Annotated in this window: 854 protein-coding genes, 16 tRNA genes, 2 other RNA genes, 57 pseudogenes and 1 riboswitch (1 of these 930 running past the window's edge); of the genes and pseudogenes, 373 read left to right on the top strand and 556 right to left on the bottom strand. The window is 59.3% G+C overall.

What is annotated here, in order from left to right; translation table 11 throughout:
* Positions 1–41 precede the first annotated feature (41 nt).
* Both secG and tpiA read right to left on the bottom strand, forming a co-directional pair.
* Positions 42–407, bottom strand: a complete 366-nt coding sequence (gene secG / locus AC0V6U_RS05985) for a preprotein translocase subunit SecG (protein ID WP_472645712.1) — start codon at positions 405–407, stop codon at positions 42–44.
* Positions 408–507: 100 nt separating this feature from the next.
* Positions 508–1,269 (bottom strand): triose-phosphate isomerase, encoded by a 762-nt coding sequence (tpiA, locus tag AC0V6U_RS05980; protein WP_472645272.1) that lies wholly within the window; start codon positions 1,267–1,269, stop codon positions 508–510.
* Between the two features lie 205 nt (positions 1,270–1,474).
* Here tpiA and AC0V6U_RS05975 point away from each other — a divergent pair, with 205 nt between their 5' ends.
* From AC0V6U_RS05975 to lexA, 10 genes are all read left to right on the top strand, one after another.
* A complete protein-coding gene (locus AC0V6U_RS05975) occupies positions 1,475–2,647 on the top strand; it encodes a peptidylprolyl isomerase (RefSeq protein ID WP_472645271.1) in 1,173 nt (390 codons plus the stop codon).
* Positions 2,648–3,431: 784 nt separating this feature from the next.
* Positions 3,432–4,955: an anthranilate synthase component I gene (gene trpE, locus AC0V6U_RS05970; protein WP_472645711.1), complete on the top strand. Its 1,524-nt coding sequence runs from the start codon at positions 3,432–3,434 to the stop codon at positions 4,953–4,955.
* Entirely contained in the window at positions 4,952–5,800 is an 849-nt protein-coding gene (locus tag AC0V6U_RS05965; RefSeq protein WP_472645270.1) for a phosphodiester glycosidase family protein, read from the top strand. The genes trpE and AC0V6U_RS05965 overlap by 4 nt, the downstream gene beginning before the upstream one ends.
* Positions 5,801–5,815: 15 nt before the next feature.
* Positions 5,816–6,415 carry an anthranilate synthase component II gene (locus AC0V6U_RS05960; protein WP_472645269.1) on the top strand — a complete coding sequence of 200 codons (600 nt, stop codon included), beginning with the start codon at positions 5,816–5,818 and terminating at the stop codon, positions 6,413–6,415.
* Positions 6,412–7,404, top strand: coding sequence for an anthranilate phosphoribosyltransferase (gene trpD, locus AC0V6U_RS05955; protein ID WP_472645268.1), 993 nt, complete (start codon positions 6,412–6,414; stop codon positions 7,402–7,404). The genes AC0V6U_RS05960 and trpD overlap by 4 nt, the downstream gene beginning before the upstream one ends.
* 10 nt (positions 7,405–7,414) lie before the next feature.
* Positions 7,415–8,200 (top strand): indole-3-glycerol phosphate synthase TrpC, encoded by a 786-nt coding sequence (trpC, locus tag AC0V6U_RS05950; protein ID WP_472645267.1) that lies wholly within the window; start codon positions 7,415–7,417, stop codon positions 8,198–8,200.
* Between the two features lie 291 nt (positions 8,201–8,491).
* Positions 8,492–8,965, top strand: coding sequence for a cyclic pyranopterin monophosphate synthase MoaC (moaC, locus tag AC0V6U_RS05945; protein ID WP_472645266.1), 474 nt, complete (start codon positions 8,492–8,494; stop codon positions 8,963–8,965).
* Positions 8,962–9,561 (top strand): MoeA family protein, encoded by a 600-nt coding sequence (locus tag AC0V6U_RS05940; RefSeq protein WP_472645265.1) that lies wholly within the window; start codon positions 8,962–8,964, stop codon positions 9,559–9,561. The genes moaC and AC0V6U_RS05940 overlap by 4 nt, the downstream gene beginning before the upstream one ends.
* Positions 9,456–10,166, top strand: a complete 711-nt coding sequence (locus AC0V6U_RS05935) for a molybdopterin molybdotransferase MoeA (RefSeq protein WP_472645264.1) — start codon at positions 9,456–9,458, stop codon at positions 10,164–10,166. The genes AC0V6U_RS05940 and AC0V6U_RS05935 overlap by 106 nt, the downstream gene beginning before the upstream one ends.
* Before the next feature lie 132 nt (positions 10,167–10,298).
* Entirely contained in the window at positions 10,299–11,000 is a 702-nt protein-coding gene (gene lexA, locus AC0V6U_RS05930; RefSeq protein WP_472645263.1) for a transcriptional repressor LexA, read from the top strand.
* 34 nt (positions 11,001–11,034) lie between these two features.
* On the opposite strand, the gene AC0V6U_RS05925 is transcribed toward lexA, so the two are convergent.
* Together AC0V6U_RS05925 and AC0V6U_RS05920 are read right to left on the bottom strand one after the other, a co-directional pair.
* Positions 11,035–12,366, bottom strand: a complete 1,332-nt coding sequence (locus AC0V6U_RS05925; RefSeq protein WP_472645710.1) for a ComEC/Rec2 family competence protein — start codon at positions 12,364–12,366, stop codon at positions 11,035–11,037.
* 220 nt (positions 12,367–12,586) lie between these two features.
* A complete protein-coding gene (locus tag AC0V6U_RS05920; protein WP_472645262.1) occupies positions 12,587–13,252 on the bottom strand; it encodes a hypothetical protein in 666 nt (221 codons plus the stop codon).
* A gap of 28 nt (positions 13,253–13,280) precedes the next feature.
* On the opposite strand from AC0V6U_RS05920, the gene gltX reads away from it, so the two are divergent.
* From gltX to AC0V6U_RS05905, 3 genes are read left to right on the top strand one after another with little or no spacing between them, the layout of a single operon-like run.
* Entirely contained in the window at positions 13,281–14,696 is a 1,416-nt protein-coding gene (gene gltX / locus AC0V6U_RS05915; RefSeq protein ID WP_472645261.1) for a glutamate--tRNA ligase, read from the top strand.
* A 59-nt stretch (positions 14,697–14,755) separates the two neighbouring features.
* Entirely contained in the window at positions 14,756–16,042 is a 1,287-nt protein-coding gene (locus AC0V6U_RS05910) for a citrate synthase (protein ID WP_472645260.1), read from the top strand.
* 24 nt (positions 16,043–16,066) lie between these two features.
* Positions 16,067–16,276, top strand: coding sequence for a hypothetical protein (locus AC0V6U_RS05905; protein ID WP_472645259.1), 210 nt, complete (start codon positions 16,067–16,069; stop codon positions 16,274–16,276).
* 28 nt (positions 16,277–16,304) lie between these two features.
* Here the strand turns inward: AC0V6U_RS05905 and AC0V6U_RS05900 are convergent, their stop codons facing one another.
* From AC0V6U_RS05900 to AC0V6U_RS05885, 4 genes are all read right to left on the bottom strand, one after another.
* Positions 16,305–17,699, bottom strand: a complete 1,395-nt coding sequence (locus AC0V6U_RS05900) for a sensor histidine kinase (protein ID WP_472645258.1) — start codon at positions 17,697–17,699, stop codon at positions 16,305–16,307.
* A 7-nt stretch (positions 17,700–17,706) separates the two neighbouring features.
* Positions 17,707–18,666: a hypothetical protein gene (locus AC0V6U_RS05895; RefSeq protein ID WP_472645257.1), complete on the bottom strand. Its 960-nt coding sequence runs from the start codon at positions 18,664–18,666 to the stop codon at positions 17,707–17,709.
* Between the two features lie 40 nt (positions 18,667–18,706).
* A complete protein-coding gene (locus AC0V6U_RS05890) occupies positions 18,707–19,909 on the bottom strand; it encodes a hypothetical protein (RefSeq protein WP_472645256.1) in 1,203 nt (400 codons plus the stop codon).
* An 84-nt stretch (positions 19,910–19,993) separates the two neighbouring features.
* The gene (locus AC0V6U_RS05885) at positions 19,994–20,302 is read right to left on the bottom strand and encodes an Hpt domain-containing protein (RefSeq protein ID WP_472645255.1); all 309 of its coding nucleotides are present in this window, start codon (positions 20,300–20,302) and stop codon (positions 19,994–19,996) included.
* Positions 20,303–20,372: 70 nt separating this feature from the next.
* On the opposite strand from AC0V6U_RS05885, the gene AC0V6U_RS05880 reads away from it, so the two are divergent.
* Positions 20,373–20,909 carry a hypothetical protein gene (locus tag AC0V6U_RS05880; protein WP_472645254.1) on the top strand — a complete coding sequence of 179 codons (537 nt, stop codon included), beginning with the start codon at positions 20,373–20,375 and terminating at the stop codon, positions 20,907–20,909.
* Entirely contained in the window at positions 20,845–23,028 is a 2,184-nt protein-coding gene (locus tag AC0V6U_RS05875) for a coiled-coil domain-containing protein (RefSeq protein ID WP_472645253.1), read from the top strand. The genes AC0V6U_RS05880 and AC0V6U_RS05875 overlap by 65 nt, the downstream gene beginning before the upstream one ends.
* Positions 23,029–23,051: 23 nt before the next feature.
* Here AC0V6U_RS05875 and AC0V6U_RS05870 read toward each other — a convergent pair whose 3' ends face one another.
* From AC0V6U_RS05870 to AC0V6U_RS05745, 26 genes and pseudogenes are all read right to left on the bottom strand, one after another.
* Positions 23,052–23,336 (bottom strand): DUF1467 family protein, encoded by a 285-nt coding sequence (locus AC0V6U_RS05870; protein ID WP_472645252.1) that lies wholly within the window; start codon positions 23,334–23,336, stop codon positions 23,052–23,054.
* Positions 23,336–24,995 (bottom strand): annotated as a pseudogene (locus tag AC0V6U_RS05865) (ribonuclease J). Before AC0V6U_RS05865 ends, AC0V6U_RS05870 begins: the two are co-directional and overlap by 1 nt.
* 10 nt (positions 24,996–25,005) lie before the next feature.
* Positions 25,006–25,782, bottom strand: coding sequence for a type III pantothenate kinase (locus AC0V6U_RS05860; protein ID WP_472645251.1), 777 nt, complete (start codon positions 25,780–25,782; stop codon positions 25,006–25,008).
* 6 nt (positions 25,783–25,788) lie between these two features.
* Positions 25,789–26,520 carry a biotin--[acetyl-CoA-carboxylase] ligase gene (locus tag AC0V6U_RS05855; RefSeq protein WP_472645250.1) on the bottom strand — a complete coding sequence of 244 codons (732 nt, stop codon included), beginning with the start codon at positions 26,518–26,520 and terminating at the stop codon, positions 25,789–25,791.
* A gap of 29 nt (positions 26,521–26,549) precedes the next feature.
* Complete coding sequence (gene nuoN / locus AC0V6U_RS05850) at positions 26,550–28,028, bottom strand: NADH-quinone oxidoreductase subunit NuoN (protein ID WP_472645249.1); 1,479 nt, start codon at positions 28,026–28,028, stop codon at positions 26,550–26,552.
* Positions 28,028–29,581 (bottom strand): NADH-quinone oxidoreductase subunit M, encoded by a 1,554-nt coding sequence (locus tag AC0V6U_RS05845; protein WP_472645248.1) that lies wholly within the window; start codon positions 29,579–29,581, stop codon positions 28,028–28,030. The genes nuoN and AC0V6U_RS05845 overlap by 1 nt, the downstream gene beginning before the upstream one ends.
* A gap of 15 nt (positions 29,582–29,596) precedes the next feature.
* Positions 29,597–31,589: pseudogene (gene nuoL, locus AC0V6U_RS05840) on the bottom strand (NADH-quinone oxidoreductase subunit L).
* Between the two features lie 7 nt (positions 31,590–31,596).
* The gene (gene nuoK, locus AC0V6U_RS05835) at positions 31,597–31,917 is read right to left on the bottom strand and encodes an NADH-quinone oxidoreductase subunit NuoK (RefSeq protein ID WP_472645247.1); all 321 of its coding nucleotides are present in this window, start codon (positions 31,915–31,917) and stop codon (positions 31,597–31,599) included.
* A complete protein-coding gene (locus AC0V6U_RS05830) occupies positions 31,914–32,537 on the bottom strand; it encodes an NADH-quinone oxidoreductase subunit J (RefSeq protein WP_472645246.1) in 624 nt (207 codons plus the stop codon). Before AC0V6U_RS05830 ends, nuoK begins: the two co-directional genes overlap by 4 nt.
* Before the next feature lie 27 nt (positions 32,538–32,564).
* Positions 32,565–33,053, bottom strand: coding sequence for an NADH-quinone oxidoreductase subunit NuoI (nuoI, locus tag AC0V6U_RS05825; protein ID WP_472645245.1), 489 nt, complete (start codon positions 33,051–33,053; stop codon positions 32,565–32,567).
* On the bottom strand, positions 33,050–33,508 hold the full coding sequence (locus tag AC0V6U_RS05820; RefSeq protein WP_472645244.1) for a hypothetical protein: 459 nt from the start codon (positions 33,506–33,508) through the stop codon (positions 33,050–33,052). The genes nuoI and AC0V6U_RS05820 overlap by 4 nt, the downstream gene beginning before the upstream one ends.
* Positions 33,505–33,753, bottom strand: a complete 249-nt coding sequence (locus AC0V6U_RS05815; protein ID WP_486169401.1) for an NADH-quinone oxidoreductase subunit H — start codon at positions 33,751–33,753, stop codon at positions 33,505–33,507. Before AC0V6U_RS05815 ends, AC0V6U_RS05820 begins: the two co-directional genes overlap by 4 nt.
* Before the next feature lie 370 nt (positions 33,754–34,123).
* Positions 34,124–35,170, bottom strand: a complete 1,047-nt coding sequence (gene nuoH, locus AC0V6U_RS05810) for an NADH-quinone oxidoreductase subunit NuoH (RefSeq protein ID WP_472645243.1) — start codon at positions 35,168–35,170, stop codon at positions 34,124–34,126.
* A complete protein-coding gene (locus AC0V6U_RS05805) occupies positions 35,167–35,436 on the bottom strand; it encodes a hypothetical protein (protein ID WP_472645242.1) in 270 nt (89 codons plus the stop codon). The genes nuoH and AC0V6U_RS05805 overlap by 4 nt, the downstream gene beginning before the upstream one ends.
* Before the next feature lie 121 nt (positions 35,437–35,557).
* Positions 35,558–37,591 carry an NADH-quinone oxidoreductase subunit NuoG gene (nuoG, locus tag AC0V6U_RS05800; protein WP_472645241.1) on the bottom strand — a complete coding sequence of 678 codons (2,034 nt, stop codon included), beginning with the start codon at positions 37,589–37,591 and terminating at the stop codon, positions 35,558–35,560.
* Positions 37,584–37,793 carry a hypothetical protein gene (locus AC0V6U_RS05795; protein WP_472645240.1) on the bottom strand — a complete coding sequence of 70 codons (210 nt, stop codon included), beginning with the start codon at positions 37,791–37,793 and terminating at the stop codon, positions 37,584–37,586. Before AC0V6U_RS05795 ends, nuoG begins: the two co-directional genes overlap by 8 nt.
* Positions 37,794–37,905: 112 nt before the next feature.
* Positions 37,906–39,198 (bottom strand): NADH-quinone oxidoreductase subunit NuoF, encoded by a 1,293-nt coding sequence (nuoF, locus tag AC0V6U_RS05790; RefSeq protein WP_472645239.1) that lies wholly within the window; start codon positions 39,196–39,198, stop codon positions 37,906–37,908.
* Positions 39,185–39,373, bottom strand: a complete 189-nt coding sequence (locus AC0V6U_RS05785) for a hypothetical protein (RefSeq protein WP_472645238.1) — start codon at positions 39,371–39,373, stop codon at positions 39,185–39,187. Before AC0V6U_RS05785 ends, nuoF begins: the two co-directional genes overlap by 14 nt.
* A gap of 124 nt (positions 39,374–39,497) precedes the next feature.
* On the bottom strand, positions 39,498–40,166 hold the full coding sequence (locus AC0V6U_RS05780) for a complex I 24 kDa subunit family protein (RefSeq protein ID WP_472645237.1): 669 nt from the start codon (positions 40,164–40,166) through the stop codon (positions 39,498–39,500).
* Complete coding sequence (locus AC0V6U_RS05775) at positions 40,159–40,395, bottom strand: hypothetical protein (RefSeq protein WP_472645236.1); 237 nt, start codon at positions 40,393–40,395, stop codon at positions 40,159–40,161. Before AC0V6U_RS05775 ends, AC0V6U_RS05780 begins: the two co-directional genes overlap by 8 nt.
* A gap of 118 nt (positions 40,396–40,513) precedes the next feature.
* A complete protein-coding gene (locus AC0V6U_RS05770; RefSeq protein ID WP_472645235.1) occupies positions 40,514–41,170 on the bottom strand; it encodes a hypothetical protein in 657 nt (218 codons plus the stop codon).
* Positions 41,167–42,384 (bottom strand): NADH-quinone oxidoreductase subunit D, encoded by a 1,218-nt coding sequence (locus AC0V6U_RS05765; protein WP_472645234.1) that lies wholly within the window; start codon positions 42,382–42,384, stop codon positions 41,167–41,169. Before AC0V6U_RS05765 ends, AC0V6U_RS05770 begins: the two co-directional genes overlap by 4 nt.
* Before the next feature lie 26 nt (positions 42,385–42,410).
* A pseudogene (locus AC0V6U_RS05760) lies at positions 42,411–43,025 on the bottom strand (NADH-quinone oxidoreductase subunit C); the annotation flags it as partial.
* Positions 43,022–43,561: a NuoB/complex I 20 kDa subunit family protein gene (locus AC0V6U_RS05755; protein ID WP_472645709.1), complete on the bottom strand. Its 540-nt coding sequence runs from the start codon at positions 43,559–43,561 to the stop codon at positions 43,022–43,024. The gene AC0V6U_RS05755 and the pseudogene AC0V6U_RS05760, both read right to left, overlap by 4 nt.
* Positions 43,562–43,617: 56 nt before the next feature.
* Entirely contained in the window at positions 43,618–43,992 is a 375-nt protein-coding gene (locus AC0V6U_RS05750; RefSeq protein ID WP_472640909.1) for an NADH-quinone oxidoreductase subunit A, read from the bottom strand.
* A 214-nt stretch (positions 43,993–44,206) separates the two neighbouring features.
* Positions 44,207–45,637 carry a coniferyl aldehyde dehydrogenase gene (locus AC0V6U_RS05745; RefSeq protein ID WP_472645233.1) on the bottom strand — a complete coding sequence of 477 codons (1,431 nt, stop codon included), beginning with the start codon at positions 45,635–45,637 and terminating at the stop codon, positions 44,207–44,209.
* 189 nt (positions 45,638–45,826) lie between these two features.
* Between AC0V6U_RS05745 and AC0V6U_RS05740 the strand changes: the two genes are divergently transcribed.
* Both AC0V6U_RS05740 and AC0V6U_RS05735 read left to right on the top strand, forming a co-directional pair.
* Positions 45,827–47,023 carry a thiolase family protein gene (locus AC0V6U_RS05740; RefSeq protein WP_472645232.1) on the top strand — a complete coding sequence of 399 codons (1,197 nt, stop codon included), beginning with the start codon at positions 45,827–45,829 and terminating at the stop codon, positions 47,021–47,023.
* Positions 47,023–47,466: a hypothetical protein gene (locus AC0V6U_RS05735; protein ID WP_472645231.1), complete on the top strand. Its 444-nt coding sequence runs from the start codon at positions 47,023–47,025 to the stop codon at positions 47,464–47,466. The genes AC0V6U_RS05740 and AC0V6U_RS05735 overlap by 1 nt, the downstream gene beginning before the upstream one ends.
* 10 nt (positions 47,467–47,476) lie before the next feature.
* Here AC0V6U_RS05735 and AC0V6U_RS05730 read toward each other — a convergent pair whose 3' ends face one another.
* Positions 47,477–47,959: an SH3 domain-containing protein gene (locus AC0V6U_RS05730; protein WP_472645230.1), complete on the bottom strand. Its 483-nt coding sequence runs from the start codon at positions 47,957–47,959 to the stop codon at positions 47,477–47,479.
* A gap of 82 nt (positions 47,960–48,041) precedes the next feature.
* Here AC0V6U_RS05730 and AC0V6U_RS05725 point away from each other — a divergent pair, with 82 nt between their 5' ends.
* Both AC0V6U_RS05725 and AC0V6U_RS05720 read left to right on the top strand, forming a co-directional pair.
* Positions 48,042–49,064 carry a 2-hydroxyacid dehydrogenase gene (locus tag AC0V6U_RS05725; RefSeq protein WP_472645229.1) on the top strand — a complete coding sequence of 341 codons (1,023 nt, stop codon included), beginning with the start codon at positions 48,042–48,044 and terminating at the stop codon, positions 49,062–49,064.
* 146 nt (positions 49,065–49,210) lie between these two features.
* A complete protein-coding gene (locus tag AC0V6U_RS05720) occupies positions 49,211–50,485 on the top strand; it encodes an ammonium transporter (protein ID WP_486169537.1) in 1,275 nt (424 codons plus the stop codon).
* Positions 50,486–50,497: 12 nt separating this feature from the next.
* Here AC0V6U_RS05720 and AC0V6U_RS05715 read toward each other — a convergent pair whose 3' ends face one another.
* The 6 genes from AC0V6U_RS05715 to AC0V6U_RS05690 form a co-directional block, all read right to left on the bottom strand.
* Entirely contained in the window at positions 50,498–51,586 is a 1,089-nt protein-coding gene (locus AC0V6U_RS05715) for a lipase family alpha/beta hydrolase (RefSeq protein ID WP_472645227.1), read from the bottom strand.
* On the bottom strand, positions 51,583–52,047 hold the full coding sequence (locus AC0V6U_RS05710; RefSeq protein ID WP_472645226.1) for a GNAT family N-acetyltransferase: 465 nt from the start codon (positions 52,045–52,047) through the stop codon (positions 51,583–51,585). Before AC0V6U_RS05710 ends, AC0V6U_RS05715 begins: the two co-directional genes overlap by 4 nt.
* 15 nt (positions 52,048–52,062) lie before the next feature.
* Positions 52,063–52,851: an enoyl-ACP reductase FabI gene (locus AC0V6U_RS05705; RefSeq protein WP_472645225.1), complete on the bottom strand. Its 789-nt coding sequence runs from the start codon at positions 52,849–52,851 to the stop codon at positions 52,063–52,065.
* Between the two features lie 45 nt (positions 52,852–52,896).
* Positions 52,897–54,126, bottom strand: coding sequence for a beta-ketoacyl-ACP synthase II (locus AC0V6U_RS05700; protein WP_472645224.1), 1,230 nt, complete (start codon positions 54,124–54,126; stop codon positions 52,897–52,899).
* Between the two features lie 25 nt (positions 54,127–54,151).
* Complete coding sequence (gene fabA, locus AC0V6U_RS05695; RefSeq protein ID WP_472645223.1) at positions 54,152–54,661, bottom strand: bifunctional 3-hydroxydecanoyl-ACP dehydratase/trans-2-decenoyl-ACP isomerase; 510 nt, start codon at positions 54,659–54,661, stop codon at positions 54,152–54,154.
* A gap of 311 nt (positions 54,662–54,972) precedes the next feature.
* Positions 54,973–55,704 (bottom strand): class I SAM-dependent methyltransferase, encoded by a 732-nt coding sequence (locus AC0V6U_RS05690; RefSeq protein WP_472645222.1) that lies wholly within the window; start codon positions 55,702–55,704, stop codon positions 54,973–54,975.
* A gap of 89 nt (positions 55,705–55,793) precedes the next feature.
* Between AC0V6U_RS05690 and AC0V6U_RS05685 the strand changes: the two genes are divergently transcribed.
* Entirely contained in the window at positions 55,794–56,390 is a 597-nt protein-coding gene (locus AC0V6U_RS05685) for a hypothetical protein (protein WP_472645221.1), read from the top strand.
* 21 nt (positions 56,391–56,411) lie between these two features.
* On the opposite strand, the gene prfB is transcribed toward AC0V6U_RS05685, so the two are convergent.
* The 3 genes from prfB to AC0V6U_RS05670 form a co-directional block, all read right to left on the bottom strand.
* On the bottom strand, positions 56,412–57,539 hold the full coding sequence (prfB, locus tag AC0V6U_RS05680) for a peptide chain release factor 2 (protein ID WP_472645220.1): 1,128 nt from the start codon (positions 57,537–57,539) through the stop codon (positions 56,412–56,414).
* Positions 57,540–57,639: 100 nt separating this feature from the next.
* Positions 57,640–60,147 carry a penicillin-binding protein 1A gene (locus AC0V6U_RS05675; protein ID WP_472645219.1) on the bottom strand — a complete coding sequence of 836 codons (2,508 nt, stop codon included), beginning with the start codon at positions 60,145–60,147 and terminating at the stop codon, positions 57,640–57,642.
* A 104-nt stretch (positions 60,148–60,251) separates the two neighbouring features.
* Positions 60,252–61,085, bottom strand: coding sequence for an N-acetylmuramoyl-L-alanine amidase family protein (locus tag AC0V6U_RS05670; RefSeq protein WP_472645218.1), 834 nt, complete (start codon positions 61,083–61,085; stop codon positions 60,252–60,254).
* 509 nt (positions 61,086–61,594) lie between these two features.
* Between AC0V6U_RS05670 and AC0V6U_RS05665 the strand changes: the two genes are divergently transcribed.
* Positions 61,595–64,327: an Rne/Rng family ribonuclease gene (locus AC0V6U_RS05665; RefSeq protein WP_472645217.1), complete on the top strand. Its 2,733-nt coding sequence runs from the start codon at positions 61,595–61,597 to the stop codon at positions 64,325–64,327.
* Positions 64,328–64,388: 61 nt separating this feature from the next.
* On the opposite strand, the gene AC0V6U_RS05660 is transcribed toward AC0V6U_RS05665, so the two are convergent.
* Both AC0V6U_RS05660 and AC0V6U_RS05655 read right to left on the bottom strand, forming a co-directional pair.
* Positions 64,389–65,024, bottom strand: a complete 636-nt coding sequence (locus tag AC0V6U_RS05660) for a class I SAM-dependent methyltransferase (protein WP_472645216.1) — start codon at positions 65,022–65,024, stop codon at positions 64,389–64,391.
* A gap of 71 nt (positions 65,025–65,095) precedes the next feature.
* The gene (locus tag AC0V6U_RS05655; protein WP_472645215.1) at positions 65,096–66,469 is read right to left on the bottom strand and encodes a hypothetical protein; all 1,374 of its coding nucleotides are present in this window, start codon (positions 66,467–66,469) and stop codon (positions 65,096–65,098) included.
* A 282-nt stretch (positions 66,470–66,751) separates the two neighbouring features.
* Between AC0V6U_RS05655 and AC0V6U_RS05650 the strand changes: the two genes are divergently transcribed.
* On the top strand, positions 66,752–67,771 hold the full coding sequence (locus AC0V6U_RS05650) for a D-alanine--D-alanine ligase family protein (protein ID WP_472645214.1): 1,020 nt from the start codon (positions 66,752–66,754) through the stop codon (positions 67,769–67,771).
* Positions 67,772–68,568: 797 nt separating this feature from the next.
* Here AC0V6U_RS05650 and AC0V6U_RS05645 read toward each other — a convergent pair.
* The 3 genes from AC0V6U_RS05645 to AC0V6U_RS05635 all read right to left on the bottom strand — a co-directional run bounded on the left by AC0V6U_RS05645 (position 68,569) and on the right by AC0V6U_RS05635 (position 71,960).
* A complete protein-coding gene (locus tag AC0V6U_RS05645) occupies positions 68,569–69,342 on the bottom strand; it encodes a hypothetical protein (protein WP_472645213.1) in 774 nt (257 codons plus the stop codon).
* Positions 69,284–70,834, bottom strand: coding sequence for a hypothetical protein (locus tag AC0V6U_RS05640; RefSeq protein WP_472645212.1), 1,551 nt, complete (start codon positions 70,832–70,834; stop codon positions 69,284–69,286). Before AC0V6U_RS05640 ends, AC0V6U_RS05645 begins: the two co-directional genes overlap by 59 nt.
* 367 nt (positions 70,835–71,201) lie before the next feature.
* On the bottom strand, positions 71,202–71,960 hold the full coding sequence (locus AC0V6U_RS05635) for an SDR family NAD(P)-dependent oxidoreductase (protein WP_472645211.1): 759 nt from the start codon (positions 71,958–71,960) through the stop codon (positions 71,202–71,204).
* A gap of 287 nt (positions 71,961–72,247) precedes the next feature.
* Between AC0V6U_RS05635 and AC0V6U_RS05630 the strand changes: the two genes are divergently transcribed.
* The 3 genes from AC0V6U_RS05630 (at position 72,248) to zapE (ending at position 74,627) form a co-directional block, all read left to right on the top strand.
* Positions 72,248–73,039, top strand: a complete 792-nt coding sequence (locus tag AC0V6U_RS05630; protein WP_472645210.1) for a succinate dehydrogenase iron-sulfur subunit — start codon at positions 72,248–72,250, stop codon at positions 73,037–73,039.
* Positions 73,040–73,193: 154 nt separating this feature from the next.
* Complete coding sequence (locus tag AC0V6U_RS05625) at positions 73,194–73,502, top strand: PaaI family thioesterase (protein ID WP_472645209.1); 309 nt, start codon at positions 73,194–73,196, stop codon at positions 73,500–73,502.
* Positions 73,503–73,520: 18 nt separating this feature from the next.
* Positions 73,521–74,627: a cell division protein ZapE gene (zapE, locus tag AC0V6U_RS05620; protein ID WP_472645208.1), complete on the top strand. Its 1,107-nt coding sequence runs from the start codon at positions 73,521–73,523 to the stop codon at positions 74,625–74,627.
* A 10-nt stretch (positions 74,628–74,637) separates the two neighbouring features.
* Here the strand turns inward: zapE and AC0V6U_RS05615 are convergent, their stop codons facing one another.
* The 13 genes and pseudogenes from AC0V6U_RS05615 to AC0V6U_RS05555 form a co-directional block, all read right to left on the bottom strand.
* A complete protein-coding gene (locus AC0V6U_RS05615) occupies positions 74,638–75,561 on the bottom strand; it encodes a crotonase/enoyl-CoA hydratase family protein (RefSeq protein WP_486169400.1) in 924 nt (307 codons plus the stop codon).
* A gap of 203 nt (positions 75,562–75,764) precedes the next feature.
* Complete coding sequence (locus AC0V6U_RS05610; RefSeq protein ID WP_472645206.1) at positions 75,765–77,663, bottom strand: XrtA/PEP-CTERM system amidotransferase; 1,899 nt, start codon at positions 77,661–77,663, stop codon at positions 75,765–75,767.
* A 12-nt stretch (positions 77,664–77,675) separates the two neighbouring features.
* Positions 77,676–78,719 carry an exosortase A gene (gene xrtA, locus AC0V6U_RS05605; RefSeq protein WP_472645205.1) on the bottom strand — a complete coding sequence of 348 codons (1,044 nt, stop codon included), beginning with the start codon at positions 78,717–78,719 and terminating at the stop codon, positions 77,676–77,678.
* Positions 78,709–79,932 carry a TIGR03087 family PEP-CTERM/XrtA system glycosyltransferase gene (locus AC0V6U_RS05600; RefSeq protein ID WP_472645204.1) on the bottom strand — a complete coding sequence of 408 codons (1,224 nt, stop codon included), beginning with the start codon at positions 79,930–79,932 and terminating at the stop codon, positions 78,709–78,711. Before AC0V6U_RS05600 ends, xrtA begins: the two co-directional genes overlap by 11 nt.
* A 15-nt stretch (positions 79,933–79,947) precedes the next feature.
* Entirely contained in the window at positions 79,948–81,009 is a 1,062-nt protein-coding gene (locus AC0V6U_RS05595) for a FemAB family XrtA/PEP-CTERM system-associated protein (protein ID WP_472645203.1), read from the bottom strand.
* Positions 81,006–81,906 (bottom strand): annotated as a pseudogene (locus AC0V6U_RS05590) (XrtA system polysaccharide deacetylase). The gene AC0V6U_RS05595 and the pseudogene AC0V6U_RS05590 overlap by 4 nt, the downstream one beginning before the upstream one ends.
* The gene (locus AC0V6U_RS05585; protein ID WP_472645202.1) at positions 81,907–83,037 is read right to left on the bottom strand and encodes an XrtA/PEP-CTERM system-associated ATPase; all 1,131 of its coding nucleotides are present in this window, start codon (positions 83,035–83,037) and stop codon (positions 81,907–81,909) included.
* Between the two features lie 16 nt (positions 83,038–83,053).
* Entirely contained in the window at positions 83,054–84,700 is a 1,647-nt protein-coding gene (locus AC0V6U_RS05580; RefSeq protein ID WP_472645201.1) for a TonB-dependent receptor, read from the bottom strand.
* Positions 84,697–85,707, bottom strand: coding sequence for an AAA family ATPase (locus tag AC0V6U_RS05575; protein WP_472645200.1), 1,011 nt, complete (start codon positions 85,705–85,707; stop codon positions 84,697–84,699). Before AC0V6U_RS05575 ends, AC0V6U_RS05580 begins: the two co-directional genes overlap by 4 nt.
* A gap of 10 nt (positions 85,708–85,717) precedes the next feature.
* On the bottom strand, positions 85,718–87,238 hold the full coding sequence (locus tag AC0V6U_RS05570) for an XrtA system polysaccharide chain length determinant (RefSeq protein WP_472645199.1): 1,521 nt from the start codon (positions 87,236–87,238) through the stop codon (positions 85,718–85,720).
* A gap of 15 nt (positions 87,239–87,253) precedes the next feature.
* Positions 87,254–87,895, bottom strand: coding sequence for an XrtA/PEP-CTERM system exopolysaccharide export protein (locus AC0V6U_RS05565; RefSeq protein WP_472645198.1), 642 nt, complete (start codon positions 87,893–87,895; stop codon positions 87,254–87,256).
* A 203-nt stretch (positions 87,896–88,098) separates the two neighbouring features.
* Entirely contained in the window at positions 88,099–89,343 is a 1,245-nt protein-coding gene (locus AC0V6U_RS05560) for a pyridoxal-dependent decarboxylase, exosortase A system-associated (RefSeq protein WP_472645197.1), read from the bottom strand.
* A pseudogene (locus tag AC0V6U_RS05555) lies at positions 89,340–90,876 on the bottom strand (acyl-CoA ligase (AMP-forming), exosortase A system-associated). The gene AC0V6U_RS05560 and the pseudogene AC0V6U_RS05555 overlap by 4 nt, the downstream one beginning before the upstream one ends.
* On the opposite strand from AC0V6U_RS05555, the gene AC0V6U_RS05550 reads away from it, so the two are divergent.
* The 4 genes from AC0V6U_RS05550 to AC0V6U_RS05535 are packed head-to-tail and all read left to right on the top strand — an operon-like array spanning position 90,875 to position 93,769.
* Positions 90,875–91,915, top strand: coding sequence for a GNAT family N-acetyltransferase (locus tag AC0V6U_RS05550; RefSeq protein WP_472645196.1), 1,041 nt, complete (start codon positions 90,875–90,877; stop codon positions 91,913–91,915). The pseudogene AC0V6U_RS05555 and the gene AC0V6U_RS05550 sit on opposite strands and share 2 nt — an antisense overlap.
* Before the next feature lie 53 nt (positions 91,916–91,968).
* Entirely contained in the window at positions 91,969–92,304 is a 336-nt protein-coding gene (locus tag AC0V6U_RS05545; protein ID WP_472645195.1) for an acyl carrier protein, read from the top strand.
* 59 nt (positions 92,305–92,363) lie between these two features.
* A complete protein-coding gene (locus AC0V6U_RS05540) occupies positions 92,364–92,993 on the top strand; it encodes a hypothetical protein (protein ID WP_486169399.1) in 630 nt (209 codons plus the stop codon).
* Positions 92,990–93,769 (top strand): hydrolase 1, exosortase A system-associated, encoded by a 780-nt coding sequence (locus AC0V6U_RS05535; protein WP_472645193.1) that lies wholly within the window; start codon positions 92,990–92,992, stop codon positions 93,767–93,769. The genes AC0V6U_RS05540 and AC0V6U_RS05535 overlap by 4 nt, the downstream gene beginning before the upstream one ends.
* Position 93,770: 1 nt before the next feature.
* Here the strand turns inward: AC0V6U_RS05535 and AC0V6U_RS05530 are convergent, their stop codons facing one another.
* The 7 genes from AC0V6U_RS05530 to AC0V6U_RS05500 form a co-directional block, all read right to left on the bottom strand.
* The gene (locus AC0V6U_RS05530; protein ID WP_472645192.1) at positions 93,771–94,976 is read right to left on the bottom strand and encodes a class I SAM-dependent RNA methyltransferase; all 1,206 of its coding nucleotides are present in this window, start codon (positions 94,974–94,976) and stop codon (positions 93,771–93,773) included.
* A complete protein-coding gene (locus AC0V6U_RS05525) occupies positions 94,969–96,363 on the bottom strand; it encodes an NAD(P)H-hydrate epimerase (RefSeq protein WP_472645190.1) in 1,395 nt (464 codons plus the stop codon). Before AC0V6U_RS05525 ends, AC0V6U_RS05530 begins: the two co-directional genes overlap by 8 nt.
* Entirely contained in the window at positions 96,360–96,734 is a 375-nt protein-coding gene (locus AC0V6U_RS05520; RefSeq protein ID WP_472645189.1) for a hypothetical protein, read from the bottom strand. The genes AC0V6U_RS05525 and AC0V6U_RS05520 overlap by 4 nt, the downstream gene beginning before the upstream one ends.
* A complete protein-coding gene (ilvD, locus tag AC0V6U_RS05515; RefSeq protein WP_472645188.1) occupies positions 96,715–98,436 on the bottom strand; it encodes a dihydroxy-acid dehydratase in 1,722 nt (573 codons plus the stop codon). The genes AC0V6U_RS05520 and ilvD overlap by 20 nt, the downstream gene beginning before the upstream one ends.
* A 41-nt stretch (positions 98,437–98,477) precedes the next feature.
* On the bottom strand, positions 98,478–99,200 hold the full coding sequence (locus AC0V6U_RS05510) for an N-formylglutamate amidohydrolase (RefSeq protein WP_472645187.1): 723 nt from the start codon (positions 99,198–99,200) through the stop codon (positions 98,478–98,480).
* 8 nt (positions 99,201–99,208) lie between these two features.
* Positions 99,209–100,102: a 4-(cytidine 5'-diphospho)-2-C-methyl-D-erythritol kinase gene (locus AC0V6U_RS05505; protein WP_486169398.1), complete on the bottom strand. Its 894-nt coding sequence runs from the start codon at positions 100,100–100,102 to the stop codon at positions 99,209–99,211.
* A 201-nt stretch (positions 100,103–100,303) separates the two neighbouring features.
* Positions 100,304–101,950 (bottom strand): electron transfer flavoprotein-ubiquinone oxidoreductase, encoded by a 1,647-nt coding sequence (locus tag AC0V6U_RS05500; RefSeq protein ID WP_472645186.1) that lies wholly within the window; start codon positions 101,948–101,950, stop codon positions 100,304–100,306.
* 91 nt (positions 101,951–102,041) lie between these two features.
* Between AC0V6U_RS05500 and AC0V6U_RS05495 the strand changes: the two genes are divergently transcribed.
* Genes AC0V6U_RS05495 through moaB form a run of 4 tightly spaced genes read left to right on the top strand, consistent with a single transcriptional unit; the run spans position 102,042 to position 105,155 of the window.
* Entirely contained in the window at positions 102,042–102,851 is an 810-nt protein-coding gene (locus AC0V6U_RS05495; RefSeq protein ID WP_472645185.1) for a uracil-DNA glycosylase family protein, read from the top strand.
* Positions 102,833–104,116: a lytic transglycosylase domain-containing protein gene (locus AC0V6U_RS05490; protein WP_472645184.1), complete on the top strand. Its 1,284-nt coding sequence runs from the start codon at positions 102,833–102,835 to the stop codon at positions 104,114–104,116. The genes AC0V6U_RS05495 and AC0V6U_RS05490 overlap by 19 nt, the downstream gene beginning before the upstream one ends.
* Positions 103,998–104,618 carry a lytic transglycosylase domain-containing protein gene (locus tag AC0V6U_RS05485; RefSeq protein ID WP_472645183.1) on the top strand — a complete coding sequence of 207 codons (621 nt, stop codon included), beginning with the start codon at positions 103,998–104,000 and terminating at the stop codon, positions 104,616–104,618. The genes AC0V6U_RS05490 and AC0V6U_RS05485 overlap by 119 nt, the downstream gene beginning before the upstream one ends.
* Before the next feature lie 6 nt (positions 104,619–104,624).
* Positions 104,625–105,155 (top strand): molybdenum cofactor biosynthesis protein B, encoded by a 531-nt coding sequence (gene moaB / locus AC0V6U_RS05480; RefSeq protein ID WP_472645182.1) that lies wholly within the window; start codon positions 104,625–104,627, stop codon positions 105,153–105,155.
* A 14-nt stretch (positions 105,156–105,169) separates the two neighbouring features.
* Here moaB and AC0V6U_RS05475 read toward each other — a convergent pair whose 3' ends face one another.
* The 4 genes and pseudogenes from AC0V6U_RS05475 to AC0V6U_RS05460 form a co-directional block, all read right to left on the bottom strand.
* Positions 105,170–105,634, bottom strand: a complete 465-nt coding sequence (locus AC0V6U_RS05475; RefSeq protein ID WP_472645181.1) for a FecR family protein — start codon at positions 105,632–105,634, stop codon at positions 105,170–105,172.
* A gap of 166 nt (positions 105,635–105,800) precedes the next feature.
* Positions 105,801–106,239 (bottom strand): annotated as a pseudogene (locus AC0V6U_RS05470) (DUF1330 domain-containing protein).
* Between the two features lie 105 nt (positions 106,240–106,344).
* Positions 106,345–106,890 carry a pseudouridine synthase gene (locus AC0V6U_RS05465; RefSeq protein ID WP_472645706.1) on the bottom strand — a complete coding sequence of 182 codons (546 nt, stop codon included), beginning with the start codon at positions 106,888–106,890 and terminating at the stop codon, positions 106,345–106,347.
* 12 nt (positions 106,891–106,902) lie between these two features.
* A pseudogene (locus AC0V6U_RS05460) lies at positions 106,903–108,508 on the bottom strand (long-chain fatty acid--CoA ligase).
* A gap of 79 nt (positions 108,509–108,587) precedes the next feature.
* On the opposite strand from AC0V6U_RS05460, the gene AC0V6U_RS05455 reads away from it, so the two are divergent.
* Positions 108,588–108,953: a hypothetical protein gene (locus AC0V6U_RS05455; protein ID WP_472645180.1), complete on the top strand. Its 366-nt coding sequence runs from the start codon at positions 108,588–108,590 to the stop codon at positions 108,951–108,953.
* Here the strand turns inward: AC0V6U_RS05455 and dnaE are convergent.
* The 4 genes from dnaE to AC0V6U_RS05435 form a co-directional block, all read right to left on the bottom strand.
* Positions 108,936–112,535 (bottom strand): DNA polymerase III subunit alpha, encoded by a 3,600-nt coding sequence (gene dnaE / locus AC0V6U_RS05450; RefSeq protein WP_472645179.1) that lies wholly within the window; start codon positions 112,533–112,535, stop codon positions 108,936–108,938. The genes AC0V6U_RS05455 and dnaE overlap by 18 nt on opposite strands.
* Positions 112,536–112,642: 107 nt before the next feature.
* Complete coding sequence (locus AC0V6U_RS05445; protein ID WP_472645178.1) at positions 112,643–113,122, bottom strand: glutathione peroxidase; 480 nt, start codon at positions 113,120–113,122, stop codon at positions 112,643–112,645.
* On the bottom strand, positions 113,119–113,805 hold the full coding sequence (locus tag AC0V6U_RS05440; protein ID WP_472645177.1) for an ABC transporter ATP-binding protein: 687 nt from the start codon (positions 113,803–113,805) through the stop codon (positions 113,119–113,121). Before AC0V6U_RS05440 ends, AC0V6U_RS05445 begins: the two co-directional genes overlap by 4 nt.
* The gene (locus tag AC0V6U_RS05435; protein ID WP_472645176.1) at positions 113,798–115,039 is read right to left on the bottom strand and encodes a lipoprotein-releasing ABC transporter permease subunit; all 1,242 of its coding nucleotides are present in this window, start codon (positions 115,037–115,039) and stop codon (positions 113,798–113,800) included. The genes AC0V6U_RS05440 and AC0V6U_RS05435 overlap by 8 nt, the downstream gene beginning before the upstream one ends.
* A 190-nt stretch (positions 115,040–115,229) precedes the next feature.
* On the opposite strand from AC0V6U_RS05435, the gene purF reads away from it, so the two are divergent.
* The 3 genes from purF (at position 115,230) to AC0V6U_RS05420 (ending at position 117,972) form a co-directional block, all read left to right on the top strand.
* Positions 115,230–116,702 (top strand): amidophosphoribosyltransferase, encoded by a 1,473-nt coding sequence (purF, locus tag AC0V6U_RS05430; RefSeq protein ID WP_472645175.1) that lies wholly within the window; start codon positions 115,230–115,232, stop codon positions 116,700–116,702.
* A gap of 6 nt (positions 116,703–116,708) precedes the next feature.
* Positions 116,709–117,422, top strand: a complete 714-nt coding sequence (locus AC0V6U_RS05425; RefSeq protein WP_472645174.1) for an SDR family NAD(P)-dependent oxidoreductase — start codon at positions 116,709–116,711, stop codon at positions 117,420–117,422.
* Positions 117,423–117,630: 208 nt separating this feature from the next.
* A complete protein-coding gene (locus tag AC0V6U_RS05420; protein ID WP_472645173.1) occupies positions 117,631–117,972 on the top strand; it encodes a PilZ domain-containing protein in 342 nt (113 codons plus the stop codon).
* 16 nt (positions 117,973–117,988) lie between these two features.
* Here AC0V6U_RS05420 and AC0V6U_RS05415 read toward each other — a convergent pair whose 3' ends face one another.
* The 3 genes from AC0V6U_RS05415 to AC0V6U_RS05405 form a co-directional block, all read right to left on the bottom strand.
* A complete protein-coding gene (locus AC0V6U_RS05415; protein ID WP_472645172.1) occupies positions 117,989–119,182 on the bottom strand; it encodes a serine hydrolase domain-containing protein in 1,194 nt (397 codons plus the stop codon).
* A gap of 89 nt (positions 119,183–119,271) precedes the next feature.
* Positions 119,272–120,663 carry a cryptochrome/photolyase family protein gene (locus tag AC0V6U_RS05410; protein WP_472645171.1) on the bottom strand — a complete coding sequence of 464 codons (1,392 nt, stop codon included), beginning with the start codon at positions 120,661–120,663 and terminating at the stop codon, positions 119,272–119,274.
* Between the two features lie 216 nt (positions 120,664–120,879).
* Complete coding sequence (locus AC0V6U_RS05405) at positions 120,880–121,827, bottom strand: metal-dependent hydrolase (RefSeq protein ID WP_472645170.1); 948 nt, start codon at positions 121,825–121,827, stop codon at positions 120,880–120,882.
* A 59-nt stretch (positions 121,828–121,886) separates the two neighbouring features.
* On the opposite strand from AC0V6U_RS05405, the gene AC0V6U_RS05400 reads away from it, so the two are divergent.
* A complete protein-coding gene (locus tag AC0V6U_RS05400; protein ID WP_472645169.1) occupies positions 121,887–122,840 on the top strand; it encodes an alpha/beta hydrolase in 954 nt (317 codons plus the stop codon).
* Positions 122,837–123,322 carry an RNA pyrophosphohydrolase gene (locus tag AC0V6U_RS05395; protein ID WP_472645168.1) on the top strand — a complete coding sequence of 162 codons (486 nt, stop codon included), beginning with the start codon at positions 122,837–122,839 and terminating at the stop codon, positions 123,320–123,322. Before AC0V6U_RS05400 ends, AC0V6U_RS05395 begins: the two co-directional genes overlap by 4 nt.
* Positions 123,323–123,326: 4 nt before the next feature.
* Here AC0V6U_RS05395 and AC0V6U_RS05390 read toward each other — a convergent pair whose 3' ends face one another.
* The 6 genes from AC0V6U_RS05390 to AC0V6U_RS05365 form a co-directional block, all read right to left on the bottom strand.
* Entirely contained in the window at positions 123,327–124,001 is a 675-nt protein-coding gene (locus AC0V6U_RS05390; RefSeq protein ID WP_472645167.1) for a glutathione S-transferase family protein, read from the bottom strand.
* Between the two features lie 26 nt (positions 124,002–124,027).
* Positions 124,028–124,528, bottom strand: coding sequence for a hypothetical protein (locus tag AC0V6U_RS05385; RefSeq protein WP_472645166.1), 501 nt, complete (start codon positions 124,526–124,528; stop codon positions 124,028–124,030).
* Positions 124,529–124,586: 58 nt separating this feature from the next.
* Positions 124,587–125,555, bottom strand: a complete 969-nt coding sequence (locus AC0V6U_RS05380; RefSeq protein ID WP_486169397.1) for an RsmB/NOP family class I SAM-dependent RNA methyltransferase — start codon at positions 125,553–125,555, stop codon at positions 124,587–124,589.
* A gap of 223 nt (positions 125,556–125,778) precedes the next feature.
* Positions 125,779–127,233: an IMP dehydrogenase gene (guaB, locus tag AC0V6U_RS05375; RefSeq protein ID WP_472645163.1), complete on the bottom strand. Its 1,455-nt coding sequence runs from the start codon at positions 127,231–127,233 to the stop codon at positions 125,779–125,781.
* Between the two features lie 115 nt (positions 127,234–127,348).
* Positions 127,349–128,794 (bottom strand): M20/M25/M40 family metallo-hydrolase, encoded by a 1,446-nt coding sequence (locus AC0V6U_RS05370; RefSeq protein WP_472645162.1) that lies wholly within the window; start codon positions 128,792–128,794, stop codon positions 127,349–127,351.
* Between the two features lie 56 nt (positions 128,795–128,850).
* Positions 128,851–129,606 carry a 3-hydroxybutyrate dehydrogenase gene (locus AC0V6U_RS05365; protein WP_472645705.1) on the bottom strand — a complete coding sequence of 252 codons (756 nt, stop codon included), beginning with the start codon at positions 129,604–129,606 and terminating at the stop codon, positions 128,851–128,853.
* A gap of 149 nt (positions 129,607–129,755) precedes the next feature.
* Here AC0V6U_RS05365 and ypfJ point away from each other — a divergent pair, with 149 nt between their 5' ends.
* Positions 129,756–130,634: a KPN_02809 family neutral zinc metallopeptidase gene (gene ypfJ, locus AC0V6U_RS05360; RefSeq protein WP_472645161.1), complete on the top strand. Its 879-nt coding sequence runs from the start codon at positions 129,756–129,758 to the stop codon at positions 130,632–130,634.
* Positions 130,635–130,727: 93 nt separating this feature from the next.
* Here ypfJ and creD read toward each other — a convergent pair whose 3' ends face one another.
* The 3 genes from creD to AC0V6U_RS05345 all read right to left on the bottom strand — a co-directional run bounded on the left by creD (position 130,728) and on the right by AC0V6U_RS05345 (position 134,412).
* Entirely contained in the window at positions 130,728–132,137 is a 1,410-nt protein-coding gene (gene creD, locus AC0V6U_RS05355) for a cell envelope integrity protein CreD (protein ID WP_472645160.1), read from the bottom strand.
* Between the two features lie 161 nt (positions 132,138–132,298).
* Positions 132,299–134,008, bottom strand: coding sequence for a M56 family metallopeptidase (locus AC0V6U_RS05350; RefSeq protein WP_472645159.1), 1,710 nt, complete (start codon positions 134,006–134,008; stop codon positions 132,299–132,301).
* Positions 134,005–134,412: a BlaI/MecI/CopY family transcriptional regulator gene (locus AC0V6U_RS05345; protein ID WP_486169396.1), complete on the bottom strand. Its 408-nt coding sequence runs from the start codon at positions 134,410–134,412 to the stop codon at positions 134,005–134,007. Before AC0V6U_RS05345 ends, AC0V6U_RS05350 begins: the two co-directional genes overlap by 4 nt.
* Positions 134,413–134,533: 121 nt before the next feature.
* Here AC0V6U_RS05345 and AC0V6U_RS05340 point away from each other — a divergent pair, with 121 nt between their 5' ends.
* Entirely contained in the window at positions 134,534–135,214 is a 681-nt protein-coding gene (locus AC0V6U_RS05340) for a peptidylprolyl isomerase (RefSeq protein ID WP_472645158.1), read from the top strand.
* Here AC0V6U_RS05340 and AC0V6U_RS05335 read toward each other — a convergent pair.
* From AC0V6U_RS05335 to sdhC, 5 genes and pseudogenes are all read right to left on the bottom strand, one after another.
* Complete coding sequence (locus AC0V6U_RS05335) at positions 135,186–136,184, bottom strand: C13 family peptidase (protein ID WP_472645157.1); 999 nt, start codon at positions 136,182–136,184, stop codon at positions 135,186–135,188. The genes AC0V6U_RS05340 and AC0V6U_RS05335 overlap by 29 nt on opposite strands.
* A 316-nt stretch (positions 136,185–136,500) precedes the next feature.
* Positions 136,501–136,767 (bottom strand): hypothetical protein, encoded by a 267-nt coding sequence (locus tag AC0V6U_RS05330; protein WP_472645156.1) that lies wholly within the window; start codon positions 136,765–136,767, stop codon positions 136,501–136,503.
* Positions 136,764–138,603: pseudogene (gene sdhA, locus AC0V6U_RS05325) on the bottom strand (succinate dehydrogenase flavoprotein subunit). The gene AC0V6U_RS05330 and the pseudogene sdhA overlap by 4 nt, the downstream one beginning before the upstream one ends.
* Positions 138,603–138,989, bottom strand: a complete 387-nt coding sequence (sdhD, locus tag AC0V6U_RS05320; protein WP_472645155.1) for a succinate dehydrogenase, hydrophobic membrane anchor protein — start codon at positions 138,987–138,989, stop codon at positions 138,603–138,605. Before sdhD ends, sdhA begins: the two are co-directional and overlap by 1 nt.
* Before the next feature lie 10 nt (positions 138,990–138,999).
* On the bottom strand, positions 139,000–139,380 hold the full coding sequence (gene sdhC / locus AC0V6U_RS05315) for a succinate dehydrogenase, cytochrome b556 subunit (RefSeq protein WP_486169395.1): 381 nt from the start codon (positions 139,378–139,380) through the stop codon (positions 139,000–139,002).
* Positions 139,381–139,486: 106 nt separating this feature from the next.
* On the opposite strand from sdhC, the gene AC0V6U_RS05310 reads away from it, so the two are divergent.
* From AC0V6U_RS05310 to AC0V6U_RS05295, 4 genes are read left to right on the top strand one after another with little or no spacing between them, the layout of a single operon-like run.
* Entirely contained in the window at positions 139,487–140,197 is a 711-nt protein-coding gene (locus AC0V6U_RS05310) for an SDR family NAD(P)-dependent oxidoreductase (RefSeq protein ID WP_472645153.1), read from the top strand.
* Complete coding sequence (gene bla / locus AC0V6U_RS05305; protein ID WP_472645152.1) at positions 140,187–141,089, top strand: subclass B3 metallo-beta-lactamase; 903 nt, start codon at positions 140,187–140,189, stop codon at positions 141,087–141,089. Before AC0V6U_RS05310 ends, bla begins: the two co-directional genes overlap by 11 nt.
* Positions 141,086–141,988, top strand: a complete 903-nt coding sequence (locus AC0V6U_RS05300; protein ID WP_472645151.1) for a 50S ribosomal protein L11 methyltransferase — start codon at positions 141,086–141,088, stop codon at positions 141,986–141,988. The genes bla and AC0V6U_RS05300 overlap by 4 nt, the downstream gene beginning before the upstream one ends.
* Positions 141,988–142,704, top strand: coding sequence for a DUF2459 domain-containing protein (locus AC0V6U_RS05295; RefSeq protein ID WP_486169394.1), 717 nt, complete (start codon positions 141,988–141,990; stop codon positions 142,702–142,704). Before AC0V6U_RS05300 ends, AC0V6U_RS05295 begins: the two co-directional genes overlap by 1 nt.
* 3 nt (positions 142,705–142,707) lie before the next feature.
* Here the strand turns inward: AC0V6U_RS05295 and AC0V6U_RS05290 are convergent, their stop codons facing one another.
* The 9 genes and pseudogenes from AC0V6U_RS05290 to AC0V6U_RS05250 form a co-directional block, all read right to left on the bottom strand.
* Positions 142,708–143,919, bottom strand: coding sequence for an RNA polymerase sigma factor (locus AC0V6U_RS05290; RefSeq protein WP_486169393.1), 1,212 nt, complete (start codon positions 143,917–143,919; stop codon positions 142,708–142,710).
* Between the two features lies 1 nt (position 143,920).
* The gene (locus tag AC0V6U_RS05285) at positions 143,921–144,271 is read right to left on the bottom strand and encodes a YciI family protein (protein ID WP_472645148.1); all 351 of its coding nucleotides are present in this window, start codon (positions 144,269–144,271) and stop codon (positions 143,921–143,923) included.
* 95 nt (positions 144,272–144,366) lie between these two features.
* Positions 144,367–144,864, bottom strand: a complete 498-nt coding sequence (locus AC0V6U_RS05280; RefSeq protein WP_472645147.1) for a CinA family protein — start codon at positions 144,862–144,864, stop codon at positions 144,367–144,369.
* Entirely contained in the window at positions 144,861–146,984 is a 2,124-nt protein-coding gene (ligA, locus tag AC0V6U_RS05275; RefSeq protein WP_472645146.1) for an NAD-dependent DNA ligase LigA, read from the bottom strand. The genes AC0V6U_RS05280 and ligA overlap by 4 nt, the downstream gene beginning before the upstream one ends.
* Entirely contained in the window at positions 146,984–147,409 is a 426-nt protein-coding gene (locus tag AC0V6U_RS05270; protein ID WP_472645145.1) for an endonuclease domain-containing protein, read from the bottom strand. Before AC0V6U_RS05270 ends, ligA begins: the two co-directional genes overlap by 1 nt.
* Entirely contained in the window at positions 147,406–149,073 is a 1,668-nt protein-coding gene (recN, locus tag AC0V6U_RS05265; protein WP_472645144.1) for a DNA repair protein RecN, read from the bottom strand. The genes AC0V6U_RS05270 and recN overlap by 4 nt, the downstream gene beginning before the upstream one ends.
* A gap of 107 nt (positions 149,074–149,180) precedes the next feature.
* Entirely contained in the window at positions 149,181–151,262 is a 2,082-nt protein-coding gene (locus tag AC0V6U_RS05260) for a CapA family protein (RefSeq protein WP_472645143.1), read from the bottom strand.
* Between the two features lie 93 nt (positions 151,263–151,355).
* Positions 151,356–152,121 (bottom strand): annotated as a pseudogene (locus AC0V6U_RS05255) (outer membrane protein assembly factor BamD).
* Positions 152,122–152,694: 573 nt separating this feature from the next.
* Positions 152,695–152,979, bottom strand: a complete 285-nt coding sequence (locus AC0V6U_RS05250; protein WP_472645142.1) for a metal-sensitive transcriptional regulator — start codon at positions 152,977–152,979, stop codon at positions 152,695–152,697.
* 74 nt (positions 152,980–153,053) lie between these two features.
* Here AC0V6U_RS05250 and AC0V6U_RS05245 point away from each other — a divergent pair, with 74 nt between their 5' ends.
* Positions 153,054–154,763 (top strand): copper resistance system multicopper oxidase, encoded by a 1,710-nt coding sequence (locus AC0V6U_RS05245; RefSeq protein WP_472645141.1) that lies wholly within the window; start codon positions 153,054–153,056, stop codon positions 154,761–154,763.
* Positions 154,760–155,902: a copper resistance protein B gene (locus AC0V6U_RS05240; protein WP_472645140.1), complete on the top strand. Its 1,143-nt coding sequence runs from the start codon at positions 154,760–154,762 to the stop codon at positions 155,900–155,902. The genes AC0V6U_RS05245 and AC0V6U_RS05240 overlap by 4 nt, the downstream gene beginning before the upstream one ends.
* Before the next feature lie 12 nt (positions 155,903–155,914).
* Here the strand turns inward: AC0V6U_RS05240 and lepA are convergent, their stop codons facing one another.
* The 5 genes from lepA to AC0V6U_RS05215 form a co-directional block, all read right to left on the bottom strand.
* Complete coding sequence (gene lepA, locus AC0V6U_RS05235; protein ID WP_472645139.1) at positions 155,915–157,732, bottom strand: translation elongation factor 4; 1,818 nt, start codon at positions 157,730–157,732, stop codon at positions 155,915–155,917.
* A gap of 86 nt (positions 157,733–157,818) precedes the next feature.
* Complete coding sequence (locus AC0V6U_RS05230; RefSeq protein ID WP_472645702.1) at positions 157,819–158,994, bottom strand: EAL domain-containing protein; 1,176 nt, start codon at positions 158,992–158,994, stop codon at positions 157,819–157,821.
* Positions 158,879–160,018, bottom strand: a complete 1,140-nt coding sequence (locus AC0V6U_RS05225) for a diguanylate cyclase domain-containing protein (RefSeq protein WP_472645137.1) — start codon at positions 160,016–160,018, stop codon at positions 158,879–158,881. Before AC0V6U_RS05225 ends, AC0V6U_RS05230 begins: the two co-directional genes overlap by 116 nt.
* Before the next feature lie 122 nt (positions 160,019–160,140).
* Entirely contained in the window at positions 160,141–162,837 is a 2,697-nt protein-coding gene (locus tag AC0V6U_RS05220) for an EAL domain-containing protein (RefSeq protein ID WP_486169392.1), read from the bottom strand.
* Between the two features lie 206 nt (positions 162,838–163,043).
* Complete coding sequence (locus tag AC0V6U_RS05215; protein ID WP_472645135.1) at positions 163,044–165,260, bottom strand: EAL domain-containing protein; 2,217 nt, start codon at positions 165,258–165,260, stop codon at positions 163,044–163,046.
* 224 nt (positions 165,261–165,484) lie between these two features.
* Between AC0V6U_RS05215 and AC0V6U_RS05210 the strand changes: the two genes are divergently transcribed.
* The 4 genes from AC0V6U_RS05210 (at position 165,485) to AC0V6U_RS05195 (ending at position 170,561) form a co-directional block, all read left to right on the top strand.
* Positions 165,485–167,182 carry a PHA/PHB synthase family protein gene (locus AC0V6U_RS05210; RefSeq protein WP_472645134.1) on the top strand — a complete coding sequence of 566 codons (1,698 nt, stop codon included), beginning with the start codon at positions 165,485–165,487 and terminating at the stop codon, positions 167,180–167,182.
* A 138-nt stretch (positions 167,183–167,320) separates the two neighbouring features.
* Positions 167,321–168,160 (top strand): alpha/beta fold hydrolase, encoded by an 840-nt coding sequence (locus tag AC0V6U_RS05205; protein ID WP_472645133.1) that lies wholly within the window; start codon positions 167,321–167,323, stop codon positions 168,158–168,160.
* A 72-nt stretch (positions 168,161–168,232) separates the two neighbouring features.
* Positions 168,233–169,999, top strand: a complete 1,767-nt coding sequence (locus tag AC0V6U_RS05200) for an N-acyl-D-amino-acid deacylase family protein (RefSeq protein WP_472645132.1) — start codon at positions 168,233–168,235, stop codon at positions 169,997–169,999.
* 130 nt (positions 170,000–170,129) lie between these two features.
* Complete coding sequence (locus AC0V6U_RS05195; RefSeq protein WP_472645131.1) at positions 170,130–170,561, top strand: hypothetical protein; 432 nt, start codon at positions 170,130–170,132, stop codon at positions 170,559–170,561.
* A gap of 135 nt (positions 170,562–170,696) precedes the next feature.
* On the opposite strand, the gene AC0V6U_RS05190 is transcribed toward AC0V6U_RS05195, so the two are convergent.
* The 7 genes and pseudogenes from AC0V6U_RS05190 to AC0V6U_RS05160 form a co-directional block, all read right to left on the bottom strand.
* Positions 170,697–171,467 (bottom strand): DUF2855 family protein, encoded by a 771-nt coding sequence (locus tag AC0V6U_RS05190; protein WP_472645130.1) that lies wholly within the window; start codon positions 171,465–171,467, stop codon positions 170,697–170,699.
* Positions 171,454–171,786, bottom strand: coding sequence for a DUF2855 family protein (locus AC0V6U_RS05185; RefSeq protein ID WP_472645129.1), 333 nt, complete (start codon positions 171,784–171,786; stop codon positions 171,454–171,456). Before AC0V6U_RS05185 ends, AC0V6U_RS05190 begins: the two co-directional genes overlap by 14 nt.
* A gap of 35 nt (positions 171,787–171,821) precedes the next feature.
* Positions 171,822–172,448: a glutathione S-transferase family protein gene (locus AC0V6U_RS05180; RefSeq protein ID WP_472645127.1), complete on the bottom strand. Its 627-nt coding sequence runs from the start codon at positions 172,446–172,448 to the stop codon at positions 171,822–171,824.
* A gap of 19 nt (positions 172,449–172,467) precedes the next feature.
* On the bottom strand, positions 172,468–173,595 hold the full coding sequence (dnaN, locus tag AC0V6U_RS05175; protein WP_472645126.1) for a DNA polymerase III subunit beta: 1,128 nt from the start codon (positions 173,593–173,595) through the stop codon (positions 172,468–172,470).
* A 196-nt stretch (positions 173,596–173,791) separates the two neighbouring features.
* Entirely contained in the window at positions 173,792–174,544 is a 753-nt protein-coding gene (fabG, locus tag AC0V6U_RS05170) for a 3-oxoacyl-[acyl-carrier-protein] reductase (RefSeq protein ID WP_472645125.1), read from the bottom strand.
* Positions 174,544–175,483: pseudogene (gene fabD / locus AC0V6U_RS05165) on the bottom strand (ACP S-malonyltransferase). Before fabD ends, fabG begins: the two are co-directional and overlap by 1 nt.
* 119 nt (positions 175,484–175,602) lie before the next feature.
* Positions 175,603–176,433: an LD-carboxypeptidase gene (locus AC0V6U_RS05160; protein WP_472645124.1), complete on the bottom strand. Its 831-nt coding sequence runs from the start codon at positions 176,431–176,433 to the stop codon at positions 175,603–175,605.
* A 126-nt stretch (positions 176,434–176,559) separates the two neighbouring features.
* On the opposite strand from AC0V6U_RS05160, the gene AC0V6U_RS05155 reads away from it, so the two are divergent.
* Both AC0V6U_RS05155 and AC0V6U_RS05150 read left to right on the top strand, forming a co-directional pair.
* Positions 176,560–177,930 (top strand): glutamate ligase domain-containing protein, encoded by a 1,371-nt coding sequence (locus AC0V6U_RS05155; RefSeq protein ID WP_472645123.1) that lies wholly within the window; start codon positions 176,560–176,562, stop codon positions 177,928–177,930.
* Positions 177,927–178,208, top strand: a complete 282-nt coding sequence (locus tag AC0V6U_RS05150) for a hypothetical protein (RefSeq protein ID WP_472645122.1) — start codon at positions 177,927–177,929, stop codon at positions 178,206–178,208. The genes AC0V6U_RS05155 and AC0V6U_RS05150 overlap by 4 nt, the downstream gene beginning before the upstream one ends.
* A gap of 9 nt (positions 178,209–178,217) precedes the next feature.
* Here AC0V6U_RS05150 and AC0V6U_RS05145 read toward each other — a convergent pair whose 3' ends face one another.
* The 4 genes and pseudogenes from AC0V6U_RS05145 to AC0V6U_RS05130 all read right to left on the bottom strand — a co-directional run bounded on the left by AC0V6U_RS05145 (position 178,218) and on the right by AC0V6U_RS05130 (position 180,643).
* A complete protein-coding gene (locus AC0V6U_RS05145) occupies positions 178,218–178,874 on the bottom strand; it encodes a glutathione S-transferase family protein (RefSeq protein WP_472645121.1) in 657 nt (218 codons plus the stop codon).
* Positions 178,871–179,813: pseudogene (locus tag AC0V6U_RS05140) on the bottom strand (DUF808 domain-containing protein). The gene AC0V6U_RS05145 and the pseudogene AC0V6U_RS05140 overlap by 4 nt, the downstream one beginning before the upstream one ends.
* 2 nt (positions 179,814–179,815) lie before the next feature.
* Positions 179,816–180,184 carry a hypothetical protein gene (locus AC0V6U_RS05135; protein WP_472645120.1) on the bottom strand — a complete coding sequence of 123 codons (369 nt, stop codon included), beginning with the start codon at positions 180,182–180,184 and terminating at the stop codon, positions 179,816–179,818.
* Between the two features lie 105 nt (positions 180,185–180,289).
* A complete protein-coding gene (locus tag AC0V6U_RS05130) occupies positions 180,290–180,643 on the bottom strand; it encodes a hypothetical protein (RefSeq protein WP_472645119.1) in 354 nt (117 codons plus the stop codon).
* A gap of 232 nt (positions 180,644–180,875) precedes the next feature.
* On the opposite strand from AC0V6U_RS05130, the gene rpsF reads away from it, so the two are divergent.
* The 4 genes and pseudogenes from rpsF (at position 180,876) to AC0V6U_RS05110 (ending at position 183,721) form a co-directional block, all read left to right on the top strand.
* Positions 180,876–181,241: a 30S ribosomal protein S6 gene (rpsF, locus tag AC0V6U_RS05125; protein ID WP_472645118.1), complete on the top strand. Its 366-nt coding sequence runs from the start codon at positions 180,876–180,878 to the stop codon at positions 181,239–181,241.
* The gene (gene rpsR, locus AC0V6U_RS05120) at positions 181,241–181,465 is read left to right on the top strand and encodes a 30S ribosomal protein S18 (protein WP_034904833.1); all 225 of its coding nucleotides are present in this window, start codon (positions 181,241–181,243) and stop codon (positions 181,463–181,465) included. Before rpsF ends, rpsR begins: the two co-directional genes overlap by 1 nt.
* Positions 181,466–181,478: 13 nt before the next feature.
* Positions 181,479–182,135: a 50S ribosomal protein L9 gene (gene rplI / locus AC0V6U_RS05115; protein ID WP_472645117.1), complete on the top strand. Its 657-nt coding sequence runs from the start codon at positions 181,479–181,481 to the stop codon at positions 182,133–182,135.
* Positions 182,136–182,283: 148 nt separating this feature from the next.
* Positions 182,284–183,721, top strand: a pseudogene (locus tag AC0V6U_RS05110) (AMP nucleosidase).
* Here the strand turns inward: AC0V6U_RS05110 and AC0V6U_RS05105 are convergent.
* The 12 genes and pseudogenes from AC0V6U_RS05105 to AC0V6U_RS05050 form a co-directional block, all read right to left on the bottom strand.
* Entirely contained in the window at positions 183,722–184,420 is a 699-nt protein-coding gene (locus AC0V6U_RS05105; RefSeq protein ID WP_472645116.1) for a DUF4145 domain-containing protein, read from the bottom strand.
* Positions 184,421–184,511: 91 nt separating this feature from the next.
* Entirely contained in the window at positions 184,512–184,862 is a 351-nt protein-coding gene (locus tag AC0V6U_RS05100) for a type III secretion system chaperone family protein (RefSeq protein WP_486169391.1), read from the bottom strand.
* A 219-nt stretch (positions 184,863–185,081) separates the two neighbouring features.
* A complete protein-coding gene (locus AC0V6U_RS05095) occupies positions 185,082–186,152 on the bottom strand; it encodes a YncE family protein (RefSeq protein ID WP_472645114.1) in 1,071 nt (356 codons plus the stop codon).
* A pseudogene (locus AC0V6U_RS05090) lies at positions 186,149–187,991 on the bottom strand (M2 family metallopeptidase). The gene AC0V6U_RS05095 and the pseudogene AC0V6U_RS05090 overlap by 4 nt, the downstream one beginning before the upstream one ends.
* A 97-nt stretch (positions 187,992–188,088) precedes the next feature.
* On the bottom strand, positions 188,089–188,610 hold the full coding sequence (locus AC0V6U_RS05085) for a hypothetical protein (RefSeq protein WP_472645113.1): 522 nt from the start codon (positions 188,608–188,610) through the stop codon (positions 188,089–188,091).
* Positions 188,607–189,374 (bottom strand): alpha/beta fold hydrolase, encoded by a 768-nt coding sequence (locus tag AC0V6U_RS05080; RefSeq protein ID WP_472645112.1) that lies wholly within the window; start codon positions 189,372–189,374, stop codon positions 188,607–188,609. Before AC0V6U_RS05080 ends, AC0V6U_RS05085 begins: the two co-directional genes overlap by 4 nt.
* On the bottom strand, positions 189,371–189,838 hold the full coding sequence (locus AC0V6U_RS05075; RefSeq protein WP_472645111.1) for a GFA family protein: 468 nt from the start codon (positions 189,836–189,838) through the stop codon (positions 189,371–189,373). Before AC0V6U_RS05075 ends, AC0V6U_RS05080 begins: the two co-directional genes overlap by 4 nt.
* 72 nt (positions 189,839–189,910) lie before the next feature.
* Positions 189,911–190,453 carry a DsbA family protein gene (locus tag AC0V6U_RS05070; RefSeq protein ID WP_472645110.1) on the bottom strand — a complete coding sequence of 181 codons (543 nt, stop codon included), beginning with the start codon at positions 190,451–190,453 and terminating at the stop codon, positions 189,911–189,913.
* Positions 190,454–190,501: 48 nt separating this feature from the next.
* Positions 190,502–191,056, bottom strand: coding sequence for an aspartate-semialdehyde dehydrogenase (locus tag AC0V6U_RS05065; protein WP_472645109.1), 555 nt, complete (start codon positions 191,054–191,056; stop codon positions 190,502–190,504).
* A 93-nt stretch (positions 191,057–191,149) separates the two neighbouring features.
* Positions 191,150–191,932, bottom strand: coding sequence for a hypothetical protein (locus AC0V6U_RS05060; RefSeq protein ID WP_472645108.1), 783 nt, complete (start codon positions 191,930–191,932; stop codon positions 191,150–191,152).
* Positions 191,933–191,971: 39 nt separating this feature from the next.
* Positions 191,972–192,142, bottom strand: coding sequence for a hypothetical protein (locus AC0V6U_RS05055; RefSeq protein ID WP_486169390.1), 171 nt, complete (start codon positions 192,140–192,142; stop codon positions 191,972–191,974).
* Positions 192,143–192,175: 33 nt separating this feature from the next.
* The gene (locus AC0V6U_RS05050; protein WP_472645106.1) at positions 192,176–193,201 is read right to left on the bottom strand and encodes an aspartate-semialdehyde dehydrogenase; all 1,026 of its coding nucleotides are present in this window, start codon (positions 193,199–193,201) and stop codon (positions 192,176–192,178) included.
* Positions 193,202–193,298: 97 nt separating this feature from the next.
* On the opposite strand from AC0V6U_RS05050, the gene AC0V6U_RS05045 reads away from it, so the two are divergent.
* Positions 193,299–194,228, top strand: a complete 930-nt coding sequence (locus tag AC0V6U_RS05045; protein ID WP_472645105.1) for an alpha/beta fold hydrolase — start codon at positions 193,299–193,301, stop codon at positions 194,226–194,228.
* On the opposite strand, the gene AC0V6U_RS05040 is transcribed toward AC0V6U_RS05045, so the two are convergent.
* The 9 genes and pseudogenes from AC0V6U_RS05040 to AC0V6U_RS05000 all read right to left on the bottom strand — a co-directional run bounded on the left by AC0V6U_RS05040 (position 194,188) and on the right by AC0V6U_RS05000 (position 203,305).
* Positions 194,188–196,461: a S9 family peptidase gene (locus tag AC0V6U_RS05040; protein ID WP_486169389.1), complete on the bottom strand. Its 2,274-nt coding sequence runs from the start codon at positions 196,459–196,461 to the stop codon at positions 194,188–194,190. The genes AC0V6U_RS05045 and AC0V6U_RS05040 overlap by 41 nt on opposite strands.
* Positions 196,462–196,638: 177 nt before the next feature.
* Positions 196,639–197,007: a 50S ribosomal protein L19 gene (gene rplS, locus AC0V6U_RS05035; protein WP_472638870.1), complete on the bottom strand. Its 369-nt coding sequence runs from the start codon at positions 197,005–197,007 to the stop codon at positions 196,639–196,641.
* Positions 197,004–197,853, bottom strand: a pseudogene (gene trmD, locus AC0V6U_RS05030) (tRNA (guanosine(37)-N1)-methyltransferase TrmD). The gene rplS and the pseudogene trmD overlap by 4 nt, the downstream one beginning before the upstream one ends.
* Before the next feature lie 552 nt (positions 197,854–198,405).
* Positions 198,406–199,374, bottom strand: coding sequence for a carbon-nitrogen hydrolase family protein (locus AC0V6U_RS05025; protein WP_472645101.1), 969 nt, complete (start codon positions 199,372–199,374; stop codon positions 198,406–198,408).
* A gap of 290 nt (positions 199,375–199,664) precedes the next feature.
* Positions 199,665–200,180, bottom strand: coding sequence for a ribosome maturation factor RimM (gene rimM, locus AC0V6U_RS05020; RefSeq protein WP_486169388.1), 516 nt, complete (start codon positions 200,178–200,180; stop codon positions 199,665–199,667).
* Between the two features lie 119 nt (positions 200,181–200,299).
* Positions 200,300–200,845 (bottom strand): 30S ribosomal protein S16, encoded by a 546-nt coding sequence (rpsP, locus tag AC0V6U_RS05015; RefSeq protein ID WP_472645099.1) that lies wholly within the window; start codon positions 200,843–200,845, stop codon positions 200,300–200,302.
* Positions 200,846–200,888: 43 nt separating this feature from the next.
* On the bottom strand, positions 200,889–202,394 hold the full coding sequence (gene ffh / locus AC0V6U_RS05010) for a signal recognition particle protein (protein WP_472645098.1): 1,506 nt from the start codon (positions 202,392–202,394) through the stop codon (positions 200,889–200,891).
* Between the two features lie 395 nt (positions 202,395–202,789).
* A tRNA-Ala gene (locus AC0V6U_RS05005) sits at positions 202,790–202,865 on the bottom strand.
* A gap of 98 nt (positions 202,866–202,963) precedes the next feature.
* Complete coding sequence (locus AC0V6U_RS05000; RefSeq protein WP_472645097.1) at positions 202,964–203,305, bottom strand: TIGR02300 family protein; 342 nt, start codon at positions 203,303–203,305, stop codon at positions 202,964–202,966.
* 189 nt (positions 203,306–203,494) lie between these two features.
* Between AC0V6U_RS05000 and aroA the strand changes: the two are divergent.
* The 7 genes and pseudogenes from aroA (at position 203,495) to AC0V6U_RS04965 (ending at position 210,437) form a co-directional block, all read left to right on the top strand.
* Positions 203,495–204,818: pseudogene (gene aroA, locus AC0V6U_RS04995) on the top strand (3-phosphoshikimate 1-carboxyvinyltransferase).
* A gap of 130 nt (positions 204,819–204,948) precedes the next feature.
* Positions 204,949–205,215, top strand: coding sequence for a CBU_0592 family membrane protein (locus AC0V6U_RS04990; RefSeq protein WP_472645096.1), 267 nt, complete (start codon positions 204,949–204,951; stop codon positions 205,213–205,215).
* A gap of 63 nt (positions 205,216–205,278) precedes the next feature.
* Complete coding sequence (locus AC0V6U_RS04985; protein WP_472645095.1) at positions 205,279–205,773, top strand: DUF6985 domain-containing protein; 495 nt, start codon at positions 205,279–205,281, stop codon at positions 205,771–205,773.
* Positions 205,774–205,833: 60 nt separating this feature from the next.
* Positions 205,834–206,457 carry a (d)CMP kinase gene (locus AC0V6U_RS04980; RefSeq protein ID WP_472645094.1) on the top strand — a complete coding sequence of 208 codons (624 nt, stop codon included), beginning with the start codon at positions 205,834–205,836 and terminating at the stop codon, positions 206,455–206,457.
* Between the two features lie 316 nt (positions 206,458–206,773).
* The gene (gene rpsA, locus AC0V6U_RS04975) at positions 206,774–208,483 is read left to right on the top strand and encodes a 30S ribosomal protein S1 (RefSeq protein ID WP_472645093.1); all 1,710 of its coding nucleotides are present in this window, start codon (positions 206,774–206,776) and stop codon (positions 208,481–208,483) included.
* Between the two features lie 197 nt (positions 208,484–208,680).
* On the top strand, positions 208,681–209,439 hold the full coding sequence (gene gloB / locus AC0V6U_RS04970) for a hydroxyacylglutathione hydrolase (protein ID WP_472645092.1): 759 nt from the start codon (positions 208,681–208,683) through the stop codon (positions 209,437–209,439).
* A gap of 5 nt (positions 209,440–209,444) precedes the next feature.
* The gene (locus AC0V6U_RS04965) at positions 209,445–210,437 is read left to right on the top strand and encodes an NADPH:quinone oxidoreductase family protein (RefSeq protein ID WP_472645091.1); all 993 of its coding nucleotides are present in this window, start codon (positions 209,445–209,447) and stop codon (positions 210,435–210,437) included.
* 154 nt (positions 210,438–210,591) lie between these two features.
* Here AC0V6U_RS04965 and AC0V6U_RS04960 read toward each other — a convergent pair whose 3' ends face one another.
* The 8 genes and pseudogenes from AC0V6U_RS04960 to AC0V6U_RS04925 all read right to left on the bottom strand — a co-directional run bounded on the left by AC0V6U_RS04960 (position 210,592) and on the right by AC0V6U_RS04925 (position 217,295).
* Complete coding sequence (locus AC0V6U_RS04960) at positions 210,592–211,125, bottom strand: F0F1 ATP synthase subunit B family protein (protein WP_472645089.1); 534 nt, start codon at positions 211,123–211,125, stop codon at positions 210,592–210,594.
* Entirely contained in the window at positions 211,118–211,612 is a 495-nt protein-coding gene (locus AC0V6U_RS04955; RefSeq protein ID WP_472645087.1) for a F0F1 ATP synthase subunit B family protein, read from the bottom strand. Before AC0V6U_RS04955 ends, AC0V6U_RS04960 begins: the two co-directional genes overlap by 8 nt.
* A gap of 101 nt (positions 211,613–211,713) precedes the next feature.
* Positions 211,714–211,942, bottom strand: a pseudogene (locus AC0V6U_RS04950) (F0F1 ATP synthase subunit C).
* Between the two features lie 45 nt (positions 211,943–211,987).
* A complete protein-coding gene (locus tag AC0V6U_RS04945) occupies positions 211,988–212,746 on the bottom strand; it encodes a F0F1 ATP synthase subunit A (RefSeq protein WP_472645701.1) in 759 nt (252 codons plus the stop codon).
* 94 nt (positions 212,747–212,840) lie between these two features.
* Positions 212,841–213,173, bottom strand: coding sequence for an AtpZ/AtpI family protein (locus AC0V6U_RS04940; RefSeq protein WP_472645086.1), 333 nt, complete (start codon positions 213,171–213,173; stop codon positions 212,841–212,843).
* A 214-nt stretch (positions 213,174–213,387) separates the two neighbouring features.
* Positions 213,388–213,777: a YdbL family probable chaperone protein gene (locus AC0V6U_RS04935; protein ID WP_472645085.1), complete on the bottom strand. Its 390-nt coding sequence runs from the start codon at positions 213,775–213,777 to the stop codon at positions 213,388–213,390.
* A 36-nt stretch (positions 213,778–213,813) separates the two neighbouring features.
* On the bottom strand, positions 213,814–214,032 hold the full coding sequence (locus tag AC0V6U_RS04930) for a YnbE family lipoprotein (RefSeq protein WP_472645084.1): 219 nt from the start codon (positions 214,030–214,032) through the stop codon (positions 213,814–213,816).
* A 47-nt stretch (positions 214,033–214,079) separates the two neighbouring features.
* Positions 214,080–217,295 (bottom strand): intermembrane phospholipid transport protein YdbH family protein, encoded by a 3,216-nt coding sequence (locus AC0V6U_RS04925; protein WP_472645082.1) that lies wholly within the window; start codon positions 217,293–217,295, stop codon positions 214,080–214,082.
* A gap of 85 nt (positions 217,296–217,380) precedes the next feature.
* On the opposite strand from AC0V6U_RS04925, the gene radC reads away from it, so the two are divergent.
* Entirely contained in the window at positions 217,381–218,127 is a 747-nt protein-coding gene (gene radC, locus AC0V6U_RS04920) for a RadC family protein (RefSeq protein WP_472645081.1), read from the top strand.
* A gap of 22 nt (positions 218,128–218,149) precedes the next feature.
* Here the strand turns inward: radC and AC0V6U_RS04915 are convergent, their stop codons facing one another.
* The 3 genes from AC0V6U_RS04915 to AC0V6U_RS04905 all read right to left on the bottom strand — a co-directional run bounded on the left by AC0V6U_RS04915 (position 218,150) and on the right by AC0V6U_RS04905 (position 223,214).
* Positions 218,150–220,321, bottom strand: a complete 2,172-nt coding sequence (locus AC0V6U_RS04915) for an FAD-dependent oxidoreductase (RefSeq protein ID WP_472645080.1) — start codon at positions 220,319–220,321, stop codon at positions 218,150–218,152.
* A gap of 111 nt (positions 220,322–220,432) precedes the next feature.
* Complete coding sequence (locus AC0V6U_RS04910) at positions 220,433–221,836, bottom strand: tetratricopeptide repeat protein (RefSeq protein WP_486169387.1); 1,404 nt, start codon at positions 221,834–221,836, stop codon at positions 220,433–220,435.
* Positions 221,796–223,214, bottom strand: a complete 1,419-nt coding sequence (locus tag AC0V6U_RS04905; RefSeq protein WP_472645077.1) for a DUF3857 domain-containing protein — start codon at positions 223,212–223,214, stop codon at positions 221,796–221,798. Before AC0V6U_RS04905 ends, AC0V6U_RS04910 begins: the two co-directional genes overlap by 41 nt.
* A gap of 231 nt (positions 223,215–223,445) precedes the next feature.
* On the opposite strand from AC0V6U_RS04905, the gene purB reads away from it, so the two are divergent.
* From purB to AC0V6U_RS04855, 10 genes are all read left to right on the top strand, one after another.
* Positions 223,446–224,756, top strand: a complete 1,311-nt coding sequence (gene purB / locus AC0V6U_RS04900) for an adenylosuccinate lyase (RefSeq protein WP_472645076.1) — start codon at positions 223,446–223,448, stop codon at positions 224,754–224,756.
* Positions 224,757–224,855: 99 nt separating this feature from the next.
* Positions 224,856–225,167 (top strand): DUF1049 domain-containing protein, encoded by a 312-nt coding sequence (locus AC0V6U_RS04895; RefSeq protein ID WP_472645075.1) that lies wholly within the window; start codon positions 224,856–224,858, stop codon positions 225,165–225,167.
* Between the two features lie 86 nt (positions 225,168–225,253).
* Positions 225,254–225,928, top strand: a complete 675-nt coding sequence (pyrF, locus tag AC0V6U_RS04890) for an orotidine-5'-phosphate decarboxylase (protein WP_472645074.1) — start codon at positions 225,254–225,256, stop codon at positions 225,926–225,928.
* A 1-nt stretch (position 225,929) separates the two neighbouring features.
* Entirely contained in the window at positions 225,930–226,247 is a 318-nt protein-coding gene (locus AC0V6U_RS04885; RefSeq protein ID WP_472645072.1) for a hypothetical protein, read from the top strand.
* A complete protein-coding gene (locus AC0V6U_RS04880) occupies positions 226,244–226,879 on the top strand; it encodes a phosphoribosylanthranilate isomerase (RefSeq protein ID WP_472645071.1) in 636 nt (211 codons plus the stop codon). The genes AC0V6U_RS04885 and AC0V6U_RS04880 overlap by 4 nt, the downstream gene beginning before the upstream one ends.
* 109 nt (positions 226,880–226,988) lie before the next feature.
* Positions 226,989–228,206: a tryptophan synthase subunit beta gene (trpB, locus tag AC0V6U_RS04875; protein WP_472645070.1), complete on the top strand. Its 1,218-nt coding sequence runs from the start codon at positions 226,989–226,991 to the stop codon at positions 228,204–228,206.
* 351 nt (positions 228,207–228,557) lie between these two features.
* Positions 228,558–228,911, top strand: a complete 354-nt coding sequence (locus tag AC0V6U_RS04870; protein ID WP_486169386.1) for a hypothetical protein — start codon at positions 228,558–228,560, stop codon at positions 228,909–228,911.
* On the top strand, positions 228,908–229,702 hold the full coding sequence (gene trpA, locus AC0V6U_RS04865; RefSeq protein WP_472645068.1) for a tryptophan synthase subunit alpha: 795 nt from the start codon (positions 228,908–228,910) through the stop codon (positions 229,700–229,702). Before AC0V6U_RS04870 ends, trpA begins: the two co-directional genes overlap by 4 nt.
* A gap of 26 nt (positions 229,703–229,728) precedes the next feature.
* Positions 229,729–230,577, top strand: a complete 849-nt coding sequence (gene accD / locus AC0V6U_RS04860) for an acetyl-CoA carboxylase, carboxyltransferase subunit beta (RefSeq protein ID WP_472645067.1) — start codon at positions 229,729–229,731, stop codon at positions 230,575–230,577.
* A gap of 125 nt (positions 230,578–230,702) precedes the next feature.
* Entirely contained in the window at positions 230,703–232,001 is a 1,299-nt protein-coding gene (locus tag AC0V6U_RS04855; protein ID WP_472645065.1) for a bifunctional folylpolyglutamate synthase/dihydrofolate synthase, read from the top strand.
* A gap of 107 nt (positions 232,002–232,108) precedes the next feature.
* Here the strand turns inward: AC0V6U_RS04855 and AC0V6U_RS04850 are convergent, their stop codons facing one another.
* Both AC0V6U_RS04850 and AC0V6U_RS04845 read right to left on the bottom strand, forming a co-directional pair.
* Positions 232,109–233,434, bottom strand: a complete 1,326-nt coding sequence (locus AC0V6U_RS04850; RefSeq protein ID WP_472645064.1) for an AmpG family muropeptide MFS transporter — start codon at positions 233,432–233,434, stop codon at positions 232,109–232,111.
* Positions 233,435–233,440: 6 nt separating this feature from the next.
* The gene (locus AC0V6U_RS04845) at positions 233,441–235,174 is read right to left on the bottom strand and encodes an AmpG family muropeptide MFS transporter (RefSeq protein WP_472645063.1); all 1,734 of its coding nucleotides are present in this window, start codon (positions 235,172–235,174) and stop codon (positions 233,441–233,443) included.
* Positions 235,175–235,260: 86 nt separating this feature from the next.
* Here AC0V6U_RS04845 and AC0V6U_RS04840 point away from each other — a divergent pair, with 86 nt between their 5' ends.
* The 3 genes from AC0V6U_RS04840 (at position 235,261) to rsmD (ending at position 237,945) form a co-directional block, all read left to right on the top strand.
* On the top strand, positions 235,261–236,445 hold the full coding sequence (locus AC0V6U_RS04840; protein ID WP_472645062.1) for an aromatic ring-hydroxylating oxygenase subunit alpha: 1,185 nt from the start codon (positions 235,261–235,263) through the stop codon (positions 236,443–236,445).
* A gap of 73 nt (positions 236,446–236,518) precedes the next feature.
* The gene (locus AC0V6U_RS04835; protein WP_472645061.1) at positions 236,519–237,349 is read left to right on the top strand and encodes a pseudouridine synthase; all 831 of its coding nucleotides are present in this window, start codon (positions 236,519–236,521) and stop codon (positions 237,347–237,349) included.
* Positions 237,346–237,945 (top strand): 16S rRNA (guanine(966)-N(2))-methyltransferase RsmD, encoded by a 600-nt coding sequence (rsmD, locus tag AC0V6U_RS04830; RefSeq protein ID WP_472645060.1) that lies wholly within the window; start codon positions 237,346–237,348, stop codon positions 237,943–237,945. The genes AC0V6U_RS04835 and rsmD overlap by 4 nt, the downstream gene beginning before the upstream one ends.
* A 30-nt stretch (positions 237,946–237,975) precedes the next feature.
* On the opposite strand, the gene AC0V6U_RS04825 is transcribed toward rsmD, so the two are convergent.
* A complete protein-coding gene (locus tag AC0V6U_RS04825; protein WP_486169385.1) occupies positions 237,976–238,377 on the bottom strand; it encodes a hypothetical protein in 402 nt (133 codons plus the stop codon).
* A 302-nt stretch (positions 238,378–238,679) separates the two neighbouring features.
* Between AC0V6U_RS04825 and AC0V6U_RS04820 the strand changes: the two are divergent.
* Together AC0V6U_RS04820 and AC0V6U_RS04815 are read left to right on the top strand one after the other, a co-directional pair.
* Positions 238,680–240,999, top strand: a pseudogene (locus AC0V6U_RS04820) (ATP-dependent helicase).
* 106 nt (positions 241,000–241,105) lie between these two features.
* On the top strand, positions 241,106–242,101 hold the full coding sequence (locus AC0V6U_RS04815) for a hypothetical protein (RefSeq protein WP_472645058.1): 996 nt from the start codon (positions 241,106–241,108) through the stop codon (positions 242,099–242,101).
* Here AC0V6U_RS04815 and AC0V6U_RS04810 read toward each other — a convergent pair.
* On the bottom strand, positions 242,098–242,652 hold the full coding sequence (locus tag AC0V6U_RS04810) for a DUF4262 domain-containing protein (protein WP_472645057.1): 555 nt from the start codon (positions 242,650–242,652) through the stop codon (positions 242,098–242,100). The genes AC0V6U_RS04815 and AC0V6U_RS04810 overlap by 4 nt on opposite strands.
* 203 nt (positions 242,653–242,855) lie before the next feature.
* On the opposite strand from AC0V6U_RS04810, the gene AC0V6U_RS04805 reads away from it, so the two are divergent.
* A complete protein-coding gene (locus AC0V6U_RS04805) occupies positions 242,856–243,392 on the top strand; it encodes a DUF7282 domain-containing protein (RefSeq protein ID WP_472645056.1) in 537 nt (178 codons plus the stop codon).
* Positions 243,393–243,663: 271 nt separating this feature from the next.
* Here the strand turns inward: AC0V6U_RS04805 and AC0V6U_RS04800 are convergent, their stop codons facing one another.
* Positions 243,664–245,163: a DEAD/DEAH box helicase gene (locus tag AC0V6U_RS04800; RefSeq protein ID WP_472645055.1), complete on the bottom strand. Its 1,500-nt coding sequence runs from the start codon at positions 245,161–245,163 to the stop codon at positions 243,664–243,666.
* 169 nt (positions 245,164–245,332) lie between these two features.
* On the bottom strand, positions 245,333–246,007 hold the full coding sequence (locus AC0V6U_RS04795; protein ID WP_472645054.1) for a hypothetical protein: 675 nt from the start codon (positions 246,005–246,007) through the stop codon (positions 245,333–245,335).
* A 123-nt stretch (positions 246,008–246,130) separates the two neighbouring features.
* On the opposite strand from AC0V6U_RS04795, the pseudogene AC0V6U_RS04790 reads away from it, so the two are divergent.
* Both AC0V6U_RS04790 and AC0V6U_RS04785 read left to right on the top strand, forming a co-directional pair.
* Positions 246,131–247,562, top strand: a pseudogene (locus AC0V6U_RS04790) (FAD-binding oxidoreductase).
* A 109-nt stretch (positions 247,563–247,671) separates the two neighbouring features.
* Positions 247,672–248,460, top strand: a complete 789-nt coding sequence (locus AC0V6U_RS04785; protein WP_472645053.1) for a SapC family protein — start codon at positions 247,672–247,674, stop codon at positions 248,458–248,460.
* Between the two features lie 237 nt (positions 248,461–248,697).
* Here the strand turns inward: AC0V6U_RS04785 and AC0V6U_RS04780 are convergent, their stop codons facing one another.
* Positions 248,698–248,850, bottom strand: a complete 153-nt coding sequence (locus tag AC0V6U_RS04780; RefSeq protein ID WP_472645052.1) for a hypothetical protein — start codon at positions 248,848–248,850, stop codon at positions 248,698–248,700.
* Position 248,851: 1 nt separating this feature from the next.
* Positions 248,852–249,655 (bottom strand): N-formylglutamate amidohydrolase, encoded by an 804-nt coding sequence (locus AC0V6U_RS04775; RefSeq protein WP_472645050.1) that lies wholly within the window; start codon positions 249,653–249,655, stop codon positions 248,852–248,854.
* Positions 249,656–249,788: 133 nt separating this feature from the next.
* Here AC0V6U_RS04775 and cpdR point away from each other — a divergent pair, with 133 nt between their 5' ends.
* From cpdR to AC0V6U_RS04755, 4 genes are all read left to right on the top strand, one after another.
* Positions 249,789–250,178 (top strand): cell cycle two-component system response regulator CpdR, encoded by a 390-nt coding sequence (cpdR, locus tag AC0V6U_RS04770; RefSeq protein WP_472638918.1) that lies wholly within the window; start codon positions 249,789–249,791, stop codon positions 250,176–250,178.
* 97 nt (positions 250,179–250,275) lie between these two features.
* Positions 250,276–250,350: transfer RNA gene (locus AC0V6U_RS04765), tRNA-Val, on the top strand.
* Between the two features lie 440 nt (positions 250,351–250,790).
* Positions 250,791–252,011 (top strand): NADP-dependent isocitrate dehydrogenase, encoded by a 1,221-nt coding sequence (locus AC0V6U_RS04760; protein ID WP_472645049.1) that lies wholly within the window; start codon positions 250,791–250,793, stop codon positions 252,009–252,011.
* A gap of 72 nt (positions 252,012–252,083) precedes the next feature.
* Positions 252,084–253,847: a cation:proton antiporter domain-containing protein gene (locus AC0V6U_RS04755; RefSeq protein WP_472645048.1), complete on the top strand. Its 1,764-nt coding sequence runs from the start codon at positions 252,084–252,086 to the stop codon at positions 253,845–253,847.
* Positions 253,848–253,854: 7 nt separating this feature from the next.
* Here the strand turns inward: AC0V6U_RS04755 and alaS are convergent, their stop codons facing one another.
* The 7 genes and pseudogenes from alaS to smpB form a co-directional block, all read right to left on the bottom strand.
* The gene (gene alaS, locus AC0V6U_RS04750; protein ID WP_472645046.1) at positions 253,855–256,515 is read right to left on the bottom strand and encodes an alanine--tRNA ligase; all 2,661 of its coding nucleotides are present in this window, start codon (positions 256,513–256,515) and stop codon (positions 253,855–253,857) included.
* A 230-nt stretch (positions 256,516–256,745) separates the two neighbouring features.
* The gene (gene recA, locus AC0V6U_RS04745; RefSeq protein ID WP_472645045.1) at positions 256,746–257,810 is read right to left on the bottom strand and encodes a recombinase RecA; all 1,065 of its coding nucleotides are present in this window, start codon (positions 257,808–257,810) and stop codon (positions 256,746–256,748) included.
* A 178-nt stretch (positions 257,811–257,988) separates the two neighbouring features.
* Entirely contained in the window at positions 257,989–259,719 is a 1,731-nt protein-coding gene (locus tag AC0V6U_RS04740; RefSeq protein ID WP_472645044.1) for a DUF4139 domain-containing protein, read from the bottom strand.
* 14 nt (positions 259,720–259,733) lie between these two features.
* Positions 259,734–261,241 (bottom strand): annotated as a pseudogene (locus tag AC0V6U_RS04735) (DUF4139 domain-containing protein).
* A 158-nt stretch (positions 261,242–261,399) separates the two neighbouring features.
* Positions 261,400–263,841 (bottom strand): PAS domain-containing sensor histidine kinase, encoded by a 2,442-nt coding sequence (locus tag AC0V6U_RS04730; RefSeq protein ID WP_472645043.1) that lies wholly within the window; start codon positions 263,839–263,841, stop codon positions 261,400–261,402.
* Positions 263,842–263,956: 115 nt separating this feature from the next.
* The gene (locus tag AC0V6U_RS04725) at positions 263,957–264,556 is read right to left on the bottom strand and encodes a DUF2062 domain-containing protein (protein ID WP_472645042.1); all 600 of its coding nucleotides are present in this window, start codon (positions 264,554–264,556) and stop codon (positions 263,957–263,959) included.
* A gap of 196 nt (positions 264,557–264,752) precedes the next feature.
* A pseudogene (gene smpB / locus AC0V6U_RS04720) lies at positions 264,753–265,236 on the bottom strand (SsrA-binding protein SmpB).
* Positions 265,237–265,389: 153 nt separating this feature from the next.
* Between smpB and AC0V6U_RS04715 the strand changes: the two are divergent.
* The gene (locus AC0V6U_RS04715) at positions 265,390–267,138 is read left to right on the top strand and encodes an alpha/beta hydrolase family protein (RefSeq protein ID WP_472645041.1); all 1,749 of its coding nucleotides are present in this window, start codon (positions 265,390–265,392) and stop codon (positions 267,136–267,138) included.
* Positions 267,139–267,181: 43 nt separating this feature from the next.
* Positions 267,182–267,382, top strand: coding sequence for an alpha/beta hydrolase family protein (locus tag AC0V6U_RS04710; protein ID WP_472645040.1), 201 nt, complete (start codon positions 267,182–267,184; stop codon positions 267,380–267,382).
* A gap of 3 nt (positions 267,383–267,385) precedes the next feature.
* On the opposite strand, the pseudogene dapA reads toward AC0V6U_RS04710, so the two are convergent.
* Positions 267,386–268,268 (bottom strand): annotated as a pseudogene (gene dapA / locus AC0V6U_RS04705) (4-hydroxy-tetrahydrodipicolinate synthase).
* 107 nt (positions 268,269–268,375) lie between these two features.
* Here dapA and AC0V6U_RS04700 point away from each other — a divergent pair.
* The 5 genes from AC0V6U_RS04700 to AC0V6U_RS04680 all read left to right on the top strand — a co-directional run bounded on the left by AC0V6U_RS04700 (position 268,376) and on the right by AC0V6U_RS04680 (position 273,415).
* A complete protein-coding gene (locus tag AC0V6U_RS04700) occupies positions 268,376–270,316 on the top strand; it encodes a lytic transglycosylase domain-containing protein (RefSeq protein WP_486169384.1) in 1,941 nt (646 codons plus the stop codon).
* Between the two features lie 25 nt (positions 270,317–270,341).
* The gene (locus tag AC0V6U_RS04695; RefSeq protein ID WP_472645038.1) at positions 270,342–270,863 is read left to right on the top strand and encodes a hypothetical protein; all 522 of its coding nucleotides are present in this window, start codon (positions 270,342–270,344) and stop codon (positions 270,861–270,863) included.
* Positions 270,864–270,920: 57 nt separating this feature from the next.
* Positions 270,921–272,165: a dual-specificity RNA methyltransferase RlmN gene (rlmN, locus tag AC0V6U_RS04690; RefSeq protein ID WP_472645037.1), complete on the top strand. Its 1,245-nt coding sequence runs from the start codon at positions 270,921–270,923 to the stop codon at positions 272,163–272,165.
* On the top strand, positions 272,162–272,800 hold the full coding sequence (locus AC0V6U_RS04685; RefSeq protein ID WP_472645036.1) for an MOSC domain-containing protein: 639 nt from the start codon (positions 272,162–272,164) through the stop codon (positions 272,798–272,800). The genes rlmN and AC0V6U_RS04685 overlap by 4 nt, the downstream gene beginning before the upstream one ends.
* Before the next feature lie 138 nt (positions 272,801–272,938).
* Positions 272,939–273,415: a glycine zipper 2TM domain-containing protein gene (locus AC0V6U_RS04680; RefSeq protein ID WP_472645035.1), complete on the top strand. Its 477-nt coding sequence runs from the start codon at positions 272,939–272,941 to the stop codon at positions 273,413–273,415.
* 82 nt (positions 273,416–273,497) lie between these two features.
* On the opposite strand, the gene AC0V6U_RS04675 is transcribed toward AC0V6U_RS04680, so the two are convergent.
* Positions 273,498–274,097, bottom strand: a complete 600-nt coding sequence (locus AC0V6U_RS04675; RefSeq protein ID WP_472645034.1) for a hypothetical protein — start codon at positions 274,095–274,097, stop codon at positions 273,498–273,500.
* Between the two features lie 37 nt (positions 274,098–274,134).
* Positions 274,135–274,293 (bottom strand): PhzF family phenazine biosynthesis protein, encoded by a 159-nt coding sequence (locus AC0V6U_RS04670; RefSeq protein ID WP_472645699.1) that lies wholly within the window; start codon positions 274,291–274,293, stop codon positions 274,135–274,137.
* Positions 274,294–274,435: 142 nt separating this feature from the next.
* Between AC0V6U_RS04670 and AC0V6U_RS04665 the strand changes: the two genes are divergently transcribed.
* The 3 genes from AC0V6U_RS04665 to AC0V6U_RS04655 are packed head-to-tail and all read left to right on the top strand — an operon-like array spanning position 274,436 to position 276,641.
* Positions 274,436–275,197 (top strand): SDR family oxidoreductase, encoded by a 762-nt coding sequence (locus tag AC0V6U_RS04665; protein ID WP_472645033.1) that lies wholly within the window; start codon positions 274,436–274,438, stop codon positions 275,195–275,197.
* A gap of 3 nt (positions 275,198–275,200) precedes the next feature.
* Positions 275,201–275,908 (top strand): cytochrome b/b6 domain-containing protein, encoded by a 708-nt coding sequence (locus AC0V6U_RS04660; protein WP_472645032.1) that lies wholly within the window; start codon positions 275,201–275,203, stop codon positions 275,906–275,908.
* On the top strand, positions 275,898–276,641 hold the full coding sequence (locus AC0V6U_RS04655) for a molybdopterin-dependent oxidoreductase (RefSeq protein ID WP_472645030.1): 744 nt from the start codon (positions 275,898–275,900) through the stop codon (positions 276,639–276,641). Before AC0V6U_RS04660 ends, AC0V6U_RS04655 begins: the two co-directional genes overlap by 11 nt.
* A gap of 6 nt (positions 276,642–276,647) precedes the next feature.
* Here AC0V6U_RS04655 and AC0V6U_RS04650 read toward each other — a convergent pair whose 3' ends face one another.
* Entirely contained in the window at positions 276,648–277,085 is a 438-nt protein-coding gene (locus tag AC0V6U_RS04650; RefSeq protein ID WP_472645029.1) for a DUF1801 domain-containing protein, read from the bottom strand.
* Between the two features lie 85 nt (positions 277,086–277,170).
* Here AC0V6U_RS04650 and AC0V6U_RS04645 point away from each other — a divergent pair, with 85 nt between their 5' ends.
* A complete protein-coding gene (locus tag AC0V6U_RS04645; protein WP_472645028.1) occupies positions 277,171–278,436 on the top strand; it encodes a class I SAM-dependent methyltransferase in 1,266 nt (421 codons plus the stop codon).
* Here AC0V6U_RS04645 and AC0V6U_RS04640 read toward each other — a convergent pair.
* A complete protein-coding gene (locus tag AC0V6U_RS04640; protein WP_472645026.1) occupies positions 278,433–279,761 on the bottom strand; it encodes an ankyrin repeat domain-containing protein in 1,329 nt (442 codons plus the stop codon). The genes AC0V6U_RS04645 and AC0V6U_RS04640 overlap by 4 nt on opposite strands.
* A 170-nt stretch (positions 279,762–279,931) precedes the next feature.
* Positions 279,932–281,308, bottom strand: a complete 1,377-nt coding sequence (locus AC0V6U_RS04635) for an acyltransferase family protein (RefSeq protein ID WP_472645025.1) — start codon at positions 281,306–281,308, stop codon at positions 279,932–279,934.
* A gap of 182 nt (positions 281,309–281,490) precedes the next feature.
* Between AC0V6U_RS04635 and AC0V6U_RS04630 the strand changes: the two genes are divergently transcribed.
* The 3 genes from AC0V6U_RS04630 to AC0V6U_RS04620 all read left to right on the top strand — a co-directional run bounded on the left by AC0V6U_RS04630 (position 281,491) and on the right by AC0V6U_RS04620 (position 284,423).
* A complete protein-coding gene (locus AC0V6U_RS04630; RefSeq protein WP_472645024.1) occupies positions 281,491–282,723 on the top strand; it encodes an argininosuccinate synthase in 1,233 nt (410 codons plus the stop codon).
* A gap of 828 nt (positions 282,724–283,551) precedes the next feature.
* Positions 283,552–284,088, top strand: coding sequence for a septal ring lytic transglycosylase RlpA family protein (locus tag AC0V6U_RS04625; RefSeq protein WP_472645023.1), 537 nt, complete (start codon positions 283,552–283,554; stop codon positions 284,086–284,088).
* Positions 284,088–284,423: a ribosomal protein L7/L12 gene (locus AC0V6U_RS04620; protein ID WP_472645022.1), complete on the top strand. Its 336-nt coding sequence runs from the start codon at positions 284,088–284,090 to the stop codon at positions 284,421–284,423. The genes AC0V6U_RS04625 and AC0V6U_RS04620 overlap by 1 nt, the downstream gene beginning before the upstream one ends.
* A gap of 96 nt (positions 284,424–284,519) precedes the next feature.
* On the opposite strand, the gene AC0V6U_RS04615 is transcribed toward AC0V6U_RS04620, so the two are convergent.
* The 6 genes and pseudogenes from AC0V6U_RS04615 to uvrA form a co-directional block, all read right to left on the bottom strand.
* Complete coding sequence (locus tag AC0V6U_RS04615) at positions 284,520–285,347, bottom strand: hypothetical protein (protein ID WP_472645020.1); 828 nt, start codon at positions 285,345–285,347, stop codon at positions 284,520–284,522.
* 1,167 nt (positions 285,348–286,514) lie between these two features.
* A complete protein-coding gene (locus tag AC0V6U_RS04610; protein ID WP_472645019.1) occupies positions 286,515–287,252 on the bottom strand; it encodes a BglII/BstYI family type II restriction endonuclease in 738 nt (245 codons plus the stop codon).
* A complete protein-coding gene (locus AC0V6U_RS04605; RefSeq protein ID WP_472645018.1) occupies positions 287,249–287,893 on the bottom strand; it encodes an MT-A70 family methyltransferase in 645 nt (214 codons plus the stop codon). Before AC0V6U_RS04605 ends, AC0V6U_RS04610 begins: the two co-directional genes overlap by 4 nt.
* Positions 287,894–288,084: 191 nt before the next feature.
* The gene (locus tag AC0V6U_RS04600) at positions 288,085–288,420 is read right to left on the bottom strand and encodes a hypothetical protein (RefSeq protein WP_472645017.1); all 336 of its coding nucleotides are present in this window, start codon (positions 288,418–288,420) and stop codon (positions 288,085–288,087) included.
* 172 nt (positions 288,421–288,592) lie between these two features.
* On the bottom strand, positions 288,593–288,958 hold the full coding sequence (locus tag AC0V6U_RS04595) for an SPW repeat domain-containing protein (RefSeq protein ID WP_472645016.1): 366 nt from the start codon (positions 288,956–288,958) through the stop codon (positions 288,593–288,595).
* A gap of 131 nt (positions 288,959–289,089) precedes the next feature.
* Positions 289,090–292,139, bottom strand: a pseudogene (gene uvrA / locus AC0V6U_RS04590) (excinuclease ABC subunit UvrA).
* A 242-nt stretch (positions 292,140–292,381) separates the two neighbouring features.
* On the opposite strand from uvrA, the gene AC0V6U_RS04585 reads away from it, so the two are divergent.
* Entirely contained in the window at positions 292,382–293,752 is a 1,371-nt protein-coding gene (locus tag AC0V6U_RS04585; RefSeq protein ID WP_472645015.1) for a methyl-accepting chemotaxis protein, read from the top strand.
* Positions 293,753–294,202: 450 nt separating this feature from the next.
* Complete coding sequence (locus AC0V6U_RS04580; RefSeq protein ID WP_472645014.1) at positions 294,203–296,425, top strand: M3 family metallopeptidase; 2,223 nt, start codon at positions 294,203–294,205, stop codon at positions 296,423–296,425.
* A 328-nt stretch (positions 296,426–296,753) separates the two neighbouring features.
* Here AC0V6U_RS04580 and AC0V6U_RS04575 read toward each other — a convergent pair whose 3' ends face one another.
* Positions 296,754–296,948, bottom strand: coding sequence for a hypothetical protein (locus AC0V6U_RS04575; RefSeq protein WP_472645810.1), 195 nt, complete (start codon positions 296,946–296,948; stop codon positions 296,754–296,756).
* Positions 296,949–297,046: 98 nt separating this feature from the next.
* A pseudogene (locus AC0V6U_RS04570) lies at positions 297,047–298,626 on the bottom strand (ABC-F family ATP-binding cassette domain-containing protein); the annotation flags it as partial.
* A gap of 105 nt (positions 298,627–298,731) precedes the next feature.
* On the opposite strand from AC0V6U_RS04570, the gene AC0V6U_RS04565 reads away from it, so the two are divergent.
* Both AC0V6U_RS04565 and AC0V6U_RS04560 read left to right on the top strand, forming a co-directional pair.
* Positions 298,732–298,986, top strand: coding sequence for a hypothetical protein (locus AC0V6U_RS04565; RefSeq protein ID WP_472645013.1), 255 nt, complete (start codon positions 298,732–298,734; stop codon positions 298,984–298,986).
* Between the two features lie 342 nt (positions 298,987–299,328).
* A complete protein-coding gene (locus AC0V6U_RS04560) occupies positions 299,329–300,177 on the top strand; it encodes a hypothetical protein (RefSeq protein WP_472645012.1) in 849 nt (282 codons plus the stop codon).
* A 147-nt stretch (positions 300,178–300,324) separates the two neighbouring features.
* Here AC0V6U_RS04560 and AC0V6U_RS04555 read toward each other — a convergent pair whose 3' ends face one another.
* From AC0V6U_RS04555 to AC0V6U_RS04535, 5 genes are all read right to left on the bottom strand, one after another.
* Complete coding sequence (locus AC0V6U_RS04555) at positions 300,325–300,927, bottom strand: SMI1/KNR4 family protein (RefSeq protein ID WP_472645011.1); 603 nt, start codon at positions 300,925–300,927, stop codon at positions 300,325–300,327.
* Positions 300,928–301,109: 182 nt separating this feature from the next.
* A complete protein-coding gene (locus AC0V6U_RS04550) occupies positions 301,110–301,547 on the bottom strand; it encodes a hypothetical protein (RefSeq protein WP_472645010.1) in 438 nt (145 codons plus the stop codon).
* Positions 301,548–301,632: 85 nt separating this feature from the next.
* Positions 301,633–302,385: an ABC transporter ATP-binding protein gene (locus tag AC0V6U_RS04545; protein ID WP_472645008.1), complete on the bottom strand. Its 753-nt coding sequence runs from the start codon at positions 302,383–302,385 to the stop codon at positions 301,633–301,635.
* On the bottom strand, positions 302,382–303,386 hold the full coding sequence (locus AC0V6U_RS04540) for a FecCD family ABC transporter permease (RefSeq protein ID WP_472645007.1): 1,005 nt from the start codon (positions 303,384–303,386) through the stop codon (positions 302,382–302,384). Before AC0V6U_RS04540 ends, AC0V6U_RS04545 begins: the two co-directional genes overlap by 4 nt.
* Positions 303,383–304,285, bottom strand: coding sequence for an ABC transporter substrate-binding protein (locus tag AC0V6U_RS04535; protein ID WP_472645006.1), 903 nt, complete (start codon positions 304,283–304,285; stop codon positions 303,383–303,385). Before AC0V6U_RS04535 ends, AC0V6U_RS04540 begins: the two co-directional genes overlap by 4 nt.
* 184 nt (positions 304,286–304,469) lie before the next feature.
* On the opposite strand from AC0V6U_RS04535, the gene AC0V6U_RS04530 reads away from it, so the two are divergent.
* The 16 genes and pseudogenes from AC0V6U_RS04530 to AC0V6U_RS04455 all read left to right on the top strand — a co-directional run bounded on the left by AC0V6U_RS04530 (position 304,470) and on the right by AC0V6U_RS04455 (position 322,481).
* Entirely contained in the window at positions 304,470–305,696 is a 1,227-nt protein-coding gene (locus AC0V6U_RS04530; protein WP_472645005.1) for a cell wall hydrolase, read from the top strand.
* A 197-nt stretch (positions 305,697–305,893) separates the two neighbouring features.
* Positions 305,894–306,232 (top strand): hypothetical protein, encoded by a 339-nt coding sequence (locus AC0V6U_RS04525; protein ID WP_472645004.1) that lies wholly within the window; start codon positions 305,894–305,896, stop codon positions 306,230–306,232.
* Positions 306,233–306,310: 78 nt separating this feature from the next.
* Complete coding sequence (locus AC0V6U_RS04520; protein WP_472645003.1) at positions 306,311–308,287, top strand: putative bifunctional diguanylate cyclase/phosphodiesterase; 1,977 nt, start codon at positions 306,311–306,313, stop codon at positions 308,285–308,287.
* A gap of 368 nt (positions 308,288–308,655) precedes the next feature.
* A complete protein-coding gene (mdh, locus tag AC0V6U_RS04515; RefSeq protein WP_472645001.1) occupies positions 308,656–309,618 on the top strand; it encodes a malate dehydrogenase in 963 nt (320 codons plus the stop codon).
* Positions 309,619–309,729: 111 nt separating this feature from the next.
* On the top strand, positions 309,730–310,032 hold the full coding sequence (locus AC0V6U_RS04510; RefSeq protein WP_472644999.1) for a hypothetical protein: 303 nt from the start codon (positions 309,730–309,732) through the stop codon (positions 310,030–310,032).
* A 571-nt stretch (positions 310,033–310,603) separates the two neighbouring features.
* The gene (locus AC0V6U_RS04505) at positions 310,604–311,188 is read left to right on the top strand and encodes a hypothetical protein (RefSeq protein ID WP_472644998.1); all 585 of its coding nucleotides are present in this window, start codon (positions 310,604–310,606) and stop codon (positions 311,186–311,188) included.
* Entirely contained in the window at positions 311,188–312,078 is an 891-nt protein-coding gene (gene sucD / locus AC0V6U_RS04500; protein ID WP_472644997.1) for a succinate--CoA ligase subunit alpha, read from the top strand. Before AC0V6U_RS04505 ends, sucD begins: the two co-directional genes overlap by 1 nt.
* 68 nt (positions 312,079–312,146) lie before the next feature.
* Positions 312,147–314,979: pseudogene (locus AC0V6U_RS04495) on the top strand (2-oxoglutarate dehydrogenase E1 component).
* A gap of 10 nt (positions 314,980–314,989) precedes the next feature.
* Complete coding sequence (gene odhB, locus AC0V6U_RS04490; protein ID WP_472644996.1) at positions 314,990–316,219, top strand: 2-oxoglutarate dehydrogenase complex dihydrolipoyllysine-residue succinyltransferase; 1,230 nt, start codon at positions 314,990–314,992, stop codon at positions 316,217–316,219.
* A gap of 29 nt (positions 316,220–316,248) precedes the next feature.
* The gene (locus AC0V6U_RS04485; protein WP_472644995.1) at positions 316,249–316,557 is read left to right on the top strand and encodes a hypothetical protein; all 309 of its coding nucleotides are present in this window, start codon (positions 316,249–316,251) and stop codon (positions 316,555–316,557) included.
* A 44-nt stretch (positions 316,558–316,601) separates the two neighbouring features.
* Positions 316,602–316,886 (top strand): hypothetical protein, encoded by a 285-nt coding sequence (locus AC0V6U_RS04480; protein WP_472644994.1) that lies wholly within the window; start codon positions 316,602–316,604, stop codon positions 316,884–316,886.
* Between the two features lie 179 nt (positions 316,887–317,065).
* Complete coding sequence (gene lpdA / locus AC0V6U_RS04475) at positions 317,066–318,469, top strand: dihydrolipoyl dehydrogenase (protein ID WP_472644993.1); 1,404 nt, start codon at positions 317,066–317,068, stop codon at positions 318,467–318,469.
* Positions 318,470–318,664: 195 nt separating this feature from the next.
* Positions 318,665–319,639: a serine hydrolase domain-containing protein gene (locus AC0V6U_RS04470; protein WP_486169383.1), complete on the top strand. Its 975-nt coding sequence runs from the start codon at positions 318,665–318,667 to the stop codon at positions 319,637–319,639.
* Between the two features lie 99 nt (positions 319,640–319,738).
* Complete coding sequence (locus tag AC0V6U_RS04465; RefSeq protein ID WP_472644991.1) at positions 319,739–321,100, top strand: amidase family protein; 1,362 nt, start codon at positions 319,739–319,741, stop codon at positions 321,098–321,100.
* Between the two features lie 23 nt (positions 321,101–321,123).
* Entirely contained in the window at positions 321,124–321,831 is a 708-nt protein-coding gene (locus tag AC0V6U_RS04460; protein ID WP_472644990.1) for a PepSY domain-containing protein, read from the top strand.
* The gene (locus AC0V6U_RS04455; protein WP_472644989.1) at positions 321,828–322,481 is read left to right on the top strand and encodes a trimeric intracellular cation channel family protein; all 654 of its coding nucleotides are present in this window, start codon (positions 321,828–321,830) and stop codon (positions 322,479–322,481) included. The genes AC0V6U_RS04460 and AC0V6U_RS04455 overlap by 4 nt, the downstream gene beginning before the upstream one ends.
* Before the next feature lie 46 nt (positions 322,482–322,527).
* Here AC0V6U_RS04455 and AC0V6U_RS04450 read toward each other — a convergent pair whose 3' ends face one another.
* The 38 genes and pseudogenes from AC0V6U_RS04450 to AC0V6U_RS04265 all read right to left on the bottom strand — a co-directional run bounded on the left by AC0V6U_RS04450 (position 322,528) and on the right by AC0V6U_RS04265 (position 349,208).
* A complete protein-coding gene (locus AC0V6U_RS04450; protein ID WP_472644988.1) occupies positions 322,528–323,346 on the bottom strand; it encodes a hypothetical protein in 819 nt (272 codons plus the stop codon).
* A gap of 133 nt (positions 323,347–323,479) precedes the next feature.
* Entirely contained in the window at positions 323,480–324,031 is a 552-nt protein-coding gene (locus AC0V6U_RS04445) for a hypothetical protein (RefSeq protein ID WP_472644987.1), read from the bottom strand.
* Between the two features lie 317 nt (positions 324,032–324,348).
* Positions 324,349–325,659 (bottom strand): serine hydrolase domain-containing protein, encoded by a 1,311-nt coding sequence (locus AC0V6U_RS04440; protein WP_472644986.1) that lies wholly within the window; start codon positions 325,657–325,659, stop codon positions 324,349–324,351.
* A 214-nt stretch (positions 325,660–325,873) separates the two neighbouring features.
* Positions 325,874–326,302, bottom strand: a complete 429-nt coding sequence (rplQ, locus tag AC0V6U_RS04435; RefSeq protein WP_472644985.1) for a 50S ribosomal protein L17 — start codon at positions 326,300–326,302, stop codon at positions 325,874–325,876.
* Positions 326,303–326,454: 152 nt separating this feature from the next.
* The gene (locus AC0V6U_RS04430; RefSeq protein ID WP_472644984.1) at positions 326,455–327,510 is read right to left on the bottom strand and encodes a DNA-directed RNA polymerase subunit alpha; all 1,056 of its coding nucleotides are present in this window, start codon (positions 327,508–327,510) and stop codon (positions 326,455–326,457) included.
* 121 nt (positions 327,511–327,631) lie between these two features.
* Positions 327,632–328,021, bottom strand: a complete 390-nt coding sequence (gene rpsK, locus AC0V6U_RS04425; protein ID WP_472638980.1) for a 30S ribosomal protein S11 — start codon at positions 328,019–328,021, stop codon at positions 327,632–327,634.
* A gap of 65 nt (positions 328,022–328,086) precedes the next feature.
* A pseudogene (gene rpsM / locus AC0V6U_RS04420) lies at positions 328,087–328,452 on the bottom strand (30S ribosomal protein S13); the annotation flags it as partial.
* A 198-nt stretch (positions 328,453–328,650) separates the two neighbouring features.
* Positions 328,651–328,788, bottom strand: coding sequence for a hypothetical protein (locus AC0V6U_RS04415; protein ID WP_472644983.1), 138 nt, complete (start codon positions 328,786–328,788; stop codon positions 328,651–328,653).
* Between the two features lie 53 nt (positions 328,789–328,841).
* A complete protein-coding gene (locus tag AC0V6U_RS04410) occupies positions 328,842–329,555 on the bottom strand; it encodes an SRPBCC family protein (RefSeq protein WP_472644982.1) in 714 nt (237 codons plus the stop codon).
* Between the two features lie 98 nt (positions 329,556–329,653).
* A pseudogene (locus AC0V6U_RS04405) lies at positions 329,654–330,299 on the bottom strand (adenylate kinase).
* Between the two features lie 30 nt (positions 330,300–330,329).
* The gene (gene secY, locus AC0V6U_RS04400; protein WP_472644981.1) at positions 330,330–331,691 is read right to left on the bottom strand and encodes a preprotein translocase subunit SecY; all 1,362 of its coding nucleotides are present in this window, start codon (positions 331,689–331,691) and stop codon (positions 330,330–330,332) included.
* 165 nt (positions 331,692–331,856) lie between these two features.
* The gene (gene rplO, locus AC0V6U_RS04395) at positions 331,857–332,369 is read right to left on the bottom strand and encodes a 50S ribosomal protein L15 (protein ID WP_472644980.1); all 513 of its coding nucleotides are present in this window, start codon (positions 332,367–332,369) and stop codon (positions 331,857–331,859) included.
* Between the two features lie 141 nt (positions 332,370–332,510).
* Positions 332,511–332,696, bottom strand: coding sequence for a 50S ribosomal protein L30 (gene rpmD / locus AC0V6U_RS04390; protein WP_472644979.1), 186 nt, complete (start codon positions 332,694–332,696; stop codon positions 332,511–332,513).
* A gap of 5 nt (positions 332,697–332,701) precedes the next feature.
* Positions 332,702–333,508 carry a 30S ribosomal protein S5 gene (rpsE, locus tag AC0V6U_RS04385; RefSeq protein WP_472644978.1) on the bottom strand — a complete coding sequence of 269 codons (807 nt, stop codon included), beginning with the start codon at positions 333,506–333,508 and terminating at the stop codon, positions 332,702–332,704.
* The gene (gene rplR / locus AC0V6U_RS04380) at positions 333,508–333,852 is read right to left on the bottom strand and encodes a 50S ribosomal protein L18 (RefSeq protein ID WP_472638986.1); all 345 of its coding nucleotides are present in this window, start codon (positions 333,850–333,852) and stop codon (positions 333,508–333,510) included. Before rplR ends, rpsE begins: the two co-directional genes overlap by 1 nt.
* Position 333,853: 1 nt before the next feature.
* Positions 333,854–334,387: a 50S ribosomal protein L6 gene (gene rplF, locus AC0V6U_RS04375; protein ID WP_472644977.1), complete on the bottom strand. Its 534-nt coding sequence runs from the start codon at positions 334,385–334,387 to the stop codon at positions 333,854–333,856.
* On the bottom strand, positions 334,387–334,782 hold the full coding sequence (gene rpsH / locus AC0V6U_RS04370; RefSeq protein ID WP_472644976.1) for a 30S ribosomal protein S8: 396 nt from the start codon (positions 334,780–334,782) through the stop codon (positions 334,387–334,389). The genes rplF and rpsH overlap by 1 nt, the downstream gene beginning before the upstream one ends.
* An 11-nt stretch (positions 334,783–334,793) precedes the next feature.
* Entirely contained in the window at positions 334,794–335,099 is a 306-nt protein-coding gene (gene rpsN, locus AC0V6U_RS04365; protein WP_472638988.1) for a 30S ribosomal protein S14, read from the bottom strand.
* Positions 335,100–335,139: 40 nt separating this feature from the next.
* Entirely contained in the window at positions 335,140–335,727 is a 588-nt protein-coding gene (rplE, locus tag AC0V6U_RS04360; RefSeq protein ID WP_472644975.1) for a 50S ribosomal protein L5, read from the bottom strand.
* Positions 335,720–336,040, bottom strand: coding sequence for a 50S ribosomal protein L24 (gene rplX, locus AC0V6U_RS04355; protein ID WP_472644974.1), 321 nt, complete (start codon positions 336,038–336,040; stop codon positions 335,720–335,722). The genes rplE and rplX overlap by 8 nt, the downstream gene beginning before the upstream one ends.
* Positions 336,040–336,408, bottom strand: coding sequence for a 50S ribosomal protein L14 (gene rplN / locus AC0V6U_RS04350; protein WP_472644972.1), 369 nt, complete (start codon positions 336,406–336,408; stop codon positions 336,040–336,042). Before rplN ends, rplX begins: the two co-directional genes overlap by 1 nt.
* A gap of 83 nt (positions 336,409–336,491) precedes the next feature.
* A complete protein-coding gene (gene rpsQ, locus AC0V6U_RS04345) occupies positions 336,492–336,782 on the bottom strand; it encodes a 30S ribosomal protein S17 (protein WP_472638991.1) in 291 nt (96 codons plus the stop codon).
* Between the two features lie 10 nt (positions 336,783–336,792).
* Positions 336,793–337,014 carry a 50S ribosomal protein L29 gene (gene rpmC / locus AC0V6U_RS04340; RefSeq protein ID WP_472644971.1) on the bottom strand — a complete coding sequence of 74 codons (222 nt, stop codon included), beginning with the start codon at positions 337,012–337,014 and terminating at the stop codon, positions 336,793–336,795.
* Positions 337,011–337,445, bottom strand: a complete 435-nt coding sequence (gene rplP / locus AC0V6U_RS04335) for a 50S ribosomal protein L16 (RefSeq protein ID WP_472644970.1) — start codon at positions 337,443–337,445, stop codon at positions 337,011–337,013. Before rplP ends, rpmC begins: the two co-directional genes overlap by 4 nt.
* A 9-nt stretch (positions 337,446–337,454) precedes the next feature.
* On the bottom strand, positions 337,455–338,156 hold the full coding sequence (gene rpsC, locus AC0V6U_RS04330) for a 30S ribosomal protein S3 (protein ID WP_472644969.1): 702 nt from the start codon (positions 338,154–338,156) through the stop codon (positions 337,455–337,457).
* Between the two features lies 1 nt (position 338,157).
* Positions 338,158–338,535, bottom strand: coding sequence for a 50S ribosomal protein L22 (rplV, locus tag AC0V6U_RS04325; protein WP_472644968.1), 378 nt, complete (start codon positions 338,533–338,535; stop codon positions 338,158–338,160).
* A complete protein-coding gene (gene rpsS, locus AC0V6U_RS04320) occupies positions 338,535–338,810 on the bottom strand; it encodes a 30S ribosomal protein S19 (protein ID WP_472644967.1) in 276 nt (91 codons plus the stop codon). The genes rplV and rpsS overlap by 1 nt, the downstream gene beginning before the upstream one ends.
* Positions 338,811–338,816: 6 nt before the next feature.
* Positions 338,817–339,655, bottom strand: a pseudogene (gene rplB, locus AC0V6U_RS04315) (50S ribosomal protein L2).
* Between the two features lie 8 nt (positions 339,656–339,663).
* Positions 339,664–339,972, bottom strand: a complete 309-nt coding sequence (locus AC0V6U_RS04310) for a 50S ribosomal protein L23 (RefSeq protein ID WP_472638998.1) — start codon at positions 339,970–339,972, stop codon at positions 339,664–339,666.
* Complete coding sequence (gene rplD / locus AC0V6U_RS04305; RefSeq protein ID WP_472638999.1) at positions 339,965–340,588, bottom strand: 50S ribosomal protein L4; 624 nt, start codon at positions 340,586–340,588, stop codon at positions 339,965–339,967. Before rplD ends, AC0V6U_RS04310 begins: the two co-directional genes overlap by 8 nt.
* 4 nt (positions 340,589–340,592) lie before the next feature.
* A pseudogene (rplC, locus tag AC0V6U_RS04300) lies at positions 340,593–341,373 on the bottom strand (50S ribosomal protein L3).
* Positions 341,374–341,693: 320 nt separating this feature from the next.
* Positions 341,694–342,005 (bottom strand): 30S ribosomal protein S10, encoded by a 312-nt coding sequence (gene rpsJ, locus AC0V6U_RS04295; RefSeq protein WP_086436159.1) that lies wholly within the window; start codon positions 342,003–342,005, stop codon positions 341,694–341,696.
* 325 nt (positions 342,006–342,330) lie between these two features.
* On the bottom strand, positions 342,331–343,521 hold the full coding sequence (tuf, locus tag AC0V6U_RS04290) for an elongation factor Tu (protein ID WP_472644966.1): 1,191 nt from the start codon (positions 343,519–343,521) through the stop codon (positions 342,331–342,333).
* Between the two features lie 91 nt (positions 343,522–343,612).
* Positions 343,613–345,743: pseudogene (fusA, locus tag AC0V6U_RS04285) on the bottom strand (elongation factor G).
* A gap of 103 nt (positions 345,744–345,846) precedes the next feature.
* The gene (gene rpsG, locus AC0V6U_RS04280) at positions 345,847–346,317 is read right to left on the bottom strand and encodes a 30S ribosomal protein S7 (RefSeq protein ID WP_472639005.1); all 471 of its coding nucleotides are present in this window, start codon (positions 346,315–346,317) and stop codon (positions 345,847–345,849) included.
* A 170-nt stretch (positions 346,318–346,487) separates the two neighbouring features.
* Entirely contained in the window at positions 346,488–346,859 is a 372-nt protein-coding gene (gene rpsL / locus AC0V6U_RS04275; protein ID WP_115366484.1) for a 30S ribosomal protein S12, read from the bottom strand.
* 448 nt (positions 346,860–347,307) lie between these two features.
* Entirely contained in the window at positions 347,308–348,111 is an 804-nt protein-coding gene (locus AC0V6U_RS04270; RefSeq protein ID WP_472644965.1) for a GIY-YIG nuclease family protein, read from the bottom strand.
* Positions 348,111–349,208 (bottom strand): DNA cytosine methyltransferase, encoded by a 1,098-nt coding sequence (locus AC0V6U_RS04265; RefSeq protein WP_472644964.1) that lies wholly within the window; start codon positions 349,206–349,208, stop codon positions 348,111–348,113. Before AC0V6U_RS04265 ends, AC0V6U_RS04270 begins: the two co-directional genes overlap by 1 nt.
* A 687-nt stretch (positions 349,209–349,895) precedes the next feature.
* On the opposite strand from AC0V6U_RS04265, the gene AC0V6U_RS04260 reads away from it, so the two are divergent.
* The gene (locus AC0V6U_RS04260) at positions 349,896–350,585 is read left to right on the top strand and encodes a hypothetical protein (protein ID WP_486169382.1); all 690 of its coding nucleotides are present in this window, start codon (positions 349,896–349,898) and stop codon (positions 350,583–350,585) included.
* 277 nt (positions 350,586–350,862) lie between these two features.
* Here AC0V6U_RS04260 and AC0V6U_RS04255 read toward each other — a convergent pair.
* A tRNA-Leu gene (locus AC0V6U_RS04255) sits at positions 350,863–350,947 on the bottom strand.
* A 166-nt stretch (positions 350,948–351,113) separates the two neighbouring features.
* On the opposite strand from AC0V6U_RS04255, the gene AC0V6U_RS04250 reads away from it, so the two are divergent.
* The gene (locus tag AC0V6U_RS04250) at positions 351,114–352,691 is read left to right on the top strand and encodes a cysteine peptidase family C39 domain-containing protein (RefSeq protein ID WP_472644962.1); all 1,578 of its coding nucleotides are present in this window, start codon (positions 351,114–351,116) and stop codon (positions 352,689–352,691) included.
* Positions 352,692–352,744: 53 nt separating this feature from the next.
* On the opposite strand, the gene AC0V6U_RS04245 is transcribed toward AC0V6U_RS04250, so the two are convergent.
* Both AC0V6U_RS04245 and efp read right to left on the bottom strand, forming a co-directional pair.
* Complete coding sequence (locus tag AC0V6U_RS04245; RefSeq protein ID WP_472644961.1) at positions 352,745–353,578, bottom strand: inositol monophosphatase family protein; 834 nt, start codon at positions 353,576–353,578, stop codon at positions 352,745–352,747.
* 6 nt (positions 353,579–353,584) lie between these two features.
* Positions 353,585–354,148, bottom strand: a complete 564-nt coding sequence (gene efp / locus AC0V6U_RS04240) for an elongation factor P (RefSeq protein ID WP_472644960.1) — start codon at positions 354,146–354,148, stop codon at positions 353,585–353,587.
* Between the two features lie 169 nt (positions 354,149–354,317).
* Here efp and AC0V6U_RS04235 point away from each other — a divergent pair, with 169 nt between their 5' ends.
* Entirely contained in the window at positions 354,318–354,752 is a 435-nt protein-coding gene (locus AC0V6U_RS04235; protein WP_486169381.1) for an elongation factor P, read from the top strand.
* A gap of 292 nt (positions 354,753–355,044) precedes the next feature.
* Here the strand turns inward: AC0V6U_RS04235 and AC0V6U_RS04230 are convergent, their stop codons facing one another.
* Together AC0V6U_RS04230 and thiE are read right to left on the bottom strand one after the other, a co-directional pair.
* On the bottom strand, positions 355,045–355,926 hold the full coding sequence (locus AC0V6U_RS04230; protein WP_472644958.1) for a hypothetical protein: 882 nt from the start codon (positions 355,924–355,926) through the stop codon (positions 355,045–355,047).
* A gap of 260 nt (positions 355,927–356,186) precedes the next feature.
* Complete coding sequence (gene thiE, locus AC0V6U_RS04225; protein ID WP_472644957.1) at positions 356,187–356,822, bottom strand: thiamine phosphate synthase; 636 nt, start codon at positions 356,820–356,822, stop codon at positions 356,187–356,189.
* On the opposite strand from thiE, the gene AC0V6U_RS04220 reads away from it, so the two are divergent.
* Positions 356,821–357,978 carry a leucine-rich repeat domain-containing protein gene (locus AC0V6U_RS04220; protein ID WP_486169380.1) on the top strand — a complete coding sequence of 386 codons (1,158 nt, stop codon included), beginning with the start codon at positions 356,821–356,823 and terminating at the stop codon, positions 357,976–357,978. The two genes, thiE and AC0V6U_RS04220, sit on opposite strands and share 2 nt — an antisense overlap.
* A gap of 16 nt (positions 357,979–357,994) precedes the next feature.
* Here AC0V6U_RS04220 and AC0V6U_RS04215 read toward each other — a convergent pair whose 3' ends face one another.
* The 9 genes from AC0V6U_RS04215 to tkt all read right to left on the bottom strand — a co-directional run bounded on the left by AC0V6U_RS04215 (position 357,995) and on the right by tkt (position 367,430).
* A complete protein-coding gene (locus tag AC0V6U_RS04215; protein WP_472644955.1) occupies positions 357,995–358,882 on the bottom strand; it encodes a fructose bisphosphate aldolase in 888 nt (295 codons plus the stop codon).
* Positions 358,883–359,069: 187 nt separating this feature from the next.
* Positions 359,070–360,215 (bottom strand): slipin family protein, encoded by a 1,146-nt coding sequence (locus AC0V6U_RS04210; RefSeq protein ID WP_472644954.1) that lies wholly within the window; start codon positions 360,213–360,215, stop codon positions 359,070–359,072.
* A 658-nt stretch (positions 360,216–360,873) separates the two neighbouring features.
* Positions 360,874–361,329 carry a PaaI family thioesterase gene (locus tag AC0V6U_RS04205; protein ID WP_472644953.1) on the bottom strand — a complete coding sequence of 152 codons (456 nt, stop codon included), beginning with the start codon at positions 361,327–361,329 and terminating at the stop codon, positions 360,874–360,876.
* Positions 361,326–362,396 (bottom strand): serine hydrolase domain-containing protein, encoded by a 1,071-nt coding sequence (locus tag AC0V6U_RS04200; RefSeq protein ID WP_472644952.1) that lies wholly within the window; start codon positions 362,394–362,396, stop codon positions 361,326–361,328. The genes AC0V6U_RS04205 and AC0V6U_RS04200 overlap by 4 nt, the downstream gene beginning before the upstream one ends.
* Positions 362,396–362,824 (bottom strand): DUF4440 domain-containing protein, encoded by a 429-nt coding sequence (locus tag AC0V6U_RS04195; RefSeq protein ID WP_472644951.1) that lies wholly within the window; start codon positions 362,822–362,824, stop codon positions 362,396–362,398. The genes AC0V6U_RS04200 and AC0V6U_RS04195 overlap by 1 nt, the downstream gene beginning before the upstream one ends.
* A 3-nt stretch (positions 362,825–362,827) precedes the next feature.
* Positions 362,828–364,030, bottom strand: coding sequence for a phosphoglycerate kinase (locus tag AC0V6U_RS04190; RefSeq protein ID WP_472644950.1), 1,203 nt, complete (start codon positions 364,028–364,030; stop codon positions 362,828–362,830).
* A 19-nt stretch (positions 364,031–364,049) separates the two neighbouring features.
* Complete coding sequence (locus AC0V6U_RS04185; RefSeq protein WP_486169379.1) at positions 364,050–364,265, bottom strand: hypothetical protein; 216 nt, start codon at positions 364,263–364,265, stop codon at positions 364,050–364,052.
* A 150-nt stretch (positions 364,266–364,415) separates the two neighbouring features.
* Complete coding sequence (gap, locus tag AC0V6U_RS04180) at positions 364,416–365,423, bottom strand: type I glyceraldehyde-3-phosphate dehydrogenase (RefSeq protein ID WP_472644948.1); 1,008 nt, start codon at positions 365,421–365,423, stop codon at positions 364,416–364,418.
* A gap of 15 nt (positions 365,424–365,438) precedes the next feature.
* Complete coding sequence (tkt, locus tag AC0V6U_RS04175) at positions 365,439–367,430, bottom strand: transketolase (protein WP_472644947.1); 1,992 nt, start codon at positions 367,428–367,430, stop codon at positions 365,439–365,441.
* A gap of 233 nt (positions 367,431–367,663) precedes the next feature.
* Here tkt and AC0V6U_RS04170 point away from each other — a divergent pair, with 233 nt between their 5' ends.
* The 9 genes from AC0V6U_RS04170 (at position 367,664) to AC0V6U_RS04130 (ending at position 371,859) form a co-directional block, all read left to right on the top strand.
* Positions 367,664–367,900, top strand: coding sequence for a hypothetical protein (locus AC0V6U_RS04170; protein ID WP_472644946.1), 237 nt, complete (start codon positions 367,664–367,666; stop codon positions 367,898–367,900).
* On the top strand, positions 367,897–368,400 hold the full coding sequence (locus AC0V6U_RS04165) for a cell division protein ZapA (protein ID WP_472644945.1): 504 nt from the start codon (positions 367,897–367,899) through the stop codon (positions 368,398–368,400). Before AC0V6U_RS04170 ends, AC0V6U_RS04165 begins: the two co-directional genes overlap by 4 nt.
* 72 nt (positions 368,401–368,472) lie before the next feature.
* Positions 368,473–368,661, top strand: a non-coding RNA gene (ssrS, locus tag AC0V6U_RS04160) — 6S RNA.
* Between the two features lie 128 nt (positions 368,662–368,789).
* The gene (locus AC0V6U_RS04155) at positions 368,790–369,359 is read left to right on the top strand and encodes a 5-formyltetrahydrofolate cyclo-ligase (protein WP_486169378.1); all 570 of its coding nucleotides are present in this window, start codon (positions 368,790–368,792) and stop codon (positions 369,357–369,359) included.
* A 4-nt stretch (positions 369,360–369,363) separates the two neighbouring features.
* The gene (locus AC0V6U_RS04150) at positions 369,364–369,600 is read left to right on the top strand and encodes a DUF2842 domain-containing protein (protein ID WP_472644943.1); all 237 of its coding nucleotides are present in this window, start codon (positions 369,364–369,366) and stop codon (positions 369,598–369,600) included.
* Between the two features lie 64 nt (positions 369,601–369,664).
* The gene (locus tag AC0V6U_RS04145; protein ID WP_472644942.1) at positions 369,665–370,531 is read left to right on the top strand and encodes a ThuA domain-containing protein; all 867 of its coding nucleotides are present in this window, start codon (positions 369,665–369,667) and stop codon (positions 370,529–370,531) included.
* Positions 370,532–370,609: 78 nt separating this feature from the next.
* Entirely contained in the window at positions 370,610–371,209 is a 600-nt protein-coding gene (locus tag AC0V6U_RS04140) for a hypothetical protein (RefSeq protein WP_472644941.1), read from the top strand.
* Positions 371,184–371,456: a hypothetical protein gene (locus tag AC0V6U_RS04135; protein WP_486169377.1), complete on the top strand. Its 273-nt coding sequence runs from the start codon at positions 371,184–371,186 to the stop codon at positions 371,454–371,456. Before AC0V6U_RS04140 ends, AC0V6U_RS04135 begins: the two co-directional genes overlap by 26 nt.
* Positions 371,434–371,859 (top strand): hypothetical protein, encoded by a 426-nt coding sequence (locus AC0V6U_RS04130; protein WP_486169376.1) that lies wholly within the window; start codon positions 371,434–371,436, stop codon positions 371,857–371,859. The genes AC0V6U_RS04135 and AC0V6U_RS04130 overlap by 23 nt, the downstream gene beginning before the upstream one ends.
* Here AC0V6U_RS04130 and AC0V6U_RS04125 read toward each other — a convergent pair.
* The 8 genes from AC0V6U_RS04125 to thyA all read right to left on the bottom strand — a co-directional run bounded on the left by AC0V6U_RS04125 (position 371,856) and on the right by thyA (position 377,812).
* Positions 371,856–372,410 (bottom strand): SRPBCC family protein, encoded by a 555-nt coding sequence (locus tag AC0V6U_RS04125; protein ID WP_472644938.1) that lies wholly within the window; start codon positions 372,408–372,410, stop codon positions 371,856–371,858. The genes AC0V6U_RS04130 and AC0V6U_RS04125 overlap by 4 nt on opposite strands.
* Positions 372,403–372,735 (bottom strand): ArsR/SmtB family transcription factor, encoded by a 333-nt coding sequence (locus AC0V6U_RS04120; RefSeq protein ID WP_472644937.1) that lies wholly within the window; start codon positions 372,733–372,735, stop codon positions 372,403–372,405. Before AC0V6U_RS04120 ends, AC0V6U_RS04125 begins: the two co-directional genes overlap by 8 nt.
* 111 nt (positions 372,736–372,846) lie before the next feature.
* Positions 372,847–372,924 (bottom strand) — tRNA-Asp (locus AC0V6U_RS04115).
* A gap of 97 nt (positions 372,925–373,021) precedes the next feature.
* Positions 373,022–373,135, bottom strand: coding sequence for a 2-oxo acid dehydrogenase subunit E2 (locus AC0V6U_RS04110; protein ID WP_472644936.1), 114 nt, complete (start codon positions 373,133–373,135; stop codon positions 373,022–373,024).
* Positions 373,098–374,321 carry a dihydrolipoamide acetyltransferase family protein gene (locus AC0V6U_RS04105; protein WP_472644935.1) on the bottom strand — a complete coding sequence of 408 codons (1,224 nt, stop codon included), beginning with the start codon at positions 374,319–374,321 and terminating at the stop codon, positions 373,098–373,100. Before AC0V6U_RS04105 ends, AC0V6U_RS04110 begins: the two co-directional genes overlap by 38 nt.
* Positions 374,322–374,327: 6 nt before the next feature.
* The gene (locus AC0V6U_RS04100) at positions 374,328–375,395 is read right to left on the bottom strand and encodes an alpha-ketoacid dehydrogenase subunit beta (RefSeq protein ID WP_472644934.1); all 1,068 of its coding nucleotides are present in this window, start codon (positions 375,393–375,395) and stop codon (positions 374,328–374,330) included.
* Positions 375,392–376,720, bottom strand: a complete 1,329-nt coding sequence (locus AC0V6U_RS04095) for a thiamine pyrophosphate-dependent enzyme (protein WP_472644933.1) — start codon at positions 376,718–376,720, stop codon at positions 375,392–375,394. The genes AC0V6U_RS04100 and AC0V6U_RS04095 overlap by 4 nt, the downstream gene beginning before the upstream one ends.
* 105 nt (positions 376,721–376,825) lie before the next feature.
* A complete protein-coding gene (thyA, locus tag AC0V6U_RS04090) occupies positions 376,826–377,812 on the bottom strand; it encodes a thymidylate synthase (RefSeq protein ID WP_472645698.1) in 987 nt (328 codons plus the stop codon).
* 191 nt (positions 377,813–378,003) lie between these two features.
* Here thyA and AC0V6U_RS04085 point away from each other — a divergent pair.
* From AC0V6U_RS04085 to AC0V6U_RS04065, 5 genes are all read left to right on the top strand, one after another.
* A tRNA-Pro gene (locus AC0V6U_RS04085) sits at positions 378,004–378,080 on the top strand.
* A gap of 438 nt (positions 378,081–378,518) precedes the next feature.
* Positions 378,519–379,058: a hypothetical protein gene (locus AC0V6U_RS04080; protein ID WP_472644932.1), complete on the top strand. Its 540-nt coding sequence runs from the start codon at positions 378,519–378,521 to the stop codon at positions 379,056–379,058.
* 255 nt (positions 379,059–379,313) lie between these two features.
* Positions 379,314–380,279, top strand: a complete 966-nt coding sequence (locus tag AC0V6U_RS04075; RefSeq protein ID WP_472644931.1) for a fimbrial biogenesis chaperone — start codon at positions 379,314–379,316, stop codon at positions 380,277–380,279.
* Between the two features lie 4 nt (positions 380,280–380,283).
* Positions 380,284–382,170 (top strand): hypothetical protein, encoded by a 1,887-nt coding sequence (locus tag AC0V6U_RS04070; RefSeq protein ID WP_486169375.1) that lies wholly within the window; start codon positions 380,284–380,286, stop codon positions 382,168–382,170.
* Between the two features lie 744 nt (positions 382,171–382,914).
* Positions 382,915–383,805: a hypothetical protein gene (locus AC0V6U_RS04065; protein ID WP_472644929.1), complete on the top strand. Its 891-nt coding sequence runs from the start codon at positions 382,915–382,917 to the stop codon at positions 383,803–383,805.
* A 133-nt stretch (positions 383,806–383,938) separates the two neighbouring features.
* On the opposite strand, the gene AC0V6U_RS04060 is transcribed toward AC0V6U_RS04065, so the two are convergent.
* Both AC0V6U_RS04060 and AC0V6U_RS04055 read right to left on the bottom strand, forming a co-directional pair.
* Positions 383,939–384,355 (bottom strand): hypothetical protein, encoded by a 417-nt coding sequence (locus tag AC0V6U_RS04060; RefSeq protein WP_472644928.1) that lies wholly within the window; start codon positions 384,353–384,355, stop codon positions 383,939–383,941.
* Between the two features lie 199 nt (positions 384,356–384,554).
* Positions 384,555–385,010: a DUF3429 domain-containing protein gene (locus AC0V6U_RS04055; protein ID WP_486169374.1), complete on the bottom strand. Its 456-nt coding sequence runs from the start codon at positions 385,008–385,010 to the stop codon at positions 384,555–384,557.
* A 182-nt stretch (positions 385,011–385,192) separates the two neighbouring features.
* Between AC0V6U_RS04055 and AC0V6U_RS04050 the strand changes: the two genes are divergently transcribed.
* A complete protein-coding gene (locus tag AC0V6U_RS04050; protein ID WP_472644926.1) occupies positions 385,193–386,587 on the top strand; it encodes an ABC1 kinase family protein in 1,395 nt (464 codons plus the stop codon).
* Here AC0V6U_RS04050 and AC0V6U_RS04045 read toward each other — a convergent pair.
* The gene (locus AC0V6U_RS04045) at positions 386,584–387,960 is read right to left on the bottom strand and encodes a DUF885 domain-containing protein (protein WP_472644925.1); all 1,377 of its coding nucleotides are present in this window, start codon (positions 387,958–387,960) and stop codon (positions 386,584–386,586) included. The genes AC0V6U_RS04050 and AC0V6U_RS04045 overlap by 4 nt on opposite strands.
* Positions 387,953–388,429, bottom strand: a complete 477-nt coding sequence (locus tag AC0V6U_RS04040; RefSeq protein ID WP_472644924.1) for a DUF885 family protein — start codon at positions 388,427–388,429, stop codon at positions 387,953–387,955. Before AC0V6U_RS04040 ends, AC0V6U_RS04045 begins: the two co-directional genes overlap by 8 nt.
* 42 nt (positions 388,430–388,471) lie before the next feature.
* On the opposite strand from AC0V6U_RS04040, the gene AC0V6U_RS04035 reads away from it, so the two are divergent.
* Positions 388,472–388,936 carry a low molecular weight protein-tyrosine-phosphatase gene (locus AC0V6U_RS04035; RefSeq protein WP_472644923.1) on the top strand — a complete coding sequence of 155 codons (465 nt, stop codon included), beginning with the start codon at positions 388,472–388,474 and terminating at the stop codon, positions 388,934–388,936.
* On the opposite strand, the gene recG is transcribed toward AC0V6U_RS04035, so the two are convergent.
* On the bottom strand, positions 388,933–391,008 hold the full coding sequence (gene recG, locus AC0V6U_RS04030) for an ATP-dependent DNA helicase RecG (RefSeq protein WP_472644922.1): 2,076 nt from the start codon (positions 391,006–391,008) through the stop codon (positions 388,933–388,935). The two genes, AC0V6U_RS04035 and recG, sit on opposite strands and share 4 nt — an antisense overlap.
* A 164-nt stretch (positions 391,009–391,172) precedes the next feature.
* On the opposite strand from recG, the gene AC0V6U_RS04025 reads away from it, so the two are divergent.
* The 3 genes from AC0V6U_RS04025 to AC0V6U_RS04015 all read left to right on the top strand — a co-directional run bounded on the left by AC0V6U_RS04025 (position 391,173) and on the right by AC0V6U_RS04015 (position 395,691).
* Positions 391,173–391,451 (top strand): FAD assembly factor SdhE, encoded by a 279-nt coding sequence (locus tag AC0V6U_RS04025; protein ID WP_472644921.1) that lies wholly within the window; start codon positions 391,173–391,175, stop codon positions 391,449–391,451.
* 46 nt (positions 391,452–391,497) lie between these two features.
* Positions 391,498–394,980, top strand: coding sequence for a transcription-repair coupling factor (mfd, locus tag AC0V6U_RS04020; RefSeq protein ID WP_472644920.1), 3,483 nt, complete (start codon positions 391,498–391,500; stop codon positions 394,978–394,980).
* Between the two features lie 162 nt (positions 394,981–395,142).
* Entirely contained in the window at positions 395,143–395,691 is a 549-nt protein-coding gene (locus tag AC0V6U_RS04015) for a hypothetical protein (RefSeq protein WP_472644919.1), read from the top strand.
* Positions 395,692–395,699: 8 nt separating this feature from the next.
* Here AC0V6U_RS04015 and AC0V6U_RS04010 read toward each other — a convergent pair whose 3' ends face one another.
* Positions 395,700–396,536 (bottom strand): EAL domain-containing protein, encoded by an 837-nt coding sequence (locus tag AC0V6U_RS04010; protein WP_472644918.1) that lies wholly within the window; start codon positions 396,534–396,536, stop codon positions 395,700–395,702.
* A 135-nt stretch (positions 396,537–396,671) separates the two neighbouring features.
* On the opposite strand from AC0V6U_RS04010, the gene AC0V6U_RS04005 reads away from it, so the two are divergent.
* Entirely contained in the window at positions 396,672–397,460 is a 789-nt protein-coding gene (locus tag AC0V6U_RS04005; RefSeq protein ID WP_472644917.1) for an NAD kinase, read from the top strand.
* Positions 397,461–397,734: 274 nt separating this feature from the next.
* A tRNA-Asn gene (locus tag AC0V6U_RS04000) sits at positions 397,735–397,809 on the top strand.
* 37 nt (positions 397,810–397,846) lie between these two features.
* Here the strand turns inward: AC0V6U_RS04000 and AC0V6U_RS03995 are convergent.
* From AC0V6U_RS03995 to AC0V6U_RS03970, 6 genes and pseudogenes are all read right to left on the bottom strand, one after another.
* Positions 397,847–398,464 carry a tetratricopeptide repeat protein gene (locus AC0V6U_RS03995; protein WP_472644916.1) on the bottom strand — a complete coding sequence of 206 codons (618 nt, stop codon included), beginning with the start codon at positions 398,462–398,464 and terminating at the stop codon, positions 397,847–397,849.
* 73 nt (positions 398,465–398,537) lie between these two features.
* Positions 398,538–399,308, bottom strand: a complete 771-nt coding sequence (locus AC0V6U_RS03990; RefSeq protein WP_472645697.1) for a sulfite exporter TauE/SafE family protein — start codon at positions 399,306–399,308, stop codon at positions 398,538–398,540.
* Positions 399,309–399,398: 90 nt separating this feature from the next.
* Positions 399,399–402,164, bottom strand: a pseudogene (secA, locus tag AC0V6U_RS03985) (preprotein translocase subunit SecA).
* Between the two features lie 140 nt (positions 402,165–402,304).
* Positions 402,305–402,646 (bottom strand): hypothetical protein, encoded by a 342-nt coding sequence (locus AC0V6U_RS03980; protein WP_472644915.1) that lies wholly within the window; start codon positions 402,644–402,646, stop codon positions 402,305–402,307.
* A gap of 18 nt (positions 402,647–402,664) precedes the next feature.
* Positions 402,665–403,426: a TonB family protein gene (locus AC0V6U_RS03975; protein ID WP_486169373.1), complete on the bottom strand. Its 762-nt coding sequence runs from the start codon at positions 403,424–403,426 to the stop codon at positions 402,665–402,667.
* A 26-nt stretch (positions 403,427–403,452) separates the two neighbouring features.
* Positions 403,453–404,238, bottom strand: coding sequence for a TonB family protein (locus AC0V6U_RS03970; protein WP_472644913.1), 786 nt, complete (start codon positions 404,236–404,238; stop codon positions 403,453–403,455).
* 88 nt (positions 404,239–404,326) lie between these two features.
* On the opposite strand from AC0V6U_RS03970, the gene argJ reads away from it, so the two are divergent.
* From argJ to AC0V6U_RS03955, 3 genes are all read left to right on the top strand, one after another.
* A complete protein-coding gene (gene argJ, locus AC0V6U_RS03965; protein ID WP_472644912.1) occupies positions 404,327–405,553 on the top strand; it encodes a bifunctional glutamate N-acetyltransferase/amino-acid acetyltransferase ArgJ in 1,227 nt (408 codons plus the stop codon).
* The gene (locus AC0V6U_RS03960; RefSeq protein ID WP_472644911.1) at positions 405,550–406,359 is read left to right on the top strand and encodes an inositol monophosphatase family protein; all 810 of its coding nucleotides are present in this window, start codon (positions 405,550–405,552) and stop codon (positions 406,357–406,359) included. The genes argJ and AC0V6U_RS03960 overlap by 4 nt, the downstream gene beginning before the upstream one ends.
* A 161-nt stretch (positions 406,360–406,520) precedes the next feature.
* Entirely contained in the window at positions 406,521–406,817 is a 297-nt protein-coding gene (locus AC0V6U_RS03955; protein ID WP_472644910.1) for an SEC-C metal-binding domain-containing protein, read from the top strand.
* On the opposite strand, the gene trxA is transcribed toward AC0V6U_RS03955, so the two are convergent.
* The 8 genes from trxA to ahcY form a co-directional block, all read right to left on the bottom strand.
* Positions 406,721–407,041, bottom strand: coding sequence for a thioredoxin (gene trxA, locus AC0V6U_RS03950; protein ID WP_472644909.1), 321 nt, complete (start codon positions 407,039–407,041; stop codon positions 406,721–406,723). The genes AC0V6U_RS03955 and trxA overlap by 97 nt on opposite strands.
* 76 nt (positions 407,042–407,117) lie before the next feature.
* A complete protein-coding gene (gene addA, locus AC0V6U_RS03945) occupies positions 407,118–410,606 on the bottom strand; it encodes a double-strand break repair helicase AddA (protein ID WP_472644908.1) in 3,489 nt (1,162 codons plus the stop codon).
* Positions 410,603–413,623, bottom strand: coding sequence for a double-strand break repair protein AddB (gene addB / locus AC0V6U_RS03940; protein WP_472644907.1), 3,021 nt, complete (start codon positions 413,621–413,623; stop codon positions 410,603–410,605). Before addB ends, addA begins: the two co-directional genes overlap by 4 nt.
* A gap of 125 nt (positions 413,624–413,748) precedes the next feature.
* Positions 413,749–414,471 (bottom strand): nucleotidyltransferase family protein, encoded by a 723-nt coding sequence (locus AC0V6U_RS03935; protein ID WP_472644906.1) that lies wholly within the window; start codon positions 414,469–414,471, stop codon positions 413,749–413,751.
* Entirely contained in the window at positions 414,468–415,475 is a 1,008-nt protein-coding gene (locus tag AC0V6U_RS03930; RefSeq protein ID WP_472644905.1) for an aminoglycoside phosphotransferase family protein, read from the bottom strand. Before AC0V6U_RS03930 ends, AC0V6U_RS03935 begins: the two co-directional genes overlap by 4 nt.
* Positions 415,472–415,927 carry a tRNA (adenosine(37)-N6)-threonylcarbamoyltransferase complex ATPase subunit type 1 TsaE gene (gene tsaE, locus AC0V6U_RS03925; protein WP_472645696.1) on the bottom strand — a complete coding sequence of 152 codons (456 nt, stop codon included), beginning with the start codon at positions 415,925–415,927 and terminating at the stop codon, positions 415,472–415,474. The genes AC0V6U_RS03930 and tsaE overlap by 4 nt, the downstream gene beginning before the upstream one ends.
* Before the next feature lie 13 nt (positions 415,928–415,940).
* The gene (locus AC0V6U_RS03920) at positions 415,941–418,268 is read right to left on the bottom strand and encodes a sensor histidine kinase (protein ID WP_472644904.1); all 2,328 of its coding nucleotides are present in this window, start codon (positions 418,266–418,268) and stop codon (positions 415,941–415,943) included.
* A gap of 113 nt (positions 418,269–418,381) precedes the next feature.
* Positions 418,382–419,800: an adenosylhomocysteinase gene (gene ahcY, locus AC0V6U_RS03915; RefSeq protein ID WP_472644903.1), complete on the bottom strand. Its 1,419-nt coding sequence runs from the start codon at positions 419,798–419,800 to the stop codon at positions 418,382–418,384.
* 405 nt (positions 419,801–420,205) lie between these two features.
* On the opposite strand from ahcY, the gene AC0V6U_RS03910 reads away from it, so the two are divergent.
* Complete coding sequence (locus AC0V6U_RS03910) at positions 420,206–420,685, top strand: peroxiredoxin (RefSeq protein ID WP_472644902.1); 480 nt, start codon at positions 420,206–420,208, stop codon at positions 420,683–420,685.
* 263 nt (positions 420,686–420,948) lie between these two features.
* On the opposite strand, the gene AC0V6U_RS03905 is transcribed toward AC0V6U_RS03910, so the two are convergent.
* The 6 genes from AC0V6U_RS03905 to AC0V6U_RS03880 all read right to left on the bottom strand — a co-directional run bounded on the left by AC0V6U_RS03905 (position 420,949) and on the right by AC0V6U_RS03880 (position 425,832).
* Positions 420,949–421,677: a hypothetical protein gene (locus tag AC0V6U_RS03905; RefSeq protein ID WP_472644901.1), complete on the bottom strand. Its 729-nt coding sequence runs from the start codon at positions 421,675–421,677 to the stop codon at positions 420,949–420,951.
* Complete coding sequence (locus AC0V6U_RS03900; RefSeq protein WP_472644900.1) at positions 421,670–423,829, bottom strand: hypothetical protein; 2,160 nt, start codon at positions 423,827–423,829, stop codon at positions 421,670–421,672. The genes AC0V6U_RS03905 and AC0V6U_RS03900 overlap by 8 nt, the downstream gene beginning before the upstream one ends.
* Before the next feature lie 35 nt (positions 423,830–423,864).
* Positions 423,865–424,236: a hypothetical protein gene (locus AC0V6U_RS03895; RefSeq protein ID WP_472644899.1), complete on the bottom strand. Its 372-nt coding sequence runs from the start codon at positions 424,234–424,236 to the stop codon at positions 423,865–423,867.
* A gap of 289 nt (positions 424,237–424,525) precedes the next feature.
* Positions 424,526–425,143 carry a GTP cyclohydrolase I FolE gene (gene folE / locus AC0V6U_RS03890; RefSeq protein ID WP_472644898.1) on the bottom strand — a complete coding sequence of 206 codons (618 nt, stop codon included), beginning with the start codon at positions 425,141–425,143 and terminating at the stop codon, positions 424,526–424,528.
* Between the two features lie 155 nt (positions 425,144–425,298).
* Positions 425,299–425,375, bottom strand: a tRNA-Arg gene (locus AC0V6U_RS03885).
* A gap of 61 nt (positions 425,376–425,436) precedes the next feature.
* Positions 425,437–425,832 carry a (deoxy)nucleoside triphosphate pyrophosphohydrolase gene (locus AC0V6U_RS03880; protein WP_486169536.1) on the bottom strand — a complete coding sequence of 132 codons (396 nt, stop codon included), beginning with the start codon at positions 425,830–425,832 and terminating at the stop codon, positions 425,437–425,439.
* Between the two features lie 113 nt (positions 425,833–425,945).
* Here AC0V6U_RS03880 and AC0V6U_RS03875 point away from each other — a divergent pair, with 113 nt between their 5' ends.
* Both AC0V6U_RS03875 and AC0V6U_RS03870 read left to right on the top strand, forming a co-directional pair.
* Positions 425,946–426,131, top strand: a complete 186-nt coding sequence (locus tag AC0V6U_RS03875; RefSeq protein WP_472644897.1) for a Flp family type IVb pilin — start codon at positions 425,946–425,948, stop codon at positions 426,129–426,131.
* 115 nt (positions 426,132–426,246) lie between these two features.
* Positions 426,247–426,420, top strand: a complete 174-nt coding sequence (locus AC0V6U_RS03870) for a Flp family type IVb pilin (RefSeq protein ID WP_472644896.1) — start codon at positions 426,247–426,249, stop codon at positions 426,418–426,420.
* A 149-nt stretch (positions 426,421–426,569) separates the two neighbouring features.
* Here the strand turns inward: AC0V6U_RS03870 and AC0V6U_RS03865 are convergent.
* The 5 genes and pseudogenes from AC0V6U_RS03865 to AC0V6U_RS03845 form a co-directional block, all read right to left on the bottom strand.
* A pseudogene (locus AC0V6U_RS03865) lies at positions 426,570–428,016 on the bottom strand (M48 family metalloprotease).
* 252 nt (positions 428,017–428,268) lie between these two features.
* Positions 428,269–429,213: an acetyl-CoA carboxylase carboxyltransferase subunit alpha gene (locus AC0V6U_RS03860; RefSeq protein WP_472644895.1), complete on the bottom strand. Its 945-nt coding sequence runs from the start codon at positions 429,211–429,213 to the stop codon at positions 428,269–428,271.
* A 9-nt stretch (positions 429,214–429,222) separates the two neighbouring features.
* On the bottom strand, positions 429,223–430,104 hold the full coding sequence (locus AC0V6U_RS03855; RefSeq protein ID WP_472644894.1) for a tyrosine recombinase: 882 nt from the start codon (positions 430,102–430,104) through the stop codon (positions 429,223–429,225).
* Between the two features lie 18 nt (positions 430,105–430,122).
* Complete coding sequence (locus tag AC0V6U_RS03850; protein WP_472644893.1) at positions 430,123–431,748, bottom strand: hypothetical protein; 1,626 nt, start codon at positions 431,746–431,748, stop codon at positions 430,123–430,125.
* A gap of 303 nt (positions 431,749–432,051) precedes the next feature.
* Complete coding sequence (locus tag AC0V6U_RS03845; protein ID WP_472644892.1) at positions 432,052–432,237, bottom strand: hypothetical protein; 186 nt, start codon at positions 432,235–432,237, stop codon at positions 432,052–432,054.
* Positions 432,238–432,275: 38 nt separating this feature from the next.
* Here AC0V6U_RS03845 and AC0V6U_RS03840 point away from each other — a divergent pair, with 38 nt between their 5' ends.
* Positions 432,276–432,854: a shikimate kinase gene (locus AC0V6U_RS03840; RefSeq protein ID WP_472644891.1), complete on the top strand. Its 579-nt coding sequence runs from the start codon at positions 432,276–432,278 to the stop codon at positions 432,852–432,854.
* Positions 432,845–433,981, top strand: a complete 1,137-nt coding sequence (gene aroB, locus AC0V6U_RS03835; RefSeq protein ID WP_472644890.1) for a 3-dehydroquinate synthase — start codon at positions 432,845–432,847, stop codon at positions 433,979–433,981. The genes AC0V6U_RS03840 and aroB overlap by 10 nt, the downstream gene beginning before the upstream one ends.
* A 14-nt stretch (positions 433,982–433,995) precedes the next feature.
* Here the strand turns inward: aroB and AC0V6U_RS03830 are convergent, their stop codons facing one another.
* From AC0V6U_RS03830 to pgi, 14 genes and pseudogenes are all read right to left on the bottom strand, one after another.
* A complete protein-coding gene (locus AC0V6U_RS03830) occupies positions 433,996–434,268 on the bottom strand; it encodes a hypothetical protein (protein WP_472644889.1) in 273 nt (90 codons plus the stop codon).
* A 232-nt stretch (positions 434,269–434,500) separates the two neighbouring features.
* Positions 434,501–436,520: pseudogene (locus AC0V6U_RS03825) on the bottom strand (ATP-binding protein).
* Positions 436,521–436,601: 81 nt separating this feature from the next.
* Entirely contained in the window at positions 436,602–437,000 is a 399-nt protein-coding gene (locus AC0V6U_RS03820; RefSeq protein ID WP_472644888.1) for a lysozyme inhibitor LprI family protein, read from the bottom strand.
* A complete protein-coding gene (locus AC0V6U_RS03815; RefSeq protein ID WP_472644887.1) occupies positions 436,997–437,791 on the bottom strand; it encodes a heme-dependent oxidative N-demethylase family protein in 795 nt (264 codons plus the stop codon). Before AC0V6U_RS03815 ends, AC0V6U_RS03820 begins: the two co-directional genes overlap by 4 nt.
* A gap of 105 nt (positions 437,792–437,896) precedes the next feature.
* On the bottom strand, positions 437,897–438,907 hold the full coding sequence (gene bioB, locus AC0V6U_RS03810; RefSeq protein WP_472644886.1) for a biotin synthase BioB: 1,011 nt from the start codon (positions 438,905–438,907) through the stop codon (positions 437,897–437,899).
* Positions 438,908–439,312, bottom strand: coding sequence for a lysozyme inhibitor LprI family protein (locus tag AC0V6U_RS03805; RefSeq protein ID WP_472644885.1), 405 nt, complete (start codon positions 439,310–439,312; stop codon positions 438,908–438,910).
* A pseudogene (gene scpA / locus AC0V6U_RS03800) lies at positions 439,309–441,552 on the bottom strand (methylmalonyl-CoA mutase). Before scpA ends, AC0V6U_RS03805 begins: the two are co-directional and overlap by 4 nt.
* Before the next feature lie 113 nt (positions 441,553–441,665).
* Entirely contained in the window at positions 441,666–442,439 is a 774-nt protein-coding gene (locus AC0V6U_RS03795) for an enoyl-CoA hydratase-related protein (protein ID WP_472644884.1), read from the bottom strand.
* Between the two features lie 114 nt (positions 442,440–442,553).
* Complete coding sequence (locus AC0V6U_RS03790) at positions 442,554–442,994, bottom strand: VOC family protein (RefSeq protein ID WP_472644883.1); 441 nt, start codon at positions 442,992–442,994, stop codon at positions 442,554–442,556.
* 309 nt (positions 442,995–443,303) lie between these two features.
* Positions 443,304–444,836 carry an acyl-CoA carboxylase subunit beta gene (locus tag AC0V6U_RS03785; RefSeq protein WP_472644881.1) on the bottom strand — a complete coding sequence of 511 codons (1,533 nt, stop codon included), beginning with the start codon at positions 444,834–444,836 and terminating at the stop codon, positions 443,304–443,306.
* Positions 444,837–444,906: 70 nt separating this feature from the next.
* Positions 444,907–445,629 (bottom strand): SDR family oxidoreductase, encoded by a 723-nt coding sequence (locus AC0V6U_RS03780; protein WP_472644880.1) that lies wholly within the window; start codon positions 445,627–445,629, stop codon positions 444,907–444,909.
* A 47-nt stretch (positions 445,630–445,676) separates the two neighbouring features.
* Positions 445,677–447,023 carry a glutathione-disulfide reductase gene (gene gor / locus AC0V6U_RS03775; RefSeq protein ID WP_472644879.1) on the bottom strand — a complete coding sequence of 449 codons (1,347 nt, stop codon included), beginning with the start codon at positions 447,021–447,023 and terminating at the stop codon, positions 445,677–445,679.
* Between the two features lie 109 nt (positions 447,024–447,132).
* Positions 447,133–448,645, bottom strand: a pseudogene (locus AC0V6U_RS03770) (DEAD/DEAH box helicase).
* Positions 448,646–449,253: 608 nt separating this feature from the next.
* Positions 449,254–450,798 carry a glucose-6-phosphate isomerase gene (gene pgi, locus AC0V6U_RS03765; RefSeq protein ID WP_472644878.1) on the bottom strand — a complete coding sequence of 515 codons (1,545 nt, stop codon included), beginning with the start codon at positions 450,796–450,798 and terminating at the stop codon, positions 449,254–449,256.
* Positions 450,799–450,848: 50 nt separating this feature from the next.
* On the opposite strand from pgi, the gene lepB (AC0V6U_RS03760) reads away from it, so the two are divergent.
* The 4 genes from lepB (AC0V6U_RS03760) to AC0V6U_RS03745 are packed head-to-tail and all read left to right on the top strand — an operon-like array spanning position 450,849 to position 454,029.
* Positions 450,849–451,736 (top strand): signal peptidase I, encoded by an 888-nt coding sequence (gene lepB, locus AC0V6U_RS03760; protein WP_472644877.1) that lies wholly within the window; start codon positions 450,849–450,851, stop codon positions 451,734–451,736.
* The gene (rnc, locus tag AC0V6U_RS03755; RefSeq protein WP_472644876.1) at positions 451,733–452,443 is read left to right on the top strand and encodes a ribonuclease III; all 711 of its coding nucleotides are present in this window, start codon (positions 451,733–451,735) and stop codon (positions 452,441–452,443) included. The genes lepB (AC0V6U_RS03760) and rnc overlap by 4 nt, the downstream gene beginning before the upstream one ends.
* 36 nt (positions 452,444–452,479) lie before the next feature.
* Positions 452,480–453,388 carry a GTPase Era gene (gene era, locus AC0V6U_RS03750; RefSeq protein ID WP_472644875.1) on the top strand — a complete coding sequence of 303 codons (909 nt, stop codon included), beginning with the start codon at positions 452,480–452,482 and terminating at the stop codon, positions 453,386–453,388.
* Entirely contained in the window at positions 453,385–454,029 is a 645-nt protein-coding gene (locus AC0V6U_RS03745; RefSeq protein ID WP_472644874.1) for a DUF2971 domain-containing protein, read from the top strand. The genes era and AC0V6U_RS03745 overlap by 4 nt, the downstream gene beginning before the upstream one ends.
* Before the next feature lie 11 nt (positions 454,030–454,040).
* Here AC0V6U_RS03745 and AC0V6U_RS03740 read toward each other — a convergent pair whose 3' ends face one another.
* The 7 genes and pseudogenes from AC0V6U_RS03740 to plsY all read right to left on the bottom strand — a co-directional run bounded on the left by AC0V6U_RS03740 (position 454,041) and on the right by plsY (position 460,648).
* Positions 454,041–454,223, bottom strand: coding sequence for a hypothetical protein (locus AC0V6U_RS03740; RefSeq protein ID WP_472644873.1), 183 nt, complete (start codon positions 454,221–454,223; stop codon positions 454,041–454,043).
* A gap of 65 nt (positions 454,224–454,288) precedes the next feature.
* A complete protein-coding gene (locus AC0V6U_RS03735) occupies positions 454,289–454,882 on the bottom strand; it encodes a response regulator (RefSeq protein WP_472644872.1) in 594 nt (197 codons plus the stop codon).
* 56 nt (positions 454,883–454,938) lie between these two features.
* Positions 454,939–455,268 carry a hypothetical protein gene (locus AC0V6U_RS03730; protein WP_472644871.1) on the bottom strand — a complete coding sequence of 110 codons (330 nt, stop codon included), beginning with the start codon at positions 455,266–455,268 and terminating at the stop codon, positions 454,939–454,941.
* 267 nt (positions 455,269–455,535) lie between these two features.
* On the bottom strand, positions 455,536–458,097 hold the full coding sequence (gene topA, locus AC0V6U_RS03725; RefSeq protein ID WP_472644870.1) for a type I DNA topoisomerase: 2,562 nt from the start codon (positions 458,095–458,097) through the stop codon (positions 455,536–455,538).
* A 90-nt stretch (positions 458,098–458,187) separates the two neighbouring features.
* On the bottom strand, positions 458,188–458,880 hold the full coding sequence (locus tag AC0V6U_RS03720) for a hypothetical protein (protein ID WP_472644869.1): 693 nt from the start codon (positions 458,878–458,880) through the stop codon (positions 458,188–458,190).
* Between the two features lie 7 nt (positions 458,881–458,887).
* Positions 458,888–460,033 (bottom strand): DNA-processing protein DprA, encoded by a 1,146-nt coding sequence (gene dprA, locus AC0V6U_RS03715; protein WP_472644868.1) that lies wholly within the window; start codon positions 460,031–460,033, stop codon positions 458,888–458,890.
* Positions 460,030–460,648, bottom strand: a pseudogene (plsY, locus tag AC0V6U_RS03710) (glycerol-3-phosphate 1-O-acyltransferase PlsY). Before plsY ends, dprA begins: the two are co-directional and overlap by 4 nt.
* Positions 460,649–460,735: 87 nt before the next feature.
* On the opposite strand from plsY, the gene murI reads away from it, so the two are divergent.
* The 5 genes from murI (at position 460,736) to AC0V6U_RS03685 (ending at position 464,689) form a co-directional block, all read left to right on the top strand.
* The gene (murI, locus tag AC0V6U_RS03705; RefSeq protein ID WP_486169535.1) at positions 460,736–461,572 is read left to right on the top strand and encodes a glutamate racemase; all 837 of its coding nucleotides are present in this window, start codon (positions 460,736–460,738) and stop codon (positions 461,570–461,572) included.
* A gap of 113 nt (positions 461,573–461,685) precedes the next feature.
* Positions 461,686–462,906, top strand: a complete 1,221-nt coding sequence (hemA, locus tag AC0V6U_RS03700) for a 5-aminolevulinate synthase (protein ID WP_472644866.1) — start codon at positions 461,686–461,688, stop codon at positions 462,904–462,906.
* A complete protein-coding gene (locus AC0V6U_RS03695) occupies positions 462,906–463,490 on the top strand; it encodes a PIN domain-containing protein (RefSeq protein ID WP_472644865.1) in 585 nt (194 codons plus the stop codon). Before hemA ends, AC0V6U_RS03695 begins: the two co-directional genes overlap by 1 nt.
* Complete coding sequence (locus tag AC0V6U_RS03690; RefSeq protein ID WP_472644864.1) at positions 463,490–463,906, top strand: hypothetical protein; 417 nt, start codon at positions 463,490–463,492, stop codon at positions 463,904–463,906. Before AC0V6U_RS03695 ends, AC0V6U_RS03690 begins: the two co-directional genes overlap by 1 nt.
* Before the next feature lie 87 nt (positions 463,907–463,993).
* Positions 463,994–464,689, top strand: coding sequence for a nitroreductase (locus tag AC0V6U_RS03685; RefSeq protein ID WP_472644863.1), 696 nt, complete (start codon positions 463,994–463,996; stop codon positions 464,687–464,689).
* Here the strand turns inward: AC0V6U_RS03685 and AC0V6U_RS03680 are convergent.
* From AC0V6U_RS03680 to AC0V6U_RS03665, 4 genes are all read right to left on the bottom strand, one after another.
* Entirely contained in the window at positions 464,686–464,847 is a 162-nt protein-coding gene (locus AC0V6U_RS03680; RefSeq protein ID WP_472644862.1) for a hypothetical protein, read from the bottom strand. The two genes, AC0V6U_RS03685 and AC0V6U_RS03680, sit on opposite strands and share 4 nt — an antisense overlap.
* Before the next feature lie 52 nt (positions 464,848–464,899).
* Complete coding sequence (locus tag AC0V6U_RS03675; RefSeq protein WP_472644861.1) at positions 464,900–465,637, bottom strand: carbon-nitrogen hydrolase family protein; 738 nt, start codon at positions 465,635–465,637, stop codon at positions 464,900–464,902.
* Between the two features lie 47 nt (positions 465,638–465,684).
* Complete coding sequence (locus AC0V6U_RS03670; RefSeq protein ID WP_472644860.1) at positions 465,685–466,905, bottom strand: type III PLP-dependent enzyme; 1,221 nt, start codon at positions 466,903–466,905, stop codon at positions 465,685–465,687.
* Positions 466,906–467,113: 208 nt separating this feature from the next.
* Positions 467,114–467,686, bottom strand: a complete 573-nt coding sequence (locus AC0V6U_RS03665; protein ID WP_472644859.1) for a LemA family protein — start codon at positions 467,684–467,686, stop codon at positions 467,114–467,116.
* Positions 467,687–467,798: 112 nt separating this feature from the next.
* Here AC0V6U_RS03665 and AC0V6U_RS03660 point away from each other — a divergent pair, with 112 nt between their 5' ends.
* Positions 467,799–468,848, top strand: coding sequence for a DUF3137 domain-containing protein (locus AC0V6U_RS03660; protein WP_472644858.1), 1,050 nt, complete (start codon positions 467,799–467,801; stop codon positions 468,846–468,848).
* A 4-nt stretch (positions 468,849–468,852) separates the two neighbouring features.
* Here the strand turns inward: AC0V6U_RS03660 and AC0V6U_RS03655 are convergent, their stop codons facing one another.
* The 3 genes from AC0V6U_RS03655 to AC0V6U_RS03645 are packed head-to-tail and all read right to left on the bottom strand — an operon-like array spanning position 468,853 to position 471,764.
* Positions 468,853–470,028: a carboxynorspermidine decarboxylase gene (locus AC0V6U_RS03655; RefSeq protein WP_472644857.1), complete on the bottom strand. Its 1,176-nt coding sequence runs from the start codon at positions 470,026–470,028 to the stop codon at positions 468,853–468,855.
* Complete coding sequence (locus tag AC0V6U_RS03650; RefSeq protein WP_472645694.1) at positions 470,029–470,553, bottom strand: O-acetyl-ADP-ribose deacetylase; 525 nt, start codon at positions 470,551–470,553, stop codon at positions 470,029–470,031.
* Positions 470,553–471,764, bottom strand: coding sequence for a saccharopine dehydrogenase family protein (locus tag AC0V6U_RS03645; protein WP_472644856.1), 1,212 nt, complete (start codon positions 471,762–471,764; stop codon positions 470,553–470,555). The genes AC0V6U_RS03650 and AC0V6U_RS03645 overlap by 1 nt, the downstream gene beginning before the upstream one ends.
* 63 nt (positions 471,765–471,827) lie before the next feature.
* Here AC0V6U_RS03645 and AC0V6U_RS03640 point away from each other — a divergent pair, with 63 nt between their 5' ends.
* The 3 genes from AC0V6U_RS03640 to AC0V6U_RS03630 all read left to right on the top strand — a co-directional run bounded on the left by AC0V6U_RS03640 (position 471,828) and on the right by AC0V6U_RS03630 (position 473,753).
* Positions 471,828–472,784 (top strand): threonine ammonia-lyase, encoded by a 957-nt coding sequence (locus AC0V6U_RS03640; RefSeq protein WP_472644855.1) that lies wholly within the window; start codon positions 471,828–471,830, stop codon positions 472,782–472,784.
* A gap of 82 nt (positions 472,785–472,866) precedes the next feature.
* On the top strand, positions 472,867–473,319 hold the full coding sequence (locus AC0V6U_RS03635) for an MAPEG family protein (protein ID WP_472644854.1): 453 nt from the start codon (positions 472,867–472,869) through the stop codon (positions 473,317–473,319).
* Complete coding sequence (locus tag AC0V6U_RS03630; RefSeq protein WP_472644853.1) at positions 473,316–473,753, top strand: MAPEG family protein; 438 nt, start codon at positions 473,316–473,318, stop codon at positions 473,751–473,753. Before AC0V6U_RS03635 ends, AC0V6U_RS03630 begins: the two co-directional genes overlap by 4 nt.
* 83 nt (positions 473,754–473,836) lie before the next feature.
* Here AC0V6U_RS03630 and trxB read toward each other — a convergent pair whose 3' ends face one another.
* From trxB to AC0V6U_RS03615, 3 genes are all read right to left on the bottom strand, one after another.
* The gene (gene trxB / locus AC0V6U_RS03625) at positions 473,837–474,811 is read right to left on the bottom strand and encodes a thioredoxin-disulfide reductase (protein ID WP_472644852.1); all 975 of its coding nucleotides are present in this window, start codon (positions 474,809–474,811) and stop codon (positions 473,837–473,839) included.
* A 61-nt stretch (positions 474,812–474,872) separates the two neighbouring features.
* Positions 474,873–475,475, bottom strand: a complete 603-nt coding sequence (locus AC0V6U_RS03620) for a tyrosine-protein phosphatase (RefSeq protein WP_486169372.1) — start codon at positions 475,473–475,475, stop codon at positions 474,873–474,875.
* Positions 475,429–475,698: a tyrosine-protein phosphatase gene (locus tag AC0V6U_RS03615; RefSeq protein ID WP_486169371.1), complete on the bottom strand. Its 270-nt coding sequence runs from the start codon at positions 475,696–475,698 to the stop codon at positions 475,429–475,431. Before AC0V6U_RS03615 ends, AC0V6U_RS03620 begins: the two co-directional genes overlap by 47 nt.
* A 150-nt stretch (positions 475,699–475,848) precedes the next feature.
* Between AC0V6U_RS03615 and AC0V6U_RS03610 the strand changes: the two genes are divergently transcribed.
* Complete coding sequence (locus tag AC0V6U_RS03610) at positions 475,849–476,307, top strand: response regulator (RefSeq protein WP_472644849.1); 459 nt, start codon at positions 475,849–475,851, stop codon at positions 476,305–476,307.
* Positions 476,308–476,323: 16 nt separating this feature from the next.
* On the opposite strand, the gene AC0V6U_RS03605 is transcribed toward AC0V6U_RS03610, so the two are convergent.
* The 10 genes from AC0V6U_RS03605 to AC0V6U_RS03560 form a co-directional block, all read right to left on the bottom strand.
* The gene (locus AC0V6U_RS03605; RefSeq protein WP_472644848.1) at positions 476,324–477,688 is read right to left on the bottom strand and encodes an alpha,alpha-trehalose-phosphate synthase (UDP-forming); all 1,365 of its coding nucleotides are present in this window, start codon (positions 477,686–477,688) and stop codon (positions 476,324–476,326) included.
* Between the two features lie 44 nt (positions 477,689–477,732).
* Entirely contained in the window at positions 477,733–479,547 is a 1,815-nt protein-coding gene (locus AC0V6U_RS03600) for a glycoside hydrolase family 15 protein (protein WP_472644847.1), read from the bottom strand.
* Positions 479,544–480,299: a trehalose-phosphatase gene (gene otsB, locus AC0V6U_RS03595; RefSeq protein WP_472644846.1), complete on the bottom strand. Its 756-nt coding sequence runs from the start codon at positions 480,297–480,299 to the stop codon at positions 479,544–479,546. Before otsB ends, AC0V6U_RS03600 begins: the two co-directional genes overlap by 4 nt.
* Positions 480,300–480,325: 26 nt before the next feature.
* A complete protein-coding gene (locus AC0V6U_RS03590; RefSeq protein ID WP_472644845.1) occupies positions 480,326–481,945 on the bottom strand; it encodes a DUF11 domain-containing protein in 1,620 nt (539 codons plus the stop codon).
* Between the two features lie 10 nt (positions 481,946–481,955).
* The gene (locus AC0V6U_RS03585; RefSeq protein WP_472644844.1) at positions 481,956–482,567 is read right to left on the bottom strand and encodes a hypothetical protein; all 612 of its coding nucleotides are present in this window, start codon (positions 482,565–482,567) and stop codon (positions 481,956–481,958) included.
* Entirely contained in the window at positions 482,564–483,961 is a 1,398-nt protein-coding gene (locus AC0V6U_RS03580) for a TonB-dependent receptor (RefSeq protein WP_472644843.1), read from the bottom strand. The genes AC0V6U_RS03585 and AC0V6U_RS03580 overlap by 4 nt, the downstream gene beginning before the upstream one ends.
* A complete protein-coding gene (locus AC0V6U_RS03575; protein WP_472644842.1) occupies positions 483,903–487,736 on the bottom strand; it encodes an isopeptide-forming domain-containing fimbrial protein in 3,834 nt (1,277 codons plus the stop codon). Before AC0V6U_RS03575 ends, AC0V6U_RS03580 begins: the two co-directional genes overlap by 59 nt.
* A 59-nt stretch (positions 487,737–487,795) precedes the next feature.
* Positions 487,796–488,878, bottom strand: a complete 1,083-nt coding sequence (locus AC0V6U_RS03570; protein WP_472644840.1) for a hypothetical protein — start codon at positions 488,876–488,878, stop codon at positions 487,796–487,798.
* Positions 488,879–488,949: 71 nt separating this feature from the next.
* Positions 488,950–489,426 carry a hypothetical protein gene (locus AC0V6U_RS03565; protein WP_472644839.1) on the bottom strand — a complete coding sequence of 159 codons (477 nt, stop codon included), beginning with the start codon at positions 489,424–489,426 and terminating at the stop codon, positions 488,950–488,952.
* A 24-nt stretch (positions 489,427–489,450) separates the two neighbouring features.
* Entirely contained in the window at positions 489,451–490,452 is a 1,002-nt protein-coding gene (locus AC0V6U_RS03560; RefSeq protein WP_472644838.1) for a hypothetical protein, read from the bottom strand.
* A 292-nt stretch (positions 490,453–490,744) separates the two neighbouring features.
* On the opposite strand from AC0V6U_RS03560, the gene AC0V6U_RS03555 reads away from it, so the two are divergent.
* Both AC0V6U_RS03555 and AC0V6U_RS03550 read left to right on the top strand, forming a co-directional pair.
* Complete coding sequence (locus AC0V6U_RS03555; protein WP_486169370.1) at positions 490,745–492,259, top strand: DUF4403 family protein; 1,515 nt, start codon at positions 490,745–490,747, stop codon at positions 492,257–492,259.
* Between the two features lie 275 nt (positions 492,260–492,534).
* Positions 492,535–494,496: a DEAD/DEAH box helicase gene (locus tag AC0V6U_RS03550; RefSeq protein ID WP_472644836.1), complete on the top strand. Its 1,962-nt coding sequence runs from the start codon at positions 492,535–492,537 to the stop codon at positions 494,494–494,496.
* Between the two features lie 64 nt (positions 494,497–494,560).
* Here the strand turns inward: AC0V6U_RS03550 and AC0V6U_RS03545 are convergent, their stop codons facing one another.
* On the bottom strand, positions 494,561–496,972 hold the full coding sequence (locus AC0V6U_RS03545) for a glycoside hydrolase family 3 N-terminal domain-containing protein (protein ID WP_472644835.1): 2,412 nt from the start codon (positions 496,970–496,972) through the stop codon (positions 494,561–494,563).
* 102 nt (positions 496,973–497,074) lie between these two features.
* Here AC0V6U_RS03545 and AC0V6U_RS03540 point away from each other — a divergent pair, with 102 nt between their 5' ends.
* The 5 genes from AC0V6U_RS03540 to xylA all read left to right on the top strand — a co-directional run bounded on the left by AC0V6U_RS03540 (position 497,075) and on the right by xylA (position 503,273).
* Positions 497,075–498,127 carry a LacI family DNA-binding transcriptional regulator gene (locus tag AC0V6U_RS03540; protein WP_472644834.1) on the top strand — a complete coding sequence of 351 codons (1,053 nt, stop codon included), beginning with the start codon at positions 497,075–497,077 and terminating at the stop codon, positions 498,125–498,127.
* A 66-nt stretch (positions 498,128–498,193) separates the two neighbouring features.
* Positions 498,194–499,600 (top strand): sugar porter family MFS transporter, encoded by a 1,407-nt coding sequence (locus tag AC0V6U_RS03535; RefSeq protein WP_472645693.1) that lies wholly within the window; start codon positions 498,194–498,196, stop codon positions 499,598–499,600.
* A gap of 81 nt (positions 499,601–499,681) precedes the next feature.
* Complete coding sequence (locus AC0V6U_RS03530; RefSeq protein WP_472644833.1) at positions 499,682–500,533, top strand: aldose 1-epimerase; 852 nt, start codon at positions 499,682–499,684, stop codon at positions 500,531–500,533.
* On the top strand, positions 500,533–501,960 hold the full coding sequence (gene xylB / locus AC0V6U_RS03525; RefSeq protein ID WP_472644832.1) for a xylulokinase: 1,428 nt from the start codon (positions 500,533–500,535) through the stop codon (positions 501,958–501,960). The genes AC0V6U_RS03530 and xylB overlap by 1 nt, the downstream gene beginning before the upstream one ends.
* Positions 501,960–503,273 carry a xylose isomerase gene (gene xylA / locus AC0V6U_RS03520; RefSeq protein ID WP_472644831.1) on the top strand — a complete coding sequence of 438 codons (1,314 nt, stop codon included), beginning with the start codon at positions 501,960–501,962 and terminating at the stop codon, positions 503,271–503,273. Before xylB ends, xylA begins: the two co-directional genes overlap by 1 nt.
* A gap of 64 nt (positions 503,274–503,337) precedes the next feature.
* On the opposite strand, the gene AC0V6U_RS03515 is transcribed toward xylA, so the two are convergent.
* The gene (locus AC0V6U_RS03515; protein WP_472644830.1) at positions 503,338–505,314 is read right to left on the bottom strand and encodes a hypothetical protein; all 1,977 of its coding nucleotides are present in this window, start codon (positions 505,312–505,314) and stop codon (positions 503,338–503,340) included.
* A 68-nt stretch (positions 505,315–505,382) separates the two neighbouring features.
* Between AC0V6U_RS03515 and AC0V6U_RS03510 the strand changes: the two genes are divergently transcribed.
* Together AC0V6U_RS03510 and AC0V6U_RS03505 are read left to right on the top strand one after the other, a co-directional pair.
* Positions 505,383–505,817, top strand: a complete 435-nt coding sequence (locus AC0V6U_RS03510; RefSeq protein WP_472644829.1) for an ion channel — start codon at positions 505,383–505,385, stop codon at positions 505,815–505,817.
* Positions 505,818–505,916: 99 nt separating this feature from the next.
* On the top strand, positions 505,917–508,166 hold the full coding sequence (locus AC0V6U_RS03505; protein ID WP_472644828.1) for a trypsin-like serine protease: 2,250 nt from the start codon (positions 505,917–505,919) through the stop codon (positions 508,164–508,166).
* 49 nt (positions 508,167–508,215) lie between these two features.
* On the opposite strand, the gene AC0V6U_RS03500 is transcribed toward AC0V6U_RS03505, so the two are convergent.
* The 3 genes and pseudogenes from AC0V6U_RS03500 to AC0V6U_RS03490 all read right to left on the bottom strand — a co-directional run.
* The gene (locus AC0V6U_RS03500; protein ID WP_472644827.1) at positions 508,216–508,416 is read right to left on the bottom strand and encodes a hypothetical protein; all 201 of its coding nucleotides are present in this window, start codon (positions 508,414–508,416) and stop codon (positions 508,216–508,218) included.
* Positions 508,417–508,454: 38 nt separating this feature from the next.
* On the bottom strand, positions 508,455–509,915 hold the full coding sequence (locus tag AC0V6U_RS03495) for a hypothetical protein (protein WP_472644826.1): 1,461 nt from the start codon (positions 509,913–509,915) through the stop codon (positions 508,455–508,457).
* A 148-nt stretch (positions 509,916–510,063) separates the two neighbouring features.
* Positions 510,064–510,420: pseudogene (locus AC0V6U_RS03490) on the bottom strand (toll/interleukin-1 receptor domain-containing protein); the annotation flags it as partial.
* Between the two features lie 362 nt (positions 510,421–510,782).
* Between AC0V6U_RS03490 and AC0V6U_RS03485 the strand changes: the two are divergent.
* Together AC0V6U_RS03485 and AC0V6U_RS03480 are read left to right on the top strand one after the other, a co-directional pair.
* A complete protein-coding gene (locus AC0V6U_RS03485; protein WP_472644825.1) occupies positions 510,783–511,697 on the top strand; it encodes a LysR substrate-binding domain-containing protein in 915 nt (304 codons plus the stop codon).
* A 246-nt stretch (positions 511,698–511,943) separates the two neighbouring features.
* The gene (locus AC0V6U_RS03480; protein WP_472644824.1) at positions 511,944–515,900 is read left to right on the top strand and encodes an autotransporter domain-containing protein; all 3,957 of its coding nucleotides are present in this window, start codon (positions 511,944–511,946) and stop codon (positions 515,898–515,900) included.
* 95 nt (positions 515,901–515,995) lie between these two features.
* Here AC0V6U_RS03480 and AC0V6U_RS03475 read toward each other — a convergent pair whose 3' ends face one another.
* From AC0V6U_RS03475 to aspS, 10 genes are all read right to left on the bottom strand, one after another.
* On the bottom strand, positions 515,996–516,424 hold the full coding sequence (locus AC0V6U_RS03475; RefSeq protein WP_472644823.1) for a DUF4915 domain-containing protein: 429 nt from the start codon (positions 516,422–516,424) through the stop codon (positions 515,996–515,998).
* Between the two features lie 141 nt (positions 516,425–516,565).
* Complete coding sequence (locus AC0V6U_RS03470; RefSeq protein ID WP_472644822.1) at positions 516,566–518,149, bottom strand: bifunctional AfsR/SARP family transcriptional regulator/alpha/beta hydrolase; 1,584 nt, start codon at positions 518,147–518,149, stop codon at positions 516,566–516,568.
* Between the two features lie 79 nt (positions 518,150–518,228).
* Positions 518,229–518,305: transfer RNA gene (locus AC0V6U_RS03465), tRNA-Met, on the bottom strand.
* 122 nt (positions 518,306–518,427) lie between these two features.
* Positions 518,428–518,946 carry a 2'-5' RNA ligase family protein gene (locus AC0V6U_RS03460; RefSeq protein WP_472644821.1) on the bottom strand — a complete coding sequence of 173 codons (519 nt, stop codon included), beginning with the start codon at positions 518,944–518,946 and terminating at the stop codon, positions 518,428–518,430.
* A gap of 55 nt (positions 518,947–519,001) precedes the next feature.
* Positions 519,002–519,970, bottom strand: coding sequence for an endolytic transglycosylase MltG (gene mltG, locus AC0V6U_RS03455; RefSeq protein ID WP_472644820.1), 969 nt, complete (start codon positions 519,968–519,970; stop codon positions 519,002–519,004).
* Between the two features lie 5 nt (positions 519,971–519,975).
* Complete coding sequence (gene fabF / locus AC0V6U_RS03450; RefSeq protein WP_472644819.1) at positions 519,976–521,235, bottom strand: beta-ketoacyl-ACP synthase II; 1,260 nt, start codon at positions 521,233–521,235, stop codon at positions 519,976–519,978.
* Between the two features lie 131 nt (positions 521,236–521,366).
* On the bottom strand, positions 521,367–521,603 hold the full coding sequence (locus AC0V6U_RS03445) for an acyl carrier protein (RefSeq protein WP_472639148.1): 237 nt from the start codon (positions 521,601–521,603) through the stop codon (positions 521,367–521,369).
* Positions 521,604–521,709: 106 nt separating this feature from the next.
* A complete protein-coding gene (locus AC0V6U_RS03440; protein WP_472644818.1) occupies positions 521,710–522,495 on the bottom strand; it encodes a hypothetical protein in 786 nt (261 codons plus the stop codon).
* Between the two features lie 56 nt (positions 522,496–522,551).
* Positions 522,552–523,556 (bottom strand): tetratricopeptide repeat protein, encoded by a 1,005-nt coding sequence (locus AC0V6U_RS03435; protein ID WP_472644817.1) that lies wholly within the window; start codon positions 523,554–523,556, stop codon positions 522,552–522,554.
* Positions 523,557–523,679: 123 nt separating this feature from the next.
* On the bottom strand, positions 523,680–525,482 hold the full coding sequence (gene aspS / locus AC0V6U_RS03430; RefSeq protein WP_472644816.1) for an aspartate--tRNA ligase: 1,803 nt from the start codon (positions 525,480–525,482) through the stop codon (positions 523,680–523,682).
* Positions 525,483–525,687: 205 nt separating this feature from the next.
* On the opposite strand from aspS, the gene rnd reads away from it, so the two are divergent.
* Positions 525,688–526,950 carry a ribonuclease D gene (gene rnd / locus AC0V6U_RS03425; protein WP_472644815.1) on the top strand — a complete coding sequence of 421 codons (1,263 nt, stop codon included), beginning with the start codon at positions 525,688–525,690 and terminating at the stop codon, positions 526,948–526,950.
* A gap of 9 nt (positions 526,951–526,959) precedes the next feature.
* Positions 526,960–527,856 (top strand): LysR substrate-binding domain-containing protein, encoded by an 897-nt coding sequence (locus AC0V6U_RS03420; protein ID WP_472644814.1) that lies wholly within the window; start codon positions 526,960–526,962, stop codon positions 527,854–527,856.
* A gap of 37 nt (positions 527,857–527,893) precedes the next feature.
* Here the strand turns inward: AC0V6U_RS03420 and pgsA are convergent, their stop codons facing one another.
* The gene (gene pgsA / locus AC0V6U_RS03415) at positions 527,894–528,502 is read right to left on the bottom strand and encodes a CDP-diacylglycerol--glycerol-3-phosphate 3-phosphatidyltransferase (protein WP_472644813.1); all 609 of its coding nucleotides are present in this window, start codon (positions 528,500–528,502) and stop codon (positions 527,894–527,896) included.
* A 107-nt stretch (positions 528,503–528,609) separates the two neighbouring features.
* Here pgsA and AC0V6U_RS03410 point away from each other — a divergent pair.
* Positions 528,610–529,927 (top strand): annotated as a pseudogene (locus AC0V6U_RS03410) (MFS transporter).
* A gap of 25 nt (positions 529,928–529,952) precedes the next feature.
* Here AC0V6U_RS03410 and AC0V6U_RS03405 read toward each other — a convergent pair.
* Positions 529,953–530,222: a hypothetical protein gene (locus AC0V6U_RS03405; protein ID WP_472644812.1), complete on the bottom strand. Its 270-nt coding sequence runs from the start codon at positions 530,220–530,222 to the stop codon at positions 529,953–529,955.
* A gap of 188 nt (positions 530,223–530,410) precedes the next feature.
* On the opposite strand from AC0V6U_RS03405, the pseudogene AC0V6U_RS03400 reads away from it, so the two are divergent.
* A pseudogene (locus tag AC0V6U_RS03400) lies at positions 530,411–532,104 on the top strand (thiamine pyrophosphate-dependent enzyme).
* Between the two features lie 3 nt (positions 532,105–532,107).
* Here the strand turns inward: AC0V6U_RS03400 and AC0V6U_RS03395 are convergent.
* Positions 532,108–532,518: an EVE domain-containing protein gene (locus AC0V6U_RS03395; protein WP_472644811.1), complete on the bottom strand. Its 411-nt coding sequence runs from the start codon at positions 532,516–532,518 to the stop codon at positions 532,108–532,110.
* 159 nt (positions 532,519–532,677) lie between these two features.
* Here AC0V6U_RS03395 and AC0V6U_RS03390 point away from each other — a divergent pair, with 159 nt between their 5' ends.
* From AC0V6U_RS03390 to AC0V6U_RS03370, 5 genes are all read left to right on the top strand, one after another.
* Positions 532,678–534,345, top strand: coding sequence for a putative bifunctional diguanylate cyclase/phosphodiesterase (locus tag AC0V6U_RS03390; RefSeq protein WP_472644810.1), 1,668 nt, complete (start codon positions 532,678–532,680; stop codon positions 534,343–534,345).
* Positions 534,346–534,443: 98 nt separating this feature from the next.
* On the top strand, positions 534,444–535,265 hold the full coding sequence (gene dapF, locus AC0V6U_RS03385; RefSeq protein WP_472644809.1) for a diaminopimelate epimerase: 822 nt from the start codon (positions 534,444–534,446) through the stop codon (positions 535,263–535,265).
* Positions 535,262–536,452 (top strand): MiaB/RimO family radical SAM methylthiotransferase, encoded by a 1,191-nt coding sequence (locus AC0V6U_RS03380; protein WP_472644808.1) that lies wholly within the window; start codon positions 535,262–535,264, stop codon positions 536,450–536,452. Before dapF ends, AC0V6U_RS03380 begins: the two co-directional genes overlap by 4 nt.
* A complete protein-coding gene (gene ftsY / locus AC0V6U_RS03375) occupies positions 536,449–537,387 on the top strand; it encodes a signal recognition particle-docking protein FtsY (protein WP_472644807.1) in 939 nt (312 codons plus the stop codon). The genes AC0V6U_RS03380 and ftsY overlap by 4 nt, the downstream gene beginning before the upstream one ends.
* A 124-nt stretch (positions 537,388–537,511) precedes the next feature.
* Positions 537,512–538,162 (top strand): inner membrane-spanning protein YciB, encoded by a 651-nt coding sequence (locus tag AC0V6U_RS03370; RefSeq protein WP_472644806.1) that lies wholly within the window; start codon positions 537,512–537,514, stop codon positions 538,160–538,162.
* Here the strand turns inward: AC0V6U_RS03370 and AC0V6U_RS03365 are convergent.
* The 23 genes and pseudogenes from AC0V6U_RS03365 to pyrH all read right to left on the bottom strand — a co-directional run bounded on the left by AC0V6U_RS03365 (position 538,159) and on the right by pyrH (position 557,839).
* Complete coding sequence (locus tag AC0V6U_RS03365; protein ID WP_472644805.1) at positions 538,159–538,359, bottom strand: hypothetical protein; 201 nt, start codon at positions 538,357–538,359, stop codon at positions 538,159–538,161. The genes AC0V6U_RS03370 and AC0V6U_RS03365 overlap by 4 nt on opposite strands.
* Before the next feature lie 212 nt (positions 538,360–538,571).
* On the bottom strand, positions 538,572–539,078 hold the full coding sequence (locus AC0V6U_RS03360; protein ID WP_472644804.1) for a GNAT family N-acetyltransferase: 507 nt from the start codon (positions 539,076–539,078) through the stop codon (positions 538,572–538,574).
* A 6-nt stretch (positions 539,079–539,084) separates the two neighbouring features.
* A complete protein-coding gene (locus tag AC0V6U_RS03355; RefSeq protein WP_472644803.1) occupies positions 539,085–541,007 on the bottom strand; it encodes a potassium transporter Kup in 1,923 nt (640 codons plus the stop codon).
* 158 nt (positions 541,008–541,165) lie between these two features.
* Positions 541,166–541,807 carry a tetratricopeptide repeat protein gene (locus AC0V6U_RS03350; protein ID WP_472644802.1) on the bottom strand — a complete coding sequence of 214 codons (642 nt, stop codon included), beginning with the start codon at positions 541,805–541,807 and terminating at the stop codon, positions 541,166–541,168.
* The gene (locus AC0V6U_RS03345) at positions 541,807–542,166 is read right to left on the bottom strand and encodes a cytochrome c-type biogenesis protein (RefSeq protein WP_472644801.1); all 360 of its coding nucleotides are present in this window, start codon (positions 542,164–542,166) and stop codon (positions 541,807–541,809) included. Before AC0V6U_RS03345 ends, AC0V6U_RS03350 begins: the two co-directional genes overlap by 1 nt.
* A 112-nt stretch (positions 542,167–542,278) precedes the next feature.
* Positions 542,279–542,806 (bottom strand): DsbE family thiol:disulfide interchange protein, encoded by a 528-nt coding sequence (locus AC0V6U_RS03340; RefSeq protein WP_472644800.1) that lies wholly within the window; start codon positions 542,804–542,806, stop codon positions 542,279–542,281.
* Positions 542,806–544,860 carry a heme lyase CcmF/NrfE family subunit gene (locus AC0V6U_RS03335; protein ID WP_472644799.1) on the bottom strand — a complete coding sequence of 685 codons (2,055 nt, stop codon included), beginning with the start codon at positions 544,858–544,860 and terminating at the stop codon, positions 542,806–542,808. The genes AC0V6U_RS03340 and AC0V6U_RS03335 overlap by 1 nt, the downstream gene beginning before the upstream one ends.
* 9 nt (positions 544,861–544,869) lie before the next feature.
* Positions 544,870–545,352, bottom strand: a complete 483-nt coding sequence (gene ccmE, locus AC0V6U_RS03330; protein ID WP_472644798.1) for a cytochrome c maturation protein CcmE — start codon at positions 545,350–545,352, stop codon at positions 544,870–544,872.
* Positions 545,349–545,489 (bottom strand): hypothetical protein, encoded by a 141-nt coding sequence (locus AC0V6U_RS03325; RefSeq protein WP_472644797.1) that lies wholly within the window; start codon positions 545,487–545,489, stop codon positions 545,349–545,351. The genes ccmE and AC0V6U_RS03325 overlap by 4 nt, the downstream gene beginning before the upstream one ends.
* Positions 545,489–546,242: pseudogene (gene ccmC / locus AC0V6U_RS03320) on the bottom strand (heme ABC transporter permease CcmC). Before ccmC ends, AC0V6U_RS03325 begins: the two are co-directional and overlap by 1 nt.
* A gap of 138 nt (positions 546,243–546,380) precedes the next feature.
* On the bottom strand, positions 546,381–547,448 hold the full coding sequence (locus AC0V6U_RS03315; RefSeq protein WP_472644796.1) for a Leu/Phe/Val dehydrogenase: 1,068 nt from the start codon (positions 547,446–547,448) through the stop codon (positions 546,381–546,383).
* 77 nt (positions 547,449–547,525) lie between these two features.
* Positions 547,526–547,602: transfer RNA gene (locus tag AC0V6U_RS03310), tRNA-His, on the bottom strand.
* A 286-nt stretch (positions 547,603–547,888) separates the two neighbouring features.
* Positions 547,889–548,212, bottom strand: a complete 324-nt coding sequence (locus AC0V6U_RS03305) for a DMT family transporter (protein ID WP_472644795.1) — start codon at positions 548,210–548,212, stop codon at positions 547,889–547,891.
* A 132-nt stretch (positions 548,213–548,344) separates the two neighbouring features.
* Entirely contained in the window at positions 548,345–548,569 is a 225-nt protein-coding gene (rpmE, locus tag AC0V6U_RS03300) for a 50S ribosomal protein L31 (protein WP_472639169.1), read from the bottom strand.
* A 221-nt stretch (positions 548,570–548,790) separates the two neighbouring features.
* A complete protein-coding gene (fabZ, locus tag AC0V6U_RS03295) occupies positions 548,791–549,276 on the bottom strand; it encodes a 3-hydroxyacyl-ACP dehydratase FabZ (protein ID WP_472644794.1) in 486 nt (161 codons plus the stop codon).
* 48 nt (positions 549,277–549,324) lie between these two features.
* Positions 549,325–550,017, bottom strand: a complete 693-nt coding sequence (locus tag AC0V6U_RS03290; protein ID WP_472644793.1) for an OmpH/Skp family outer membrane protein — start codon at positions 550,015–550,017, stop codon at positions 549,325–549,327.
* A pseudogene (gene bamA, locus AC0V6U_RS03285) lies at positions 550,017–552,660 on the bottom strand (outer membrane protein assembly factor BamA). Before bamA ends, AC0V6U_RS03290 begins: the two are co-directional and overlap by 1 nt.
* A gap of 163 nt (positions 552,661–552,823) precedes the next feature.
* Positions 552,824–553,933, bottom strand: a complete 1,110-nt coding sequence (gene rseP / locus AC0V6U_RS03280; RefSeq protein ID WP_472644792.1) for an RIP metalloprotease RseP — start codon at positions 553,931–553,933, stop codon at positions 552,824–552,826.
* Between the two features lie 16 nt (positions 553,934–553,949).
* Positions 553,950–555,113, bottom strand: coding sequence for a 1-deoxy-D-xylulose-5-phosphate reductoisomerase (dxr, locus tag AC0V6U_RS03275; RefSeq protein ID WP_472644791.1), 1,164 nt, complete (start codon positions 555,111–555,113; stop codon positions 553,950–553,952).
* A 7-nt stretch (positions 555,114–555,120) separates the two neighbouring features.
* On the bottom strand, positions 555,121–555,867 hold the full coding sequence (locus tag AC0V6U_RS03270; protein WP_472644790.1) for a phosphatidate cytidylyltransferase: 747 nt from the start codon (positions 555,865–555,867) through the stop codon (positions 555,121–555,123).
* Positions 555,854–556,543 carry a polyprenyl diphosphate synthase gene (uppS, locus tag AC0V6U_RS03265; RefSeq protein ID WP_472644789.1) on the bottom strand — a complete coding sequence of 230 codons (690 nt, stop codon included), beginning with the start codon at positions 556,541–556,543 and terminating at the stop codon, positions 555,854–555,856. The genes AC0V6U_RS03270 and uppS overlap by 14 nt, the downstream gene beginning before the upstream one ends.
* A 12-nt stretch (positions 556,544–556,555) precedes the next feature.
* Positions 556,556–557,113 (bottom strand): ribosome recycling factor, encoded by a 558-nt coding sequence (frr, locus tag AC0V6U_RS03260; protein ID WP_472644788.1) that lies wholly within the window; start codon positions 557,111–557,113, stop codon positions 556,556–556,558.
* 3 nt (positions 557,114–557,116) lie between these two features.
* A complete protein-coding gene (pyrH, locus tag AC0V6U_RS03255; RefSeq protein WP_472644787.1) occupies positions 557,117–557,839 on the bottom strand; it encodes a UMP kinase in 723 nt (240 codons plus the stop codon).
* A 171-nt stretch (positions 557,840–558,010) separates the two neighbouring features.
* On the opposite strand from pyrH, the gene AC0V6U_RS03250 reads away from it, so the two are divergent.
* Both AC0V6U_RS03250 and AC0V6U_RS03245 read left to right on the top strand, forming a co-directional pair.
* Entirely contained in the window at positions 558,011–558,841 is an 831-nt protein-coding gene (locus tag AC0V6U_RS03250; protein ID WP_472644786.1) for a metallophosphoesterase, read from the top strand.
* 89 nt (positions 558,842–558,930) lie between these two features.
* Complete coding sequence (locus AC0V6U_RS03245) at positions 558,931–559,680, top strand: hypothetical protein (protein ID WP_486169369.1); 750 nt, start codon at positions 558,931–558,933, stop codon at positions 559,678–559,680.
* Here AC0V6U_RS03245 and AC0V6U_RS03240 read toward each other — a convergent pair.
* The 3 genes from AC0V6U_RS03240 to rpsB all read right to left on the bottom strand — a co-directional run bounded on the left by AC0V6U_RS03240 (position 559,675) and on the right by rpsB (position 562,451).
* The gene (locus tag AC0V6U_RS03240; protein ID WP_472644784.1) at positions 559,675–560,334 is read right to left on the bottom strand and encodes a hypothetical protein; all 660 of its coding nucleotides are present in this window, start codon (positions 560,332–560,334) and stop codon (positions 559,675–559,677) included. The two genes, AC0V6U_RS03245 and AC0V6U_RS03240, sit on opposite strands and share 6 nt — an antisense overlap.
* Before the next feature lie 324 nt (positions 560,335–560,658).
* Positions 560,659–561,585: a translation elongation factor Ts gene (gene tsf, locus AC0V6U_RS03235; RefSeq protein WP_472644783.1), complete on the bottom strand. Its 927-nt coding sequence runs from the start codon at positions 561,583–561,585 to the stop codon at positions 560,659–560,661.
* Positions 561,586–561,698: 113 nt separating this feature from the next.
* A complete protein-coding gene (rpsB, locus tag AC0V6U_RS03230; protein ID WP_472639181.1) occupies positions 561,699–562,451 on the bottom strand; it encodes a 30S ribosomal protein S2 in 753 nt (250 codons plus the stop codon).
* Between the two features lie 328 nt (positions 562,452–562,779).
* Between rpsB and AC0V6U_RS03225 the strand changes: the two genes are divergently transcribed.
* The gene (locus tag AC0V6U_RS03225) at positions 562,780–563,049 is read left to right on the top strand and encodes a hypothetical protein (protein WP_472644782.1); all 270 of its coding nucleotides are present in this window, start codon (positions 562,780–562,782) and stop codon (positions 563,047–563,049) included.
* On the opposite strand, the gene AC0V6U_RS03220 is transcribed toward AC0V6U_RS03225, so the two are convergent.
* The 3 genes and pseudogenes from AC0V6U_RS03220 to AC0V6U_RS03210 all read right to left on the bottom strand — a co-directional run bounded on the left by AC0V6U_RS03220 (position 563,009) and on the right by AC0V6U_RS03210 (position 564,633).
* Positions 563,009–563,434: a CDP-alcohol phosphatidyltransferase family protein gene (locus AC0V6U_RS03220; RefSeq protein ID WP_472644781.1), complete on the bottom strand. Its 426-nt coding sequence runs from the start codon at positions 563,432–563,434 to the stop codon at positions 563,009–563,011. The genes AC0V6U_RS03225 and AC0V6U_RS03220 overlap by 41 nt on opposite strands.
* On the bottom strand, positions 563,403–563,879 hold the full coding sequence (locus AC0V6U_RS03215; RefSeq protein ID WP_472644780.1) for a CDP-alcohol phosphatidyltransferase family protein: 477 nt from the start codon (positions 563,877–563,879) through the stop codon (positions 563,403–563,405). Before AC0V6U_RS03215 ends, AC0V6U_RS03220 begins: the two co-directional genes overlap by 32 nt.
* Positions 563,876–564,633, bottom strand: a pseudogene (locus AC0V6U_RS03210) (phosphatidylserine decarboxylase). The gene AC0V6U_RS03215 and the pseudogene AC0V6U_RS03210 overlap by 4 nt, the downstream one beginning before the upstream one ends.
* Positions 564,634–564,794: 161 nt before the next feature.
* On the opposite strand from AC0V6U_RS03210, the gene AC0V6U_RS03205 reads away from it, so the two are divergent.
* Positions 564,795–565,871, top strand: coding sequence for a phosphatase PAP2 family protein (locus tag AC0V6U_RS03205; RefSeq protein WP_472644779.1), 1,077 nt, complete (start codon positions 564,795–564,797; stop codon positions 565,869–565,871).
* Here the strand turns inward: AC0V6U_RS03205 and AC0V6U_RS03200 are convergent.
* The 3 genes from AC0V6U_RS03200 to AC0V6U_RS03190 all read right to left on the bottom strand — a co-directional run bounded on the left by AC0V6U_RS03200 (position 565,832) and on the right by AC0V6U_RS03190 (position 569,974).
* Positions 565,832–566,956, bottom strand: a complete 1,125-nt coding sequence (locus AC0V6U_RS03200; RefSeq protein WP_472645692.1) for a beta-ketoacyl-ACP synthase III — start codon at positions 566,954–566,956, stop codon at positions 565,832–565,834. The two genes, AC0V6U_RS03205 and AC0V6U_RS03200, sit on opposite strands and share 40 nt — an antisense overlap.
* 189 nt (positions 566,957–567,145) lie before the next feature.
* Positions 567,146–569,446, bottom strand: a complete 2,301-nt coding sequence (locus AC0V6U_RS03195) for a YadA family autotransporter adhesin (RefSeq protein WP_472644778.1) — start codon at positions 569,444–569,446, stop codon at positions 567,146–567,148.
* Between the two features lie 442 nt (positions 569,447–569,888).
* Positions 569,889–569,974 (bottom strand) — tRNA-Tyr (locus tag AC0V6U_RS03190).
* Positions 569,975–570,157: 183 nt separating this feature from the next.
* Between AC0V6U_RS03190 and rlmB the strand changes: the two genes are divergently transcribed.
* Complete coding sequence (gene rlmB / locus AC0V6U_RS03185; RefSeq protein WP_486169368.1) at positions 570,158–570,901, top strand: 23S rRNA (guanosine(2251)-2'-O)-methyltransferase RlmB; 744 nt, start codon at positions 570,158–570,160, stop codon at positions 570,899–570,901.
* A gap of 28 nt (positions 570,902–570,929) precedes the next feature.
* Complete coding sequence (locus AC0V6U_RS03180) at positions 570,930–571,835, top strand: hypothetical protein (RefSeq protein WP_472644776.1); 906 nt, start codon at positions 570,930–570,932, stop codon at positions 571,833–571,835.
* A 126-nt stretch (positions 571,836–571,961) separates the two neighbouring features.
* Here the strand turns inward: AC0V6U_RS03180 and AC0V6U_RS03175 are convergent, their stop codons facing one another.
* A complete protein-coding gene (locus AC0V6U_RS03175; RefSeq protein WP_472644775.1) occupies positions 571,962–572,234 on the bottom strand; it encodes an HU family DNA-binding protein in 273 nt (90 codons plus the stop codon).
* A 202-nt stretch (positions 572,235–572,436) separates the two neighbouring features.
* Entirely contained in the window at positions 572,437–574,854 is a 2,418-nt protein-coding gene (lon, locus tag AC0V6U_RS03170) for an endopeptidase La (protein ID WP_472644774.1), read from the bottom strand.
* 90 nt (positions 574,855–574,944) lie between these two features.
* On the opposite strand from lon, the gene AC0V6U_RS03165 reads away from it, so the two are divergent.
* Positions 574,945–575,289, top strand: coding sequence for a hypothetical protein (locus tag AC0V6U_RS03165; protein WP_472644773.1), 345 nt, complete (start codon positions 574,945–574,947; stop codon positions 575,287–575,289).
* Between the two features lie 36 nt (positions 575,290–575,325).
* Here AC0V6U_RS03165 and AC0V6U_RS03160 read toward each other — a convergent pair whose 3' ends face one another.
* The 3 genes from AC0V6U_RS03160 to ffs form a co-directional block, all read right to left on the bottom strand.
* Positions 575,326–575,667, bottom strand: coding sequence for a YbaB/EbfC family nucleoid-associated protein (locus AC0V6U_RS03160; protein ID WP_472644772.1), 342 nt, complete (start codon positions 575,665–575,667; stop codon positions 575,326–575,328).
* A 7-nt stretch (positions 575,668–575,674) separates the two neighbouring features.
* Positions 575,675–577,564 carry a DNA polymerase III subunit gamma/tau gene (locus tag AC0V6U_RS03155; RefSeq protein WP_472644771.1) on the bottom strand — a complete coding sequence of 630 codons (1,890 nt, stop codon included), beginning with the start codon at positions 577,562–577,564 and terminating at the stop codon, positions 575,675–575,677.
* A 97-nt stretch (positions 577,565–577,661) separates the two neighbouring features.
* Positions 577,662–577,756, bottom strand: an RNA gene (ffs, locus tag AC0V6U_RS03150) — signal recognition particle sRNA small type.
* A gap of 161 nt (positions 577,757–577,917) precedes the next feature.
* On the opposite strand from ffs, the gene AC0V6U_RS03145 reads away from it, so the two are divergent.
* Positions 577,918–578,229: a hypothetical protein gene (locus tag AC0V6U_RS03145; protein ID WP_472644770.1), complete on the top strand. Its 312-nt coding sequence runs from the start codon at positions 577,918–577,920 to the stop codon at positions 578,227–578,229.
* Here AC0V6U_RS03145 and AC0V6U_RS03140 read toward each other — a convergent pair.
* The 3 genes and pseudogenes from AC0V6U_RS03140 to AC0V6U_RS03130 form a co-directional block, all read right to left on the bottom strand.
* Positions 578,226–578,504, bottom strand: a complete 279-nt coding sequence (locus AC0V6U_RS03140; RefSeq protein ID WP_472644769.1) for an ETC complex I subunit — start codon at positions 578,502–578,504, stop codon at positions 578,226–578,228. The two genes, AC0V6U_RS03145 and AC0V6U_RS03140, sit on opposite strands and share 4 nt — an antisense overlap.
* A gap of 81 nt (positions 578,505–578,585) precedes the next feature.
* Positions 578,586–581,016, bottom strand: a pseudogene (gene hrpB / locus AC0V6U_RS03135) (ATP-dependent helicase HrpB).
* Between the two features lie 8 nt (positions 581,017–581,024).
* Entirely contained in the window at positions 581,025–582,038 is a 1,014-nt protein-coding gene (locus AC0V6U_RS03130) for a polyprenyl synthetase family protein (RefSeq protein WP_472644768.1), read from the bottom strand.
* Positions 582,039–582,102: 64 nt separating this feature from the next.
* Between AC0V6U_RS03130 and AC0V6U_RS03125 the strand changes: the two genes are divergently transcribed.
* Positions 582,103–582,420 carry a chorismate mutase gene (locus AC0V6U_RS03125; protein WP_472644767.1) on the top strand — a complete coding sequence of 106 codons (318 nt, stop codon included), beginning with the start codon at positions 582,103–582,105 and terminating at the stop codon, positions 582,418–582,420.
* Positions 582,421–582,434: 14 nt separating this feature from the next.
* Here AC0V6U_RS03125 and AC0V6U_RS03120 read toward each other — a convergent pair whose 3' ends face one another.
* From AC0V6U_RS03120 to AC0V6U_RS03110, 3 genes are all read right to left on the bottom strand, one after another.
* Positions 582,435–583,757, bottom strand: a complete 1,323-nt coding sequence (locus tag AC0V6U_RS03120; protein ID WP_472645691.1) for a sensor histidine kinase — start codon at positions 583,755–583,757, stop codon at positions 582,435–582,437.
* Positions 583,758–583,893: 136 nt separating this feature from the next.
* Positions 583,894–584,571, bottom strand: a complete 678-nt coding sequence (locus tag AC0V6U_RS03115) for a response regulator transcription factor (protein ID WP_472644766.1) — start codon at positions 584,569–584,571, stop codon at positions 583,894–583,896.
* 126 nt (positions 584,572–584,697) lie between these two features.
* Positions 584,698–585,015 (bottom strand): PepSY domain-containing protein, encoded by a 318-nt coding sequence (locus AC0V6U_RS03110; protein ID WP_472645690.1) that lies wholly within the window; start codon positions 585,013–585,015, stop codon positions 584,698–584,700.
* Positions 585,016–585,167: 152 nt separating this feature from the next.
* Here AC0V6U_RS03110 and AC0V6U_RS03105 point away from each other — a divergent pair, with 152 nt between their 5' ends.
* From AC0V6U_RS03105 to AC0V6U_RS03095, 3 genes are read left to right on the top strand one after another with little or no spacing between them, the layout of a single operon-like run.
* Complete coding sequence (locus tag AC0V6U_RS03105) at positions 585,168–586,976, top strand: ABC-F family ATP-binding cassette domain-containing protein (protein WP_472644765.1); 1,809 nt, start codon at positions 585,168–585,170, stop codon at positions 586,974–586,976.
* The gene (locus tag AC0V6U_RS03100) at positions 586,973–587,548 is read left to right on the top strand and encodes a uracil-DNA glycosylase family protein (protein WP_472644764.1); all 576 of its coding nucleotides are present in this window, start codon (positions 586,973–586,975) and stop codon (positions 587,546–587,548) included. Before AC0V6U_RS03105 ends, AC0V6U_RS03100 begins: the two co-directional genes overlap by 4 nt.
* A 40-nt stretch (positions 587,549–587,588) precedes the next feature.
* The gene (locus AC0V6U_RS03095) at positions 587,589–587,939 is read left to right on the top strand and encodes a SnoaL-like domain-containing protein (protein WP_472644763.1); all 351 of its coding nucleotides are present in this window, start codon (positions 587,589–587,591) and stop codon (positions 587,937–587,939) included.
* 23 nt (positions 587,940–587,962) lie between these two features.
* Here the strand turns inward: AC0V6U_RS03095 and AC0V6U_RS03090 are convergent, their stop codons facing one another.
* Entirely contained in the window at positions 587,963–588,448 is a 486-nt protein-coding gene (locus AC0V6U_RS03090; protein WP_472644762.1) for a DUF6456 domain-containing protein, read from the bottom strand.
* A 100-nt stretch (positions 588,449–588,548) separates the two neighbouring features.
* Here AC0V6U_RS03090 and AC0V6U_RS03085 point away from each other — a divergent pair, with 100 nt between their 5' ends.
* Entirely contained in the window at positions 588,549–589,130 is a 582-nt protein-coding gene (locus AC0V6U_RS03085; RefSeq protein ID WP_472644761.1) for a helix-turn-helix domain-containing protein, read from the top strand.
* Between the two features lie 8 nt (positions 589,131–589,138).
* The gene (locus tag AC0V6U_RS03080; RefSeq protein ID WP_486169367.1) at positions 589,139–590,338 is read left to right on the top strand and encodes a glycosyltransferase; all 1,200 of its coding nucleotides are present in this window, start codon (positions 589,139–589,141) and stop codon (positions 590,336–590,338) included.
* A 26-nt stretch (positions 590,339–590,364) separates the two neighbouring features.
* On the opposite strand, the gene secF is transcribed toward AC0V6U_RS03080, so the two are convergent.
* The 3 genes from secF to yajC form a co-directional block, all read right to left on the bottom strand.
* A complete protein-coding gene (gene secF / locus AC0V6U_RS03075; protein ID WP_472644759.1) occupies positions 590,365–591,345 on the bottom strand; it encodes a protein translocase subunit SecF in 981 nt (326 codons plus the stop codon).
* 13 nt (positions 591,346–591,358) lie between these two features.
* Positions 591,359–592,957, bottom strand: a complete 1,599-nt coding sequence (gene secD / locus AC0V6U_RS03070; RefSeq protein ID WP_472644758.1) for a protein translocase subunit SecD — start codon at positions 592,955–592,957, stop codon at positions 591,359–591,361.
* A 66-nt stretch (positions 592,958–593,023) separates the two neighbouring features.
* Positions 593,024–593,344, bottom strand: coding sequence for a preprotein translocase subunit YajC (yajC, locus tag AC0V6U_RS03065; RefSeq protein ID WP_472639201.1), 321 nt, complete (start codon positions 593,342–593,344; stop codon positions 593,024–593,026).
* A gap of 235 nt (positions 593,345–593,579) precedes the next feature.
* Between yajC and AC0V6U_RS03060 the strand changes: the two genes are divergently transcribed.
* The 9 genes from AC0V6U_RS03060 (at position 593,580) to AC0V6U_RS03020 (ending at position 601,488) form a co-directional block, all read left to right on the top strand.
* A tRNA-Pro gene (locus AC0V6U_RS03060) sits at positions 593,580–593,656 on the top strand.
* Positions 593,657–593,799: 143 nt separating this feature from the next.
* Positions 593,800–595,878, top strand: a complete 2,079-nt coding sequence (locus AC0V6U_RS03055; RefSeq protein ID WP_486169366.1) for a TonB-dependent receptor plug domain-containing protein — start codon at positions 593,800–593,802, stop codon at positions 595,876–595,878.
* Between the two features lie 80 nt (positions 595,879–595,958).
* Positions 595,959–596,828: an HpcH/HpaI aldolase/citrate lyase family protein gene (locus tag AC0V6U_RS03050; protein WP_472644756.1), complete on the top strand. Its 870-nt coding sequence runs from the start codon at positions 595,959–595,961 to the stop codon at positions 596,826–596,828.
* Between the two features lie 77 nt (positions 596,829–596,905).
* Positions 596,906–597,319 carry a holin family protein gene (locus AC0V6U_RS03045; RefSeq protein WP_472644755.1) on the top strand — a complete coding sequence of 138 codons (414 nt, stop codon included), beginning with the start codon at positions 596,906–596,908 and terminating at the stop codon, positions 597,317–597,319.
* 64 nt (positions 597,320–597,383) lie between these two features.
* Positions 597,384–597,845, top strand: coding sequence for a type II 3-dehydroquinate dehydratase (locus AC0V6U_RS03040; protein WP_472644754.1), 462 nt, complete (start codon positions 597,384–597,386; stop codon positions 597,843–597,845).
* Between the two features lie 220 nt (positions 597,846–598,065).
* Complete coding sequence (accB, locus tag AC0V6U_RS03035; protein WP_472644753.1) at positions 598,066–598,563, top strand: acetyl-CoA carboxylase biotin carboxyl carrier protein; 498 nt, start codon at positions 598,066–598,068, stop codon at positions 598,561–598,563.
* A 21-nt stretch (positions 598,564–598,584) separates the two neighbouring features.
* Entirely contained in the window at positions 598,585–599,934 is a 1,350-nt protein-coding gene (gene accC, locus AC0V6U_RS03030; RefSeq protein ID WP_472644752.1) for an acetyl-CoA carboxylase biotin carboxylase subunit, read from the top strand.
* A gap of 32 nt (positions 599,935–599,966) precedes the next feature.
* Positions 599,967–600,167, top strand: a complete 201-nt coding sequence (locus AC0V6U_RS03025) for a hypothetical protein (protein WP_472644751.1) — start codon at positions 599,967–599,969, stop codon at positions 600,165–600,167.
* 136 nt (positions 600,168–600,303) lie between these two features.
* Positions 600,304–601,488 carry a hypothetical protein gene (locus tag AC0V6U_RS03020; protein WP_472644750.1) on the top strand — a complete coding sequence of 395 codons (1,185 nt, stop codon included), beginning with the start codon at positions 600,304–600,306 and terminating at the stop codon, positions 601,486–601,488.
* A gap of 19 nt (positions 601,489–601,507) precedes the next feature.
* Here the strand turns inward: AC0V6U_RS03020 and AC0V6U_RS03015 are convergent.
* Both AC0V6U_RS03015 and AC0V6U_RS03010 read right to left on the bottom strand, forming a co-directional pair.
* A pseudogene (locus tag AC0V6U_RS03015) lies at positions 601,508–601,865 on the bottom strand (GFA family protein); the annotation flags it as partial.
* A gap of 144 nt (positions 601,866–602,009) precedes the next feature.
* On the bottom strand, positions 602,010–602,471 hold the full coding sequence (locus AC0V6U_RS03010) for an Lrp/AsnC family transcriptional regulator (protein WP_472644749.1): 462 nt from the start codon (positions 602,469–602,471) through the stop codon (positions 602,010–602,012).
* Positions 602,472–602,704: 233 nt separating this feature from the next.
* Between AC0V6U_RS03010 and AC0V6U_RS03005 the strand changes: the two genes are divergently transcribed.
* The 5 genes from AC0V6U_RS03005 to AC0V6U_RS02985 all read left to right on the top strand — a co-directional run bounded on the left by AC0V6U_RS03005 (position 602,705) and on the right by AC0V6U_RS02985 (position 606,210).
* Positions 602,705–602,977, top strand: a complete 273-nt coding sequence (locus AC0V6U_RS03005; protein ID WP_472644748.1) for a hypothetical protein — start codon at positions 602,705–602,707, stop codon at positions 602,975–602,977.
* Positions 602,978–603,074: 97 nt separating this feature from the next.
* Positions 603,075–604,838 (top strand): histidine kinase dimerization/phospho-acceptor domain-containing protein, encoded by a 1,764-nt coding sequence (locus tag AC0V6U_RS03000; protein ID WP_486169365.1) that lies wholly within the window; start codon positions 603,075–603,077, stop codon positions 604,836–604,838.
* A 44-nt stretch (positions 604,839–604,882) separates the two neighbouring features.
* A complete protein-coding gene (locus AC0V6U_RS02995) occupies positions 604,883–605,914 on the top strand; it encodes a polysaccharide deacetylase family protein (RefSeq protein WP_472644746.1) in 1,032 nt (343 codons plus the stop codon).
* Between the two features lie 87 nt (positions 605,915–606,001).
* Positions 606,002–606,078 (top strand) — tRNA-Ile (locus AC0V6U_RS02990).
* A 55-nt stretch (positions 606,079–606,133) separates the two neighbouring features.
* Positions 606,134–606,210 (top strand) — tRNA-Pro (locus AC0V6U_RS02985).
* Positions 606,211–606,278: 68 nt separating this feature from the next.
* Here AC0V6U_RS02985 and AC0V6U_RS02980 read toward each other — a convergent pair.
* The 4 genes from AC0V6U_RS02980 to AC0V6U_RS02965 all read right to left on the bottom strand — a co-directional run bounded on the left by AC0V6U_RS02980 (position 606,279) and on the right by AC0V6U_RS02965 (position 609,753).
* Entirely contained in the window at positions 606,279–607,688 is a 1,410-nt protein-coding gene (locus AC0V6U_RS02980; protein WP_472644745.1) for a M20/M25/M40 family metallo-hydrolase, read from the bottom strand.
* A gap of 89 nt (positions 607,689–607,777) precedes the next feature.
* The gene (locus AC0V6U_RS02975) at positions 607,778–608,404 is read right to left on the bottom strand and encodes a GGDEF domain-containing protein (RefSeq protein WP_472644744.1); all 627 of its coding nucleotides are present in this window, start codon (positions 608,402–608,404) and stop codon (positions 607,778–607,780) included.
* On the bottom strand, positions 608,334–608,993 hold the full coding sequence (locus AC0V6U_RS02970; protein ID WP_472644743.1) for a hypothetical protein: 660 nt from the start codon (positions 608,991–608,993) through the stop codon (positions 608,334–608,336). The genes AC0V6U_RS02975 and AC0V6U_RS02970 overlap by 71 nt, the downstream gene beginning before the upstream one ends.
* A 133-nt stretch (positions 608,994–609,126) precedes the next feature.
* Positions 609,127–609,753, bottom strand: a complete 627-nt coding sequence (locus AC0V6U_RS02965; protein ID WP_472645689.1) for a GGDEF domain-containing protein — start codon at positions 609,751–609,753, stop codon at positions 609,127–609,129.
* Positions 609,754–610,517: 764 nt separating this feature from the next.
* Here AC0V6U_RS02965 and ettA point away from each other — a divergent pair.
* Both ettA and AC0V6U_RS02955 read left to right on the top strand, forming a co-directional pair.
* Entirely contained in the window at positions 610,518–612,191 is a 1,674-nt protein-coding gene (gene ettA / locus AC0V6U_RS02960) for an energy-dependent translational throttle protein EttA (RefSeq protein WP_472644742.1), read from the top strand.
* A gap of 192 nt (positions 612,192–612,383) precedes the next feature.
* On the top strand, positions 612,384–612,938 hold the full coding sequence (locus AC0V6U_RS02955) for a hypothetical protein (protein ID WP_472644741.1): 555 nt from the start codon (positions 612,384–612,386) through the stop codon (positions 612,936–612,938).
* A gap of 3 nt (positions 612,939–612,941) precedes the next feature.
* Here the strand turns inward: AC0V6U_RS02955 and AC0V6U_RS02950 are convergent, their stop codons facing one another.
* Positions 612,942–613,532 carry a pyridoxamine 5'-phosphate oxidase family protein gene (locus AC0V6U_RS02950; RefSeq protein WP_472644740.1) on the bottom strand — a complete coding sequence of 197 codons (591 nt, stop codon included), beginning with the start codon at positions 613,530–613,532 and terminating at the stop codon, positions 612,942–612,944.
* A 167-nt stretch (positions 613,533–613,699) separates the two neighbouring features.
* Here AC0V6U_RS02950 and AC0V6U_RS02945 point away from each other — a divergent pair, with 167 nt between their 5' ends.
* Together AC0V6U_RS02945 and AC0V6U_RS02940 are read left to right on the top strand one after the other, a co-directional pair.
* Entirely contained in the window at positions 613,700–614,761 is a 1,062-nt protein-coding gene (locus AC0V6U_RS02945) for an RcnB family protein (protein ID WP_472644739.1), read from the top strand.
* Positions 614,762–614,878: 117 nt separating this feature from the next.
* Positions 614,879–615,574: a 2OG-Fe(II) oxygenase gene (locus tag AC0V6U_RS02940; protein WP_472644738.1), complete on the top strand. Its 696-nt coding sequence runs from the start codon at positions 614,879–614,881 to the stop codon at positions 615,572–615,574.
* A gap of 26 nt (positions 615,575–615,600) precedes the next feature.
* Here AC0V6U_RS02940 and AC0V6U_RS02935 read toward each other — a convergent pair whose 3' ends face one another.
* The gene (locus AC0V6U_RS02935) at positions 615,601–617,208 is read right to left on the bottom strand and encodes a lysine--tRNA ligase (RefSeq protein ID WP_472644737.1); all 1,608 of its coding nucleotides are present in this window, start codon (positions 617,206–617,208) and stop codon (positions 615,601–615,603) included.
* Between the two features lie 448 nt (positions 617,209–617,656).
* On the opposite strand from AC0V6U_RS02935, the gene AC0V6U_RS02930 reads away from it, so the two are divergent.
* Positions 617,657–618,757: a GGDEF domain-containing protein gene (locus tag AC0V6U_RS02930; protein WP_472644736.1), complete on the top strand. Its 1,101-nt coding sequence runs from the start codon at positions 617,657–617,659 to the stop codon at positions 618,755–618,757.
* A gap of 41 nt (positions 618,758–618,798) precedes the next feature.
* Here the strand turns inward: AC0V6U_RS02930 and AC0V6U_RS02925 are convergent, their stop codons facing one another.
* Positions 618,799–619,290 carry a nuclear transport factor 2 family protein gene (locus AC0V6U_RS02925; protein WP_472644735.1) on the bottom strand — a complete coding sequence of 164 codons (492 nt, stop codon included), beginning with the start codon at positions 619,288–619,290 and terminating at the stop codon, positions 618,799–618,801.
* A gap of 201 nt (positions 619,291–619,491) precedes the next feature.
* Between AC0V6U_RS02925 and AC0V6U_RS02920 the strand changes: the two genes are divergently transcribed.
* Positions 619,492–622,167 carry an ATP-dependent DNA helicase gene (locus AC0V6U_RS02920; RefSeq protein ID WP_486169364.1) on the top strand — a complete coding sequence of 892 codons (2,676 nt, stop codon included), beginning with the start codon at positions 619,492–619,494 and terminating at the stop codon, positions 622,165–622,167.
* 100 nt (positions 622,168–622,267) lie between these two features.
* Positions 622,268–622,795 carry a SixA phosphatase family protein gene (locus AC0V6U_RS02915; RefSeq protein WP_472644733.1) on the top strand — a complete coding sequence of 176 codons (528 nt, stop codon included), beginning with the start codon at positions 622,268–622,270 and terminating at the stop codon, positions 622,793–622,795.
* A 100-nt stretch (positions 622,796–622,895) separates the two neighbouring features.
* Here the strand turns inward: AC0V6U_RS02915 and AC0V6U_RS02910 are convergent, their stop codons facing one another.
* Together AC0V6U_RS02910 and soxR are read right to left on the bottom strand one after the other, a co-directional pair.
* Entirely contained in the window at positions 622,896–623,324 is a 429-nt protein-coding gene (locus AC0V6U_RS02910) for a hypothetical protein (protein WP_472644732.1), read from the bottom strand.
* A gap of 77 nt (positions 623,325–623,401) precedes the next feature.
* A complete protein-coding gene (gene soxR / locus AC0V6U_RS02905; RefSeq protein ID WP_472644731.1) occupies positions 623,402–623,869 on the bottom strand; it encodes a redox-sensitive transcriptional activator SoxR in 468 nt (155 codons plus the stop codon).
* A gap of 156 nt (positions 623,870–624,025) precedes the next feature.
* On the opposite strand from soxR, the gene AC0V6U_RS02900 reads away from it, so the two are divergent.
* Positions 624,026–624,421: a VOC family protein gene (locus tag AC0V6U_RS02900; RefSeq protein ID WP_472644730.1), complete on the top strand. Its 396-nt coding sequence runs from the start codon at positions 624,026–624,028 to the stop codon at positions 624,419–624,421.
* A gap of 46 nt (positions 624,422–624,467) precedes the next feature.
* Here AC0V6U_RS02900 and AC0V6U_RS02895 read toward each other — a convergent pair whose 3' ends face one another.
* Together AC0V6U_RS02895 and ubiA are read right to left on the bottom strand one after the other, a co-directional pair.
* A complete protein-coding gene (locus AC0V6U_RS02895) occupies positions 624,468–625,118 on the bottom strand; it encodes an SOS response-associated peptidase (RefSeq protein WP_472644729.1) in 651 nt (216 codons plus the stop codon).
* Positions 625,119–625,130: 12 nt separating this feature from the next.
* Positions 625,131–626,033: a 4-hydroxybenzoate octaprenyltransferase gene (gene ubiA / locus AC0V6U_RS02890; RefSeq protein WP_472644728.1), complete on the bottom strand. Its 903-nt coding sequence runs from the start codon at positions 626,031–626,033 to the stop codon at positions 625,131–625,133.
* A gap of 38 nt (positions 626,034–626,071) precedes the next feature.
* On the opposite strand from ubiA, the gene AC0V6U_RS02885 reads away from it, so the two are divergent.
* From AC0V6U_RS02885 to AC0V6U_RS02875, 3 genes are all read left to right on the top strand, one after another.
* The gene (locus AC0V6U_RS02885; RefSeq protein ID WP_472644727.1) at positions 626,072–626,842 is read left to right on the top strand and encodes a 16S rRNA (uracil(1498)-N(3))-methyltransferase; all 771 of its coding nucleotides are present in this window, start codon (positions 626,072–626,074) and stop codon (positions 626,840–626,842) included.
* Between the two features lie 63 nt (positions 626,843–626,905).
* Positions 626,906–628,279: a glutamate--cysteine ligase gene (locus AC0V6U_RS02880; protein ID WP_472644726.1), complete on the top strand. Its 1,374-nt coding sequence runs from the start codon at positions 626,906–626,908 to the stop codon at positions 628,277–628,279.
* A 27-nt stretch (positions 628,280–628,306) separates the two neighbouring features.
* Positions 628,307–628,609: a putative quinol monooxygenase gene (locus AC0V6U_RS02875; RefSeq protein WP_472644725.1), complete on the top strand. Its 303-nt coding sequence runs from the start codon at positions 628,307–628,309 to the stop codon at positions 628,607–628,609.
* 3 nt (positions 628,610–628,612) lie between these two features.
* Here AC0V6U_RS02875 and AC0V6U_RS02870 read toward each other — a convergent pair whose 3' ends face one another.
* The 5 genes from AC0V6U_RS02870 to AC0V6U_RS02850 all read right to left on the bottom strand — a co-directional run bounded on the left by AC0V6U_RS02870 (position 628,613) and on the right by AC0V6U_RS02850 (position 634,554).
* Positions 628,613–630,007, bottom strand: a complete 1,395-nt coding sequence (locus AC0V6U_RS02870) for a methyltransferase family protein (protein ID WP_472644724.1) — start codon at positions 630,005–630,007, stop codon at positions 628,613–628,615.
* Between the two features lie 132 nt (positions 630,008–630,139).
* Positions 630,140–631,486, bottom strand: coding sequence for an outer membrane protein assembly factor BamB family protein (locus AC0V6U_RS02865; RefSeq protein ID WP_486169534.1), 1,347 nt, complete (start codon positions 631,484–631,486; stop codon positions 630,140–630,142).
* Between the two features lie 80 nt (positions 631,487–631,566).
* Entirely contained in the window at positions 631,567–632,379 is an 813-nt protein-coding gene (locus tag AC0V6U_RS02860) for a tetratricopeptide repeat protein (RefSeq protein ID WP_472644722.1), read from the bottom strand.
* A gap of 148 nt (positions 632,380–632,527) precedes the next feature.
* Entirely contained in the window at positions 632,528–633,679 is a 1,152-nt protein-coding gene (locus AC0V6U_RS02855; RefSeq protein ID WP_472644721.1) for a glycosyltransferase family 4 protein, read from the bottom strand.
* The gene (locus AC0V6U_RS02850) at positions 633,676–634,554 is read right to left on the bottom strand and encodes an alpha/beta fold hydrolase (protein ID WP_472644720.1); all 879 of its coding nucleotides are present in this window, start codon (positions 634,552–634,554) and stop codon (positions 633,676–633,678) included. Before AC0V6U_RS02850 ends, AC0V6U_RS02855 begins: the two co-directional genes overlap by 4 nt.
* Before the next feature lie 83 nt (positions 634,555–634,637).
* On the opposite strand from AC0V6U_RS02850, the gene AC0V6U_RS02845 reads away from it, so the two are divergent.
* Positions 634,638–636,032: a protein adenylyltransferase SelO family protein gene (locus AC0V6U_RS02845; RefSeq protein WP_472644719.1), complete on the top strand. Its 1,395-nt coding sequence runs from the start codon at positions 634,638–634,640 to the stop codon at positions 636,030–636,032.
* Between the two features lie 277 nt (positions 636,033–636,309).
* Positions 636,310–637,722, top strand: a complete 1,413-nt coding sequence (astD, locus tag AC0V6U_RS02840; RefSeq protein ID WP_472644718.1) for a succinylglutamate-semialdehyde dehydrogenase — start codon at positions 636,310–636,312, stop codon at positions 637,720–637,722.
* A gap of 16 nt (positions 637,723–637,738) precedes the next feature.
* On the opposite strand, the gene AC0V6U_RS02835 is transcribed toward astD, so the two are convergent.
* Positions 637,739–638,488 (bottom strand): hypothetical protein, encoded by a 750-nt coding sequence (locus AC0V6U_RS02835; protein ID WP_486169363.1) that lies wholly within the window; start codon positions 638,486–638,488, stop codon positions 637,739–637,741.
* A gap of 398 nt (positions 638,489–638,886) precedes the next feature.
* On the opposite strand from AC0V6U_RS02835, the gene rarD reads away from it, so the two are divergent.
* A complete protein-coding gene (gene rarD / locus AC0V6U_RS02830; protein ID WP_472644716.1) occupies positions 638,887–639,798 on the top strand; it encodes an EamA family transporter RarD in 912 nt (303 codons plus the stop codon).
* 6 nt (positions 639,799–639,804) lie between these two features.
* Here rarD and pyrC read toward each other — a convergent pair whose 3' ends face one another.
* Entirely contained in the window at positions 639,805–640,845 is a 1,041-nt protein-coding gene (pyrC, locus tag AC0V6U_RS02825) for a dihydroorotase (protein WP_472644715.1), read from the bottom strand.
* Between the two features lie 69 nt (positions 640,846–640,914).
* Here pyrC and AC0V6U_RS02820 point away from each other — a divergent pair, with 69 nt between their 5' ends.
* Positions 640,915–641,832 carry an ATP-grasp domain-containing protein gene (locus tag AC0V6U_RS02820; RefSeq protein WP_472644714.1) on the top strand — a complete coding sequence of 306 codons (918 nt, stop codon included), beginning with the start codon at positions 640,915–640,917 and terminating at the stop codon, positions 641,830–641,832.
* Entirely contained in the window at positions 641,829–642,560 is a 732-nt protein-coding gene (gene ygfZ, locus AC0V6U_RS02815) for a CAF17-like 4Fe-4S cluster assembly/insertion protein YgfZ (RefSeq protein ID WP_472644713.1), read from the top strand. Before AC0V6U_RS02820 ends, ygfZ begins: the two co-directional genes overlap by 4 nt.
* A 2-nt stretch (positions 642,561–642,562) precedes the next feature.
* Here ygfZ and AC0V6U_RS02810 read toward each other — a convergent pair whose 3' ends face one another.
* Positions 642,563–643,153, bottom strand: coding sequence for a TetR/AcrR family transcriptional regulator (locus AC0V6U_RS02810; protein WP_472644712.1), 591 nt, complete (start codon positions 643,151–643,153; stop codon positions 642,563–642,565).
* Between the two features lie 30 nt (positions 643,154–643,183).
* Here AC0V6U_RS02810 and AC0V6U_RS02805 point away from each other — a divergent pair, with 30 nt between their 5' ends.
* Together AC0V6U_RS02805 and AC0V6U_RS02800 are read left to right on the top strand one after the other, a co-directional pair.
* Positions 643,184–643,750 (top strand): metal-dependent hydrolase, encoded by a 567-nt coding sequence (locus tag AC0V6U_RS02805; protein ID WP_472644711.1) that lies wholly within the window; start codon positions 643,184–643,186, stop codon positions 643,748–643,750.
* On the top strand, positions 643,716–644,105 hold the full coding sequence (locus tag AC0V6U_RS02800) for a metal-dependent hydrolase (protein WP_472644710.1): 390 nt from the start codon (positions 643,716–643,718) through the stop codon (positions 644,103–644,105). The genes AC0V6U_RS02805 and AC0V6U_RS02800 overlap by 35 nt, the downstream gene beginning before the upstream one ends.
* Positions 644,106–644,205: 100 nt before the next feature.
* Here the strand turns inward: AC0V6U_RS02800 and AC0V6U_RS02795 are convergent, their stop codons facing one another.
* The 3 genes from AC0V6U_RS02795 to rplU all read right to left on the bottom strand — a co-directional run bounded on the left by AC0V6U_RS02795 (position 644,206) and on the right by rplU (position 645,788).
* Entirely contained in the window at positions 644,206–644,754 is a 549-nt protein-coding gene (locus tag AC0V6U_RS02795) for a GNAT family N-acetyltransferase (RefSeq protein WP_472644709.1), read from the bottom strand.
* Between the two features lie 221 nt (positions 644,755–644,975).
* Positions 644,976–645,245, bottom strand: a complete 270-nt coding sequence (gene rpmA / locus AC0V6U_RS02790) for a 50S ribosomal protein L27 (RefSeq protein WP_472639251.1) — start codon at positions 645,243–645,245, stop codon at positions 644,976–644,978.
* Between the two features lie 12 nt (positions 645,246–645,257).
* Positions 645,258–645,788, bottom strand: a complete 531-nt coding sequence (rplU, locus tag AC0V6U_RS02785) for a 50S ribosomal protein L21 (RefSeq protein WP_472644708.1) — start codon at positions 645,786–645,788, stop codon at positions 645,258–645,260.
* A gap of 149 nt (positions 645,789–645,937) precedes the next feature.
* On the opposite strand from rplU, the gene AC0V6U_RS02780 reads away from it, so the two are divergent.
* Together AC0V6U_RS02780 and AC0V6U_RS02775 are read left to right on the top strand one after the other, a co-directional pair.
* Entirely contained in the window at positions 645,938–646,552 is a 615-nt protein-coding gene (locus AC0V6U_RS02780; RefSeq protein ID WP_472644707.1) for a hypothetical protein, read from the top strand.
* 50 nt (positions 646,553–646,602) lie between these two features.
* Positions 646,603–647,247, top strand: a complete 645-nt coding sequence (locus AC0V6U_RS02775; RefSeq protein WP_472644706.1) for a Crp/Fnr family transcriptional regulator — start codon at positions 646,603–646,605, stop codon at positions 647,245–647,247.
* Here AC0V6U_RS02775 and AC0V6U_RS02770 read toward each other — a convergent pair.
* The 17 genes and pseudogenes from AC0V6U_RS02770 to coxB all read right to left on the bottom strand — a co-directional run bounded on the left by AC0V6U_RS02770 (position 647,244) and on the right by coxB (position 659,558).
* A complete protein-coding gene (locus AC0V6U_RS02770) occupies positions 647,244–647,687 on the bottom strand; it encodes a hypothetical protein (protein ID WP_472644705.1) in 444 nt (147 codons plus the stop codon). The two genes, AC0V6U_RS02775 and AC0V6U_RS02770, sit on opposite strands and share 4 nt — an antisense overlap.
* Positions 647,688–647,777: 90 nt before the next feature.
* Complete coding sequence (locus AC0V6U_RS02765) at positions 647,778–648,224, bottom strand: molybdenum cofactor biosynthesis protein MoaE (RefSeq protein WP_472644704.1); 447 nt, start codon at positions 648,222–648,224, stop codon at positions 647,778–647,780.
* A 6-nt stretch (positions 648,225–648,230) separates the two neighbouring features.
* A complete protein-coding gene (locus AC0V6U_RS02760) occupies positions 648,231–648,473 on the bottom strand; it encodes a MoaD/ThiS family protein (protein ID WP_472644703.1) in 243 nt (80 codons plus the stop codon).
* 2 nt (positions 648,474–648,475) lie between these two features.
* Positions 648,476–649,531 carry a GTP 3',8-cyclase MoaA gene (gene moaA, locus AC0V6U_RS02755; RefSeq protein ID WP_472644702.1) on the bottom strand — a complete coding sequence of 352 codons (1,056 nt, stop codon included), beginning with the start codon at positions 649,529–649,531 and terminating at the stop codon, positions 648,476–648,478.
* Positions 649,524–649,856, bottom strand: coding sequence for a Rossmann fold domain-containing protein (locus AC0V6U_RS02750; protein ID WP_472644701.1), 333 nt, complete (start codon positions 649,854–649,856; stop codon positions 649,524–649,526). Before AC0V6U_RS02750 ends, moaA begins: the two co-directional genes overlap by 8 nt.
* Positions 649,853–650,245: a dihydroneopterin aldolase gene (locus AC0V6U_RS02745; RefSeq protein WP_472644700.1), complete on the bottom strand. Its 393-nt coding sequence runs from the start codon at positions 650,243–650,245 to the stop codon at positions 649,853–649,855. The genes AC0V6U_RS02750 and AC0V6U_RS02745 overlap by 4 nt, the downstream gene beginning before the upstream one ends.
* Positions 650,242–650,592, bottom strand: a complete 351-nt coding sequence (locus AC0V6U_RS02740) for a SecDF P1 head subdomain-containing protein (RefSeq protein WP_486169362.1) — start codon at positions 650,590–650,592, stop codon at positions 650,242–650,244. The genes AC0V6U_RS02745 and AC0V6U_RS02740 overlap by 4 nt, the downstream gene beginning before the upstream one ends.
* A gap of 67 nt (positions 650,593–650,659) precedes the next feature.
* Positions 650,660–651,547: an RsmD family RNA methyltransferase gene (locus AC0V6U_RS02735; RefSeq protein ID WP_472644698.1), complete on the bottom strand. Its 888-nt coding sequence runs from the start codon at positions 651,545–651,547 to the stop codon at positions 650,660–650,662.
* Positions 651,547–652,944, bottom strand: coding sequence for a threonine synthase (gene thrC, locus AC0V6U_RS02730; RefSeq protein ID WP_472645688.1), 1,398 nt, complete (start codon positions 652,942–652,944; stop codon positions 651,547–651,549). Before thrC ends, AC0V6U_RS02735 begins: the two co-directional genes overlap by 1 nt.
* Before the next feature lie 61 nt (positions 652,945–653,005).
* On the bottom strand, positions 653,006–653,620 hold the full coding sequence (locus tag AC0V6U_RS02725) for an SURF1 family protein (protein WP_472644697.1): 615 nt from the start codon (positions 653,618–653,620) through the stop codon (positions 653,006–653,008).
* Positions 653,617–653,895 carry a DUF983 domain-containing protein gene (locus AC0V6U_RS02720; RefSeq protein WP_472644696.1) on the bottom strand — a complete coding sequence of 93 codons (279 nt, stop codon included), beginning with the start codon at positions 653,893–653,895 and terminating at the stop codon, positions 653,617–653,619. Before AC0V6U_RS02720 ends, AC0V6U_RS02725 begins: the two co-directional genes overlap by 4 nt.
* A gap of 135 nt (positions 653,896–654,030) precedes the next feature.
* On the bottom strand, positions 654,031–654,915 hold the full coding sequence (locus AC0V6U_RS02715) for a cytochrome c oxidase subunit 3 (RefSeq protein WP_472644695.1): 885 nt from the start codon (positions 654,913–654,915) through the stop codon (positions 654,031–654,033).
* A gap of 37 nt (positions 654,916–654,952) precedes the next feature.
* Positions 654,953–655,567 carry a cytochrome c oxidase assembly protein gene (locus AC0V6U_RS02710; RefSeq protein WP_472644694.1) on the bottom strand — a complete coding sequence of 205 codons (615 nt, stop codon included), beginning with the start codon at positions 655,565–655,567 and terminating at the stop codon, positions 654,953–654,955.
* Positions 655,564–655,698 carry a hypothetical protein gene (locus tag AC0V6U_RS02705; RefSeq protein WP_472639265.1) on the bottom strand — a complete coding sequence of 45 codons (135 nt, stop codon included), beginning with the start codon at positions 655,696–655,698 and terminating at the stop codon, positions 655,564–655,566. The genes AC0V6U_RS02710 and AC0V6U_RS02705 overlap by 4 nt, the downstream gene beginning before the upstream one ends.
* Positions 655,695–656,624, bottom strand: coding sequence for a heme o synthase (locus tag AC0V6U_RS02700; RefSeq protein ID WP_472645687.1), 930 nt, complete (start codon positions 656,622–656,624; stop codon positions 655,695–655,697). Before AC0V6U_RS02700 ends, AC0V6U_RS02705 begins: the two co-directional genes overlap by 4 nt.
* Positions 656,625–656,809: 185 nt before the next feature.
* Positions 656,810–658,528: a cytochrome c oxidase subunit I gene (gene ctaD, locus AC0V6U_RS02695; protein WP_472644693.1), complete on the bottom strand. Its 1,719-nt coding sequence runs from the start codon at positions 658,526–658,528 to the stop codon at positions 656,810–656,812.
* A gap of 45 nt (positions 658,529–658,573) precedes the next feature.
* Positions 658,574–659,558 (bottom strand): annotated as a pseudogene (gene coxB / locus AC0V6U_RS02690) (cytochrome c oxidase subunit II).
* Positions 659,559–659,768: 210 nt separating this feature from the next.
* Here coxB and pyrE point away from each other — a divergent pair.
* From pyrE to ruvX, 8 genes are read left to right on the top strand one after another with little or no spacing between them, the layout of a single operon-like run.
* Positions 659,769–660,350: an orotate phosphoribosyltransferase gene (gene pyrE / locus AC0V6U_RS02685; protein WP_472644692.1), complete on the top strand. Its 582-nt coding sequence runs from the start codon at positions 659,769–659,771 to the stop codon at positions 660,348–660,350.
* 10 nt (positions 660,351–660,360) lie between these two features.
* Entirely contained in the window at positions 660,361–661,101 is a 741-nt protein-coding gene (locus tag AC0V6U_RS02680; RefSeq protein WP_472644691.1) for a pyridoxine 5'-phosphate synthase, read from the top strand.
* Between the two features lies 1 nt (position 661,102).
* Positions 661,103–661,399 carry a pyridoxal phosphate biosynthetic protein gene (locus AC0V6U_RS02675; protein ID WP_472644690.1) on the top strand — a complete coding sequence of 99 codons (297 nt, stop codon included), beginning with the start codon at positions 661,103–661,105 and terminating at the stop codon, positions 661,397–661,399.
* Between the two features lie 9 nt (positions 661,400–661,408).
* Positions 661,409–661,726, top strand: a complete 318-nt coding sequence (locus AC0V6U_RS02670) for a hypothetical protein (protein ID WP_472644689.1) — start codon at positions 661,409–661,411, stop codon at positions 661,724–661,726.
* A complete protein-coding gene (gene acpS, locus AC0V6U_RS02665; RefSeq protein ID WP_472644688.1) occupies positions 661,723–662,133 on the top strand; it encodes a holo-ACP synthase in 411 nt (136 codons plus the stop codon). The genes AC0V6U_RS02670 and acpS overlap by 4 nt, the downstream gene beginning before the upstream one ends.
* Before the next feature lie 8 nt (positions 662,134–662,141).
* Positions 662,142–663,041: a signal peptidase I gene (gene lepB / locus AC0V6U_RS02660; protein ID WP_472644687.1), complete on the top strand. Its 900-nt coding sequence runs from the start codon at positions 662,142–662,144 to the stop codon at positions 663,039–663,041.
* A 12-nt stretch (positions 663,042–663,053) separates the two neighbouring features.
* Complete coding sequence (locus tag AC0V6U_RS02655; RefSeq protein WP_472644686.1) at positions 663,054–664,229, top strand: DUF3089 domain-containing protein; 1,176 nt, start codon at positions 663,054–663,056, stop codon at positions 664,227–664,229.
* Complete coding sequence (gene ruvX, locus AC0V6U_RS02650; RefSeq protein ID WP_472644685.1) at positions 664,211–664,696, top strand: Holliday junction resolvase RuvX; 486 nt, start codon at positions 664,211–664,213, stop codon at positions 664,694–664,696. Before AC0V6U_RS02655 ends, ruvX begins: the two co-directional genes overlap by 19 nt.
* Here the strand turns inward: ruvX and AC0V6U_RS02645 are convergent.
* Genes AC0V6U_RS02645 through AC0V6U_RS02625 form a run of 5 tightly spaced genes read right to left on the bottom strand, consistent with a single transcriptional unit; the run spans position 664,693 to position 666,751 of the window.
* Positions 664,693–665,334 (bottom strand): hypothetical protein, encoded by a 642-nt coding sequence (locus tag AC0V6U_RS02645; RefSeq protein WP_486169361.1) that lies wholly within the window; start codon positions 665,332–665,334, stop codon positions 664,693–664,695. The genes ruvX and AC0V6U_RS02645 overlap by 4 nt on opposite strands.
* A gap of 15 nt (positions 665,335–665,349) precedes the next feature.
* Positions 665,350–665,604, bottom strand: a complete 255-nt coding sequence (locus tag AC0V6U_RS02640; protein ID WP_472644683.1) for a hypothetical protein — start codon at positions 665,602–665,604, stop codon at positions 665,350–665,352.
* A complete protein-coding gene (locus tag AC0V6U_RS02635) occupies positions 665,589–665,990 on the bottom strand; it encodes a hypothetical protein (RefSeq protein ID WP_472644682.1) in 402 nt (133 codons plus the stop codon). The genes AC0V6U_RS02640 and AC0V6U_RS02635 overlap by 16 nt, the downstream gene beginning before the upstream one ends.
* Before the next feature lie 7 nt (positions 665,991–665,997).
* The gene (locus AC0V6U_RS02630; protein ID WP_486169360.1) at positions 665,998–666,576 is read right to left on the bottom strand and encodes a hypothetical protein; all 579 of its coding nucleotides are present in this window, start codon (positions 666,574–666,576) and stop codon (positions 665,998–666,000) included.
* 16 nt (positions 666,577–666,592) lie between these two features.
* Complete coding sequence (locus AC0V6U_RS02625; protein ID WP_472644680.1) at positions 666,593–666,751, bottom strand: hypothetical protein; 159 nt, start codon at positions 666,749–666,751, stop codon at positions 666,593–666,595.
* 126 nt (positions 666,752–666,877) lie between these two features.
* On the opposite strand from AC0V6U_RS02625, the gene AC0V6U_RS02620 reads away from it, so the two are divergent.
* Genes AC0V6U_RS02620 through AC0V6U_RS02610 form a run of 3 tightly spaced genes read left to right on the top strand, consistent with a single transcriptional unit; the run spans position 666,878 to position 667,794 of the window.
* Complete coding sequence (locus AC0V6U_RS02620; protein ID WP_472644679.1) at positions 666,878–667,201, top strand: PaaI family thioesterase; 324 nt, start codon at positions 666,878–666,880, stop codon at positions 667,199–667,201.
* A complete protein-coding gene (locus AC0V6U_RS02615; protein WP_486169359.1) occupies positions 667,185–667,379 on the top strand; it encodes a hypothetical protein in 195 nt (64 codons plus the stop codon). Before AC0V6U_RS02620 ends, AC0V6U_RS02615 begins: the two co-directional genes overlap by 17 nt.
* Positions 667,372–667,794 (top strand): PaaI family thioesterase, encoded by a 423-nt coding sequence (locus tag AC0V6U_RS02610; RefSeq protein ID WP_472644677.1) that lies wholly within the window; start codon positions 667,372–667,374, stop codon positions 667,792–667,794. Before AC0V6U_RS02615 ends, AC0V6U_RS02610 begins: the two co-directional genes overlap by 8 nt.
* Here AC0V6U_RS02610 and AC0V6U_RS02605 read toward each other — a convergent pair.
* The 3 genes from AC0V6U_RS02605 to AC0V6U_RS02595 form a co-directional block, all read right to left on the bottom strand.
* A complete protein-coding gene (locus AC0V6U_RS02605) occupies positions 667,791–669,998 on the bottom strand; it encodes a transglycosylase domain-containing protein (RefSeq protein WP_472644676.1) in 2,208 nt (735 codons plus the stop codon). The genes AC0V6U_RS02610 and AC0V6U_RS02605 overlap by 4 nt on opposite strands.
* Positions 669,999–670,078: 80 nt before the next feature.
* Positions 670,079–671,071 (bottom strand): cobaltochelatase subunit CobS, encoded by a 993-nt coding sequence (gene cobS / locus AC0V6U_RS02600; protein WP_472644675.1) that lies wholly within the window; start codon positions 671,069–671,071, stop codon positions 670,079–670,081.
* Positions 671,072–671,159: 88 nt separating this feature from the next.
* Positions 671,160–671,834, bottom strand: coding sequence for a cupin domain-containing protein (locus AC0V6U_RS02595; RefSeq protein ID WP_472644674.1), 675 nt, complete (start codon positions 671,832–671,834; stop codon positions 671,160–671,162).
* A gap of 83 nt (positions 671,835–671,917) precedes the next feature.
* Between AC0V6U_RS02595 and AC0V6U_RS02590 the strand changes: the two genes are divergently transcribed.
* Both AC0V6U_RS02590 and AC0V6U_RS02585 read left to right on the top strand, forming a co-directional pair.
* Complete coding sequence (locus AC0V6U_RS02590) at positions 671,918–672,757, top strand: oxygenase MpaB family protein (protein ID WP_472644673.1); 840 nt, start codon at positions 671,918–671,920, stop codon at positions 672,755–672,757.
* 56 nt (positions 672,758–672,813) lie between these two features.
* Entirely contained in the window at positions 672,814–673,170 is a 357-nt protein-coding gene (locus AC0V6U_RS02585; RefSeq protein ID WP_472644672.1) for a DUF1428 domain-containing protein, read from the top strand.
* Positions 673,171–673,173: 3 nt separating this feature from the next.
* Here the strand turns inward: AC0V6U_RS02585 and AC0V6U_RS02580 are convergent, their stop codons facing one another.
* Complete coding sequence (locus tag AC0V6U_RS02580) at positions 673,174–673,779, bottom strand: J domain-containing protein (protein WP_472644671.1); 606 nt, start codon at positions 673,777–673,779, stop codon at positions 673,174–673,176.
* A gap of 50 nt (positions 673,780–673,829) precedes the next feature.
* Between AC0V6U_RS02580 and AC0V6U_RS02575 the strand changes: the two genes are divergently transcribed.
* The 5 genes from AC0V6U_RS02575 to AC0V6U_RS02555 all read left to right on the top strand — a co-directional run bounded on the left by AC0V6U_RS02575 (position 673,830) and on the right by AC0V6U_RS02555 (position 677,186).
* Positions 673,830–674,102 carry a BolA family protein gene (locus AC0V6U_RS02575; RefSeq protein WP_472644670.1) on the top strand — a complete coding sequence of 91 codons (273 nt, stop codon included), beginning with the start codon at positions 673,830–673,832 and terminating at the stop codon, positions 674,100–674,102.
* A gap of 74 nt (positions 674,103–674,176) precedes the next feature.
* Positions 674,177–675,097, top strand: a complete 921-nt coding sequence (locus AC0V6U_RS02570; RefSeq protein WP_472644669.1) for a helix-turn-helix domain-containing protein — start codon at positions 674,177–674,179, stop codon at positions 675,095–675,097.
* Positions 675,097–675,468: an NUDIX hydrolase gene (locus AC0V6U_RS02565; RefSeq protein WP_472644668.1), complete on the top strand. Its 372-nt coding sequence runs from the start codon at positions 675,097–675,099 to the stop codon at positions 675,466–675,468. The genes AC0V6U_RS02570 and AC0V6U_RS02565 overlap by 1 nt, the downstream gene beginning before the upstream one ends.
* A 12-nt stretch (positions 675,469–675,480) precedes the next feature.
* Positions 675,481–676,293: an SDR family NAD(P)-dependent oxidoreductase gene (locus tag AC0V6U_RS02560; protein WP_472645686.1), complete on the top strand. Its 813-nt coding sequence runs from the start codon at positions 675,481–675,483 to the stop codon at positions 676,291–676,293.
* A 5-nt stretch (positions 676,294–676,298) separates the two neighbouring features.
* Positions 676,299–677,186, top strand: a complete 888-nt coding sequence (locus AC0V6U_RS02555) for an alpha/beta fold hydrolase (RefSeq protein WP_472644667.1) — start codon at positions 676,299–676,301, stop codon at positions 677,184–677,186.
* 6 nt (positions 677,187–677,192) lie between these two features.
* On the opposite strand, the gene AC0V6U_RS02550 is transcribed toward AC0V6U_RS02555, so the two are convergent.
* Complete coding sequence (locus AC0V6U_RS02550; RefSeq protein ID WP_472644666.1) at positions 677,193–678,257, bottom strand: DUF2332 domain-containing protein; 1,065 nt, start codon at positions 678,255–678,257, stop codon at positions 677,193–677,195.
* A 115-nt stretch (positions 678,258–678,372) separates the two neighbouring features.
* On the opposite strand from AC0V6U_RS02550, the gene hisG reads away from it, so the two are divergent.
* The 13 genes and pseudogenes from hisG (at position 678,373) to AC0V6U_RS02485 (ending at position 691,180) form a co-directional block, all read left to right on the top strand.
* The gene (gene hisG, locus AC0V6U_RS02545) at positions 678,373–679,053 is read left to right on the top strand and encodes an ATP phosphoribosyltransferase (RefSeq protein WP_472644665.1); all 681 of its coding nucleotides are present in this window, start codon (positions 678,373–678,375) and stop codon (positions 679,051–679,053) included.
* Positions 679,053–680,342, top strand: coding sequence for a histidinol dehydrogenase (gene hisD / locus AC0V6U_RS02540; RefSeq protein WP_472644664.1), 1,290 nt, complete (start codon positions 679,053–679,055; stop codon positions 680,340–680,342). The genes hisG and hisD overlap by 1 nt, the downstream gene beginning before the upstream one ends.
* Positions 680,339–680,791 carry a transcription antitermination factor NusB gene (gene nusB, locus AC0V6U_RS02535; protein ID WP_472644663.1) on the top strand — a complete coding sequence of 151 codons (453 nt, stop codon included), beginning with the start codon at positions 680,339–680,341 and terminating at the stop codon, positions 680,789–680,791. The genes hisD and nusB overlap by 4 nt, the downstream gene beginning before the upstream one ends.
* Before the next feature lie 93 nt (positions 680,792–680,884).
* Positions 680,885–681,436 carry a tetratricopeptide repeat protein gene (locus tag AC0V6U_RS02530; protein ID WP_472644662.1) on the top strand — a complete coding sequence of 184 codons (552 nt, stop codon included), beginning with the start codon at positions 680,885–680,887 and terminating at the stop codon, positions 681,434–681,436.
* Between the two features lie 51 nt (positions 681,437–681,487).
* Entirely contained in the window at positions 681,488–682,345 is an 858-nt protein-coding gene (gene thiL / locus AC0V6U_RS02525) for a thiamine-phosphate kinase (RefSeq protein ID WP_472644661.1), read from the top strand.
* Between the two features lie 157 nt (positions 682,346–682,502).
* Positions 682,503–684,615, top strand: a pseudogene (locus AC0V6U_RS02520) (sodium-translocating pyrophosphatase).
* 235 nt (positions 684,616–684,850) lie between these two features.
* Positions 684,851–686,536, top strand: a complete 1,686-nt coding sequence (locus AC0V6U_RS02515; RefSeq protein ID WP_472644660.1) for an alpha/beta hydrolase family protein — start codon at positions 684,851–684,853, stop codon at positions 686,534–686,536.
* Complete coding sequence (locus AC0V6U_RS02510; protein WP_472644659.1) at positions 686,478–686,921, top strand: alpha/beta hydrolase family protein; 444 nt, start codon at positions 686,478–686,480, stop codon at positions 686,919–686,921. Before AC0V6U_RS02515 ends, AC0V6U_RS02510 begins: the two co-directional genes overlap by 59 nt.
* 201 nt (positions 686,922–687,122) lie before the next feature.
* Positions 687,123–687,950, top strand: a complete 828-nt coding sequence (locus AC0V6U_RS02505; RefSeq protein WP_472644658.1) for a GNAT family N-acetyltransferase — start codon at positions 687,123–687,125, stop codon at positions 687,948–687,950.
* Positions 687,951–687,966: 16 nt separating this feature from the next.
* Positions 687,967–688,263: a GNAT family N-acetyltransferase gene (locus tag AC0V6U_RS02500; RefSeq protein WP_472644657.1), complete on the top strand. Its 297-nt coding sequence runs from the start codon at positions 687,967–687,969 to the stop codon at positions 688,261–688,263.
* Positions 688,260–689,171, top strand: coding sequence for a cupin-like domain-containing protein (locus AC0V6U_RS02495; RefSeq protein WP_472644656.1), 912 nt, complete (start codon positions 688,260–688,262; stop codon positions 689,169–689,171). Before AC0V6U_RS02500 ends, AC0V6U_RS02495 begins: the two co-directional genes overlap by 4 nt.
* Positions 689,126–690,199 (top strand): GNAT family N-acetyltransferase, encoded by a 1,074-nt coding sequence (locus AC0V6U_RS02490; protein ID WP_486169358.1) that lies wholly within the window; start codon positions 689,126–689,128, stop codon positions 690,197–690,199. The genes AC0V6U_RS02495 and AC0V6U_RS02490 overlap by 46 nt, the downstream gene beginning before the upstream one ends.
* 45 nt (positions 690,200–690,244) lie before the next feature.
* On the top strand, positions 690,245–691,180 hold the full coding sequence (locus tag AC0V6U_RS02485) for an acyl-CoA thioesterase (protein WP_472644654.1): 936 nt from the start codon (positions 690,245–690,247) through the stop codon (positions 691,178–691,180).
* A gap of 131 nt (positions 691,181–691,311) precedes the next feature.
* Here the strand turns inward: AC0V6U_RS02485 and AC0V6U_RS02480 are convergent, their stop codons facing one another.
* Complete coding sequence (locus AC0V6U_RS02480) at positions 691,312–692,124, bottom strand: universal stress protein (protein WP_472644653.1); 813 nt, start codon at positions 692,122–692,124, stop codon at positions 691,312–691,314.
* Between the two features lie 25 nt (positions 692,125–692,149).
* Here AC0V6U_RS02480 and AC0V6U_RS02475 point away from each other — a divergent pair, with 25 nt between their 5' ends.
* The 4 genes from AC0V6U_RS02475 to AC0V6U_RS02460 all read left to right on the top strand — a co-directional run bounded on the left by AC0V6U_RS02475 (position 692,150) and on the right by AC0V6U_RS02460 (position 695,373).
* Complete coding sequence (locus AC0V6U_RS02475; protein WP_472644652.1) at positions 692,150–692,464, top strand: hypothetical protein; 315 nt, start codon at positions 692,150–692,152, stop codon at positions 692,462–692,464.
* Complete coding sequence (locus AC0V6U_RS02470) at positions 692,412–693,794, top strand: carotenoid oxygenase family protein (protein WP_472644651.1); 1,383 nt, start codon at positions 692,412–692,414, stop codon at positions 693,792–693,794. Before AC0V6U_RS02475 ends, AC0V6U_RS02470 begins: the two co-directional genes overlap by 53 nt.
* A 101-nt stretch (positions 693,795–693,895) precedes the next feature.
* On the top strand, positions 693,896–694,570 hold the full coding sequence (locus AC0V6U_RS02465; RefSeq protein WP_472644650.1) for a hypothetical protein: 675 nt from the start codon (positions 693,896–693,898) through the stop codon (positions 694,568–694,570).
* Positions 694,571–694,761: 191 nt separating this feature from the next.
* Positions 694,762–695,373, top strand: a complete 612-nt coding sequence (locus AC0V6U_RS02460; protein ID WP_472644649.1) for a superoxide dismutase — start codon at positions 694,762–694,764, stop codon at positions 695,371–695,373.
* 104 nt (positions 695,374–695,477) lie between these two features.
* On the opposite strand, the gene AC0V6U_RS02455 is transcribed toward AC0V6U_RS02460, so the two are convergent.
* On the bottom strand, positions 695,478–696,023 hold the full coding sequence (locus AC0V6U_RS02455; RefSeq protein WP_472644648.1) for a hypothetical protein: 546 nt from the start codon (positions 696,021–696,023) through the stop codon (positions 695,478–695,480).
* A gap of 163 nt (positions 696,024–696,186) precedes the next feature.
* On the opposite strand from AC0V6U_RS02455, the gene AC0V6U_RS02450 reads away from it, so the two are divergent.
* Positions 696,187–697,710 carry a spinster family MFS transporter gene (locus AC0V6U_RS02450; protein ID WP_472644647.1) on the top strand — a complete coding sequence of 508 codons (1,524 nt, stop codon included), beginning with the start codon at positions 696,187–696,189 and terminating at the stop codon, positions 697,708–697,710.
* 39 nt (positions 697,711–697,749) lie between these two features.
* On the opposite strand, the gene AC0V6U_RS02445 is transcribed toward AC0V6U_RS02450, so the two are convergent.
* Entirely contained in the window at positions 697,750–698,871 is a 1,122-nt protein-coding gene (locus tag AC0V6U_RS02445) for a zinc-binding dehydrogenase (protein ID WP_486169357.1), read from the bottom strand.
* Between the two features lie 145 nt (positions 698,872–699,016).
* Positions 699,017–700,498, bottom strand: coding sequence for an amidohydrolase family protein (locus tag AC0V6U_RS02440; RefSeq protein WP_472644645.1), 1,482 nt, complete (start codon positions 700,496–700,498; stop codon positions 699,017–699,019).
* A 338-nt stretch (positions 700,499–700,836) separates the two neighbouring features.
* Between AC0V6U_RS02440 and AC0V6U_RS02435 the strand changes: the two genes are divergently transcribed.
* From AC0V6U_RS02435 to AC0V6U_RS02425, 3 genes are all read left to right on the top strand, one after another.
* Positions 700,837–701,487, top strand: coding sequence for a ferritin-like domain-containing protein (locus AC0V6U_RS02435; RefSeq protein WP_472644644.1), 651 nt, complete (start codon positions 700,837–700,839; stop codon positions 701,485–701,487).
* Positions 701,488–701,502: 15 nt separating this feature from the next.
* Positions 701,503–701,964, top strand: coding sequence for a GtrA family protein (locus AC0V6U_RS02430; RefSeq protein ID WP_472644643.1), 462 nt, complete (start codon positions 701,503–701,505; stop codon positions 701,962–701,964).
* Between the two features lie 355 nt (positions 701,965–702,319).
* A complete protein-coding gene (locus tag AC0V6U_RS02425) occupies positions 702,320–703,231 on the top strand; it encodes an OmpA family protein (protein ID WP_472644642.1) in 912 nt (303 codons plus the stop codon).
* A gap of 79 nt (positions 703,232–703,310) precedes the next feature.
* Here the strand turns inward: AC0V6U_RS02425 and AC0V6U_RS02420 are convergent, their stop codons facing one another.
* Positions 703,311–704,129: a hypothetical protein gene (locus AC0V6U_RS02420; protein WP_472644641.1), complete on the bottom strand. Its 819-nt coding sequence runs from the start codon at positions 704,127–704,129 to the stop codon at positions 703,311–703,313.
* A 112-nt stretch (positions 704,130–704,241) separates the two neighbouring features.
* Between AC0V6U_RS02420 and AC0V6U_RS02415 the strand changes: the two genes are divergently transcribed.
* Entirely contained in the window at positions 704,242–704,871 is a 630-nt protein-coding gene (locus AC0V6U_RS02415; protein WP_472644640.1) for a LysR family transcriptional regulator, read from the top strand.
* A complete protein-coding gene (locus tag AC0V6U_RS02410; RefSeq protein WP_472644639.1) occupies positions 704,861–705,118 on the top strand; it encodes a type 2 periplasmic-binding domain-containing protein in 258 nt (85 codons plus the stop codon). Before AC0V6U_RS02415 ends, AC0V6U_RS02410 begins: the two co-directional genes overlap by 11 nt.
* Positions 705,119–705,125: 7 nt before the next feature.
* On the opposite strand, the gene AC0V6U_RS02405 is transcribed toward AC0V6U_RS02410, so the two are convergent.
* From AC0V6U_RS02405 to uvrC, 3 genes and pseudogenes are all read right to left on the bottom strand, one after another.
* Positions 705,126–706,724: an AbgT family transporter gene (locus tag AC0V6U_RS02405; RefSeq protein WP_472644638.1), complete on the bottom strand. Its 1,599-nt coding sequence runs from the start codon at positions 706,722–706,724 to the stop codon at positions 705,126–705,128.
* A 158-nt stretch (positions 706,725–706,882) separates the two neighbouring features.
* Positions 706,883–707,159 (bottom strand): annotated as a pseudogene (locus AC0V6U_RS02400) (GIY-YIG nuclease family protein).
* A gap of 155 nt (positions 707,160–707,314) precedes the next feature.
* Positions 707,315–709,258 carry an excinuclease ABC subunit UvrC gene (gene uvrC / locus AC0V6U_RS02395; protein ID WP_472644637.1) on the bottom strand — a complete coding sequence of 648 codons (1,944 nt, stop codon included), beginning with the start codon at positions 709,256–709,258 and terminating at the stop codon, positions 707,315–707,317.
* Positions 709,259–709,337: 79 nt separating this feature from the next.
* Here uvrC and AC0V6U_RS02390 point away from each other — a divergent pair, with 79 nt between their 5' ends.
* On the top strand, positions 709,338–710,648 hold the full coding sequence (locus AC0V6U_RS02390; protein ID WP_472644636.1) for a BaiN/RdsA family NAD(P)/FAD-dependent oxidoreductase: 1,311 nt from the start codon (positions 709,338–709,340) through the stop codon (positions 710,646–710,648).
* Positions 710,649–710,666: 18 nt separating this feature from the next.
* Here the strand turns inward: AC0V6U_RS02390 and AC0V6U_RS02385 are convergent, their stop codons facing one another.
* On the bottom strand, positions 710,667–711,713 hold the full coding sequence (locus tag AC0V6U_RS02385; RefSeq protein ID WP_472644635.1) for a hypothetical protein: 1,047 nt from the start codon (positions 711,711–711,713) through the stop codon (positions 710,667–710,669).
* 293 nt (positions 711,714–712,006) lie between these two features.
* On the opposite strand from AC0V6U_RS02385, the gene AC0V6U_RS02380 reads away from it, so the two are divergent.
* Positions 712,007–713,533, top strand: coding sequence for a WS/DGAT/MGAT family O-acyltransferase (locus AC0V6U_RS02380; protein ID WP_486169356.1), 1,527 nt, complete (start codon positions 712,007–712,009; stop codon positions 713,531–713,533).
* A gap of 64 nt (positions 713,534–713,597) precedes the next feature.
* The gene (locus AC0V6U_RS02375; RefSeq protein ID WP_472644633.1) at positions 713,598–714,410 is read left to right on the top strand and encodes an esterase/lipase family protein; all 813 of its coding nucleotides are present in this window, start codon (positions 713,598–713,600) and stop codon (positions 714,408–714,410) included.
* Here the strand turns inward: AC0V6U_RS02375 and AC0V6U_RS02370 are convergent.
* Positions 714,407–717,295, bottom strand: a complete 2,889-nt coding sequence (locus AC0V6U_RS02370; RefSeq protein ID WP_472644632.1) for a TonB-dependent receptor — start codon at positions 717,293–717,295, stop codon at positions 714,407–714,409. The two genes, AC0V6U_RS02375 and AC0V6U_RS02370, sit on opposite strands and share 4 nt — an antisense overlap.
* Before the next feature lie 207 nt (positions 717,296–717,502).
* Here AC0V6U_RS02370 and infA point away from each other — a divergent pair, with 207 nt between their 5' ends.
* The 10 genes from infA (at position 717,503) to purQ (ending at position 724,789) form a co-directional block, all read left to right on the top strand.
* Complete coding sequence (gene infA / locus AC0V6U_RS02365) at positions 717,503–717,763, top strand: translation initiation factor IF-1 (protein ID WP_472644631.1); 261 nt, start codon at positions 717,503–717,505, stop codon at positions 717,761–717,763.
* A 16-nt stretch (positions 717,764–717,779) separates the two neighbouring features.
* Positions 717,780–718,358: a Maf family protein gene (locus AC0V6U_RS02360; protein WP_472644630.1), complete on the top strand. Its 579-nt coding sequence runs from the start codon at positions 717,780–717,782 to the stop codon at positions 718,356–718,358.
* The gene (locus AC0V6U_RS02355) at positions 718,351–718,797 is read left to right on the top strand and encodes a hypothetical protein (RefSeq protein WP_472644629.1); all 447 of its coding nucleotides are present in this window, start codon (positions 718,351–718,353) and stop codon (positions 718,795–718,797) included. Before AC0V6U_RS02360 ends, AC0V6U_RS02355 begins: the two co-directional genes overlap by 8 nt.
* A 20-nt stretch (positions 718,798–718,817) precedes the next feature.
* The gene (locus tag AC0V6U_RS02350) at positions 718,818–719,315 is read left to right on the top strand and encodes a ribonuclease E/G family protein (RefSeq protein ID WP_472644628.1); all 498 of its coding nucleotides are present in this window, start codon (positions 718,818–718,820) and stop codon (positions 719,313–719,315) included.
* 115 nt (positions 719,316–719,430) lie between these two features.
* On the top strand, positions 719,431–719,613 hold the full coding sequence (locus AC0V6U_RS02345) for a DNA gyrase inhibitor YacG (RefSeq protein WP_472644627.1): 183 nt from the start codon (positions 719,431–719,433) through the stop codon (positions 719,611–719,613).
* Positions 719,614–719,739: 126 nt separating this feature from the next.
* Positions 719,740–719,814 (top strand) — tRNA-Phe (locus AC0V6U_RS02340).
* A gap of 45 nt (positions 719,815–719,859) precedes the next feature.
* Complete coding sequence (purC, locus tag AC0V6U_RS02335) at positions 719,860–720,663, top strand: phosphoribosylaminoimidazolesuccinocarboxamide synthase (RefSeq protein ID WP_472644626.1); 804 nt, start codon at positions 719,860–719,862, stop codon at positions 720,661–720,663.
* Between the two features lie 182 nt (positions 720,664–720,845).
* A complete protein-coding gene (locus tag AC0V6U_RS02330; RefSeq protein ID WP_472644625.1) occupies positions 720,846–723,734 on the top strand; it encodes a M16 family metallopeptidase in 2,889 nt (962 codons plus the stop codon).
* 135 nt (positions 723,735–723,869) lie between these two features.
* Positions 723,870–724,118, top strand: a complete 249-nt coding sequence (gene purS / locus AC0V6U_RS02325; protein WP_472644624.1) for a phosphoribosylformylglycinamidine synthase subunit PurS — start codon at positions 723,870–723,872, stop codon at positions 724,116–724,118.
* Complete coding sequence (gene purQ, locus AC0V6U_RS02320) at positions 724,118–724,789, top strand: phosphoribosylformylglycinamidine synthase subunit PurQ (RefSeq protein WP_472644623.1); 672 nt, start codon at positions 724,118–724,120, stop codon at positions 724,787–724,789. The genes purS and purQ overlap by 1 nt, the downstream gene beginning before the upstream one ends.
* 5 nt (positions 724,790–724,794) lie before the next feature.
* Here purQ and AC0V6U_RS02315 read toward each other — a convergent pair whose 3' ends face one another.
* From AC0V6U_RS02315 to AC0V6U_RS02290, 6 genes are all read right to left on the bottom strand, one after another.
* Complete coding sequence (locus AC0V6U_RS02315) at positions 724,795–725,937, bottom strand: putative bifunctional diguanylate cyclase/phosphodiesterase (protein ID WP_472644622.1); 1,143 nt, start codon at positions 725,935–725,937, stop codon at positions 724,795–724,797.
* Positions 725,927–727,156: a diguanylate cyclase domain-containing protein gene (locus tag AC0V6U_RS02310; RefSeq protein ID WP_472644621.1), complete on the bottom strand. Its 1,230-nt coding sequence runs from the start codon at positions 727,154–727,156 to the stop codon at positions 725,927–725,929. Before AC0V6U_RS02310 ends, AC0V6U_RS02315 begins: the two co-directional genes overlap by 11 nt.
* 109 nt (positions 727,157–727,265) lie before the next feature.
* On the bottom strand, positions 727,266–727,637 hold the full coding sequence (locus AC0V6U_RS02305) for a GFA family protein (protein ID WP_486169355.1): 372 nt from the start codon (positions 727,635–727,637) through the stop codon (positions 727,266–727,268).
* Entirely contained in the window at positions 727,630–728,163 is a 534-nt protein-coding gene (locus AC0V6U_RS02300; RefSeq protein WP_472644619.1) for an SMI1/KNR4 family protein, read from the bottom strand. Before AC0V6U_RS02300 ends, AC0V6U_RS02305 begins: the two co-directional genes overlap by 8 nt.
* 7 nt (positions 728,164–728,170) lie before the next feature.
* Positions 728,171–730,006 carry a glutamine--fructose-6-phosphate transaminase (isomerizing) gene (gene glmS, locus AC0V6U_RS02295; RefSeq protein WP_472644618.1) on the bottom strand — a complete coding sequence of 612 codons (1,836 nt, stop codon included), beginning with the start codon at positions 730,004–730,006 and terminating at the stop codon, positions 728,171–728,173.
* A gap of 179 nt (positions 730,007–730,185) precedes the next feature.
* Positions 730,186–731,094, bottom strand: coding sequence for a DMT family transporter (locus tag AC0V6U_RS02290; RefSeq protein WP_472644617.1), 909 nt, complete (start codon positions 731,092–731,094; stop codon positions 730,186–730,188).
* A gap of 168 nt (positions 731,095–731,262) precedes the next feature.
* Between AC0V6U_RS02290 and AC0V6U_RS02285 the strand changes: the two genes are divergently transcribed.
* From AC0V6U_RS02285 to AC0V6U_RS02275, 3 genes are all read left to right on the top strand, one after another.
* The gene (locus AC0V6U_RS02285) at positions 731,263–732,615 is read left to right on the top strand and encodes an O-antigen ligase family protein (protein ID WP_472644616.1); all 1,353 of its coding nucleotides are present in this window, start codon (positions 731,263–731,265) and stop codon (positions 732,613–732,615) included.
* A gap of 349 nt (positions 732,616–732,964) precedes the next feature.
* Positions 732,965–733,699, top strand: coding sequence for a phosphatase PAP2 family protein (locus AC0V6U_RS02280; RefSeq protein WP_472644615.1), 735 nt, complete (start codon positions 732,965–732,967; stop codon positions 733,697–733,699).
* Positions 733,700–733,826: 127 nt separating this feature from the next.
* Positions 733,827–735,353, top strand: coding sequence for a TadA family conjugal transfer-associated ATPase (locus AC0V6U_RS02275; RefSeq protein WP_472644614.1), 1,527 nt, complete (start codon positions 733,827–733,829; stop codon positions 735,351–735,353).
* On the opposite strand, the gene AC0V6U_RS02270 is transcribed toward AC0V6U_RS02275, so the two are convergent.
* Positions 735,350–736,072, bottom strand: coding sequence for a hypothetical protein (locus AC0V6U_RS02270; RefSeq protein ID WP_472644613.1), 723 nt, complete (start codon positions 736,070–736,072; stop codon positions 735,350–735,352). The two genes, AC0V6U_RS02275 and AC0V6U_RS02270, sit on opposite strands and share 4 nt — an antisense overlap.
* 17 nt (positions 736,073–736,089) lie before the next feature.
* Positions 736,090–736,353 carry a hypothetical protein gene (locus AC0V6U_RS02265; RefSeq protein WP_486169354.1) on the bottom strand — a complete coding sequence of 88 codons (264 nt, stop codon included), beginning with the start codon at positions 736,351–736,353 and terminating at the stop codon, positions 736,090–736,092.
* Between the two features lie 61 nt (positions 736,354–736,414).
* Between AC0V6U_RS02265 and AC0V6U_RS02260 the strand changes: the two genes are divergently transcribed.
* On the top strand, positions 736,415–737,326 hold the full coding sequence (locus AC0V6U_RS02260; RefSeq protein WP_472644611.1) for a DMT family transporter: 912 nt from the start codon (positions 736,415–736,417) through the stop codon (positions 737,324–737,326).
* Between the two features lie 33 nt (positions 737,327–737,359).
* On the top strand, positions 737,360–737,491 hold the full coding sequence (locus AC0V6U_RS02255; protein WP_472644610.1) for an entericidin A/B family lipoprotein: 132 nt from the start codon (positions 737,360–737,362) through the stop codon (positions 737,489–737,491).
* Positions 737,492–737,508: 17 nt separating this feature from the next.
* Here AC0V6U_RS02255 and AC0V6U_RS02250 read toward each other — a convergent pair whose 3' ends face one another.
* The 15 genes from AC0V6U_RS02250 to AC0V6U_RS02180 all read right to left on the bottom strand — a co-directional run bounded on the left by AC0V6U_RS02250 (position 737,509) and on the right by AC0V6U_RS02180 (position 750,362).
* The gene (locus AC0V6U_RS02250) at positions 737,509–738,105 is read right to left on the bottom strand and encodes a DUF938 domain-containing protein (RefSeq protein ID WP_472644609.1); all 597 of its coding nucleotides are present in this window, start codon (positions 738,103–738,105) and stop codon (positions 737,509–737,511) included.
* A gap of 3 nt (positions 738,106–738,108) precedes the next feature.
* Complete coding sequence (locus tag AC0V6U_RS02245) at positions 738,109–739,659, bottom strand: long-chain-fatty-acid--CoA ligase (RefSeq protein WP_472644608.1); 1,551 nt, start codon at positions 739,657–739,659, stop codon at positions 738,109–738,111.
* Positions 739,660–739,749: 90 nt separating this feature from the next.
* The gene (locus tag AC0V6U_RS02240; protein ID WP_472644607.1) at positions 739,750–740,199 is read right to left on the bottom strand and encodes an ABA4-like family protein; all 450 of its coding nucleotides are present in this window, start codon (positions 740,197–740,199) and stop codon (positions 739,750–739,752) included.
* 34 nt (positions 740,200–740,233) lie between these two features.
* The gene (locus AC0V6U_RS02235) at positions 740,234–740,953 is read right to left on the bottom strand and encodes an NAD(P)H-binding protein (RefSeq protein WP_472644606.1); all 720 of its coding nucleotides are present in this window, start codon (positions 740,951–740,953) and stop codon (positions 740,234–740,236) included.
* 8 nt (positions 740,954–740,961) lie between these two features.
* A complete protein-coding gene (locus AC0V6U_RS02230; RefSeq protein WP_472644605.1) occupies positions 740,962–742,134 on the bottom strand; it encodes a deoxyguanosinetriphosphate triphosphohydrolase in 1,173 nt (390 codons plus the stop codon).
* Positions 742,135–742,404: 270 nt separating this feature from the next.
* Positions 742,405–743,121, bottom strand: coding sequence for an aspartate/glutamate racemase family protein (locus tag AC0V6U_RS02225; RefSeq protein WP_472644604.1), 717 nt, complete (start codon positions 743,119–743,121; stop codon positions 742,405–742,407).
* A gap of 89 nt (positions 743,122–743,210) precedes the next feature.
* Positions 743,211–744,173 carry an alpha/beta fold hydrolase gene (locus tag AC0V6U_RS02220; protein WP_472644603.1) on the bottom strand — a complete coding sequence of 321 codons (963 nt, stop codon included), beginning with the start codon at positions 744,171–744,173 and terminating at the stop codon, positions 743,211–743,213.
* A gap of 27 nt (positions 744,174–744,200) precedes the next feature.
* Positions 744,201–745,220 carry an SO2930 family diheme c-type cytochrome gene (locus AC0V6U_RS02215; protein WP_472644602.1) on the bottom strand — a complete coding sequence of 340 codons (1,020 nt, stop codon included), beginning with the start codon at positions 745,218–745,220 and terminating at the stop codon, positions 744,201–744,203.
* Positions 745,217–746,419, bottom strand: a complete 1,203-nt coding sequence (locus AC0V6U_RS02210) for a parallel beta-helix domain-containing protein (RefSeq protein ID WP_472644601.1) — start codon at positions 746,417–746,419, stop codon at positions 745,217–745,219. The genes AC0V6U_RS02215 and AC0V6U_RS02210 overlap by 4 nt, the downstream gene beginning before the upstream one ends.
* A 60-nt stretch (positions 746,420–746,479) precedes the next feature.
* Positions 746,480–746,836, bottom strand: a complete 357-nt coding sequence (locus tag AC0V6U_RS02205; protein WP_472644600.1) for a hypothetical protein — start codon at positions 746,834–746,836, stop codon at positions 746,480–746,482.
* Positions 746,837–746,845: 9 nt separating this feature from the next.
* Entirely contained in the window at positions 746,846–748,243 is a 1,398-nt protein-coding gene (locus AC0V6U_RS02200) for an NAD(P)(+) transhydrogenase (Re/Si-specific) subunit beta (protein ID WP_472644599.1), read from the bottom strand.
* Between the two features lie 113 nt (positions 748,244–748,356).
* The gene (locus tag AC0V6U_RS02195; protein WP_472640940.1) at positions 748,357–748,638 is read right to left on the bottom strand and encodes an NAD(P) transhydrogenase subunit alpha part 2; all 282 of its coding nucleotides are present in this window, start codon (positions 748,636–748,638) and stop codon (positions 748,357–748,359) included.
* A gap of 3 nt (positions 748,639–748,641) precedes the next feature.
* On the bottom strand, positions 748,642–749,016 hold the full coding sequence (locus AC0V6U_RS02190) for an endonuclease domain-containing protein (protein WP_472644598.1): 375 nt from the start codon (positions 749,014–749,016) through the stop codon (positions 748,642–748,644).
* Positions 749,017–749,108: 92 nt separating this feature from the next.
* A complete protein-coding gene (locus tag AC0V6U_RS02185; protein WP_472644597.1) occupies positions 749,109–750,230 on the bottom strand; it encodes an NAD(P) transhydrogenase subunit alpha in 1,122 nt (373 codons plus the stop codon).
* Between the two features lie 9 nt (positions 750,231–750,239).
* Positions 750,240–750,362 (bottom strand): hypothetical protein, encoded by a 123-nt coding sequence (locus AC0V6U_RS02180; protein WP_472644596.1) that lies wholly within the window; start codon positions 750,360–750,362, stop codon positions 750,240–750,242.
* A gap of 264 nt (positions 750,363–750,626) precedes the next feature.
* Between AC0V6U_RS02180 and AC0V6U_RS02175 the strand changes: the two genes are divergently transcribed.
* Together AC0V6U_RS02175 and AC0V6U_RS02170 are read left to right on the top strand one after the other, a co-directional pair.
* Positions 750,627–752,045 (top strand): sigma-54-dependent transcriptional regulator, encoded by a 1,419-nt coding sequence (locus AC0V6U_RS02175; protein ID WP_472644595.1) that lies wholly within the window; start codon positions 750,627–750,629, stop codon positions 752,043–752,045.
* Between the two features lie 31 nt (positions 752,046–752,076).
* Positions 752,077–752,835: an SDR family NAD(P)-dependent oxidoreductase gene (locus tag AC0V6U_RS02170; protein WP_472644594.1), complete on the top strand. Its 759-nt coding sequence runs from the start codon at positions 752,077–752,079 to the stop codon at positions 752,833–752,835.
* Between the two features lie 24 nt (positions 752,836–752,859).
* Here the strand turns inward: AC0V6U_RS02170 and AC0V6U_RS02165 are convergent, their stop codons facing one another.
* The 8 genes and pseudogenes from AC0V6U_RS02165 to AC0V6U_RS02130 form a co-directional block, all read right to left on the bottom strand.
* A complete protein-coding gene (locus AC0V6U_RS02165) occupies positions 752,860–754,032 on the bottom strand; it encodes an alkaline phosphatase D family protein (RefSeq protein WP_472644593.1) in 1,173 nt (390 codons plus the stop codon).
* Positions 754,033–754,190: 158 nt separating this feature from the next.
* Complete coding sequence (locus tag AC0V6U_RS02160; RefSeq protein WP_472644592.1) at positions 754,191–754,814, bottom strand: outer membrane protein; 624 nt, start codon at positions 754,812–754,814, stop codon at positions 754,191–754,193.
* 272 nt (positions 754,815–755,086) lie between these two features.
* A pseudogene (folP, locus tag AC0V6U_RS02155) lies at positions 755,087–756,203 on the bottom strand (dihydropteroate synthase).
* 41 nt (positions 756,204–756,244) lie between these two features.
* Positions 756,245–757,105: an outer membrane protein gene (locus AC0V6U_RS02150; RefSeq protein WP_472644591.1), complete on the bottom strand. Its 861-nt coding sequence runs from the start codon at positions 757,103–757,105 to the stop codon at positions 756,245–756,247.
* A gap of 97 nt (positions 757,106–757,202) precedes the next feature.
* A complete protein-coding gene (locus AC0V6U_RS02145; protein ID WP_472645685.1) occupies positions 757,203–758,378 on the bottom strand; it encodes a site-specific DNA-methyltransferase in 1,176 nt (391 codons plus the stop codon).
* Between the two features lie 237 nt (positions 758,379–758,615).
* On the bottom strand, positions 758,616–758,990 hold the full coding sequence (locus AC0V6U_RS02140; RefSeq protein WP_472644590.1) for a sodium:calcium antiporter: 375 nt from the start codon (positions 758,988–758,990) through the stop codon (positions 758,616–758,618).
* Complete coding sequence (locus AC0V6U_RS02135; RefSeq protein WP_472644589.1) at positions 758,974–759,540, bottom strand: sodium:calcium antiporter; 567 nt, start codon at positions 759,538–759,540, stop codon at positions 758,974–758,976. Before AC0V6U_RS02135 ends, AC0V6U_RS02140 begins: the two co-directional genes overlap by 17 nt.
* 186 nt (positions 759,541–759,726) lie before the next feature.
* Entirely contained in the window at positions 759,727–760,377 is a 651-nt protein-coding gene (locus AC0V6U_RS02130) for a ribonuclease HII (protein WP_472644588.1), read from the bottom strand.
* Here AC0V6U_RS02130 and AC0V6U_RS02125 point away from each other — a divergent pair.
* The 5 genes from AC0V6U_RS02125 (at position 760,376) to AC0V6U_RS02105 (ending at position 764,719) form a co-directional block, all read left to right on the top strand.
* Positions 760,376–761,539 (top strand): PQQ-dependent sugar dehydrogenase, encoded by a 1,164-nt coding sequence (locus AC0V6U_RS02125; RefSeq protein ID WP_472644587.1) that lies wholly within the window; start codon positions 760,376–760,378, stop codon positions 761,537–761,539. The two genes, AC0V6U_RS02130 and AC0V6U_RS02125, sit on opposite strands and share 2 nt — an antisense overlap.
* A 154-nt stretch (positions 761,540–761,693) precedes the next feature.
* Positions 761,694–762,251 (top strand): GNAT family N-acetyltransferase, encoded by a 558-nt coding sequence (locus AC0V6U_RS02120; protein ID WP_472644586.1) that lies wholly within the window; start codon positions 761,694–761,696, stop codon positions 762,249–762,251.
* Positions 762,252–762,279: 28 nt separating this feature from the next.
* Positions 762,280–762,825, top strand: a complete 546-nt coding sequence (locus AC0V6U_RS02115; protein ID WP_472644585.1) for a DUF1285 domain-containing protein — start codon at positions 762,280–762,282, stop codon at positions 762,823–762,825.
* A gap of 13 nt (positions 762,826–762,838) precedes the next feature.
* Positions 762,839–763,456 carry a CoA pyrophosphatase gene (locus tag AC0V6U_RS02110; RefSeq protein ID WP_472644584.1) on the top strand — a complete coding sequence of 206 codons (618 nt, stop codon included), beginning with the start codon at positions 762,839–762,841 and terminating at the stop codon, positions 763,454–763,456.
* A gap of 132 nt (positions 763,457–763,588) precedes the next feature.
* Positions 763,589–764,719 (top strand): CCA tRNA nucleotidyltransferase, encoded by a 1,131-nt coding sequence (locus AC0V6U_RS02105; protein WP_472644583.1) that lies wholly within the window; start codon positions 763,589–763,591, stop codon positions 764,717–764,719.
* A gap of 117 nt (positions 764,720–764,836) precedes the next feature.
* Here AC0V6U_RS02105 and parC read toward each other — a convergent pair whose 3' ends face one another.
* Positions 764,837–767,146: a DNA topoisomerase IV subunit A gene (gene parC / locus AC0V6U_RS02100; protein ID WP_472644582.1), complete on the bottom strand. Its 2,310-nt coding sequence runs from the start codon at positions 767,144–767,146 to the stop codon at positions 764,837–764,839.
* A 142-nt stretch (positions 767,147–767,288) separates the two neighbouring features.
* On the opposite strand from parC, the gene AC0V6U_RS02095 reads away from it, so the two are divergent.
* Complete coding sequence (locus AC0V6U_RS02095) at positions 767,289–767,834, top strand: hypothetical protein (protein ID WP_472644581.1); 546 nt, start codon at positions 767,289–767,291, stop codon at positions 767,832–767,834.
* Here the strand turns inward: AC0V6U_RS02095 and AC0V6U_RS02090 are convergent.
* A complete protein-coding gene (locus tag AC0V6U_RS02090) occupies positions 767,831–768,640 on the bottom strand; it encodes an ion transporter (protein ID WP_472644580.1) in 810 nt (269 codons plus the stop codon). The two genes, AC0V6U_RS02095 and AC0V6U_RS02090, sit on opposite strands and share 4 nt — an antisense overlap.
* A 223-nt stretch (positions 768,641–768,863) precedes the next feature.
* Between AC0V6U_RS02090 and AC0V6U_RS02085 the strand changes: the two genes are divergently transcribed.
* On the top strand, positions 768,864–769,805 hold the full coding sequence (locus AC0V6U_RS02085) for a DUF4349 domain-containing protein (RefSeq protein ID WP_486169353.1): 942 nt from the start codon (positions 768,864–768,866) through the stop codon (positions 769,803–769,805).
* On the opposite strand, the gene AC0V6U_RS02080 is transcribed toward AC0V6U_RS02085, so the two are convergent.
* The 3 genes from AC0V6U_RS02080 to AC0V6U_RS02070 form a co-directional block, all read right to left on the bottom strand.
* The gene (locus tag AC0V6U_RS02080) at positions 769,802–770,134 is read right to left on the bottom strand and encodes a 2Fe-2S iron-sulfur cluster-binding protein (protein ID WP_472645684.1); all 333 of its coding nucleotides are present in this window, start codon (positions 770,132–770,134) and stop codon (positions 769,802–769,804) included. The genes AC0V6U_RS02085 and AC0V6U_RS02080 overlap by 4 nt on opposite strands.
* A complete protein-coding gene (locus AC0V6U_RS02075) occupies positions 770,134–771,207 on the bottom strand; it encodes a cysteine desulfurase family protein (protein WP_472644578.1) in 1,074 nt (357 codons plus the stop codon). Before AC0V6U_RS02075 ends, AC0V6U_RS02080 begins: the two co-directional genes overlap by 1 nt.
* A gap of 114 nt (positions 771,208–771,321) precedes the next feature.
* Positions 771,322–772,368 carry a cysteine desulfurase family protein gene (locus AC0V6U_RS02070; protein WP_486169533.1) on the bottom strand — a complete coding sequence of 349 codons (1,047 nt, stop codon included), beginning with the start codon at positions 772,366–772,368 and terminating at the stop codon, positions 771,322–771,324.
* 120 nt (positions 772,369–772,488) lie between these two features.
* Between AC0V6U_RS02070 and AC0V6U_RS02065 the strand changes: the two genes are divergently transcribed.
* Both AC0V6U_RS02065 and AC0V6U_RS02060 read left to right on the top strand, forming a co-directional pair.
* Positions 772,489–773,145, top strand: coding sequence for an alpha/beta hydrolase (locus tag AC0V6U_RS02065; RefSeq protein WP_472644576.1), 657 nt, complete (start codon positions 772,489–772,491; stop codon positions 773,143–773,145).
* 157 nt (positions 773,146–773,302) lie between these two features.
* Positions 773,303–773,590: a hypothetical protein gene (locus tag AC0V6U_RS02060; RefSeq protein WP_472644575.1), complete on the top strand. Its 288-nt coding sequence runs from the start codon at positions 773,303–773,305 to the stop codon at positions 773,588–773,590.
* A 38-nt stretch (positions 773,591–773,628) separates the two neighbouring features.
* Here AC0V6U_RS02060 and AC0V6U_RS02055 read toward each other — a convergent pair whose 3' ends face one another.
* The gene (locus AC0V6U_RS02055; protein ID WP_472644574.1) at positions 773,629–774,435 is read right to left on the bottom strand and encodes a DUF4303 domain-containing protein; all 807 of its coding nucleotides are present in this window, start codon (positions 774,433–774,435) and stop codon (positions 773,629–773,631) included.
* A gap of 667 nt (positions 774,436–775,102) precedes the next feature.
* Between AC0V6U_RS02055 and AC0V6U_RS02050 the strand changes: the two genes are divergently transcribed.
* A complete protein-coding gene (locus AC0V6U_RS02050; protein ID WP_472644573.1) occupies positions 775,103–775,795 on the top strand; it encodes an energy transducer TonB in 693 nt (230 codons plus the stop codon).
* A gap of 111 nt (positions 775,796–775,906) precedes the next feature.
* On the opposite strand, the gene AC0V6U_RS02045 is transcribed toward AC0V6U_RS02050, so the two are convergent.
* Positions 775,907–776,128, bottom strand: coding sequence for a hypothetical protein (locus AC0V6U_RS02045; RefSeq protein ID WP_486169352.1), 222 nt, complete (start codon positions 776,126–776,128; stop codon positions 775,907–775,909).
* 98 nt (positions 776,129–776,226) lie between these two features.
* On the opposite strand from AC0V6U_RS02045, the gene AC0V6U_RS02040 reads away from it, so the two are divergent.
* The 8 genes from AC0V6U_RS02040 (at position 776,227) to AC0V6U_RS02005 (ending at position 784,109) form a co-directional block, all read left to right on the top strand.
* Positions 776,227–776,538, top strand: a complete 312-nt coding sequence (locus AC0V6U_RS02040; protein ID WP_472644570.1) for a DUF3597 family protein — start codon at positions 776,227–776,229, stop codon at positions 776,536–776,538.
* Positions 776,477–776,620, top strand: coding sequence for a DUF3597 family protein (locus AC0V6U_RS02035; RefSeq protein ID WP_472644569.1), 144 nt, complete (start codon positions 776,477–776,479; stop codon positions 776,618–776,620). The genes AC0V6U_RS02040 and AC0V6U_RS02035 overlap by 62 nt, the downstream gene beginning before the upstream one ends.
* A gap of 52 nt (positions 776,621–776,672) precedes the next feature.
* Positions 776,673–778,532 (top strand): DUF885 domain-containing protein, encoded by a 1,860-nt coding sequence (locus AC0V6U_RS02030; protein WP_472644568.1) that lies wholly within the window; start codon positions 776,673–776,675, stop codon positions 778,530–778,532.
* An 11-nt stretch (positions 778,533–778,543) separates the two neighbouring features.
* Positions 778,544–779,497, top strand: a complete 954-nt coding sequence (locus AC0V6U_RS02025) for a hypothetical protein (protein WP_472644567.1) — start codon at positions 778,544–778,546, stop codon at positions 779,495–779,497.
* Positions 779,487–780,476, top strand: coding sequence for an acyl-CoA desaturase (locus AC0V6U_RS02020; RefSeq protein ID WP_472644566.1), 990 nt, complete (start codon positions 779,487–779,489; stop codon positions 780,474–780,476). The genes AC0V6U_RS02025 and AC0V6U_RS02020 overlap by 11 nt, the downstream gene beginning before the upstream one ends.
* 334 nt (positions 780,477–780,810) lie before the next feature.
* Positions 780,811–782,094, top strand: coding sequence for an FAD-dependent oxidoreductase (locus AC0V6U_RS02015; protein ID WP_472644565.1), 1,284 nt, complete (start codon positions 780,811–780,813; stop codon positions 782,092–782,094).
* 37 nt (positions 782,095–782,131) lie between these two features.
* Positions 782,132–782,347, top strand: a complete 216-nt coding sequence (locus tag AC0V6U_RS02010; RefSeq protein WP_472644564.1) for a hypothetical protein — start codon at positions 782,132–782,134, stop codon at positions 782,345–782,347.
* 169 nt (positions 782,348–782,516) lie between these two features.
* On the top strand, positions 782,517–784,109 hold the full coding sequence (locus AC0V6U_RS02005; RefSeq protein WP_472644563.1) for a DUF1570 domain-containing protein: 1,593 nt from the start codon (positions 782,517–782,519) through the stop codon (positions 784,107–784,109).
* A 29-nt stretch (positions 784,110–784,138) separates the two neighbouring features.
* On the opposite strand, the gene AC0V6U_RS02000 is transcribed toward AC0V6U_RS02005, so the two are convergent.
* The 3 genes from AC0V6U_RS02000 to AC0V6U_RS01990 form a co-directional block, all read right to left on the bottom strand.
* On the bottom strand, positions 784,139–784,675 hold the full coding sequence (locus tag AC0V6U_RS02000) for a DUF937 domain-containing protein (RefSeq protein WP_472644562.1): 537 nt from the start codon (positions 784,673–784,675) through the stop codon (positions 784,139–784,141).
* Between the two features lie 28 nt (positions 784,676–784,703).
* Positions 784,704–785,069: a hypothetical protein gene (locus AC0V6U_RS01995; RefSeq protein WP_472644561.1), complete on the bottom strand. Its 366-nt coding sequence runs from the start codon at positions 785,067–785,069 to the stop codon at positions 784,704–784,706.
* Between the two features lie 122 nt (positions 785,070–785,191).
* The gene (locus AC0V6U_RS01990) at positions 785,192–786,808 is read right to left on the bottom strand and encodes a phosphoenolpyruvate carboxykinase (protein WP_472644560.1); all 1,617 of its coding nucleotides are present in this window, start codon (positions 786,806–786,808) and stop codon (positions 785,192–785,194) included.
* Positions 786,809–787,122: 314 nt separating this feature from the next.
* On the opposite strand from AC0V6U_RS01990, the gene AC0V6U_RS01985 reads away from it, so the two are divergent.
* The 8 genes and pseudogenes from AC0V6U_RS01985 to AC0V6U_RS01950 all read left to right on the top strand — a co-directional run bounded on the left by AC0V6U_RS01985 (position 787,123) and on the right by AC0V6U_RS01950 (position 793,047).
* Entirely contained in the window at positions 787,123–787,887 is a 765-nt protein-coding gene (locus tag AC0V6U_RS01985; protein WP_472644559.1) for a response regulator, read from the top strand.
* Complete coding sequence (locus tag AC0V6U_RS01980) at positions 787,880–789,451, top strand: sensor histidine kinase (RefSeq protein WP_472644557.1); 1,572 nt, start codon at positions 787,880–787,882, stop codon at positions 789,449–789,451. The genes AC0V6U_RS01985 and AC0V6U_RS01980 overlap by 8 nt, the downstream gene beginning before the upstream one ends.
* Entirely contained in the window at positions 789,418–789,894 is a 477-nt protein-coding gene (locus tag AC0V6U_RS01975; protein WP_486169351.1) for an HPr kinase/phosphorylase, read from the top strand. Before AC0V6U_RS01980 ends, AC0V6U_RS01975 begins: the two co-directional genes overlap by 34 nt.
* A 55-nt stretch (positions 789,895–789,949) precedes the next feature.
* Positions 789,950–790,858 (top strand): RNase adapter RapZ, encoded by a 909-nt coding sequence (gene rapZ, locus AC0V6U_RS01970; protein ID WP_472644555.1) that lies wholly within the window; start codon positions 789,950–789,952, stop codon positions 790,856–790,858.
* Positions 790,859–790,948: 90 nt separating this feature from the next.
* Complete coding sequence (locus AC0V6U_RS01965) at positions 790,949–791,374, top strand: PTS sugar transporter subunit IIA (RefSeq protein WP_472644554.1); 426 nt, start codon at positions 790,949–790,951, stop codon at positions 791,372–791,374.
* A complete protein-coding gene (locus AC0V6U_RS01960; protein ID WP_472644553.1) occupies positions 791,371–791,649 on the top strand; it encodes an HPr family phosphocarrier protein in 279 nt (92 codons plus the stop codon). The genes AC0V6U_RS01965 and AC0V6U_RS01960 overlap by 4 nt, the downstream gene beginning before the upstream one ends.
* A gap of 8 nt (positions 791,650–791,657) precedes the next feature.
* Positions 791,658–792,492: pseudogene (locus AC0V6U_RS01955) on the top strand (TrmH family RNA methyltransferase).
* Positions 792,493–792,567: 75 nt separating this feature from the next.
* Entirely contained in the window at positions 792,568–793,047 is a 480-nt protein-coding gene (locus AC0V6U_RS01950; RefSeq protein WP_472644551.1) for a hypothetical protein, read from the top strand.
* A 137-nt stretch (positions 793,048–793,184) separates the two neighbouring features.
* Here AC0V6U_RS01950 and AC0V6U_RS01945 read toward each other — a convergent pair whose 3' ends face one another.
* The 5 genes and pseudogenes from AC0V6U_RS01945 to recR form a co-directional block, all read right to left on the bottom strand.
* Entirely contained in the window at positions 793,185–793,505 is a 321-nt protein-coding gene (locus AC0V6U_RS01945) for a hypothetical protein (protein WP_472644550.1), read from the bottom strand.
* Between the two features lie 135 nt (positions 793,506–793,640).
* Positions 793,641–795,058: pseudogene (locus AC0V6U_RS01940) on the bottom strand (DNA recombination protein RmuC).
* Between the two features lie 60 nt (positions 795,059–795,118).
* Entirely contained in the window at positions 795,119–795,427 is a 309-nt protein-coding gene (locus tag AC0V6U_RS01935; protein WP_472644549.1) for a hypothetical protein, read from the bottom strand.
* 18 nt (positions 795,428–795,445) lie between these two features.
* Positions 795,446–796,024, bottom strand: a complete 579-nt coding sequence (locus AC0V6U_RS01930) for a peptide deformylase (protein WP_472644548.1) — start codon at positions 796,022–796,024, stop codon at positions 795,446–795,448.
* A gap of 185 nt (positions 796,025–796,209) precedes the next feature.
* Positions 796,210–796,806 carry a recombination mediator RecR gene (gene recR / locus AC0V6U_RS01925; RefSeq protein ID WP_472644546.1) on the bottom strand — a complete coding sequence of 199 codons (597 nt, stop codon included), beginning with the start codon at positions 796,804–796,806 and terminating at the stop codon, positions 796,210–796,212.
* Positions 796,807–796,859: 53 nt separating this feature from the next.
* Here recR and fmt point away from each other — a divergent pair, with 53 nt between their 5' ends.
* The 3 genes from fmt to AC0V6U_RS01910 all read left to right on the top strand — a co-directional run bounded on the left by fmt (position 796,860) and on the right by AC0V6U_RS01910 (position 799,727).
* Positions 796,860–797,765 carry a methionyl-tRNA formyltransferase gene (fmt, locus tag AC0V6U_RS01920; RefSeq protein ID WP_472644545.1) on the top strand — a complete coding sequence of 302 codons (906 nt, stop codon included), beginning with the start codon at positions 796,860–796,862 and terminating at the stop codon, positions 797,763–797,765.
* The gene (truA, locus tag AC0V6U_RS01915) at positions 797,762–798,523 is read left to right on the top strand and encodes a tRNA pseudouridine(38-40) synthase TruA (protein ID WP_472644544.1); all 762 of its coding nucleotides are present in this window, start codon (positions 797,762–797,764) and stop codon (positions 798,521–798,523) included. Before fmt ends, truA begins: the two co-directional genes overlap by 4 nt.
* Positions 798,524–798,614: 91 nt before the next feature.
* Positions 798,615–799,727, top strand: a complete 1,113-nt coding sequence (locus AC0V6U_RS01910; protein ID WP_472644543.1) for a zinc-binding dehydrogenase — start codon at positions 798,615–798,617, stop codon at positions 799,725–799,727.
* A gap of 115 nt (positions 799,728–799,842) precedes the next feature.
* Here AC0V6U_RS01910 and AC0V6U_RS01905 read toward each other — a convergent pair whose 3' ends face one another.
* Positions 799,843–800,823, bottom strand: coding sequence for an asparaginase (locus AC0V6U_RS01905; RefSeq protein ID WP_472644542.1), 981 nt, complete (start codon positions 800,821–800,823; stop codon positions 799,843–799,845).
* Between the two features lie 95 nt (positions 800,824–800,918).
* On the opposite strand from AC0V6U_RS01905, the gene AC0V6U_RS01900 reads away from it, so the two are divergent.
* The 3 genes from AC0V6U_RS01900 (at position 800,919) to AC0V6U_RS01890 (ending at position 802,345) form a co-directional block, all read left to right on the top strand.
* Positions 800,919–800,994: transfer RNA gene (locus tag AC0V6U_RS01900), tRNA-Val, on the top strand.
* 93 nt (positions 800,995–801,087) lie between these two features.
* The gene (locus AC0V6U_RS01895) at positions 801,088–801,273 is read left to right on the top strand and encodes an FAD-dependent oxidoreductase (protein ID WP_472644541.1); all 186 of its coding nucleotides are present in this window, start codon (positions 801,088–801,090) and stop codon (positions 801,271–801,273) included.
* Positions 801,274–801,316: 43 nt separating this feature from the next.
* Positions 801,317–802,345, top strand: coding sequence for an FAD-dependent oxidoreductase (locus AC0V6U_RS01890; protein WP_472644539.1), 1,029 nt, complete (start codon positions 801,317–801,319; stop codon positions 802,343–802,345).
* Here the strand turns inward: AC0V6U_RS01890 and AC0V6U_RS01885 are convergent.
* The gene (locus AC0V6U_RS01885) at positions 802,291–802,887 is read right to left on the bottom strand and encodes a TlpA family protein disulfide reductase (protein WP_472644538.1); all 597 of its coding nucleotides are present in this window, start codon (positions 802,885–802,887) and stop codon (positions 802,291–802,293) included. The genes AC0V6U_RS01890 and AC0V6U_RS01885 overlap by 55 nt on opposite strands.
* Before the next feature lie 16 nt (positions 802,888–802,903).
* On the opposite strand from AC0V6U_RS01885, the gene argH reads away from it, so the two are divergent.
* The 4 genes from argH to AC0V6U_RS01865 are packed head-to-tail and all read left to right on the top strand — an operon-like array spanning position 802,904 to position 806,688.
* Positions 802,904–804,280, top strand: a complete 1,377-nt coding sequence (gene argH / locus AC0V6U_RS01880) for an argininosuccinate lyase (RefSeq protein WP_472645683.1) — start codon at positions 802,904–802,906, stop codon at positions 804,278–804,280.
* On the top strand, positions 804,280–804,558 hold the full coding sequence (locus tag AC0V6U_RS01875; protein ID WP_472644537.1) for a hypothetical protein: 279 nt from the start codon (positions 804,280–804,282) through the stop codon (positions 804,556–804,558). The genes argH and AC0V6U_RS01875 overlap by 1 nt, the downstream gene beginning before the upstream one ends.
* Positions 804,528–805,787 (top strand): diaminopimelate decarboxylase, encoded by a 1,260-nt coding sequence (gene lysA, locus AC0V6U_RS01870; protein WP_472644536.1) that lies wholly within the window; start codon positions 804,528–804,530, stop codon positions 805,785–805,787. The genes AC0V6U_RS01875 and lysA overlap by 31 nt, the downstream gene beginning before the upstream one ends.
* Positions 805,788–805,800: 13 nt before the next feature.
* Positions 805,801–806,688 carry a precorrin-2 dehydrogenase/sirohydrochlorin ferrochelatase family protein gene (locus AC0V6U_RS01865; RefSeq protein WP_472644535.1) on the top strand — a complete coding sequence of 296 codons (888 nt, stop codon included), beginning with the start codon at positions 805,801–805,803 and terminating at the stop codon, positions 806,686–806,688.
* 9 nt (positions 806,689–806,697) lie between these two features.
* On the opposite strand, the gene AC0V6U_RS01860 is transcribed toward AC0V6U_RS01865, so the two are convergent.
* On the bottom strand, positions 806,698–807,705 hold the full coding sequence (locus AC0V6U_RS01860; protein ID WP_472644534.1) for a MarR family transcriptional regulator: 1,008 nt from the start codon (positions 807,703–807,705) through the stop codon (positions 806,698–806,700).
* A 130-nt stretch (positions 807,706–807,835) separates the two neighbouring features.
* Between AC0V6U_RS01860 and AC0V6U_RS01855 the strand changes: the two genes are divergently transcribed.
* The 3 genes and pseudogenes from AC0V6U_RS01855 (at position 807,836) to AC0V6U_RS01845 (ending at position 808,783) form a co-directional block, all read left to right on the top strand.
* On the top strand, positions 807,836–808,402 hold the full coding sequence (locus tag AC0V6U_RS01855) for an RNA polymerase sigma factor (protein WP_472644533.1): 567 nt from the start codon (positions 807,836–807,838) through the stop codon (positions 808,400–808,402).
* Positions 808,399–808,641, top strand: a pseudogene (locus AC0V6U_RS01850) (DUF6768 family protein); the annotation flags it as partial. The gene AC0V6U_RS01855 and the pseudogene AC0V6U_RS01850, both read left to right, overlap by 4 nt.
* Positions 808,642–808,690: 49 nt before the next feature.
* A complete protein-coding gene (locus tag AC0V6U_RS01845) occupies positions 808,691–808,783 on the top strand; it encodes a hypothetical protein (RefSeq protein WP_472644531.1) in 93 nt (30 codons plus the stop codon).
* Between the two features lie 6 nt (positions 808,784–808,789).
* Here the strand turns inward: AC0V6U_RS01845 and AC0V6U_RS01840 are convergent, their stop codons facing one another.
* The 8 genes and pseudogenes from AC0V6U_RS01840 to AC0V6U_RS01805 form a co-directional block, all read right to left on the bottom strand.
* Entirely contained in the window at positions 808,790–809,368 is a 579-nt protein-coding gene (locus AC0V6U_RS01840) for a L,D-transpeptidase family protein (RefSeq protein WP_472644530.1), read from the bottom strand.
* Positions 809,369–809,474: 106 nt separating this feature from the next.
* The gene (locus tag AC0V6U_RS01835) at positions 809,475–810,764 is read right to left on the bottom strand and encodes an adenylosuccinate synthase (protein ID WP_472644528.1); all 1,290 of its coding nucleotides are present in this window, start codon (positions 810,762–810,764) and stop codon (positions 809,475–809,477) included.
* A gap of 822 nt (positions 810,765–811,586) precedes the next feature.
* Positions 811,587–812,114 (bottom strand): hypothetical protein, encoded by a 528-nt coding sequence (locus tag AC0V6U_RS01830; RefSeq protein WP_472644527.1) that lies wholly within the window; start codon positions 812,112–812,114, stop codon positions 811,587–811,589.
* Positions 812,115–812,226: 112 nt separating this feature from the next.
* Complete coding sequence (locus AC0V6U_RS01825; RefSeq protein WP_472644526.1) at positions 812,227–812,466, bottom strand: hypothetical protein; 240 nt, start codon at positions 812,464–812,466, stop codon at positions 812,227–812,229.
* Between the two features lie 483 nt (positions 812,467–812,949).
* A complete protein-coding gene (locus AC0V6U_RS01820; protein WP_472644525.1) occupies positions 812,950–813,624 on the bottom strand; it encodes an imm11 family protein in 675 nt (224 codons plus the stop codon).
* A gap of 659 nt (positions 813,625–814,283) precedes the next feature.
* The gene (locus AC0V6U_RS01815; protein WP_472644524.1) at positions 814,284–815,390 is read right to left on the bottom strand and encodes an ATP phosphoribosyltransferase regulatory subunit; all 1,107 of its coding nucleotides are present in this window, start codon (positions 815,388–815,390) and stop codon (positions 814,284–814,286) included.
* Positions 815,391–815,560: 170 nt separating this feature from the next.
* Positions 815,561–817,145, bottom strand: a pseudogene (serA, locus tag AC0V6U_RS01810) (phosphoglycerate dehydrogenase).
* Positions 817,146–817,288: 143 nt separating this feature from the next.
* Positions 817,289–818,454: pseudogene (locus AC0V6U_RS01805) on the bottom strand (phosphoserine transaminase).
* A 134-nt stretch (positions 818,455–818,588) separates the two neighbouring features.
* Between AC0V6U_RS01805 and AC0V6U_RS01800 the strand changes: the two are divergent.
* Positions 818,589–819,779, top strand: a complete 1,191-nt coding sequence (locus AC0V6U_RS01800; protein WP_472644523.1) for a glycosyltransferase family 4 protein — start codon at positions 818,589–818,591, stop codon at positions 819,777–819,779.
* 35 nt (positions 819,780–819,814) lie between these two features.
* Here the strand turns inward: AC0V6U_RS01800 and AC0V6U_RS01795 are convergent, their stop codons facing one another.
* On the bottom strand, positions 819,815–820,237 hold the full coding sequence (locus AC0V6U_RS01795; protein ID WP_472644522.1) for a hypothetical protein: 423 nt from the start codon (positions 820,235–820,237) through the stop codon (positions 819,815–819,817).
* A 219-nt stretch (positions 820,238–820,456) separates the two neighbouring features.
* Complete coding sequence (locus tag AC0V6U_RS01790; protein ID WP_472644521.1) at positions 820,457–821,110, bottom strand: PadR family transcriptional regulator; 654 nt, start codon at positions 821,108–821,110, stop codon at positions 820,457–820,459.
* Positions 821,111–821,225: 115 nt separating this feature from the next.
* Here AC0V6U_RS01790 and AC0V6U_RS01785 point away from each other — a divergent pair, with 115 nt between their 5' ends.
* Genes AC0V6U_RS01785 through AC0V6U_RS01775 form a run of 3 tightly spaced genes read left to right on the top strand, consistent with a single transcriptional unit; the run spans position 821,226 to position 824,185 of the window.
* The gene (locus tag AC0V6U_RS01785) at positions 821,226–822,563 is read left to right on the top strand and encodes a replication-associated recombination protein A (protein ID WP_472644520.1); all 1,338 of its coding nucleotides are present in this window, start codon (positions 821,226–821,228) and stop codon (positions 822,561–822,563) included.
* On the top strand, positions 822,524–823,261 hold the full coding sequence (locus tag AC0V6U_RS01780; protein WP_472644519.1) for a hypothetical protein: 738 nt from the start codon (positions 822,524–822,526) through the stop codon (positions 823,259–823,261). The genes AC0V6U_RS01785 and AC0V6U_RS01780 overlap by 40 nt, the downstream gene beginning before the upstream one ends.
* A 15-nt stretch (positions 823,262–823,276) precedes the next feature.
* Complete coding sequence (locus AC0V6U_RS01775) at positions 823,277–824,185, top strand: hypothetical protein (protein ID WP_472644518.1); 909 nt, start codon at positions 823,277–823,279, stop codon at positions 824,183–824,185.
* Between the two features lie 11 nt (positions 824,186–824,196).
* Here AC0V6U_RS01775 and AC0V6U_RS01770 read toward each other — a convergent pair whose 3' ends face one another.
* On the bottom strand, positions 824,197–824,616 hold the full coding sequence (locus AC0V6U_RS01770) for a TM2 domain-containing protein (RefSeq protein WP_472644516.1): 420 nt from the start codon (positions 824,614–824,616) through the stop codon (positions 824,197–824,199).
* 187 nt (positions 824,617–824,803) lie between these two features.
* Here AC0V6U_RS01770 and AC0V6U_RS01765 point away from each other — a divergent pair.
* A tRNA-Thr gene (locus AC0V6U_RS01765) sits at positions 824,804–824,879 on the top strand.
* A 77-nt stretch (positions 824,880–824,956) separates the two neighbouring features.
* Here the strand turns inward: AC0V6U_RS01765 and AC0V6U_RS01760 are convergent.
* From AC0V6U_RS01760 to AC0V6U_RS01750, 3 genes are all read right to left on the bottom strand, one after another.
* Positions 824,957–826,990, bottom strand: coding sequence for a hypothetical protein (locus AC0V6U_RS01760; RefSeq protein ID WP_472644515.1), 2,034 nt, complete (start codon positions 826,988–826,990; stop codon positions 824,957–824,959).
* A gap of 215 nt (positions 826,991–827,205) precedes the next feature.
* Complete coding sequence (gene queF / locus AC0V6U_RS01755) at positions 827,206–827,676, bottom strand: preQ(1) synthase (protein WP_472644514.1); 471 nt, start codon at positions 827,674–827,676, stop codon at positions 827,206–827,208.
* A gap of 70 nt (positions 827,677–827,746) precedes the next feature.
* Positions 827,747–828,271, bottom strand: a complete 525-nt coding sequence (locus tag AC0V6U_RS01750; RefSeq protein ID WP_472644513.1) for a hypothetical protein — start codon at positions 828,269–828,271, stop codon at positions 827,747–827,749.
* Positions 828,272–828,344: 73 nt separating this feature from the next.
* On the opposite strand from AC0V6U_RS01750, the gene AC0V6U_RS01745 reads away from it, so the two are divergent.
* From AC0V6U_RS01745 to AC0V6U_RS01705, 9 genes are all read left to right on the top strand, one after another.
* Positions 828,345–829,232 (top strand): hypothetical protein, encoded by an 888-nt coding sequence (locus tag AC0V6U_RS01745; RefSeq protein WP_472644512.1) that lies wholly within the window; start codon positions 828,345–828,347, stop codon positions 829,230–829,232.
* A gap of 54 nt (positions 829,233–829,286) precedes the next feature.
* Entirely contained in the window at positions 829,287–830,135 is an 849-nt protein-coding gene (gene sseA / locus AC0V6U_RS01740; protein ID WP_472644511.1) for a 3-mercaptopyruvate sulfurtransferase, read from the top strand.
* Positions 830,136–830,138: 3 nt separating this feature from the next.
* Positions 830,139–831,359: a cystathionine beta-lyase gene (gene metC / locus AC0V6U_RS01735; RefSeq protein WP_472644510.1), complete on the top strand. Its 1,221-nt coding sequence runs from the start codon at positions 830,139–830,141 to the stop codon at positions 831,357–831,359.
* On the top strand, positions 831,356–832,447 hold the full coding sequence (locus tag AC0V6U_RS01730) for a mechanosensitive ion channel family protein (RefSeq protein WP_472644509.1): 1,092 nt from the start codon (positions 831,356–831,358) through the stop codon (positions 832,445–832,447). Before metC ends, AC0V6U_RS01730 begins: the two co-directional genes overlap by 4 nt.
* Before the next feature lie 103 nt (positions 832,448–832,550).
* Positions 832,551–833,324, top strand: coding sequence for a uroporphyrinogen-III C-methyltransferase (cobA, locus tag AC0V6U_RS01725; RefSeq protein WP_472644508.1), 774 nt, complete (start codon positions 832,551–832,553; stop codon positions 833,322–833,324).
* A complete protein-coding gene (locus AC0V6U_RS01720; protein WP_472644507.1) occupies positions 833,321–833,617 on the top strand; it encodes a DUF2849 domain-containing protein in 297 nt (98 codons plus the stop codon). The genes cobA and AC0V6U_RS01720 overlap by 4 nt, the downstream gene beginning before the upstream one ends.
* Position 833,618: 1 nt before the next feature.
* Entirely contained in the window at positions 833,619–835,250 is a 1,632-nt protein-coding gene (locus tag AC0V6U_RS01715; protein ID WP_472644506.1) for a nitrite/sulfite reductase, read from the top strand.
* On the top strand, positions 835,243–835,704 hold the full coding sequence (locus AC0V6U_RS01710) for a DUF934 domain-containing protein (protein ID WP_472644505.1): 462 nt from the start codon (positions 835,243–835,245) through the stop codon (positions 835,702–835,704). Before AC0V6U_RS01715 ends, AC0V6U_RS01710 begins: the two co-directional genes overlap by 8 nt.
* Positions 835,697–836,455 (top strand): phosphoadenylyl-sulfate reductase, encoded by a 759-nt coding sequence (locus tag AC0V6U_RS01705; protein ID WP_472644504.1) that lies wholly within the window; start codon positions 835,697–835,699, stop codon positions 836,453–836,455. The genes AC0V6U_RS01710 and AC0V6U_RS01705 overlap by 8 nt, the downstream gene beginning before the upstream one ends.
* 90 nt (positions 836,456–836,545) lie before the next feature.
* Here AC0V6U_RS01705 and AC0V6U_RS01700 read toward each other — a convergent pair whose 3' ends face one another.
* The 30 genes from AC0V6U_RS01700 to AC0V6U_RS01555 form a co-directional block, all read right to left on the bottom strand.
* A complete protein-coding gene (locus AC0V6U_RS01700) occupies positions 836,546–837,454 on the bottom strand; it encodes an NAD-dependent epimerase/dehydratase family protein (protein ID WP_472644503.1) in 909 nt (302 codons plus the stop codon).
* Positions 837,451–838,581, bottom strand: coding sequence for a glutamate 5-kinase (proB, locus tag AC0V6U_RS01695; protein ID WP_472644502.1), 1,131 nt, complete (start codon positions 838,579–838,581; stop codon positions 837,451–837,453). Before proB ends, AC0V6U_RS01700 begins: the two co-directional genes overlap by 4 nt.
* On the bottom strand, positions 838,566–839,636 hold the full coding sequence (cgtA, locus tag AC0V6U_RS01690) for an Obg family GTPase CgtA (RefSeq protein WP_472644501.1): 1,071 nt from the start codon (positions 839,634–839,636) through the stop codon (positions 838,566–838,568). Before cgtA ends, proB begins: the two co-directional genes overlap by 16 nt.
* Before the next feature lie 39 nt (positions 839,637–839,675).
* The gene (locus AC0V6U_RS01685) at positions 839,676–839,909 is read right to left on the bottom strand and encodes a hypothetical protein (protein WP_472644500.1); all 234 of its coding nucleotides are present in this window, start codon (positions 839,907–839,909) and stop codon (positions 839,676–839,678) included.
* A gap of 70 nt (positions 839,910–839,979) precedes the next feature.
* Positions 839,980–841,647 carry a TonB-dependent receptor plug domain-containing protein gene (locus tag AC0V6U_RS01680; protein ID WP_472644499.1) on the bottom strand — a complete coding sequence of 556 codons (1,668 nt, stop codon included), beginning with the start codon at positions 841,645–841,647 and terminating at the stop codon, positions 839,980–839,982.
* A gap of 130 nt (positions 841,648–841,777) precedes the next feature.
* Positions 841,778–841,995: riboswitch (cobalamin riboswitch) on the bottom strand.
* A gap of 185 nt (positions 841,996–842,180) precedes the next feature.
* Positions 842,181–843,125 carry a hypothetical protein gene (locus AC0V6U_RS01675; RefSeq protein WP_472644498.1) on the bottom strand — a complete coding sequence of 315 codons (945 nt, stop codon included), beginning with the start codon at positions 843,123–843,125 and terminating at the stop codon, positions 842,181–842,183.
* Between the two features lie 220 nt (positions 843,126–843,345).
* Complete coding sequence (locus tag AC0V6U_RS01670) at positions 843,346–844,047, bottom strand: Bax inhibitor-1/YccA family protein (protein ID WP_472644497.1); 702 nt, start codon at positions 844,045–844,047, stop codon at positions 843,346–843,348.
* A gap of 177 nt (positions 844,048–844,224) precedes the next feature.
* Entirely contained in the window at positions 844,225–845,031 is an 807-nt protein-coding gene (locus tag AC0V6U_RS01665; RefSeq protein WP_472644496.1) for a pyrroline-5-carboxylate reductase family protein, read from the bottom strand.
* Between the two features lie 37 nt (positions 845,032–845,068).
* A complete protein-coding gene (locus tag AC0V6U_RS01660) occupies positions 845,069–845,575 on the bottom strand; it encodes a type III secretion system chaperone family protein (protein WP_472640802.1) in 507 nt (168 codons plus the stop codon).
* A 142-nt stretch (positions 845,576–845,717) separates the two neighbouring features.
* Positions 845,718–847,310 (bottom strand): tetratricopeptide repeat protein, encoded by a 1,593-nt coding sequence (locus tag AC0V6U_RS01655; RefSeq protein WP_472644494.1) that lies wholly within the window; start codon positions 847,308–847,310, stop codon positions 845,718–845,720.
* A gap of 187 nt (positions 847,311–847,497) precedes the next feature.
* Positions 847,498–849,225, bottom strand: coding sequence for a cell division protein FtsZ (gene ftsZ / locus AC0V6U_RS01650; RefSeq protein ID WP_472644493.1), 1,728 nt, complete (start codon positions 849,223–849,225; stop codon positions 847,498–847,500).
* Positions 849,226–849,378: 153 nt separating this feature from the next.
* Positions 849,379–850,698 (bottom strand): cell division protein FtsA, encoded by a 1,320-nt coding sequence (gene ftsA, locus AC0V6U_RS01645; RefSeq protein WP_472644492.1) that lies wholly within the window; start codon positions 850,696–850,698, stop codon positions 849,379–849,381.
* The gene (locus AC0V6U_RS01640) at positions 850,698–851,615 is read right to left on the bottom strand and encodes a cell division protein FtsQ/DivIB (RefSeq protein ID WP_472644491.1); all 918 of its coding nucleotides are present in this window, start codon (positions 851,613–851,615) and stop codon (positions 850,698–850,700) included. Before AC0V6U_RS01640 ends, ftsA begins: the two co-directional genes overlap by 1 nt.
* Entirely contained in the window at positions 851,602–852,612 is a 1,011-nt protein-coding gene (locus tag AC0V6U_RS01635; protein WP_486169350.1) for a D-alanine--D-alanine ligase, read from the bottom strand. Before AC0V6U_RS01635 ends, AC0V6U_RS01640 begins: the two co-directional genes overlap by 14 nt.
* The gene (gene murB / locus AC0V6U_RS01630) at positions 852,609–853,493 is read right to left on the bottom strand and encodes a UDP-N-acetylmuramate dehydrogenase (protein WP_472644490.1); all 885 of its coding nucleotides are present in this window, start codon (positions 853,491–853,493) and stop codon (positions 852,609–852,611) included. The genes AC0V6U_RS01635 and murB overlap by 4 nt, the downstream gene beginning before the upstream one ends.
* A gap of 85 nt (positions 853,494–853,578) precedes the next feature.
* Positions 853,579–855,015 (bottom strand): UDP-N-acetylmuramate--L-alanine ligase, encoded by a 1,437-nt coding sequence (gene murC / locus AC0V6U_RS01625; RefSeq protein WP_472644488.1) that lies wholly within the window; start codon positions 855,013–855,015, stop codon positions 853,579–853,581.
* A complete protein-coding gene (murG, locus tag AC0V6U_RS01620; RefSeq protein WP_472644487.1) occupies positions 855,012–856,217 on the bottom strand; it encodes an undecaprenyldiphospho-muramoylpentapeptide beta-N-acetylglucosaminyltransferase in 1,206 nt (401 codons plus the stop codon). The genes murC and murG overlap by 4 nt, the downstream gene beginning before the upstream one ends.
* Positions 856,214–857,458 (bottom strand): FtsW/RodA/SpoVE family cell cycle protein, encoded by a 1,245-nt coding sequence (locus tag AC0V6U_RS01615; protein WP_472644485.1) that lies wholly within the window; start codon positions 857,456–857,458, stop codon positions 856,214–856,216. The genes murG and AC0V6U_RS01615 overlap by 4 nt, the downstream gene beginning before the upstream one ends.
* Entirely contained in the window at positions 857,455–858,756 is a 1,302-nt protein-coding gene (gene murD / locus AC0V6U_RS01610; protein WP_472644484.1) for a UDP-N-acetylmuramoyl-L-alanine--D-glutamate ligase, read from the bottom strand. Before murD ends, AC0V6U_RS01615 begins: the two co-directional genes overlap by 4 nt.
* 16 nt (positions 858,757–858,772) lie before the next feature.
* Positions 858,773–859,843 carry a phospho-N-acetylmuramoyl-pentapeptide-transferase gene (gene mraY, locus AC0V6U_RS01605; RefSeq protein ID WP_472644483.1) on the bottom strand — a complete coding sequence of 357 codons (1,071 nt, stop codon included), beginning with the start codon at positions 859,841–859,843 and terminating at the stop codon, positions 858,773–858,775.
* Positions 859,844–861,334 (bottom strand): UDP-N-acetylmuramoyl-tripeptide--D-alanyl-D-alanine ligase, encoded by a 1,491-nt coding sequence (locus AC0V6U_RS01600; RefSeq protein WP_472644482.1) that lies wholly within the window; start codon positions 861,332–861,334, stop codon positions 859,844–859,846. It lies immediately after the preceding gene.
* Positions 861,331–862,839 carry a UDP-N-acetylmuramoyl-L-alanyl-D-glutamate--2,6-diaminopimelate ligase gene (locus AC0V6U_RS01595; protein ID WP_472644481.1) on the bottom strand — a complete coding sequence of 503 codons (1,509 nt, stop codon included), beginning with the start codon at positions 862,837–862,839 and terminating at the stop codon, positions 861,331–861,333. Before AC0V6U_RS01595 ends, AC0V6U_RS01600 begins: the two co-directional genes overlap by 4 nt.
* On the bottom strand, positions 862,836–864,554 hold the full coding sequence (locus AC0V6U_RS01590; protein ID WP_472644480.1) for a peptidoglycan D,D-transpeptidase FtsI family protein: 1,719 nt from the start codon (positions 864,552–864,554) through the stop codon (positions 862,836–862,838). Before AC0V6U_RS01590 ends, AC0V6U_RS01595 begins: the two co-directional genes overlap by 4 nt.
* Complete coding sequence (locus tag AC0V6U_RS01585) at positions 864,551–865,117, bottom strand: hypothetical protein (protein WP_472644479.1); 567 nt, start codon at positions 865,115–865,117, stop codon at positions 864,551–864,553. Before AC0V6U_RS01585 ends, AC0V6U_RS01590 begins: the two co-directional genes overlap by 4 nt.
* Positions 865,114–866,082 carry a 16S rRNA (cytosine(1402)-N(4))-methyltransferase RsmH gene (gene rsmH, locus AC0V6U_RS01580; RefSeq protein WP_472644478.1) on the bottom strand — a complete coding sequence of 323 codons (969 nt, stop codon included), beginning with the start codon at positions 866,080–866,082 and terminating at the stop codon, positions 865,114–865,116. The genes AC0V6U_RS01585 and rsmH overlap by 4 nt, the downstream gene beginning before the upstream one ends.
* On the bottom strand, positions 866,079–866,510 hold the full coding sequence (locus tag AC0V6U_RS01575; protein WP_472644477.1) for a division/cell wall cluster transcriptional repressor MraZ: 432 nt from the start codon (positions 866,508–866,510) through the stop codon (positions 866,079–866,081). Before AC0V6U_RS01575 ends, rsmH begins: the two co-directional genes overlap by 4 nt.
* A 527-nt stretch (positions 866,511–867,037) precedes the next feature.
* Entirely contained in the window at positions 867,038–867,829 is a 792-nt protein-coding gene (locus AC0V6U_RS01570; protein ID WP_472644476.1) for a hypothetical protein, read from the bottom strand.
* Complete coding sequence (locus tag AC0V6U_RS01565) at positions 867,810–868,247, bottom strand: hypothetical protein (RefSeq protein WP_472644475.1); 438 nt, start codon at positions 868,245–868,247, stop codon at positions 867,810–867,812. Before AC0V6U_RS01565 ends, AC0V6U_RS01570 begins: the two co-directional genes overlap by 20 nt.
* Before the next feature lie 12 nt (positions 868,248–868,259).
* Positions 868,260–869,273 (bottom strand): cysteine synthase A, encoded by a 1,014-nt coding sequence (locus AC0V6U_RS01560; RefSeq protein ID WP_472644474.1) that lies wholly within the window; start codon positions 869,271–869,273, stop codon positions 868,260–868,262.
* Positions 869,274–869,459: 186 nt separating this feature from the next.
* Positions 869,460–869,777, bottom strand: coding sequence for a 2Fe-2S iron-sulfur cluster-binding protein (locus tag AC0V6U_RS01555; RefSeq protein ID WP_472644473.1), 318 nt, complete (start codon positions 869,775–869,777; stop codon positions 869,460–869,462).
* A gap of 106 nt (positions 869,778–869,883) precedes the next feature.
* Between AC0V6U_RS01555 and AC0V6U_RS01550 the strand changes: the two genes are divergently transcribed.
* The 3 genes from AC0V6U_RS01550 to AC0V6U_RS01540 all read left to right on the top strand — a co-directional run bounded on the left by AC0V6U_RS01550 (position 869,884) and on the right by AC0V6U_RS01540 (position 873,581).
* On the top strand, positions 869,884–870,501 hold the full coding sequence (locus tag AC0V6U_RS01550) for a DNA-3-methyladenine glycosylase family protein (RefSeq protein ID WP_472644472.1): 618 nt from the start codon (positions 869,884–869,886) through the stop codon (positions 870,499–870,501).
* Positions 870,502–870,703: 202 nt separating this feature from the next.
* The gene (locus AC0V6U_RS01545; RefSeq protein ID WP_472644471.1) at positions 870,704–872,665 is read left to right on the top strand and encodes a S9 family peptidase; all 1,962 of its coding nucleotides are present in this window, start codon (positions 870,704–870,706) and stop codon (positions 872,663–872,665) included.
* Between the two features lie 109 nt (positions 872,666–872,774).
* The gene (locus tag AC0V6U_RS01540; RefSeq protein ID WP_472644470.1) at positions 872,775–873,581 is read left to right on the top strand and encodes an SDR family oxidoreductase; all 807 of its coding nucleotides are present in this window, start codon (positions 872,775–872,777) and stop codon (positions 873,579–873,581) included.
* A 3-nt stretch (positions 873,582–873,584) separates the two neighbouring features.
* Here the strand turns inward: AC0V6U_RS01540 and AC0V6U_RS01535 are convergent, their stop codons facing one another.
* On the bottom strand, positions 873,585–873,887 hold the full coding sequence (locus tag AC0V6U_RS01535) for a 4a-hydroxytetrahydrobiopterin dehydratase (RefSeq protein WP_472644469.1): 303 nt from the start codon (positions 873,885–873,887) through the stop codon (positions 873,585–873,587).
* A 72-nt stretch (positions 873,888–873,959) separates the two neighbouring features.
* Between AC0V6U_RS01535 and ccmA the strand changes: the two genes are divergently transcribed.
* Positions 873,960–874,565 (top strand): heme ABC exporter ATP-binding protein CcmA, encoded by a 606-nt coding sequence (ccmA, locus tag AC0V6U_RS01530; RefSeq protein ID WP_472644468.1) that lies wholly within the window; start codon positions 873,960–873,962, stop codon positions 874,563–874,565.
* Complete coding sequence (locus tag AC0V6U_RS01525) at positions 874,562–875,212, top strand: heme exporter protein CcmB (RefSeq protein ID WP_472644467.1); 651 nt, start codon at positions 874,562–874,564, stop codon at positions 875,210–875,212. Before ccmA ends, AC0V6U_RS01525 begins: the two co-directional genes overlap by 4 nt.
* Before the next feature lie 448 nt (positions 875,213–875,660).
* Here AC0V6U_RS01525 and map read toward each other — a convergent pair whose 3' ends face one another.
* Both map and AC0V6U_RS01515 read right to left on the bottom strand, forming a co-directional pair.
* Positions 875,661–876,488, bottom strand: coding sequence for a type I methionyl aminopeptidase (gene map, locus AC0V6U_RS01520; protein WP_472644466.1), 828 nt, complete (start codon positions 876,486–876,488; stop codon positions 875,661–875,663).
* Between the two features lie 43 nt (positions 876,489–876,531).
* On the bottom strand, positions 876,532–877,395 hold the full coding sequence (locus AC0V6U_RS01515) for a PdaC/SigV domain-containing protein (RefSeq protein ID WP_472644465.1): 864 nt from the start codon (positions 877,393–877,395) through the stop codon (positions 876,532–876,534).
* Between the two features lie 80 nt (positions 877,396–877,475).
* On the opposite strand from AC0V6U_RS01515, the pseudogene AC0V6U_RS01510 reads away from it, so the two are divergent.
* From AC0V6U_RS01510 to glnA, 5 genes and pseudogenes are all read left to right on the top strand, one after another.
* Positions 877,476–878,878 (top strand): annotated as a pseudogene (locus AC0V6U_RS01510) (leucyl aminopeptidase family protein).
* Positions 878,879–879,005: 127 nt separating this feature from the next.
* Positions 879,006–879,353, top strand: coding sequence for a hypothetical protein (locus AC0V6U_RS01505; RefSeq protein ID WP_472644464.1), 348 nt, complete (start codon positions 879,006–879,008; stop codon positions 879,351–879,353).
* Positions 879,354–879,380: 27 nt separating this feature from the next.
* Positions 879,381–880,307, top strand: coding sequence for an N-acetyl-gamma-glutamyl-phosphate reductase (argC, locus tag AC0V6U_RS01500; protein WP_472644463.1), 927 nt, complete (start codon positions 879,381–879,383; stop codon positions 880,305–880,307).
* A 258-nt stretch (positions 880,308–880,565) separates the two neighbouring features.
* Positions 880,566–880,905 (top strand): annotated as a pseudogene (locus tag AC0V6U_RS01495) (P-II family nitrogen regulator).
* A gap of 69 nt (positions 880,906–880,974) precedes the next feature.
* Entirely contained in the window at positions 880,975–882,384 is a 1,410-nt protein-coding gene (gene glnA, locus AC0V6U_RS01490; RefSeq protein ID WP_472644462.1) for a type I glutamate--ammonia ligase, read from the top strand.
* Between the two features lie 84 nt (positions 882,385–882,468).
* Here the strand turns inward: glnA and AC0V6U_RS01485 are convergent, their stop codons facing one another.
* On the bottom strand, positions 882,469–884,298 hold the full coding sequence (locus AC0V6U_RS01485) for a sensor domain-containing diguanylate cyclase (RefSeq protein ID WP_472644461.1): 1,830 nt from the start codon (positions 884,296–884,298) through the stop codon (positions 882,469–882,471).
* A 154-nt stretch (positions 884,299–884,452) separates the two neighbouring features.
* On the opposite strand from AC0V6U_RS01485, the gene AC0V6U_RS01480 reads away from it, so the two are divergent.
* Positions 884,453–885,118, top strand: a complete 666-nt coding sequence (locus AC0V6U_RS01480; protein WP_472644460.1) for a lysozyme — start codon at positions 884,453–884,455, stop codon at positions 885,116–885,118.
* A 49-nt stretch (positions 885,119–885,167) separates the two neighbouring features.
* Here the strand turns inward: AC0V6U_RS01480 and AC0V6U_RS01475 are convergent, their stop codons facing one another.
* From AC0V6U_RS01475 to AC0V6U_RS01460, 4 genes are all read right to left on the bottom strand, one after another.
* Positions 885,168–889,370, bottom strand: a complete 4,203-nt coding sequence (locus AC0V6U_RS01475; RefSeq protein WP_472644459.1) for a translocation/assembly module TamB domain-containing protein — start codon at positions 889,368–889,370, stop codon at positions 885,168–885,170.
* On the bottom strand, positions 889,370–891,619 hold the full coding sequence (locus AC0V6U_RS01470) for an autotransporter assembly complex protein TamA (RefSeq protein ID WP_486169349.1): 2,250 nt from the start codon (positions 891,617–891,619) through the stop codon (positions 889,370–889,372). The genes AC0V6U_RS01475 and AC0V6U_RS01470 overlap by 1 nt, the downstream gene beginning before the upstream one ends.
* 10 nt (positions 891,620–891,629) lie before the next feature.
* Positions 891,630–892,475: an arginyltransferase gene (locus tag AC0V6U_RS01465; RefSeq protein WP_472644457.1), complete on the bottom strand. Its 846-nt coding sequence runs from the start codon at positions 892,473–892,475 to the stop codon at positions 891,630–891,632.
* Between the two features lie 239 nt (positions 892,476–892,714).
* Entirely contained in the window at positions 892,715–893,980 is a 1,266-nt protein-coding gene (locus tag AC0V6U_RS01460) for a threonine ammonia-lyase (RefSeq protein WP_472644456.1), read from the bottom strand.
* A 99-nt stretch (positions 893,981–894,079) separates the two neighbouring features.
* Here AC0V6U_RS01460 and AC0V6U_RS01455 point away from each other — a divergent pair, with 99 nt between their 5' ends.
* The 3 genes and pseudogenes from AC0V6U_RS01455 to AC0V6U_RS01445 all read left to right on the top strand — a co-directional run bounded on the left by AC0V6U_RS01455 (position 894,080) and on the right by AC0V6U_RS01445 (position 897,303).
* Entirely contained in the window at positions 894,080–894,997 is a 918-nt protein-coding gene (locus AC0V6U_RS01455; RefSeq protein WP_472644455.1) for an NAD(P)-dependent oxidoreductase, read from the top strand.
* Between the two features lie 9 nt (positions 894,998–895,006).
* A pseudogene (locus tag AC0V6U_RS01450) lies at positions 895,007–896,672 on the top strand (amidohydrolase).
* 409 nt (positions 896,673–897,081) lie between these two features.
* A complete protein-coding gene (locus AC0V6U_RS01445; RefSeq protein ID WP_472644454.1) occupies positions 897,082–897,303 on the top strand; it encodes a hypothetical protein in 222 nt (73 codons plus the stop codon).
* A gap of 203 nt (positions 897,304–897,506) precedes the next feature.
* On the opposite strand, the gene tatC is transcribed toward AC0V6U_RS01445, so the two are convergent.
* From tatC to AC0V6U_RS01400, 9 genes and pseudogenes are all read right to left on the bottom strand, one after another.
* Positions 897,507–898,376 (bottom strand): twin-arginine translocase subunit TatC, encoded by an 870-nt coding sequence (tatC, locus tag AC0V6U_RS01440; protein ID WP_472644453.1) that lies wholly within the window; start codon positions 898,374–898,376, stop codon positions 897,507–897,509.
* 399 nt (positions 898,377–898,775) lie between these two features.
* Positions 898,776–899,000 (bottom strand): annotated as a pseudogene (gene tatB, locus AC0V6U_RS01435) (Sec-independent protein translocase protein TatB); the annotation flags it as partial.
* 40 nt (positions 899,001–899,040) lie between these two features.
* Positions 899,041–899,292 (bottom strand): twin-arginine translocase TatA/TatE family subunit, encoded by a 252-nt coding sequence (locus tag AC0V6U_RS01430; protein ID WP_472644452.1) that lies wholly within the window; start codon positions 899,290–899,292, stop codon positions 899,041–899,043.
* Positions 899,293–899,360: 68 nt separating this feature from the next.
* Positions 899,361–900,041: an SMC-Scp complex subunit ScpB gene (scpB, locus tag AC0V6U_RS01425; protein ID WP_472644451.1), complete on the bottom strand. Its 681-nt coding sequence runs from the start codon at positions 900,039–900,041 to the stop codon at positions 899,361–899,363.
* Positions 900,038–900,901: a segregation and condensation protein A gene (locus tag AC0V6U_RS01420; RefSeq protein ID WP_472644450.1), complete on the bottom strand. Its 864-nt coding sequence runs from the start codon at positions 900,899–900,901 to the stop codon at positions 900,038–900,040. Before AC0V6U_RS01420 ends, scpB begins: the two co-directional genes overlap by 4 nt.
* Positions 900,898–901,917: a beta-N-acetylhexosaminidase gene (gene nagZ, locus AC0V6U_RS01415; RefSeq protein ID WP_472644449.1), complete on the bottom strand. Its 1,020-nt coding sequence runs from the start codon at positions 901,915–901,917 to the stop codon at positions 900,898–900,900. Before nagZ ends, AC0V6U_RS01420 begins: the two co-directional genes overlap by 4 nt.
* 81 nt (positions 901,918–901,998) lie before the next feature.
* The gene (locus AC0V6U_RS01410) at positions 901,999–902,715 is read right to left on the bottom strand and encodes an SPOR domain-containing protein (protein ID WP_472644448.1); all 717 of its coding nucleotides are present in this window, start codon (positions 902,713–902,715) and stop codon (positions 901,999–902,001) included.
* Between the two features lie 58 nt (positions 902,716–902,773).
* Positions 902,774–904,522, bottom strand: coding sequence for an arginine--tRNA ligase (gene argS, locus AC0V6U_RS01405; RefSeq protein ID WP_472644447.1), 1,749 nt, complete (start codon positions 904,520–904,522; stop codon positions 902,774–902,776).
* A gap of 157 nt (positions 904,523–904,679) precedes the next feature.
* On the bottom strand, positions 904,680–905,330 hold the full coding sequence (locus AC0V6U_RS01400; protein WP_472644446.1) for a hypothetical protein: 651 nt from the start codon (positions 905,328–905,330) through the stop codon (positions 904,680–904,682).
* A gap of 117 nt (positions 905,331–905,447) precedes the next feature.
* Between AC0V6U_RS01400 and ispH the strand changes: the two genes are divergently transcribed.
* The 3 genes and pseudogenes from ispH (at position 905,448) to rnhA (ending at position 907,945) form a co-directional block, all read left to right on the top strand.
* On the top strand, positions 905,448–906,449 hold the full coding sequence (ispH, locus tag AC0V6U_RS01395; protein ID WP_472644445.1) for a 4-hydroxy-3-methylbut-2-enyl diphosphate reductase: 1,002 nt from the start codon (positions 905,448–905,450) through the stop codon (positions 906,447–906,449).
* A 21-nt stretch (positions 906,450–906,470) separates the two neighbouring features.
* Entirely contained in the window at positions 906,471–907,448 is a 978-nt protein-coding gene (locus AC0V6U_RS01390; protein ID WP_472644444.1) for a homoserine kinase, read from the top strand.
* Between the two features lie 28 nt (positions 907,449–907,476).
* Positions 907,477–907,945: pseudogene (gene rnhA / locus AC0V6U_RS01385) on the top strand (ribonuclease HI).
* Positions 907,946–908,080: 135 nt separating this feature from the next.
* On the opposite strand, the gene AC0V6U_RS01380 reads toward rnhA, so the two are convergent.
* The 3 genes from AC0V6U_RS01380 to AC0V6U_RS01370 all read right to left on the bottom strand — a co-directional run bounded on the left by AC0V6U_RS01380 (position 908,081) and on the right by AC0V6U_RS01370 (position 910,395).
* The gene (locus tag AC0V6U_RS01380; RefSeq protein ID WP_472644443.1) at positions 908,081–908,257 is read right to left on the bottom strand and encodes a YegP family protein; all 177 of its coding nucleotides are present in this window, start codon (positions 908,255–908,257) and stop codon (positions 908,081–908,083) included.
* A 66-nt stretch (positions 908,258–908,323) separates the two neighbouring features.
* On the bottom strand, positions 908,324–909,442 hold the full coding sequence (locus tag AC0V6U_RS01375) for an NAD(P)/FAD-dependent oxidoreductase (protein ID WP_472644442.1): 1,119 nt from the start codon (positions 909,440–909,442) through the stop codon (positions 908,324–908,326).
* Positions 909,442–910,395 (bottom strand): alpha/beta fold hydrolase, encoded by a 954-nt coding sequence (locus AC0V6U_RS01370; RefSeq protein WP_472644441.1) that lies wholly within the window; start codon positions 910,393–910,395, stop codon positions 909,442–909,444. Before AC0V6U_RS01370 ends, AC0V6U_RS01375 begins: the two co-directional genes overlap by 1 nt.
* Before the next feature lie 156 nt (positions 910,396–910,551).
* Here AC0V6U_RS01370 and AC0V6U_RS01365 point away from each other — a divergent pair, with 156 nt between their 5' ends.
* From AC0V6U_RS01365 to AC0V6U_RS01345, 5 genes are all read left to right on the top strand, one after another.
* On the top strand, positions 910,552–911,154 hold the full coding sequence (locus AC0V6U_RS01365) for an A24 family peptidase (protein WP_486169348.1): 603 nt from the start codon (positions 910,552–910,554) through the stop codon (positions 911,152–911,154).
* 4 nt (positions 911,155–911,158) lie between these two features.
* The gene (cpaB, locus tag AC0V6U_RS01360) at positions 911,159–912,256 is read left to right on the top strand and encodes a Flp pilus assembly protein CpaB (RefSeq protein ID WP_472644440.1); all 1,098 of its coding nucleotides are present in this window, start codon (positions 911,159–911,161) and stop codon (positions 912,254–912,256) included.
* 80 nt (positions 912,257–912,336) lie between these two features.
* Positions 912,337–914,001 (top strand): type II and III secretion system protein family protein, encoded by a 1,665-nt coding sequence (locus AC0V6U_RS01355; protein ID WP_472644439.1) that lies wholly within the window; start codon positions 912,337–912,339, stop codon positions 913,999–914,001.
* 23 nt (positions 914,002–914,024) lie between these two features.
* Positions 914,025–914,681, top strand: a complete 657-nt coding sequence (locus AC0V6U_RS01350) for a CpaD family pilus assembly protein (RefSeq protein ID WP_486169347.1) — start codon at positions 914,025–914,027, stop codon at positions 914,679–914,681.
* Positions 914,682–914,684: 3 nt separating this feature from the next.
* Positions 914,685–914,972, top strand: the beginning of a protein-coding gene (locus AC0V6U_RS01345) for a CpaE/TadZ family protein (protein ID WP_472644437.1). The gene runs 993 nt beyond the window's last position; 288 of the gene's 1,281 nt are visible here — the first part of the coding sequence; the start codon lies at positions 914,685–914,687; its stop codon lies beyond the right edge, outside the window.

The raw sequence follows: 914,972 nt of genomic DNA, 5'->3' as shown, positions 1-914,972 counted from the left end.
CCCATCCACAGCCATCACAAAATGTTACGAAATTGTCGCGCTTATTCAGCCGCGAGCGGGTCTTCTTCGCCGGTCGTCTCTACTGGAGCAGGTGCCGCGCCAGCTGCGCCGCCTGTGCTGAGTGGATCAGCGGCCGGAACATCGCGGTCAATGGTCGTGCTGATGTCGCTGCCGCCGGTCGCATCCACAGCCACCGCGGCGAGCGCGATAGACAGCGCAACGAATGTCACCGCCAGCCATTTGGTCGCGCGGGTCAGAAAATCTGCCGCACCGCGTGCGCCCAGTGCGCCGCCGGGGTTGCCGCCGCCGCCAATGCCCAGGCCGCCGCCCTCTGAACGCTGCATGAGGACCACGCCAACCAGCGCAGCGGCGACAATCGCCTGAACAACAGTGAGAAACAGAAAAATCGACGACATGAGCTAAACAAAACCTATCTGAATGAAACCGCCATTTAGGTGCGCAGCGGCGCGCGCACAAGCCTGATTACCCAGTGAGGGGTATTGGGCCCTATCCCTCGACCGTGTCTCCTGCGGCCAGAGCGATGTTCATAAACGTCTCTGCCGTCAGGCTGGCCCCGCCGACCAGCGCACCGCCAACCTCTGGTGTGCCGAGGATTTCCCCAGCGTTTTCAGGCTTAACCGAGCCGCCGTATAGCACGCGGACCTCTGCGCCTTGCTCTTCGCCATAGGTTTCGATCAGCAGTTTGCGGATCATCGCATGCATCGCGGCAATATCATCCACGGTTGCGGTTTTACCGGTGCCAATCGCCCAGATCGGTTCGTAAGCGACGGTGACTTTTTCCCCAGCATCCTCAAGTTTCGGCAAGGATGCCTTCAATTGGTCGGCGACAAAAGCCTCTGCCTTGCCCGCCTCGCGCGTTTCCAGCGTCTCGCCGCAGCAAATAATAACACGCAGCCCGCCTTCGAGCGCGGCGTCCGCTTTTGCGCGCACCAGCTTATTCGTCTCGCCGTAACCTTGGCGGCGTTCGCTGTGGCCCAGGATCACAAACTTTGCGCCCGCATCCGCAATCATGGGCACTGAGATATCGCCCGTGTGCGCTCCATCCGGGTTGGGCGAGCAGTCCTGCGCCCCGACCCAGATCTGCTCCACCTCGCGGTGAACCGCATGAATCAGCGTGTATGGCGGGGCCAATGCGACCTCCACCTTCATGTGCCGCTGAGCGGCCCGGTCTACTGCGCGTGCTTCAGAAAGCATTGCGCGAGTGCCGTTCATTTTCCAATTTCCGACGATGTAAGGCCGCTGGGCCATAATAATATCCTGCGCCAATATTATGCGTTATTCGAATCTCGCCCCTTACTTAGGAGCAGGGGGCCGCGTCCGCTAGCTGAGGAAAGTGATCCAGTCAAAACGCATCGTGGACTGTTGCCGCGAGGTCGCAGGGCCGATAAAGCCGAACCAGTTTTCCGCTAACCAGCGGTATTAGTCCCCTAATGGCTTGGGAATTAAAGACCAGATGATTTCGTTCTTTCGCAGATTCTTTCAATCGAAAATCGGCCTCGGCCTGACCTTGGCGTTCCTGGTGCTGATCGCATTCGCGTTTGCGAGCGGCGATGTGGCCAATAACAACACGTTTGGCGGCGTTGCTGGCAATGACCGGATCGCCGTGGTTGGCGATGACCGGATCGACAGCTCAGAAGTTAACCAATTGGCCAATTCGGCGCTGCGCCAAGTGCGCGAGCAAAGCCCGACCACGACGATGCCAATGTTCATCGAGCAAGGCGGCCTTGAAGAGGTGCTGGAGCAGCTTATCGATCGTTATGCGATTGCGGGATACGCCGAGAAATATGGCCTGCGCGCGGGCACGAACCTGGTGAACAGCGAAATTCTGCAGATCCCGGCATTTCGCGGGGCGACCGGTGAATTTGACGAGGCGGTCTATCAAAACGCGCTGCGCTCGCAGAACTTGACCGATGCGGTTTTGCGCCGTGATCTGGCCGATGGCCTGCTCGCCCAGCAAATGCTGGTGCCGTCGCTCGGCGCACCGCAGGTGCCCAGCAGCATTGCTCGCCGTTACACCGCTCTGCTGCGGGAACGCCGCAAGGGCACGATCGCGCTGATCCCGAGCACATCCTTCGCTCCGGAAGCCGATCCAACCGACGCGCAAATCAGCGCATTCTTTGAAGAAAACCGCACGCGTTATATCCAGCCAGAGCGGCGGACCATTCGCTATGCGACCTTTAGCGAGGCGGATATCAACACCCGTGTTGAGCCGACCGCCGCAGAGATCGCGGCCCGTTATGAACGCGATGCCGATCAATATGCCGCAGTTGAAACGCGCAATATCAGCTCTTTCTTCGTGCCAACGCAGGATGCCGCGAATGCGATTCGCGATGCGGTCCGCTCTGGCACGTCGCTAGAGGCCGCTGCGCAAAATGCCGGTTTCTCAGTCTCTTCCAGTGAAGGTCAGACCGAGGATTCGCTTGCCTCTGTCACCAGCAGCGCGGTTGCCACGGCAGTGTTCGCGACGCCGCGCGGTCAATTGGCCGAGCCTGCGCGCAGCTCGCTCGGTTGGTATATCGCCCGCGTCGATAACGTGATCAGCACGCTCGGCTCGAAGTCTTGCCGACGCAACGCCAGAGATCACAGAGCGCCTGACGGTGGAAAAACGCGCCGCCGCTTTGTCTGATTTCAGCGCACGCATCGAAGAGCAGGTGGATGAAGGCATTTCGCTGTCCAATGTGGCGGAGGAATTTGGCCTGACCTTGCAGACCACCCCTGCCCTCACCGCCGATGGCCGGGTGTTCGAGAGCGCAGAAGGCGCAACCGCTCCGCCAGAGCTTCAGGCTGCGCTCGGTGCCGCTTTCGAAATGGAAGAAGGCGAGCCGCAATTGGCCGAGGTTGTTCGCGGCCAGGTGTTCATTGTGTTTGAAGTGCCAGAAGTGACTGAAAGCTCGGTCGCGGCGCTCGCTGACATTCGCCAGCGGGTCGAGTTCGATTGGCGTTTGTTCGAGGGACACAGCGCGGCGCAAGCGGCAGCTGACCGCATTCTTGAGCGGATGCGCGGCGAAGGCACTTTGGTCGAAGCGGTCAATGCGGAAGAGACCAGCCTGCCGCCAATCCAGACGATTGATCTGGGACGTACCGAATTGCTGCAACAGCAGCAGCGCCCCGCCCCGCCGCTCGCTTTGCTGTTCAGCATGGCGGAAGGCACGACGAAGCGGCTCGAGGGCGCGAATCGTCTGGGCTGGTTCGTGGTCGATCTGGACGAGATCAGCACCGACGAAGTCGCGGATGATGATCCCTTGCTGCAAGCGACGCTTACTCAGCTGGGCCCGGCGATCTCCAACGAATATGCCGAGCAATTGACCGCAGCGATGCGCGAAGAGCTGGGCGTGGACCGCAATGAAGACGCGATCGAGGCGGTGCGCAAGCAGCTCGCCGCAGCGAAACCTAAGCGCGCCGCCATTGCTGTGAGTGGTGCCCCTGAAAATGCGAGGCCCGCGGCCGAACTGCTGCGGGCGGGAAAGCCTGCCTTGGTCTGGCGCCGGATTGTCGCGGATAGCGATACGCCGGTGGGCGCTGCCCAGCGCCTGATAGAGCCGGGGCGCGGCGACTTTCTGCTTGAATCGGTGGAAGGCGGCGAGATTCGCGGGCGCTACAGTCTGCTGGGTCTCGATCCTGATCTAGTGTTTCGCGGCGAAGGCAAGACGGCGGCGATCAACCCGGCATGGCGCAGCGACCGCGAGGCTTTTGAGCCTTGCAACCGCGATGCGATGACGGAGCTGCGCGCGCTGGCGCAGGCCTGCCGCATTGATGTGCCAGAGGAATTGCCGCCTGCACTCGCCTGTCTGGTCGGTTATTTCGGCTATGAAACGATTGGTCTGGTCGAGAGCTTGCCGCGTGCTCCGGACAGCGAGCTTGAACTACCCGACATGCTGTTTGTACGTCCGACCATAATTCTGGTGTTCGACGGGCTGACTGATGAACTTTTCTGCATCGCGCCAATTTGGCAGGCGGGAGAGGTTGATAGCGCCATTACCCGCGCTGGGGAGCGGATTGACGAGACGCTTAGCAAGCTCTCGCAGCGCCGCCCTGCGCCCGTTCGCATGAATGAACCCGCTGAGCCTGAGCTGTCACCGGTGATGGACGCGTCAGATTACAAGGCCATGGTCGCCCGCGCGAAGGACTACATCACCGCAGGCGATATCTTCCAGGTTGTGCTCGCTCAGCGCTTCACCTGCCCGTTTGAGCTGCCCCCTCTGGAACTGTACCGCGCGCTGCGCCGGGTGAACCCCTCGCCGTTCCTCTATTTCCTCGACCTGCCGGGCTTTGCCATTGTCGGCTCCAGCCCAGAAATCCTCGTGCGGGTGCGCGATGATGCGAGCGGCAAGAAAGAGGTCACCATTCGCCCCATCGCTGGCACCAGGCCGCGCGGCAGGGATGCGGCCGAGGACAAGGCGAATGAGGCCAGCCTGCTGGTTGATCCGAAAGAACTGGCAGAGCATCTCATGCTGCTTGACCTGGGGCGCAATGATGTGGGCCGAGTGGCCGCGCGCGGCAGCGTGGAGGTGACGGACAGCTTCACGATCGAGCGCTACAGCCATGTCATGCACATTGTCAGCAATGTGATTGGCGAGCTGGCGGAAGATAAAGACGCGCTCGATGCGCTGTTCGCGGGCTTTCCAGCGGGCACGGTGTCCGGCGCGCCCAAGATCCGGGCGTGCGAGATCATCGCTGAGCTGGAGCCGGAAACACGCGGTGCCTATGCCGGGGCGGTGGGCTATTTCGCGCCCGATGGATCGGTGGATTCGTGCATTGTCTTGCGCACGGCCGTGGTGAAGGATGGAATGATGCATGTGCAGGCTGGCGCCGGGATCGTCGCCGATAGCGATCCAGACTATGAGCTCGCGGAATGCGGCGCGAAAGCGGGCGCGTTGATCGCGGCTGCGCGCGAAGCCGTGCGGGTCGCGGGCGAGCCGGGGTTTGGCCAATGAAGCGCTTGCCCATCATCCTCGCCGCGATGTTTGCGCTCGCCGCTTGTCAGGAGCAGCCCGCTGGCGAACCTGTCACCAGAGCCGCGATTGGCGATCATTCCGATATGCCCGCACCCGAAGTGGTGGAAGTGGCCGAAGAAGATGTGCCTGAGGCGGAAGAAACCCCAGCCCTCGCCTCTGTCTGCAAGTCCGCCACCTTCGAAGGCGTGCGCTTAACTCACTGCGTCGCCGACCCGGCCAAGCACCGCATTCGCACCGCGCTCGGCCCCAGCGGCGGCGCGGCCTACGGTTCGCTGAGCGCCTTTGCCCGCAGCATTGATCACAGCACCGTCGCCTTTGCGGTGAACGGCGGCATGTATGGCGATAACGGCCAGCCCATCGGCTATTACGTGCAAGGCGGCGACCGGATCAAAGAGCTGAACCGCTCCGATGGCTCAGGCAATTTCCACCTGAAGCCCAATGGCGTGTTCTATGGCACCGGCGGTTCATGGCGCATCCGCACCTCTGACAGCTTCTTTTCCAACGTCCGCGACCGCCCACAATTCGGGACGCAATCCGGCCCGATGCTGGTGATCGGCGGAAAGCTGCACCCGGAAATCGCGGAAAATGGCCCAAGCCGGGCGATCCGCAACGGGGTTGGGATTGATAAGGACGGCAAGGCACATTTTGTGCGCTCAGAGGCGCCGCTCAGCTTTGGCCAGCTCGCCCGGTTTTACCGTGACGAGCTGAATGTGCCCGATGCGCTTTACCTCGATGGTCAGGTCTCATCGCTGTGGGATCCGGCAAGCGAGCGGCTCGACAGCCGCACCGGGCTTGGCCCGATCATCGCTGTTACCAATCGCTGATCCGGGGACGCACACATGATACTCGTCATCGACAATTACGACAGCTTCACCTTCAACCTGGTCCATTACCTCATGGAGCTGGGCGCGGATGTCCGGGTGGAGCGCAATGACGCGATGAGCGCGCGTGAAGCGATCGCTACAAATGCCAGCGGCTTTCTGATCTCGCCCGGCCCGCGCACCCCGGATGAGGCGGGGATCAGCCTCGATCTGGTCGCGGCCTGCGCGGATGCGGAAAAGCCCCTGCTCGGCGTGTGCCTTGGCCACCAAAGCATCGGCCAGTATTTCGGCGGCAAAGTGGTGCGCGGCGGTTTGATGCACGGCAAAACCTCTCCCGTAACCCACGATGGCACCGGCGTGTTCGCTGGCCTGCCCTCGCCCTTCAACGCCACACGCTATCACAGCCTGGTCGTCGAGCAGGAACCCACTGGCCTGATCGCCAACGCCCACAGCGAGACACCCGGCCTTGACGGCGCAGCGGTGATGGGTTTTCGCCATGAAAGCCTGCCGATCCACGGCGTTCAATTTCACCCTGAAAGCATTGCGACCGAGCATGGCCATGACTTGCTCGCCAATTTCATGACGCTTTGCGGATTGCCAACGAAGGAGCTCGCATGAAAACTCTACCGCTAGCCGTCCCGCATATGGGCGAGGCCGAGGCAGAAGAGGTGTTTGGCTGGATCCTCGATGGCGAAGCAAGCGACGAAGAAATTGCGCGTTTTCTGCTTGCGATGACCGAGCGCAGTGAGACAGCGGAAGAAATCGCTGGAGCCGCCCGGGCATTGAGGGCGCGCCTCGTCCCGGTCGCGGGGCCGGACAATGCCATCGATGTATGCGGCACAGGCGGTGATGGCCACCATACGCTTAACGTCTCAACCGCTGTGGGCTTGATTGTCGCCTCCTGCGGCGTGCCCGTGGCGCGCCACGGCAATCGTGCGATCTCGTCCAAAGCAGGCGTGGCCGATACGTTGGAAGTGCTCGGCCTCGATATGAAGGTGGCGGGCGAAACGGCTGAAAAAACCCTTGCTGAAATCGGCATCTGCTTTCTGTTTGCGCCCAATCATCATCCGGCGATGGGACGCATCCAACCGATCCGCAAAAAACTGGGCCGCAGAACGATCTTCAACCTCATGGGGCCGCTATCCAACCCCGTCGGCGTCAAACGCCAGTTGATCGGCATTGCGCGTCCCGGCTACGTGCCGATCTATGGCGACGCGACCGCGCGGCTCGGCACGGAACGCACCTTGATCGTGTCCGGCGATGAAGGACTCGATGAATTGAGCCTCGCCGGCGGCAATGAAATCGCTGACGTGACGGGGAATGATTTTAGCATGAAGCGCGTCGATGCCAGCGCAGCAGGGCTAGACCACGCACCGCTGGAAGCGATCCGTGGCGGCGACCCCCAGCACAATGCGAAGGCGCTTGCCGCGCTGCTCGACGGCGAAAAAAGCGCGTATCGCGATACGGTGATGTTTAATACGGCGGCGGCATTGATTGTGGCTGGCAAGACCGACGATTGGGGCATTGGCGCCGAAATGGCGGCAGAGGCGCTGGACAGCGGAAAGGCCAAACAATTGCTTGCCCGTTGGATCGAATTGGCGAAATAGGCCCGGCATCATGAACAAACTTGAAGAAATCTGCGCCACCAAGCGCCGCGAAGTCGATGCGCGCAAGGCCTCCATTTCGCTTGCTGATCTAGAGAGCCGGGCGAGCGAACAAAGCCCGGTGCGCGGGTTTGAGTGGGAGCTGCGCCAAGCGAGCACATCCGGCTTTGGCTTGATCGCCGAAGTCAAAAAGGCCTCGCCCTCCAAAGGGATCATCCGCGAGGATTTTCGCCCGGCGGATCATGCGCGCGATTATGAGGCTGGCGGGGCGACTTGCCTGTCAGTGCTCACGGATAAGCCCTATTTTCAAGGGCATGAGGATTTTCTGATTGAAGCGCGCGCCGCCTGCAACCTGCCGGTTCTGCGCAAGGATTTCATGGTCGATCCATGGCAATGCGTGGAATCTCGGTCGATTGGGGCGGATGCGATCCTGATAATTGTCGCCGCTTTGGAAACCAGCGCGATGAAGGAAATCGAGGCGGCTGCGCGCGAGCATGATATGGATGTGCTGGTCGAAGTGCACGATGAGGCAGAGATGGAACGCGCGCATTCGCTCAAGTCGCTTTTGGTCGGAGTGAATAATCGTGACCTCAAGACCTTCACCACTGATCTTGCTTCGACCGAGCGGCTTGCTCCGCTCGCCCCTGAAGGCGCTTTGATCGTCGGCGAAAGTGGGATCAACAGCCACGAAGATTGTACCCGGCTCGCGCGGGCGGGCGTGCGCAATTTCCTGGTCGGGGAAAGCCTGATGCGCGCAGATGATGTGGCGGCGGCGACGCGGACATTGCTGAACGGCTAGGCGGCCAGTTGTGCAGGGTCTGTCCTACATTCCGCAAAGCTGGCAGAAGATGGATATGGCTTTTTCGACCAAGTGCAGATCCACCCGCACCCTCCACCCTTCCACCCGGATTGTACGCCGGAGTGATCATCCGGGTGGAAGGGTGGAGGGTGCGGGTGGCGCGGCTCAATCTTTTCAATCGATAAATCCGATCAATACCCGCGTCTGCGATCGATTGGTTTTAAACCCCTGTACTGTGTTCCATGTGTTCCAAGCGTGCTCTACACGCGATGAAGCGAAGGGAGCCAAGCGTTGAGCAAACTCACCCATCTCGGCGAAGACGGCGCAGCCCGCATGGTCGACATTGGCGGTAAGGCCGCAAGCGAGCGTGTCGCGATTGCCTCTGGCCGGATCGCGATGACGGCAGAGACGCTGGCCGCCGTGCGCGATGGCAATGCGCCCAAAGGCGATGTGCTGGGGACCGCGCGGATCGCCGGGATCATGGCAGCCAAGCGCACAGGCGAGCTGATCCCGCTGTGCCATCCGCTCGCGCTCGACGCGGTGGAGCTCGACTTCACCTTCGAACAGGACGCGATCCGGGCAACCGCCCGCGCCTCGCTGACCGGCAAGACGGGCGTTGAGATGGAGGCGATGGTCGCGGTGTCGACCGCGCTGCTCACGATCTACGACATGGCCAAGGCGGTCGATAAGGGCATGGTGATCGGCGAAGTCCGCCTGATCGAGAAGCGCGGGGGCAAGAGCGGGCATTGGAAGGCCGACCTTTGAGCGCTCTGCTAACCCTGGAAGACGCGCAGGCGCGGCTGCTGGAGCTCGCGCCAGAGATGGCGACATGCGAGCTGCCCGCTGAGGAAGCGCTGGGGCGTTACCTAGCGACGGACCTCACCGCACGGCGCACGCAGCCGCCCGCCGATCTGTCAGCGATGGATGGCTATGCGATTGCCGGTAATGGCCCGTGGAAGCGCGTGGGAGAGAGCCGAGCAGGCACGCCGTTCGCAGGCGCATTGTCCAGCGGCGAATGCGTACGGATATCGACCGGAGCGCATATGCCAGATGGCGTGGACCGCGTGCTGATCCAGGAGAATGCGCATGTGGACGGCGCACTGGTGACCGCCCGCGATACGCCGCTGCGGCGGGAAAGCACGTGCGGATGCGCGGCTTCGACTTTGCTGAAAGCGATACGGTCCTCACCGCTGGCACCCGCATCGGGCCAGGGCAACTCGCGCTCGCGCTATCGGCGGGCCACGGACGGCTCAGTGTGCGAGCGGCTCCGCGCGTTACTGTGCTCGACAGCGGGGACGAACTGGCCGCAGACCCAGAGCAATGCGGCGCGGACCAAATCCCGGCAAGCAACGGCGCGATGATCGCCAGCATGCTGCGCCCGCTCGGGTGCGATGTGGCGCGCATCGGCCCCGTGCCAGACGATCACAGCGCCTTGGCGAGCGCGTTGACCAAGGCGGAGGATGCGGACATTCTCATCACCTCCGGCGGCGCATCGGTGGGCGATCATGACCTGATCCAGCCTGCGCTCGAGGCATGGGGCGCTGAAATCGCGTTCTGGAAGGTCGCGATCAAACCCGGCAAGCCGCTGATGGTAGCGACGCGGGAGCGCGCGCGTGGCACGCGGCAAGTGATCCTAGGTCTGCCGGGCAATCCTGTCTCGAGCTTCGTGACGTGCTTCCTGTTCGCTCTGCCGCTGGTGCGAGCGGCGATGGGGGCTGCGACTCCCCTGCCCACAGCTTTGACATTGCCTCTGGCGGAGGGCCTGCCAGCGATTGGCAAGCGGCGCGAGTTCCTGCGCGCTGTTCACGATGGTCGCACGGTGCGCCGCGCAGGCTCTCAGGACTCCAGCGCGCTCGCGGCATTGGCTGCGGCGAACTGCCTGATCGTGCGGCGCGAGGGCGCGGATGCGGCGAGCGCTGGAGAGCTCGTTACCGCATTAACCCTCGAGAATGGCGGTATTGCGTGAGTTGCCGACTTGACTCGGTGAATGAAGTTTCCTAATTGTTCCGCATTCGTTCACGTTATTGGTGCGCGAAATGGTCCCTCGCCACCCTAACCGGCGCTGGGGCGATCGACCTGTTTTAGGGAGACTATCGTAATGCTGACGGCAAAGCAGCACGAATTGATCCGCTTTATCCAAGAGCGGCTTGAAGAGACGGGAATTTCACCCTCTTTTGAAGAAATGAAGGAAGCGCTCGACCTTAAGAGCAAGTCGGGTGTGCACCGACTGATTTCGGCTTTGGAGGAACGCGGCTTCATCCGGCGACTGCCCAATCGGGCCCGCGCGCTGGAGGTGATCAAACAGCCTGAGGATGCAACGCCTGCTCCGCGCGCTGCGGCGGCGGTGGCCAATGATGTGGTCTCTCGGGCGACATCCATGCCCAGCGCGAATGACACCAGCCCAGAGCCCGCAAATGACGTGATCGAGGTGCCATTGCATGGTCGGATTGCGGCGGGCGCTCCAATTGAGGCGCTTGAGGGCCAAAGCAGCCTTCCCGTGCCGGCGGCATTGCTGGGACCGGGCGAGCATTACGCGCTTGAGGTGTCTGGCGATTCGATGATTGAGGCCGGCATCTTCGACGGTGACTTTGCGCTGGTTAAGCGCACGGACTCGGCGCGCGATGGCGAGATCGTCGTGGCCTTGGTGCGGGGCGAGGAAGCAACGCTTAAGTACCTCCACCGCGACAGCGGGACTGTGCGACTTGATCCGGCCAATGCGTCCTATGACGCGCAGGTCTATCAACCGGGTGAAGTCCAGGTTCAGGGCAAGCTCGCAGGCCTCCTGCGGCGCTACCATTGATTGTGATGTGAATAGGTCGCGCGGGGTGGCTGACTTAATCGTCGGCTTTCCCGCGCCACCACCCATGCTGGCCTTGAGAGCTGGCGACGCTGGTAATCCGCTCCGATGACAGATCGAGCGCCAGCCCTCCGTGCTCTTGCAGGAACCCGCGATCGGCTTTGAGCCATTTGGGTTTGCAAGACCACGGCAGGTAACGGTCAGCCACGACGATGTCGGCTCTCGCGCAAGCGGCGGCGAGCGCGCGTTCCTCGATCAGCTCTCGGTTTCTCGCCATCAGTATGGTCCAGTCGCGGCCTCCGCGCTCAATCTGGAGAAGGCAGAACTCGGTAGAACACCGTGCGCCGGGCCATTCCGCCATCGGAATGGGATCAGCAGAAACGCTGGCGAGTTCGAGCAGGTTGTCTCTTGCATAGGAAGAACGCGAATTGCGCAGCGACAACAACGTGTCATCCATCGTCACACCAACATGGCGACCATCGCGCCCGATCAGCACATCAGGAATTGGCGTCACCATCAGCATGATCGAAGCCGCAGCAACGGGCGCAAACCCCAGCAATCGCGCGCGCCCATTCCACAGCGCAAGCCACAGCGCGCCGATGACAAACAGCGCGATGGTGAGCCTGCCCATCTGCGGCATTAGCTTGACCGAACCGGGCTGGCTCGATGTCCAATGCGCAATCGCAAGCAATAGCTCGAGCGACCGCTCAACCAGCCACCAAGCGGGCGCGCCAAGGCCGATCAGATCGAGGAACAACGCAAATGCGATAAGCGGCATGGAGATGAAGGTGACAAGCGGGATCGCGATGACATTGGCAAATGCACCGTAAACCCCTGCCCTGTGGAAATGGAACAAGACAATCGGCATCAACGCGATCTCGATCACCAGGCCGGTGATGAACAGCATGATCACCCGCCTGCCGACATGCCTCAGCCATGTCTCCTCCCGAGCGGCGAGGAATGCGCGCACGGGCCCAGAGCTCGACAGCGCCACAATCGCGATGACTGCGGAAAAGCTCATTTGAAAGCTCGGTCCAACCACCGATTCCGGCCAAAGCAGCATCACGAAAATTGCCGCCATCGCCACCATTCGGAGCGACAACGCATCGCGCCCCATCGCGAGCGCAATCAGCACCAGCATCGCCGCGACGCAGCTGCGCACGGTCGGAACCTCTGCCCCCGTCAGCAGCGTGTAGCCGACCCCTGCCAATGCCCCCGCCCCCGCGGCTAGGATTGGCAGACGCACACGCAGCGCCACCGCCGGAAAGAGAGCCAGCAACTTCAAGGTCACCAAATAGGCCGCCGCGATCACCGCGCTCACATGCAACCCGCTGATTGAGAGCAAGTGAGTTAGGCCCGCATCGCGCATCGCGATTTCGTCGGCCTCTGCAATCCCGCCCCTATCGCCGCTCGCGAAAGCCGCCGCGATTGTCCCTGCTGAACCGTCCACCCGCTCGCGAACGTGGGCCGACAGCACGCGCTGAATCTTTGGGATAGCGCCCGTGTCACGCCCACCCTCCATGAGCTCGATCTCACCCACCAAGCTGCCAGTGGCGGCTAACCCTTGAAACCAGGCGGCGCGGGCGAAATCATAGGAACCCGGCAACATCGGCGAGGCAGGCGGCATCAAGCGCGCACGCAGGCGCACCACCGATCCCTCGCTCAAACCGTCGACCACCTTGTCTTGTGGTACATTGATGCGGATCTTGCGGCTCTCGCCATTCTCCGCGTCTCGCATGGCCAGAACCAATCGGATCTCGCTCGCGTGACGGTTGATCCTCACGTTCGAGAACAAACCCCTGCACGCGCTCAACAATCGGGCGATCAATCGGCTCTGCGCCGATCAATTCTGAACGCATCCAGATGGTCGCGATCCCGGCGGCAAACACCAGCCCGACGGTGATCATCGTCTGCCTAAGCAAGACGCGGTTCTCGACCCCGCGCCAAATTGCGGCGCCTGCAATGGCAAGGAGCAACCCTACCCCGATCCCGGCCGCCCATTGCAGCGGTGAGTTAAGCGCGAACCATGATAGAATACCGCCTGCAAACAGCACAGCGATCCACGGTGCGCGGTCGAAACCGGACTGAGCCAAAAAATCTTCAATTTTGGAGGCTATGCCGGGGCCAATGCTGGACCCGATACTGGACAAAGCCGGGGCCTTGCGCCAATGGCGCTGCACTGCAACATCACTGGCGGCGGGGCTTTCACCAGCCCCGCCGCCAATCGGCACATTTGGCGCCCCCTCTTGGCCCATGTCCAACTTGAAAAGGAATTCACAGGCTATGGCAAGCGAAAGCGCAAAAGCGATTGTTACCCGCTTTGCCCCCTCGCCCACGGGCTTTTTGCATATTGGCGGCGCGCGCACGGCCTTGTTCAACTGGCTTTATGCCCGTCATCACGGCGGCAAGGCTCTGCTGCGCATCGAGGATACCGACCGTAAGCGGTCCACTCAGGAGGCGATTGATGCGATAATCGACGGGCTTGATTGGCTCGGTCTCGACTATGACGATGCCCCGGTTTTCCAATCTGAGCGCGCGGATCGCCATGCAGAAGTGGCGCATAAGCTGCTGGATGCGGGCTATGCCTACAAGTGCTTTGCCACGCCGGAAGAGCTTGAGGCCATGCGCGCGGAGCAGCGCGAGAAGAAGCTGCCCATGCGCTATGACGGGCGCTGGCGCGACCGCGATCCATCCGAAGCGCCAGCGGGTGCGCCTTATGTTGTTCGGCTGAAGACCCCGCAATCGGGCGAGGCGACCATTGCTGATGAGGTGCAAGGGTCGGTATCGGTCAAGAACGAAGAGCTCGACGATTATATCATCCTGCGTGCTGATGGCACGCCGACCTATATGCTGGCCGTTGTCGTTGACGATCACGACATGGGCGTGACCCATGTGATCCGCGGTGATGACCATCTCAACAACGCCTTTCGCCAACTGCCGATCTATCACGCGATGGACAAAGTCGAAGGCGATTGGCCCGAGCCGACATATGCCCACATCCCCCTAATCCATGGGGCGGACGGCGCAAAATTGTCCAAACGCCACGGCTCGCTGGGCGTAGAGGCCTACCGCGATGAGATGGGCATAATGTCCGACGCTTTGTTCAATTATCTGCTCCGGCTTGGCTGGGCGCATGGCGACCACGAAGAGATCACGCGCGAAGAAGCGATTGAGCTGTTTGACCTGAGCGGTGTTGGCAAAGGCCCGTCGCGTTTTGACCTGAAGAAGCTGGAAAGCCTCAATGGTCACTACATTCGCGAGGCGGATGACACGATGCTGGCGAAACTCGCCATGGGCCGGATCGAAAGCGGCGCGAATCTGGAGCTTTTGACCAAAGCTATGCCAGTGCTGAAAGTGCGCGCGAAGAACATTGATGAACTGGCTGAAGGGGCTGGCTTTTTGTTTGCGCAGCGGCCACTGGAGATGACCGAAAAGGCGGCAAAATCGCTCGACGAGGATGGCCGGGCTCGGCTTTCGCTGGTTGTGCAAGCATTATCGCAGGAAAAGCACTGGACAAGTGAGGCCCTCGAAGCCACTACGAAGGCACTCGCTGAAGCCCACGAGCTGGGCTTTGGCAAGCTCGCGCAGCCTATGCGTGCAGCTCTCACCGGAACGATGAATTCGCCCGGTATTTTCGATGTTCTGGTCCTATTGGGACGGGAAGAAGCTTTGGCGCGCTTGGACGCGCAAGCCGGCTGAGGCTGAGCGCGAGTGAAACCGCGCTTGGACACAGCAGGTAGAATTTGAGGAGACAGGTTTTGGCAGACAAACAGGCAAAGCTCGAGCTGGGGGGCGAAACCTACGATTTCCCCGTGCTCGAAGGCAGCACCGGACCCGATGTAATCGACATCCGCAAGCTGTATGGCCAAACGGGCGCGTTCACGTTTGATCCTGGCTATAAGTCAACGGCGAGCTGTGAAAGCGCGCTGACCTATATCGACGGGAACGAAGGCGTGCTGCTGCACCGCGGCTATCCGATTGGCCAGCTGGCCGAACATTCCAGCTTTATGGAAGTCTCCTATCTCCTGCTCAATGGCGAGCTGCCCAATGCCGCTGAGATGGAAGACTTCAATTATACGATCACGCGGCACACGATGCTGCATGATCAGCTGCGCCAGTTCATCCAGGGTTTCCGCCGTGATGCGCACCCTATGGCGATTATGTGCGGCGTGGTTGGCGCTCTGTCTGCGTTCTATCACGACAGCACCGACATCTCTGATCCAGAGCACCGCACGATCAGCTCTCACCGCTTGATCGCGAAAATGCCGACGATTGCAGCGATGGCATACAAATATGCCGTCGGTCAGCCTTTCATGCAGCCGAAGAATGACCTCAGCTACACGGGGAATTTCCTGCGCATGACTTTCGGTGTTCCTGCCGAAGAGTACGAAGTGCACCCAGCCATCGAAAAAGCGATGGACCGCATCTTCATCCTGCATGCCGATCACGAGCAAAACGCCTCGACCTCAACCGTGCGTCTGGCCGGTTCTTCCGGCGCAAATCCATTCGCCTGTATCGCAGCGGGCATTGCCTGCCTGTGGGGCCCGGCACATGGCGGCGCCAACGAAGCAGCGCTCAACATGCTGCAGGAAATCGGCTCGCCTGACCGCATCCCGCACTACATTGAGCGCGCGAAGGACAAGAATGATCCGTTCCGTCTGATGGGCTTTGGCCACCGGGTTTATAAGAACTACGATCCGCGTGCCACCGTTATGCAGCAGACCTTGCGTGAAGTGTTTGAAGCGCTGAACGTCACAGACCCTGTGTTTGAGACCGCTCTGCAGCTTGAAGAGCTTGCGCTAAACGACGATTATTTCAAGGAAAAGAAGCTATTCCCGAATGTGGACTTCTATTCCGGGATCATCCTGTCATCGATCGGTTTCCCGACCACCATGTTCACCGCTCTCTTCGCGCTTGCGCGCACCGTGGGCTGGGTCGCACAGTGGAACGAAATGATCTCCGATCCAGGCCAGGTCATCGGCCGTCCGCGCCAGCTTTACACTGGCCCGACGACCCGCGACTACGTGCCGCTGGACAAACGCTAAGCAAGATAAGGGAGCGCGGCACCAATGGGACGCACTATCGCAAGACTGGTGCTCCAAGTGTTTTGTGCCGCGCTCGTTTTCTCAGGCGGAATGTGGGCTTTGCAGGGCGCGGGCGTGCTCGACTGGCCCGAAAACAGCTTCATGCTCGCAAAGCGCGAATGGGCGCTTTACGGTCTCATCACATTGCTGATTGGTGCGCTGCTGCTGTGGGCGGCTGAGCGTATTCGCAGATAACGGCCCGCCGCGCGTGAGCGGGCGCTCCTTACTTCTTTTTGGGTAGGCTCAGCGTGAAGCGCGCGCCCTCGCCCGCTTCGCTCTCCAGCGTCAAATCGCCATCCATCGCCAGGGCCAAGCGCCGCGAAATGTAGAGCCCGAGCCCGGAACCACCATCATTTTCCCGGCCAAGCCGTTCAAACTTATCGAAAATCCGTGTGGTTTGCGCCGCTGCGACCCCGGGGCCTTGATCGGCCACGGTCACACTGGCGTGCTCTGCCTCACCCTCGCCATCATCGACGCTGACGGTGATCGTGCTGCTGTCGGGGGAGTAGATGATTGCATTGCCGATCAGGTTGATCAGCACCTGAAGCACCCGGCGAAATTCACCGATTGCGATTACTTTGGAGCCTTCGTCCGGCAAATCGAGGGTGATGTTACGCGCCTGTGCCCGCACACCCAATATGCCCGCTGCGCGCCGGGCCGCATCGACCAGGTCGACCTTCTCGCGTGCGGCCTTGAACTCATCGCTTTCCACCACGTGCAGGTCGGCAAGATCCTCTAGCATCGCGTTGAGATGCTTGCCCGCCGAGGCGACATTACCGGCGTATTCGGCATATTCATCGCGCAAGGGACCAGCGAGTTTGGACCTGATGGTCTCCGCATTGGCGATGACGCGGGCAATCGGCTGACGCAAAGCAGGTGTCAGCGCGCTGCCGATCAGCTCCATATGCGCATCTTCGCGGGTTTTTCCGTTGCCGGAGCCGACAATTTCGGTGACCAGCGGCTCGTCAGAGGTCAGCAGCAGCTCAAAGCCGCGCGGCGCCTCCGCTGCCGGGCCAAGCGGGATCAGGCGTGCACGCCAATGGCGCTGAGACCCGGGAACGGTGCAGGCTGCGCCGTCCAGCAGGCGCCAGTGCAGTGGTTGATGATGAGCGACGCCTTCCAGCGCGATGTAATCCGTCCAGTTCTTGCCTGGATCACGGCTGACCGCATCCTCAAGCTCGATAGCATCGCTCGCCGCCGCGCTCAGCAATTGGACATTCTGTTTGCGATCAAGGCGCGCGGTGATCTCCGCGGTGGCGCGGTCTATGGCATCAAGCCGTTTAGCAAGCTTTGCCTCGCTGTCGGGCCGCGCCTCGCGCCGGTGCCAGTTTTCGATCAGGATCTCGCATCCGCCGCCAGCATCCCCGGCGAGAGGGTGGATGCGGACAAAGCCGGAAACCATGTCTTCCCCGTCAAAGGCGGCGAATTCGCGTGCGAGCCGCAGACCAAAGGTTCGGCCTTGGCGCACCAGTTCCAACAGCTCAGGAACGGCCAGAACACCCGGCAAAGCGCCGCCGCAGCGGGCGTGCAGGTCCGCCAGCGGCTCATCAGCCGACAGCAACCGATCTTGATCATCGGTCAGGCCCCGCGCGGCCAGCAAGGTGTCGCTGCTGCTCATCGTCCGATTAGGTCGTTCCGCTCATCACCGCGCTCGTATCGGCGCGCATTGCCCCGTGTCCTAGCAGGCTTTGCGCGCGATCGGGGAGCAAATCGTCAAAACCGCCGGGCAATTGTTGATCAGGGTGAAGCAGAGCAAACTGGCGTTCAATCTCGCGTTCAATCATTCCCGCCGCGCGCAGACCCAGCGCGAGGCGGGCGGATTGGCGTTCATGACAGGAGAGGACAGCCAATTCGCGAGCCTGCCGTGTCAGCGCGCCCAAAGCGGTGGCAAACAGGGCAAATCCCGCATGTTCCAGCTCAAGCGATGCCCTCGCCCCGCCCCGCATGGCCGAAACGAGACGCGAAAGCAGGCCGACACGCGTCGCGCCCTCGTCATAAGCTGCCTTCAATTGATCTGTCCCAGCGCGTGTCGCGGCGATTTCAGCCTCGTTCGCTGTGTTCTCAGGCGCTTGAGCCCAATTGTGCAGCAGGCTCTGAAACAGCTCTGCGGGCAGCTCTGTGAGAGGCAAATGCATACGCTTTTGATATTGCACAAAGCGCGATTGCGCAGCCATTGCCGCCATGGCCAGCTCAGCGACATCGCTGTTCTCGGATGCGATCAGTTCTTGCATCAGGGGCGTAAGAACCTGATCGAGCGCGGTTTTACGCTCCAACCGTTCGGCCAAATGGCCTTCCATTGCCGCTGCATAGCAATGGCTCAAAATCGCGCTGTCGCTGGCGAGCGCAGCGGCCAAGCGATCGGCCTCATTAGAGCCGAAATCGGGTGATTTGGATCCGAGCAATTGGCTCGCCATATGGCTCAGCATGCCGCGCAATTTCGCAACGATCGCCTCGCTGACCAATGAGCCGCCAGAACCGGAAAGCATATGCGCAAGAACGGGCGCGACCCCGCTCAATGCGGTGTCACCACGCGCCAATTCATCCCTCAGGATGGTTTCGATCGCGGTGTGCGCGGATCTTTCCATCGTGGCTTTGCCCCCGTTGCACGCCTCTCAGCACGCATTGTTACTCGCGCGTCGTTTCAGCTTTCTGAAGACGCAGCAAAGCATGCGCTAAAGCGCCTAGCGCAAGAACGGCAATCCCCTCTGTCAGCTGTCCGAAAATGGCACATGTCCCCAGCAACGCCAGTTGCAGTGTTCGCTCGCCCCAAAAGGCGCGCCAAGGGGCGGTTTCAGTGGCGGATGCGAGGTGAAGAAGGCCGACCATTAGCAGCGGCAAAACGAGCGTCGGATTGGCGCTTTCCATCCCATGAACCATGCCAAGCGTCAGTGCAAACGCGATAAGAATATCACGCAAGCCATTCATAAACTGAGATTGCTTTGCGTCCTCTGCATATCCGTAGAGCGCCGATTTGAGCCGGGTGCCCGCGTCAGAGAATGCCAGCGCCGAGGCCCCGAATGCCCCGGCGAACAACCCTCCAACCGAATAGTTGAGCCAAGATGCGCCAACCATGGTGACCATGCTCACGAGCCCGATCGTGGCGGAAATGGCCGGGCCGCGCTCCAATCCCGCCGGTGCAGTTTTTGCAGCAAGCAAAGCCGCCGCCGCCTGCGATGGACCGGACCACGGAGTGCTCTGGGCGCTGCGTTCAATGAGAGCAATCTGGCGTTTCTCCAGCGCTCCGGCATCCGTCGCCAGCAGCAATCCGCCACCGCTCAGGCTTTCTGCATCCACGGAAACGCCTTTCTCACCCGCTTGCAGCGCCAATCGCAACAGCAGTGACATAGTATCGCCATCGCCGGGCAGATCGGCCAGCTTTTCCGCCAATCGCCCGCGCAGAATGGCGAGCCCCGCCCAGGCGCGCTCTGCGTCGATGCGTTCGAAGTCACCCGAATGCTCTTGGGCTAGGCTGCTGGTGGCGGGAATGGTCGCGACCACTCGGCCTTGCTGGTTAAGCGATGCGGCAAGCTCTGGCTCCATCACCAGGCCGTCAAGCATCATCACCAGGTCCTGATCCGCCGTAATCAGGCCAACGAGCTGCAATGGGCCCTTAATCGCGTGGAATTGCACGCCAGCGGTCTCCGCTTCGTGCTGGATGTCGAGTATTTCAGGTCCGGCTGCTTCGCATAGGCAGATCACCCGCTCGCACCCCAGCGCGCGTGCAAGGTCGAATTGCCATGCCAGCACACTGCGTCCGGCAAGCGGCAAGAACGTGCGAATTTCGCCCGTCTCTGTGCGTTTCAGCGCGGCTAATAAGGCGGTGCGCACGGCCAATTCCCTCCGAATGCATCGGGGTAAGGCCAACAGACGCGCTATGCCAAGCGGCGGCGCGGCGCTTTTACCGATAATCTTTTAGCGTTTGGGTCCGGAAACCTGCGCCAACACGTCCTCAATCGCTCGGATTGCGGCGGGTTCGCCGGGCGCGCTGGCCAGTGCGTCTTCGGCTGCGTTCAGCAGTTCTTCGGCATGAAAGCTGGCGGCGAGGCCTTTGAGGCGCATGGCCGCAACGTGCCAATTGCCATCGCAGCGCGAGCGTTTGAGCAGGTCTAGCTGCTTATGGGCGCTTTCAATCAGAGCTGCGCGCAGCTCTTGCCGCAAAGCCGGATCATCTCCGGCTGCGGCCGCTAGTGTTGCATCAAGAGCACCATTTTCATACGCCATATGCCTCGCTTTATCGTGTGAGAGTTAATGCGGGGTTTATCCTTTGTGGTTGTGTGGTATTTAACCATACATGTCTGGCGAACCACATATCCGGGCCGTAGGGTCCGAAGCCGCGCAGGATGCGCCCAACCAACCCATCGATGGCGAGGAGCTGGAGACCAGCTTTGAGGCCGAGGATGAGGCTGAATTGTCCGATGACTACAGCGATGAATATCTGCTGGAGGAAGAGGAATACGCCCCGCCCCGCCCGCGATTTGGCTGGGTGGTGCCGACCCTGGCGATTGTGGGGATCGCGACATGGAGCGGATTTTATATCTGGGCCTTGCGCGGCGAACTTCTGAGCGTTTCGAGCACGCCGCAGCAATGGACCAAGTGGATTATCGACTGGTCGGTGCCGGTTCTGCTGATCGGCATTGCGTGGCTGGTCGCCATGCGCAATTCGAGCCGCGAGGCGCGCCGGTTTGCCGACACTGCGGCGATGCTTTCGGCTGAATCTGCCGAGCTTGAGACCCGCCTTGGCGTGGTCAATCGCGAGCTGAGTCTTGCACGCGAATTTTTGGGCAGTCAGTCTCGCGAGCTGGATCTCGCTGGGCCGAATTGCCAGTGAACGTATATCTACGCACGCCGATGAGCTGCAAACGCTGATCAAGAAGAATGGTAAGCAAGTCGACCGCATTGGTGAAGCGAGCGACACCGCGCTGGCGAATATGAGCCGTCTGCGCGATGATTTGCCGGTCATTGCAACCTCAGCGCGCGATGTTTCCAACCAGGTTGGGAATGCCGGGCGCACGGCGAGTGACCAGCTGGAGAAGCTGATCGCCGGATTTGAGCGCCTCAATGACTTTGGCAAGGCCAGCGAGCAGCAAGTCAAAGCCCTCAGCGGCAAGGTCGACGAGACTTTGGCTGGGTTCGAGGCGCAAATGGCGCAAATCGAAGAGCAGACCGCCGCGCGTTTTGCTGCCCTCAATGAAAAGACCGATGCCTATCGCACCGAGCTCGACAATCGCGAAGTGGGCGCGCTTGCGGCCATGCGTCAGCGTGCGGATCACCTGCGCGAAGGCCTGTCTGAGCTAGACGGCGATTTTGCCGAGCAGGAAGAAAAGTCACTGACGACCCTCAAGGCGCGCATTGCGCTGCTGCGCGGTGAAGGCGAGGCTCTGGCGGCCAGCCTGCGCGAAGCAGAGGCAGAATCGCTCGATGCGCTGCGCAAATCTAAAGACCAGCTGCGTGATGAACTCACCGAGGTTGTCCAAAATCTTGAGGAGCTGGATGCCAAGGCCGCGCGCGGTGCGAGTGAACGCATCGCTGGACTGAACGCCGAGGCAAGCCGGTTTGAGCAAACCCTGGCTGAGCGTGATCTGTCCTTTGCCGAGAACATGGCTAAGCGTCAGGATGATTTTGATACCCGCGAGGCTCAAGCCACCGAAGTGCTGGCGCAGCGTTTGGCCGAGCTTGACGAGACCCTGTCTGAACGGCGCGAGGCGCAGATCGCAGAGACCGAGAAGCTGGTAAGCCATGGTCAGGATATGGCCGAGAAGCTGGACCAACTCAGCAGCCTGTTTGCCAACATCACTGAGCATGGCGACAACGCACGAGCCAGCGTTGACGCGGGACTTGCGACTTTGGGTGAGCAATTGGCGGGCAACCGCACAGAATTGGCCGAGACTGAGCAGCAGATCGCTTCGCTGACCGAAGGCGGTGTGCGCTTGCTCGAAATCATCCAATCGGGTGCGAAGCAGGCACGCGAAGACTTTGCGCAAGCGGTCGAAGCGACGTCTGAGCAGCTGTCCGATGTTGAAAAGCGCACTTTCATGCTGAGCAAGAGCATGGGTGAGACGACCCAGCACGGCGATGCCCTCGCCTGCCACCTGGAGACGGCTCAGGCGCATATCAGCGAAACCGACAGCTCGATTGAGGCGCTTCATATCAAGCTGGGCGAGCAAACCGAGGAAACAATCGCGAAACTCCAAGGGCTTCGCGGCGGATTGGCTAAACTCTCGGACGAGACCCATACCCTCTCCGGTGAGACGCAGGAGCAGCTGCGTGAGGCGATCATTTCACTCGAAGTGGCGACGCATTCTGCCTTTGCCACCATTGAAGACGGCGCGCGCGATCGGATCGGCGCGATGGCCGAGAATATGGGCGCCGAAGCGGTCACGACACTGGAGAATGCGCTTCGCAGCGAGAGCATGGAGGCGATTGCCCGCTTGGAAGAAACTGCGTCGCAGGCCTCTGGCGCCGGGCGCGAAGCGGCGGTGCAATTGCGCGATCAGCTGTCCAAGGTGAACGAGCTAACCGGCAATCTTGAGCAGCGCGTTACGCGCGCCCGCGAGCTGGCGGAAGAGCAGGCGAACAATGACTTCTCCCGCCGCATGGCCCTCATCACTGACAGCCTCAATTCCAATGCGATCGATATCACAACGGCGCTGTCGACCGATGTGACCGACACCGCTTGGGAGGCTTACCTTAAGGGTGATCGCGGCATATTCACTCGCCGCGCCGTGCGGATCATCGACAATGGCGAAGCGCGCGAGATCGCAGAGCTGTATCAGTCAGACGACGTGTTCCGGGGCAATGTCAGCCGCTACATCCACGACTTTGAGGCAATGCTGCGTTCGCTGCTATCTACCCGCGATGGCAACGCATTAGGCGTGACAGTGTTGGGCTCTGACATGGGTAAGCTCTATGTCTTGCTGGCTCAGGCGATTGAGCGGCTGCGCAACTGATCCATAGGGGATCGGTCTGCGGTTTATCGCTGAGTTTGCTCAGGCGGCTCTGGAAAGATGTTCATATCATCCGGGCCGATCCAGCCATATTCGTAGTTGAGCACGAATAGCACCGTCATAACGGTCGAGATGATGGTCGCCCTGATCAGCAACTTGCCCGGGCGGAAATTGGCCGGTGCGCTTTCCGCTTGGCCGGGAACACGCGCCTCGCCCACCTCATCATGCGTGCGAATGCCGAAGGGCAGCATCATGAAGGCGGTCATCACCCAGAACAGCAGGTAAATCGCGGCTATAGAAGTCCACTGCATCAGCGCGCGCCTTTGCCGTCCAGTCCGGGCAGGATCACGCGCACTTGTGGGCGCTTGCCAGACCAGCGCTGCGCCGCGCGGCGGGTCGCAAGCCGGGCGGCTTCGGAAATCTCAGCGACGTCGCGGCCTTTCAGCTTGCGCACCGCCTTCAGCACATCGGCTTTTGCCTCGGCGATAAAGTCCGGCATATCCTCATCGAGCGGCAGCCCGAGCGCTTCGATCTCGGATTCGCCGTTCGGGGCGAGCACCACAAACACCACGCCCTCACGCGCGAGCCGGCTGGCGCATCACAATCGCGTCGCCATCAGCGGGCGCGATGATGTCGCCGTCGAGCACGAGGCGCCCATTACGAACCTCCGCGAGCTTGCCGGGTTCACCCGGAGCCAAGCGGACGATGTCGCCATTGGCTTGCACGATATTGTGCGGAATTCCATTGTCCTTGCCGACCCGCGCCTGCTCCATCATGTGGCGCATTTCGCCGTGTACTGGCACCAGCACTTCTGGACGGATCCAGCTGTAGAGTGCCTCGAGTTCCGGCCTGCCAGGGTGGCCAGAGACGTGGATCTCGCTCTGACGGTCGGTGACCATCGTGATCCCGCGCCGCGCCAGCTGGTTTTGTACCTTGCCAATCGCGATCTCATTGCCGGGTATCTGGCGGCTCGAGAACAGCACGACATCGCCGCTGGTGAGGGAGATCGGGTGGTTCTCATCGGCCACGCGAGACAGGGCAGCACGAGGCTCCCCCTGCCCGCCGGTTGCGAGGATTAGGACTTCGCCGCGCGGCAGGCCCATCGCGGTGTTCCAATCGACCGTTTCAGGGAAGTCCTGAAGATAGCCATTGTCCTGTGAGACTTCGATAATGCGGTCGAGCGAGCGCCCTGCGACGCACAATTGCCGCCCGGTCTCCCGCGCAACATCGCCCAGTGTTTGCAGACGGGCCACGTTGGAGGCGAAGGTCGTCACCATCACCCGCTTGCCGGTGTGTTTGGCCACCTCTTCCATCAGGCCGCGATACACGCCGCCCTCTGAGCCACTGGGTTTAGGATTGAAGACATTGGTCGAATCGCAGACCAGGGCGAGGATACCCTCATCGCCCATTGCCCGCAGCTCTTCCTCAGTGGTCGGCTCGCCAATGATCGGCTCTTCGTCGAGCTTCCAATCGCCGGTGTGAAAGATCCGCCCATGCGGGGTGTCGATCAGCAGGGCGTTGCCCTCTGCAATCGAGTGCGCCAGCGGGACATAGGTGATGTCGAATGGGCCAAGCGAGATCTGGCCGTGGTCTTCCTCGATAATGTTGAGCTCAACCTGACCGGTCAGCCCGGCTTCTTCTAACTTGCGCGCCACTAGATCGGCGGTGAACGGCGTGGCGTAGAGCGGCACGCCCAGCTCGCCCGCGAAATAGGGGACCGCGCCAATGTGGTCCTCATGCGCATGCGTCAGCACAATTCCGAGCAGGTCTTTGGTGCGTTCCTCAATAAACTCAAGGTCAGCAAAGACGAGGTCGAGCCCGGGATATTCATTACCGGAAAAGGTCATGCCCAGATCAACCATCAGCCACTTGCCTTTGCAGCCGTAGAGGTTGACGTTCATGCCGATTTCGCCGGATCCGCCCAGGGCCAAAAACAGCAGTTCGTCTTCAGGAGTGAAGTTCTTTTTCACGTAGGTTTTATTAGCTCTCAGCTTGCTCGGCGAGGATCGCCAAGCCTTGAATTGTTAGATCTGCATCGACGTGGTCGAAGATGTCAGTCGCATCGTCAAACAGGATTGCGAGGCCGCCGGTGGCGACCACTTTGGCAGGGCGGCCGATCTCTGTCCGCATACGCTCAACAATGCCCTCCATCATCGCGACATAGCCCCAGAACACACCGATCAGCATCTGGTCTTCTGTGTTGCGGCCAATAACGCTGCGGCTGTCAGGCGCGCGGATCGCAATGCGAGGGAGCTTTGCCGTTTTGCCAACCAATGCATCAAGCGACAGATTGATCCCCGGCGCGATCGAGCCACCCTTGTAAGCGCCGTTGAAATCAATCGCTTCAAACTTTGTCGCGGTGCCAAAGTCTATGACGATCAGGTCACCGCCATATTTCGCGTGTGCGGCAACGATGTTGAGCGCGCGGTCTGCGCCAAGCGAGCTGGGCTGATCGACATCAATCTCAAAGCGCCAAGCGGCCTCGCCCTTGCCCGCGAACAGAGGATTAATCTTGAAGTATTTCTGCGCCAGAACCGTGAGGTTATGGTCTGCGCGCGGAACGACGCTGGCAAAGATGATCTGAGTGATCTCTTCGCGCGCAACGCCTTCGATCTCCAGCAATTGCAGCAGCCACACCGCATATTCATCGCCCGTGCGGCGCGGATCGGTTGCGATGCGCCAGCGCGCGCGCACTTCCTGCCCGTCGAACAGAGCAAAGACGACATTGGTGTTTCCGACATCGGCGGCGAGCAACATGGGCGGTTATCCTTGAGCAATCATGGAGACGTCGCCTGCGTGAATAGTGCGCATCGCCCCATTCTCCAAGCGTAGCAGCAAAGCGCCTTCACTATCGAGGCCAGCGAACTCGCCGGTGACCGGGCTTTCATCGCCGGGTGTGAGGGATAGCCTCGAACCGATAGGGTGGGCGCGCTCCGTCCAATCGTCCAGCGTGGCGGAAAGACCAGCGCTGCGCCAGCGCTCCAATCGCGCAGCAAAGCTCTCTGCGAGAATGGAGAGCACGAGGTCCGCGCTGCCGCCGTGTTTGCCATTTTCATGGACGATGGATGTTGTCTCGCGATCCGGCATTTCTGGCGCGTGGCAGACATTGATGCCGATGCCTACAACGATGCTATCGCCGCTGCGTTCGAGCAGAACGCCGGAGATCTTCGCCCCATCCACTAGCACATCATTGGGCCATTTGAGGATGATAGGTGTATTGGCAAGCAGACTGCGCTTGAGCGTGTCGAACACGGCCAGTGCGGTGACAAAGCTGAGCGTGTGCGGCGCGGGATTATCCTCGCCGATGCTCACCACGGTGCTGCAGAACAGATTACCGCTGGGGCTTTCCCATTTGCGGCCCAACCGCCCTCGCCCACCAGTTTGGCGCTCCGCCCTTAGCCAGTGGCCCTCGGGCAATGCCTCACCGCGCTGAACGCGAGCGAGCAGATCGGCATTGGTCGATCCGGTCTCGGCAATGGTTTCAATATTGGTCAAGGCGTGGCTGCTGAGCTTCCTCTGCCGCGCTACCCGACCAGAAACAGAGCTTCAGCAGCCTTGTTTGCCAGATCGGTGATCGACGGGGTCAGCAGATAGCCAAGCGGCGAGATGATCAAGGTGGTTATGATTAAGACGACCCAATGCGACAGGTCGCTCTTGCCCTTCACCAGTCCAACTTCATCATCGAAGAACATGACCTTCACGAACTTGATGTAGTAGAACGCGCCGATCACGCTGGCGGCAATCGCGATTGCGCCAAAGGCGACGAGGCCAGCCTCAACGGTAGCTTGGAAGATCACGAACTTGCCGTAGAAACCGAGCAGCGGCGGAATACCGGCCAGGCTGAACATCAGGGCCGCGAGGCACCATGCGATGACAGGCTGAGTGGTGGCGAGACCTTTTATATCGTCGAAGCTCTCGAACAAAGTTCCGTCTTCACCGCGCAGCATCAGCAAGGCAACGAAGCTGCCCAGCGACATGGCGACATAGATGAACAGATAGACCATCATCGCGCTCGCCCCGGCTGTGTTCGCCACCGCAAGGCCCAGCAGGATAAATCCGACATTGTTGATCGAGGAATAGGCCAGCAGACGCTTCAGATTGTTCTGACCAATTGCGCCCAGTGCGCCGACAATGATTGACGCCAAAGCGACAAACATGACGATCTGACGCCACGCATCGGATTGCTCGCCGAAGACTTCCAAAGTGACGCGGGCGGTGAGCGCAACAGCGGCAACCTTTGGCGCGGTGGCGAAGAATGCAGTGACGGGCGTTGGCGCGCCCTCGTACACATCCGGGGTCCACATATGGAACGGAACAGCGGCGATCTTAAAGGCAAGGCCCGCGAGTACGAACACCAGGCCGAACAGCGCGCCAGTGGCAAGCTCACCCGACAGGCCAGCGCGAACCGCGCCGAACTCTGTGCTGCCAGAGAAGCCGTAGAGCAGGCTCATGCCATAAAGCAGAATGCCCGATGCGAGCGCGCCGAGTACGAAGTACTTCAGGCCCGCCTCAGACGAGCGGCCGTCATTGCGCAGCACCGATGCGAGCACATAGGCGGCCAGACTGTTCAGCTCCAGACCCAGGTACAGGGTCATGAAATCGCTGGCCGACACCATGATGCTCATGCCGAGCACAGCGAACAGCACAAGGATCGGATATTCCGCGCGCATCCCGCTTTCATTGCCATTGCTGGCGGTCGCGAAATAAGCGGGCGCAACCATCAGACAGCCGATGGCCGCGAGATAGATCATCGCCTTGGCAAACAGAGCAAAGGCATCGGCCCGCATCAAAGTGCCAAAGGCGTAGGTATCGAGGCCCATAACCCCGCTGTGGAGGCCAGGCACTAGCATAAAGCCTGCGCCAAACAGCGTCGCCGCTGCAAGGATAGCGATTGGCCGGGCCATCTTGTCACCACCAAAGGCAGCGACCAGCAACAGGATCAGGCCGGAGGCCGTCAGCAGCAATTCAGGCGCAATCAGCGCGAAGGAAGTTGCGTAGTCCATCAGTGGGCGCCCTCACCCTCTCCATGTTCTGGTTCTGGCACCGCATTGGCGGCGGCCTCGCGCGGCGGACCGGCTTGAAGCTGGCTGTCACCCTCTGGTGCAGCCGAGGCGAGCCGTGCGTCCAAGGTCGCGATATCTGCGCGCATGGGCGCAAGGAAGCTCTCTGGATACACGCCCATCCACAGCACGACGGCGGCGATTGGAGCCAGCATGGCCCATTCGCGCTTGTCGAGATCGAGCATGGCTGCAGCGTCCGCGTTCTTCTGATCGCCAAAGGCGACGCGGCGGTAGAGATACAGCATGTAGCCCGCGCCCAGGATGATGCCCGTGGTGCAGATCAGCGCGACCCAGGTCGACACTTGATAGATGCCTGCAAGCGAGAGGAACTCACCCACAAATCCGCTGGTGCCCGGCAGGCCGATGCTGGCCATGGTGAACAGCAGGAAGAACAGCGCGTAATAGGGCATATTGATCGAAAGCCCGCCGTAACGGTCAATCTCACGCGTGTGCAGACGGTCGTAAATCACGCCAACACACAGGAACAACGCACCGGACACCAGCCCGTGGCTGAGCATCACGATCATCGCCCCTTCGAGGCCCTGAATGTTGAAGGCGAACAGGCCCACAGTCACAATCGCCATGTGAGCGACCGATGAGTAAGCAATCAGCTTCTTCATATCGTGCTGCACCAGCGCGACGAGCGAGGTGTAGACCACAGCCACCATCGACAACGCGAACACGAGCCATGCAAGCTGAGCGCTGGCATCGGGGAACATCGGCAGGCTGAAGCGGATGAAGCCGTAACCGCCCAGTTTCAGCAAGACGCCGGCAAGGATAACAGAACCCGCCGTGGGCGCCTGAACGTGCGCATCGGGCAGCCAAGTATGCACCGGCCACATCGGCATCTTCACCGCGAAGCTGGCGAAAAACGCCAGCCACAGCCACGTCTGCGCGCCAACTGGGAAATCATATTGCATGAGCGTCGGAATGTCCGACGTACCGGCCTCTGCCACCATCCAGAACATCGCGATCAGCATCAGCACCGAGCCGAACAGCGTGTAGAGGAAGAATTTATAGCTGGCGTAGATGCGGTTATCGCCGCCCCACACGCCGATGATCAGATACATCGGGATCAGGCCGGCTTCGAAGAAGATGTAGAACAGGAACAGATCCTGCGCTGCAAACACGCCGATCATCAGCACTTCCATAAACAGGAAGGCGGCCATGTATTCGCCGACACGTTTCTGGATCGCAGTCCAGCTGGCCATGATGCAAATCGGCATCAGGAACACGCTGAGCATGATCAGCATCAAGGCAATGCCATCGATCCCGAGCGCATATTTGAAGCCCGCAAACAGCTCAGCGCTCTCAGTGAATTGCCATTGCGGACCGCCAATTTCGTAATTGGCCCACAGCAGCACGCCGAGCACAAAGGTGATCAAAGTGCCGATCAAGGCGAGCCAGCGCGCAGCATTTGCGCCGACGAAGAAGCAGCCGATGCCTGCGGCCAATGGCACAAGCATCATGAGCGAGAGAATTGGGAAGCCGTCCATTATTCCATGCCCCCCTTAGAACAAGACCCATGTCACAGCGGCCACCAGCCCCAGCAACATGATCAATGCGTAAGTGTAGAGATAGCCCGATTGGACCTTCTTCGCCGCGACAGAGCTTTGCTCCACCATCCAGGCTACGCCGTTTGGACCAAACCTGTCGATCGTGCCGATATCGCCCAGTTTCCAGAACTGACGGCCAAACCAGAACGCCGGCTTGACGAAGATCGCGTCATAGAGCTCGTCGAAATACCACTTGTTGTAAACGAAGCGGTGCAGCCACGGGAACATCGCAACGAACTTCGCCGGAATGTCTGGCTTCGCGATATAGGCGACATAGGCCCCGGCAAAACCGATGATCATCACGACTAAGGCTGAGTACTTCACCCAATACGGAACGGCGTGCATCGCGCTCATCAGGTTTGTGTTGTAGAAGATTGAACCAGCCCAGAACGTTGCATCATCGAGGAAGCTCGGCGCAAACGCCTGACCAGCAGCCACCGCGCCAATGGTTAAAAGACCAAGCGGGATCAGCATGGTGATCGGGCTTTCATGCGGGTGATATCCGCCGGTTGTGTCTTCACCCGCCTCAGCCGAGCGTCTTGTGGACGCTGTGCTGAATGTGCTCGCTCTCAATCCAACGGGGCTTGCCCCAGAAGGTGAGGAACATCAGGCGCCAGCTGTAGAAGCTGGTCAGCAGTGCTGCGACAACGCCAAGCCAGAAGGCAGTGACCGAAATCTCTGTACCGCGGGCAAAGGCGACCTCCAGCACGGCGTCTTTCGACCAGAAGCCAGCAAAGCCAACACCCAGGTGATAAACGCCAAGACCAGTGATCGCGAGCGTACCCGCCATCATCGCCGAGAACGTGATCGGAATATGTTTCCGCAGGCCGCCGTAATAGCGCATGTCCTGTTCGTGATGCATGGCGTGGATCACGCTGCCCGCACCCAGGAAGAGCAGCGCCTTAAAGAACGCGTGCGTGAACAGGTGGAACATGGCGACATTGTACGCACCAACGCCAGCGGCGAAGAACATATAGCCGAGCTGAGAGCAGGTCGAATAAGCGATGACGCGCTTAATGTCCCATTGCGTTGTGCCGATGGTTGCCGCGAAGAAACAGGTCGCTGCGCCCACCACGGTCACGATCATCAGCGCGGTTGGAGCGGTCTCGAACAATGGCGACAGGCGGCACAGCATGAATACGCCAGCGGTCACCATGGTTGCGGCGTGGATCAGCGCGGAAACGGGCGTTGGGCCCTCCATCGCGTCTGGCAGCCATGTGTGCAGCAGCAGCTGCGCTGATTTACCCATCGCGCCGACAAACAGCAGGATCGCGATGATATCCATCGTGTAGAGCCGCATGCCGAGGAAGCCGATGCTTGATCCGCTCATCGCGGGCGCGGCGGCCAAAATCTCTGGGATCGAGGTTGTTTGGAACACCAGATAAATGCCGAAGATACCCAGCATAAAGCCAAGGTCACCGACCCGGTTCACCACGAAGGCCTTGATTGCGGCTGCTCCAGCGGTCGGCTTCTTAAACCAGAACCCGATCAGCAGGTAACTCGCCAGGCCCACCCCTTCCCAGCCAAAGAACATTTGGACCAGGTTGTTGGCGGTCACCAGCATCAGCATCGCGAAGGTGAACAGCGAAAGGTAGGCGAAGAAGCGCGGCTGATCCGGGTCTTCTTCCATGTAGCCCCAGCTGTAGAGGTGCACGAGCGCAGACACGGAGTTGATGACGACCAGCATCACGGCGGTCAGCGCATCGACGCGCAGCGCCCAATCGAACGTCATATCGCCCGAGCGCACCCAATCGAGCACGTGGACGACCTCAGCCTCTGCGGAGCCGCTCAGGAAGCCAAGGAAGATCGGCCAGCTAAGCGCTGCTGAAATGAACAGCGCGCCCGTGGTGATCGACTTTGCCGCGACATTGCCGAGCATGCGGTTGCCCAGCCCGGCGATGATAGCTGCCAGCAGCGGCAGGAATACGATGATCAGTATCGAATGCATGGACCGATTATCCCTTCATCCGATTGACATCATCAACCGCGATGGTCCCGCAGTTGCGGAAGTAAATCACCAGGATCGCAAGGCCAATCGCGGCCTCTGCGGCGGCCACGGTCAGCACCAGCATGGCAAAAACCTGGCCGGTGAGATCGTTCATGAACGCGCTGAACGCGACCAGATTGATGTTCACCGCGAGCAGGATCAGCTCGACCGACATCAGGATCACGATCACATTTTTGCGATTGAGGAATATCCCCAGCACGCCGAGCACGAACAGGATCGCGCCGACGACGAGGAAATGCTCAATGCCAATTCCGCCTAAGTCGCTCATAGCTCGACCCCCTCGCCCGTATTCGGGTTCTTCATAACTGTCGCCTCTTCAGGGCGGCGGCTGATTTGCTTGCCGATATCCTGGCGGCCGCGCGCGCCAGGCTTGGCCTCGCGGTGGGTCAGCACAATCGCTCCGATCATGGCGACCAGCAGGATGATGCCCGCGATCTCAAACAGGACGATGTATTTGCCATACAGCAGTGCGCCGATGGCCTCGATATTGCTCGCGCCCATCGCCGCCTGGCCGGTGCCATCTGGTGTGCCCAGCGTCAGGCCGCCTGCTTGATACGCGCCAATGCCCAGGAACAGCTCCGCCAGCAGGATCGCAGCGATCGCCAAACCGAATGGGAAATTGCGAATGAAGCCCGCCCGCATCGCCGCCATATCGATGTCCAGCATCATGACCACGAACAAGAACAGCACCGCGACCGCGCCGACATAGACGATCACCAGCAGCGCAGCGATGAACTCCGCGCCGACCAGCACCATCAGGCCAGCGGCATTGAAGAATGCCAGGATGAGCCACAGCACAGAATGCACCGGGTTGCGCGCCATGATGACCATGACGGCGCTCGCCACGACTAGGCTGGCGAAGAGATAAAAGGCGAGAGTTTGAATCATGATCCCCGGTGTCCGTCCCGCGCGCCCCTAGCGATAGGGCGCATCGGCTTCAAGGTTTGCAGCGATGGCTCGCTCCCACTTGTCCCCGTTGGCCAGCAATTTGTCCTTGTCATAGAGCAATTCTTCGCGCGTTTCGGTCGCATATTCGAAGTTTGGCCCCTCGACCACGGCATCCACTGGGCAGGCCTCTTGGCAGAAGCCGCAGTAAATGCATTTGGTCATGTCGATGTCATAGCGCGTGGTGCGGCGGCTGCCGTCGTCACGCGGTTCGCTTTCAATCGTGATCGCCTGCGCCGGGCACACGGCCTCGCACAGCTTGCATGCGATGCAGCGCTCTTCGCCATTGGGATAGCGACGCAAAGCATGCTCCCCGCGAAAACGCGGGCTCAGCGGGTTCTTTTCGAACGGATAGTTGATCGTCACCTTGGGCTTGAAGAAATACTTCAAGGTCAGCGCATGCGCTTTCAGGAATTCCCACAGGGTGAAGGACTTGATGAGTTGTTTGGCGGTGGTCATTTTGTGTTCCTCACGCGTGAGCAAAGGCCAACGGCGTGGTAAGAAAAGAAGTCTTCGGGCAACGATCCGACGTTTGTCATTTCATAGCTGGAGATGAGAAGCGCAAACCCTTCACCGTTTCGTGAAAAATGACGCGTCGTTTCAAACGCGTAAGTGCCAGATTCTGTTTCAACTTCCCAAACAGTGTAAGGATCATAGCTCGCCTCGTCAGCTTCATTGTAATCATGGGAATGAGCACCATCCGAAGCAGCACCGATCTTGATTGGCGCCCGTTTGGCTGAAAGGCCTGGAAAGTCGTTGGATTCCGCCTCCAACGTCATTGTGCTGCCGCTGCGTTCGAATTTAAGCGACAGATTTCCTATATGCTCAAGCTCTGGGCCAACGGGCCGCATCATGCGGCAATCGCGCTCCCACGCTTCGGTCGTAGCCACCATCAAAAGCAACGCCTCAATCATCCGAAATGCCCCGTCGCCATCAGGTAGCCGCTGATGAGCACCACGAACAGCAGGCTCATCGGCAGGAACACCTTCCAGCCCAGACGCATCAACTGGTCATAGCGGTAACGCGGGCTCAGCGGGTTCTTTTCGAACGGATAATTGATCGTCACCTTGGGTTTGAAGAAATACTTCAAGGTCAGCGCATGCGCCTTGAGGAATTCCCAGAGGGTGAAGCTCTTGAGGAGTTGTTTTGCGGTGGTCATGCCCCCGTCCTTTTGGCGGTAAGTGCGTTGCAGCTATATGATCTTTGAGTGCTCAACATGGAACTGGAGTATTTGCGCATCAGGGTGACCTCATCTGAGGGTTCGCTTGGTTTTCGAAAGGTCCAAGTTGACCGGCTGACATTGTCGTCCCGAGCAAGCTCAACTGTGTCGCCAACGGCACTGCCTCGCCATCTACTTCCTGATCGAGAACCATCCTCGCGAAGGATGAGAACTTTGCGTACACGATCTCCCTCCTGTAAGTAGCTGACAACAATCGGATTCTCTATGAGATGGTTGTCTGCTGCCCAAACTTCTTGCGGCAGGCATGTCAGCATCACCCAAGAAGCAGTAGCAATTGCGGCCGAGGCAATCATCCGAAATGCCCCGTCGCCATCAGGTAGCCGCTGATCAGCGCCACAAACAGCAGGCTCATCGGCAGGAACACTTTCCAGCCAAGACGCATCAGCTGGTCATAGCGGTAACGCGGTACGGTCGCCCAGATCCAGCTGAACATGAAGAAGAACATGAAGGTCTTCAGCAGGAACCACACGATCCCCGGCACATAATACAGCGGCGCCCATTCAATCGGCGGCAACCAACCGCCCATAAATAGCAGCGTACACAGCGAGCACATCAGCAGGATGTTGGCGTATTCACCCAGCCAGAACAGCGCGAAGCTCATTGAGCTGTATTCGGTCTGATAGCCTGCAACGAGCTCCGACTCCGCCTCGGTCAGGTCGAATGGCGCGCGCGCAGTCTCTGCCAGTGCCGAGATGAAGAACACCACGAACATCGGGAAGAGCAACGGATTGATGAAGAAGCCGTTGACCACGCCCAACCCGTGTCCGCGCTGAGCCTCGACAATGCCAGTCATGTTGAACGTGCCCGCATAGAGCACGACGCAGACCAGCACGAAGCCGATGGATACCTCGTAAGAGATCATCTGCGCGGCGGCGCGCATGGCCGAGAAGAACGGATATTTGGAGTTACTCGCCCACCCGCTCATCACAACGCCGTAAACGCCCAGAGAGCTGATCGCGAGCACGTAAAGCAGCCCGACATTGATATCGGCCAGCACCACGCCCGCGTCGAACGGGATCACCGCCCATGCGGCGAGCGCCACGGTAAAGGTGATGATCGGCGCGAGCAGGAAGATGCCTTTGTTCGCCGCCGTTGGAATGATGGTTTCTTGCAAGAAGACCTTCAGGCCATCGGCGAAACTTTGCAGCAAGCCAAACGGACCAACCACATTGGGCCCACGCCGCAACATGATCGCGCCCAGCACCTTACGGTCGACATAGATTACCATCGCGACGGAAAACATGACGATGAGAGAGATCGCAAGAATGCCGACGATGGTGGCCGTGAACCACGCAAAATCGTAGTTCATGCCGAGAGATTGGAAGAATTCGGTCACTGCGCCGATCCTTTCATCTTATCATAGATAGCGATGAGAACATGCAGGAACGTGCCATTGGCAAGCATGTAAACGCTATCAGTAAAGGCCGAATAGAGCGCAAGCGACTTTTGGTAAGCCTCAACTCCCTGCATCGTAGGATCAGCAAACCCCATCATAGTGGTGATGTTCATCCACTGGTTCCCCAGGTTCCAGACAAATAAGATGGCTGCGATCCCATAGAATATGAAAGGCATACGGCGGAGGAGTTGGGGAAGGTCGGTCACGAGACAAACGCCCCTTTCCCGTTCGCCCTGAGCCTGTCGAAGGGCTGTCCTTCTTCCGCTCTGGCGTCAAAAAGTAAAGTGCAGGGCTTCGACAAGCTCAGCCCGAACGGTGCTTGTTGGCTCACTCCGCCGCCTCCCGCACATCTTCACCGTGGAGCAATTCCGCTGAGCATTGCTGCATCACGTCGCTGGCCCGCGCGATTGGGTTGGTGAGGTAGAAATCGGCAATCGGATAGCTCTCGATCAGGCCATCTGCTTTCGCTTTGCTGTCCGCTTTCGGAAGAGCGCCCCCCGAAAGACCAACAACGTCCGCAAGGCCCTCTTCGCCCAGCGCCAGCACTTCCGCGATCATCTTGGCTTGCAGCTCAGCAAAGCTGTCAAACCCGACATTCACTTTCAGAGCGTCAGCCAAAGCGCGCAGGATCGTCCAATCCTCGCGCGCATCACCCGGTGCAAACACAGCCTTTTCAGCGAACTGCACGCGGCCTTCTGTGTTCACATAGGTTCCGGCCTTCTCGGCATAGCTTGCAGCGGGCAGGATGATATCCGCCATATGCGCGCCTTTGTCGCCGTGATGGCCGATATAGACCTTGAGGCTGTCCGCAAACGGCTCGTGGTTCATCTCATCCGCGCCGAGTGACAGCACCACTTTGGGCGCCGCCTTCGCGAGATCCGCCATGCCGCCCGGCACAGTGAAATCGAGCATCAAAGAGCCCATGCGCGCCGCCGACATGTGCAGGACGTTAAAGCCGTTCCAATCGTCCGTGACGAGTTTGAACTTGTCGACCAGTTTCAGCGCTGGGCCCAAGGCCCCTTTCGCCAAAGCTGCGCCGCCCAGGATCACCGCTGGGCGCTCTGCTGCCTTCATCGCACCGCCCAAAGCTTTAGGGATGCGGTTCAGCACAGACAGATCGCTGCCCAGGAAGGTCGCCGGATAGGTCGTTTCCCATTCCGGGCCGATCACATAGACCTTGGCCCCGTCCTTCACCGCCTTGCGCAGGCGAGCGTTAAGCAAAGCTGCTTCCCAGCGGACATGGCTGCCCACGATCAGGATGCAATCTGCGGTCTCGATACCGGCGAGGGTCGAGTTGAAATTGACCGCCGCGATGTTTGACACATCATAGGTCATGCCGGTCTGGCGCGCTTCGGTTAGGTCCGATCCGCTGGCCTTCAGCAGAGCCTTGGCCGCGAACATGGTTTCGCAATCGACCATATCGCCCGCGACCGCGGCGATGCTACTGGCTGCGCCTTTCAGCTGCTTTGCGATGGCTTTGAACGCCTCGTCCCAACTGGCCTCGGTCAGCTTGCCGCGTTTGCGCATAAAGACCTTGTCGAGACGGCGCTTGATCAGGCCATCAACCTGATAGCGGCCCTTATCCGACAGCCATTCTTCGTTGACGTCATCATTGACGCGCGGCAGCGCCCGCATGACTTCACGGCCCTTCGAATGCAGCGAGATGTTGGCGCCAATCGCGTCCGACACGTCAATACTAAGCGTGCGTTTCAATTCCCACGGACGGGCTTCAAACGCATAGGGGCGCGACGTCAGAGCGCCGACCGGGCACAGGTCGATCACATTCGCGCTCAGCTCGTGGCTGGCGGCCTGTTCGAGATAGGTCGTGATCTGCATGTCTTCGCCGCGGTACAGCGCGCCGATTTCATCCACGCCTGCGATCTCTTCAGAGAAGCGCACGCAGCGGGTGCAGTGAATGCAGCGCGTCATGATCGTCTTGATCAGCGGGCCCATATATTTCTCGGTCACAGCGCGTTTGTTCTCGCGCTCGTAACGCGAGCCACCCCGACCATAGGCAACGGCTTGGTCTTGCAAGTCGCACTCGCCGCCTTGGTCGCAAATAGGGCAATCGAGCGGGTGGTTGATGAGCAGAAACTCCATCACCCCTTCGCGCGCCTTTTTGACCATTGGCGTATCGGTGCGAATTTCCTGACCTTCGCTGGTCGGAAGCGCGCAGGACGCCTGAGGCTTCGGCGGCCCCGGCTTCACTTCGACCAGACACATGCGGCAATTGCCCGCAATGCTCAGGCGTTCGTGATAGCAGAAACGCGGAATTTCCTTACCGGCAAGCTCCGCCGCCTGAAGGACAGTTGCGCCCTCAGGGACTTCGATTTCTTCGCCGTCTACGGTTACTTTAGGCATCGCTCGCCTCTTCGATCTTTGTGTTCTTGCGGGCCTGCTGAAAGAGAGCCCCGCTGATGAGGAACATCGCAGTCGGCAGCATCAGCCAGCGTAGCAAGCCTTCTTCGCCTGAGGAAAATTCAGCATAGCCGTCCACGAGTGCAATTACGCCCACGACGACCATGATGCCCGTCATCATTTTCAAGAAACGTGAATTGGCCATCACTCCGCCGCCCCAAAATCTAGTTCGTCATGCTGAACTTGTTTCAGCATAACCTGCACAAACGCGCTGTTATCCTGAAACGAGTTCAGGATGACGCTGGACTGTGGATGAGTCATTCCGCCGCCTCCGCGAATTGTGCGTTGTGATCGTGGATGCGTTTCTCCAGCTCTGGGCGGAAGTGACGGATCAGACCTTGGATCGGCCAGGCCGCCGCATCGCCAAGCGCGCAGATCGTGTGGCCTTCCACCTGCTTGGTAACCTCTTGCAACATATCGATTTCTTCGATGGCTGCATCACCAGTGCGCAGGCGCTCCATCATGCGCCACATCCAGCCTGTGCCTTCGCGGCACGGCGTGCATTGGCCGCAGCTCTCGTGCTTGTAGAAATAGCTGAGACGCGAAATCGCGCGGACGATATCGGTGCTCTTGTCCATCACGATCACCGCCGCCGTGCCCAGGCCAGAGCCAAGCTCTTTCAGCCCGTCAAAATCCATCGGCGCGCTGCGAATTTGCTCCGCAGGCACAAGAGGAACGGAAGAACCACCCGGAATCACCGCGAGCAGATTGTCCCAACCGCCCGTGATGCCGCCGCAATGCTTCTCGATCAGCTCCTCAAACGGGATGCTCATCTCTTCTTCGACGACGCATGGGCGCTCCACGTGGCCGCTGATCTGGAACAGCTTAGTGCCGTGGTTATTCTCACGCCCGAAGGAATTGAACCACGATGCCCCGCGCCGCAGGATCGTGGGCACGACCGCGATACTCTCAACATTGTTGACCGTGGTCGGGCAGCCATAAAGGCCCGCGCCTGCCGGGAAAGGGGGCTTTAGCCGGGGTTGGCCCTTCTTGCCTTCAAGGCTCTCAATCATCGCGGTTTCTTCGCCGCAGATATAGGCGCCCGCGCCGCGGTGCATGAACACGTCAAAGTCATAGCCGGAACCGCTGGCGTTCTTGCCTATCAGCCCGGCATCATAAGCCTCATCGATCGCCTTTTGCAGTGTCTCGGCCTCGCGGATGTACTCACCGCGAATGTAGATATAGGCCGCGCGGGCCCGCATCGCGAAGCCTGCAACCAATGCGCCTTCGATCAGTTTGTGCGGATCGTGGCGGATAATCTCGCGGTCTTTGCAGCTGCCCGGCTCAGATTCGTCGGCATTGATGACGAGGAAGCTTGGACGGCCGTCTTTGCTTTCCTTCGGCATGAATGACCATTTGAGGCCGGTGGGGAAGCCCGCCCCGCCGCGTCCGCGCAGGCCCGATTCCTTCATCTCGTCGATGATCGCATCGTTGCCGCGCTGGATCAGCGCTTTGGTGTTGTCCCAATCGCCGCGCGCCTGCGCCGCCTTCAGGCCCCAATCTTGGAAGCCATAGACATTGGTGAAGATGCGATCCTTATCGGCCAGCATCGGTCAAATCCTTCTTTTTCGCCATCTTTAGCTGCCGCAAAGCCAGCATTTGAAATGCAAGACCTGCGGCCATCAATATGATCCCAGTCGTCCGCTCGCCGGTCGCCGACAGATACGCGCCCGCGCCAAAGCCGCCGAGGCCGGCAATCGTGTATGCGATCGTCGCGCCGTTCATAGCACGGTCGCCCCACTCCGCTCGTGCTGAGCTTGTCGAAGCACTGCTCTTTCTTCGAGCGAAGAGCCACAAGTGAAGGACAGCCCTTCGACAGACTCAGGGCAAACGGGGAGTTGGAAACGCATCACCACTCACCCCTGTAATCGTGGTTCGCATCGACCATATCGGTGAGGTTGCTCAGCGCATTCGCGGGCTCTGACGTGTGACGACCCGGTTCCTGCGTGCCGGTCTTGGGCTGCTCACCCTTGGCCAGCGCATCGAGCACCGTATCGAGGCGTTCTGGCGTCAGATCCTCGTAATTGTCATCATTGATCTGGACCATTGGCGCGGTTGCGCAATTACCCATGCATTCGACTTCTGTCAGGGTCCAAAGACCATCGTCGGAGACTTTGCCGAACTCCATTCCGCGGCTTTTGCAGGCGGAGATAATGTCGTCCGACCCGCGCAGCATGCATGGCGTCGTGCCGCAAACCTGGACGTGGTATTTTCCAACAGGCTTCATGTTGTACATGAAATAAAACGTCGCGACCTCGAGCACGCGGATCACCGGCACGTCGATATATTTCGCAACATATTCGATCACGGGCAGCGGCAACCAGCCCTGCGTCTCGGTCTCTTCGCCCACCTGACGCTGAGCCAGATCGAGTAACGGCATCACCGCCGATTTCTGCCGCCCATCGGGGTATTTGGCGATGTGATAATCCGCTGTCTTGCGGTTCTCTTTCGTCCATTCGAAAGAGCCCCAACGCGCGCGGAGTTCCGGCGTATCAGGTGCGGGTGTACGATCAGCCATTGTTCGCTAGCTCCCCGCGCTCAGCCTTAGCTCTCACCAGCCCGAGATAGCCTACGATCGGCAGGATAAGACCCCACACCAAATAATCATTGCTAACCCAGCCGCCGCCTAGAAAATCGACCAAGGAGTCGGGTGATGAGACACCCCACAGCCCGATGACTATGTAGGCCGCACCGATAGCAATCGCGATGCCACTCAAAAACGAAACGAACATGTTAAGAAGTTTCAACGCTCACACTCCCCAAAATATGACGTCGACCGCGACGAGCAGCGCTCCGCTCGCACATTCGAAAGAGCCGAGCGTGCGCGGAGTTCCGGCGTATGAGGTGCGGGTGTACGATCAGCCATTAGTACGACCTCTTTATGCTACCATGAGCCACACGAACCATTACGGCTTGCCCGTCTTCATTGAACTGAAGTTCGACCATCCGACCCTTGTCTCGATCATGGAAAGAACACCGCACAAACATGAACCATGTCGGCTCCTTTCCAACTGTTTTCACCGGCTTACGCCAGTCGCAATTAGCAAGAGCATTTAGCTCTTCGATTTGAGAGACATTAAGGGGGACGCTTCCTTCGAGCATGTCATAATCACCCTCGCGAACTGCGCGCCTAAATCGATAAGCCTGCTTCTGCTCGCTCATCAGACTTTCGGCTGCAAGTGCTTGAGCTGTGGGTCCAAAGGCTCCCGGCAATGGATCTATGTAAATACTCAGTGAACCGTCATCGGTATTATTGAATGAAACTCGGTGGGCGAACGGGCCGTCATTGCCTTCGCAAATGTAATCGACTTGAATACTTCGACGACTGCTCCCCTTCGAAATCTCGGGGAGGCAGCCTCGAAGGCTCGGCAAATCTTCAAAACTCTCTTGCGATAGGGGCTTTACGCCTTCCAAAACGTAAGGGTTTTCACCCTTTGCCAACATAACAATGGAGGTTTCAGCAAGTTCGATACTAAACCCACTCGACAATGCGAGCGCCATGCTGAGCAAAGAGAAACTCACCGGTCACACTCCCCGAACACCACATCGATTGCGCCTAGGATGGCGGTCGCGTCGGGTAACATGTGCCCTTTGCTCATCATATCCATCGCTTGCAGGTGGCTGAATGCGGTGGGGCGGATCTTGCAGCGGTATGGCTTGTTGCTGCCATCGCTGACGAGATAGACGCCAAACTCACCCTTCGGGCTTTCGGTCGCGACGTAAACTTCACCCTCCGGCACGTGAAAGCCCTCTGTGTAGAGCTTAAAATGGTGGATCAGGCTTTCCATTGACTGCTTCATCTCGCCGCGTTTTGGCGGGGAGACTTTGCCATCTTGGCTAGCGATTGGGCCTTCTGGAATTTCCGCGAGGCATTGCTTGATGATCTTGGCGCTTTCGTAAACTTCCTTCACGCGCACCATGAACCGGTCATAGCAATCGGAATTGGTGCCGACAGGAATGTCGAACTCCATCCGGTCATAAACATCGTACGGCTGCGATTTGCGCAAGTCCCACGGGATGCCTGCGGCACGGATCATTGGGCCGGAAAAGCCCCATGCAATCGCATCATCGCGGCTGACCACGGCGATATCGACATTACGCTGTTTAAAGATGCGGTTGTCGATCACCAGGCTCATCGCGTCGCCGAACAATTCTGGCAGCCGGTTGTCGATCCAATTGCCCATATCGACGAGCAATTTCTCAGGCACATCCTGATGCACGCCGCCGGGACGGAACCAGGCGGAGTGCATCCGCGCGCCCGATGCGCGTTCGAAGAAGTTGAGGCAATCCTCGCGCAGCTCAAACACCCACAGGTTCGGCGTCATCGCGCCGACATCCATAACGTGCGCGCCAATATTGAGCATGTGATTGCAGATGCGCGTAAGCTCCGCAAACATCACCCGCAGATATTGCGCGCGCTCTGGCACTTCGATGTTCAGCAACTTCTCAATCGCCAGCACATATGAGTGCTCTTGGCAAAGCGGAGAGCAATAATCCAAGCGGTCGAAATACGGCAGCGCTTGCAGATATGTTTTATGCTCGATCAGCTTTTCGGTGCCGCGGTGGAGCAGACCCACATGCGGGTCGACCCGCTCGATCACTTCGCCGTCTAGCTCCATAATCATGCGCAGCACGCCGTGCGCCGCAGGGTGCTGAGGCCCAAAATTGATCGTGTAATTGGTGATTACATCGCCTTCAGTGGTCGGCGATTCTTCGATTTGTATGCCGTGGCTCATGATTTCTTCTCCGCGGCCTCTTCACCTTCCGCCTTCTCATCACCGGGCAGCACATATTCTGCGCCTTCCCAAGGTGAGAGGAAGTCGAAAGTCCGCATGTCCTGCGCCAGCTTTACCGGCTCATAGACAACGCGTTTCTCGTCCTCGGAATAACGCAGCTCGGTATAGCCGGTCATCGGGAAATCCTTGCGGAACGGATGCCCTTCAAAGCCATAATCGGTTAGGATACGGCGCAGGTCTGGATTGTCGGCGAACTTCACGCCGTACATGTCGAACACTTCGCGCTCTAACCAGCCAGCATTCGGCCACAGGTCGGTGATCGATGGGACAGCGGTCGCTTCATCAGTCGACAGCTTGACCATGATCCGGTGGTTCTTGGTCAGCGAAAGCAGCATATAGACGACTTCAAACCGCTCTGCGCGGTCAGGATAGTCGACCCCGGCGATTTCCATCATCTGCTGATAGGAATGATCATCGCGCAGGGCGCGCAGCACATCGCCAATGCTATCGCGCGCCACGGTGAGGATGATTTCGCCATGCTTTTCTTCGCCAGCAAGGACGGATTTGCCGAGCGCTTTGGTCAGCGCAGCAAGCACACCCTCATTCGAGGTGATTTTCGGGGCAGAGTGGAGGACTGTCATCGCACAATCGTCCCAGTGCGGCGGATTTTACGCTGCAATTGCATCACGCCATAAAGCAGAGCTTCTGCCGTCGGAGGACAACCGGGCACGTAGATATCAACCGGAACAATCCGATCGCATCCGCGCACGACGCTGTATGAATAGTGGTAATAGCCGCCGCCATTGGCGCAGCTGCCCATCGAAATCACATATTTCGGATCGGACATCTGGTCATAGACCTTGCGCAGGGCCGGAGCCATCTTGTTGCACAAGGTGCCAGCGACGATCATCACGTCCGATTGGCGCGGTGAGGCGCGCGGGGCGATGCCGAAACGCTCCATATCATAGCGCGGCATGTTCACGTGGATCATCTCAACCGCGCAGCAGGCGAGGCCAAAGGTCATCCACCACAGCGAGCCAGTGCGCGCCCATTGGAACAGATCTTCGGTCGAGGTGACCAGAAAACCCTTGTCGTTCACTTCTGTCTGGAGCGCGTTGAAGTAATCCGCATCAGGCTGGCGCACTTCGCCGCCTTGCGCAGTCGGCAGACCGTTCATCGGCTTGCCAGCGGCGTCCAGGATTGGGCTACCCGGGGTGATGTTTGCTGAAGTGCTCATTCCCAGTCCAGAGCCCCCTTCTTCCATTCGTAAGTGAGGCCGATCGCCAGAATGCCGAGGAACGTCATCATGCCGATCCATCCGACCCAGCCCGTCTCGCCCAGGCTAACCGCCCATGGGAACAGGAACGCGGCCTCTAGGTCAAAGATGATGAAACTGATCGCGACGAGGTAAAAGCGCACGTCAAACTGGCTGCGCGCGTCCTCAAACGCGGGAAAGCCGCACTCATATTCAGACAGCTTTTCAGCGTCTGGATTGTGCGCCCCAGTGAGGCGCGAGACGCCCATTGGCAGAAACACGAAAAGGCACGACAAGCCAAAGGCTATGGCGATGAAAATCAGTATCGGCAGATACTGGCTAAGGTCGACCACGATAAAGTCCAGACAGTGATTAATCCCAAGGGGTCGCTTAGGCCTCTCGTGCACGCCGCGCAAGCCCGCGAATCAGGCATTTCCTGCATCATTTGATGTGACTAGGTAAACCGCCTTATCCGGCAGCTTTGCGGGGATTGGGACGTGTCTGCGTTCCGCCCCTCGAAAACGTAGCGTTCAGCGGCGCGCGGTTTTCCCCATCACTTCATCCCAATCACTTCATCATTCCGGCGGCGGCTTTCTGGCTGGCTTTGCCATAGGGCGGCTTGAACCCGCCCAGTTTGGCAATGTCGATCTTGGGCTGGTGATAGACTGCGCGGGCGTGGCTGAATTCCTTGAAGCCTTCGATCGCGTGATAGCTGCCCATGCCCGATGGTCCGACCCCGCCAAACGGCAGATCTTCCATCGAAACGTGGAAGATCACGTCATTGGTGGTGACCCCGCCAGAGATTGTGCGGGTCAGCACGCGCTCCTGTTCTTCGGTGTCTTGACCGAAGTAATAGAGGCCCAGCGGCCGGTCGTTTTCATTCACATAATCAACGGCATCGTCGACAGTCTTATAGGTCTTCACGGGCAAGACAGGCCCGAAAATCTCCTCCTGCATCGCCTCCATCTCATCGGTTACGTTCTTCAGAATGGTGAGCGGCATTTTGCGTTGGTTTGCGGAGCTGAAATCCTCATTTCCCGGATTGACCTCAATCACCTCTGCGCCCTTGTCACGGGCATCGGCGACCATACCTTGCAGGCGTTCAAAATGGCGGTCGCTGACGATGGAGGCGTAATCGTCATTTTCGAGCAGGGTCGGATACATATTGGCGACGCCGTCTGAGACGCCTTGGATTGCCTCATCCTGCTTATCCTGCGGGACGTACATATAATCCGGCGCAAGGCAGATCTGGCCAGCGTTCATCATTTTGCCCAGAGCAATGCGCTCACCCGCTTTGGCAAAGTCGGCGCTCTTACCCATGATAACAGGCGATTTTCCGCCCAGCTCCAGCGTTACTGGCACCAAGTTTTTAGAGGCTGCTTCCATCACGCGGCGCCCGGTTGGGGTGGAGCCGGTGAAGACCAGGTGATCAAATGGCAATTCGGAGAATGCAGCCGCCACTTCCGGTCCGCCGGTTACCACAGCCACCTCGTCAGGGGTGAAATACTCATCGACCAGTTCGGCCATCAGCAGACTGGTGCGCTCGGTAAATTCGCTAGGCTTGATCATCGCGCGGTTGCCCGCCGCGAGGACCTGCATCAGCGGCGAGAATGCGAGGTTCACCGGGAAATTCCACGGGCTGAGAATACCGATCACGCCCTTGGGCTCATAGCGAACCTCTGCCTTCGCGCCGAGCAGACCCAAGGGAAACTGCACCGGGCGCTTTTCAGGTTTGGCCCATTTATCCATGTTCTTCAGCGCATGTTTGCCCGCGCCAACTGTGCCCGCAATATCGGTGATCATCGATTGATCGACGGAGCGATTGCCGAAATCCGCGCTCATCGCCTTGCACAGGTTCTCGCTGTGATCCTTCAGCAGCGCCATCGCGCGTTTTACTCGGTCCTTGCGTATGTTCATGCTTTCGGGACGGGACGCGGTAAAGGCCTCTCGCTGGCGCCGTAAAATGGCGTCCAAGTCTGCTTTGCGATCATCGGCCATGGGGTTCTCTCCAGAAATTTGAGTTTTGATTTGCCATGCTTGTCGCCAAAAAACCGGCATGTGACAAGCACAATGCGAGTGCGCGTCGCACCATGAAACTGCACATTGCCAATGCCGCAGCGCAGCATTACATCGCCCGGTACATCACTCTGTGAAACCAAACTCAAGATTTTAGCCAAGGAACCCCAAATGGCCCAGTTTTCCGCCAATGATCCGATCGTCATTCTCTCGTACGCGCGCACGCCAATGGGCGGAATGCAGGGCGCTTTGGCCGATGTTTCGGCGACGGACCTTGGCGCGACGGCGGTAAAGGCTGCGGTGGAGCGTTCTGGTGTGAATGGCGAAGACTTCGACCGCGCCTATATGGGCTGCGTGCTGCCCGCTGGTCTGGGTCAGGCCCCTGCCCGTCAGGCCGCAATTAAGGCTGGCCTGCCGAAAACCGTGCAAGCGACCACGGTCAACAAGGTCTGCGGCTCTGGCATGCAGACGGTTATCATGGGCAGCGAGGCTTTGGCATCGGGCACGATCGATATGGTGGTCGCAGGCGGTATGGAGAGCATGACCAATGCGCCGTACCTGCTGAAGAAGCATCGCTCTGGCGCGCGTCTGGGCCATGACACGACCTATGACCACATGTTCCTCGACGGGCTCGAAGATGCTTACGAGGAAGGCCGCGCGATGGGCACTTTCGCTCAGGACACGGCGAACGATTATCAAATGACGCGCGAGGAGATGGACGAATATTCCATCGAAAGCCTGCGCCGCGCCAATGCTGCGATTGAAAGCGGCGCGTTTGCCGATGAAGTCGTGCCGGTGACGTTCAAGACCCGTAAGGGCGATGTCACGGTCGACACCGACGAGGCACCCGGCAAGGGCCGCCCGGACAAGATCCCGCAATTGCGCGCCGCCTTTGCCAAGGACGGCACGATCACGGCGGCAACCTCCAGCTCTATCTCCGACGGCGCAGCAGCGGTTGTTCTAACCCGCGAAAGCGTGGCGGCGGAAAAGGGCGCGACGCCGGTCGCAAAGATTGTCGCCATGGCCGCCCATGCGCGCGAGCCAAAGGATTTCACCATCGCGCCAATCGGGGCGATTGAAAAAGTGCTCGCGAATGCGGGTTGGTCGGTTGATGATGTTGAGCTGTGGGAAGTGAACGAGGCGTTTGCCTGCGTCGCAATGTTCGCAATGCGCGATCTCGGCATTGATCACGCGAAGATCAATGTGAACGGCGGCGGGACGGCCCTAGGCCACCCCATCGGCGCCAGCGGCACGCGGATCATCGTGACCCTGCTCAATGCGCTCAAACAGCAAGGCAAGACGAAGGGTGTTGCCAGCCTGTGTATCGGCGGCGGCGAAGCAACCGCGGTTGCGGTTGAGATCGTCTGATGCACTTTCGCAAAGCTGCCGCCTGTTTCGCTCTGCCAGCGTTGATCACGCTTAGCGCCTGCGGGGAAACGGCGACCGGCGGCGCGCGCGATACCGAGGTCAGCGGCGAGGCTGCCGAGGCCCCTGCCCGCGCTGAAACTACTGAGGGTCCAGGCTTTGTGATGGTCCCCGGCCTCTATGCCATTGGCAGCAACGGCACGGTCTACGCCAAAACGAAGCTCGATGCCGACGGGACTTACGTGGACTACAACCCGCAGAATGTCCGCGTGGGCAGCGGAACGTGGGACGTTGATGGAGCTTCATTCTGTTTCAACCCGCGCGGTGAAGACGGCGAAGCGCGAGAGAAGCGCTGCTGGGATAATGACGCGGCAAATGCTGATGGCAGCTTCACCACCACATTGTCAGACGGCAGCGAAAGCTATGAGATTACCCCGCTAAAGTAGCGCAGGCCGTTCAGGGCGCGCCGGTTCCCCAAAGGCGGTCTTCCGGTGCCCAGCCCTTGCGTCCCGCAATATCGAGCTCGCACCAACCCGCCTCGCATGTGCCTAGTTTGCCGACATTGCCCGGCATCGCCCGCCATCTGAGCGCAGATGTGGCACTGGCGGAGGCACGCAGGTCAATCGGTCCCTCGCCAATGATCATCGCCGTGCGCGCGGCGCTGAGCAGGCTGCGTGTGACCCAGCCTTGCTGTCCATCGGGGTCTTCAATCAAGCGCCAGCCTTCGCGAAGGCGGATAACTTTGATCGGCAGGCCTTTGCGTTTGTAGACCCATTCAATTGGGTAATCGACGCTCGGCCCGACCCGCATATTGACCCGCTCAGAATCAATCGAAGCCCAATAGGGCGTCTCGCGGTCCTGCGCATTCAGCGGTGCGCCAAGGGGCACCAAAGCGAGCAAGCCCAACGCGGCTAAGACAGTGACAACAAATCGTTTCATAACAGGTCCATCCATAGCTTCATTGGGCACGCGGCTTCAAGCGCGCTTGACCTGTGCGCCCACAAGCCATTAGCCCTAGCTGATGCCAAATGAACCTGCGCAGACCCAGCGCCGCAATGCGCGCGAAATGAAAGTGGTGGTAACTCGCCAGCTGATGCCTTCTGTAGAGGCGCGGATGAGCGAGCTGTTTGATTGCCAGCTCAACACCACTGATGAACCAATGAGCCGCGAGGCCTTGGTCGCAGCGATGAAAAGCTGCGATGTGCTGGTTCCCACCGTTACGGACCGGATTGATGCGGATATGATCGCCGAGGCTGGCGAGCAGCTGGGCCTGATCGCGAGCTTTGGCGCAGGGATCGAGCATATTGATCTGGCCGCTGCGGCGGCGCGCAAGATATTCGTGACCAACACGCCGGGCGTTTTCACCGATGACACCGCCGATATTGCGATGGCGGGCATCATCGGTGTGCCCCGGCGCATTCGCGAAGGCACCGCCTTGGTCCGGCGCGGGGAATGGACCGGATGGGCGCCATCAGGCCTGCTGGGGCGCAAGCTTGGCGGAAAGACGCTGGGCATTGTCGGCATGGGCCGGATTGGCCAGGCGGTTGCGCACCGAGCGCGCGCTTTCGGGCTGGAAATCGCTTATAACAATCGCAAGCGCTTACCAGAAGCGGTTGAGAAGATGTTTGGAGCGCGCTTCGTCGAACAGCTCGACGATTTGCTGGCTGAGGCCGATATCGTGACGCTCCACAGCCCGCTAACCGATGATACCCGCAATATGCTCGATGCCCGGCGCTTTGCGATGATGAAGCCGGACGCTAGCGTGATTAACACCGCGCGCGGGGAATTGATCGATCAAGAGGCGCTGATTGAGGCGCTTTACAATGGTCATCTCGCGGGCGCTGGCCTGGATGTTTATCCCGATGAGCCAAACGTCGACAAACGTCTGCTCCAGCACCCAAATGTCATGACCCTGCCCCATATCGGCAGCGCGACGGCGGAGGGGCGCGAGGCCTCTGGTGAGAAGGTGATCGCCAACATCCGCTTTTGGGCCGATGGGCATCGCCCGCCTGATCAAGTGCTGGAAGCACTCATTTCGGGGTAAGTGGAATTAATGCCATTGATATTGCGCGTGGTTTGAAACAAAGCGCGTGCAAAGGGATCAATTTGAGTAATGACCGCATGGCTCTGCGGCATTGGGGGGACATAAGAATGCTGCGCAAGGCGCTTTCACTCATCATTGCTGCGGGTATGGCTGTACCGGTTTCTGCGCAAGAAGCCGCCGCTGCGGCACCTGCTGCCGTAGTGCCGGACACGGGCGACACCGCTTGGATTTTGGCATCCTCCGCCTTCGTTCTGCTGATGACATTGCCGGGGCTCGCGCTGTTCTACGGAGGATTGGTGCGGTCCAAAAACCTGCTCTCGGTTGTCCTGCAATGCGGTGCGATTGCCGCGGCTGCTTCGGTGCTGTGGGTGATTGTCGGCTACACCGTCGCCTTTGGTCCCGTCACGACAGGCTGGATGGGTGGCGGCAGCGCTTTCATGTTCGATAGCCTCGCCACAGTGCGCGATGGCACTTTGGTGCCGGAAAGCTCATTTGCGCTGTTCCAGATGACCTTTGCGGTGATCACCCCGGCCCTGATGGTCGGCGCATGGGTGGAGCGCGCGCGCTTTGCCTGGGTGCTGGCGTTTTGCGCGCTGTGGGGCCTCGTCGTTTACGCGCCGGTTGCGCATTGGCTGTGGGGTGGCGGTTGGCTCGCAAGCCAGTTCGGCACGCTCGACTTTGCGGGCGGCCTGGTGGTGCACACCACCGCCGGTGTCTCCGCTCTGCTGGTCGCCCTGCTGCTGGGCAAACGTGATGGCTTTCCAAAGAAGCTGATACTGCCGCATGCGCCTGCGTTGACCATGGTTGGTGCGGCGCTTCTCTGGGTGGGATGGTTCGGGTTTAACGGCGGCTCTGCCTTGGGCGCGAATGACAACGCGTCCTCCGCCATCATCAACACGCATATCGCCGCCAGTGCAGCCGCGCTTACTTGGCTGCTGGTTGAACGGCTCGCGCTGGGCAAGCCGACAACGATTGGCTGGGCGACGGGCGCGATTGCGGGCCTGGCCACGATCACGCCAGCGGCGGTGTTTGTCTCACCAGGAGCGGCGATCCTTTTCGGAGTGGCGGGCTCATTGGTGTGTTACGGCGCGATTCAGCTGATCAAGCTGAGATGGCACATTGACGATTCGCTCGATGTATTCGCGGTTCACGGCGTTGGCGGACTGCTAGGCACTATGCTGCTCGCGGTGTTCCTTGCCCCAGAGCTTGGCGGAACGGGCTATTTCCCCGGAATGGATATGAGCAGCCAGCTGCTCGCGCAATTTGTTGGCATAGGCGCGGTCGCCTTGTGGAGCGCGATTGGCACCACAATCCTGGCCCTGATGGTTTCGACGTTCTTCCCAATGCGGGTTGACCAAGAAGAAGAGATCGAAGGCCTGGATGTGACAAGCCACGGCGAGCGCGCCTGGGACATCGACTAGGGTTTTGAGAGGTTAGAGCGCGTCCAAAGCGCGGCTAATCTTGACCCATTCCGATTTGATATGGTCGTGCATTATGACACGCGGCCGGGCCTGCGTCTCGGGTGTCTTGCGGCTTGCGAGCACCCGTTCCAACACGAATTCCTCAGGCCACCCGGCCCATTCGCCCGCAGGGTTTAGCAGGTTGAACGAGAACGCGGGCTCCACCTCGCAGCGGTAGATCGTCTCCAACTCTTCCTTGGTATAGCCCGCCTCAGTGATCATCTCAGCGATGCGGAAATAGTGATGCTCGTCGAGCTCCGTATCGAGGAATGTGTCCGACAGCACCGACCACACGGGCAGCCGTCGGGCGATCTCTTCATCCGTCAGAACCGGCAGCTGAGCCAAGGCGAGCGCTGAGGGGGCACCATCGCGCATTTCCTCGCGCAGAATACCGACCACCTCGCGGATCGCGCGGCGCGATGTAGCGAGCTCCAAATGTTTATAGGGCAGCTCAATCCGCAGGTCTGACTGCTCCGGCGTTCCGGCGGTGCACTCCGGATGGATCACTCCGTCCCTGCTCGACCAAATCGCGAGCGTGCGGACAGGCGGCTTGTCCGACAAATCCTCCTCAAACGGGGGATTATCGACGCTGTGATCGTTCATCGCCTCGTACAGGCGCCAGGCATTGTTTGCCCGGCTGTCGCCGGAAAATGGCGATCCCAATGTCATCGCGAGATCAATGTGATGCGGTAGGCGGTGCGCCAGCAGCCGCGCGTAGAGGCCGCCAAGGCTCCAGCCAATCAGGACAATCTTTTGCGCGGCCTGATCTGACAATCTTTCAACGTGATCTTCCACTGCAGTGATCCGCGCAGGCGTCACCTTTGTGTTGAGCCCATTTTCCCAGCCATGCGCATCAAACCCGGCCTGCCGCAGGTTGGCGATCAACAGGGCGGTCGCGGCATTGTTCGACAGCATACCGGGGATGACGAGCGCGGTCTTGCCGTTCGCAAATGGCTCCACCGGATCGGCGGAACGCAGCGGTGCGACAAAGACCTTAGGCAAAGCCAAGAGCTCGCTGGCGAGGCTAAAAAAACCGGGGCGTGGAGGCTTGGTCTCGGTCACTGCGCAGCACTCAAAGAGAGGGCGTAAAAGCGGTTGTCGCCATTGTCCTGATATCCGCCAAAGGGCTCGGTCTCAGTGAAGCCAAAGCTGCGATAAAGGCCATTTGCAGCGTCAAAAGCAGGATTGATCCCGGTCTCGAGCTTTACGGTGTGAAAGCCATCGGTGCGCGCAATCTCCAGCATGTGCGATAGCAGCCCTTTGCCCGCCCCTCGCCCAGCGGCCTCGCGCGCGGCGCGCATCGACTTGATCTCGGCAAAATCAGGATGCGAACGCAGCGCGCCTACCGCCAGCAAAACGCCGTCTTTCCATGCGCCGAACAGGCGAATATCGGGTGCATTAAGACGCTCAATATCAAAGGCATAGGCCGTGCCGGGCGGAGAGACGACCTGCATATCCGCATGGTGATATTCCAGCAGTTTCAGGATGCTCTCATCCGCAAGGCTGGCTTCGCCAAAGTGCATGAGGTCAATCGCCGATCATAAGTTGTCGAGCTGCGGCATGCCCAGAACGTGGAAGCCGCCATCGACGTGGATGATCTCGCCAGTCGTGAACGCGCCAGCATCGCTGCACAAATAGACCGCTGTGCCGCCCACGGCCTCCAGCGTCGCATTGCTGCGCATCGGGGCATTGGTGTCCGTGTGACGATAGGTTCTGCGCGCGCCGCCAATCGCCGACATGGCCAGCGTCTTCATCGGGCCCGGACTGATCGTGTTGACGCGAATGCCCTCTGGGCCGAGGTCATCGGCCAGATAGCGCACCGCCGATTCCAGCGCGGCCTTGGCCACGCCCATCACGTTGTAATTGGGGGTCACGCGGGTTGAACCCATATAGCTGAGCGTCAGGATCGTTCCGCCATTTTCCACCATCATCGGATGCGCGCGGCGCGTCACCTCGATCAGGCTGTAGGCGGAAATATCCATGCAGTTCTTGAAGTTATCGCGCGAGGTGTCGAGGAACCGCCCGGTCAGCTCCGACTTGTCGGAAAAGGCGATCGCATGGACCACGAAATCGAGCGTGTCCCACCGCTCCTGCAAGGCGGCAAAGGCCGCATCGAGCGAGGCGTCATCGGTCACATCGACATCGAGCATGACGTCCGAGCCGACGCTCTGCGCAAGCGGCTCCAACCTTTTGCCAAATCCCTCACCCTGATAGGTGAAAGCCAGCTCAGCGCCCGCATCAGCGCAGGCCTTGGCAATGCCCCAGGCGATTGAGCGATCATTCGCGACGCCCATCACAAGTCCGCGTTTTCCTGTAAGGACGCCCATGCCTATCTTACCTCACCTATTGGCAGACTATCCTGCGTTAAATTCTCACCCGTGAAATTTCGACATCAGCATCGAACCATTGGTGCCGCCAAATCCGAAGCTATTGGTCATAACCGTATCAAGCCCGGCATTTTCGACCAACTGCGTCGCGATCTCTTCCGGCTTCAATGCCGGGTCGAGAGTTTCCACGTTGATCGACGGAATGATGAAGTCGTGTTCCAGCGCGAGCAGACAATAGATTGCCTCTTGCGCGCCGGTGGCCCCTTGGCTGTGGCCGGTCATCGACTTGGTTGAGCTGACCGGCGGGGTTGAACCTTCGCCAAACACGCGGCGGACCGCTTCGATTTCGCCAACATCGCCAACCGGCGTGGAGGTGCCGTGCGCGTTGATATAGCTGACCTTGCGGTCTTCGCTGAGGGTCTTGATAGCGCCGCGCATCGCCCGCTCGCCGCCCTCACCCGAAGGCGCAACCATGTCTGCACCATCAGACGTCGCGCAGAAGCCGGTGACTTCGGCATAGATTTTCGCGCCGCGTGCCTGTGCATGTTCGAGGCTTTCCAGCACAACCATCGCGCCGCCGCCGCCGATCACAAACCCATCGCGGTCTGCGTCAAACGCGCGGGAGGCGCGCTCCGGCGTGTCGTTATACTTGCTCGACATCGCGCCCATGGCGTCAAACAGGCAGGACAATGTCCAATCCAGCTCTTCACCGCCGCCGCCGAACATGACGTCTTGCTGGCCCAGAGCGATCTGCTGAGCGGCCATGCCGATGCAGTGCAGCGAGGTGGAACAGGCAGACGTGATCGAGAAGTTCATGCCCTTGATCTGATAGGCGGTCGCGAGGTTCGCGCTGACCGTAGAGGACATGGTCTTGGGCACGGCAAACGGCCCGATCCGCTTGGTTGAACCGTTCTTGAGAACTGTCTGATGCGCCGTTAGCATGGCAGAGGTTGACGGCCCGCCCGATCCAGCAATCACGCCGGTCATCGGGTTGATGACGTCTTTTTCTTCCAGACCCGCATCGGCAATCGCCTGTCCCATGGCGATATGCGCATAGGCGGCGCCTGGCCCCATGAAGCGCAAGGTACGTTTATCGACGTGCTCTTTCACATCGAGGTCCACCGAACCCGCGATCTGAGAGCGAAAGCCGTGTTCGGCCATGTCTTCGTTAAAGCTGATGCCGGATTTGCCCGCTTTCAGCGAGGCCAGCACTTCTGCTTGATTGGTGCCAATCGAGGAAACGATCCCCAGTCCGGTAATGACGACGCGACGCATGATCTTCCCCTATCGTCTCTCGGCCTTAGGCCTCTGAGAGCGCAACTTTCATATCTTTAACTTGATAGATGACCTCACCATCGGCCTCTACCCGGCCATCGGCTACACCCATCGTCAAACGCCGGGATTGCATCGCCTTGGTGAAATCCACGAAATAGGTGAGCTTCTTACGGTCAGGCCGCACCATTCCAGTAAGCTTCACTTCGCCCACGCCCAGCGCATATCCGCGTCCCTGCCAGCCGCGCCAGCCAAGGTTGAAGCCAGTGAGTTGCCATAGGCCATCAAGGCCAAGACAGCCGGGCATGATCGGATTGCCAGGAAAATGGCAGTCGAAGAACCACAGGTCCGGTTTGATATCAAATTCGGCCACCACATGGCCCTTGCCATGTTCCCCGCCATCGCCGGAGATATCGGTGATCCGGTCCATCATCAGCATCGGAGGTTCTGGCAATTGCGCATTGCCGGGGCCAAACAATTCGCCCCGCGCGCATTTGAGCAGATCTTCACGGTCAAAGCTGGTTGGAAAATCTGTCATCCCGGGCGGTACTCCTCACCTTTTGGCGTTCCAATTGCGGCTGCGCGTAGCACCCCGCATGGTTGATTTAAAGAGCGCAAGGCCACCTGGTTGATGCTCGCATGAAGTTCGCTAGAGCGATCTGCGCAGGTAGCGCAGCGGATCAGCCCAAGTCCCCTAAACAATGAAAGCTCCCCAGCGGGTTTGACCCCGCGCTTTTCGTGTTTGTGGGAATGGTCGTAAGGTCGCGCGCTGTGCAACACAATGTCACATTTCGCCTGTGACCCCAGACTATCCCCGGAACTCCGCAAGTTTGCAGCGCTTTTGCGCCACTATTCTTTGTTCAGGCTGCACGCCTTGATGGCGCCGGGCTCTGGCCGCGTGTCGGATCGCTCAAAGCGCGCGAAATAGCCTTTGATGTCCGGCTTCTCGAGAAATTCCATCAGGCGGTATCCCGCCGCGTCAAATTCACAAAACAGCAGTTTGGGCGGCATGCCATGGCGGTCAGTGGGCCGGTCGGTGTCGACTACGATCACTTGGCCGCCTTCGGTCAGCGCGGGCCACAGCCGCCACAGGAACGCATAGGGCTCGCTAACCTCGTGATACATATGGACCAGGAAAATCCGGTCGAAGCTGCTGTTCGGCAATTGCGGATCGTCCACTTCGCCCAGCTTGATCGAGATGTTTTCCAGCCGCTCTTTCTCAACCCGGCGGCCCAGCCGTTCCAGAGCATCGCGGTCAATATCCTGAGCCAGCACCCGGCCTGCCTCGCCCACACGCTCCGCCAGGCGAACGGTGTAATACCCCTCGCCCGCGCCAATATCGGCGACCGTCATGCCCTCGCCTATATTGGCCAGATCCATGACTTTTTGCGCCTCACCGCGATCATCGCGCGCGTCCTCATTAGAGAACTGGTTTGAGGTGATCGTCGAAACGGGCCTGTCAGGCAGCGGAAACTCAAGCGCGCTTTCCGGCCGATCGCTTTGCTCCGCCTGCGGTATGCATGCGGCCAGGGCCGTGACAAGAGCCAGAGAGCCCAAAAATTGTGTTATGCGGCTATTCATCGTTCGGCGCGCTTACATACCCAAATGCAGAATGGCAAAAGCTGTGTCGCTGTGATCGGTGTTTTGGGCAAGTCTTGATAGGGGTTTTGATGTTTCAGCGGATGATTGTGTCTTTTGTGATGGCGCTTGGGCTGTCTGGTTGTTGGATATCAGAAGAAGACCTGTTCACGCCTGAGGATTATGCGGCGGTCGAACTGGAGGGGGATTACATCGACAAAATCGGCGCGATCCAGGAAGATGATTTGGAACGCATGACCGTCAGTGTTGAGGCAGATCGGCGGATCAAATGGACTGCAATCACTAGCAGACCAGCCCAGATAGATGGCGGCCCGCCTGTCACTCGTGAGGAAGTGGACTACACCGCATTCATCAAGATCCCCGATGCGCCGGACGGGTGGCATCTCGCTTTTGGTTTCAAGCGTTCTGGTAAGCCCGAACCGGTCTATCTGCTAGCAAATATACAGCCAAATCGTGGGATAAAACTCTATCTGCCAGACTGTCTGGGAACAGCGATTAGGCCCGGCGTAGAAATCAGCAGTGAGACGCCAGGAATTGCAACGTTTTGCAAATTTGAAACTCGCAAGGCTCTGTTTTCAGCTTCGCGCAATGCGATCGCGTTCATTGAACGGCCTCAGCCGATCAAAATTTTGCCGATTGCCGACTATCGGCCCGTCCCATCATATTGAAAGGGCGCGTTCCAATTTGGCTTACTCCACGTCTTCTACTTCGACCGTCTCACCCGTCACGCGCTGAGCAAGAGCGGCGGAGATATAAGGATCAAGCGCGCCGTCTAGCACGTCATCGGGCGAGCTTGAGGTGACGCCGGTGCGCAGGTCTTTGACCATCTGATACGGCTGCAGCACGTAAGAGCGGATCTGGTGCCCCCAACCGATGTCGCTTTTCTCTTGGTATTCGCCAGACGCGACCGCTTCACGTTCGGCCATTTCGCGCTCAAATAGACGCGCTTTCAGCATGTTCATCGCGGTTGCGCGGTTCTTATGCTGGCTGCGGTCGTTTTGGCTGGCGACCACAATGCCGGTTGGCTGGTGCGTGATCCGCACCGCGCTGTCGGTGGTGTTGACGTGTTGTCCGTCGGCGCCAGATGCGCGGTAGGTGTCGATCTTGAGGTCGCCTTCGTTGATTTCAACCTCGAAATCATCATCGATCACCGGATAGACCCAGACCGAACTGAAGGAGGTGTGGCGGCGAGCATTGCTGTCATAGGGGCTGATCCGCACGAGACGGTGAACGCCGCTTTCGGTCTTGGCATAGCCATAGGCATTCTCGCCTTTGACCAGCAGAGTGGCCGATTTGATGCCAGCAGCCTCGCCCGCCTGATATTCGACCGTCTCGATCTTATAGCCGCGCCGTTCGGCCCAGCGGCCGTACATGCGAAACAGCATTTCGGCCCAGTCCTGGCTTTCGGTGCCGCCAGCGCCCGCGTGAATTTCAATATAGGTGTCGTTGGCGTCGGCCTCGCCTGAGAGCAGCGCTTGCACCTTGTCGGCGTCCGCACGATCGGCGAGCTTCTCAAGGCTTTTGAGGCCATCATTGATAATGTCCTCTTCGCCCTCGGCTTCGCCCATCTCGATGAACTCGATCGCATCGGCCATTTCGGAGGAGATATCGCGCACCGTCGCAACGGCGTTTTCGAGCGTCTTTTGCTCACGGCTGACCGCCTGCGCTTCCTTGGGATTGTCCCACAGGCTGGGGTCCTGAACCCGCGCGTTCAGCTCATCCAGACGCCGCAAAGCGCGCTCCCAATCGAGCGACAGGCGCACCAGATCAAGCGCAGCTTCGATCCGGTCGATATTGGCTTGCGCCTCTGCGCGCATGGCAAATCCTTTGCGGTGTTTGGATGGCCCCGATTAACGGGCGGGCCGTGATTGTAAAGTTTGAGCGGGAACAGCGGCGGCGGATTGAGCGGACGCGCCGCTAATACAGACCGCCTTGATCCTCGACAAAGTCCGCTACCTCATCATTGCTCGCCTCATCCGCCTGAGCTGCGCCGCCGCGTGCGGATTTGATCAGTTCCAGGATTTCGTCACGCTTGGCCGCGATTTCATCAGCGCGGGTCGAACGCTCTGGCTCAGTGTCCGGCTTGAACGCTTCCCAGATGATGGCTGAGCGCTTGTCATTGGTGGGCCAGCCATCAAGCACTCGCTTGCCTGAGCGGCGGTCCACCCGGACCATCCGGACGCCCGCTGGCGCGATTGCCGGAAGGTCAGACCATTTGTCGCGCGATTCGCGGATCAGGGTCTTGATGATCGGGGCTGCGATAGTGCCGCCCTGGGCGTAGCCACCCATATTGCGGGGCGTATCGAAACCAACATAAGCGCCCGCGATCAGCTCTTGCGTGCCGCCGATGAACCAAACGTCCTTTGGCCCGGTGGTTGTGCCGGTCTTGCCAAACAGCGGCAGGCCCAGATCGTTGAGCACGGTGGCGGTGCCGCGATCAACAACGCCCTTCAGCATATGCATGGTCTGGAAGGCTGTGCGCGCGTCCATTGCTTGCTCACCCTTCAGGCCAAAGCGCGGCATCGGCTTGCCATCCCATTTCGGCATATTGCAGCCATCGCATTTGCGATTGTCCGCCCGGTAAATCACCTTGCCATCGCGGTCCTGCACATAGTCGATCACGGTCGGATCATTCAGGCGTCCATGATTGGCGAGCGCGGCATAGGCAGCCGTCATCTTCATCACGGTGGATTCGCCAGCACCCAATGCAAAGGCCGGATACGGATCGTAGCTGCCAATGCCCAGATCTTCGATCTGCTGAACGACATTGTCCATGCCGGCAGTCATACCGATCTGCACCGTCATGATGTTCTGCGATTGCTCCAGGCCATAGCGCAGCGGAAATTCGCCCGCGCGACCGCCGCGAATGCATTTCTCACCCAGGCGGCGGCCCTGGTAATAGCAATAGCGCGAGTTATCGATTTCAGTCGATGGGGTCATGCCGTGGTCAAGGCCGGTGGCATAGACGAACGGCTTGATGGTCGAGCCCGGCTGACGCTCTGCTTGGGTCGCTCGGTTAAAGTCGGACAAGCGATAATCGAACCCGCCCTGCATCGCCAGCACGCGGCCATATTGCGCGTTTTGAACCACGAGCCCGCCTTGCGCATGCGGAATGGCCTGCACGCGGTAGCCATTCCCGCTCGGCACCACGGCGATCACATCGCCTGCTTTCAAAGCGTTTGGCAGTCCGCTCAGCGGTTTCTCTTCGCCATCAGAAAAGCCGATTGTCGCGCTGGACCCGCTGCGATTGGTGACCACGCCCACACGCCAGTTTTCGTAATTCACGCTGATGTTAGAGCTGGCGAGCTGGCTGTCCCACGCCCCGTCATCGAAATTGATCGTCGCAATCGGTCCGCTCCAACCGCGGCTACCGTGATAGCGTACGAGGCCTTGGCGCAGTGCTTTGCGCGCGGCGTCCTGCATCTCTGGATCGAGCGAGGTGCGCACCCATAAGCCGCCAGCGTAGACGCTGTTTTCGCCATCCTCAGCGCTTTCGCCAAAGTCAGCGATCAGCTTGCGGCGGACTTCTTCGAGGAAATAGCCTGCATCAGCGGAGCGCTGGGTGCGTTGGCGGACCAGCCCTAGCGGTTTGGCTTTGGCGGCGGCCTCTTCCTCAGCCGTGATGAAGCCGTTTTCTTCCATCTGCGAGAGGACGAAATCGCGGCGTTCCATCGCGCGTTCTTCATTGGCCGCGCGGCCATAGCGCTCCGGCGCCTTTGGCAGGATCGCGAGGAAGGCCATTTGGTGGAGTTCCAGATCAACAACATCGCGGTCAAAATAGGCGCGGCTTGCCGCTTGCACGCCGAAGCTGCGGCGGCCCAGCGGAATTTCGTTGAGGTACAGCTCAAGAATTTCCTGCTTGGTCATCACCCCTTCGATGCGGCTCGCCAGGATCATTTCCTTCAGCTTACGCGTGACGGAATATTCATCGCCCAGTAGCAAGTTCTTTGCCACCTGCTGGGTAATGGTGGAGCCGCCCACGGCGCGGTCGCCCGAGCCAAGCTTGCTGACATAGTCGAACACCGCATTGGCCGTGCCGGTGATATCGACGCCGCCGTGCGAGAAGAAGGTCTTGTCTTCTGCTGAAAGATAGGCCTCAACCAGCTTTTCCGGGAAGTCTGGATATTGCAGTTGGACCCGGCGTTCGCGGGCGTAAGAGTGCACAATCTCGCCGTCGATCCCGCGCACCACGGTGGGCAGCGGGGTCTCATAATCGAGCAGGCCCTCGGCATCCGGCAGATCGCGCGCCAGGAATACCCAGCCCGCAACCCATGCCAGCAACATAACAATCAGGCCAAATGCGCCGAGCTTAAACAGCAGGCTCGATTTCCATTTCGCCTTGAACCAACCGCCCGCTGCGCTCAGGTCTCTGCCCAAGCGATAGCGGAAATATTCAAGCGATGTCTGTTGGGTGGACTCAGTCATAATTGATCGCGTCTTAGCATGAGTGATTTTGCGGGCGCTAGCGTCTTGTGTCTGATTATCCGATGAACCTAAGGCTTGTCGTCAGATTGCATCAGTGGACGCGTTTATCTCTCCGCTCGCCGCGCGAAATAAATACGGATCGCGCGTGCCAAAACACGGGCGTAGGTCGCGCGACCTTCTTCCGTGGTGAGGCGCGCACGGTCGGCTTGGTTAGTCACAAAACCGCTCTCAAATAGAACCGAGGGTACGTCGGGAGCTCTCAGAACGGCTAAAGCAGCGGAGCGCTGAGGCGTGCTGACAAAGGCGAGTTCCCCCTCGCCTTCACGAACGATCAGCGAGGCGAGATCGGATGAGCTGTCCTGTGTCTGCTGCTGCGACAATTCGACCAAGATCGCGCTGACCTCTTCGCTTTGCCCGTCAATCGCGAGACCGTTCACGCGGTCAGCATCGTTCTCTCGCGCGGCGAACCGGGCGGCGGCTTCACTCGAGGCCTCGGACGATAGAGTGTAAATGCTCGCGCCAGAGACATCGGTTGTGCCGCCAGCGGAATCGGCGTGGATCGAGACGAACAAGTCGGCGTTCAATTGCCGCGCGATCTCTGGCCGGTCGCCCAGTGGTACAATGCTGTCATCGCTGCGCGTCATGGCCACTCGAATACCGCCATCCGCCAGCAATTGGTCGCGCAGCTCCAATGCTATTGCGAGCGTTACATCCTTTTCGCGAACAACTTGGCCATCGGGCGTCTCGCCGACCGCGCCTGGATCGCGCCCGCCATGCCCTGCATCGATCACGATCAGCGGGCGGGTCATATCGTCCGGGCCGGTGATGTCCGGCAAAGCCAGCGGTCCGCCCTCCCCGCCAAGACTAATGCGCTGAACATAGTCGCGGCCGAGTTGCGGAACCGGGATCTTCACGCCCGCCGCGATCGCCCCGCCCACCAGCAGGGCTAAGCAGCAGGATAACCATCAGGATCAGCGTGCGCAGTGACATATCCATAATGGCGTAGTGTGTTGTGATAGGAGAACGCAATATGGTTGCGGCATCTAACCCACGATGCTAACAGGATTTCATCGAAAAATTGGCTAGGCGCGGTGGGATAGCCCGGTGCGACTCGCCAATTTGTTCTCGACGCCTGGGCAGAACCCTTTTGCCAAGGCCACTTAACAGGTTGATGCAGTGACGAGACGCTTCTCCTCGCAATTCCAGTCGCAGCGCCCGGCGCTGGCGACGGTTTGTGCGAGCCGAAACGGGGGCCATGAATTTGGTCAATCCCGCACTCTTGCCGCAGCAGACACATTCATCAAACCCCGCGCAATTGGTGCTCGGGGATCCGATAAATCGACCGGCTCTAGCGATGTCTTCCAAGACATTTGGCGAGCCGTTTCATCATACAAATTGCGTTTTATGAGCGGCCACCGAGCCGCCATAGGCGCGTGGAGACAACATAATGGCAACGCGCATGCTAATCGATGCGCGCCACTCGGAAGAGACCCGGGTGGCGGTACTAAAAGGCAACCGGATTGAGGAGTTCGACTTTGAATCTGCCGAACACAAGCAGATCAAAGGCAATATTTATCTAGCCAAAGTTACCCGGGTAGAACCATCGCTGCAGGCGGCTTTTGTCGACTTTGGCGGAAACCGGCATGGCTTCCTCGCCTTTAGCGAAATTCACCCGGACTATTACCAGATCCCTCAGGATGATCGGGAGCGCTTGCTCGCTGAAGAAGCGGAGGCCGCCGAAGAAGAGGCGCGCCTGCGCGCTGAGGAAGAGGACGAAGGCAATGTCCCTGGCGAAGAATATGACGCCGAGGACGAATCCGCTGAAGCTCTGGCAGAAGATCTCGCCGAAGACGGCATGGAAGAGATCGACACCTCTGAAAAAGACAAAGTCGCCACCATCGAAGAAGGCACCGTCGATGGCGATGACGACGATGATGACGACGACGACAGCTCAGACGATGACGCCGAAGATGGCGAGACATCTGACGAAGAAAACTCCGAGGAAGACGACAAGCCGCGCCGTGGACGCGGTCGCCGAGGGCGCAATGGTCGCCGCCGCCAAGGCGGAAAAGGCGACAGCAAGAAAAGCCGCAGCCGCGCGAAAGAAGTCGACGAAGTGCGCGCCAAGCGTATGGCGCTGCGCCGCCGCTACAAGATCCAAGACGTTATCCAGCGCCGCCAGGTGATCCTGGTTCAGGTCGTGAAGGAAGAGCGCGGGAACAAGGGCGCAGCCCTCACCTCCTATCTCAGCCTCGCGGGCCGTTACACTGTGCTGATGCCAAACAGCTCACACGGCGGCGGGATCAGCCGCAAGATCAATTCTTCGTCTGATCGCAAGCGTTTGAAGCAAGTCGTGTCCGATCTCTCGCTGCCCAAGACCATGGGCCTGATCGTTCGGACCGCTGGCATCAGCCGCACCAAGACCGAGATCAAGCGTGACTTTGATTACCTAGCCCGTTTGTGGGACGAGATCCGTCAAAAGACGCTGTCCTCCACCGCGCCGTCGCTGGTCCATTCTGACAGCGATCTGATCAAGCGGGCGATCCGCGACATCTACAATCGCGAGATTGAGGAAGTGATCGTTGAGGGCGAGGAAGGCTATAAGTCGGCCAAGAGCTTCATGAAGATGCTCATGCCCAGCCACGCGCGCCGGGTGAAAGCCTATTCCGATCCCGTTCCACTGTTCCAGCGCTACGGCGCAGAGGATCAATTGCGGGCGATGTATGATCCAGTGGTCCAGCTCAAATCGGGCGGTTATCTGGTCATCAACCCGACCGAGGCTTTGGTCTCAATCGACATCAACTCCGGCCGCTCCACCAAAGAGCACGGCATTGAACAAACCGCCGTTGCCACCAACCTAGAGGCGGCGCGCGAAATCGCCCGTCAATTGCGCTTGCGCGATATGGCTGGCCTCGTCGTGATCGACTTCATAGACATGGAATACAATTCCAACGTCCGCAAAGTCGAAAAGCAGATGAAGGAAGCTCTGAAGAGTGACCGTGCCCGCATCCAAGTGGGCCGCATCTCTGGCTTTGGCCTGATGGAAATGAGCCGCCAGCGTCTGCGGACCGGCGTGCTTGAGGCGACAACCCGCGAATGCCCGCATTGCGATGGCACTGGTCTGGTTCGCACCGCTTCTTCTGCAGGCCTGTCTGCTCTTCGCATTATCGAGGACGAAGCAGCCAAGGGCAGAGGCACAATCATTCGCTTGTCTGCCAGCACAGAAGCGGCGGTTTACCTGCTCAACGCCAAACGCAGCGATCTCGCTGAGATTGAAGACCGTTACGGCGTGAATGTCGAAGTCGTCCCCGAAGGCGAAGACGAAGGCGCGAAGATGAGCGTGGCCAGTGCTGGCCCTCGCCCAACGCACGCACCGAAATTTGAGCCCATCGTCGATGAAGATGACGATGATGATCTGCCGGAAGAGAGCTTCGACGAAGACGATGACGATGATGACGCGCCGAAGAAAAAGCGTCGCCGCCGCCGCCGTGGTGGCCGGGGCCGCAACAAGAACCGCGACGAAAATCGCGGTGATGATGCAGCCAATGACGACAGCGAAGATGGCGACAATCGCGATGGCGGGCGTGAAGCCTCCAACGACGATGATGGCGAAGATAAGCCAAAGCGCCGCCGCCGCCGTGGTGGCCGTGGTCGCCGCCGCAAGGAAGGCGACAACGCATCTGAGGAAGCAGCCGAGAGCGTAGAAGCAAGCTCAGACGAAGCGGAAGCGGCACCTGCTGACGAAGCTGCGACCGAAGAAGCGCCTGCCGACGAGAAGCCAAAGCGCAAGCGCGCTTCGCGGGCCAAGAAAAAGCCTGAGCCGGAAGCTGAGACCGAAGCGGCTCCAGCTGAAGATGCTCCTGCAGATGAAGCGCCTGCCGAAGAGAAACCGAAGCGCAAGCGGGCATCACGGGCAAAGAAGAAGCCTGAGGAAGCTGCAGAAGTGGCGGATGCTCCTGAGGCAGAAGCTGACGAAGCACCGGCCAAGAAAAAGGCGCCTGCTAAAAAGAAGGCTCCGGCCAAGCCGCGCGCTAAGAAAAAACCTGCGGCCAAGGCAGACACCGAAGCTTCGGCAAGCGAGAGCGCGCCTGCTGAACCGAAAACAGAGGTTGCTGAAGAAGCACCAGCTGCTGGCGGCAAGGCTAAGCGTGGCTGGTGGCAGCGGACATTTGGCGAGTAATATCGCGCTTTAGCTGAGTAAGTTCAGTTCTATAGCGGCAATCGTAAGCCGGGGATGATAACTACATCCCCGGCTTGCGCGCCACGCCCCATTCGTTCCACATCGCAAACTTGGGAGCCTTTGGCAGGTAACCCTGCCCATGCGGCTCCACATCAAAACCCGCCCCTCGCAGAGCCGAACCGATGGGCCGCGTCAGATGGCACCCGCCTGCGAGCTTTTTCCAGATCGGCTCAATCCGATCCTGCCATTTGGCCACGTCCGGGTCCGGCGCGCGGCCATGCTCCAGGAACAGCACTTGCCCGCCGGGTCTTAGGATGCGGCGCATTTCTGACATCACCTGAGCCGGATCTTCGACCGTGCATAGAGTGAATGTGCACACCACATTGTCAAACGATCGGTCTGCAAAGGGAATTGCCTCACCTACCCCTTCACGAATGTCAGCGGGCCAGCCTTTAGCCTCCGCTGCGGCTCTTGCTTGGTCGAGCAGCGCCCCATGCGGATCAATCCCGGCAAAGCTGGTGACGGCACCGCGATCATAAAACTGGTGGTTTAGCCCGCCGCCGCAGCCCAGCTCAAACACATCGCCGCGAGCGAGCGGCACGACCTTTGAGCGGCGTTTCATCACTTGGCCCTGCGCGCATGCAAATCCGACGAGGCGCGGCATTATATGCGCATCATACCATTCTTGAACGGCCATCGGCACCCTCCCAAGACCAACAGGAGGTCAGTGTACCGCAGTTTTTCTAAAAGCCAATCATGCGCTTGTGATCAGGCGAAGGTCAGCGTCTTCTCCCGCAATTTGTCCGCAACCAGCCCCAGATCATGCGCGAGGTGGCGCTCGACCTCAGCCGCGCTCATCTCAGCCCACGCGCTCATGATTGGCATGGACAGGCCAACCCGCAAAGTGCCGCCCCACCCGCCATCTTGCCGCACACATTTGACCGGTTGGCCAAGGCGCACGCCATCATGGGCGAGCTCTTTATGCAGCGCCTGCGCATCATCAAAGGTGCGCAGACCCGGCAGCATGCTGACATCGAGCGTCACCAGAGTGCGCATTTCAATCGGCAGATCGAGCTGAGCACCCTCGGCAGAGGTGAAGTTGGGCAGCACGCGCTTTATGCCAAGCGGCTCGATAATCAGTGCCTGAAACGCCGCTTCAAACGCCGCGATCATTGCTTCAACTCGGTCTGGCGCGATCCGCTGAAACCGCTCAAGCTCAAACACGGCGGCTTCCAAACGCAGGGCGAGCGAGCGGTTCTCGCCCTCGCCCAATGCCTGGGCGCCCGGCCAGCTATCGGGAAATTCGGCCCGGTTGAAGATTTGCGCAAATCCACGGGGCAGTGGCGTCGCTCGGGCGGCCACGGCGGAGGGCACAACGGCAAAGCCATTGAACGGCGGCGCGCCCATAAACTTCGATCCGGTCAGCAGAACAATGCAGCCGCGCTCTATATAGGCCGCAATTGCGGGGCTGGTGATGCGGGCTTGGCAAGCATCAACAACAAAGGTCGCATGCTCGCCGTAACGCGCCTGTAGCTCGTCGAGGTCGGTGAGATCGGGCAGGACCAGCCCGGTCTTTGAACCATGGACAATGTGCACCAGAGCGTGGCGATCTGAGGCTTTGGCAAGCTCAATCTCGCTCGCGAGGCTCTGGGCGATCTCCGCGCTGGAACAAGCGACACCTTCGGTGCAGCGGACCGGTACATCGACCAGGCTGATCGGGCAGCAACCCGCAACATCTTCGCGCGGAGTTGAGGCAATGCCGAGAGCCGTCGCCTCAGCAAAATAGCGCCCATGAGCGGAGTGGATGCAGCCACTGCCGATCTCATCCGCGCCGAGCAGGATATTGTGGATACCGCCAGATGCGCGGCCATGCACGCTGGCCAGCGCAACATATTCCAGATCAGTGCCGGAGGCCGCGAACACGATCTCGCTTGTTGCACACAGAGAATAAGCGGCTTTGATCCGCTGCCTCAGGCCATCCAGCTGGTCTGAATATTTCGGGCGGTGCTTTGCTGCTTCCAGCGCCAGGAGATGCGAAAAAGCAGGACCGGAAATATCGCTGACCGTGGAGGAGGAATAGGCCACCACATCGCGCGGATAGGGCGCAGAATGATATTTGTTGAGGCCTGTACCCGCGTTCAAAGTGATCCGCTCGTCCCCTCCAGAGGACAGCGCGCGAACCAAAGCGTCACATTCTGGCGTTCGATCAAGCCCGTTTTCGGGTCTGTTGTATTTTATCGTTGTGATGAGCGACCGTTCCCGCGGTTTATTAAATGCGACCCAGCGTTGCTATATTCACGGTCATAAGCGATGGGAAGAGCAACCACGCCGGACCGGTTGATTACCCGGGTAAGTTTTCCGCTGGCGCCGCTCGTCCCGCCGCCGTAAATGCGCGGCTCCAAACCGCTTGCTAGGCATGAAAACATGACAGACACGCTCACCCCTTTGCGCATTCCCGATGAGGTCAAAAAGCGCGTGCATATCCTGTTCCTTGCGAAAAACGCGCTGTGGGAGGGGGAGATACATCCTGAGGATGGCAACCATGCGATGTACCACCGCGAAATGCGTGAGGTGCTGGAGGGGCTTGGGCTGAAGCTGACTATTACGCAGACGTTCGATATCCTGTTTGATCCGCCGAAGGATATGGATTTCGTCTTTCCGCTGCTCAACCGCGCGGGCTTTTTCAATTCAGAAATGCTGGTGCCGCTGCTTTGTGAGCGCGCGGGCATTCCCTATCTCGGCGCCAGCCCGATCCTTCGCGGCCTGTCGGATGACAAGCATTTGGCGAAGCGCGCAGCCGTGGATGCGGGCGTTCCGACCGCGCCTTGGGCGATTTACCGCAAAGGCGCTCCGATTGAGCAGGCAAAATGCCCTAAGGCGGATCGCTATGTGATCAAACCCAATGCTTCGTCGGCAAGCTGGGGCGTGGGTGACGCGCGCGATTGGGCGGGCGTGAAGGCTGCTGTGGAGCGCATCCACAATGACGAGAGCAATGGCGGGCAAGACGCGATTGTTGAGCCGTTCCTGGATGGCAGCGATGTCGAAGTGCCAGTCGTCACCATCAATGGTGAACCGCAGATACTGCCGATGATGATCTTCCGCCAGGCGGACCCGTCGCATCTGCGCACCTATCAGGAAAAGCGCGATCTGGTCGACCGCAGCCAGAAATACGCGCTCGAGCATTTTGAGCACCCAGAACTGACTGCGAAGATCGCCGAGCTGACCAAGCGCAGCTGGGAAGAATACCGCCCGTTTGATTATGGCCGGTTCGAATTCCGTGTGAACGAGGACACGGGCGAGATCACCTTCCTGGAGCTCAACCTCAACTGCAATCTGTGGTCGCAAAAGGTCTTTGGCCGCGCGGCGGAGCTTGCCGGATGGAGTCAGGAAGACCTGATCGAAACGCTGATCGCTGAGGGCTTGCAGCGGAACGGAATTGTCTGAGCGGGATTATCCCAAATTGCGGTGAAGAGCGGACATCACGCAGCGCCCGCCCTCCACTCTCTTTGACTTTAGTCTTAGAACTCCCCCGCGACACCTGCGCGTACGCTGGTGGAATTGCCGCTGCGGCGTAGGTGACTCCTGCTGTGATAGCGAAATCGCCTTCAAAGCGGTGCATCAGGCCTGCTGAGAAGCCCACCTCGCCGCGGTAGGTTGCCACGTTGCTGGCGTAGCTCGTCTTGCCCGCTGCGCTTGGGAAGTGCGGGTTGGCTTGCGCTGCGATCGAGGCAATGCCGCGCTGCGCGTCTCGGTCGATTGTGTTGGTCAGATCGAACAGAGTGCTGACCCGCCCCGACAGCGCATCGAATTGCGCCGTGGAGACTTGCGCAACCGCATTGAGCGCCACCCGTACGTTATCGACCGAGGCGGCGGTGGCCACGCTTTGACGGCCCAGTGTGCCGTTGGCGTCTACGGTCACCGCATCAACAGGACCAACCTGAGCATCTGTCGATGCAGCAATATCGCCAATGCGCACCGATGAACCCGCGCCGCCCAATGTCACTTGGTTCCCGGCTGTTGTCGTCGCATCGCGGCCAATCGCCGTTGAGCTGGCAAAGCCCGCACTCGCCCCGCGGCCCACTGCTGTGGAATTCACGCCCGTTGCATCTGCCGCAAAGCCAATCGCTGTTGTCCGCCCGCCGCTGGCATTCGCTGTCGCGCCAATGGCTGTTGCATCAAGCCCCGCTGCGGCCGCCTCTGCGCCGATCGCCGCTGCTGCTTCTCCCGAAGCATTGGCAAGCTTAGCCAACCGCGATAGAGATTGTTCCGCTCGCTTCTGCAGCCCTGCCAAGAGCCATCGCTGACGCACCGCTCGCGGTCGCCGCATTACCAAAGGCAACCGCATTGTTCGCGGTAGCCGCAGAGTTGCGGCCAAAGGCCGCGGAGAAGGTCCGTGTGCTTTGCGCGTTCACCCCAAAAGCGCTGGCGCCAAACCCGCTGGCCACCGCATCCGATCCGACTGCCGCCGCAAAAGAAGCCGTTGCCTGAGCGCCAAGCCCATCTTCATCCGCGCCGTCGCCGCCAATCGCAATCGATGACGTACCGGCTGAACTGGTATCCACACCCAGAGCAATGCTCCTGTTGCCAGTCGCGCTCGCTCCAGCAGCACCGGCAAAGCTGTCCTCAGCATTCGCCACCGCATCCGCGCCCAGCGCAACCGCGCCGGCAGCAGTCGCCTGCGCTCTGGCGGCACCGGCAAAGGTACCTACACCAGTCGCATCCGCATCCACTCCTAGCGCGGTAGCGCCAACATTCTGCGCAACGGATCGCCTGCCCACGGCCACCGCATCCAGGCCATTACTAAAGGCTCCTGCGCCCAATGCGACCGCGCCGTCTGTTGTTGTGCTGGAACTCGCCCCAAGCGCGATGGCGTCAGTCCCCCTTGCATCAGCACCTCCGCCTTCGCCGGATTCCGGCGACCGGCCGCCAATCGCGATTGAAGCAGCCCCTATCGCGTCAGAGCTGTCGCCGCGCGGCAAAGCTGCTTGCACCGGCAGCATTCGTAAATCGGCCAATTGCGGTCGCCCCTTCGTCCCTCGCTTGGGCAGAGGAACCAATCGCAACGGCTGCATCGCCACCAAAAGCGAAAGCACCGGTTCCAATCGCAATTGCGTTTCTTTCCGACGCGCTTGCACTGCCGTCAGTCTCATCCGTTCCAATCGCGATTGCACCGGTGGCACTGGCAATGGCGCCCGTGCCCAAAGCAGTGGCGCGCTCGGCTGTGGCCTGGGCTGTCGCACCAATTGCCGTTGCGCCAGTGGCCGTTGCCTGTGCACCAGGGGCTACTTCTGAACCCAAGTTGCCGCCAATCGCGGTGGCGCCCGTTGCGCTGGCGGCTGAACTGAAGCCAACTGCCACAGAGGTTCCGCCGGTCGCATCGGCTCCCGCGCCGAAGGCGGAAGCTCCGTCCCCGGTCGCGCTGCTGATCAAACCGACACTTGTCGCAAATGTCCCAGAAGCAGATGAGCGCTCGCCGAGCGCTACAGCCCCTGAGCCTTCTGCGGCTGCATCCTGCCCAATAGCAATCGCTCCTCCTGAGGTTGTGCTGGCAGCGCGACCGATTGCAATCGAATCGTCTGACAGGGCGTCAGCACTCGCGCCCAAAGCGACAGCGCCTTCGCCGGTTGCCTGCGCGCCTGAGCCGATTTCGCCATCTTGATTTCCGCCAATGGCAATGGCTCCTATCCCGCTGGCCTCAGAACTGTGACCAAGCGCTACTGCGGAGTCTCCGGTCGCAGCAGCCTCGCTGCCAATTGCGGTGCCTAAAAAAGAATCTGTGAAGGCAAAATCGCCAATTGCGATAGAGCTGAATCCACCGGCTTCGGATTGTGAACCAAGAGCAACCGATTCATTTCCGGTCGCAAAAGCGCTTGCGCCAAAAGCGCTTGCAGCAGCACCGCTGGCTATCGCGCCCGAGCCGACCGCGGTCGAAATATCTCCACTGGCCTCAGACCCGGCTCCAACAGCCGTGGTGCCAAACATGCTCGCCACGGCATCTGAACCAATGGCCGTGGAATTAATATCAGTGGCTTGCGCGCCCAAAATGTCTGCATCGCCGCCATCACCGCCGATGGCTGTTGTGCCAGTTTGCGTAGCATTCGTAGCCACGCCAATTGCTGTAGACCCAGACCCAGAGGCGAGGCTGTTAACGCCGAATGCACTCGAATTGGCGCCGCTCGCATTTGCCGAAACGCCTACTGCAGTGGTTTGTACACTTGTAGCTCGGCTGATAGTGCCAATTGCCGTTGAATTTCCCCCAGTGGAAACCGAGTCTGCGCCAATCGCTGTTCCCCTGAGTGACGATGCGTCCGCGCCCACTCCGCAAGCGAGCGTGTCATCATCACCATTATCGTCGGTGGCACCGCCAGTGGTATCGACATTTGTATCGGCATTGCCATCACCATTGGTGTCAAGCAGGCAGGTTTCGGCCTGCGCAGGTGCGGGTTGGAAAGTCAGCGCAGCCAAAGTTGCTGTGGCGGCGGTCGAAAGCAGAAGTGTCTTTTTCATAGGTAATGTCCCTGTCTTGATCGTGGTTTTCACATTCAAGACGAGGCACTTTTGGTTGCTGCCCATATAATAGAGCGGCCCAATGAGGTGTGACCGATTGGAAGGGTCGTACGTTGACCAATCAACCACACCTCACCGGCAGGGCGCCTCGTCTTCACGACAGGTGATGACAGGCGACCGTTGTAATGAGCGTTGTAAAAGCGTTGTAAAAAGCGTTGTAATTTGCGTTTTCGGCCACTTTTTTTGCGAAAAATGGGCTTTTTTGGATTTTGGCGCGATTTTGGCCGAATTTTCTCTGGCCAAAGCGAATCACTGCAACGCCGCGCGAATCACCTTGATTCGGAGAATGGGGGCGCGGGATTGAGGCTCAGCTGAGAATTTCCACGCCCTTCCAATCGAACACTCGGCCACTGTGGGCCGCATCCAGGCCGCTCAGCACATCGAGCAGATGCGCGGCGGATTTTGCAGGCGTGAACAATTGGCCGTCGGGCAGGCCCTTTTGGAAAGGCTCTGACAGAGCGCTGTCGACGGTCCCGGGGTGCAGGCCGACAACCACGCTTTCCTTGTGCGTGCGGGCCATTTCCAGTGCGAAGTTTTTGAGCAACATATTGAGCGCGGCTTTCGAGGCGCGGTAACTGTGCCATCCGCCCAGCCCGTTGTCCGAGGTTGAGCCGACGCGGGCCGATAAAGCCGCGAACACACCTCGACCCTCACGCGGGAGCAGCGGCAACATGTGCTTGGCGATCATCGCCGGGCCGATGGTGTTGAGCGCCAGCACCTCCGCCATCGTGGCGGGGTCGAGGCGTTTGTAGGTCCGCTCTGGCCCGCGCCCATCGGCCAAGGTCAGCACGCCGGTGGCGATGATGATCATTTGCGGCGGGGTGTCCTGCATCATGCTGGCGGCGCGTGCGATGCTGGCCTCGTCCTGTAGGTCAAAGGCAAAGGGGATGATGCCCTCGCCCGATGGCTCAGTGCCCGCGCGCGATCCGGCGTAGATCCGCTGTGTGCCGCCTTGCGCCAGCGCTTCGCACAGAGCGCGGCCAATCCCTCCGCCCGCGCCAAAGACGGCGGCGGTGGCTGGCCAAGGGGTGGAGCCATCCGAATTGCTGTGTCCTACATCGCTCATGCGAGGTAAAAGGCGGCAATGGCGTGTAGGTTCCGCATATCCCGCAATTGGCTGATCGGTTTTCTCGATCAATCGGGCGGTTTTGATCGATTGGTTTTCGCCGCTAGGACTGTGTTCCAGGCGTTCCAAGCGTGGCTTACGCGCGACGAAGCGTTGAGGGCATGGGCGGTGACCGGGCACCGTGAACGTTACTCAACAATTGTGGTCATACTCGCAACACTCCGCGTCTTGCCCTCGCGCGCTAAGGCGTTAGATAGGTGTCACAAGGCAATGGGATCAGATTTGTAATGGCGACTTTCACGCTTCCTAAGAACTCAAAGATCAGCAAGCAGGGCAAAGTGCACAAGGCCCCAGAGGACGCCAACGCTGGCCGCGCGAAGTCGTTCAAGATCTATCGCTATGATCCCGATAGCGGCGACAACCCGCGCTATGACAAGTTTGAGATCGATCTCGACAATTGCGGTCCGATGGTGCTCGACGCGCTGTTCAAGATCAAGAACGAGGTTGATCCCACCCTCACCTTCCGTCGCTCTTGCCGCGAGGGGATCTGCGGGTCTTGCGCGATGAACATGAATGGCAAGAATGGCCTGGCGTGCACGACCGCGATTGAAGACCTGAAGGGTGAGGTTCGCATCACCCCTCTGCCGCATATGGATGTGATCAAGGACTTGGTGCCGGACTTCACGCACTTCTATGCGCAATATGCGTCCATTCGCCCATGGCTTCAGACGGTTACGCCGACACCTTCGGGTAAAGAGCGGTTGCAAACGCCGGAGCAGCGCGAGCAATTGGATGGGCTTTATGAGTGCATTCTGTGCGCTTGCTGTTCGACCAGCTGCCCGAGCTATTGGTGGAATTCTGACAAGTTCCTGGGCCCTGCGATCCTGCTTCAGGCGTACCGCTGGCTCGCGGATAGCCGCGATGAGATGACGGGTGAGCGGCTCGATCAGTTGGAGGATCCCTTCCGCCTGTATCGCTGTCACACGATCATGAACTGCGCCAATGTCTGCCCGAAAGGCCTCTCGCCAGCAAAGGCGATTGCAGAGACCAAGAAGATGATGGCAGAGCGCGAAATCTGATCCGGTGACGTTAGACGACGAGGTATTCGAGCATACCCCCGATCCTGACAATCCGGGTTGGAATCACTGGAATCTGAAAGACCAGACGCTGTTCAATGGCGCAGTGATGGGGAAGCTGATCACGCGGCCAGAGGGGGCAAGTGCTTAGCTGCGCATGTTCCCGGAGCGGCGGCATGAGAACCTGCAGGGCATCATCCACGGCGCGGTGACGCTCAGCCTGATCGATATCTCCATGTTTACAACGATGCATGTGGTGGGCAGCGGGAATGCCGGCCCCTCAGTAACGCTGGAGCTTTCGACGCAGTTCGTGGGCGGCGGGGATCCTAAGCGGCCGCTCGATGCGGTGACGGAGATCGTGCGCGAGACCGGCCGCATGCTGTTCCTGCGCGGGCAGGTGGTGCAGGACGCCGATGTGGTCGCGAGCTATTCCGGCATTGTGCGCAAGATGAAGCCGCGCGCATGAGCAGCGCTGAGTAAAGCCATGCTGGCGCGTTACGAACGTCTGATTGCCAATGGCGAGCTTAGGCCCGATCCGGACCAGAGGCGCGCTGCGGAGCGGCTTGATCGGTTGCAGAAGGACTTGGAGGCGGAGACCTCTGGCGGGCTACTGTCTCAGCTGTTCGGCGCGAAGAAGGTCCGTCCGCAAGGTGTCTACATGTTCGGCGGGGTTGGGCGCGGTAAGTCGATGCTGATGGACCTGTTCCATGAACGCCTCTCGATAAAAGAGAAGCGGCGCGTCCACTTCCACGCCTTCATGCAAGAGGTGCATGCTGAGCTGAGGGAAGCGCGCAGGACCGAAAGCGGCGATCCCATTCCGGTTGCGGCACAGCGGCTTGCAGGCCATCTGCGCTGCCTCGCCTTTGACGAGATGGTGGTGAACAACTCTGCCGATGCGATGATCATGAGCCGTCTGTTCGCGCGGATCATCAACACGCACAATGTGGCGATTGTTACGACCTCAAACCGCCCTCCCCAGGATCTCTACAAGGATGGCCTCAACCGAGAGCACTTCCTGCCGTTCATCGACTTGATTGAGGCTGAACTCGACGTGGTCAGCCTCAATGGCCCGACCGACTACCGGCTTGACCGGATTGGCGATCTCAAGACCTGGTATACGCCGCTAGGCGATGCGGCAACCGATGCGGTGCGAGAGGTGTTCTTCCGGATGACGGACTTTGCGCCAGAGGATGCCGAGCACGTGCCTTCGCAGGAGCTGGAAGTGGGCGGCAAACGCACAATCCACGTGCCCAAGTCCTTGAAAGGCGTGGGCGTATTCAGTTTCAAGCGGCTGTGCGCAGAGGCGCGCGGCGCTCCAGACTACCTCGCGATTGCACGTAATTTCCACACCGTCATCATCGTCGGCATCCCGCAAATGGGCCCGGAAATGCGCAATGAAGCAGCGCGGTTTGTGACGCTGATCGATGCTCTTTACGAGCATAAGGTGAAGCTGTTTGCGACCGCCGCGAGCGCGCCAGACGAGCTCTATCAGGCCGGCGATGGCAGCTTTGAGTTTGAGCGCACAGCAAGCCGCCTGCAAGAAATGCAGAGCGATGAGTACCTAGCGCTCGGACATGGAGCCGAAGCTTAGCGAAAGCGACCTATGCGGCGGCGATGCGTTCTGCGAGTCGCTCTTGCGCCGTGGTCAGCCGGTTCATCACCTTGAGGTCCTGCTCGCGAAGCTCAAGCGCCGTATCCGCCCACAGCTCCGTGATGCGGTTCAGTTCGGAAAGCTGAAGGTTCCAAACCTCCTTCGTCGCTCGGCGAGAACCGACCAGTCCAGCATGGCGGCGCTCAGACTTCTTGATGAAATCGCGCGTCGCATTCACTCCGTCGCCCGGTTCGGCCAATTGATGGACAATGCCCATCTCATACATTTGCTCCGCCGTGTAGGTCTCGTTCGACATGATCAGACGTTCGGCCATTGCACTGCCGATCTTGCGTGACAGCAATGCGTGTGCGCCCATGCCTGGGAACAGGCCAAACATCACCTCTGGCAGGCCAAATGTCGCGGTTCTTTCCGCTATAATATAGTCGAACGACAGCAGCGCCTCAAACCCGCCGCCGAGTGCCGCGCCTTGCACCATGCCGATGGTCAACATCGGAATATCGAGCGCTTCTAAATTGCGGTGAAGGATCGCGCAGCAGCGGTGGCCATAGTTAACCAAGCCATCGCGATCACGCTCTCGAATCAATCTTTGGAAAAGCGCGAGGTCCCCGCCAAAGCAGAACACATCTGATGCACGGCTGCCGAGTACGAGGTAACGCAAAGGCACCTTGCCGGGGCCAAAGCCGCGTGCAATCTGCCGCTGCCATTCTTCAAAATTGTCCAGCATCGCCCGCGTAAAACTGGGACGGTCTGCCGGGTTCATATAGCTCCACAGCGTGCTCGACGTGTCGTCATACATCACGTCTATTTCGCTGAGTTTAAATAACTCTTGTGGAATTGATGCATGCAATGCGCTTTCTGCGAACAACTCATCGTCGTCCGTGAAAGGGATTGCCCTGCTTGCCCCGCTATCCATTTTCGAAATGCTCCAAATACCACCATGGCGAAGCTTCGATCTTGTATTCGTCCTATTGGACTGGATCGCCGATTTACTCCGATATGGATCGATCTAGGCGCGGCCCGGCTTCAAGTGCAAATGCTAATTTATGCCTGCAACAAGTGTTTACGTTTCAATTTGGGTCACCGCATGGTTAATCAGGGCTGTCCCGTTAGTCGTCGTTATGCGCTGACACCGAGCCGAGTGATCGATTTTTCCAGCATCAGCAATTGCCACAAGACTCTGGAGTTGTCTGAGCGTCCGGCGATGTGAGCTTCAGCCAATTCAGCCACATGCTTGCGATCAAACCAGCCTGACTGGGCAAGCTGAGAGCTGGATGCGATTGCCCGCGCTGATCCTGCCAATGGCCCGCGCAGCCAGTTCGCGATTGGCGTCACGAAGCCTTGCTTTTGCCGGTAGAGAATATCGCTCGGCAAATAGCGCTCCATGCACTTCTTCAAAAGGTATTTGCCAGTCGATCCGCGCACTCGCATTCTCTCTGGCAGACGCGCCGCAAATTCAATCAACCGGTGATCAAGTAAGGGCTCTCGCGCCTCCAGACTAACGGCCATGCTGGTGCGGTCGACTTTGGTCAAAATATCCCCAGAAAGCCAAAATTTGAGGTCCGCATATTGCGCCCGGTCGAGCCCGCTGCGCGCCGGAGCGCTTTTCATCAAGGCGATCAGATCATCTTCGCCCCGGTACCCCTGAAGGTTCTTGGCAAAGCTTGAATCATAGAGCGCGGCGCGCTGTTCAGGAGTGTTGACGGAAAGCCCGCGCGCATAACCGGCCTCGCCCCCTTCAGCGAGCGCAAGCAAAGTGGATTTGGCTCGGAAGGGCCTCGGTGCCCAATCCGCCTTTGGCCATGCCCGCCCAAGCGCCCCGAACACAGGTTCCCGGAGACCAGCGGGCAGGACCGATCGCACGCGCTCTTCATGGTGGTGGAAGACTTGCCTGCGGTATCCTGCGAAGGCTTCGTCCGCTCCGTCCCCGGACAGAGCCACCGTCACCTTTTCACGCGCGAGCTCGCACACCCGCCATGTCGGCAGAGCAGAGGCATCGGCAAAGGGTTCGTCAAACATGCCGACCAGAGCATCGACAGCGCCAAAGTCATCTTGCCCGACCGTTCGCGCCTCATGTTCGGTACCGAACTTCTCTGCTACCGTTTGCGCATAGCTCGTTTCGTCCAGCGCCGCGACATCAAACCCGATTGAGCAGGTTCGCACAGGCTCTGCGCTGACCTCGCTCATCAAGGCCACAACGCTGGAGGAATCGACTCCTCCGGATAGGAACGCGCCCAGCGGCACGTCGGCGACCATGCGCGATTGCACAGCCTCGCGCATTAAATGGACCAATTGCGCAGACAGGTCCGCCTCCGACCCGCGTTCGCGTTCTTCAAAGCTGATATCCCACCAGCGTTTTGGCGCGCTGATCGGCCGACCATGTTCGAGCAGCATGAAATGCCCAGCGGCCAGTTTCTCCACACCTGCAAGGATCGAACGGCTGTCTGGAACATAACCCCATGTGAGGTAATCATCGAGCGCTTGCGGGTTCAGCCTGCGCCGAAGCAAAGGATGAGCGAGCAGGCCCTTAAGTTCAGAGGCAAAGGCAAGGCTGCCATCGCTTAACCGCGCGAGGAACAGCGGTTTTACGCCGAGCCGGTCGCGGGCCAAGAACAGGCTGCGTTTGTCCAAATCGTATATCGCAAAGGCGAACATGCCATTGAGGCGCGAGAGGCAATCTGGGCCCCAGCGCTGCCACGCGGCAAGAATGACTTCGGTGTCGCCTGAGGTTTTAAACCGGGCGCCAGATTGCTCCAGCTCGCGGCGCAGCTCGCGGTAATTGTATATCTCGCCATTGAAGCTGATGACGGCGCGGCCATCCACGCTGGCCATTGGCTGCGGAGAGCCTTCAAGGTCGATGATCGAAAGGCGGCGGTGCCCGAGGCCTATGCCTGGAGCGGTCCAAACGCCTGCGCCATCCGGGCCGCGGTGAACCAACGCATCGCACATCCGCTCCACCCGCGCTGGGTCCACGGGCTTTGGCGTTTCCGCATGAAAAATTCCGGCAATCCCGCACATAGGCTGAGCCGCCTAGCCGATTGGCGCGGCAATGGCGACAGCCGGTGTGAGGGCCACCGCAATTCCCGCGAGCACCGCCAAAATGGTGATGCCGATCAGGATGGCTGCTTGGCTGGCGTTGAAGCGCTCTAGACGGGTAATCCAAGGTATTGCGCTCAACTCTTCAGAGGTGAAGCCAGCATCTTCTGGATCACGCTCGAAGAAACGCCAGGCGCCCGCGAGCATGATCACCAGAACGATGGCGAAGAATATCCAGCCATAGAAGATGTGATCGAACCCTTCCGCGAATTCGACGCCCTGGCTCTGTGCGATGTAAATCGTGCCCCAGGCGCGCACTCCATTGGCCAGGATTGGGACGATGATAGCGGCCAACATGAAAGCCGCGCGACGGGTCCAGCTGGTAAATTGCGTAAAGCAGATCAGCACCGCCAGAGTGACCATAGCGACGAGGAATTTTACACCAGAGCAGGCCTCCGCGACGATAAACAGGCCTACAGGAGTGTTGATGTAAATCCCGTCGATCTCGGCAGGCACGCCGCTGGCAAGCGTTAGCCAGATTGCAATCTCGGCGGTGATCATTTGCAGCGGCGGGATGATCTCATCGCCAAAGGGCACCAGAAATGCGGTCATCGCCAATGGCAGAGCGAGCAGCATGGAAATGCGCGGGCCAATGATGGCAAGCGCCGCGGCCATGATCGCGCCAACCGCTCCAGCATGGGCGAAGAGGTTGATTCCGGTGATCCGACCCAGCGTCCATAGGCTTAGCGCGACGGCGACCAGGCCGAGACCGGGCAGCCAACCTTTCGCTGTAGCAGCGCCAAGCTCATCGCGTTTCAGCCATACGAGCCAACCAACGATGACTGGGACCAGCAGGATGTGATTGTAGGTGTCGATGTTCCACCATTGGTGCAGCATCTCGCCCCATTCGCGCGCCGCCAAAACAACGAGCGCGGTGATTGCCAATGCAAGCATCACAAGCGGCCGTTTCCATGCGCTTGGCACATGGTCAGCTATGCTTTGCTGACGCCAATCCTGCGTAAGTTTCTCAGGCTGCATCGCGCGTCTCGCCTGAGGTCGAAATCAACGCGCCAAGCGGCTCCAGCATCGCATCCCACGCATGGTGATCCAGCACGAATTGCCGCGCTGAGGCCCCGAGGTTGAACAATGCATCAGGGTCGGCCAATGCCGCCTCAATCCGCGCAGCCATTTGCTCTGGGTCAGCGGGTGCGACCAGCCAATGTTCGTCGTCGCTGGCGGCAATGCCGGTCGCGGCCTCTTGGGTTAGAACCACAGGCTTGGCCATCGCCATTGCCTCGAGCACTTTGTTCTGAACGCCGCGCGCGATCAGCAGCGGCGCGAGTACGAAATCCGCTACCGCGATGAAGGGTTTGACGTCGGGCACCTCACCCCAAATGGTGAGACCTGGCGTCTCCGAATGGCCGAGCAAACGCGCGGTCGGATTGCGCCCAACGATGTGAAACTCAGCCTCAGGATGTCTGGCGCGAATAACGGGCAGCAATTGCTCAATCACCCATTCAGCCGCTTGCTCATTGGGGCGGTAATCCATCTGACCGGTAAAGACGAAGTGCGGACCTTTGCGGGCATGCAGTTCGACATGAGGCTCGACCGCACCCGGATCAAAGGCGGAGGCATCAATGCCATTGCCAATCACTTGAACATTCACCTGCGAAGGATCGGTCAGCCTGCTTCGGTATAGCTCAGCTTCGTTCTCGCTGATCAGAATGGCGGCGTCGGCCCGAACGCCAAGACGCTCTTCTTCCGCCGCCAGCAAGCGCCCTTCCCGCGCGTTCAGCCAGACGCGCTCACCCACTTTGGCATAGCCTTCAAACTTGGCGCTATCGACGTCGCACAGGTCGATCTCCACCCTGCCCGCGAAGCTATCGGGCACATATTGCCCCATCTGGCCGGAGAAGATGACGATTGTGTCGATTGGGTGCTTGGAAAGTGTCTGCTGGACCCAGCTTTCCAAACGCGCGCTGTGAAAGGCGGTGAGGCTGACGGGTTTGCCGGTCAGCACCGCTTCCACCCCAGCAAGCGTTAGCGGCTTGCGCCGATCCACGACGCATTGTGATGCGGCTATCGCATCGACCTCGGCCACGGCTGCGCGGTCTTCCGCATTCTCTGCAAAGCAACCAACATGGACCGACCCAAGCTGTGCCAGCTTCTTAAGCAAATGATGCGCGCGGATTTTGTCCCCGCGGTTGGGCGGAAACGGAACGCGGTGCGCCAGAAATAGGGTCTCGCCCATAAGCCCGCTCGATCCCTAGGCCAGCCCGCGCGCGATCCACGGACCAATTGCGTTGGCAATCGGCAGTGGCAGCTTCTTCCAAAGCTCAATCTTGCGCGAATAGGCCTCGCTGGTCGGGTCGACATCGCGCGGCACACTGCCCGGCGCATGCCAATGAGCATAGGTCAGCGGCTCCGGTTCAAAACCCCAGTTCTTCTTGAAATTGTAGGGGCCGCTGCCGGTTTTGGAACGGCCAAAATCAAAGTGGGACATGCCACGCGAACGCGCGTGACACATCAGTTTGTAATACATCAGCTCATTGGCGCGCAGGGAGCGCGCAGCATAGGTACCCCCGCCCCAAAATGGCATAACTGCGTCCTCGTGATAGAAGGACAGAACGCTGGAGACAGGCTCCTCACCCGAATAGACCGTGAGGATATCGGCGGTGTCAAGAAACGCCTCGATCATCGCCTTGAACAGCGTTTTGGGAAACACCGGCGTGCCGAGATTGCGGACACTCTCGCTGTACACCGCGTAATGCGCCGCCAAATCGCTGTTTGAGCGGCCAATACGCACGTCTAAGCCGCTTTTGAGGCCCTTGCGCACCTCTGCCCTCGCCTTGCGCGGAATAGCGAGCAATTGCGCCTCATCGTCCTCTGCCAGTTCGGCGATGAAACCCGCGTGCTTATCACTCACGGCTTTCCAGCCATTGGGCACCCCGCCCCCGCGCAGCTCTACGCTGGCAACCGAGTTTCTAACCGCGTGATCCGGTGTAGCGCCAGCAAGCGCCTGAGCCGCTTCCTGTGTCTCGGCCAGGATACCGCCGCCCACGCCAAATCCGCTGGAGACCAGAGCCCGGCCAAACAGAGGCGAATGCGCATCGGTCAGCGGCAGCCATCCGGTGATGACGCCCATCTGCTGAGTGATGAAACCGCAGGCCTTTTGACCTGTGCCCGCCTCAACCGCTTTCAGCCATGCCGGGCGGTGAAACAGACTTGCCTTATGCTCGCGCACAAACCCCTCAATCCGCTCCAGCATTTGGGCATCGGAGAAGTCCACTTGCGAGACGGTGATCGGCAGTTTCACAGGCGCGTTCATGGGGTCAGGTCGACGGCCCGTGAGGCTTCGCGCAGCGCGATCATATCCATCCGCGCCCAGCGAAATTCATGCACCAACTCGCCCAGCTTGCCTAGCCATTTTGTCGAGATTGGTGTAGTGGCGCAGCTTTGAACGCATCGGCGCATTGCCAACGCGCGGTTGGTTCGGGTCGATTTCCCATGGGTGGAAATAGAACACCGCCGGGCGTTCTTCGCGGCGGTTCACTTGGCGGATCGCCCAGCGCGAAAAGGCATAGGGCAGCACGCGGAAGAACCCGCCGCCGCCCGCCGCAACACGCTTACCGCCGAGAATGGCGGTGGTAACCGGGATCTCGATCATGTCGGACCAAGGGATTGGCTTAAAAGCAAAACGCGGCGCCTCTGGCCAGCCATAGTGGTCATGCACGATCGGCGCGACGCTGGAGGAATAGGTGTAGCCTTGCTCCGCCAGTTCCATGAACGCCCACGGCGTGCGTTGGTCGATGGAGAAACTTGGGGCACGGTATCCCGTAACCTCGGTGCCAGAGCAATCCTGCAAGATGTCCCGCGCCAGTTTTAGGTCTTCGGCGAATTGCTCACGCGTAAAGGTATAGACCCGCGCATGGTCATAGCCATGGCTGGCGATTTCATGGCCCGCATCCGCAATCCGCTTGATCATTTGCGGGTGACGCTTTGCGACCCAACCAAGCGTGAAGAATGTGCCATGCACGTCAGCCTCCGCAAACAGATCAAGGATGCGGTAGATATTATCTTCGACGCGAGTCTTTAGGCTGTCCCACTCACTGCGCCCAATCACATCCTCAAACGCGCCGACCTGAAACCAGTCTTCGACATCAACGGACAGGCCATTGACGACCTGAGCCTTCACATCCTTGGAGAAATTCGGCGCGACGTTCATTTACGCGGCCTCGCGCGATGCATCTTCCTCAAGCCATTCGATCAGCATGCCAACGACATGGCGGAAAGATTGCTCTTGTTCCTCAAGCCGACTTTCAATCCGATTGATCGCCTCGCTGACCTCTGGGTCCATTTCCATTGGCTGCGCGTGCGAGCCTACCTCTTGCAGCTCACCAATCGCGGCTTCCAGCTTGGAGGTGCGCTGATCGCGCTCTGCCAGCAAGGCGGCGACTTCTGGCGCAGGCACCGCGTCAATTGCAGCATCAGCAACGGATGCCGATGCAGTCACTTGCGTAGGAATATCGCGCGCACCCTTTGATGTATCGGCGAGCATTTCCTCGCACACAGCTTCGACCATTGCGGTTGTCAGCTCGCTTTGCTCTTCGATCGCGCTCAGCAGCAGCATACGGTTCATGATCTGGTTGACGCGGCGCGGAATGCCATCCGTTGCCTCGTAAATGGCGCCCAGCACCTCGGCGGTGATCGCCGGATTACCCTGCCACCCAACATGCTCTAGCCGGTGAGTGATATAGGCTTCCACCTCTTCCTCATCGAGCGCTTCCAAGTGGTGCGAAGCAATGACGCGTTGGCGAAGCTGATCAAGATCAGGATGGCTGGCGACGGTGGTGCGAAACTCTGGCTGACCAAGCAGCAGGCTCTGCAGCAGCGGGTGCGAACCGAGTTGGAAGTTTGACAGCATGCGCAGCTCTTCCAATGCGCCGACGGCCAAGTTCTGACATTCGTCGACGATCAGCAGACAGCGCCGTCCGGCGCGTGCTTCGTCCTGCAGGAAGCTCTCAATCGCGCCGAGAGCGCCTGCTTTGTCGCGGCCCGAAACCTCGATGCCGAAGCTTTGCGCAACCACATGGATCAGTTCTTCGCCGTCAAGTGCGCTGGTGACCACCTGGCCAACCGTCAGCGCCTCTGGGTCGATCCGCTGCATCAGATGGGCGACCAAGGTCGACTTACCTGCGCCCACCTCGCCCGTGATGACTATAAAGCCTTCGCCCTGGTTCAAGCCATAGCCGAGATAGGACAGAGCCTTCTTGTGGCTCGCGCTCTCGAAATAGAACTCGGGATCAGGGGTCAGCTGAAATGGGCGAGAATTGAAGCCGTAAAATTGTTCGTACATCGTCAGTGTGTCCAGATCAGAAGTCGTAACGCAGGCCGAGCAGCGCCGTTGCAAAGGCGAAGTCATCAGCCGACAAATCGGAATCGAGGTAGTCTACGGCGACCGCCGCTCGGGCCGACAGTTTGCCGGTGAGCGAGCGGCTGTAAGCAGCCGAAGTGCCGTAGCCGGTGACATTGCCGTTAATGCCATCGCCGCGGCCGAACCAATTGACGTAGCCATTGACCGCTAGGTTTGCATTGTTGCCGATTGGGCGGTTGAGCGAGCTGCGCACGTAATAGCTTTCGTCGGTCACACCGTCAGCGGCGGCCAAAATGGTGCCCGGTGCGGCGATGAAGCGGCGGTTGTCATACCCAGCAGCAATTGCCGCATTAAGGCGGCCAACCTGGCGCTGATAAGCGATTTGCGCGCCGCGGCTGCGGAAGGCCGCCGAACGGACCGAGCCGAACAGGCCAGCACAGCCTGCGCCGCTTTCCCCGCCGACACAGCCGCCGAAATCACCAGTAAGCGAGTTGCGAATGGCCGAGAATTCGGTTGGCAATGCGGCCAAAGAATTGGTGAGCGATCCGCCAAAGCCGCTGACCGCGTCATAGACTGAGATGCTCAGCTGGCTGCGGCTATCAGGCACAAAAGTGAAGTTACCGTAATATGTGGTTGAATCGTAACGCCGACCAACGGTCGCGGCGAGCGACGTGCGGCTGCTTGGGCGCCAGAGCACGCCTACGTCCCAAATGAAGCCATCGATGTCGAAGGCGAGCTGGCGCGGGGCGCTGGTGTCGGTAACTAAGCGGCCATCAGTTCCAATAACGGGATCGCCATTCACATCGCGAAGTGCATCGCGGCTTGAAACCTCAACATCTTCGTAGCCGACGCCGCCGACAACCGAGAGATTGCTGGTGACGGGTACCGTCACATCGGCACGCACATAAGTGTCACGGACTCGTTGGTCGAGGTTGGAGATGTCTTCCTGGAAGTATCCGCCACCAACGCCAATACCTACCGGCAGAGGCTCGCCTGGGCGCGTGGCTGCGCGCAATTGCGCATTGTAGGTGACACTGTCGTCGAAGACATCAGCGACAGCTCCAGATGGAGTGACAATCGCGTCATTTGCTTCAAGCCGGGTGTAGCCCACTCGTGCAGAACCAGTCACATCGACCGCACCGACACGAGTTGCGAGCGTTGGGCCGACATAGCCGCTGTAGATTTGGCTTTCCGCATCGTCTTGCACCAATGGATTGGCAGTGACCCCGCCAGAGCCATCGATGCGCGTGCGGCTAGCCAAAGCGCCAGCGTCCAACGTCAAAGAACGCGGGATGATCGAGAGGTATCCGCGCGCAACGCCGCTGAATGTATCGGAATCAATGCCGTCAGACGCGCCGTAGCCAATGTTGCGCTCGTAACGCAGCGACAGCGAACCACCGCTGTTGCGGCCTGTCGCTGACACATCCACGCCCGCGGCCACCTGAGTGTAGGTGAGCACGTCATCGCCGGGTGTCAGCTCAGCTGAAAGGATCTGAGACACCTCAATGTAAGGCTGCACAGCGACGCGCGGGCCGTCAGAGACGCCTGAATTGCCGCCATCATCCTGGGCTTGCGCCTGAGCAGGCGCAGCGGCGACGATTGCCGCCAGCCCCACCAACAGCGCTGCTCTGAGAACTTTAATCACGATCTTTCCCCCTGCGCGCCATAATTGCCAAACTGGCGACCTGACGGGCTGAATTGTGCTGCATTGAGCAACAGTTTGATGTCGACACAGGCCGACAGCAGCTGCTGCGCATCTTCAAGCGCGGCACGGCTTGTTTCATCGGCGCGCGCGACCAGCAGAACCTGGCCAACATGCGCGGCGAGCTCGGCTGCTGCGGAGGCAGCAAGCGCGGGCGGTGTATCGAAAATGACGATCCGGTTCGGTGCACCTTGGGTGAGACGTGCAAGCACTTCGCCGGTCCGGGCGCTCGCCAAATATTCGGCGGCATTGGAATTGCGGCTGCCCGCTGGCAGCACATAGAGATTGTCGATGTCTGTTTTGACCGCGAGCGTCTCTGGCTGAAGGCTCGGGTCAGCCAATGCGTCCATCAGGCCCTTGCCAGGCTCGAAACCAAGCCGCGCCGGAACACTGGGCTTGATCACATCAGCATCGACCAGCAGCACCTCGAGGTCGCGCTCAGCCGCCAAAGCAATCGCCAGATTTACGGCGCAATAGGTCTTGCCCTCGCCGGGATGCGGCGAAGAAACCAGGATTTGCTGCGCTTTGGATGATCCGCCAGCGCGGGCATCGGCGAGAAGCTCGCGTTTGACGATGCGAAATTCTTCGAGCAGCTCGCTCACGCCGTCTTCTGGCACGATCAGGCCCGCATCACGCAGATGATCGCGCGAGATGGGTTGCGGTGCATTGCCGAGGGCCACGGCCTGCGGAGCCGCTTTGACGGGCTCTGCCGTTGAAATTGCTGGCGCAGGCGTTTGGACCTCCGACGCTACAGGAGCAGTAAGGCTTGAAGCAGCAGGCTGCGGCGCAACCGGCCGCCGAACACGCTTTTCGCCCTCTGGCAGGCGCACAGGCGGCTTAGCCGGTGCCAAGGCATCCAATCCAAAGGTGTCGTTAGCACGCTCAAACAGAGACGGTTTGCCGCTCACTTTGCTCGCACCTTCGCGTGAAATCTTGCTGTGTTCTGTCATCTCAGCCCCCTCACGCGACCGCGCCGACTGAGACAAATTCAATGCCCAGCAGAATTACGAACACACCGAACAAACCAGCGGTTGCCCCGGCGAATTGTTTGAACCGCTTCGCGCGCAGCTCACTCGCGGCATCGGATACCGTCATCGAAATTGAACCAATGACGGGCAGATCCAGCGCACGCTCCAGCTTCTTCGGCGTCGCGAAGGTCGAACGCAGTTGGCTGAGCGCGTAAGCGGCCCCTGCCCCCGATGCGAGACCGACGAACAGCACACCAAGCAGCAACAGCGGACGATTGGGCGCAGCGGGACCTTGCGGCACCACTGGCGGATCGGTCAGCTGGAATTTGAACTGGCTTGTGTTGTCTTCCACTTCGCCGCGCGTGCGCAGCTCTTCGCGGTCTTGCAGCAGCTTTTCGTAGTTCTGCTGCAGCACCTCGTAATCGCGGCTGATCCGGTTCGCTTCCGCAGCCACCTCTGGTTCAGCAGCCTGGCTACCCATCAGCGCGGCAATGTCCGATTGGATAGCAGCACGGCGGGATTGCAGCGATTCGACGCTGGCTTGGCGGTCAGCACGGATCGAGATTAGCGAGGTGTAGGCTGGGTTTGGCGTACCGCCTCCAGCATTCGGCCCTTGGGCCGCAACTTGACGGGTGAGAATTTGAACTTGGCGAGTGGTAGCCACCACATCGGGATGCTCATCGGTGAGCCCGCGTGAACGCAGCTCCGCCAATTGAGCCTGAGCGCCAGCCAGAGCAGAACGAGGACCGCCAGTGCCCGGCGTGTCGATTGTACGCGGCGTACCCGCCAATTGCCCGTTGATCGCGGCGAGAGCGCTTTCAGCTGCGGCAAGATCAGCTTCGATCCCGCGCGCTTCTGTCCGCGCCTGCTGAAGCCGGGTTACGAGCGTGCTCGAACCGCCGATCAGGTCAGGATATTGCGCTTCAAAGGTCAAGCGGCGCTGTTCAGCCGCTTCAAGTTCGCGCTTGCGCTCTTCCAACTGCTCATCGATCTGAGTGACGGCGCCGGATACCTGTGCCCGACTGCCCGCGACATGTTCATCGCGCAGAATGTCGATCAGTTTCTGGACCACGTCACGCGCCAGAACGGCGTTCTCAGCATCTGACAGGTCACCTTTGCCGACCGTTGCAGTGATCTCAAACAAGTTGTCCTGCTCGCTGGTAACCGTCACCTTCTCATCAAGGTTCTTGATTTCGGTTTCAAGCGCAGAGCGTTCTGTGATGTTCTCACCCAAACGCGTTGATTTGATGACTTTTTCGAGGTTCACCGCGCTGGCAAGCGTTTGCCGAACGCGGCGGATTTCCTCGCGGCCATCGCCGGCAATGCCCAATTGTTCGGACAGCACATCGTCGACATCGACATAGATGCGCGCCTTCGCCTCATAGGAATTGGGGATCATCGCGACCACCAACCAGCCGAGCAGGCACACACCCCAGGCGACGGCCAGCGCCAGCCACCGGCGGTGCCAGACCGAGTAAAGCGCTGTGCGCAATTCTTCAAAAATCTCGCTCATGCGCGGCGCGGGTCCTTAAAAAGTGCTCTCAGGGATGATGATCACATCGCCTGGACTAAGCGTTACGTTCGCGGCGCTATCGCCCTTCTTGAGCAAATCCTTGAGGCGCAGACGGTATTCAACCTGTTCCCCGCTCTCGCGGTCCAAACGGATCAGCTTTGCCCGGTTGCCAGCGGCGAATTCGCTGAGCCCGCCGACTGCGATCATCGCGTCGAGCACAGTCATGTTAGCCCGGTACGGCAGCGATGCAGGCTGCTCGGTTGAGCCGACGATGCGGATTTGCTGGTTAAATGTGCCGGAGAACTCATTGACGATCACCGAGACAATCGGCTGCTCAATGTACTGAGCGAGTTGATCGCGGATATCGTTCTGCAATTCGGTCGCGGTTTTGCCAACGGCAGGAAGGTCGCGCACCAGCGGGATCGTAATCCGGCCATCAGGGCGGACCTGAATTTCCTCAGCGCTCAGCTCTGGATTGCGCCAAACGTGGATGGTGATCTGGTCAAGCGGACCAATCACATACTCTTCGCTCGGCCCCTCTTCAGCCGTTGCAAAGCTGGCTGGAGGCAGTTCTTGCCCCGCACCGCCGCAACCGGCGAGCAGCGAAAGTGCAACAGCAGATCCCACGATGCGGGAAAGCGAAAAAGAGGTCTTCATTGATACGTATCCTTGCCTAGGTCGGCGGGGTCAGCATCAGCTACAGGAGCGACCTGCAGCACTGGGCCCGCGAATGACCCGAACTCTCTCGCTCATATTGGTGAACATTGTGTTAGTAATAACGCCTGTTTTGGCCCCCTATCCCGTTTCGGGACAGCGGCTTGCCAAACTATAAACGCGCACAATTGCGCGGGTTTGAGCGTTTAAACGAGCATTTCCGCCGCAGGGCCGTGGCCAAGGAATGCGCTGGGGCTGGCGCTCGCTCCATATGCCCCTGCACAAAAGACCGCGACCAGATCGCCAACATCCGCGCGCGGCAGGCCCGCTTTGTCAGCCAAACGGTCTAGCGGGGTGCAAAGACAACCGACCACATTGACCACATCGTCCACTGGCGCGTCATAACGATTGGCAATAGCGACGGGGTAATTGCGGCGCACAACGGTGCCGAAATTACCGGATGCGGCGAGTTGGTGGTGCAATCCGCCATCGGTGACCAGATAGGTCGTGCCGTGGCTGACCTTCCGATCGATCACCCGCGTTAGGTAAACGCCTGCTTCGCCAACAAGATAGCGCCCAAGTTCAAGACACAGCTCAGTGTTCTCAAGCGGCGCTGGGAGGTCCGCCATATGCTCCTGCAGAGCCGCGCCAACCGCTGACAAGTCCAAAGCCTCATCATTGGGGAAATAGGGAATGCCAAACCCGCCGCCCATATTGAGCTTTGGTAGGAGCTCACCGATCTCGTCGGACAATTTTGCAGCCAAATTCAGCACATTGCCCTGCGTTTCTATGACTGCCTCGGCGCTCAAGGCCTGGCTGCCAGTAAAGATATGCAGGCCGCGCCATTCAGCGCCTGCGGCGATCACCTCGCGCGCCAGAACGGGCACTTTGTCTGCGTCCACACCAAATTGCTTGGCGCCGCCGCCCATCTTCATGCCGGAGCCCTTAAGCTCGAAATCCGGGTTCACGCGCAGAGCCATGCGCGGGGCCTTGCCCAGTTTCTCGCCGATTGCGAGCGAGCGGCGTGCTTCGCCTTCGGACTCGCAATTGAGCGTTACGCCTGCAGAAATCGCCGCTTCCAGCTCATCATCGCGCTTACCGGGCCCTGCAAAACTGACGCGCGCTGGGTCAATTCCAGCAGCATTGATCATGGTCAGCTCGCCGGAGGAGGCAATGTCAAACCCATCGACTAAAGCCTCCATATGGGCAATCACAGGAGCATAGGGATTAGCTTTGACCGCATAATTGAGCCCGATGCGCGGCGGCAGCGCAGCGCGCAGCTCCGCGACACGAGCATTGAGGCGATCCTTCGAATATACGAACAGCGGGGTCTTGCCCGCTTGTTGCGCCCATTCGCTGGCCCGCTTACCGCCAATGGCGAGTTCGCCATCAAGCGTCTCAAACCCAGCGGGGATCGGCCCCAGGGCTTTCGCCTTATCCAGCGATGTCATTGACTTAGCTCCCTAAGCAGGGCTGTGCGATCAATCTTCCCATTGGGATTGAGCGGCATGGCATCGCGCCAATGGATCGCTTGAGGTTGCATAAAGTTCGGAAGCTCCCGCTTGAGCGTTTTGACCAGGTCTTTGTGGGCCGCCTCGCTCTCAGCGCCGCGCACCACGAGATGCACCGCATGGCCAAGGCGCTCGTCTGGCAGACCAAGCGCGACCGCCTCTTGCACCGGATCACAGGCGATCGCGGCCTCTTCGATCTCGGCAGGGCTAATCCGATTGCCAGCGCTCTTGATCATCGCATCACGGCGACCGATGAAATAGAGCAAACCGTCTTCTTCTCGGCGCACTCGGTCGCCCGAGAACACCGCCGTGCCGCCATAGCGCGACTGACGCGGTGCAGGCTTGAACCGCTGCGCGGTGCGCTCCGGGTCTTGCCAGTATCCTTGCGCCACAAGCGGACCGCAGTGAACAAGCTCACCTTCCTCGCCGGGCTCCGCCACTTCACCTTCGTCATTAATGACCAGAATTTCCGCGAAAGGAATCGCCTTACCCATTGAAGTTGGGTGTGAATCGACAAGTGAGGGATCAAGATAAGTTGAACGGAACGCCTCGGTCAGACCGTACATCGGATAGAGGTGAGCATCGGGGAAGATCTCGCCGCAGATCCGTGACCAGCTCGGTGGTCAGCGCCCCGCCGCTATTCGTCATCCGGCGCATGGAAGCAGTCGCCTCTGGTGGCCATTCGAGCTCGGTCAGCTGCACCCACAGTGGAGGCACAGCGGCCAATGTCGTGATCTGATGCTTGGCGCAGGCCTTCATCACATCGCGCGGAAACAGGAAATCGAGCGGGACGATGCAGCCGCCCGCGTACCAGGTCGACAGCAATTGGTTCTGCCCATAATCAAAGCTCAGCGGAAGAACCGACAGCGTCACATCATCGCCTGCCAGCTTGAGGTAATGCGCGACGCTCACCGCCCCGAGCCACAGGTTCGCATGGCTCAACACCACGCCCTTTGGCCGCCCGGTGGAGCCGCTTGTGTAAAGAATAGCCGCCAGCTCATCTGGATCCGCGCTGGAAGGATCAATCGGCGTGTCATGCACGGTGGCAGCCGCCAGAGCTTCATCATCCTCCATCGCGCTGCAGGAGCCCGGCAAATCGCCGTCTTCGAGCGATTTTAATCGCGCAGCATTCGCAATCAGCAAGCTCGCCCCGCTATCCGCCAAAATATGCGCCGCCTGCGCGCGCTTTAGCAGGGGGTTGATCGGCACATGCACTAGGCCCGCCCTCGCCGCTGCCAATGGCAGCAAGCAGGTCAGCTCGCCCTTTGCGGCCCAACTTGCGACCCGCGCGCCTTTCTCTGCCACAGCGTTCTGAAGCCAGCCCGCGAGAACGGCGACACGCTGTCTTAACTCCTCATGGTTAAACGTCCGGTCACGAAGCACCAAAGCTGGCGCATCCGCGCGGCCGCATTCCACGCCGCGTTCGGCGATGTGGTCGAGCGGTTTGGCTGTCTCATCTAGGGTGCTTGGCATGACGAATCCGAAGAGGCACGATCGAGTGATCACCGTGAGTTACCATGACACCGTTAACGTCTTGCATGACCTATGTCATCAAGCGGATGATGGCGTGGTGAGCTCTCCCTTTGAGCGTGCGGAATGGTTTGATCTGTTGGGTGAAACCGGCCTTAAACCCATGATTGTGATTGCGAAAGAAGATGATCACAGCGCGGCTTTGGCACTGACGGCAGGCACAGGCCACCTCACCCCAATGCGCAATTGGTACAATTTCACCTGGCGCGAATTGGCCCCGCTCGGTGATCTTGGAGACCGTCTGCTGCTTGAGATCGCACGCGGTTTAAAGGCGCACGGCCACCGCGTAACGCTGGAGCCTATCGCAGACGAGAATGGCTCGGCGACGCGGCTTGCAAAGGCATTCAAGGCTGCGGGTTGGATTATTGCCAGTGAGCCATGCGACCTCAATCATATCCTGTACGTTCGCGGGCGCAGTTTTGCTCAATACTGGGCCGAGCGTCCGGGCAAGATGCGCACGACGCTGAAGCGGAAGGCCAAGAAGGTCCGTGTGGAGGTACTCGACACGTTCGATGCGGCGGCTTGGGCCAACTACGAGGCGATCTATGCCGCCAGTTGGAAGCCCGAGGAGGACGAGCCTGCCATGCTGCGCGAATTTGCACGCGCAGAAGGAAATGCGGGGCGCCTGCGACTGGGCCTCGCCTATGAAGGCGAGACGGCGGTCGCTGCGCAATGCTGGACGGTCGAGAATGACTGCGCCTACATCCATAAGCTCGCCCATTTGGAAAGCCGCAAGCAGCTCTCAGCCGGCACGACCCTCACCGCAGCCTTGTTTGAGCGCGTGATCGATCAAGACCAAGTCGAATTGGTCGATTTTGGCACGGGCGATCAAGCCTATAAGGCCGATTGGATGGGGGAGACGCGCCATCGCTATCGGATTGATTGCCTTGATCCGCGCCAACCCAAGGCCTGGCCCGCGCTGGCCAAGCGGCTCGTTCGGCAAACCACTGCGCGACTTGCGAAGCGAGAGGCGCAGAGCTAAGGCGAGCCCCCGTATCAGTAGAAACCCGCGAAATTCCGGGAAACGAGGGGTGCATGAGCAGCAATCCGGTCACCGACAATTCGGCAACCGCATCAGAGCCGACGGATATGTCCGGCATCGGCAAAAGCCGCGTGGCAATTGACCGTGATCTCAAGGCGATCATCGCCGATGTTCTGGGGTTAGACGCTGACGACGTGAATGAATTCACGCCGGAAACCGGCCTGTTCGGCGACCTACCAGAGCTCGATTCGATGGCGGTCGCAGGCCTGCTGACCGAGATGGAAGACCGGCTCGACATCGTGATCGAAGACGACGACGTTGATGGCGAAATGCTCGAAACCTATGGCGGGCTGCTCGCCTTTGCCGAGGCCAAGATCATCGAAGGCTGATCGGGCGCGTGCTCACCCACTGGCCCTGCCCGCAATCCAGCGGCAAGATCTCAGAAGAAATGTTGGCGAAATTTGAGCATCCGGGGCGTCCGTGCGTTCTGGTGATCCCGCCGCTGTTTGATGAGCACAACAAATTTCGCAGACAAATCATTGAAATCATGCGTTTGCTTGATGGTCTGGGGATTGGTTCAGCCATGCCGGACCTGCCCGGTTGGAACGAAAGCACTGCGCCCTTGGCCCAGCAAAGCGTGGGCGCGTGGCAGGCAGCGATTGGCGCCGCGGCAAACCATTGCGGGGCGACCCATGTGCTGACCTTTCGAGCGGGTGTGATGTTTGCGCCTCCTAGCCTTCCTGGATGGGCCTATGCCCCCCAGACGGGCGCAAAGCAGCTGCGCAGTATGATCCGCGCGCAAGTGATCGCCGCTCGCGAAGCTGGGGCCGATGAGAGCTCAGACACGTTGATGCAAAGCGCGCGCGAAAGCGGCATGGTTTTGGCGGGTTGGGAATTGGGCGCGCAATTGGTGCGCGAGTTGGAGCAGGCAGATGAGGTTACCTTGGGCAGCCTCACTGAAATCACCCAAAGCGAGCTGGGCGGACGCGGCCTTTGGCTACGCGCAGAGCCGGACGAAGACCCAGAGCAGGCCGCTGCCCTCGCCACTCTGGTTGCCGAAGAGCTGGTCGCACCATGAGCCGCCTGCACATGGATTATGGCTGCGGGACGCTCAAATGCGCGGGCACATTGGACACCGCGCCTGGCACAACGGGCCTGCTGATCGTCAGCGGCGGCAATGAAATCCGCGCTGGTGCTTTCTCCGGGCAAGCGAGGTTAGCGGCAGAAATTGCCAAGGCTGGCTTCCCCGTGTTCCGTTTTGACCGGCGCGGCATCGGCGACAGCGAAGGCGAAAATCGCGGTTTCCGAAAGTCAGAAAAAGACATTCGCACTGCGATTGAAGCCTTTCGCGCCATCGCTCCTCAGGTCGAGCGGATTATCGCCTTTGGCAATTGCGATGCGGCCTCTGCCCTGATGCTGGCGGGCGGCGCGGGGTGTGATGGATTGATCCTGTCGAACCCATGGACGATCGAAGGCGATGAACCGGGTGATTTGCCTCCGCCCCAAGCCATCCGCGCTCGCTATGCCGAAAAACTCAAGAACCCCAGCGAAGTCATGCGCTTGCTGCGCGGCGGGGTTGATCTCAAAAAGCTGGCGCGCGGGCTGACCGGATCATTCCGCTCTGCCCCAGAGGCCACAAGCTTGGCGGCTGAAATGCAGGCGGGCCTCGCGGGCTTTTCGGGCCTAGTGCGCATTCTGCTCGCCAGCAGCGACCGCACAGCTCAGGCTTTTGCCGCCAGTTGGGTCGCGGATGATCCCCGGATTACGACCTGTGAAGGGGCCGGGCACGCCTATGTCGAGCCGCATGCCGCAGACTGGCTGCGAGCTCAGATCCTTGCCGGGCTGCGCGCCTAAACTACCCTCGCGTAAACAGGCTCACCAGCTCAACATGCGTGGACCAGCGGAACTGTCCAACCGGGCGCAATTTTTCCAAAGTGAAGCCCGCCTCGACCAAGCGCGCTGCATCGCGTGCCCAACTTGATGGATTGCAGCTGACATAGACGACCCGCTCAATAGTGCTTTGCGCGATTTGCCCTATTTGTTCACGCGCACCGGCCCTCGGCGGATCAAGCAGAACGGCGGAGAACTTGCTGATTTCCTTTGCATCCAGCGGATTGCGGAACAGATCGCGGTGCATCGCATGGACCTCGCTCTGTGCGCGCGCCGCTGCGGCTTTGCAGGCAAGATGAGCCGCCTGATCCGCCTCCACAGCCAAAACCTTGCGCCCCTGCGCCAAACCAAAGGCAAATGTGCCGAGACCTGAGAAGAGATCGGCGACCACGCCTGAACCCTCTAGCCAATCCGATGCGTCTGCGAGCATGCGCGACTCCGCATCGCGGGTGGCCTGTAGAAAGGCGCCAGCGGGCATCGGCACAGGTAGGCCTGACAAAGTGACGCTAATCGGCTGCGGCTCCCACACGGTTTCCGCGCCATATCCTTGATCTATCGAAAGTCGCGCAAGGCCTTGATCCCGCGCAAAATCGAGCGCCGCTTCGGTCGCCTCGAGCCCTTCCAGAGTGATATTGGTGAGGCTGCAATCGGCACCCTGATCGGTCCATGCGAGCGCGATGTCGACCGGAGCTTTGCTGCCATGCTCCGCAATAAAGGCGCGCAAAGGCGCGATCATCGCCGCCAAATCAGGCACCAGTACCGGGCATTCTTTCAGGTCAACAATTCTGTGCGATCCTGCCTCGCGAAAGCCGAGCAATGCGCGCCTATGCTTGCGCAGAGCATGCAGTGTTGCGCGGCGGCGGCTTTGCGGCGGTGAGAGATGCACCGGCAGCAATTCGCGGGGCTCCAGCCCCTGCCCCTCGGCCGCATTGGCGACGCGCGATCGCACGAAATCAGACAAAGTCTCTTCATCGGCATGCTGCAACTGGCACCCGCCGCAGCGCTCAAAGTGCTGGCAAGGCGGAGTTACATGACGCGGCCCGCGCGTGATCGTACCATCGGCGGCGATAATGTCCCCGGGCAGCGCGCCGGGCGCATGGCGGCCGTCGGCGCTCGCTCCATCGCCCTTGGCCGCTAGCCTGACGATCTTCATCGCACCTGTCTCACTCACACGCTTCACTCATTGCCCCGCTGACGGCATCGGCCAGATCATCTGCCGTAAATGCCGCGCCGCACATACGCGCGGCAGCGCCGTGAAGCCACACCGCTTCGCTGGCCGCAGTAAATGCATCGCGCCCTGTTGCCATTCGGCTGACCGCTATCCCTGCGAGCACATCGCCCGTACCCGCAACTGACAACCAGCTGGATGCCGGCGGTGCGAGCGCTAAGCGGCCATCAGGCGCAGCAATGACCGTGTCTGGCCCCTTGGCGAGGATGACCATGCCGCTGGCCGCTGCAACAGCCTGAGCGCGCGCTTGGCGCCCTTCTGCGATGACCGCGAATGTCTTGCACAGTGCATCAAGCTCTCCATCATGCGGGGTCGCCAGGATATTCGCGCCATCATCGATCAGATACCCCTGCACAATCCGCAGAGCGCCTGCATCGAGAACCAGACCGCAGCCATGCCGACAAGCCGTTTCGAGATCCTTGGTGGTTCCCTCGTGCGGCAACATTCCCGGACCAAGCAACATTGCCTTTATCCGCGGGTCCTCTCTCGCCACTTTGAGCGGCATCGGGTCGACCACTAATCCGGCGGGGGCACTGGCCAAGGGTTCATGATGGAAGAGCCGCACATACCCAGCCCCAGCGCGCATGGCGGCTTTGCTGGCAAGCACTGCCGCGCCCGGCATGTCTCCGCCAACGATTGCGCACAGTCCGCGTGTGTATTTGTGAGCGTCCTGGGTTGGGGCTTTGATCGTCGGACGGCCAACCAATTGCGCCGCGCCCTCGACGGCCGAAATACCAATCGGCACGAGCAGTTTTTGCCCCATCACCTCGCGTGCAGGCAGCCGCCAATGGGCAAATTTCCAAGCGCCCAAGGCCAGTGTGATGTCATAGGCTGGCAGCGATTGGGCCAAGACCGCTCCTGTGTCGGAGTGCACACCCGATGGCAGGTCGATTGCGATCCGGAAATCATGCCGCTCGGCGAGGTCGCGCAGCAGCAGCGAATGTTCGGCGGAAAGCTCTCGCGATAGGCCCGAGCCAAACAGACAATCGACGAAGACACTTCCCACTGCCGCGCCGCCAGAGGTGAGTATTTCACCTTTGAAACCAGCGCGAGCGTTCTTGGCGGCGTCTGTGCTCGGTGCGAGCGGAGCCACGACAGTGACCTGCAACCCTGACTGCCGCAAAATCTCTGCGATTACATAGCCATCGCCGCCGTTGTTGCCCGGCCCGCACAGCACAGTGACCGCCCTGCCCGCTGAGATGCGCCGCACCCATTCCGCTGCCCCGCCAGCGGCTTTCCGCATCAACTCATCCACGCTTATTCCGGTGTCGAAAATCGCCTGCTCAGCGGCCTGCATTTGCGCAGCGGTGAGAACTTGGCGGGCGCTCACTCTGACGCGCTAACCAGCATCTCCGCTGGGATCAAATAGCGATCTTCGCCAATTGCGAATTCGCGCACTGCGTCTGGATCAAGGCTGCGATCCTCAAGCGTGTCTGCCCCGTCCATCGCGGCAAGATCGCCAGTGGCTGCATCATATTTGACCCGGCGAAAACCGCCATCTGGATGGTGGATCAGGAAGAAAGCGCCGCCTTCATCCGCGGCCTGCTCCAATGTGCAAACGGTGGAATAGTCCGCGCCCGGTCCAATCGCGCAATCAACATCGCTGCCTTGCGGTGCCCCACTAGGCTCCGCGCCGCATCCAGCGAGTGTGCCGCCTGTCAGCAACGCAATCAGGCCAACCTTAAATATCCGCGAAAACATGAGTTTCCTTCGCCGCGCCGGGATGAGTGAGCGCGCCTTTGCTAGCGGGGCCGACGTTCTGAGCATAGCGCCACAGCGCGCCTGCCTGATAATCATTGGTGCGCGGCTGCCAGGCATTGCGGCGCTCGGCCAGCACATCTTCGCCAACAGTGAGATCAATCGTGCCCGCCTCCGCATCGATGGCAATCTCGTCGCCATCTTCGACCAGTGCGATAGGCCCGCAATCCGCCGCCTCTGGCCCGACATGGCCGATGCAGAAGCCCCGTGTTGCGCCGGAGAAACGACCATCCGTGATGAGCGCGACTTTCTCGCCCATTCCCTGCCCGTAAAGCGCGGCAGTGGTGGAGAGCATTTCGCGCATTCCGGGGCCGCCTTTTGGTCCTTCATAGCGGATAATGATCACGCTGCCCTCGGCAATGTCGCGCGCTTCCACGGCAGCGAACGCGTCTTCCTCACAATCGAACACGCGGGCAGAGCCGGTGAATTGCAACCGTTCCATGCCCGCAACTTTTACGATTGCGCCATCGGGAGCGAGCGAGCCTTTCAAGCCAACGACACCGCCCGTGGGTGTGATGGGCTTGGCTACCTCGTAAAACACCTTCTGATCCGGGTTCCAGGTCACTTCCTCGATGTTTTCGCCCAGGGTCTTGCCTGTCACGGTAATCGGATTGGGGTCGAGGAACCCGCCATCGAGCAGGGTTTTCATGCCCATATAGACGCCCCCCGCCTCGTGCATATCCTTGGCGACGTACTTCCCGCCGGGTTTGAGATCAGCGATATACGGCGTGGATTTGAAGATCTCCGCGACATCGAACAGGTCGAACTCAATCCCCGCCTCGCTGGCCATAGCGGGCAAGTGCAATGCCGCATTGGTGGAGCCGCCCGTTGCCGCGACCACACGTGCTGCGTTTTCGAACGCCTCGCGCGTGCAAATGTCCCGAGGCCGCAGGTTGAGCTCCAACAGGTTCATCACCTGCACACCCGCAGCTCGCGCAATCTCTTCGCGCGATTTGTATGGTGCAGGCGTCATATTGCTGTTTGGCAGGGACAATCCGATTGCCTCGCCGACGCAGGCCATAGTGTTTGCAGTGAATTGACCGCCGCATGCGCCGTGGCCGGGGCAAGCGACCTTTTCGAGCGCGATCAGCTCTTGCAAAGGGCAATTGCCCGCCGCGTGCTGGCCCACGGCCTCAAACACGTCGACCACAGTCACGTCTTTATCGTTGAAAGTGCCAGGCAGAATTGAACCGCCATAGACAAAGATGCTCGGCACATTGAGGCGCAGCATCGACATCATCATGCCGGGCAGGCTCTTATCACAGCCAGCAAAGCCGACGAGAGCATCATAGCAATGCCCGCGGACGGAAACTTCGACCGAATCTGCGATGATTTCGCGGCTGATCAGCGAGCTTTTCATGCCCTGATGGCCCATCGCAATGCCATCGGTGACGGTGATCGTGTTGAAGCGGCGCGGCGTGCCGCCATTTTCGATCACACCATCACGGCAGATATTCGCCTGCGGATCGAGCGTGGTGTTACACGGCGCGCTGTCATTGCCAGCGCTCGCAATCGCCACGAATGGACGCGCGATCTCTTCCTCACTCATCCCCATAGCGTAATAATATGAGCGGTGCGGGGCACGCTCTGGCCCGACAGAGACATGACGACTGGGAAGTTTCGTTTTATCGAAGCGCGAAGACATAATATTTCTCAAATTGAAGCTCTGGTGAAGCTCCACTGCCGTTAGTCGAGCGCGAGTGCAACCCTTCCGCACACATCTGCGATCATAGCTGCCCAACGTGACTGCTCCACGCGGGTCGTGATCAGGTCTTGGCGCACCTCGATTGCACAATAATAGCGGCCATGCGCCTCAGCGTGGCGGTTCATCGTCGCATTGAGCTCGCGCCCGGAATAGGGTTCGTTATCGCCGACGTTCAAACCCTGCTCGCCAAACAGGCGGATCGCATGGCGGGCCGCGCGGTCATCCTGATTGTAGAGCAGCGCGATTTCCCATGGGCGGTCTTCACTGCGCGATTCCAGCTGCGGCGTGAAACTGTGCAGCGAAATGATCAGCTTGGGTGCGGCATCGTCCAGCCATGCGCCGAGCGCGGCGTGATAGGGTCTGTGAAACCGGTTGAGCCGCCCCTCCACATCCGCGCCAATATTGCCTGGGATCAGATGACCGTCGCTTTCGGTCGGCACGACGCCGGGATGGTCTTCTTCCCGGTGGAGGTCGGTGACGAGGCGGCTGACGGTAGCGAGATGCGCTGCGATGTCATGCTCGCGGGCCATACGCACGGCCACACCGTGCACGCCGATGTCGATCGCAATGTGTTTCTCTAGCAGAGCATCCGGAATGCCGAGCGGCACGTCCTCTGGTACGAAGTTGGAGGCATGATCGGCAACGCAGACGATCCCGCCCCGCGCCAGCTCGCCCATTTGGCGGAAGGGATTCTCGTCAATCATTGGAGAGATCATCGCAGCTTGCCCGCCAATTGCCACCAATCCGGGTGGCTTTGTGTGATTGTCGCCTGCGCCGCATCGCGCGCGGCCTCGCTATCGTAGAGCGCAAAACACGTCGCGCCAGAGCCGGACATGCGGGTGAGCCAAGCGTCTGTGGCCTCGAGCGCGTCCAAGACGGCGCCGATGGATGGGCAGATGCTGATCGCTGGTTGGGTCAGGTCATTGCGGCCAGCCAGAGCGATTTCGCGAGCTGTTCCTGCGGGCAAAGCGCCGCGATCGGCCCCGTCCCACGCGTCGAAGACTGGGCCGGTTGATAGCGGCACGCGCGGATTGATGAGCAAGATGGGCGTGCCTGTCAGGTCACTATCGATTGGTTCAAGCTGCGTGCCAGTGCCCCGGCCCACCACTGTCTCGCTGCGCACGCAGCATGGCACATCCGCGCCGAGCTTTGCGGCGTGCTCCATCCAATCATCCGGCAGGCCATGCGTTTGCTCAACAATGCGGAACAGCGCGCCTGCATCGGCCGAGCCGCCGCCCAGGCCAGCGGCGACGGGTAGGTTCTTCTCCAGCGTGATTGCGAGGCCTTCAGAGCGCAGGAGCAGGCCAAGCGCCTTCGCCACGAGATTATCCATCGGATTGTCGATCCCGCCCGCAAACTCGCCGAAGGTCTGGACACTGTCCTGTGCGGCAGCGCGCGCCGTTAGCGTGTCGCCCACATCGACAAAGGCGAACAATGTCTCAAGCTCGTGATAGCCATCTTCCCTGCGCCTGCGGACATGCAGCGCGAGGTTGATCTTGGCGTAGGCGGTTTGGTTCAAGACGGCTTTAGTCTCTGCTTTTCGTCCAGGGCGCTGAACGAGACGTTCGTCCAGCAGACCAACCCGGTGGCAGGTCGGCAATCTCATTAAGGCAAGGATGCTCTTTAAGAATCGTCGCCATTGATACGACTATTGCTTCGCTCATGTCGATTGGCTGGCCATCTAAAAACGCCCAAGAATGATCCTCCTCGTAATGTGTTACAGAGAGAACATCGGCTCCGGCGACTACTGATTTACAAGTGATGCACGCAGTGTTCGGACTTTGATCGAAACGCCATGTCACGCCCATCACATATTCGGATAGTTCGGACCGCCGCCACCTTCTGGTGTGACCCAGTTGATGTTCTGGTTGGGGTCCTTGATGTCGCAGGTCTTGCAGTGGACGCAGTTTTGTGAGTTGATCTGGAATTTGGGCTCCTTGCCCTCTTCCTCGATCCACTCATAGACGCCCGCCGGGCAGTACCGGTTTGAAGGGCCGCCGAAGACGTCAAACTCACTCGCCTTTTGCAGGTCAGCATCGCCCAATTGCAGGTGAACCGGTTGGTCCTCCGCATGATTAGTGAAGCTGAAGGCGACATTGGTCAGGCGATCAAAGCTGATCACGCCGTCTGGCTTCGGATAGTCGATCTTCGGATAGAGATCCGCGCGCCCGGTCATGGTGTAATCGGCATGGTGCTTCATGCTGATCGGCAGGCCAATCTTGAGGGTGCGCATCCACATGTCGATCCCGCCCAGAATAGTGCCGAGATCATCGCCATATTTGGCAACGGCAGGCTCTGCGTTCTGAACCTTCTTAAGCTCATCTGCGATCCAGCTGGAGCGGACGGCGGGTTCATAACTCTGAAGCTCAGGCTGCGTTTCGTGGCCAGCGATCTCAGCCGCGATGGCCTCCGCGCACAGCATCCCGCTCTTCATGGCGGTGTGGCTGCCTTTGATCCGGGGCACGTTTACGAAACCGGCTGCACAGCCGATCAGCGCGCCGCCGGGGAAGGCGAGCTTTGGCACAGACTGCCAACCGCCTTCGTTGATTACGCGCGCACCGTAAGCAACGCGGCTGCCGCCTTCGAGGATCGCCTTGATCTCCGGGTGCGTCTTCCAACGCTGGAATTCCTGATAGGGCGAGACCCATGGGTTCTTGTAATCAAGCGCGGTGACAAAGCCGATCGCAACCTGATTGTTCGCCTGATGGTAGAAGAAGCCGCCGCCCCATGTGCCGCTTTCGTTGAGCGGCCAGCCTTGGGTATGAATGACGCGGCCCGGCACGTGCTTGCCGGGTTCGATGTCCCACAATTCCTTGATACCAAGGCCGTAAACCTGCGGTTCGCAATTAGCCTCAAGGTCGTACTTCGCCTTCATCTGCTTAGTCAGTGATCCGCGCGCGCCCTCCGCGAACAGAGTGTATTTGGCCTCGATCTCCATGCCCGGCTGATAGTCCGGCTTTTGCGAGCCATCCTCCGCAATGCCCATGTCCTGCGTGATGACACCGCGTACCGCGCCTTTGTCATCAAACATCACTTCATTAGCGGGGAAGCCGGGGAAGACCATTACGCCCAGCGCTTCGGCCTGCTCACCCAACCAACGGGTCATATTGCCCAGGGAGCCGGTGTAACAGCCGTGATTGCTCATCAGCGGCGGCATCAGCAGATGCGGAATCGATGTCTTGCCATTCTTTGACAGGACCCAGTGCCAGTTATCGGTCACCGGAGTTTGTGCCATCGGGCAATCCATATCGCGCCACTCAGGGAACAGCTCAGTCAGAGCCTTCGGATCGACAACCGCGCCAGACAGAATATGCGCGCCGATTTCGGAGCCCTTTTCAAGGACTACGACCTCAAGCTCTTCATTGATCTGTTTCAGCCGGATTGCCGCAGAAAGGCCCGCTGGCCCGCCGCCGACAATAACGACATCGCATGGCATTGATTCCCGTTCGCTCATGAGCCTATTTGATCCCCGAATAATCCTAGAGTTTGCGTGCCTACCCACTTGCTAACTGGCACGGCTAAGGTCAAGACCTGCGATTAACAGTATGACCGCCCCCGCCCCGCCTTTGTCCCGAGAATTTGTCGCTGCCCTTGATTGGTGGCGCGCGGTAGGCGTGGATATCGACTTTGTCGATGACGTTACGGATTGGCTTGCCAAGCCAGAAGTTGAAGCGGCGCCAGATAGCGGTGCTGAGGCGAAAAGGCCCCAGAAATCTGATGGGACTTCGCCAAAAACTGACGCGGGCGATCTGCAAAAAACTCTTGGACCAAAGGGCGATTTGCTCGGTGAAGACGCGCCCAGTGACCTCGTAGCGTTCCAGGAGTGGTGGCTGAATGCCCCCGGTCTCGATCCAATTGGGCCGCGCGGTCGCGTCCCGCCTCGCGGCGATGTGGGCGCGAAGCTGATGGTGCTGGTGCTCGCCCCAGAGGATGGCGATAAGGAACAATTGCTGTCCGGGCCTCAGGGGCGCTTGCTCGGCAATATGCTGGCGGCGATGGGTTTCTCATCGGAGGAAGTCTATTTCGCCTCTGCCCTCACCCGGCCCACGCCGATGGCGGACACCGCAGCAATGGCGCATGCGGGAATGGCAGAAGTCTTGGCCCTCCACATCAAATTGGCCGCGCCGGAACAGGTTTTGGCGCTCGGCTCCAACATCCCACCGCTTTTGGGCCACGCAGCGGCGCAAGACGCACCACGTTCAGAAAAAAATAACCACACATCTGCATCAGATAATAACCCTAGCGAGCCATTAACTAAGCTCCTTGTTAGCGAAAGCCTGGAAAGCCTGATGGCAAGCCCCAGACTGAAAGCGCGTTTTTGGCGGAGATGGATTGAATGGTCGGCAAATCGGTGATGGCGAAAAGCCTTAGGCCTGCAATACTGGCCGCTTCAATCGCCGCCGCACTTGCCCTGCCCAGCGCCGCTATGGCGCAAGCGGGCAGCATGGTTGCGCATTACGATGTGAGCTCGAACGGGCGCAGCGCATCTGTGCCCACAGTCCTTTCAAGCAACGAGCGGGCGTATTATTCCGACCTGTTCCGCGCGATTGATGCACAGCAATGGGACCGCGTAGAAGGCATGCTGGCCCAGCGACAGGATGGATTGCTGCATCAGATTGCACGCGCCGAATATTACACTCACGCCAAGAGCCCTAAGATTGAGGCTGAGCGCATTGCTCGCTGGTTCGACGATGGTGTCCACCTGCCGCAAGCGGCACAGCTTAGCCGCATGGGCGCAAAGCGCGGTGTCGAAAACCTGCCTTATTTGCCCCAGGCTCAGCGGTTTAGCCAACAACCTTACGCATCAAAACGGATCCGTCCGCGTCCGGTCAACGATGGCACAATGCCATCCACTACCAAGTCTGCGATCCTCGACCGCATTAAGAACGACGACCCAGCAGGCGCGCACAGCCTGCTGATCGAGATCGACCCGCAGCTCAGCTCTGCTGCGCGGGCGGAATGGCGTCAGAAAGTCGCTTGGAGTTATTACATCGAGAATGATGACGCCTCGGCTCAGGCCTTGGCAGAAACCGTCTCGGAGGGCTCCGGCGCTTGGGTTGCTGAGGGTGAATGGGTCGCAGGACTTGCCGCATGGCGTCAGGGGTATTGCGCGCTGGCGGGTGAGAGCTTTGCCCGCGCCGCTGACCGATCCAGCAATGTGGAGCTGACCGCTGCGGCGCATTACTGGGCGCATCGCTCGCTAGTTCGTTGCAGAGAACCCGGTCAGGCTCAACGTCACCTTAGCGCTGCTGCGCGCTATGACGAGACGCTCTACGGCCTGCTAGCAGGCGAGCAATTGGGCGTGAAAGTGCCCGAAAGCGCAAAGCCTGCGCCTTTCACCAAGGATGATTGGAGCGTTCTGGAACGCAGCGCCAATGCGCGCATCGCGGCGGCTCTCAACGAGATTGGTCGTCCGGTGCTGGCCGATGAAGTGCTGCGCCATCAAGCGCGGATCGGCAATCCTAACGAATTTCCTCTGCTGGCGCGCTTTGCCCGAGAGCTTGGGATGCCATCGACGCAGCTGTTTATGGCGCATAACGCCCCGCGCGGGACGCGGTCTCATCCGTCGCTGCGCTATCCCGTCGCGCGCTGGCAGCCGCGCGACAGGTTGGACGGTTGATCCCGCCCTCGCCTTTGCGCACGCTTTACAGGAATCAAACTTCCGCGCTGGAGCGGTTAGCCCGGCCAATGCGCGCGGGCTAATGCAGATCATGCCGGGCACCGCGCGCGATCACAATCGCCGCCTAAACCTTGGCGCAAGCTATGCTGATCTCAACAATCCAGAGGTCAACCTGGCCTATGGCCAGCGCCATCTGGAGATGCTGCGCGACAGCTATGCCACCGAAGGCAAACTGCCCAAGATCATGGCCGCCTATAACGCGGGGCTGACCCCAATCAGCCGTTGGAACAGCGAAGTGCGCGATTACGATGATCCGCTGCTCTACATGGAGTCGATCCCCTATTGGGAAACGCGCGGCTATGTCGCGATCGTGATGCGCAACTACTGGATGTATGAGCGCGCTGCGGGCGTTTCCTCGCCGAGCCGCCGCGCTCTTGCCGAAGGGCGCTGGCCAGAGTTTCCGCAAATGTCTATGGGGCGCTCTGCACGTTTGGAAAGGTAGACTGCGATGGCCATTGATGAGGCGAAACCCTTCACCCCGATCAATATTGCCGTCCTGACCGTTTCCGACACGCGGACCCTAGAAACCGACACCTCCGGCGATATTCTCGCCGCGCGGATCACTGCCAAAGGCCACTCGCTGGCAGCGCGCACAATCGTGAAAGACGATGCGGGCGCTCTGGTCGATCAGTTCAATGCTTGGATTGATGATCCCAGTATAGATGCGATTGTCAGCACTGGTGGCACGGGCCTGACCGGCCGCGATGTCACGCCAGAGGCGCTGTCCCGGATCGAGGGCGCACGCGACATTCCCGGATTTGGCGAATTGTTTCGGTGGCTTAGCTTCAAGACCATCGGCACCAGCACAGTCCAATCACGGGCCTGCGCGGTCGTTGCGCGCGGCACCTATATCTTTGCCCTGCCCGGTTCAAACGGCGCCGTAAAGGATGGCTGGGACGGTATCCTGAGCGAGCAATTGGATAACCGCAATCGGCCTTGTAACTTCGTGGAGTTGATGCCTCGACTAACCGAGAAATAGCGTTTCCGCTCGACTCACTCACTTGGATTAAGCGTGTGCGCTGATCCCTCGAAATCCTTGAGGTCAGGCTTCTTCGGCTTGTCGCCATAGCCCTTCACCACAGCGGCTAACACTGGCTGCTTTGTGCCCGGCGTACCTTTGGCCTTGCGCTCCATTCCGAGCACTTTTTCGCCGATATATTGGAAAACTTGCGCAGCGACGCCTGGCTCTTCGGCCTTCTTGATGCGGACCTGCGCCTTGGGAGAGACGATGTAGAACTCGTCCCCGCGAACCAAGACCGCACGGCCGCCTTCACTTGTGCGCACGACATCACCAATTTCCAGACGCGTACCCTTGGCCGCGTACAGAGCCTTCGCATCGCGGGTAATCGAAACCTGCCCATCTGTCTCCGAGATCATCCAGCCAGAATCGCTCGCAAATGCCGCACTGCTCGAGAAGAGCGCTGCACAAATGCACAGATGTTTTGACAGTTTGATCATGGCCTTACCTCGGAATCCTTAGTTTAGACTAAGCATTCACGTTAGGCTGGGGATTTTCCTATCCGATTAAACCGATTGGCTAAGAAAGCCTTGGCCATTTGGGTTAATTTTCCCTTTTCTGATCCGATTTCGAGGCATCCTTAAAGCCGATGTCTGGCAAGGGAGATCACCCAAAGACGTCCCCGCCCTCGCCAGGCTTAAAGCGCATCAGGCGGCTGTCGATCAGAGCAGCGCTGCGGTTTACCACGGCTAGCAGATAGTCGGGATCTTTGATCATTTCGAAGAACGCGCCGCTGTTCGGGTATTGCGCGACAAAGCCATCATGCCACACCTTGTCATCCGACTCCGGCCCCGTGACCATGGTCTGAAACGCCCCGCGCCACACAATCGACCCGCCAACCCGGCGAAAGATTGGGCCACTGGTCGCCCCATATTCTTCATAGGCGCGCTTAGCCGCTCCAACCGTTGCCGTGATGCTCGTGCCCCTCGGGGTATTCAGCCAAGTCACGATAACGCAGAAGGTTGAGCATATGGATCGGCTCGTTGCGCGGTAGGTCCTTAAAGGCCTGAAAGTTGCTCAGGCTGGGATCGATATAGTTGGTCAAAAGTCGTCCTCCGTCACGTCATTGCGAGGAGCCGCAGGCGACGCGGCAATCCACTGCGGCGGTCTCTGGATTGCTTCGCTACGCTCGCAATGACGAAGTAGGAAGTCAAACCGCTATTTCGCGCCACTCGCCTGGCGCCAATCCCTCGACCGACCACTCGCCAACGCTCCAGCGTACAAGGCGCAAGGTCGGCAGGCCCACGGCGGCTGTCATGCGCCTGACTTGGCGGTTCTTGCCCTCCGATATGCTTAGGGAAATCCAGCTGTCGGGCACATTCTTGCGAAAGCGGATAGGCGGATCGCGTTCCCACAGATCAGGAGGATCGATCCGCTCAACTTTGGCGGGCTTTGTCATCCCATCTTTCAGCATCATGCCGCGCCGCAGGGCCTCCAGAGCTTTTTTATCTGGCTCACCTTCAACTTGGGCTAGATAAGTCTTTTCCGTCTTGTAGCGCGGCTCCGCTATGCGCGATTGCAAGCGCCCATCATCGGTGAGCAGCAACAGCCCTTCGCTATCCTTGTCCAAGCGCCCAGCAGGATAGACCGCCGGCACATCAACCAGATGCGCCAGCGTGTCTTGGACACCCTCTTTGCCGCCGCTAAATTGCGACAACACACCAAAGGGTTTGTTCAGCAGGATCAGCCGAGCGATTGCCCCGGCCCCCTAAGCGCCTTCGAGCGTATAATCGCTGAAGCGGTCGCGCAGGTCCTTCTTGGATATCTTGCCTGTCGCGGTGTGTGGAATATCATCCACAAACTCGACCGCATCGGGCATCCACCATTTCGCGATCAACGGCTTTAGATGCTCCAGCACATCGTCGCTCGACAGGTCGGCTCCCTCGTTCTTGACTACGAACAGCACGGGGCGCTCATCCCATTTCGGGTGGTACATGCCGATACAAGCGGCCTCAGCGATGTCGGGATGACCCACGGCGGCGTTCTCGAGCTTCAACCGAGCTGATCCATTCGCCGCCGGATTTGATCACATCCTTGGTGCGGTCGGTCAGTTGCAATGTACCGTCGGGATGGATGATACCAACGTCGCCCGTATCAAACCAGCCATCCTCATTGACCGCATCAGTCTCTGCCTTGAGATAGCGTTTGATAATCCAAGGCCCGCGAATTTGCAGCGCGCCAGAGGCAACGCCGTCACGCGGCAGCTCCGTGGTATTGTCATCTAGATCAACAATACGCAGCTCAACGCCGAAGATCGGGCGGCCTTGCATCGCAGTCTTATCGACCTTTTGCTCAAACGTGAGCTCGTCCCAATCATGGGTCGGCCCGCCTACAGTGCCAATCGGGGAGGTTTCGGTCATACCCCAGGCATGCTGCACCCGCGTGCCATTTTTCATCAGGCGCTCAATCATGAAGCGTGGACAGGCTGAGCCGCCAATCGTTGCAGCCTTCAGCGGGGGCAGATCGAGGCCTTCCTTGTCGCAATATTGGAAATGGGCGAGCCAGACGGTCGGTACACCGGCGCTGTCTGTCACCTTTTCACGGATCATCAACTCATGCAGGACCGCTGGATCGTTGACGGCGGAAAAGACGAATTTGATCCCCGCCATTGCGCTCGAGCATAGGGTAGGCCCCAGCTCGCCGCATGGAACATCGGCACTACGGGCAGCATTACGGAGGCGCTGCTGAAATTAAACGTCGAGGGCTGCAGTCCGGAAACAGCATGGAGTACAGTCGAGCGATGTTCATACTGCACGCCTTTGGGATTGCCGGTTGTGCCCGATGTGTAACAGATCATGCAGGGATCGGTTTCTTTGCCCGTCTCCCACTCGTAATCGCCATCATGCGCACCAATCCAATCTTCAAAAGCCGGATTGTGCTCGCCAGAATCATAGCAAATGTAATGCTCTACGCTCGTCCATTTTTCCTTCATCTTGTCGACGATGGGTTGGAAGGCCGCGTCGTAACACAGCACCTTATCCTCGGCGTGGTTGACGATATATTCGAGCTGATCATCGAACAGGCGCGGGTTCACCGTGTGCAAAACACCGCCCATCCCGGCGACCCCATACCAGCTGACCAGGTGGCGCGAATGGTTCATCGCAAGGCTTGCTACCTTATCGCCCTTTTTCAGGCCGAGCGCTTTCAATGCCTGCGCCATCTTCAGGGCATCGCGGCGAATGCCGTACCCAATCGGTGCGCGTCTCGATGCCATCTGCCCATCGCGTTACAATCTCGCGCCCACCGTTTTCGCGGGCCGCGTGATCGATCACATGCGTGATCCGCATCGTCCAGTCTTGCATCGCTCCGAGCATTGAATTCATTCTCCCAAATTCGTTGTTTGCCGTTCATGGCTTTGCTCATAGAGACTAGCGATCAGTCCGGGGCGCGCAAGTGATAGAGACCTTCACACAGTTAAAATTATGGCTGGTTGAAAACACCAGCCTCGCGAAAGACGCGCTGCATATTTATGTGGCGCTTGGCGTCTATCTTGGCTCATGCCTGCTACTCAGATGGAGGGCGTCGAGCTGGAAGCCTTGGGTGCTGATCCTGACAATTACGCTGCTGGGTGAGGTCTGGGATGCGCAGAACGCTGAGGGACTTGGATGGGAGACTATTCCAGAAGCCCATTGGAAAGACATTTGGAACACCATGATGGTGCCAACGATCCTGCTGATCATGGCGCGCTTTACGTCTGTTTTTGATCGGCCAGCCAAAGCAACCGCGCCAGAAGACGAGGAATTAAGCGACGAGCTTTAGGTTCGCGCGGCCCCGTAGCGGCTGCAGCTCAACGTTCTCAATTCCCTCGATGTCGGCGACACGCTCAGCCAAATCGCCGTCGAGAATGAAGCTCCGCCCAAGCCGCATATGAGCCTCTTGACCATCAGCCAAAATGAGCCGCACAAGCACCTCGCCGGGCGCCTCCTCGCCTGTGGTGAGCAACAGTTTCAATTCACCCAACGCCTCGGGCCGGGTCACATCGGCGCGCATCATCATTGGAGTGCGCCCGCTTACGCTGGCCAGAGGCTTCGCGCCGCGCACTGTCAGCCGTGGTGGTTCGCCAGGATTGGGGGAATCGAGCTCAACGGACAGCAGCAAACAGGCGCCCTCTGCCGCCCATTTCTCAAATTCGGGCACCAGCGCCTCTTCGAAGCAGGCGGCCGAAAATTGCCCGCTGGAATCGGAGAAGTCCGCCCGCACAAATTCACCACCGCGTTTCGTCCGGGCTTTGTTCATGCCCTCGACCATGGCCGCAATCACGGCGGTTCCGCGCCCACCGGGAGGCGCGCCTGCTTCCATTAGGCTCTGATAGGTTCGCGCGCCATTGGCAGAGGCAACTTCGCGGTATTGCTGAACCGGGTGAGCTGCAAAATAGAACCCGAAATTCTCGCGTTCTTTCGCCATTTGCTCCGTGCGCGACCATTCCTCGGTCACCTTTAGGCGCAGTTCTTCCTGTGGCGCATTCTCACCGCCAAACAGCGCCGCTTGCCCGCTGGAGCGCTCTCGCTCTGCCGCATCGGCAATCGCCAGCAGCATGTCAGCATTGGCAAAGATCGCAGCGCGGTTAGGCTCCAGGCCATCCAGTGCGCCTGCTCCGACCAGACCTTCGAGCTGGCGGCGGTTCATGCTTCCCTGAGGCAGGCGGTCGAATAGGTCTTGCAGGCTTTCAAACGGACCGCTCGCCTGACGCTCCGCGACGATAGCGTCCATTGCCTTCTCGCCAACATTGCGGATCCCGGCTAGAGCATAGCGCACGCCGTAGCCATTATCGGTCTGCTCAACCGTAAAGCGCGCCTCAGAATGGTTGATGTCCGGCGGAAGAACCGTGATCCCGCCCTCATCCCCTGTGGGATAGCGGCGCGCATCATCGACAAAGATCGACAGCTTCTCCGACTGATGCAGGTCGAAACACATCGAAGCGGCGTAGAATTCCTCTGGGTAATGCGCCTTCAGCCAAGCCGTTTGATAGGCGAGCAGCGCATAGGCCGCCGCGTGCGATTTGTTGAAGCCGTAGCCTGCGAACTTGTCGATCAAATCGAACAATTCGTTGGCTTGTTTCGCTTCAATGCCGCTTTCGGTTTTGCAGCCCTCAACAAAGCGCCCGCGCTGGACGTCCATCTCCGCCTGGACCTTCTTACCCATGGCCCGGCGCAGCAAATCCGCATCGCCAAGTGAATATCCGGCCAATATCTGCGCGGCCTGCATGACCTGCTCTTGATAGACGAAAATGCCGTAAGTTTCGGAGAGAATGCCTTCCAACTTCTCGTGAGGATATTCAATCGCAACCTCACCAGCCTTGCGCTGACCAAACAGTGGGATGTTGTCCATCGGGCCTGGGCGGTAGAGCGAGACGAGCGCGATAATATCACCGAAATTGCTCGGCTTCACGGCTTTCAGCGTGCGCCGCATGCCTTCGGATTCCAGCTGGAACACGCCAACCGTGTTACCATCCTGCATAAGGTCATAGACCGCCGTGTCATCCAGCGGCAGTTCGCCGAGATCAATTGTGATCCCGCGCAGCTCAAGCAGATCGACGGCCTTACGCAGCACCGACAGAGTCTTGAGCCCAAGGAAGTCGAATTTGACGAGACCGGAGCTTTCAACATGCTTCATGTCGAACTGCGTCACCGGCATATCAGAGCGCGGATCGCGGTACAGCGGTACCAGCTGCGCCAGCGGCCGGTCGCCAATCACAACGCCGGCAGCGTGGGTTGAGGAGTTACGCGGCAGTCCCTCCAGCTGCATCGCCAGATCGACCAGGCGCTTCACCTCATTGTCATTGGTGTATTCCGCCTTGAAATCCGCCGCACCATTGAGCGCGCGCGGCAATGTCCAAGGGTCTGTCGGATGGTTCGGCACCATTTTGCACAGCCGGTCCACCTGGCCATAACTCATCTGCAAAATCCGCCCGCAATCACGCAAGACAGCTCGCGCTTTCAGCTTACCAAAGGTGATGATCTGAGCGACGTGATCATCGCCATATTTCTGCTGAACATAGCGGATCACCTCGCCCCGGCGAGTTTCGCAGAAATCGATATCGAAGTCCGGCATGGAAACACGTTCTGGGTTGAGGAAACGCTCAAACAGCAGGCCGAGCTGGATCGGATCAAGATCGGTGATGGTCAGAGCCCAAGCGACAATTGACCCCGCACCCGAACCGCGCCCTGGACCCACCGGAATGCCATTGTCTTTGGCCCACTTGATAAAGTCGGCAACGATCAGGAAGTAGCCGGGGAAGCCCATCTTGACGATGATGTCGATCTCATAATCGAGGCGCTCTTTGTATTCGAGCACATCCTCCCAAATTCCGTTCGTCCTGAGCTTGTCGAAGGACTGCCCTTCTTCTCTGAGTAGTTCTGCCGAGGAGAAATGCAATGCCTCGGCAAGCTCAGCATGGACGGCTTCCGGGTAGTAAGGCTTCAGACGCTCCACCAACCCTGAACGAGATTCCTCCGCCAGCATTCTCGCCTCACCCTCCAGATCGCCAGCCAGGCTAGGCAGGATCGGATCGCGATACGGCGGCGCAAAGGCGCAGCGCTGAGCCACCACTAGAGTATTTGCCATCGCCTCCGGAATGTCTGCGAACAGCTCGTCCATCATCGGTGCCGATTTTACGAAGGCCTGCGCATTGGAGGTCGGTCGATCCTCGTTTTCGATATAGGTCGAATTGGCAATGCACAGCATCGCGTCATGCGCCTTGTGCATGTGCGGATCGGCAAAGTTGGACGGGTTCGTCGCGACCAGCGGCAGATCGCGGGCATAGGCGAGCTCAACAAGGGCCTCTTCCGCCTTCGCCGCCGCGTCATCGCCATTGCGTGCAAGCTCCACATAAAGCCGCTGCGGGAAGAGGCGCTGCAAATTGTCGCATAACGAATGCGCCGCCTCGGTCTGCTCTTCTGCCAAGAGCCACGTGAGTGCGCCCTCGCCCGCTCCGGTCAGCGCGATCAGACCATCGGTTCGGCCTTCGAGCTCTGCCATGTCGACATGCGGGTCCAGCTCCAACGGCCGATCAAGGTGCGCCTTTGAGACGAGATGGCACAGATTGTCATAGCCAGCCTCATCCTGAGCAAACAGCGGGAGGTAATCGACAATCGTGCGTTCGCGCTCATCATTGCTTGGCCGAGCGACGCCCAGCAATGTCCCGATGATCGGCTGCACGCCCTCCGCTTTACAAGCAGAGGCGAACATCACTGCGCCATAAAGGCCATTGCGGTCACAAATCGCGATGGCAGGAAAGCCGCGCTCCTTGGCCAGCTTCGCAATCCCCTTGGGATCAATCGCCCCCTCCAGCATCGAGTAGGACGATAGAACGCGAAGCGGGATGAACGGAGCAAATGCCATTTGGGCACTATGCTGAGCGGCCTCGCTTAGGCCAAGCGGCAATCCACAGCTTTCTCTCCCTTGTCATCCTCGCGAAAGCGGGAATGACGTCTCCTGTGATGCCACAATCACAGCAGCTTTTCGATGTCTTTCGCGATGGATTCCGGCTTGTCTGCAGAGCCATAGCGCTTAACGACATTGCCCTCACGGTCGATCAGGAATTTCGTGAAGTTCCACTTGATCGCGGTCGTGCCCATCACCCCGCGCGCTTCTTTCTTCATCCAGTCGAACAGCGGCGATGCGTCTGAGCCATTGACATCGACCTTCTCCATCAGCGGAAAGGTGACCCCAAAGTTGAGCTTACAAAACTCCTGAATTTCCTCGGCGTTGCCGGGTTCCTGAGCACCAAACTGATTGCAGGGAAAGCCAAGCACTTCAAACCCTTGATCCTTGTATTTCTGAAAGACTGCCTCCAGCCCATCATATTGCGGTGTAAAGCCGCATTTGCTGGCGGTGTTGACCACGAGCAAGACCTGCCCCTTCTTATCTGCAAGGTCCAATTCCTCGCCGCGATTGGTGGTCACTTTAAAATCAGCGATAGTGGTCATTCGAGAATTCCATCATGTAAGCGAACCACGCGGTCCATGCGGGCGGCTAAGCGTTCGTTGTGTGTCGCGACCAGGGCTGCGCTGCCTTCGCCGCGCACCAGCTCTAGGAACTGGCCCAATACACGGTCAGAGGTCGTCTCGTCCAAGTTGCCGGTTGGCTCATCCGCTAGTACCAGTGTCGGTTGGTTAGCCAGCGCCCGGGCCACGGCGACACGCTGCTGTTCGCCGCCAGAGAGTTGGCTGGGCCGGTGGGTAAGACGGTGTTCAAGGCCGAGTGAGCTAAGGAGGCTATCGGCGCGCGCTTCGGCAGCGCCGCGTTCCTGACCAGAGATCATCTGAGGCATCACGACATTCTCGCGCGCGTCAAAATCGGGCAGCAAGTGGTGGAATTGATAGACAAACCCAAGGTGATCACGCCGCAAAGCGGTGCGCTTATCCGCTGGCAGTTTGCTCGCCTCGGTTCCGGCAATCGCGATTGAGCCCTCAAACCCGCCTTCAAGCAGGCCGACCGCTTGCAACATGGTCGATTTGCCGGAGCCCGATGGACCCAGCAGAGCTACGATTTCACCGGGCATAATGTCGAGATCCACCCCGCGCAGAACCTCAATAGTTTGCTCGCCTTGGGTGAAACTGCGTTTCAGCCCCTTGAGCGAAGCAATCGGTGTCACGCCGGAATTACTCATAGCGCAGCACTTGTACTGGGTCTGTGCTCGATGCCTTTAGCGCGGGATAGAGCGTCGCGAGGAAGCTCAGGATCAGCGCAAGTGCGACAATGCCCGCCACTTCCCATGGGTCCGTGCGCGACGGCAGGGTGGAGAGGAAACGCACCTCAGGATCCCAGATCTGCTGACCGGTCGACCAAGCAATGAATGTCACAATTGGCCCGCGGAAAAAGAGGATGATAAAGCCCAGCATCAATCCAGCGGCGGTCCCGATCACTCCGACCGTCGAGCCGGTGGTGACGAATATCTTCAGCAGGCTGCGCCGGGTCGCCCCCATTGTCCGCATAATCGCAATGTCTCGCGTTTTCGCGCGGACCAGCATCACCAGGCTCGAAAGGATGTTAAAAGCGGCCACCAGAACCATGAAGCTAAGCGCAAAGAACATCGCAACGCGTTCGACCTGCAAAGCCTCAAACAGGGCGGAATTTATCGTCTGCCAGTCTGAAACGACTGCCCGGCCAGCGAGTTTTTCCTGAACCGGGGCGAGGATTGGACCGACCTTGTCTGGGTCCTCCACCGTCACCTCGATCATCCCGATCTTATCGCCCATCAGCAGCAATTGCTGAGCATTGGCGATGGGCATGATCACAAAGGTCTCGTCGTAGTCGTAAATGCCAGCCTCAAAGATCGTGACGACCTCATAATCCACTTGCCGGATTGAGGTGCCAAACGGCGTCGTGCGCCCTTGCGGATTGATAATCGTCAGGCTGTCACCGACGCCTGCGCCAATATTCTGCGCCAGGCGTGAGCCGATCGCGATCCGGCGCTCACCTGGGATCAAATCCCTGATGTCGCCTTGGACAACGGTTTCCGCCAGCCCCTCAATATCCTCGGCCGTGTTGCCGCGCACAAAGATCAGGTTCACCCGGCCATTCAATGAAGCCATCAGCGGTTTTTCAATCAGTGGAGAGGCATCGACCACGCCCGGTGTCGCGCGCACATCCTCCAGCACGCTTTGCCAATCGCCCAGATCATCATTGTAAGCCTGCACAATCGCATGGCCATTCAGCCCGGTGATCTTGTCGAGCAATTCTGCGCGGAACCCGTTCATCACGCTCATCACGACCACCAGCATGGCCACGCTCAGCATCACCACGCCGACCGATATTCCGGCGACGAGCGCAATGAAGGCCTCCCCCTTGCCCGGCAAGAGGTAGCGTTTGGCGATCATCCATTCAAAAGGCGTAAGAAACAAAGTGATTAAAGCTCTGATCAATTGAGGCTTAACCAAGCCTGTAAGCGCGCCAGGGCGGCGGCGCAATGTATGGCGGCCACGCGCTTGTGTGAAAAAGGCCGGTGAACGCGCCGCCTTATCGCTTGTAATTGAGCTGTAACATCGTCATTGAGGCCCCCATCCAGCAGCGGCGCTTTAGGCAGGATCAGCGATGAATTTCACGCACCCCTTTCACGATGAAGATGGTGATACCCTGCGCGAGGAGTGCGGCATCTTCGGAGCGATCAATTCGACTGACGCTGCGGCGGCCACGGCTCTTGGTCTTCACGCCCTGCAACACCGGGGGCAAGAGGCCGTCGGCATCACCAGCTTTGATGGCGAAACCTTTTTCTCGCGGCGCGGCCAAGGGCATGTTGCGGAAAATTTCTCCACGCAAGAGGCGATTGACGAGCTTCCGGGCGGAATGGCGGCGGGTCACGTGCGCTATTCGACTACAGGCGGCGCAGGCCTGCGCAATGTTCAGCCGCTCTATGCTGAACTGGCCAGCGGCGGCTTCGCCGTAGCGCATAACGGCAATATTTCTAACGCTCAGGCGCTGCGCAAGGATTTGGTCGGACGCGGATCGATCTTTCAATCGACCTCCGACACCGAGGTGATCATCCACTTGGTCGCAACCTCGCGCTATCCGACCGTGGCGGACCGCTTGATTGACGCTTTGCGATTGGTCGAGGGCGCCTACGCTCTGATCGTGATGACCCCAGAAGGGATGATCGCCTGCCGCGATCCGCTGGGCATTCGTCCGCTAGTGATGGGCAAAATGGGTGACGCCGTTGTCTTTGCCAGCGAAAGCGTGGCGTTCGACGTGGTTGGCGCGGAATTGATCCGCGAGGTCGAGCCGGGCGAGATGATCCAGGTCGATTTCTCCGGGGAGATCAAGCCGATCCGCCCGTTTGGCGATCACAAACCGCGCCCGTGCATCTTTGAGCATGTCTATTTCAGCCGCCCAGACAGCACGTTCGCTGGACACAGTGTCTACGAGGCGCGCAAGTCGATCGGCGCGGAACTCGCCAAAGAATCGCCCTGCGATGTCGATCTGGTGATCCCCGTACCGGACAGCGGCGTTCCCGCAGCCATCGGCTATGCCCAGGCATCGGGCCTACCGTTTGAGCTCGGGATTATCCGCTCTCACTATGTCGGGCGCACCTTTATTCAGCCATCCGACACGGCACGTCATGCGAGCGTTAAGCGCAAGCACAACGCCAATCGCGGCCTGGTCGAGGGTAAGAAGATCGTACTGATCGACGATTCTATCGTGCGCGGCACCACCAGCCTGCGCATTGTCGAGATGATGCGCGAAGCCGGTGCAAGCGAAGTGCATTTCCGCGTTGCCAGCCCGCCGACAGCGCACAGCTGTTTCTACGGCGTCGACACGCCGGAACGCTCAAAATTGCTCGCAGCTCGCATGGAGCTGGAGCCGATGCGCGAGTTCATCCAGGCTGATAGCCTCGCCTTTATCTCGATTGACGGCCTGTACCGCGCGGTGGGGGCCAAGGGACGCGACAAGGCCTGCCCACAATTCTGCGATGCGTGCTTCACCGGTGACTACCCGACGACGCTCACCGACCTTGATATGGGCGAGCATGAGCCAGCCCAACTGCCATTCACCGATCACAAAGCGGCGTAGAACCACATGACACAGGACAAGCCGCTGAGCGGTAAAACCGCGCTTATCACAGGTGCTAGCCGGGGTATTGGGGCGGCAACGGCGCAGGCTCTGGCCGCGGCTGGCGCGCATGTGATCCTGGTCGCGCGCAAGGTAAAGGCGCTCGAAGCGATCGAAGACGCAATCCACGATGCTGGCGGCACCTCGACCATTGCGCCTGTTGATTTGACTGAGCCAGACGCTGTCACCCGGCTTGCCGGCGCCATTGGCGGACGCTGGGATGCGCTCGATTATCTCATTATTTCAGCCGCCTATCTGCCAGAGTTGTCACCAGTCACTCAGATTGATCCGAAGCTCTATAACAAGGCGCTGGTTACCAATGTCGTCGCGACGCAGGCCTTGCTCGCATCGTTCGACCACCTGCTGAAAAAGTCTCAGGCAGGCCGCGTCATCGGGCTCACGAGCAGCGTTGGTGCAGGCCCTCGCCCATTTTGGGGCGCTTACGGCTCGACCAAAGCGGCATTTGACAATTTGCTGCTAAGTTACGGCGCGGAAGTCGAGAAACTGTGCAACACCCGCGTGGCTATCCTGGATCCCGGCGCGACTCGCACAGAAATGCGCGCGCGGGCCTATCCAGGCGAGAATCCTGAGACAGTGAAAGAGCCTACGGTCGTTGCAGACCGCATTACGGCGCTGCTCGCCGAGGACTTTGAGACCGGCCACCGCGAGCGCGTGGACTAGGCGACACCGCCCACAAGCACCTCAAATCGTTTGATAAGCGTGTTTTCGCGCGCTGGCACTCGTGCGCCCGCAACGCTCGCATCGCCCCTCTGGTAGATATCTGGTAACCATGTTTGGCAACGCGCCCTTAACGTTAGGCGGTGAATTTGCCCAGCAAGACCGACCGGCAAGAGACCACAAGCTGATTGGAAATAAGGGTACGCATCCTATGCAGACCGAACACGACCGTTACACATTGGCAGCGCAAGAAGATCGCTGCTCACCGCGCACAAAGCTCACGATTCCTGCAACTTTGCGGGCGTCGGGTGGCCGTGCGTTTCAATCTGTCGTCCATGATCTGTCGATCTCTGGCTTTTCCGCCGCGTCGATCAATCGCATGCACGAAGGCCAAATGTGCTGGCTGACCCTGCCCGGCCTCGAATCGCTGCAATGCGAAGTCGTGTGGTGGGACAATTGTGTCGTCGGCTGCGCGTTTAACGAGCTGCTCAGCCCGATCGTGCATGACAACATTCTGCAACGCTATAGCGAGACTGGCGTCTACCGCCGCTAATCTCGGCGCCAAGCGCTCAATCAATTGCTGCAATCTTGGCTGCGATGCCGCCCCATTTGGCGCGGTATTCACCGCTGGTTGCTGTTGGCCAATTGCTCACCACTGCCAGCACCAGCTGTTCTTCTGGCACAATCGTTATGGATTGCCCGAAAATGCCTTGAGCCCCGTAATTCCCGCCGGGATAGGTCCACCATTGGTAACCATAGCCAAAGCCGCCGTTTCCAAAATCGACCTGAGCCGCGCCGGCCTCTCCGAACCAGCCTTCCGGCACCACACCCTCTCCGCCATCAAGCACAAACTGACCCATCCGGGCATAATCGCGCAGGCGCAGCGAGAGGCAGCATCCGCCAATGTTGCCGCCGCGCGGGTCTGTCATCCAGAACAAGCCGCCTTCAAACCCAGCGGGTTCGACGATCTTGGTTTGCGCATATTCGGCAAGCGGCAGCCCGATAGCATTCTCGACCACCATGCCGATCAGGTTCGTCTCGCCCGTGCTGTAATTCCATTTCTCGCCTGGCTCTGCCGCGCGGCCCAGCTCCTTCATCTGAGCAACGATCGCGTCTGCGCCGTATTCAAGCACGAAACGGTTCATCTGCGCCACGTCGCTGCTCGGATCGGTGTAGCTTTCGTTCCATGCGACGCCGCTGGTCATGGTCGCGAGCTGCTTCACCGTCACGCCGTCGTAGGAAGAGCCCGCCAGCTCTGGCACGTATTGGGTGATTGGGTCATCCAAACTGCCAATAAACCCATCGGCAATGGCTGCGCCGAGCAGGGTCGAGGTGAAACTCTTTGCAACTGAGAAGCTGGTCCAGCGATCCTCCGCTCCCAGCCCAAGGCTGTAGCCCTCAAAGCGTGCTGTCCCATTCTTGATGACCATCACGCCGGAAGCGCCCGATTGCACCATCGCTTCTCGAATTTCAGCCTGGAGCTCAGAGGGTAGAGGCGCTCCCTCAGGTAGCTCGCGCGGATTGGCGGAGGCAGGCACTTCGTGTCCTGCAAACCAGCTTTCCATATCGCGGAAGCGCGCAGTGCGGGTTTCATTGTCCCAAAACAGCACTTGCAGTTCCGATGGATCACGCGCGGGCGGAGTGACCAATTGCACTGGCTCGGTAGCCGCTGCGGTGGTCTCCACCGGGCCGCTATAACTCGCCGAACATCCCGCAATCGCAAGCGCGGCGATCCCGCTGAGTAATGTCTTGGTGATCGTCATGTGCGCCTGCCCTCAATCTGGTTTTGAACCGCAACCTTAGTAGGATGACACCGTCAAGGACAAGGGTGCGAATGAGACGGCGCGTTTCGCTATTCGCCCTTCATAGCCTTATACGCCGACAACGCCCGCTCGCGCGCTTCCTTATGGCCGATGATTTTCGCGGGGTACGCTTTGGGCAGGCAGCCATGCTCTTCCGGGTCATGGATGTAGGGCTCGCTCAGATCGACCAGCTCGGGCACATATTCGCGAATATACGCCGCGCTGTCGAACTTCTCCGACTGGCTGAGCGGCGCCATGATCCGCACGAACATGTTGGAATCGACGCCCGTCCCGGCGGTCCATTGCCAATTGGTAGCGTTAGATGCGTAATCGGCATCAACCAGCGTATCCCAGAACCACTTCTCGCCCTCACGCCAATCGATAAGCAGATGCTTGATCAGGAAGCTTGCCGTGATCATCCGCACTCGGTTGTGCATCCATCCGGTCTGATACAATTGCCGCATTCCGGCATCGACGATCGGATAGCCGGTCTTGCCCTGCTGCCAGGCTTTGAGATCGCGCGCAGCGGCCTTGTCAGAATGCGGATCGCGCCATTTCAGCTTGTCATAATCCTCGCGGTAATTCGTGCTGGCATAGGCGGGGAATTGCGCGATCGCGTTTTGCGCATAGTCGCGCCAGATCAGCTCTTTCTCATAGGTTCGCCACCCGTCGGAGCGCTTGTGCTTTAGCGCATGCCAGATCTGCACCGGAGATATCTCTCCAAAGTGCAAATGCGGGGACAGCTGCGATGTCTTCTCTACCGAAGGGAGATTGCGAGCTTCGTCGTAATCCTCGACGTGGTTTTCCCACCATGCGAGCCGCTCATGCGCGGCGGCCTCGCCGACCTCCCAAAACGCGCGCATACCGCCCGCCCAATCGGGCTTGGTCGGCAGCAGCTGCCAATCTTTGAGCGTATCGCTGGCGGGCCATTCATCTGGCGAAGATAGGGTCTCTGGCTCGGGCAAAGCGTCGCGCGGTGGGAATTGCGACAGGCTCGCTTTGGAAAACGGGGTGTAAATCTTGTACTGCGTGCCAGAGCCGGTCGTGATCGAACCGGGTGGCATCAAATAATTGCCATCATACAGTTGGAGGTCGAGCTTCTCAGCGAGCGCGCCCTGCGCTTTGCGCCACCACGGCTCGTAATGGCGATTGGCATGGACAGTCTCAGCGCCAGTTTCCTCGGCCAGCTTAGCAAGCTCCTCCACCGCATCGCCGTGCCTCAGGATCAGCCGCGCATTGCGGGACCCAAGAGATTTGGAAAGACTCTCCAGCGAGTGATGCAGCCACCAACGCGATGCCCCGCCGTAGGCATGACCCTTCGCGCAATCATCATCGAGCACATAGACGGCGATGACGAGGCCTTGCTGCGCCGCTGCGTACAGAGCGGGATTGTCGGCCATACGCAGATCGCGCCTTAGCCAGACGATTTGTGGGGAACTCACCAACTACCTCCGTTCGCCCTGAGCTTGTCGAAGGGCTGCGTTTCTTCACGTCCGTTGTTCTTACAGGAAGGACAGGGCTTCGACGGGCTCAGCCTGTACGGTTGTGAATTACCAACGTCGTCATGCTGAACTTGTTTCAGCATAACACCGTAAAGTCTCGATTTTTTCCAGGGACTGCCGGTTATCCTGAAACGAGTTCAGGATGACTTTGAAGACTTAAGTTTCTTTTGGAAGCTCCTGACATTTCACATCTGGCAATGCGACAGTGAAGCGGTCTCTCGCACGCGGATCGTAGAAACGCGCGTCACGCAGGAGCACAGAACCATCTTCGGCACGCTCAGCGAAAGGTGCACGTGACCAAAAGAGAAAGGCATCCAACTCTGAATTCGTCTGTCGAAGTTTGCTCAAGTTAGGCCAAGAACACACCTTGTCCGAAATGGGCTTTAGTGGGGATTGACTACGATCTTTGGGCAGGGGGCTTTGCAGAATGAACCAGAAGTTTCCTTTACCCTCCACGAGAACCTCTCTTTCCCAGGATTGAATCGGAAGCGGACTGGCGATCACCTTACCGCCCATCGTGCTCACACCAGGGTGCAGACTTATCGCCCCATTCATCCCAACATACGCCAGCGCCACGGCTATCGCGACGCGCGCAGGCTTCACCCACTCACCACCGCGCTTTTCGCGCCGCAATGAAAACCACGTGGCAAAGCCCATCAGCGCCCACAACCATACGTCGATGATGAACAAAGTATCGCCATAGAACCATTGGGATGAGAACGGCTCAAGCAATCGGATGCCATAGACATTCAGCCAATCGAGCGCTGGGTGCGTCAAGCATCCGATAAAACTCAGCAGGAAAAGCCATTTGAAGCTGACCGGGCGGCGGCCCTCTGGCCGCTTCCCCCGTTTTTCCTGCCAGCGGTCAAACCCCCAAAGCAGCCCCGCCAGTATTAGCGGCAGCAACACCAATGCGGGCGGGCCATGCGTGATCCCGCGGCGGAAACCAAGGTGCTCTTGCCCCTCCAGCCAAAAGAAACACGCCGCATCCACATCAGGCAAATTCGCCCCAATGATCAGCGCGGGCATTGCCAGGCCAGTTTTCTTCTTAAGCCCCGCCTGGCCCAGCAATGCGCCGACCAGGCTGTGTGTGAGATTGTCCATTTGAAAAGCGATAGGCTTGGTGCATAGCCGCGTCAAAGCTTTGAAAGAGAAACGTAAGAATGAGTGAGAACACGCCCTTTATCCGCCCCGATATGAAGGCATTCCTGGACGCCTTGGCCGCCGCCAATGGCCCAGCCATCGCCGATATGACGCTCGAGGAAGCACGCGCGGGATACGGCGCGCTGCACACCATGGCGGATCGGCCAGCGCGCGACCTGGCGGTGATCCGGAACCTGAGCTGCCCCGGACCAGCGGGCGATATCGGCCTGCGGCTGTATGATGCACGGGAGACACGCGAGGCCGGGCCTGTGATCATGTTCTATCACGGTGGCGGCTACGTCATTGGCGATCTCGATACACACCACAATCTCTGCACAGAAATCGCTCATCTGATGGATTTGCCAGTGGTGGCCGTGGATTATCGATGCGCTCCAGAGGCCCCCTTCCCTGCCGCGATTGAGGATTGTGAGGCAGCGACGCGCTGGGTCGCATCGGGTCCATCAGAGCTAGGTCTTACGCCCACCGGTCTCGTCACGATTGGTGACAGCGCGGGAGGCAACGCAACAATCGTTGTAGGCCAGCAATTGGCCGGAAACCCCGCCGATGTTCCGGTGGTCATGCAGGTGCCAATCTTCCCACTCGCGAGCGATGCCTTGCGCTCAGCCAGCATTGATGAATTTGCGACCGGCTATGTGCTGACCAAGGCGGCGGTCGAGTTCTTTGATGCGCAGTACCAGCCAGATCGTAATGACCCGCGCGCGTTTCCAATTCTCGGCGATCACAGCGCAGCCCCACCAACCGTGCTGGTCACCGCCAGCCTCGACCCCATCCGCAATTCTGGCCGGGATTATGGCGCGGCGCTGTCACAGGCAGGTGCGGACCACATGCTGATTGAGGTCAAAGGCGTCACGCATTCCTTCACCAATCTGCGCGGGGCCGTGCCCAGCGCTCAAGCCGATCTGGAGCGGATCATTGCCGCGATGAAACACATGCTCGCGGGAGCCTCCGTATGAGCAATCTGCCCTATCGCCCCTGTGCGGGCTTCATGCTGGTGAATGCCGATGGCCATGTCTTTGTCGGCCAGCGGATTGATGCCAACCGCGATCCCAAGACTCTCGGCGCGTGGCAAATGCCGCAGGGCGGGATCGACAAGGGCGAGGACGAGGAACAGGCCGCCCTGCGCGAGTTGGAGGAGGAAACCGGCATTGGCGCCGCACTGGTCGAGGTGATTGCGCGCTCGGCCACCACGCATCTCTATGACCTGCCGCCTGAATTGCTCGGCAAGGTGTGGAAGGGCAAATATCGCGGGCAGGAACAGCATTGGTTCCTGGGCCGGTTTTTGGGGAGCGAGGCGGATATCAATCTAAACGCGCACGAACCGGCGGAATTTGAATCCTACAAATGGATCGAGCCCGCGCAATTGCCCGAGCTGATCGTATCATTCAAACGCGATGTTTACGCCGCATTGGTGGAGGAATTCACGCCGCTGATCTGAGGGTTCAGAACCGGAATGTGATGTGCGGGCGATCATCGAGCTTGCGCGCGGCGACAAAGCTCGGGATCTGCTCAACCCGGTCAAACCATTGCTCAACATGCGGGTATTTGCCTGCGAACACACCCTTGTCCCGCGCGGCCAGCATCGGATAGATCAGCGTGATGTCCGCCGCTGTCAGGTTCGCTCCGCCGAAGAAAGGCTGAACGCTAAGATCCTTCTCCATCAGGTCGAACAGCGCCTCTAGCCGGGGATTGAGAAAAATCGTGCGCACCTGCGCGAATATCTTCTTGAGCAGCCAGCTGATCGGGCCGGGCGTGCGCTGTTCGAGCAGGCCCAAAACCATATTGATGCCCTGCGTTGACATCAGTGAACCCTGCGCGGCGTGAAACCAGAACAGATGGCGCGCGCGGTCCGGGCTGGCCGGCGCAGGGCGCAGCGGGCTGTCTGGATGATTGTCGAGGATGTAATCGATGATCGCATTGCTCTCGGCGAGCACAAGATCGCCCTCGGTGATGACCGGTGCCGTGCCAAGCGGCGACAGAGCCTTGTAGTCATCCGGCGCCAGATTGCTCTCCCGATCGCGGTTATACGATTTGAGCTCATATTCCGCGCCGAGCTCTTCGAGCAGCCACAGAACGCGGAAACTTTGTGAATATTCGAGATGGTGAAGCGTCAGCATCGCTAAGCCCCTCCTCTTGATGTTGATTAGTTTTGCGCGACGCCGTCTTCAGCCGCAGCAGTTTCCGCCGCAAGCCGGGCCTGCGTGCCGGTTGCGATGCTGGTCTGCAGCGCCAAAGTCTCTGGGCAATTCGCCCCGCACAGGCTGCGCAGCTGCGCCAGGTTGAGCTTCGCCTTCTCCAGAGCGCCCTTCTCTACCAGCGCCTCGCCCTCCCCCGACATCGCGGCAAAATTGCCGGGATCGCGCACCAATGCCTCGCGGTAATAACGGATCGCTTTGCCTTGCAAACCTTCGAAGCGGGCCACATTTGCCAGCTCGATAAATACGCCGACATAACCCGGATCAACCGCCAGCGCGGCCTCGTAAGCATCAATCGCCGCTTGCGGATCGTCAGCTTTCAGCGCTGCTTGCCCCTGCGCCACAAGCGCAGCTGCACGGGCATCAGGCTCATAATCCTGCGCGCTGATGACGCTCGCAGAGACAGTGAAAACGAGCGATAGTGCAGCGGCAGCGGGCGCAAAGCGCATGAGCGTCTCCTTAAAGGAAGCTAAGCGGGAAGTTTGGGGCTCAGCCATATGGCAATCGCTAACACGCATATTCCAGATTTGCGACAAAAAATCCGTCCGTGCCGTGTTGGAACGGGTCGAGCCGCAGGCCATCACCGCGCGGTGTGCCCAGCGCCAGCTCGGGTGTTTTTGCCGTCCACCCTTCGTGTCGCTCTAGGAACGCTTTGATCCGGTTCGGACCCTCCGCATCGAGCAGCGAGCAGGTGACAAACACCATGGAACCGCCCGGACGAACCAGCTGCGCACCAATGTTGAGCACATGATCTTGCAGCTCATTCAGGCGCGTGAGCTCAGCCTCGTCCAAGCGCCAGCGGCTTTCGGGATTACGCCGCCATGTGCCACTGCCAGAGCAAGGCGCATCAACCAGCACATGATCAGCCTTCGCGGTCCACTGGGCCAAGGCCTCCATTTCCTTACCTGGATCGAGCAAGACAATGTGATCGACCTCTGCCCCCGTGCGGGCTGCGCGCGGGGCCAGATTGCCAAGCCTGCGTTTATCCGTGTCGGAGGCGACAAGTGAGGCTGCATTGCCCAGCTTTGCCGCAAGAGCGAGCGTTTTTCCGCCTGCGCCCGCGCACAAGTCGATTACGGTATCGCCGGGTTTCGCCGCCAGTGCTTCGCACACCAGCTGGCTGCCGTGGTCTTGCACTTCGATCTGGCCGTCGCGGTAGGCCTGCCATTGCTCCACCTGGGTGCCGAAAGGAAAACGCAGGCCTTGTTCTGAAGCCAGCTTCTCACTCGGTTCGGGCAGCTCAATTGTTGCACGGTCGGCCTTCAGCGAGTTCACTCGAATGTCGAGCGGAGCGCGGCCGAGCAGCGCTTCGGCGGCCTCGCCGGTAATCCCACTTTGGGAGAGTAGTTCGATCAGCCATCCCGGCGCGACACCGGCCTTGGCGAATTTTTCCCCGTCGCGGATCTTTGCCGGGCCATGATCGGAACTATCAAACAATTCGAGGATGGCGGGGTCTTCCTGACCCAAGGCAAGCATCGCCGCTCGCCCATTCTTGGGCACCGGCCCGCACAGGCGGATAGCCCGGTAAACCAGCTCGCGAATGGCCCGCCGATCCTTGGACCCGGCATAGCGCCGCGCCTTGAAATATTCCGAGATTAAACGGTCTGCCGGGGCGGCCTTACGCCGGGCACAATCGATAATCGTATCAAGCAGTTCGATGGCTGCTTGAACGCGTGCTGCCGAGCCTCATTTTAGGTTCCTATCGCGTTGGATAATTGGGGGCTTCGCGGGTGATCGCCACATCGTGGACGTGGCTTTCAGAAAGACCAGCATTGGTGATGCGGACGAATTTGCCTCGCTCACGCAGATCAGGAATGGTGGCAGAACCGGTGTAGCCCATAGCCGCCTTAATGCCGCCAACCAATTGGTGGACCACATCGGCCGCAGGGCCTTTGAACGGCACTTGGCCTTCGATCCCCTCTGGCACCAGCTTCATCGCAGAGACGTCTTGCTGGAAGTACCGGTCTGCGCTGCCGCGTGCCATCGCGCCGACAGAGCCCATGCCGCGGTATGATTTGTAGCTGCGCCCTTGATAAAGGAACACCTCGCCCGGGCTTTCCGCTGTACCGGCCAGCATAGAGCCGACCATCACCGTGGAGGCACCCGCCGCGAGCGCTTTGGCCGCATCGCCGCTGGTCCGCAGGCCGCCATCGGCGATCACCGGTACGCCAGATTTCGCCGCTTCTGCAGCGCTATCCATAATGGCGGAAAGCTGAGGAACGCCGACACCGGCAACAACGCGAGTGGTGCAGATCGATCCCGGACCAATGCCGACTTTCACCGCATCCGCGCCCGCATCGATCAGCGCACGGGTCGCCTCAGCCGTGGCGACATTACCGGCGACGACTTGAACCGTGCTGGACAGCGCCTTGGCGCGCTCAACCGCGCGGGCCACATCCTTGTTGTGCCCATGCGCAGTGTCTATGATTACCACATCAACCTCGGCGTCGATCAGAGCCTCGGTGCGCTCAAAACCGTTGTCGCCCACCGTGGTGGCGGCGGCCACACGCAGGCGTCCGGCTTCGTCCTTGGTCGCGTCAGGGTAATTGACGGCCTTTTCAATGTCTTTGACCGTGATCAGGCCAATACAGCGGTAGTCATCATCGACCACCAGCAGCTTTTCAATCCGGCGCGCGTGGAGCAGACGGCGTGCGTCTTCTTGACCAGTGCCAAGCGGAACGGTGGCCAAATTCTCTGTCGTCATCAACTCACGCACAGGCTGAGCGGGGTTTTCCGCAAAGCGCACATCACGGTTGGTGACGATGCCGACGAGCTTGCCCGAAGCGTCCGTCACGGGAATGCCGCTGATCTTGTGCAGATTCATCAAGGCCTGCGCATCGCCCAGCGTTGCGTCTGGGCCAATGGTGATCGGATTAACGACCATGCCGCTTTCATAGCGTTTTACCGCTCGAACAGCCGCGCATTGATCGGGCAATTCCAGATTGCGGTGCAGCACACCTATCCCGCCCATTTGCGCCATGGCAATTGCCATATCCGCCTCGGTCACGGTGTCCATCGCAGCGGAAAGAATAGGAATGTTGAGCGCAATGCCGCGCGTCAATTGTGTTTGCGTGTTCGCCATCGAGGGCAGCACATCGCTTTCGGCCGGACGCAGCAATACGTCGTCGAATGTAAGGCCAAGTGGGATGTCCATAAGTGCCACTTTCTAAGTCATAGCATGATTGATGTGGCGGCCCATGTAACCGCACTTCACCCGATCCGCTAGGGTGTGCAGGTGCGAAAAGCGCCCTTAATCCTCAGCTTGTTGCTTAAGGTGTGGGATAAACCTCGGTATCGGCCAGTCTTTTGACCAGTTCTTCGTGCAACAGCAGGTCGTCAATCGCCCCGCCGAGCTCAATTTTGTCGATGTCGTCTGAGACGCGGTGGTAATCGGCCTCAAGATAAGGCCCCAGCGTGATTTCCGAGCCGAAGGTGGTCGACAGCACCAGCGCGGGCACGTTCTCTTGCAGCAGGACCCAGGCGTCTTGGCGTTGGATAAAGCTCTCGGCCGTCTCACGGCTGCCCAGCTTTCGGCGGGCATCATTGAGCACATCCATCACAACCTCATCGAGCACGGTGCGCCCTTCCCCAATGAAGCCAACCGGGCTGCCTTGCGGCGCGAGTGCGACACTGTCGAAATTGAAAGCGGCGACAATGCTGTCGAGCGGGATGGAGGGCTGCTCTGTAAAGGCGCGGATGCCGAGAAGGCCTGCTTCCTCTGCCGTGGTCGCCATCACATAAATATCGCGGTCGTGGGGGCCTGCCTCTTTGAGACGGCGCGCCAGCTCGATAATCAGAGCAATCCCGCTGGCGTTATCAATCGCTCCGTTGCAGATTTTGTCCTGATCGGCCTCCGTGCCGCAGGTGCCGAGGTGATCCCAATGTGCGAGGAGCAGCACCGCGCCTTCTGCCGGTTGTGTGCCCGCTAAACGCCCAATAACGTTGAACGAATTAAACTCGCGCCGCTTTGACTTGGCCTCAATCGTGGCCGCCATGGTGAGATCGATCGCCTCGAAGTCGTCTTCGTCAGAAGCCTGCAGCAGTTCGTCCCAGCGGTCTTCTCCCAGCACGCTCAGCATCACAGAATTGGTGATGAAAGCGCGCAATTCCTGTCCTTCCCGGCTTGCGAGGATAAACCGCTCGCGCTCGCTGACGAAGCGTTGATCCGCAATCGATTTGGTATCCTGCATCACAGTGATGATTGCGACGGGCCCTTTTGCGAACAGGATCTCGCGGCGCGCATCGCTCACCCCGTCCTCATCCAACATCAAGACGACTTTGCCTGAAACCCGCTCAGTCGGAACGCGCGTTGCCTCTCGGCCAACGAAGACCACGTCCGCACCCTCGACCAGGGCCAATTGCCGGGTGGTGTAGGCGGCAGCAACCTCCGCGGGCAGTTCCACGTCACGAGCTCCGAAGCTCAAAGTGACTGAGCTTTCGCTCGGCTGCGTGCTGATCAAGCGAACAGGAGCGCGCCAGGGATTGCCGGGATCATTGGTGCCCGATTCCAGGCCGACATTCTGAAACCGGTCGATGATGTAATTGACTGTCAGGACCTGTCCATCGGTCCCCGGCTTGCGCCCGCCGTAAGTGTCGCTGGCGAGCACATTGATATCGCGCGTCATGCTGGCGGCGATTTGCGCCCGCTCCGCCTTGGAAACGCTGGCCACGGGCGAGCCGACACAGGCGCTGATCGCCAGCCCGAGGGCAGCCACCACGCATGCTCTTGCAAGGCCTGCCAGCCTCGCCCCTGTTTGCGCCCCTGCTTTGCTCACTCGGCGGTCCAGCCTCCGTCTATGCTCCAATTGGCTCCGGTCACATTGCCCGCTTCTTCCCGGCAAAGGAAGACCGCAAGCGCGCCAATTTCTGCCGGTTGTACGAATTTCTTCGTCGGTTGCTTTGCGAGCAGGACGTCATTGATCACCTCATCCCGGGTCAACCCGCGCGCTTTCATCGTGTCGGGGATCTGCCCCTCGATCAGCGGCGTCCAGACATAGCCAGGACTAATGCAATTGGCGGTCACCCCGGTCTGCGCCAGCTCCAACGCGACCGTCTTGGTAAAGCCGGCGATGCCATGCTTGCTGGCGTTATAAGCGCTCTTGAACGGCGACGCGGTGAGTGAATGCGCGCTCGCGGTGTTGATAATCCGGCCCCATCCACGCTCTTTCATGCCCGGCACGGCAAGCCGCGTGGTGTGAAACGGGGCCGTAAGATTGAGCCCGATCACCTGATCCCATTTTTCGGTTGGGAATTCATCGACCGGCGCCACGTGCTGCATCCCGGCATTGTTGACCAGAATATCAACGGTGCCTGCCTCAGCCATCATGGCCTCAATCGCGCTGGCATCGAGCAGATTTGCGCCACTATAGTCCGCGCTGAGTTCCTCGCGTAGCGCAGTAATATCTGCCTCGTCGCCAAAGCCATTGAGGATCACGTCCGCACCCTCTGCATGAAGCGCGCGGGCGACGGCCAAGCCAATCCCGGAGGTTGATCCCGTGATCAGCGCGCATTTGCCCTTGAGGAACATCGGTAACTCCTGCAGTTTTGTGTCCACTCAGGCTTTTGCCATTGCAGGCAGCCCTGTCCAGCATTTATGCAGGCCGAAGCGCAGCAATGTGCGAAATGCAGTCCAGGCGCAGCGGGATCGCGCGATCTGGGCCAGGGAGGGAAAACATAATGCGGCTCAATCCGTTCGACACATCTAAGATCAAAGTCCGCTCCAGCAATGGTGGCGGGCGCAGAATGCCAGGCGGACGGGCTGGCGGCATGGGCTGCGGCACGATTGTTATCGTCGCGATCGGTGCGCTCGTGTTTGGCGTTGATCCGGGGCAGATGCTGGGCGTGGTCGAAGGCGTGCAGCAACAAAGCCCGCAGCCGCAAACGCAAGCCGGTCAGCGCAGCGAGCAGGAAATCTGCTCCAGCAGCCAATATGCAACCGAAGCCTGCGCCGCACTCACATCCCTGAATGAGACGTGGGAACCCGAGTTTGCCCGCGCGGGCATCGAATTTCAGCAGCCGTTCCTAGATCTGTTTCAGACCGGCCGCGTGAATACGAGCGGCTGCGGCAGCGCCAGTTCCGCTTCGGGCCCATTCTATTGCCCGGCCGATATGGGCATCTACATCGACACAAGTTTCTACGATCAGCTCGCCCGCATGTCCGGCACGGGCGGAGATTTCGCGCGCCTCTATGTAATTGCGCACGAATATGGCCACCACATCCAGAATCTCACCGGTATCGCTGGCCAAGTGCGCAGCGCGCAGCAGCAAAACCCGCGCAATCGCAACCAATTGCAGGTTCGCATGGAATTGCAGGCCGATTGCTACGCCGGGGTCTGGGCGGGCAAAAACCGCCAATTGATCGAGCGTGGTGATCTGGAAGAAGGCATGCGCGCAGCCGCCTCGATCGGCGATGACACGTTGCAGCGCAATGCCGGTCAACGGATCAATCCGGAGGGTTTCACCCACGGCACCAGCCAGCAACGCATGGAGGCCTTGCGCCGCGGTCTCGACAGCGCCGATAGCGATGTCTGCAATGTCTATTTCGACTTTGGCTGAGCAAAGCTTTTCATAGCTCCCAATAACAATCGGGGCCGGAGCGGTTTTACCCGTTCCGGCCCGGAAATGTTTGCCGTCAGAGAGGCTTGCGACTTAGGTCGCTGCGCTCTCCGCCGAGACGGCAGGGGCCGGATCGTCAGACTTGACCGCGGAGGACCAATCGATCTGACGGGTCGCGTACATCATGCCTGCCAGTGCAACAAACAGCAGCACTGATCCGATCACCAGTGACCATTCTTCGAGGTTCAGCAGGACATAGAGGCCCGCATAGAGCGCAACCAGCAGAGCCGCGATGACCCTCGCTCGTTTCCAACTGCCCAGGATTGCCGCACTATAAGCCGACAGCAAACCGATGGTTGCAGCGCTCGCGATCAGATAAGCGATCATGAAGCCGAGCATCTCGGAAAAGGCCAGCAACATTACGAAGAACAGGACAAGCCCTGCCCCGCTCAGCAGATATTCCGCCGCCGCCACGCGCGCGCCACCGACGATGTCAAACATCAGGAAGGCGAGGAACGTGAAGCCGATGAACAGGAAGCCATATTTCACCGAGCGATTGACGCGGCTGTAAAGGTCAACCGGCTCAACCAAGCGGATTGTTGCGATGCTCACGTCGCTGCCATCGTTCGAGTATGCTGAGAAGCGGTCACCCGGATTGAGCTGCGGCAGCTGTGCCTCGGTGTTGCGCACCAAGGTCTGCCCAAGCGCCAGGTTCGAGATCGACCAGCTGGCCTTAAAGCCCGCATCGCTGATCTCGACCGTTTCATCACCGGGCAGGAAGCTTCCGGTGAAGCTTGGGTGCGGCCATTCCGATTCGACCGACCAATTGGTTTCCTTACCCTGCGGGACCATGCTGATCGCGCTGCTGCCGCGCAGCTTGTAATTGAATTCTACGGCTAAAGGCTGGCTGCCGGTCCAATCGAGGAATGCGTGCATACCGCTGCCATTGCTTCCCGTACCAAGGCCTGGGCGCAGGGCAATCGCTTCGCCATCGATACTGAACTCAGCATCGGTTTGAATACCGCGCGGATCAGAGATGGGGAAACGAATTTCCGCCTCGTCCAGCAGCAATTGCTCTGGCTCAACGCCGAACCGATCAAGGTCGCTGGGCAAAGCAAAGGCTGCTGTTCCTGACAGCGCGACATCGTAGATCACCGATTTGTGGATCGATCCGCGAGCTTTAATCTCGGGATTGATCACAGTGGCGATGTCTTGCTTCTCTGGAGAGATATACAGCAGCTCGCGAACGGTGATGGTACGCGAAACAGTGCGGTCGTTCACAACCTCGCTGGTGACGCGTTCCTCATTATAGGGCACTACCAGCACCGGCCCGGCGAGCACTTGCGCCCCTGCCCAGCCTTCGGTGATAGATCTTTGCGCGATGTCCGCTTGATTTTCCCGGTCATAGACCAGTGCATAGACAGCCAATAAGGGTATGGTCAGCGCCATACCGATAATGGCCGCGAAGAGTAATTTCAGTCCTGGGGATCGTTCTTTCGCCATATCTCGCCCTCCTATCGCGCGATGAAACGTGCAATGGGAGCGATGAACTGAATTGCATATGAACCGACTGAAAGGAAACGGCGAACGCCCGAAATAAGCGCCCGCCGTTCTTTTGTTTCAGATTTCGTCCGGGCCGTTGGCCTAGCGTTCAGTTGAGTGGCTCAGCTTTGGTTGGTGCGTTCCCAATCACGGATTTGCTCGTCCAAAGTCTCAAGCAGTTGGCTGCGCAGATTACCTTGGATCTCCGCATTATCTGCCAGCGCCTCGCGCGCCTCACGCAGCCCTTCGAGCGCTTTTGCCATCACTTTGGCTTGGCAGAGGTAGACCGTTGTTCGGCCATTGCCGTGCTCAACGACCTCAGCGGGCTCATCCTGGCCAGAGCGGCATTTCATTTTCACCTTGGTAGTCGCGTCTTTGATATCGATGTGAGCCAGTTTGATCTCGCGATGCGCTTCGGCAATCGCAGCGTCGGCTTCTGCGAGACCAAGGCGGACATCAACCATGATCTCTTCAACCTCTTCATCGCTGAGGCGCCCATTGGTTTCGACACTGCGGCGGATTTGGATGCTGCGCGTTTGGCCGCGCCGTGCACGCTCACGGCTGCGCTCAGCACGCTCGTGGGCGCGTTCACGGGCCCGTTCCATACGCTCTTCAGCGCGTTCGGCCCGTTCCTCAGCGCGTTCGACATCAGCCTCAAACCGCTCTTCCTCCAGTTCGATCTCTTCTTCGATCGCCTCACGCTGTTCCTCGCTCGCGCCTGGATCGATCGCCTCGATAGCGGCCGCTTGCAACACAGCAGGTGGGACTGGCGGTGCAGGAGGCGCTGGCGGCAATGGGGCACCCAGCGCAAGCGGAGCTGGCGGCGCGGTGGGCACGGTGCCTTCCGCATAGGATATCGATGCGGTTAGCGGCAGCGCGAGCACGGCGGCCCCCACCATTACGCGGCCGGCGATGCGGCGGCGCGAGGACATATTGGACATTTTCAGGCTCCTTAGACGGTGGATAATCGACTTCTCACCCAGCACCGGACACGCCATAGGCGCGGCCAATGCAAACTTGGGCCCTGCTGCGAAAGTGGTAATTAGGCTGGCATAGACTGCACGCTCTTCAGGGGCTTTTTCAGCCATCACCCGGGCATCACAGGCCGCCTCTTGATCGCGCCGCATCGCCAGCCAGCCATAACGGCCAAGCGGGTTAAACCAGTGCAGAGCGAACAAGGGTTGAACAATCATATTGGCGAGCAAATCGCGCGCGGAATGGTGCGAGAGTTCATGCGCCAGCGCCAGATTGCGCGCGGTGATATCCGCCTGCGCCATAAAGCCATGCGGCAGCGCCACCACCGGATCGACCACGCCAAAGGCGAGCGGCGTGCTGGTGCCAGAGGTTTCAAGCAAGCGCACACGGCCATAGCGGCCCACTTCGCGCGCATCCTCCAACAGCTCGCGCCGCAAGCGGAAGTACGCCGCAAAGCGCAGCCAAAGAAAAAGGGCGGCGCCAACCAGCCATACCGAAATGCCAATCTCGAGGATCGGCATCGGGGTTGTCGGCATTAGCAAGCCGGGCGCCGCGTCCAACCGCCCCAGAGTCGCAGCAGGAGCTTGGGGTTGGACAATCGTGAATAGGAAATCGCCAGAAGCCGCCTCGGTCGAGCCGGATTCTGCAAAGGTCGCAGCAGGTGCAGCCTCCTGCGGTGCTGGGTTAAGCCATGCGGGCAGCTCCACTGGGGGCATCAGCAAGCGCAGAGCCGGGATCGCCCATAGGGCATAGGCAATCTGCGGCCCGAACCAGCGGGCGACCGGGCGGCGAATAAGCAGGACCAGCGCGATTAATCCGGCGGTCCACAACAGAGTATCAAGTAGCCAGTCCATCATGGTTTCAACTCCTTGAGCAGAGCTTCAATGTCGGCGAGGTCTTCCTCGCTCAGCGCCTCTTGCTCCGCCAAATGCGCAAACAAAGAGGACGCACTGCCGCCAAACAGGCGGTCGACCAGGCGGCGGGATTCTCCGCCTACATAATCGGACCGTGCGATCAGCGGGCTGTAGAGAAAGCGGCGACCGTCTGGCTGCGCCGCGATGGCATTCTTGCTAACCAAGCGAGAGAGCAGAGTTTTGACCGTAGCGAGGCTCCATCCGCGTGGTTCGCACACCGCGTCACACACATCAGCGGCGCTCAATGTGCCACCTTCCCACAAGGCCTCCATCACGGCGTGTTCAGCATCGCTGATCCGCTCAGGCTTTGAATTTGCGGCGGATTTGCCATTTTCGGACTGCGTCACGTGAGCCTCCTGCTCTCGATTACGTCTGTAGTCTTAGCGATTACGTTTGTAAACATGAAGGCTGGATGAACATCGCATTCAGCCCCTTGCCCTTCGATCAGACTGCGATATCCTCCGACGAATGACATGGATGAAATCTCTATTCGCCTCAGCCGCAATGCTCATAACCGTGGGTGCACACGCTCAGGAAGCGGGAGACTCGCTCATCGCGCCCGAGCCCGAGCCCGAGCCTCAGTTTGAGACGGTCAGCGTGGTGCTGGAAACGCAGATGGGCGAGATCACCATCGCGCTGGAAACAGAGCGCGCGCCGATCACTGCGGCAAATTTCCTGCGCTATGTTGATGAGGACCGCTTTGACGGCACTGTCTTCTACCGCGCCATGCCGCTCGATTGGGGCAAACAGCCGAATGGCCTGATCCAGGGCGGCACCCAATGGGATCCGAAGCGAGTGCTGGACGGCATCAAGCACGAGCCGACCACGGTCACGGGGCTCAGTCATACGCGCGGCGCTTTGTCGATGGCTATGGGCGAACCTGGCACCGCCAATGGCGATTTCTCGATCATGCTCGGTGATCAAACCGGGCTCGATGCAAACCCTACGTCAGATGATCCGGTCTGGCGCAATGGCTATGCGGTGTTTGGCTATGTCACCGATGGGATGCACGTGGTGGAGGCGATCCATGCCGCCCCAATCGATCCGGCGAAAGGCGAAGGCTGGATGAAGGGCCAAATGCTGGCCGAACCTGTCACTATCGTTGAAGCGCGCCGCGCGCCTAGCGAGGGCGAGGAGCAGGCTGACTAGCCTCGACCGGGCCCAAAGTGCTGATCGCTGGACGTCCAACTGGAGCGCCCGCGATTTGAGGAGTACGGGCCCGCAGCGCTGGCATCCACTCTGCCACACCTGCGCCAATCTGCGTCTGCGGCAACGAAGCAAGCACACGCGCCTTCGCCTCCCATCCCGCGATTGAGCGGTTCGCCTCTTTCGACGCGTCGGCCAAAGATTGCGGTTTGCGCAGCGCATTGTTGATCAGCGCATCGCCAAAGAATGTCCAGTCATTGTCCGCGCGGCAACCAAACGATGTGCGATTATCCGCCGCCGCCGTCAGGATCGCGGTGTTCTCACTCGCGAGCTTTGGCACGAACACGCCCGCATAACACGCGCTGATAATAAGGATGCGCCGCTCAATCCCAAGCTCCTCCAGCGCCGCCTTAAAATGATCAGGCGACAGCACACCGTATCCGCTGTCCCCGTAATGATAGGCGAGCCCATGCGTCAGCCCGTGGCTGGTCGTGTAGAGCACAAGGGCATCTTCACTGGTGTCCATAACCTCAGCAATTTGGGCAAGGGTCGAGAGAAACGCGCTGATCGAGCCTTTGGGTAGCTCATTGCTCGTCCCATCTGGCCCGGCCAAAGTGATTGTGCGTCCCGCCGCGCCATAGCGCCGCGACAGCACTTTGGCCGCCTCGCGCGCTTCGCGGGCAAACACAGGATCGCTATCCAGCGCCACGGTCAGCACATAGGCATCAACCGTGCCAGGGCGATTGGGCTGAAGCGCGCGGAACGCCGCATCCAGCTTGCGCCGCTCGCGCAGCAAAACCGCAGGCGAGCTTTCGCGCTCAAACTCTGGCGATTCCAGCAGGCTATTCTTGATCGCGGCCGGATTGGTGCCGGTGGCGAAATTGGGCCACGGCTTGGTGTGCGGCGGCGGCTGATTGGGATTGCTGGCGCTGTCCGAATTGCTCTGCGTGTAGGCTGGCCCAGCGACCACCATCGCGAGCGCCGCGACCGCGATTCTGAAAAGATGCGCCCCGTTTCATACGAGGCTTATGGTGTGCGGAGCGACGGATAGCGTCAAGCCTGAAGGCCGCATACTTCGAGACCCGTAGTCCGGTATCTTTCAAAATGACCCAAACGGTTCAAACAGAAATCCGTTCGTCCTGAGCTTGTCGAAGGACGTGCAACAGAGAATAAACGCCTTTAGACCGATCAATCTTGGACAAAAAAAGAGGCTCAGGGCGCTTTTGCGAATAGCGTGGTGCATGCGGCACGTCCTTCGACAAGCTCAGGACAAACGGTACTTTGGGATCTTAGGAGCGTTTTGCACGAAACCACTGACCAAGAACATATCCGACCGCTCCTGTCACACAGGCATAGGCTGTGTAGAAAAAAATCGCCAGCGAGGCGGTGGAGTTGAGCAAATCAGGGTCAATCATCGCAAATTCGATGTTTCCAACCACAAAGAATGTAAGCGGCACGACACACGCAATCAAACAACCGTGTTTGTTGCCACCCACCACATAACCGACGATCCCACCTAGCAGAAATCCCCCAACCAGATAGATGGCCAGGCTCAATAAACCCGCGCCTTCGGCTCAATGTAGGTCGCGTCGTCGGTCAGTGTGTATTCGTGCACGGGGCGATAATCGATCTTCATATCACCTTTGCCGCTACCCTTGGCGCCGCCGCCCCAGCCATCAAACCAGGTGATAGTGTGCTTCATCCACTCTTTGTCGTTGCGATCCGGGAAATCCTCGTGGCTGTGCGCCCCGCGGCTTTCTTTGCGGTTCGCCGCGCTCGCCATGGTCACATTTGCCTGAGACATCAGGTTGTCGAGCTCCAGCGTCTCGATCAGGTCGCTGTTCCAGACGAGCGATTGGTCGGACACGTGAATGTCCTCCATGCGCTTGTTCTGCTCGGCGAGGATTTTGACGCCCTCTTCGAGCAGCGCGCTGTCGCGGAACACAGCGGCGTGTTTCTGCATGCCTTTTTGCATTTCGCTGCGGATTTGCGCGGTTGGTGAACCGCCCTGCGCAAAGCGGAAATGGTCAAGCTCGACTGAGCGCCAGCTCGGCGCTATCCGCAGGCAGTTCTGGTTGGCTCGCGCCCGCCTTTGTAATGTCGCGCAGACGGTGGCCGGTCGCGCGGCCAAACACCACGAGATCGATCAGCGAGTTTGAACCCAGACGGTTTGCACCGTGGACAGACACACAGGCCGCCTCACCTACGGCGAACAGGCCGGGGACCACGTGATCCGGATTGCCATCCGGGCCGATGGTCACAACTTCGCCATGATAATTACAAGGGATGCCGCCCATATTATAGTGCACGGTCGGGGTCACTGGCAGAGCTTGCTTGGTCAGGTCCACGCCAGCGAAAATTTTGCCGCTTTCGGTGATGCCCGGCAGGCGTTCAGCCAAGACCTTAGGATCAATGTGATCGAGGTGCAGGTGAATGTGATCGCCATCTGCGCCGTGCCCGCGCCCTTCGCGCATTTCCAGCGCCATAGAGCGGCTGACAACATCGCGCGATGCTAGGTCTTTGGCCGACGGAGCGTAGCGCTCCATGAAGCGTTCGCCCTCGCTATTGGTGAGGTATCCGCCCTCACCCCGTGCGCCTTCGGTGATTAGGACGCCCGCGCCGTAAATCCCGGTCGGGTGGAATTGAACAAACTCCATGTCCTGCAATGGCAGGCCAGCGCGCAAGACCATGCCGCCGCCATCGCCGGTGCAAGTGTGCGCAGAGGTCGCCGTGTAATAGCAGCGGCCATAACCGCCTGTTGCCAGCACAACGTTCTGCGCGCGGAACCGGTGAATGGTGCCATCATCAAGGCACTGAGCAATCACGCCGACGCATTTGCGATCGCCGTCCTCGCCCGTCATGATCAGGTCGAGCGCGAAATACTCAATGAAGAAGTCCGCGTCATACTTCAGGCTCTGCTGATAGAGCGCGTGCAGCATGGCGTGACCGGTACGGTCTGCCGCGGCGCAGGTCCGCTGAACCGGCGGGCCATCGCCCATATTCTGCATGTGGCCGCCAAAGGGACGCTGATAAATCGTGCCGTCTTCATTGCGAGAGAACGGAACACCTGCATGCTCTAGCTCATAGACAGCCGCTGGTGCTTCACGCGCGAGATATTCAATCGCGTCTTGATCGCCCAGCCAATCGGCTCCCTTCACCGTGTCATACATATGCCATGACCAGTGATCCGGCGTGTTGTTGCCCAGCGATGCGGCGATCCCGCCTTGCGCCGCAACAGTGTGCGAACGGGTTGGGAAAACCTTGGAAATGTTGGCTGTGCGCAGGCCAGCTTCCGCCGCGCCCATGGTTGCGCGCAGGCCAGAGCCGCCAGCGCCAACAACAACGACGTCGTATGTGTGATCAATAATCTTGTAAGAATTCAGGTCAGCCATCAGGCGGCTCCTCCGAGGGCGAGCCGGGCGACGCTAAAGATAGCGAAGGCACCGCCGCCAATGACAGCAAGGTTGAGTGCAGCGATCAGACCAAATTTGGTGCCGCTGTTTTGAACATAATCTTCGATCAGGACCTGAAGCCCCAGGCGCGCGTGCCAGAATGTGCAGATCACCAGCAGGATCATCGCCGTGGCGGGCACAGGCTGAGCAATCCAGCTGCTGACCGTGGCGTATCCAAGATCCGGTAGCAGCATGATGCTGGCCACCAGCCAGATGGTGAGGACGACATTGCCGACCGCTGTGAAGCGTTGCAGCAGCCAATGATGCGCGCCGGCATGCGAAGAGCCGAGACCGCGTACTTTTCCGAGTGAAGTTCCGTTACCCATATCTGCGCCCCTATTTCGTCAGCATGTAGGCCCAGAAGGCCGCAGTGAGGAGGATCGCGAGAATAGGCGATGCGATGGACCAGATCTTATTGGCATTCAGCTCGTAGCCAGCGCCAATATCGAGCACAAAGTGCCGCAGTCCGCTCATCATGTGAGTAAAGAACGCCCAGCTTAGCCCGACCAGCACGACATAGCCAAACGGCGAGGTCGCCACGGTTTGAAACGCATTATACGCCTCTGGCCCACTCGCCAGCGCGCCAAGCCACCAAACCAGCACAGCCAGGCCAACAACTGCCAAGCCATCGCCGGATGCACGGTGCAGAATCGAAACCAGCATGTGCGGCCCCCAGCGCCAGATCTGCAGGTGGGGGGAAAGCGGTCTATTCGCCATTATTTTGTGATCCCATACATTTCGTTCCCCCCACTTAACGTGACAATCGCGTGTGACAAGCGGTGAGCGCTCGACTCCCGGTGCAAAGTTTTGGATAGAGTGTTGCATGAAGTACATTCTCCTTACCGGATCGAGCCGCGGGATCGGCGCGGCGGCCCGCGATGAGCTGACGGCGCGCGGGGCCAAAGTGACCGGCCACGCGACACGCAGCGGCGATGATCAGACGATTGCAGCAGACTTCACTGATCCCGGCGCAGCACAGGCTTTATGGGACGCGATGCTGGAGAAAACCGGCGGCAAAGTGGATGTGCTCATCAATAATGCGGGACTGTTTGGCGCCAATCCGCTGGATGGCTCTGACATCGCATGGCTTGATGGGTGGGAAGACACCTTGCGCATAAACCTGACCGCAGCGGCTCAGCTTTCCCGCTTTGCGGTGCGCCATTGGCAAAGCACGGGAACCACTGGCCGGATCGTGCATGTCGCTAGCCGCGCAGGACACCGCGGCGATTCTCCTGCGCACTGGCATTATGCGGCGGCAAAGGGCGGGATGCTCGCCATGCACAAGACCATCGCCCGCGCTTATGCCAGCGAAGGCATATTCAGCTACGCGATAGCTCCAGGCTTTACAGATACGGCCATGGCTGGAGACTATCTGGAATCGCGCGGCGGCGACGGACTGCTGAAAGACATTCCCCTGGGCAAGGTCGCTCAGCCAGAAGAGATCGCGCAGATCATCACCTTTTGCGCGCTCGATGCCCCGCCCAGCATGACCGGCGCGGTGATCGACGCCAATGGAGCAAGCTATGTTCGGTAGATTAAGCGGGGTTGCAGCATTGTCGTTGCTTACAGCGTGTTCAGCTTCGCTCGCCAACGAAGAAGAGCCTTCTGGGTTGCCTGCCGACCAACAGGCATTTCTCGACGCTTGCGAGCCGTGGGATGACTGGGACAAGCCTGCCCCGCCGTTCAAGATTCACGGCAATTCTTATTACGTCGGCACGTGCGGCATTTCTGCGATCCTGATCACCGATGACAGCGGCCACATCCTGCTCGATAGCGGGACCGAGGCAGGTGCCCGCGTCGTTGAGAGCAACATCGAGAGCTTAGGCTTTAACCCGAACGACATACTCCTGCTCGGCTACAGCCACGAACATTTCGACCATATTGGCGGCATGGCCTATTTGCAGGAGCGAACCGGGGCAACGCTGGTATCGCTAGAGGCGGGCGCCGAGGTGATGCGCACAGGCCGCGACCAACCGGGCGACCCGCAAAGCGGGATGCATGAGCCATTTTCACCCGTTCGCGTCGATATTATCCATCAGGACGGCGATGCAATGGGCGCTGGCCAAACCTCTGTCCGCTCTATCGCAACCCCGGGTCACACGCCCGGCGCGACAAGTTGGGAATGGGAAAGCTGCGAAAACTCCGTTTGCAAAGCCATCGTCTACGCCGACAGCCTCTCTCCTGTTAGCGCAGATGAATACCGCTTTTCCGATTACCCTGATTACGTCGCAAAGTACCGTGCGGGCCTCGATCGTTTGGCCGCGATAGATTGCGATATCTTGATCGCCGCGCACCCATCGCATGGGCAATTGTTCCAATGGTTTGAAAAGGGCGGCCTGCTGGCCATGGACGCGCCCTGCTCCGCGTATGCCGCCAAAAAGCATCGCGATCTCGATGCCCGCCTCGCCAAAGAAGCCGCCGAATGAGCTCGAGCTGGAAACTCTCGGCCTTCGCGCCAAAGAAGGTCGTGCAAGCTGCTCTGCTGACGCATGACGAGCTCGATGATTGGGATTTCGATCTCGTCATCTCAGGCCGAGAGATTGCCGAGGATCGCCCGCAAGAATGGGTGCTGGAGGGGTGGTATCCGAGCAAACCCGGCGCAACCCAGAAAAGCGCCCTCGCCGATTTGTTCACCGGCAAAGCGCCCAAGATCACCGTCGAAAAACTGCCCGATCAGGATTGGCTCACCCTGAGCCAGCAAGGCGTCGAGCCGATCCGGGCGGGGCCGTTTCACATTCACACACCTGATTTTTCGCCGGACCCATCCGCGAACAACTTCGCCATTCCGGCTGCGCAAGCGTTTGGCACTGGTCAGCATGAAACCACCGCTGGCTGCTTAGAAATGCTCGCCGCCATGAAGCGCACCGGCATGAACGCGCGCAATATTGCCGACATTGGCACCGGCACCGGACTGCTCGGCTTTGCGGCATTGAAGCTCTGGCCCGCTGCGCGCGCCACCGCATCCGATATCGACCCCGTCTGCGTCCAAGTGGTCGAAGACAATGCTGCGCTCAACGCCATGCGGCTTGGCCCGCGCCCCGGGGAGATGGCCATGGTGATCGCGGATGGTATGGACGATCCATTGCTGCGCGCCCGCGCGCCCTATGACGTCTTGATCGCCAATATTCTCGCCGGTCCACTGACCGAACTCGCACCAGACTTCGCAGCCTCAGTCCCACCCGGCGGCAGCGTCTTGCTCGCTGGCCTGCTGACTACGCAAGAGCCGGGCATTCGCAGAGCCTATCGCCGCGCTGGTTTTCGCTTAACCGCGCGCCTTGTCCGCGGCGATTGGTCGATCCTGTGGCTGAGACGGCGCGGCGCCTGATGGACAGCAAAGTGCTCCCCCGCATTGGACGAGCGCTCAAATATGCGCTCATCGCGGTGGTCGGCGCACTCGCCCTGTTTCTGCTCGCCGCATGGTTTGGCTCCATGATCCCGCGCGGCGCGCTGACCGAGGAACCGATCACTGACCCGGTCATCATCATGGTCGAGACCAATGGCGTGCACACCCAATTCGTACTGCCGCTTGCCAATGCGCAAAAGGATTGGCGCGAGACCTTTCCCAGCGCGAACGAATGGCTGGGCACGGGCGAGCCGACCCATGTCGCGATTGGATTTGGCGACAGACAAGCGATGATGGAGATACCGCAAATCTCGGACCTCTCGGTTTCAAGTGCGCTGAGGATTGCAACGATTGGCGGGCCCGGCGTGATCCGCGTGAGCCGCTACATCAATCCGCCGCTCGACAAAGAACGCCGCGCGATGCGGGTGTCGGGCGAGCAATACAAAGCTTTGGTGGGAGCAATCGAAGCGGACCTGCCCCCACTGGGCGCGGACCCGTTTCGTGATTATGAGCGCGATACGTTCAGCCAAGACGCCTATTACACCGCGATCCCACGCTACAACTTCGAGCAGACGTGCAATCAATGGACCAGCAACCGGCTTGCGATGGCGGGCATTCGCACAGGGCTTTGGACGCCGATGTCTGGAGGAGTGATGAAATGGCTGCCGGTGCACCGCACGGAATTGGGCGAGCGCTAGGCTCTAGCCGAGCTTTCCCAAACGCTGCTCCAAAAATCGGCGTTCAGCGCTGGGTGGATCAAGCCCCAATGCCGCGCGCAAAGACGCCCTTGCCTCTTCGTCGCGTCCCGAACGGATCATCATATCCGCCCGCGCCGCATGATAGGGCCTTAGCGATTGTAGCTTGTCTTTAGGAAGCTCCTCCAGCGCGGTCAGCCCTGCGGCTACGCCTTCCACTTGAGACAATGCAACAGCCCGATTGAGCGCCACTACAGCGCCCGGTCGCATCATCATCAGCGCATCATAGAGCTTCACAATCGCCGCCCAATCAGTCTTTCTATCCACGCCGCGCCGCGCATGGCACAACTGAATGGCGGCCATCACTTGGTAAGGCCCAGTCCGCGCAAACTCAGCCGCTTGATCGAGCAAGGCCCGCGCATGTTCGATCAGCGCTGCGTCCCAAAGGCTGCAATCCTGCTGCGACAGGGGAATCATTGCGCCGTCCTCATCCACCCTCGCCGCTTCTCGCGATCGGGCCAGCGCTACCAGCGCCGCCAGCCCCAAGGCCTCCGGTTCCTGCGGGAGCAATTCGGCCACCATATTGGCGAGCCGAGAAACCTCCCCTGCCAGCTCTCCATCCCGCTCCGCCGCGGCATCCTGATAGGCGACCGTATAGGCGAGCTCCAAGGTCAGCAGCACAGCATCAAGCCGCTCCGCCCAAGCCTTTCGCGGCGGCAATTCAAACGCAATACCGGCTTTGCGGATCTTTGCCTTTGCGCGAGTGATGCGCTGAAACATGGCCGGTTCACTGCTGACAAAAACGCGCGCAATTTCGGGCACCGGCAATCCGCAAATCACCTTCATCGCCAACGCCGTGCGCGCCTCCAAAGCAATCGCCGGATGACAGCAAATGAAGATCAACCTCAGCCGTTCGTCCGGTATCGCCTCGGGCAGTTGGATCACATTGCTCATCTCGCTCACCTGCGCCTCATCGGCAGCATGCTTTGCCTGCGCCGCGCGTTTGCGCAGCGCGTCCAGCGCCTTGCGCTTTGCAGCGGTGAACAGCCACGCTGGCACATTGTCCGCCGACACTCCTTTTTCCAGAAATGTCGCAGCAGCTTCGGCAAAGGCATCCTCGGCCAGATCGATATCGCGAAGCTGCGCGACCAGGGCGGCAATCACCCGTGGCCGTGCGCCTGCTATCTCGGCGCCGACACTGCTGCGCGTATCCGGCAAATCAATCCTGCCAAATTGGGCGAACCTCAACCGCGCCATTGCCGGGCACGGGTATCTTGCGAGCCCATTCAATCGCGCGGTCCAGATCGGCCGCCTCGACGATATAATAGCCGCCCAGCTCTTCGTGCGTTTCGGCGAACGGGCCATCATGCAATACGCCCTCGCCCGATGTGTATTTGATCGTCGTCGCGGTGTCCGCATCCTGCAAACGGTGACCACCGACATAAGCGCCCGCCTTCTCCATTTCTTCGATCAGGGCCATGTGTTTGCCGATGGTTTCTTCCATCCGCTTTTCGGCGTCGTCGCCTTGATAGAAGCTCTCATCCTCGGCGATCATCAGCATATATTGCATGGGGTCTTCTCCTTTGCGGCCCGCGCCACTGCGGCGAGGCTCTGATGAGAAGACGAAACTGGCAAGTCGGATTCGACAGCTGCGCGAAAAAATTTTCACGCAGCGAGCGTTTGCTCCAGCAGATTGAGCGCATTGCGGGTGAAGGCCTGCATGTTTTCAATCCGGTTTTCGCTGCCGGTTTCCAGCACAAGAGTATGCTCGCTATCCGGTCCAACCACCGCTGCGCAGCTGCGCCCCGATGGCGCGCCGCTGGGGTGCTTGCTGCCGCCGACAGAGCCGCTTTCCGCAATGCCCCAATCCGCGCCCAGATTGTCTCGAATGGCGCGCGCCTGGAGCAAAGCATATTCCTCGCTCGCCCCGCGCATGCCTTGGTACGCCTCACGCGGCAGATCGAACAGAACATCACGAGCGCGGAAGGAATAGACGACCCCGCCGCCGACAAAGAAATCCAGCGCACCCGGTACGCTGAGCATGCTCGCCGCCATGAGCCCGCCGGTCGCCCCATCCGCAACAGCAATACGCTCACCGCGCGTCCGGAGGTGCTCGGCGATGCGGAGAGCTTGGGGGTGCGCTTGAGTCAGGAAGTCTGTCATTGTGCTGCCGCCACAATAGCGGCCCAGCCCGCCTCGTCCATCACTTCAATGCCAAGATCCTGCGCCTTTTTCAGCTTCGAACCTGCGCCCGGCCCCGCGACCAGAATATCGGTCTTTGCGCTCACCGAACCGCTGGCCTTTGCGCCAAGCCGTTCGGCCTGCGCTTTGGCTTCATCGCGGCTCATGGTTTCCAGCTTACCGGTGAACACCACCGTCTTGCCCGCGACCGGGCTGTCGAGGGTTTCGACGATATAGGGCGGAGGAGAAACCTGGTTCAGCATGTCCTCCCACACGGCGATATTGTGCGGCTCGTGAAAGAAGTCTGCGAGCGAATGCGCGACCGTTGCACCAAACCCGTCGCTGACGCCGAAAATGTCTTTTGCCGCATTGTCCATGCGGGCCTTGAAGGGGGACGGTTTCTCGTCCTCTCCCAGCGGATTTTCGCTGCGATATGTTGCAAATTGCTGCGCAGCATTTCGCAGCATATTGATGTCACCCAAGGCCTTCATGAGGTCGCGCGCGGTGACCTCTCCGACATGGCGAATGCCGAGACCAAACAGCAGTTTTGCTGCATCGGGCTCGCGCTTGGCCTCGATGGAGGCGATGAGGTTGTCGACCGACTTTTCCTGCCAGCCTTCCAGCGCGAGAATGTCGTCGCGGCGATCCTGCAAGCGGTAAATATCGGCTGGGCTTTCGAGCCATCCCAGCTCAAAAAACTGCGCGATGGTCTTCTCGCCAAGGCCGTCGATATCCATCGCCTTACGGCTAACGAAATGCTCGAGCCGCTGCGTGCGCTGAGCTGGGCAGATGAGCCCGCCGGTGCAGCGCATATCCACTTCGCCCTCTTCGCGCGCAGCTTCGCTGCCGCACTCCGGGCAGGCCTCAGGGAAATCGAAGGGTTCGCGCTCCGCATCACGGGTCAGATTATCGACCACTTGCGGGATCACATCGCCCGCGCGTTGGACCACAATGCGGTCGCCCGGTCGCACTCCAAGACGCGCAATCTCATCGCGGTTGTGCAGCGTCACATTGGTGACCGTCACTCCGCCGACCAGGACCGGAGCCAGCCTACCAACAGGGGTCAACTTGCCGGTGCGCCCGACTTGAATGTCGATCGCTTCCAAAGTGGTCTGAGCCTGCTCAGCCGGGAATTTATGCGCCAGCGCCCAGCGCGGGGCCTTCGAAACAAAGCCTAGCCGCCCTTGCCAATCGAGCCGGTCAACTTTGTAGACAACGCCGTCGATCTCGTAATCGAGGTCCGGACGGGCCGCGCCAATCTTCTCATAGTGAGCGATCAAAGCATCCGTACTTTCGACCCGCGTGAACAGCGGCGAGATGGGAAAGCCCCAGCGCCGCAAAGTTTCCACCACCTCGCTTTGCGTTGCGCCTGGAACTGCCGAAGCCGCGCCCCAGCCATGCGCCCAGAACCGCAAAACGCGCTTCGCGGTAACGCTCGCATCCTTCTGGCGCAGCGAACCGGCGGCGGCGTTGCGAGGGTTCGCAAAAAGCTTAGAGCCCGCCTCTTGCTGCGCAGCATTGAGCGCGGCAAACGCTTGTTTTTCCATGTAGACTTCGCCGCGCACTTCGAACACGTCCGGCACGTCATCGCCGCGCAGTTCCTGCGGAATATCCGCGATATGCTGCACATTGGCGGTCACATCTTCGCCGACCTGCCCGTCCCCGCGAGTTGCCGCGCGCACCAATTTTCCGCCCTCATAGCGCAGGCTGCAAGACAGCCCATCAATCTTGTCCTCGGCGGTAAAGCCCATCACCTCCGCATCATCAAGCGACAGAAAACGCCGGACCCGCGCGGTCCATTCCTCAATCTCTTCGCGCGAAAAACCATTGTCGAGGCTCATCATGCGAACCTCATGCGTCACCTTGCTCAGCGGCGATGCAGCAATTTGATGGCCGACATTTTTGGACGGACTGTCCTCGCGTATCAGATGCGGAAATGCCGCCTCCAATTCCGCATTGCGCCGCACCAGTGCATCATATTCCTGATCGGTAATCTCAGGATTGTCCTGCGCATGATAGAGCTTGTCATGCTTTGCAATCAGGCGCGCCAGGCGCATCAGCTCATTGGCTGCATCGGCTTCGTCAAGCAATTCTTCGGACATCACTCCCCCTCCTTACCCAAGGAGGGGGTCGGGGGGTGGTTTAACTCATCCAATATAAGAGTTAGCTGCAACAGCACACCGCTCATATTCCTCATCACATCCCGGTTTCGGAAACGTAACACTCTCACGCCAAACTCTTCTTCCAAATTCTCATCGCGTCGCTTGTCGTTCTCTGGATTATGCGTATCGCCATCCACTTCAATGACTAGCTTCAGTTTCGGACAATAGAAATCGACAATTCGTTTGCCTAGGACATGTTGTCTGCGAAATTTAAGACCGCGCAGCTGCTTTCCTTTGATCCTTCGCCAAAACCGTAACTCAGGCTCCGTAGGACTATTCCGCATCTCCTGAGCGCGCACCTTCAGCATTTGATGCGATACGCGACCACCCCCAACCCCCTCCTCTAAAGAAGAGGGGGCTTTCATGCATTCTCCAACAAACGGTCCGCTTGCGCGCGTGCCTCTGGGGTTACTTCCGCGCCGGACAGCATCCTTGCGATCTCTTCCTTTCGTTCCTCTGAACTCAGTTTCGAGACCGACGTCTTGGTGACAGTGCCATTCGAGGCCTTCGCAATCATGTAATGCTGCCCGCCGCGCGCTGCGACCTGCGGCGAGTGCGTCACGGCCAGCAATTGCCCCTCGTCATCGGCCAACCTTGCAAGGCGCTCTCCAATCGCGCTCGCCACCGCGCCGCCAACGCCGCGATCAATCTCGTCAAAGATCACGGTTGCGGCCCCGCCCTGCTCGGCCAAGGCCACTTTCAGCGCTAGGATAAAACGCGACAATTCGCCGCCCGATGCGATTTTGTTAAGCGGGGCAAAATCGGCGCCCGGATTGGTCGCGATCAAGAATTCGGCGCTGTCCATTCCGGCCGCGCCCCATTTGTCCTCGGGCAATTTCCCCACTGCCGTCAGGAAACGCGCCGCATCCAGTTTCAGCGGGGCCAGCTCTGCTGCGACGGCTTTGTCCAGTTTCTTGGCCGCTTTAAGCCGCGCAGCATGAGCTTTTTCCGCTTTGGTCAGATAGGTCTCACGCGCTTCGCAGGCCGCCGTTTCCAGCGCGTCCAATTGCGCCTCGCCGCCTTCGATTGCATCGAGCTGAGCCCGCATATCGCGCATCAGCTCTGGCAGGTCGTCCACATCACAGCGATGCTTGCGCGCAATCGCTCTCAGCTCAAAAAGACGCGTCTCCGCATCATCCAGCGCTTGCGGATCATGGACCAGAGCATTGCCCGCCTCCATCATCCGGTCTTCCGCCTCCCCGGCTTCGATCACCGCGCGGTCGAGCGCCGCCAAAGCCTCGGTCAGCAAGGGGTGCTCGCCAGCGATCCGGTCCAGCTTGCGCGCGGCCACACGAAGCGATGCGAGCGGCGAATCTGAGCCTTCCCAAATATGACGCAACTCTTCCAAATCGCCGGATAGCTTCTCGCCCTTTTGCATGGCGGCGCGGGTCTCTGCGAGGCGAACCTCTTCGCCTGCCTGCGGCTCAATCTCGGTCAGCTCCGCCAAATGCGCGAGCAACAATTCTTGATCAGCAGCGGCTTGCTCCACTGACCCGCGCGCCTCGGCCAATTGCGCCTCTGCCTTGGCCCATGCCTGCCACGCGCGCTCCAGCCCGGTCAGATCCGTCCCAGCATAGCGATCCAGCAAAGCGCGGTGCCCGCGCGGGTTCACTAGGCCGCGATCATCATGCTGGCCATGCAGCTCCACCAGGGACGCGGATAGCTCGCGCAGCAAAGCGACGCCAGTGGGCTGATCATTGATGAAGGCTTTGGAGCCGCCATCGGCCTTCACCTGACGGCGAATGATCAGCGGTTCGCCCGGTTCCAGATCGATATCGGCATCATTCAAAATGGCAGCAATGGCGGCTGGAAACGCGCCAAATTCAAAGCTGGCGGTGACGCTCGCCTTGGTCTCACCCGCGCGAACTAAAGAAGTTTCTGCCCGGTCGCCCAGAACGAGGCCGAGGGCGTCGAGCAGGATCGACTTACCCGCGCCCGTCTCGCCCGTGAGCACGCCAAGGCCGCGCGTGAACTCTAGGTCAAGCGCCTCGATAAGCACGATATTGCGGATGGACAGGCGGGTCAGCATTTCAGCGGGTTTTCTAACCGCTCAAATGCCGCGCGTCACCTGTTGAGCGAAGACAACGAACAGCTTGTTTTGCCCTGCGTGCGTTGGCCGAGGTTTTTGGCTGAGTTTTACTCGCCAGCAGACGGGCTAGCCGGGACGCTCTCAGCGCGTGAAACATTGGGCTGATAATGGGTCCACCGCCACGCCTGAGCGGGATCTTTCTGGCTGTCTTTATCAGGCCATTCGATCAGCTCAAAATCATCAAGCTCAATGGTCTTGTCACCAGTCGCTCGACGATCTTTGAAACGGATCTTCAGAATTACGCGGAATGCGCGCGCCGCACCACCCGCCTCTTCTGGGCGGTTGAAATCGAACTTCAGATCACGCCAATCGCCGCCGCTTACTTCCAGCATACCGAGCGACACGCCGCGAATAGAGGATGATGGCGCGGCCCCTTCTTGCGGGCGTTCTTTCACGATCAATTCCACCTCGGCATCGCGCGGCAATTTGATCTTGCTCTGCAGGGTAAATCGGGTCGCATAGACATCGCGAATGTAAGAGCGTGAATAGAGGTAAGGCAGTTTGGGTCCGCCATCAGGCAGCAGCGCCATATAGCCCTCGCCATTGGGGCGGGTGCGGAAATCAATCGCGGCGTTGCGCGACATCCAGAACCGATCACCGGCCAGCTCAAACTGAGTGTTTTCAAAGTCTCCGCGCGGGATCATGTTGCGGCCATAGCTTCCCCGGTCGCTGATGCAGGCGGGCGCAAAATACGCCAGATTGAACTCTTTCGGGAAACGGCATTGCGGGCGTTCGATCCCCTTGCGTTTGGCCCATACGGCGGAGTGCCCACCGGTCTGCGCCAGCACCGTGCCCATCTCTTCGGACAGCCAGTGCAGCCGGGTCAGCACCGCTTGCCGCATGCCGCCGGTCGCCGGAACGGGGCGGTAATCGAGCATATTGAGCGGGATTGCTTCCGCGCGCAGGAATTCGCCCTTTTCCAGCCAGACCTTCAGCGCATAGGTAACCTGGGTGTGCGGATGCTCCTGATCGAACAGGAAATTGCCGAGCGAGTGCGCGATCAGGCCGCCGCGATAAATCTCCAGCCCATGGGTCACGTGCGGGTGATGGCCGATGACCAGCGGAGAGCCCTTTTCAATCGCAGCGCGAAAGCGTGGGAGTGATAATTCTGACGGCCGGTCGGCATATTCCAGATTGCCGTGAAAATGCATGATCGGGACATAGCCAGCGCGGCGCTCGCGTTTGGTCACGCGCTCGACATCGCTGCGTTTGCCCCAAGCTGCACCGCCTTTAGTCTCGGTGGCGGTCTGGTTTGGCGTCCATGTGCCGCGCCATCCAACAAAGCCATAAATGCCCAGCTTGTGCTCGGCGAGCTCGAAGCGAGAGGCGCGCTCTGCTTCGGTCACATCCATGCCAGCGCCAGACCATGCGACACCGGCGGCGTCCAAGGCGTCGATGGTCGTCTTCAGGCCGGCATCGCGGTAATCGGCGGTGTGATTATTGCCGAGCGAGACGTGATCGATCCCTGCGCGCGCCAGAGCATGGGTGAGTTCCGGCGGCGAGAAGAACAGATATTGTTTGGGCGCTGGCGGTCCGGGTTGCGCCGCAGCGACTACGGATTCCAGATTGATTGAGGCGAGATCGCTGGTCTCAAGATAGGGCTTGATCGCGGTGAACAGTTGATCAAGATCGCTGTCCAGCGTGACCTTGTCGAGCACAGCCTTCTCGCCGCGCGGAGCGGTGAAATAGCGCCTTCCCGCCATGCTATCGCCGCCAAAGAACAGCTCGATGCGGCCCTTCTTGCGCTCGACCAGCTCAATCGGCGGGATCGACAGGCACTCACAGCGCGCATCGCGCAGCTCTGCATTGCCGAAGGTTTGCACCATCGTGAAAACGCGCTCGCCCTTGATATCGACCCGGTAATAGGGCGCGATCCGCACGGCGGCAGTGAAATGGCCATCCTCAGCCAGATCGGTGGGTGAGCCGTTGATTGTCACCGCAATGCCGTCAATCCTCACGCCGTCGCGGCGGCCATCGAGCATTCCTCCGATGAGGATTTCACCTGGACCAGCCTCAGCCCCGCCGACCAATCCGTGGTCAGGGTGAGCGGCGGCGGGCGCAGTGAAGCCGACCGCTGCCAGACAGGCAAACAGCGGCGCGAATAGGGTTAAGCAAAACGAGCGTTTCATGGCCGCGCGGACTAACGCACAGCGGATGATATTTGGTTAATACTAAGCTAGCGGTGCCTTAAGGGATCATCCCAGCCCGCGCCCGCCGACCGATCAGCTTGGTGAAACACCCGCCGCGTGGTCCTGAACCAGCTCATAGGCCTTCTCATACCACTCATCACCGGGATAGTTCGCACCCAGAACAGCCGCGTATTTCACCGCTTCATTCGGTACGCCCAGCGCCAGGCTGCTTTCCGTCAGGCGGTACAAAGCCTCTGGCGCATGGCTGGTTGTATCGAAGTTATCCAGCACATTGCGGAACCGCAGATTCGCCGCCAGCCACCGGCCAGAGCGCGAGTAGTACCGCCCGATTTCCATCTCTTTGCTAGGCCAAGTGATCATCCACCAGGTCCAGCTTCAGCCGCGCATCGGCGGCATATTCGCTTGAAGGGAAACGCCGGTTCACCTCACGCAGGGCCGTCTTCGCCTGCTCCGTGATCTTCTGATCGCGGTTCACATCGCTGATCTGCTCGTAATAGGACAGCGCAATCAGATAATACGCATAGGGCGCATCCTTATTGCCCGGGTGGATCGACAGAAACCGCTGCGAGCTCTGAATCGCCTTGTTGTAATCGCGCGCCACGTAGTAGCTGAAAGCGCTCATCAATTGCGCCCGCCGCGCCCATGGCGAATAGGGGTGCTGCCGCTCAACCTCGTCAAACAGCGCCGCGGCGAGCAGCGTATTGCCGCTATCCATCCGCCGCTTCGCCTCGCCATAGAGCGATTCCACATCCCGCGCGACATAGGCCACGTCTTCATTGGCAGAGCCGCCGCCACAGGCCGTGGTAAACAGAGTGGCACCGGCAAGGCCCGCCAGCATGGCAGACTTGCGGAGGATACGGGCGAAAGAGCGAGCGCTATCAGGGGCGTTAGTCATACCCCACCCTATAACCGCGCCGTACGTGAACGCCAAGTGAAGTTGACGCCGCAGACCACACTTCATGCACATCTCTCGCATATCCGCGCGAGCCTCGGCTCATCGCACGTGAGCCACGCTTGGAACGAATGGAACACAGTCTTAGGCCAAAATTCCAATCGATCACAGCGCGCCTGACTAATCGCTTTTTCCGATCAAGGTTGAGATGCGAGCGCATAACCGCGCCATAGCGCCCTGCGTGGGAGTAGGAAAACGAGAGCGCAGCTGCTCGATATCCAAGCGGCCTGATTGTCAGATAGCGGTAATCGCTCCGCCTTTCGCAGACCGCAAGCCCGATCGGGCGCCCGCAGCGGCGCAGACTTGTCCGCACGCCGCGAGGACTTCGCGGGCGCGGATGTGCCCGCGGATAGCAAAAACGCCAGATTGTGACGGCGAAGCCTCAGGTGCGGGAGCGCAAGGCTGTGGAGCCTAAGGCGCGGTGGAGCACTACGGATGAATGGGAGTGAGGAAGATACTTTAACGTCGTGTCTTTTCGACTAGTTCGACCAATTCCTCGAACTTCTCGCGCTGCTCGCCCTCGTCTCCACTGGCGATAGCTTCAGCTACGCAGCAAGCCGCGTGATCCTTGAGAACCTGCGTTTCCACCTTCGCGAGTGCTGATTTGATCGCAGCGATTTGGTGCAGGATGTCCATGCAGTAGCGGTCGTCTTCGACCATCTGCGCAACACCGCGCACTTGGCCCTCAATCCGCTTGAGGCGGTTCAGCTTGGCGCCCTTAATTTTTGCGTTATCTTCGTCCATGTCGCGATCCGATTGCAATACCCTAGGGGGTATATATAGATCATCTCATTCGTTCAACAGAGGTAACGCTCTACATGCCACAGTTCTCCCGCCGCAACCTGATTGCCAGCACCGCTGCATTGGCTGCAGCATCATCCCTTCCGATGCCTGCTTGGGCGCGCGGTCAGTCCCAAAACAAGTCCATGCCACACGCGAGCAAGGGTTTTGGCGAAATGTCAGGCGAGGACATAAACCTCTCGATTGGCGATGCGCATTTCATGACCGGTGGACGCGCAGGGCACGCCTTTGCCGTGAACGGCACGGTGCCCGGTCCGCTGATCCGCTTGCGTGAAGGGCAGGACGTTCGTCTGCACGTTACCAACAATCTGAACGAAGATTCCTCGATCCATTGGCACGGCTTGCTCCTGCCATTCCAGTTTGATGGAGTGCCCGGCGTCAGCTTCCCCGGTATCAAGCCGGGTGAGACCTTCACTTATGAGTTCCCTATCCGACAGACGGGAACCTATTGGTGGCACTCACACTCCGGGTTGCAAGAACAAGCTGGCCACTACGGTCCGATGATCATTGAAAGCGATGAACCAGACCCGCGCTATGATCGCGACTATGTGGTGCTTCTGTCGGAGTTCACGCCAATCCATCCGCATCAGATTATGCGGCTGCTCAAAGTGGGCGAGCACTATTTCCAAAACCAGATGCAAAGCGCGACTGAGGGTGAGATGTCAGGCGAGATGCGCCGCATGTGGGGGCAGATGCGGATGAACCCTCGGGACATCGCGGATGTGTCCGGTCAGACCTACACCTATCTCATCAACGGTCACGGCCCTTCCGATGATCTGCAATTGGAGTTCAAACCGGGCGAGCGGGTCAGGCTGCGCGTCATCAATGGCTCGGCTATGACATTCTTCAATGTGCGCATTCCCGGCGTGCCGATGACGGTCATTCAGACGGACGGGCAAGACGTTGATGAAGTCGAGGTGGACGAGTTCCAAATCGGAGTCGCTGAGACCTATGATGTGATCGTTCAGCCGAAGGATGGCAGCCACGCCATCGTTGCAGAAGCCATGGATCGCAGCGGAATGGGCGTTGCAAGCCTCACCAGCCATAAGGGGCACATCGCTACGCCGCCCGCTGTGCGCAAAATCCCTACGCTGACCATGACCGATATGGGCATGATGGACCATGCTGCGATGGGACACGGCGATATGGGCGGTATGGATCACGACATGCGCGACACCTCGCTGCTCCCCGATGATGTCGAGACTGGCCCCGGCGTCGATATGGTCGCGCCGATGCCGGCAGACCGAATGGACTTCCCCGGTCTTGGCTTAGACGACGTTGAGCACCGCGTGCTGCGCTATACCGATCTCAAGGCCAAGCGCATGAACCCGCACCGCGAGGTTGAGCGAGAGATGGAGATACATCTCACCGGAAATATGGAACGGTATATGTGGAGCTTCGACGGAAAGAAGTTCACTGCCGTCACCGATGACCCGATCCGCTTTGGCTATGATGAGCGTGTCCGGGTGAAGCTGGTCAATCAGACCATGATGGCTCACCCGATCCATCTGCATGGCCACTTCTTCGAGATGGTCAACGGCGCGGATCACATGCACCAGCCCTTGAAGCATACGATGGTGGTGCAACCGGGCAGCACGGCAACCTTTGATCTCACCGCGAACGAGCCAGGAGACTGGGCCTTCCACTGCCATCTGCTCTACCACATGCACGCAGGTATGATGCAGGTCGTAACCGTGCGTCCGTTCCCTGATAAGGCGGACGGGTGATGCGCGCCGCCCTTTTGATTGGAGCAGCTCTGACTGCTGCGCCGTTATCCGCTCAGGATCATTCAGGGCATTCTGGTCACGCCAATCACGATGCGCATTCGCAGGACCAAGGTCATGCACAGCATCAGCCTCAACCGGCGAACGAGCCAGAGCCGAAAGAAGTGGACCTCAAGGCCGATCATTGCGCGATGGGACACCTTCCGCCCGAACAGTGCCCGCCGAAAGAAGATCAAGCTGGCCATGACGGTATGGACCACGGTTCGATGCATCATAGCGAGCATAAGGACGGCGCTCAGCCCGAACAGATAGACCATTCCTCAATGGATCACTCCGCCATGAACCATAGCCAGCATGGAGCAGCAACTGACAAATCCGCGCCAGGCGCCGCGCCGGAAGACGCAGTGCCAGCAAGAGCCCTTGAAGGCCCCCGCCACGCAGCAGACGCAATCTGGGGTGCCAGCGCCATGGCACCGAGCCGCGAAAACCTGGCCCGTGAGAATGGCGGTATGCGTACGGGTAGTGTTCTGATCGAAAGGTTTGAGGCACGCATCACGACGGATAGCGGCGAGGATGGATATGTGTGGGATGCGCAAGCCTTCTACGGCGGCGACATCAATCGCTTTGTCCTGAAAACCGAGGGTGAAGGCGAGTTCGCCGGAGAGTTGGAAGACGCGGAAATTCAGGCGCTCTACAGCCGTGCCATCGGTCCGTTTTTCGATCTGCAAGCGGGTGTGCGTTTTGATGCAGAGCCTGACACACGCGGGCATCTGGTTGTTGGTGTGCAGGGTCTCGCACCCTACATGTTCCATGTCGATGGTGCGCTTTTCCTTTCGGATCGAGGCAATATCACGGCGCGCTTGGAAGGCGAATACGATCAGCGGATCACACAGCGCTTGATTGTGCAGCCACGCCTTGAGGTTGAGCTGTCAGCGCAAGACATTCCCGAACGCGGGATCGGTGCCGGGATCACCAAGATCGAGCCGGGGGTGCGGCTGCGCTACGAGATCGAACGCGAGTTCGCTCCTTATGTCGGGATTGAATACGAGGCCGCACTGGGCGAAACCGCAGATATTGCGCGAGCCGCTGGCGAAGACCCGAACGGGTTGAAGGTTGTGATCGGCTTGAGAGCTTGGTTCTAAACTTGAGGACTCTTACTCTTCACCCATCCTAAGCGCAGCAATAAACGCCTCCTGCGGAATGCTCACATTCCCGTATTCGCGCATCTTGGCTTTGCCTTTTTTCTGCTTTTCCAGCAGCTTCTTCTTCCGGGAAATATCGCCGCCATAGCATTTTGCGGTCACGTCTTTGCGCATCGCTGAAATCGTCTCGCGGGCGATGATCTTGCCGCCGATCGCGGCCTGCACGGGGATCTTGAACAAGTGGCGCGGGATCAGGTCTTTCAGGCGCTCACACATCCCGCGGCCGCGCTCCTCCGCGACGCCAGCGTGGACGATCAGCGACAGGGCATCAACCGGCTCATTATTGACCAGAATGTTCATCTTCACGAGGTCGCCCTCGCGCAGGCCAATCTGCTCGTAATCAAAGCTCGCATAGCCGCGCGAGATTGATTTGAGACGGTCGTAAAAATCAAACACCACCTCATTCAGCGGCAACTCATAGGTCACCTGCGCCCGCCCGCCGACATAGGTCAGATCGGTCTGAACCCCGCGCCGGTCCTGGCACAGTTTCAGGATCGCCCCGAGGTAATCATCCGGGGTGTAAATCACCGCTTTGATCCACGGTTCTTCGATCATTTCAATGCGGTTCACATCCGGCCAATCGGCGGGATTGTGCAGCATGATTTCCTTCGCGTCCTCGTTCTTCGTCTTGCCCAATTGCAGGCGGTAAACGACCGATGGCGCGGTGGTGATCAGATCAAGGTCATACTCGCGGCTGAGGCGTTCTTGAATGATCTCAAGGTGCAGCAGGCCGAGGAAGCCCGCGCGAAAGCCAAAGCCCAAGGCGGCGGAGCTTTCCATCTCGAAACTGAAGCTGGCGTCATTCAGGCGCAGCTTGCCGATGCTCTCGCGCAGCTTCTCAAAATCCGCCGCATCGACCGGGAACAGTCCGCAGAACACCACCGGCTGCACTTCTTTATAGCCCGGCAAGGCTTCGGTCGCCCCGCCCTTCACCGTGGTGATCGTGTCACCCACGCGGGCCTGCTCCACCTCTTTGATCTGCGCGGTGATGAAACCGATCTCGCCCGGGCCCAGATCGTCCAGATCTTCGCGCTTCGGCGTGAAGCAGCCGACGCGGTCGACAAGGTGCTGCGTGCCGCCTTGCATAAAGGTGATGTTCTGGCCCTTTTTGAGGAAGCCCTCGATCACGCGAACCAGAATAACCACGCCGAGATAGGGGTCGTACCAGCTGTCGACGAGGCTTGCCTTCAGCGGCTTGTCGCGCTCTCCCTTGGGCGGCGGGATTTTGGCGACGACGGCCTCCAGCACGTCTTCGATCCCGATGCCGGTCTTTGCGCTGGACATCACCGCTTCGGACGCGTCGAGGCCGATGACCTCCTCGATTTCCTCACGCACGCGCTCTGGCTCTGCGGCGGGCAGGTCGACCTTGTTGATGACGGGCACAATCTCGTGGTCGTGCTCGATCGATTGGTAAACATTCGCGAGGGTTTGCGCCTCCACCCCTTGCGCGGCGTCCACGACCAGCAAGGCGCCTTCGCATGCGGCCAGGCTGCGGCTGACTTCATAGGCGAAATCGACATGGCCCGGCGTATCCATCAGGTTAAGCTGATAGGTCTCGCCGTCCTTCGCCTTGTAATTGAGGCGCACGGTCTGGGCCTTAATGGTGATCCCGCGCTCCTTCTCAATGTCCATGTTATCAAGGACTTGCTCGGACATCTCGCGCGCGGTCAGCCCGCCCGTGAATTGGATCAGGCGGTCGGCCAGAGTCGACTTCCCGTGATCAATGTGAGCGATGATCGAGAAATTGCGGATTTTTGAAAGGTCAGTCATTGGCTGTGCCAATTAGCGGGCCGCGCTGCCCATGTCATTCGCGAAAATCGCAACACTCTCAAAAGAGCGTGCAAAACCCGCAGGTTTTAGGCCGCTTCTGGCTTTGGCGTATTGGCATATCCGAACTGCGGCACACTTGCGCCACCTTGGCCCAGCATCCCGCCTTCCATGCCTTTGTAGCTGCCTTGGGACAGTGCAGCCAATGGCGCACCCGCTGAGGCCAAAGCATAAGGTGAGACACGGTTGCGCGTGCACAGCCCGCCAGAGCCATCGTCAATCAGCTGCTGTTCGAATTCGAGCCCTTGGGTGTCAGCACTCGTGCGGATCACGGTTGCAACCGCCAGTTGCCCGCCGCCCAGGTCGACGACGAATTGCGTGCCCTTTGGCACATCGGCCAGGCCTTGGATCAAGGCGCCAGTCTTCGACAGATTACGCAAGGTGACTTCATAGGAGTGATCATCATGGATCACTTGGATTTTGCGGAACACAGTGCGTCGGCGCGCGCGTTTCGTGCGGTCGCTGTCAGGCTCAATATTCCACGCCTCATCGGTCAGCGCATCAAAGACTGCGTCGATTGTGATTGGATCGGAGTAAATTGGCCCCTGCAGATAGGACACACCGCATTCGCCCAGCACCCCGTGCAGCTCCATGGACTCAATACCATTGGCAACGGTGTTCATATCCAGCGCACCGGCGAGCGCCACAATCGCCTTCACCAGCCCCAGTTCGCGGCCATCTTGGTTGGAGGCCTCGGCGATCAAGCGCTCGTCTATCTTGATTGTATCGAAAGGCGCGCGGCGCAGGTACGCGAGCGAGGAATAGCCGCTGCCGAATTCATCAAGGGTGAGTTGAACGCCCAGTTTGAACAAAGCAGCCAAGGTCCGGTCGACACCGTCCGTGTCACCAAAGAAAACCGCCTCTGGAATTTCCAGCTCGAGCCGAGCGGCTGCGATATCCGCCCCTTTTAGAGCATCCGCGACGCCGTCAACAAAGCCCTCTGAATTGAACAATTGCACTGGCACATTGACCGAAACACGCACGGTTTCCGGCCAATTTGCGGCATCGCGAGCAGCCTGCTCAATCGCCCAGCGTCCGACTTCGATGTTTTGGCTGGAACCCTCAAGGATCCCGGCAAATTCTTCCTGGTCAATTTCGCCGCGCTGCGCATGGTTCCAGCAGATATGCGCCTCTAGCGCCTCTACATTCATGCCTTGGGCAGCAACAATTGGCTCGTACTTTAGGAACAGCTGATCCTCGCGCACTGCCTCGCCCAGGCCTTCTTCGAGCCGCACGGCGGAAGATCGCTTCGTTTTCAAGTTCGCCTGAGAAGAAGCGGTACTGACCGCGCCCGCCATTCTTGGCGGCATAAAGTGCAAGGTCCGCTGCGCGAACAACCTCTTCGCGGGTCACGCCATCATGCGGAGCAATCGCGATGCCAACCGATGCGCCAATGACGCAGCGACCCTCTTCGAGCGAATATGGCTGTTTGAGCATCGCAATGATCTTCATCGCGACCTCACCCAAAACGCCGCGGTCGTCCATATCAGGCAGCAAAACCTGGAATTCGTCCCCGCCCAATCGGCCAATCTCGCACTCGTGGTCGATCGAACGTTGGAGCCGGGCGGAAACCTGCCTCAGCAACTCATCACCAGCTGCATGGCCAAGCGTGTCATTGACCTGTTTAAAGCGATCAAGATCGAGCATGAGCACGGCGCAATTGCGCTTAGCCGCTTGGAACGCCGTTAGCGTGGAATCAATGATCTGCGCCATTCGGTGGCGGTTTGCGAGGCCCGTTAGAGAATCGAATTTGGCGAGCCGCGAGGTCTCTTCTTCGCGGTGGAATTCTTGCGTGATGTCCGCGCCGGTTCCGCGAAAGCCGGTAAAACGTCCCCTGCCATCTTCAACCGGCCTGCCAGCCAAGCGCAGTACGGCATTGGTTTTGCCGCTCGCCGCCTCGACCACGAAGCCAGAGAACGATTTGCGCGCGCCAAGCACCAAGGGAAGCGATTTTGTCCGCCCATCCCCGTCGCGCGGATTGAAGACACTCGCCAGCGGCTGGCCAATCAGATCTTCCAGAGGAACATCAATGCATTCCGCCAAGGCGCCGCTGAGATAGGTGAGATTGCCATCCGCATCACTCGCCCAGAACCATCCCAAACCGGAATGTTCCAAGTCCTCGAGCATCGCCAGCTTTTCGTCGTCAGAAAGCGCAGAAACCGCACGGCCGCGCTTGCTGCGCGACGAGCCAGCTCCACCCATTGATGACAAGAAACCCTTCAGGGCCACTTTTGTGTTCCTCTTCAATTTGCTCGGACAGCAAACACTATGTGCTGACTGAGACGTAAACCGCGATGGTTACTATTGCCCTAACGCGCGGGCGCATTCTCCTATCGCTCATTGTCGCCAACTTACCCCTCGCGCAGTACGTCGAAGCTGCCATCTGGGGCGCGTTGCAATGGCGCTGCGAATTCCACGCCGATCTTGCTTTCTCTGGACCAGCGCACCTGTGCCTTTACCGATCGATCCTTGGAAAATTCGATCTTGATCAAGGTGCCCTCGGTCACGTTCCAAACCCCATCGATCATCGCTCCGCCCTCAGAGATTGATCGCAAGGTCGCAGGGGCACGGTTGCCATCATAGCTGACCATGATCCGCCGCAGCAGGACCTTGCGCGGAGCGCGGGCTGCGCGCGGCCCCTCTGCCTTAATAGCAAGATCACCGGCGACCAGCTCGCCTGCATCATTGGCGTTCAGGGCCTTGTGATAGATGTTGCCTTGAACATGGCTGCAGCCGAGCTGTCTGACGAGTTCAAGCTCGTCCAGAGTCTCAACGCCCTCTGCCGTTGTGTCCATCCGTAGGGCTTCGGCTAGGCTGGTAATCGAGGCGATGATCGCCCCATTGCGGCTGCCCTTTTCGGTGGCGCCGCGAACGAAGCTTTGATCGATCTTGATCTTATCAAACGGGGCCTTTTTGAGGTAACCAAGCGATGAGTAGCCGGTGCCGAAATCATCCAGCGCCAGGCGCACACCGACCCGTTTCAGGCTGGCGAACATTGCCTCGGTGCCTGCACTGTCGTTGAGGAAAACGCTCTCGGTAATCTCGAGCTCAAGCCGTGATGGCTCGATGCCGCTATGCGCCAATGCATTGGCGACAATTGTCGGCAATTCAGGGTTTGAGAATTGCAGCGGAGAAACATTGACGGCGCAGCGAATGCTATCCGGCCAACGCGCGAGATCAGCGCAGGCTGTGCGCAATGCCCAAGCGCCGATCTGATCGATCAGGCCCGCATCCTCTGCAATCGGAATGAACTTTGCGGGAGACTGCCAGCCTTTGGTTGGATGGTGCCAACGCAGCAGCGCCTCAAACCCGGTGATTTTCTCATTCCCGGCGAACACGACCGGCTGATAGAACAATTGGAGCTGCCCTTGCGCGATGGCTTCGCGCAGATCCTTCTCCAATTGCGCGCGCGCTTCGGCGGCGGAGTGCAGATCAGCCGCATAAAAGCGGAACGTGCCCCGCCCCGCGTCTTTGGCCGCATAGAGAGCCAAGTCGACATTGCGGATCAGCTCTTCGTTAGAGAAGCCGTGCTCAGGTGAAATCGCAACCCCGACGGAGGCTCCGATGACCACGCTTTGGCCTTCGACCGAGTATGGCTGAGAGAGTGCTGCGATAATCTCCGTGGCAAGGTCACCCAGCAATTCGCGCGAATTGTAGCCCGGAATGATGACTTGAAATTCGTCACCGCCCAACCGGCCGCAGCGTCCCTTGCTGCCCACGGTGCGCTCTAGGCGCTGGGCCACTTGTTTCAGCAATGCGTCGCCCGCTGGATGACCCAGAGTGTCGTTGACTTGCTTGAAGCGATCGAGATCGAGCATCAGCAGCGCGCAGGCCCGATCACGTTCGCGTGGTGAACCGAGAATCCGCTCCAGCGTCTGGGACATTTGCATCCGGTTGGCGAGGCCGGTGAGGCTGTCATAGTGCGCGAGGCGTGAGACTTGCTGCTCGCTGCGGCGCTGCTCGGTCAGGTCAGAGCCGTGACCGCGAAAGCCGCAGAAATTCTTGAAACTGTCGTAGACTGGACGCCCGGTTAGAGCCCACCAGCGCTCCGGCGTGGTCCCTGCCGCGCGCAGCTCCACCTCGTTAAAGGGGGAACGCGCGGACAGGTGGAAAGACAGGGTCCGCTCTGCTCCGGTTGGCCCAGAGGTCATATCGACAATCGCGCTCAGCGGACGACCCAGGATGTCTTCAACCGGCTTTTCGATCACATCGGCAGCAGACGGCGAGATATAGCTGATCAGCCCGCGCCTGTCGGTTTCCCAAAACCACCCTTGGCCGGTTTCTTCAAAGCTGCGCAGGATGTCCTCAGCCCTTGAGGCGAGGCGTTCGCGCGCTTCTCTCGCAACCTGCCGACGATGCGCGCTGAGCCATTCAAACCGTGCAACCAGCATCAGGACGATGGCCGCGCCAGCAAGCGCGGAGAATGTCAGCGGGCTTGGGTCCACCAAGGCGAAACCGGCCCAAACGCCGAACTTCGCCGTGAACAGTGAGACGATGCGCATTCCGAACAGCGCAGCGCAGGCCGCATGGATGCAGACAATCGTGCCGACTGCCCATTGCCAAGTAAGCCCTTCGAGCACCCACAGGCCAAGCACCATTCCCGCGCTCAGCATCGGCACAGCGACGCCGATAATCAACACGCCGATGCGCATGGCATAGGGTGTCTCATCGCGCCGTTCGAATGCGGAAAGAGCCCCTCCAAACGCGAAGATGCCGACAGATAGGACCGCGCCAATGATCGCCAAAGCCCCAAGCGGCACAGCGCCCGCAATTGCACCTGCAATCAGGTAAGCAATCAGCAGGAACCCAGCCATCGCACGCGGGCGCGGCGGCAAGTAATAGCTGTGTTCAGTGTTGGAGGCCGCCTCTTCACGCACAGTCGCTGGCGCAATTGAGGTGCGCACGCGCTCCAGCCCGCGGCGGTCATCACTGGCACGATTGGGGTTTTCGGCGTCGCCTTGCGTTGCTGCAACCTGCGGCAATGCGCCGCGCAAAGTGCGCGGGCGATCAACGCCCGTCCCTGCAGGCTGCAATTGCTGTGGTTTCACCGGCGAATTCATAGGCCGGGATTGGGGTGCAGGCGTTTAGGAAACAGTTAACTCGGGCAGCAATATTCGGCGCCAGTTTAGCCCGCCTTAACCAAGACTTCGGGATCGTGAAAAGGCGGCTACGGGGAAGCCCTGGGTTTCATGGTTAATTTCCGTAAACCATGATTGGGAAGGTCTAAGGACAATCCCGCGTTTTCAATAGCCTGCTAAGCAGCAATTCCGGAGGTGCCGGTGATATCGACTTCGATGAAGGCTTTGCTCGCCGCTTTGACGTTTCCGGCCAGCGCCGCATAGGCGTCGTTGCCGAGCGAGGCCAAAGGCCTGCCGACCGCCTCAATCTGGTAAGGCGATACACGGTGACGCGTGCACAGCCCATCCGCCCCGTCATTGATCAGCGGGGTCTCAAATTCGACCCCTTGGCTGAAGCCCTGAGAGCGTTTGACCGTTGCGACCGCTAATTGTCCGCCGCCAAAGTCCAGGACAACTTGCGTGCCCAGCGGCACGTCGAGCAGGCCTTCAATCTTCGCCCCGGTTTTGGAGAGGTTGCGCAGCATCACCTTGTAGCGGTGATCATCATGGATCAGGCCAATACGGCGGAATTCCGTGCGGCGATCTGGGCGGTATTTCTCTGGTCCCAAAGGCTCATATTCAAACTCGCCGCGTTCGAACCGGTCCAGCACCTCTTGCGCCGGAACAGCGCGGGAGAACAAGATCCCCTGCAGGTGACTTGCGCCGCGCTTTTGCACCATTGCGAGCTCGTCTTTGTTCTCAACGCCCTCCGCGACCGTTTCCATGTTCAGCGCTTCGGCGAGGCTGACAATAGCCGCAATGATCGCCGCATTGTTGTTGTCATTAGCTGAGCAACCGCGAACAAAGCTCTGATCTATCTTGATTTTGTCAAACGGTGCATCGCGCAAATAGCTGAGCGAGGAATAACCCGTCCCAAAGTCATCGAGCGCCAGTTTCACGCCAAGCTCTTTAAGCTCGCGGAACAGACGGAAGGTCCGGTCCAGATCGCCCACGAAGACGCTTTCAGTGATTTCCAGCTCAATTTGTTCCGGATTGACGCCAGATGTTTGCAGCGCGTGACGGACAATTTTGACGAAATCATCGGAGGCGAATTGAACCGCCGACACATTGACTGCCGCGCGCACGGACTTCGGCCAAAGTTTGACCTGATTGCACACCTCGATCAGCGCCCATTCACCCAGTTCACGGATGATCCCCACATCTTCCGCGACTGGTATAAAGTCGCCCGGGGAAATCATCCCGCGGTCGCTGTGCTCCCAACGCATCAACGCTTCCATGCATTCGACCGTATGCTTTTCAGCCGTAACGATCGGCTGATAGTGCATTTGCAGTTCGTTTTTGGCGATCGCGTCGCGCAGATCTTCTTCGATCCGGTGGCGGTGTTTCACGCCCTCTTTAAGATCGCTGGAATAGAACCGGTATTGGCCCCGCCCCTCGCCTTTCGCTGAATAGAGCGCAAGGTCAGCGGCCTTCACCAATTCGTCCGCATCAATACCGTCATAAGGTGCAATCGCGATGCCCATGGAAGAGCCAATTACCGCGCGCATGCCGTTGATTGAATAGGGCTGCGAGAGCATTTGGATCACGCGCTGCCCCAAATCACCCAGCACGCCGCGATCATCAATATCTGGCAGGATAACCTGAAACTCATCACCGCCGAGACGGCCGATTTCCCCGCGATCGCCGATCAAGCGCTTCAGCCGCGCTGCAACTTGTTTGAGCAGCTCATCACCAGCGGGATGCCCCATGGTGTCGTTGACCTGTTTGAACCGGTCGAGGTCCAGCATCATCAAGGCCACGCTGCGTTTCGCAGATCGAAACGCGGTCAATGTCGACGTCAGCTGTTTCGTCATGCGGTACCGGTTGGATAGACCGGTTAGCGAGTCGAATTTGGACAATTGCTCAGCGTCGCGGCGGCTTTGATGCGTAGCGCTGATATCCTTTGCGCTGCCGCGATAGCCGGTGAAATGATCGTTCTCGTCAAATTGCGGTTTCGCCGCGATTTCCCACCAGACCTCGCCTTGCGTCCCGGCAAGCCGGACGGTCATTGGACTGATCGAGTTTCTGGCCGCGAGTACGAATTTTAGCGGGCGCTCAGAACTTTCAGCGGCCTGATCATTGTCTGGCAAAAACAGCTCTGCCAGCGGCATTCCAACCGCGCTCTCACCCTCTTCAAGGCCAAGCTGCTGCGTCGCTGCGTCGGAGAGATAGATCAGGCGACCTTTGGAATCGCTCGCCCAAAACCATCCGAGACCCGCGCTTTCTAGGCTATCAAGAAGTTCAACCCGGCGCTCCAAATCGCTCGCGCTGATCGGCGGCAATGGCGCCGGTTCAGGCACCTCTTGCTCCGTCTCCTCTGCGGATTTTGTCAGCTTCGAAAACAATCCGGCCACGAAAGTGACTGCCCCTTTTGAATGCACAGGCAACCTGCGCAAGTTCGCCTAAGGCACGGGCATTAGCCAACAATCGTTGAGATAGTTCTAAGCCTTTCAGCATTCACGCGATTGCTGGTAAAAACCGCTCGCTCTTGCCCACGCTAAACATTGGGCTAGAGTGAGGGCGAAAATTGTGATTTGAAGATACCAAAGGCTCTGCAGAAGCCAATTGAGGGGATGAGATGCCAGACAGCACCGTAAAGCTTGAAAATGAAGCGGCCCAATCAACCAATGCCTTGGGCCCGTTAATTGGCGTTGCGCGCGAAGATTTTGTCGGCGCGGTTGCGCTGCTTTTGCGTGAGACCGCATCTGATCCGAAACGCCTGATGAAGCATGCTCAAAGCATGAGCGCGGACATGGTCAAGATCATGACCGGCAAGAGCGAGCTTGCGCCCGATCCCAAAGACAAACGCTTCATGGACCCAGCTTGGCAATTCAACCCGTTCTTCAAGGCTGGCGCGCAATACTACCTCGCGGTGCAAAAGGGGATGCGCAGCTGGCTTGAGGAATTGGAGCTTGATGAGCTGGAGCGCAACCGCGCCAATTTCATCACCAACATCATCCTAGATGGCCTTGCGCCGACCAATTCGCTGATCGGCAATCCGATCGCGCAAAAGCAGGTGATCAATTCTGGCGGCTTGTCTCTGATCAAGGGTTTACAGAACGCCTATAATGACCTCGTCAACAATAAGGGCATGGTTAGCCAGGTTGATAAGCGCCCCTTCAAGCTTGGCGAAAACATTGCGATTTCAAAAGGTTCCGTCGTGCTTCGCACAGAGATGATGGAGCTGGTGCATTATGCTCCAACCACAGATGAAGTGCATGAAATCCCGCAGCTGACCATCCCGCCGCAGATCAACAAGATGTATATCAACGATCTGTCGCCGGATAAGTCCGTGGTCAAATTTCAGGTCGACAACGGCATCCAAACCTTCGTCATCTCTTGGCGCAACCCGACCAAGGAACAGGGCGTGTGGGGCATGGCGGATTATATCCGGTCATGCGAAGAGGCGATGGAAGCCGTCGCTGAGATCACCGGCTCTAAGAAGGTCAATGTTTCAGCGGGCTGTTCGGGCGGGCAAACCGCTTCCGTGCTCGCATCGAAACTCGCTGCGCAAAAGAGCGATCTGCTCGGCACGCTAACGCTGATGGTGTGCGTGCTGCACCCCAAGCCTACCGACGTTGAGGCTGCATCGCTCGTGTCGGAAAACGGCATGGCGCTGGCCCGCAAACGTGCGGAAAAGGCCGGTATTATCAAGGCCGATGATCTGGCTCGCGGTTTTGCCTGGCTGCGCCCGAATGATCTGATCTGGAATTATGTGATCAACAACTACCTGCTCGGCATGGATCCGCCCGCGTTCGACGTGTTGTTCTGGAATGCCGATGCGACCAATCTGTCGGGCAGTCTGATGGCTGACTTCCTCACTCTGTTTGAGACGCTCGCCTTCACCAAACAGGGCGAAGTGGAGATGGCCGATCACATGGTCGACCTTTCCAAGGTGAAATCCGATATGTTCATTCTTGGCGGGGTCACGGACCATATCACCCCGTGGAAAGCGACATATCGCTCCACCGAGCTGTTTGGATCAAAGGATGTGACATACGTCCTCAGCCAATCTGGCCATATGCAGGCGATCCTGAACCCTCCGGGCAATCCGAAGGCGAAGTATTTCATTCAAAAGAAGAAGGGCAAGCTGCCGCCAACCGCCGACGAATGGCTGCAAGGGACCGAAGAGGTCAAAGGCAGCTGGTGGCCATATTGGATGGAGTGGGTTCAGAAACGCTCTGGTAAGACCAAGGCTGCACCGCAAAAGCTGGGGAGCACGAAGTACAAGCCGCTGGACGCGGCCCCCGGTCTATACGTAGTGGAAGAGGTGTAACGCCTGGCGCGTCTGCCGCGAAAGCATAGGCGCAGCAAGAAATAGCAATTGGGGCGGTGTTCATGAGGGATCGATGGATACCGCCTCAGCCACATTGAAGGGAATAGTGTTTTGGACGGGGCCGCAAAAGACGAGGCAATGAAGGACGCTGTAATTGGCCTGCAGGATGTGGGCGGGCGCTCTTTGCGCGTTGCGACATGGCGGCTGGATAAGGCGTCGGAGCATCCGCCCGTGCTGTTCTTCAACGGGATTGGCGCGAATATCGAAGCGGTTGCTCCGCTGGCCGCTGCTCTGCCAGAGCGCGCGTTTATCATGTTCGATATGCCGGGAATTGGCGGGTCGCCTGATCCGCTTGTCCCTTACACGCCGTGGACCATGTCTTGGACCGCTTCCAAACTGCTCGACCAACTGGGCGTCGATCTGGTCGATGTGATGGGCATCAGCTGGGGCGGCGGCATGGCTCAGCACTTTGCGATACAGCATCCGGGCCGCACACGCAGGCTCGTGCTGATCGCGACCAGCGCGGGCATGCTGATGATGCCCGGCAGTCCTAAAGCGCTGTCGAAAATGGCCAATCCGCGCCGCTATATTGACCCAGCTTTCATGCAAAAGAACTTTGAAACGCTGTACGGCGAAGGCTTGGGCGCGGGTCCGGGCAAATCCGGTCATATGTCGCGCCTCACCCCGCCTTCCCCGCGTGGCTACATGTATCAGCTTTTGTGTATGCTCGGCTGGACAAGTGCGCCTGCCCTGCCCTTTATGAAGAAGGACACGCTGATCATGATGGGCGACGATGATGCCATCGTCCCGCTCACCAATGGCAAATTCCTCGCCAGCCTGATCCCCAATTCAAAGCTGGTGGTGATGGAAGGCGGAGGACACTTGTTCCTCCTAAGCCACAAGGAAGAGAGCGTCGCCGCAATCCGCGAATTCCTCGATCCGCCCGCGACCGTGGGCGAGCTTCGCACGGCGGCATAGGTTTTACCGCGCGGGCCGCTAGACAGCGTGGGCCCAATACGACATTCTCTCACCTAACAGTGGAGAGAGATTATGGCGCAGTTCGACCTCATCATTCGGGGCGGCACGATTGTCGATGGCACCGGGGCGGAGAGCTTCGCAGGCGATGTCGCGGTGAAAGACGGCATCATTGTCCAAGTGGGCGAAGTGCGCGGCGATGCAGCGGAAGAGATCGATGCCAGCGGACAAATCGTCACGCCCGGCTTTGTCGACATCCACACGCATTATGACGGCCAGGCCACCTGGGATCAGGAGATGGCACCGTCGAGCTGGCACGGCGTCACCACGGTCGTGATGGGCAATTGCGGGGTCGGCTTTGCGCCTGCCAAGCCAGACCGCCACGAATGGCTGATCAGCCTGATGGAAGGCGTGGAGGACATTCCCGGCACGGCTCTGGCCGAGGGGATCACTTGGGATTGGGAAACTTTTCCGGAATATCTCGATGCGCTCGAAAAACTGCCGCGAACCATGGATATCGGCACCCATGTCCCGCACGGCGCTGTGCGCGCCTATGTCTTGGGTGACCGCGAGCAGCCGGGCGCGGTTCCGACCGAAGTCGATATCGAGGCGATGGGCAAAATCGTTGAGGAAGGCGTGCGCGCAGGTGCGCTTGGCTTTTCCACCTCGCGCACAGTCCTGCACAAATCCGTCGATGGCGAACTTGTGCCCGGCACCTCCGCCACCGCAGATGAGCTCGTCGCCATTGGCCGCGCTATGGGCCGCGCACAGGCGGCTGGCGGGCATGCCGTGTTCGAAATGGCCAGTGACTTGCAGCGGGACTGGAACGAGTTTGAGTGGATGGGCCAGCTGAGCCGCGAGGCCGGCATTCCGGTCACCTTCGCCGCGCTGCAGAGCATCGCGAAAGAGCTGCCGCTGGAGGAACAAATCTCTGAAATGCGGGCGCAAAATGACAATGGCGCCAATATCGTTGCTCAGATCGCGCTGCGCGGAAACGGCATTATCATGGCGTGGCAGGGAACGGTGAACCCCTTCGCCTTCCGTCCCAGTTGGCAAGCAATCAAGGACCTCGATTGGCCAGAGCAGAAAGCAAAATTGCTCGATCCCACTTTCAAGGCCCAGCTTCTGTCGGAAGCCAATGACTATTCCGAGGCGCCGACTGATATCATCCAAGTCGTGATGGTGATCACCCAAGGCTGGGCGCTGCAATATGAGATGGACCCGGATTTTGACTATGAGCCGGATGCCAGCGCCAGCGTGAATGCGCGAGCAGTCGCGGCGGGCGTCGACCCTCAGGAATACGCCTATGACATGCTGTGCCGAGACGATGCGACCGGCTTTATCTACCTGCCGATCCTCAACTATGCTGAGGGCAATCTCGACTTCCTGCTGCCGCTGCAGCAAGCGGAGGACACGGTTAACTCTCTTTCCGATGGCGGCGCGCATTGCGGGACAATCTGCGATGCCGCCTCGCCCACCTTCATGCTGCAGCATTGGGTGCGCGACCGGAAGCGGGATGGGAAGATCAGCCTGGAGCACGCGATTAAGCGGCAATGCCGTGACACCGCCGTTCTCTATGGTCTGGAAGATCGCGGCGTAATCGCCCCGGGATATCTCGCGGATCTCAACGTCATCGACATGCAGCGCCTGAAGCTCGGGCGCCCATGGCTCGCCTTTGACCTACCTGCCGGCGGCAAACGTCTGCTGCAAAAGGCCGATGGCTATGCCTGCACGATCAAGAACGGCGTGGTGACCTTCCGCGAAGGCCAATGGACCGGTGAAGCGCCCGGCGGCCTGATCCGCGGCCCGCAAAGAGCCGAGCTGGCTGAAGCGGCGGAGTAAGGGCGGACGAGGTCGGCTAACTGAGTACTGTTTATAGGACCAGACTTTCAGCTTACGACCCAATTCATGCAGGAACAGCGGGACTTGGGAAAGGTTGAAAGCAGACACCCTCGTTGATAGGTCAATCCACATGCATCGAAAATTGCTTCTGCTTTATGGCTTGGTGCTTTCAATTGGCGTCTCTGGTTGTCTCAGCGATAAAAAGCCAATCATTGAGATGAATTTTGGAACAACGAAATATATCTGGACTGACGGCAGTCGCGCCAATGATTATATCCCCGATTTCCCTGATACTATTCATGACGTTGCGGGCCGGTGCGAAGTGGAACTAGTTGGCTTTAACGGTGCAATTACAGACGGTGGCGAAAGCGCATACTTTCAAACGAGTGCAGATCTAGACGGTAGAATAACATGTCTTCAGCAGGCTTTAGCGCAGGGGCGCTTCAGCATTATCGATCGCGCCGAGTGGGATAGGATGGTTGAAGAAAACCCTGGTTTTCCCATGCAATTAGAGGATGCCTCCGAGAGGATTCCCATAGAGCCGCCATCCCCTAAAATGTAATCATTGGGAATACAGCCCACCCGAAATGTTCGGTTGACCGTGAATGAGCCAATAAAGCAGCCATTCCCCTAACACCCCCAACTTCAGACCAACAGAGCCAATCTAACGTCAGCCTAAAGCAGGTGCGCCCCACCCCTAAGGCTCAATCACAATCCCCTTGGCGGGGTCCACATGGCCGCCGACCATTTCGAGATAGGTCGTGCGCGCTGCCTCCAAGCCGGAATGCTTCTCGATCTTAACTGAGCCATCCACCGCACTGAGGAAGCCGTGCCAGGTCTTGGCAATCATCATCCCGCCATCGACAGGGCCGTGCTCTTTAAAGAACGACACGAAGTGATCGGGCGCGAAGAACAAGGTCGGCTTTGGCCCGGGCAGTCCGCGTTCCGCACGCATTCCGCCCTCGCCGCGTTCCTCAATATGGGTCGCGCCGACGAGGCATGAGTATTTGAGAGCGTCGGAAAAGTGCTCGTGGATCTTCGCAAGCAGCCCCGCGTTACCGGCGAAGTCGACCACAACCGCTGGCAGCAGGCTGAGCATGGCGACCTCGTCGTATGAGCAGACCTTGTCGTAAAGCCCTGTGCTCTCGACAAATTCGACATTGCCCGGCGAGGTTAAACCGACGCGCTTCACACCCGGAGAATTCTGCTGCGCGACGCTGGCGAGGCCCATCGCGGTCTTGGACGATGCGCTGGTCAGGATCACCTGCTCGGCCCCGAACCATTCGTTGTTGCGCATGAAATAGTCGATGATGAAGCCCGTTTTGAACAGCGGGCCATAGATCATCCGCTCCGCCTCTTTGCTCGCGTCATGCTCCGGGTCGGCCGCGAGGCGCGAATATTGGTTGTACACAGGGCTCATCGGCTGGCGATAATCGGTGGTGTCGATGAAGCTGCTAAGCCGATACATTGCCGGGGATCACGTCGAGGTGCGATGCCATGGGCAGGTATCCATAAACCCGCTCGCCGACGGCGAAATCCTCAGAATTGCTTTGGACGACCTTTGCGTGCCCCCACATTGGAACGATGCCGCTGCCCTCTGGCGCGGGGAAGAAGTTCCAATATCCAAAGCCGTCACCCACCACTGCATAGGTGATGTTGTTGGCCGTGACGGAGAAGCTTTCGATTTCGAGCCGCACTGCGCCGCTCGCAAGCTCTCCATTGTCGACCTCGACAAGCGCGGCATTGGTGAGTTCGTCTTTGGACACGTGAACTTGTTGGACTGTCATCTTGGATCTCCTCTTTGCGTAAGGATGCTAGACGATCACGGCTCGCTTTCCCACCGCGTTGAGGCAATCGCGGGACGTTTTTCGCAGGCGCGCATCCATTGCTGCAAGCCATCGCATTGGGCGATGCCCACCGCGCCTTGCGGGGTCATCTCCAATCCGCGCAGCACCGGGTACAGAAACACGTCCGCCAGATCGAATGAGCCGCCGGTCCACGCGCCATCCTTGTCGATTTCCGCCTCTAGGAAACCAAGCGCCCGGCTGATCTGAGGGAGCGCGCGCTCAATCTTTGCCTGGTCCAACGGATGCCCGGCATAGCGATGCATAATCCATGGCATAACCAGACCATTTTCAAACAGTGGAAACAGGTAGTTATTGGCAATAGCGACCCATTTATCCATCACCGCGCGTGCCGCCGGATCGACAGGCTGAAGACCGCCGTCATTATGCGCATTGTCGAGATATTGCGCGATGGCGACGCTCTCGATCAGCTCCAGCCCATCAACCTCAACCACCGGAATTTTGCCGAATGGATGGCGGTTTTGAGGGCTTTGCGCAGGCGTCGGGGTGACTTCATGCGACAGGCCAGCCTCTTCACACGTGATCTCTACGATCCGCGTGTATGTGGAAATGACCGTGCCGAAGATGCGAACCTGCGCCGTCATCTGGCGCAGCCCGGCGGGACTAAACCCGCATCGGCATCAGGACATAAAGTGCCGGTGACTTGTCATCCTTGCGGATCAGAGTTGGCGCTCCGGCATCGGCCAGGTGCAGCTCAACAGTGTCACTATCGATCTGGCTAAGAATGTCTTTCAAGTAATTGGCGTTAAAGCCAATTTCGAAGCCATCTGACTTGTACTCGGCCGCAATTTCTTCCGCCGCAGTGCCGTTGTCAGGCGAGGTCACCGACAGGGTTACCCGGTCTGTATCGAGGCCCATTTTGACTGCACGAGTTTTCTCAGTCGCAATGGTCGCAACCCGGTCCACGCCGTCAAAGAAGCTCTTCGGATCAAGCTTAAGCAGCTTATCATTCCCGGTCGGGATGACACGGCTGTAATCTGGGAAGGTGCCGTCGATCAGCTTGGAGGTCAGGACAACGCCGCCCTCCCCGCCAAGCGTGAAGCGAACCTTGCTGGCCGACAGATCGATCTGGACATTTCCGTCCATCGCCTCTTCGAGGAGCTTGCGCAGTTCCGCGACCGCTTTGCGCGGAACGATGACGTCAGGCATGCCCTCTGCTCCCTCTGGACGAGCGAGCGTGAAGCGCGCAAGGCGGTGGCCATCGGTCGCAGCGGCCTTGAGCACAGGCTCATCATCGTCCGTCACGTGCAGGAAGATGCCGTTGAGGTAATAGCGGGTTTCCTCGGTCGAGATCGCAAACCGAGTGCGGTCAATCATCTCAGCCAAAGTGCGTGCCGGCAGTTCAAAACTTGTCGGCAGATCGCCTTCGACGATCACCGGGAAGTCATCGCGCGGCAAGGTTGGCAGCTTAAAGCGGCTGCGGCCTGCCTTCACTTCCATTCGGTTTTCGGCCGTTTCCAGGCTGACCTGGCTTCCCTCTGGCAGCTTACGCGCGATATCGAACAATAGGTGCGCAGAAACAGTAATCGCCCCTGCCCCTTCGACGGAAGCGGCCGCCATGGTCTCAACCACCTGCAAATCGAGGTCGGTCGCCATCACCTTCACGCTGCCGCCATCGCTGGCGTCGATCAGGACGTTGGACAGGATCGGAATGGTGTTGCGGCGTTCAACAACCGACTGAACATGGGAGAGACAACGCAGGAGCGTCGCGCGTTCGATCGTAGCCTTCATTGCTTAGCCTATTACCCTTACTTTGCATGACGCGCTCTAAGGGCAGGAATCGCCCATCCGCGCCGGAATTCCTGAAAAGACCTTAGCGGGGCTGTACCCACGGGCAAGCTTGGGGTCTTACCTGCGGCGATTCCTTGGGGATAACGGCCCGTTTACCAGCCAAGGGCCGCGAACGGGCGCAGCCAGAGGGGGCGGATTAGCCGAGCATCGCCATGCCGCCATTCACGTGCAGCGTCTCGCCCGTGACATAGCCCGCCTCGCGGCTCGCCAAATAGGCCACAGCCGCGCCAATATCCGTGCCCTCGCCCATCTTGCCTGCCGGAATGCGGGCGTTGAGCGCGTCTTTCTGAGCGTCGGGTAATTCCGCCGTCATTGCGGTGCGGATGAAACCCGGCGCGACGCAATTCGCGGTGATCCCGCGCGAGGCAACCTCTTGCGCAAAGCTCTTGGTCAGGCCCGTCAGCCCGGCCTTCGCCGCGGCATAGTTCATTTGCCCGGGATTGCCGGTGCTGCCGACCACGCTGGTGATGTTGATAATGCGGCCAAAACGCGCCTTCATCATCGGGCGGGCGCTGGCCCGCATCAGGCGCATGGCCGCCTCGAGATTGACGGAGATCACTTGATCCCATTCCTCGTCCTTCATCCGCATGGCGAGGTTATCGCGGGTGATCCCGGCGTTGTTCACCAGAATGTCGATCCCGCCGAGCGTATCGAGCGTCGCTGGGATCAATTCCTCGACCTGAGTGCTGTCGGACAGGTTGCAGGTAATCTCAACATGATCGCCGCCGATTTCGTTGATCATCTGCTCTCTGAATGCGCGCAGCTTGTCACCGTTAGAGCCTGACAATGCGACGCGCGCGCCCTGACTGGCGAGCGCCATCGCGATGGATGAGCCAATGCCGCCGCTCGCGCCGGTGACCAGAGCGTTCATTCCGCTGAGTGAAAACATTATGTGTGCTCCTTCGCAAAACCTTCGAGGTCTTCCATGGTGACTAGGCTGACGGTTTCTGCCTCGCCAGCGATCTTTCGGATCATTGGGGCCAGCACTTTGCCGCCCAGTTCAACAAATTCATTCACGCCGTCGCTGTGCATTTGCGCCACGCTTTCGCGCCAACGCACGCGCCCGGTGACCTGCTCAACCAGCAATTTCTGTTCTTCGGCGGGGTCGGTTACTTTGGATGCGGTGACATTGGCATAAAGCGGCAGAGCCAGCGCGCCGGGAGGCGTCGCGGCCAAGGCCTCTGCCATGCGGTCAGCGGCGGGTTGCATCATGGAGCAATGGAACGGTGCGGATACGGGCAGCAACACGCCGCGCTTGATCCCGTGATCTTTCACCATGCCAGCAGCACGCTCGACAGCTCCCTTTTGGCCAGAGATGACAACTTGGCCGGGGTCGTTGTCGTTTGCGATCTCGCACACTTCACCATCCGCTGCAGCGGCGGCCAATGCGCTGGCTTTCTCGATATCTGCACCGAGCAGAGCCGCCATCGCGCCTTCGCCCACGGGAACCGCCGCTTGCATCGCGCTGCCGCGAAGTTTCAACAGCCGCGCGGTGTCCGCCAGCGAGAAAGCGCCAACCGCGCACAGCGCCGTGTATTCACCGAGCGAATGGCCTGCGACGCAGTCCCCCGCTTCGGTCAGCGAGACGCCGAACTCATCCTCCAGCACGCGCAGGGTCGCAATGGCATTGGCCATAATCGCGGGCTGCGCATTTTCGGTAAGCGTCAGGTCGTCTGCTGGCCCTTCAGCCATGATCGCGGACAGCTTAAGCGACAAAGCCTCATCGACCTCTTCAAACACGGCCCGCGCAGCGAGCGCTCGCCGCCGCAAGCTCTGTGCCCATGCCGACCTTTTGGCTGCCCTGTCCCGGAAAAACGAATGCTCGCACTTCAAATTCCTTTATGCCTCGCCGCCCGCGCCCTCCACCCTTCCACCCGGATTGTATCCCGGTAGGTTCCGGGTGGAAGGGCGGAGGGCGCGGGCGGGCAGCCTCGATTCAGATTGCGGTTACGAAGCCTTGGATGGGCTGGCAAGACCGAACGGCACAACCCTGTTGGCAGAGGTGTGGCCGATCTCTGCGCGGCCCAGATAGGGTATGCCCGCGCGCGCGCACCAGAATTTGGCGATCTCTTCCGGGCTTTGGGTGAACTCACGGTAGTTTTCCGGCACATTGGTAACCGAGCCGAGCCGCAATCCCGCGACCCGTGGCAATGATCCGGCCAAGTTAAAGAACAGCCGATCGATTGAATAGAGATGCTCGCTGACCTCCTCGACCATCACAACATGACCCGAAAGATCCGGCATCATCGGCGTGCCCGCAATCATCGACAGGGTGATAAGGTTGAAGGCGGCCACCGGGGTCTTGCCATCAACACTTGGCTCTAGCCCGCTGTTATCGCCTGCAAACCAGCGCAGCACCCGGCGCACAGCCTCTCGCCCGCCTTCGCTGCGCGCACTGACTGGCATGGAGCCATGGACGCTCTGTCCGATCCCATGACGATAGAGCGCGGCGAGCAAATAGCCCGCGTCAGAAAAGCCGACATAGGTCTTCGCTCGCGCCGCCGTGTTCATCTGCGCCACGGCTGCCTCAGCAATCCGGTTGGAGCCATAGCCCCCCTTCGCAAACCACACCGCATCATAGGCGGGATCATTCGCGCATTCGAGCAGAGCCTCTAGCCGCCTCAAGTCTGGGCCAGCGAAATGGCCATCCAATTCAAAGCACTGATCGTGGAACGTGACATTGTGCATCGGGAACTCGGCCGCCACCAGCTCATTCAAGGCATCCGCTTGCTCTCGAGTGATCGGCGTCGCTGGCGCACAAATCGCAATATTTGTCATAGTCTTGTTCTAATTCGCTTGTTTTGCCCGGCACATCTTAATAGCGGTGGTTCGCATGGGCAAAGGGATCGATCAAGCGGCGCTGACACAGCGGCCATTCTTTTTTGCGGCATCGGCGGATCTGGCATGCTTCCGCTGGCGCAAATCCTGCGCGGCATGGGCTGCGAAGTGGCTGGCTCTGATCGATCCTATGATCAAGGGCGCACGCCCGATAAATTCGCCTGGCTTTCGGGCAATGGTTTTGCTCTACACCCTCAGGATGGCAGCGGCCTGACCTCCCCCAATCAGGTCTTGGTCGCCTCCGCCGCGGTTGAGGACACGGTGCCCGATGCGGCGCGCGCGAAAGAGCTTGGCTGTGAACGCCTGACGCGGGCCGAAGTGCTCGCAATGCTGTTCAACCAAGCAGGTTATTCGGTCGCGATTGGCGGCACTTCTGGCAAGTCCACCGTGACTGGCATGATCGGCACCATCTTGGCCGCTCAGGATTATGATCCGACGATCATGAACGGCGCGGTTATGAAGAACTTTGTCGCAGCGGATAATCAGTTCGCGAGCGCGCGTGTTGGCTTACCAGAAATCTTCGTTAGCGAAGTGGACGAAAGCGATGGCTCCATCGCGCTCTACCGCCCGACAATTGGCGTGCTTCTCAACGTCAGCCTCGATCACAAAAGCCTGGAGGAATTGCGCGATCTGTTTGGCGATTATCTCGCATCATCAGGCTGCGGAGTGGTCAATTTCGACAATGACGAAGCGCGAATGCTCGGCCAAGCCAGCGTGGCCGATGGCAAGGGACAGATGATATCCTTCGCGGTAGAACATCCCCATGTTGATATCACCGTAGAGGCGGGCTCAATTGTCGAAGGGCCGTTCACGCTTCAGGCCAAGGTGATCGACAACCGCGCCAGTGAAACCGCCGCACTGACCCTGCCGATGCCGGGGTTGCACAACCTTTCCAACGCTTTGGCGGCGATTGCTGCGGCCAGTGCAGCGGGGATTGCGGTGGCGGATGCGGTTGCTGCGCTCAATCAGTTTCAGGGACTGGCGCGCCGCTTTGATGTGATCGGGACCAGCCCCGGTGGCATCACCGTGATCGATGATTTCGGCCACAATCCAGAGAAATGCGCCGCGACTTTGCGGACTTTGAAGGGCACCCCAGGCCGCGTGATCGCTTTCTTCCAGCCTCACGGATACGGCCCGCTTCGCCAGATGGGCGATGAACTGGCAGAAACCTTCGCGCGGGAGCTTGATGCGGACGACATCACCGTGATGTGCGACCCGGTTTACTATGGCGGAACAGTCGACCGCAGCGAGGGCACAGAGCGGATCATCAAGCTGATCGAAGACGCTGGCGGATCAGCTCGTCATATTGCGGCGCGCGAGGATTGCGGCGCGCATATCGCCGAGATCGCTCAGCCGGGCGATCGGATCGTGATCATGGGCGCCCGCGATGACACGCTCACAGGCTTTGCTAAGACACTGTTTGAAGGGCTTAAATGACGGTCTACTCGCTCGCGGTGCGCCACGCCCGATTGATGGGCGCGGCCATGCTGGCAGCGTTCCTGTTTGTGATCACTATCGACCGAATGATCGGTCACACCAGTTGGGCATTTGCCGCGGCGATCATCATGCTGGTTCTGGTCAATGCGCGTATGCGCCTGTTCAATTGCCCCAATTGCGGCAAGAACCTATTCTTTCGCGGGATCTTCGCAGTGCCTTGGCCAAACCGCACCTGCACGAAATGCGGGCTGGAATTGGATAAGAAGGACGCGGGGTAAATCGCTCTCCTAAGTGCTTTTTAGAGCTTTTCGCCCCTCTTCCTCTCGCTCAACCGCGCGTTTGTAAGCAGAGCGAGCGACAAGGTTCTCACGGTAAGCCTTTAAGCTCTCGGGAATACCGTCATCGAGCCCCACCTTCTCGGCCAAAATCAGCGCATATCCGACACAGATATCCGCCACAGTGAACCGATCTGCACAAAGAAACTCGCGCCCGTCTAAACGCTGCTCAACCTTCACCAACCGCTTGTGGAACCACTTGGCATAAGCCTCTCCCGCCTCCGCCAGCCCCTTCTCCTTTTCGAAGATGGCAAAGCGCATATAGACGGTTTGGGGAAAGGTGATCGTCGCATCAGCGTGATAGGTGAAATCGCAATATTCCGCATAGTCCGGCTCACCAGGGGCGATCGCCAGCTCTGTCACGCCGTTGCGGGTCGCAAGAAAATGCGCAATCGCGCAGCTTTCCGTCATCCGCGCGTCGCCATCAATCAGCATGGGAACTGTGCCCAGCGGATTGATCTCCAGATATTCGGGCGCGAGATAGCGCGGTGGGAACGGCAGTATCCGCAGATCAATGTCAGCGCCCGCCTCCTCCGCCGCCCAAGTCGCTCGTAACCCGCGCGAGCCAGCGCAAGTGTAGAGGAGGGGAAGAGCGCTAGTTTGGGTCAATGCGCGCCTTCATAGCCGATCACTTTGTGCAGCACGAAAGCGATGACCGCGCCCAGCGCGAGGCCGAGCACCGCCGAAATACCGGCATAGGTGAACCAACCCAGGATACCGCCCATCGAGCCTGATCCACCGCTCACAGCCGCTTCTGCGCCATGTGCGATGCTATAAAACAAGTGGAAACCGACCTCGTGCGTGCCGTGGATGATAATGCCGCCGCCGACCCACAGCATCGCAATCGTGCCGATAAATGACAGCGCGATCAGCAGTTTGGGGACCGAATTGACCAGCAAATGACCGATTTGCTGCGCTGCCGTACTGTCCTTCTTCGTCAGATGGAGCCCCACATCATCCATCTTCACGATCAGCGCCACGGCCCCGTAAACCGCAACAGTCACCGCTATCGCGACGATGCCTAGCGCGATTGCGCGCTCCCACCACACATCAAGATCAAGCTCGTTGAGCGTGATCGCCATGATCTCCGCTGACAGGATCAGGTCGGTTCGAATGGCGCCCGCCACCCGCTGATTTTCGAAAGCGACGGGATCGGTTATCTCATCATCGACGGTCTTGCCGTGCTTCGCCCCGCCAAGCTTTTCCATCACCTTTTCAGCGCCTTCGTAGCACAGGAACGCGCCGCCAAGCATCAATATCCAGATGATCAGCGAGGGCAGGAATTCCGACAGCAATATCGCGCCGGGCAGCAATATGATCAGCTTGTTGAACAGGCTGCCCTTGGTGATTTTCCAGATGATCGGCAACTCGCGCGCCGAGCGAGAGCCCGGTAACGTAGCTGGGCGTAACCGCAGCATCGTCAATCACAACACCAGCGGTCTTTGTCCCCGCGCGCCCGGCCGCCGCCGCGATATCGTCAATCGAAGCCGCCGCAGTGCGCGCTATGATCGACACGTCATCCAAGAGTGCAACCAATCCTGATGGCATGTCTATTTTTCCTGACGTTTTGGGAGTCGGCGCAAGACCTGTTTCCGTTGTTTGTTGAGAAATCCGCTGCTCATACTTCGCAGCTCGTGTGTGGCTTGGTGTTTGGGTGTTTCGGTCAGCCCCAGTTCCAGATCACCTTGGTCGTTAAATACGCAAACGACGCCTGTAGCTGCGTTGAAATGGATATTCGCTTCGTTCAATCCGGCTAAAGTGTCGAAGGACGGATTTGCTAATGCGTCGCCGCAATTACGAATTGTGTCCTCGACAATTTCTGAGAGGTAGATCGCTGATACTGAGACGCTAGTATCGCTGCACCCCGGCAATAAGAGCGCCGCAAAAGCGGCCAGCGTTGTGAGGGTCGTGCGCCTCATCTCAAAAACCTCCCCACTCATCATTATCTACAAGTCTCATCCCAAGGAGCACTGATCGCGCACCACCTGCTGACAAAGCAAACCCAAACCACTGGCGCGCTTCAATTATTCGCTGATCGGGCCAAAGCTCTTCACTGGGTTGGCCTCCATCGGGTCATCAACGACCGTGTAGACGTGCGTTGCGCCGCCCTCGTCCACCTCCGCATATGTAGCGACCAATTTGTTGTCTGGGCCGTATTCACAAAGCAGGCCAATATCGTCGAAGATACGGATGTTGATCGTCGAGGCGAACCTGCCATCGGCCCCCGGCTCTCCATCAAGAGCCGCCCGGCTTGGCGGGCCATCGCAGGCGCGCTCGCTCGGCGCATCAGCAGCGATGTAATAGGAGCTTTCCGTGGTGGCCAAGGCCCCGCAGGCGCTGAGCATTAGCAAAGCGGCAAGCGCAGTGAACTTCTTCATTGATCGACCCTCCCATGACGAAAATCATGTACATCCATCAATTATAGCCCCCACGCATCAGGTCAACCGCGCGGCTACGCTCTGCAAACAGTCGCATTCGCGCTTGCTTTTGGCGGCAAAGGCGGTATGTGCGCCCATCGCCTGAATAAGGGCGTATGAAGAAAGCCGGAGGGGCACTCGCGGATCCGCTGCGAAATGGCCAACGATCGGTAGCAATATGAAAGGATGCGAGATGGCTCATTACGAGCATATCTTTCTCGCGCGTCAAGACTTGAGCCAAGCTCAGGTAGACACGCTGGCGGCAACCGCCACAGAAATCGTAGAAGCGAACAACGGCAAGGTTACCAAGACTGAAACTTGGGGCCTTAAATCGCTCGCCTACAAAATTGACCGCAACCGCAAGGCACATTTTGTGCTGCTCAACATCGATGCCCCTGGCACCGTGGTTGAAGAGCTGGAGCGTCAGACCCGTATCAACGAAGACGTCATTCGCTACATGACCATCCGTGTCGAAGAGCACGAAGAAGGTCCAAGCGTAATGATGCGTAAGAACGAGCGCGACCGTAAGCGCCGCTCTGACAGAGAGGAGCGCGACTAATGGCACGTCCTTTTTTCCGCCGCCGCAAATCTTGCCCGTTCTCGGGTAACGACGCACCTAAGATCGACTACAAAGACGTTCGCCTGCTGCAAGGCTTCATGTCTGAGCGTGGTAAGATCGTTCCATCGCGCATCACCGCCGTTTCTGCTAAGAAACAGCGTGAACTCGCCAAAGCCATTAAGCGCGCACGCCACATCGGCCTGCTGCCTTACATCGTAAAGTAAGAGGAGAGACGACATGGATATCATTCTCCTCGAACGGATCGAGAAACTCGGCACCATTGGTGACGTCGTCACTGTTAAAGACGGCTATGCCCGCAACTTCCTGCTTCCGCAGAAGAAGGCCCTGCGCGCTAACGATGCCAACAAAAAGGTGTTTGAAGCCAACCGCGAGCGTCTCGAAAAAGAGAACGCAGAACGTCGCGGTGAAGCTGAGAAGGTCGGCAGCAAGGTCGACGGTGCAGAAGTTGTGCTTATCCGCGCAGCGTCGAACACCGGCCAGCTGTACGGTTCCGTCAACGTCCGCGACATGATCGCTGGCCTGACTGAACAAGGCCACGACGTGAACAAGAAGCAGGTCATCATGGGCAGCCCGATCAAAACGATCGGCATGCACGATGTGACTGTCGCTCTGCACCCAGAGGTTCACGTCATCGTCAAAGCAAACGTTGCGCGCAGTGACGACGAAGCCGAGCTGCAAAGCCAAGGCGTCGACGTTCTGGCACAGCTGTTTGAAGACGAGCAGAAGGAAATCGAGGAAGCGGCGGGCGAAAATCGCATCGACCCTACCCTTGAGCCAGGCGAAATTCCCGCCGAACTGCTCGAAGACGGTGCTGCTCCTGCAGAAGACACGGCTGAAGAAGCCGCTGCTGAAGAGGAAGCTGCAAGCGAATAAGCTTGGCACTTCTTTTACGCCAATCAATGAAGGGCGCGAGGTCAAACCGGCCTCGCGCCCTTTTTGTAAAAGCCAGAGTTTTGAGAGAAATGCTCTTTAAGTCTGAGCTGTCTTTGAATTTTCCTATTTTGGACACTAACACCAGCACATGAAATCAATCGAAAACACCATCGCGCAGCTCAAGAGTATATACGACGAAGCGGTCTCGACCCTTCGTGAGGATGTTATGGCTTACGGAACGAAGGGGACCATTCCGCCCGCAAGTCGCCGTGAAGATGGAAGTTACGCCTATCCAGAGCTTACCGTGCATTACTCAGGCATTGGCGAACCGCTCGACCGCAGCCGGGCCTTTGGCCGGTTGGAGCAATCCGGCACCTATCAAACGACCATTACTCGGCCCGATCTGTTCGCTGGCTACCTTGCTGAACAGCTGAGCCTCATCGCTGGCGAATATGAGATCGAAGTCGAGGTTAGCCGCTCTCGCCAGGAAATCCCCTTCCCCTATGTCCTCGATGGTGACGCGGGCGCAGCAATGGTCGGCATTGCGCCTCAGGATATCGCCAAGCACTTCCCCTCCACCGACCTTGCTCTAATCGGTGATGAGCTGGCCGATGGGATTGAATTTGATGAAGCGGAATCCATGCCGCTGTCGTTGTTTGATGGCCTGCGCACAGATTATTCGCTCGCTCGCTTGGCCCACTATACCGGAACAAAGGTTGAGGATTTTCAGGATTTTATCCTATTCACCAACTATCACCGTTATGTTGATGAGTTTGTAAACTGGGGCGCACAGCAAATCTGTGAGGGCGGCTACACCGGCCTCACCGGCGCTGGCGGTCTCAACATTCACGAATGCACCGACAACGCGCAGGAACAGCTCAACGATACCGCATGGCGGCGGCACCAAATGCCAGCTTATCATCTTATCCGTGAGGACGGACGCGGGATTACCTTGGTGAACATCGGCGTCGGTCCATCCAATGCGAAGACGATTTGCGATCACCTCGCCGTGCTGCGCCCGCATGCGTGGATGATGATCGGCCACTGCGGCGGCGTGCGCTCAAGCCAGAAAATCGGCGATTTCGTGCTCGCACACGCTTATTTGCGCGATGACCATGTGCTCGACGGTGTGCTGCCGCCAGAGATTCCAATCCCCCCGATTGCTGAGGTTCAGCAAGCCCTTGCGGGCGCAACCGAAGAAGTGGCTAAGCGCGCAGGGCGCGAACCTAAAGCAGCGCATGCGCACCGGCACAGTCGTCACGACAGATGACCGCAATTGGGAGCTGCTGTACTCGACCTCAGCCAAGCGCTTCTCGCAAAGCCGCGCAATCGCGGTCGAAATGGAGAGCGCCACGATTGCAGCCCAAGGTTACCGTTTCCGCGTCCCCTATGGCACTTTGCTATGCGTGTCCGACAAGCCGCTCCACGGCGAAATCAAACTGCCAGGGCAAGCCAACCAGTTCTACGAAGAAGCAATCGCCGCTCACCTTCAGATCGGCCTGGAGGCGTGCAAACGCCTGCGCGATGAAGGCGACCGTCTGCACAGCCGCAAGCTGCGCGCCTTCAACGAGCCGCCATTTAGGTAGTCAATTTTGATCGCCAAAAACCGAGGCGGCATTCTTCAACACCTCCTCGTGACGGGCAGGGACATTGTAAAATTTTTCGATCAAAACTTGAATGACTGAAAAACCAGCGATGAGTTCACTTGATGACATTGAGATGCCTTCATGCGCACCAGCGTTGCCCTTTTCACGAATAATATGAAGAATACCCTTTTGGTCACTATCCACATGACCGCGAGTCTCTAAGTCATTAATCTTTTTGGCTAGGTTTCCTCCGTTACATTCTTGATCGTTGACCAAGAATTCTACAATCATACGCAAGCCCACTGTTGTAAGGCGAAGTTGCCCACCAGCAAACGCATAGAGCATCTCTTCAATTATTTGATTGAGATCGTGAGGGGCATGGTCCGTGTTGAACGCAAAACTTGAAGAAGTTGGCGGTGGATATTGGATTTCTGACTTAATTAAATAGGTTCTACCGTACTCGTCATGATCAAAGTCTTCACTACACCAAGAAGACTTCTCAAAAGATACCCCGTCACAGGCTCCGCACCTGAAAAGCGAAAAGTCAGTTCCGCCATCGACACCACCAAGTGGATGGTCATCAGACCAAGAGCCTCTGCACCTTGCTTCAAGAACATGAATTGTACGACGATGGCATTCGTCACAATGGAGTTCTTTGCGTTCGTCTAGCTGCAATATCCTCTCGAACGTGTCGAACATCCAAGCCCTCTCTTAATTTGTTAAATCCAGTGTCTGGAGTTGCTGCACCGGTTTCGAGAACCCATTCGCTTTCGATTCACTAATCGAAACCTCACCGCGATTGCGCTGAGAACTCGGTCAAGCTCGCTCGCATCTTCTGGATTTCCTGGCCGAAAACCAGCAATTGCGCCTGCGCATTGGCATAGCTGATGCCGTAGGAAGAATTGACATAGCCCTGCAGGACGATCGCCTGATCACCAGCGCGCACGGCCTTGCTGCTCGGGCTGAGGTTGTTGTACTCATTGATGAAATCGTCAATTTCAGCGCGCGGGCGAGCGTCTTCGCGGACGAATGTCGCCAGCATCAGCAGGCCTACACACCCCTGCTGCGGTGTGCATGCCCGCGGAGTCAGCGCAAAGCTGATCCCGGTGTCGAGCCTGCGCGCGGTAAACTGTACCGCCATTTGCATCAGTTTCGACCTGCCAAGTTGTTTGCACATCGAGCAGCAAGCGCGAGATCGTCGCCGCATCAAACTGCGTTACGACCTGCGGATTTTGCGGCGCTGCTTGCGCTGGCGGCTGTCCCTGAGCCAGGACGGTGGCTGGCTGCATCGCAAGCGCCGCACCAAGAGCCGTTACAACAGTTAGAAAACGCACAATCATTACCCCCAAATCTCAGCCAATCACGGCGAGAAAAATTCCGTCGCCCCAAGGATTGCCATGCCATCACCGCCATTTCCAGTCGGTAAACGGCGCAGTACCTTGCCGCTTTCATAATCAACTTCCGCAACGGTGTCGCTAGCCGTTTCGGCGACATAAACCCGCTCGCCATCGTCGGACCACAAGATCGTGACCTGAAAGCGTTCCTCGGCCTGTTCTGGCCCGGATACGGTGATGGTGCGGATCACTTTGGCGGTCTTCAGGTCGATCACGCTCAAGCTGCCATCCCGCAGATCAGAGGTGACCGCCACATCGCCTTGTGGGCGGATCGAAAGCCGCAAAGGAAAGCGCCCCGTTTCCAGTGACCTACGTACTTCCATCGTAACGGGATCGAGTTCGAACGCCTGATTGGAACCGCGCGCAGACACCCATAGAGATTTGCCGTCCGGAGCCAGCGAAATGCCCTCCGGTTCCTCGCCCACCGTGACGGATAGAGGCGGCGCGTCGCCGGTCAAGTCGATGCGAGTGACCGTCTTTGAGCCAAGATCGGTTGTCCAAGCCGCGCTTTCATCCGGCGCAACGACTAGCATGTGACTGCCCTGCTTACCGGTGGGATATTCCGTGAGAGCAGGATTACCTTCGCCGTCGTCGGCTATTCGGAAGATCGACTGACGCCCTTCCGCCGTTGCATAGATCACCCCGCTCTCCATCCACATGATCCCATGCGGACGGGCATTCTCGCCCAAGTCCACACTGGTCACACGGCTAAGATCATCAACATCAAAGACATCCACTGTGGTGCCGCCATAGCAGGCAAGCGCCACAAATCTGCCATTGGGCGACATCGCCAGCTCGTGTGGATTGGTGCAGCTATCTTTGCGCAGCACTTCTTTCCCAGTCGCCAGATCGATCTTGGAAAGCGTGTTGCCCCGCTTGTTGGCCACGAACAGCAGCTCGCCGGTTGGGCCGGATTTGGCCTCGCTCAGCGGTACGTAAACGGTCCATCCGGACCGTTCAGCCTCGCTTTCTACCGGTGCGCAGGCGGATATCGCCAGCGCCGCCGCACCGATCAGCCCTGTTCGCAGGCCAATCACCAGCCCGCTTCCTGGCCTTCATTTTGCTCGTTCAGCCATTCCAGCAGCGGCGCGAAATATTCGACCATGGCTGTGCCGCTCATCTGCCGCTCGCCAGTGAAGGCCTCGAGCGCATCGGGCCACGGCTTTGACGCGCCCATTTCGAGCATCGCATTGAGGTTTTTGCCAACCTCTTCATTGCCATAGAACGAGCAGCGGTGCAGCGGCCCTTCCCAACCGGCGGTGTCGCAGGCGGCCTTGTAGAATTGGAACTGCAGGATGCGCGCCAGGAAATAGCGCGTGTAGGGCACATTGCCGGGGATGTGATATTTCGCGCCCGCATCGAAGTTCTCCTCGCTGCGCTCCACCGGCGGGACAATGCCCTGATATTCGGTGCGCAGGCCCGTCCAAGACGCGTTCGCATCTTCCATGCTGGTGGAGCCATCGAACAGGCCCCAGCGATAGCGATCAACCAGCAGGCCGAAGGGTAAGAAGGCAACTTTGTCCATTGCCTGGCGCAGCAGCAGGCCGATATCCTTGTCCGCGCTCGGCACTTCCTCTGGCGTAAGCATATCAATTTGAACGAGATATTCCGGCGTGATCGACAGTGCGATCATATCACCTATCGCCTCATGAAAGCCATCATTCGCGCCGTTGAGATAGAGGAAATCCTGCTGGTTATAGGCGCGCTGATAGTAATTATGGCCCAGCTCATGGTGGATCACGACAAAGTCATCGGCATTGCGCTTAATGCACATTTTAATCCGCAGATCGTCGATATTGTCGATGTTCCACGCGCTGGCATGGCACACGACTTCGCGGTCGGCAGGCTTTGTGAACTGGCTGCGATCCCAGAAAGTATCGGGCAGAGCTTCGAATCCGAGTGAGGAGAAGAACTGCTCGCCCACGCGAACCATTTCCTTCTCGTCATACCCCTTCTCGGTGATCAGGTCGGTGAGGTCATATCCGATATCGCCCGCGCCCCCTGGCGCGACGAGCGGATAGATATTGCCCCATTCCTGCGCCCACATATTGCCGAGCAAATCCGCGCGGATCGGCCCGGTCGCTGGTTGCACGGCATCGCCGTGTTTTTCATTGAGCTTGCGGCGAACATAAGTGTGCAGCGCGATGTAAAGCGGCTTCACCTCTTGCCACATCCGCTCTGTTTCGGCGGCGAACTGGTCTGGATCCATATCGTAATTTGAGCGCCACATTGCGCCCAGATCGGCAAAGCCCAGCTCCTTCGCGCCGTCATTGGCGATGCCGATCATCTTCGCGTAATCCTCACGCATCGGCGCGCCGACATTGTCGTGCCAGCTGACCCACATTTCGGACAGTTCAGCAGGCGTGCGGTCTTGGTTGCCCATTTCCGCTTCGATGTCAGAGCCGCCGATCTCTTCGCCATTCAGAGTCCCGCGTCCCTTGCCGTAAGCAGAGCCGAGCTGCGTTGCGATCTCGCTGAGCTCAGCCGCCGCGCCCTCGCGGCTTGGCGCGGGCATCACAATACCATTGCGCAAGATATCAAGCTTGCGCGCGGTGTCGGGGCTCAGGCCCGGAATACGCGCGTATTTCGCCGCTTCATTCGCAAAGGCTACCGATTTCAGTGTCGATTCCGCGCCATATTGCGAGGCCAAACTATCGCTATCGTGCCCGATATTGGTCTGGTTGAGCCACAGCACATGGCCATAGGTTTTGGAGAACGTGTTGAGCTCCGCCTCAACGCTGGCAACCCAGGCGTCGGCTCCTTCTGGCGTTTCAGGAAACTCTGTGCCCGCCGTGCAGCGCAGCCTCATCCGCCGCATGCCCATCGGCCAGCGCCGGCGTCGAGGCGAGCGAAATTGCGATGGCCGATGCTATCATGAATTTGGGAGCGATAGATGGGAGCTTCATGAGCCTGGTAACCTCTCAAAGGAATTGGTTTCTTATGAAATGAGTTTGAACTGTGGTTTGCTTAGAATCAAGCGTCAGTCGTCGAAAAGCGCTGCGCCACCAGTGCCGTCAGGACCGCCAGAAAGCCGCTGATCCATGTCGCCATCTTGAACGGCCTCAGTGTTGATGCGAGCGAGGCAAGCTGATCATCGCCAGCGAAATTGCGCAGTTGGATGAATTGCGAAATGGTTTCGCCATAATCGGTGACCAGAAAGATGACGCCTGAGGCCAAAGCGACGAGGCCCAGGCCGGACAATATCGGCGACGAACAACTGCGATAATAAAGCCCCGCGAGAACGCAGCCGATCCCGAAAATGCCGATGAAGATCAAGTCGCTGACCATTGCGATGGCGGCGGTATCGAGCAGCCCATCCCTCGCCCAATATCCCTGAATCGCGTCCACCGTCGCCGCATCTGGCGCGCTTTGGTGGTCTAGAATGCCTCCGGGCACACCGTCGGTGATCAAGGGCGCATGCAGCGTCAACGTAATCGCAAAGGCGATTAGGCCGCCGACCCACCACACCAATGCGGTCCGTTTTGAAACCGTCATGGCACGCTCAAAAACTGGGTAATCGCCTCGCCCAATTCTGGCTTGGTCGCGCTGTCGAGATGCGCGCCGGGCACTTCGTGATAGGTCGCATTGGGTAGCAATTCAGCGAGCTCCGTCGCAGAACCATTGTCCTGATCATCGACACCGCAGGCGACCAGCGTCGGCATGGTCACATTGGACAGCTTAGCGAGATCGAGATCGCCCATCGCATCAAGGAGCAGGCGCGCCGCGACCCGGTCTACACCCTGCGACTTCAGGAATTGGCGCGAGAAATAGGCTGGGTCTCCGCGCTCGATAGTGTCGAACTCATCGATCACGCGCTTAAAGAACGCCGCACGCTTCTGCCATTCGTTGAGGCCAGAAACGCCCATCCCGCACACCACCAATTTGCGCGGAGCAAGCACCTGGGTCGCGGTTGCGTGCAAGGCCGTGCGCGACCCCAGCGAAAAGCCGACGAGGTCATAAGCGCCATCCTCCAGCTCAAGATGCTCGACCAAGGCCGCCGCATCACGGACCAAAACGCCGCTCCGATAATTGGCCGGATCGGTCGGGCTTTCGCTTTCGCCGTGCACGCGAAAATCGAGCATGATCGCCTCAAACCCCGCCTCGACAAGGCGCGCCGCGTGGCCCCACTTGATCCAGTTCATATCCGCGCTGGAAAACAGGCCATGGAGCAAGATGACCGGTGCGCCCTCACCCATCCGATGTACGGCGAGCTTGGTCTCGTCGAACGAAGTGAACATCGCGGTGCTGAGGTCGCTCATGAAAGCAATTCCATCCATTCTGACTGGGTCTGCGGCTGTGTTTCCCATTGCGGCACGCCTTCGGGCAGGACAACCCAAGACTGCTTACTGCGGATCCAAATATGCGCGACAGGATCAAGCTCCACCGCATTGTCCAGCGATCCGCCTTTAATCGTGACTAGGCCGGGTCGGTTTTCGCCCGCGTGAAACAGTCGGCTGCCGCAGGTCTTACAGAAATGGCAATTGGTGTGAGATCCGCTGTCCGTTGGACGGCGCCAGCTTGCAGTTTCTCCCTCGACTTCGAGACCAGTCAGAAACACCGGCACCGACAGGCCAAAGGCGCTAGCCGCCTGTTTTTGGCATTCGCGGCAATGGCATGCATAAACGGTCAGCCGGTTGGCATTGATGCGGTAGCGCACCGCGCCGCATTGGCAACCACCGGTAAAGCTCACCGCTTCGTCAGCCCCTTTTGCTCCATCCGCCATTTCGCCATTTCGATCCGGTCTTGGCCAAAGAAGGGCTCGCCTTCAAACACCAAGGTTGGCACGCCCCAATGGCTAAGCCGCCTCTAGCGCGCTTTGATTGTCTGCGATTTCGGCGTCCAGTGCAGCTGCGTCACTCAGGACTTCAGCATCAAGTTCGGTGAGATCCAATCCTGCACGAGACGCTGCGCTCGCAAGGTGATCGCCTTCGTCCCAGCCATTGACTTCGCCGGAGAAGATAATGCGGGATACTTCGTCTGCGAATGCCAACCCTTTGCCTCGGCGCGATGCGGCCTGGCCTAATCGGCAGATTCGGCGGATAAGTGGCTGCTCCTCAGCAATCTCGCGCGTCATCAGGTTTTGATTCACAGGATCAGGACGCGGCCAGCGATAAGGGATGCCCAAATGCTGGGCGACCCGCATCGAATCCATCAGGATATAGCGCGGCGCCGCTGGGTTTCCGGTGAACAGCAGTTCCGGCGCACGGATCGCAATCGGCCACACTGTACGCAGCGCAATCTCAAGATCAAATTCCTCTGCCAGCGCGCGGTAGCGGCCAATGGCGAGATAAGAATATGGGGAACGGAAGCTGAAATAGAGGTCTGCTTTTAGGGTCATCCGCGCAGACTAGCGCGAGGCCCCGTAAAAATCTCTACCCAAAATGCGTCACCGAAAGAAACACTGCGTCCCGGCATAAAGCATGGTCAGTCGGTCTTCCTCTAGAAAGCCGCCAATCTTGCCGCCCAGCGCGAATTCCTCACCCAGCGTGCTGTCGGTGATCAGGGCAAATCCCGTGGTGCCCTCCACTTCGCTGCGCGGCGCTCCGGGTTTGAGGCCGCTTTGCAAAGCGATGCTTGCGCCGCCTTCCTGCTCGCCCAGCACCCAACCGACCAAAAAGCCGTTCTGAAAATTGACCGTCAACGCGCCGGGGAAGCTGGTGAACTCCATGCGGCCTGCTCCGCATTCCTCGCCGATATTGCGGCCCTCTGGCTCGCCCAGACTGGCGATCAAAGCGCCTTCGACTTCGCTGCGGCCGGCAGAAAAGAAAAACGCCTCTGACCCGGCGGCCAACCCCTCTGCGCGCAGTTCAACAGCATTGTCGGCGATCACGGGCGCTGCCGGGTCACCACGTTCATTCATGCGCTCGCTCGGGCTTGGGACCGTGCCGCTATCGCAGCTCGCCAGCAGCAATCCGGCGAAAAATAGAAAAGTAATCCGCATAATGCCTCGTAATATTGAACTGCCACGATTGCGGTTTGCAGACCGCTCGTCAACTTGCTTGAGCGCTAATTGCATAGGCCACACGGCCCCACGCTATTGCTTGAGCCAAGGCGTCCGGAGGCTCCAGAAGATGATGTCGACGTTGAGATTGTTCACCGCGTAATCCTCAAATTCCGCGCGCGTGAATTTCTTGCCCGTTTCTGGATTGGTATAGGTCAGCGTCGGCGATTGCACGGCCATTGCAACAACCGGCAAGTCATCGCCCATCCGCTCAAGGAAGGGATAGGCGTTCTTCAGCTGTCCGCGCCGATAGGGGATGATGTCCGGGCCGCCCATGCCAATGCCCTCGGCTTTTCCGAGCTCAAACAGGCGGCTCATATATTGCCGGTCATTTTCCCATTCGCAGGGCCAGAAATTGACATATTGCACCACCAGCGACCGCTCGAACGCCGCGCGCGCCGCGCCCAGATTTTCCATCTGAGCCTCGAAATAGGTATCGCATGTGAAGCCTTCGGGAGCGCCCTTCCCCGTTGGCACTTCGATCGCGGTTTCCGGCAGGTTGAGGCCATAGATACGGCCGTCAAACCGTTCCCCCAGGGCCGCCAACAAGGCCTGATAACGGGCGCGCAAATGCGAGTTCCATTGCGCGGCGACCCAGCCAGAGCCCTGCGCCTTGCCCTCGCCAGCATTGTCTGTCTGACGCACCAGTCCGCCGCCATATTTCGGCTCTTCGAGCAGATAATCGGGCAGATAGCGGCTTTCTGGAAGGAAGAAGCGATCCTGCAACTGAACGAACAGCCGCTTGCCCATGCTGTCCGCGAGTTCCAGCTCTCGCTCGATCTTCTCGAAATTGTATTCGCCCTCGCGCGGTTCCAACCGGCGCCAGTTGTAGACGACCTGCGCGCCCGCGATATCCTAGCGCGCCAGCAGGTCCTCGTGATTGGAGAGCTCCGCCCCGCCAATGAAGATGAAATGCTGCAAATCGGTATCGACGGTTTGCGCCGACCGTTCAGAATCTGGGACCGGTTCAGGCGCCTGAGCGCAGGCGGCAACGCCCTGCAAGGAAAGCGCAAACGCCAGCGTCATACCAAGACGCCCAATCCGATCTCGCAGCATAATCTAGCCCTTCTTCAAATGCCTCCGCCCGAGCAATTCGGCGATCTGCACGGCGTTCAATGCCGCGCCTTTGCGTAAATTGTCTGACACACACCACAAAGTGATGCCGTTTTCGACCGTCGGATCATCGCGAACGCGGCTGATATAGGTTGCGCCATCACCGGCGCTTTCGGTTGGCGTCACATATCCGCCGTCTTCACGCTTATCGATCAGCATGATGCCCGGTGCCTCGCGCAGGATTTCCTGTGCTTGCTCCGCCGACAGCTCATTCTCAAACTCGATATTGATCGCCTCGGAATGGCCGACAAACACTGGCACGCGCACGCACGTCGCGTTGAGTTTGATCTTCGGGTCGAGGATTTTCTTCGTCTCGACCATCATCTTCCATTCTTCCTTGGTCGATCCATCGTCCAGGAAGACATCGATATGCGGGATGACGTTAAAAGCGATCTGCTTGGTGAAGACCTCCGGCTCTACCGGATCACCGACAAAGATTGCGCGGCTTTGCTGAAACAGCTCGTCCATGCCGGATTTGCCAGCGCCAGACACCGATTGATAGGTTGAGACGACGACGCGTTTAATCTTGGCCGCATCATGCAAGGGCTTCAGCGCCACGACCAGCTGGGCCGTCGAACAGTTCGGGTTCGCGATGATATTGCGCTTCGTATAGTCATCAATCGCATCCGGATTGACCTCTGGCACGATCAGCGGAACGTCCGGCTCCATGCGGTAAAGCGAGGAGTTGTCGATGACGATACAGCCTGCTGCCGCGGCCTTTGGCGCATATTCCTTTGCCGGGCCGGACCCGGCGGAAAATAGCGCAATATCCCAGCCATTCCAATCGAAATGCTCGATATTCTGGCATTTGAGCATCTTGCCCGTGTCGCCGAATTCCACTTCGCTGCCCTGCGAACGCGAGCTGGCCACAGCGGCGATTTCCTCAATCGGAAACTCGCGCTCTGCCAGCACTTGCATCATCTCGCGTCCGACATTGCCAGTCGCACCGACCACAGCCACCCGGTAACCCAAATCACATACTCCAATGGAAATTCAACTTCACGTTGTGCGCTGCCGCGCCTAACATGCCTTGGCAAGAGTTTCTTGGGCACATCAGGAGGGGAAACGTATGCAGAGCGGTATCGCGCATTGGCGCGAGAAAGCGAGCTATTTCGGCTTTCAAGGGCACCAGATTGCCTATTGGACCGGCGGGAATGGCGATGCGAGGCCGCTTTTGCTGGTCCATGGCTATCCCACATGCTCGTCTGATTGGGCCCGCACGTGGGAGGATCTGGGCGAAAAACATCATTTGATCGCCTGCGACATGCTGGGCTTTGGCTTGTCAGACAAACCGCGCGGCGGCTTTGGCGGTAATGGCTATACCATCCATGCCCAGGTCGATGTGCAAGAGGCTCTGCTTGCGCATCTCGGCATTGGAGAGTTTGACGCTCTGGTCCACGATTACGGCGTGTCCGTTGGTCAAGAACTGCTCGCCCGCCAGCAAGACGGCTCTGGCGCGCAGCAGCTCGGCATGATGGTGTTCCTCAACGGCGGAATTTTCCCCGACCAGCATCGCCCTCGCCCGGCGCAAAAACTGGGCGTGTCACCGGTCGGCTTTCTGCTCGCGCTGCTGCTGAACCGCAAACGCTTTGGCCAGAGCTTTTCAGAAGTGTTTGGGCCAGACACTCAGCCCAGCGAGATGGAGCTGGACGAATTTTGGGATTTCATCGCGCACAATGGCGGCAACCGGCTGACCCACAAGCTGCTGCATTACATCGCGGACCGGCGCACGCATAAGGAGCGCTGGGAGGCGGCGCTGGTCGAGGCGCAGGAGAAGATTGGCCTGATTAACGGCGCGCTCGATCCCGTCTCTGGCAAGCACGCTTATGACAAATGGCGCGAAATTGTGCCCCGCGCTCGCGCGCATCTGATTCCCGGCGTGGGGCACTACCCCCAAGTCGAAGCGCCCGGCGAGGTCGCCGCGACTGCGCTGGAATGGCTCGCCCAATCGCGCGTGCCTATTCCGGCGGCGTCACGCCGTTCCGTTCGAGGAAAGTGAAGATCGTGTTCCACAGATGCGGCGAGATATTCTCGCCAGAAACCCGGTGCGTGTAGCCCGGGTAGAGCATCATTTCGAACGGCACATTGTTCTCTTGCAGAACCGAAATGAGCTCGGATGAGTTTTCAAACACCACATTGTCATCCGCCATGCCGTGGATCAGCAGCAAGGGATCGCTGATCTTGGTGGCATCAGGAATGGCGCTGGCTGCTTCATAGGCCTCTGGCACTTCGCGCGGATCGCCCATGTAGCGCTCTGTATAGTGGGTGTCATAAAGCTCCCACTTGGTAACCGGAGCGCCGCTGATCCCGGCGGCATAAAGTCCCGGATCGGCCTGCATCTGCTTCAGCGTCATATAGCCGCCATAGGACCAGCCATAGAGCGCGATCTTGCCCCCATCGACGAAATCGAGCGTCTTTAGGAACTCTGCACCCTCGCGCTGATCGTCCACCTCAACGCCGCCCATCGCGTGATAAAGCGGCTGCTCAAATGCGACCCCGCGATTGGCGCTGCCGCGATTGTCTAGCTCAAACCAGATATAGCCAGCATCAACGACGGCTTGCTGCAATGCGCCGTCCCAACCACTCGTCACCACCTGCGGCCCTGGCCCGCTATAGTGATAATAGAAGACCGGGTATTTTTTGCCCGGCTCCATCTCTGGCGTGACCATCTTGTAATGCAGATCTGTCGTGCCATCGGCGGCCTTGATTGTGCCGAACTCAGCGGGACGATGGCTGGCGAGATATGGGGTATAGGGGTGGCTGGCATCCAATGCGTTTTCTTCAACCCATGCAATTCTGTCGCCATTTTGCTGAGCGAGGTAACTCTGCGTCGGTTGATCGTGACGCGAGCGGCTGATCAACAGAGATTTGCCAGCCTGATCCATCGCTGCGCTATGTTGATAGCCACCAATCGTCAGCGCTGTTGGAAAGCCGGAAAGCTCGCGATAGCTCGTAGAATAGACGCTCTGGTCGCGCAGGTTAACTCTGTTGGCGGTGAAGAAAACAGTCTCACTATCTTGGTCAACACCGACCAGATTGCTGACAACATAATCACCTTGCGTGATTTGATGGGTCTGCACACCATCATCGTCAAAATCCAAGCGATAGAGGTGGCCGAAACCATCACGTTCAGACCACCAGATCATGGATCCATCTTTGAGAAATCTGTAATTGTCCTCGATATTGATCCAGTAATCCTCGGTCGCGGCCTTTTCAGTGAACAAGACCTCGCTTGCCCCCGTCGACGGGTCGACCTTGAGCATATCAAGAACGGTTTGCTGGCGATTTTGGCGCTGAACATACAGACCACCGTCTGGCGACCAATTCACCCGTACGAGATAGAAGTCAGTTGGATCCTCGATGTTGTAATGTTCAGGACTCTGGTTGCTGGTCAGATCGACCTTCACACGGTTGCCACCATCAGGGTCCATCACGAACAGCTCGACAATCGCATTGTCGCTGCCCGCAACGGGATAGCGCTGATCAAACACTTTCGTGCCTGCCGCGCCGATTGCTGCGCGCGTAACGATCCCGACCCGCTCCTCGTCGGTGCGCTGTACGACCAGGCGGCTGTCGTCCGGTGCCCACCAATAGCCGTCCATCCGGCTCATTTCTTCCTGAGCCACAAACTCCGCCTCGCCCCAGCGGATGGTGTCGCCTTCCTTCGGCGTAATCGGGGCGGCGGCCTCGCCGACCTTGCCCACCCACAACTGACGCTCGCGCACGAATGACACAGAGCCGCCCGTGGGGCTCAGCTTGGGGTTAAGCTCGCTTTCCTCTGTGTCGGTCAGGCGCGTCACCTCCCCGTCGAGCTTCGCGAGGTACAGATCACCATCCAGCGGCACGAGCACGCCCGAACCATCGCTAACCCATTGATAGCTGATGATGCCTTTGAGGTTGCCAACCCGCGCCCGCTCGCGCTGCATCTTTTCATCTTCGCTGAGCTCGCGGCCAGACCCCAGCGCTTCGCTGTCGACCAGCATAGTCCACTCGCTGGTTTCCCGGTCATAGCCCCACAGGTCGTAGCGCTCCCGCTCATCATCGCGGTTGCGCAGCACAGTGAGATAGCGCCCATCGGGCGACAGTTTAGCCTGACGCGGGGCAAGCCCATTCAGCGATGGCGAGGCAAAGACGCGCTCAAACGTCAGCTCTGGCGTATCAGTCACTGTGTGATCATCCGCGATGGCTGGGGCTGAGAGCATTGCGGCTGCAGCAAGAAAAGAAAGACGCATTCCAAAAGACACCTCGTCATTGCGAGCAGCCACCGGCTGCGCGGCAATCCAGGGTCAGGCGCTGGATCGCTTCGTTGCCGACGGTCCTCGCAATGACGGGGCAGAAAATCAATGTCTTCAACGAAAAAGGGCGCCCTGGTCTCCCAGAACGCCCTTTCCAATCTCTCGGTGTGAGACTTACGCCTTTGGCGCATTCTCGCGGCGCTCAGCAATACGAGCCCGCTTACCGGTGCGGCCGCGCAGATAGTAGAGCTTCGCACGGCGCACAACGCCGCGGCGAACCACGGTGATGCTGTCGACGATTGGCGCGTACAGCGGGAACACACGTTCCACGCCTTCGCCAAAGCTCATTTTGCGCACGGTGAAGTTGCTGTTGATGCTGCGGTTCGACCGCGCAATGACAACGCCTTCAAAGTTCTGGATACGCTCGCGGCTACCCTCGGTGACTTTCACGCCGACACGCACGGTGTCTCCGGCCTGAAACTCAGGAATCTCTTTGGTCACTTTGCCGATTTCTTCGGCTTCGATTTGCTGGATCAGGTTCACTGGTCCGTGTCCTTTTCTTTTCGCCGCGCGCCAGAGGCAGACTGGACCCGAGCATCCTCATGACGCTCCCATAGATCCGGCCTGCGTAACCGAGTGTGATCTTCCGACATGGCTTTGCGCCAAGCGGCGATCTTCGCATGATCCCCCGATCGCAGCACTTCAGGGATCGTGCGCCCTTCCCATTCTTGAGGTCGGGTGTAGTGCGGATACTCAAGGAGGCCTTCTTCAAAGCTCTCCTCAGCACCGCTTGAAGGCGCGCCCATTACGCCGGGAAGCAGCCGAATGCAAGCATCAAGTATGGTCAGCGCAGCCATTTCTCCGCCCGATAAGACGATATCAGCGAGACTAACCTGCTCAATCTGGGGCCGCGCTTCAAAAATGCGCTCGTCAAAGCCTTCGAACCGCCCGCACAGCAGCGTGACGCCGGGCCCAGCTGCGATCTCACGGATGCGCGCCTGAGTTATCGGTTTGCCGCGGGGCGTCATGGCCAGAATTGGGATATCCGAAGCAGCCCCCTCCTCTCTAGGGGAGGGGGTTTGGGGGTGGGGCTCGCCTGGTATTGCCCCCCACCCAACCCTCCCCCTGAAGGAGGGAGGGCTTTAGAGACTGTGCTTGAGTGACACTGTCCAAGGCCCGCGCCAGCACATCGCATTTCAGCACCATGCCCGCGCCGCCGCCCGCTGGCGGACTGTCGACATTCTTGTGCTTATCAAGCGCAAAATCGCGGATTTGAACGGTGTCACACGACCATTTGCCCTCGGCCATGGCCTTTCCCGCCAGACTAGCGCCAAGCGGGCCGGGAAACATCTCAGGATAGAGTGTGAGGATGGTGGCGGCGAAGGTCATAGTCTAGTTCACTATCTCCGCTTGCCCCGAGCTTGTCGAAGGGCTGCCTTCCTCTTCCGCACCGGCAGAAAAATTAAAGTGCAATCCTTCGACAAGCTCAGGATGCGCGGGATTGGGTTTGCGGCGAAGGTCATTGTTTTCTAGTCGAAAGCCAAACTCACGGTTCTCAATTTGCGCTTACTAATCCAGCGATTGCAGCAAGCCACCACCGCCCATGAAACCACGAAGACGAAGGGACAAAGCAAATGCACGCTGAGCGGAGCGTCCAAGATATGTTGCGCTTTACCCTGCTGGACTGAAACTGCAGCCAATCCATACAAACTGATTGTGAGGATTATTGGGGGCGCGAGGACTGCGATCCAAAACCGTTTTTTGTGATTTTCGGAATGGACATGCCGGAGCATCAGCCACCCAAACGCAAGCGAAAGTGCTCCAACAACCAATGCTGCGATCCCATAAACAATTACATATGGCATTGCAGCTTCGATAGCACTCGAACCGTTTGACACCCCGTGAGCCGAAGGTGGAACAGGATTTCGCTCTGAAATCGGATCACTCACTCGACCAATTCACCCCATCCTTTGCCCGCGTATCGACACTAAGTTCAAACACATCCGGGCGGGAATAATGGCCATCGGTGTCGAGGCTCGTCAAATTCGCGCCGATCTCTGACAAATCCAGCTCGGCGTGGAGCGTTTCCTCGTCCTCGCCTGCTTGCGCAAGAACGCGCGCATCGGGGGCGGCGATGAAGCTGCCGCCGCGGTTTAGCACGTCGCTCCCGATTGCTTCGATCAGCTCGCGGGCCGCGTCCACATCGGCATTGCCGGTTTCCGCTAGTTCCAGGCCTTCAAACAGGTCGGCTTTTTGCTGAACCAGTCCTGCGGCGAGCACGAAGCAGCGGCCTTCAAACGCATAATGGCGCGAATTGAGCGCATATTCCTCGCGCACGGTCGGCCACGCGGCGACATGCACCGCTTCGCCGAGATTGTGCATCGCTGCGCGCGCCAGCGGCATCCAATGCTCCCAGCAAATCAGATTGCCGACCTTGCCCCATTCCGCCTGATGCACGCCCAGGGTCGAGCCATCGCCGCGCATCCAGATCAGGCGTTCGCCATGCGTCGGCACCAGCTTACGGTGGTCCAGCGGAGCCTCACCCGGGCGCAGCATTAGCTGATTGTTGTACAGGCTGGAGCGCACCCGCTCATGCGCGCCGATGGAGATGCAGGCGTCATGCGCGTCGCACAGCTCCTGCAGCGGCAGCAGCCGCTCATCATTCGCGACAATCGCGTTTTCGAGCATGATCGCGTGGCATGCGCGCGTGCCCGGATGGTCCCACAAGGCCGCGCCGGGGGACTCGTCCAGCCACAGCGGATAGCCGCCAAGGAAGGTCTCACCAAAGGCGACCAGTTTCGCGCCGTCTTTGATCGCCTTTTCAGAGAGTTCGGCGGCCTTTGTGATGCCTGCTCCAATCGCCAAGGGGATCGGTGCGGCTTGGCAAATAGCGACGGGGAGTTTGGTCATTTTCGAGCCTTTACAAGTCCAAAGAAAACGCACGTTGTTAGGGCCGTAATCGATGCGATTCCAAGTAGGACAACCATGTTCGCTGTGAACGCAAGCATCCCCCCTCCGTCACAAGTCGTTATGTCTCTACAAAACGGCGTGATAATATAGATCATGCCAGCGATCCAAAGAAGAATAACGAGCAATGGCGCAGCCAATGCTGACCAAAAGAGCCGGATACCGTTAAAGGTCAAAACCCAAGCAGTGAACCATGTGACAACTGCCGCGCTCCCTACAATCCAAATCATTCACTAGCCTTCAGAGAAATCGGCGGCGATCACAAGCCTGCTTGTGTCCCATTCGATCACGGCCGCATCGATCAGCGGCACCATAAAGGTCTTGGTGCCTTTTTCAGGCGGCGGCTCGCGGACGATCTCGATCACGTCGGTCGCGCCGAAATTCTCGACCGCCACGACGGTGCCCACGCGGTCACCCGCGTCGGTGAAGGCCTCCAGGCCAAGAAGGTCAGCGTGGTAGAACTCGCCCTCGGCAAGGTCTGGCAAGGCCTCTCGCGAGACCATCAGCACGGTTCCGCGCAGCTTCTCTGCATCATTGCGCCCGGACACTTCGGCGAAGCGGGCGACCGCCCCGCCCTTATTGTCGGAGCGGATTTTCTTGAGCGTCAGGACACGCCCGTCTTTGCCGGCGGTGAAACTCTTATGCTGCGAGAGCGCTTCCACGCCCTCGCCAAACAGTTTCAGCCGGACTTCGCCCGCCACGCCATGCGCGCCAGTGATGGCGGCCAGCTCGATGGACTTATCGCTCAACACCCCAGCCCCGCTCGTGCTGAGCTTGTCGAAGCACCGCACTTCTTTCTGGAAAGACATGTCCGAAAGAAGAACAACCCTTCGACAGGCTCAGGGTGAGCGGGGTAAGGCATTGGAGCTTAGCCTTCAGACTTTTCTTCGCCAGCGTCTTCCGCTGGAGCTTCTTCAGCAGCCGCCTCTTCAACTGGTGCTTCTTCAGCCGCAGCTTCTGGAGCAGCTTCTTCAGCAGGCGCTTCTTCAGCAGCAGGCTCTTCTGCTGGTGCTTCTGCAGCAGCCTTTGCTTCTTCTGCAGCGGCGTTCTTCGCTTCTTCTTCCGCTTCCTTAGCGGCAGCAGCCTTTTCAGCCTTCTCTTCAGCGCGCTCGGTCGCTTTTTCGCCTGGCTTCGCTTTGTTCGGGTTGTTGCGAGCTTCACGCTCACGAATGCCAGCAGCATCGAGGAAACGCGCAACGCGGTCTGATGGCTGTGCGCCAACGCCGAGCCAATATTTCGCGCGGTCTTCGTTGAGCTTTACGCGGCCTTCGTCGTCCTTGGCGAGCAGCGGATTGTACACGCCGATTTGCTCCAGATACTTACCATCGCGTGGTGCGCGGCTGTCTGCCGCTACGATCCGGTAATAAGGACGCTTCTTTGCGCCACCGCGCGAGAGCCTCAGTGCAATTGCCATTATAGATACCTTTCCAGTCTCAAATTCTTGAAATCGTTTAAAATTACTTCTTGTTCAACATATCACGTAATTCAGGGGGCAGCGTGTTCGGATCCACTCCGGGAGCGCCAGAACCGCCGCCCGGACCGCCCAGCCCCGGCAAACCGCCAGGCCCGCCAGCACCGCCGCCCATGCCGGGTAGGCCGCTCATCATTCCGCCTGGGCCGCCGCCTCCGCCAAACATGGATGCGAGGCCTTTCAGACCGCCCATTTTCTTAATCTGCTTCATCGCTCGGCCCATTTCCTGGTGCATCTTCAGCACCTTGTTGACCTGCGGAACTTCGGTGCCGCTACCCGCAGCAACGCGCCGCTTACGCTTGGCATTCATCAGTGCGGGATTGGCGCGTTCCTTGGCCGTCATAGAGCCGATGATTGCGTCCATATGGAGCAGCACTTTGTCGTCCATATCGGCTGCGGCCATTGCCGCCTTCGCCTTCTTCATGCCCGGCATCATGCCTGCCAGCATGCCGAGGCCGCCCATGTTCTGCATTTGCTGCAATTGCATACGCAGATCATTGAGGTCGAATTGCCCTTGCGACATGCGCTTGGCGAGCAGCTCAGCGTCTTCTTCCTTGATCGTCGCAGCGGCTTTTTCGACCAGGCTGACGACATCGCCCATGCCAAGGATACGGTCGGCCACGCTGCCTGCGCGGAAAGCCTCAATCGCGTCGAGCTTCTCGCCCGTGCCTGCAAACTTAATCGGCTTGCCAGTCACCGCGCGCATAGAAAGCGCAGCGCCGCCGCGTGCATCGCCGTCCATCCGGGTAAGGACCACACCGGTCAGCGGGACTTCCCCGCTAAAGCTTTGCGCAACGTTTACAGCGTCTTGACCGGTCAAGCTGTCAACCACCAGCAGCACTTCGGTCGGCTCAGAAACGCTGGAGACAGCCTTCATTTCGGCCATCAGAGCTTCATCGACATGCAGACGGCCCGCGGTATCGAGCAGCAGTACGTCGAAGTTCTGAAGGCGCGCAGCCTCCATAGCGCGGCGTGCGATGTCGACTGGCTGCTGACCAGCGACGATCGGCAGGGTCGCGGTTTCGACTTGCTCACCCAGAACCGCCAACTGCTCCTGAGCAGCTGGGCGATTAACGTCGAGCGAGGCCATCATGGCCTTCTTGCCGTGCTTTTCCTTGATGAGCTTTGCGAGTTTCGCGGTGGTCGTCGTCTTACCAGAGCCCTGCAGACCGACCATCATGATCACAACCGGCGGCTTTGCCTCCAAGATCAGGCCTTCGGTCTCTGGCCCGCCGAGCATGTCGACCAGCTCGTCATGGACGATTTTGACGACTTGCTGGCCCGGTGTGACCGATTTCAGAACGTCCTGGCCAACGGCCTTTTCCGTCACTGCATCGATGAAACGCCGCGCCACAGGCAATGCCACGTCGGCCTCGAGCAAAGCCACGCGGACCTCGCGCATTGCGTCGCGCACGTCTTGTTCTTTAAGCGCGCCGCGGCCCTTAAGACGATCGAAGACCCCGCCAAGGCGGTCGGACAAATTGTCAAACATTGCCGAATGCTCCTTGCTTGCGTTTTATCTGGTCGCGTTTCCGAACCGCAAAACCGGTTCCCACTTTTGCTGGAAACGCTCCGACAAGACGATCGAAGACCCCGCCAAGGCGGTCGGACAAATTGTCAAACATCGTCTTCAACTCCTCACTTGCCGCGCACGGCGAGAATTAAACGCAAAAAACGCCGCGCGAACGAAACCTCGTTGGCCAGCGCGGGGATATGCCCCAATTTTACCCATGTATCCGGGTGTGTTGATATTCGGTCAGTATCGCGGCGAAAAGGGGGCTCCCGAGAACCGGAGCGCAGCGATCAGACAGATCGTGAGCACCGGAAGCGCAAGGGAACTGCTCTTTGCAGCCCGATAATGGCCGGATACCAACATATCCGGTTCGATGGTGGAGCCTAGCGGGATCGAACCGCTGACCTCAACACTGCCAGTGTTGCGCTCTCCCAGCTGAGCTAAGGCCCCTATCATCGATGTGTCTGGCTTACTGACGTAAGACCAGCGCCCCGCTTTCGCAAGGAGGCAGCCCATTATGGGCTACCCCCTCGAAAGGCAAGCCTTAATTAATTCTCGTGATCTTCGTCGTCGCCTTTGCCCTTGGCAACGCCAAGATCATCATCGCCGCCCAGATCAACATCATTGTCCGGTGAATCTTCACCGTCATCGATATTCTCGATGTCTTTCAGCTCATCATCGTCGTCGCCGCCCAGATCGGTATCGGCTTCGCCGTCCTTCTTCTTGTCGTCGGCTTCAAATGGAATTGGCTGCTTGGTCTTGAGCACAGGCTCAGGAGACCAGGTCTCGCCGCATTCAATGCAGGTGACCGGCTCATCATTGCCGAGATCGTAAAAGCGCTCTCCGCATTTGGGACAAGAACGCTTGGTGCCCCATTCTGGCTTCGCCATCAATTAATCCTCGAGTTAACGCCGCGAGCCGCGATTGGCGCGGGCAAAAATATGGTGTGGTTTGTGGGGCCGATTGAGGTGTAGTTCAAGAGCCCCGCTCCAAAGTCGGCGCGCCTTGCCAGATGCGTGGGTGACTGTCAAAGACGCCGCGCTTATTTCATCGCGTAATATTTTTCAGAAAGCTGCATCTTGCCCGCTCACACCTTTGCCCCCCTTGGCCCTTTGCGCGGGAATCTGCGCGTGCCCGGCGACAAGTCGATCAGCCACCGCGCTTTGATGTTTTCCGCGCTTGCCGTGGGGACAAGCACCGCGACCGGCCTGCTAGAGGGTGAGGATGTGATGGCCACCGCCGCCGCGATGCGGGCGATGGGCGCGCAGATTTCGCGTGATGATGATGGCACTTGGCACATTGGCGGCGTGGGCGTTGGCGGATTGCTGGAGCCGGGTGAAGCGCTCGACATGGGCAATTCTGGCACTTCCACCCGCCTGCTGATGGGAATCATCGCCAGCCACGGGATCAAAGCGACGTTTACTGGCGATGCCAGCCTGTCTGGCTTAGCCAATGGGCCGCGTGATCGATCCGCTGAGCCTGATGGGCGCGAGCTTTGAAAGCTCCGAAGGTGGCACTCTGCCGCTGATGATGCGAGGCGCCCTGCCCGCTGTGCCGATTGAGTACACTCTGCCAGTGGCCAGCGCTCAGGTGAAAAGCGCCGTTCTGCTCGCGGGTCTCAACACACCGGGGATCACCACTGTGATTGAGCCTGTCCCCACACGCGACCACACTGAGCGCATGTTGAAGGGCTTTGGCGCGAAGCTGGACGTGGAACAGCAAGACGATGGCGCGCGCGTCATCCGCATTCACGGCGAAGCTGACCTAAAGCCGCAGCACGTGATCGTTCCGGGAGACCCCTCTTCCGCGGCGTTCTTCATGGTCGCCGCTCTGATCGTTCCGGGCAGCGATTTGCTGATCGAGAATGTCGGCCTCAATCCGACCCGCGCAGGCCTGGTGCAAGTGCTGCGCGAAATGGGCGGCTCCATCGATGAGGTGAACCCGCGCGAAGTTGGCGGCGAGCCGGTTGCCGATCTGCGCGTGCGCCATTCTGAACTGAGCGGAATTGACGTCGATCCAGCCATCGCGCCGAGCATGATTGACGAGTTTCCCGTCCTGTTTGTCGCCGCATCGCTGGCCAAGGGCACGACGCGAACAAGCGGTCTCGAAGAACTGCGCGTGAAAGAAAGCGACCGCCTCTCAGCAATGGCCGCCGCGCTCACATTGGCCGGGGCAAACGTCGAAGAAAATGAGGATGGCCTGGTGATCCATGGCACCGGCGGAGAGCCTTTGCCCGGTACGCCTGAGGGACAAACGGTCACCACGCATCTCGATCACCGTATCGCGATGAGCATGGCGGTCGCGGGCCTTGCCAGCGCTGGCGGTGTGACTTTGGACGACACTTCACCCATCGGCACCAGCTTTCCGAGCTTTATGGATTTGCTTGAGGCGGCATCAAATTGAGGACTTATCTCACCCGTCATGCGGAACTTGTTTCAGCATCCATCGCTAGAACGATCTTCGAAGGGCCGCGCCGGGGATGGACCCTGAAACGAGTTCAGAGTGACGAAGACGCAGAATTGCGAGGAAAGCGATGAACACCCCGCTCGATATTTATTCGATCATCGGCTTCGTCGGCACGGCCTGCATCATCGCCGCCTACGCCTATCTCACGGTGAAGGATAAGCCGAACCCATTTATCCTGCACGGCACGAACCTAACTGGAGCTGCGCTGCTCACGATCAGCCTGCTCGTCCACACCAATTGGCCAAGCCTGGTGCTGGAAGGCTTCTGGGCGGCGATTGCGCTGTTTGGTTTGGTGAAGGCGCTCAGGATGAGGAGCAAGGCCGCGTCAGAATAGCTGCGGCTACACTTCTTAAGCTATTGCAACCTATTGCCAGCCTTTCTTCGTCGGAGATTGCATATGTTCGGACTATTCAAGAAAGTCATTATTGAGCACCCAACGCTTGGCCCTCTGACTAGGCATGGGAAAGAATGGGAGGGCGAAATAGAGATACAGCGCGGTCTCAAAGTATCTCTGGACCTTGAGGGCACAAGAGAAGCGCCGCACGCCCAAGTTGTTGCAGCAGCGTTGGAGCTACCCAGCAAGCTTCCTTCACTAATGCCGATTATTTCACCCCATTTGCTAGAGCATCTTGAACCATATCGTGATGCTCTGTCCGACCCAGAAACTGGATATGCAGATTTCTTCGATGATCCCAGCGAGATCGCCAGGATTCAAGCAATTGTAACCCCGCAAGACGCATGGTCAGCATCGACTATTTGCGGCGTTTCCATTGGCTTGGAAGGCAAGAAGGTTGTCACTCTCGTAAAATTCGACACCGAATGGGACGTTGAGCATGCATTGGGCGCATTCTTCCACGACTGGGAGTTTATGGAATTGAACGCTAGCGTTTGAACGCATATTCCTGCCTCCGCCGCTACCTTGACCAATCGCAATAAAAGTTAGTCCCAAACAATGATCATCGCTGTTGATGGCCCCACCGCCTCTGGCAAAGGCACCATCGCGATCGCGCTGGCGGCGCATTTCGGCCTGCCGCATCTCGACACGGGCCTGCTGTACCGCGCGGTTGGCCGGCAAGTTGCGATCAATCAGGGCAATCCCGATGACCCTGCAGACGCTCTGGCCGCTTGTGAATTCCCCGATGCTTTGCTCGCCGATGAGCAATTGCGCAGCGAGGAAAGCGGCGGGCTTGCGAGCCGTGTTTCCATCCATCCGCAGGTCCGTGAGGCGCTGTTCGCTCGCCAGCGTGCCTTTGCGACGCAAGAAGGCGGCGCGGTGCTGGACGGGCGCGACATTGGCACCGTCATTGCGCCAGACGCCCCGATTAAGCTCTACATCACAGCCAGCGCGACCGAACGCGCGCGCCGCCGCTGGCTTGAGATGACAGGGCGCGAAATCGAAATTCCGCTGGCCGAGATTGAGCAAGACATCATCGCCCGCGACAACCGCGATATTGGCCGCAAGGATGCCCCGCTAAAGGCCGCGCCCGATGCGATGGTAATCGACACCACGACGATGGGCAAAGAGGAAGCTATCGCTGCGGTGATCGCGGCTGTGGAACAGCAACTCAAGGGTTGATCTGTCCCGCTTGTGCCTGTCGACACACGAGCACAGCACTCGCTCGATAAAAGCAGTGCTTCGACAAGCTCAGCACGGACGGGCTTTGGGGTGGGGCCTGAAACCGCAAAATCCTTGCATTTGCGCCGCCCTTGGCCTAAGCGCGCCCCCGTTCACCCAATCATACCCGATTGTTTCGAACCCGCATGAACGCATTCGGCCTCATGCGGATTACGGCCCTCTTGCCCCGTTGGGCTGAGCAATGGTGCTCAGAGACGGTTTAAGACCCCGGAAAAACCGGTGGCCGGTAGCAAATGTAAACAGGATTTCCTGACCTATGGCGACTTCGCCCAACCCTTCGCGCGACGATTTTGAAGCGCTTCTTAATGAACAACTTGGCGGTGCAGACGACGGTGGCTTTGAAGGCCGCGTTGTAAAAGGCACCGTAACAGCCATCGAAAACGGTATGGCTATCATCGATGTGGGCCTCAAATCAGAAGGCCGCGTCGGACTTAAAGAATTCTCCCGCGGTGATGACGACCACGGCCTCAGCGTTGGTTCTGAGGTTGAAGTGTATGTCGACCGCGTTGAAAACGCTGATGGCGAAGCCATGCTCAGCCGCGACCGCGCCCGCCGCGAAGCTGCTTGGGACAAGCTCGAAAACGAGTTTGGCGAAGGCAAGCGCGTCGAAGGCCGCATCTTTGGCCGCGTCAAGGGCGGCTTCACCGTCGATCTCGATGGCGCTGTTGCGTTCCTTCCTGGCAGCCAGGTCGACATCCGCCCAGTGCGCGATGTTACCCCGCTGATGGAAGTGCCTCAGCCGTTCCAGCTGCTTAAGATGGACCGTCGCCGCGGCAACATCGTGGTATCACGCCGCGCTGTCCTCGAAGAAACGCGCGCAGAACAGCGCAGCGAGCTGATCGACAAACTGGCCGAAGGTCAGGTTATCGATGGCGTCGTCAAGAACATCACCGATTACGGCGCATTCGTCGATCTCGGCGGCATCGACGGCCTGTTGCACGTGACCGACATGAGCTACAAGCGCGTCAATCACCCAAGCGAAGTCATCAATATCGGTGACACCGTGAAGGTGCAGATCGTTCGCATCAACTCAGAAACCCAGCGCATCAGCCTCGGCATGAAACAGCTGGAAAGCGATCCATGGGACGGCGTTGCCGCCAAGTACCCAATGGGCGCGAAGCTTTCTGGCACCGTCACCAACATTACCGAATACGGTGCATTTGTTGAGCTGGAGCCAGGCATCGAAGGCCTGGTCCACGTCTCTGAAATGAGCTGGACGAAGAAGAACGTTCACCCAGGCAAAATCGTCAGCACGTCGCAAGAAGTCGACGTTCTGGTCCTCGAAGTGGACAGCGAAAAGCGCCGCATCTCGCTCGGCCTCAAGCAAGCTCAAGGCAACCCTTGGGACGAGTTCGCAGAGAAGCACCCAGTTGGCACAATCGTCGAAGGCGAAGTCAAGAACGCAACCGAATTCGGTCTGTTCGTTGGCCTCGACGGCGATGTCGACGGCATGGTCCACATGTCCGACATTGCATGGGGCATCTCGGGCGAAGACGCATTGGCGCTGCACCGCAAGGGTGAAGAAGTCAAAGCCATCGTTCTTGACGTTGACGTTGAGAAAGAGCGCATCAGCCTCGGCATGAAGCAACTCGAAAAGGGTGCACCAACCGCAGACGGCGCCGCTGGTGCGGATTCGCTGCGCAAGGGCCAAACCGTCACTGTCACTGTTCTCGAAGTTCGCGATGGCGGCCTCGAAGTGCAGGTTGGCGACGACGGCGCAACCGGCTTCATCAAGCGTTCGGATCTCGGCCGCGACCGCGACGAGCAGCGTCCTGATCGCTTCCAGACCGGCAGCAAGGTTGACGCAATGGTCACCGGATTTGACCGTTCGAAGAAGCCGAACTTCTCGATCAAAGCGCGTCAGATCGCTGAAGAGAAGGAAGCGGTACAGCAGTTCGGTTCATCCGACAGCGGCGCTTCACTCGGCGATATCCTTGGCGAAGCTCTGAAGAAGTCAGACGACTAAGCCGCGAAATGGCGAGCTCCCGCGCAGGCGGGAGCCTCCAATGGCATAGTGCCTAGATTAACGAGATCCCCGCCTTCGCGGGGACTCACTGAAAGAGACACCCGCTCGGCATTGCTGCCGGCGGGTTTTTCATTGGTGCTTCCATCGTAAGCACGAGATGCGTATCATCGGGCTTCATTCCCCGTGAGAGACCCGACATGACGATCCAAATCCACCAGTTCCCTTGCCTGTCCGACAATTACGGCTTCCTCGTGCACAATTCCGTGACCGGTGAGACCGCCGCGATCGACACGCCGGATGCGAAGGAATATCTGCGCCAGGCCGATAGCAAGGGTTGGAAAATCACCCACATCTGGAACACCCATTGGCACCCAGATCATGCAGGCGGGAACAAGGAAATCGTCGAGGCGACCGGTGCGCGCGTGCTTGCGCCCAAAGAGGTAGAAAAGCTCTCCCCCATCGACCGCGTTGTTGCGCATGGCGACAGCGTCAATCTGGGTGAGCACCGCGCCGAGATCATCGATGTTTCAGGCCACACCAACGGCCACATTGCCTATCACATCGTCGAGGAAGGCGTGGCCTTCGTGGGCGACGCGGTTTTTGCGCTTGGTTGCGGCCGGATGTTCGAGGGCGAGCCGAAGCAATTCTGGACCAGCCTCGACCGGATTCGCCGCATGTCGACCGAGACGACGCTCTATTGCGCGCATGAATACACCGAGGCGAACGCGAAGTTTGCGCTGCACGCCGACCCGGACAATGCGGCGCTGCAAGACTACGTCGCTGAGATCAAAGACAAGCGCTCTCGCGGTGAGCCGACCGTGCCCACCGTCCTGAAACGCGAGCTTGAGACGAACCCATTCCTGCGCGCGGATGATCCGGCGATGATGGCGAAATGGGGCGGCAGCGAGCCGCATGAGACCTTTGCCGCGCTGCGCAGCGCCAAGGATAATTTCTAAGCCCGATGCAGGCTCTCACGGTCGAGACGCTATCGAGCGATCTATCAGGCGTGAGGCTGATGGATGCGCCAGAGCCTGCGCGCGGTTCGGGCGAGGTGTTGGTGCAGGTCCGCGCCGCGTCGCTCAATTTTCCCGACCTGCTGATGACGCGCGGCGAGTATCAGTTCAAACCAGAGCCGCCATTCGTCAGCGGGCTGGAAATGGCCGACGAAGTCATTGAGGCGGAGCCGGACAGCGGCTTTGCCCCCGGCGACCGGGTCATGGGCGGCAATAAGACCGGAGCTTTCGCTGAGCTCGCAAGCATCCCCGCCCGCGGCCTCTCCCCTCTCCCTGCCAATGTAAGCTTCGCCGAGGGCGCAGCAATGGGCGCGGCTTACTCGACCGCCTACACCGGGCTTGTAGAGCTGTGCGGGCTGTTAGACGGCGCTAGCGGCGAGAAATGGGTGTTGGTGCACGGTGCGAGCGGCGGTGTCGGCTTAGCGGCGGTGGATCTCGCCAAGGCGTTCGGCGCGAAAGTGATCGCTACAACCGGCGCCGACTCCAAGCGGGATCGGATCGCTGCGCTCTACAGGCCCGACGCCGTGATCACCGCCGAAGGGCGCTTTCGCGAACAGGTATCCGAGATTACCGGCGGAAAGCTATGCGACATCGTATTCGATCCCGTGGGCGGCGATGTGTTTGACGAAAGCACACGCTGCGTCAGCTTTGCCGGAAAGCTGGTTGTGGTGGGGTTCACCAGCGGACGGATCGCCGACGTTGCGACCAATATCCCGCTGATCAAGGGCTTCTCCATCGTTGGTTTGCGCGCTGGCGAGTATGCCCGGCGTTTTCCTGAGCGGGGCCGCGCCATCAACGCCGCAATCGCAGAGCTAGCATCTGCGGGCCGGATAACCCCTGCTATCGACCGCACCCTGCCCTTGTCCCGTTGGCGCGACGGCTTTGAGGCGATGGCGAACCGCGAACTGGTGGGTAAAGTGGTGTTTGAGCCGGGCGCCTAGCCAAACGAGAGTCCCCGCGAAGGCGGGGACCTGTATCAAGTCCGCGCTTTATCCATAAGAGACCCCCGCCTACGCGGGGGCTCGCAAACACGAAAAGGGCGGTCCAAACGGACCGCCCTTTAACTTGAGCCAACATTTCAAGCGAACGAAGCGCTTAGATCGCTGAGATTACCTCGTCGGCCAGCGCCCGGTCGGCATCGGCATCATGCTTGTCAGCGATGATCTTGCGCGAAGCTGCGGCGGCGGCATCAACTGCACTGCTGCGAACTTCTTCAACCGCATCGCGTTCAGCCGCTGCGATCTTGTCTTCCGCCATACGCTGACGGCGAGCGACCATAGCCGCGCCGTCTTCTTTGGCTTTGACCAGGATAGCATCCGCCTCGCGGGTGGCGCCTTCCATCATCGCTTCGGCGTCTTTTTCAGCGCCAGCGATCTTGGCCGCATATTCGTCGCGCAGAGCCTCTGCTTCGGCGCGCAGGCTCTTGGCCTCGTCAAGCTGCTGCTTGATTTCAGCGATCTTCTTGTCGAGCCCGCCGGTGATCAGGCTTGGAACTTTCTTCCAAACGAAGATCAGGATCAGCACCAGCATCGCCAGTGAAACCCACTGGTAATCCTGAAGGAACAGCGCCGACGGTGCGGTCTTTGCACCATCAGCAGCGCCAGCAAGAAGGGTGAGCACATTAGCCATTGGCGAGCGCTTTCTTCACCGCAGAGCGCGCGGTGCGTTTGTCGACTTTGGCTCCGGCAAGGCGGGAGACAATGTCTTGCGTTGCTTCCGCAGCGACGGTTTCAACCTCAGCCATTGCGCTGGTGCGGGCCTCAGAAATCGCTGCTTCGGCTGCTTCCAGCTTTGCATCGATCTTAGTCTGCGCCTTTGCTAGCGTCGCTTCGGTTTTGGCCGCAGCTTTGGTCTTGGCCTCAGCAATGGTTGCCTGGGCAGCGGCGCGATTTTCATTCTCGCGCTTGCGCCACGCTTCCTCTTGCTCATCCGCCGCGTCACGAGCGGCCTGCGCCGCAGCCAGATCGTCAGCGATCTGATTGTCACGCAGTTCGACCGTTCCCATCACTTTGGGCACCATTCCGCGTCCGATGACGAAGAATGTCAGGCCGAAAAATACCAGGGACCAGAAAATCTGGCTCGATAAGAACTCGGGGAGTTGGGCTATCTGAGGCATGAGAGCGGTCCGAAACCTGTGAAGTGGATCTTAAATGTCGTCGATAGAAATTCAGGCGGCCCGGCCCGCTGGTTCAGCAGGCCGGGATACCGAAATTGCTATTAGGCAACGAAGATCAGGATCATCGCGACAACAAATGCCAGCAGGCCGAGAAGCTCAGCCGCGGCGAAGCCAATGAACAGGCGGCCTTGTTGGCCGTCTGCTGCGCCTGGGTTGCGAAGTGCGGATTCGAGGAACGAACCGAACACGTTACCAACACCAATTGCGGCCATCGCCGGCACCGATTGCTGCAAGGCCTGCGCCTACGAGCTTAGCTGCTTCTGCTTCCATGTGAAAAACTCCTTGGGATCAAATATATAAATTAGAGAGATAAACTCAGTGAAGGTGTTCTGCGTCGTTAATATAAAGCGACGTCAGAAGAGCGAACACGTAGGCCTGAATTCCGGCTACGAGAATTTCTAGAGCGCTGATTGCGACCATTAGAGCAAAGCTTGGCACGCTGACCATCAGGCCAATGCCAACGCCAGCGTTTACGCCGTCGATCACAAAGCTGGAGAGCACTTTCAACAGAACGTGCCCGGCCATCATCGCCACGAACAGCCGCAATGCGAGGCTGAATGGGCGGATGAGGAATGAGAAGAATTCAATCAGCGCAATCGGCAGGATCATCGGCGCTGGCGTGCCGTGCGGCACAAACAGCGTGAAGAACTTGATGCCGTGCTTCCAAAAGCCAACGACCAGAACGATCGAGAAACTGATGATGGCGAGCACACCGGTGACGGTGAAGTGGCTGGTGAAGGTGAACGGGTGCAGACCCAGCAAGCCAATCGGCAGCAGGCCGAGCAAGTTCGCGAACAGGATGAACATGAACAGGCTGAAGACATAAGGCACATATTTACGCCCCGCCTTGCCAATGTTTGCCTCGAGCATGTCGTCGATAAAGCCAGTAAAGCTCTCGACCGCCATCTGCCAGCGACCTGGCACCAGCTGACGCTTCATGCCGCCGAACACAAATGCCCAGATCAGGACCGTTGTGATGGCCATCCAGAATGCGGAATTGGTGAATGCGATGTTGATTCCGGCAATCTCCCAGCCCGACGAACCAAACATTGGCTCGAGCTGGAATTGCTTCATCGGATCGACTTTGCCTGCCTCGGCTGCCACGATCTCTTAGTCCTTAAACCTTGTAAGAAACGCGCCCCAACTGATGATCTCAAATCGGAGCACCTTAGCCCTCATCAATATCATCGGGGCGAGTGTTCGCCGCTCGAATAATGTTCCTGAAGGCAACGATGATCCCGAAGGCCATCATTATCAACAGACCCGCGGGCGAAGTGTCGGCGAAATAATCAATCGTCCAGCCAATCACTGCGCCGCCAAGAATCCCACCAAGGAGGTCTGCGAGTACCCGGTTACCGCTGCGATAATTCGCATCAGTGCCTGATACCCGAGGCCGGTTGCGCTCCTCTTCGCGCTCGTTGGCAGCTTTCAGCCGCTCCTCGAGTGCATCGATACGCGCATCCTCGGCGATGGGTTCCTGTGCGGACTTCTTATCGCTCATGTCAGCTTCCTAAAGGTTGGACGCCAAAACACGCGCCACAAGGTGTCCGCCAAGGGCGCGCACCCCTTAGAAGGGGGCATATCCAAGTCAACCGCCAGTCACAATCAAACGGCGGACCTGGCAAGCAATTATAGCGATAGCCGTTGCGCAAAGCGCAAGTCGCGTTGGGAGAATGGCGACCTGCGCTTTGGCTGTCAGCGGATTTTAGTCCGAATTATGGGCAGCGCGGATCGCGCATTGGCGCCGCATCTGTGCGGGTTTGCCAAGTGCCATCAGGCGCCTGATACTTCTCACCAGGGGTCGTGCGCAGGATCGCCTGACAACCGGCGGTAAAGGCGTATTCGTCAAGCGTCGCATTGGCCGCCTGCGCGCGCTGAGCATAAACAGCGCGGCGTTTGATGTTGATATCATTCACCAATCGGCGAAGTTCAGCCGTCTCACCCCCGGCCACACCAAGGTAGCCGTCGCGCTTCTCACCAATGCTGCCATTGGCGCGCGCAGCGGCATAAGCCGGATCACGCTGAGCCTGAGCAGCGCCATGAAAGCCGGTGATGGCCACGGTCGCAGCAGCAGCGGCGAGCAAAGTTTTGCGCATATTTGTCATTCTCTTATTCCTCCTGCTTTGCGGCAAATGCGAACATCAAAAGATATCCGCATTTTCCTCAAGCGTGTTGGCCGCATCTTCGGCCAAAGCAAAAACCACTTCCTGCCGGATATTGATGTTGAGCTCGATCACAATTGGCTTGTCAGGTGCAGCAACATTGATGCACCCCGCCAATGGACCACAAAGCGCAAGCGCGCCCGCTCCCATCAATCCGGCCCGACCCGCAGTTCGCCATGAATTCAGTCTATCCATCATGGATAGTCCTGTGGCAGCGCCGCATAGATCGGTCAATTTCCACATGATCATGGCGTATTCTCGCTTTCTTGAGGCTGAATGGACAGTTCACTTGCCGGAATGTCTTCTGGATTGATGTCGGGGGTGTTCTGGCAGGCGACCTTGAAAAACCGGCTCGCGCGCCATTTTGCATCGGATGTCAGGCATGGATCGCGCAGATAGTTGGAATCGTAGGTGGAGCGCAGCAGGCGGCTAAGCTCCCAGAATTGTGAGCGTACGTTGATATTGAACCGGATCGGCAGGCGCGCGATCTGCTTGGTGATGAAATTGCGTGACGTGCCCTGCCCTTGGCTGATCCCGTCAAAGCGCACGCTGGTGATGATCTCACCGGTCAGACTGCCGTCCATGGTGATCGCCATTTGGTTGTAATCCAGGCTGCGCAAGGCATCGAAGGCGTAATTGGAGATTGTGCCGAGATCCTCATAGGCAAGCTCTCCGACATAGGAGAGATTGCCGCCCGGCGGACGGGAGATCAGCAGCCCGCTCTCGATCCGGCCATTGCCCTCGGCATCGAAGATAATCGGGATCGTGCCGTCGAACGTTCCCTGAGCCGAGAGGTTGCCAAACTCCATCTCTGATATGAATGTGCCCGCATCCAGCCCGATGATCTCAAAGATATAGCGCCGCTCCTCTGGCACTGCGAAATTGAGCTCGACCCCGCGCATAACCAGCTCGCCGCCCATAAACGGCCAGCGTGCATCCTTCAGCTTGACCAGCTGCCCCTCTTCAAGAGCAAAGGTGATCTTGCCATCCAGCACCTCGATACCCGTGTTGATGGAGCCGAGATCGACAATCTGATCCGGCGCGGTGGTGAGCGCCAAAAGATCGGTGAATTCCACTGTCGCGCGGGCATTCTTGACCGGGCCAAAGGCGGCGGCGAAATCGAATTTCTCAGTAGTAAAAATGCCGCCGCTGGTGATGTCATCAGCGGTCCAATTGATCTGCCCCTGCCCGCTCACATCGCCCTTTGCCAGGGCGACAACACCGTCGGTGTAAATCGTCAAATCGCTGGGTTGCAGCGTATCATCGAAGGCGAGGCGTTCGACATCCAATCGCGCATTGCCGGCGGATGTGCTGAGGTTGTGCGCGATCTCGACCGCCACAACCTCGCGATCTGTTGCCGGGTGGCGCAGCAAAGCCTGGGCGCGGATATCGCTGCCGTTTAGGACCATCACGGCACCACGCGCGACTAGCGGCTCAAACCGGTCGGTCGCCTCTCGGTCGGTGACGCGGAACTGCGCTTCATCAATGCTGAGGATGCCATCGTCATACAGCCAATTGCCGCTGACCTCGTCCAGATCGAGCGGGACCAGACCTATCATCGCCTCGCCTTCGCTGAACGCGCCGCCGATTGTGTCGGCAAAGCTCGCCTCTAAATTGCCAAGCGATAGACTGAGCCCCTCCTCGCGCGTCCCAATCACGGCTTCCACATTGGACGCATTGGCCACGCCGGGATAGCCGAATTGGACAGCGCCCGTGTCGAGCAGCAGCGGGCTACCAGCGATCTGCCCGCGCAATGCGAGACTGGGTAGTTGCGCGGAGATTTGCAGATTCTCACCGTACCGCACCATCGCCCCGCCAGCGCCGGGGCATAGCCTGAGGCTTTGGCGATCCAGCGCAAGATCATAGAGCGCGAGGCGATCAAACCGCACATTGGCGCAGCTTTGCCCCGCGATCAGCCCGCCGCGCGGCGACCATGTACCCTCCAACGGCAGGCTGAGCCCCTGAACATTGCCGCCGGGTAGCGCGCCGGAGGCCCGCACATCGCCCGCAAATCTCAGAGCGCCGCTAGGGGCCTGCGTCACCAGCAGCTCTGGGACTGCGAGCTTGCTGTCCCCAGCAGCGAATTCTTCCATTCTCAGGCGCAGCGCAAGATTGCCACCGCCGACTTGCTCCATTCGCCCGGAAATGCGGGGGATCCCCTCGCCGCTGGTCGCGATATTGCCGCTGAGCCGACCAAGGCCGTCCACGGGGCTCGTCCATGCGAGCCGCGACACACCAAGTAATGTCTCGCCCGACGCGCTCTTAAGGCGCGCCTCTGGCACAATCAGGCTCGTGACTTCTGGCGATACCCGCAATGTCGCATCGGCGATCACCGTGCCATCGCGGGTGGCATTGCCGAAACCCTGCTGGAATCGGGCCAGCAAAGGCTCAAGCAATGTGCCTTCCACTGCACTGCGGGAGGCCTGCAATTGCTCGGTCAGAGCGCCGCCAATGCTTGCTCCCTCCCCCTCTAATCGTCCTGCCCATTCCAGCGCATCAAAGCCGTCCTGCGCCCTCAGCGTACCATCCAGCGACAGCCCGGCCACCGCGCCATAGGGCGTCACCGCGTTGTCCGCGCGCAAATCATGGCGCACATTCAGCTGCGCATTTTTCCAGCTTAGCTGCACATCACCGCCAAGCGTCGAGGCCTCTGCCCCAGCAACAGCCAATTGCTCAGCCGTGAGGTCCAGTTCGCCGTTCACACTGGCGAAATCCGATGCAAGGGTAAAGCGCGTGGCCAGATCGGCACTCGCAAGCTGAGGGCCACCATTTGCGCAATCGAGCGCTCGCAAGCGCAGCGGCCCGTCGAATGCCAGCTCCCCGCCTGACGTCGTGACGTCACCATAAAGTGTTGCGGCCTCTAGCGCACATTCTGCAATCGCCAGCTCCGGCGCGGTCGCGGCCAGCACGCCTTCAAATCCGTCGCTCAGCAACCCCTGCCCCGAGGCTTTGAGCCCGATTGCGCCGTAATCACTCTCAATCAAACCGCGCGCATCGACCAGTTTCACGTCGATCGCTGGCAGACCGGGCTCCGCTTCACTTTCGCCAAAAATCGCCGGATCCAGCGCGCCAAAGCTCAGCTGACCATCGCGGAAGGAACCGAACAGACGCGCTCCGATCACCTCGACTGTGCCAATCGACGGCGCGCCGAAACTGTATTCCAGATCAACCACGACCCGCTCGACGGTGAGATCAGGCCGCTCAGGATCGCCGATCACCAGATTGCGCAAAACCTGACGCTGCGGGCCGATTGAGACAATCTCATAGTCCGCGGGCAGCTCCAGCTTCGCCAGCTCCCCATCGATGAAATTGCCCGCATATTGCTCGCGCGCCATCCACACCCAAACGCCTGCAATACCGAGCAGCGACAGCACCAATATGAGCGCGCGCCAACGCCTGCGGCGCGGCCACAGGCTCCACTTGGGCGTCTCTTCAAGATGTTCCGTTTGGGCTGACGCCATGATGAGCTCACACTTGCGCGCATCGAGCGTTAAAGGCAATGCAAGCAAGACACTAGCGCGCACAGCCGCGTTATAAGGAGGCAGCTTGCCGCAAGCTGAAGACATGTTTGGCGAAGAGCCCAGCGCCGGGGCTGCCCGTGATGCTGGGGGCGATGCCGGGAAGCACGCGGGCGCCGGACACAGAGCGCGGCTGCGCGAGCGGCTGCTGAAAGGCGGCGCAGAGGCCCTCGCGGACTACGAAGTGCTCGAATTCTTACTGTTCGCCGGAATGCGGCAGGGCGACACGAAGCCGGTTGCCAAGGCGCTGCTCAAACGATTCGGTTCGCTATCAGCGGTGCTGAACGCGGACCCGGCGGCGCTCAAGCAGGTGAAAGGGATCGGCGACAGCAGCGCGGCGGCGCTCAAAAGCGTGGCGATTGCCGCCCGGCGCATGGCTCGCAGCGAAGTCGCGGACAAACCAGTGCTGAGCTCTTGGCAAAACCTGATCGATTACCTCGCGATTGATATGGCGCATCTAACGGTGGAGCGTGTGCGGGTGCTGTATCTCGATACGAAAAACCGCTTGATCGATGATCATCATGTTGGCGATGGCTCAATTGACGAGGCTTCGATCCATCCGCGTGAGGTCATTCGCAAGGCGATGGATGTGGGCGCGAGCGCGCTGATCCTCGTCCACAATCACCCCAGCGGCAATCCAGAGCCAAGCCGTGCGGACATTCAAGTGACGCAGCAAATTGCCGAAGCGGGCCGCTTGCTAGGCGTGACGGTGCACGACCACGTGATTGTCGGCCGCGAGGGACATGTGAGCCTGCGCGCGAAGGGTCTGATCTAGGACCAGGCCACCAAGCGGGACGTCAGGATTTCGTGATCAGCCGCACGCCAGCGTGATTGGCAAAGAAGCTCCATCCCCAATTGAGGATCACCGTTGCCCGGTTCCGTGCGCCGGTGAGGAATCCGACATGGACCACGCCCCACAGCCACCACGCGAGCGCGCCTGACAGTTTGAATGCGCCAAAGTCCGCCACCGCCGACTTGCGCCCAATCGTCGCTAGGCTGCCTTGGTGCTTGTATTCAAACGGTCCGGGGCTTTGTTTGCCCAGCAGCTCCGCCTCGACCAGCCTGCCGACATAGGCGCCCGCCTGCTTCGCCGCTGGAGCGAGACCGGGAACGGGATCGCCATTCCATGCGCTGCTGCCCGCAGTGTCGCCGATTGCGAACACATCCGCCTGGCCTTTCACGCGCAGCCATTCATCGACCAGAACCCGACCAGAGCGATCGCATTCCGCGCCCAGCCATTTGCCCGCAGGCGACGCGGTAACGCCTGCCGCCCACAGCACGGTCTCGGTTTCAATCTTGGTGTCATCGCCAATCATCACATGGCGCGCGGCGATCTCTGTCACGCGCCCGCCGGTGCGGATTTCCACGCCGAGCTTTTCCAGCGATGCTGCGGCTTTCTCGGCCAATTCTTCAGGAAAGGCCGGAAGCACACGCGGTCCCGATTGCACCAGTATCACCCGCGCGCTGCTTGGGTCGATGGTGCGAAATTCGCGCTCAACATTGATCTTGGCAAGCTCTGCAATCGCCCCGGCCAGCTCAACCCCGGTTGGGCCAGCCCCGACCACGACAAAGGTCAGCAGGCGTTTCACGCGTTCGGGATCATTGCTCGCCTCAGCCTGCTCGAACGCCTCCAGGATAGATCCTCGCACCGCGACGCCGTCTTCAACAGTCTTAAGGCCGGGTGCAAACGCGCCCCATTCATCCTTGCCGAAATAGCTGTGTGATGCCCCGGTTGCGAGCACCAGCTTGTCATAGACCAGCTGCTGATTACCCAGCTCTCCGCCGCCATAGGTCAGCGTCTTTGCCTTCGCATCGATCGCCGAAACCTCGCCCTTCACCACCCGGACATTGCCATCGGGCTTGAACAGGCTGCGGATCGGCGTTGCAATATCCGCTGGGTTCAATGTGGCCGTGGCAATTTGATAGAGCAGCGGCTGAAACAGATGGTAATTGCGCTTATCAATCAGGGTGATGCGCACCGGCAGGCGCTTTAAACGCGCAACCGCCGCCAGCCCGCCAAAGCCAGCGCCAACCACCACAATATGCGGCCAATGGTCCGGGATATCGGCATAATCCCGGTCGAACAGAATGTTCTTCTCCATCCACGCATAAATCAAATTGTCGAGCGACAGACTGCCCGCCCCGCGCGATTCGTAAATCGCCAGGAACAGGATCGGATAAAATGTGATGTTGGGGTGCACGCCGACGATCATGAACAGACCGATGAGTATGACGAGCACATAAGACACCACGCTCGCGGCAAAGCCTGTGGCGAGCAGCACAGCAAAGACAATCGCGAGCCAGTCTGGAAAACCGGTGAAGATCGTAATCGGCAGCCATGTCGCGAGCGCCACGGAGGGCTCAAACACGCCCGCGAACGCCAGGAGAGTGAGCGCCAGCCACAGACGGATCACCATCATTGCGACGGGCGCACCGCGTTCTCTCAGAAATTCGCCAAAGCGAACCACCGGGCGCGCCAGTGGCAATGCGCTGTCCTTAAGGCCGGATGACAGCGGCCGGTCGAGTGAGAATGCCGCAGGCCCGTGGAACACATACCACAGCAGCATCGCCGAAATCAGCAGGTTGCTGGTGGTGGGAACGTAAACGGCCTGCGAAATGATCGTCAGCACCGCCATCGCGAGCGCCGCTGGCCGGGTGAAAAAGCCGAGCAGCAGCAAGACCGGGCCGATCAGCTCAATTGAGAGGCCCACCGCTGCGGCTGTGTCTGGCGCCATCCAGCTGACCGGATATTCATTCGCTGCCAGAAAGACCGCTTTGTCCCAATCCGCCGCCTTAACCAGGCCAGATCGAAAGAAAGCCTGCGCGAGGAAAAACCGCACGATCAGATCGGTGAACGGCCAGAAAACCTCCGCTCCGCCCGAATACAGCTTCGCCCAGCTGCGCAAGGTCACCCGCACAAATGGCGACAGGCGTTCCTCCTGCAAGGTCATCTCTGCCGCGCTTGTCATATGACCAGGCCTTCCTTGCAACTAAGCTCGTGAAACCGCGACCTTAGTTACAAGTGTTCAGACATGCAAAGCCATGCAGATTAAGCGGTGGATCAGCGCCGCTGGCCGGTCCTAAAGGTCAAAACCCCAGCGGCGATAGCGCGTTGCGAGCAGTGGCTCGCGCGCCAGCGCGTCGTCCACATCGGCTTGGCCGCCCTTGTCGCCCTGCTCTAGCCGGATCAGACCGCGAAGCAGAACCGAGGCCGTTTGATCCGGCTCCAATTCAAGCGCCGCATCGATATCGGCCATCGCTTGGTCGAACATTCCGTTGCGCAGATAGATCAGCGCGCGGCTATCAAGAATGCTCGACGACTTACCGCTGTTCTCAACCGCTTTGGTGCAGACTGAAATCCCGTCGGAAACCGCGACATTCCACGTTCCGCTGAACCAGCAGACCTCATTGAGCAGGCCGGAATCGTTGGGGTCATCGGCCAGCATTTCATTGATCGTTGCAAGCCCTTCGCTCGCGCGGCCTTCGATTGCATCGAGCCCTGCAAGAGCGAGGGTCAAGCTTTGGCGAACGTCTTCGTCGCCGTCCTCATATTCGATGATTTCACGCGCGCCTGAGTAATCACCCAGATCGACCATAGCGTTCGCAAGGTCTATGGCCCGCCAAGGCGTGGGATCGAGCGCATAGGCCTCTTCCAAATCCGCTTTGTTGGCTTCCAGATCGAGCAATTGCGAATGCACAGAACTGCGCTGGCCGTAATATTCAGCCGTCGCCTCGAGCTCGATCACTTTGTTCATGTCCTCCAGCGAACCGGCCCAATCATAGGTGACATAGCGAAAGCCGGCGCGGCGCAGATATGGGTCTTTGTCGTCGGGATCTTTGTCGATCAATTCCGCATAGGCCGCCTCTAATGGCTCCAGCACGCTGCGATCCGCTCCTCTTGCGAAACGCCAGCGGCGCGGCACATCGTCAGAGGTGGTCAGCTTCGTCTCTTGGCGAGCGAGACTGGCGGCCTTCCGGCGTTCCTCACGGAATGCCTCAGGCAAGATTTCGCCGCCCTGTGTGGTGACAATTTCGGAGACCTGAAACACTCGGTCGTCGAAGCTTGTCTGGCGCGTATAGCGCTGCCCAGCGACCTCCACGTCAATCGGATCGCTGCCGGTGAGTTCATAGCCATCGAAGCCATCGGGCAGCGTGATTGTCATGCTGTAAGCCGCGCTACTGCTCGCCCCGACGGATACTGGCAGATCGCGCCATTCCTTGCGCGATCGGTTCGGCGCGAAAGTGATCTGTTTTGCGGCCATAGGGCCTGCGACTTCGCCCTTGGCGCCGTCAAAATCAAACGTGCCTTCGATGATTCCAGACATCACAAAGGTTGCTTCGCTGTCGTCTTCGCCTGAGACGATATCGATATCAACCAAGGTCATCTCGCTGCTGGAGTTGCGCCCGATTTGCTTCTTGCTTTCTTCATCGAGCTTTTCAGCCTCAGCGTTCCATTGCGCCGCGGTTGCGCCCCAATATTTCATTTTGAAGGTCATCAGGGCTAAGCAAATCCAATCCCGCTGACGTATCGACTGCGATGTTCATTTCCACCTCTGGAACGCGAGGCAGAACCTGCTCAATGGGTTCTAGCTGTGCGCCAGCTGCGCGAATGGGCAGGCTGTATTCGAAGGGCGGTACATTGCCGACCGTGTGCATATTCGCGCCCAGCGACGTGCCATCAAGGTAATACAGATTGCCGCCGATCTCTGCGCGCACCAGAACATGGTCAAACGCGCCGGGGATTGGCAGGGAAATCGGCACGGTGTTGCCCGCACGGCTCGAGACGAGCACGGGCTCCGCCTCAATTCCCAGATGATCCAAGATCGCCAGCAAGATCACCGTCTTCGCTTTGCAATCGCCGTATTTGTTTTCCCAAGTCGTCGCGACATCCTGAGGCAGGTAATTTCCGCCATCAAGCCCGTTGAGCAGATAGCGAATGTCCTCTTGCACCAATTCCAAGGCAGCGACGGCTTGCTCTAGATCGCCCGTGTGCTCGGCGCGAATGGCCTCCACCTTGGCGAGCAAATCATCGAGACCATCCATCGCGCCATCGGTCTCGTAATAAGGCGCCATCGTGCTCGACACCTCGGCCCAATCGGCAAAGGTGCCCAGTTGCAGGATCGTGCCCCGGCGATAGCGCAGCGGCGCATCGTTCGGGAACTCATCGGCTTCCTCCAGAGGCAGCGTCACCTCCAGCCAATTGTGTCCGTCTGACTTCTCAACCTGGGGCAATTCGAAATTCGGGCCCGCTTTGTAACGCACATCCAGATCATCCGGCCATGACGCGCGGATTCGCGCAAAGTCGGCAACCGTATCTGGCTCGCGCCACAAGAACCGCTGGGTCTGCACCTCTTCGCCCAATGCCTGATCAGAATTGGTCACCGAATAGCGCATGCGCAGCTCGTCACCCACTTCGAGGCCGGGAACTGACAATGTCGCGGTGAGCGAGCCGTCCAGGATGCGCCGCTCCAGCATCCGCTCGCGGCGCAGCACCTCCATCACCTCGCCCTGTTCGACCAGGTCGATTACCTCATCGCCGCGCACAATCGAAATCTCGTGGACGATCAAGTCGCCTTTGTCCGGCAGCCACTGCGCCGTCAAAGTGCCGACATTGGACAGGTCAGACAGGCTGGCGACGCGGTAAACCACATCGGTGTATTCCCAGTTCAGCCCATTCTCGATGCGAATCTGAGTGTCGTTGACGATCTGCCGATTGGTGGGATCACGCTCAACCTCGGCCAACACAACCGGTTCAATCCAAGCGGGCGCCAGCTCATAAAGCGGCTCTTCCCCCGCGATCAACGCCGACGAACAGCACAATGCAATCAGCGAGACTGCCGTCCGCGAAACTTGGAATGTCATGAATTATGCCCCGTTTTCCCTGTATTATCGCCAGACTATAACGCGAAATACTGCTGTCAAATGAGAAAACAGCAATTCGATTGATAAACAATTGAGGGCGGCACTGACGCGGATAAAACTATGCAGAATCTGGGGCAATGCACTCCCCTCGCCCTTGCCATCTGCGCCGATGCGGCATAGCCGCGCAGCCACATCTTTACCCACACAATTTCTCACTGGAGTTCCCAAGCCATGGTCCCTCGTTATGCCCGCCCGGAAATGAGCGCATTGTGGGAGCCTGAGGCGAAATTCCGCATCTGGTTCGAGATCGAAGCCCATGCGACCGAGAAACTGGGCGAGCTGGGCGTGGTGCCGGAAAGCGCGGCGAAGGCGCTCTGGGATTGGTGGGCGACGAACCCCAGAATCGACGTTGAGGCGATTGACGCGATTGAGGCCGTGACCAAGCACGATGTGATCGCCTTCCTCACCTGGGTAGCCGAGCAAGTCGGCGACGAGGCCCGCTTCATGCACCAGGGCATGACCAGCTCTGACGTGCTCGATACGACTTTGGCGGTCCAACTGGCGCGCGCATCGGACATCCTGCTCGCCGATCTGGACGCGCTTCTCGCCGCGATTAAACGCCGCGCTGAAGAGCACAAATACACCGCCACCATCGGCCGCAGCCACGGTATCCATGCAGAGCCGGTGACGTTCGGTCTTAAGATGGCTCAGGCCTATGCCGAGTTTGACCGTTGCCGCACCCGCTTGATCGCGGCGCGCGAGGAAATCGCGACCTGCGCGGTCTCTGGCGCGGTCGGCACCTTCGCCAATATCGACCCAGCGGTTGAGGAACACGTCGCTGGGAAGCTCGGCCTAAAGCCAGAGCCGGTTAGCACGCAAGTGATCCCGCGCGATCGTCATGCGATGTATTTCGCGACGCTTGCCGTCATCGCTGGCTCAATTGAGCGCCTCGCGGTCGAAGTGCGCCATCTGCAACGCACCGAAGTGCTGGAGGCTGAGGAGTATTTCTCACCGGGGCAAAAGGGTTCCTCGGCCATGCCGCATAAGCGCAACCCGATCCTCACCGAAAACCTGACCGGCCAAGCGCGCATGATCCGCAGCTATGCCATGCCAGCGCTAGAGAATGTCGCGCTATGGCATGAGCGCGATATCTCGCACTCCTCGGTTGAGCGCTACATCGGGCCCGATGCGACCATCGCGCTCGATTTCTCGCTCGCGCGCCTCACCGGCGTGATCGACAAGCTGCTGGTCTATCCAGAGCGGATGCAGGCCAATATGGACCGGATGGGCGGCCTTGTGCATTCGCAGCGCGTGCTGCTCGCCCTGACCCAGGCCGGTGTCAGCCGCGAGGATGCCTACCGCCTGGTTCAGCGCAATGCGATGAAGGTGTGGGAATCGGATGGCCAGCTGCAATTGCTCGATCTGCTGAAGGGCGATGAGGAAGTCACCGCCGCGCTCACGAGCGAAGAGCTCGAAGACAAATTCGACCTCGGATATCACTTCAAACACGTCGACACGGTGTTTGCCCGCGTCTTTGGCTGATGCGCCGCTCAGCAGCTGGCGCTAGACTCAAGGCTGAAAAGGCTTAGGTTCTGCGCTGCTCAAACACCGCCAGTGGCTTAGCCGTTTAGGAAACTCTGCATGCAAATTTTGCGCACGATCATCTGGATTGCGATCCTGATTGCAATCATCGCCTTCACCTTTGGCAATTTCGACCGCGCCACCGAAGTGCGGATCTGGCCAGGCCTGGTATGGGACACTCGGGTTCCGGCGATTGTGATCGTGTCATTCCTGCTCGGCATAGTGCCCATGTGGCTGTACCATCGCGGCAGCAAATGGTCGCTTAACCGCCGCATCCGCAGCCTAGAGAACGCGGTGAAATCGAGACGCTCTGTCTCAGCGCCACGCACCGGCGGCAACCTCCACCACTTCTACGCCGGACGCCGAACCTGAGATGGTCCAAACGCCCGCCGAAACGCCAGACACAGGCACCCTCGCCCCTGATCCCGCAGCAGCAAAGCCGGAAAGCAGCACCTGATATGAGCAACCCGATCTATCTCGCGCTCGATATGCCGCAAATTGAGCCTGCCAAGGCTCTGCTTGAAAAGGTCAAAGCGCATATCGGCGGCGTGAAGCTGGGTCTGGAGTTTTTCTGCACGCATGGCAGCCACGGCGTGCATGAAATCGCGCATATTGGCCTGCCGATCTTTCTCGACCTCAAATTTCACGACATCCCCAACACCGTCGCAGGCGCGATGCAGGCGGTGCATTTGTGCGAACCTGCGATTGTCACCGTCCACGCCAGCGGCGGACGCGCGATGATGGAAGATGCCAAGGCAGCAGCGGCCGAGGGCTGCAAAGTGGTCGCGGTGACCACGCTCACCAGCCTTGATGCAAATGACCTCACGCGGACTGGCATTTATGGCAGCCCAGAAACCCATGTGATGCGGCTTGCTGAGCTGGCGCATGAAGCGGGCCTCGACGGGGTTGTCTGCTCCGGCCAAGAGGTTGGCCAAGTGCGCAAGCAGTGGAAAGACGGCTTCTTCGTCGTCCCCGGTCTGCGTCCAGCGGGATCAGGCACAGGCGATCAAAAACGTGTCGTCACCCCGCGATCGGCGCGCGACAATGGCGCAAGCGTGCTGGTCATCGGACGCCCAATCAGCCGCGCAGAAGATCCGGTCGCGGCTGCAAGAGCGATTGAAGCCACGCTTTGATATGACCGGAGCAGGCGTGCTGCTGCTGTCGGGCATCATTCTTGTCGCCGTCCCAATCGGTGCAGCCATATCCATTTACATGCGTACGAAAGCCAGATGGGTGGTGCTGCTTGCTTCAGCCGTGATGCCAATCGCCGTGTATTTTCTGTGGGGAATGACGGAGGGATGCGTTCTTTCGCCACACGCCAATCCGCAGCAATGTTTCGGTTGGGGCTTCGGGCTCATCCTATTTGCAGCCTTCGCGATGCCAGCCTGGCTGATTGGTCTGCTTCTTGGCTATTTCAATCCTTGGTCGCGAAAGTATAGAGCCTCCAAATGACCTCTACTCAAATCAAAATCTGCGGGCTCAAAACGCCTGAGACCATCGAAGCCGCCGTCGCCGCTGGGGCAACGCATATTGGCCTCGTGCACTTTGAGAAAAGCCCCCGCCACGTCACCCTGGCGGAGGCGGCGCGGCTGCGCGCGCTCATCCCGGCCTCGGTCAAAGCCGTCGTGCTGACCGTGAATGCCGATGTCACCGCAATGGGCAAAATCATCGCGGACGTGAAGCCCGACATCGTCCAGTTTCACGGCGGCGAGACGCCCGAATGGACCGGATTGGTGCGCGAGAAAACCGACGTCGAGGTGTGGAAGGCCGTCGGTCTGAGAGACGAAGGCACTCTGGAACGCGCCAGCAAGTTTATCGGCAAGATCGACCGTTTCCTGTTCGATGCTCCTGCCAAAGAGCTGCCCGGCGGCAATGGCGAAACCTTCCGCTGGGAATTGCTGCATAGTCACGATCACAAGGTGCCATGGGGCCTCGTCGGCGGCCTCAATGCAGATAACGTGGCCGAGGCCATTCGCGCCACCGGGGCCGAGCTGGTCGACACCTCATCCGGGGTGGAAACCGCGCCCGGCGTGAAGGACGTGGACAAGATCGCGGCCTTCTGTCAGGCCGCTCTTGCAATTTGATCACCCCGTTCGCCCTGAGCCTGTCGAAGGGCTGCATTGTTTCTTGAGGTGCTGAGCCAGAAGTGAAGAACGGGGCTTCGACAGGCTCAGCCCAAACGGATTTTTTGTTTTGAACAACACCACCCCCAATTCCTTTAAGAACCAGCCCGATGATCGCGGGCATTTTGGCGAGTTTGGCGGACGTTACGTCGCCGAGACGCTTATGCCGCTCATCCTCGATCTGGAGCGGGAATATCGCGCAGCTCAGCAAGACCCGGCCTTTGCGGCTGAGTTTGATGATCTGATGAAGCATTATGTTGGGCGCCCTTCCCCGCTCTATCATGCGGAGCGTCTCACGGAAGCTCTGGGTGGCGCGCAGGTCTGGTTCAAGCGCGACGAGCTCAATCACACCGGCGCGCATAAGATCAACAATTGCATCGGGCAGATCCTGCTCGCGATCCGCATGGGCAAGACCCGCATCATCGCAGAAACCGGCGCGGGACAGCACGGCGTTGCGACCGCGACCGTATGCGCGCGCTTCGGCCTGCCCTGCGTGATCTATATGGGCGCAGAGGACGTGAAACGGCAATCGCCCAACGTCTTTCGCATGAAGCTGCTCGGCGCAGAAGTGGTGCCCGTCACCAGCGGCGGCGCGACCCTGAAAGATGCCATGAACGAGGGGCTGCGCGACTGGGTCGCGAATGTCCACGACACGTTCTACATCATCGGCACGGCCGCCGGACCGCACCCCTATCCCGAAATGGTGCGCAATTTCCAAAGCGTGATCGGCACAGAGGCACGCGCGCAAATGCTCGACCGTACCGGCCGCCTGCCCGATCTGTTAGTCGCCTGCATTGGCGGCGGCTCCAATGCGCTTGGCCTGTTCCACCCGTTCCTCGACGATGCTGATGTGAAGATGCTGGGCGTCGAGGCGGCGGGCCACGGGCTCGACGGTGATGAACACGCCGCCAGCCTGCTGGGCGGATCACCCGGCGTGCTGCACGGCAACAAGACATACTTGTTGCAGGACGAAGACGGCCAGATTACCGAAGGCCACTCGATCAGCGCTGGGCTCGATTACCCCGGCATCGGGCCAGAACACGCCTGGCTGAAAGAAAGCGGCCGTGTCGAATACACCGCCGTCACGGACAAAGAGGCGCTCGACGGCTTCCAACTGCTATGCCGCACCGAAGGCATCATCCCCGCGCTGGAACCAAGCCACGCAATCGCCGCCGTTGCCGATCGCGCAAAGCAAATGGACGAGGATGAGATCATCCTCATGAACCTATGCGGGCGCGGCGATAAAGACATCTTCACTGTGGCGGAGAAGCTTGGGGTTGAGATGTGATGAGCCAGCGGCTGAAGCGCTTTTCATTCATCTTCCTGTGCCTCCTAGCATTTCAGGCAGCATTGCTGTTCCTGATTGAATTCATCAGCCCTGATCTCACTTCCAGTTGGCGTGGAGCTATTGGCGGCGGCTTGGGGGGCTTGGTATTCATGTCTCTGCTAAGGGTTGCACGCCGGACTTGGCCGGAGCCCAAACAAGGATGGGCTGAATGAGCAGGCTCCAAAACGCCTTCTCCTCAAACGTCATTCCGGACTTGATCAGGAATCCAAAGCGGCGATACCCGCAGGCGTCGACTCTAGATTCCCGCCTTCGCGGGAATGGCGGAAGTATTAGAAAGCTTGGGGTGGCGATGTGAACCTACGAAAATTGATCGGCTGGTTTACTCTCGCCGCGCTGCTCATCACAGGTTACATTTTCGATGGTGAGTTATCTTTGGCCGCTTTAGCCACGTTTCTGGGCGCAGTGTGTATTGCTATGTTTATGGCGCTGTATGACCGCTCAAATTTCTCCGATTTCGAAGTTGGTTTTGACCCTCGACGGGGCGCGCGATACTTCCTAGTGGGCTTTCTCGTCTTTCCCATAATGATTGGCTTTAGGGCTGCATTCGGTTCGACCATATGGATCGAAGGCGCAATCATATTCACTGTCGGAGCTTCGGTGATCATCGGCATTATTGGCACGTTTATGGATGTCCCTGGAATATGACACGCCCCCCTTCCCCACTCACTGCGGCCTTTCACAAGGGTCATCCTGCACTCGTCGCCTTCATCACCGCTGGCGATGGTGACACCGCCGCCAATCTCGATGCGCTGGTTGCGGGCGGCGCGGATGTCATTGAGCTTGGTATGCCGTTCACTGATCCGATGGCCGATGGCCCCGCGATCCAAAGCGCGAACCTGCGCAGCCTTGGCGCGGGCACCACTACCGCAGATGTGTTCGCAATAGCCGCAGACTTCGGCAAGCGGCATCCCGAGGTTCCGCTGGTCCTGATGGGCTATGCCAATCCGATGGTTCGGCGCGGTGAGAATTGGTTCTCCGTCAATTGCTTCAAAGCGGGCGTGAGGGGCGTGATCTGCGTCGATCTGCCTCCGGAGGAGAACGAAGAGCTCAAATGGGACCTAGACGCCCATTTGATCGACTGGATCCCGCTGGCCACGCCCACCACCGATGCAAAGCGCCTGCCCGCGGTGCTGGAGGGCGCCAATGGCTTCCTCTATTACGTCTCTGTTGCGGGTATCACCGGCAAACAGCAGGCCGCCCAGGACAGCATTGAAGAGGCGGTTGCGCGGTTTAAAGCCGCCACTGACCTGCCGGTAGCGGTCGGGTTTGGCGTGCGCACGCCAGAGCAAGCCGCCGATATCGCCAAGGTCGCCGACGGCGTCGTCGTTGGCTCCGCACTTGTGGAAATCATCGGCGAATATGGCGCAGAGGCTCCCGCCAAGCTACAAGAGCTGACGTCGGCATTGGCGCACGCGGTCCACACGGCTAGAGCCTAGATCGCCTAAGCAAACAGGATTTTGAAATGAACTGGTTCACCCGCGTCCGCAATTCCCTGGGGTTCAGCGACAAGCGCAGCTCTGAGAAGGATTTGTGGATCAAATGCAAATCCTGCCAGGAAATGCTGTTTGTTCAGGAATATGAGGACAATCTCTCGGTCTGCCCGCGCTGTGAGCATCACGGCCGGATCAGCGCCGATGCGCGGCTGAACCTGCTGCTAGATGAAGGGTTTGACCTGCTGCCTCAGCCGCAGGTCACTGAAGACCCGCTGAAGTTTAAGGACAGTAAGAAATACACCGACCGGCTGAAGATCGCGCGGGCTAACAATCCGCATCACGATGCCTTTGTCGTCGGATCGGGCACGATCGACAGCCACCCTGCGGTCGTCGGGGTGCAGGATTTCGGCTTTATGGGCGGATCGATGGGCATGGCCGTGGGCATGGCGTTTTGCGCCGGGGCCGAGCGTGCGCTGACCCGCAAATGCCCCTATATCGTCGTGACCGCCGCTGGCGGAGCGCGCATGCAGGAAGGCATTCTCAGCCTGATGCAAATGCCGCGCGCCACTGTGATGACGCGCCGCCTGAAAGAGGCCGGCCTGCCCTATATCGTCGTGCTGACCGACCCGACCACCGGCGGCGTTACCGCCAGCTATGCGATGCTGGGCGATATCCAGATTGCAGAACCCGGCGCGCTGATCGGATTTGCCGGACAGCGGGTGATCCAAGACACCATTCGCGAGCAATTGCCCGAAGGCTTCCAACGCGCGGAGTACCTCCACAAGCACGGCATGGTCGACATGGTGGTGAAGCGCCATGATCTGAAAGCCACTTTGGCCAATGTGATCGACTATCTGCAGCCGCCCGTCGCGGCGTAGTGGGGTTTCGTCATTGCGAGCCGAAGGCGAAGCAATCCATCTTCTGGCATTGCGCCCAAGCACTCCATTGGCACATGGATCGCCGCGTCGCCCTTCAGGCTCCTCGCAATGACGAGTAATGACTAATGGATTTCGGAAAGTCCGACGACCCGCGCGTTCAGGCTCAGCTTGATCGTCTAAGCCAGCTGAGCGTGCCGGATGGCCGCATCGGGCTGGAGACGATCACCGCGATGATGGAGCGGCTAGGCAATCCGCATCGCCAATTGCCGCCAGTTTTCCATGTCGCGGGCACCAATGGCAAAGGCTCCACCTGTGCATTTCTGCGCGCGATGCTGGAGGCGGAGGGTTACCGCGTGCATATGACCACCAGCCCGCATCTGGTGCGCTATAACGAGCGGATCAGGCTGGCCGGAGAGCTGATTTCCGATTCGGATTTGGCAGCGCTGCTGGCAGAGGTTCTGGACGCATGCGAGGATCTGGGCCCGAGCTTTTTCGAGGTCACCATCGCCGCCGCCTTCCTAGCGTTCAGCCGCGTGCCCGCCGATGCCTGCGTAGTCGAAGTTGGGCTTGGAGGGCGTTTGGACGCCACCAATGTGCTGGAGCCCAAAGCGCTCGCGGCCTGCGGGATTGCGGCGCTGGGGATCGATCACGAGAAGTTCCTGCTCGCGCCGGAGGATGGCCTGCCAGTTGCGTTGGCGGCGGCGCCCATGCGGCGGATCGCGTTTGAAAAGGCTGGGATTGCGAAGAAGGACGTGCCGCTTCTTTCCATCAACTGGAGCAGCCCTGAACGGAAACAGATTCAGGTCTGCTCGGCCGCTGCTGGATCGTTGCTGTATCGGATTGAGCGCGATTGGAATTACGGTGATGAAGGGTACTGCGACAAGCTTGGTATCCTTCATTTTCCTGAACTCGCATTGCCAGGAGAGCACCAGTCCAGCAACGCCGCCCTGGCAGTCGCTATGGTCCGGCATCAGGAGAAATTGGCAGTCTCGCAAAGCGCGATCATGCAAGGGCTGCAAAGCGCCACATGGCCTGCACGGCTGCAGCGTCTGTCAGATGGGCCGCTGACATCGCGGGTTGCCGGGCGGAATTTGTGGCTCGATGGCGGTCATAACCCAAGTGCTGGTGAAGCAATCGCCAAGCACTTTGATCAGCCACTGCACCTCATCCTCGGCATGCTCGCCAACAAAGATCCGCGTGCGTTGCTCGATCCGCTGGGCGATGCAGTCCGCAGCCTCACTATCGTCCCGGTGCCCGGTCAAGATTGCCACCCACCCGAAGCCTTTGGCCCAGACGCTGTCGCCCGCAAAGGAATTGAAGACGCGCTGCTGCACATTCCCGATGACGGTTACCCTGTGCTGATCGCGGGATCGCTCTATCTGGCGGGCGAAGTCTTGCGCCTGAATGACGAGATCCCTGACTAACGGACACCCGCTTGTCCTGAGCTTGTCGAAGGACTGAACTTCCTTTTGTTGGCAGAAGAAACAGGGCAGCCCTTCGACAGGCTCAGGGCAGACGGTATCTCGCGCATTTACTCAGCGGTTTGCCCTTGCACCCTACCCGCCGTGCCCATAGAATCGTCGACCAATCCGCTGCGCATCATCCACCAGAACAGCACGATCCCCGGCACCGCCAAGACTGTGGTGAGCAGGTAAAAGTTCACATATCCCGTGGCCTCTATCAGGCCGCCCGCCGTGGTCCCTGTGATCAGCCTGCCGACGATGCTCGCCGCCGCGCTGATCATCGCATAATGGGCCGCGGTAAAACGCAGGTCGCACAGCGCCGAGAAATAGGCGACCACCACTACCCCGCCATAGCCGCTGGCGAAATTCTCAAACCCGATGGCCGAGGCTAGCCCTAAGTTAGAATGCCCCGCCGCCGCCAAGGCTGCAAAGCTGACATTCGACACCGCCATCAGAATGAGCGCGATCAGCACCGAGCGTTTCAGGCCCAGACGCGCATAGATAATCCCGCCCACAAATATCCCGATCAGATAGGCCCAAAACCCCACGCCTACGTCGTAAATTGCGATCTCATCATTGCTGAACCCCAGATCATCGAACAGCAGCCGGAATGTGAGGTTCGCAAGCGTATCGCCGATTTTGTGGACGAGGATAAAGGCGAGGACGAGCCACGCGCCGTGCCGCTGAAAGAACTCGTTGAAAGGTCCAGCGATCGACTGCCACACGTCAGAAACGCCTTTGCGCGCGATCGTGACTTGCCGCCGCGCAGGCTCTCCCATGATCAATGCGGTGAGCATCGCGGGCAGCGCCAGCAAAGCGCAGGAGAGATAGGCCGCCTCCCACCCATATCGCACCGCGACCACCAGCGCGATGGCCCCTGCCCCGGCGGAGCCGACGCGCCAGCCATATTGGTTCATGCCCGAACCCGTGCCCAGCTGATACGGCTTCAGCGTCTCGATCCGGTAGGCGTCGATCACAATGTCGAATGTCGCCCCGGCAATGCCGACGAGCACGGCGGCAATGATCGTCGCAGGCAGATTGCCCGATGGGTCGACCAGCGCGAGATTGACCACCGCCGCGATCACCATCACGCCGGAGAGCAGCATCCACGAGACCCGCTGCCCCAAACGGCCGAGCAGCGGGATGCGCACGCCATCGACCACCCATGCCCAAAACACTTTGAAATTGTAGACGAGAAACGCGAGCGTGAACGCGGTGACGGTCGCTTTGTCGATCCCATCCTGCGCAAGCCGCGTCGTCAGCGTCGCGCCGATCATCGCATAGGGAAAGCCAGAGGACACGCCGACAAAGAAAGCGGCGAGCGATTCCTTCTCAAAATAGGGTCTCGCCGCGCTCCACCAATCGCGCTTCGCGCTCAGCTGAGGCTCGGCCAAAGGCGCCTACTCCGCTGGCTGCGCCTCTGGCGTGACGACGCCCGATCCTGTCGGCCCGCTGCGCGATTGGCGGAACCATTCGGCCAGGCACAAGGCGACCGCGATAAAGCCGATCAGCGTCGTCAGGATGAAGACATCGTAATAGCCTTGGTCCTCGATCATCTCGCCCAAGGCGCCGCGTCCCAAGGTGCCGACCAGCAATGTGAGCGAGGACAGCAGGGCATATTGCACCGCGCTGAAATTCTTGTTCACGATGGAGGATAGCCACGCGATATAGGCCGCGCCTGCGATGCCGATGGCGAGGTTTTCAAAGAAGATTGTGAAGGTCAGCTTAGCGAGCGACGGGCTGCCTATGACGGGCACTTGGCTGATCGCCCAGGAGAACCCAACTGCATCGCTGACCGCCTGCATATTCGCCCCGCCCAGCGCCAGATCGGCATAGAGCAAGTTTGTGAGCGCAGCGAGCAAAGCGCCAATCGTCAGCGTCAGCATCCGGCCCATCATGGTCAGCATAAAGCCGCCCAGAGCAAGGCCCAGGATGATCGCCCCGACGCCGAAGAACTTCGAGGCGAAGGCAACCTCGTCTTTGGTGTATTCGAGTTCACCGAGGTAAAACGGATAGGCAAAGCTGCCCCAGATCGCGTCGCAAATCCGGTAGGTCAGAACGAGCGATAGGATCAGCACCAGCGACCAGCCGATGCGTCCGACAAACTCAACCAATGGCAAAACAAGTGCGCGATAGAGGTGGTCCATCACAAAACCGCTGCCCTGCGGTGCGGGCGCATCTTCGGCGAGCAGATAATTGCCTTGTTTCTTTTGGCTCGCCAGCCAGCCCGCGATCAGCGCGGGGACTATAATGGTCGCAACAATGATCCACGGGCCATAATTGACCGTAAATTCGGTCGGGTTTGGACGGTCCTCCGGCGCGTAAGCCAAAGACATATACATGAAGGTGACGACCACACCGATGGCGCCTGCCCATAGGCCGCCTACCACCAACAGCGCCTTGGCACGAATGCCGGGCTCCAGCTCGCCCTGCTTGCGCAGGCCCACGAACAGCTCATCGACGACCGCGGGCTGCCCCTCGGCCAGTTTCTTGCTGTCGCTGTCGGGCGCAAACAGGCCGATAAAGCCAATCCCGAGCAGGATTGCGCCCATCAGCAAATAGGTCTGAGGCCAGCCGATCCGTGCGGCGATGATCAGGCCCAATGCCCCGCCAACCAGTGCGGCCAGCCGGAACCCCATTTGATAGACGGTGGAGAGGATATCGAGTGTCGCCTTCTCATCCGCGACATCAATCCGCCAGGCGTTGATCGCAATGTCCTGAGTCGCGCTGGCCAAGGCGCCGATCCCTGCGAGCAGGCTGAACCAGCCGATGCTTTCATTGGTGGGATTGCTGAGCGCAAGCGAGACGAGGATTACGCCCAGCAGCAATTGCGAGGGGACGATCCACTGCTTACGCTTACCGAGACGGCGCATGCCGGGAATGTTCACTTTGTCGATCAGCGGCGACCACAGGAACTGGAACGCATAGGCCAGACCGATCAGCGAGAAGACGCCCATGGTCTCCAGATCGACCTCAGCATCGCTGAGCCAAGCGAACAAAGTGCCCAGGAACAAAGCGAAGGGCAGACCGCTGGCGAAGCCGAACAGCGCCATGTAGCCGGTCTTTTTCTGCCCCATCGAGCGAAAGACCTCTGCCCAGCCCGGTTTGCTCGCCTTGGCCGCTGCCTCTGACATATTCGAACGTCCTTTCGATCCCAGCCTTTCGATACCGGCCGATTTCTGCAACACTACTCGGGGATGAGAGGAATAGGAACGCTTCGATGAACGCGCCAACAACGCCATCAACACCTTTGGTGGATGATCCGGCCAAAATCCTGCGCCCGACGGCTGGTCAATTGGCCCTGGCCGAGCAAATCAAGGCGGGCGGCACGCGGCCAAAAGATGGTATCAAGACGCTCCCTGCGAGCATCTACACCGATCCAGCGCATTTCGCGGCGGAGAAAGCCGCGCTGTTTGACCGCCTCCCGCAAGTGCTCGCGCCCTCTGCTTTGCTGCCAGAGCCGGGCATGTCGGTGCCGCATGATGGCACGGGTCGCCCGCTGCTGATCACCCGCGATGCGAGCGGCAAGGTCCACGTGTTCCTCAACGTTTGCCGCCACCGGGGCACGCGCCTGGTCGAGGGTGATGAAGTGCAATGCGCCAGCCGTCTGGTGTGCCCCTATCACGCATGGACATACAGGCTGGATGGAGAACTGCTTGCCCTACCACGGGCGGAGACCTTTCCCGGTCTTGATAAGAGCGCACATGGCCTCGCTGAGCTTCCATCGCTTGAGGCAGGCGGGCTGATCTGGTTTGCGCCTCAGGACGGCACAGACTTCAGCCACGCGAAGACATTGGGTGAAGACTTTGCAGCCTTTGGCATGGATCAGGCCCATCTGTTCCGCCGCAAGACTCATTCGGTCGCGGGCAATTGGAAGCTCATCATGGATGCCTTCCTCGAAAGCTATCATGTCACCCGGCTGCATGCGAACACGATTGGCCCGTTCTTTAAGGATGGCGTGACCAGCGGCGATAATATCGGCCCGCATCAACGCTCTGCCGTGGGGCGGTTGGAGGAAATGGATGGGCTAAGCTTTGAGGATATGGCGCAGCTGCGTCAGGTCGTCACTTTCGCCTATCAACTGCTGCCCGCGACAATCATCGTGCCTAGCCCCGATTATGTGAACATCATGGTTCTGATGCCGAGCGCCCACAATCACACTCTGGTTGAGGATTTCATGCTGATCCCGGAGGAACCGCAGACCGACAAAGCGCGCAGCCATTGGGAGCGCAGCTGGGATCTGCTGGATGGCGGCGTGTTCGCCAGCGAAGATTTCCGCGCAGCAGAGCTAGGCCAGCAAGGCCTCGAAAGCGGCGCAATCGATCACCTCACGCTTGGCACGCTGGAAGGCGGCATTGCGCGCTTCGACGATTCCATTGCGGCGGCCTTGGCGCAGAGCGCGTAAAGCTCTCCAAACACACGCTCACCTCGCGAGATTGTTGCGCGACGCCGTCGGACAGCCTAGGCGCGGGCCAGTCATGACAAACTCTCCCAAAACGCCCCCCAATACGTCGAGGTCCGCAGACCGCCCAGAGGGCGACCGCATCGCCAAGCTGCTCGCGCGCGCAGGCATTGCCAGCCGCCGTGAGATCGAGCGGATGATCGATGATCGCCGCATCACGCTAAATGGAAAGCCGGTGGAAACGCCCGCGACCTTCCTCACCAACCTGCGCGGTGTCGCCGTCGATGGCAAAGCCGTCGGCCCGATTGAGCCGTCTCAGCTCTATGCCTTTCACAAGCCGACCGGGCTGCTGACGGCGGAGCGTGATTTTACTGGCCGCGCGACAATCTATGACGCGCTGGTCAATGCCCTGCCCAAGGGCACACCGCGATTGATGCCAATCGGCAGACTCGATCTGAACACCGAAGGCTTGCTGCTGCTCACCAATGATGGCGGGCTGAAGCGGCAAATGGAGCTTCCCGCGAGCGGCATCCCCCGCACCTACCGCGCCCGCGCATTCGGCGATGTCTCGCAGGAACAGCTCGAGGCCTTGGCCGAGGGCATTGAGATCGACGGTGTGCGTTACGGCTCCATCAATGCCAACAAAGAACACGGGGGCAAAGGCGGCGGCCGCAATCAGTGGATCGAAATGACCATCACCGAGGGCAAGAACCGCGAAGTTCGCCGGGTGCTCGAATATCTGGGTCTAGAGGTCAGCCGCCTGATCCGAACCGCTTACGGCCCGTTTGAGCTGGCGGATTTGGGACGCGGCCAGGCCGTGCGCATTCGCAAGGGCGATCTTGACCGGTTTGTCAGCACACTGAAACAGGCCCGCAAGCAAAGTAAGCAGGACAATCAAGGCCAATGAGGATCATTGCAGGCGAATGGCGCGGACGCAAAGTTGCCGCCCCAAAAGGCGATGCGACCCGGCCAACGGCGGACCGGACGCGTGAGACATTGTTCAGCATGCTGCACAGCCGTCTCGGCAGCTTTGAAGACCTGCGCGTCGCCGACCTGTTCGCGGGGTCCGGCGCATTGGGCCTAGAGGCGCTCTCTCGCGGGGCGGCGCATTGCCTGTTCGTGGAGCAAGACCGCGCGGCGCTCGACACGCTTCGCGCCAATATCGCGGCGCTCAGCGCCAGAGATCGCGCCGACGTGCAAGGCGGCTCTGTCATGAGCCTTGGCCCGGCGCGTGCGCCCTATGATCTGATACTAATGGACCCGCCCTATTTCACGGGTGCGGGAATGGTCGCGCTTGACCGGTTTCAGCGCCTCAATTGGATTGGCCCGGCCACATGGATCGCATTGGAAGTGGCGGCCAAAGAGGACGTCTCGGTCAAAGGTTCGCTCAAGGGTTTGGAAATCGAAGCGGAACGGCGGGTCGGCAAAGGCAAACTTGTGCTGTTTCGCGCAAGTTCGACCCAGGCAGAGGACACTGCACCTCCCGCCGCTCGCTTCGATTGATATGATCGGCCGTATTTAGCCGATCATACCTTACTCACCGCCTTCTGGTGGCGGCATGTCTGCCGGTTCACCTTCGGGGGCTGGTGCAGGCTCCGCTGCACCGGCTGCGCGGGCTTCAATGACCTGCCATGTCGATTCGCGGTCCGGTCCGCTCATGGAGGTGATCAGCACACGATCCTCGTCCGACAGGCGCCAAAACAGCTCCTGACGATCAGGCGAGAGAGTCCAGTAATATCCGCGTGTTTCCATCGGCCATGTGTCATAGGCGGCCTGCTGATCAGGCGGCCAGCTGTCATAAGCGGCCGTTTGATCGGGTGTCATATCGGTGGATGTGGCGGGCGCTGCTTCGTCCTGAGCCAGCGCGGTTGAACCAATTGGAATTGCAAGTGCCATAAGGCCGGCACTGGCTAGAAAAGTAAAAGACTTACGCATGGGGTTCTCCATAAAGATTGATCCCAAGCGTTACGAACGCGACCCGCTTGCCCGTACGAGTTCCCCTCTTGAGCAAGCCCCATCCTTATGACGATGCTTTGCCGCCTTGCGAAGGCTTTGGCGAAGCACGCGGCGTATCCCGCGCACGGCTAAGCGTCATGCGTGGCGAAAGCACGGTGGGTTGATAATGGCTCGCAAATACTCCGGCGGACTTGCGCATTTTCCTTGAGAAGAGACGTGCATGACCGAATATGCGTGCTTGCGGGGGGCGATCACGTTCTCTACTTGTTCACAGCAATATTATGACAGACCCCCACGCCATACCCGCCAATGCTCCCCCGCCCGGTAGCGCGCCGATCCCGGCCTATGCCGCGCAATTGAACGCGCCTCAGCGTGAGGCTGTACTGACGACAGAGGGCCCGGTGCTGATGCTGGCCGGGGCTGGCACGGGCAAGACAGCGGCGCTGACCGCGCGGCTGGCGCATTTGGTTGCGACCCGGCGCGCCTACCCCAGCCAAATCCTGTGCGTGACCTTTACCAATAAGGCCGCGCGCGAGATGCGCGAGCGGGTCGCCCGCCATCTGGGCGAAAGCGTTGAGGGGATGCCGTGGCTCGGCACGTTCCACTCGATCTGCGCCAAGATGCTGCGCCGCCATGCGGAGCTGGTTGGCCTGCAGAGCAATTACACGATCATCGACACCGATGATCAGCTGCGCTTGCTCAAACAGCTGATCCGGGACGAGGATATTGATGAGAAGCGCTGGCCCGCGCGCCAGCTCGCCGGATTGATCGACCGCTGGAAGAACCGCGGGCTAAACCCCGGTGATCTCCATGCCGGGGATAGCGAGGCCTTCGCCAATGGCCGCGGGAAAGCAATGTACCGTGCCTATCAAGACCGGCTGATCGCGCTCAATGCCTGCGATTTCGGTGATCTGCTGCTGCATATCCTCAACATCTTCCGCAAGCATCACGATGTGCTGGCCGATTATCAGCGGCGCTGGAAATACATCCTCGTCGACGAATATCAGGATACCAACGCGGTCCAATACCTCTGGCTGCGGCTGCTCGCTCAGGAGCATAAGAACATCTGTGTCGTCGGCGATGATGACCAATCGATCTATTCCTGGCGCGGGGCGGAGGTTGCCAACATCCTACGCTTTGAGAAGGACTTCCCCGGCGCGCATGTCGTCCGGCTGGAGCAAAACTATCGCTCCACCCCGCATATTCTGGGCGCCGCCTCTGGCCTGATCCGCGCCAATAGCGAACGGCATGAAAAGACGCTTTGGACCGAAGTGAACGCGGGCGACAAGGTGAAAGTCGTGGGCGTCTGGGATGCGCCAGAGGAAGCCCGCCGGGTCGGCGAAGAGATCGAACGCCTGGAGGGCGAAGGCGCACCGCTGGACCGGGTCGCGATTTTGGTGCGCGCGCAATATCAAACCCGCGAGTTTGAAGACCGCTTCATCCAGATCGGCATCAACTACCGGATTATCGGCGGCTTCCGCTTCTATGAGCGCGCCGAGATCTCGCGACGCCCTCGCCTATCTGCGCGTCATTGCCCAGCCGCAAGACGACCTCGCCTTTGAACGGATCTATAATCAGCCAAAGCGCGGGCTTGGCGCAAAAACGCTGGAGAAAATGCACAGCCATGCGCGGCGTACCGGCATGCCGCTGGCCGCGGCCTCGCTTGATCTGGCCGACAGTGACGAGCTGCCCGCACGCGCCGCGAACACCATTGGCGCGCTGATGCGGCAATTCCTCAGCTGGCGCGAAAGCGTGGACGAACTGACCCCGGCCGATCTGCTGCGGTTGGTGCTCAATGAAACCGGCTACAACGACATGCTGCAGAACGAGCGCAGTCCAGAGGCCGCTGGTAAGCTCGAAAACCTCTCTGAACTCGCCCGCGCGATGGAGGAATACGAGACGCTCGGCGATTTTCTGGAACATGTCAGCCTGGTCATGGACAATGATCGCAGCGACGATGAAGACACCATCACGATCATGACGATCCACGGAGCCAAGGGTCTGGAATTCGACAATGTGTTCTGCGTCGGCTGGGAAGAAGGCGTGTTCCCATCACAGCGCTCACTCGATGAAGGCGGCCTCGCCAGCCTGGAGGAGGAACGCCGCCTCGCTTACGTCGCGATCACCCGCGCCCGGCGCAAATGCCACATTTTCCACGCCGCTAACCGCCGGATTTACGGCCAATGGACCAGCTCGATCCCCTCGCGCTTTATTGAGGAATTGCCGGACGAACACATCGATCAGGAAACCACTATGACCGGCGGCGCCTCCTTGTGGCAGGCCAATTGGAGCGAGCAGGACGACCCCTTCGCCCATGTCGCGCAAACGCAGCCGGGCAGAGCGGAAAACCGCGGCCCCGGTTGGCAACGCGCGCTCGCCACTGGCTATGACACCAAGCCCAAGCGTATGCGCGAAAACACCCGCTCCGCCGCCAGCTTCGCCGCGAAACCTAGGCAAGACATCACAATCGGCGCGATGGTGCATCACGAGAAATTCGGAACCGGATGCGTGACCGATCAGGAAGGCAATAAGCTGGAGATCGAGTTCGAAGAACACGGCACAAAACGCGTGCTCGACAGCTTTGTGAAATTGGCTGGGTGAAGCTCCTCGCCGCGTACTGCTCATGACAATACATGATGCGCACAATCGCATTGGCAGAGCCTCGTCTGTAGATTATTGAGCAGGCAAACAGCGCAAGGAGCAGACCATGCATGCATTACCTCGGCCAATAGCGAAGAGCCTGCCCCTGCTGCTTCCCTTGGCCGCCATCGCATTGGCCAGGTTTCTCACCTTCACGCCTTGGGCACAGGCCAATTCTGGCTGGGCCGCCATCCTTTTCGCATGGGTCGTCGCGGATGCCTTGCTACTTGCATTGATGGCGAAGTCAGAGGATCACAAACCTGCGTTCTTTAAAGTGATCGGCGTGCTCGCGGTAGCCAGCATTGTGATCCTTGCCGGGGCCTCCGCGCCCGTTCGCGCCGAGTACTTCGCCCTCCCGCAAGTGCTGCTCGCCGCTGGCGCGACCCTCGCCCTCTATCTGGCGATGTCCGCAGTCCGGATCACAGTTACCTACCGCGAAACCGGATCGATCATTGCCGGGTTTGAGCGCGTTTTGCCAAGGCCGCTCGTCAGACAGGTGGTGAGCGAATGCAAAGTGCTGAGCCTCGGCCTGCTGCGCTGGGGGGCGCCTGTCGATGTGCCCGCCGGAGCGCGCGCCTTTGCCTATCACACCTATCTCACGCCAATGGTTGCGACCTTTCTGGTGCTGCAACTGATCGAACTCAGCGTGGTGCACTTCCTGCTGATGCTGTGGAATCTAACGGTCGCTTGGGTGCTGCTCGCGCTGAGCGTTTGGGGCGTGATCTGGACGATGGCGCTGCTCAAAAGTTTCCGCATCAATCCTGTGTTGCTAACGGAGGACAGCGTGCGCGTGCGCAGCGGGATGCTCCATGATTTTGAGGTTCCGCGCAGCTCAATCGCCTCCACCCATGCTGCTTTCTCCAGCGAGGAGCTAGAAAGCAAGGAAGTGCTCAACCTCGCGATTATGTCCTCGCCCAATTGCAGCTTGCGTCTCAAACAGCCGATCAATATCCCGACCTTTTTCGGAGGCACCAAAGCCATATCCGGCGTGGCCTTGAGATTGGACGAAAGCGCAGCATTCCTCGCGGAACTGGCGGCTAACGAAGCCTCCAAAGACGCCTAGGTCCGGCGTCCGAACACCGGTCTGCTGCTCACAGGCGCGGTTTCATACAGCGCTGGCTGGCTCTCAATCACCGTTTCCGGGCATCCGGGAGACCACGGGTATTTCCCGTTTTCGGCGCTGGGCCAGACAATTTGCATAACCGGCGGCTTGTCCCCTCTGCCCTTGTGCATGGAATAGCCCTTCGCATCGAACACGTACTTGCTCCATGTTTCTGGCTTAGTCGCGGAACGAAGGGTGCATTCAAATCCCTTAAGCTCCGGGTCACGGGGCCGAAAGACAAACCCGTCTTCGAGCTTCCGGCCAGCTTTCGCCTTCTCGAAGAGTTCCCAGAAGACAAAATTGACCAGCATGGGATCAAGCGAGAACACAATCAGTTCCGGCGCCCGGAAATCGGAAAAAGCGATCGTATAGGCGAAGTCGATGTGATCTTTCTCGCCCTCACCATAAACGTAGTTCGCGGTCCAACCGTGCTTTCGTATTTTTCGTTCAGTACCAGCGTGATGCCTCTGCACCTGATACATTTGGTACCACTCAGAAATCCTTGAAAGCACGCTATCTCTCCCACATCGCGCCGCTCGATGGCCTTGGAAGCACCAGCATTCCAGCCCGCGAGCCTAAGAGTAAATCGAAAGGGTCAAAGAAGGCTTACGCGCGATTTTGCCCACTAAAACCCAGTCCTAACGGCCCCTTACTCATCTTCCTCTCGGCTGAAGAATATGCCAGACTTTGCGAGAGCACTTTTGGGATAGGGGAAATGATGATGTCACCGAGGTCTGTATTGGGAACAGCTGCGCTTTCCGGTGCCTTGCTGGCCGCGCCGCTGGCCACCGCGCAGGAGCAAGCCAATCCCGGCGGCGTTGTGCTGGGCAATGGCGAGGCCAATTGGATCATCGTTGAGGATGTCAAACTCGCCGAGGAGCAACGCCCCTACACCGAACAGCGGATCACCAATCAGGCCAGCGCCGTGCGGCGCGGCGATGGGACCACGCTGACCTTCTCAGAGGTGCACATCGATGGCGATGGCTGGCTGGTCATGCATCCGTTTATCGATGGCAAGCCCAATGGCGATTATGTCGCGGGCTACACTCACATCAAAAGCGGCACCAACAAGGACGTGGCGATCACGCTCAACCCCACGCCGGAAAGCGGCGCGATGTATATCGTGATGCTGCACAGCGACAGCAACGCCGATGGCGTGTTCGACTTTGTCTTTGTCGACGATACCAATGTTGAAGACCGCGCGGTTTTTGAGGGCAATCGCATGATCGCCCACGCCATCGCGGTGCCCTAAGCCGGAAAGACCCTTAGTCTTTAAGGCCGATGCCGGGAAAGCCGGGATCGCTTGAGGTCATTGGTCAATATGGCCAGGCCTCACTCAAATTTCTCGAGCGGCGAGCACCCAAAAAAGCCCCGCGCGCGTTTCCGCGGCGGGGCGTATAGTGAAGGTTCGATGCTCGAACCTCGGGTCGCAAAGACTTGTTACCAAGCAATTGCGCCGAGGAAATGGGTAACCCCACCCAATTTTCAAAAAATCAGCAAAATTGCGGAGCAATCCGCGCTGATTAATCCTTAAAGCCCATGTCGAGAAAACCGGGCTTTGGACCGTTCCATTCGCCTGCTGGCACTGGTTCGTCATCCTCGTCGCGGCGGCGGCGACCGCCTCGGCTTCGTTTCTCGGGCTTTTCCGCGCGCTCTGGCTGCTCTTCACGCTCTGGTCGTTCAGGGCGCTCTTCCCGTTCCGGGCGATCTTCACGCTCTGAGCGATCTTCGCGGGCGCGGCGCGGTTTGCGCTCTTTCTTTGCCTCGCGCGGTGCGTCCGGCGTATCGCCATCTTCGTCGCGCTTCTTTGAGCGAGAGCGGCGTGCGGGCTTTTCCGATTTCTCTGGCTGGTCGCCATCATCATCGGAAGATTTCGATGCCTTTGGATCGGCGATCTCAACCCGCACGTCGTCTTTGCCGAAGACCGCAATCTTATTCTTGGTCAGCTTCTCGACATTGTCGATCGCCTCGGCATCGGATTTCGTCACAAAGGTGAACGCGCGGCCCTTCGCCCCGGCGCGGCCCGTGCGGCCAATCCGGTGGACATAATCATCCGGGTGCCACGGCGTGTCATAGTTGAAGACGTGGCTGACGCCTTTGATATCGAGCCCGCGTGCGGCCACATCAGAAGCGACCAAAATATTGATATCGCCTGATTTAAACCGCTCCAGCTCTTTCTGGCGCGTGTTCTGATCGATGTCGCCGTGGATCTCTCCGCTGCGGAAACCATCGTTCTGCAATTTCTTGTTGAGCTCGCGAACGGTCATTTTCTTGTTCGAGAACACGATTGCGGTTTCAACCAGGTCGTTGCGCAGCAGCCATTGCAGCGTCGACAGCTTCGCACGCTGTTCAACATGCACCTTAAAGGCGGTGATATCTTTGTTGGTGGTCGCCGCGCGCGCCGTCTCGATCCGCTTGGGATTGGAGAGGAACGTCTTCGCCAGCTTGGCAATGGGCGGCGGCATGGTCGCTGAAAACAGCATGGTTTGCCGCGTTTCAGGCAGCTTGGAACAGATGAACTCGATGTCCGGGATGAAGCCCATGTCGAGCATGCGGTCCGCTTCATCAATGACCAGCAATTCGCAGCCATTGAGCAGGATTTTGCCGCGCTCAAACAGGTCCATCAGGCGGCCCGGGGTCGCGATCAAAACGTCGACGCCTTCATTCAGCGCCTTCAGCTGATCGCCCATTTGGACGCCGCCGATGAGCAGCGCCATCTTAAGGTCGTGGTTCTTGCCGTATTTCTCGAAGTTTTCTGCAACTTGCGCGGCAAGTTCGCGTGTAGGCTCAAGAATAAGCGAGCGCGGCATCAGCGCGCGGCGGCGGCCACTGGCCATGATATCGATCATGGGCAGCACGAAACTGGCGGTTTTACCCGTGCCGGTTTGTGCGATGCCGATGATGTCCTTCATCATCAGCACGGGCGGTATCGCCTCTGCTTGGATTGCGGTGGGCTCAGTGTAGCCAGCGTCTTCGACGGCTTTGAGCAATTCAGGTGAGAGGCCGAGATCGGCGAAAGTCATTATAAGCGTGTTTTCCGGATATAGCGGGCAGCGAGCACGCTGCCGGTCAGAACCTTGTGCGAACCCTTCGCTCAAGGTGAGCCGTGCCAATCGCCGAAACTGGCCGTAAAGTCAAGGAAATGGGCGCTTGGATGCGAGGTGTGGCTGCGCTCGGCACTCGCGCGGGAAGCTAGTCTTTGACGGCCACCAGTTGCCGCATGCGTTCCACTTCGCATTTTGAGCCCGCGCGCGATTGCAGCTTGTCACGCGAAACGCACAGTTTTCCGTCCTCGTTCTTCTCAACATAGAAGCCGGAGTAGAACTCGCGGGCGAGACAGGCTTTTTCGAGATTGAGCGAGATGATCCGGCGGTCGCGCAGGAACAGCAGCAGGCGGTTGCCCCGCCCGGTTTGCACGCCAGCGATCTGGTCCACCGCGAGGCACTTGTCCATCTTGCGCTCTTCAAAACGCGTGTTCAGGCCCTGACGCGGGAGGTCGGCCAATAATTGACTGCCCCGGCTTGGGCGCTGAGGAGAAATGCGGATAATCACCCGCTGCTCAATGCGCACTTGGTGGACGGTATTGGTTTGTTGCCACGCGTTCAGCGGATTGGCGGATACGGGAATGTCAGACTGGCTGCGCGCCTTCGCCTGCGATTTCGCCAGCGGCGGCTTCTGCTCATCGCCAAGTGCATTGGCAGGAGCAACATCAGGCGTCTGCGTTTCAACCGGAACCGGCGAAAAAGGCGCCGGAGCCGCATTGGCCACCCCAGTGCTTTGCGAGGCGAGAGCGGTGAACAACGCAATTGGGGCCGCAAATGCGAGCATGCCTTGCATGGTCTGGGCCTCCTGAAAAGTGTCGCTCACCCCCCTGTGGGCTTGCTCGATTGGACGCGTGTAGCAGCTAGAATTGAATGGCGGCTTAATTGATTGCCAGTTTGATTACAAAACTCTGGAGCATTCGCGTCGCTGTGTGGCATAGCGAGCGCGATGACGGACCACCACGAATTCCTCACCGCAGCGGCGCAATTGCTCGGGGCCAAAGGCTTCACGCAGGACAATGATGCGCTGGAGCCATGGCTGACCGATTGGCGCGGACGCTACACCGGGCGGGCGCTTGCCCTCGCCTCACCAGCCTCGACGCAAGAAGTCGCTGAGCTGGTCAAACTGTGCGCGCAGCATTCCATCCCCATCGTTCCGCAAGGCGGGAACAGCGGCATGTGCGGCGGGGCAACCCCGGATGAAAGCGGCGCGGCCATCCTTCTCTCGCTGCGCCGGATGAACAATATCCGAAGCATGGACGCCGACGCGGGCCAGACCGTATGCGAGGCGGGCGTGATCCTGCAAACTCTGCATGAGGCGGCTGAGGCCAAGCAGATGCGCTTTCCCCTGACGCTGGGCGGCAAAGGCTCTGCGACCGTCGGCGGTCTGGTGTCCACCAATGCTGGCGGCACGCAAGTACTAAGGCATGGGACGATGCGCACTCAGGTGTTGGGGCTTGAGGCGGTGCTGCCCAATGGCGAGATTTTCGATGGGCTGACCGCGCTAAAGAAAGACAATCGCGGGTTTGACCTCAAACAATTGCTGATCGGGTCAGAGGGTACGCTGGGCATCGTCACAGCCGCCAATCTGCGCCTGCTGCCGGAACATCGCGGCCGGATCGCGGTGTGGGCGGGCCTGCCAAGCATCACGGCGGCTCGGACGCTGCTGCGCCATGTCGACCGCGCGATGGGTGACACGCTGGAAGGCTTTGAGGTCGTCCCCGACCACTGCCTGATCAATGTGCTCGATCATCTGCCGGATGCGCGCTCTCCGCTCACCCAAAGTCACGCCTGGTATGCGCTGATCGAGTTCGTCTCGACCGCCGATGATGCCGATGCCCTGCGCGAGCGGGTCGAGGCCATCATGGCCGATGCCTTTGAGAAAGACCTGCTCGAAGATGCCGCCATCGCTGCCAATGAAACCCAGGCGGAGCAATTCTGGCTATTGCGCGATTCGATTTCCGCCGCAGAGCGCGCCATTGGCCCGGCGATGCAGCACGATATCTCTGTGCCAGTGGAGAAAATGCCCGAATTTATCCTGAAGGCGATCCCGGCAGTGGAAAGCGCCTTTGCTTAGCACAACAGCGGCGGCCTTTGGCCATTTGGGCGATGGCAATGTCCATTTTCACGTCCTCGCCCCCAGCGGCGCTACACCGGGCACCTGGGAAGAAACCGAAGGCAAGAAAATCTCCAGCCTCGTCTATGAAATGGTGTGCGAATGGGGCGGCTCGATCAGCGCAGAACACGGCATCGGACAGCTCAAAGTGCATGAATTAGAGCGGCTCAGCGATCCCGCCGCGCTCTCAATTATGCGCAGCGTAAAGCAGGCGCTCGACCCCAAATCACTGTTCAACCCGGGAAAGCTGCTCATCAATCATTGAACCGTGCTTGCGCGCGGGCGCATGAACGCCTACAGCGCGGCCCGTTCGGCTTATAGCTTGCTATCCAGTCGCCCAAATTTTTCAGCACCGTAATTTTCGGAGAATCCTCATGGCCAGCGCGCCTCAGCCGCAGCTTCCACTGTTTTACAAAGACCTGCTCCCGCTTAACAGCAAGGAGCACAAGGATTGGAAGGTAAAGCCTTTCGACGATGCGTCTTTCCTCGCCGAGTCTCACGCAATCCCGCTGACCGTTGACGAATTCGTCGATGCCCAGCGTTCATACCCGATTGTGTTTACCGCTGGCGAAAACCCACTGCCGATTGCGCTGATGGGTCTTAACGAAGGCGTGAACACCTTCATCGGTGAAGACGGCAAGATGATGGCCGACAATTACGTGCCAGCTTACGTACGCCGCTATCCCTTCATGCTCGCTAAATTGCAGGAAGGTTCAGAAGAACTTTCGCTCTGCTTCGACCCAAGTTCAGGCGTCGTTGGCGATCACAAAGAAGGCAATGAGCTGTTCGATGACAAGGGCGAATCCAGCGAATACACCAAGAGCGTGCTCGATTTCTGCAGCAAGTTCGAAGAGTCCGGCCAGCGCACCCGCGCTTTCCTGGAAGAGTTGAAAAAGCTCGATATTCTGATGGACGGCGAGATTGCGATCACCCGCAACGACATGCCTGACAATCCATTTGTCTACCGCGGTTTCCGCATGGTTGACGAGAAGAAGCTGCGCGAATTGCCAGCGGACACTCTCGAGGCGCTGAACAAGAACGGCATGATCTTGCTGATCCACGCTCACCTGTTCTCGCTGAACCTGATGCGCACTCTGTTTGAGCGTCAAACCGCACAAGGCAAGATGCCTGAACCAACACCTGCGCCAGCTGCGGTCAACTGATCCGCACGACGCAGCTTCCTTAACGAAGCACTCAGGGCTTGGCCGGGGCTTGAACGAGCCCTTGCCAAGCCCTATTTATTTGGTGTCAGCAAGGTTGCCCTCATGACCGAGCTGACAGACCGCGCCAAATGGCGCGATCCTCCCTGAACCTTGGCCACCTCGTGCAATTTTGCACGGGGTGGTTTTTTATGTGGGATCAATTGGTTGGAGGCGAAAGTTCAGCAGACAGCGCCGCGCTTACTCGGCGGCTTGCGCAAACCGTCCATCATCGCCCAGGCGCGCTGTTTCCGCGCCAAGTTCTCGCACCAATCCGGCGAGCATTTTTGCCATTGGGCCTAGCCCGGCGCTGGGTTCCGCCATCCGGTCATCAAGATAGGTGGACCGGCACACTTCAACCTGCACCGCATGGATACCGCGCGCCGGCTGATGATTGCCGGTCGAGCACAAACCCGCCCGCATAGGGCCGGTTGTGCGCCACGGAATAGCCCTGAGCCTCAAGAAAGCGGAACGCCCGGTCGATCAGGCCGCCATTGCAAGACGCGCCGAATCTGTCGCCCAGCACCACTTTGGGCGCGCGGGATTGCGAATCCGAACGGCGCAGCGGCGGCATGGAATGCAAATCGACCAGCAGGGCCGCGCCCCAGCGATCGCGAATCCGCTCCAATTCCTGAGTCAAAAACGCATGATAAGGCCGGTGAATATTGTCGATCCGCTGTTGCAGCTCGCGGCGCGGCAAGGCGCTGCGCCAAATCTCGCCAAATCCCGGCAAACGGCGCGGGACCAGGCCCAGCCCACTGCGCGCGCGGCGATTGACCTGAGAATTGCGCACCATCGGCTTATCATCGCCGATAATCATGCCCCAATCGACATCCTCGCGGCTGCGGTTGAGGTCCAGCATCGCGCGCGGCGCATGCGCCACCATCAATCCGGTGCCTGTTTGCTTGGCAATGCGGCTCGCCAGCAGATCGACATAGCGATCCTCCAACCGCAGGGCCGAAAGCTCTGGATTGCGCATTTCCGCGAGTACTTTGGATGGATAGACCCGCCCGCCATGCGGCGCGGCAACGATAACCGGCAATGGCATGGAGCCGGGCGCAATAAAGCTGAACGCCGGGCCATGAGCATCGCCCGCGACCCTGCCGCCGCTTTCACGGCGCGAATCGTCCTGATTATGTTTGCTGAAAACCATAGCCATAGGTTTGCTGCCTGCTTTCGCGGGCCAAGTCAAAAACATCCCAATTACAGTAAATGCGATGATCCATGTCTCAAAGCAGGGCAATCGCATCTTCGGCTAGGATTTCTTAAGCTCGCGGTGCTATTGGATTCGCATGACGACAAACCCCTCCCCCAAGATCCTCCTCGCCGAGGATGAAGAAGCCATGCGCACCTACCTAGAACGGGCATTGACCAATGCCGGATATGAGGTGTCGACGGTGGATCGGGGAACCGAGGCGGTCCCATTGCTCGAAAAAGAGCATTTTGACCTGCTTCTGTCCGACATTGTCATGCCGGAAATGGATGGGATTGAGCTGGCGCAGCGTTGCGCCGAGATCAGCCCGCGCACCAAGGTGATGTTTATCACTGGTTTTGCCGCCGTTACCCTGCGCGCAAGCCGCGAGCAGCCGCATGCCAAGGTGCTATCAAAACCATTCCATCTGCGCGATCTCGTGCTTGAGGTGGAGCGCGTGTTTGAAGAGCAGCGCGAGGCGAGCCTTTAGAATTTAGTCGCGCGTGCAAGCTAATGGCTTGCGCGATTGAAAGAGCCGCGTTAATGCGCCGCTCCGCTATGAGCAATCATGGCGATCCTGATGGTGCGGGCGTATAGCTCAGGGGTAGAGCACTGTATTGACATTGCAGGGGTCCCAAGTTCAAATCTTGGTACGCCCACCATCACGAAACTCACGAAGACCCGCCCTTACCCGGCGGGTTTTTGTTTGCGCGTTTGAAATTGGGTTTTTGCGGGCATACGGGCGGCCTGCTTGGCGGTAGAATTGGGCCTTGGCGCGGGCAGCAAACGCTTTCCTACACACCGCGCTGCACGATATAGCAGCGCCCATGCTTAGCCCTCGCCTCTCATCGAGAAATCCGATCAAACAGGCCGCGTGTGATCGATTGGATTTTCGCGCTAAGACTGTGTTCCATCCGTTCCAAGCGTGCTTCAGCTGCGACGAACCGATAGTGGCCGTGAATGGCGCGAAAACACCCAAAACAATGGCATTTGGGGGCATGCTGACGCTTGAGGGATGGGCAAAAGCTGCTAAGGCCTGCGGTCAGGGATTATCTAACACAATCCGAACACACGAAATCCAATGAAGGACGGGACACTTCCCATGCAAAAAATCCAGGTCAAGAACCCGGTCGTTGAACTCGACGGCGATGAAATGACAAAGATCATATGGCAATGGATCCGTGAACGGCTGATCCTGCCGTATCTCGACGTTGACCTGAAGTATTACGATCTCTCGATTGAGAAGCGCGACGAAACCGACGACCAAATCACGGTCGATGCGGCGAACGCGATCAAAGAACACGGCGTTGGCGTGAAATGCGCGACCATCACCCCTGATGAAGCCCGCGTTGAAGAGTTCAGCCTCAAGCAGATGTGGCGCTCGCCAAACGGCACGATTCGCAACATCCTCGGCGGTGTTGTCTTCCGTGAGCCAATCGTGATCGACAACGTGCCGCGCTTGGTCCCAGGCTGGACCGACCCGATCGTGGTTGGCCGTCACGCCTTTGGTGACCAATATCGCGCAACTGACACGCTGATCCCTGGTCCTGGCAAGCTGCGCCTCGTCTTCGAAGGTGAAGATGGCCAGAACATCGATCTCGATGTCTATGAGTTCCAGTCATCCGGCGTCGCCATGGCGATGTACAACTTGGATGACAGCATCCGCGACTTCGCGCGCGCCTGCATGAACTATGGCCTGGATCGCAAATGGCCGGTCTACCTCTCAACCAAGAACACCATCATGAAGAAGTATGATGGCCGTTTCAAAGACCTGTTTGAAGAAGTGTTCGAAGCTGAGTTCGCCGACAAATTCAAAGAAGCGAACATCACCTATGAGCACCGTCTGATCGATGACATGGTCGCCTCCGCCCTGAAGTGGAGCGGCAAGTTCGTTTGGGCTTGTAAGAACTACGACGGCGATGTTCAGTCCGACACCGTGGCTCAAGGCTTCGGCTCGCTTGGCCTGATGACCTCCGTGCTGATGACCCCTGACGGCAAGACTGTGGAAGCGGAGGCCGCGCACGGCACCGTTACCCGCCATTTCCGCCAGCATGAGCAAGGCAAAGCAACCTCGACTAACCCGATTGCGTCGATCTTCGCATGGACGCGCGGCCTGATGTATCGCGGCAAGTTCGACGACACTCCAGAAGTCGTGAAGTTTGCTGAAACACTTGAGCGGGTCTGCATCGAAACCGTCGAAAACGGCGCGATGACCAAGGATCTCGCACTGCTCATCGGTCCAAGCCAGAACTGGCTGACCACCGAGCAGTTCTTCGAGGCAATCGTCACGAACCTAGAGAAGGAAATGGCGAACTGGTCGTAATATCGATCTTGCTTGATACAGGAGCGGCGCAGATGGCTGGTGATGCCATAGCGCCGCTTCTGGTCTGCTGACATGGCGGGCGAACTCTCCCTATCACCGATGATGAAGGATGCTTTGGTCATCCTAGGCGCCGCAGGGATCGTCATTCCGGTCTTCGCCAGGTTCCGCATCACGCCGATCATTGGCTTCATCCTGATCGGAGTCTTGGTTGGCCCTTACGGCCTCGGCACTCTGGTCGAAGCCGTCCCCAGCCTCAGACACGTCACGATCTCAGACCCTGAGCGATTAACGCCCTTTGCCGACTTCGGCATCATCCTGCTGCTGTTCGCAATCGGGCTAGAACTCTCATTTAACCGCCTGTGGCAATTGCGAAAACTGGTCTTCGGCCTAGGCTCACTAGAGCTGCTGATCATCGGCTCTGCGTCCGCTGCGTTCTTCGGTTATGTCAGCGGCATGGACTGGACCGGCGCGCTCGCACTTGGTTTCGCCCTCGCCTTCTCCTCCACCGCTATCGTGCTGCCGATCTCTGGTACAAAATCGCCGGTTGGCCGCGCGGCGCTATCCATGCTGCTGTTCGAAGACATCATGATCGTGCCGATCGTCTTCATCCTCGGCGCATTGGCCCCGCATGCCCAAGCCGAAGGTTGGAGCGGCCTTACCGACACGCTGTGGCAAGGCGGTCTGCTCATCCTAGCGCTGCTAGTGATCGGCCGCTTCGCATTGCCCCGCTTGTTCTCGCAAGCCGCGCGCACCAAGAGCCCTGAGCTGTTCCTCGCCGCCTCGCTGCTGGTCGTCATCGGTGCCAGTCTTGCGACCTCAGCAGTGGGTCTCTCGCCCATCGTTGGCGCGCTGATCGCGGGCCTGCTGATCGCGGAAACGGAGTATCACGGCGAAGTTGAGAGCATCATGGAGCCCTTCAAGGGCCTAGCGCTCGGCGTGTTCCTGATCACCATCGGGATGAGCATCAACCTCGCCACGATCTGGCAGAACCTCGCAGAGATCATGCTCGCAGTCGTCGGCGTGTTGGTCTTCAAAGCCATCGTCACCGGCGTGTTGCTGCGCCTGATGGGCGCGCGCAAAAGCACCGCAGCAGAAACCGGCGTGCTGATGGCCAGCCCCAGCGAGACGACGCTGATCGTCTTGGCCGCCGCGACCACGGCTCTCGTAGTCGACACAGAGACCGCGCAATTCTGGCAGATCGTCACCGCAATTGGCCTCACCATCACACCGCTACTCGCCCGCCTTGGCCGGGTCATCGCGCGGCGTGTGGAGCCGGTGCCCGAGCTCCCCGATAACGACGAGGACGAAGCGCGCACCATCATCATCGGCGCAGGCCGCGTCGGCCGCCTGATCGCGGACATGCTGGTGACGCACAATCAGCCCTACGTGACGCTCGATTCGGACCCCGACCTGATCGAACGCGCTGCGCGCGATGGCTACCGCTCCGCCTTTGGTGATGCGGCGCGCGGCGATGCGCTCTCCCGGCTCGGGATTGAGAAGGCACCCGCAATCGTGCTGACAATGGACGAGCCTGTCCTGGCACAGCGCTTGGTCACAAAGCTGCGCAAGAGCTATCCTGATCTACTGATCGTCGCCCGCGCGCGCGACACCGATCACGCGGCAGCGCTGTACCGTGCTGGGGCAAGCCATGCGGTGCCGGAAAACCTGGAAAGCTCGCTACAGCTATCGGAAGCCGTGCTGGTCGACATCGGCATTCCCATGGGCCCGGTCATCGCCTCTATCCACGAGAAGCGCGACGAATTCCGTGAGCGGTTGGAGCGCGACGGCAAGCTATCCAGCAAGCCGCAATTGCGCACCTCAACCAGCGCGCCTTAGCCTGCGCCTACCCGGCGATGGCAGCCTTGACCGCGGCCAGAGCATCGCTCGCTTTGCTGCCATCGGGGCCGCCGCCCTGAGCCATGTCAGGCCGACCGCCACCGCCCTTGCCGCCCAGCGCTTCTACGCCAGCGCGCACCAGAGCCGTCGCGTCAAATCGCTCGGTCAAATCGTCGGTCACCGCGACCGCAATCGCGGCCCGGCCATCGTTGACAGCAATCGCCGCTGCGATCCCGGAGCCAAGGCGGCTCTTCGCCTCATCAAGTAGAGGGCGCAGTTCCTTCGGACTCAGGCCATCGAGCACCTGACCGCTGAATGTCACGCCGCCAACATCCTCATCTGAAGTCGCCGGGCCATCACCAACCGAACCGCCTCCGCCAAGCGCCAGAGCCTTCTTCGCTTCGGCGAGCTCCTTCTCGAGCCGTTTGCGCTCATCAAGCAGCGCCGCGACCCGCGCAGGCACTTCCTCTGGCGCCGCGCGAATTGCGCTCGCCGCGGCCTTCAATGCTTCCTCACGCTCGACCAACCAATTGCGCGCAGCCTCGCCCGTCAATGCCTCGATCCGGCGGACGCCCGATGAAACGGCACTCTCAGAAATGATCCGAAACACGCCGATATCACCAGTAGCCGAAACATGCGTTCCGCCGCACAGTTCAACCGAGAATGAGCGACCTTCCGAGCCCGCACGTCCCATGGACAGCACGCGAACTTCCTCGCCGTACTTTTCGCCGAACAGCGCCAAAGCGCCCGCTTCCACCGCGTCATCCGGGCTCATCAAACGCGTGCCAACCGGCTCATTGGCTCTGATCTCAGCGTTCACTTCAGCCTCGATCACAGCGATATCTTCGGTCTCCAAAGGCTTCGGATGCGAGAAATCAAACCGCAACCGGTCCTCCGCAACCATCGAGCCTTTCTGCGTCACATGGCCGCCAAGCCGATTGCGGAGCGCCGCGTGCACTAGGTGCGTGGCCGAGTGATTTGAACGCACCTGCGCGCGCCGCACATCGTCCACTTCGAGATGCACATTGTCGCCGACCGACACTTCGCCTTCAGTTACTTCGATCTGATGCGCGTGCAGGCGTCCCAGTGGTTTCGCCGTGTCAGACACATTGGCGGCAAATCCGCTCGGCGTGCTGATACTGCCGGTGTCGCCGGTTTGCCCGCCGCTTTCGCCGTAAAATGGGGTTTGGTTCGTCAACAAAACGGCGCTTTCGCCAGCTTTGACCGATTGAACCTCTGCGCCGTCTTTCACGATCGCGACCACAGTCCCCTCGCCCGAGGTGGAATTGTAGCCGGTGAATTCTGTCGCGCCTTCGCGCTCTGCGATGTCGAACCACACTTCGCCCGAGGCCGCGTCGCCCGACCCTTTCCAAGCCGCGCGAGCCGCCGCCTTTTGGCGCTCCATGGCCGCTTCGAAACCTGCGCCATCAACGCCGATCCCGCGTGCGCGCAGAGCGTCTTCGGTGAGATCATAGGGAAAGCCATAGGTGTCGTAGAGTTTGAACGCGGTCTCGCCGTCGAGTTCGCCGCCCTCGCTCATGGCGCCTGTCGCTTCATCGAGCAGCTTTAGGCCCTTGTCCAAGGTCTTGCGGAACTGCGTTTCCTCGCGTTCGAGCACTTCCTGGATCAACGCCTGTCCGCGCGTGAGCTCTGGGTAGGCCTGCCCCATCTCGGTCACCAGCGCCGGGACAAGCCGGTGCATCAAAGGCTCGCTCGCTCCAAGCAAATGCGCATGCCGCATCGCGCGGCGCATGATCCGGCGCAGGACATATCCGCGGCCCTCGTTCGACGGCAGCACACCGTCCGCCATCAGGAAACTGACCGAACGCAAATGGTCCGCGATCACGCGGTGGCTCGCGACAGCATCGCCTTCGCTACCCACGCCAGTGAGTTGCTGCGAGGCCGCGATCAGCGCTTTGAACGTGTCGGTGTCATAATTGTTGTGCACGCCCTGCATAACAGCGGCGATGCGCTCCAAGCCCATACCGGTATCAATCGACGGGCTCGGCAGATCAGTGCGCTCGCCGCTCGCCTTCTGGTCGAACTGCATGAAGACGAGATTCCAAATCTCTACAAAGCGGTCGCCGTCTTCGTCTGGGCTACCCGGAGGGCCACCAAAGATATGCTCGCCGTGATCATAGAAGATTTCCGAACATGGACCGCATGGTCCGGTATCGCCCATTGACCAGAAATTGTCATTGGTCGGGATGCGAATGATCCGTTCCTCTGGCAGACCAGATATCTTGCGCCACAGATCGAACGCTTCGTCATCGGTGTGATAGACGGTCGCGGTGAGTCTCTCTGCGGGAAGGCCCCATTCTTTTGTAAGCAGCGTCCAGGCATTAAGGATCGCCTGCTCTTTGAAATAGTCGCCAAACGAGAAATTGCCGAGCATTTCAAAGAAGGTGTGATGCCGCGCAGTGTAGCCGACATTATCGAGGTCATTGTGCTTGCCCCCGGCCCGCACGCACTTTTGCGATGACGCGGCGCGCGGTGCGGGCGGGGTCTCCAGACCCGTAAATGCGTTCTTGAACGGCACCATGCCCGCATTCACGAACATCAATGTCGGGTCGTTATAGGGGACCAGCGGTGCACTGGGCACTTCAGCGTGGTCAGCATTCCCGAAGAAGTCGAGAAAAGAGCGGCGAATATCGTTTGTCGAAGTCATTGCGGGAATGCAGTTAGGCAATCACGCGGTCAGCGACAAGCCACCGCGTGATCAATGCACACTGAGTTCGCAATTCTTCATAAGTTCGGTGCTGCTTCAGACCGGCCCGCATCCGCCGATTTTGCATAGGCCAAGCGGAGAGCAGACGCAGAAAAGCCGGCATCGCCAAGGGGGATGGCGCATGCCGGCTTTCCGATTTTCCGAATGCGATAACCGCACTCGCTTGAGGATCAGTCGTCAGAGTCCGCGTCCGGCCCTGTCATCATCTCCTCGGCAACCTCGTCGGTGCGGCCGCGGATGGCGGCTTCCAACTGATTGCACATCTCTGTGTTCTCTTTGAGGAAGGTCTTGGCATTTTCACGGCCCTGACCAATCCGTACGCTGTCGTAGGAGAACCAGCTGCCTGATTTTTCTACGAGGCCTGCCTTCACGCCCAGATCGAGGATCTCACCGATCTTGGAAATGCCCTCTCCGTACATAATGTCGAATTCGACCTGCTTGAACGGCGGTGCGACTTTGTTCTTCACCACTTTAACGCGGGTCGAGTTGCCGACCACTTCGTCACGGTCTTTGATCTGGCCTGTACGGCGAATGTCCAGACGAACCGAAGCGTAAAACTTAAGCGCGTTGCCGCCAGTCGTCGTCTCTGGGTTGCCGTACATAACGCCAATCTTCATCCGCAATTGGTTGATGAAGATGACCATGCATTTGGAACGGTTGATCGACCCGGTCAGCTTGCGCAGCGATTGGGACATCAGCCGCGCTTGAAGGCCGACGTGGGAGTCGCCCATCTCGCCTTCAATTTCTGCGCGGGGGACAAGCGCCGCGACCGAGTCGACCACCAGCACGTCAATCGCATTGGAGCGAACCAACGTGTCAGTAATCTCAAGTGCCTGCTCACCCGTATCAGGCTGAGAGACGATCAGTTCATCAATGTCGACACCCAGCTTATTGGCATAGACTGGATCAAGCGCGTGTTCCGCATCGACGAAAGCCGCCGTGCCGCCAGCCTTTTGAGCCTCTGCAATCACATGCAGTGCCAAGGTCGTCTTACCCGAACTTTCTGGGCCATACACTTCAATAACGCGGCCCTTAGGTAGCCCGCCAATACCAAGCGCGATATCCAGTCCAAGCGAACCACTTGGAATGGATTCAACATTCATTGCTTCGCGAGAGCCGAGCTTCATTGCTGAGCCTTTACCGAAAGCGCGATCTATTTGCGCAAGTGCAGCGTCGAGCGCTTTTTGACGGTCCACGGTCTTTCCTTTTTCTACCAATTTCAGACTTGCAGACATCGCATGGCCTCCTTGACTTGCCTAGGGCCGACAAATTGTTATCGACCACCCCTTGTGGAGACAGCTTGTACCCACTTTGTTCCATAAGAACAAGTAGGGAACATGAGAAATCGTGTCTGGCGGTTCAGATGAAACACGCAAACATCTGAAATTACATTGGAAAAGCCGCAGAAAAAAGTTAGCTGGGGTCTCGAATTGACCACCGGAACGTGCGTTCCGAGTTGGCTGGAACATCCACTTCCGCAATAATCCGGCCATCTTTGATGCGAGTCTTAGCGCCTTTGAGACGCACCTCCCAAATGGCCGAGTCGCCAAGATCAAGCCGAACACTAATCGGATGCGAATTGGCGTTGGTGATCTCCGCGCCATTTCCGAACCAGCTGTTCATATTGCCGGTCGTCACTGGGCCAGGGGCGGGTAGGCATTTCGAAAAGACCTGATTGCTCTCACCCATTTCCAGCTCGACGTCCTGATCCTCAGCGTAATCGCGCATATCAACGTCAGCGACCAATTGCGGACCGAAGCTGCTCGGTTCGAACACAGTGAGGCCGCCCTGAGGCAACGCCACGCCCAGCCCTCGTTCAGTCTCGTTCTTGGTAACGAGCAACATGCCTGCGCGTTCAAAACCAGGATTGGGCTGCCCTTCACCCGTGACCGAAAATCCACAGCTCACCGTGTAAAGATAGCGCGCATCGACCTCTTGCCGATTGAGAAAGGCGATCTGTTTGAGCCCTTTGGCTGAGACATTCACCCTCTCTGGCACGCGGTACAGCTTAAGGTCGCCAAGCTGTTCTTCCACCGCTTGCATGACTTCCGCTTCGCCAACGGGACCCGCCGCGTCGGCCATTGCCATCACTGGTGAAGGAGCGGAGAGCTTCATCCGAAACTCATTGCGGCGGCCATTCACCACGATCGACTGAGGCGATGGAACCGGAGAACCAGCAGCCGTGCTGCCAATTGGATAGCATGTTAGGCGCAGTGGAGCAGCCCGAGGCGGAGTCGCAAGGCTGCGGAAATCACTGACCACGCTGAGCGAGCCTGCAATCACCAACAATTCTGCATCGTCAAAGCTTTGGCCATTGTCATTGAGGATCGTGAGCCAGCTCATCAGGCCGAGTTTGAAATTGCCGTTCTCCCCTCGCCGCGCTGCGCCCGCGGCCGCGCCGTCCTCCGGGTCAGGCAAGGTTGCAACGTAATTGGCCTGCCAATCGAAGCCCCATGCGAGATAGGTCAGGACGACTTCATATGTCCCCCCGCTCGCATCCTGGGTATCGATGGTGAAGATGGGTTTGGCCGAAAGACCCTTTGGCACGCCGTCAAAGGTCAATCGCTCTGGCAAGCCAGCGCAGCGCACCGCCTCATATCCTTGGTCGGTTTGCAGCACCAAACCGCCATCCGCGCGCGTGCGCACGATCGCGGATTGAGCCTCTTCCACACCGGTCGCAGGATTGGTCCGCGTCAAAGTCACACGGTTGCCGAGCGCGCCGTTCACAAGAGCCGCGGGTGAGAGGAGGTCCGCATTGCGGTTCTTCTCAATCGTTCCGCCGGGCAGGCCAGAGACGATTGCGCTGACGCCGACCATACCCTCGGCCACACCTTCAAAGCGGATGGTCGATTGGCCAGGCGGCAGAGTGACCGTGCGGGTCTCGCTGATCATGGCGAAACCTTGCGGCCAACGGCGGTTCATCTCTTGGCCAAGCTGCCTACGCGGATCGCGGTAGACGGTGACCGAAAGCGATTGCGGCGCAGAAGCGTCGACGGCCTGCCGCGCTGGCGGTGCTTGGACTTGGGGTGCAACTTGCGCTTCGGGCGAGCTGACCGCCGGGCTGTCCTGCGCGGCGGCAGGCAAGCCGACAGCCGCGCTGGCCATTAGGCCAAGCGCCAATCCAATAGATGCGGGGCTCCGCATGATCGCCCGCCCCCTTAGTAACGGGTTTCGTATGTGACGCGCACCACGCGCTTGCCATTGGCGGGCACGGGCACGATCCATTTGCGCCGATCGTAATTGATCTGTTCGCCCGTAATGTCCTCGCTAACCACTCGGTAATCGTTTGACCAATATCCACGGTAAAGCCCGCTTTGGGTGAGATCGACATCGATTGAGCTGCTTTTCGCATTGGTCAGCGTGTAGCGCATGGTTGTGCGGTAATATTTCTTGGGGCGCTCAACCTCGACTTGGCGGGTGGTTTCGCCATCCTCCAGCACACGGAACCGCGCGGTGCGCTCCCATTCTGAACTGGTGATCTCTTCGCGTTTCTCAATCTCTGCCTGCACAAAGATATCGAACACATCGCCCGTTCTCAGCGACAGCTCGCTGCCCATCGGCGTATGGCCAATATTGTTCTCGCCGATGAATTGCGGCGTGCCTTGGTTGTCGCGCTGATAAAACCGCACCGTGCCCGATGGCAGAGCATCGCCCAGCCCCTGATCACGCGAGGTGGAAAACGAGATCGCGCTTGAGACGTTCACCGGGCTGCGGTCGTTTGAAAGCCAACCAACAGTTCGCTCATAGATCTTGCGCGCAGGGACCGATTGCACATCGAGGAAGCTCACTTGCTTCGTCTGCGCATTAGCAATCGTTGTGCGCCCGCTGATCGGGTAGAGATAGAAATCGCCCAGCTGCTCGCGCGCGGCGGTCTCTGTTCCCGGTTGGACCAAGTTTCGGTTTCCGCGCCCACGACTGCTGCCTCCGCGATTGTTCGGATTGCCAGCAACCAGCAGCGTCTTCGCCTGGTTGAATGTGGTGCCAGTGTTGTTTGTAAGCGTGACCCAGCCCTGCATATCGATCGAGTCGGTTTGCTCATTGTAGAGCGCGACATAGTCTGCGTTCCAACCGAGCCCGCCGGTCAAATAGCGGATCGAAACCGGGCGCGTGCCACTGCGGGTACTGTTGAGATTGACTGACAATGTCGGCCGAGCGCGCAGATTGGGCGGCACTCGGTCAAAGATCACACGAACGGGAAGGCCGTCATCACGCAGGACTTCGATCCGGTCGCCGATCTGGACCACAACGCCGCTGCGGCGGTGGAGAGAACCTTCGCGCGTTCGCGGGTCTCTCGACCAGTCGCCGGGTTGGTACGCAGCAGAGTGACCGTTTGGCCAATCGCCTTTTCCATCATCTTCGCCGGTGTCAGCAAGTCGAAGTCAAAATTCTGCTCAATGATAGAGGTGTTGGGCGCAAAGAAGCTCAGCGTTTGCGGCTGAATGGTCGCCGAGACATCGGGAAATTCGACCCGGCTGCGGCCGCGCTCAATGTTGATTTGGCGCACATCCTGCACCAGCGCGAGATTGTTGTTGTAGATGGTAACCGCGACATCGCCCTGCGCCGTTTCATCCGGATCTGGCAGTGATTGCGAGGTGGCCGTTGTTGCTCCAAGAGCGCTCATCCCAAGTGCCAAACCTGACACCAATCCCAGCTTAATCGCGTTCATCACCCAGCCTCCTATTGAACCCGCCAATAAGCATGACGGGGCGTACTGTATGCGCGATGAATGGACCTTTGGCTAGTGCGAGCGCCGTAGTTGTAAACCGCCTAAACAGTCATTTTTAATCGGTATTTCAGAGGCCTAGCAAGAGATCACTGAGCACCTTAGCTTCGCCTAACCCGCTGCATTACATTGCCAACTTTGTCCCCGATCGCCTGAACGCTGAACGGTTTGGGGATGAAGTGCATGTCTGGAATATCGATGTCTTTGCGCAGCTGCTCCTCAGCATAGCCGGACATAAACAGCACCGGCATATGCGGAAGCTTTTGGCGGATCGCGCGCACCATAGCCGGGCCGTCCATCCCAGGCATCACGACATCGCTGACGATGAGATCGAACTCGCCGCCGTCTGCGATCGCGGCCAGACCCTCTTCTCCGCCGGGACAGGCAGTGACTTCATAGCCCGCACGGGCAAGCGCGCGCTCCGCAACTGCGCGGACCATGTCTTCATCTTCAACCAGCAGGATCCTGCCGCCTTCAGCCCAATCGGACGATGGTTCTGGCGGAGCCTCTGCAATCTTCTTGGGCGCTTCGCCCGCGTAAACCGGGAAATAGATCGTAAAGCGCGCGCCCTTCGGACGGTCATTTTGATCCATAACATTGTCGACGAAGATAAATCCGCCCGATTGCTTCACAATGCCGTAAGCGGTCGAAAGGCCAAGGCCGGTGCCTTTGCCTTGTTCTTTGGTCGTGAAGAATGGCTCGAACAGCTTGGGCAGGACATGCGCGGGAATACCGCCGCCGGTATCCTGCACAATCAGCACGGTGTAATCAGCCGCCGGCAAGATTTCCGAACCCAGCTTGATCACTTCCTTCGCCTGCAGGCTGCGCGTCAGCAGAGAGATACGACCGCTGCCTTTGCCGTTTGACTGGATCGCATCGCGGGCATTCACCGCGAGGTTCATGATCACTTGCTCAAGCTGCTGAGGGTCAGCGCGTACCGGTCCCAAATCCCGGTCATGCTGGACGTAATATTGGATTTTCTCGCCGAGCAGCCGTTTGATCAGCGGCCCGACTTCGCTCACGACATCTGGCAATTGCAGAATTTCGGGCCGCAAGGTCTGCTGCCGCGAAAACGCCAGCAATTGCCGCGTCAACGAAGCCGCGCGGTTGGAGTTGGCGCGGATCTGCTGAATGTCATCATAGTCGCTATCGCCTGGCGTGTGGCGCAGCAGCATCAGGTCGCAGGTGCCAATAATCGCGGTCAGCACGTTGTTAAAGTCATGCGCTACGCCGCCCGCCAATTGCCCAACCGCCTGCATTTTTGTGGCCTGTGCGACCTGACGCTTAAGCTGGTTTTCCTCGCTGGAATCCGCAAGGCTGAGCAGCACTGCCGCCTCGCCCAACCCTCGAACTCCGGCAAGGCCAATCGAAACCGGCTCTTCGGGCTGGATTGATAAACGCACCGCCATATCGCCGCTGGTCGCGGGGCCGCGGCCATGACGCCGCACTGCGTCGGACATTGCGCCTTTGTCTTCGCGCACCACCAGATCGGTCGGGAATGCGGGCAAGCCGCGCCCTTCCCGGTCAACCGAGCGCAAGAAGGCGTCATTGCAGAACAGGAAGCGCCCATCGCGGTCGGTCATCGCCAGACCAAGGGGCAATTGCGCGAGCAGTGCGTCAAGCTGAGCGACGCCCGCTTGCGAGGAGCCATCCCATCCACTTCCGATCCCAACGCCGCTGTCCACCAGCAGCATCAGAGATGGGCCTTCGTCAGGGCCGGACTGAACCTGAGCGCTTGGATCATCAAGCGGCACATGGATCAAGGTTTGCGGCGTGCCCCCTCTCCCTTCGCGGGCAAAGAATATCCGATCGCGGTCATCAGAGCGCAGGTAAGTCACAAAATCCTGACCCGCCATGGTTGCGGTGGAATCGCCAACGGAACGCTCTGCAAAGCCAGCGCTCACCGTTTTGATAACACCGTCCGGACCAGTGATCGCGCTCTCGATGCCTGCTCGGCTGAGCATCAGACCGAATGGCCCAGCGAGATTGAGGTCGGCCAGCGCATCGCTGCTCGGCATGACATGGCGACGGAAACGCCAGATCAGGTGGTCTTCGCCGCGCCCTGCCCGCTCGACCGTGACCTTCCACGGAGTTTCGCCAGCCTTCCCCGCCAGCTCTTTCAATGCACCCGATCCATCGCGCCAGGCTTCGCGCGCCAGGCGGGTCATAGCCTCCAGTCCTTCGCGCTCCAGGGGAAGCGAAGGCGGCGCCGCGCCAATACCGAACCCATCAATGAAAGCAGAGTTTGCGCACACCAAGCGGTTCGCGCGGTCGGTAATCGCAACCGCCTCCCCCGCCTCTTCGATGGCGGCGATTGTCACCGTCCAATCGGGCGAGGTCTCGATCTGCGCTGTTGGCTCTGCGCGCATGCTGTCAAAGGTGAACACACCGATCAGCAACACACCAAGCCCCAAGGCATAGGACAGCACCAATGCCGGCTCACGCGTTGCCAACCACAGGACACCCGCGCTGACGAACAGAGCAGCCGCCAGCCCAGCGATCATCAATCGGTTTTGATCATTGGCCTGCAAGACGGCTTTCATAGCGCTCTTTTCTCTCGCACTTTACGTTTTGGTTCAGCGTTACGGATGCAGCATCTTGGCGGCGCTGCGCAATAGTGATGGTTCGCAGTTCTGATCGAACCAGCCGCTCTAGTGCTTAATTGGCATTGAGCCGCTGGTCGAGCCGCGCTTCCATCCGCGCCAAGCGTTTTGCACGGCGACGCGCAACCATCACGCGCCACACCGCGCCGGAAATAAGATAACCGAGGGCTGCACTGACCAGCGCCAGCACAACGAAGCCGAACACAGTTTCTAGAACCGTAACGCCCACACCTTCGAAGAGCTCGAAGAACCATGACCAACGCCCACTCGCCATTTCGCTTTCAGCAGCGCCGCCGGTCCCCGCACGATCGAGCCGTAAAAGGATGTCGCCTAGCCAATTGGCCAGCACTGCCCAGAATGGAAAAGTGAAGGGATTGGTCACGAAAGTGACCGTCGCGGCCAGCGGCATGTTCGCGCGCGCAGGCAGCGCAAGAAAGGCGGCGAGGAAGATTTGCCCGACGGGAATAATGAAACCCGCAAATAGTCCAAGAGCCACTCCGCGAGGGACAGACCGGCGAGTAAAACGCCACAGCTCTGGTGAGAGAAAACGATGCGCAAACGGCTTTAGATACTTGTTGGCGGCCATCTGCTCGCGCGTCGGCATATATTTGCGCAGCGTGTCCATTGCCCAGGTTTTGCTGCGCTTTTGACTCATGATGCGAGCCCTTCACCGCCGTTTGCACAAGGCACCTGACCATCCACAGCGCAAGGCTGTGAAGCTGCAAGAATGTGCAAGGGATAGGACATGCGCTTCATATGGGTAGGATTTGGCCGCTGAACAGTGGGTCGCTGGTGATCTTACAAAACTTTGCGACGATTAAATGACTAAAGCGTTTGCGCGCGCTTTGGGCTTATCCCTTTTCGCGCATCAGGCGGGCTTTGTCCCGCTTCCAATCGCGATCTTTGACGCTCGCACGTTTGTCATGCGCCTGCTTACCCTTCGCGAGGCCCAGCTCAACCTTGGCGCGGCCTTGCTTGTTGAAATAGATAGACAGCGGAACCAGCGTCATGCCTTTACGCTCCACCGCGCCGAACATCTTACCAATCTCGCGCGCATTGAGCAGCAGCTTGCGCCTAGCGCTTCGGTTCGTGATTGAGCCGATTGCCGTGGCTGTACTCAGGAATGTTCGAATTGATCAACCAAACCTCGCCATCGCGCACCTCCGCATAGCTTTCCGCGATGGTCGCCTGACCAGAGCGCAGCGCCTTTACCTCGGTGCCCTGCAGCGCAAGACCCGCCTCAAATCTGTCCTCAATATGATAATCGAAGCGCGCGCGGCGATTTTCCGCAACGGTCTTGTGCTTATCAAAGGTCTCAGGTTTGGGTCTCGCCATAATGCGCGTGATGTAGTGGCTTATGCGAGATTCGCAATCGGGCGCTTAGATTACTTGAAACTTCAGTTGGGTTTGGCATTATACAGGTGCGCTACGGCATAGCGCGGGGCAAATATAGCCGATCAATTGACGGGTCGGTAAGGGGTTTATTCAATGCGTTCGTTATCAATTGTGGCTTTGTCTGCGCTCTTTTGCGCAACCGCGCCAGCGGCTCTTCTTGCACAGGACGGAGAAGCAGCGACACTTGCGAGCAGCAGCGCAAGTAAGCAACTGGAGCCATTGCCGCTCGCTGCTTACGGGGCACTCCCCGACATCGAAGATGCAGCTTTATCCGAATCGGGCAAGCGTATCGCGATGATAACTACCGTGAAAGGTACGAGAGCGCTGATCGTTCTTGAGAACCAAAACAAAATGCTCACCTCCGTTGCGGTTGGCGATATGAAGATCCGTAACATTCAATGGATTGGTGACGAACGAATTTTGATTGTCTCGAGCCAGACCGAGGACTTGGGGTACAACTTTACTACTGACAAAGCCGAATTCTATGTTGGCCGGGTAATACCCGTTACGCCAGACGCAGAAGCTGGAATGATTTTTTCTAAGAAACGCAATATCTTGGATGCGATCTTCGGTAATTATGGTGTCCGTGAAATAGATGGGCGCTACTACGGCTTTTATGGCGGGATAGAACTCAAGAGAAACAACCGATCAGATTATATATTCGACCACGGACGACCTTTTTTGTTTCGCGTCGATATGCAGGACTTTTCTGTCAAGCGAGTGGCGAATGCGGCCAGGCCTGGACACGATAACGACTGGCTGATCGATGCAGACGGCAACATTGCCGCAACCTTCGAAATCAACGAAGAAAATGGCAGATGGAAGCTGAGAAATGGGGCTCGTGATGAAATCGCCAGCGGACAAAATGTGCAGGCACGGATCGGTCTAGTTGGACTTGGTTACGGCGGCGCGACGGTAATTCTGTCTGAACGCACGGATGACGACATAAAGTGGTTTGAAGTTCCAATCTCTGGCGGAGAGATGAAGGAGTTTCTTCCCGACGTAAGCCTTGAACGAGTGTATTTCGATAAACAGACCGGGCATCTGATGGGCTACCGTGAGCGTGGCGGCAAGGAACGCGTGGTGTTTCAAGACCAAGCAAAGGGCAGCGCTTTGCGCAAGGTTCGCCGTGCCTTTAAAGACTTCGAAACCCGTCCGCTCGACTGGACAGGCGATTTGTCGCAAATGATCGTGCGAACCGCAGGCAACGGAGATAGCGGCACTTGGTTTGCGGTGGATGTTAAGAATTTGAGAGCCAATGCCATCGCGTATGAGCGCGCTGCAATCGGGCCTGAACATGTTGGTCCAATCTCTACGTTCAAATACACTGCAAGCGACGGACTCGAGATGGACGGTATCTTGACGCTGCCGCCTGGCCGAGAAGCGAAAAACCTTCCCGCCGTTGTTCTGCCTCACGGGGGGCCGCACGCGCATGATAGGGAGACGTTTGATTGGTGGGCTCAGGCCTATGCCTCACGCGGATACGCTGTCTTCCAACCCAACTTCCGAGGCTCCACCGGGCGATCTTCTGAATTTCGCTTTGCTGGTTATGGAGAATGGGGCCGCAAGATGCAGACCGACAAGTCCGATGGACTTGCTGCCCTGGCTGAAAAAGGGATCGTCGATCCAAAGCGCGCTTGCATCGTCGGTGCAAGCTATGGCGGCTATGCTGCTCTTGCAGGCGTCACTTTACAGCAAGGTATTTATCGCTGCGCAGTGGCAGTCGCACCAGTCAGCGACATCAAGGATATGTATCAAGAAGACTATCGCGCATCAGGTAGCGATCGGACAACGAAAGTTGCATTAGCTCGAGCAGCTCGGCCCACGCGATCGCTGGGATGAAGTCTCACCACTGCGCTTCGCAGATCAAGCCGACGCGCCCATTATGCTGATCCATGGGCGCGACGATATTGTCGTACCCTTCAGTCACTCAGTCAAAATGGCCGACAAACTTAAGGACGCGAAGAAGCCGCACGAAATGATCAGCCTGAAAGGCGAAGATCACTGGCTGTCACGTTCAGAAACCCGGCGCACCATGCTTGATGCGGCCGTTCGATTTGTCGAAAAGCACAATCCAGCAGATTAGGGCTTACGCCAACCCCGCATGTTCCAATGCCGCATCCACCGCTTTGCGCGCGCTATCGCTTGCCTCGCATAGCGGCAAGCGAACCTCTGGCGTTGCCCAATCCTGCACCCGGCTCAGTGCGTATTTGACGGGACCGGGGCTCGAATCGGAAAACATCGCGTAGTGCAGCGGGTAAAGCTGATCGTTCAGAGCTCGCGCACGGACCAGATCATTGTCCGCGCAGGCCTGCTGAAACTCTGCGCATAGCGCCGAGCGCGACATTGGCCGTGACAGAGATGCACCCCTTCCCGCCCGCAGCGTTGAACGGCAGGGCCAGCTCGTCATTCCCAGACAGTTGGCAGAACGTCCGGCCAATGCCCATGCGGTGATCAGCCACCCGGGAAAGGTCTTCGCTCGCATCTTTAATTGCGGTGATTTTCTCAGGAAATTTGTTGGCAAGCTCAATTGTGGTTTCGGGCGCAATATCGGTCACCGTGCGGCCTGGCACATTATAAAGCACAATCGGCAAGTCGCAGTTCTCAGCCAAAAAGCTAAAATGCGCGATCAGCCCGGCCTGGCTTGGCCGGTTATAATAAGGCGCAACGCACAGCCCCGCAGCGGCTCCCGCCTTTTTGGCAAAGCTCATATGCAGCGCGGCGTTCTTAGTATCGTTGGAACCACACCCTGCAATGATTGGGACCCGGCCAGCGGCTTGCTCTATGCAAACTTCAACAACGCGGTGATGCTCTGCATTGGACAAAGTCGAGGCTTCCCCCGTCGTCCCGCATGGGACCAAAGCCGCGCTGCCCTGCTCGATTTGCCAGTCGACCAATTTGCGAAATGCAGCCTCGTCAAACGCTCCGTCGCGAAAAGGAGTCACCAGAGCGGGGATTGAACCGCTAAACATTGTTGTATTCCTCTATCTAGGCACTTAGCGAATATTTGAAGCAGTTCTCCAAAAGCTAAGGCACTTGTTCAGCGCCTGATAAGGAGCCGATCGGCACTATGTCCAGCATGCGTAAAAGTTCTTTTGGCAATCCCCTTGCCGTCGCCGCCATTCTTTTCACCAGCACAGCCGCTATGACGGGGCCGTGTTTTGCCCAAAGTGCGAGCGCACCTGGGGGCAGCACAATGCTGGCTCAGCAGCCCCGCGCCATTGGGCAGGCGATCTCGCGCTGGGAGGTTTTGCAGAAATCTCGCCTCTCCAGCTTTTCAGATTACGCTGGCTTTGCCCTCGCCTATCCTGACTTCCCGCGCATGGCCACTTTGCGAGTGCGCGCAGAAAACGCGCTTGAGAACGAAGCGCCTTCTTCAGCAGATCTCATCCGCTTCTTCGATGCCCATCCGCCGCTCACCAATCCTGGCCGTGCTCGTTACGCACTGGCTCTAGCTGGCGCGCAGCGCGCGGAAGCCTTTGACGTGGCGCGCGAAGCATGGCGCGGCGGCGAAATGAGCGGTCCGGCGGAAGCTTACATCATGGGTCTATTTGGCTCACGTCTTACTGCCGAAGATCACAGCGCGAGGATGGATGCGCTCCTTTGGCAAAGCGAAAGCGAAGCGGCCGTGCGCCACATGGTCAATGTTGCGCCGAGCGAGCGCGAGATGGCGATGGCCCGCTTGGCCGTGATTCGCGGGGAAACTGGCAATGTGCCCTCCGGCGCGCTCAGCGATCCGGGCTTCGTCTATAACTACGTGAAGCAATTGCGCTCCAAACGGCAGGTTGCTCAGGCAGCGAATGTTCTGACGACCCGCCCAAACTTCGCCCGCACCTCGCACAAGCCAGAGGATATGGTCGCGCAAATGCTGGGCGTCGCCAAAGCCTCTGGCGCGCGTCAAGCGGTCGCAATTGCTGCCTCTGCCGATGATTTGTTCACGCCGGGCACCGATGTATCGAAGGGCTCTTTCGCCCTTCGCGATCGCTACACCGATTTGATGTGGCTGGGCGGGACGAAGGCGCTTTGGAGCCTTGGCAATGGAGCCGCCGCAGCGCCTCTGTTCTATCGCTACGGAGCAGGTGCAGGTACGCCTCTGATCCGGGCCAAAGGCTTTTACTGGGCTGGCCGATCTGCGCGCCAAGCGGGTCAAACCGATGAAGCCACACGCTATTTTGAAATGGCGGCTGAGTTCCCTGAGTATTACTATGGTCAGCTCGCGCATGAAGCTTTGGGCCGCCCGCTGCCGCAATTCGCGCCGCTTGCACCAATCGAAGTCAGTCAGGCTCAGCGCACGGCCTTCAACAGCCGTCCAGTTGTAAAAGCCATCCGCTCTATCGCGGCAAACCGCATGGCATGGCAAACTGAGCGCCGCTTCTTCGAAGCTGTTGCTGACATTGCCGACACGCCCGAAGAAATGAGCATGGTCGCTGATCTCGCCGCTGAAACGGGCCTTGATGAAATGGCCGTTGTGGCTGGCATGACCGCGGGCGAGCACGGCCTGAAAGGCTTTGAGCGCCTTGGCTTCCCAACTGTCACACCGCCTCCGGGTGCAAACTGGACGATGGTGCACGCGATCTCTCGTCAGGAAAGCGAATTTGACCGCTTCCGTGTCAGCCACGCTGGTGCGCGCGGCGTGATGCAATTGATGCCGGGAACCGCGCGCGAGCAAGCGGGCAAGCTCGGCATGCAATATCTCTCAGCCAATCTGATTGGCTCGCCCAGCTACAATATGCGTTTGGGCGATGCCTATTTCGCGCGGATGATGGACTATTATGGCGGCGCCTATCCGCTTGCCATTGGCGCCTATAACGCGGGGCCTGGCCGGGTGAACCAATGGCTCCGTCTGAATGGCGATCCGCGCCGGGGCGACATCGATTGGGTCACCTGGATTGAGCGCGTTCCGGCCAATTTCGAAACCCGCTATTACATCATGCGCGTGCTCGGAAACGCTGTGTCTTATAGCCACATGTATCCGCAAGAAGCCGGAAGAGCGCAGCCGGTCAGCTATTACTTGCGATAGTGCGGGCTGAGGGGGACGATTCAAAATGGCGAGCAAAGATAGGAGATTTGCCTCAGGTCCCCTGCTGCTTAGCGCGCTTGCTTTAGGGACTGCTTTTGCCAGCCCTCTGGCGGCGAAAGACAGCCTTGGCGTATATTCCAGCTGGGCTGCTTTCCGCGATCCCGGCACGCCGCGCTGCTATGCCATCGCCAAACCGTCCAGCGCGACGAAGCGGCGCGATTATGCGCCCTTTGCCAGCATTGCGACATGGCCAAAAAGCTCTGTCCGCAATCAACTCCACCTGCGGCTATCTCGCGAAATTGCAGATAGCGCGACCATCCGTCTGACCATTGGTGACAAGCGTTTCGACCTCACAGGCGGAGGCGGCGATGCATGGGCGAAAGATCCCCGCATGGACGCCGCGATCGTTGCCGCCATGCGCTCCGCCACCCGGATGAGTGTTCGCACTCGTGACAAAGGTGGCCGCGCCTTCACAGACAGATACCAGCTCGCTGGCGCCGCTACCGCAATCGATGCCGCGCTGCTCGGCTGCGCCAGGCTTAGATAAGCCGCGCAAACGCTAAGCTAGCAAAGGCGCTTTTGCGCGCCTATATGCGGCGAACTTATGGCCGATACCAACCTTATGCCCATCGCCGGACAAATCGATCCGGTTCCAACTGCGCGCGACATTACCCCGCGCGAGGACGGCCGCGTCGACCTCATCGGCCTGCCGCCAGCGCGCATTCGCGAGCTGTTTGAAGAGGCGGGTCTGGATACAAGGCAGGCCAAGCTGCGATCCAAGCAGGTCTATCATTGGCTATACCATCGCGGCGTGTCCGAATTTGAGGACATGACCGACATTTCCAAGACCATGCGTCCGTGGCTGACCGATCGCTTTGTGATTGGCCGCCCGCATGTGGTTGAGGCTCAGCATAGCACTGACGGCACGCGCAAATGGCTGCTGCAGACCGATGATGGTCATGATTATGAGATGGTCTTCATTCCCGATGCCGATCGCGGAACTCTGTGCGTCTCCAGCCAAGTGGGCTGCACTCTCAATTGCACCTTCTGTCACACTGGCACCATGCGTCTGGTGCGCAATCTGACGCCGGGTGAGATCGTTGGCCAAGTAATGCTTGCCCGGGACGCTCTGGGCGAATGGCCCAAGGGCAAGATGGATTTTGCCGAAGATGAGGACGAAGCCGAATACCGCGCAGATGGACGCTTGCTCACCAACATCGTGATGATGGGCATGGGCGAGCCACTGTATAATTTCGACAATGTCCGCGATGCTCTGCTGCTCGTTATGGACAGTGCAGGGCTCGCTCTATCAAAACGCCGGATCACTTTGTCGACCAGCGGCGTCATTCCAATGATGGAGCGCTGCGGCGCAGAGATTGGCGTCAACCTCGCGGTGTCATTGCACGCAGTGAACAAAGATGTGCGCGACGAGATCGTGCCGCTCAATCGCAAATATGGCCTCGAAGAATTGCTGCAGGCGTGCGCCGATTATCCGGGCGCAACCAATGCGCGGCGCATCACCTTTGAATACGTCATGCTGAAGGACAAGAACGACAGCGACGAGGACGCGCATGAGCTTGTGCGCCTGCTCAAGCAGTTCAACCTGCCCGCCAAGGTCAATTTGATCCCGTTCAATCCATGGCCCGGTGCGAACTATGAGTGCTCCGATCCGGACCGAATCCGCAGTTTTTCAAACATCGTTTTTGAAGGCGGCATCAGCGCGCCAGTGCGCACCCCGCGCGGGCGAGACATTGATGCAGCCTGCGGCCAGTTGAAGACTGCAGCCGAAAAGAAAAGCCGCGCACAGCGGGATCGAGAAGCAGCAGCGGCAGAAACTTCTGAAGCATGAAGCTCGAAGTTTCGGCAATCTGCGCGGGCAAAGCGGCAAACTTCCGCGACGAAGAAACAAGCGCGATCGCGAAACAGCCGATTACGGGCCCAGTGGAGATTGGCACCGAAGGGCTGGAAGTGGACGAGCAAGCAGACCGCAGCGTGCACGGCGGCCCGGAAATGGCGGTGCACCTTTATCCCGTTGATCATCACGCATTTTGGCGCGGCCAGATTGGCGAACACGCCTTACTCTCACGGCCCGGCGCATTCGGATCAAACCTAGCGGTCAGCGGCCTGACCGAGGCGCAGGTCCATATCGGTGACCAATTCCGTTTGGGCAGCGCGCTGCTTGAGATCAGCCAACCACGCCAGCCCTGCTGGAAGATTGAACACCGGTTCGGCGTCAAGAAAATGGTCGCCGCGATCATCGCCTCTGGTCGATGCGGGTGGTATTTCCGTGTTCTGGAAGAAGGCACCGCGCAAGCAGGCGACACTCTGGAGCGCACATCTCTTGGCGCAACCGACTGGAGCGTCGAGCGTGTATTCAAAGCGATAATCGCTGGCAAAGGCACGCAGGATGAGCTGCGCGAACTCAGCCAGCTTGAGTCGCTTTCTCCCAAGGTTCGAGCGAAAGCAGCGGCAAAATTGCGCTAATCACTCAATTCATCGCTTAATAAAAGCGGCTCGTCGCCTGAACGGAATTCCCAACAAACCGTTCATGTGGCGTTGCCCTTTTCTGAACGAATGTCCTCTCACCCCACCGGGTAACTCGAACAAAAAGAGGGACACGCAATGAAAATTCTCGCCGCATTCGCCGCCGCTGGCACACTCGCAATCGCCGCCGCTCCCGCACAAGCGGTAGAGGTTGCTCCCAGCATCTCTTCCAACTCGGTCGCATCCAATGTGATGATGATCCCGATGGATAGCCTCATCAACACAACCGCCCATCACTATGACGATGATTGGGACGATTATGACGATCGCCGTTATCGCAAGAACCGTCGCCACAATCGTTATGACCGCAATGGTCGCTATCGCGAGCCGCGCCACATCAGTCGCCGTGACCGCGTATGGCGCGGACGGGACGGCCGCTACTATTGTAAGCGCGACAATGGCACCACCGGCCTAGTCATCGGAGCAGGCGTTGGCGCGCTGATCGGCAACGAAGTTGCTGGGCGCGGTGACAAGCTTCTGGGCACATTGCTCGGCGGTGTCGCAGGCGGCCTTCTGGGACGCGAAATCGACAAGGGTGACCTTAAGTGTCGCTAAATCCTCGCTGACTTAAGGTGGTCCCACTCCACCTTTGGCGCCGCCAGCCTTAACCGGTTTGGCGGCGCCTTTGCGTGGGCGCTCAACCGCCAGAAAATGGCATTTCAAGCACCCCGCCGTTGCTTATCATTCGGCAAGTACCGCCAATCCAAATGGCGCCTGACGGATCCTGCTCGCAAGCGATCAAACCATCTGCTCCAACAACTTGGCCTTGCCCGGCTACAAAAGAACCCTCGACCAAGCCCTCACCAAACAGATGCATAGCCACACCAGCGTTGAAGCTACCAGTTACGGGATCTTCGACAAACCGTTTATGAGTGTCTGCGAAAAACGCCCGCAATTCCCAATCTCGGCGAGCATTGCTTGGATGTGGTCCAGCCAGACCGAGGTCGGTACCAAGCGGCGCTGAACTAGCGGGTTTCGCCGCCAAGACATCCGCAGCCGAACGCAGTCTGAGCAACTGCCATCGCGGGCCATTTTCTATGTGCACTGCCTCGACCAATGCATCTTCATCAATCCCACAAAGTTGGACCGCAACTGCACGTTCTGTCTCTGTCAGTGGCTCATGCTTAATGAGCGCCGGGGCTTTGAATGCCAATTGATCTTCATCAAACCGAACATCGACCAACCCGATGCCGCATTCTTGCACGGCCACCCCCTTCGCTTTCGGTTTGCCACCCATCGCCAACCAAGCAAAGCATGTGCCCAATGTGGGATGGCTAAGCAAACGGCAGTTCGCCTCCAGGGTAGAATATCCGCACACGGTAATCCGCAGCGGAATCAGTCGGTGGGAGAAGGAAAGTCGTCTCAGAAAACCCAAGCCACTGCGTCAGTGCCAGCATCTGATCCGCTGACATCGCATCCGCACCGTGGACCACTGCAAGTGGGTTTCCACTCAAAAGCCCATCACAGAACACATCTATCAAATCACAGGTTGCAGACACTCGGCATACTCCAGTTCGAATCCATCAATGAAAGATACGCACGCTAGGCAAGAACGCGAAAGTCTGCTCAATAGAAATGATGAACCAACCAACAGTTTTGGTCACAGGCGGCGCAGCGCGCATTGGCGCGCGGATTGTGCGCCGCTTCGCCGCAGAGGGCTGGCACGTCATCATCCATTACCGCTCCTCTTCGGATGAAGCCGACGCTTTAGCGGCCTCCCTGCCCTCTGCCAGCACGGCGCAATGCGATCTCAACGATGGCGATGCCGCTGTCGCAATGGTTGAGGCATTGGCTACGCAGCATTCTAATTGGCGCGCGCTGGTCAACTCAGCGGCAGTTTTTGACCCCGATGATGTAACCGCGCTCGACCCAGCGACGAACCGGGAGGCAATGCAAGTCAACGCGGTTACGCCCACACGCATGGCCCAGGCCTTTTTGGCCGCCGCACAATCCAGCAGGGGACGCTGCGTGATCAACATAACTGATATGAAGCTGGAAAATCCCAATCCCGATTTCTTCAGCTACACCATGGCAAAGCACGCTTTGAATGCGACCATTCCCATGTTGACGATGGGCGCAGCGGGCGATGAAGACCGCATTTATGGCATTGCGCCGGGTGCAATTTTGGCCAGCCATGATCAGACGCAGGACGAAACGGAAACCTCGCACCGACTGAATTTGCTGGGCCGCAAAACTGGCGCGGATGAAATTGCCGATGCGGCGCTTTTCCTCGCCCAAGGCCATTTGCGCAGCGGATCGACGCTGTTCATCGACAGTGGTCAGCACATGCTGTCACAGGACCGCGACGTCATTTACCTCGCGCGTGAAGGCGCCTGATCCATGGCTAAACCCGCCAAGAAACGACACGCGCTATCGACTCGGATTTGGCATTGGATCAATGCCATATCGCTGGTCATTCTCTTCATGTCCGGCCTGACGATATCAAACGCGCATCGCTATCTCTATTGGGGCGATTACGGCTTTGATCCAGCGGACGCTTGGCTCGCCGTGATGCGCTTTCCAAGCTGGGCCACGATCCCAAGCCGATACAACCTGGCCGAGGCACGAGACTGGCACATTTTGATGGCTTGGCCATTTGCACTTGGACTGTTGTTCATCTGGATCGCGATGCTTGCGAACAGGCACTTTGTCCGGGACATGCTCACCCGGCGGGCGGAATGGAAAGTCTCTGCCATTGCGAAGGATGTGCGAGAGCACCTGAAGCTCAACTTTGATCACGGGAGTGAGGTAGGGAGCGGCAAGTACAACTTCCTCCAAAAACTGGCGTATGGCGTGGTCTACGGCATCTTCCTGCCCATGCTCGTTTTCACAGGCCTCGCGATCAGTCCCGGTTTTGAGCCCACCGCGCCTTGGCTGGTCGATATTCTTGGCGGAAGGCAAAGCGCGCGCAGCCTGCACTTCATCTTTGCCTTTGCGACCTTTGGCTTTGTCGCGCTGCATATTGTGCTGGTGCTGCTGTCAGGTCCGATCAAGCAAACCTGGGCGATGATTGCCGGTGGCCGAATGGAAAATAGCGATGAAGCGTAGAACCCTGCTTGCAGGCGCAGCTGCTCTCGGCACAGGCGCATGCTCCAAGATTGCCGGTACAGATACGGCCAACTCGCTGTTTGAGGCCGCCGAAGACTGGCACCGCGCCGCGCATCGCACCCTCGCCAATCGGCAGGCCTTGGCCCCAGAATATGCGCCAGAGGATCGCTCGCCGACCTTCCGCAGTAACGGCTCAAAGACGGTGGACACGCCGGAATATCGCGCTGAGCTGGCGAATGGATTTGCGAACTGGCGCCTGCAAGTACGCGGCCTGGTCGAAGAGCCATTGTCGCTGAGCATGGATGATATCCGCGCCCTACCCCAGCGCACTCAGATCACGCGGCATGATTGCGTCGAGGGTTGGAGCGCGATTGGCGAATGGACTGGCCCGCAGCTTTCCGGAGTGCTGGATGCGGCTAAGGTGAAGCCGGAGGCGAACTTCATCGTGTTCTACTGCGCAGACACTCTGTACGGCGAGGATTATTATGAGAGCGTCGATATGGTCGATGCCTATCACCCGCAGACAATCATTGCGCATCAGCTGAACGGTGAGGCTTTGCCAGAGGGAAATGGCGCGCCGCTAAGAATGCGGATTGAGCGCCAGCTTGGCTATAAGCATCCTAAATATCTAACCGCAATCGAGGCGGTTTCCAGCTTTGAGAATATCGGCAAAGGCATGGGCGGATTTTGGGAAGATCACCCGGCGGGCTATCAATGGTATGCCGGGATTTGACTCGGCTTAACCCGGGTATTTGCGGTTCATCGCGTCCCAGCAGACACCAATAATCTTCTCCAAAACACCGAGATCAATGTCAGCAAGCTTGTTCACATAGACGCAGCTCGCGCCGGTTTTGTGCTTGCCCATTTTCTCCAGCAATCCGTCGACCTTTTGGCCCGTGGCTTCATCGCAATAGCGGCCCATCAAATAGAGCGAGTGCTTTGCTTTGCGCGGTGAGAAGCCCGAGCGCAGGGAGTCGCCTTCGCGCCCGCTGTCATATTTATAATGATAGCTGCCATAGCCGATGATCGTCGGGCCCCACATTTGCGGGCTCTCTCCGGTCACTTTGCGAAACAGCGCGTCGAGCACTTTGGCGTCCTCGCGTTTGCTGGCGGGCTCTACCGCGGCGATGAAATCATCAACCGAAACGGTGGTCGGTGTCGTTTTTGCGTCGCTCATGGCTGAGAGGATAACCCATCATTGACACCGCGAACAAGGCTGGCATTCGTAACCGAATGGTGGATCGCTGCGAAAAAGGCATTGTATGAGCAAAACACTTTTCGATCGGTTTCTGACTAAAGGCGTGAAACGCGGACGTTTGGGCGTCGTTTTCGCAGATGGATCGGACAAGACGTATGGCGAGCCGGAAGAAGGCTTTCCCGAGATTGTCCTGCGTCTGACCGATGGGAAAGTCCCGCGCGACATCATCATGGACCCGCGCCTTGGCGCAGCAGAGGCATTCATGGATGGCCGCCTGATCATCGAAGAGGGCGACATCATGGGGCTCGTCACCCTGCTGCGCAAAAACAACGCCTGGGACAAAGGCGGCGATATTGGCCCCCCTAAATTGCTGCGCCGGGTGCTTAACAAAGCGAGCTTCGCCGCTGAGAAGGTCAACAACCGGATCAGCTCCAAAAACAACGTCGCGCATCACTATGACATCGGCAATGATTTCTACCGCCTGATGCTGGATCAGGAGCACTGGCAATACAGCTGCGGCTATTGGCCCTCAGACGACATTACATTGGGCGAGGCTCAGACCGCCAAGCTGGCGCATATCGCGGCCAAGCTGAACATCAAGCCGGGCCAAAAGGTGCTCGATATTGGCTGTGGCTGGGGCGGCATGGCGATCTTCCTGGCGCGCAATTACGATGTCGAAGTCGTCGGGATTACCTTGTCTGAAGAGCAAATCGCGCTGGCCAAGGAACGCGTGAAAGACGCTGGTGTCGAAGATCGTGTAAGCATTGAGCTCGTCGACTATCGCGACTTTGCAGCCGCCGGACGCAAGTTCGACCGGATCGTCTCGGTCGGCATGTTTGAGCACGTTGGCCAGCCGCAATTTGAGACCTTCTTTGAGGCCTGCGCCAATATGCTCACCGATGATGGCACCATGCTGCTGCACACGATTGGGCGCATGGGCGGCCCCGGTTCCACCGATGCGTTCACGCGCAAATACATCTTCCCGGGCGGCTACATCCCGGCTCTCTCAGAGACGGTTGAGGCCAGCCAGAAATTCCGCCTAATCGCCACCGATGTAGAGACCTTGCGCGTCCACTACGCCAAGACCCTGCGCCAGTGGTACGCCAATTGCATCGCCAATCGCGAGGAAATGATCGCGATGTATGACGAGCGCTTTTTCCGGATGTGGACGTTCTATCTATCGGGCGCAGCGACCGTGTTTGAGAGCGGCAGCATGTGCAATTATCAGATCCAATACGCGCGCAATCGCTATGCTCTGCCACTAACGCGGGATTACATCGCGGCAGAGGAAAAACGCCTGATGGATGCGCCCGCGCAAAAGAGCCGCTAGTCTGCCTGCTGCTCAGCTGCGCAGATTATGAGAACGCCGCGTTCAGCCAGCGCGCGATAACGCGGCCATTGATCCTCTGGGACAAGTGAGAGATCGCTGCATTCCGCAGCGCGCTTAACCGCCTCCTTACCGGCTTCGCCGCCAGCCACGGCATGCTGGGGAAATAGAGCCGCCAGCGCGGGCGATTTGCGCACCGCAATATCATAAGCGGTGCGCCCGCGATCATCCTTCGCATCGCTAGGAAAGCTGCGCCGCAGCAGCTTTTGGATCATCAGCGCATCGTAATCGAGCGCGGCAACATGCAACAAAGTCAGCCCGCCTTCACCGCCGTCTTTGGGTAGGATTTTTGCAGCGTCGACCAGCGTGTGCAGCACGTCGTTCTTATAAGGCGTGGTGGGCGCAGTCCGGTCAGAAGCCTGGTAGCTTTTGTATTTTATCCGCTGATCAAGCGCGAGAGACAACGGGATTTCTCGCGCTCGATTGCGGCGATCCACATCCACACCCAGAGCAATCAAACGTTCCAGCATGGCGATATTTCCATCGCGGATATAGGCCGGAGCGGATGCAGCAGCATGAAGCAATGTGTTGCCATCCTTGTTCGAAAAGCCAGGCGTCATCCCCTCATCAAGCAATCGTTCCAAGCTTACCATATTTCCCAGTTGAGCGTACTGAAGCGCGCGCTCGCGTGTCTCTGCCTTTGCCCGCTGTTTAGCCTGCGTCTTTGCCATGCTCTCTGCCGCCCGGGCCCTATTGATGCGCGCTGGTTGGTTGGTGGGACGCGGTGTTGGGCGAGTCGTCCGCGCAGGCTGCGGCTCAGGAACATAAGCGCCATCATCGCGATCGTTCTGACGATCTCGCAAAGCTGCGCCCATATCCCGCACACATTGGCCAAATTGTTGCTCACACTGCCGGTAGGTCGTGCAAATCTGCGGCTCTACCTGGCACCGGGTCGACTCGTAATTGGCAAGGTGACTGCAGGCCGCCTGCGCAGCGCGTCTTCGGTAGTCTCGGCCATATCCATTGTTAAGAGGGCTGCGGAAGGTCCGAACGCATTCTTCATATCTCTCTTCGTGCGGAGCAAGGCATTGTATGCGCCAATTTTGCCGTTCACGCTCATTACTATCGCAGCGCGAAACGTCCGCTCGGCAGAATGTCCGGTTGTTGTGGCATTGCACATCCAGACCGCCGCCCTGCAGCATTGCGGTTAGCTGAGCCGCACCGCCAGTGCGGGCCTGCGTCTTCTGATAGGGAGCTGGGGTAATCGCCAGCAGCAGGGCAGAGATGCCTGCGATCACTGTCGCCAAACCATAAAGCCAAAGTCGCATAGCACTTCCCCCAAGCCAGCGCCTGCGCGGGAATTACACCCTGAGCGGCGCTACGCTATAATAGCAGCTGTCGGCCTATGTTGGCCAATCCACTGCGTGTCTGTGCGACCTAATGCGCCGTGTCTGCTCCCCGTGCGTTGAACGGGAAGTGAACCCAAAAGATGGCCCAGCTAAGCCATATCGCGCGATCTCGGGCGATACGCCGGGCCAAAACCTAGCAATGCCGCGCCGACAAATGGCAGCGCCACCACCCATATCCGCACGCCTGTGATCCCTTCTGGGCTGGCAATGCTGATCCCAGCGGTGGCGCCCAGCCCTACGCAGATCAACACAACGCCTACCACCACTCGCGCGCTCGGCACCGTGCGGCCGCCTCTGATCGGGCCAAAGCTGCGCTCATGCTTCGCGAACACCGCGATGAAGGGCAAAAGGGCAACGATATAAATGCCCAGCCACAAGGGCCGCGTTGCCCACCATTCGCCCGTGCCCGGAACGCTATCCAGCCCAATCCCGCCAAGCGCGATCCATGTGAAAGTCATCACCAGCACAAAGGCGGTAAGGTGCCACAGAAAAACGGTCATAATCATGCCGTTCATCAGCACCGTAGCCGTCCAGATCCCGATCTTGTCCAGCATCCTGCGCCCCAGCGGCTCCAATCCAAGGACAAGCCCGACCTGCACCACGCCCAGCGCCAACAGCGCAATGGTTGGCGGCAATGAGTTTGAAAACCCATCGGGCGCAGAGACCATCGCCACCGGGTAGAATCCATAAACGGTGATCGAAATGAGCACGCCCAGTCCGGCGGCAAACCAACCAAAGGCGAACAGGCGATTTTCAAATTTTCCATCGCGCCACGCCAGGCCAAGCTGGTGAATGGCAAGGAACACCCAGAGGAAATTGGTGAAGCTGATGTAAGGCACACCGTGCTCAAACCGCAGCCAATCCACCAGCGCGGTGATAGGAATGTATATCGCAAAGCTCGCCCAGCCCCAGCGTTTCCAAGCCTTCACAGCCAGCGGCGTGCAGGCCGTCACCAGCAGATAGACCGCCAAAAACCATACCGGGATCAGGGCGGCTTCTGTCGCCATGCGGATTTGCGCTCTGTCGAAACCGATTTGCGTCAAAGCCAACGCGATCACTGCCCAAACAAGCAGGACGGGGAATGTTGGCGCAATCAAACGCTGAACACGGCTAGCCAGCCAATCGCGGTATACGCCCTTTTGCCCGGGGCTCGCTTTGCGCAAAGTCCCCTCCCAGCTCACCGAATTGGAATATCCGCCGACCAGAAAGAACACCGGCATCACTTGGAACGCCCATGTTAGCCAATGCGTCCAAGGCGAGGTTTCAATCAAATCGCCGCGCTGCAGTGCGCCGGCCTCATTAACATACAGCCCGGCCATCAACCAATGGCCAAACACCACGGCAAGAATTGAGATTGCCCGCAGAAAATCGACCCAGCGATTGCGTTCTGGCGGGGCCATTTGCGCCAATTCGCGCGCTTGCCCCCACAGGCCTTTCTTCGCCTTTGGCGCGGTTTCGCCGTCCATAATCGTGATCCCTCCGACCCGGTTGAGGCACAGATATTGTGATCAATCAGCACTTTCACAAGCTTTGACCTATCCGTGCAGCGTGCATCGCGGCTCACAAGCATTGCCCCGCACCCCCTCCCCTGTTAGCGGCCCATGCACAAAATGACGAAGGCGCGCAGCGCCGAGATGAAGGTGTGACAATGTCCGATATCAAACGTGTGGTTCTCGCTTATTCAGGCGGTCTTGATACTTCTGTGATTGCCAAATGGCTGGAGGTTGAGCGCGGGCTGGAGGTGGTCACTTTCACCGCCGATCTGGGCCAAGGCGAAGAGATCGAGCCGGCCCGTACAAAGGCCCGCGCAATGGGCATTCCGGACAAGCACATCTTCATCGAAGACCTGCGCGAGGAATTCGTGCGCGATTTCATCTTTCCGATGATGCGAGCCAATGCCCGCTATGAAGGCGACTATCTGCTTGGCACTTCGATCGCCCGACCGCTCATCTCCAAGCGTCTGGTTGAGATCGCTGCAGAAACAGGCGCGGATGCGATCGCCCACGGCGCAACCGGCAAAGGCAACGACCAAGTGCGGTTTGAGCTTTCCGCATATGCGCTGAATCCCGATATTCAGGTCATCGCCCCGTGGCGCGAATGGGACCTTACTAGCCGCACCGCGCTGATCGCTTGGGCTGAGGCGCATCAGATCGACGTGCCAAAGGATAAGCGCGGCGAGAGCCCCTTCTCTACCGATGCGAACCTGCTGCACACGTCATCTGAGGGCAAAGTGCTCGAGGACCCATGGGAAGAGACGCCCGACTACGTCTACTCACGCACGGTCAATCCAGAGGACGCGCCGGACGAGCCGGAATATATCACCATCGCTTTTGAGGCCGGAGACGGCGTTGCTCTCAATGGCGAAGCGATGAGCCCGGCCACACTGCTGACCGCGCTCAACAATCTCGGTCGCAAACATGGCATTGGCCAGCTTGATCTGGTTGAGAACCGCTTTGTCGGCATGAAGTCGCGCGGAATGTACGAGACGCCGGGCGGCGAGATCTATGCCCGCGCGCACCGCGGGATCGAGCAATTGACGCTGGACCGCGGCGCTGCCCACCTCAAGGACGAGCTAATGCCGCGCTATGCGGAGCTGATCTACAACGGCTTCTGGTTCGCGCCAGAACGCGAGATGCTGCAAGCGGCAATCGATCACAGCCAGATCGGCGTGACCGGTGATGTCCGCCTCAAGCTCTACAAAGGCAACGCACAGGTCGTGGGCCGCCGCGCCGATGTTGACTACAACCTCTACAGCGAAGACGTCGTCACTTTTGAAGACGATGCGGGCGCCTATGACCAGCAAGACGCGGAAGGCTTCATCAAACTGAACGCTTTGCGACTCAAACTGCTCGCTCAAAGAGGCCGGAAACGCGGTCGTTGATCGCCAAAAGGTGCGCATTTTGGAGCGCTCATTTGGCGTTTGCGACGAGCCGCTGACTTATCCACCCTCCTCCACAAGTGATCTGAGCAAAAGTGGATAAGTCGGGGTTGCACCACTTGCGCGACTCGGTTTTTGGGCGCAGCTTCTAAATATCGAAAGGGCAGAAAAGAGATTGAGAAGAGAGCCGCAAGGCGCTGTTTTTAAGAACTTTTTGTAACGATCGACGCGGTGGTGATTGTCCACGCGAACTTTGAGAGACAGTGCGGCAAAGGCTTCGGCCAAAACCAGACTGGATCGTTTGAGGAGATCGCGAAGCAGACCCATCGGATGGCCACCAATTTGGTCGGCGATTGAGGGCGAAAAGGGTTGGACCCGGATCGACTGTTTGAGATCGAAGGCAATACAGATTGATGGTCTCAGCTCCACCCGAGGAGCAGAGGATGCAAACAGGAACTTCGGTTCAGGGATGCAGAGACTGCTTGCAAGTGAAGCTGGATGCCGGTGCGAGCACTGGTGAAAAGCCCGCCGTACATCGTACGGAGGCAAGAAACCGGATGCCAAGTGCATCTTGCGAGGTTCGCCAAGCAAGTTGACCACGCGGCGGTAAGAGTGGGGTCGGCAGCAATGCCGGCCCCATTTGCTTTGCGCGCCTGGTTTTCACCGAGCGGCGGGCCTACTCCCCACCACCAACCACGTCAGAACGGGCATCAAACCGGGCAATCAGAGCCGCGCCCAATTGTGCTCTCCCCCGTTTTCGCCTAAACCCGGCACACTATGAGAGGGGTATCAAAGCGAGTTTGCGCGAGCGGCGTTGGCGTAGCCACGGCCGTGCTCCTGTTCGCATCCGCCCCCTCCAGCACTCTCGCTCAGCAAGACGGCGCGCCACTGCAAAGCCCGCAAACCACTCAGCAGCAGCCCCAAGCAGCATCCCTATCCGCCGCCTCCTTCGACGCGCAGTTCGCCCCCTACAACACCGCGCCCAGCCCCATCACCGTCGCCCCCGGCGCGGTCGACCTCACCAGCTTTGAGCCGCCCGCTGAGCCCAAGCCGCCGGAACCGCGCAGCATCCGCAATCTCGGCAGCGGGATCGCATCCTATTACGGGCGCCGCTTCAATGGCCGCCTCACCGCCAATGGCGAGCGCTTCAACATGCGCGCCATGACCGCCGCCCATAAGACCCTGCCCTTCGGCAGCCTTGTGCGCGTCACCAACCCGCGCAATGGCCGCGCCGTCACCGTGCGCATCAACGATCGCGGACCGTTCGTGAAAGGCCGCGTCATCGACCTCTCCCGCGCAGCGGCTGAGGAGATCGGCATGATCAGCAGAGGCCATGCCCGCGTGGACCTGGAACTGGTCGCCCGCTGATGGACGGCATCCTGATCTTCGGCGCTGGCATAGCCACCGGCATCGTCCTCGCCGTCATTGTGCTGAGGCGCACAGGCGGCGACATGATCGAGCAGCAGCGCCGCGATGACTCCAGCTTCGGCCATCCCACCCCCACGCCTCCGCGCGCGCCAGAGCCGCTCTCGCCCCCGCGCATCAGCCCGGAAGGCGGCACCATCGACCTCAGCGATGATCCAGAGATCCGCGCGGCCTTCATGAACGGTCGCAAGATCGAGGCGATCAAGCTCGTGCGAGAGCGCACCGGCCTGGGCCTCAAGGAAGCCAAGGACATCGTCGAGAGCCAGTGGCCGCAGTAGCGCGCCCGCCTCTCCCCGCGCCCTCGCTCTCCGCGCCTCCACTCACCGCGTGCGCGCCTCGCTTGGAACACATGGAACACAGTCCAGGGGCCAAAATCATGGGGCCTCTTCATCGCCTGCGTAATCGGCGTCCTCGGCCATAGCCCCTTCGGCAATATGCGCGGGCAAGTCCTGCGTGCGGGCGACGGCCCACCATTTCTCCAGCCCCGCCTCAAAGGCGCACAATTGCGCCGCCTCCGCCTCGCCCGGATCGTCGAATTGATGCACCGCGCGCGCAGTGATGGGCCGCTCCGCCTCCATCGCCATCAGGCGCTGTTCGAGCTCGGGTATCGGGGGATTTGAGGGGGAAGAGGAGGAGTTAGTACTGGAACCAACCTCCGGCGACGGGTCCTGATTTCGACCCGAAGGGTCGCAAGGGCGCACGCCCGCCCGCAGCGGCGCGGACTTGTCCGCATGCCGCGAGGAAACAAAAGACTCCGCACGGTCGCCCTTGCGGTCCGTCCGATGGCGGACCGAGTGGTGCTCTTCCAAAGCGGCTTTGCGCGCCTCCTCGGCTTCTTTCTGCTCAATGCGCTCTGCCAATCGGTCGAGCCGCGCGAGGTGCGCCAGCAGCAGGCGGCTGTCATAGCGGGTGCGGGTCGCCACCTCCTCGCCGTGATAGAACACCTTTTCGGTCACCCCGCTGATCGCGCGGTCGGCCAGGATCGACTCAACGTGGGTGCGAGCGATCACCAGGGCGGCGTCCCACTCGTCCAGAAAGCGCGGCTCCGCCTGACGCGCCCGGTAAGCGGTCTGCGGGCTGAGCGAAGCCGCCCGGCACGCAAGCCGCACATTGCCATAGAGGCGCAGGTTTTCGAGAAAAGCTGCACGCCGCGCAGGTGTGAGCGCGGGCGGGACGGATGGAAGGGGGAGAAGCTGGGTCATGGTGTTTAGAGAGTCCTTTTGTTCCGCACCCCATCCGGGGTGCGATTTCCTCGCTCACGCGACCTAAAGGTCGCATCGCTGCGGGCGGGCATTTTTGTTGTCCTATCGCTTCGCTACTTGAGGACGAGGCGCCCTTGCACTCGCCTTCGGCTCGCGTTTGGAGCGAGGTAGAGAGGGTGCGCCGAGGTTCTCGGCGCGAGATCGCGGGGTAGCGCCGAGACGCTTGGCGCGAGGTCGTTGGGTAGCGCCATGATGCTTGGCGCGAGGTAGTTGGGTAGAGCCAAGAACCTTGGCTCCCTGTCTCTGGCTTGGTCGCGGAGCACGGCGCGCAGCGCCGCAAGGGCGCACGCCCGCCCGGAGGGGTGACCCCGCAGGGGTCGGGCCCCCGGAGGATAGCCAAGTGAGCGGATGCGAACGCCGGTGCCTGAGGCGCAACAAAAAAAGCGTCACAGCACAAGGCCGCCAGTTGAGCTCCAAGAACCTTGGCGCAAGGTCGTTGGGTAGCGCCAAGAGTCCGCGCGATTTTTTGTGTTCCGCAAGCGCATCCGCGCTCGCGATATCCTCGCTCATGCGACCTGAAGGTCGCGTCGCTGCGGGCGGCCACAAGGGCCTTGCGGCGCTGCGCGCCGTGCTCCGCGACCAAGCCAGTGAAAAAGCACCAAGCGTCATAGCACCAGGCCATTGGCTTGGAATGGCTCGGTCCGCGACCAGCGGACCGCAAGGGCGACCGCCCGCCCGCAGCGATGCGCCTGAAAGGCGCGTGAGCGAGGATAGCCAAGCAGCGCGGATGCGCTGCGCCCGGCGCTTGAGGGTCTAAACAAAAAAACCCAAACAAAAATCCAATCCAACCGCATGGCACCCCGACGCTAAGGTATACTTCCCCCTATGCGCCCAGCCTCAACATGCGCGAGCCAGCTGCGCGCGTGCTCAGCCGGTCCGGGGTCTCCGGGGCGCGTGGGATAGGGGCTTTGGGCGAGTTTGCGGCGCGCATCATAGGGACCGCGCGAGGGGAATGTTGGGCTTTGGGCCATGGTCGTTCACCTTTGAGTTTCAGTTCAAGGGAACAGGACCAGTTATAGGAACTTTGCCGTGTAGGAAAACTAGAGCGTGTAGCTTCAACTCAAAAGCACTACAGTGCAAATTCAAAACGGAATTAAGGTTCCAAAATTACTTCAAAACGCACTTTGGGGTTATACCAATCGCAAGCACAGGGCATCCGCCATTCCGGCCAGCATCTAGACGATACAGCAACTTTCCCATCCAAGTCGTTGATGCTCCAAACTTCTTATAAACCTCTTCAGTTCCTTCTGACCCATCCTTCTTCAAAACTTTTCCGAGGCTTCTAAAAAAGTCAGTATCGAGAGACGATCCTCTCGTTAGCAGAACCCCTACGTCAATTGCACCTGCTTCATAAAAAGCTGAAAAAGCGTAGAGATCTCTATCGTAAGTCTGGTCTTTGCTATTCCACTCCAGATCGAGTGCAACCCTGCCATTTAAGAAATCTATTCGGTGACCATCCAAAAAACCTTCTCTGACGTATTCGTCAAGAACAGCATCTTTTTTCTTCGCATCCATGAGTCGTACATGCAGGTCAGCAGTAATCCGAGACTCTTGCCAACCATCTGCTTCATCAAAAAGCGTATCAACATACTTCGCGATTGGTCCCTTGTTCCCTCCTGGAGTTCGAATCATCTCCTCAGAGATTTCGAAGTTCTTCAGAGTCTCAATCAAGTTTGAGAAGTGGTCAGGAAAGCTCTCGGACAGGATTGTTGCCGCATTACGATAGCTGAAAATCTCAAATTTTTCAAGAATTTCAGGCTCAAAAACCCTCTCAACCAGAGCATGATAATCTGCCGCCTTGCCGCTGGAGACATCATCAACGTCGCCACCCAAATCAATGCTCATTCCGCAGCAACAGCCATCGAATTAAAACTGTAAGTATCCCACGTTGGCTCATAATCATCATCTGCCTGATTACCCCACACGGTCCAACCTTTTCGCGTACCTCGGCTAAAAAGCTCAAGTCGAGGACCCCAGCTACATTCTTCAATAAGCTTGTATTGCTCATCAGGTTTACGGCTGTGCTCGCGCTTACGCGACTGGATCATATTTACCTGTCGTCGACCGGGTGCCAGTGTCCGAGCATTCTTCCCACGAACACCAAACAATAAAACCTCGGTCACATTTCGAAAGTAAAAGCCGACGCCCCGTCCATCAGAGCCGCCGTCTTTTCGAATTTTGTGCCAAATGATATTCGAAACGTAGCGATAACCCCATGCTTCCATGACCTTCAAACCGTCAGGCAAAAGCGCATTAGGTACCCATAGATATAGATGCGAGGGATCTGCAGAAACTTCCCCAACAGGAAGCTCGCATATCTCTTCAAGCTTCATTGTCTGATAGCGAGAAAGGCGTTTATGCTCGGGAGCAACTTTGCCTGTCCGATTTTGGAATTGCCATGGGGGATCGGCTAGTATCGTGCCAAAACGGCAGCCGTCGGCCACTCGAATTAGATCATCGCTCGGACTTAACTCTGATGAGAACATAAGGTGACCGTGCATTTCATTCGGTTAGAAGTCAACACACACAAATGATATAGCCACGACTTTACTTCGATGAGTCTAAATTTTTGGCGATCCAACAAAACAAAAAACGCGCCCTCCCCGTAGGAAGAGCGCGTCTCTCAAAATCCTAAACCTCTAAGCAGCGCCCCAAGCGGGACGCTGCGCGTGGCGGTTTACTCCGCAGCGGGCTCCGCCGCAGGTTCGTCTGCGCCCAGGCCAGCATCCGCCATAAGCTCGTTCATGCATTCCTCGCCAATCGCGGTCATCTTTTCCTCATCGACCAAATCGGTTAGGCCAAAGTCTTGCGCTTTCATCTTGTCGACCGAGCAATCGCAGAACGGCTGAGCCAATTCCGCAGGTCCGCCGCCTTCGCCCACAAACGAGGTCGCGCATTCCGATGCGAACTCTGTGAACATGGCGTCTTTATCGACCATATCCCCGCAGGCAGACAGCAGCAGGCCGCCCGTCATCAATGCAGGTAGCGCGAGTGCTTTGGTAGTGAATGACATGATAGACCCCTCAATTGTCTGATATGATACGCCGAGTGCCGGCCCCGCGCATCCTACACGGCGCGCGGGGCTTGGCAATCGTGCGTGTTGGCTCGCGTAGGCGGAGCAGGCCTTTGGTGCGGGCGCGGAGGGGTACGCGCGGGCGGCCTGCTCCCCAGCGGGACGCGCGGCCTTACGCGGCGCGAGCGGCGGTGTCGCTCTCAACTGCCGGGTCCGTCACTGCGACCACCACCAGAACGGCGATGCCGATGACGAGGTAGAAGGCGCGCTCCAGCCCGGTAAATCCGAACACAAACGGCGCTGCGACCAGCACCAGAGCGGCGGCGAAATCAATCGCGAGGTGCGCCTTGAACGGCAGCAGCTTACGCGCGGAGATTGAGTAATCGGTGACCAGGCTGTAGACGAACAGGCCAAGCCCGCCTGCCACTGCGAGCGCGAGGGCGATGCCCTCAAAACCGAGAATAAACGGGGCAAATACGAGGGTGGCAGCAACGGCGTAGTCGAGGATGCCGTGGAAGGCGGATGGGATAAAGCGCATGGGGGAACTCCTAGGGGGAAGCAGGGGGTGAATGCCCAAGAGTTCGCGCGGCGATGGCGTATGGTTACAGTTTTGTGACACTTGCATGACGCCGTGATGTGCGACGCGGAGTTGCGCTGTGTGGGTGAGCGTTACCCAGCCTTCGCCTTCTTCTTCCTCGCCTTTGCGGGTTTCGCCTCAGCTTTCGCCGCCGGTTTTGCCCCTTGCTTCGCTGGCCCCTTGTTCAGCATATTCTTGAGGTATCCGCCGGTGAAGCTGCGCGGTTCTTTCGCGACCGTCTCCGGCGTGCCTGCCGCGACCACTTCGCCGCCCCGCACCCCGCCCTCTGGGCCCAGGTCGACGATCCAGTCGGCGGTCTTGATGACATCGAGATTGTGCTCGATCACCACCACGGAATTGCCCTGCTCCACGAGGCGGTGCAGCACCTCCAGCAGCTTGCGCACGTCCTCAAAGTGCAGGCCCGTGGTCGGCTCATCGAGGATATAGAGCGTCTGCCCGGTGCTGCGTTTGGACAGCTCCTTCGCCAGCTTCACCCGCTGCGCCTCGCCGCCCGACAATGTCGTCGCCTGCTGGCCGACCTTCACATAGCCAAGGCCAACCTCGTTCAGCATCCGCATCTTGTCGCGGATCGGCGGCACGGCCTTGAAGAAGCCCTCCGCATCCTCAACCGTCATGTCGAGCACATCGGCGATGGAGAGGCCCTTGAACTTCACCTCCAGCGTCTCGCGGTTGTAGCGTTTGCCGCCACATTCCTCGCAGGTGACATAGACGTCGGGCAGGAAGTGCATTTCGATTTTGATCAGGCCGTCGCCGGTGCATTGCTCGCAGCGGCCGCCCTTCACGTTGAAGCTGAACCGGCCCGGCTTATAGCCGCGCGCCTTCGCCTCTGGCAGGCCGGCGAACCAATCGCGAATATTGGTGAAGGCGCCGGTGTAGGTCGCAGGGTTGCTGCGCGGCGTGCGGCCAATCGGCGACTGGTCGATCTCGATCACCTTGTCGCAATATTCGAGGCCCTCGATCTTATCGTGCTTGCCCGCGATCACGCGCGCGCCGTTCAGCACGCGGGCGGCGGAGGCATAGAGCGTATCGATGGTGAAGGTCGATTTGCCTGAGCCGGAAACCCCGGTGATGCAGGTGAAGGTGCCCAAGGGGATCGACGCAGTGACGTCTTTCAAATTGTTCGCCTGAGCGCCGCGCACCGTGATCTTATGCCCATTGCCCGGCCGCCGCTCTGCCGGAACCGCAATCTCGCGCCGCCCGGTAAGATAGTCCGCGGTGAGCGACTTCTTCGACTTCATGATCTGTTTGAGCGTGCCCTGCGCGACCACTTCGCCGCCGCGCACGCCCGCGCCGGGGCCAAGGTCAACGACATGGTCCGCCTGGCGGATCGCGTCTTCATCATGCTCCACCACGATCACCGTATTGCCGAGATCGCGAAGGCGCTTCAGCGTTTCCAGCAGCCGGTCATTATCGCGCTGGTGCAAGCCAATGCTCGGCTCGTCGAGCACATAGAGCACGCCGGACAGCCCGCTGCCGATCTGGCTCGCCAGCCGGATGCGCTGGCTTTCCCCGCCCGACAAAGTGCCGCTGGTCCGGTCGAGATTGAGGTAATCCAGGCCGACATTGTCGAGGAAACCGAGCCGCTCATTGATCTCTTTGAGGATAGCTTTGGCGATTTGCGATTGCTGATCGGTCAGCTTCTCGTCAAGCGCCAGGAACCAGTCCTTCGCATCCGACACGCTCATCTTCACCGGGTCGGCAATGTCCGTGCCCGCGACTTTCACCGCCAGCGCCTTTTCATTGAGGCGTTTGCCGCCGCAGCTCTCGCATGGCTGCGCGGTTTGGAACTTGGACAGTTCCTCGCGCATCCACGCGCTGTCGGTTTGCAGCAAGCGGCGATTGAGATTGCCGACCACACCCTCAAACGGTTTGCGCACGGTGTATTCCTTGCGCCCGTCCTTAAAGGTCAGCTCAACCGGCATTCCGCCGGTCCCCTGCAGAATGATCAGCTGTTGATCAGGCTCCAGATCGCGCCACGGCGTCGTCAGATTGAAATCATACGCCTTTGCCAGGCTTGCCAGCACTTGCAGATAGTAAGGCGATGGCGGATTGCTCTTCGCCCATGGCGCAACCGCGCCCTGCTTCAGCGTCAGCCCTTCGTTTGGCACCACCAATTGCGGGTCGAACAATTGCTTCTCGCCCAAACCGTCGCAGGTTGCGCACGCACCCTGAGGCGCGTTGAACGAGAACAGGCGCGGCTCGATCTCTTCAATGGTGAAGCCGCTGACTGGGCAGGCGAACTTCTCTGAAAAGACGATGCGATTGGCGGGGATGCTCGGCGCCCTTGAGTCCTCCAGCCTTTAGGGGGAGGGTTGGGAGGGGGGCATAGTGCCTCCCCTCCCCCAACCCCCTCCCCTGAAGGAGAGGGGGATCCTTTCTTAAGGGCATCCTCAACCGTGCCATCCGCCAGATCGATATAGGCAAGCCCCTCGGCCAGTTTCAGCGCGGTTTCAAAACTATCGGCCAGGCGCGTTTCCATGCCGGGTTTCACCGCGATCCGATCAACCACGACTTCAATGTCATGCTTAAACTTCTTGTCGATCGCTGGCGCTTCCTCGATTGGGTACAGCTCTCCATCGATCCGCACGCGGGTGAAGCCCGCCTTTTGCCATTCGGCCAGCTCCTTGCGGTATTCGCCCTTGCGCCCGCGCACCACCGGCGCGAGCAAATAGGCGCGCGTGCCCTCGGGCAATTCCATCACCCGGTCGACCATCTGGCTAACGGTTTGCGCGGATATAGGTTTACCGGTGGCGGGTGAGTAAGGCACGCCCACCCTCGCCCATAGCAGGCGCATATAGTCATAGATCTCGGTAACGGTCGCGACGGTTGAGCGCGGATTGCGGCTGGTCGTCTTCTGCTCAATGCTGATCGCTGGCGACAGCCCGTCGATGTGTTCAACATCGGGTTTCTGCATCATCTCAAGGAATTGGCGCGCATAGGCCGAAAGGCTTTCAACATAGCGCCGCTGACCCTCAGCATAGATCGTATCAAAGGCGAGCGAGCTTTTGCCTGAACCAGACAGGCCAGTGACGACGATCAGCGCATCACGCGGCAGATCAATATCAACGCCTTTGAGGTTGTGCTCTCTGGCACCGCGAACTGAGATTTTCGTGAGGGACATGGAACACCAATTGGGGATTAAAGAGAGATGAATCCAGCCCTCTTATAAAAGAGCCGGGGACGCACAGTATGTTCCCATCATGTTCTCATCCTCAAGAGGCAAGGTCAAGATCGCGCCTCTAGCTCTGACAGTGCGAATTCAACAACAAGTGGTAGGCCCACCTTGCACCTGCAAAAATCGAGGCCCTTAAATTCTCTTTAAGCATACTCAGCTACGTCGCCTCCCAAATGGAGTGGAGTGCTATGAGCGACTCAAAAAGAAACTTTGCAAGCAAGTTCAAAATGGGCGCAGAAGGCTATCAAAGTCGCATTGATGCGATCTTTGGTGATGGCGAATTGCGTCCAAAGTTGAACGATTTCTGGTCACGTCACGAAACACTGATCACAGATTGGACGACAGAGCATTGCCACTCGAACATACGCGATGGCTACGTCGAATCCGCTTCAATCATGCAGGGAACACCTGTGACCCGCGAACAGCTGGGCGCGATTACAACCCAATTGTTCCTGGCAATCTTCAAAGCTAAAAGCGAAGATTACTGGATGAAGGCACTGTCTAGCGTGGCTATGTCGAGCTGGTTTGTCGACAACGAAGACGACATGAACCGATATATGTCCGGCTACAGCGAAGGGCTCATACGCCACCTCTGGGACGGCGCAGACGATCCCGCTGATATTTTTGAAGATATACTGTTTGTGAACAGAATCATTTTGATTGAGTTCGAGATGATCGCGTCAATTCGAACCGAGTTGCAGCTGCGTTACTCACAGGCCCTAATCGATCAAAAAGGTAATGATTTTGTGTCCGATCTGGCAGACAAAATCGACGTATCACTCAAAGCATCAGAGACAGTGAATGCCGCAGCAGTAGCGGCAAATGATAAAATCTCTGGGCTGCGCAATGACACGACCGAAGCCGCCGCCATTTCTGAGCAATCCGCGCAATCGATGCAGGATGCGGCGAAGTCTGCCGACGAGCTGCTCCACACATTGAACAGCGTGACCTCTGGCCTGACTGAAGGCAAAAACCTGTTGGTTGAGGCGGTTGAACAGGCGGAGCGCACCGCCAATGACAATGCAGAGGTCGCCAATGGAGTGGCCGCGATTGAAGAGGTCGTGAAGACGATTTCAGAGATTGCCGACCAAACCAACATTCTGGCGCTCAATGCCAGCATTGAGGCGGCGCGTGCAGGCTCATCGGGCGCAGGCTTTGCGGTGGTGGCGCAAGAGGTGAAGAACCTTGCCAACCAGACCGCGAAAGCAACCGATAGTGTTTCGGCGCGGATCAATGCGATCCAGAGCTCTACCAAGCAAAGCAACCATTCCAGCGGCGCAATGGTCGACACGACCACACGCCTGCGCGCAGCGAGCGACAGCCTGCTCGATTCCCTCAACCGGGAACTGGGCGCATTCTCCAAGATCACCGATGCAGTGGACGAGACCGCTCAAGGTGCGGTCAGCATTGGCGAGCTTGTCGCCAACATCAACCGCGACACCGATGCCGTCTCTGGCCTAGTTGGACAGCTCTCCAATTCCTCAAAGGAATCGGCTGGGAACCTCGCTGGCTTGGTCGAAGAGACCAGCCATTTCGTGCAGGCCATCGGCAAACGATAAAGCCGGGTTTTCTGGGTCCAAAATCGCACTTCAGGCGCTGCATTTTTGCAGTCGTTTTGGCTGATCGCGCGATTTTGAGGGCTCGCCAACAGTTTACATATTTTTCGCGCACGCTGCGATATTTCTTTCTCGCAGCCCCTGTTTTCATTGGCAAAATTGGGCTGCCCTACAGGAAAACTTAAGTTCCGCAGCCGGGGATTATGCTTAGTGTGATAGGCCTCTTTGCTAGTCTTCCCACAAGCCCTTCGGGTCGCACCTTAGGCGAGTTTGCCGGAACAAAAGTTTAGAGACGAGGCCGCTGCTCTGATGGGCGGCGGCCTTGTTCTTTTGGTGCGCGGCACCAAACCCGGGGGCTCATCCGCGCGCAGGTTGGTGGGCCCTTTTGCTTGCCCAATGCGAAATTTACCCTCAATACACGGTCACACAAATTCGTAATTTACCGGAGCTCTTATGAAGGCCCAATTCAAGGCCCAAACCGCCGCAATTGCCCTCGCCGCCATGCTCACCGCAGGCTGCGCGACCACCAACGGAGAGACTGGGGTGAACCAAACCAACCCGATCGCTGAAGCCCAGGCTGAGGCTGAGTATAGCCCTGAGATCCCGGCCGGGACCGGCTATTTCGCTTCCGACAGCACGCTGCCCTTCCTGACACCTGATTTCAGCAAGATCAGCGAAGACGATTACATCCCTGCTTTTGAGCAAGGCATGGCGATCCAGCAGGCCGAAGTTCAGGCGATCATCAACAACCCGGCTACACCGTCGTTCAGCAACACCATTGTTGAGCTGGAAAAGTCCGGCCGGATGCTGGGCCGCGTGGCGCGCGTGTTCTTTGCGCTCACTGGCCAGAACACCACTGACCGGTTGGACGCGATCAATCAGGAAATCAGCCCGAAACTGACCGCGCACGGCGATGCGATCACCCTCAACCCAGAGCTGTTTGCCCGCGTGAAGGCGGTTTACGACAATCGCGCCGCGATGACGATGACGCGCGAAGACGCAAAGCTGCTCGAAGAAACCTATGCCGGCATGGTTCAGGCCGGCGCGTTGCTGACAGAGGCAGAGCGCGAACAGGTCAAAGCGATCAACTCTGAGCTTTCCACGCTCACCACCGATTTCAGCCAGAAGGTCCGCGATGCGACCAATGATGGCGCGGTGATCGTCGACACCCGCGCAGAGCTGGCTGGCCTGTCCGATGCGGAGATCGAGGGCGCGGCGGCGCTCGCGAAGGAAAAGGGCATGGACGGCAAGTTCGCCATCGCCTTGCAGAACACCACGCAGCAGCCATCCCTGCCTGCGCTTGAAAACCGCGAAGTGCGCGAGCGTCTGTTTAAAGCCAGCGCTTACCGCTCCGACCAAGGCGGCGAGAATGACACCCGCATGATCCTCGCCAAGATCGCTGAATTGCGCGCGCAAAAGGCCGCTCTGTTCGGCCAGCCTGATTGGGCCAGCTACACCATGTACGACCGCATGGCGAAGCAGCCGAAGACCGCGCTCGATTTCATGGAGCAAATGGTCCCCGCCCTCGCCGCGACGCAGCGCCGCGAAGCCGCCGTCCTCAACGAGCGGATCGCCGCTGATGGCCTCAATTTCGAGGTTGAGCCATGGGACTGGTACCGCTTCGCCAATAAGGTGAAGGCGGAGCAATACGCCTTTGATGAAGACGCGGTGAAGCCTTACTTCCAGCTCGACAAGGTGCTGGAAGACGGCGTATTCTACATGTCTAAAAAGCTCTATGGCCTGACCTTTGAGCGCCGCACCGATCTGCCTGTCTATCACCCGGATGTGTGGGTCTACACCGTGTTCGATGCCGATGGCAGCGAGCTTGGCCTGTTCTACTTTGACCCGTTCCAACGCCCATCAAAGCGCGGCGGCGCATGGATGAGCAACTTCGTTGATCAGAGCGATTTGTGGGACACCAAGCCGGTGATCTACAACGTGCTGAACATTCCAAAGGCCGCCGAGGGCGAGGTCCAACTGGTCAGCTTTGACTGGGTGGAGACGACCTTCCACGAATTTGGCCACGCATTGCACGGCTTCTTCGCGGATCAGCGTTATGAGAGCCTGTCCGGCACGGCGACCGCGCGCGATTTCGTCGAATACCCCAGCCAAGTTCACGAGATGTGGGCGACCTACCCAGAGGTCCTGCAAAATTACGCCAAGCACTATGAGACTGGCGAGACCATCCCGATGGAGCTGGTGGAGAAAATCCAAGCCGCCTCGAAGTTCAACCAAGGCTATGACTTTGGCGAAGTGGTGGCCGCCGCGCTGCTCGATATGAAGTGGCACGCGCTCTCACCCGCTGAAGCCGCCGCAATCGACACGCCAGAGAAAGTCGATGCGTTTGAGCGTCAGTCGCTCGGCGAGCTGGGCCTAGAGATTGATCTGGTTCCGCCGCGTTACCGGTCAAACTATTTCAACCACATCTTTAGCTCACCTGCGGGCTATTCTGCGGGTTATTACAGCTATTTGTGGACCGAAATGCTCGACAAGGATTCGCGTGCATGGTTCATCGACAATGGCGGCCTGACCCGTGAGAACGGCGATCACTACCGCAAGACCGTGCTCAGCCGCGGCGGCACGATGGACTATTTTGAGATGTATCGCACATTTGCCGGGCGCGAACCTGACGTGAAATACATGATCGAAAGCCGCGGGCTGGCTGACGGCGAATAAGCCACCAGGCTAGACCTCAGAAACACGAAACCCCCGGTAGGCCGAACGCACGCCGGGGGTTTTGTTTTGCTCAGGCAGACGGCGCGCCCTTGCTGCTGAATTCAGCCAACTTTGCGCGCGTCTGATTTCGGGTGATCCACCTCAGCCGCAAAATGACCGTCTTTGGGGGTGAAAGCGGAACGGCTGTTTTCAGGCTGGCTCGAGGCTAAACCGCCCATTGCCCCTGCTGGCCCATTCGTGAATTTCGTGTTTTGTAGCTACGTTCTCTGCCACAAATTGCTTGGCATGCCGCGCCTTTGGTCACGGCATTCGCTTGATTGATCGTACGTTACGCTTGCTCGATCTGCTCCAATCGTTCGCTCAAGGTAAGCCATTCGCCTTCTGCTTCTTCGAGCTGTTCCGCTAGTATCGCCCGCCTAGACAAAAGCTCGCTGATCGACTGGCTTGCCGCGCCAGGTGATGCATTCGCAGGTGCAGACATGGCCCGGTCAACCTCGGCGCATTCCGCTTGCAATTTGGCCATGGCTTTATCCAGCCGAGTGATCTCCGCCTTCACCGTTTTCAACTCGGCGCGTTCCTTGGCCGATTTGCCGCGACCCGCTTTCTTCGTCTTGCTGCCGGGGTCTTTCTTCGGCTGATTGAGGCCCAAAACGAAGTCGATGTAATCCTGCATGCTGCCGGCGATATTCTCTCGCAGTTCCATGATCGACGAGCACCAGGCGATCCGCGCTGAGTTCGACCATGTGCCGGTCATGGCTAATCAGAATAACAGCGCCGGAATAATCGTTGAGCGCCTGCACCAATGCTTCGCGCGCATCGACATCCAAGTGGTTTGTTGGCTCATCCAAGATCAGCAGATGCGGCGCATCACGGGTCACCAGAGCCAGCGCGAGACGTGCCCTTTCGCCGCCTGACAGCTTGCCAACCTTGTTTGTTGCGCGATTGCCGGAAAATCCAAAGCGGCCCAATTGCTCGCGGATTGCGGATTGCGGCCGCCCCTCCATCGCGCGGTTCATATGTTCGAGCGGGGTCTCATCGCCTGCCAATTCTTCGACCTGATATTGTGTGAAATATCCGACCTTCATTTTGCCAGGCGCGTTAACCTCACCCTCCATTAGCGGCAGTTGAGCCGCCAGCAGCCGGGCCAAGGTGGTCTTGCCATTGCCATTGCGCCCAAGCAGCGCGATCCGGTCGTCCGGCTCAATCCGCATGCTTACGTGTTTGAGGATCGGCGTATTGGCTTCATATCCAACCGCTGCTGCATCCATTGTGATCATCGGCGCCTTGAGTTCCGCCGGGTTGGGGAAATCAAAGCGGAGCGAGGGATCTTCTATAAGCGCTGCGATCGGTTGCATCTTTGAGAGCATTTTGGCCCGTGATTGTGCTTGCTTTGCGGTGGACGCACGGGCGCTGTTGCGAGCGACATAATCCTCCAGCCTTGCTCGCTGGGCATCCTGCGATGCTTTTGCCGATGCGAGCTGTGCGGCGCGCTCGGCTCGCTGCTTTTCAAAGCTGTCATATCCGCCGGGATAAAGGGTCAATCTCCCGCCCTGTAAATGCAAGATGTGATCGACAACTTTGTTTAGCAGATCGCGTTCATGACTGATCACAAGCAATGTTGCCGGATAACTCTTGAGGAAGTTCTCAAGCCAAAGCGTCGCCTCTAAATCAAGGTGGTTCGAGGGCTCATCCAATAGCAGAACGTCAGGTTCAGAAAACAGCAGCGCGCCCAGCGCCGCCCGCATTTTCCAGCCGCCGGAGAAGCTGTCGAGCGGCTGGCGCTGCATCTCTTCATCAAAGCCCAGCCCGATTAGAATACGCGCCGCGCGCGAGGGCGCACTATACGCATCAATAGCGAGCAATCGATCATGCACATCGCCAAGCCGGTCCATGTCGGTGCACGTTTCAGATTCTGCCAGCAACTGAGCGCGCTCGGCATCTGCGGCCAGTACGAGCTCTTCGGGTGTTACCGATCCGCTCGGCGCATCTTGCGCGATATAGCCCAAGCTGAGTTTTGATGATTTTGAGATCGCGCCTTCATCCGGTTCGATCTCACCGATAAGCGCTTTCATCAAGGTCGATTTGCCCGCACCATTTCGGCCAATCAGCCCAACACGCGCGCCTTGCGGAATGGCCGCACTCGCGCGTTCGAGGATTGGGCGGCCGCCCAGCCGAACAGTGACATCATCAATTGTAAGCATGGCCGCGCCCTAGCAATTCATACCGCTAGGCCCAATGGCTTTGATGCAGAAGCCGCAAATTGATTGAACACTTGCATCCCCGCGCGAGAAGTTTAGCCCCGAGTGATGGACATTGAAAACCTGTTGCAACGCTATTTTGGCACCACAGACTTAGGGCAGGTGCAAGTGGATGCTATCCCCATGGCGACCGAAAGGATGCTGGTCGATTTCGGCCTCGAAGAGGATTCCGGAAAACGGTTTGCCCTTTGGAGCCTGCTGCACACCCTGGATGCCGCGCCCGACCTCGACATTGCATTCGAGGACGAAGCCGAGCGAGAAGCAGCGCGCAATTTCATGGATATCATCGCATCTTCTGGATGAGGTTTGATTGCTGAGAAATTACTTCAATTGCATCACGCGGGCGAAAATCGGGCACATTTGCCATCGCCGGACGAGGAGAGCGCTGACAGTCTGCCTCTGGCCAATGCATGGCCGATAGCCAACGTCTACCAATGGGTCGTAAGCCGAAGATCGGCGGTTGGGAACGAGTGGTAAAAAACCGGTCTGGCAGGAAAGAGGGTCAGTCAGTCGCTGTTGGAAACAAGAGTCACATTGGCTGGAATCAGCAGCACGCCGCCCATAGGCGCGCCTCAACCTGCGCTTAACCCTGTTTCAAGCTCTTGCCTTTAAAGTCCGCCACAAACGGACAATAGGGGGCTGCTCGTGCTGCTCGAACGTATTTCAAGAATTGGTTTGATTGTTAATTGGAAGACCTTGGGCGTCGCGATCCTTGCGGTATTTGCCACCTGGTTTTCGCTGCAACTGAACCTGGTTGCCGATTACCCGCTGACGATCATCTCGACCGCAGTGATTTTCCCAATCGTGTTCTCCATCGGCCATGCTTACAAGCGGCGCGAGGCGGCGCTGGATGATTATGGCACGATCAAGGCCCATGGCCGCGCGATCTATTTTGCCGCGCGCGACTGGCTGCCAGAGGAAAATGAGGACCGGATCAAGCATCTCGAGGGCGCGCTGGCGCGTTTGCTGACCGGCTGCCGCGATATGTTTAAGGGCGAGCGTTCAGAAATGCCTGCCCGTGAACAGGCGATCTACGCCGCGTTTTCAGAACTGTCGCAATTTGTGAAGCGGATGCGGGCAGAGGGGCTGGCCTCGGGCGAATGCAGCCGCTGCAATCAATATCTTTCCAAGATGATCGTCGCGTTTGAAAGCGTGAAGCACATCTATCAATATCGCACACCGCGCACGCTCAGTGCCTTCAGCGATTTCTTCATCATCATTCTGCCAATCATTTACGGCCCCTATTTCGCGCATCAGGCGATCGAATATGAAGCGCCCATCCTGACCTATGTGATGCCCGTGCTGTTCGCGGTGATCCTGACGGGTCTCGACAACATCCAAAGCCATTTGGAAGACCCGTTTGACCAAATCGGGCCAGACGACGTTGCGATCAATGCGGAGAAATTCGTTGAGCTGCTCACATGCGGCGAAGAAAACGGCCCGTGCGCCATCGACAGCGAGCCAGAGGTTTACGCCCCGGCGCAAACCGCCTGAGCTGAGCTTTGGGCGAGGTACTGATTCCAGCCGACTTGAACCGTGTTCCCAATCGTGACTGACTGATCCTCTTTCCTGCCAGAACGATTTTTCACCACTCGTTCCCAACAGCCGATCTTCGGCTTACGACCCAGAAGCGGTCATTGCTCAGATAATATCGTGTTTTATACAGGCATCCTCAAGCCAAGAGGCATACCATAGCCCAAAGGTCATATGCCGTCCGTCACCGTCGCAAACCGGCTCCACGCCGTCTCCATCTGTGCGTTTGTCGAGCCAGATCTCGCCTCTTCGCGGGCCGGAGACTACCATCCAATAATCCAGCGCACACCCTTGTGTCGCAATGGGAATGGCGCCTGCCAACAATTCGTAGCTGTAATAGCTTTCGGGCTTCTCACGGAGGCTCGTTTCGTTCCATGCTTCATCGAGTGCAAATTCTACGGGTAAGTTCTTTAGCACGGTGTCTGGAAGCGATTCCTCCTCACCTTCACCAAGCGAGTGAATCCCATAGTCCGGCCCCGCGCCACCGTTGCCCACTTGTGTCAGGAATTGCCGGTAGTCCTCGGGTAAAGTAATGCTATGTTGACGCTCGAATGTGGCGATCTCGTCAGCCGCGATTGGCGCTTCCAGACGATAGCGATGGCACCAGCCATAAAAATCGCCGATTATTGTCTCTTCTTCTGCCCCCCATTCAGCAGGCCATTCTCGCTGACCGAGCCGCTTAATCTTCTCTCGAACAGAATTCCAATCCATTTTTGCGCCCTCTCCAGAAACTCGATGGAGCATCGCTCGTCATGCCTCCGTCTCTCGTTTTATACCCGCTTTGCTGGAAACGCTAACGTCCGCTCCCACACCCAATGTCAGTCACCTCGCAGCTGCGATGAGTCGCCCGAGCCTAGGCACGCGCGTCACGTTGGCTGAAACCAGCAGCGTGCTCAGCTGCGCGGCGGGAATTCATAACCCTTGCGCACGGTGCCGCTAAGGCCTGTGCTAAGGATCGGAATGTCGAGCTTTTCGCCGTCACGGTCGGTCTTTTGCAGGATACCTAGGACATAGCCCTCTGCGCCGTCTTCGATATTGACCGAATGGCACGAGGTGACGTGGGCCGGAATTGCGAGCTTTTGCCCCTTCATTTTGCCTTCCGTCACTTCAACGACGTAGAAATTGGGCCATAACCGATCTTGCCGCCCCGTGCGCTCACCGGAATAGCGGATTTTGAAGACATCGTCTTTGGCTCCGTCGTTTTTCTCCGGTTTCTCCTCCATCACAGGATAGACCACGGACTCAAACTGCAGGCCTAGGCACGCATAGGCCGGAGTGGCTGCAGCGGCCAAAACCGCCGCGACGCAACAAGCAATTGGAAACCTTTTCATACCCACTCCCCAGCACAATGCTTTGATGACCAGTTTGCTAAAGACGCTTTGCTGACAGGGACTTGAACCGGATTGCAGCTGAAGTTCAGGCGGTGATCAGCGCCCTCGCCCCCGGCTCGCCGATCCACTTGGTTTGAACGCCCCAGCTTTTGGCAATGGTCTCGCTGGTCAGCGCATCTTCCGGCGCGCCATCGGCGACTAGCCGCCCTTGATCCAGCACCAACACGCGGCCCGCATGGTTCATCGCCTGGGCCAGATCATGCACGACCAGCACCACGCCCTTGCCCGCCGCCGCAGCGCCCTTGAAATGCCCGATCAGCGCGGTCTGATGCGCCAGATCGAGCGCGGCCAAGGGCTCATCGGACAGGATCCATTGCGGCTCTCCGGCGAGCACTCTGGCGAGCAAGACCCGCGCTTGCTCGCCGCCGGACAATTTGCTGGCCGGGCGGCGGCGCAGATCGCCAAGCGCCAGCGCTTCGATGGCTCGCTCGATGGCGTCCTCTCCGCGCTGACTGCCCCCGTCACCGCGCGGCATCCGGCCCAGTGCGACAATGTTCTCTACCGCAACATCCCAAGCGATTTCAGCGAATTGCGGCAGATAGCCGATAGCTTTTGCGCGGTCCTTTGGATGCAGCGCGGCAATGTCGCGCTTGTCGAGTGAGACCCCGCCCGCCACCGCAGGCAGCAATCCGGCGAGCGTCAGTATCAGGCTCGACTTGCCCGCCCCATTCGGCCCGCAAATCGCAGTGATCTGCCCCGGAAGCAAGGTCGCGGCGATATCATCGAGCACAAGCGCGCCTGCGCGGGTGACGGAGAGATCATGCGCCTGCAAAATCATAGCATCCCCCGGCGCATTTTCAGCAGCAGCCACAGGAAGAACGGTGCACCGATTAGAGACAGCGCGATGCCCAGGCGCAGCTCTGTAATCAGCGGCAGAACGCGCACCGCACTATCCGCGACCAGCACCAACAGTGCTCCGGCGAGCGCGCTGGGTAAAATGACGCTGGATGGCATCCGGTCCGTCATCGGGCGCACCAGATGCGGCACGATCAGCCCGACAAATCCGATGATCCCAGCCACGGCGACCCCTGCCCCGACGGTCAGCGCCACGCCCACCACCAACAGGCGCAACAGCATACGCGGATCGACGCCCATGCTCCACGCCGCATCCTCACCCAAAGTCAGCGCATCGAGCGAGCGTGCGGCGGCGGACAGCACGATCAGGCCGACCGCGATCAGCGGGCCTGCGATCATCACCTCTCGCCAAGACCGGTCGGTCAGCGCTCCGTTGAGCCACAGCACAATCTCCGACAGGGTAAACGGATTGGGCGCAAGCGTAATAGCGAGCGCCGTCACAGCGCCAGCAAGGCTTGCGATCATTAGGCCTGCGAGGGTGAACAGCGCGAGGCCGCCGCCGCGACCCGATGGCGTCCTGCCGGCGATTAGCGCGAGCAGAGCCATGCCCGCGCCCGCTCCGATCAGCGCAAAGACGGGAAGTGTCCATGACGCCAATGCGCCGGGCAGCACCGCCCCGAACCAGAAGCTCGCGACCGCGCCAAGCGCGGCCATCGGCGCAATGCCAAACAGTCCGGGATCGGCCAGCGGATTGCGCAAATAGCCCTGCATCGCCGCACCCGCAGCGCCCAGACCTGCGCCAATCGCAATCGCCAGCAGCCCACGCGGCAGGCGCAGCTCCATCAGGATCAGCGCCGCATTGCTGCCCGTCTCTGTAACCGCAAACGGATCAATCCAGACCCGCCCCGCCAGTAGGGAAAGCGGCAATGCGAGCACCAAAAGCCCGCCAAAGATCAAGGATGCCCGGTGCGCCGCGATGTTCACTGATAGGCCTTGCTGGGCAGGTTTTCGCGGATCTCACTCAGCCGCTCAGCGGCCTGGATGATCGTCGGCCCGGCGCAATAAAGTAGCTTTGGATCAAAGGTTTCCACCTGAGTGCTGGTAAGCTCTTTCAGCAAAGGATGCGTCTGCCCCGCGCTGCTTCCCGCGACCAGAACCAGCTGTGGTGGATCGGACAGCAACCCCTCCAAAGAGACATAGTCCGCTTGGCCAAAGCCCCGCGCGGCGCTGTGATTGGAAAAGCCGGTCTCGCGCATCAGATGGCTGACCAAAGTGGCCTCGCCCGGCACAATCTGGCCCGGTTGCCACAGAACCGCAGAAGCCGCGTCAAAGCCGGTCGGAGGCGCAGCATCAGCCAAAGCGCGCTTGATCCTCGCGATCAGCTCTTCCCCGCGCTGGGGATGCCCGGCCAGCTCAGCGAGCCGCGCAATCTGCGCAAAGCTCTGCTCCGGGTCTGAGGCGATGCCAAACGGCTCAATCGGAAAGCCCAGATCGGTGAGCGCGGCCCGGCTCGGCGGAGCGATAAACTCGCTCGCCAGCACCATATCGGGACTAAGCGCCGCAACCTCCTCCACCGTCCCGCCGGTTACCGCAAACTCGCGCGCACGGGCTGGATCAATGGAGCTGGAGTTTGGATCAAGGCTGTAATGCGACAGCGCCAGGATTTGCTCCGGGTTGGCGACCTCGATCAGGATCGCGTCAACACATGGGTTTAGGCTTACAAAAGAGGGGTTTGCGCTCGCCAGCTCGGGCATATTCAGCGGGCCGTTTGAGCCACCATCCGAGGGTGCTTCAGGCGCGCTGCAGGCGGCAGTAAGGGCGAGCAATACCGCCGCTGACCAAGCCTTTCCTGCGGTCACAAGGACCTGCGCATTCCCACCCAAGATTCTGATCCTTATCCCTCTTTTGCAATGGGATAGGCGGCTCTACGCATGGCTGCAAGATGCGCCGGAAACTCCATCCCAAGCCAGGGGTTAATCCGGGTTAACAATGTGTTCGGTTTCGGGACGGTGGATTTCCTCAGATCGCTAATTTCCGGCGCGCGCCCTAAATCCAGCACCGCGCATCATGTGGACCCTTTTTAAATCCTCTGACCGGCAAAAGCCGATTTGCCTGCCGGACCGTTCCGGCGGTGAGCCGCCCTTGCCCGCGCCCAAATTGCCGATGAAGCGCCGTCTGATGGTGCTGATCGCAGCGATTGCTGTGCCGGCCATGGCGGCCCCCGGCGATTTTGGCGCGATTGCGGGCGATGCGCCGAGGGATGGCAGCGACGCGCCCTACATCGCCTATGAAAATGTGCCGGTAATGCCGTTTGAGACGCCCGGCGGCAGCTTCCCTGGCTCTGCGTTCTACTATCTCGCCGATCCGCCCAGCGAGGCTCTGGTCGCTTTGCCCAGCACTGATCCGCTCGACACCAGCGCGGATGGCCGGGAACTGGGCGAGCTCATCAATGTCGGTCCCGCCGCCAGCCCATTTGCGAGCTTCGCGGGCGGCGCCAGTCAATCGCGCGCGCAGACCTGCCTCGCCCGGGCCATTTATTACGAGGCAGCAAGCGAGAGCGAAGCGGGTCAACGCGCCGTTGCTCAGGTCGTTCTGAACCGCGTCGCCCACACCAGCTGGCCCGCCAGCGTTTGCGGCGTGGTGTTCGAAGGTTCGCAGCGTTCAACCGGCTGCCAATTCTCCTTCACCTGCGATGGCAGCATGCGCCGCACGCCGAGCGCCAATGGCATGGCCCGCGCGCGCCGGATCGCGTCAGAGGCCCTTTCCGGCAGCGTCTACGCCCCAATCGGCCACGCGACCCATTACCACACGCTCTGGGTCAATCCGTACTGGGCAAGCTCGCTTGATCACGTCGGAACCATCGGCGCGCACCGTTTCTACAAAAACCGCGGAAGTGCAGGAAAGAAAAGCGCTTTCACACAAAGTTACGCTGGCTATGAGCCGGGTGTGAGCACCTCTGGAGCCGCTCCACGCGCGCCGAGCGCCGCCCCGCGCATTGAGCCAGCAGCAGTGAGCGCCGTGCCCGCCCCGCACGGCGGGACACGCGCAACCTTTACGCCGGGCCGAGCGGCCAACGCTGCAGCAAATGCTAAGCCTTCCACACCTGACGCCGCGCTGGCGGATCAGAACCTGCGCGGCGCAGGGCAAGTGAAAGCGCCCTATTCCAACGCGGGCCAATGGAAAGACAGCGCAGGCGCTGCGTTGGCCGCGCAAGAGGCGGAACGCCTCGCCGCAGAGCGTATCGGCATTTCGGCAGAAGCTATTGAGGCTGCCCCGCAAACTCCGGGCAAATAACGGCTTTTGCGCTGCCAATTGCGCGCGATATGCCCGCGCAATTTCATTTCACCTATGCGCAAGTTAACACGCCGGAAACCTTATCTTCACACGCAGCTTTAGCGCCTTCGCCTTTAGAACCGTCCTCGTGATCAAACTTGAAGCGCGCCGGGATCGACAGCGCGCCGACAAGTGCCAACAGGACGGAATTTGCCCGAATGACCATTCATTTCGCCGCAGCGCGCACCCCCAATTGTTCGCCCGTTGCCCGCGCTTTGGCGCGCAGCGAGCGCACAGCTGCGCCTGCCAATGACAACGGAAATCAGGCTCCGGGCGAAGAGATCTTCAAAGCTTCGCTGCGTCATTTTGCCGAACACGGTCTGGGCGCTGCACGCGCCGCGCGGGCCCAAGCGCAAGAGGCATTTTTCGCTGGCGATCGCCAGGCCTATGACTGGTGGCTGAGCATCACGCGCACGCTGGATCGCCGCCTCGCGGCGGAGCTCGACCAGCAAGAGGGCGCGCCATCTGGCGTTTCGGAGCTCAATCCCGCCTCCTAAATCACTGTGTTCAAGCGATTTATTTTTGGTAAGTAGAGTGTTAACCTTGCCTTGACCAATTTGGGCTAGCCCATACCTATGTCAGGCAAAGCCAGCCCTCTTTCCAAAATCCGTGCAGCCATGCGCGTGCAGGAAAGTTCAGACACTTTGTCTGAGCGCGTTCGGCGGACGCTGGTTAAGACGCTCTACACTCAGCCCGGCAGCCTCGCGATCGGCGCGATCAATGGCATCGCCTGTACGGCGGTGGCCGCATGGGTTGCCGATCTCAAAATTCTCTACATCGGCTGCGCTATTCTGACCGTGATCGCGATTGCCAGGGTCGTTGCCGCCCTCGGCCTGTCCGCCGACGAGAACGGCGCCAGCACGCGCAGCCTAGAGCTGATCTATGAAATCGGCGCGTTCAGCTACGCCTTCACCATCGGCCTCATCGCCTCGCTCACGATCTGGTTTGAGGCGAGCGCTGAGGTCGAAGTGCTGATGGTGGCCAATGCGCTGTGTTACGGCGTGGGTATCTGCGCCCGAAATGCGGGCCGCCCCACCATCGCCTTGGGGCAATTGGCGCTGGTTTGCGCGCCAATCATGGCCGTATCGCTCCACGCTGGCACGATCGCCTTTCTTGCCCTGTTCATCAACATCTGCCTGCTGATCCCGGCGATGATGTCGATCACATTCAACGTTTTCAAGGTGCTGCGCGATTCCATCGCCGCGGCCGAAACAAGCGCAAAGCTTGCTGACAAAATGCAAGTCCTCGCCCGCACCGATGTGGTGACGGGTCTCGCCAACCGTGCCGGGCTCAATCACGCGATGGTTGAAACCATGATGACGGTGAATGAGGACACGCGGCTTGCGCTGTTCTGGGTCGATCTCGACCGGTTTAAGGAAGTGAACGACCTGCTCGGCCACCCAATCGGGGACCGGGTTTTGACCGAAGTTGCCAGCCGCCTGCGCGAAGTGTCGCCTGACCTGGCCACCGTATCGCGCTTTGGCGGGGATGAGTTCATTGTCTTCTGCCCGGTCGACAGCCGTTTGGATGCGGAGCGGCTCGCCAGCGAAATCCACGCAGAGATCATGCGCCCCGTGCGCGTTGATGGCGACCGCCTGGAAGTGCGCGCCTCGGTGGGTGTTGCCCTGCTGCCGGATGATGGCGCAGATGCGGACAGCCTGATGCAATGCGCCGACCTTGCTCTCTATCATGCGAAAGTGGGCGGCCGCTCGCAGACGCAATTCTTCGACCAATCTATGACCCGCGACCTTGTGCGCCGACGGGAAATTGAAGACGAGCTGCGCACCGCGCTGCAACGCGACGAGCTCTCGATCTTCTACCAGCCGATCATCGATCTGGAGACCGGCAAAATCCGCGCGTTTGAAGCTCTCATCCGCTGGTTCCACCCGGAAAAGGGCGAGCTGCGCCCTGACGAGTTCATCCCCGTGGCCGAAGAAACCGGCGTTATTGTCACCTTGGGCAATTGGATCACGGCGCAGGCCGCGCGCACCGCCGCGCAGTGGCCCGAGGATATCTCTCTCGCGGTCAACCTGTCGCCATTGCAGATCCGCGCACCGGGCGCGGCATTGGCAATCCGCAACGCTCTGCGTGAAGCAGGCCTTGATCCTGCCCGGCTAGAGCTGGAAGTGACCGAAAGCCTGTTTGTCGAAGACAATCACGCTACCGGCAATTTCATCCAGGAATTGTCGTCACTTGGCGTCCGCTTTGCTCTCGATGATTTTGGCACGGGCTATTCCTCGCTCGGCTATATCAACTCATTCCCGTTCAAGAAAATTAAGGTCGATCGCAGCTTCGTCTCTGGCCCCAATGTCGGGCAGAAAAGCGATGCGATTATCCGGGCTGTGGCCGAAATGGGCTCAACCCTGGGAATGGACATCGTGGCCGAGGGTCTGGAGACCATTGAACAGGTACAGGCCGTTCGCGCCGCCGGGTGTAATATGGGCCAAGGCTTCTATTTCAGCCGCGCCGTGCCCGACTATCTCGCCGCCATGCTGCTGGAGCAAGAGCGCGAAGGCGAAGCCCCGCTCGCGGGCAAACGCATCACCGGCTAGCCCGAGCCGCGAACGCTGCGCCGAACAGGCGGTTTTCACTACGCCCTTTCCCTGAAAGACAGCTGATCGCACAGCGACTAGCGCTGCGATTTGCATTCTACCGCGCATCCCGAGCGACTTAGACACTCGTGAAGCATCGCAAAAGCGCGCGCGCCACGCTGGTTATTCACAGCTTATCGCTACTGCGAACTATTTGCGAAAATAGTTGCGACATCAAGGCCTTTGCCGGTTGCAATCCCCTATCCGCAGGCTTAATCCATCTTACGAAATGCAGATGTATCAGCTGCTCGGGACGGTCGCTGCGCATCACATATGCAACACCTTAGCTTTCGTCCCGCCGATATCTACAGAAGGGTTTTTGCAAGAACATGGCACGCAATAAGATCGCACTCGTCGGCGCTGGAATGATCGGCGGCACTCTCGCCCACCTCGCAGCGATGAAAGAAATGGGCGACGTCGTCCTGTTTGACATCGCCGAGGGCATGCCAGCGGGCAAAGCGCTCGATCTGTCGCAATCCGGCCCTGTCGAGGGTTTCGATGCAAACCTCAAAGGCACCACCGACTACGCCGATATCGCGGGCAGCGATGTTGTAATCGTGACCGCTGGCGTCCCGCGCAAGCCGGGGATGAGCCGCGACGATCTGCTCGGCATCAACTTGAAAGTGATGAAAGCTGTTGGCGAAGGCATCAAAGCCAACTGCCCCAACGCATTCGTGATCTGTATCACCAACCCGCTTGATGCGATGGTTTGGGCGCTGCGCGAATTTTCTGGCCTGCCGCACAACAAAGTGGTCGGCATGGCGGGCGTGCTCGACAGCGCTCGCTTCCGTCACTTCCTCGCTGACGAATTTGATGTGTCGATGGAAGACGTCACCGCATTTGTGCTGGGCGGCCACGGCGACACCATGGTTCCGATCCTCGAATATTCGACCGTTGCGGGCATTCCTGTGCCGGACCTCATCAAGATGGGCTGGTCCACGCAAGAGAAGATGGACGCCATCGTCGACCGCACCCGCAAGGGCGGCGGCGAGATCGTCGGCCTGCTCGGCAATGGCTCTGCCTATTACGCCCCGGCGACCAGCGCGATCCAAATGGCCGAGGCCTATCTCAAGGATAAGAAGCGCGTTCTGCCATGCGCAGCCTATCTCGAAGGGCAATACGGCGTTGACGGCTTGTATGTTGGCGTGCCGATTGTGATCGGCGCCAACGGCGTTGAGAAGATCGTTGAGATCGAACTCGACGAAACCGCGAAGGCAGGCTTCCAAGTGAGCGTGGATGCGGTCGAAGAACTGCTTGATGCGTGTAAGGGTCTGGATAGCTCGCTGAGCTAACGCGCTGATGCGCCTACGTCGTCTCTCCTCACCAGCCTCTACAGCGACCGTTGCAGTGACGGCGTTTGGCGCTACGCGTTTGGCTTTGGCTACTGATTTGGAAGCCCGGGTATGATAGAATTTGACGACTTGGGGATCACCCTGTTCATGCTCGGCTTTGCCGCTGCGCCGATCGTGCTGGGGCTGGTTATCCTGCGCTCTATGAATGCGAAGTCGGCCCTGATTGCGATCGCTGCGGTGCTCGTCTTGTCGATGGCCGGTTTGGCCTTCGTTGGATTGGGCCCGCACGCGTTCATCCTCATTCCGCTCGTCCCAATGTGGGCTGGGTGCATTGCCAGCATGATCATCTCCGCCGTCGTGCTCGTTCGCGCGCGGATGAAGGCCAATTCGGCAGAGGTCAGCGACACCCCATGAAGCGCGTCCTTCTCCCTTTGATGGCTCTCGCAGCAGCGACACCAGCGGTTGCGCATCTAGGTCATGCGGACACCGCGCCGAGCGACGATGGCTACCCAATCGTGGCGGTGGTATCGGGCGTTCAATCGGCTTGCGGCAATCTGGTATCCTGGCAACAAACGACCGAGGCTCTCTCTGCCGCCGGGTTTACCCCAGTTGAGCTATCGGAAGACGCACTCTTGGCGCAGGTTATAGACCGCAATGACGGCTTCGATGTACCGCTTGAAAACCGCAAGACCGCCTATTTCACGGGCGAGCTTGCCGGGGAGACACTGCGGATTGAGGCGGTTGAGGGCACACATTTGTCAGGTAAGCGCTATGCCTATTGCCGCTTGCATGACATTGGTGAAACACGCGAATTCTCGACTAGCGCCCTGAGTGCTTTTGTAGGACGGCAGGCCGACAATGCAAGCGGCACTGGCAGCAGCGCGCCCGCTTGGAGAGAAAAAACGGCGGAATCAGCACCCTCTTGGCAGCACGAATGTTCCCCGCTGACACGAGAGGCCGCAATCAATCACCATCCGTGCTTCGAGTGGATATTACAAGGCTTGGCGATGCCGAAATTGCCACCGTCGATAGCTCATACCCAGCAATCGACGTGCTCAATGCCTTTCGCGAAGGCTGCGGTTCGGTTGAAAACCAAGCGGCGACCGCAGCGTCGCTGACCGCAGCGGATTGGCAAGAAGGTTCCGCTTTTGCCCCCACGCAGCTCGTTATGTTTCTGGCCTTCGCCCAGGAAACTGGCGGATCGGCCGTCACCGAGGCGGGCGGCACCATGAGCGAAATGCAGGTCTTTAAGAAGACTGTCGGCGGCGAAGAGCTGTACGTGGTCCTATCTGAAGTGGAGATAGACCGCACACGTGTCAGCGCCTGCCGCCTGTTCGATATGGGCGAAACACGGGCGATACCGCCAGAGACGGTAGCCGAATGGCTCAACCGCGAGCCGACCAAAACAATCGACCAAAACGGCGTTCAAATCACCGATTGGGAGCCGGGCACGCAAGCTGCCCATGACAGCTTCCAAGTGTTCTTCATTCCGCCAGGCAGCCAATTGGCGGACATTTTCAAATTCGATGGCGTAGCCCTCAAATCAGATACCGTAGGAGTTGTAGAATAATGTCCATCCTCGTTAACAAAGACACCAAAGTCATCACTCAAGGCATGACCGGGGACACCGGTACATTCCACACCCAGCAGGCGCTGGATTACGGCACGCAAATGGTTGCGGGCGTTACGCCCGGCAAAGGCGGCACGACGCATATCGGCCTGCCCAATTTCAACACTGTGCGCGAGGCAAAGGCTGAAACCGGCGCGACCGCATCTTGCATCTATGTGCCGCCGCCCTTCGCTGGCGATGCCATTTGCGAGGCGATTGACGCCGAGGTTGAGCTGATCATTGCCATCACCGAGGGCATTCCTGTGCTCGACATGGTGAAGGTCAAGGCTGCGCTCGAAGGCTCAAAATCGCGCCTGATCGGCCCGAACTGCCCCGGCGTTCTGACACCAGGCGAATGCAAGATCGGCATTATGCCGGGCAGCATTTTCCAAAAGGGCAGCGTTGGCGTGGTCTCACGCTCTGGCACGCTCACTTACGAAGCCGTGCACCAGACCACGATGGTCGGACTGGGCCAGACCACGGCGGTCGGCATTGGCGGGGACCCGGTCAATGGAACCAACTTTATCGACGTGCTCGACCTGTTCCTGGACGATGAAGAAACCAAGTCGATCATCATGATCGGCGAGATCGGCGGCAGCGCCGAAGAAGAAGCGGCCGAATTCCTGAAGGCAGAAGCCGCCAAGGGCCGCAGCAAGCCAACCGTTGGCTTTATCGCTGGCCGCACGGCGCCTCCCGGACGCCGCATGGGCCACGCCGGCGCGATTGTGTCTGGCGGCAAAGGCGGCGCAGATGACAAGATCGCCGCGATGGAAGCCGCAGGCATCCGTGTATCGCCTTCACCATCTGAGCTCGGCACCACTTTGGATGCAATGCTCAAGGAAATGGCCTGAGCCTTACTTTAATGAGCTGAGTCCCCGCGCAGGCGGGGACCTATCTCTCCTCCCCACGGGATAGTCCGATGAATCAAGAGACCCCAAATTTCGTCCCCGAGATGATCGATCAGGAAGGCCCGCAGCCCGGCCCTTCCTGGGGCAATGCGCGCTGGCCGCTGAGCGGCGGCGAGGATGCCGATGATCTGACGCAGGCGCTTGACCCGACGGTTATGAAGCTGGCGGTTGAAAAAGCCGCAAAGAAGGCTGGCAAAGCGCTGGATCCAGCAGCGATTGAAGAGGCTGCGAGCCTTTCGATTGCAGCCATGACTTTGGTGCGGCTTTACCGGGTGCGCGGCCATATGGCAGCGGATCTTGATCCGCTCGGTCTCTCACACCGCGATGTGCCAGCTGACCTCACACTCGAATTCCACGGCCTTGCGGGCAAGGAAGACGCTCAGGTCTATGTCGGCGGCGTGCTCGGTCTGGAATGGACCAGCGTGCGCGAGCTCTACAACACTTTGCGCGCGACCTATTGCGGTAAGGTAGGCCTAGAATACATGCACATCGCCGACACCGAAGAGCGGCGGTTCCTGCAGGACAAGTTTGAAAGCCCCGGCGAGACGATCCAGTTCACGCCAGAGGGCAAGCGAGCCATTCTGGCCGCGGTGGTTCGCGGCGAGCAATATGAAGCGTTCCTCGGCAAGAAATATGTCGGCACCAAGCGCTTTGGCCTGGACGGCGGCGAGAGCATGATCCCGGCCCTGGAGGCGGTGATCAAGCATGGCGGCAGCTCCGGCGTGCGCGAGATCATCTACGGCATGGCGCACCGCGGGCGGCTTAATGTGCTCGCGAACGTTATGGCTAAGCCATACAAGGTCATCTTTCACGAATTCTCCGGCGGCTCTGCCAATCCAGAGGACGTTGGCGGCTCTGGCGATGTGAAATACCACCTCGGCACCAGCACCGACCGCAGCTTTGACGGGATCGACGTGCACATGTCGCTCGTCCCCAACCCATCGCACCTTGAAACGGTCAATCCGGTTGTGCTGGGCAAGGTCCGCGCGCAGCAGGCGATCCGCGACGATCTGGACAAGAAGGATCAGGTTCTCCCTGTCCTCATCCACGGTGACGCCGCGTTCGCTGGGCAAGGCGTGGTGTGGGAAAGCCTCAGCCTATCAGGCGTAAACGGCTATGACACGGGCGGCTGCCTGCACTTTATCATCAACAACCAGATCGGCTTTACAACCTCGCCGCGCTTCGCGCGCAGCTCGCCCTATCCATCGGATGTGGCGAAGGGCGTGATGGCGCCGATCCTGCACGTGAATGGCGATGATCCCGAGGCGGTGACCTTTGCATGCAAGCTGGCGGTCGAATATCGCCAGACCTTTAAGCGCGACGTTGTGATCGACATGTGGTGCTATCGCCGGTTTGGCCACAATGAAGGCGATGAGCCGAAGTTCACTCAGCCGCTGATGTATGATGCGATCCGCACTCACCCGAAAGTCAGCGCGATTTATGCTGAGCGTTTGAGCGAGCAAGGCGTGATCGAGGCCGATACCTTGAAGCAATTGCAGGACGACTTTGTCGCTGAGCTCGACGAGGAATTTGAGGCTTCGAAAAGCTATAAGCCGAATGAGGCGGATTGGTTCGCGGGCCGCTGGGCCGGTCTCAACAAGCCGGTCGATCCAGAATCCGCGCGGCGCAACGTTGAAACCGCGATTGAGCCGAAGCAATTCGATAGCCTTGGCCGCATTCTGACCGAAGTGCCGGACGATCTCGACATTCACAAGACCTTGGGCCGCGTGCTCAAGGCCAAAGGCGAAATGTTCAGCACCGGCGAAGGCTTTGACTGGGCCACCGCAGAGGCGCTTGCCTTTGGCAGCCTGGTGATGGGCGGATATGGCGTGCGCCTGTCTGGCCAAGACTCCGGGCGCGGCACCTTTAGCCAGCGTCACGCGGTTTGGGTCGATCAAAAGACCGAGCGCAAATACATCCCGCTTACCACTCTGCCGCATGGCAAGTTCGAGGTGTATGACAGCACCTTGTCCGAATACGGCGTGCTCGGGTTTGAATATGGCTTTGCCATGGCTGACCCGAAATCACTGGTCCTGTGGGAGGCGCAATTTGGCGATTTTGCCAATGGCGCGCAGATCATGATCGATCAGTACATCGTCAGCGGCGAGGCCAAATGGCTGCGCGCTAACGGTCTCGTCATGCTGTTGCCGCATGGATATGAGGGCCAGGGTCCCGAGCACAGCTCCGCCCGGCTCGAGCGCTTCCTGCAATTGTGCGCGAACGACAATATCCAGGTCTGCAACATCACCACGCCGCGCGAACTATTTTCATGTTCTGCGCCGTCAGATGCTGCGCCCGTTCCGCAAGCCGATGGTGATTATGACGCCAAAGAGCCTGCTGCGGCATCCGATGGCGAAGAGCCCGCGCGAGGAGTTCCTCGGCGATCACCACTTCATGCGGATCAAGTCGGACACGACGGCGATTGACGACAAGAAGGTCAAGCGTCTGGTCCTGTGCTCTGGCAAGGTCGCCTATGACCTGATCGAGGCGCGCGACAAAGCGAAGATCAAAGACGTGTCGATCGTCCGCATTGAGCAGCTCTATCCTTTCCCCGGCGATCCGCTGGCCGTGCGGCTTAAGCGCATGACCAATCTCCAAGAGGTCGTCTGGTGCCAGGAAGAGCCCAAGAACAATGGCGCATGGCTGTTCGTCGATAATCAGATCGAAGAATCGCTGAGCGCGGCCGGACATGATGGCATGCGGCCAATCTATGCCGGGCGTGACGCCTCCGCATCGCCTGCCACTGGCCTTGCCAAACGCCATGCAGAGCAGCAAGAAGCGCTGATCGCAGATGCGCTCGGCCTTTCGAATTCATCCAGTAAATCCAGCAAGAAAAAGGCCTAAGGAACCCATTATGGCCCAAGATATTACAGTCCCAGCGCTCGGCGAATCCGTCACCGAAGGCACTATTGGCGAATGGCTCAAACAGCCCGGCGACGCGGTTGCCGCTGACGAGCCGATTGTCAGCCTAGAGACCGATAAGGTCGCCGTTGATGTGCCCTCGCCCATCGCAGGTGTCCTGACCGAGCATAAAGCCGCCGTCGGCGACACAGTCGAAGTTGGCGCGGTCCTCGCGGTGATCGAAGCGGGTGCAACAGCCAGCGCCCCTGCGTCCGCAGCCAAGGCAGACACCCCGGCGCCAGCAGCCAAAGCGGAAGGCTCCGATGATCTGCAGGCCGCCGCGCAAACGCTTTCCCCTGCGGTCCGCCGCGCGGTGCTGGAGCACGGCGTTGATCCCTCGACCATCAAAGGCACCGGCAAAGACGGCCGCCTGACCAAGGAAGACGTGCTTGCCGCGGCGAAGGCAAAGGGCGATCCTGCACCAGCGGCCTCCCCTGCCCCGGCCGCTGCAGCGCCCGCTGGTACAGCCGCGCCAAGCGCTGGCCGCAATGACGAACGCGTAAAGATGACGCGGATGCGCCAGACCATCGCAAAACGTTTGAAAGGCGCGCAGGACACCGCTGCTTTGCTCACCACCTTCAACGATTGCGACATGAGCGCAGTCATCGAAGCGCGCAGCAAGTACAAGGACCTGTTCGCCAAGAAGCACGATATCCGCCTCGGCTTCATGGGTTTCTTCGCCAAGGCCGCCTGCCTCGCGCTGAAGGATGTGCCATCGGTCAACGCGTATATCGAAGGCGATGAGATCGTTTATCACGACTATGTCGACATCTCTGTCGCGGTTTCCGCGCCCAATGGACTGGTCGTCCCGGTCGTTCGCGACTGCGACAAGAAGGGCTTTGCCGGGATCGAGAAAGACATCGCCGACTTTGGTAAGCGCGCCAAGGAAGGCACGCTGACCATGGCCGATATGACCGGCGGCACTTTCACCATTTCCAATGGCGGTGTGTTTGGATCGCTGATGTCGACGCCGATCATCAACGCTCCGCAAGGCGCCGTTCTCGGCCTGCACCGGATCGAGGACCGCCCGGTCGCGATCAACGGAGAGGTTGTCATCCGCCCGATGATGTATCTCGCGCTCAGCTATGATCACCGCCTGATCGATGGCCGCGAAGCTGTGACCGCGCTGAAAATCATCAAAGAAGCGATCGAAGATCCAACCCGGATGCTGATCGACCTCTAAGTCACTCCATCACACGATTGGAAAAGCACATGAAGAAATTCACCACCACTCTCATCCTTGGCGCGGTCGCGACTGCCCTCACCGCTTGCGGCGGCGATCCAGAGCTTGAGGCGAAGATCGAAGAGCATTTCAGAACGGGCATGTATGGCTCTTGTTCGATGAACTACATCGGCGGCAGCGTGTCTGCTGAACAAAAAGAAACCGTCTGCAACTGCGTTGCCGATGGCATGGTGGAGGTAACTGACCTGCCTTCAGATGGGTTCGGCGAGCGTGCAGAGATCGACCAAGACGAGCTCAAATCCATCACCAACGAATGCGAAGCCAAGGCCAGTATCTAGATCGAATGCACGAACTGGTTTTACGAGTTTTGGAGGGACAATTTATGCGTATCAAATTTGCAATCATCGCCGCCTCGGCTGTCACACTCACCGCTTGCGGTGCTTCAGACGCAGACCAAGAGGCGGCATTCCGCACCAACTTCGTCGAATCCTGCGTGAAGTCCGCCGTTGCCACCGGCGCGGATGAAGACACCGCCAAGACCGTGTGCGATTGCGGCGCTGGCAAAGTCATCGAAGAGGTGGGCATGGAACTCGCCCCTCTTCCTGCTAAATCAAAAGAAATTATGGACGCGTGCATCGCCGAAACGGGCGTGGCCGCAGAAGGCTAAGGCCTGCACGGAACATCAAGGAAGCGATCAAGTATCCAAGTTGGATGCTGATTGATTGGGACGCAACGCACACTAATCCGTTCGGGCTGAGCCTATCGAAGCCCTGCTCTCCACTTTTGAGCAACGGACACCAAGTGAAGGACAATCCTTCGACAAGCTCAGGATGAGCGGAGTTACTGATGGCTGAGAATTACGACTACGATTGCCTTGTCATTGGCGCTGGACCGGGCGGCTATGTCGCCGCAATTCGCGCGGCGCAGCTGGGCCTGAAAACGGCCTGCGTTGAAAGCCGCGAGACGCTGGGCGGCACTTGCCTCAACGTCGGGTGCATCCCGTCAAAGGCGCTGCTTCACGGCTCTGAGCTGTTTGACGAGGCCGCTGGAGGCCACTTCGCCAAATGGGGCATCACCGCCAAGCCAAAGCTCGATCTGGGCGTGATGATGGCGGAGAAGGACAAGGCCGTGGGTGAGCTCACGGGCGGCATCGAATTCCTGTTCAAGAAGAACAAAGTCACCTGGATCAAGGGCCACGCCGCGTTTGAAGATGCGCATTCGGTAAAAGTTGGCAAAGACACCGTCACCGCAAAAGACATCGTCATCGCCACCGGATCCTCGGTCACTCCCCTGCCCGGCGTTGAGGTCGACAATGCTGCGAAACGCATCGTCGACAGCACCGGCGCGCTGGAGCTTGAAGAAGTGCCAGAGCACCTTGTCGTCATTGGCGGCGGCGTAATCGGGCTTGAGCTTGGGTCAGTCTGGCGGCGCCTCGGCGCGAAGGTCACCGTGATCGAATTCCTCGACCAGCTGCTGCCTGGAATGGACGCGGATGTTCGCAAGGAAGCGGGCAAGATCTTCAAGAAACAAGGCATGGAGCTGATGCTTAGCCACAAGGTCACCGGCGCGAAGGCGACCGCCAAGGGCGTGACGCTGAGCGTGGAGAAATCCGCCGGAGGGGACGAACAAACGATCAAAGCCAGCCACGTGCTTGTCTCGATCGGACGCCAGCCCAACACCGAAGGCCTGGCGCTCGACAAGATCGGGATTGAAACCAACAAGCGCGGCCAGATCGAGGTTGGCCACGACTTCCGCACAAAAGTGGACGGCGTTTGGGCCATCGGCGACTGTGTCCCCGGCCCGATGCTCGCCCACAAGGCCGAGGATGAAGGCATTGCCTGCGCAGAAAACGTCGCAGGCGAGACTGGCATCATCAATCACGACGTGATCCCGGGCGTGGTCTACACCATGCCAGAATTCGCCGATGTCGGCATGACGGAGGCAGATGCGAAAGAAGCAGGCCACACGGTCAAAGTCGGCAAGTTCCCGATGATGGCGAACAGCCGTGCAAAGGCGAACCGCGACACCGATGGCTTCGTGAAGATCATCGCCGATGCCGAAACAGACCGCGTGCTGGGCGTGCACATCGTTGCCAGCCTGGCCGGAACGATGATCGCGGAGGCTGCGGTCGCGATGGAGTTCGGCGCAACGTCAGAAGACATAGCCTACACCTGCCACGCGCACCCGACGCACGCCGAGGCCGTGAAAGAGGCCGCCATGGCCGTAACGGGCAAGCCCATCCATATGTGACCCAGAAGTTTGAGCTTCTTGCGTCGCTCCCGAATTAGGCTATGTGTGTTGATATTGTAATACACCAACACACTGGAGCTCCGCATGACGTTTGCACGATCACTAACTAGAGCAGTACACCTATCCCTTGCCCCGCTGGCACTCGCGGCAGTTTGTCCTGGCGCCCATGCGCAGAGCACAGAAGAACTGGCTGCTGTGGTCGAACCAGAAGCGGACAGCGGCGCCTATATGGGTGCAGTCCTCGTCGCGAAGTCAGATGAGGTTCTGCTTAACCAAGCGTGGGGGTCAGCAAACCTGGAATGGGATATCGCCAACACCAGTGAAACACGCTTTCGCATTGGCTCTGTTACGAAGCAATTCACCGCCGTTTCCATCTTGCTTTTGCAAGAACGCGGACTGATCAATGTTGACGATCCAATCGGCAAATACATCGCTAATGCGCCCGCGACTTGGAGCGGGATCACGGTCCGCAATTTACTCCAACACACGTCCGGCTTGCCAAATGTCACTTCATTGGATGAGTTTGGCACTCAAAAATTCCTGCCCACCTCGCAGGATGAATTGATCGCGATGTTTTCCAATCTACCGCTTGATTTCAAACCCGGTTCTCAATGGAGCTATTCCAACTCAAATTTCGTGATCCTCACAAGGATCGTCGAGACAGTGAGCAAAACGAGCTACCAGGAGTTCGTCAAGACGAACATTTTTGTCCCGCTTGGTATGGACTCGACAGGTATTGATCGCAGCTCAGAGATCCTCCCGATGCGTGCGGCGGGATACTCGCCTTCCGAAGACGGAATTGTGAACGCTGAATATGTGAACATGGCCATCCCAGCCGGTGCCGGAGCGCTTTATTCGACCACGGGCGATTTGCGGAAATGGCAGCGCGGCCTGTTTGGCGGCAAAGTGTTGTCCGAGGCCAGTCTTGCTCAACTGACGACCCCCAGCGAGTTCGAAGCGGTCGCTGGCGCTAAATATGCAATGGGTCTTTTGATCACTGACACGCCGGATGGCCGCTTAATCTGGCATGGTGGAGGGATTGAAGGGTTCAATGCATTTCTTGGCCATAATCCGGAAAACAAAACCACTGTCGTAGTTCTTGCAAACTTAAACGGTGGCTCAGCAGCCAAGCTCGGCATGGGCTTGCTTCAAGCATCCCTGGGTAAGTAAGCCTCCTCGCACCTCATCATTCAAGTTTGCGCCCGCATAAATACGGCAATTGATCCTGTCCCCTCTCGCCCCTAGAACTGGGCGTGAGGGGATGATCATTTGGCCTATCCAACACTGACCGACAAACCCGGCGCGCTCGAAACGGCTGCTGCTATTCGTGCTGGTGAAATGAGCCCGGCGGAAGCGGTGGACGCTGCGATCATCCGAATTGAGCACTTTGATGGCCATGTAAATGCGTTGGCCGTGCCGGATTTTGAGCGCGCTAGTGAAGCTGCTCGCGCGCTTGACGGGGTGACGCCGCGCCCAAAAGGCGACCCGAACTATCAGCCGCTGTTTGGCGTGCCGATGACGATCAAGGAAAGCTTCGACATTGCGGGCCTGCCGACTTCCTGGGGCCACACGCAGTTTGCGGACAATATCGCCACGCGCGATGCAAAGCTCGTGGCGAAGCTCAAGGCCGCTGGCGCCATCTTTATTGGCAAAAGCAACGTCCCGCCCGATCTCACCGATTGGCAATCGAACAACCCGGTCTATGGCCGCACCAACAATCCGCATGATCACGAGCGCTCGCCCGGCGGATCCTCCGGCGGGTCTGCGGCCGCCGTCGCCAGCGGAATGGTGCCTTGCGAATTTGGCACAGACATTGGCGGCTCTGTCCGCGTACCGGCGCATTTCTGCGGGGTCTGGGGGCATAAGAGCAGCTGGGGTCTGATCTCCAAGCATGGCCACGATCACCCGGCGATGAGGGGCAAAGACGGGCATGATGGCGCGCTGTCGATTGCCGGGCCATTGGCGCGCAATGCCGATGATCTTGCCGCGCTGATGCGGATTGGGGCCTCCATGCCGCTGCGCGAGAGCGGAAAGCCGCTGAAACAGTGCCGTCTGCTAGCGGTACTCGATTTCCCCGACAGCCCGATTGACGACAGCGTGCGCGCGCCGACGGAGGCTGCACTCGCGGCTCTGGAGGCCGCTGGTGTGAGCATCGACCGGAGCAGCGATCTGCTGCCCGACCTTGCTCAGCAGCAGGCGGATTATCTGCGGATGCTCAACACCGCGATGGCGCGCGGCGCCCCTGCGCCCAATGGCAAACGCGCGAGCGCGACCGATTGGTTTGACCTGCTCGACGCGCAAACCCGCAATGAAATCGCGTGGGAACGCGTGTTTGAGAGCTATGACTTTGTGCTGGCCCCGCCCGCGCCGGTGCTGGCCGTGCCGCATCGAGATGGGTCGATCTTCGATGCCACCTTGCACGTCAATGGCGCGGAGATGCCTGCGGGCGCTGGCCTGACATGGGCGGGTCTTGCGACCTTCCCCAACCTGCCCGCAACTTGCCTGCCTATCGGGTCCGGCACCGATCGCGGCACTACCTTGCCGTGCGGAATGCAGGTAATGGGGCCGCGCTGGTCCGATCTCGATTGCATCCACGCAGCCAAAGCCATAGGCGACATTCTGCACGGTTAGATCTCGCCCACAAAGGACTTGGCATGACCCGCAAAACCTGGATGCAGCGGTTTGCCAAGTGGCATGTGTGGCTCGGTTGGCTCGTCGGCGTGCCAATTGTGATGTGGACCGCAACCGGCCTGTTCATGGTCGCCAAGCCGATAGAGGAAGTGCGCGGCAATCACCTGCGCATTGAGACGCCCGAACAACCCCTGATCCTGCCCGATAGCGAGCTTGCCACGAGCGAGGCGGCGCTCAAGGAAATGCGCGCCGTGATGCAGGATGGCCGCGCGGTCGCGATCCTTACTACGCTCGATGGCGCTGTGACCCGGGTCGATATGACCAGCGGTGAACGCATTGCCCCGCTCGACAGCGCCCAGGCCCGCGCAATAGTGGCCAAGCGTATCGTCGGCGGAGATAAAGTGCGCAGCGTCACCTTTTTCGAGGCCAATGAAGTCCCGTTCGATTTCCGCCGTCCCATGCCCGTGTGGCAGGTCGCGCTGGAGGATGGCGCAAATATCTACATCGGGCGCGACACGGGCGAGATCGAGGCGGTGCGTACCAGCTGGTGGCGCTGGTTCGATTTTATGTGGGGCCTCCACATCATGGACCTGTCAGAGCGGGAGGATAGCAGCCACCCGACACTGATCTTGTTCGCCGCGCTTGCCCTGATCGGCTCTCTGCTCGGCTCGATTCTGATGTTTCGCAGGCGCAAAACCCGCAGCAGTGCGGACGCGGAGCAGCAGTCATGAACGAGGAAATCCTCACCCCGGTTCTCGATATTCTCGATGTCGTCGGCATCGCGATCTTTGCTCTGTCTGGCGCGGTTATCGCTGCCAAGGAACGCCAGACCTTTGTGACCATGGCGTTCTTCGCGCTGGTCACGGGCGTTGGTGGAGGCACAGTGCGCGACCTCTTGATCGATGCGCCGGTGTTCTGGATCACGGACCCGTGGGTGGCGGCGATCTGCCTCGCCACCGCATTGTTCGCCTGGTTCACCCCGACCCGGTTCTGGGAAGGCAAATTGTTCGATATCGCCGACGGCGCTGGCCTCGCCGCCTATGCGGTGCTGGGCGCGGCAAAGGCGACCGCTTATGGCATTCCGCCCGTGCCCGCTGCGCTGATGGGGATCATCACCGGCTGTGTCGGCGGGATCATCCGCGATGTCGTGGCGGGCCGCCCATCGGTGATCATGCGGCCAGAGCTATACGTCACAGCAGCAGCGCTGAGCGCCTCTCTAACAGTAGCCGGAATGCTAGCCGCCCCGCATTTGGGCCTGCTCAATATTGCCGTGTGGGGCATTGCGTTTGCGGCGGGCTATGCGCTGCGTGTGGCGGCGGTCGTGTGGCAGATCTCGCTGCCGTCCTACCGCGAGAGCCCCACGAAAAAAGGGGCGGAATAGCCCGCCCCTTCCCTTGAATTTCAGTCCTTAACCGCCTGGCTCAGGCTTAGCCGCCGATGTCGCCATCTACGCGCTCGTCAAAGGTCTCACCCGGCAATGGTCCGCCCGGATAGGCAGGCTGGGCTGAGCTCTCTGGCGTAGGGCGCACCACGGTGGCTTGATAGCGGCCGTCAGGCTCCGACATGCCGCGCGTGCGGCGTGCCTCAGTGTAGCGATCATCGCTCAGCTGGCGGTCTTCTGCGTCCGTTGCAGAAGCGCCGGAGAAACCGCCGCCAAAGTCAACATTGCTGACCCGGCCATCATTGCCGATCTGGCATGTGAAACGTTCGCCATTGTAGAGCGAGCCGGTTACACGCCAGCCCTCGCCCGTGCGGTCAACGCTATCCACGCCTTCCACCCGCACATCGCGCTCAATCTGGTTCACACAGCGTGAGACGGCGTTGTCGATGCCAGAGCCGCCTTCATAGCGGCTGTCGCCCCGGCGGCGATCACGGTTGTCATAGTCACGGTCCCGGCGGTCGTAGTCGCGGTCGCGATTGCGGCGTTCGTTCTTGCGAGAAGTCGAGTTAGCAATCGCGGCGATCCCGCCGATAATCACCGCTCCGGCAATAAGGTCACCCACACCAACACGGCGATGACGGCGGTACCCACGGCGATAGCCGCGATACCGGCGATAGCGGTGATGCTCCACCGTCTCTGCCTCTGGGGTAAAAAGGTCGAACGCAGGAGCGCTGGAAAACGCCCCGCTTGTCAGACTGGTTGATGCTGGGCTGCTCGGCAGTTCAGCGGCGCTCGCTGGCGTTGCTGCCAGTGCGCTTGCGGCGGCCATACCGGCCAGCACGCCAAGTGATTTCAAATGGGCCATTGGGGTCCCTCCTGTTGCGGATGAGCGTGCCACCAATCGCTCTGATCTGGATACGCGTATAGGCGGCCCAGGCTTACACTTGCCTGAACCGCCCATACGGTGGGTAGGTTCGTGTTATTCAATCTTCAGGCGATCAACGCAGTCCGCGAATTTTGCGGAAGTTGACCTGCGGACGGTTGCCGCGCTCTACAAAGCAGGTGAACCTGCCCCGATCTGAGTAACCCCGGCCATAGCCGCGTCCGCCTTCGACCACGATGCGGCCCTTAACCCGAAAGCCATAGCGGGTGCGTTCAACGTCCCGAATGTCGGTCACATCAGCGTAGCGGAAGCCTCCGAAACGGCGTGCCTGACGCTCTGCGGTGCGGACACAGCGCTCGACAGCGCGGCGCGGGTTGCCGCGGTTGTAGCTGGCGCGGTGGTTGTAGCCATTGTTGTAGCCACGGCTCCGGTCCCCGCGATAGCGGCGGTCACGGTAATCGCGCTGTTTGTAACGGTCCTTCTTGTCAAAGGCCCCTGCCACTGCGGCGATCCCGCCGATGATCAGTGCGCCGGCGATCACATCGCCAGCATCAATTTTGTTGTCATAGTCGCGCGCTTGCGCCGGAGCTGCTGTTGCCAGGGCCATCGCACCTGCGGCGACGGTCCCGAGCGTGCCCTTGGCCAACATCTTGGTCAATTTCGTCATAGGGTCTCATCCTCGGGTTGCGCCGAAACGGGGGTGTCCCGGCTACAAACCCCTTATGGATGATTCGCTATTGTCTAAGCCTGACTGACCTTTGCAGCGATTGTTCAGGTTTGTGCCGACTTATCTGAATATTGCACTTTCTGCCCTCGGTGGATCAATCCAAGGCGGCAAGCACATCGCGTGTAAAAGCGGCAATATCAAAGCGCGTGCCGACCATATCCTCCCCCCGGCGCACGATCACGACATTGCGGCTTGGCACAACGACAACATATTGCCCGCGATTGCCGCGCGCAGCAAAGGCGTCGTCAGGGATGCCCTCAAATGCATTGCCCTCTGGTAAGCTGGAACGTCCACCAACCAGCGCCGTATCCCCAGTCGGTGCCTTCCGGTTGAGGGCCGGACGGGGTGGAGACGTATTCGACCCAGTTTTCAGGGAGCAGCCGTTCGCCGTTCCACACACCATTGTTGAGGTATAGCTGGCCCAAGGACATGAGATCTGCCCCGGATGCCCAGACCTGGCTGGAAAGGACATAATTTCCCTGCCAGTCCCTCTCAATCGACGTATCAAACATGCCGAGCTGCTCGGCGAGCTCATCAGGTTTCTTGTCGTCGATCCACTTCTGGATCGGTTCAATCGCCATCAGCGTATCATTGTTCGCATAGCGAAACACCGTTCCCGGCTTGTGAACAATCGGCCAATTGCGCGCGCGCTCATCCACTGTCGTGCCGCCCCAGTAAAGCGGGTCGGTGCGATTGCCTGCAGTGTCTGAATAGCGTCCGGTCGCCATGCGGAGCGCGTGGTCGATAGTAATCGCAGACCGAGGGTCATCTTCGCCCTCTCCCAGCCCCGCACTTTGAGCAGCATCCGCTGCGTCGTCCATGACAGCCATACCGACAAAGGTCGCGGCAATGCTCTTTGCCACTGACCAGGTCCGCTGCGGCGTGTTGCGGCTATAGCCATCTGCAAAGCCTTCGAAGCGCATGCGTTTGTTCTGATTTATCAGGACCGCCGTGGTGCGGGAGCCTGCACCATACTTGTCACTGAAGGCCAATTGCGCAGTTTCCTGAAACCTGGCGTGGTCGCGCTCGATGATGTCCATCGTCTTGTCTCGCAAGGCCACGGAAAGCCGCTCACTCGATTCTACGATAGGTGGAGGAAGCACAGGTAGCCGGAGCCGCATTTGAATGGTTTTGTCCGTCAAGGTGCCAGGATTCGTCCCTATGGGCAGAACCGCACAACCATTTCTACCGCGATACTCGGCAATCCTAGGCGGCATATCGTCGACCCAAATCACCTCGACATGGCGAACAAACCCGGCCTTTGGGCTTCGAAACTCAATCGGTTCGCCCCGCACAATCTTATAAGGTAGATCGCGGATAATATCATCAAGCGGCGCCTGAATGCCCGTCAATTCCCACTCATGGATTTGCTCCGGCGTACGGTCCGAGCCGACGCGTTCGGAGTTCGCAATCCCGCTGCACAGCATCAACGCCTTGTATCCCGCCGCAAGCGCGCGGTCGTAGCGTGCATCCAAGCGTTCCTGCGCCGATTGGGCGGCTGCTGGAGCACTGGAAATGGTCGAAAGAGCGAGAGCCGCACCTGCGGCGGCAATGAGTGTGGTCTTCATGGCTCTGACACTAGCCGCAGCGACTCAAAAGAAAAGCCGTCCAGTCGCCGCCGCATAACAAAAAGGGCCGGCGGATCGCTCCGCCAGCCCTTTCGTTTGTTTGCGTGCCGGAGCCACCCGCTCCCTCCACCCTTCCACCCGGATTATCACGCCGGGTTACAATCCGGGTGGAAGGGTGGAGGGAGCGGGTGGCGCAGCCCCAAGAAAAAGCGCCTTACGCCGCGACTTCTTCTTCGTCATATTCGTCAGACATAACCGGACCGCTGTCTTGGCCCTTGGCTTCCGGATCGCGCTCAACCAATTCGATGATTGCGAGCTGCGCGCTATCGCTGGCGCGGTAGCCAGCCTTGATCACGCGGGTGTAGCCACCATCACGGTCGCTGTAACGCTCAGCCAGAACGTCGAACAGCTTCTTCAGCTGGGTCTCGTCCAGCAGACGCGATTGAGCCAAACGGCGGTTTGACAGGCCGCCACGCTTTGCCAGCGTGATCAGCTTCTCAACATATGGGCGCAGTTCTTTCGCCTTTGGCAGAGTGGTCTGGATCTGCTCGTGCTTGATCAGAGCCGCTGCCATGTTGCGGAACAGAGCCTTGCGGTGGCCCGACTTACGGCTCAGCTTACGCTGTGAAATTCCGTGACGCATTGTATCTTCCTTCAGTTCGATATGGGCCCGTATCAGGTAGCCCAAAGCTGGTGACCGTTGCAGGCCGTCACCTTCGCCCTGTGCGAACCCCCGCGAAGGCGGGGGTCTCCTACTGCAAGAGGTCCCCGCCTTCGCGGGGATTCACGCAATTTTTAACCCAGCAGCTCTTGTTCGAGCTTCTTGGCCATTTCTTCGATGTTCTCTGGTGGCCAGCCCGGGATGTCCATGCCGAGGCGCAGACCCATGCTGGAGAGAACTTCCTTGATCTCATTAAGCGACTTGCGGCCAAAGTTTGGCGTGCGCAGCATCTCGGCTTCGGTCTTTTGAACCAGATCGCCGATATAGATGATGTTGTCGTTTTTGAGGCAGTTGGCAGAGCGGACCGACAGTTCCAGCTCGTCGACCTTCTTGAGAAGGTAACGGTTGAGCTGGTTCGCATCGTCTTCTTGCGGCTGAGCGGCTTGGCCGATCATCGCGCTTTGCGGCTGCGGAATGCCATCTTCAAAGTGGACGAACAGGGTCAGCTGATCCTGAAGAATGCGAGCAGCATAGGCCACGGCATCTTCTGGGGTCACAGTGCCATCGGTCTCGACCGTGAGGCTGAGCTTGTCATAGTCAAGCTCTTGACCGACGCGGGCGTTTTCAACCTTGTAGCTGACCTGACGGACTGGCGAGTAAAGCGAGTCAATCGGGATCAGGCCAATCGGCGCATCAATCGGACGGTTCTGAACAGCAGGCGTGTAGCCTTTGCCCACGTCAGCGGTCAGCTCCATGTTGAGCGTCGCGCCTTCGTCCAAGTGACACAGGACTAGGTCCTTATTCATCACTTCGATGTCGCCAGACACAGCGATGTCACCGGCGGTGACTTCAGCTGGACCGGTCGCGGAAAGCTGCAGGCGCTTCGCGCCTTCGCCTTCCATCTTCAAAGAGATTTGCTTTGCATTCAGCACGATGTCGGTCACGTCTTCACGCACACCGGCGAGCGACGAGAATTCGTGCAGTACGTTTTCAATCTTGATTGAGGTGATCGCTGCGCCCTGCAATGAGGACAACAGTACCCGGCGCAACGCATTACCGAGTGTCAGACCAAAGCCGCGCTCAAGCGGCTCAGCAACGAATGTCGTCTTGCGAGACTTATCGCCGCCTTCCTTGATTTCGAGAGCGTTGGGTTTCTTAAGTTCCTGCCAGTTCTTCGTATTGACGGACATGGATTTCCCCTAATTCGCTATGCAGCGGTTCAAATTGTCGGCGGGCCTTGGCGCTTTCGCGAACTGCGCTTTGGCCGCCGGATTGTTGCGATGGCCACCAGGGCCACCGAACTGGGACGGTTTAGACGCGGCGCCGCTTAGACGGACGAACGCCGTTGTGCGGGATTGGCGTCACATCGCGGATAGATGTGATGTTGAAGCCGACAGCGGCAAGACCGCGCAATGCGCTCTCACGACCAGAGCCTGGGCCCTTCACTTCGACTTCCAAAGTGCGAACACCATGCTCAGCGGCTTTCTTGCCGGCATCATCGGCGGCAACCTGGGCTGCATAAGGCGTCGATTTACGGCTGCCTTTGAAGCCCATCATGCCGGCACTGGACCAGCTGATCGCATTGCCCTGTGCATCGGTGATGGTGATCATCGTGTTGTTGAAGCTGGCGTTGATGTGAGCAACGCCGCTGCTGATATTCTTTTTGTCGCGTTTTTTAACCCGACCTGGTTCGCGTGCCATTTGGCTAAATCCTTTAACTCGTCAGAAGGTAAAAGCTCGCTTGGGAAGATCCAAGCAAGGCTTACTTCTTCTTGCCGCACGATCGGCTTGGCCTTACCCTTACGGGTGCGGGCGTTGGTGTGAGTGCGCTGACCGCGCACAGGCAATCCATTACGATGACGCAGGCCGCGATAAGACCGAAGGTCCATCAGGCGCTTAATGTTCATCGCGGTATTGCGACGCAGGTCGCCTTCGACGGTGTGATCAGCGTCAATCGTCTCACGAATACGCAGAACTTCCTCATCAGAAAGATCTTGCACGCGTGCAGAGTGATCAATGCCAAGCTTGTCAGCGATTTTCACGGCGGTCGTGCGACCAATGCCGTGAATATAGGTAAGCGCGATAATAACACGCTTATTTGTAGGGATGTTCACCCCAGCAATACGAGCCACTTAATTCTCCATGCTCCACAGGGACATGAGCGCGACATGCAACCCACCCCTATCTCAACGCTTCACTTAAGACTTCCGCCGCCGTTCAGCCGATCTGACAAATGCCAAAACCGCTTAAACGGCAAAAAGCCCGGTTGGCATCCAATCAATAAGGCTACCTGCCGGACTCGGTTCGAAAATCTCGAATGAAGGGCGCGCTTAAGACGATTCGCGCAGCGCGTCAACCGCTAGCAAATCATAGCGCGACAATCGGACGAAATAGTTCGTCCGGTGGAACAGTTTAGCGGCAAAATTGCGCGGGGTATGCCCGCTTTGCTCACTTGTGATGCTTTGCATTTTAGCGCGCCGCGGGCGCAAGGTCAAAACAGGGCCCAACAGCCTGCGGAAAACTAGCCTTCGTTTGTGCTTTCGACGCCATCGAGGAAGTCATCGCCAATTGCGCTGGCGCCCTCGTCCGCCTCATCTGCTGGGCCTTCTGGGCGCTCTTCAGCACCTTCGTCCGCGCTCTCTTCCTCGCCGCTTGCGTCATCAGCATCGTCGCTGGCGGTTGCCGGACCGGAGACCATGCCCAGACTTTGCGCAAGGCCAGACAATTGCTGGGTCATCACCCCGCCAACAGCTGCGGAGATCTCGCCAATCTTATAGCGCATGGAGCCGCCGACATTGTATTCCCAGACGATCTTGGTGCCTTCCTCGACCTCGCTGATCGCTACGGTCAGAATGCCGGTGACTGGCTCACTTTGCAGCGGCCCCAGTGCGCCCTGCATTCTCAGCGCGCGCTCTGGATAGGCCTGGATCACCCGCATGTGCTCGACACTGCCCTCCAGCGTAATCTTCTCAGGGTCAGGATCTTCAGGAATACGCTCGCAAAAACATCCACCCGCCTGCGGAGTGATGGTGAGGTTCGCAGAATCGCCAGACCATGTGTGCGAAGAATTCCACCAGCGCGCGGGCGAAATCAGGGCCAGCCAAACCGCCTTGGGATTGGCTTCCACGACTGCTTCGTCGCGGGTCACAAAGCCATTCTCACTGGTCGCAATCACTTCGGCAGCAACCGGCTGAGCCGCCAACAATGCCGCCAAACCAGCCAAAACTACACGCATCACAATCGTCCTCTTCGCATCTCTATGCGGAGCGGTTTAGGCGATGCCGATAATGTGTGAAAGAGCAGAGTTCGTCCCCTGCCCCGCCAATTGCCCGCTTAAGCGAGGACCGCGTCAATCGCATTGGCGACATCGGTGATGCCCGCCATGCCGTCCACTCGCGTCACGATGCCGCGCGCTTCATAGCCCGGCAGGATCGGCGCGGTTTCACCGCGATAGACCGCCATCCGGGTGCGGACGGTTTCTTCATTGTCGTCTGGGCGGCGTTTGAATTCTGTGTGGCCGCAGCTGTCACACACACCCTCAGATGCCGAGCGGGTTCGCCGTGTCATGATAGAGAGCGCCGCAATTCGCGCAGCTGAAACGGCCGGTGATCCGTTCGACCAGAGCATCAATATCGACGCCCAGCTCAATCACGTGATCAAGAGTGCGGCCATGTTTGCTGAGAATTCCATCGAGCGTTTCTGCCTGTGATGCCGTGCGCGGATAGCCATCGAAAATAGCGCCCGTGCCAGCGTCCATCGCCGCCAGTTCAGCATCGATCAGATCAGCAACGATCTCGTCAGACACGAGCTCGCCAGCGTCCATCACAGCCTTGGCCTTTAGACCAACAGGCGTTTGAGCCTTCACCGCAGCGCGCAGCATGTCGCCAGTGGAAAGCTGCACCATCGCGTGCCGCTCTACTAGTCCGGCACTTTGCGTGCCCTTACCGGCACCCGGAGGGCCAAGAAGAATGATGTTCATCGCAAAATCCCCCAGATGCTCGCGCGCCAATTAGCGCTTACGGCCCTTAAGTTTCGCCTTTTTGATCAGGTCGCCATATTGGTGCGCCAGCAAATGCGACTGCACTTGGCTGATCGTATCGACTGTGACGTTCACCACAATCAGCAGGCTGGTACCGCCAAGGAACAGCGGCAGGCCAGTCTGGCGAATGACATATTCCGGCAGCACACAGACAATCGCAAGATAGAGCGCGCCGACCACAGTGATGCGGGTCAGGACATATTCGAGATAGTCCGCCGTCCGCTTACCCGGACGAATGCCCGGAATGAAGCCGCCGTTCTTCTTCAGATTGTCCGCCGTCTCTTCCGGGTTGAACACAACCGCAGTGTAGAAGAAGCAGAAGAAGATGATGCCCAGCGCATAGAGCGTGAGGTAAATCCACTCGCCTGGCTGGAGGTAGAAGAGCAAGCTCTGCGCAAAGCCGCCTGCGCCTTCTTCGCCCGTTGGCGCGCCAGCGAACTGAGTGATCGTCAGCGGCAGCAGCAACAGCGAGCTTGCGAAGATTGGCGGAATAACACCGGCGGTGTTGAGCTTAAGCGGCAAGTGCGAGCGATCCGCCTGCATCACGCCATTTTGCGTGGCGCGCTTAGGATATTGGATCAGCAATCGCCGCTGAGCCCGCTCCACAAAGGAGATCACCAGGATCAACACCACAACCATGATTGCGAAGCCCACGATCAGGCCAAGCGAGATCGAACCGGTGCGGCCGCCCTCAAACAGGTTAGAGACGAATGTCGGGAACTGCGCGACAATGCCCGCCATAATGATCAGCGAGACGCCGTTACCAATGCCGCGCGAGGTGATTTGCTCACCCAGCCACAGCAGGAACATAGTGCCGCCAACGAGGCTGATGACCGCGCCAACACGGAACATATAGCCCGGATTGACGACCGCTTGCAGACCGCTTTGCGCGCCGAAGCTCTCAAGCCCTGCGGCCAGGAACCAACCCTGAATAACGCATAGGAACACTGTGCCATAGCGGGTGTATTGGTTGAGTTTCTGGCGCCCGGTTGCGCCCTCTTTTTTCAGCGCCGCGAGCGTTGGGTGCAAGGCCGAGGCCATCTGCACGACGATCGAGGCGGTGATGTACGGCATAACGCCGAGCGCGATGAGGCTCATCCGCTCCAGGCTGCCGCCTGAAAATGTGTTAAAAAGGTCAAGAATGCCGCCGCGCGTTTGGTCATACAGCGTTTCCAAGATCAGCGGATTGACCCCGGGCAGCGGAACAAAGCTCAAAAAGCGGAAGACAATAAGCGCACCGATGGTGAACCAGATACGCTGGCGCAACTCCGTGGCTTTGGAGAAATTGGCGAGGCTCATATTGCTCGCGATTGAATCGGCGCGTGATGCCATGTCTAAATATCGATCCTAGCGTCTGGCTAATAGCCCGTCCCTGGGTGTCCTTGCCGTCCAGCAAGCCCGTAAAACAGACCAACCGGCCCTCACCGGTCTATGCACGAAGGATTAGATAGGGAGCGAGGAGCCGAATGTCGAACCCCTCGCTCACCAATACCCGCATTATTTGCTTTTTGCCGCCGCTTTTTCAGGGTTCGGCTTGCCCGAAGGCTTCTTTACGACAACGACTTCGACGCTGCCGTCGGCCTTTTCAACCGCTTCGATGGCGCCTTTAGAGGCACCAGCAACGACGAATTTGACCTTGGCTTTCAATTCGCCCTTCCCGAGCAAACGAACACCGTCTTTGCCGCCGCGAACCAGGCCTGCTTCACGCAGAGCCGCTTCGTCCACGGCTTTCTTGCCGTCGAGCTTCTTCGCATCGATGAACTTTTGGACCATGCCAATGTTGATCTCTGCAAAGTCTTTGCCGAACGGGTTGTTGAAGCCGCGCTTTGGCAGGCGCATGTGAAGCGGCATTTGGCCGCCTTCAAAGCCCTTAATCGCTACGCCGGAACGGCTCTTTTGGCCCTTCTGACCGCGGGCTGCGGTTTTGCCTTTGCCAGAACCGATTCCACGGCCCTTGCGCATGCGTCCTTTACGGGCGCCTTCATTGTCACGGATATCATTGAGTTTCATGTGTGCACTCGCTGTAGTTTACCCCTGCGAAAGCAGGGGCCTAGTTTCGCTATGCCAAAGGGCGCTCGCGCTGATCGCCCTAGATCCCAGCCTTCGCTGGGATGACGAGGGAGAGCGAACCTCTCCCCGCCACAAATCTATTTAGTCAACCACTTCAACCAGATGCGGGATCTTTGCGACCGCGCCGCGAACTTCAGGGGTATCCTGACGCTCGACAACTTTGTGCATCTTGTTGAGGCCCAGGCCGATCAGGATCTTACGCTGACTTTCTGGGCGACGGATCGGCGAACCGATCTGCTTGATCTTGATAGTTTTCTTAGCAGCCATTGGTCTTACTCCACAATCGCCGCGGCTTCAGCTTCTGCTTCCACCTCGCTTGAACCACCACGGCCCAAAAGGTCAGCGACCTTCTTGCCCCGGCGCTGAGCGACAGACTTCGGCGAAGTCTGGTTGGTCAGCGCGTCGAAAGTAGCGCGGATCATGTTATAGGGGTTGGACGAACCGACCGATTTGGTCACAACGTCTGCAACGCCCAGGCTTTCAAAGACGGCACGCATCGGACCACCAGCAATGATGCCGGTACCCGGAGGCGCTGTACGCACGGTCACCTTACCAGCGCCGAAACGGCCCTTGGCGTCATGGTGCAGAGTGCGGCCTTCTTTAAGCGGAACGCGAACCATCTTCTTACGAGCGGCTGCGGTTGCTTTGGTGATCGCCTCTGGAACTTCGCGAGCCTTACCGTGGCCAAAGCCAACGCGGCCCGCGCCGTCACCAACAACGACGAGCGCAGCAAAGCCAAAGCGCTTACCACCCTTCACCGTTTTAGAGACGCGGTTGATGTGCACCAGCTTCTCGATGATGCCATCGTCTTCCTCTTCACGCTTACCGCGACGATTGTCACGGCCACCGCGACCACGGCCACCGCCGCGATTGTCGCCGCCACGGCCGCGTCCGCGGCCTTCACGTTGTTGAGGAGCATCGGTTTTTGCCGGAGCTTCTGCAGGCGCTTCAGCTGGAGCCGCTTCTGCCGGAGCAGCCGCTTCTTCAGCAGCCGGAGCCGCTTCCGCTGTAGGTGCTGCAGTTTCTTCGGTCTTAGCCTCTTCAGCAGGCGCTTCAGTTTTCTTGTCGTCAGCCATCATCAGAACTCCAGCCCGCCTTCGCGAGCGGCATCGGCCAGCGCTTTCACGCGGCCATGAAACAGGAACCCGCCGCGATCAAACACGACAGTGGTCACGCCAGCCTTCTTGGCGGCAGCGGCGATATCCTTGCCCACTTGAGCAGCGGCATCGACATTTGCGCCAGACTTCTTGCCGCCCAGAGTAGATGCAGCAGCCACAGTGCGGCCATCAGCATCATTGATGATCTGAGCATAGATGTGGCGACCAGTGCGGTGCACCGACAAGCGAGGACGATCGCCAGCACGCGTCCGCAGTGCGGTACGCACCCGGCGGCGGCGGCGTTCAAACAGGGAAAGCTTAGCCATCTTACTTCTTCTTCCCTTCCTTGCGGAAGACATACTCGCCGCGATACTTGATACCCTTGCCCTTATAAGGCTCAGGCTTACGCCACTGGCGAATTTCAGCAGCAAGCTGGCCAACGGCCTGCTTGTCCATGCCGGAAATTTCGACTGTGGTCTGATCAGGCGTTTTCACTTCGAGACCTTCAGGCACATCGATGTTCACATCGTGACTGAAGCCGAGTTCCAGCTTCAGGGACTTGCCCTGAGCCTTCGCACGATAACCAACACCTGAAATCTCAAGCGTCTTGGTGAAGCCTTCGGTGACACCCTCTACCAGGTTAGACACCAATGTACGGTGCATACCCCAGAACGAGCGAGCCAATTTGGTGTCGTTCGCAGGCTTAACCTGAATCTCGTCACCTTCGACCGTGTAGCTAATGTGGTCAGACAGGCCCATCGTGAGAGTGCCCTTAGGCCCCTTCACGCTCAGCGTGCCGTTCTCAATGCTGGCGGTCACCCCACTAGGGATGGCGACAGCTTTTTTGCCAATACGGCTCATCAGAACACCTCCGCCAGCACTTCGCCGCCGACGTTGCTATCGCGTGCTTCGTTATCCGAAAGCACACCGCGCGGTGTCGAGACGATGGTGATACCAAGACCGTTGCGAACAGTCGGAAGTTCTTTCGAACCCGAATAGACGCGGCGGCCAGGCTTAGAGACGCGGCTTACGTGCTTGATAGCAGGCTCGCCTTCGAAATATTTCAGCTCAATCCGCAGCGCTGGGTGCTTGCCCGTGGTGTCTTCGCTGTAGCCACGGATGTAGCCTTCGCGCTGAAGCACTTCGAGAACGTTTGCACGCAGCTTAGAAGCTGGCGAAAGGACGGAATCCTTCTTCGCTTGCTGTCCGTTGCGGATGCGGGTGAGCATATCACCCAATGGATCGGTCATAGCCATCTATCAGTTCCTCACCAGCTCGACTTGGTAAGGCCAGGGATCAGACCCTTGTTACCAAGATTCCGCAATTCAATGCGGTTGATGCCGAACTTGCGGTAGTAGCCGCGTGGGCGGCCGGTGGTCGCGCAGCGATTGCGAACCCGTGTTGGGTTCCCATTGCGCGGGAGTTCCGCCATCTTCAGGCGCGCTACCAGGCGTTCACTCTCGTCGAGTGAAGTGTCCTTCGAAATCGCCTTCAGCTTAGCGTACTTGTCTGCGTACTTCTTAACGAGCTTCTTACGACGCTCATTCTTATTGATCGAACTCAGTTTCGCCATTGGACTTAAGCTCTCTTCTCTAGTCGTTGCGACACGCAGCTCACGCTGCGGCCTTTTCTTCAGACGGATTGGCTTCACCCTGGAAAGGGAAGCCGAGCAGGCGCAGCAATTCGCGTGCCTCCTCGTCAGTCTTTGCGGTGGTGGTGACAATGATATCCATGCCGCGCACCTTATCGATCTTGTCGTAGCTGATCTCAGGGAACACGATTTGCTCCTTGAGGCCCATTGCGTAATTGCCGCGGCCGTCGAACGACTTAGCGTTCAGCCCGCGAAAGTCGCGGATGCGTGGCATTGCAACAGTTACCAGACGGTCGAGGAATTCATACATGCGGTCACGGCGCAGAGTTACCTTGCAACCGATTGGCATGCCTTCGCGCAGTTTAAACTGAGCGATTGATTTCTTCGCCTTGGTGATCACTGGCTTTTGGCCGACGATCAGGGTCATTTCTTCAGCTGCGATTTGAACTTTCTTTTTGTCCTGGCTCGCCTCGCCCACACCCATGTTGAGTGTGATCTTTGCGACCTTCGGAACTTCAAGACGGTTCTTATAACCGAACTTCTCGGTCATCGCTTTGACGATCTGCTCGTCATACTTCGCCTTCAGGCGCGGAGCGTATGCATCAGCCATCGATGGTCTCTCCACTCTTCACAGCAACGCGAACCTTCTTGCCGTCCTTTTCTTCAAAACGGACGCGGGTTGGCTTGCCATCCTTAGGATCAGCCAAAGCAACCTTTGAGATGTTCATCGGCGCTTCGAAGCGATCGATGCCACCCTGCGGGTTTTGCTGGCTTGGTTTGCGGTGGCGGGCAGCCACGTTGATGCCTTCGACAACGACCTTGCCATCTTTTGGCATGACCTTTTGGACAGTGCCGGTGCGGCCCTTATCCTTGCCCGAAAGCACGACGACGCTGTCGCCCTTCTTGATCTTAGCAGCGGCCATTAGAGCACCTCCGGCGCAAGGCTGATGATCTTCATGAACCCGCGGCCGCGAAGTTCGCGGACCACTGGGCCAAAGATACGAGTGCCGATTGGCTCTTCGCTCTTGTTAACAAGAACAGCGGCGTTGCTGTCGAAGCGGATCACGCTTCCGTCAGCACGACGAACGTCCTTCCTCGTGCGCACGATGACAGCGCGATGAACATCGCCCTTCTTCACCTTAGCGCGTGGCTGAGCTTCCTTCACGGAAACCACGATCACGTCGCCCACGGAGGCAAACCGGCGCTTAGACCCGCCCAGCACTTTAATGCACTGGACGCGCTTTGCGCCGCTGTTGTCCGCGACGTCGAGATTGGATTGCATCTGGATCATTGATCCGTTTCCTTCTCATTGGCTTGCCGAAACCAGTCCGGCAGTTCCTACGCGTGTCCTCGCCAAGGCGAGGATCAATTCAATCAGTTACCGGCTGCCTCGACATCGAGATCAGCTTCGACCGCTTGGGTTCCGCCTGCGGTAACCCGGTCTTTTACGATCCAGGTCTTGGTCTTGGAGATTGGTTTCGTCTCCTCGATCCGCACAACATCACCAACGGCAAATTCGTTCTTTTCGTCGTGAGCGTGATACTTCTTCGAACGACGGATGATCTTCCCGTAGAGCGGGTGCTTCACCTTGCGTTCGACCTTCACGGTCACGGTCTTGTCGGTCTTGTCGGAGGTGACAGAGCCGATCAGAATACGTTTTGGCATTGTCTACTCCTTAAGCCTTCGCAGCGGCTGCTGCGCGCTCGTTCTGCAGCGTCTTGATCTGAGCAATCGTGCGGCGCACTTGCCTGATCCGAGCTGGAGCTTCGAGCTGGTTGGTCGCAGCCTGGAACCGCAGATTGTACTGCTCACGCTTCAGCTCGGTGAGCTCAGCGGAGAGTTGATCGTCAGTCTTAGTGCGAAGATCTTCGACAGCGATACTACCTTTAGCCATCATTTGCCTCCCAGGTGAGAGGTGTCGCCCAGACGAGCAACGACCTTGGTCTTGATTGGCAGCTTCATGGCCGCACGCTCAAACGCTTCAGCAGCGATCTTGCCTGGGACACCGTCGAGTTCAAACAGGATCCGGCCCGGCTTCACGCGAGCAGCCCAGAATTCAACGGAGCCCTTGCCCTTACCCTGACGAACTTCGGCAGGCTTCTTGGACACTGGCACATCGGGGAACACACGGATCCAGAGGCGACCTTGACGGCGCATGTGACGCGTGATCGCACGGCGAGCCGCTTCGATTTGACGCGCGGTGATCCGCTCAGGCTCGAGAGCCTTCAGACCATAGGAGCCAAAGTTCAAAGTCGTGCCGCCCTTGGCGTCGCCTTTGATCTTGCCCTTAAAGGCCTTGCGATACTTGGTTTTCTTCGGTTGCAGCATTGTCTCTACCTACCTCAGCGAGCTTAGCCGGACGCCGGAAGTCTGAGCTTCCATCATCAGGCGATCCTGCGCAGTTGGATCATGAGCGAGGATCTCGCCTTTGAAGATCCAGCACTTGATGCCGATGATCCCGTAAGCGGTCAGCGCTTCGGTTTCGGCATAATCGATGTTGGCGCGCAGTGTGTGCAGCGGCACACGGCCTTCACGGTACCATTCAACGCGCGCAATCTCTGCACCGCCCAAACGGCCACCACATGTGATCTTGATGCCTTCTGCGCCGAGACGCAGAGCGGACTGAACGGCGCGCTTCATCGCACGGCGGAAAGCCACACGGCGAATGAGCTGATCAGCAACGCCTTGAGCAACGAGCTTCGCGTCGATTTCCGGCTTGCGGATTTCAACGATGTTCAGCTTCACTTCGCTCGAAGTCATCGTCGCCAGCTTGGCGCGCAGCTTCTCGATGTCCGCACCCTTCTTACCGATGATAACACCGGGACGGGCAGCGTAGATCGAAACGCGGCAAAGCTTGGCTGGACGCTCGATCACCACTTTGGAAATCGCAGCTTGTGGCAGCGACTTGATGATGAACTTGCGGATCTCAATGTCTTCCTTGAGCAGGCTCGCATAGTCACGCCCTTCGGCGTACCAACGGCTGTCCCAAGTACGGTTGATCTGCAGACGCAGACCGATCGGATTACTCTTCTGACCCATCTTACGCCTCTTCCTCTTCGCGAACTACGATGCGCAGCTTGCTGAATGGCTTCAGGATGCGGGTCGATTTACCACGGCCACGAGTGTGAAACCGCTTCATGGTAATCGCTTTACCGACCGAAGCCTCAGCAACGACGAGCGCGTCGACGTCGAGATTGTGGTTGTTTTCCGCGTTAGCGATCGCCGATGCGAGAACTTTCGTCGCATCCTTGGCCATTGCCTTCTTAGAGAAGGTGAGGATGTTGAGAGCCTCTTCGACCTTCTTGCCGCGAATTTGCTGCGCCACGAGGTTCAGCTTTTGCGCGGAACCACGAATGGAGGTGCCGACGGCCAAAGCCTCGTTATCAGCGACACGGCGAGGTGATTTTGCCTTGCCCATTAGCGCTTACCCTTCTTGTCGGCAGCGTGGCCAGGGAATGTCCGCGTAGGCGAAAATTCACCAAGCTTGTGCCCGACCATTTCCTCGGAAACCGAGACCGGGATGAACTTGTGGCCATTGTAGACGTTGAACGTCAGACCGACGAATTGCGGCAAAATCGTAGAGCGACGCGACCAGGTTTTGATCGGCTTGCTGTTGTTTGCCTCTTGTGCGTCCTCCGCCTTCTTCAGAAGGCTGAGCTCGACGAAAGGACCTTTCCAGACGGAACGTGCCATCGTGTCTTACCTCTTCTTCTTGGCGTGGCGCGAACGGATAATCATCTTATCCGTCTGCTTGTTTTTGCGAGTACGTGCACCCTTGGTCGGCTTGCCCCATGGGGTAACCGGGTGACGACCGCCCGAAGTCCGGCCTTCACCACCACCGTGAGGGTGATCGACAGGGTTCTTAGCGACACCACGCGTCAGCGGCTTAATGCCCATCCAACGCCGCAGCGACCGGCCTTGCCTAGGTTTTGGTTCTGGTTGTCGGGGTTCGACACCGCACCAACTGTACCCATGCAATCGGCCCGCAGGTAACGCTGCTCACCAGAGTTGAGGCGTGCGATGACCATGCCGCGGTCACGGCCGACCAGCTGAACATAAGCACCAGCAGAGCGAGCGATTTGACCGCCCTTGCCCGGCTTCATCTCAACATTGTGGCAGATCGTACCAACCGGCATCTGACCCAGAAGCATAGCGTTGCCAGGCTTCGTATCGGTCTTCTCACCAGCTACAACCGTTGCACCAACGTCGAGACGCTGAGGGCACAGGATGTAAGCTTGCTCGCCATCTTCATATTTCAGAAGCGCGATAAAAGCTGTACGGTTCGGGTCATATTCGATCCGCTCAACGGTTGCAGGAACATCCCACTTCCGACGCTTGAAATCGATGAAGCGGTACTTTTGCTTGTGACCGCCGCCAATGCCACGCGAGGTGACATGACCTTTGTTGTTCCGGCCACCGGACTTACGCTTACCTTCCGTGAGCGACTTGACCGGCTTGCCCTTCCAGAGGCTGGTCTTGTCGACAAGGATAAGGCCGCGACGTGCGGGGCTTGTCGGTTTATAATTCTTGAGTGCCATGATCCGCCTCAGATACCGCTAGTGATATCGATCATTTCACCCTCAACGAGGGTGACGATCGCTTTTTTCACGTCGATGCGCTTGTAAGGTTTACCCTTCCAGCGCTTGGTCTTGCCCTTGGTCACGATGGTGTTAACCGAAGTGACCTTCTTGTCGTAGATCGCTTCAACCGCTTCTTTGATCTGCGGCTTAGTCGCATCAAGTGCCACCTTGAAAACCACCGCATTGTTCTCCGAAAGAAGTGTCGACTTCTCGGTGATGTGCGGGGCCAAGATCACGTCATAGTGACGGGCATCAACTTCTTGCTTTTTAGCCATTGAAGCGCGCCTCCAGCTTTTCGACCGCATCCTTGGTGAGGACCAGCGTGTCGTGGTTCAAAATGTCATAAACATTCGCGCCAGCTGCCGGCATCACATTGATACCTGGCAGGTTGCCAGCGGCTTTCTTGAAGCCGTCGTCAATGCTGTCACCGTCGATGACCAGCACTTTGCCAGCCCAACCAGCCTTTTCGAGGTGCCCTTTGAGCACCTTGGTCTTGGCTTCCTTCATCGCCAGGCTGTCGAGAACGACCAAGCCATCCTTCGCCTTGCTGGAAAGAGCCATCTTAAGGCCGAGTGCGCGAATTTTCTTGTTCAACGACTGGTTGAAGTCACGCTTGCGTGCACCGTGCGCTTTACCACCACCGATGAAGATCGGAGCAGAACGAGCACCGTGACGAGCGCCACCTGAACCCTTTTGCGCGCCGAACTTCTTACCGGTGCGAGCCACATCCGAACGCTCACGCGTTGGACGAGCGGTCGCACGGCGATTTTCCAGCTGCCAGGTCACAACCCGGTGCAGAATGTCGGCTCGCGGAGTTACGCCGAACACATCATCATTAAGAGTGATGTCGCCCGAAGCCTTCCCGTCGATTTTCTGGACTTTGACTTTCATGGTCTCAGCCCTCCTTATTTTCATCAGCTGCAGGCGCTTCGGCCTCAGCAGCAGGGGTGTCAGCAGCAGCTTCAACCGGCGCAGCTACTTCAGCAGCTGGTGCAGCGGTTTCAATAACAGCGCCTGGGAACGGAAGATCATCAGGCATTGCGAGCTTCACAGCATCGCGAACCAGCAACCAGCCATTCTTCGAACCAGGGACCGAACCCTTGATGAAGAGCAAACCACGCTCAGCGTCCGTGCGGACAACTTCGAGGTTTTGCTGGGTACGCTGACGGTCACCCATGTGACCAGCCATCTTCTTACCCTTAAACACGCGGCCCGGATCCTGACGGTTACCCGTCGAACCGTGCGAACGGTGAGAGATCGAAACACCGTGGGTGGCGCGCAAACCGCCAAAGCCCCAACGCTTCATGGCGCTAGGCAAAGCCTTTACCCTGAGTGTGACCAGTGATGTCGACCTTTTGGCCAGCCAGGAAGTGATCAGCGCTGATAGTAGCGCCAACAGGGACAAGGCCCTCTTCGCTTTCGACCCGGAATTCAGCAACCTGCTTCTTCAGCGCGACTTCCGCTTTCGCGAAATGCTCACGCTGTGGCTTGGCTACATTCTTTTGTTTCGCAGTACCTGCGCCGAGCTGGACAGCGAAATAGCCATCACGCTCTGCGGTGCGGTGCGAGACAACCTGACAATCTTCCAGTGCGAGAACGGTCACGGGAACGTGACGTCCATCGTCCTGGAACAGGCGGGTCATCCCGACTTTCTTTGCGATCACGCCAGTGCGCATCGTCAAAACTCCTAAACAGAGGCACTCAGGGCCCATCCCAAAGTGCTTGCGAACCCGCCCAAAACAGACAGATCCATTCAACCCAAATTTTATGCATCGCCCCGTCCGGGCTGAATGCTCTCGCAGCCACATGGCCGGTTGAGCGAGACGGGGGACGCAGACCCGGCTTAGTCCGAAGACAATACCGGCGGTATCCCTATGTCTTGCTGGCATTTTCCGTTTCGGGAGAATGCTAGCGGGGCCATAAGTGCCCCGAAACTCTCGGTCAGTTTATGATGGTCCGTACCGAAGACCTCGCCCCACTAACGCAGGGCAGTAGATTAAGCGAGCTTAATCTCAACATTCACGCCAGCAGCCAGATCAAGCTTCATCAAAGCGTCGACTGTCTGAGCGTTAGGCTGCACGATATCGAGCAACCGCTTGAAGGTGCGCACCTCGAACTGCTCGCGCGACTTTTTGTCGATGTGCGGGCCGCGGTTCACGGTGAACTTCTCAATGCGCGTTGGCATAGGAATGGGGCCACGAATAAGAGCACCCGTACGACGTGCTGTTTCAGCGATTTCGCCAGTTGCCTGGTCGAGAACGCGGTGGTCGAACGCCTTAAGGCGAATACGGATATTCTGAGCTTCCATTACCTGTACCAATGCGAAAGAGCCAAAGAGGTTTTTACGCCTCTCAAAAAAGAAAAAGGCCCGCCCCGCTTATCTCCGGATTTCCCGGAACGGGCGGCCTTATAAAATTGCGTTGCCGCGAACGAATCCTCGGCCTGTGGAGGCGCGTATACGGAGAGACCCGCCCTGTGGCAACCCCTGAATTGCGGTCATAAAAAACCGCCTCTCAAAAGCATGCATTTGGGCGCGCCAGACGCGCAACTCACCTCACATAAAAAGGGCCCGGCTCTCGCATAGAGAACCGGGCCACTCTTTATCGCTGCGCCCCGTGATAGGCGCGAAACGCTTACTTGGTGATCTTAGCAACCACGCCCGAACCAACGGTACGGCCGCCTTCGCGGATCGCGAAGCGAAGACCTTGGTCCATAGCGATCGGAGCGATCAGCTTAACGTTGATCGTCACGTCATCGCCCGGCATTACCATCTCGGTGCCCTCTGGGAGGATCACTTCGCCGGTCACGTCGGTGGTGCGGAAGTAGAACTGTGGACGGTAGTTCGCGAAGAATGGCGTGTGACGGCCACCCTCGTCCTTCGAAAGAACGTATACGTTCGCTTCGAATTCAGTGTGCGGGCTAACCGAACCAGGCTTACAAAGAACCTGACCACGCTCAACTTCTTCACGGCCAACGCCGCGGATCAGTGCGCCGATGTTGTCGCCAGCTTCGCCCGAGTCGAGCAGCTTGCGGAACATTTCAACGCCGGTGACGGTTGTCTTGGCGGTGTCTTTGATGCCGACGATTTCAACTTCGTCACCAACATTGACCTTACCGGTTTCAACACGGCCGGTCACAACAGTACCGCGACCAGAGATCGAGAACACGTCCTCGATTGGCATCAGGAAGTCCTGATCCACTGGACGGTCTGGCTGTGGGATGTGCTCATCAACAGACGCCATCAGAGCCTTGATCGACTCAGCGCCGATTGCTTCGTCACGGCCTTCGAGAGCAGCAAGAGCTGAACCCTTGGTGATTGCGATGTTGTCGCCGTCAAAGCCATACTCGCTGAGCAGTTCACGAACTTCCATTTCAACGAGTTCGAGAATTTCCTCGTCGTCGACCTGGTCAACCTTGTTCATGTAAACAACCAGAGCCGGAACACCAACCTGACGCGCAAGCAGGATGTGCTCGCGAGTTTGTGGCATTGGGCCGTCAGCTGCGTTCACAACTAGGATCGCGCCGTCCATTTGCGCCGCGCCAGTGATCATGTTCTTAACATAGTCAGCGTGGCCTGGGCAGTCGACGTGTGCGTAGTGACGTGCTTCGGTTTCGTATTCAACGTGAGCGGTCGAGATCGTGATCCCGCGCTCGCGCTCTTCCGGAGCCTTATCGATGTTTGCAAAGTCAACGGCTTCACCGCCTGATTGTTCAGCCATCACTTTGGTGATCGCTGCAGTCAGAGTGGTTTTACCATGGTCAACGTGACCAATGGTGCCGATGTTGCAGTGCGGCTTGTTCCGCTCGAATTTTTCCTTCGCCATGTCTCGTATAAACCTTCTATCTAAATTGAATTCCTACGGGGAAAAGGCGCGCCCGCTGAATCAGGCGCAGCCCCTAGCCCCTGCGATCAGCTTAAGCAAGCTTCTCTTTGACTTCCTGTGCAACACTCGCCGGCACTTCGTCATAGTGACTGAACTGCATGGAGTATTGCGCACGGCCCTGGCTGAATGAGCGAAGCTCGTTCACGTAACCGAACATGTTTGCGAGCGGAACCATTGCTTCGACAGCTTGGGCATTGCCCCGGCTGTCTGTGCCTTGGATCTGACCGCGGCGGCTGTTGAGATCACCGATGACATCGCCCAGATAATCTTCCGGGGTCACCACTTCAACCTTCATCACCGGCTCAAGCAGCTTGATGCCGCCACGCTCTGCTGCTTCGCGCATTGCGCCCTTGCCGCAGATTTCGAACGCCACGGTGGACGAGTCGACGTCGTGGAACGCACCATCTGTAAGGTGGATGGTGAAGTCGATGATTGGGAAGCCAATGAGGTAACCACTGTCGGCTTGCTCACGGATGCCCTTCTCAAGTGACGGGATGTATTCCTTAGGAATATTACCGCCCTTAATGCTGTCCTCGAACACGATGCCTTGGCCGCGCTCACCCGGAGTGAAGGTCGCCTTGGCACGAGCAAACTGCCCGGTACCACCCGATTGCTTCTTGTGGGTGTAATCAACAGCGATTTCGCGGCCCAGCGATTCACGGTAAGCCACCTGCGGCGCACCAACATTCGCTTCGACCTTGAACTCACGCTTCATACGATCAACGAGAATGTCGAGGTGAAGCTCGCCCATGCCCTTGATGATCGTCTGACCGCTTTCGTGGTCAGTCGTAACGCGGAAGCTTGGATCTTCAGCAGCCAAGCGATTGAGCGCAACGCCCATCTTCTCTTGGTCAGCCTTGGTCTTCGGCTCCACAGACAGTTCGATAACCGGATCCGGGAATTCCATCCGCTCAAGAATGATCGGATGGGCTGGATCGCACAGCGTATCACCAGTGGTGGTCGCCTTCATGCTTAGCCAATGCGACGATATCGCCCGCGAATGCCTCTTCGATGTCCTTACGATCATTGGAGTGCATTTCGAGGATACGGCCGATCTTTTCCTTCTTGCCCTTCACAGAGTTCAAGACGGTGCCCTTGGCCAGTTCACCGGAATAGATGCGGGTAAAGGTAAGCGAGCCAACGAATGGATCGTTCATGACCTTAAATGCGAGCGCCGCGAACGGCACGGCATCGTCGGATGCACGCGTATCTTCTTCGTCGGAATCAGGCTTAACACCCTTAATCGCTTCCACGTCGAGCGGACTCGGCATGTAGTCGACAACCGCGTCAAGCAAAGGCTGAACGCCCTTGTTCTTAAACGCAGACCCACAAAGCACAGGAACGAAGCTCTGGTTGAGCGTACCCTTACGGATCAGACCTTTCAGCGTAACCGCGTCAGGCTCGGTGCCTTCGAGATACGCTTCCATCACGTCGTCATCTTGCTCAACAGCAAGCTCGATCAGCTTCTCACGGTATTCAGCCGCTTCATCGGCCATGTCTGCTGGGATCTCGCCATAGACATATTCCGCGCCCAGATCTTCGTTCTTCCAAGTGATCGAACGCTGGTTCACCAGGTCAACCAGACCCGTCAGATCGGCTTCGATACCGATTGGCAGATAGAGCACTGCCGGTGTCGCACCGAGGCGCTCGATAATCGAGTTCACGCAGTATTTAAAGTCAGCGCCGGTGCGGTCCAATTTATTAATGAAGCACATTCTTGGAACTTTATACTTATCGGCCTGGCGCCATACGGTTTCGGACTGAGGCTCCACCCCAGCGACGCCGTCGAAGCAGGCAACCGCGCCATCGAGCACGCGCAGCGAACGTTCAACTTCAATCGTGAAGTCAACGTGGCCCGGCGTATCGATGATGTTGATCCGGTGCTCAGGTGTCTTGCGCAGCTCTTTCGGGTCGCCCATTGGATCCATCGTCGGATCTTCCGGGTTCCAGAAACAGGTCGTCGCAGCGGACGTAATCGTGATGCCGCGCTCTTGTTCTTGCTCCATCCAGTCCATGGTCGCAGCGCCATCATGCACTTCGCCAATCTTGTAGGACTTTCCGGTGTAATACAGGATGCGTTCGGTCGTAGTCGTCTTACCAGCATCGATGTGAGCCATGATGCCGATATTGCGATAGCGCTCCAGCGGATACTCGCGGGCCATATCAGTTTCTCCATTGCCCTATCTGGGCGTGATCCCCAACGAAGGCTGGGGTCTTGTTCAAATCTGCACGAGACTCCCGCCAAAGCGGGAGCTCACACATGTCTTACCAGCGATAGTGCGAGAACGCGCGGTTGGCATCAGCCATCCGGTGCGTATCTTCACGCTTCTTCACCGCATTGCCGCGGTTGTTGGCCGCATCCATCAGCTCGCCAGAAAGGCGCGCGCTCATGGTGGTTTCCGGACGACCGCGAGCAGCCGAGATCATCCAACGCAGCGCCAATGCCTGAGCGCGCTCTGGGCGCACTTCGACAGGAACCTGGTACGTCGCACCACCAACACGGCGGCTGCGCACTTCGACCTGCGGCTTGATGTTGTTGATCGCATCATGGAAAACCTGAAGCGGATCAGTCTTGGCCTTCGCCTCAACCGTATCAAGCGCTGAATAAACAATGCCTTCTGCGGTGGACTTCTTACCGTCCAGCATCAGGTTGTTCATGAACTTCGACAGAACCTGATCACCAAACTTGGGATCCGGCAAGATAACCCGCTTTTCGGGCCTACGACGACGTGACATTGCACTTCTTCCTTATCTCGAAGCCCCCTTCCCTGATCCGTCATCCTGAACTCGTTTCAGGATAACCCTTCAGGTCATACGAGGGCTTACATTCCTCTAGGCTTTGCGCTGGCGGAGCCGGTTATCCCGAAACAAGTTCGGGATGACGGCACATGCCAACATCGCCGTGATTACTTCGGACGCTTCGCGCCGTACTTCGAACGGCTCTGCTTGCGGTCCTTGACCCCTTGTGTGTCGAGCACGCCGCGCAGGACGTGGTAACGCACACCGGGAAGATCGCGCACACGGCCGCCACGGATCAGCACAACGCTGTGTTCCTGGAGGTTGTGGCCTTCGCCCGGAATGTAGGAGATGACTTCGCGCTGGTTCGTCAGGCGCACCTTGGCAACCTTACGCAGAGCGGAGTTCGGCTTCTTTGGCGTCGTTGTATAAACGCGTGTGCAAACGCCGCGCTTTTGCGGGTTTGCTTCCATCGCAGGGACCTTGGACTTGGCCTTCTGCGGAACGCGGCCCTTGCGGACCAGCTGGTTAATCGTAGGCATTGAATACCTTCACCTTTTATTCTGATCCGGCGGGATTACCGGATCAGGACGCCCCTTCCGGGCGCGGAACCGGTTCCCACTTCCGCATGAAGGGGCTCGGTCCTGGCCGCTGAGGCAGGCGCTTGGCTGATCGGGTGAAGTGAGTGTTCGCGCAGCAGCCAGAGGGCCGTTCGTCCTGAGCCTGCCCGAGGGCAAAAGGCCCTCGCCGACAAGCGAGCACATGCGCAAACTGAAACACTCCACCCGGTAACAAAGCACCGGGTTACTTTGACGGCCGCCCCAACCCTCCTGAAAACCGTCATCCTGAACTCGCTTCAGGATAACAAACGTCGGAAGAGCAAATAGAAAAGGCCTAGCTCAAGCGAGCGAGGCCTCCGGGACTTAACCGGCAATGTTCAGCTCTATTTGGCCGGGGTGTGCACGCAGCACGCCTCGGATGAGCGCGCCTTTAGCGGGGGGTGGCGCGGGGGTCAAGGGGATCGAGCGAGAACCTCACCGCTAGGAAACGAGCGCTTATCGTTTTTGTACATGATAATATAGCCCGGCAAAGCAGTTGCGTCACAAACATATTCAAGAGATCCCGCACCGAAGTCCGACCAGAGAAACTGGTTAGACAAGTGCAATCAATGTCGTGATGTGGCTTTCTACTCCGACCACCCGAATTCTGATATCGGAGTGTATACGACAAAAGCGACTTCAATCGAGCAAGAACACTTGCAGCGGACTCGCCTTCTTCGACTTCAAATTCAAACTCGTAGTCGATGTCTATTGGAAACAAAGCATCAAAATTAGATTCTTTGACCTTGGTAGTATCACGCTCTTTTCCGGGGTCATTTGACCCAAAACCACTTCCGTTCCAAGCCAACTCTTTGACACCACCATAATGTCGAATCAAATCACCTTCTAAGTCCATGGCAGTAAAAACAAAAACGCGTACCGCCTTGTAGCTCACTCTCTCTGGAGCGAGATTATGTCGATGCATCATTTTTGAAGCATGGCGGCTCAGACGAGACTTAAGACCTGCGTCACCGTCTGTTTTACCAATGTAAACAAGCTCATCATCAAGGTACAGTTGATATACACCCTGCCCGTCAGGAATGTTTACTACCGATGCAACCGTGAGTTCGGCAGCCCTCGTTCGATCAAAGACTTCAACGAGCTCAGACAAAAGTGCGTGTGGTAAATCAAACTCAAACTCCACATAACCAGTGACCGTATCAACTTCGGCTTTTTGCTCAGAGTGTTCTGTCATCAAGCTGCAATGGCAAAATCCTTGGATTTTTGCGAGATTAAATTATTCATCCAAGAACCAACCATCTCCGCCACTTCTACTGGCACTGCATTGCCTAACTGACGCATTGATTCGGTCCAGCTACTAGAGAATTGAAAGTCGTCCGGAAGGCCTTGCAATCGAGCACACTCACGAATTGTGAAGTATCGCACTTCGTTATTATCTTTAACCATCATGTTCTCACCACCAGGAACACCATGATCACCAGCCTTTAAGGCTTTTGCAGGCTGATCCAGTGGACTTCCGGTGTGCCCCGGATAAACCTTTGCACCACCCTGAAAACGATGGTTATTCTTCTCATCCGGATCACCAAGACCAAACAACCGATCCCTAACCGTAACCCACCTTTTTTCACGTGGTTCAATCATCGTCTTACGCAAACGCCTTACGATCGATGCATCCGATTTCGGGAAGCCATCTAAGTCTTGCTCCAATTCGTGCTGCTCCCAATACTCCCCTGTGATCCACTGATCCCATACGAGTCGATCTCTAGAATGGCTGGGCAAGGGAAACTGCAGTTCCCTATCGCCACCGCCTCTCAGACCTAAAATCAAAACGCGATTGCGCTTTTGCGCAGCACCATAATCAGCTGCATTTAGCAATTGCACTCGAATTCCATAGCTTAGCCCCCTTGCCGGCTTGGCGAGGTTACTCACGATTGACTGCAAGTAGTCTTTGAAACGGGGCCGAGCTAAACCTCGAACGTTCTCAAAAATGAAGGCCTTAGGCTCAACTTCCGCCACAGCACGAAAAACCGTAGGCCACATATCTCTTTTGTCCGCAGCCCCTGCAGCCTTACCGCCTATGCTAAAAGGTTGGCACGGGGGACCACCTGCGACCAAATCAAGGCCATGAAACCTTCGCCAATCAATATTCCGAACATCTTCATGGATCACAGGCCAATGCTGCACATGCGCAATTCCACGCTCCCTGTTGTACTTCATTGTAGCAACGGCAGAATCGTTGAACTCAATCAGTGCCTTATGCTTAAAGCCAGCGCGCGACAGACCCAGCGCCAAACCACCGCAACCTGAAAATAGCTCTACACTTTTTGACATTTGAAGGCCTAAAACTCCGAATTGTGACCAGTCAACGCTAGAGAATGATTTCAGTACTGTGAAGCGTTTTGTTCACTTTATGTCCAAAACGGTGGCAGTTATCCCAAACCGAAAACTCGGCTCCTTTTGGCACGGCCCCATCGACATTGCGCCTAGCCTCTTGGTGCCACCCACCAATCTCGCGCCTCGACGCCTGAGTTATTTGTTTACGCGCTGGCGCTGCGCGCCGCCTACGCCTGCGGCTCCGACTCCAAACGCCGGGCGGCGGACATCCGTCCGCCTTGGCTCTCCTCGCATAAGCTCGGGCGGCCGGTCGGCCTTACGGTCCGCTGGTCGCGGACCGAACCATTCCCGGCCACGTAGCGTTTTCCTACTTGGCTGTTTTTTGCTTTGGTCCCTCAAACGCCGGGCGCGACGCATCCGCGTCGCTTGGCTTTCGGCCTAACCGGCCGAGCGGGCATGCGCCCTTGCGGGCCTGCGGCCCGTGCTCCGCGACCAGGCCGACGGCTTGGAATGGTTCGGCGCCGCAGGCGTCGCAAGGGGCTTGCCTCCGCCCGCAGCGATGCGATTTTTGATCGCGTGAGCGAGGAAATCGCGCGCCGGATGGCGTGCGGAACACAAAAAATACCATTTTCCTACTCGTCATTGCGAGCGTAGCGAAGCAATCCATACCCGAAGCTATCTGGATTGCCGCGGAGCCTGCGGCTCCTCGCAATGACGAAAAAAACAGAACTTACCAACAAACGCGCCATCCCTCGCCAGGGCACCTCTGCCGTTGCCTTCGAAGCCGCTCCGCCTGCGCCGGACGACCCTCTCCTCGGCTTCACCCCGGTCCCGCACAAGCAGCTGCGCCGCAATTCCATCACCCCTGAACTGCAACGCGAATTCATCGCTCATCTTGCGGCGACCGGCATCGTTTCCTCCGCTGCGCGGCACATCGGCAAATCACTTGAAGCACTCTACAAACTGCGCGCGCGGCCCGGCGCGGAAAGTTTCCGTGCGGCGTGGGATGCTGCGATTGACCGCGGGGTTTCCCGGCTGGAGGCGACCGCCCTCACCCGCGCTATCACCGGCGAGGAGCGGATGGTCGTCTCCTCCGGCAGGGTGCTGGGCACCGAGACACGCCATAACGAGGCGCTGGTGATGTTCTTCCTGCGGGGTCGCTTACCGCAGCGCTATGGATCGGGGGGACCGCGCCCCGGCCATCCGGCCTACGAGGCGCTCAAGGCCGAACTGCGCGCCGAATGGGAGCAGGAGCAATACGAAGAGCGCCACAGCGAGGCAAACCGCGCGGCGAACCTGCAATTCTTCACCGACCTGCGCGAGCGGTGGAAGAAGGAATGGGAATTGGAGAGAAAGAGGGATATTGGGAGATAGCTGGCTTGGATTGTTTGTTTACGCCCTCAGGCGCCGGGCGGCGGACATCCGTCCGCCTTGGCTTTCCTCGGCCCTAGCGGGCCGGCGGGCGTGCGCCCTTGCGGGCCTACGGCCCGTGCTCCGCGACCAAGCCGATGGCTTGGAATGGTTCGACGCCGCAGGCGTCGCAAGGGGCTTGCCCCCGCCCGCAGCGACGCGATCTTTGATCGCATGAGCGAGGATATCGCAGCACGGATGTGCTGCGGAACACAAACAAACCAAATTTTCTACAAAAATTTGGTGCCCCTGGCCCGACTCGAACGGGCACTCCGTTAGGAACTCGATTTTGAGTCGAGCGCGTCTACCAATTCCACCACAGGGGCACGCCTATCGTGAGGGCCGCGCTTTAAACCGGGTTGCGCTGAAAAAACAACTCACAATTGCACCGCGCGCGCACAAATTTGCCAAATCGCGCCTCGCGGCGTAGCTTTCAGCAAAACATAACAGGTCGTTTGTGGTCCGAATTATCGGAAATGGAGGGAACCTGTTATGATGCGCGCTATTGCACTGACCGCTGCGAGCCTGTCGCTCGCGCTCACCGCTCAAGCCAGCCCTGCTGAGGCTCAGTTAAGGGTCCTCAAACCCGCTGAGACCGGGGTGATCGTCACCGATATTCAAACGGTCAACACCGCGCGAATGACGACATTCGACCCGGCGGTGCACGGTTTCAATTTCGGCAACCGTTTTCGCAACAATTTCATTTCTGAATTCGACATTCGCACCGGCGGCCTGTGCGGCGGCATGGTCTGGAGCGCGCTCGATTATTGGCGCGCGGGCAAGCAAATCCCGCAGCAGACCTATCTGCCGACCGAAGGCTCCGTTCTGCAAAGCTATATCTATGGTCGGCAGGTCAATTCGATTGAGCGCAACCTCGACCGCTGGGGCGAGCTCACCATCAATCCTGGCGGCGAGCGCAACAATGAATATTGGCGCTGGGGGATGGAGGGCAAACCCGGCGGGCAGCTCGATGTGCTGAAACGCAGCATCGATGCCGGGCGTCCCGTCCCGCTCGGCTTGCTCGGTTGCGACGAGGACTGCAATGGTCACCACCAGGTGCTCGCAATTGGCTATGATGCAGGCCGCTATAGAGGCGATCTTGGCCGCTATCAGACGGACCTGCGGATATTCCTGTATGATCCGAACCAGCCCGGCAAAAAGGTGGTGATGCGCACCAACCCGACAACGCGCAAATTCTATTTCGAAGATGATCCGGACACCAATTGGCGCTCTTACTTTGTCGACACCAAATGGAGCCGCAAGGCCCCGCCGACAATAAGCGCGCTTGAGCGGGAATTGCTGATCACCTTTGAGACGGGCGAGGATGATCTGCGCGGCGGAAACGACAATATTCACGTCTATCTGAAACGCCGCGGCGGGTCGGAAATCCCGCTGTACAATGTGAACAAGGGTAAGCGTTGGATCACCAATTCCACCCAGACGGTGGCGGTCTCTCTGCCCCAAACGACCAGCTATGATCAGCTGACCGGCATTCGAGTGCAGCACCGGGGCCAAAAATGGACCGACAATGACCGCCGCAGCGCGGACAATTGGGATTTGCGCCGGATCCTGGTTCGCACCGGTGATGCGGACGGCAAGAAGCGCCTGTTCTCCCGTTCTGGATCGCCGCTGCACCGGTTCGATACGTTGAAACGCGACGTAAGCTGGAACTTCGCAGCGAGCACGGCAAGGAATGAACTGATCGTCACTTTCCTGACCGGTCGTGATGATCTGCGAGGCGGCAATGACAATGCCGACCTGTTCATCATGCTGCGCGACGGGCGCAGGCTACCCTTCCGCAATGTCAATGAGAGCCGCAAATGGGAAAATGGCGCCACCATCACGCGCTATCTAGAGCTTCCCAGTGGTATCACGCACAGCGACATTACCGGAGCGCAGATCGTCACCCGATTTGGCGGCGGCATGGGCGGCGACAATTGGAATTTGCAGAGCTTGAGGATCAAAACCCGCGAAGGAGGAACCGAGCGCCAACTGTTCTACGATAGCGGCGAGCCATTGTTCCGCTTCAAAGGTGAACGCAGCGCCCGCAGCAAAACCTGGCGGTTCTAATCGCTCACTGGTCTTAAGGCCGCGCGTTCCAATCGGCGCGCGCGGCCTCAATTCTACTTCAGTGAATTCGCCAGCAGCTTGTGCAGCTTGGAATGCAGGCCATTGTTCGCGGCCAGCACTTGCTGGGAATGAATCGGATTTGAGCGACCGCGAAAATCGCTGACGAAGCCGCCCGCTTCGCGGATCAGCAAGCATCCTGCCGCCGTATCCCAATCATTGAGCCCGCTTTCCCAGAAGCCATCAAAGCGCCCCTGCGCCACATAAGCCAAGTCCAGCGATGCGGCGCCAAAGCGGCGGATCCCTGCGACCTCTGGGCCGATGGCGCCGAAAATCCGGCTCCATTCGGCAAAGTCGCCGTGGCCCGCAAACGGAATACCGGTCGCGATCAAGGCATCGCTCATCTGTGAACGGCCCGAGACGCGCAAACGCGCATCCTGCAGCCACGCCCCGCGGGTTTTCTCCGCCCAATAGGTGTGATCTTCGATCGGGTGATAAATCACCGCCGCCGTCACATCGCCCCAGGCATTGCCCTTTGCATCCGGACCGCCCAGGCGCGGTTCCTGCACCGCAATCGAAATCGCAAAATGCGGAATGCCGTGGAGGAAATTGCTGGTCCCATCCAAGGGATCAATAATCCAGCGCGGCATATCGGGATCGCCCTCGATAATGCCCGCCTCTTCCAGCACAAAGCCCCAACCGGGCCGCGCCTTCAGCAGCTCGTCATACAGCGTCCGCTCGGCGCGCATATCGGCCTTGCTGACGAAGTCCGCCGGGCCTTTGCGGCTCACCTGAAGGTGCTCCACCTCACCAAAATCACGGCGCAAACGCCCGCCCGCTTTACGCGCGGCGCGCTCCATCACGCGGATTAGACCTGAAAACATCGACATGAGAAGTTAGCCCGCTTTCCCGACATAGGTCTGTTCGTAGACATCCACGATGATGCGTGTGCCAGCGCCAATATGCGGCGGCACCATGATGCGCACGCCATTATCGAGCACGGCAGGCTTGTAACTGGACGAGGCGGTCTGCCCCTTCACCACAGCATCGGCCTCAACAATCTCGGCCTCAATCTGGTTCGGCAGCTGAACCGAGATCGGTTTTTCTTCCCACAGTTCCAGCTGCACTTCCATCCCGTCTTGCAGGAACGGGCGCGCATCACCCAGCAGATCGGACGGCAGCATGATCTGCTCGTAATTCTTCTGGTCCATAAAGACGAGCATATCACCGTCTTCATAGAGGAATTGATAGTCAGACGTATCCAGACGAACCTTCTCAACCGTGTCGGCGCTGCGGAAGCGGACGTTGGTTTTGCGACCGTCCTGCAGGTTCTTCATTTCCACCTGCATATAGGCCCCGCCTTTGCCAGGCTGGGTGTGCTGGATCTTGGCAACTTTCCAGATGCCTTTTTCATACTCGATGATATTGCCGGGACGGATATCGACGCCGCTGATCTTCATGGGGCTTGTGGCCTTCTTGTCGGAAATAATGGGTACGCGCCCGATGATCGGGCAACCTTGCGGCTGCGCGCATAGCCGAGGCTTCAGGCGAGGTAAAGCTGGGCATGATTATGGCAAACACATGGTAAACGCGGTGGTGCGCCCATTTGCCGCATGATAACGGGGCCAAATGAAAATGCGCTATGTCATAGGATTAACGGCTTTTGCAGCGGCGATCGCGGCCGTGACCCCGCATGCACGCAGCCAAAATCCCGGCGCAGGCGCAGGCTCTGGAATAGGCCAGGCAAGCGGCGATGGCAGCATGCTGTCGACCATGCCGCAGGGCAATTATCAATGCGCCCTACCCGGCGATGCCACCGGCGCGGCCTATGATGTGATCGAAGATGCCGGCTTCCGCCTGGGCGCAGCCTCCAGCTACAGCAGCGAACAAGGCGGCGGCGTATACCTGCTAAAGGGCCGCGTCCTGACCTTTACCCGAGGCGCGAAAAAAGGCGAACGCTATCGCCGTATCGGCACGAACCAACTTCAAAAACTGGACGCAAACGGCCGTTTAACAAAGGTTCTTTGCACGCGAACCGGAGCGCAGAGATTTAGCCGAGATTAGGTTGCGGCGGTGGTGGAAGACGCCACGTCTATTTTCCAAAGTCTGAATTAAGTTGGCGCGATTTGGAGTGCCAGTGTCCGCTTCTGGGGGTGGAAGCGGACATTAGGCCATTCCGAGAATAGGCCAATTAGCTTGAGTTTTGACCGAAAGGCTCGTGAAATTTCGGTATCGAAAATGCTGAGGATGTCTAACGGCCGATCATGGCTCATGGGACTTGCATCGTTCCAACCCGTTGAGAATCCGATAGGTGTCTCCACCGTTCGATCCGTACAGTGATTTGATATCAAGTTTGCTATTCCGGCCTGAGGTTTTCGATAACCTGAGCGTCCACCCAGAAAATATTGGCAGTGTTTGCGCTGCCGCCTTCCACCCAATTGACCGTGCGGAAGAAGAAGTATTTTCCCTCTGGAGTAACGCTACCATGAGAGTCGTTATAGGGGGTGTTTATCTCTTCCCCCATATTGATTGCAGGGCCCCAAGATCCGTCAATTTGGCGAAAACTGACATAGAGATCTGAACCTCCATATCCACCGTCCCGTTCGCTATCCCAAATGATGTAACTTTCATCAGAGGCGATGAAAGGATGCGCGGTGAATATTCCTGAGTTGACTTCCTCACCAAATGCTTCTGGTTCTTGACGCTCACCATCAATCAAGCGCGAATATCGAATGGTGCCGATATCGGTTCGTTCGTCAAAAACATAGGTGCCCGCAGCAGAGGCCGAAAGGCGCATGATGGGGAATTGTTCAAACATCGGGCCGAGGCTTTGCGCTTCCGACCATCCAACAGGTGTGCGCTCTCTGAATGTGCCCCCCAGATACATCGTGTTGCCATCCGCCGATATTGTGAATGCACCTACGCGGGGTCCGCGATCGGATTGTCTCCACTCGCCATTTACATAGGTAAAGACATACTCGTTGGTGGGGCTACCGTCTACCTGCCTAGCGAAGTAGAATTCTCTCATATCCGGTGCAAAGACACCGCCAATTTCAAAATTGTCAGTTGAGACAATTTCAGGTGCAAAACGTTCAGGCGTTAAACCGGGGGGTGTCTGTCCGAGATAAGGTTTGTCGACATCGGAAATTGCGCCTTCGGTTTCGCTATTTGATTGGCCTGAGCAGCCCATAACGAATAAGGTGAGACCCAGTGCAAGGGTTTGTGAAAGATATTGCATTTGATCACCTTGCCAGTGCGAGAGAAAATGGCGCAAAAGTCTGTCGATGATCGATGTTCTCTCAGCATACGGCCTTGAGTAAAGAACGGCGCCCTGATTGTTCGCTCAACTTCTCATTCTTATCGATGAACAGCACCTCTTTCGGTGTCTCAGGTTCTGACGGCTTCTTTTGTCACCCCAGCCAACGCTAGATTGGGTTAGTTCGAACGTCCGCAAGTGGGTCGTAAGCTGAAAGTCCGGTTCAGGCACAAAAGGTTGGTTCAGGCGCGCAGCACCTTCGCAAAGGCCTCGATCGCGGCCACTTCATCGCCGTTCCAAATCGCGCCTGAGACGGCGAGGAAGTCTGCGCCCGCCTCTACCAAGGGCGCGCAATTGTCTGGTGTGATGCCGCCGATGGCGACGCAGGGGATCTCGAACAGGCCGGCCCAGAATTCGATCAGCTCTGGCTCGGGACGTTCGGCATCGCCCTTATCCTTGGTGGTTGAGGGGAAGAACGCGCCGAAGGCGACATAGTCTGCGCCTGCCTCGCCCGCTTCCATCGCCAGATGGCGTGAGGCGTGGCAGGTGACGCCGATCTGAGCCTCGCGCCCCAGCACTTCGCGCGCTTCCTTGGGGTCGCCGTCGCCCTGTCCCAGATGCACGCCGTCCGCCTTAAGGCGCTTTGCCAGCGACACGCTGTCATTGATAATAAAGGCGACGTCATGCTCGGCGCAAATCGCCTGCAAGGGCTCTGCGAGCGTCGCTGCCTCGTGGCTCTCCAGCCCTTTCACACGGAATTGAAAGGCCGTGACCAGGCCTTTGCCCGCCACCAGCGCGCGTTCGAGCCGCTGAGGAAAGTCGCCGCCTACTTCGAGCGGGGAGATAAGATAGAGATCAGTTGCATGTTCTTGTGTCATGAGCGGCCTTTATCGCGCAGCGCGCGGCTCGTCACCTGCGAAACACGGCCCCATTGACGACATCTTTAGAGAATGCAGGCTACCCCTCTTCCCCGTCATGCTGATCGATCCACTCTTCATCATCGAAAATTATACCCGCTCACGCGAATACGGGCTCTACAACATGTCCGAGTTTCGCGGCGAAGGCCCGGTTGAGCTGCACACATTAAACGCCGCGGGAGCCTGGGTGCCATCGGGCGAAATGAGCGCGAGTGATTTCATCGATGCCCTGAATGAGGCATGCAGCGCCCTCGGCCCCCGAATCGGCCTCTATTTCTACAATAGGCCGCTCGATGGCGAGCTGCTCACACGGTTTCCCGACGTGGAGAAATTGCAAATCTCTTCGCATGAATTTGTGAACGCCGAATACGTCGCTCAGCTAAGCAAGCTGAAAGAGCTCACCTATGATGCTGCCTTCTGCCCCGATCCGCAGCGTCTGGCCGTCATGGGGGTCGAACGGCTCACCGACCTTACGATCGTAGAAACACCCAGTCGCAAGCTCGATCTCACGCCGCTTGCCAAGGCAAAGCAGCTCAAGCGGCTGCGCCTGATGGGGCAATATCGCAATGTCGAAGCGATTAGCGCGCTCACTCAGCTCAGCGAATTGGTGCTGTATCCGGCCCGGCGCTTGGACATGTCTTTCATCGAAGAAATGCGCGGCCTCGAAGCACTTAAGCTCGCCATTGGAGCGCTTGAATCGTTTGAAAGCCTCTCGCATCATCCCACGCTGCGCGACCTTTCATTCGAATGGGTGCGTTTCCTGGAGGAAATCGGCGACCTTCAGCGCTTCCCCGCGCTCGAACGCTTCCGCTTGAACGACCAAAAGCGCGTGTCCAAACTCGTTTGCGGCGCGGGCAATACAGAGCTGAAACACATCAGCCTCGGCGGCGCGCCTGAGCTTTCGGAAATTGAGGGCCTCAGCGAGCTACCGTCCTTGATCAGCCTCTCGGCTCATTCGACTGGATTGGAGCTCGACCGGCTCGACCTCCCACAAAGCCTCACGCATCTGCAGGTCATCCCCAAAGCGATGAAAGAGCGCAAAGCCGTTGAAGACGCAATAAAAGCGCGCGGCCTGAACACAAACTCGCATCGGAACGGCGATTTCTTCTACAAATGAGGCTTGCGCCGCGGTGTTATCCGACGCTGGCGGTGCAGATCTTGTCGATGGCTTTGCCGAGCGTGTCGTCGAACTCCGCATCGCTTTGCGCCGCGCGCAAATCTTGCAGCAGGCCGCGGCTAAAGCTCGCGATCATGCCTGGGTTGTGAGCAAGTTTTTCGCACGCTTCGTCGGTGGAGAACCCGCCTGACAATGCAACCACGCGCAGCACATTGGGGTGCGCGATGGCTGGGGCATAGAGGCCGCCCTCAACCGGGATGGACAACTTCAGCATGACCTTGCGGCCCGTGGGCAGGCTGTCGAGACCCTTCATGATTTCAGCCAGCAAGATTTGCTCGCCTTCCGCGCGGTCAGCGGCGGTGATGTCATATTCCGGCTCAAGCATCGGCACGAGGCCCGCGTCGGCGATTTGGTTGCCGACCGTGAATTGCTGCTCCACCACTTTCGCGATGCCAGCGGCGTTCGCGGACTTGATGACAGAGCGCATCTTGGTGCCGAACATGCCGTGGCCGACAGATTTTTCGAGCAGCGCGGGAAGCTTATCCAGCGGCTTCATCATTTGCACGCCGTCCACCTCGTCGGCCAGGCCCTGGTCGACCTTGATAAACGGCACAATGCCGCGTTCTTTCAAGGCGTCAGCGGTTGAGGCGCCCTCAACTTCGCTGTCCATGGTGCGCTCAAACAGAATGGCGCCGATGATCTTGCCATTGGCGAAACTAGGCGAGGTGATGACCCGGCTGCGCATGTCATGAATGCGAGCGAACATCTCGTCATCGCCGGACCATGCTTCGTCAGAAATGCCGTAGCCGCGCAGAGCCTTTGGCGTGGAGCCACCCGATTGATCCAGCGCCGCGATAAAGCCTTGGCCGCCAGCGATCTTGGCTGTCATTTCATCGAAATTCATCGGAAGTCCCCATTCACCTTGGATGCCCTGAGATATGCCGATGCATACCTATGCGCGGGCCGTTTGAGCGCGCTTTAGCCAGCCCATTGACTGCCCGCAACCAGCCATTGCTGCTCTTCGACAGAAACAAAAGGGCGAGACGCCGCAAAGCGCCCCGCCCTTAAGCGTTATAACCAAGATCGTCGTCTCAGTCGCGGTCGGCGATCTTCACCAAACGATTGGTGAGAACCTCCAAACCTTCGCCGGAACCGGTGCGAACATCGATGTTTCCGATCTTCTCGGTCACACGTTCGAGCGCTTCCAGCTCCTTCAGACGCATCAGCGTTGGGTTATCGGCCATCAGTTTCGCCGTGTTGAGCAGGCTGCGGGTCGCGGCCGTTTCTTCACGCCGGCGGATCAGGTTGGCTTGCGCCACCTTCTCTGCCTCGACCACCCGGTTGATCAGCTCGCGCATCTCACCGGGAAGGATCACGTCCTTGATACCAAGCTCGGTCACATCGACCCCGATGTCGCCCACTTCCTTGCGGACGTGCGCGGCGATCTCGCGGTCAACTTTGGCCCGGTCGTTCAAAAGGTCGTCCAAGGTCCGGCCAGCAACAGCCTCGCGGACTGCGAACTGAACCAGCTTATAGACGTGCCCTTCGTAATCCGGGGTCGACAAAGCGGCCTTTTCAACGTCGGTAACCTGCAGGAATGACGTCAGCGTGATCCGGATGGACACACGATCCTTCGTCAAAATCTCCTGCGCGGTGACCTCCATTGGCACGGGCCGGGTATCGGCAGACTTGCTGGTGACCTTGCGGCCAACCTGCCAGTAACCGTGGCGGCCTGGACCAATGGTCTCGATCAGTTCGCCATCGAACAGAACGATGGCGCTCTGCGCTTCACTAACCGCGATTTGCTCAACCGGAGAAGGCACCATCGCCCCGTAAACGGCGGCGGCGCTCACTTCATTGAGCAAACGCTTGGGCAGCTTCGGCTCAGCCTCAACATCGATCACATCAACCGTGACCGTATCGAGCACCTTCCAGACCCGCGCAACGTCACCGCCGCGCACGATCAGGCCAGCCCGGCCATCAAAGCGCACAATCGCCACTTGCCCTTGATCAGGGCTGACGATCTCAAAATTCGCCTCCGCAAGTTCGGGATGGCGCTTTTCGATACCGTCTACCAGCGGCGAATTGCAGGCGCCGGTCGCGGGCAAAATTTGCACCTCCATGCGCATGCTGTTCCACAGCCAATAGAAGTGACGTCCAGGTCCGAGAACCTCGACAAGGCGGCCATCCTTAACCAGGAGACCGCGTTCTTTTTCGGCAATAACAAATGTCATCATTGTCCGTCTCCTGTACTCTCACTTGCGGGGCCCATCCCCGAAGCGGTCGGCGCGGGTAGGCGCGATTCGTTTCAAACGCAACCGGTTTCTTTGCGACTTACGCGCACGTAACCCTATAAAGCCGTAACGGAATTTGGGAGTGCTATGGGGAAAATGGGTCAGCCGGGTGGCAATTCCCCGTTACCGTGCCGGGCCTTTGGTTGAGGCAGATCAGGCCCCAAGTTCTGCAACGCCCGCGTCCGAAAGGCCAATGGCCATGTCGCCGGTGGGCACCGCATCATCGGGTGCCAAGTCTGCCGGTATCCCCAAAGGCGCGTGGGCCCGATACCGGTGCTTTGGAGTTTGGCTCGCCGTCCCCCGAAGAGGCCTGCTCGCCGCATTCCGCAGCTGGATTTGCCCACCCGGCCTCCCCTTTTAAGGAGCCGTGTTAGGGCTAGAGACGGGGCTCGAACCCGCTTGGCTTTCGCCGTACCCATGGAGACGATTTTGAGTCGTCGCTTGGACCTAAACCAAGTGCCTCAATTGGCGGTCTTCACTCGGGAACCCGACATGGCAAAGCCATTCGTGACCTGCGGCTTTCAACACCGCGCAGCGAAGGCGAGCGCAACTATGAGTGATGGATTGCCAAGTAAAGCGAAAAGTTCTGGGCCGCGCCCCGCTATACAGGCTTCTTGCCCAGGCGCCGGATAATCCCAGTAAAGCTGAGCGCGGGATTGCCATCGGCGGTTACCATACCGCGAACAAAAATCGTTTTGCCCCCGCCGCGCGTTACCTCGCCGCGCGCCTCGACCAACGAGCCATTGGGCACCGCGCCCAAAAAATCACCTGCCAGATTGAGCGTCACTGCGTTCCCGCCGTTCAGCTCATCGGTGGCGATCCCGAACAGCGCGAAATCGGCAAAGGTCAGAAGGCATCCGCCATGCATAAAGCCCGCGCCGTTCATATGACGATCTTCCGCGCGGAAGGCGCTGAGATAGCTGCCATCATCCTGACGCAGCATGTAAAACGGGCCCGACTGCGTCTCAAACGCGTCGTGGTTCCAATGGTACCAGCCCTCAAACTCGCCCTGTTCACAGCGGACCGCGCCGCCGTACCCGTATTCAGTCTCACTCATTTAACAAAACTTTCTAGGAAGCGCCGGGCGACCGGGCTTTGTGCAGCTTTCGCCTGAACGACGGAGGAGCCTTCGTTCCAAATCGCCTCGGTGTTGGCCAGCACGATCAGGGTCAGGCGATCCTGCGGAACCTTAAGGTAAATGGCGGAATATTTCTGATCATCCTTGCCGGAATGCCAAAGCAGGCGCTTGCCCGCATAGTCCTCCAACCACCAGCCCGTCTGATAATCGCCGAGCGGGCCCAGCTCCATGGTGCTCATTCGCTTCAGATTTGCTGGCGGGATCAATTGGCCAGCATCAAGCGCGAGATCGAACGCGGCAATAGCGCGCGGGTTCGCCATCATTCCTGCCGACGCACGGAAATCATCATCGGACAAGGATTGTTTAACAATGCGCCCATCCACTGTGTGATACGGCATCGCCAACAGGCGCAGCGCGTCTCCCGCGTCCGGATCGCGCCACCCGAGCGCGACGTCTTTCATGCCCGCTGGCGTTAGAACGCGGTCACGCACGATTGAGCGCAGGTCGCGTCCGCCCGCCCCCTCGATTACGCGGTCGATGCGAGCAAATGCTATTGGGTTGTAAACGAACGCATCGCCGTTCGCGCGCATGTTCAGCATTTCGATCAAGGTGGTGGGCTTCGCGCAATCCACCGGCGGAATGGTGTTGCCAAACATATCCTCACCGCCGCCCATGAATGGGATCGACGTGGTCGCGAAATAGGCACAGAACTCTGCCCAATCGGCGTCAGCGGTCATGGGTTCACCCAGGAACACATCGCCTGCCAAACTCTCAGCCAGAACCGCAGTCGCCGCGATCGGCTTCGTCACAGAGGCTATCGAGTAGGTCGTCTGCGCAATGGTCGGAAAATCGCGCTCGTCATCAGAAGTGCCGAGATAGGCCTCCCATACGATCTCGCCGTCCTTGAGGATCAGCGCGCTCATCGCTGGCGTGCCACTTTCCTTGCGGAACTCCTCGAGAAATTCGCCGAACGCCTCGTAATCGGGCTCTTCTGCGGCGAGCGGCGCGGCCAACAGCAATGCTGCCCATGCGAAAAACGCGCGCATCAATTCCACAGCTGGAGGTTCTGGATCGCGGCGGGCAGCGATTCTTCGGGGTCTGTGCGCGAGAGGCTGCGCTCGGCGAGTTTCCAATTGTTGCCAACCGCGCCTTTGCACCACAGATCCGTCAGCCAGAATTGACCAGACCAATCGCGCGCGCCGATCCGCATTTCCAGATCGACCCCGGCGGCGAACCACGCGCATTTGCCATGCTTGTTGATGATCACCTCGCGGAACCGATAGGCGGAGCAGCCAAAGCGCCCCTCGGCCGCCTCCAGAAAGCTCGGTCGGTCAAGCAATTGCGATCGATCCGCGCCAACGATCATCATAAAATCGCGCCGCACAAGCTTGCGCAGATCGCGGTTATCGCGCCGCATCCAGGCCCGCATAAAGCGGTGCTCCAGCGTCTCAATCGTGGCGGCAAAATCGGCCATCGTCTAAGCGCTCAGTGCCGCGACGCCGGGCAGCTCTTTGCCTTCCATCCATTCGAGGAAGGCACCGCCAGCGGTGGAGATATAGGTCACATCGCCCGTCACGCCCGCCTGCGCCAAGGCAGCGACGGTGTCGCCCCCGCCCGCGACAGAGATCAGCGAGCCTTCCTGCGTCAGAGCGGCGGCATGGCGAGCCAGCGCCATGGTCGCGGTGTCGAACGGTTCGGTCTCAAACGCGCCAAGCGGACCGTTCCAAACGAGAGTTCGGCAGGTCTTGAGCACGTCAGCCAGTGCCTCAGTTGCGAGCGGGCCGATATCGAGGATCATTTCGTCGCTTGCGACCTCGTGGACATTGCAGGTTCGAAGGCTCGCCGGATTGGCGGCAAACTCTTTGGCCACCACGACGTCATAGGGCAGGTGCACCGTGCAGCCGGAATGGTCCGCCTCGTCCAAAATTTTCGAGGCTGTCTCGATAAGGTCATGTTCGGCAAGACTTTTTCCGACATCCACTCCGCGCGCGGCGAGGAAGGTGTTAGCCATTCCGCCGCCGATGATGAGATGCTGAACCTTGCCCACGAGGTTTTGCAAAACGTCGAGCTTGGTGGAAACTTTCGCCCCTCCAACGACGGCGGCAACCGGGGTTTCCGGATTGCCAAGCGCGCTGTCGAGCGCGGTCAGTTCGCGCTCCATCGCGCGGCCTGCATAGGCGGGCAGATGATGCGCAATGCCTTCGGTCGTCGCATGGGCGCGGTGCGCGGCGCTAAACGCGTCATTGACGTAGAAATCGCCGTGGGCCGCAATGCTTTGCGCGAAATTCGGATCGTTGGCCTCTTCACCGGGCCAAAAACGGACATTGTCGAGCAGGCCAATATCGCCAGGGCGCAGGATGCCGATCGATTGTTCGACCACCGGGCCAGCGACCTCTGGAATGAACATCAGTTCCTTGCCCAGCACGCCTTCAACATCGCCCACCACCATGCTGGTCGAAAGCGCCGAATGGCGCGCGCCGCCCGGACGTCCGAAATGCGCCAGCATCAGGACTTTCGCGCCCTTCTCGCTCAGCTCCAGCACGGTTGGCTTGATCGCCTCAACCCGCGTCAGATCGCTGGCCGATCCGCCCTGCATCGGCAGGTTGAGGTCAACGCGGACAAGCGCAACCTTGCCAGTCAGGTCGCCGGGCAAATCATCGAGGGTTTTGAAGTTGTTCACTGAGGAATGCTCCGATCAATCAGGTCGCGGTTACGAGAATGCCTTCTTCCTCGACGACCACTCTGTCACCATTTTCGACGATGAAGGTAGTTGCATACCTTTCCAGTCGAGAGAAGACACCACCGCGTTCAAAGTTGATTGCGATAAAACGGCGCTCCGTCAGTTTGTGCACGCAAAGGAGTTTCCTTTCGCTCCCAAGCGCCGTCTCAAGTTCGCTTGTCAGCGCCGGGCTCAAACTAACAACTTCCGATGAGCCATATCGGTCTTGAGACCACCCGTCGTAACAAGGAGCACCACCCGATGCTGTTGTCGTGCAACCGCTGAGCGAGATTCCCGCTGACAACATGAGGCAAAACCTGAAGACCGCGCACCTCATCGCGTGCCGTTACAGGAATTTCGCCATTACGCCGGCGGTGTCGATCATCCGGTTGGAGAAGCCCCATTCGTTGTCATACCACGATACGACGCGGGCTAGCTTGCCCTCCATCACGCTGGTTTCCAGACTGTCCACGGTCGAGCTGGCTGGGTGATGGTTGAAATCACTGCTGACGAGCGGCTGATCAGTGTAATCGAGCACGCCGTTCATCGGGCCGTCTGCGGCGGCTTTCAGCGCAGCGTTCAGTTCCTCTACGCTGGTGTCGCGGCCCGGTGTAAACACCAGATCGACCAGTGAGACGTTCGGCGTTGGCACGCGGACGGACGACCCGTCGAGCTTACCCGCCAGTTCTGGCAGCACCAGACCCACCGCGCGCGCCGCGCCAGTGGTGGTTGGGATCATGTTCTGCGCGCCGCCGCGTGCCCGGCGCATATCACCGTGCATCTGGTCCAGCATGCGCTGATCATTGGTGTAAGAGTGGATCGTGGTCATAAAACCGCGCTCAATCCCGACCAGATCGTTCAGCACCTTCGCCACTGGCGAGAGGCAATTGGTGGTGCAGCTGGCGTTGGAGACGATCACATCATCCGCGGTCAGCACATCGTGGTTCACCCCGTACACGACAGTGGCGGAGACGTTCTTCGCAGGCGCTGAGATCAACACGCGCTTTGCGCCCGCTGTCAGATGCGGTTCGGCGGCCTCGTGGCTTTGGAAGAAGCCGGTGCACTCCAGCACAATGTCCACGCCTTGCGCAGCGTGCGGCAGATTGCCGGGATCGCGCTCGCTGGTGACCGCAATGCTCTTGCCATTGACGATGATTGCGCCCTCGCCGACCTCTACCGTGCCGGGGAAGCGGCCATGCGTACTGTCATATTGGAACAGCAGAGCGTTGGATTTCGTGTCCGCCAGATCGTTGATCGAGACCAGCTCCAGATCGTGACCGCTGCGTTCCAAAATGGCGCGCGCCACGAGCCGCCCGATGCGACCAAAACCGTTGATTGCAACCTTCGTCGCCATGATGAGAACTCCTGCTTAACCGTTTAATTTGTTGCGAATTTGCGGAAGGATGGCTTCGGCGGTGAGGCCGAAATGCGCAAACAGATCCTTCGCCGGGGCAGAGCCCCCGAATGTGTCGATACCGATGTTGAGCGCGCCCGCGCCAATGCCCGTGTATTTCTGCCAGCCAAAGGTTGTGCCCGCCTCGATTGAAACGCGCAGAACGTCTTTGCCCGTCGCCAGAATGTCGGCGCGATAGGCCTCGTCCTGCTCATCAAACAGTTCGGTGCAGACCATGGAGACGACATCAGTGCCAATGCCCTGCGCCTCCAATTCTGCGGCGCATTCAGCCGCCACATGCACTTCCGATCCGGTGGCGTAGATCACAACCTTGCGGTCCGCGCCTGCGGCCTTCGTCCGGTATCCGCCGCGCGCCGACATATTCTCACCGACATCGGTCAGGCGCTGCTGAGGCAGACCTTGGCGGGTCAGCGCCAGAATGGTTGGGCGATCTGGCTGCTCCAGCGCGGTTTTCCAGCACTCAGCGGTCTCGACCGCATCGCATGGGCGCATCACCAGCACATTGGGCATCGCGCGCAGCGAGGCGACATGTTCGATTGGCTGGTGCGTCGGTCCATCTTCACCCAGCCCGATGCTGTCATGCGTCATCACATAGATCGCGCGGGTTTGCTGCAGAGCGGACAGGCGGATCGCACCGCGTGCATAGTCGGTGAACACCAGGAAGGTGCCGCCGTATGGGATCACGCCGCCATGCAGCGCCATGCCGTTCATCGCTGCGGCCATGCCGAACTCGCGAATGCCGTAATAGACATAGCGGCCCGAATAGTCGTCCGCCGAAAACGCCTCAATCCCGCCAGCCTTGGTGTTGTTTGATCCGGTTAGATCAGCGCTGCCGCCGACAGTGTCGGGCAGAACCGGATTGATCTCAGCCAGCGCCATTTCGCTCGCCTTGCGGGTCGCGACGCTGACAGGCTCTTTGATCAGACCTTGGATATAGCCATCGAGATCGAACGTGCTCGGTAGGTCACCGGCCATGCGGCGCTCAAATTCTGCTTTGTGTGCAGAAGCATTGAGACGCGTTTGCCATGCGCCATGCGCCTCGCGGCCCATATCGGCGGTGGCGCGCCAATCGGCCAGGATCTCAGCAGGCACCGTGAACGGCTCATGCGGCCAGCCCAGCGCTTCGCGAGTGCCGGCAATCTCATCCGGGCCCAGCGGCGCGCCATGCGTGGCTGAGGTGCCTTGCTTGGTCGGGGCGCCCTTACCGATCACGGTCTTGCAAGCGACCAGCGATGGGCGGCCATCGGCCTCCGCTTCGGAGATTGCGCGTTCAATATCGGCAAAGTCATGGCCATCGCAGCTAACAACGTGCCAGCCTGTCGCTTCGTAGCGGGCCTTAACGTCTTCGCTGGTCGACAGATCGGCAGAGCCATCAATGGTGATGTTGTTATCGTCCCACAACACGATCAAGCGGCCCAGATGAAGGTGCCCGGCAAGGCCGATCGCCTCGTGGTTGATCCCTTCCATCAGGCAGCCATCGCCCGCGATCACCCAGGTGCGGTGATCGACCAGATCATCGCCAAATGTCGCGTTCAAATGCCGCTCTGCCATCGCCATGCCGACAGCCATCGCGAGGCCTTGCCCCAGCGGGCCGGTCGTGCATTCAACGCCTTCGAGCAGGAAGTTTTCCGGGTGGCCCGCGCACGGGCTGCCCAGCTGACGGAAATTGCGGATATCATCCATCGTCGGCGCAGCATATCCGGTGAGGTGCAGCAGCGAGTAGATCATCATGGAGCCGTGGCCCGCGCTCAAAACAAACCGGTCGCGGTCGGCCCAATCCGGGCGCGCGGGGTCAAATTTGACGTGGCCCGAATAAAGGACGCTGGCAACGTCCGCCATGCCCATTGGCATTCCCGGGTGGCCTGAATTGGCGGCCTGAACCGCATCCATGGAAAGGGCGCGAATGGCGTTCGCCATCTGCTGCAAGCGGGCGGGTTCAGTCGTCATGCTCGGGTGGGCTCCTGGTGCCAGCTGAATATGCATCCGAAGCGGCGCGATTGTGCAGCGATTCGGCGTTGGAGAAGCCTTTGCCGAGGCGCATAGTGAGGTCAAGCGCAGGCCCCGCGCTACCCCCGCACAATCCACCCAGCCCGGTTTCTGCACGCTCCGCTACCAACACTTATCAACAGCAATCACCAAGGCTTTGCAGCGCCTCATCTTTCTTGGTAAACGCTCAGCCCATGAGTGAAGCACGAATTGATGAGGCGATTGGACGGATCGAAAATGCGCTTCGCCGTATGGATGCGGCGCGCGCGGCCAATCCGCCAGCCCCCGCCCCAGACGATACGCACAGCGAGGAAGAGGCTGCGAACTCTGCCCGCGTGATGGCGCTGGTCAACAGCCACGAGAAACTGCGTGAGGAAGTGGCCGATACCCTGCGCGAATTGGACGGCGTGATTGCGGAGCTGGAAGAATGAGTACCGTTACATTGCAAATCGGTGGCCGCTCCTATCAGGTCGCCTGCGCCGATGGCGAAGAAGCCCACATTGAAATGCTGGGCGGCATGATCGATGCCAAGTTCAACGCCATGGGCGGCGCCCGGACCCCGCAGGACGCACAGAACTTTCTGTTCGCGTCATTAATGCTGGCGGATGAAGTGCACGAGGCCAGCGGCAAGAACGGCGCGCCGGCTGCGCCAGCGCCAAGCGTTGATGATACCGCAAATGCGGAGAATGCGGCGGAACTGGAAGAACTGCGCTCTGCGCAATCGAGCCTCAACGATGAGCTGGAAAGTCTTAGCAAAGAGCTTCAATCCGCCCGCGAGGAAGCAAAATCGCTGTCCGAGCAGCTGAAAGAGGCAAAGGAAGCTGCGGAACAGCGCGATATGTTTGGCGAAGATGTGATCGCTGGACGGCTGGAAGAACTGGCCGCCAAGGCGGAGAGCTTTGCCGAGGCGCTGGAAGGCTCCGCGGCCTAAGAGCTCCGCGAACACGCTGCATTACAGACATTTCGCTTGAGCATGGGCCCTGCGCACCCTAATTAGAGGGCGGCGGGGCTGCCCGGCGCGAGCCGACTGAATATCCCTGAGGCTATAAGCAATCCATCGGGAGCTGTCCCTGCCTGAGTTTATGGGCCACTGCGTTCTTCGGAATGGAACCTGGGAACTTGGGCATACGGCGCCCACCTGACGTTTTCGCGTCAGAGGATTTCTCCTGGTCCGGCCCATGGTGGTCCCGTCACTTGTTTTTCGCAGCGCATCCGCGCCGCGACTTCCTCGCTCATCGCGATCAATGATCGCATCGCTGCGGGCGCCCAGTCGGGCTTGCGGCCCTGCGGGCCGATTGGACGGATTGAGGTAGTGTGACTTTGCTGAGCAAAACCGAACTGCGCAAAGCGCTCCGCAAGGCGCGCCGCGAGCATGTGCTCGCCCAGCCCGAGGCGATTAAGGCGCTGTTGTTCAGCCGTCCGCCCGGCGCCCTGCTCTCGCGGATCAGTGAAACCGCCAGCATTGGCCTCTACGCCGCCAGCGCGGATGAGGCCCCAGCGGCAAGCTATGCCAAGTTCTTCCACGAGCAGGGCCGCACCATCGTCCTGCCCCGCTTCGATACGCGAGACAGCGCGATGACCTTCGCGAGCTACGTCGATCCCTATATCGATGACTTGCTAGAGGGCGGACCATTCGGCGTCGCTCAACCGCGCGCAGATGCAAAGCCAATCATTCCCGATGTCGTGTTCGTCCCGCTGATCGGTTTCACGGAGAATGGCGAGCGTCTGGGCCAAGGCGGCGGGCATTATGATCGCTGGCTCTCGGAACATCCGGGCCGCTTGGCCATTGGGCTGGCATGGGATGTCCAGCTGTGCGAGGCCCTGCCGGTCGAGCCGCATGACATGACCCTCGATGCGATCATCACCCCCACTCGAGCCTACGGATTGTAAGACAATGCGCGAAGAACCAACCTGGCGAATTCCAGCGGGCATTATCGGCCTGTTTATCGCGCTAATCGTCTACGGCTTCGTGATCGCCCATTTCGCGCCGACCACGATCAGCACCTGGCCCGGATGGGTCCAGACAATCGTCTACATTTTCCTCGGTGTCGTCTGGCTGCTGCCGCTCAAACGCTTTCTGATCTGGATGGAAACCGGCAGCTGGAGCCCGCCGGCCCCGCCTCAGGACTAGGATTGCTGGACTAGCTTCAGCGCCGCATCTTGCCGCGCGGGGATGCGCTGATACAAGTGGGCGCATGAAATGGTTTATCGCTCCCCTCGCACTCGGGCTCGCTGCTTGCGCGCCCTCCACCGCTCAGACTGATCAGGCCGCTGCGCCCTATGACAGCACCCCGCCTGAGATCACCGAGCATATGCCTCAGCCTGCCGTGCTGGTGTTTTCCAAGACGCGCGGCTGGCGTCACAATGAAGGGATCGCTGGCGCAGACCGGTTCTTTGCCGAATTCACCAGCGAGAACGGAATGGGCCTGTTCACCACCGCCAATGGCGCGGTGTTCAACGCCGATCAGTTGGCGCGCTTCGATCTGGTCGTGTTCAACAATATGACCGGGGACACGCTATCGCCCGATCAAGAACAAGCGTTCCAGCAATGGCTCGAAGATGGCGGGAGTTTGGTCGCATTGCACAGCGCGGGCGACGACAGCCACGAGGACTGGAGCTGGTACGATACGAATGTCATCGGGCCGCAATTCATCGGCCATCCGGCTGACCCGCAATATCAGGATGCGCGCGTCGTGAACCTGGCGGCGGAGCACCCGGTGATGCAGGGCATTCCGGCGGACTGGACGCACAATGACGAATGGTACAGCTTTGACAGCGCGGAGCTTGGCGATGCTGTGCCGCTGCTAGGCTTGGATGAGGCCAGCTATAGTCCAGAAAACTTGCTCTACGGCCCAGTTCAGGACCTGCGCATGGGCGGCGGACCAGAAGGCCACCCGATCGCCTGGACCCGCTGCCTTGGAGAGGGCCGCGCGTTCTATTCCGCCATCGGCCACAATCACACCAGCTATGATGATCCGATCTATCGGCGGATGCTCAGCAACGCTTTGGCATGGGTCAGAGCGCGGGATGCGACGAAGCGAGGCTGTACCCGCGCCAAGTGATCCACCCTGAGCACAGCGGGGCTTGATAGAACCGCGCGGCCCAGTCATCCTTCCCCAAACATTTGGAAGGAAACGATAATGCGACGTGCAACCACTTGGGCCCTTCTTGGAGCAATCTCTTTGGGGCTCGCCGCCCCAGCTGCCGCACAAACCGGCTGGACCCGCGAAGCGACGGATTACGGCGCATTCTATTCCAGCGAGCGCAGCGACAGCAAGGTGCTGGTCCTGCTGCTATGGGAGATCGACCAGAAGAATGGCTCCAACCTCGCCAGCATGCCCGACAGCGCATCAGAGACCGTGATCGAGCAAGCCCTTGCCGCTATGCCCTTTGCGGTCGAGGAAATCGTCTCTGAGGATGTCTCCAACCAGCGTATGCCGAAGATCACAGGCTATGCGAGCACACCGCAGGGTAGGAAGGCATTTGCCGCAACCTTATCCAACCGGGGAACATCGCGCCGTCTCGTCGTGCTGCTGGATGACCCGGCGAATATCGACAAGCTGCTGCGCCGCGTGGGCAGTGTTTCAAACTTCCGTTCCTCCATTGCTGCCGCTGATCGGCCTGGCTGGGTTCCAGGGCAGCAAACCGCGCGGCCACGCAGCTCGGCGCGGACAGCATCAAGCAGCAGGCCGACGCGCACTGCAGCGCGTTCGGATGCTCAACAAGCAGCGCTCAGCTAGAAGAAGCGGCAATTATGCGCTGCCCAACGACCAAAGCGATTTCGACAAATGGCCAAAAGTGAATTCGGTCACATACTCGCCAAACCCATCTGACCCGCTCGCCCCGCGCGGCTATCTCGGTTCAACTGGCCCAAAGTTCAACGTCAGCACATTCAACGGCGCGTTCAACAACCTGCTGAAATATGGCGAGATCACCGCCACTGGCTTAGCCGCATGTGCAGAACTTGCAGTCGTGGACGGCGTTTGATGGGCGGCAATCGCGCCTGTTCATGGTGCCGACCATCAGGGGCGGCGAGAAAGGCGTGCTGATGGCCTATATCTCCTCAGGCAAGAACACCCCTGAATTTGGGATATTGGGTTACGAAGTGACGGAGAGCGACTTTCTGAAAGGAGGCGGGATTGTTCGCATGATGATGATCCGCGACACGATCCCATCGATGAGCGTGTTTCCCGCCAGCGAACAGCGCCGCATCGCCAGATCTCCGTTCAAGCAGCAATTGGCCTTATACAACGCCGTGCTAGACAAGCTCTACGAGCGCAACGCTCGCAATTTCATCGCCACTCAAAGCGCAGTGACAATGCGCATGATGGAGCTCAATTACGATCTGCTGCTGGGCGGTGATATCAGCTCACCCTTTATCGCAGACTAATCATCGCCAGGTCCGCCGGGCGTCTCAATCATCTGATCGTACTTCGCCTCGAGCGCCTGGTCGATAACCCAGAAATCGGATTGACGTGGACCAACTAGCACCTCGCCAAGCAAGTCAAAATGGCCGTGCCATCCGGCAAGCACGCCGACCAGCATGTCGCGCCCGGCAACGCCTGTGTGAACAAGATGCAGCTCGGTCGCGCCGCCATCCAGGGGCTTTAGAGTAATCTCGACCGTACTCGTGCCCGCATCCTCAGCTTCGAACCACGTGAAGGCGAGGCGATGTGGCGCTTCATACTCAAGGATCTCGCCATAATGCGTCACAACCTGTTCGGATGCGTATTTTTCTGGCGGAGCGCTATCGGCGAGACGGCGATGATCAAATTCGAAAACGATCTGCCCGTCGGCATGATCATCGGTTGACCCGCCGCAAAACCACAGCTTGCGTTTCTCAGGGTCGACCAGGAACTGCCAGACCTTCTCAATCCCGGCATCAAACCGCCTAGTGAACTCGATTTGCTGAGGCCCCGTCTGCTTGCCAAAGTCAGTCATCACCATCCTCCTTCAATGCTTGATCGAGCGCGTCGAGGCGCTGAGACCAGAACGCGCTGTAGCGCTCAACCCAATCGCGGGCGGCAAGCAGCGCATCTGGGTTCAGCGCACAGATGCGCTCTCGTCCGCGCTTCTCACGTGTCAGCAATCCAGCCTGCTCGAGCACGCCAACATGTTTGGAGGCGCCAGCAAGCGTCATATCCAGCGGCGCGGCCAGATCACTTACTGTCTGATCACCGCGCGCAAGCTGTTCGATCATGCGCAGCCGGGTTGGATCACCCAACGCGCGAAACACAAAATCAAGCTGCCGTTTATTATCAACCATATGGTTGACTATATCAAAAGCAGACCAAAACTCAACCCATCGGTTGAGTAATTAGATCAGGCAACGCGATGCGTCCGCGCACTTTCCATCGATTGTAAAGAAGCTCCCAAGTGGCGCGAGTGACGAGACTTGAACTCGCGACCTCCGGCGTGACAGGCTTAGCGCTCTAACCAACTGAGCTACACCCGCATAATGTGGGTTTGCACCGCTTGGGAGCAGGGCCATTAGGCCCCACTGATCTGACTGTCAACGGCTCTGACGGTCATTTTTTGCCATTTTGAAAACTTTATTCCGTCAGCAGCAAAACTGGCGTCTCAACCAGCTTTTTCACGTCCTGAATAAAGCTCGCCGCATCATAGCCATCAACCACCCTGTGATCGCAGGAAATCGAGATATTCATCAGCTTGCGCTTCTCGATCTCGCTCTGTGCCATCCGGGCCGGTGACATACATTGGCCGCTCGATAATGCGGTTGGGGCCAATGATCGCAACCTCTGGCCGATTGATAACCGGCGTGGTCGCCACCCCGCCCAATGGGCCAAGCGAAGTGACCGTCAGGGTTGAGCCCGACAGCTCCGCTGAGGTGGCCGAGCCTGTCCGAGCAGCCTCAGCCAAACGGCCGATTTCACGGGCGAGCTGCCAGATGTTTTTCGACTGCGCGTCTTTGATCACCGGCACCATCAGGCCGCTATCGGTTTGCGCGGCCATGCCGAGGTGGATCGCGCCGTGACGGGTGACGACATTCGCCTCGTCATCATAGCGCGCATTGATCATCGGATAGTCCGGGATCAACTTGCAGAATGCGCTGATCAGCAGCGGCAGCATGGTCAGCTTTGGTTTGTTGCCGCGATTGGCGTTCAGGTCCGCGCGCATCCGTTCCAACTCCGTCACATCGACTTCCTCGACATAGGAGAAGTGCGGGATGTGGCGCTTGGACGCGGCCATATTTTGCGCGATCCGCTTGCGCAGGCCGATGACCTTGATCGGTTCGTCACTGCGCGGGGTGCCAGCCGGGGCAAAACCGCCGCCTGCATTATACGACAGGAAGGCGTCGAGATCGGCGTGGCGAATGCGGCCATCCGCGGCAGGCTTCACTTCGCCCAGATCAATGCCGAGATCGCGGGCTCGCTTGCGCACCGCTGGGGTGGCTAGGACTTTGATGGGAGAATCCGTCTGTGCTGAGCTTGTCGAAGCACTGCTCTTTTCGCCTTCACCCTCATCAGAAGTAGAGGACAGCCCTTCGACAGGCTCAGGGCGAACGGGAGGAGGAGAAGGTTCTTCAGCCGCGACTTCAGGTTCCGGAACAGATTGTGAAGTCTCTTGCTGTGGCTCTTCCTCTGCTTCGCCCTCAACCTCAACAACCAGCAACATCGCGCCAACCGCGACGATATCGCCCGCCTCGCCAGCAACTTCCGTCACTGTACCGGTCACCGGGCTTTCAATGTCGATCGTGGCCTTGTCGGTCATGACATCGACGATGTGCTGATCTTCTTCGATGCGATCACCGACCTTGACCTGCCATTCGACGATCTCGGCCTCGGCCACGCCTTCACCCACGTCGGGCATGTTGAATGTGAACTTTGCCATCTGAGGTCAGTCCTTCAAAATCTTGTCGATCGCTTCGCCAATGCGAACCGGGCCAGGGAAATAAGCCCATTCGAGGCTGTGCGGATAGGGTGTGTCAAATCCGGTGACGCGCTCAACCGGCGCCTCCAGATGGTAGAAGCAGCGCTCAGTCACCAGAGCAGAGAGCTCCGCGCCAAAGCCAGAGGTGCGGGTCGCCTCGTGCACGATCAGGCAGCGCCCGGTGCGTTTCACGGAAGCCTCGATCGCTTCAATGTCGAGCGGCATCAATGTGCGCAGGTCGAGGATATCGGCCTCTACGCCTTTGTCGGCGCAAACCGCCTCGGCCACATGCACCATCGTGCCGTAAGCGAGCACAGTGAGCTGTTCGCCCGCGGTGACCTGACGCGCTTTGCCGAGCGGGATCTTATAGTACCCTTCTGGCACCACGCTATCCTTGTGCCGCTTCCACGGCTCAACCGGCTTGTCGTAAAAGCCAGTGAACGGGCCATTGTAAATCCGCTTCGGCTCAAAGAAGATCACTGGGTCATTGTCTTCGATGGAGGCGATCAGCAGACCCTTGGCGTCGTAAGGCGTCGCTGGGATCACCGTCTTTAGACCCGCCACATGAGTAAACAGGGCCTCGGGTGATTGGCTGTGCGTTTGCCCGCCAAAAATCCCGCCACCAAACGGAGAGCGCACAGTCATTGGCGCGATGTAATCGGTCGCTGACCGGTAACGCAGCCGCGCCGCCTCAGAGATCAGCTGATCGAGGCCGGGATAGATATAGTCCGCAAACTGAATTTCTGGGATCGGACGCAGGCCATAAGCGCCCATGCCCACCGCGACACCAATGATGCCGCATTCAGAGATCGGTGTGTCGAACACGCGGGTCTTGCCGTGCTTTTCTTGCAAGCCAGCCGTCGCGCGGAACACACCGCCGAAATAGCCCACATCTTCGCCCATCACGATAGTATCCGGATCACGCTCCAGCATGATGTCGAGCGCTTCGTTGATCGCCTCGATCATATTGATCCGGCGTTCGTCCTGGCCCTGCTCGCTGGCGGCGGCAGCGTTTTTCACGTCACTCGCGCTCATTTGCCGGCTCCATCTTTAGGATGCTCATCGGGCCATTTGATCTCACGCTCACGGGTTGCCTGAGCAGCCTGTTCTTTGAGGTGCCAAGGCAGCTCTTCAAACACGTCTTCGAACATCGTCTTAAACGGATGATGCAGACCGTGGCCCAGAATGCCGTTCTTTTCCGCTTCCTTGGTCGCGGCCTTCACTTCCTCTGCGCATTTGCGGTCCATCGCCTCTTGGCGCTCCTCGTCCCACTCGCCAATCGCGATCATGTGGTTTTTCAGGCGCATGACGGGATCACCCAGTGGCCATTCCTCGCGCTCCTGCGCGCTGCGATAGCCCGATGGGTCATCCGAGGTGGAATGCCCCTCCGCGCGGTAGGTGAAATATTCGATCAGGGTCGGGCCCTGATTGGCGCGGGCGCGGTTTGCGGCCCATTGCTGCGCGGCGAAACACGCCAGCGCATCATTGCCATCCACACGCAGGCCAGCGAGGCCATATCCCAGCGCGCGCGCGGCAAAAGTCGTCCGCTCTGAACCGGCGAAACCAGAGAAGCTGCTGATCGCCCACTGGTTGTTGATAACATTGAGGATAACCGGTGCATTATATACGGTCGCAAAGGTGCAGGCGCTGTGGAAATCGCCCTCGGCGGTAGAGCCCTCGCCCACCCATGTTGCGGCGATCCGGCTGTCGCCCTTGATCGCGCTCGCCATGGCCCAGCCGACCGCTTGCGGGGTCTGGGTCGCGAGGTTGCCGGAGATGCTGAAAAAGCTGTGCTCACGGCTGGAATACATAATCGGCAGCTGGCGGCCCTTCAGCTTGTCGCCCTTGTTCGAGTATATCTGATTGATCATCTCGATCAGGGGATAGCCGCGCGCGATCAGAATGCCTTGCTGGCGATAGCTTGGGAAAACCATGTCATCGCTGGCGAGCGCCATGCCGGCAGAGACGCTGGTCGCCTCCTCACCGGTGCACTTCATATAGAACGAGGTTTTGCCCTGACGCTGACCGCGGAACATCCGCTCATCAAAGGCGCGGACCATCGCCATATGGCCCAGCATAGTGCGCAGAGTATCAGGCGAGAGCTTGGGATCCCACGGCCCGTGCGCCTTGTTGTCATCACCCAGCACGCGGACCAGACCATAGGCTAGGTCCTTCATATCGCCGGGCGCGCAGCCTTCATCCGGGCGCGGCATATCGCCGGGCGCGCCTACGTCCACATCTGCGAAATTGACCGGATCGCCGGGGCGCGACCGCGGTTCGGGCACGTGCAGTGCCAAGGCCGGACGGTTATCGCCGGTGTGCGGGCTGTCGCCGCTCTTGCCTGAGGCCCCATCGGCCATATCAGCGCTCTCCCAATTGGATCACCCACTCGGACGATGGGCTTGCAATAATTGCGTTATGGCGAATTTTTATTTCAACGCGCGAGAGTGGTCAAGCGAATGCCGTTACACCGCAACAGGTGCCTTGATCGGAGGCAATGGCACGTAATCATCGACCCTGAAATCCTCAATTTTGTAATCGAAAATTGTTTCAGGCTTGCGTGTGATCGTGAAGCTCGGCTGCGGTTGCGGCTCGCGACTCAGTTGCTCAGTGATCAATTCCTCGTGGTTGAGATAGAGGTGTACGTCCCCGCCCATCCACACGAGCTCGCCGGGCTGCATATCAACCTGCTGCGCAATCATCCGTTGCAGAAGCGCCGCTGACCACAGATTAAACGGCAGGCCCAGCGCGACATCACAGCTGCGCTGATAGAGTACGCAATTGAGCCGCGCCTCTGGCCCGCTGCCATCGACGTGGAACTGATAGGTTTTGTGACACGGGGGCAGCGCCATCTGATCGAGCTCGGCCACGTTCCACCCCTCGATAATATGGCGGCGGCTGCCGGGCGATGTGCGCAGGCCTTCGATCAATTGCGCCACCTGATTGATGCCCTCACCTTTCTCATAGAGCCCATCCTTGCGATAACGATAGGTCGGCCAATCGACCCATTGCTTCCCGTACACCGGGCCAAGATCACCCCAGCGCTTGGCAAACTCTTCATCATCGGCAATCCGCGCGACGAAATCATCAAGCGCAATGTCCTCGCCCGTCGCCTTCACATAGTTGGCGTGCGGCCACTCGTTCCAGATCTTCACGCCTTGCAGCACCAGCGGGCGGATATTGGTCTCTCCAGTGAGGAACCACAGCATTTCGCGCGTCGCGGTCTTCCAATAGACCCTTTTGGTCGTCAGCAGCGGCATGGCGCCATCCGCCAGATCGAACCGCAATTGCGCGCCCATTACAGAGCGTGTGCCAATCCCGGTGCGGTCGGTGCGTTCGCTGCCAGTCTCCCAAATGCGCCGCATCAGGTCGAGATATTGCCATTCCGGATGCGCGCCCGGTGCCCCCGGACCAAGCAGTTCAGACGGATGTGTTTCAGCGTTATCGAGCATTGCCATGAGGGCGATCTTAGCGCGCTGCGGCTCCATTTGTCACCCGCTGGCACGGCTTCTCCTCCACCGCTTTTTGCAAGTCAGGCGGAACCCGCTTGCCATCAGGATAAACCGCTCCTAATAGGCGCGCCTCACATCGCCTTGCGCGCGCTCCTTTGCTGGAGCCTAAGCCGCCAGGGATGATGACCGGTCGGGGAGTGGCGCAGCCAGGTAGCGCACCTGTTTTGGGTACAGGGGGTCGGAGGTTCGAATCCTCTCTCCCCGACCATTTTTCACATCACTGATGAATTGCGAGGCTTCTTTACAGGAGGCTGTTTGAACGCGAATGGGCCTCATCTCATTCGCCTGCAAAACTGCGGCAAACACCCAAGTAGTGATCGCGCTTGACGGCTGAATTCGGCGAAGGTCCGTTAACCAAAAGCACAAAACGTCAGCAAGAGCGGAAATAACGGTAAGTTGCCTGTGTTGCGTTGTTTCGAATTGAAACAGAACTCGGTTAACCCCGCATCACCAAACCAAATTATCCTTTAAAATCATATATCCGCGCCAAGTAGCCAGGATGAGCCGTTGCATATGCGCGATTACGCGTTAATACCATCTTTACCAAGTTCGCACTCGATTCGCGTCGAGTATAAGATAATCAGGGCGTCGATGGCTTGGAATCTTAGTTACTTTCTAGAGGGGAAGATTAATGAAGAAACTACTTATGGCTGGCGCACTCGGCGCTGCTTTTGCTGCATCACCTGCCGCCGCTCAATCATTCACCGCTTCTGATGATTTCGACATTCTTGCATTCGTTCAATTCGAGTGCAGTGTCGACGATCCTGAAACCGTCTTTTTCGGTCTTCTCGACATTGAAGAAGATTCAGGCTCAGACGCTCTCACACTGACTGAAAACCGTTATGTGGAGCGTCAGCGCATTTGGGCGAGCTGCAACTATCCAGCTTCGATCACTCTCGAAGGTGACGCGATGCAGAACTTCCTGCAAACCAACGACGGTCCAGACGCCGATGACTTCACCGATAAACTTGAGTATCGTCTTCGTCTGCGTGCAGATGATAACACCGACTTCGCAACCGTTGATCACCGCACTGTAGACGGTTCATCAAGCACCGTTGCTCAAGTTGGTGCATTCCACAACCGCGCGGTACTGCGCACAGTGATCAACGTGAACGATCAAGAATCGCCACGTCCACTGGCAGGCATCTACGCTGCTGTTGCGACCGTTACACTCGGCGCAATCTAAGCGGCACTTCGCTTGAAATGAGATTGGGGGAGAGGAATTCGTTCCTTTCCCCCGATTCAACTCCGGGTGAGAAACCACAACGGTTCAACCCAAAAGACACAGCTCCGGCAAGCCGCTCTTGATTAAGAGTTAATTCACTTGCGCGAGGCGATAGTTGGACTTTATTTGAGATCCACTAACAAAAACAAGGGTCGGTTTCGAGGATACCAAGACACTGTGCATGGGCGCACTGCTGACTTGTAGGGGGATTTTTCCATGTTTCGGCCGATTTGGGCAGCCTTCAGCGCGCTCGCTCTATTACTAACGCCTAGCGCCGCAATGGCCGCTCGCGTTTCGCCAATGATCGCAGACCTTGAGCCTGACGGCCGCGGCGCAGTCACGCGCATCGAAATGGTGAGCGATGCAAACAATGACATCGCCTACGAAGTGCTGATGATGCGCGGTGACATCTCGACCGAGGGTGAGCTTGAACTGACCCCGGCCGAAGAAGATTTCCTCGTATTCCCCACTCAGGTTCTGTTGAAGAGCAAGTCACGCCAGGTTTTCCGAGTCCAGTATGTCGGTGATCCCGATATTGCCACTTCAGAAATCTACTACATGTCGATCCGGCAGTTGCCGGTTGAGATTGATGCGGAGGCACAGTCGCAGGTCCAGGTCGTCATCAATTACAATGTTCTGATGAACGTATTCCCGGAAGGTGCACGCTCTGAACCCGTCGTCCGCGAAGTTAGCTCTGTTACCCGTGAAGTCCCGCTGCTCCAGAGTGAGATCAATGAGCTCGAAGCTCAGCGCGCGGCAGAGGAGCAAGCTGCATTGGAAGCTGAGCAAGACGCTCGCGATGCGGCCCTGACCGCTGCTGAGAATGATGGGTCCACTCCCGCCACTCCTCCAGCAACAATCGAAATCCCCACCACCGACGCCACCGAGACTGAGGAAGATCCTGACGCTCCTCCGCCAACCCGCGCAGAAAAAGGGTTGGAAGTTCTCGTTGGCAATGATGGCAACCGCTACTTCCTAGCAGGTCTTTCGACATGGCGAATGACCGGCACACGCACCGATGGCGAGCCCTTCGAAGCGACATTCACCCCCGAGCAAATCGCAAGATTTATCGGCGCAGGTGTGGTCGCTCCGGGCAAAGATCGCTTGTTCTTCGTCCCAATGGACGCCGAACTCGATCCCGCCTCGGTTACGATCGAGATTGACACACCAGTAGAGCAGTGAGGCCATGATGCGCCCCACAAAGATAGCTCTGCAGTCCCCGGCATTGAGCCTGGTTGCACTCGCCTGGTGTTTGCAAGCTCCGCTTGCCACAGCCGCCTATGCTCAGGACAATGCGCCAGCCGATCCCACTCGTGATGAGACTGGCCAGACCGCACCATCTGAACCGGCCGAACCTGCTGTTCCAGCGAATGATGAGCCGGAAGCCGTAACGCGCTCGGGCATCACATTCGTCAAGCGCAAGCCCGAAGTGGAAACGGTTGAGGAGCGCCCTTCGCTCGAATTCAACGTCCCGCTCGTCTCAGGCAGCCAAGTGCTTGGCGATGTCGCGGTAAAAGTTGAACGCGATGGCAGCGTCCTCATCGGCACGGACATGTTGCGCGAGCAGCTTGCTCTGATCCTGAATGAAGAAGGTTTGCGCCGGTTCGACACCTACAGCGCGAACCGCGAGAGCATCCGCCCCGAGCCGCTGGCCGAAGCGGGCATTGAGCTTGCGTTCAATCAGAACTTGCTGGAGGTCACGATTGTCCAGATTGATGGCACTCTGCGGCAAACCCGCGATTTGATCGCTCAAGACTCCAGAAGCAGCCGCGAAGAGTTGACACTGCTCGAGCCTGAGAAATTTTCGGCCTATCTCAACATCAACACCAATCTTGAATATGACACCGAGGAAGACGAGTTCACGCCAGAATTCTTCTTCGATGGCGCAACCCGCATCGGCGACATTGTGGTCGAATATGATGGGGCTTATTCAGATCAGCTTGGCGATGGCATGCGGTTTTTCCGCCGCGGCGTTCGGGCTGTCTATGATCAGCGCGAGAAGTACCGCCGCTTTGCTGCGGGTGACCTGCGCCTGGAATCGCTCAGCCTGCTGCGCACCCCATTCCTTGGCGGTGTTAGCGTCGAAAAGAGCCGCCGTGTGTTCGATCCATTTCTGCCCGCTGCTCGTTTGGGCGCAGGCGAAATTTTCCTCGATAACCGCTCCACAGTCGATGTCGTGATCAATGGCGATCAATTCCAACGCTTGGAGCTAGACGCAGGAACTTATGATCTCGCCAGCCTTCCGGTTCAACTCGGCGCAAACGACGTTGAACTGAGAATCCGCGATTCTGGCGGACGCGAACAGCTCGTAAATCTCGACTATTTCTTCCAACCGCTCGATTTGGAAGCCGGCGAAGAGGAATACTCCTTTGCCGCAGGCTTCATCGCCCGCGACCTCGCGTTTGAGCCGAATTACACCAATGATATCGCCGTAACCGGGCTCTATCGCAAAGGCGTTTCGGCCAATCTCGTTTTGGGCGGCGCCGCTCAGCTTTCTGAAGACGTTCAGCTGTTCGGTGTGGAAAGCAGCATCGTGCCGCAATTCATCCCAGGCTTCTTCGATCTGCAAGGGGCCGCAAGCTTCAGCGAGCAAGGCGGAACCGGCTTTGCGGCGCGGGCGAGCTATCGCTTTACCGGCGGCAACAGCTTCACCAACCGCAGCGGCTTTACGCTGAATGTGGATTACACCGGAGAGGGTTTCACCACCATCTCCAGCCTAATTCCTGTGGCCTTCGATCTGGTAACGGTCAGTGCAAACTATAACCGCACTCTGAACGAACGGGGCAGGATGGTGGCTAAACGCGCTTTATTCGCACCGCTCTGGGCCGCAGGAAGATCTAACCAACGTCTTCGTGGATTACATCCACCGCATCAGCGACCGCTTGCAGGTCACAATCGGCGCAGAATATGGCACCGGCGATGCCTTTGGCAGCGAATGGGGCACGCGCGTAGGCGTTTCTTACGTTTTCGGCCCAAGCACGCGCGCCCTCGCCGATTATCGCAGCAGGTCCGAAACCGTCCGCGCAAACCTGTCAAAAGGCAGCGAAAACCGCGTCGGATCATTTGGCTATGACGTTGGCATCACAAGCGACCCCAACCAGTCGCGTATCGACGCTTCATTTGATTACACCGCAAACCGATTTGACACCCGCTTCTCGACCTTCACTGCTGGCGAGAATTTTGGCAGCATCGACCAAGAGCAACGCTACCGTTTGCAGATCGGCACCTCCCTCGCCTTCGCTGGCAAGGAGTTCGCGATTGGCCGTCCAGTGCGCGACGCCTTTGTGATCGTCCATCCGCATGAAACCTTGGCCGAAGGCGAAGTGATCAGCGGCCGCACGCTGGCCGACAACGAATACGAAGCGAACAGCGGTTTCTTTGGCGGCGCGCTGCAAGGTCGCCTGTCATCCTACACCGACCAAACTGTCCAATATGATGTCGAAGGCGGCGCGATTGGTTACGATATCGGAGAAGGCTCAGTGCGCTTGGATCCCCCATACCGGGCCGGGTACACGCTCGAGGTCGGCAACGATTACTTCGTCAGCATCGTCGGCAATCTCTATCGCGGTGAAGAGCCCGTTTCGCTCGTCTCTGGTACGATTGTCGCGCTGGATGATGACGAATTTGAAGAAAAACAGTTCTTCACCAATTCTACAGGCCGCTTCGGCATGATCGGCTTTGCACCGGGCAAGAGCTACCGCGTCACTTATGATAATGGCGCGTCCAGCTTTGAATTTACGGTGCCGGACGATTCAGAAGGTTTGTTCCGCTTGGGTGACGTTAAGCTCCCGGCGATCGAGGAATAAGGAAGCATATTATGACCATTCTTCGCACCATTTTCGTTGCTGGCGCCCTTTGCGCGGGCGCCTCGGTTTCTGCTCAAGATGGCGGCTGCCGCCCCGAATTCGTTGACACGACAGAGAACGTGAACGTCTCAGGCATTCAAATCGGCGCTGGTGAGCGTGCCCGCGAAAACTTTGAAATTCGGGTCCGCAACGCAGCTGGCAACGGCCCATGCGAGGCGTTTATGCGCATTGCTCGCCGGGACAGCGTGGCCGCTGATGATCCGGTCCAGTTCAACTTCAGCTCCGGCGGTCAGCGCCTAGAGGTCCTGGCAGATGATGCAACCGCAGGTCCGATCAACAATGATCTGTTCCTGCGCGGTGTCCCGGGCAGCCGCAATGGCCGCGCAGTGCGCGTGCAGCTAGGCTTCCCGACCGAATGGGGTCTCGATGCGGGCACCTATTCGCGCGATTTCGTCGCCACCCTGCGCGATGCAAATGGCGATTTGGTCGATACCTTGGAGCTCTCCGTACGGGTCAACATTCCATCCGCGGTTGCCCTTCGCATCGTCGGCGCCAGCGGGCGCGGCAGCGTGCGGCGCATCAACCTCGGTTCTTTGGACCCGGATGCCTTCACCCGGTCCGATCCCTTTGGCCTGCGGATTTGGAGCACGTCGCCTTACCGCGTTGAGTTCACCTCTGAAAACCAGGGCGTGCTGCGCCATCATCAAGGGCGCGATGAGATCCCCTATGTGCTGCGCATGCGCGGCGAGAAGGTCGATCTGATGGGCGCGAATGGCCGCGAGTTCGTGGAGCACACAGATTCACTGGGCGATTTGCACCCGCTGCGAGTGATGGTGGATCCATTCTTTGCCGAAGCTGGCAAATATGCCGACCGCGTCAGAGTGTCGGTTAGCGCGATCTAATCAGAGACCAGCATCTGGCAGCAGTGCAGCGCATCGCCAGCAGGGTTACACGGCCAACGCCAGGCCCAAACAAGCAAACGGCCAGCACCCGATGTGGATGCTGGCCGTTCGCGTTTTACGGGGATTGGGTAAGTCAGACAGCCGTCAGCGAGAAGCTGATCGAGATGGGCTGCGCAATGTCGCCTGTCTGGATTGTCACTGGCACTGGGCCAAAACGCGCACCTGCACGCATTGCGACAAAGGAGAAACCGCCCGGGTTCAGCTCGCTGGTGTCGCGGCCATATTGGACACTCACGCGCTCACCGACGGCCAGCTCGCGGTGCGTTGCGATCACGGAGAAGCCGCGATTGGTGTTGCACGCTTCGAACAAAGTGCCTGTTACCACTTCATTATCGTCCTGAGCGCTGAACACGCCTGGCTCAATCTTGCATGAAACGGGGACTTGCGCGCTAACGCGAAAGCCGCCTTGTGCACGCTCGCCAGCCATCGCTGGCGTGGCCGCAAACATCATTGCCGCAACGGGCATGGCATAGATAATTTTCTGACGCATAGTTGGTCTCCTATGCGAACCCCAATATGCGATGTTGGTGAAATCTTAGCTGCGACTTAGGGTTAACGCGGAGCTTCAAATGAGCGCCGAATAGGCCTCCGTTAACGACTTCGAATATTGAAATCCGGTCGGAATTTAGGTTAATCCCGCGAGGCTACTAGGCGGTAATACGGCGTTAGTCTGATTTTGAGCCTGACGGCTAAACGATGCGGTTCGCAGCTAGACCCAGCACAAATGTCAGCGCGCCCAGCCCGATCGACAATTGCCATCGCAGCGACAGGAAATCGCGCGCAGCATAGCCCAAAGCGCGGTCAACTAGCGGGCTGAGCGCGATCAATACGCCGAGATAAAGCAGCGCCGGACCCGGCCATTCCCAGCCAAAGGTCCATGGCAGGAACAGCGCGAGACCGATCAGGCTGGGCAAAACCGCCATCAGGTAAGAGCCCGCGCCCGCATTGCCCTTCGCCAGCGCCTGGCCCCACCACACGCCGCCCAAAAAGCTGAAGATGAGCGCCGCATAGGCAAACCCGCCTGCCAGCGCGACATAGGCCGCCTCCCCACCATAGAGCACGAGGCCGAGCGCGATCGCTTGCGGGAGCAGTCCGGCATAGCCAAGAATTCGCGCGGCCAGAGTGAGAGAAGCGTCTTGTGTCATCGAGGGGGCAGCGTTTGGCATAGGCGATTGGTTCCCGCCAGTTGTTCATGCAATGCCCTCCTCTCATCACCGCATAGCGCCGGTTTGCACAGTGATCACATAAGACTAGGAACGCTGCGAGGGCCGAACCGTTTTGTCGGGTAACCGCGCGGATACCCCCTCGCCATTTGATCGGATAGACATTGAGCAGCGACGACACTTTCGACGAAAACAGCCGCCCCGCTGAAAGCCGGGAAGACAAAGCTCGCCAGCGCGCCGTGCCATCAGGCCGAGTGTCTCGGCTGGCCACTTTCGGCAGGCTCGCCTCCGGCGTGGCTGGCGGAATGATGGCCGAGGGCGCGCGCAGGCTGGCTCGCGGCGAAGGCATCAATGCGCGCGATCTCGTCCTGACACCCGGCAATGTTCAGCGCATGACCGACCGTCTCTCCCACCTGCGCGGTGCGGCGATGAAGATGGGGCAGATGATCAGCATGGATTCGGGCGACTTCCTGCCGCCGGAACTCGCGAAAATCCTCGCCACCTTGCGCGATCAGGCGAATTTCATGCCCGCAAAGCAGCTCGACAGCGTGCTGAAACAGGAATGGGGAACGGACTGGCGCAAACAGTTCCGCTGGTTCAACCCGCGCCCCATCGCCGCCGCCAGTATCGGCCAGGTGCACAAGGCGCTGACCCGTGATGGTCAGGAGCTTGCGATCAAGGTGCAATATCCCGGCATCGCTGACAGCATCGACAGCGACGTGGACAATGTGATGACCCTATTGCGCGTATCCGGCTTTGCCCCGCCAGAGCTGGAGATCGACGCGCTGCTGGCTGAGGCGAAGAAACAGCTGCACGAAGAGGCGGATTACCACCGCGAAGGCGCGCAGATGGAGATGTACCGAGAGCGCTTGGCGGGCGAGCAAGGCTTCGTCGTACCGCGCTTGCACAAGGAACTGACCCGAGGCCGCATCCTCGCCATGAGCTTTGAAGAAGGCAGCTCCATCGAAGAGCTGGAGAACGAAACGGATGAGCGCCGCGATGAAGTGATGGGCCGCCTGATGCACCTTGTCGCGCGCGAGCTGTTTGAATTTGGCGTGATGCAAACCGATCCGAACTTCGCCAATTTCCGCTATCGTAAGGAAACGGGCGAGATCGTGCTGCTCGACTTTGGCGCGTGCCGCGATGTCGATCCTGATGTCGGCAATGCCTATCGGCGCTTGCTCGAAGCGGGATTGGCAGGCGACAAGGACAAGGTGCGCGAAGAAACCATCGCCGCCGGATTTATGCTCCCTATCGTGGTCGAGAAACATGGTGAGCGGGTCGACAAGATGATCGACATTGTTGTGGGTGAAATGCGCGAGGATGCGCCGTTCGACTTTGGCAACCGCGCGTTTGTCCCATTGCTGCGTGATGAGGGCATGCAAATCGCGCAGGACAAGGACACCTGGGCCTTTCCGCCGGTTGAAACCCTATTCGTTCAGCGCAAGGTGAGCGGCACCGCGCTGCTCGGTGCGCGCCTGAAGGCTCAGGTGAACATCCGCAGGATCAGCGAAGAAGTGCTCGCAAGCACCGATCCGCTGCCCGCGAAGGCGGCTTAATCTGCGCCGCCTTGCTCCGCTTCTGCTGCGACTTCGGCTGCGCGCTTTTCGCGATTGATCCGGATTTGCTCGTCCTGAATCCAGCCCAACACGTGAAGCTGAAGAACTGAAAGCGGGATTGATCCATTCTCCAGAACGGTGTCGTGAAAGGCGCGCAGGTCAAAGTTGGCACCCAGCCGGTCTTCCGCCCTTTTGCGCAACTCTCTGATCTTCAGCTCGCCAACTTTGTACGCCAGCGCCTGTCCCGGCCAGGTGATGTAGCGATTGACCTCGGCGTCGATATTGGCAGGCGACAGTGCGGTGTTATCCAGCATGTAATCCGCCGCTTGTTGCTTCGACCAACCCTTTGAATGAATGCCCGTGTCGACCACCAGACGGGTCGCGCGCCACATTTCATAGCTCAAACGCCCCATTTCCTTCGCGGGCGTGTCATACAGCCCCATCTCGATCCCGAGCCGCTCTGAATAGAGACCCCACCCCTCCACAAAGGCGGTGAAATAGGTGCCATTCGCGCGCAGCGGGTGGATGTCCAATTCCTGCTGCAATGAGATTTGGTGGTGATGCCCCGGCACCGCCTCGTGCACGCCTAGCGCGGGCAGCTCCCACAAGGGCCGCTGATCCAACTCTGTTGTGTTGAGCCGGTAAATGCCCGCTTGGCCGGTCTTCAATGAACCGGGCTCGTAATAGGCCGTCGTATTGCCCGGCGCCTGTGCTGCGGGGATCGGCGAGACCGTATAGGGATTGCGCGGCAAGCGGCCGAACAGCTTCGGCATGAAGCCATCGATATGCTTGGCCAGTGCCTGAGTATAAGCGAGATACTCGTCCGCATCGGTCATGTAATATTGCGGGTCGGTGCGCAGGTGCTCGACGAAGGCCTCGCGCGTGTCAAAGCCCGCTTGCTTAGCGACCTCGACCATTTCAGCACGGATCCGCGCGACCTCTGACAGGCCGAGATCGTGCACCTCATCCGCCGTCATATCGGTCGTGGTGAAGCTTTTGACACGGTAATCGTAATATTCCTTGCCGCCCGGCGTCGCGAGCACGCCGGGTGTGCCCGTGCGGCAATTGGGTGCATATTCCTCGGTGTAGAAGTTCAGGAAATCGCGATAGGACGGGAAGACCGCCTCTTCCAATGCGACGCTCGCCCGGTCCTTTAGGTTCTCCCAGTCTGCGTGCGAGATCGCGGCTGGCTTGTCACCTGCAAATGGCTTCCAGAATGGTGATTGTTCCCTGTCATCCACGATTTGGCGAGCAATGCGATCTTCCAATCCCTGCATCGGCTCACATGCATGGGTTAGGCCGCGCGCGATGGCCTCGCGGCTGCGGGCGATGCCATCGGCGTTGACCTGGGCATAGCCCTCCAGCTTAGCCAATATAGCTTTCGTAGTCGGCCAGCGTGAACAACGGCGAACGGTTGGGCAGCGAGGCAAAGCCAGTGAACCAACCGCCGCGATTGGTGAATATCTGATAGCGGGTGTGATCAAATTGCGCGCCCGTCAGCTGGTCCTGAATGCTGCGCCGCAAAACTGCGTAATCGATCTGCAAATCCTGCGGCAAATCATCGGCATTGATCTGGTATAGCCGGGCGAGGAACCCCTCCGCCTCAATATTCGCTCGGTCATATTCTGCGAGCGAGAGATCACCGAGCTTCCCATCGCCGCGCCGATCACCAACGCTTGTGGCCAGCTGAGGATCGCTGTCGAGCACCGCCTGCCACACTTCCTCGCGCAGATCCTCATAATCCTCTTTCGGGCCAGCATAGGCGGGCGCGGTCAGCGATGTTGCAGCAAGGGCGAAAGCGGCGATCATGGAACGCATGAAATTCTCTCCTGTTTCACGCATTGCATATTGCTTGGGCGAGCGGCGGTCCAGTAAGACTTAGCGATGCAAAAACCCGCGCTTCTGTTCGTCTGTCTCGGCAATATCTGCCGCTCCCCCTTGGCCGAAGGCGCGATGCGCGCAGCAGCGGAAAGAGGGGGACTGGACGTGGAAATCGATAGCTGCGGCACGGCGGCCTATCACGTGGGCTCGCCGCCAGACCCGCGCTCGGTTGAGACCGCGGCGGCCAATGGGATCGATATCTCGGGCCTGCGCGGACGGCAATTGGCGGCGGAGGACTTCACCCGTTTCACCCATATCTTTGCGATGGATCACCAGAATTTGCGCAATATCGAGGCCATGCGGCCCGCTGGCACAGGCGCGCAGGTCTCACTGCTGATGGACGCCGTGCCAGGCCGCGAAGGCGCAGCGATCGCGGACCCGTATTACGATGGCGAAGACCAGTTTGAGTGCACTTGGGAAGATGTGAATGCGGCAGCCGAGGCCTTGGTGAAGCAGTTGAAGCCCTAGCCCCCGCGTAGCAGCTGCACGCCCCAATCGCGTTCCATCAGATAGAGCAATTGCCGCGCTGCTTCGCCGCGTTTGCTCGATTGCCAGCCGCCGTCCTCTTGCGAGCCTTCGATCAGCAGGCGCGCGTCAGCATGGGCAGCGGGTAGCAAGCGCTGCACCTGCTCCAGATTGGCGATGCGAAAGGCGGCATCACCTGACTGCCGTGTGCCAAGCAGCTCACCGCCGCCGCGCAGCTCTAGGTCTTCCTCAGCGATGCGGAAGCCGTCCTGCGTCTCGCGCATCAGAGCCAGCCGTTTGCGCCCCGTCTCCGACATCTCATTCCCGCGCAGCAGCAGACATACGGATTTATCCGCGCCCCTTCCCACGCGCCCGCGCAGCTGGTGCAATTGCGCGAGACCAAAGCGTTCGGCCTGTTCGATCACCATCAAGGTTGAGCTCGGCACATCAACGCCAACCTCGATCACCGTGGTTGCGACCAGCAGCTTCGCCCGGCCGCTGGCAAAGGCCTCCATATTGGCATCTTTTTCCTCTGGTTTGAGCTGCCCATGGACCATCACGACATCATCGCCAAAACGCTCTTTCAGCGCAGCATAGCGCGCCTCTGCCGCAGCGATATCGGCCACTTCGCTATCGCGCACCATCGGGCACACCCAATAGGCCTGCTGTCCAGACCCGACGTGGCGCACGACACCAGCGACGACGTCTTCCATCCGGTCCTGCGCGACCACGCGGGTATCAATCGCCTGCCTGCCCGGTGGCAGTTCATCCAAGCGGCTCACATCCATTTCGCCATATTGCGCGAGGGTCAGCGTGCGCGGGATCGGCGTTGCGGTCATCGCGAGCGTATGCGGCGCGCGCTTGCCCTTTGCGGCCAATTGCAGGCGCTGCGCCACGCCAAAGCGGTGCTGCTCATCAATCACGACCAGGCCCAGATCCTTATAGGCGACCGTGTCCTGAAAGATCGCATGGGTGCCGACCAGAATATCAATCGAGCCGTCGAGCAGTCCCATCAGGATGCCCTCGCGCTCCTTGCCCTTCGCCCGTCCCGTTAGCAGTGCGACTTCAGCCCCAGTTGGCCGGGCCATGGTGCGCAAAGTCTCATAATGCTGGCGAGCGAGAATTTCCGTCGGCGCAAGCAGAGCCGCTTGCTTGCCCGCTTCATTCGCGATCAGCATGGCTTCCAAGGCCACCACGGTCTTACCCGCGCCGACATCGCCCTGCAGCAGGCGCAGCATCGGCGCCTCTTGTGCCAGATCGCCTTCAATCTCACCAATCGAACGGGTCTGCGCGCCCGTCAGCGCGAAGGGCAGGTCAAGCTTCGCCCGCAGCGAGCCATCGCCCGCCAATGGCTGCCCTTTGCGCCGCCTGCCATCCGCGCGGACCAGCAATAGCGCGAGCGAATTTGCCAGCAGCTCATCATAGGCGAGCCGGTCGCGCGCGCGCGCATTCTCATCCTTATGCGCCAGTACCAAGGCATCGCGCCACGCGGGCCAGCCCTCGCGCTCAAACTGGCTCGGCTCGATCCATTCGGCCAGCTCTGGCAGGCGTTCGAGCGCCTGTGCCGCCAGCCCGGCCATGCGCGGCTGTGTCAGCCCTTCAGACAAAGGATAAACCGGCTCATTAAGGCGCGCGAGATGCGCTGAGGCGTCTTTCTCAACATGGTCAGGATGGACGATCTGAAGCATATCGCCATACCGATCCACCCGGCCCGCGATCCAGCGCTTCTCCCCGACCGGCAGCAGTTTCTTCGCGGTGTAAGCCGCGCGTCCGAAATAGGTAAGCGCGCAGATATTGCCCGCTTCATCCGCCGCCAGCACGCGGTAAGGACCGCGGCCAGGATTGCGCGGCGCGCGGTGCTCCGTCGGGGTCAGGGGAATGATCACCTGCTCGCCCTCGCCTACCGCATCCAAGTCATCGACGGTTCGGCGTGTCACAAATCGTTCTGGCAGATGATAGGCCAGATCGCGCACCCGCGTGAGGCCCAGCTTCTCCAGCGGCTTCATCAGCTTGGGACCGACACCTTCCAGCGCGGTCGCTTCGACAAACAGGGGATTGAGAACCTCAGGGCGCATGCCGCAGCGCTACCATCACTGTTTCGTCATTGCGAGGAGCCAAAGGCAACGCGGCAATCCATCGCCCATTTTTTCAACAATTGGGGCCCCAAGACACTGGATTGCTTCGTTTCACTCGCAATGACGAGTTGAAGATGCCGCGCACTACAACTACTGCGCCCCGCATGACCGAAAAACCAGATTTCCAAGAACGCCTAGCCCGCGCAAAATTTCGCAGCTGGCACCGCGGCACGCGTGAGGCCGACTATATGATCGGCGGATTCTTTGATCGCTACCACGAAAGCTGGGGCGAGGCGGAGATGGCGTGGTTTGAAGACCTGCTGGCGGAAGACGATGTCGATGTGATGGCCTGGGCGCTCAAATCTCAGCCGACACCGCCGCGTTTTCAGGGGCCGCTGATCGAACTGATGCAGCGCCTCGACTATGTCGATATGAGCCGCTGACTGGCGCGCTGGAACCATCCTCTCACCCAAGACTTGACCCGACACCATGCCTGATCTCTCGCGCATATTAGCGGCGGATGCACCGCTCACACTGTCCTCGCTGGTGCGGGGCAGTCTGCCCTTGGTGCTGGCCGATCTGGCTCGCGCGGCGCGGCAGCGGGCGGTGTTCATCGCGCCCGATGATGCGGCGATGCGCTCGGCCAGCGATGCAGCGAAATTCTTCGCGCCCGAAGTGGAGGTGATCGAATTTCCGGCGTGGGATTGCCTGCCCTATGACCGCGCCAGCCCGGCTCTATCGGTCAGTGCGAAGCGGCTGGCGACGCTCCATGCGCTGCAAAATCCGGACTCTGGTTCGCAATTGCTGATCACCACGGTCAACGCCGTGCTGCAACGCGTGTTGACCCCGTTTCGCATTCGCGAAAGCGTGCGCGAGTTTAAGCAAGGCACGACGATTGGCCATGAGAGCCTGGCTGCGTTGCTAACGCGTCAGGGCTATTCACGCACGGACACTGTGATCGACCACGGCGAATTTGCCGTGCGCGGTTCGATTGTCGACATCTTCCCCTCCTCGCTGGAGCAAGGCCTGCGGCTCGATTTCTTTGGCGATGAGCTGGAGAGCCTGCGCCTGTTCGATCCCAGCACTCAGCGATCCACCGGCACGCTTAAATCGCATCTGCTGCTGCCCGCCTCAGAGGCGCTGATCGATGAGGACAGCATTGCGCGGTTCCGCAGCCGCTATCGCGAGATGTTCGGCGCGGCCGCGACGCAAGACCCGCTGTACGAAGCGGTCAGCGATGGCCGCCGCCTAGCCGGGATGGAGCATTGGCTGCCACTGTTTGAAGAGCGCCTGACGACCTTGTTTGACCACCTCGCGGAAGACGACGTGGTGGTAATCGACAATGGCGCAATCGGGGCCGCAAGCGAACGCTTGGGCGACATTGCGGATTACTGCAAACAGCGCACCCGCACCACTGGCGAAGCGGCGGGCAGTTATCGCCCGCTGGAAGCCGAAGCGCTCTACCTATCCAGCGAAGAATTCGACGCCGCCATCGCCAGCGCTCCTGCGCACCGCAGCCAGATTTTCGCCGCACCGGACAGCGACACGAACATCGACTTCGGTTTCAACTCCGCGCGCGATTTCGCGCCAGAGCGCGCACGCGGCGACAATGTCTATGAAGAAGGCGCGAAGCACTTTGCCGCGCTCGCCAAATCCGGCAAGCGCGCTTTGTTCGCGGCCTATTCCACCGGCAGCCGCTCTCGCATCACCTCAATCCTCTCCGAAGCGGGCGTCAAAACGCAGGTCGCCGACAGCTGGCAAGAAGCGCTAGGCGCATCAGTCAAAGGCGGCGTTGTGGCGATGGTCCTGCCGCTCGACACCGGGTTTTCCAACGAACAAATGGAGGTCCTCACCGAGCAAGACGTGCTGGGTGATCGGCTGGTCCGGCGCAAGAAGAAGCGTAAGGATTCCGATGCCTTCCTCGCCGAACTGCAAGCGCTAGGTCGCGGCGATCTGGTCGTCCACGTTGAGCATGGGATAGGCAAATATCTCGGCCTCGACCCTGTCCCCGTTGGCAAGAGCCAGCACGATTGCGTCAGCCTGGAATATCGGGGCGGTGACAAGCTGTTCATCCCGGTTGAGAACATCGATGTGCTGTCGCGCTATGGCTCATCCGAAGATGCCGTTATGCTCGATAAGCTGGGCGGGGAAGCATGGCAGCGGCGCCGCTCAAATCTGAAAGAGCGCATTCGTGAGATCGCCGGTGAGCTGATGAAAGTCGCCGCCGAGCGTGCGCTCAAAAAGGCGCCTTCGCTGGCCGCTGACGAGGCCAGCTACAACCAATTCGTTGACCGCTTCCCATGGGAAGAAACCGACGATCAGGACGCGGCGATCGCCGATGTCCTGCGCGACCTGGAAAGCGGCCGCCCGATGGACCGTTTGGTCTGCGGCGATGTCGGTTTCGGCAAGACCGAGGTTGCCCTGCGCGCGGCATTTGTTGCGGCCATGAACGGACAGCAAGTCGCTGTGGTCGCACCCACCACCCTGCTCGCTCGCCAGCATTTTCAGAACTTTTCAGAGCGCTTTGCCGGCTTCCCGCTCAATGTTGGTAAGCTCTCGCGCCTCGTTTCGTCAAAAGAGATGTCAGACACCCGCGACGGCCTAGCCAGCGGCGATATCGACATTGTCATTGGCACCCACGCGATCCTGTCCAAATCGACCAATTTCAAGAACTTGGGCCTGGTCATCGTCGATGAAGAACAGCGCTTTGGGGTCACCCACAAGGAGAAGCTGAAGCAGCTCCGCTCCGACGTGCACATGCTGACGCTCACCGCCACGCCGATCCCGCGCACGCTGCAAATGGCGATGGCGGGCCTGCGCGAACTCTCCACCATTCAGACCCCTCCTGTCGACCGCTTGGCGGTGCGCACCTATGTGATGGAGTGGGACGATATGGTGATGCGCGAGGCACTGCTGCGCGAGCATCATCGCGGCGGGCAAAGCTTCATCGTCGTCCCCCGCATTTCGGACATGGCCGATGTCGAGGAATGGCTGGCCGAGCACGTGCCAGAGGTGAAATCCGTCTCCGCCCACGGCCAGATGAGCGCGGGCGAAATCGAAGAACGCATGAGCGCCTTTTACGAGGGTAAATATGAGGTTCTGCTGTCGACCACGATCGTCGAATCCGGCCTCGACCTGCCCAGCGCGAACACCATCATCATCCACCGCGCGGACCGCTTTGGTCTTGCGCAGCTGTACCAATTGCGCGGCCGCGTAGGCCGTTCGAAACTGCGCGCCTATGCCTATCTGACGTATCGCAAGGATGTGCAGCTCTCTGAAATTGCAGAGAAACGCCTTAAGGTCTTGAGCGATCTCGACTCGCTTGGCGCGGGCTTCCAACTGGCCAGTCACGATCTCGATATTCGCGGCGCTGGCAATTTGCTGGGCGATGAGCAGTCCGGCCATATCCGCGAGGTCGGCTTTGAGCTTTACCAAAGCATGCTGGAGGACGCGATCCTTGCGGCAAAGGCTGGCGAAGCGGGTCTGACGAGCGAACGCACCGCGCTCTCACCGCAAATTACAGTCGATGCGCCGATCATGATTCCAGAGGATTACGTCCCCGATCTGGCCGTACGCATGGCGCTCTATCGCCGCCTCAACCAAGCGGCCGACAAGGCTGAGATCGAAAGCATGGCGGCGGAGATGATCGACCGCTTTGGCGACCTACCCGATCCGACAAAAAACCTGGTCCGCCTGATCGAGATCAAACACCAAGCAATCGAGGCCAATATCGCCAAGATCGATGTCGGCGCGCGCGGCACTCTGGTGACCTTTCACGAGGACAATTTCCCCGATCCAGCGGGGTTGCTCGCCTATGTCGACCGCTTGGCTGGCACCGCCAAATTGCGGCCCGATATGAAACTGGTGATCAACCGCGCTTGGGCCGACCCGCGCAGCCGCCTCAACGGTCTGTTCCAACTGACTAAGGGTCTGTCTGGTGTGGTGAAGAAGGCGAAGACGGCTGCGGCTTGATAGTCCGCTTGAGGCGTCTCCCAATAGAAACGAAACGTGACAAGCCGCTCCTGACGCTTGAGCAGAGCGCCTCATACCTTGGGTGAGCGTCAACTAAAGGTTGACATTCATCCGTCAATATCAGATTGACGGATCGTCAAGTAAATATTGACGGAGAGATATATGAAATTGGCAGAACAAAAGTTCTTAAGAGCTCAGACCGCTTCGATCATGGAAAAGTGGGCAGGAATCCGCCAACCGCCATTCGTGGGCGAAACCCCGGGTGAGCTTAAGGACGCGATAACAGCAGCCCACATATTGGCTGACGAAGCAAAACTGGAATTGCATCGCTGGGTGGATGCTGCGCGGCGCACTGGGCTGAGTTGGACCGATATCGGAGATACGCTCGGGATTTCCAAACAGGCGGCGCAACAACGGTTCAAACCCGAAGGGCCCGTGGATGAGGCACCTGAGAACGACGGCGAGACGATCCGGCGATTTGGAGCAACCGCGTTCAACGAAGTCGAAATCCTACGTGAAGAAGGCATGATGGGACGGGAGCTTGTTAAAACAGGGATTTTGAGCCTTGTCTTTCGCCCCTCGCCGCACAATTGGGAATATCAACGCCGAATTGGGACCCCCATGATTGGGGAGATGCAGAAGGCCGGTTGGACCTATGTATCAAGCTGGCTTCCATTTCATTACTTCAAACGGCCGCTGCTTGAAGAATGAAGTGCTCTTCACCCGGCTCCATGGGCGGTGCGTGAGAGGGCAAGCATCTTGTCACTGCGCATTGGCTGCGCGCGTAGGAAACCCTGCCAGTAATTGCAGCCTTCGCTGATCACGGTCGCGCGCTGGATCTCGCTTTCGATCCCCTCGGCCACCACAGCGAGACCAAGCGCCCGGCCCAGCCCCACAATCGCGCGGAACACCGCGAGATCCTTGGCATCGCCGGGGATGCCTTCGACCATCACCTTGTCGAGCTTCAGCGCGTCCAGCGGCAGCTCTTTCAAATAGCGAAAGTTGCAAAAGCCCGCGCCGAAATCATCGAGCGCCGTCTTAAAGCCGAGCGCCCGCAAAGCGCTGAGCGCCTCAGCCGCTTGCTGCAAATTGCGCAGCAGCACGTCCTCTGTAATCTCCAGCACGAGCCGAGCTAGCGCGATCGCGCTGCGCCCGATCAGCTCCGCAAAGTCAGCGGCAAAGCGCGGATCGCCCAATTCCTCCGGCGTGATATTCAGCGAAAGATGCAGGTTCGTGGGCCACTCGCTCGCATCCTCCAGCGCCCGCGCCACCACATGGCGAGAGAGCGGCGCGACCAACGCCGCACGCTCTGCAATCGCAAACAAATCCCGCGCGCCAATCTCGCCAAGGCTGGGATGCTGCCACCGCGCCAGCGCCTCCGCACCCACAATCGCCCCATCAGAGCAGGCGAATTGCGGCTGAAACAGCACCTCAATCTCGCGCCGATCGAGCGCGCGCAGCAAGTCCGCCTCCAGCATACCGGGCTTTACCCCGGGCAGGGCACCGCGCTCAGAAACAGAGGGCGCACCGCGCAAAGAAGGCCGCTTTGAGTCCATCGTTGTCGCCTACCCTAAACTGAGCGCCGCGCCCATGCCAATTGCAATCCGCCCAGATTTGGAACATCAGGGCAAGTGACTAGCGCGCCGCTGTGGATAGCCACAGGTACGGCTGCGAATTTAAGGACGGAAAGCTTGCCAAAAAGACACGAGTTTGAGCGCGTTGCATTGCTTGCCTCAGAGACCGAACGCGCTCAGGCCGCCTATAATGCGCTGAAGCACGAGCATGAGTGGGTGCCGCTGGAGAGCGCCGATGTGGCAATCGTCTTGGGCGGCGATGGCTTTATGCTGCAAACTTTGCACGCCATGCTGGACGCTGGCCGGGTGATCCCGGCTTACGGCATGAACCTGGGCACGGTCGGGTTTATGATGAACAAATACCGCGACGGCGGCAATGTGATGCGCCGGGTGGAGCGCGCCCGGCCGTTCAAGATCGCGCCGCTGCGCATGGATGCGGTGACGCAGGATGGCAGCGAGCACACCTTCCTCGCCATCAACGAGGTCTCGCTGCTGCGCGAGATGCGCCAAACCGCCAAGATTGAGGTGTCGGTGAATGGCCGGGTGCGGATTAAAGAGCTGGTGTGCGACGGCGTGCTGCTGTCCACGCCCGCTGGTTCGACCGCCTATAACCTCTCGGCCAATGGCCCGATACTGCCGCTGGGCAGCGAGCTGCTCGCCCTCACCCCGATCAGCCCATTTCGCCCGCGCCGCTGGAACGGAGCGATCCTGCCCGACCATCTGCCGGTGAAGTTCCGCATTCTGGAGCCGCAAAAGCGCCCCGTGTCCGCCGTGGCTGACCAGCGCGAACTGCGCGATATTGCCGATGTGACGCTAAGGATTGAGCGCGAGACGGAGCTGACCTTGCTGTTCGATCCGGGTCACTCGCTGGATGAGCGGATCGTGGCGGAGCAGTTTGCGCTTTAGTTTTGCGGTGACCTAGCCACCCGCGCCCTCCACCCTTCCACCCGGATGGTATCCCGGTAGGCTCCGGGTGGAAGGGTGGAGGGCGCGGGTGGCCTGGCATTGAATCCAGAAAACCGCCCCTGCGGCGGCTTCGCCACCGTGCTCCGCCACCAAGCCAAAGACTTTGGGCATATCCACCTCAAATGTGCCCGAGGTAAAATCACAAAAACACCATCAATCTCTCTTGCATTGCCGAGCACGCGCCCATATAGGGCCTCTTCGCCTATCGGGCTGCTCCCCGATAGCTCAGCGGTAGAGTAGGTGACTGTTAATCACTTGGTCGTTGGTTCGAATCCAACTCGGGGAGCCATTTTCTTACATTGTTGGAACGTAATGCTCGGCGTCAGTCATCGCCGAAGCAGGTCGCTTTTCGGGTATTTCCACGCGACAAGTGTAACTGGCACGATCAGTTTCAACAGCTTGTAGAAACCAATTAAGCGTGCTGAGAATCCGAACTCTCCCCGACGCTGCAGCTTGGCCAAGTGTATCTCTGCATACAAATGTCCGGTCTCGATCGCGTGATTGAAATACTTCACCGACAACTCTCGATCTTTCCGAAATTTTTTGCCGTACCAATATTGAAAAGCCAACACATACATCGCTGGAGCGTAGTCCAATTCGGCGAGTTTCAGATACTCTTCCTCTGCTTCAACAAATCTTGAAGTTAACTCAAGCAATTTCGCCAAGCAAAATCGACCTTCAATCGATCCAAGTTCAGCAGCTCTCCTTAACCAATGCTCTGCGCTCTGGGTGTCTTGCGGAAATCCGTACGAACCAAAAAGCAATAAATCCCCCAAACAGATCATTGCTAATCGCGAGCCATTTTTTGCCATCTCCTCAAGAGCGATGAGAGCCTCCGAAGGCTTGTGTTCTGCCAGTTGCATCGTGTCCCATATCTGCGAGCTCTGCTCGTCGATATCCCACTCAAACCTAAGTGCCTCTCCTATGGTGTCGATCTCGTCCATTTGATTCAAACTAGCTAGTCTCACGGACTTTTACGAGCAATTTAGACGATGCATTCATGTTGGTTTTGGCAACTCAAAGCCCCACCAACAACCTCACCCCCACTACCATAACAAGCGCAGCCGTAAGCCAGCGGATCACGCGCTGCGGTAGGAACTTCACCGCCATCAGGCTGCCGATTTGTCCGCCAATGGCTACAGCGAGCAGCAGCGGTAGCGCTGCGCCGACAGCGCCTCCGAATGCGGCGGGACCTTGTTTCAGTAGCTGGCCTACGAGGCCGAACAGTGAATTGACCAGAATGAAGAAACTGGCGGTTGCGGCGATGGCGCGTGGGTCTTTCCAGCGGGTGAGGTGTAATAGCGGGGCGAGAAATATTCCTCCGCCAATGCCGACCAGCCCCGCCAGATAACCGAGCGGCGCGGCGACGAACGGCATCGTTTTTGCGAAGCGCGTGGGGGACTCCAGCTCCCCCGCCCCCGCCGCTTGCTCCCTCAGCGGGATGAGCATGGTGATCCCGGTCAGCACCAGGCTGATGCCAAGCAGCAGCATAAAGGTCTCGCGGTCAATCGGGGTGAGCCCGCCCACCAAGGCCGCCGGTGCGGCCAGAGCAGTCATCACAATCGCGCCGCGCCACGGGGTGATTTTCGCCCGCGCGAAACGTACACTGCCGCCCGCAACCACGATGATATTGCACGCAAGCGCCACCAACGGCAGCAGCCGGTAATCCAGCCCTGAGATCGCCAGCAATGCGGCATAGGTTGACCCGCCGCCAAACCCAACTGCCGCATATAGCAAAGCGGTGACAAAGAACGCCGCCGCGAGCAGCACCGGAACCGCGCCCAGCATCATACTCGCGCGCTCCGATGCGCCCCGTCAAAACTTGGGCGAGCAGCCGCTGACGTCATGACGTCACGCGCGCTGCCCCCAGCCATGCTGTTATGCCGCGCTCTTGCCGCCCGCTGCGCCGTGGCAATGCTTGTACTTGTTGCCAGACCCGCATGGGCACGGCGCATTGCGGCTGACGTTGAGGTTCGCATAGGGATTGTCTGCATTGGACCCGCCCGGCCCAAATGCCGCGCGCGGTGAACCAGCGAGCGAGCCGAACATTTCCGGCCGCTCTGCCGAGCCGTCGCCATCGTTGGAATTGTCGAGCCCGGTGAGCGGATCGATATGGCCGGTGAGGAAATCGGGCAGATCAGGCAGTGCCTCTGCCTCTGGCGGCGCCATGCGCAATTCCGCCTGGAACAGGATCTTGGTCACTTCCTCGCGCAGCGTATCGAGCATGGTTTCAAACAGGCCAAACGCCTCTTGCTTATACTCATTGATCGGTTGTTTCTGCGCGATCCCGCGCATCCAGATCACCTGACGCAGCGCATCGAGCGTGGCGAGGTGTTCTTTCCAGTGGAAGTCGAGCTGACGCAGCAGCACGTCCTTTTCAACCACGCGCCACAGGTCCGGATCGCTTTCCGCCATCTTGGCCGTGATCATCTCATCGGTCTGCTCACGCACGCGCTCTTCGATGAGCTCGGGCTCGACCTGCTCTTCCTCCATCCAATCATCCAATGGAGGCGTGATGCCGAACACGTCTTGCAGCTTGGTCCTGAGCGTTTCGATATCCCACTGCTCTGGATAAGAGCCGGGAGGGCACGCGTCGCTGACCAGCGAATTCACCGTATCATGGCGCATATCGACGACGACATCGTCGACCGTCTCAGAATCCATAATTTCAGAGCGCTGCTCGTAAATGACCTTACGCTGGTCGTTCATCACGTCATCATATTGGACAACCTGTTTGCGCACATCGTAATTGCGCGCCTCGACCTTTTTCTGAGCCGTTTCAATGGCCTTGGACAGCCATTTTGACCCAATCGCCTCGCCATCTTCGAGGTTTGAATTCATCATTTTGGAAAACAGAGTGTCTGGGCCAAAGATGCGCAGCAGATCGTCTTCCAGGCAGAGGTAAAAGCGCGAGAGGCCGGGGTCACCCTGACGGCCAGAGCGGCCGCGCAGCTGGTTATCGATCCGGCGGCTCTCATGCCGCTCTGTGCCGAGTACGAACAGACCACCCGCCTCGAGGACCTTGGCCCGTTCCTCGGCCACTTCCGCTTTGATCCGGTCCGCTTCGAGCGCGTATTTGGGATCGTCTTTCGCGATGTCTTTCAGCTCATCCTCGAGCCGGTATTCCAGGTTACCGCCGAGCTGAATATCGGTGCCGCGGCCCGCCATATTGGTGGCGATGGTCACCGCGCCAAGCTAGCCCGCCTGCGCCACAATATGCGCCTCGCGCTCGTGCTGGCGCGCGTTCAGAACTTCGTGCTTCACGCCTTCCTCATCGAGGAATTTGCTCAGCAATTCAGACTTCTCGATGGAGACCGTGCCGACCAGCACCGGCTGACCGATCTCGGCTTTCTCAGCGATGGCTTTCGCAATCGCCTGAAACTTGTCCATCGTATTCTTGTAGAATTCGTCTTCTTCATCGATCCGCTGGACCGGAACATTGGTCGGGATCTCGACCGTGTTCATTTTGTAGATGTCCCAGAATTCCGCCGCTTCTGTCGCCGCCGTACCGGTCATGCCGGACAGCTTGGGGTACATGCGGAAATAGTTCTGGAAGGTGATCGAAGCCATCGTCTGGTTCTCTGGCTCGATCTTGACGCCTTCCTTGGCCTCGGCCGCTTGGTGCAGACCGTTTGACCAGCGCCGCCCGTCCATCATCCGGCCGGTAAACTCATCGATGATGACGACCTTGTCGTCTTTGACGATGTAATCGGTATCGCGCTTGAACATGTGCACGGCTTTCAGCGCCTGATCCAAGTGGTGGACCACTTGCGTGTTCTCAACGTCGTACAGGTTCTCTGTTTCGAGCAAGCCCTTTTCGATCAGCATTTGCTCCACCTTGTCGAGGCCGTCCTCGGTCAGCTGGATCTGCTTGGTCTTCTCGTCCTTCTCGTACCAATCTTCTGGGATTTCCTTCACCACCGCATCGAGCGAGACGTAGAGGTCAGACTTATCCTCGGTCGGGCCCGAGATGATCAGCGGGGTCCGCGCCTCGTCGATCAGGATGGAATCGACCTCATCGACAATGCCGAAATTAAACGGACGCTGCACCATTTGCCCGCGCTCATGCTTCATATTGTCGCGCAGATAGTCAAAGCCGAACTCGTTGTTCGTGCCATAGGTTACGTCGGCATTGTAGGCATCGCGGCGGGCATATTCATCGATATTGGGCACCACCACGCCGACGCTCAGGCCCAGCCAATTGTACAGCTGCCCCATCCATTCCGCATCACGCGCCGCGAGGTAATCATTGACGGTCACAACGTGCACGCCCTTGCCCTCAATCGCGTTGAGATAAGTCGCCAGCGTCGCCATCAGGGTCTTACCCTCACCCGTGCGCATTTCCGCGATTTCGCCGCGGTGCAGCACGATGCCGCCGATCATCTGCACGTCAAAGTGGCGCATACCGAATACGCGCACCGATGCCTCACGCACGGTTGCAAACGCCTCTGGCAGGATCTCATCCAGCGTCTTGCCGCCGTCCAATTGCTCGCGGAATTTGTCCGTCTGCGCCTTCAATTCTTCGTCAGAAAGCGCCTGAATTTGCTCTTCCAAAGCGTTGATCTGATCAACGACCTTGCGAACGGATTTGACGTAACGATCGTTGGAAGAGCCAAACAGAGACTTGGCGATTGCGTTAAACATGGGATGTGGACCTGTCGAAATAATGCGGTGTGGGCGCAGCGAGATCGCTGAGCGCTAAGACCTGAAAAATGTGGGCGGTCTGCTTTGCGCAGGTGTTCGCGCCGCCAGCAGAATGCGTTACTTAAAAGGCGAAACTTCGCCTATTCGTAGGCGCGATCAACACCCATTAGGACGGGCAGACGCAGCACCTTGGGCACGCGAACAGGCTTGCCTTTCTTGGCATCCTTGCACTTCGCGGTTTGCTTTTCTGGCTTGCCGGTGGGCGTGGTCGCCTCGCACGGCTCATTCGCGTCGGCACCGGCAGCGACGCCGATGTCCTGGTTCAGCGCCTCTGCCAATGTCGCATGCGCAGGCGAGCCGATGGCGGCAAACCCGGTAAGCAGAGCGAGAAAGGCGATAATCTGACGGCGCATAGCGATGTCGATATATGCTCTGCGAGGCGGTTCGTCTAGCCCGCGCGTCTGCTGAGCGTAATCAGTCACCAGCGTCAGAGGCTGACATTAGTTAGCCTCGCTCGATGCTGGCAGCGGCGCCTCGCTTTTCACAGAGACCCCAAACTCCACAATGCGCGCCTGCGGCACTCCATTGGCGTCGCGCCATGGCCCCTGCCGGGACAAGCCCTTGCATGGCTCATCGCCTGGAAAGTTTCTCGGCAGTGCACCACTCTCATTGACGATCTCGCATTGCGACACTGTGCCATCGGCCTCAATTCTTGCGCGGATGTTCACAGAGAATGCGTCCAGCTCGTGCTTGCGAAAACGCCAGTAATGACGGTCAGAAAATGTCCCAGCCACGGCATTGCCCTCGGCATCAAGCGCAGGCTCAAACTCCGCCACCTTCATGGCGGTGGCGCAGGTAAAGTCATCGAGACCGGGAAAGCCAGTAGACTCGGTGACAGAGCAACTGACCGGCTTGCCATCCGCATCGACCGCCATTTCATAGAGGACACTGCCTTGCGCCTCTTGCAAGTACAAATCCGCAGGCAGGACCGCGCCTCTGAACCAATTGTACCCGCCGCCAGTCGGCTGTGGATCTCTTGGCCCTGAGGGAGTTGCAGGCTGAACCGATATCGGTGGCGGAGGAGCGAGTTGAATCTCAGGTATGCCTTCCGCCGCATCCATCGCTTTTTCACTGGCCTTGGCCATTGCAGCATTGGCAGCGTCAGCCGCGGTTTCAGAAGCCGCTTCAACCGCATCGGTTACCGCTTCATCCTGCGCGGCGAGCGGAGCGGCGCAGAGCGCGCCAAGCAGAGCCATTGTCATGGGATATGAACGGTTTAGCGCGCGCATTATTCAGGATCCTCCAACACCACATCGATCGTAGCAGTCACCCGCTTGGCAACAGGCACACCATTCTCATCACGGTAAGGCACCCCTGGACGCCCACGTGACCCGGAGCAGAGCCTGCCGCGCTCCCGATCGCGCTCAATGTCTGCTCGCATTTTTTCAGGAATATCGCCTTCGATGCTTAAGAGGTCGCAATCGGTTGTTACCCCTTCCGCAGTATGCAGATATTGAAACACAATCCGCATTTGCGGCATTTCTGGCTCCTTCTTGCGCCAGAAATGGGACCCTTGATATACATCCTCAATTTGAACGCCATCCGCACTCGTCGCAGGCTTAAACTCGGCTCGCTCCATGACCAACTGGCAGGTCGCCTCGTCAAGCACCGCGGAGCCAGAACTGCTGCTGATCTTGCAGTCTGTCGGCTTGCCAAGGTCACTGACGGTTACATCATATTCGGTGCGCCCTTCCTCATTGGCCACCCATGCAGTTGCGGGATAATCCGCTTGAGTGATCCAATTGCGCGCTCTGCTCTCTGGAAAGGCCTTGGTTCCCTTATCTTCCTGAGCGCCATTGCCGCTTGCAATTCCAATGCGAGGAGGCCGAGGTATCGGAGGAGCGGAGATCGCGGGAGATTGCTCCATTGCATCCACTGCCCGGTCACCTGCCGCTTCAACGGGCTCGCTTCCTTCTCGAATTCCACCATCGGCAGACTGCGCGGAGGCGGAAATGGCGGCGATGTTGGCAAATGCAAAAACACCGCCGACGAACATAAAGTTGATCTTTTTCATAAGCGTAGGCCTATCAGAGCTTGGCTGAATGCCAAACAACAAACACCGCAATTGCGATGGTCGAGTTTGCGCAGTACGGGATGAGCCCATGGAACTTCAGACTTCGCCCTTGGCCCTGCCCTTTCCCGACATGCCGCCGATCGCTGGCGTTACTGTGCGCACGGCCCGCGCGCGCTATAAAGACTGGGATCGGGCTGACCTGACCTATGTTGAGCTTGCCGAAGGAACCGCCGTAGCCGGGGTGTTCACCCAAAGCGCCTGCGCCTCGTCCGAGGTTGAGCTGGGCCGCGCAAATCTCGCCAATGGCTGCGCCCGCGCCTTGGTTGTCAATGCGGGCAATGCCAATGCCTTCACCGGCTATCGCGGGCGCGAGGCGGTCGAGGCGATCATGACGCAAACCGCCGAACATTTGGGGTGCCAACCCGGCGATGTGTTCGTTTCCTCCACCGGCGTGATCGGCGTACCTTTGCCCAAAGACAAAGCGCGCGAAGGCCTATCCGCGGCTTTCACGGCGGAGGAAGCGGGCTGGGAAGACGCCGCCAATGCGATTGGTACGACGGATACCTTTGCCAAGGGCGCGCACGCGTCCGCCATTATTGGCGACACCCGCGTGGAGCTGGTCGGGATCATCAAAGGCTCCGGTATGATCGCGCCCGATATGGCGACCATGCTTGGCTATATCTTCACCGATGCGGACATCGCCCCGGCGTTCCTGCAAGAGCTGCTGAGCGCGGCGAATGCGCAAACCTATTCCTGCATCACCGTGGATGGCGATACCTCGACGAGCGACACGGTGCTGGCCTTTGCGACCGGCAAAGCGGGCAATGCCCGGATCGAGAGCTTTGACAGCCCCGGCACAGATGCCTTTGCCGCCGCCCTCACCGATCTGTGCCGACAGCTCGCGCAATTGGTGGTGCGCGACGGCGAAGGGGCGAGCAAGTTCATCACGGTGCGCGTGAGCGGCGCAGCCGATAACGACAGTGCGCGCCGCGTCGGCCTGGCCATTGCAAATTCACCGCTGGTCAAGACCGCTATCGCCGGGGAAGACGCCAATTGGGGCCGCGTTGTTATGGCCGTCGGCAAGGCTGGCGAACCGGCGGACCGCGACACGCTCTCCATCGCATTCGGCGGCGTGTGGGCGGCAAAGAATGGCCTGCCGGTTGAGGATTATGACGAGGCACCCGTGGCCGAGCATCTCAAAGGCGACGCGATTGATCTCGCGGTTGATCTGGGCATTGGCGATGGCCGCGCGAGCGTTTGGACCTGCGATCTCACCCACGGTTACATCTCGATCAATGCGGATTACCGATCATGAGTGATGAGGGCATTAGCGCGCTTGACGGAGAAATTCGCGATCTGATGCGCTTTGCCGCGCGCGGATCCATGCTGCCCCGGTTTCAGAACCTTGCCGAGGGCGAGATTGAGATGAAAGGCGAGGATGATCCCGTTACCGTGGTCGACCGCGAGGTGGAAAGCTTCCTCACTGAAGCTCTCAACAAACTTGCGCCCGGCGTGCCTGTGGTCGGCGAAGAGGCAGCGCACGCGGATGAAAGCGTGCTCGAGCATTTGTCGCAGCAATGCTGGATCATCGATCCGCTCGATGGGACGGCCAATTTCGCCGAGGGCAAAGAACCCTTCGGCATTATTATCGCTCTGGCGGATGCGGGCCATGCAGTGGCGGGCTGGCTGTATGATCCCATTAGCAACCGGTTGTGCCATACCCGCGCAGGCGAAGGCGCCTTTGTGAACGGGATCAAGATCGCCGCGAAAACAACCGGGCAAAAGCCCCCCGTCGCGGCGATTTCAAAGCTGTTCCTCGACGAGAATCAGATTGCTGAAGTCGATTTAAAAATCGCCCCGCACTACACTCTGACAGACATTCCTCGCTGCGCGGCGGAGCAATATCCGCGCCTGGCTCTAGGCGAAAATGATGTCTCCAGTTTTGAGCGCACGCTCGCTTGGGATCACGCCGCCGGTGTGCTCTGGCTCAACGAAGCGGGCGGCAAAGCGGCGCGGCTCGATGGCAGCGCATACCGCGTCGATCAGCATGGCATGCCCGGATTGCTCGGCGCATCCAGCCCCGCTATTTGGGACGCTTACGCAAAGCGGCTCACAGTCTGAAGCTTTACACAGCGTAGCCCGGTGCTATTGGCGGGGTCCCTCGCTTTGAGGGAAAAGCAAACAGGAGGCTATCATGGCTCGCAAAACCAACGACCTGAACGACCTGCCCTGCTTTCGAGCGCACGTCTAAGCGCCGCAAGGGCTTCCCTTCAGAAACACATGTGAAACGTGGACGCAGGTTTGTCCACGGTGACAAGGAGTTGGTCGAGAAACTCGGCCGCAACGATCCTTGTCCATGCAAATCAGGGCTAAGATTTCAAGAAATGCTGCCTAACCTCAGGCCGCTTTCGATGGGGCCGAACGCCATGACTATTGGCGGTAAGCGGAGGGGCGCTCGATGGGCGCCCCTCACTCAATCAAATCAGAGTGCGCCTTCGATCAGCGCTTTTAGCTGGCTCTTGGGACCAGCGCCCTTTTGCTCAGCGACGAGCTTTCCGCCCTTGTACATCGCCAGATAAGGGATGCCTTGCACGCCAAGTTCAGCGGCGACGTCGGTGTTGTCGACGATATCGACTTTGGCGATTTTAACCTGACCGGCGAACTCTTCGCTCAGCTCTTCCAGGGCAGGTGCGATCATTTTACATGGCCCGCACCATTCGGCCCAGAAATCCACCAAAACGGGGGTTTCGCTGTCGAGCACGTCGGCTTTAAAACTGTCGTCGGTCACATTGATGGTGGCCATGGAAATTCTCCTGTTATCATTGTTGGACCCTATTTAGGCGCGCGGGCGCGCACTCTCAAGCGCTGGGCGAATAGCTTTACTGCGCCGTCCCCAAAGCATTTTTGTGTAACCCCAATTGCTCCGTGGATAGCTCCAGGATTTGCGGGGTTTGGGTATACAGCACCGCCGCCCTAACCTCGCGGCCGGGATAGATCGCCTCCAGCGCAGCAGCATAGGCGGCCATCTGCTTGATCGTCGCGGTCGGCACATCCTGCGCGCTGCGCGGCGGGCGGCGCGTGGTCTTGTAATCCACCACGGTGATGGCGTCGTCGCTCACCAGCAGCCGGTCAGCCGTACCCGCGACCACGATACCGCCGACGGTTGCGGCCAAGGGAACCTCTGCCAGCGCTTCGGGCGCAAAGATATGGGCGAACGCCGGATCCTCCAACACGCGCAGCGCCGCCGCCGCCATTTCAGCCCGCGCGTCCTCTGGCAAATCGCTCGCTTGCCGGTCCAGCCATGCCTCGGCTGCAAATTCCCGCTCGTCGGCTTCAACATCTGGCAGACGTTCGAGCAGGCTGTGTATCAAGACGCCGCGCCGTGCAGCGCTCTTGGCGAGATCGGGCGGCAATGGCGGATCGGCGGCCTGATCTTCACCAGCGGAACTCGGCGCCAGCGGACGCGGTGGGCGCGGCTCTGGCCCGATAGGCGTGCGCGCCCAGCTGGGCAGCTCAGCGAGAGCCTGCGCGTCATCACCCGCGCGAGCCTCTGGGAAATGCAGCGCGCGATAGCCCCATTCGCGCCGCGCGCCCCAGATCGGACCGGCCAGCTCCTCACCGCTTTCCTCATCGCCAAAGATCGGAGCGAGCCGGGCATACCAACTGTCCTCATGCGGGCCCTTCTTTTGCCGCGGCCCCAGCGAGCCAGTGATGAACAGCCCCTCTTCTGCGCGGGTCATGGCGACATACATCAGCCGCCAGTGCTCCTGCATTTCGGCGATTTTCGAGGCTTCTTCAGCCTCGCTGACGCGGCCTGCCTTTTCGTCCTTCGACAGCGAGGGCAGCGGCACCACGCGGCGGTCAGCCTGCGGTGTTGCCTCGCCCAACGGTGCCTCATCCAATTCCAGTGATCCGCCCTGCCCCGGACTGCCTGTCGCATCGGCCAGGATCACAATCGGCGCTTGCAAGCCTTTGGAGCCGTGCACAGTCATCACCCGCACTTGCTCACCCGCCTCGCCCGGGTCGCGCTTCAGCTCCCCCTCGCCTGCGTCAAACCATTGCAGAAACCCGGTCAGGCTGGGCGCGAACGCCGCCTCATAGGCAAAGGCGGAATTGACCAGCTCATCAATTGGATCATTCGCCTCACGCCCCAATCGCGCGACCAGCTTTGCCCGCGCCTGCCACGGCCCGATCAGCAGCCATGCGAGCAAGGCTTGCGGCGTTTCATAATCCGCCAGCCTCAGCAGATCGCGCAATTTCTCTGCCGTCTCTGCAACAAACGTATCCTCGTGGCGGCGCAGGTGATCCCATAGCGCCGCGCCCTTTGCGCGCGGCAAAAAACTGAGCAGGTCGTCCTGGCTCCACCCAATCAGCGGGCTCGCCAGCAGGTTTGCCAGCATCAAATCGTCGAGTGGCTGGGCCGCAAAGCGCAGCGCCGCGAGCAAATCCTTCACCGCCAGCGGCGCGCCCAGACGCAAGCGATCGACCCCCGCCACCGGCACGCCTTTCGCATGCAAGCGAGCAACAATCAGCGCAGCGAGATCCTTGCGCTTTCGCACCAGCACCATGACATCGCCCGCACCCGCTGCGCGCGGCGTGCCGCCCTTCATCAGAATAAACGGCTCTTCGCGCGAGTGCCATTTGCGCACTTGATCGGCGATCTTGTCAGCCAGCCTGCGGTCGTGCTGCGCCAGCCAATCTTGCTGCTCACCGTCCCTGCACTCGCTGTCATCCTCCCCGCCCGTCACCGGGTTCCAAAGCGTCACCAGCCCAGCGCGCTCTTCGCCAATATGCGGCTTTGGCTCGTCCTTCAGGCCAAACGCGCTCGCCCCCACCGCGCCAATCGCGCGGTTCACAAATTCGAGCACGGCATTGGAGGTGCGGAAACTCTGCCCCAGATCGAGGTCCTGCCAATTGGGCACATGCCGGGCATCGCGCATCTCGGCGGCGTTTTCGCGTGCGGCCTCAATCGCGGCGCGCACCTTGTCCTTCGCCAGCGCGAAATTCTCTGGACTGGTGCCCTGGAAGCCAAAGATCGCCTGCTTGTAATCGCCGACGGTAAAGACCGTGCGCAGCTTCTCGCCCGCCGCCCCTTCACCGGAGAAAAAGTCATCGATCAGCGCGAAGACAATGCTCCACTGCGCGGCATTGGTGTCCTGTGCCTCGTCGATCAGGATATGGTCAAATCGGCGGTCGAGCTTGTAGCGGATCCAGTCAGAGGCTTCCTTGCGGCTCAGCAGGCTCGCGGCAAGCTGGATCAGGTCATCGAAATCGAGCAGCGCCTCGCGCTCTTTCGCCTCTTCCCAGCGCAGCGCGAATGTGCGCCCCAGCTCCAGCGATGGGGTGAGCAGATCAGCCAGATTGAGCAGCGCGCGGCGTTCTGCGACAAGGGTCAGAGCCTCTGCGATCTCTTCTTGGCGTGCCGGGAACTGAGGGTCCTCATCGCTCGGCTTTTTCATGATGCGCGGCGAGCCATCCGCCTTCAACAAGGTCTTGCGAAAACCATCAACTTCAAGCGCCCGCTGAGACGCATCCATAGTCAGCCAGCGCTCGATAAAGGCGCTGCTTTCGCGCCCGCCCTTCGCGTTCCAACCTCGCAGAATGGGCAGCATGGCTCGCAATTGATGGTCGGGGAAGACATCGTGCGAAAGCCCCTGCACCGCCCAATCCTCATCCGCGTCCGCCGGCATGCCCAGCAGGCTTTTGACGCGCGGCATCATTGGGGGCTGCCACGCGCCTGTACCGTGCCACATCTCGCGCGCACTGGCGCAGCGCATCAACCACCCGCGCAGAGCATCGGGATCTTTGCGAGTGGCAAACAGGCTGACCGCCTCCAGCACGGCTGTATCCTGCGTCCGCTCGGCATCGCTGAGCATGTCGGACAGCACTTCGCGCGCGAGCAGATCACGTTCGCGGTCTTCCATTGGCCGCGCACCGGGCAGCAGCTCTGCCTCACCCGGAAAGTTGGCCAGCAGCCACTGGGCAAAAGCGTGGATCGTATCGATCCGCAAACCGCCGCCGGGACAGTCCAGCACGCTGGCAAACAAAGTGCGCGCGCGCTCCTGCGTCTTCGGGCCAATGTCTGCGCCCAAATGGCCAAGCTCCGTCGCGAGCGCCGTCAGCTCCAGCCGCACCCAGCGCGCCAGCACAGCATTGATGCGGTTCGCCATTTCCGCTGCACCAGCCTTGGTAAAGGTGAGGCACAGGATCTGGCCCGGATCAACATCGGGCCGCAGCAACAAACGCAGCACCCGCGCCGAAAGCACCTGCGTCTTGCCCGTGCCCGCCGAGGCGGACAGCCAGACATTGTCGCGCGGATTGACCGCATCGCGCTGATTGCCCGCCAGTGGGAAGACCGCGCCGCTCATTGCGCATCCTCGCCATCGGCCAGCGCGATGATCCACTCATCCAAACGCATCAGCTGATCATAATCGGTGTAGCCGGGGTAATCCGGATTTTCCTTGGCCACAAACGGCGCATTGCCTTTGATAAAGCGGCGAATGGCCTCGGCCAGCTTGGCCTCATGCGTGGGCAGAAACTCCTCTGGCGGCAGGCCAGAACGCTTGCCCGGCAGCTTTATCGGCGCCTCTTTATAGCCAAACTGCTTGTCCGCTTTGCTGCGGCCCATCGACCAATATTCGAAGGTTCCCGCATCGCCGCTCAGCCCTTCGAAATCACCATCGCGGGCGATCAGGCCGAGCAAGCCAAGCTGCAAGGCATAGCCCGCCTCGACCTGCGCGGCGCTGGGCGGAGCGCCCGTTTTATAGTCCACAATCGCGAGGCTGCCGTCCGGCATCCGGTCAATCCGGTCGGCCCGGCCATAGACGCGCACGCCATCGACCAGCATTGAGCCCCTGCGCTCCCACGCGATGACTTGGCGTTTCTCGTCAGCCGCCTCGTCCGCATCGATCCATTCCGCAAACCGCGTGAGCGCCGCGAGCAGTCGCGGCCGCCACAAACCCATAAACAGAGGGTGACATTGCTCAGCGCGGAAATGCGCCTCTGCAATTTCGGTGATATTGGCTGAGGGATTGTGGCTGCGCGCCTCGTGCCACAATTCCAGGATCTTATGCGTCAAAGTGCCGCGTAGGGCCGGATCGCTGAACGGGTCCGCCTCCAGCACATCGAGCGCTTTCAGGCCCAGGATTTGCTGCGCATAAAACTGATAGGGATCGCCAAGCAATCGGTCGAGCGCGGTCACCGCAATATTGACCGCGCGCTGCTCGCTGGAGGGCATAGGCGCGGGCCGCGCATAGGGCTTTGCGCGCGGCGCCATTCGGTCGAGCGCAGGCAGCATAGCGGGAATGGCATTCTCGCGGTGATCGTTCGCAAGCTCGCCCAGCAAGGCCTCCACCCGCAGCAAAAACCGCGAGGGGATCGTCGGCCCTTCGTTGTCGCGTTCGGCCCGGCTGAGCACCACTTCGGGCGCGCCCATTGCCCCGGCCATGTCATGCGCAGACAGGCCAATGCGAAATTCTGATGCGGGCACACCCAGCGCTCGTAGGACGCCGGGGGCAAGCAGAGGATCGGGGCTCGGGCTTTGCGGCCAGCTTCCCTCATTCAGCCCCGCACAAATCACCAAATCAGCGCGGGCCATGCGCGATTCCAGCAGACCGTAAATCGCCACACGCGGGTGCCCGCCATAGGGCGGCCGCACCGCAATCTCGTCCATCGCCTCGCGCAGGGCGCTGGCTAGATCCTTCGCCGCAATTTGCGTTTCGGCGGCGCGGGCATGCAGGCGCATATCCTCCACCATGGCGGACAATGCGCGGCCATCCTCGCGCGCCCACACATCCTCACCCGCCAGCGCCTCGGCCAGCACAGTGAGCGTGTCGAGCGCATCAGCCAGCGGCAGCTCCGCTGCTTCACCGGGCAGCTGCGCAAGCAAAGCCTCAACCTCGGCCCACCAATCGGCGATTTCTGCCTTGGCGGCGACGGCGCGCAAAGGCTCGAATCCTGGTGCAGGCGCGGGACCCCGCAGCGCGCGTTCAAACTTGCGCAGATGGCTAAGCCATGCGCCGCGATCATCGCCGCCGCGCACCAATGGATGGCTGAGCGCGCTGACCAATGCGGTCGGCGTGATCGCCCCGCTGGCAAGCTCACTCAGCAGGCCGAGCAGACGCCCCGCCGGAGTCAGCGACAAGGGACGGCCAGCGGTGTCATCCGCCGTGATATTCCAGCGCGACAAATGCTGCACTACCCGGCGAGCGAGGCTGCGGTCGGCGCTGATCACCGCGATGCGTTTCTGCGGCTCATCCAAAGCTTGACGCACGAGTATGGCGATAGCCTGCGCCTCTTCCTCAGCGGTGGCGCTGGTTAGCAGGCGGACCCCCGACAGCCGCCGTTTCTCAGGTGCCAATTCGGCCCAGGACGAGCTGGCCTCAGGCGGTAGGAACAAAGAGCTGATCGCGTGGCTGCGCACCGGGTCTGCCGCCGCGATACCGCGCCTGTGCCACGGGCGGACCTCTGCGCGGGCAATCCCCATGCGCCCGAGCAGCAGCTTAAGGTGATATTGCGGATGGGTCAGCGCATCACCGCGCGCAAAGACCTCACCATCAGGCTCATCGCTTTGCCCGGCCCGGCCCAATTCATCCCACGCCTCTGTCGGCATTTGCAGGTCGAGATCGGGCAAAATCACTGCGCCATTCTCTAGATCAGCGATGCTGCGCAGCATGCGCGCCAAAGCGGGCGCGGCACTGGTGACACCTGCGGCAACAATCGGCGATTTCGGAGGGTTTACACGCCATTCCTGCGCGGCCCGGTCAAACAACAGGTTGCGCCGGGTCGCCGCATCCACCTCGCCGCCTTCGTCCAAGGCAAAGCGCCAGCGTGCCTGGACCTTGGCAAACAGGTGGATCGATTCCTGCCAATGCTCCGCCAGACTTGGCTCAAGGTTGAGGATCGTCTCATCGAGCAGATCCTCTGGCCGCTTTTCCTCGACCAGCAGTCGGTCCATTGTGCGCGCCAAATCTCGGGCCATCCGCAAGATTGCAGCGCCCGGCGGCATGCGCTTGCCGCTCGTCTCCAGTTCTGCACGCAGCAAATGCGCCAGCTCAAACCAGCGGCGCATCGGCTCAACCGCTGGCGGAATTTCGCTCGCGCCCAGCGGATCGAGCAGACTGCCGAGTTTTTCATCAAGGTCGAGATCGCCCACCGCGACCATGCGCGGCATCAGCAATCCAGCGCTGCCCGTCTCGCCAGCGTGGCGAATAAACGCTTCGCTGATCGTGCGCGCGGCGCGGGTACTGGGGACCAGCAAAGTGAGCCTTGCCAGCCCAAGCTCGCCATCCGAGTAACGCGGGACCAAGCCCGCGACCAGCGCATCGGCAAAGCCGCGGTGCGCAGCGATGGAATAGACGTTAGGCGTTTTGTTGCGTGAATTCATGAACATGAATTCCGCAGCGGCGGTTCCGGCCCATCTCCCCCGCCCAACCACCCGATATTTTCGGGTACCTTATCGGGTGGTTGGGCGGGGAGCGGGCTGGCACCGCACGCAAACATTGGAGCCGCTCAGCCACGCTTTAGCGCGTCTTCGGTCGGCGCGATCGCTTGCGGCGTTCCCACTTCGAACCATTGGCCGGTAAACGCCGCGCCGAACAGGCGGCCTTCCTCGATCGCGCGGGTCCACAGGATGTTGGTGGAGAACTTACCCTCTGGCGCATCGCGTAGCAGGCGGTGCGAAATCAGCTGGATGCCGGTGTAGATGAAAGGCGCGATCCGGCCCGGCGCGCGCCGTTTCAGACGCCCGATCTGGTCCATATGAAAATCGCCCGGCCCGGTGAAATTCTTCGCATTGGCGTGCGGCACCAACAGCAGTAACGCATCCATCACGTCTGGATCCCAGCGCCGCGACAGGTCATGGAAAGCATCGCGCGGCCCATCGAGCCAAATATTGTCGGCGTTGAGGCAAAAAAACGGATCGGGAAGATGCGGCCGCGCCTTGATCAAGCCACCGCCCGTCTCCAGCAATTCGCTGCGCTCATCCGAGATCACCACCTGCGGAGCATTGCGCTCGGCCACATGCGCCTCCAGCGCGTCGGCGAGGTAATGCACGTTTACCACCGCGCGCGCGATCCCTGCATCGGCGAGCCGATCAAGCGCGTGATCGATCAACGGCTTGCCCGCGACCCGCACCAAAGGTTTGGGCTGGCTGGCGGTGAGCGGGCGCATGCGCTTGCCCATGCCAGCGGCCATCACCATCGCGGTGTCGCTGGCGAGAGGCTTGCCGCTCATGTGATTTCTCCGCCCATTGCAGCGCGCAAATGCTGCGGGATATTGGCGTCAAACCATTTGGCGACGGGCGCGAGCGCCGGATGCGCAAGGTCGCGCTCCATCGCTTCCCACACGCGCGGGATCAGCGTGGGATAGCGCGGCTTTCCATCACGCTTGAACAGGCGAGTGAAAATGCCGACGATCTTGGCGTTCCGCTGAGCGCCGAGCCGCGCGTAATCGGCGGCGAAATGCTCGTCCGCTCCGGCGCGTTCCTGATATCTTGCAAGCATCGCCGTCTCCAGCTGAGGCGAAACATCGCGCCGCGCATCTTGCAGCAGCGAGACGAGATCATAGGCCGGATGCCCAACCAGCGCGTCCTGAAAATCAATCAGCCCTTGCGGCGCGCTCGGCACGCCATTCAGCAGCATGATGTTTTCTGCATGGTAATCGCGCAGCACCGTGACGCCAGGCGATTGGCGCTCAAGCAAAGGCGCAAGCACCTCTTCCCAGGCCGCGGCATAGCCCGCCTCATCGACCGATAGACCCTGCGCTGGGCAATACCATTCGGTCAGCAGCGCGGCCTCTCGCTGATATGTTGCCATATCGTATGGTGCGAACGGACCGGGCGGGCATTTGTGCAGCTCCACCAGAGCATCAATCGCCCCGGCATAGGCATCACTCTCACTTGCCGGATTATCGTCCAGCCAATCGCGCATCCGGTCGTCGCCGAAATCTTCCAGCAGGACCCAGCCCGCCGCCGCATCGCTGGCGTAAATCTCTGGCGCGCGCATCGCGTTCTCGCAAAGCCACTGCGCCACATCCAGGAACGGGACGGGGTCTTCGTGCGGCGGCGGCGCATACATCAGCATGCCTTTGGCCGGGCCATCCCCGCCGCTGCGCGCCAGACGGAAATACCGGCGAAACGAGGCATCGCCCGGGATCGGATCAATCGCGGCATCGCCCCACCCAGCTTGGGCGAGGAATGCGAGTATGCCATTTGGCAGTCCATCGGGAAGCTCACTCATGGCAGACGCTCTAGCCAATCTGCGCCCGCTTCAATAGCCGCGATGCGCCCCTCATCCGCAGAATTTCCGCTGTTTTCTAAAGTGATCGACAAACACGCCGCTTCATGCGCGAAACCGCCCGCATGATCGGGCCATTCCGCGATCAACGCCGCGCCTTCACGGTAATCATCAAGACCAATCTCATGCCGCTCATCGGGATGCTCCAATCGGTAAAAATCGGCATGCACCACGGGAATACGCAGCGGCGGCGCATCGTAAGCCTCAATGATCGTAAAGGTCGGCGATGGCACCTCATGCTCATAGCCAAGCGCCGCGATAATCGCGCGGGCCAGTGTCGTCTTACCGGCGCCCAATCCGCCGGTCAGCGAGACCACATCGCCGGGTTTCAGTTGCGCCGCAATGCGCGCGCCATAGGCGTCCATCGCCGCCAGATCACTCAAAGTCTCGCGCATCATCTCCGCGCCCTCACGGTAGGTGAATGATCGCAGCGGTGCCTGCGCCCTCTTCGCTTTGCAGATCAAACGTGCCGCCATGCGCCTCAATCAATTGCCGGGCGAGCGGAATGCCCAGCCCTTGGCGCTTTTCATCATCGGCGCCCGCTGTTCCCAGTGCGCGGGCGAGCTCTTCTGCGCTCATGCCCCGGCCATTGTCGGAAATCGCAATTTCTGCGCCCTGCCCTTTGGCCGCGATATTGATCAGGATTTTGCCATCCTCCGGCGTGCCCGCGATCGCATTGTCGAGCAGATTGCCAAGCGCGCGGCCCAATTGCCTTGGATCGGCCTGAACAACGCAGCCCTTCTTGCCTCGCAGATCGAGGCCCAATCCGGCGGTGACGATCGCGGTCTCTCGCTCGCGCACCAGCCCGGTGAGAAATGGCAAGAGATCGACCTCCTCTTTGCTGATCGGCATCAGGCCCGCTTCGCTTTGCGAAAGGTCGAGCACGTTCTCAACTTGGTCGGTCAGGCGGCTAACCGAGTCGATAATGGCGTCGACATATTCGCCCATTTGCTCGCTCACTTCGCCCGCTGCGCCGCTCTTGATCAGCTCAGCAAAGCCGCCAATCGAGGTCAGCGGCGTGCGGAATTCATAAGACATATTGGCGAGGAAGCGCGCCTTCACGGTGTCGGCCTCTTCCAGCGCGATATTGCGTTCGCGCAGCGCGCGCTCTGCGTTTTCTGACGCGGTGATATCCAGCACCGTCAGCAAGCCATTGCCATCGGGCAGCGGCACACCGGCAAATTCCAGCGTGCGCCCGTCTTTAAGCGCAATCCGTCCGCCCTTTTCCTGACGATCCAGCGTCGCCGCGCGCACCACCGCGCTGATCGATTGCGCCTGTCCGCGCTTCGCCAGATTCTCTCCGATGGCCTCGATCAGAGCCTCTGCACTGGGGTGCGTATCGAGAAACTCGCTGGTCAGGCCCCATGTCCCGGCAAAGCTGCGGTTCCACAATTGCAAAGAGCCATCTGGCGCAAAAATCGCCAGCGCTTCAAACAGGCTGTCGAGCGTGGCCGCGCGGGTGCGCAGCAGAGTGTCCCGCGTCGCCGAGAGCGAGAGCTGCTCGGTGCGGTCCTCCGCAATCATCACCAGCCCGCCGTCCGGCATAGGCTGGGCCACGATCCGCAAATGCGTACCTCCGGGCAGTGGCCAGGCCTCTTCCTGCGTTTCGGCCGCTTCAAACCAGGCGGCATGTTCGCGCCGCCATTCCGGGAAATCGCGCACTTCCGGGGTCAGCTTTCGCTCGCGCGCATCGGTCAGGAAACGGTCGAAGGAAATCGAACCGTCAAGCGAACCCTCGGTCAGCTCAAACAAACGCCGCAACGGCAGGTTGGCAAAGGTCAGGCGCTCGCTCGCATCAAACAGAGCGACGCCTGCGGACAGCTGATCAAGCATGGAGCGCTGAGCATCGCGGTAGGCGCTGAACTCGCGCCGCTCCTGCTCCTGCTCTTCAATGTCGATCGCATAGCCCGCAACGCCTTCTGTGCCGAGCGGCAGATCGCTGACCCGCATACTGCGCCGCTGGCCGTGGATCGTGGCAGGCACCGTGCGCTCGATCTTACCCTGCTCGCTCAGCGCTTTGCTGGCGATCTCTGATGGCGCTTCGCCATCGACCGGCTCGATCAATTCCAGCTGCTGTTTGACGACATCATTGGCGTCGCTCGCCGCAACCGCATCGACATAGGCTTGGTTCACAAGTTGCAGTTTCATATCATCGCCGCGGAACCACATCGGCATAGGCGCGGCCTCGATCAGGCCGATCAGCGCGGCAAAATCACTCTCCGCCCGCGCCGCCGCGCCGCGCAGCCGGTGCAGTTCTTGCTGGCTTTCAGAAAAGTCGAACACCCACACGAGCGCCGCGCCGCCTGGGGACACCTGCGGATCAGCCAATGCCCCTTGCAGGGCCAGGCTACGCCCGGAGCCGGGCGGCGTTAGGGTGAACTGAAACGGAGCCGCGCTCTTCTGCGTACGGCGAACTTTTTCCGACAGGTCAGCCAATTGCTCAGCCGACAGCCCAGCGCCCTCGCCGCCATCAAGCTCGCTCAAAAACTTGGGCATGGTCTCCAGCCCAAACCAACGCGCGAGCCGCTCTGGCGCTTCGATCCGGCCATCGACCCGGACCAGCAAAGGCACCGCTGGCGCCACATCGAGCATCCGCTGCATCCGCCGCAGCGAGGTCTGCAAAGCGCCCGTGCGCCGACTCTGGCCAGAGGCGCGCAGCATCAGCACCGCAGCACCCACCGTCCATGCGGCGAGCACAAGGCCAATCAGAGCCAAAGCGGTGGGAGAAAATTCCATATTATGCAGCTATGCGGCGCAGGGCCGCGATGCAACGGGTGGCGCATGAAAAAGCCCCCGCAAATTCGTATCTTTGCGAGGGCTCTTTCAAATTTATCGATGAGTTGAAACGATCAATAGCGATAGTGATCCGGCTTGAACGGGCCGTCTTTCGGCACGCCGATGTAATCCGCTTGCTTCTGGCTGAGCTGAGACAACTGCACACCAAGCTTTTCAAGGTGCAGCGCCGCAACCTTCTCATCCAAGTGTTTCGGCAAGACATAGACCTCGTTTTTGTACTCGTCCGCCTTGGTGTAGAGCTCAATCTGAGCCAGCGTCTGGTTGGTGAAGCTAGCGCTCATGACAAAGCTTGGGTGACCCGTGGCGCAGCCGAGGTTTACGAGGCGGCCCTTGGCAAGGATCAGCAGGCTATTGCCGTCCGGCATGGTCACCATATCGGTGCCCTCTTTGATTTCTTTCCAATCGTAATTGTCGAGCGCGGAGATTTGGATCTCGCTGTCGAAGTGGCCGATGTTGCACACGATCGCCATGTTCTTCATCAGCTTCATGTGCTCGCCGGTGATCACGTCTTCATTGCCGGTTGCGGTCACGAAGATATCGGCGCGCTTGGCGCCCTCTTCCATTGAGACAACTTCATAGCCGTCCATCGCCGCCTGCAATGCGCAGATTGGATCGATTTCGGTCACCATCACGCGGGCACCGCCATCGCGCAGCGACGCAGCCGAGCCTTTACCCACATCGCCGTAGCCAGCGACGCACGCGACCTTACCAGCCAGCATCACGTCGGTTGCGCGGCGGATCGCATCAACCAGCGATTCCTTACAGCCATAAAGGTTGTCGAACTTCGACTTGGTCACGCTGTCATTCACATTGATCGCCGGGAATGGCAGCTTGCCCTGCTTACCAATCTGATAAAGGCGCATAACGCCGGTGGTGGTCTCTTCAGACACACCTTTGATAGCCTGCACGCTCTTGGTGAGATAGCCGGGCTTGGCCGCGACGAATGCTTTCAGAGCGCGCTGAAATTCGATTTCTTCGGCGTTCGCTGGAGCAGGCATTTCCTCACCCGCTTCGATCCGTGCACCCCACAGCGCAAACATGGTCGCATCGCCGCCATCATCGAGGATGAGGTTCGCGGTCAGGTCTGGATCGGCATCGGTCGACCAATCGAAGATACGGCCAACATAATCCCAATAATCCGCCAACGTCTCGCCCTTGATCGCGAACACGGGAATGCCTTGGTCGGCAATCGCAGCGGCGGCGTGATCTTGGGTGGAGAAGATGTTGCAGGTCGCCCAGCGCACTTCCGCGCCCAGAGCAATCAGCGTCTCGATCAGCACAGCGGTCTGGATCGTCATATGCAGCGAGCCAGTGATCCGCGCGCCCTTTAAAGGCTGCGCCGCGCCATATTCCTCACGCAGAGCCATCAGGCCCGGCATTTCGGTTTCTGCAATGTGGATTTCATCGCGGCCAAACTGAGCCAGCGCGATGTCTTTAATGATGTAGTCTTGAGTAGCGGCTGCGGTGGCCATGAGAGACTCCTAGGGGAATGTGAAATTGTTGGGTGCGCCCTAGCCTCCACCCGCTAGACAAGCAAATATAAAGTTATCTTTATATGTGATCGCGGCGAACCCCTAGCGCTTGAGTGAGCGCGCTGCGGTGAGCGGGGATTGATGGTAAAGTGGTGGGCGGCTGCGCGGGGGCGTGCACAGCCGCCTCCCTTTGCACCAGATAAGAATCCGGCGCGGGGGATGAGATCGATTGTGCTCTCAGATGAGATGAATGCGACCCTGTTTCAACCTACCATGGCCGAGCCGCCTTTACAGAAGGCTGAACCAGCACAGTAAAGCCATCTTAAGCACGACATAGCGCTTGAAGCTGGCCGCGCGGGCATTAAATCATGGGCTCCAGTTCACTCTTCAATAAAGGACAGCGCGATGACGATTTCAGTAGGGGACAAGCTCCCAGACGTGGCTTTGGTAAAGGCAACCGCAGAAGGCCCAGAGCAAGTTCAGGCCGCAGACTATTTTGCTGGCAAGAAGGTCGCGCTGTTTTCCGTGCCCGGCGCGTTCACGCCAACTTGTTCGGCCAAGCACTTGCCAGGCTTCGTCGACAAGGCAGAGGAACTGAAAGCCAAAGGCGTCGATGAAATCGTCGGCACTGCGGTCAATGATGCGTTCGTCATGGGCGCATGGAACGATGCCGCGGGCAGCGGCGACATCACCATGCTGGCCGATGGCAATGCCGATTTCGCCGAGGCCGTTGGCCTGACCATGGATGGCAGCGGATTTGGTATGGGCAAGCGCGGACAGCGTTTCTCTATGGTCGTGAATGACGGCGTGGTCGAACAGCTGAACGTGGAAGACGGCGGCGAGTTCAAAGTCTCCAGCGCGGAATATATGCTCGGGCAGCTGTAATCAGCCGATCAAGCCAAACGTAAAAAGGGCGCCCCGCAAGAGGCGCCCTTTTTATTGGCCAAGAGCCAGACATTTCGCCGGACCTATGCTTTGTGCCTCAGCCACACTCAATCATAAATCCCGAAGTAAAGAGGCGGTTTGCAGCGGCTCGAAAGCCAAATTGCAAACCGCCCCATCGCTTGGCAAGGTAGCTGCCAGTTAGAAACCGAACAGCCCCCTCGCCCGCGTCCCGATATTACTAGCGAACCGGCGCGTCAGTCCCCTCAGAACCCAAACGCCACGCCAGCCTGAGCGACCACGGAGCCGTCACCCGTATTGCCAGCGACCCCAGCTCCGATTGCAAAGCTGTCACTCACGCGGCCAGTGAAGCTCGCGGCAAAGCCCTGCTGACCGCGATAGGTCGCGATATTGCCTGCGATGGTGAAGGCCTTGTCCGGCATGGCGATGGCGCTGCCAAGCGCAGCAGCCGCTGCGATCCCGCCGCTGGTGCTATCGCTTAGCTCCTCGAGACGGAAATCGAGATCCTGCACCCGGCCCGACAGCGCATCGAATTGCGCCGTGGAGACTTGCGCAACCGCATTGAGCGCCACCCGTACGTTATCGACCGAGGCGGCGGTGGCCACGCTTTGACGGCCCAGTGTGCCGTTGGCGTCTACGGTCACCGCATCAACAGGACCAACCTGAGCATCTGTCGATGCAGCAATATCGCCAATGCGCACCGATGAACCCGCGCCGCCCAATGTCACTTGGTTCCCGGCTGTTGTCGTCGCATCGCGGCCAATCGCCGTCGAGCTGGCAAAGCCCGCACTCGCCCCGCGGCCCACCGCTGTGGAATTGACGCCCGTTGCATCTGCCGCAAAGCCAATCGCTGTTGTCCGCCCGCCGCTGGCATTCGCTGTCGCGCCAATGGCTGTTGCATCAAGCCCCGCTGCGGCCGCCTCTGCGCCGATCGCCGCTGCTGCTTCTCCCGAAGCATTGGCAAGCTTAGCCAACCGCGATAGAGATTGTTCCGCTCGCTTCTGCAGCCCTGCCAAGAGCCATCGCTGACGCACCGCTCGCGGTCGCCGCATTACCAAAGGCCACCGCATTGTTAGCCGTAGCAGCAGAGTTGCGGCCAAAGACCGCGGAGAAGGTCCGTGTGCTTTGCGCGTTCACCCCAAAAGCGCTGGCGCCAAACCCGCTGGCCACCGCATCCGATCCGACTGCCGCCGCAAAAGAAGCCGTTGCCTGAGCGCCAAGCTCATCTTCATCCGCGCCGTCGCCGCCAATCGCAATCGATGACGTACCGGCTGAACTGGTATCCACACCCAGAGCAATGCTCCTGTTGCCACTCGCGCTCGAACCCGCAGCGCCGGCAAAGCTGCCTGCGCCACCTGAAACCGCATCCGAGCCCAGCGCGATGGAACCGGCTCCTGTTGCGCTCGAACGCGCAGCACCGGCAAAGCTGTTTTCACCGGTCGCATCTGCAAAAAGACCAAACGCCACCGCGTTTGTGCCCGTCGCAAATGCTCGGTCGCCAATCGCCACCGCGCCAATGGCCGTTGCATCTGAGCCCTGGCCAAGCGCCACCGCGCCATCGGCCACCGCATTTGCATCATCGCCAATCGCCACCGCGCCATCGGCCGTCGCATCTGCAAATTCACCAATCGCCACCGCGCGATCGGCCGTCGCTTCTGAGGCCCGGCCAAGCGCCACTGCGCCCTCGGCCGTCGCTGATGAAAATGCGCCAAACGCCACCGCGCCATTGGCCGTCGCTGATGACAATAGGCCAATCGCCACCGCACCTAAGGCTGGAGCTTCTTGACCTGCGCCAGTGACGGCTCGGGCGTCCAGACCAATAGCAATCGCGCCATCCGCGTCCGCCTGCGCTCCAAATATTCCGCCTGTGTCCTCGTCTGGTCCATCTCCGCCGATCGCAATGGCGCCAAAGGCGCTTGCTCCCGCACTTTCTCCAAGCGCCACCGCGCTTTCGCCCGTCGCATCTGCTGCATCGCCAATCGCCACCGCGCCATCGGCCCTCGCTTGTGCAAAAGAGCCAATCCCCACCGCGCCATCGGCCCTCGCATCTACTTGATCGCCAATCGCCACCGCGCCATCGGCCGTCGCTTGTGCAAAAGAGCCAATCCCCACCGCGCCATCGGCCATCGCGTCTACTTGGTCGCCAATCGCCACTGCGCCAGTAGCCGTCGCCTCCGTCAAACGCCCTATAGCAATCGCACCAAAGGCTGAAACTGCTTGATCTGCGCCAGTAACGACTTGTGCGTCCAGACCAATAGCAATCGCGCCTAACTCAGTCGCCTGCGCGCCTGTAGTGTCTGCATCGTCTCCATCTCCGCCGATCGCAATGGCCCCTTCGGCGCCTGCTCCCGACTGCGAGCCAATGGCAATCGCAGCAGTGCCGGATGCAATAGCCGAGTCTCCGTTAGCAACTGCCCTTGAGCTGGCCTGGGAAAAAGCACCCAGTGCAACAGAACGCACGCCTGTGGCGCTTGCGTCAAAACCGATAGCAGCCGAATTGTTGCCCGCCGCAGTGGCATTTTGGCCAAACGCAATTGCTTGAATGCCTGTCGCATCAGAGCCTCCTCCAAGCGCGGTGGCACCGTTTGCAGACGCATTGGCATTTTGGCCAAGTGCAATTGCTTGAGTGCCAGATGCAGCAGAGCCTCCTCCAAGCGCGGTGGCACCGGTTGCGGACGCATTGGCAAGTTGACCAAGCGCAATTGCTTGAAAGGCACTTGCATCAGAGTCTTGTCCAATTGCTGTGGCTGTGGCTAGGGCACGAGCGGCATGCCCGAGCGCTGCACCATCGGTTTGGGCAAAAGCGCTGCGTCCAACTGCTGTGCCTCGGTCTCCGTTCACCACTGCAGAAACGCCGACCGCAGTGGCATCCACAGCGCCGTCTCTTGTTTGTGCGAACGTGCCTATAGCCGTTGAGCGGTCGTTATCAGCCACTGCAGCATGGCCAACCGCTGTTGAGTCATCGCCTTCCGCCCTGGCAGCCCCTCCGACGGCTGTGGAATTTTCGCCGTTGGCGTTTGCATTCGTGCCAACCTGTGTTGACTGAGCCGCGGCGGGTGCGGGCTGGAATGTCAGCGCGGCGATGGTTGCTGCGGCTGCGGTCGAAAGTAGAGTGGTCTTTTTCATTGTCATGTTCCCTGTCTTGCGTGTGTTGTTCACATTCAAGACGAGGCGCTTTTGGTTGCTCCCCATATAATAGAGCGGCCCAATGAGGCGTGACCAATTGGCGGGATCGTACGTTCACCAATCAGCCACACCTCACCGGCAGGGCGCCTCGTCTTCAAGGCACGTGATGACAGGCGACCGTTGTAATGAGCGTTGTAAAAGCGTTGTAAAAAGCGTTGTAAAAAGCGTTGTAATTTGCGTTTTTGGCCACTTTTTTTGCGAAAAATGGGCTTTTTTTGGGTTTTGGCGCGATTTTGGCCGAATTTTCTCTGGCCAAAGCGAATCACTGCAACGCCGCGCGAGATCACCTTGATTCGCCGAATGGGGGCGCTGGATTGGGCGCTTCGTGAAACCCATCGGTCTGTCATCCAGAGAGCCCGCAAACGCGCACTCCGAATTTTCCTACCAGAGCGGCTTGCGCTAACCCGGTCGCGGCTCTTTTTCATCGTGAGTGTCAGTCAATATCGGCGGCGTGTTTGCGTCGCACGGGGCATTTTTGCGCGCGCTTGGAACGCGCCAAACACGCGCAAACTCCAAAAGTCACAACGTCACGTTGCATTTTGCGCGCAAACCGCTGGGAACACGCGTTTTCTCGCAAAAGTCACAGATTTGAAAAACGCAAATGCGTTCCAGCGCGGCTCGCCGCCTTGCTAAAGCCTAGCCATAACCCATCAGAGCCATGACCTCCTTGCGGCTGCGGTGGTCCTCTAGGAAGCAGCCCAAGAGCCGCGAGGTGATCATGCCGACGCCCGGTGTGCGCACGCCGCGCCCGGTCATGCAGCCATGCTGCGCCTCGATCACAACGGCAACGCCCTGCGGCTCCAGATTGTCCCAGATGCAGGCAGCGACCTCCGCCGTCAGCCGCTCCTGAATCTGCAAGCGGCGCGCATAGCCGTGCAGCACGCGGGCGAGCTTGGATATGCCAACGACCTTCTTATTGGGGAGATACGCAATCGCCGCCTTGCCGGTGATCGGCGCCATGTGATGCTCGCAGTGCGATTGAAACGGAATGTCCTTCAGCATGACGATCTCGTCATAGCCGCCGACTTCCTCGAACACCCGGCTCATGTGAATAGCGGGGTCTTCCTTATAGCCCTGGCAATATTCAAGCCATGCGCGCCCCACCCGCTTTGGCGTGTCGAGCAGACCTTCGCGCGCGGGATCATCCCCGGACCATTCAATCAATGTGCGGATCGCGTCCTGCACATGATCGGGCACATCAGGCTTTGCCATAGGGTTGTCGGGATCCATATCGTGATCGTGCAAGTCGCTCATTCGTATCGCTTTCTGTTGCTTCGTCTGATCCCGCGCAGATCCTTTGCGCAAAATCTGACGCGTGGCAAATGTGAAGATTGCAAGAGAGTGAGGCTTCCAAGTTGGTGGTGAGCCGAAACAAAAAAGGGACCGACCGCATAGTCAGTCCCTTTTCATGGCGCACCCGGAAGGATTCGAACCTCCGGCCCCCTGATTCGTAGTCAGGTACTCTATCCAGCTGAGCTACGGGTGCGCTGGAGGAGCGGCACATACGGGCGGTGGCTGCGCTTGGCAATCCCTTTAGCGCGAGAGTGTCATGCTTTTTTGAAAAGCTGCTTGGCCAGCGTCACATCCAAGGGCGGTTTGTCGAGCGCGGCGATCTGATCAGGCGTGAACCAGCCGACCTCTCCGCCTTCCAATGCAGCAGGCAGGCCCTGCCATTTGGCGATTGTGTAAAGAAGAATGACAATCTTGCGATTGGACGGCGTTCCATCGTCTTCCGCGAATCCAGCAGGGGTGCAATCCTCTGGCTCGATCACAATGCCAAGCTCTTCATGAAGCTCGCGAATCAACGCGTTCCTAGGGGTTTCTCCCGATTCGACCTTACCGCCAGGGAATTCCCACAGACCTCCATGCGCTTTGTGTAAAGGCCGCCGATGCATCAGCCACAGGCCATCTGCGCCCTGTAGAGCCCCCGCTACAACGGGCATCCAGTTCATCGCCATGTCGGAATTTTTTCCATTTCTGTGGCCGCCATCAACCTTTTCTTAACGCGCTGCGACCATTTGTCTCTTCATCGAGAACGTAATTGACGGAAGTGAACATGTCTTTCTTTAAAACTCTGAGAAAAATTCGGAGCGACGAAAAAGCTGCCACCGCTGTCGAATACGGTCTGATCGTCAGTTTGATCGTGATCGCAATTTTGGGGGCTCTTCGCGGTGTCGCGGATGAGAACACCGGACTTTGGGCTCGCGTAAATTCTGCTGTCGTAGATGTTGTGAGCGGTTAACTTTTTGGAAAGCCTGCGAATTAGGATTTTTTCAATAGCTTATAACTAGACCAACGAGCGTTCACTCCGAATCGGAATGAGCGTGGGTATCGAAGACTGAACCAGGAGACTACAAATGAAATTCTTTAACAAACTTTTCGCTGATGAGCAGGGCGCAACCGCAATTGAGTACGGCCTGATCGCTGCTCTTATCGCTGTTGCCGCAATCGGCGCTATGCAAGGCCTCGGCACTCAGCTTGAGACCACTTTCTCGAAAGTGGCGTCTTCTATGGCTGGCGACGAAGCCTAAGTCTAAGACTTATCGAAAAGAGAGCGGCGGGGGTTTCCCCCGCCGCTTTTTTTGCCCAAAATCGACTGAGTGCGACCTATCGAGGAGGACAGACGGCCCAGCCTTCGCAACCCGTCGGTCGCAAAAGTGTCGCCCAACGATCCAAAGCCTTAACGCGCGCGGACGACCAGCTTCACTTTCTGTCCTGCCCGCACCCCTTCACCGGAACCCAATGCGTTAAGCACACGGAACCGAGCTTCTTGAGCATCGGAATATGCCATCCGTGCGGCTCAATGACTGCACCGAATCGCCTCGGCCAACCGTCACCACATCGATGCGCCTCGGAATCACTTGGCTCGCCTCGCTTGCACTGATTCGCCGCATGGAATTGAACATCGCTGTAAAGGCATTGCCCTGCCCTGCAGGAGTGATAGCCGCGAAGTGATAGGCCCGGTCGCGCGCAAATTCATAGGCGAACACCACCACATCAACCTGCGAATTGCCGTTGTTTACCCGGGCGGTGCCATAGGCGGCACTGATTCCGTTAACGGTTGTGCGCTGGATACTGGACGGGGAGAGCTGCTGATCTTTGCCGCCCAGAGCCGAAAATTGCTGGCGAACATAGCTGCTCAGATCACCGGCATAAGGCGCGAGCGTCAACTGCGCTTTGCCTCCCTGGCCATTAACACTGACGGCGCGCGAGCCATTGACCATGTAAAACCCCTGGGGCGCGGTGAATGACAATCGCAATTCAGGATGAATAAACTGGCGTCCTTCGATCACCCCTTGTTCGGGATCATCGCCATAAACAACGCCATCAATCCGGCTTAAGAATGTGTCGCGATTGGTCGTTCCACCGGCGCTTGGACCGGCTTTTGATAGGGCCGTTTGCACCCGGCTTGCCGGGTCTGGATGAGTCGACGCCCAAGCCGGCACCTTCGCATCTCCGCGCCCCTGAAGCCGAGCATCAAGCGAGTTTTGCGCCGCCAGGCTGGCCAAAACCGTGCCCATCGCACGCGTATCGTATCCCGCACGGCTGAGATATTCGATGCCGAGCTCGTCCGCCTGCAATTCCTGACTGCGCGAAAAGCTCAAGGTAAGCATCTGCGAACCCTGCAAAAACCCGCGGCTGACTGTGTTTGCTATCTGACTATCGCCGAGCAACACGCCAGAGAGCACGGCGCCAAGAACACCAAGCCCCTGGTTCCGCTGTGCGTTTCGCTGGCGGCGCTGAGAATGACGCGCGGCCACATGGCCGACCTCGTGCCCCAAAACGGCCGCCAATTCGGCCTCATTATTCATCAGGCTGACGAGCTGGCGAGTTGTGTAAATATAGCCGCCAGGCACCGCAAAAGCATTGTTCACCGAGCTGTTGAGCGTACTGACCGTAAAGCTCTCTCGCGCATTGCCTAGGCCCGATTGCACCGCAATATTCTTGCCCACTTGCTCAACATAGGCTGCCTGAGGTCCGGTCATCGCTCCGCCAAACTCGGCGAGCAATTGTGGATGGAATTCAGCGCCTTGTTGCGCTTCGGTCTGAGTGATTGGAGTTGACGCGGAGGGGATTGGCGCACCGCCCAAGCAGCCCGAAAGCGCCAATGCCAATGGTGCCGCCATAGTCGCGGTAAGAGCTCGGCTGGAACGTGTCCGGCGCAGGCCTGCGTGTGTCGATTTGGATGCAATTGTCTGGGGCATAGTGGTTCTCCCGGTCCTCAAAAGCAGCATCCCACCAGAAGCTGCACCCTTTCACCCGCTCCTGCGGATTTGGCTTAAGGATATCGGGAAAACAACGCTTTGGGCAAGCCCCATGGACCCTCCTCACCGCGCGACACGTGCAAAAGGGCGCGCAATACGCGCCCCAAAGCGGCGCTAACCGCCCATTTGCAGGAAGCGTTCCTCGCGGGTCCGGATCAGAGTTTCGCTCGGCAATTCGGCCAAAGCGTCCAGTTCTTTGCTGATCGCCTTGCCCAGGTTTGCCGCTGTCGCCGCAGGGTCGCGGTGCGCGCCGCCAACCGGCTCTTTAACGATCCGATCGATCACGCCGAGGCGCTTAAGATGCTGGGCGGTCACCTTCATCGCTTGCGCCGCTTCAGGCGCTTTATCGGCGGTTCTCCACAGGATCGATGCGCAGCCTTCCGGCGAAATCACCGAATAAACCGCATGCTCAAGCATTAAGACCCGCTCTGCGCTGGCCAAGGCGACCGCGCCGCCAGAGCCGCCCTCGCCCACGATCACCGCCACCATAGGTACGGGCAATGCCAAACACGCCTCTGTCGAACGCGCGATTGCTTCTGCTTGGCCGCGCTCTTCCGCCTCAACACCGGGGAATGCGCCCGAAGTGTCCACCAAAGTCACCACGGGCAGACCGAACCGTCCGGCCATCTCCATCAGACGGATCGCTTTGCGGTATCCCTCTGGTTTACCCATGCCGAAATTGTGCTTGATCCGGGTTTCCGTGTTGTGCCCTTTTTCATGCCCAATCAGCATGATCCGGCGGCCGTTCAGCCGCGCAAAACCGCCGATTATCGCATCATCATCGCCGTAATAGCGGTCTCCGCCAAGCGGCACGAAATCATCAAACGCGTGCTCGATATAGTCGCGCAAATGCGGGCGATTGGGGTGCCGCGCGACCTGGGTCTTTTGCCACGGTGTCAACGAGGCATAAGTTGTTGCAAGCAGGTCCGCGCTTTTGGATTCGAGGCGCGTAATCTCGCTTGCGATATCCACTTCATCACCTTCTGACGCGCTGCGCAATTCGGCAATGCGCTCATCAAGCTTGGCAACGGGTTTCTCAAATTCGAGGTAAGCAGTCATAAAATTGCGCTAGTCCGATGTGCTGCGGGTGGCAAGCGGGTGGCGCGAATTGACCAGAGCTACGAGCCTGACTGCGTCCACATGGGTGTAAATCTGAGTGGTGGCGATATCGGCATGGCCGAGCAATGTTTGCAGCACGCGCAGGTCTGCCCCGCCCTCCAGCAGATGCGTCGCAAAGGCGTGACGCAAGACATGCGGACTGATGCCCTTGGGCTCGAGGCCAGCGCGCGCTGCCAGCTCTTTCAGGAGTTGGAACAGCCTCACTCGGCTGAGATGCTTGCCGCCGCGCGAGGGGAACAGATGGCGCGGCTCTTGCGGGCGCACTTCCAGCCATGCCGACAAAGCCTCCTGCGCTCGCTGACTGACGGGCACCATCCGCGCCTGACCGCCCTTGCCCATGACCGTGAGGAATGGCGCATCACGCGGGACCGCGCTGAGCGGCAGCGAAACGAGCTCCGTGGCACGAAGGCCCGATCCGTAGAGCAGTTCCAACAGTGCCAATTGCCTGACCCGGTCAGGCTTGCCGCTGTCCGCCTCCATTTCAGCGCGATCAAACAATGCCGCGATATCATCGTGCGAGAGCACTTTGGGCAGAGGTCTGCGCGTGCGGGGCTGAGGCAAGGCGCCGGAGGGATCGTCGTCGCGCCACCCCTCGTCCAGCGCAAAGCCAAAGAATTGCCGAACCGCAGAGGTTTTGCGCGCGACTGTCGATGGCGCAAGGCTGACCCAAGCGCCCGCGAGCTTCGCCACATCACCTCGGCTCGCCTTGGCGAGATCGCCAATCTCTTCCTCCGCACCGCTCAGGTCGCGCGCATAGGCCGACAGCGTATTGGGCGCCGCACCGCGCTCCGCCGCCAGCATATCGAGAAAGGCTTTTGTCGCGGCTGACATTGTCTCAGCGCACCGGCCTTAGCCGCGCGCCACCGCCTCCGCCGCGATCATGCGTGCCTCTGCGCCAAGCCCAGCTGCGTTGAGCGCAGACACGATATGATAGAGATGCCGGGGCGTCATTTGCGCCCAGCTTTCCCCTTGCATACCGAGCCCGGCGAGCAAGGATACGAGAGCTTGATTCTCCACCTCACCAGCGCGGGAAATCATGCGAGACCATTTGCTTTGGTGCCCCAAATCAAGGCTGAGCTCGTCCTCATAGGCCGAGCGTTCCGCACTGCTAATCCGGCCAAGCCCAGCAAGGCCAGCGATCAGAAACTGAGATTTGCGCTGCTGAGCGCTGGCATCATTGCCAACAAATTCGCTCAAATCATCGGCCGAAGCAGGCACGCCGCGTTCTGCCTGTGACAGCACAATCAGGGCCCAGCCAAGGCTTCCGCCCGGCACCACTTCAGCCCAAGCGAGCGCATCACGGTCCAGCCCTGCGGCGAGCATCGATGCAATCAAGCTGCCCGATTGGTCTGCCAAGCTGCTGCTGGCGGGCATGCGCGCCGCCGCATAGGCGGTCATGACATAGCCGCTGTAATCCGCAATCGCGCCGCCTTCCGAAGGGTCGCCCCAGATCGCTTGCATCGCCGCCAATCGCGCCGATGGATCGCCGCCGACATAGGCCTCGCGCAGGCGGGTCGCCGTGTCTGCTGCCTCGCCAGTGATATTATCGTCGGCGTATATCTGGCTGTAGAGCCCAACCATGGCGGAGGCGGACAAAATGCCTTCGTTGCTGGCACGAGCGGCATATTTCGCCCGCTCACCCAAGGCGACCATTGGCCCAGTTGCAGCGGCGCGGTGATAATACGCGCCCGATTCTTCGATCAGCGCCTCTGGCACTGGCTCACCAACGGCATTGGCCAAGGCAAAGCGCCATGGGTTGAGGTCTTCCACCCCTTCCCAATCCACATCAACCGCCCTTCGGCCGCTGCCCGCAGCGCCAGCATATCGGCGCGCCAGCAGGATATCGATTTCCGGGGCGATAGAATTGTCGAGCGCACGGTCAAGCTGCGATCCAGCCAGAGCGCTTTCGCCCGCATAAGCGTTGCAGATCGCCTGCCACATGACCCAGCGCGGATCATCGCGTTCAGACCCTTGCAGGCGAACCGCCGGACAGGCTCCGACGAAATCAGATGTGGCGACATAGGATTGCAGCGCCGCCGTCGTCAGCGGCGTGTTCCAATTGCCCGTGTCGACGTCCTGCACCAAAGCGCGCGCAGCCGCGAACTCGCCCAAGCGATTGAGCAGGCCAGCGCGCAAAGCGGCGAATTCGACCGGGTTCATGCCGTCTGGCGCCTCAAGCCGGCTCACCGCCGCGCGGCGCAGCAGGATGTGCCCCCAGCGCGAGACCAATTGTCCCTTCGTCCCATCAAGCGCAGCGCGCACCAGTTCCGCAGGCTGATTGGCCAGCGATGCGGTGGGCAATCCGCCCTCCTCTTCGCTCAGCACGCCGACCTGCGTCAGCGCGCGGCGCGCGGCAGGCGGTATATCATAGCGCGGCTTAAGCCCGAGCAGATCGTCAAGCTCGTCGGTCGACATGTCTTCGAGCTCGGCAACGGTCGGCAAATTGCCCAGGGCGTCGCTCGAAATGCTCGGCACAGGCGGCAATTCTCCGCCTCCAGGTAGTGGCGCCAGGCGCTACCGGGCCGGTGGGCGCTGGGCCGCTTGGGCCGCCCGGGCTCACACCAGCTGGCGGCGGAGGGGGTGGAGGCGGCGGCGGAGGTGGCGGAGCCGGATCATCAAACCCTGGCGGCAGCAGCGATTCCGGCGCATCTTGCGCGCCTGCATAGCCAGCAGCCAGAGCGCCCGTCAGCACAACCGCGCCCATTGCCGCGGCAACAACACGCGTACGCTTACCAGCAAGCGGATTTGGAACACCGCGCGTAATCTTCAAACCATGCATCACTGCGCCTCCGGCACATTAATTTCTTGCACAATCGGATGCAGCGGTTCCTCACCGCCATCAACCCATGCCAGCACTATCACCGCAATTATCACCGCTATCAAATACCATTTCCAGCGCCCGCCGCCACCGGGGCGACCTGCCGGTTTCTCCATAGGTCTAATCGTGCCATGTGTGCGAGCCATATTGCACGCGCCCTACCCCATCTATAGGCCATGCGGCAATGACTGAGCAGCCCGTTACAAACCACGATGATTTTGCCGCCGCAATTGACCGCATCAAGCGTAAGACCACGCGCCCGATTGTGCTGGTCGGATTGATGGGTGTTGGCAAATCCACAGTTGGACGAAGGCTTGCCAGCATGCTCTCGCGCGATTTCGTTGACGCCGATGATGCCATTGAAGAGGCCGCCCAGCGCAAAATCTCCGAGATTTTTGAAGAGTTTGGTGAGGCTTATTTTCGCGATGGAGAGCGGCGCGTCATTGCCAGGCTGATGGAGGAACACTCCGGCGTGATCGCAACCGGCGGCGGCGCCTTTGTCGATGATCAGACGCGCGCTTTGATTTTGGACAAGGCAATCGCGGTCTGGATCGATTGCGATATCGACACTCTGGTAGAGCGCACATCACGGCGCAACACGCGCCCCCTGCTGCGCACCGGAGATCCTAAGGAAATTCTGACGCGCCTTTATAATGAGCGCGCACCCTTCTACTCGCAGGCCCAAATCAGGGTCCAAAGCATGGACGGCCCGCATAACGACGTGGCCCACCGCATTATCGAGGCAATAGACCAATGCATGTAATTCCAGTTGAGCTGGGTGGGCGCAGTTATGACGTGACGATTGATCATGGACTGCTGAGTGATTTTGCGCGCGTCGCGGAGCCATTCTTCAAAAGCTATAGCGCGGCTGGGAGCACCTCGCAGCGCGCGGTGCCATTTGTTGCCGATACCGCCACCAAGCGGATTTATGGCGATGCCATTGAGGGCTCGCTCCAATCGGCAGGCTTCGCCGCAGACTGGTTCGTGGTGGAACCGGGCGAAGGCGCGAAAGGCTGGGCCGTGCTGGAAAAGCTCACTAATTGGCTGCTCGAGCTTGGCATTGAGCGCGGGGACAATGTGTTTGCGCTGGGCGGCGGGGTTGTCGGCGATCTTACCGGATTTGCCTGCTCTGTGCTGAAGCGCGGATGCGGCTTTGTGCAAATCCCCACCACTCTGCTTGCACAAGTGGATAGTTCGGTTGGCGGTAAGACCGCGATCAACACGGGCGCTGGAAAGAACCTGATCGGTGCCTTTCATCAACCCAATGCTGTATTGATTGACCCTGAAACACTCGCCACTTTGCCGCCGCGCGAGATGGGCGCAGGCTATGCCGAAGTGCTAAAATACGGCCTGCTAGGCGATGCTGAATTCTTCGACTGGTTGGAGGCAAATGGCGCCAAAGTGATCGCGCGCGAGCCAGAGGCCCTCACCCATGCCATAGCCACCAGTATCCGAGCCAAAGCGCGCATTGTCGCCGAGGACGAACGCGAGCTTTCCGGCAGACGCGCTTTACTCAATCTGGGTCACACATTCGGCCATGCACTGGAGGCGGAAACCGGTTTTTCGCAGGAACTGCTCCACGGTGAAGGCGTCGCGCTGGGCATGGTGCTCGCCGCCCGATATTCCGCGCGGCGCGGACATTTCAGCATGGCGGATGCCGACCGTGCCAAACGGGCGCTGGAGAATGCAGGCCTCAGATCAGAAATCAGTGAGCTAGGCCTGTCATGCGGCGGTGCAAAGCTTGTCGATCACATGCGGCATGACAAGAAAATGGCGGGCGGCACGCTGCCATTCCTGTTGCTCAATGCGATTGGCGAGGCCTTTGTCGCGCGCGATGTCGACCTGGCCGATGTTGCTGTGTTTTTGGATGAACAGTTGGCTGCAGGCTAACTGCGAGCGGAAGCTCAGCCGCGCGTGGGCAGCTTTGCGACCTTATCCGGCAGACCTTCGAGCGCCGCCTTGATCCGCTCCTGCTCGATCAGCATGGCGTCATGCTCCGCAAACAAGCGCTCGATATCGGCCCGCCGTTTTAGGAGCGTGTGCGCAATTCCTGGTGCCAAGCTCTCGCCATCGCCGATTTGCCCAAGCAAAGCCGCTAGGTCACTGCATGTCGCCTCCTCTGGAGAGCGAAAATAGTGACCTTTGCTGTCAAAAAATCCTGTGCCTTGCTTTGCCATTTCGACCCCTCGAATGGCCCCGCTGATTCGGGACGAGGTGAAAGCTTGCCATCAATATTGCAATTGACCAGCGAATTCGAAAGATTGTCGCGTTCCAACAAGTGCCGCGTCCGAATTTGGCACAGCCAAACCAGACTTGTTTTATAGAAATGGAATAATCTTGCGCAGGCAAGCAAAAGAAACGGTGAGTTTCTTAAAACGCAACACCTCGATTGTCTAAAGCGGCGGCGCTCTATTCAAGCTCGAGGATCACTGCATCCACTGCCAGACTCTCGCCTTCGGCCGCGTTGACCTTAGCAATTGTGCCTTCTTTTTCAGCGCGAAGGATGTTTTCCATCTTCATCGCCTCAACTGTGGCCAATGGCTGTCCTAGCTGAACTTCGTCGCCCTCGCCCACGTGGAGCTTCACCAGCAGGCCAGGCATTGGGCAGATCAGCATTTTGGACAGATCTGGCGGGATCTTCTCGATCATATGTTCAGCCAGCGGAGCGATATTAGCAGGCAAAACCAACGCATCATGCGACGCACCGCGGGTGGTAATCCGCCAGCGCACCCCGCTGCGTTCGATCTGGATGCCGATGTCATTCTCACCCGTGACCTCGGCGGAGCGCATGCCCACTTCCCAGTCCCAAGTGCCGCGCATTGTGACGCCATCTACGGTCGCACCGCCTTCTTCGAGCAGCACGCCAAACGCGCGATCACCGATCTTCACCGACCAGTCGGAGGGGGATTGGGCATCGGCGCCATCTGCCCAGAAATCTGCTGAGCCCGTACGCGCTCGGTGAACTCCGCCCCGGCAAACAGCGCGGCAAGCTGGCGCATAAAGGCGTCATCCGCTGGCGCGCCTTCGAAACCATCGGGATATTCTTCGGCGATAAAACCGGTGGTCAGCTCGCCAGAGCGAAACCGCTCATGTTGCATAATCGCGCTAAGAAAATCGACATTGTGCCCAAGCCCTTTGAGCCGGAAATTGTCGAGCGCTTTGATCTGCTTATCCGCCGCCTCATCACGTGTCTCGCCCCATGTGATCAGCTTCGCGATCATCGGGTCGTAGAACATCGAAACCTCGCCGCCCTCATAGACGCCGTCATCGACCCGCACGCCATCAACGCCGCGTCGGCCGTTGGCGCTGCCGTCGTCGGTCCAACCAGCGAGCGGAGGCTGATATTCAACCAAGCGCCCCGTGCTGGGCAGGAAACCGCGATAGGGGTCTTCGGCATAGACCCGGTTCTCAATCGACCAGCCCTCAATGCCGATGTCATCCTGCGTCATCGCCAGCTCTTCACCAGCGGCCACGCGGATCATTTGCTCGACCAGATCAATCCCCGTAATCGCTTCGGTCACAGGGTGCTCAACCTGCAGGCGGGTGTTCATTTCCAGGAAGTAGAAGCTCTCGCCGGTCGGATCTGCACCGCTGACGATCAGCTCCACTGTGCCTAGGCAGAGTGGTAATCCACCGCCCGCGACAGCGCGACTGATTGCTCGCCCATAGCTTTGCGCATTTTCGGCGTAACGAAGGGCGACGGCGCTTCTTCCACGACCTTTTGGTGGCGGCGTTGAATACTGCATTCGCGTTCATTCAGATAAAGAATATTGCCGTGCTTATCGCCCAATATCTGGATTTCGATGTGGCGCGGGTTCTCGATGAATTTCTCGATGAAAACGCGGTCATCGCCGAAGGAATTCAGCCCTTCACGCTTTGTAGCCTCAAAGCCCTCCCGCACGTCCTTTTCAGACCATGCGAGGCGCATGCCCTTGCCCCCGCCGCCAGCGGAGGCCTTCATCATCACCGGATAGGTAATCTCGTTCGCGATCTCGACGGCGTGATCCGTGTCGCGGATTTCCCCGACAAAGCCCGGCACCACGTTGACCCCCGCTTCCTTGGCGAGCTTCTTCGATTCAATCTTGTCGCCCATCGCCGCAATCGCGCCCGCTGGCGGACCGATGAAAGCTATGTTCTCAGCCGCGAGCGCTTCGACGAAGCTGGCCCGCTCAGACAAAAAGCCATAGCCAGGATGCACCGCCACAGCGCCGGTTTCCTTGCAAGCCGCAATGATCTTTTCCGGGATCAGATAGCTCTCTGCTGCGGGCGCAGGCCCAATATGCACGGCCTCATCCGCCATTTTCACAAACGGAGCGCGCGCATCCGCATCGGAATAGACGGCGACCGTCGCAATACCCATCCGGCGCGCAGTCTTGATAACTCGGCAAGCGATTTCACCGCGATTGGCAATCAGGATCTTGGAAAACAAATTGGGCCCCCGGGCGTGAAGAATAATGACAGGCGCTATGCCGCCTTGAGGCGCGCCAAGCAAGACGGCGGCGGTGTTGTCTTATGCAGGACTGTCTGCAAGCGAGCGCAATTCCTGTGTCCGCGCTTCGGTTAGGCTGGTCTTGCAAGTCGAGACGAGCAGCGGCTCCATCGAGCCACCGCGCGAAACATAACCCTCCACCCGGCAATGCGCATCGCGATATTTCAGCCACGCGCGCTGGGAGGCGATCAGACTTTCAAAATAGCCGGGACGCTCGTCCCAATCGGGCTGCCAACCTTCATCGCGCGATTTCATCACTGCAGAAGTGATCGCCCATTGCTCATTGAGCTTTTTGTCGGCGGCTATGAAGTCATTGAGCGCGCAGATATTCATCTCTTGCTGGATGCCTTGGTCAGCCTTTTCTTGGTCACAAGCTGGCACGTAATCGGCCTGGAGCAGCAGGAGGAGAGCTTCGATCATATCTGGTCCTTTCGCGCGGCGAATGCGCTGAGGCTTGCTGCATAATGCGGCGCGCCCCGGCGGTCACCCTCATTTGCCAGTAGGGTCTGAGCCGCCACCGCTAGCCGAGCGATATTGGCCTTGTTCAGCGCGCCAAGCGGTTCGACGTAAATGCCAATGGTGAACAGGATTGCGCCGGTCTTCGGCAGGCGGCGCAGGGTCTGCCGCTCTGAGCGGACAAACAGAGTTTCGCCCGCATTCTCCGGCGTGACATGGGCAAAGGCGATTGGGGCGGGCTTGTCCGCGAGCCAGCGTTTCTCAACCGTGGGCGCGATAAACCAATTGCAGCGGCCATAAATTTGGCCGGGCTGAAGCCTCGCCATAAAGTGATCGACGCCACTCGCCAGCTGCTCTTTATAGCCAGCAATCGGCGCATGCAGCGCACGCAAAGGCAACCCCATTTTATCCGCTGGACGCCAATCGCTCGGCCACGCCACCGCCGTTCCGATCAAGCGGTAATGCTCCTCGCCATCAAACTGGGTGAGCAAGCACATGTCCTCATGTTGCGCCATTGCCGCCTCGACCAGGCCGCCTTTGATACCCAGCATTTCGGCCAGCTCCTCGCCCGGCTCCAAGGCCTCTACGGTCAGCTGAGCGCCTTCAGGGTAGTCGGCGAAACCTTCTCGTCTCGCAGCTGTGTCTGGATTTGGTTGGAGCCAGCCTTCCTTGGAGAGTTTACTAAGGCCCATCTTGAGCTGCCCGCCGCCGCGCGCCTTGGGCAGAAGCTCATCGACGGAGAAGCCAAGGGTCAATGTTCTACCCGTCACCCCAGCGCACGCTGGGGTCCAAGGCGGCTAAATCCCGCACTAACCGCCAGAGATCCCAGCGTTCGCTGGGATGACGGTTGGCAGATACGATCACTCCGCAGGCTCCGCTACCTTACAGGCGCGCGCAGGCTCCTCCTGCTTAAGCGCAGTCAGTCCCAGCTTCGCAAACAGAGCCCCATCGCTATCATCACCCGCATTGGGCGCGGTTAGCAGCTTGTCTCCGGTGAAGATCGAATTCGCGCCCGCAAGGAAGCAAAGAGCCTGCGTCGCCTCGCTCATGCTCTCACGCCCAGCGGACAGCCGCACCATGCTCATCGGCATGGTAATCCGGGCAACCGCAACTGTGCGGACGAACTCAATATCGTCGATCTTGGCGAGCGGCGTGTCCGCCAGCATATCGCCCAGCACTGTGCCCTTTACCGGTACTAGCGCGTTGACTGGTACGCTCTCAGGATGGGCTTCCAAAGTCGCCAAAGTATGCACGAAGCCCACGCGGTCCTCGCGCGTTTCGCCCATGCCGACGATACCGCCTGAGCAGACATTGATCCCGGCATTGCGAACATGATCGAGCGTCTCGATCCGCTCATCAAAGCCGCGCGTGCTGATGACACGCTCGTAATATTCCGGGCTGCTGTCGATGTTGTGATTGTAATAATCGAGGCCCGCCTCGGCCAGCATATCGGCCTGTTTCGGGGTGAGCATGCCCAGCGTCATGCAGGTCTCAAGCCCCATCTCGCGCACGCCTTTCACGATCTCGACAATCGCGGGCATGTCGCGGTCTTTGGGATTGCGCCAGGCGGCGCCCATGCAGAACCGCTGGCTGCCGTGATCCTTGGCCTGAGCCGCCGATTGCAGGACAGCCTGCACATCCATCAGCTTCGTCGCCTCTACCCCGCTATCCGCATGCACGGACTGACTGCAGTAGCCGCAATCCTCTGGGCACCCGCCGGTCTTGATCGACAGCAGAGTGCACAGTTGCACCTGCTCTGGCGGATGGTTTTCGCGGTGAACGCTAGCCGCTTGGAACAACAGTTCTGTAAATGGCAGTTCAAACAGGCCCGCAATCTCTTCGCGGGTCCAATCGTTACGTATCGGGGTCACTTATCTTACCTCACGGGTGTAGGCTTGGAGCTGCGCGGTGCGCGCATCGGTAATTGCAATCATGCAGCCATTTTTAATTTCCGGCCAATCGGCGGAGCTCCCCTGCTGCGGGCCAGCCATCGCTGCGCAGTGAGCCTCGCGAAAACGCGTCCATTGCTCCTGCGCCTCGGTCAACAGGCTAAGGTCGGTCACCGCAATATCAATCTTGCCGCGGCGCCTGTCATTGGAAACCGCCTGAGCCGCGGCGTCGCCGAAAGCGTTTTCGAGGTTCTCTTCCGCTTCGCCCAAATCGAAAAAGGAGCAAGCATTGACCGCCTCCTGAACGCCCGCCTCTGCAGCCTCTCGGTCGCAATCATTTGTGCCGATTAGGCCAGTGGTACTGGCCAAAAGTGTAATCCAGATCATTCTGCCGCCTCCGCAAGTCCCTCGCCCAGTGGCGGCATATTGTGGCCGAGCAGCGTCAGAATATCGGCTGCGCATTCGACCACGTTGGAGCCGGGGCCGTAAATACCCTGCACGCCCGCTTCGCGTAAGAAGTCGTAATCCTGCGGCGGGATCACACCGCCGGCGGTCACTTTGATATCCGCGCGGCCAGCCTCTTTCAGCAAGTTGATGAGCTCCGGGATCAGGGTCTTATGCCCTGCGGCGAGCGAGCTTGCCCCGATCACGTCAACGTCATGCTCCAGCGCCATATCGCGCGCCTCTGGCGGGGTCTGGAACAGTGGGCCGCTGATCACTTCAAACCCCATATCGGCAAAGGCGGAGGCGATCACATTAGCCCCGCGATCGTGCCCGTCCTGCCCCATCTTTGCGACCATAATGCGCGGCGAGCGCCCAAGGCGGCGTTCAACTGCCGATACTCCGTCTGTCACCTGCGCCCAGCGCTGGTCGAACTCGTAGGCACTGGCATAGACGCCGCTGACCGGCTTTGGCGTCGCATCGTGGCGGCCAAACACCTGCTCCATCGCGGATGAAATTTCGCCAAGCGTCGCGTCGTGGCGAGCGGCCTCAACGGCCAAAGCGAGTAGGTTATTCTCCATCCCCGATTGTGCTGAGCTTGTCGAAGCACTGCCCTTATCTTCCGAAGATGAGGACAACCCTTCGACAGGCTCAGGGTGAGCGGAGTTATGTTTGGCTGCTTCGCTCAAAGCGGTAAGTGCCGCCTGACAAGCGGCTTCATCGCGGCCAGCGCGAACTTGCTTCAGGCGCTCGATCTGTCCGGCACGCACCTTCGCGTTGTCGATATCGAGCGTATCGATCTGCTGCTCTTCAGCGAGTTGATATTTGTTGACCCCGACAATCACGGTTTCGCCCTTGTCGATGCCGGTCTGTTTTTCCGCCGCTGCGCGTTCAATCGCGGCCTTAGGCGCGCCAGTGTCGACATAAGCGGTCATGCCGCCCGCCTCGTCCACTTCAGCGATCAGCTTTTCCGCTTCGTCCACCAGGGTAGCCGTCAGCGCCTCGATGTAATGCGAGCCGCCGAGTGGATCGACGACATTGGTGATGCCGCTTTCCTCTTGCAGGACCAGCTGCGTGTTGCGCGCAATGCGGGCGGAGAAATCGGTTGGCAGAGCAATCGCTTCGTCAAGCGCATTGGTGTGCAGGCTTTGAGTCCCGCCCAGCGTAGCAGCCATCGCCTCTACCGTGGTGCGGATGACATTGTTGTAAGGGTCCTGCTCTTGCAGCGACACTCCAGATGTCTGGCAGTGCGTGCGCAGCATTTTGGAGCGTTCGGACTGAGCACCAAGATCGTCCATGGTGCGATACCACAGGGTCCGCGCGGCGCGCAGTTTCGCAATCTCCATGAAGAAGTTCATGCCGATACCGAAGAAGAACGACAGTCAGCCCGCAAACGCATCAACATCCAGCCCGGTCGCCATCGCGCGTTTCACATATTCCTTGCCATCGGCGATGGTGAAGGCGAGCTCCTGCACCGCGGTCGCGCCGGCTTCGTGCATGTGATAGCCCGAAATCGAAATGCTGTTGAATTTCGGCATGTTGGCGCTGGTGTAGCCAATGATGTCCGAGACAATCCGCATGCTCGGCTCTGGCGGATAGATGTAGGTGTTGCGGACCATAAACTCTTTTAAGATATCGTTCTGGATCGTGCCTGAGAGCTTGTCCTGGCTCACGCCCTGACGCTCTGCCGCAACGATGTAAAACGCCATAACCGGGATCACCGCGCCGTTCATCGTCATGCTGACTGACATGGTGTCGAGCGGGATCTGATCGAACAGCACCTGCATGTCCGCCACAGTGTCGATCGCAACGCCAGCCTTGCCGACATCGCCGACGACGCGGGCATGGTCGCTGTCATAACCGCGGTGGGTGGCGAGATCGAAGGCGACAGACAGGCCCTTTTGACCCGCCGCCAGATTGCGGCGGTAAAACGCGTTCGATTCCTCGGCGGTGGAGAAGCCCGCATATTGCCGGATGGTCCAAGGACGCCCGGCATACATGCTGGCCTTCACCCCGCGTGTAAACGGCGCGAAACCCGGCAGGCCAGGATCGAAATCCGCATGATCTTCGCCAGTGTAGAGCGGCTTGATATCGAAACCCTCGGGCGTTGACCAAGTCAGGTCGCGCCCTTTGGACTCCTTGTCGGCGAGGGTTTTCCAGTCTGTAGGGGTGGGTTTTTCAGTCATAGTCTAACAATATCCGTTCGGGCTGAGCCCGTCGAAGCCCTGCTTTTTCTGTTGCACAGATTTAGAGGGAAATGCAGCCCTTCGACAAGCTCTGGGCGAGTGCTTTGAAGGTATTACGCCCCCTTAAACTCGGCCTTGCGTTTTTCGAGGAAAGCCATGCCGCCCTCTTTTGCATCGTCACTAGCACCGGCAATGCGCTGAGCCTCGGCCTCTTGGACAAACACCTGCTGGACTGTGCCATCAAGCGCCAAATTGAGGTTCTCTTTGATCATCCGGATTGCCTGGGTTGGGCCATTGGCTAGCTTTTCCGCCAAGGCGCGCGCTTCATCCATCAGTTGATCTGGCTCCACGGCTTTGTACACCAGACCCCACTCTTCCGCCTGCTCACCGCCGATTTTCTCGCCCAACATCATCATGCGGGCCGCGCGGGCGCGGCCAATGGCGCGCGAAAGCAGCCAGGTCGATCCGCCGTCAGGAACCAGGCCGATATTGACGAAAGCCTGAAGGAAATAGGCGGATGTGCTGGCGATGGTAAAATCCGCTGCCAGAGCGAGCGAGCAGCCGACCCCGGCCGCTGGCCCGTTGACCGCGCAGATCACTGGCACGGGCGCGCGCAGCACTTGGCTGATCGCGGGATTGTAGTGATTTTGCAGCGCCTTGTGGCTGCCGCCTTTTTCGCCGGTTGAGCGCGCAGACAAATCCGCACCAGAGCAAAAACCTTTGCCTTCACCTGTGATGAGCACCGCGCGGGCATCGCCCAGATCGTAGAACACGTCGCAAATCTCATCCGCCATTTGCGGCGGCATCGCGTTGAGCCGGTCTGGCCGGTTGAGAGTGATCGTCAGCAATGGGCCATCGCGGGTCACGCGGATTGTTTCGTAGGTCATCTATCTCTCCTCATTCTCGTCACCCTGAACTTGTTTCAGGGTCCATCTTCAGCGCCTACAAATCAGGTTGTGCGGGCGATGGATGCTGAAACAAGTTCAGCATGACGAGTTAAATCAATGATCAGCCTTAGGCGTTTCCATAATCTCGGTAAGCATGCCCTGCATATCTTTGGGATGGACGAAAAAGATAGGCGTGCCGTGCGCTCCCGGGATAGTTGGGCCTAGAATGCGCTTACCCTGCCCTTCAAACCACGCGCGCGCTTCGTCGATATCCTCAACCTCAAAACAGACATGATGCTGTCCGCCCAAGGGATTTTTCGCCAGAAATGCGCTGATCGCGGTCTCGCCGGGTTTCAGCTCTTCGATCAACTCGATTTGAGTGCCATTCATGCCAGAGTCGGTCGGCGTATCGACAAACACGACCTTAAGGCCGCGATCTTCCAGAATGATCTCATCCGAGATCGAGGTCGCACCCATAACATCGCGGTAATGCGCGATGGAGTCCGCTATGCTCGGCGTCGCAACGCCGACGTGATTAAGTCTGCCTAGTTTCATTTCTTCATAGCTCCATGAAAGCTCTCATGGCCAACAGCAACATAACTGACCCCGTCAATACAAATGCGAGAAAGCATAACCAAAACTGGAGAGCATTTTCGTCTCTTGCGGCCTGTGAAAGCTCGGGAAACTCGCCTCTTAATAGCCCCCACGCTCCGTAACCTATCGATACAGGCCCCAGAAAAAAGCCTCCAAAAGCACGATGAGATGATGAGGCAATTCCAAATGGATCGGCAACAGCTAGCAAACTCACGAAAAGCGCAAGGCCGAAAAACAGAACGTACTGCCTATCCTTTTCGCCTTTCTCACTCACAGCGGAATATTATCATGCTTCTTCCACGGGTTCTCGAGCTGCTTGCCCCTCAGCTTGCGCAGGCCCAGCGCGACCCGGCGCCGGGTTGAGTGCGGGTAGATCACCTCATCGATATAGCCGCGCGATGCGGCCACGAATGGGTTCGCAAAGCGGTCTTCATATTCCTTGGTTTTCTCAGCGATCTTTTCCGCATCGCCGCGATCCTGGCGGAAGATAATCTCCACCGCGCCTTTCGCGCCCATCACAGCGATTTCAGCGGTGGGCCAGGCGTAATTGAGGTCTCCGCGCAAATGCTTTGACGCCATGACGTCATACGCCCCGCCATAGGCCTTGCGAGTGATAATGGTGATCTTCGGAACGGTCGCCTCGCCATAAGCGAACAGCAGCTTAGCGCCATGCTTGATGATTCCATTATGCTCCTGATCGGTGCCCGGTAGAAAGCCCGGTACGTCGACCAAAGTCAGGATCGGAATTTCAAATGCGTCGCAGAACCGCACAAAACGCGCGGCCTTCTTCGAGGCATTGATATCGAGCACACCGGCGAGCACCATTGGCTGGTTCGCGACCACGCCGACCGTGCGCCCTTCGACCCGGCCAAACCCGCAAATGATATTGGCAGCATGGGCGGGCTGAATTTCGAAGAAATCGCCCTCGTCCAGCGTCTTCGCGATCACCTCATGCATGTCATACGGCTGGTTCGCGTTGTCGGGGATCAGCGTATCGAGCGATGGCTCTTCACGGTCCCACGGATCGCTGGTGATATATTCGGGCGCTTCTTCGCGGTTGGAAAGCGGCAAGTAATCGAAGAACTTGCGCGTCGAGAGCAGGGTCTCAATGTCGTTCTCAAACGCATTGTCAGCAACGCTGGTCTTGGTCGTGTGCGTCACCGCGCCGCCCAATTCCTCCTGTGTCACTTCCTCGTTCGTCACCGTTTTGACCACGTCAGGCCCGGTTACGAACATATAAGAGCTGTCCTTCACCATGAAGATGAAGTCGGTCATCGCTGGCGAATACACCGCGCCGCCCGCGCATGGACCCATGATCAGCGAGAGCTGCGGCACAACGCCGCTCGCCAGAATGTTCTTCTGGAAAACGTCTGCATATCCCCCGAGCGAGGCGACGCCTTCTTGAATGCGGGCCCCGCCAGAATCGTTGAGGCCAATGACAGGCGCGCCAACCTTCATCGCATTGTCCATCACCTTGCAGATTTTCTCTGCGTGGCGTTTCGACAGGCTACCCCCGAAGACGGTAAAATCCTGGCTGTAAACATAGACCAAGCGGCCATTGATCGTGCCGCTGCCGGTGACCACGCCGTCGCCTGGGATCTTCTGATCCGCCATGCCGAAATCAACGCAGTCATGCTCGACGTAGGTGTCGAGCTCTTCAAAACTGCCCTCGTCCAGCAGAACGTCGAGCCGCTCGCGTGCGGTCAATTTGCCCTTGGCGTGCTGCGCGGCAATGCGCTTTTCCCCGCCGCCCATCTTGGCGGCGTCTCTGCGGCGTTCCATCTCAGCGATATTGGCAGACATCTGGGTGCCCCTGCATTTGTTGTAAGTTATGCTGAGGTCGTTGCCGCAGGAGCGCAGCAGCGTCAATCGGTCAAAAGGGCAGAGTTATCCGCTTGGCGATAACGGGCGAAATCGATTCCATCGCGCGCAAAGCCTTTGTCATGCCGATATTGGCCTCGTTGCGCCCCTTCTCAATCGCTTCGATGATTTGCCGCGCGCATTCCTCGGCGGGCATTTTCTTCATCGGATTGCCGTCGTTCATTTGGGTGTCGACCACCGGCGGTAATGCCTCGATAACAGAGATGCGCGTGTCTTTGAGCTGTTCGCGCAAGGCAAGGGTGTAGAAGCGCAGGCCAGATTTGGTCGCGCAATAGATCGGCTGACGCGCGGTAAGCGCGATCGCAAGGCCGGAGGTGACGTTGACGATTGCCGCCTCAGAGGCGGACCTTAGCTTCGTCATGAGCCCTTCGATCAGGCGGATCGGCGCGTTGAAATTGGCGTAGATGCAATCATCCGCAGCGTCTGGATCTGGAGGGGTTTTGCGGAAATCATGGTCCACCAACTGCCCGGCATTATTGATCAGGATATCGAGATCACGCTCGCCCCATTCCGCCAGCAACGCGTCTACACCAGCGGCATTGGAAAGGTCGGCTGAGATGACCTCAAAGCCCTCCGCCTGCATCGCCGCGATCCGATCTGGATTGCGTCCGGTGAGCACGGCACGTGCACCCTTTGCTTTGAGCTGACGCGCCATTTCGCGCCCAATCCCGGCGGTGCCGCCAGTGAGCAATATTGTCTTGTTCTTGAGGTCCATAAGGTGGAGCCTAGCGCGGCCACTTCGGCAGCGCCAGTTCCCCGCCTCTACTTCAGGAGAACAAGTTCCTCAGCCATGGTCGGGTGGATCGCGACCGTGTCGTCAAAGTCCGCCTTGGTCAGCCCAGCCTTCACCGCAATCGCGGCGGCCTGCATGATCTCTGGCGATTCCGGCCCGATCATATGGATGCCGACGATCTGATCCGTCCCTGCGTTGACGATCATCTTGTAAAGCCCGCGCTCATTGCGGCCCGCCACCACGTTTTTCATCGGGCGGAAGTCGGATTGGAACACCTTGATATTGCCGAGCTTGTTGCGCGCTTCGCCTTCCGTCATGCCAACCGCTGCAATCGGCGGGTGGCTGAAGACTGCGCTTGGGATGCAGGAATGGTCGACTGTGCGCGGATTGTCGCCAAAGACTGTGTCGGCAAATGCATGGCCCTCGCGGATCGCCACTGGCGTCAGCTGTACGCGGTCGGTCACATCGCCCACGGCATAGATATAATCGACATTAGTCTGACTGAAATCGTCAACTTTGATCGCGCCGCCGTCGCCGGTTTCAACGCCGACCGTCTCCAGGCCAAGGCCATCGATATTCGGGCGCCGTCCAGTGGCGAACATCACCATGTCGACATCTACATTTTCATCGCCGTTCAGCTCAACATGCAGTGAGCCGTCATCGTTCTTGGTGATCGCGTTGAAAGTGGTGTTGAAGTGGAATTGTATGCCCTTCATCACGCTGATCTGGAGCAAGCGGTCGCGCAGGCTTTCGTCGTAACCGCGCAGCAATTGATCAGAGCGATTGACGATGCAAACCTTGCTGCCAAACTCGTTGAAGATGCCCGCAAATTCGTTCGCGATATAACCGCCACCCGCGATCATCACGCGTTTCGGCAGTTCATCGAGATGGAACGCTTCGTTGGAAGTGATCGCATGTTCTGCGCCCGGAAATTCGAGCCGCTGCGGCGTCGCGCCGGTGGCGATCAGTATGTATTTGGCGGTAACGACCTTGCCGCTCGCCAGAGTGATCTCGTGATCGCCCGTGATCTCTGCGCGCTCACGGAAAACTTCTACCCCGTGATTGCCCAGCGTTTCGCCATAAAGGCCCTCAAGCCGGTCGATATCGGTCTGCACATGATCGCGCAGCTTCACCCAGTCGAAGCTCTTGCCTTTGATGGTCCAACCAAATTGCTGCGCATCCTCAAGGTCTTCGGCAAAATGCGCGCCGTAAACGAGCATCTTTTTCGGCACGCACCCGCGTATGACGCAGGTGCCGCCGACGCGGTATTCCTCCGCCACAGCAACGCGCGCGCCGTGGGCGGCGGCTATGCGGCTGGCGCGGACGCCGCCGGACCCTGCTCCGATAGTGAAGAGATCGAAATCATACTCGGCCATTGCGGCGATGCTCCTTTATGCTGCGCGCGATATGGCGACCCAGCGGGGTCTTGCCAAGCGCGCAGACGACTTGAAGAGCTATTCGCGCAACAGCGCCGCTTGGTTACCCTTACGAAGTGCGAGCGCCAGTGCGCCCGCCTCCGCCTGAGCGACCACGGCCACCGCCACCTGGACGACCACCACCGCCGCCTGGACGACCGCCGCCTCCGTTGCCACTCGGACGGCCTCCGCCACCGCCGCCGCCACTGCGGTTTGGACGGCCTTTGCGTGCGCCATGCTTTTGCTTGGGCTTGGCTTGAGGCCTAGCCATCGCCGCCGCCAGCGCCATCACCCTGCGGCTTGCCGCCGCCGGAGCGTTGACCACCGAAAGGTTTTGGACGAACCTTTTTCTTCGCAACACGGTTTTGACCGCGCGGCGCAGGTTTGGTCGGGCCAACGCCTTCTACAACGGCGCGGAAGTTTTCCGGCAGGTCGAGCCGTTCAAATTCGGCATCGGTCACGCGGGTAATGTCTTTGAGATATGCGCGCTCGTCCTCGGCGCAAAATGCGATTGCAACCCCATCCTTACCGGCGCGCGCGGTGCGCCCGATGCGGTGGACATATTGCTCTGGCACATTGGGCAGTTCGTAGTTGATGACGTGGCTGACGCCCGGAATATCGATCCCGCGCGCGGCCACATCGGTAGCAACCAGAACTGGCGTTTTGGCGCGTTTGAATTCGCTGAGCGCCCGCTCCCGCTGAGGCTGTGATTTGTTGCCATGGATCGCATTCGCGCCAATGCCGGCTTGGGCAAGCTTCTTCACGACGCGGTCTGCGCCGTGCTTTGTACGGGTGAAGACCAGCACACGCTCGATCTTGCCAGGCACTTCATGACGGCCAGACAGAACCATTTCGATCAGCGATTGCTTCTCATTCTGCTGCACCATGAAGAGGTACTGATCGATCCGCTCCGCCGTACTCGATTCCGGAGTTACAGAGACCTGCACCGGATTGTGGCAATAGCCCTTCACCAGTTCCTTAATCTGCTTCGGCATGGTGGCGGAGAAAAACAGGGTCTGGCGGTCTTTCGGCACCAATTGGCTGATCCGGCGCAGAGCGTGGATAAAGCCGAGGTCGAGCATCTGATCCGCTTCATCGAGAACCAGGATTTCGACGCCGGAAAGGTTGAACGCCTTTTGATCAATCAGATCGAGCAAGCGGCCAGGCGTCGCGACTAGGATATCGGTGCCGCGATGCAGCTTGTTCCGGTCTTTGTTGACGCTGGTGCCGCCGACGATTGAGTGGACTTTCATGCCCGCCATCGCGCCATAATCCTTGGCGCTCTGAGCGATTTGCCCGGCCAGCTCGCGGGTCGGCGCGAGCACCAACATGCGGCAGGATTTGAATGGGATTTGGTTGTCGCTCTCGCGCAGCCGGTCGATGCTGGGCAGCATGAATGCCGCCGTTTTACCGGTGCCCGTTTGCGCGATACCCAGCAGGTCGCGGCCTTCCAACACGGGCGGGATCGCCTGCGCCTGGATCGGGGTTGGCGTGGTGTAGCCCTTCAGGTCCAATGCCTGAAGAATAGGCTGTGACAGGTTAAGGTCCTCAAATTGGACCGTCTGCTCAGATGGATTTGTCATTGATAATTCGCAATATATTTGCGGCGCGCAGAGACTCAGCTCGCGCGGCGCGGGGGTAATAACCGCCCGCGTGAAAAGGGAAGTCTGTGAAATAAACCGAGGCGCGGCCGGGGCGGATTGCTTAGTTCAATCGCCGCTTCACGCTGGCGCGCGCGCTTCGCTAGTGCAGCATTTGGGGGAGAAGCGCTGAGAAGTCAACTTTATAGCACAGCGTTGCCGTACTTCAGTTCCAACCAATGGTCGTTCATCCAATCCTCGTAGCCGAGCAGCTCTCCTTCCCGTCTCTCCTCTTCAGGGCCCCACTTTGGCGACTGGATCAAATCTAGGAACGCGTCAAAACGCCACTCTTCTCCAGGCACTGCATACATAATTCGGTGCAGTTCATACTCACGCCAACCTTCCGGTGGCTCGACGTGGTCCCGTCGGACTAACGCGGCCATCTGCACTTGCCGGTCAAAGAGCCTTAAATATCGCTCTAGGACTGGCGGGAACCGTCCCTTCGCATGAGCAAAATTTGCGAGAGGCTTCCGTCCCGCAAGCATGAGGCCTAACTCGCGATTGGTATGCACTTTATACGGAAGTGATTTGAGAAGACTGTTGAGCAAAACTCACCCCATCCCAGCCGCTTCCATCAGCGCCTTAGTACTCGCGTCGAAGTCGCCCTCGCCTGCATCAATGTCCTTGGCCATTTTCTTGCCCAGCTCGACCCCAAACTGATCAAAAGGGTTGATCCCCATCAAGACAGCGTTGGTGAAAGTGCGATGCTCGTGAAACGCGATCAACGCGCCGAGCGCTGCGGCGTCCAGATCATCGACCAGGATCATCGCGCTGGGCCGGTCCCCGGGGAAGGCGCGCGCAGGGTCTTTGCCGTCGGCGGACATATTGCCCCCCGCCATCAGAGCGGCACCTTGCGCGAAGCAATTGATCAGCAAGCTCTTGTGATGTGCCGGATCTAGCTCGTCGCCGGGCGCGATGCTGGCGATGAAATCGACCGGGATCAGATGTGTGCCCTGGTGCAGCAATTGGAACACCGCGTGCTGCGCATCCGTGCCCACGCCGCCCCAAGTCACGGCGGCGGTTGGGCGATCCACAGGTTCACCCTTGGCCGTCACGCTCTTGCCGTTCGATTCCATCTCAAGCTGCTGCAAATAGTCGGGCAGCAGGTCTAGCCGCTCGTCATAGGCGAAAACCGCGCGGGTCTGGCACCCTCTGGCGCGGGTGTAATATTGGTCAGAAAAGGCGGCGAGCAGAGGTAGGTTTGCCCTACCCTGAGCCTCGCGGAAATGCGTGTCGATCGCCTGCGCTCCGGCGAGCATCGCCTGAAAATCGTCCATGCCGACCGCCAGCGCGACCGGAAAACCTATGCTCGACCACAGTGAATAGCGCCCGCCGACGCTCTCTGGAAATGGCAGGATGCGCGTTTCATCAACGCCCCATTCCACCGCGCCTTCTGGATTGGCGGTGAGCGCGATCACACGGCCGCTCGGGTCATCCACGCCATTGTCGCCGAGCCATTTCAGCGCGCTCGCCGCATTGGTCATGGTTTCGATTGTGGTGAAGGTTTTCGATGCAATCGCGATCAGAGTGGTCGCCGGATCGCACGCGGCAAAGGCCTGCTCCAAAGCGAGGCCATCAATGTTCGAGACGACGTGAACGTCCACCAGGCTGAGGTCGCGGGCCAACGCATCGACCGCCAGATCAGGGCCCAAGGCTGAGCCGCCAATTCCGATATGGATCAGATGGTTGACCTCTCCCAGAGAATCTTGATGTATCGCCTCAACCAGCATGCCCATGCGCGTGGTCAGAGCCTGTGCCTCCTCGACATCTGCCTCGGTTCCGCTGCCGCGCATTGCACCGTGAGTTGCCGCGCGGCCCTCGGTCGGGTTGACGATTCCGCCGCCAAACAACGCCTCGCGCTGAGCGTCGAAGTCCATCGCCTCAGCCAAAGCTTCAAGCTGATCAAGGATCGCATCATCCAGATGCGTCTTTGACCAATCAAACCGGATGCCAAGATCGCCCAGCTCACCAAATGACGCCTCCAATCGCTGGCTCAGCTTCTCCAAACGATCAGGGTCAGCGGCGAACAATTCACTCAGTTTAGGTTGCGGCAGAGCGCAAATAGCGTTCCAAGTGGTGGAAATCGGATCAGTCATGGGCAAATATCCTTGGCGTGATAGGCCACTCGCGACTAGGGACGCACGCGATGAATGTTAAGACCCAAACTGATGCTGCGCCCAGCTCTGGTGACGTATGCGCGGCGGCCAGCGACGATGCCGGCAATGTTGCGGCCCCCAAAGCGCACGCAGAGGAACAGCCGGAGAGCCTGGGGAGCTTTGCGTTTTTCCTGTTCAAACTGATCTTTGTGGTCCTGGTTTTTCGCAGCCTTGTGTTCTCGCCCTTCTCGATACCGTCTGAGAGCATGCTGCCGCATTTGTGGAATGGCGACTATTTGCTCGCGGCAAAATGGCCATACGGCTATTCTGACAACTCCATGCCGTTTGGCGCACCGATTGTGCCGGGCCGCGTGCTCGCAAGTGCGCCGGAGCCAGGCGATGTCGCGATCTTCAAACATCCGATTGATGGCACCGATTACATCAAGCGCGTGATTGCGCTGCCCGGTGACAGTGTCGCCATGGTCGACGGGCAAGTCGTCCTCAACGGTGAGACTGTGCCCAAGGTGCGGATCGACGATTTTATCATTCCCGTATCGGGCAACACCAGCTGCGCTTGGGGTGCGGAACTGCGCACTGACACGAATGGCCAGGATATCTGCGCCTATCCGCGCTTTCGCGAGACCCTGCCCAATGGTGTCAGCTATGAGGTGCTCGACTTTGGCCCCACAGGGGCGGATAATATGGATGCGGTCATCGTGCCCGAAGGCCGGATGTTCGTGATGGGCGACAACCGCGACAATTCACAAGACAGCCGCTTTCCCGCTAGCGCTGGCGGCGGTGTCGGGCTGGTCCCGCAAGACAATCTGGTCGGCCGCGCGACAATCCTAATGTGGTCGACTGATGGCGGATCGGATTGGATCAAACCCTGGACATGGTTCAGCGCGGCGCGCTGGAACCGTTTGGGCCAAACGCTATGAGCGCCCCTCCCCTTGATCATCTTGGCCCTGAAACAACCGAGTGGCTGAGCAAGCTTGGCCTGAACGTGGGCAAGGAGGCCGCATGGCTGGAGGCGCTCACCCATGGCAGCGTTCAAGGCAATCTGCCCAATGGCGCTCCGACGCCCAAGGATTATCAACGGCTCGAATTTCTCGGCGACCGGGTGCTTGGCCTATCGGTGGCCGACTGGCTTTACCGCGATGGCGATGCACCGGAAGGCAAGCTGTCGCAGCGCTTGAACGCCTTGGTCAGCGGCGCAACCTGCGCCCGCATCGCCCGCGTCATCGGCCTGCCCGACCATTTGCGCCTAGGCAAACAGGCGCGCGATGATGGCGGCTCAGACAGCGACAATATCCTCGGCGATGTGATGGAGGCGATGATCGGCGCGTGCTTTATCGAGCATGGGTTCGAGACCGCTCGCGATTTCATCTACCGCGCATGGGCCGATGAGCTCACCGGAAAGGCGGGCGAGGCAAAGCATCCCAAATCCGCCTTGCAAGAATGGGCCGCTGGCAACCGTCACCGCACGCCAGAATACCAGGTGATAGACCGCAGCGGGCCAGACCACGCCGCGCGCTTCACCGTCAAAGTCAGCGTTCACAAGGTTGGCGAGGCAGAAGCAATCGCGGCAAGCAAATCAGAGGCCGAAAAGCAGGCCGCAAAAGCATTTATGGAGCGCTTCGGATGAGCATTGGTACAGATATCGCGGCGAGGAAGCAGTCCAATGACTAAGCAGAAATGCGGCGCCGTCGCCGTGATTGGCGCGCCCAACGCGGGCAAATCCACATTGGTCAATCAATTGGTCGGCCAAAAGGTCGCGATCACATCGTCCAAGGCGCAAACCACCCGCGCCCGGATGCTCGGCATCGCCTTGCATCAGGACGGGGATGAAAACACACAGATGATCCTAGTCGATACGCCCGGTATTTTTGAACCGCGCCGCAGGCTGGACCGCGCAATGGTCAGCGCCGCGTGGGAAGGCGCAGAGGCCGCCGATGCGGTGCTGCTGATTGTGGATCCGATCAAACAGCGTCGGCACGAGCTGATGCCGCTGTTGGAGGCGCTGGCAAAACGTCCTGAACGCAAGATCCTGGTCCTCAATAAGGTTGACCGCGCGAAGAAAGAACCTCTGCTGGCGCTCGCACAGGAATTGGGCGAACTCGTTGAGTTTGCAGAGATCTATTTCATTTCCGCTTTGAATGGCGAAGGCGTGGATGAACTCAAGTCAAAGCTCGCCGAGATGATGCCAGAGGGGCCATGGCACTACCCGGAAGACCAAGTTTCAGACGCATCAGAGCGTTTGCTCGCTGCAGAAATCACGCGTGAACAGCTGTATCTGCAGCTGCATGAAGAGCTGCCCTATGACGCAGCTGTTCGGCCGGAAAGCTACGAGGTCCGCAAAGACGGCTCGGTTGAGGTGCGCCAACAAATCGTGATCGCTCGCGACAGTCAGAAGCCCATCGTGCTTGGCAAAGGCGGCCAGCGGATCAAAGCCATTGGCGAGGCCGCACGCAAAGAACTCGCGGAAATCCTCGGCGTAAAGGTCCATCTATTCCTGCATGTGAAGGTCTCAGAAGGCTGGTCCGAGGACAAAGAAGTGTTTGAAGAAATGGGGCTCGACTGGGTCAAATGAGCACGCGGCCCCTCAGGAAGTTTGTGAAGCGCTACACGACACTGTCGAGCGCGCTGCAAACCTTGAGGCAAGAGAAACTGGTCCTGCTCAGTCCGTCGAAGTGGGACGATGCGAATGACGCCTATTTCATGGACCTCTATCGCTCTCAGATAGCATCGCAATCTGTGCTCGCGCTGTGCTGCACCATGGCGAAAGAGACCTATCATCACTGGCGGGTGTTCACCCAAGGCATGGATGGGATCGCAATTGAATTTCACCGCGAGCCCCTGGAGCAAGCCGTTGAAAAACAAGAAGGGTTTCGCGCAGGAGCGGTGAACTACATGAGCGTCCAGGCGCTCAAAGACCAGGCATCATCTGGCATCGAAACACTGCCTTTTGCCAAACGCGAAGGCTATTCCGACGAGCGCGAGTGGCGCATTATCGCCGAATGCGAGGATGTGCGGGAATACACCGATCTGCCGATTGACCTACCCTGGATCAGCAGCATTACCTTCAGTCCTTGGATGCCGCCAAGCCTCAGCGACAATTTGCGCAGCATTATCAAGGAAATCGTGCCTGACGCAAAGATTTCCCTGCGCGCCAGCAGCCTGACAAATAGCAAGGCGTGGAAAGATGCGGGGCGAGATTTGACCGCTCGGTAAAACGCTAAAATCTAACGTTTTTTAGCGATTTTAATCTTCTGCTGCTTTGCAAAGCTCTTGGTTGAATCTTCGCTGCGGTTCAGGGCCTTTGCAATCTGCTTTAAGCCCTGCCCCTTGGACGCAAGCAGTTTCAGTAAGCCCGCCTCTTCAGCGTTCCAGGGTTGCTTGTGCCGTTCAAATCGTTCTTTGCCCATAGCAGCTGACTAGCCGCATGCGCCCGCAATAGCGAGGGCCCGAGCGGAGGATTGAATTTCAGCGCTTATTTGGCAGCGAGCTGTTCGAGCTTGGCGCGAAGGCTTGGCTCGTCGAAAGGCTTGACGATGTAGTCATCCGCGCCCGCATTGATGCCTTCGTGAATGTCGGCAACATCGCCTTTGGACGTGCAAAACACGATCGTCGGCGCATGCGGGGTCGGGATCGCGCGAAGCTTGGTCACAAACTCTAGGCCATCCATTTCCGGCATTTCCCAATCGGTAAGGACCAATTGCGGCATCGATTTCTTGCAGCGAGCGAGAGCTTCTTCGCCGTTCTCCGCTTCAATCGGCGAATAGCCAAGGCTTTTCGCAATCTTGCTGGAAACCTTGCGGATCACGCGGCTGTCATCAACGATCAGACACGTCTTGGTCGCAACCTGCTGAGGTGCGCCGCCTTCGCGCTGCGCCTTGGCGGCGCGAACAATCGCAGCGGTATCGCCGGCGTCCTGCGCTGCAGGAGCCTCTGGTGCTGGTGCTGGAGCTGCTTCGCTCGCCTCGGCGGGCGCTTCGGCTTCAACCTTGGGTTCTACCACATCGTCTTCGGACACAGGGGCGCCTTTGGCTTCGGCGAGCTTTTCAGCCAGCGTCTTGCCTTCCATTGAGCGTTTAAGCCGTGCCTCGCCCGAAGGTGACTTCGGGCCGGTGGTGCGTTTGATTAGATTTTGAATGGCTCAAGCTCCCCGTCTTGCGCTGAGACGGCGCCTTGGAATTGCGCCTCCATCGAAGCGACAGCTGGCGCAGCGAGCTGATCACCGGCGGTTTCATCGGCGTTATCGCCTTCGCCCGGTGTCATGCAAACGTGCAGATATGGCATCCAGACGTCGCCAAATTCAGCCTTTTGATACCACACGTCCAGCACATCATAGCTGGCCCAGATCCCGTCGGGCTCGCGCAGGCGCAGCCCCTCACCAATACGCGGCACAGCGGCAAAGCGCATGCGCTCCTGAGATTGATGCGTCTCGTTTTGAACTTCGATTTCGATCACGTGGTTCGGCCTCTAACTGTTGGCCTGTGCGCGCTCGCACCTCGGCCGTCGAGACTCTGATACGGGACAATACTTGACGATTTGCAAACAAGAGGTCGTAAACCACAATTTTCCCGCCGCATCAGTGGGAATACGTGTTTAAACAGGGATTTACCTTATTCGTTGTTTACCAATTGAACGCAGCGTCGCGCCAAGGCTCGCATGGAACCGGCCTGCTTCTTGCCAGAATCGGCGATAAATTGGAGCGCCGCTGGGACGCTCCCTTCCCTACTTTGCGTCAGCCTTTGCCGCTTTCTTAGCAGGAGCCTTCTTCTTGGCCGCCGTCTTCTTCTTTGGAGCGGCCTTCTTGCGTTTCTTCTTCGCAGGCGCTTTGGCCGCACGCGCATCGATCAGCTCAATCGCCTGCGCAGCTTCGATGTCCTCCGGCTTCACGTCCTTGGGTATCGTCGCGTTGACGTTTCCATCGGTGACATATGGGCCATAGCGTCCGGGCATCACCTTGATCTCGCCGCCGCTGGTCGGGTGCTCGCCCAGGGTCTTGATCGGTTCAGCCTTTTGCCGCCCGCCGCCCTTGCGATTGGCAGCCTCAGCCAGCAGCGTCACCGCCGCATTCATGCCGGTTTCGAACACATCCACCGTACTGGTAAGCTTCGCATACTTACCATCGTGACGCAGGTAAGGGCCGTAGCGCCCGATCGCGGCCTCGATTTCCTTGCCGGTCTCCGGGTGCGCACCGATGATCCGCGGCAAATCGAGCAGTTTGATCGCCCATTCCAGGTCAAAATCATCGAGATCCTTTGGAATGGAGGCGCGCTTCTTCTTCTCTTCGTGCTCCATCTCGACATAGGGGCCGAAGCGCCCGGTCTTGCGGTGGATGTCTTCACCCGTTTCCGGGTGCTGCCCCATAACGCCATCAGCGCTGCCATCGTCGCCATCGCTGCCGGGCTGCGCAAAGCGGCGGGTAAACTTGCATTCGGGGTAATTCACGCAGGCGATGAACGCACCAAAGCGTCCGCCGCGCAGGTTTAGCTTGCCGTTTTCGCGCCCCTCGGTCGCGCACAGCGGGCACCGGCGGGGATCTTCACCGTCCTCGGTCGGCGGGAATAGATAATCTGAGAGATACTCATCAAGCGCCTCGGTCACCTCTGAGGGAAGCTTCTCCATCACCTCTTCGGTTTTGGGTTTGAAGTCCTTCCAGAACTTGGCGAGCAGCTCTTTGTAGTCCTCGCCGCCATCAGAGACAGTGTCGAGTTCGTCTTCCATGCCAGCGGTGAAGTCATACGCCACATAGGTGGGGAAGAACCGCTCTAGAAATGCTGTTAGAAGACGACCCGAATCCTCTGCATGAAAACGATTTTTTTCCATTCTGACATAATCGCGGTCACGGATCGTCTGGATTGTTGAAGCATAGGTGGAAGGGCGGCCAATGCCGAGTTCTTCCAAACGCTTCACCAACGACGCTTCGGAGAAGCGCGGCGGCGGCTGGGTGAAGTGCTGGTTGGCCTCAACACCCTTCTTGGCCGGAACATCGCCCTTCGACATCGACGGCAACAAGCCTTCTTCGTCATCTTCAGACTTATCATCGAAGCCTTCTTGATAGACTGCAAAGAAGCCAGGGAATTTGACGACCTGGCCGGTCGCGCGCAGCTCATGCTGGCCCGTCGCATCGCGTAGAGTGATGGTCGTGCGTTCCAATTGAGCCGCTGACATTTGGCTCGCCATGGCGCGCTTGAAGATCAGCGAATAAAGCTTCGCCTCATCACCAGAGCCAGCCTTATCTTTGGTGAAATTGGTTGGCCGGATCGCTTCGTGTGCTTCCTGAGCATTCTTCGCTTTAGTGCTGTAAAAGCGCGGTTTTTCTGGCTTGTAAGAGCTGTCAAAGCGCTCATCGATTGCATCGCGAGCGGCGGCAATCGCGCTGCCGTCCATCTGCACACCGTCGGTCCGCATGTAAGTGATTGCGCCCGCCTCATAGAGCGATTGCGCGCACCGCATGGTGTGGCTGGCTGAGAAGCCTAGCTTACGCGAGGCCTCTTGCTGCAGCGTAGAGGTTGTGAACGGCGGCGATGGGTTGCGCTTGAGCGGCTTGGTCTCAATCTCTTCGACAGTGAAGCGCCCGGCCTCAACCGCTGCCTTAGCGGCCATAGCTGAACCTTCATTACCAAGGTCGTGCTTGCCCAGCTTCTTGCCATCAAACTTGACGAGGCGCGCATCGAATGCGGTGCCATCATGCTCCATCTTGGCCAGAACAGACCAATATTCGACTGGATTGAACGCTTCGATCTCGCGCTCCCGGTCGACCACAAGCCGCAAAGCAACCGATTGCACCCGGCCAGCAGACTTCGCCCCAGGTAGCTTGCGCCACAGAACCGGCGACAGAGTGAAGCCAAACAGATAGTCCAGCGCCCGGCGCGCGAGATAGGCATCAATCAAATCGGTATCGAGCTCTCGCGGTGACTTCATTGCGGTCGTGATGGCAGATTTGGTGATCGCGTTGAAAGTAACCCGGTCGACCTTGGTCGGCAGCGCCTTACGCTTCTTCAGCAGTTCCTGGACGTGCCAGCTGATCGCCTCCCCTTCCCGGTCAGGGTCGGTCGCGAGGACAAGGCGGCTTGCGCCCTTTGCCGCATCAGCGATTTCTTTGAAGCGCTTTTGCTTGTCTCGGTACAGCTCCCAATCCATCGCGAAGTCTTCATCGGGCCGCACGCTGCCATCTTTGGGCGGCAAATCGCGGACGTGGCCATAGCTCGCCAAGACCTTGAAGTCTTTGCCGAGATACTTCTCGATAGTCTTCGCCTTGGCCGACGATTCAACGATAACAAGCTGCATGGTGGTTCTGTCTAGTTCCTAAACGGTGCCTTCACGTGTGCACGTACGCGCGAGGGTGGGGCCGCGCAATTAATTCCGTCAAGTGGTCAATTACTCGAAAACTTCGTTGAGTGAAGCCGCGCTATCATGCAGCAGCGAGTAGCTGGCGATGCCTATCGCGGTGACTGTGAGCGAACCGAGGCTGGAGAAAATCGTCGTCATCACGAGGTGGAACACCGGGGTTTCAACATAGCCTTCAGAAAATTCCTCGAGGAAGATGACTGAAAAATCATAGTAGAGCAGCGTGAAGACTGGGACGGCTAACAAAGTCATGGGTGCCAACACCGCGAGCAATAGAGGCCAGAACTTCGCTGTAGTCGCCTCCCACGATTTGCTCAGAGCCTCTGTGCCCATCTCACCATCGGCCAAAACAAGCCCGTACATCGGGAGCCACCGAACGAGCAAAATGACTCCCGGGATAATGAGCAAGACAAAACCGAACGATATCGCCAGCCCACTAATGAGTGAAACCAAGAAATATCCGCCAAAGTTTCCTTTGAGGCCGCCCGGCGCAAGCCCACCCTTTGTGAGCAGGCCCATTGTCAAAAGATAGGCCAGTACAAAATCGACGATCATTGCTGGTACCATCAGACCGTCGGCAAGCACTTGCAGGTCAATCAGCGACCATACCGTCACTGTCACGCCAAGATAGGCAAGCGCCTCAGGCCAGGCGGCCCGGAGCAGCCGGATCGCCTCGCTCCAAACCTGCTTTGCGCCTTCAAATGCCTCGCTTGAAAGTTCCATTATTCCCCTAACCCGCCAAACTCACTCGGCCGCCCGAATGCCGCTCAAGTTCGCCGGTGATTTCCAATTCTAACAACGCCATCTGCACCAAAGCCATTGGCGCGCCTGACTGCCGCACCAGCTCATCCACGGTGACAGGCGCGGTCGATAGAAGTGCGGTTATCGCACCTGTGTCCTCTAGGCTGACGTCCGTGCCATCAAGCTCTGAAAAATCATAATCCTCGCGCCCTTCGGCCACCACATTAAATCGGGAGCGCGGCGTCCCCTCGAAGCTTTCGAGCAGCTCGGTCACTTCTTCAGGCGACTGAACCAAGACCGCTCCATCGCGGATCAACTGGTTGCAACCTAGACTTCGCGTGTCGAGCGGCGAACCGGGGATCGCCATCACTTCGCGCCCTGCCTCTCCCGCCAACCTTGCGGTGATGAGCGAGCCGGATTTTGGTGCAGCCTCCACAACCAGAGTACCCGCAGCAAGCCCGGCGATGATACGATTGCGGCTGGGAAAATGGCTCCCGCGCGGCTGAGTGGCGGGTGGTTGCTCCGCGATTAGCAAGCCTTCACGCGCAATCTGCTCCTGCAACTCAGAGTGCTGCGGCGGATAAGCAATATCAATCCCGCTGGCGATCACGCCGATGGTCGCGCCAGCACTCGCGGACAGAGCGCCTTCGTGGCTCGCGCCATCGATCCCGCGCGCCAGGCCTGACACCACGGAGTAGCCCCGCTCCGCTAAATCACGCCCAAATTGCCGAGCGAGCTTCACCGCTGCAGCCGACGAATTGCGCGCTCCGACCATCGCCACACAGGGTTTCGACGCCAACCGCACGTCTCCGCGATAAGTGATGATTGGCGGCGCGCTTTCTATCTCTGCAAGCAGAGGCGGAAAGTCGGGCTGATCATGGAACAGATAGCTCGCGCCTGCCCGCTGGATCCCCTCGATCTCTCGCTCAATTTTGTCGCGCGGCGCCGGGCGATAGCTGCGCTTTCCTCGGCCGCCCAGCTCTGGCAGAACCTCAATCGCTGCAACCGCATTGCCGAACCGCGCGAGCAGCTGGCGATAGCTCACCGGGCCGATATTGGGCGATCTGAGTAAGCGAATACGGGCAAACGCCTCAAGCTGGGTCAGCCCTTTTTCGCCGCCTTCAGACGCACTCATTTTGAGCTGCCGATCTTGGGCTCCTCACCCTTTGCAAGCCGCCCAATGTTCTCGCGGTGGAGATAAATGATCAGGCCCGCAATCGCCGCCAGCACTGGAAAGAACTGCGGATAACCAAACAGCGGGGCCGCCGCAGCCGCAGCGACCACCGCGCTCATCCCGGCGAGAGATGATATGCGGAAAATGCCCAATGTGCTGATCCAAATGGCAGCGTAGGCTAACCCGATGGGCCATGCCAAACCAAACGCGACACCGGCATTTGTTGCGACACCTTTGCCGCCTTTAAATTTAAGCCACACCGGGAAGCAATGACCGAGCACAGCGCCATGCGGCAGCAAAGGTCTTGACCTGGTCGTTGATGTTTTTCTGAATCCCGATGTCATCGTAAAACGCGATGAAGCCAATGATGAAAACGGGCACAAATCCCTTGAGGAAATCGAGCAGCAAAGTACCCGCCGCAAGCCACTTGTTCCCGGTGCGCAGGACATTGGTTGCGCCGATATTGCCGCTGCCGATATCGCGCACATCGCCCATGCCCGCCGCTTTGGTCAGCAGCAGGCCAAACGGGACCGAGCCAAAGGCGTATCCCAACAAGGCGGCTAGCAATGGTTCCATGGTCGTAATGCCCCTTTTCACGAGCTTAAGTCGCCCGCCGCTTCCCTTTTCGCAAGGCCTAAGTAAAAGGCGGCTGTTCGACAAGCTATAGCAACAAGGTCCAATCCGATCACCAGTTCTGACGCCCCGATCCTCCTGCTCGACACCGGCGTTGGCGGGCTGACAATTTATGACGCGGTGCGCCGCGCTTTGCCCGGTGCACCGATCATTCTGGCGGCCGACTATGCTGGCCTGCCATACGGCAAGAAGACCGAAGCTGAGGTAGCGGCGCGGGTCGCCGGGCTACTTGGCCGTATGAGCGAGCGCTACCAACCGCGCCTCGCCTGTATCGCCTGCAACACCGCTAGCACGATTGCGCTCGATATGGTTCGCGATGTGCTGGAAATTCCAGTTGTCGGAACCGTCCCAGCGATCAAACCAGCAGCGCTCACCAGCAAAACAGGCGTCATCGGAATGCTCGGCACGCAGGGGACCGTGCGCCAACCCTATGTCGACCGGCTGGAGGCGGAGTTTGTCAAACAGGGCAAATTACTACGCTTTGCCGCGCCAGACCTTGTGGATGAGGCCGAAAGCAAACTGCGCGGAGGGCCGGTAAACCGCGCGGTGCTGAAAGCGGCCCTCGAAGGGCTGAGCGAACACGATCACGAGATGAAGCTCGACCGGATTGTGCTCGGCTGCACGCACTTCCCACTGCTCGAAGAGGAGTTGATGGATGTCGCGGTGAATGATTTGGGAATGCCACCTGACATCCGTTTCCTCGACGGAGCAGGAGGCATCGCAAGGCGGATCGCGCACTTGCTGGACGGCCAGGATTTTGCCCGAAATGGCCCCAATCGCGCAGTCACTACGGGCGATATCAGCACTCTTCAGGAACTGAAAGACACCCTCGCGACTTATGAAATCGATCAGATTGATCGATTTTAAGCAGGGCACATGCAAACCGTTCGCAAAGATAGCGCTGGAATTGGTCCGCTCTACTGCCTAAATCGCGCCCACTGACAGTCCGATTCAGTCGGGCGAAACGAAGAGCACAACGCGTGAATTACGGAAACGTCTTCGATAAAGCGATCGACCGCCTTCATGAGGAAGGTCGCTACCGCGTGTTCATCGACATCATGCGCAACAAGGGCGCATATCCCAACGCTCGCTGCTTCCACGGCCACAATGGGCCAAAGCCGATCACGGTCTGGTGCTCCAATGATTATCTGGCGATGGGCCAGCATGAAAAAGTCATCACCGCTATGGAAGATGCGCTGCACGATGTGGGCGCAGGCTCTGGCGGCACTCGCAATATCGGCGGCAACACCCACTTCCATGTCGAGCTGGAGCGAGAGCTTGCAGACCTCCATGGCAAAGAAGGCGCGCTGACCTTTACCAGCGGCTATGTCTCCAACGATGCGACACTTTCCACGCTTGGCAAATTGCTGCCCGGCTGTGTGATCTTTTCCGACGCGCTGAACCATGCCAGCATGATTGCAGGCATCCGCAATTCCGGCTGTGAGAAGCGAGTGTTCCGCCACAATGACATGGCGCATTTGGAAGAGATGCTAGCCGCGGAGGATCACGACACACCCAAAGTGATCGCTTTTGAAAGCGTCTATTCGATGGACGGCGATATCGCCCCGATCCACGAGATTTGCGACCTTGCCGAGAAATACAACGCCCTCACCTACATCGACGAAGTACATGCTGTTGGCATGTATGGCGAGCGCGGCGGCGGCATTTCAGAGCGTGATAAGGCCGCGCATCGGATCGACATTATCGAAGGCACTTTGGGCAAGGCATTTGGTGTGATGGGCGGCTATATCGCTGCTGACACGCGCGTGATTGACTGTATCCGCAGCTACGCCCCAGGTTTCATCTTCACCACTTCGCTCTCGCCAGTGCTGGTCGCAGGCGTGCTCGCCTCAGTGAAGCACCTTAAGAGCTCCAGTGAAGAGCGCGACGCGCAGCAAGCCAATGCTGAACTGCTTAAGCAAAAGATGCGCGATGCGGGCCTGCCAGTCATGGACAGCGTCACACATATCGTCCCGCTGATGGTTGGCGACCCTGTTCGCGCCAAGAAGATCAGCGACGTCCTGCTAGCCGAATACGGCGTCTACGTTCAGCCGATCAATTTCCCCACCGTGCCGCGCGGGACAGAGCGCCTGCGCTTTACTCCCGGCCCGATGCACACGGCCGAAATGATGGACGAGCTGACCGAAGCCTTGGTTGAGATCTGGGACCGGTTGGAGCTGGAATTGAAGCAGGCGGCTTAATGGCTGACCCAATTAGTGTTTTCATTGACACGAACATATTTCTTGCGTTTCACCACTACACAAAGGACGATATCGAGCAGCTAAGAATTGTTTCGAAGTTGATCGAAACCAACAAGCTGAAGCTCTATCTGCCTAGGCAGGTAATCCAAGAGTATGATCGCAATCGCGAGGGCAAACTTGCGCTTGCAATCAAGGATTTCACTTCTAAGGGAAAGCCGCCGGGATTACCACGATGCATGGCGGATTACCCTGATGCTGCCGAGTATCATGCGGCCCTCGAGAAGCTGGAGAAAGCGAAGGATCAAATGATCCAATCTGTCAAAGCAGATGCAAAAGATCGCAAACTTGCAGCAGACAAACTGTTCGATGAGATCGCCGCTGCAGCCGAAATTCTGGAAACAACAGATGATATCTTTGAGGCGGCGCAAAAAGAAGGGCAATTGGAAACCCGCCGGGTAAATCGATCTCGCTTGGAGATCAAATTAGCTGGGAAGCCCTATTGTCCCAAGTTGGCAAAGATACAGATATTCACATCATCTCAAAGGATGGCGATTTTGCATCTGACCTCTCTGCCGATCAAGTAATGCCCGTATTGGCGGCGGAATGGACCGAAACAAATGGAGGAATACTCGCACTTTCGGAGGAATTGCGGCCGTTTCTCAACGACAGATTCCCTGGCGTAAAGCTGGCGATTGACATTGAGAAAGCTGAAGCGATTGATCAGCTTGTCGAAACCGGAAATTTCGCTCTTACCCATTCATACATTTCCAAACTTTCACCAATGATTGGGTCGCTCTCTTGGAGTGATGCTGATCGCATCCTGACCGCTGGCGTCGAAAATTCTCAAATCGCTTGGATTGGAACAGACGATGATGTCCGTTCATTTTATCGAGCCGTCGTAGCAAACTTTGCTACGAAAATTTCTGAAGAACGAATGGAAGAGCTCGACTCCTACTTCCCTCCTTCTCTTTCGACGGGATATGAAGATATGCCATTCTAGTTGCTCACGATTGCACCGCGCCGTAGCGTCCTTTGCGTTGCCGTAAACCTGCGCTAGCACTCGCCTGAACCATCAGGAGAAAAACACGTGTTCGGCAATCCAGATCAGAAGTATGACGAAGTCGTTCTCAGCCGCCGCTCTATCCGTGGCTATCTTGATAAGCCGGTCCCGCAGGAGCTGATCGAAGAAGTGTTGAAGATGGCTATGCGCTCGCCCTCTTCCATGAACACCCAGCCCTATCATTTTCACGTAATCACTGGCGAGCCGCTTGATCGGATCCGCAAAGGCAACACGGAGCGCATTCTTGCCGGAGAGCCGGACAGCCGCGAATTTCGTAAAGGCCACGCATTCGAAGGCGTCCACCGCGACCGGCAGGTCGGCTGCGCGATCCAACTGTTTGAAGCGATGGGCATCGGCCGCGAGGACAAGGAAAAACGGCAAGACTGGGTGCTGCGCGGTTTCCGCCAATTCGATGCGCCCGTTTGCGTGATCGTCACCTACGACAAAGAGCTGTCCGACGCTGATGACACCGTGTTCGATTGCGGCGCTGTTACCACCGCGCTGGTCAATGCGGCATGGAGCCGGGGCCTTGGCTGCGTGATCAACAGCCAAGGGATCATGCAATCACCCGTCGTGCGCGAACATGCCAGCATTCCGGACGATCAGGTAATCATGAAGGCAGTCGCACTAGGCTGGCCCGACCCCGACTTTCCCGCAAACCCAGTGAAAATCACCCGCCGCAAGGTTTCAGATGCGGCGACGTTCGTGGGGTTTGAGGATTAGTCTTCGTCCACGGATGCTGCGGCCGAACAAGTGAACCGCACTCCGGGCCGCGGCGTCTCATCAACGGTTAAATCGAAGATGTCTGGCCGCGAGTAATGGCCGACCACATCAAAGTCGTAGCGCGCCTTTACCAACTCTGCCGTGTCAATCTCATGCATGATGAGGCCTTCACCGGCCTGATGCGGCCCGGCAAGCACATCGCCTAGCGGGCTAGGCGATCAAACTGCCGCCTGCGATCAAATCGCGCGTATCGTCCCAGCCATCGACCTTTGCGCCCAGAGCCTTGGGACTGGGTTGATACTGGCATGAGCTCACCACGAAGCAGCGGCCTTCATGGGCGATATGGCGCATAGAGCTGCGCCAGACATCGCGGTGATCAACCGTCGGCGCGCACCATATGTCGACGCCTTTTGCGTACATCGCTGCTCGGAACAGCGGCATGTGGTTTTCCCAGCATATCGCCGCGCCTAGCGTGCCAAAGCGCGTTTCGATCACAGGCAAGGTCGACCCGTCGCCCAGTCCCCAAATCAGGCGTTCGCTGCCCGTCGGCATCAATTTGCGATGCTTGGCGACCAAACCGTCTTCCGGAATGATAAATATGGCAGTGCAGTAGAGCGTGTTGCCGCCGCGTTCGATTACGCCGAGCACCAATGTCGCCCCGGTTCTCTGCGAAAGAGCCTCAAGCTCCGCGACCTCGGGACCATCTAGGTCAATTGCATTTTCATAATATCGGGCAAAATCTTCTCGGCCCTCGGGCAAGCGATAGCCGAGCCGAGTGCCAAAATCGCTTCCTTTCGGATACCCGCCAAGAAGCGCCTCGGGCATCACGAGCAGATCAAGCCCAGCCCCTTTAATCTCGGTTTCGCGGGACAGGACTTTCTCAAGGCTTGCCGCCTTACCAGCAGGTTCGGAGCCGATCTGAAGCGCGGCGATAGTAGCTATTGTCATGGCGCAATCGGTAATGCGAAGCCAAGCAAACAAGCAAGCGTTTTAGCCTAACGCAAGCTCACCACATTATCGCTTTCGGGTCGCTGCCTGTCGCCGCGGAACAGGCTTAGCATTGGCTCGTCGGCGACGGTGAATTCCTCCGCATTGCCAAAGCCGTTAAAGCCGGTTTTCATCGCCGCGCCATATGCGCCGATCATGCCGATCTCGATATAATCGTAGGCTTGGATATCTCCCGGCAGCGGGAACGGCCCCTGCATATAGTCAGCATCGTCGCAGGTCGGCCCGTAAAAGGCGAAATCGACCTCTGGATCGCGCAAATTGTCGGCCAGCGCCTTTACGGGGAAGCGCCAGTCAACATGCGCCGCATCATACAGCGCGCCATATGCGCCATCATTGATGAACAGCTCTTCGCCCCGGCGCTTATCGACCTGCACCACAAGCGAGGAATACTCCGCCGCCAGCGCCCTGCCCGGCTCGCACCAGAGCTCAGCATTATAGGCAATCGGCAGCGCTTCGAAATGCTGCGAAATCAGCGCGAAGTAATCCTCCAAAGGAGGCGGCTCCATGCCCGGATAGATGCTGGGAAAACCTCCGCCGACATCGATCATATCGATCACCACGCTGGCATCGGCAATCGCAGCGCGGGTGCGATCCAGCGCCTGGACAAAAGCAAACGGGGTCATCGCCTGGCTGCCGACGTGGAAACACACACCCAGCCAGTCGCAATGCTGCCGCGCTTCCTGAAGCAAGGCCGGAGCCTCGAGCAGATCGCAGCCAAACTTGCTCGCCAGGCTCAGCTCAGAATACTCGCTCGACACGCGCAAGCGCACGCACAGGCGCAGGTCATCGGCGACAGCGCCTGTCTCTGGGTTGCGGCAGGCCTCAACGATCTTGTGCAGCTCTTCGGCCGTGTCGAGGCTAAAGGTGCGCACTTTATGCGTGTGATAGGCCTCTGCAATTGCGCGGCGGGTCTTAATCGGGTGCATGAAGCACAGCTCCGCCTCGGGCAGCTCTGCACGGACCAGACGCACCTCGGCAATGGATGCGACGTCGTAATGCGTCACGTTCGCCTCCCACAGCACACGCAAGAGCGACGGCGCGGGATTGGCTTTCACGGCATAGAGCGTCTTGCCCGGAAACTTCTCTGTGAAGAATCGAGCTGCGCGAAGGGCCGCATGCGGGCGGTTCAGAATGATCGGTTCGTCAGGCGCAATCGCGCCGACTACCGCCGCTGCATCGGAAAAAATCTCATCAGGATAGCTGTGCAACTCAAGGGACCCCCAGAAGGATGCGGATCAAGCCAAGGGCCTAACCCAGGTTCTGAACAAGGCTGCCTTACGGTCTTGCGATCAAGAGTCCCCGCCCTCCTAAGAGGGATCGGCAGCGGAAGCGCGCATATAAGCCTTAATCGCGCTTCCGCAACTCAAAATGTGCATCTGGACGGGCGGTTCCTGCCCCTTCCCCAAGTTCTGCAATTTAAAACGCAACCTGCGGGGTCTGATCGACAGTGCCCTTCTCGCTATCGTCAAGACGGTGGAAATCCGCCTCTTTGAAGCCAAGCATTCCAGCGAAGAGAACAGCCGGGAAGCTCTCACGCGCTGAGTTGAACTGAGCCGCGGCGGCATTGAGCGCACGGCGAGCAGCGGCAAGCTTGTCTTCCGTCTCAGCCAGCTCGCGCTGAAGCTCTTGGAAATTGGTGTTCGCCTTGAGGTCTGGATAGGCCTCACCCAGCGCCAGCAAGCGATCGAGCGAGAGTTTGAGCTGTTGCTCGCTGCCAGATGTCGGCTCACCAGAAGCGGCGGCATTGCGCGCGCTGATCACGCTGTCGAGCGTCTCTTTCTCGTGGCTGGCATAGCCCTGAACGGTGCTGACCAGGTTCGGAATCAGGTCGTGGCGTTGGCGCAATTGGGCATCAATATTGGCCACGCCTTGGCGAACGTTCTGGCGCAAAGCGACCAGCCGGTTGTAGATCCCAATAACAAGCAGAACCGCGCCAACCGCGATCACCACAATTGCCGATGTCCAAAACCATCCAAAAATCTCGACCATCTCAAACCTCTTTCTTAACTGTATATTCCTATATTAGCGTCAAATAGTTAAGGGATAGCGACACAGCCGAGGGGCCTCGCGCGAATAATGGTTAAGGGAGTAGAGCGTAGCGATGCGTGCCGATGTTAACAAGCTGATGGGCGGGGAGCTGGGTAGCTGGCTCGACGCACAGCAAGGCATGCGCACCGAGGCGAAAGAGAAAGCCTCAAGCCGCGGCGTGACATCCGCCTTTATCCTGCTGCCTTTGCTGGCGCTGCTATGGTTTGGTCCCAGCTGGGACGGCATGCTCAAGTTCATACTCTCGATTTTTATGGGAATTGGCGCTGGCTCTTGGATTTACGCACCGATCCAACAAGCGAAGAAAGAGATCAAGATCGGCATCAATTCCGCCATCGCGGGCGAATTGGGCGTGCATTACGACCATGACGTTGAACCGGGCGATGAGTTTGAGGCCGCCAAGCAATATGGGCTGGTTCCCCACTACAATCGCGATGGCTTTGAAGACCAATGGTTTGGCGCACTGGAAGGCCACGATTTTCGCCTATACGAGGCACATCTGGAACGGCAGAAGGGCTCGGGCAAAAATAGGCGCTGGGTGACGGTCTTTCGCGGCGCGATCATCCAGATGCAATTTGGCCGCAAGTTCCATTCCACCACGCTGCTGCAGCGAGCAGGCAAGCATAAGAAGTGGTTCGGCCTGGGCGGCCGCGCTGACCATGCAAACTTTGACGGACACCGGCTGGATTATGTCGATCAGGTGCACCCCGCCTTCGAAGACGTTTTCGAGGTGTGGAGCGATGATCAGGTAGAAGCCCGCACACTTGTTGATCCAACCTATGTCGAGCATTTGATCGGGATTGAACGGGCATTCTCCGGCGATGCTGTACGCGCGGTCTTCCGCAAAGGCGAAATGATCATCGCGGTCGAAAGCGGAAACCTGTTTGAAAGCGGCAGCATCGACGCATCCGGCGACCGCGAGCGCGCGGAAGAAACCGCCAAGCAATTTGCCTCCCTCGCCCAGCTGGCCATGGCCATCAACAAGACCGAACGCGGCCATGAAAATACTGGTCCGAGCTCTAGCGGGGTTGTGGTCGATGATGCGCGCAATCTAGGCGCTGGCACCTCCGCACTTGGCGGCGGGTTTGGCCGCAAAGGCCTCTAGGCCATCAGCTCAAACGGTCTTTGAAGTCCTCATACTCAAACCGTTTCACGCACTCCAAATTGTCCGTCTCACTGTCCCACAGCCAAATGCTGGGTAGCTGCACACCGTTGAAAGTGTTCGTCTTCACCATGGAATAATGCGCCTGATCGAGGAATGCGAAACGCGCTCCGGGATCGGCCTTTACCGGCAGGCGGTAGTCACCAATCACATCCCCGGCGAGACATGACGGCCCGCCGAGACGAATGGGCACGCTCTCGTCCTGAAGCTCGCCAAGCATCGCCGGGCGATACGGTGCCTCCAGCACGTCAGGCATATGGCAGGTGGCCGACACATCGGTGATCCCAATCGGCACCTCGTTAAAGCCCGTATCGAGCAAAGTGCCGACCAATATTCCCGCATCAAGCGCAATCGCTTCGCCCGGCTCGAGGTAAATCTCAGCGCCCGTGTCTTCGCGGGCGTCTTTGAGCAATTGGATTAGCGCATCACGCTCATAATCTGCTCGGGTGATGTGATGCCCGCCGCCCATATTGATCCATTTGAGCTGCCCGAAAAATGGCTCAATCGCATCAAACACCCGGTCCCACGTGCGCTGCAATGGCTCAAAGGTCTGCTCGCATAGGTTGTGGAAGTGAATACCATCCACGCCCTGCATGTGTTCTTCGGTCAGCTGGTCGATTGGAAAGCCGAGCCGCGAGCCGGGCGCGCTGGGATCGTATTTGGCGACTTCCCCGGTTTGCACCATCGGATTGATGCGCAGACCCACGTCAACATCACCGCCCGTATGCCGAGCATGCTCCAGGATGACAGCTGCGCGGGCCATTTGCGTGGGTGAATTGAAGATAACATGATCGGAGAGGCGGCAGATTTCCTCAAGCTCATCCGGCTTATAAGCAGGTGAATAAGTCGCGATCTCGCCATCGTAATACTCACTCGCCAGCCGAGCTTCCCACAGCCCGCTGCATGTCGCCCCATCGAGATACTCACCAATCAGCGGGGCAACCGCATGCATCGAAAACGCCTTTAGCGCGGCCAGCACTTTGCTATCCGCCTCATCGCGAATTTCCGCCAGCACCTGACAGTTCGCGCGCAGCTTCACCGCATCGACGACGAACGCAGGGCTTTCAACGCGGCTCAAATCAAATTGGGCGAAAGCGCCCGGATCACCGGCTTGCGTTTGCATTCAATTGTTCTCCAGCGCCGCGCCAAACGCACTGGCGGCGGCTGTATCGAAGCAGACCAAGGCGACGCGCTCCAAAACATCAGGTTGACAGGTAACGAAAGTTCTTATGGTCGAAACCGCAACCTTAGCGGCCTCTTTGATTGGATATCCATATATGCCGGTAGAAATGGCTGGGATACCGATGGTTTTCGCGCCAACCTCGACACCGCGCATTAACGATTCTTGATAGCATGAAGAAAGCTGGTCCGGTTCGTTATTGGCGCCGCCACGCCAAACCGGGCCAACCGTATGGATAATCCATTTGGCTGGAAGCTCGTAACCTTTGGTCACTTTGGCCTGCCCAGTCTTGCAACCACCAAGCAAGCGGCATTCATGCACCAATTCTTTTCCCGCTGCCCTGTGGATGGCACCATCCACACCGCCCCCGCCCAGCAGCGAGCTGTTGGCAGCATTGACGATGGCGTCAAACTTCATCTTCACGATGTTACCTTCGACGGCCTCAATGAGTGTCGATCCCAAACGCATCAAAATTCAACCGGTCCGTCGAGCTCTTTCACGTTCCAAGGAAGGCCATGCGCATTGAGCATTTCCATAAACGGATCGGGGTCCATTTGCTCCATGTTGAACACGCCCTCACCTGACCAAGTGCCGCCAAGCATCATCGCGCTGCCAATCATGGCGGGCACGCCGGTGGTGTAGCTCACGCCCTGATTGCCGGTCTCTTCGTATGCTGCCTCGTGGCTGCAAATGTTGTTGATGTAGAAAGTCTTTTCGCCTGAGTCGTCGAGCGCCTCGCCCGTCGCGATCACGCCGATATTGGTATTGCCAGTTGTGCTCTCACCCAAAGTTTCTGGCTTGGGCAGAACGGCGGCGAGGAATTGCAGCGGGATGATTTCTTTGCCCTGATATTTGATCGGCTCTATCCCGGTCATGCCAACATTCTGCAGCACCGTCAGGTGTTTGATGTATTCATCGCCAAAGGTCATCCAGAACCGCGCGCGCTTCAGCTCAGGAATGAATTTTGAGAGGCTTTCCAGCTCCTCGTGATACATCAAATAGGCGTTACGCGGGCCGACCGCCTCAAAGTCAAACTCGGTTTTCACCTGCATCGCGGGCGTCTCGACCCACTCCCCGTTTTCCCAATGGCGAGCAGGCGCGGTCACCTCGCGAATGTTGATCTCTGGGTTGAAATTGGTCGCAAACGCCTGACCATGATCGCCGCCATTGCAATCCAAAATGTCGAGCTGGCGGATGGTCTTCAGCTTGTGCTTGCGCAGCCACATAGTGAAAACGCTGGTCACACCAGGATCAAAGCCAGAGCCGAGCAGCGCCATGATGCCAGCCTCTTTGAACCGGTCGTGATAAGCCCACTGCCAATGGTATTCGAACTTGGCCTCGTCCTTTGGTTCGTAATTGGCGGTGTCGAGATAATGCACGCCGGTTTCCAGACAGGCATCCATGATCGGTAGATCTTGATAAGGCAGCGCAAGATTGACGACGAGGCTCGGCTGTATCTGACGGATCAGATTGACCATCGCAGGCACTTCTTCCGCATCAATCTCGTAGGTGCTGATATCCGCGCCTTCGCGCTGCTTCACGCTGGCGGCGATCGCATCGCATTTCGACTTCGTCCGGCTGGCCAGATGAATATCGGTAAAAATATCGCCAAGCTGAGCCATCTTGTGAACACACACCGAGCTGACCCCGCCTGCCCCGATTACCAAAACTGTCGACATAATTACGGCCTTTCAAATTCGAGATCTTGTGCGCGCTCTAATGCAATGCGCTATGGCCGACAAATGATCCAAGAGACCACGAAAAAAGCAACCCGAGACGGGGTTCTCGAAGCGGCACGCAAGATTACCGAAATTTTGCCGCCAACACCGCTGCTCCAGGCCGAAATCAATGGCACACAGTGCTGGGTAAAGGCGGAGAATTTGCAGCCCGTCGGCGCGTTCAAGATCCGCGGCGGATGGCACCGGCTTTCGGCAATGACGAACGAAGAGCGCGAAGGCGGCGTCGTCGCTGTATCCAGCGGGAACCATGCGCAAGGGGTAGCTTGGGCGGCGCGCAAACTGGGTATCAAAGCAACAATCGTGATGCCGCGCGACGCGCCTCAGGTGAAGCTCGACAATACGCGCGCGCTCGGCGCAGAAATTGTGCTGTATGAGCGCCCCGGCGAAGACCGCGATGAAGTCGCAGCCAAGCTGATCGCAGAGCACGGCGGCACCCTGGTCCATGCCTTTGGCGACCCATGGGTGATCGAGGGACAAGGCAGTGCAGGCATTGAGATCACTGAGCAATTGGGCGGCGAGCCAAGCGCGATCCTTGCCTGTTGCGGCGGCGGGGGCCTTGCGGCAGGCCTCGGCCTCGCCAACCCATCAGCCAAGATTTACGCGGTTGAGCCGGTCGGTTGGGATATGGTCGGACAGGCGATTGCATCAGGCGAGCTGGTTACGGCCGCCGCGGACGCGCCTAAGACGATCTGTGACGCGCTCCAACCGACCGCGACCAAACAAATGAACCTCGATCTCTTGTCTGGACGGGCGGAGGCTGGCGTGACCGTGAGCGATGACGAAGTGCGCAGCGCACAGCGCTGGGCCTTTGCGAACCTGCGCCTCGTCGTGGAACCCGGCGGAGCCGCCGCTCTTGCCGCCGCGCTGGCGGGCAAAGTGCCGCTTGATTATCGCACGGTTATCATGCTGACCGGCGGCAATGCCGATCCACAGGACTTTGCGAAGACTATCGCCGGATAGGCCTCGCCCACCCCCCGCGCATTGAACCACATTTGACAATCCGAATTGGCTCTCGCAGGTAGGCGTCAAGAGGGAGACAATCATGCAAGCGCAAATGCTCGCGCCAGCGGCGGTGCTGGTGGTTTGGACGATGATCGTCCTGTTCTGGATCATACCGCCGCGTTTTGGCTCGCTTGCCAAGGTCGACAAATCCGAACTGTCAGGAAAAGCTGGCGGCCGCGGGCAAGATCTTGAAGGGGTAATCCCGGACAAGGCGAATTGGCCTGCACACAATCACACACACCTGCACGAGCAACCGACACTGTTCTACGCAACGGTCGTAATCCTTGCGATTATGGGAGCTGGCGCAGTGGATGTACTGCTCGCATGGGGCTATGTCGCGTTCCGTATCCTGCATTCGCTTTGGCAAATTCTGGTGAACAAATTGCCGGTTCGGTTTGGCCTGTTCTTGGTCAGCACGATAATCCTGATAGCGCTCGCCATTCGGGCCGTCATGGCCACTCTTTTCTATAATCCCGGAGCACTTCCCACATGATTGAAACGATGATCCTTCAACCTGCTGTCGCGCTGATGATCTGGACGATGATCATGTGGGCCTGGATGTATGCGACCCGCATTCCAGCGATGAACAAAGCGCCTGATATTGGAGAGCCTGCCAAGCTGGTCGGTACGACCGGTTCAGAGCTGCGCTCCAAACTGCCAGAGAAGGTCAATTGGAAGGCCGACAATTACAATCACCTGCATGAACAGCCCACGCTGTTTTACGCAGTGACAGTGGTTCTTGCCCTGATTGGCGCGGGCGACGGCCCGAATGCCCTGCTCGCCTGGATTTACGTCGGACTGCGCGTAGCGCATTCGCTGGTCCAAGTGACTGCGAACAAGGTGATGGTGCGCTTCGTTCTGTTCGCTCTGTCAAGCGTGGTGCTGACGGCTTTGATCGGCAAAGCGGCGCTGATCCTGTTGGTCTAGACCGCACGTTCAAACACAATAAAGGGGCTCCGCGTGGGAGCCCCTTTTCGTTTGTAGCTAGTGCCTAGCGGCTAGCGTACTGTTTACTCAGCCGCCTCGCTGACGGCTTCTTCTGCATCTTCGCGCGCAGCCAGGAATCGCTCCCCATCGAGCGCCGCCATACAGCCCATCCCCGCTGCCGTAACAGCCTGACGGTAGACGTGGTCGGTCACATCACCTGCGGCAAAGACGCCAGGAATGGCGGTCTTAGGCGTGCCCGGTTCGACGTCGAGATAGCCACTCTCATCCATCGCAAGTTTGCCTTTGAACAGCTCTGTCGCAGGCGCGTGGCCAATCGCCACAAACGCGCCGTCGACTTCGAGTGTCGAGGTCTCGCCGGTTTGCGTGTCTTCAAGCACAAGGTGATGCAACGCACCATCTTCACCCGCCTCGAAGCTCTTCACTGTCTTGTTCCACAGCGCCGAAATCTTTGGCGACTTCATCAGGCGGTCTTGCAGGATCTTCTCTGCGCGCAGTTCATCGCGGCGGTGGATCAGCGTCACATCGTCGGAATGATTGGTGAGGTACAGCGCCTCTTCAACGGCGGTGTTGCCGCCGCCGATTACAGCGACCTTCTTGCCTCGATAGAAGAACCCATCGCAGGTCGCGCAGGCTGACACACCTTTGCCGCCGAGCTCTTGCTCGCCCGGTGCTCCAAGCCATTTGGCTTGCGCTCCGGTGCAGATCACCAGCGTCTCACCGATATATTCATCGCCGCTATCGCCGATGGCTTTGAACGGCGCACCGCCTTCTAGATCAACCGAGACGATCGTGTCCCACATCATCCGCGTGCCGACATGTTCGGCCTGCGCCTTCATCTCTTCCATCAGCCATGGGCCCTGCACCACCTCGCGGTAGCCGGGATAATTCTCAACATCGGTGGTGATGGTCAGCTGACCGCCAGGTTGAAGCCCCTGGACCACAATCGGCTCCAACATGGCGCGCGCACCATAAATGGCCGCGCTGTAACCCGCGGGGCCGGAGCCAATGATCAGCATCTTCGTGTGATGAGTAGCCATAATCGTATCTTTCAAAATTCAATTTCGTTGGCGTGAGATATGGGGATCGCAGGCCCGATTGTCACGCCACCAACCGCTCAATCAGGCGAGCTTTCCTTGCCTCATCCACACCTAAAGTTTGCGCAAGATAGGCATCGATGGAGCCATGATCGCGGGAAATTTCCGCAAAGTAGGTGTCGATATATTCGGGCAGCACGCCCATCAGGTTACGCCGCGCCTCTGCTGGAATGTCGCCATAATGCGCGAGCATGCGCGGGAGCGATTGACGTTCGAGAATATGGACGGTGGGCGCATCATTGGTGCGCAGAAACTCTGTCACTACATCATCGCGGTGCACGCCCAGCACATGCAGCAGCAGGCTGGCCGCGATCCCTGTGCGGTCCTTACCCGCAAAGCAATGGACCAGATTGCCGCCATCACGGTTCGCCAGAGACTCAAAATAGCGCGTGAACATATCGATCATCGCCGGGTTGACCGGCATCCGGGTGTAAACGGCGATCATCCGCTCGCGCGCTTTCTCTGCCGTCATTTTCGCCGCGCCAGCCGCTTCGTGCGGGGGCGAGTTGCTGGTCTCACCATCATAGGCAATCACATCCGCCGAGAATTCATCATGGCGCTTAGCAAGGAAATCCGCTGCGTTCGCTGCTGCCGCGCAGATCGACAATGGTGCGAATATCGAGCCGCTGGATCAGCTCCAGGTCAGCGTCGCTCGCCTCCATATGCTGGCCAGAGCGGAACAATAGGCCTGTGCGAACTCTCCCTCCGCCAGAGACGGCATAGCCGCCATAATCGCGAAAATTGTGAATGCCGTCGGTCTGCTCGAACGGGATTGGGTCATGCTCTCGAATCATGGCGCGGACAGTGACAGGCGCGCCGACGCACGGCAACGCCCATCCTTTTGGGTCACCGGAATCTGCGGCTGAGCGCCTATGGCAAACCCCTTAGGTAGTATCGCTGGGAGCCCGGCAAAGCCGAAATTGAGGCGAAGAGAATTAGACCAGTGAAGGACGGGGAGAGACGACGAGACGGAAAATACTATGGCTTATGTCCTTATCGCCGATGACGATGAAATCGTAGCAGGCCTTGCCTCAGAAGCGCTCATTGATGCTGGCCACCCTTGCGGATGGGTCACCAATGGCACCGAAGCATGGGACCTATTGCAAAAACGGCGCCCAGACGTGCTTTTGCTCGATCAGAACATGCCGGGAATGTCGGGCTGCGCGCTGCTGCGGAAAATTCGCAGCTCTCCTTCGCTGTATGATCTGCCGGTGATCATGTTCACCGCACTAACCGGTATTCGCGACGAGGAGCAGGCGATTTACGCAGGCGCACAGGATTACATTCGCAAACCATTTCAGCCCAGCAAAATCGCGGGGCGGATTGAGCGGTTGATCCAGCAGCGCGCTGGGCGCGGACATACTGATTTGCGGACCTATCTTGAGAAAAGTGCGGGTTGGGAGCCTGAGGCGAACATGGCCGTACGGCGCGCTATCTAATCGCGCTTAACGCGAACTACTTCGCAGTCGGGCCTGCCAGATCACCGCAGAAATCCAGCGTCCATTCCTGAATATTGTCATCACGCACCGTTGGCAGCATCGTTTCAAAACGGCTTTTGCGCTCTGCCAATGGCATGTCTAGCGCAAGGTTGATCGCGCGCGCCAAATCGTCAGGACTATGCGGATTGACCAAGACGGCCCCCTTCCCATCACAGCCAAGCTGCTGCGCCGCACCAGCAAAACCAGACAGCAAAAGCACGCCGGGATCTTCCGGATCTTGTGCAGCGACATATTCCTTCGCCACCAAGTTCATCCCATCACGCAGCGGCGTCACAAGGCCAATCTTCGATGCCCGGAAAAAGCCATACAGCTCCGCATGGCTGTATCCCCGGTTCACATAGCGGATCGGCACGAGATCGACCTCACTTCGCGCGCCGTTGATTTGCCCGGTCTTCTGCTCCAACTCAGCGCGAATTTTCTGATAACTATCAACATCTTCGCGGCTGGGCGGAGCGATCTGAATGAATACAAGGTCGCGGGTGCGCTCAGGATGCTGATCGAAAAACCGCCCAATTCCGTCGATACGTTCTGGCAGACCCTTGGAATAGTCGAGCCGGTCGACGCCAATCATCGCGGTCCGGTTTCGGGTTGAGGCGAGGAAGCGCTGCTCAGCGGCCTTGGCCTCTTCATTCGCGCCCTGACTTTGGAAATGGTCCCAATCAATCCCAATCGGATAGGCCTTGGCCCGCGTTTCTCGTCCTTCAAAGGCGATGCGGCCCGTCGCCTCATCAACCTCAGCGCCAAGCTCGTTTTCGCAATAATGCAGAAAGCTTCCGAGCCATTCCTCGGTTTGAAAGCCGATCAGATCATAGTCGAGCAAGGTCCGCACCAACCGCTCGTGAAACGGCAGCGAAGTAAGCAGGCGGGTCGGCGGCCAAGGGATATGCAGAAAGAAACCAATACGGTTTTTCACGCCGCGTTCACGCAGCCGCCCTCCCAAGGGGATCAGGTGATAATCGTGCACCCAGACGAGGTCATCTTCCTCGATCAGTGGCAGCACGCTCTCGGCAAAGCGGTCATTGACGCGCTCATACCCTTTGCCGGTTTTGCTCTCATATTCGGTGAGATCGATCCGGTAGTGAAACAGCGGCCACAGCGTCGAATTGGCGTATCCGTTGTAATATTCATCAACGTCGCGCTTCGACAAATCGATCGTCGCGGTGGTTACGCCGTCGCCGCGCTGGATGTTCATATTGCCGGTGCGGTCTTCGCTTTCCTGGCCCGACCAGCCGAACCACAATCCGCCGTTCTCTTTAAGCGCCGCGTTGAGCGCGCCCGCCAGCCCGCCTTGCGCACCCGCTGCCCCCCGCGCCTTTGGCACAGCCACGCGGTTGGAAATGACGACCAGTCTGTTTTTCGGGCGGGTTATCGCACTTCACTCCAGGATTTGGACAATAGTCCGGCACAATTGATTACCCCTACTAGCGAGTAGGTCTGCGGGAAGTTCCCCCACAGCTCGCCAGTTTCGTAATCCAAGTCTTCGGATAGCAGGCCGCTTTGCGTGGTGTGGCTTAGCATGGTGTCGAACAAAGTACGCGCTTCGGCATCGCGCCCGGCCAGATGCAACGCCTCGATCAGCCAGAATGTGCAGACGTTAAACGCGGTCTCTGGCGCGCCGAAGTCATCCTCTGCGGCATAGCGCAGCATGTGATCCCCGCGGCGCAGATCGCGCTCAATGGCGGCAAAGGTCGACTGAAACCGCTCATTGTCGGGCGAAAGAAAGCGCAGCTCCACCATTTGAAGGAGGCTGGCATCGAGATAGTCGCTCTCAAAGCTCGCGCCGTAATGGCCGTCTTGATCGCCCTCGCCCTCTTTCCAGGCATCATTCTCAATCCGCGCGCGAATGGCGTCTGCGCGTTCTTGCCAATAGGCCCGGCGATCGCTTTGGCCGATCCGCTCCGCGACATTGGCAAGCCTGTCGCAAGCCGCCCAGCACATGATCGCAGAATAGGTGTGAACCTCTTGCCGGGTGCGGAATTCCCACAGGCCTGCGTCGGGTTGATCGTGCATCTTCCACGCCATCTCGCCAACCTCTTCGAGCGCCTCGAAGTCTTCGGTCTTGGCTGTGCGCAGCAGGCGCCGGTCAAAAAACGCCTGCACCGTTGGCAAGACGATCTGTCCATAGCAATCGTGCTGAATCTGTTTGTAGGCCGCGTTGCCGCGCCTCACTGGCCCCATAGAGCGATAGCCGGCCAGATGCGCGGCTGTGGTTTCATCGAGCTCGCTTTGCCCCATCACCGAATAGAGCGGCTGGATCTGGCCGCCCTTAGCGCCGTCCACAATGTTGCGCAGATAGGCGAGATATTTCTCGAGCACATCGAGCGCGCCCAAACGGTTGAGCGCCTGTACCGTGTAATAGGAATCGCGGATCCAACAGTAGCGATAATCCCAATTGCGCTCTGTATTCGCGGCCTCTGGGATCGAAGTCGTCAGCGCCGCAACAATCGCGCCGGTTTCTTCATGCTGGCAAAGCTTCAGCGTGATTGCGCAGCGGATGACCTCGTCCTGCCATTCCAAGGGAATGTGCAGGCCGCGCGTCCAATGCTGCCAATATTTGCGGGTCTTTTGCTCCATTGAGCGGACGGTTTCGCGCAAGTTCCCAACAAAGGGCTCATCCGGGCCTAGGAAGAAATGTGTGTCCGCCTCAACGCGAAAGGCGCGGCCTTCCTGAATGTATCCAACCGCCGCATCAGTCGACAGGCGCAGCGACTGCTTACCCGCGATATAGCGGATGTGGTTGGTGCCGTGCGTGGTTTCAGCCAGCTCTGCGCCATAATTCTTGGTCGGGTTGAGCACGACTTTGATCCGCGGCGTTCCGGCTATGGGGCGGACAATCCTGACATAGGAAACCGGCCGGTACATTCGCCCAGACCGCTCAAAACGAGGGCAGAAATCGAGAATTTCGACCGCGCTGCCATCATCCGCCGTCAAAGTCGTGACGAGGTTCGGCGTGTTGCGGATGTATTCCTGCGCCGAGCTGACCTGACCCTCCAGCTCGAACCGCCAAATCCCGGCATCGCGCTGATCACCGTTGAGCAGAGCTGAGAAAACCGGATCGCCATCAACGCGCGGCACACAGCCCCACACCAGCGCACCGGTTTTGTCGATAAGACCGGAGACCTGACAATTGCCGATTGGCCAAAGTTCGAGATTGGGAACATGCCCGATTGGGTTATTCATAGTCCAAGCCAATCATGCACAGAGGCCACGTCTGGCAAAGCGAATTGCGCCATAGTTTCTGCTCCATTTGTTGCTCGCTCGCCGACGATGATGCCAATCCCGCCGAGGCTCTGGCAGGCTTCAAACCCTGCCTCATCGGTCAAATCATCGCCAAGAAAGATCGGCCGTGATCTGGCAAAGGGGTGTGTTTGCATGAACGCAAGCACCGCCTCGCCCTTGCTTGCTCCGTGAGAGACGAGCTCTGCCACGCATTTGCCGCTTTGTGCGCGCCAGCCATGCTCAGCTGCGAGCTCCTCGGCAAAACCATGCACGAGCTCCGCCTTTTCGGGCGCGCTACGATAATGGAGTGCGCCGCCATGCGGCTTCTCTTCATATGCGACATCATGCTCATCAGCGAAGGCCTTCAGCGCCGTCTCAATAGCGCTGGGAAGGCCGTGATCCTGAGCCCGCAACAATGCGCCATCAGCATCCAGCATTTCCGCGCCGTGAGACCCCGCATAGGCCAGCTGCGCCGCACCAATGTAGTGTCTAAGCTCAGCAATCGACCGCCCACTCACCAGAGCGCAGCGATTATCCAATTGGCGGGCGAGCTCTGACAAGCCCTGTCCCAGCCCCTCCGGCACAACGATCGCATCAGGTTTAGGAGCAAGTTCAACCAGAGTTCCGTCAAAATCGAGAAACAGCGAGACTGCTCCGCTCGCGGCCAAAGAAGCAAGGGATGGCGGATCGGAGAGGTCTGAAGTCGCGGCCATTACCAGCGACATATACCCTGGCTATGTCAGGTCAATCGGGCAGGCCGCGCATTACGTATGCATAGCCAAGAACTTACCACCATTATTCGACGATATAGCGCACGCGCAGCGTGAAGGTGCTGTTGCTTAGCCATTGCGCCGCTGGGGCTCAAGCGGAAGTCAGTGACTTCGCCGTCGCAGCCGTCTTCTGGATCCGCGACTGGGGTGTACCCAAAATCGCTACCGTCGGTGTCGGAGAATTCCAGATCGTCTGATCCCGATCCAATGCTGCCAAAACTGTACGTCAGGCCAGTATTAGAGCCCGGATCAGTAAAGATGACTGGTCCACTGGCCTCTGAAATCAAACACATTTTCGCGTCTGCCGGACTATCATCGGTCACGACAACGCTATCTGCGTCTGTCGCTCCTGGGCCGGTGTTTGATACTGTGATCAAATACTCGATCAATGCGCCCGGAATGGCCTTAGGGTTCGTCGTGCCATTCACCGGATCAGAAATAACCGAGCTGATCTTCGTTACCGAGATATTCGGCAGTTCCGGTGTACAGAACGTGAAATCATGGATCGCGATGCTCTGGTTGCCCGGATCAACAGGCGCGCCCGGGCCGCTGCCATATTCAATCACGATTGTGTCAATCGGATCGAGGAAGGTGAATGTGCCGTCACCATTGTTCGTGGTGTCGCCCGCCCCTCCGCTGCCGATCAAGGACGGTCCGCTGATTGTATTCGCGTTTCCACTGGTCAGCACTGCGTTCACGACCACACCGTTCAGCCGCCCAAATACCGTAACGCGGTCTTGGAACGTAGAAGATTGGTCGATGTCAAACACCGTAAACTGCGCCCCGGTGACGACGCGCGGCAGGGTAACGGTTGTGACAACCTCTTCGCTGCGATTGTTGTTGTCCGCATTGAATGCGAGAGCATCTTGAAGAGGGCTGAGGCCGCCAGAGACTGCCGTCGTCAAAATCGGGGTCTGGCCACCAAATGATGCACGGAAAGTTAGGTTCGCGGTCGAGACGATGTCGAACTCAATCGTTCCCCAGTTGCTCAAAGGATAGCTGTTGTTGAGGCTGCCCGCCGCCCATGCGACTGCATCCCAATCGAACACCGATTGGCCCGCAGGGCACGCCAATACGGGCGGCGTGCTGGGCGGATTGGCCGCGACGACAAAGCTCTCTGAGGCAAAGTCGTCTTCGCTCGTCACGCCGTTGTTCACGGTGGAGTCCGGGTCTGTCAGACTGCTAGAGATGATCTCTGCCGTGTTGGTGATGGTGCTGCCTGCTCCAGCAGCGATGAACCCCTGAATGTTGATCGTCGCGCTGGCCCCTGGGGCCAATGTGCCAACGGTCCATTCACCTGTCCCAGAGTTGAAACTGCCATCGCCGCTTGCCCCGTCGAAGGTGAAGCTGGCCGGGAGATTGTCATCGACGACAATTCCAGTGGCAGGAGCTTCGGACGATGCCGCGCTGGTGACGACCAATTGCCACGTCACAAAACCACCATTGCTTGGAGGCGAGCCAAGCAAAGTTTTGGTAAGCGATAAGTCAGCCGTCAGACCATCGTAATCAAAATCGGAGATCGTCGAGAACTGGTTGCCGGGATCGCCAGTGCCGCTGTTGCTGAAATAGACGATCTGAATTCGGCGCACTTGCTGCGTGTTAAAGTCGAGACGTCAGGTCGCCATTTGTTGTGAATTGGTCAGAGGGGGCTATGCCAGTCCAACCGTTGACGGTCGCATTGTTCGTACGCGCCACCGATGGACCTGCCGTCCAGAAAGCGGTGTTGGTCGCTGCGTTGCTGAACGCCCCGGTCAGGTCGTCATCGTAATAGACCTCCACCGCGTCGGAAAAATCACCATTATCGATGTCGTTGATCGAGAAATTGAGATTGGACACGGCGCGATTGAGCGTGATCGTGACGACAATCCGGTCGTCCGGGTCGAAAGCTTGGTTGTTAAAGCTCATCAACAATGGAGATGTTGACGCGCCGACATTACCGGCAAAAAAGGCCAAGAAATCACCACCAAAGGCCGGAACAAAAGTGCCATCGCCGTCATTTGTGACGGAAAAATCCACCTGCGCGGTGGTCCCATCGGAACCGGTAACGACCGTGCCGGTGGGCCAAGCGCCAAAGCTAGCGACCCCGGCATCGGCCCAATCGATATCGGCGTCCTGAGCCAAAACCGCGCTCGGCATAATCGCAAACACCGCCGCGATCAGCGCAAGCAGCACGAGCTTGGCGCGCACGTTAAAGGTTGCAACAGCGCTCATCGGCCCAGCCCCAAGAAGCTGAATGTGTCGGTGTCGAACTTCACTTTGATCGACGCAAACACGCCCTTGTCGGTGTTGCGCGCCGCTGAGAAGTCCTCGTCGCGGAAGCCTTCGACATTATAACCCACGGTCAGCAACATGCCGTCCGCTGGGACAAAGCCGATGTGCGGGCCATATGAGAAACTGGTGACATTATCTTCCAGGTTTGCGCGAACAGTGGTGGTTGCACCGATCTCAAACCGCTCGCCGATACCGACGCGCGCATCAAGCCCGGCCAGTACACTTGTCCCAGAAAATTCTGTGCCCTCGAACCGGTCGAGATTGTAACGGCCGCCCACAAACAGCGAGAGTTCATCGCGGCGGGTCTGGCGCAGATTGCCATTGTCATCGCGGTCCCAATCGCTTGGTGACCAATTGGTCGAGACGCTAGCAACCAGACGGCGCGAGCGCGCATCGCCGGTCACGGTCAGAGCCGTGCGGCCAGCCGCGCCCGCTTCACCAGCGATCGCCCCGCGAACGGTGTCGCTGCGATATTCAAGCTTACCCAAGGTCGCGAATTCAGATGAGTCCGGACGGTGCGCAAACGCGAGGCTTGCGTCAAAGATCTCGGTGGTCGCGCCGTTTTCAGCGGTCGCTTCGGTCCATGTCGCGCCGGAGCCGACAATGCTGCCTTGGCCGAGCTGACGGATTGCGCCGACGGTAAGGCCTTTACGCTCAGCAAACTCGCCATCGCGGTATTCGCCGCGAGCGGTCGCACTCCAGCGATCCTTGCGCCATGCAGCGCCAAGAGTGACGGCGGTAAAGTCTTCAAACTGCGAATTGCCCGTCAGCTGGCCGCCGCTGGCGACAGGCTGATCAGGGTTGATCACATTGATCGCAGCCGGTTCGCCGTTCAGCGTGCGGCTGCCGTCGATCGTTGCATCCAGTGTCAGCGCTGGGCTGACTTGGAGTGATTGCGACAGGCCAAAGGCTGCGAAGCTGCGATTGCCGAGCTCGCCAATGTTTTGCTGACCCAAAGTCGTGACGACCTGTGCGCCCTGCCATGGGGTCACTTCGATGCCGCCGCGAATTGTGCGGGCATTGATGTTCTCGCCATTGGCGATCTCATACTGGCCGACAAGACGAATATCGTTTGTGATGGCATAGCGAGCGCCAAACCGGTGACGGGTCGGCAGATCAATGCTTTCGGTCGCGTCCAGAGCAATGGCGCTGGTCGCGCTGAGTTCCAGCTTGTTGTCGAGCAAACGCTGGCTGATGCCGCCTTCGACCACAGTCGACTTGTTGCGCGTGCCATCGGCCAGGCGATCATTGAAATGCGCCAGACCTACGGTAAGGTCAGTGTTCTGCGTGGTGTAGCCCAGTTGCAGCTGAGCGGCACGGCGCCGAGCTGTCATCGGTCAGGCTGTCATCCTGCCACACGCTGGCGACCAGGTTGAGATCATCGCTGATCAGCAGACGGCCATCGACGCCAAACTTGCGGCGGCCCTGCTCTGCGCCGTTCTGCTGGCCAACACCGTAATCAGCGTCGAGCGAGCGGGCGTAGGCCAGCAAGTCAAGCTTGCCGGTTTGGTGCTGAGCCTCAACCAACCAGCCATTGGAGGTTGTGCCCTCGGTGCGGCTCAGGCCAAGCTCAGCGCGCAGCTCGGTGTTCTCGTCCAGCTGAGCGCGCAGATCGATTGCGCCCAGATTGGTGCGGGCACCCTCGCCCTTGTCAGTGATTGCGCTGGCGCCAACACGCAGGTTGCCGCTCTTGCTCGTCCAGTCGACACGGACACCAGCATTCAGCTCACCCTCACCAAATCCATCAATTTCATAATTAATTACAATAAATTGCGGGTTTAAGTTAAAGTCGCGACTAAGCACTGGCTCAGAGAAGGTGATCGTTCCTGACAGCAGATCAATATCATAATCGATAAAACGAGACAATTCTCTTGAAGAAACAACGAATTCAGAGCGGAACCTATCACGCACCTCAAGTGTAACGCGCTCGCTATTGGCGAGGATGCTACGGCTCGACAGGCGATATGGACCGCTGATGCCCTGGCCTTGAATTTCGTCGCGGCGAAGGCGGGTTGAAATCTCAGCCGCAAAGGCTTGCGCTTTCACTTGGCCAAAGCGAGCCTCGCCCTTCAGGCCAGTTGCTGTGCGGTTGTAGCGTGCAAGCTGGGTCTGATCAAAGCCCGTTTCGAAATCGCCATAGAGCGCATAGAAAGTCGAGCTCTCGATGCGGACATAGAGGTTCTCGCGGCTGGCCGCGTCAAACCGGCGGCTCGAACCATCGGCGAAGACTGTGTAATAAGCTTGCGGATCAATCGCGCCGAGCACGCGCTGATCTTCGCGTTGTTTCGCGCTGTCATAGGCCAACGTCAGCAGATACCGGCCGAGCACCCGGCCCTTGGCATAGAGCGCAACGCGCGCATCATCGCCGAGATCGCTGGCGAAGTTGCCCGCGCGCTCCATGTTATCGGCAACGCTTTTCGCGCCAACAGTGCCCTCAGCAAGACCGATGATCGTCCATTCGATATCGCCCGGCTCAATCCATGCTTCGAGTTCCTGAGTGCGAACAATGTCGCCGTCGTCAAAGCGGAAGTCCAACCGCAGCGAACCGGAAACCATGGTTGGTGCCAGTTCGATGTGCGCGATGCCATCGCTGCCCTTAACAACCCAGCGCGCTGAGCTTGGCGCAAGACCGGTCAGCTGGTTCAATTGCTGGCGATCGATCTGCTCGGCGCTCTCATAGGGAGCGTTCAGCATGAATTCGCCTGAGACGCCTTCGCGCAGCGGACGGTTGTTGCGGTCCAGCACGCGCACAGCGACGACAGGACGGGTCCGGCCATCAGCAATTAGTTGCGACTGTTCTGGCACGAGCTGAACCTTTGCAGGTGAGGTCGTGAAGAACACTTCGCGGGTGATCGTCTCATTGATCTCGCCAAAGGAGTTGATCACATCCGCTTCCAGCACAGTGCGCTCGCCGTCCAATGGGACGCCGCGCCAGGTGCTGACGGCAAATTTACCGCGCTGAGGCTTCTTCGTGCCGTCAAAGGTGAGCGGGTTCACCGGCTCGCCATCGACGCGCAGAACGATCTTTTGGCCCTTGCGGTGGCGGATAGCCACGCGAATGGCCGGCGCACGCGGGTTGTGCCCGACTTCAGGGGTCAACCAACCGTCTGGCCCATCGCCCAATGCAATCCAATCGGTCGCTGGCGACAGCGCTGGTGTGCTTTGTTCTTGAACGGCGCCAAGCGTCGGGCGCTCTGCCCGTAGAGCGCCGCCGCCGCCCAGGGCGTCTTCGCCACCGGTGAGCTGAGCTGTGGTCGCTGCAGGCGCATCAGAAGCGGCCTGAGCGTCAATTTCGCGTGCGATTGCGCCCTCTGGCGTGGTTTCAGCCAAAGGTGCAACCGGCTCGAGCGCGCCTTCAGGCACGATCGCATGGAAATCTGCGACCATCAGGCTGCCGCCCTGGCCGATGATGAAGCGCGAATTGGCGTTGCCCGCGCTGCGGGTTGAACGATGACAATCGACGAAGCGCGAGCCCTCAGGCAGGGTCATGCGCGAGGCTTGGACCACATGCGTGCCTGGAACGACGCCTTCAAAGTGGTAGCGGCCGTCAGCATCCGTGATGGCAAAGCTGCCATCTTCGAGCATGACGCGCACACCTGGAATGCCGCGGCGCGGATTGCGCAGCGAACATGGGCCAGCGGTGATGCGGCCGATGATTGTCATGCGGTCAGCAATACCGTCGCGCTCAATGTCGATCACGGCGCTTGCCCGTGCAATTCGGCCAAGTGAATCAATAGTTTGTGCATTGTTCGCGGCGCGTCCCGGAGACGCGTCTGCGCGAACAACCATCGCATATGTTACGCGGCGTGAGGCACCTGCGGCAATGTCGCCCAAGGCAATCGACAGAGCGCTGCCATCTGGTGTGAATGTCACCGCATCAGGATCTTCAGCGCCATCAATCCGGACGCTATCCGGGCGAAAACGCAGCGAGGATGAGGGAACATCGCTCAGCGTCACATCACGCTTAATCCGCGCAGGATCAGGATTTGTCGCCGTAAGCGTGTAGAATACAACATCGCCCGGCTGCACCCGATCGCGAGAGACCGTTTTGGTGAGCGCTATTTCAAGGCTCGGACGGTCGAGCGGAATGTCGATTTGAACCGGCGTTGGATCAACCAGTTCAAATGAACCGCCAAATGAGCCGTCCTGGATCACAAATTCGCGGCCATCAGGCGGGGTCAGCTGCGCGAGCGCATCGCGCGAAACCACAGACGGCGCTGTGAATGGCTCTGGCGGCTCTATAATGAGGCGATATCGACCCAAAGATGTGAGCGGGAACCAATATTCCCCTGGCTCCATCGGGAACACATTGCCTGCGCCATCGGTGATCGGTTGGCCAGAAATTACCGTTGAAGGCCAAGTGGTTACACCATCCTCGGCAAACACAATTGCTGGCAGACCAGTCGCATCATCAACCAAAGTAACAACCGCGCCATCAACTGGTTCACCGGTTTCACTGTCGAACACAACGCCAAACGGATCAGCCAGAACCTCGACGTCGGTTTGGACGATGATATCGTCTTGACCGACCAATGAAGCAGCAATCTGGATCATCTCACCATCAGCAATGCTGAGGCGGCAATCACCTTGAACCGCAGCGGGCGGTGCTCGGCGTGTTGGGATCTGACCGACGAAAATGCCCGTATTTGGGCCAGTTTCGAAGATCGTTTCGGTCTCTCTGTCGCCAGAGCTGGTGGTGATCACGACATTTAGGCTGTCAATCGCGTCAGAATCGACGTTTGCAGCCGCTGCTTGAACCTCAAACAGCAGATCTTGGCCAGGACGCAGCACACTTGTGGGCTCTGCGCCTGTGATTTGGACCATAGTTTGGTTAGGACCGCCAATGCCTTGCACCCCTTGCCCAGCGACATTGCAAAGTGGCGCTTGGAAAGAGAGGTCCACCACGCCAGTAGGCGCGGAACGAAGAGCACGAATTTCAGGCGGCGGCAGTGTTACCTCAATGGTCACCTCGTTTGAGCTGGTGCTCGCCGGGGTGCCATTAAACTGCCAAGTCGCCTCGGCAATATTGGTAATCGTATTGGTAGTCGTCGTGGCAGACTGCGCGCGTGCCCCCTCCCCAAGCACGACGAAAGGCAGCAGCACTAACATAAGTGCTGCTGCCAGTCGGCTTAGAGAGAGGGCTACACGCAAAGTCTAAGTCCGCTCTATCAGTCGATTTCGACGCGGAAGTAGAGCGAGCGCGTTTGGCCAGCCAAAATATCGCTCAGCGTACCGGAGACTTCGTCTTCGCCGCTTGGGCCAGTGCCCGCGCTAAACGAAGCGTCGCCGCCTGGGACGCCGTTGGCGCCGCCGGTGCAAGCCGCATCGCCGTCAACGAAGATGCCGAACGCTGGGACAAACGTCACATCGCCTGGCAGCAAGTCGTTCACGTTAACGCTGGTGGCAGTCGCCGCGCCCGAACCGTTAGCTACCGTGATGCAATATTCGATAATTGCACCAGGGATGGCTTTCGGGTTGGTCGTGTTGTTCACTGGATCACTGATGATCGAGCTGGTTTTGGCAACAGTGACAGCAGCCGCAGCCACTTCATATGTACCAAGATCCGAGAAGTCGCCTTGGTTGGCGCTATCGGTTGTACCAGCACCGTCAGCCAGAACCGTGTCCACACCTGCGGTGTTTGCACCAGCAGTATCGGTCAGTTCTGTTGTGCCGAGCGAGCCAACATTGCCGCTGTTGAAGGCATTTGCCGTCAGAACAACGTCAAAGGTGTCGCCATCCGTCGCAGCAAGACCGATATCGGCAACTACGAGGACTTCGACCGTCTCAGTGCCGGTTCCATCATCAGCCGCGACTTCGTCGAGGAAGGTGATCGGACCAGCAGACAGTTCAGCTGCACTCAATGCGCCGTCGCCGTCAGCATCGAGATAGATCTCGAAGTTGGCGATGTTCGCGCCTGTACCTGCGTTCAAGGCCGCAGCCAGATCGAGGTCGACTACGTCGTTCGACAAGTTGGTCACATCAAATGCGAGCACAACGTTCTGCTCACCAGGCGACACCGAGGTGTTGCTGGTGCCAGTGAAGTCGACAACGACATCGACCTTGCGGTCAACCGTGAACGTGTCTGACGCGGTTGCTTCAGTTTGATTAACGCCGCCAACCTGATAGGCTACGGAGACGTTGTTGGTGATCGAGTCACCGGCTGTGGTTCCCTCAGCAAAAGCTGGCGCGCTGCTCATCGCAACGAGCGCAACCGCACTGACGGCACCCAGCAATTGGGTGGTTGGTCTCATGTTGGAGTTCCTCTGCGTGTGCCCTGCGTCATGAATTCCGCCCGCAAGGCTTGGCGGTTATCTTTCGCTGTTCAGCGAATGATTGCTGGATATTCGAGACGGCCCGTTTCACCCGGTGCAACCGAGGCAAGCGTCCATCGAACATGTGTGACATCGCCGTGCTGCGCAGCGCGGCTTGCGCCGTCCTCGCCGGTCACGGTCAAAGAGCTAAGCACGCCCCAAGTGTTGCCGCCGTCAACTGACACGGTCAGTTCAGCGTCAGCATCAGATGCCAGCGCAACGGCGCCTGGGAGTGGGTTGGTGACGACAAAGTCAGTCACCGTCTTAGAGCCAGAATTGTTGTAATCGGTGCCGAAGATCAAACGATCACCCGGTACGATAACATTGGGCTCAACCAATTCGGTCTGCTCGTTTCCAGCAGCGTCAGTGCTGGTCTTCACAGCCATAACGTCGCCAGACAAGACAATTGGGTTGCCTTGAGCGATTGCAGGAGCAGCTGGGACGGCAATAACCATCAGAGCTGCGCAAATTTGTCCAAGAAGTTTCATTGTATCAGACCCTTGTCTATTTTCTTATTGATCAATGGTGACATCGAAAGTGATTGCCTGGGTGGTGCCGCCCGCGACCGTGCCGAGATCGACGCTGATCCCGGTCGCGCTGGCCTCGCCCGCGTCATCGCCGCTGGCATCGGTCAAAGCGCCGCCTGCCAATGTGAGAGAGCCGGGCACGTAAGTTGTGTCGGTCGGGAACGCGTCGGTGACCGTCAGGTCGTCGACAGAGCCACTGCCGGTGACTTCAGCGGAAATGGTGAAGGTCACGACCGATCCCGGAACCGCGCTGGTACCGCCAAATGGATCGGCGATGGTCGCAGACTTAACGAGATCGACTGTTGTGATTCCAACCAGCAGTGAACCCGTTGCGGTTGCATCGGCGCCAGTGCTGCCGACGATCGCATCGCCGCCGCTCACACCTTGGCCAGAGAAGCTGGTTCCCGGTGCGCCCGTGCCAGTGACCGCTTCCGCTGTCAGCTCAACATCGCTCTCTTGCGTGTCGGTCGCGCCAGCAGGCACGGTGACCAGTACGAAGACCGTCAGCGTGTCGTCTGCATCAAGCACAGCGGTCGTTTCTGGACCCGTCAAGATTTGGTCGACGCCCGGATCGTATGTACCGTTGCCGTTCGTATCGACCGCAATGCCATCAATTGTCGTATCGAAGTCGTTGCCAGCGACCGCTGGATCAGCGGTCAGCTCAAACGCCTCTGGGCCATTGCCTTGGTTGGTCAGCTCGAACGTGAGCACCGCATCACCAGGCGTAGTGCCCACCGGACCGGAGTCCAGGGAGGTGACGGTCACATCGAGCAATTCATCGACCAGCACCGTGACGGTGTTGGAATCGACCGTTTGCGGGCCATTCCCGTCCTCGTAGGTCGCCGTCGCGGTGTTCTCGATCAGCGTGCCTGCATCGACCCCTGCGGCATGCGCCGGAGCCACTGCAATGAGTGAAAATGCACCTAGGGCGAGAGCCGAGGTGAACGTGTTAGCCAAAGCGGGCTTAAATGGGTTCTGTGTATTCATACGTAGGACAAATACGCAGTAATGGTTAACGAACTGTTTGGAGTCGGCGAAAAACGGCGGTTTCCTGCCATTTGAAACAAGATTTAACACTTTAACGACGCGGTTAACCTGGCGTTCAGCGCTTTGAGCCGGATCTTCACTCGGAATTTACCAAAACTCGCCTGATATCTGGCGTTTGCGCGACTTTTTCAGCGCGACTAACGCCGCCAGTGGCCTTGCGCGCTCAAACCGCTTACAATCGCTGGAAATGGGGACCGCAGACACTCAATCGCTCTTGGGCCGGGCTGGAAGCATGCAGACCAAGCATAAGCTTTTGGTTTTGCTTGGCTTCATCGTCGCTTTGATCGGCGTTGTTGCCGCCTATCTCATTTGGTTCCACATTCGGATTGTTGAGGCCCCTGCCCCGGCCCGGATGGAGCCAGCGGCGCAATATCCGACCGAAGAATCAGTCTTGGTCACAGAACTCGGCGTTCCATTGGAAACGATCCGCCGCTCGCTCGAGCGCGAGGTGCCCCGCACGCTTTACACGATCGATGAGCAGATCGAGGAGTGCATTCCGCGCGAAACCATCCGGGTGCTTGGTAGGGAAATCGGGCGAACCCCAAAAATCAGCTGCCAGCTGGTCGGGCAAATTCGGCGCGGACCAATGCGCCTGTCCGGGCGCGGCAACACCCTGAGCGTCAGTTTCCCGGTCGCAGCGGAAATTCAGGCACGCGATGTCGGAGGTATCATCAAGCGTGAGACCGCGACGGCTGCAGCCAACGTTCGGCTGACTGCGCGGGTCGCAATCGCGCAGAATTGGCGCTTAAAGCCCGATGTTCGCGTTTCTTATCAATGGTCTAAGGAGCCTGGGATCGATGTTCTGGGACAACGCATCCGTTTTACCCGGCGCGCCAATGCTGAACTCGCCCCCATTCTCGCGAAAGCAGAGAAAACTCTCGAACGTGAGCTTTCAGCGCTTAATCTGCGCCCGCAAGTGGCCCAGCTCTGGAATCAAGGTTTCACAACATTGTCGCTGAATGCGGACAATCCGCCAGTATGGATGCAGCTCAACCCCACTGCGATCGGCGCGGGCAATCTGCGTGTATCCGCTCGCCGTGTCACTGCTCAGGCTATGCTGCGCGCGAAGCTAGGAATTTTCGTTGGCGATAAGCCAGCAGTGCCGGAGCGCAAAAATCTGGGCAGCAATGCTGGCATCACTCGCGACACCGGTTTTGAGGTCACCCTGCCTGTGCTCGCCAATTACGATCAGCTTGAACCGGTGATCCTGCGCGCGCTCAAACGAGTGGCAGAGCGCGGCATCGCAAAAGAAGAACTCGGCCAGCTCGATCTCGAATTTGAAAACGTCACACTTTATGCAGCCGAAGGCGGCAGGCTGGCGGTTGGGATTGAGGCTCAGGTCGAGCCTATTGGTAATTTGACGGACCGAATTTGGGGACGAGCGAAAGGGACCATTTGGTTGACTGGATTGCCAGTGAGCGAACCAGACAGCCAGGTCGTCCGGATCGAAGACCTGCAAGTGTTCGGCGACATGGACACAGCAGTCGGAGATTTGCTGGTTCGGATCATGGCCAGCGATGAAGTAAAGCAGGAAATCGAGCGATCGTTGGTTGAGGACTTCAGCAATGATTACAATTCAGTGATTGGGAAAGCTAAGGAAGGTGTGAGGTCGATTAAGGCGGGTGACTTCAATCTGTCGTTTGATATCTCAGACCTATCTCATGGCCAAATCACACCCACTGCTGAGGGTCTTTTTATGCCCGTTACCGCGTCAGGCTCCGTTACCAGTACTCTCGCATCAAAATAGACAAATTTAACTATTTTATTCAAACATTTATATCTATCTTCTTATGTGATTTCTGGCAATAGCGCGTTTCGCGCCTAAATTTGCGTTCAGCGCGCTCGTATTTCCTGCAAGACGACGCCGAAAGAAGTTTTTGCAAGCCAAACGCCGCGAAGGCGCGTATGGGCAGGCGCAACAGATTGCGGGCGCCGTGCGCCCATTACCCACAATCCCCATTTAACCGGCCAATCAGGGCCGCTGCGCGCACCTCTGCGCGCATCTGCATTTGAGATCAATTCATGAGTTTTCCAGACCTTCCAGCCTGCCTGCAGGCGGCCCTTTCAGAACGCGATTATGATGCCCCAACCCCTGTGCAAGAGGCGGTGCTAAAGCCTGACGCACTTGGCCGAGATCTGGTCGTCTCCGCGCAAACCGGCTCTGGCAAGACGGTCGCATTCGGCCTAGCTATGGCGGGCGAACTGCTTGACGAAAACGGTGCCTTGCGCGGCGCACCCTCACCGATGGCGCTCGTTATTGCACCGACGCGCGAACTTGCGCTTCAGGTGAGCCGCGAGCTCGGCTGGCTGTACAGCAAGGCTGGCGCGCGCATCGCAACCTGCGTTGGCGGGATGAACCCATCGCAAGAACGCCGCGCTTTGCGCGCGGGCGCAACCATCGTTGTCGGCACGCCCGGCCGCCTCCGCGACCATTTGGAACGCGGCGCGCTTGACCTCTCTGCGCTGGCCACCATCGTCCTCGATGAAGCCGACGAAATGCTCGACATGGGCTTTCGTGAGGAACTCGAAAGCATCCTCGACGCGACACCAACTTCGCGCCGTACCTTATTGTTTTCTGCGACAATGCCGCGCCCAATTGAAGCCTTGGCGCGGCGCTATCAAATCAATTCCCTGCGGATTGCCACCATCAGTCAGCAGCGCGGTCATGGCGATATTGAGTATCAGGCCATCACCGTCTCTCCGACTGAAATTGAGAACTCAGTGGTCAACTTGCTCCGCTATCACGAGGCGGAAACGGCGATCCTTTTCTGTGCGACACGGGACAAGGTTCGTCATTTGCACGCCACCTTGCAAGAACGCGGATTTGCCGTTGTTGCCCTTTCCGGGGAACACTCGCAGCAAGAACGCAATCAAGCGCTTCAGGCGCTGCGCGACAAGCGCGCGCGGGTCTGCGTGGCCACAGATGTTGCCGCGCGCGGGATCGATCTTCCTACTCTCAGCCTAGTCGTCCACGTCGAAATTCCGCGCGATGCGCAGGCGCTTCAGCACCGTTCTGGCCGCACCGGGCGCGCAGGCAAGAAGGGTACGGCAGTGCTTATCGTGCCGTTTTCCCGCCGCCGCAGGGTCGATTCCATGCTGAAATCGGCCAAAATTGAAGCCAATTGGACCGACGCCCCTCGCCCGGAGGCGATCCGGGCCAAGGATCATGAGCGTCTGCTCGAGAAATTGCTCCAACCGATCGAAATGGATGAAGCTAATCAGGAGCTTGCGAGCAAACTCCTAGCCGAGCGCACGCCCGAAGAGATAGCAGCCATGCTGGTGCAAGCGCACCGTTCAAAGCTGCCTGAACCCGAAGATTTGATCGAAAACACCCCAGAGGCCCGCCGCGCAGCCCAGAAAGACACGCATCGCCCGGGCTTCGAGGACACCGTCTGGTTCCGCATGAATATTGGGCGTCGGCAAAACGCTGGCCCGCGCTGGGTCATGCCGCTGATTTGCCGCCGCGGGCACGTGACGCGCAACGAGATCGGAGCGATCCGCATCGGCCAAAGCGAGACGTTCTTCCAAATTCCGCGCACCATAGCCGACAAATTCGCCGCCGCTATCGAGCGCAGCGCCGGCTCTGTCAGCGATAGTGGTGACGACCAGGACAACATCCTAATCGAAGCGTCTGATCACGGCCCGCGTGACACCGCTAGGCGCAATCGCAAGTCTCACTCAGGCCCGCGCGACAGCGATCGCGGACCACGCGTTAAGGCGAAGCCCGCCCATGGCGGCAAAGAGAAAAACAAGGGCAAACCCAAGAAATTCCGCAAAGGCGGCGACGACCGAAAAAGCGAGAGCTTTGAGAAAAACCTCGAAATGAGGGCGCTGGAGCGGCAAAAGGGCCGCGCAAGGCAGCTGCGCACCAAAATGCCGCTAATGGGCCTGGAAAGCCGTTTAAGAAGCAGAAGTATTCGAAGTAAGGTGAAGAGATCGGCTAAAATGGCCAAAACACGTCGCAGGCTCACCTTTCGGGCCTGACCTTCTTGACCGAGACGTCCCAACCACAAAAGACCGCGTGTCGAATGCCTAGTGAAGCATCTCCTTAGTCTGCCGCCAACATCAGCTCTGCCTGCTTCACATCACGGCTGTTGCCGCCCGCCATCAGGACAAATTTACCCGGCTCTACCACCCGCTCCATCCTGTCGTTCCAGAGGCTGAAATCGGCTGGTTTGAGATCGAAGTGGAGGGCGCGTTCCTCGCCTGATTGCAGAGTGACGCGCTTAAATCTGACCAGCTGCTTCACCGGGGTGGTGACCGAGGCATGGACGTCTCGCAGATACAATTGCACGACTTCGTCGCCCGCAACCTGCCCCGTATTCTTGACTGAAACCTCGACCCCGACGGTATCCGAAGTTGAATGCGCCTCGCCCACCACTCGCGGCGCGGAAATGTCAAAGTTCGTATAGCTGAGGCCAAAGCCAAAGGGGTACAAAGGCTCTTTGCTGGCAAACAAATAGCCGCGCCGTGCCTGGGGTTTGTGATTGTAAAACACTGGGAGTTGCCCAACATTTTGAGCGACTGTGACCGGCATCTTGCCGCCGGGATTGGACTTGCCAAACAAGACATCGGCGACCGCATTCCCGGTCTCTTGGCCAAGGTACCAGCCCTCAATGATCGCAGGGGCCTTTTGGTTTAGCTCGACAATCGATGGCGGACGGCCATTGAGCAGCACCGCCACCACCGGCTTGCCCGTGGCCAGCATTGCGCGGGCCAGGTCCATTTGCTGACCGACCAAGGTGATATCGGTCCGGTCCCCAAGGTGCGTCGTTGCCCAAGCTTCTCTGCTGGTCTGCTCATTGCCGCCGATGACCATGACGATGACGTCAGCATCTTCGGCCGCCTTGACGGCCTCTGCGATCAAACGGCGGTTCTCTTCTTCGGGAACGAGATCGACGGGATCAGCCGCCCAGACCCGGCTTTCCGTGATCCGAACACCCTCGGAGTATGCGACCTCGAATTCCCCGCTGGCCGCGCTTTCCAGCCCATCAAGCACGCTCACAACTTTGCGAGGAATATCGCTGTAGCCGCCAAGCGGCGTGTCTTTCGCATGTGTCCCGACGACGAGTAACTTGTCGATTCCGTCCGCACTCAATGGCAGCAGGCCGTCGTTTTTAAGCAAGACCATCGATTTGCGCGCAGATTCGCGAGCGAGCGCAATAGCTTCGTCATTGGCCTCAATCCGCTCTGCATAGTCCGCATCGGCATAGGGGTTCTCAAACATGCCAGCGGTGAATTTCAGCCTCAGGATACGGCGGACCGCTTCATCGATCAGAGCGACATCAACCCGCCCCTGCGCCACAAGGTCGGGCAGCGTGAGAAACGTGTCCGCATCGGCCATCTCATTGTCTACGCCCGCTTTGATGGCGCGTTCTGCGGCTTGCTCTGCATCCTCGAGCATTTGATGGCGGGTGACCATTTCACGTATCGCGAAATAGTCGCTCACCACCGCCCCTTTGAAACCCCATTCTTCCTTGAGAACCGAGTTGAGCAGCCAGCCATTGGCATGGCTCGGCACAGCGCCAATCTCATTATAGGACGGCATCACCGAGAGCACGTTGGCTTCCTTCACCGCCCGCTCAAACGGCGGAAAGAAGTAGGTTCGCAAAGTGTGTTCGCTCAGTTCTGCTGGCGCGACATTAGTGCCGCTTTCCGGCTGTCCGTGACCCGTCATATGCTTCAGAGTGACCAGCACTTTGTCGTTGGCAAGTGGCAGTTCCCTTCCCTGGAACCCGCGGATCGCCGCAAGTCCAATTTCCGAAACGAGGTATGGATCCTCTCCGTAGGTCTCCTCGATCCGGCCCCAGCGCGCATCGCGGGCAATGTCGACTACGGGGGAAAGCGCCAACTGCGCCCCGCGCGAGCGCATTTCACGAGACGCTACGCTGTAGACCTGCTCAACCAGGCGGGGGTCCCAGGTGCTGGCCAATCCGATCGCCTGCGGAAAGCTGGTGGCGCCACGCGCGACGTAACCGTGCAGCCCCTCTTCATGCATGAGAATAGGAATGCCAAGTCGCGTTTCATTCATGGCCCAACGCTGCGCCGCATTGACATAGTCGACGGTTTCGCGCGCTGTGCGATTTCGTCCCTCAGCCGAAGCTCCGGCATCGCCTGCGTTCGATTGGTCAACGCCGCGAAAATCTGATGGGCGGGCGATCATACCAATGCCATTGGGAAAACTTGCGCTGGCCTTTGCGGGATCGAAATCGCCTTCCGGGGTCTGCACCTTCTCTTTCTGCTCCCAGATCGTGAGCATTTGCGCGACCTTCTCTTCCAGCGTCATCCGCGTCAGCAGATCCTCGATCCGGCCTTCGATGGGAGCGCCCGCGTCTTTGTAAATCGCCAGCTCAACGCTCGCGCCCTGTTGGCTCACCGCGGCAGTCGGATAGGCAGCCACGGTCCCGAACAATCCGACAACCGCAGCGCAGCAAGCCGCTCGCTTCAGAAAAATGCGCATATCACCACCCTCACCTCTCAAAATGATAGCGCTATCATACGTCGAAGGCTCAGCATTGCAATGCCCCTCACTGACCGCTAGTCACTATCAGCGAGGGACACTATGGCACGAACACGGCGGCGAAATCGGCAAACGGTAACAATCGATGATGTCGCGCGCCAAGCTGGCGTGTCGGCGATGACTGTATCGCGGGTAATGAACGCGGAAAGTGGTGTGCGCGACGCCACCAGACAGAATGTCCTTAAGGCCGTTAGCGCGCTCAATTATCAGCCCAATCGCTCGGCCCGGCGCTTAGCGAAGGGCGCCGATGTTCATATTGGCCTGATCTACGCCAACCCGTCAGACAGCTATCTTGGGCGGTTCTTAAGGGGCGCTTTGGAGGCGGCTCAGGCGAGCGACAATCATTTGATCGTCGACATCTGCGATGACAACACGCCAGCCGCCCACGTGGCCTCGGCCATGCGTCTGGCAAAGGCTGGTATTGCCGGTGTAATCCTGCCGCCGCCTACATCTTCTGCGCCTGAAATTCTCTCGATCTTCGAAGAGTTAGACATACCAGTCGCGACCGTTGCCAATGGCAATGTGGATCAAAAACATAATGATATCAATATTGAAGATGAAACGGCATCTAAAGCAATGACCCAATATCTGATCGAGTTGGGACACCGAAGCATCGGTTTTATCAAAGGGTCACCAGACCAAATGTCGAGCACTATGCGGGAGCGTGGATTTCGCAAGGCGATGGCCGAAGCGCAAATCAAGATCGATCCAAACTGGGTGGCAGAGGGGCATTACACTTACCGCTCCGGAGTGACCGCAGCAGAGCGCTTGTTAACATCCACGCCCCGGCCCAGTGCAATTTTCGCGAGCAATGACGATATGGCCGCTGCGACCATCGGTGTCGCGCATCGGCATGGCCTGTCAGTGCCCGAAGAACTAACCGTTGTTGGCTTTGACAACAGCCCGTCTGCGATTTCCGTCTGGCCAGAACTGACCACCATTGATCAACCCGTGAGTGCGATGGCGAAGTCCGCCTTCAACTTGGTGTTGAGCAAGGTTGGTCAGGGCGAGCAAGCCAGTGCGGAACACCGGTTTCAGCACACGCACGAATGCCGCCTGATCGAGCGTGGCTCATCCGCCCCTACCAATCCATAAGTTTGGGTTGGACATTCTTTTCGTTACCGCTAACATACTTCTCGATAATATCTTTGGGAGAGGATTCTGGTGGACAGTAAGGCAACAACGGAGAACGCGCGCTTTGTCTTTCTGATTGTATCAGTGGCGACGCTCGGCGGGTTTTTGTTCGGATTCGATAGCGGAGTAATCAACGGCACCGTCGACGGCCTGCAAAACGCTTTCAATTCGACCAGCGTCGGCACCGGCTTCAATGTCGCTTCTATGCTGCTCGGCTGCGCAGTTGGCGCGTTCGTCGCTGGCCGTTTGTCTGACAAGATCGGACGGCGCGCCGTACTCTTGATTGCAGCGGTCTTTTTTATCGTATCCGCATGGGGTTCTGGGATCGCTGGCGATGCCACCACCTTCGTCATCGCGCGCATAATCGGCGGTCTAGCGGTTGGCGCGGCCAGTGTGATCGCACCGGCCTATATCTCCGAAGTCGCCCCAGCAGATAAGCGTGGGCGGCTGTCATCAATCCAGCAAGTGATGATCATCATCGGCCTGACCGCCGCGTTTCTTTCCAACTACTTTCTCGCTGAGTTTGCGGGCGGCAGCCAAGAGCAGGTCTGGGGCGGATTTGAGGCATGGCGCTGGATGTTCTGGGCAGAATTGCTGCCCGCCACTTTATTTCTGATTCTGCTGTTTTTCATCCCTGAAAGCCCGCGATTCCTGGTCGCAAAAGGGCGTGAACAACAGGCGAAACTGACCCTCGGCCTGTTGCTTGGGGACGCCAATGTTCCCGCCAAACTCCAAGAAATTCGCGACAGCCTCGCCGGAGATCACCAACCAAGACTATCGGACCTTATCTCCAGCCAAACTGGTAAGATCCGGACCATTGTTTGGGTAGGTGTTGGGCTCGCAACCTTCCAACAGCTCGTGGGCATCAACATCGTGTTTTACTATGGTGCTGTGCTCTGGCAGGCGGTTGGCTTTACGGAAAATGACGCTCTCAAGATCAATGTCTTGTCAGGCGCTCTCTCAATCGGTGCGGTCTTCCTGGCAATCGCATTGATCGACAGGATTGGGCGCAAACCATTGCTGCTGATCGGGTCAGTCGGAATGGCGATTGGCCTCACCGTCATGGCTCTGGCCTTCGCATCAGGCTCACTGGTCAATGGAGAACTGGTCCTGTCCGATGGCGCGGGCCTCGCCGCTTTGATTGCCGCCAACGCCTATGTTGTCGCGTTCAACTTCAGCTGGGGGCCGGTAATGTGGGTCATGCTGGGCGAGATGTTCCCCAATCAAATCCGCGGCTCTGGATTGGCGGTTTCCGGCTTCGCTCAATGGACGGCAAACTTCCTTATCATCATGAGCTTCCCATGGCTCCTGAGCAATGTTGGCCTGCCAATTACTTATGGCTTCTATGCCCTTGCCGCGCTCCTTTCCGTGATCTTCGTAGCGAAGATGGTCGCAGAGACAGCTGGCAAAGAACTTGAGGCAATGGAGGGCTAAGATGGGGAAGGCTGTGCCTCTTCCTGCTGAACATGGCGGCGCTCCACAGATGCAACCGGCACAGGCAAAAGGCAGCTCGTCATGCAATTGCTAGAGCTGACATGCGGAGCAACCCAGCTCAGCCTGTCGCCTTGGCTCGGCGGGGGGATCGCCGCGTTCGCCTGGCAAGGGCATGATGTGTTCAGGCCTTATACTGGTGGCAGCGATCCGCTTGCGCTCGCAAGCTTCCCGATGGTCCCGTTCTGCAACAGGATCGCGCATGGCCAACTGCCAGTCGGCTCGGGCACCAGTTCGATCCCGTTACTGCACAAGGACGCTGACCCGGAGCACGCCCTGCACGGTCTTGGCTGGGTTAGCCCGTGGGCGGTCACACAAAGCTCCTCTAGCAGCGCGATATTGACGCTGCATCATGACGGCGCGGTGTGGCCATGGAGCTTTGAAGCGCGCCAAGAAATCACAGCTCGCGCCGATGGTTATCTCCACAAGATGGCGATTACAAATCTGGCAGAAACACCGATGCCCGCTGGACTGGGCCTGCACCCATATTTCCCAAGGGCAGGCGCACGGCTTAGAGCAGATATCGGCGGCTTGTGGGAGAATGGAGCTGACCGGCTACCAAGCTCGCACCGCACGCTCTCAAACCAGCCTGAATGGCTCACAGGACCGCCATTGGACAATTGCTACACCGGGCGCCGCGATGTGATCGAGATCGCTTGGCCTACGCACCGGCTAACCATGCACCCGTCCGCCAAATTGCCCTTCACCCATGTTTATTGCCCGGCTGGAGAAGACTTCTTCTGCGTCGAACCCGTCAGCCACGTTCCCGATGCGGTGAACAGCAGCCTGAGCCATGATAAGACAGGCCTTAAGATGCTTCTCCCCGGTGAAAGCATGGAAATCGAATGCCGCTTTGCTTTGCAGGAGACCATCTGATGTGGCTTGGCATTGATCTCGGGACCTCCGGTGTAAAGACCGTAATCGTCGATGACGAAGGCGCAGTTCTGGCACAAGACACTGCGCCTCTAACGGTCCAGCGCCCGCAAGCCCTGTGGTCTGAGCAAAACCCCGATGATTGGTGGGAAGCGACCAAGATTGCGATTGGCGGACTGCGAAGTGCATTGCGCAGCCAAGTTCGCGGGATTGGCATGTCTGGGCAGATGCACGGCGCAGTTCTGCTCGACAAATATGACAAAATGCTCCGTCCGGCGATTTTGTGGAACGACGGCCGCAGCGCGGCTGAATGCGGCGATCTTGATGCGCTTGCTCAGCAGCACACGGGCAACCTTGCCATGCCCGGATTTACCGCCCCTAAACTCGCATGGCTGCGCGCGAATGAGCCAGCGGTCTTTGAGCAAACCGCGACAGTCCTTCTGCCAAAGGACTACCTTCGCCTCTTGCTGACTGGCGAGAAAGTCACCGAGATGTCTGATGCATCGGGCACATTGTGGCTGGATGTGGGAAGCCGCCGCTGGTCGCCAGCCATGCTTGAAGCGACCGGCCTTAACGAAAGTCACATGCCAGCCCTTATCGAGGGTGATGCAATATCGGGCACCCTGAACCACGAAGTCGCCGACGAACTCGGCCTGCCGTGCGTCCCAGTGGCGGGCGGCGGCGGCGACCAAGCGGCGGGCGCGGTTGGAGCAGGCGTAACCGAACCGGGCGATGCCTTCCTTAGCCTCGGCACTTCGGGCGTGATTTTCGCGGCGAGCGCAAAATTTGAACCCAATCCGGCAAGCGGCCTGCACGCCTTTTGCCATGCGCTGCCAGGCCGTTGGCACACAATGACCGTCATGCTATCGGCCGCCGCATGTCTCGATTGGGCGGTGCGGCTGACCCAATTTCGCGATGTCGAAAGCGCGCTCAAAGCGGCAGAGGCAAGCACAGTCCATCAAGACCAGCTTCCGCTGTTCCTCCCCTATCTTTCCGGCGAACGAACGCCGCACAATGACCCGGCGGCCAAGGGCGTCTTCTTCAACCTCACCCACGAGACCGGGCCAGCAGAGCTAATCAGATCGGTGCTCGAAGGCGTCGCCTTCGGCCTCAGTGATGGCCTCCACGCCATGCCCTCGCCCCCCGCTGAAATGTCGGTAATCGGTGGCGGCGCGCGGTCACCTTTTTGGGCGCAGCTCTTGGCCGATATTTTGCAAACTCCGCTCACTTACCGCGATGGTTCGAGTGTTGGCCCCGCAAGCGGAGCAGCCCGACTTGCTCGCCTGGCAATCACCAAAGAACCGGTCGCAGAAGTCTGCACTCAACCGCCGGTGCAGGCGCAATATTCACCGCAACCTCATTCGGGAGAGAGGCAGCGTCTATTTCGCTCGCTCTACCCCATTCTCAAATCCAGTTTTGGAGACATCTGATGGGCTATTTCGCTGACCTTCCAACCGTGCCTTTTGAAGGTGCAAACACACGCAATCCGCTCGCCTATCGCTACTACGACGCAGATGCTCAGGTGCTGGGCAAATCTATGCGTGATCATCTGCGCTGGGCGGTCTGCTATTGGCACAGCTTCGCATGGCCGGGACACGACATCTTTGGTGCAGGAACGTTTGACCGGCCATGGAAACCCGGCGAGCCAGTGACTGCGGAACTGGCGCAGATCAAGCTCGATGCAGCGTTTGATATGTTCGCCAAACTGGGTGCGCCCTTCTATTGTTTCCACGATGTCGATGCGATGGCAGATCACGATAGCCTGGCCAGCTACACCCGCGAGTTGGACGCCATCGCCGACAAAATGGCGGGCAAAATCGAGGAGACCGGGACGCAGCTTCTGTGGGGCACCGCGAACCTCTTCAGCCATCCGCGCTATGCCGCTGGTGGTGCGACCAATCCAGATCCAGATGTGTTTGGCTGGGCCGCGCATCAAGTCCGCTCCATGCTCGAGGTCACCAACCGTCTAGGCGGCGCAAACTACGTCCTGTGGGGCGGGCGCGAAGGCTATGACACGATCGTCAATACCGATATCGGACAAGAGCTCGACCAGCTCGGCCGCTTCATGAACATGGTGGTGGAGCACAAACATAAGATCGGTTTCGAAGGCACGATCCTGATCGAGCCCAAGCCACACGAGCCAACAAAGCACCAGTATGACCGCGACACCGCGACGGTTTACGGCTTCCTCAAACATTATGGGCTGGAAGGCGAGATAAAGGTCAATATCGAAGGCAATCATGCCACGTTGGCTGGCAACAGCTTTGAGCATGAGATTGCGACAGCCAATGCTTACGGCATTATGGGGTCAGTCGATATTAACCGCGGCGATCCGCAAAATGGCTGGGACACAGACCAGTTCCCCAACAATGTGCCCGAGATGACGCTGGCGATGTATCACTTGCTAAAGGGCGGCGGCTTTGAAACGGGCGGTTTCAATTTTGACGCGAAAGTCCGGCGGCAATCGGTCGACGCGATAGATCTGTTCTATGCGCATATCGGCGGGGTCGATGTGCTCGCCCAATCGCTGCTGGCAGCGGCAAAGATAATCGAAGACGGCGAGCTCGATAACTTCGTTGCAAACCGATACGCAGGCTGGAAAACCGGTATCGGCAACCAGATTATGAGCGGCGAAATGAGCCTGGCTGATGTGGCAGACCACGCGGTGAAGGCTGAGCTTAATCCGAAACCAATTTCCGGACGGCAGGAGTACCTTGAAACGCTGATCAACCGCGCGGTTTGAGTTTTCTATGTCGGGACATTAACTAATGGCTCCGGATTGGAACTCGGATCGCGCTGCAACGAATTCAGACCGGGACCGATATCTTCTTCGTGCCAAAGATTGATAGCCAGCTCGCGATTTCGTCGGTCACGACATCGTCGATCTTGCGGGTTAGGTCGGCGAAGTCGTCATAGCTTACATCGCTTTGCGAACTAGCAAGCAACAGGTCAGAGCGCCGCACGAGGCGCCCCAATTTCGTCGATGCGACATCAGACATTGCGGCAAATCGCTCAAAATCGCCGAAATAGCGAATGCCGGCAATCGCGGCGCCTAAGGTGGGGAAGGCCACACCTAGAAACGTGGTTAGTTTGCTGACACTGCTAGGCACCGCGCCGCTCAGCACGCCTAGTGACGCGCCAAATTTTAGCAGCAGATAAGCGCTGACCGAGATGATCGCGAGGATGAACAAGGCCTCTGACATGCGGTCGAGATTGTGGTGCACGCGCTCGAGCCGAAGTGCCTTTTTGCGGTGGTATTCCTGCTGCGCGATGAGGAAGGGCCGGACCACTTCCTTCAAGTGCTTATTTAGATAGTCGTGCGTCACTTTAAGGCGCGGCAGACCGGCTCCTTTGATCACCTCGCGGGCGTAGAGCTCTGGCCAGCAAGTATCTGGCGATGACGGCCAATGTCCAAGCGGACGGCTGCATCCGATCGTCACCATCATCGGTGCGTGGCGTAGGTACTCTGCAACCCGCCGCGTTTGGAACCAGCGCCTGTGCCATTGTCCGCGCACACCGGCGATGGTGATCGCGACAATCGTCAGCAGCAGCGTGAGCTCTAGCAAAGCAAACGGCCATTTCCCCTCTGCATCAACGAGCGGCAGATAGGCAGCGCCAGCGACAATCGCTGCGGCGGAGAGCAAGAAATTAGCCACCATGCCGCCGCGATAAGCGTCCGAGAGGAAGGTCGAAATTCCGTCGGCGGCCGCGAACCGGGTCGTCACAGAAGTCGCCAGCGATTGCGCCAATTCCTGATCGGCTTGCAGCAAATCAGACGTCGCTGCGATCATCGATTGCTCATCGCCTTTCGCCGCTTCGGCAGGTGTTTCGTAGCTCTGCTTGATCGAGGCGAACGGAGCCCCCTCGCCGGAGAACATCTTTTCAATCCGGCGATAGGCGTGAAAGCGGCGCTTTGAGTGGGATCGCCAGGAGCCCGCGTTCAATTGCTCTTTTGCCAGATCGGCCTGCTGCCAGTTCTCTTCAATATTTGCGCAGACTTTATCGATCATGCCAGCAACATCTGTTGAAATGGCATGGTCGTGAGAGACCATCAAATCGCCTGTATCCTCAAGCCAGCACAGCCTCTCTGGATCACGCGCATCGAGCCAAATCACGGGAACATCAGCGGCCAAAGCCTCCGCCATTGTGTCGCGTGTGCCGCCCATCGCCGTTGGCGAGGTCCCATCCCAAACGGCCAGCAGGATGTCTGATTGCTCGACCGTGATGCGGCTCGCCAATTTTGTCCGCTTGCCGATCAGACTCTCGAATTCCAGCAGAAGCCTGTGATCCTGCGCATCGCCGGTAAGACGCGTGAGATAGTGCTTTAAGGTCTTATCCTGGTCACACAGTTCAAAGCAGTTTGCCTGCGCGTGCGCAGCCCTCAGTGCATGCCAATTCGCGGCCTCCGCTTTGTCTTCCGGCTCCTGTCCGTCTGCGATCAAAGTGGCAGCTTGCCAATTGGTGCTGAGCATGTTGAGGGCAAGGTTTACCTCGGTCCCAAATGGCAACGGCGCGATGACGGTAGCATCCAATTTCGCCGCAATCTGTGCCGCCATAAGGTCGCAGCCATTGGCAAGATTGGTGACCACTCTAAGCTCTGCATTCGTCTCAGGAGCAGATGCGACCTTGTCCTTAAGCCCCGCAAACAACGCAGCGATTGCCTGTTCGATAGCCGCGCGATTGTCGCTGAAGGCAGGGTTCCCTTCGCGGTGACCCGTCACGCCGATTGAGAGGATGCGCGGCGGCGCGGCGAACCCAAGTGCGAGTGAGTTGTCGACTTCCATCAAAGTGCTGTAGCATGCTCTTGTTCGCGTGCAATCTGGCCGTGTGAAGAGCGATCAAAGGAGGGGGTATGATAGCTGCTTTGGCAGTCGCCGCGATTTTGGTGGTCGGCACAATCTTCCTGCATTTCGTCGTTTTGAAGACGCTCGCGGCGCGCTTGAACGACGAGGTGCGCATGTTCAAACGCCCTCTGCTTGTGGTGCTGCTCGCCCTGTTCTGCGTCCATTTGGTGGAGGTCATGCTCTATGCGTTCGGGTTTTACGCGATGCAGGAATTTGGGTTTGGCGAGATCGTCATACAGGGCAGCGAAACCCCATTGTTGATGACTGATTATTTCTACTTTTCAATTACATGCTACACCACCTTGGGCGTTGGCGACATTGTCCCAGTGGGCCCAACGCGGATCGTTTCAGGCATAGAGGCGCTCAACGGCCTGGTGCTGATCGCATGGAGCGCGTCCTTTACCTATTGGATGATGGAGAGGCTTTGGACCGATGATCTCTGATCGCTCCACCAGGGCGATAGTCGCTGACCAGATCTATCCCCCAGCTTGACCGATGCACGTAACTCTGATGGATTAGCGGCAAATTCAGGGGGACATGCGATGCATACGCCGATTTGGAAGGCCGCTTTTGGCACTGTGATCCTCCTGCTTGCCGCGATCTGGTCACCTCAGACAGCCTATGCAGATGAGCCGGAAGTGGAACAACGAAGCGGCAAACTCTCTGACCGAGTGTACAGTAATGAGGAATGGAAACGCGCCAAGCGCGCGGTAAAAGCCAATCGCAAGGCCTGCAGCAAGGGCGATCTTGAAGCCTGCATTGCGGCGGGTGATGCGTACCTGCTCGGCGAAGGCGTCGAGAAGGTTGGAGACATTGCCGCCATTCTTTACGGCGATGCCTGCGATGCAGGTCTTGCAAAGGGCTGCAGTGAGCTCGGCAAGTTTCACGCTGGCGCGGGCGGATCACCGAAGAGCTTTCCTAAGGCCGCATCATTCTACGAAAAGGCGTGCGATCTGGGCGATCTATCGGCTTGCATGGACTTCGCTAGTCTCTTGCAAACGCAAGGGCTGGGCCAGCCCGATTTGGTCCGCTCTAACCAAGTACTTGAGAATACCTGCCAAGCGGGCAGCAGCGACGCCTGCCGTTCGTTGGCAATTTTGATTTTGGACGACCAGCAACGGTTAGGCGAGCACGATAGAGCGCTTTCGATCCTGGACGGTCAATGCCGCCAGGAGGTCTTAGATGCCTGCATTCGTCTGATCTCTGAGTACTCAAAGAACCCCGATGAAAACCAATGGCAGATCGGCGAATACCAGCACTTGGCTTGTTTTGCGGGTTCGGTGTTGGAATGCTTGAAGGCGGGTGAGCGCGTCTACAAAGGGATCGGTGTTGAGCAGGACCGCGAGCTGGCGATTTCCTATTATGATGAAGCGTGCCAGCTAGGCAGCTTTTACTGCGACATTCCAAAGACGCTTCGCGAATTTCCCCGCCTTGAAGCGGAATGCGGAACGCAAAACCCGCGCGCCTGCGCCGATCTCGGGATCGCGTTGGCGGTGCCAGACTCGCCTGAACTCGATTTCGAAGAGGCAATCAGTGCGCTGGAATGGAGCTGCCTCAACGGTGTTGGCGAAATATGCGGTCGCGCCGCGACTGTGATCAAGAATCACAAGAGCTCTGAAGATGCCGATTGGTCGCCGCGCTTGGTCGCCGTGCTAGAAAGGGCTTGTGAGGCCAAAGATCCTGATGGCTGCCTACAGTTTGCCAATGCACTTTTGGATAGCGATTGGGTCGCGACTGACACGCTGCGCGCTGCGAAATTGTTCAATCAGCTCTGCACGCAGGAGGTGGCAGAGGCCTGCAGCAAGGAAGAGCAGTTTTCCGGGCTGGTGCCGGAAGTCCGCATTGCTGTCGCCGATGAGAATTTCATCCCGCCCGAGGATGCAGATGAGCCAACCACTGTCCCTCAGGAACGCTTCGTTATCCCTGAGGCTCCGGATGAGGACTGCGTAGAGGTAAGTGAACGGTTCCGCGGCAAGACCTACACCCAGTACAATTGTCCATCCACCGCAGCTTCCATCGGCAGCTACCGCCTGCGCCCAGGCCGGGCTCCATGGCAGGCGCTGCTCTGGCGTCCTAAGAGGCTGGCCGGACAAACGCTAAGCGAAGCGGACCGTGTGCTGTGCGGCGCTTCCCTGATTGCCAAAGGTTGGGTTCTGACCGCCGCGCACTGCTTGGTAGACAATGGCACCAGTATCCGCCGAGGGGGCCACAAGCTCAGACTGGGCGTCTACAACCCGCGCCAGAATGAAGGCATCACTTTTCCGATCCTTCGCGCGATCCCCCATCCGCAATACAACAAGAGCAACAAATACGTTTATGACATTGCTCTAATCCAATATGATCACCGTGCGGGATCACGCGGCAGCACCGTCAGAAAGATCGCCTCAATCACCCTCGATCCGCTCCAGGTGGGAAGACGAAAAATTGCCCAAGGGATGCCTGTCTATTCCTATGGTTGGGGCTGGACCAAAGCTACGAACAGCCAATCCACCGACTATTTGCAGGCCGTTCGGATGGAACTACGCAGCGAAAGCGCATGTACGCGGCGAACCAAATTTCGCGGCCGCCTGCTTCATGCAGCGCTGTGTGCAGCCGGGCGCAATCGCCAGCAAACCTGCTATGGCGATAGTGGCGGACCACTCGTTTATTATGGTGATGCGAGGCAGCGCCCTACCTTGATCGGCGTTGTCAGCGCTGGCAAAAAATGCGGCGCGACGGGCAGGCCCAGCCAGTACACTAGGGTCGCCAAGGTCAAGAGCTGGATCGCCAGATATGTGAGCAGCGCCCGGTAAGATAGTATGCCCGGCGATCACTCACCGGGCATCCATATCGACGTAAGTCCTATTCCTCTGCGCGGCCAGGGCCGATCGGGTTACCGGTCGGATCCAGTTCTTCTTCATCAGTGGCCGCGGCTTCGGCGGCTTCAGGTGCAGCAGCCTCTGCTTCTACCGTTTCAGCCTCGGGCTCAGCGTCGCCGCCTGCACATGCGGCTGTGAGCGTGAAAGCAGCTCCCACTGCTGCAGCCTTGATTATCTTCTTCATTGTCGTTCCCCTTTTCCAACGGACCCATACTAGGGCTATCATGCCGCGAACTTTGATTGCAAACGCGAAAATCCGGGAGCTTCGCGAATGGGATCGAGCATGGGATCGTTCGGCAAAAACAAAAGACCCGAATCTTCGGCAGCAACCGCACGGTTAAGCAGTTCCATCGCCTGAGAGGTGTTGCCCCATTGCGCTTGGATCTGTGCTTGCTGATACAGGCTAGCTGCACCGTACGTTTCCAAGATATTATCGAGTGCCAATTGCGCGGCATCTTCGTCGCCCAGCTTCTTTTGGACCAATGCCTCACCTGTGAGAGCAAACAGCGGAACGCTTTCCTTTCGGAAGCTATCGAGCGCTTGCTGGTCGGCTCCTCGCAAATAATGCGCGCTGCCCAAAGCATAATGAGCGCTCGCAAGCTCAGGGTTCAGCCGCAGCGCCTGCTCGATATGAGCAATCACATCGCCATACCGCCGTGACAGCAGAGCGATATAACCAGCAGACCTGAATGCGCGCGCATTGAGCGGGTCGAGTTCCAAAACCTGATTGATTATCTCTTGCGCCGCCGCTTGCTCGGACCCGTAAGCGAGGAATGTGGCAACGGATCGCTGCGTATCGGCATCACCGGGTGCCAGCTCTCTGGCGCGATCATAATGTGGTTTTGCAGCCTTGCGGTCCAACCTGCCATTGTTGAGCGCAAACCCCTTGGCGAGGTGCGCCTCGGCTAAATCTGGAGCAATATCGATCGCCTGCTGCGCCGCTGAAATAGCATCATCATAGAGTTGCCCTATCTCGCTGGCTTGCGAGGTCGCATTGGCAATCGCCGCGAGCATCTTGGAGCGCATCGCGTAAGCCGCAGCATAGCCCGGATCAGCCGCGATGGCCGCATCAAACTGCGCCAATGCCGCCCGGTCGCTCGCTTCGCCAGAGGACAGATCGTAAAGCGAGTGTCCCCGCAAATAGGCTTCATAGGCCGCGACGTTATCGGTGCCGCCGACCCCTTGCTGTTTCGCGAGAGATGCGTTGATCTCTTCTGCGCCAGCGATCTGCGCGACGAGCGATCGGGCAACAATGGAAGCGATCTCTGATTGAATGGCCAAGACGTCTTCAAACTGCCGGTCGAAGCTTTCCGCCCAGCGGATCACCCCGTCCTCAACTTGCACCAGCTCCGCCGAAATCCGGACAATCCCTTCGGCCAGCTGCACACTGCCACGCAGCAGATTGGCGACGCCGAGCTTGCGCCCCAGATCAAATTGATCATCCGCGTCAACATCGCCGCCTGCCGATGACGTCGGCGCAGACACTCGCAGGCGGGGATTGCGAGCGAGCGCGGCCCGCAGCTCATTCGACAAACCGCCAGAAAACCAGACTTGTTCTGGATCACCGGAAAGATTTTCGAAGGGGGTGACCGCGAGCGAAATGAAGTCGCCGGTTGGCTGCTGAAGCGCGTTGAATCCGAACACACCCAATGCAGCCGCACCGGCAAGACCGGCGCCGCCCATGACGAGACTCCGTGCGGCTCAGCATGAATGGTTGTGCTGCATCATTCTTGATCGGGGCTTGCGGAGACGTGACCCCGAACTGCGCCCTCACCGCTGCGAGTATTTGGTCCGCTTCAACCGTCCCCGGCTTACCCTTCCAACCACTCGCATCGATCGTCTGAAATTGCCGAAAGCCTAGGGGAGCCTGCGTGCCATCGATTGAAATCGGCACTAGGCAACGGCGCTCACGCCCGCTCTGCGCCTCATCACGCACCCAATGAGAATCCACCGAGATTTTGGACCAGAGAACAACAACACAAGTCGCATTTTCAAGTGCGGCCTCAGTCGTCGGGAGATAATTCTCGCCACCTTCCAGCAAGCCATCCCACCAGACCTTGATCCCGTTGTCTTCAAGTAGGCTAATGACCTCAAGCGCCCGCCCGCGCTCCTCACGCGAATAGCTCAGGAAAATGTGGCCCGAAACATCGCCCTCGCCACCTGCATCACTGTTGGAACTCGCACCCACCGAACGTAACCCCCACAATATTAAGCAAGGTTAGCCGCAAACAGGGCTCTGCGCCAGCGGTCAAAAGCGAGGTGCCTATCGCTAATGCGCAGAGAACACAGGCACGCGGTTTTGCATGAGCTGATCGCTCGTAGTGATGACTATGGCCTAAGACGCCAAAGCGGCGATGCTAGCGCACGCTAACGCACCGAAAATGCCACAATTGAGCTAAAAGAAGAAACGCACGTTCAACGGAAACGCTGTTCTCAACGAAACCGAGCGCGATACCACTCGCCTACTTGCAACGCGCGAACCCCATACAAACCCCAATTGTAACCAAACGACCTGAGCACGCGAACCCCTTCACATCTGGAGGGAAACCTATGAACTTGCGCGATCTGGAATATGTCACTGCGATTGATCGGTATCGCAACTTCGGCAAGGCAGCTGAGGCATGTCATGTGAGCCAGCCTGCGCTTTCCGCGCAGGTGAAGAAATTGGAAGAGCGGCTGGGTGTTGAGCTCTTCGCGCGCACCAATAGCGGTGTTCTGACCACAGATGCTGGCGTGCGCATCGTCGCGACCGCCAAAGACGTCCTGTATTCTGCGCAGCGTATTACCGATACGGCTGCGGAATATCACGATCCGTATGCGGCGCCATTGCGCATTGGGATAATCCCGACGCTTGCTCCATTTATCGTTCCTTACGTCTCGAAATCGATCAAGGTGCTCTCGGATCAGATAACAACCATCTACCGGGAGCAGCCGACGCAGACATTGCTCGCTGAGCTGGAAAACAGAATGATCGACGTTGCCCTGGTAAGCGGCCCGATCGAACTCTCCGGTTATAAATTCACGCCAATCTTCCGCGAACCCTTGATGCTGGTCGTCTCAAACACACACCGTCTGGCGAACACTGAGCGAGTGGCTGCGAGCGAAATCCCAACCGAAGAATTGCTATTGCTGACAGATGAGCATTGCCTGCGCGCAGAGACGCTGACGCTATGCCAAGGCAAGAACATCGGCATTGATGTGCCGCATCAGATCCTTGCAAACAACTTTCTGACGATGTCGCATTATCTCGCTGAGGGTGTCGGCTGTTCGCTTATGCCGATGCTTGCTCGCCCGTTTTTGGAACAGGCCAATCCGAACATCAGCTTTGTCGAGATCGAAGATGAGGCATACGGCCGCGACATTGGATTTTTGTCCCGCGAAGGGTGCCCAAGAGAACATATTCTGATGGCACTGTGCGATCAAATTCGCACATCGCCACCCGGAAATGTAACCTCTTTGGTCTAGCCTTCGAACAATCAAATGCGGCGCTTAAGAAGCATTCTGGAGAGCCGGCTTGTTGGTACAAGTCGGCCGTCAGCATTTGTTTAAATAGATATTTATATCAATATCTTATTCGATAACTAAAGCTTATCGCGACCATCAAAAGCTTGTATTATACAGGCTGAATTTCTGATCATAGATGACTGCCTCGAAGGCAGGTTACCCCCTGATCTGCCTTCATCCAATTTTTGGAAAACGAAAGGCAGCACAATGAATAACCCCCGTAACGCAAAGACGGTCCTCACAACTGGCCGTCTGCTTCTCACTTCTTCTTCTCTCGCGATCCTGATGGCCAGCAATGCCCAAGCGCAGCAGGTTATCAATGACGGCGACAATGCAACCGTCACTTCAGCCGCAGATGGCGAAACAATCTCAGCAGCAGCTGGTGTCACCAGCACGGTTGATGGCGCACCAGTGGTCGTTGTCGCGAACAATGCGGTGACTGTAGATAATGCAGGCACGCTGGCCACCACCGGCGTGACGCAGACGGTTCAGGTCAACCAAGGCACAACCGGTGCCGTGATCAACAATGCCGCGACGGGCTGGCTCGAAGCCGCATCGCGCGTTGTCAATTTCGACGGCAGTGACGCGACGCTTAACAATGATGGTGTGATCCTGGGCACAGGCAGCCAGCGCAATGGCGCCGTCTATGGCAACCGCACATCGAACAACATCACCATCAACAACTCGGCCACGGGCAGCATTGATGCAGGCGTCGAAGGCGCTGGTGTCGCAATCGAAGTCGGCGGCGGTGGAGCGCCTCGCGGCGGTGCGATCAACAATGCGGGCACCATCCAAGGTCGCGGCCAGGCAGCGCCAACAGGCGGTACAGCTGGCGACGGCATCCGCTTCTTTGGCCCCGGACTTGCGCCAGAATACATCTATGAAGGTGACATCACCAATTCCGGCCTGATCAATTCAGAGAGCACTCAAGGAACGGTTGCGGGCATCCGATTTGCCAATCGCATCGGCTTCCAGGGTACGCTCACCAATGAAGCGGGCGGCGAAATTTCCGGCGCGCAAAATGGCCTCTATTTCGGCAATGATGCAGATCACACCGGCGGTGTGGTTGATAACGCTGGCACGATCTCATCGGGCAGCCGGGCGCTGAACATTGATGGCACCGGGCTTACGATCAACAACACTGGTTCGATCCTGGGCACCGGCAACCAGCGCAACGGTACGGTCTATGCAGACAGCACTGCGCAGGACTTTGCGCTCAACAATCTGGCAGGCGGCGTTATTGATGCGGGCGCAGGGCTGGGAGGCGCAGGCTTCTCGGTAGAGCTAGCCTCGGCTGCAACCGGCGGTAACGCCTTCACCATCACCAATGATGGCACGATCCAGGGCCGCGGTAATGCGGGCGCTGGTGCAGCGGGCGCTGGCGATGGTCTGCGGTTCGAGCGGACCCGCGTTGCGGGAATGCTGGACGGCACCACTGACGGTCTGTTTGTTGGTGACATCACCAACACTGGCACGATCGACAGTGAGGCGGCCAATGGCACTGCTGCTGGTATCCGCTTCGTCAACGGCGTGAGCTTTGAAGGCACGCTGGAGAACTCGGGCACCATCTCGGGCGTTCAGAACGGCCTGTACTTCGGCAACGCAACGCCTGCTGGCGGCGGCGACTTTACAGCAGCCATCGTCAACAACTCCGGCACGATCTCCTCGGGCAGCCGCGCGCTAAACATCGATGGCGCCGGGCTTACCGTGAACAACACCGGTTCGATCCTCGGCACTGGCGCACAGCGCAACGGCACCGCCTATGCTGATGGCACGGCCACTGACTTTGCGGTCAACAACTCCGGCGTCATTGATGCGGTTGTATCGGGCTCAGGCTTTGCAGCTGAGATTGCAGCAACGGGTAACACGTTCACCTTCGATAACTCCGGCACCGTCCAGGGCCGCGGTCAAGGCGATGCTGCAACCGGCGCTGCTGGTGATGGCTTCCGCATTGGTAATGTTGGCAACTCTGATCTCGCTACAATCGATATCACCAACTCTGGTCTGATCGATTCTGAGAGCGCTGTTGGCACAACCGCTGGTCTGCGCATCGTCAATGGTATCTCAGCAGCTGGTACGATTACCAACGCTGCTGGCGGCACCATCTCAGGTGTTCAGAACGGCCTGTACTTCGGTAACGCCACACCTGCTGGTGGCGGCGACTTCACCGCGCTTGTGGTCGACAATGCTGGCACGATCTCATCGGGCAGCCGGGCGCTGAACATTGATGGCGCTGGGCTTACGATCAACAACACCGGCTCGATCCTGGGCACTGGCAACCAGCGCAACGGTACAGTCTATGCGGATGGTACGGCCAACGACTTCACCATTAACAATGATGGAGTGGTTGACGCGGTTGTCGGCGGCTCTGGTGTCTCACTGCAGCTGGGTGCGGCCGACGGCGACACACGCACGTTCAGCCTTTCCAACTCAGGCTCCATTGATGGACGCGGCGCGGCACTGCCAAGCGGCGACAGCTCTGGCGTTCGCCTGTTCTCAAACGCCGCCGGTGTGATTGTCTCCGGTGACATCACCAACACCGGCTCGGTTTCCTCGGAAACTGGAGCAGGTCTGTTGATTGAGAATGTCGATTTCACCGGGACCGTCACCAACTCTGGTACGATTACTGGCGCCGTAAACGCGGTCGATGCCTCGGCGGCGCTCGGCGGGCTGAGCTTCGTCCAGAATGGCGGCGCGCTTAACGGCAACTTTGTCGGATCAGCTTTTGCTGACACGCTCAGCATTGGCGCCGGTGACTTTGCACTAACGGGCGATGTCCTGACCAGTGTCGCGGTTACCGCTGATGCGGCAAGCACCGTCACCGTCCAAGGTCAGCGTTCGATTGAAGGCAGCCTGACAGCGAACGGCACGCTTGCCTTCGATCTGGGTGCTGACGCACTCGCGGTCGATGGTGACACGGTGCTGGGTGCTGGCAGCATCATCAACATCTCGACAAACCAAGTCGGCGTTGCTGATATTGGTCAAACCATCGACGTGATCACCGAAACCGGTGCTTTCACTGACAATGGCACGACCGTGAACGTGCTCGACACTGACTTTCTGGTCGACTTCACCGTCAACCTTGGCTCAGTCTCGGTCTCGCTTGCAGCAGCTGATCTTGGCGCGGTTTCAACCGATGCGAACATCAACAGCTTCGGCAGTGCGGTCACCTCAGCTGCGGCGAACAACCGTCTGCCAGCCGCTGTATTCGACGCTTTGAATGCGGCGACTTCTGTGAGCGAGTTCGAAGCTGCCTCACTGGCCCTCCTTCCTGCTATCAACGATGGTGTGACCCGCGAGATCTACGAAACACAGCGTTTCGCAAGCTCGCTACTCGAAGGACGCCTGGCCAGTGAAGAAACCGGATTGTGGGGCCAAGCGTTCTACCGTTCGGCGGACCGCGATGGCTCCAGCATCAGCTCACAAGGCTATGATGCTGACGCAATCGGCTTCACTCTCGGTCTCGACCGCAAGTTGAGCGACACGGCCACTGTCGGTGTATTGTTCAACTATGCTGACATCGACGTAGATGCGAACGGCACGGCCAATGCACAAAGCGAAATCAGCGCCTTCCAACTGGGCGGTTATGCTGGCTTTGATCTGGGCAATGCCTTCGTGAATGCAGAGCTCGGCTACTCGTTCAGCTCGGTTGACAACAGCCGCGGTGCCTTCGGCGCTCAGATCTTTGGAGAGAGCGACGTCGACGGCATCTACGGTAGCGTCAACGCTGGCTACGATATCGAAGCTGACAGCGTGGTGATCACTCCGAATGGCGGTCTGCGCTACTCAGAGCTGTCGCGTGACACCTTCACCGAAACCGGCGGACTTGGCCTGACCTTGGACAGTGAAAGCGCCGAGTTCTTCGAAGCCCGTGTCGGTGTAAAGGTCGCGGGAGCTGCAGAAACGGGCGTGATCCCATTCGCAAGCATCGATTACGCTTACGACCTCAGCAGCGATCCATTGGCGGTCAATGCATCGTTCAACGGCGGCGCTGACAGCTTCGTGCTGGTTGCTGATGAAGCCTCAGAATCGCGCTTCGATATCGGTGCCGGGCTCGACTTTGTGAACGAAAATGGTCTGTCGATCGGCGCAGAATACCGCGGCCGTTTCGCATCGGGCTACCAATCACACTCTGGCGGCGTCCGCGTCCGCTTTGAGTTCTAATCCCAGATTGACCTGGGCTGCCCAGGTCGATGGGGAGCCAGCCGGTGCCAAGTGCACCGGCTGGTTTTTCTTTTTGGGATTGCAGCATGGCATTCTCACTTGCTTATTCGCCCACACAGTGGCGAGGAATTGCTCGTAAGACCACAGTCCAACAGTGGACGAAACGGATTTCCGGTTGAGAGAATTACGATCCCGTCACCAGTTACTGGATCAAAGCGTACGGCGGTATTGAAGACTGGTTCATTGCTTCCATCATGACAGCTCGGCGAGTGCGGCACGGACAGCCCCTCGCAAACGATCTTGCCGGACTGCACATCGATCACAACACCGCCAGCAGCGCGGCGATCGCGCCAGCCTTCGATTGTGTCGGATTTGGAGACCGCCGTGACACAGACCAGCGCACCATCGCGCAACGCCAAACCGTTGAGATGGCCGCGCCTGGCTCGCCGTGACACTTTGCGATGCTGACCTGCTGGCTTGGCTGAGGCTGGCTGCTGAGACGATTTCGCGGCTGTGTTTGACATAATTGACCCTTGCAATGGCAGCCACACATTGGCTTCCCGATGGATCAGTGATGACAGGCGACCGTTCTAGCGAGCGATGCGAAAGCGCTGTGATTTGCGGTTTGACCCACTTTCTTCCAAAAAATCGGCCTTTTCGCGTTTTCAGCCAGATTTCAGAAAATCTTGGACCAATTCCACGAATCGGGTCGAAGCCGATTCGCGGCCCAACAGCAGGTGATTTTGGCTCTCAACGCCGGCCAATTGCGCACCCGGAATTCGCGACGCGATGGATCGCCCTGTTGCGAACGGGATGCGCATATCCCCGCGGCTGTGAACGACCAGTGTGGGGCACTGAACCTTCGCCAAATCATCCCGCACATCGATGGTTGAGAAGGCCTCCAGGAAACGCACGGCATTTTCTGCCGAAGTGGTTAGGCGCTGGAACTCGTCGAACCAGTCGAGCTCTTCCGGGCTGGCATCGGGCATGAAGGTGCGCGAGAAAACGTGGCGATAGGCTGGATTGTCCATGCCCCATCCGGTTTCGGTCAGCACCATCACAGCTTCGCGTTCGCGCACTTGATCGGGTGTCGCGTTAAATCGCCACCCTTGATCATAGGCGCCGAATAGGATCAGCTGCGAAACCCGCTCTGGATGCAGCGCGGCATAGCGGATCGACACGGCGGCCCCTTGGCTGATGCCCAGCAGAGGGAAACGCTCCAGCCCCGCCGCATCCACAACGCGCTCTAAGTCCTCAACGAACTTGTCAAAGGTGATCTCGTCAACATTCCAATCGGATAGACCGCATCCACGTTCATCATAGCGGAAGAAATTGTGCGACTTGGACAGTTCTTTGAACAATGGGCTCCACACCGGCGCATCCCAATCCAGCTCCAGATGGTTCAGCCAATTGGCCGCTTTTACCAGCGGCGGATTGGCAGCATTGCCCACACTCGCCCAAGCGATCGAGACACCGTCTTCGCCATCAACGAAACGGATCTGTTGTTCCTCAGGCGCGAGCAAATCGCGTGGTGTAATCAGTGGCTTACCAGGTTCCTCCGCGATTTCGAAAACGGGCGGCTCAATGCCCGCTTCACCGAACGTCTTGCGCAGATGGTCGGCGAGCCCGGTTGCCGCCGCGCGCCCAGCGGCATGGTACTTGGTTTCAAATGCAGTGAAGGCGGCACCGCGCGAATAAGGCGCGAGCCGGATCCAGCGCTCGGCCCATTTGTCGCGCGTCTGCCACGGCAATTCCTCGTCCCGAGCAAAGCGTTTGGCCACGCCTGCGCGCAGCCTCACGTAATCCTGCCGGTATCCCTCAAGCCAAGTCATAAACTCAGGCTGGTTGGGAAGCTCACAATCGGCCAGCGGCAGGCCAGAGGTTGCCTTCCAAACCTGGTCCGCTTCCTTTTCCGTCTGGTGACCGCGATTGGCGAGGTCGTTCAGCTGGTCTTTGTCAAACAGCGCCTGACTGCTGTCGAACCAGATCGCATCTCGATTGGAATTGACCGTTTCGTCGCCGTCGGCATTCACGAGTGTTTTGAGTTTTGACAGCGACCAGCGCAGCCCGGCCAGCGGATCATCCGTGTTGTCCCAAAACAGCTCGCACAGATCGCGCCGCGAATGCCGCTTGCCCGTGATCGCGAGATAGGCGAGCAAAGCGCGGGATTTGCGCGAGGACGGAAGCTCGAGAAGCGCCTCGCCGCGCTGGATCTCGAACGGCCCAAATGTCCGTATCTCAAGTGTCATGACTTGTTGCGACCCTGATTTGCGCTCCCAGCATAGGTCAATAGCATGCGGGGACACGGGTCAAGCGGAGATTCGGGATTGGTAGCGGAGGAGGGACTTGAACCCCCGACACGCGGATTATGATTCCGCTGCTCTAACCAGCTGAGCTACTCCGCCAAACCAAAGTCTGGCTGGTCCAGGGGGCGTTTTCGCCCGGACCGCAGGCGGCGCGTTTAGGCGGGGGCAGAGCCCGGGTCAACACCTGTTTGACACTGTTTGCGACCAAACCGGCACTCTACTCAGCGGCGCGGCGCTCTGCGGAAGGCTGCGCGCTTTACAAATGTCCACGGCCCACCTTCATAGAGGTGCAGTTCCAGCGCCGGGAAAGCAAAGCTGCGCGGCTCAATCTCCAGCGCTAGGGCCGCTTGCAATGCGCGCGCTTCTTCTTTGGTGACCTTATTTTGGATCGTGATGTGCGGGCGCGGCTCGTACAGATCCTGATCGGTCAGGCTGCCATGAAAATGGTCGGCAATCTCCGCGCGAAGGCTTAGTAATTGTGCGCTCTCAAGGGCGATGGCTGTGCCCTTCCCCAGGTCCATTACCCCGGTAACCCGCCCTTCGAGCGGCGAATATTCCGCTGCGATGCGCGGCAGATAGCTTTTCAGCTCGTCCAGCAATGAAGGCGCAAAGGAATGGAACATGGTGACATGCGCGTGCAGATGGTTGCGATGGGCGGGATAATGCTCGCGCCGCAATCCTTCGGCCCAAGAAGCGATCTCAGGCGGCAAAGCGGCGGTGACGATGAACGGACGAGCCATGCCTTAGATCGCTTTCTTGTGCGGCTCACTGGGCACACTCAAATGCGCCCTGCTGCTACATCTCACCGCGTTCACGGCGGATCGCGTACCATTTCTCAACATTGGCGTTGTGCTCAGCCAAGGTCTCGGCGAACCAATGGCCGCCGGTCCCATCCGCCACCATAAACAGCGCGCTTGTCTGGTCCGGATTGAGCACGGCAGCGATACTTTCCCTGCCCGGATTGGTGATCGGCCCAACCGGCAGACCGACGCGCGTGTAAGTGTTGTAGCCATTGACCGCCGCGATCTCAGACTGGCGGATACGGCGGCCCAGCGGCTTACCCTTGGTGATCGGATAGATGATCGTCGGGTCTGCTTGCAGCAGCATCCCCGTTTTGACCCGGTTGGAATAGAGCCCGGCGATCTTGCGCCGTTCAGACGCTTTGCCTGTCTCTTTCTCAACGATGGCCGCCAGGATCAACGCCTCTCGCATGGTATCAACCGCGATGTTGGGTCCGCGCTCTGCCCAGGCTTCCGCGAGATACAGGTCCATCGCCGCCTGCATCCGTTCGACAACCTTTTGCCAGCTCTCCCCGCGTTCAAAATCATAGGTGTCTGGCAGGATCGATCCTTCGACCGGGATTTCAATCTCGCCGGTCAGCAGATCTTCCGCCATTAGGCGTTCGTGAACAAGTATCGAGGGCATGCCCTCTGGAATGGTGACGAAGCGCCGGATCACATCCCCGCTTTGAAAGGCGGATAGGATCTGGCCCTGTGTCATACCGGCGTTGAGCATGAATTCGCCCGCCTGGATCGGATCGCTGGAGCCGAATAGGCGCGCACGCATCACAAACCCTTCGGAAGAGGTGATGTGCCCCTCTTCCTCCAGTGTTCGCGCAACCGAACTGAGCGAAGCGCCAGCCGGTATGATGAAGCTGCTGTCCTCCTTCACCGTGGCCGAGCCAAGATAAAGGCTGCCTGCATAGGTACCCGCCGCCAGCAATAGCGCGCAAATGAGGCCAGCGATCAGGCCGAGCCGCTTCATCGGCCTCAGTCGACCTTTTGCATGACGAGCGAAGCGTTTGTGCCGCCAAAGCCGAAGCTGTTGTTGAGCACGGCTCGCACGTCGCGCTTACGCGCGGTGAGCGGAACCAGGTCGATCCCCTCTGTGCCATCGTCAGGGTTATGAAGGTTGAGCGTTGGCGGAACGATGCCGTCGCGCATTGCGAGTACACAGAACACGGCCTCAACCGCGCCTGCACCGCCCAGCAAGTGGCCAATCGCCGATTTGGTCGAGCTCATCGAAGCGCCGCCTAGATCATCGCCGAGCACGCGTTTTACCGCCGCAAGCTCAATCGTGTCGGCCATGGTCGATGTGCCATGCGCGTTGACATAGTCAATATCGCCAGCAGACAGACCCGCCTTCTTTAGCGCCATGCGCATAGCCAACTCTGCGCCCTTGCCCTCTGGATGAGGGGCAGTGACGTGATAGGCGTCGCCAGAAAGACCATAGCCGGTCACCTCGGCATAGATTTTCGCACCGCGTGCCTTGGCATGCTCGTATTCTTCGAGAACAACAACGCCAGCGCCCTCGCCCATCACGAAGCCTTCGCGGTCTTTGTCGTAAGGACGGCTCGCCTCGGTTGGGCGGTCGTTATAACTGGTGTTGAGCGCACGCGCCTGAGCGAAGCCTGCGATGCCGAGCGGGTTCACGGTGCTTTCTGCGCCGCCTGCGAGCATAACATCCGCATCGTCGAGCATGATCATGCGGGCCGCGTCGCCAATGGAGTGTGCGCCAGTGGAGCAAGCCGTCACAACAGCGTGATTGGGGCCCATAAAGCCATATTTGATCTGAACCTGGCCGGTGACCAGGTTGATCAAGCGGCCATGAACAAAGTGCGGGCTGACCCGGCCAGGGCCGCGCTCATGCAGATTGACGCTCTCTTTTTCGATGCCCGGAAGGCCGCCAATCCCGGCGCCAATCGAACAACCAGTGCGCAATTTCAGCGCATCGTCCATGTCCTCTAGGCCAGCGTCTTCTAACGCCTGGCCCGCGGCATCAATGCCGTAAACAATGAACGGATCAACCTGGCGCTGGATCTTGCCATCAACACGCTTGTCAGGATCAAATCCGTATTCGTGATCCTTGCCTTTGACCTCGCAGGCGATCTGACATTTCTGATCGGACGCATCAAAGCTGGTAATCGGCCCAGCCCCGCTCTTCCCAGCAATCAAATTCGCCCAAACGGTCTCGACATCTGCCCCCAGAGGCGTGACGAGGCCCAAACCGGTAACGACAACACGGCGCATTGCAGTCCTTTCGAGGCTCTTGGCCTTTCAAATACGCTACAGGCCCACGCCCACTTCGGGGCGCGGGCCTGTGATTTTGGCAAAGCTATAGAATGATCGGCGCGCACATGCGGGCCGTCAGCCTCAGCTGATTAGCCCTTATTGCCTTCGATATATTTGGTCGCATCACCAACAGTGGTGATTTTTTCGGCCGCATCGTCAGGGATTTCGACGCCGAATTCCTCTTCGAAAGCCATAACCAATTCGACGATGTCGAGGCTGTCTGCGCCCAGATCATCGATGAAGCTCGCATCTTGTGAAACCTTGTCGGCTTCTACGCCGAGGTGTTCGACAACAATTTTCTGCACGCGGTCGGCAGTATCGCTCATAATGTTCCCTCTTAATTTTGGGGTGTAAAACTCGCATTCGCCCTAATGAACGGCGCGCATGAGTGCAAGGGGGGAAGATTGCCCGTCCCAAGCGGTGATGGATGCATCAATCGAACAGCGCCCGGGTATCGAGCAATTCAATATCGCGGCGCGCAGCCATGGACCGCGCAATCATATATTTGTGCCAACTTCCAAAAGTTACAAGGGCGCGCAACCCTTTGCCGGTGATGGAATCGAGCGCCAAATTGATTAAGTCATTGTGCGCACGGTTGATTTTCGTCCATCCGCCTGGCCCCAAATCGGCGTCGAAATAACGCTGATAAGGTGTCTGAGCGCGCTCTACGATGGCGTCATAGTCCGCCGTATGGATGAATTTTGGGTCATCGCCACGTCCAGCTAGCTCTACTGAATACTGCCTGCGAGCGGCCAAATGCTCAGCCCATTGCTGAGCCCTGGCAGGATCGTTTTCGATTTGCTTAAGCGCCTCGCGGCGGTCGTCCGCAATTGCCTGTGTCCAGCCCGCGCCAGCAAGAATCTCAAAGTCCATCTCTCGGCTGAGCGGGAAAATGACATCAGTATATTCGGGGAAAACTTTGGTTCGCGGCTCTGTCACTGCGCCTGTTTTGGCAAATCCCGCCTTCGCAGCCTCCAGCCGATCTGGCGGAATTTCGGTGATAATCACATCCGGCTTTGCCCGTCGCACTGCCTCACGCAAAACGCCGAGCGAATATTTGGTGCTGGTACGATGCCTTGAATGGATCGCGCCGAGCACATGCAGGCGCGTTGTGCCAGATGGCTTAGTCGGACCGGGAGCGCATGCACTCAAGGGCAGCGAGCTTGATATCGCAGCGGCCATAGAGCTTAGAATAGCGGAGCGGCGTGTGAATGTCATAAGCGGTTATTCGCAGTGCACACCTGGCCAGTTACAATGCAAACCTGCCGTAGCGCCTATCCGCCTTCAGCTGGTCCACCACCTTCGGAGGTATCACTCAGTTCGTCGACATCAGCGTAGCGCCGGTTCAGGATTTCGGCGCGCGCCGCGAGCTGATCTTCTGCGCGCATCCAGCCTTCGACACGGTCGACAGATTCCAGCGCCATCAGTTTTTGCGGCTCAATCGCCAATGCTCGCTGCAAGGTATCAAGCGATAGCGCATACTCGCCATTGCGCTCGTGACACATCGCAACATTGAACAGCACGGACACCTGCTGCGGATTGCTAGCCTCCAGCGCTTTAAACGCATCGCAGGCCGCATCTTCATCGCTCTTTGTCAGTTTGACTGCGTTCTTGAATGCTTTGCGATCAGCCTTTTCGAGCCCCTTGCGACGTTCAAGAATGCGGTACTGACTCTCATAAAAGCGCGGCGCGAGAGCGCTTCTCACTCGCCATGCGAAACTCGATACGAGCCCATCTGACATCTCTGGTATCGACGCCTGCGAATTACTGTCGGTGCACGCTTCTTTGCTGCGCGTCATCTCATCGCGAGCAGCGTAGAGGATCGCTCCATCTTGAGCGATGATCTCAATATCAGGATAAAATGAGACCTCAGTGCGGCTGCAATCGTAATAGGTCGTTTTATGACGGACGCACTTATTATCGTCGTCTTTCTCTGCGCATTTGCGCTCACCCTTTGGCTCTAGCTCAATGACCGAGGATTGAATACTGGCGCTGCCCTGGATGATAGCATCAACAGGGGCGCCACCGATCGTTATCACATCAAACCACGGCTCATTTTGAGCGCGCGCTTTTTGCAGGGCATCTTTGAGTTCATAGGCGAGCTGCGCACCTTTGCTGCCGCTCAGCGTATCGACAGAAATCGTTTCGATCTCGAGTCCAGCATCCGTCGTCGCCGGCAAGTGTGCGCCCACGGTCAGCGTCTCTGCGCTTGCTGGAGTGGCACACAACACCAGCCCAACTCCAAGCGCGCCTGCTCGTGCCAAATTTGTGAACTTCATGCCGATTCCCCTATTGCCCTGCGCGCACTCTATCGCGCCCTGCAGATTAGGGGAAGGTGAACCGGTTTTGCCTGCTGCAGCTGCGATCTACTCGCCGAAGCAAAGACTTGCGCGTCAGCTGCCTTATGCGGGTTTCGCCGCATCGCCTTCCTTTTTAGGCGGCTCAATCACCCGCAAGGACAGCTCGCGCAATTGCGGCAATTCCGCTTTGCTCGGCGCGCCCATCATCAGGTCTTCACCCTTCTGATTCATCGGGAATGCGATCACTTCGCGGATAGCCTCTTCGCCCGCCAGCAGCATCACGATCCGGTCAATACCCGGAGCTGACCCGCCGTGCGGAGGTGCGCCGAGCTTGAACGCCTCGATCATCCCGCCGAACTCGCGGTCGACGTCTTCCTTGGAGTAACCAGCGATCTCAAACGCCTTGTACATGATGTCTGGCCGGTGGTTCCGGATTGCGCCGGAGGACAGCTCATAGCCGTTGCAGACAATGTCATATTGCCACGCCTTAATCTCGAGCGGATCCTGGTTTTCCAGCGCGTCCATCTCGCCTTGCGGCATTGAGAATGGGTTGTGACTGAAATCGACCTTCTTGGCGTCTTCGTCATACTCGAACATCGGGAAATCAACGATCCAGCAGAACTTGAAGCAGTTCTCTTCGATCAGGCCAAGTTGCTCACCAACCTGAGTGCGAGCGGCACCGGCCAATTTCGCTGCGTCCTTTTCCTTGCCCGCGGCAAAGAACAGGCCGTCATCCGGACCAAGGCCAAGCTCATCATACAGCTGAGCCATAAGGTCAGGACCGTGGTTCTTGGCAATCGGGCCGCCAAACTCACCGCCCTTGCGGGTTACATAGCCAAGTCCAGCAAAGCCCTCACCGCGCGCCCAATTGTTCATATCGTCGAAGAACTTGCGGCTCTTCTCATTGGTGTTTGGCGCAGGCACCACGCGGACCACGCCGCCGCCGCCCACGATCTTTTCAAACAGACCAAAGCCTGACTTCTCGAAATGGCTGGTGACATCTGAAATGATCAGCGGGTTACGCAGATCAGGCTTATCGCTGCCATATTTCAGCATCGCCTCGGCGTATGGAATGCGCGGGAAATCGCCCGACGCGGTCACGCTCTTGCCATTGGCGAACTCAGCGAAAACGCCCGCAAGAACCGGCTCCAGCGTTTGGAACACGTCTTCCTGCGTCACAAAGCTCATTTCAAAGTCGAGCTGGTAGAACTCCAGGCTCCGGTCAGCGCGCAGGTCTTCATCGCGGAAACATGGCGCAATCTGGAAATAGCGATCAAATCCGCTGACCATCAGCATCTGTTTAAACATCTGCGGCGCTTGCGGCAGCGCGTAGAAATTGCCCGGATGCATGCGGCTCGGCACCAGAAAGTCGCGCGCGCCCTCTGGCGAGGAAGCCGTCAGGATCGGCGTCTGAAACTCGGTGAAGCCTTGGTCGATCATGCGCCCACGGATCGAGGTGATCACCTGACTGCGCAACATAATGTTGCGATGCATGGTTTCGCGCCGCAGATCGAGGAAGCGGTATTTGAGACGAATGTCCTCAGGATATTCCTGCTCGCCAGCAACCGGCATCGGCAGTTCTTCCGCCGCGCTTTGCACTTCGACCGCGCGGCCAAACACTTCGATCGCGCCGGTTGGCAGGCCGCTGTTCACCGTCTCTGCCGAACGCGCTTTCACCTCACCGTCAATCGTCACGACGCTTTCCGCGCGCAGCGAATCGAGAATTGGCAAGGCGGGCGAATCCTCGTCCGCAACGATTTGCGTGATGCCGTAATGATCACGCAGATCGACGAACAGCACGCCGCCATGGTCACGTTTGCGGTGAATCCAGCCAGAAAGGCGAATGGTTTCACCGACATTGGCTTCACTTAACTGTGCGCAAGTATGGGTACGATAAGCGTGCATGCTAAACTCTTGTCCTGTTCGAGAGTATGGCGCTAAAGGCGCGCCAGCAATGATTGCATGGCGTGGCCTAGTTTAGAGCGCATATCAATATGCGCGCGCTAACAGGGCAAGCGCGGGGCTTTGTCAAGTTTCACGCATGCTAAGCAATCATCAATGGGCTCACGCCCGGAGGCGGTACTCCGCCTGACACACTGAAAAGACAGATATGAAAATACATGATCTGATTACCACGACCGACGCTTTGAGTGACCTTTGCGAGCGTTTGGCGAAATCTGAATTTGTCACCATCGACACCGAATTCATGCGCGAGAACACCTATTGGCCGGAACTGTGCCTGGTGCAGATCGCCAATGAGGAAGAGGCCGCAGCGATTGATCCGCTAGCCGATGGGATTGATTTAACCCCGCTGCTCGACCTGATGTGCGAAAATGACGAAGTGCTCAAAGTCTTCCATGCAGGCGGGCAAGATGTTGAGATTATCGTCAACCTCACCGGCAAGACCCCCTTCCCCATTTTCGACACGCAAATCGCGATGATGGCGATCAGCCAATCGGAGCAAATCGGCTACGCCAATCTGGTCGACAGCTGGCTGGGCCTGCAAATCGATAAAGGCGCGCGCTTCACCGATTGGAGCCGCCGCCCGCTAACCGACCGGCAGATCGAATACGCCATCGGTGATGTGACACACCTGTCCGAAATCTTCCCAAAAATGCTCAAGAAATTGATCAAGACGGGCCGCGGGCGCTGGCTCGATGCGGAGATGGAAAAGCTCGCCGATGCGAGCAATTACATCGTCAATCCTGACAATGCCTGGCGCCGGATTCGCCAGCCGGGCCGCAATCCAGCGGTGCTTGGCAGGATGAAGGGCCTCGCCGCATGGCGCGAAGGCGAAGCGCAGCATAAGAATATCCCGCGCGGCCGGATTATGCGAGATGAGACCTTGGCAGATATCGCTAGCCACCCGCCCAAAAAGCAGGCCGATCTCGCCAAAGTGCGCGGGTTGTCGTCCGCATGGCGCGACAATGATATTGGCAAGCGGTTGATGCGCGTCATCGAAGAGGCCGAGCCACTGCCCAAAAACGAGCTTCCAGAGAAGATGAAGCGCGGCGCGCCTCTGGGCAAGGAAGGCGCATTGGTCGCTGATCTCCTGAAATTGCTCCTGAAGATCCGGGCGCGCGAGATCGATGTGGCCTCGCGCCTACTGACCCGCGCCGATGAAATGGAGGCTCTCGCCGTCGGCGTTCGCGATCTCAAAGTGCTGCAAGGCTGGCGCTACGAAGTATTTGGCAAAGATGCGCTGGAACTGGTCGAAGGCAAGCTCGGATTTGCGGTGAAAAATGGCAAACTGTCCATGACCCACATCGATGACATGCACGCAAACATGGAAGAAGCCGCCGCGGCCAGCGATGACGCGGCAGAGGCGGAAGCGGAAGCCGAGGCCGAAGCAGAGACGGCTGCGGTCGAATAGCACTCAGCCATGTCCACCTATCTCCCCACCATCAAACAGCTGCAATATCTCGTGTCTTTGCACGAGCATAAGCACTTCGGCCGCGCGGCCGATGCGAGCTATGTTTCGCAATCGACCCTATCGGCGGGCATTCGCGAGCTGGAATCGCTGTTGGGCGTAACACTGGTCGAGCGCAGCCGCCGGGTCGTGCGCTTTACTGCGCTGGGCGATCAGGTGGTGGAAAAGGCGCACCGGCTGCTGCGCGAGGCAGAGGAGCTGTCCGACCTCGTCCAAGCTGCGGGCAAGCCGCTGTCCGGTACGCTGCGCATGAGCGTTATTCCGACCATCGCGCCCTTTATGCTGCCGCATATGTTGCCGCGCCTGAAGCGCGAGCGGCCTGATCTAAAGCTGCTGCTGCGCGAGGAAACCAGCCAGGACGCGGTGGAATCGCTGCAACATGGCCGGGTCGATTGCGTACTGCTTGCCCTGCCCTTTGGCACTGGCGAAGTCGAAGTCGAGCACATCAGCGACGACAAGCTGTTCGTTGCCTTTCCCAAGGATGATCCGCGCGATCCGCCAGACAGCATTCCGCCCAGCATGATTGATGAGGGTCGACTGCTGCTGCTGGAAGATGGGCATTGCCTGCGCGATCACGCGCTGGCCGCTTGCGCGCGCCCAGAAATGCGCGCCAATGCCGCGATCATTGGCACGTCGCTGCACACTCTGGTGCAGATGGTAGACAATGATTTGGGCCTGACGATGCTGCCCCAAATGGCGCTGGACGCCGGAATATTGAACGACACCGACGTTGTCGCCCGCCCGCTTAAATCCGCGCAGGCCAGCCGCGAGATTGCCCTCATCTGGCGCAAGAACAGCCCGCGCGCAGATGATTTTAAACTTCTCGCGGAGGAATTGCGGGCGGGTTAGTATTCATCGGGCATCGATTACGCATGCCCGAAGCGACTCAATCCATATGCTTAAGGCCGACCCGCAAGTAATCCCAGCCGGTGATGCAGGTTAGCACCGCAGCTGCCCACAAGGTCGTCAGGCCGATCAAGTGCAGCCAGGTCTGTTCAACCGAGGCGCAGGCATCGCCGGGCACTTGGCATGGTTGGCCATGCACTGCTCCGCCGCCAATCAGCGCCGCCAGAGCAACCAGCTGAAATGCGGTCTTCCATTTCGCCAGTTTACTGACCGGCATTGAGACCTGAATGCCGCCCAGAAATTCGCGCAGGCCAGAGACGGCAATCTCGCGCATCAGAATGATTAGACCAGCAATGACGTGGAAATCGCCCACATAAGGTCCGCGCAGATATCCTTGTGCGGTCAGCACCAGGATAACGGTCGCGACCATGATCTTGTCAGCAATGGGATCGAGGAAAATGCCGAGCTTTGACACCGTCCCCTGCGCCCGCGCCAGATAACCATCGAAGAAATCGGTGATCGCAATCAAGCCGTAGAGGACAAAGCCGATCGCATAGCCCAATTGCCATTCCGGCCACCACAGAAAGAAGGCCAGTAATGGCAAAGCCATAATGCGCGACAAAGTAAGAATGTTGGGCAATGTCATCATTGTGAATGCGTCCTTAGCCGCCTTTGCCAAAGCGCAAAAGATACAACAGGCACCTTGTTAACGCCTGCGTATCGTCTATCTCCTGCGTCAGGGGAGCGAACACTTTCATGACCACGACGACGCATCTTTTGCGCCGCAGGCGCTTCCTGCCCTTGTTCTGCACTCAGTTGCTGAACGCATTTAATGACAATTTGTATAAGACCGCGATGGTCCTGTTCGTCGTGTACCAGGTGTACAACGACGAAAGCACCGAGGCGATCTTCAGCGCAGTTGCCTCTGGTCTGTTCATTCTGCCGTTTTTCGTGCTGTCCGCGCTGGCAGGACAGCTGGCCGATATGCGCGACAAGGCGGCGATCATACGCACCGTGAAAATGTGCGAGATTGGACTAATGCTGATCGGTGCGACCGGGCTGTTTTTGGCCTGGCGCGGGATCGCGGTCGACAGCTTTGCGATACCGCTTTTGATGTTCGCCCTGTTCCTGACGGGGGTTCAGTCGACATTTTTGGGCCCGATCAAATATGCGATCCTGCCGCAGCATTTGAAGAAAGACGAAGTGCTGGCTAGGCACGGGACTGGTTGAGGCTGGCACTTACATCGCCATTTTGCTCGGCACGATCCTGGCCGGGTGGATCCCGGTTGAATGGGCCGCTGGCGGGATCATAGTGACATCGGTGATCGGCTATATTTCCAGTCGGCAAATCCCCTCTGCACCGCCTTTGGGTGAGGTTGAAAAGCTCGATTGGCACATCATCCGCGCGTCGATCGCGCTCATCAAAAACACAATGCATGATCGCCAGATATTCTACGCGATCCTCTCGATCAGCTTCTTCTGGACGATTGGCGCTGTGCTGTTCATCCAATTCCCGCCGCTCGCGAAAAACACGCTGATGGCCAGCAAGGAAGTTGCCAGCCTATTCCTGGTGATCTTCTCCATCGGGGTGGCTATCGGTTCAGTCTCGATCAACAAGCTGCTGAAAGGCAAAGTGTCGGCGCGCTATTCGCCCATATCCGTCATCGCGATGGGTGCATTTGTGGTCGCATTCTATCTGGTGTGCCGCATGTGGCAGGCGGATCAGCCGACACAGCTGCTAAGTGTCGCCGAATTCGTCGCATGGCCGCTGGCCGCTGTTATCTTGCTGTGCCTGCTTGGTATTGCAGTGGCAGGCGGCATGTTCGTGGTGCCGCTCTATGCGTTTCTCACCACCCGCTGCGCACCCGACGAAGCCGCGCGGACGATTGCGGCCAACAACATCGTCAATTCAGGCGCGATGGTGGTGGGATCGTTGCTGGCCATTGGGCTTAGCGCGCTGGGCGTACCGGTGGTGGAGCAGGTGCTGCTAAGCGCAGGAATGTGCCTGGTATCTGCCTGGCTCGGCAAACGGCTGCACAATGCTGAGTTGGAGCACGCTGACGCCGCAGCTTAGACCGCCGCGGAGCGACCTCAACAACTTAAGCAATAAAAGCGATGATCGCCGCGAAGGTCGAGACATAGACCGTCGCGAAACCGCGCACATCATCGCGGGTCAATTGCCACAGGCTTTCAGCTGGTGCGGCCAATTCGTTACTGCGCACATGCGGCGGCAGTGACGCACGGAACGAATGCCGAGCCGCCTCATCAGTCAGAACCAAAGCGCGGCGACCGCCCCGCCTTTTCGGCTCTAAACCAAGCTCTGGCAGATTGCGTTCGATGGCGACTGTTTTGAGACTCGCATATGTCATGAGCCCCTTGTTAAGACTTTCTTAACCGTTTTGGCAGGGGTGATTTGCAAACTGTCGCGCTGCGGGACATTAAGTGTTTTTGTTCATTTGGGCCTGTGGAAAATTCCGCCGGATTGCGCGCGTGCAGCGCCCCCGCTAAGCGCGGTGAGAGCGCAGCGAATTGCGCCGCAAAGACGGGACACGGAATGATGGAAAAGACTGCTCAAACAGCGGCAGAGCTGCTGGTCGATTGCCTGATCGAACAGGGTACAGACCGGATATTCACCGTCCCGGGAGAGAGCTTTCTCGCCGTGCTCGACGCGCTGCATGCAAGCGACAGCGTGGATGTCGTCACCTGCCGAGCAAGAAGGCGGTGCAGCTTTCATGGCCTGCGCTGATGGAGCCATGACTGGCAGGCCAGGCATTGGTTTTGTCACTCGGGGCCCCGGCGCGACCAACGCCAGCATTGGCGTGCATGTTGCGCATCAGGATCTCGCAGCCGATGATCTTGTTCGTGGGTGATGTCGCGCGCGGCATGAAAGACCGTGAAGGTTTTCAGGAGGTGGATTTCGCCGCCTTCTTCGGTCCGATCTGCAAATGGGCGGCGCGGATCGATGATGCCGCCCGCTTCCCAGAATATATCGCGCGTGCTTACTCGGTCGCGATTTCAGGCAGGCCTGGCCCGGTAGTGCTCGCTTTGCCGGAAGACATGCTGTGTGATCTGATGGCCGAAAACCCGCCGCAACCCCGGCCTGAAGTCACTCGCCCAGCGCAGGCCGTATGCCCCGATGCAATGCAAGCGATGCTCGCCATGATCGGCGATGCGGCAAGCCCGATTGCGATTATCGGCGGAGCCGGTTGGAACGCGAAGGCACGCGAGCACTTCCAGCAATTCGCCGAGAGCATTGGCCTGCCAGTCGCAACCGCCTTCCGCCGCCAAGACGCGATCTCGCCGAATTCACCGGTCTATGCGGGCAATCTCGGCTACGGTCCGAACCCGAAATTGGTCGAGCGAGTGAAATCCGCTGATCTGGTGCTCGCCGTGGGCGCGCGGCTCGGTGAGGCGACAACGGATGGATATGCCTTCCCAACCTTAGAGCATCCCGATCAGACCCTGATCCATGTTCACCCTGACCCCAATGAATTGGGCCGGGTTTACCGCGCGGACCTCGCCCTATGCTGCGCTGTCGACGAATTTGCCGAGGCCGCCGCGCTGTGGGAGGACCACAGCGTCATCCCCTTCGACGCAGGCGCGCAGGCGAATGCGGAATGGCGCGAATGGTCGAGCTACGAGCCCGCTGAACCCTCAGCCCATGCGCTTGATATGGCGGCCTGCGTCGCCTTTATGCGGGAGGCCTATCCCGCCGATACGATCGTCACCAATGGCGCAGGCAATTTTGCCGGATGGTGGCACCGTTATTGGCGCTATGATGGCTATCCGACGCAGCTGGCCCCGACCGCTGGCGCGATGGGATATGGCGTCCCAGCCGGGATTGCTGCGGCTCTGCGCCATACGGACCGGCAAGTGGTCACCGTCGCAGGCGATGGCGATTTCCTGATGAACGGCCAAGAGCTCGCAACCGCAGCTCAACATGGCGCAAACCTAACCGTCCTGATCATCGATAACAGCGCTTATGGCACCATTCGCATGCACCAGGAGCGCGAATATCCAGGCCGCGTCTCAGCCACGAAGCTGGCCAACCCAGACTTCGCAGCTTTCGGCGCAGCCTTTGGCGCGTGGAGCGCCCATGCAAGCACAACGGAAGAGTTCAAATCGGCTCTGGCTGAAGCGCGCAAAAAGAGCGGCCTGCGCCTCATCCACATGTCGATTGATATTGAGCAACTCGCCGCGAGCGGGGCGAGTATCAGCGGGCTACGGGCAAAAGCCGCAGCAAAAGGATAGCGCCTATCCCTCGGCCATCTCGCAAATGATCCGCCATTCTTCCGGCGTGATCTGCGCGACTGACAATCGGGACAGCTTCACCAGCTGACACTCGGCGAGCCTGGGTTCGGCCTTGATCTGCTTGAGTGACACCGGATTTTCGAACTTGCGTTTGGGCTTCACTTTCACGGCCGCCCATTTGCCGGTCTCGTCTGTGGGATCGAGAATATCAGCCACGCTGACCGTGCAAATGCCGACAATCTCCAGACCCTCTCGCGAGTGGTAGAAGAAGCACTCATCGCCGACCTCCATCGCCTTCAGATTGTTCTTCGCCAAATGATTGCGCACCCCGTCCCAAACGCCCTCTTTCTCAGCGATCAGATCGTCCCAGCCGTATTTGAACGGTTCGGATTTTATGAGCCAGTAATTGGGCACAGGTTCGCTCCCCAGTTTCGCGCTGTCAGACCGCCATTGTTCTGGCGATAGAAACGCGCCGCGCCAAGCGCCAAATTGGGCTCGCCCACGTCTTAACCGGATATTTAATATGTGCCCCCATTACGAGCGAGACTGAAATCGCTGGGGGCACAGCCGATTATGGCTGAAGAGAAAACTGAGCAACGGGTCGGTAAGGCCGAGCGCGACATTGTCGCGCTGGGAATTGCCACCGCTGCGATCATTATTTTTGTTGGTATCGGCGGCTCTGTAATGGGCGATATCGCCGAGGCGACTTTTGGTGAGGGCACAGGCCCTGACCGCTTGCTGGTCAATGCCATGTTGCTGAACATTGCGCTGATCATTTTTGGCTGGCGCCGTTACCGCGAACTCCATTCTGAAATCCAACAGCGCCGCGCCGCTGAAGAGCAGGCCCGCAAGCTGTCCGAAATTGATCCCCTCACCGGCTGCCTCAACCGCCGTTCCATGGCGAAAGCCACCGAAGAACTGCGCAATGGCTCAAACCGTCATGGCCAGGCCCTCGCCTATGTCATGATTGACCTCGATAACTTTAAGCAGGTCAACGACATGAACGGCCATGCGATCGGCGACAAATTGCTGATCGAACTGGCCGCGCGGCTTAAAGAAAAGCTTCCCAAAGACGCTCTGTTGGCGCGCCTGGGCGGGGACGAATTTGCGTTTGTCATGCCCTATGATGGCAAGCACCCAGAACGCATTGATGATCAGGTGATCCGCCTGTTTGAGACCGCAACAGCCATGTACCAAGTCGATGAAATGGCGGTTGAGTTGACCATGTCGATTGGCATTGCCACCGATCATGATGATCAGGGTTTCAACCCGCTGGTGAGCGACGCGCAGACGCTGATGCATCACGCCGATATCGCGATGTATCACGCCAAGAACCAAGGCAAAAACCGCTATTACTGGTTTGAGCCAACGATGGAAAATGAGCTGCGTTTCCGCAATGAGCTCGAAACAGGCATTCGCCGCGGCCTTGCGGTTGGTGAGTTTGTGCCATTTTATGAGCAGCAGATTGACCTAGAAAGCGGCGATCTGGTCGGCTTTGAAATGCTGGCACGCTGGCAGTCGCCTCAGCTGGGCCTTGTCAGCCCGGACATCTTTATTCCGATTGCTGAAGACATCGGCGTGATCGGTGATCTGTCTGAAAAGCTGATGGTTGAGGCCTTTGCCGATGCCCGCGATTGGGCCCCTGACCTCACCTTGTCAGTCAACATCTCGCCGATCCAGATGCGCGATCCATGGTTTGCGCAAAAACTGCTGAAGCTGCTGGTCGAGCACAATTTCCCAGCGCACCGGCTTGAGATTGAAATCACCGAAAGCTGCCTGCACGACAATGTCGGCATGGTCCGCTCGATGATTGCCAGCCTGCGCAACCAAGGCGTTAAGGTCAGCCTCGACGACTTTGGCACCGGCTATTCGAGCCTTGAGCAACTGCGCTCGCTGCCGTTTGACCGACTCAAGATCGATCGCAGCTTCATCAGCGAGCTGCGCAATCCGGATGCAAGCTCCAAGATCGTCGATGCGATTGTCTCGCTCGGCAATGGCTTGGACATGCCGATCACCGCTGAAGGCATCGAAGATGAGAACATCCTCGACCTGCTCAAAACGATGGGCCGCCTGAAAGGCCAAGGCTACCTTTATGGCCGCCCAGAAACCGCCGACCAGGTGCGCATGCGCCTGAAAGCCGCTGGACGCTTGGTCGAGCTGCCGGACGTCGCTGTTGCGCCCCAAGACAGCGTCCCTGAAAGCACAGTCGATCCCGAGAACCTCAGACGGGTAGCCGAATAAGGCCGCTGACCTGAGGCGTCGGCATCGCCCACGCTCAGACAAATCACTGACGCAAAACTGGACGTAGCGCCTGCGCGTGCATAAATGCGCTCCAGATCATGCGCACTCCCTTCATCAAGATGCACGGCCTCGGCAATGACTTCGTGGTGCTCGACGCCCGCGAAACCGAATTGCCGAGCGTCACGAATGCGGTCGCAAAAGCGATTGCGGATCGGCGCACGGGCATTGGCTGTGATCAGCTTGTGCTGCTGGAGCCTAGCGCTTCGCACGATTTCAAAATGCGCTTCTTCAACAGCGATGGCGGCGAAGTGGGCGCATGCGGTAATGCTAGCCGCGCGGTGGCGATCCTGCATGGTGAGCCTGCCAAGGTAGAGACCGCTGGCGGTGCCTTGTCACTTCACCCGAGCGAAGGCGGCGCCAGTGTCGATATGGGCGTGCCCAGCTTCGATTGGGACGCAATCCCGCTCGACTATCCGATGGACACCCTCTCCATGCCGCTTGGCTGGCCAATGGAGGTCGGCTCGCTCGAAAACCCGGCCGCTGTCAATGTTGGCAATCCGCATGCAGTATTCTTCGTGGAGGATGCCGATGCGGTCGACCTAAAGACCTACGGTCCCATCATCGAGCACGATGCGGTGTTCCCCGAGCGCGTGAATGTGAATGTCGCGAGCCTGATCGCACCGGATCATCTGCGCCTGCATGTGTGGGAACGCGGCGCGGGCATCACTCGTGCTTGCGGCACCGGAGCTTGCGCCACGGCCGTTGCAGCGGCACGGCGCGGGATCAGTGGACGTGACGTCATGGTGTCATTGCCCGGCGGTGATCTGCGGATCGAATGGCGCAGCGATGATACGATCCTGATGACAGGCCCAGCAACCGAAGCCTTTCGCGGGACATTTGAGTGGGACGATTTCGCATGAGCGCGCCCCTCGTAAATCAACCCGACGTAATCTCGCTCGGCTGCCGCCTAAATATTGCCGAAAGCGAGAAGCTGCGCGCGATGCTGCCAGACGGCGAGGATGTCGTCGTCGTCAACAGCTGCGCGGTTACCAATGAGGCGGTGCGCCAGACGCGCCAAGCGATCCGCAAGGCTCGCCGTGCACGGCCCGATGCGCGCCTGATTGTGACCGGATGCGCCGCTGATATCGAGCGTGAACAACTCGCCGATATGCCAGAGATCGACGGGCTTATCTCCAACCAGTCAAAGCTTGATCCGCGCGCCTGGAACCTGCCCAGCGATCACGCTCCGCTTGCCCCGACCAAGACCCGCGCCTTTATCGCGGTTCAGAATGGCTGCGATCACGCCTGCACCTTCTGCATTATCCCGCAGGGGCGCGGCACCAGCCGTTCGATGACTATTGCAGAGGTGCTGCGCGAGGTGGAGCAGCATCTCGAGCTAGGCGCGCGTGAAGTTGTTCTGACCGGTGTCGATGTGACCAGTTGGGGGCATGATCTGCCCGAAACCCCGCCGCTGGGTGCGCTGGTCGGTGCGATCCTAGACCGCTTCCCAAGTCTTGCTCGCCTGCGCATGTCATCGCTCGATGGCATTGAGATTGACGAGGCGCTGTTTGAGCTCTTCGCCAGCGAGCCGCGCCTCATGCCGCATCTGCACCTATCGCTGCAGCATGGCCATGACCTGATCCTGAAACGCATGAAGCGGCGGCACCTGCGCGGCGATGCGGTGGATCTGGTGCAGCGGTTAAAGGCACGCCGACCCGATATCGCCATTGGTGCTGACCTGATCGCAGGCTTCCCAACCGAAACCGCTGAGCATCATCAGGCGAACCTCTCGATCATTCGCGAGCTGGACACCGTCCACGGCCATATCTTCCCCTTCTCCCCGCGCGAAGGAACGCCAGCGGCCCGCATGCCCCAACACGACCGCGCGCTCATCAAGGAGCGCGCCGCTGAACTGCGCGCGGCTGCGGCTGAAACACGCACCAACTGGCTCGATAGCCTTGTGGGCGAACCGCTTCAGGTCCTCGCCGAGGGCGACAACAGCGGCTACAGCGAAAGCTACGCCCGCGTCGCACTGCCCAGCGGTACACAGCGCGGCACGATTTTGACCGTCACACCGAATGCCCATGAGAAAGGCCTGCTGCAATGAGCGATCCCGAGAATGCGGGCTCTAGCTGGAGTGACCGGCTGTTTGGCGGCTTTCGCAAGACCTCTGAGCGGCTGTCCACCAATCTCACCGGCGTGGTCGGCACGGCAAAGCTCGATGATGCCACCTTGGACGAGGTGGAAGACGCGCTGATCATCTCAGACCTCGGGCCGTCAGCCGCTGGGCGTATCCGCGCAAAACTCTCTGAAAAGCGCTTCGGCCTGGAGATCACAGAGCAGGAATTGAAAGAGGCCGTCGCTGAGGAGATCGCCGAAATCCTGCGCCCGGTGGCAAAACCGCTCGATGTGGTTGCCTTCCCCCGTCCGCAAGTGATCCTGGTTATCGGGGTCAACGGGTCCGGCAAGACAACCACCATCGCAAAGCTCGCACACCTCTTCCAAGAGGACGATTACGGCGTGATGCTGGCCGCTGGAGACACCTTCCGCGCCGCCGCCATTGGCCAGCTCGCCACTTGGGCAGAGCGTGTCGGCGTGCCGCTGGTGCGCGGGCCAGAAGGTGGCGATCCGGCCTCTATCGTGTTCGATGCAGTGAAAGAGGCGACGGACACCGGCATCGACGCACTGATCGTCGACACCGCAGGGCGCCTGCAAAACAAGCGCGAGCTGATGGACGAGCTGGAGAAAATCCGCCGCGTTCTGGGCCGCCTCAATCCAGAGGCACCGCATGATGTTGTGCTGGTTCTGGATGCGACCAATGGTCAAAATGCTTTGTCCCAGATCGACGTGTTTAAAGAGGTCGCGGGCGTGACCGGCTTGATCATGACCAAGCTGGATGGCACCGCGCGCGGCGGGGTGCTGGTGGCGGCGGCGGAGCAATATGGGCTGCCGATCCACGCGATTGGCGTTGGCGAGACCATGGATGATTTGCGCCCGTTCGACCCCGATCTGGTTGCCAAAGTTATTGCAGGAGTGGCGTGACATCGCATTCCTCGTCATTGCGAGGAGCCAAGGCGACGAAGCAATCCATGGTGCTTCGCTTCCGCCAATTTCACCGCCATGGATTGCCGCGCTGCTTCGCAGCTCGCAATGACGGTTGGAAAAAATGAACGACAGTACCAAAACCGAGAAGAAACAAGGCTCTGGCTGGCTCAACGTCGCGGTCGATTACGGCCCGCTGCTGGTCTTCCTAAGCGTCTACAAATTTTACGCGCCGGATGAGCCTGAGCCGATCAGCGAGCTGTCCGCGATCATTCGCGGCACTGGCGCGTTCATGGTCGCGGCTCTTATCGCGCTGGCGGTGTCGAAATGGCGGCTGGGAAAGATCTCGCCGATGCTGTGGTTCTCCACCGCCCTCATCGTGGGGTTTGGCGGGCTGACGGTCTTCCTAGGTGATCCGGTCTTCGTGCAGCTCAAGCCGACGATCATCTACGGCTTCTTCGGAGTGGCCCTGCTGGTCGGATGGAAGATGGGCAAGGCGCTGCTCAAAATCCTACTGGAGGCCGCATTTGAGGGCCTGACAGACGAAGGCTGGCTGAAGCTGTCACGCAATTGGGGCGTATTCTTCCTCGCGCTGGCTGCGCTTAATGAGGGCCTGCGTGCCTATATGACCTTTGAGGGCTGGCTATGGGCGAAGCTGTGGGTGTTCCTGCCGCTCACCTTCCTGTTCACATTCGCCAATATCCCGATGCTGCTGAAGCATGGGCTGGATCTGGGTGAGGAAGACGAGGCCGAGGCAAAGGACGAAACGCCTTAAGCGGCGCAGTCTTCCCAGCCGAGCGGCGCGCGGTCACAATTGGCATAAAGCGCGCGGCGAGCCCGCTCTTGCAAGACATCGCGCACGACCTGTTCCTGATTGTCGGTTGAGCGGGTTGTGGTGATGACATTCAGATAGCGACCATGACCATATTTGGCCTCGCGCGGTCCTGATGCGAAAATGCGATGTGCAGTCATTTGCCTTCTCTTTCTTTGATGACTGCGGCCATCGACCCTCGCCCAGATTCGTTCAACCTATGGGCGTGTAACATCTTGTTACGGTCGACAGGTGTGGTTCGTTGTGGCGCTCGGCGAGCGCCTGCGTGCCTATATGACCTTTAAGGGCTGGCTGTGCGCGAAGCTGTGGGTGAGGAAGAGAGCGAGGCGGAAGCGAATGACGGGTGAAAGCACTAGAGTTTGAGTGAACGCATCACCATGGCTGAGCTGCTTGTTTTAGGTCCATCATAGTCCGGACTTTCGAGATTGACCTGATCAAAGCCCAGCTTGATGAGCACACGCATAGAGCCGACATTTTCAGGCTTGTGCTCAGCATAAACCTGCTTTGGGCCGAGTGACCTTACTGTCTCCAAAAGGGCAGCTACTGCCTCTGTCGCGATGCCGCGCCCCCAGCGTTTCCTTGAGACCCAATAGCCCAGCTTCAGGTGACCATCCGGCCGCGAAACGCCGCATCCACCGACCAGATCTCCACCGCTATCCAGCGTCTCGAATATCAGGAACCTAGGCAGCTCATCTCTTTGCATGCTCTCAATGAAAGCCAAAGCATCGCTATGTGAGTAGGGCCACGGCACATGAGCAAGTTGGCTGACGACGGCGTGATCGCTCATAGCCTCAGTTAATGCGTGCGCGTCATCCGGCACACCTGGTCGCAAAAGAAGCCTTGGGGTCGATAGCTGCATTCGACCCTAAATCTCGACCTGGCTGCCTAGCTCCACCACGCGGTTGGTCGGCAGTCGGAAGAACTCCATCGCCGTCGCTGCATTCCTCAGCATCCAGGCAAAGATCTTCTCGCGCCAGATCGGCATGCCTGGCTTGTCGCTTGGCAGCAGGGTTTGCCGCGACAAGAAGAAGCTGGTGTGCATCATGTCGAACTCACCGCCGCACTGCTCCATCTGCTTCAGGCCCAGCGGAACGTTCGTCTCTTCCATAAAGCCATAGCGCAGCACCGCGCGGTAGAACCCGTCGCCCATATCCGTGTATTCGCAGCGGCTGCTCGGATCGACATAAGGCACGTCCTGAATATCAACCGTCAGAATCACCACGCGTTCGTGCAGCACCTTGTTGTGCTTGATATTGTGCAGCAGCGCAGAGGGCACGCCAGCGGTGCTGGAGGCCATAAAGATCGCCGTGCCCGGTACGCGTGTGGCGGAATTCTTGGCGGACTTGGCGAAGATCTCCATCGGCAGAGCAACCTCGCTCATCCGGTCGCGCATCAGCTTGCGGCCACGCGCCCAAGTGGTGAGCAGCAGGAAGGCGATAAAGCCGACCATCAGCGGGAACCAGCCGCCGTCCGGCACCTTCGTAAGGTTCGCGGCGAAGTACGCGCCGTCCACGATCAGGAACAGGATCACAACGGGCGCGGCGTACCACCATTTCCATTTCCACACGCCCACGAGCAGCACCGCCATCAGCAGCGTGTCGATCGTGACCGCGCCGGTCACCGCGATGCCATAGGCGCTGGCGAGGTTGGAGGAATTTTGGAACGTCAGCACCAGAATGATCACCGCGACCATCAGCGCCCAGTTCACCACAGGAATATAGATCTGGCCGCCTTCGGTTTCGCTGGTGTGGCGGATCGAGAGGCGCGGGATGTAGCCCATTTGGATCGCTTGGTGCGTGATCGAGAACGCACCCGAGATAACGGCTTGGCTGGCGATGAAGGTCGCGACCGTGGCCAGAAACACCAGCGGCAGACGCCATTCCTCGCTGGCTAGGAAGAAGAACGGGCTCTGGATGGCCTCGGCGGCTTGTTCCGGCGGCAGACCGATGATCATCGCCCCTTGCCCAAAGTAATTGAGCAGCAGGCAGGGCATGACAAAGCCGAACCACGAAAGCCGCATCGGGCCGCGCCCAAAGTGCCCCATATCCGAATAGAGCGCCTCTGAGCCGGTCACCGCCAGCACAACCGACCCAAGCGCCAGAAACGCGAGCCAACCATCGAGGACAAAGAAATTCACCGCGTGATAGGGGTTGAGCGCCCACAGGATCTCTGGCGTGTTGAATATCTGCCACGCGCCCATGCTGGCAATGACCGTGAAGTAGACAATCATCACCGGGGCAAACAGCGCCCCAACCTTCGCCGTGCCGCGCTTTTGCAGCATGAACAGGAAGACCAGCAGCCCGAGCGCAATCGGGATAACGAAACGCTGCAATCCGGGGTCAACCACAGTCAGGCCCTCGACCGCAGACAGGACCGAAATTGCGGGCGTAATCATGCTATCGCCGTAGAACAGCGAGGTTGCAAACACTCCGAGCAGCAGCGCCACCCAGCCGTATTTGGATTTGCTAAGTTGGCTGGAGATCAGCGCAACCAAAGCGAGCGAGCCGCCCTGCCCCTTGTTATCGGCGCGCATCAGGATCGTGACATATTGGATCGAGACGACCAGCGTCATCGACCAAAAGATCAGGCTGATGACGCCCAGAACATGCGCGTTATCAACCGCAAGCGGATGCGGGCCAACAAAGGTTTCGCGAAAGGCATAGAGCGGGCTGGTGCCGATATCGCCAAAGACAATACCGATCGCGCCAACCGCGAGCGCCTTTTTAGACGCGCTATGGCCCTTGCCGCCTTGGGGCGGTTGGTGTGCTGGCGCTGCTGTATTGCTCATGCGTAATGGATTTCCCGAAGTAGAGCCGCGGCCCTATCGATACTGCCCTCGTAAATAAGCCGCCCGATTTAGCGACTCTGCCCCCTCACGAACCATGTGAGGTGGGCGCGCTTAGCACCGCCTTACCGGCCCTGCAACTCAGGCGGTGGATGCGCGCCTTATTGGGCCGCCGGATTGGGAGCGCCAGAAAGCATTGCGTCAATGGCCTCGAGCCGCTGAGTGAGCTCTGCATGCCACGGCGCATCCTCGGGGGTACGCTCCAAGAGTTCAGCCCAAACGGCGCGCGCCTCGCGCACTTGGCGTGTGCGAAAATAGGCCGCGCCAAGGAAGAAACCCGCGCCCGGATTGGCCGGATCGGCCTTGCTAGCCCGGTCAAAGGCGTTGTGCGCCGCCGGTGTGACGCTGCCATCAGCATGCTCAACCAAAGCCATGCCGAGCGCCAACCAGCCCTCTGCATGCCCCGGATTGTCCGCGAGGCCGCCGCGCAGCAGGCCAGCGGCGTCAGAGAACCGCCCGCGCCGGGCAAAGCCATCGGATACGGTGAGATAGTTGGGTTTGGGCACGCCAGCGTCAAACAGGGCGCGGCGCGCCTCGACCATCTGCTCGCCAGAGCGCGGTTCCTGCACCATCGCGGCTTTTGGGCTGCCGGGCTGGCTGGCGCTACCCTGCCAAGCATAGCCGGTAAGACCGAACACCAAGACTGCGCCAAACAGCGTCCAGCTCGATTTCGGCAGGCGCAGCACGAATGCGGCAAAGCCAAACGCGGCCAGCGCCAGGAGTGAGACGGCGATCCAACCCATTATGCGCTTTCCTCTGAGGTGCGCGCGCTATCCGCATCGTCACCATCTGAGCGCTTGCGCCCCAGACGGCGGAACAACAGCAGGAAGCCGAAGCCAAAGATGATCGCCGGCACAAGGAAAAGCGGCCAAGTCGTGGAGCTCACCTCCGGCTGGTAACTGACATAATCGCCATAGCGCACGATCAGCCATTGGCGGATCGCCTCTGGCTCCTCCCCAGCAGCAAGGCGCGAGCGGACCTGATGGCGCATATCACCTGCCATCGGCGCATCGCTATCGTGGATGTTCTGGCTCTGACAGGTGAGGCAGCGCAGGGTCGCCATCAGCTCAACCGCCTGCGCCTCCAGCGCCGGGTCTTCCAACTGCGTATAGGCATAGGGCGCCGCAGCGGCAGCGAATCTTGCGCGGTCAGCGGCACGCTGAGCATGGCCAAAGGCGCGAGCACGGCGGCAAGCAGAGCGGTATAGAGCGCTCTCACGTTTCCGCCTTCTTGAGCTCTTCCAGCAGGAGCGGAATATGTTCCAACCTGATGTCGCCAATATGCTGATAACGGATCACGCCCTCGGCATCGATCACATAGGTCTCCGGCACGCCAGATGCGCCAATTTCCAGCATCAGTGACGAGATATCGTCCTTGCCAATGCGGGTGTAGGGGTTGCCGTAGCGCTCGAGGAAATTTGCCACGTCCTCCGGCTTGTCACGGATCGCGACGCCGATGATCTCAACGCCCTGCCCCTCCAGCACTTCCAGCTGCTTTGCCTCGGCAATGCACGGCAGGCACCAGCTCGCCCAGATGTTGAGCAGCTTTGGCTTGCCGCCGATAAAGTCCGCACGCGATGCGCCGGGCATGGTCTCCACCGCCGCGGGCAGTTCAAACTCAGGAAGGGCCTTCTCAACCATGGCCGAGGGGATTTGATCATCCTTCGGCTGGGTCAGCTGATATCCTGCCAGTCCCAAGAAAAAGACGAACAGGCCCAAAGGTATCCATAAAGTCCAGCGCATCAGGCAGGCTCCCCGGGCGCTTCATTGTGCGCTTTACCCTGCGCATCCTTGGCAAGCGCTGGTTCGCCCAGCTCACCGTGCTTCAATGCTTCGGCTTCAGCGCGTTTTTCGGTGCCGCGCAGTACCGCACGGCGGCGTTTCAAGTCTGCACTGACCCGGCCAATAATCGCCAGCGTACCGCCAAACGCAATCAGCAGGCCGCCATACCAGATGAAGGTCACAAACGGCTTCCACCAGATGCGCAGCTGCCAGCGCTGATTGCCATTGGCATCAACCCCGGCGGAATCGCCAATAACGGCGTAGAGCTGCCCATCCCAGCGGGTGAGCAAAGCGCTCTCGCTGGTGGCCTGCGCAGGAGCCCAGAAATTGCGCGCTTGCGGGATCATAACAGCGGCCTCGCCCTCGCCGCGCTGTGCCAGTACTCGGGCCTCCATCGCGGTCCAGTTCGGCCCTGCAATCGGATCGACGCTTTCCAAGGTGATGTTCCACCCGGCCACCTGCTGGCTTTCGCCTGCGATTACCGCCGACAAACGCTCTTTGGTAAAGGCGCTCTCGCTGGCCATGCCGAACAGTGACACCGCGACGCCGAAATGCGCCAGCACCATGCCCCATGTCGCCAGCGGCACGCGCGAAAGCTTTCGTCCCCGAAGCGGCATAAAGGATGCGATCGCAAGGCCCGCCGACAATGCGAGGCCAAGGATTGCCAAGACGGAATAATCGCCCAGCACCGCGACCAGCACCAGCACGCCAAGAATGATCGCGCCGACAATCGCTAGCTCCATTTGAATGCGCGCAGGCTTATCCTCGCGCCATCGCATTAATGGGCCAGCGGCCATCACCAGGAACATCGGCACGGCGAAAATCGCGCTGACCGGATTGAAATACGGCGGGCCAACGGACACGCGAATATCAAACGCCTCCGTCAGCAGCGGATAGAGCGTGCCGAGCAGCACAATCCCGAGGATTGCGGACAGCATGACATTGTTAAACACCAGCGCGCCCTCGCGGCTGGACATGGCAAAGCGCTTGCCTTCTGCCACCGTGCCAGCACGCAAAGCGAAGATCGCGAGGCTGCCGCCGATGTAGATCGCCAGCAGGACCAGGATAAAGCTGCCCCGCTCTGGATCGACGGCGAACGCATGGACGCTGGTGAGCACGCCGGAGCGCACGAGGAAGGTGCCCAGCATGCTCATCGAGAATGCAACCACGCCGAGCATGATCGTCCATGTGCGCAAAGCATCGCGTGCGGCCAGAACGCTGGTCGAATGCAGCAATGCGGTCGCTGCAAGCCACGGCATCAAAGAGGCGTTCTCAACCGGGTCCCAGAACCACCAGCCGCCCCAGCCAAGCTCGTAATAGGCCCAATAACTGCCAGCAGTAATGCCCAGCGTCAGGAACACCCAAGCGCCCAGCACCCATGGCCGCATCACGCGCGCAAATTCCGGGGTCACATTCCGGGTCAGCAGCGCGCCAATCGCAAAACTGAAGGCAACCGACAGGCCGACATAGCCAATGTAGAGCGTCGGCGGATGCAGCGCCAAGCCAATGTCTTGCAGCAGCGGGTTCAGCCCCTGCCCCTCTGGCGCTGGAATGGGCAGGCGCTCAAACGGGTTCGAGCTGAGCAATAGAAAGGCGTAAAAGCCGAGCGCGACGAAGCCTTGCGTCGCCAAAGTTGCCTGCATCGTGCGCACGGGCAAGCGCTTCTCCAGCCAGCCGATCAGCCCGCCGGACAGCGCCATCACCGCGACCCACAGCAGCATGGAGCCCTCATGATTGCCCCAGGTACCTGTCACTTTGTAGAGCATCGGCTTTAGCGAATGCGAATTTGCCGCGACCAGTTTCACCGACAGATCGGTGATCGCAAAGCACCACATCAGCATGAAGAACGCGAGCGTCGCGAGCAAAGCCTGAACCATAGCCGCCGGGCGCATCAATCGCGCCAGCTCGCCATCCTCGCCCTGTTCCTGGCGCAGCGCCAGAACGCCTGCGAACAATTGCAGCGCGGCAAGCGCAGCGGCGAGCCACAGGGCAGCAAGGCCAATCTCTGCAATCATCAGGCGACCTTAATCCGTGTACATCGTGGTGGTGTAGGATTGCTCAGGCGATTGATGCTGCTCCAAGCCTTCCAGCTCGCGCGGCACGTAATTCTCATCGTGTTTCGCCAGCAAGTTGGTGGCGAGGAAAGTGCCGTTTTCCTGCAGGCTGCCATCGGCGACCACGCCGGAGCCCTCCACGAACAGGTCAGGCAAGATACCGCTGTAGCGCACCGGAATGGTCGCGGTTTCATTACCGGTAACGACAAAGGCGACCGTGATCCCATCATCCAGCGTCTCGAGCGAGCCGGGCTGTACCATCCCGCCCAGCCGCACCGCTTTGCCCGCCTCTGGCGGGTTCGCGCTCATTTGCTCCGGCAGATAGAAGAAGTTCGCTTGATTGCGCAGCGCATAGGCAGCCAGCAGGCCCGCCGCGATAACCGCGACAATCGCGATCACAACCAGCACCATCCGCTGATGCTTCGCGCGTAGCCCTGTGCTTGTCTCTGTCATCGCCGCTTCACCTCATCTCGGCGGCGTTCAGCCCGCCGCATGCTTTGCCACGCCCAAATCGTCACTGCGATCAAGGCGCCAATGCCGACCACATAGGCCGCAATTACGTAGTCCCACTGGTTGAGCGCTTCACGCATCAGCTGGTTCCCATAGAAGCGGCAACAGGCACATCATCTTCGAGCGCGCGGCGGCGCAGGCGCGCCTCAACCTGCATTTCCGCGATCAGCGCGCGCATCCGCATTAGCACAATTCCGCCAAACAGCAGCGAGAAACCAAGCACAGCAATCAGCAATGGGATCAGGAATTCACCCGCAATCGCGCTCTTACCAACGGTGATGCTGGGCGGTTGATGCAGCGAGTTCCACCACACGACCGAGCGATTGATGATCGGAATGTTGATCGCGCCGACTATACCGAAAATCGCCACGATCTTGTTCGACCCGCCATCGCGCGCGCTGGCCTGAGCCAGAGCGATGTAGCCTGCATAAAGGAAGAGCAGCACCAGCATGCTGGTAAGCTTAGCCATCCCACACCCACCAGGAGCCCCAGGTGGGCTAGCCCCAGATGGAACCGGTCGCAAGGCAAATTGCGGTGAACACCATGCCCGGCACTGCAACTGCGCGCGCGCCAATCGCGGCGAGCGGGTGCTTCCAAATGAGCAGCGCCGCACTGGACAGCGCAATGCCGGTCCAACCGCCCATGCCGAGCCATGCCGATGGCACGTGAATATAAAGAATGCGGACCGTTTCACCCATCAACCGATCAGGCGGAACGACGAACAGCCCCCAAGCGACCGCGCCCACGGACAGCACAATCCCGCTGAGCAGCAGCACTGGCGTAAGCCAGCGGGCAAGGGAGAGAAAACGGGTTGGGTTGGCGTAGCCGTGCATAAATACCGTTGCTTGTTCGCCGCTGATTTAGCGTACCCTCGCCGCGCGGCAAGGCGCAAAATTATCAACACCCGGTAAGCTTCATGAAACACCGGCAATTCGCGCGGCAGAAACGCGAGGTTGAGCGAGCCAAAAGGCCTAGCCGCGGCCGATCAGCTCTTGCGCCATACGGTCGGCAACTACGTCGGAAGATACGCCCGTTTCCTCGCTCTTGAGCCAGATTTCCTCAAGCCGTTCAGGGATTTGCGCAATCCGCTTGCGAACGTCATTAATGTCACCCGGGGTGCCATTGCGGCGCGCGAGATATTCCAGCGCGACCGAAATAATGCCGCCTGCATTGATGACGTAATCCGGCGCGTAGAGAATTCCGCGCTCCGCCAGCACTTTGCCGTGCTCTGCGCGGGCCAGCTGATTGTTCGCGCCGCCAGCGACGATTGGCGTATCCAGACGGGCAATGCCCTCCTCATCCAGTATCGCGCCGAGCGCGTTGGGGCTGAAGACATCACAGGATGTGCTCATAATCGCGTCCGCGCTGACAGCTTCGCCGCCCAATTCGCGCGCCAATTCCGCTGCGCGGTCGGCGTGAATGTCTGCGAGGGTCAATTTCGCCCCATCTTTTGCCAGCAAGCGCGCAACACCGGCGCCAACGCTGCCCGTGCCCTGCACGGCCACATGCACGCCCTCGACGCTGTCTTTGCCTAGCTTATGGCGAACGGCGGCTTTGATGCCGTGATAAATGCCCATCGCGGTGAACGGACCGGGGTCACCCCCAGCATTGCCCTCGCCCTCTACTGGTAGGCCGGATACATGCGCGGTTTGCTTGGCCACGGCCACCATATCGGCCTCGCTGATGCCGACGTCTTCTGCGGTCACATAGCGGCCGCCGAGTGCTTCAACAGCATCGCCGAATGCGGCCAGCATTTCAGGCGTCTTGGTGCGCGCATCATTGGCCAGGATAACGGCTTTGCCGCCGCCCATAGGCAAGCCAGCCATCGCGTTTTTGTAGCTCATGCCGCGGCTGAGGCGCAGCGCGTCGCGCAGGCCATCTTTGGGATTGGGATAATGCCAGAACCGCGTGCCGCCTGCACCTGGCCCGAGATGCGACGAATGCACGGCAATAATGGCGGTCAAACCGCTCTTGTGCTCGTGCACGACCTGCACGAGTTCGTGTTCGTCAAAGTCCGGTTCGGTCCAGAATGCGGTCATCAGCGATCAAGCCCCAGTTCAATTGGCGGTGCGCTTTGCATGACCACGCATCGAAAGGGGGCATTGAAGGGGGAAAATGGGGCGACCGAGGGAGCTCGAATCCCCGACCTCCGGTACCACAAACCGGCGCTCTAACCAACTGAGCTACGATCGCCATATGCCCCGTCTCAACGCAACCTAAGTCGCTGCCAAGCCTACGCAGGGGGGCGTGTTACGCGTGCTGACGGCCTGGTCAAGGCCGCTTGCGTGCGGGGCGAGCCTGTTGCACAAACACAGACCCGTGTGAAGCGAAAACTGCGCGGAAATCGCATTTGCGCAAGAATATTTCGCTCCGTTCTTTGGGCCGCGTTGGCGATGCGCGAATTGGACCGGGTTTCCGCGAATCTTTGGCCGCCTATTTGCGAGGCCTGCACGCGGTGCAGTCGCGCCTCAACAGCGCCCTAGTGCTGAACGGTGAGATTGAGGCCAACTGCCCCGATCAAGATCATACCGATAAAGGCAAATTGCAGCGCGCTCAGCCGTTCATCAAAGGCGAAAATGCCGATTATGCTGATCGCCACGATCCCCACGCCAGACCAGATCGCATAGACGATGCCCACCGGGATCACTTTCATCGCGGGCGCAAGCATCCAGAAACACGCCGAATAGCAAAGGATGGAGAGCACGCCCCACTGCCATTTCTCAAAGCCATTCGACAGCTTGAGCAGGAATGTGCCGGTCACCTCCAGCACGATGGCGATACCAAGAAAGACCCATGCGTTCATGCCCGCAGAGACTAGCGCTGCGCGGGTGATTGGCAATGGCGGCTTTGAAGGCACCTTTGGGCAAACAAAAAGGGCGGCCCCGCAGGACCGCCCCATTGATGCGATGTTGCCATCGCAAATTTCACTAAGCACTTATTTCTTAAGCGAAAGACCGCCAAAGCGCTTGTTGAACGCAGCAACACGGCCGCCTTCTTGAATTTGCTGCTTGCCGCCAGTCCAAGCCGGGTGGCTGGTCGGGTCAATATCAAGCGCCAGAGTGTCGCCTTCTTTTCCCCAGGTGGAGCGTGTCTGAAACTCTGTACCATCGGTCATCTTGACCGTGATCATGTGATAATCTGGGTGTGTATCGGCCTTCATGGCGGTATATCCTTCGTAGCTTTCGCCGGTACCGACCGGCTGCGCTGTTGAATTGAGAAGCGGCGCGTTTAGCGCTCCTGCTCAAAAATGCAAGAGTAGTTTCGATACGATCACAAAGTGATCGCAAGGGCCTTGTGCCCGCCCGCAGCGATGCGACCGTCAGGTCGCTTGAGCGAGGAAAGCAAAGTGAGCGAACGCGAACGCTGGCGCTTGAAGCCTAATCAAGAAGGCGGGTCAGCAATCATCGCGGTGAACTCAACCTCGCAAGAGGTTTTGCCCTCAACGCTCGCCTTGCCTTTGAACTTATAGACCCGGCTGCGCTTCTGGAGGAATTCGACATTGAGATCGAGCAAGCAGCCCGGTGTCACTGGCGCGCGGAACTTTGCGTTCTCAATCCCCATGAAGATCACCAGCTTACCGGTGCCCGAAAGCTCCAGCGTTTCAATCCCAAGGATCGCCGCCGCCTGAGCCAAAGCTTCAATCTGGAGCACACCCGGCATGATCGGAGCGCCAGGGAAATGCCCCTGAAAGAACTCCTCATTCATGCTCACGGCTTTCACCGCATGGATGCGCTCGCCCAGATCAATGGTGCGAACCCGGTCAACCAGCAGCAATGGATAACGGTGCGGCAGTGCTTTCAGGATCTTGTGGATGTCATAGTCCACTATCTGTTCCGCGCTGGCCGGTGTTTCCGAACCCTCACTCATGCCTTGCCCCCTTACGTTATCTGTTGCTGCTGCTCAGCCCAATTGGGCTTAGCGTCCTTCAGGAGCCTGCGCTGCTGGCTGCTGTTGTTGCTGCTGAGCGGCCTGCGCTTGCTGAATGGCCTGAGCCTGCAGCAGCACTTGCTGGATCTGCTGGAACACAGCGACCGAATTGCGGTTTGGCTGCCATCCTTGAGCGGGCACGATGGTGACGCTTGGAACCTTTGCGTTGAGAGCAGCGGTTACTTGCTGGCTGATATCGGCCTGAGGCGGCGCATAGATGATTGCATCAGGCGATACGATCATTTGGATCGATTGCGCCTGCACCACTTCTTGCAGCGAAGCGGAATATTGCATGAGAATTTGCTCAACCGCATAGACACGCGCACCATCGATTTGCGCGGTCAGCGTTTGAATTTCCTGGTCAATCGCCTGGATACGCGTGGTTTGCGTGGCGTTTGCTGCCGCTGCCTGCTCGGCCTCGTCCAACTGATTGTCGTTATTCGTATCAAGCTGTTGCAGCAGCGTCTGACGCTCTTGATTGCGCGCGCGGCGCGTGTCGATTTGCGACTGATAGGTAGTCGAAATCTGTTGGTAAGCGGTTTGGAAAGCGGTGGTGCCGATAACAACACGCGCGGTGTCGACGGTCGCGACATTGCCCTGCACCTGAGCGGTTGCAGGCACAGCAACGGCTGCAGACAGAGTGAGGCCCGCAATCGCGAGCGACTTAGCAAAGAATTTCATTAGAACTGAGTTCCTACGTTGAATGAAAATGTTTTGGTCTCATCGCCTTCGACACTGCGCAATGCATGCGCAAAGTCGATGCGGAATGGTCCAAAGGGTGAATTCCAGTTGACGCCGATGCCGACAGTCACACGTGGTGATGGGGAGTCGCCCAAGAACACTTCTTGGAAGCCTGTGCGGAACAGGGCGTTTGGAGTTCCATCAGCCGCGACGGGATCAGATGTGATTGTTCCATCGGTTTCTTGAAAAAGCTGCGGTGACGAAACAAGCAGCGGATCCGTGATCCCCCATAATGCGCCAACATCAGCAAAAATTGATGGCCGGAGGCCAAGCTCCCTTGCGCCAGTGCCGAGCGGAATTTCCAGCTCAGCGCGGCCCAAGTAGAACTTGCGACCACCAAGCGCATCATCGCGCGATTGATCTCGGTCAAGAATGGGATTGCCGTCATTATCGAGTGGGCGGCGCAGGATACGCGGCCCAACACCGCGAATATCAAACCCGCGGATCTGCGGTTCACCCAGGAAGAAACGATCAGTCAGCAATACATCATCGACGCCTACTCCCGGACGATCATCCAACGGAATAATCGAGCCGCCTTCCGCGCTAAGCGAGAAGATGAAGCCGCTACCAATGTTAAAGTACTGCGTACCTTTGGCGCGAAGGCGAAGATATTTCACATCCCCTCCCAAGTCGGCGAACTCGGTCGTAAAGTTGATATTTGCGCCGCGTGATGGGCGGATGCGAGAGTTCAGCGTGTTATACGCCAGACTTACCCCGAGAATTGAGCTCAATCGCTCACCCAGCGCATCGCATAGGAAACGTCCAGCAAGCTCTGGATCGCAGGTCAGATTGCCGTCACCATTGCTGTCAGAAAAGAACTGGTCGCCCAAGTTCACATCGTCATAATTGAGCGTGTAGCTACCGACCAGTGACAGGAACTCTGTCAGCGGCACACCGCCGCGAAGCGAAAAGCCTGTTGTCGCCTGCTCGAACGAAGGCGCGCGGTTGTTGCGCAGGAAACTCGGGTTCTCGAAATCGCGGCGATAGACGTCGACCCCAGCCGAGATGTTACGATCAAACACATACGGATCTGAGAAGCTGAGCTGAGCTGAACGTGAGAAACGCGAGTAGTTGAGGCTCAAACCAACGGTTTGGCCGCGGCCACGGAAGTTCCGCTGACGAATGCTGCCGGAGAGAATGAAGCTCTCAATCGATGAGAAACCAGCGGAGAATTGCAATTCTCCGGTTGGTTGCTCTTGCACGTTTGCTTCGAGCACAATCCGGTCCGGCTGGCTGCCCTCAACCTGGTTGACCTCAAAGTTCTCTTGGAAATAGCCGAGCGAAGCAATCCGAGCGGTAGTCCGCTGAACGCCAATCGAGTTAAATGCATCGCCTTCGCTGATCCGGAATTCACGGCGGATAACCTTATCCTGGGTCAGCGTGTTGCCGTTGACATCGACACGCTCAACATAAACGCGCGGCGCCTGACGTAGGATGAAGTTGATGTTCATCGTCAGGTTGTCTTTGTCGCGGTCGAAACGCGGCTGAACATCTGCAAAGGCATAGCCAAAGGTACCGGCCAAATCGGACAATTGCTCAACCGTGTCCTCGACCGATTTAGCATCATACCAATCGCCGGATTGCATCGGCAGACGGCCAGCAAGCGCATCGCCATCAAAATCGCGGATCTGGCTCTCAACTTCGACATTGCCGAATTTGTAGCGCTCGCCCTCTTCCACCACATAGGTGATGATGAAGTCTTCTTTGTCCGGGGTCAGCTCAGCAACGGCTGAGACAACGCGGAAATCGGCATAGCCTTCAGTGAGGTAGAACTGACGCAGTTTCTGCTGGTCAAAGGCCAGACGGTCAGGGTCATAGCTGGTGTTGGAGCTGAAGAAGCTGGTAAGGCGCGCTTGCTTCGTCACCATTTCGCTGCGCAGCTCGCCATCAGAAAACTCTTCGTTCCCGATGATGTTGATCTGGCGAACTTTGGACTTCGGCCCCTCGCTGATCTCAAACACGATATCGACGCGGTTTTGCGGCAATTGAACCATCTTCGGCTCAACCGTGGCGGCAAAGCGGCCTTGTCGTTTGTACAGCTCAATGATCCGAGCAACGTCGGCGCGGACCTTCGAGCGCGTAAAGATTTGCCGCGGCGCGAGCTTGATCTCAGGCACGATCTTGTCGTTTTTGATCCGCTCATTGCCTTCCAGCACGATGCGGTTGATCAATGGGTTCTCAGTTATGTTGATGATGACGTTGCCGCCATCATTGCGGATCGAGAAGTTCGCGAAGAGCCCAGTTGAGTTCAGGTCCTTAAGCGCAGCATCCGCGCCAGCCGTGGTGTATTCCTGACCCACACGCAGACGGATATAGCTGAGAATTGTAGCTAAACTCGAGCCGCTCTGAGCCAACCACGCTGATCGAGCGGATCGTATCGGCCGCTGGTGCGGGCGCTGGCGCTGGAGCCTGTTCGGCTTGCTCTTCTGCCTGCTGCGCGGTTGCGGCTTCGCTGGGCTCGGCCTGATCCTGCGCCAAGGCCGCCTGCGGAAGGCTGACAAGAGCGCTGGTGCACAAAAGTGCAATGGAGAGCCGCCCGGCTGACTTAGCAGACACGGCGTCTGTCTCGCTGCATCGATTCATTGAGTAAGTGTTCCCGTCTAACCCGTATCTAATCACGCACGCCTGCCCCGGGGCATGATCCCATCATAGGCTGTTACAGCACAGATTTGCCTGTGCCCGATGCTGCCTGCGCAATCAAGCGGAGAGACCCGCCAATTGCCGTTCACCGGACCCCTTTCCCCGGTTAACTGCCAAATATTGATCCGAAGACCGGCAGCGAAACGAGGTCGTTCACCGTTACGACCACCATGAAAACCAGCACCAAACCTATCCCGGTGCGATATGCATATTCGGTCGCTCGTGGTCCCACTGGCTTCTTACGAACCGCTTCCGCAGCATAAAATGCCAGGTGGCCACCATCGAGTGCAGGGATTGGCAAGAAGTTGATGAATGCCAAATTAAGCGAGATCAATGCGGCGAAGTTCACGAAAGCGACGAGGCCTAGGCTCAATTGCTCGCCAGAAAATTTGGCAATCTTTACAGGCCCGCCCAGCTCTTTGATCGAGCGATCGCCGACCAAAATCTGTTTTATGCCGGTCACCATCATCTTGGTGATTTCCCAGCATTGGCTGGCCGCGAGCGGGATGGATTCCAGAATGCCAACGTCTTTAAAGACATATTCTGCCTCAACCGGAGCAACTCCGATCAGGCCTATTGTGCCCGTGTTACCGAAATTATCGGTCTGCTCGACGCTGGCGATGGTCAGCGGAATATCGATCTGAGCGCCATCGCGCTCCACGCCGATAACAATCGATTTGTTCGGATAAAGCGCGATATTCTCGCGAATCTCCTCAAAGTCTGCGATGGCATCGCCGTCGATCGCAACGATCAAATCGCCAACCTCCAGCCCCGCATCGCGCGCGGCGGATTCTTCGGCAAACTCGCCAATCTGACGGGTGTCGACTTCGCTTTCGATCTTGGGCTGGCCATAGATCGTGAAGAAGGCAGCAAAGATCGCGATTGCCACTAGTAAGTTTGTGACCGGACCAGCGGCGACAATCAGCGCGCGCTTCCACAGGGCCGCGTTCTGAAAGCATCCCGGCTCTGCCGGAGCATCGGGATTGGGAACGCTGGCTGGATCCATATCGCCCTTAAACTGGACATATCCGCCCAATGGCAGTGCGGAGAGTTTCCACCGCGTCCCGTGCTTGTCGGTGCGGCCAAACAGCTCTTTGCCAAATCCGACCGAGAATGCCTCTGCCTTCACGCCGAACCAGCGGCCCACCAGATAGTGCCCCAGCTCGTGCACTGTGACGAGCGGCCCCAGCAGCAATATGAAGCCAGCGGCGTACATCCAGATAGGGGGCGATTCAAACAAGTTCAGAGCTTTCCAACAATTCGCGTGTCCGCGCGCGGGCCTCGGCATCGATGCTCAGCACATCGTCCAACCCTTGCGGCGCAGCCACGCTATAACGATTTAAGACATGCTCGACCACTACGGCAATCCGGGTGAACCCAATCTGACCGGCTAGAAAGGCGGCAACCGCGACTTCATTGGCTGCGTTGAGTGTGGCCGGTCCGCCGCCGCCAGCATGGATCGCCTCACGCGCCAACCTGGTGGCTGGGAAACGTGCCTCGTCCGGGGCGAAGAATGTGAGCTCTCCAATGCTGGGCAGATCGAGCGGCTCCATCGGCGTTTCCATTCGCGCGGGATGCGCAAGGCAGGATGCGATCGGCACGCGCATGTCGGACGGGCCAAGCTGCGCCAGAGTTGAGCGGTCTTTGTATTCCACCATGGAGTGAATAACGCTCTGTGGGTGCACAACGATCCCGAGGCGGTCCAGGCCGACTGGAAACAGATGATGCGCCTCAATGAATTCCAGTCCTTTGTTCATCATCGTCGCGCTGTCGACGCTGATCTTCGCGCCCATGTCCCAATTCGGATGCGCGACGGCTTGCTTTGGCGTGGCCGCATCCAGCTGAGCCTGCGTCCATTCACGGAAAGGCCCGCCGCTTGCGGTAAGAGTGATGCGCGCGACATCCGCAATGTCGTTGCCCGCGAGGCATTGGAAGATCGCATTGTGCTCGCTGTCGACGGGCAGCAAGGTCGCGCCATATTTCGCAACCGCTGCCGTCATGACGTCACCAGCGGAAACCAGCGCTTCCTTATTGGCGAGCGCGATGGTCCCGCCCTGCTCTATCGCTGCCATCGTTGGAGCGAGCCCAGCGCAGCCTACAATCGCCGCCACTGTCAGATCGGCTCCGCGCGCCGCCGCATCGCGCAGCGCCTGAGCGCCGCCTGCCGCCTCGATCCCGCTATCGCCGAGCGCCGCGCGCAGATCGCCAAGGCAGTTCTCATCGCCAACCACCGCAATCCGCGCATCAAACTCGCGCGCCAGCGCGGCAAGCTCTTCTGCCGAACAATTCGCGGTCAACGCCTCAACCTGCCAGTCATCGCGGTTGCGCCGGATCAGATCGAGCGTTGAGGCCCCCACTGACCCTGTTGCACCAAGAATTGTTATCGAGCGGGTCATCGTCGCATTACCCAAAGAAAATTCGCGTGCATGCGAGCACAAAGAAAACGGCGATGAAGCCATCAAGCCGGTCGAACACGCCGCCATGGCCCGGGATCAGCTTGCCAGAATCCTTCGCGCCTGCGCGCCGTTTCATCCAGCTTTCAAAGAAATCGCCTGCCTGTGCTAACACTGCGATTAGCGTCCCGGCCGCCACGGGCGCGATCAGGTTCGCAGCACTAAAGCCCTCCGGCGGAACTGCGCCAAAATGGGCGGCCTCTGGAAAGAAGTATTGCACGGCAATCGCAACCACGCTGGCCGCGAAGATCCCGCCGCCCAGCCCTGCCCAGGTTTTGGACGGGCTGATCTTGGGCGCGATCTTCGGCCCGCCAATCGCGCGGCCCGCGAAATAGGCGCCAACATCCACCGCGATTATCGGCAGGATGAACCCGATGAGCATAAAGAACGGCACATAGCTTTGCCGCACCTCAACCATGGCCAGTGCCGCGCCGCCAACATAGATCGCGCCAAAGAACAACCACAGTACCTCGGTCACCGGCGATTTCGCAAACGCCTTTGCCAGCAGGTTCCATTCCCACAGAACGAGCCCAGCCAGCAGCGCGACAAACGCAATCCAGAACCATCCGCCCAGCCACAGCGCAATGCTGGAGACGCCAACCATCACCACGGCTGAGGCCAGCCGCACCGGCAAGTCTGCGTTCTTGGAAGTCGGCCTATCCGCCTCTGCGCCCGTCATGCCATCAGCGTCCGCCAAAGCGTCTCTCCCGCTGCGCGAAATTATCCAACGCCTCTTGCAAATGCGCCGGTTTGAAGTCCGGCCAAAGCGTATCGACAAACAGCATTTCGGCATAGGCCGATTGCCACAGCAGGAAATTCGACAGGCGAACCTCGCCGCTGGTGCGGATCAACAGATCGAGCGGCGGCAAATCCGCCGTGTCGAGATGCGCCGCAATCGCCGCTGGCGTCACATCACCAATCGCTGCCGCCTTTGCCGCCGCGCGCGCGATCTCGTTTTGCGAACCGTAATTGAGCGCAACCGCCAGCGTGTTTGAACCGCCAGAGGTTTGCTCCAAAGCGTCTTCGAGCATGGCGACAATATCTGGTGCCAGCCCCTGCCAATCGCCAATAATCTTTAGCCGCACGTCATTGGCGACAAATTCCGGCAAGTCCGATTTGATGAACTCGCGCATCAGGTTCATCAGATCATCGACTTCGTCTTCGGATCGCTTCCAGTTTTCTGATGAAAACGCATAGAGCGTTAGGCAATCAAGGCCCATGCCGCCGACATTGCGCACCAGTTCGCGCACCGCCTCGACACCGCGTTGATGGCCAATGGCGCGCGGCAAGGCGCGCTTCTTCGCCCAGCGGCCATTGCCATCCATAATGATCGCGACATGCCGGGCGCGACTGGCCTCTGATTGCTTCCCCATCAGAGCCTGACCTTACTGGGTCAGGATCTCCTGCACTTTTTTGTCCACGACAGTGTCGATCTCAGCGACATATTTGTCGGTCAGCTTCTGCACGTCTTCTTCGTGGCGCTTGCGCTCGTCCTCTGAGATGTCTTTGCTCTTCTCATCGGCCTTTAGCGATTCCATCCCGTCGCGACGAACATTGCGCACAGCGATTTTAGCTTTTTCGCCGTACTCACCTGCCAGCTTGGCGAGCTCCTTGCGGCGCTCCTCGGTCAGGTCCGGCATTGGCAGACGCACGGTCTGACCGTCGGTCATGGGGTTGAGGCCAAGATTGGCCTTCGTGATGCCCTTCTCAACCGCGCTAACGTTCGACTTGTCCCACACCTGCACGCTCAGCATGCGCGGCTCTGGCGAAGAAACGGTCGCCACTTGGGCCAGCGGCATCATCGCGCCGTACACTTCGCAAACCACCGGATCGAGCAGGCTGACATTGGCACGGCCTGTGCGCAAACCGCCCAGATCGCTCTTCAATGATTCCACTGCGCCGTTCATCCGGCGCTCGATATCGGCCTTATCGTATTGAGCCATAGGTCAGGCTTCCTCTTTCACAATTGTTTGTACGCCGCCGCCATCAAGCACGCGCACGACGTTCCCTTTTTCACGGATTGAGAACACCACTATCGGGATATTGTTCTCGCGGCAAAGGGCAACGGCGGTTGCATCCATCACCTTCAAATTGTCAGACAGCACTTTGTCATAGGAAATCGCATCAAAGCGCGCGGCATCCGGGTTTGTCTTCGGGTCGCTGTCATAGACGCCGTCGACGCTGGTGCCCTTCATTAGTGCATCACAGTTCATCTCCGCCGCGCGCAAAGCCGCGCCGGTATCTGTGGTGAAGAATGGGTTGCCCGTGCCGGCTGCGAAAATCACGATGCGGCCCTTCTCAAGATGCCGCTCTGCACGGCGGCGAATATAAGGCTCGCACACCGTGCTCATCGGAATGGCGGATTGCACCCGGGTCGGCACGCCCGCCTGCTCCAGCGCGTTTTGCATCGCCAGCGCGTTCATGATGGTGGCCAGCATACCCATGTAATCGCCAGTGGTCCGGTCGAGCCCGCGCGCAGCCCCCGCAACGCCGCGAAAGATATTGCCGCCGCCAATGACTAGGCAAATCTCCAACCCGGTGTCTTTGGCCGCCTTCACTTCCTCGGCCAGCCGAGCGACATAGGCGGGGTCAATCCCGTAATCCTGCTCCCCCATCAACACCTCGCCTGAGAGCTTCAAGAGAACGCGTTTCATTTCGGGAAGGGCCATGGGTCGTTTGCTTTCTGGCAGAATGTGTCTTTGCCCCTCGCCCTTATCCGGCAGGCGCTATGATGCCAAGAGCATTAGCAGTAATTGCGCCGCCTTGGGGTTTGCATGAGCGTGCAAAAGCTGTGAATGCTGCGTTTCGATGATTGGCGATAGGCCGACAAAGGGACCCCAATGATCCGCCGATTGTTCTTGCTTGCTCTGGTGATTGGATTGGTACTGGCCGTAAAGGCATGGTCCGACACGATGGGCGCGCCCGCCGCCAAGCGCCACGTTGTCGAAAGCGACGAGCTGGCCCCGGGCGCGGCGCCGATCACCATTGCCTTGATCAGCGATATTCACGTGGCCGGGCCAGATATGCCGCCCAGCCGCCTGCGCGAAATCGTCGCCCAGATAAACGCGCTGGAGCCGGATCTGGTCGCAATCGCGGGCGATCTGGTGAGCGAGAAACGCACGGCCACGCATATCTACACTGCCAAGGAAATTGTCGCTCCGCTCGGTGAGCTAAGCGCGCCGCTGGGCACCGTTCTGGTGCCGGGCAATCATGATCACTGGTTCGATTGGCCCGGGCTTGAAAGCGAGCTTGCGAAAATTGAGAATATGACCGTTCTCGCCAATGAGGCGGCGCAAATCGGGCCGCTCGCCATCGCTGGTATCGACGATGACTTCACCGGCAAAGCGAACCTGCCGCTGGCTCTGGAAGGGATGGCAGCGCTGACCGGCCCGCGCATTGCGCTCACCCACAGCCCGGACATCTTCCCTCAGGTTCCGGTGAATTTCGACCTCGTGCTCGTCGGCCACACACACTGCGGACAAATCGCCTACCCCTGGGGCGGCGCGCCCGCGACGATGTCAGACTACGGCGATCTCTACGCCTGCGGCGTGGTGAAGCAGCACGGCAAAACACTGATCACCGGCGCGGGCTTGGGGACGAGCCTGCTGCCAATCCGCCTGTTCACGAAGCCCGAGATTTGGCTGATCGAGGTGCGGGCTGTGGGGCGGTGAGAGGAGCCTAAGCAAACACTTCCCTTGCAAGGGAAGTTTCATTCCGAGCAACAAGTCGCTAGCTATTCTCGATGGATGTCGACTCTGACTTGGATGAAGTGGCAAAAGGCCTAAAAAAACTCAGCAAAAAGATGCCTCGCTCGGTTGAAATGCGCATTGGCAGCACGCTGAACCATTTTGAAAAGTCGCTGGTCTTACGCGACGTCGATCTAGAAATGTCGTCATTCCGGGCGATTTGCGGAGAAGAAGAAGCTTCCGCTGCTGTGATATCTGCGCTGCATCATCGCAGGTATGAGAATGCAAGCCGCCTCAATGTCAGAAGCCATCAGCACAAATGGGCAATTGTTGGTTGCATGTTGGCGCTTTCAGCATCTTTACAGCCAATCCTCAGTGAGTTTCAGCTTCACATGGACTTCGCGAAGGTGCGAATTGATCTGAAAATCCCGTTGTCAAACTTCGGCGTTAGCGGTGGTGACACTGTGGCGTTCCAGCCTGTAGAGCCGCTAGACTTTGTTCATTCAAAGCACGGCATGGGAGACGCCTACGCTTTTGAAGAAGAGCTTGCAGCTTTAGCTCATGGTTCAAAGTTCGAGAGCATCAAAGAACTGGTGAAGGCGATGGCCAACTCCCGAAATCGGTTGCTTTACGCGAGCGACAAGGAACTGCCGAAGAGCAAAGCCACATGGCAGCAACTTGACGTTCGTCGCTCGCGAGCCGTTACGCTTCTGGTAATTGCCGTCATGATTCTCCAATCCAAAAAGAAGCTGGCCACGATTCGACAGGCTTTACCTGCCGTTCTAAAAGTTATCGGCAGGCTTCCCAATACGACGACTTCATGAGTTACCATCCAACGCCATAACCTGCGTTCCAGCCTGCACGCTTCCGCCCTGCGCCTGCTCCGCATAGCCGCTGTGCCAAACGAGCGCAGACAGGGCGATCCAGGTTGTGAACATCACCGCATAGGTCCAGCGGCGCGGCCATAGTTTTGCCACCAGCATTGTCGCCGCTGCGGTGCCGCCCAACGCGACCAAGGCAGCGATTGCGATCTGCTCGCCAGCGCCTGTTAGCGAGGCTTCGATGGCCATGGTCGCCCATTGCGCGGGCAGCAGTACGAGCAGCCAATCGGGCAAGGCGCCGGGCTCTTTCCATGCGGTGAGGATGATTGCCGCCTCGCCCGCGACCACTGCCAAGGCAATCCACCAGCCCTTCGCCCCTCCCGATAGCGCAAAAAGAGCCCCACGCGCCGCAAAGCTGACGGCTGCGACAAGGAAGGCCAGCGCGGTGAAAGCGGGATGCGGCAGGCTCGCCGTTCCCAATGCGAGCGCCAAGATCGCAAGGCCAGACCCCGCCAGAACAGCCAGCACAATGCCGACCCAGAACCGCCCGGCTGCTGCCGCTCCGATCATGCCTGCCCCCATCAGGCCTATCGCCAGTAAAGGAGCCGCTGCCGCGCCGATCTCTGCCGCATCAGGCGAACCTGCGGTCACAGCCATAAAACTGGCTTAGCGCCAAAAACCCTGCCAGCGCCGCAAAAGTCCATGCGAGCCAGGGCCATGTGATTGGCTGAGATTGCAAATTTGAGGTCATCGCCGCGACACTGGTTAAAGCGCCCAGCATTGTCGAGCCGGAACTACCTATCGAACCTAAAAGCGCGCGATGGCTAGAGACTACAACTGCAACAAAAAGGCCGCCGCAGCGTGGTGCTGCGACGGCCCTAAATTGTATTTGCGAGTTCCCGCGCAGGCGGGAACCTCTCTCGTCTCGGAACAGCATGCGGTCCCCGCCTACGTGGGGACTCACACCTGAACTTTTGAGCCTTAGCCCTTAAGCGTCGCAGCCACTTCTGCTGCGAAGTCTTCTTCTTCCTTCTCGATGCCTTCGCCGAGTTGGAAGCGGACGTAGTCCTTCAGGACGATCTCAGAACCAGCTTCTTTGCCGGTGCGAGCGACGACTTCTTCAACCGTCGCCTTGTTGTCCATCACGAACATCTGGCTGAGCAGAGCGTTCTCTTTAGCGAACTTCTTGATCGCGCCTTCGACCATCTTTTCCTGCACGTTCTCAGGCTTGCCGCTTTCAGCCGCTTTTTCCTGAGCGATTGCGCGTTCGCGAGCGATCACGTCGGCATCGAGGCCTTCAGCGTTGAGCGCTTGCGGGAACATCGAGGCGATGTGCATCGCCAGCTGCTTACCAAGCGGCTCAAGCACGTCTGCGCCTGCTTCGCTTTCCAGAGCAACCAAAACACCGATCTTGCCGAGATTGTCGGCTGCGGCATTGTGCATATACGCAACGACAGAGCCCTTCTCGACAGAAACGCTCTTCATCCGGCGAACCTGCTGGTTCTCACCAATGGTTGCAACATTGTCGGTCAGCTTGTCAGAGACGTTGCCGCCATCTGGGTAAGCCGCGCCTTTGAGCGCTTCGACATCGTCGCTGCCCAGCGTCAGAGCAACGTCTGTGGTCTTGCGAACGAAGTCCTGGAACTGGTCGTTCTTCGCGACGAAGTCTGTCTCAGAGTTCACTTCGACAGCAACGCCCGACGTGCCGGATACGGCGACGCCAACCAGGCCCTCTGCCGCGGTGCGGCTGGACTTCTTCTGTGCGGTTGCAAGGCCCTTGGCGCGCAATGCGTCAACAGCTGCTTCAATATCGCCGCCCGCTTCAACGAGGGCTTTTTTGGCGTCCATCATGCCTGCGCCCGTTTTTTCGCGCAGTGTCTTCACGTCAGCGACGGTGAAATCGGCCATTTCTGAATTCCTTCAAAAAATAAATTGGTCGCCGGGCCCCAATCAGGATGCCCGGCGCGTGTATCAGTGAGTGTGCCAGCGCGCGTTTCGTGCGCTGACGAGGCGGCCTGTGATTAGGCTGCCGGTGCTTCTGCAGGTGGCTGCTCCATGGAGCCAATGTCTGCGCCCGAAGCCGCAGCCGCGCCGCCGCGGCCAGCAACAGCCGCATCGCCAATTGCTTGGCAATACAGGCGTACTGCGCGGGTTGCATCGTCATTGCCCGGTACGGGGAATGCGATGTTGGAAGGATCGACGTTGGTGTCGAGCACTGCGATCACAGGGATGCCCAGAACAGCAGCTTCTTTAATGGCCAGCTCTTCCTTGTTGGCATCGATTACGAACATCACGTCCGGAATGCCGCCCATATCGCGGATGCCGCCAAGTGACAGCTCCAGCTTGTCGCGCTTACGCGTCAGCTGCAGAACTTCTTTCTTGGTGAAACCGCTGGTGTCGCCCGAAAGCTTTTCCTCAAGCGACTTCATTTCCTTGATCGAACCGCTGATGGTCTTCCAGTTGGTCAGCATGCCGCCGAGCCAGCGGTGGTTTACAAAGTGCTGGCCGCACGCGCGGGCGATCTCAGCGATCGGCTCTTGTGCCTGGCGCTTCGTGCCAACGAACAGAACCTTGCCGCCTGCGCGGGTGGTTTGCTCAACAAAGTCGAGCGCGCGTGCAAACAATGGCACGGTTTGCGACAAGTCAATGATGTGAACACCGTTGCGGGCGCCGAAGATATACGGCTTCATCCGCGGGTTCCAGCGGTGAGTCTGGTGGCCGAAGTGTGCGCCGGCCTCAATCAATTGCTGCATCGTGACGGTAGTGGCCGCCATAGGTAATTCCTTTCCGGTTAGTCCTCTGGAAGGCAAGGAACCTGCTGGTGGAGAGCCCTCCAGCGGCACCGGTATAAAGCGCCTTCCATGTGAATTTCGCACGATCAGGATGAAGCGATTCGCCTCGCCTGTTCCTGCGATGGAGGGGCCATTAGCGCCCATCCCACACAAAATCTAGTGTAAAGAGCACATTTGGAACACAAGTGGAACAAAAGTGCTTGACGCAATGGAACAGCTCGTAAACAAGGCACTCAGAACAAATGTGGAACGTCAGGGTATGTAACCTGATCATGCGTTCCAGCGAATGAAGGCGTGAAGGAGCAATTCCATGATTTTCTATCTGCTGGCCAGCCTGTTTACCGCAGCGACCCTGAGCGCTTTTGTTAGCCTTACCGATAGCGGGCTGCGCCTGCGCAACGCCTTTATCGGGCTTCAGCGTGAACGCAGCCTCGCCGATGCGGGCTTTGTCCCTCATGTAGAAGCTACCGAAGTTCGCTTGCGCCCAGCGGCCCCCAGCTATCGCGGGTCAGCCACTCGGCCATTTGCGCGCCGCCTGCCTAACCGTCTGTCTGCGCTGCAAGACGTCGCTGCCGCTTAATCCGTCCGTATTTGATCAACCCATACGGCATCAGCGCCAGATAACCGATGCTGAGTATGATCAGCAGCCACCATGGCTCCAGCAGCAGCGCGGCAAACGCCATCGCCGATATCACAATCACAGATAGCCTGATGGCCCGGCGCGGACGCAGAGCGCCCCAGCTGAGCGTCGCCATGTTGGAAATCAGCAGAAATGCGATCACCGTCAGCCACAGCGCGATGAGCAATGGATCGCGAAATGCATCATTGCCCGTCTCAATCCAGAAATAGAACGGCAGGAACGCAAGCCCTGCCCCAACGGGCGCTGGCACTCCGGTGAGAAAGCCCGCTGACTTGTGCGGCTGATCATCGACATCAATCTGAGCGTTGAAGCGCGCCAGGCGCACCGCGCAGCAGATGGCAAAAGCGAGCGAGGCAAACCAGCCGAAACGCGGCAGGTCTTGCAGCACCCATAGATACAGAATGATCGCAGGCGCCATGCCGAATGAAAGCGAGATCGGCCAGGCTGTCGAGCTCAGCCCCAAAGCGCGATTGAGCGTTGAGCAATCGCGCAATGCGTCCGTCCACCCCGTCGAGCACGGCGGCAATAACCACGGCCAGGATCGCCAGACCCCATTCTCCGGTAATGGCAAAGCGTATTCCGGTCAGGCCCGCACAAAGCGCGCCAGCCGTAATCGCATTGGGCAGCATCGCCCTAAGCGACAAACCTTTGGGGTCAGCCGCGCCGGGCAAGCCATCATCTTCGGCGGCCTTCGGCCCGACGCGCGGTGCGCCTTTGGTTATCTCGGCCTGATTGTCATCCTGCCCAGATAGACCTGTGGGTTCACTCACTGAGAGATGCCTTCGAGCAATTTCTGCTCGCCAAGCTCAGCCAGAATTGTTTCGCCCGCAATGATTTTCTGGCCCAGCAAAACCTTAGGCGCTGTGCCCATGCGGCAGATAGACATCCACCCGGCTGCCAAACCGGATCAGGCCGACGCGCTGCCCTTTGGCAACCGTGTCACCGGGCTTCACGAATGGGACAATCCGGCGCGCGACAAGGCCCGCGATCTGAGTGAAACCGATCTGCACGCCGTCGCCGCGATCCACCAGAATATGCTGGCGCTCGTTCTCTTCGCTGGCCTTATCAAGATCAGCGTTCACGAACTTGCCGGGGATGTAGATCACGCGGCGAATAGCGCCTAGCCACGGGCGCACGATTGATGTGAACATCAAACACACTCATGAAAATCGAAATCCGAGTGACCGGCCCTTCGGGTAGGCCCGGCGTGCCCGAGCCATCATCAATGGTCAGCTCGGGCGGAGGCTCAGTCTGCGTGATCAGCGAGACGAGGCCGTCGGCGGGCGCGACAATTGAGTTATCCGATTGCGGCACAACCCGCTCAGGATCGCGGAAGAATGCGAACACCCCGGCCGATAATGCCAGCAACGGCCAGCCGATAATCTCCCAATCAACCCATGGGCTGAGGAAGAAGAGGCTGATCGCAACGGCAATCACGCCATATTTGCGTCCTTCAGGGTGGATCGGCGGCCAGCTCCAGCTGACATCACCGCGTCCTTCGTTATCGAGTATTTCTCCGGCCATGCGTGCCATCTAGGAGCTGAGCTGCGCCCTCGCAAGCAATGCCGCGATTTCTGCACCCAGCTTTATCGCTGTGCTACGGATGGTCAGCCCTTCGAAAAAGCTCAATAAGGTGTCGCATTCATTCACTCTTTAGTTATCTATTTACCTTAAATCGCGCAGGTATGAATGAGATCAGGAACATCGTTAATGCGCGCTGGCGCGGTGAAACACCAATCTATGTGATTGGTTTGGCGCTGATGGCGCTGTGCATTGGCCTGCTAGCAGCGCGCGGAATTGCGCCGAGCTTCGGTGCCACTTGGGTCAACACGCGCCTGTTTGGTATGTGCTTGGCTCTGATCGCCGTGGTCGATGTCGCGCGCCAGCTTTTCAAACATCGCCCAGATAGCCCAATCGCCTTTCTCAGGGCGCGCTACTCAGCGCCTGATTTTTTGATCAAAGCCTTGGCTGGCCTGCCGATGCTGGCGGTCGCGATTGTATTGCTGCCGTTCTTCTCGAAGATGAAGTCCGCCATCCCGCTGTTCAACGATTACACATGGGATGACACTTTCGTAGAATGGGACCGCGCGATCTTCTTCGGCTACGACGCATGGGAAGTACTCCAGCCAGCGCTCGGCTTCCCCGTTGTGACCGCATTCCTTGCGTTGCTCTACCATTTGTGGATCTTGCTGCTCTATCCAGGAGTGCTGTTTTTCGCTTTCGGCAAAATGGGCAGCGATCTAAGGCGGCAATTCTTCCTGACATATGTGCTCAGTTGGAGCCTCATTGGCGGCGCGATGGCGACATGGCTCGCCTCGGTTGGTCCAGTGTTTGTTGGTCCCCTGCTGGGTGACACGCGCTTTGACGAACAGATGGCCTACCTCAGAGCGGCGAACGAACAGGTCCCGATTATGACCCTCAAGGTGCAGGATATGCTGATCGAGTGGTTCCAAGCCGACGCCAATGGCCTCGGCAGCGGGATCACCGCAATGCCGTCGATGCACGTCGCGATCGCATTTCTCTTTTGGATCGCCATGCGCCAGATATCACCGCGCCTCGGCATGTTCTTCGCCGCGTTCTTCGCGATCACTTGGATCAGCAGCGTTCATCTCGCCTACCACTATGCCGTGGACGGGCTGGTATCCGTGATCGCCGTCTCAGCAATCTGGTGGGGTTCCCGGCAGATCATTACCGCCTGGGACCGTTTCCTAGAGGCGCGCGGTCAGGCCGCTTTGCGCACGAACACTGTCCCAGCCGAATAGCCTGCGCCAAAGCTGCAGATAAGGCCGGTGTCGTCGGCCTTCATATCCTCGCTGTGCAAATGGAAAGCGATGATCGAGCCCGCGCTTGATGTGTTGCCATAGGTGTCGAGCACCGTCGGGCTTTCATCATCGCTTGCCTCATGGCCCAGCACCTTTTGCGCGATTAGGCGGTTCATGCCGGAGTTCGCCTGGTGCAGCCACATCCGGCGCAGCGTCTTGGGATCAATCTGAAGCCGTTCTGCCTCGTCCAGGATCATCTGCGCGACCATCGGCACGACTTCCTTGAACACCTTGCGCCCCTCTTGCACGAACAACTTGTCAGCAGTGCCCGCAGTCTCTGGCGTCGCGCGATTAAGGAAGCCGAAATTGTTTCGGATGTTGTTGGAGAACACCGTCTTCAACTTCGTGCCGAGAATGTCCCAATGCGCCGCCGGGGCAATCGCTGCATCTTCCACCAGCACAGCGGTGGCGACATCGCCAAAGATAAAGTGACTGTCGCGGTCGCGCCAATTGAGGTGGCCAGAAGTGATCTCTGGGCTCACCACCAGCACGCTTTTCGCATTGCCCGCGCGGACATAATCCGCCGCCGTTTGAATGCCGAACGTCGCCGATGAGCACGCGACATTCATGTCAAAGCCAAATCCATCAATGCCCAGCGCCTGCTGGATCTCGATCGCCATCGCCGGATAGGCGCGCTGCATGTTGGAGGCCGCGCACAGCACCGCGTCCACATCCTTGGCCTCGCGCCCGGCCTTTGCCAAAGCCTCGCGCGCGGCGATCACGCCGATCTCTGCCATGATGGATAGTTCGCCGTCAGGCCGCTCTTCCCAGCGCGGCGACATCGTGTCCGGCGCCAGGATCGGGGCCTTACTCATCACGTGGCGCGCTTTGATCCCGCTCGCCTTTTCGATGAACTCAACCGAGCTGTAAGTCAGCGCCTCTGCCTCGCCCGCCGCAATCGCATCGGCGTGCTCGGCATTGTGGCGGTCCACAAAAGCGTTGAAGCTCGCGACCAGCTCTTCATTGGTGATCGATTCTTCCGGCGTGAACAGGCCAGTGCCTGAGATGACGGGGCGATGGGTCATGTCTGGGGAGGTGTGCATGACAGTGCAATTAGGCAGGCAGATGTGCCGGGGCAAGAGCCAGCGCGCGAACGTCCACCCCGCGATGCGCAATTGCACAAAGAAAACGGGGCTCAGCACTGCCGAGCCCCGTCATCATTAATTTTTGCTCTTCTAGAGTTCGTCAGAGAAGGCGATGCTCGCCCATTCCCCTCAGAACCCAAACCCGACTCCGACACGGCCACTGACCTCGCCGTCACCCGTATTGCCGCCGACGCCAGCTGACAGATAGACACCTTCCGATACTGCGCCTGTGATCGATCCGGCAAAGCCTTGCTGACCATTGTAGGTCGCGGCGTTCACCCATACCGAGAAATTCTTGCCCGGAATAATGGGGGCGTTGCCCATCGCGATGGCTGCTGCAATGCCGCCTGACAGACCTTCGTTGACGTCTTCGAGAAGGAAGCTGAGGTCATCCACCCGCCCGCTAAGCGCATCGAATTGCGCGGTGGAAACCTGCGCGACTGCATTGAGCGCCACGCGCACATTGTCGACCGAGGCGGCGGTGGCGACGCTCTGTCGGCCCAGAGTGCCGTTTGCGTCCACTGTCACCGCATCAACCGGGCCAACCTGAGCCGCCGTGCTGGCGTCAATATCGCCGATCCGCACCGATGAACCCGCGCCGCCCAATGTCACTTGGTTTCCTGCTGTGGTCGTCGCATCGCGGCCAATCGCCGTTGAGCTGGCAAAGCCTGCACTCGCCCCGCGGCCCACTGCTGTGGAATTCACGCCCGTTGCATCTGCCGCAAAGCCAATCGCTGTTGTCCGGCCACCGCTGGCATTCGCTGTCGCGCCAATGGCTGTAGCATCAAGCCCCGCTGCGGCTGCCTCTGCGCCGATCGCCGCTGAAGCTTCTCCCGAAGCGTTGGCAAGCCGCCCAACCGCGATAGAGATTGTTCCGCTCGCTTCTGCCGCTCTGCCAAGAGCCATCGCTGACGCACCGCTCGCGGTCGCCGCATTGCCAAAAGCCACCGCATTGTTAGCCGTGGCAGCGGAGTTGCGACCAAAGGCCGCCGAGAAGGTCCGCGTGCTTTGTGCGTTCACACCAAAAGCGCTGGAGCCAAACCCGCTGGCCACCGCATCCGATCCCACTGCCGAAGCAAAAGAGTCCGTCGCCTGAGCGCCCAGTTCATCTTCATCGCTGCCGTCCCCACCAATCGCAATCGAGGCAGTGCCAGTCGAACTGGTATCCACACCCAGAGCAATGCTCCTGTTGCCAGTCGCACTCGCGCCAGCAGCACCGGCAAAGCTGCCCTCAGCCAAAGCCGCCGCATCCGTACCAAAGGCAATGGCCGCAACGCCAGTCGCCTGCGCGCCAAGAGAATCGCCATCGCCATCACCACCAATCGCTATGGCGCCAGTCGCTGTGGCTTGGGTAGTATCGCCAATTGCTATCGCTTGATCGAGATCGGCCACCGCGGCGATACCGAGCGCTACAGCACCATCGCCGCCTGCACGATTGAATGCGCCAATCCCGATAGCACCATTGGCTACAGAATCTGTGAAATTGCCGATTGCGATAGCGTTAAGAGCAATTGCATCTGTCCGATCGCCAATCGCTATAGCACCAGAAAATGTGGCCGCGGCAATATCGCCAATCGCTACGGCGCCATCGCCTGTTGCATCTGCTTGATCACCAATCGCGATCGCACCATCAAAAGTTGCATCGGCAACAGCGCCGATCGCTATGGCGCCACTGGCTGTAGCGCTTGCGTCTACTCCGACAGCGACTGCTCCAGAAAACGTGGCCTCTGCAACACTTCCGATCGCGATCGCGCCACCGGATGTTGCGTCAGCCGCCTGGCCGATAGCGACTGCCCCACTAGCTGTGGCGTCGGCATTGATGCCGATCGCCACGGTAACATTGGCTAAGGCAGTGGCGTTGTCCCCCAGAGCGACCGCGCCGATCCCGGCAGATTCTGCGTCCGCTCCGATAGCCACTGCACGCCCTCCTGTAGCTTGAGCGCCTAACGTGTCACCATCAGTGGAGTCACCGCCGATCGCAATTGAGGAGACGCCGGAGGCTCGTGTTGTAGAGCCTAGTGGCGTGCCACCGATCGCGATCGAACTGGTCGCTGTTGCTTGAGCAGCTCGGCCCAGCGCAACCGTGTTATCGACTGAAGCTTGCGCGGAAACGCCAACCGCTGTGGCATTCTCGCCTAGCGCATCCGCTGACGCACCGACCGCAGTTGCGGAAAACTGATTAGCGACCGTATTCGCCCCAAGTGCGGTGGTGTTGGTCGCGCCGCTCGCATCGGCATTCACGCCGCAGGCCAAATTGCCGTTGTCATTATCTGAATCAGCGCCGCCGTCGTTGTCGGTGCCCGCGTCGACCACCCCATCATTATCGCGGTCGAGCAAGCAATCATCTGCGCGGGCCGCTTGCGGCGCGGCAAGCAAAGCGGCCGCCATCCCGGCTGACAGGACAGTCGAGAGCAAAAGTGTGTTTTTCATGGTCGAGCCCCTCCTCATGGGTGTTTGCCATGAAGGATAACGGTGGGTGCGCCGCGATCTGCGGGGTGAACACCTAATTTTCGGCAGAAGAGCACCTATTTTTCGCAAGCGATGAGGCGCGATCGGAATAGCCTATTGCCCTTGTGCGTTTTCCTACCAGAGCGGCTTGCGCTAACCCGGTCGCGGCTCTTTTTCATCGTGAGTGTCAGTCAATATCGGCAGCGTGCTTGCGTCGCTCGGGAGTATCATTATGCGCGCTTACGACGGGCCAAACAGGCGAAAATTCCAAAAGTCACAACGTCACGTTGCATTTTGCGCGCAAGCCGCTGGAAACGAGCGTTTTCTCGCAAAAGTCACAGATTCGAAAAACGCAAATGCGTTCCAATGCCCGTTCAAGCAAACAGACGGCCCGTGGTGCGGTAGCTGTGAGAGCCAAGGCAGGTGGTGGACAGGATAGGATTCGAACCTATGTACGCTTGCGCGGGCAGATTTACAGTCTGCTGCCTTTAACCACTCGGCCACCTGTCCACATACCTTGCGGGAAATTGAGCGTGCCCTTCACGGGCTCGTCATGCCGAGAGGCGCCCCAATGGCGAAGCGGCGCTTGCCTGTCAATGGGGCTGCTGGCAGGGGAGCAAACTAAGTCAGGAAATAGGAGCCATCATGGCGCGACCAGAACGCAAAAAAGCGCTGCGAGGCAGAGCGGGACGAATGAAGGGCGGACGCGGGTCTGGCCGGGCATCGGCTGGGCAAACGCGGCTGTGGGGGCGGCATCCGGTGGAGGCGGCGCTCAAAAACCCGGAGCGCAAACACCGCAAGCTATGGGCGACGCGCGAGGCGATTGAGGGACTAGATGGCGAACTGCCAGCGGACTTCCCGGTGGAATATGCCGATGTCAGCGATCTCGCCCGCTTGGTTGCGAAAGACGCGCCGCATCAGGGCCTGGTGCTGGAATGCGAGGCGCTGGAGACGGTGTTCATCGACGAGGTGGCGCTGGGCGATACGGCGAAGCCGATTCTGGTGCTCGACCAGGTAACGGACCCGCACAATGTCGGGGCGATCCTGCGCTCTGCCGCCGCCTTCGGGGCCGCTGCAATCGTTACTCAGGATCGCCATACGCCGCCGGAATCGGGCGTGCTGGCAAAGTCCGCCTCCGGCGCGCTGGAGACGGTGCCATGGGTGCGGGTCGTCAATCTGGCGCGGACCTTGGAAGACCTAGCCGAAGCTGGATACTGGCGCATTGGCCTAACCGGTGAAGCGGACGAAGCCTTGGCCGATGCCCTGCCCACTGGGCCGGTGGCGCTGGTGCTGGGCGCGGAAGGCGAAGGGATGCGCCACAATATCCAAGGGCACTGCGATGCGCTGGCGAAGCTGCCGATCAGCTCAGCGATCGAGAGCCTCAACGTTTCAAACGCCGCGGCAATTGCGCTATACGCGACGGCAACGCGGGCCTAATCGGCCTTGCAACAGGGAGCACAGACTTATGACTGATCACTCACCGGGCCGCCTGCCCATTCGTGCGAAGGCTGCTGTAATGCTGGCCGGGCTGTCATTGCTGCTCAGCGCGTGCTTCATCACGCCGGGCAAGTTCAGCTCTGAGTTGGAGCTCACTGGCGAGGACAGCTTCACCTTCTCATACGAGGGCGAGATCTTCTTCCTAGGTTTGTCCGACCTGGCGCAAATGGGCGCGGCCGACGGAGAGTTTGAGCCGACTGAATGCTACAACGAAGAAGACTATTCGGACCGCGAATGCACCGAAGCAGAGCTGGCTCAGCAACGCGAAGATTGGGAAGCAGGCGCGGAGGCCCGCGCGGCCAAAGCGAAGAAGGATGCCGAAGAGATGGCGGTCTTCATGGGCGGCATTGATGTGACTGATCCCGAGGCCTCCGAGGAATTGCGGCAATTGCTGCTGCGTCAGAAGGGTTGGAACCGCGTCGAGGACAAAGGCGACGGGGTGTACGATGTCTCTTACACCGTTTCCGGTAAGCTCTCGCACGACTTCCTGTTCCCAACCATCGAAGGGGTGCCGACCACTAATCCATTCGTTCAGATCGTGCTGCGCGATGACAATGTCGTGCGTGTGAACGCGCCGGGCTTCTCGGCCCAAAGCGACACCAACCCGATGGCTGCGATGTTTGGCGGAATGGGCAGCTTGGCTGGACTGGCTGCGCTCGGAGATGAGGGATCAGCGCCAGGCGGCGAGATCCCCAACATCCCCGCGATTGAAGGCACCTTTGCAATTGTGACGGACGGCCGCATCCTGGCGAATAACACGGATGCAGGACCGGTCGCGGAAGCCTCGGATACGTCAGGCACTCAAACGCTGCAGTGGGACATCACACCGCGCACCAAGGCGGCGCCAACCGCGCTGGTTGATCTGTCGCGTTGATTGGCGAAGACGCGCGTTACTGCGCATTCTCCGCCAAACCCAATCCGCGCAAAAGAAAGGCCCCGCCAGATCGCTCTGGTGGGGCCTAGTCTTGGAATGCGCGGCGATGCGCGCTGAAAAACCGTCTTAGTTGACCGCGTCCTTCAGGCCTTTGCCAGCCTTAAACTTAGGTTGGTTGGAAGCCTTGATGGTCATTGGCTCACCAGTGCGCGGGTTGCGGCCGGTCGAAGCTTTACGCTTTGCGACTGAGAACGTGCCGAAGCCAATCAGGCGCACTTCCTCGCCACCAGAAAGCGACTTGGTAATTGCGTCAAAAACGCTCTCAACGGCATTCGACGCGTCACTCTTAGAAAGGCCACTGGTTTCGGCAACTGCACTGATCAGATCGTTCTTATTCATTCTGGGAACCCCCTCATTCGCAATTCAAACTGGTTTTCGGTGAATCGCCTCTCCGAAAGCGCGCAAATGATACCTTTTTGACGCTTCTGTCAAAGGCAAATCGCGCAGAAAAGCGCCATTTTTGGACAAATGTTGGCCATTTGCGGTGAATCGATGTCCGAATGCGGGAATGCTGCGACGCAGCATTGAAAAACTGTCGCATTTATACAAGTCTGGGCTGGCCCAATGCTTGGTCAGTGCGCGGTTGCGCCCCTGCCCCAGCCGGATTCGGTTGGCTCGCAAGATCATCCGCTTCGGTCCATTCGATCGCCTCTGGCTTCTCAACCAAAGCCTGTTCCAGTACCTGATCAACGTGGCTGACCGCAATGATTTCCAGCCCTTCCTTCACATTATCCGGAATTTCGACCAGATCTTTGACATTCTCTTCTGGAATGAGGACCGTTTTCAGCCCGCCGCGCAGTGCCGCCAGCAGCTTCTCTTTAAGCCCGCCAATCGGCAGCACACGGCCGCGCAGCGTCACTTCGCCGGTCATCGCAATGTCTGGACGCACGGCGACGCCTGACAGCGTTGAAACGATCGACGTCACCATGCCGATACCGGCGCTTGGGCCATCTTTCGGCACTGCCCCCTCAGGCAAGTGAATGTGGATGTTCTTGCGCTGAAAGATCGACGGCTTGATGCCGTAGACCGGCGCCCTCGCTTTCACAAAGCTGAAGGCAGCGGCGACGCTTTCAGTCATCACTTCGCCCAGCTTACCAGTGGTCTTAACTTCGCCCTTGCCCGGTGTCGTGACGCTTTCAATGGTGAGCAATTCGCCGCCAACACTGGTCCACGCGAGACCGGTGACAGCGCCAACCTGAGCCTCGTCCTCAGACATGCCGTGCTTGAATTTGCGCACGCCAGCAAAGTCTCTAAGATTGTCCGGATTGATGGCCACGCTGGTGGCGTCTTTCTCGAGGATTTTGCGCAAGCTCTTACGCGCCAAGCGAGCGATCTCGCGCTCCAGCGTCCGCACTCCAGCCTCTCGGGTATAATAGCGGATCAGGTCGCGCAGGCCCGCTTCTGTCAGCTCAAATTCGCCGTCTTTTAGGCCGTGCGCATCGATCTGTTTCGCGATCAAATGGCGCTGAGCAATCTCAACTTTCTCGTCTTCGGTATAACCTTCGAGCCGGATGATCTCCATCCGGTCCAGCAGCGGCTGCGGCAGATCGAGCGAGTTTGCCGTGGTAACAAACATGACGTCGCTGAGGTCGAGGTCGAGCTCCAGATAGTGGTCCTGAAACTTGCCGTTTTGCTCTGGATCAAGAACCTCGAGCAGCGCCGACGCAGGATCGCCGCGGAAGTCTTGGCCCAGCTTATCGATCTCATCGAGCAAGAAAAGCGGATTGCTCGTCCCAGCCTTCTTCAAATTGTTTACGATTTTGCCCGGCATCGAACCAATATAAGTCCGACGGTGGCCGCGAATTTCGGCCTCGTCCCGCACGCCGCCCAGCGACTGGCGCACAAACTCGCGGCCCGTTGCCTTGGCAATCGATTTGCCAAGCGACGTCTTACCCACACCAGGCGGCCCGACGAGGCAAAGAATTGGACCCTTCAGCTTGTTGGTGCGCGCTTGCACGGCGAGATATTCGATGATTCGATCCTTGACCTTCTCCAGGCCATAATGGTCGGCGTCGAGGATCTCTTGCGCTTTGCCGATGTCTTTTTTGAGGCGAGACTTCTTGCCCCAAGGCAGGCCGAGCAGCACATCCAGATAATTTCGGATAACGGTCGCCTCTGCGCTCATCGGCTGCATGGCTTTGAGCTTCTTGAGCTCCGCCTTCGACTTCGTCTTCGCTTCTTTTGAAAGCTTGGTCTCTTCGATCTTCTCGGTCAGCTCGGCAATCTCATCGACTTCTTCGCCGTCGCTTCCACCCAGCTCGCTTTGGATCGCCTTAAGCTGCTCGTTGAGATAATATTCGCGCTGGGTCTTTTCCATCTGGCGCTTCACGCGGCCACGGATTTTGCGCTCGACCTGAAGGACCGACAACTCGCCTTCCATAAAGGCAATCACCAGCTCCAACCGGCGCAATGGGTCAGCCTCTGTCAGCAGGCCCTGCTTGTCGGAAACCTTGGCGTTGATTGCAGCTGCAATCGTGTCAGCCAAAGTGCCAGCATCGTCGACATCGCTGAGGTCAATATCAGCATCATCGCCCAGCTTTTTGTTTAGCTTGCTGTATTCCGCGAATTGCTCGGTCACTTGCCGCATCAGCGCGGTGACTTCGCTACCGCTGACGGTTTGCGGTTCCTGCAAGGCCACCTCGGCCAAGACATAATCGCCCTCTTCGCGGAACGCCTCTAGCTTCGCGCGCGCTGTCCCTTCGACCAAAACGCGGACGGTGCCATCCGGCAATTTCAGCAATTGCAGCACCTGCGCGACCACGCCGACATCATACAGGTCATCACCCGCCGGATCGTCACAGCCTGGATCAAGCTGAGCGAGCAGGAAGATATCCTTGCTAGCCTCCATGGCCGCCTCAAGCGCAGCAACAGATTTGTCGCGGCCCACGAAAAGGGGCACGACCATGCCGGGGAATACCACGATGTCGCGCAATGGCAGGAGAGGAAAATACTGTGTCATTCTTTACGTCCGAGGCCGCCATTTGGGCGCGCCGTTTGGTGAGATATGGGAAGCGTTCGCGCAGCTCGCAATGGCAGGTTTGACGAAACTGTGGATTCGAACAAACCCGTTCTTAACCCCTCCTCTGTTATCTCCATCATCATGGATAAAACGCCAAGCGAAGGTGGAGCCGTTTTGTGGCTTGTGACGGGGATCGTATTGATCACTGTGGCCGCCGCAATTGAACGAGCTGGCGGTTTGGCATCCAGCAACCCATGGATTTGGGCCATTTTCCCCTTCGTCGCTATCTGCTTGGTCGTAGGCACCTACGGTATCTACCGCTTCTTCCATTGGGGTGAATCGACCGGCAATACATCGAACACATACGTGTCGCGCGAGTCCAAACCCTGGAGCGCGCTTCACAACCACCTGAAAGACAAAGACCCGAGAGCCTGACCGGCCCGCTGGTCAGACCTGGGTCTGGCGAAGGCCTCACCCCATTCCAGGCAGGTTAAAGCCTTCTGGCAAACCCATGCCGCCTTGCATTTGCTTCATTTCTTCGGCGGAAACGCGATCAGCCTTGTCGCGGGCATCGTTGAAAGCAGCCGTCACAAGGTCTTCGACCATGTGCTTTTCTTCCAGCTTCATTAGGCTGTCGTCGATCTCAACCTTCAAGATGCGGCCCTTTGCTGTGGCGCGCACTTTGATGAGGCCGCCGCCGGCCTGACCCTCAATCTCCATGCTGTCCAATTTGGCCTGCATGTCGTTCATTTGGGTTTGGATCGTCTCTGCGGCCTTTTGAGCGGCCTGCATCATTTCTTCCATCGACTTCATAGCTTCATCAGCTCCATTTGCTGCCGCTGGCGCGCAAAGCGCTGGGTGCGGCTTGGTCTTTCGGGTCGAGCAGTTCCGCCTCGGGGAAGGCTTCAAACGCGGCCTTCACCAGTGGATCGGATCGTGTGCGCTCGGCTGCTGCCTCACGCTCCGCGTCTTCCTGCTCTCTTAAGCTAGGTTGGGCATCGCCCGCGCCTGTTTCAACCAGCCAGCGTTTGCCGGTGAGCTTAAACAAGGCCTCGCGGATCTCCGGCGCTGGGTCATCGGCGAAGCTGTCTGCCCGCTGATACACGAGCTTTTCCGGTGCCAGCTCGATCACTCGGACTCGGTCTCGCATAATCTGCGCCACGCGCAATTGCCCAGAATCGTCGACCTGCTGGACCACATGTGCCCAATCGAGCGCGCTGGGTCCCGATTGCATCGCTGGAGCAGGTTCTCCGGCGTGCGCTTCATTTGGCGCAGCAGGCGCAGGCCCCGCTTGGGCAATTTCCTCAATGCGTTTGGCGAGCTTGCCGGGGTCGGGCATGTCAGACGCGTGAAGCACGCGCAGCAAGGCCATCTGCACGGATACCAGCGGATCAGGCGCCTGGCGCACTTCCTCATGGCCCTTCAGCATTAGCTGCCAAAGCCGGTGCAGCTGGCCTGCACTCAGTTCCTGCGCGAAGTTGCTAAGGGCTGCGCGCTCTTCTTCGGTTGGCGCATCGGCCTCAGCGCCAGAAACCTGAGCCACGGTGATCTTGTGGACCAGATCCATCAATGCCCGCATCAAAGCGAGAGGCTCAACGCCCAGTGCATATTGCTCATCTATCGCGGCCAGCAAAGCCGGCGCATCGCCCGCAAGCAACCGCTCCAGCAGCTTTCGCTGAGCGCTCTTGTCCGCAAGGCCCAGCATATCGCGAACACGCTCGCCCGTTACCTGCCCGCCTTCTTCGAGGTCGGCATGCGCAATCGCCTGGTCAAGGATCGAGAGTCCGTCACGAACGGAGCCCTCGGCCGCGCCCGCGATAATATGCAGCGCCTCTGCCTCAGCCTCGACACCTTCCTTCGCGCAGACATTGCCGAAATGCGTTGCCAGTAACTCCGCCGGAATACGGCGCAAATCGAACCGCTGCGTCCGGCTGAGCACAGTAACTGGCAGCTTCTCGACTTCAGTCGTCGCAAACAGGAATTTCACATGCGCAGGCGGTTCCTCAAGCGTCTTGAGCAATGCGTTGAAGGCATTGCGCGAGAGCATGTGGACCTCGTCAATGATGTAGATCTTGTAGCGCGCAGAGACCGCCGCATAGCGAACCGCCTCAATAATCTCGCGCACATCGTCGACCCCGGTGTGCGAGGCCGCATCCATCTCGATCACATCGATATGCTGGCCCTGAGCGATCGCCGTGCAAGGCTCACATTGGCCGCATGGATCAATGGTTGGTCCGCCCTCACCGTCCGCGCCAATGCAGTTCAGGGCTTTAGCGATCAGACGCGCGGTCGAAGTTTTGCCGACTCCGCGAACGCCGGTCATCAAAAACGCATGCGCCAGCCGGTCTCGCTCAATTGCATTGGCGAGCGTGCGAACCATCGGCTCTTGCCCGATCAGTTCAGAGAAGGTTTGCGGGCGGTATTTGCGCGCGAGCACACGGTAAGGCTGGTTATCAGCCTCAGCTGGGTTCGCGAGCTTCTCCGCAGGAGCCGGCGCAGGCGGCGGTGTTTCAGCCGCAAGTGCAGGCTCAAGCGGAGCAGTCTGTTCACTGGCGGGCGGCGCGTCTTGAGCCGCAGCGGCTGGTGCCGGTACAGGTACAGGCTCAGGCTCAGGGTCACCAAACATAGAGTTTTGGCCAGCGGCCTCGAGCTCAGCAGCGCTTGGCTTGTCCTCTTCGCCTTCGGGTATTTCTGGATCGGAATCAGTCACACGTGCAAGCTACGCGTTGGCGCAGCATTTGTCATCGCGGTGATTGGAGAAAATCGGCATGAAATCGTGGGCGAACCAAAGTCTCGTGTTTTCATGCAAAAAAGGAGCCGAGCGACCCGTCGCAATTCACCTGGGCTGCTTCCTTCCGGACCTGACCCGGTGAGCGAACGCAAACGTCCACCCGACTCCCGGTGAGCCATATGGCGATCATGCCCTCGCTTGGCAAGATGGTGTCTTCGCTCTACCTTTCACGAGGAATACGAAGTCCGCAGAGACACTATGGCCAAGACATCTTCATGTTCCGGGGTCACGCTGTAGATTGCATCTATGGTATACAGGTCGATTAAGGGGTCATGGGAGGCAAATTTATGATACGTTGTAGCGCCATAGTTCTAAGTCTGATTGTAGTTTCGGCTTGTTCGGACACCAATCGTTCCGCGCTTTCCGAAGCCGAATTGAAGGCTCGTGCAGATATCGCTTCGATTGATTTTGGAGCCGACGATGGCGATTTTGCCAATGATGGAGAATGCGACGATTCCCGCTTTCGAGGCCCTGCCATGACCAGCACGCCGCTCTTAGAAGAAGACGTTCTGCAGGACGCCAGCGACTGCCAAAAAGCCTACTCGGAAGGTAAATTAGTTCTAGTCGAAGCAGAAGGTTTCTAGCGGAAATTATCCGCATACGCCTGCAGTTTGAGCCCTTTAACCGGCGTCGAATGCACCCGGGCAGGAATGCCGTATTTCTCCGCATAGGCTTTGGCCGCGTCTTTGTCTGGGAAGGTCAAACGGACCTGGCTCTGTGTATCGCCGCTGCCGCTCCAGCCCATCAGCGGATCTGGACGCAGCGCTTCTGACCGCGCAAACTCGAGCACCCAAGTGTCAGTCTTGGCCTTGCCCGATTGCATCGCGCTTTTTGGGGTCTGAAAAATACGTGCTGGCATTGTGTCCTAGTCCATCAAACATTGGCCGCTCTGCTATCAAGGCTCAGTGCGGCGCTAACTTGCTCCCGCGATAGTCCAGATTCACTCGCGATTGAAGGCGTTTTTCGTCTTTAGGCTCGGCTTTTCTCTCCACGGCTGTTCGGGCCAGCGATGCTTTGGGTACCGCCCCTTCATATCCTTAGCGACATCGGCCCAGCTACCGCGCCAAAATCCCAGCAAATCACGGGTCGATTGGATCGGACGTCCTGCAGGGCTGGTAAGCTTTAGCAACAGCGGCGTGCTGCCAATCATTGGGTGGCTATCGAGGCCAAACAAAGCCTGCACGCGCACCTCAACGCTAGGCGCATCATCGCCGTCATAGTCAATCATGTGGCGTGTCTGTGCGGGCGAAGTGAAATGCGTAGGCGCTTCCTTGTCGAGTCTTTGCCGCTCGCCCCAATCAAGCTGTCCAAGAACTGCGTCTGTTAGCTGTGCTGGCTGCAGGTTCAAATCGCGCCGCCCGGTCAGCAGTGGGACGAGCCACAGCTCTGCCCTCTCTGCCAAACCTGCCTCAGACAGGCCCTGTACGCCGAGCGTATTCACCACGCGCGAGCAAGGGCGCAGGGAGCAGTTCCCCCAGGCTTTCCAGAGCTTTATCCACAAGGGTGTCCACAAGCGCCTGCTCATCGGGATTCTCATCCGGACCGGTCGCCAAAGTGATCGCCCCAAGCCGTGTTTCCCGGCGCGGCATCGCCCGGTTCTTAGCCGCATCCCAATGGATGATACGCCGCTCTTCGATCTTGGATTGGAGCGGTCCGTCGCCGTCCGGCGATGGCAGGACCGCGGCCGACATTATCCGCGCGCCCTTGGCCTGCCCGCTGGCCGCACCGATCACGATCCAATCGGCCCGGGCAATTGGAGAAGCCGGGTCCAGCACAAATCCGCGCCCGCCTGCAGACAGCCAATACTCTCCGCTACTATCGCGGCGTTTTGCAATCATGTCTGGCCGGGCAAGAGCGAGGCATTCCTCAGCGGTGGCTTCATCCGCGCTGCTCTTTCCCACAAGGGCAGCGGCCTTGCGCGCCCAGCCATCGGCAATCTTGCGCGCAGAGCTCGAGCGTTTGCTGTTGTCAGTGTTCCAACGTGACAGCCTGTGGAGCAAGTCTTCACCGCGTCCACCCAGCCCGCGCTCTTGCAACAACATGACCAGCCGCGCGCTCGCTTCGCCCGCACCTCTTGTAGCGCCATAAAGCACGGCTGCGGCCTGATCGGGTGACATCGGCATCGCGGCAATTTTCTCGCCCCACTCGGTGATAGCGCCCTCGCCATCAATCGCGCCCATCGCCTCCAGCCGCTGCCGCGCGCTCGCAATGGCCGCTTCAGGCGGATTATCCAGCCACGCTAGCGAAGCTGGGTCTCGCGTGCCCCATGCGGCGAGCGATAATACCAGCGGCGCAAGGTCGGCGCTGGTGATTTCCGGCGGCGCAAACGCCTGCCGACCCGCGTGACCATGCTCTTCCCACAAGCGGTATGCGACGCCGGGCCCTTGCCGCGCAGCCCGCCCTGCTCGCTGGGTCGCCGCCGCTTGGCTCGCGGCTCTTGTCACCAGCCGCTGCGTCCCGGCCGCCGCATCAAACTCTGCATACCGGGCAAGGCCGCAATCGACGACGATCGACACACCATCCAGCGTCAGTGACGTCTCGGCAATGGCGCTGGCGAGTACAATACGCCGCCTGCCTTGCGGATCGCGCCTAATTGCCGCGCGCTGGCTCGCGGGATCAACTTGGCCATGAAGCGGCAGAATCGGCGTGTCTGGCAGGCGTTCCCCAAGTCGTTCGCGAACACGCTCAATCTCACGCACACCGGGTAGGAAGGCCAGAATATCGCCCACATCATTCTCGCGCCGCGCAGTGAGTACCGCCTCCGCCATCTGCGCCTCAATCGGCTGCGCTGGATTGCTGCCCAGCCACCTCAAAGTGAGCGGGAAGCTGCGCCCTTCGCTCTCGATAACCGACGCGTCGTTGCCCAGCAGCTGAGAAAAACGCGCGCCATCAATCGTCGCTGACATGGCCAAAACGCACAAATCCTCACGCAGCACACTGCGGGCCTCTAGCGCGAGAGCCAGCCCGAGATCGCAATCCAAATGCCGCTCATGCGCCTCATCAAACAGTACCACGGACACGCCGGGGAGCTCCGGATCGGCCAGCACGCGGTTGACGAATATGCCTTCGGTCACGACCAAAATTCGGGTCCTCGCAGAGCTCTTGCTATCGAGCCGGGTGGAATAGCCGATGGTCTCACCGGGTTTCTCGCCCAGCATTTGCGCCATCCGCTCCGCTGCTGCTCGCGCAGCGACGCGCCGCGGGCTGGTCAGGATGATTTGGCCGGTGCACCATTCCTCGTCCAGCAGAGCTGGCGCGACGGCGGTGGTCTTACCCGCGCCTGGCGGCGCGATCAGCACAGCCGCCCCGTTCGCAGCCAAGGCCGCGCGCAGGTCTGGCAACACATGGTTTATGGGTAGCTGAGGGTCCAAGACCCTGCTCAATATCCTCGCGCAACAGCGAACTGAGCCGCTTCGGCCATAGCCGCGCGCGCCTTGCTGTCAGGAAAGATCGAAATCGCATCGATTGCTCGCTGGGCAAAGTGCTTTGCCCGCTCGCGCGTGTCATCGAGCGCATTGTGACGCTCGATCAGTTCAATCGCATGGGCCAAATCCTCGTCCGAGGTTCGGTGCCCGCCAACCGCAGCCTTCCAAAACTTGCGCTCTTCTTCATCGCCGCGCGCAAAGGCGAGGATCACTGGCAGGGTCATCTTTCCTTCGCGGAAGTCGTCGCCCTGATCCTTGCCCATTTCTGCCGCATCAGATTCGTAGTCGATGGCATCATCGACGAGCTGGAATGCGACGCCCAGATTGCGACCATAATCTTCCAAAGCGCGCTCTTGCTCTTCACTGCATTCGGCAACGACTGCGCTGATCTGGCTGGCAGCGGCAAACAGAGCCGCGGTCTTTGCGCCAATGATGTGCAGATATTGCTCTTCGCTGGTCTTGATCTGGCGCTGAGCGGTTAGCTGCGAAACCTCACCCTCCGCGATTACCGCACTGGCGTGGCTCAATATTTTGAGCACTTTCAAACTGCCGTCCTCGGTCATCAGCTCAAACGCACGGCTGAACAGGAAATCGCCGACCAAAACCGTCGCCGGGTTGCCGAAGATGATATTGGCAGCGGCCTTACCCCGGCGCAGTTCGCTGCCATCGACCACATCATCGTGGAGAAGTGTCGCGGTGTGAATAAATTCCACAGCGGCGGCGAGCTTATGATGGCGGTCGCCCTGATAGCCAACCAGCTCCGCTCCGGCGAGGGTCAACATCGGGCGCAAGCGCTTGCCCCCACCAGAGATCAAATGGCCTGCAAGGCGCGGGATCAAGGGGATCTCGCTCTGCATCCGCTCCAGGATCACAGTGTTGACGGAATTCATGCCCGGCGCTGTCAAAGACAGCATCGGGTCAAGCGTAGGCCGCTTTCCGCGCGGCAATTGAACCACTTCAGCGCTCATATTTGCGCTGTGGGCGAGGCTCGCGCGCTTGGCAAGCGCTCAATTGCTGCTAGTTTTGCACGATATGTCCAATGATGCGCACCTGCCGAACGAGCCCGATCCGATCCTTGCCGGATTTCGCAAGAGTATCGATAATATCGATGCGGCTCTGATCCATATTCTCGCCGAGCGGTTTCGGATCACTCAGGCGGTGGGGGAGTATAAGGCCAAGGCGACTTTGCCGCCCGCTGATCCTGATCGCGAGCAGCGCCAGATTGATCGCCTGCGCGCGTTGTCAGAAGACGCCAATCTCGATCCAGAGTTTAGTGAGAAGTTCCTGCGCTTCATCATTGATGAGGTTATTCGCCACCACGAACAGGCGCGCGAAGACCAGCGAGGCTGAGCTCTGGCTCGGCGCTATGCGCGCGGCAGGCTCAGCTTGATGAGCACACCGCCGAGGTCTTCGCTTTCCTCAATTTCCACGCCGCCGCCGTAAATCTCGGCAACATCGCGCACGATAGCTAGGCCTAGCCCAGTGCCGGGCTTGCCAGTGTCCAGCCGGGCGCCGCGATCAAAAATACGCTCGCGCTCAACCTCGGGAATGCCCATCCCGTCGTCTTCTACCCAGATGACGCATGGCGCGCCTTTGGCCTCGTCTTCGCTTTCAGCATCTACGGTGACAAAGACGCTGCCGCCGCCATATTTCGCCGCGTTCTCTATCAGATTGCCAAGGATTTCATCCAAATCCTGTCGCTCAATCGCGACGATGGCGGTGCGGTTGCCAGCGATATCAATGCGCGCTTGCGGATAGAGCCGTTCAACTGCGCGGCGCACCGCCTCTGCGCTGTCAAAAATGCTGGTGCGCGCATGGCCAACGGCCCGCCTGCCAACCGCGCGAGCGCGGGCGAGATGGTGATCCACATGCCGCTGCATTGTCCGCGTTTCGCGGATCACCGCATCGCCCAGATCAGGCGCACGGGCCGTGGCGGCGTTGGTGAGAACCGTCAGCGGCGTCTTAAGCGCATGGGCCAAATTGCCAGCATGTGTGCGCGCTTCTTCGGCCTGCTTTTCGGAATGTTCGAGCAAACCATTGAGCTCTTGGACCAAGGGCTGGACTTCAGTCGGCAGAGGCTCTGAAATCCTGTTCTCGCCGGTTGAGCGCAAATTCTGGATGGCCGCACGCACGCGGCGAAGCGGCGATAGGCCGACACGAATTTGCAGCAAGGCCATAGCCAGCAAGCCAAACCCGAGAACCGCGAAACTCCACGCCAGGATCGAGCGGATATTGGTGACCTGCGCTTCGAGTTCTTCCGTCGCGGAGGCAACTGCAAAGGTCCACTGCGTCTCGCTCGCTGGCAAAATCACGGTGCGCTCAACAATGCGCAACGGCTCCCCTTCGAATTGATCCGAATCGTAGAAATGCGGGTTGTTGTCGAAGTGGTCCGCCTTCAGTTCCAGCGGGCTGTCCCACAGGCTGCGCGAGGTAAACGGCGCAAACCCTTCTCCGCTCACCTGCCAATAGACGCCGCTATTGGGCTCAAAAAAGCGCTGATCGCCCAGTTCATTGTAGAGATAGACATCGCCCTGCGGATCGATCTCCGCCGAGGCGATCAATGCGGTCAGAACATATTCGAGCTGGTTATCGAAATTCCGCTCAACCTGGCTGGTGAGAGTGCGATCCAGCGCAATTCCGCCGACCAGCAGCAGCACGAAAATCCAGCCAGCCGCGATGAGGCCCATGCGGCGTGCAAGGCTGCCTGTTTGGAGCCGAGCCTGCACAGCCTCCGCCGCTTTTGCAGGAGATGGGCCCACCGCATCAGCCGCAGTCACCGCCTCCGCCCCGCTGGTTTGCGAAGCGGATTCGGTGCCCTGCGAACTACGCGCGGGGCGCGTCTGCGGGATCGTCGAGGCTATAACCAAGGCCACGGATCGTCGTTATCACTTCTGCGCCGAGTTTCTTGCGAATACGCGTCACGAACACTTCAATCGTGTTTGAATCGCGATCAAAGTCCTGATCATAGATGTGCTCGATCAGCTCGGTCCGGCTTACCACTTTGCCTTTGTGGTGCATCAAATAGCTCAGGAGTTTGTATTCCTGAGCCGTCAGCTTCACCGGCTCACCCTTGAGCGTCACCCGGCCAGACCGGGTGTCCAGCCGCACGTGGCCAGCCGTCAGCTCAGAAGAGGTGTTGCCCGAGGCACGCCTGATGAGCGCACGAAGACGGGCGATCAGTTCTTCGGTCTGGAATGGCTTTGCAAGATAATCATCCGCGCCTGCATCCAGTCCCGCAACCTTGTCAGACCAGCTGTCCCGCGCGGTCAGAACCAGCACAGGAAACTCGCGGCCTTCCTTGCGCCACATGCCCAGCACCGACAGGCCATCAATCTCTGGCAGGCCAAGATCGAGAATTACGGCGTCGTAATCCTCTGTACTGCCCAGAAAGTGGCCATCTTCGCCATCGGTAGAGAGATCGACCGCATAGCCGGTCTGCTCCAATGTGGATTTCAATTGCTGGCCAAGTGTCGGTTCGTCTTCGACAATCAGAATGCGCATATTTCTGTCTGATCCCTGGATCGGTGCCTGAAAGGTGAAGTGATCTGGTGCGCCTTTACGCAAAACCCGTCAAGCGAGCGGAGCGAATTGCACCCCGATTGCACCTGATCCTGAGAGGAAAATCCGTCAGCGAGAGCGATTGATGATACGACCTGTGCGAGCATCAACGTCGACGAAGGTCACCCGGCCATCTTTGATGAATTTCAGGCGATAGGCGCGCGCGGTGGAGTCGTAGGCAGGGCCGAGATATTCGCTGCCCTTCATCCGGGGCAATACCCGCGCCTCGATCTGACGCAGCGACATTTGATTGCCGGCCCGCATTTCCTTGCGCGCATTGCTTTGATCGGTCTGCGACTGCGCAGACGCCGCGAGCGAAGGAGCGGCCGGAATTCCAGCCATAGCCAGGGCGGCAAAAGCGCCAAATAGAGAGATACCGCGTTTCATGATGCTGCCCTGTTTAATGATCACGCGTTGAACACGCCGTGAATAAAGCCGCTGAGCAGCGTTCAGGCAAGGAAATAGCAACAAGCAATCGCGGAACAATCGTATGCAAGGCGCTTGCTCGGACTTTGCCAAGCCCCTACCGCCCGCTCGTTATGGCACAACCACCAATTCTCTCCTGGGAAGGGCTCGGCCTTCAGCAAGGCGGCCGATGGCTGTTTGGCGGCCCCGGCACGGATGGGATCGACTTGCATGTCGCCCCGCGTGACCGCTTGGCGCTGATCGGGCGCAATGGCGCTGGTAAGACCACGCTGCTCAAGCTAATCGATGATCGGATTGAGGCTGACCGCGGCCTGCGCCGGATCAAGCCGGGCGCGCGGCTCGTGTTCCTAGAGCAGGACCCTGACCTAAGCGCTTACGCCACGCTGATGGACTTTGCGCTGTCCGGTGATGATGCGCCAGAAGCCTATGAGGTGGAATCCATCGCTGGCCAGCTTGGCATCGCTATGGACCGTCCGGCTGACACCGCGAGCGGGGGCGAACGCCGCCGCGCTGCGATTGCTCGCGCTCTGGCTCAAGACCCAGATATCCTGCTGCTTGATGAGCCAACCAACCACCTTGATCTGGGCGCAATTGACTGGCTTGAGGATTGGCTCAACCGCTACAAAGGCGCCTTTATCACGATCAGTCACGACCGGACCTTCTTAAAGCGGCTGACCCGCGCGACCCTATGGCTTGATCGCGGTAATCTGCGCCGCAAAGAGGTTGGCTTTGGCGGGTATGAAGCGTGGGAAGCGAGCGTCTATGCCGAGGAAACCCGCGCCGCTGAGAAACTCGATGCGAAACTGAAGCTTGAGGCGCATTGGCTGGAGCGCGGTGTTACCGCGCGGCGTAAGCGCAACCAAGGGCGGCTAGAAAAACTGCATCAAATGCGTGCTGCGCGCGCAGCGATGATTTCAGACACCAGCTCCGCAAAGCTAAAACTCGCGAATGATGACGATTTCAAATCGAAGTCGGTCATAGTGGCGGAGAAGGTCTCCAAATCCTTTGGTGAGCGCGAGGTCATCAAGAACTTCTCACTGCGCATTCAACGCGGAGACCGGATCGGCATCGTGGGCGCAAATGGCGCGGGCAAGACGACGCTGCTCAAAATGCTCACCGGCGAGATGAAGCCAGACAGCGGGACCGTTGAGCGGGCCCGCACACTGACCGGCGTGATGATCGATCAGCAGCGCAAATTGCTGAGCCCAGAGGCGAGCGTGCGCGACATTCTGGCCGAAGGCGGCGATTGGATCGACGTGCGCGGCGCGCGCAAACACGTTCAGGCCTATCTCAAGGACTTCCTGTTCGACCCCGGACTGGTCGACACGAAGGTAGCTAATCTGTCGGGTGGCGAGCGTTCGCGCCTGCTGCTCGCGCGGGAGTTTGCTCGCACCGCAAACCTGCTCGTGCTCGATGAGCCGACGAACGATCTCGATCTGGAAACGCTTGATCTGCTGCAAGAGGTGATCGCCGATTTCGATGGCACCGTTCTGATTGTTAGCCACGATCGCGACTTCCTCGACCGCATGGTAACCGTCACCCTTGGCCTCGATGGCTCAGGCCGCGTCGATGTGGTTGCGGGCGGGTATGAGGATTGGGAACGCAAGCGCCGCAAGCCCATCGCCGTGGGTACCAAGAAGAGCAAACCATCCGCCGCGTCTGCGCCAGAAAAGCCCGCTCAGGCAAGACCCGCGGGCAAGCTCAGCTTTAAGGATCAGCGCGACTACGAACTGCTGCCAGCGCGCATCGAAGAGCTGGAAGCGGCCATCGCCAAGGGCGAGAGCATTCTTTCAGACCCTGATCTGTTCAACACGGATCCTCAGCGCTTCACCAATATTTCGAAAGGTATTGAGAATGCCCGCAAAGAAAAAGATGAAGCGGAGGAACGCTGGCTGATGCTGGCAGAGATGGCTGAGGAATGAGCGCGGCTAAACTGCACGAAGAGATCACGGCCTGCACAATCTGCGCAGAGCACCTGCCCCTGGGCCCGCGTCCGGTGGTTCAATTCTCTGAAAACAGCCGCGTGCTGATCATTGGCCAGGCGCCGGGCACAAAGGTTCATGCCAGCGGGGTGCCGTGGGATGATGATAGCGGCGACCGCTTGCGCGGATGGCTGGGTTCTGAGAAATCCGATTTTTACGATGCAGACAAAATCGCGCTGATGCCGATGGGCTTTTGCTATCCCGGCAAGGCGTCTGGCGGGGATCAGCCCCCGCGCAAAGAATGCGCGCCGGAGTGGCACGATCGGATGTTGGAGGTGCTGCCGAAAGAGCGCCTCACCCTGCTCGTTGGCGCATACGCTCAGGCCTATTATCTGCCTGAAGCAAAGAAGCTCTCCATGACCGAACGTGTCAGGCGCTTTGCCGATTATGCGCCGTTCTTTCCGCTGCCCCACCCCGCCTGGCGTTCCGCCATCTGGATGCGCAAGAACCCATGGTTCGAAGAAGATGTCTTGCCGGAATTGCGCCGGCAAGTGGACGCGCTGCTGACATAATTCGCCGATATTGATAATGTGAGCACTTAGGAGAGCTGAGATGACGATTGAACAGACTGCCCAAGATTTCTTCAACGCGGTGAAAGAGGATCGCGAAGCGGATTACCAGTCCATGTGGTCCGATGACATTGTGAGTATGGAACCCGGCGACGGCCCCATGTCACATGTGCAAGGCCGCGACCAATTGCTCGAAAAGCACAAATGGTGGAACGAAAACGCAGAAATGCACGGCTTTGATATGTCCGGCCCGTTTGTGGTGGGCGAGCAATTTGCCGTGAACTATTCGATGGACGTAACTATGATGGGCGAGCGCACCCAATCATCGGAAACCGCCGTTTACACCGTCAAAGATGGTAAGATTGCCGAAGAACGCTTCTTCTACGGCGGATAAAGGCGCGGCACCCGCTCCCGGCCCTAATTGATCCGATAATAATCGGCGACACGGTCCAGCGCGAGCTTCAAGACCAGTTTGCCGCTGCGCGCGGGCCAACCGAGGGTCTTCTCCGCTACTGGCAGACCCTCACCTGCGCACACAACGCGCCAGAGAATATCCTCCAGGCCTTTGCCTGCCTGCCGTAAAGCCTCGTCAAAGCGGCGCTTGGCCGAGATCTGCTTTTCCCCGCTCGAAAGCCCCTGCTCACCGGTGGTTTTAATCCGCACCGGATCCCAGCGCATGGTGAGGTTCGCGGGCAGCTGCGCCCGCTCATAATCGGCGCGCAGTCGCTCACCCGCATCATACAGTCGGTCTGAGATATGCCCGCGCGAATGCAGCCAGCTGAGTGGGGATTCCGCCAGGTTCATCGTCACGCTGCGGCGTTTGCCCTTCGCCGTGCTTTTGCTCGACTGCTCCCGCCTCGGCCCTTCGCGCGTCAATTCGCGCTCAACCAATTCTCTTTTCATCAAATCCCTCCTTGTGCGTAATCTCATTACAGGGCTTGCAATGCATTGGTTCGTGTAGGAAAGGTAAAATTACCAATTTGGTTCATTTGATAGGCAAAGCATGATCAACCGCATTCGCGACATTCGCAAAAGCAAGGGGCTAACGCTGGCAGAGCTGGCCGAGGCCTGTGATCCGCCGACGACGGCGCAAACCATTGGCCGACTAGAGACGGGGATGCGCAACCTCTCACTCAAATGGATGGAACGGATTGCTGGCGCGCTTGGGGTGGATGCAGAGGCATTGGTTCGCTCCGAAGAAACCCCGCAAGCGCAGATCGTCGCTGAGCTCACCATGGCTGGTGCGGAAGCGCTCGAAAGCCCGCGCGAGGCCATACTCCCAACTGATCTCTCCTCCAGCGAAGGCGGCGCGGCGCGCATGGTGCTCAGCGTTTCCGCCAGTATTGGAGAGTTTCGCCCTGGTGACTTGCTTTGGCTCCGGCAGCTATCGCCTGAGGACGCGGGAAGCGCGATCAATCGCGACTGCCTCGTTCCCAGACCTGGCGGGCGCTTCGCCTTTGGGCGATTGATTGATCGCCGAGGCACTCTGGTGGGCATTCTTCCGCCGGGTGCTGGTGAAAAGCAGCAGGTCGTCGATAATCCGCCATGGATCGCGGTGGCTAATATGCTGGTGCGCCGCTTGTGAGCGAGCCCATGGCCGATGCCCCCAAACACGTTGTTTCGATATCCACGCTGTTTCCAAATGCGGCGAATCCGCGCTTCGGAACCTTCGTCGCGCGCTCCCTAGAGGCGCTCGCCAAACGCGGTGACTGGCGGGTCAGTGTGGTCAATCCGCTCGGCATTCCGCCGATTGCGCTGGGCCGTTACCGCGCGCTCGCTAAACTGCCCGAGCACTCGATCGAAAACGGAATTGAGGTTCATCGCCCGCGTTTCACTTTGATCCCAAAGATGGGTGCGCGCCGCAATGCCAGCGCCATCGCGAAGGCCGCTCTGCCGCTGATCAAACGTATTCATGAACGCGATCCAGTCCATGTGATTGATGCGCAATTCTTCTTCCCAGACGGCCCAGCGGCGGCGTGGATTGCCGAGCAAATGCAATTACCTCTCTCGATCAAAGCACGCGGCGCCGACATCAGCTATTGGTGCAGCCGCGACTTCGCCCGCGAGCAGATCCTTGAGGCCGCAGAGCGCGCCGACGGCATTCTCTCAGTTAGCGAGGCGCTGCGCGAAGACATGGTCGCCTTGGGCATGAAGCGCAGCAAGATCCGCCTGCATTACACCGGGCTCGACCGTGATCGGTTTCGGCCGCTTGATCACACTGGTCTAAGGGCGAAACTGGCGCAGGAGCTCGGCTTCAATCTGCCCGAGAAACTACCACTTCTCAGCTGCGTTGGCGCTCTGGTCGAGCGCAAGGGCCAAGACATCGCGATTGGTGCCCTGCCCTCGTTGCCAGAGGCGCGCTTGATGCTGATTGGCAAAGGTGAGGACGAGCGGCATTTGCGGAGCCTAGCGAGCGATCTGGGCGTGGCGGACCGCGTTCACTTTGCAGGCTCAATCGACCATGACCTGCTGCCAATTGTCCTCTCAGCCTCCGATGCAATGGTTCTGCCCACACGCAGTGAAGGCCTCGCCAATGCATGGGTTGAAGCGCTGGCTTGTGGCACACGAGTCATCACTTGCGATGTCGGCGGCGCACGCGAAATTATTACCAGCGATGTGGCGGGTTATTTGATTGAGCGCACGCCCGAAGGCGTGGTGGACGCGGTCCAGTCCCTGATGGCAAAACCAGCCGACCGGCAGCAGGTCGCTACGATGGCGGAGCGTTTCAACTGGACAACCAATGGCGCCCAGCTGGCCGAGCATTACGCCAAATTAGCGGGCGCTAAAGCCTAGCAATCGCAGCCTGCCAATAAGCCCGCTTACGCTTCGCCGCGAGCGATCTTTTCCTGCCGCTCTTCCTTGGTTTCCTGAGGCACGAAGCTGTTCGAGGTAACGCCCATCCAAATCAGCACTGGCGCCGCCAAATAGACGCTGGAATACGTACCGATGAACAGACCAGCGGTGATCGCCGCGACCAAGCCAAACAGGCTTGCTGGACCGATCAGCAGCAATGGAACAAGTGCGACCAGCAGGGTCAGCGAGGTCATGACCGTCCGGGCCAAAGTCTCATTGACCGAGAGGTCAAGCAGCTCTGGCAGAGGCATCTTGCGATACTTCTTTAGGTTCTCACGAATGCGGTCATAGACCACGATTGTATCGTTCAAAGAGTAACCGATGATCGCCAGAATCGCGGCAATAATCTGGAGGCTAAACTCGAGCTGGAACAGCGCGAACATGCCCAAGGTCACCGAGACATCGTGGAACAGGGCGAACAGCGCACCGACGCCAAACTGCCACTCAAATCGGACCCAGATGTAGAGCGCAACTGCGAGCATCGCAGCCAGCAGCGCCAGCACAGCATCCTGGCGGAACTCGCCGGAAACCTTGCCGGAAACCGAATCCACGCCATCGATCCGAATATCGGAATAGTCTGATTTCAGACTGTCCGTGATCGCGGTCGTCATCTCGGCGGCGAACTCTGGATTGCCTTCCGCCTCTGGCGGCAACTTCACCCGGATAGACACCTCGTTAGGCGCACCAAAGGTTTGCACCACTGGCGAGCCGACATTTTCCAATGCGCCCACACTCTCGCGCAGCTCCGCAATAGGAGCCTCATCGGTTTGCGTGAAGGTCGCGCGGATTTCCTGACCACCAGCAAAATCCACGCCGTAATTGAGGCCGTTGACCAGCACCAATGCCCAGCTTGCCGCGATCAGCAGCAGGCTGAAAATGAAGAACGGCACCCGCAGACGCAGGAACTTGATGTTGGTGTTTTCTGGGACGAGTTTGAGCAGTTTCATGTCTAATCGCCCTTTAAATGCTGATGTCGCTGGGGCGCGTTTTACGCAGCCATCCGGCGACCCACATGCGGGTTAGGACAAGCGCGGTGAAGACGCTGGTGAACAGGCCGATCACGAGGACGACGGCAAAGCCGCGCACCGGACCAGAGCCGAACAGGAACAGCAAAACACCGGCAATGAAGTTGGTGATGTTCGCATCGTAAATCGCGCGGCTGGCCTCTTTATAGCCATTCTCCACCGCCGCGACGACGCGCCTACCGCGCTTTCGCTCCTCGCGTATTCGCTCGTTAATCAGAACGTTGGCGTCCACCGCCGCGCCGATTGTTATCACGAAACCGGCGATACCCGGCAGGGTCAACGTGGTATTGAGCCCGGCCATCAAGCCGAGAATGATCAGCACGTTGAACACCAGAGCGATGGTCGCATAAATGCCGAAGCGGCCATAGGTCGCGACCATCAAAGCGATCACAGCAACCGAACCGATCATCATGGCGAGCAGGCCCTTGCGGATTGAGTCCGCGCCAAGGTCTGGGCCAACGGTGCGTTCTTCGATCACTGCAAGCTCAACCGGCAGCGCGCCAGAATTCAGCGCAATCGCCAAGTCAGCCGCGCTTTGAGCGGTGAATGTGCCAGAAATCTGAGCTGAACCGCCACAGATCGGCTCGTTGAAATTCGGCGCCGAGATGACTTTCTCATCGAGAATGATCGCGAATGGGCGGTCCACATTCTCGGTGCTCAAAGTACAGAACTTCGATGCGCCTTGCTGGTCAAACTGAATGTTGACGACGTTCTCATTGTTCTGAGGATTCACGCCAGCCTGCGCATTCGTCAGACTATCTCCGCGGATACCCCCCAGTCGCCGCACGGCAACCATCTGGCCTGCCTGCGGTGTCTCATCTGAGTAAGGAAATGCCTGAGTACCCGGAGGGACAATCCCCGCCTGAACGTCTGTTGGTAAAGCGTTGAGATCCACCAGTTTGAACTCGAGCTTAGCGGTCTTACCCAGCAGCTCTTTCAATTGGTCGGGATCTTGAAGACCAGGCACTTGAACAACGATGCGTGTGTCGCCTTGGCGAATAATCGTTGGCTCGCGTGTGCCCAATCCGTCGATACGCTTACGGACCACCTCAGTCGCGCTATCCATCGCATCGGTCACAGCTTGATCGACGCCATCGTCGGTTGGGGTCAGCACCATACGCTGTCCATCGACAACAGTCAGATCCCACTCGCGCACCAGATTGGTGCCCATCATCACCGGCTCTAGCAGGCCTCGCGCACGGTCGATATCGGCTGGCGTGTCGAGCATGAAAGACAATGCACCGCCCGAAGTGGAAATGTCCCCGATCCGGATGCGCGGTTCGGCCCGGCGCATTTCGCCGCGAACCGTCTCTTCCATATTCTCGAGCCGCTGCGCCGCGACCTCGGCGGGGTCTGCCTCTAGCAGAATGTGGCTACCACCGGCCAAATCCAAACCGAGATTGACCTGGGGGTTTGGCAGCGCCTCCGGCCATTCCACATTCGCGGCGGCAAACAGCGACGGCATGGCCGCCAGCACTGCGACGAGCGTCAGGCCCCAGAGCCAGAACTTCTTCCATGTCGGAAAATCGAGCATTTTGGTTTCGTTCTAATCCGCGTGACAATGAATGGTAATGCGAGGGGTTGGCTCAGCGGCCAAAGATCAATCGTTGGCTGGCTTTCCGCCTGGCTGGAGCACATCACCGATGGTGTGCTTCACAGCTTTCACGCGGACATCCTTGGCCAGCTCGAGCTCGACATTGTCGTCGTTCACTTTGAGAACCTTGCCGATAAGGCCGCCTGCGGTGACCACTTGATCGCCCTTTTTTAGGCCTTCGACCTTTTGCTGATGCTCTTTTTGCCGCTTCATTTGCGGGCGGATAATCAGGAACCAGAAGATCAGGATCATGCCAAGGATTGGCAGCCATTGCAGCCATCCCGGAGGCGCATCCCCAGCGCCAGCAGCAGCAAGAATATCAAGCATGTCGAATTAGCCCGTCAAAAATACAAAATCGCAATCATGAAGGTGGAAATTCGCAGCGCTATTGCTCCGCATTCTCCCCTCCCTCATGGGTCAAGTGGGCGCGCCTAGCAGCAATGCAAGGGCCTCGCAATCGAAGGCCATTTAATCTGCGCAATGTGCGCACAACTTTAACCGCCCAATATGCGCGCTTGCATGGCCCATGGCCTCGCCCTATAGCGCCGCCTTCCACTGGTTCCGGGACGTAGCGCAGTCTGGTAGCGCATCACACTGGGGGTGTGGGGGTCGCTGGTTCGAATCCAGTCGTCCCGACCAGTGGAACGTTCGTCGATTTTTTGACGATTCCGCTTTCCAATCTGAAATTTCCATTCATGGGCCTTTTCGGAACTTGCGTTGGAAAGGCGCGTTTGATGCACCCTATGGGCTCTAGATTTCTTCTTTTGTGCAGCGCCGCGAGCGTGATTTGCGCTGCACCAGCTGCTGCGCAAAGTGCGGCTGAGCCAGTCGCAGCGCCCGACCCGTCGCCGTCTTCCCCCCTTGCAGGCACTGTCGATTCTGCGGCCGATCCAAACGCTAGGGCCACCTTCACATCGGCAGATTTTGAACGTTTCGCGCCGCGCAATGCGCTCGACATGGCGCAGCAAGTTCCCGGCTTCACCATCCGCGAAGGCGGCAATGATCGCGGGCTGGGCCAGGCCGACACCAATGTTCTTATCAATGGACGCCGCATCTCTGGCAAATCCAACGGCCCGGTCGATGCGCTCCAGCGCATCCCGGTCGAAGACGTTGTACGGCTGGAGTTAGTGGATGGCGCGAGCCTCGATATCGGCGGCTTGTCGGGCCAGGTCCTAAACGTCGTCACGCAAAGCACTGGCCGCATCACGGGACAGTTCCGTTATTCAGCCGAATGGCGCTCATCCGGCGTCCCATTTCGCTGGGGCGATGGCCAGGTCTCGCTGGCCGGCGGCGGCGAGAAAACAGAATGGACCCTAGCCCTAGAAAATGATGCGGGGCGGCGCGGCGATGCCGGGATTGAGCGCGTGTTCGATGGCGCGGGCAATTTGATCGACACACGCCAAGAACAATCGAATTTCAATGGTGACCGGATGACCCTGTCGGGCTCGTTTGCACGCACCGCAAGCAATGGCAATGTCCTCAATCTCACCGGGCAAGTCGGCGGCAATCTGTTTGACCAGCGCGAGGTTTCTGAGCGCACAGGCACGATCTCTGCCAGCGACCGGCTGCGCGAATTCACGTCCAGCGAGGATGAGTTCAATTATGAGCTGAGTGCGGATTACAGCTTCGCGCTTGGCGGCGGACAGCTCAAATTGATTGGCTTTACCCGTTATGAAGACAGCCCCACCCGCTCTGAGGTGCTGACCACTTTTGCCGATGGCGCTGCGCCTGACGGCTCTGTTTTCATACGCGATGCGGACGAAGGCGAGACCATCCTACGCTCTGAATACAGTTTTGCGGGTCTGGGCGGCGATTTCCAGTTTGCGCTGGAGGGCGTGCGCAACTTTCTGGACATCAATTCCGCGTTTGAAGAACGCGATGACAGTGGCACCCTCCAACCGGTGGATTTCGAAGGCGCAACAGCCCGGGTCGAAGAAGACCGGGCCGAAACCAGCCTGACCTACAGCCGCGCGCTTTCCCCGAAAGTGCAATTGCAGGTCTCCGTCGGTGGTGAATATTCCAAGATCAGCCAGTCTGGCGCGCTTGGTCAAACGCGCAGCTTTCAGCGCCCGAAAGGGTTCATCGCGCTTGATTGGAATGCCAATTCCAGTCTCGATCTCTCAGGCCGGATTGAACGTCAGGTCGGCCAGCTGAGCTTCTTTGACTTCATCGCAACGACCAATCTCGATCAAGACCGCACAAATGTGACCAATTCCAATTTGGTCCCGCCGCAAAGCTGGTTGTTCGAGGTCGAGGCCAGCCAGAGCTTTGGCGATTTGGGCTCGCTCAATCTGCGCGGGTTTTATGAAGACATCAGCGATATCGTTGACCTCATCCCGATTGAAGGCGGCGGACAGGCTCCGGGCAATATCGATAGTGCCTTGATCTATGGCCTATCCGGAGAGCTCACATTGTTGTTCGATCCAATCGGTATCAAAGGCCTCAGGCTTGATACCGAAATCGAGTATTCCGAGAGCGAAGTGCTTGACCCTCTACTCGGCACGCCGCGAGAGATTTCCAATCAACGCTACCTCGAGTTCGAGGCTGAGCTGCGCCAGGACTTCACCGGGTCTCCTTGGGCAATCGGCGCTGCATTCTTCGCTGACGACAACAGAGCGAATGTGCGGCTCGACGAAATCGCAGATCGCACTGAAAGCCCAGGGTTTCTCCGGGTATTCATCGAGAACAAAGACGTCTTTGGGCTGACCCTGCGAGGGCGAATTGCCAATTTGCTCGACCGGCGCAACAATTTGGACCGCACGATCTTTACCGACCGTGCGGCTGGCATCGTGGAATTCCGCGAAGAGCGCCGCCGCGGCTTTGGAACGATCTTCTCGGTCGATATCGAGGGCTCATTCTAACGTTAGCGTCCGCCCAAGCGCCCATGCTTGCGCCGCATCCCGCCTCGGCCTAACCACGCTGGCGCAAAGGGGATAGATCGATGACATTGCGAATGCGTTCTTGGCTGTTTGCTCCGGGCGACAGCGAGAAAAAGATGACCAAGGCCGCCGACAGCGCGGCTGACATCGCTTTGCTTGATCTGGAAGATTCTGTTGCCCCGGAAAACAAGCCTACTGCGCGGGAGCTCGTGCGCGATATGATCGCGAGCCGCGAGGACAAGGCGCGCATTTGGGTTCGCGTAAATCCGCTCTCGGGCGGCGAAACCGAGCGCGATCTTGACGCCATTGTGCCATCCGGGCCGGGCGGCATCTTCCTGCCCAAGGCCGAGGGCGGACACGACGTCGCAACCCTGGACGCAATGCTGAGCGAGCGCGAGGAAAAGGCAGGGCTAGAGCCTGGCTCAACTCGTGTCGCTGCTCTCGTTACCGAAACGGCTGCCGCCATGTTCACCACTGGCACCTATGACGGAGCGCCGCGGCTGGCCGCAATGAGTTGGGGCGCGGAAGACCTTTCCTCAGAGCTCGGCGCGCAAGAACAGCGCGGGGCGGACGGCGAATATTCCCACGTCTATGAAATGGCACGCAGCCTGTGCTTGCTAGGAGCGGTAAAGGCGCAGGTCGCGCCGATTGAAACCGTTCAGCCGGAATTCCGCGATCTTGATGCATTGCGGGCGCGGGCTTTGAGGGTCAGGCGCCAAGGCTTTCGAGGAATGCTCGCGATCCATCCCGCTCAGATCGAGCCGATCAACAGCGCCTTCACGCCAAGCGAAGACGAGCTCGCCCATGCCCGCGCGGTGGTGCAATTGTTCGCCGATAATCCTGGCGCAGGCACGCTCGCCCTTGATGGCAATATGCTTGACCGGCCGCATTTGGCCCTTGCTCAGCGGATATTGGCAGAAGCTGGCGAATAGCTGATTAGGAAATATATTTTTCCTACTTGAACCTATTTGGCTATTTGGGGTGCGACTCATGACAAGGAGCTGCATTAATGGCCATTTTGGAAACGCTGATCGGTCCGATCACATCAATCATCGACAAGATCATCCCTGACAAGGAAGCTCGCGCCAAGGCCAAACTTGAGCTTCTAAAGCTTGAGGGCTCGCAAGAGATGCGGCTGATCGAGACGCAAATCTCCGCCATTATCGCCGAGGCAAAATCAGCCGATCCCTGGACCAGCAGGGCACGCCCCAGCTTTCTTTATGTTATGTACGCGATGATATTGTGGGCCCTGCCGATGGGCGTACTCGCCGCCTTCAATCCAAGTGCGGCCACAAACATCGCGGCCGGCATGAACGCCTATCTCAATGGCCTGCCTGAGCCTCTCTACGCGCTGTTTGGCACCGGCTACCTCGGCTACACCGCCGCCCGCCAATGGGGCAAGGTGAAGGGCGTGGACCAGTAGTTTTCCTTGCTCCACCAGTGATGCGGACTTGAGCTTGCCGATGGCCCCGCGCTAAGCGGGCCGCATGACAGACACTCCTGCAGCGCAATCCGGCACCGTCTACGTTCTCAACGGACCCAATCTCAATCTACTCGGCCTGCGCGAGCCAGAGATTTATGGCTCCGACACGCTCGACGATATTGCGGGCATGCTTGAGGACAAGGCGCGCGAGCACGGCCTCACTATTGAGATGCGCCAAACCAATTACGAAGGAATGCTGGTCGATTGGCTGCACGAAGCGCAAGCGGAGGGCGCGCGAGCTGTTTTGCTCAACGCGGCGGCTTACACCCATACTTCCATCGCTTTACTCGATGCCATTCGCGCGATAACCATTCCGGTTATTGAGGTGCACCTCTCTGATCCAAAAACGCGAGAGGACTTTCGCCACCTCTCCTATGTCGGGATGGCGGCAGCAAAAACGATCGAGGGGCATGGTGCGGCCAGCTACACCATTGCGCTCGATGCAGTGATCAACGGCGAGGTTTGAGCAGCACGCAAACGAGCCGACCTGCTGTTTGCCAGGCCTAACCCGATGCCGGCACCCTTAATCCACCCACAATGCCAGCCACGCTCAGCCCACAGGGGCGGCAAAACCTGTTCGTGCCACTTGCCAGCCGCAATTTGCGGGAATAATCACTCTCACAATCACGCTGCACCCCAGTTTGCGATCCCGCAAACGACCGCAGCAGACACAATAAGGGGCCCCCATGGCGACCAGCAAAACAAATGGCGGACGCAAATCCGGCATGGATGTTGACACCAAACTCGTTCGCGAACTCGCAGAACTGCTGAACGAAACCGGCTTAACCGAAATCGAAGTCGAAGAAGATGACCGCAAAATCCGCGTTGCGCGCGGTGGCTTCGCGCCTGCTGCGATCAATGCGCCTGTTGCGGCTGCTCCAGCCCCGGCCCCTGCGGCCGCTGCACCAGCGGCAGCTCCAACTGCCGCGGAGGCTCCCGCCGACGCGAGCGATGGCGCGATGCTCTCGCCAATGGTGGGCACTGCCTATCTCGCTCCGGAACCCGGCGCAGACGACTTCATCAAAGTCGGCGCCTCCGTTAAAGAAGGCGACACCTTGCTGATTATTGAGGCGATGAAGGTGATGAACCCGATCCCTGCCGATAAGTCAGGCACGATCAAAGCTATCTTGGTCGAAAACGCGCAGCCGGTCGAATTTGACCAGCCGCTGGTCGTGATAGCGTAAAGCGCGCGAGGACAACAGGCTATGGCCATTACCCGCATCCTGATCGCCAATCGCGGCGAAATCGCTCTGCGCATCCACCGCGCAGCCCACGAAATGGGCATCGAAACAGTCGCGGTGCACTCCACTGCGGACGCTGATGCAATGCATGTGCGCCTTGCCGACCATGCAGTCTGCATCGGCCCACCATCTGCAACCGACAGCTATCTCAATGTCGCAGCGATCATCTCCGCCGCTGAAGTGGCGCAATGCGATGCGATACACCCGGGCTATGGCTTTCTGTCAGAGAACGCCAAATTCGCTGAGATCGTCGAAGCGCATGACATCAAATGGATCGGGCCTAAGCCTGAGCACATTGTCACCATGGGCGATAAGGTGCAGGCGAAGAAGACCGCTGGTGAGCTAGGCTTGCCGCTGGTTCCCGGCTCTGATGGGGCTGTGTCTGATCCGGAAGAAGGCAAGAAAATCGCCGCAGAAATCGGCTATCCGGTGATCATCAAAGCCGCATCGGGCGGCGGCGGCCGGGGCATGAAAGTCTGCGAGAGTGAAGACCAACTCGAAACTCTGATGCAGCAGGCCGGCAGCGAGGCGAAGGCCGCGTTTGGCGATGCCACGGTCTATATCGAAAAATACCTTGGCAATCCGCGCCACATCGAATTTCAGGTGTTCGGCGACGGCAATGGCAATGCGATCCATTTGGGAGAGCGCGATTGCTCGCTTCAACGCCGCCACCAAAAGGTGCTGGAGGAGGCCCCCTCCCCCGTGATCAGTCACGAAGAGCGTATGCACATGGGCGAGGTTTGCTCAAAGGCGATGCGCGACATGAGCTATCGCGGTGCGGGCACTATCGAATTTCTGTGGGAAGACGGCGAGTTCTACTTCATTGAAATGAACACCCGGCTTCAGGTGGAGCATCCCGTTACGGAAGCCATCACCGGTGTTGATCTGGTGCGTGAGCAAATCCGCATCGCGGCTGGTAAGCCATTGTCTGTGAAACAGGAAGAGCTTGAATTTAACGGCCACGCGATTGAGTGCCGGATCAATGCAGAGGATCCCTTCACCTTCGCGCCATCGCCCGGTCAGGTGACCTATTATCACCCAGCTGGCGGTATGCATGTACGGGTCGATAGCGGGCTTTACGCGGGCTATAAAATTCCGCCCTATTACGACAGCATGATCGCCAAGCTGATCGTGTATGGTCGCAACCGCGAAGGCTGCATCATGCGCCTGCGCCGCGCGCTTGAGGAAATGGTGGTTGAGGGTCCGAAGACCAACATTCCACTGCATCAGGAATTGCTTAAGCAAAACGATGTGCTGTCCGGCGATTATTCGATCAAATGGCTCGAAAACTGGCTAGAAGAACGCGAGAGCTAAGTCCGCAGGCAATTTCAGATTGGTGAGAAGGCATGATACGTTTTTTGCCGGGAATGCTGCTTCTGATCACTGGTTTGGCCGTGTTCTCGCTGCCCTATTGGGCGCCGCTCGTCTCCGATGTGCGGGTTGAGCCAGAGGCGTTCAAGCGCTCAGGTCAAGTCGGCGGCGGAGTGATCGGCGTCGGCGTCGCTCTGATCATCGCTGCTCTTATCGCTGGCCGCAAGAGAGGTTGAGCAGGCGGTAGCGCCCTCGACTTGGCGCGCATTTGGTCCGGCGTCGCAACTCATCTATCGTTCATTCTCACTGACTTAGCCGAGTCACAGGGTCGTGTTAGGGTGCGTGCTGCATCTCCGACCGGGAGAGCATAGAATGCGAAAAACTGCGCTGCCGCTTCTGCCGATATTGAGTGTAGCTTTCGCTGCGCTGCCCATCACCACCGCTGATGCGCAAGACGTCGCTGCCCCGCCAGGCTGGTCTGACACTCAGCAGGGTGAAACACGCATTCTCAGCCATGATGGTGTGATTGTTGAGGTCGGACCTTGGCAAAGCACCAACGGCAAAAGCACGCGCGACTGGCTAAAATCGCAAGAACGCATCACCCCGCGCGGTGTCACCTATGTCGCCACGCAGAGCCTGCAAGCAGAACGTGCCATCGCAGACAGTCATGCCCTCGCCCGTTCGGTCAAAGTGGACGGCCGAGACGAGCTTTCAGTGCTCTATGCCTGTCCAGGAAAAGGCGGAACCGTGCGGTTGATGGAGCTGCGCGCTATCCTATCACGCAAGACCGCATCTGCTATCCAGCGCGCCGCCAAATTTGGCGAAGACGTCTGCCGCGCCGATCCAAAGATGGCCTCGTATCGCGCGGCCTCGACGAGAACTGCGTCAACAAACTTAGCGCGCGATCAAGGAAGCGGACCGTCCGCCTCCGGAACCAGCCAATCCTTGGCCGCTGAAAATGCGAAGATCCCCGCGCAAAGCAGGCCTTCGTCCGCTCGCATCATCCTGAAGCAAAAATGGGTCGGCTTTCCCGCTGTTATGATCAACGAAGCGACGCCGGAAATGTCCTTTAGCAATGGCTATTCGACGAGCTGCGCCAAATGGAACCCGCTGACCCAATCGCCAACCCCGTCTTCTGCTGGCCGCATGAAGCGCTGCGAAGTGAAACGCGGCGCCAGCAAAGGCAAGCTTGCGCGTAAATTTAGCCCAGGCGAAACCATTTCCGTCTCATTTGGCCGAATCTCCGCTTCATCCAGTAATCTCGGCGGATCGACCTCGACAATTTCGGGCGGCACTTTGCGCATGACCAAAGATGGGCGGATCGAGATTGGCAAGTTCAACGCCTTCTCTGCCCGCGCGAGCGGCGCCAACGCGGGCGGAGGAAACCGCAAAATCGCCGTTTCTGGGCGCTATTACCTCGACGGTCACACCATCACGATTAAGGGCGATGATGGACGGGTCTATCATGGATTTATCGCTGCCAGCTCAAACAAAGGCGGGCGCGGCTATGACAATGTCTTTATCAATGGCGAGCATTATTGGGACCGCAAAAAGTAGGGCCCTCTAAAACCTCGTCCTAATCGAACGTAATGCCCGCCGCCTCTGCTTCAGCAATGATTTCTGCGCCCGTTTTCATCGGGCTGTCTTGCGCCAGATCATACCAATCCGGCTTCTCATCGACAAAGATTTGTTGCTTGATCGGCAGCCCATCTGGCAGATCAAAATGACCAGCGGCGAAGCTGTAGAAATTGGTCGGCAAAAACCGATACCAGAGCGCGCTGCCGCATTTGCTGCAAAAGCTCCGCTCTGCCCAATCGCTTGATTTGTAGGTACCCACGCTGCTTTCACCTGAGATCGTGAAGTCAGCTCCCGCGACCATAGAGCCAAAGCTGCCGTAAGTCCGCTCGGCACATGTCGCAGTGACACACATCCACTTCGCGCCGCATGGCGTTCAAAGTGATCGACACTGCGCCGCACAAGCATTTCCCGGTGAGCGGACTGTCGAGGCTGGCGACCTCGTCGCCGCTTGGGCTGTCTTCGAACATTTCGCTCATGGGCTAATCTCCGGCTTTGTCTTGTTAGAGCGGCACTCCCGGTGCGTATTTCGCGGTGCGGATCGTCAGCGAGGTTTTGACGCTGTCGACATTGGGGGCCGGTGTCAGCTTGCTGGTCAGAAACTCCTGAAAGCTCTGCAGGTCATTGCTGACAATCTTAAGAATAAAATCGATCTCACCGTTTAGCATATGCACCTCGCGCACTTCTGGCAGATCGCGCATGGCGTCTTCAAATTCGCGCAGGCTCGATTCGGCCTGACTCTTCAAACTGACCATCGCGAAGACGGTGATCGCAAAGCCCAGTTTCGATGGGTCAAGATCCGCGTGATAGCCGCGAATAACGCCGTCTTCCTCCAGGCCGCGCACTCGGCGCAGGCACGGCGGCGCGGTTAATCCCACGCGCTGTGCGAGCTCTACATTGGTTACGCGCCCTTCCGCCTGCAATTCAGAAAGCAGGCGTTTATCGATTTCATCCAAATTCGCCATGCGGCGTACGCTCCCATTTGGCCTTCATTTATGACTAGCAATGTTCCTAGGAGAACAAGAGCTAGCAAGTATTTGCCCTCAGACCGAGGTGCAAAACTAATATTATTATGTTTGCCAGCAATTGTCCCGCTTTGCAACGCGTCTGAAAGCCATGTGTGAATGTTAGAAAGGCTTGGTATGAAACTTTCGGCCCCACTAGCGCCTAATGGCCGTGTGTGTGTATCGGAGCAGATATGTTTTTTGACGACCGCCTTGCGACTGTGCTGCGCCAACGCGCAGACACCGACGTGGGCGCTCGCACGCAATTTCGCCAGCTGCTCGACATCCTTGGCAATCGCAAGTTTGGCATCCTTGATGGCCGCCGGCAGAGCCTGGTTGCGGCCTCTTGGCTGCGCATGGATGCGCTGGCTGAGAAAATCCCGGCGCGCGAGCGAGCAGTGGCGATCTCGCGAACGCGGCTGGCGGTTTCGCAGCGCGGACCTCGCGGCTCATCTGGCGGACTTTGAGCCTGAGGTAGCGGCAGCTGCTCTGCACCGCGCAGAATTGAGTGATGAGGATTGGACTGCGCTGATCCCAAGGCTTCCGGTAAGAGCGCGCGGCTTTTTGCGGCGCAGAGATGATCTGCCGGTCGATGCGGAGCGCTTGCTTGATCAACTGGGCGTGCATGACCGCGGACTGCCTCATCCGAACGGCTATGACGAAGCGCAAGGGTCGGAGACGCCGCCAGCGCCCGTTGAAACCGTTGCAGAGCCAAACGAAACACCCGCAGACGTGCCCTATGCATCGCTGATGGGGTCGAGCACTCCGGCGACGATCATGCCGCTGCGCAACAAGCCAGCCGATTATCCTCTTTCGCCAGCCAATGAGCCTTTTGAGCTGAGCGAAGAAGTGCCAGCGGATGAGGAAGCGGAAGAAAGCCCCACCGAGGAGCAGACGTCCGAAGCTGAGGTTCAGGAAGCACAAGCGCCTGAGCCACAACAGGAGTCTGGACAGCGTGCCGCTCAAGACATTCAAAGGTCTCAAACTGACAGAGCGTCCTATGATCCGTTCGGACTGACGGACCCGGCGGGCATGGCAGCGAACCCGATGGGCGGGCCAGAGATCGATCCCAATCGCAGCGAAATTTCCGCTTTGGTGGAGCGGATTGCGCAGTTCAAACGCGACCGGGAAAGCGGCGCGCAAGCCATCGACAGCGCCCCGCGTCTGCCGCTGGAAGAGCATCCGCGTCAGGCTGAGCGCGAAGTGCGTGGGTTCGGCTTTGCGACAGATGCGAATGGCCGGATCGAATGGGCCGAACCAGAGGCCGCGCCAATGGTTATTGGCAAGCGCCTGGTTCCCGCGCAGGCCTTTACCAATCCCGCGGCGCAAACACTGATCGAACGCGCCTTTGATCGCAGACAGCCGATCGCCCACGCGCCCTTGACCATGGCGGGTGCAGAAGCGGTCGCGGGCGACTGGATCGTCGATGCGCAGCCAAACTTTGCCGATGAAGGCAATTTTACAGGCTATGTTGGCCGGTGCCGCCGCCCGGCTAAAGCCGCCAGCTTACCCGGCCAGGGCGGCAGCGAAGGCGACCGCATCCGCCAATTGCTCCACGAGCTGCGCACACCGGTCACCGCCGTCCAGGGCTACGCCGAAGTCATCCAACAGCAATTGTTCGGCCCTGCGCCGCATGAATATCGCGCCTTGGCTGCAGCAGTCGCTGCCGATGCCGCGCGTATACTCGCCGGATTTGAAGAGCTCGACCGGCTGGCCAAGCTGGAAACTGGCGCGGCTGAAATGATCCCGGGTGAGACCGATCTAGGCGCGGTGATCGCCAAGACTGCTCAGCAATTGGCGCAGGTGCTCGGACCTCGAATGGCAGGCATTGAGTTTGTCCAACCCGAAGGTCCGCCGATCATGGTCGCCATGGACACCGGCGAAACCGAAGCGCTCATTTGGCGCGTCCTGGCGACGCTGGGCGGAGCATGCGCCTCTGGCGAGATGATCACCTGCCAATTGCGCCGCGATGATCGCCTGGTCCGTCTGATTTGCGAATTGCCAGCTCAGCTGATTTCCGAAGACGATTTGTTCGCAGCTCAAATTAAGCCCGCCAACACGGTGCTCAACGCTGGCCTGTTTGGCGCCGGCTTCACCTTCCGTCTGGCCCGGGCAGAGGCGCGCGCCGCCAAAGGCGGGCTGTCTCACGAAGGCGAGCATTTGGCATTGATGCTCCCACTCTTGACCGCTCAGCAGGGCCTGCCTAGCCAAGACGGATCGGACGCTGGCGCAGGCGTGCAGGTAAGCAATCCTCAAGACGTGCCCGCTAATTCCGAACATGAAAGCGCCGCTTCGATCAGCGGCGAACGTGGCGGCGGGAAAGCATAAGCTCCAGCGATCCCGCTGAATTGGCAATCAGGGAGGGAGCCGACATGCAGCCCCTTTCTGAATCGGCCAACACAGGCCAATCACAATCCATCCTCAGTCCGCCTGCACGAAGCGCCCGGGCGAGCTTTGCGACCGGCTTTGGTCAGCGTGTGCTGCTAACAATCGACACCGAGGAAGAATTCGATTGGGATGCTCCGTTCCGCAGAGACGGCTTTGGCCTAGAGCATGTCCCTGAATTGCGGCGGTTTCAGCAGTTTTGCGAGCGGCTGGGCGTCATCCCGCTCTATCTCGTCGATTGGCCAATCGTAAACTCGCCGGTCGCCGCTGAGATTATCGGTGATGCGGTCCAGCGGGGGGCGGCAGAGGTTGGCGTTCAGCTGCACGCTTGGGTCAACCCGCCCTTCGATGAAGAGGTTAGCGCGCACAATTCCTATGCCGGGAACCTGCCGCCGGAATTGGAAGCGGCCAAGTTCAACCAGCTACGGGACCGGATTGAGGAGGTGTTTGGCGCGCCTCCACTGATCTACCGCGCTGGCCGATATGGATTGGGTCCGCAAACGCCGGACTTGCTCAAGTCAGCTGGCATTGCGGTCGACACTTCGGTGAGGTCTCTGTTCGATTATTCCGGTCAGCACGGCCCCGATTACTCCGCCCATCCGCTGTGGCCCTATTGGACCGACGCAGAGCGGCAATTGCTCGAGCTGCCCGTGACCAGCGCCTATTGGGGAATGTTGAGGCGGCAAGGCGGCATGGTGCGCCGCCTGCAAGAGCGCTTCCCCTCGCTGGGCCGAATCCTATCGCGGCTGGGCATGATGGAGCGGATTGCCCTGACGCCGGAAGGCGTGAGCGTGGAGGAGGCCATTCGCGGAATTGATATGGTTCTGGACGACGGCGTGCCCGTATTAACGCTGTCGTTTCACAGCCCCTCATTGGCACCAGGGCACACCCCCTATGTCGAGACAGCGGCGGAAGTTGAGGGCATTTATGATTGGTTTGAAAGGGTTTACGCCTATCTCGACCACCGAAACATTCGCAGCACCAGCGTGGCCGAGATCATGCAAAACGTGATTCGATAGGCTCAATTCAAAAATAGACGAAACGGGTGCTTGTTTCATTCGCAAGCGCGATGTAGAGGCTCGGCCTGCATCTTGGCTAGACCAGAGGGGCCTGTAGCTCAGTTGGTTAGAGCTGGCCGCTCATAACGGCTAGGTCGCGGGTTCGAGTCCTGCCGGGCCCACCACTAGCGATGATGCTTCCACCCTGTCGTGCTGCACGCAAGACAGGTGAAAATCGGTCGGGGAGTGGCGCAGCCAGGTAGCGCACCTGTTTTGGGTACAGGGGGTCGGAGGTTCGAATCCTCTCTCCCCGACCAGATTTTCAAACTTCCGAAATTTCTGCTCGCAGTAACAAGCCGTAAGCGCTTGCCAAGCGCTGAGCCTTTTACTCTTCCATAACCGCAGGGGCGCTGGGCACTGGCCCGCCGGTTTTGATCGAACGCTCTTCGCGCGCGAGGATCCCCGCAACCATCGTCCACACCGCGACATTCTGGCGCAATTGGACGATGTCGATTTTGTCGAGCGTGTCATCCGGCGTGTGGTGCAGGTCAAAATAGCGCGTCCCGTCTTGCTGCAGATCAATGATCGCACCGTTTTGATCGCGCGAGATGTTAAGGTCTGCCCCGCCCCGCGCCACGATGGTCGAGTTGGCCACGCCAAACGGTTCAACCGCTGCTGCCAGCTTTGCATGAAGGTCAGGATTGGTTTCGCGGAAATTGCTCTCAAAACGCCAGATTCGGTCAGCGCCAAAATCGCTTTCGAGGCCTACGCCAATCGGCTCATCAATGTGAGCTGCACTGTAAGCGCGAGAGCCCCACAGCCCAACTTCCTCCGCGCCTGCGAACAGCACACGGACTGTGCGCAGTTGATTGCCAGTGCGCGCGACATTGATCGCGGCGGCGGCGATAATCCCGCAGCCCGCCCCATCGTCAAAAGCGCCCGGCGCATTCCACCAGCTGTCCAAATGGCACGCCAGCAATACGGGCGGCAGGTCGGGGTTACGGCCAACAAATTCGCCAACGACATTGCCGCTCATCGTGGTGCCAATACGCTCCGGGTTCATTTCCAGCTTGAGCGTGATTGACTCCGAGCGCGGGCGATTGAACATCCGCTCCAGATTCTCTGCATCCGGCAGAGACAGCGCGCCGGCTGGGATTGGATCAACCCCTTCCGGAAAATTGGTGCCGCCGGTGTGCGGATTGCGGTGATGGTCAGTGCCGACCGATTTGATCACGACGCCAATCGCGCCCTTGCTCGCGGCGAGGCCGGGTCCGACCCAGCGCGTTGGGCCAGCAAAGCCATAGTGCGAGCCGTCCTGTGCGCGGCGCATCTGGTGGCTGATATAGGCGATCTTACCCTCAAGGCTTCCCTCTGGCGCGGCGCGAACGGCCTCTGCATTGGCGAAGAAGACCACTTCCGCCTCAATCCCGCCTTCTGGCGTCGCTGCGCTATTGCCCAGTGGCTGGACCACAAGGTCTTGCGGGAACGGCCCAGTCACCGAAGCGCGGGCGATATCCCCGGGCACCCAGGTGTCCATTTCAAAGGGTTCGTCAGCGACATTTTGAAAGCCGTGCTTCTTAAGCCATGCCATGGCCCACACGCGTCCGCGTGTCTCGGCCTCGGTTCCGGCCTGCCTCGGGCCGATCTCTGTGGTCACTCCTTCGACAAAATCCCATGCGATTTCATCACGCTCCAACGCGACCTCGGCGAGCTCCGATAGACCGGGCGCAGCGTTAGCGGTGACAGAGAGGGAAGCGGCGGAGAGCGCGGTTAGCGCGAGGAGTGCATATTTCATGGTTGTCGCTGCTATCGAGCCGCGCGGACCAAGTCCAGCGTGTGATCAGCATTCGTTGAACGCTTAAGAGTCGCGCATGTAAGGCTGAATTAGCTTGAAGCAGCTTGTTTCACTTCGACCAGCTTTGGTCTTGGAGCAGAGTTCTCTTCATCCTGCGGGGTGCGTTCAGCATTTTCGACGCGATTACGGCCATTGGATTTCGCGCGGTAGAGAGCAGCATCGGCCCGTGCGAACAGGCTCTCATAGGTCTCACCCTCACGCGCGGTGGCGACGCCAAAGCTGGCTGTCAGGCGAATATCTTCGTTGAGATCGGCATGCTCCAGCCGGGTGAACGCCCATCTGATCCGCTCAGCCAAACGCTCCGCTGGTTCATTCTCGCAGTTCCAGGCCGCGATGCAAAACTCCTCGCCGCCGATCCGGCCTGAGGTGTCACATGCTCGGACCATTTTACCGATGATCTCGCCAAAGCCAGCAATAGCCAGATCACCAGCCTGATGACCCCAAAAGTCGTTCACCTGCTTAAAGTGGTCAATATCCGCGACGACCAGACTGAGTGGTCGGCCTTCGGTCTGTGCGCGCGGCAGCAAACCTCGGATCGATTGCTCAAACGAGCCTCGATTGCGCAGGCCAGTAAGAGCGTCCCGCTCACTGCTTTCGCGCAGAGCCTTGGTCCATTCGGCAATGCTCGCACCGATCAGTACCAATGCGCTGCTCATGCCCTTCACCGCCAGGACCAACCCAATCAGGGAGTAATAGATCAGAATCGCGGTAAGCCTCTGCCGGAATGCTCCGTTCGAACAGCAGGGTCAGGGTTGGCCTGACAAGGAAGTCGGCAGCTTGGAATGCCATCACCAGAATGATCAGCAAGTCGATCATATCGCGGCGGCGGGCCGTTAGCAGAGTCGTCACACCCATGGCGAACATCACGCCGTAACCCATGTTCACGATAATCAGCCGCGGGCCGACATCGTTGGAGAAACTGACCGACACGGCCAGCGTCAAAGCTGTGATAACGTAAACGACCGCAATGCTGCCGAGATGCAACTTCTGGCCCACGCGCTCACACACCGATGCCAGCAAGATTGCCGAGCTGAGGGAGTAAAAGACTTGGGTTGCGTGGAAGAGGTAGAATGCGTCCGCTGGCATGAAGTGGGTGATCAGAAAGCCAACCGCCGACAGGGCAAAGGCAATGCCGAAGCCGAGCACATGGCGCTTCATGCGCCCTGCTTTCCACAGCACAAAAAATGTCGCTGCGAAGAACAGCGCCATCATTGGTGTCACCAATCCAAGAATTTGCGTTTGCATAGACCCGTACGACCCCCGTTCGCCCGGGTTAGGTCAATATGGTTAACACAGACTTTAGGGAACCCACTAAGCAACAAAATTTCTATTTGTCTTAGTCAATTACTTATTCGTGCAGGCCTACAAATGTTGGCGGCTAGCCAGCGCCAAGCCCATGTCTCTGAGCCATGCGCGATGCGAAGGGCACAACCGAACCGCCGCCATCTTGGAAAGCGCCACTCTCAGTAAAGACCTTATTGCGGCCCGCATCTTTTGCCCGGTACAGGGCGCTGTCGGCGCGTTCGAACACGGCCTTGTAAGTATCTGCGCTGCGCCACTCCGCCACGCCAAAGCTGACAGTGTAAGGACTGATTTCGTCGCCTTCTGACCGACCTTGGCGGGCCGAGGCCTGACGAATGCGTTCGGCCAAATGCGCCGCATCATCGAGCGTGCAATCCCATATTAAAGCGCAAAACTCCTCGCCGCCAATCCGGCCAGCAACATCTCCCCTGCGCACCAAAGCTTCAATTTGCCTTCCAAATGCTTGGATCACGCGGTCGCCAGCAAGATGGCCAAAGGCATCGTTCACGGCCTTGAAGTGGTCAATATCGGCCACAATGAGACTAAGCGGTTTGTTTCGAGCGTTCGCCCGATCGATCATGAGCTTCGCTTCCGTTTCGAACGCTCCGCGAGCGCGCAAGCCAGAAAGAGAATCTATCGCTGCCTCGTGTTTCCTCTCGCGGACATCATCAAAAGCGATCGTTGCGATCAGGCTGAGCGCCATGAGTGTGAGCAAAACTGCAAGTATCAGCACATGCAGTGAGGTAAGCAGGGCTGCGGCAGCCTCTCCTGTACCGAAAATATAGTCAGACAACATTGTTAGGAAAGGGCGCAAGAACCCAAACCCTGACAGCGCAACCAAGACCCAAATCAGTGAGCGATCGCTCCAATGCCAGCCCGATGTATGCCAAAGATTGATCGCGATTATCGCGATGAGCAACGCAGAATTGGTATTTTGCGCTTGTCGGGCTGCGTCTTGGGAGCCAGCCTCCATAGCGGCCCACAAAACTACGCAAGTGATTACTACAGTCGCCGCAGAGACGAGAAGTGGCGCTTTCTGCCCATTGCGGGCGGCCGTTCCCCACATAAGCGCCAGCACTCCCGCCATCGAAAATACGTGGTATGAAATGATCCCCATCGCGCCAAAAGACCCGATGATCCAGATGTTGATAAGCACACCGAGAGCCATCGAACCAAAACAAGCGGAATAGGCAAGAACATAGCGCTTAGCTTTTGTCACCCCACCAGAAAACAAAGAAAATCACGTTGAAAATCAACGCGATGATCGGTATAATGAATGTCAGAATCTGAATTTGCATGCTCTAACTTTTCTTACGAGCCTCAGCCATACTAGAATTTTCGTAATGACCTCTTAATCCAAGCTACGAATGTAACCGCCCACCCGATGCTTGCCCCTCATCTCCAGCGCGACTATCTGGCCCCTGAGATCTTAACAAAAGCAATCACCACACCCAAAGGAAACGCCCGATGGCCGCGCAATATGCCTATGTCATGAAAAACATGACCAAGACCTTCCCCGGCGCTCAAAAGCCGGTTCTGAGCAATATCAATCTTCAGTTCTATCAAGGCGCTAAGATCGGCATTGTTGGTCCAAATGGCGCGGGCAAATCGACCCTGATGAAGATCATGGCGGGCATCGATGCCGACATCACTGGTGAAGCCTGGGCGGGTGAGAACATCACGGTCGGCTATTTGCCGCAGGAACCGCAGCTCGATGAGAGCAAGACCGTGCTCGAAAACGTTCGCGAAGGCGCTGGCGAAACCGCCGCCATGGTCGAACGCTTCAACGCAATCTCTGCTGAGATGGCTGAGCCTGATGCAGACTTCGAAGCTCTGGGTGAGCAAATGTCTGAGCTGCAAGAGAAGATCGATGCGGTCGACGGCTGGACCCTCGACAATCAGCTGGAGATCGCGATGGAAGCCCTGCGCTGTCCGCCATCAGACAGCCCGGTCACCAATCTGTCCGGCGGTGAGAAACGCCGCGTCGCTCTCACTCGGCTGCTGATCCAGAAGCCTGGCATCCTGCTGCTCGACGAGCCAACCAACCACCTCGATGCTGAATCGGTCGAATGGCTGGAAAACCACCTCAAAGAATATGCTGGCGCCGTGCTGATGATCACGCACGATCGCTACTTCCTCGACAATGTCGTTGAGTGGATCCTGGAGCTCGACCGCGCATCCTACTACCCATACGAAGGCAATTATTCGACCTATCTGGAGAAGAAGGCGAAACGTCTGGAGCAGGAAAGCCGCGAGGAATCGGGCCGCCAGAAAGCACTCAGCCGCGAGCTCGAATGGATCAAGCAAACCCCAGCCGCGCGCCAGACCAAATCAAAGGCCCGTGTGCGCAAATTTGAGCAATTGCAGGACGCCCAAGGCGACCGCAAACCGGGCAAGGCGCAGATCGTTATTCAAGTGCCAGAACGGCTCGGCGGCAAGGTGATCGAGGCGAAGAATATCTCGAAGGCTTACGGCGATAAGCTATTGTTCGAAAACCTGTCGTTCATGCTACCGCCGGGCGGCATTGTCGGCGTGATCGGCCCGAACGGCGCGGGTAAATCCACGCTGTTCAGAATGATCACCGGCCAGGAAACACCGGACACCGGATCAATCGAAATCGGCGACACAGTGCATCTCGGCTATGTCGACCAGTCGCGCGATGACCTGACCCCGACCAACAATGTCTGGGAAGAAATCTCGGACGGGCTCGATTACATGCAGGTCAATGGTCACGACACCTCAACCCGCGCCTATGTCGGCGCGTTCAACTTCAAAGGCAGCGACCAGCAAAAGAACGTCGGCAAGTTATCCGGTGGGGAGCGCAACCGCGTGCACATGGCGAAAATGCTGAAGCAAGGCGGCAACGTGCTGCTGCTCGATGAGCCAACCAACGATCTCGATGTTGAGACATTGGGCGCGCTTGAAGAAGCCATCGAGAACTTCGCTGGCTGCGCCGTGGTGATCTCGCACGACCGCTTCTTCCTAGATCGCCTCGCGACGCACATTTTGGCGTTCGAAGGCAATTCCCATGTCGAATGGTTCGAAGGAAACTTTGAATCCTACGAAGAAGACAAACGCCGCCGCCTGGGTGACGCGGCGGATCGGCCTACGAGGTTGGCGTATAAGAAGCTGACTAGGTAGGCTGCATTCCGACATAAGCTATCAACGCGCGCCGTCACCCCGGACTTGATCCGGGGTCCGGGCAACTCTCGTTGTTCGCTCTGCCTGAAGAAAGCGGGGTGCCCAGATTAGCGGGTCCGTACAATCCCCCTCGCTTCCAATCTACACACACGCTAAGGGACTTTCCCTAGTTTACAGAAGGGTCGCCCAATCATGAATTTGTCCACTCGCAATATCGCTTTGATCGCTGGCGCGGTCGTGATCGGCCTCGTTATCGGGTTCATGTATCCCGCCTTCGGCGCGTTGATGCTGATCCCTGTGATTGGCTATGTCGTGTTCGTGTTGCTCAAAAACAAAGGCGGCACGGAAGCGGACGAGGCGGCCACATCGGCGGCCAAGCAATTCACAGCAGCGGACGGCAAAGGGGCGATTTATGTCATGCGCGATGCGTTTATCGCCGGACAGCAAGGCATGAACATCACCATTGATGACGCCATGACGGCACAATTTCGCACGGGCCGCTTCGTCAAGGCGGAAGTGGAGCCGGGCGAACACAGCGTGCTCGCGCAAATGGCCAGCCAGACAAAGGGCACGGCTAAGACCTATACCTTGAACGTCGCAGCGGGCGAATGCGTGTTGCTGGATGCAAAGATCGCGATGGGCGCGCTGCAGGGCTCGGTCGAGTTCGAGGAACAGCGCGATGCTGGTCTAGCCCGCGCCAAACTGGGCAAGCTGAAACTCGTCGAGTGGTCCGCGCCAGAGGCGTAAGACCTAAGGCGAGATCCAGCCGCTTTCCCACTGATCGCCGGAGCGTGCAAACTGTGCGCGCTGATGGCCGGTGTGGGCAAGGTAGAGCCAATCGGCTTCGGCAATGTCGAACAACAGCACTGCGAAGTTAGGCCGCGCAGGGATCACTTGCTCATCGGTCGGCTCCACGCCTTCAAATTCAGGCGGCAGGCCGCTGGTGGATTCCTCGGAGGCAGCGCCCGGTCCCTCCCCGAGGTAACAACGCTTGGCAAAGTTGATGCTGCTCGCCCATGCGCGGTCGACCACTTCGCCTTCGCGAACGATGCGCCCTGTCCCGCGTAGCCGAACCTGTATCTTGGCGCCTTTATCATAGAGCAAAACAGCCATGCGCGGATCCGCCTCGATCGCGGCCACTTTTGGCGCGCGATTGTCAGTGTGAAACCTCAGCGTCCAAGCATCGCCATCAAATTCGCGCAGCACCATCGTGCGCGCGTCGACATCGCTAGTCACAACGCAAGGCGTGTGCATCGCATGCCTGCGATCCTTGGCCGCTCTCACCAATTGGCGTTTCAGGTCATTGCGGACGTCATCGAGCGTTTCAAACATGCGCTGCATTTGGGGGAATTGTGCGCGAGGTCAATCCCTTGCTGCATTCATGTTCATAGCTTCTAACATGAACGTAGCCCTAAACAAGTGGTTAAGTTACGATACAGCGACTCGTCCGTATAAGAGGGCATATCAACGCAGCCGTAGGTGGTGGAACGGCGACCAAGGAGGCATTTATGTACCTGACAAAACTGCTCAAAGGTAGCGCGCTTTCCGCCCTCGCCGTAGCGATGGCTATGACCGCCCAACCCGCTGAAGCCGAAGCGCAAAGCCGAGGCTTTGAAAATCGCGGGGAGCAGATGCAGGCTCGCCAAAACCAGCGCAGTGAGCGCCGCGCAAACCGCGGCCAAGCTCGCGGTGAACGACGCGCCAACAGGCAGCAATCCAGAAGTGAGCGTCGCGGCAACCGCCAAGAAGCGCGCGGCGAACGACGAGGCAATCGCCAAGAGGCACGCGGTGAGCAACGCGGCGAGCGCCGGGAAGCACGGCGTGAAGTCCGCACCGACAACCGCGAGTTCCGCCAGACTCAACGCCAGGCTCGTGAAGCCCCTGCAAGGGCTCGCAACGAGCGCCGAGCAGAAAGACGCGGAGAGCGTCGCGCTGAAAGACGCGGTGAACGCCGGGCCGAACGCAGGCAGGATCGCCGCGCAGAGCGCCGCACCGAACGCAGAGCGGATCAACGTGCTGACCGCCGGGCTGATCGCAGAGCCGATCGCCGCGGAGCGTATCGTGACGGTCGGCGCGATGGCCGCCGGGCAGAGCGCCGTGATCAGCGCCGCGAGTATCGCGACAATCGCCGTGGCTACCGCGACGGCCGCAGAGGCTACAGGGACGGACGGCGTGATGGCTACCGTGATGGTCGGCGCGGTTATCGCAACGAACGCCGCGGCTATCGCAACGGCTACCGCGCTGGAGTTCGTGATCACCGCCGGTGGAACCGCCAATGGCGCAAGCACAATCGCTACAATTGGTACAACCACAGACGCGCCAATCGCAGCATCTTCCGCCTAGGCCGGTATTACTCGCCCTATCGCAGCTATCGCTATAGCCGCCTGAGCATCGGTTTTTACCTCGACAGCCTGTTCTTCTCGTCGCGGTACTACATCAACGATCCATGGCGCTATCGCCTGCCAGAGGTCTACGGTCCGTATCGCTGGGTCCGCTATTATGATGATGCGGTTCTGGTCGATACCTACACCGGTGAAGTGGTCGATGTGATCTACGACATCTTTTGGTGATCGCCTGACACAGCAGACTTTCTGCCGCTTTCAAAGCCCCCGCTCGCAGCAATGCCAGCGGGGGTTTTCTTGTGCGGCATTGGCTGGCAAATAGCCGTTTCACGAACGAGTAAAGCAATGACCTTAGCCAGAACCATTCCCGACCAAGACGCCCTGAAGCGTGTGGGCGAAAGCGTCCGCCAACGCTTGGCCTCCGATCCCGGCGTTTATCCGATTGAGACCGACAAACTTGAACTGTTTGCTATCGGCGATTTCCTGACAAAGGCGGAATGCGACCGGCTGTGCATGATGATCGACATGATTGCCCGGCCATCGGCGCTGCATGAGCAGGACTATGCCAGCGGTTTTCGCACCTCCTATTCCGGCGATCTTGATCCCTATGACAGCTTCGTCAAAAGCATCAGCCGCAGGATCGACGATCTCATGGGCATGAAGCCGGAAATCGGCGAAGCGATCCAGGGCCAGCGTTATCTGGAGGGCCAGCAGTTCAAGCCGCATAACGACTGGTTCTATACCTCAGAGAAGTACTGGCAGAACGAGCGCAAACGCGGCGGACAGCGCAGCTGGACTTCGATGGTGTTCCTCAACACGGTCGAGGAAGGAGGAGAGACTCACTTCACCGAAGCAGGCCTCAAGATTGAGCCGAAGCCGGGCGTGCTGCTGATGTGGAACAACGCTCTGCCCGATGGCAGCCCCAATGAAGGGACAATGCACGCCAAGCACCCCTGTTACCAAAGGCTCCAAGTACATCATCACCAAATGGTATCGCACACGCACTTGGAAGTAGGAAAGGCGTTTTGGTGGAGCGCCTAGCCACCCACTGGGTGGCTATGGCCGTTTCAACTACGCCCCAAGGCCTCTGCGATCAGCTTGCGGCTGTTCTCAATTCCATACAGCGCGATGAAGCTGCCCATGCGCGGCCCCTGCTCACTGCCTAGCAGTGTCTCATACAGAGCGCGGAACCAATCGCGTAGGTTATCAAATCCAAGCTCCTCGCGCTTGCCGATCTCATAGACACTGGTCTGGAGGTCTTCTGCGCTGGTGCCGGGAGCCGCTGCGGCCAAAGCCTCGTCCAGTGCCCGCAAGGCCTCCGCCTCAGTTGCCGTTGGCGCGCGCTTGTTCAATGTCGGAACGATGAAGTCGCGCGTGTAAGCAACCGCCGCATCAATCATCGCATCAATCGCCGGATTTGCGACAGGCTCACCCAGATAGCTTTCGAGATATTCCGCGACATTCTGCGCGCTCGCCTCTGCGCCTAGCACGCTGGCAAGGTTCAGCAGCAGTCCGAACGTCACCGGCACCGTGTCGCCCGCTCCCGGCGCATCAGGCGTCGCCAGGCTCTCATTCGCGCGCAGCAAGTGCCACGCCGGATTGCCCAGCTGCTTGTCGAGCGGCTGTTCGGCCAGACGCTCGCGGAACTGCCAATAGTCATCGACTGCGCGCGGGATCACCCCAACGTGCAGCTGCTTGGCGCTCTTCGGATTGGGGAAGATGTAGAAGCCGAGGCTCTCCTCCGTCCCATATTCCAGCCATTGCTCAATCGTCAGGCCATTGCCCTTGGACTTGGAGATCTTCTCGCCATTCTCATCGAGGAACAGCTCATAGATCAGTCCTTCCGGCTTATTACCGCCGAGCACGCGCGCAATTTTGCCAGACTGCACGCCGGTGTCGGTCAGGTCCTTGCCGTACATCTCATAATCGACGCCCTGCGCGACCCAGCGCATCGCAAAGTCGACCTTCCATTGCAGCTTGGCTTTGCCGCCCAGCGCGCTTTGTTCGATCACGCTGCCGTCTTCATCGGTGAAGCGGATCATACCCGCCTGTGCATCGACGACTTTGACCGGCACTTGCAGCACGGCGCCCGTTGTCGGGCTGATCGGCATGATCGGCGAATAGGTCGCCGCCCGCTCTGCCCGCAAGGTCGGCAACATGATGTCGAGAATGTCCTGATTATGCGCGAGCACGTTCTTCAGCGCATCGTCAAACGCTCCGCTGTTGTAGCGATCAGAGGCGGCTACAAACTCATACTCAAACCCAAACCGGTCCAGAAACGCGCGCAGCATCGCATTGTTGTGATGGGCAAAGCTCTCATACTTCTCAAACGGATCGGGAATGCGCGACAGCGGCTTACCCAGATTCTCGGTCAGCATCGCCTGATTGGGCAGATTGTCGGGCACTTTGCGCAGGCCGTCCATATCGTCCGAGAACGCGACCAGCCGCGTTGCCTGCCCGGTCAGCGCTTCATAGGCGCGCCGCACGAAGGTGGTGCGTAGCACCTCTTGGAATGTGCCGATATGCGGCAAGCCCGATGGACCATAGCCCGTTTCAAACAGCACAGGCTCACCGTTCGGTTTACCATTCCGCAGCCGTTTGGCGAGGCGCTGAGCCTCTTGAAAAGGCCAAGCCTTGGAGGAACGTGCGGCGTCTTGAAGTGCAGTGTCTGTCATAGCACGCCCGCATATGAGGATGGCGCCAGACAACGCAAGCGATTGTGCAGTTTGGCTCGCGCGGCTTGGAACGCATTTGCGAATTCCAAAAGTGTGACTTTTGGCGCAAGCACATGAAAATACGCCACTTTCAGACCAAGTGCGTTCAAAATGTGTGACTTTTGCATGTTTCGCGCTGTTCCAAGGAAATTTCGCCCCGCCTCAGCAGAGGCAGTGACTGGTCTCAGCGCGCAGAACTACAGCGATCGGCGGATGTAGGACAGGGCAACAAATTGCGCTGCTATCCAAACCCATCTTTTGCCGCAGTAACCTCTGATTTACCACGATAACTAGGCATCTTCGCAACCAAACCGGCCTATGTATTTCCCCATGTCGGGCACGAGTGCATTCTTCATTCTGATCCCAGCGATGTATTTGTTGTTCACGCTGGCTCTGGCGGTGATCGGTTTTGCCGAGCGCCGGCATTGTCTCTGCGCGCTGGGCGGCTTTGGGCTTTTTCGTCGCCTTTACCTCGATTTTGGTCGATGGCTATCGCGATCCCACGGGCAGCGAATGGCTCGGCTGGTATGCGGTCGCAACCCATTACCTGCCGCTGCTGATTATGACCCAGGCGTTCCTTTCGCGCCATGGTCGCAAAACTACGAATTTCGCAATTGCGCTGACGATATTCGCCGCAATTTACGTCATGCCCGGCATGGCCTGGACGCCGCCGAACTGGCTGCGCGGCGTGTTTGTGCAGGGCGCCTGCGCAACAATCATCGCCGCCGCCCTGCCGCAGCTATGGCAGTACCGCAAAAAATCACTGGTTGATGTGATCGCGTTCTTCACGATTCTCGCCGCTGCGCTATCCTATTTGGGACGGACAATCGCGGTTGGCCTCAACCCGATTGGCGAGACGCGGGACGAAATGATCGCCTTTTACGAAGGGCTCAATCTCATCTTCCAATCGGCCAGCGCGCTGATGGGTATGTCGCTGGGCATCGTGCTGGTCATGACGATCGGATACGACATGGTCCGCGGACGTATGGAAGAGGGCGAAATCGATCCGCTCACCATGCTCGGAAATCGCCGCAAGCTAGATCGCAAGATTGCGCTCGATAAAGCCGGGCGCCGCTCGTTCGGCGCGGTGATGGTGATCGACCTTGATCACTTCAAAAGGATCAATGACCGCTTCGGCCATGATGGCGGCGATGATGTGCTGCGCGCGGTTGGCAAGCGATTGAGCAGCCTGTTCGACGGATTTGGCTATGTCTTTCGGGTCGGCGGCGAAGAGTTCGTTGTACTGATCGATGAGCAGCACGCTCGCGGTGTCTCATCGCTCGCCCTGTCCGCTCGCAAAGCCATATCAGAACTCAAATTTGAGGGATATCTCTCGCGCGCAAAGGTGACCGCCAGCGTCGGCTTCCATGTGCGCGTCGGCAAGGACGGCGTGCAGGACGCCATGCAATGCGCCGACCAAGCGCTCTATTGCGCGAAGAATGACGGGCGCGACCGAGTGGTTGGCGCGGTCTACGAACGCGGCCTGCAGATTATGAAAGCGGTGGCTTAGAGGCGAGCGGTGCAGCGGGGCTCCACCCCGCCACACGCCGATTACATTGAGCCAGCGATCTGAGCGATTTTGCCATCGCGCACGGTGTATTCTGAATAGCCGCAGCACAGCTCACCCCCATTCGCGAGGCGGTAGCGCGTGGTGAGATACACATTCGGGCCGCTCATGCCGCTGTCCATAATCTCCAGCTTGGGCGCACCTGGCCGGAAATTGAGCGCATACAGCTTGCGCAGCTCTGCGCGGCCTTGGGCCGTTATGCCATTGACCGTCACGATCGCGTCAGGCGTAAAGCTATCAAGAAATGTATCGATATTGCCAGTGCGGTACGCGTTCACATGCGCCTGAATGGCGCGTGCATCCGCCGCCATGGCCGCTTCGGCGGCGGCAGCCGCGTCGCTGGCTGCATCCGTGCTCGCACTGCTATCAGTGTCGTTCGGCTGCGCATCCGCACCATCATTTTCGGCTGATTGCGCCCATGTGGCCGGACCCGTGATCAATAGACCCGCTGCGGCCAATCCCAGAAATTTGCGCATAATTCCCTCCAGAAACCCCGAAACTGTGCGAGGTTGGCGCGCAATCGTTTACTTTTCGTTCTCGCTCCGACATTTCTCTGATCCGTGACCATCGACGCTCCCACCCCGCTTAGCCTACCGGCCTTGCACGCCAGCCATTCCGGCAATTGGCTGCGCTCGCCCGGGGGTGAGACAGGGGCCGTGTCAAAAGGCGATGCGATCATGGCTGCGGCTGACACGCCGGTGCTGATCCTTAACGCACCGTTGGTCGCCAACCGGTTGGGCTATCCCGATCTCTCCGGACTCGATCTGCTCGAATTGTTCGCCTTCGTGCATCCGGCTAGGTTTTGCGTGCCAACGCCGCGCGGCCTGGCGCAGGCCTTGGAGATCGAAGAGCCAGCGGCGGACGAGGATGTGCCCGCATTCTTGCAGACCGCCGGGGCCGCATTGATCGCCGCTTGTGAGGATCCCGAGTGGTTTGAGCGCGAAGGCGCGTGGAGTGTTCTGCAATCGCTGGAGCGGCTGCGCTGGCAATGGGCGGGCGTGATCAAGCCGCATATCGCGCGCCCGCAAAAGGCGGAAAAATGGCTGTTCGCAAAGCTGCCTGAGTGGGAGGAAGCGGGCGAGCGAGCGCCGCCGCGCCAGGTTGATCTGCCCCCAGAGGCAGTGCTGCAACAGCTCGATCAGCTGACCGGCGAAGGCTCCGAAAAGCGCGAAGGACAGCAGGCCTATGCAAAAGACGCCGCGCGCATTTTCTCCCCGCGCGACAAGCGCGAGGTGCCGCATCTGGCGCTGGCGCAGGCGGGCACCGGTATCGGCAAGACACTGGGCTATCTCGCGCCCGCATCCCTATGGGCGGGCGCGGCAGGCGGCACCGTTTGGGTCTCCACCTTCACCAAGAACCTGCAGCGGCAATTGCGCAGCGAAAGTCGGCGAGCATGGCCCGCAAAGCGCCCCGATGGAACGCCGCCCGTCGTGGTGCGCAAGGGCCGCGAGAACTACCTCTGCTTGCTCAATCTGGAGGACGCGCTGCAAGGCGGCTTTTCCGGGCGCCCCGCGATCCTCGCGCAATTGGTCGGGCGCTGGGCCGCGTTTAGCCAAGACGGCGATATGATCGGCGGCGATTTGCCCGGCTGGCTTGGCACCTTATTTCGCAAACGCGGGATTGCAGCCCTGACCGATCAGCGCGGCGAGTGCGTTTATGCCGGGTGCCCGCATTACCGCAAATGCTTCATTGAGCGCGCCAGCCGCAACAGTGCGCAGGCCGATCTCGTCATCGCCAACCATGCGCTCGTGATGGTCAACGCTGCGCGTGGCCGCGATCACGCCATGCGCCCCACCCGCATCGTCTTTGACGAGGGGCACCATGTGTTTGAGGCGGCTGATTCGACCTTCGCCGCCGTCTTGTCCGGGCAAGAAGCGATTGAGCTGCGCCGCTGGATTCTGGGCCCCGAACGCAAGAATCGCGGGCGCAGACGCGGCCTGTCTGCTCGCCTCGCCGATATCGCCAGCTATGATGACGAGGGCGGCATCGCGATCGAAGACGCGGTGGAGGCGGCGACCTTGCTGCCCGCCGATGGCTGGCTCCAGCGCCTCAATGAGAGCGAACCCGCCGGCCCGCTGGAGGCGCTGCTCGCTCAGGTGCGCTCGGCAACCTATGCCCGCGATGAAAGCGGCGGGGTTGATGCGGGATATGGCATCGAGACTGAGGCATCGGGCCTGCCCGGTGAATTGATCGAGGCCGCCGGGATCGCGGGCGAAGCGCTGGCGAATATTCGCACCCCGCTGATCAAGCTCGGCACCCGCTTAGAGGCGATCATGGCAGACCCGCCGGACTGGCTCGATGGTCAGGGGCGGCAACGGATCGAAGGCGCGCGCTTCTCCTTAAGCTGGCGGATTGATCTGCTTGGCGCATGGGCAGCTTTGCTGGAGCGGCTGGGCGGACCAGCCGACCCGGAATTCGTCGATTGGCTGTCAGTCGAACGCAGCGATGCGCGCGAGTTTGACATTGGCATTCACCGCCGCTGGCTCGACCCGATGAAGCCCTTTGCCAAGACCGTGCTGGAGCCTGCCCACGGCGTCATGCTCACCAGCGCCACGCTGACCGACCGGGTCGGTGAAGAGGCGAGCGAGACCGAGGCATGGGCGCCCGCCATCGCCCGCTCTGGCGCGGAGTACATCGAGAGCGAGCCGCTGATGTCGGCGGCGACCAGCCCGTTTGATTACGCGAACCGCGCCGAGGTTTTGATCGTCACCGACATTAAGAAAGGCGATTTGCCGGGCCTTGCAGGCGCATATTCAAAACTGATCGAGGCGTCGGATGGCGGCGTGCTCGGCCTGTTCACCGCGATCCGCCGGATGCGCGCGGTGCATGGCCGGATTGCCGACCGGCTCGCGCGGGCAGGCCTGCCGATTTATGCTCAGCACGTTGACCCGATCGACACCGGCACTTTGGTCGATATCTTTCGCGATGATCCGCGCGCCAGCCTGCTCGGCACCGATGCCCTGCGCGACGGCGTCGATGTTCCGGGACGCTCGCTCAGATGCGTGGTGATGGAGCAAGTGCCATGGCCGCGGCCCGATATCTTGCACAAGGCCCGCCGCGCCGCCGGACAAGGGAGCAAATATGACGACCGGATCATCCGCGCGCGCCTGGCTCAGGCGTTTGGCCGGCTGATCCGCGGCAAGGACGACGCGGGCCATTTTGTGGTGCTCTCCGCCGCCTTCCCCAGCCGCCTGCTCAGCGCCTTTCCCGAAGGCACGCCGGTCACGCGGCTGACCCTGGACGAGGCATTGGAGCGGATCAAAGCGGGCGCGCCCAGCGGCGACACCGCGAGCGAAGCGGTGCCCTCCCCCGCGCCCGATGGTATTGGCGACGACTACATCCCCTTCGGCTAACGCCCCGCATACGAATGCAGGCACAGATTTCCTAAGCAGCAGGCCGCTCGCGATGCGCAATTGCTTTACACAGCCGTGATTGCCGTGTTGAGAGGAGCCCATGAAACTGCTCGGGCTCCTCCGCCATGCAAAGTCCGATTGGGACGACATGGCCAAGCGTGATTTTGACCGCACGCTCAATGATCGCGGGCGCAAAGGCGCAGGCGTGATCGGCGCGCATATCAAGGATCACGGGATCGCATGGGACGCCCTGATCGCCAGCCCGGCGGAGCGGGTAAAGCGCACGATCGAGGTCTCGCTGCCCACGCTGGAGCCTGTGTTTGACGACCGGCTCTATCTCGCCAGCTCTGAAACCATTCTGGAAGTGGTCGAGGAACATGGCGGCGCCCATGACAAAGTGCTGATCTCAGGCCACAATCCCGGCCTGCAAGAAGTGCTGTTCGACCTCGTCTCGCCCGCACGAGAGAACGATCTGTTCAAAGAAGCCTCGGTGAAATTCCCAACCGCGACCTATGCCGTGCTCGAATGCGCGATCGATGACTGGTCAGACCTGAAAAAGCACTGCGCAACCCTCATCCATTTCGCCCGCCCGCGCGATCTCGACCCGGACCTCGGGCCGGAGTTTTAGGACGTATTTGGGTGTGGGAACGGACGTTACCGTCGGCAGATATTCTGGGCGTTTCTTTGGTTTAAGCAATGCGAACGCGCGTCGCAATTCGTCGCAATAGTTACTTTCCAACATCCTCAACCGTAAATTTATAAATGTCATTTGGCACACCAATAACAGTCAGATTCCTTTGTATTGAATGGCTGACCGCTGGATCGAAAGAAGAACCGCCTCGATAGAAATTGTCAGACAGTACACCAATCGTAAATATACCTACCCCAAATCCGCCTATCTCTGGTGCATAAACGACTTCTCGACCTTTTTTGCCTACCCATTTGTATTGCCAAATCGTGAACCTTCTACCTTCCTCATCGTGATGGGCCGAGTATCTGTAGAACTGGTCGCAACTCTCTGGTTGCCCTATGTCTCCTTCAAGGGGGAAGGTGCAGGTGCGAGAATAATCTAGTTGCCACTCTTGTTCAGATACTTGGGCAGCAGCACTTGCGCCGAGAGCGGTTATTAGTATCGGAAGGACAATTAGCGGCTTCATCAGATTCTCGATCTCTTGTCCTATAAGGGATCGTGAAGCTAATGTCACATTGTGGGTCGTTAGCGGACTTTCGCCCTTTAACCCAGCACCTGACGCGGCCCCGGCCCCTTCGCGGCCAAGTGATCGCCGCGATTGTAGAGCTCGCATTTCTTCAGGCTCAAACACCCGCAGCCAATACAGCCATCGAGCGTATCGCGCGTCCGCTCTAGCTGAGCGATTTTCGCGTCCAGCTCTGCGCGGATCGACTTGCTTATCGCGTTCCAATCGCGCGCGTTTGGTGTGCGGCCCAGCGGCAATTTTGCGAGCTGATGTTCAATCTCCCCGAGCGCCAAGCCCAATTGCTGAGCGATCAGAATGAAGCTCAAGCGGCGAATGTCAGAGCGCAGGAAGCGCCGCTGATTGCCACTGGTCCGGATCGGCTCCACCAGCCCGCGCTCTTCATAAAATCGGATCGCAGACACCGACAGGCCGGTGCGGCGCGCCATCTCACCAATCGGGATCAGATCGCTTTTGCGCAGCGTCTTCGCGCTTGTTTGACCGGCCATAATCATCCTTTTTAAAAATAGCTTGACCTCAACTTAACTTGAGGTTTCAGAATTGTGAAGCCTGGTGATTCGGATCCCACTGCAAAGGCGCAGTTGGCCCACCCATCACCCGCGAAAGAAACGGGCACATCGGCCCAAATCAAACAGGAGGCAGTCATGCCCAAAGGACAAATTGAGCACGCCAATCTCTCGGTGACTGATCCCAAACGCAGCGCAGAATTGTTCAAGCAATTGCTCGGCTGGCAAGAGCGCTGGCGCGGCCCCAGCCAAAAATATGGCCGCTCGATCCATGTTGGCGATCCAGAAAACGGCCAGACCTATCTCGCGCTTTACACCGGTGATCATGTGACCGGCGATTATTCCAAGGGAGAGCCGCTCAATCATGTCGGACTGTTGGTGGATGACCTGGATGCGGCGGAAAAAGTGGTTGCGGGCGCAGGCCTCAAACCCTTTGGCCATGATGATTATGAGCCGGGCAAACGCTTCTATTTCTTCGACTGGGACGGGATCGAATTTGAAGTGGTCAGCTATGCAGCGGAGACCGCGTCATGAACGAGCCGATGCTGCGCGAACCGATGTTCGGCCCACCGACTGACCGTCAGAACAAGCTCGATTGCGCTGGCTTAGAGACGGCGCCCGCGCCGCTAGCCTTGCGGGTCCAGCTCTCATCCGTGTGGTCGATGGTGATCGCCCCGTTCCAGGCCCGGCAAAGGTCAAAAGCCTCTGCGGGAGAGCCGGACAGCCAGACGCTGTAATCTTCGGGCCGCAGCACCACAGGCATCCGACTGTGCACCTGTGCGGCGGGCCCGGCGCTGTCGGTCATCACCATGGAGTAGCAATTGCCCCACTCGTCGCTGGGCCGCCACACGCCCGCACAGGCGAACAGCTCGCTATCGGGCAGCGACATCCATGTGCGCGTCATCGCCCCCTTGGCCCCTTGCGCCTCGGCCCATGCGGTGACCGGGATCAGGCAGCGGCGCTCTTCAAACGATGCCCGCCAGAAATAGCTTTTGAGCTTGTCTTGGCGGGCGTTGTTCACCGGCTTGGGCTTTAATGGTTGGCCGCTCTTGCCCTTCATCACCAATGGAAAGCCCCAGCTCATCTGGGTGAGCTTGCCCTCGGCCACAACCGCGCCGGGATATCCGGGATAAACTTCGCTGCCGAAATTCGCGCCGCCCAATGCTTCGATCGCGGCGAACCAATTGGCGACTTCATCCTTGCCCTTCGTCATGCGGTAGAGGTTGCACATTATCCGCGTGCCTTACGCATTGCCGGCCACAAAGCACGCCGCCGCCATCAGCGCGCCTGCCAAGCGGTTCGAGCGAAACCGGGCAAGCGGGTTCTCAGGGTCTTCGGGATCGAGGGTGGAAACCTGCCACAGCAGATGGAGCGCGACCGGCACCAAAGCGAGCAAGGCAATCCAGTCTGGCCGGTACAGCCAGAACCCGAGCGCCCACAGCGCGATGGTCGCGGCGTAGAACCCTGCGACCCCGCCCTTCACTTTCGCGCCCATGCGCAAGGCCGAGGAGCGGATGCCGACCAACGCATCATCCTCCCGGTCCTGCAGGGCATAGATCGTATCGAACCCGATGACCCAAGTTATGCAGCCCGCATAGACGGCCGCCAGCATATCCCAATTGTCAAAACGCAGGTTCATCCAGCCGACCAGAAGCCCCCAAGTAAACACCATGCCCAGCCACGCTTGCGGCCACCACGTGATCCGCTTCATAAACGGATAGGCCGCCACCAGAGCAAGGCTAGCCAAGGCGACCAATTGTGCCTCAAGCCTCAGTTGCAGCAGCACCACAAGACCGACCAGACACAGCGCGATCAGCCAGGCCCACGCCGCCTTTTTCGAAATGCGCCCGCTCGCCACCGGCCGTAGAGCCGTGCGCTCAACCTGCTTATCGAGATCAGCATCGACGATATCATTGTAGACACAGCCCGCGCCGCGCATCGCAATCGCGCCGAGCAGCATCCAGCCGAGCAGCGCAAATTGCGCCCCCGCCCCGGCCAGCCAAACGCCAAACACGCAGGGCCAAAACAGCAGCCACCAGCCGATTGGCCGGTCAAAACGCGCCAGCTGCGCCAGATCACGCGGCACTTGCGGCAGGCGGGCAATCAGGCCTCGATGCTCACTATCAGGGACGATGTTCTCACTCACACTTGCTCACTAGCGGCGAGCGCGACTAGTGCAAAGCCATGACCGCAACACATGATCCAAAAACGCCGAGCTGGCCCCCGCGCAGCGCCCCGCGCCTCTTTGTCGAGGATGCGCTTTCTGTCGGGGCGGTGCTGAGGCTGGACGGCAATCAGGGGCATTACCTCGCCCGGGTCATGCGCGTTAGCGCGGGCGATGCGGTGATCCTGTGCGACAATTTAACCGGGGAATGGGCCGCGCGGGTGGCGGATGCTGGCAAGCGTGATGTGACGCTGGAGGTGGCGGAGCAGTTGAGGGCGCGCGAAGACGTGCCCGATCTGTGGCTGTGTCCGGCTTTGCTCAAGAAAGACCGCTTCGACATGGTGCTGGAGAAAGCGACAGAGCTGGGGGCTGCGCGGATCCAGCCGGTTATTACGCGTCGCTGCGTCGCAGATAAGCTCAACCTGGACCGTGCCCGGGCGCTCACAATCGAGGCGGCGGAGCAATGCGCTCGCACTGCCCTGTCTGAATTGGAGGCTCCGCTGAAACTGGAGGCGATGCTGCGCGATTGGCCCGCGGATCGCGCGCTGTTTTTCGCTGATGAAATGGGCGGCGAACTCGCGGCCGATGCCTTCGTCTATCACGAGGGCGCAGCGGCCATTTTAATCGGCCCGGAAGGCGGGTTTGACGATGCAGAGCGCGAGGCCATTCGCGCCCACCCACAGGCAAAAGCCATCAGTCTGGGCCCGCGCATTTTGCGCGGAGAAACCGCCGCAATTGCCGCTTTATCGGTGTGGATGGCGGAGGCCGGTGACTGGGACGGCGTAGAATGACTTGCTTGCACAAAACTCAATTTTATCTTCCCAGCAGCAATTGGGTTTTCTAAGGCAACTTGCATGAGCACGCGCGAGGCCAGTGGGGATCACGACCCCATCATCGAATCCATCGACCAATTGGTTGCCCCAATGCTTGGCGGCGAAAAGCCTAAAGGCGATTGGCGGATCGGGACCGAGCACGAGAAGCTCGTCTACAAGCGCGATGATTTGCGCGCGCCCTCTTATGACGAACCCTGCGGCATCCGCGACATGCTGATGGAAATGCGCGACTATGGCTGGGAACCGGTTGAGGAAAATGGCAATGTCATCGCGCTGAAGGGCGAGGATGGCGCGGTCAGCCTGGAGCCTGCGGGTCAGCTGGAACTGTCGGGCGCGCCCCTTACCAATCTGCATCAGACCTGCGCGGAAACCGGCCGCCATCTTGAGCAAGTCAAGCAAGTGGGCGAGCGCTGCGGCGTTGGGTTCCTCGGCCTTGGCATGTGGGCGGACAAGACCCGCGAAGAACTGCCCGTGATGCCCAAGGGCCGTTATGGCATTATGATGCGGCACATGCCGAAAGTCGGCAATCTTGGCCTCGATATGATGCTGAGAACCTGCACCATTCAGGTCAATCTCGACTATTCGTCAGAGGCCGATATGGCGCAGAAGTTCCGCACCGGACTGGCGCTGCAACCGCTGGCGACGGCGCTGTTTGCGAACTCGCCATTCACCGAGGGCAAGCCCAACGGATATCTCTCCTATCGCAGCCATATCTGGTCCGACACGGATCCGCATCGCACTGGCATGCTGCCGTTCGTGTTTGAGGATGGCTTTGGCTATGAGCGCTGGGCGGAATATATGCTCGACGTGCCGATGTATTTCGTGTTCCGCGATGGCCAATATATCGATGCGGCGGGCCAATCCTTCCGCGATTTTCTGGACGGCAAACTGCCCGCGCTGCCCGGCGAACGCCCGACGCAAAGCGATTGGTGGGACCATCTCTCCACCGCGTTTCCAGAAGTGCGCCTGAAGAGCTTCCTGGAAATGCGCGGCGCCGATGGTGGCCCGTGGAGCCGCATTTGCGCCCTGCCCGCGTTCTGGGTTGGCCTGCTGTATGATCAGGGAGCCCTCGATGCCGCATGGGATCTGGTCAAAGACTGGTCGATGGAAGAGCGCGCCGCACTGCGCGATGGCGCGCCAAAGCTGGCGCTCGATACCCCGCTGCCCGGCGGCAAGGGCACGATGCAGGATCTGGGCCGCGACGTTCTGGCGATTGCGCGGCAAGGCCTCAAATCGCGCGCGGCGCTCAATTCCAGCGGCGACAATGAAACGGGCTTCCTCGAAACGCTCGATGAAATCGTCGCCAGCGGCAAAGTGCCAGCTCAGCGCCTGCTCGACCTCTATCACGGCGAGTGGAAAGGCGACATCACCCGCGTCTACGAACACAGCTTCTAACGCTGCCCCTCAACTAAGGAATTCATCATGCTGATAGTCATCGGTAAAGCCACAGTCGCAGACGGCGCGATTGACGCAGCGCGCGAGGCCTTCACCAAAATGGTAACGGCATCAAACGCGGAAGCAGGCTGCATCCAATACACCTATGCGCTCGATGTCCTCGACCCCAGCGTGATGCACATCGTTGAAAAGTGGCAAGATGACGCAGCGCTCACCGCCCATTTTCAAGCTCCGCATATGGCCGAGTTTCAAGCAGCGATCGCCTCGCTCGACGTAAAAGTCAGCGAAGTGGTGAAATACCAGGCTGACGAGGGCAGCTCGCTGATTTAGCGGCTATTCGGCGGGTTCCGCCGCCGCGCCTTGCGCACTGCGCCGTCCGCGGCGAAGGGCAAAGCGCTTGAGCCGTGCAAGGCGCGAGGTGATGACCCCGTGCTCTTCCATCCAGTCGTAATACTCGCGGTATTTCGGATCCTCGGCCAGCAGATGCGCCTCTTCCGTGCGTGCGCGCCAGTAATAAATCGCGTTCACTGCCAGCAGGAAAAACGTGTTGCGGATCGCATCTGTCATCGATCCATTGGTGACCAGAAACGGCATGACTGAGCACCACCAGAACAGGTTCTTGCTGAGATAGGCTGGGTGCCGGGTAAAGCGATACGGCCCATTGGTCAGCACGCCGCGATAGGTGAGGTTGGAAAAGCGAATGCCGAACGCGACTGTTGCCCAGGCATAAACCCCGGTGAGGAAGACGAGCCATACGGCCCACGCCCACAGCATCGCCGAATTGCCATCAAACCAGTGCCCCCAGCCCGCGACATTGTGTTCGTAACTGAGCACCTGACCATTGCCGATAATGCCCCACACAAATGGCGGATAGCAGATCAGCGCCGCCAGCCAGCCCGCAAGAAACGGATTGCCAGAGCGGATGTGCGCATCGAGCGGCCGCATGGTGAAGAGATAACCGACCGTGCCAATCTGCACGTCGATCACAAACAGCAGGGCGATCAGGATCAGACCCAGCTCAACCGGATTGCTGACAATCGCGGCGATATCCGCCTCGACAATCTGCGCCCAGCCGCCGGGCAGAATAGAGATCATAAAGGCGCCGAAGAAGCCCTTGATAATCCACGCGCGCCAATGCTTTTTGACCTGCTCTAGGTCGGAGGCCTCACGCCCGATCAGCATCGCCCCAAAATGCCATGCGCCATCGCGCGGATTGACCATATAGCGATCGAGCCAGATGACATAAGGCACAGACAGCACCACCAGCGGGATAGCCGCGAACGCCAGCACTTCCATGGCGAACAGATACTGCCCGCTCCAATACCACCGCGCGAGGCAATACAACCCGCCGATAATAGCCCAGGTCGCCCACAGGCCAGCGATTTTTACAATCGACACGTCGAGGGTTTCGGAGGCCGCACGTTTGCTCGACCAATCGAGCCCGGTTGAAGCGCGCAAATGCACTCGGTCGACCAGCACCGACCAAATCGCCATTGGCCCGGCAGTGAACAGCATGGCCGTCAGCGCGGCATAGGGCCCAGACAGCACGCCGCGCTGGCCAGGCAGGTTTAGAAATTCAGCGGTGATCGGGTAAGTGCGGCAGAACAGCAACCATACGAACAGGCCCAGCAGGCCCGCGAGACCAACGCCAGCAGACACGTCGCTGGCAGGCAAAACCTTGGCCTGCGTCATGGCATTATCGCCGGTATCGTTCGCGGTCGCACTCATAGAGCCTCGGCCCTAGCGCGAATGGGTTAACAGCTTTGATAGATTGAGCGCGCCGTCCCGCTTAGGAACAGCGCGCCTCAAATGGTTAATACGCCCGCCGCAGGGTCGCGGCCCATTGGCTAACTGTGCGAATTACTGCCAAGCGTGAATCGTGCCGCTGTCATCGAGCAAATACAGCATGTTATCCGCCACGATGGGCGGCAGGCTGACCGGATCTTTGAGCTCTGCAAAGGCCTGGGCTGAACCCTCGCCCGTGCTGACCCGATAAAGCGCGCCGCGCGAGCTTGCGACCCACAATTGACCGCCAGCCAAGACCGGGCCGGTCCAGAAGATCGCGTCCTTCTTTTTCTCTTCGTTGCGGAAGCTTTGCAGCTGAGTGATCCAGCGCACGCGCCCGGTTGAACGTGCAATCGCTAGCAGGCGCGCGTCATCGGTGAGCGTGAAGATCCACTCGCCCGCAATCGACGGGGTGGAAATGCCTGCGAGATTCAATTCCCAAATGCGCTGTCCGGTGACCAGCTCATAAGCGGCCATGCGCCCGCCTTGGCCAAGCGCATAGACGCGGCCAGAATCGATGATCGGATCGGCGTCAATATCGGTCAATGAGCCAACCTGGGTCGAGATATTGGTGCGCGACAATGCATCAGACCACAATGTGCGGCCATTCTCATAGCGATAGGCCGACAATTCACCGCTGGAATAGCCAGCGATGACGGTGCCTTGACCAGCCGCCGGGGCCGCCACGCCGAACACGCCGGCCTGCGTTGCTGAACCCGAATCGTTCCACAGCAGCTCACCAGAATTCGCATCAAGCGCGATCACCTGATTGTCCTGCGTCATCACATAAACCTGGCCGAACGCAATAGTTGGCGAACCGCGCAGCGGGCCAGAAGGTTTAACACTCCAGATCTCTTCGCCTGTGTCCGCGTTCAGCGCCTTTACATCGCCCGTGCCATTGGTCGCATAGACCCGGCCGCCAGCATAGCTGACCCCGCCGCCAAAGGCCGCAGAGCGCAGATTATCTTCCATTGATGGTGCGACTTCCCAACGCTCAGCGCCGGTCTTCGCATCGAAGCTGTGGATCGCCCCGTCAGAGCCGACCGCAAATAGCGAGCCGCCGCCAACAACCGGGGCTGCGGCGAGACGCACACGGTCGGTCGCGCCAGCGATATTGGCGGTCCACGCCTTCGTCGGCGTTTCGGACAACGTCAGGTGGCCGTATGATTTCGCAGCAGAACCGCCAACCTGCGCCCATTCGGTGTTGGTCTGCGCCGGAGGCAGCACCACAGTCACCTGAGCCAAGGTCGGATCAACGCTTGCCCCGCTCTCAATCCGCGAAAGGATCGGAGTGCGCTCGCCAATAGTCGGGGTCGCTTTCTTGTCGCCGCCGCCAAACAGGCCGCCGCTGCAACCGCTCAAGACAGCGGCCATTGCGCCGCCGAGAAGAGCCATGCGTGTTGTGTGTTTAACCGTCGTCATCATCCGTCCAATCAGAACATTTGTGCCGCGCAAATCCGCGCGCTCTATCTTCAGCTTTGCGACCCTATTGCAATTTCGCGTTACGGCCCCGTTGGTGCGCCAGCAGGCGCGCCGATAGGAGCTCCACCGTCAGGATCCAGAACGCCTTCTTCTACGAGCAGTTCTTCTGGATCTTCGATCGCGTCCACACCCAGCAGTCCGGCCATTTGCCGGGCTCGGGCTTGCAGTGTTTCCGGCACGCCGTCTTGCTTCGCAATCGCTGCGAACATCGCGCCGGCCGCCGCGTCATCGCCGGCCTTCATATGCGCCATCGCGGTCAGCTCGCCCGCGCTGCCAAAAAAGGCATTGCCGGGCACAGCCAAATCGCTGAGTTTGGCAATCACATCGGCGGGCTCACGCTCATCAAAATTGCTGGCGACTTCGCGAATAGTGGCGAGGCTGCGCAAGGCAGGCGGCGCGTCTGCGTCAGCGGCCAATTGACCGAACAGTTCAACCGCTTTCGCTGTGTCACCTTGCTCCAAGGCCGCGCTGGCTTGCAGCATCAGCGCGCTTGCCTGCGCGCCAGCGCCGCTATCCGCGGGCAGTTCCGATGCCACTTCGCTTGCCGCGCCAAATTCTCCAGCCTCGGCCTGATCCAGCGCCCGGGTCAGCAATTCTGATTGCTCCTCAAGCGCCTTTTCCTGCTGGCTATCCCAGTACAGGTATCCGCCAAAGGCGAGTAAAATCGCCGTCACACCGCCGATTAGAACGGTGCCGTATTTCTTGCCGAATTGCTCCAAATCATCCTTGCGAACGGCCTCATCGATCTCGCGCAGAATGACTTCGTCTTCTGCCGCTTTCTTTGCTGCCTTATCGTCTTTGGGAGATTTTCCGTCAGTAGGGTTCAGCGCCACGGGGGCCCTTTCCAAAATGCGTTGGTTCTTTAGCTGCCCGCGCTTTTAGGGGCGCATTGCAGCAACCGCAATGGCCGTTGCAGCCTGTCCCCATAGTTGAGCGGATTGGAGTTGAACCGCAGGTTAAGCAAGCGCGCGGCCTAGGCGCTTAAATCTCGCGCCCCATCGCGCTGGAATAGAGCGCGCGGTAGCTTGCGATCATGCGCGCTCGGTCAAATTGTGCGAGCGCTTTCTTGCGATTGGCCTCACCAATTTCGCTGCGCAGTTCGGGCTGTTCAGCCAGTTCCTTGAGCATATGGCCGAGCGCTGCCGCATCGCCCGGCACGCAGATGAAGGGATGATTGGCCTCGCTCACAATGCTGCGGATGTCGCCAACATTGGGCGCTGCAACGGGCATACCCGCCGCCATCGCTTCGACCACGGAGAGCGGGAATTGCTCGCTCTTGGAGGACAATGCGAAGATATCGAACAGGCCCACGGCGCTCGCTGGATCGGCCACTTTGCCGGGCAGGTGCACGCGGTGGCTGATTTCTAACTTATCTGCGGCGGCGCGGATTGCGTCCTTGTCTGGCCCCTCGCCCAGGATCACCAACTGCCAGTTTTCAGGCAAGCCCGAAAACGCCTCCACCAGCATCGTCAGCTGTTTGACCGGGCGCAGCCCGGCGAGCGTACCGACCCATTGCTCGCCCTTGTGCTTCACCACCCGCAACGCATCTGCACGCGGCGTGTTGGCAAAGGCCAAAGTGTCCACCCCGTTAGGAATGCGGACAATGCGAGAGGCGGGCTGATCCCACACTTCCGCTGCGATTTTCTCTAGCGTGCGCGAAGGCACGACCAACCCAGCAGCCTTACCCAATGCTATCCGGCGGTACCAATTGCGCCGCGTCTTCAGCTCCTTCGCCTCGTCCTCGTTAAAACCATCCTCGTGATGGATGAGCGGCGGCAGATCGAAGGCATTGCTAAACGCGGTGCGCGCCATCACCGCATCCATCGCGCCCCAATTATACGTCAGCACGAGGTCATAGGGCAGCATCGCGCGAGCGATCTTTTGCAGGCGCGACGGCGATGGCCAGCCGGTGAGCGATGGGAAGTCTTTTGGAAAATCGACCGCCACACCCTTGGCGATGCTGTCTCTCGCGCCGAGCTGATCGGGCACTCCGGAGACAATCGAATGCCTGAGCTTACCGCCAAAGGCGTTCATCAGGCCCGTCGCGCGCAGCTCTTTGCCGCCCGGCGCAAATGTTGAATGGCAATGCAAAACGCGCAGCACGCCGCTGCTTTTACTCGTTTTCTTGCTCATCCAATTTGCCCCAGAAGCGTATCAATCGCAGCGCGTGCTTCGGGCTCATCCAGCGTCGGCGCATGGCCCACGCGCGGCACGGTGACGCTTGTCATCGCCGAATGCTTGGCCGCCATTTTGGAGACTGTCTCTTCCGACAAAAGGTCGGACAATTCGCCGCGCACCAAAACCATTGGCACACTGCTTAGCGCTTCGAAGGCAGGCCACAGATCAGGCGGGGCGGCATTACCCGGCTCGCTGAACGGCTCCGCGATGGCCATGTCGTAATCATAGCTGATCCGGCCATTCTGGCTCACCACCATAGTGCGCTTCGCCATCGCCAGCCATTGATCGAGGTCATAGTCGGGAAAGGCTACACTGTGCACGCTCTGCATCGAGCGCGCGGCATGCATCCACGTGGGATAGCTGCGCTGCTGACCGACATAGCCGCCAATCCGCTCCAGGCCCGCCGGATCAATCTCTGGCCCGATATCATTCAGCAAAGCGGCCGCGATCCGGCTCGCATCTTTGCTCGCCATCATCATCGTCATCAGCCCGCCCATGGAAGTGCCGATGGCGATGAAGCGCTCAATCCCCTCCTCGCCCAGCAGTTTTTCCACGTCGGCGACATAGGTGGGTGGCGAATAGCTGGAGGAATCGGGCGCGTGGTCGCTCATCCCTCGCCCCCGCATCTCCGGCACGATCACACGGTGCGTGGCCGCCAAATGCTCGGCTAAGCCTTCAAAATCGCGGGCATTGCGGGTCAGGCCATGCATGCACACAATCGGCGGGCGAACGCCGTCGCCATCCCCCGCAGCGGGGCCAGCGTAATCGCGGTAATGCAGAGTGAGGCCGTCGCTGCTGGTCCAGTAGCGGTCCTTGTAAAGGCTCTCCATGAGCGGGCATTAATCCTTCAAATGCAGTCTTTATTGCCAAGTGGCGCTTGCGCCGCTGGCTGCTTGCGCCCACTTATCGCGACATGCGAGCCGAACCGCAAGCCGCCGATTACCGGCCCGACACCGCGATAGATGCGCTGGCCGATTGGCTGGGCTCTCCGGTGCACCCTGCTGACTTTCCCAAGACTGAGATACGTTTTCGCAATGATCGCTGGGCGGCGGCGGTTGGATTGGCCGATCTGAGCGATGATCAATGGACCGCGCATTTCGCCCGGTTTGAACCGCTTGAGGGCAATCTGAAGCAGCCGCTCGCGCTAAAATATCACGGGCATCAGTTCCGCAATTACAATCCTGACATTGGCGACGGACGCGGGTTTCTGGCCGCTCAGCTGCGCGGCAGCGATGGCCGCCTGCTCGATCTGGGGACCAAGGGCACTGGCCCCACCCCCTATAGCCGCAATGGCGATGGTCGTCTGACCCTGAAAGGCGCAGTGCGCGAAGTGCTGGCGACCGAAATGCTGGAGGCGCTGGGCGTCAACACATCCAAGACCTTCTCGGTAATCGAGACCGGCGAACAGCTGTGGCGCGATGATGAGCCTTCGCCCACGCGCTCTGCCGTAATGGTGCGGCTATCGCATTCACACGTCCGCATCGGCACGTTTCAGCGGCTGCTCGCCCATGAAGAGCCTGAACAAATGCAGGCGCTTATCGGCTATTGCTTGGATCATTTCCCCGGACCGATGCCGCCCAATGACGCGCCGGAACGCGATGAGCCAGCGATTATCCTGATGCATCAGGTGGTCGAGCGCATGGCTGATTTGGCCGCGAGCTATATGACCAGCGGCTTCGTCCACGGCGTGCTCAACACCGACAATATGAATGTGACGGGCGAGAGCTTTGACTATGGCCCGTGGCGCTGGCTGCCGACGTGGGATCCCAGCTTTACCGCCGCCTATTTCGATCATGGCGGCCTCTATGCCTTTGGCCGCCAGCCCGAGGCACTGCATTGGAATTGCGGGCAATTGGCGGTTGCCCTGCGGCTGGTGGCGGATAGCGACCCGCTGATCGCCGCGCTCAATCGGTACGGCGAGCTCTATATGGAGGCGGTCGCGCGCCGTTGGTGTTGGCGCCTGGGGGTGGAGCCGCGCGGGACGGAGGCTGACACTCAGCTTGTTGCAGTCTGCGAGAAGTCCATGCGCGAGCAAAACGCGCAGCCTGACGCATTCTTCTTTGCGCACCGAGGCGGACGCGGAGCAGACGGTGAATTGGCCGAGGCATTGGCAGGCTATGAGGCCGTTGGCACCGAGCATTCCTATTGGCAGGGGGACCCGGCGCAAACCATGCTGGTCGACGATGTCGAAGCGATCTGGGCGGCGATCGATGAAGGTGACGATTGGCGGCCATTCCACGCCAAGGTGTCGGAGCTGCGTGAAATGGGCAGCGCGCATGGCGAAGCGCCAAGACCTGCCGGGCAATAACAGTTTACAAGGGTTCCCTAGGCACTAACCAAGCCTCTATAAACCCTTGATTACGCTCTGCGTATTGCCCCTCAGGCCAGCGCTTTGGCGATTTTCATGAGACTCCGGCTAACGGCACTGTGCCCGAAATGCGCCTGCCCCCTATCTTTTCGTGTGTATTGCAATTAACTGAAGCCAAGAGCTTGGGGAAGCCAGGGTATCGCGGTGTGAAAGGGCATGTAAAAAGCCTAACATGGTGCGGTAAGGTAAATTCTGGACGTGAGTAAAAGTCTGCACAGTGACTGAAAACACCTACACATCATATGCGCTGACCACGGGCGAAGAAATCTGGAGCGGCGCAGCAAGTGACGTTGATGAGGCGGTAAGCCGCGCTCGGCGAGCTTGGCCGGAATGGGCGGCAACACCGCTGGCGGTGCGAATTGAGACCATGCGCCGGTTCGTCAATGAAATGCGCACCCGCGCGGATGACATGGCCACCCTGATCGCCAAAGAAACCGGCAAACCCCTGTGGGAAGCGCGCACCGAAGTTGATGCGGTGATGGGCAAGGTCGAGATTTCGGCCAACGCCTATAGCGAACGCACCGGGCGCAAACGCTTGGACAGCGCGCTGCAAGGGACATCCGCCGTTCGGCATAAGCCCCACGGGGTGATGACTGTTCTGGGGCCCTACAATTTCCCAGCGCACCTCCCCAATGGCCACATTGTGCCTGCGCTGATCGCGGGCAATGTGATCGTCTTTAAGCCATCGGAAAAGACCCCTGCCGTCGGCCAGGCTCTGGTCGATTGCTTCCATGCGGCCGACGTTCCAGAGGACGTGCTGCAAATGGTTGTCGGCGGGCCTGACGAAGGCAAAGCACTGGTCGGGCATGGCGGCGTGGACGGCGTGCTGTTCACTGGCTCTGCGCAAGTTGGCATTGCGATCAATCGCCGCCTCGCCTCCAATCCGGGCAAGATTGTCGCGCTGGAGATGGGCGGCAACAATCCGCTGGTCGTCACCGATACGCCGCTGCTCACAGATGCAGCCTCGCTGATTGTGCAAAGCGCCTTCACCACCGCAGGGCAACGATGCACGGCGGCGCGGCGGCTGATCATCACCGAGAGCATGTACGATCCGTTGATGGAGGAGCTGCTGAAGCTCACCCGCAAGCTGATCGTTGATGAGCCCTTTGCTGATCCGCAACCCTTCATGGGCTGCGTGATCGACAATGATATCGCGGACAAACTGACCCAGGGTTTTTTGGCTTTGGTCACGCAAGGCGGCAAACCGCTGGCTCACCTCAAGCGTCCGGATGCGAAGAAGCCGTTCCTGACCCCCGGCATTATCGACACGACCGAGGTCGAAGATCGCCCGGATATCGAGATGTTTGGCCCGATCCTGCAAGTGATCAAGGTGCCTGACCTCGATCTCGCCATTGCTGAGGCTAACAACACGCGCTTTGGTTTGTCGGCGTCGCTGATTGGCGGCGATCCAGATGACTTTGGCCGGTTTTGGGCCAATGTCCGGGCTGGGATTATCAATTGGAACCGCCCGACCAATGGCGCCTCATCGTCGCAGCCGTTTGGCGGAATTGGCCTGTCGGGCAACCACCGTCCAGCGGCCTTCTATGCGGCGGATTACTGCGCCTATCCCGTGGCGAGCACGGAAATGGAGCAGCCGCGCGCCAACGTTGCGATTGGTTTGAAGGACTAGAGCAAAGCGCCAGCTGCTATTGCGGCGTTTTCCAATAGATCAAGTCGACAACGCGCATTGCATCATTGCCCTCGCGAATATTCACCGCAAGGCGCACGTCCTCTGACGTGCCTGTGAGCGCGAGTTCTGGCGTCGCAAACACGTCAGTGTCCAGCTCCGCCCGCCGCGCCAGATTGTAGTGATATAGCAGCGCGTCTTCCCCCTCGGCTGCCGTCAGATAAGACACCGCGCGGATAGAGCAGTTTGCGTCCTCGGCCCCCGCGGCCGCACGGACATGGCCGAACGGCATCAGGCTGGCCGCATCATCCAATCGCGCCGCCCAAATAAAGCCTGCGCGCAATTGCTTCGCGCAATCTTCGGGCGCGCCGTGAGTGATGGCCATTTGCTCAGCATTGTGAATACCAGCCAGCGAAACGCCTTCCTCGCCCTCAGCCATGTCGGGCAAATCAAGAATCGACCCATCCTCGAGCAGCGCAAGCCGCATTTCATCGCGGGCGCGCCGCGCCATGGTCGCATTACCCGACAGCACCGGCAGTGCATGGTCCACGCCAGTGGAAAGCGCAGCGGCGGCCTGGTTGCGATAAGCGAGGTCTGGATCGACCATCAGCGGATCATTTAGAGCGCGGGCAATCACTGGGTCGGGCGTCGCCGGGCTCTCTGCGGGCTCAGCCTCTCCCGTACACGCAGCCAGCGCCAAAGCGCCAGGCACCAGCAACAGAGTGCTAGCCAGGCGTCTTTTGAAAGGTGAGAGGCGGAATGCGCGCATCCTCATCTCATGGCTGATCTTGGTTAATTTTCGCCTTCCGCTGGGCATTGCCGCGTCCATTTCAGCGATTCAGTCGCCACAAATGAAAACGCCCTCAAGCCGCGTGGCAAGAGAGCGCTTTCCGCAGCCGCAAGCGACCACGCCGGAGCCATTGGTGGGAATGGCTCAAGTCTATTTCATTTCGGAGTGTGAGGCGCGCCCCCACGCGATACCGCGCTGCGCCTCACATGCCCCCCGTGTTTTTGCTTGTTCATCTATAGGGTATGAAACCTGAATGATCTGCAACAACACAAGCACTCTTGCAGGTTTTTGCTCGGCGCGTTGTAAAATGATGCAAACACTTATCCGGCTCGCATTGCTTGCGCGGCAACAGCGCGCGGCCTAGGGGCGGGCCAGCTATGAACGCCCCCGATCCAAACCCGGCGCCATCCGGACTGCCCGCTGCGCTGGGCGCCTATCTGATGTGGGGGTTCCTGCCGCTCTACCTGATGCTGGTCGTCAGCGTTCCGGCGTTTGAATTCGTCGGCTGGCGGATCATCTGGACGGTGCCGCTGTGCCTGATCATTGTCGGTGTGCGGGGCCAGTTTCCCGCCATCAAAGCCGCCCTCAGCAGCGCAAAGGCGGTGGGCATGCTGTTCTTGAGCGCGACGCTGATCGCGATCAACTGGCTGGTTTACATTTGGGCCATCCAGGAAGAGCACGTCTACGCCGCCAGTCTTGGCTATTACCTCAATCCGCTGCTTAATGTGCTGCTGGGCACTCTGTTTTTGGGGGAGCGCCTGACCCGGTGGCAATGGCTCGCTGTGGCGATAGCGGGAAGCGCGGTCGCATTGTTGCTGGCCGGGGCGATCACAACCTTGTGGATCAGCCTGAGCCTAGCGATGAGCTTTGCCTTTTACGGCATCGTCCGCAAGCAGGTGGCGGTCACCGCCCTGCCCGGCCTTACGATCGAATCAGCGATCCTGTTCGTCCCAGCCTCCGCCATCGTGATGTGGTACGCCGCCAGCCCAGTGGGCTCTGCCTTCGGGCAAGACTTCTACCTAAGCCTCGCGATCATGGCCGGAGGTGTAGTGACCGCTGTGCCGCTGCTACTGTTTGCGATTGCCGCGCGGCGGATGCCCTATTCAACGCTTGGATTTATCCAATATCTCGCGCCGACGATTGTCTTTATTCTCGGACTGACCGTGTTTGAGCAAGAGTTGCAACCGGTTCAATTGGGCAGCTTCATCCTGATCTGGATTGCCATCGCGATCTTTGTTGGTGATCTGATTGCCCGCACCCGCCGCGCCGCCGCGCCGCAGGCCATTTAGCCAGCCCTACTCGGCGATCCGCCAGTTCAACGTCTCGCCCGCATGGAAGGGCACGATTTCCTCGCCCGCCATTTCGATTGAGTCTGGGACAGTCACAGGCGCGCGCCGCAATGTCATGGTCTCGTCGCTAACGGGCAACTTGTAAAAGCGCGGGCCATTGAGCGAAGCGAAGGCTTCGAAATGTTCCAGCGCGCCCTCTTCCTCAAACACCGCAAGATAGCTCTCCAGCGCGAATGGCGCGTTGAAAATGCCCGCACAGCCGCAGGCGCTTTCCTTTGCGCTGCGCAAATGCGGCGCGCTGTCGGTGCCCAGGAAGAACTTGGGCGAGCCTGAGGTTGCCGCTTTGCGAAGAGCCAGCCGATGCGCCTCGCGCTTTGCCACTGGCAGGCAGTAATTGTGCGGCTGCATCCCGCCGACCAGCATCGCATTGCGATTGATATGGAGGTGCTGCGGCGTGATTGTTGCGGCGACCTGATCACCCTCGCCCATCACAAAATTCACCGCGTCAGAGGTGGTGATATGCTCAAAGACGACTCGCAGTTTGGGAAAGTCGCGCACGATGCTGCGCATGTGGCGTTCGATGAATTCGGCCTCGCGGTCGAACACATCGATATGGCTTTCGGTCACCTCGCCGTGAACACACAGGACGATGTCCGATGCCTCCATCGCCTCCAACACGGGATAGATCTTTGCGACATCGCTGACCCCGTGGGCGGAATTGGTCGTGGCATTGGCGGGATAGAGCTTCGCGGCGGTGAACACACCCTCTGCCGCGCCGCGCGCGAGGTCCGCCGGATCGGTTCCGTCGGTGAGATAGCAGGTCATTAGCGGCGTGAAGTCTACGCCCGCCGGCACCGCTGCCAAGATCCGATCCCGATAGGCTGTGCCGCTCGCCGTATCAGTTACCGGCGGTGAGAGATTGGGCATCACTATCGCGCGGCCAAATTGGCGCGCGGTGTAAGGCACGACCTGCTCCATAATTTCGCCATCGCGAAAGTGCAGGTGCCAGTCATCCGGGCGGCGAATTGTGATGGTTTGATCGGTCATATTGGCTTTGTGACCTAGCGCCGCATTCAGGCTCTTTCCACCCCGCTTTCGCTCAACTAGGGCCGAGGTATGACACCTTCCACACCCATAATCGCATTCCTCGCGTGCGAGACTACGTTGCCCGGTGCGGGAGAGCGCCGGGGCGATGCCTACGAATCCGATCTGATGACCGATGCGCTGTCCAAGGCGATGGCCGATCATGGGCTGGAATTGCGCATTGTGGATTGGGAAGCGGACCTTGCCGAATTCGACGGTTTGTCGCTCGCTTTGCTGGGCTCCAGCTGGAACTATCAGGACAAGCCGCAGGAGTTCATCGCGAAACTCGATGCGCTTGAGGCGCGCGGCATCCAGCTGTGCAATTCGGCGGAGATCGTGCGCTGGAATGCGCGCAAAACCTATCTGCGAGAGCTGGCTGACAAAGGCGCGGCGACCATCCCCACCATCTGGCTGGACGATGTGAATGTAGATGACGTCATGGCGGCAATGGATAGCTTCGGCTGTGAGAAGCTCGTCGTAAAGCGGCAGATCGGAGCAGGCGCAGAAGGACAGATGATTTTCGCCCGTGAGCACATGCCTGATGCAGGCTGGCGTTTCGGCCATAAGGCGATGCTCCAGCCATTCCTGCCTACCATTCAGAGCGAGGGCGAGTTCTCCTTCATCTTCATCCAGGGCGATTTGAGCCACGCTCTGCGCAAGAATGCGGCCGAGGGTGAATACCGGATCCAGTCGCTCTATGGCGGGACGGAAAGCGAATACAGCCCGAGCGATGAAGAAGCCGCTCAGGCGCAAAATATCATTGCAGCCCTGCCCTTTGACACCCCGCTTTATGCCCGCATCGACATGGTGCGCGGCGAAGATAGCCAGCTCTTGCTTATGGAAGCGGAGATGATCGAACCCTATCTCTACCCTGAGCAAGGGCCAGAGCTGGGCCCGCGCATCGCTTCTGCCATTGCCAATCGGCTCGCTGAGAAAGTCCCTGCATCATGACCGCAACCCGCCTAAATGACCGCGCGATTGTTCGCCTCGCCCCCGCTGAGGCGGGAGAGGACGTTGCCGAGTTTCTGCAAGGCTTGGTGACCAATGACGTAAGCGGCGATCTGCCGGTCTATGCCGCTTTGCTGTCGGCGCAGGGCAAGACCATGTTCGACTTTTTCGTCTGGCCTGGTGAAGGCGGCGCGCTGCTGCTCGATTGCGAGACGGAGGCCGCCGCTGAACTCGGCAAACGCCTCAGCCTCTACCGCCTGCGCCGCAAGATCGACATTGCCCGCGACGAAAGCCTCGCCGTGCACTGGAGCGCCAAGGGCGATGAGGGCGCGTCCGACCCGCGCCTGCCGGAACTGGGCCAACGCTGGCTGGCCCCTGCAGATGGCAACGACGAACCCGCAGACGCAGCCTATCTCGCGCATCGCCTATCCTGCGGTGTGCCCGAAGGTCGCGCTGAAATGGGTGATATACTGTGGCTAGAAGCGAACGCTGTCGAGCTAAACGGCGTAAGCTTTGAGAAGGGATGCTACATCGGGCAGGAAAACACCGCCCGGATGAATTGGCGACAAAAGGTTAACAGACGGCTGGTCGTGGTGCCGCTCGATCAATCGCAAGAAAAACGCCGCAAGGCCGCCCATGCTGACCTAGGATTCGCCATCGATCACCTGCGGGTCGCGGATTTGAATGCGGCCGCGCTACCCGATTGGCAACGCGGCGCGCTCAGCGAATAGATCTACTGATATTCGGCGAGCGAGGCCTCAAGCATGTCCTGCGCCCGTACGCGCGCGGCATCACGCGGCAGTCCGAGCGATTTCGCTAAGGCCCCGCCGATCAGCGCATCGCCAAGCGCCAGCAAGACCAGACTGAGCGTATCGCGGTGCACCCGCATGTCATTGCACTGATGATCGGCCTCTTCAGGCGCGATTTCGTCAACAAGATCATGAATTGTCTCAATAATCGGATGCAGCGCGTCCTCATTGCCCGTGAGAAGCATCCAACTGGTAAGCGCGCCTGCGCCTTCGCGGTCAAACGCATCAAACGCCAAATCCACGACCTCGCGCGCAGACCCTAGCCCTGCGCGACTCGCGCGCACTGCCTCGATGATTGTCTCACAAACGGTGCGCGCCAGATGCTCTGCCAGCGCTTTTTGTAGTCCAGATGCTGACCCAAAATGGTGCAGTAGATTTGCGTGAGTGCGCCCAATACGTGCGGCAACCGCCTTCAAAGTGACGGATTGCGGCCCTGTTTCAATAAGTAAGCCGCGCGCCGCTTCTAATGCGGAACTACGCGACTCTTCAGGCGTTAAGCGCTTGCGACTTGTCATTAAGGGAAAGCCCTAATAGTTTCTTAAATTATGACCGAACATTCAAAAATTGACCTAGAGCGCGCTGAGCCGCTCGACAAGCCTGCTGACGACGCTGGCCTTGCCCGCGCCAGCGCAACGCCCGCAGAGCACGAACTGATCATCCGCAATGAGCGGTTCGATCGCAAGGCGATGGTTCCGCGTCACTGGCATTCCGGCGATCCGGTTGCGACCGCTTGGTACAATTCGGTTTCGGCCAGCCTGCCGCGCGGTGAGGCCTTCTTTATCGACACCCTGCGCCTTTTCCGTGACGAGATTCCGGAGAAACTGGCGCGCGAGGTGAAGGCGTTTTCGACGCAGGAAATCAACCACACGCGCGAACATGTCGCCTTCAACCGGCTGGTTTCAGACCACGGCTATAACGTTGAAAGCATCGATCAGGGCATTCAGGCCATGCTTGAGCTGACTGCGGGCCGTCCCAAGGAATTCAACCTCGCGATCACAATCGCGCTGGAGCATTTCGCCGCGATCATCAGCCGGCGATCTGCTGCAATATCCAGAATACCTCGAAGGCGCCGATCCGGTGGCCGCAGAGGTGTGGCGCTGGCATGCGACTGAAGAGATCGAGCACAAGGGCCTCGTCTACGATGTCTGGGAGCATGTGACGAAGGACTGGAGCGCTTGGAAACGGTATAAAACCCGCGCCCTGATCGCAGCGCTGATCACCAAGAAATATTTCGGCAACCGCATCCGTGATGCGATCGGCCTGCTTGAGCAAGACGGCTACACAAAGCGGCAAGCCAAATGGAAGCTCTATGCCTTTCTTTGGTGGAAGCCCGGCATGATGCGGCGCATGTTCATCGAATGGGCTGCGATCCTGAAGCCCAGTTTCCACCCGTGGGATCACGATGACCGCGAGCTGATCCAGAAATGGGAAAGCCCCTATTCTGACGCGGTAATGCCTGCGGAATAGACTCGGCTAAGGCCTACAGCCTGACACCTACCGAATACAAAAACCCCGGCACCTGTAATGGACGCCGGGGTTTTGTTTATTCGATTGCGTTGCTTAGCGCTTAAGCCGCCTCGCTAATCACCGACGGCTCTTCATCCAGCTCCAGCGCATATTCCGCCACCTTCGCCGCTTCGCCGCGTCCGCACGAATGCCGCGTCGACACTTGGCCCGTGGGTTGAAAGCCGATCTTGCGCAACACCGCGCCAGAGGCTGGATTGTCGAGAAAGTGCGACGCCACCAAGGACTTATGCCCCAAAGAGGCTGCAACTTCGAGCATGGAGCGCCCCGCTTCAGTGGCGATGCCTTGCCCCCAAAACGGCCGCGCGATCCAATAGCCAAGCTCAACGGCTTCCTCCGGCGTATCCGTATCCATCGCGTCAATCCCGATGCATCCGACAACCACCGCGTCGCGGGCGCGAGTAATCAGGAATCGCGGATAGAGCGGATTGATCGGAAGCTTCGCAAATTCGCGCGCGTCCTTTTCCTCATAGGGCCAGGGAGCCCGCGCCAAATTGCGCACGACGCCTTCATCGGCGATCCCGGCAAAGACACCTTGCCAATCCTCTGGCCAGATCGGTCTGAGCAGCAATCTTTGGCTGCGATGGAACATGAGATCTCTCCTCTCAATCCGTCCTGCCCTGCGCCGCCCCATTATGAGCCGCACATGACAGTTTCGTGGCCGCAGAATTCGTATCCTGCGCGTTTGTGAGGGAGAAACGAAAAGAGGGAGATGGCTCCCCCAAACTGGGGTGGCCCTTCTCCCTCTACATCGCCGATTGTGTCATCGGCTGGGACCGCCCCGTGGGACGATCCTGTTTTTGAACCGTCCGGTTATTCAGCTGCTTCCGCTAGCATGTCGACAGACACGTATTTGCGGCCGAGTTTACCCTTGTGGAATCGCACGACGCCATTTTCGGTCGCGAACAGGGTGTGATCCTTGCCCATGCCGACATTGGTGCCCGGATAGAACTTCGTACCGCGCTGACGCACGATAATGTTGCCGCCAACCACGTCCTGGCCGCCGTACTTTTTCACGCCAAGGCGGCGACCCGCTGAGTCGCGACCGTTACGGGATGAACCACCTGCTTTTTTATGTGCCATGGTGTGTGTTCCTTACTTCTTGTCAGCTTTAGGCGCGGCTTTCTTAGCCGGTGCCTTCTTCGCAGGAGCTTTTTTCGCGGCTGGCTTCTTGTCAGCTGCGGCCTTCTTTGGCGCCGCTGCTTTTTTGGCCGGAGCCTTTTTCTCAGCTGCTGGCTTCTTCGCAGGAGCCGCTTTCTTTTCAGCCGCTGGCTTGGCGTCTGCCTTTGGAGCAGCAGCCTTCTTAGCCGGTGCCTTCTTCGCAGCGCCCGCGCCCACATCGGTGATGCGCAGCAGCGTCATTTGCTGACGATGGCCCGCCTTGCGGCGATAGTTGTGACGGCGACGCTTTTTGAAAACGACGACCTTTTCACTCTTGGCTTGTGCGATGATCTCCGCTGAAACGGTGACCTTCGACGCGTCAGCGATTGACTCGCCTTCACCCGCCAGCAGGACATCGCCCAGCGTAACGGTGTCGCCGGCTTCACCAGCGAGCTTCTCAACGGCAATCTTGTCTCCGGCGGCAACCCGATATTGCTTGCCGCCCGTGCGCACTACTGCGAACATGGCTTGTTACTCTCGATCTAAAGCTGTGCCTTAACCCATGCGAATACACACACAGACAAGACGCAAAATACCGCGCCGCAATTTTGCAGCGCTGGAAAGAGGCACGCCGTTAAGGGATGGATGCCGCCAAGTCAACGCAAGAACCGGTAATGAGAGACTTGTTTTTTGCCGGACTAGCGCTGGCGCAAACCCAAATGCGTGGTAAAACCCGCGCAATGCTGGGATATGACGCGAAATTGATGAGAGTTGCCAAGGTGAAAGAACGCGCTCAACTATTTGGGATCGCCGCAATGTTTGCCGCGACTTTGTCCGCCTGTGCGGGCAGCGGAGACAAATATCCCTCGCTCGCGGTGCGCGATGCGGAGCGATTCGCTGGCAGTTTTCAGCCAGCGCCCAGCGTAGAGCCTGCGCCAGTGGCGGCCCCTGCCATCATGGCGGGTCTAGCAGCAATCGAGGTTCGGGCCGATGCGGCATACGCAGCGTTTCAATCCGCTTTGCCGTCCGCTGAGAGCTCTGTGAGAGCGGCAAGAGGCGCCTCGCAATCAAGCAACCAATGGTCAGCGGCTCAAATCGCTCTGGCTGATCTCACTGCCAAGCGCAGCACTTCGGCCATTGCTCTGGCGGACATTGATCTGATCTACGCCCAGACCTCCAGCGAATTTACCGTGAACCAGGAAATCGCTGAGCTGCGCGGGCGTATCGCTGCGCAAGTGGATGCTCAGGACAGAATTCTTGGCGAACTCAGCAGGCTTGCCTCGCAATGAACCTTGCCTGCGCATCCTGCCCCGTCAGAGATAGCGCGGCGTGTTCTGTCTTGAGCGAAGAGGAACGCGATGCCCTCGCCGCCGCAGGACGCACGCGGATGCTTAAACGCGGGGAAATGCTGTTCGCTGCCGGTGATGAGGATGTCGCCTGCGCGACGCTTGTCTCTGGCGCACTCAAAGTGTCCGCCGTTGATAGGGACGGCAATGAGCAGATCCTCGCGCTGGTCCATCCATCAGGCTTTATCGGAGAGCTGTTTTCGCCCTTTGCCCATCACGATGTGATCGCCCTGACCGAGAGTAAGCTGTGCACCTTTGCCAAGGTCGATATCAACCGCGCGATTGATGAGTATCCCGCTCTCGCAAAGGCGCTGCTGCGCCGGTCACAAGAGGATCTGCACTCCACCCGCAGCCTGCTGGAGCTGACCGCTCATGCCAGCGCGGAGGCGCGGCTTGCTTGTCTTCTGCACGACTTTGCGCAGGCCGCCAGCCAATCCCCATGCCATCCAGCGGACCATTTCGAACTGCCGCTAACCCGCGGGGAAATCGCCAATATGCTGGGCCTGACGATTGAAACCGTCAGCCGCAAATTCGGCGAGCTTGAAAAGGACGGAGCAATCCGCCGGACAGGCAAACGCGGGATCGAACTGGTCGACCCCGCGCACCTGCAGGCCCTCTCCGCAAGGAAGGTAGGTTAAACCAGCGCAGCTATGGTCACCGCCGCGAGGCCCCAAAGCACGATGAGAACCGGCAGAATTAGAACTTGAATGGCGGCATCGCGCGGGGCGAGACGGCCTGTGTTGGTCATGATCCCTTCGCGGGCAAACTTGCCCATATCCATTGGTTTGGAAGGGTTGTCCGGCGACAGCCTGGTCCAAATCGCAGGCACGCCGAACATGCCAAAGATAAAGACCGTAAAAATCGCCATCGGGATGACCAGTCCCGGTGTGCTGAATGCTGCAAAAGTGATTGCGATGAAGGCCAGATAACAGGCGACGGTCGCAATATGCAGGCTGATGGGCAGCTCAAAGCTGCGATCAACCTCAACTTGGTGGCGGACATGCGCCCGCTCTTGCTCAGGTCCCTCAACAATGGCCGCTTTGCCTGCCTCGATTTGTTCTTGAATATGTTTGCTCATGGGTATTCTCCTTCCTTGAGAAGGGAATTAGCCCAGCGGCTCGCACGCGACTTTGATCTGGATCAAACTGCGAAATTTTTTACGAAAAAATCAGTCAGTCCAGCGCGCGAGATCAGCGTAATCATCCGCGCGCGGTTCAATCCAATACCATTCGCCGTTTCGTTTCTCGCGCTTCCAAAACCAGGCGGCGCTCTTCAAATGGTCCATCGCAAAGTCGACCGCATCAATCGCGCCGCGCCTGTGCTTGGCCGCTGCCGATACGCAAACAATCGGCTCACCGGGACGCATCGCGCCGACCCGGTGCACAATCAGCATGCCCATCAGATCGAATCGCTCTATGGCCTGCTCAGCCAGCTCTTCCATGCTCGGCAATGTGAGCGGTTCGTAATGCGACAGCTCCAGCAGTTCTACATCCGCCTCGCCGCGCACTTCGCCAACGAAGGTGCAAACCCCGCCTAGGCCAGGGTGCGCATTGGTGAATGGTCCGATCAGCGTACCGGGATTGAATGGTGATGTGAGGAGACGGACGTCTTTCACCGCGATCTACCCACCAGAAACGGGCGGCAGCAGCGCAACCTCATCGCCGTCCTGCGCATTGAGCGTGGTTTTGTCGCTCAGCACTTTTCCCGCGCAGGCAACATTGACCCGCTGCTCGTTCAATTGCTCGGCAACTTGCGGCCCCACCACGCTTAGAAGCCCCGCCCAATCGAGCGGCGCAGGCACCTCGCGGCTGTCTTCGCCAGCAAGATCACGCAAGGGCCCCAGGAACACAATTCGCACCGCCATGCTCAGCCTCCGGTCATCGACATATGCCGGGCCAGATGCGGCTCTGCCCCGCGCGTATCTATTCGGAAGTGATGCTTTTCGGGCTTGATCGCCATCGCCTCGCTCAGCGCAAGCTCGAGATTTGATGCCGGATCATCTGAGCGTAGCGCAGCGCGCAGGTCGACCCGTTCGCCGCCGCCAAGGCAGGGGTAAAGTTGGCCAGTTGCGGTCACGCGCAAGCGATTGCATCCAGCGCAAAAGTTGTTGGTCAGCGGGGTGATCAGACCCAGCCTGCCGCCCGTTTCCGCGATATCGACGTAACGAGCAGGCCCGCCGGTGGAATGACTGTTATCGGTCAGCGTCCAGCGCCGCTCCAACTGCGCGCGAACATCGGTCAGCGGCAGATAATGGTCGATCCGATCTTCCTCGACATCGCCCAGCGGCATCACCTCGATCAGCGTCACATCATGGCCCTCGCCATGCGCCCACGCGATAAGATCAGGCAGCTCGCGCTCATTGATGCCTTTCAGCGCCACCGCGTTCAGCTTAACCTTCAGCCCCGCCTCTTTGGCCGCAGCGATCCCCTCCAGCACCTGGGGCAAGGCATCGCGCCGGGTCAGTCCAGCAAAGCGAGCGCGGTCCAAAGTGTCGAGCGAGACATTGACCCTTTTGACCCCGGCCTTCGCCAGTCCCTCTGCATGACGCGTCAGCTGCGTCGCATTGGTCGTCAGGGTCAGCTCTTCCAAACCGCTGCCGATCCGCTGTCCCAGCGCGCTGAACAAGTCGATGATATCGCGGCGCACCAATGGCTCGCCGCCCGTAATCCTGAGCTTGGTAACGCCGCGCTCGATAAATCCGACGCTGAGCTGATAGAGCTCTTCCAGCGTCAGCACTTCGCGGCGCGGCAGGAATTTCATTTGCTCCGGCATGCAATAGGAACAGCGCAGATCGCAGCGATCCGTCACAGACAGGCGCAGGTAAGTGATCCGTCTTTGGAATGCATCGACCAGAGGCGCAGGCGAACCGAGCGCCAAAATATCGCGTGCCCGCGCGCGGTTCGAAGCGGAAATCTCAGTCATGCGCCTCAAGGTAGTGCCCCGTGACGCCGGGCGCACCCTCTAAATAGGTGAGCAACGCTTGCGTCGCCGCCTCGCTGCCGCGCGCAACCACATTCACCCGCTGAGGCGCGAATTCGCGGGCCAAGTCCCTTGCCAGTGCCAAACGCCAATCGGAATGGTCTGGACCGGCGGCGGGCAAGACAATCGCCAATGCGCTTACGCCATCTTCGCTCAGGACTGCGCGAACCGCGCCCAATTGTTCATTCAGGACATAAGCGCTCGCATCCAAGGCGCTGTCAGGCAGCTCTACGATATGCTGAACCGCCTGGACGCCGGAAACGCTCATGCCTTGCGGCTTTCCCAAGCGGCGCGTTCGCGGTGCAGGGTGATGCCGATTTTCTCGTTCGCCTCTGCAATGGCGAGCTTCACGATTTTCACTGTGACGGCCTGAACGCGCACGTCCTGAACAAACAATGTCTCGCAGATATGATCAGCAACCGCCTCGATCAGTTTAAAATGCACGCCTGGGGGCAGGCCTTCACCCGCGGCATGTTTTAAATCCATATAGTTCTTGCTCGCCTCCAGCGGCGTGTCGGCATCGTAATGATCGGCGACATCATAGCGTGCATTGATGGTGATGCGCAGCGGCTGCGGATTGCCCGTTTCTTCGGAGTAAATGCCGGTAAGGACATCCGTTTCCAGATCAGCGACTTCCAGGATCAGCGAATCGTTCATTTGTCTTTGGCTTTCGGGAGAGTGCAGCGTCCACGCGCGGCCTGCACAATTTGTTCTACGTCGGCAATCGTATCGCCGCCGGTGACCTGCATCATACCGCCGGTGATAGGCTGATTGATAACGGGGTTGGAAATCACCTCACCATTAATCGAGAGAGGCGCGTAAAATCCAACATATTGAGTCGTTACTTGCGCGAGTTTTTCCGCCGCTGCATCGGCGAGGGTGAAATTGACGACATAGCGCTGCTGTCGATCGGAAAAATCGATCGCAACATGCTCCACACTATCCGTGCAGAATTCAATGTCAGCCAGCGACTTGCCCGAATCGGGATCGGCCACGCTGAACATAAGCGGGGGGACTCTGTCACCGACATATCCGGCCCGCCGATCAGGAAAAAAGCGAAGGTCGGCAGGATCATGGATTGCTCCAGCGCGCGAAAATGGCCGTCGGCAGCAGGCGCGGATTGTCGCCCTCTTCCCGCACGGCCAAATCGCCAAATTCGATAGTTCCCGGCAGATCGCGCATCGCCTCTTCGAGGAGGCCTGCAATCGCGAGGCTGCTCATCCTAACGGCATAAACCGTTAGGAACAGGAAGCAGCTATCGTTGTCGAGCAGCTTTGCGCAGTCAGCGATCAGGCCGGGAAGGTTCTCCTCGAGACGCCAGGTCTCGCTCTTGGGGCCGCGTCCGAATTTGGGCGGGTCGAGAATGATCCCGTCATAGCGCTTCTCGCGGCGAACCTCGCGCGCGGCAAATTTCGCCGCATCATCCACCAGCCAGCGGATTGGGCGCTCTTCCATGCCTGACAGCGCGGCGTTCTCGCGCGCCTGAGCAACCGATTTCTTCGAGGCATCGACATGCGTCACCCGGCCGTGCTGGCTCAGTGCGAGACTACCCACGCCGGTATAGCCAAACAGATTGAGCGTTTCCGCCTCTGTCTGTTCGCCCAGCATCGCGCGCATCCAATCCCACACAGGGGCCATGTCGGGGAAGAACTGCAAATGGCGAAACGGGGTCGGGCGGGCGGTAAAGCGCGCTTCATTCCAACCTAGCTCCCAGCCATCCTCGGGCACGTCGCGGGCGAAACTCCAGCGGCCGCCGCCATCCTCGTCCGATCCGGGCACGAATTCGCCGTCGGCATCCCATTCAGCCATGCGCGGGCGCCACATGGCCTGTGGTTCTGGACGAATGAAGGAATGCGGGCCGAACGCCTCAAACTTGCGCCCATCCCCGCTGTCGAGCAGGCGGTAAGCGTCCCATCCGGCGCATTCCATCACCAGCGGATCACGGGCCAGCTGCGCCATCAGTCGGTCGCAGCAGTCTCTGAAACGAAATCGCGCACCGCCTCATAATCACCGGGCAGCTCGGTGTAGTGTTCCTCACGCGCGAACAGGTCGCCGACACGCGCGGGCAGCGCCGGGCGCATGCCCGTGGCCCGCTCCACCGCATCGCTGAATTTCGCTGGATGAGCTGTCGCCAGGGTGACAATCGGCACCGATGGATCAAGCTCGCTAATGCGCGCGGCATGCAGGCCAATCGCGGTGTGCGGATCCAGCACTTGCCCGGCCCGCTCATGCGCCCAGCGCAGCGCCTGCGCCATCTCGTCGCCATCGGTCCGAGCGCTCACGAACAAACCGCTTGCGCCTTCTTGCTGAGCATTGGTCAGCTGCATCGCGCGCGCGCTTTCAAACCCGCGCATTTGCTCGGCCAAGACTGCGCCGTCGCGCCCGCCGCAATCAAACAGCAAGCGCTCGAAATTGGAGCTGACCTGAATGTCCATCGACGGGGTGGCGGTCGGCGTAACCGTGCCGGCTGAGTAATCCCCACTGGTCAGCGCACGGTGCAGAATATCGTTCACATTGGTCGCAACGATCAGCTGCTTGATCGGCAGCCCCATCTTGTGCGCGACATAGCCTGCGAACACATCACCGAAATTGCCCGTCGGCACGCTGTATGCGGCCGCCCTTTGCGGCGCGCCCAGCTGAAGCCCGGCGGCGAAATAATAAACGACCTGAGCCATCAGCCGCGCCCAGTTGATCGAATTGACCGCGCCGATCTGCATCCGGCTGGTCAGCGTCTCGTCCACGAACATCCGCTTTACCATCGCCTGAGCGTCGTCAAAGCTGCCCTCGATTGCGATGTTGTGCACATTGGGCGCGCGCACTGTCGTCATCTGGCGGCGCTGCACTTCGCTGACCCGGCCTTTCGGGTGGAGCATGAATATCTCCACGCCTTCGCGCCCGGCGACCGCATCAATCGCGGCCGATCCGGTGTCGCCACTGGTCGCGCCAACGATGGTCAGCCGTTTACCAGAGCGACCAAGGAAGGTTTCAAACAACAGGCCGAGCAGTTGCAGCGCGACATCTTTGAACGCCAGCGTGGGGCCATGAAACAGCTCAAGCAGCCATTGCTGCTGGTCCAGCTGGACCAATGGTGTCACCGCATCATGAGCGAAGCGGCCATAGGCTTGCTCGCACAAACCGCGCAGCTCGTCCTCGGTTAGGCTATCACCGACGAACGGCATCATCACGCGCGCGGCGAGCTCTGGGTAAGGCAGCCCGGCCATCGCGGCGATTTCGGCTTCGCTAAAGCGCGGCCATTCGGTGGGCAGATACAGCCCGCCATCCTTGGCGAGCCCCGCCAAAGTGACGCCTTCGAAATCGAGCGCGGGTGCGCTGCCTCTGGTCGATACATATTGCATGGTGTTCACGCGGTTAGCGGCGTCAGCGAGCAGTGGCAAGAAAGCCGATCTGTGCGCGGGCCTAGCTTTGTTTTCTGCCCCGTCCCGCTATGCGTCCTTTGACCGCAAACCAATAGATCACCAACGCGGTGAGCGCGAAGAAGAACCACTGGCCAGCATAGGCGAGATGATTGTTGGGCAAGTCCTTGGGATCGGGCTTTGCAAGCGGCTCTAGCCCAGCGACCGGCTCGTCCAATTGCAGCCTAGCGCCAAACCGGCCGCCGGGGGCGATCCGCCCAGTGACAGCACCGCCGTCCCATTCTGGCGTGTTAGGATTGCGCGAATATCCGAGCTTTACCTCAGTCGGACCGAAAGCCGTTTGGCAGGTCGCGATATGGGCATATCCGCTTTGCCCGCGCTCGCTCTTGCCAGAAATGGAAGTCGCCTCGGTTGCCTCTGGGCAATCGAACGCCGCGATCCGGAACAATGTGTCTGGATCATACGCGCCGTCTTGCGCACCATCAGGATTTGCCGGAAACGCAATCGGATCGCTGGTCGCAAGCGCCGCCTCATAACGCGCGATCAGCTCCGCCTTCTCTTCCATCCGGCCCAATTGCCAGAAGCCTAGCGCCACCATCGTCGCCGCCGCAGCGAGCACGAGAACTGTCGGAATGATGGGAAGATCACGAGGTCTCATGTGTCCACATCCTTTCGCTTACCATCTGGGTCATAGCGCTCTTCATAAACTTCCAGCGCGGGCAGCACTTTCAGCACGCGCAATGTGCCGATCACAACGATCACGGTCAGCGGCGCCCAAACGGCGAACTGGAGCAGCAATGGCGGGCGAAAGGCGCTTTCGATCCCAACCGCGATCATGATCAGGACCACCGCAATCACCATAGTGATGAACCCGGCTATACGCCCGCCGCGCTCCAGCTCAGCGAAGGGCAAATCGCATGATGTGCACCGCATGGCGAATTGGGCCGGCTGTCTCGAACAGAGTCCGCTCGCCGCACCTTGGGCACAAACCGAAAAGGGCAGCCCGGCGCCAAGAAACTGGTGTGCCGCGCTGCCCCTTCTCATTCGGCAGATTTTTGCCTGATTGCATCAGTGGACCGGTGCGCCCCAACCGCCCCAGATGTAGATGGCGATGAAGAGGAACAGCCACACGACATCGACGAAGTGCCAATACCAAGCCGCCGCTTCAAAGCCGAAGTGCTGGCGCGAGGTGAAGTGGCCAATGTATGTCCGATAAAGGCATACGCCGAGGAAGATCGTACCGATCAGAACGTGGAACCCGTGGAAGCCGGTCGCCATGTAGAAGGCCGAGCTATAGGTGTTCTGTCCGAAGTTGAATGGCGCGATTGAGTACTCATAGGCCTGGATCGCGCTGAACAGCACGCCGAGCGCGATGGTGGCCCACAAGCCTTGCTTCAGACCTTCGCGATCACCGTGGATCAGCGAGTGGTGCGCCCAGGTTACCGTGGTGCCAGAGCACAGCAGGATCAGCGTGTTAAGCAGCGGGAGCGAGAAGGCGTCGAGCACTTCCATGCCCGCTGGCACGAGCGATGCGCCAGAGGCCGAAGTGTCCGTGAGGAAGAGGTTTTCCGTCATTTGCTCCGCAGTGCCTGCCGCGGTGACAACAAGCGGCTCTGGGAACAGCGCGAAGTCAAAGAAGCTCCAGAACCAACCGACGAAGAACATCACCTCAGAGGCGATGAACAGGATCATTCCGTAGCGCATGTGCAGCTGAACCACAGGCGTGTGATCGCCGCGCTCCGCTTCGGAAACGACATTCTTGAACCACATGAAGAACGTCGCGAGCAGACCCGCAAGGCCAAGGCCCATAACAACCCAGCCCGATTCCCCGAACACATCGGGGTTGAGCCACAGGATCATGCCTGACGTGAACATGAGCGCCGACATTGAGCCAACCAGTGGCCAAATGTCCGGTTCCAGAATGTGATAGTCGTGGTTGACGTTGCCAGCCATGGAAAAAATCCCGTCTTAAAATGCTAGGTTTGTACGTTTACGAGTCTTCGCTCGCTTGGTCTAGTGAACTGCTCTCCGCCGTATTTACAGGCTCGCTCGCGCGGTGGAAAGTGTAGCTCAAAGTGATCTGCTCAACATCGGCCATGAACTCATCTTCGAGCATAGCTGGATCGACATAATAGAGCACAGGCATGTGCACCTCTTCACCCGGCTGCAAAGTTTGCTGGGTGAAGCAGAAGCATTGAATCTTATGGAAGTATTTGCCCGCCTGCGAAGGCTCCACGTTGAACGTCGCTGTGCCAGTGATCGGCACGCGGCTGTTATTCTTCGCCACATAGGTTGCCATATCGCGCACACCGATCTGAACCTCGTCGGTCGCCTGCGATGGGCGGAATTCCCATGGCACATCGCGCGCCGTCGAGCCATCGAAACGGATCGACATGGTCCGCGTGCTGGCCAGCGCCGCCGCTTTTTCAGCCTCGGCAAAGGTGGCGACCTGCGTCGTGCCGCCAAAGCCAGTCACCCGGCAAAACAGGTCGTACAGCGGAACCGCCGCATAGCCGAGGCCGAGCATGGCCAGCGCGCCTGCGAAGGCGAAAATACCAACGCGAACGTTCTCGCGTTCTACCGATGGGTTTGCGGCTGTGCTCATCCAGCCTGTCCTCCAATACGGGCGATCGTAATCGCGTAAAACAGAACAACAAAAAACAGCAGAGTTCCGCCGACGACCCAATTGCGGGCCTTTTGGCGGCGCTTGGTTTCGGCTTCTTCGTCAGGGGTCATGCGAACCAACCCAAGTCGGCGAACCCTTGATAGGCCGCGACGCGGTCCACCACCAACGCGCCGAACAGCACGAAGAGGTAGAGGATGCTGAATTTGAACAGGCGCTTCTCCGGCACCATGTCATCATTCTCGCTCTTGGTGCGCGTGCCAACTTTCCAAGCGTAAGCGAAGAAGATCGCGGAAAGCACAATCGAGGTGACGCCGTAAATCGCATCGGTCCCGCCGATCAGCCATGGCGCGATCACGATTGGCGTCAGCACGATGGTGTAAAGCAGGATCTGACGGCGGGTCGCCTGCTCACCGGCAACCACCGGCAGCATCGGAATGCCAACCTTGGCGTAGTCAGACTTCATAAACAGCGCGAGCGCCCAAAAGTGCGGCGGCGTCCAGAAGAAGATAATCGCGAACAGCAGCACCGGCATCATGGTGATCTCACCGGTCACCGCGACCCAACCAATCATCGGCGGGAACGCACCTGCGCCGCCGCCAATAACGATGTTTTGCGGAGTGCGCGGCTTTAGCCACATGGTGTAGATCACGGCGTAATAGACGACCGCCACAGCCAGGATTGCCGCCGCCAGCCAGCCAATCGCAACGCCCATCAGGCCGATTGCAACAAGCGATAGGAAAATCCCGAAGTCGCGCGCATCATCGCGCCGCATCCGCCCACTTGGCAAAGGACGATTGGCGGTGCGCTTCATCCCCGCGTCGATATCGGCTTCCCACCAATGATTGATCGCAGCTGAGCCGCCCGCCCCCATCGCAATCGCGAGGATGGCGGTGAAGCCCAGTACAGGGTGGATCGAGCCAGGGGCCGCTAGAAGGCCGCAGATACCGGTGAAGATGACGAGAGTAAGCACGCGCGGTTTCGTGAGCGCGAAGAAGTCACGCCAATCAGTCGGCATAGGGCGCGCAGCGGCAGACATGGCCGCAACCTCGTCCACACCTGTACCCACAGAGCTGTTTGCGCTTGCACTCATATTAAAACCAGATCGCTGTTCGCGGCTCTCTCAATTTTGAAAGAAGCGCACCTAAACGGCGCGCCCCTTCCCGTTTCCTGTTGTTTCAGCGGAGCGATAAAGAAATCAGCGCGCCGCCAAATGGCCAGCCCTTAGGCGGTTGCTGGCTTGTCTTCGCGCGGCATGTGATCGTGATAATCGTGATGATCCTCAATCACTGGCAGCGTTTCAAACTGGTGGAATGGCGGCGGGCTAGACAATGTCCATTCGAGCGTTGTTGCGCCTTCACCCCATGGGTTGTTGCCAACCTTGCGGCCTGCCGTGAAGGCATAGGCCAGGTTGATAAAGAACAGCAGCATGGACGCCGCCATAATCATATAGCCCACGGTCGAAACTTGGTTCCAATAGGTGAACGCTTCCACATAGTCGGGATAGCGGCGCGGCATGCCCTGCATCCCCAGGAAGTGTTGCGGGAAGAAGATTACATTCACACCGATGAAGAAGCCCCAGAAGTGCAGGTGCGAAAGCAGTTCAGAATGCATCCGGCCGCTCATCTTCGGGAACCAGTAATAGAAGCCCGCGAAGAGCGAGAACACCGCCCCCATCGACAATACGTAGTGGAAGTGAGCAACCACATAATAGGTGTCGTGCAGGTTATCATCGATGCCGCCATTGGCGAGCACGACGCCGGTCACACCGCCAACAGTGAATAGGAAGATGAAGCCCATCGCCCAAACCATTGGTGATTTGAACTCCAAGCTGCCGCCCCACATCGTGGCAATCCAACTGAAGATCTTCACACCAGTTGGCACCGCGATCACCATCGTGGCCGCGGTGAAGTACATCTTCGTGTTTACGTCGAGGCCGACCGTGTACATGTGGTGCGCCCACACGATGAATCCGACGACGCCGATTGCGACCATGGCGTAGGCCATGCCGAGATAGCCAAACACAGGCTTGCGGCTGAAGGTCGCAACGATCTGAGAGATCATGCCGAAGCCCGGCAGGATCATGATGTAAACCTCTGGGTGACCAAAGAACCAGAACAAGTGCTGGTAGAGAACAGGGTCCCCGCCGCCCGCTGGGTCAAAGAAGGTGGTGCCAAAGTTACGGTCAGTCAGCAGCATGGTAATCGCCGCAGCCAGCACTGGAAGCGCGAGCAGCAGCAGGAATGCTGTGACCAGAACTGACCATACGAACAACGGCATTTTGTGCAGGGTCATACCCGGCGCGCGCATGTTGAAAATGGTCGTGATGAAGTTTGTCGCACCAAGGATCGAACCTGCGCCCGCTAAGTGCAAAGAGAAGATCGCGAAGTCGACCGCTGGCCCTGGAGAGCCCGTTGTCGAGAGCGGCGCATAGACCGTCCAGCCAACGCCTGCGCCCTGCCCGGTTCCGCCCGGCACAAACAGCGAGAAGACGAGGCTCAGGAAGCCAGCAACCGTGAGCCAGAACGAGATGTTGTTCATCCGCGGGAACGCCATATCTGGCGCGCCAATCATCAGCGGCACGAACCAGTTACCAAAGCCGCCGATCATCGCTGGCATGACCATGAAGAACACCATGATCAGACCGTGAGCGGTGATGAACACGTTCCACATATGCAGGTTAGCATTCTCAGACGGCTCACCGCCCATGAACGCCACTGCATCGCCAAGATATTGGATGCCTGGCGCGGCCAATTCCATCCGCATAACGCCAGAAATGGCGCCGCCCACGATTCCTGCGATAATCGCAAAGATCAGATAGAGCGTGCCGATATCCTTGTGGTTGGTCGACATAAACCAACGCTTGAAAAAGCTTGGCTTGTGATCCGCAGCATGTGCGTGATCATCGGTGTGAATGTCGAAACCTTCAGCGGTGGTTGCCATGGTTCAAATTCTCTCGGACTGTTTAATTCGTTAAATTCTTAAGTCTTACGACGCGGTGTCTTCAGCAGCAGCTTCGGCCGGAGCCTCTGCCACGGCATCGCCAGGCACTTCGCCGCCCTTGCTGCGGATCCAAGCCTCAAACTGCTCCATCGGCAGCGCCTCTACCGTGATCGGCATGTAAGCGTGACGCGCACCGCACAGCTCTGAACACTGGCCATAATACACGCCAGGCTCTTCAATTGTGAGCAATTTTTCATTGAGCTTAGCCAGGGACCGCATCCATTTTGAACCACAGCGAGGGCACAGCAAAAGCGTGGATCACGTCAGCAGCGGTTGTTTGCACGCGCAGCGGAACGCCGGCGGGCACGACCATGCGGTTGTCAACGGCCAGCTGATAAGGCTCGCCGCTTGCGTCGGCTTGCTCTTCGGTCAGCATGTTTGAGATGACCTCAAACTCGCCGTAGTCTGGATAGTTATACCCCCAATACCACTGGTATCCGGTCGCCTTGATCGTCACGGCGTTCTCGGGCGGCGTTTCATATTGCCGCGCCAGCAGCGAGATCGAAGGAACCGCAATCACCACCAGAATGATCACCGGAACAATCGTCCAGATCACTTCGATGGCGGTATTGTGAGTCGTTTTTGATGGGACAGGGTTGGCCGCCTTGCGGTAGCGGACCACCACCCATAGGAGCAGCGCAAGCACGAACAGGCTTATGATCGTGATGACCGGCATCAGGATCACATCATGCATCCACAGCGCGTATTTACCGTCAGCGGAATACTGATCCTGGAAGGTCAGGCTCTTCCACGCATCGTCTTCATACGCCGTTGGCATGCCCTTGCCTTCGGTCGGCGCCATTGGCGTGTAAGCCGCATTGGCATCCACCGCCGGGGTTTCTGCTTCAGCAACTTCGCCAGCATCGGCTTCTTGCGCAACCGCCATTTGAGGCATCAGTGCAATCGAAAGGGCTGCAAACAAAGCAACCATCGCAAGCGACGCACGGTCGAAAATATGACCCAGTTTCATGTGTCTAGTCTATCCGCTACTAATCCCATACTGCCCCTAACGCAGCGCTTTTGAACAAAGCCCTGCCAACAGCTTACGCATCGACACTTCTGCCAATGTTGGGTGCCTCTTAGCTGCGCTTGCTCACTGCCTCAAGCGCTTCTAGGGAGAAAATTATGCAAGCCACCATGTTTGGGGCGCAAGTTTGCAAAAAAGGTAGTGTTTTTACGCATGACTGAAGAAGAAGTTCTCGCTGAGTTTCGTGGTTCTGGCGCTTTGCTGGAGGGGCATTTCAAGCTCTCCTCGGGCCGCCATAGCGCGCACTATCTGCAATGCGCCCGAGTCCTGATGAACCCAGAACGCGCTGGTCGGCTCGCCCGTGCGGTGTGCGCAAACATCCCAAGAGAGGTGCGCGCGGCTGTGGATACTGTGGTTTCACCGGCCATGGGCGGCATCATTATCGGCCATGAAGTTGGCCGGTGCATGGAAAAAGACGCGCTGTTTCTGGAGCGTCCCGATGGTGAATTTCACTTCCGCCGGGGATTCGCATTGGAGCCGGGCGCCAAAGTGCTGATGGTGGAAGACGTGGTGACCACTGGCCTTTCCAGCCGCGAGGCAATTGCTGCCGTTGCGCGCGAAGGCGGCGAGGTCATCGCAGAATGCTCTTTGATTGATCGTTCCGGCGGAGAGGTGGACCTAGGTGTGCCCTTCTACCCATTGATTGCGATCAATTTCCCCACATATTCCGATGATGAAGTTCCCGCAGAACTTGCGGCTATCGCGGTGACGAAGCCGGGCAGCCGCAAGGAATAGGCATCCAGATATGACCGCGAAGCTCAGACTGGGCGTAAATATTGATCACGTCGCCACCATCCGCAACGCGCGCGGCGGCGACCATCCCGATCCTGTGCGCGCCGCGGAAATCGTCGCCAGTGTTGGCGGCGATGGGATCACCGCTCACTTGCGCGAAGATCGCCGTCATATTCGCGATGAAGACTTGGCCCGAATCCAGACCGCGACCGAGCTGCCGCTCAATCTTGAGATGGCTGCGACGCAGGAGATGCTAGAAATTGCGCTGCGGCACAAACCGCACGCGGCCTGCATCGTCCCAGAAAAGCGCGAGGAACGCACCACTGAAGGCGGCCTCGATGCTGCTGGATTGCACAACACCTTGGCGCCAATTGTTGAGGAATTGAAGGCAGCGGGCATCCGCGTCTCGCTGTTCATTGAGGCAACAGACCGCCAACTGGACGCGTCTTTGCGCCTTGGCGTGCCCGTCGTCGAGTTTCACACTGGCGAATACGCCCACGCCTTCTTAGACGGGGACAACGCAAAAATCGAAGCGGAGCTAAAGCGCATTTCCGACATGGCCGCTTTGGCCGCGAAAAACGGAATTGAGCCGCATGCGGGCCACGGACTGACCTTTGAGAATGTCCAGCCGATCGCCGCCATTCCTCAGATCGCAGAACTTAATATCGGGCACTACCTGATTGGCGAAGCAGTCTTCACTGGACTGGAGCCAGCGATCAGGCGGATGCGCGAGCTGATGGACGAGGCACGCTAGTGTGGCCGATGCCGACCGCCCAGACCTCCCCGATCTAACCGCTGAACAAAAGCGCTGGGCCTTTGGCGCGGCGGGCCTGTTCATTCTCAGCATCGGCTTTCTGGGATATGCTCTCTCGAACGGCGTGCTGGTCGCCTTCGCAATTGGCTGGGTGGCCCTACAGATTTTCGGCTATGTTGGATCGCTGAAACGCGGGGATGGCGATTTTGCCCACCCCTTGTTCAAGACCCAGGTAATGCTGCACGCGGCGGCTTTGGGTCTGTTGGTTATGGTAATGTCGCGGGCTTTGGGCGGATGAGAATGACGCATGGACAATAGTGCTGAGCAGAAAAAGCCGGGCTGGATGCTTGCCATCATGGTTTGCTGGTATGCGCTTTGCCTGCTCGGAACCGGCTTCATTGCGCTGATCGGCATGGCCTTCGGTTCAGAGGTTCACCGCGGCGATCCGATCCCATTGCTTGATACTTTGATAGTTATTGGCCCATTCCTGATCAACGTCGCTCTGCTGGTCGCGACTGTTGTGTTGTGGAACAAGGATAAAGTCCGGGAGGCGACCCTGCTGTGGGGCGCGAGCTTCCTCTTGGCTCTCGGCGCAATGGGATTTTTCAGCGGAGTGGCAATATGATCATCGGCACCGGATCGGACCTCTGCAATATTGAGCGGATCCAAAACTCGCTCGACCGGTTTGGTGCGCGGTTCGAGAACCGCGTCTTTACCGAGAAAGAGCGGGCCAAGGCTCAGCGCCGCCCCTTCACCATCGCTGGCACCTATGCAAAGCGATTCGCCGCGAAAGAAGCCTTTAGCAAAGCGGTCGGCACCGGATTTCGGCGCGGGGTCTTTATGAAAGACATTGGCGTGGTCAACGCACCCTCTGGCGCGCCGACCCTCGCGCTAACTGGCGGCGCGGCGAAGCGTCTTGCGGAAATGGTCCCGGAAGGCCATGAGGCGCATGTTCATCTGACCCTAACCGACGATCATCCATGGGCGCAGGCCTTCGTTATTATCGAAGCGCTGCCCATCCCCCAGACTTAACGAGCATTATGACTGAAGCCACGACAGTGACAGACACCAGCATCAAAACTGACGAAACGGCCGAAGAAAAGGTCAATTGGTTCGCGGAGCTTCGCGGGCTTCTGCTGATGCTGCTCGCGGTGCTGGCGTTTCACAGCCTGGTGGCAAAGCCGTTTTACATTCCATCAACTTCGATGATGCCGACCCTGCACGTTGGCGACCGCTTGGTGGTGAGCAAATATCCCTATGGTTGGTCATGGGCATCGGCGAGTTTTCACCTGCTGCCGCGCGGCGAATGGCGGGTTTTGGGCAGCACACCTGAATATGGCGATATCGTGATCCCGGTGCATCCGGTGCGAGACGAAGACTACATCAAGCGCGTGGTCGCCCTGCCCGGTGACACAATCGAGGTGCGCGAAGGGCAAATCATTCTCAATGGCGAGGCGATCAAGCGTGAGGTTGTGCCAGCGGTGCGCATCCCGTTTGAAGAAGAGCTAACCTGCGATGATCGCCCTTGCCTGACGGCGTTCGAACCATACCGGGCCCGCGAAGCCAGCGGCGCTCAATTCTACGAACCGCCCACCTACCGCGAGACGCTGCCCAATGGCGCGACGTATCTGACGATTGACCACATCGAGGGCCAACCGCACGACAATTTCGGGCCGCTGATGATCCCAGAGGGCGCTGTGTTCGTGATGGGCGACAACCGCGATCATTCCGCAGACAGCCGCGCTACCATCCCGCAGCGCGGCCTTGGCGGCGCAATCCCGCTCGAAAACATTGGCGGGCGCGCAGAATTCATCACCTTCTCGCTCGACGGCTCAACCACTTGGAACCCGGGCAGCTGGTGGAGCAGCTTGCGCGGTGACCGCGCTTGGACCACGCTGCGCCCTGCCATTGCCGAGCGCAGCGCAGCAGACAGCGAGTAAGCGAGCCAGCGCATGGCCAAGAAATTCCTCTATTTTATCGCGTTTTGCATCGTCGCCGCTCTGGTTGGTCGCATCGGCTGGGAAATGTTCAAAGGCGATTTGGCCGCCTTTGCCTTGGTGCCTGACACGGAATTTGTCGAACAAGAGGCCTTGGCTGACAACGCCTATGAAGACCCCGCGCTGTGGTATTCACGCCCCGGTATCGGCGTTACCGATCCCGCCCGGTGGCAACCCGCCTATGCGCAAGCATCAAATGAGGGTGAGACCACCGCTGGACGCGCGCCAGTGCAGCGGTCCGATGACGCCACGGCGTCAGATCTGCCTGATTTCGCGGTCTTCTTTATCCACCCGACCAGCTATCTCGAGCGCGCCAATTGGAACGCACCGATTGGATCGGAAGAGGCCGAGCGCGTCGCGAGACTTTATGTGCGCGGCATGGCCAGCCCATTTAACGCAGCGTCAGAGATTTGGGCGCCGCGCTATCGCCAAGCGACCATGGGCGCATTCCTCACCGACGCACCGGAGGGACAGCAAGCCATAGATGCTGCCTATGCCGATGTGCTGGAGGCCTATCGCTATTTCCTGAGTTCGCTGGACGAAGACACGCCAATCGCGCTTGTCGGGCACAGCCAAGGCTCGCTGCATCTGCTGCGCCTGCTGCGCGAAGAAGTCAGCGGCTCTGAGATCGCGCCGCGTGTCATTGCCGCCTACGCGGTCGGCTGGCCAATCTCGATCAAGCATGACTTGCTGGCCCTTGGCATGCCTGCCTGCACCGCAGCCGAACAGGCGGGCTGCGTACTATCGTGGTCGAGCTTCGCCGAGCCTGCCGATCCGTCCGACGTGATGGAAACCTACGCCAAATCGACCGGCTTTGACGGGACCCTGCGCGGGGATAGCAAGATACTGTGCACCAACCCGCTGACAGGGACGATTGGGGCAGAGGCGGCAATGGAAGCAAACCTCGGCACTTTGGTGCCCAACACTGATATCAGCGACGGCGAGCTCGTGCCCGGCGCGGTCCCTGCCCGCTGTGATGAGCGCGGCCTGCTCCTGATCGGCGACCCGCCCGAAATGGGCCCTTACGTACTGCCGGGCAACAATTACCACGTTTATGATATCCCCCTGTTTTGGGCCAACACACAGGCGGACATCGCTCGCCGAGCTCTGGCATGGCAAGCAGCGCGCTGATCACCGAAGACGCGGGCGAGTTTCGCAGCGCACTGCCTGATGGCGGGGCGCTCCTCGGCCTCGATCTTGGTACCAAAACCATCGGCACGGCGACCTGCGATGGCGGATGGCGATTTGCGACCAATCACACCACCTTGCCACGCGGCAAATTTGGCCGCGACCGCGAGGAACTGCGCAAAGTCATCAAGGACCGCAGCAGCGCCGGGATCGTCATTGGCCTGCCGCGCAATATGGACGGCAGCGAGGGGCCACGCGCGCAAAGCAGCCGCGCCTATGCTCGTAATCTTGCCGAGAGCTTCGATCTGCCGATCCTGCTGTGGGATGAGCGCTGGTCCACGCAGAGCGCCGAGGCGGCGATGATCGGTCAGGATATGAGCCGCGCCAAGCGTGCCGAAGCGATTGATAGCCACGCGGCCGCCGTGATCTTGCAAGGTGCAATCGACCGGCTGGCTGGCGGAGTGCTTTAGGGAGCGCTTGCGGCCGATTCCGCCCTCTTACCGCGCGCAATCTGTGCCAGCATCCGGCTGCCCGCCCCCTCTGCCTCTCGCCACAAAGCGTCGCGATCTTGCCGCTCGGTCAGAGCAACACTGCGCGCTTCAAAGCTGGCCTGCCGCAGGCGCTCACTCGGGTGATGGCGCCCCACCCATTCGGCATAATCCTGCGCTTCGTCGCTGCCAGTGGCCACCGCGATCCGCAGAAAAGCCTCGGTCGAATTGGGGCTGAGCACACGCTCAATCCGCTCTTCCTCCAGATCAAAGCCATATTGATCGTACCAATGCTGCGCCGGGTCGACATGCATCACATTGATCGAGACTGAGAGGCTTTCCGGCGGCAACTGGCTGTGGATGTCGCGGTGTGCGCGGTACAGCATCAGCTTGTTTTCAGACAACGCCGTGCGCTCCACAAAGGTCAGCTTTGCATCCTCGCCGGGATAGCCTGCGTGATCCGCATAATCATATTCGTAATAATCGCTGCGATAACCCGGCCCGAGATAGCCGCTGGTGAGAAACGAGAAATTGTGATCATGCGGAATGCCATAGACGAAGCTCTTAGCCCCGCTCGCCTTGAAACACAGATCGTCCTCCATGCGGCCAGATATTCGCACGCAGGAAAACATTGCTTAGGCCAGCGGGCTGAGCACGATGGACTGCGGGCCATAGCCGCTTTCCTGGCCGACTTCGCGGTGGCGATGCTTGATCTGATCAAGCAGCATATCGCCCAGAAAAGTGCGGTTGTTGGTCAGCGCGCGCAGGTAAGTCGCGGCCTGCTCTGTTCGCTCCTCGCAGGCCGGATCAAAGTCAATTCCGGCGAGCGCGTCGATGGTCTCATCTAGGCTAGCGACGCTGTCCGTTGGAGCTTCTATGATACGGGGCATGGTTCGGCCTCCTTCGCCAGATCGGCAAGCCGCGCATTGGCAGCGATCAGGGTTTGCTTGAGCGAGGCAGCAGGCTGAGCAATTGGATCATGCTGCCGCCCGGACAATCGGCCGAGCAGGGCCATTCCCTCGGCTGCATCCAGCGCCAAGGTCTGACGGACAGCTTCCCAGCGTAGGTCCGCATCATCACCCATAGACAGGGCCAGTTCCTGCATCACCGGCACTGCATCCCTGCGCTCCATAGCGCCCAGCACATCCACCGCCATAAAGTGTTGGCTGGAGCGCTTGTTCGCGCTGACTTGATGGATCAGCGTGCCGTCAGACAGCAGATATTCTCGCGATGGCATTGGCTTTGCCGGGATGCGGGTCAGCTGCAGCAACAGCATTGAGCCCTCAACCCTTAGAAATTCGCGGGTCTGCACACCCATGCGGCTGCGTGACACAACTCCCAGCTTCGTACGTAGTGGGACAAGAATTGATACGCGCCCGGCCTGAATGGATCCCGGTAAGCTGATGCTGCACCCCATGCGCTTTGCCCGCCAACACAATCTCGCAGACCTCGCGGTCGGCAAAAACCGCGCTTTGCGGCTCGGCGGCGGAGCTAAGCTCGCTGTAGACAAACAGGGAGAGCGTCGTGCCTCCGCTATTCATCAGCTGCAGCGTCGCCAATCCCGGAGCGACATTATGGCGCAGTGGAACCTGGCCCAGCGGCTGATCCATCAACGGCGCCAGCAATCCATTCGACCAATCACCAATAAAACGCGAAGCGGTCTCATAATTGCTGAGCACGCCTGACAAGGTCTCGCACATGCCCAGCGGCCTTCCCGCGTCATAGGCCTCCAGCTCCTCTTTAATAGCCATGACGTCGCTCCTCGATTGCCATTCCGCGACCGCGCGCGTCATCGGCATTTGCGCATGGCGCTGCAGAGTGGGATCACTCCGCAGCGCCGCGATATCAGGATGAATCTGCATCGCTTGCACTACCTGCTTAAACGACTGCAGCAGGCGGGATGGTGTCGTAGAGATAGACCATGATGACCACGATCCGGTCGTCATATGTCGCCCCAGACTGCAGCGCGGAACCAAACAGGCCGCTCGCGGTTTCCAGTCCAGGCAGCGAAGCGAGATCAATTTTAGCAAGGTTCATTTTGTTACCCTCCAAGGTTGCACCGAAACGGGATTGCCGCGGCGCAAGACCAAGAATGACCGGGCCGGAAGATTCGCTGAAATTAAAAGATTGTAATGTTGGAACGCTCGGGACAGAGGTCTGTTTATGAGCTCGCCCAAAGTCCGATTTGACCCTGCAGAGGCGTCGAAATTTTTCACCAAGCACGGCCATTCTGGCTGGCTGGGCCTGCGCTACCGCGACCACGGTGAGAACTGGGTGGAGCTGGAATTGCCCTGGCGAGAGGACTTGCTGGGCGAGGAAGATCGCGCCGTCCTGGCCTCTGGCCCGATCGTCAGCCTGATGGACATGGCGAGCGGGATGAGCATCTGGACGACAAAGGGCGATTTCACCCCCATCGCGACGCTCGACCTGAGGGTAGATTACCAGCGGCCGCATGAAAGAGCGCGCCGCCGTGATCGGCCGGGTTGAGTGCTATCGCACCACCAAATCAGCGGCGTTTGTCCGAGGGATTGCTCATGATGGCGACCCGGAAGACCCGGTCGCGCATGTCGCAGGCGTATTCATGACCATTGGCCGCGATCCACGCCAAGGCAAGGTTCCCATCGGCAAAGACGCCGCCAGCTCTGCGGGGACCGGCGATGAATAGCACTCACGACGATCCAGCCGCCGCTCTGGTGCTCCCTCCCTATGCCCGCGCTCTGGGTATTTCGCTTCATGGGCTGGAAGGCGACTTGCCGGTGCTAACAGTGGGATTTAGCTCCGTTATCGAGGGCAGACCAGGCGCATTCCATGGCGGCGCAACCGCCGGTCTGCTCGAAAACGCTGGCTATGCCGCATTGCGCGCTGTGCTGGTGCGCGAGGGCCGCAATCCGCAGCTCAAACCGGTCAATATCACCGTGCAATTTCTCGCAGCAGGCAAGCAAAAGCAGACCTACGCCGTGGGCCGGATCACCCGGCTTGGTCGCCGCAATGCCAATATCGCGGTTGAGGCGTGGCAGGATGATCGCGAGCGGCCAATAGCTACCGCGATCCTCAATATCTTGATGGCAGAGCGCGACTAACGATCCGGCGGCGCAGGCTCCAGATTAAGCCCGTCCTCATCAATTCTCAGTTCCAAGGGCACGCCCTCGACTTCGGTTGAGAAGGTGATCCCTTCTTCATCAAAGCTGATCTCTGAACCATTTTCGTCGATCACGATTGTTTCGCCCTCGCCGATATCGAGCGGCTGCACAGGACCTTCTGGATCAGGCGCGCTGGTGGGTTTCGGCGGCGCTAGCGACAAGGCGCCGCGCATGAACTCGCGCCATATGCGGGCCGGTGTTCCCCCGCCCGTTACGCCGCCAAGCGAGGAATTGTCGTCATTGCCGACCCACACGCCGACCACCAGATCGCCCGCGTAGCCGACAAACAGAGCGTCGCGGTAATTCTGCGTCGTGCCCGTCTTGCCGTAATTGGCAATCGGCAAAGTGGCGGCACGGCCTGTCCCGTTATTGATCGCCGCGCGCAGCATCTGCTCGATATTCTCATGCGTCCGCGCTGACAGGCTGTCCTCGCCTGATGTCAGCCAATCGAGCCAGCCCTCCTCTTCTTCCTCAAACGCATGGGGCTCAATCGGGAAAGTGTTACCAGCAAGGCCCGCATAGGCTGAGGTGAGTTCAAGCAAAGTCATGGATGATGTGCCGAGCGCGAGGCTTGGGTCGCCGACTGGCAGGCTAGACTCAACGCCTAGCGAGCGCGCAGTTGCGATCACTTGCTCGCTTCCAACAGCTTGGAACAGGCGAACAGTGGCAACATTGCTGGAGCTCGCAAACGCCTGTTCCAGGGTCAGTTCGTCGGAATATTTCTCGCCGGAGTTCTTCGGGCGGTAACTTCCCTGCTCAATAGCGGTGTTTGGAATGGTGTCATCCGGCTGCCAGCCGGCCTCCAGCGCGGCGAGATAGACGAACAGCTTGAAGGTCGAGCCCGGCTGCCTGCGGGCCTGCGTCGCGCGGTTGAACGGAGACTTCGCGTAATCCTTGCCGCCAACCATTGCCACAACCTCACCCGAGGGACGCATTGCGACCAAGGCGACCTGCGCATCGCCCAACTTCGCGCGGCCAACCACTCGGCTCGCGAGCGCTTGAAGGCGTGCATCCAAGGTCGTCGTTAGCGCCTGCTTGGCATAGCTTGCCTCAGCATTCTTGCGCGCAATCGGCAGCGCCCAATCGGCAAAATAGGTGCCCGTTGGCAGGGTATTGCGCGCCCGCACATCAAGCTTAGGCGAAGGCAGGCTCGCGGCATCTTCTGCCGTCAAATAACCCTCTTCCACCATGGAAGAAATCACCAGACCCATGCGCTCTTTCGCAAGGTCATAATTCTTTGTCGGCGCTAGCCTGCTTGGCGCCTTCAAGAGACCTGCAAGCATGGCCGCCTGCTCAGGCTTGAGGTTCTCTGGATGGCGATAGAAGTAATGCAGGCTGGCTGCGCGCAGGCCGTATTGATTGTCGCCAAAGTAGGCGTTGGAGAGATAGCGCTCCAGGATTTCATCCTTGGTCAGCCAGGTCTCCAGCCATAGCGCGATCAACGCTTCGCGAGCCTTACGCGTCATGCTTTGCTCTGGCGTGAGGAAGGTGAATTTCGCCAGCTGCTGAGTGATCGTGCTGCCGCCTTGGCGCGGCCCGCCAGACAGGTTTGACCAGGCCGCCCGCGCTATGCCGCGCGGATCAATCCCCCAATGCGAGTAGAACCGGCGGTCTTCAATCGCGAGGAACGCGCCGACCACATGCTCTGGCAATTCCTCAACCTCGACCGGTTCATCCACCACAGCGCCGCTGCGGGCAATCGGCGTCCCATCGCTGGCGAGCAGAGTGATTTGCGGCGGCGCAATTGGCTCAAGCGATTTTGACAGCGGCGCAGTGAACGCAAGCCAGCCGACAATCAGGAAGAAGCCGAGCAGGCACAGCGCAATCCCTCGCGCAAACCATTTGCGGCGTTTCTGCCATTTCGTCGCTGGGATCACAGGCGCTGGGTAATGGCCAGGCTCAATCTCTGGGGCAACATCATCGCCGGAGTCGCGCTTTGACCGGCGGCCCCAGCTCGGCAGGCTGGGCCATTTCAGCCAGCTGCGTTTGGGCTTTTGCCCGTGCTGACCCCAGTCGAACTTATTGTCGAAATCATCGAGCGCGCTGCCATAGGGATCTTGCAATGAGTAATAGCCCGCCTCTCGCCGGTCACCCGGCCTGGGGCTGATGCCTTCCTCATCGTCTGGTCGTTGCCGCCGAAACATACGCGCTGTATTATACGATTAATACAGCGCTTGCGAGCATTTTTTGCTGAGGCGGTGAGTTCGTCAGAACGTGAACGTCTCTAACCGGTCTTCGCGATGCCCTCCGGCAAATCCTCGTTGAAGACCCGCTGGTAATATTCGCTCACCAAAACGCGCTCCGCCTCGTCACATTTGTTGAGGAACGAAAGACGGAAGGCAAAGCCAAGGTTCTTGAAGATCGCGGCATTTTGCGCCCAGGTGATAACCGTGCGCGGGCTCATCACGGTTGAGATATCGCCGTTCATAAAGCCCTGGCGGGTCATGTCCGCAACCTTCACCATATCCGCGATTACCGCATCATCAGTGTCCGGCGTCTTCGATTTAACGATCTTCTGCTCGGTTTCAGCGGGCAGATAGTTGAGCGCGACCACGATGTTCCAGCGGTCCATCTGCGCTTGGTTGATCGCCTGCGTCCCGTGATACAGCCCGCTGGTATCGCCCAGGCCAACCGTGTTGGTGGTTGCGAACAGGCGGAAATAGGGGTTCGGCGTGATCACGCGGTTTTGGTCTAGCAGCGTCAGGCGGCCATCAAATTCCAGAATGCGCTGGATGACGAACATCACATCCGGGCGGCCCGCATCATATTCGTCAAAGGTTAGCGCAACCGGGTGCTGCAGCGCCCAAGGAAGAATGCCTTCTTTAAACTCGGTGACTTGCAGGCCGTCTTTGAGCACGATGGCGTCGCGCCCAATAAGGTCGATCCGGCTGATATGCGCGTCCAGGTTCACCCGGATGCTGGGCCATTTGAGCCGCGCGGCCACTTGCTCGATATGCGTCGACTTACCCGTGCCGTGATAGCCCTGAACCATCACGCGGCGATTGTGCTCAAACCCGGCCAAAATCGCGAGCGTCGTATCGGGATCGAAGACATAGCTTTCGTCGATCTCTGGCACATGCGCCTCTGCCACGCTGAAGGCGGGTACTTGCCAATCGACATCAATGCCGAATGTGTCGCGCACATCGACCGTCGTGTCGGGCTGAGGGGGAAGCGCGCTGCCGGCGCTGTCGAAGCTGGTGTCTGCAGGAGAATTCATCGTGCGGAACGGTTAGAGCGCGATTGGCGCGGCTGCAAGAAGCTGCGGCATGCTATTTTCACTAGGTCACAGGAATTTGTGCAGTTTTTTAGTCCGGAATGGCGATTTTGCTCAAATGCCCGCACTTCATCCAAAACCGCACGCCCTCTGCGCCTGACTTGAATTCGGTGCGCTGACCCGCTGGTAGCCTGATCCAGTCATTGCGGTGATAGGTTTCGCCCGCGTGGTTCAGTTCGCCCTCCAGTATCAGGATTTCCACGCCGCCGGCATCGCCCAATTCGGTCTCAGTGCCGGGCTCCCAGGCCTCGACAAACACCGCCTCCTGCGGCCGATCGACGATCTGGGCGCGGCTAACGCCCCCAACATTGAGATCAGCTGACAACTCCAAGCTGTTCAAATCCAGCGAGAATTGATCGGCATCGTCCTTCGCAAACTGCCACAGTTTCACAAAAATAGTGCAGCCCGGACCAGAGCGGGGGATGTGGTGCGTACCGATTGGGTTGCGCACATAAGTGCCCGCAGGATAGTCGCCATGCTCGTCCTGAAACACACCGTCGAGGACGATGAATTCCTCCCCGCCGGAGTGGGTATGCTCGGAAAAATGACTGCCCGCAGCGTAACGCACGATGCTGGTGGCGCGCGCGACCTCATCGCCAATCCGGTCTAGCATTCTGCGATCAACCCCGGCCATGGGCGAAGGCACCCAATCCATCTCGCCGGTGCGCACCATTACCGCCTCATCAAATTCTGCGTTGATTCTCATACATTCAAAATGGGCATTGGCGGCGGCATGTGAAGTGCAACTTGACCTCGCATTTGAACAACACACTGACTACATTGCCCATAATGGCTGATCCAATTGAAAAACTGCGACTGAAACTGGTTCAGCAAGTCCGCGATGTCTTCAATGATGCCAGCGCCGGGCAAAAGCCAGAGCCGCCTTCAGACGAGGCTCTGTTTGAGCGGGATACGCCGATCCGCATGGTGCATGCCGATCTGGTTGGGATGATGACCGGCGGCATTCGCAGCCTGCTGCTGCAAATGCTCCACCCGCATGCGCTCCAAGGCGTGCTCGACCATTCGAACTTTCGCGAAGATATGCATGGCCGCCTGCGCCGTACGGCAAAGTTCATCGCGGTGACCACCTTTGGCCACCGCGACCGCGCGATGGCGGCGATTGAGCGGGTCAATGGCATCCATGCTCAGGTGACCGGGACGCTGCCGGATGGATCATCTTACATCGCGAATGATCCGCGTACGCTCGCTTGGGTGCATGTGGCCGAGGCGCAAAGTTTCCTAGCGGGATATATGCGCCATGTGCGGCCGAATATGCCGCGCAGCGAGCAGGATGAGTATTACCGCCAGTTTGCGGTGGTCGCCCGCGCTCTGGGCGCATATCCAGTGCCCGAAACCCGGGCGGAGGCCGATGCGATTTTTCGGGAACTGCGCGTTGATCTGCGCCCTTCCCCAGAGGCGCGCGAGATCGCCAATTTGGTGCTCAACCAAAAGCCCGAAGGCACACCGCCGGGCGTGCAAGCCATGCTGGGCGGCGATGCTGTGGCGATGCTGCCGCCATGGGGCAGAAGCATGCTGGGGCTTAGCGCGCCCGGTCTCAGCGCCATCCCTGCGCGCGCCGCGACATGGGGCATGGGCCGGACCTTGCGCTGGGCATTTCGGCAGACTTGACCCGAATTCGCCAAATTGCTGCTATACAGATCCGCCGGATTTGAGGGAGGATTGAAATGTACGTAGCTGTCGCAGCGCTCTCAGTGCCTGAAGAAAACCGCGAAAAGTATCTCGAAGCCGCCGAATTCATGGCGAATTGGTCGATGGATCACGGCGCATTGGAAGTCATGGAAGCCTGGGAGCTTGATGTTCCCGAGGGCAAGACCACGGACTATCGCAAGGCTGTGAACGCACCTGAAGGAGAAAAGATCGTCACTGGCTGGGTGATCTGGCCGGACAAGGCAACTTTCGACAAAGCCAATGAAGCGATGATGGCGGGCGAAGGCTTCGAGAACCACTCCGGCGAGATGCCATTCGATGGTTCTCGCTTGATCTATGGCGGGTTTGAGCCCCTATTGACCAAGGGTCGCTAACGCCTAGCTGAAAGCACGCGCTTTGCGCAGCAATTGATAGGCCTCCACCACCTTGCCTAGGCGTGCTTCATATTTGCGGTCCCCGCCATTGCGGTCTGGGTGATAACGCCGCACGAGTTCTGAATATCGCTGGCGCAGGCGCGGCCGATCAGTATCTTGCCCCAGCCCCATAGCCTCAAGCGCGCCGATCTCTTCCGCAGAGAAACGCGTCCCGCCAAAGCCGTTGGGAGCAGCCTCTGCATCACGCCTAGCGCGCCCTTTTATCCCGGCGGCTCGCGCGGAGATCGCATCCAAGGGATCATCAAAATCGGCCCAGCGCGGCATGCCATCGATACCAGCGGTCGGCTTGAAACTTGGACTTTCGGTCTTCCAGCCGGATGCTGGCGATTGCGCGGCGAGAATTTCTTCTGCGTTCATGCCTTCGAACCAATCATAGCCCGAATTAAACTGGCGCACATGCTCCAGACACATCCAGCGCCATTCGCCGGGTCCGTCAAAGCCATTGGGGCGATTGCCTGGCGCGCGAAACTCGCCAGCCTCCTCGCAGCCCGGGGCTTCGCAATCGCGTGCAGCGTCTTCGTGACGTCCATGAAACTTGGCAGAGCGCATGAAAATAGAGCATGGGGTCTCAGAACCCTAAATCCAAGAGAGAGAACGCGATGAACGGCTCAATTGCCCAAGAAATGTCACAACTGCTGACGGAGGCTTTTTCGCCAAGCAAGCTCGATATCATCAATGACAGCGCGCAGCATTCTGGCCACGCTGGCGATGATGGCAGCGGCGAATCGCACTTCACCATTGTGATTGAGGCTTCGGCATTCGCTGAAATGAACCGGCTCGCCCGGCAGCGCGCGGTTATCGCCGCATTGGGTGACATTGTCGGCGAACGGGTGCATGCTGTTGCAATAAGGGCAAGTGTGCCGGAGAGTTAGAGCGAGCCAATCGCCGAACTTGTGCAGGGAAGCTGGGGAGCAGAGACAATGCGAGCTCATGATCAGGCACGCTGATGCTGCTGTCTCGCACCTACCACCCCTCGCCCGAAGTCGCGCCCTATATCAGGCGGTTCTATGTGTTTCAGGCGCAATTGCCCGAAGCCATGGTGATCGAGGATTTCCTGTTGGCAGAGACCGCCTTTGTGCGCTGCTTGGTTGAAGGTGATTGGTCCGGCGAAGTGGCTCCCGGCGAATGGTCCCGGCCCAGCGACACGTTGCTGTTCGGAGCCAATGCTGGCCCGTTTAAGGTTCGGGTAAAGGGTAGCTTCAACGTTGTCGGATTTGCCATTCGCCCCAGCGCATGGCGCGCGTTGTTTGCCGGGGATCATCCTGAATATGTTGACCGGATGTTGCCGCTGGAGGATGCATGGGGCGATCTCGCGAGTGAATTGCAGCGCGGAATCAATGCAGCGAGCAATGACGAGGCGAAAGTTGCCGCGATGGAAGCCATTATCCTGCGCCGCATCGAGGAACATGGGCACCCACAGGTCGACAAGCAGCTCGCCAAGTTTGAGGTATTCGCGCGAAGAGATAGCACCATCAGGATCGATCAGGCTGCCGACGACATTGGCATTTCCGTCCGTCAGCTAGAGCGCCGATGCAAGGACGCATTTGGCCTGACGCCAAAGGGAGTTCTGAGGCGCAGCAAGTTCCTCGACATGGCAGCGGCGATGCGCGGGTTTGGCAATGCCAGCGAGAAGGATTTGGCGCAGCTGCGCTATTTCGATCAGTCGCATCTCAATCGCGAGTTTCGCAAATTCACACGGATGACACCGGGGCAATTCAAGAATACCGTTACGCCATTACAGACCGTGCGGCCTGAAGCTGCGCGAAGAAAGCCGGAACGAGGACTAAGCGTATGCACGAAGCGGCAAAGAAGCGCATCCGGCGCGCGGCGAGGATTATTGTTCTCAGCCCTCAAAACCGCGCTCTGATGTTCCGCTTCGATGTCGCTGACAGGCCGCCGTTTTGGGTGACCGCTGGCGGCGAATGCGAAACAGGCGAGAGCTTCGAAGAGGCGGCGAGGCGCGAGTTGCTGGAGGAGACCGGCATAGTCGCCGATCCAGGCCCGCAAATCGCCCAGATCGAGCCAGAATTCATCACCGTCGAAGGCGAACCTGTGCGGGCCGATGAGCGCTATTTCATCGTGCGCGCGGATAGCGATCTAATCGATACCTCTCGCCACACCGATCTGGAACGCAAAGTAATGACACAGCACCGCTGGTTCACGATGGCCGAGCTTGAGAGCTGGCACGAAGCGATCTACCCAGAGAATATTGCAGCGCTGATCACCGCGCATGCCTGATAAGGAATGACAATGGACTACACCGGCAAAACCGTTTGGATCACTGGCGCATCTTCGGGAATTGGCGCGGCACTGTCGCGCGAATTGGCGCGGCGCGGTGCGCATTTGGTGTTGTCGGGCCGCGATGAAACGCGGCTTGCCGAAGTCGCGAGGGATTGCGGCGAGACATTGCTCCTGCCTTTTGACGTGCGCGATGACGCTGCGCTTGCCGAAGCAACGGCCAAAGCTGTCGCCTGGAAAGGCGGCGTCGACCTGGCGTTCGCCAATGCCGGTGTTTCTCAGCGCAGCCGCGCGCTCAACACAGACATGCAGGTCTACCGCGATATCATCGATATCGACCTCACCGCGCAGATCGCCTTCTCACAAGGCTTGATCGGACACATGGCCCAGCGAGGCTCTGGCGGCATCGCCTTTATCTCGTCCATCGCGGGCAAAGTCGGTGTGCCGATGCGCACAGCCTATAGCGCGGTGAAATTTGGCCTCGCTGGCTATGGCGATGCCCTGCGCGGAGAATTGTCGCAATCAGGCGTCAACGTGCACATGATCTATCCCGGCTCCGTCGCAACGAATGTCGCGCGCAATGCTTTGACAGCGGATGGCGCAAAACGGGGCCGCTCTGACGATGCGATCGACAATGGCATCTCCGCCGAAGATGCAGCGAACACAATGCTCGACGGGATTGCCGCTGGCGAACGCGAGATCATCGTCGCGCAAGGGGCTGAACTGGCGATGGGCGAGATGCGCCGCACGCCTGATGCTCTGTTCGACCAGATCGCTGGCATGGTCGCCAGCGGCTATATGGAGAAAATGGAGGCAGAGGATTGAGCGCGATGGAACAAAAACGCGTGCACCTCGCCAATGGTATTCATCTGGATGTGGTCGATGAAGGCCCGCTCGATGCCCCGGTCCTCATCTTCCTCCACGGCTTTCCCGAAAGCCACCGGACATGGCGCCATCAGATCGCGCATTTCAAGGATCGCTTCCGCTGTATTGCCCCCGATCAGCGCGGCTATCGCGGATCATCCAAACCGCAAGAGGTCGAGGCTTACACCCCAGACAAGCTGATCGGCGATATTTTCCTGCTCGCCGATGCCCTGAGCATTGGGAAGTTCACGATTGTTGGCCATGATTGGGGCGGCGCGATTGCCTGGGGCGTAGCGCTCGGCGGTCAGCATGTGCGGGTCGAACGCGCGGTGATCGCCAATGCGCCGCATCCCTCGATCTTCCAGAAATTGCTCTACACCCATCCGGGCCAGCGCGAGGCGAGCCAATATATTCGCGGGTTTAAGGACACAGCGAATGATGCGCTGATCAAGGACCAAGGCCTGACCGGCCTGATGCTGCAAGAAGTGAAGTGGGACCGCCCGGCCGCGATGGAGCCGGAAGAACGCGAGGCTTTGCTGCGCGATTGGCAGAACCGCGATGCCGCCTTTGGCATGATCAATTATTACCGCGCCAGCCCGATGACGGTGCCGACAATGGATGAACCTTTTGAGGTGCCATCGGATTACTCTGGGCCGGATTTGCCGCAGCTGACCATCCCGACATTGGTAATCTGGGCGATGGACGACTTGGCTTTGCCTGCCGAAAACCTCGATGGGCTGGACGAGCTCATTGACGACCTAACCATCGAACAAGTGCACGATTGCGGGCATTTTGTGCCTTGGGAAGCACCGGCGAAGGTCAACGCGGCCATGGATAAATTCCTAGCCAGCTAGTCGCCTCTAGCCCCCGCTCCACTCTACCCAGGCGCCGTGCGGATGCGCGTGGGCGAGGCAAACCTCCTCTTCACCGCCGGGCCAGTAGCGAACCCTCAGTTCGTGACGGAATGTCGCAGGATCGGTTTCAAGCGCGATCCATGCGAGCGGTTTCTCGGCGCTCGCCTTCTCGCCAGCCGCCATAATCGCCGCTGTGATCTCATTCTGAGTGCCCTCGGGCATATACTGCCACATGATCGAGTGAAACATGACGCGGGTCGTGCCGGGTTCTTGCGGCTTGGCCAATTGCTCCCGCACGAATTCGCTCGCATCCATTTGCACGACATCGGGCGCGCGCTCTCCGGCTAGCTGAATCGCGGCATCAATCCGCTGCATCCGCTCCTGCGCGTCCGGCCAGACATAGCTCTTAAGCCGCAGAGCCGCATCCGTATCGCTTAGGTCAATCGGCCCAATATCGCAGCCGCAGATGGCTGTGATCTCTATTTCGGCGGCAGGCGGCGATGCTCCTCGCCATTCAGGTTTAATCTGCATTGGAGAGCTTGGCGGTCCGCTTTCCGTTTCGCCCAAGCGGTAAAAATAGCGGTCCATCATAGTGTTGACCCCGGCACTTGCTCCAAGTTCAAACATATCGAACTTCGCAGGCACGCGGCCAGCCAGCCACAGCAAACCGGCCATGATGCTGGCAGAGCGCCCAGCCTCATTGGTTTGCGGCGGTCCATCGAGCCATGGGGCAAGCGCCGCATCATGCGCGTCTACCACCGCGCAAACGAGCGCATCGACCTCAGCCTGATCGGTGATTTCGCCGCGGTAAACTGGAGCCAAACGATCGTCCGCGGCGCTGAGAAGCAGATAGTGCAAACCTCCCGCAATTCTGAGCGGCATGGCATCCTTCAGAGTTAGGCCTGGCCAGTTCGTCATCCGCTGAGCGACGGCAGTGTCGCCTTCTACGGCGGCAGCCAAAGCGCGGACAATTCGCGCGGTGCACGGCGCACCATTTTCCTCGGCATGGGCCGCCTGCCAGTCCAGCGCCGCGTCAAAGTCTGAGGTGTCCATAATCGCCCCGTTACTCATGCCCTGTCACTCATGCAACGCGTCTCCTCACTATGTTGGTGGCACGATCAAAGGCAGGTTTACCTGATCGTCCGTGTTGCCCTTTGGCAGTGCAATGCCTAAGTGCGGCTCCGCAATGACTACGGACAATTCAGGCCAGCTCACCTTTGCCATTCCCAAGGGGCGGATCCTCGATGAGGCTCTGCCTGTAATGGCGCGCGCCGGTGTTGAGCCCGAGGCCGCGTTTCACGACAAGAGCAACCGCGCGCTGAGCTTTGCCACAAATCGCGCCGATATGCGACTCATCCGGGTCCGCGCGTTTGATGTGGCAACCTTCGTGGCGCACGGCGCGGCGCAGGTTGGAATTGTTGGCTCCGACGTGATTGAAGAATTTGATTACGCTGATCTTTACGCGCCAGTGGACCTTGATATCGGCCATTGCCGCCTCTCGGTTGCGCAGCGTGTGGATGACACGGAAGAGCAGTCCAGCGCGAGCCACCTTCGGGTTGCGACCAAATACCCCAGCCTAACCCGGCGCCATTTTGAGGCGCAAGGCATTCAGGCCGAATGCGTGAAGCTCAATGGCGCGATGGAACTCGCCCCGTCACTTGGCCTCGCGCGCCAGATCGTTGATCTGGTGTCGACCGGACGGACGCTGAAGGACAATGGCTTAGTCGAGACATCGAAGATCATCGATATCTCTGCCCGGCTGATCGTGAACCGCGCGGCGCTGAAGACCGATCCGCGTGTCGCTGAGCTTGTCGCCGCCTTCCGCGCCGATATGGAAGCGCAAGCCGCCGAAAAGCAGGTTGCATAATGCAAAAGCTGTCGACCAAAGATGCCGATTTTGAGCAGCGCTTCGCCAAGATCGTCAATTCCCGGCGCGAAAGCGGCGAGAACGTCTCTGGCAAAGTCAGCGATATTCTCGCGCGCGTCAAAGCAAAGGGCGATGCGGCGCTGGTCGAATACAGCCAGCGCTTTGATGGGCACAGCCTGAGCACCGACGAAGACTGGTCGATCTCGCCCGAAAGCTGCGAAGCAGCGTATAACGCTCTTGAGCCGGAATTGCGCGACGCCCTGAACCTCGCCGCTGCCCGGATTGAGGCCTATCACCGCGATCAAATCCCGGCGAACCGCGACTTCACCGATGAAGCTGGCGTACGCCAAGGCGCGGTGTGGCGCAGCGTCGATGCCGCCGGGCTGTATGTGCCGGGCGGGCGCGCGGCCTATCCCTCGTCGCTGCTGATGAATGCGATTCCGGCTAAGGTCGCAGGCGTTGAGCGGATTGTTGTCGTCACGCCGACGCCCAAGGGCAATTCCAATCCGCTGGTTCTCGCCGCCGCGCATGTCGCAGGCGTCAGCGAGATTTGGCGCGTTGGCGGAGCGCAAGCGGTCGGCGCGCTGGCTTATGGCACCGAGCGGATCAAGCCGGTGGATGTGATCACGGGCCCCGGCAATGCCTATGTCGCGGAGGCCAAGCGCCAGCTTTACGGCGTGGTCGGCATCGACATGGTCGCAGGGCCAAGCGAAATTCTGGTGATCGCTGATTGCGACAATGACCCAGACTGGATCGCCGCCGATCTGCTGAGCCAGGCAGAGCATGACCCGACTTCTCAGTCCATTCTGATCACCAATGACGCTACCTGCGCCGCTCAGGTTGAAGACCGCGTGACTGTACAGCTGTCGCAGCTCGCAACGGGCAAAACCGCCAAGCAAAGCTGGGACGATCACGGTGTGATTATTCTGGTCGAAGACTTGGACGAGGCGCCTGCGCTCGCGGACCGACTAGCCGCTGAGCACGTCGAACTCGCTGTGGCTGATCCCGAGGCGCTGTTTTCGAAGATCAATCACGCGGGCAGCGTGTTCCTCGGTCGGATGACACCAGAGGCCGTGGGCGATTACGTCGCCGGGCCCAATCACGTATTGCCAACCGGCTGGCGCGCGCGCTTTTCCAGCGGGCTGTCCGTGCTCGACTTCATGAAACGCACCAGCTTTATCGCGCTGGATGACGACGCATTTGCCGCGATCGGTCCGGCGGCGGCGACCCTCGCCCATGCAGAGGGCTTGCCCGCGCATGCCAAATCAGTGGAACTTCGCCTGAAATGAACACGCCCGCCCGCTCTCAAGCCCGCTCAACCGCGCGGCTCGCCGCTGTCCAGGCGCTCTATCAGATGCAGATGGAGGGGACGGCGCTCGCGAAACTGCTGGATGAATTTCATCAGCACCGCCTTGGCAAGACCATCGATGAAGATGAGTTTGCCGATGCCGAGGTAGAGTTCTTCGATGATATCGTACGCGGGGTTGATGCCCGCCGCGAAGAAATTGATGCGTTGGTGATGGCGAAACTGGCAGATGGCTGGACATTAAAACGCCTCGACAAGACGATGCTGCAAATCCTGCGCGCCGGAACATACGAATTGCTCGCCCGCAATGATGTGCCAGCCGCCGCGGCCATCAACGAATATGTCGATGTGGCGAAAGCATTCTTCGACGACCGCGAGGCAAAATTCGTGAACGGTATTTTGGATGCCGCAGCGAAGGGTGCCCGTAGTTAATCTCTGCGACGCACGTTCGACCACGCTAGTTGAACCTAATTCACTACGCGTTCATCTTTAGAAGCGAAGTATTTGCGTAATAGGAGATGTCGAATGAAATTAAGTACTGCAACTCTCGGTCTTTGTATTTCAATTATGGCAGTTCCAACTCTAGCCAGTGATAAAAATTACAGCAGTGGCGCTCACTCAAAGCCGCAGATAAGCAAACCTTCGGGACCTAGACCCGATGGCGCAGGGTTCTTGCGTGTCAAGCGCAACACATCGATCGGCAATGAGAGGTACGATCGTAGGCAGTGGATTAACGAAGTCAATCGCCTTTTGTCGGTGAATAGAACACGTGCGGCCGTGAGACTGCTTGAGCATATGGTTCAGGAAGGCGATGTGGGTGCCATGGTCCGACTAGCCTCGGTGCTGGACAAAGGGCGGGGTGTTGATGCCGACAGGACAAGGGCGTTTGAACTTTACGCCCGAGCGGCAGAGTTGGGCAATGATGGCGCTCGCCTTCTGGTTGGAGCATCCTATGCTCGCGGAATCGTCGTCGAAGCGGACACCGACCGAGCCCGATATTGGCTAAACCAAGCTGCTGAAAGCAAACGTCGCGCAGTCCGCCGTGACGCCAAAAAATTGCTCGAAAACCTAAGCTAAATCGCCGCGCCTATTGGTGACAGCCCTGCCTATTGCTGGCATCAGCGCGCAATGAACGAAGCCGATTTCATCGCCGCTTTGCGCGCTCTGCCGCTCCATTCTGGTGCGCGCGGGCTAAGCGATGACTGCGCTGTCTTAGAGATCGGCGGCGAAACACTCATTCTAACTCATGATATTATGGCCGAGGGCACGCATTTCCGCCCCGATGCCGATATGGCCGATGTTGCTTGGAAACTGGTTGCCTCAAACCTTTCCGACCTCGCGGCCAAAGGCGCTGAGCCGATTGGCGTATTGCTGGGCCATTCGCTGGGGCAAGGTGACGAACGCTTCCTCGCAGGCCTCGGCGAAGCGCTCAGCCGCTACAATGTGCCAATCCTAGGCGGAGACACCGTTTCGGCGGCGAGCCCGCGCACCTTCGGCCTTACCGCCATTGGCCGCGCAGTCCATACGCCAGTGCCCTCGCGCAGTGGCGCCTCCCTCGGCGACGCGCTGTATATCACCGGCACGCTCGGCGCCGCTATGCTCGGGTTTGAAGGCGCACCTGAGCACCTCGAGGCGTTCAACCGCCCTCGCCCATTATTGCAGCAAGGCCAATTACTAGCGCCGCATGTCAGCGCCATGATGGATGTCTCAGACGGACTGCTGCTCGATGCCTTCCGCCTTGCGGAGGCAAGCGAGGTCACCCTCGCTATAGAGGGTAAGAGCGTTTTTGTCGCAGACACCGAGCGGCGCGAAGACTGCATAAGCTGGGGCGATGATTACGAGCTGCTGTTCACCGCGCCATCGAACCTGACCCTGCCTGTTCCCGCAACGCGGATTGGCAGCGTACAGCCGCTGGGCTTTGCTCCGCTCACGCTCGACGGCAACCCAATCGTCAATGCGCAAGGCCTCGGCTATCAGCACGGCTGATCCCGAATTGCCGGGTCGCTCCAAGCAAAACTGGTGAAATGGGCGGGATTGCCCCGTTTCCTGCTTGCCAGCTTGACATCAGTCCGTATGGTCCACGCCACCGCGTCAATGGGAGAACCCAGGCGCTATCTTCATACTGGGAGAGGGGATTCATTCAGTGGACTTAACACTCATATCAATTGGACTGGCCGTCATTGCCATCATCTATGGCATTGTCACCAGTCAGCAAGTTCTCAGCGCGAGTGCCGGGAACGCCAAAATGCAAGAAATTGCTGGCGCTGTTCAAGAGGGCGCGCAGGCTTATCTCAAACGGCAATACACTGCGATCGGCATGGTCGGCGTGGTGGTTGCCATTCTCGTTTTCATTTTCCTAGGCGCGGTTTCGGCCATCGGCTTTATCGTCGGTGCTGTGTTGTCCGGTGTGGCTGGCTTTATCGGGATGAATATCTCGGTACGTGCCAATGTGCGCACGGCGGCGGCGGCTGAAACGGGCCTGCAAGAGGGCCTGACCGTGGCGTTCCGCGCTGGTGCAGTTACCGGCATGTTGGTCGCTGGCCTCGCGCTGCTGTCCATCGCAGGGTTCTTCTATGTGCTGGTTGGCACGATGGGCATGGACCTCACCGTCCTCGCTGAAAAACGCGAAGTCATCGACGCGCTCGTCGGCCTCGCCTTTGGCGCATCACTGATCTCAATCTTTGCGCGTTTGGGCGGCGGTATCTTTACCAAAGCCGCGGACGTTGGCGCCGATCTGGTTGGTAAGGTTGAAGCCGGCATCCCAGAGGATGACCCCCGCAACCCGGCGACCATCGCCGATAACGTGGGCGACAATGTTGGCGATTGTGCTCGGCATGGCCGCTGACTTGTTCGAGACCTATGTTGTCACCGTTGGTGCAACCATGGTCTTGACCGCGCTGCTCTTCACCGGCCTTGCCGCTGCTGACCTGCTTGCGCTGATGAGCCTGCCGCTGATTATTGGCGGTGTCTGCATCGTGACCTCGATCATCGGGACGTACTTTGTCCGTCTCGGTTCCTCGAACAACATCATGGGCGCGCTCTACAAGGGCTTTATCGTCACCACGGTGCTGTCCGCTGTCGCGATCTACTTTGCGACTGATTATGCGGTTGGCATGGCAACGGAATACACGCTGGGGGATCAAACCTTCACCGGCATGTCACTGTTCCTGGCGATGATGGTTGGTCTGGTCATCACTGGCCTGATCATCTGGATCACCGAATATTACACGGGCACAGAGTACCGCCCAGTCCGCTCGATTGCGAAATCGTCTGAGACTGGACACGGCACAAACGTTATTCAAGGCCTGGCTATCAGCCTTGAATCGACCGCACTGCCAACCATTGTGATCGTGATCGGTATCATCGTGACATACCAGCTTGCTGGTCTGATGGGCATCGCCTTTGCGGCGACTTCGATGCTGGCGCTGGCCGGTATGGTTGTTGCTTTGGATGCCTATGGTCCTGTCACCGATAACGCTGGCGGCATCGCTGAAATGGCTGAGATGGAGGAAAGCGTTCGGGAGAAAACCGATGCGCTGGACGCCGTTGGCAACACCACGAAAGCGGTGACCAAGGGTTATGCAATCGGTTCTGCCGGTCTGGCGGCTCTTGTACTGTTCTCGGCCTACACCGCTGACCTCAAAGAGTTCTTCCCAGATCTCGCGGTCAGCTTCAGCCTTGAAAACCCGTATGTCATCGTTGGCTTGCTGCTCGGCGCGCTGCTCCCGTACCTGTTCGGTGCGATGGGCATGACCGCCGTTGGCCGCGCCGCTGGCGATGTCGTTATCGATGTTCGTGACCAGTTCTCGAAAGATCCTGGTATTATGGCCGGGACGAGCCGTCCTAACTATGCGCGGACGGTCGATCTGGTAACGAAAGCGGCGATCAAGGAAATGATCCTGCCTTCGATGCTACCGCTGCTGGCACCAATCGTTGTCTATTTCGCGATTACCGCTGTTGCAGGCCAAGCGAACGGTTTTGCTGCTCTTGGCGCGCTGCTGCTGGGTGTGATCGTCTCGGGCATCTTCGTGGCGCTTTCCATGACCGCTGGCGGCGGCGCATGGGACAATGCCAAGAAGTACATCGAAGATGGCAATCACGGCGGCAAAGGCTCAGAGGCTCACAAAGCCGCTGTGACTGGCGACACCGTTGGCGATCCGTACAAGGACACCGCTGGCCCAGCCGTGAACCCAATGATCAAGATCACCAACATCGTCGCGCTGCTTCTGCTCGCGGCGCTCGCTGGTGGGCACTGATCTAACACCAATCCGCAGCTGAGCAATCGGCGGCACAGATTTTGAAACCCCGCCGGGCGCAGGTCTGGCGGGGTTTTTTGTGGTCTGGAATGTTGCAAATTACGCCAGACAGCGGCGCTTGAACTGTTTAGCCTTTTCTCATAACCTTCTGGTCTGAAGGGGATGCTCGGCCGGGGGACGGCGGAGTATAAGTCGCAAACTGGATGAAAATCCAAATAGGGTACTGGATCACACAATGAATTTGAGAACTTTCGTTCTGCGCGGCGTAAGCGCCTGCGCGCTTGGCGTAGCCATGGTTGGCATGGGCATGGCATCAACTGCTGTATTGGCACAGGACAAAGCGCCGCAGGTCGCTGAAACCGCTGGAAACCGCATTCCTGCTGGCGAATTCGTCAAAGCACCGAATATGCAGACTGTTCGAATCTCACCCGATGGCAAACGCATTGCATACCGGGCTGCGCGCAGTGGACGCTCGCTCCTCGTCACACTCAACCTTGAGACTATGCAGGAGAAAATAGTCCTTGCAGCCGAGGAAGCCCGGGAGAGCGGTGATCGCACGATGACCAATTTCGGCTGGATTGGAAATGAACACATTGTCATTAGCACAATCAGCCGCGAAGATCTGGGTGGTGGTGATTTTGCCGATTTTCGGCGTTTGGTGGCCTATAATGTTAAGTCAGGCAAATTGGTTCAACAAGCTTGGCGCAATGCTGGCTTCGGAGCCACAAACATCAAATATGTGAACCACGAAACTGGTAAGTATTTGCTGCAGCGCGATAGCACCGCTGGGTCTACAGAACGACGGTTCTTCCCAGAAATCGTTGAGGTGGATGTTTCGACCGGCAAGTACAAAATGGTTCAGAGGACCAATCCAATAGTAAGAAACTGGCTGGTTGACTCCGATGGTGAGATAAGAGCCGGAACCGCCTTTGATGGAGATTCAGGAAAAGTCCGCGTTCTGTACAAGGCGGAAGGCGAAAAGAACCTGAAAACTGTGTTCAATGAAGCGGATGAGACCTGGACATCTGGTGCGCCAAGTCCGGCTGTGTTTATCCCAGGAACTGACATGGCATACGCAGTGTCGAACCGGGATGGAACCGACGCGGTGTACAAAATGGATATGACCACGCTTGAGATGAAAGAGAAAGTCTTCGAAACAGAAGGCTTCGATGTGCAAGGCATCATTCGGAATGAAGATCGATCAAAAGTACTGGGTTATAGAACCTTCGATGGCACAATGCGTGTTGAATACATTGATCCTGACCTTAAGACGGTCAAAGCTCTGCTTGAAGACGTCTTTGGCGAGGGTGAAGCATCGATTGTAGATTACACCCCAGATATGAGGAAAGTGGTCGTATTCGGTGGCGGAATGTCCAAGTTTGGCGGCTACTACCTATTTGACACGCAAACGGGAGCACTTAATCTCCTCAATTGGTCAAAAACGGCCCTCAAAGATGCCCCTGCCAATCCAATGAAAGCCGAATGGTATACGGCAAGCGACGGGACAAAAATTCAAGCAGTCGTGACCTATCCGCGCCACCGGATCGGTCAAAAGAATCTGCCGGTGCTTGTAATGCCCCACGGCGGGCCATTTGGTGTAACGGATTCCGTTGAAATCGGATTTTTTCCTTGGCATCAAGCAATCGCCGAGCAAGGTTATGTTGTAATCCAGCCAAACTATCGTGGCTCCGGCGGTTATGGCAAAGACTTCGTGAAGATTGGTCGTGAACCCGGAGGCTACGGCAAGCGTATGCAAGACGACCTCAATGATGTTCTGACGTATTTTGGCCAAAGAGGCATTATCGATCCAGACCGCGCATGCGTCATGGGCTGGTCCTATGGCGGCTATGCAGCGGCGCGCGGTGCGCAGCGCGACCCTGAGGCTTGGAAATGCGCCATCGCCGGGGCTGGCTGTATATGACATGCCTCTGATGAATAAGTGGGATGCGAAAAATCTGGGTCGTTTCAGCAGTGGCTTCCAAGCCACCTCTGACGATCCAAAAGGGATTTCGCCAGCGCTCAACACCGATGGGAAATGGTCCCCAATTCTGATCGTCGCAGCCAAGCGTGATGCTCGCATCCCAATGGAGCAAGCAGAAACGCTGGTCAAAAACCTCAAGAAATCTGGCAAAAAAGAAGGGACAGATTTCAAGTACATCGTTCAAGAGCAGGGCACGCATAACCTTCCATATGACGATGTTCATATGCAGTGGATCAACGAAGCCTATGCTTGGCTTGAGAAACACAATCCAGCTTACATTGCGTCTGACGGCGACACAGCACCGCCGGTTGCGAAGCTGAACTAAGCCTTCCGTCTGATGAATTGCGGGCGGCGGTGCCCCAATCGGGCGCCGCCGTTTGTGTTTCTGGGCTAGTCCACCCCAAACTCGCACTCAAAACGCTCCGCACAAACGCTTCCTTAACGTCATTCGGCCTACACCACGCCCCGCGCGCGATTCTGCGCGCTCGGAAAAGGTTAACGGATGGACATGGCAAGCGCGCCTGCAATGCCCAGCGCCCCTTCTCACTCTGGCCCGCTCGCGGGTTGGAGCGATGGGATGCATGCCCTGACGCCTGCCCAAATCAGCCGCTCCGCCTTCCTTGCCGCATGGGACGAGCTGACCAATTGCGCATCCGAACCCAACCCCTTTTTCGAGGAATGGTTTCTCTCCGCCTCGCTCGCCAATTTGCCAGAAAGCGCGAAGGTCGAAGTGTTCGCCTATATTGTCGGCGGCGACCTGCTCGGCCTCATCCCGCTCGAACAATCCCGCCAATATTACGGCTATCCCGTGCCGCATTGCGGCGCAGCGCTGCACGCGAACAGTTTTTGTGGCGCGCCTTTGATCGCCAAGGGGCATGAGATCGATTTCTGGCGCACCTTGTTCACCGCGCTCGACCATAAGCCGCGCCAGGCGTTGTTCCTGCATTTGCCGCAATTGCCCGCCGATGGCCCGGTGGCCGAGGGCCTGCGCGAAGCATTGACCGAGCACGATCGCCCGAGCGCCATCGTGCACCGGAAAGAACGCGCCATGCTGGACGCCGAAATCTCGCCCGAGGAATATCTCGAGGCATCCATGACCAAGAAACGGCGCAAAGAACTGCGCCGCCTGCGCAAACGCCTCGCGGAAGAAGGCGCATTGAGCGTGGAGCGGACCGAAGGCGAAGAAGGCATCGCCGAATGGACCCGCGAGTTTCTCTCGGTTGAACGCGCAGGCTGGAAAGGGGCAGAAGGCTCCGCCCTCGCCAGCGCGGCGCATACCGAACAGTTCTTCACCGACGCATTGGTCGGCGCAGCGCGCTCTGGTCGAGCTGGAACGGCTCGCCTTGAGAGTTGACGGGCGAGCCATTGCAATGCTCGCGAACTTCATCACGCCGCCGGGAGCCTACAGCTTCAAAACCGCCTTTGATGAGCGCTACGCAAAGTATTCGCCCGGGCTCTTGCTCCAGCTCGACAATCTGGAGCTGCTGGACAACGAATTTATCGAATGGGCCGACAGCTGTGCCGCCGAAGGACACTCGATGATCGAGCGCTTGTGGCGCGAGAAGCGCAGCATCCATAGCGTCAATGTCGCAATCGGCGGGAAACTGCGCCGCGCGGTGTTTGAGCAATTGATGCGCCGCGAGCTGCGCAAAGGGAACCAGCTATGAACGCGCCCATCACAGACACGACCGACTGGCAGAGCGCGCGCGCCTCTGCCCCGGCGATCTTTGATACGAATGCGCGCGGTCACTTTGCCGCGCACTATCCGGAAACGCCGCATGTTTTGCGCCATGCCCTCGATCAGCATCCGCTGCTGGAGATCGAAGCGCTGGCCAGCATGGCGGAGCGCCTTCCAGAAGGCTCGGTTGAATACAATCGCGGCGATTTGCCGATTGGCGTGGATGGCAAGCCGGACAGCAACGGCCTCTCCATCGCAGAGACGATCCGCAAAGTGCACGAGGCCAACAGCTGGGCGGTGCTTAAGAATGTTGAGCAAGTGCCATCCTATCAGGCATTGCTGCACGATCTGCTCGGCGAATTGCAGGCGGAGATTGAGGCCAAAACCGGCGAGATGCTGACCCCGCAAGGGTTCATTTTCATCTCCAGCCCCAACGCCGTCACGCCTTATCACTTTGACCCGGAGCACAACATTCTGCTGCAAGTGACGGGCAGCAAGGTGATGACCCAATTCCCCGCTGGCGATACGCGCTTTGCGGCCGATAGCGAGCATGAAGCCTATCACGCAGGCGGCGCGCGCGAGCTCAAATGGGATGATAGTTTTGAAGGCCAAGGCCGTGAGTTTCCGCTTGGTCCGGGCGATGCCGTTTACGTGCCGGTGATGGCCCCGCATTTCGTGCGCAATGGGCCGCACAGCTCGATTTCTTTGTCGATCACCTGGCGCTCCAATTGGAGCTATGATGAGAGCGATGCGCGCTGCGCCAATGTGCTGATGCGCCGGATCGGCCTGACGCCTAATGCGCCACGGCGCTGGCCCGCCAGCAACCGTGTCAAAGCGCTGAGCTTTCGCGTATGGCGCCGCCTGTTTGGCCGCGCTGGATTGCCGCCGCTGTCATGAACGCGCCCTTCCCCATCGACACGAAGCCCCAGTCGGAGCTGGACCGTCTTGCAGAGGCAGATGATCCGCGCCGCGCTTTCTTAAGGGCGCAGTGGTTTGCATCGGGCCGCGATCCGGCAACAATGGAGCTTGTCGCGCGCGGCGATGACGGCAAAGCGATTGCCGCCTTTCCCATGTGCGAGAAAAAGCTCGGCCCCGTTGCAATCAAGCAGGTCGCAGGCGCCTATTGGCCGTTTCGCGGCGCTCCTTTGGATAGCAAGTGCACAGCGGAAGAGCTTGCAGCTGCTCTCAAGGACAAGGCGCTTGCAAAGCAGCTCGGCAATGTCTGGCGCATGGGCCCAGTGGTCAATGAAGATCCATCTCTCGACGTGCTCAAAGCCGCAGCAGTCGAGGCTGGCTGGCGCGTGCTTTCCCGCCCGGTTGGCACGCTGTTTGTGCTCGATCTTGTCGCGCTGACAGCGTCGGGTAATTGGCCCTCCACCAAAGGTCAGCAGAAGGACCGCTGGCGGGTTCGTCAGCTGGAGAAAACAGGTCCAGTCACCATTTCGCACTTCACTGGCGAAGATTGGACCGATGACACCCGCGACGCCATCGCCGAAATTGAAAGTAACTCCTGGGTCGGTCAGCTCGAACAGGGCGGCGACACCAAATTCCACGATCCGGCGCTGCGCTCATTCTGGGAAGGCATCGCTGCGGACCCTGCAATCGCCTCGATGATCCGAGGCAGTTTACTGCACGTTGGCGCTATACCGGCGGCCTTCACCTTTGGCCTCGACTGCGGCGACACGCGCTATGCAATCGCCAATAATTTCGATCAGCAATTCCACAAGTTCTCGCCCGGCCGCGTGCTGCTCTATGACGACTTCACCAGCGCAGCAAAGCGCGGCCTTGCCCGCATTGACTGGGGCCTTGGCGATGGCGGATACAAACGGCAAATGGGCGCAGAAGAGGCCTCGAGCGTCTCTGATCTGCTGTTTGTGCGCGGCGCATTGCCAGCCGCTCTCCTGCGCCGGGTGTGGGAACGCTAAGCCCGCTTGACCTTGCCGCCATCGCGCCGCATTGCGAGCGGCGAAATGAGCGACACTTCAGACAATGTTCCGACCAATGAGCAGCTCGTCGATGGGCTGATCAAACTGCTCACAGTCGAGCAGAACACGCCGGACAACTTCACCGGCCGTCCGCAAAAAGGCGGCATGGGCCGCGTGTTTGGCGGCCAAGTGCTGGCGCAGGCTATTCAGGCCGCGCAAGCGACCGTGGATCAGCCAAAGCAAGCGCACTCGCTGCACGCATATTTCCTGCGCGGCGGCAAAGAAGGACCGCCGATTGACTACCGGATCGCACGCGATTTTGACGGGCGCAGCTTCTCCAACCGCCGGGTCGTCGCCAGCCAGACCAATGAAGCGGGCGAAAGCAAGCCGATCCTCAATCTCACCGCGAGCTTTCAAACGCCCGAAACCGGGCTGGAGCACAGCGATGCGGAGATGCCCGATGTCGAGGGGCCGGATGAGCTGCGCAGCGACATGGATGTACGCCGCGAGATGTTGTCGAAATTGGGCGACAAGCTGAGCGAGGATCAACGCCGGATGATGCTGCGCCCGCGCGCCATTGAGATGCGCACGATCGACAGGCTGCATTGGATGAACTCTGAACCGCGCGAACCGAAAGCGCACACCTGGTTCCGCACCGGCGCGCCGCTGCCCGCGATTGAGGATAACCCCGGCCTGCACCGCGCCGTGATCACCTATGCCAGCGATTTCACGCTGCTCGGCACCAGCGCCCTGCCCCACGGGCTTAGCTGGATGCGCGGCGAGCTGGTCGGGGCCAGCCTCGACCACACGATCTGGTTCCACCGCGAAGCGCGTGCGGATGAATGGCTGCTCTACGCCACTGACAGCCCGTGGTCCGGCCATGGGCGCGGGTTCAACCGGGGCCGCGTGTTCAACCAATCAGGCGAGCTAGTCGCCAGCATTGCACAAGAAGGCATGATCCGACGCCGTAAAGCGAAGTAGTGGTTCTTTGGCTCTCTCGTTGCCCAGCCACCCGCGCCCTCCACCCTTCCACCCGGATTGTCTCCCGGTAGGATCCGGGTAGAAGGGTGGAGGGCGCGGGTGGCTGGGAATTGGTCAACAAAGCCACCACATCAATGCGCCAGCAAGATCGGCAATTCAGGATCCGTCAGCGCGCGGCGCGTGACCCCGCCGAGCAGCATCTCTGACAGGCGTGAGTGGCCATAGGCGCCCATCACGATCAGGCCGCATTCGCGCAACCTCGCCGCTGATGTGAGCAGGTCTGCGATTTTGCTGCCATCGGCTGGGATCTCGACAATCTCGCATTCTATCCCGTGGCGGCTGAGATATTGTGCGCCTTTAAAAGCCGGGACATCGAAGCGGTCTTTGTCCAGTTTCTCCTCCACGCTGGCGAGGAACACATTGCTGGCCTTGGCGAGCAAAGGCACGGCGCTGCGCAGGGCGACGCTGGCCTCAAACGAGCCATTCCACGCGACCAAGATCGGTGCCGTATTGTCAAAGCGCGTGGCCGTCTCTGGCACAACCAGCACCGGACACGGAGCCTTCAAGGCTAGCTCTCCCGCCATGCGAGATGGCCCTTTGCGCTCGCCAACGTCATGCGGGCCAACGATGACGAGATCGTGCAGAGCCGATTGCTCCAGCAACCGCGTTTCCGGCATTCCGTGCAGGAACAACCAATCCCAAGCGACATCCTCATTGGCCAGATCCGCCTCCAGCTTCGCGCGCTGTTCTTCCGCGGCCTCTTTGATCTTGGGCAAAGCGGCCGCCATAGCGGAGCCATAGAAGTCGCCGGGGGCAAACACCTCAAAGCTAACCGCCTGGAGGCATGTGATGTGGGCACCATGCGCGCGGGCCAAATCAAGCGCTGTCTGCAAGCGCGCCTCCATCCCTGCATCGGTGCTGATGTGCAGTAATATCGATTTCATCGGTATTCTCCTTCCTGAGTGCAGGATGGAAGGCGCAATCGGCGGCGTCATTGATCAGGATCAAATTGGGCAGCTTTTGCCGGTCAATCCGCTTGATATCACCGCCCTCGCCGCTAGGCTGACCGATCAGGAGATCACCGCAATGCAAATCACTCGCCAACCGCCTGTTAAGACGACGCTTGAACCCAGCAACCACCCGTATCTTTCCGGGCCATGGACGCCGGTTCACGAAGAGGTGGATGTGGATGAGCTGGAAGTGATCGAGGGCGCGATCCCCGCCGACATTGATGGCATTTACCTGCGCAATACAGAGAACCCGGCGCACCAGCCGCTGGGCTAAGCACCACCCGTTTGATGGCGATGCGATGGTGCATCAGGTGAACATTAGCGGCGGTAAGGCAAGCTATCGCAATCGCTTTGTGCGCACCCAATGCTTTGAGGCGGAGCAGATTGCGGGCCAGGCGCTGTGGGGCGGCTTGATGGACCCTCCCGGCACGTCGCTGCGCCCGGGCTTTGGCGCGCATGGCGGGCTTAAGGACACAGCCTCGACCGACATTCTCGTCCATGCGGGAACTGCGCTGGCGACGCTCTATCAATGCGGCGAGGCCTGGCAGATGGACCCGGTGACTTTGGAAAACCTTGGCAAAGCGCCTTGGGGACCGATCGACGGGGTCTCTGCCCATCCCAAGGTGGATGAGAGCACCGGCGAGCTGATGTTCTTCAACTATTCCGTCCACGCGCCCTACATGCATTACGGCGTGGTCGACCGGGCGGGTAAGCTGGCCCATTATACGCCAGTCCCGCTCGATGGCCCGCGCCTGCCGCATGATATGGCGATCACGCCGAACTGGTCGATCCTCAACGACATGCCCTTGTTCTGGGATGCGAAGCTGCTGGAGCGCGGGATTCACGCCGCTCGCCTGCATGAAGGCGTGCCGACCCGTTTTGCTCTGATCCCGCGTCATGGCAGCGCGCAGGACATCCGTTGGTTCGAAGCCTCGCCGACCTATGTGCTGCACTGGACGAACGCTTGGGAAGAGAGCGGGCCAGACGGCGATGAGGTCGTCATGGAAGGCTATTACCAAGACGAACCCATGCCACAGCCGCTGGAGGAGCAAGGCGAACACGGGCGGATGATGGCCTATGTCGACGAGCACAGCTTCAAGAGCCGCCTGCACCGCTGGCGTTTCAACCTGACCACTGGCGAGTGCAAGGAAGAACGCCTGTCGGATCGGATCGTCGAATTTGGCATGATCAACCCGGCCTATCTGATGCGCAAATCGCGCTACATCTGGTCGACCACGACGCGGCCCGGCTGGTTCCTATTCAACGGCTATGTCCGGCAAGACACCGAGACGGGCGAAGAGCAAATCTTCACTCTGCCAGACGGGGTCTATGCCAGCGAGAGCCCAATGATCCCGCGCAAGGCCCCGGCTGCTGAGACGCTGGCCGAGGATGACGGCTATCTCATCACCTTCCTGATCGACGAAAACAACGGCACGTCTGAGCTCGCCATTCTGGACGCCAGTGACGTGGCGAAAGGTCCGATCTGCCGCCTCGCTTTGCCGCACAAGATCAGCAGCGGAGTGCACTCCACCTGGGTCGAGCATTCGCAGCTCGCCAGCGACCGCGCCTTCAAGCTTCGCCAATTGCAAGAGGCCGCCGCCTGACCTCCCGAGCACACGCCGCCCTATACGTTTTGCAGATGCCCCGCCCGTCCGCCTCCTGATAACGCTGTTCCTAAGCATAAGTGCAATCAGGAGCATGACACGTGGCGAGCATCGAAGGTGGCAATAACGGCGTATCGGGGGTCGGCCCCGGCCAATCCGGTTCGGGCTCTGATGGGATCAGCGCCGCCGAGATGGCCAGCAATCTGATCGGCTCGTCTACTGGCCCGGCGGGTTTGGAGACTGACCGCCTCGCCGCCAGCGTCGATATGGCGATGCAGAGCATTTCCGATGGCACATATCAGGGCACTGGCCTTACCGATGGCTTCAGCGCCGCCGATCTCGAGGCTGCCGTGATGAGCCAGCTTGGCCCGCGCCAACAGGGTCAATTCCAAAGCTCGCTCGACACTTACAAGGCCTCTTCTTTCACAACGGCTGCGCAGCAGCTTGCGGTTGATCTTCCGTTTCGTCAGCCAACCGGTCAGCCGGGCATGAACACCGCGCAAAACCCGTATGGAACCGAGGTTTCCAGTGAACTGCCGCAGTTCACGATGAGCGCCTACACCGAGTTTGACCGCGCTCAGGCTCAGGCGCGCCAAGACGCTTGGGACAACATCGGACGCATCACCGGCGGGCCAATCTCTGGCTTGGCCACATCGATTGCTGTGATCGCAGGCGCGGACCAACGCACGATTGAGCTGGTGCATGGCCTTGGCCTCACAGTTGATGGTCTGACCGCACCTTTGGGCCCAGGCCCTGAAAGCGCGATGCGCCCATAACCTGAGCGAGAGCTACTCTCACATCAGACCGCAGTAGGAAAGCACCGCTTCGCCGCCTTGGCTTAGCGGCGCGCGCTCATGCCCGACCTCGCCCCCGCCTAATGGACATCCAATTCCAATTGCGATGCAACCTTTACCCACGCCGTGCATTGTCCCTATAGCGATCCAGATTCCATAAGAGAGGGACCAAAGTGGCTTTCAAACTCATCGACTTACCTTACGCAGACACCGCACTTGCACCGGCCGTTTCGGCAGAGACACTGTCGTTTCACCACGGCAAGCACCATCAGACCTACATCGACAAGATGAATGCCGCGATTGACGGCACCGATCACGCCGATGCCTCGCTCGAAGCGATTGTTGGCGCCGCCCGCGGCAGCAACCAAGGCCTGTTCAACAACGCCGCGCAAACCTGGAACCACGGGTTCTACTGGCACTCCATGGCGGCGACCGAGACCGCCCCATCGGACGAGCTCAAAGCCAAGATCGACGCCGCATTCGGCTCCGTCGACGAGCTTAAGGAACAGCTGAAAGCACGCGGCGCTGGCCACTTTGCCAGCGGCTGGGTCTGGCTGGCTGAGAAGGACGGCGCGCTCTCCATTGAGGAAACCCATGATGGCGACACCTTGGCGGACAGCGGCTTCAACCCGCTGCTGGTCGTCGACGTGTGGGAGCACGCCTATTACCTCGACCACCAGAACAAGCGTCCGGCCTATCTCGACGCGGTCGTCGGCTCGAAGCTCAACTGGGCCTTCGCATCTGAGAACCTCGCGCGCGGTACAGCCTGGGTTTACCCGGCCTAAGCCGAACACGATCACAGCAATGTGAACGAAACAGCCCCTGCTCCGCCCCGCGCGAAGTGGGGGCTTTTTTGGAACGCAGATACGCTTTTCAATGGTGTGACTTTTCATCGTGACGCTGCCTGCTGGCGGTAATCATCCAGCGACACGCGGCAGCGCGCGAGATGCGCCAAAACCGCAGAATTGTCGGGCTTTTGGCGCACTCCTGCATATTTGCCGCCACGCAAAATCACCCGCCAAATGCCGCTTTCAATGCGCCACTCCAGCTCGCGAAGTGTGACTTTTGGCTGCGCGCCCAAAACGGCATCAGGCGGCAGACCAATATCGCGCGGCTGCCATTCCTTCGCGAGCGCCGCATCCCACGCCGCACAGAAACTCTCCGACCATATTTGCGCGCGCAGCCGGTAAGCACTTTCGCGCGCCATAGAGACCCTGCGCGCCGCCTCCGTCACTGAGCGCGTTTGCGCAAGCCACCCGATAAACTCCGCCTGCCTCAGCGGCGTCCAACCATCCACACGCTGCTTCACCGGCACGGCATAGAAAGGCGGAATGTACCTGGGCGGCTTGCGAGGCTGAGAAACGCGCGGCGGATAGAGCTTCATGCCCTCAGCGATAAGCGCATGGGTGATGTGTAGGAAAGCGCCAACGCCCATCCCTCCTCCCTGACCATTCTCGCCGCAGAAACCGCGCGCCGCGTCATGGGGCTTTACCTCTGGCACAAATGCTCAGAAGGTGCGGGCAAGCAATAAAACGACGCGGTAACGGAGCCGAGAACAACTCGGCCTGACATCGACGAATACTGTTTGGGAGAAATTGATGGCCGAAGCGACTGTGCACGCACCGACAGGTGCGGCTCCTCCTGCCTCCGAAGGTTTCGGAACGCCTGGCTACCGCGCCTATGTTCTGAGCGCCTTGCTCATCGTTTACATCTTCAATTTCATCGATCGCACGATCATCAATATCCTGACGGAGCCAATCAAGCTCACCTTTGGGCTGGAAGATTGGCAAATGGGCTTGCTTGGCGGGCCAGCCTTCGCGGTGCTCTACACCTTCATCGGCATCCCAATCGCGCGCGGGGCCGAACGCTATAACCGCGTGGCTATCATCTCGGCTGCCGTTGTCATCTGGAGCCTTTTCACGGCACTGTGCGGATTTGCGATGTCGTTCATGATGCTGTTTCTGTTCAGAATTGGCGTCAGCATTGGTGAGGCGGGATGCACACCGCCCGCGCAGTCTCTGATCGCGGATTATTTCAAGCCATCGCGCCGCGCGACCGCCGTTTCGGTCTACGCTCTGGGCGTGCCGCTCGGCGGAATGCTCGCCTCGGTTTTCGGCGGTCAGCTGGCTGGGCTAGACGGCGCGCAATACGGAGCGTTTGTGAATTCAATCGGGATCGGCTCTCTGTTTGGCGATCTGGACTGGTCACAAGTCGAAGGTTGGCGGGTGGCCTTTGTCGTCGTTGGATTGCCAGGAATGCTATTGGGATTGATCGTATGGCGCAGCATTAAAGAGCCGCCGCGCGGCTACACCGATCCCGCTGCGCTGCAGGGCCTGGAGAAGGCGAGCTTCAAAGAGGCGCTGGCCGTTTTGGCCAAGAAGCCAGCTTACCGGCACATTGTGTTCGGTGCGACGCTCGCTTCTTTCGTCGGCTACGGCGTTGCGCAGTTCACCACCTCATTCCTGCTGCGCACGCACGGCCTTACGATCCAAGAGGCCTCTTTGCTCTACGGGGTGGTCTTGGGAATTATGGCGGCGATTGGCGTGTTCAGTTCCGGCTGGCTGGCGGACAAGATCTCCAAAAAATATCCCAATGCGCTCTCGTGGCTGCCCGCGATTGGCATGGGAGCATCCGTGCCGCTCTACGCATTTGGCTTTCTGATGCCCAATCTGTGGCTGGCGGTTCCGGCGCTGATGGTCGCCGCGATGATCCACTATTTCTACCTCGGGCCAATGTATGCGGTCTCAGGCGGGGTGGTCGATAGCAGAATGCGCGCAACCTCGGTGGCGATCACTTTGTTTGTGGTCAATTTGCTCGGCTACGGCCTTGGCCCGCCGGTCATTGGCGTGCTCTCGACGGTGCTGAAGACGATGTTCCTCGACGGGCAAGCGCTCGGGCTGACGCTGGAGACGTGCAAGCCGCTGCTCTCGCTTGGCGCTGAGGCGAAGGCGCTGCTGGGCGGTACAGAACTGCAGGCGATGGAAGCCTGCTCCAGTGCGGAAGCGCGCGGGCTGCAGTGGTCGATTGTGATCTTCAGCTGCATTTATGGCTGGGCGGCCCTGCATTACCTTCTGGCGGGCCGGACGCTTCAGCGCGATATGGTTGCCAATTCGCAAGGGTGATGGGCGTTCCTAGGGGCTGCGGGCGATCCGCGCTCGGCCTTAAGGGATAACGATCTGCCGAATGGCTTCGCCGCTGGCGAGCTTGTCGAACATCGCATTGATATCGGAGAGCTTACCAGTCCCGCTCAACAGGCGTTCCACCGGAAGCCTGCCCGCGCGCCATAGGGCAATATAGCGCGGGATATCGCGCGCCGGGATCGATGATCCCATATAGCTGCCCATCAAGGTCTTGCCATCGCCGACCAGCGAAACCGCCGGGATGGAGAGCATATCCGCCGGGTTCGGCAAACCGACCGTAACGATCCGCCCGCCGCGCCGCGCCGCCGCATAGGCCTGCGCCAGCACAGCCGCCTTGCCGACAGTTTCGATAACCAGATCGGGCTTGTCGCCCAATGCAGCGATGATCTCTGCCTCGTCTGCGTCGGGCGCAAAGGCCGCCGCAGCACCGAGCTCGATCGCAAGCGCGCGCTTTTCAGGCATGGGGTCTATCGCGACCACAGGGTTCGCGCCGCCAGCCAGTGCGCCCATCAAAGCGGCAAGGCCCACACCGCCAAGGCCATAGACCAGCACCGCCTCGCCCGCCTCCAGCTGGCCCGTGTTGAGCACAGCGCCCACCCCGGTCAGCACGGCGCAGCCAAACAGAGCGGCGATCTCAACCGGAATATCGCTATCGATCTTCACCGCAGAGCGCCGGTCGACCACCGCATGGCTGGCAAAGGCGGAGGCGCCAAGGTGGTGGTTTACTTCGTGATCATGCTCGCAAATGCGCCGCGCGCCGCTCAGCAAGGTGCCCGCGCCATTGGCCGCAGCGCCGTGGCCGCACATATAGCCCTCGCCAGAGAGGCATTGCTTACAATGGCCGCAGCTCGGCAGGAACGATAAGACCACGCGGTCTCCGGCAGCGAATTGTCCGGCAGCGTTGGAGCCTGCCTCAATCACTGTCCCAACCGCCTCGTGGCCAATCGCCATCGGCATGGGCCGCGGGCGATTGCCATCGATCACGGACAGGTCGCTGTGGCACAGGCCAGCGGCCTCAATCTTGAGCAGCAATTCATCGGCGCCCGGCGCCTCCAGCTCAACCTCGGCAATGCGCAAAGGCGCGGTTTGCGCGTATGGCCCCTCGTGGCCGATACTGTCCAAAATTGCCGCTGTTGCTTTCATCACCGCTTCCTGTCCCATGCCAATTGGCGCAAAAATCTCGCCGCTGGCTCTGTGATGGGCGCAAATAAGTCAACCAAGCGCGCGAAAAGTTGCCGCATGGTGGTTGTGGGCGGGCGCTGAGATATGGACACACGCCCAAGCGGCGTCACTCGATATTGGCCACCGCGCTCTTCATCGCGGCCAGGTCTGCGGCGCTCAAATAGCGCCCCTTCCTGACGACCGCGTCAATCTTGGCGGTGTTGCGGATATCCTCCAGCGGATTGGCCCCGAGCAGCACCATATCCGCCAGCATGCCGGGCGCAATTGTCCCTTGCTGGCCCTCCAAGCCAAAGAATGCCGCCGGAGTGATGGTCGCTGCGCGCAAGGCCTCCATCGGGCTGAGCCCCGCCTCCACCAGCATCGCGAGCTCTTCGTGCAAGCTAAAGCCGGGCGCCAAAAAGCCGATCGGCGCGTCGGTGCCCGCCATAAAGGGAACGCCGCTTTCGTGCAGACGCCCCGCCATGGAAAAGAGCCACTGGTCAAACAGCAAGCTGTCCGCACTCGGCTGGCGCGTGCCAATTGCGCCGGTGCGGTCTCGCCACGTCTTGGCGATTTCCTGAGGCATCAGGCCATAGCTTTGCTGCCAATTGTCCTGGCCAAATTGCAGGCGGTTGAACAGGCGGCTCAGGGCCAGCGTCGGGGTCTGCGCGACTTTATTGGCCGCCAGCACCGCGATCAGCTCACTGCAGGCGGCATCATCCTCGGCGCGAATGGCATCCATCCGCTGAGCGCTGTGAATGGCGCTGCGCAGCGCGCTGCCGCTGAGCGCGTCCGGGTTCGCCAGCATTTGCAACCTCGCCTGCAGCAGGCCGTCGCCATCGGCCACGCAATCAAGCTCGAGATTGCGCAGGTGCTGCATATCCTCAAGGCCGCCGCTCGCCGCCTGCCTCGCCCGCATCGAAAGTGGCACGTGACCGGTCACCGGCAGTCCGCGCTCCCCGGCGCGCTTCACCGCCCCGGCAAAGGCCTCAGGGGTGAGCATTTCATAGGTCTTGATGAAGTCTGCGCCCCGATCGGCCAGCTGGTCAACCATCGCCGCCGCTTCCTCTGCCGTCTTGACGCCAACCGACAGATTCGCTCGGCCATTGCCATCATAGACCCTCGGTTCGCCATCGATCAGCGGCCCGGAGACATAGAGATCCGGCGTCACAGGATTGCTGGCGGCCTCCGCCCGCGCGGCGGACAATTGATCGAGCTGCCCGCCGGTATCGCGCAGGTAGGTGATCCCATGCGCCAGCGACAAGGGGAAGAAGACGCGGTGATCGATCCCGCTCTCAAAGGCCAAATGCACATGCGCATCCCACAGGCCGGGGATCAGAAACTTGCCGGTGCCATCAATCGTTTGGGCTGCATCGGCGGTGAGGTCTTCGCCAACACTTTGCACAAGACCTTGGGACAGCAGCACATCCATATTGCCGCGCTGGCCGTTCTCGGCATCGATCACGGTGACATTCTCGATCAGCAGATCGCCCGTCAGCCTGCTTGCCAGCGCCTGCGCCTGCTCATCTGGCACCGTTCCCGCAGACACACACGCCGTCAGCAAAGCAAGCAGCCCAACCAAATAGCCAAGACCAAGTGATCGCTTCATCAAGACGAATACCCTCTTTCCCCATCTGCAAACCGCCATAGCAGCGCCGCACCATCTTTGTCGCGGCAGACGCTGGTCAAGCCGTTGCTAAGAGCTAATTGAATAACAACTTTCTCTAACGGCGCTCCTTTGCGGGGGCGCCGTTTTGCATCACGAACCTGATGAGCTAGCAGTGGGCGGAATGGAAGCCCTAGCTTTGGGCTGCGTTTTCGTGCACTGATTGGTCAGGGCGCTACGGTATTAGCGCCATAGCTTTGTCAATCACCGCTTTTGCCGTACCCTAACTCTACAGGAGAATGGCATGATCGATTGGTTTCGCTCAGCGCTATCTGGACCTTTTGGGGTCAATCTACATCTACAATGAGCATCGCGGCTACACCGCGCTCGACCGTGTGCTGGAGGCGGTGCGGGCGCGCTGCGAACCTGGCGATCCACTGATCACTATGATCGAGAAACACCGCGCGGATGAGCGCAAGCATTACGTCATGTTCAAACGCTGGTTTGAGCTGCAGGGCAAGCATCCGATCCACCTCGACCGGACCTTTGGCCATATTGATCGCTTTATCGAGATCATGTTCGGCACCTCCATCGACAAGCTCGACACGCAGGCGGTGATCGAACGCGATGAGCTGTTTGAGCGGCTTTGCCGGGTCATCTCACTGACGGAAAAGCGCGGCTACAAACAGATCGAGATTTTGCTCAAAAACCCGTTTGTGAAATCCGACCCAGCCCTGGTGAAGATCTTCAAAGTGATCGAGCGGGACGAGCCCAGCCATTGGGCGCCCTATGACGGCTGGCTGCGCGACAATGCCAAGCGCGACCCGAAATGGTGGGAGCGCACGGTTGACGGCTTTATCCATTCAGAGCTGCTGTTTCTGAAATTGCCGATCCTGTTCCTCAACCCGTTTGTGACGCGCAAGGACGTGTGGGCCGATGACGGCGAGCAAGACCCGGATCGCTATTCCGACCGGCTGCGCTCCGCGACCTAACGCAGTGCACCCAGCGTGAGCGCGGCGGCAGAGCCTACCGAAGAGACGCACGATGGCCGCCCGCGCGGCAGCCTGATCACGCGCCTGCTCAAGGTGCGGGTCGGCTGGATGCTGGTGCGCAACACCGTGGTCAGCACCGGGGTCTTCCTAATCGGGCTTGGCGTGCTGTGGCTGCTGGTCGAGCGCGCGGGAATGGGAGAGGTGATCGCCTCTGGCATTGGTTTCGCTGTCGCCAACACCTTGCACTATATCCTGGGCAGGAGCTGGATTTTCCGCGGCACCGACCGCGCGCTGGCCAGCGGATATGCTCTGTTCCTCATAAACGGCGCGATTGGCCTGGCCGCGACCATGGCGCTGATGGCGGTGATGCTGGCGCTGACCCCGATCGACTATATGATCGCGCGCATATTGGTGTCCGTGATCGCGGGGCTGCTCGTTTTCGTGCTCAATGCGGTGTGGAACTTCCGCCGGGTCTAGCGCCAGTCAGCCCCCACGCCTCCGATAGCGATTCTCTCTTGCAGCGCATGCCTCTTCGCGAATTGTGACAAAGCCTATCCAATCGCCAAACGCGCAACGGTTCGTCGCAACGGTTCGTCGCAGCAAGCGGTCAAACGACCCGTACAACTAACGAAACTGACCGATCTGTTCATCTGGCAGAAAGGTTTGGCTGACACTCAGGCCCCACATGTCGCCAAAAAACGGCATCTAAGCGCACATGTTGTGCACGAATTTTCGAGGGGGCTTTAGTAGCCAGACACGCCATCACAGGGGGCGGTCTAACAAATGCCGAGACGACGAACGGCTGGCTGCCATAGTTTTGAGGAGTACTTTAATGACTGCCATTTCAAAGAAGCATACCGCTCTTTTCCTGTCGGCTGTGATCGCCCTGCCCATGGCAAGCGGCGCAATCGGCCAAGAGCCTATGCCTGTTCCTGCCCAACAGGGCGAAGTGCTGACCACGGTCACTGGCTCACCGCCTGCTGATCTGTCTGGCATGCCAGAAGGACCAGAAATTGATGGCTTTATCTCGGCTCGCCGCGATGGTGAGTTTCAAGTCACCACCGTTGATGGTTCGCGCACAGCGATCCGCCTGAGCGATGGCACCGAAATCCGCGCCAAAGGCGGCTTCCTGGGTCTCAACCGTGACAAGCTGGGTTCTGAGCAATTGCTCAACGGCCTACCAGTATCGGTGAAGACGGTTGAATGGGCTGGCGGTCTTGTCGCCACCCGCGTTAACCTGAAGAACAAGGATCTGCGCACCGCTTCGATGATCCGCAACGGCACCGAGCAGCAGTTCGGCGAGCAAGGCGCAGCGATTACGAAAAATGCCGCCGCAACAGAGGCGCTGCGCGGCCGCTTTGGTGACATCGATCAATACAACATAAAAGGCACCACCAATGTCTATTTCGACACTGGCCGGTACAACCTTTCCAGCCAAGCGCGCGCAGAGCTGTGCGGCGCGGCTGAGCAAGCCAATGCAATGGACAATGCTCTGCTTCTGGTGGTCGGCTACACCGACTCAACCGGCAGCTACGAAATCAACCAAGAGCTGAGCGAAAAGCGCGCCAGCCGCGTTGTGAACTATCTGCAGCAGCAGTGCGGTTGGAAGCCATATCGCATGCTGACCCCAACCGGGATGGCAGAAGCCGATCCGGCAGCTGACAACTCAACCCCTCAGGGTAAAGCGCAAAACCGCCGCGTTGCAGTGAACGTCTTGGTCAGCAAGAGCGTCGAAGGCCTTTAATCCAGGCCTCACTCTCTCCGATTGAAAAATGCGGGGCAGGCTTTGCGGCCTGCCCCGTTTTTTGTGGGCGGTGCGTGGTTTAGGCGTCCGGGAGGCCGAGCCAGTAAAATTCGAAACGCTCCAATCCGCTCGCAAAATATTGCCGATTGGCGAGATATTCGTCCGACTTTTGCACCTCGGCAAAACCATCCGGTCTATCCCATTCGACGAATGTGACCTGACCCGGCGGGGTTAGCGCGGAAGCATGCGCCTCAAAACTTGGTTCGCGCATCTTATAGATGAACCGGCCGCCGGCGCGTTCAACCGCGCTCTCAATCCCGCTTAGATAACGGTCATAATCGCCTGGATTGTCGGGATCGAACCACGCGGCCACCACCGTGTAGTATTTGTCAGGGCGGAACCGCAAAGAGAGGTCTTCCTCCAGCGTGTCGCTGTAAACTTTGAGCTCATTCCAAGCATCCGGCCGGGTCGCCTTGATTGCTGGCCAATCGGGGTGATTGTCAAAGCTCTGGACCGCCTCTTCACTAGGCCAAGAGAAGAACGAAAACGCCTCTGGTTCAAAATCGCTCACCACCTGCTGTTTCACGGCCAGCGTGCCAAGCGGGGCAAAACCGAAGGATGAAGCAATTGGGAAGGCGGTTTGCGCATAGGTTCGCCGCGCGGCGCCGCCATCGGGCCGGGCCTGAGAGGCGATCACTTGCAGCACTTGGCCAGCCTTCAACTCGATCACGACATCCTTGGCTGGCTTTGCCGCATCAGCGGATTTCGCGCTCGCTGGCTGAGCATTGGACCGCGGCTTCGCATGATCCTCTGCGAGCGCGGCGGCGGGCATGGTGAGCCCTAGGGTTAGCGCCGATGCGAGCGAGAATGCGTAGCCGGGCCGGGGCAGGAAAGTCATAAGAAAAACTCCAATTGGTAGGTTCACGCACCAATAATGGTCTATTCCAGTAAGTCCCGGCTAGATTTTCGCGATCTTTGGTGCATAAACGTTCCGTTATGGACACTCACCAATGAATGACTGGGACGATTACCGCCTGATATTGGCGCTAGCTCGCTGCGGATCATTGCGCTCAGCGGCGGCCTCGCTCGGCCTCACCCACACGACCGTCTCGCGCCGCCTCGCCACTTTGCAGGATGCACGCGGACAATTGTTCGACAAGGCGCCCGGCGGATACCGCGCGACGAAGCTGGGCGAGGCTCTGATCGGCGTTGCGGAGCGGATGGAGCGGCTGACCCTGGATGCCGCGCGCCAGCAAAAGGCTTACGGCGAAGACCTGTCCGGCCCCATCACCCTGTCCCTGCCAGAGGCGATTGCGCAATTTCTACTGCTGGAAGAATTGCTCGAATTCACTGAGACTTATCCGGCGATCACTTTGACGGTTGAGACCAGCTACCGCTTTGTCGACCTGGATCGCAGCGAGGCGGATGTTGTCGTTCGCGGGGCGCAGGAGCCGCCAGACCATCTGGTTGGCCGCATGGCTGTTCCCCAATTGCGTGACCTATTATGCGGACCGCGATTACCTCGCGCGCACGCCGGAGGAGGAACTGCGCTGGATCGCACCCTCCGCCGCTGCGACGGATCCAAGCTGGCTGGCGGGCTCGCCCTATCCCGATGCGCCAATCGCGCTAATGATCGATGATATCACCGCCCGGCACCGCGCCTTGGTCAGCGGCCTGGGGCTCAGCCGCGGTGCCTGCTTCATGGCCGATCCAGAGCCGAACCTGATGCGCATCGGCGCTCAGACGCCGGTTCCGCAGCAGGAATTGTGGGTGCTGACCCATCCCGACCTTAGGCAGACGCCGCGCATCCGCACGCTGATAGAGTTCATCATCAATGCCATCAACGCAAAGCGCGCCCTAATCCTCGGCCAGACCCGCGAGGTTTGATCGCGCGTTACGGCGTGTAGAAAGTGGGCGAGCCCGGCCCCACCGGCAGGCCGAACACAAAGGTCCAGAGATAGAAAAACACCGACCAGAACGCGATGAAGAACATCGAATAGGGCAGCATCATTGCAATCATCGTGCCCACGCCCAGATCGCTCTTATACCGCGTTGCCCAGGCCAGAATCAGCCCGAAATAGCTCATCATCGGGGTGATGATATTGGTCGTGCTGTCACCGATCCGATAGGCCGCCTGGATCACCTCTGGCGAGTATCCCACCAGCATCAGCATCGGCACGAAAATCGGCGCGGTAACGGCCCATTGCGCCGAGGCAGAGCCGAGCGACAGGTTGATCAGCGCGCATAGGAGAATGAACATGAAGAAGATGCCCGGCCCCGTCATCCCGGTCTCAACCAGGAAATTCGCGCCCGTCACGGCGGTGATCGCGCCCAGATTGGTCCAACCAAAGAAGGCGACAAACTGCGCGGCAAAGAACACCAGCACGATGTACAGCCCGAGCGAGGAAAGCGCAGCGGCCATCGCGTCGATAATGTCGCGGTCGGTCTTCATCGTGCCCACCGCGCGGCCATAGGCATAGCCGAGCGCGACGAAGAAGATCAGAATCCACACGACGAAGCCGTCGAAAAACGGGCTGTCGATCCGGTCACCATTGTCGGGATTACGCAGCACACCCCAATCCGGCAGCAGCGTCAGCGCCATCAGGCCCAGAACTCCGAGCAGCGCCAGGCCCGCCCAGCGGAGCCCCTTGCGCTCATCATCGCTCACATGTTCCATCATCCGATCATCCAGGATCGTCGGATCAGCCAGCGAGGGATCATATTTGCCGAGTTTCGGCTCTACGATGTAGATCGTGACCAGCGAACCGATCAGCGTGATGAGCACCGTAGAGGCCATCATGAAGTACCAATTGGCCGTGGCGACCACCGTGTAGTCAGGGGCGATCAGACGGGCGGCCTCTTGCGTGATGCCCGCCAGCAATGGATCGATCGTACCGATCAGCAGGTTCGCGCTGTAGCCACCGGACACCCCGGCAAAGGCGGCGGCCATACCGGCCAACGGATGGCGCCCCAGTGCATAGAAGATCGCGCCAGCAAGCGGGATCAGAACCACGTAACCGACCTCAGAGGCGGTGTTGGAGACGATGCCCGCAAACACAATCGCAACCGTCACCAGCTTTGGCGGGGCATTGAGCACCATGCTGCGTACAGCGGCGGACAGCAGGCCGGATTTCTCCGCCACCCCAACGCCCAGCATCGCGACCAGCACCACGCCCAACGGGGCAAAGCCGGTGAAATTGTCGACCAAGCCGGTAAAGATGCGGCGGATTCCATCCCCGTCCATCAGGCTAACCGCGCGGATCATTCCATCCTCGGCCACACCCCTTGCGCCGAGCGGACGCGGATCTTCCACCGCGACACCCATCCAGCCGAGCAGACCGGAGAGCAACACAATCCCAAGCGCCAGAACCGCAAACAAGGTGACCGGATGCGGCAGCAGATTGCCAAGCCATTCGACCCCATCAAGAAACCGGGTGAAGGCGTTGCGCTTGCCTTGGGTGTGCTCGTCAGTGGTGGCGGGAAGCTCGCTCATGGATTGCTCCGGTCAGTTGGGATTCCCCGTGATAATCACGCGAAGATGAACGCAAGATCGATAGGGGCTCAGGGGCGCATGGCAAGGGGTGATGTAGGAAAGGAGAGGTTCGCTCGTCCTTACCGAGAAGGCGGGAATCCATCGCTACGTATCCTCAATCACAAAGCCTCAAACCCGAAATCCAGCGCCAAATCTCGCCACTCAGCGTTCGCCTGCTCGATCAACTCGACCTTCCACGCCCGGCGCCACTTTTTGATGCGCTTTTCGCGCGTGATCGCCGTTTCCATAGTCGAATGCTGCTCGAACCAGACGAGCCGCTTCACGGCATATTTGGTAGTAAACCCGCCGAATGTGCTCGGCGCGGTGCTGCGCAATTCGCGTCATTAAGTCGGAGGTCACGCCGACATATAAAGTGCCGTGCTTGGCCGAAGCCATCAGGTAAACTGTCGGACTGAAGTCGTTGCTCACACGACCGCATTAATGGATTCCCGCGTGCGCGGGAATGACGAAAAGGGGAAGAAGCACATTGCCTCAAACCTCGTCATTCCCGCGAAGGCGGGAATCCATAAACCGCCCAATGACGTCAGCCCTCACCCACCCGCGTGGTAGAAATCATAGATCGTCTGCGCCACTGTATCGCTGACGCCGGGTGCGCGTTGGAGGTCTTGCAGCGATGCCGCCCGTACCTTGCTGGCCGTGCCGAAGTGCAGCAGCAGCGCGCGCTTTCTGGCGGGGCCGATGCCAGGAATTTCGTCCAGCGGAGAGGCGGTGATTGCTTTGGATCGCTTCGCCCGGTGTGCGCCGATTGCGTAGCGGTGAACCTCGTCGCGCAGGTTTTGCAAATGATAGAGCACCGGCGAATTGGTCGGCAGCATCTTCTCTCGCCCATCGGGGAAGTGGAACACCTCGCGTCCCTCGCGGCCATGATGCGGACCCTTGGCGATTGCGATCACGGCCAGGTCCTCAATGCCGAGTTCGCCCAGCACCTCCTGCACGCTCGACATCTGCCCCTTGCCGCCATCGAGCAGGACGAGATCAGGCCACACGCCTTCGCGCTCCCGGTCCGGGTCGTCCTTCATTGCGCGGGTGAACCTTCGCTCCATCACCTCGCGCATCATCGCGTAGTCGTCATTGGTCTGAGCGGACTTGATGTTGAACTTGCGATATTGCGACTTTTCAAAGCCTTCCGGCCCGGCGACAACCATCGCGCCGACCGCTTTCGCACCTTGAATATGGCTGTTGTCGTAGATCTCCACCCGCTGCGGCGGGGCGTCCAGCTCCAGAAATTCGGCCATTTCGCGATTGGTCTTGGCCCGCGTTCCAGTCTCGGCCAGCCGCCGCTCCAGCGCCTCCACCGCATTGCGGCTCGCCTGCTCCATCAGCTTGCGCCGATCGCCGCGCTGCGGGACGGAGAGCGCGACCTTCTTGTCGGCCACTTCGGATAGCGCGGCCTCGATCAACTCGCTTTCCGGCAGCTCCCGGTCGACCAAGATCATCGGCGGCGGCGGCACTTCCTCATAGAATTGCAGGATGACGTTGGACAGGATCTGATCCTCCTCCACGCCCTTCGTATGGGTCGGGAAGAATGCGCGGTGCCCCCAATTCTGCCCGCCGCGAATGAAGAAAGCCTGGATGCCGACCTGCCCGCCCTTGGCATGGAGCGCGAAGACATCGGCATCGCCCACGCCGCTGGCGTTGATCGCTTGGCTCCCTTGAATGAAGGTCGCCGCGCGCAATCGGTCGCGCAGGATCGCGGCGGTCTCAAAATCGAGCTCCTCGGCCGCCTTGGCCATTTGTTTTTCCAGGTCTTGCTGAACCTGCCCAGATTTGCCCGCTAGGAAGTTCTTTGCCTGATCCACGAGCTTGTCATAATCCGGCTCGCTGATCCGGCCGACGCACGGCGCCGAGCACCGCTTGATCTGATAGAGCAGGCATGGCCGGTCGCGGTTCTTGAAGAAACTGTCGGTGCAAGACCGGAGCAGGAACAGCTTTTGCAGCGCGTTGAGGGTGGTGTTCACGCTGCCCGCGCTGGCAAACGGCCCGTAATAATTGCCCTTGGCCTTGCGCGCGCCGCGATGCTTGTGAATGCGCGGAAACTCATGATCGCTGCGCAGCAGGATGAAGGGAAAGCTTTTATCATCGCGCAGCAGGACATTGAACGGCGGGCGAAACCGCTTGATCAGCTGCGCCTCGAGCAGCAGCGCCTCAGCCTCCGAATTGGTGGTGATGATCTCCATCGCGCGGCATTGGCTGACCATGCGTTGCAACCGGCCCGACAGGCCATTGACCTGAGTGTAATTCGCCACCCGCGCCTTTAGGCTGCGCGCCTTGCCGACATACAGCACATCACCGCGCGTATCGAGCATACGGTACACGCCGGGGATCGGTTTCAGGGTCTTCACCGTCTCCCTGATCGCGGTAACGCCAGCCTCAAGATTGGGCTGCGCACTCGCGACGGTATAGGCAGCCCGCTCTTCGTTAAAGCGGTCCGCCCCATGGGGGTTGTCAGAGGTGCCAGCAGGTGTCCGGGCCATGCCCATCAGATAGGGACCGCACTGCGCGATTGGCAATGCGTGATTGGCATTGCGTGCACACCCGCCTATCGATGCGGCCATGCAAGAGTATGATGTGATCGTTCTGGGCGCGGGCGCCGCCGGGCTGATGTGCGCGGCAGAGGCGGGCAAGCGCGGCAAGCGCGTGGCTGTGCTGGAAAAGGCGAATGCGCCGGGCAAGAAGATCCTGATTTCAGGCGGCGGACGCTGCAATTTCACCAATTCGCGCACGACAGCGGCGAATTACCTCTCGGCCAATCCGCATTTCGCGAAATCCGCGCTCAGCCGGTACAGCCCTCAGGATTTCATCGATCTGGTGAACAGCTATGGCATTGCCTGGCACGAGAAGACTTTGGGGCAATTGTTCTGCGATGGCTCCGCCAAGCAAATCGTCGAAATGCTTCTCGATGAATGCGGCAAAGCGGCGGAGTACGGCGGACAAGTTGATGTGCTGTGCGATGCGCATGTCAGCGATGTGGTGAGAGTGTCTTTTGACGATGCCGGAGCCACCCGCGCCCTCCACCCTTCCACCCGGAGCCTACCGGACACTAATCCGGGTGGAAGGGTGGAGGGCGCGGGTGGCCAGCCAAACGAAGAGAATTACGAGTTTGCAGTCAAAGCAAACGGCCAGGCGATGCGGGCTAAATCGCTGGTGGTGGCGACCGGCGGGCCATCAATCCCGAAAATGGGGGCGACGGATTACGCTTATGAGCTGGCCCGGCAATTTGGCTTAAAAGTTGTGGAGCCGCGCCCTGCCCTCGTCCCGCTGACACTGGGCGGCGAGGACGTATTGTTCCGCGAGCTGTCCGGCGTTTCTGCGCCGGTGACCGCGCGCACTGGCGTCAAGAAGTCAAAGGTCGAATTTGAAGAAGCCGCGCTGTTCACGCACCGCGGCCTGTCCGGCCCGGCGATCCTGCAAGTCTCATCCTATTGGAAGCATGGCGAGGAAATCGGGATCGAATTCCTTCCAGCGATGGCTGGCAATTGGCTGGTCGATCTGAAGACCAAAAACCCGCGTGCCACCATCCGCAGCGCCCTGCGCGAGCACTTGCCCGCCCGCCTAGCCGATGCGCTGGCCGAGCGCCTCAAAATTGAACGTGAATTTGGCAATGTGCCCGACAAAGTTCTGCAAAAGGCTCAGCGCAAACTCGCCGATTGGCGCTTTACCCCCAACGGCACCGAAGGCTTCGCCAAAGCCGAGGTGACGATAGGCGGCGTCGCAACGGGTGAGCTTTCCTCCAAAACGCTGGAGGCGAAAAACGTGCCGGGATTGTATTTCATCGGCGAGGCGGTGGACGTCACCGGCTGGCTCGGCGGGTACAATTTCCAATGGGCCTGGGCCAGCGGCGTCGCGGCGGCTCAGAACCTCTAAACGAAGTTACCGCCTGAGCTACAAATCCTGCTTCAGTCGAGCAGCGACCCACTCATCCAATCGCACGGCCAATGCGTCTGTATCGCTCGGCAGGCCGTAAGCTGCGTGGTTCTCCTCCAGCCAGTCAGCCAGATCGCCATCCGAGCTGTAGGCCTGAGTGATCTCTCGAAAGACCTGCTGATTGCCGGTCGCATCCAGCATGAAATCCGCAAACAAGCGGGCCTGCACATAGAATTGGACCGGGTCACCGCCGCTCTGCTCCAAGAAACGTTTTGCCTCATCTCCGCTCAACGCAATGGCGACATTTCCTCCGCCGCCCTGCCTTGCTCGGACCAATTCGGCAGCTTTCAGCGATGGGTGCTCCATCGTCAGAAATTCCTCGAGCGTGTACGATAAAGGACTCTTGCCCTCGGCAAGACGCTCCCGCGCGCTGTCGTAGCGCGATGAGGTCAGCTCCGCGTTCTCATTCAGCACTGCGGCGAGTTCATCCAGCCAATCGGGTGCGGAGCTACCGTAACGAATTTGACCAGTGGGCAGCGTCTTTGCGCCATCAATCATAGCCTTGAGCAACAGATGCCCGGCCTCATGCGCCAAACTGCCCAGTTCCGTCGGTGACGGCGCTTGGTTGTCGTCTGCTTCGCCCTGTTCCAGCTGCGATAGAGCCCTTTCCAGCAAAGCCTGACGCTGCGCTTCGGGCAAAGCCGCCGTTTGCTCCATCACTTGACGCTCTACCGATGCTCGCACCAATCGCTGGCGAGCCGCTTTGCTGATCCATGGAAGAACCACATATCCGGCCTCTTCGAGAAGCTGCTTGCCTTCAGGAGGCAATGGGGAAGCACCGACGACCGCGACCTTCGTGGTTGTTGGCCCAAAAAAGCTCTCAAATTGCTCGACGGAATCGTCAAGTGTGTCTGCCAATATTGCCGTTTGGCTTGGCGCAGCAATGGCGAGACCATCGCCTTTGACTTCACATGCCCAATCGTCCTCAAACCAGTCCTGCGACGCTGCAGTCTGGCAAAGGCTCGTCGGATTATCAGTTGTTTGCGCGGCTGCTGAATGCGGCATCACAGCGCCCATTGATGATAGAAGCACTGCACCCAGAACAAAACGCACCATGACCAAACCCTGTTGATTACACCTGTAGTCGATAGAGGACAATACAGATGAACGGCAGATGTATCGGTACTCTCGCGCGGCACGCTCTGCGGCGAATAATGTAACAAAACCACCTTCCCTAGGGGTAAGTCCTACCGCGCGCGTGAGCTTGTCTCGCGCTGGAAATGTCTATAGCGCTCCTTTCTAGAGCCTAAAAATAGGCCGAAGCCGCCCGATATCGGACCGGCCTGTGGGAGAAACCCTTGCGCCAATTGCAAGGCATGGATTCATCGTTCGTAGCGCTGGAATCGCCGAACTCGCCGATGCACATCGGCAGCGTGTTGATCTACAATCCGGCGACGGCGCCCGGCGGGTTTGTCCGCTTTAAAGACATCCTCAGCTTTATCGAAGGCCGGATGCAGCTCTCCAAAACCATGCGCCAGCGGCTCGTGCGTGTGCCGTTTGACTTGGATTATCCGTATTGGATCGAGGATCCCGATTTCGATCTGGAATATCACGTGCGCCACGTCGCCCTGCCCAAGCCCGGCGATTGGCGCCAGCTGTGCATTCAGGCCGCGCGCATCCACGCTCGGCCGCTCGATCTCAACCGCCCGCCGTGGGAATTCACCGTGGTCGAGGGGCTCGACAATGTCCGCGGCTATCCGCCCGGCTGCTTTGCCTTCGTTACGAAGGTCCATCATGCCGCGATTGACGGGATGAGCGGGATCGATCTGATGGAGGCGCTCCACACGATGACGCCCGATGTCGAGCCGCCGAAAAAGCCAGACACTTGGAAACCGGAAAAAGTGCCGGGCCCAGCGGAACTGCTCGGCAAATCCTATATCAACGCGCTGCTCAACCCGCTGAAACAGGCGCAGGTCGCGGCGCAATCCCTTCCCGGCGTGGCCAGTGCGATTAAGGGGCTGATCGCCCGCGATTTCAAACTCAGCACCGATATGGTGCCCCCGCGCACCCGCTTTAACCGCTCGATATCGCCGCACCGCGTCGTTGAAGGCTGCGCGTTCCCGCTGGGCAAATTCAAGTCGATCCGCACGCTCGTGCCCGATGCGAAGGTCAATGATGTGGCGATTGCTGTGATCGGCGGCGCGCTCCACAAATATCTCACATCCAAGGATGATCTGCCCAAATCGACGATGACGGCGATGGCCCCGATCTCCGTCCGCTCCAAGGATGAGAAGGGCGATATGGGCAATCAGGTCGCGGCCATGGTCGCCCCGCTGGGCACGCATATCGCCGATCCGAAAGAGCGGCTCGAATATGTCTACGGCCAGACCAGCAATTCAAAAGCCATGACGAATGCGCTGGGCGCGCGCACCATGACCGAAGTGAGCAAGGTCAATCCTGCGCTCTACATGGCGCTGGGCGCGCAATTGTTCAGCCGAGTCAGCATCGCGCACAAGCTCGCGATGCCGTTCAATACGGTGGTGACCAATGTGCCCGGCCCGCCCGTGCATATCTACTCATCGGGCGCGCGGATGGAGAGCATGGCGCTCTCTCTCATTTGCCTGACCGACGGATTGGGCCTGGCGCACGTCGTGCAGAGCTATGTCGATGAAGCCTATATCAGCTTCACCGCGTGCCGCGATATTATGCCGGACCCAGAGTTCTATTCGCAGTGCCTGCAAGACAGCTATGAAGAGCTGCTGGCGGCGGCATCTGCGGTAGCCAGCTTCGGCACCAAAGAAAAAGGCGACGACACGAGCGCCAGCAAACAAGGCGGCCGCAAAACGAGCGCCAGCCAAAAAGGCGACGGCCAAACGAGCGCTTAGCCAAGAAAACGGCAACAAAGACAAAACGCAAAACACCACAAAAACGGGTTGGGAAGAACACATAATGGCGAGCATCGCACCAAATTCGGCCATGGAAGCTGATCGATTTCTTGAGGAAACGAAGGCGAAGCCGCCGCACCGCTTCTGGACGCTGACCGAAGGCCGCGCCTTCTTTGAGCTTGGCGCGTTTTACGCCTCGCGCCCGATGCTGTCGCAGCTGCCCAAGGGCGATGGCCATGCCGTGATGGTCCTGCCCGGCTTCATGGCGACCAACAGCTCAACCGTGCCGATGCGCCGCCTGCTGAGGGATCTGGGCTATGATGCGCATGGCTGGGACGCGGGCCGCAATGTCCGCGTGAATGAAGAGCTGCTGCAAGTGATCGAAGCGCAGCTGAAGGAGCTGTTTGAGAACACGGGGCGCAAGGTTTCCCTGATCGGCTGGAGCCTTGGCGGTGTGCTCGCGCGCGAGCTGGCGAAATTGCATCCTGAGAAGGTGCGCCTGGTGATCAGCCTGGGCAGCCCGATCTCTGATGATCGCAATCACACCAGCGCAGCACGCCTGTTCAAATTCTTCAACGGCGATGAGCCAGAGCAATTGCGCGATGGCCAATTCCAGGGACTGGACGTTGCCCCGCCCGTGCCGACAACCTCGATCCTGACCAAGACGGACGGAGTGGTCCACTGGCGCGGCTCCGTGCAGAAAAAGGGCGAGTTCCCGAGTGAGAATATTGAGGTTTACGCCAGCCACTTAGGGCTGGGCGTCAACCCATCGGTGATGATCGCCATGGCTGACCGGCTGGCCCAGAAAGAGGGCACGTGGAAACCATTCAAGCCGAGCGCCATGCGCCGCTGGATGTTTCCCAAGCTCGACGTTTAGATCACCTTCCTAAGGTCAATTCCCACAAACCTGCCTGTTGGGTCGATCAGTTGCGGCTGGAAATTAATCGGCGTATTGCCATTGCCGTCGGTGATCCTGCGGCGCGCATCAAAGATATTGTCTGCGCGCAGGGCGATGCGGAAGCCTTTCAGGAAGCCCTCGTCCTTACCCAGTATTCGGCCAAGATCGCTGAACACGCGCAGATCGACGGTCGCGAGGTCATCGAAGAACAGATCGGGTGATCCAAGCAGGGTGGAGCCATCGATCCGGGCGCTACCCGTGTAGCGGCCGGAAATGCGCATCCCCATGCCATTGCGGAAAATACCCCCCTCCAGCCGGGTCGCATTGCGCGCCTGACCAAAGGAGCTGGTAGAATCGCCATCGAGCAGATCGAGCGGCTGGAGCCCCGGCGCGATCAGGATTTCATTCGCCAGCTCAAGCGTGTGGGTGAGGTTTACGAAATAGCGCCCGCGCCCATCACGGCCAAAGCCGCTGGCGAGCGGATTGCCAGGAGGTCGGCCAGCACCTTGCGGTCTGCCGCCCTGCCCCGCGCCTGCTTGCTCGCCGCCGCCGCCACCGCCACCGCGCATCATCGCGGGGTCCATGCTGCAAAAGCGTGTGCGGAACTGAGCAATCCGCTCCGGCGTAATCTCACCATTTTCATCGCGGGCGCGTGACAGCATCCGGCCAAAACGCTCTGGATTGAAGCTTGGCAGAATGTCCGAGGTGTCCTCGCCAGCCTCCACCGCCGCGACCAAGCGAGTCAGAACATCCAAGCCATCATCGGCGCAGATGCGCGTTCGGAATGCCATGAATTGCTCGCGCTGCTCAGCGGTAGGCGGCCCGCCTGCGCCGCCGCCTCTGCGTCCTGCACCATCAGGCCTGCCGCCACCTGTAGGTCCGCCTGCTCCGGTTGGTCTTCCTGAGCCGGGCGGTCCGCCCCCACCCGGACGACCGCCTCGGCCAGCGCCAGGACGCGCGCCGCCCCAGCTGCCGCGGGTGAAGAGCGAGAATTGCAACCGCTCAGCGCGTGTTTCAGCAAAGGTCACTGCACGGCGATCCAGCGCCACAAGTGTGCCATCCGCATCGCGCGTGACACGGTCCGTAAATGCGTTCTCAATCTCCTCGGTCAGCACCGGGAAATTGCTGGTCACATCATCGGAGCGATTGCGGATGTATTCCACGCCCAGCCGCGTGCCGCGCCAGAATGGCAGCGACCAATTGGCGGCAAAGCGCCAGTCGCGCTGCGTCTCAGCCAGCAGATCGGGATTGCCGCCGGTGGTGACGCTCGCCAGCACAGTCTCGCCATTCACAAAGTCGAACACCGGCGTGTTGAGCGTGATGATCTCTGGATTGCCGAGATTGCCCAGCGACGGAGCAACCTCGCGCTCGATATAGGTCGCGGTTAGGTCAAGATTGCCGGTCGGCGCCCAGGTGAGGCCCGCCGTCCAATCGGTCAAAGTGCCAAAGTCAGACAGGTAATCCGCGCCCACTTGCGCATTCAACGTAAAGCTGCCGAGCGCATCGGCGAAACCGGTCCGGGTGCTGGTAATCGGAATGACGAGGTTGAGCCCGCCCTCCAGATCGCCGCGCGTCAGGCTGGTGTCTACGAGCGAGCGCGTATCGCTGCTCTCAATCCGATCCCAGCTGTATCCGGCATCGAAAGTCGCGAGCAATTCGCCGCCGGGCAGGTCCGCCAGCGGACCGCGCGCGGTCACTTTCGATGTTGCCGTCCAATTGCGCGAGCGCGCCGTTTCGAAGCCCGCCTCTGCCGAAGTCGGAAGGGCTCCATCCAGCGCTAGCGTGCCTGCCGTCGCAGCGTCTTGAAGCGCCTGCGTGTCAAAACGCTGATCGATCTCGGTCTCGCTATCGATCCGGCTGCCATCGAAGGTCGCGGTCAGGCGGAATGCGCCAAGCGGGCGGGTCAATGATCCAGAGGCCTGATAGGTATCGGCGGAAACGCGCCGTTCCAGCGGATCATCCTCGCCAAAGGTCCGCAGCAAGGTGTTCCCCGCCCCGTCTTCCAGCTCAACGATATTGAGCCCAGACAGGCTGCGGCTCTGATTGCGGGTGTAATTGATATTGGCGCTGAGCGAGGTGCCGCTGTCGACGATGGCTTTGGCCCAGCTGAGGCTGCCCTCCAATTGCAGGCTGTCCGCGATCAAAGAGCGAAATTCGGCCTGATCGGGATCGCTCGCCAGCTCTGAAATGGACCCCGGCGTCTGGATCAGGTCACGCTCGCTTTCCGTCAGCAGCGAAAGATCGCGCGCTTCAAAATTGGCATTGAAGCGCCCGCCATCGGCAATCTTCAGATAACCAAGCTCTTGCTCCAGCGCGATATATCCGCCGCTAGAGGGCCCTTCAAATTCCAGCTCAATCTCGCGGCTGGAGAAGTCTTCCTTCAGGATCAGGTTGATGACCCGGCGATCGGGCGAAAAGCCGAACCTTTGCGCCACTTCCTCTGGAAACACCTCGACTTTCTCGAGCGCTTCAGGCGGATAAGATCGCAGCTCGCGAAAGCTGCCGATACGAATGCCGTTGACCAGAATGACCGGACGCCCGCCGCCGCCGCGCCCGCGCGCAGAGCCGGTTTGATTGGTCACTTGCGTCACCAGATCGGCAATTGAGGTCACGCCTTCGCCAGCAATGTCCTCCGCGTTCAGCTCCAGCAGCGGAGCCTGCTCAACATCCAATTGGCCGCGCAAACGCCGCCCTTGGACAACGATTTCGCCGCCAGAGGGCGTGCCGCTGGTGGTGCCAAGCTCAATGTCGGACTGTTCGCTTTCAGGAACATCGCGCTGCTGCTGAGCCAATGCGGGCGAGGCGGCCATACTGGCCAACCCGGCGAGGCTAGCCCAAGACAAAAGGAATTGGGAGAATTTCATCTTGTCCCCTTCAGGGATAAGGTGCCCGCGGACAAGCACCTGAATTGTATCGATTTGCATCACAATGTGTCGCGCAAAAGACGCACACAGCGCGCATCAACTCACCGCCCCTAACGCACGAGACTTCCATTTTGTTCTCGGCGGGGTTAAAGCGCGCGACCTGAATGAGTGATTTTACTCAGAAAAGCTGTTTGCATAAGGATATACATGGCCAAAGAAGAACTCCTCGAAATGCGCGGGAAGGTCGTCGAACTGCTTCCCAATGCGATGTTCCGGGTCGAGCTTGAAAACGGTCACGAAGTGCTCGGCCACACCGCTGGCAAAATGCGCAAGAACCGTATCCGCGTGCTGGTGGGCGACGAAGTGCTGTGCGAGCTGACGCCGTATGACCTCACCAAGGCCCGCATCACCTATCGCTTTATGCCTGGACGCGGCGGCCCCGGCCAAGGCCCTGGCCCAACGCCATAATATTGAGGTGCGCTGAGTGAGCGCCCCCAAACTCATCCTAGCCTCGGCCAGTCCGCGTCGGCGCGATCTGCTCGCGCGGCTTGGCATTGCGCCCGATGATGTCGCTCCCGCCGATATCGATGAGACGCCTCACAAGGGCGAGCTACCGCGCGACTATGCCGCGCGCATGGCTCTGGAAAAGGCGCAGGCCGTCAGCGCCGATGGCGATGCCCATATTCTCGCTGGTGATACAGTGGTGGCCGTTGGCCGCCGCATCCTGCCCAAGACCGAGACCGAAGACGAAGCGCGTTCCTGCCTCAAGCTGATGAGCGGGCGGCGGCATGTCGTCCTCTCCGCGATCGCCCTGCGCGCACCGGATGGCAGTATCCGCACGCGGCTGAGCGAGAATGTGGTGCGCTTCAAAGTCCTCTCAGACGAGGAGATCGCCAGCTATCTGGCGGGCGGCGAATGGCGCGGCAAAGCGGGCGGATACGCGATCCAAGGCGCAGCCGAGGGATTGATCCAATGGATCAAGGGCAGCCATTCCAGCGTAATGGGCCTGCCTCTGTACGAGACCCGCGCTCTATTGAAATCGGCTGGATTTGCCATTGGCTGAGTGGCTTGTCGAAGAGGGGATCGGCGAGACCCGCGCGCTCTTGACCGAGAACGATCAGATACTGGCGGCTAAGCTGTTTTGGCTGAGCAAAGACTGCGCGCGAACGATTTTGATGGCCAAGATCGTCTCTCGCAAGACCGGATCATCACGCGCTTTGTGCGTGAGCCCGCGCGGGGTTGAGATCAACGCAGACGGCCTTCCCCGCGATGCAAGCGAGGGCAGCGACGTCCGCTTGATCATAACTCGCGAGGCGATGGCGGAACGAGGCCGCTTCAAACGGGCTCAAGCGCGATATTTCTCCGACGACAATCCGCATATCCCGCCGCCGTCCGTGTTTGCGACGGGCAAGCAAGTGCGCCGTTTCCCATCAGGCCTATGGGAAGAGGTTTGGGACGCGGCCAGTTCTGGCCAAATCCACTTCGCCGGCATGGCTCGCTGATCATCAGTGTTACGCCTGCGATGACACTGATCGATATTGACGGTGACGGCAGCCCGTTAGAGCTATCATTGGCAGCCGTCCCCGCCATCGCGCAAGCACTGCGCTGGTTTGATCTGGCAGGAAATATCGGGATCGATTTTCCGACCATTCAAGACAAGGCGGGACGCAAGGCCGTGGATGCGGCCCTGGAAGAAGCGCTCGATGATTGGCCGCATGAGCGCACGGCGATGAACGGCTTTGGCTTTGTGCAGATCGTCGCAAGGCTGGAGGGACCATCGCTGCTCCACCGATTCTCAACCTCGCGGGTTGGAGCATGCGCGCGGATGGCCTTGCGCAGGGCGGAGCATGCTGAGGGAACGGGCGCTGTATTGCTCCTGACCGTCCATCCGGCGCTCAAATCGAAGCTCAAGGAAGAATGGCTGGTGGAACTCGCGCGGCGCACAGGCAAAGAAGTGCGGATTGAGACCGATCCCAAACTTGCACTTGAAGCCCCGCACGCTCAAATCATAAGCACTTAAAACTGGCACCATTCGGCCACCGCGTGGCCGCAAGCCCGACTGGGCGCCCGCAGCAGTGCGGGCTTGCCCGCAAACTGCGAGGATATCGCACGCCGGATGGCGTGCGGAAAACCAAATGACCAAAATCAAATCCTGCCCAATCTGCAAGAAAGCCCGCGCTGAGGACTTCACTCCGTTTTGCTCTCAGCGCTGCAAGGATCTCGACCTCGCCAAGTGGTTTGGCGATGGCTACGCCCTGCCCAGCCGCCCGGCATCCCCAGAAGAGATCGCGCGCGAGGATTGGGAACAGCAAGGCTGAGCTCAAAAGAACCTGTGCCTGAGGCTATTTCCCTCTTGCCAAACATCGCCGCCCGCGCCATAGGCCCGCTCTCATTTGCTCGCCGGGCAAAGCGTGCCAAACGCCAAACCCGTCGCCGCAGCGAATGCCCGGGTAGCTCAGGGGTAGAGCAGCGGATTGAAAATCCGCGTGTCGGTGGTTCAAATCCGCCCCCGGGCACCATTCGCTTAAGCAGCGGCTTCATACCCGCGAGCCAGGAGGCCCAGCATGACCCGTCGCCGCCAAATCTATGAAGGCAAGGCCAAGATCCTCTATGAGGGTCCAGAACCGGGCACGATTATCCAATATTTCAAGGATGATGCGACCGCATTCAATGCGGAGAAAAAGGGCACCATCAACGGCAAAGGCGTGATCAACAATCGCATCAGCGAGCATGTGTTCACGCGCCTCGCCCATATCGGCATTCCGACGCATTTCATCCGTCGCCTGAACATGCGCGAGCAATTGGTGCGTCAGGTTGAGATTATCCCGATTGAAGTCGTCGTGCGCAATGTCGCCGCTGGCTCGATTTGCAAGAGGCTGGGCCTGGAAGAAGGTGAGCCGCTGCCGCACACTTTGATTGAGTATTATTACAAGGACGATGCGCTGGGCGATCCGCTGATCTCAGAGGAGCACATTGCGTGCTTTAACTGGGCCAGCGTCGAAGAAATGCACGACATGTCGTCCATGGCGATCCGGGTGAATGATTTCCTGTGCGGCATGTTCGCCGGGATCGATATTCGCCTGGTCGATTTCAAACTGGAATTTGGCCGCCTGTTCGATGGCGATTTCAGCCGCGTCATTCTGGCCGATGAAGTCAGCCCGGACGGCTGCCGCCTATGGGACATGAAGACCGGCGAGAAGCTGGATAAAGACCGCTTCCGCCGCGATTTGGGCGGTGAAGAGGCGGCGTACCGCGAGGTAGCGCGGCGTCTCGGCCTACTGCAGGACGAAGACAATGGTCCCGGCGAAGTGCTGGACCTGTCGACCCATCGCAATCGGATGCGCGGTAAAACCCCGCCGAAAAAGTAAGCGTTTGGTTTTCCGCACGCCCATCCGGGCGTGCGATTTCCTCGCGCTTTACGGGCAAGCCCGCAGCGCTGCGGGCGGGCACAGGGCCCTTGCGGCACCTGCGGCGCCGATTAAAATGCCCCGTTCAGTTTTAATGCGCTAAGCAGCCACCATTAAATGATCATAGGGCACAATTTCAGCATATGAATTTTACCTCACGCGCGCTCATCGCAGGGGCGCTGCTTGCGCTTCCCAATCTCGTTCTGGTTCAGTCTCTCGCGGCGCAGGAGCAGGCCGCCACTGAGACTGCGCAGGCTGAAGAGGAGCCGCTCTGGGCGTTTGAAACCAGTGACGTGCCCGTCGATCCCGGATTCGTATTCGGCGTGCTGGACAATGGCATGCGCTACATCATCCGCGAAAACTCCACGCCCGAAGGCACCGCATTGGTGCGGATGCAAATCGACTCTGGCTCGCTCGATGAAACCGAAAGCGAGCGCGGCCTTGCTCACTTTGTGGAGCATATGGCCTTCAACGGCTCAACCAATATTCCCGAAGGCGAGATGATCAAATTGCTGGAGCGCAAGGGCCTAGCCTTTGGCGCGGACACCAATGCCTCCACCGGGTTTGAGACCACCACTTATATGCTCAACCTGCCCAAGAACGAGGAAGACCTGCTCGACACGGCATTGATGCTGATGCGCGAGACGGCGAGCGAGCTGACCATTGCGCAGGATGCGGTGGACCGCGAGCGCGGCGTTATTCTGGCGGAGCGGCGCGACCGGCGCGGCTTCCAGCAAAAGGCGACCGAAGATCAGCTGGCCTTCTTTGCCCCCGGCGCGCGGTTTGTGGACCGCCTACCAATCGGAACGCTCGATGTGCTTGAGAACGCGAGCGCCGATGATCTGCGCGGCTTTTACGAGCGCACTTATGTGCCCGCCAATACGGTGATGGTGATCATCGGCGATTTTCCTGCCGCCATGATGGAAACCAAGATCCGCGAAGTCTTCGCCGATTGGCAAGGCGGCCCAGCCCCGGCTGAGCCGATCACTGGGCCGATCCCGATTGAGCGCGAATCTGAAGTCGATATCTACACCGATCCCGCCCTGTCTGAGAGCGTGAGTCTGACCAGTTTTTCTGAGTGGGAAGACCGGCCAGACACTGTGGCAGTGCGCGATGAGGCGCTGCTGCGCAGCATTGGCTACCGTATTATCGGGCGGCGATTATCACGCCTGGCGCGCGGCGAGGATGCACCGTTTCGCGGTGCGGGCTTCAGCAGCAATGATCTGTTTGAAGACGCGCGCTCCACCAGCCTTTCCATCAGCAGCGCCGATGGCGAATGGCGCAAAGGGCTCGTCGCCGCTTTACGCGAAGTGCGCCAAGCGGTGGAGTTCGGCTTCACCCAGGCGGAAGTGACCGAGCAAGTCGCCAATCTGCGCACCGCGCTGGAAAATGGCGTCGCATCGGCGGACACGCGCAGCAACGGTGCCTTCGCCAATGCCGCTCTGCGGCTGGTTGGTTCAGAACGCATCCCCACCGATCCCAAATACCGGCTTGAGCGGTTTGAAGCGCTGGCCCCCAGCATCACGCCGGGCCGCGTATTCGCCGCGCTGATCGCGGACCTGCCAACCGCTGGTGATCCGCTGATCCGCTTCCAAGGGCGCAGCGCGCCTGAGGGCGGCGAAGAGGCTTTGCGCGCGGCTCTTGCCGAGGGTATGGCGGCAGAAATCGCCGCGCCCGAAGACACAGGCGAGCAGAGCTTTGCCTACAGCGACTTTGGCACGCCGGGTGAAATCATATCCGACACGGTGGATGACCGGTTCGATTTCCGCCTGATCCGCTTTGCCAATGGCGTGCGGCTGAACCTCAAAACCACCGATATTCGTAAGGACCGCGTGAGCTACCGCGTCAGTCTGGATGGCGGCACCTTGCTCGATACTGCAGACGATCCGCTGCGCACAGCAATGGTCAGCGTGCTGGCGACCGGAGGCCTTGGCCAGCACAGCCAGGACGAATTGCAAAGCGTGCTCGCCGGACGCAGCGTCGGGTTTAACATCGGGTCAGGTACGGACGCATTCCGCATGTCGGGCAGCACCACGCCGCGCGATCTGCAATTGCAGATGCAATTGCTCGCCGCCGCGCTCACCGATCCCGGTTACCGGCGCGAAGGCGAAGAGCGCTATGCCAAGAATATCGAGAATTACTTTGCCAATCTCGATGCGACGCCATCGCGGGCGCTCAGCAATCGGCTGGGCGGGATCTTGTCCGATGGCGATCCGCGCTTCAGCCTGCAGCCGCAAGAGGCGTTTCTCTCGCGCAGTTTCGCGCAATTGAAGGCCGACATTGGCGACCGGCTGGAAAGCGGCGCGATTGAAATTGCGCTGGTCGGCGACTTTGATCCCGACGTGGCCATCGCAGCAGTAGCCAGCACATTGGGCGCCCTGCCCACCCGCGAGGCGGAATTCCAACTGCGCAGCGAGGCTCGAAAGCGCGGCTTCACCGCAAAACGCGGCCTGCAAACGCTGACGCATACTGGCGAAACCGACCAAGCTCTGGTCCGCATGGTCTGGCCAACAACCGATGACAGCGACCTATCCGAGGCGCTCCTCCTTTCGCTGCTCAGCCGCGTCGTGCGCATTCAATTGCAAGAGCGGCTGCGCGAGGAATTGGGCAAGGCCTATTCTCCGTCCGCAGGCAGCTCCACCAGCCGCATTTACGCTGGCTACGGCACGTTCAGCGTGACGGCTTCGGTCGATTTTGCGGAGCTGGAGCCGACCCGCGCAGCGATCCGCGCGATGCTCAGCGAACTCGCCGCAGCGCCGCTGGAAACTGATTTAATCGACCGGGCGCGCCAGCCGATGCTGGAAAGCTATGACAATGCGCTGAAATCACTCGGCGGTTGGATGGGGTTGGCGGACAATGCGCAAAGCCAGTCTGACCGCTTGCAGCGTTTCCTCGATGCGCCTGGCGAACTCAAGAGCATTACTCCAAAAGATATTCAGTATGTCGCAGCGCAGTACCTAAAGGCTGACGAAGCGGTCGAAGTGCTGGTGGTCCACGAGGACGCTGACCTACCAGACACCATCGCGCCTTAGGGCTTAGCCCAATCAAGCGCGAAAAAGCGCTCGTGATAGTGGGCAAGCTGCCCAGCAATGATTGCGCCAGCACGGAGCTGCGCTATAGGCTGCGCATCATTCGCCCATCCACGCGCGTAATCAGGTGAGCCGCCCATGAAAGTCCGTATTCTCGTCCGCCTTAAACCCGGAGTGCTCGACCCACAGGGCCGCGCCGTGCACCATTCGCTGGATGGCATGGGCTTTGAAGGCGTCGAAGACGTTCGCATTGGCCGGATGATCGAGATGGACGTGGCCGATGGTACAAGCGACGACGCGCTCAATTCGATGTGCGAAAAACTGCTCGCGAATATGGTGATCGAAGACTTCACAATTGAGAAGCTGGAAACAGCAGGAGCGGCCTGATGGGTTTCCGCGCCGCTGTGATCACTTTCCCCGGTTCCAATTGCGACCGGGATATGGCCTGCGCTTTGGAACTCGTATCGGGCACCGCGCCGATCCGGGTGTGGCACGGCGATGCAGAGCTGCCTGATAACCTAGACTTTATCGCTCTTCCTGGCGGCTTTTCCTATGGCGATTACCTGCGCTCTGGCGCGATGGCCGCGAACAGCCCGATCATGCGCAGCGTGATTGCCGCGGCGGATCGCGGCGTGCCCGTGCTGGGCGTGTGCAATGGCTTTCAGGTGCTGACCGAGAGCGGTTTGCTGCCCGGCGCATTGATGCGCAACGCCAGCCAGAACTTCATCTGCCGCACCGTGCCGCTGATCGCGGAGAACACGCAGTCGGCCTTCACGCGCGCTTACGCAGGCAAAGGCACCGTCCACATTCCCGTGGCGCACCACGATGGCAATTACTTCGCTGACGAAGAGACGCTCGACCGGATCGAAGGCGATGGCCGGGTCGCGTTCCGCTATGCCGAACCCTGCAACGGCTCACGCCGCGATATCGCAGGCGTGCTGAGCGCAGGCGGCAATGTGCTAGGCATGATGCCTCACCCAGAGCGCGCAGTTGAGGATGCCCAAGGCGGCACCGATGGCCGCATGCTGTTTGAAAGCGCGATCGCAGCTTTGGTCTAAACCGCTTAGGCGATTTGGCGTTCGTCGTCGCCGCCGTTTGCATCGAACAGACGCAGCGCTTCGTTCTTCGGCATTGGACGGCCAAAATAGAACCCTTGGATCTTGTCACAGCCCATCTCGCGGATGAGCTTGGCTTCCTCAATGGTCTCCACGCCTTCCGCCGTCGTGGTCATGTCGAGGCTCTTCGCCATCGCCACCACCGCATTGATGATCGCCAGACTTTCAGAGCTGTTTTGCGCCGCGCCCTGGACAAAGGTGCGGTCGACCTTGATCGTCGAGAAGCTGAGCTTGCGGATGTAGCCGAGCGATGAATAGCCCGTACCAAAGTCATCGAGCGCAACGCTGCAACCCAGCGCCATGATCTGTTCCAGAGCTTTGCGAGCGATGGAGGCATCACGCAGGAAGATGCTCTCAGTCACCTCGACCTCAAGCCGGTCTGCATGCAGGCCCGTCTCTGCCAGAACGGCGACGACATCCTCGTAGAAATCCGGCTCCAGCAATTGCTCTGGTGATACGTTGACGTTTACCCGCACGTGCTTGGGCCAATTGCAGGCCTCGCGGCATGCCTCGCGCAGGACCCATTTGCCAATCGGTACGATCAGGCGCGTTTCCTCGGCCAGCGGGATGAATTTACCCGGGCTGACAAAGCCGTGGTCGGCGCTGTCCCAGCGGACCAGAGCCTCAAAACTGACGATGTTCTCGCTGTTGGCGTCAACGACCGGCTGATAGTGCAGCACCATCTCATCACGGTCGAGCGCCTTGCGCAGGCTCACCTCAAGCTGGCGGCGTTCTTCGGCAGAGGCGTGGAGCACTGGTTCAAAGTCAAAATGCTCGCCGCCGCCGGCATCCTTAGCGCGGTAGAGCGCAAGGTCAGCGTTGCGCATCAGTTCTTCGACCGATTTGCCGTCACGCGGACCCACTGCTGAGCCGACGCTGGCGCCAACGTAAAGCGTGTGCTGATCGACCTGATACGGCTCTGTCAGAGCCTCAATCACGCGGTTGGCTGTCGTGCGAATTATCTCTCGGTCGCTGACATCGCGCAGCACAATCGCAAATTCATCGCCGCCCAATCGGCCGCACATCTGATCCTGTCCCATCAGAGCCTGAAGCCGCGCCGACACCTGAGCGAGCAGCTTGTCACCGACCATATGGCCAAGCAGAATCGTTCACCGCCTTAAACCGATCGAGATCCACCATCAGCAGCGCGCAGCGTGTGCGCCATTGCTCCGCAAACACCAGCGCATCGCCCAGCGCCTCGGTCAGCTGCAAACGGTTGGGCAATGAGGTGAGCGTGTCATAGCGCGCGAGGTAAGCGATTTTCTCTGACGAGGCGCGCGCTTCCGTCACATCGGAGCCAACTCCGCGAAAACCGACGAAGCGGTTCTGATCATCGCGCATTGGCGTGCCAGACAGCTCCCACCAGCGCTTTTCGCCTCGGATCGTCACATGGACCAGCAGGTTGGAGAAGTTCTCGCAATGCTTCAGCCGCTCCGCCAGATCATGCAAGCTGGTTGGAAACTTGCCGCTTTCCCAGGTATCGCCAGCGATCAGTTCGAGCAGCGGGCGGCGTTCTGCCTCGGCCTGAGGACAGCCAAGTGCATAAGCGAAGCGCGGGCTAACGCCGCGCAGACGCCGCGCTGTATCAACTTCCCACAGCCAATCGGCCTCGTTCTCTTCAAACTCGCGTAGCAGCAGGGAGACGACCTGCTCTTTTTCCGCAACGCTGCTTTCTGCGATCCGCGCGGTCAGATAGGTACGCGCCACCTCGATCGTGCCGAACAGGCAGCTGATGCCGTAGAACGTCCCAGCAAGCGCGACCGTCCAAAGCCCCTGCAGCGCCAGATGCGTGACCGCAGCCACGCCGACGGTGAGGGTGAATACGAAGATCCCCAGCGGGGCCGCCGCATAGAAATAGATCGATGCCGCCGCCAATGTCGCCACCACGACGAGTAGCGTCATCAGGTCTGGTAACGAGCCGTACGGCGCAAACACCAGGATCGGCACCGCCCACAGCACCCCAGAGAGCAGTGGTGTCAGCGCCTGCCCATAAAATTCCTTGCGCGACAGCTTACGATATTCGGCATCGGCCAAAGTCCGGTCAAACCGGACCCCGCGGATCTGCAGCAGGACCAAGGCAACCCACCAGAACGCCAGCCAAATGAGGCTGATGCTGCTGGAGTAAATCTGGACCGTGAACAGGCCCATGATCGCGTGAATGTAGGTTCTGAAGAAGGTGAGCGCCGACAATCCCGAGTATTGCAGGCCGCGCAGCCGCGCCCAATCGTTATCGCCTGCCCCGGTTAATCCCAGCACAGCAAGCATAGACAACCGGCGATTGGCAGGCTGCGGGGGGACATCATCTTCCATCACACCCCCGCGGCTATCCAGCAAAGGTTAGTATGAAGTAAACTAAGACACGGACTTAGGGGGAATTGCGGCCTGACGAGCCTGACGCGCTATGAGCTGCAAATGCTTGTTACAGCTTGCTTCGGTCCCAATTTCGGCCGTCAAAATCGCGAATTTCCGGCATTAGACTGCTACTGTCATCAAGACAGGCGAGATGGACGCTCCACGCCTCGGGATGAGAGCGCGGTTGGTAGAAGCTTTTCGTGCCGCAGATCTTGCAGAACAAATGCTCCGCCTCGCCCGAACCAAAACGGTATGAGGTGAGCGCTTCCTCGCCGGATAACAGCGTAAACCGGTCATGCGGGATGAACAGGTGGAGATAGCCGGAAACCGCGCAGATCGAGCAATTGCAGCGCAGCATTTTCGGCTCGCGCTCGGCCTGAGCGCGAAAGCGGACGGCGCGGCAATGGCAGCCGCCCTCGACGGTTACAAGGTCAGTCATCGTCGTCATATTCGTGGACATACAAGCCGCGCACAAAAGTCTCAAAATCGGGAGCCAATGTTGTGATCCGGTAGTCGATTTCCTGATCGACATGGACCACGCCTGGCTCGCCATTTGCGCCGCATTTGCGATAATCGAGCGCTATCATGTCGTGACCTCCCGAAGGACAATCGCCGAAATACACTCCGAGATCAGGGTAACCCCACTCCGTGAGAAGTTGGCCGCTACCAATGTCTCCACATAGCGACCACATCTTTTCCCGTCCAATACCCTTGAAAGCGCTTATGGCGATATGGTCCTCTGCCCAACTCGTGCGTTCGGTTGTCGGATAGTTCGTGCGCGTGGGGGCGCCGCCATTCCGCACGTTCATGAGCGTGATGTAAGACGCGGGCAGTTTGTATCGGAGTTCGCGCTCAATCTCTGCAATCATTCCGGGAGTTGGTGGTGGCTCCAGATATTCCTTGCGATAGTATTCGTGATCATCCCAAAAGCCTGTGAAATCGAAATCCTGAAAGGGTTGGCTCATTGGCGCTTCACTCAACTGTCACGGATTTGGCGAGATTGCGCGGCTGATCAACGTCGGTCCCCTTCACCACGGCGACGTGATAGGCCAGCAATTGCACCGGAATGGCATAGACCAGCGGCGCAATCAGCGGGTGAACCACGGGCATTTCGATCGTCGCGATGCAGCCCTCGCCCGCTTGCGCCAGGCCTTCCGCATCAGAGATCAGCACCACTTGCCCGCCGCGTGCGCGCACTTCCTCCATGTTGGAGACGGTCTTTTCAAACAGCGGACCGGACGGCGCGATCACCACCACCGGCACGTCTTTGTCGATCAGTGCGATTGGGCCGTGCTTCATCTCGCCCGAGGCGTAACCTTCGGCGTGAATGTAGCTGATTTCTTTGAGTTTTAGCGCGCCTTCCAATGCAAGCGGATAATCCTGCCCGCGTCCCAGATAGAGCACATCGCGGGCCGGCGCGATCAGATGCGCCATGCTGGCAATGTCTTGATCATGGTCCAGCGCCTCGTTAAGCGCGGCGGGAGCTTCCAGCAGATGGGTCACCACCTCGGCCTCTTCCTCGCGGCTCATCAGGCCTTTCTTCACCGCCATATGCGCCGCAAGCGCGGCCAATACGGCCAGCTGACAGGTGAAGGCTTTGGTCGAGGCGACCCCGATTTCCGGCCCGGCATGGCTCGGCAGTAGCAGGTCCGCCTCGCGCGCCATGGAGCTGGTCGGCACGTTGACGACGACGCCGATGGTTTGCCCCTCGGCCTTGCAATGGCGCAGCGCCGCGAGCGTGTCGGCGGTCTCCCCGCTCTGAGAAATAAACAGCGCCAGGCCGCCTTCCTCCAGCACCGGATTGCGATAGCGAAACTCGCTCGCCACATCGATGTCGACCGGCACGCGGGCGAATTGCTCAAACCAGTATTTCGCGACCATTCCGGCGTAAAAGGAGGTGCCGCAGGCGACGATGGTCAGGCGCTTGATCTGCGAGATATCGAAATCAAGCTGAGGCAGAGCAACGGTGTTGTCCGCCTGGCGCAGGTAAGAGCTGAGCGTTTGCGCAACCACGGTTGGCTGCTCAAAAATCTCTTTCTGCATGAAGTGGTGGAAATTGCCCTTTTCGACCGCCGCCGCTGTCGCGCCAGAGGCTTGGATATCGCGGGTCACCGGCTTGTTCTCGACGTTATAGACCTGCGCGCTGTCGCGCTTGATCACCACCCAATCGCCCTCTTCGAGATAGGAGATACGCTGTGTAAGCGGCGCGAGCGCCAGCGCATCTGAGCCGAGATACATCTCTGCATCATCGCCCTCTGGCCCGTATCCGACCACCAACGGAGAGCCGAGCCGCGCGCCGATCAACATATCCGGGTGCTGGCGGAATGTCATCGCCAGCGCAAAGGCTCCGCGCAGACGCGGTAGTGCGTCTTTCACAGCCTCCTGAGGCGACATGCCTGCCTCAATGCGCGAGGACACCAGATGCGCGACCACTTCGCTGTCGGTTTCGCTTTCAAACACACGGCCCTCAGCCGCCAATTCAGCGCGCAACTCCTTGAAATTCTCAATGATGCCATTGTGCACGATTGCAACCTCAGCGGTCGCATGCGGGTGCGCGTTGCTGGCGGTTGGCGCGCCGTGCGTGGCCCAGCGGGTGTGGGCAATGCCGACATTGCCGGGCGCGGGATCGCCGCTCAACACTTTGACGAGATTGGCGAGCTTGCCCTCCGCGCGGCGGCGAACCAGTTGACCATTATCGATGGTGCAGACGCCGGAGCTGTCATAGCCGCGATATTCCATGCGTTTGAGGCCATCGACCAGGCGGTCTGCGACCGGCTCATTCCCAACAATTCCGATGATTCCGCACATAGTCTCGTCTCTTACCCCTGCTGGCGCGCCTGTCCCATCTCACACGCTTTATCCGGCGCTGGAACTAGGCGGCAGTGGATGAATATCGTCTTGCCAAAAGCACTGATGCGTTTCGGCGGTGTCTGCTGCTTGCCCCGCCCCTGTAGCGGGTCATGGCTCAGCTTCAAGAGCCTGTCTGCTCAGCTGGGCCGTTTGGCGCTTTGCTTGGGCGAGCTTTGGCTGTCCCACCACAGGAACAATCCAGCCGCAATGATCATCCCAGCACCGCCTAGGGTCAGCAGATCAGGCACATCGCCAAACCACCACCACCCTAGCGCAATCGCGACCAGCATCTGCACATAGATCGCCGGGGCCACTTGCGAGGCACCCGCTTTGGATGTGCCAATATAGGCGAGCCAATGCGCGCTGCTGGCAGTGACGGCGACAATTGCACAGCGCAAGATCACATCCCAGCTTGGCCAGCCGAAATTGAGCTCTGGAATGCCAGAGAATTTCGCCCCAACCGCCGCGATAATTAGGATAGGCGATGCCACCCCGGCCACGAACACCTGCATCGACAAGGCGCTGCCCTGCCCGGCGCTCGCCCGGTTGGCGACCATCATCAGCGCAAAGAAGGTTGCCGATACCAGCGGCAATAGCGCCCCAAGCCCGAGTTCCGCCAAATTGGGCCGCAAGATCATCATCACACCCGCCAAAGCGATCACCGAGACGGCCCACGCGGCGGGGCGAATTTTCTCGCCCAAAATCAGCCCGCCAAACACCTGCGTCAGCACGGGCGCGAGAAAGCCGATCGCCATCGCCTCAGCCAAGGGCATGATGTAAATCGCTGAAAAGAAACACAGGCTCGCTAAAGCCAGACACAGCCCGCGCGCCGCCTGGAGCCACAGGTTTTGCGGCACAAATGCGCTTCGCCCCTCGCTGCGCCACAGCAGCACCGACAGGCCCAGCGCGCCGATCGAAAAGCGCAAAGCAGCGACCGCAACCGCAGGCCACTCACCGGCCATGCTTTTGATCACAGCATCGCCAATCGACAAAATGACAAAGCCCGCCGCCGCATAGGCCAGTCCAGCTCTTTGATCGTGCTGCATTGCCCGCGGGCCTCACTCATTAAACGAAGTGGCCGCGCTAGGCGCTTATGGCCCGAATGGAAAGGCGATTGTCGTTTGGTAAAGAGCGGCAACCAGTAACGGCGCACAAAGCGCTTCCTGTGCGCGAGAAATGCGTAGCCCTTGATCAAACATTAACCATTATTGTCCATGAACTACGCGCTTCATAAAGAAGGGCGAATAATGGATGTAAATGAGGGAAAAAGCGGCATGACCGTGCCCGCTGCTGCGCTGTCAAAGCCGCACAGCGATGCGCCTGCATTGTCGCCTCATTTGGCCGCTAAGCTCGCGTGCCTCGCGCTACTGCTCGCCGCGCCCGTTTTTGCGCTGACCACATGGCAGGTCGAATACACCTTCCTGATCAGACGGCATCTTTCTGTTCCAGTTATGGTCGTTCAGGTCCTTACAATCGGACTGGCTATCAGCTGCGGTAGCAAGCCTTTGAAAATCTGGCACAGCTTAAGAAAGCCTGTCAGAGGGGCATTTGCTATTTTTGGCTTAGCAGCTCTCGCCGCGACGGCTTTGGCCAATGCCGTGCCAGAGTTTGCCATTATTGGCCTGCTAAGCACCAGTCTACATTTGCTCTTTCTGGCGGTTTTCTATGAGCGTTTCAGCGGTGAATGGCAAGAATTGCGGGGCGCTGCCTTGTGGTCATTGGCGCTTGGTGCCGCTCTCTATTTCGTGCTTGTATATGGTCTCGCGCTGAGTCAACACGATAATCTGAATTTCAATTGGGCTCAGGTCAGCGCAGGTATTTCCAACATTCGCCAACTTGGGTTTTACGGTCTAACCGCCTCCGGGATTGGCGCAGGCTTCCTTGCCGTATCGCAGTCTCGCAAAGAAGCGATCATCGGTTTTACCATCGCAACACTCGGTATCTGGTGTGTATTCACAAGCGGCGGACGCGCGGCTACGGGCGGCTTGCTTGCAGTGCTTTGTTGTGCGGTTTTCTTCTCAAGAAATCGTAGCCGACTGGTGATATTAGGACAATTGTCGCTTAGCCTCAGTTTGGCAGCGTTGGCCTCCCTTATTTTTGTGCCCGATCCGAGATGGGGAATCACTGCAATATTATCGCGGCTTGATCCAACCTATACTTCAGGTTCCGAGTTTAGCAGTGGCCGTATCGATATGTGGATCGAGACATTTCGAGCGGTTCTGGAAAAGCCCTTCTTTGGTTATGGTCAGAGCCAGTTCCGGTACAGCATGGAGAGCTCATCAGGCTTTTGGAATCATCCGCATAATTCCGTGCTCCAGGCGCTTTTCGACTGGGGCTTTATCGGCACAGCCGCATTGGCTGTACTTGCGATAATGGCTCTAAAGCCAACCATAACCGCTTTGAAAACTGACCTAGCAATCACGCTACCGGCTCTATGCACTCTGGCTGGCCTATTGGCGATGTCATTGTTGGAGGGCTCTTTATATCATGTCTATCCGACGATGATCAGCATGCTCTGCCTTGCTGTCATTCTCACATCCTCACCAAGAGAAATTCCTAATGTCTGAAGCAATCGCCACATCAAATACGCAAATTCCAGATCGGATCACTCCAGCGTTCGCACAAATTGGTCGGACAGAAATTGCTGTTGCGGGCCTTGTATGCGTTATCGTTTCAATCGTGACAATCATTATAGCCAGTCTGGGCTTGAAGACGTATGTGTTCTGGTCAGCATTTTTGAACATTCGCTTCCTTTACATGATCGTGTTCTTAGCTTTGATCGGCGAAGTGGCGTGGTTGTTGATCCGCCATCGTCCCAGCAGCCCCACTGCGTTTCTAATCCATGAGGAACCGGCACGCCGTCTATACCGTCGGATTCCACCTACCGCGATCTTGATCGGTGCAATAGGCTTCTTCATGCCAGCCTTCAGTCGGATGAAGAGCTCAATTCCGCTGCTGACTGATTACACTTGGGATGACACATTTATTGCTTGGGATCGCGCGATCCATGGTGGTGACCCTTGGCGCCTTTTGCAACCATTGCTGGGCTATCCTGAGGTCTCAGCGGCGTTGGGCCACCTTTATCATCTTTGGTTTGCGCTGATCTATGTCGGACCTTTGTGCTTTGCGCTTTACGTGACCGATAAGCATCTGCGGCTGCGCTTTTTCCTCGGCTATTTCCTCACCTGGACGATCGTCGGTATGGTTGGCGCGATTTCGCTCGCTTCGGTCGGACCCGTTTTCCTGGAGCCGCTGCTGGGTGATGATCACTTCGCGGAACAAATGGCCTATCTGCACGCCGCCAATGCGGTTCAGACCATACCCGTTATCGAAGTTCAGCAGATGTTGCTGGAATGGTATGCAGCCGGTGATTACGGGCTTGGGCGCGGGATTACCGCCATGCCGTCCATGCATGTTGCGCTAACGTCTCTATACGTTTTTGCCACTTGGAAAATCGACAAGCGCTTGTGGGCCGGTTTCGCGGTTTTCTGGTTGCTGATCATGCTGGGCTCGGTTCACCTCGCCTATCATTATGCGGTCGATGGTTATGTTGCCTTGGCCATGGTCGCCGTAATCTGGGCCGCGACAAAACCGGCGGCAAACTTCATTTTGAATATCGGGAAATCCTCTGAGGTCAGCGCTGCAACGTGAGTCATATTTGCACCGCCAACCTTAGGGAAAAAATAAGGTTTCCAGAGTATTCACCATTTCGAGAGAGGCAGTCTTCGTCATCTGGCGTTGATATGCAGTGTATGTTTTTGGGCCTAGGGGGCTTGCGATGAGCGCATTCGGTAAAAAAGGTGGCGCAGGCGGAGGTGGTGCCGGTGGGCGTCCCGCGTTTGGAGTTGCCCGGCCGATGAAATCGGGCGGAGGCGCGGCCAAAGGTGGCGAGCAATTCCCGCCTTTGCCCGACGAAGAGCCTGAGAAAAAAGAAGAGCCAAAACCCGCTCCGGTAAGCACTGGTAATGCCACCGAAGATGCGATGAACCGGCTCGCCGAGCGCGCCGCGAGCGTCAATGAAGGCCCCGGCGAAGAAGGCGGCTTTGAAGCCAGCGTTCACAAAATCAAAGAACAAGTGCTTCCGCGCTTGCTCGAACGCGTCGACCCAGAAGCGGCTGCGACGCTTTCCAAAGAAGAGCTGTCGGAAGAATTCCGCCCTATTATCATGGAAGTGCTGGCCGAACTTAAGGTCACACTGAACCGCCGCGAGCAATTCGCGCTGGAAAAAGTTCTGATCGACGAGCTGCTCGGCTTCGGCCCGCTCGAAGAACTGCTGACCGATCCAGACGTGTCTGATATCATGGTCAATGGCCCTGATCAGACCTATATTGAAAAAGGCGGTAAGCTGACCATCGCACCGATCCGGTTCCGCGATGAACAGCACCTCTTCCAGATTGCTCAGCGCATCGTGAACCAGGTTGGCCGCCGCGTCGACCAAACCACACCGCTGGCCGATGCCCGCTTGAAAGACGGCTCACGTGTTAACGTGATCGTGCCGCCACTCAGCCTCAAAGGCACCGCGATCTCCATTCGTAAGTTCTCTGAGAAGCCAATTACCTTGGACATGCTCAAGGACTTTGGCTCGATGGACGAGAAGATGTGTACGGCGCTCAAAATCGCTGGCGCATGTCGGATGAACATCGTGATCTCTGGCGGTACGGGTTCGGGTAAAACCACCATGCTCAACGCTCTGTCGAAAATGATCGACCCGGGCGAGCGCGTGCTGACCATTGAGGATGCCGCCGAGCTTCGCTTGCAACAGCCGCACTGGCTGCCGCTGGAAACACGTCCGCCTAACCTTGAAGGTCAAGGCGCGATTACCATCGGTGACCTTGTTAAAAACGCCCTGCGTATGCGCCCAGACCGCATCATCCTGGGTGAGATTCGTGGCGCTGAATGTTTCGACCTTCTCGCCGCCATGAACACCGGCCACGATGGCTCGATGTGTACGCTTCACGCCAACTCACCGCGTGAGTGCCTGGGCCGTATGGAAAACATGATTTTGATGGGCGACATCAAGATCCCGAAACAAGCGATCTCCACTCAGATCGCCGAATCGGTCGACTTGATCGTTCAGGTAAAACGTTTGCGTGATGGTTCACGCCGTACCACCGACATCACCGAGGTTATCGGGATGGAAGGCGATGTGATCGTGACCCAGAACCTGTTCAAGTTCGAATATCTCGACGAGAGCGAAGACGGTAAGATCCTGGGCGAATTCCGCGCCTCTGGCCTGCGTCCTTACACGCTTGAAAAAGCGCGTCAGTACGGTTTCGATCAGGCTTATCTTGAGGCTTGTCTCTAGTCTTTTTGCGCTGACCTCTTCCAAAGGAGGCAAGCTGCACCAAAGGCTCCTAGCGCAAGGAAGATAAGCCAAAAGTGAGCGGACAACGTCGAGTGCTCTTTTAGTGTGGGCGAAATGCTCTCAGATGTTGGGTCGTCTGATTGCGTTTCTCTAGGAGGCCATCCTCTCGCGGCGCGTCTCTCGGCTATCCGTCTTTCCACTTCTGCCCTTTTTTGCGCCATGTATTCGGCTTCTTGGGAATAGAGCTCTGAGGGACGAGCAATTCCATCTGAAATCCAACCCTTCACGGCTGCAACGTTCTGCGCCTTCCCATCCAGAACATAAATTCCTTCACATGGCCCACTGATGACAAAATTGGCTTCTGAAGCGTTCTTTTCTTCGTCTTCGTATTGATGTCGCCGGAAGCTTACAATTTCTGGACCGTCAGTTCTTCGACTATCGGGAACTCTGTAGTTGGTTGGCGGAAAATTGATCTCGATTTTGTTCGCAACTTTGCCCTTGAGGACCTCATCCACCCGATAGGTGACCAAAGCCTGCGACGCTATACCACTGTCGTTGAAACCAGTCGGTTCATAGGCGAGCATCTCGCCGACGAAAATCCCGTCAGCAGCGAGCATTTGGTTGTAGTTGCGCTCGACCAGCACGACACAGGCGCCAACATTAGCAGAAAGGCCAAACGCCATTGCTAAAAAGGCTGTTACAAACAAAAGCGTTCGCATCCCTGCACCCTACCTCACTAATTTCCCAACACAACCGGAAGCGACAGCGTCAGCAGTCCCATGCCCATAATCGCGGACAGCACGAATACGCTCGTCCACGGCACCCAGCCCACTCTTTCGAGCTGATCGATTGGGCGTTCTTTGCTGCGCCGCCGGTCCATCCACGATGCGAAGCCGGCAAACACCATCAATGCCCCGCCGATCAGCGCGAGGATCAGCGCGTCGCTGGCAAACAGCAGATCGTGTACAAACTCCATCATAGCGGGCGCGGCTATAGCCATGCCGGGCTTCATGGCAATGCTACGCTTGTGAAACGCGGCAATCCGCTTACACGCAGGCCCTATGGATGGTTCGATTGCCCGCCCTCGCCCAATGCTTGCTCTGGGCATTCGACTGATCACAGCGGGCACGCTGGCGACCATGGCGATGCTGGTGAAGCTGGCCAGTGAAAAAGGCGTGCATCTGGCCGAGCTGATATTTTGGCGTCAGGCGCTGACCTTCATCGCGATAGCCGCCATTCTTTGGGCGACGGGGCGGCTCGCGCAGACCAAGACCAAGCGCATGGGCGCCCATGTCCGCCGCGCTGTTGCGGGGCTGACCGGCATGTTCTGCGTCTATGGCGCGGTCACGTTGCTGCCACTCGCCGAAGCGACCGCGATCAGCTTCACCACCCCGTTTTTCGCGGTGATGATCTCCGTGATCCTGTTTGGCGAGACGGTCGGCAAATATCGCTGGGGCGCGGTGATCCTTGGCTTTGCCGGGGTGCTGGTGATTGTTCAGCCGGGAGCATCGGGCATGATCGACCCCATCGGCGCAGCAGTGGGCCTTGTCGCGGCTTTGCTCGTCGCCTTGATTTCGTTCCAGATCCAAGACCTCAACAAGAGCGAGAACCCGTGGACGATCGTGTTCTGGTTCACCGCTATCACTGCCCCGTTTATGGCGCTGTTCGTGCCATTCGTGATCGAACCGCATGACGGCGAAACCTGGGCGATCATCTTCGCCATGGCAGCGGCGGGTGCGCTCGGGCAAATCCTGCTCACCACCTCGTTGCGCTTCGGCTCTGCGGCGGTGATCATCGTGATGGATTACACCTCACTGCTCTGGGCGACTTTGTATGGGGTGCTCATTTTCTCCAGCCCGCAATCGGCCAATTTGTGGCTCGGCGCTCCGCTTATCATTGCTGCAGGGCTGCTCATCGCATATCGCGAACGAATGCTGGCAAGTGGCAAGACAGGTTCATCTGCTGCGAGCTAGTGAGACTGCGAAACCAAACGAAAGGCAGACATAATGGTCCGCAAAACTCTGATTGCCGCTGCAATGGCCGCGCTTACCCTCACCTCCGCCGCCTGCAACACTGTGAAGGGCTTGGGCGAAGATATCCAATCCGTCGGTGAGGCTGGCGAAGACGCCATCGATTGATAGCTAAGGGCTGAGCCTCAGCCTTTTCGGTAAATCAGCATCAGATTGTTGGCGGGCATTCCGTGGCGATTTGCCCGCGCGAACCCATGATCCTTTGCGGCTTTGTCGATGTCGGCAATGTCACGAATGCCCCAATCTGAGTTGCGTTCGCGCAGGCCCATATCAAACGCTAAGTTCGATGGCGCAGGCTCCACCCCTGCCTCAAAGTACGGTCCGTAGAGGATCAGTGGCGCGCCCTTCCCCAGGACGCGTGCGGCGCCCGCAAACAATCCGAGTGTGGCCGCCCAAGGGCTGATGTGGACCATGTTGATGCACAGCATCGCATCCGCATGTCGGGCGGGCCAATCGGCAGGCGCGCTGGTATCGAGATGGATCGGCGCGAGCAGGTTCTTACCATCATATTCTGAGCGATAGGCGGCGATCGATTCCAGAGCCTCCGGCGATGGATCGCTCGGCTGCCAGGTCAGCTGCGGAAACGCGTCTGCAAAATAGACCGCATGTTCTCCGCTGCCGCTGGCCACCTCCAGCACCGTACCGTCTGCAGGCAGCTCGCAAGCAAGAATCTCAGCGATTGCCTCGCGGTTGCGCAAGGTCGCAGGCGCGTGCTTCTTCACCGGTCAGTTAACCTGCCGCTCCTGCCCCTCCCAATAAGGTGCGCGAAGCTGGCGGCGCAGGATCTTGCCGGTCGGATTGCGCGGCATCACCTCGATCACATCAATGCTCTTTGGCACCTTGAAACCGGCCAGCTGCTCGCGCGCATAGGCGATCACATCGTCGGTATCGACCGTCTGCCCGGGCTTGGGCACGATGCAGGCCTTCACCGCCTCGCCCCACTTGTCATCAGGCACGCCGATCACCGCCACTTCGCCTACCGCTGGATGGCCGTAAATCGCGCTTTCAACCTGCGCAGGATAGACGTTCTCCCCGCCAGAGATGATCATGTCTTTGATGCGGTCCTGAATGTAGATGTAGCCATCATCATCCATGATCGCGGCATCACCAGTGTAGAGCCAGCCGTCGCGGATCGTCTTTTCAGTCGCCTCTGGCAGGTTCCAATAGCCGAGCATGTTGGAGGGCGATTTGACGACGATCTCGCCAATGGTGCCGCGCGGCACTTCATTGCTTTTCTCATCGAAAATGCGGATATCGGTGCCCGGCATCGCGCATCCGACAGAGCGCATGCGCTCATTGCCTTCAATCGAGTGATCCTCCGGCCTCAGCATGGTCACCGTGCCGCAGGTTTCCGTCATGCCGAACACTTGCAGGAAACCCGCCTGAGGCATGGTGCGCACCGCCTCTTTCAGCAGCTCCAGTGGCATCGGCGCGGCGCCATACATGATGTATTTGACGCCGCTGAAATCGACATCTTTTGCGTTCGGATGCTGGATCACCATTTGCAAGGCGGCCAGCACGATGAAGGACTGCGTAGCCCCCGCCGTGATGCCTTTGAGGAATTCGCCAGGTTCAAACTCTTCCTGGATCAGCGCGCGGATACCGTTGGCGATCGAGGCGATCACAATCCCCGTGCCGCCAATATGCGCGCAGGGCATGGCGACCAGCATGCAATCATCGGGCCCCGGACTGTTCCACGGATCGCCTGCCTCTTTTGAGGTGTTGCGCAACGCGACCAGCGCTGCATTGCTCAGCTCGGCTCCCTTGGGATTGCCAGTGGTGCCGCTGGTGTAGAGCTGGAGCACGGCATCATCGGGCCCGGACGGGGTGAAGCTGGCCGGAGCGGCCGCCTCAATCGCGGCGTACATCTCTGGCTCTTCGATGATTTTTACCGTCGCTGCGATCTCTGGCGCAAGCTTGGCGACGACATCGGCAAAGCCTGTGCCGGTGATCATCAGCTTCGCGCCGGTGTCTTTCAGAATATAGGCGACCTCTGGCGGGGCGAGACGCCAGCCAATCGGCGCCATCACCGCGCCCATGCGCGCCGCGGCCAGGAACATCGCGTAATAGATCGTGCGGTTCTTACCCAGCCACGCGATCCGGTCTCCCTTGGCGATACCGTTCGCTTCAAACACGGTGATCATCCGCCGGGTCAGGTCATCCAGCTCGGCAAATGTTACTGTCTCGCCGTCCTGTTCAAAGGCGGTCTGGTCCGGGCGTTCGCTGGCCCAATGGGAAACGAATGCATCAAAGGTGCAATGCGCCTGTGCGGTCACCAATCTCTCTCCGATTTATCTGTTTTGTTTATCGCGCAGTTTACGCACGGCTGCACAGATTTGCCAAGCAGATTGCGGGATTGGCTGGGGTCAGCTCCAGCGTCCATTGGCGCGCGCCGCTGGCTCTCGCACGATCAGCCAGATCAGCAGACCCAGCGGCCCAGCCATCAAGGTCGCGAGCAGGATCGGCACTTGGACAATCCGGGAGATGCCCTTTGCATCGGCATCGCGGGCGATCCAGATGCCGACAAACAGGTCAAAGGCGAGATAATGCGTCCAGCCAATCGTCACGCCCGCATCGCTGGCAAAGATCGCGCGCACGCCTTCAATGGTGTTGAAATTCGCGCCCGCACCGCTCTCATTGGGCAGCAATCCGGTGAGCACGCCGATCAGCGATACGCCATAAACCAAGCACAGAATGCCGACGCCAACATACAGCACGGCGGCAAGGACAGCCGGGCTGCGCGGCAGAAATGCCAGCGCGATCCAAGCGACAATAGCGAGCAGGTTCACCGCGCCAAAAATTGCATTCCAATCCATCGCCAATGCTCCCTTAAAGCCCGGAGGGGCCTGCTTAACCTTGCTCGGCCTGCTGCTCGAGCCGTTCAAGGCGCTGGCGCCATTCGCGCGCGGCCCGCTTCATCGCGTCATTGTTGTGAATGAACCGCCCGGCCGCCTTGCGCATGGCTAGCCCAAGCGCCGCCTCTGACACCACGCGCGCATCGATGGAGCGATAGGACGCCCATTTCCCGCCCAGCATCGGATCGAGCACAGGACTGGCGATCATTGCCAGCTTTTCCCCGACCCTTAAGTCATTGGTGCGCGGCCCTCGCAGCAGGCCGGGGCGCAGGATATCGAGCCGCTTAAACCCAACCTTGGACAGCGCCGTCTCGGTCTCTCCTTTGACCTTCAGATAGAAGGTTTTGGAGCGCCAATCGGCTCCGGCAGAGCTGACCATCACCAGATTGGCAATACCAGCCTCCACCGCCGCCTCTGCGGTGGCCAGCACGAGGTCATGGTCGACCTTGCGAAATGCCTCTTCATCGCGGCCTGACTTCTTCCAGGTGGTGCCCAGCGCACAGATCAAAGTGCGCGGCTTGATCGTTTCAAACACCTCGCCCCATTTATCGGGCGTGGCGACATACATTTCCATGCGCGCGCCATCGGGCAGCGGGGCCTCGCGCCGCGAGACGCCAATGATGCGAACGTCGTCGACATCATTGCTGGTCTCAATCACGCGCCGACCGATGAGGCCGGTCGCACCGACTAGCGCAATGCGGCAGATCTCAGACATTCGCCACCTCAAACATTAGAAAGCCCCTGCGGCGCTTCGCCGTAAATCTTGGTGCAGGCCTCCATCGCGAACCGATCGCTCATCCCGGCGATGAAATCGGCGATTGTGCGCGCCCGCTGCGGATCGTCCTTTGGCAGGCGGGCCTGCCATTCGGGCGGCATTAGGCGGTGATCCTGAGAATAGGCCGCGAACAAGCGCGCCACCACATCGCGCGCACGGCCAGCGGCGGCGACTTGTTCCGGGTGGTAATAAAGCTTGTCGTACATGAAGGTCTTTAGTGATCGTTCCTGAGCGGCAAAACCGGGCGAGAACCCGGCCAGCTGTTTGCCAGCAGCGCGCACCTCATCGACCGAGGTCATACCGCTGATATTGGCGCGCGTGTGCTCTAACACATCATTGACCATCAGGCCGATTTGATCACGCACCAGCTCGCGCAATTGCCGCTCTCGCGGGGCATTGGGAAAGCGTTTTTCGACCGCCCGCCACTGGTGTTCGAGGAAATCCAGTTCCAATAGGTCATCCAGGCCCAAGAACCCGGCGCGCAGGCCATCATCAATGTCGTGGTTGTCATAGGCGATGTCATCGGCCACCGCCGCGATCTGCGCCTCCAATGATGGCCAAGCGCCCAAATCAAACGGGAATGCCGCATCCAGCTCCGCCAAGGCCCAATTGGGCGCCTCGACCGGGCCATTGTGCTTGGCCAGCCCCTCCAGCAGGTCCCACGTCAGATTGAGCCCGTCATAATCGGGATAGGGCGATTCCAAGCGCATCAGCGTGCGCATGGATTGCGCATTGTGGCAGAACCCGCCGTGCCGCTGCATCGCCTCTGACAAGGCTGCCTCGCCCGCATGGCCAAAGGGCGGATGCCCCATATCATGCGCCAGACACAGCGCCTCGGTCAGATCCTCGTCCAAACCCAGCGCGCGGGCGAGGACGCGACCAATCTGCGCCACTTCCAGGCTGTGCGTGAGGCGCGTGCGGTAATGATCGCCTTCTGGCGCGATAAAGACCTGAGTTTTGGATTTGAGCCTGCGAAAGCTCATCGAGTGGATGATGCGGTCGCGGTCGCGCTGAAACTCGCTGCGCGGCCCCCTCACCTCGGCGCGCGCCGAGCCTGAGCGATTGTCAAATTCGCGGCCGCGCGGGGCGGCGGGGTCAGCGGCGTAAGGGGCGCGGGTCATATCGATCCTAGCGCGCTTAAGTCAGCGCACCGTTCACCACAACCTGAACAGAGAGCGAACGCATTCATAAAGGTCAGATATTCGCCAGACATATTGAGCTCGCGGGGCCGCTCGTTGTTTCAACTGAGCAGCCCCTCAGCCTGTCGGTTAGCGACCCGATGGCTCGGACGGCAGCGCGTCCTCACCACTGGTAAGAACTTACATCGGTGTGAATAGGGCGCGACTTGTAAGAACGCGACAACTCGTGGGTGAGACGGGGTCGGCTGCCGCTTATCCCGGCAAATCCGCGCCAAGCAGCCAATTCGCCGCCGCCTCGCAGTGAATCCGGGTCGAATCGAACACTGGCAAGATGTTAGCGTCGACATCGACGACCAGATTCATCTCGGTGCAGGCCAAAACAATCGCCTTGGCGCCCTCTTGTTCTTTATTGGTGATGATCGTGCGGATAGATCGCTCGGCATCGCGGGTCGCCTTGCCGACCATCAATTGCTCGTAAATAATCCGGTCGAGCAGCTCGACATTGTCCATATTCGGCGGGAGCAGGTCGACGCCGTGCGCAACCAGCCGCTTGCGATAGAAACTCTCGGTCATCACATTGCGGGTGCCGATCAGCGCAGCGTTCTTGCAACCAGCCGCCTGCATCGCTGCGCCGACGGTTTCTGCGATGTGCAGGATCGGGATGCCCACCGCGCCTGCGACATCCTCATAAAGCTTGTGCATCGAGTTCGCGCAGATGATCAGCGCGCCTGCGCCTGCGCCTTCCAATCGCTTCGCGCTTTCAGACAAGACGCCAGCGGCGCGTTTCCAATCGGCCTCTTCGCGCAGGCCATAGAGCTCGCAAAAGTCGTGGCTTTCAATCAGCAGCGGCGCGCTCGCCATCGGGCGGCCGTGCTTTTGTCCGTCTTTTTGGATGATGCGATTGATGCGGTCGTAATACATGGCGGTCGAAACCCAGCTCATGCCGCCAATCAGGCCCAATTTTCTCAAAGGTAATCCCTAAATCTAAAAAGCCCTGTTGCCCCCCGCCTTAGCGAGCGAGGAGCCAGCGCGCTACAGACTTTACAAGATTTGATGAGTTAGAGCTCAGGCCGGATCGATGGCAGATTGAGCAACCAGCTTTTGAGGTCGGACAGGCTTGGCTGAGCGGCCTCTTCATGCGGCAAATGGCCGATCTCTTCGTACTCAACCAACGTGGAATTGGGCAGATGCTCATCATACCAGCGGCCCGATTCGACCGGGATCAATGGGTCCTCGGTGCCCCAGATCACCAGCGCGGGCACTTCCAATGCAGAGATGCGAGCATCGTCAAACGCCGCTCGGCTGGCAGAAAACCGTTTCACCGTGGCGGCGCGATTGCCGGGATAACGCAGCATTTCCCAATAGCGATCCACCACCTCATCGGTAATCACACCCTTATTGCTGACCATCTGCGTGAAGGACTGCTCAATCATGGAACGCGGCGTGACCTGCTCCATCACCTTATTGATGACGGGTGTCCGCGCCATTCTCAGCGCTAGGCTGGTTTTGCCTTCCCGCCGAACCGGAGCGCCGCTTGCGCCGACAAGGATCAAGCCGTCGAGCCGGTCTGGATGAGCAAGAGCATAGGCGGCCGCATGGCTGCCCCCCATCGAACTGCCGCCGAGGATAAAGCGCTCAAGATCCAGCTCACCTGCGACCTCATCGATATCGGCAACGAAATTGTCGAGCGAGTAGTCCGCGTTCGGGTCCGCACCGGTCAGCCCGTGCCCGATCTGGTCAAAGCGGATGACGCGGTACGTGTCTTTGAGGCCATCGACCCACGGCCCCCATGTGTGCAGATCGGCGTTGGAGCCATGCAGCAGGATGATCGCGGGCGCGTCCCGAGGTCCCTCATCGCGCAGATGCACGGTCACGCCGTCGCCAATCTCGACAAATTGCGAGGGTTCACCTGCGTATTTGGCGCGCATTTCTGCGGGATCGGTGTCGGGCGTGCGAAACACCACAAATGCGAGCATCAGCAGCGCGATCAGCACGGCCAGAACTTTAAACAGGCGCTTCATTGTCGAAATTCCTATGGTTTTGACGGCTTAATGCGCGGGCATTTCGTCGATCCACTGGCGCATCACGGCCAGCCCTTCTTCATCGACGGTTGATTTGCCCAGCTCTGGCATGGCCACACCGGGTTCTGTCGATGCCATCCGGTGGACGAGGATCGATTTGTCCGGTGCGCCGGGCTCAATTGAGACCAGCAGCCCCCCTGCTCCGCGTCCGGCCGCGACTGGCGGCTTGCGGATACCCAGAGCGTGAGGATCGTCTTGTTCCCAGCGCAGATCGAGCCCGGAATTTGACGCCATGCCGCCAGGCTGATGGCAGTGCGCGCAGTTCACATCGAGGTAGGCGCGGGCAAGAGCGGCCACATCGGCATTTTCGCTGTCACGCTCGCCCCAATAGGGCAGGCCCGCTGTCACCATTGGCATTTTGTCGAGCCGTCCACCTGCAACCGCTTCACTGAGCCATTCGGTGGGCAGGTTCCGCGCCTTGGGGCCAATCGGCGTGACCTCACCATCCTTCACATGGCATTGCTTGCACTGGTTCTTGTTCGGCACGCGGTAGCTGATTTCGGTCCCATCAGGCCGCGTAACCGGAATACGCGCGCCCGCCACCGCCAGGCGCGCATCCGTCTGTTCCTCGTTCCAAACATAGGGCAGCGCCACCCAGCCCTCTGCCCGGTGCAGCAACAGGCGCGTTTCAATGAGGCGCCGATCCGCGCCTTCACCAAAGGCGAAGGTTTTGATCAGCGCGCTGCCGACAGGAAATTCGAGCAGCCCATCCCCGTTTGCCTTCATCGCTTTGCCATAGGGGACATAGGCAAAGCGCAGCTTATCCGCGCCGTCGGAATAGAGCGGCGTTTTGAGCGTGTAGTCGGCGGCGCTGAACGATTCCTGCGAACCGGGACGAGCGAAAAAGCTGAACTCGGACAGTGTTTTCGGCATGCCCTGCATCACGGCGCTGTTGTTTACAGCGACTGGCGAGCGCGCCTCTGACTGAGAGACTGCGCCTGCCAGCGCGATTGACGCCAGGCCTAAGAGGATGCCCCCACGGATCACTTAAGCCGGGCCTCCATGCCTTCAGGCAAGACAACGGGATCGTTCGTCCATGTTGAGGTAACTAGAACTGGAGGTAGCAAACCCGGCTGAGCTTCACTGAAGGGTTGACCAACTTCGGTAAGTCCCAGGGTTAAGATTGGCACTTTGTCGCCTCTCCCTAGTCCTTGGTGCAGGCCATCCGTCAAGATTGGTGGGAGCGAACCTCCCATTGCCGCTGCAATCAAATCGCCGCCATCGAAGTCAGGTGCATTGCCGCCCGAACCATAGATATTGCCTCGCACCTCCACCCGCACAGGGCGCGGCTGGTAGCGATCATCATCATATGGCTGCGTGTAAGCGATCAGCATCACATGGCTGGTGGAGTTGTTGACGAGGGCGTTGTCCAGCACTTGCACCTTGGTATTCGCCATCACCATCACGCCGGTTCCCGCGGGCACGCTGGCCACGATATTGCCCTCTGGCGCGAAATTATCGGTGTTGTTGTCGATCACCGCATTGCGCGCGACCAGCACGTCGCCGCCGCCAACCTTGGGCAGGCCGGGCAGGTCGAACACCAGAATGCCGCCGGTGTTTCTGGTGGCGAGGTTCTCTGTCACCTCGGCAAAATTGCTGTTCTCAATCTCAATCCCGGCGACATTTTCCACGACGCGGTTGCGGCGCACGATGATGTTTTCAGACTGCCCAACATAGATGCCCGCATCCGATGCCCCGCGAACATAGCTGTCTTGCACCAGCACATTGCTCGCCTCGACTGGGTAGATACCGTAAGCGCCATTGCTGGCGTCCGGGCCACCCGTCCATTCTACCCGGATCGCGTGGTAGATGATCTGATCCGCGCCCTTGGATTTGATCCCATCACCCTTGGCGTTTTCAATCCCGAAATCGCGCAACGTCACATCATCAGACGTCACCAGCAGGCCTTCGCCCGCCCCCTCTTGCGCGGTGAAATCGAGCACGCTCGCGTCCATTCCCGCGCCGCGCAGGGTCACGCCGTCAACGTCCAGACTGAGACCATCGGTCAGCGTATAGCGCCCGGCGGCAAGCACAATCTCATCGCCCGGTTCAGCTAGGATCAGAGCCTCTTGCAAGCGCTCCTGAGCTCCCTCGCCCGGATCAATCGTGTGCGTCTCTGCCATGGCGGCGCTCGCGCAGGTGAGCGCGACGGGCGCAGCGAGCGCGGCGAGTGCAAATTTCAGCATGATGATCCCTCCCAATAGGGCAGCATTGTGCCGCCTTGAGCCGGGATTGCAAGGGCGGCGTCAGACCCCGCCGAGGCCGAGCGAACACAGCGCCGCTGCGCTGGCCAGCTGTTCAACTGCATCTGGGTCGTCAACACGGCGGATCCGCGCGAGCAGATCGCCGGGAGAGAGGGGAATGCCGCTCTCACCCTCTTGCGCGCGCAGCCGCTCCAGCTTCTTCAGTTGCAGCAGCGACAGACGATCGACCATCCGGCCCGCCATACAGCCAGCGAGCTGAGGCGGTGCGCCTTTTTCGATCAGCGCCGCTTCGATGCGTTCTTCCGTCACTTGTTCGACCAAGCCGTCATCGCGCAGCAGAAACCATGCCCCGCCCGCCAGCGCAGCCACAAGAATGATGAGCACGATAAGCTTCTTCATGGGTCGGTCCTAGTCGAGCGCCTTCACGATCTCTTCGACCATCTTCTTCGCATCCGACAGAAGCATCATCGTCTGGTCCATGTAGAACACATCATTGTCGACCCCGGCATAGCCGACCCCGCCCATGCTGCGCTTGATGAAGAACACCTGCTTCGCCTTGTCGACGTCAAACACTGGCATGCCGTAGATCGGTGATGATTTGTCGGTTTTCGCCGCCGGGTTCACCACGTCGTTCGCGCCGATGATAAAGGCGACATCGGCCTGCGCAAATTCGCTGTTGATGTCCTCCAGCTCGAACACTTCGTCATAGGGAACATTCGCCTCAGCCAGCAGCACATTCATGTGCCCCGGCATCCGCCCGGCAACCGGGTGGATCGCATATTTCACCTCGACGCCCTTCTCCTTCAGCGTGTCGGCCATTTCGCGCAGAATGTGCTGAGCCTGAGCCACCGCCATGCCATAGCCGGGAATGATGATGACCTTTTCCGCCTGCTCCAGCATGAAGGCCGCGTCGTCTGCACTGCCTTGTTTGTAAGGGCGCTGCTCGCGCGCCTCGCCATCGCCGCCGCCTGAGCTGTCCGCGCCAAAGCCGCCCGCGATCACGCTGATGAAACTGCGGTTCATGGCCTTGCACATGATGTAGCTGAGGATTGCGCCGGAAGAGCCAACCAGAGCGCCAGTGATGATCATCGCGCTGTTGCCCAGCGTAAAGCCCATCGCCGCCGCCGCCCAGCCGGAATAGCTGTTCAGCATGGAGACGACGACCGGCATATCCGCGCCGCCGATTGGGATGATCAGCAGGAAGCCGATGATAAAGGCGAGCACGGTAACGGCTATGATCAGCTGCCCCTCGCCCGCGCCTGCCTCGGTCGACATCGCGTAATAGGCGATCAGGCCAAGGATCGCGGCCAATGTGCCGAGATTGATCACGTGCCGCCCGGGCAGCATGATCGGCGATCCGCTCATCCGGCCGGAGAGTTTTAGGAAGGCAATGACCGAGCCGGAGAAGGTAATCGCACCAATCGCGATACCGAGGCCCAGCTCAATCCGGCTGACGACCAGGATTTGCCCGGCAGCGTCGGTAATCCCGAAACTTGCCGGGTCCAGCCATGCGGCGAGGCCCACGACCACGGCGGCCAAACCGACCAGCGAGTGAAAGCCCGCGACCAATTCTGGCATCGCCGTCATGGCGATTTTGCGAGCGACGGTGACGCCGATAATCCCGCCTAGGAACATCGCAATGCCGATCTCCGGCAGGGTCGCGATGCTGTGCGTCACCAAAGTGGTGACGACCGCGATCAGCATACCGAGCATGCCATAGCGGTTACCCGCGCGGCTGGTCGCTGGGCTGGATAATCCGCGCAATGCGAGGATGAAGAACACGCCGGAAATGAGATAGGCGAGCATCGCCCAGGCTGGGGTGCCTGCGCTCTGGACGGCTACCGATTCTGTACAGGTTCGGGTCGAACGCCGCGCAATCCTCGATAGGCGTTAAGGAGCTTGGTGAAGGAAGGCACATCCTACTTCTCCTTCTTCTTGTACATGGCGAGCATTCGCTCCGTCACGGCAAAGCCGCCGAAGATGTTGATGCTGGCCAGCACAACACCGAACAGGCCGAGATATTTGGCTGTAGGGCTGCCCGCCTCAGCCGCCGCAATCAGCGCGCCGACGATGATCACCGAGGATATCGCATTGGTCACTGCCATCAGCGGCGTGTGTAACGCCGGGGTGACCGACCAGACAACGTAATAGCCGACAAAACAGGCCAATACGAAGATCGATAGGATTGAGATAAAGTCCATTGGTTATGCAGCCTCCCCGGCACGGGGAGGGGGACCAGCCGCAGGCTGGTGGAGGGGACTCGCCGCACGCGCGACGATTGCCTCTGCGGTCGCATCGACATCCGCCAACACGCGGCGCGCGGCCACCCGCAAAACCCTGAACCCGTTTTCTTTCATGAATGCGATACGCCTCTCGTCAAACTTGGCGCGATCAAGTGAATCGTGTGCGCTGCCATCGACTTCGACGACCAGCTTTTCAGACAAGCAGCAAAAATCGGCGGTATAAGGGCCTATCGGATGCTGCCTGCGGAATTTGAAGCCCTGTGGACGGGCGCGAAGGCGCTGCCACAGCATACGTTCGGGCATCGTCATGTTCTTTCGGAGTTCACGGGCGCGCATGACCTCTGGTCTGGCGACGAACCGCGCGTCCCCTCCACCGCGCTGCGCGCGGTCCCCCTCCCCGTAGCGGGGAGGATTTGGGATGCTCAAACTCACCCCTGAAGCCTCTCGTTCACCACCTTGCCGCTCTGCGTCAGGCGGATCGCATCGCCGATCTCTTCGTCGAGCTCTGGCTTGCCCGCTTCCTTGTCCCAGAACGCGCTGAGGAAATTGAAGTGGTTGCGCGCGAACAGGGCCGAGGCATCGGCGGGCAATTGCGCGGGCGTGTTGGCGTAGCCGATGATTTTGACGCCGTGCTTCTCGACGGTCTCGTCGGGTTTTGAGCCCTCAACATTGCCGCCTTGTGCCACTGCGAGGTCGAAGATCACGCTGCCCGGCTTCATTGTCGCGATTTGCGCGTCCGTGATCAGCACAGGCGCAGCGCGTCCGGGGATCAGCGCGGTGGTGATCACAATGTCCTGTTTCGCGATATGCTCTGAGACAAGCTTGGCCTGAGCCGCCTTGTACTCGTCGCTCATTTCCGTGGCGTATCCGCCCGAACCTTCGCCTTCAATTCCGGCGACATCTTCGACAAAAATCGCTTTTGCGCCAAGGCTTTCGATCTGTTCCTTAGTAGCGGATCTGACGTCGGTTGCGGACACTTGCGCGCCCAGCCGCCGCGCGGTTGCAATCGCTTGCAGGCCAGCAACGCCGACGCCCATGACAAACGCTTTCGCGGCTTGAACCGTGCCAGCGGCCGTCATCATCATGGGAAAGGCGCGGCCATAGGTGTCCGCCGCAGCGAGCACCGCTTTATAACCCGACAGGTTCGATTGGCTGGAGAGCACATCCATGCTCTGCGCGCGGGTGATGCGCGGCATAAATTCCATTGCTAACGCCTCGAGCCCGGCAGCGGCATAGGCCTCTACCCGCGCTGTATCGCTGAACGGATCAAACAGGGCCGCGACCCATGCGCCGGATTTCGCGCCTTTCAGCGCTTTTTCGTCAGGTGCTTGAATGCCCAGAACGATGTCCGCATCTTTGACCGTGGCGGCCGCTTTGCCGACGCTCGCGCCGGCCTCTGCAAACGCCTCATCCGTAATGGAGGCGTGCAATCCCGCCCCGCTTTCGATCGCCACTTCGTTGCCTAAGCCAATGAATTTTTTGACTGTTTCCGGTGTCGCGGCAACACGCGTTTCACCGGCGGCTTGCTCTTTAAGAACGGCGATCTTCATGCAGGCGTCCTATTCAGCGATCATCATGATGACGAACAGAGTAATCACGCAAATCAGGGGAATGGTCCACTTCAGCGAAGCAATGAAGCTGTCATAGGTTGATTTTGCATGGTCCATATCGTTGGCTGCCATCGCGCATATTCCTTCAAATCGTTGTCTAGCCTCACAAAAACCCTTTGCGTGAGACGTTCTGGATATGCCCTATCGAAGCGCGCGGACAAGCTCAAGCCCGTGCGAATGCTCGGTACAGGAAAAGCAGGATTGAACGTCCCTTTAGGGGATTTGCGAAAGGAACAGCGATTAGCCTTAATCGGGTCTTTACTCCTGATCGCTAAGGCCATCCCTTAAGTGACCTTGGGGGAAGGCTCTCAAGGCGTTTTGGGATGGTAAACGTCGATGTCCGAACTGGAAACGCGCCTGATAATGCTGATTGATGACGAGCCGGCACAAAGCCGCTTGATCTCAGCTATTGCCGCGCGTGAAGGCTGGCGGATTATCGTGGCGAGCGACGCGGAAGAAGCGATCGCGATGCTGGGCACGCGCGAGGGCATGCAATTGTCCGCGATCCTGCTCGATCAGTGGGTGCCGGGCGATGATGCCTGCGGCCTTATCCAAGAGCTGAAAATTCGCCGCCCCGCCCTGCCGATCCTGATGCTGACGACCAGCGCGTCGCCATTGCTGGCCGTGGAAGCCATGCGAGCAGGCGCGAGCGATTATCTCGTCAAACCGATTTCGCCCGACCGCCTGATGGAGGCGCTGCGCAGCGTCACCACCCGCGAAACGCCAAAGAATGAACTCGCCCCGCTAACCGAGAAAATGTCGGCGACGCTCGATTTCGATGCGATGATTGGCACCGCGCCAAAATTCCGCACCGCTTTGGCTCAGGCCGCCAAGGCTGCGCGCGGCCATGGACATGTTCTGATCGAAGGCGAAAGCGGCACCGGCAAAGAAATGCTGATGCGCGCGATGCACGCCGCCAGTCCGCGCAGCAAAGCGGCGCTGCGGGTGATCAACATCGGCAGTGTGCCGCCGAACTCGGTCGAATCCGTCCTGTTCGGGCATGAGCCAGACGCCTTTCCCGGCGCGTTTGATCGCCAGATCGGCGCGATGCAGCATTGCGACGGCGGCACGCTGCTGCTCGATGAAGTTGACCGCCTGCCCAATGAGATGCAGGCCCGCTTGGCTGAAACGCTGGAAAGCGGCATCGTCCGCCCGGTTGGCGCAGCCCACGGCTTCCGCGTCGATGTCCGCCTGCTTTCGGCGAGCAATTACTCGCTGGAGCGGCTGACCAAGACCAAGCACTTTGACCAAAAACTCGCTGATAAGCTGGGCGGGACCAAGCTCGAATTGCCGCCACTGCGCGAGCGCACGGGCGACATTTCGGCTCTGACCCGGCATTTCCTTACCCGCATTGGTGAGCAGCCGGGCCTCAACCATCTATCCATCAGCGACAGCGCGCTGACACTGCTCGCCGCATTCGATTGGCCGGGCAATGTCCGCCAATTGCAATCCGTTTTGTTCCGCGCGGCGGTCTATTGCGAAGATCAGACGCTGACCGCTGACAGCTTCCCTCAGCTCTCTGAAATGCTCGGCGAGCTGGAACAGCTCACCTCGCCTCAGCACGAGGGTGTGGGCGTGATGCTCTACACTGAGGATGGCAATTTGCGGCCACTCGAAGAGATCGAGGCTGACGTTATTCGCCTCGCCATCGGCCATTATCGCGGCCGCATGACTGAGGTTGCACGCCGTCTGGGGATTGGCCGCTCGACGCTGTATCGCAAGCTTTCCGACCTTGGGATCGACAACGCCGCTTGATACGCGAATGCGATCCGCCTAGCGCAGGGTCATGACACAAATCCAAGATTTCTCCGGGCGCACGGCGCTCGTCACTGGCGCCTCCTCCGGCATCGGCGCGGCATGCGCGAAAGCTCTGGCGGCGCGCGGCGCAAGCAAGCTGTTTCTGGTGGATCTCGATACCGCCGGAATGGAAGCGCTGAACCTCAGCTGCGACGTTGAACACATCACCGGCAGCGTCGCGGACGAGACCCTATGGCAGGAGCTGGAGCCGCGCCTCACCGGGCTGGATCACGCCGCCGTTAACGCAGGCATTGGCGGACACGGCCAGATCGCAAACCTCGACTTTGCCGAATGGCGCCGAGTAATGGACGTTAATCTCGATGGCGCGTTCCTGACCCTGCGCGCAGCCATGCGAGCAATGAAAGACGGCGGCGGCAGCGCGGTCATCACCTCTTCTTCCACTGGTGTAAAAGCCATCGCGGGCATCGGCCCATACGGCGTTGCGAAAGCGGCGGTCTCTCACATGACCCGCATTGCTGCGCTCGAGGGTGCGCCCAACAACATCCGCGTAAATGCCATCGCGCCAGGCGGGGTCGACACCAACATCTGGGAAAGCTCAGATGACTTTAAGCGCTCGGTCGAAACGCAGGGCCGCGAGGCAACCATCAAGGCGATGGCCAGCACCACGCCGCTGGGCCGTTTCGCGACCAGCGAAGAGATCGCGGGCGATATCCTCTATATGCTGTCGGATGCAGGTGCGAACCTGACCGGCCATGTGCTGGTGTCTGACGGCGGCTTCACACTGTAAGCCGCCGCCAAAGCTAAACTAAACTCAGAAGCTCACTGTCTGGGTTACTCGGGTCTCACCCTCGCTGCCGCGCATGCTCATGGTGAAGCTTTTTGCGTCCCAGTCGATCTCGACTAGGCCAAAGTTCTCTTCCGAGATGAAGTCCGTGATCCGCTTTGGATCGGGCTCGCGCGCCGTGTTGCGCTCGGTTGAGGAGAATGAATAGTTCATCGAAGAGCTGGTCAGCTCCCACAATTGCTCGCCCGCTTCCGCTGGCGTGTCGCGGTAAATGCCGCCCGCATGCCGGTCACCCGACAGCATCACAACGCCGCTTTCTTCGCGGTTTGCCAGCATACCATAGAGCTTGGCCCGCTCCAGCGGCAGCGCTTCCCAGCTTTCGTAATTATGCGCATCTGTGATCACTTGGATCGAAGAGACGACCACCCGCAGATCGGCAGGCTTGGCCAATTCCTGCTCTAGCCATTGCCACTGCGCATCGCCGAGCATGGTTTTGCTCGCATCATTGCTCGGTACATATGGGCCAAGCGGCGGGCGCTCTGGCGAGTAAGGCATCGCATCAAAGTCAGAGCGGAAGAAGCGGGTGTCGAGCATGATGATCTGAACGCGCTTGCCATCCGCGCCGAACATGCGGCTTTCATAAATGCCAGGCCGCGATTTCACTTCATCAGAGGATCCCCAAAAAGTTTCGAAAATCGTCTCTGACCAACCACGGAATGCAAAATTCGCGCCGCCATCGTTGAAACCAAAATCGTGATCATCCCAGGTGATCATCATCGGCACTTTCGTGCGAAACTCAGTCAGCTCAGGTGTTTCCGCCTGCAATTGATAGGCAGCGCGCAAAGTGCTGAGTGAAGCGTCCCCTTTCCAGAATTGATCGCCGTAATTGTTGTCACCGATAAACAGGAACACATCCGGGTTCGCCGCTGCAATCTGCGCCCACATATGCTGGCTGCGCGATTGGTGATTGCAGCTGCCAAAGGCGATCCGCGTCAGCACGCTGTCTGGCGCAAGCGACACGTTCGCAGGCGCAACCGGCAGATCGATCTGGGTCTGAAGTTTTGCGTAATAGGGGGCGAGCAGCTCATCCGCGCTCAGCGCAACTTCGTTTGCGCCGCCTGAATGGCCATGGTCATCAGCAAGTGCGGGCGAAGCCACAGAAACAAGCAATCCGGCGATGAGAGGCGAGAAAACGCGCATAGGTAAGCTCCAAAAGGCAATCTGGTTTGTCTGGTGAGCGCTTGCCATGACCTTTCTATGACACGCAAACAAAATCCCCCTCCGGCGCGGGCCAAAGGGGGATTTCGTACTGTTCGGCGCGCCGTCAATCGGCCCGGCCATCGCCAAAGCGCGGTCGCTTAGAAGCGGTAACGCACACCGGCCAGCAGGCTGACGGTTTCAAACCGGCCATCCAGATCAGCGTTAAACGCATTCGCGCCGCCGCCAACAAATGTCCGCTCAAAATCGAGGCCCGATACCCGCTGATAGCGCACGCGGGTCTGAAGCTCGATATTGTCGCTAAGGACAAACTGAACGCCAATATTGCTTTGCAGCGAGAGGCCCGTATCAGAGCCGGTCACAGCGAAGGATGGCGCGGTCGCTACGCCGTTATTGGGGAAATAGTTTACGCCCGGCTCCACTTCAGCGACGCCGATGCCGCCGCCCCAGAAAGGGATGACTTTCTGCTTGTCAGACCAGCGAATGTCGGACTGATAATTGATCGAGAAAGTGTTCACTTCGGCGCTGCCGCCAAAGGTCTGATTGCCGCCGTTGAAGCTGCCGCCGCTTACATCGGCTTCGGCATAGGAATATTCGACTTCAACGCTCGGCTGGAACAGGCCGAAAATGTGCTTTGGAATGCGGTAGCCAACAGCAACTGTGCCGACGAAGCCTTCGTCCGATTGCACGTTCACGCTGGCAGGCGCGCTTAGCCACGCCGGGGGATGCGCCTTGCGGGTCTTGAACGCCGTCGAAGGTTTCATCGCTGGGCGAGGTTACGCCAGCCTGCAGCGATACGTAAACGCCGCCTTCTGGGGTGAAATCATCCGACTGAGCGGCGGCTGGCGCAGCGAAAGCCATCGCCGGAAGAGCGAGCAGGAATGCGAGGGTGCGCGGGGGAATTGAGAAAATCATCTGCGGGGGTCCAATCTTAAATGGGGGATGCCTCCCCATTCGCGCCCCTCCCTTGTGAGGTTACACGGACCCGCTGGTTTTATTTCACAACTGGCAAATTTTCGTAGGTTTCGCAGGCACCCTAAAGCGGCGGCAAATGCGCAAAATCCGTCAGCGCCGCATCGCGCATTCCGCGCCAGACATTGCGCGCCTGAACCGTCTCGGCAACGTCATGCACCCGCAGGATATGCACGCCCGCATTCATGCCGAGCGTCGCCAACGCCAGTGATCCGCCAAGCCGCTCATGCGCGCCTGCCTCGTTCGACAAAGCCCCGATCATCCGCTTGCGGCTGACACCCAGAAGGATCGGAGACCCCAGCGCATGGAGCAATGGCAGCGCGTTCAGCAATGCGAGGTTTTCCGCCAGACTTTTGCCAAAGCCAATGCCAGGATCGAGGATGATCTTATCCTCGGCGATGCCCGCCGCGATGGCGTTGGAGCGGACCTCTTTGAGGAAATCAAACACGTCGAAGACAACATCTTTGTAATCGCCGCCCTCGTGCAAATCCTCGCCGCTGCCTGGAGCATGCATTAGGATCACCGGGCACAGCGCGTTCGCGACTAGTTCAGCGGTGCGCGGGTCATAGCGCATGGCCGAGACGTCGTTTGCTGCATGCGCGCCAGCGGCCAGCGCCGCCTCCAACACGCCCGCGCGCCGAGTGTCGACGGTGATCGCTGCGCCCATGCTGGCGCAATATTCCACCAGCCGGCAGGACGCGGTCCTTCTCGTCGCCCTCCCACGTCGCGGCGGCGCCCGGGCGAGTACTCTCCCCGCCAATATCGATGATGCTCGCGCCCGCCTCGAGCATGGCGGAGGCATGCGCGCAGCCCACATCCGGCTTTTCCAGAAACTCGCCCCCATCGGAAAAACTGTCAGGCGTCACATTGAGAATGCCCATCACCTGCGGCTGATCAAGGCGAATGGTGCGCTCGCCCAGCTCGAGCGGCGCGTGGGCCTTTTGCAGGTTGGCCCATTGCCCGCGCGCCTCAGCTTCCAGCTCGCCGCCGAGCTTCGCAAAGGCTTCCTCCGCCTCGCGCACGCCGAACAGATGCCGCGCTGTGACCGCGCCGTCTTGACGCACCACGCAGGCAAAGCGGCTGGCATAGACCATCGAGCCAGCAAGCTGGATCGCGGCCCCATCATTGTGCTGAGGACCCGGCGCAAAGCCGATCGGACAGATATAGACGCTCTCACTCATGGGCATCAGGGTTAGGACGCAAATCAGCCAGCGCAAAGGCCTCAATTGTCTCCGCACACAAAAAAGGGGCCATGCCTGCTGGCACGGCCCCTTTCCCGAGGATATTTAGCGATTATTCGCCGCCGAACTTGAACCTCACGCTCGGCAGAGACAATCGATTGCTCTGACTCGATCCCGAGCGTTGCGGGAAGCAGGTTCAGCTCAACATCGCTGTCTTCGGTGGTGGCGCGGTAGGTGTATTGGCCAAACACCTCGGCGCGTGGTGAAAGCGCAAAGCTCGCGCCCGCCATCAGCTGATAGGCAAAGCCGCCATCGTCATCATTGGCAACATCCACGCCCGATGGCGAGAACTCCGCATCGACCCATTGGTAGCCGAGGCCCGCGCCAACATACGGCTTGAACGAGCCGCCGGTATTGATGTCGTAAAAGACGTTACCGAAGACGCCGAAATTGCTGACATCGCCCTGGCCATCGGCGATCACTGCGCCAACGGTGGGGTTTGCCGGATCGGCAGCCCCGCGGGTCAGGACGGCCACATCAACGCCGTCAATATCCGCGCCGCCAACGCTCAGGCCGGAATGGCCCGATACGTCATATTCGGAATAGGCCCCTTCCAGCTCCACGCGGAAGCCATTGGCAAAGGCGTATCCAACCTGCCCGCTCAGCGCGAGGCCATTGTCGAATTGGGAATTCCATTCCAGCGGGGTTTCCGCAGCAATCGCGTCAAAATCAGCGGTTGCCGCAACATCGGCATCAAATTCTCCTGAGTTTTGGCTGTCACTGGGCAGGCTGATCCCGCCGCTGACGCCAACATATGGCCCCTCGGCCAAAGCCGCAGAGGGAACCGCGAGCGCACCAATGGCGGCACCGGTAAAAGCGATATATTTAAAGGACTTTGTCATGATTTCCTCGAATTAGGTTACGCCCCCGAACACGCAAAATCGCGCTGGAAACATGAACCTAAGCTGCGGAAATCCGGTGCCTTGCGGCGAGCTGCCTCTAGTCTTCGTTGGCCAACAAGAAGCGTTGCCTGGCTGCGTCGATTGGATTCACATCGGCGCCGTCATCGAAGTACCAGAACGTCCAGCCGTTACAGCTAGGCGCTTCTTGCAGGTCTTTGCCGAGCCCGTGGATTGAGCCGATCTGTTTGCCATTTGCGCCGTCCAGTTCCAGCGAGCCATCGGCGCGAACGGTTGCGATCCAGCGGCGTTTCTTGTCGAACACCTTCGTGCCCGGCTTGATGTAGCCATTTTCCACCAAAGTGCCGAAGGCGACGCGCGGCGCGACCTTCTTGCTTTGCATGGTCTCAATCACGCTTTCATCCAGCGGCAGTTCTTTTTCGATCCGCTTCATCGCGACGCCGCGGTAGAAATCCTCGCGCTCGCAACCGATCCATTGGCGGCCCAGGCGCTTTGCCACCGCGCCGGTGGTGCCCGTGCCAAAGAACGGGTCGAGCACGACGTCGCCCTTTTCCGTGGTGGCCAGCAGCACGCGGTAAAGCAGCGCCTCGGGCTTTTGCGTTGGATGGGCTTTCTTGCCGTTTTCCTTCAGCCGTTCCTGCCCAGCGCAGATCGGCATCACCCAATCGCTGCGCATTTGCAGCTCGTCATTGAGCGTCTTCATCGCGCGGTAGTTGAACTGATAGCGGGCCTTTTCGCCCATGCTCGCCCAGATCAGGGTCTCATGCGCATTGGTGAACCGTGTGCCTTTGAAATTCGGCATCGGATTGGTCTTGCGCCAAACGATATCGTTGAGGATCCAAAAGCCGAGATCCTGCAGAATTGAGCCGACGCGGAAGATGTTGTGATAGCTGCCGATGACCCACAGGGCGCCGTCCGGTTTCAGCACGCGGCGCGCCTCGGTCAGCCAGTCGCGGGTGAATTTGTCATACAGTTGGAAGCTGTCGAATTGGTCCCAGTGATCGGTGACAGCATCAACTTGGCTGCCATCGGGACGGTTGAGGTCGCCGCCCAATTGCAGATTGTACGGCGGGTCTGCGAACACGCAATCGACGCTGTTGTCGGGCAGCGAGCGCATGGCCTCGACACAATCACCAGACAGGATCTGGCCAACCGGCACATCAGCAACAGGCGCAGCTTTCGCTTTGCCCGCCTGCTTTGGCGATTTTGCAATTACTGTCCCTGCCCGCAGTTTTGCGGTTTCCATCACACCCATCATATTTCCCCGAACCGCGTCTAGCCGCGCAAAGTTATCCACAGGGTGAGTCCAAGCGGACTCCACGTCAAGACAAACTTGATCGGCTTTTATGGTTAACAAGCAGTTAGCGGCGCAAGTTCACACGCGGAACGAAACAAGGCCCCACAAGATATGGAGTCTCGCGCGGCGGCGGGGGCCGAAATAGAGGGGGTGTGGCGCGAAAGACTCAAAACCTGTCTTTGCGGCCAAACTAACTCACATGAACACGAACACGACATTGCCAAGGAACGCGGCGAGCAGAACGAGGCCCATGGCCCGCCCGATCGATTTTGCGAACCACAATAGGCCAAGCAAGGCGACCGCGCTGGCGATCAGCAGGCCCATTTGAACGCCCAGCAAGTTCTCTGGCAGGGCAAATGGGGCGATCCCCATGGTAACGCCGCCGATCAGCAGAATGTTGTAGATGTTTGAGCCAACGACGTTGCCAATGGCAAGGCCTGGCTTGCCGCGCAGAGCCGCCGCAACAGACGCCGCGAGTTCCGGCAGCGACGTGCCAAAGGCAACCACGGTGAGGCCAATCGCGGTCTCGCTGACCCCGAACAGGGTCGCCAGATCAATTGCACCGGTCACCAAAATCTGACCGCTGAACACCAGGACCGCGAGGCCGAGCGGCGAACAGCGCCGAGGCGACATAGCCGTTCTCTGGCGCGTCATCGTCATCATCGTCTTCTTGCGCCGCACCGGGATAGCGATAGCGCCAGACGATATAGCTAACGATGCCCACTAGAAGCGCGCCGCCAATCCAGCGCGCGCCCAATTGCGAATAGGCCAAGGCTGCAAGACCAATCGTGGCGATCAAGGCGACCACGGCATCGCGCCGCCCGCCCCCGGTTAGCGCAATCGGCATAACCAGCGCCGTCGCGCCGAGGATCAGCAAAGTGTTTGCGAGGTTGGAGCCGACGATGTTGCCCCAGGCGATGCCCGGCGATCCTTCAAGCGCAGCCTGAACGCTGGCGACCATTTCCGGCATGCTGGTGGCAAAGCCAACGATCACCAGACCGGTGACCAAAGTGGAGATACCGAGCTTTTGCGCAATGCCCACTGCACCGCGCACCAACAGTTCGCCGCCAATCGCCAGGCCAACCAGGCCCGCAAGGCTCAAGAGAATCGCGTTCAACATGCGCGGCGCTTAAGCGAACCGCAGGAAACTTAAAAGCGAATAGAGAATGTTGAGGGTCGGGGTGAATAGATCTTAACAACTGCCTTGCCACCCGCACCCTCCACCCTTTCACCCGGATGATATCCCGGTAGGCTCCGGGTGGAAGGGTGGAGGGTGCGGGTGGCTACGGCGCGCACGATAGAGCGCTCAAAGCAAAGACGCTTGAGCAACAGGTGCAAAACTGTAGCGGTGCAGCGGTGTCGGCCCGTGCTTGCGCAGCGCCTCCATATGCGCGGCCGAACCGTAACCCTTATTCCGCTCCCAGCCATATTCCGGGTATTTTTGCGCGGCCTCAATCATAATCCGATCGCGCCATTCCTTCGCAACAATGGAAGCAGCCGATATCGCGGGCTCAATCCCGTCTCCGCCCACGATGGAGCGCGCTGGCCAGCGCCAGCCATCGCGCCTGCCCGCTGGCGTCATATTGCCGTCGATGATGACCTCATTGATTGTCTCGATCCCGCGCTCAGCCAATGCTGCGCACAGCCGCGCAGTCGCATCCGTCATCGCTTGAAAGGTCGCTTGCAGGATGTTGATTTCATCAATCTGCGGCGGCTCAATCACGCCCACGGCCCAAGCGCAGCTTTCGCGAATTTCCAGATCGAGCCGCGCGCGTTTTTTCGGCGAAAGTGCCTTGGAATCCGCCAAACCTTCAGGTGGTGACTTGCACAAGACGACGGCTCCCGCCACTACCGGGCCAGCCAGCGGGCCCCGTCCCGCCTCATCAACACCAATTATGACCCCCGATTTCGAAAAATCTGGGGCACCAAATTCTGTTTTGGGAGTTCCAGAGACCATGATGAAATTTTCCAAGCTCGCATTCGCCCTATCCCTCCCCGCATTCGCGCTCGCAAGCTGCGGCAATGCAAATTCCGTGGACGAGACCGCTGCCGAAGGCGCGGCCGATCCCACCAACGTCAGCTACAATGTGGAGCCGATGGGTGAGTTCAACGAACCCTGGGCGGTCGCCTTTGCGCCGGGCACGGACATGATCTTCGTAACCGAGAAACCCGGCACCATGCGGGCAGTGGACAGCAAGAACGGCACAGTGATGGAAGTCACCGGCATGCCTGAGGTTGCCTATGCTGGCCAAGGCGGCCTGGGCGATATCGCCTTCCTGCCTTCGGAAACCGGCCTGGACAGCCGCACGATCTATTTGAGCTGGGCCGAAGCTGGTGACGGCGGAAAAACGGGCGCAGCGGTTGGACGCGGCACTTTGTCATGCGAGGCGGAAGCCTGCGCCGTTTCAGGGCTGGAAGTCATCTGGCGGCAGTCGATCAAGACCGGCAAGCGCGGCCATTATTCCCACCGCATCGCCGTTTCTCCGGATGAGCAATATCTGTTTGTCTCAAGCGGCGACCGCCAAGAACTGGAACCCGCACAGGACAACACCAACAATCTGGGCACCGTCGTACGCCTCAACCTCGATGGCACGCCAGCAGAGGGCAACCCCTTTGCCGATCAAGGCGGTATCACTGCAGAGATCTGGTCCTACGGTCACCGCAATGTGCTGGGCCTGGCGTTCGATCCAGACGGCCAATTGTGGGATCTGGAACACGGGCCAGCGGGCGGCGATGAGTTTAACAAGGTCACGCGCGGCACCAATTACGGCTGGCCAACGGTTTCCGACGGCGAGCATTATAATGGCGACCCAATCCCGAACCACTCGACCCGTCCAGAATTTCAAACCGCCGCGATTGGCTGGACCCCAGTGATCGCGCCGGGTGACTTCCTGTTCTACACGGGCGATGCGTTCCCCGCTTGGAAGGGTGACCCGCTGATGGTCGGCCTCGCCGCGCTCGGCATCGTGCATGTAGAGATTGACGGCGACACCGCAACCGAAGTGGCGCGCCACACGTTCGACGCGCGCATTCGCGGAATTGAGCAAGGCCCGGATGGCAACATCTGGCTGATCGAAGACGGCGAAGGCGGCAAGCTGCTTAAAGTTTCGCCTAATTGATTGGGCTTAGATCAGGACATCCATCCTGATCTAACCGAGCCACCCGCGCCCTCCACCCTTCCACCCGGAACAGTTTCGGATAACATCCGGGTGGAAGGGTGGAGGGCGCGGGTGGCTTGGCTTTGAAAACCAAACCCCCTAAGCGCCCGGCACGATGGCAACACTGATCCCCCTTGCCGCGGTTGAGGCCGCGATGATCGAGCAATTGCTCGACCGTGCCTTTGGCCCAGATCGCCATGCGCGCACCGCATACCGGATTCGCGAAGGCCTTGAATGGCTGGAAGGGCTCAGCTTCGCCGCGCTCGATGAGGATGAGCTGCTGGTTGGCACGATCCAGGTCTGGCCAGTCGCGCTGACGGATCCCGATGGGCGCAATTATCCGCTGCTGATGATTGGTCCGGTTGCCGTGCTGCCAGAGCATCAGCGCGAGGGGTATGGCAAGGCTCTGATGCTCGCCAGCCTGGAGGCGATCGCCAATATGGGCGGCAATGCCCCGGCGCTGCCGCAAGTGATGATCGGCGATCCGGAATATTATGGCCGCTTCTTCGGCTTCAGCGCCGAACCCACCGCCCATTGGCGAGCGCCCGGTCCGAATGATCCCGCCCGGCTGCTGGTGCGCTGTGACAATCCGGCGGTGCTGCTGACCAAGGGCAATCTTGGCCCATGGGGTTCTTTTGAGACGGCAAGTAACAGCTCAGACTTGGCGAAGTGATCGACATCTGGCATCGCTGCGGATGTAAATGCCTTACGAACCACCCCCTTATCTCGCGGACCTGACGCTGGCCCAGATTGCTGAGCAAGTTGCGGCGCGCAAATTGCCCCCAGTTGAAGGCTGGGCGCCGACCAAAATGGGCGATAGCCGGATGCGCATCGCCGCCGATGGCACATGGTTTCACGATGGCGATCCGATCCGGCGCGAGGCAATGGTGAGAGCTTTCTCTGGCCTGCTGACCCGCGATGCATCGGGTGAGCATTTTCTGGTCAGCCCGTTTGAAAAGCTCAGCATTGACGTGGAGGACGCGGCCTTTATCGCAACTGACTGCGCTCAGCGTGAAGGCGGGCTCGCCTTTTTCCTGAACACCGATGAGCTGGTGATTGCCGGGCCAGAGCATGCCTTGCGCGCAGCGGGCGGCGCAGAAACCCCGGCGATTTATTTGCACGTGCGGCGCGGCTGCGAGGCGCGCCTCAACCGCTCCACCTATGCTCAGCTCGCTGAAATCGCGATTGCAAACGGCGATGACTGGACCGTTTCAAGCGGGGGCGAGACCTTCTCGCTCTTGCCCTGAGGCGCCCGCCAATATGAGCTCGCTCTTCGCTCACCTCAGCCGCCTTTACGAAGAAGGGCACCGACACGAAATCACTGACCTGCTAAGCGATAAAAGCTTTTTGGAAGGTGGGCGCACGGCAGAGGCAGCCGTCCTGATCGCGGTGACCGACCGGGCCGAACCCGGCGTCATCCTGACCCAGCGCCCGCAGGATATGCGCGACCATCCCGGCCAAGTCGCCTTTCCCGGCGGCAAGCTCGACCCCGGCGAAGACGCGATCACCGCCGCCCTGCGAGAGGCGCAGGAAGAGCTCGCGATTGATCCCGCCGATGTGCAGGTGATCGGGGAAACCGATTGCTATCAAACCGGCACGGGCTTCAATGTGACCCCGGTGCTCGCCGTGGTGCCGCCTGACCTAGAGCTGACCCCCAGCCCGGAAGAGGTCGAGGCTTGGTTTGAGGTGCCGCTCGCGACCTTACTGGAGCAGGACAATTGGGAAAGCCATGAGGTTTTCTGGCGCGGGCAAATGCGGCATTATCTCGAAATGCATTACGAGGGCTTTCGCATCTGGGGCGTGACGGCGGCAATCATCGCCAATCTGTCGCGGCGGATTGATTTCAACCCACTTACCATCCAATCCCGTTTGGGCTGAGCTTGTCGAAGCCCTGTCCTTCACTTAAGCCTTGGGCATCAAAGCAAGCGCAGTCCTTGGGCAGGCTCAGGGCGAACGGAACGGGAAGCTATGCCTAGCCTGCCAGTAACAGATTGGACCAAACGAGCGGGGATGGCTGAGCTCGTTCAAGCTCTGGGCGCAGACAATATTCGCTGGGTCGGCGGGGCGGTGCGCGACACTTTGGTTGGCATGGCGGTGCACGATGTCGATTGCGCGACCAAGTTGACGCCGGACGTGGTGATTGACCGCTGCCGCGAGGCGGGCATTCGCACGGTTCCCACCGGGCTGGACCACGGCACCATCACCGCCGTGCTGGAGGGCGGACCGGTTGAGGTCACGACCCTGCGCCGCGATGTCGCCACCGACGGCAGGCGCGCGACCATCGCCTTTGCGCAGGAATGGCAGGAGGACGCCGCCCGGCGCGATTTCACCATCAACGCGCTGTTCGCGCATCCCGAGACGCTCGAAATTTCAGACTATTTCGGCGGGCTGGATGATCTCGCCGCGCGGCGCGTGCGCTTTATTGGCGATGCCCGCACCCGCATTCGCGAGGATCACTTGCGGATCCTGCGCTATTACCGGTTTCAGGCGCGCTTTGGCGCGGACCTGGATGCCGAGGCAGAGGAAGCCTGCGAAGAGCTGGCCGGGACGCTCAAGGGCCTCAGCCGGGAGCGGGTGTCCGGCGAATTGCTCGGCATTCTTGCCCTGCCCGATCCGCACCCGACCACCGCGCGTATGCATGCAAAAGGCGTGCTGGGCGTGATCCTGCCAGAGGCTTGCAAAGCCCATCTTACGGCGCTCAAAAACCTGATCGCGGCGGAAACCGCACAAGGCTTTTCGCCCGATCCACTCAGGCGTTTGGCGGCTCTATTGCCACCCATTCGCGAGGTATCAGAAGCGGTGGCGGCGCGGCTGCGATTGTCGCGGGCTCAGCGCGCGCGCCTGATCTGCGCGGCGGAGCGTACCCAAGACGATGGCGCAAACCCGCTGGCGCTTGCCTATTATGAAGGCTCGCAAGGCGCAGCCGATCGACTGCTGCTGCTAGGCAAGGACGCAAGCGCGGTGAAAGATTGGGAGCGCCCGCAATTTCCGCTCAAAGGCGGAGAGATTGTCGCGCGCGGTGTGCAGGCTGGCCCGGAGGTTGCGCGGTTGTTGCAGACCGTTGAGGCGCGCTGGGTTGAGGAAGGTTTCCCCAGCCGCGAACGTGTTCAGGAACTGCTCGGCGACACACTGGACGACTAACCTAACACCCGTGCGTGCTGAGCTTGTCGAAGCACTGCTTTTTCATTCGTACAGTTGAAAGAAGAAGAGCAGCCCTTCGACAAGCTCAGGGCGAACGGGATAGAGAGGAATCTCCCCCTAACCCCCGAAATTATTGCTCTTAGGGAAGCCCTGCGGCGGCATCCGTCCGGCCCCGCCGCGCGCGACCTTCCATAGGTGGATATCCGTCTCCGTCCGGGTCCGCTCGCCCGATCCGCCCATTTGCCAGCTTAGGCCTTCGCCCAATACAAAGGTGATCGCATCGGACAGCCCGCCGTCGCGGTACCGCTGAAGCATCACGCCCTGCCCGCGCGCCATCACCGGCATCTCTTCTAGGTTGAAGACCACCAGCTTGCGATTGTCGCCGACACAGGCAACGTGATCGTGCTCCGGCGCGATTTCGCGCATCACTTGGAGCTGCGCATTGCCCTTCAGGTTGACGACCTGCTTGCCCTTCTTGGTCTCCGCCAGCAGCTCAGAGGTTTCCGCAACGAAGCCCTTGCCGATGCTGGAGGCGAGCAGCAGACGGCCACCTTCCTTATGCACCAGCATTTTCGCGATATTGGTGTCCGATTCCAGATCGATCATCGTGCGCACCGGCTCGCCAAAGCCGCGCGCGCCCGGCAATTTGTCACAGCCCAGCGTGTAGAACCGCCCGTTTTCCGCCGCGATCAGCAGTTTGTCGGTCGTCTGCGCGTGCAGGATGTAGGCGAGCGCATCGCCCTCTTTATATTTGAACTCTTGCGCCAGATCGACATGGCCCTTCGCCGCGCGGATCCAGCCCTTTTGCGACAGGATGATCGTCACCGGCTCTTTCTCGATCATCGCATCCATCGAAAACTCGACCGCCGGGGCCGCTTCTTCGATCCGGGTGCGGCGCTTGCCGAGCGGCGTGTCTTCGCCATATTCCTTGCGCAGCGCGCGCAGCTCTTTCTTCAGCAGGGTCCGCTGGCGCGCTGGCGAGGCGAGCAGTTTCTCAAGCCCGTCTTGCTCCTCAAGCAGCGCAGTCTTCTCATCACGCAGCTGCATTTCTTCCAGCTTGCGCAAGGACCGCAGGCGCATGTTGAGGATCGCCTCGGCCTGACGATCATTGAGCTTGAACTCGGCGATCATCACCGGCTTGGGCTCGTCCTCGGTACGGATGATCTCAATCACGCGGTCGAGATTGAGGAAGGCGGTGATATAGCCCTCGACCAGCTCCAACCGAGCGGCGATCTTATCCAGCCGGTGCTGAGCGCGGCGTTGCAAGATATCGATCTGCGCCCGCGTCCAGTTTTCCAGCAGCTCTTTAAGGCCCATCACCATCGGGGTGCGAGTGGCATCCAACACGTTCAGATTGAGGCCAAATCGGGTCTCAAGATCGGTCAGCTTAAAGAGGGATTCCTTAAGCAGTTCCGGGTCCACATTGCGGCTGCGCGGGACCAGAACGATGCGGATCTGCTCGTCGCTTTCATCGCGCACATCCTCAAGGATCGGCAGCTTCTTATCGGCAATCGCCTGAGCGATCTGTTCGATCAGCTTGCCCTTGGCGACCTGATAGGGAATTTCTGAAATGACCAGCTGCCATTGCCCGCCGCCCAGCCGCTCAATCCCGGCATCGCGGTCTTCGGCCTTCTCAGCCTCCTCGGCATAGAACCGGCCGCGCAGGCGGAAGCTGCCGCGCCCCGTCGCATAGGCCTCGCTGATCGCCTCACGGCTGTCGACCACCTGCCCGCCGGTGGCAAAGTCTGGACCCTGGAACAGCTCCATCAGCCGCTCATGCTCGACATGCGGATTGTCGATCAGCTCCAGCGTGGCATCGATCACTTCGGCGACATTGTGCGATGGAATATTGGTCGCCATGCCCACCGCAATCCCGCTCGCCCCATTGGCCAGCAGATTGGGGAACAGGCCGGGCATCAATTCCGGCTCTTCTTCCTCACCATTGTAGGTCGGGATGAAATCAACCGTGCCCTCGTCCAGACCCTGCATCAACTGCATCGCGGTCTTGGTCAGGCGCGCCTCGGTGTAACGATAGGCGGCGGCATTATCGCCATCGACATTGCCGAAATTGCCTTGCCCCTCAACCAGCGGATAGCGCAGCGAGAAATCCTGAGCGAGCCGCACCATCGCATCATAGGCGGCGGTGTCGCCATGCGGGTGATATTTACCGATCACCTCGCCCACGACGCGGGCGGATTTCTTGAACGTATTGCTGGGGTCCAGCTTTAGCTGACGCATGGTCCACAGCAGGCGCCGATGAACCGGTTTCAGGCCATCGCGCAGATCCGGCAAAGACCGCGCCGTGATCGTCGACAGAGCATATACGAGATAGCGTTCCTCGAGCGCGCTATCGAACGGCGCATCGACGATTGCATCAAACGGATCTTCTGGCAGATCGCCGGTGGTCGTGTCTTTGGTGTCAGCCATACACCAACCATCTAGCAAGCATGGCGCGCCCTAGGGAGCGTCTATCCACAAGAACTAGCGCCAAATAAGCGCTTTATCCGCCATTTTGATAACTTTTGACCGCTATGGCCGGAGCATATTCGAAGGAGCGGCAAGCCAGCCCATGAGTGATGGACCCATATTTGACGTGCGCGTATCGGCCAGACGCCGTGCTGCGGTGCGGCTGGCCATTGCATGCACGTTCTCGATTGGCCTCATCCTACTCGGGCGTTACCTGCTTCCCGAGCACCCCGATTGGAGCTTTATGCCGGGCACTCTCAAAATGTGGGATGGATGGGCGTTTGTCGGGCTCATTATGGTGGGGGCTGGTATCTTTGGGCTGCTCAAAGAGGCGTTGTTTGGCGTCAGGAGCCTCGGGCAAACTGGCCATTGGCATTTCAAGCTCGCGAACGGCCATCTCACCTGGGACGTGCCAAACCATGCCCATGGCGAAGAAATCGGATTTCGCGCCGAGCTCAGCGAGATAAGCTCAATCGAATTTCGCACAGTTGAACGCTACGAACAGACGGATCTGCGAGAATATTGGGTGCATTTTCACGACCGTTATCCGCTACAGCTTCAATCCTATTCTGGGGTTTCGCTGTCGTGGCTTGCGTCGACGATACAAGAAGCAGGCGTGGAGTACCGCGAAACAATCGTGGAGGACTAATCCACTCGCGGTGGGATTGGCCGCTCAGCCCCAGCAGATCGCTGAGCGCTCAGCGCCGCCATGTCCTCTCGCAAGGCGCGCAATTGGATCAGGATTTCCTCGCGTTCGCCGTGCGCGTCTTCTTCTGTTGCCTCTGACATTGCGTTCACGATCACACCGATGAACAGGTTGAGGACGATAAAGCTCGTCATCAAAATGAACGGCACGAAGAACGCCCAGGCGTAGGGATATTCCTCCATCACCGGGCGCACGATGCCCATTGACCAGCTTTCCAGCGTCATGATCTGGAACAGCGAATAGAGCGAGGCGCCAAGCGTTCCAAACCATTCTGGGAAGCTCTCGCCGAACAGCTTCGTCGCCATCACCGCGCTGATGTAGAACAGCAGCAGCAGCATGACGATGACCGTGCCGATGCTGGGGATCGCCTTAAACAGGCCGACGATCACGCGCCGCATGCTGGGCACGACCGAAATCAGGCGCAGCGCCCGCAGGATGCGCAGCGCACGCAGGACAGAGAATTGCTGGCTCGCCGGGACGAGCGCGACGCTGACGATCACCAGATCAAAGACGTTCCAGCCGTTTTTGAAAAAGGCAAAGCGGTAGGCGAAGAGCTTGATCAGCAATTCGATTACGAAAATCGTCAGCGCGATCGTGTCGAGCATGTGCACGGCCCCGCCCACTTTCGACATGACCCAGGGCGATGTCTCCATCCCCAAACCGATCGCATTGATCACGATGACGGCAATGATGACGCGCTCAAAAGAGCCGGATTCGACCAAATTCTGGGCGCGCTCTCGCAGCGTCATTTCAGATACTCCAACGGTGATTAAGGCAATGAAATAGTGACCTTGGCCGCTCCCTTAACACCGCAATTCCCACCTCGCCAGAAGGGGCAGCAAGCCATGCTCAGAAAAAGAAGGGGCTTGCAACGAAACTGAAATGTGGCACAATTATGGCGAAACTTAGGCGCAAATGAGGCACCCCGCCACAATTCGCCTCTTTTTCAGGAGAGTGATCATGAAAGTGACAATGCGATTCGATAAAAAACTTGGAGTGATTTTGAGCCTTGGCGCAGCCAGCATGGCGCTGGCCGCGTGCAGCGAAACCTATGATGGCGAGACCGCAAGCGTGGACTACGCCGAGGCAGAAGCGGCCGCGCCGACCAGCATAATCGCCGCAGAAGAAGCGGGCGCAGACCAAGCGGCGAGCGACGCAGCCGTTGGTGACGAAGCGGCCCCTGTCCCTGCGCTAGAGACCCCCGGCCTGCTGCCCAAAATCGCTTACACGTACAGGTATGGTTTTAGCTTGCCGGGCGAAAAGATCGTGCCCCTGCAACAACGCCACGCCGATATGTGCGAGGCCAAGGGCGCGGGCGCCTGCCGCATTTTGTCCATGCAAGGCGCAAATGTGGCCGACGGCATTGGCAGCGGCAGACTGGAGCTCGCAATCCGGTCTGACATTGCGCGCGGCTTTGGCTCTGAGCTGAGCGGCGCGGCGACCGAAAGCGAGGCCGAGTCAACCAAAGTCGCAATCAATGGCGAAGACCTGTCAAAACAGATGGTCGACACCGAGGCGCGCCTTAGAGCCCGCACGGTCTTGCGCGACCGCTTGCTAGAAACCCTGCGCACCCGGCGCGGCACTGTCGCGGAATTGGTCGAGGCGGAACGCGGCGTGGCTCAAGTGAACGAAGAGATCGATCAGGCGCGCAGCTGGCTCACCGAAATGCGCGGACGTGTCGCCTTCAGCCGGATGACGCTGGATTACGAATCCTCCACCCCCGTGGGCGGCAATTTCTCTAAGCCAATTGGCGAGGCATTCGGCAATGTCGGCGGGATCATGGGCACGGTCATTGCTTGGCTGATGATGCTGGGCGCAGTGGTGCTGCCCATCGGAATGCTCATATGGCTCGCGATGCGGATCAACAGCTGGGCGATCGGCCGCCGCGAAGCACCCGCCGCTGCAGAGGCCTAAGCCGACATATCATGCGCTTCGGACGGGATGGTCACCGCCAGCCCGTCCAGCGCTTCGGTCAGCTCAATCTGGCAGGACAGGCGGCTGGTGCGGCGCACGCCGACGGCAAAGTCGAGCATATCCTCTTCTTCTTCGCTCGCCTGCTCCAGCCGATCAAACCATTCGGCGGCGACGATCACATGGCAGGTTGAGCACGCCATCTGCCCCTCGCATGTTCCCTCCAGCGGCAGGCCATGCGCTTGGCCCACCTTCAGCAGGCTGTCACCCGCTTCCCCTTCGGCCTCAACGGCTGCGCCCTTGGCATCGGTAAAGTGGACTTTCACCCCCATCACAGCTGCTCCTTAGCGGCCGCATTGATGGCCTGTGCCGCCGCTTCTATCTGGTCCATCGTTGTATAGCGGCCAAAGCCGAGCCTGATTGAGGATTTCGCCTGTTTGTCGCTGAGGCCAATGGCTTTTAGCACATGGCTGGGCCGTCCCGATCCGCTGGCGCAGGCGGAACCCGCGCTGAACATGATCATGCGGCAATCGGACATCAGCCGGGCAACATCTAAGCCCTCCCTTCGGATATTAAGATTGCCATGCCAGCGCGCCTCTTCGCTGCCGTTCACGGTCCAATCGGAAAACAGCTCCCGCGCCCGGGCCCATAGCGTCTCGATATGCTGCGCGTCCTCGGCCGCCCGCTCGGCTGCGAGCTGCGCGGCGGCGCCCATACCCGCGATCAGAGCTGGGGCCAAAGTGCCGGAGCGGATGCCATGTTCCTGCCCGCCGCCGGTCTGCACTTCGCCCAGGTCCACGCCGTCCCGCACCCACAATGCGCCCACGCCCTTCGGCCCGTGAAACTTATGCGCGCTGATCGCGATCATATCCGCGCCGGTCACCTCGATTTTGCCATATGCCTGCACGGCATCGACCAGAAACAGCGCGTTCGCTTGCTTCGCGCGGCGGTGCCATTCCAATGTCGGCTGCACCGTACCGATCTCATTATTGACCTGCATCACGGCGATCATGCGCGTGTCCTCGGGCAGGTCTTGGGAGGGATCGCACAGACCCTGATCATCCACGTTCAGCAAATGATGCGCGCCCGCCGCCTTGGCGGTGTCGCCAACGGCGGAATGCTCAATCGCGGAGAACGCCACTGTGCCATCGCCAACCGTGCCCCGGATCGCGAGATTGAGCGCCTCGGTCGCCCCGCTGGTGAAGATCACTTTGCCGCCAGCGGGAAACAAGGCCGCAACCCGATCACGCGCCAGCTCAATCGCGGCAGCTGCCTGACGGCCCATCCGATGCGGCGAATGCGGATTACCAAAGCCGGTGCCGTCCGGCCCATCGAGCCAGCGCAGCATGGCATCGCGCGCTTCGGGCGCTAGCGGGGTCGTGGCTTGGTAATCGAGGTAGATCATTGCTTTGCCCCCTCTATCCGCTCGCCCTGAGCTTGTCGAAGGGCTGTTCTTGTTTTTCTTCCATCGAAGAAGAAAAGTGCAGTGCTTCGACAAGCTCAGCACGGGCGGGTTTCTTTAAGCAAGGCTGCTCCAAGCCTCAGCAAACGCGTCCAATTCCTCCGCTGTCGTGCTCCACCCCAGACTAACCCGAATAGTCCGCGCGGCAACTTCATCGGAAACACCAAACGCATCCAGCACGCGGCTTTTCTTGAGCGTGCCAGAGGAACACGCGCTGCCCGCAGACACCGCAAAGCCCATGGCATCGAGCCGAATGAGAAGGGCCTGCGCGCTCATGCTGGGATGGGTCACGGCGAAGATATAATCCGCCTGATCGCCAATCGTCAGCACGCCTTCGCCCAGCCGCTCTGCAAAGCTCTGCCGCTGCGCCGCAGTCGTCTGCCAATCGCCTGCTTCCAAAGCCGCCGCCATGCCCAGCGCGCCGGGCACGTTTTCGGTGCCGCGCCGATACCCTCTTTCATGGCCGCCTCTCGGCCGAAGCATCCCGTAGTCTCTGACCAACAGGGCACCAATCCCAATCGGCCCCCCAAACTTATGCGCCGAGATGATCGCCATATCGCAATCTGGCACGGCGATCTTGCCCGCAGATTGTGCGCAATCGACAAGCAGTAAATCGGAGTTTTGGCGGATCAGAGAGGTCATTGAGGCAAAATCTTGAATGCTGCCCGTCTCAGAATTTACCTGTTGCACAGCGACCAAAAACCGCTTCTCTCTGGCCTCTTTCTCTGCATCCGAAAGGCCGGGTCGGCGACCAAGCCTGGCGAGATCTACCGAGCCACCGTCAGTAATCGGCAGCACTTCAGCCGCTTCGTATTCGGTGAAGCAATGGATCGCATCGTGCTCAACGGCGCTCACAAATTCTTCCATCACATTTGTATGAGTGAAAGCCAATTCCGCCGCCTCGCTCGCGCCGCTGGTGAAGATCAGTTCTCCGTCCCAGTTTAGCGCACGCTTAATCCGCTCCCGCGCATCCTCCAGCGCGGCCTTCGCCTTGCGACCTTCACCATGCGGAGAGGATGGATTTGCCCAAATCGCAAACCCCTCTTCCATCGCTGCGCGCGCCTCTGGCCTCAGCGGCGTCGTGGCCGCATGATCGAGATAAATGCGTGTCTTAATGAGAACCCCTCACAAAAAATTGCGATTCTTGCATCTTTTCCTATATAGGCCGCGTCTTCGCATGCACCAGCCGGTGATACGCGCACATATTATTTCACAAGGTTTCCGATGCCATCAGTCATCTTTCCCGGTCCAGAAGGCCGTCTCGAAGGTCGTTTTTCCCCGCCACCGCGTCCGCGCGCTCCTGTTGCGATGATCCTGCATCCGCACCCAGAGGGCGGCGGCACCATGAACGACCGGATTGTGCAGCGGATGTACAAGACCTTCGTCGATCGCGGCTTTGCGACCCTACGCTTTAACTTTCGCGGCGTCGGCCGCAGCCAGGGCAGCTTTGACAGCGGCATTGGCGAATTGTCCGATGCGGCGAGCGCGCTGGATTGGGTGCAATCGATCCACCCAGAGGCACAGACGACTTGGGTGGCGGGCTATTCCTTTGGCGCGCTGATCGGCATGCAATTGCTGATGCGCCGCCCAGAGGTTCGCGGGTTCATCTCTGTCGCGCCGCCAGCGAATATGTATGACTTTTCGTTCCTGGCCCCATGCCCGGCCAGCGGCATCTTTGTACAAGGCGCCGCCGATACGGTGGTTCAGCCAAGCGCGGTGCAGAAGCTGGTCGATAAGCTGCGCACGCAAAAGCACATCACGATCCACCACGAAGAGATCCCGCGCGCAAACCACTTCTTCGAGAACGAGACCGACGATCTGATGGCCTCGGTCGACAATTATCTCGACTTCCGCCTGTCGCCGGATTGTCCGATTAAGTAGTTTTTCGGATCGCTTGCTGATCCAAGCCAGGTTGAGCCATGCGTCTGGTTTCGGATGACTCGTCGGACAGACAGGATGACCGTCTTTGCAGGTCAAAGCGGACATCTTGTTTGCGCACCCGCCTTGTCTATTCTCGGATTAGAAAAGCGGGGTAGTGATGTTTGGAATAGGCGGACGGTCTGGTGTAACAAAGCTGGAGCTTGAGAGGGATCAGGCTTTAGTGCTTTTTGAATTGCTATCTCGCTGGATTGACGATCACCCCCAGCCTACTCCGTCTGCTGACTGCTTCCAAAGCCCAGCCGAATTGGTTGTCTTGAGCCAAATTGATGAAAAACTGAAGGCAACGCTAAGCGAACCATTTCAGACCGACTACCTTGAAATACTTAGTGCGGCCCGTGAAAGGCTTGCAAAAGAGCTTGTTGTTGGAGAAACACTGAACGATTAAGGCTGCAAATATGGGTGGTAGCGGACATACATTCCGGCCTAATCATCGAAGCAGTGTTTATACTTCTGATAGATAGATGCAGGATTGAGACGTCCTACTGTTGCCTTTGTTGGTCCACCATCAGAAACTCCAAATAGTAGCAGGAACTTCTCACGCTGCTCACCGCTTCCAAAGTGACGTTCTCGGTCCAGTCTTTCCAGCGCCTTGGTGCAGGATTCAAAAAAATTGTCGAAGTAATTTGGAATCTCAGCTTCGAACGGAATCTCGGCATGCTCGTAAGCGGCGACTAGAATAATCCGATACGCAAGCAGCAACCCGGCGTCTGTAGTGTAAGGCCATTCACTCGGATTGGTTCGATAGTACGGAGCATCTTCGTCCGAGTCATCAAAGGTCGTTTCTGCCATGGCGGCGGGACAGATCGTCATTCCATCGTAGTCGGTGAACAACGCAAAGCCGTTCACGCTCTCTTCTGAATTTTCCCTGCAAATCTGCTGGTAAGCCTCCCTTGCGCCATTGTAGATTGCCTCTTCAAGAAAATCGAAGTCAAGGCTTCCTGGAATGGAGCAGCCAGCATGCAGGAGTGAAAATCCCTTGCTCTGATTGTTCGAAATAGTCTGATCCAGGAAAGTACTTGCTTCGGCGGTGTCCTGAAACTCCTTGAGTTCCGTTTCTCCCATCGTGAAAGGCTTACCGCGAGCGAGCCAGACGGCACTTTCATTTTGCCTAATTTCAATGAATTCAGCTTCTTCAAGTCCAACGGACTTGGCAAGAACTGCCCAGTTGGTTGGTCCCACCGTTCCGGTCCCTTTGTCTTTCTTGAAGATTCTCCGAAGTATGTTCAGCATTCAATGCGCACCCCAAAACGGTCAACGCTATGCTACTATGAGAACTCGCCGATGAAGGCTAGGCGGTACCGAATGGCCGTATCCGTCGAACGTCCGCAATTGGGTCGTGAGCCGAAGGTCGGCTTTCGCCAGCTCAAAGAGCAAGAGCGGTCACAGAGGAAAATACGGAGTCGGCGCCGCTTCGACAGATGCGCCTGCATGATTGAATTCAGCACACTTGATCGTTTCTTGGTTGTCCGCAGCACATCCGTGCTGCGAAATCCTCGCGGTTTTTTGTTACGCCCTCAGACGCCGGGTGCTCACATCCGTTCGCGTGGTTTCCGCGCCATAAGGCGCGACGCACGCGTGGGCTTGCGGCTCGCTGGTCGCTCGCCGAACCATTCCCGGCCAGTATCAAGAGTCTTTGCAAAAACTAGCCTGTTGAGACGCGGAGCACGGTCGGCGCTTCCGCCGACCGCAAGCGCGACCGCGCGCCCGCAGCGACGCGATCTATGATCGTGTGAGCGAGGAAATCGCACCCCGGATGGGGTGCGCAAACAATAAAGTCCTGAAACGCAACTCGAAAGTTCTTGTCATGTAAATGTAATGTTGTAACATGACTCCAGAGCGGCGCCTATGTGCGAGCAAACGCTCAAGGTGACCGCTCCTTGAAGAGAGGAGCCTTGTAATGAGTTACGTCACACAAAAACAAGCGGGCCAACCGGTCGCAATCCTTGGGGCAATCGGCATCCCCGCCGCCTTCGCTGGCCTGCTGGTCATCGGGCTGGCGGTGAAAGCGGTCATACCAACGCAACCTGATGATTTCGAAGCGGTCACGATAACGCCGACCCTCCCGCCTCCCCCGCCTGAGCCGACTGCAGAACCGGATGCCTCGCCCAAGACGAGCCCAACTCTGCCGGAAATCTATACCCCTCCAATTCCCAACCCTATCCCGACCACAGGTCCACTTGTGAACACCACGGGTGAGCTGCCGCCGATTGGCGGTGACATCAACCTCGGCCCGATCCCGGGACCTGATTTTGGCAATGACTTAGGCGGGGTCACGCCGAGCGTGCCGACCTTCGACCCGATTGCGGCGAAGCCTGCCAATGATGCCTCGCGCTGGGTTACGGACAATGACTACCGCTCGTCCTGGATCCGCCGCGGCTATTCCGGCAAAGCAAGCTTCAGCCTTGAGGTCAGCACCTCGGGCCGGGTCACCAATTGCTCGATCACGCGGTCCACTGGGCACAGCGCGCTCGACAGCGCAACGTGCTCGCTGATCGCGAAGCGCGCGCGGTTTGACCCTGCGATGGATGCAAGCGGCGCGCCGACGGCCGGGATCTACACCAGCTCAATCAACTGGCAATTGCCGAATTAAGGCTTGCTTACTGAGGACCTAGACCACTCCGCGCCCTCCACCCTTCAACCCGGATGGTATCCGAAACTGCTCCGGGTGGAAGGGTGGAGGGTGCGGGGCGGCGAAGGCCGTTTAATTATCAAGCACCTCTGCTCCGGCAGCCCCCACCTGCTCAATCGGCGAATTGCCGCTCGCATCGGGCAGCGTCCAGATTAGCACATTGCCAATCGCAATCGCCGCCAGCAGCACCATCAGCGCTGGCTGCTTTATCGCGCCCGTCCGCCGCCACAGGAACACCGCTCCGATGATCAGGGCGAACGCGGCCAGCATTACAATTGAAAGCACAAGGTCCATGTTCGATTGCCTCTGGTTGTGGTTCGCGGCATAGTGCAATTGTCGCAGAGTTGGAATATTCCACGTCCAACCCCGCATAAACATAATAGGAGGACAAAATGGGTATTTTCAGTTCAATCAAAGGCGCAATCTTCGGCAAGGACGAAGACGAGAAGAAATCACCAGCCGCCGCCGCTGGTGCCGCCGCCGGAGCAGCCGCTGCGGTTGCTGCCGCAGCCAATGCGAAGCCTGCGGGCATCAGCGAAGTCGACGTTGCAGCAAAGCTCGACGCGATGGACGGCGCAGACAAGCTCAACTGGCGCACATCGATCGTTGATCTGATGAAGCTGATCGGGGTCGACCCCAGCTTTGGCAACCGCAAGGAATTGGCTAGGCGAGCTCGGCGATACCGACTATTCCGGTACGGCTGAGGAAAACATCTGGCTGCATAAGAAAACCATGCAGGAGCTCGCCAAAAACGGCGGCACCGTGCCAGCTGAATTTCTCGACTAATTGACCCATCGTTCAGATTGACAGCGGCCTGCCGCGCGGTAACACCGCCCGCATGACCAATTCAAACATGAACATCACGCGCCGTCAGGCCCTTAGCGGGCTTGGCGGCGTTTCTGCATTGGCGCTGCTGCCAGCGTGCAAACAGCTGGGCATTGGCGCGCCGAGCGGCGGCGAATTTGCCGCGCTGGAGCCTGACGCAGCGCTGGAGAAAATCGGCTACGAGATGCTCGCCCATGAGCCTGGCCGCGCAACCGGGCTTGGCGTGGACACCGGCGATTATGCCGCATGGCGCGGCACCTTTGGCACGCCGGGTCTGCAAGGCCGGGCTGATTATGCCGCTACTTTGGAGCGCCTGCGTGAGGGCGCGAGGGACTATCCCAAGGACGGGCTGACACCTGATCAACTTACCAGTTTCGAGGTCGTCGAAAGCGCTTTCGCCAAGGCGCTCGAAGGCTTCGCCCTCCCCTACGGCGATGTCGCCGTCGGCAGCTGGCGCAACGCGCCTTACGTGGTGATCCAAAACGTCGGCGCCTATATCGACATGCCGCGCGCCATGGGCTCCAGCCAGCCGCTGAGCAATGCGCAGGACGTTGAATATTACCTCAGCCGCCTGAGCGAAATCCCGGCGGTTCTCGATGGCGAGATTGAGCGCATGCAAGAGGCCCGCGCCATGGGCGTGGTGCCGCCAGACTTCCTGCTCGACAAAGCCATTGGGCAGATGGAATCGAGCCTCGCTGCAGCTGCCGACGGCACCGCATACACCGGCGATCTGGCCGCCAATCTTGAGAAAGCGAGCCTATCTGCCGATGCGATGGACCGCGCCAAAGCCATTGTCACCGGCGACATCGCCGCCGCGCTTGATCGCCAGCTGAAAGAGCTCAAAACCCAGCGCGCCGAGGCGGATAGCGACCCCGGCATGTGGAGCCAGCCGCAGGGCGAGGAATATTACGCCTGGGCCACCAGCGCCTCTACCACGACCTCGCTATCGCCCGATGAAATCCATGAGCAGGGCTTGGAAGAACTCGCCGAGCTCCACGGCCAGATGGACCCGATCCTCAAAGAAATCGGCTTTACGCGGGGCACCGTGGGCGAGCGTATGCAGGCGCTCAGCCAAGACCCGCGCTATAAATTTGCTGAGGGCGATCCGGGCCGCGAAGAAATCTTCGCCTTCATCGATGAACGCATCGAATGGATCAAAGCGCAAATGCCGCGCGCCTTTAACGAGCTGGTCGATCCCAATATGGAGGTCCGCCGCATCCCCATTAATGAAGAGCCCGGCGCGCCCGGCGCCTATGGCGGCGCGGGCAGCAAGGATGGCAGCATTCCGGGCCGGTTCTGGATCAATCTGCGCACCACCGATTTGCACCGCAAATATGATCTTGCTGACCTCACCTATCACGAGGCGATCCCGGGCCATGTTTGGGAGGGTGAATATTCCAACCGCCTGCCGCTGATCCGCTCGATCCTCGCGTTTGGCGCGTTCAGCGAAGGCTGGGCGCTCTACGGCGAACAGCTCGCCGATGAGCTTGGCGCCTATGACGACTTTAAAGTCGGGCGGCTTGGCTATTTGCAAAGCCTCGCCTTCCGCGCTTGCCGCCTGGTGGTCGACACCGGCCTGCACTCCAAACGCTGGAGCCGCGATTCTGCCCGCCAGTTCTTTGTCGAACGCAATGGCAGCAAGTTTGAAGAGGTCGTAGGCGAAGTCGACCGCTATTGCAGCTGGCCGGGCCAAGCCTGCAGCTACAAGATTGGCCACAGCGAAATCGTGCGCCAACGCGCGCGGGCAGAGGCTGAGCTGGGCGAGGCCTATGACTTCAAAGCGTTCAACACCGCGGTGATTCTGGGCGGCAATGCGCCGCTCGATGTGGTGGCCAAGAATGTCGACCGCTATATCGCGGGAGCGAAGGCGTAAGGAGGCACCGAATGGGGATTTCCTGGAAGGTTCTGCTAGTGGTGATCGGGGTCTCGACCCTGACCTTGCGCTTTCTGCTGGATAGCCAATTTGGCACCACGACCTTAGTCTACATTCTGGTCCCGTTCGTCATCTCGGTTGCGCTCGCATTCCTGACCAAATCGAGCGAGAGCACCCGATATCGCTACCGCTATCTCAACCATATGCGGATTATGACGATCGTCTTTCTGGCAACCTCGGTGTTGCTGTTTGAAGGCTTCATCTGCGTCCTGATGTTCATGCCGATCTACTATGGCTTTGCAACAATTGGCTTTTTCTTCTCTTGGCTGGCGAGAGACAAAAGCCTGGATGACCAAGGCAGCAGCGATCTGACCAACACGTTCAAGGTCGCGGCCATTCCCGTGCTGGTCCTAATGCTGGTCAGCGAAGGTCTATTTTCGGCAACCACGGTGCCGCGTCCGGCGACCGCCACTTTGGTTGCGGACACCCCGCTTAGCGTCGCCGAACTGCAAGCCAATATGGCTCAGCCGATCAGTTTTGAAAGCGACCGGCATTGGTTCCTGGAACTGTTCCCCATGCCCGACAGCATTCAGGCGGGCAGCCTGGCGCCGGGCGATATGCACACACTGCATTTCACTTACAAACGCTGGCTGTTCACCAACACCCATCAGGGCGAAATGCATGTTCGCATCGACAAAGTCAGCGCTGATCATATTCGCACGAAAATCACCCGCAATGACAGCTATCTTGGCAATTATATGGATATCGATGGCACTGATATTCGCTTCACGCCAAAGGCGGATGGCGGCACCCGTGTGGCTCTAACCATTCGCTATGACCGGCTGCTCGACCCGGCGTGGTATTTTGGCCCGATGCAGCAACTCGCCGCCAAAGAAAGTGCGCGCCTGTTCCTGTCAGACATCATCCTGAGGCATCCGGTGGAGGAAGTCGCCGATGGGCAGTGATCTGCAAAGCGGCAGCGCGGCGTTTAAAGTCAATTCGCTGACCAATTTGGAGCAGGCCGATCCCGGCAAAGGCCGTGTGGTCTGGGACCCGGCCCGATCCATCTGGAACACCGGATTTATTCTGGGCGCATTGGTGCTCGGCCCGCTGTTTTTCTCTTGGAGCGGCTTTGCCATTTTCCTGGTGCTTTCGGCAGTAACACTCTGCGCGGGCCATTCGGTCGGCTTTCACCGCCGCCTGATCCATCGCAGTTTTGAATGCCCCAAATGGCTGGAGCGCGTGATGGTCTATTTCGGCACGTTGGTGGGCATGGGCGGCCCGGTCTGGACCATCGGCCTGCACGATATGCGCGATTGGGCCCAGCGCGAGGAGGATTGCCACTGGTTTCTGCGGCACGGCAAACCAATGGCGATAGAGGGGTTTACCTACCTCAATTTCAAGCTGATCCTGGATCACCCGCCGGGCTTTGATCCCGGGCCGGAGATTGCCGGTGACCGGTTCTACGCATTCCTTCAGCGCACATGGATGCTGCATCAGATCCCGCTCGCCATCGCGCTGTATGCCATGGGCGGATGGTCATGGGTGGTGTGGGGCGTGATCGTGAGAGTGGCCGCCTGTGTTTCGATGCATTGGTACATTTCCTATTTGGCGCACACGCGCGGGCCGCAAGATTGGCATTTGGACGATGCTGCCTTGCAGGCGCACAATGTGCCGATCCTGGCGATCCCGACCATGGGGGAAAGCTGGCACTGCAATCACCACGCCTTCCCGCGTTCGGCGGCGCATGGGCTGTATCCGGGGCAGATCGATCTTGGGTTCCAGTTTATCCGACTGCTCGAAAAGCTGGGCCTGGCGTGGGACATAAAGCTGCCCGCGAACCTTCCTCCACGGCCCGGTATTTCGCCCGTGTCAGAGCGCGCGCTGTCGATTGCTTCGCCAGGGCAGGCCTCGCTTTCCAAGCCTGCGAAGACTGAAGCATAAGCTCTCGCGCGGCGGTGGGCCGTGAGCGCTCGTGAGCCTGATTTTCCTACCTAGAGCGTTTGGGGTAGTTCGGTATGATGCTTCGGTTTGACCTTTCAACTCTGTACGCGTTCTGCTGGTTCACACGGGCGGGCTCGCGTCCCGATTATGATCGGAAAAAGCGATCATTGGGCGCCGCTGTGATCGATTGGTTTTTCGGCCCTGAACACTGTTCCAACTGTTCCAAGCGTGCATGGCACACGACGAACCGAGGGCCCGGTCAGGCTGCCCGGTGGATTGCAGCCTCACTCCCGCGACACCATGTTGTAGCATTGCCAGTTCAGGAGAAGCGCGCATGGAACAGCTAGGACAAGACCTTGAGACCCTGCGGCGTGTGCCGCTGGCCGATGCGCATGTCGACGCGATCTGCGAGATCGGGACAGAACGGACCTATCCCAAGGGGCACATCTTCGCCGAAGTTGGCGAGCCAATGGACACCTTCACCTATGTGCTCGACGGCGAGATCGAAGTGATCGACGCCTACACCCGGGAGCGGATGTTCGAGCACAGCTTAGGGCCGACGCAGTTCATGGGCGAGATTGCCTTCATGAATGGCGGCAATTGGGTCTTGCCAATGCGGGCCGCCAAGGAAACCCGAGTGATCGAGGCCCCGCGCGAGGCGATGCTGGAGCTGATGAGCCGGGTGCCGGAGTTGTCGGATCACATCATCACCGTCTTCGCAGCGCGCAGGCAGCGGCAGTTCGAGCTGAAAAACAGCTCTGTCAAAGTGATCGGCGCAGACCGCGATCCGGCGGTGCAAAAGGTCGAGGGCTTCCTCTCGCGCAATCGCATCCCGTTCCAAAGCTACGATATGGACGCCTCTGACGAGGAAACCGCACATGTCTGCGACCTCAGCGGGCATCAGCCCTCCGTGATCGTGGGCAGAGACCAAAAGCTGGATGATCCAACGCCGCGCAAGGTCGCCCAGCACCTCGGCCTGGACCTCGACATCTGCTCAAAGCGCACTTTCGACCTGCTGATCGTCGGCGGCGGTCCGGCGGGCGTCGCCGCAGCAGTCTATGCCGGGGCGGAGGGGATTGAGGCGCTGCTGATCGAAGACATGGCGATTGGCGGACAAGCGGGCACATCGAGCCGGATCGAGAACTACATGGGCTTTCCCACCGGCATCAGCGGGACGGACCTGACCTATCGCGGGCAAATCCAGGCGCTGAAGTTTGGCACGCGGTTTGCGATGCCGCGCCGGGTTGAGAAGCTGGAGCGGCGCAACGATGGCTCGTTCTGCGCGGTTCTGGATGATGGCGATGAGATCTGCGCGCGTGCTGTGCTCGTCAGCACCGGTGTGCAGTACAGCCGCCTGCCCTTGGACCGGCTCGAGGAGCTGGAGGGCGCAGGCGTGTTCTACGCCGCAACCGAGATGGAAGCGCGCTTTTGCAAGAAGACCGAAGCCGTCGTGATCGGCGGCGGCAACTCCGCTGGGCAAGCGGCAATGTACCTCTCGCGCAGCGCAGCGCATGTGCATCTGGTCGTGCGCTCAGGCAGTCTTGCGGCCAGCATGTCGAGCTACCTCTCAAGCTTGGCTAGAGGCGGATCCGCGGGTCACAATCCACTACAACACTAGCGTCACCGAGCTTCATGGAGAAGACCGCTTGGAGGCGGTGACGTTCAAGGCGCCTGATGGCGAAACCCGGCAGGAAACCCGCGCGCTCTTCATCATGATCGGCGCAGCGCCCAACACCGCCTGGCTTTCCGGCCATGTCGATACGGACGAGCGCGGCTTCGTACTGACCGGAGCAGACGTTGGCCGCCCCTCCCCTTCGAAACGGGCACAGACGGCGTCTTTGCCGTGGGTGATGTGCGCGCCGGATCGGTAAAACGCGTCGCTAGCGCCGTGGGCGAAGGGTCCGTCGTAGTCTCGCAAATATGGAGCTATCTCGACGGTCTAGAAAGCTAAACAAAGCCCCTAGAAACCCAAATAAATGCCGTTATGCTTGGGCCAAGAGCACTTCTGAAGTGCTCGGTCGCACTAACGGGGCAATCACAATGGTATTCGCGCGTCTATTCGTATCTCTTTTACTGACATTCGCATTGCTAGGCGCCGCTCCTGCGCGTGCCGATTGGTACGAAGCATCGAGTGATCATTTCGTGATTTACGCCGATGACAGCGAGAAAGACATTCGCCGCTACGCGCAAAACCTCGAGCGTTTCCACGCGGCGATGGAATTGCTCACCGGGCGGAAAGTCGAGAAGCCCAGCCCCTCCAACAGAGTGGTGATCTTCGTCGTTGGCAGTCAAAGAGACGTGCGCAAGCTATCGGGCAGAAAGAGCCGCTATGTAGCGGGATTCTATCGCCCAAGAGCAGGCGCAAGCCGGGCATTTGTGCAGGATATTCGCCATAAAAGTGGCTATCCGGACTTCTCGACGATCATCCTGCTTCACGAATACGCGCACCACTTCCTGATCTCACAATCGCGCTTCGGCATGCCGCGCTGGCTTGGTGAAGGCGCGGCCGAGTTTTTCGCGTCAGCATCCTTCCCAAGTAAAGGCGGCATTCAAATTGGGCTTCCGGCACAGCACCGCGCCAATGAACTGTTCAACTCTGCTGATGTAAGCATTTACGAGCTACTTGATCATGAGCTTTACGAGAGCAATCGCGGCAAAGGCTATGACGCGTTCTACGGACGCAGCTGGCTGCTCTACCATTACCTTACCTTCAACGAAGACCGGCAGGGTCAGCTCAGCAAATACCAAGCAGAAGTGCTTGCGGGCCTATCCTCACTAGAGGCAGGGAAGAAGGCCTTTGGTGATTTGGATCAGCTTGAAAAAGAACTGAGATCCTATCTGCGAAAACGGATGCCAGGCCTTGGCCTTGCACCAGAAAAGCTCCCAATAGGCGATGTCACCCTGCGCAAGCTACCTAAGGGTGAAGCGGAAATGATGCCAATTCGCATCCGATCGCAGCGCGGCGTCGACGAAGAGACAGCCGCAGAAGTGCTCGTTGATGCCCGAGAGGTTGCGTCGAAATACCCTGATGATGCCGGCGTTCTTTCAGCTCTCGCCGAGGCGGAATATGATGCAGGCAATGATGCCGAAGCCATTGCCGCCGCCGATGCAGCCATTGCGATCGATCCAGCGCGCACCAATCCCTATGTGCAAAAAGGCTATGCCCTGTTTCGGATGGCGCGCGATGCAGAGGATGAGAAGGCCGCGATTGATCTGGCGATGAAGCCATTCTCGCTGCTCAACAAAATTGAGAACGATCACCCAATGCCGCTGATCTACTATTATCGCAGCTATGCTCAGCGCGGGGTCGAACCGCCCGAAAACGCCAAGCATGCGCTGGAACGCGCAGCAGAGCTCGCTCCATTTGATAAGGGGCTGTGGATGCAAGCTGCGATGATGCAAATGCAGGAAGGCAAAATTGCGATCGCAAAAAACTCGCTGCAGCCTCTAGCCAGTGATCCGCATGGCGGCAATCAGGCAGAGCGCGTCAAGAACATCATCGCGCTGCTCGACAAAACCGAGGAAGGCACAGTGATCACCGGCCGCGATTTGGCGGTAACCGCGCCCGTTGCTCAGGTCAGCGTTCCAGCGGTACCAGGTGATGATGATAGTGATGGTGGAGCAGACGAGTAGGCCTCCCCTGCTCCACTATAAGCCCTGAGTTAGCGGCTCATCATTCCAGTCACGATCGAGCCCAGGATGCCTCCCAGCGCTCCGCCACCTGATGATCCGCCAGCCGGGGCAGCAGTGCCGCCGGTTGCTTGTTTCGCCATATAGCCAGCAGCGGCCATTGCAAGGATCGGCAGCATTTTCTTCAAAATGCCCTCGTCAATCCCGGTCATCGAGGCGACTTCGCCCGCGACCGAACGGCTCACATCCTTGCTACCAAAGATGTTGCCAAGGATATCATTGCCTTGATTGACCGGCGTGGCCTGAGTGCCCAGCACTGCATCGAGCAGGCCGCCTCCCAAACCACCGCCGCCGCCTGAGCCGCCGCCCAAAATAGCGCCAGCCAGTCCGCCTAGCCCGCCCATTGGGTCAGGGGTGGACGTGCCGCCGGTTGCACTACGCCCCATCCCAGCGACAATCGCCGGGAGCAAAGCGCCAGCGGCGGTCTTGGCCGTGCCCTCATCAATGCCCAGCTCTCGCGCCATGGATGAAATCGCGCCGGTTTGCTGCAAAATTTGGCCTAAACTCATGTCCGTTCCCTTCGATCAAATGCCGTGATTACTTCTTGCCGAACAGACCTTTGGCCATGCCCATCACGTCATTGATCGGGTTACCGTCGCCATCACGGTCAAGCATCGAGGCGAGCCCTGCGAGGCCGCCTTCGCCGCCCTGCAATTTAGAGGAAAGGTCGCCCAATGCGCCTTCACCGCCCATTTGCTCCATGATTGAGCCGAGCATACCGCTGTCGATGCCCGTTTTCTCTGCGGCGAGTTCCACCGTATCGCCCTCTTCCGGGTGCGACTGACCCAGAGCGGCAACAGCTTTTTCAGCCATAGCAGGATCAATTCCAACCTTTTCAGCGAGGCTCGCAACCGTGTCTGGTGAGCCCGAAACTTGCTGCATAATGCTGTCGAGAATGCTCATATTATTGATCCTTCTTTGGTGATTCTTGATTGCCTCAGTCTGCGCGCAAAGACCACAAATGAAAAGGCCCCGCTCCGGCTGTCTCGCCGGGCGGGGCCCTCCTCTCCAACTGTAAAATTTTGTTATGCGGCGACCGGTGCATCCGGTGCGGCCTGTCTCACGCCTTCATCGACATGCGCCTCGAATTCCGCGAAATTGTCGATGAACAGCTGCACCAGCTTGTGAGCCGTTGCATCATATTCGCGCTTGTCAGCCCAAGTCTCACGCGGGTTGAGGATCGTTTGATCGATCCCCGCCTCGGCTAGCACTGGCACGTGGACCGGCACATCAAAGCCAAAATTGTCGTCGCGGCGATATTCGACATTGTCGAGATCACCGTTGAGCGCCGCATTGAGCAGCGCGCGTGTCGCCTTGATCGGCATCCGGTTGCCAACGCCGTACTTGCCGCCGGTCCAACCGGTGTTGAGCAGCCAGCATTGCACGCCGCCCTTGGCGATGCGTTCTTTCAGCAGATTGCCATAGACGCTCGGGTGACGCGGCATGAACGGCGCGCCAAAACAAGTGCTGAAGGTTGCCTCAGGCTCGGTCACGCCGATCTCAGTGCCAGCAACTTTCGCCGTGTAGCCCGATAGGAAGTGATACATCGCCTGTTCCGGTGTCAGCCGCGCAATCGGAGGCAGCACGCCGAACGCATCCGCTGTCAGCATCACGACATTGCTGGGCACTGGACCGAGATTGTCGGCGCTGGTGTTCGGGATGAAATCAATCGGATAGGCACCGCGGGTGTTCTCAGCCAGCGAGTTATCGTCAAAGTCGAGCGTGCGGGTCTGTTCGTCCATCACCACGTTTTCGAGCACAGTGCCGAAACGCTTGGTAGTTGCGTAGATTTCCGGCTCAGCCTCTTCAGACAGGCGGATCATCTTCGCATAGCAACCACCCTCGAAGTTGAAGACCGCAGTGTCGGACCAGCCATGCTCATCGTCACCGATGAGGGTGCGCGAAGCGTCCGCGCTGAGCGTTGTTTTGCCGGTACCGGACAGGCCAAAGAATACCGCCGTCTTGTTGTCCGGCCCGATATTGGCCGAACAATGCATCGGCATCACGCCTTTGGTCGGCAGCAGATAGTTGAGAATGCCAAAGACGCTCTTCTTCATCTCGCCGGCATATTTTGTCCCGCCTATCAGGATCAGCTTTTCAGACAGATTGACCGCAATCACCGTCTCACCGCGCGTGCCATGACGCGCCGGGTCGGCCCGGAAGCTGGGCAGATCAATGATGGTGTATTCAGGCGCGAAATCGGCCAGCTCATCGGTGTTGGGACGCACCAGCAGAGTGCGGATAAACAGATTGTGCCAGGCAAGCTCGTTGATCACGCGCACATTGACGCGGTGCTCCGCTTGCGATCCGCCAAACAGATCCGCGACGTAGAGGGTTTCTTTGTCGCCAAGGGCAGTGAGGAAATCTTGTTTGAGAGCAGCAAAATGCTCTGACGTCATCGAGGCATTGACCTTGCCCCACCAGACCGTGTCCTCGGTCACAGAATCGCGCACGATGAACTTGTCTTTCGCGCTGCGCCCGGTGTGTGCGCCGGTTTTCACAACCAATGCGCCGTCCTTCGACAGGGCGCCTTCGCCGCTGGAAATAGAGGCTTCGACAAGTTCTGGTGTGCCGAGGTTAGGGTGAATTTCAGCTGAGGTTTCAATACCCTGTGATGACAAAGGGTGGGCAAGCGGGGTCAACGCATTTCTCCTGAACCATTATGGTTGTGCAATTTATGAAACCGGACACATTGCTTCCCCGGCGACCGCTTTCCAATGTCTTGCGGCGCGCCAGTGGCCTGCGCTGGTCCGTTTATGCATACGTGTGCATAGATGCGCGCAGCAGCCTCGTCAAACGCGGCAAGCGCAATATCTACTGCCTTATGTGCAAGCCGCGCTTGCGCTCTAAACGCCCGCGTTGTTTATGGCGCTTGATGCGGCTATTCATGGCGTGAGCGCCGCAGTGCGCAGGCACCCTAAGCAAGCGCAGACTAAGTGGCTGGGAGACATAACGAATGAGCGATAGCACCAGCGATATCATGACCAAGGCAGAGCCTGCCAAAGGCGATGAAGTGACGATCGCGCTGGTCGATGATGATCGCAATATCCTCACCACGGTTTCGATTGCGCTGCAGGCGGAAGGGTTCGTGACGCGGCTCTATTCCGACGGTGAAACGGCGCTTAAGGCACTGCTCGACAACCCGCCTGATCTGGCCGTGTTCGACATCAAAATGCCGAAGATGGACGGGCTGGAATTGCTCAGCAAAGTGCGCGAGCACACCGCCCTGCCGGTTATCTTCCTCACCTCCAAAGACGATGAGCTGGACGAGGAAGTGGGGCTGGAGCTTGGCGCGGATGATTACATCGCCAAACCGTTCAGCCTGCGCCTGCTGATCGCCCGTATTCGCGCAATTCTGCGCCGCGCTGACCCCAGCAAAGCCATAGGGATTGAGAGCCAAGAAATTGAGCCGGTCAATCCCAGCATTTCGACCGGGCGGCTGTATATGGATCCCGCGCGCCACCACGTCACTTGGGATGAAAAGCCGGTCAGCCTGACAGTCACAGAGTTCCTGATCCTAGAAGCGCTGGCGGCGCGTCCCGGTGTGATCAAAAGCCGCAACCAATTGATGGATGCGGCCTATCCAGACGACATTTTTGTCGATGACCGCACAGTGGATAGCCACATCAAGCGCATGCGGCGCAAATTCCGCGTCGTCGATCCGCAATTTGGCGCGATCGATACGCTCTACGGGGCGGGCTACAGCTTCACTGATGGTTGAAGATGATGCTCCAACGCTGGATCAAGGAGTGGAACGCCTCAGTCTGACAGGCCGTTTCTCGCTCACTGCGCGAATACTTATCGTGAACCTTTTGCCGCTGCTGTTTTTGGGCGGCGGGCTGTTCTACATCGACAGCTACCGCACGCAGCTGCTCGATGAGCGCTTCAAACTGGCCCGGATCGAGGCTCAGATTGCGGCCGAAGCTCTGGCAGGCGTCACCCGCGAGCGCCAAGAGGCGCTGCTGGTGCAAATCGGCAAAGAGCAGCGGATGCGGATGCGCATGTTCGATTCGGAAGGACTGCTTTGGGCTGACAGCTTCGCCCTGGACGAAGACGGCCCCGCGTTTGAATTTGACGACATCAGCGATGATGACTGGAACCTGCGCTTTGCGCGCTGGCTCGACCGCGCGGTCGATACCGTCGTCAGCGCCAAGCCGGTGACGGACTATGTTGAGAAGGAATCCGACCAGGCCGATGATTGGCCAGAATTGGTGGCGGCACGCGAGCAAGGCATCAGCCAGATCACGCTTTACGATTGGCGCGATGGCACCCCGGTGATCACCGCGGCTGCTCCTGTTGGTTTGAATGGCGCGACCTTGCTGACCACACGCAATGCGGTCGACATTACGGAGGCGGTGCGCGCGGCGCGGTCGACCTTGGTGATTGCAGTTCTGATCGTTCTGTTCGCCTCTTTCCTCTTATCGCTGTTCTTAGCCCGCACAATCGTCACCCCGCTGCGCCTGCTTTCCAAAGCGGCGGTGAGAGTGCGCCAGGGCCGCGAACGCGAGGTTGAAGTTCCGCGCTTGCCGGAGCGCGGGGATGAGATCGGTCTGCTCGCCCGCGCTGTTTCCGACATGACGGGGGCGCTGCGCCACCGGATTGATGCGGTCGACAGCTTTGCCGCTGATGTGGCGCATGAGATCAAGAATCCGCTGGCAAGCCTGCGCAGCGCCATCGAAGCGCTGCCGCGTGTCGAAGACGAAGACACGCGCAAGAAACTTACCGATATTGCCACCCACGACGTGCGCCGCATTGACCGGCTCGTCACCGAGATTTCCGACGCGAGCCGGATCGATTCTGAAATGTCGCGCGCCACGCTGGAACGGATCGATCTGTCCGATCTGGTGCGGGCGATCATCGGCAGCCGCGAAGACCGCGCAGAAAATCGCAACCGAGAGATCATCCTGAAGGCGCGCGGATTCGCCGCAAATGTGGTCGGTGTGGGCCCTCGTCTGGAGCGGGTGGTCGAGAACCTGCTGGACAATGCGGTGTCCTTCTCGCCGCCCAAAGCACCAATCCTGGTCGAAATTGAGAACGACGGGGAGTGCGTCGCGCTCACCGTCTGCGACGAAGGGCCCGGCATTCCTGAGGACGCGCGCGAAAAAGTCTTCACCCGCTTCCACTCGATCCGCCCGGACAATGAGGATTTCGGCAACCACTCCGGCCTGGGCCTCGCCATCGCGCGGGCCATTGCCGAGGCGCATGACGGCTCGCTCGTCGCCGAAAGCCGGGCTGACGGACAAAACGGCGCATGCCTCCGGCTGCAACTGCCAGCGGCGGTCTAACCAAAATGGAGCCGCTGCTTGTTCAGGCCAGCGCGGTCGCCGTTGATGGCCAAGCCCTGCTGATTGAAGGCGATCCGGGCAGCGGCAAATCCTCGCTCGCCCTAGCCCTGATCGAACGCGGAGCGGAGCTAATCGGCGATGATGGGGTCACACTCACTCGGGACGGCGAGCAAGTCATCGCCTCACCCCCGCCGAACATCACCGGCAAGCTGGAGATCAGAGGCGTGGGAATCGTCGATCTTCCCGCGGTTAGCGCACCGCTCGCGCTGATCCTCACCCTTTCCGATGACGCACCGCGTTATCGCGAGACAGCCGACGCCCGCGATTTGCTCGGCTACTCAGTTCCCGCCCTCCCATTTGTGCCCGGCGCAATCGCGCCAGCGGAGCGCGCGCTGTGGGCACTAAAACTACACGGACGGCAGAGCGGGCTTGCAATCCGGTGAGACGAGCGCGAAGAACGCGGCCAAGGGTCGAACACGCAAAGGCATCTATTCGCGCATGAACCAGCCCAGCCCATCCAGCGATCAACGCCAGCAAATCCTGCTAGTCACGGGCCTATCCGGCGCGGGCAAATCAACCACGCTCGATGTGCTGGAGGATATGGGCTGGGAAACGATTGATAACTTCCCGGTGCGCCTGCTGAAGCGGCTCATTTCCAATCCAGACGAGCAAGGCGCACCGCTGGCGATTGGGTTCGATTCGCGCACACGCGGGTTTGTGCCCGGCAGCATCATTGAGCTGGTCAAAGAGCTAGCCCAACGCCCGGACATCTCGATCACCTTTATGTTTCTTGATTGCACCAGCGGCGAGCTGGAGCGGCGTTACAATGAAACCCGCCGCCGTCACCCCATGGCGCAGGGCCGCCCCCTGCAAGAGGGCATCAAGGCGGAGCGCGAGCTGCTCGATCCGCTGCGGCGCTGGGCCGATATCGTGATCGACACCAGCGAGCTTGCCAGCAATCAGCTGCAAAACCACGTGCGCGATCTGTTCAGCGAAGAAACCGGGCAGCCGACCACGCTCACCATCTCCAGCTTTGGTTTTGCACGCGGAATGCCGCCGCTCGCCGATCTGGTGTTCGACATGCGCTTCCTCGACAATCCGCATTGGGTAGAGGGCTTGCGCGAGCTGACCGGTCAAGACGAACCTGTTGCCAAACATGTCGCCAGCGATCCCGCATTTGGCCAGGCTTTTGCGCAGATCCGCGACCTCTTGCTGACCTTGCTGCCGCGCTATCAGGCGCAGGGCAAAGCCTATGTCCACGTCGCCTTTGGTTGCACCGGAGGGAGACACCGCTCAGTTTTCACCGCTGAAGAGATGGCCAAAGGCTTGCGCGAGGCAGGCTTTTCGCCCACTGTCCGACACCGCAATTTGGGCTCTCGCGCCGCCGACGAAATTGAACGTGGGTGACGCATTTGAGCCTTTTCGCAACGATCGGGCCTTGGCATTGCTGTCTCAATGCCCCGCGCCGCAGGTAATGAACGGACCCGGACTTCACACATGATTGGTTTGATTCTGGTCACCCATGGCCGCCTTGCGGAGCAATTTGTCGATGCGATGGAGCACGTCGTTGGCCCTCAGGAAAACATCGCCACGGTCTGCATTGGTCCCAATGACGATATGGAGCAGCGCCGTCAGGAGATTGCTGAGGCGATCACCACCGTTGAAAGCGGCAGCGGCGTTATCATCCTGACCGATCTGTTTGGCGGCACCCCTTCCAACCTCGCCATTTCACTGCTTGATGGCGGCAAGGTGGAAGTGATCGCCGGGATCAATCTGCCCATGCTGATCCGTCTCGCAGGTGCGCGCGGCAAGATGGACGTGCGTGAAGCGGTGGATGCGGCGCAGCACGCCGACAAGAATTACATCACCGTTGCGAGCGAACTCCTTGGAGACGACGCCAAGCCGAGCAAGGCTCAGGCATGACGGAAACGCGCCGCACCATGGAAATCGTCAATCAGCGCGGCCTGCACGCGCGGGCGAGCGCGAAATTTGTCGGAGCGGTTGCCGCCCTTCCAGAGAACATCAAAGTGCGCGTTGCCAAAGACGGCAATGAAGCCGCCGGCGGCTCTATCTTGGGCCTGATGATGCTGGGCGCGGCCAAAGGCGACAGCGTCGACCTCATCGTCGAAGGCGACGGCGCGGAAGCAGTGCTCGAGGAATTGTGCGCGCTCGTCGGAGACGGCTTTGGCGAGGAGTGAGCGGGCCCATGCCTGACACCTCAAATGACGCGTTCGAGCCCGGTCGCAAGCACATCACCGGGTTCTCCAATGCCACGGTCAAATATCTGCGCTCACTGCGCGATAAGAAGCACCGCAAGCGCGCCGGGCAATTCCTTGCCGAGGGTCTGCGCCTGCTGACCGATGCGCGCGAATGCGGCCATATTCCGCGCACCTTGGTGATGGCAGAGGCGCGCGACCAGCATAGCCTGCTCGATGCGCTGGAGAATGACGTGCTGGCCGTGCGGCGGCGAGATCATCACCACCACGCCCGACATTCTGACCAAGATCACCGGCAAATCCAATGCGCAAAGTGTCGTCGGCGTGTTTGACGAATTCGACACTTCCTTGAGCGCATTAGACCGCGCCGCCGCGCCGATCTGGATGGTGGCACAGGATCTGCGCGATCCCGGCAATTTGGGCACCATGCTGAGAACCTGCGATGCGGTTGGCGCGGGCGGCTTGATCCTGATTGACGATTGCGCCGACCCGTTCAGCGCAGAGGCCGTGCGCGCCAGCATGGGCGCGGTGTTCACGCAAGGGATCGCGCAAGCCCGCTGGGAGGAATTTCTGCCCTGGCTGAGAGGCGGAGAAGGCCAATTGGTCGCGGCGTCGCTCAGAGATGCCGTACCTTATCGCGGCGCCGACTACCGCAGCCCCTGCTTCATCCTGGTGGGCAACGAGTCCCAAGGCCTGCCAAAGGCTTATGAGGCGGAATGCGATCTGCGGGTGACCATGCCCATGCGAGGCCGCGCCGATTCGCTTAATGCAGCGGTTGCAGGTGCTGTGCTGGCGTATGAGGTTCTGGCCGGGCTGGAGGGTTAGGCTCCGGACGCTCCGCGTGGTATACTGACGCTGGTCGCCACACAGGCTTCATTCCAAAAGCCCGGAGACACGGCCATGCCCAAATTCGCCAATGCAACGCTAATTCTGGCCGTCATAGCCTATATGGTGGCGGTCGGTTCGGACATATTCGGGCAGCAGGTTTTGATCCCCGTGACATTCGCAGAGCCGCCGCGTTCATTGCTGCTTTATAACGGCCCGGTCGAGTATGACAGCGGTCCATATTGGCGCGCTCTAACGAGCGCTATTGTCGTGCTTTCGATATTGGCGGCGCTGGCCAATTGGAAAACGCCAAGACGCTGGTGGATCGCGGCATTTTTCGTAGCGTTTATGGTCATCAACGCGGTGTCGTTCGCGTTTATCTTTCCCGAATATGAGGCGATCCAAAGCACGCCTCTGGCAGATCATATTGATCCAGAGTTGGTCGCCCGCGCTGAGGCTCAGGAAGTCCGTGCAGGCATCAGATCATTGGTCTTGCTGGCAGTCGCGGTGATACCTCTTCACGCTTTGACGATGCCTCTAAACGACAAGGATTGAGTGTCAGAACGCACGCTTGGCGTATCGACTGAGACAAAGGTCTAAGCATCGCTGCACACGCACCCTCCCCCAATGCAAATCGGCGAGACAGAGCCTAACCCTGCCTCGCCGATGCGATTACTCAATGTGATGAGCGCTTAGCCTTCAGCAAGCATCTCGTCATAAACTGCGCATGCAGCAGCTACGTCGTAGCCTTCTTCCTGAGCTTGCGCTTGAACTTCTTGAAGCTTGGCAGCCATCGCTTGCATTGCTTCTGGATCGTTCGCGAGGCCTTGCATTTTCTCGCCAACTTCGGTTGCCTTGGCAACCAGGGTCTCTTCGTTGCAATCTTCAGCAGCTGCAGTTTCAGTGGTTTCTTCCGCTGCGCCTTCTGCAGGTGCATCGGTTGCTTCGCCGCCGCAAGCTGAAAGCGTCAGAGCTGCTGCGGTTGCTACCGCGAAAAGATTTGTCTTTTTCATTATTTAATCCCCTACATGTCCCATCTTTGGGCGCGCAGAGCCCTAGTCAGGTGTTCGGGATTTGGCAATATCTTGTGTTGCTTTTCAAGCAAGTGTCCACGAACGGGATAGTTGGGCTTGGCTTGGAAGGCCCAGCTATTCCGCCGCATCGCGTTTGTCATCGAGCGCGCCAAGATCATCCGGCACATTGGCTGCATCCTGCGCATTATAGCGCGGCGCGCTTTCGACCAGGGGCACTTCTTCGATCTCGCGCTTGCCGATCTCAATGCCTTTGTCGGCTAGCCGCTTGCCAGATGTCAGCACATTGCGCTCGAAGCTGCCGACGAACTTGTTGTAATTCGCAACCGCCGTCTCCAGGCCCCCGCCAACGCGCTTCATATGCTCAGCGGCAACCCGCAGGCGGTCATACAATTCTGCACCAAGCTTGCCGATTTCCTGCGCTTCGCCCGCCATCTTGTCCTGCCGCCAGACCTGCGCAACCGTGCGGGCGATCGCCACCAAATTGGTCGGAGTGGCGAGCAGCACCTTGTTGCTGAACGCAAAATCCCACAGCTCTGGATCGTGCTCTAGCGCGGCGGCAACGAAGTGCTCGCCCGGCACGAACATCACGACATAATCGGGCGCGTCCTCGAACTGGCTCTGATAGCTTTTCGAACCGAGCGTCTGCACGTGATTGCGCATGCTCTTGGTGTGCAGATCGAGGTGCCGCGCGCGTTCGCCGTCATCCTCCGCCTCAAATGCGGCTTGATAAGCATTGAGCGAAACTTTCGCATCAATCACCAGCTTCTTTTGCCCCGGCACATTGATGATCGCATCAGGACGCAGACGGCCGCTGTCGGTCTCCATCGATTGCTCAAGATGAAAGTCGGTGTGCTCCGCGAGCCCGCATTGCTCCAGCACATTCTGCAACGCTCGCTCCCCCAGCGCCCGCGCGCTTTCGGAGCATTGGTGAGTGAATTGCCGAGCCGCTGCGCCTCGCGCCGGACCTCTTCCTGCCCCTCGCGCATGGATTGGATCAGACCGTTGAGCTGTCCGAAGGCGTCAACCCGCTGCTTCTCCAGCGTCTCCACCTGGCGTTCGTATTTTTCGAGCCGCTCACCAACCGGTTGCAACAGCGATTTGATCTTGGCCTCACCGGTTTCTTCCGATTGCTTAAAGCGCTCCTCCGCGCGGCGCAGAAATGCCTCCTGCGCCTTGCCCAGCACAGCGGCGCCGGTGTTCTCAAACTCTTTCAGTAGCGCGCCGCGCGATTCCTCCAGCAGGCGCTTTTGCTCCGCAAAGGTCGCGGCCTGCGCCTTTAGCCCTGAGTTTTCCTCGCGCAGCCTGTCCAGATCGCTGGCAAGGCTGTCTGCTCGCGCAGCCCTTTCTCCAAGCGCGGAGACTTCGATACGCGCCTCGCCCAATTCCGCGATTGCCTGCTTAAACTCACCCTCTTTCTCGCTCAGCCGCTCGCGCAGCTCCGCTGCCGGACGCGAAGCAAAAAACCACGCCGCGCCGCCGCCGACAAGCAGGCCGAGAATAAGAGCGATAATCGCGAGAAGGGTCGTATCCATCACGCAACCTTATGCGGAACGGACGGGGAACGCCAGTCGCACTTTTACGAAACTTGGGGGTTATGCGATCTGCTTTGCCTCGCGAAAGGAACGAATGCTCACAGCAAGTGCCATCAGGGAGGCAGCCGCTGCAATGGTGATCCATAACCAATCGCGAGGCTCGTTATTATAGGCAGTCCAAGACTGGTACGCCCATGCCCCGACCAGCAGCAGCCAACCAATTCCGATGGCTAGGTAAGATACTCTAGAACGTGGCTCATCATCATCCGCTCGCGACTTAGTTGCAGAATCGAGCAGAAAGCCAGCCGCAATCCACAAAAGTGACCCAATCATGAGGATCACAAACCCACTGGCGATATCTTCAAACATCCCCACCAGGCCGATCTTCTAAGCCGCCTGCCTGATCTTCTTCAGCTTCTTCAGCGCCATGCTGCGCTTCAAGCGTGAAAGGTGGTCGATAAATAGAATACCTTCGAGGTGGTCCATCTCGTGCTGGATGCAGGTCGCCATCATGCCTTCGAGCGATTCCTCGTGGGTGTTGCCCTCAACATCCTGATAGCGCACGCGGCATGTCGCCGGGCGGTCTACATCGGCGTAAATCTCTGGAACGGAGAGGCAGCCTTCCTGATAGGTCGCAAGCTCCTCTGCCGGATCGAGAATTTCCGGGTTCACGAAAACGCGCGGCTCTTTTTTGACCGGATAGTGCTTGTGCGATCCTTGGCCATCGCCATGATCATGGCCGCATTCCTCTGGTTCTGCGTCCATATCCGGCTCTTGCAGATCAATCACCAGCAGGCGTTTGGGCACGCCGACTTGGATCGCGGCCAGGCCAATGCCCGGCGCATCATACATCGTCTCGAACATGTCAGCGACGAGGGTTTTCAATTCGTCATCGAACTGCGTGACAGGTTCAGACACGATTTTGAGCCGGGGATCCGGCACTTCTAGGATTTCACGAATAGCCATGAAGGTGATTTAGTGCGTGATGCCTGCGCTCGCAAGCAGAAGGGTCCGATCAGTGTGATTGGATATGTATCGGTCAGGTTACCGAGGCCAGCCCGCGCCCTCCACCTTCCACCCGGAGCAGTTTCGGATACCATCCAGGTGGAAGGGTGGAGGGTGCGGGCTGGCTAGGCCTTAGACAAGAACGATCACTCCACCGGCCGCCTAGCCCTCAGCGCTTGAGCCAGCGTTCCCTCGTCAAGATAATCCAGCTCGCCGCCCACGGGTAGGCCATGCGCTAGCTGCGTGATGCGCAGGCCAAAAGGCTCTAGCCGCTCGGCAATGTAATGCGCGGTGGTTTGCCCCTCCAAAGTCGCGTTCATCGCCAGCACAACCTCGTCAACCTCGCCGCCTTCCACGCGGGTCAGCAGATCGGTGATATTGAGGTCTTCTGGACCAATGCCATCAAGCGCCGACAAACGCCCGCCGAGCACATGATAGCGCCCAGAAAACAGCCGCGCCCGGTCGAGTGCCCACACATCGGCGACGTCCTCCACCACGCAAAGCGATTTTGCATCGCGCCGATGATCTGCGCAAATGCCGCAGGGGTTGCTCGTGTCGACATTGCCGCAGGTCGCGCATTCAACCAGTGTCTCACTGACCGCGCCGAGCGCATCGAGCAGAGCAGGCAGCGCCTGTTCCCGGTTCTTCACCAGCCACAACACAGCGCGCCGGGCAGAACGCGGCCCCAGCCCGGGAAGCCGGGCCAATGTGCTGGAGAGCGCTTCGATCTCTTGCGATGCCATGGGCAGAGGGATAGGGGCTTGGCGAAGTTTGAGAAAGGCCGGGGCACGTGTCCATGCGCATAATTTTTATGGGAACGCCTGATTTTGCGGTGCCGGCCTTGGCTGCTCTGCATGAAGCGGGACACGAAGTGGCGTGTGTTTACACTCAGCCACCCCGTCCGGCGGGCCGCGGCAAAAAGCTGCGCCCATCGCCTGTGCAGCAGAAGGCGGAAGCCTTAGACCTCATGGTGCGCCATCCCAAATCGCTGAAATCGGACGAGGCGCGTGCGGAGTTTGCGGCAATCGGCGCGGATTTAGCTGTGGTGGCGGCTTACGGTCTGATCCTGCCGCAAATTGTGCTGGATGCGCCGACGCATGGCTGCCTCAATATCCATGCCTCGCTGCTGCCGCGTTGGCGCGGAGCCGCACCGATCCACCGCGCAGTGATGGCAGGAGACAAGCAAACGGGCGTCACCATCATGCAGATGGAGGCAGGGCTCGATACCGGGCCGATGCTGTCTAAAGTGACCACGCCTGTTCTGGACAAGACGACCGGCGAATTGACCGAGGAGCTGGCCGAGCTTGGCGCCAATGCAATGATCGAAGTGCTCGCTGACCTGCCGAACATAGCGCCGCAAGCGCAGGATGATGATGCGGCAATCTATGCGCCCAAGATCGACAAGGCAGAGGCCCGGATCGACTGGTCGAAACCAGCCGCAAAATTGGTGAACCATGTTCACGGGCTCGCCCCTTTCCCTGGCGCTTGGTTCGAATTGAACGGCGAGCGCGTGAAACTGCTACGTGCAGAAGTGTGCCAAGGTTCGGGAACAGCGGGCCAAGTGCTGGACGACGATCTCGCAATTGCCTGCGGTGATGGCGCATTGCGTCCGGTGCGTCTGCAGCGCGCTGGCAAACCGGCGATGGACCGGGACGACTTTCTGCGCGGTCGCGCGGTTGCAAAGGGCTCAATCCTGACGTGACCCGCTTTGCGCTTACTCTGGAATTTGATGGCTCGCCTTACCAAGGACTCCAGCGGCAAAAACACGGGCCGAGCGTACAGCAGGCCGTCGAAGAGGCCGCGCACAGGATAACCGGCGAAGACGCACAATTGCTCAGCGCCGGGCGGACAGATACCGGCGTCCATGCGCTCGCCATGCGCAGTCATATGGATATCGAGAAGGACTTCACCCCGTTCCGCTTCATGGAGGCGCTGAATGGGCAATTGCGCCCTCACCCGATCGCCGTCACCGCCTGCGAGGAAGTGGACGAGGATTGGCATGCACGCTTTTCCTGCACCGGGCGGCGCTATCTTTACCGCATCATCAACCGCCGTGCGCCTTTGACCTTTGGCCGGAACCGCGCTTGGCAAGTTAGCCCAGAGCTCGACGTTGAGGCGATGCAGCGCGCCGCCCAAGCTCTGATCGGCAAGCATGACTTCACCACATTCCGCTCAGTCAGGTGCCAAGCGAAAGACCCGGTGAAGACACTCGATCTGCTCGAAGTGAAGCGTGCCACAACCGAATTAGGCCCGGAAATTCATGTGCATGCGGCAGCGCGCAGTTTCCTGCATCATCAGGTTCGCTCGATGGTCGGCTGCCTCAAGCTGGTCGGCATGGGAACCTGGGCAGAGAGCGAAGTCGCCGAGGCATTGGCCGCGCGGGACCGCCAGAGATTGGGCTATAACGCGCCGCCGCATGGGCTATATTTCGTTGAGGCGCTCTATCCTGCGGGCGATTGAACTCGCTTGCGCTGCCTTACGCAACGTCACCCTAGCCAAGCGCGCATCGCTGGCCTAGCCAAGCCTTCAAAGCAATCAAGGAGAGACCCCCATGACGACTACTGGTAAACAGCTTTTCACAACGCTCGATGCGGGCGGCGCGCTGACCGTCGAAATCGCGGAAGCGAGCTTCCCAGAGCCGACCGGCAACCAAGTACTGGTCAAAATGGAAGCGGCCCCGATCAACCCATCGGACCTCGCGATCCTCACCAGCGCGGCTGATTTTGAGAATGCAGAATATTCCCACGGCAAAGTTGTGGCGCAAATGCCAGAGCCATTCCTGTCGGGTCAGCGCGGCCGCCATGGCCAGCGTTTGCCAGCGGGTAATGAAGGCGCAGGCACCGTGGTAGCAACTGGTGACGGCGACATGGCAAAAGGCTTGATGGGCCAGCGAGTGGCCTGCGTTCCCGGCAATGCCTTCAGCCAATATGCAATTGCGGATGCGATGATGTGTCTGCCGCTGGGCGATCATAGCGCCGAAGTGGGCGCATCCAGCTTCGTTAATCCAATGACCGCGCTCGGATTTGTCGAGACCGCTAAGATGGAAGGCCACGATGCGATCATCCATTTGGCCGCTGCTTCCAACCTTGGCCAGATGCTCAACAAAATCTGCCTCGAAGACGGAATGAAGATCGTAAACATCGTGCGCAAGCAAGAGCATGTCGACCTGCTGAAAGGCCTCGGTGCGACGCATATCGTGAACTCGTCCGACGATGATTACATGAAGCAATTGCGCGCTGCGATCACAGAAACCGGCGCCTTCCTGGGCTTTGACCCAATTGGCGGCGGACAGAATACGGACCACGTGCTGAAGGCCATGGAGCAGGTTGCTTCAAGCCAGATGGACGAGTTCTCGCGCTATGGCTCCAACCAGGACAAGAAGATGTACATGTATGGACGGCTCGATCTCGGCCCGACCATCCTGACACCGTCCTATGGCCTGCAATGGAGCGTATCGGGCTGGCTGCTGACGCCGTTCCTCGCGAAAGCTGGAATGGAGACGGTTGTGAAACTGCGCACTCGCGTTCAGCAGAACCTCACCACCACATTTGCCAGCCACTACAAGGCGAAGGTCAATCTGGAAGAGATGCTGACCAAGGAAGCGATCCTTGATTATCGCCAGATGAAAACTGGCGAGAAGTATCTCGTAACTCCTCACACGTAGGAACCAAACAAAGAAACCATTCGTGCTGCGCTTGTCGAGGCACTGCACTTTCCTCGGGCACTTGCTCAGAGAAAGAGGTGCAGCCCTTCGACCGGCTCAGCGCGAACGGGATTCGCTAGCGACCATCATACTCAGCTTGAATCGCGGCGGGATCAGTCGTCCCTGCCGCGATTAGCATTTGCAGCAAGATCCGCGCCTTTTGCGGATTGAGTGCGCGCGCGGCGATGAATTTGTTCGCATCATCCTCCGGCTCGCGGTCGACCAGGCCTTCATCCAGCCTGCTCGCACGAACAATCGGCATGCCTTTCGCCGCAAGGTGAGCCAAGGCGCTGCGCACCGCATCCGGCATATTGCCCTCGCCCAGACCAGCAACGACCAATCCGCGCGTTTCGACGACCACCAAGCGCTCGACATAATCCGGCGTCATGGCGGCATGCACAAACAGGATTGGCACATCCGGCAGATCGGTGGTGAAGGCAAAGCGAGCGTCCGCGCCCACGCGCCAAGGCGCGCCAAACCAATCAAGCGCGCTTGGGGTCACCAGCGCAATCGATCCACGCGGGAAACCCTGAAACGCGTCGGTGCCGCGCGTGCGGCTCTTGCGGATATCGCGCGCGGCAAACACGCGGTCGCCCATCACCACCAGAACCCCGCGCCCAGCCGCGTCAGGATCGGCCGCCACCCGCATCGCATTGGCGAAATTGCGCAGACCGTCATAGCCAACCGCATTGGCGGGGCGCATCGCGCCGACCAGAACCACCGGCTTATGCGTCGGCAATGTCAGATCGAGCAGAAAGGCGGTTTCCTCGACCGTATCGGTGCCATGGGTGATGATGACTCCGGTGCAATCCGGATCGTCCATCGCGGCCACACAGGCATCATGCAGCTGAGCCCAGATCGCCGGGCTCATATCCTCAGAGCCGATATTGGCGATCTGCTTGCCGGTTAGCTGCGCATCAATGCCCAAAGTTTCGACTCGGGCCAGAAAATCGCCGATTCCGATCTGACCGGGACGATAATCGTGCCGAGTCGCGCTATCTGCCTCGCCAGCGATCGTGCCGCCAGTGGCCAAAACAGTGATATTTGGGGTGCTCATACCGAGGGCAAATAGCGCCAGATGCATTTTCACGCCACATAGCAATTGATTTTCAAGAAATGCCCGCTAGAAGCGCCTCTTCCGTTCAACGGAACGGGCGATTAGCTCAGTTGGTAGAGCATCTCGTTTACACCGAGAGGGTCGGCAGTTCGAGCCTGTCATCGCCCACCATCATTTTGCAGGCCGAAATGATGCGGACCCACCCAAAATTCTCACTCCCAAAACTCTCGACCTAAACGCCAATTGGCGGCAAGGCGTGTTCCCATGATGGGGCACACAATTGCTATTGCGGGATGCGGTCCAGCGGGCCTGGCGGCTGCGCTGATGCTGCACCGTGATGGGCACCGCGTTTGCCTGTTTGATCAATTCGATGAACCTGGCCCGGTTGGCTCAGGCCTGATGATCCAGCCCACAGGGCTGGCCGTGCTGGCTCAGCTTGGGCTGGCTTAGCCAAGTCGCGGCGCGAGGCTCGCGTATTCATGCGCTAAAGGGCTTGGAAGAACATGGCCGCACCGCGCTCGATGCGCATTATGACCAATTGGGCCTGGTCGGTGCCTTTGGCATCGGCATCCACCGCGCCAGCCTGTTCAATGTGCTTTACCGCGCCGTTCAGGATGATGGCATCGCAATCAAAACCGGGCGCGAAATCACCGGCAGCACGCTCAGCAATAGCGGGCGGCGGCTGACCTTTGACGATGGCAGCGAATCGGAAGAATTTGATCTTGTCGTCGATGCCAGCGGATGGTCGAGCGTGTTCGACCCAACGCCCAAGAACATCCTAGAGTTTGGCGCTCTATGGGCGAGCCTGCCGCTGGAGCCGGATGACCCGTTTGACACAGGCCTGCTGGAGCAGCGCTATCGCCGGGCGGCGCAAATGGTCGGCGTGCTCCCGATTGGCTCGCGCAGCGACAAAGGGCCAGCAGAGGCTGCCTTTTTCTGGTCACTGAAAGTTTCTGACTATCCAAAATGGCGCGATACTCCGCTGGAGGAATGGAAGGCAGAGGTGCGCGCGCTTTGGCCCGAAACAGAGGCGCTGCTTGCGCGCATCACCTCGCGCGATCAGCTGACCTTTGCGCGCTACGCCCATCGCACGGCCAAGCGTCCGGTTAGTGAGCGCATGATCATGATTGGCGATGCATGGCATTCCGCCAGCCCGCAATTGGGCCAAGGCGCGAATATGGCGCTGCTCGATGCGTGGTCGCTTAAACGCGGGCTGGCCGAGGGCCGCACGCTTGATGAAAAACTGCGGCTCGCCGTGTCATGGCGGCGCGATCATGTGGACCTCTATCAATGGGTCACAGCGTTCTTCACGCCGCTTTATCAATCAGATGGCAAGTACAAGCCGCTGCTGCGCGACCGGGTACTCGCGCCGATTTCTCAAATCTGGCCAGTCTCGCGCATCCAATCGCTGCTGATGTCGGGACTGTTTGGCTGGCCGCTTGCGTCGTTGGGGCTCTCCGCGCCCGATTACTCGGCAATTTCCTCAGAGATCAGCGCCAGCGCGTCTTCGCTGTCCCAGTGATAGCCGCCCTTCACGCGCAATATCTCGCGTCCCTCTCCATCGAACAGGATCGTTAGCGGCAAGACCCCGCCATTATCGAGTGCACGGTCGAGCGTTCCCTGCGTATCCAGCCACGGCTCCAGATTGGCGAAGTCATATTTGGCGAAGAACGGCGTGACCAAATCGGCCCCGCGCATATCCTGACTGATCGTGATGACCCGCAAGTCTTCGCCCATTTCGCTTGCCAGATTGTCGAGCGAGGGCATTTCGGTGACACACGGCGCGCACCACGTCGCCCACAGGTTCACGATCACTGGCTGACCATCCAGCGCGCCGAGATTGAGCGTGTTCCCATCCGCATCGCTGAACGACAAAGCGGGTAGCTGAGTGCCTGCTTGCGCCCGGTCAATCTCGCCCACTTCGCCCTCGGTTAAGCTCTGCTTTTCGCCCGCCAATCCACCCTGTTGTTGCGCGCCATCGCCCTGCGCCCTATCGCAGGCGGCAAGAGGCAGCACCAAAGGCATTAGTGCAGCCAAAGCAAAGAACGGCGAACGAAGCGACATGAGCAAATCCAACACGATGTGGGGCGGCAGGTTCTCTGATGGACCTAGTGCGATCATGCGCGAAATCAATGCCTCGATCCCGTTCGACAAGGCGCTGTGGCGGCAAGATATCGCTGGCAGCCGCGCCCATGTCGCCATGCTGGCGGCGCAGGGGATCGTCAGCGCCGAAGACGCCGAGGCGATTGACGGCGGCCTCCAAACCATCGCGGCGGAATATGAGCGCGACGGGGTGCCAGAGGACTGGAGCCTGGAAGACATCCACATGACGGTGGAGGCACGCCTGACCGAGCTGATCGGGCCAGTCGCTGGCCGCCTACACACCGCGCGCAGCCGCAATGATCAGGTCGCGACCGATTTCAAACTGTGGGTGCGTGAGGCGTTTGACCAAATGGACGCAGGGCTCGCGGAATTGCAGCGCGCTCTGGTGACCCGCGCCGATGAGCACGCAGGCAGTGTGATGCCCGGTTTTACCCATTTGCAAACGGCCCAGCCTGTGACGCTTGGCCACCATCTGATGGCCTATTACGAGATGCTCCGGCGCGATCGCTCGCGCCTCGCGGATGCTCGCGTGCGCCTCAATGAAAGCCCGCTTGGCTCGGCCGCCCTGGCGGGAACTGGCTTTCCGCTCGACCGCGATATGACCGCCAATGCGTTGGGCTTTGACCGTCCCACTGCGAACTCCCTCGATGCCGTGTCAGACCGCGATTTTGCGATGGATTTTCTGTTCGCTGCATCAACCTGCGCTGTGCATCTCTCGCGCCTTGCCGAGGAATTCATTCTGTGGACGAGCCAACCCTTCGGCTTTGTGACCATGGCCGATGCGCTCTCCACCGGCAGCTCGATCATGCCGCAGAAGAAAAATCCCGATGCCGCAGAGCTGGTGCGCGGTCATGCAGGCCGTGTGATCGGTTGCACCACTGCTTTGATGGTGACGATGAAGGGCCTGCCGCTCGCCTATTCCAAGGACATGCAGGACGATAAACCACCTGTGTTCGAGGCCGCCAGCCTGATGGCGCTCAGCATCGCGGCGATGACCGGCATGGTCGCGGGCAGCACGTTCAAGACAGAGCGCATGCGCCAGGCCGCAGAGCTCGGCTATGCCACGGCGACCGATCTTGCCGATTGGCTGGTGACGGAAGCCGACATTCCGTTCCGCGAGGCGCATCATATCACCGGTGCGGCGGTGAAGCTGGCGGAGACGCGCGGCTGCGCGCTCGATGAGCTGCCTCTAGAGGACCTGCGCGACATTGATACGCGGATCGATGAGCGTGTGTTCGCGGCCCTCTCGGTTGACGCATCGGTCGCTGCGCGCGCTTCCTATGGCGGGACCGCGCCAGAGCAGGTAAGAACCCAGGTGAAACGCGCGCGCGCTGAGCTAGGGATGGATGAATAATGCGAAAATTGATCATGATCCCATTGCTGATCGCGCTCGGCGCATGCGGCGCCCGCGGGGACCTGAACCCGCCGCAAGGCGCGAGCCTGCCGGTCGCCCCGCGCGGCGCTGAGACCCCGCCGAACGCAGAAGAATTGCTGGAACGCGATGCCCTCGCCGCGCCAGAACGCAGCGTAGAGCTGCGCCGCCGCTCCGAAGAGCGCGAAGACGACCCGTTTGATCTCCCCCTGAATAAAGCACACGAAATATGGACCATTTTGCCCTCAAAGACGGCGTGATGCATGCCGAAGACGTACCCTTGCCGCGGATCGCGGATGAGGTCGGCACCCCCGTCTACGTCTATTCGCGCGCCACGTTGGAGCGCCATGCCCGCGTCTTTCGCGAGGCTCTGGACGGCGTGCCGGACAAGCTGATCGCCTTCGCGGTCAAAGCCAATCCCAACCTTGCCGTGCTCAAGGTGTTGCAACGTCAGGGCTACGGCGCAGATTGCGTTTCGATTGGCGAGGTCCGCCGCGCACTTGCCGCCGGTATGGCGCCCGAGATGATCGTTTTCTCAGGAGTAGGCAAGACCCGCGCCGAGCTCGCCGCTGGGCTCAAACTGGGCATCGGCCAGTTCAACATCGAAAGCGAAGAAGAAGGCATCGAGCTCGCCGAAGTCGCTGAAGGCATGGGGATGACGGCCGATTGCGCGCTGCGCATCAACCCGGATGTCGATGCCGGCACGCATGACAAAATCTCCACCGGCAAGGCGGATAACAAGTTTGGCGTGCCGATCGATCAGGCTGGCCAAATCTTTGGCAAACTGGCCCATTCGCCGGGCGTGAATATGCGCGGCGTCGCGGTGCACATTGGCAGTCAGCTGGCGGATATCGCCCCGCTGGAGCGCGCGTTTGAGAAACTGGGCGAGCTTGTCACATCGCTGCGCGGTGCGGGCCACAATATCACCCATGTCGACCTTGGCGGCGGCCTGGGCGTGCCATACCGGAAAGGTGAGGAACTGCCCCCTCCTGCCGACTATGGCGCAATGGTCGCGCGGGTGACGAAGGATTGGGGCGTAAAGCTGATCTTTGAACCGGGCCGCGTTATCGCGGGCAATGCCGGCGTCTTGCTGACCCGGGTGGTGCGCGTGAAGCGCGGGCTGAACAATCCGTTCGTGATCGTCGATGCAGCGATGAACGACCTCGCTCGCCCAGCGCTATACGGCGCCTATCACCACTTCGAAGCGGTAGAGCCTGGGGGCTCGCAGATGACCGCAAACATCGTCGGGCCGATCTGCGAAACCGGCGACACCTTTGCGATGGGCCGGACATGCGATGAGCTGGCAAGCGGCGAGCTCGCCGTGTTCCGCACAGCTGGCGCTTACGGTGCAACCATGGCCTCCAGCTACAATTCACGCGGCTTTGTGGCCGAGGTTTTGGTCGATGGCGACAAATTCGCCGTCGTCGCCGACCGGATCGATGCGGGCGCGATTATGGATGCCGAGCGTGTGCCAGACTGGCTTGCATGAGTAGCCAAGCCCGATGAGCGAACTTCAGAACCTTCCCTTGTTTCACCGCATTGCCGGGCAAAAGGTGTTGGTTCTGGGCGAAGGCGATGCGGCGGAGCCCAAGCGCCGTCTTGTCGAGCGCGCGGGCGGGATCATCATTGATGATATGGCCCAAGCGGTGGATCAAGGCGTACGCATTGCCTTTGTCGCTTACGATGACGCGAAGGCGTGTGAAGTGGCCGCCATCAATATGCGCTGCGCCGGAATGATCGTGAATGTGGTCGACAAGCCTGACTTGTGCGATTTCACCACGCCGAGCATACTCGACCGTAACCCGGTTTTGATTGCGGTTGGAACCGGCGGCGCATCGGCGGGCCTAGCCAAACACATCAGGCTGAGGCTGGAGCGGATTTTGCCGCAGGGCCTAGGGAAATTGGCCGAGGCATTGTTCGCGGCGCGCGCCAAGCTGCGCGAGCAGTTTCCTGATGGCGGCGACAGACGGCGAGCCTTGGACGAAGCCTTACGAGAAGGAGGCGCATTGGACGCCTTGGTCGCCGAATCGCCAGAGCGAGTGGCGGGCTGGCTTGATAGCGCACTGGAGGCGCAAAGCAGCGAAACGGCAGAATTCGTCATTTCCAGCGCAGACCCCGAAGATCTGACCGTCCGGCAGTCACGCATGCTGGGCGAAGCGGATGCAGTATGCGCGATTGGCGATATTCCCGCCGCGATCCTCGCCCGCGCACGCGCCGATGCCGTCCGCATTGCCTGCGATGTGACTACCTGCCCCAATGCACAGCAAGGTAACGCTGGTAGCGGCGGTGATAGCGCATCCCCCCGCTGTCCCCGCGCCGCTCAGCAGTTTGCGCTCAGTGAGAGCCGCAACACTCTTACCGTGATCCTGCGCTGGCAAAGCGCAGACTAGCCAGCAGGCTTAAGCCGCTAGGTTGAGCGGGGCATCGATCGCCGCAAAATAGCTCGCCATACCATCCGCGCTCGCCTCGCTCAGCGCGACGAAGGCCCGGCGTTTGTCAGTGGAATCGGCGATCCGCACGAAAATGCCGCTATCAACCATCTGCCGCACCCACCGCAGCGCCGTGGTGGCTGGCACCCCGGCCGCAATACACAGCGAGGTGACAGAGACACGGCGGTGCTCGGCATGAGCCGCCGTCAGATCGAGCAGCATATCCCAGGCCGGATCAGCAAACAGTTCCGCGTCAAAGAACCGCGCCCTGGTCTGACGATTGGCGATAATCTGACGCACCAACCGGGGATCAGGCAAAGGCGGGCGCGCAGTGTGGAGCGGCGTCGGGCTGCTATCGCCCAAAGCCGCATCAGTCCGATCCGAAGCGCCCCTTGCAGTCTGCTTGGCTGTAAAATCGCCCGAAGCTACCTGGCCTGAGCCCTGAGGCTTAAGCGGTGTGTCAGAAAGCCCTTCCAACCGACTTGCAATGGCATCAACCTGCTGAGACAGCCTTAGCAAAGTAAGCCGGTCTTCCTCGGTCATTTCGCGCACGCGTGAATTGGAAACGCTCGCAATCACTCGGCCCGCCGCGACAATACGATCCGCCCGCGTTGGATTGACCAGAAACTGAGGATCAGACTGATCCATGGCGGCAAACACATCGTCCAGCGCATCGAGTGAGGTGGAGACGATCAATTGCGAACCCGATCGCGCGACCCGCATGTCGAGCCGCGAGAGCGCCGCCAATGTCTGCGCGTCCACCGAAGGGCAGTCGATCAAGACAACATCGCCCAGCACCCGTACGGGCCCTTCCAACAGATCAGCAATCGGGCCGCCATCAGCCGCGCGAAACCCAGCGCCGACCAAATCCTCGGCAATCTGACCGCGCATTGCGGGCCGATCAGCAAACACCGCAATACTGGCAGGTTCTCCGGCCGGATCACGCGCCACATCGTACGAAAAATCTGCTTGAGCCATCGAATCGCCTCCTTCAAAGAATGAAACACAAGTAGAACAAAACGTGCTCAAGTCAAGAATTCGTGTAAATCTGAGGCAATTTGACCGAAGTCATTGAACCTTTTGCGTGGAATGCGCGACTACTCCAGTAATGACCAAGCAAACCCGCCCTGCCTCGCCGAAACCCGGCATTCTGTTCGATGAATTGCTCGTCGTGATGGTGCAGCAAGGCGATCAAAATGCGCTCGCGCGCCTGCACAAGCGCTGGGATGCTCGGCTGATCCGTGCGGCCTATCGCTACACTGGCGACCGCGAATTGGCGCGCGATCTGGCGCAAGAATGCTGGATCGGGATTTGGAAAGGCATCGGCAATCTGCACGATCCGGCGCGGTTTCGCAGCTATGCCTTTGCGATCCTGCACCGGCGCGGGGCGACGCATCTGAGCAAGAGCATTCGTGAGCGGGATAAGGCGGCGAAGGCCGAGCCAGAAGAAGCGCAAGCGCCCGCTCAGGACGATGCGCTCGCGCTGCAGCAGGCCTTTGCCAGCCTGCCACCCGATCAGCGCCTCGCCGCGCACCTGCACTTTGCTGAGGGGCTGACCCTCAACGAAATCGCTGCGGTTCAATCGATCCCGGCAGGCACCGCGAAAAGCCGCCTGTTTCACGCACGCCGCAAATTGAAGGCGGCCTTATCTGAACACACTGAAGGAGACATATGATGACCAGCACTGATGACCGCATCAAAGACGCGCTCGACGACGATGACTTTGAATTCCTCAAAGACTTGGAAGGCGACCGCGGACTGTTCCAACAGATTGGCGACAGTTGGAAGGGGCCGCTGGGCGGATGGGCGAAGCTGATCTTTGCTTTCACCGCCGCGCTGGGCGTGCTGTTCCTGTTCGTGATCTGGCGGGTCGCTCATTCCACGGATCACCCCATGATCCATGCGCTATGGGCGATAGCCGGCTGTTGCATTGCTGGTGGTGATTGGGTTTGCAAAGGAGTGGATGTTTGCCCGCATGAACATGCTGACGATCCTGCGCGAGGTGAAGAAGCTGCAGGTGCAAGTCGCGCTGCTGTCTGAAGAGCGCGATCGCTAATGCGGCTTAGGGACGGATCTCGATCGGGGTGCCATCGGGCACGAGGCGCCACAGCTCCTCAATCTCTGCGTTAGAGAGCGCGATGCACCCATCGGTCCAATCCCCGCGCATCCGCCGCCCCGCGCCATTGGGCTGACCGTGGATGAAGATGTCACCGCCCGCCGAACGGCCATATTGCGCGGCAAAGCGGCGGTCGTTCACATTCGGGTAGTTGATCCGCAGACTCAAGTGATAGCTGCTTTGCGGATTGCGCGTGTCGATGGTGTAGAGGCCCTCTGGCGTGCGCTCATCGCCCTCAAAGCGCTTATGCCCCGTCGGAGCATCGCCGAACTGCAGCCCATAGTACGCGCGGATCGGGCGGCCGTTGTTGTAGGCGACCAGCATGCGCTTCGATTTGTCGACAATGAGGTAGTCGGCCAAGCGCGCGCCGCGCCTCGGCACACTGCGCGAGGCGCCTGCGGGCGGTATCGGATAGGCGCCGCTATGCACCCGAGCATCCGGCGCAGCATCCGCTGAAGTCTCATTGCCCGGACCAACGCAGGACGCGGTTAGCAGCAGTGCAATCAAGGCGAACAGGCGCTTCATAGGGCTTCAGACTAACGCGAGGCTGGCGCTCACGCAATTGCGCATCGGCCCCTATGTCCCAAGCAGGGACTTGCTCGCTCGGCCAGCCCCCAACCCAGCCCTAACCCTAGTCCTCAAACGGGTCCTTCATCAGGATCGTGTCGTCGCGCTCTGGGCTGGTCGACACCAGCGACACCGGCGTCTCGATCAGCTCCTGCACGCGCTGGATGTACTTGATCGCATTCGCTGGCAGATCGACATAGGAGCGCGCACCCACCGTGCTCTCGCTCCACCCCTCCATCTCCTCATAGATCGGCTCCACCTCGGCCTGATCGGCGGAGTGCGTGGGAAGGTAGTCGATCACATTGCCGCGCAGCCGGTATCCGGTGCAGATCTTCACCGTTTCCAGCCCGTCGAGCACATCGATCTTGGTGAGCGCAATGCCGGTCACACCGCTGATCGAGCAGGTTTGCCGCACCAGCACCGCATCGAACCAGCCGACCCGCCGCTGACGCCCTGTGACGGTGCCGAACTCATGGCCCCGCTCGCCCAGCCGCTGGCCAATCTCATCATCAAGCTCGGTCGGGAACGGGCCGCTGCCAACCCGCGTCGTGTACGCCTTCACAATGCCCAGCACAAAGCCGATGGCATTCGGGCCAAGGCCGCTGCCGCTGGCGGCCGTGCCGCTGACGGTGTTGGAGCTGGTGACGAACGGGTAAGTGCCGTGATCGACATCCAGCAGCACGCCCTGCGCGCCTTCGAACAGGATCTTCGCGCCCGCCTTGCGCACCTTCTTGAGGCGCTTCCACACAGGTTGCGCAAACCGCAGGACGAAGTCCGCGACATCGGCCAGCTCAGCCAGGATCGCCTCGCGATCGACAGGCGGCTGGTCAAAGCCAGCGCGCAGCGCGTCATGATGCGCGCACAGCCGGTCAAGCTGCGGCTCCAGCCGGTCGAGATGCGCCAGATCGCACACTCGGATCGCGCGGCGTCCGACCTTGTCTTCGTAAGCCGGGCCAATCCCGCGCCCGGTCGTGCCGATCTTCCCCTTGCCCGCCGCGGTCTCGCGCAGTGCATCGAGATCGCGGTGCACCGACAGGATCAGCGGGCAATTGTCCGCAATCGCCAGATTGTCGTCGTTGATCGCAACGCCCTGGCCTTCCAGCTTCTGCACTTCCTCGCGCAAAGCCCACGGGTCCAGCACCACGCCATTGCCGATCATGCTCATCGTGCCGCTGACGATGCCCGATGGCAGCAGGCTGAGCTTGTAGACCTCACCATCGATCACCAGCGTATGGCCGGCATTGTGCCCGCCTTGGAAGCGGACAACCGCGTCGGCACGGCTGGCGAGCCAATCGACGATCTTGCCTTTGCCTTCATCGCCCCACTGGGCGCCGATTACGGTGACGTTAGCCATGCTCTACTTTCATGCTGATTCGGTGGGGAAGGTGTGACCCGACAAACCGCGCGGGCCTAGGGCGTCGCGCAGGCAAGAGCAAGGTGGTGTTTGTGTTTCGCACACCATCCGGTGTGCGATCTCCTCGGCCCTGTCGGGCCTGCGGGCGGCCACAAGGGCCTTGCGGTCGGCTGAACGCCGACCGTGCTCCGCGACCAAGCCAGATGCAAAGCTCCAAGACGCTTGGTGCTAGATCGCTGGCTTGGAATGGCTCGAGACCGGAGGTCTCGCAAGGGCGCCCGCCCGCCCGCAGCGATGCGGCTGTAAGCCGCATGAGCGAGGACATCGCACGCTGGATAGCGTGCGGAACCACAAACGACTCCTCTCCCCTCCCCACTCCACTCATCGCTGCTGAAGCACGCTTGGAACGGCTGGAACACAGTACAGGGCCAAAAAACCAATCGATCACAGACGCGCCGATTGATCGGTTTAGTCGATTAGTGAGAGGTTGGAGAACGGGGAGCAAAAGCATGCGTCATCCTTAGCGGGCGGGCGCTGAGTAGGAAAACTTGAACGATATCCAATGGCGCGCGCCGTCATCCCAGCGGAAGCTGGGATCTAAGGTGGCATTGCGCCGCACTGAGCAGCCCTAGACCCGAGCATGCGCCGGGGTGACGAGGTTGGAAGAGTTATTCGTCACCCTGAACTTGTTTCAGGGTCCATCCTTGGTGCAAGCCCTTGCGTGAAGTAACTTAAGCGATCCGGCACTTCTTCAGCCGGAACACATCGCCCATGCCGATCTCAATCAAGGCCTGGGCGAGAGCATCGCTCATGAATATCTTATTATGAGCAGCCTCTTCGAGACCAGAGGTCCGCCCCCTCAAACACTCCGGAGGAAAGAACGACTTCTCCTTCTGATTTTGACCGGTTGATGTGCCAGATTTGCAAACCACTATCTTTGTCGACAAGAAACTTTCTGGCATCCTCGCATTGCTCTGGCAGGATCGTGTTCTTGATACAGCCGAAATTGAGCAGGAAGAATTCGCCCGGAAACGGCGTTTCCAGATCGGCCTGATAGACCGGAAACGGAATCAATCCACCGTCGCCCAGATCAAACTGAGACAGAACCTCCGCGAGTTGCCCGCGGACGACCAAGAAACCGCCCGAATAAAATATGTCTCCGAGCCTTTTGAATCGCCCCTCGTTCCACACAGCGGCAGCTTCCGGTAATTCTGAGCGTGCGAGAGCAAATCCCTGACCCGCCCGCTGCATATTTGCGTGAACTTCATCTGGCGCAAGCGGAATCTTGAATTCAGCAGGCTGCCATTCGTAGTTGAAATATTTGGTCCTGACGCCCGGCTTGTCACCCAAGGAATAATTGTTTTTGAGATCGCTCATCCAAACGCCGCTGCTCATATCGGAACCCTTACTACCTGCACCATCTTGCGACGCTGTTCGCCGCCATTTCCCGAAAACCATTGACCTAGAACCACTGTCGCCGCAGCCATAAAACCAAAGGCACAGACGCGAAGCCCAGCCCTGCGAACAGCATCGTGGCTCCAACGCGGCCGAAATTGCTCACACCCAGACCTTCTACGATCCACGCGAAGAAACGCACCTTGGTGCTATCGACATCTACCAGCGACCCCGTCCACGCCATCAGCGCCAAAAAGCCGAACACCAGCAACGAAAGAGCTGCAGCCCCAAAATCAGCAAATCTCATTCAATCGCCTCCCCGCCACAATGCATTCGCAACGCAAATAACCTCTCATCGCGAGACACGAGATGCGGCTGCGACCCCACTCGATTCCCCCCTCAATTGCCCGCGAGTTTGCGCGCCGTACGGGCCGCTAAATAGCGTCCGAAACTTACGAAAGCGTGATTGCTTTCAATGCTTGCCGCAATGTGTTGCCTCTTGGCCCACCGTCACCCCAGCGAAAGGCATTCTCCTGAGCCTGTCGAAGGGCTGGAATCTCTATTGGTCTGGCCGCGTTCCGAGCGGCCCTGGACCCCAGCCTGCGCTGGGGTGACGGAGCCAGAGGCAAGGCTCGTCATGCTGGATTCAGTTGTGCCGTGCACAGCTTCGCTTCCAGCATCCACCCCTCTTCGCGGCTAAGGTACCGATCATAACGCGCGCAATTTCAGTCACGAACCATACTAGAAATCACCTACATTCTGGGAAATCACACGCTGTTTTCCGTAGCCATCAGACTTCCCTCCGCTCCGTCAAAGCCATGCCCGTCATGGCTGCTGCAAGACACTCTTCAGCCAAGGCACTCGAGAGAAAGTAGGATCCTCCACCAAGATGCTTGTCGCGCCAAAGGTGCTTCTCTCCGATCTGGCGGCTGCTAAAGAACAGGCGGCTTTCCGCTTTGGGATCGAACCCTTCAGGCCAGGTCTCTTGCGGCTCGGTGCGGACTATGTCGTGGGGCGGCCGCCACAAAACGCCTCTCCAAAGCACCATGGTTGTGTGCTCGCGGTCGACACTATCGAGCCGATTGCACACGACCATGATGAACATATCGGCCAGAACATCCTCCGCCCGATTGACAATCTGGACCGGCTCAAACTGATGCACGCCAGGTTCAAACCGCTCGACAATTTCCCTCAGCGCAGGGCTGACAATCAGAAAACGTCGAACCTTGTAAAAATCTGCGACAACACCAATTGACCCTTCATCCGTCATAAGCCGCGATGGGAAGTGATCGGTCTTCACGCGCCGCCCGCTGATCAGCGCGCGCCCGCCATCCATGTACAGCCCCCCATCGGGCGTGGGATCCTCCACCTCTACAAGGCGCGGATCGCCGTCACCCTCAATAAGGCCAACCTCGATTTGCCCTGCGCCCCATTTCGAGTTGTCAACAACCAGACTGTATACCATTAGATCCCTCAAAAACTCTCGACACTGGCTACGCTCAACAGACAAGCCATTCGTCGCTCGGCACTGCTGCGCGCCAACACCACTCCATGCGCTCAGCCAAGCCGGACCTCGCGCAAACCCAAGACCTGCTAACGTTAGCAAGCGCTAAAAGATGGACGCAAAATCGATCGCGACCCCCGGCTCAGTCAGTCTGCAATAGCCGTGCTTTCTTACCGTTTCGTTTGAGGTGATTTCCCCTCAGACCGCCATCCCAGCGAAAGGCATTCTCCTAGGCCTGTCGAAGGGCTGGTATCGCAAGCGGTCTGGCCTCGAACTGAGCGGCTCTGGACCCCAGCCTGCGCTGGGTGACGGAGGCAGAGGCAAGGCTCGTCATGCTGGATTCAGTTGTGCCGTGCACAGCTTCGCTTAGGGCATCCATCGCCAGTTCAAACCCAGGTATGCCGCGCGGGAGATGGACCCTGAAACGAGTTCAGGGTGACGGTAGTGTTTTTGGCACGCGTTACGCTGAGTCGCCCTAGACCCCAGCCTTCGCTGGGGTGACGAGCATCTTGAGATGATCCTTTGCCGCTCGCCCCTTTGACAGGCTCAGGACGAACGGCTTGGATAAGTCCATGCCCGTGGCTTGGTCGCGGAGCACGGCGCTTGAGGGGCAAAGAAAACTAAAGCGGCGTCGCCTCGGTGCCATCCAACTTGTGCGTACAACCCAGCGCCTTCGCATCTTCGCCCTCGCCGAGTTGCGCAATCGTGCGCCAGCCAATGGCGCGCAGGCGCGCGGCGGTATCTTCGTCATAGCCCACTGGCAGATAGAGCGTGCTTGCCGCCTCCGCCTCAGGTGCGGCCTCGGCCACGGCATCGACATAGAGCGTGAAGCCGGTTGCGGCTTCGTCACTGCCGCCGATCCGATAGGTGCCGCCGCGCCCGGCGGCTCCGCGCACGCCGTCTGCATAGATCGTGAAGCCGAACCAGCTTTGGTATTCAAAGCCGTGGCGCTCGGTTGGGTCGAGCGTGATACGCGCAGCATCTCCGACCCGCGCGGCAATCGCCTCCAGCCCCTTAATCCGGCTGGACAAGGCGCCGCCTGCGTCAATCGCGCACAGTTTATCTCGCGCCTCGGCAAAATCGCCGGTTGCATAAAGCAGCGGCAAATAGGCCTCGCCGCCCGCCTGCTTCAGCCCGCCAGCATCCTTAGTATCGAGCTCGCGCCGGACATCTTCGGCTTGCTCAGCGGTCAGCGGCATCGCTTTCGCGGCCAGAGTGTCGACTAGATCGGGCAGAGTGAAATCGACCGAAATCCCGGTGAGACCCGCTGCGCGAAGGGCCTCCACCGCTAGCGCGACAATCTCGCCAGCTGCCTCGGCCGTGTCCGCCCCGATCAGCTCCGCCCCCAATTGCAGGCGTTCGCGCGCAGGATCGAGCTGGTCCGCCCGGATCAGCGCAGTATCGCCGCAATAGGCGAGGCGCAGCGGACGCGGGGCGTCTGCCATGCTGGTCGCTGCGATGCGCCCGATTTGCGGGGTGATATCGCTGCGCAGGGCAAGCGTGCGCAGGCTGTCCGGATCGACAAAGCGGAACGCATTGCGGGTCTTCACTCCCTCCATGCGCGCGGCCAGGGATTGCTCAAATTCGAGCAGCGGCGGGCGCACCCGGTCATAACCGTGAGCTTGCAGCGCATCCAGACTGGCGCGCATGGCGCGGGTGATGCGGTTCGCCATGGCGGGCAAACGGTCGGCCAGCCCAACGGGCAGGAGATTGTCGGTATTGGTCATACAGGTGCGCGCTAGAATAAGAGCAGCCCTTCGACAAGCTCAGGGCGAACGGAATATTGCATCGGTTCGCACTGCGAACCGCAAGGGCGACTGCCCGTCGGCCGGTTAGGCCGCCCCTCGGAGGCACCGGCCCGCTGAATAGCGGGCCGGATTGCCGCGAGAGAAAAACCTTAGAATTCCAGCGCTTTGACCAGCTTCACGCCTTCGACCTTTTCAGCTTCGGCGATGACTTCGTCCGTTACCGGCTGATCGAGCGAGAGCAGCAGAACCGCCTCGCCGCCCGCATCGCGCTCGGCCCAGGTGGAAGGTGCCGATGTTGACGCCGTGATTGCCCAGCAGCGTACCGATGCGGCCGATAAAGCCCGGTGCATCTTCGTTGACGACATACATCATGTGGCCATCCAGATCGGCTTCGATACCGATCCCGAAAATCTCCACCAGACGCGGCGCGGTGTTGCCGAACAAAGTGCCTGCGACAGAGCGCGGGCCTTGTTCTGTTTCCACCGTAACGCGCACCAAAGTGTTATACGCGCCTTCGCGCTCGTGGCGCACTTCGCTAACGTTGAGGCCGCGTTCCTTGGCGAGATATGGCGCGTTGACCATGTTCACCGTGTCAGAATAGCGGCGCATCAAGCCCGCCAGAACAGCGCCGCTGATCGGCTTGCCATTCAGCGCAGCGGCTGCGCCTTCACGCTCAATGCTGATCTTGGTGAGGTTGCCGTGGGCGAGTTGCCCAACAAGGCTGCCGAGATTCTCAGCCAGCGCCATGTAAGGCTTCAGCTTGGGCGCTTCTTCAGCCGATAGCGATGGCATGTTGAGCGCGTTCGTAACGCCGCCATTGACCAGATAATCGGCCATTTGCTCGGCTACTTGCAGCGCGACATTGACCTGAGCCTCGGTGGTGGAGGCGCCAAGGTGCGGCGTGCAGATGAAGTTGGGCGCGCCAAACAGCGGGTTTTCTTTCGCCGGTTCTTCGGCAAACACGTCGAGCGCGGCTGCGGCCACTTGCCCGCTTTCGAGGCAGTCTTTCAGCGCCGCCTCATCGATCAATCCGCCGCGGGCGCAATTGACGATGCGGATGCCGGGCTTGGCATTTTCCAGCCGCTCACGGCTGAGGATGTTGCGGGTCTGATCGGTCAGCGGCGTGTGCAGCGAGACAAAGTCTGCGCGGCTCAGTAGCGTGTCGAGATCAACCTTTTCCGCGCCCATTTCCACGGCGCGTTCCTCGGTCAGGAACGGATCGTAAGCGATCACTTTCATCTTCAGGCCCAGCGCGCGGCTGGCGACGATCCCGCCAATATTGCCCGCACCGATCAGGCCCAGCGTCTTGCCGGTCACCTCGACGCCCATGAAATCCTTCTTCGGCCATTCGCCGGCCTGCGTGCGAGTGTTCGCCGCCGGGATTTGCCGGGCAAGCGCCATGATCATCGCAATCGCGTGCTCTGCGGTGGTGATGGAATTGCCGAACGGGGTGTTCATCACGACCACGCCCTTGCCGCTGGCATAGGGGATATCGACATTGTCGACGCCAATCCCCGCGCGGCCGATGACCTTCAAATTGGTCGCGGCGTCCAGAACGGCGGGGGTGACGGTGGTGGAAGACCGGATAGCGAGGCCATCATAATCGCCGATCCGTGCGATCAGCTCTTCCGGGGTCTCACCGGTGATCACATCAACATCACAGCCGCGCTCTTCAAAAATGCGCGCTGCGTTCGGGTCCATCTTGTCAGAGATAAGTACTTTAGGTTTGGTCATTGGAATTTACTCCAGAATCTGCAGAAATCCGTTCGCCCTGAGCCTGCCCGAGGGCTGCACTTCTGCTGAGAGGGCGCCCATTGCTTCAAGAAAAGCAGTGCTTCGACAAGCTCAGCACGAACGGTGGAATTGTTGGCGCGAAGTCAGCCAGCTTTAACGTGCGCGTAGGCCCACTCGATCCACGGCAAGAGGCGTTTCAAATCCTCTTGCTCGACCGTGCCGCCGCACCAGATGCGAAGGGACGGCGGGGCGTCGCGATAGCCGTTGAAGTCATAGCCAACATGCCGTTCTTCCAGCATTTTGACGATTTTCTTCGGCACGGCGGCCTGATCTTCGGCGGATAGGTTTTCGTACCAATCGCCGGCATGAACTTCATACACACGCCAGTGTTGGTGCGCTTAGCCGGATCGCTGACCATGTTTTTCAGCCAAGGCGTCGCCTCGATCCAATCGTTCACGATTTTCGCATTGGCATCGGCGCGTTCAAACATCGCCTTGCGCCCGCCGAGCGCCTGCGCCCATTCGAGCGCCGCGATGTAATCCTCGGTCGCCAGCAAAGATGGCGTGTTGATCGTCGCGCCTTCAAAGATGCCGCGATTGATCTTATCGCCCTTTTTCAGGCGGAAAAGCTTGGGCAGCGGCCATTCAGGATCATAGCTTTCGATCCGTTCAATCGCCTTAGGCGAGAGCACCAGCATTCCATGCTGAGCCTCTGATCCCATCACCTTCTGCCAGGAATAGGTCGTCGCATCGAGCTTCGCCCAGTCCATTTCCTGCGCAAAGATCGCGCTGGTGGCATCGTTGATGGTCACGCCCTTACGGCCCGGCTCCAGCCAGTCCGTATTGGGGATTTTCGCGCCAGAGGTCGTGCCATTCCAGGTGAAGACAACGTCATTTTCTTGCGGGATCGAGTGAAGATCAGGGATCTCGCCATAATCGGCATCCAGCACCTGCAGGTTTGGCAGTTTCAGCTGCTTCACCGCATCTTGGATCCAAACATTGCCGAAGCTTTCCCAAGCCGCAACGGTCGCTGGGCCTTGGCCTAGCATGGTCCACATCGCGCATTCCAGCGCGCCAGTGTCAGAGGCGGGCATGATGCCAACGAGGTAATCCTCGGGCACGCCCAGCATCTCTTTCGATAGATCAATCGCGTATTTGAGACGCGACTTTCCGACAGCCGAGCGATGCGAGCGCCCGAGCGATTCGGTTTTCAATTTGTCGAGGGACCATCCGGGGAACTTAACGGTCGGACCGGATGAAAATTGCGGACGAGCAGGCTTCAGCGCCGGCTCGGCAGGTAGTTCAGTCATGTATTCTCTCCTTACAGAGAGCTCGCGCGGCGTTGGGACCGCGTGGCCCGTCGGCGGCACTAGAGATGCTGGGCCAAGAGTCAAATCAAAACACGCTATTCAACGGGCTCGCAACATTCTATGCCGCGCTCAACATGGAAATATCCGATCTTCGCATTGCCCTGTTCAGCGGCAATTATAACTACACCCGCGACGGCGCGAACCAGGCGCTCAATCGCCTCGTCGGCTCGCTGCTGGGTCTGGGCGCGGCGGTGCGCGTTTATTCACCCACTGTCGACGAACCTGATTTTGAGCCAACTGGCGATCTGGTGAGCCTGCCCAGCTGGCGCATGCCGGTGAAGGGACGCGGCGAATACCGCCTGCCGACCGGTTTTAACGCCAAGGTCCGGCGTGATCTTGAGAAGTTCCAGCCCAATATCGTGCATCTGTCCTCGCCTGATCCATCCGGCCATGCGGCGCTCAAATGGGCGCAGGAACACGATATTCCGGTGCTGTCCTCGGTTCACACCCGGTTTGAGACCTATCCGCGCTATTACAAAATGGGCTTTCTAGAGCCTGCCGTGCTGTGGATGCTGCGCCGGTTTTACAATCGCTGCGATGCGCTGGTCGCCCCGTCGCAAAGCATGATTGACGAGCTGATCGCGCAGGGCATGCATGATGACATTGGCCTGTGGACGCGCGGCGTGGACCGCACCGTCTTCGATCCATCAAAGCGCGATATGGAATGGCGCCGAAGCCTTGGCCTCGCCGATGACGACATTGCGATTGTCTTCCTTGGCCGATTGGTGATGGAGAAAGGCCTCGACGTCTTTGCCGACAGCATTATCGAGCTGCGCAAGCTGCAAGCCCCGCACAAGGTGCTGGTGATCGGCGATGGCCCCGCGCGCGGCTGGTTCGAAGATGCCCTGCCCGGCGGGATCTTCGCAGGGTTTCAAACCGGCGCTGACCTGGGCAAGGCGCTGGCGAGCGGCGATATCTTCTTCAATCCGTCCATCACCGAGACGTTCGGCAATGTGACGCTGGAGGCAATGGCCAGCGGCCTGCCAGTGGTGGCGGCCGGAGCAACCGGCGCATCGAGCCTGGTGGAATGCGGCGACAGCGGCTGCTTGGTCGCGCCCGGCAACACCAAAGCCTTTGCCGAAGCGCTCGCCCCATATTGCACCGACCATGCACTGCGCGCGAGCCACGGCGCAGCGGGCGAGATGAACTCACGCGAATACAGCTGGGAGGCGATCAACCGCGTTGTCGCCGACATGTATGTCCGGCTGGTCGAAGAACGCGAGGCTCTGATCGCGAAGGAAATGGCTGAGAAGGCGGCGGCTTAGTTGGCTGTGCGGCTCTAGCCAGCCCGCGCCCTCCCCTATCTCAGCACGCCCGCCGACTTCATGCGGAGCGAGTACCACAGCATAAACAAGGTGGTCACCCAGATCAGGCCTGTGAGCATCGGGCTTTGCAGACTCTCTGGAATTTCCGACATCGCATATTGATAGATATTCGAGCCGATCAGGCCGACAATCGCAATGAGGATTGCGGTCACCGCGTGGCGTGATCTCAGCAAGATCAGCAGCGATCCCGCTATCGCACCCCAAACGCCGAGCGCCCAAAAGGTGTTGGCCCACACAGGATGACTAGCGAAATAAGCGATCTCTTCAGCGCCCATGCCTAGATCGGCGAGCTTGCCCAGCCGCGTCATCGTGTAGCTAAAACCGCCAACCGAATTCCACAGCAGCGTTAGCACTCCGACGACCCAAAGGTGCCAAGGCGTTTTGACAGTCTGATCCATGATGTTCCCTCCCAAGAATGGACGCGACCCAGTCTCAGGAGGGGGAAGTTATATCAAAGGGGCAGCGCGGGCAAACCGGGGGCTGGAAACCCGCGCCTGTTCATTGACAACGTCTGGCCCAGCCACCCGCTCCCTCCACCCTTCCACCCGGAGCCTACCGGGATACCATCCGGGTGGAAGGGTGGAGGGAGCGGGTGGCTGGGCGCTAATCAAAAACCCTCACATTCTCTCAATACGCTTGGCGACCTCATCGATAATGTCGACAATTTCATTCATCGCGTTTTGATCGAGCTTTCCGGCGCGGGCGCGGTTCTTCAGCACCGAGCCGAGATTGCCCATTGCGCGGAACAGATCGGGCGAACGTTCCTTCACCTTTTCAGCCCGGTCGCCATGCTCGTTAATCCGGCCCATCAGCTGATCGACCTCTTCCACGCGCTCAGCCAGTTCAGCCTTGCCAGACTTAGTCGCCTTGAACGGCTTCTTGCCGCTCGTCTCGCTATCTTCTGCCTTGGCTTTGGACTTGGCCGGTTTGATCTTGCCCTCTTCCTCGAGCATTTGCAGCGTCGGATAGACCGCGCCCGGGCTCGGCGCATAGCCGCCCGCCGTCATGTCTTCGATCGCCTTGATCAGCTCATAGCCGTGGCGCGGCTCTTCATTGATCAGCGCCAGTAAAGCGAGGCGCAATTCGCCCTGGCCAAACATACGCCCGCGCCGTTTGCGCCGTTTGGGGCCGTCTTGCCACGATCCGCCGCCGCGCATTTTCTCGCCGATCTCTTCCCAATCGCCCGCAGAGGACGCCATCATCGCGACCAAGGGGCCGAGGTTATTCCAGCCGCCATTCCAATTGCCGCGGCGTCTTTTCTGCCAAGTCATATTCATTCTCCTAGCTTCTATCTGATAACTCTTGATAGGCTTAAGATATATCTCAGAGCTATCGATACAAGAGGTGGATGGCATTTTCCGACCAGCGCCTTATCAGACCAGACGAATGACTGACTTGTTTGGAAATGATGCGCCGCCGCCTGCCTCAGGGCCATCTGGAGCGCCTGACCAGCCGCGCGATGACGCGCCGCTGGCCGACCGGCTGCGCCCGCAGGGCCTTGGCGAGATTATCGGCCAAGAACACTTGACCGGGCCGACCGGCGCGATTGGGCGAATGGTTGCGGCGGGCAAGCTTTCCAGCATGATCCTGTGGGGGCCGCCGGGCACGGGCAAGACCAGCATCGCGCGCCTGCTGGCCGACAGTGTGAGCATGCGGTTCGTCTCGATCAGCGCGGTTTTCTCCGGCGTGGCGGACCTCAAGAAAGCCTTTGCCGAGGCAGACAAGATGGCCGGTGCGGGCAAGCGCACGCTGCTGTTCGTGGACGAGATCCACCGCTTCAACCGCGCCCAGCAGGATGGCTTTCTGCCGTTTGTAGAGCGCGGCACTGTGACGCTTGTCGGCGCGACCACCGAGAACCCCAGCTTTGAGCTCAACGCCGCGCTGCTCAGCCGCAGCCAAGTTCTAATCCTGGAGCGTCTCAGCCATGAGGCGCTGGAGGCATTGCTGGCCCGCGCAGAGACGCTCGAAGGCCCCCTACCCCTCACCGAGGATGCGCGCGCGGCGCTCATCGCGAGCGCGGATGGCGATGGCCGGTTCCTGCTGGGTCAGGCGGAAACACTCTATAACGCAGCGCTTACTGATCCGCTCGATCCCGCCGCCCTTGGCCAATTCCTGCAGCGGCGCGTCGCCGTCTATGGCAAGGACCGCGAAGGGCATTACAACCTCATCAGCGCGCTGCACAAGAGCTTGCGCGGGTCCGATCCGCAGGCGGCGCTCTATTACATGGCGCGGATGCTGACCGCCGGTGAAGAGCCGATGTATGTGCTGCGCCGCCTGGTCCGCTTTGCCAGCGAAGACATTGGCCTGGCTGATCCCAACGCGCTGACCCAGTGCCTAGCGGCCAAGGACGCCTATGAGTTTCTCGGCAGCCCTGAAGGCGAGCTCGCGATTGTTCAGGCCTGTCTCTATCTCGCCACCGCGCCCAAATCGAACGCCGCCTACGGGGCGCAAAAGGCAGCATTCAAATCCGCGCGCGAAACCGGCAGTCTGATGCCGCCGCAAAACATCTTAAATGCGCCGACTAAGCTGATGAAAGACATTGGCTATGGCAAAGGCTACGCCTACGATCACAATGCAGAAGATGGCTTTTCTGGCGGGCATTACTGGCCGGATGGGATGGAGCCTCAGGACTATTACGCGCCGGTCGAGCGTGGGTTTGAGCGCAAGGTGAAGGAGCGAATGGAATGGTGGGCAAACAGACGGGCCGAATTGCGCGAGGAATAGCGGCTCTTGTCGGAGCGGCGCTGATTCTCAGCACCCCGAGCGCCGCCTTCGCACAAGATAGAGCGGCCAAGCGCGCGCCCGCTGCAGTCAAAGACTGTCCGACAAAACCTCAGATTGGAGAGAGTTACAACAACCGCGACAAACCGCTCGCCCTGCCCAGCGTATGGCGCGAATTTGCGAGCTCTTCCAAGGATTGGATCGCAGTCACTACCGAGCTCGGCGCGGTGCATTGCATCGATACGTCGTGGTTCATAGTCGCCGATAAATACGAACAGATTGATGAGCGCTTTCTCGGCTTTGACTGGCAAGGCTATGAAGCGTGGGGGTACGTTCTTATCGACACGAGCGGCACCGGATCATCGATGGAAACTGGAACTCGGCCGGTGTTCTCACCCAACAAGGGTCAATTCGCGCTGGTCCAATTCTCCGAATCTGGCTGGGGCGGGTTTGAGGGTTTTGCCGTATGGCGGTCATACCCTGGCGGCCTCACCCCCGTGCATGTCGATACGCAAATTCCATTCATGGCCGATTGGAAGATCGACAAGTGGAGAGGGGAAGATTGCGTGCATCTTTCCGCGATCCCGCATGACCGCATTACAGACTGGGACAACCTCTCCAAGTTCAAGCGCGATCCTTTTGTATCAGGCGCGGCAAGCGGATGGAAACTCACCCCCGGCAACACATGCCCGGCGTATTAAGGCTGCAATCGCCTGATGCGTGATTTTGACCATTTCCTCGCCATCGATTGGTCGGGCGCAAAGGGGGAGCGGCACAAGGGCATCGCCCTCGCGCTCGCCGATGCCAAAGGCGGCCCGCCCGTGCTGGTTGAGGCCCCGCCGCGCGGCTGGGCACGCACCGAAGTGCTCGGACTACTCCGCGACGAGTTGCCCTCCAACACTTTGGTCGGAATTGATCTCGGCATCAGCCTGCCGTTTGTGGATGCAGGCGCCTATTTCCCCGGCTGGGACGAAAGCCCGCGCCACGCCAATGGCCTGTGGGAATTGATCGACCGGATCTGCGCCAATGACCCGCATTTGGGCGCGCACAGCTTCCTCAGACATCCAGAAGCGACGCGCTATTTCCGGCATAGTAAGGACAATGTCGGCGACCGCTTTCATCTGCCCGATGCCATTTCGCGCGAGGGCCGCTTTCGTCAGGCAGAGACCGCTCAGCGCGCGCAAAAATGCCGCCCGGTCAGCAATTTCAACCTCGTCGGCGCGGCGCAAGTAGGCAAAAGCTCGCTGACGGGCATGCGTATGCTGCACCACCTCAAAGGACACCTACCGGTCTGGCCGGTGCAGCCAATCCCGCCCAAGCACCCGACGCGCGGGTCGCTGCTGGTGGAGATTTACACCGGGCTTGCCGCCAAAGAGGCCGCCGCCAGCATGGGTGGACGCGGCGCGCGCACCAAATTGCTGACCTATGCCGATCTAAACGCGGCGCTTGAGGGATTGGACAGCCCGCCGGTTGCGCAAATCGGTGAGATTGATGACCATTCCTCCGACGCTTTGCTGACAGCAGCATGGCTGCGCAAAGTGCACAAGGAGCCTGAGCGGTGGGAGCCGCGCACGCTAACCGCAGAGATCGCCCGCGTAGAGGGCTGGACCTTCGGCGCGTTCTAAAGCGGCGAGTGTCAGCGATAGATGCCGAATGTGTCGCGGCGTTCTTTGCGGTAGCCGGTAGCGCGCAAATCTTCGAGCATCGCTTCACGCTTCCGGTCCGCTTCGGTCAGAGCCGGGCGAGGCCTATCCTTGTTTTTCTGGTTCGCAGGCGCCCCGCTTGCACCAGCCTTGATCAAATTGATCGTCTTGAGATTTTGCTCACCGATCATCGACGGGATCAGAAATAGATCGATGACCCATAACAGCACTACTATGGGCAAAAGAATGACGGTGCAGGCCATAATCAGGCGGATAACAGCAGATTTGGTCTTGCCCGCGTAGAAGCGGTGAACGTTGAACATTCCGAAAAAGAACCAAAGCAAATACGCGGCCAATACCGATTTGCTATTGGCCTCAAACGCCTCGTCTATATGCTGCTCGTGATCCACCATTCAGTCCTCTTATGCCCGCCTACGATGTATCTTGGCAGGGCCTTAGACAAGGGCGGAATGTCCTATTCAGGCCGTCTTTTCTACGAACTGCAAAGCCTGTTCTGCAAACTCGCAGCAATGAAGGTCTAGACATTGAGGGTGTTTTGCGGCTAGCGGGCGTTTCCGCTGAAGAAGCGGATGGCAATGGGCTAGCTTAGCTCAGTTGGTAGAGCACCTGATTTGTAATCAGGGGGCCGCGAGTTCGAATCTTGCAGCCGGCACCACTTCCCACTTTTTCAGCATTGATGACGCAGCAGGCGTTGGCTCGGGCAACGATCGAGCGGATGGCCTGCGCCTTTCCTCAAAACTCACCAGAAAACGCGACGCTTGCCCCGGTGTTATTGCCGCCCGCATGGCTGACGCTGGCCGAGATGGCGAACGGCTGATCGCTGTTGAGCCGGTGTGTCAGGCCAAGGCTAAAGCCAAACTCGCCCCGAAACGTCGCGCCCTTGCCGATATAGCTCGTTCCGCCAGGCCGTGACGGCATTGGCGCATCAGTCAGAGCCATCGCCGCCGCGACACCGCTGCGGACGTCATCGTCGAGTTGATCCAGCTGGAAATCAATCGCCTGCACCCTCCCGCTAAGCGCATCGAACTGCGCGGTGGAGACCTGCGCAACCGCATTAAGCGCAACCCGCACGTTGTCGACCGAGGCGGCGGTGGCCACGCTTTGGCGGCCCAGTGTGCCGTTGGCGTCCACTGTAACCGCATCAACAGGACCCACCTGAGCCGCTGTGGAAGCGTCGATATCGCCGATCCGCACGGATGAGCCTGCCCCGCCCAGCGTCACTTGGTTTCCTGCTGTGGTCATCGCATCGCGGCCAATCGCTGTCGAGCTGGCAAAGCCCGCACTCGCCCCGCGGCCCACTGCTGTGGAATTCACTCCCGTTGCATCCGCAGCAAAGCCAATCGCTGTTGTCCGCCCGCCGCTTGCATTCGCTGTCGCGCCAATGGCTGTAGCATCAAGACCCGCTGCGGCCGCCTCTGCCCCGATCGCCGCTGAAGCTTCTCCCGAAGCATTAGCCAACCGGCCAACCGCGATAGAAATTGTGCCGCTCGCTTCTGCCGCCCTGCCAAGAGCCATCGCTGACGCACCGCTTGCGATCGCAGCATTACCAAAGGCAACCGCATTGTTCGCGGTAGCCGCAGAGTTGCGGCCAAAGGCCGCGGAGAAGGTCCGCGTGCTTTGTGCATTCACACCAAAAGCGCTGGAGCCAAACCCGCTGGCCACCGCATCCGATCCCAGCGCCGAAGCAAAAGAGTCCGTCGCCTGAGCGCCCAGTTCATCTTCATCGCTGCCGTCACCGCCAATCGCAATCGACGACGTACCGGCCGAACTGGTATCCACACCCAGAGCAATGCTCCTGATGCCAGTTGCACTCGCTCTGGCGGCGCCAGCAAAGCTGCCCTCTGCATTCGCAACCGCATCCGCGCCAAAGGCGATTGAGCTAATCCCTGTCGCCTGCGCGCCTTCCGCATCGTCATCAGCCCCATCACCGCCAATGGCAATCGAGCTGGCGGCCGTCGCAGAAGTACGCGCACCAAGCGCGATGGAGCTTAGGCCTTCGGAATTGGCAGTTCGCCCAATCGCAATCGCCGACGCATTGGTCGAGGTTGCGCCCTGTCCCAAGGCGGTCGAACCACTTGAGGTGGCATTGGCCGTTTGACCTATCGCAACCGATGCATTTCCGGCCGCATTTGCACTAAATCCGAAAGCCGAGCCCGCCCCGTTATTGGCCGTAGCTCGATTGCCAACCGCTGTACTAAAATTTATAGCAACCGCATCCGCACCTACCGCCGTAGAGCTTGGACCTGCTTGTGCACCAAGCTCATCCAGGTCATCGCCGTCGCCGCCAATCGCGACGCTATCTTCGCCCGACGCAAGACTTTGGCTTCCAATCCCGATAGCGTTGGGCTCCGTTGCATTTGCCGCTCTGCCAATTGCAATTGTATCGGTATTGCTCGATTGCGCTTGGTAGCCCAAGGCAATCGAACCAAAGCCAGTCGCATCGGTATCGGTGCCAATCGCTGTGGTGTTTCCGGCCGCTGCATTCGCGTTGAAACCTAGGACCGACGAATTTGAGCCCGTCGCGCTCGCGCTCGCACCAATCGCGGTGCTCTGCATGCCAGACGCCTCAGACCCCACTCCGCACGCGAGCTCATTATTGCCGTCGTCGGAAATCGCGCCGCCTGTGCTGTCGATGTTGGAATCGGCGTTTCCGTCTTCATTTGTATCCAGCAGGCACGCCTCTGCACGGGCCTCCTGCGGAGCCAGGGCCAATGCAGCCGCGCAGCCAAGCGACAAGACCGTCGAGACCAAAAGCGTATTTCTCATGCGTATTTCCCTTCCAACGCGGTGGAGGGAGGCGGTTTAATGCGTTCTTGAAGATCAACAGTATCGCGACAGGCAAGTTAAGCCCGTCCAATTACACCGCTCAAACAGACATAGTTCGCCCACCCCCAAAGTATTCCCCAAGCGAGTGTAGCTGAATTTAGAAGTGATGACTGAACAAAATCTTCACTGCGCGCCGTGCGATGTGTTTTGTAGGGCTATCCCCGCCCGCGATAGGGCTGAACGCCTTGGTCCGGCACCCACAGACCCTCTGGCGCGGCGCCTGTTTGCCAGAACACATCGATGGGAATGCCGCCGCGCGGATACCAATAGCCACCAATGCGCAGCCATTTGGGCTTCATTTCCTTGGCCAGCCGCTGGCCAATGCCCACCGTCACATCCTCGTGAAAGCCGTTGTGATTGCGAAAACTGCCCAGAAACAGCTTCAGACTTTTGGATTCCACGATCGTATCACCGGGAGCATAATCGATCACCAAATGCGCAAAATCGGGCTGATCGGTGACCGGGCATAGCGACGTGAACTCTGGCGCGGCGAAGCGCACCAAAAACAGCGATCCCTTGCGCGGGTTCGGCACATAATCGAGCACCGCCTCTTCTGGCGAGGTCGGGAGCGGCGTGTCTTTGCCCAGAAATGCGGGCGCAGCGGGATCGTTAGGTGTGGTTTCCATGCCGCGCTGTTGCCGCGAAAGAGCGCTCCATGCAAGCGACAAGCTGGACGGAGCGGCGTTAATATCTATGTCAGACATGCGGTGGCAGTGCTGCGCCGATATGTTGTAATCGCGCTGCCCAGCCGCCCCCGTAAAGTGCTATGGCCGATGCGCCCGTGCACGCAGCCATTTTGAAAAGACCCGTTACGCCAAAGATCATGCTTGCTGTTTCTTCTTTTCGGATTTTGTCCGCGCCCAAAGCGGCGATGATGTGCGCGCTTATCGCATTGAGCATGGGTGCGACCGCGCCAGCGGTGGCGCAGTCCTCACCGGGCGGCTTCACCTTGCCGACCAGCACGCCCACGCCCCGGCCAGAGGTGGAGGGCCCGGCGGATGACACCGGTCCAGCGGCCCTGCCGCCGCGCGTTATTCCTACTGATCGGCCAACGCCCGCGCCAACACAGGCTGCGCCGAGCACGGTCCCCAGTTCTGATCCAACCGCACCTGCAAGCGGCCTGCCAACGCCTGCGCCGACGATCACGCCGGTCCTAAACCCGAGCGACACGGTGTCTCCTGAGGCGACCGGAGCAGCGGGTGCGGCTCCAGGCTCGGCCACATCGGCTACGCGTCCCGCGGCAGGGCAACCAAGCGCTCCGAGCAATGCGGGCAGCGGTGCAGCATCTCCTGCTGTGACAGCACCAACGGGTGTGGGAACGCCGGACACGGCCACGCCCGGCTTTGATACGAGCGCTTCGCTCCCTGATCCTTCGATCCCAGATGTCGCTACAACAGACACCGCAGCCAGTGACACAAGCAGCGCGATACCGTTGTGGGCATGGATTGCTGGCGGGCTCACATTGCTCGCCCTGCTGATCGGCGCAGTTTTGTTCCTCAGGCGCGGAACAGCCGCCGTCGCCGTGCCCGAAATCGAGCGACCAAAGGTTGCCCCGCGTCATGAGCCGGAGCTTGAACCGGCCCCGAGCGGGCTTGCACCTGCGCCCGCGAGCAGTAATGTAACAGCCAGCGCCATTCCCGCGCCCGCTATGACAATGGCCAGCGAGCCAACCGAAGATGCCGCGCCAATTCCAAGCGCGCCCGCGCGGATCGACATTGATATTGAGATCGTGCGCGCAACCCGCAGCGTGATGAACTTCACGCTCGATTACCGCCTGAACCTCGCCAATCGCACTCCCAATGCGGTGCGCGATGTGTCCATTTCCGCAATCCTGACCAGCGCCCAAAGCGGGGCCGCTCCGGGCAGCACCGCCCTAGGCTTTGATCGCCCTCAGCCGGTGATTATCCCGCGCATCGGCCCCAATAAAACTCATTCCGAAAGCGGGCAGGTGCAATTGCCGACCAGCAAATTGCAGGTGATGCGCCAGGGCAATGTCCCGCTGTTTGTGCCGCTGCTGCAGATCACCGTCACACAGGGCAATGGCGAGCCGGTGACGCGCCATTATGTCGTCGGCCAGCCCAGCACAGCGAGCGCCGCGCGGCTCCAGCCGATCCCGCTGAACACGCCGCCGGGCGGCATTCCCGGCCTGCGTGTGCGGGAACTGGATATTCAGCCAGCATAAGCGGGCACTTGGCGGCGGCGGCCCAGCGCGCTACCGCTTTGCCTCATGGACCAAATGACCGATAATCTCGTCAGCACCGAATGGCTGGCTGACGCACTCAGCGACGAGGATTTGGTGGTTCTCGACGCCTCGCTCCACCTTCCAGCGGCGAACCGCGATGCGCGCGCTGAATTCGCCGCCGCGCATATACCCGGCGCGCGGTTCTTCGATCTGGCCAGCCTGGTCGACAAAACCAGCGACGTGCCCTCTGCCCTGCCCCGGCCAGAGCAATTGGCGGCGCGCATAGCGGAGCTGGGCATTCAGCTGGGTGACCGCATTGTCATCTATGACGACAGCGCAGTGAAAACCGCTGCGCGCGCCTGGTATCTGCTCACATCCTCGTGGATCGCCCCGGTTGCGGTGCTCGACGGCGGCCTTGCCAAATGGCGCGCAGAAGGCCGCCCGCTCGAAGCAGGAGCGCCGGATATCGAAGCCAGCAGCATGCCTGAGCTAAGCCAGCCAAAGCGCTTGCGGATGAAGGCCGATATGCTCGCCAATCTGGAACCACAGGAAGAGCAGGTGCTCGACGCGCGCAGTGCCGACCGGTTTGAAGGCGCAGGCGCAGACCCCGTGCACGGCGTAGAGGGGGGCCGCATCCCCGGCTCTTACAACCTGCCGTTCAGCGAGCTCTACAATGAAGACGGCACCTTCAAATCGGCGGACGAATTGCGCGGCGCCTTTGAGAACGCCGGAGTGGATATGGGCAAGCCCATCACCACCACCTGCGGTAGCGGCGTCACCGCCAGCGTCTTGCTGCTCGCGCTGGCGCAGCTCGGCAAAACCGACTGGGCGCTGTACGATGGCAGCTGGTCCGATTGGGGCAGCGATCCGGCCACGCCGAAGTCCACCGGACCGCGAAACTAGAGCATGGCAGACGACCTATCAGGCAAGAAGCCCGGCACGAAAATCGTCGGCGCGGGGCGGCGCAAGGAATGGACCGGTCAGGTCGTCAATCCGCCAGTCTGGCGCGCCAGCACTCATCTGTATGCCAGCGAAGCAGACCGCAAAGCTGGCGGATCGCAGCCGAAGGACGGCAAGTTTTACTACGGACGTCAGGGCGCACCAACGCAATGGGCGCTGGCCGAGGCGCTGAGCCAGCTGGAGCCGGGCGCGGCGGGCACGATGCTCTATCCCAGCGGCGTGGCGGCCATTAACAGCGCGCTGCTGAGCGTGCTTAAACCCGGCGATGTCTTGCTGATCAGCGACAATTCCTATGAGCCCTCGCGCATCATGGCGATGGGATTTCTAAAGCGCTGGGGCGTGGAGCATCGCTTCTTCGACCCGCTCGATATCCCCGCCTATGAGGCGCTGTTTTGCGAGCGGACCAAGGCTGTGTGGCTCGAAAGCCCGGGCAGCCTGACGATGGAAGTGTGCGATGTGCCCGAGCTGACCCGGATTGCGCGGGAGCGCGGCGCGGTGAGCCTGATCGACAACACTTGGGCCAGCGCGATTGGCTTTCCAGCGCTGGAGCGCGGATGCGACATTTCCATCATGAGCCTGACAAAGCATGTCGGCGGGCATTCTGACCTGATGATGGGCGCAGCGAGCGCGGGTGAGCGCTATTATCGCCGCCTGCGCCAGACGAGCCAGCAAATGGGCAATGTCGTCTCGCCCGATGATGCGGCGCTGGCTTTGCGCGGTCTGCGCACGATGGAGATCAGGCTGGAGCGCGGCGTCGAAAGCGCGCGCGTGATCGCCGCCTGGCTGCGCGACAGAAAAGAGGTAGCCGCCGTGCATTGCCCTGTGCTGGAGGGCGATGCGGGATACGCGCTGTGGAGCCGCGATTTCACCGGTGGATGCGGCCTGTTCAGCTTCACTTTGGCCGATGCAACGCCGGAAAGCCGCGCCGCACTAGTCGACAATCTCAAACTGTTCGGGATCGGCTATTCCTGGGGCGGGTATGAAAGCCTCGCCCTGCCTTATGACGCCGCGCCCATTCGCGATGCGATGCCTGTACCCGGAGCAGAGGCAGACGGCGGAGACAATGCTGGTGCTGCCATGAGCATTCGCCTATCGATCGGCCTCGAAGATCCTGAAGACTTGATTGCAGACCTGCAAACCGGCTTTGCCGCGATGAAAGATTTATGACTGCCACTACGCCCCTTGCCCCATCCGACGAGACCTCTGCTGCCACCGAAGGCTCAGACACACTGACCGCGCCAGACGCGCCCGCGACCGGCCAGGCCTGGACCATGGCGGAAACCGCGCCGGAGCAGGAAACCGAGATTATAGCCAGCGAGGGCATTCGCGACGGGATCGCCTCGCAAAGCAAAACCGCCGGCTCTGTCGTCGACACGCTCGATGCCTGGGCGCTCAGCATCGGCGACATGCGTGTCTCGCTGTTCGATATTCTGCTGGTAATCGGCGTGATTGCGCTGGTCATCACCGGCGCGATGCTGGCGATCCGCTTGTGCAAGAACCTGCTGGGCCGGGTCACACGGTTCGATTCCACTCAGCGCCTGCTGGCGGAAAAGCTCAGCACCATGTTCGTGTGGGGATTGGCGTTCTTTATCGGGATCGACCTGCTTGGCATTGATCTCACCGCGCTGGCCTTCTTCGGCGGCGCATTTGGCCTGGCGATTGGTTTTGGCCTTCAGAAAACCTTCGGCAACCTGATCTCAGGCATCCTGCTGCTGATGGATAAGTCGATCAAGCCGGGCGATGTGATCTCGGTCACCGATCAGGCGGGCAATGAAAGCTTTGGCCAGATCCGCAAGATCGGCATTCGCGCCATTTCCGTCATCACCCGCGACCAGACCGAATATCTGATCCCGAACGAAAACCTGATGATCAATCAGGTGGTCAATTGGTCCTATTCCTCGCGCGATGTGCGGGTAAAGGCGCCTGTCGGCGTGTCCTATAACAGCGATATGAAGCTGGTTGAAAAGCTGCTCCATCAAGCCGTTGCTGAGACTGACCGCATTTTGCCGAGCCCCAAAGCGCGCGTGAACATCATGGGCTTTGGCGACAATTCCGTCGACTTTGAAATCCGTTTCTGGATCCAGGACCCGGAAGAAGGCCTCGCGAACATCCGCTCTGATGTTTACAAGCGCGTGTGGGAATTGTTCGACGAACACGGCGTCGAAATTCCATTCCCTCAGCGCGATCTGCACCTTCGCTCCAGCAAGCAAATGGACCGCTTGATCGAAGTGATGTCGGAGAAAAATTCCGCCTAAACCCCGGCGGTCTGCGGTTACAGCGAGCGCGCAATAGCTTTGCTAAAGGGGCGCAAATCCATTCTCACTGGCGCGATCGCGGCGAGCGGCCCATCTCGCCCTCATGGAAAAGACAGGCACAATCTATCTGGTCGGCGCAGGCCCGGGTGATCCCGACCTGCTGACCTTGCGCGCGGCGCGGCTGCTCGAGACGGCTGAGTTGGTGGTGCATGACGGGCTGGTAAGCCGGGAAATACTCGCAATGGCTCCGGCTACGGCTGAGTTTATCTCGGTTGCGAAGCAGCGCGCGCGGCACACTCTGCCTCAGGACGATATCAACGCTTTGCTGATCCGCGAGGCGAAGAAGGGCCGCGACGTGATCCGCCTTAAGGGCGGCGATCCGCTGGTGTTCGGACGCGGCGGTGAAGAAGCCGAAGACGCCCGCGCCGCCGGTGTCCCCGTGGTGATCGTGCCCGGCATCAGCGCCGCCAATGGCGCGGCCGCAGCGGCGCAAATCGCCCTAACCCACCGCGACGCATCCAGCATTGTCAGCTTCGTTGCAGGCCAATGCAAAGGCCTATCGGATCAGGACTGGTCTGGCCTCGCGGGTAAGGGGCGCACTTTGGTGATCTATATGGGCGTCAAAACCGCGCCTCAGATCGCTGAGAAATTGATGGCAGACGGCCTTGCGCCCGATGTTCCCGTCGCCGTGATTGAAAATGCCGCGCGCCCGGAAATGCGGGTTGTGCGAGGATTGCTCGCGGGTCTGCCGCAGCTCGTCACAGCCCACAAAGTCAAAAGCCCCGCGCTCATCGTGATCGGCGATGTGACCGCGCGGGACGACCACTCAATCGCAAACACCGCCGCCAAGGCGCAGGAAACACAGGCCGTCACATGAATATCCTCACAGGAAATGACCTCAAAACCGGCGAAGTCGTCTGGTGGGACGGCCAGAACTGGTCGCTATCCGTGCATGACGCGGTCGATGTTGGCGATATGGGCGAGCAAATCCTCGCCGCTGAAGAAGCCGCGCGACGGGTGAACGTGCCCTACGCGCTGGTCGCCAGCCGCACCGAAGAAGGCGTGCGGCCTGCTCATATTAAGGACCGGGTGCGCGCACTCGGTCCAACGGTCCGCCGCGATCTCGCGGTGCCGACTGCCTCCAAAACCGGCTGGGACTGGGTGATTTAAGATGTATCAGTATGACCAATACGACAAAGCGATGGTCGACGCCCGCGTTGAGGAGTTCCGCGATCAGGCTCAGCGCCGCCTCGATGGCAAGCTGACCGAGGACCAGTTCAAGCCGCTGCGGCTGATGAACGGCCTGTACCTGCAACTGCACGCTTATATGCTGCGGGTCGCAATCCCCTATGGCACGCTTAACTCGCAGCAGATGACCGCGCTGGGCGATATCGCGGACAAATATGACCGCGGTTATGGCCACTTCACCACGCGGCAAAACCTGCAGTACAATTGGATCAAGCTGGAGGATGCCGCCGACATTCTCGCCGACCTGTCGAAGGTTGAGATGCACGCGATCCAGACCAGCGGCAATTGCATCCGCAACATCTCGTCTGACCACTTCGCAGGCGCGGCTCACGACGAGCTGATCGATCCGCGTCCCTATGCCGAGCTGCTGCGCCAATGGTCGAGCTTCCACCCGGAGTTCACCTATCTGCCGCGCAAGTTCAAAATCGCCGTCATCGCGGCAGAGACCGACCGCGCGGCCATGCGCCTGCACGACATCGGGATTCAGATCGTAAAGAATGACGCGGGCGAGATCGGCGCAAGCTTCTATGTCGGCGGCGGCATGGGCCGCACCCCGATGATCGCGCCGATGATCCGCGACTTTGTGCCGCTCGATCAGCTCGTTACCTATGCCGAGGCGTGCCTGCGCGTCTACAACCGCTACGGGCGGCGCGACAATAAGTACAAGGCGCGGATCAAGATCCTGGTCCACGAGCTTGGCGCAGAGGAATACACCCGCCAGGTCGAGGAAGAATTCGTGCACCTGCTCGATCACGGCGTCGAACCGCCGCGCGAGGAACTGGAGCGGATCAAGCCGTTCTTTGCCGATCCCGCGTTTGAAGACGGACCCAAGAGCGTTGACCGCTCTGATCCCGACTTTGCGCTGTGGGTCGACCGCAACACGGTGCGTCACAAGCACGACAGCTATGTCAGCGCGGTCATCAGCCTGAAGCCGGTTGGCGGCATTCCCGGCGATGCGACCGGCGATCAGATGCGCTTGATGGCGAAGCTCGCCAAGCAATACAGCTTTGATGAACTGCGCGTCATGCACACGCAGAACATCGTTCTGCCGCATGTCAAAATCGCCGATTTGCACGCGCTTTGGACCGAGCTCGAGGCGGCAGACCTCGGCGCGCCGAACCTCGACACGATTGAGGACATCATCGCCTGCCCCGGCCTTGATTATTGCGCGCTCGCAAACGCCCGCTCGATTCCCTTGGCTCAGCGGATTTCAGAGAATTTTGCGAAGAACGGCCGGACCGAAGAGCTCGGCCAGCTGAAGCTCAAAATCTCTGGCTGCATCAATGCCTGCGGGCATCACCATGCGGGCCACATCGGCATTCTCGGTGTCGATAAGAAAGGCACTGAGAACTATCAGCTCTCGCTCGGCGGCAGCGAAGCGGAAGACGTGAGCCTCGCCAAGATCACCGGCCCCGGCTTTGACGAGGACGGCGTGATCAAAGCGGTTGAGACCGTAACCGACGTCTATCTTGAGACGCGCGAGGATGGCGAACGCTTCCTCGACACCTACCGCCGCATCGGCATGACCCCGTTTAAGGAGGCACTCTATGACTGATCTAGGCACCAGCCCGGACGAAGTGCAATTCCGCTTCCGCGATGATGAGCCTGCCGATCACGGCACCGTCACCGTCGATGCTTGCTGCGATCAAACCAACGCGACCGCCGTTCGGATTGAACCGGGCGATGATGCGCGCGTACTTCTGCCCTTCCTGGACCGGCTCGCGCTGGTTGAGGTGAACTTCCCCAGTTTCGGCGACGGTCGCGGCTATTCCGCTGCCCGCATTCTGCGCGAGGCCGGATATGAGGGCGAACTGCGCGCAGTTGGCGATGTGCTCATCGATCAGCTTTCGCACATGCGCCGCTGCGGCTTTGACGCCTTTGCGCCGGACAAACCGCTCGATGAAGGTGATGCGCGCCGCGCCTTTGAAGGCTTCGGCAATGTCTATCAAAGCGCCGCCGATGCCAGAGAGACGGGACGCCGCACAATTGCAGAGCTGCGCCATGAGTGAGACCCGCCAGATCGACCGCTTAGAAACCGGACCGCGCTTTACCGAGCATGACGCCGTGCGCCTCAACCGCATGTTTCGCGGGTCCAGCACGCTGGAAATGCTCGAAGGCGTGCTCAAGGGCAGCCTCGCAGGCGATGTTGCCACCGTCTCCAGCTTTGGCGCGGAAAGCGCTGTATTGTTGCACTTAATCGCGCAGGTTGATCCGAGTGTGCCAGTGTTGTTCCTAGACACCGGCAAGCATTTTGACGAGACGATTGCCTACCGCGACGAGGTGGCGGCAAAGATCGGTCTCACCAATCTGATCGTGCTGACCCCGGACGAAGCAGAGCTCGCCAAAAAGGATGAGACTGGCCTGCGCTGGTCATACGATCCCGACGGTTGCTGCGAAATCCGCAAAGTGATCCCGCTGGCCAAGGCTTTGGCGAATTACGATGCGAGCTTTACCGGGCGCAAAGCGTTCCAATCGAGCACGCGTGCCAACCTGCCGCGCTTCGAAGTGGATACGTCCGACGCCCAGGGGCGGCTGAAAATCAATCCGCTGATCGATTGGTCAGCTGATGATATCAAAGCCTATTTTGAAGAGCATGACCTGCCGCGTCACCCGTTGGTGGCGGAGGGTTATCCTTCGATTGGCTGCGCACCGTGCACGCACAAGGTTGCCGAAGGCGAAGATGCGCGCTCTGGGCGTTGGAAAGGCTGGGACAAGACCGAATGCGGCATCCACAAGCCGGGCGAGGAACCCTTCCTCTAATCTAGCTCGAGTTCCCGCGAAGGCGGGGACCTTTGTCCGTATCGCATTATCCTGATTGAGGTCCCCGCCTTCGCGGAGACTCGCGCTTCATTAAAGCCAACCTTTGTCGCGATACCATTTGGCCGTTTGAGCAAGGCCTTCCTCGCCGAATATTTTGGGTTTCCAAAGCCGGGCAGGCACGGCTTTCAGCGTGCGCGCGACCCAATTGGGATGGCACATATAGCCGACCCGGTCGGCGGTCAGCTTGGCCTTGTCACCGCGCAGCATCTTATCCGCGCGCGCCGCTGCGCTCAGCACGCTAGCGGGCAGGTTTGGCGCTAGAACCTTGCGACCCATCACCGCGCCTATTGCATGGGCTAGCTCTTTATGGCTCCAGCCACCCTCGCGGCCATCGTCCGGCTCAAACAGCACGCGGCTGGGCGCGACCGGCCCGGTCAGCGCGAGCAGCAGCTCGGCCAAATCCTGCACATGGATGATCGAGGTTGCCCCGCGCGGCGGCAGCGGCACAAGGCCCCATTTCGCGCTGCGGAACAGCTCAAACATATCGGTGTCGCGCGGGCCATAAACTGCTGGCGGGCGCACCGTCGTCCAATCGAGGCCGCTGGCCTCCACCAATGTCTCCGCCCGCGCCTTTGACGCGCCATAGGCGGACAGGTCAGGCTCGCGCGCAGAGAGCGAGGAGACGAACACGAACCGCTTCACGCCCGCCGCCTTTGTCGCGGCGATCATGTTCTGAGTGCCAAGCACATTGGCGACTTCGAATTCTGTGAGATCGGGCGTGTTGGTGAGCCCGGCGATATGCACCACCGCGTCGGCGCCACCGATCAGCTTGGACAGGGCCTCTACATCGCTGAGCGTCCCCTGAACCCAGGTGATGCCCTCGCGCGGAGCCTGTTCGCGCCGGGTCAGCGCGCGGACTTCATGCTCGCCCGTGGCTGTGGCAACGTCCAAAAACGCCTGACCGACGAAGCCGGTGGACCCGGTAACGGCCAGCTTCACAGCAGCACCAGATGATCGCGGTGAACCACCGCTGCACGCGGAGCATAGCCGAGCACTTTGGCCTGATGATCGTGGCGCAGGCCCGCGATCCGCCGACAACTGACCGCATCATATTCCGATAGGCCCTGAGCCAGAACGGTGCCATTCGCCGCACACACAGTGATCAAATCACCGCGTTGAAACGAGCCTTCGACCGCAGTGATGCCGACCGCGAGCACGCTGGCCCCGTCCTTGGTCAGAGCCTTTTTGCAGCCTGCATCAACCGTGATGCTGCCCTCTGGCGCCAAGCGCCCGCCGAGCCAAGTCTTGCGCGCATCGCCAACATCTTTAGCCGCGAACAAAGTGCCAATGCCCCGGCCTTGCATCTGCGTAATCGGCGCATCATGCGTGCCATTGACAATCGCGAGCGCAATTCCGGCGCGCTCGGCAATCTGCGCGGCCTGCAATTTGGCGGTCATCCCGCCGGAGCCCAGCCCAGATGAGGAGGCATCGCTGGCCATGGCGATCACTTCGGGCGTGACGCTGTCGACCCGCTCAATCAGGCGCGCGCCGTCTTCTCCCGGCGGCTTATCGTACAGCCCATCGACATCGGACAGCAGTAGCACCGCATCCGCATTCGCCGCCTGCGCGACGCGCGCGGCCAGCCGGTCGTTATCGCCAAAGCGGATTTCCTCTGTCGCCACGCTATCATTCTCGTTGACGACCGGAACCGCGCCCGCCTCCAGCAGGCGTTCGAGCGTCGCGGAGGCATTGAGATAGCGCCGTCGGTCCTCCAGATCGCCAATCGTCACCAGCATTTGCGCCGCTGTAATGTCGTGCGCTCCCAGCGCCTCTGCCCACAGCTGAGCCAGCGCGACTTGGCCGACACTCGCCGCGGCCTGCGCATCGGCCAGGCTCGCTCTGCCGCCTTTGGGCAGGCCAAGCCGGGCCGCGCCCAGCGCAATCGCGCCGGAGCTGACCAGGATCACCTGCTGTCCGTTCGCGCGCAGCCGCGCGACATCAGCGATCAGTGTCGCAAGCCATTCGCGGCGCGGCGCGCCGTCCTGCACCAGCAAGGCTGAGCCAATCTTGACCACCAAACGCGGGCAAGCGGCAGGATCAGCAAATGCGCTTAAATCGGCGACCATTCGCCTGCATCCCCATCCTCGTTTTCGGGAAGCTCTTCGACCTCTGCCGCCTTCGTCTCAGTCGAGGTGCGATCCGGCAGATAGCCCAGCACCGCATCGAGCAATGGCTCAATGCCCGCCCCGCTCGCGCCAGAAATCACAAACACCTCGTCAGCGCCCGCAGCTTTCAGCTCCTCAGTGAAGCCCTCGGCGAGCTCATCATCGGCCAGGTCGACCTTGTTGAGCACGATCAGCTGCGGTTTGTCTTCTAGCGCGGCGCCATAGGCTTCGAGTTCCTCGGCGACCACGCGCATCGCCTCTGCCGGATCATCGCCGGAAATGTCGATCAGGTGGATCAGCACGCGGCAGCGCTCAATATGCCCCAGGAACCGGTCACCGATCCCTGCGCCTTCGGCTGCGCCTGCTATCAGCCCGGGAATATCCGCGATCACAAATTCGCGGGCCTTGTGGCGTACCACGCCCAGCTTAGGCACCAGGGTTGTGAAGGCGTAATGCCCTACCTTCGCCTGAGCGTTGGAGACAGCATTGATAAAGGTCGATTTGCCCGCATTGGGCAGGCCAACCAGGCCCACGTCGGCGAGCAATTTGAGCCGCAACCACACCCATGCCTCTTCACCCGGTTCACCCGGTTGATGCTGGCGCGGCGCACGATTGGTTGAGCTCTTATAGGACGCATTGCCGCGTCCGCCCTGCCCGCCTTCCATAAAGATGATCCGCTGACCGACTTCGGTGAAATCGGCGAGCACCTCTTCCTTATCCTCGGACAGCACCTGCGTGCCAACCGGGACTTTCACGACCAAGTCTTTTGCACCAGCCCCCGTGCGGTCGCGGCCCATGCCGTGTCCGCCGCGCGGAGCCTTGAAGTGCTGCGAATAGCGAAAGTCGATCAGCGTGTTGAGGCCGCCTACAGCCTCAAAGATGATATCGCCGCCTTTGCCGCCTTTGCCGCCGTCCGGGCCGCCATATTGGATGTACTTTTCGCGCCGAAAGCTCACCGCTCCCGGCCCGCCGCCGCCCGACTTTAGGTATATCTTGGCTTGATCAAGGAAATGCATAGAGCGCTCCTATGCATTTCCTCATCAGAAAGCGAGAGTTTAGAACCTCGCTTCTACTCCGATCAAAGCCGAACGGCCAGGCGAGACGAAACTGAACACCTGCTCATAACGGTCACCCAGCAGGTTCTCGATCCGGCCAAAGGCGCGGATATTCTCCGACAGCTTCACCTCGCCCGCCAGATTGACGAGCGTGTAATCATCCAGCCGCACGCGGACCGGCACGAAGCTGGGATCGGTGAAGGCCAGATCATCGGTGCTGCCATTGTGGCGCACGATCAGCGTGGCAGAGGCGGCGTCATCGGGCGCGGTCCATGTCAGCGCGGCGGAGGCGATATTACCTGGCTTAGCGCACTTCCTCCACCCCGTCTTCCTCAGAATCGAGGTAGGTGTACGCGGCGTCGAGCGAAAACTGCGGCCCCAAGCGCGCTCGCGCAGACAGCTCAATCCCGCGCCGTTCGCTGTCGGTCTCGCGGTTGCCCGGCGTCGCGGTGAAGCTCGGCGGTGGGAACGCGGTGAAGATCTCGTTCTCCAGCTCGCTCTCAAAATAGGTTGCCGATAGGCGGACAGCGCCGTCTGCGATATCCTGGTCCACGCCCACTTCCCAGCCGATGGATTTTTCCGGTTCAAGATCGGGATTTCCGATGAACTGGCCATCGACAAATCCGAACAGCTCAAAAAAGCCCGGGTTCTTGATGCCTGATCCAGCGGCGGCGCGAATGCGCGTGCCCTGTAAGAAGTCATAGCCGGCGCCGATGCGGAAGGTGGTCGCATCGGCGAACCGGTCATTGATATCGTGGCGCAGCGCGGCGTTGAGCTCAAATTGCAGGACTGACAGGCGATATTCGCCGACAAGGCCGGTGTTTTCGGTGTCGCGCTCTCCAGTGAAGGCAAAGCCGGATGGATCGGTGTTGCGGAAGCTCTCGCGTTCCCAATCCGCCGCAAATGTGACCTGATGCAGGACCGGGCCGCCGCCGAATTGAATGCCCGAGACATAGGAAGCCTTTAGCCGTTCGCCTTCACTGCCTGAGGAGCGGCCAAACGCGCCAAAGGTGTCGCGGCTGACATCGGCAATCTGGCCAGACAGGTCGTGGGTCCACTCGCCATCGAGCAATTCAAGCCGCGCGCCGACCAGCGCGTAAAACGCCTCGGTTTCAAAGCGGGTTTCCGGAGAATCGACGATCAAGCCAAAGTTGGGGCTAGTCGTATCGAACTCAGAATTGTTGAACTGCCCCTCGGTCTGGACGTAGCGGGCCACCGCGCGCAGCTCAAAATTCTCGCTCAGATCGACCGCACCTTTGCCCGACACCGTGTAGCTGTCGCGGCCAATGTCGCGAATGCCGCCGCGCGCATTGGGCTGGCCATCGGTGCTGACCAAATTGGCGCTGAGCGCGGCGTTCCAATTGCTGCCTGAGGCGCCATAGCGCGCCGCTGCGTTGATCGTATCCTGCGTGCCGCCCTCTACCCGCGCTGCAAAGCCTTCCAAATCGCTCCCGCTGGCGGTGTTATAAGCGACCACGCCGCCGACCGCGTCAGAGCCATACAGCGCCGATTGTGCGCCGCGCAGAACCTCTAAGTTCGAGCCAATTTCCGCCTGCAAAGTGCTGATGTCGAATTCGCCAGCAAAGGGATCGGAGACCTCGATGCCATCGACCAGCACGAGGACATGATTGGCCTCGGAGCCGCGCAGGCGGATTTGTGTTTGACCGGCCGTTTCGCTGACGGCCACACCCGGTACATCGCGCAGCACTTCGGCAATATCGCGGACCTGACGCACCGCGATATCCTCGCGCGTTACGACCTTTGCAGAGCCGGTGTATTTGGTCACATCAGAGTCCCGCGACCTGCTGGCGCTGACCAGAATGTTGGGTACAGTGGCCGAGAGATAGAGGGATTCAGGATCCGCTCCATCATCGTCGGCGGACTGTGCGCCGGGCTGACTCGCCGGGCGCTCATCCTGCGCAGCCGCTTGGCCGCTCCAACTTAGCGCAAACACAGCAGCGGCGCTGCTCAACAATAGATTTCTCAAGAGTATTCCTTCCGTCCAAAGCGACGGACCGCGCGGCGTCAAATCCCCGCGCAGCCCCGTTAATCGTCGCTCGAGACGAAAATTCTTTCGCGCCGGATCAATCCCTGAACCAGGCAACAAGCGACACGCGCTGGTCGGTCTCCTGGCTCACGGGTCGTCGCTTTTGCCTCTCACCTTCCCAGGCGGCCATTCACGGCCTTCCCAGTGGCTGCGCGCTCCTATCCGAGCCCGCGCGAGGTCAATCACTCACCGCTTACAGTTGCAGGGACAGCCGCGGCTTTGGGACCAAAGGCCCCGCACCGCATTCCCGTTACCAATGCGTGAAATTGCGATTAGTCAGCTTTTGTAGAGGGCGCAAGCGCGTTGAACTTTCAGAGATCCGCGCCGCCCACGCCCTCCACCCTTCCACCCGGATGGTATCCCGGTAGACTCCGGGTGGGAAGGTGGAGGGCGTGAGTGGCTATGGCACGCAAAGACAATGCCTGCGACGGCGAGGAGTGAGGAGCGCTAGCTCTGCGCTATGTGCCCGGGTTAGCAGCCGCGGGGTCCGCATCAGGGATCGGCTGCGTCACTGGCTGAGAGACTGTGCCCTCGTCCACCGGCACAATCGGCACCTGCGCATTGCCGCTGGTTCCCGGGTCAGCCACGAAGCCAGAGGGCGGCGGGGTCGATCCGAAATTGCCAGATTGGCGCGCGGCCTGAACCGCGACCCAGCCCGGCTGAGACGCGCCGTAACGCTCGCCATAGCGGGCATCCCAAGCGGCCGAATCCCGCTGGTACTGCTCATAGTCGGCGAAGAAGTTGTGAAACGGTGCTTCTTTCAGCTCAAAATTCGCCATCGCAAAGGCGATCGGATCTTCATCCGGTGCGGCCAGATAGCGGTTCGAAATATCCAGCGCATTGTTGCAGAAGTTCGAGCGTGCAGGCGGCAGAGCAAAGAAGTTGTAGACGCTGGTCATCTTGCTTTCACGCGCCATAATCGCGCTGCGCCGAGAGCTCAGCTGGCTGCGATAAACCCGGTCAATCCGGTCGTTCACCCGCTTTAGCGCTCGCGAGTGCTTGGAGATGTAAGAGCTGTACGCGTCGAGTACCGGCGCATGGCGCGCGGCGGTGCAATTGAGCGCGGCCACATTCCAAGCAGAGCGGAAGTGCCAGACCTTCTCATCATCGCTAATCCCGCGATTGATGGTGATGCGTTGGCCGTCCGCGCCGGTCGCCGGAATATCCATCACATAGGATGCGCCGCCGGGCGGCAATGGCCGCGATGGGATCGCCTCAACCACAGGCGGTGGGGGCGGTGGTGGCGGAGGCGGAGGCGGCGGGGTTGTGGCGCAAGCGCCAAGCGCAGCAGCACCAGCGGCGACGGTCAAAATGCGCAGCCCCATGTTGGAGCGATCGGAACTGGATGCGACCTCAGGGGTCGATTGCTGTACCGGCGTCTGGGCCAGTTGTGCTGCGCTCATTAGGATGTGCCTCTCTCAAAATCGTAACCCGCCCCGGGCAATGCGCCCTCTGCATGCGCTAGATTGCCTTGCCCCAAGCTGAAGCACAATGCGTTACTGCGCTTACACGCCAAAGCAAATGCCCGGAGCGCATTACACGCCCCGGGCATCAACAGTTTGCAATCATTTATCGGTTGGCGCGGCACAGTTTGCGTCAAACCGCGCTGACCGAGCGTTCAGATCAGTCGCGGTTACCAAGGAACTGCAACAGGAACATGAACATGTTCACGAAGTCGAGGTACAGATTGGTCGCGCCCATGATCACGGCTTTGCCGATGAAGGACGTGCCGCGGATCTGCTGATACTGGTTTTTCAGCATCTGCGTATCGTAAGCGGTCAGGCCAGCGAAGATCAGCACGCCGAGGCCGCTGATGACGAATGCCATCGTTTCAGAGCCCAAGAAGATGTTGATCACCATGGCAATGATCAGGCCGATTACGCCCATGATCAGGAAGCTGCCCCAGCCAGAAATGTCTTTCTTCGTGGTGTAGCCCCACAGCGACAGGCCAGCAAAGGCCGCTGCCGTGGCGAAGAACGTTACCGCGATGGACTCGCCGGTGTAGACGAGGAAGATCGTCGACATCGAAATGCCCATGACGGTCGCGAACGACCAGAACACGATTTGCAGTGTCGACTGGCTCATCTTGTGCAGGCCAAAGCTCATCGCAAGAACGAAGGCCAGAGGCGCAAGTTTAACCGCCCAGAACAGCAGGCCGCCATTTACGGCGAGCCAATAGGCTGGCGATTCAACACCGCCCCAGGAAAACAGAATTGCGACAATACCTGTCAGCAATACGCCGGAGCTCATGTAATTGTAGATCGAGAGCATATGCTTGCGCAGGCCCTCATCATACGTCTCACCGGCAAGATTCCGCTGCGGCACGGGGCACAGAAGAGCCAAAGGCCTGCTGTGATTGCTGAGTGTCTTTCCAATCAGACATGGTCATCCCTACAGTTAGAAGCGGGCGCGGACATACGCGCCTTCACTACGCAATATCGTGATTTTTGCCGCGTATTTCAAGCAAAACCGGTGGACGATGCTTACGTTACGTTAAGGCTGCTATCCCGCTGATTTACCGGAACTTTGCGCCAAATCATCGCCTTTTTGCGCAGTCGCAGCCAGAGTCGCCCGCAAAAGTGCGCGCAATGCGGCCCCATCATCGAGCACATTTAAGCCCTCGCGCGTCATCCCGCCGGGGCTAGCCACTTGGTCGGCCAGCTCGCCCGGAGAGCTGTTCGCATTGCCCGCCAACGTGGTGGCTCCCTCCACCATGGTCAGCGCCAATCGGTCAGCCGATGCCCGGTCCAGACCGAGGTCCGTCGCTGCGCCAGCAAGCGCATCGATGAAGCGGTAGACAAAGCCTGGGCCCGAGCCTGCCAGAGCGGTCATCAGGTTGAACTGCGCCTCATCATCTAGCCAGACGGCACTGCCCAAATGATCATAAAGCGCAAAAACACCGTCGCATTCCGCTGCATCAAGTCCGCTTTGCGCCAAAATGACGGGCGATTTGCCAATGCGTGCGGCGAGATTGGGCATCACGCGCACATGCGCGCGGGCATTCGGGAAAGCCTCGGCCAGCCCCGCAAGAGTGATCCCTGCCAGCAAGGAATGCACCGCCACTTTCGGTCCAGCGGCGGGCTGAAGCAGCGGTCGCAAATCCGCAAGCTGCTGAGGCTTTACGCCGAGCAGGATCGCATCATGAACGGAGTTTTGCGGAATCTCGCGGTGCAGCTCCACCCCATCTGGTGCGCGCTCCATCGAGCGGTCGACCACCACGAAGCGGCTTGGCTCCACCCCAGCGGCCAGCCACCCGGCCAGCATAGCGCCCGCCATATTGCCGCAGCCAAATATCAGAACCTTGGACATAACCGCCCCTAAAATTCGCGCCTAATCAGCGAGAGAGTTACGCCTCCCCAGCAGCATCGACAAGCGCGCTGTCGAGCGCGGCGCGCGGGGCCTTGTCACCCCACAGTACGAATTGGAACGCGGGATAAAACCGGTCGCATTCATCAATCGCCGTTTCGACCAAGGATTGCGCTTGGGTCAGGCTGAGCATCCCATCATCGCCCAGCATCGCGCCGTGGCGGTACAGCAGCACATCGCCATTGGACCAAATGTCGAAATGGCCGAGCCACATCTGCTCATTGACCAGGCACAGCAATTCATAGGCCGCCGGGCGCTTCTCTGCGCTGACGCGAATATCGGGCAGCGCGATGAATTGCAGGACATTGTCCTCCGCCCGCCAGATCGCGCGCAGCTGATATTTGGTCCAGCTGCCCTGCACTTCGCCGGTCAGCTCGTCATTCGATACGATTTCGCACGGCCAGCCGCGCGCCTCGAACAAGGCCGCCAGCATATCGACCGGCGCGGCGTCTTCCGAAGCGCTAAACTCGTTCTCGCGCGGTCTCATGATTTGGCTATCTTTGTCATCAGCCACGACAGATGCATCGGCAAAGGGTCGCTTGGCAATGTGAAGGCGTCCGTGCGGCTGGGGAGAACCCTATTGCGCTGTTCAAAGCCTGTGCACAGAAAGCTGTTCGTAACCCAAAAACTTATTTAAGTTCTTGAATTTCCTGACCTTCTGGACTGGTGTAGGTGAAGCTGTCCAGACCTTGGGCGCGCAGCGCGGTGACCAGCTGGCGCGCTTCCTGCGCGGTGCCGAGCGGTCCGGCGAGCAGGCGATTGGCCTCGCCCCAGCGCACGACATGCGGGTTAAGACCGCTCAATTCATCCGGCGCCGTGCGGGTGAAACGCCGCCAATCGAACCGCAAGGCGGAGCGATCCTTACCCGTTGCAACCTGCACCCATTGGCGGCGCGGATGCTCTGGCTCTGCCGGTTCTGCTTCGATTTCGCTTTCACGCGGGATCTCAATCGCGGCCAGATCAACCGCGCCTTCCCCGGCTCTGGTAACGCGCGGCACGTCGGAACCGAACTCCGCAAAGGCATCGGCCACGCTTGAGCGCGGTGCTGGTGCCGTCTCGCGGGTGTTGACCCGCGCGAGATCAAATCCGGGTCGCGGCGGTTCTCTTCCAGCCGGGGCAGTCGCCGCAGTGTCGGCTGCGCGGGCCACCCGAACTGTTTCGGTCGCTGCCGGAGTGGTTTGTGTCTGCGTTTCAGGAGCTGCAGCGATCGCAGCAGCAGGCGGTGTGGAAGAAGAAGGCTCGATTTGCTCAACGCCAGGGGTAAAGCTCTGCTCGGCGGCATCGCCCGCATCGGCGACCCGGCCCAACGGCTCTCCAGCCGGAGCCAGACGGGTGTCCGCTGCGCTCGCAATGGCTCTGCCCTGCGCGGCATATTCGGCAATGCGCGGATCGTCGCGGCCTACTTGCGCAGCAGCGGGGAAGATGCCGAGATTGGCGGCGGCGGCCTGCTGAGCCTTGGTCAGGCGCGGCATGAAGGCGAGATAGGGCGTCATGCGCGCGGCCAAATCGCGCGGCATCACCGCATCGACAATCGCCGCTGCCTCGTCTTGTTCGCCCAATATCGCGAGGCCAAACGCTTGCGTGCGGAACGCGGCGAAATCGCGCGCTTCCAATTGCGGTCTCAGGATCTCTTCAAAGGCTTGCTTGTCCCCGGCAATCGCCTGGCTGAGCGCGAGGCGGCGCACCACTTCGCTGTCTTCATTGAGCGCCAGAGCATCGCGGTAGCTCGCCTGTGCAGCTTGATTGTTTCCAACCAGATCGAATGCCAGACCGCGGTCACCCATCACGTCCCGGGAGGAAGCGCCAGCGGCCTCTGCCTCATTGAACAACCGTAGCGCTTCAATCGGCCGGTCCGAGCGAAGGAAAACCGCTGCCATGCCCATTTTAACCCGCGAGTCGGTTGGCGAGATATCTTGAGCGCGGCCGAAGAAACCGATTGCGGCGTCCATATCGCCCAGCAGCATCGCGGCATTGCCTGCCTCGATCAGAGTGCTGAGATCGCGCGGGCTGCGCGCCAAACGCTTTAGGGCGCGGTTGAGGCGCTGAACCTGAGCCGATGGCAAAGGCTGCACCACTTCGCGAGAAGTCGCCCCACTGTCCTGCGCATGAGCAGGCACGGCGGCCATGCTCAGGCCAAGGCCAGAACTGGCGGCCAGCAGCGCGAGCGGCAACCGCGAGGCAATGCCAGACAGAAAAAGCGAACGGGGGGATAGCAGAATCATAGTCTCTACACCTTGGCCATTTTGGCTAGCGAAAGCGAACTGAAAGCGAGGTGAACACCGCACCTTGGCGAATAACGCACGGCTCGCCTGTGTGTGCCAAGAAATAGACCCGCGCGGCACCTCAAACGCAAATCGGGCGAGCGCATCGCTGCACCCGCCCGATTTATCTCACGTGTCTTGCACGGTGTTACTGGTTGTTTTGGCGTCCGAGGAAGCGCGGAATGCTGAGCGCTGGTGCGTCTTCGCCGCTCTTATCCTCTTCCTCTTCTTCCTCCGCGTCGTCCGATCCGGAGCTGCGCGAAAGGTTGGCCATGCGTTCGAACAGAGTGCTGCCGCCGCCAGATGCCGCGCCTGCTGCTCCGCCGCCGCCATCGCCGTGGCCGGAGCCAAGGATGCCAGAGCGGCGTGATGGCACGCCTGATTCAACCGGATTGTCTTCTTCGGCAAGACGGTCTGCGCTGGCGAGCAAATCATCGCCGCCATCCGCATCGTCTTCTGGTGCTTCTGCGGTCAGGTCGAACGCGGCTTCACCGTCATCACTTACGCCGTCAACTTCCGCGCCAAAGCCAGCCTCTGCAGCCGAACCAAACGCGTCATCATCTGCTGGTTCCGGCATGCTGCCTTCGCCCAAGTCGGCTTCTGCATCGCGCAGACCGGCCAGCGGATCGACAATGCCATCGACATCGTCATCGTCGAGCTCGCCCAGATCATCGCCGGCTTGCATGCCGGAAAGATCAAACGGCTCAACCGAAATTGGCTCTTCCTCTTCCTCGATCTCGTCCACTTCAGGTTCGGACAGGATCATCGGCTCTGGCTCTGACAAGGTCAGCGGCTCAGCTTCCGCCGCCGCTGCGATGTCCTCTTCACCGGGCAATGGCAGAACCGGACGCTTCGGCGCGCGCGCACTGGAGAGCGCAACAGGCGCGCTGTCCCGCGTCGTGCCAATCGCGCCTTGCTCTATACCGGTTGCGACCACGCTGACGCGGATCTTGCCGTCGAGATCGGGGTTGAACGCGCTGCCCCAGATGATGTTCGCATCATCGTCCACCAGCTCGCGAATGTGGTTTGCCGCCTCGTCCACTTCGAGCAGCTTCATGTCTTCGCCGCCGATGATCGAGATGATCACGCCCTTGGCGCCTTGCATGCTGACACCATCGAGCAGCGGGTTGGCAATCGCCTGTTCCGCTGCATCAAGCGCGCGGTTTTCACCTTCGCCCTCGCCTGTGCCCATCATCGCCTTGCCCATTTCGCTCATCACAGAGCGCACATCGGCAAAGTCGAGGTTGATGAGGCCCGGCATCACCATCAGATCGGTGATGGAGCGAACGCCCTGCTGCAGCACTTCATCGGCCAGCTGGAACGCTTCTTTGAATGTGGTTTCTGCCTGGGCGACCAGGAACAGGTTCTGGTTCGGGATGACGATCAGAGTGTCGACATGCTCTTGCAGCTCGTCGATCCCAGCCTCTGCCGCGCGCATCCGCCGCGTGCCTTCGAACAGGAATGGCTTGGTCACCACACCAACCGTCAGCACACCTTTGCGGCGAGCCGCCTCGGCGATCACTGGGGCCGCGCCAGTCCCGGTGCCGCCGCCCATGCCCGCGGCGATGAAGACCATGTTCACGCCTTCCAGCGCGGTTTCGATTTCAGAGACGGTTTCTTCCGCCGCCGCTTTGCCGACTTCTGGCCGGGCACCTGCACCCAAACCGCCGGTGATATCCGGACCCAGCTGAATGCGGGTCGCCGCCGGGCTGCTGCTCAGCGCCTGAGCGTCCGTGTTGGCAACAATGAATTCAACACCTTCGATGTCGGATTCAATCATGTTCGCAATTGCATTGCCGCCAGCGCCGCCAATACCCACCACGGTAATGCGGGGCCGCATGTCATCGCTCGCTGCTGGTCCGATATTAATGCTCATCAATTGTCCCTTTCAGGCGAGAGACGACCCATCCTTGTCCCGCCATACGTAATAATTCTCAATACTTGTGCCACATTCGCGTCTTCGCGGTTATAGCGCACTAACCCTTATCCACAGAGCCTCAATTGTCCTTCGGCCTCTTACCAAGGCTCTTTAGAAGTATTCCTTAAGCGCGCGGAATAATCGCGCCGCCATTTGTGTCCCTACCACACCGCCGCCGTATTTGGCGGTCTGCTGATATTGTGCGCCAATTGCGCGGATATCGACCGGATCATCTGCGGCATAGAGGCATAGTCCCGCCAATGTCGCAAAGCCCGGCGTTGAATGCGCCTCTGGCAGCCCGGTTAATGTTGGCGCGCGGCCAATGCGCACGGGCATCCCTAGCGCACCTTGCGCAAATTCGGCGAGCCCGGCAAGCTCAGCTCCGCCGCCGGTGAGCACCACTTGCCCTGCCCGCGAGCCGGAAAAGCCCATCGCCTTCAGCGCCCGGCCCACTTCATCGGTGAGCTGGGAGAGATTTTGCGTCACCACCGAGACCAATTCTGCCCTCGCAATGCGGTTTTTATCATCCGCGCCGCGCGCCAATGGCCCGGTGACCTCATCGCCCGGCCCGTTGACCGGGATCATCTCGCGGTGATCGCTTGGCGAGGCGATAGCAGATCCTGAGACACATTTCAGCCGTTCTGCCTGAAACCGCCGAATGCCAAAGGCGCTGGCGATCGCATCGGTGATATCGCCCGAGCCATAAGGCAGCGCGCGCAGGCCCAGCAGCATGCCGCCAGCATGAACGGAAACATTGGTCACATCATTGCCGATTTCGACCAATGCAACACCCAGTTCGCGCTCTTCCTGCGAGAGCACAGCATAGCTGGTGGCGAGCGGCGCAGCGACGACGCCCTCAACCTCCAAATGCGCGCTTTGCACGACTTCGGTGAGGTTGCGCACCGGCGCGCCATCGGCCAGCATCACATGCACATCAACGCCCAGCCGCTCTGCATGGAGGCCGCGCGGATTGGCGACGCCATGCGCTCCGTCGAGCGTGTAATGCGCTGGCTGAGCGTGCAGGACCATCCGCCCATCGGGCTGGATCGTGTCACGCGCCGCGATCAGCAGGTGTTCAACATCTTCTTCTTCGATCCGGCGACCGCCGATCTCAATCTCGACCTTGGAGACATTGCTGGCCAGACCAGCGCCCGCGCAGGCCACCCACACGCTTTGCACGCTGGCACCGGCGTTTTTCTCCGCCCGCTCCACCGCGTCGCGGATGGCATAGGTCGCCGCTCTCATATCGATCACATAACCGCGCTTGATCCCTTGGCTGGCGCGGTGGCCAGAGCCCAGCACAATGAGGTCGCCGTTCTCCGTCTCGCCCATGATCATGGCCGAGATGCGGAACGAGCCGATGTTGACCGCGCCAAAAATCTTGGAAAGGCGCGCTTTACCGGCGGAGCTGTGACCCTTGGAACTTGCCATTACGGTGTGCCCCCGGTGCCCGATGCATTGGCGAGCAATTGTTCAGAGCGGCCCGGCACGCGCATGTAGATGCGCGGCGGCGCGCGCATATCAAAGGTCGCGACTTTTCCGCCGATCAAGCGGTTTTGCCCGTCCATCCGCGCGAACTTAACCAGCGCCGTTGCTGCCTCGTCATCGCCCTCAGGCAAAGCGAGGATTTGCTCGGTTTTAAACGACAGGTTCCAGCGGCGATTGCCGACCCATTCTGCCGCCTCAATCTGAGGTTTCAGCGCAGGCGCAGTGGCCAGCAAACGGTCGAGATCGGCCACTTGGCGGCTCGCGCCCGGACCGGAAATCATCAGCATCTCTTTGGCCTTATCGCGCGCGACTGGCTCCAGCTCGGTGCCCTCTGCATCGATCAGCACCAAACGGTCAGGCTTCTCCAGAACCGCATGCGGCGTGCGCTCAACAATATCGATCGCCAAAGTGTCCGGCAGCTGAGCGGAAACCCGCGCGTCTTTGACCCACGGCAATTCCAACAATTCTTCGCGCAAAGCCTCCAGCTCAACCTGCGGCATGGGCCGATCACGCTGAGCCAGCGCGCGACTGTAAACGTGCTGCTCGTCCATACGGTTGGTGCCGGTCACGCGCACACGGCGGACCTCAAACCCAGCGTCAGAGGCGAGATACGCCACCTGCGCCTGAGCCATCGCCGGAACGCCTGCAAGGCTGGCGATAAACCACGCCAGCGCCACTGCGCCGCCGATGATGATGGAGAGAAAGATGCGCTGCAATTGCTCGTCAGTGAACGGCAGCAAGCCAATCACGCTATCGAGCACGCCGCTGGTCCGCGCCCGCGCTTGGCGAGCGGTTTTCGCCCGGCTCGATGCTTTGACTGCGCGCCTTACACCTTTTCCGCCGCGTTTAATCTGCGCCATCAGTGCCTCCTGTTTGCTTGGCAGGCGCAGCAGAACCGGCCAGCGCCGCCCCATGTATCCTGAGCGCCTCGTGCACGATCATTTCTGCAAGATCGGCATATTCAATTCCGGCATGTTTCGCCTGCTCTGGCACGAGGCTTAGCGGCGTCATGCCCGGTTGAGTGTTGGTCTCCAGCACAAACAGACCCGCCTCGCCTGCCTCGTCATCCCAGCGGTAATCTGTGCGGCTCGCGCCGTGACAGCCCAGCAATTGGTGCGCGCGGATCGCATAGCTTTCGCACAGCGCTGCAATGTCCGCCGGGATATTCGCCGGGCAGACATGCTGCGTGCAGCCATCGGTGTATTTGTGCTCGTAATCGTAAAAGCCGCTTTCGATGATCAGCTCTGTCACGCCCAGCGCGCGCGGCCCATCTGGCCCGTCTATCACTGCGGTGGTAAGCTCGCGGCCCTTGATAAAGGGTTCGGCGAGCAGCTCTTTAAATTCCTGCCACGGTCCCTCGGCACCGTGGGCAATTGGATTGCCGACATTGCTGTCTTCAGTGATGATCGCAACGCCCACGGAAGAGCCTTCATTCACGGGCTTCAGCACATACGGACGCGGCAGCGGGTCGCGCTTATGCAGGTCTTCGGAGGCGACGATATGCCCGCCCGGCATCGGAATACCATGCGGGACAAGCGCCTGCTTGGTCAGCTGTTTATCAATTGCGATCACAGAGGTTGCAACGCCGGAATGGGTATAGGGTATGCCCATCAGGTCGAGCATGCCCTGCACCGTTCCGTCTTCACCGGGCACGCCGTGCAGCGCGTTGAACACCACATCTGGCGCCGCCTCAGCGATCCGCGCAGCAACATCGCGGCCCATATCAATCCGGGTGACGCGGTGCCCCTTGCTCTCCAGCGCATCGGCAATGCCATTGCCGGTCATCAAAGAGACCTCGCGTTCTGCGGCCCAGCCGCCCATCAGGACGGCGATATGAAGGGGTGCGGAAGTGGTCACGGCCTGCCCACCCGTTTGATTTCCCACTCCAGCTGAATGCCGGAATGGGCATAGACTTTCTCGCGCACCATCTCGCCCAGGCCTTCGATTTCAGTGCTGGTCGCATTGCCGGTGTTGATCAGGAAATTGCAGTGCTTCTCGCTCACCTGTGCGCCGCCGTTCCTCAGGCCGCGGCAACCCGCCTCATCGATCAGTTTCCAACTGCTGTGGCCGGGCGGGTTTTTGAACGTCGATCCGCCGGTCATGCTGCCGATTGGCTGCGAGTCTTTGCGCTCGCTGGAGATGCGGTTCATCTCCGCCTTGATCGTATCCGGATCGCCCGGAAAGCCTTCAAACCGCGCGGCAACGACTACCGCGCCATCAGGCAATGCGGAATGGCGATAGCTGTATTGCAGCTCTTTGTTCGTCAGCGTCACGAACTGTCCATCCGGCAGGATAACATCGCAATCGACCAAGACATCGCAGGTTTCGCGGCCATAGCATCCACCGTTCATGCGGGTGACACCGCCGACCGATCCGGGAATGCCGGTGAAGAATGACAGCCCGTCGATCCCCGCTTTCGCCGCGCGCCTCGACACAATGCTGACCGGCGTAGCGGACCCAGCGGTCAGCGTTGTTTCGCCGGTGATCTCAACTTCAGAGAATTCCTTGCCCAGCTTGATAACTACGCCGGGCACGCCGCCATCGCGGATTATCATGTTGGAGCCGACGCCCAGCGCCATGACGGGGATTTCCCCGTCCAGCTGCTCGCAAAAGCTCTTCAGATCGTCGAGATCCTCAGGCTCAAACAGCCAATCGGCATTGCCGCCGCTTTTGAACCAGACGAATTTTGCCAGCGGCGCGTTCTGGGTCAGGCGGCCGCGAATGTTCTCGGTCGGCACGGGCGCGTCCGCACCCCCTCAATCGCGCAGGTCGGAGCCATACCGCTGTCTCGGTCATTCCAGTCGTCGGGTTGTACCATGTCGTTCATGCGTTCCGCTTTGCTTCAATGGCGCCCGCGAGCCCCGCCGCCCACTTGGTGATGTCGCCCGCACCCAGGCACACGACGATGTCGCCCTTGCGAATGTCGCCTGCCAGCGCGCTCGCCAAAGATGCCTGATCCTCAATCGTCTGCGCAGAGCGATGCCCGCGCGATTTTAACCCTGCGACGAGCGCGGCGGAACTGACGCCTTCAATCGGGTCTTCGCCCGCTTCGTAAACCGGGGTGACATAGACTTCGTCTGCCTCGTTGAAGCAGGTTTGGAAGTCTTCCATCAGATCATTGAGGCGCGAATAGCGGTGCGGCTGAGCAATCGCGATCACGCGCCCTTCGCTCTCGCCAGCGGAGGCCGCTTCGCGCGCTGCCTCTAGCACGGCGCGGATTTCGACCGGGTGGTGGGCGTAATCGTCGATAATGCTGACAGCGCCGCCTTCGACCGGGACAGAGCCGACCTTAGTGAAACGGCGACGAACCCCGCCAAACTGGCCAAAGCCCTCGCGGATGACATCGTCGGGGCAGCCCATCTCAATCGCGACCGCAATCGCGGCTAGAGCGTTTTGAACGTTGTGGCGGCCTGGCATGGGCAGGTTCACGCCTTCGATCCGGCGGTCTTCTTCGCCGCGCTGGCGGATGATCACATCGAAACGGTTGCCGCCTTCATGCGGACGAATGTTCACACCGCAAATGTCGGCCTGCAAAGAGAAGCCATAGGTCACAACCTTGCGGTCGCGCACTTGGCCAATGACCGCCTGCACTTCCGGATGATCGACGCATAGGATTGCCGCCCCGTAAAACGGGACATTGTGAATGAATTCGACAAAGGCGCGTTTGACCCCATCGAAATCGCCGTAATGGTCGAGATGCTCAGGGTCGATATTGGTGACGACCGCGATGGTGCCATCGAGGCGCAGGAAGCTGCCGTCGCTCTCATCAGCTTCGACCACCATCCAATCGCTGTCGCCGAGGCGCGCGTTGGAGCCATATTGCTCAATGATCCCGCCATTGATGACGGTGGGGTCAACGTCGCCCTTGTCGAGCAAGGCTGCGATCATGCTGGTGGTGGTGGTTTTGCCATGCGTTCCGGCCACCGCGACGGTGGATTTGAGCCGCATTAGTTCGGCCAGCATTTCGGCGCGGCGGACCACTGGGATGCGGTTTTCCAGCGCAGCGGCAACCTCTGGGTTGGTACGGCGAACGGCGGTGGAGGTGACGACGACGCTAACGCCGTCCACGTTCTCCCGCTCATGGCCGATATGCACGGTGATGCCGCGCGCGCGCAGGCGCTCTACGCTCGGCCCCTCGGCCAAGTCGCTGCCCTGCACGCCGTAGCCGAGGTTGTGCATCACCTCGGCAATGCCCGACATGCCAATTCCGCCGATCCCGACGAAATGGATTGTGCCAATATCGGTTGCAACGCCCTTCACTGGACGTTGTCCTTGGTCGCGCCTTCGGCTGCGGTGCTGGTCGCGGCGCTGCGTTTTTCGCCCTCGCCGACGCGGATGACATCCATCATGTCAGCCCCGCCAAAACTCTCCATCAAGTCCGCAAGTTCCTTCGCCGCATCCGGGCGGCCGCAATTCCAGGCGCCGTGCGCGGCATTGGCTAAGCTCGCTGGCTTTTGCGCCATTGCCTGGATTTGCTTGGCCAATTCCTTTGGCGCAAAGTTCGCTTGGCGTACCATGCGCGCGCCGCCAGCGGCCACAATCTCGCGGGTGTTGGCGGCCTGATGATCGTCGGTCGCAATCGGCAGCGGGATCAGAATTCCGGGGCGGCCAACCGCAGTCAGCTCAGCAATGGTCGACGCGCCTGCGCGGCCAATGAAGACATGGCAATCAGCCAGACGCTCTTCCATATCCTCAAAATAGGTGCCGAGCTCAGCTGGAATATCGTGGCTCAAATAGCGTTCGCGCACCGCGTCGATATCTTCCTGGCGGCATTGCTGCGTCACTTGCAGGCGGCCGCGCAGCGCCGGTGGCAGCATTGCCAGCCCATCGGGCACCACTTGCGACAGGATGCTCGCGCCTTGGCTGCCGCCGGTGACCAACACCCGCAACAGGCCTTCATCCGTGAACTCAGGGAAATCCTGCTTGCGCAGCTCAAGCACCTCAGCCCGGACCGGATTGCCGACCAGATAGACCTTTGTCTCGTATTTCTCTTTGAGGCGCTCAACCTCAGGATAGCTGGTGGCAATCGCATCCACGCGGCCAGCGAGCAGGCGGTTGACCCGCCCCAGCACAGCGTTTTGTTCGTGCACGACGCTGGGGATGCCCGCCTTGGTTGAGGCCAGCAGCGCCGGGAAAGCCGGATAACCGCCAAAGCCGATCACCGCGCTCGGTTCAAACGCATCAAACAGGCGCAGCGCCATATTGCGGCCATCGCGCACAGCGCGCGCACCGCCGAGCCAGCGCAGCGGGTTTTTGCCAAACCGGCCAGCGGGCAGGACATGCGCCGTCAGATAGTCGGGCTTGCCCGGGATATTCGCGCCGCGCTCATCCGTGATCAGCGCGACATGGTGCCCGCGCGCGTCCAGCTCTGCCGCCAGCGCAAAGGCCGGGATCAAATGGCCGCCGGTCCCGCCAGCGGCGAGAACGAAATGACGATTGGACTTGGGAGCATCGCTATTCATTCGCGCTCCTCCTTATTTTCTAGAAAGTCTCGCAGTCCCGGCGTCTCGCGCTTTAGGAACGGATTGCGCCGCGTGATTGCGAGCAACAGACCGAATGTAAAGCACACCGCCAAGGTTGACGAGCCGCCATAGCTGATCAGCGGCAAGGTCATGCCTTTTGATGGGAACAGCTGAAGGTTGACGAGAATATTGATGAAGGCCTGCCCGCCGATTTGGGTGACGAGACCCGCGCCTGCGAGCAGGACAAACAGGTTCTCTTCATCCACCAAGCGCACCAGCACGCGCGCGACAATCGCGAGATAGAGCAGCACAATCAGCGCGCAGATCATCAGGCCATATTCCTCGCCAATGACGGAGAAGATATAGTCCGTATGCGCCTCTGGCAGGTTCATCTTGCGAATGCCCAGCCACAGGCCGCTGCCGGTCCAACCGCCCGCCAGCAGGGTCCGCTGAGCCAGATCAACTTGGTCAAACGCGGTCCCGCCGCCCAGAAACGCATCAATCCGGTGACGGGCATTGTCATAGAGGAAATAGGTCGCGGTCAGCCCGACGACGCCCGCGCCAACCAGCGCACTGATCCGCTGAACTGATACGCCCGAGAGCAGCACCAGCACGAACCACACACCTGCGAACAGGATGGTCGCGCCAAGGTTTGGCTGTAGCATCAGCAGGCCAGCGACGAGGGCCATGATCATCGTCACAAAGGTGAGCACCGGCAGACCCGGATCGCGCAGTCGCCAGCTTAAAATCCACGCGAGCGCGATGGCAAAGCCAGGTTTCAAGAACTCAGAGGGCTGGAGCGACATGCCGACCTCTAGCCAGCGGCGCGCGCCGTTTTTCTCGACCCCGATAATCGGCACGAGAAACAGCAACGCCAGCATTCCGGCGAACAGCAAGATGCCCATGCGGCGTGCATTATCGCGGCTGGCAAAGCTGGTGGCGATCATCACGCCCACGCCCATGATCTGCCATACGACGTGCGATTTCAGGAATAGAAACTCATCAAGGCGCACTTCGGCGGTCGACAGCTGCTCTGCGCTGGCAGGCGAGGCAGCAGCCACCGCAGCGGTGCCGATCAGCATCATGACGAGGACCAGACCGAGCAGCCATTTATCGACTTCGCGCCACCAGATGCGCAGATCGCCCATCCACCCGCGCCGAACCGGCACAGGCGCGTGGAATGATCCGCCGCTGCGACCTGGCGCGTATGGGCCGTAAGCCGGTGAACCGACGGAATTCATGCGGCCTCTCCCAAGGCATGGACGAGATCGCGGAATTGCTGCCCGCGGTCTTCAAAATCACGGAATTGATCAAAGCTCGCCGCGGCTGGCGAGAACAGCACCACATCGCCCGCGCGCGCATCACCATGCGCCTTGGCAAAGGCCTGGCCCAGCGTTTCGCAATATTGCGCCGGTGCGACAGGCTGAATGGCCTGCGCGAACATCTCCCCATCGCGGCCAATAGTATAGGCGCCCGCGACGTGGTCCATCAGCCCAGCCAGCGAGCCGAGGCCGTCTTCCTTTGCCATACCGCCGACGATCCATCGCACGCGGGGATCGGGGGCAGGCGGAAACGCAGCAATGGCCGGTGCGGTGGAATCCGCATTGGTCGCTTTGCTATCGTTGATGAAGGTTACGTCGGCGACCTCAGCGACACGTTCCATGCGATGCGGGAGGCCGGTAAAGGTATTCAATCCGACATTAAGGTCAGGCAACCCAACCCCTAGAGTCGAGCAAACCTCGAACGCTGCGGCTGCATTTTGAGCGTTATGCGGCCCCTGAAGTGAAGGGGAAGAAACAGCAGTCTTTCGCACGAATTGCGGAGGCAGAATCTCGTCACGCAACGTGTCCGCGATCGCTGCACTCATATCATCATGGCCAGAAAAGACCTTTGCATGTTCCTCCGACTGCATGTCGAAAAGGCGCGCCTTGCTCGCCGCATATTTCTCAAAATCACCATCGTACCGATCCAGGTGATCCGGCGTGATGTTCAGCAGCACCGCGACATCGCAATCCAAGCTAAACGTCAGATCAATCTGATAGCTCGACAGCTCCAGCACATAGACCCCGCCTTCAGGTAGCGGGTCTTGGGCCAAAATCGGCTCGCCAATATTGCCGCCCATCACGCTGGGCATGCCCGCGGTTTGCAGGATGTGATGGACCAGCGCGGTCGTGGTCGACTTGCCATTGGTGCCGGTAATACCCACCACTTTGTGCGGCGGCAGATCAGCGCGGGCCTGGGCGAACAGTTCAATATCGCCGATCACAGGCACATCGAATGTCGCCGCATAGGGCGCGATTGGGTGGGTGTTGAGCGGGACGCCGGGCGACACCACCACGCCCGCAAATCCGGTGAGGTCGATTTGCAAAGGATCGGCCAGATCGCACCGGCCCACAAACGCCTCGCGCGCTTCTTCGCGCTCGTCCCATGCCGTTACCTCAGCGCCGCTCGCCAGCAATGCCTCCACTGTGGCCGCGCCAGACCGCGCCAGGCCGAGCACGGCATAGCGTTTTCCAGCAAAGGCAGCAGAGGTGATCACTTTGGCGCAGCTCTCCTTAGCGCAGTTTCAGTGTGGCAAGACCCGCCATCGCAAGCACAATCGAAATGATCCAGAACCGGATCACGACCTTGCTCTCGCTCCAGCCGAGCTGTTCGAAATGGTGGTGGATCGGAGCCATGCGGAACACCCGCTTGCCCGTGCGTTTGAACCAGAAAACCTGAACGATGACGGAAACCGCCTCCAGCACGAACAGGCCGCCAACAATCGCCAGCACAATCTCGTGATGCGCGGCGACCGCAATGGCGCCCAAGGCTCCGCCCAAGGCGAGCGATCCGGTATCCCCCATAAAGACCGCCGCTGGCGGCGCGTTGAACCATAGAAACGCGAGGCCCGCGCCGATGATCGCTGCGCAGAATATTGCCAACTCACCGGCTCCCTCAACGTAAGGAATGCCGAGATATTCGCTAAAGTCGGTGCGCCCGACGAGATAGGCGATGATCGCAAAGGTGCCCGCGGCAATGATCACCGGCATGATCGCCAGTCCATCAAGGCCGTCAGTCAGGTTCACCGCATTGCCCGCGCCGACAATCACAAAGGCGGCAAAGAAGTAATAGAACGGCCCCAGAGGGATCGACACGTCAGAGAAGAACGGCACGTATAGGTCTGTGCTGATCTGGCTAACGATGATGTAAGACGCAATGCCAGCGACCACGAATTCCATCGCGAGCCGCACCCGGCCGGGTACGCCTGCATGGCTGTTTTTCGAGACTTTGTCGTAGTCATCGAGGAAGCCGATGATCCCGAAACCGGCGGTCACCGCGAGGCAGGCCCAGACCAGCGGGCTGCGCAAATCCATCCATAGCATCAGCGAGAGCGCCAATGAGATGAGGATCATCAATCCGCCCATGGTCGGTGTGCCGCGCTTTGCAAAATGGCTTTCCGGTCCGTCTTCACGGATCGGCTGCCCTTTGCCTTGGCGCACGCGCAAAATGTTGATGAAGCGCGGACCGATTGCCATGCCAATAAACAGCGCCGTGATCAGCGTCGCTCCGGCACGGAACGTCTGGTAACGCACAAGGTTGAAGATCCCTTCAAACCCGAGCCATTCGGCGAGCAGATACAGCATTTAGTCGTCCTGTTGCCCCTCAACCGGGTGCGTTTGCGTAAAATGGGTAACCAGAGCGCCAAGCCCGACCGAGTTTGACCCTTTGACAAGGATTGCGTCCCCGCCATTGATGCCAAATTCGCTGAGCATGGAAATCGCCTGATCCGGACCGTCGCAATGCGTGAAGCTGCCCGGGTTGCCAAGCGGAACGCCGCCTGATTTCCCCAATTCATAGGCGAGTTCGCGCATCTCTTCGCCAACCAGAATAACATGATCGACCCGCGCATCATTAAGCGGCTCGGCCAGTTGGCGGTGGAAGCGCGGGCTAAAATCACCCAGCTCCATCATGCTGCCCAAAACCGCGACCCGGCGCAGCGCCGGTGTCTGGCCCAATTGCCGCAGAGTTGCGCGCATGGAGGCAGGGTTCGCATTGTAGCTTTCGTCGACCAGCAAGGCCTTGCCATCGCCGGGCAGATCAATCTGGAACCGCGCGCCGCGCCCTTTTAGTCCGCCCATTTCAGCCAGCGCCAGGCCAGCTGCAGCGAGATCACCGCCCGCTGCGCGCACTGCCGCCATGACGCCGAGTGAATTGGCAATCCAATGCTCGCCCGGCTCCGCAATCGAATAGCAAAGCCGCGCATCGCCAAGGTCTGCTGTGATCAGCGAGCCGCCGGTGCTGATCGGAATGGCATCGAGCAGCCGCACATCGGCATCCGCATGGCGGCCAAAGGTCACCACCTCAGCGCCCGCCGCACGGGCATGGCCGATCAGGCGCTCGGTGTAGTCGGTGTCAGCCGGAATGATCGCAGTGCCGCCCGGTGTCAGACCGGTGAAGATCGCCGCCTTCTCATCGGCAATGGCCTCCATCGAGCCAAGGTTTTCGATATGCGCAGGCGCTAGCGTCGTGATCAGCGCAACGTCCGGGCGCACATGATCGGCCAAAGGCGCGATTTCGCCCGCATGATTCATGCCCATTTCGAACACGCCAAACAGGCTGCGCGCGGGCATCCGGGCGAGGCTGAGCGGCACGCCTACGTGATTGTTGTAGCTGCGAACGCTGCGATGCGCTGCGCCTCTGCTGGCCCGGTCTAACGCGGCAAAGATCGCCTCTTTTACGCCGGTTTTGCCAACCGATCCGGTGACGCCAATGCGCACCGCTGGGCTGCGATCGCGCGCGGCATGAGCCAGCGCATGCAGAGCCGCGCTGGTGTCTTTGGCCAGCACGTGCGGATAATCGACAGCGCGATCTGTAATCGCTGCAACCGCACCTGCGGCAAAGGCTTTATCGAGGAAGCGGTGGCCGTCCATCGCCTCACCCTTCAGCGCGACGAACAAATCGCCGGGGCGCACATCGCGGGAATCCATCTCAACGCCGGAGGCCTGAAAATGATGGCTGGCCGTGCCGCCCGTTGCCGTCTCGATCTCACGCGAGTTCCACAGCGCTCCGCTGAGTTCATCGCGCGCCGTTACCGGCCAAGCGCGCAGCGCAGCGTGGATCAGCGGCGCGTTCATGAGCCCGACCCCGAACCGCCAGCAGCGGCGCATTCGCGCGCAACCGTTACGTCATCGAACGGCAAAACCCGCATATTCTCTCCTGCACCGATGATCTGTCCTTGCTCGTGACCTTTGCCCGCCACCAGCACAATGTCGTGTTCTCCGGCGAGCGAAATGGCCTCGCCAATCGCCTCGCGCCGATCACCAATCTCGCGCGCGCTGGCCGCGGCCCCGCGCATAATGTCTGCCCGAATGGCCGCCGGGCTTTCGCCGCGCGGATTGTCGTCAGTAACGATGACGATATCTGATTTGTCAGAGGCCGCTGCGCCCATGGCCTCGCGTTTGCCGGGATCGCGGTCTCCGCCAGCGCCAAATACGGTGATCAAACGCCCGCCCTGCCCGCGCGCCACATGCGGGCGCAGCGCAGCAATCGCCGCTGCCAAAGCGTCCGGCGTGTGAGCATAATCGACATAGACAGGCGCACCGGCCGGGCTGATCACAGCCCGCTCTATCCGCCCGCGCACCGGCTGAAGCCGGGAAATCGCGTCCAGCGCTTGCACGGCATCACTGCCCGTTGCGATCGCCAGAGCCGCCGCGACCATGGCGTTGGCGGCCTGATATTCACCGATCAGCGGGAGCTTGATCGAAAAGACATGCCCTTCATGCTCAACATCGATGGTCTGACCAAGCTGGGTCGTTTTGCGATCGACAAGGCGGAGGAACGCGTTGGAGCCGCTCCCCACCTTGCCGACAAGAAGCACGCGCAAATTTGAGGACACCGCGTGCTCGGCGGCACGGCGGGTCCACTCGCTGTTATCCCCGCCGTCCCAAATAATTGCCGCTGCGCCTGGCTCCAGCACTTCGCTGAAGAGCCGCATTTTCGCAGCAAAATAGTCATCCATATCAGCATGATAATCGAGGTGATCACGGCTGAAATTGGTGAAGGCGGCGGCTGACACCGGCACGCCTTCATTGCGATATTGCGAGAGGCCGTGGCTCGATGCCTCATAGGCCACATGGCTCACGCCTTCGCGCGCCAGCCCGCTCATATTCGAAAGGAAAGTGACAATGTCCGGCGTGGTGAGGCCGGTGGAGACGCTCTCTTCCGGCGTGGTCACGCCCAATGTGCCAATGCTGGCTGCGCGCTCTCCGCACATGCGCCAGATTTGCCGCGTCATCTCTACGGTCGAGGTTTTGCCATTGGTGCCGGTAACCGCGACGATATGCGGCGGGACGGGCGTGAAGAAACCAGCGGCCAGACGCGCAAAATCGCGGCGCGGATTGTCGCTGGCAATGTGGACGGCGCCCTCTACGCTCACGCCGGGGCGCGTCACGATGGCGACAGCCCCTGCGGCAATCGCCTCAGGAATGACGTCTTCCGCATTGAAGGTCAGACCCTGAAACGCGCCGAATACGGTGCCGGGCGCGACCTTGCGATGATCGATGGCAAAGCCGGTTACGCTTAGGTCAGCGCCCTCACCGCAAGGTAGCCCTACCCTCTCTGCTAAACTTCCAAGTTTCATTTGCGCCCCTCCACCAAGAAGCGAAGATCACTAATATCGACGTCGCGCGTCGTATCCGGCTGTACGCCCAGCATGGGGCCAATTCGCGGCACGAGCCGCCCGACGACAGGGGCCGCGTTAAACGCCGCTGTCCGCTGGAACGAACTTGCCACAGTGCCGCGCGGTTCATCAATCACCGCGACCACAACATAACGTGGACGGTCCATCGGGAATGCAGCGGCAAAAGACGAGATCAGCTTCGTCTTGCTGTATCCGCCTTTGACTGGCTTTTCCGCAGAGCCGGTCTTTCCGCCGACCCGGTAACCCGGCGCATCGGCGCTGCGTCCGGTGCCGTAAATCGAAATCATCCGCAGCAGCTGGCGCATACGTGAAGAGGTTGAGGTCTTAAACACGCGGCGACCGCGCGGAGCCTCGCCCGCCTCCAGCTTATGCAAAGTCGCAGGGCGCCAGATGCCGCCATTGACCATCGCCGCATAAGCGGTCGCCAAGTGCAGCGGCGTGACCGAAATACCGTGGCCATAGCCAACCGTCATATTGGTTAGCCGTGACCAGTCACCGCGCGGCCAGATCGGATGGCCTTTCGCGGGCAGCTCAATATAGGGACGCTCGTTCATCCCGAGGTCGATCATCGTCTGGCGCAGCCGCTCTGGACCAAGCTGATCCGCGACCCGCATGGTGACGGTGTTGGAGGAATAGGCGAGCGCCTGAGGAATGTTGAGCGTCGCGCCTTTGTCGGAATAATCCGCGCGCTCAATAGAACCGATCTTAACCGGGCGCGCGTTCCAATTGGCGCTGAGATCAGTGATCACGCCAGCATCAATCGCGGCGGCGACAGTCAGCGGCTTAAACGTCGAACCCAGCTCATACACCTGGTTGGTGGCGCGGTTCATCATATTGGCCTGGCCAGCGGCATCGATCCGGTTGGGATTAAACTCTGGCAGGGAAGCCAGCGCCATCACCTCGCCCGTGTCGACATCCAGCACCAACCCCGCCGCGCCCAGCGCATTGGTGGCGAGCATTGTCTTACTGAGCTCGTCTTCGAGCGCGCCTTGAACGCGCATGTCGATCGACAGCGGCACCGATTCTGAGCGCAGGGCCGGATCACGCAATTGCTCGTCCAGCACCGCTTCCATGCCGACGCGGCCATGATCATCAGCCGCGACATAACCAAGGATGTGCGCGCCCAGTGAACCTTGCGGATAGTGACGGTCGGTCTCGCGCGGGATTTGCAGCGCGACCTCGCCCAGACGCATGATTTCGTTCGCCTCTTCCGGCAGAATGCGGCGGCGCAAATAACCTGCCCGGCCTGAGGCCAAACGCGAGGCGGTGTCGCTCACATCCATCGTCGGGAAGATATTGGCCAGCTTCAATGCGACGTCTTGTGGTGAGGCAACCAGAGGCGCGCCGCCATCACCCATGGCGGTTGGCGCATACCACAGAGCATAGGCCGGGAAGGCGCGGGCCAATGGAATGCCGTTGCGATCGGTGATCTCACCGCGTGGGGGCAGCAATTGCTCCGCCAGGCTGGTGCGCGATGGGGCGTGACCAGCAAAACCCAGATAGGCAATACGCAGGATGGCCGCCGCAGCGACCAGACCAAACACCAGCACAATCCAAAGCACGCGCCAACGCGCCGTCAACAGCGAGCGATAGCGCAGATTGACGAGTTGGATGCGGCCTGCGGGGATGGCCGGGCGAGCCGCAAAGGCACTCATTCAGCCGTCTCTGCCGCTGCTTGGGTGGCCGCAGCGCTGCTGCCTGCGCGCGCTTGCGCCGCCCGGATGGGCGAGGCGTCGACAAGGAAATCACCGAAAGCCTCGGCGAACATTGTCGTCGCGCTCTCTTCAACCTGTGTCGCGGCCAAAGTCACAGGCGCGCCCGTGATTGGCGAGACCATTTCACGTGACCGCAGCGGCGAAGGCATGCCTTCTTCAGGCTCTGCCCGGGCAACCCGGATCGGGCTAGGCGCGCCGGGAACTTGGGGCGAACCCAGGCTCGCCAATTGACGCTCACCTTCAAGATATTGGTCGGCGCGCGGCGCGAGATAGCCGAATTCGACGATGTTCCAATTGGCAAGCTGGCGCTGATTGGCGCGCGCCTGAAATTCGGTTTCCAGCACAAGCGTTTCGCGTTCCAGCTCAACGATTTGCCGCTCAGCCAGCAGAACTTCGCTTTTGACCGCATGCACGCGGAAGCTGAGCGCGAGGAACATCCCAACGCACAGCGCGAGCACCGCGACCCAGCCGATTTGGCGCATACGAGAACCTGAAACGATCATACCGCAAGCCTCCTTGCATCGGCGGTTGTACGAATGGCGCTGCGCAGGGTTGAAGAGCGCGCGCGCGGGTTGCGTTCGATCTCAGCCTCGGAAGGACGGATCGCTTTGGAAAGTTTCTCAAATACCGGCGGATCGCCGGGAATTTCCCCTGGCAGGTGACGCGATACCGCGCGGCCCGCGCCGGACGCTTCGCGCAGGAAGCGTTTGACCATGCGGTCTTCGAGGCTGTGAAAGCTGACCACGGCAAGCTTGCCGCCAGCGCGCAGCAAATGCTCCGCAGCTGACAATCCGCTGCGCAATTCGCCCAGCTCATCATTCACATGGATGCGCACCGCCTGAAACGAGCGCGTTGCCGGGTCTTTCTTGTCATGCGGCTTATGGCCCAGCGCCTTGCGAACGATGCGCGCCAGATCACCGGTCGTCTCCAGCGGGCGCGCAGCAACAATCGCGCGGGCAACCCGGCGCGACTGGCGTTCCTCGCCATATTCATAGAGCACATCGGCAATCGTGTCGGCATCGGCAGAATTGAGGAAATCAGCCGCGCTCTCGCCCGCCTGGCTCATCCGCATATCGAGCGGCCCATCAGCCGAAAACGCAAAGCCGCGCCCCGCCTGATCAAGCTGCATGGACGACACGCCAATGTCCATCGCGACGCCGTCAACCTGGGCAACGCCGACCTCGGCCATCGCGCTCACCATCTCAGAAAAACGCCGCGGATGAAGCACTAAGCGCGGAGGGGAACTACGCGCCTCGCTCCATCCGCGGCCTTGAGAGATCGCGTCAGGATCGCGATCAAAGGCGTGGACGGTCGCGCCGCAATCAAGCAGCGCACGAGTATAGCCGCCGGCGCCAAAAGTGGCGTCGACAATGACATCGCCGGGCTGGGGATTAAGCGCAGCGATCACTTCTTCGAGGAGAACAGGTACGTGGGGGGCGGTTTGGCTTGAAGCAGAAGGGGACGTCATTTCTTGCGCCCCTTCGCTTCGGCTTCTGCGACCAGATTGGCGCAGGCTGCCTGCGCGCTTTCCCACTGCTCGCCCATCTGTGCGAGCTGATCTGGATTCCAGATCGTGAAGAAGCGCCCGCCGCCGTGGAAGTACAGGCCATCATCGACCTGAGCGAGACTGCGCAGGTGATCGGGCATCACAAAGCGGCCGCTGTCGTCAAACGGCACTTCGACAAAGCCAAACAGCTGCATCGCGCGCAGATCGCGGTCGAATTCTTTATCAAGGCGGATGGCGCGGTCTTCCTCGCGCTCAATCTGCTCTTCAAGTTCGGTTTTGCGGGACAGGCCAAAGCCGGTGAGACAGTTCCAGCGCTCGTGCTTTGCGAGGCAGACAATCCGCCCTTCAGAGCTTTCTTTAACGGCCTTGCGGAACAGTGGAGGCAGCACAAAGCGGCCCTTATCGCCGGCATGGGCGAATAAGCTTGACCACTGAATCCTGCGAACGACACGCGCTCCAACTCCCCTTCTCACCCGTCCCTCACGGGCTTTCATTTTCCCCACCTCCCTTTTGAGGAGGCCAAACACGCCCTCTGCCTCGCCATTCCGCACGCGAGCGGAACCGGCGCGCCAACCGCAATGGGCGGCGCAAACACAAACGGGCATGTCTGATGGAAGACGGTAATATCGTGGGTTTAACCGGGATGGAAGGGGTTTTTGCGGGATTTTGCGGGATAAGATGGTAAATTATTGTTTCATATGGTTAATATACAGGGGCCATCCGCTTCACTACCTAGCATGGGAACCAAAGAGCCCGCTTCAAAACGCTGATTTTCCGGTCAAAACTGCGAGAATCGCATTTTTCGAGTCGCTGATCCCCGGCCCGGCCCGCAAAATCCCCGATCGCGATTTTGGGGCGCTTGGGCTCTGATCAAATGGATTGCGGCGGTGGCGATGAGAATCGGGCTGCTGGCGACTCAGTTGAGTGTTTGTGCAAGCAAGGCGATCAGCGTGCCGCCCTCTTCACCGGCAAGCTCTTGATGCTCAAAGACAGCAGCGTCAGAGAGCACCGTAACGCTCCCCTCGCCAATATCGCAGGCCGCGATAATTCCATCGCCTTGCAATTCGCACGAGGCAGCGGCGGGATCGAGAACGCTGACAACACCGGCCATGTGAAGCGGGATCTGCCCGCCAGCGATCGTGGCTGAGCGCACACTTTCACTCTGCCCCTCATCAAAACTAATCGCCAAACCCCAGCGCTCAATCACTGGCGGGATCAGCGCAGCGCCCACCGGGCGGCGCGGATCGCCAAAGGCGACCTCATATTCCCCGGTCAGCATTGGATCGAGCGCGATCAGCAGCTGCCCGCCGCCCCGCACCCAATCATCCAGCGCGACATTGTCTGAAGGACTGAGCCCGCGCGGCTGGACAATCGCCAGACGCTCTAGCCCCGCAAGCGGACTGACGCCCTGATCATCGGGTGAGAGACTGTCGAGCAGCCGCAAATCATAGCGCGCCTCCAAGACCGTACGCTGCCAAGGCATCTCTTGCTCTGCATCAATCAGGCTGGTGAAATCTTCGCCCAGCGGCCAATAAAGCGGCAGGCTGCTCATCAGGCCGAGCTCCACCCTCTCAGCTGAGCCATTGCTGGAACTCGCGCGCTGGCCATTGCTCTGGTCGCGCGATTGGGCCAGCCACCACAGCGCGGCGGCGCCGATGGCCAGCACGCCAAGCGCAGCAAGGGCAAATTTACGGAGTTTTGGGCTCATTGATCAGCGGATCATCGCGCACAACATCACCGGGCAGCGGATCGCCAGCGGTGCCTTCGCCCTGCTCAGGCACAATCGCCGCCTCTTGCGTCGCGGCCGGGCTTGGGTCCACCGGCAAATCCGGCACAACGCCCGCATCGGCGAGCGGATCGTTGATCTTGGCCTCTGCGCTCGGCTCGGTCGTCGGCGCGGCTTCTGGCACGGCGCTGTCTTCGCTCACCTGTGCGCGGCCCTGGATCACGCTGGCCAGACCGACCAGCAGAACCATAGCCGCAAGGCCGGACAGACCGACCTGCAGGCGCTGCACCGCCTCTTCGCGGGTTCCGCCAAGCGGCGCGCCTGCGCGTTCTAGATCGGGGTTTTCTGCAACAGCCCGCGCCACTTCTTCGCGGGTCTCAAACAGTTTACGATACGCCATAATGGCTGCCTATCACGCTTGTTCGAGCCAGTCGAACACTGGAAGCTCTTTCGCCTTCAGCCATTCGGCATTGTACAGGGTTGAGAGGTAGCGAAAGCCGGTATCACAAAGGATCGTTGCGACTTGCGGGTTCTCGCGCCCTTCGGCGACCAGCTGTTTGCCCAGCGCAATCGCGCCCGCGACATTGATGCCGGAGGATAGGCCAAGGCACAGCCCCTCTTCGCGCAGCAGGCGGGCGACCCATTCAAGGCCTTCCTCGTCAGAAATGCGGAACTGGGTATCAATCGGCGCGCCTTCGAGATTGGCGGTGATCCGGCCCTGCCCGATGCCCTCAGCAACCGAAGAGCCCTCCCCCTTCAGCTCGCCATTGGCGTAGTAGTTGTAGAGCGCCGCACCGTGCGGATCGGTTAGCGCAATGCGGACATCCTCGGATTTCTCCTTTAGCCCCATGCCAACCCCGGCAATCGTTCCGCCTGTGCCAGCCGCGCAGGTAAAGCCGTCAATCTTTCCGCCGGTCTGCTGCCACAGCTCTTTTGCCGTGCCTTCAATATGGGCGCGGCGATTGGCGACATTGTCAAACTGTCCCGCCCAGATCGCCCCCTCGGTTTCGTCCGCCATGCGGCGTGAGGTGTGCTGAAAATGCGCAGGATCGGCGTATTTGGTCGGCGGCACGAGCACCAATTGCGCGCCCAGGGCCCGCAAAGTGTCCATCTTTTCCTTCGACTGATTGTCCGGCATCACGATCACGGTTTTGTAACCGAGCGCATTGGCGACCAATGCGATGCCAATACCGGTGTTGCCAGCGGTGCCTTCAATCACGGTGCCGCCCGGCTTTAACTCGCCGCGCGCTTCCGCATCACGGATCATGTAGAGCGCCGCGCGGTCCTTCACCGAAGAGCCCGGATTGGCAAATTCGCATTTGCCCCAAATATCGCAGCCCGCCGCCTCACTTGGCCCGGCCAAGCGGACCAGCGGCGTGTTTCCGATCAAGGCGAGCGTATCGCCGACAGGTTGAGTAATGTTCATGGACTGCGAGTTAGGAGCTTGCGAGAAATCTCGCAATGCAGATCGGCTTTGCGAACGCAAAGCGGGATTATTGCGAAGATGGCCCGGAGCCACCCGCACCCTCCACCCTTCCACCCGGAGCCTACCGGAAACTATCCGGGTGGAAGGGTGGAGGGTGCGGGTGGCCGAGCTAAATTGAGAAAATGCTCAATCTTCAGCTGCGATAGTTACCTTTAAGCCCTCGAGCTCTGCAGTGAGCGGGACCTGGCACGAAAGGCGCGAGGTTTCATTGCGATGCTCGCTTGATTCCAGCAGATCATCTTCATCTTCGCTCATCTCAGGCAGCTTTGCCGTAAACTCAGGATCGATGTGAATGTGGCAGGTCGCGCACGAACAGCACCCGCCGCACAGCGCCAGCAGCTCGTCAAAGCCATTGTCGCGAATAGCCTCCATCACCGTCAGGCCGTCCTCGACCTCAATGTCACTCGTTTCGCCTTCACGATTGGTGACGATCAGTTTCGGCATTGCATTGTATCCTTTTCAGTGTCCGCTGGAGTGGCCAGCGCTCTATCGAATAGTCGGCTGCGCTGCTAGAGGCAGATTTCGCATTGCATAACTATGGGAATTATTAGTGGGATTGAGCGCAGCTGCAATCAAGGCCTCGCTTGATGCATTGGCCAAAAATGATGCCGATCTGGCGAATGAAATCTCTCGGATCGGCTATCCAGAGCCGCGCATCAGAGATCGCGGCTACATGACAATGCTGCGCACGATTGTGGGCCAGCAGGTCTCCGTCGCCGCGGCAGCGAGCATGTGGAACAAATTGGAGGCCGAGCTGGGCGAAGGGTTCACCCCCGCCTGCCTGCTGGAGCGGGACTTTGATACTTTGCGCGCCTGCGGCCTGTCGCGCCAGAAACAGGGCTATGCCCGCAGCCTGTGCGAACTCGTACAAACCGGCGAAGTCAATTTTGATAGCCTGCCCGAGGATGACGAAGAAGCCATCGCAGAGCTGATCAAGGTTAAAGGGATCGGGCGCTGGTCAGCAGAGATATACCTGCTGTTTGCAGAAGGGCGCGGTGATATGTGGCCAGCCGGCGATCTGGCAGTGCAAGAAGGCGTCAAAAGATTGCTGAAGCTAAACGAGCGGCCCGATGAAAAGGGCCTGCGCCAAATCGGTCAACGCTGGCGCCCGCATCGCGGGGCAATGGCAATCTGGGTCTGGCACTTTTACGCAAACCCTGCGCTCTAATGATCCCTTCCAACTAGGCATCTGTCCTATTCCCTGCGACTTGCGACTCGCTATCATGTGTGTATTGCCCCACCAACACAGTTGTTTGCAATCGATCGGATAGCCCCCATGTCCCCTCGGATAACAACTCGTTCTGCAAGCAACTGCGAGTCTGCCGGGCACCGTCTCTGCAGATAACCACGCCGCCAATACCGGAGCCACAATGACCAACACCGCCGAAGCCTATGATCTGATCCCGCGCGATGCCCTGTTTGGCAATCCAACCAAAGCGCAGGGGCGCATCAGCCCTGATGGCAAATATCTCAGCTGGCTCGCGCCAAAGGATGGCGTGCTCAACATCTGGATGGCCCCGCGCGACAATCTGGACGCTGCCAAGGCGATGACGAGCGCAGCCGACCGTCCGATCCGCCAGCATTTCTGGTCACCGGATTCCAGCAGCCTGCTGTATATTCAGGACAAGGGCGGCGATGAGAACTTTCTGCTCTATTCGATCAATGTCGAAACCGGGGTGGAGACCAACCTCACCCCGTTTGAGAACACCCGCGTGGATATTGTCGGCGGGTCAGAGACGATCCGCGACAAAATCCTGATCGGCCTCAACAATCGCGATCCACAATTCCACGATGTGCACCTGCTCGATCTCAACACCGGCGAGTTGGAGCTTGTTTACGAGAATAACAGCTACGCTGGGTTCATGGCGGATGACACGCTGACTTTGCGCATGGCGATGCGCCAGAACGAGGCAGGCGGCACCGACTATTTCCGGGTCGAAAACGGCGCGGTGGAAGAGGCCGCATTTGAGACCACCGCGATGGAAGATTCGCTGACGACTTCGCCAGCGGGCTACACGACCGATGGCTCCACGCTCTATTGGCTCGACAGCCGCGGCCGCAACACAGCGGCGCTTTATGCTCAAGATACCGCGAGCGGCGAAAAGACTTTGGTGGCGGAGAACGACAAGGCCGATATTGGCGGCACCATTCGCAACACGAAAACCGGCGTGGTTGAGGCCTATTCGGCGAACTACCTCAAGACCGAGTGGACCGCGATTGATCCTGAGATCAAGGCCTCGCTCGATTGGCTCGGCGGCCAGCTTGATGGCGAGTTTGGCGTCGCCAGCCGCACCGATGACGACATGACCTGGATCGCGTGGAACGACCCGCTGACCGCGCCAAGTGGCAGCTACATCTATGACCGCGCGGCCAAGACCCTCACCCCGTTCTACGTCACCCGGCCAGAGCTGGAGGGTGCGCCGCTCCAGCCGATGCAACCGGTGGAGATCACCAGCCGTGATGGCTTGACGCTGCCGTCCTATCTCACCCTGCCGCCGGGCAGCGACAGCGATGCGAGCGGGCGTCCAGACGCCGCCGTGCCGATGGTTCTGCTGGTCCATGGCGGTCCATGGGCGCGCGATGATTATGGCTTTTCCAGCGGCGTCCAATGGCTCGCGAACAGAGGCTATGCCGTGCTGCAAGTGAACTTCCGAGGCTCGACCGGGTTCGGCAAAGACTTCATCAACGCAGGCAATAAAGAGTGGGGCCTGTCGATGCATGACGACCTGATCGACGCGACCGATTGGGCGATTGAGCAAGGCATCACCACCGCTGATCAAGTGGCAATTATGGGCGGTTCCTATGGCGGCTATGCGACGCTGGCGGGTCTTACCTTTACGCCTGAGAAATTCGCGTGCGGCGTTGACATCGTTGGCCCGTCCAACCTTGAGACCTTGCTGGCGACGATCCCGCCCTATTGGGCACCGATGGTGAAAATTTTCCACGAACGCATGGGCGACCCCAGCACTGACGAAGGTCTCGCTTTGCTGAAAGCCGCCAGCCCGCTCTACAAAGCGGATCAGATCACCAAGCCACTGCTGATCCTGCAGGGCGCCAATGATCCGCGCGTCAAACAATCGGAGAGTGATCAGATCGTCGGCGCGATGAAGGATGCCGGTGTCCCGGTCACTTATGTGCTCTATCCCGATGAGGGCCACGGTTTCGCAAAGCCCAACAACAACATCGCCTACACCGCGATCACCGAGAATTTCCTGGCGGAATGCCTTGGCGGACGCAGCGAGGCGATTGGCGATACGGTTGGCAATTCCACCGCGCAAATCCTTGAAGGCGCGCAGCATGTGGTCGGCCTGGAAGCTGCGTTGGCGGAGTGATAATCGGGTTAACCCACAGCCGTCGGTGCTGACACGCATGTCAGTAGCTGACAAACAGAGCGCGCGGGGTTAGATCTCGCGCGTTCTTGTTTTTGGGGAGTAGGTTTCAGTGACACAGCGTCGGTCAATTTTCATCACTGGCGGTGCCTCAGGCATTGGCCGCGCGGTCGCGATCTACTTTGCTGAAAAGGGCTGGTTCGTTGGCGTGGCTGACGTCGACACGGCGGGCCTAGAAGACACGCTCGGCCTGATCGAAGGCGGCTTCAAATACATGCACCAGCTCGACGTGCGTGACCGCGCCGCTTGGGACGAGGCGCTGGAGGCCTTCTCAACGGCAGCTGGCGGGCGCATCGATGTGGTGTTCAACAATGCCGGCATCGGGCACGGCGGGCCGATTGTCGATCAGCCGAGCGAAGAAGTCGTCGCTCTGCTCGATGTCAATTTGAAAGGCGTGATCTACGGTGCGCAGGCCGCGCATCCGCATTTGAAGAAAACCGCGCCCGGTTCCGTTCTGGTCAACACCGCCAGCCTGGCCGGGATCATCGGCGCGCCCAATCTTTCCGTCTATTGCGGCACAAAGTGGGCGGTGCGCGGCCTGACGCAAAGCCTGGATGCGGAATGGGCAAAGGACGGCATCAAAGTGTCCGCGCTGTGCCCCGGTTTTATCGACACGCCCATCATCGAACAAACCGCCGCAGATTCGAACCAATCTGTAAAAGAGGGCCTGCTGGATGCGGGCGTCGAAGTGTCACCCGTCAGCACAGTGCCCAAGGTGGTGTGGGACGCGGTCCACGGCGACAAGCTGGATTACACCGTCGGCAAAATGGCAAGCCGCCTGCTGTTCCTGCAGCGCTTCCTACCGGGCCGCGTCCGCAAGGAAATGCGCAGCCAGGGAATTGGGACCGATATTGGCTAACGCCTAGGCGAGCTCAGCAATCGCCTTCGCCATCGCCGCATCGCGCGCGGACAGGCCGCCGCTTTCCCCCGCATCATGCGTGGTCAAAGTGATCTCGACCTTGTTGTAGACATTGAACCATTCAGGGTGATGATCTTGGCTTTCCGCGATCAAGGCGACCCGGTTCATAAAGCCCCAGGCCTGAGAGAAATCGGCAAATTCAAACTTGCGAAAAATCGCCTTGCCATCGCGCGCTTCGTTCCATTCTGGGAAAGCCGCGAGCAGCTCCGCTCTTTCGGCATCAGTCAGTTCAGGCACACGGCTCATATCGGTTCCGATCAGGCAATTGTTGGTTAGCGTGTTGTTTGCCGGGCAGCTTTTGCCTAACGCCGTGCAATCATGCAAGCGCGCCTTACCGTATCTGACCTTGCCTGCCGCCGGGGCGACCGCGTGCTGTGCCGGGGTCTCAGTCTGACTTTGCAAAGCGGCGATGCGTGCCATGTGACCGGCGCAAATGGCACCGGCAAGACGACCCTTTTGCGCAGCTGCGCAGGCCTGCTCACCCCCTTTGCGGGCACAGTCGAAACTGAGGGCGCTATCGGCCTGCTGGATGAGCGCATGGGGCTTGATCCCGATCTACCGCTCAGCCGAGCGCTCGCATTCTGGCAGAGGATTGATGGCTGCACGGATGTTGACGCGGCGATTGAGGCTATGGGGCTCGGCAATCTGCTCGATATTCCGGTGCGTTATCTATCGACCGGTCAGCGCAAGCGCGCAGGGCTCGCGCGGCTGATCGCGCAGGACGCGCCAATTTGGCTGCTCGATGAGCCGCTAAGCGGCCTCGACACCCGCGCGATTGAGCAAGTGACCGCTCTGATTGATGCGCATTGTAAGGGCGGCGGGATCGCTCTGGTCGCCTCGCACCAAACGCTGAGCATTGCTGGCCTCACGACGCTGGAACTAGCGGATTACGCGCCGCGTACAGCACCAGAGCCAGCCGCATGATCACCGCGCTGCTCAAACGCGATCTGGCGCGCTTTTTTCCCTTCACCGGCAGCGGGGCGGCTCTGCCCGTGATCTTCTTTTTGGCAGTCGCGATGCTTTACCCCTTCGCTGTCGGGCCAGATGCGCCCCTGCTTGCACGCACGGGCGGCGGCGTGGTGTGGATTGCCGCCTTGCTGGCCGCGATCCTGCCGCTCGACAGCTTGGTGGCGCGCGACATTGAACTGGGCGTGTTTGATCAACTCAAACTGCGCGGGGTTACTGAGGAAGTCAGCATGGCGGTGCGTCTGGCCGCGCATTGGCTCAGCTTTGGCCCGCCACTGATATTGGCAACATTCCCGGCCGCGGCTCTGCTCAATCTGGATGGGGAGACCCTGCACATCCTGCTGCTCGGATTGCTGGCGGGCACACCGGGTCTCGCCGCAATTGGCCTGATGATCGCATCGCTCACAGCGTCCTTGCGCGCAGGCGCGGCGTTATCCGGCTTGCTGCTGATCCCGCTGGCGCTGCCGATCCTGATCTTCGGCGCAGGCGCACTGGCCCGCATGGATCAGGCAAGCCTAGGCTTTGTCGCGGCGATTAGTTTGCTGCTCGTCGCCATTGCGCCCTTTGCCGCTGGCGCGGCGATACGGGCTGCGCGCGAAAGCTAATTTTCCGTCACCCCTGACTTGATCCGGGGCCCATGGCGGCTCTAGATCCCGGATCAAGTCCGGGATGACGAAGAGCAATAATGAACCGTGTAGGCACCTGGGTGCATAGCACGGCAAGGGAAGTCTATCCCTCAAACCGCGCGCCCATATTATTGAAATGCTCTTGATTCGGGTGCCCTCGCCCAGCGTCGTAAAGATAGAGAGTAACCGCACACGTCTTTTCACTTGCCCAACTGATCGCGTCGGCAACGGAAATTCCGTCTCGGAACTCGTAGTCTACCACCGTAAGCACGTCGCCTGCCGGAGCCTGATCAGCATCCGTGCATGAATTATCGTGCTCCGTAGCTTCGATTATCGCGTTGATGTTCTGCCAGCGATACTCTCGATTACGCCTGTCAATAACATTCCAAATCATATGAAACACGGTCCTTAAGACCGTCAATGCACCTCAATAAGGCGGCTTGTCTTTACCCGTCGGGCTGAGCGTGAATATCTCCGTGCCCTCTTCGGTCACGGCCAGTGAGTGCTCAAATTGCGCAGAAAGGCTCTTGTCGCGGGTCACCGCTGTCCAACCGTCGCCCAGCACTTTCGCCCATGGCTTGCCGAGGTTGATCATCGGCTCAATCGTGAAGAACATGCCCGGCTTCAGCTCCGGCCCAGTGCCAGCTTTTGCTGCGTGCACAACCTCTGGCGCATCGTGGAACAGGCGGCCAAGGCCATGTCCGCAAAACTCGCGCACCACGCCGTAGCGGAATTGCTTCGCATGCGCTTCAATCGCGGCGCCAATATCGCCCAGCCGCGCGCCGGGTTTGCCCGCCGCTTCGATGCCTAGCATCAGGCATTCATGCGTCACTTCGACCAGCCGTTTGGCCTTGAGGCTCGGCTCACCGGCAAAGAACATGCGCGATGTGTCGCCGTGCCAGCCATCCAGCAGTGGGGTCACATCGACGTTGACGATATCGCCCTCTTTGAAGACTTTTTCGGAGGGAATACCGTGGCAAATCACATGGTTGATCGAGATACAGCAGCTGTGCGTGTATCCGCGATAGCCCAATGTCGCGGGCACTGATCCCGCGTCCAGCATCATCTCGCGCACGGCGGTGTCGACGCTCTCTGTCGTCACGCCGGGCTGCACCAGATTGGCAACCTCATCCAGGATCCGCGCGGCCAATTGTCCGGCCTTGCGCATCCCGTCAAAGCCTTCTGGCCCGTGCAGTTTAATGGTGCCGTCGCGGTAGACGGTCTGATCGCCTTCGATAAGCTGATATTCGGTCATTTCCGCTATGTAGCGACAATGCGCACGATTTGCGAGAGGCGGCTTACTTTGCCGAAAAGCTCGCGCGATATTCCGGCTTAACCGCGTCCAAAACCGCCTGTGTGACGGGCACCGTCACCTCGTAATGGCCCTCTACATAAGGGCCCGCGATATAGGGCGCGGCAAGCAATCCCAGCCGGTCAAAACTCTTGCCCGTGGATGACCCGAGCAGCAGCGTCAGGCGGTCAAGCTCTGGACATTCGGTGAAATATCCGCCGTCTTCCACGCTGCCTCGGCGCTTGGCTTGTTCGGCTTTCAGCCCTTCGCAATAGGGCGCCCTTACGGCGTCATGCAAAGCGATCGTCGAGGTGAACAGCGCATAAGGATCAAGCGCCTCCCCTTCCCCATCATTGGCTTGCCGATCCCACACGAGAGTGTCGAACCAATAATTGCCATGCGCACCGCCCGCATAGACATAGTGATTGGCCGACAGCGAAAGGAATCGCGGCAGGTCCGCCACCACTTCCCAAGTCTTGCCATAGCTATCGGTCTTGCAAGAGTTGCAGTCGCTATCCGCAAACTCCTCCAGCGTGCCGCGCCATGCTACTTTCTGCTCGGCCAAGGCTTGCGTTCGGCGCTGTTGAAGCTGCCGCGCGAGGCCGGGAATCGCGCTGACCTGAGCAGGCCAGCTGTATTCGAAATCGCGGCTCGCGCCGTCGGCATTCTCGTTATCCGTGAAGTTGACCGCATTGAAACCGGCCGCCGTGCGGCGCTCCAGATCATCCTGCGCGCTGCCACTCTCAGCCACTTCGGGCGGGGTCGGAGGGACCTGCGTATTTTGCACTACGCCGACATCCCCGGCGACTTCTTCAGGCGAAGAGCATGCCGCGAGCGTGCCCGTCGCCAGAACCGCCACACAAACCATCATTGTCCTACCCATGATCACTCACCCTTCCAGCTGCACAATTCGCGCGTGACAAGTCGTCGCTCAAAGCTAATGACGTAAGTATGAATGATACCAAAGAATTGATCCAGCCCGACCGCGGGCAAGACGCCGTCTCGATCCATCTTGTGACGCAGGATGGGTATGAGGACTGGGTGAAATCCCTAAGCACGGGACAGCGCGCCGCGCTGACCGCGCAGAAATTCACCGGCGGCGCTGGCCAAACCGGCATTGTACCCGATGGCGATGCTTGGTTCGCGGTTGGCGGCGTGGCCAATAAGGACAAGCTTTCAAGCTATTGCCTGGCCGGATTGGCTGCGGCCCTGCCTGAAGGCACATATCGGCTGGAGAACGCCGATGCTGGCGCGGCGATGTTTGGCTGGCTGACCGCGCACTACCGCTTCACCCGCTACCGCGAGGATGAAAACGCGGCTAAGCCCGCGCGTGTTGCTGACCAAGCAGGCTGCAGCGATTGAGCCATTGCTCGCCGAAGCGGAGGCAGAGATGCTGGTCCGCGACCTGATCAACACACCGGCAGAGGACATGGGGCCAGCCGCATTGGAGGCAGAGTTTGAAAAGCTCGCCAAGGCCTATGGCGGCACTTTGAAAGTGACCAAGGGCGACGCGTTGGAGCAAGGCTATCCCATGGTGCACGCCGTTGGCCGCGCCGCTGCGCGCCATCACGCGCCGCGCATGCTGCACCTCACCTGGCAAGCCAAGGGTGGCAGCGACAAGGATCCGGTGCTGGCGATTGTTGGCAAAGGCGTGTGCTTCGATTCGGGCGGGCTCGATATCAAGCCAGCCGTCGGCGATGCGCCTGATGAAGAAAGATATGGGCGGCGCAGCCCACGCAATTGCGCTTGCGGGCCTGGTCATGCGGGGCGGGCTGAAGGTGCAATTGCACCTGTTTGTGCCAGCGGTTGAAAATGCGATCTCAGGCCCGGCATTCCGCCCCGGCGATGTGCTGGATAGCCGCAAGGGTCACAAGGTTGAGATCCACAACACCGATGCAGAAGGCCGCCTGATCCTTGGCGATGCCCTGACCCGCGCAAGCGAGGAAGAGCCGGAGCTGATCATTGATTTTGCCACGCTGACCGGCGCGGCGCGCATTGCTCTGGGCCCTGATTTCCCAGCGCTGATGACGCGCCGTGACGAGACCGCCGCTGACTTGATTGCGGCGGGCAAAGCGAATGATGATGAGCCGTGGCGTTTGCCGTTGCCGGAGGGGTATTTCGACTATCTCAAATCCGACATTGCCGATTTCACCAACGCGCAAAGCAACCCCTATGCGGGCGCGAGCGTCGCGGGCCTGTTCCTCGACAAGTTCGTGGGTGAAGGCATTGAATGGGCGCATTTCGACACCTTTGGCTGGCGTCCCTTCCCCAAGCCTGGGCGCAGCAAGGGCGGCGCGGCATACGGTCTGCGCGCCAGCTGGCATGCGCTCAAAGCGCGCTATGGCGGCGAGTGAACGCGCGCCTATTTGAGCTTCGCTTTCCACCGCTAGCCAGCGGCTAACTTGCTCGAAAGGCTTTGGCCGTATAAGCGCGCCGGACCCCAGCGATACGCGCTGGGCCGTGACAGGGGACCAGGCTCCTATGAGCAAGGCTGAAAAATACGAAGTGCCATCAGGCGTGCTCGGTTTGAGCGGCCCGATCGCGCGTCCTCAGCCCGGCACTCTGCCGCTGCGCGGTGACCTGGCGCATATCGCATTGGCAGGCACGCATCTGGCGGCGCATTACGTCATCCCAGAGGCCCGCAAAATTGCAGCCGATGGCGCATCCATGCTGCTCCAGCCGCAAGATGGCGCAGAGCTTGTAACAGCGCTCGATTCAGGCAGCGCAATCGAATTGCTGGATGTCGCAGGCGACTGGGCCTGGGCCACGATTGGTCCGGATGGGCCAAGCGGATATGTCAAAGCCGATAGTTTAAGCAGCGTTGCTTAGCGCGCGTCAGCGGCTAAACAGCGCAGCATGACAACACGCATTTTCATCGATGGGGCCGCCGGGACAACCGGCTTGGAAATCCGCGAGCGGCTGGCAGCGCGCAGCGAGTTTGAACTGCTGGTGCTGGATGATGACCGCCGCAAAGACGAGACCGCACGCAAAGAGGCTTTGCACGAAGCCGACATCGCTATCCTGTGCCTGCCCGACGATGCAGCGCGTGATGCCGTGGCCCTGGCCGAAGGGTCGAATACACGGATCATTGATGCCTCCAGCGCGCACCGCGTGGCGGAAGGGTGGACCTATGGCTTTCCGGAGATCATCGGGCACGACAAAATTGCCGAGGCGCAGTTTGTCTCCAACCCGGGCTGCTATCCGACCGGCTTTCTGGCGCTGGTCGCGCCGCTATTACGCGCCGGTCTGTTGCCAGCCGACTGGCCCTATACCGTAAATGCGGTGAGTGGATATTCTGGTGGCGGAAACGCCCTGATCAAGCGGATTGAAGACGAACCCGACCTCGCCTTTCGCAGCTATGGCCTCGACATGGCGCATAAGCACCGGCCCGAGATGAAGCTGCATGCCGGGCTTAAGCACGGCGTGATTTTCGCCCCAGCCGTCGTTCGCGCCTATCGCGGGATGCTTGTCGAAGTGCCGCTTCACTTAGGCGCGATTGATAGCAAGCTGACGCCGGACCAATTGCGTGAAGCTCTGGCAGAGAATTACGGCTCGTCATCCATCGTAACCGTCGCCTCATCAGAGCCGCTGACCGAGCTCATTGTGCGCGAAGGTGAGGAAGCTAGCGACGCGATGACGCTTTATGCGTTCGGCAATGACGGCGACTATCACGCACGCCTCGTCGCGCGGCTCGACAATCTGGGCAAAGGGGCCAGCGGGGCGGCGGTTCAGAACCTCAATATCATGTGCGGCCTGCCAGAGACGACGGGTCTACGCCTGTAGGCAAACCGGCGACCTAAGGGATTACCACGAGCCTCTGCCTAATTTTTAGGCAATCAGAGTCTGTGCTTTGGGCAGGCTCCACCCTGCGACGCCACGCGCGACATGATCTTGCGCCGCACCCATTTCAAACGAATGGCCCTTGCGCAGCAGGCCAGATCATCTAACCCAATCCATCACAGAGATTGGCACGATTCTTGGATCGCGCGTGTTACAGTATAAGGCGGCCATAACCGCCTGACAGGGGAGACCGACCGGGCCGTGAAAAAAGTCGAAGCAATCATCAAGCCATTCAAACTCGACGAAGTGAAGGAGGCGCTGCATGAAATCGGCGTATCCGGCATCACGGTAACTGAGGCGCGCGGCTTTGGCTAAGCAGAAGGGCCATACAGAGCTCTATCGCGGCGCCGAATATGTCGTCGATTTCCTACCCAAGGTAAAACTCGAAGTCGTCATCAGCGATGATTTGGCCGAACGCGTGGTGGAGGCTATCGCAGCAGCCGCGCAAACCGGCCGCATTGGTGATGGCAAGATCTTCGTCTCGCCGATTGAGACCGCCCTGCGCATTCGCACGGGCGAGACCAACGACGACGCGATCTAAATTTCAACCACCCTCTCTGCTCGCAGATATGCGGGCGCAACCACCAGATAAGCTGGAGAATTACAGACCATGGCAAGTGCAAAAGACATCGTAAAACAGATCGAGGAACATGACATTGAATGGGTGGACCTGCGGTTCACCGACCCTAAGGGCAAATGGCAGCACCTCACCATGTGCGGCAGCGTCATGGACGAAGACGCGCTTGACGATGGCCTGATGTTCGATGGTTCGTCCATCGAAGGCTGGAAGGCGATCAACGAATCCGACATGATCCTGAAGCCTGATCTGGGCACCGCCTATGTTGATCCGTTCAGCGCAACGCCGACGCTGATCCTGTTCTGCGACATTGTTGAGCCATCCGATGGCCAGCTCTACGCCCGCGACCCGCGCTCCACCGCGAAACGCGCCGAGGCCTATCTCAAATCAACCGGCATTGGTGACACGATCTATGTCGGACCAGAGCCTGAGTTCTTCATGTTCGATGATGTCCGCTTTGAAGACGGCTATGCCGGATCAGGCTTTGCGATCGACGATATTGAGCTGCCAACCAACACCGGCAAGGAATATGAAGGCGGCAATATGGGCCACCGTCCGCGCGCCAAGGGCGGCTATTTCCCAGTGGCTCCGGTAGACAGCGCCAGCGACATTCGCGGCGAAATGGTTGCCACGATGATGGAAATGGGCCTGCCCATGGACAAGCATCACCACGAAGTTGCCGCCGCTCAGCATGAGCTCGGCATTACCTTCGGCAATCTGGTTCAGACCGCTGACCGCGTGCAAATCTATAAGTATGTCGTGCAGCAAGTCGCCCATGCCTATGGCAAGACCGCGACCTTTATGCCGAAGCCGATCAAGGACGATAACGGCAGCGGCATGCACACCCACATGTCGATCTGGAAAGACGGCGTGAACACCTTCGCTGGCAACGAATATGCCGGCCTGTCGGAAACCTGCCTTTACTACATCGGCGGCGTCATCAAGCACGCAAAGGCCGTCAACGCCTTCACCAACGCCACCACCAACAGCTACAAGCGTCTGGTCCCAGGCTTTGAAGCACCGGTTCTGCTCGCTTACTCAGCGCGCAACCGCTCTGCCTCGTGCCGCATTCCATATGGCGCTGGCGAGAAAGCCAAGCGGGTTGAATTCCGTTTCCCAGATGCGCTGGCCAACCCATATCTCGCCTCTGCGGCGCTGATGATGGCGGGTCTCGACGGGATCGAAAACAAGATCCACCCGGGCGAGGCGATGGACAAAAACCTCTATGATCTGCCGCCAGCTGAGCTTGCTGACGTGCCGACCGTTTGCGGTTCCTTGCGCGAGGCGCTTGAGGCTCTCGAAGCAGACCACGAATTCCTGCTGAAGGGCGATGTGTTCTCGAAAGACCAGATCGACGCCTATGCTGAGCTGAAGTGGGAAGAGGTATCGCGCCTTGAGACGACACCGGCTCCTGTCGAGTTTGACATGTATTACAGCAGCTAATCAGCCGCTGACATACGATAGCAAGGGGGCGCCAAGAGTGATCTTGGCGCCCCTTTTGTTTGTCCTGAAAGGTCTAGACTGAGATTAAGCCGCAGTGCGCAGTAGGTTTCGGCCGCTTTGCTTCGCATCATAGAGCGCGCGGTCGGCCCTCTGCATCGATTTCTCAATGCTCTCATCCACGGCCACATCGGCCAGCCCGGCGCTCATGGTCACTTGCTTCAGACCAGCGATATCCCATTCTTCCGCTGCGACTTTGAGACGCAGCCGTTCGATAATGCCTTGCGCAGCCGCACTGTCTTCACCGGGCAGGATCACGAGAAATTCCTCCCCGCCGATCCGGCCAGCACAGTCGCCGGGGCGCAATTGTTCGGTCACGATTTGCGCAACGCGTTTCAGCACCACGTCGCCTGCATGGTGACCGTGACGATCATTAACCGCCTTGAAGTGATCGATATCGAAAATTGCGATTGTCAGCGGCGCGCCGCTGACCTTGGCCACTCGGGCTGCTGCGCGCAATTCGCCAAAGGCCTTGCGGCGATTGGCAATGCCGGTGAGCTCATCTGTCTCTGACAGGCGCAGCGCCGTCTTCGCCTCGCGCAATGCATCACGCCGCGCCACGCGCAGTGCTTCGAGCGTTTCGGTTTGCTCGGTGATGTCCTGAAACGTGCCAAACAGGCCGCGGAATTCGCCCGATGCATCGTATCGCGGGCGCCCAATGCTGGACACATAGCGCATCGCGCCGTCCGGTCTGACAATCCGGGCCTCATAGGAAAACGGCAAATGGTCATCCATGGCGGCCAGCAACAAGGTGCGAACCCTGTCTTGATCCTCTGAGTGATAGAGGTTCAGCGAGCTGACCTCTTCAAGCGGCATCGCCCCGCCCAGCTTTGGATCGCCGGGATCGATCCCGTGGATATGGAACACTTCTTCTGACCAGATCAGCGTCGAATTGTCCGGCTCCAGCGCCCAGTGCCCTACTTTCGCGGTCTTCTCCGCCAGTTTGAGAAGGTCGGTCGACTGAGCATAGCGATCAATCAGCTTTTCCTTTTCCGCCATCAGCGCCGATAGCGGCCAGACGGAACACAGCAGGCTGAGAAGATAAAATTGCAGGAACAGCGTGTCCCATTGCAGCGCAAATTCGCCAATCACCGGGGCTGAAAAATCAGTCTCCAGCGTGGCAATCACTGCGACAAGGCTGATGCTGATCGCGGCCCCGCGTGAGCCATAGGCGTAGGTCGCAGCGGCAATTGCGATCACTGGCAAGAACAGAAACTGTCCCTCTCCAAGGGCCAAAGCGGCCCAGCAGACAATCCCGACGACGGTGGTAAAAAGCCCAAAGCGTAGCACCGATCCGCGCGAGACCTGTTTAAACTGGAGCGGAAACTCATTCGCAGCGGCCACGATCAATGGCGTTACGATCAGCATCCCGAGGCACACCGTCGTGAACCACGATACGAAGAAGGGCAGCGTCAGCTCGCCTGCGAGCAAGGCAGCAACTGCCGCGCTTGCGGCGCTGCCGGCGACGGCCGCGCCAAAGAAGGTCGCAAGCCAGCGCTTATCGTCCAGAGTCCGCGGAACGCCGGAGGTGCGAATAACCAGCTGGCTGATCAAAATGCCTTCAGCCACATTGGCCGCGGTAAATGCCAACGCCGTCCCTAGGGACGCGCCGTAAAGCACATTGGCGATGATGCTGGCCGCGGCGACGGCCACAGCCATCGGAGCGATTTGATTGCGGTGCGCGAGAAGCAAAGCCGAAACGAAAATTCCGCTCGCAGGCCAAAGAGTCGCAACTCCGCTGACCCCCAATGCGAGTTCAAAGGAGAAGCAGGCGGCCAGAAAATAGGCCGCTCCCACTATGCATCCGATCGCCCAGTTTTTTACCGGTGCGTCGATTTTAGAAGAGTTCCCGTTCATCCAGCGGGGCCTGCGCCTCAAATGTTAAGATAGAGCTTTGGAATTGTAACAGGATGTAAAAGTTGCATCCTTTGCCGGGCAAACTTTCCATTTTCCTACTCTGCTACAATCTGCCTAATAGGTTCGCCTCTGTTCCAAAAAGGAGGCGACCGCCGTGCCAGATCTCACCTCAAAATCTCGCAAGCCCTTATTCGATGCCGTCCGCGCAATGCTCGGCCGGGGCTTTCGCAAATCCGAAGTCGCAACGCTCGATCGCGCGCTCGATTGCGCCAGCGGTGATGAAGCGGCCTGTCGGCCGGCACGCAGCCATGTCTCTGTACCGATCATAAAATCCGCGCGCTCTGGAATGCGGGTTGGCGAGCAAGGGATTGCCATGATCAAACGGTTTGAAGGCTGCGCGCGGCTGCGCACAGACGGTCTGGTCGAGGCCTATCCCGATCCCGGCACGGGCAGCGAACCGTGGACCATCGGCTGGGGCGCAACTGGGCGCGGGCTTGGCAGGGATGACCGGATTGGTCCTGGCACCGTATGGACCCAGGCAGAATGCGACGCCCGGCTTGAGGAAGACCTTGCGCTTTACGCCGCCGATGTCGCGCGCGCGCTCGGCGATGCTCCGACCAACCAGGCGCAATTCGATGCCATGGTCAGCTTTCACTACAACACCGGCGCAATTGCCCGCGCGACCTTGACCCGCAAGCACAAGGCCGGAGATTTCGATGGAGCGATGCGAGAATTTGCGCGCTGGAATAAGGCCGGCGGGCGCGTGCTAAAGGGACTGACCCGGCGCCGAGCTGCGGAGGCAAAGCTCTATGCGTCTTAGTTTTGGGCGCGGCCGCGTGGACTAGGCCAAAACCCAGCACCGAGCCCGTTCAGTAATCGCGGCTGATCTCTGCCACCACGCTTTGCCGTCCAATGGTCGACACACTGCCCAGCAGAGCAAGCCAGCGCGTGATCCGATATTCCACGCTGGTGGCGCTATATCCGCGCCCGTCGGTCACGATCTCGACATAGACACGGCGACCTAGGTTCTTGCCCAGCGCCACGCCGGTGCCGCGATTAAGCGCGGGATCGGCGCTGACAATGCGCAGTTGATCAAGGCCAATCGCATTGCGCAGCTGGCTGACCGGATCGATCCCGCCGCCGCCGCGCAGGCTCGCCAAGGCCGCGCCCAATTGCAGCGCATCGGTGGCGGATAGGCTGGTGATCGAACCGCCGAACAGCAGCCGGGCGAGGATTTCTTCCTCAGGCAGCTGCGGGTTGGAGCCAAAGGTGATCTCCGGGCTTTCGGAATTGCCGCCAATCGCGACCGTTACATTGACCCCGTCCGCGCTGGTTGCTGCCTCGATATCAAGGCGCGGATTGATCGGCTGGTTCACGTCAAAGGCGATGCGTCCCCGCGTCAGATCAAACCTTGTGCCTGCGAAAGTGTAAGCTCCGCGCACCAGCCTAGCCTCACCGCCAATGCGCGGATCGCTGGTCGTACCGCGCAGCGCAATGTCCGCGCCCCATTCGCTGTCGAGGCCCAAGCCGTCGACCGAAATCCGGCTGTTTGTGCTGGCATCCACCAGATAGCGCCAGGTTGATGCAGAGGCGGTCCTGGGGCGCGCATCGACCGGCGTGTTCACCTCTCTGGTGCGCACCTCAGGAAGCGCCATATCTTCCGCCGCAACGCCCAGCGCCCAGCTCGCCCGGTTGATCCTCAGCCGTCCAGCGATGGTCCCGCCGCTGCCATCCGAGATAATCCGCAAGGGGCCAGTCAGCGTCGCGGACAGGCCATTGGCGTTGAGCAGCCGCGCATCATCGACCGCCGCGCGCAGATCAATCTGCGGCGGGCGGCCCGACTGCAATCCGGCGAAATTGACGGACCCGCTGCCGCTGACGGTGCCACCCCGCGCGGTCGTCCCAGCAAAGCGGGTCAGGCGCAGGCGCGATCCAGCAAATTGCCCGCGCACGGCGACATTGGCGATATCTGTCCCGGACAGCGCGCTTTGCACCCGCAGATTGTCACTCGCGACCCGGCCATTGAAGACCGGATTGGAGAGCGTGCCGGTGACTTTGGAGGACACGGTCGCAGGTCCGGTCAGATCAAAGGTCTCAATCCCGATAAGCCGCCAAACGCCCTCAGCCGGGCCGTTGTAATTCAAATCCGCAGCCAAGCGCCCGCGCCGCAGCCGGTCCATCAAAGCGCCATTCAGCGGCACCCCAGTAATGTCCGCCTTTACCCGGCCAAGCCGGTTGCCTTCTTCGCGCAGAACCGCGCCGCCGCTCAATCGGCTCGGCGTTAGATCGAGCACCGCGAGCACATCGACCGGGCGCGAGGATAGGACGAGGCCGGAACGGGTGAAGTTCTTGATCTCCACCTTGGCGTTGGCGCTCGGCGGCGCGCTGCCCGTTTGGCGGTAATCGATCAGGCCAGAGATGACGCCGCCAAAGCCAAGGTCAGCAATCGCGAGATCGGCCAGTGAGAGCGGCATATCGGCAAGCTTCGCCTGCACGGCGGTCTCCGCCCCGCCCAGCGCGCCCTCAACGATGGCATAGCCGCGGCCAAAGCCGACCTGCGTTGGCGCAAGCCGCCAGCCCTCCTGCCCCTCAGCCTGAGTCAGGACAGCGCGACGAGGCATCGTAATGTCGCGCCCGGCAAATTCTCCCCGAGCCAAGAGCGCGAGGCGGCGCGGCGCGATATCGCCATCAAATTTGAGCGCAAAGCGGTCGCTGCGCCGTCCGGCGATCGAGGCGGTCGCTTTGCCTGTGCCATTGGTCACATCGGCCTTGCCCGCAAAGCGCCCAATGAACAGCGCGCCATATTCCAAACCGGAGCCAGAAATGTCGGCATTGATGCGGCTGGAGCCTTCGGTGAAGGCACCATTCGCGCTGATATCAGCGCTGGCCAAAGCCAAAGTGGTCGTCCCGCCAAAGCGCGCGCCGCGAACTGTCAGATCGGCATCGAAGGCCTGCGCGGTCCCTTCTGGCGCGAGTGCGATTGACCCGCCAATGCCGCCGCCGCTGAGCGCGAGGTTTCCGCGCAGGCCGCGCTCTTCGAGGGCGAGCGCGCCGGTCACATCAGTGCGCCAGATTTTGAGGCTTGAGATGTCGATCCGCGCCGGACCATCGCCGGGCAAGGCAAGTCCCAGCGCGCCTTTGAACGGGCCGAGCAGAGAGCCGCCCTCGGTATCAATCGCAAAGCCATTGTCACTCGGCGCAATCGCAACGCGGACATTGGCAAGACCAGCGGCGGGCAAGGGATCGGCGAACACCAAGGTCGCACGGGGGCCTTCGACACCGAAGGCTCCATCAATCGTGAAGTCGCCGTAGTCCGCGTGCCGTCCAGAGCCGACAAGGCTGGTCGTGCCATCGACTACCCGGCCATCGGCAGCCAGAGATAGCTTCGGACTGTCTGCCTCCAGCGCGGTGAAGGAGAACGGCGAATTGCCGCCGACCGAGAGCCCGCCGCGCAGTTTTATCGGACCGCCTGCGACATTGGCGACTGTCTCATTGGCGATGCTGGAAAGCTCGCCTGCGAAGTTCGCGCGCAGGCTCCAGGGGATATTCGCGCCCAATTTCAGCAGGATTTTCGCGGTCGCATTGGCGCTGCCGATATCGGGCAGGTTAAATCCGCGCGCGCTGACCGGCCCGGCCAGAGCATACACGCCTGCCGACGTATCGCCTCTGAGTGTGAGATTGGCCCCGAACGTCTCAAAGACAAGGCGCAGGTTGTCGCTGGTGAGGCGCCCCTCGCGCCAATCGAGCCCGCCGCGCAAAATGCCGCTGGTCAGTTTCGGATCGAGCGCGGCGATGCCCGTCGTAACCGCGCCGCTGGTCGCATCGAGCGGCAGCGACCAACCGGCCCCATCATAGCGCGCCGTGCCGGATTGGACGATATTGGCGACCTCTGTCTCGCCAGCGATAAGCGTGCCGATTTGCAAGGAATGCTCGGCGGCAAGTTCGCGGAATGGGCCATTCAGGGTCCCGGAAAGCCGGGTGTTTTCGAGCGACACAGCTGACCCAAGCAGCGCCGGATCGCGCAGCAAAGCATTGACCCCGAAGTCATCAAAACGGTTGTCAGCCAGATCAACCGCGCCCTCACCCCGCGCAAACAATGCGCGCGTGGCGGCAGCGAATTTCCCGTCAAAGGTGCTGGCCTCCAGCGTTCCAACCAACGACAGCGACAGTGCATCGCCCAATGCCCGCGCCGCAATCCCATTGCCAGTGATCGGCGGGGAGAGCTGTCCCAGCAGGCTGTATTCGCCCGCGCGATTGGTGATCTGAAAGCCTGCCACGCGCGCTGCGTCATCGCCGCCCGTCTCTTCCACCAGCAGATGGCCAAGCCATTTCGCCCACGTCCCCTCGCCGTCGATGCGCGCGCGGTAGCCGCGATCAAGCCCGGCCATCTGCGCAATCACACCTGCGGCTGGCGCGGCGTAGTCGAGCTTTATGTCGAACTCATCGCCATCGGGCATGGCGTTCAGCAAAAGGGCAATGCGGTCTTCACTACCCAATGTTCCGTCCAGATCAACGAAGACACGGCCTGAGCGAATGTCGGCCTCTGCGGTCAGATTTACTTGCTGAGCATCCTCACCGGCAATGCCGGGGGAGAGCGTCAGGCTGTCGATCGTCAGCTCATCAACGCGAATGTCGAAGTCTGGCAGGATCGGCGCATCCGGGTCGCCGGGAAGCAGCTCTGGCAACCGGCTGAGCGTGCCGCGCCGCGCGCTAAGCTCACGAATGTCGAGACCGCTGGTGAGCCAGGCGAGCGGGTTCCAATTGAGATCGACCTCTGGGATCGTCAAAAACTCCCCGACAGGATCAAACACGGTGACATCGTGCAGCGTGGCCTGGCCGTAAATATCCCCCTCGATCCGCCCGACCTCAAAGCGCAGCCCCGATGCAGGCGCGACCTGAGCGATCTGATCGGTCACAAAGCGCTTGCCAATGGGCGTGCTCAAGAATGCAGCCGCCAGCACGAGCGGCAGCAGGATGATCGCCAGCGCCCACCCAAGCCGCTTGGCCCAGCGGCGTTTACGCTTCACCGGCGGGCTATCGGCTTGCTCTTCGATTGCAGCTTCGTCGCTCATCAGAAGGCCTGCCCAAGGCTGACATAGACGACGACCGGGCTGTCGAACTCATTGGGGTTGAGCGGCACGCCAACATCGACGCGGATCGGGCCGAACCCGGTCTTGTAGCGCAGGCCCACACCTGCACCAACACGGATCAGGCCAAAGTCCGGCGTGTTGTCGACCGACACGGAGCCCGCATCGATGAAGGGCACGACTTCAACCGCGCCGTCAAACAGACCGGTTTCAATCCGCGCCTCCAGCGAGAATTCAACGAGAGAGCGTCCGCCCGTGGCCTCTCCCGTGTCGGGATTGCGCGGCCCGATGGCTTGAAAACCATAGCCGCGCACCGACCCGCCGCCGCCCGCATAAAGCCGCCGCGATGGCGCAATGGCATCAACGCCCGCGCCCTGAATGGTCGCGAATTTGGCGCGGCTGGCGAGAACGGTAGAGCCGATCGATTGGTAATAGGTCGCATCCGCTTCGCTGCGGAAATAGAAGCTGGTTGCCCCGCGCGATTGCGAGACCTCAGGCGCGAGGAAACCGGTGAGCCGGTAACCGCTGGCCGGGTCGAGCAGATCGTCACTGGCATCAATGGTTGCGCGGCCAAACAGACCGCCAATGACGAAGTCCTGGCGCGGAGATTCCGCGCCATCAACACCTTGGTTGCGCTCATCAGAATAGAGCAGCTCGCCGCCCAGCGCCCAGCTGAATGGCTTTTGGAACAGCAGGTTGGACAGACGCTCGAAAGTGCCGCGCAGGCCGATTGTGCGGGCATCGACTGCCTCGGTTTCGATATCACTGGCATAGGCATCCAGCGTCAGAACCTGATCGCGCGCGCGAAAATTGCTGCGTTTGAGGCTGAGGCTGGCGAGCCGCTCACGCGTGCCGAGAATACCGCGCACGTTCAGCGCGCCCTCTGGTGGGAAGAGATTGCGGTGCTCCCACCCGGCCTCAACCTTCAGGCCGTCCTCAGAGCCAAAGCCAATCGCGCCAGAAATCGTGCGCAGCTTGGCCTTCTCAACCCCAACGTCGAGCGCGACCACGCCGGGCTCGTCGCCGCTTGGCGGGGCGACTTCTCTGGGCGTCACAGTGACGGTCGAGACCAGTCCCGTCGCGGTGACCGCGCGGCGCAGGTCAAATTCCAGACTGCGCTGATAGGTGTCGCCCGGCTCAAAACGGGCAATCCGCGACAGGTGCTTGCCAGACAGGAACTCCGGCTCGCTGCTGGTGACTTCGCCGAAGACATATTTACCGCCCGGCTCAACTGGCAGCGTCAAATCGCCCTCGCGCCTTGCGTGATCAATCAGGAGGTCCGGCTCATCGATCTCGGCAAAGGGATAGCCGCGTTCTCCGAGAGCCGTATCGAGCACAATCTGCTGCTCAACAATCCGGTCGGCATACAGTGGATCGCCAGATTGGATGGCAAAGGCATTGCGCAGATCGACATAATCGAGCGCGCCGGAAAGAGCGCCTAGGTCGATCTCGCCAAACGAGTATCGCGGGCCGGGTAGAATATCGAAACGGGCGCGCGGGCGCACGCTGGCGGTGTCTTCACCGGGGCGCACGCCGGACAGCTGGCGGATCACCTGGCCATCGTAATAGCCATAATTGCGCAAAGTGCGTTGGAGCAGGTCTTGATCGGCCCGCGCGCGCGCCGCCAATTGCGCTATGCTGGCTTCGCTGCCGCTCAAAGTTTCTACGGTGGAAAGTGCTTCAAATCGGGCGAGAAAAGCCGCGCGCTCCGGGAAGCCCTCTGCATCGGCGGGAAAACCGAGCTCCAATTCGTCAGATATGTCGAATCGGGCGAGCTCCGGCAGGTCGATGAGATCGGGCGCATTGATCTCCGCCAGCGCCTCAACCTCAGGGTCAGGGGTGAGCGGTTCGGGCACCGCGATTGTCAGCGTTTCGAGCTCTTCGGCGATCGGGTCCGGCGCGCCTGCAAGATCGGCGACGGGATCGTTCGCTAACTCAAAGCTCTCCGCTGGCGTCGCCTCCGGGCCCGCGCCCTGCGTCGCCCAGCCCTCTGCATTCTCCACTGCGCTATCTGGGATCAGCTCTTCGAGCGAACGCGGCGGCGGCGGAGCGGCAGGTGCTGGAGTTGTTGGCTCTTGGCTCGGGTTCTCTAGGGGCACCGCACTCTGGGCATCACCCTCCGCGGCGGGCTGATTTTCGGCTGGCTGGGCCAGGTCAGGCGAGGCATCCTGGGCATAGGCATAGGGGCCATGCACGGCGCAGCCCATCGCCGCAGCGAGCCATATGCTCCGCAATGTCAGGATATTATGTCGCTGGGAATTTGACCGGTTGGCCGTCTTTACCGCGCGCGCCTTTGATCGGCTCGTCAAGCGAGTTTTTGGGCGCGGTGGCCTCAGCAATAAGCTCGCTTTGCTCTTCATCGGACATACGTTGCCAGCCTTCACGGGTCAGCCGTTCGAGCGGGCGATAGCGCACCTTATATTGCATCCGCGGCGATCCCTCGACCCAATAGCCGAGATAGACGTAGGGAAGCCCTTGCTCCGCAGCGCGCATTATGTGGTCGAGAATGATAAAATTGCCAAGCCCCGCGCGTGCTTCATGATCGGGATCATAAAAGCTGTAAATCATCGACAGACCGTCGCCTTGGCGATCGGTCAGGCAGGCGCCGACCAAACGGCCCGGCTCACCATTTTCGCTCGGCTCGCGGTATTCGACAACATAGCTGGTGACCGGCGTATGCTCGACCATGTCGGCGTAATCGAGCTCATCCATTGCCGCCATGCCGCCATCGGGATGGCGCGCGCTGAGATATTTTGCCAGCAGCTCAAATTGTTCATCGGTCGCCCATGGGCGACACTCTGTCACAACGAGATCTTTGTTGCGCTTCATCAGCCGTTTTTGCGTGCTGGAAGGTTTAAACTCTTCCGAGACTACTCGAACGGAAACGCATGCCTGGCAATCAATGCAGCTGGGCCGGTAAGCCACGGTCTGACTGCGGCGAAAACCAATGCGGCCAAGCGCTTCGTTCAGCTGATCCGCGTGCCCGCCCTTAAGCTCTGTAAAGACTTTGCGCTCGCTCTTGCCCGGCAAATAAGGGCAAGGCGCAGGGCTGGTAACAAAGAAACGAGGAAAGCGGATCGGGGCCGTCACGGGTTTGCCTTGAGTCCTTGTGCAAAGGGTGAATCAGGGGGTTGGGCGTTAAGACATTCTTATGCCTGTTTGGTCGCCGCAGTAAAAGTATCTTAACCACAAATCAGGGTTAATAAAGGCTTACTTTGCACATTTTGCCGCAGGAATGGCGCAATTGCGTGGGGCAGGAATTGGGATTGACACCAATCCGGATACAGTTTGATTGCTAGGGGTTAACGCGTAACCGGGTGGAAAGCAGCCTACGCGAGCTCAGCCACAGTCACTTTGTAATCCGCCTCACGCAGGGCCGCGACCAAGGCATTGAGCTGATCCGCGTCGCGCGCCTCGCACTCAATATCAGTGATCAGGCCCTTCGCGGGCAGCGTCGTGAAGATGCGCTGGTGGTAGATCTCGATGATGTTCACATTGTGCGCATCGAACAGCCGCATGACCTTGAACAAAGCGCCCGGCCGATCCTGCAAAGTCACTCGCAGACGCGCGAGCCGCCCTTGCCGCGCCAGGTCACGCAGCAGCACGTTGGCGAGCAAACGGGTGTCGATATTGCCGCCGCACAGGACCATGCCGATGGATTTTCCAGCGAAGCGTTCTGGATGTTGGAGCACCGCCGCTAGACCCGCCGCCCCCGCGCCCTCGACCACGGTCTTCTCAATTTGCAGCAGCAAAGCGACCGCTTTTTCGAGCGCCAGCTCATCCACCAGCAGGATGTCATCGACGCGCTCGGCGATCACCTTGCTGGTGAATTCGCCTGGCTGTTTGACCGCGATGCCTTCCGCCAGAGTGTCGCCGCCGCAGATCCGGTCTTCGCCTTTGATCCGCGCATACATGCTGGGAAACAGGCTGGCCTGAACGCCGACAATCTCAATGTCGGGATTGAGCGCGTGGGCAACCGTCGACATGCCAGAGATCAGACCGCCGCCGCCAATCGGGGTGACCAGACAATCAAGGTCAGACTTTTGCTCCAGCATCTCCAAAGCGACGGTGCCTTGGCCAGCGGCCACATGCGGATCATCGAACGGGTGCACAAATGTCAGCCCCATTTCCTGCTCCAGCTTGCGCGCATGGGCGTTCGCATCGTCAAAGGTCTCGCCTTCGAGTACAACATTGCCGCCCACGCTTTCGGTCTGCATCACTTTAACAGTCGGCGTGGTGCGCGGCATCACGATTGTGACGGGCACACCCAGCCGCGTGCCGTGATAAGAAAGGCCTTGGCTGTGATTGCCAGCAGAGGCGGCGATCACACCGCGAGCGCGCTGTTCATCGGTCAGTTGCAGCAGTGCGTTGAGCGCGCCGCGCTCTTTATAGGCGGCGGTGAACTGCAGGTTTTCAAACTTCAACCAAATCTCCGCCTCGGTAATCTGCGACAGTGTAATCGAGTGCATCATCGGCGTTTTCACAACCGCGCCATCAATACGCGCAGCCGCGGCGCGCACATGATCAAGGGTTAGGTCAGCAAGGCCGCGAGATGCGGGGGCTGATGCGGCGGCAGAGGCAGATTGTGCTGTCATAGTGCCGGGGCGAGTAAGCCTTTGCGTTGCGAAGGGCAAACCCAATTGCGTGATCTGCTTTATTGGCAGGTGCGGCAATTGCCATTACTGCCTCGTGTCATGAGCAAAACCCAAGTGAATTCAGACCTGACAATCGCCTTTATCGGGCTTGGCGTGATGGGCGGCCCGATGACCGGGCATCTCGCACGCGCAGGCCACAAAGTCAGAGCCTACAACCGTTCACCGGAGCGTGCCGCGAAATGGCAGGACGCATGGGCGAAGGAAGGCCTCGAAGTTACTTTCGCCGCAACGCATGCCGAGGCGGCAAGCGGCGCGGACATTGTTTTCACTTGCGTCGGCAATGATGAAGACCTCGCCAGCGTGACCTTCGGCGAGACCGGGGTTCTCGGCGCGATGACCGAGGGTGCTTTGCTGGTCGATCACACGACCGTGTCGGCGGATATGGCGCGGCGGCTAGCGGCTGCCTGCGTAGAAAAAGACGTAGATTGCGTCGATGCCCCGGTGTCTGGCGGCCAAGCGGGCGCTGAGAACGGCCAGCTCGCCATCATGTGCGGCGGCAGCGAAGAGGCCTTAGCCCGCGCTGCGCCGGTGATGGATTGCTACGCCAAATCGATCGTCCATGTCGGCGATGTCGGCGCTGGGCAAACCGCCAAGATGGCCAACCAAATGTGCATCGCAGGCGTGCTGGCTGGCCTGTCCGAAGCCATACGGCTCGCCGAGGCGGCAAGCCTTGATATGGACAAAACCTATCAAGCGATCTCAGGCGGCGCGGCGCAAAGCTGGCAAATGGACAATCGCTGGGCCAGCATGGCAGCCGACAGCTTCGACTTCGGCTTTGCCATCGATTGGATGCGCAAAGATTTGGGCTATGCCCTTGATGAAGCAAACCGCCTGGGGCTGTCATCACCCGTGACAGCGCTGGTCGATCAATTCTATGCCGAAATGCAAGCAGGGGGCGGCGGTCGCCGAGACACCAGCGCGCTCATCACCCGGCTGCCGCAAGCCAAGAAGGACTAAGACAGAGATATGATCCGCAAATTCACCGCCGCGCTTGGCGCTGCCACTGCCATTCTTGCGCTCAGCGCCAGCCCCGCTGCGGCAGACACCTTGGTCTACAATGTCGACGGCATCACCATTGGCGAGGACGGCGAGCTGAAGCGCTTTGTCGGATTGGTGTTCGACGATGAGGGCAAGATCACTGATCTGGTCGAGCGCGGCGAGGAACGCCCCAGCGATATCGACTTTGGCGTGGACGGCGAAGGCCGGGTCATGCTGCCCGGGATGATCGATGCGCATTTGCATGTGATGGGCGTTGGCTTTGGCGCGCTTACGCTGGATCTGTCGCAAACCACCTCGCTCGAAGACGCGCTGGAAAAAATCGCAGAGTTTGCCGCCGAGAACCCAGGGCGGCCCTGGATCCTCGGGCGCGGCTGGAACCAAGAGAAATGGGGGCTTGGCCGCTTCCCGACCGCCGAGGAATTGGACGCAGTTGTGTCTGACCGCCCGGTCTGGCTAAGCCGGGTCGATGGCCATGCGAGCTGGGCCAATACCAAGGCAATGGAAGCCAGCCGGCGTCACAGCCGCCTCGCAATCACCCAGCGGCGGGCGGATAATCCGCAAGGCTGGCAGCCAGGAACCCGCAGGCGTCTTCGTGGATGCGGCAGAAAGTCTGGTGAATGCAGTTGTGCCCCCTCCCCGCCCGGAAGACCGCGATCTGGCGCTGCGCAAGGCGCAGGAGATCCTGTTCGCGAATGGTGTGACCGCTGCCGCTGACATGGGCACATCGATTGAAGATTGGCAGACCTACCGCCGCGCGGGCGACAATGGCACGCTCAAGATGCGGATCATGTCCTACGCCCGCGATATTGAGACCATGTCGCTGATCGGCGGCCCCGGCCCGACCCCGTGGCTCTACAATGACCGCCTGCGCATGGGCGGGATTAAGCTCTATCTCGACGGCGCATTGGGCTCGCGCGGAGCGACGCTGAAGGAACCCTATGCCGATGAGCCAGGCACACGCGGTCTGCCGCTGCTGTCGCAAGCACAATTGCGCAATTTGATGAGCCGCGCCGCCCTCGATAATTTTCAGCCCGCCGTCCATGCCATTGGTGATGCGGCGAACTCCGATGTGCTGGCCGCGATTGAAGAGCTCAATTCAAGCTACACCGGCGATCGGCGCTGGCGGATCGAACACGCTCAGATCGCCGATCCAGCAGACCTGCCAACCTTTGGCAAGTTTGGGATCATCGCCTCGATGCAGCCGCTCCACCAAACCTCTGACCGCCTGATGGCAGAGGCGCGTTTGGGCCCAGACCGCCTCGGCGGCGCCTATGCTTGGCGCAGCGTTTTGAATGTCGGTGGCCGCCTTGCCTTTGGCTCTGACGCGCCGGTTGAGCCAGCTGATGCGTTCGCTGGCATTGCCGTCGCAATCAGCCGCACGGATGCAAATGGTGAGCCGTTCGGCGGTTGGCGCGCGCAAGAAACCGTCAGCCGTGAGCAAGCGCTGCGCGCCTTTACCGCGGATGCTGCCTATGCCGGATTTGCCGATGGCCGGTTTGGTCGCTTGATCCCCGGCGAACGCGCCGACTTCTTGCTGGTCGACCGTGATCCAATGCTGGCATCACCTGCGGATATCCGCACAACGCAGATCAGCGAAGTGTGGGTTGGCGGCGAGCAAGTCGTCGCGCGCTAAGCCCACGCGAGCTCTGCGTGGTTGCGCGCGGCGCATCACAGGGGCATTGTCCAATTGATCACAAAGTGAATTGTTTGCGGCGGTCGGAACCGCTGCTTTGCACAAATCGCTAGGCGATCTTGCGTATGTTCAAACCGAGCTGCGCAGGTGATTAAAGCAGCAAGAACCGATTCGGGGTTCGGACGTTATTTGGAGAGTGGCTCAGTGAGCAGTTGCAGCATTTTCCGCACTTCAAAGTGCTGCAAAAATGCATCAGATTGCAGGATGTTTCGCTACATCACTGAAAACGAAGGATTTTAAGAACCGAAATGGCGGCGCTTCGCTCAAGATTAGGGTTGCCATGAACTAATAGATCGCCTAATTAACCAACGAATTCTGAGTTTAATAAGAATCAATCAGGAGAATATTGATGAAATTCCGTACGCTTGCCGCTGCAACAGCAGCAGTTTCGCTCGCAGCAACCCCGGCTATCGCAGAAGCCGCATTTGACCGTTCGGCTGCTCCAGTCGAAGGCGAAAGCGAAATCGGCGGCGGCTCTTCAGGCATCATCATCGCCCTTCTGGCAGCAGCTGCTGTCATCGGTGGCATTATCATCGCTGCAGACGGCGACGACGATCCCGTCAGCGCCTAATAGGCGAAACAACATCAATACGAATTACGGGGTCCTTCGGGGCCCCGTTTTTTTGGTCTTTTGAAACGGCCAGTTGTTGAAGCGATCCTCGCGTCGAAGCATTTGGCAGCGACCGGCAAGTAGATTGAACCCTAGCACTTCTGTGTGATGATGCCCGGGCACTTTGGGCACACTTCAGGCCCTAGGGCCTCCACAAGATCGCCTTAGCTGGCAATCTCATCATCTGACCCGGAAGTAGCAGAAGCTACGTCTTCGGCGCCCACAACACTTGCATCTTCCGCAGCATCCGCATCGTCGCTATCAGCATCCTCATCCGCACGCTGCCCGCGCTCTTGCAGGCGCATCAGCACCAGCGAGCCTTCAAACAGCAGTAATAGCGGCACAGCCAGGATCACCTGCGAGCCCGGATCCGGCGGCGTCACAATCGCGGCAAGCGCCACCACGCCAACAATCACATAGCGGCGAGCGGCAACGAACTGCGCCCGCGTAACAATGCCTGCGCGGTTCAGCAGGAGCAACAAGACCGGGAGCAAAAAGCTGACCCCGAAGGCTAGGATGAACTGCATAACCAGGCTGAGATAGTCGCCAGCAGCGGGCAGAGCCTCGATCGTGAGCCCGCCAGCCTCTCCCTCAAAGGTCAAAAACCATCGAAACGCAGTCGGCATAACTATAAAGTAGGCCAGTGAACCGCCTGCCAAGAACAGCACCGGTGTTGCGAGAAGAAACGGCAGGAATGCCTTCTTCTCTTTCGCGTAGAGGCCCGGCGCGATGAAGGCCCAGAGCTGGTTCGCGATCACCGGGAAGCTGATGAAGAATCCAGCGAACAAAGCAACCTTCAGCTCAACGAAGAACACTTCGTAGAGCTTGGTGAAGATCAGTTGGCCTTCGCCCTCTGGAAAGGCGTCTTTCAACGGCTGGATCAAGAAGCCTAGTATCTGGTCCGCAAAATAAAAGCAGACACAAAACGCGAGCATCAGCGCAATGACCGAGCGCACCAGGCGACTGCGCAGCTCGATCAAATGATCAAGCAGCGGCGCCTGCGTCTCGTCGATATCTCTTATTCCCAGAGCCATTGCCGATCTCTAGCCCTCGCTCTTCGTCGATGGCTTTGGCTTCGCTTTGGCACGCGGCTTTGTCTTTGCCTTGGATTTGGGCGCGCTTTCTGAAGCCGTCTCAGCGTGTGCTGCCTTCTTAGTCTTTGGCTTGGCTTTGGCCTTGGGGCGCGCAGCAAGCGGCAGTTCCGGCTCTTTCGCCGCAGTTTCGGCGGCATCGTCCGCTTTGTTCTTTGCCGCCTTGCTCGCTGACTTGGTGCTCGCTCTTGCCTTAGACTTTGCGGGCGCTTTCGCTTCCGCCGTGGCTGGCTCAGGCGCAGAAGGCTTTGCCACCTCAGCGGTCTGGGCCTTTGGCGCGGCGGGTGGAGGTCCGGTCATCACCGGCTCACCAACGGCCGTCTCTGCCGAACCCGACTGACGCTTCATGATCTCTTCGTTCTGCGCCTGCCACTTCTTTTCCATATCCTCGAGCTCAGCCTCGCGCACCATCGCGTCGAGGCCTGTGCGAAAATGCGAGGATACCTTGCGGACCTGACCGATCCAGCGCCCAGCCGTGCGCATTGCCAAAGGCAAGTCCTTTGGCCCGATCACGATCACCGCGACAATCACGATGACGAGCAATTCTGCGGCGCCTAAATCGAACATATTTAGCTGGTCCGGCGCATTGCCGCTCTCTGTTCAGAGGTTACTTGGAGGCGTCTTTCTGCTCTGCAGATGCGGTCTCGCTCGCCGCCGCGCTCTTGTCCGCTGGCGGTTCAATCTGCCCGGCGGGCTCTGATGGCTTGGCGGCAGGCGCGTCGACATCTTCGCTCATGCCCTTTTTGAAGCTTGAGATGCCTTTGCCGAAATCGCCCATCATTTCTGAAATACGGCCTCGCCCAAACAGGATGAGGACCACAACGGCGACGATGGCGATTTGCCAGACACTAAAACCCATGGGGGAATGACTTTCTCTGCTTAACTTGAGACGCTAATATAGGCGCGATGGCGGCGCTGCGCCAGTCGCTAATCCAATGTAGGCGTCGGAGAGCCGGTTTCAGGGTCAGTTGAGACGGCGCTTTCCTCGGTGTCAGGGCTGTCCAGAGCCTCCGCTTCCGCCTCGTCCGTATCGCCGGTGTCCGGGCTCATCGCTTCTTCCAGTGCATCATCAACCGGATCAAGCAGGCCGGCAGCTTTCAGCTCGTCAATCCCCGGCAAATCGCGGCGCGAGCTTAGTCCGAAGTGATCGAGAAACTCTGGCGTCGTCGCATAAATAACCGGGCGGCCGGGCACATCGCGGCGGCCAGCCAGCCTGATCCAGCCCGCCTCCATCAGCACGTCGAGCGTGCCCTTGGCGGTCTGAACCCCGCGAATGGATTCGATATCGGCGCGGCTCACCGGCTCGTGATAGGCGATGATGGCCAGCACTTCGGTTGCGGCGCGGCTGAGGCGGCGGACCTGCTCGCGCTCTCGGCGCAGCAAATGCGCCAGGTCCGGCGCCGTCTCAAAATGCCAGCGCTTGCCGCGCTCCACCAGATGGACGCCGCGCTTGTCGTAAAACTCGCTCAGCTCTTTTAAGCCGTCGCGCACATCGGAATGGCTCATCCCGCCCAGGTGCGTGCCCAGCGCCTCGATGCTCATCGGCTCTTCAGAGGCAAACAGTGTCGCCTCGACGCTGCGCGCAATCTCGCTTGGCACCTCGCTCACTGCGCGCTCACTTTCTCTCGCAGGCGGCGAATGCGCAATGCGCCGTAAGCCACTTCCTGAGACAGCTCTGCCCGGCCCAGCCGCGCGAGCTCAAGCGCAGCAACAAAGCTGGAAGCGAGCGCGGACTTGCGCAATTTCGGCTCTGCATGCGGCGGCAAGAAGTCGCGGATTTCCATCCAATCGAGCGTGACACCCAGCATGGAGGAGACCCGCTCCAGCGCGCTGTCGAGCGTCATAACCGGACGATCAGAGACATGATAAATGCGCGGCGCAGTGCGCGCCTTCACCTGACCATAGGCCTGAATCAGCGAGAAACTGTCGCACTTCCACTGCGTCTTGCGATCAATGCGCAGACCCTCTGGCGCGCCGCGCGTAAAAATGTCGCGCCCGATCCGGTCGCGCCCCATTAGCCGGGCCGCTGCCTCGCGCATTGCGCCGAGGCGCTGGAGCCGCAATTGCAGACGCATCGCGAGCTCTTCTGGGCTTGGGTCTTCCTGCTCATCCTTGGGTAGGAGCAGCGCGGATTTGAGATAGGCGAGCCATGCCGCCATCACGAGGTAATCGGCGGCCAGCTCCAGCCGCATGGCCTCCGCCTCCTCAACATAGGTGAGGTATTGGTCGACCAGCGCGAGGATCGAGATTTGCCGAAGGTCAACCTTTTGCCTGCGCGCTAGGTCAAGCAACAGATCGAGCGGTCCCTCCCAGCCATCCAGCTCCAGATAGAGCGCCTTCTCACGCTCGCTCTTTTCAGAAGCTGCGCCATCGGGATCGCCCCAATGCGCTTCACCCGCGCTGTTCACGCTGCCCGGTTCCGGCTTTTCGCCGCTGCCGCCCTCTAGCATGAAACCATCTGAGCTCATGCCGCCGCCTCCGCAATGTTTAGCAGAGCATCACGCTTTGCGAGCAATTCTGATGCCTCGCCCAGGTCATCGCGGACCTGAGTGCTTTCCAGCGCGCGGTCGAGCCGCGTTGCCGTCGCCTCAGACATGGTGGGCAGAGCCTCCACGATGCCGCGCATATCATCCATTTTAGCCCAGCAATTGAGGATAATGTCGCAGCCCGCAGCATACGCCTTGGCCGAGCGCTCTGGGATGGTGCCCTCCAGCGCCTCCATATCGATATCATCGGTTAGCAGCAGGCCGTCAAAGCCAATGGCGCCGCGAATAATTTCGGTAATCACCTTGGATGACAATGTCGCCGGATTGTCCGCATCCCATGCGGTGAACAGCAAATGGCCGGTCATGCCCATCGGAGCAGAGGCTAGCGAGCGGAACGGGGCAATGTCATGCTCCAATTCCTCCGCACTGGCGGTGACCGTCGGCATTTCCTTATGCGTGTCGGTCATGGAGCGGCCATGGCCCGGCATGTGCTTGATACAGCCGGTCACTCCGCCGCGCGCCAGCCCATCCAGGATCGCGCGGCCGATGGCGGCGACTTGCACCGGATCACTGCCGAGGGCGCGGTCGCCGATCACATCGTGTGCATTGGGCTGGCGGACATCGAGCGGCGGGTGGAAATCCACCGTAATGCCCATCGCCGACAGCTCCAGCGCCATCGCATGAGCATTTGCCCGCGCGGCCTCAATCGCGCTGGTAAGCGCAATTTGATAGAGCCGGTCGAACGCTTCTCCAGCGGGATAGGGTGCCCATTCTGGCGGGCGCAGTCGAGCGACCCGGCCGCCCTCTTGATCAATAGAGACCAGCAGACGGTCGCGGCCATGCAGACTGCGCAGATCATCGGTCAGTGCGCGCAGCTGCTGAGCATTTTCGCAATTTCGTCCAAACAGGATGTAGCCAGCCGGATCGGCCTCCTTAAAGAAGGCGCGTTCCTCCTCGGTTAGCGCAGGGCCAGAAAGTCCAAAGATGGCCGGTGTCATTGGCGAAACCTTGCAGGCGCACCCGGTTCAATCAAGCGCGGTAACCCTGATCCGTGGGGAAAAGTGGCTGAGCCTCTCGCCTCAACGCTTCACCTGGCAGGCAACGCCGTCGGCCTTGAGATCGGTGCAGAGCTTTTGCGCAGCGGCAAGATTGCCCGCCACCGCTTGCAGCCGGTAGACCGTGCCGATGTCCGCCTCGCCCTTTTGGACGCGGTGACGCACACCGTTTAGAACACTGGTTTGACGTGTGAGCGTGACCCAGCCAGCCTCGGCCTTTGCCCGGCTGCCGTAGGCGCCAACTTGCACGCCAACGCCGCTGTTCGCGGCGGGCTTATCCTCGGTGCTGCGGGTCGCAATGGCTGGGCCAGAGCTGGCCGAGCTGCTGCTTGATGCAGCGCCAGCCGCATCAGAGCCGCCCGCGCCAGCGCCACTTTCAGAGGCTGAACCCGCCGCTTCGCCAGCGTCGGCGACCACGCCGTCACGGCTTTGGCCTTCGCCAACCGCCGGGGCAACATTGCCCGTGCCTGCGAATTCTTTACCGCCGGGGTCATCCGGGCGCTCTTTATAAGGGCCTTCTGGCGCGACAATTGTGCTGCCATCGGCGACCAATTCCTGATCGCCCGTCTTGTTGGTGACGAACCACACCGCTCCGATCACTCCGGCCAATAGGGCCAGCAGGATCGCGGCAAAGCCAATGATCCGCGCGGTATCTACACCGCCATCATCATCTTCTTCATCGGATTCCAGCCACGGCAGGCTTTCTTCTTCTGACAAGTCGAGTTCGGCTGCATCGCTCATAATTGTCGCCCGCAAACATCACCGCCTGCGGCCCCTTCCATTAAAAGCCTCTCGGCTCTCACATAGATTCCACCGCCTCAACGCCGAGCACGCCGAGACCATTACGGATCACTTGCCCGATTGCATCAGCAAGGAAAAGCCGTGCGCCCGTTAAACCAGCATCTTGTTCCAAGATGAAGCGCTTTTGCGGCGAATCATTGCCGAGGTTCCAGAAAGTGTGAAGCTCTGAGGCCAAATCATAAAGATAAAAGGCGATCCTGTGCGGCTCGCGCGCTTTTTCGGCGGCCTCAATCTCGCGCGGGAATTGCGCGGCAAAGCGGATCAGAGCCAGCTCTTCATCGCCCAATTGCGCCAAATTCTCACCTGATGGGGCAAGGCCAGCCTCAGCCGCCTTACGCAAGGTCGAACGGATCCGCGCATGCGCATATTGAACGTAGAAGACCGGATTGTCCTTGCTCGCCTCGACCACCTTGGCGAAATCGAACTCCATCTGCGCTTCAGGCTTGCGTGTCAGCATGGTGAAACGCACCACATCCTTGCCCACTTCGCCCGCCACATCGGCCAGCGTCACAAAGGTGCCAGAGCGTTTCGACATCTTCACCGGCTCACCGCCGCGCAGCAGCTGAACCATTTGCACCAGTTTCACGTCGAACGGGGTAGGCCTCCCCTGCCCCTCGCCCAGCGCCGCGACTGCAGCTTTGATCCGCTTAACCGTGCCAGCGTGATCCGCGCCCCAGATGTTGATCATCGCATCGGCGGTTTGCGCCTTTTGCATATGATAGGCGAGATCGGCGCCAAAATAGGTCCAGGAACCGGAGGACTTCTTGATCGGCCGGTCCTGATCATCGCCAAATTTTGTTGAGCGGAACAGCGGCAGCTCCACCGGCTCCCAATCTTCTGGCGGGGCCTTGCCCTTGGGCGCTTCAAGCACGCCATCATAGACCAGATCATGTTCGCGCAGCCACGCCTCGGCGGCATCAGGTTTGCCCTCGCGGTGCAGCTGAGCCTCTGAGGCGAAGACATTGTGATGAATGCCCAGCACCGCCAGATCAGCCTTGATCAGCTCCATCATGGCATCAACCGATTGCTTGCGGAACAGCGCCAGCCATTCGCTTTCATCGGCACCCGCATAGGCATCGCCGTGCTCTTTTGCGAGCGCCGCGCCGAGCGGTTTCAAATAGTCTCCGGGATAGAGCCCCTCTGGGATCGCGCCGATATCCTCGCCCAGCGCTTCGCGGTACCGCAGATGCGCAGAGCGGGCGAGCACGTCGACCTGGCCGCCCGCATCATTGATGTAATATTCGCGCACCACCGAATGGTCGGCAAATTCGAGCAGGCTGGCGAGCGCATCGCCCACCACCGCGCCTCGGCAATGGCCCATATGCATTGGCCCGGTCGGGTTTGCGGAGACATATTCGACATTTACGGTTGTGCCCGCGCCCATATCGGAACGGCCATAGGCGTCCGCCTTCGCAGCGATCGCCGCAAGTTCAGCCAGCCATGCAGCCGGATCGAGCCGCAGGTTGATAAAACCCGGCCCTGCGATCTCTGCGCTGGTGATTTGCGGGTCGGCCTCAAGCTTCGTAGCGATTTGCTCAGCCAAGGCGCGCGGATTGGTCTTGGCCTGTTTTGCCAGCACCATCGCGGCATTGGTCGCGAGATCGCCGTGGCTCGGATCGCGCGGCGGCTCCAGCGTGACATTGGCGAAATTGATGCCTTCGGGCAGCACGCCGTCTGCTTCCAAAGCCTGAAGCACACTGTGGGTCTTAGCCGCAAAGGCGGCGTAGAGTGTTGGTTGATCAGTCATAGGAAGCACGCGCTACCTTAATTTTCTGCTTGCGCAAGAGGATCGCGGTCCGAGCAACGGTCGCAGCGCGACCGCAAGGCCGACCGGCCGCCCGCAGCGACGCGACCTTTGGTCGCATGAGCGAGGAGATCGCACACCGGATGGTGTGCGGAACGAGTTAACGCGTGGCGTTATAGGCCAGCTGCTGCTCGGTCAGTTGAAAGCCGACCAGCATTTCAAAGCTGGTTCGCTGGATCGCCGCGCGCACTTCTGGTGCGGACAGCGGGTCAAGCGCGGCGTCAACATCGCCAGGTCGTCGCTTGCGGGTGATCCGCTCGCGAATATCCTCAGGTAAGGTCGCAGCGGCGCGGTCAATATAAGAGGAGGCGGTTCCGCTGGCCTGAGCACGCTCCTGGCCGTCGGCGAAGCTAATCGTTACTTCGCCAACTCGCTTGGACACGACGGCGCTACCGCCCTGCAATACAGTGACGAAGTAAGGCACGGTGACGCTGCGCGCGCCGCGAACGTCGGTGCGGCGGGCGAGAACATCAAATGTCGCTTGGCTGTAAACCTTCTCGCCGCTCTCATCACAGGTGTGACGCAGATTGGTGATCGTTGCCGTCATATCCAGATTGGCCGCCGTCTGATCGCCAGCCGCGCGGAAAGCAGTGATGTCGCCGGTGTAGTCAGGAATGCCCACCGATGGGCAGGATGTCAGGACGGCGGTGATGCCCACCCCTTGATCAACCACCAACTCGCCTTCGCGGGCACAGCCAGCAAGGGCAGCAACAAGAGCTAGAGCAGGCAAAATCGGCTTGCGAAACGTCATGAACTGGGTCGTCCTCGATTAATCGATCCAATGCGCGCGCAGCGTTTGGCCGCACACCACAAAAACTGAAGTATCACGCCCTAGCGGCGGACGTCGCAAAGCGCTAGAGGGGGCGATATGAATGCTCCCTTTCCCAATTCCGACAATGGCAGCTCGCCTGCCTCTGGCGACGGACCAGCCGACCAGACCCCGCTAACCTTGCTGATTGCGGCCCCGCGCGGCTTTTGCGCAGGCGTGGACCGGGCGATTGAGATCGTCGAAAAATCGATCGAGCGCTACGGCGCGCCGGTCTATGTCCGCCATGAAATCGTCCACAACAAATACGTGGTGAACTCGCTGAAGGCGCAAGGTGCGATCTTCGTTGAGGAATTGGACGAGGTGCCAGACGACGCCCCGGTCGTCTTCAGCGCGCATGGCGTGCCAAAATCGGTTCCAGCCGAAGCGCAGCGGCGCAATATGATCTATGTCGATGCGACTTGCCCGCTGGTATCAAAAGTTCACCGGCAGGCTGAGAGGCAGCTCGAGAAGAAGCGCCACATCATCTTTATCGGCCATGAAGGCCATCCTGAGGTGATCGGGACGATGGGCCAGGTTGACGAAGGCCAGATGACCCTGGTCGAGACCGTGGAAGACGTCGACAAGCTGCCGTTTGAGACAGATGACGAGCTTGCATACCTCACGCAAACGACCCTGTCGGTTGATGACACAGCCGAAGTGATCGCGGCGCTCGAATGGCGCTATCCTAATATTCGCGGACCGAAGGCGGAGGACATTTGCTATGCGACCTCCAACCGTCAGGCAGCGGTCAAACAGATCGCCAAGCAATGCGATCTGCTGCTGGTGATCGGCGCGCCCAATTCGTCCAATTCGCTGCGCCTCGTCGAAGTGGCCGAGCGGCTGGGCACGCCCGGCAAATTGATCCAACGCAGCAATGAGATTGACCCGGCATGGCTCGACGGAGTGAATACGCTGGGCGTCACCGCCGGGGCATCTGCGCCGGAGATCCTGGTGCGCGAAGTGGTCGCCAAGATCACGGAACTGCGCCCGGTTAACGAACAGACAATCACGGCAGCGGAAGAGAAGATGGTCTTCAAACTGCCGCGCGAATTGACCGAATAAACCGGCGAAGCGCGCAGGCGAATGGCGGTTTACACGCATCTTGGCGCTGAGGAATTGGCGCAGCTGATCGCGCATTACGATGTTGGCGATCTGGTTTCGGCCAAGGGTATTGCCGAGGGCGTCTCAAACTCAAACTGGCTGATTGAGACGACGGGCAGCGGCGCGGCGGATTCGCCCACCCGCTTTATCCTCACCATGTATGAGCGGCGCATTGAGCTTAGCGACCTACCCTATTTCCTGGGGCTGCTCGATCATCTGTCGGCTGGCGGATGCCCGGTGCCGCGCACTATTCATGACGAGACAGGCGCGGCATTTCGCATGCTGGATGGCAAAGCGATCGCGCTGATCGAGTTTCTGCCCGGCGTTTCACCGACGCAGCCAACCGCCGCTCAGGCGCGGTCCGTGGGCGGCGCGCTAGCGCAAATGCATCTCGCATCGGCTAATTTTGAGCTAACCCGCGCGAATACAATGGGCTTTGCGGACAATCTCGCGGTGCTGGAAAAATGCGGTGAGGCTGGCCTCGCGAGCATCGATCCCTCGCTTCCCGCAGTCCTTGGCCCGGCGAAAGCCGCCGCCGCGCTCGATTTGTCCGCCCTGCCCGTCTCCAACATTCATGCTGATCTGTTCCCGGACAATGTCCTGATGCTGGGCGATGAAGTCTCCGGCATGATTGATTTCTACTTTGCTTGCCGGGGCACGATGGCTTTGGACCTCGCCACCACGCACGCCGCATGGTGCTTCGATCCTTCAGGCGCGCATTATAATTCTGAGCTCGGCGGCGCGCTGGTCGCAGGATATGAGGCGGTTCGCCCGCTTGAGGTCGCAGAGCGCGAGTTACTGCCCGAAATCGCCAAGGGCGCCTGCCTGAGATTTGTCGCGAGCCGGGCCGAAGATTGGCTCGATACGCCCGATGATGCTTTGGTCACACGCAAGGACCCATTGCAATTCGTCTCACGATGGCACTTTTACGACGAAGCGGGCCTAGGTATATTTGCGTAAGCTAACTATTCGGGCAATGGTGGATGCTATGAAACACGTCGAGATTTTCACTGACGGTGCCTGCAAGGGCAATCCCGGCCCTGGCGGCTGGGGCGCACTGCTGCGCATGGGCCGTCATGAAAAGGAATTGTCGGGCGGAGAGCGCGACACGACGAACAATCGTATGGAATTGATGGCGGCTATCAAAGGCCTGTCCGCCCTGATTGAACCATGCACCGTCGACCTTTATTCAGACAGCAAATATGTGCTCGACGGGATGACCAAATGGGTCATGCGGCTGGCAAAAGCGCGGCTGGATCAACGCCAGCAAGAAACCGGTTCGCAATGCCGATCTGTGGCATGAGCTGATCGATGTCTCGGCCAAGCATCAGGTTGAATGGCACTGGGTCAAAGGGCACAGCGGCCATCCAGAGAACGATCGCGTCGACAAACTCGCTAGCGATGAAGCGGACCGCGCGGCATCCGCCAGCGACGAAGAAGAGAGCGAAAACGCCTGATTGGCGCGGGGTGCGCTGATGCGCGCTTTGGCCTCAATCTGCTGATCCCAAAACAAAAGCGGCGCACCATGCCGGTACGCCGCCTTATATCAGAAAGTGCAGCAGCGGCGGCGATGCGCCAGCCGCTAGCACGCCCTAGGAATTGTCTTCGGTTGGTGCGCCTGGACCGTTCTTCTTGATCGAATCGATCGCGTTTTGCGCGCTCGACTTGCTCGAATAGCCTTGGGTCGAGAACATCACTTCTGAATTGTAGCTAAAGCGCACGCGGAACTCGCCGGCTTTGTCCTTATAAATCTCAAATTTGTGCGACATTGTTTTGTCTCCCTTCGTTATGAATTTGTCTGCGATTCGGGAGCTTACAGATCAAAACGGGGTTGGCTAGGCGTCGGTTGTAACAAAACGTTGCGGCGCATAGCGCGCGCGCTCAATCCCGCTGGTCATTGCGTCTGCGCTCAGCCCCAAGAGCTCTTGCGCCGCGAGCCGCGCAGCGGCGGGCGCGGTTTGAATTCCAAAGCCGCCTTGTCCTGCGAACCAATAGAAGCCGGGGACCTCAGCGTCATAGCCATAGACCGGCAGCCGGTCGGGCGCGAAGCTGCGCAAACCGGCCCAGCGCCGCTCAACATGCTCAATTTGCCAGTCCACCACAGCTTCAAAGCGCTCAATCGCGCGGGCTACATCAATTTCCTCTGGCGCCGCATCGCATGGCTCGCTCGGTATCTCGTCATGCGGGCTGAGCCACAACCGTCCATTTTCCGGCTTGAAATAGAACCCGCCATTGATGTCCAGCACCAGCGGCAAATCGTCCGGGGCCTCAGGCGATACGCGCAATTGCGCAACTGTGCGGCGCATCGGCGCGATCCCTAGTGGTTTGACGCCCCCAGCGAGTGCAAGCGCATCGGCCCAGGCACCAGCCGCATTGACCACGCGCTCTGCTCCGTAGGTCTCGCCCGATTCGAGGGTGACCGCCCATAGGCCGGTGTCAGGATAGCGTTTCAGCTTCGCCACTCGCGCGCAGCAGGCGAGGTCAACGCTGCGCTGGCGCATGATCTTGAGGTAATGCTGATGCAGGCCTGCCACATCGATGTCCGCGCAGGCGGGTTCCCAGACAGCATGACGCCATTCGTCTCGAACGTGAGGGACTTTGGCAGCGATCTGTTCGCGGGTGAGCCGCTCGATCGTGACGCCTGTATCCGCGAATGTCTGCTCAAATTCACTCAGCGCCGCCAAATCTTGATCGCGGGCCAAATGCACCGCGCCGCGCGGGGTCAGAAAACCGCCATCACGTAGATATTGCCCCGATGCGAGGGTAAGCGGCACGACACCCGGCCCGCCGTAGCACTCATCCCAGAAGGCCGCGGACCGGCCAGTTGCGTGGTATCCGGGCGCATCCTCGGCCTCTAGAACCAGGACTTTGGCATGAGCGGACAACTCGGCCGCAAGACTAGCGCCCGCTATTCCGGCTCCGACAACCGCAAAGTCATAACTTCCATCAGGCATCAGCTTGCGGGCTTCGGAGCGGTCCTATCGAGAAACTCGGTAACCGCGTCCATTGCGCGGTCGCGCACTGCATCAACCTCACGCAGGATTTCATGGCGAGCCTCGTCGCCAAAGGCGCAAAGCTCTCCCTTGGGAAGCCGCTCCACCGCACGGACGCAATCCGTATGGCTCACGAGCTTGTCTTCACTGGTCGAGAGAATGAGCACCGGCACATCGACCGATTCCATCGCGCCGGGTGCCTCGAGGACTCGGGTCGAGGCATAGGCGCGCTCTACCCAGCCCCAGCTGCCCGGCCCCATCACCAGCTCTGGGCGATGCTCGCGCCACCACAGCTCATCGTCATAGCGATCATCATCATGGGTTAGCAGCGTGCGGCGGCGCGCAGGCATCTCGCCTGGTTTTTCGCTCCATTTCCACGCTTGCCGAGTTGGCTCGCCAACGACATTCATCAACTTGGCCGCCCCGTGGAGCACCGCCAGCGGCAGCGGCGGCCCTGCCATGCCTAGCATGGGCGCGCTCAAAACAACGGCGTCAGGCTGAACGCGGCGCTCAATCAGCGCGCGCATAACGACATGCCCGCCCATTGAATGCCCAGCGAGCACATGCGGCCCCGGCGTTTCGGCCATCCAATCCGCCCAGAAATGCGCCAGATCATCAACCCAGGTCGCAAAATCATCGATATGCCCGGTGACTGGATCGGCGCCGAGTCGGCCGGACCCCGCCTGCCCGCGCCAATCCGCCGCAGTTACGCGCCAGCCATCACGGTGCCATTCATCCAGGCTCTCAAGATATTTTTCGTAATTATCGCCGCGTCCTGGAAAAAACAGGATTGATCCGCGCGGGCTTTCACCAGCAGCGCCGGAGGTCTGCCAATCAATCCGACGCAATTCATGGCCGTCTTGCGCGCGCCAAATGCTCTCGCTGGCAGCAGAGGGAATAGCTCGGCGATCCATAATCACAGGCTTCCGCCGATGGCTCTGCGCGTGGGATCAGCTGACGTCACTAATTTCATCCCTTCGGGCTTGGTTACTATTTGGTAAGCCATAATCTGTAGCAACACCCTCAGAAGGACCGACCAGACGATCTGGCCGTCAACCTTTGGGGGCCAAATGTTTAGTGAAACCATCCAATACGGACTGCTGATTGCCTTGGCAATTGCGCTGTTGTTTGCCGCATTTACGGACATGCGCAGCCGCAGGATCGCCAATTGGCTGAACCTGGCGATCGTCCTTGGCGCGCCGATTTTCTGGTGGGCCAGCGGCATGTCTCTGCTGCCCGAAGGACCCACAATTTTCGATCCGACCAGCGTGGTTTTGCAGATCGGTATCGCGATTATCACATTTTTTGCCATGGCACTTTTGTTCGCGCTCAAAATGATGGGCGGCGGCGATGTGAAGCTCTTGGCGGCGCTTGCGCTGTGGATCGAGCCCAGTGCTTTCATGCAATTGCTGATCATTATGGCGCTCGCTGGCGGCGCGCTGACCATCGTAATGGCATCGTATCATTTCATGCGTCAGCAAAAAGAACGCATCGCAATTCCATACGGCGTTGCCATCGCGGCTGAGCGGCCTCTGGGTCATTTATCCGAAGATTTTCTCCAGCGCAGCGATGGCTGCGAATTTGGGGTGAACCCGATTTTAACCAATCCGCGCTTACAAGGCGCAAATCTACCCGCCCGTGAATTCATCTGGGCCATTACAAGGGGGCTATAAAGCCATGGACAGGAAGAAGCTTGTTTTGCTCATCGGAGCGCTGATCATCGCGGTCGGCACTGCCTTTGCTGCACGCAGCATGTTCGCAGGGGCAGCTGCCCCAGAAGTCGAAGCGGCACCAGTGCCGGTCGGCCCTAAGGTCTTGGTGGCGCAGCGCGCGCTGCCAACCGGCACCATCATCACCGCCGACGCGCTGAGCTATCAGCAATGGCCGGAAGAGCTGGTGAAGGATGCCTACTTCATTGATGGCGAATCAGACATCACCCAATTGCTCGGCACTGTCGTGCGTCACCCAGTTACCGCTGGTGAACCAGTGACCCAAGGCTCGCTGGTGAGCCCTGGCGATCGCGGCTTTCTTGCTGCGGCGCTCGGCCCAGGTATGCGTGCTGTTACAGTGCCAGTGTCAGCGAAGACCGGTGTTGCGGGCTTTGTGTTTCCAGGCGACCGTGTAGACCTTGTCCTGACCCAAACGGTTAAAGGCGAAGGTAAGCCTTTGAAGGCCGCTGAGACTGTTCTGCGCAACTTGCGCGTCCTCGCGACGGACCAACGGACTTCACAAAAAACCAACGACGCTGGCAACACCGTTGTTCGTGCGTTCCGTACTGTCACCATCGAAGTGACACCGAAGATCGCCGAAAAAGTTGCTGTTGCCCAGACTCTTGGCACGCTCACCTTGGTGCTGCGTTCGATTGCAGACAATCAAACTGAACTCGAGCGCGCAATCGCCTCTGGTGATGTAAAAATCCCAGAGGATGCGACGCCTGAAGAGGAAGAAATGATCCTGCAGTCGGCCATGAACCGACCGAATGACAAAGGCACGACCTACTCAACCGGCGGTGACGTCTCTCGCTTCCAACGCAAGTCAATTCCCGCCAGCGGCAAGGCGAAAGTTACGCCTGCTGCACCTGGTGTGCCAGCAAACGTCAATGGTGCACCGGTCAATCCCGGCCCTGCCGTCCGCGTAACCCGTGGCAAGCAGACTAGGGAAGTTTCCGTTGGTGGCGTTAGCGGCGCGGCTAATTCTCTCCGCCAAGGCCAAGCGCAGAATGTGCGTGAGGCCGGTCAGACTGCTCCTGCCGCAGGCGCGTTGCTGATCCGCTGAGGGAACGACACATGATAAACCAGATTAAAAGATTGGATGCCGTCCAGACGGCAACAGGGAAACCATCAAGGGGTTCTAAAATGAAACGCCTGTCTACTGCAAAAATGCTGCTGGCCAGCATTGCCGCACTGCCGCTTATCGCGGCTCCAGCAAACATCGCCACCGCTCAGCAAGTGATCAGCCCGGATCAGGACGTAGTCTTGTCGATCGGTAGCGGCCAATTGGTCACCGTGCCCGGCACAATGACGGATGTCTTTATTGCCAACGAATCGATCGCCGATGTGCAGATCAAATCACAGCGTCAACTGTATGTATTTGGCCGTTCCGGTGGTCAAACCACGATCTACGCCAGCAACGCGTCTGGTAATGTGATTTGGTCGGCCAATATCCGTGTCGGCTCCAACATTGGCAGCATTGATCAGATGTTGGCTTTGGCGATGCCGCAAGCCAAGATTGGCGTTGCGACCATGGGTACCAACACGGTTCTTCTTACTGGTACTGTCAAGGCGCCAGAAGACGCGGCTGAGGCGCAACGCCTAGTCCAAGCTTTTATTGGTGACGGCGCAAATGTGATCAGCCGACTGAAAACAGCGACACCGCTGCAGGTCAATCTCAAGGTTACTTTTGCAGAGGTTAGCCGCTCGCTCACTCGCGATATTGGCGGCAATCTGACCACCTTTGATGCCTCAACCGGCGGTCTCCGCGGGGCAGTGGGCAACGGCCGCAACTTTACGAATGGGGACATCAACTTCGGTGGGCCATTGGCAGCTGGTAATGGTGTGTCTCGACCATCTCTTACTGGTGGCCGAGTGCCGTTGCTTCGCCCCGATGGCACCGTGGCTGTCGATCCAACGACTGGCGCTGTGCTATTTGAAACGCTGCCCGATATTGCTGGCACTGCAATCAATAGCGCTGGTGGCACCACATTTGGTGCGCTTGGTCGGCTTTTCGGTTTGGACTTTACTGCTGCACTTGATGTTGCAGAGCAAATCGGCCTGATCACAACGCTGTCCGAGCCGAACCTCACGGCGCGTTCGGGCGAAACAGCGAGCTTCCTCGCTGGCGGCGAATTTCCAATCCCAGTCAGCGAGGGCCTCGGCTCGGTTGCGATTCAGTATCGCAATTTCGGCGTTAGCCTTGCTTACACCCCAACGGTTTTGGCCAACGGCCGAATTTCCTTACGGGTGCGTCCAGAGATTTCTGAGCTTTCATCACAAGGCGCGGTCACTCTCAACGGCTTCCAGGTTCCGGCTCTTACTATCCGCCGGACGGAAACGACCGTGGAGCTCGGCTCTGGCCAAAGCTTCATGATCGCTGGTCTTATGAGCAACAACTCGCAGAACTCGATCGACAAGGCTCCGGGTGTCGGTGACATTCCAATCCTTGGCAACCTGTTCCGTTCGCGCGCCTATCGTAAGGGCGAGACCGAACTGGTGATCATTGTCACGCCATATCTGGTGAAACCAGTTAGTGCGAACGAGATCAAACTGCCAACTGACGGCTTCCGCGCAGCGAACGAGATCCAGCAACTGCTTGGCTACCAAGAGAGCGCCAGCCAAAGCGGTGCGACCCGCCCTGGACCAACGGCTGCTGGTGACGAAAATGCACCTGAACCATCCGTCAGCGCTGCTGATCCTGCTGCAATCGTCCCCGGCTCCAGCCGCGAAGACGAACGCCGCGCCAATAAAAAAGACCGGAAAAAAGACCGTCAGGCTGAGGCCGCGGCTCCCGGTTTTAGTCTCTAATCGAAGTGAGAAAGGTAAGAATGATGCCCAAAGCAACTCACAGTAAGCTGGCCAAGCTGCCCGCTATTGCCATTGCCCTCTCGCTTGGAACAGTGCTCGCCGGATGCGGCGGTATGCCAACTGAAAGAGGCCTCTCCAGCACCAAACAACCAGTGATTGAGCGGACGAATTTCGTACTTGATGTGCAAACCAATCGCTCGGGTCTGTCAATTTCTGAGCAGCAACGCGTTGATGGTTGGTTCGACACTATGGAATTGGCCTATGGGGATCGGATTTCGATCGATGACCCTACCAATAATCCAGCGCTGAAAACTGCCGTGAGCGATCTGGCTGGCCGTTATGGCCTACTCGTCAGCGAAACGGCACCAACGACGGCCGGCTTCCTCAATCCAGGCCAAGCCCGCATTGTGGTCACCCGTTCGAGTGCGTTTGTGCCAGGCTGCCCTGATTGGTCAGCTAAGTCGGACATGAACTACAACAACGCGACCAGCCCTGGCTATGGCTGCGCGGTCAATAGCAACATTGCTGCGATGATCGCTGATCCACAGGACTTGCTCGAGGGCAAGAAGGGAACTGGCGAAACCGTTGTCGCCACGAGCAACAAAGCAATCGGCACATTCCGCAACACTGCACCAACTGGTGCAGGTGGTCTGCCAGCAGCTTCAACCGGAGGGAATTGATCCATGAACGCGCCTTGGAATTCCGGACTACCCGGCAATCGCGATCCATTTGCAGCCTACATCTGCGATGACAACGCACTCGACGTTTTGCGTCCAGTCGTCATTGAGATGGGCTGGCAGCCAGAAAAGTGCAACAAAGGCGGCCTGCGCAATGCGATTCAGTCGCTGTCAGTCAGCGCCAGCCCTGCGATCCTGCTCGTTGATCTGTCTGAAAGCGGCGATCCGCTGAACGACATCAACGCTCTCGCAGAGGTTTGCGAACCTGGCACAGTTGTGATCGCTGTCGGTCAA

Source organism: Erythrobacter sp. W36, from assembly GCF_057364935.1.
The sequence above is the reverse complement of the archived record's forward strand: the minus strand, read 5'-3'. Positions and strand labels throughout refer to the sequence as shown.

Coding starts and splice junctions, on each gene's coding strand:
- nuoG (WP_472645241.1), bottom strand. CDS start 37,591: ATGCCTAAAGTAACCGTAGACGGCGAAGAAATCGAAGTCCCTGAGGGC.
- AC0V6U_RS05040 (WP_486169389.1), bottom strand. CDS start 196,461: ATGCGTCTTTCTTTTCTTGCTGCAGCCGCAATGCTCTCAGCCCCAGCC.
- lysA (WP_472644536.1), top strand. CDS start 804,528: ATGGACCATTTTGCCCTCAAAGACGGCGTGATGCATGCCGAAGACGTA.
- AC0V6U_RS03500 (WP_472644827.1), bottom strand. CDS start 508,416: ATGAAGAAGATAATCAAGGCTGCAGCAGTGGGAGCTGCTTTCACGCTC.
- AC0V6U_RS01585 (WP_472644479.1), bottom strand. CDS start 865,117: ATGATCGTTTCAGGTTCTCGTATGCGCCAAATCGGCTGGGTCGCGGTG.
- AC0V6U_RS01715 (WP_472644506.1), top strand. CDS start 833,619: ATGTATCAGTATGACCAATACGACAAAGCGATGGTCGACGCCCGCGTT.
- AC0V6U_RS03570 (WP_472644840.1), bottom strand. CDS start 488,878: ATGAGACCAACCACCCAATTGCTGGGTGCCGTCAGTGCGGTTGCGCTC.
- AC0V6U_RS04585 (WP_472645015.1), top strand. CDS start 292,382: ATGAGCGACTCAAAAAGAAACTTTGCAAGCAAGTTCAAAATGGGCGCA.
- rpsA (WP_472645093.1), top strand. CDS start 206,774: ATGGCGACTTCGCCCAACCCTTCGCGCGACGATTTTGAAGCGCTTCTT.
- AC0V6U_RS03875 (WP_472644897.1), top strand. CDS start 425,946: ATGTCTTTCTTTAAAACTCTGAGAAAAATTCGGAGCGACGAAAAAGCT.
- tatC (WP_472644453.1), bottom strand. CDS start 898,376: ATGGCTCTGGGAATAAGAGATATCGACGAGACGCAGGCGCCGCTGCTT.
- AC0V6U_RS05630 (WP_472645210.1), top strand. CDS start 72,248: ATGGCGACTTTCACGCTTCCTAAGAACTCAAAGATCAGCAAGCAGGGC.
- rpsC (WP_472644969.1), bottom strand. CDS start 338,156: ATGGGTCAGAAGAGTAATCCGATCGGTCTGCGTCTGCAGATCAACCGT.
- AC0V6U_RS01485 (WP_472644461.1), bottom strand. CDS start 884,298: ATGAACGGGAACTCTTCTAAAATCGACGCACCGGTAAAAAACTGGGCG.
- AC0V6U_RS01420 (WP_472644450.1), bottom strand. CDS start 900,901: ATGAGCTCAGATGGTTTCATGCTAGAGGGCGGCAGCGGCGAAAAGCCG.
- creD (WP_472645160.1), bottom strand. CDS start 132,137: ATGGCGAAAGAACGATCCCCAGGACTGAAATTACTCTTCGCGGCCATT.
- AC0V6U_RS01505 (WP_472644464.1), top strand. CDS start 879,006: ATGAGCAAGGCTGAAAAATACGAAGTGCCATCAGGCGTGCTCGGTTTG.
- AC0V6U_RS03880 (WP_486169536.1), bottom strand. CDS start 425,832: ATGCCCGTTGTAGCGGGGGCTCTACAGGGCGCAGATGGCCTGTGGCTG.
- AC0V6U_RS03445 (WP_472639148.1), bottom strand. CDS start 521,603: ATGAGCGATACTGCCGACCGCGTGCAGAAAATTGTTGTCGAACACCTC.
- AC0V6U_RS03205 (WP_472644779.1), top strand. CDS start 564,795: ATGAATGAGATCAGGAACATCGTTAATGCGCGCTGGCGCGGTGAAACA.
- AC0V6U_RS02030 (WP_472644568.1), top strand. CDS start 776,673: ATGACCAATTCAAACATGAACATCACGCGCCGTCAGGCCCTTAGCGGG.
- AC0V6U_RS02075 (WP_472644578.1), bottom strand. CDS start 771,207: ATGATCTACCTCGATTACCAAGCCACGACCCCGCTAGCGCCCGAAGCG.
- AC0V6U_RS01960 (WP_472644553.1), top strand. CDS start 791,371: ATGACGGAAACGCGCCGCACCATGGAAATCGTCAATCAGCGCGGCCTG.
- AC0V6U_RS03390 (WP_472644810.1), top strand. CDS start 532,678: ATGGCTGAAGAGAAAACTGAGCAACGGGTCGGTAAGGCCGAGCGCGAC.
- AC0V6U_RS03510 (WP_472644829.1), top strand. CDS start 505,383: ATGATAGCTGCTTTGGCAGTCGCCGCGATTTTGGTGGTCGGCACAATC.
- AC0V6U_RS02880 (WP_472644726.1), top strand. CDS start 626,906: ATGAGCACGCGCGAGGCCAGTGGGGATCACGACCCCATCATCGAATCC.
- AC0V6U_RS03785 (WP_472644881.1), bottom strand. CDS start 444,836: ATGTCTGCCAATATCGCTGAGATGGAACGCCGCAGAGACGCCGCCAAG.
- glmS (WP_472644618.1), bottom strand. CDS start 730,006: ATGTGCGGAATCATCGGAATTGTTGGGAATGAGCCGGTCGCAGACCGC.
- trpA (WP_472645068.1), top strand. CDS start 228,908: ATGACACGCCCCCCTTCCCCACTCACTGCGGCCTTTCACAAGGGTCAT.
- AC0V6U_RS04195 (WP_472644951.1), bottom strand. CDS start 362,824: ATGGCCGATTTTGCCGCCACGATTGAGACGCTGGAGCACCGCTTTATG.
- rapZ (WP_472644555.1), top strand. CDS start 789,950: ATGAACCAGCCCAGCCCATCCAGCGATCAACGCCAGCAAATCCTGCTA.
- AC0V6U_RS04545 (WP_472645008.1), bottom strand. CDS start 302,385: ATGATTTTGCAGGCGCATGATCTCTCCGTCACCCGCGCAGGCGCGCTT.
- dnaN (WP_472645126.1), bottom strand. CDS start 173,595: ATGAAGGCTACGATCGAACGCGCGACGCTCCTGCGTTGTCTCTCCCAT.
- AC0V6U_RS05350 (WP_472645159.1), bottom strand. CDS start 134,008: ATGATGGACTGGCTACTTGATACTCTGTTGTGGACCGCCGGATTAATC.
- AC0V6U_RS04990 (WP_472645096.1), top strand. CDS start 204,949: ATGAACACCCCGCTCGATATTTATTCGATCATCGGCTTCGTCGGCACG.
- rplD (WP_472638999.1), bottom strand. CDS start 340,588: ATGAAAGTCAAAGTCCAGAAAATCGACGGGAAGGCTTCGGGCGACATC.
- AC0V6U_RS04930 (WP_472645084.1), bottom strand. CDS start 214,032: ATGATGGATAGACTGAATTCATGGCGAACTGCGGGTCGGGCCGGATTG.
- rpmC (WP_472644971.1), bottom strand. CDS start 337,014: ATGATGGCTAAAGGTAGTATCGCTGTCGAAGATCTTCGCACTAAGACT.
- AC0V6U_RS04170 (WP_472644946.1), top strand. CDS start 367,664: ATGAGTGAAGCACGAATTGATGAGGCGATTGGACGGATCGAAAATGCG.
- AC0V6U_RS02275 (WP_472644614.1), top strand. CDS start 733,827: ATGAGCGCATTCGGTAAAAAAGGTGGCGCAGGCGGAGGTGGTGCCGGT.
- AC0V6U_RS01760 (WP_472644515.1), bottom strand. CDS start 826,990: ATGAGAAATACGCTTTTGGTCTCGACGGTCTTGTCGCTTGGCTGCGCG.
- AC0V6U_RS03420 (WP_472644814.1), top strand. CDS start 526,960: ATGTCCACCTATCTCCCCACCATCAAACAGCTGCAATATCTCGTGTCT.
- rsmD (WP_472645060.1), top strand. CDS start 237,346: ATGAGGATCATTGCAGGCGAATGGCGCGGACGCAAAGTTGCCGCCCCA.
- AC0V6U_RS04730 (WP_472645043.1), bottom strand. CDS start 263,841: ATGAAAGCCGTCTTGCAGGCCAATGATCAAAACCGATTGATGATCGCT.
- AC0V6U_RS05895 (WP_472645257.1), bottom strand. CDS start 18,666: ATGGAAAGATCCGCGCACACCGCGATCGAAACCATCCTGAGGGATGAA.
- pgsA (WP_472644813.1), bottom strand. CDS start 528,502: ATGATGACATTGCCCAACATTCTTACTTTGTCGCGCATTATGGCTTTG.
- AC0V6U_RS02390 (WP_472644636.1), top strand. CDS start 709,338: ATGCAAGAGTATGATGTGATCGTTCTGGGCGCGGGCGCCGCCGGGCTG.
- AC0V6U_RS02270 (WP_472644613.1), bottom strand. CDS start 736,072: ATGCGAACGCTTTTGTTTGTAACAGCCTTTTTAGCAATGGCGTTTGGC.
- AC0V6U_RS04945 (WP_472645701.1), bottom strand. CDS start 212,746: ATGAAGCAATTCCAGCTCGAGCCAATGTTTGGTTCGTCGGGCTGGGAG.
- fabF (WP_472644819.1), bottom strand. CDS start 521,235: ATGCGCCGTGTTGTCGTTACCGGTTTGGGCCTCGTCACGCCTCTGGGG.
- AC0V6U_RS03090 (WP_472644762.1), bottom strand. CDS start 588,448: ATGAAAAGAGAATTGGTTGAGCGCGAATTGACGCGCGAAGGGCCGAGG.
- AC0V6U_RS03565 (WP_472644839.1), bottom strand. CDS start 489,426: ATGAAACTTCTTGGACAAATTTGCGCAGCTCTGATGGTTATTGCCGTC.
- rpsL (WP_115366484.1), bottom strand. CDS start 346,859: ATGCCTACGATTAACCAGCTGGTCCGCAAGGGCCGCGTTCCGCAGAAG.
- AC0V6U_RS02045 (WP_486169352.1), bottom strand. CDS start 776,128: ATGGACCTTGTGCTTTCAATTGTAATGCTGGCCGCGTTCGCCCTGATC.
- AC0V6U_RS04060 (WP_472644928.1), bottom strand. CDS start 384,355: ATGCGTCAGAAAATTATCTATGCCATGCCCGTTGCGGCAATGATGTTT.
- AC0V6U_RS05920 (WP_472645262.1), bottom strand. CDS start 13,252: ATGGGCCAAGAGGGGGCGCCAAATGTGCCGATTGGCGGCGGGGCTGGT.
- AC0V6U_RS02865 (WP_486169534.1), bottom strand. CDS start 631,486: ATGACGACGGTTAAACACACAACACGCATGGCTCTTCTCGGCGGCGCA.
- thrC (WP_472645688.1), bottom strand. CDS start 652,944: ATGCAATATGTATCGACCAGAGGCAGCGCACCCGCGCTCGATTTCGAA.
- AC0V6U_RS02150 (WP_472644591.1), bottom strand. CDS start 757,105: ATGACAAAGTCCTTTAAATATATCGCTTTTACCGGTGCCGCCATTGGT.
- AC0V6U_RS01675 (WP_472644498.1), bottom strand. CDS start 843,125: ATGAGCGCAGCACAACTGGCCCAGACGCCGGTACAGCAATCGACCCCT.
- zapE (WP_472645208.1), top strand. CDS start 73,521: ATGCTGGCGCGTTACGAACGTCTGATTGCCAATGGCGAGCTTAGGCCC.
- AC0V6U_RS04110 (WP_472644936.1), bottom strand. CDS start 373,135: ATGAATATCTCGATTTCCTGCGATCACAGGGTGGTTGATGGCTATGAT.
- AC0V6U_RS02945 (WP_472644739.1), top strand. CDS start 613,700: ATGTACCTGACAAAACTGCTCAAAGGTAGCGCGCTTTCCGCCCTCGCC.
- bla (WP_472645152.1), top strand. CDS start 140,187: ATGTTCGGTAGATTAAGCGGGGTTGCAGCATTGTCGTTGCTTACAGCG.
- AC0V6U_RS02285 (WP_472644616.1), top strand. CDS start 731,263: ATGAACTACGCGCTTCATAAAGAAGGGCGAATAATGGATGTAAATGAG.
- AC0V6U_RS03470 (WP_472644822.1), bottom strand. CDS start 518,149: ATGACACTTGAGATACGGACATTTGGGCCGTTCGAGATCCAGCGCGGC.
- secF (WP_472644759.1), bottom strand. CDS start 591,345: ATGAAACTGCTCAAACTCGTCCCAGAAAACACCAACATCAAGTTCCTG.
- AC0V6U_RS01455 (WP_472644455.1), top strand. CDS start 894,080: ATGAGCAAAACCCAAGTGAATTCAGACCTGACAATCGCCTTTATCGGG.
- AC0V6U_RS03370 (WP_472644806.1), top strand. CDS start 537,512: ATGAACGACAGTACCAAAACCGAGAAGAAACAAGGCTCTGGCTGGCTC.
- AC0V6U_RS02405 (WP_472644638.1), bottom strand. CDS start 706,724: ATGAGCGAGCTTCCCGCCACCACTGACGAGCACACCCAAGGCAAGCGC.
- AC0V6U_RS02845 (WP_472644719.1), top strand. CDS start 634,638: ATGCGAGCCGAACCGCAAGCCGCCGATTACCGGCCCGACACCGCGATA.
- AC0V6U_RS05905 (WP_472645259.1), top strand. CDS start 16,067: ATGGGACGCACTATCGCAAGACTGGTGCTCCAAGTGTTTTGTGCCGCG.
- AC0V6U_RS02125 (WP_472644587.1), top strand. CDS start 760,376: ATGATGAAATTTTCCAAGCTCGCATTCGCCCTATCCCTCCCCGCATTC.
- dxr (WP_472644791.1), bottom strand. CDS start 555,113: ATGACCCGCTCGATAACAATTCTTGGTGCAACAGGGTCAGTGGGGGCC.
- AC0V6U_RS05690 (WP_472645222.1), bottom strand. CDS start 55,704: ATGAATAGCCGCATAACACAATTTTTGGGCTCTCTGGCTCTTGTCACG.
- AC0V6U_RS05535 (WP_472645193.1), top strand. CDS start 92,990: ATGAGCCGCCTGCACATGGATTATGGCTGCGGGACGCTCAAATGCGCG.
- AC0V6U_RS02935 (WP_472644737.1), bottom strand. CDS start 617,208: ATGACAGACACTGCACTTCAAGACGCCGCACGTTCCTCCAAGGCTTGG.
- AC0V6U_RS04250 (WP_472644962.1), top strand. CDS start 351,114: ATGATGCGCGCTATTGCACTGACCGCTGCGAGCCTGTCGCTCGCGCTC.
- AC0V6U_RS02610 (WP_472644677.1), top strand. CDS start 667,372: ATGAATAGCACTCACGACGATCCAGCCGCCGCTCTGGTGCTCCCTCCC.
- pyrF (WP_472645074.1), top strand. CDS start 225,254: ATGAGCAACCCGATCTATCTCGCGCTCGATATGCCGCAAATTGAGCCT.
- AC0V6U_RS02190 (WP_472644598.1), bottom strand. CDS start 749,016: ATGCGCGCCCGTGAACTCCGAAAGAACATGACGATGCCCGAACGTATG.
- purQ (WP_472644623.1), top strand. CDS start 724,118: ATGGGTTTCCGCGCCGCTGTGATCACTTTCCCCGGTTCCAATTGCGAC.
- AC0V6U_RS01515 (WP_472644465.1), bottom strand. CDS start 877,395: ATGATGGTTTGTGTGGCGGTTCTGGCGACGGGCACGCTCGCGGCATGC.
- thiL (WP_472644661.1), top strand. CDS start 681,488: ATGAACGAAGCCGATTTCATCGCCGCTTTGCGCGCTCTGCCGCTCCAT.
- AC0V6U_RS05100 (WP_486169391.1), bottom strand. CDS start 184,862: ATGGCGGTACAGTTTACCGCGCGCAGGCTCGACACCGGGATCAGCTTT.
- AC0V6U_RS04630 (WP_472645024.1), top strand. CDS start 281,491: ATGTCCGATATCAAACGTGTGGTTCTCGCTTATTCAGGCGGTCTTGAT.
- AC0V6U_RS02715 (WP_472644695.1), bottom strand. CDS start 654,915: ATGGCTGGCAACGTCAACCACGACTATCACATTCTGGAACCGGACATT.
- rplV (WP_472644968.1), bottom strand. CDS start 338,535: ATGGGCAAGGCAAAATCACCTCGCCGTGTCGCTGATAACGAGGCTTTG.
- AC0V6U_RS03130 (WP_472644768.1), bottom strand. CDS start 582,038: ATGAGCGCTGAAGTGGTTCAATTGCCGCGCGGAAAGCGGCCTACGCTT.
- rpsS (WP_472644967.1), bottom strand. CDS start 338,810: ATGGCACGTTCCGTCTGGAAAGGTCCTTTCGTCGAGCTCAGCCTTCTG.
- AC0V6U_RS05705 (WP_472645225.1), bottom strand. CDS start 52,851: ATGGGCGTCCTTACAGGAAAACGCGGACTTGTGATGGGCGTCGCGAAT.
- AC0V6U_RS03690 (WP_472644864.1), top strand. CDS start 463,490: ATGCCCGTATTGGCGGCGGAATGGACCGAAACAAATGGAGGAATACTC.
- AC0V6U_RS05665 (WP_472645217.1), top strand. CDS start 61,595: ATGGCAACGCGCATGCTAATCGATGCGCGCCACTCGGAAGAGACCCGG.
- AC0V6U_RS05730 (WP_472645230.1), bottom strand. CDS start 47,959: ATGAAACGATTTGTTGTCACTGTCTTAGCCGCGTTGGGCTTGCTCGCT.
- glnA (WP_472644462.1), top strand. CDS start 880,975: ATGGCAAGTGCAAAAGACATCGTAAAACAGATCGAGGAACATGACATT.
- folE (WP_472644898.1), bottom strand. CDS start 425,143: ATGAGCGACTTGCACGATCACGATATGGATCCCGACAACCCTATGGCA.
- AC0V6U_RS03480 (WP_472644824.1), top strand. CDS start 511,944: ATGAATAACCCCCGTAACGCAAAGACGGTCCTCACAACTGGCCGTCTG.
- AC0V6U_RS01865 (WP_472644535.1), top strand. CDS start 805,801: ATGAGCGAACTTCAGAACCTTCCCTTGTTTCACCGCATTGCCGGGCAA.
- AC0V6U_RS02230 (WP_472644605.1), bottom strand. CDS start 742,134: ATGACCCGCGCCCCTTACGCCGCTGACCCCGCCGCCCCGCGCGGCCGC.
- AC0V6U_RS04485 (WP_472644995.1), top strand. CDS start 316,249: ATGAAGAAATTCACCACCACTCTCATCCTTGGCGCGGTCGCGACTGCC.
- AC0V6U_RS04815 (WP_472645058.1), top strand. CDS start 241,106: ATGCATGCATTACCTCGGCCAATAGCGAAGAGCCTGCCCCTGCTGCTT.
- AC0V6U_RS02495 (WP_472644656.1), top strand. CDS start 688,260: ATGAACGCGCCCATCACAGACACGACCGACTGGCAGAGCGCGCGCGCC.
- AC0V6U_RS03080 (WP_486169367.1), top strand. CDS start 589,139: ATGGCCGATGCCCCCAAACACGTTGTTTCGATATCCACGCTGTTTCCA.
- thiE (WP_472644957.1), bottom strand. CDS start 356,822: ATGACACAAGAACATGCAACTGATCTCTATCTTATCTCCCCGCTCGAA.
- AC0V6U_RS03435 (WP_472644817.1), bottom strand. CDS start 523,556: ATGAAGTTCACAAATTTGGCACGAGCAGGCGCGCTTGGAGTTGGGCTG.
- AC0V6U_RS04450 (WP_472644988.1), bottom strand. CDS start 323,346: ATGGCCCATTTGAAATCACTTGGCGTGCTGGCCGGTATGGCCGCCGCA.
- moaB (WP_472645182.1), top strand. CDS start 104,625: ATGGCCATTGATGAGGCGAAACCCTTCACCCCGATCAATATTGCCGTC.
- AC0V6U_RS02410 (WP_472644639.1), top strand. CDS start 704,861: ATGATCGATGATATCACCGCCCGGCACCGCGCCTTGGTCAGCGGCCTG.
- AC0V6U_RS03040 (WP_472644754.1), top strand. CDS start 597,384: ATGACAGACACTCCTGCAGCGCAATCCGGCACCGTCTACGTTCTCAAC.
- lon (WP_472644774.1), bottom strand. CDS start 574,854: ATGACACAGTATTTTCCTCTCCTGCCATTGCGCGACATCGTGGTATTC.
- AC0V6U_RS03110 (WP_472645690.1), bottom strand. CDS start 585,015: ATGAAACGCGGTATCTCTCTATTTGGCGCTTTTGCCGCCCTGGCTATG.
- yajC (WP_472639201.1), bottom strand. CDS start 593,344: ATGCTTGATATTCTTGCTGCTGCTGGCGCTGGGGATGCGCCTCCGGGA.
- addB (WP_472644907.1), bottom strand. CDS start 413,623: ATGAATTCACGCAACAAAACGCCTAACGTCTATTCCATCGCTGCGCAC.
- cpaB (WP_472644440.1), top strand. CDS start 911,159: ATGGACAGGAAGAAGCTTGTTTTGCTCATCGGAGCGCTGATCATCGCG.
- AC0V6U_RS04150 (WP_472644943.1), top strand. CDS start 369,364: ATGCGCGAAGAACCAACCTGGCGAATTCCAGCGGGCATTATCGGCCTG.
- AC0V6U_RS03120 (WP_472645691.1), bottom strand. CDS start 583,757: ATGGGCCTCATCGCGGCTGGCTGGATTTTCGTGCTGCTGCTGGTCGGC.
- AC0V6U_RS01570 (WP_472644476.1), bottom strand. CDS start 867,829: ATGAGCCCAAAACTCCGTAAATTTGCCCTTGCTGCGCTTGGCGTGCTG.
- fabA (WP_472645223.1), bottom strand. CDS start 54,661: ATGACAGATTTTCCAACCAGCTTTGACCGTGAAGATCTGCTCAAATGC.
- AC0V6U_RS03680 (WP_472644862.1), bottom strand. CDS start 464,847: ATGCATGAGATTGACACGGCAGAGTTGGTAAAGGCGCGCTACGACTTT.
- AC0V6U_RS03045 (WP_472644755.1), top strand. CDS start 596,906: ATGGCCATTTTGGAAACGCTGATCGGTCCGATCACATCAATCATCGAC.
- AC0V6U_RS03805 (WP_472644885.1), bottom strand. CDS start 439,312: ATGATCTGGATTACACTTTTGGCCAGTACCACTGGCCTAATCGGCACA.
- AC0V6U_RS04010 (WP_472644918.1), bottom strand. CDS start 396,536: ATGGACTCAAAGCGGCCTTCTTTGCGCGGTGCGCCCTCTGTTTCTGAG.
- AC0V6U_RS02090 (WP_472644580.1), bottom strand. CDS start 768,640: ATGACGCTGCGAGAGCGCGCCCAGAATTTGGTCGAATCCGGCTCTTTT.
- mfd (WP_472644920.1), top strand. CDS start 391,498: ATGCCTGATCTCTCGCGCATATTAGCGGCGGATGCACCGCTCACACTG.
- AC0V6U_RS04520 (WP_472645003.1), top strand. CDS start 306,311: ATGTCAGGCAAAGCCAGCCCTCTTTCCAAAATCCGTGCAGCCATGCGC.
- AC0V6U_RS02350 (WP_472644628.1), top strand. CDS start 718,818: ATGACACTGATCGATATTGACGGTGACGGCAGCCCGTTAGAGCTATCA.
- AC0V6U_RS05180 (WP_472645127.1), bottom strand. CDS start 172,448: ATGACGGCGCAGGTTCGCATCTTCGGCACGGTCATTTCCACATACACG.
- AC0V6U_RS02025 (WP_472644567.1), top strand. CDS start 778,544: ATGGGGATTTCCTGGAAGGTTCTGCTAGTGGTGATCGGGGTCTCGACC.
- AC0V6U_RS02490 (WP_486169358.1), top strand. CDS start 689,126: ATGGCGCCGCCTGTTTGGCCGCGCTGGATTGCCGCCGCTGTCATGAAC.
- sdhD (WP_472645155.1), bottom strand. CDS start 138,989: ATGGGTAACGGAACTTCACTCGGAAAAGTACGCGGTCTCGGCTCTTCG.
- AC0V6U_RS05700 (WP_472645224.1), bottom strand. CDS start 54,126: ATGCGTCGCGTCGTCATTACCGGACTGGGGATCGTTTCCTCGATTGGC.
- AC0V6U_RS04040 (WP_472644924.1), bottom strand. CDS start 388,429: ATGCGTGAAACAGGAGAGAATTTCATGCGTTCCATGATCGCCGCTTTC.
- AC0V6U_RS03900 (WP_472644900.1), bottom strand. CDS start 423,829: ATGAAAAAGACCACTCTACTTTCGACCGCAGCCGCAGCAACCATCGCC.
- recG (WP_472644922.1), bottom strand. CDS start 391,008: ATGCGCCCTGAGGTTCTCAATCCCCTGTTTGTCGAAGCGACCGCGCTG.
- AC0V6U_RS02925 (WP_472644735.1), bottom strand. CDS start 619,290: ATGCGCAAATTTCTGGGATTGGCCGCAGCGGGTCTATTGATCACGGGT.
- AC0V6U_RS04880 (WP_472645071.1), top strand. CDS start 226,244: ATGACCTCTACTCAAATCAAAATCTGCGGGCTCAAAACGCCTGAGACC.
- AC0V6U_RS05500 (WP_472645186.1), bottom strand. CDS start 101,950: ATGAGCGAACGGGAATCAATGCCATGCGATGTCGTTATTGTCGGCGGC.
- AC0V6U_RS02705 (WP_472639265.1), bottom strand. CDS start 655,698: ATGACCCCTGACGAAGAAGCCGAAACCAAGCGCCGCCAAAAGGCCCGC.
- AC0V6U_RS05570 (WP_472645199.1), bottom strand. CDS start 87,238: ATGAGCGAGATTTTTGAAGAATTGCGCACAGCGCTTTACTCGGTCTGG.
- rnd (WP_472644815.1), top strand. CDS start 525,688: ATGAAAATACATGATCTGATTACCACGACCGACGCTTTGAGTGACCTT.
- AC0V6U_RS02235 (WP_472644606.1), bottom strand. CDS start 740,953: ATGTCTGAGATCTGCCGCATTGCGCTAGTCGGTGCGACCGGCCTCATC.
- AC0V6U_RS04640 (WP_472645026.1), bottom strand. CDS start 279,761: ATGCGACTTTGGCTTTATGGTTTGGCGACAGTGATCGCAGGCATCTCT.
- alaS (WP_472645046.1), bottom strand. CDS start 256,515: ATGACTTCGACAAACGATATTCGCCGCTCTTTTCTCGACTTCTTCGGG.
- xylB (WP_472644832.1), top strand. CDS start 500,533: ATGTGGCTTGGCATTGATCTCGGGACCTCCGGTGTAAAGACCGTAATC.
- AC0V6U_RS03405 (WP_472644812.1), bottom strand. CDS start 530,222: ATGACATATGCGAGTCTCAAAACAGTCGCCATCGAACGCAATCTGCCA.
- ispH (WP_472644445.1), top strand. CDS start 905,448: ATGAATGCTCCCTTTCCCAATTCCGACAATGGCAGCTCGCCTGCCTCT.
- AC0V6U_RS05405 (WP_472645170.1), bottom strand. CDS start 121,827: ATGGACAATCTCACACACAGCCTGGTCGGCGCATTGCTGGGCCAGGCG.
- AC0V6U_RS04620 (WP_472645022.1), top strand. CDS start 284,088: ATGGACGGCATCCTGATCTTCGGCGCTGGCATAGCCACCGGCATCGTC.
- AC0V6U_RS05740 (WP_472645232.1), top strand. CDS start 45,827: ATGGCCCAGTTTTCCGCCAATGATCCGATCGTCATTCTCTCGTACGCG.
- AC0V6U_RS04855 (WP_472645065.1), top strand. CDS start 230,703: ATGGATTTCGGAAAGTCCGACGACCCGCGCGTTCAGGCTCAGCTTGAT.
- AC0V6U_RS05245 (WP_472645141.1), top strand. CDS start 153,054: ATGCCACAGTTCTCCCGCCGCAACCTGATTGCCAGCACCGCTGCATTG.
- AC0V6U_RS03675 (WP_472644861.1), bottom strand. CDS start 465,637: ATGACAATAGCTACTATCGCCGCGCTTCAGATCGGCTCCGAACCTGCT.
- AC0V6U_RS04885 (WP_472645072.1), top strand. CDS start 225,930: ATGACCGGAGCAGGCGTGCTGCTGCTGTCGGGCATCATTCTTGTCGCC.
- AC0V6U_RS02670 (WP_472644689.1), top strand. CDS start 661,409: ATGGACAATAGTGCTGAGCAGAAAAAGCCGGGCTGGATGCTTGCCATC.
- AC0V6U_RS05560 (WP_472645197.1), bottom strand. CDS start 89,343: ATGACATCGCTGGATAAGGCGAAAGCCCTGGGGCCGATCCCCGCTGGG.
- AC0V6U_RS02780 (WP_472644707.1), top strand. CDS start 645,938: ATGAGAGACTTGTTTTTTGCCGGACTAGCGCTGGCGCAAACCCAAATG.
- rpsG (WP_472639005.1), bottom strand. CDS start 346,317: ATGTCACGTCGTCGTAGGCCCGAAAAGCGGGTTATCTTGCCGGATCCC.
- AC0V6U_RS02640 (WP_472644683.1), bottom strand. CDS start 665,604: ATGCCCCGTATCATAGAAGCTCCAACGGACAGCGTCGCTAGCCTAGAT.
- AC0V6U_RS05885 (WP_472645255.1), bottom strand. CDS start 20,302: ATGGCGTATGAAAATGGTGCTCTTGATGCAACACTAGCGGCCGCAGCC.
- AC0V6U_RS01995 (WP_472644561.1), bottom strand. CDS start 785,069: ATGAGCATTCTCGACAGCATTATGCAGCAAGTTTCGGGCTCACCAGAC.
- AC0V6U_RS05565 (WP_472645198.1), bottom strand. CDS start 87,895: ATGAAGACCTCTTTTTCGCTTTCCCGCATCGTGGGATCTGCTGTTGCA.
- AC0V6U_RS05490 (WP_472645184.1), top strand. CDS start 102,833: ATGGTCGGCAAATCGGTGATGGCGAAAAGCCTTAGGCCTGCAATACTG.
- secD (WP_472644758.1), bottom strand. CDS start 592,957: ATGCTCGATTTTCCGACATGGAAGAAGTTCTGGCTCTGGGGCCTGACG.
- AC0V6U_RS03005 (WP_472644748.1), top strand. CDS start 602,705: ATGTTTTTTGACGACCGCCTTGCGACTGTGCTGCGCCAACGCGCAGAC.
- otsB (WP_472644846.1), bottom strand. CDS start 480,299: ATGGCCGCGACTTCAGACCTCTCCGATCCGCCATCCCTTGCTTCTTTG.
- AC0V6U_RS04100 (WP_472644934.1), bottom strand. CDS start 375,395: ATGAGCGCGAGTGACGTGAAAAACGCTGCCGCCGCCAGCGAGCAGGGC.
- pyrE (WP_472644692.1), top strand. CDS start 659,769: ATGACTGAAGAAGAAGTTCTCGCTGAGTTTCGTGGTTCTGGCGCTTTG.
- AC0V6U_RS02425 (WP_472644642.1), top strand. CDS start 702,320: ATGACTGCCATTTCAAAGAAGCATACCGCTCTTTTCCTGTCGGCTGTG.
- AC0V6U_RS01785 (WP_472644520.1), top strand. CDS start 821,226: ATGACTGACTTGTTTGGAAATGATGCGCCGCCGCCTGCCTCAGGGCCA.
- AC0V6U_RS05070 (WP_472645110.1), bottom strand. CDS start 190,453: ATGACCCTAAAAGCAGACCTCTATTTCAGCTTCCGTTCCCCATATTCT.
- AC0V6U_RS01885 (WP_472644538.1), bottom strand. CDS start 802,887: ATGTCGCTTCGTTCGCCGTTCTTTGCTTTGGCTGCACTAATGCCTTTG.
- AC0V6U_RS04135 (WP_486169377.1), top strand. CDS start 371,184: ATGCTCAACAAGCAGCGCTCAGCTAGAAGAAGCGGCAATTATGCGCTG.
- AC0V6U_RS05640 (WP_472645212.1), bottom strand. CDS start 70,834: ATGAAAAAGACACTTCTGCTTTCGACCGCCGCCACAGCAACTTTGGCT.
- hisG (WP_472644665.1), top strand. CDS start 678,373: ATGACTACGGACAATTCAGGCCAGCTCACCTTTGCCATTCCCAAGGGG.
- AC0V6U_RS05130 (WP_472645119.1), bottom strand. CDS start 180,643: ATGAAGAAGTTCACTGCGCTTGCCGCTTTGCTAATGCTCAGCGCCTGC.
- AC0V6U_RS04525 (WP_472645004.1), top strand. CDS start 305,894: ATGACCATTCATTTCGCCGCAGCGCGCACCCCCAATTGTTCGCCCGTT.
- AC0V6U_RS01910 (WP_472644543.1), top strand. CDS start 798,615: ATGACGACTACTGGTAAACAGCTTTTCACAACGCTCGATGCGGGCGGC.
- AC0V6U_RS05385 (WP_472645166.1), bottom strand. CDS start 124,528: ATGCGCTTTGCGCCCGCTGCCGCTGCACTATCGCTCGTTTTCACTGTC.
- AC0V6U_RS04635 (WP_472645025.1), bottom strand. CDS start 281,308: ATGGACGGCGAAACCGCGCCAAAGGCGAAGAAAGGCCTGTGGGGGCAA.
- AC0V6U_RS04575 (WP_472645810.1), bottom strand. CDS start 296,948: ATGGCCAAATTGCAAGCGGAATGCGCCGAGGTTGACCGGGCCATGTCT.
- AC0V6U_RS03020 (WP_472644750.1), top strand. CDS start 600,304: ATGCGAAAAACTGCGCTGCCGCTTCTGCCGATATTGAGTGTAGCTTTC.
- AC0V6U_RS02345 (WP_472644627.1), top strand. CDS start 719,431: ATGACCAAAATCAAATCCTGCCCAATCTGCAAGAAAGCCCGCGCTGAG.
- rpsR (WP_034904833.1), top strand. CDS start 181,241: ATGGCACGTCCTTTTTTCCGCCGCCGCAAATCTTGCCCGTTCTCGGGT.
- AC0V6U_RS02440 (WP_472644645.1), bottom strand. CDS start 700,498: ATGAAGCGATCACTTGGTCTTGGCTATTTGGTTGGGCTGCTTGCTTTG.
- AC0V6U_RS05745 (WP_472645233.1), bottom strand. CDS start 45,637: ATGGCCGATGATCGCAAAGCAGACTTGGACGCCATTTTACGGCGCCAG.
- AC0V6U_RS04145 (WP_472644942.1), top strand. CDS start 369,665: ATGAAATGGTTTATCGCTCCCCTCGCACTCGGGCTCGCTGCTTGCGCG.
- cobS (WP_472644675.1), bottom strand. CDS start 671,071: ATGAATTCTCCTGCAGACACCAGCTTCGACAGCGCCGGCAGCGCGCTT.
- AC0V6U_RS04445 (WP_472644987.1), bottom strand. CDS start 324,031: ATGACGAAATTGACCAAGATGTTGGCCAAGGGCACGCTCGGGACCGTC.
- AC0V6U_RS01600 (WP_472644482.1), bottom strand. CDS start 861,334: ATGAACGCGCCGCTGATCCACGCTGCGCTGCGCGCTTGGCCGGTAACG.
- xylA (WP_472644831.1), top strand. CDS start 501,960: ATGGGCTATTTCGCTGACCTTCCAACCGTGCCTTTTGAAGGTGCAAAC.
- AC0V6U_RS05615 (WP_486169400.1), bottom strand. CDS start 75,561: ATGGATAGCGGGGCAAGCAGGGCAATCCCTTTCACGGACGACGATGAG.
- AC0V6U_RS04555 (WP_472645011.1), bottom strand. CDS start 300,927: ATGGATTGGAATTCTGTTCGAGAGAAGATTAAGCGGCTCGGTCAGCGA.
- secY (WP_472644981.1), bottom strand. CDS start 331,691: ATGGCATCACGCGCCGATTCAATCGCGAGCAATATGAGCCTCGCCAAT.
- AC0V6U_RS02375 (WP_472644633.1), top strand. CDS start 713,598: ATGGCGAGCATCGCACCAAATTCGGCCATGGAAGCTGATCGATTTCTT.
- odhB (WP_472644996.1), top strand. CDS start 314,990: ATGGCCCAAGATATTACAGTCCCAGCGCTCGGCGAATCCGTCACCGAA.
- AC0V6U_RS01845 (WP_472644531.1), top strand. CDS start 808,691: ATGTTTGCCCGCATGAACATGCTGACGATCCTGCGCGAGGTGAAGAAG.
- xrtA (WP_472645205.1), bottom strand. CDS start 78,719: ATGCAGCCTGAGAAACTTACGCAGGATTGGCGTCAGCAAAGCATAGCT.
- AC0V6U_RS03530 (WP_472644833.1), top strand. CDS start 499,682: ATGCAATTGCTAGAGCTGACATGCGGAGCAACCCAGCTCAGCCTGTCG.
- AC0V6U_RS02850 (WP_472644720.1), bottom strand. CDS start 634,554: ATGGAGAGCCTTTACAAGGACCGCTACTGGACCAGCAGCGACGGCCTC.
- AC0V6U_RS03085 (WP_472644761.1), top strand. CDS start 588,549: ATGATCAACCGCATTCGCGACATTCGCAAAAGCAAGGGGCTAACGCTG.
- AC0V6U_RS02330 (WP_472644625.1), top strand. CDS start 720,846: ATGAATTTTACCTCACGCGCGCTCATCGCAGGGGCGCTGCTTGCGCTT.
- AC0V6U_RS03380 (WP_472644808.1), top strand. CDS start 535,262: ATGAGCGCGCCCCTCGTAAATCAACCCGACGTAATCTCGCTCGGCTGC.
- AC0V6U_RS01985 (WP_472644559.1), top strand. CDS start 787,123: ATGAGCGATAGCACCAGCGATATCATGACCAAGGCAGAGCCTGCCAAA.
- AC0V6U_RS05205 (WP_472645133.1), top strand. CDS start 167,321: ATGAAGGACGCTGTAATTGGCCTGCAGGATGTGGGCGGGCGCTCTTTG.
- AC0V6U_RS02630 (WP_486169360.1), bottom strand. CDS start 666,576: ATGCAGATTCATCCTGATATCGCGGCGCTGCGGAGTGATCCCACTCTG.
- AC0V6U_RS01370 (WP_472644441.1), bottom strand. CDS start 910,395: ATGGATCGCCGAGCTATTCCCTCTGCTGCCAGCGAGAGCATTTGGCGC.
- ligA (WP_472645146.1), bottom strand. CDS start 146,984: ATGTCCGAAGAATTGCTTGACGAAGCCGATGCAGCCAATGAGCTGATG.
- AC0V6U_RS05390 (WP_472645167.1), bottom strand. CDS start 124,001: ATGCTGACGCTTCACCATCTCGAATATTCACAAAGTTTCCGCGTTCTG.
- AC0V6U_RS01560 (WP_472644474.1), bottom strand. CDS start 869,273: ATGAACATTACTCAACCTGTCGGCGATACGCTCGCCTTGATCGGAAAC.
- AC0V6U_RS04695 (WP_472645038.1), top strand. CDS start 270,342: ATGGCGAGCAAAGATAGGAGATTTGCCTCAGGTCCCCTGCTGCTTAGC.
- AC0V6U_RS04685 (WP_472645036.1), top strand. CDS start 272,162: ATGAAGCTCGAAGTTTCGGCAATCTGCGCGGGCAAAGCGGCAAACTTC.
- AC0V6U_RS05420 (WP_472645173.1), top strand. CDS start 117,631: ATGCAGACCGAACACGACCGTTACACATTGGCAGCGCAAGAAGATCGC.
- AC0V6U_RS04665 (WP_472645033.1), top strand. CDS start 274,436: ATGATGAACCAACCAACAGTTTTGGTCACAGGCGGCGCAGCGCGCATT.
- AC0V6U_RS02955 (WP_472644741.1), top strand. CDS start 612,384: ATGAATTTGTCCACTCGCAATATCGCTTTGATCGCTGGCGCGGTCGTG.
- AC0V6U_RS05780 (WP_472645237.1), bottom strand. CDS start 40,166: ATGGCTGATCGTACACCCGCACCTGATACGCCGGAACTCCGCGCGCGT.
- AC0V6U_RS05250 (WP_472645142.1), bottom strand. CDS start 152,979: ATGGACGAAGATAACGCAAAAATTAAGGGCGCCAAGCTGAACCGCCTC.
- AC0V6U_RS01980 (WP_472644557.1), top strand. CDS start 787,880: ATGGTTGAAGATGATGCTCCAACGCTGGATCAAGGAGTGGAACGCCTC.
- argH (WP_472645683.1), top strand. CDS start 802,904: ATGTGGGGCGGCAGGTTCTCTGATGGACCTAGTGCGATCATGCGCGAA.
- AC0V6U_RS02760 (WP_472644703.1), bottom strand. CDS start 648,473: ATGGCGGTGCGAATTGTGTTCCTGGGGCCCTTGCGTGATCTTGCTGGC.
- AC0V6U_RS03225 (WP_472644782.1), top strand. CDS start 562,780: ATGATTTTCTATCTGCTGGCCAGCCTGTTTACCGCAGCGACCCTGAGC.
- AC0V6U_RS05335 (WP_472645157.1), bottom strand. CDS start 136,184: ATGGTGGTCGCTGGGCCAGCCTACACGCAGAGCAATTCGGACAGCGCC.
- AC0V6U_RS05545 (WP_472645195.1), top strand. CDS start 91,969: ATGAGCAGCAATCCGGTCACCGACAATTCGGCAACCGCATCAGAGCCG.
- AC0V6U_RS03200 (WP_472645692.1), bottom strand. CDS start 566,956: ATGACCCATCGCCCCGTCATCTCAGGCACTGGCCTGTTCACGCCGGAA.
- fabG (WP_472645125.1), bottom strand. CDS start 174,544: ATGTTTTCACTCAGCGGAATGAACGCTCTGGTCACCGGCGCGAGCGGC.
- AC0V6U_RS02415 (WP_472644640.1), top strand. CDS start 704,242: ATGAATGACTGGGACGATTACCGCCTGATATTGGCGCTAGCTCGCTGC.
- AC0V6U_RS01545 (WP_472644471.1), top strand. CDS start 870,704: ATGACCAACACCGCCGAAGCCTATGATCTGATCCCGCGCGATGCCCTG.
- AC0V6U_RS02115 (WP_472644585.1), top strand. CDS start 762,280: ATGCCTTACGAACCACCCCCTTATCTCGCGGACCTGACGCTGGCCCAG.
- soxR (WP_472644731.1), bottom strand. CDS start 623,869: ATGGCCGGTCAAACAAGCGCGAAGACGCTGCGCAAAAGCGATCTGATC.
- AC0V6U_RS03440 (WP_472644818.1), bottom strand. CDS start 522,495: ATGACATTCACACGCCGCTCCGCTATTCTAAGCTCTATGGCCGCTGCG.
- AC0V6U_RS05085 (WP_472645113.1), bottom strand. CDS start 188,610: ATGACGGTTTCAAAACGGACCGCATTGGTGTGGTGGGTCGGCGGCCTA.
- rplE (WP_472644975.1), bottom strand. CDS start 335,727: ATGGCTGATGCATACGCTCCGCGCCTGAAGGCGAAGTATGACGAGCAG.
- AC0V6U_RS05445 (WP_472645178.1), bottom strand. CDS start 113,122: ATGACCACTATCGCTGATTTTAAAGTGACCACCAATCGCGGCGAGGAA.
- AC0V6U_RS03195 (WP_472644778.1), bottom strand. CDS start 569,446: ATGAAAAACACACTTTTGCTCTCGACTGTCCTGTCAGCCGGGATGGCG.
- AC0V6U_RS03365 (WP_472644805.1), bottom strand. CDS start 538,359: ATGACTGCACATCGCATTTTCGCATCAGGACCGCGCGAGGCCAAATAT.
- AC0V6U_RS04600 (WP_472645017.1), bottom strand. CDS start 288,420: ATGTCATTCACTACCAAAGCACTCGCGCTACCTGCATTGATGACGGGC.
- AC0V6U_RS05550 (WP_472645196.1), top strand. CDS start 90,875: ATGACGAATCCGAAGAGGCACGATCGAGTGATCACCGTGAGTTACCAT.
- rplN (WP_472644972.1), bottom strand. CDS start 336,408: ATGATCCAGATGCAATCCAATCTCGACGTCGCGGACAACAGCGGCGCA.
- AC0V6U_RS05795 (WP_472645240.1), bottom strand. CDS start 37,793: ATGGCCAATTCACGTTTCTTGAAAATGATGACGGGCATCATGGTCGTC.
- AC0V6U_RS01400 (WP_472644446.1), bottom strand. CDS start 905,330: ATGACGTTTCGCAAGCCGATTTTGCCTGCTCTAGCTCTTGTTGCTGCC.
- AC0V6U_RS02370 (WP_472644632.1), bottom strand. CDS start 717,295: ATGAAATTCTCCCAATTCCTTTTGTCTTGGGCTAGCCTCGCCGGGTTG.
- AC0V6U_RS05260 (WP_472645143.1), bottom strand. CDS start 151,262: ATGAAACGCTCGTTTTGCTTAACCCTATTCGCGCCGCTGTTTGCCTGT.
- ctaD (WP_472644693.1), bottom strand. CDS start 658,528: ATGGCAACCACCGCTGAAGGTTTCGACATTCACACCGATGATCACGCA.
- AC0V6U_RS04415 (WP_472644983.1), bottom strand. CDS start 328,788: ATGCAAAGCATCACAAGTGAGCAAAGCGGGCATACCCCGCGCAATTTT.
- AC0V6U_RS04080 (WP_472644932.1), top strand. CDS start 378,519: ATGGCTGGCGCACTCGGCGCTGCTTTTGCTGCATCACCTGCCGCCGCT.
- map (WP_472644466.1), bottom strand. CDS start 876,488: ATGACCGAATATCAGCTTATCGAAGGCGATCAGACCGTCTACCGCGAC.
- AC0V6U_RS01840 (WP_472644530.1), bottom strand. CDS start 809,368: ATGAAGCGCCTGTTCGCCTTGATTGCACTGCTGCTAACCGCGTCCTGC.
- AC0V6U_RS02060 (WP_472644575.1), top strand. CDS start 773,303: ATGTTTGGAATAGGCGGACGGTCTGGTGTAACAAAGCTGGAGCTTGAG.
- AC0V6U_RS02135 (WP_472644589.1), bottom strand. CDS start 759,540: ATGTTGAACGCGATTCTCTTGAGCCTTGCGGGCCTGGTTGGCCTGGCG.
- AC0V6U_RS04615 (WP_472645020.1), bottom strand. CDS start 285,347: ATGACCCAGCTTCTCCCCCTTCCATCCGTCCCGCCCGCGCTCACACCT.
- AC0V6U_RS04740 (WP_472645044.1), bottom strand. CDS start 259,719: ATGCGGAGCCCCGCATCTATTGGATTGGCGCTTGGCCTAATGGCCAGC.
- aroB (WP_472644890.1), top strand. CDS start 432,845: ATGCATGTAATTCCAGTTGAGCTGGGTGGGCGCAGTTATGACGTGACG.
- AC0V6U_RS01905 (WP_472644542.1), bottom strand. CDS start 800,823: ATGAGCACCCCAAATATCACTGTTTTGGCCACTGGCGGCACGATCGCT.
- AC0V6U_RS03600 (WP_472644847.1), bottom strand. CDS start 479,547: ATGAATAACCCAATCGGGCATGTTCCCAATCTCGAACTTTGGCCAATC.
- AC0V6U_RS01820 (WP_472644525.1), bottom strand. CDS start 813,624: ATGGTATACAGTCTGGTTGTTGACAACTCGAAATGGGGCGCAGGGCAA.
- AC0V6U_RS04580 (WP_472645014.1), top strand. CDS start 294,203: ATGAAGGCCCAATTCAAGGCCCAAACCGCCGCAATTGCCCTCGCCGCC.
- AC0V6U_RS02810 (WP_472644712.1), bottom strand. CDS start 643,153: ATGACAAGTCGCAAGCGCTTAACGCCTGAAGAGTCGCGTAGTTCCGCA.
- AC0V6U_RS04550 (WP_472645010.1), bottom strand. CDS start 301,547: ATGAAAAGGTTTCCAATTGCTTGTTGCGTCGCGGCGGTTTTGGCCGCT.
- AC0V6U_RS01965 (WP_472644554.1), top strand. CDS start 790,949: ATGATTGGTTTGATTCTGGTCACCCATGGCCGCCTTGCGGAGCAATTT.
- cobA (WP_472644508.1), top strand. CDS start 832,551: ATGGAAAAGACAGGCACAATCTATCTGGTCGGCGCAGGCCCGGGTGAT.
- AC0V6U_RS05600 (WP_472645204.1), bottom strand. CDS start 79,932: ATGGGCGAGACCCTATTTCTGGCGCACCGCGTTCCGTTTCCGCCCAAC.
- AC0V6U_RS05210 (WP_472645134.1), top strand. CDS start 165,485: ATGCCAGACAGCACCGTAAAGCTTGAAAATGAAGCGGCCCAATCAACC.
- tsaE (WP_472645696.1), bottom strand. CDS start 415,927: ATGCGCGAGACTTTGAGTGATCTGGCGGCGATGGACGCCTATGGCGCG.
- AC0V6U_RS04955 (WP_472645087.1), bottom strand. CDS start 211,612: ATGCCTCAGATAGCCCAACTCCCCGAGTTCTTATCGAGCCAGATTTTC.
- rnc (WP_472644876.1), top strand. CDS start 451,733: ATGAGCGCCCCTCCCCTTGATCATCTTGGCCCTGAAACAACCGAGTGG.
- AC0V6U_RS04235 (WP_486169381.1), top strand. CDS start 354,318: ATGAAAATGCGCTATGTCATAGGATTAACGGCTTTTGCAGCGGCGATC.
- AC0V6U_RS05080 (WP_472645112.1), bottom strand. CDS start 189,374: ATGAGCGACCTCAGCACCGCGATGTTCACTTCGTTCGACGAGACCAAG.
- AC0V6U_RS03360 (WP_472644804.1), bottom strand. CDS start 539,078: ATGCAGCTATCGACCCCAAGGCTTCTTTTGCGACCAGGTGTGCCGGAT.
- AC0V6U_RS05505 (WP_486169398.1), bottom strand. CDS start 100,102: ATGAGATTGCCGACCTGCCACCGGGTTGGTCTGCTGGACGAACGTCTC.
- AC0V6U_RS03550 (WP_472644836.1), top strand. CDS start 492,535: ATGAGTTTTCCAGACCTTCCAGCCTGCCTGCAGGCGGCCCTTTCAGAA.
- ettA (WP_472644742.1), top strand. CDS start 610,518: ATGGCCGCGCAATATGCCTATGTCATGAAAAACATGACCAAGACCTTC.
- tpiA (WP_472645272.1), bottom strand. CDS start 1,269: ATGGCCCAGCGGCCTTACATCGTCGGAAATTGGAAAATGAACGGCACT.
- AC0V6U_RS04660 (WP_472645032.1), top strand. CDS start 275,201: ATGGCTAAACCCGCCAAGAAACGACACGCGCTATCGACTCGGATTTGG.
- AC0V6U_RS02015 (WP_472644565.1), top strand. CDS start 780,811: ATGGAACAGCTAGGACAAGACCTTGAGACCCTGCGGCGTGTGCCGCTG.
- AC0V6U_RS02605 (WP_472644676.1), bottom strand. CDS start 669,998: ATGTTTCGGCGGCAACGACCAGACGATGAGGAAGGCATCAGCCCCAGG.
- AC0V6U_RS01475 (WP_472644459.1), bottom strand. CDS start 889,370: ATGAGCGACGAAGCTGCAATCGAAGAGCAAGCCGATAGCCCGCCGGTG.
- AC0V6U_RS05025 (WP_472645101.1), bottom strand. CDS start 199,374: ATGACCAAACTCCCCGTCGCTATTTGCCAAGCCGCACCGATCCCCTTG.
- AC0V6U_RS01720 (WP_472644507.1), top strand. CDS start 833,321: ATGAATATCCTCACAGGAAATGACCTCAAAACCGGCGAAGTCGTCTGG.
- AC0V6U_RS04595 (WP_472645016.1), bottom strand. CDS start 288,958: ATGCGCTTTATCCCATCCGCCTTCCACGGCATCCTCGACTACGCCGTT.
- AC0V6U_RS02185 (WP_472644597.1), bottom strand. CDS start 750,230: ATGAAGATCGCCGTTCTTAAAGAGCAAGCCGCCGGTGAAACGCGTGTT.
- purS (WP_472644624.1), top strand. CDS start 723,870: ATGAAAGTCCGTATTCTCGTCCGCCTTAAACCCGGAGTGCTCGACCCA.
- AC0V6U_RS03475 (WP_472644823.1), bottom strand. CDS start 516,424: ATGTCAAACACAGCCGCGAAATCGTCTCAGCAGCCAGCCTCAGCCAAG.
- accB (WP_472644753.1), top strand. CDS start 598,066: ATGGCGACCAGCAAAACAAATGGCGGACGCAAATCCGGCATGGATGTT.
- efp (WP_472644960.1), bottom strand. CDS start 354,148: ATGAAGATCAGCGGCGTCGATATCCGTCCCGGCAATATCATCGAGTAT.
- rpsJ (WP_086436159.1), bottom strand. CDS start 342,005: ATGGAAGCTCAGAATATCCGTATTCGCCTTAAGGCGTTCGACCACCGC.
- AC0V6U_RS01975 (WP_486169351.1), top strand. CDS start 789,418: ATGCCTCCGGCTGCAACTGCCAGCGGCGGTCTAACCAAAATGGAGCCG.
- AC0V6U_RS04510 (WP_472644999.1), top strand. CDS start 309,730: ATGATAGAATTTGACGACTTGGGGATCACCCTGTTCATGCTCGGCTTT.
- AC0V6U_RS05295 (WP_486169394.1), top strand. CDS start 141,988: ATGGACAGCAAAGTGCTCCCCCGCATTGGACGAGCGCTCAAATATGCG.
- AC0V6U_RS04015 (WP_472644919.1), top strand. CDS start 395,143: ATGAAATTGGCAGAACAAAAGTTCTTAAGAGCTCAGACCGCTTCGATC.
- AC0V6U_RS02055 (WP_472644574.1), bottom strand. CDS start 774,435: ATGCTGAACATACTTCGGAGAATCTTCAAGAAAGACAAAGGGACCGGA.
- AC0V6U_RS04915 (WP_472645080.1), bottom strand. CDS start 220,321: ATGACAAGCGCGGCAGAGATGACCTTGCAGGAGGAACGCCTGTCGCCA.
- AC0V6U_RS01430 (WP_472644452.1), bottom strand. CDS start 899,292: ATGGGTTTTAGTGTCTGGCAAATCGCCATCGTCGCCGTTGTGGTCCTC.
- AC0V6U_RS03695 (WP_472644865.1), top strand. CDS start 462,906: ATGGCTGACCCAATTAGTGTTTTCATTGACACGAACATATTTCTTGCG.
- AC0V6U_RS02165 (WP_472644593.1), bottom strand. CDS start 754,032: ATGCGCGTTTTCTCGCCTCTCATCGCCGGATTGCTTGTTTCTGTGGCT.
- AC0V6U_RS03485 (WP_472644825.1), top strand. CDS start 510,783: ATGAACTTGCGCGATCTGGAATATGTCACTGCGATTGATCGGTATCGC.
- nuoN (WP_472645249.1), bottom strand. CDS start 28,028: ATGGACTACGCAACTTCCTTCGCGCTGATTGCGCCTGAATTGCTGCTG.
- AC0V6U_RS02200 (WP_472644599.1), bottom strand. CDS start 748,243: ATGCTCGCCTATCTCATTTCCGGCGTGTTCTTCATCCTCGCATTGCGC.
- AC0V6U_RS03315 (WP_472644796.1), bottom strand. CDS start 547,448: ATGACCGCATTCTGGACCGAACCGGACTTTGACGAACACGAACTCGTG.
- AC0V6U_RS02655 (WP_472644686.1), top strand. CDS start 663,054: ATGGCCAAGAAATTCCTCTATTTTATCGCGTTTTGCATCGTCGCCGCT.
- hisD (WP_472644664.1), top strand. CDS start 679,053: ATGCAAAAGCTGTCGACCAAAGATGCCGATTTTGAGCAGCGCTTCGCC.
- AC0V6U_RS03640 (WP_472644855.1), top strand. CDS start 471,828: ATGATCCAAGAGACCACGAAAAAAGCAACCCGAGACGGGGTTCTCGAA.
- AC0V6U_RS03145 (WP_472644770.1), top strand. CDS start 577,918: ATGGGAGGCAAATTTATGATACGTTGTAGCGCCATAGTTCTAAGTCTG.
- rpsH (WP_472644976.1), bottom strand. CDS start 334,782: ATGGCTATGACCGATCCATTGGGTGATATGCTCACCCGCATCCGCAAC.
- AC0V6U_RS05195 (WP_472645131.1), top strand. CDS start 170,130: ATGCATCGAAAATTGCTTCTGCTTTATGGCTTGGTGCTTTCAATTGGC.
- AC0V6U_RS02625 (WP_472644680.1), bottom strand. CDS start 666,751: ATGAACCTTGCTAAAATTGATCTCGCTTCGCTGCCTGGACTGGAAACC.
- argC (WP_472644463.1), top strand. CDS start 879,381: ATGACAACACGCATTTTCATCGATGGGGCCGCCGGGACAACCGGCTTG.
- argS (WP_472644447.1), bottom strand. CDS start 904,522: ATGACTGATCAACCAACACTCTACGCCGCCTTTGCGGCTAAGACCCAC.
- AC0V6U_RS03105 (WP_472644765.1), top strand. CDS start 585,168: ATGGCACAACCACCAATTCTCTCCTGGGAAGGGCTCGGCCTTCAGCAA.
- AC0V6U_RS02680 (WP_472644691.1), top strand. CDS start 660,361: ATGACCGCGAAGCTCAGACTGGGCGTAAATATTGATCACGTCGCCACC.
- AC0V6U_RS02480 (WP_472644653.1), bottom strand. CDS start 692,124: ATGAAATCGATATTACTGCACATCAGCACCGATGCAGGGATGGAGGCG.
- AC0V6U_RS03655 (WP_472644857.1), bottom strand. CDS start 470,028: ATGCAAACGCAAGCCGGTGATCCGGGCGCTTTCGCCCAATTTGATTTG.
- AC0V6U_RS04655 (WP_472645030.1), top strand. CDS start 275,898: ATGAAGCGTAGAACCCTGCTTGCAGGCGCAGCTGCTCTCGGCACAGGC.
- AC0V6U_RS03250 (WP_472644786.1), top strand. CDS start 558,011: ATGATCCGCCGATTGTTCTTGCTTGCTCTGGTGATTGGATTGGTACTG.
- AC0V6U_RS04025 (WP_472644921.1), top strand. CDS start 391,173: ATGACCGAAAAACCAGATTTCCAAGAACGCCTAGCCCGCGCAAAATTT.
- AC0V6U_RS03990 (WP_472645697.1), bottom strand. CDS start 399,308: ATGCTGGGCGCGGTTCCGGTGCTGCTCGCGGCGGCGTTCTTTGTCACC.
- rplO (WP_472644980.1), bottom strand. CDS start 332,369: ATGAAACTCAATGATATCCGTGACAATGAAGGCGCCCGTAAAGGACGC.
- AC0V6U_RS03160 (WP_472644772.1), bottom strand. CDS start 575,667: ATGAAGTCGATGGAAGAAATGATGCAGGCCGCTCAAAAGGCCGCAGAG.
- AC0V6U_RS03290 (WP_472644793.1), bottom strand. CDS start 550,017: ATGAAATTCTTTGCTAAGTCGCTCGCGATTGCGGGCCTCACTCTGTCT.
- AC0V6U_RS02385 (WP_472644635.1), bottom strand. CDS start 711,713: ATGCCGCATTCAGCAGCCGCGCAAACAACTGATAATCCGACGAGCCTT.
- AC0V6U_RS04215 (WP_472644955.1), bottom strand. CDS start 358,882: ATGAATTTCGATGAAATGACAGCCAAGATCGCTGGCGGCCAAGGCTTT.
- AC0V6U_RS05820 (WP_472645244.1), bottom strand. CDS start 33,508: ATGATTGAGGCGTTGCTTTTGATGGTGGCTACGACCGAAGCGTGGGAG.
- AC0V6U_RS02145 (WP_472645685.1), bottom strand. CDS start 758,378: ATGGGTGTGATGGAAACCGCAAAACTGCGGGCAGGGACAGTAATTGCA.
- AC0V6U_RS05585 (WP_472645202.1), bottom strand. CDS start 83,037: ATGTACGAACAATTTTACGGCTTCAATTCTCGCCCATTTCAGCTGACC.
- AC0V6U_RS02105 (WP_472644583.1), top strand. CDS start 763,589: ATGGCTGAGCTCGTTCAAGCTCTGGGCGCAGACAATATTCGCTGGGTC.
- AC0V6U_RS03355 (WP_472644803.1), bottom strand. CDS start 541,007: ATGAGCAATACAGCAGCGCCAGCACACCAACCGCCCCAAGGCGGCAAG.
- AC0V6U_RS01945 (WP_472644550.1), bottom strand. CDS start 793,505: ATGAAAAAGACAAATCTTTTCGCGGTAGCAACCGCAGCAGCTCTGACG.
- AC0V6U_RS02300 (WP_472644619.1), bottom strand. CDS start 728,163: ATGAGCCAACCCTTTCAGGATTTCGATTTCACAGGCTTTTGGGATGAT.
- AC0V6U_RS04270 (WP_472644965.1), bottom strand. CDS start 348,111: ATGACAGAACACTCTGAGCAAAAAGCCGAAGTTGATACGGTCACTGGT.
- AC0V6U_RS05425 (WP_472645174.1), top strand. CDS start 116,709: ATGACACAGGACAAGCCGCTGAGCGGTAAAACCGCGCTTATCACAGGT.
- AC0V6U_RS03665 (WP_472644859.1), bottom strand. CDS start 467,686: ATGGTCGAGATTTTTGGATGGTTTTGGACATCGGCAATTGTGGTGATC.
- AC0V6U_RS03745 (WP_472644874.1), top strand. CDS start 453,385: ATGAGCACGCGGCCCCTCAGGAAGTTTGTGAAGCGCTACACGACACTG.
- nuoF (WP_472645239.1), bottom strand. CDS start 39,198: ATGCTGGCCGATAAGGATCGCATCTTCACCAATGTCTATGGCTTCCAA.
- era (WP_472644875.1), top strand. CDS start 452,480: ATGACTAAGCAGAAATGCGGCGCCGTCGCCGTGATTGGCGCGCCCAAC.
- AC0V6U_RS02900 (WP_472644730.1), top strand. CDS start 624,026: ATGCCCAAAGGACAAATTGAGCACGCCAATCTCTCGGTGACTGATCCC.
- AC0V6U_RS04140 (WP_472644941.1), top strand. CDS start 370,610: ATGCGACGTGCAACCACTTGGGCCCTTCTTGGAGCAATCTCTTTGGGG.
- AC0V6U_RS01525 (WP_472644467.1), top strand. CDS start 874,562: ATGATCACCGCGCTGCTCAAACGCGATCTGGCGCGCTTTTTTCCCTTC.
- AC0V6U_RS01950 (WP_472644551.1), top strand. CDS start 792,568: ATGCCCAAATTCGCCAATGCAACGCTAATTCTGGCCGTCATAGCCTAT.
- AC0V6U_RS02260 (WP_472644611.1), top strand. CDS start 736,415: ATGGATGGTTCGATTGCCCGCCCTCGCCCAATGCTTGCTCTGGGCATT.
- AC0V6U_RS04095 (WP_472644933.1), bottom strand. CDS start 376,720: ATGGCCGATGGGGCCTCAGGCAAGAGCGGCGACAGCCCGCACACCGGC.
- AC0V6U_RS04725 (WP_472645042.1), bottom strand. CDS start 264,556: ATGAGTCAAAAGCGCAGCAAAACCTGGGCAATGGACACGCTGCGCAAA.
- AC0V6U_RS05725 (WP_472645229.1), top strand. CDS start 48,042: ATGCCAAATGAACCTGCGCAGACCCAGCGCCGCAATGCGCGCGAAATG.
- AC0V6U_RS02795 (WP_472644709.1), bottom strand. CDS start 644,754: ATGTTCCATCGCAGCCAAAGATTGCTGCTCAGACCGATCTGGCCAGAG.
- AC0V6U_RS04675 (WP_472645034.1), bottom strand. CDS start 274,097: ATGGGTGGCAAACCGAAAGCGAAGGGGGTGGCCGTGCAAGAATGCGGC.
- AC0V6U_RS02210 (WP_472644601.1), bottom strand. CDS start 746,419: ATGCTGAAATTTGCACTCGCCGCGCTCGCTGCGCCCGTCGCGCTCACC.
- guaB (WP_472645163.1), bottom strand. CDS start 127,233: ATGGACATCCCACTTGGCCTTACATTCGACGACGTATTGCTGCGTCCG.
- AC0V6U_RS04430 (WP_472644984.1), bottom strand. CDS start 327,510: ATGTCCGTCAATACGAAGAACTGGCAGGAACTTAAGAAACCCAACGCT.
- AC0V6U_RS02505 (WP_472644658.1), top strand. CDS start 687,123: ATGCCCAGCGCCCCTTCTCACTCTGGCCCGCTCGCGGGTTGGAGCGAT.
- frr (WP_472644788.1), bottom strand. CDS start 557,113: ATGGCTCAATACGATAAGGCCGATATCGAGCGCCGGATGAACGGCGCA.
- aspS (WP_472644816.1), bottom strand. CDS start 525,482: ATGCACGCTTATCGTACCCATACTTGCGCACAGTTAAGTGAAGCCAAT.
- lepB (WP_472644687.1), top strand. CDS start 662,142: ATGACTGAAGCCACGACAGTGACAGACACCAGCATCAAAACTGACGAA.
- AC0V6U_RS02195 (WP_472640940.1), bottom strand. CDS start 748,638: ATGGACTTTATCTCAATCCTATCGATCTTCGTATTGGCCTGTTTTGTC.
- AC0V6U_RS04940 (WP_472645086.1), bottom strand. CDS start 213,173: ATGAGCGATAAGAAGTCCGCACAGGAACCCATCGCCGAGGATGCGCGT.
- trpC (WP_472645267.1), top strand. CDS start 7,415: ATGAACAAACTTGAAGAAATCTGCGCCACCAAGCGCCGCGAAGTCGAT.
- AC0V6U_RS01800 (WP_472644523.1), top strand. CDS start 818,589: ATGGAAATATCCGATCTTCGCATTGCCCTGTTCAGCGGCAATTATAAC.
- AC0V6U_RS04070 (WP_486169375.1), top strand. CDS start 380,284: ATGATGCGCCCCACAAAGATAGCTCTGCAGTCCCCGGCATTGAGCCTG.
- AC0V6U_RS01775 (WP_472644518.1), top strand. CDS start 823,277: ATGCGTGATTTTGACCATTTCCTCGCCATCGATTGGTCGGGCGCAAAG.
- AC0V6U_RS02120 (WP_472644586.1), top strand. CDS start 761,694: ATGGCAACACTGATCCCCCTTGCCGCGGTTGAGGCCGCGATGATCGAG.
- rpsF (WP_472645118.1), top strand. CDS start 180,876: ATGGCTCATTACGAGCATATCTTTCTCGCGCGTCAAGACTTGAGCCAA.
- AC0V6U_RS01705 (WP_472644504.1), top strand. CDS start 835,697: ATGAGTGAGACCCGCCAGATCGACCGCTTAGAAACCGGACCGCGCTTT.
- nagZ (WP_472644449.1), bottom strand. CDS start 901,917: ATGACACCGGCCATCTTTGGACTTTCTGGCCCTGCGCTAACCGAGGAG.
- AC0V6U_RS04105 (WP_472644935.1), bottom strand. CDS start 374,321: ATGGCAAAGTTCACATTCAACATGCCCGACGTGGGTGAAGGCGTGGCC.
- AC0V6U_RS03740 (WP_472644873.1), bottom strand. CDS start 454,223: ATGGGCAAAGAACGATTTGAACGGCACAAGCAACCCTGGAACGCTGAA.
- AC0V6U_RS03840 (WP_472644891.1), top strand. CDS start 432,276: ATGACTGAGCAGCCCGTTACAAACCACGATGATTTTGCCGCCGCAATT.
- AC0V6U_RS02485 (WP_472644654.1), top strand. CDS start 690,245: ATGAGCGACACTTCAGACAATGTTCCGACCAATGAGCAGCTCGTCGAT.
- AC0V6U_RS01935 (WP_472644549.1), bottom strand. CDS start 795,427: ATGTTTGAAGATATCGCCAGTGGGTTTGTGATCCTCATGATTGGGTCA.
- AC0V6U_RS04760 (WP_472645049.1), top strand. CDS start 250,791: ATGCAAAAAATCCAGGTCAAGAACCCGGTCGTTGAACTCGACGGCGAT.
- AC0V6U_RS05395 (WP_472645168.1), top strand. CDS start 122,837: ATGAGCAATCTGCCCTATCGCCCCTGTGCGGGCTTCATGCTGGTGAAT.
- AC0V6U_RS04710 (WP_472645040.1), top strand. CDS start 267,182: ATGCTGATCCATGGGCGCGACGATATTGTCGTACCCTTCAGTCACTCA.
- AC0V6U_RS04205 (WP_472644953.1), bottom strand. CDS start 361,329: ATGAGTGAGACTGAATACGGGTACGGCGGCGCGGTCCGCTGTGAACAG.
- AC0V6U_RS05965 (WP_472645270.1), top strand. CDS start 4,952: ATGAAGCGCTTGCCCATCATCCTCGCCGCGATGTTTGCGCTCGCCGCT.
- AC0V6U_RS03830 (WP_472644889.1), bottom strand. CDS start 434,268: ATGGCAAAGCAAGGCACAGGATTTTTTGACAGCAAAGGTCACTATTTT.
- ffh (WP_472645098.1), bottom strand. CDS start 202,394: ATGTTTGACAATTTGTCCGACCGCCTTGGCGGGGTCTTCGATCGTCTT.
- AC0V6U_RS02740 (WP_486169362.1), bottom strand. CDS start 650,592: ATGTTCAGCGTGGCCGATCCCGATTCGGGCAAGTCGCTGGCTGACATT.
- AC0V6U_RS04785 (WP_472645053.1), top strand. CDS start 247,672: ATGGCCAGCGCGCCTCAGCCGCAGCTTCCACTGTTTTACAAAGACCTG.
- AC0V6U_RS02080 (WP_472645684.1), bottom strand. CDS start 770,134: ATGGGGGTGAAAGTCCACTTTACCGATGCCAAGGGCGCAGCCGTTGAG.
- lpdA (WP_472644993.1), top strand. CDS start 317,066: ATGGCTGAGAATTACGACTACGATTGCCTTGTCATTGGCGCTGGACCG.
- AC0V6U_RS05065 (WP_472645109.1), bottom strand. CDS start 191,056: ATGCGGATTACTTTTCTATTTTTCGCCGGATTGCTGCTGGCGAGCTGC.
- AC0V6U_RS03910 (WP_472644902.1), top strand. CDS start 420,206: ATGACGATTTCAGTAGGGGACAAGCTCCCAGACGTGGCTTTGGTAAAG.
- AC0V6U_RS01410 (WP_472644448.1), bottom strand. CDS start 902,715: ATGAGCGATGCAGCCGAACTCGACTTGTCAGAAGAAGAAAGCCTGCCG.
- mraY (WP_472644483.1), bottom strand. CDS start 859,843: ATGCTGTATCTGCTCGCCGAATGGCTCGGGTTTGAAGGGATCTTCAAC.
- AC0V6U_RS01790 (WP_472644521.1), bottom strand. CDS start 821,110: ATGACTTGGCAGAAAAGACGCCGCGGCAATTGGAATGGCGGCTGGAAT.
- AC0V6U_RS03540 (WP_472644834.1), top strand. CDS start 497,075: ATGGCACGAACACGGCGGCGAAATCGGCAAACGGTAACAATCGATGAT.
- AC0V6U_RS01860 (WP_472644534.1), bottom strand. CDS start 807,705: ATGGCTCAAGCAGATTTTTCGTACGATGTGGCGCGTGATCCGGCCGGA.
- rlmB (WP_486169368.1), top strand. CDS start 570,158: ATGAAGGGCGGACGCGGGTCTGGCCGGGCATCGGCTGGGCAAACGCGG.
- AC0V6U_RS03350 (WP_472644802.1), bottom strand. CDS start 541,807: ATGGGTTGGATCGCCGTCTCACTCCTGGCGCTGGCCGCGTTTGGCTTT.
- AC0V6U_RS02500 (WP_472644657.1), top strand. CDS start 687,967: ATGCTCGCGAACTTCATCACGCCGCCGGGAGCCTACAGCTTCAAAACC.
- AC0V6U_RS03870 (WP_472644896.1), top strand. CDS start 426,247: ATGAAATTCTTTAACAAACTTTTCGCTGATGAGCAGGGCGCAACCGCA.
- AC0V6U_RS05815 (WP_486169401.1), bottom strand. CDS start 33,753: ATGACCACCGCAAAACAACTCCTCAAGAGCTTCACCCTCTGGGAATTC.
- AC0V6U_RS01390 (WP_472644444.1), top strand. CDS start 906,471: ATGGCGGTTTACACGCATCTTGGCGCTGAGGAATTGGCGCAGCTGATC.
- AC0V6U_RS02445 (WP_486169357.1), bottom strand. CDS start 698,871: ATGAAAGCAACAGCGGCAATTTTGGACAGTATCGGCCACGAGGGGCCA.
- AC0V6U_RS04230 (WP_472644958.1), bottom strand. CDS start 355,926: ATGCAATATCTTTCACAAACCCTTGCACTGGGTCTCACCTTATTCGTT.
- AC0V6U_RS04895 (WP_472645075.1), top strand. CDS start 224,856: ATGCAAATTTTGCGCACGATCATCTGGATTGCGATCCTGATTGCAATC.
- rlmN (WP_472645037.1), top strand. CDS start 270,921: ATGGCCGATACCAACCTTATGCCCATCGCCGGACAAATCGATCCGGTT.
- AC0V6U_RS02450 (WP_472644647.1), top strand. CDS start 696,187: ATGGCCGAAGCGACTGTGCACGCACCGACAGGTGCGGCTCCTCCTGCC.
- AC0V6U_RS04605 (WP_472645018.1), bottom strand. CDS start 287,893: ATGTTCTCATCAGAGTTAAGTCCGAGCGATGATCTAATTCGAGTGGCC.
- AC0V6U_RS02515 (WP_472644660.1), top strand. CDS start 684,851: ATGAATTTGAGAACTTTCGTTCTGCGCGGCGTAAGCGCCTGCGCGCTT.
- rpmA (WP_472639251.1), bottom strand. CDS start 645,245: ATGGCACATAAAAAAGCAGGTGGTTCATCCCGTAACGGTCGCGACTCA.
- AC0V6U_RS05440 (WP_472645177.1), bottom strand. CDS start 113,805: ATGAGTAATTCCGGCGTGACACCGATTGCTTCGCTCAAGGGGCTGAAA.
- AC0V6U_RS01780 (WP_472644519.1), top strand. CDS start 822,524: ATGGTGGGCAAACAGACGGGCCGAATTGCGCGAGGAATAGCGGCTCTT.
- AC0V6U_RS02240 (WP_472644607.1), bottom strand. CDS start 740,199: ATGGATTGGAATGCAATTTTTGGCGCGGTGAACCTGCTCGCTATTGTC.
- AC0V6U_RS04910 (WP_486169387.1), bottom strand. CDS start 221,836: ATGAAATATTGGGGCGCAACCGCGGCGCAATGGAACGCTGAGGCTGAA.
- ahcY (WP_472644903.1), bottom strand. CDS start 419,800: ATGGCCACCGCAGCCGCTACTCAAGACTACATCATTAAAGACATCGCG.
- AC0V6U_RS04220 (WP_486169380.1), top strand. CDS start 356,821: ATGAGCGGCCTTTATCGCGCAGCGCGCGGCTCGTCACCTGCGAAACAC.
- ftsY (WP_472644807.1), top strand. CDS start 536,449: ATGAGCGATCCCGAGAATGCGGGCTCTAGCTGGAGTGACCGGCTGTTT.
- infA (WP_472644631.1), top strand. CDS start 717,503: ATGGCCAAAGAAGAACTCCTCGAAATGCGCGGGAAGGTCGTCGAACTG.
- AC0V6U_RS03460 (WP_472644821.1), bottom strand. CDS start 518,946: ATGGCTCGTCCGTTCATCGTCACCGCCGCTTTGCCGCCTGAGATCGCT.
- pyrC (WP_472644715.1), bottom strand. CDS start 640,845: ATGACCGATCAAACCATCACAATTCGCCGCCCGGATGACTGGCACCTG.
- AC0V6U_RS04245 (WP_472644961.1), bottom strand. CDS start 353,578: ATGTCGATGTTTTCAGGTCTAATCCGCGTGATGGAGCGCGCCGCGCGT.
- AC0V6U_RS02555 (WP_472644667.1), top strand. CDS start 676,299: ATGGAACAAAAACGCGTGCACCTCGCCAATGGTATTCATCTGGATGTG.
- AC0V6U_RS01655 (WP_472644494.1), bottom strand. CDS start 847,310: ATGATTCTGCTATCCCCCCGTTCGCTTTTTCTGTCTGGCATTGCCTCG.
- AC0V6U_RS02205 (WP_472644600.1), bottom strand. CDS start 746,836: ATGAAGAAGCTTATCGTGCTCATCATTCTTGTGGCTGCGCTGGCGGGC.
- AC0V6U_RS01460 (WP_472644456.1), bottom strand. CDS start 893,980: ATGACAGCACAATCTGCCTCTGCCGCCGCATCAGCCCCCGCATCTCGC.
- AC0V6U_RS02575 (WP_472644670.1), top strand. CDS start 673,830: ATGAACGGCTCAATTGCCCAAGAAATGTCACAACTGCTGACGGAGGCT.
- AC0V6U_RS03780 (WP_472644880.1), bottom strand. CDS start 445,629: ATGGACCTCAAGAACAAGACAATATTGCTCACTGGCGGCACCGCCGGG.
- AC0V6U_RS04065 (WP_472644929.1), top strand. CDS start 382,915: ATGACCATTCTTCGCACCATTTTCGTTGCTGGCGCCCTTTGCGCGGGC.
- AC0V6U_RS05650 (WP_472645214.1), top strand. CDS start 66,752: ATGACAGACACGCTCACCCCTTTGCGCATTCCCGATGAGGTCAAAAAG.
- AC0V6U_RS05280 (WP_472645147.1), bottom strand. CDS start 144,864: ATGACAGACTTCCTGACTCAAGCGCACCCCCAAGCTCTCCGCATCGCC.
- AC0V6U_RS04980 (WP_472645094.1), top strand. CDS start 205,834: ATGATCATCGCTGTTGATGGCCCCACCGCCTCTGGCAAAGGCACCATC.
- AC0V6U_RS02710 (WP_472644694.1), bottom strand. CDS start 655,567: ATGAGCACAGCCGCAAACCCATCGGTAGAACGCGAGAACGTTCGCGTT.
- AC0V6U_RS03560 (WP_472644838.1), bottom strand. CDS start 490,452: ATGAATACACAGAACCCATTTAAGCCCGCTTTGGCTAACACGTTCACC.
- AC0V6U_RS03555 (WP_486169370.1), top strand. CDS start 490,745: ATGCAGACCAAGCATAAGCTTTTGGTTTTGCTTGGCTTCATCGTCGCT.
- sdhC (WP_486169395.1), bottom strand. CDS start 139,380: ATGGCGAATAGACCGCTTTCCCCCCACCTGCAGATCTGGCGCTGGGGG.
- moaA (WP_472644702.1), bottom strand. CDS start 649,531: ATGACTGAGATTTCCGCTTCGAACCGCGCGCGGGCACGCGATATTTTG.
- ftsZ (WP_472644493.1), bottom strand. CDS start 849,225: ATGAGCATTAATATCGGACCAGCAGCGAGCGATGACATGCGGCCCCGC.
- AC0V6U_RS03820 (WP_472644888.1), bottom strand. CDS start 437,000: ATGATCGAAGCTCTCCTCCTGCTGCTCCAGGCCGATTACGTGCCAGCT.
- prfB (WP_472645220.1), bottom strand. CDS start 57,539: ATGCGCGCAGAGGCGCAAGCCAATATCGACCGGATCGAAGCTGCGCTT.
- rpsE (WP_472644978.1), bottom strand. CDS start 333,508: ATGATGGCTGACGACAAGAAAACTGAAGCGCCTGCTGAAGAGGCTAAG.
- AC0V6U_RS02595 (WP_472644674.1), bottom strand. CDS start 671,834: ATGAGAATCAACGCAGAATTTGATGAGGCGGTAATGGTGCGCACCGGC.
- nuoK (WP_472645247.1), bottom strand. CDS start 31,917: ATGAGCGACTTAGGCGGAATTGGCATTGAGCATTTCCTCGTCGTCGGC.
- AC0V6U_RS04530 (WP_472645005.1), top strand. CDS start 304,470: ATGTGGACCCTTTTTAAATCCTCTGACCGGCAAAAGCCGATTTGCCTG.
- recN (WP_472645144.1), bottom strand. CDS start 149,073: ATGCTGACCCGCCTGTCCATCCGCAATATCGTGCTTATCGAGGCGCTT.
- AC0V6U_RS03645 (WP_472644856.1), bottom strand. CDS start 471,764: ATGTCGACAGTTTTGGTAATCGGGGCAGGCGGGGTCAGCTCGGTGTGT.
- tkt (WP_472644947.1), bottom strand. CDS start 367,430: ATGACGACTGAACCCGCCCGCTTGCAGCAGATGGCGAACGCCATTCGC.
- dapF (WP_472644809.1), top strand. CDS start 534,444: ATGCGCACTCCCTTCATCAAGATGCACGGCCTCGGCAATGACTTCGTG.
- AC0V6U_RS01895 (WP_472644541.1), top strand. CDS start 801,088: ATGATGGGGCACACAATTGCTATTGCGGGATGCGGTCCAGCGGGCCTG.
- AC0V6U_RS03630 (WP_472644853.1), top strand. CDS start 473,316: ATGATTGAAACGATGATCCTTCAACCTGCTGTCGCGCTGATGATCTGG.
- AC0V6U_RS02805 (WP_472644711.1), top strand. CDS start 643,184: ATGACCGAACATTCAAAAATTGACCTAGAGCGCGCTGAGCCGCTCGAC.
- pgi (WP_472644878.1), bottom strand. CDS start 450,798: ATGACTGATCCGATTTCCACCACTTGGAACGCTATTTGCGCTCTGCCG.
- AC0V6U_RS02040 (WP_472644570.1), top strand. CDS start 776,227: ATGGGTATTTTCAGTTCAATCAAAGGCGCAATCTTCGGCAAGGACGAA.
- AC0V6U_RS01380 (WP_472644443.1), bottom strand. CDS start 908,257: ATGTCGCACAAATTTGAGATTTATAAGGACAAAGCCGGCGAGTTCCGC.
- AC0V6U_RS01795 (WP_472644522.1), bottom strand. CDS start 820,237: ATGGATCAGACTGTCAAAACGCCTTGGCACCTTTGGGTCGTCGGAGTG.
- AC0V6U_RS05105 (WP_472645116.1), bottom strand. CDS start 184,420: ATGTTCGACACGTTCGAGAGGATATTGCAGCTAGACGAACGCAAAGAA.
- AC0V6U_RS02280 (WP_472644615.1), top strand. CDS start 732,965: ATGCCAGCCTTCAGTCGGATGAAGAGCTCAATTCCGCTGCTGACTGAT.
- thyA (WP_472645698.1), bottom strand. CDS start 377,812: ATGCTCGATAACGCTGAAACACATCCGTCTGAACTGCTTGGTCCGGGG.
- AC0V6U_RS05310 (WP_472645153.1), top strand. CDS start 139,487: ATGAAGTACATTCTCCTTACCGGATCGAGCCGCGGGATCGGCGCGGCG.
- AC0V6U_RS02725 (WP_472644697.1), bottom strand. CDS start 653,620: ATGAGACCTCGTGATCTTCCCATCATTCCGACAGTTCTCGTGCTCGCT.
- AC0V6U_RS04055 (WP_486169374.1), bottom strand. CDS start 385,010: ATGACACAAGACGCTTCTCTCACTCTGGCCGCGCGAATTCTTGGCTAT.
- AC0V6U_RS03855 (WP_472644894.1), bottom strand. CDS start 430,104: ATGTCAGCCGCGACAAAAGCCTTTCTCGATATGCTGGCGGCGGAGCGC.
- AC0V6U_RS03970 (WP_472644913.1), bottom strand. CDS start 404,238: ATGAAAAAGATCAACTTTATGTTCGTCGGCGGTGTTTTTGCATTTGCC.
- AC0V6U_RS01535 (WP_472644469.1), bottom strand. CDS start 873,887: ATGAGCCGTGTGCCTGAACTGACTGATGCCGAAAGAGCGGAGCTGCTC.
- dprA (WP_472644868.1), bottom strand. CDS start 460,033: ATGAGTGCGTCTGAAGGCGGCGAAAAAGGGCTGACCCAGCTTGAGGCG.
- AC0V6U_RS03580 (WP_472644843.1), bottom strand. CDS start 483,961: ATGACAGCTCGGCGCCGTGCCGCTCAGCTGCAACTGGGCTACACCACG.
- AC0V6U_RS05635 (WP_472645211.1), bottom strand. CDS start 71,960: ATGAGCGATGTAGGACACAGCAATTCGGATGGCTCCACCCCTTGGCCA.
- AC0V6U_RS03860 (WP_472644895.1), bottom strand. CDS start 429,213: ATGACTGCTTACCTCGAATTTGAGAAACCCGTTGCCAAGCTTGATGAG.
- AC0V6U_RS04680 (WP_472645035.1), top strand. CDS start 272,939: ATGAAAATTCTCGCCGCATTCGCCGCCGCTGGCACACTCGCAATCGCC.
- rarD (WP_472644716.1), top strand. CDS start 638,887: ATGAACGCCCCCGATCCAAACCCGGCGCCATCCGGACTGCCCGCTGCG.
- AC0V6U_RS04845 (WP_472645063.1), bottom strand. CDS start 235,174: ATGTCAGAGGCAGCGGCCAAGGCGAGCAAACCGGGCTGGGCAGAGGTC.
- AC0V6U_RS05925 (WP_472645710.1), bottom strand. CDS start 12,366: ATGCGCGATGCGGGCCTAACTCACTTGCTCTCAATCAGCGGGTTGCAT.
- AC0V6U_RS05045 (WP_472645105.1), top strand. CDS start 193,299: ATGCAGAGCGGTATCGCGCATTGGCGCGAGAAAGCGAGCTATTTCGGC.
- AC0V6U_RS02745 (WP_472644700.1), bottom strand. CDS start 650,245: ATGAACGATTCGCTGATCCTGGAAGTCGCTGATCTGGAAACGGATGTC.
- AC0V6U_RS04840 (WP_472645062.1), top strand. CDS start 235,261: ATGAACGCGCCAACAACGCCATCAACACCTTTGGTGGATGATCCGGCC.
- AC0V6U_RS05495 (WP_472645185.1), top strand. CDS start 102,042: ATGACCGCCCCCGCCCCGCCTTTGTCCCGAGAATTTGTCGCTGCCCTT.
- AC0V6U_RS03115 (WP_472644766.1), bottom strand. CDS start 584,571: ATGCGCATTCTGATTGTCGAAGACGAACCGACACTTGGCCAGCAATTG.
- queF (WP_472644514.1), bottom strand. CDS start 827,676: ATGGAAACCACACCTAACGATCCCGCTGCGCCCGCATTTCTGGGCAAA.
- AC0V6U_RS03920 (WP_472644904.1), bottom strand. CDS start 418,268: ATGGAATTTTCTCCCACCGCTTTGGCTCTGATTGGCCTTGTGCTCGCC.
- AC0V6U_RS02005 (WP_472644563.1), top strand. CDS start 782,517: ATGGTATTCGCGCGTCTATTCGTATCTCTTTTACTGACATTCGCATTG.
- AC0V6U_RS04265 (WP_472644964.1), bottom strand. CDS start 349,208: ATGTCAAAAAGTGTAGAGCTATTTTCAGGTTGCGGTGGTTTGGCGCTG.
- AC0V6U_RS01565 (WP_472644475.1), bottom strand. CDS start 868,247: ATGGCGTATCGTAAACTGTTTGAGACCCGCGAAGAAGTGGCGCGGGCT.
- rplX (WP_472644974.1), bottom strand. CDS start 336,040: ATGGCCGCTGCTAAGATCAAGAAGGGCGACAGCGTCGTCGTGCTTTCG.
- AC0V6U_RS01930 (WP_472644548.1), bottom strand. CDS start 796,024: ATGGCTATTCGTGAAATCCTAGAAGTGCCGGATCCCCGGCTCAAAATC.
- AC0V6U_RS01855 (WP_472644533.1), top strand. CDS start 807,836: ATGACCAAGCAAACCCGCCCTGCCTCGCCGAAACCCGGCATTCTGTTC.
- AC0V6U_RS03650 (WP_472645694.1), bottom strand. CDS start 470,553: ATGCGTTTGGGATCGACACTCATTGAGGCCGTCGAAGGTAACATCGTG.
- tuf (WP_472644966.1), bottom strand. CDS start 343,521: ATGGCGAAGGAAAAATTCGAGCGGAACAAGCCGCACTGCAACATCGGC.
- AC0V6U_RS03660 (WP_472644858.1), top strand. CDS start 467,799: ATGCGTGCCGATGTTAACAAGCTGATGGGCGGGGAGCTGGGTAGCTGG.
- AC0V6U_RS03175 (WP_472644775.1), bottom strand. CDS start 572,234: ATGAATAAGAACGATCTGATCAGTGCAGTTGCCGAAACCAGTGGCCTT.
- AC0V6U_RS03025 (WP_472644751.1), top strand. CDS start 599,967: ATGATACGTTTTTTGCCGGGAATGCTGCTTCTGATCACTGGTTTGGCC.
- ygfZ (WP_472644713.1), top strand. CDS start 641,829: ATGACCGCAACCCGCCTAAATGACCGCGCGATTGTTCGCCTCGCCCCC.
- AC0V6U_RS02820 (WP_472644714.1), top strand. CDS start 640,915: ATGACACCTTCCACACCCATAATCGCATTCCTCGCGTGCGAGACTACG.
- topA (WP_472644870.1), bottom strand. CDS start 458,097: ATGCAGCTTGTTATCGTTGAATCGTCGGCCAAGGCGAAGACTATCGAG.
- AC0V6U_RS01375 (WP_472644442.1), bottom strand. CDS start 909,442: ATGCCTGATGGAAGTTATGACTTTGCGGTTGTCGGAGCCGGAATAGCG.
- rplI (WP_472645117.1), top strand. CDS start 181,479: ATGGATATCATTCTCCTCGAACGGATCGAGAAACTCGGCACCATTGGT.
- AC0V6U_RS02160 (WP_472644592.1), bottom strand. CDS start 754,814: ATGAAACCTTCGACGGCGTTCAAGACCCGCAAGGCGCATCCCCCGGCG.
- AC0V6U_RS03505 (WP_472644828.1), top strand. CDS start 505,917: ATGCATACGCCGATTTGGAAGGCCGCTTTTGGCACTGTGATCCTCCTG.
- AC0V6U_RS05900 (WP_472645258.1), bottom strand. CDS start 17,699: ATGAGCAGCAGCGACACCTTGCTGGCCGCGCGGGGCCTGACCGATGAT.
- AC0V6U_RS04650 (WP_472645029.1), bottom strand. CDS start 277,085: ATGAGCGACGCAAAAACGACACCGACCACCGTTTCGGTTGATGATTTC.
- AC0V6U_RS04035 (WP_472644923.1), top strand. CDS start 388,472: ATGCAAAAACCCGCGCTTCTGTTCGTCTGTCTCGGCAATATCTGCCGC.
- AC0V6U_RS04905 (WP_472645077.1), bottom strand. CDS start 223,214: ATGACATTCCAAGTTTCGCGGACGGCAGTCTCGCTGATTGCATTGTGC.
- AC0V6U_RS02950 (WP_472644740.1), bottom strand. CDS start 613,532: ATGCAGCGCATGTTTGAAACGCTCGATGACGTCCGCAATGACCTGAAA.
- AC0V6U_RS02130 (WP_472644588.1), bottom strand. CDS start 760,377: ATGGTCTCTGGAACTCCCAAAACAGAATTTGGTGCCCCAGATTTTTCG.
- sseA (WP_472644511.1), top strand. CDS start 829,287: ATGACCGATAATCTCGTCAGCACCGAATGGCTGGCTGACGCACTCAGC.
- AC0V6U_RS05880 (WP_472645254.1), top strand. CDS start 20,373: ATGTCTGGCGAACCACATATCCGGGCCGTAGGGTCCGAAGCCGCGCAG.
- AC0V6U_RS05625 (WP_472645209.1), top strand. CDS start 73,194: ATGTTCCCGGAGCGGCGGCATGAGAACCTGCAGGGCATCATCCACGGC.
- AC0V6U_RS05380 (WP_486169397.1), bottom strand. CDS start 125,555: ATGCTTGCCTTGGGTCAGGAAGACCCCGCCATCCTCGAATTGTTTGAT.
- AC0V6U_RS01615 (WP_472644485.1), bottom strand. CDS start 857,458: ATGAATTCCGTCGGTTCACCGGCTTACGGCCCATACGCGCCAGGTCGC.
- AC0V6U_RS05785 (WP_472645238.1), bottom strand. CDS start 39,373: ATGAACGGCGCGACGATCGCATACACGATTGCCGGCCTCGGCGGCTTT.
- AC0V6U_RS04985 (WP_472645095.1), top strand. CDS start 205,279: ATGTTCGGACTATTCAAGAAAGTCATTATTGAGCACCCAACGCTTGGC.
- AC0V6U_RS05660 (WP_472645216.1), bottom strand. CDS start 65,024: ATGGCCGTTCAAGAATGGTATGATGCGCATATAATGCCGCGCCTCGTC.
- AC0V6U_RS03240 (WP_472644784.1), bottom strand. CDS start 560,334: ATGGCTGTGACCGCAGGTTCGCCTGATGCGGCAGAGATCGGCGCGGCA.
- AC0V6U_RS03895 (WP_472644899.1), bottom strand. CDS start 424,236: ATGACAGACCGATGGGTTTCACGAAGCGCCCAATCCAGCGCCCCCATT.
- AC0V6U_RS02420 (WP_472644641.1), bottom strand. CDS start 704,129: ATGACTTTCCTGCCCCGGCCCGGCTACGCATTCTCGCTCGCATCGGCG.
- AC0V6U_RS02590 (WP_472644673.1), top strand. CDS start 671,918: ATGGCTGATCCAATTGAAAAACTGCGACTGAAACTGGTTCAGCAAGTC.
- AC0V6U_RS04200 (WP_472644952.1), bottom strand. CDS start 362,396: ATGCGCGCGTTTTTCGCATGGGCAGCATTGCTGTTGGCCGCGCCGCTC.
- rplQ (WP_472644985.1), bottom strand. CDS start 326,302: ATGCGTCACGGAATTTCACAGCGTAAGCTGAGCCGTAAGTCGGGCCAC.
- AC0V6U_RS02475 (WP_472644652.1), top strand. CDS start 692,150: ATGGAAGGCGCAATCGGCGGCGTCATTGATCAGGATCAAATTGGGCAG.
- AC0V6U_RS04700 (WP_486169384.1), top strand. CDS start 268,376: ATGCGTAAAAGTTCTTTTGGCAATCCCCTTGCCGTCGCCGCCATTCTT.
- AC0V6U_RS03845 (WP_472644892.1), bottom strand. CDS start 432,237: ATGGCTCGCACACATGGCACGATTAGACCTATGGAGAAACCGGCAGGT.
- AC0V6U_RS02220 (WP_472644603.1), bottom strand. CDS start 744,173: ATGAAGCGCCTGTTTAAAGTTCTGGCCGTGCTGATCGCGCTGCTGATG.
- ccmE (WP_472644798.1), bottom strand. CDS start 545,352: ATGACAGAGACAAGCACAGGGCTACGCGCGAAGCATCAGCGGATGGTG.
- AC0V6U_RS05595 (WP_472645203.1), bottom strand. CDS start 81,009: ATGAACGCGCCTGTGAAACTGCCGATCACCGTCTCGCAAGTGGACTTC.
- rpsN (WP_472638988.1), bottom strand. CDS start 335,099: ATGGCGAAACTGAGTTCGATCAATAAGAATGAGCGTCGTAAGAAGCTC.
- AC0V6U_RS03575 (WP_472644842.1), bottom strand. CDS start 487,736: ATGTTAGTGCTGCTGCCTTTCGTCGTGCTTGGGGAGGGGGCACGCGCG.
- AC0V6U_RS02920 (WP_486169364.1), top strand. CDS start 619,492: ATGGCTGCGGCTGACACGCCGGTGCTGATCCTTAACGCACCGTTGGTC.
- tsf (WP_472644783.1), bottom strand. CDS start 561,585: ATGGCCGATTTCACCGTCGCTGACGTGAAGACACTGCGCGAAAAAACG.
- AC0V6U_RS04935 (WP_472645085.1), bottom strand. CDS start 213,777: ATGACAAATATGCGCAAAACTTTGCTCGCCGCTGCTGCTGCGACCGTG.
- AC0V6U_RS01660 (WP_472640802.1), bottom strand. CDS start 845,575: ATGAGACCGCGCGAGAACGAGTTTAGCGCTTCGGAAGACGCCGCGCCG.
- AC0V6U_RS02110 (WP_472644584.1), top strand. CDS start 762,839: ATGAGCTCGCTCTTCGCTCACCTCAGCCGCCTTTACGAAGAAGGGCAC.
- AC0V6U_RS03305 (WP_472644795.1), bottom strand. CDS start 548,212: ATGAACGCATGGGTCTTTCTTGGTATCGCCATCGTGCTGGAGGTGACC.
- rplU (WP_472644708.1), bottom strand. CDS start 645,788: ATGTTCGCAGTAGTGCGCACGGGCGGCAAGCAATATCGGGTTGCCGCC.
- AC0V6U_RS02175 (WP_472644595.1), top strand. CDS start 750,627: ATGTCCGAACTGGAAACGCGCCTGATAATGCTGATTGATGACGAGCCG.
- AC0V6U_RS05575 (WP_472645200.1), bottom strand. CDS start 85,707: ATGACAGAACACAGCAAGATTTCACGCGAAGGTGCGAGCAAAGTGAGC.
- AC0V6U_RS04125 (WP_472644938.1), bottom strand. CDS start 372,410: ATGACTGACTTTGGCAAGCAGACGGGGCCTCAGCAAATCGAGTTCACT.
- AC0V6U_RS05365 (WP_472645705.1), bottom strand. CDS start 129,606: ATGTTCCTCAAGGGCAAATGCGCGCTGATCACGGGATCAACCTCCGGG.
- AC0V6U_RS03335 (WP_472644799.1), bottom strand. CDS start 544,860: ATGATTGCAGAGATTGGCCTTGCTGCCCTGTGGCTCGCCGCTGCGCTT.
- dnaE (WP_472645179.1), bottom strand. CDS start 112,535: ATGGCATTTGCTCCGTTCATCCCGCTTCGCGTTCTATCGTCCTACTCG.
- AC0V6U_RS05055 (WP_486169390.1), bottom strand. CDS start 192,142: ATGACGCTGGCGTTTGCGCTTTCCTTGCAGGGCGTTGCCGCCTGCGCT.
- AC0V6U_RS02560 (WP_472645686.1), top strand. CDS start 675,481: ATGGACTACACCGGCAAAACCGTTTGGATCACTGGCGCATCTTCGGGA.
- purC (WP_472644626.1), top strand. CDS start 719,860: ATGACCCGTCGCCGCCAAATCTATGAAGGCAAGGCCAAGATCCTCTAT.
- AC0V6U_RS05870 (WP_472645252.1), bottom strand. CDS start 23,336: ATGCAGTGGACTTCTATAGCCGCGATTTACCTGCTGTTCTGGGTGATG.
- AC0V6U_RS02000 (WP_472644562.1), bottom strand. CDS start 784,675: ATGAGTTTAGGCCAAATTTTGCAGCAAACCGGCGCGATTTCATCCATG.
- AC0V6U_RS05960 (WP_472645269.1), top strand. CDS start 5,816: ATGATACTCGTCATCGACAATTACGACAGCTTCACCTTCAACCTGGTC.
- AC0V6U_RS05160 (WP_472645124.1), bottom strand. CDS start 176,433: ATGACAAATATTGCGATTTGTGCGCCAGCGACGCCGATCACTCGAGAG.
- AC0V6U_RS03100 (WP_472644764.1), top strand. CDS start 586,973: ATGAGCGCGGCTAAACTGCACGAAGAGATCACGGCCTGCACAATCTGC.
- AC0V6U_RS02310 (WP_472644621.1), bottom strand. CDS start 727,156: ATGGAAGATGATGTCCCCCCGCAGCCTGCCAATCGCCGGTTGTCTATG.
- accD (WP_472645067.1), top strand. CDS start 229,729: ATGAACTGGTTCACCCGCGTCCGCAATTCCCTGGGGTTCAGCGACAAG.
- AC0V6U_RS05720 (WP_486169537.1), top strand. CDS start 49,211: ATGGCTGTACCGGTTTCTGCGCAAGAAGCCGCCGCTGCGGCACCTGCT.
- AC0V6U_RS02315 (WP_472644622.1), bottom strand. CDS start 725,937: ATGGTCGGTGACAAGCTGCTCGCTCAGGTGTCGGCGCGGCTTCAGGCT.
- AC0V6U_RS04480 (WP_472644994.1), top strand. CDS start 316,602: ATGCGTATCAAATTTGCAATCATCGCCGCCTCGGCTGTCACACTCACC.
- AC0V6U_RS04565 (WP_472645013.1), top strand. CDS start 298,732: ATGGACATTGAAAACCTGTTGCAACGCTATTTTGGCACCACAGACTTA.
- AC0V6U_RS04460 (WP_472644990.1), top strand. CDS start 321,124: ATGACCCGCAAAACCTGGATGCAGCGGTTTGCCAAGTGGCATGTGTGG.
- AC0V6U_RS02855 (WP_472644721.1), bottom strand. CDS start 633,679: ATGAGCAAGAAAACGAGTAAAAGCAGCGGCGTGCTGCGCGTTTTGCAT.
- lepB (WP_472644877.1), top strand. CDS start 450,849: ATGAATGTTAAGACCCAAACTGATGCTGCGCCCAGCTCTGGTGACGTA.
- lexA (WP_472645263.1), top strand. CDS start 10,299: ATGCTGACGGCAAAGCAGCACGAATTGATCCGCTTTATCCAAGAGCGG.
- purF (WP_472645175.1), top strand. CDS start 115,230: ATGAATTTCACGCACCCCTTTCACGATGAAGATGGTGATACCCTGCGC.
- mdh (WP_472645001.1), top strand. CDS start 308,656: ATGGCACGCAATAAGATCGCACTCGTCGGCGCTGGAATGATCGGCGGC.
- AC0V6U_RS05000 (WP_472645097.1), bottom strand. CDS start 203,305: ATGGCGAAGCCAGAATGGGGCACCAAGCGTTCTTGTCCCAAATGCGGA.
- AC0V6U_RS05340 (WP_472645158.1), top strand. CDS start 134,534: ATGACATGGATGAAATCTCTATTCGCCTCAGCCGCAATGCTCATAACC.
- AC0V6U_RS03720 (WP_472644869.1), bottom strand. CDS start 458,880: ATGGAACTTTCAAGCGAGGCATTTGAAGGCGCAAAGCAGGTTTGGAGC.
- AC0V6U_RS05300 (WP_472645151.1), top strand. CDS start 141,086: ATGAGCTCGAGCTGGAAACTCTCGGCCTTCGCGCCAAAGAAGGTCGTG.
- uppS (WP_472644789.1), bottom strand. CDS start 556,543: ATGGGGAAGCAATCAGAGGCCAGTCGCGCCCGGCATGTCGCGATCATT.
- AC0V6U_RS02570 (WP_472644669.1), top strand. CDS start 674,177: ATGCTGCTGTCTCGCACCTACCACCCCTCGCCCGAAGTCGCGCCCTAT.
- AC0V6U_RS02580 (WP_472644671.1), bottom strand. CDS start 673,779: ATGCGCTCTGCCAAGTTTCATGGACGTCACGAAGACGCTGCACGCGAT.
- ilvD (WP_472645188.1), bottom strand. CDS start 98,436: ATGTCTTCGCGCTTCGATAAAACGAAACTTCCCAGTCGTCATGTCTCT.
- AC0V6U_RS05765 (WP_472645234.1), bottom strand. CDS start 42,384: ATGAGCCACGGCATACAAATCGAAGAATCGCCGACCACTGAAGGCGAT.
- AC0V6U_RS05150 (WP_472645122.1), top strand. CDS start 177,927: ATGACGGTCTACTCGCTCGCGGTGCGCCACGCCCGATTGATGGGCGCG.
- AC0V6U_RS03610 (WP_472644849.1), top strand. CDS start 475,849: ATGGCTTATGTCCTTATCGCCGATGACGATGAAATCGTAGCAGGCCTT.
- AC0V6U_RS05860 (WP_472645251.1), bottom strand. CDS start 25,782: ATGTTGCTCGCCGCCGATGTCGGAAACACCAATGTCGTCTTTGCTCTG.
- AC0V6U_RS02910 (WP_472644732.1), bottom strand. CDS start 623,324: ATGAAGCCGCTAATTGTCCTTCCGATACTAATAACCGCTCTCGGCGCA.
- rpsB (WP_472639181.1), bottom strand. CDS start 562,451: ATGGCGGCCACTACCGTCACGATGCAGCAATTGATTGAGGCCGGCGCA.
- AC0V6U_RS03050 (WP_472644756.1), top strand. CDS start 595,959: ATGACATTGCGAATGCGTTCTTGGCTGTTTGCTCCGGGCGACAGCGAG.
- AC0V6U_RS02895 (WP_472644729.1), bottom strand. CDS start 625,118: ATGTGCAACCTCTACCGCATGACGAAGGGCAAGGATGAAGTCGCCAAT.
- AC0V6U_RS03340 (WP_472644800.1), bottom strand. CDS start 542,806: ATGCGCTGGACTTTATGGATACCTTTGGGCCTGTTCGTCTTTTTCTTG.
- AC0V6U_RS01365 (WP_486169348.1), top strand. CDS start 910,552: ATGTTTAGTGAAACCATCCAATACGGACTGCTGATTGCCTTGGCAATT.
- AC0V6U_RS01350 (WP_486169347.1), top strand. CDS start 914,025: ATGCCCAAAGCAACTCACAGTAAGCTGGCCAAGCTGCCCGCTATTGCC.
- AC0V6U_RS03180 (WP_472644776.1), top strand. CDS start 570,930: ATGACTGATCACTCACCGGGCCGCCTGCCCATTCGTGCGAAGGCTGCT.
- AC0V6U_RS01815 (WP_472644524.1), bottom strand. CDS start 815,390: ATGACCAATACCGACAATCTCCTGCCCGTTGGGCTGGCCGACCGTTTG.
- AC0V6U_RS03010 (WP_472644749.1), bottom strand. CDS start 602,471: ATGGCGAATTTGGATGAAATCGATAAACGCCTGCTTTCTGAATTGCAG.
- AC0V6U_RS01355 (WP_472644439.1), top strand. CDS start 912,337: ATGAAACGCCTGTCTACTGCAAAAATGCTGCTGGCCAGCATTGCCGCA.
- AC0V6U_RS03735 (WP_472644872.1), bottom strand. CDS start 454,882: ATGGAAGGCAAGACGCTGGCTGAAAAGCTCGCCGAAGCCAAAGGCGCC.
- AC0V6U_RS05155 (WP_472645123.1), top strand. CDS start 176,560: ATGCTTCCGCTGGCGCAAATCCTGCGCGGCATGGGCTGCGAAGTGGCT.
- AC0V6U_RS04715 (WP_472645041.1), top strand. CDS start 265,390: ATGCGTTCGTTATCAATTGTGGCTTTGTCTGCGCTCTTTTGCGCAACC.
- gor (WP_472644879.1), bottom strand. CDS start 447,023: ATGGCCGAGTATGATTTCGATCTCTTCACTATCGGAGCAGGGTCCGGC.
- AC0V6U_RS01770 (WP_472644516.1), bottom strand. CDS start 824,616: ATGGTGGATCACGAGCAGCATATAGACGAGGCGTTTGAGGCCAATAGC.
- AC0V6U_RS03140 (WP_472644769.1), bottom strand. CDS start 578,504: ATGCCAGCACGTATTTTTCAGACCCCAAAAAGCGCGATGCAATCGGGC.
- rpmD (WP_472644979.1), bottom strand. CDS start 332,696: ATGGCTGCTAAGAAAACTATCAAGATCAAGCAGATCGGTTCGCCGATC.
- AC0V6U_RS04925 (WP_472645082.1), bottom strand. CDS start 217,295: ATGGCGTCAGCCCAAACGGAACATCTTGAAGAGACGCCCAAGTGGAGC.
- AC0V6U_RS01590 (WP_472644480.1), bottom strand. CDS start 864,554: ATGAGTGCCTTTGCGGCTCGCCCGGCCATCCCCGCAGGCCGCATCCAA.
- AC0V6U_RS04800 (WP_472645055.1), bottom strand. CDS start 245,163: ATGACTTTCGCCGATCTCGGCCTCTCACCTGAATTGCTCAAAGCCGTC.
- AC0V6U_RS02565 (WP_472644668.1), top strand. CDS start 675,097: ATGTTCCGCTTCGATGTCGCTGACAGGCCGCCGTTTTGGGTGACCGCT.
- AC0V6U_RS02940 (WP_472644738.1), top strand. CDS start 614,879: ATGACCTTAGCCAGAACCATTCCCGACCAAGACGCCCTGAAGCGTGTG.
- fmt (WP_472644545.1), top strand. CDS start 796,860: ATGCGCATAATTTTTATGGGAACGCCTGATTTTGCGGTGCCGGCCTTG.
- sucD (WP_472644997.1), top strand. CDS start 311,188: ATGTCCATCCTCGTTAACAAAGACACCAAAGTCATCACTCAAGGCATG.
- AC0V6U_RS02965 (WP_472645689.1), bottom strand. CDS start 609,753: ATGGCGCTCAGCCTGATCGCAACGATCGCTTTTGATGATGTCCGCGAG.
- AC0V6U_RS04960 (WP_472645089.1), bottom strand. CDS start 211,125: ATGGCTAATGTGCTCACCCTTCTTGCTGGCGCTGCTGATGGTGCAAAG.
- rpsQ (WP_472638991.1), bottom strand. CDS start 336,782: ATGCCAAAACGTATTCTGATCGGCTCTGTCACCTCCGACAAGACCGAC.
- mltG (WP_472644820.1), bottom strand. CDS start 519,970: ATGAAGCGGCTCGGCCTGATCGCTGGCCTCATTTGCGCGCTATTGCTG.
- AC0V6U_RS01835 (WP_472644528.1), bottom strand. CDS start 810,764: ATGGCTAACGTCACCGTAATCGGCGCCCAGTGGGGCGATGAAGGCAAA.
- recA (WP_472645045.1), bottom strand. CDS start 257,810: ATGTCTGCAAGTCTGAAATTGGTAGAAAAAGGAAAGACCGTGGACCGT.
- AC0V6U_RS05075 (WP_472645111.1), bottom strand. CDS start 189,838: ATGGCGGATGGAGCAAAAGGGGCTGACGAAGCGGTGAGCTTTACCGGT.
- uvrC (WP_472644637.1), bottom strand. CDS start 709,258: ATGGCCCGGACACCTGCTGGCACCTCTGACAACCCCCATGGGGCGGAC.
- AC0V6U_RS05475 (WP_472645181.1), bottom strand. CDS start 105,634: ATGATCAAACTGTCAAAACATCTGTGCATTTGTGCAGCGCTCTTCTCG.
- parC (WP_472644582.1), bottom strand. CDS start 767,146: ATGGCTGACACCAAAGACACGACCACCGGCGATCTGCCAGAAGATCCG.
- trpD (WP_472645268.1), top strand. CDS start 6,412: ATGAAAACTCTACCGCTAGCCGTCCCGCATATGGGCGAGGCCGAGGCA.
- AC0V6U_RS05270 (WP_472645145.1), bottom strand. CDS start 147,409: ATGAAAGCCCCCTCTTCTTTAGAGGAGGGGGTTGGGGGTGGTCGCGTA.
- AC0V6U_RS01710 (WP_472644505.1), top strand. CDS start 835,243: ATGACTGATCTAGGCACCAGCCCGGACGAAGTGCAATTCCGCTTCCGC.
- AC0V6U_RS03795 (WP_472644884.1), bottom strand. CDS start 442,439: ATGACCTACGAAACAATCCGCGTGACCCGCGATGGCCCATTGCTGACG.
- ftsA (WP_472644492.1), bottom strand. CDS start 850,698: ATGGCAAGTTCCAAGGGTCACAGCTCCGCCGGTAAAGCGCGCCTTTCC.
- AC0V6U_RS05710 (WP_472645226.1), bottom strand. CDS start 52,047: ATGCACTTTGGCGAAGCCAGCCTTGCGGATGAGAGCATCCTGAAACTG.
- AC0V6U_RS04825 (WP_486169385.1), bottom strand. CDS start 238,377: ATGCGTAAGTCTTTTACTTTTCTAGCCAGTGCCGGCCTTATGGCACTT.
- murG (WP_472644487.1), bottom strand. CDS start 856,217: ATGAATAGCGATGCTCCCAAGTCCAATCGTCATTTCGTTCTCGCCGCT.
- AC0V6U_RS04210 (WP_472644954.1), bottom strand. CDS start 360,215: ATGATGACATTTGTTATTGCCGAAAAAGAACGCGGTCTCCTGGTTAAG.
- AC0V6U_RS02970 (WP_472644743.1), bottom strand. CDS start 608,993: ATGCAAACGCAAATTCTTGGATTGGTGACACCAATGATGGCGCTGTTC.
- lepA (WP_472645139.1), bottom strand. CDS start 157,732: ATGACTGACCTTTCAAAAATCCGCAATTTCTCGATCATCGCTCACATT.
- AC0V6U_RS02995 (WP_472644746.1), top strand. CDS start 604,883: ATGCAGCCCCTTTCTGAATCGGCCAACACAGGCCAATCACAATCCATC.
- argJ (WP_472644912.1), top strand. CDS start 404,327: ATGGAACTTCAGACTTCGCCCTTGGCCCTGCCCTTTCCCGACATGCCG.
- metC (WP_472644510.1), top strand. CDS start 830,139: ATGGCAGACGACCTATCAGGCAAGAAGCCCGGCACGAAAATCGTCGGC.
- AC0V6U_RS05830 (WP_472645246.1), bottom strand. CDS start 32,537: ATGATTCAAACTCTCGCCTTTTATCTCTTCGCCAGCCTAGTCGTGGCG.
- gltX (WP_472645261.1), top strand. CDS start 13,281: ATGGCAAGCGAAAGCGCAAAAGCGATTGTTACCCGCTTTGCCCCCTCG.
- AC0V6U_RS02720 (WP_472644696.1), bottom strand. CDS start 653,895: ATGCGGTGCACATCATGCGATTTGCCCTTCGCTGAGCTGGAGCGCGGC.
- AC0V6U_RS05675 (WP_472645219.1), bottom strand. CDS start 60,147: ATGACTGAGTCCACCCAACAGACATCGCTTGAATATTTCCGCTATCGC.
- AC0V6U_RS01875 (WP_472644537.1), top strand. CDS start 804,280: ATGCGAAAATTGATCATGATCCCATTGCTGATCGCGCTCGGCGCATGC.
- AC0V6U_RS01640 (WP_472644491.1), bottom strand. CDS start 851,615: ATGGCGCAGATTAAACGCGGCGGAAAAGGTGTAAGGCGCGCAGTCAAA.
- AC0V6U_RS03935 (WP_472644906.1), bottom strand. CDS start 414,471: ATGAGCGGCAAGCCTCTCGCCAGCGACACCGCGATGGTGATGGCCGCT.
- accC (WP_472644752.1), top strand. CDS start 598,585: ATGGCCATTACCCGCATCCTGATCGCCAATCGCGGCGAAATCGCTCTG.
- AC0V6U_RS02750 (WP_472644701.1), bottom strand. CDS start 649,856: ATGAGCGTTTCCGGCGTCCAGGCGGTTCAGCATATCGTAGAGCTGCCT.
- AC0V6U_RS02980 (WP_472644745.1), bottom strand. CDS start 607,688: ATGAAATATGCACTCCTCGCGCTAACCGCGCTCTCCGCCGCTTCCCTC.
- AC0V6U_RS02305 (WP_486169355.1), bottom strand. CDS start 727,637: ATGACTGACCTTGTAACCGTCGAGGGCGGCTGCCATTGCCGCGCCGTC.
- ruvX (WP_472644685.1), top strand. CDS start 664,211: ATGGCAAGCAGCGCGCTGATCACCGAAGACGCGGGCGAGTTTCGCAGC.
- AC0V6U_RS01665 (WP_472644496.1), bottom strand. CDS start 845,031: ATGTCCAAGGTTCTGATATTTGGCTGCGGCAATATGGCGGGCGCTATG.
- AC0V6U_RS04165 (WP_472644945.1), top strand. CDS start 367,897: ATGAGTACCGTTACATTGCAAATCGGTGGCCGCTCCTATCAGGTCGCC.
- cpdR (WP_472638918.1), top strand. CDS start 249,789: ATGACGACAAACCCCTCCCCCAAGATCCTCCTCGCCGAGGATGAAGAA.
- AC0V6U_RS04075 (WP_472644931.1), top strand. CDS start 379,314: ATGTTTCGGCCGATTTGGGCAGCCTTCAGCGCGCTCGCTCTATTACTA.
- rseP (WP_472644792.1), bottom strand. CDS start 553,933: ATGTACGCCGCTGGCTTCATATTGCTGCTGGGGCCGCTCGTCACAGTG.
- AC0V6U_RS05755 (WP_472645709.1), bottom strand. CDS start 43,561: ATGAACGGTCTGCCGACTGCGCAAGGCGGCGAAGTGCGCCAGCCTGAT.
- AC0V6U_RS01595 (WP_472644481.1), bottom strand. CDS start 862,839: ATGAAACTTGGAAGTTTAGCAGAGAGGGTAGGGCTACCTTGCGGTGAG.
- AC0V6U_RS01730 (WP_472644509.1), top strand. CDS start 831,356: ATGACTGCCACTACGCCCCTTGCCCCATCCGACGAGACCTCTGCTGCC.
- AC0V6U_RS02770 (WP_472644705.1), bottom strand. CDS start 647,687: ATGAGCAAACATATTCAAGAACAAATCGAGGCAGGCAAAGCGGCCATT.
- AC0V6U_RS02085 (WP_486169353.1), top strand. CDS start 768,864: ATGCGATTCGATAAAAAACTTGGAGTGATTTTGAGCCTTGGCGCAGCC.
- AC0V6U_RS04755 (WP_472645048.1), top strand. CDS start 252,084: ATGGCGGGCGAACTCTCCCTATCACCGATGATGAAGGATGCTTTGGTC.
- AC0V6U_RS04965 (WP_472645091.1), top strand. CDS start 209,445: ATGCAGGCTCTCACGGTCGAGACGCTATCGAGCGATCTATCAGGCGTG.
- trxA (WP_472644909.1), bottom strand. CDS start 407,041: ATGGCCACCATCAATGTGACCGACGACAGTTTTAAAGCCGACGTGCTC.
- addA (WP_472644908.1), bottom strand. CDS start 410,606: ATGAGCGGCGCGGTCTTCCCACTGGCGGGCAATCAGCGCGATGCGGTC.
- ccmA (WP_472644468.1), top strand. CDS start 873,960: ATGCAAGCGCGCCTTACCGTATCTGACCTTGCCTGCCGCCGGGGCGAC.
- AC0V6U_RS05685 (WP_472645221.1), top strand. CDS start 55,794: ATGTTTCAGCGGATGATTGTGTCTTTTGTGATGGCGCTTGGGCTGTCT.
- AC0V6U_RS04775 (WP_472645050.1), bottom strand. CDS start 249,655: ATGGCTATGGTTTTCAGCAAACATAATCAGGACGATTCGCGCCGTGAA.
- AC0V6U_RS02975 (WP_472644744.1), bottom strand. CDS start 608,404: ATGAGCAGCGCATTGGTACTGATCGGTGCGAGCATTGCCGAATGGACC.
- AC0V6U_RS03325 (WP_472644797.1), bottom strand. CDS start 545,489: ATGCGTGAAGCGCTCAACCAGTGGGACTACGTAATTGCGGCCTATGTG.
- AC0V6U_RS05185 (WP_472645129.1), bottom strand. CDS start 171,786: ATGACAGTCCAACAAGTTCACGTGTCCAAAGACGAACTCACCAATGCC.
- AC0V6U_RS04455 (WP_472644989.1), top strand. CDS start 321,828: ATGAACGAGGAAATCCTCACCCCGGTTCTCGATATTCTCGATGTCGTC.
- AC0V6U_RS02180 (WP_472644596.1), bottom strand. CDS start 750,362: ATGGCAGCCAACGATATGGACCATGCAAAATCAACCTATGACAGCTTC.
- AC0V6U_RS04835 (WP_472645061.1), top strand. CDS start 236,519: ATGACAAACTCTCCCAAAACGCCCCCCAATACGTCGAGGTCCGCAGAC.
- AC0V6U_RS02885 (WP_472644727.1), top strand. CDS start 626,072: ATGACCGCAACACATGATCCAAAAACGCCGAGCTGGCCCCCGCGCAGC.
- AC0V6U_RS04610 (WP_472645019.1), bottom strand. CDS start 287,252: ATGAGCATTGATTTGGGTGGCGACGTTGATGATGTCTCCAGCGGCAAG.
- gloB (WP_472645092.1), top strand. CDS start 208,681: ATGACGATCCAAATCCACCAGTTCCCTTGCCTGTCCGACAATTACGGC.
- AC0V6U_RS05735 (WP_472645231.1), top strand. CDS start 47,023: ATGCACTTTCGCAAAGCTGCCGCCTGTTTCGCTCTGCCAGCGTTGATC.
- AC0V6U_RS03960 (WP_472644911.1), top strand. CDS start 405,550: ATGAGTGATGAGGGCATTAGCGCGCTTGACGGAGAAATTCGCGATCTG.
- AC0V6U_RS02065 (WP_472644576.1), top strand. CDS start 772,489: ATGCCATCAGTCATCTTTCCCGGTCCAGAAGGCCGTCTCGAAGGTCGT.
- AC0V6U_RS02530 (WP_472644662.1), top strand. CDS start 680,885: ATGAAATTAAGTACTGCAACTCTCGGTCTTTGTATTTCAATTATGGCA.
- gap (WP_472644948.1), bottom strand. CDS start 365,423: ATGGCGACGAAGGTTGCAATCAACGGTTTTGGTCGCATCGGGCGGCTC.
- AC0V6U_RS05190 (WP_472645130.1), bottom strand. CDS start 171,467: ATGTATCGGCTTAGCAGCTTCATCGACACCACCGATTATCGCCAGCCG.
- fabZ (WP_472644794.1), bottom strand. CDS start 549,276: ATGAGTGAGGGTTCGGAAACACCGGCCAGCGCGGAACAGATAGTGGAC.
- AC0V6U_RS04410 (WP_472644982.1), bottom strand. CDS start 329,555: ATGCGTGTAGTTTTGGCTGGTTTGGCGGCATTGTTGGCGGCTCAGCCG.
- AC0V6U_RS02265 (WP_486169354.1), bottom strand. CDS start 736,353: ATGGCTATAGCCGCGCCCGCTATGATGGAGTTTGTACACGATCTGCTG.
- AC0V6U_RS04440 (WP_472644986.1), bottom strand. CDS start 325,659: ATGAAGACCACACTCATTGCCGCCGCAGGTGCGGCTCTCGCTCTTTCG.
- AC0V6U_RS05975 (WP_472645271.1), top strand. CDS start 1,475: ATGATTTCGTTCTTTCGCAGATTCTTTCAATCGAAAATCGGCCTCGGC.
- purB (WP_472645076.1), top strand. CDS start 223,446: ATGGTCCCTCGTTATGCCCGCCCGGAAATGAGCGCATTGTGGGAGCCT.
- AC0V6U_RS03585 (WP_472644844.1), bottom strand. CDS start 482,567: ATGAGCGCTGTTGCAACCTTTAACGTGCGCGCCAAGCTCGTGCTGCTT.
- cgtA (WP_472644501.1), bottom strand. CDS start 839,636: ATGCATTTCCTTGATCAAGCCAAGATATACCTAAAGTCGGGCGGCGGC.
- rpsK (WP_472638980.1), bottom strand. CDS start 328,021: ATGGCACGCGAACCAGGTCGGGTTAAAAAACGCGACAAAAAGAATATC.
- AC0V6U_RS02020 (WP_472644566.1), top strand. CDS start 779,487: ATGGGCAGTGATCTGCAAAGCGGCAGCGCGGCGTTTAAAGTCAATTCG.
- nuoI (WP_472645245.1), bottom strand. CDS start 33,053: ATGACCACCGCCAAACAACTCATCAAGTCCTTCACCCTGTGGGAATTC.
- AC0V6U_RS02620 (WP_472644679.1), top strand. CDS start 666,878: ATGAGCTCGCCCAAAGTCCGATTTGACCCTGCAGAGGCGTCGAAATTT.
- recR (WP_472644546.1), bottom strand. CDS start 796,806: ATGGCATCGCAAGAGATCGAAGCGCTCTCCAGCACATTGGCCCGGCTT.
- pyrH (WP_472644787.1), bottom strand. CDS start 557,839: ATGGCCCTTCCCGAAATGAAACGCGTTCTCTTGAAGCTCTCAGGCGAG.
- trxB (WP_472644852.1), bottom strand. CDS start 474,811: ATGGCTACTCATCACACGAAGATGCTGATCATTGGCTCCGGCCCCGCG.
- AC0V6U_RS05540 (WP_486169399.1), top strand. CDS start 92,364: ATGTTGGCGAAATTTGAGCATCCGGGGCGTCCGTGCGTTCTGGTGATC.
- AC0V6U_RS03975 (WP_486169373.1), bottom strand. CDS start 403,426: ATGACAATGGCTCTGCTTGGCGCGCTCTGCGCCGCTCCGCTCGCCGCG.
- AC0V6U_RS01555 (WP_472644473.1), bottom strand. CDS start 869,777: ATGCCGAAACTGATCGTCACCAATCGTGAAGGCGAAACGAGTGACATT.
- AC0V6U_RS05200 (WP_472645132.1), top strand. CDS start 168,233: ATGGCGCAGTTCGACCTCATCATTCGGGGCGGCACGATTGTCGATGGC.
- acpS (WP_472644688.1), top strand. CDS start 661,723: ATGATCATCGGCACCGGATCGGACCTCTGCAATATTGAGCGGATCCAA.
- rplP (WP_472644970.1), bottom strand. CDS start 337,445: ATGCTGCAACCGAAGAAAACCAAGTATCGCAAGGCCTTTAAGGGCAAG.
- AC0V6U_RS03545 (WP_472644835.1), bottom strand. CDS start 496,972: ATGCGCATTTTTCTGAAGCGAGCGGCTTGCTGCGCTGCGGTTGTCGGA.
- AC0V6U_RS02255 (WP_472644610.1), top strand. CDS start 737,360: ATGGTCCGCAAAACTCTGATTGCCGCTGCAATGGCCGCGCTTACCCTC.
- AC0V6U_RS03930 (WP_472644905.1), bottom strand. CDS start 415,475: ATGAGTGAGCTTCCCGATGGACTGCCAAATGGCATACTCGCATTCCTC.
- AC0V6U_RS02050 (WP_472644573.1), top strand. CDS start 775,103: ATGAGTTACGTCACACAAAAACAAGCGGGCCAACCGGTCGCAATCCTT.
- AC0V6U_RS02700 (WP_472645687.1), bottom strand. CDS start 656,624: ATGTCTGCCGCTGCGCGCCCTATGCCGACTGATTGGCGTGACTTCTTC.
- AC0V6U_RS01825 (WP_472644526.1), bottom strand. CDS start 812,466: ATGAGATTTGCTGATTTTGGGGCTGCAGCTCTTTCGTTGCTGGTGTTC.
- rsmH (WP_472644478.1), bottom strand. CDS start 866,082: ATGACGTCCCCTTCTGCTTCAAGCCAAACCGCCCCCCACGTACCTGTT.
- AC0V6U_RS04805 (WP_472645056.1), top strand. CDS start 242,856: ATGATGATGTCACCGAGGTCTGTATTGGGAACAGCTGCGCTTTCCGGT.
- ypfJ (WP_472645161.1), top strand. CDS start 129,756: ATGCGGCTCAATCCGTTCGACACATCTAAGATCAAAGTCCGCTCCAGC.
- AC0V6U_RS02585 (WP_472644672.1), top strand. CDS start 672,814: ATGTACGTAGCTGTCGCAGCGCTCTCAGTGCCTGAAGAAAACCGCGAA.
- rpsP (WP_472645099.1), bottom strand. CDS start 200,845: ATGGCAATTGCACTGAGGCTCTCGCGCGGTGGCGCAAAGAAGCGTCCT.
- AC0V6U_RS02470 (WP_472644651.1), top strand. CDS start 692,412: ATGGCATTTACCTGCGCAATACAGAGAACCCGGCGCACCAGCCGCTGG.
- AC0V6U_RS05520 (WP_472645189.1), bottom strand. CDS start 96,734: ATGTTTTCGCGGATATTTAAGGTTGGCCTGATTGCGTTGCTGACAGGC.
- AC0V6U_RS05610 (WP_472645206.1), bottom strand. CDS start 77,663: ATGTGCGGGATTGCCGGAATTTTTCATGCGGAAACGCCAAAGCCCGTG.
- AC0V6U_RS04645 (WP_472645028.1), top strand. CDS start 277,171: ATGAGCAAAACACTTTTCGATCGGTTTCTGACTAAAGGCGTGAAACGC.
- rplR (WP_472638986.1), bottom strand. CDS start 333,852: ATGGCTAAGCTTTCCCTGTTTGAACGCCGCCGCCGCCGGGTGCGTACC.
- AC0V6U_RS02835 (WP_486169363.1), bottom strand. CDS start 638,488: ATGCGCGCATTCCGCCTCTCACCTTTCAAAAGACGCCTGGCTAGCACT.
- AC0V6U_RS05285 (WP_472645148.1), bottom strand. CDS start 144,271: ATGCAATATATGCTGATGATCGCCGAGGATGAGAGCTTCTATCAAGGC.
- AC0V6U_RS04310 (WP_472638998.1), bottom strand. CDS start 339,972: ATGGCTAAAAAGCAAGAAGTTGATGCCCGTCACTATGACGTGATCTTG.
- AC0V6U_RS03635 (WP_472644854.1), top strand. CDS start 472,867: ATGCAAGCGCAAATGCTCGCGCCAGCGGCGGTGCTGGTGGTTTGGACG.
- AC0V6U_RS03125 (WP_472644767.1), top strand. CDS start 582,103: ATGTCCAATGATGCGCACCTGCCGAACGAGCCCGATCCGATCCTTGCC.
- AC0V6U_RS02735 (WP_472644698.1), bottom strand. CDS start 651,547: ATGGCGCAGCTGGCCCGTGATCCGCTGGTGATGGAATGCGCCGGATGG.
- nusB (WP_472644663.1), top strand. CDS start 680,339: ATGAACACGCCCGCCCGCTCTCAAGCCCGCTCAACCGCGCGGCTCGCC.
- AC0V6U_RS03995 (WP_472644916.1), bottom strand. CDS start 398,464: ATGGACGAGATCGACACCATAGGAGAGGCACTTAGGTTTGAGTGGGAT.
- AC0V6U_RS02455 (WP_472644648.1), bottom strand. CDS start 696,023: ATGGGCGTTGGCGCTTTCCTACACATCACCCATGCGCTTATCGCTGAG.
- AC0V6U_RS05845 (WP_472645248.1), bottom strand. CDS start 29,581: ATGGACGGCTTCCCAATTCTCTCGCTCATGATGCTTGTGCCATTGGCC.
- AC0V6U_RS03495 (WP_472644826.1), bottom strand. CDS start 509,915: ATGGGCGGCGCCGGTCTTGCCGGTGCGGCTGCATTGGGTGTGTTCGGA.
- AC0V6U_RS04120 (WP_472644937.1), bottom strand. CDS start 372,735: ATGGTTGATAATAAACGGCAGCTTGATTTTGTGTTTCGCGCGTTGGGT.
- AC0V6U_RS02550 (WP_472644666.1), bottom strand. CDS start 678,257: ATGAGTAACGGGGCGATTATGGACACCTCAGACTTTGACGCGGCGCTG.
- proB (WP_472644502.1), bottom strand. CDS start 838,581: ATGGTCGCCGATTTAAGCGCATTTGCTGATCCTGCCGCTTGCCCGCGT.
- AC0V6U_RS05510 (WP_472645187.1), bottom strand. CDS start 99,200: ATGATTGACGAGAATCCCTTCCGCCAAATGGGCGAGCTGGCGCGGGGC.
- AC0V6U_RS02915 (WP_472644733.1), top strand. CDS start 622,268: ATGAAACTGCTCGGGCTCCTCCGCCATGCAAAGTCCGATTGGGACGAC.
- AC0V6U_RS02170 (WP_472644594.1), top strand. CDS start 752,077: ATGACACAAATCCAAGATTTCTCCGGGCGCACGGCGCTCGTCACTGGC.
- AC0V6U_RS01445 (WP_472644454.1), top strand. CDS start 897,082: ATGAAATTCCGTACGCTTGCCGCTGCAACAGCAGCAGTTTCGCTCGCA.
- AC0V6U_RS02870 (WP_472644724.1), bottom strand. CDS start 630,007: ATGAGTGCGACCGCGAACGATACCGGCGATAATGCCATGACGCAGGCC.
- AC0V6U_RS02095 (WP_472644581.1), top strand. CDS start 767,289: ATGAGTGATGGACCCATATTTGACGTGCGCGTATCGGCCAGACGCCGT.
- AC0V6U_RS05415 (WP_472645172.1), bottom strand. CDS start 119,182: ATGACGATCACCAAGACATTACTCAGCGGGATCGCCGCGCTTGCGATT.
- rplF (WP_472644977.1), bottom strand. CDS start 334,387: ATGAGCCGTATTGGCAAAAAAGCTGTCGCCATCCCTAGTGGGGTGACC.
- AC0V6U_RS03790 (WP_472644883.1), bottom strand. CDS start 442,994: ATGAAACTAGGCAGACTTAATCACGTCGGCGTTGCGACGCCGAGCATA.
- AC0V6U_RS05400 (WP_472645169.1), top strand. CDS start 121,887: ATGAGTGAGAACACGCCCTTTATCCGCCCCGATATGAAGGCATTCCTG.
- AC0V6U_RS05135 (WP_472645120.1), bottom strand. CDS start 180,184: ATGAGGCGCACGACCCTCACAACGCTGGCCGCTTTTGCGGCGCTCTTA.
- rpmE (WP_472639169.1), bottom strand. CDS start 548,569: ATGAAGGCCGATACACACCCAGATTATCACATGATCACGGTCAAGATG.
- AC0V6U_RS03515 (WP_472644830.1), bottom strand. CDS start 505,314: ATGGAAGTCGACAACTCACTCGCACTTGGGTTCGCCGCGCCGCCGCGC.
- AC0V6U_RS02875 (WP_472644725.1), top strand. CDS start 628,307: ATGCTGATAGTCATCGGTAAAGCCACAGTCGCAGACGGCGCGATTGAC.
- AC0V6U_RS02290 (WP_472644617.1), bottom strand. CDS start 731,094: ATGCAGCACGATCAAAGAGCTGGACTGGCCTATGCGGCGGCGGGCTTT.
- AC0V6U_RS02635 (WP_472644682.1), bottom strand. CDS start 665,990: ATGCTGTTGCTGCAGCTGACCCGCATCCCGGCAAAGCCAATGCCATCG.
- AC0V6U_RS03095 (WP_472644763.1), top strand. CDS start 587,589: ATGACGATTGAACAGACTGCCCAAGATTTCTTCAACGCGGTGAAAGAG.